We start from the raw sequence: 887,355 nt of genomic DNA, 5'->3' as shown, positions 1-887,355 counted from the left end.
AGCAAGGTTAAGGACTTAAGGTCCGTAGCCGGAGCGAAAGCGAGTCTGAATAGGGCGTTTAGTTAGAGGGGGTAGACGCGAAACCCGGTGATCTACCCATGACCAGGTTGAAGTTGCAGTAACATGCAATGGAGGACCGAACCAGTTGACGTTGAAAAGTCTTTGGATGAGTTGTGGGTAGGGGTGAAAGGCCAATCAAACCGGGAAATAGCTCGTACTCCCCGAAATGCTTTTAGGAGCAGCGTGTGGGTTGAGTCTGTTAGAGGTAGAGCTACCGATAGGACTAGGGGGAGTCAAATCCTACCAAATCCTGACGAACTCCGAATGCTAACAGATATACCATGCAGTGAGGGCAAGGGTGCTAAGGTCCTTGTCCGAGAGGGAAAGAACCCAGACCTTCAGCTAAGGTCCCCAAATCTATACTAAGTTGAACTAAGGCGGTCCAGTTGCATAGACAGCCAGGATGTTGGCTTGGAAGCAGCCATTCATTTAAAGAGTGCGTAACAGCTCACTGGTCGAGCGACAGGGCATCGATGATGATCGGGCATTAAGTATAGTACCGAAGCTAAGGCAGTATTTATACTGGGTAGGGGAGCATTCTATTCAGCGATGAAGCAGTTTGGTGATGAACTGTGGAGCGTATAGAAAAGCAAATGTAGGCATAAGTAACGATAAGGCGGGTGAGAAACCCGCCCACCGATAGACTAAGGTTTCCTGATCAACGCTAATCGGATCAGGGTTAGTCGGGACCTAAGGCGAAACCGAATGGTGTAGTCGATGGACAATTGGTTAATATTCCAATACCACCGTATTCAGCGATGGGGTGACGGAGTAGTGAAAGTCCCGCGTACTGACGGAATAGTACGTTAAAGGGTGTAGTTATAGGCTGTGTAGGCAAATCCGCACGGCTTGATGAACCTGATAGTACCACAATGCTTCGGCAGCGTGGATAGTGGACCTAATCAGACTTCCAAGAAAAACCTCTAAGCATATGTATATGGTGCCCGTACCGTAAACCGACACAGGTAGTCAAGGAGAGAATCCTGAGGTGCTCGAGTGATCCGTGGCTAAGGAACTAGGCAAAATGGCCCTGTAACTTCGGGAGAAGGGGCGCTTCCTCTGGCAACAGAGAAGCCGCAGTGAATAGGCCCAGGCGACTGTTTAGCAAAAACACATGGCTTTGCGAAATCGAAAGATAAAGTATAAGGCCTGACACCTGCCCGGTGCTGGAAGGTTAAGGGGGGATGTTATCCGTAAGGAGAAGCATTGAACTGAAGCCCCAGTAAACGGCGGCCGTAACTATAACGGTCCTAAGGTAGCGAAATTCCTTGTCGGGTAAGTTCCGACCTGCACGAATGGTGTAACGATCTGGGCACTGTCTCAGCCACGAGCTCGGTGAAATTGTAGTAGCGGTGAAGATGCCGCTTACCCGCAACGGGACGAAAAGACCCCATGAACCTTTACTATAGCTTCACATTGGTATTGGGTAAATGATGTGTAGGATAGGCGGGAGACTTTGAACCTGCGTCGCTAGGCGTGGGGGAGTCGTTGGTGAAATACCGCCCTTTATTTATCTGATGCCTAATCCATTACTGGAGACAGTGTGTGGTGGGTAGTTTGACTGGGGTGGTCGCCTCCAAAAGAGTAACGGAGGCTTTCAAAGGTACCCTCAGTACGCTTGGTAACCGTACGTAGAGCGCAATAGCATAAGGGTGCTTGACTGTGAGGCCTACAAGCCGATCAGGGTCGAAAGACGGATATAGTGATCCGGTGGTTCCGCATGGAAGGGCCATCGCTCAAAGGATAAAAGGTACTCTGGGGATAACAGGCTGATCTCCCCCAAGAGCTCACATCGACGGGGAGGTTTGGCACCTCGATGTCGGCTCGTCACATCCTGGGGCTGGAGAAGGTCCCAAGGGTTGGGCTGTTCGCCCATTAAAGTGGCACGCGAGCTGGGTTCAGAACGTCGTGAGACAGTTCGGTCTCTATCTGTTGTGGGCGTAAGAAATTTGAGAGGACCTGTCTTTAGTACGAGAGGACCGAGATGGACTAACCGCTGGTGTACCAGTTGTCCCGCCAGGGGCACTGCTGGGTAGCTACGTTGGGAAGAGATAAGCGCTGAAAGCATCTAAGTGCGAAACTCCCCTCGAGATGAGATTTCTTTATAAGGGACGTTATAGATGATGACGTTGATAGGCTGCAGGTGTAAAGGCAGGAATGTCAAAGCCGAGCAGTACTAATTACCCGTAAACTTTCCGTAGCCGGCCGTCTATGATTAGGCGGTCGGCGCAATAACCTAACAAGCCCTATTGTGTAATACTCTTACAATTAATATGTCATTCCATCAGGTACAACTTGATGGAAAAGAAATTATGACTGCTGAATGAGCGGTTGAAGATTTTATGGTGATTATAGCGGTGGGGTCCACCTCTTCCCTTTCCGAACAGAGAAGTTAAGCCCACTTGCGCTGATGGTACTGCCTTTACCGGTGGGAGAGTAAGTAGTCGCCAGCTTTTTATTATGACCTATATCAACCCGATATAGGTCTTTTTTTTGCCCTTTTATTAAAGGGATTCCGATAAAAAGGAATTAACAAATACTTGTATCAAGCACCAGCAATGCTCGTCACCAAGGAGTCTGGTGATAAATGCTTAACAGCATTAGTGAGAATATCTTCTGAACTAACAGCCCTGATATTAGAAACATAGTTACGGTAAAAATCTTGGTTGATCCCCTGAGAATTTAACGTCTTGAATTTGTCGATTTGTGCGAATGGGCTAGCAAAGGAATTAGTGAATACACCTATCATATAGTTTTTGACGATGTCTAACTCTTCTGATGGTACAAGTTCGGTGCTCAGCTTATTTAGCTCTTTATAGATTTCATCTAAAGTATCCTGTTGGTTTCCTCCCTTTACATCCGTGGATATTAGGAAATAGCCATCATGTAGCAGAGCATATAGGTGAGAATAGATGCCGTATGTATAACCTTTTTCCTCCCTTATGTTCTTCATTAATCTTGACCCAAAAAAACCACCTAAGACTTCGTTAGTCACTATGAATGGGAAATAGTCTTTATTACTTCGGGTGAACAGACGTTTACCAAGTTTAATAGAACTTTGAATAAACTTAGGGTCAATATGGAAAACATCTTTTTGCTCTAATAAGGATGTTTCTGTTCTTTGATCTATTAACTCGCCACTATACTTATCAAAGCTTTCAGCTAAAACATTCTTAAAATTTGCCGGTAAATCTCCTGCGATATAAATGTCAAAGTCTTTGACAAAGTGACCGTGAAAGGATTTTACTTCATCAATCGTTGTATTCTCAATATCGTTGATTGTTAGGTGTTTACCGTAAGGATGATCTAACCCATATAGTGCCTTCCTAAGATTCACAGAGGATAAATAGCTCCCTTTTTCAAGGTTTAGCTTTAGTTTGTCTAGCTCTTTAGATTTTAAAGTCGTTAGGCTCTCGGCATCGAACTTTGGTTCATATACCATTTCTGATAGTAGCCGAATGTTCTCTTCAAAGTATTTAGATAAACCAAAAATGGTGATTGAGGAATAATCAAAACCAGGAGATAGTTCAATAAAACTACCAAGAGCATCAATTGCCTCAGCCAACTGACTGCTGGGTTTAGTTTTAGTGCCCTCATTTAACATTTTAAGGGTCAACTGAGGTAAGGCTGCAGTAGATCCGTACCACTGACTTCCCTTTGTTTGAAGTTCTATTTTAAATGTTTTTGAACCCTCATCAATATGAGAATGGACATTCAGGTTATTGATAATATCAGTATCAATATTGGCCAGTTTTACGTCTTCAATCTGAAAGACTTCTGGTGACTTAGTACGGTCTAAAATCATGACTAGTTGTCGTCAGAAGAGCTAGATAAGTCTAGTATCATGCCAAATCGTAAGGTTTCGGCAAGTGGGTGTTCTTGAAATTGAGGAACTAGATAAGAAAAATTGAGTTCTAATTTTTTCACCATAAAACCAACGCCGGCCGTAAAGTACTTCCTGTTCCCTTTATTTCTATGTTCGTAGAAATATCCAGTTCTAATGGCAAATTTTTCTTGGTATTCATATTCAGCCCCAAACGAAACTGATACCTCTTGAAGCTCTTCAGTGAAGCCACCTGGGGCATCGCCGAAAGAACCGAAAATACCGGATAATAAAGGCTTATCTCTTTCCGAACCATCGCGCTGTGGTGTTGGGACCATCAATTTATTGAAGTCTAAGGCCAATGTGACCTTATTGTATTGGTCTAAATAAGACGACAGGGCTGAACCTATTCGGAAATTTGTTGGAATAAAATCTTCTTCATCAGCACTATTATATGACAACTTAGAACCAATGTTTGTAATGGATGCTCCGTACGAAAGTTGAGATGGTTTTTGGAAAACAACCAACTCAGATTTGTAGTAAACTCCAATATCCGCTGCAATACTTGTTCCTGGTTTTGGATCAGTTACGGGGCTAGTAGTAATGTTACCTGAAAGGTTAGAATAGATATACTTTCCAGTAATACCCAAGCTTAATTTTCTGCTCAGCTGTCTAGAATAGGTTGCTGAAAATGCGAATTCTCTTGGTGTAAAATCTCCAATAGAATTACCAGCACCATCAGTTAATTGTATATCTCCTAAATCAAAATAAGTCATAGATGCTCCAATAGCAGATTGATCATCTAATTTCTTAAAGCCAGTTAAGTAAGATATTGACATATCGTCAACAAACTTGCTTAGCCATGGTGTAAAGGTTAAAGCTAAACCACTATTCTTGTTGATAGAAGCGAGTTTCGCGGGATTCCAAAAAGTTGAATTAGCATCAGGGTCAGTCGCTACACCTACGTCACCCATGGCACCAGAAACAGGGTCTGGAGCTATTGAAAGGAATGGCACGGCCGTAGTAATCACATTAATGACAGTGTCTTGTCCATTAATACCTATCGAATTTTGAGCTTTTAGATCGGGTGCTAAAAATAAGACTAGGGTCAGAAGTGTAAAAATGCGGACTCTGATTGGCATGTATTTTTTCTTCAAAGATAGTGTTATAAAATTAATTTGAAATAATGAGTTTTTGGCGTCTGACGCTGGAATTCCCACTGGTTTTAGAAAAGATTCTGACACGATATATGTACAGTCCTGAATTGAGTTTAACGTTGTCTAAATTTGTGCCAGCCCATGTAATACTTAATTGCTCTGGGGCGCTGAGAAACTCCTCATTTATAGTTGCGACAATTTCTCCTTTGAGGTTTAAAATATCGATTCCGATCTCAATGTTTTCACCGTCAAGCAAATGCTCTATTTCAAAGCGGGTCTCGTTAATAAACGGATTGGGATGGTTGTTTATTACTGAAATGTAAGAAGTATTTTCACCCACTTTAAATTCTTGGGTTGCACTGGTCGAATTACCATGGATATCCCATGCTGTGACCTCAATCTCGTTAATACCCGGATTCAGGTCGTCAATGTCAAATACCGCTATCCCCTTTTGGAACCCCTCAATACTCGAGCTATAGCTATCATTTAGATTAAAGGTGATCGAGTCGTTTAATGTCAAGCTGATATTCTGGCCAAGTCCATTGTTTGAAATGTTTATTCCACTTTCATCAAAAAACTTAAAAATGAAGGTGACATCAGTTTCATAAGAAGGCTGAATTCCCGCCGTGGTGTCATTCAAGAAAACCGTTACCGAAGGAGGTATAAGATCTGCTGTTATGTTGTCGAAAGTTCCGCCTATTGTAAAATCTAGAGTGGCCCCCAACGCATCGCTACTCAAGTCGTCATTGACGGCATAAAGTTCAATTTTCCCCGGTCCAAATCTGTAATCTATGTTTTTAGGGATAATAAAATCTAAAGTAAAAATTCCATTTTCTACCCGCGCTACTCCTCTAAATAACGGGTTATCTCTTTCGTCGAAAGTGAAGCTATCACTCTCGGTTCCGATAGTTTCTTTGCGGCTAGGTTTGTCTGATAATCTAAAATTCAACGTTCCGTTAAAGTTTGTATCTACACTATTATTATTAACAATTCTACCAGTAATAGTGACAGGTTGCAAAGCTTTTAAAGTATCCGTAACCGTCGGAAGATTTCCATTAAGGGCTGTAATTTCGATCGATTTTTCAGGATAGGAAAGCCTCATGCTAGGATCGCCGAGTAGAATAAAATTTCTATTCAGACTACCTCGTAAGCTATTGTTCTTTGTGAACCTGATGATATCTCCTAAACGTTGGTAAGTTCCATCTTCCTGGCTTAAGACCGAACTATACAAGGCCAAGTTTAGATCATAATTGGTACTAGAGAAAACCGGTCGGGCCGTAGTGACCATGGCAATGACACCACCAACATCTTTAAATATTAAGTTCTCAGCACCAGAAAAGACTGCTGGATCATCGTTGCGGCCAAATTCACAAGTAGCAGTGACTAGAAAAGGTAAGTTGAAGGTATTGTTCCATTGTTGCATTAAATCAAAGGTCAGCACCCTTTCTTGCATCCATCCAGATTCTGAACCGTGACCAGTAAAATTGACGATGAGCGCCCCGTCATTTACAGAAGTCGTCAAAGCTTCTTCGGCAGTAGGTGAAATTTCGCCGTTTGGTAATCTTATTTGTTCAAAAGCATCTAAGTATATTTTTTCGATGTTGTAGTTAACGAATGCCGTGTCTATCAACGTGGCCAAAGAATCAGCATCTTTTTGGTGTCGGTTATTATCTCCATCATCAGCTACAAAAACAATGCGGCTTCTCCAATCACCATAAGTTTTAGCATCCGTTTGATATAGCATGATTTTATCTACTGCTTTTTTTGCTTGTTCGGCGTTTGTGATCGGAATCCTGCCGACACCTATATCCAATGAATGATCGCCCACACGTGCTTCAATCCATTCGCCTTCGTGATCTTCGAGAAAACCAAAGTAGTCATCCGAAGAATAAGTGAGTAATGGATGAATTGAGTTTCTAGATTCATAAGTGGGAACGTAGTTTGAATTCTCTTCCACTCGATTCTTATAATCATATGAGCCTTTACCGAAAAATAAAACGTATTTGAGCTGACTGACAGGTCCAAATTTGGACTTAATGAAATCGCGAATCGCAGTTACATCTTGACGTCCCGAACTATACTCATTGTAAATTTTGTCAACTGTGGTTACGGAAACCGTAAGCCGATCATGAGATCGCCTAAATGCAGCGAGCCGCTCTGCTTGTGTTAAAAAATCGGCGTGCGTGATGATGATCAAGTCAGTCAGGTCAAGGCTACGCAGATTTTGGTTGGTTACAGGTTCAAATTCTGTTGGGTTTGGAAGTGAACTTTCGTCGAATACGATAAAGCTACTTTCTGCGTCTGCTATTGCCCCAAAAGTGATCGAGCTATTATTGATCATAAAAGCTTGGCTTTTTACCGAAGTAGGATCTGAAACATTCCAAACTGTCAATTGGTCCGAGGTATTTTCTATTTGAAAAGTGACCATCGAAGAAGTCATTAATCCTGAATTTCTGATGGTTAGAGGTGCTTGGTTGTAGGTAAGTGGACTCGGAATATCAAGTAGGTAACTGTCCAAATAAGCCACGGCATTTGAAGCTCCATTTTGTTGGTAAACTAGATCAATGGTCAGTTCATTGTTGGAAATATTATTGGTAGCCAAGATAAAAATATTAGACCTCAAATTTCCTTTTATCCCGTATTGCGTATTTGGAATAGCCTCAAAATTAAGGGTGCCTATTTGTGAGTTGTTCAAAGAAACGTCTAGGCTTGAATTATTGAAAGACTGTGCTAGTGAGGTGACTAAAAGCTTTACTTCTTGATCGCCCTCCAAACCATTAGTTTGGTGAATAAATGATCTACTGTTTTGAATGGTGAATTGCTCCCCAAACCACTCCCTACCTGAGTTGAGAATGTTTACTTGATCATTTTCATGAAATATGATTTGATTATACCATGTTACTCTCGGGTGGGTGTTACCGAAATCGGCATTTGAGGCTATTCGTTTGCCTGCTGTCTCTTTTATGGTCAGAAAGTAATAATTATCATCTGAATAAAGGTTTTTCTCAACTCGATAACCCTCGGACGAATGGTCATATGCTACCTGATTAATATCGTCAACATAAAAAAGAATATAATCACCGCCATTCAGCTGCCCATCAGTTTCTCCAGCTACAAAAATGGCGTTTTCCAAGAGATCGGTTGGTCGAGATTGTGTCAGGGATTGAGGCAACATTCCGCCTGGATTCCCATAAATGGCTAGATTTCTTGGGTCTTCATTGGCCAAGCCTAATTCACTCAACTGGTCGAAAGTTATTTTATAGACACCGGGCTCGGAGAACTTCATTTTAAACCATTTGCCAGAAGCCAATACGCTATTTTGAGCATAGCAAGAAACGCCAGCGAGAATAGTTAATAGAACTAAGGTGTATAAAGATTTGCGCAATTCTCCGATTTATTAGAGATACACAAATTTAACGATAATTAGGCTCCAGTCTTATTTCTCAGAGGCTTGAAATTGCTCACTACTGACAAAAGGATGTAAATAATCATAATGTAGGGGGACGCCTCGTACCCTTTAACAACAATTAAGGTTAAGGAGGAAGCGATCAATAGGTATTTCGGCCAGTTTTCTTTGAGAGAAGTATTGCTAAATTTTAAAGAAATCATCCGCAATGGAGAAACCATCAACCATGAGAAGAATAAAGCAATAGCTATAATGACATAGCTGTTATCGGTTAGCAAGTTTCCAAACCAGCTTTCATTCGCATAAATGATCACTGGTAACGTCGCAACGAAAATACCATGCGCTGTAGTAGATATACCTTTAAATTCTGTCTTTTGATCATCTGCAAGGTTGAAAACCGCTAACCTAATGGCTGAGCAGACGGGAACTAGAAGTAGTAAATAACCTTCATCGTTTAAACCCACATATTGTACATAAATGAAAAAGGGGAGTACGCCAAAAGTGATGAGGTCGGCTAATGAATCTAATTGTAGGCCAAAGTTAGATTGAACTTTAAGCTTTCTAGCTAGTAAGCCATCAAGTAAGTCACAAATTCCGGCTGCCAAAACATAATAATGAACTGTTGGTGCACTGGCTGCATTATTTGTCATTACTAAATGAATAGCAATAACCCCCAAGGACAGGTTTAATAATGTGAAAAAGTTGGGGATGTTTTTGACGGCCCAGTTCATCGCTTATTTAATCTTGCAAAATGGGTTTGACAATTTTTCTGCCCCAATCGTAGTGGTGCCACCATGACCGGGGTAAACCACCATATCATCATCAAACTTGAAAAATGCTGTATGAATACTGTTAATTAAGGTGTCATAATCTCCACCAGGTAAATCTGTGCGTCCTATACTTCCCTCAAACAGAACATCTCCACCAATCAGAATTTTTTCATCTTCATTGTAAAATGCGATATGCCCTGGTGCATGCCCTGGTACAAATACTATTTTCAGCATTGAATTTCCAAAAAAGATTATCTCGTCATCCTTTAGCAACTTGTCAACTTCGGTGGTCTGATAGTTCTGAAAGCCATAGTTCGGCGCATATACTTCAACAGATTTGAGCGTTTCAGCGTCTTTATCACCTATCCAAAGAGGAGCTCCGAATCTAGATTTTGCGAAGAAATTGCCTAAAACATGATCAATATGGCCGTGTGTATTGAGAATAAACTTCACCTCGAGCGCATGTTCTTCAATAAAGGAAATAAGCTCATCTTGTTCCCCTTTATCATAGCAACCAGGGTCAATGAGCACAGCTTCTTTCGTCTCGTCGTACACCAAATAGGTGTTTTCCATAAAAGGGTTGAAGGTGAAGGCTTTTACTTTCATCGTAATTATTTCAGGCTACCAAATTTCATCTATTAAAGCCCATTTATCAAAAATAGTTGACTTAATTTCGCCACATGCAAGTGGATTACCTTATCGTTGGTCAAGGATTGGCAGGAACTGTTCTTTGTGAGCACTTGCTTCAGATGGGTAAAAAAGTGGTGGTTGTGGATGACCTCACACTATCTAACTCCTCAAAAGTAGCTGGGGGTCTTTATAACCCCATTACGGGACGAAAAATGGTGAAGACCTGGAACTGTGATAACTTATTCAGTTACCTAATACCCTTCTATCAGAAGCTAGAGCAAAAACTAGGAGTACGTTTTTTAATCGAAAAACCCATATACCGACCTTTTGCATCGACTGAAGAGTTGAATGAGTGGATGGGTAAAAGTGCCGAGGAAAATTATGCACCCTATATCAAGGAAATTAAGGATCGTTCGGCATATGGTGATCACGTAAATGACGATTTTGGTGGTATTCTACTTAATAAGAGTGGTTATGTGGATACAGCCATGTTGATAAACGCATATCAAAGCTATCTACTGGCTGAAGGTTTTTACAGGAACGAGGTGTTTTCTTACGACCATCTGGAACTGTTAAACAAAGGCGTTAAATATAAAGATATAAGTGCCGATCGCGTGATTTTTTGTGACGGCAGACTAGCGCAAAACAACCCTTATTTTCAATGGCTCCCGATGCGACCTGTTAAAGGCGAGCTACTTTTCGTAAAAACGCATACCTCTATTGAGCTTATTTACAATCGGGGAGTATTTGTGATTCCACTTTCTGATGGAATATGTAAGGTAGGCGCCACTTATGACCATGAAAATGTGGATGAAAACATAACTTCTAAGGCTCAAAATGAGTTAACTAGAAGACTGAAACAATTAGCTAATTTTGATTTCGAAGTGATCGATCAGAAGGCTGGTGTAAGACCTGCTACAAAGGATAGAAAGCCTTTTGTTGGAACACATCCAGCGCATAAGGAATTGGTTGTTTTCAATGGTTTAGGGGCAAAGGGTGTTTCTTTAGCACCTTTTTACGCTAACCAATTGGCCAATCACTTGGAAACTGGAGATCATTTAGATTCAGAAGTCAATATTGAGCGGTTTTTTTCGTTAATTTAATTATCCATTTGTACCGTAGTTTATGTCTAGAACTTCACTGAAATCATTGGCCGCATTTGCTTTTATTGCTTGCCTTTTTTCGACCAATGTCGTTCATTCACAAGCTGAGTATCAAACCTTCGGTAAGAATAGAATACAGTACAAGAATTTTGACTGGAAATATTACTCCTCTAAAAACTTCGAAGTTTATTTCTACGGTAGAAGCGGTGATCTTGCCAAAAATACAATCGAGTATCTGGAATCAGAGTTTAGCCGAATTACTGAGGTAATTGGTTATTTCCCCTTTGCTAAAACACGTGTTTTTCTATACAATTCTGTAGCAGACCGGCAACAGAGTAACGTCGGTATTAAAGGAAGAGATTTCACTATTGGCGGCCAAACCAATTTCATTAAATCACAGTTGGAACTTGCTTATACGGGCGACTATGCCTCTTTTAAGAAAAAGGCTGTTTTCTCTGTCACCGATATGCTCATTCAGGAGATGCTGTACGGCGGGAATATCGCTGAGATGTTTCAGACATCGTTTACCACACCAATTCCAGTTTGGTTCACTGCTGGGATATCAAGCTTTGTTTCGGCTGGTTGGAATAAGGAATCTGATGATGCGGCAAGAGATTTTCTAGCGAATAACAGGCAAAACAAGTTCGTGAAGCTGGGCCCTGAAATGAATGTACTACTGGGGCAATCGATTTGGAACTTTATCACCCAAAGATACGGTCTGCGCAGTATTTCAAATGTTTTGAACTTAGCCAGAATATTAAGAGATGAAGAAACAAGTATCGAGCGAACTTTGGGGGTGCCTTATTCACAGTTCTTAAACGAATGGAGAGCATTTTACACGGGTATAGGTACTCAAATAGCACAGACCAACGATTCGCCAAATCCGGACTTTATCATAACTGGTAGGAATAGGAAAGATGCCACTTTTACAGATATTGAATTCAGTCCAAGTGGTGATCACTTTGCCTATGCGTCGCTTGATAATGGCCGCTTTGAAGTACAAGTAGTCGATACAAAAAATCAACGGATTTCAACATTGCACAAGGCAGGGGTGAAATTGATCAATCAAGAAATTGATAATCAGCTACCACTGCTGAGTTGGGTAGACGCCAATACTTTAGGTGTTGTATATTCCGAAAATGGTGAGAATATATTACTAGCGAAAAGGTTGGGCGAGAAAGGAGAACAACGCGTAGTTATTCCCCTGTTGTCAAATGTTCAAAGCTTTGAATTCAAAGAAGGTGGTCGAGTAGCCATTATGACAGGCGATATCAATGGAGTAAGCAATGTGTTTGTTTATAATTTAGTCAGGGGACAGATTCAGCGAGTGACTGATGATAATTTCGATGAAAGAGACGCCACGTTTATAAAGGGCACTAATCAAATCGTCTTTAGTTCTAACAGAAATACAGACAGTGTTTTTGTTTCTGGCCCTGCTACATTGGCTGAAGCAGAGGGCAACCAGTTTAACTTATTTACTTACGATCTAGACTTCCCAGACAGCTCTTTCAATAAGCTTACAAATGTATTGGCTACTAACTTAGAAGCGTATGCTCCTAATAATGTGGACGTTTATTATCTAAGCGATCAGCAAGGTATTAATAACTTATATAGGCATAATATTACGGATACAATCAGTACCCAAATCAGCAACTTTGCGCTGGGCGTGAAAGACTACTCCTTCGATCCGAATAATCAGCGATTGGCTTTCGTTTCAATAACAGATGGCAAAGAGTCAGTTTTTTATCAGTCGTTTGAAGGCGTTAATTCAAGGTTTAGTCCTGTTACACCGAGAAGAGCTTTAGAAGTTTCGAAAATTTTAGCCGATCGTAGAAATGACAAGATTGTATCAAATCCGGCGATACTAGATTCACTGACTACGAGACTTTCTGCACCTGCTGTAAAACCACCTGAGCAAAAGCTGGATTCTTTGAAAGAAGGAGCGATAAACACGGAAAACTATGAGTTTGCCTCCGAGTCTAAAGTTGATACGCGAGACTATCAATTCGAAAAGCCTCAAGAAGATCCAACGGTTTCTGGTAGAAGTTTTTTGAGTGTTTATCAAAATAGTGAGGCTGAAAAAGGTGTCCAAGGACCTTTCTTGTACGAAAATAGAATTCAGACAAATAATTTGGTGACTGGGTTCATGATCGATCAGATTCGAGGATTTGCACTTCAACTGCAAATTGAAATGAATGACTATTTAGAGAACCACCGTTTTTCAGCGGGGACTGTTATTCCTACAAGTTTGAACAGAGGTTATGATGTGTTTGCGGAATACAAATATCTGAAAGAGCGCATTGACCTAAGCGCCAGGTATTCACGCAAGTCTATTGTTGCTCTGGATCGCCAAGCATTCTTAGACCAGCGCTATAACCTAGACAAGATTGAGCTAGGCTTTAGTTATCCACTTAGCCAAACTACTCGGGTATCGGCTACACCATTCTATGCCAGAACGCAATTCATTGATAGAGATTTCAGGTTGTTGATTCCAATCACAGCCGTAAACCCACAACGTTTTAATGAAGATGCCAATCAGACAGCCTCTTTCTTAGGCTTGTCGGGTGAAATAGTTTATGACAGAAGTGTTGTAGTTGGTACTAATTTACATGAAGGAACTCGTGCAAGGCTTAGCATGGATCTGTATGGAGGCCTAAGTGCTGATGCAAGAGGCTTTAACAATGTCGAATTGGATATAAGGCATTATCAAAAAATAAACAAAGGCTTATACCTAGCGGCTAAGTTCTACTACGGATCGTTCTTTGGAGATGCTCCGAAGCGCTTCTTTTTAGGTGGAGTAGATAACTGGTTGCTAAACAGAACGCAGGTAGGCGATCCGTTGACCGATGATTTATCTTTCCAACCACTATTTAATTCGGTGATCAATAATACAGGTGTTGACCCTAATAAGAGTGCTATTCTATTCAATAGATTTGCTAACCTAAGAGGCTACGATTATAACACTTTCCAAGGAAGTAATGTATTGACTTTTTCTGCTGAAATACGTTTCCCGATTAATCAATTACTTCAAAATAGTCAGATCAAGAATAATTTTGTTCGGAATTTACAGATCGTTGGTTTCTACGATATCGGATCGGCCTGGGATGATCTTTCGCCTTTCGAAGACAGAAACAACCAAAATATTGAAGAGATTAGTACTGATGGTTCACCGTTTTCTGCAATCATAAACAATTTCAATAATCCTTGGCTACAGTCCACAGGTGTGGGTGTTCGTTCCATGCTGTTTGGCTATTATGGAAAGTTAGAAATGTCCTTCCCGATTCAGAATTTTGCCATCCAAAACCCACGTTTTCAAATATCCATTGGGTATGATTTCTGATTCTGTTTTAATAACAAGCTAATTGGGCTATTTTTGTCGCTAGACCACTTTAGTATGCTCAAATCAATGACTGGCTTTGGCTTATCCAAAGGACAACAAAATGGATATAGCGTTGCCGTTGAATTAAAATCTCTGAATTCTAAATTCTTAGATGCTCAGATAAGAATCCCGAAAAACTTCCTTGACAAGGAACTTGAGATTAGGGGCTTATTGACCAAAGGGTTAAATAGGGGTAAAGTGAATCTATCCATCGAGTTGACTACAGATACAGTCGCTGTAGAAGCCCAAGAAGTAAATCAGAAGCTGTTCAATGCCTATTATAAGGAATACGAGGGTCTTGCCGATCAAGTTGGTGCATCGAAAGATGACTTATTTAGACTCGCGCTACACAGTCCAGAGGTAATTGCACCGCAAGTAATAGATGAAGCAGCGATTAACGAACAGTGGGCCTTTATTCAGTTACATTTGGCAAAGGCTATTGAGGCGCTAGGAGAGTTTAGAGCGCAAGAAGGTGCCTCTTTAGAGCACGAACTCAAAAGTTACATTGCTAATATTGGCAATTACCTTAAAGAAATAGAGGAGCACGACCCTGAGCGTGTTAAAGTCGTTAAGGAGCGTATCCAAAAACATCAACAGGATTTATCTACTTCAGATGAATTTGATGAGAACAGGTTCGAGCAAGAGATGATCTATTACATTGAGAAGTTCGATATCAGTGAAGAGATTGTTAGACTCACCAATCACCTATCTTATTTTAATGAAGTGATGGCCGAGCAACAATCGCAAGGGAAGAAGCTCGGGTTTGTGTCACAAGAAATTGGTCGAGAAATCAATACGATTGGATCAAAAGCTAATTATGCACCAGTGCAAAAACTCGTTGTCTGTATGAAAGATGACTTGGAGAAAATAAAGGAACAGTTGTTAAACATCATATAAAAAGGGAGCCATTTGGCTCCCTTTTTATTTAAGAATAAATTTAATGAATAAGGACATCTGAGATTTTACTGGGTGTCCACGCTGCTTACCAGGATTCCATTGTGGAGATTGTTTTAAAACTCGAATGGCCTCTTCATCACAGCCACCACCAATACCCTTTACTACCTTGATATCTGATAGGTTACCTTCTGGATCAATTTGAAAACTCAGAAAAACCTTACCCTCTATACCACTACGTTTAGCTAGTTTTGGGTACTTAATGTTCTTTTTTAAAAATTTAACCCAAGCATTGGCTCCTCCGGGGAAAGTTGCAGGCTCCTCTATAATCCTGAAATCGTCAATTGGCCCTTCATAAGTCTCAGTATCATCCTTCCAATCCGCGAATACAGGCTCATCCATTATAGGTTCCTTTAGTATTGCCTTTACGACTTCTTTAACCGTTTCTTCTAGCGGTTCCGTTGATATGACAATGGACTTAGGCTTGGCAAGTGGCTTAATAGGTTCTGGAATACGTTTTTCAGGAAATGTAGTTCGAGGTATGATCGGCGTCCATTCTGGGAATGGCGCAAAATCACAATAGAAATCTCTATTGGCATATGCAGCTTTAGTTTCAAAAGCTAAGAAAATGATAAGTAAACTGATACATAGCCCAATACACAAGAAAAGCGATCTTAAACGGGTGTGATCCGATGAAGTATTCTTTTTATCCTCCATAGTTCAACTATTTTATTAGTTATTAAGTATAAAAAAAGGGAAGTATCGTCTGATATGGATTACTACCTTAACTTGAAAACGACTCTTAAATTCATACGCTGAATTACAGGTTGACCTCTTTGCTTGCCTGGTTTCCATTTAGGAGACGACTTTAAAACCCTCATGGCTTCCTCGTCACATCCACCACCGATGCTTCTGGTAACCTGTACATCGTAAATGCTTCCATCTTTACCGACAATGAAGGAAAGGTGCACGCTACCATCGATATTCATCCGTTTCGCCATTTTAGGGTATTTTAAGTTCTTCTTCAGAAACTTATTCCATTCGCCAAAACCACCGGGAAAAGAGGCGTCCTCTTCCACAAAGAGAAATATCTTTTCAGCTTCTTCTTCTGGTTGCTCGGGCTCAAAAATCACTTCATCGATGATCATGTCATCCGTCAGGTCAACATCTAGATCAATTTCGATTTGCTCATCAATCTCTTCATCATCAGGAACCGCAATCACTTGTGGTTGTCTAACGGGTGGGGGAGTTTGTGGCGGTTGTACAGTGGGAGGGATTTCCAATAAAGCTTCAAAGTCATCTTCTGGCGGACCAAACTCCATTACTTCACCTAAGCCGTACTGTTTCCATTCGAAGGCCACAAGTGTTACGAGTAGGCTGGTTATTAGTCCTACCATAAGAAACATGGCAGACTTTTTCGTGATATCTAATTCTGGTATTTTCTTTACTTCCATATCTATTATAGTTTTAGTTAAACAACTAATTAATTAGTTAATTAGCTCAAAATAAGAGCCCAAATCAATGGGCTCCAATTTTTTATTACTTCAATCTGAAAACAACCCTTAAGTTCATTCTCTGGATTACAGCTTTACCTCTTTGTTTACCAGGCTTCCACTTAGGAGACGCCTTTAGTACTCTTACCGCTTCTTCATCACATCCGCCACCAATACTTCTTGATACAGAGATGTCGTAAATTCCACCGTCTTTTCCTACTATGAAAGAAAGGTATACATTTCCTTCAATACCCATTCTTTTAGCTTGTCTTGGGTATTTAAGGTTTTTACGAAGGAATTTATTCCATTCGCCCATACCACCTGGGAATTCAGCATCTTCCTCAACTATAAGGAATACTTTGTCTGCCTCTTCTTCTTCAGGTTCTTCTTCAAAAACGATTTCCTCAACTTCTGTTTCTTCAGTAATTTCAACGTCAAGGTCAATTTCAATTTCTTCCTCGATTTCCTCTTCATCAGGAATCTCAATAATCTGAGGTTGTTTCACTGGTGGTGGGGGTGGAGGTGGTTGCTCCGTAGGAGGAATTTCAGTCAATTCTTCAAAATCGTCATCAGCCATACCTAAATCCATTAGCTCACCTTCATCATACTTTTTGTATTCGAAGGCCATTAATGTGATTCCTAGGCTGACAATCAGGCCAACCATGATAAACATGGTCGATCTCTTGTTTACATCCGCTTTGGGAGTCTTCTTGGCTTCCATAATTCTAGGGTTAGACTTTAAAACTATAAAATTAGTTTTGAAATCACAAGGTTATTTTTCTTAAAGATATAAAAAACTATTACACCAAAAATAGTGCTCGCGACATTTGCGATAAAATCATAAAAATCGACGGATCGTCCTGGTGAAAAGTTCTGTAATAATTCAAGGCTTGTACTATATAAAACACAGATAATTGTCGGCATAAACCATTGCCGCATTCGTGTACCTGAAAAGTACTTATGTCTATGAACTCCTACCATAAATAAGAAGCTCAAGAGTCCGAAAACTCCAAGATGAGCCAGTTTATCGTATGAAAGGAGTTTGGATTCAGCAAATGAATCTGACGGCAAAAGCATTAAGATGGCTACAGTTATTGCCCAGATTATCGCAGGCAAAAGAAAAAGCCACTCTCGCTTTGTCACAGGTTCAAATTATTGACCGATGTGTGACTTGTATGCCGCAGCGTCTAATAAACCATCTATTTCAGATGGATCACTCATTTTGATCTTGATCATCCAGCCACCTTCATAAGGAGCATCATTCACACCTTCAGGTGCATCTTCTAGATCAGCATTAACTTCTAAAACCTCTCCAGAGACAGGCATAAAAAGATCAGAAACAGTTTTTACCGCTTCAACAGTTCCGAACACTTCGTTAGCATCAAGTGTCTCTCCTTCTGTTTCGATTTCAACGTAAACGATGTCTCCTAATTCACCCTGAGCAAAGTCAGTTACACCAACTGTCGCGACGTCTCCGTCTACTTTTACCCATTCGTGATCTTCTGTGTATTTTAATTCTTCAGGTATGTTCATAATGTGGAATTTCTAGCGCTCCAAAAATACATGCTTTCCTGATAATTGCAGAGATTATTGAGACAAATTGAAGCGAATTCTACCACCAAATGATGTTCGGGCATTTAAGAAACTAGTTGTCACTCTTGGCTCGTTCACATTCCGATCGAAATAGAGGGTGAGTTGTAACGCTTCATTAATGTTATAATCTAGCGTTGGGCTAAGTCTGAATATTTTAAGCCCATCAGTTACAATTGGATCTTCTCCAATCCGTCGTTGAACAGTCTTGCGATCATTGATGGTCAAGACCATATTAAATCTTAGTTCATTAGGCAGACTTTCTTTTCTTCCTTTTATTCTAAAAGGGACTTTTACACCAGTTCTTGCAAAACCAATATTCAGTGATATTTCGTTTGCGCTAGATTCGGTTACCTGAATATTAGAAAGGTTAAGCCCAATATCTCTTCGCCTATTGTAATCAAAGCCAAGGTCCCAGTTGCTTTTCGTCTTCACTCTTAGGCCTATAAAAGGAGCCATAGTTTCACTGAGTACCACTTGCTGTGCTAAATAAACCGGAACTAGACTGCCGTTTTCATTGAATTGATTGGCGAGGCCCACGTCCGTAATATTATTATCTAAAGTGAGTCCCAGCGTGTACAAAGGTGAATTCACAAAGTTGGAAACATTGTACTTGCTGCTGTAAGCATGGCTAATGTTAATGGAAGTAAAGATTTCGCTTAAAGTTGGAATTTTTGATAAACCACCATACTGAATGCTCCAGCCAGGTATTGGGAATTTAGGAAAAGGGTTAGTGTTTACTTCTTCAGGAGACTTACCACTGTAGGCGGCAATAAATGCGGGTATCACGACTTCCTGATCATTTTCCTCATAAGTACCCGCTTCATTTATACCGTCTAACCTTGTCTTCACTCTGGACCGAAAGGCTTCGAAATCTTGGAATAGAGGAGAATTATTATTCGAGTCATCGCTTTTAAACGCGGTTCTCAGCATATTAAAAGAGATATCATAAGTACCCGATCGGTTTGGGTTAATGCTCACAAAGGTGCCGTTGTCAGGGTCATTTCTAAAAATCTCCTGATAGTTTTGGGTAAAGGCTTTTCTACCCGTCACATTTATCCTAAACTCATTAAAAGGTTCCAATACTGCCGTATAAGAGAAGGTGGTAGTTCTATTTTGCCTGAAAGGATTGGTCAAAAATTGACTTGGCGCGTATTGGCCATTTCCAGCCAATCGGTTTCTGATTCCCGCATCCTGACCACCTAAAATGAATCCGAGACCAGGATTAGAGAACTCTTTATCAAGACCAAAAAGAAAAACATCTGGCATAAAACCTGGTAATACTGTGCCTTCCGATTTATCGTAGTTAAAGGTGATATTTCGGACGGACATCAAAGCACGAAGAAAAGCTTTGGTAAACGGGATTTGATCTAGCGTCCGTTTTTGTTTTACGGTATCACTCACCGATGGTCTGTTTTGTGGCCTTGTTCTAGATCTACTTCTTTGTGGTGAATTGATTTTCTTCAAAATGCCGATGTTATCGTATAGTTTGACCAAATCTAGTTTACCACTAAGGGCAATGGTTCTATTGTTATCCGCGTAGTTACCGAGGGTGTCTCGTTGACCGATGGCGCCAGCCTGCCAGTTAAAGGTAGTGTTGTAGGTAATGTCTGTACTAATCCAATCTGTAATCGGAATCTTGTCGAATGGGAGCTGGTAGGTTGCACCGATGGTATGTGTGTAATTTTTAAGCCGGCCAAAATTCTTAAGGTTCGTTCTTATCGAATCCCTTTTAATGTCAGAGTCAATCGCTCCTTCAGGCTCATCGATAATCGCATTGGCTACAGCGGTATAATCGAGTCCTAATTTTTCAGTTAAGTCCCAATTCATTGCATAGGCCCTATCCATGGTAAATGATTTTTCGAAATATGGATCAATACCTTCTATACCTAGGTCGGCATTCCGTAGTTGAGTCTTTAAGAAGGTTCTGTTCAGGTTAGCACTAACTGAAATGTTGGTTGGTATCGGATTAAAGTTGATGTCTTTTATGATTTTCAGCCATTTGGAGTTCAGCCACTTCGTGTTTTTGAAAGGCTGAATATTCATAGCCTTCGGCTGGTAGCCATACGTCACGGCCCCTCGATAGTTTCTGAAGTCATATTCGGCCGTATTGATGTTACTCCGGGTTATTTCGTTGTATGCATATGTAAAACTGAAGTTTTCTATGGACCATGGAAGGGTAGGTTTATCTGGATTGGTCTTGCGTTTCCTAACATTAGAAAAGTTTACACTCCTTCGGTTCGAAACGTCAATGACCTTATCGAAGTAGCTATCTCGTTCTTCTTCGGATTCGAAAGAATCGAGCACATCCTCTAGCGGTAAATCTGGATCAAGTGGGTCGAATTGTGGGACTGCTCTAGAATGCTCGAAACTGAAAAATGCTGGCAATTCTAAGCCCCAATCCTCAGGGAAGAATTTTTGCAGGTTCAGTCTTGTAGAAATATCGTACTGAGTTGTGCGCTCTCTAGTTCTGTCCGAGATTTTATCAGAGATAGTACCAAAACCGATTGAAGAGTGTCTTATCGAGGCAGAAACATTACCAAAATCTGCCAGTTGAGCATCTAGCCTTGCATTGGCAGCAAATCCTGATTTACTATCAAAATCAGTCACACGGAGCTCATTTGCCCAGAGAAAGAAAGTTTTTGGTTCGCCATCTGGAGACCCTGGATTTCGCATACCGATCATAAGTGTCTGAACTGTGCTGAGTTCAGGCCTTCCCACAACGGTGATATTATACCTTCCTACTTGCTCTGTAAATGGCAGACTTATATTAGAGTTCGATCTATTTCGGTTGGCCTTTACTTGGTAAAGGCTACTAAAAGCTACGTCTATTTCGTTTTCTTCTGGCCAAATTTCACGTGCCGATATTTGACCGTCAAGGGTCATGGTCAACGGTACTTCGATTTCATAGTAGTTTTCGGTAAAATCTGTTCCTAACCTTAAAAATGCTGTCACTTCCCCGGGAGCCAATAGGTCTGGACTATCGGCATGAAGGAACATTTTAACTCGGCCATAATTCACCATATCGTGACTCACATTTTTGAAAACGGCTCTTGCATCTTTATCACGAAGCCCTTCCACACTCAACTGTAGCGATTGTTCGTTTCTTCTTCTTTCTACAGCAGATGTGTTGTCTCTATCCCTTATAATTCCTGGTGGTAAGGTATAAGGAGGTCGACCATCGCCGCCCTGACTATTCTCTTCTATGCCAACTACAGAAACTGTAAAGTTCGGATCAGATGGCTCTGGAATTTCATTAAGTCCTTTTTCAAAAAGGCTTTCTTGAAACGTTCGCCATTGGCTACCAACTAGGCGGAAGTTTACCATTCTCAAGACGATCGGTTCGCTAAATTCAGTAAGGTAGGTTCTGATATATCGGATTGATTTAAAGCCATTGATGTTTCCTTGGACTCTGTCCGGTTTGCGAATTGGAATTCTAAACAGGTACCAGTCAACATTATCACCATTCACGTTTGCAGAAACTTTATCAACAATATTATTCCGGCCTACTTGAAAAGCTCCCGGGCGTACGTCCACCTCATACTCGTAGTACTCTTCCAAGTCCGCCAAAGTATTATCTCTATTCAAGTCCTCATTGTCAGGTAGGTTTGAGTTGGAAGGCGTAAATAATGCAGTACCGTTTGAAACTGGGCTGTTTCCTTCCATTCCGTTGAATCTTTTATAACGCTCAAGGATTTTAGCATCAGCGGCATCAAATTCTTCTCCCAAATAGTATTGAAAGTTGTCTCTAGACGGGTCGGCAAGTAAATTTTCTCTTGCCTGCGCACTAATATTTAGGCCGTTTAAGTAGTCAACAAAAAAGCTTTGTTCGTCGGTAGAATTGAGCCCATCCAGACCAATATCCTGATTGGCTCTCGCATCAATAGAATTATCAAATGCTGGGTTCAGGTAGGGTTGTCTGGTCACTCGACCCCATTCGTTCACCACTACTGCATCTCCATCAACAACACCATCGGCGGGCAAACCTTGCTCAAAAGCATGTCTTTCATCCTTCATCACATCTTCCGAAATACTCCCTAGGTTTAAAAACATCTTACCGCCAGTCGTATTGGCTTTTGGTGGGTTTATGCCATCATCTATAAATCCTCTCGGGTTGTTAGGCGTGCCATTTGAAATATTAATGAAAGGGTCCATCACCCAAAATTCCACGTATTCAATGTTCGTTTTATCAAAATCTACCTCGTTAGTGATGGCGCGAGTTATGGCGCCGTAATTTTTTTCTGGTTCAGTTAAAAAGCCATTGTTGTTAAGGTCAGGGTTATAGTTATACATCCCAGGTTCGCTAGGGTAGTAGGCAATGTCTAAAGTAGGTTCGTTGACTATGATTTGTTGATTGTCTCTTCTGATAACTTCTTGCTGGCCGATCGATCGGACATAGTGATTCTCTATATCCTCTGGTTGAATGTTTTCTGGTCTGGCACGTCCTGTTGAGCGATAAAAAACGTTGTCGATGGTATACCAAGCGATCTTAGCTCTTCGATAATTTGCCCCTAACCTGTTAGTGCTCTGATTAGTGAGGTCAAAACGGTTGTCGTCCGTTTTTGGTGTTGCGCCAAGTCGCCAACTTTGAAAACTACTAAGACTGAAAGGCGTAACTGATCCTTCAAAGTCGTCAATATAAGATGTGCTTTCTCCATTTACTTTATTCGAGGTTCCTGGTATAAGCTGGGCGAACTCTCCCCTAAAAGAAATAGTGGAAAGCGCCTTAGTATCTATGAATGGCAGGGCATCTACAAGTTTGGTGAGTAATCTTGAATCATCGCTGTAATTGGCGTCTAATCCCCACATGGTATTGCTCACCGGTTCATTTCCAATAGCAACTCTTGTGAGCTGAGGCCGCTCGTTAAGGTGCATAAAGGTTAAGCCAAAATTGGTTTTGTCGTTGTAGACGTAGTCGAGCCTGGTGCCCAGAAGGTTTCTGGCTTGGAAGTTAAAAAGGTCTGATTTTTCGTAGGTAACTCTGATCTTCTTACCCGAGTTTAATATTGAAGGGTTTAGAATGGTAACTGTTCCGGTAGAATAGTTCACGTTGTAGTCTGTACCTTCTGCGAGCGGTGTTCCTCCGGCGGTCACTACTACGCTTCCTTCTGCTACTTGAAATGCATTGAGGGTAATTTCACTAGATGAGCCAGATTGCAAACTACCTTGTATGAAAAATTTATCTAGCCTAGACACTAATTGTGCATCGGCCTTGGTCGTGTTATAAAGGGTGTCAAACACATATTTCTCTTTCAAGAATTGTTCAGAGGGTAGAAATTGATCCTCTAATCTACTGCCAAACGGCTCTAGGAAAGGAAAAATCATATAACCCCGATCAGGATTAATCGTGATGCCTTCTACATAATCAAAGTTGCCGTCTTTTTGAGGATCACCATTCTGATTGAGTCGGTCCAACCCCATAATTTCTATCAGAGGAATGTCTTTTGTGTTTTCACCTTCATGTAAACTTGGGTTGTCTATTCCAGTGTCATCATCGCGATAAATTACCCTCAACTGAAAGGATTGTTTGTCAATCCCAGCGGCATTAAGGTTGTAGATATTCTTCATCATCAAGTCCCATGTAGGAACTTGAGTGTTGATTTTACTAGGTCTAAGAAGCTTTAGGAAAATGACTTCGTCCTCCGTAAGGTTTTGGTAGTCTTCCGTAAGTTCGCCGACTTTAAAGTTTCTACCGTTCAAGTTGTACTCATAAGAAACTGCCAGAACTTCGTCGTTTTGTAGTTGTCTGTTTAGGGAAACGAAACCTAGTTCTTTGTTGAAAGTATATTCAGACGGATCGAGTTTTCTGGCACCAGTTACTCTTTCAAAGTCTTGACCTTTTTCTAGTGCATGCTGGTTTTCGAGTATCGTACTTACCTGGTCGGCCTGTCTTAGATTGGGATCGTTTTGAAGATTGCTAAATAAGCTGTTTGCGTCATTGCTTGTTGGTGTGTCGCCTTGTCCATTCCCAACGAAAGGGTTGCCGACTTGGAATGTGTTGCCTTCGCCCAAGTCCATAAAGCCTACAAAGTTTCTCAGCGTTTGGGTATTGTTGGTTCTGTTCAAGACATATACCTCGAGTCGGCTAATTTGAAGACCTGAAATAATGGCTGGGATACTTCGGTTCCAGCTTTCATAATTATCTCTGAAGTATTGGCTTAGGAAGAAATGTCTGTTTTCATCGTAATCTGAACCTCTAATTTGAAACTCATTTCTTTGAACACCGTCTTCTACCTCAATCGATTCGGCTGTGCCTCTTTGAGAAGCGGCCAGGGCTGTTACGAAAAGCCGACCGAACTGAAGTTGGGTTTTAAAACCAAATAAGTTTTGTCCACCGGCGATCAGACTGTTAGCGATCGGCATGCTGACATTTCCGATTTCGAGTGATTTGATGATATCCGATTCCAAGCCACTGAATTCTACTTTAAGCTCGTTTTCAAAGTCAAAAGAGTTGTTGTTGTCAAAAGTGGCATTCATTCTAAGTTTTGAGCCGATCGTTCCCTGTAAACTCATTTGAATGTTTTGATCAAACTCAAAGGTGCCATTCCGTTGTTGCCGAATAGGAATGGCCGGATTATCTACTCGCTGAAACCTGCCGCCAAAGTCTAGTAGCACAGAACCATTGGTGTTGATTAGGATTTGATCGCCACCAAATAGCCGATCGAAAAAGGGGTTGAGTGCAATAGGAGGGATGAGCTGCCTCCTGTTACTCACGGCACTTTCACCATCTAGGGCTTTGGCCTTTTCTCTGAAAAAGTCTCGGTTTCCGAGTTGGATTCTCTTTTTTAAAGCTTCTGAAAAGGGAACAAAGGTTGGTGGTCGGTAAAACGAGGTACCTATTTTTTCGCTGAATATATAATTCTTAGCTGTGTCTAGGGTGATGGTTTTTTTAAGGAAGCTCGGGTTATTGAAATAGAGTGGTGAACTAAGCCTTCTTCTAAAAAGCGGATCGCCCAAGGGGTAAATTGGTTTGTATTTCGGGTAGGCCGATCTTACATATTTACTCGTGTCACGTGCGGTGGTAGTTGTATCTTGACTTTGATAAAAGAGTGCATGGCTCGGCATAGAAATGCTGAGTAACATCATTCCAAAAAATGAGAAGATTAATATTTTCTTAACCGAGCTTAACAAATCTCAAGAAAATCCCTCTCAGGCGGCTTTAAGTGCTAGTTTTATCAATTCTTCCAGGCTTATGTCGTGCGTGCTCTCTTTCAAAATCTTATCGATGCCCTTCTGAGCCGCCACTTTGTTGATGCCTAGAGTAACTAACGCTGCCAATGCCTCATTTCTTATGGTATTTTTACTAGAAGCAGCAATATTTATTAAGTCTCCGCCAGCTGTGTCTTTCGCAATCTTATCTTTTAGTTCCAGAATGATCCTTTGAGCAGTTTTGGCACCAATTCCCTTGACACCTTGAATCGTACGAACATCTTCACTCACAATGGCATGTTCTACTTCTTTTGGGCTTAATGATGATAAGACCATTAGGCCAGTTGAAGGGCCGACGCCTGAAATTGAAACGAGGTGAAGAAAGACTTCTTTTTCCCTAGGCTCGGCAAATCCGAACAGCGTTTGAGCATCCTCTTTAACATGAAAATGTGTGAAGAGTTGGACATTCTCTTGATCCTTTATTTGCGAAAAAGTATGTAGTGAAATCTTGACTTCATAGCCAACTCCTCCAATGTCTATGATGACATAGGTTGGATCTTTATGAGCAAGTTTTCCCTTGAGATAAGCGTACATAGAATTGATTAGGTACTCAAAAAAAAGAATGGCAAGTTGAACTTGCCATAATGTTTAAAATTAATAAGAATACCTTAATCTAGGCTATTTCTAGCCAAATTTCATTAACTCACTCTGAAGGTGGTTAAGAGCGATTCCATTTCTCTGATCAGCTCTCTATGGTCTTCACTAGGGTGAATGACAAAACCTTCGATATAATACAAGCGCTTTGAGTCGTCGTCTACAAAAGTGTAGCTCACAAATGTACCGCCAACTGAAAAGTTATTGGTCTTCCAGGCACCTTTCATTTCAACTGTGTATTGGTTGTTGAAATTGATATTTCTGAAAACAGGCTCCATGTATTTTGTTTCGGTGGTCATGAATGACTCTGGGTTCTCTGGATCTCCGAAAATGTATTGTTTACCGATTTCATTTCTCAGCTTGATTATGTTTTCTTGTTCAAATTCTGATTCAGAGGTATAAGGTTTACTGTAAATGACGAGGTTTTTACTTGGTCCAACGGCAGGTAGGGCACGTACCCAGGCAAAGTCATCTTCGAGCATGGCGAGTTCATAGCCCGAAGGAATTTTAATATTAACACCGAGCTTGTCATTTACTTTTCTTAGAACTACTCGTGACTCACTAGACATTCTTATGCTTTTTGAAAGCCTTTCTTTTTCCGCGATGTTGAAGTAGTTCTGTACAATCTTGCTGTTTTTATTCAGGTTTTTAATGAGCGCATCGTCATCAGTTCCAAACAGTTGAAGGATTTTTTGCCCTTTGGCGTATTGATCTTCCGAAGTTTGCATGAAAAGGTCGGGGTTGGAGAAAATGCGATCTCTTGATACCTCGCTAAATGTATTTTGTAGCCATTGGTCGGCAGCTGAGCGACCTTCGTAGGAGATAACGTAGACTAGGTTTCTAGCTACTTTAAAGATTCTGTTCATTTCAGATGGTTCTATTACCCTGATCGTGAACATTGGTTCTGGTCTTGTTAGGCCTGGTACTGTTTCTCGGAAAACTGCTTTTATTGCTTCACCTAACTTCTTGTCGAACTTTTTCTTGTTCATAACAATGACAATCTCACCAGTTTCGCCAGCGGCATCCGGTAAAAAAGATTTGTTCTTTGTTTTTTGAGCCTTGCCTTCACCGTCTGTGGTTACTTCAGATTGTTCTTTTTCACCGACACATGAGGCTAAAATACAAAGGGCAATCAGGGCTAGAAACTTCTTCATAGTCGTAAATCTTTTTATCAATTTGAAACAAATGATTCTCGGTAATAATAACAAGAAAAATCTACTAAAAGTTTAGTTGATCAATTTTTCTATCCGATTCTTAATCGCATTCCGGGTTTTATAGAGCTCCCTCTTATTTTATTGAGTTCCTTGATTTTACCGATACTCAGTCCCTTGTACATACGAGAAATATCCCATAAGGTGTCTCCTGGTTGAACGATATGGATTTTAGAATCGGGGAGGGGTTGGTTGATGAGCTTGGCGGATGTGCCATCGTAGAAATCAGGACCTGTGTAGATGTTAAGGCGTTGACCCACTCTAATCAATGAACCTCTAATATTATTCCAAGCTTTTAGATCTTGTAGCCTTACCCGGTGTTTTCTAGCAATTGTTCCAAGAACGTCCCCTCTTCGTACTCTGTAAACCACCTTTTCTTTACCAAAAGTGCTGCCCGGCATATTTCTGGCCATTTTCTCAAATTCCTTTTTACCTTCTTCGGCTTTGGCCAAAATTTGTATCTGATTTTCGAGGAAATTGTCCTTTTGATCTTTAGGGATCTTCAGTTGGAATCCATTTTTCCTTTCTGGAATGGCGCCCTTTTTTATTTCTGGATTAAGCGCCTCTAATGTTTTTAGCGGGATACCACTTTCTTCTGCAAAGGCTTTTAGGTAAACAAAACTCTTGGTTTCTACGGTTTCATAATCTACTGGGTAGAGTGTCTCCTCGGTATAGATATTATGAATATCGGCGTATTCCATGGCATAAACTATGGCTGCAAACTGAGGCACATATGATCGAGTTTCTCTTGGTAAATATCTGTATATACCCCAAAAATCATTTTTGTACCCTGCTCGTCTAATAGCGCGTTGTACATTTCCTATTCCACTGTTATAGGCAGCTAGTGTAAGTTTCCAGTCTTTAAAAATTCCATAAAGCCACGAGATATACTTACAGGCCGCTTCTGTAGATTTCTCAGGGTCCATTCTTTCATCGATGTACCAGTCTATTTTCAGGCCTCTTTCTTTACCCGTGGCTGCCATAAACTGCCACAAACCAACCGCTCTTGGACCAGAAACGGCTTTAGGATTAAGCCCAGCTTCAATGATCGGTAGGTATTTTAGCTCCTGCGGTAAATCGTATGCTTTCAGGTGTTTCTCAAAAATGGAGAAATAAACTTCCTTTCGCTTCAACATTTCGCGGGTATAATCTCTATCGCGAACCGTGAAATAATTAATAAAAGCTTTTACACGATCGTTAAAGGCAATGTCTATTGTTAACTCTAGGTCGTCGTATCGCTTTTCTATTTCCTCATAACTAAAGTCAGGCGCATAGTCGTAAACTTCATAGAGTGCTTTGCTGTCTTGTGCAAAGCCTTGGATTGAAAGGGTAAATAGAATGATACCTGTGAGGATCTTCCTCATCATATTTTTAAAGATTATTTTTCCTCTAATAGACACTTTGAAAATGCAAAAAGTTTGGTTTCATCAAAAGCCCTTGACATAATTTGCATGCCGATCGGTAAATTATTCTCATCTATACCGATAGGGACTGATATGGCCGGTACACCTGTTACAGAAGCCTGTACTGTAAATAGGTCGGCCAGGTAGCTTTCGACTGGATTGTCGTGGTGTTGACCTAGTTTGAACGCTGTAGTTGGGGTTGTTGGTATGATGATGAAGTCGTATTCTTCAAGAATTTTTTCTGTAGCCTCTTTAATCAGTTTTCTAGCCTTTTGTGCCTTGGTAAAATAAGCGTCGTAATAGTTGGCGCTGAGTACGAATGTACCAAGCATGATTCTTCTTTTAACCTCTTCCCCAAAGCCCTCTGTTCTAGAGTTTTTGTAAAGAGACTCAAGGTTATCTGACGATTTGCTTCTGTGCCCAAAGTGGACGCCGTCATATCTAGATAAATTGGTACTGGCTTCGGCCGTAGTTAAGATGTAATAAGTCGGCAATACATAGTCTAGTAAATCGAACGAGGCTTGTTCAACGATATGGCCTTGATTTTTGAGTTTATCAATAGTTGAGGCCATGCTTTTTTTAATGGGCTCAGCAACTGCATCACTTTCTATGGATTCTCGTAAATAGGCAATTTTGTACTTTTTATCGCCGGGTAGTTCCTTTGCATATACGTCGACTGGTTCGGAAGAGGAGGTACCGTCATTCTGGTCTTTTCCTGCTATGATTTCTAATACTCGGGCGTTATCATCTACGGATTTTGATATGATTCCGATCGTATCAAAAGAGGAGGCATAGGCCAATAATCCCCATCGAGAAATTCTTGAGTAAGTTGGTTTTAGTCCAACTGTTCCAGTAAATGCTGCAGGTTGCCTTACTGATCCACCGGTATCTGTGCCTAGCGAAATTTGGCACATATTGGCCTGCACTGCTACGGCTGATCCTCCGGAAGACCCTCCCGGAACCCGCGTTTCGTCTATTGCATTTTTTACAGCTCCGAAGGCTGAGTTTTCATTAGATGACCCCATTCCAAATTCATCACAGTTCTGCCTTCCGATGACAATAGCGTCTTCGTCTAAAATGCGTTGTACTGCAGTAGCTGTAATTTGAGAATCAAAACCTTCGAGGATTTTGCTACTTCCTGTTACCGAGTGATTTTGGTAACAGATTAGATCTTTTATGCCAAAAATTAAGCCGGCTAACTTGCCGGCTTGGTTATGCTTTAACTTGTTGTCTATTGCTTTGGCTTGTGCTCTTGCTTCTTCATCAAACACCTCAAGAAATACATTGAGATGCAAATTTTCCTTAATGACTTGAAGGTGATGCTCTACGAGTTGTAGGCAAGAGACTTTTTGTAGCTTAAGATCGGTTTGAATCTCATCTAAACGATGATAATTCTTCAATGTTCTTAGGGTCTACTTTTCAATTTCTTTGCCTGCATCATCAACCTCTTTCTTAATTTCTTTGGTTGCATCTTTAAATTCTCTGATGCCTTTGCCGAAGCCTCTAGCCAAATCAGGAATTCTTTTCGCACCAAAAAGAAGAAGCAATGCTACAATAATGAAGATCATTTCTGGTCCTCCGGGCATTCCTAATGCTAAAATCGTTTCCATGGTTTCTAATTTCTTGTACTGAGTAAACAAAGATAGGCAAAAACTATTACTTGAGCAGTGCTAAACAGTAATGTTTAGGCACTTTTAACGCGATCATTTGCGTAAAGTTTTAGTGAGCTGTATTAGTTTTTTCTTTCGAGCCAGCTTTCTGGGTTCACATTTGCCTTCTGATCAAAGACTTTGAATTTGACTTCTGAGATTTCGTTGCTATCGGTTAGTACTTGACCAAGTGTTTCATTTGCGGCAACTTGCTGTCCTTTTTTCACGACAACTGCTTTTAACTTAGAGTAGGCTGTAAAATATTCGCCATGTTGAATCAACACGGTGTTCCCTTGCCCTGGAATAGACATAATGGCACTCACCTTGCCAGGAAAAACTGATTTTACTTTCGCGTTTTGTGTCGTTTGAATATCTATTCCTTTGTTCGTTAGGGTTACTCGTTTTAAGGTAGGGTGTTGAGATTTTCCATATTTCGAAGAGATAAATCCCTCTTCTACTGGCCAAGGTAGTTTTCCTTTCTGCTCCTCAAATGCTTTGTTAATATTGGTTAGGTCTACGGAAGAGGCCAGGGCGGCTAGGCGCTCTGCTTCTATAATAGCATCAATTTTCTCGTCTAATTCTTTTTCTGAATCTCGTTGCTTTGCTAGTTCTCTTCGGATTTTACTTTCTTCTTGCTCTAGTTCTGAAATCAATTGCCTTTGTTGTGACTGTAACCCTGCCAGTTTTTGGTTTTCGGAGAGCTCTTGGTTTAGGAGGTTTTGTTTATCTACTTTTTGGTTCTCAATTTCTCGAATCTGCTCGTTCAAACTGGCCTGCACAGCTTTTATTTGTTCACCCTGCTTTTTTCTTGCTTCAGAGTATTGTTGAATGTACTTCAGTCTCATAAACATTTGATTGAAGGTGCTGGAAGCGAAAATAAATGTGAGTTGGTTGAAGCCTGAACTTGTTTTCTGACTGGTATAAACCATTTCAGCATATTCTTTTTTAAGCGCGGTCAGATCGTCTTCCATTGCATTGATGATGCTTTGATCTTCGGAAATTTCTTCGTCTAAAAAGTCTACCTCGCTCTTGATGGCATTGACTAAAGAGCTTCTAGATCGTATTTGGCTATTAAGGGCTCGTAATTGGCCCAGTGAGTTGCTCTTTTCTTTGGTGGTTTGCGATAGTATCTTTTGGGTTTGTCTGATTCTATCTTGTATGGCTTTCTTCTGTTTTTCTAAGCGCTGGCGTTCTGTTTGGGCCACTGAAGAGGCAATGGCCAATATGGAAATGGTAATTATTAATGCTAGTCTACTTACGCTCATAGCGTGCTGGTATATTAAAAGGGAAACGTAGCGGTTTAGTTTCTATTCTTGCTCTATTGTGTTCTATATCTATGGTGGCTTCTTCTTTTTTGCCCTCCGGAAAATATGTGAGCGTCATTAAAGCTTTAAAAGCAAATGGCTTGTCATCTAACAGCTTAAAATCAGCATATTTTAATTCTAACGTGTTTTTATTCAGCGAAGTACTTGCTTTTAGGTTTTCTAAACGGCGTGTTTTAGAGCTGATTTTATTTCTAATAGTCATATCGCCATTGGTTTGCGCCACAATGTAGTTGTTGTTCTGTTTCTCAAGTACATCTTCTTGAGATACTTCAAATGGCATATCCCCAATTAGTACGGCTTGAAATAGATCGTAATTGAATTTGAATTTGAATTCCTTGGTTAAATCATCAAAGCTATATCTGATCACTTGTTTGTTTAATCGATCGATTAAAACCAGTGAATCTTGGGTGATTTGTCCTCGAACACCTTCAATTACTCCGTTGGTAAGGGTAAACCAAATAAGGCTGTCTCTTTTTATCCGAATATTGGCGGTCGCCTTATTCTTTTTGTTGCCATCCTTGTACTTGAACTTCGTTCGTGAAGAGAAGTAATCGAATTCTATTTCTTCTAAGGAAAGCTCTGCTTTGGGGTCGTAGCGGAAGCCTAAGAACTTTTTGCTACAACTCTGAATCGTTAGCGTGGCACTTAGGGCTAATAGCCAAAGGAGGGTCCTAGTTGTATTGTTTATTCTCAATTTTTTGATCTATTTTTTCTGAAGTACCTCCTAAGTTTTTTGCCTCTTTCCACTGTATTACCGCTTCTTCAACTCTATTGAGCTTAAAAAGGATGTCGCCTAAAAGCTCTAACATGTTTCCACGCCTTTGAACAGGAAATTCACTCAATCCCGAGTTTAATACTTCATATGCCCCAGTATAATCGGCTAAATTAAAAAGTGCAGACGCCTTAATCCTAATAAATGGCAGACTTTTAAAAGATGAAGCAAGCACTGGGTCAATTAATGCAATAGCTTTTTGAGGGTCAGATGTTGTGAGGAAGGCCGAATAGATGGCTAGACTTTCTGGGTGTGGAGGGTCTAAAGTCAAGGATTGCTCGAAAAGGCTAATCGCGGCTTGTTCTTCTCCTTTAGCTAGGGCTAAACTACCTTGTTTGCCTAGTACTTGACTTTTCAGCATTTGGTTACTGGCAGTCATTCTCAATGCCTGTTTTAAAAGACTTTCGGCTTCATCATACGCTTGAAGTCCTTGGTTTGCACTAGCGAGATACAGGTAAAACAGTACTTGATTAGGGAATAAATCCAAGGCTTCTTCAGCGTCTTTTGCCAGTTCAGACCATTTTTCATTCTCGTCTTCAAATGCCAATACTTTTTTCCACACCTCGAAATTTCCTGGGCTTAAATCAGTTAGTCGTTTGTATCGCTCAATAGCTTTTAGTTCAAAGTTTTCACGATCTGCACCCGTAGATATTTGTGCAAGCTTAGAATATATCAGTCCACCGTTTTCAAGCGCAATGGCTTCTTCTGGATAATCTTTTTCTAATTGTGTTTGAAGACTATCAACTAGATATGCGTTTTCTGCTAGATCACTCGAAAATGCCCATTGTCCGAGTAGCAAGGTTTTGATGCTTAGGTTGGCTTCAGAATCATTATAAACGGAGAGCAACATCTCCTTTTGTTTGTCTAGCAAACCGGCACTCAAATAGTTTTCGGCTAGTAGAAGTTTCAAGTCATTGGTGTTAAGCTTACTTGACTCCAATACTTCGATTGCACGACCGACTTGTGTGTTATTGGTAAGGGCAGAGGCATACCTAAATAATATATTAGCGTTCCCCGGATTCTGCGCATTCAAGTCGGCTAAATAATCGAGTGCAGCTTTTGACTTTCCTGTTTTGGTCAGTAAGTCTACTTTTCTGAATTTTTGGTCGAAGGTAAGACCTGTTTCGCTTTTCTCGGCTGCGTCAAGTACCGAAATAGCTTTTTCAAAAGCTCCGAATTCCTCATAAACTTTGGTGACCTCAATTAAATAGGAATTGTAATTGGAAGCATTTGCCATCATGAGCTCGTAGTAACGTGCCGCGCCTTGAAAATCATTACTTGCTTTATGAAGTTGAGCGGCTAAGACATAGTAGTACTTATTGTCTTGTTGTATCTCTATGGCTTTATCTATCGCTGTAAGGCCTTTTGTGTTTTCGCCAAGGATTAAATGAACTTCTGCTGTTTTGAAATGTGCGGCGTGGTTATCCGGGTCTACTTCTATGGATTGTTCAAGAAAGGCTAGTGCCTTTTGGTAATCTTCTAGTAAGAAGAACTTCTGCGCCTCAATCATGAGGTACTCTGCATTGGCCATTTCATATGGCGTTGTTTCTTCCTTTAAGTTTTCTTCGGCACCTTTTTTCTTCCGCTGTGCCACGCCATCAAAGATGATTGTGGAAAGTAAAAGTGTAATTAGTGATATGGTGGAAAGTGCCCTCAAAGGTTTAATAACTCAAGAAACGAATTAATCGGCAGTTAAGTTTATACAATTTAATGTGCTTGGGGATTGTTTGATTTAACTGGTTTATATTGAATGTTTCTACCTTCTAGCCAATACATTACAAACACAAAGACTAAAGTTATTAAAATGTCGATTCCGTAAGCCATCCAAGTATTAGAAATGACGATCAAATCTGCTCCGTAAACAATAGCGAGCGCTAGGATAAGGTAAATGAATAGTGGTTTGAAATTGTATGGTATTGGAAAGGCTTGACGTCCTTTTAGGTAACATAATATGCTCATGGTACCATAACAGGCCAATGCCGTCAAAGCGCTACCGTAATACCCAAGGTGTTTGATCAATAGTATGTTGCCTATTAGTGTAATTACCGCTCCAATTAAGGCATAATAAGTACCGTAAATTGTTTTGTCAGTCAATTTAAACCAGACACTGAGGTTTACATAAATTCCGTAAAAAAGTTTTGCAACAAGCAGAATCGGTAGTACGAATAAGGCTTGCTTATAGTCATCGTCTCTGAGGAAAACATCGCTAATCAATTCAATGTTCAGCGCAACCGCTACCAATACGACTAAATTAAAGCAGACAAAGTAGTGCATTATTCTACCAAATAAGGCGGGCGCTTGCTTATTATCGGCATGGCTAAAAAAGAACGGTTCGGCGGCATACCTGAAGGCTTGAATTCCGAGCATCATAATTACGCTAAGCTTAAAGGCACTACTAAAAATACCAAGCGCATCTTTCGGTGTAGTAGCCAAATCATCGGTAGCTACATGTTCTAAAATAAGTGCATAACCTTGCTCGTTGAAAATGCCTCCCAAACCCATTAAAAAGATCGGCCAGGCGTATCCTAGCATTGGTTTAAATGTCTGCCAGTCTATTTGTAGTTTAATCTGAATGAACTGTTTCCAAAGTAGTGGCAGGTATAAGGAGTTTGCGACTAAATTGGCCAGAAAAATGTACCCGATCCCATAATCTGGATTGTAAAATCTTTGTACCGAAGCCTGAAGACTTTCCAGGTAAGCACCGTTATAGATATCTGGCAAGACCGCTATGAATAGTAAATTCAAGATGATCGTGGCTGAAATAACCGTGACTTTAATAATGGCAAATTTGAGCGCTTTTTGTTCCAGTCGAAGCTTAGCAAAAGGCATCGCCACCATACCATCAATGAAGAGGATAACAGCCAAGTATTGGATGTACGACTCTTGAACCCCACTACCCAAAAGACCCGCTATTGGGTTTGCAAATAGGAAGATTAAAGTAGATAATATGCCCGATATTGTTAATACGGCAGTGGCACTACTGTTGTAAATTTTAGGATTGTTTTCCTTGCCAGAAAACCGAAAAAAAGCCGTTTCCATACCGAAGGTGAAAACGATCAGGCATAGGGCTACATAGGCATAAGAAACGGTAACTGCGCCGTATTGATCTGTTTCCAGCCGACCTGTCCAGATTGGTAAAAGCAGAAAATTTAATACTCTGCCGAGTATACTGCTTATACCGTAGTATGCGGTCTGTCCTGCAAGTTTTTTTATTTGACTCATTGAGCCATCATTGGTTTTAGGAATGGCTTAAAAATGCAATGTACAATTTTCAGCATGCGAAGTATGCAATATTCACCCTTCTTTGATGGTTGAAGCGCGAATTTACACCGCTTGCAAGCCGTTTATTAGAAGTTGCACTAAGCAACTTCTGTATCTCTGATTAGATTAATTGCCCGTAAAAGAAGCTTTTCTTTTTTCTAGAAATGCGGCAGTACCTTCTTCAAAGTCATCAGTTTTTGTACAAGCTGCAAATCCATTGGCTTCGGTCTGGTAGCCATTTTCTTGTTCATTTTGGACAGCATTAATGCAGTCTATCACAAGTCCTATAGCTACTGGCGCCTTCGCCATGATTTTATTTAAGATCTCTTCTGATTTTGCTACGCCTTCTTCGATAGAATCGACAACATGGTTGACTAATCTCAATTGTAACGCTTCATCAGCTTTTATCATGTCTCCGGTCATGCAAAGTTCAAAAGATTTAGCCTTGCCCACTAGTTGAGTCAGTCTTTGTGTGCCACCATACCCTGGTATAATACCAAGATTTACCTCTGGCTGGCCAAACTTAGCAGAAGCTGTAGCCACTCGCATGTGGCAAGCCATAGCTAATTCGCAACCACCACCAAGAGCAAACCCATTGACTAAAGCGATGACTGGTTTGTGGCAATTTTCTATCGCCGCAAAAGCTTCTTGTCCCGCTTCCGCAAATTTTCTTGCATTCACCTCGGTCAGTTCTGCAATTTCAGTGATATCGGCTCCTGCAACAAAAGCTTTTTCACCAGCTCCTTTTACAATAACTCCTTTGATGGATGCGTCGTCATAGATGACTTCAAAGGCCGACTTGATTTCAGCGATTGTATCTACATTTAGTGCATTGAGTTTGTCAGGTCTGTTAATTGTTAGGTGTACTATGCCGTCCTGATTTTCAAATAGGAGGTTTTTATAATTAGTCATGATTCTTAATTGAGCTAAAATTCAAAGTTAAGGGTCAGTAAGAGCTTACAAAAGTATACTATTGGCAGCGAATATTTTCCATTCATAAACAATGTTTCAAATTGAAGGTTTACAATTTCAATAATGATTCGGTGGTGATTACATTTGCCGTGAAATTTTGGAGGTAAATACTTTTTTAAATTATGAGTGAACAATCAAGGATTACAGTAGCCCACGGCGATGGTATTGGGCCAGAAATTATGGATGCTACTCTGCGCATTATGAATGCTGCGGAAGTGGGTTTGGCTTACGATACTATCGAAATAGGAGAGAAAGTCTATAAAGCTGGCCATAAGTCTGGTATAAGCCCAGAGTCTTGGCAGACATTAAGAGACAATAAGATTTTCTTAAAAGCGCCTATCACTACACCTCAGGGCGGTGGTTATAAAAGCTTGAATGTCACGATAAGAAAGTCACTAGGTCTTTATTCTAATGTTCGCCCTTTTAGAGCTTATGTTCCTTATGTTCCTTCTTTCTTTCCTAAAATGGACATCGTGATCGTTAGGGAAAATGAGGAAGATCTTTATGCAGGGATTGAGCATCAACAGACTTCAGAAGTTGTGCAAACGCTGAAATTGATCTCTGATCCGGGGAGTGAAAAGATCATTCGATATGCCTTCGAATATGCTAGAGCTTACGGTCGCCAAAAGGTGACTTGTATGACCAAGGATAATATCATGAAACATACTGATGGTATGTTCCATGAAATTTTTGACAAGATTAAGTTAGAGTACCCAGAAATTGAGGCCGACCACTGGATTATAGACATCGGGTCTGCAGTTGTAGCTGCTAGGCCAGAAACACTTGATGTGGTAGTTACGCTAAACTTATATGGTGATGTAATTTCTGATATCGCGGCTGAGGTTGCTGGTTCAGTAGGTATGTCAGGTTCATCTAATGTTGGCATGTCTCACGGAATGTTTGAGGCCATTCATGGCTCAGCTCCTGATATAGCGGGTAAAAATATTGCTAACCCTTCGGGCTTACTCAATGGCGCTACTATGATGCTCGTTCAGCTGGGTAAAGCAGACAAGGCAGAATTGATCCAAAATGCTTGGTTGAAAACGCTGGAGGATGGTATCCATACCGGTGACATATACCGAGAAGGTCAAAGTGTTCAGAAAGTAGGTACTAAGGAGTTTGCTGACGCCGTGATTGAAAGGCTAGGGCAGAAGCCATCTAAACTAGCCCCAGTTAAATACAATGAAGATGTTGCGATCAACGTGTCTGTGGCTGAGAAACCTGCCAAAAAGAAAGAACTGGTTGGGGTAGATGTTTTTATTGATTGGAGAGAGGACAATAGAAACCCTGATACGATTGGTGATAAACTCTTAAATGTAGCTTCTACTGAGAATTTAAAGTTGAAACTGATTTCTAATAGAGGTGTGCTTGTTTATCCAAACGGGATGGAGGAGACTTTCAAAACTGATCACTGGAGATGTAGGTTTACCAACCCTGATGGAAAGATTTTGAATAACTCTGATGTGATAGAATTGCTGCTTAGTGTACAAAAAGCTGGGTTTGACTTTATCAAAACAGAGCATTTATACCATTTCGACGGCGAAAGAGGTTATTCTCTAAGTCAAGGAGAATAAATAAAGACTATTAATAAAACGAAAAGGGGCTTTAGGCCCCTTTTTTAGTTTTCGAAGCTGCTTAAAACGTAGGTGCCAGTATCTTTAAGTGGATATTCTCTGCCATCGAATTCCGCGATAATATCAAATGACACATTCCATTGGTTATTGGATACTTTTTTACCACTGATTTCCTTTTTTATAAAAGTAAAGGGTTCTTCAAAGTAGCAGAAGCACGAGTGAACAAAATACACTGCTATCTCAGACTCAATTTGGTTAGCAGCTAAGTCTATATCGAATTCTGAAATGTCTCTCGGAATTTCTATATACAAAAGTTCTGTTAGTTCATCGTCAGAAATGTTTTTATCGTCCTCGTGTTGGTAGGAAAAAACGATCGCAGTTTTATCACCTTGTTCCCACTCCACATAAGCTCCTGGGTTGTCTTCTGGCAGAGTCAGGGCAACATTTTCGAAGTAGCGTCTTTCAATTCTTGACTCATTCTTATTATCGCAACCAAAGGTCACGGTAACTATCATAATGAGTAGGTAGATTTTCTTCATTTTTCAACGTTTGCCTTAATAGACAGCTGAAACAACTTTTTGGTTGTAATTGGTTTGACAGTTTGGTGTCAACTTACCCCTTCAATCAGTTCTTCGGTAGCCGGAATTGCCCCTCCATTGATCATATTGGATAAGTTATTCATGTATCGCTGAAGTCTCTTTAATCCCTCTAAATACCAATTGAATTCGGGCTTTAGGCTTCCGTTTCGGTTATAAAACTGAATCGGTTGATTTGAAATCAACTGCCTGTTGCACATGTCATTAAAGTCCGAAATGTTTTGACTAACGATTTGAACATTATCATAGCCACCACCCAAGCTTGCTGCTAAACCTGGATCTAATTGCGTAAAAACATCTTCGTTGAAACCCGCTTTTGTGATCAGCATAGGGGCCTGAAAATAGATGTTTAGTGGTTTAGGGTTGGGTTGATCCCCATCGGCAAGATTGGACTCAAAATCTAATATGGCCTTGTCAATTTCTTTTTGAACTCCTCTGATGTCCGCAGAAAGTTTGACCAGCTCAGACATGAAACTGTTAAAATACCTTTCTCTGATTTTGTCTTCTCTTTCAGCTTGTTGGTATCTGTTGAGTTCAAAGGCACCGTAAACACCAATGAAGACAATCAGTAATTCAGCGATAAACTTTAAAATGGCCGGCTTCTTTTTTGACATATCAGTAGGTTAGACCCCAATCTACAAGAAAATGTTGCATTTACGCTTTTTGAAAGTCACCCAAAAGCTCAGGTAAGTTTTCTAGTATATCGGATGTCATTTTCGTTAAATCAAAGGCGTGATCCCAGCCCCAATCCTCTCGTGCTTGGGCATCGCTAATGCTATTTGGCCAAGAGTCGGCAATGGCCTGCCTAAAGTCTGGTTTATAAGTAGCGGTAAAGTTTGGAATGTGCTCTTTAATGGACGCTACAATTTCTTTTGGCGAAAAGTCAATTGCTGAAATGTTATAACTCGATCGAATTTTGACCTGTTCCGCTGGGGCTTGCATTAAATCGATGGTGGCTTTAATTGCATCTTGCATATACATCATAGGCAAGTAAGTATCCTCGGATAGAAAACATTCGAATGGTTCTCCAGAAAGCGCTTTATGATAAATGTCTACGGCATAATCTGTAGTGCCACCACCTGGCAAAGACTTGTAGCCGATTAGCCCCGGATAGCGGAGGCTCCTTACATCCACACCATATTTATCGAAATAGTATTCGCACCATCGCTCACCAGCCAGTTTACTGATGCCGTAGACCGTATTTGGGTCCATAACGGTATGCTGTGGCGTGTTATCCATTGGGGTAGAAGGCCCAAATACTGCGATGGAGCTCGGCCAGTAAATTTTCTTCAAGTTTTTTTCCTTGGCTAACTCTAACACGTTCAAAAGACCTGTCATATTCAAATTCCAAGCCCACTGAGGGTTTTCTTCACCTTTGGCAGACAAAATTGCTGCTAAATGATAGATTTGAGTGATGCCGTGTGAATCTACTATGGTGGCCAACCGATCGGCATCCATTACGTCGAGTTGTTCGAAATGGAAGTTTTCTATGGCGGCATTCGGTGCTGAAATATCTGAGGCAATTACATTGTCATTACCGAAAATTTTGCCCAATTCATTGGTCAATTCAGAACCTAATTGTCCGCAGGCGCCGATCACTAATATCCTATCCATCGATTTCAATTATTTGCTGCAATATTAACTAAACAGCTTAATATGTAAAACGTTTGCAGGGTAAAAGGGGAAATGCTGTTGTAAGGGTGACCTTGGACTGAGTTTTTTCCGAAAAAGTCGATTTCAAATACGTTCTCTAAGCCGTAAAATCACATATATTTGTTGTGTCATGGACGAGATGAATTTCGAAAGTTACCTTATCAAAAAGAAGATTGACCCGAAAGGGTTTGCTCAAGGTGAACCAGAGAGATTCAGGGAATTTGAAGAACTATTTAACCAGGTTCACCCCGATAGCTTTACTGCCCAAAAGTTATTCTTAATTAACAGTACAAGAAGAGCATTTCCTTTACAGGAAGAAGAGGAAGTAAAGGTGACAAAAAAGCCAATGGCAAGACCAAAAATGGTAAAACCGAAAACCAACTAAGATGTACGATAAGTTAAAACCACAACTAGAAGCAGAGATTCAATCGATTAAAGATGCAGGTCTGTACAAACAGGAACGTGTAATTACTACACCACAATCTGCAGATATTAAAACAGATGATGGCAATGAGGTAATTAATTTCTGTGCCAATAACTACTTGGGTTTGTCGTCACACCCTAAAGTGGTGGAGGCTGCCAAGGCTGCTATTGATAGTCATGGTTTCGGGATGTCTTCTGTGAGGTTTATTTGTGGTACACAGGACATTCATAAGGAGTTAGAAAAAAAGATTTCTGAGTTCTTAGGAACAGAAGATACCATTTTATATGCCGCGGCTTTTGATGCCAACGGTGGTGTTTTTGAGCCATTATTTACGGCAGAAGATGCTATTATTTCAGATGCTTTAAATCATGCTTCTATTATCGATGGTGTGAGGTTGTGTAAGGCTATGAGATTTAGGTACAAGAATAGTGATATGACGGACCTAGAAGCTCAATTAATTGCTGCTGATGAAAAAGGAGCCAGACAGAAAATTATTGTTACTGATGGAGTTTTCTCAATGGATGGTACCATTGCTAAAATGGATGAGATTTGTGATTTAGCCGATAAGTACGGCGCCTTAGTGATGACCGATGAGTGTCATTCTACGGGGTTTATGGGGAAAACGGGTAGAGGAGTTCACGAGCATCACAACTGTATGGATCGAGTTGATATCATCACAGGTACATTAGGTAAGGCTCTTGGTGGCGCTTCTGGCGGATTTACATCAGGCAAAAAAGAAATTGTAGACTTATTAAGGCAACGATCTCGTCCTTATTTGTTCTCCAATACTTTAGCTCCTTCAATCGTTGGTGCTTCGATTGCTGTATTCGATATGCTCTCTGAAACTACTACGTTAAGAGATAGACTTGAAGAGAATACAAAATACTTCCGTGAGCAAATGACAGCTGCTGGTTTTGATATTAAGCCTGGAGAACATGCCATTGTTCCAATCATGCTATATGATGCGGTGCTTTCTCAAAAAATGGCGAGCGCTATGTTGGAGAAAGGCATTTATGTGATCGGGTTCTACTATCCGGTAGTGCCAAAAGATCAAGCTAGAATTAGGGTTCAAATATCTGCTGGTCATGAGAAGCATCATCTGGATAAAGCTATTGCGGCTTTCAAAGAAGTTGGTAAGGAATTGGGGGTTATTTAATCCAATTCTTACAAAAAAATAATTGTATGCCTCCTTTTTAAGGGAGGCATTTCTTTTTTATAGCATTAAGTGTTAGGCGGTTGGTTCATAATCGTAAATGTGTCTAAATTGAAGAAGGTCAAAATAAACACTCATGAATACCCTTAAGTCACGAATTCTCAATTTTGCATGTCTATTTCTTATTATTTTCTGTCTTAGCTGCGGAAGTGAAAAATCATCGACTGGCGATACAGAACTAACCAAGAAGAATGGATATCAGTCCTTCAAAATAGATATTAACGAAGAAAAAATACCCTTTGTTGATCTCATTGAATCGCTTCAAATCACTCGGCTTGAAGAAACGGAAGAGTCGCTATTGCGCTACGTAGGTCAAATTATGTTTCATGAAGACAGGATGATCTTCCCTGACAATCAGGGTACTTTTTACATCTACTCAAAAAATGGTGAGTTTTTGAACAAGTTTAATCATAAAGGACAAGGGCCAGAGGAATACTCAAGATTAACGGATGTTTGGTTAGAAGATGGTGTTTTAAGTGTTCATAGTACTGGTAAAGCAGTTAATCGATATGATTTGGCGGGAAATTTTATTGATCGGGATAGATTGACCGAGCGGGCGGTTCACGCTTTTCCCTATAAAGGAGGGTATTTGTTGGATATGAGCCTCAGGTATACGCAGGATTCTTTAAAGTATTCTCTTATTACCCTTGATGAAGAGCTTAAGCTCGACAAGACTTTTCTACCTTTTGATAAATCTTTAGGTTCTATATTTTCTTTCTCCCCTAATTCTATTTTCAAATTGGGTGATGACTTGCTTTATTTGCGTGAAATAGGGAGCATAGTCTATAAAGTGACCGCTGATACTCTTGTGCCGTATATTTTTTATGATTTTGGTGAGAATTGGTACTTCAAACCAGGCGTTGAGATAACCCCCAATTTTAGCGAAGAGCAGCGACGGAATAAGCAAGCTTGGTATGTATTAAATCACATAGGGCACAATTTCATTTACATCCATACAACTTTAGGTCCCAGAATGGATTACTCTTACCTAATTGATAGACAATCTGGTCGAAGCGTGAGTATTGAATCGAGAACATCAACCAATGAAAGTTTGGATGTAGTAGGGAGCGGTTGGGAAGGAGATGAATTCCTATTCACTTTACGATCAACCCAATTTATAGACCTTGTAGATCAACTAGGTGAAGAACAGTATTCTTTTACTGAAGGGTCATCGCTGGAGGAAATAGAATCATCTGAAAACCCTGTATTACTCAGGGTGAAGTTTAAAGATTTTTCAAAGAAGTAGGTATGGAACTGGGCGTTATTTAATCCAATTCTTACAAAAAAGTTATTGCATGCCTCCTTTAAAAGGGAGGCATTTCTTTTTTATAGCATTAAGTGTTAGGCGGTTGGTTCATAATCGTAAATGTGTCTAAATTGAAGAAGGTCAAAATAAACACTCATGAATACCCTTAAGTCACGAATTCTCAATTGTGCATATCTAGTTCCTATTATTTTCTGTCTTAGCTGTGGAAGTGAAAAATCATCGACTGGCGATACAGAACTTACTAAGAAGAATGGATATCAGTCCTTTAAATTAGATGTCAAAAGTGATGAAATACTATTTGTTGAATTGATTGAGAATCTTGAGATTATTCGCTTAGAAGAAACTGAGGAATCTCTTCTGAGTAATGTAATACAGATTGAGTTTTATGATGATAAGATGATCTTACCAGGCAAGGGAGGTGATATATACATATTTAGCGATGATGGAGATTTTATAAGAAGAATAAACAGAAAAGGGAATGGCCCAGAGGAATATCCTTACTACATGGAAATGTGGTTAGAGGGGGATAGAGTTTCACTTTATGTCTTTAGAAAGGGGGTTTGGCAATACGATTTCAAAGGGAATTTTATAACCTCCAAAAGATTTTCTATTCCAGCTGACCATATTCATCCATATAGAGGAGGTTACGCTTTGGACATGAATTTTAGGTTGGTCAACGATTCATTGAAATATGCTGTTGTTACGCTGGATGAAAATCTTCAGGTTGATAAACTTTTATTACCGTATGCCATCAAGCCCAAAGTTGGCTATGGTGTGTCCACTAAATCGGTGTTTCCATTGGGTGATGAAGTGCTCGTCTTTCCTCTTTTTAAAGATACAGTTTATAGGTTAACGGGAGATTCCATTGAGCCGGCATTTCACTATGATTTTGGAGATGATTGGTATTTTCAACCTGGAGTTGAGATTGTTGATGGGATGCTGGCTGAAGCGCGTAAGTCTGGCACTGTTTGGTGGCTCTACAATACTATTGGTTCAGAATATCTGTTTTTACGCGCCAATCATGGAATTGATCAAAGGGCACATTTTTTTATCAACCGAGAGACTAGTCAAACTATTAGGTTTAGTGGTGATATTGAATCTGGCGAGCAAGTTCAAATTTCAGGTATTAAATGGGAGGGCAATGAGTTCGTTTTTACACTACCATCAGCCCAGCTTGAATATTTAATAAGTGGCCTCGAAAGGAATCAATATCAATTTAGAGGACAGACCAGTTTGGAGGAAATTGAATCATCTGAAAATCCTGTTTTATTGAGGATGAAAGTCAAAGATTATTCTAAGAAGTAGGTATGGGCAAGACAAATAAGGCTTTCAAAAGTAAAGGTTTAATTGGCGATTTTGGATATGCCATTACAGTATTCCTTGCCGTAATAACTTGTAGTTGTTCAAATGAGAAATCGACAAATCAAATAATCAATAGTGATAATGAACAACTTCAGTCCTTCAAAATAGATCTCAAGGAAGAGAAAACACGTTTTGTTGATCTCATTGAGTCGGTTGAAATCACTCGGCTCGAAGAAACAGAAGAGTCGCTATTGCGCTCTGTAGGTCAAATTATGTTTCATGAGGATAAGATGGTAATTCCCGATAATGATGGAACTATATATATCTATTCAAACAGAGGTGATTTTTTAAGTAAGTTTAACCATAAGGGGGAGGGACCAGAGGAGTACATAAGTTTGACTGATTTATGGTTGGAGAATGGGATTTTGAATATTCATAGTAGAGGTAAGTCTATCACTCGATATGATTTAGAAGGTAGTTTTCTCAGTAGGGATCGTTTGACCGAACGAGCTGGACATATTTATCCATTTTTAGACGGGCATATAATGGACATGACTATGGCATATACCCAGGATTCGTTGAAGTATTCTTTGGTGACTATTGACGAAGAGATGCAGCTCGATAAAACTTTTTTGCCATTTCAGACACATCCGGGTTTTCGGATATATTTACCCCTTAACTCGTTTTTCCCTTTAGGTGATGATTTGTTCTACATGCCTGTAACGAACAACACTGTCTACAAGATAACCCCTGACGAGGTAATACCATTTATACTTTATGATTTTGGTGAAGATTGGTTTTTCCAACCTGGTGTTGAATTGAATTCAGACTATTATGAAGATGCTAACCGCAACCAACAGGCCTGGTTCGTGATCAACACTTTAGGTCCCAACTATATTTATCTGTATACAACACTTGGTCCTAGAATGGACTATTCCTTTTTCATTGACAAGGAAACCAAACAAAGTGTTAGTATTAAATCAAGAACTACAAATGACGATCAGTTGGATATTGCTGCGATCGGTTGGGAAGGAGATGAATTTCTGTTCACTTTACGATCAACCCAATTTAAAGACCTTGTAGATCAACTAAATGAAGAACAGTATTCTTTTACTGAAGGGTCATCTCTGGAGGAAATAGAATCATCCGAAAACCCCGTATTACTTAGAATGAAGATTAAAGGTTTTTCGAAAAGATAAACAGTTAAATAAACGCGCTAATTGATAAAATATGAACAGAATGTATTTCGGAGTAATGGCTAGATGTATTGGGCTAATTATCCTGGTTTCCCTGCTAGGTAGTTGTAGTGGGGAAAAGACCACGCAAGAAGAACCAAGTTTACCTTTAATCGACGGTTTTCAATCCTACTCTTTAGATATAAAAGCTGAAGAAATAGGTCTGTCCGAGCTAATCAAATCAATTGAGATCACGCGTTTAGAGGAAACCCCAGAGTCTTTATTGGGGTACGTGAGGCAAATTGAATTTTATCAGAACCAGATGATTGTTCCTGGAAGTGAAGGTAATATTTACATTTTCAGTGAAGGTGGAGATTTTATCAGAAAGATTAATAGAAAGGGAGAAGGACCAGAAGAATATAGTGGTTGGAATGACGTATGGCTACAAAATGGTCAGATTTGTCTTTTCACTTATGATCAGCATATTAAACGTTACGACGTAGAAGGCAATTTTATTAGCACCGATAGAGTACCACAAAACGCAACGCATTTACACCCATTTAACGGAGGGTATGCACTGGACATGAACTACAGTTTAACAAATGATTCTTTGAAGTACATGGTTGCTATACTGGATAGTGAAATGAAAGTGAGTAACACTTTTTTGCCTTTTGAGAAGTTTCCAGACTTTGGGATTTCTATGAGTAATAAGAGTGTTTTTCCAGTGGGCGATGATGTGTTTTTTCTTCAGTTGGGTAAAGACTCTGTATACAAAATTGGCGCCGATTCTTTAATGCCATACATTCATTATGACTTTGGGGAGGATTGGTATTTTCAACCCGGCGTTGAGTTTAATACAATGATGATGGTTGAGGCCGAGAAGAGTGGGCAGGTTTGGTTCATGAATAATCGCATAGGTGAAAATTACATCTATTTGAGGGCTGTATCGGGAGCCCCTGCACATAATTTTTTCATCGATCGGAGATCAAAAAGTACTGTAAAAATAGACGACTCTTCTTATGCTGATCAGCGGTATGGTATCTCAAGTATTGGCTGGGACGGAGATGATTTTCTCTTTACCATGCAATCCACTCAACTCGAATCCTTATTGGGTAAATTAGATGAGAATCAATATCAGTTTATTGGAAGCGCTAATTTAGATATGATTGAGTCATCTGAGAACCCAGTATTAGTCAGGATGAAATTGAAAGAGAGTAGTACTTGGTAAAAGATGATCGGCATATGGAGTTTTAATTCAAATTAACTATAATTATAGTTGAATATGAATCGACTAAAACTACTACCTGTCTTATTTCTGTATTTGGCACTCTCATGTCAAGATAAAAAAGCTGAAGTCATTACGAATGACGATTCTTTCAGGACCTATAAAATCGAAATGGATGCTCAGAAAACCGACTTTTTAGATCAGGTCGAAAGCATCGAAATTCTGGGTTTGGAAGAGACAAGTGTATCTCTGTTAAAACCTACCGCGCTTTATTTTACCCATCAAGATGGTGTTGTTGTGATAGATGAAGATGCGGGAGATGTGACTTCCTTTAATAAGCTAGGAGAGTTTGTTTCACACTTTAACAAAAAGGGGCGAGGGCCAAAAGAGTACGCCTATATGTCTAGTTCTAATTTTAGGGATGGATTTATAGAGACGTTTGTTTATGAAGGTGAAAAACTCATGCAGTTTGACTTAAGCGGAAATTTCATCCAGAAGATCGATTTTCCCTACCCGATGGACGATGCCTTGTTTTTTGATGACGGTTATTTGTTGGGCATGGGCTTTCCGATAGGGATGGATTCCGTAAAGCATAACCTTATTATGACGGATGCTCAGTTAAAGCCCACCTCATATGCATTACCCTTAAATAAGCCTGGTGGAATTCCAGTGACCCCGCCCAATAATGACTTTCAGCTTTTTAATGATAAAGCACTTTTTAACCCTTTTTGGACAGACTCTATTTACCAGATTAAGGATGGGGTAGTAAAACCCTACGTGCATTTCGACTTTGGGGACGATTGGTTATGGAAGGAATTTCCTTTGACAAGAAACTTGGATGGTAAAACCATGGATGCTATGAATAAATCAGGAAAGATCTGGGGATATACCATGGTTTATGGGGAAGACAGAATTGAAATAGAATATACCTATAGCTTTGAACAACCACCACGACAGGGCTATATCGATAAAGCATCTGGAACTTTTTATCACTACGAACATAAGTGGATAGAAAGTGAAAGAATTCCTTTGGTACCTATCCGCTTTAAGGGAAAAAAGCTCATTAGCTTAGTCACACCAGATGCTATAGAGGAGCTGGTGTCGGCAGTAGGAAATGATAATACAAATTTGCTGGGGAGTGTGTCCTTAGAACAAATCTCTGAATCAGAGAATCCAGTTTTAGTTTGGGTAAATTTTAAATAAGAAGGTTGGAATGAAACAAGTTCTTTTTGTTTTATGCTTTTCGACTTTTCTGTTGATTCTTGGATGCTCACGATTAAGTAAGGAAAAGGAGCCTCTTTTGAGGGATTTGGATGAGTTTAAGTCCTATGTTGTTGATGTTGAGGAGAGTTTATCACCAATTTGGGACGCCATTGAAAAAGTCGAGATTCTAAAACTGGAAGAAACGCAAGAATCTTTTCTTTCCAACTTTTATAACATTAGTAAACTAGGTAATGACTTTGTCTTAGGAGATCCCAAAAATGGATCTCTTTTCATTTATGGACCATATGGGGAGTTTAAAAGACGAATTTCAAACCAAGGCGCTGGACCAGAGGAATACTCCTTTTTACTCAATTCTTGGGTAGAAGATGATATCATTGGCGTGTTTGATGCAACAGGCATGAGAATCCATAATTTTAACGTAAATGGCGAGCATCTAGGATCGAAGAAACTGCCTTATTCACCAAATGAAATGGCATTTTGGGATGGGAAATACTATTTAGATGTCAGTACTCAAAAGTTTGATAATAACCGGAATTTTTCAATTTTGATTCTAAATGAAGATATGTCTTTATCGAGTGAATCTATTCCGCTAAAGTATGTCAAACCATTCGGCGTTTTTTGGCGTAGTCCCTTTATTGCCTTTGGCGATCATTTGACTTATCACGACGCAATAAGTGATACTGTCTTTATAGATGACAATGGAGGCTTTAGGCCGTTATTATCTTTGTGTTTTGGAGATAAATGGGCTTGGAAAGATCAAGAACTGCTATCGGACAGAAGCAAAGCGAATGTCATGTTGAAAAGGAAGGGGTTTGTAAATAAGTTCCAAGCTTTGGTGGGGCCAGAATATATCTTTGTTCAATATTATTGGGGTGGAAAAATTCAGGCTCAACTAATCAATCGATTTACAAGTGATACCAAAAGGTTGGATTTGAGAAATAGTAAAAAGGAAAACTACTCTATTGATCCTTATTATTGGGATAACGATATGTTGTTAGTTAGTATTCAATCCACCGATGTTGCTGAATTTATTGAAAATGGGCTTGGTGAAAAAGTTGAATTGAAGGGTACTACACTTCAGGAGATTGAATCATCTGAAAACCCCGTCCTAGCATGGATATCATTTAAATAAAGCCTTAAGCAGCTTCTCCAGGTTCCTGACTTTCTGGTTCTTCTACTTTATTCTCTTTTTCCGTCTCTTGTAGGTATGCGTTAATGCGCCGACGGATTTCGGGTATTGAAAGGTTGCTATCCATTTGCCCGTTTCTCGCTAGAGACATTTGCCCGGTTTCTTCAGATACAATTAAAGTTAACGAGTCAGTGGCTTCGGACATGCCAAGCGCTGCCCGGTGCCTCATCCCAAATTGTGCAGGTAAGTCTCTTTCACTGACTGGTAAAATACATCTGGCGGCTCTCACCTTTCCTTGGTGAATTATAACGGCGCCATCGTGTAACGGGCTGTACTTATTGAAAATGGAAATTAACAACCTCTTGGAGATAAAAGCATCTATCAAGTCACCCGAATCGACATAAAATTTCAATTCAGAACTCTTAGAGAAAACCATTAAAGCACCAGTATTTGTAGTAGAAAGGGATTTTATAGCCTCTATGATCGGCGTAATGTTCGTGGTTTCCTTTTCTACTTTGCGTTTCCAGATCATTACTGATTGCAAAATGCCATTTTGTCTAAAAGTAGTTTTACCGAGGATAAGCAAGAACTTTCTGATCTCTTGTGAGAAGATGATGATAGCGGCTAGCACACCAACGCCCATGAACTGGCCTAAAATACCAGCGAGAAGTTCCATCTGGGCTGCTCGTACCATTAAGTAGACTAGGTATAGCACTAGGAATCCTATCAATACCCGTACGGCCACACTACCTTTTAAGAGCTTGTACAGTTGATATAACAGTACACTCACCAAGAGGATGTCCAGGATATCTATCCACCTAACTTCAAGAAACCCTATTTTAAACGCGAATATCAACCTTTGTAAGCTTCGTATAAAGTAATTGTCTCCGTTGCCGCTTTGACATCATGAACTCTCAATATTGATGCTCCATTTATTAAAGCCGCCATATTCAAAGCCGTGGTGCCGTTAAGTGCCTCATCAGCTGTAGAATCTAGCCTCTTATAAATCATAGATTTTCTTGATAGACCAGCAAGTATTGGATGATTCAATCTCTTAAATAAACCCAAATTCCGAAGGATTTCATAGTTCTGGTCAATGGTTTTTGCAAAGCCAAAGCCCGGGTCTATCAGTATATCATAGACACCATGTTCGATAAGTCGATGACACTTTTCATCTAGTTCAAACAAAATATCGTTGAGCAGATGGTCGTAGTTCACAAGGCTTTTCATAGTCTGTGGCGTTCCACGCATATGCATTAAAACATATGGCACTTTCAATTGTCCCACGGTTTCAAACATCTTGTTATCCAGGTTTCCACCTGAAACATCATTAACCATAGTGGCTCCAGCATCTACGGCTGCTTTTGCAACTTCGGCTCTAAAGGTGTCTATTGAAATAATGGCTTCTGGGAATCTCTGACTGATGCTTTTAATGGGTTCCACGACTCTTTCTAACTCCTCTGCGGGAGAGATGTCATCGGCACCTGGGCGCGTAGAATAACCACCGATATCCAAAATTGATGCCCCTTCGATTAGCATCTGCTCGGCTCTCTTTAAAATCTGGTCAATAGAATCTGCCCTACTTTCAGCGTAGAAAGAGTCTGGAGTTACATTCAGAATTCCCATAACCTTGGGCGTTTCTAATGAAACCAGATTTCCACGAATGTTCAATGTGGTTTTAACCTGAAATAAGTTATCTTTCGCCTTCAAGAATTGTCTGAAAATTTAAATAGCATTCACTTTGGAGGAACAAACGGTAGGCGAATATAAGCAAGTTATTGAGGCCTGTAAAGACATATTTCTGAAGAAAACGCAAGATTATGGAACGGCTTGGAGAGTCCTAAGGTTGCCTTCTATCACAGATCAAATTTTCATTAAGGCGCAGCGTATTCGTTCCATTCAAGAAAAAGGTACGCAGAAAGTGAACGATGATATTTCTGGAGAATTTATCGGGATTATCAATTACTGTGTCATTGCTTTAATTCAAATGAAACTGACTAATGCCGATCCTATGGAAATGGAGGCTAGTGAGTTGGAGCCCCTTTATGATAAGTATGTGAATGAGACCATGCAATTGCTCATGGACAAAAACCATGATTATGGTGAAGCCTGGAGAGATATGCGAATTGGGTCGATTACCGATATTATTCTAATGAAGCTCTTTAGGGTAAAGCAAATCGAAGATAATGCAGGTAAAACGATCATATCTGAGGGGGTTGATGCCAACTACATGGATATGATCAATTATGCCGTTTTTTGTATGATTCTGATGCAAAAACCTGAGTGATGAAGGCACTAAACACAGCGGCAAGATTTATAGTAGGAGGTCTCTTTATTTTTTCTGGCCTTATAAAAGTCAATGACCCTGTTGGCACTCAAATTAAACTTGAAGAGTATTTTACGGTCTTTGCCGTTGACATAGCACCTTTTTTTGAGGCACTGAAACCTGCTTCTCTCTTTCTTTCCATGCTGCTATCTACTTTAGAAGTAGTTTTTGGCGTGGCACTTCTATTAAAATACAGAGAGAAACTTGTAACAACCTCGCTATTGGTAATGATCATATTCTTTACCTTTCTCACTTTCTATTCTGCTTATTTCAATAAAGTCACCGATTGTGGGTGTTTTGGAGATGCCATTAAGTTGACGCCTTGGCAATCATTTATGAAAGATGTCATTTTATTAGTGCTGATCGTTCTTCTGTTCTTGAATAGGAAGAAAAATGAGCTTTTAGCGGCAAATAAGTTTAAGACAATTGCGGTCTCAATTACCTTGGTTTTTTGCCTCTTCATAGAAGTATGGTCGATCAACCATCTGCCTTCGATTGATTTTAGAGCTTATAAAGTTGGGACAGATATACCTACAGATATGCTGCCACCCTCTGATGATCCGGGAGCTGTGCCAAAAATCACTAACTATGCGATATGGGGCGATGAAGCGGATTTTACTTTAGAATCGCTTAAAGGGAAGAAGTTATTGGTGGTAGTTCATGAAACTGAGACGACAGATATTGAGTCATATGCCATGATCAATAGTCTAATAAGTGCCTTGGGCAATGATATTGAGGTAGCTGCCGTAACGGCATCTTCAAGTGCTCAGTTTGAGGACCTAAGACACACAGTACAATTACCAATACCGTACTATTATTCCGATAAAACACTTTTGAAAACGATGATTCGTTCAAACCCAGGGTTGGTGTTGTTGCAAGACGGAGAGGTGTTGAATAAATGGCATTACAATGATGTGCCTGGTGCAGTAGAACTGCTTTCAAATCTAAAGTAGATGAGTGTTAAGAAAGGGATATTTTTAATTGGGCTTGCAGGCTCGGGTAAAACTACCTTGGGTAAGTCATTAGCCAAATCCATAGGTTATAAGTTTATCGACCTAGATCAAGTTATTGTTGAGCGAGAAGGCCTGTCCATACCTGATATCTTCAAAAACCAAGGACAAGGTCAGTTCAGGCTTTACGAAAAAGAAGCATTACACGAAGTGATTGCCGTTGAGGATACATTCGTTTTAGCGACAGGTGGAGGCACTCCTTGCTTTCATTTTAACATGGATGCGATGAATGAGAGTGGCACTACCATTTATTTAGATGTCAACCCGGGAGATTTAGCGCTAAGAATTATTGAAGGGGGAGTGGAGAAACGACCTATGTTTACTAGCTACGATCATCAAGACTTGATCCAAGAGATTCGAGAAATGAAGAACATAAGAGAAGCCTATTACAGTCAGGCCCAAATAAAAATTAGAGATAACCGAATCACAGCGGAAACGATTATCTCTAAACTTAATGATCTTTGAGATTAGAAGTTAAGTCCAAGACTTATTCGCGCATTACCTAATTTGTTTTCGGTAGTAGCGGTTGGTCCAACACCATCAGCGAAAGTGTAGGATGTAAAAGAATCATTGAACTTGGTTTGCGTGTAAGCAAAGTCTAAGAAATACCTTCCCATATTTACGCCTACACCAGCAGAAACAACTGTTCTAGATCGGTCTACATCGTCCAATAATTCATTAGTTGGATCACCTATTGAGGCAAACCCACCTCTAAATCTAAACTCCTTGTAACGAAACTCGCCACCGATTCTAATATTAGTAGTCGCTTGATAGATGCTCGCAATTGTTCTGTTGTCACTATCAGCAGAAAAATCTGAAGACGAGACGTGGGAGTTAGCATAATTTACACGCTCAATATCGGCTGTTATAAATCCACTTTTTCCAATAAAGAAAGCAGCACCTAGATTAAACCGAGCAGGAGTTCTTAAGTCGTAATCAGAAAAGAATACGTTCGTTTGGCTTTGTAAGCTATTTAAAACCGTATCCTCTAAAATGACTCGCTGACCATTATCCTCAAAGCCCGATACATCAAAATTATTGTATTCGGAGTTGTAAATAGCATCACTCTCCTCACTGAAGTTATACCAAGTAGGGGTGGTAATGGAAGCCCCAATTCTGATGAAATCAGTTGGTCTCACAATTACACCTACGTTCGCATTGAACCCTGTGCCAGAAGCATCAAAGAGTTCGTCAATACTGAAAGACTCAAGGACAGTACCAGAGAAAGACTCTCTATATACTCTACTCATTTGATAGTTGCTGGAAACAATACCAAAACCTGCACCGATGTAAATCTTGTCATCATAGTTGGCACCCCCAGCTATATTGATTTCGTCCGTGTGTCCACTTCTAGTGATTGATTCTTCTTGAAAAGGAAAACCTTCTACAGGAGAAACATAAAAGTCTGGCGCATTGGGCAATGGATTAATTAAATAATGGTCAAAGCCAACCTGTTCAATACCACCTAATTCATTCGAGAAGAAACCATCTGCTCTGTCCAGCATGGCATCTATAATTGAGCTATTGTTATTGTTGGCACCGTAAGTCAATCTTTGATTGAAGTCGTTTTTCCTGTTATAAGTAACTGCAACTGAACCACCACGCCATCCGCCTGGAATAAAATCACTTTTATTAAAGTTGATTACTACGCCAAGGTTAGAAATCTCCAGTCTTGACTTCTCGTTGTTACTCCCTTGTCCTAAAAACGACGTGTTGTACTGGTTAAAGTTCAAACTTGGGGTAAAAACAAACTGAGATCTATTGTAAAGCGCGAGCCCGGCAGGGTTCAAAGATGCGGCACTTAAATCGCCACCTAAAACGGAGCCAGCGCCAGCCATACCAGCTAGTCTTGCTGTACCGATTGTATTAGATTGACTAAACCTAAGAGCATCTTGATAATAACCGAATGAACCGGGTTGTATTTGTGCAGTTGCGTTAAAGTGAAGGCAAAGCGCTGCCATGCCTATCACCATAAGCTTTATTTTATTTTTCATTTGATGAGTTTTTGTGTTGACTACCTAGTTACCTCTACCTGATGATCTTGAACCTCCGCTTCTGCTAGAAGAGCTGCTTCTTGAAGAGCCGCTGCTACTTCTTGAAGAACTACTTCTGCTAACGCCACTAGATCTAGAAGAGCTTCTTGAAGAACTACTTCTTACACCACTTGACCTAGAGCTAGAAGAAGAACGGCTCGAGCTTCTTGAAACGCTGCTTCTAGATGAGCTGCTTCTACTGCTAGAAGATCGAACGCTGCTTGATCTGGAAGAGCTGCTTCTACTAAAGGTTGGTCTACTGGAGCTACTTCTGCTAGAAGAACTTCTGCTTACGCTTGACCTTGAAGATGAACTTCTTGATGTTCTAGAGCTTACAGCAGATCTACCACTAGTTGCATTGGCACGTACACTTGAAGAACGTCGGCTTCTCGATGAATCATCAAAGCGATAAGCATCAGTGCTTGTTCTTCTTGATCGTGTTGATCGTGTGCTTGCTACAGAACTAGTAGAATTTCTAGTAGAACTTCTGCTAGAGGAAACTCCGCTAGAAGATGAAGATCTTACTCTACCGCTACTTCTCTGTGATCTTGATGCGATAGCACTTCTAGTTACCGCCGACCTAGAGTTTCCTGAAGTGGATGATAAACGCTGAGACCTTGTCGGTGTCACGCCATTCACGGCATCGGACCTTACACTTCTCACTGAAGAAGATTGCAGTCTTCCACCCCTAGTATAAGTTCTATTGTTTTGGGCAACGATTACATCTCCACGGTGAATGTACTGGTTACTGAAAATTGGTGGGCAGTATACATATGGGTCGTTAAAACCTCCCCAACGGTTAAAGCCTCCCCATCTATTCCAACGGTTCCACCTGTTCCAGCGATTAAAGCCATTCCATCCCCATGATGCATTGAAGAAAAATGGGTCGTAAAAGAATGGATCGTTGAAGAATGGATCGTAAAAACCATTTCCGAACCCGATACCGAATCCGTTCCAGAATCCTCGGCCAAACCCAATATTAGCGGTGAAACCAAATCTTGGTCTCACGACTACTGGGGCAAAACCATTAACTATTAGTCTAGACTGGTTAAAGTCCGAGAAAACGGCACTTCCAATTCTACCAGAACTAGCATTTAAGTACCTATCCATTCTATCGGACCTACCTACATAGTATTGTTCATACCAAGCAAGCCTGAACTCGAAATCATTGCGAACAAGATCATTAAAATAATTTTCGTCCCATTCAGTTTCCCAGTCGAGGGGTAAGGTATAGTTTGCTAAGAATTCGTTTTCATAATCAGAAATGAAATCTCTGTAGTTCAATTGGTTCGGCTTTTCAACCTTCGGTCCAACTTCACCTTGAACAAAGTATTCTACTTCAGAAGGAGTATTATTTGTGTATTTATTGACAAGTTTTTCGTCAACTGCTGCTCTTGAAGAGTTTGCCAAGGTAATAGCTTGGGAAATATCTTCTGTATCCGAAACTGGTTTGGTTATGACCTTCGGAGCCTTTTGTCTGTCAGATGATGTAAAATATACATCATCATATTCCGACGTTTGTTGATATTGGTTGGGAGCGCATGCAAACAGCGTGAGCATGCTGAGTGGTGCCATTAACAATTTGAGATGAATTCGACTTTTCATGACTTTCTTTTTTACTGGCCTAATGACTTAACGTCTATTTACTTTTTTTGGTCGAGAAAATATTCGAAAATTCTATATTTGTCGAACATTTTATCAACGCAAAAACAGCAAGGATCATACCAAATCTGAGAATATGAGCAAAGGATTGCCAAAAAGGAGTGAAGATTATTCATTGTGGTACAATGAATTAGTTAAGAAAGCGGATTTAGCAGAAAACTCTGCTGTAAGAGGATGTATGGTCATAAAACCCTATGGTTACTCGATCTGGGAGAAAATGCAGGCTGAAATTGATAGAATGTTTAAGGAAACTGGGCATACAAATGCTTATTTCCCTCTTTTTATCCCAAAGTCATACTTGAGCAAAGAAGCGGATCATGTAGATGGATTCGCAAAGGAGTGTGCCGTAGTTACTCATTATCGATTAAAAAACGATGAGGAAGGTAACGGCGTTGTAGTAGACCCGGAAGCCAAATTGGAGGAAGAGCTGATCGTGCGTCCAACATCTGAGACTATTATCTGGAGTACTTACAAGAATTGGGTTCAGTCTTATCGTGACCTACCAATTATGGTTAACCAATGGGCCAATGTGGTCCGATGGGAAATGAGAACGCGCTTTTTCCTAAGAACTACTGAGTTTCTTTGGCAAGAAGGACATACTGCTCATGCTACAAAGCAAGAGGCTATAGATGAGTCAGTACAAATGATGAATGTTTATGCGTCGTTTGCAGAGGATTTTATGGCTGTGCCAGTGGTTAAAGGAATAAAATCCGAAAGCGAAAGGTTTGCTGGGGCAATCGAGACGTATTGTATCGAAGCCCTAATGCAAGATGGTAAAGCGTTACAGGCTGGTACCTCACACTTTCTAGGGCAAAATTTTGCCAAGGCTTTTGATGTAAAGTTTGCAAACAGAGAAGGAGGCCAAGATTATGTCTGGGGAACTTCATGGGGAGTAAGCACTCGACTTATGGGTGCTTTGATTATGGCCCATTCAGATGACCAAGGTCTTGTGTTGCCGCCGAAATTAGCGCCAATTCAGGTGGTTATTGTTCCTATATATAAAGGAGAAGATCAACTAAATGCGATAAGCGAAAAAGCAGATGGCATCATCAAGGCATTAAGAGCAGTAGGTGTTTCCGTGAAGTTTGATGGACGTGATACTTACAAGCCAGGCTTTAAGTTTGCCGAATGGGAGCTAAAAGGAGTGCCAGTTCGTATTGCTATCGGGCCGAAAGATATGGAGAACAACTCTGTTGAAATAGCCAGAAGAGATACTGGTGTGAAAGAAACGTTTAGTTTAGAAAACGATCTGACTGAGAAAATCCAAGGCCTGATGGAAGAAATTCAGAATGCTATTTATCAAAAAGCACAGGATTTCCGAACTGAAAACACGCGTTCTGTTGAAACTTATGAAGAGTTCAAGGAGGTGTTAGAAAATGAAGGTGGATTTATTTCAGCGCATTGGGACGGTACTGCCGAAACCGAAGAAAAGATCAAGAACGAAACCAAGGCAACCATTCGTTGTATCCCAATTGATGCTGTAGAAGAGGAAGGTAAATGTATTTATACAGGTAAGCCTTCAAAAGTTCGTGCCCTTTTTGCGAAAGCGTATTAGTGGAACACAATTAATCGTATATTGAGTCTCCTAGTATAATTAATCATGGCAGACTGGATTTACATTGTTCTACTCATATTAATCGGGTTAGTGCTCGTTGTAGTAGAGCTAATCTTTATTCCTGGAACAACCATTTTCGGAATTCTTGGTGCCTTGCTGGTAGCAGTAGGGGTTTATTTCACTTATGAGAACTATGGAAATACCACAGGGACCTATGTTTTTATTGGTTCCGCAGTAGCCGGTGGAGGTTTGTTGATCTACGGCCTAAAAGCTAAGACTTGGAAGAGGTTCGCCTTAGGTTCCCAGATCAATTCAAAGGTTAAGGAAGGTTATGTAGATGCACTTCGATTAGATATGTCAGGTTTGGCCCAATCCGACCTCAAACCAATCGGTAAAGCCGAGTTTGATGGCAAAACATACGAAGTAAGTTCACAAGGAGATTTAATAGATGCTGGCAGCACAGTGAGAATTGTGCGAATAAATGGAAATAAGATAATAGTCAAATTAGCATAAGATAGATATGGAAAATTATTTGCCAATAGTTCTAGTTGTCGGAGGGGTTTTAGTCCTTTTTACCTTCCTATATTTTGTACCAGTAGGCTTGTGGATTACCGCTCAGTTCACAAAAGTGAGTGTGAGTATCGCAGATCTAATTGGTATGAGAATTAGGAAAGTTCCTCCAGGAATTATTGTGAACTCCTTAATTACAGCTACCAAGGCTGGGCTAAGTGTAACGAGTAATGAGCTAGAGACTCATTATTTGGCAGGTGGTAATGTCCCATCAGTAATTAAAGCCTTGATATCTGCTGATAAGGCTAATATAAACCTAGAGTTCAAGCAGGCAACTGCCATTGACCTTGCTGGACGAGAAGTGTTTGAGGCTGTTCAAATCTCTGTAAACCCAAAAGTGATCACTACGCCAAAAGTCGCTGCAGTGGCTCAAGATGGTATCCAATTAATCGCAGTAGCAAGAGTTACGGTAAGGGCGAACATTCAGCAGTTAGTCGGTGGAGCAGGTGAGGACACTATTTTGGCTAGAGTAGGTGAAGGTATCGTTACCTCGATCGGATCAGCTCAATCGCATCAGGCAGTTCTTGAGAATCCAGATAAAATATCGAAACTGGTATTACAAAGAGGTTTAGATGCTGGTACGGCATTTGAAATCCTTTCCATTGATATAGCGGATATTGACGTGGGTGCAAATATTGGTGCAACGCTCCAAACAGATCAGGCTCAGGCTGATTTAAAAGTTGCTGAAGCGAAAGCGGAGGAACGTAGAGCGATGGCGGTTGCCGAAGAACAAGAAATGAAGGCCAAGTCTCAAGAAGCGAGAGCGAAAGTAATAGAAGCTGAAGCAGAGGTGCCGTTGGCATTGGCAGATGCTTTCAGGTCAGGTAATTTAGGGGTGATGGATTACTATAAAATGGAAAATATTCAGTCAGATACGGACATGAGAGAAGCGATTGCCAATCCACCTCAAAAGAGCAGTTCTTCAAAGAAAAAAGACGATCCAGGAAAGAAATAAAGGAAACTAAAATAGAAAAAGGCCATGCTGAAAGCTCAGTGTGGCCTTTTTATTTAAGGTCAATTACGTGCCAAGTGGCAGATTCGGAAGCGAGGAATTGGTCTCCGTTCTGTATGATGTTTTCATAGACTATTGGTACAACGTCCTCACCATTTATGTTGATAATACCTTTAAGCCCAGCTCTCTCTACCAAGAAGAAGCCTTCTTTTAAAGCAGTGATATTATCAAACTGCGGATCTTTGGTCAGTTTGCCTTGAACGTCGGCAATACCAAGTAACTCATTCTTCATGAGCAGGATAAAGCCATCTTTACGCTCGATTTTCGCATATTTTAAGGCTAAAATTTCCTTCCCAGACCTATCAATCATCCCGTAGCCATTTGGCCCTTTTACAACACATAGCCCGTTGGTAAATTGATCAACTTCTTCATAAATAGGCTGTATCACAAAGTTTTCGTTTTCATCTAAGAAAGCCCATTTCCCAATGACCTTAACCGAGAAAAGACCTTCAGAAAACGTACCCACGGCTTCGTAACGGTTAGCAATTTTCAACTGACCCTCGCTGTTCAGATAGCCCCATTGATCGTCTATTTTTACAGGGAAATACCCTGAATAGTATTGTCCTAAGAATTGAATCCCATCATCCAAACGATAGTCAGATTTATCACTCGGTCTATATAGAAAACGCAAGCTGTCTCGGGTCAACAAATAAAGGTCGGAGCTGACCGCCGTTATAACATCATAATTTGGTTCCAGAAGGCGCTTATTCAAGTCGTTATACAGAACAAGGCCATCAGCCTCATTTTGATAATAGCCAAGGGGTAACGGCACCAACTGATAGTAGGAATTTGTCAATAACTTGCCTTCAAGACTGAAGACCTTATACTCACTTCCTTGTTTCGATAAGACTCTATTGCCCAAAATACTCAGGCTATCACTATAGGGCGTGATTACCCAATTGCCTTTGGCATTAATCGCCCCAAAACTATTTTGATAGCCTACTACCGCCAAACCATTTTTAAAAGGAGAGATGCTGTCATAAAAGAAGGGGCTTGATTCTTTACCGGTTTTAGGATCGAGAAAGCCATATTTTCGATTTCGAGAAGCTTCAATTACACCATTTTGCATCTTCGATATTCTATCATATTCATACAGGCTCTGTTTTTTTCCTTTTCTGCTCAGTACATTCCAATATTGACTGTTTTCGTTTCGAGTCTGAACAAATACCAAGTCGTCTGTAATCACTAGACTGTCATAATTCAAAGGAACTATCTGTTTTCCCGTTGCATCAATTACCCCACTAAAACCTGTTCGAATTTCTTTAACTATAGATAGGCCATTACTCGTTCTTTTGAAATTGAAGCCAGGTTTATAATTAATAAACTCACCAGTAGAATTTAAAAGCCCCATGTTGCCGGCGCTATTTACGGCAAAAGCATCATTTCGTACGAAGTCAATTTGATCAAAAAAAAGGCTTCTTTGAAATGATCCCGAGGAGTAGTAATCCCATTTTGTGAAAGGTAGTGCACGAGTCTTCCCATTAACCGAGGTAATCGACTTGTAGATAGGCTCTACAATGGTGTTTCCTTTCTTATCAATTAGGCCGAGCCTACCATAAGAAACTACTTCTAAAAATTGGTCATTGAGACTTTTAATGGATTCAAAATCAAATGCTGTCAAAGCCTTGCCATTATTATCATAAAGTGCTGCACGACCTTTGTTGTTTTTAACTTCAAAAAGGCCTTTCTCAACGCCTTTTACAGTGCTGAACTCAATCGGTATTAGCGTTTTTCCATTAGGACTCAGGACCCCCTTTCTGTATACGCTTGCCAGTTGTTTGGTTACTATTATTGTACCATCGTATGGTTCTAGATTAGTGTAGCCATGCGGTAAAACCGTCTTTCCTTTGCTATTGATAATGCCATAAGAAAGGAGTATCGATCCGCTTGATCTTTTAGCCACTATGAAAAGTCCGTCAATAAAAGGATAGAGCTCAGCATATAGATGATCGGTCAGTTTGGTGCCATCGAGTTTGTAAAGAGCCCATTTTTCATTCTGTTGAGCCCCTGTGAACCCATCCGATAACGCAATTGACCCTTTTGACCAACCTACAGATTCAAATTGGGCATCAACTACGGTATTTCCTGTTAGTGTATTCTTAATGCCATACTTTCCATTGGCAGAGAAAGACTCATACTTTTGAGCACTTAAGCTTAAGGTTAAAAAAGGTAAGGCTACCAGAAAAAGTAACAGTCGAATAGGGTGCATTAGAGTCTAATACGGAAATAAATAGCTTTGGCTGACGAAATTAGCGTTTGCTCCCTATTATTTTAAAGAAGATGAAATTTTATTTGCGAGCAGTTTCCTGATCTAATTGAAAAATGTCGGTAATCGCTTCCACTAAGCTATCAGCTTCGCCACGCTTACAAGCCGCTTTTAGCTCAAGCACTGGCAATTTCATGATTTTTTGAGTCAGACTTTTTGATAGCTTTTCGGCAAACTCTTCCATTTCTGGAGACGCGTTTTTCAAGTGACGCTGAAGCTCATCTTTTCGAATATCCTCTAAAGCGTTTTTCAGTTTCTGTATAGTAGGAGAGACGAGCATTTCCTTAGACCACTCCTTAATTCCCTCCATAGTTTCTGCGATGATGGACTCAACTTCTGGAATAGCAGCGATTCGTTTTTCTACCGCTTTAGATGCTTTTTCCTGAATTTCATCAATGTTGTAAACCGAAACCCCTTTCAATGAATCTACTTCAGGGTCAATCGATCGTGGGATAGAAAGGTCAATCAGGTATTGGATTCCAACCTCCTTATTATTCAAATCATCAGCATTGATGAAGTCCTTTACAGGTACGCTGGATATAATGATATCGTAATTCGGCAAGCTTTTCTTTACTTCCTCGAAAGCGATATAGTCCAAGTTTAATTCTGCACCAAGTGATTGAGATTTTTCATTGGTACGATTGCATAAGTTTACCGTGAAGGTTTCCTCTGATAAATGTCTTGCTAAATCTTCACCAATCTCTCCCAATCCGATCACCAGAACTCTTGGGTCTACGAAAGACTCTGAAATAGTTCTGACTAAACTAGCTGAAGCATAAGACACGCTAGCGGCACCATCTCTAAAAGCGGTTTCCTGAAAAACACGCTTGTTTGCGAAGAAAACCGTATGTAGAAGCCTATGCATGAATGGACCGGCTGTGTTGTGGTCTGCTGCAAGTTGATAGGCTTGTTTTACTTGATTAATAATTTGAAGGTCACCGATTACTTGGGCTTCAAGGCCAAGCGCGACTCTGAATAAATATGCAGAAGCTTCGAATCCGTCGGTGATGGACTTGAACATTGATAAGTATGAATCAACTTTGCCTAGTCCTTTTTTTGCGGCTATTAAGGCTATGATATCTCTCGATCTATCTTCTACATCGCTGTAAAAGATTTCTGTCCTGTTGCAAGTAGATACGATCAAGGACTCTTCTAAGCCAAGTATATCTCTGAATTCAGTTAATAAATTGCCTATTAGACTAGCGTCCAAAGCAATAATCTCACGGATCTCCACTGGAGCGTTTTTGAATGAGATTCCTACTACTTTGAAATGATTCTGCATTGTTTTTTTGTCGTTAGACTCACGCGGTGCAAAGATAAGCTCTGCCACATCAGTATAAAAGAAATAACACCCAATTTGTTCATTAATAAAACGTGGTGCCATGACATTTGCCCAACCTAAAAAGTGACAAAAATCATGTGTTTTCTCTTTAGATAAATTTATATTAAAAAAATTGTAAAATAATTATACAATATTGAAACTGAAAAAGCTGTTAAACGAATGGTTGGGTCTATCTAAATCGGAGATCAATGGAGTAGTTGTACTCATTCCACTCATCTTGTTACTCTTGTTAGCACCTTCATTGTTTAGGCATTTTTTCAGTATCAATTACCATACTGGAGAAACAGATAAAAGGCTGCTTGATTCCCTTACAGCAAAAATAGAGCAGGGGTTCCAAGAGGAATTATTGCTAGTTTTACCACCTCTAGAGCGATTTAATCCAAATAATTTACCTCTTGAAAAATTTAATCAATTAGGTATTCCTGAATTCTTAGGGCGAAGGATTGATAATTATCGCAATAAAGGAGGGACATTTAGAGTAAAGTTCGATCTGCTGAAAATTTATGGCTTTCCAGATTCAATTTATCGTCGATTGGAAAACTATATTGATCTACCAAATTCAGTGCCCAAGAGAGTAAGGAGAGAAGAAGAAAAACCAGTTTTACCCAAGCGATCGCCAAGACTACCGAAGAAAGATAAGCTGACAGAAAAATTAATCACTTATAATCTAAATACTGTGGATTCGGTAGGGCTAAAATCACTGAAAGGAATTGGTTCAAGTTACGCACGTCGGATTCTAGGATACCGAAAATTATTGGGTGGCTTTCACTCTATCAATCAGTTAAAGGAAGTTTACGGCATGAATGATTCCTTATTTGTGGCTATTAAGTCCAGATTGACGCTCGAGGAAAACCCCAAGCTCGAAAGAATACCTATAAATTTAGCCACCTTCAAGGTCATCCTGGCACACCCCTATATCGACTTTGAGCAAACAAAACAGATCATGAACCTAAAGAGTAGCAAGGGTAAGTTTCTGAAAGAGGCAGATTTATTCAGAATTACCCTAATGGACTCTTCAACAGTCTTGAAACTAGCACCTTACATCGTGTTTTGAACAAAATCATGTAATCCAAGCAGCCTTTCATGTAGCTACACAGTATTGACTATGAAAACTAGGCAGTTCTAAAGATGTTGGGCTCCCTTAACAGGGCAAAAAAGTGTTGCTTTTCTGAAGTGTGTTTGTTCTAATTAGAGCGAATCTAAAAAGAGTAATGCTGGCATCAGATTTGCTTTAAAAACCCCATAAAGAATTATTAACGTTTGTTAAGTGTCTTTTATTTGAAAAAACTATAACTTTAACTAAACCTTATTACATTAATAGGGGTCTAACTATATAATGGGAATCTTCAATCGCCATATTTCACCTGTAAGAATAGTCTTTGGACTAGTCCTTATGTTCGTGGCTTTTAGTGTTTCCGCGCAGTCTCAGCGATTAGATGCCATGGGTGCAAACTCAAATGAGAAGGCGAAAGTCGAAGTGTTTCCAAATCCCACTTCCCATTATTTAAATATTGATCTTTCGGATTTAGAATTAGTCAAGCCGAAGATTGAAATCCGAAGCATCATTGGGAAAATCGTCAAAATTAATTTGGAAAAGAACGGAGATAAAAAGTACAAAGTGGATGTGGAGTCCTTTCCGCGAGGTTATTATCTAGTTCTAGTCAGGGATGATAAAACCAAGTTCCAACAAACCGTAAGATTTAGTAAGAAATAGAAAGGCCGATAATATCGGCCTTTATTGTTTTGTCTTTAGAACGCTGCGCTGCCCGGAGTCCTCGGGAATGGAATAACGTCTCGTATATTCGAAAGCCCAGTTACGAAGATCATTAATCTTTCAAAGCCAAGACCAAATCCACTGTGCGGTGCGGTGCCAAATCTCCTAGTATCCAAGTACCAGTCCATGTCCTCCTCAGGAATGCCCATTTCTGCCATTCTACTGGTCAAAACTTCCAGTCGCTCCTCGCGTTGAGAACCTCCAACGATTTCACCAATTCCTGGGAACAAAATGTCCATGGCCCCAACAGTGTTTCCATCTTCATTCATACGCATGTAAAATGCCTTAATGTCTTTAGGGTAATCAGTTAGGATAACAGGTTTCTTAAAATGCTTTTCTACGAGGTAGCGCTCGTGTTCCGACTGTAAGTCAGTGCCCCAACCTTCAACTGGAAATTGAAACTTGCCTTTTTTATTTGGTTTAGAATTGCTCAGTATTTGGATTGCTTCTGTATACGTGAGCCTTTCAAAAGGATTTTCTACAACAAACTTCAGTTTGTCCGTCAAAGTCATCGGACTGCGTTCAGCCTGCGGTTTTACCTTATCCTCATCTATCAAACGCTTCTCTAAAAACGCTAAGTCATCTGCACAATGATCTAGTGCATATTGACACAAGAATTGTAAAAATTCTTCCGCTAAATCCATGTTATCGGTTAGGTCATAGAAAGCCATCTCAGGCTCTATCATCCAGAATTCCGACAAGTGTCTGGTTGTGTTAGAGTTTTCAGCTCGGAATGTAGGTCCAAACGTGTAGATTTCGCCAAGTGCTAGAGCACCGAGCTCGCCTTCTAACTGACCTGAAACAGTCAAATTGGTTTCTTTACCAAAAAAATCTTGGCTGTAGTCTACTTTACCATCTTCCGTTAATGGCGGGTTGGTCGGATCCAGTGTCGTGACCCTGAACATTTCACCAGCACCCTCAGCATCGGAGCCAGTCACAAAAGGGTTATGCCAATAGTAAAAGCCTTTGTCATTAAAGAACTTGTGGACGGCATAAGACATCGCATGTCTTATCCTGAAAATCGCGCCGAAGGTGTTAGTTCTGGGTCTTAAATGTGCTATTTCTCTTAGAAACTCTAAAGAGTGCTTTTTTGGTTGTAAAGGATACTTCTCTGGATCGGCTACCCCGATCACTTCAATCCGCTCTGCGGTTATCTCTACTTTCTGACCAGATCCTTGTGAAGCAACGAGTTTACCAAAAACAGAAATACTAGCGCCAGTACTTACTCCCTTCAATAAATCTTCGCCGATCGTATTTGGGTCCGCAACTATTTGAATGCTGTGGATAGATGAACCATCATTCAATGCGATAAAGGCAACATGCTTGTTTCCTCTCTTCGTTCTTACCCAGCCTTTAACATGGATATCTACATCTAACTCAGTGGCTTCTAAAAGCTTCGATATTTTGGTGCGCTGCATTTTCATAGTAAAATCCCTAATGATTCTCGGGGAACGCAAAACAATCATTTTTTAACCTCAATCACAACTAATTGATAATCATTTACAATGGTGAATTAGGGCTGTATTATTTGTTGAGACCTCTCCAAAAAATGCCTTATGGGTACAGAACCCTACTTTTAAATTTTTTCGCACGATTTTTGTTAAAAAGTGTCATCATTATATCGCTTCTTCGTTCTTTCCTTTAAATTTGAGAAAGAAGCAACAAAGTATCTCATTTAAAAGATGCAAAAACTCAGTCTTAACCAATCTTTAAGTCAGAAGCTGTCACCACAGCAAATACAGTTTATCAAACTGTTGCAGGTGCCAACTGCCGAGCTCGATACTCGAGTAGAGGAGGAGCTTGAAATCAACCCTGCCTTGGAAGAGGGTAGAGAAGAAGAGCCTGTCCAAGAGAAAGAGGAGTTCGATGATGCAGAAGTTAGTTCTACAGAAGACCTAAATGTGGAAGACTATTTGGGCGATGATGACTATTCTGGTTATAAAATGCAGGGTGATGGTAATTATAGCGATGAAGAAGATCGTGAAATGCCGGTTGCCATGCAGGCCTCTCTAAACGATCAGTTAGAAGCGCAACTGGGCTTTTTGGGTTTAGACGAGCGTCAAGAGGTTATTGCAAAACAGTTAATAGGAAGTATTGAAACGGATGGATATATCAGGCGAGAGCTTGACTCGATCGTTAATGACTTGGCATTTGCTCAAAATGTAGAGTCCGATACTGAGGAATTGGAAGAGCTTCTAGGTCAGATTCAGAAATTTGATCCGCCTGGTATCGCCGCTCGAAGTTTGCAAGAATGTCTTCTTATTCAATTGGAGAGAAAGGCTGATGATATTGAAGATGATCCAAGTATCATAACTGCCATAAAAATCATTCAGTTTTGTTTCGATGAGTTTACCAAAAAGCATTACGATAAAATCATCAAGAAGCTTAACATCGAGCATGATGACCTTCTAAAGGATGCCGTAAATGCAATTACCAAACTAAACCCTAAGCCAGGTGCAATTTCTGGTGGTTTAGTAAAGACACAATACTTAATTCCTGACTTTATTATGACTAATAATGATGGGGAATTTGACTTAACATTAAACAGTCGTAATGCACCAGAACTTAGAGTGAGCCAGTCTTATTCTGAAATGTTCTCTGCTTACGATAAGAGCGATAAAAAGGATAAGAAGCTTAAAGAAACAGTCTCTTTTGTAAAGCAAAAGCTAGACGCGGCCAAATGGTTTATAGATGCGATTAAACAGCGACAAAATACTTTGCTGCGGACAATGGAGTCTATCTTGAAGTTTCAATATGAGTTTTTCTTGGAAGGGGATGAGACTAAGCTTCGCCCGATGATATTGAAAGATATTGCCAATGAAATTCAGATGGACATATCCACTGTCTCTCGTGTGGCCAATTCTAAATCTATCCAGACTGATTTTGGGATATTTCCTTTGAAATACTTTTTTAGCGAAGGTATATCTACAGTGAGCGGAGAAGACGTGAGTAGCCGAGAAGTGAAAAACGTTTTAGCCGAAATGATCAGCAAAGAGGATAAGAAGAAACCACTTTCTGATGATAAACTAGAGAAATCGCTGAAGGCTAGAGGCTATAATATTGCCCGAAGAACTGTTGCCAAATATCGTGAGCAGCTAAATATACCTGTGGCACGTTTGAGAAAAGAATTGTGATTTGAGTTTTCTTGCCAAGTTCATAACCTATTTGTTCCAGCCACTGTTGATGCCCTCTTTGGTATTCTACACCATCTTATTTCATTTAGGTAATAGTACAAACTTGGCAGATAGTAGTAAGCGGACGGTTATTTCACTCATTTTCGTTACTACTTGCTTGGTTCCTGTGCTCACAGTTGTCATGTTTCGCTTAACGAAAGTGATCAAGGATTTACACATGACGAATCGAAAGGATAGATATCTGCCTTTTGTCTTTATTTCCCTTTTCTACATTGTGGTGTCTTTCATGATCCGCGGGCAAGCATGGATGACTCCCGCCATGAATGTAGCTTTCTTAGCCATTACCGCAGTTGTTGTAGTGACAAATGGTATCACCTTTAAATGGAAAATAAGTGCCCATGCGGCTGGAGTTGCTGGATGGTTAGGTTTTATTATCGCCTTTAAATCGACTTTTCAGGCAACTAATACATTATTTTGGCCTTTGCTAGCTGCAGTTACTCTCACTGGTCTAGTATCTTGGGCAAGACTTTACCTACATGCGCACAAACCATCTGAAATAGTTGGTGGTTGTCTACTTGGTTTTATAATTAGTTACGGATCAATCATTTTATTCCTTTAGCTTATGTATGACTTCATAAAATATGATTTAGCGGATGGCGTAGCCACCATAACATTGAATAGACCAGAGGTCTACAATGCACTGAATAACGAAATCACTTTTGAGCTTCAAAAGGCATTAAAGGAAGTAAAAAAAGACCCTGAGGTAAGAGTAGTGGTTTTAACGGGAGAGGGTAAAGCTTTCTGCTCCGGTCAAGATTTAAAGGCATCTTCTAAAGAACCTAATCGATCTTTTTCAGACTCTATACACAAGCGTTATAATCCGATTATTAAGGCAATTAGAAATTTACCTAAACCAGTGATTTGTAGATTAAATGGAGTTGCTGCTGGAGCGGGTTGCTCGTTTGCACTGGCTTGTGATATCGTAGTAGCTTCCGAGAGTGCCAAATTGATAGAAGTTTTCGTGAACATTGGTTTGGTTTTAGACTCAGGCTCATCCTATTTCTTACCACGATTAGTGGGGTCTGCAAAGGCATTCGAGTTGTCAACTATGGGAACTAGGGTTTCTGGGAAACAAGCCGAGAAAATGGGATTGGTCAATAAGTGTGCGGCCGATGACGAATTGGATGCTGCAGTAAAGTCCTACACCGATTATTATTCAAAAGCACCGACTAAGGCGATCGGCTTAATGAAGAAAATGCTTAATAAGTCGCAGAATGCTACGCTAGACGAAATGCTAGAATATGAAGCATATAATCAAGATATAGCTGGAGCTACTCACGATCACAAAGAAGGGGTTACTGCCTTTTTGGAGAAAAGATTACCAGAATTTAAAGGAAACTAGACAGGTCTTTAGAAACCTGTTAGAGAGATACCAAACGTAAATGTTCTAGTATTTTCACCATCAGTTGGGGCTATATCCCACTTGTCTGACAGTTCATAGAAACCGAAGACGCTGAATCCACCAAAACCGACGCGACCTTGGACACCATATCTAAACCTGTTCAAGCCTAAATTTTGTCTAGTCTTTACAAGGTTGTCATCGCCCGCTGTGTCCTCATATCTAAACTTGGTAAAAGAAGAATAAAGCACACCTACTTTAGCCCCGAGCGCAGCTCTGAAACCTGTGTTATAGCGGTTGCCACTCGCGTACCAACGAAATTCGAGGGGTAAATCAACATAGTTCATAGCAACTTTCGACTTGCCAAAACTGAAGCCATCATCAACAATGTTATTAATGTTAGCTGTAGCGATTGATCTTTCGCCAGCGTTATTGATTGAAGTGGTTAAAGTGAAGTTGTTCTGTAAAGAATATTTCTCTAAGCCCAAGCCGATTCCAGGCGTGAAGGTAAAGCCCTTGTTTCCGATGGGAAAGTCGTAGTAATACGTCAGGTTCACACTCTTTGATTGAATACTATTCAAACTAACATTCTCTGGAGCACTGCTCCAGTTATTAATGCCAATATCCACAATCAATGCGCCTGGTAAATCAGGTCTTTGCGCCTGAACAGACAAAGTCATTAAAAGTAAACCAGTTAGTGCAAATAAGAACTTCTTCATGTAGCTGAATTTAAGCGGTAGCAAAGATAGTATTTTCAAAAGTATATCGACCCGACTTTTGCAAAGAAAAAGAATTAATTACCTTTGCAGACCATTTTAACGGACTTTAACTTCCGTTTATTTTGGCCTCGTAGCATAACTGAATAGTGCACTTGATTACGGCTCAAGAGGTTACAGGTTTGAATCCTGTCGAGGTCACTAAAAATAGACTAAGCTCATCGTTTTTCGATGGGCTTTTTTTGTATTATCAGCCCCAAAACTCCACTTTGATCTAGGTAACAAGATCTTGCCGAGAGAGGATTGAATTGTTATGTAGGCGACAATTCAGGCAGTTCACCGAACATAAAGGAAATTAATTTTGAGAATCACAGGTTAAGCCTCTAAATTCCCATTACATGTCCATCGGAAATACAGCGATCCTCTTCTTTTCAAGAACTCAGCACGATGAGTTTAAAGCCAAAACCTTTGGCCTAAGAAAGGCGCGCTTTGCCGATCTGTATAAGTTCCTGGTAAAGAAATCTCTAAATACAGCAAAATCTACTGGTCTTCCCGTGATCGAAATATATTCTGATCAACAGGAGGGTAGTGATTTTGGTGAAAGGTTGACGGCTGCCCTGAAAACTGTTTCTGATCGAGGTTATTCGAAAGTTATAGTCATTGGAAATGACGCACCTGAATTAACTGTGAACGATATTTTGACAGCTGATAAGCAGTTATCAGCAGGTAAACAGGCTTTGGGTAAAGATCGGCGCGGAGGTGCTTATTTAATTGGGCTAGATATTACAAAGGATTACAATTCGGTCATCAAGGATGTTGATTGGGGTAGTCATAAAATTTATGAGCAGTTAAGTAGTAAACTAGGCGAGGTTTATGAATTAGACCGTAAAATCGACTTAAACTACAAGCAAGATATACGCTTACTGATATGTCACCAACATCAATTAACTAGGGGAGTACTAAAGTTTTTCAAAAGCTTTATCAAACCATTTTTCTCTCTGGATTTCTCGCCTGAGTTTCAGAGCGGTGATTATAATTTTGCCTATAGCGATCGCGGACCCCCAGTGTTGGTATAACCTTCACGAATTCAAATCACCAAAACAGCGTTTTGGTATCACTTAAAAACAAGCAAAAAATGCCTAAAACATATTATAATCCCGAGGACTTGAAAAAGTTCGGGAACATTACCGAATTACAGGAAGAAATGGGTACCAAATTTTTCGATTGGTACGGTTCCGTGTTTAAACCTGGAGCACTTACTGCTCGCGAAAAAGCTTTAATAGCATTGGCAGTTTCTCATGCCGTGCAGTGCCCTTATTGTATCGATGCTTACACAGACTCTTGTATGAAAAAAGGAGCAGATGAAGAGCAAATGATGGAGGCGGTGCATGTTGCAGCGGCCATAAAGGGCGGTGCCGTGCTAGTACATGGCGTTCAAATGATGAACGAGATGGAAAATAAATTAATGTGATATGGCGCTGGCTACTAAAAGCTTAAAAAAGACGAATCACTGGCTCTCTACACCTGAAAAGCAAATTGAAGTATTGAGTGACTTCAAATCAGTCGGTATTAAATCTTTCGGTCAAAAGTTGAATGAAACGGATCTACTGCCACTCAAACCAACTGGAGTTCAAGTGTTTCAGATTAATGTGGGTAAAATGTGCAATCAAGTCTGTCAGCACTGCCATGTAGATGCTGGGCCTGATCGTAAAGAGATTATGACAAGGGAGACCATGCAGCAGTGTCTGGATGCGTTAAAGGACCCCAACATTACCGCTGTTGATCTAACAGGTGGCGCACCTGAAATGAACCCTGATTTTAGATGGTTTGTAGAGGAGCTTTCAGAATTGGGTAAGGATATTATCGTAAGATGTAACCTGACCATCATATTGGCAAATCCAAAGTACCACGATCTGCCCGCTTTTTTCAAAAAGCATAAGATTAACGTGGTGTCATCTCTTCCTTCATTTACCGCCAGACGTACTGATGCCCAAAGAGGCGATGGTGTGTTTGAGAAATCAATTAAAGCATTGCAAATGCTCAATGCTGAAGGTTATGGTCAGGAGGGTACGGGCTTGAAATTAGACCTTGTCTATAACCCATCGGGCGCCTATCTACCAGACGATCAATCGGTACTTGAAATGGAGTATAAACGAAAGCTAAAAGACACTTATGACATAGTCTTCAATGATCTATTTGCCATAACTAACCTTCCTGTCAGCCGATTCTTGGACTATTTGGTGCGAACCGATAACTACCAGGATTATATGAATGAACTCGCTAATGCCTACAATCCAATGGCAGCTGCTGGTGTCATGTGCCGCAGTATGGTGTCGGTAGGTTGGGACGGTTACTTGTATGACTGTGACTTCAATCAAATGCTAGAGCTTAAACTCAAAAATGGGGTGCCAGATCACGTCCGAGATTTTGACTATGAAAAAGTAAAGAATAGAGAAATTATCATTAACCAACATTGTTTTGGTTGTACTGCTGGTGCTGGTTCCAGTTGTGGCGGTACTACAACTAATTAAATTTTATGGAAACGTATTTAGAAACAACAAAAGATATATATAAAGCTGCCGCAGAGACGCCAGACGTTGGATTGTGTTGTACAACCACACCAGTTTGGTCATTTCCCGAATTAGAAATTCCACAGATCATGTTAGATATGAATTATGGATGTGGAAGTACGGTACACCCAAGAGATTTAGTCAACTCGCCTAAGATTCTTTATGTAGGAGTTGGTGGAGGAATGGAACTACTACAGTTTGCCTATTTCAGTCGTCAAAAAAATGGAGTCATTGGGGTAGATGTTGTCGATGAGATGATGGACGCTTGCCGAAATAATATGGGAGAAGCAGCTGATAAGAACGCCTGGTTCGACCCGTCTTTTATCGATGTCAGAAAAGGGGATGCCTTAAACCTACCGATCGATGACGAATCGATCGATGTGGCTGCCCAAAACTGTCTTTTCAATATCTTCCATGAAGATGATTTAAAGAAAGCGATTGCCGAAATGTATCGTGTATTAAAGCCTAGAGGCAGATTAGTGCTTTCTGACCCGATTGCTGAACAAGAAATGCCTGACTCACTCAAATATGATGAAAGGCTACGTGGTCTTTGCTTAAGTGGTGCCTTACCACTAGATAGCTATATAAAAATGCTCACCGATGCAGGTTTCGGTACGATAGAGATTAGAGCCAAAAGACCATATAGAATTTTGGACACAAAAAATTATGATACGCCTACACCAATTCTGATTGAAAGTGTAGAAGTAGCAGCCATAAAAGACCCGATGCCTGAAGATGGTCCGTGTATTTTTACGGGAAGAACAGCCATTTATACTGGAGATCAAGAATATTTTGATGACCACAAAGGGCATGTTTTACTTCCGAACCAACCACTATCAGTTTGTGATAAAACTGCAGGAAACCTTACAGCTTTGGACAACGACGATATTTGGGTATCAGAAAGCACCTATTTTTATGATGGCGGTGGTTGCTGCTAGTCTTTATTGATATTTATACTCGAGATGCCGGCTTTCAGTCGGCATCTTTTGGTTAAGGACATTTGGTTTTTTAGTTGGTACGGTGCATTTTACCGACGTTCATTGCTTAAACTTAGACTATGAAGCAGTTACGTACGCCCGAACCCGATGATAATAGCAAACCTGAAACTGATGAGGGTAAATTAAGGAGGTGGGTATCAAACCTTCAATTAGAAAGTTGGCAATTAGAATTACTGATCACTGGTTTTTCGATTTTCTTGCTGGCCACAAGTATCAATGAGTACGAGAGCTTTCAATATTCTTTCGGCTTTAACAAGCTTGTAGCCACATCCTCATCGAACGTTATTTTTGTTGACTCTGGGCGGTTCATTATCAACACAATTCCAATTGCCCTCAAGTTCTTTTTAGTCAGTTTATTGATACACCTACTTTTAAGAGGTTTCTGGATTGGAATTGTTGGCCTAAGTTCTGTATCAAATACTATTAATATCGAAGGCCTGAATTTAAAAGGTCCTTTTAAAAAACGAATTCCAGAAAAAGTAAGATCTCTAGATGATTTAATCTTCTATTTGGATCAGGTATCAAGTGTGATTTTCGCTTATACTTATTTGTTGGCCTTTTCGATTATATCGGTGGTTCTGGTAGCCTCATTCCTTTTCTCAATGTTAGGTTTAGGCACCTATTTACAGGTCGCAATTGGGTCTAATGGAGGAGTAACCGCCTTAATTCTCTTATTAAACTTCCTGCTCGTAGCACTTCTGTTTATCGCGGCTATAATTTTCTTTTTGGACACTATTCTTTTTAGTGCATTCAAAAAATCTAAATGGTTTTCGGTGTTGTACTATCCGATCTATCGATTTTATAGTGTGATTTCCTTGTCTTTTATTTATCGAAGTATTTATTATCACCTCATCACTAACTACACCAAAAAGCAAATTATCTCGGTGTCCTTAGTGTTAGGGGTAACGTTATTCTTTGTTTTCAAAATCAATAATTGGAACTCATACGCTTATTATCCAGAGGTAATTAATGCCAATGAGTATACGATTAAGAAATCAAATTATGATGATGAAAGGACAGGCGGATTTGTTGGCTCGGCAAGTATCCCATCCAGGTATATTGAAAGAGACTTTTTGCCCTTATTCATTCGTTATTCGCCCTCAAGTAATGAGATATTAGATTTTCTGTGCCCCGAATTTAGGGGTTTGGAAAGGCGAGCCTCGTTCACGGAATCTTTCAATGCAGGAGTGCAATCGACAAGAGATACCACCCTTACAATAGAAGATATTTTAGGTACCGATGAAAACTATGAGTCGCTTGTAAAATCATCGCTAGACTGTATGAGTACACTCTATGAGGTTTATTTGGACGGTGAACTGATAGAGAATGTTGAGTTCTTTTACACCAGGCATCCAAACGAAGGGGAGCATGGTATAGAAACGGTGCTTGATATAGCTGGCTTAGCACGAGGGAAACATGTGATTTCTGTGAGTAGGTACCAATTCCGAGGCAATCCATTGATGAACGAAAGAATTACTCAAGAGCGGCTGAATATGAAAACATTCGTCAAATTTCCTTTCTGGAAAGAGTAGGGAGCTCACAAATCAGTAACTAAGGGCACCAAACCAGCCCCAGCTTGTAAATTCTTCTCCCTCTTGCACCAGCCTTTCTTAAAAAGGTCAAACGGAGACGTTTTAAAGAAAATCATATTTTTACTTGACTCTGACGTAACGTTAGCCTGTTTCTTTGAAGCCAATGGAAAATGATAATCAATTGTATTCGATTAAAGCGTTAGCGGAACTGGCTAATGTAAGTATCCGAACCTTACATCATTACGATAACATCGGATTGCTTAGTCCAGCGAATAGATCGGATAAGGGGTATCGATTTTATCAGAAAGAGGAGCTCTACAGACTTCAACAGATCATGTTTTACAAAACACTCGGCTATGAGCTCAGTGAGATCAAGCGAATTCTGGATAGTGAAAGTTTTGATCTAATTGATTCTCTGAATCGCCAGAGAAAAGCATTGCTCAAAAAATCGTCAAACCTCCAAAAGTTGATCATCACCATTGACAAAACTATCAATGAACTAAAAAACAAAGAAGGTATGATTACGGATGAAGAAATGTACGAGGGTTTCTCAAAAGCGGATGCTACGGCATATGAAGCCGAAGTTAAGGCCAGATGGGGCGATGAAGTAGAGGAGGCGAAGCAAAATATCCAAGCCATGAGTAAACAGGGGTGGAAGGATACGAAACAAGAGGCCGAAGAGATCAATCTCTGGCTAGCCAATTTAATCCATAAGCCAGCGAATGATAGGGAAGTACAGCAAGTGATTCAACTGCATTTTCAACATATTCAGAAGTTCTACGAGGTGTCAGAGGAGCGATATCGAGGACTAGCGAATATGTATTTAGAAGACGAAAGGTTTAAAAAACATTATGATGAAGTTAAACCCGGGCTAGCTGAATTTTTGAGCCGAGGCATGCATCAATTTTGTGATAACGGGATGAAAGTTTAGGAACAACTACCGCCATTTTATCCTATTGAAGGTCTTGGCTTTTTTAAAGTGATCTGGAATATGGGAAAGAATGGCGGCTCTAAAGTGTTCAATAAGCGCCTCTTTGTTAAAACTTTGGTGCACGACTAAACTAATTTCGCGAGTAGGCTCAGGTTGTTTAAATCGGATAACTCTTTTGTCGGTCTGATCATCCGCTCTCACCGCCAACTCAGGCACAAGTGTATACCCAGTATGATTTCTCACAAGGTTTTTTAGCGTTTCAATCGAGCCACTTTCATAGCTTAGGTTATTGTTTTGAGCATTCCTTCTCTGACTACAAATATTCAATACTTGGTTTCGCAGGCAGTGGCCTTGATTTAATAGCCAAAGCCCTTTTACGGGTAAGCCAGTGGCGTCAATTTCTTTTTCTTGATATAATGGGTGATGCTCTGCGGCGTATACTAGAAAAGGTTCATTGTAAAGTGGAACCTCTCTTAAGCTATTTTCATCTAGCGGTGTCGCTAAAATCCCGATGTCAAGCAGATCATTTTTGATATCCTGAATGATTTGTTCAGACTCAATCTCTCGGATAATGAGTTTGATTTTGGGGTTTGCATCCGTAAAGCTCTTTAAAAACAAGGGCATTAGATATGGCGCCACAGTAGGAATGACCCCTATTCTGAAAGTGCCACTCAAATCGTCCTTTTCTGTGTTTACAAACTCCTTCAGTCTATTAACCTCCCTTAATATTTGTCGGGCGCTTTCAATTACCGTTTCTCCTGTTTTTGTCGGTGCTATCGGGTGCTTGGATCGATCGAATATTTGCGTACCCATTTCTGTTTCAAGCTTTTTGATCTGTAGCGTGAGCGTAGGTTGTGTAACGAAACAACTCTCGGCTGCATTGACAAAATGCCGATGGGTATCTAGGGCTACGATGTACTCTAATTGTTGCAATGTCATATAGATAATAACAATATTATTGAAGGGACATTAATTTAGTAAATAGGGTTTTCATATCAAGAATATCAACGCAAAAAATATAGATATGGAAATTTTAAATAAAACAGCTGTGGTAGAAAAACTCAACCAATTGTTGATTAACTACCAAGTACACTATCAAAATCTCAGGCTTTTCCATTGGAATGTAAAGGGACCATTTTTCTTTATACTACATGAAAAGTTTGAGGAATTGTATAATGAAGCCGCTTTGAAAATTGATGAAGTGGCGGAGCGCATTTTAGCACTAGATGGGACACCAAAAGGGTCTTTAAAGAACATCTTGGCCAATGCAAATGTAGAATCGTATGCAGAGTTATTAGAGGCTAATAAAATGGTTTCGGCCATCGTGGATGCCAATAAAGTTTTAATCGAGAATGTAGATGAGTTGCTCAAAGAGGCTAATCAAATTGGTGACGAAGGAACGCTAGATATTTTTACTAGCTATATTCAGGAGTTACAAAAACAGAATTGGATGTTGAAATCATTTTTAAACTAGGCCTATGAATTTTCAAACAAGAAAATGGGTAAAACCAGAGGATTTAAACCCTAACGGAACGCTTTTTGGCGGTAGACTGCTAGAGTGGATAGATGAGGAAGCTGCCTTATATACCATTGTGCAGCTAGAGAATAGGCATATTGTTACCAAGTTTATGTCAGAGATCAATTTTATAAATGCCCCTGTTCAAGGCGATATTATCGAATTAGGTATCGAGGCAATTGGGTTTGGTAACTCTTCCATTACACTCCGGTGTGAGGTTAGAAATAAACTCACGCATCAGGAAATATTGAGCATAGAAAAGATTGTAATGGTAAACTTAGGGGCAGATGGCAAGCCAGCGCCTCACGGTAAAACGAAAGTAGAATATGTAAAAGATAGACTGCGCTAAAAGGCACAGTCTACGTTTAGCTAATTATGAAAACTTGTTCTTATAATCTTCAATACTCTGTTGGAAGATTTCTTGAGCAAGTTTTCTGTTTTGAAACCTTTCTACTACCACCTCTTTATCCTCTAGCTTTTTGTAATCCTCGAAGAAGTTTTTCAATTCATTAAGGGTATGTTCAGGTAACTCCTCAATGTTTTCAATATGACTGACAGATTTATCATGTTCAGCCACTGCAATAATTTTGTCATCCGCTTCGCCTTGATCAAGCATACGCATCACGCCTATAATCTTGGCTTCCACAATACACATGGAAACGATCGGTATTTGAGAAATGACAAGAATATCTAAAGGATCATCATCATCGCAATAAGTCTGCGGGATAAACCCGTAATTATGAGGGTAATACATGGAGCTATAAATCACCCGATCCATCTTTAGAAGTCCACTTTCCTTATCTAATTCATACTTTGCCCTATTATTTTTTGGAATCTCTATAATCGCATTTACTGTAATTGGGAGGTTGTCCCCGGGCGATACGTCATGCCATGGATTCATAAGTAGTTGTTTATCTTCTATTATCGTAATCTTCAAGTATGCTCAGATAGCTATGATACCTTGAGCCTTCAATTTCTCCAGCTTCAAAAGCAGCAAGAACCTCACAGCCCGGTTCATTCGTATGGAGGCAATTATTGAATTTACATTCCCCTAAATAAGCCCTCATTTCAGGGAAATAATGACTTATTTCCGATGCTTCCATATCGACTAAACCAAGTTCCTTAATACCAGGCGTATCGATCAATTTCGCGTTTCCATCCATTTCAAACATTTCCGCAAAAGTGGTGGTATGAGTGCCTTTGTTGGCATAACTCGACACTTCACCGGTTTTTTGTATCTGATTTGGAACGAGTAGATTGAGTAAGGTGGACTTGCCTACACCTGAGTGCCCTGCGATTAACGTGGTCTTATCTTTTAACAAACCCTTTAGTTCATGGATACCTTCTTCGTCTAGAACGGAGATGAGACATCCCTTATACCCGATGGATTCGTACATATTGATCAAATCTCTGCAAAAGTTGATGCCATCTTCATTCAATAAATCTTTTTTATTGAAGACAACCAATGCAGGGATTCTAAAGGATTCTGCACTGACCAAAAAACGGTCAATAAATCCAAGGGAAGTCTTGGGAAAAGTAACGGTGGCCAAAAGTAAAGCCTGATCGATGTTCGCGGCTAGAATATGAGAATGGCCCGTTTTGCGAGTCGATTTCCTGATAATGTAGTTTTGCCTATCGTGAATTTGAGTGATTACTGCGGATTTATCGCCCTTTTCCTCTTCTTCAATTTCTACCCAATCACCAACCGCTATGGGATTGTTGATTTTAATGCCTTGCGTTTTGAATTTGCCACGCAATCTGCTTCTGTAAACCCTGTTCTCCTCGTTTTTAACCTCATACCAACTCCCCGTCGATTTAATCACTTGCCCTCTCATGCGTTAGTACGTTTTAGGAAGTCCATAATATGATCGGTAGCACCAGCATTTTCTTTGACATAGTTTAGGCAAACTTGACGAGCCTCTTGTCTAAGATCTTCGTCCAACAAATTTGAGAGGATTTTGGTAGCTTCCTTTTGGTTTGAGACAGAAAATCCGCCATTTCTATTCTTCAACTCGATTGATTCAGGAAATTTGTCCAAACCTTTGTTGCCATAGACAACAGGTAAACCGAAGGCAACGGCTTCAAGAATATTGTGCAAACCATCTCCGAACGCACCGCCAATGTAGGCAAAATCACCGTATTGATAGACTGACGATAGCATCCCTATGGTATCTAAAATAAGCACTTGGGCATCTTCAGGGATGGTTTTAGAGGTTGAGTATCGATAAGTTTTTAGTGCTATTCCCTCAATTATTTTTTTAACGTGCTGATCATCAACTAAGTGAGGAGCGATAAGGATTTTCAAGTCCTGACCGGCTGAATTGATAAAGGGTAGCAAGACCTGCATGTCGCTCGGCCAAGCACTACCCACAATCATGAGTTGAGCGTTTGATTTGAACGATTCGATTGCTGGAAAAGAGTCAGGGAGGGCAATGGTATTTAAAACACGGTCAAATCGCGTGTCGCCAGAAATTGAGGCTTTTTTAATTCCTAATTCCGCTAATAAATCAAGCGAAGACTGATTTTGAACAAAAGTATGGTCGAAAAAACTGAGCATTTTACGGTGAATGCCTCCATACCATTTAAAGAAGATGTGGTTTGGCGTAAAAAGCGCTGATAAGCTATATAATGGAATACGCCTTTTGTTTACAGCCTTTAAAAAGTGAAACCAGTATTCGTATTTAATGAAAAAAACTTGAGCCGGTTTTACTAAATCGAGAAACCTCTTTGCATTAGATTTGGAGTCAAAAGGCAAGTAACAAACAAAGTCCGCAACAGGATGATTTTTCCTCAACTCAAATCCTGAAGGGGAGAAAAAAGTGACCAGAATACTGTGGTTAGGAAAAGCGGATTTATAACTCTCCATAACAGGCAAACCTTGCTCAAATTCTCCTAGCGAGGCTGCATGGAACCATGCAATGGGTTGATCAGAAGCTTCACAGAATGTTTTCAAACTTGAAAAAACATTGTTTCTACCCAAAATGGCCTGTTTTGCCTTTGTATTAAAAAGACTGGCTATTCTGATAATTAAAAAGTAAAACCTTGTGCTAAGGTTGTAGAGTAAAAGCATGGAATGCAAAAATAGGAAACAAAGTCAGATTCCTTTTGACAGAAGCTTAGTGATTTGAATTGATGGCCTTACATAAAAAAACATGTAGAGTGTATATAAAAAATTGTAACTTTATCATCATGAAAAAGCTGAGTTTACTTTTAGTTCTATTGATTTTTATGGCCTGCGAGGAAGGAGTGATAATCACTGTGCCTGCTTCAAGTAGCTATTCTTTCACAATGCCGTCAAGCCAAATAAATGCTGCCGATGATAATGTTTTTTCGGGAAGCCAAGTCGTTGACATTACCCAATTTTTTAATGAAGATGCTGAACAAATCGAGAGCATTAAACTGGATAAGCTTACCTATGAAGTGTCTGGTTATAGCAATAATTCTGGGAATTTGGTATTGATGGACTTAAGCATAGCGACGCGATTGAATGGTACCACTACAGAGATTTTAGTGATCACAGGCCTAGTTGTTGAAAATACGGGAGAAGTCATCGCTTTTGAAGATGGAAATCCTGCTTCGGCTTTAAGTGCTGCGCAAGTGGCCAGTTTGGAATCTATCATGGACAACTTACAACCTTTCGATATAATTGTAACGGGAGATTTCACGGATGATATTGACGGTGATTTTGATGTTAGTATTTCTTGGGATATTACGGCATCAGTGGCTCAACCATCCACGGGCGGAGGGTGATTTTCCGCTAACTCTGTATTAGGTCACTCCCTATTAAGAAATGAGACTGCCATTTGCCCATTGTAGAATCAATAGGCATTGGGCTAAATGACTACTATTACGACTACTGACTTATTTTTTGAATTTTTTCATTAAAATTTAGCGAGGAAACACATTCATTTGTAATTCCAACAACTTCACATTTACTAAAAACTGAACCAAATGCGTAAGTCCTTTTTTCTTTTCGCTTGTTTATCATTGGTCTTAATGGGCTGTGGTGATGCAGGCGTAGAATCGGATGTCTCTAAGAATATAGACATCGATCCAATTTCCGTTCAAATTTCTGTACCAGCAATTGCAGTTGGTCAGCTAGTCGGACAAACTCCTCCAATTAATGTCAGTACAGGCCAAATTAGCTTGAGTACTGATGAGTTTGATGAATATCTAGAAGATGCTGAACGTTTCACCATCAATTTGATCACCTATACTATCGATAATTTCCCAGCGGGGAGTTCGGCAGATCTTGCTGTGGATATGAGTATCTCGGTACAAGGTCAGGGTAATGCTCAGCCACTATTGAGCATACGAATTGATAATGTTCAAAACAACCCTGTAGATGTTTTAATCTATGATAAGAACGCACCCGGTAGTGTAAGCCAAGCGGCAATAACAAGTCTAGAAGATGCCTTGAAGAACGGATCTTCTTTTGAAGTAGAAATGACAATTGTGGGAGAAGACGTAACGCTTCAAACACAGGATGTAGATTTCGATTTTATTTTCGGTTTCGACGTAACTGCCAGAGTTCAATTAGATAACTAATCATTAAACATCTTAGACATGAAAAAAATAATAGCAATACTTTTTGCGGGATGTTTATTGACAGCCGCACCCAAGCTAACAAAAGCTCAAGGTCTTGATTTCGATACATTTTTAGAGGCCGGTTTAGCAGATGCTAATCTATTATTAGAAAGTTATTTACAGCCAGCCTTCGAAGGTTTTGGTTTTGGAATGAACAGTGGTTGGTATAATACCGCTAAACCACATAAATTCTTAGGCTTTGATATCTCAGCGAGTCTTTCATTGGCCCGTGTCCCAGATTCAAGGCAATTTTTCCAATTGCCAGCAGGATTGACTAACGTATCGTTGACTAATCCTAATGATTCTAGAAGGTTACCGACCATATTTGGTCCCAATCTAGGAGCAGATGATCTTCCCGAACTTAGATTCACTAACGATAGTGGAGAGGAGTTGATTAGAATTTCATCTCCAACGGGTCTTGGTATCGATAACGAGCTTCCTTTTAATGGAGTGCCTACACCAATGGTTCAACTCGGTGTGGGACTTTTTAAAGGAACAGAACTTAAAGTGCGATTTGTTCCTGAACAAACTTTTGATGACGGTAGTGTTCAACTATTTGGTGTTGGTGTAATGCACGACATCAAGCAGTATCTACCAGCGGAGAAATTATTACCTTTCGACCTTTCGGTTTTCTTGGGATACACTAATTTAAAGGCGTCCGTGGATATTGATGCAGATGCTAATCAATCTGCTGAATTTGAGGCTAATGCATTTTTGGTACAAGGAGTGATTTCTAAGAAAATTCTATTTTTCACCGCTTTTGCGGGCTTAGGATACTCCAACTATGATATCAATTTCAGTATGCTTGGAGATTACTCTACTGAGACGACAACCTTCGTTGACCCCGTTCAACTGCAATATAAAGACAACGGAATTCGAACTAATGTTGGAGTGAGAGTTAAGTTACTATTCTTGACATTGACTGGGGAGTACGCTCTTCAGGAATACAATACACTTACTGCTGGTGTAGGTATTAGTATTCGATAAGACTTTACTACTAACTATTAAAAAGGGGCTCCGAAAATTCGAAGCCCCTTTTTTTATCACTACTCTTTAGTCTTAATCTTAATTCCCCTTAAAGTCAGGCTTTCTTTTCTCAACAAAAGCATTCATCCCTTCTTTCTGGTCGTTGGCTGAGAAAAGCATATAGAAGTTCTTTCTTTCAAAATGTAACCCTTCTTCTAAATGAACCTCAAAAGATCGTTTCACAGATTCTTTGGCCATCTGCACGGCAATAGGTGACATCGTGGCAATCTCTTTAGCTAGTTTTACGGCTTCCTCTAAATACAATTCAACTGGCACCACTCTGTTAACCAGTCCATAACCGAAAGCTTCCTCAGCGCTGATAAACTTGCCCGTTAGTACCAATTCCATCGCTTTTGCCTTTCCTAACGCTTTCGTCAGGCGCTGCGTACCCCCTGCACCTGGCATTACACCAATTTTGATCTCAGGTTGGCCAAATTGGGCAGTTTCTGATGCTATCATCATATCGCAAGTCATAGCGAGCTCACAACCCCCGCCCAAGGCAAAACCTGAAACTGCCGCAATGATCGGTTTTCGTGTCTTGTTGATTTGATCCCAAGTGCTAAACTGATCCACTTTCCACATATCAATCGTTCCTTTACCAGCCATTTGCTTAATATCAGCACCTGCAGCAAAAGCCCTTTCGTTTCCAGTAATAATGATGGTTCTTACCTCATCATCTTGGTCTAGTTCCTTTAAGGAATCTCTTATTTCGCCCATCAACTTTAAATTCAGGGCGTTTAATTCTTTGGGACGATTGAGTTGAATTAGTGCGACGTGTTTAGCGTAAGCTTTCTCTACTTTAATGAATTCCATAGGTTTGATTTGGATAGGCAATTAATTGATAATTCTATCGCTAATTTAAGCCTCTAATTTAGATCAATGAATAAAGTTAAAGTCTTATTTGTCTGTTTGGGAAATATCTGTCGTTCCCCTTTAGCCGAAGGTATTTTTAGACAAAGAATTAAGGAAAGAGGAATGGGCGATCGTTTTGAGGTGGATTCCTGCGGTACGGCAGCCTATCACATTGGTAAGTCTCCAGATGAAAGATCGGTGGCGAACGCAATTAAAAATGGAGTAAACTATGAGCACGCTGCAAGGCAGCTAAAAGAATCTGACTTTCTTAATTTCGATTACATTATCCCTATGGATAGCTCAAATCACAGCAATACGCTGCGCTTAGAACCTAAGAACGCCAGAGCGAAAGTGATTAAAATGCGTGAGTTTGATGACTTGAATAAAGGCGATGATGTTCCTGACCCTTACTATGGCGGCGAAAATGGATTTCAAGAAGTCTTTGAAATTCTAGATAGATCGGTTGATAACCTGTTAAGCCATCTGGAAAAAGGATCTGAACCTAAATTCTAACCTAAGACTTGTACACCATTTGAAAGTTATTCCGAGATCGCTGTTCGATGATGATTTCTTTACCTTCCATCAATTCGGTGATTGTTTCTTGGTCGTAATTTTTAACCGTAATAATCTCTAAGCCCTCGTTATAATAGATGAGGAATTCCTCCATCAGCGCAGTCCTTAGTTGCTCGCGTTTTTTCGGGTTGTCATCCAAACAAATGGTAAAAGATGTTGCAGAATTTTGCATCAAGTTGATCACTAGATTCAGCCTTTTGATGTGTTCAAAAATCAAGTGAATATGATGCTCATTGATAAAAGAGAAGTCACTGATTTTAAATGAAATTACGGTCTGCTTATCCTTGTGAATAATAGCTGGAGCTAAATTTGGCACAAGACATTCCTCTATGACAGTGCCTCTTGCCGAAGGGTCTTGAAAAGATTTAACTAACAAAGGAATACCCTTCTGAGCTAGCGGTTTAATAGTCTTGGGATGAATGACAGATGCACCATAGTATGTCATTTCGGCCGCCTCTTTATAAGGAAGTCTCTCGTAAAGCTCTGTATTGTCGAACTTTTTAGGGTCTGCGTTAAGTACACCAGGTACATCTTTCCAAATAGTAACCGACTCGGCCCCTAAAGAAGTACCAAAAATCGCTGCGCTAAAATCACTGCCCTCGCGTCCGAGAGTAGTGGTTTTGAAATCAGAATTACTTCCAATGAACCCCTGCGTTAGTACGACTCCCTCTTCAATCTGACGATTCACTTGAGATTTGATCATTGCCTGAGAAGCACCCCAATCAACTTGCGCCTGTCTATGCAAACTATCAGTTTTGACCACTTTTCTTGCATCCAACCAGCTCGTAGCGATGTCTTCTGAGTTCAGAAAAGTAGCAATAATCTTAGTGGAAAGAACTTCGCCAAGCGATACGGTTTGGTCATACATGTAATCATACCCCATACTTGAACTAAACTCACTCAGCCCGTTCTTCAACTGCTCGAAGATATCGGTAATATCTTTTTCCAATACGGAGTCCGAACCTAAGCCCAAACTAGCGACAATATCTAAATGGTAATCTTGAATTTCTTGAAGAGCCTCACTATGGTCTTTTTCCTCCATAGTCAGTCCTAAGAGGCGCTCAAAAGCATTCGTGGTTTTTCCCATTGCTGAGACCAATACGAGCAAAGGCCCGTTTAAATTGGCCTTAATAATGGCACTCATATTCCTTACTGAATTGGCATCCTTCACTGAGGCGCCACCAAACTTAAATACTTTCAAGGGACGTGTATAAATTTTGCTAATTTCGCTGCAAGTTATTAACGATTTCCGATAAAAAAATTATCGATACCTATGGGAAAAGCGGAAAATTCGAGGATAGCGTTGCCAGTGGGCTCGAACCTTGACCGATTTATTATGAGAAACCAGGAAGACTTTCCATACGCCAGTGGAGAGTTGTCACAGCTAATCAGGGACTTAGCCTATGCTGGTAAGGTGGTAAACAGAGAAATAAATCGAGCTGGGCTTGCTGGGATCACTGGTGCTTATGGTGCCGAAAATGTTCAAGGAGAGGAGCAACAAAATTTAGATGTGGCCGCTGATATACGATTTACCCGCGCGCTGAAAAAAGGGGGAGAGGTAGCAGCGATCATTTCCGAAGAAGCAGAGGAAATTATCGACTTACAAAATCCAAGGTCTAAATACATTGTGGCTATAGATCCATTGGATGGTTCTTCAAACATAGACGTAAACGTATCTATCGGTACCATTTTTTCCATTTACCGAAGAGTTTCACCGTTGGGAGGGCCAGTTCAGATGGAAGACGTCTTGCAGCCAGGTAAAGATCAAGTGGCCGCAGGATACATACTTTATGGATCGTCGACCATGTTTGTTTACACCACAGGAAAAGGCGTGAATGGCTTTACTTATGAGCCATCGCTTGGGGAGTATATTTTGTCCCACCAAAATATGCGAATACCAGAAAATGGATCTATTTATTCTATTAATGAAGGGTCATTTAATTCATTTCCAGAAGCGGTACAAGACTATGTAAATACCTGTAAGGAGAGAGAGTATTCGGCCAGGTACATTGGTTCTTTGGTGGCGGATTTTCATAGAAACGTACTGAAAGGTGGTATTTATATTTACCCGTCTACTGCAAAAGCACCTAATGGTAAATTAAGACTCTTGTACGAATGCAATGCGTTGGCTTTGATTGCTGAAGAAGCAGGAGGAGCAGCAACTGACGGTAAGGGTAGAATATTAGAAATAGAACCATCGGAGTTACACCAACGGGTACCGTTTTTTGTAGGGAGTAAAGCGATGGTGGAAGAAGCTTCTAACTAGGATTGAGAATACTTCTTTCTCGTTTCCACTTTTTGGAGCTGCCTTTCAATAATCATATTAGCGATAATTGAGGCAGGGTTGTCGTTGGTGATGGCCAGTGCCTCTTTCAGTTTTTCCTCAGAGACATCTATTCGGTAAAGCACATTAATCAATTGATTAAAGTCTCTGGCCATTAAATCCTCTACAACTCTCATTACAAGCAGAAAGGCCTGATCGTAACCAATTTCTGTTCTTTCAGACAGGTTTAGATAAGACTTTTCAAGTTTAAAGTCTTTTTCTACCAGCGCCAAGCCACTCATTAAGTCTTGAGAGTTGTTTGTCATTTCATCTGTTATTCTTCACTCGTAGTCTCTTCCGTTTCCGCAGTGTCTTCTGCTGTAGAAGCGAAAGACTCAGGTGCAATTTTAGAAAGCAGGTTATACCATGTAACGAGTTTTTTGATATCCGATACATAAACTCTGTCTTCATCGTAATCAGGAAGTACGTGCTTTAAGAAAGACTTAAGCTCATCAGGACCAGACTTTTTGTCTAAACCAGTATCACCCTCAAATTCAGCATGAATTTTTTGCATCACCTCTTTTAAAGGCGTAGCGCCATCAGTAGTATGCGTATATATTGAAATTTCGCTGAGTATAGAGACCTGAGCATCTGCGCCAACCACGAGTTTAGACTTTTTTCCGTCTAATGACTCCAAGATTACACCAGTCTTGGTAGGCTTCAATACCGTAAATAATCCGCCCTTGCCTGATACTGCTGCTATTTCTTCAAACTTCATAAATCAAATAATTCAAATGAGGCTCAAAGTAAATTCACACCGTGGTGTAAATCAAAGAAAAACTCAACTTTCAAGAATATGGGATATGTATTCAGATACTTCCTCTTTTCCAAAACCTGTAGCCGATGAGGTAAAAAACATCATAGGAAGCTCTTCCCACGTCTTTTTCATTGTTTTCTTGAACTTGGCAATAGATTGGTGCCCTTTATTGAGCGACTGCTTATCAGCTTTAGTAAAAATTAGGGCAAATGGAATATTTGACTCCCCGAGCCATTGGATAAACTCAAGATCTATTCGTTGAGGGTCGAGCCGAGAGTCGATTAGCACAAAGACGATTTGTAGGTTTTCACGATTGATCAAATAGTCTTGGATCATTAATTCCCAAGCGGAGCGATTCTTTTTACTCGTTTTGGCATAGCCATAGCCAGGTAAATCGACTAAATACCAGCTCTCATCAATAAGAAAATGATTGATCAATTGAGTTTTGCCCGGACTTGCCGATGTTTTGGCCAAGCTTTTTCGTGCCGTGAGCATATTGATAAGCGAAGACTTGCCCACATTTGACCTTCCAATAAAGGCAAACTCATGCCGATCGGGTTTAGGGCACTTTCTATAGTCGGTGTTGCTTATAACAAACTCAGCTTTATCAAACATGCCGCAAAGTTAATCAACTGAATCGTTAATCATTTTGTACTCATATATGTTTTTGGCTGTCTTAAGTGAAAGGCTTTTCAAAATAATGGCCAGGATTGCCGGCTTTATTTTCTGCTTCAGTGATAACATCTCTCGGGTCAGAAATTAGCTCAAACTTTTTAAGCTTACTCACATCTCCATCCAAAAGGTACAGTATTGCTCTACATAGCTGCTGACTACCTACGTTCCATTCTGTTAGAGCAATTTTTTCTAGTAAATGTCGAACTGAATGATGTTCAGAGTTAGAACTAAAATCTTTTAGAATCTTATTTTCAATGTCCTTTGTTAAAATCATCTTTTAAATGTGAAGTTAAAGGGGATAAAAAATTGATAACCTATTGCTTTTAAGGACTTAATTTTTCTGTCGATTGTCATTCTATTTCCAATAGGTCGAATTTTTGCAATATTCTGAGGACATGAGAATATTATTACGCATAACTGCTTAGTTCAATCTGCAGTCTATATTTATCAACATCGGCATATGAAAATTTAGGCAATAAATCCGTTATAATATTTAATGAGTGATATCACACTTTCCATTGAAGAATGGCTCCTTATTTTCGTAAGTGGTTAAAAGTCAATTTTCCGGAAAGCCACTGGTCTACTACAATTTTTGCAGAAAAAGAAATTGATTTGTGATTTTCTTTCACTAGTTTTTCCAGGATGGTAAGAGCAGGTTTTTCATCTACCATCAAAAAATAAGTAGCTGCACTATACCTCACAGGAGGGGCTTTGTGAGAAAGTAACGGCTTCAAAGTACTAAGTTTGTTTGTATCGATAAGACCTTGAACGATTTGTAATTTGATTTTCATAAACTTATTTCCCTTGACATAATCTCCCTCAAGGTTGGTCTTGTGATGCTCAATTGAAACTCTGATAAATTCTCCCAGCTCATCACTTAGTTTTCGTCTATTTAATTTACCCAAACCCATCCGAAATCGATTAATTTTTTTAAGCCAAACTCATATTGAAATTCATAACTCTGTTCGTTTAACCAATGTCTTACTCTTTTACCTTCAGAAAAATCTTGAATTGAGTTGTAGAAGCCAGAAACCTTATTGTGTATTGTTCCACTGCCATGCGGCAAGATAATAAGGTTTGCGCTATTATGAAGGGCCTCAGGCGGAAACTGAGCTTTGTTCATTGGATTTTGTTCAACTATATGATGCCATGCATTACCCGTTCCTGCAGTGCCTTTAGTTCTTTTGAATGCTTCAAAAGAACTAAATGACTCAGTTGTCCTTACAGCTTCTGTTAGATCGTACTTCTTTATGTATGCTAAATAGGAAGCTCGAAGGGTTGGTATGCTATTAAGTTTTTGCAGAATGTTGACTGCCAAGGAGTTTCCTTTCAGAATTCCTTTTATGGCTGTCGTACCAATGAAGATACTGAGTACTTCAAAAATTAACTTTCCCTGTTCATACATCCCTTCTGGTGTCCAGCTAAAAGTCGTACTCAAGTATTGGTCAAAAGTAGTTTTTAGTGTGTCGATAAATTGTCTTCTGAATGAGCTGTTTGATATCAATTCATTCATGAAAATCACCATCTGATAGGTTTCTTGACGTATTTCAATGGCTTTTGCATCAACAAGCGTAAGACTAGACCATGCCCATAAAAATTCTCCAATTGAATACACACCATCGATTGTTTCCCATAAGGCATCTATAAAACCTGCTAGATGAGGTGGGAAATGACCGTTTTTCCATAGCCGCTCAGGTATTAATGATGGATCTATCGTGTAGAGTTCTTCTGCTAAATGGAACTATTTAAGAAAGTCATTAAAACTGTTTGGTAGTATGCCTACATCACCTTCCCCTATTCCCAAACACTCGGATTCAGCAGTAACTGAGTGATTTAGATAAACTGTTTGACACCTGCGAACCTTTACATATGATAGCTCCGGTTGTGGTCCACAGTCTGGATTCCAATAAAATCCTTGATTGAAGATATCCCCACTTGAATTACCGGCATACTGATAAATTTCGTTTGATTCTATCCAGCAAGGGTCTGAATAATCAGCTTTGAAAATATCATAACAGTAAGTTATGTAAGAACTTCCTCCTCCATTATCACCATTTGGTCCGGGTCCGGGTCCTCCCGTATCTCCAGTTAGGTTTGTGTTTCCAGTTTGTCCATCAGTAAAGTCCAATTGAGGTTCACAATTAGAAGAAGATCTTGAATCGTTTAAATTGGCCGTAAAACCATCGTTAAGGACTACACTACTTAGAAATTCAAAAGTCAATATACCGTTGAAGTGTTCAAGGGAAAACCCACTGTTAATGTATTTCTCCTTGCCTTCTTCATCGACCTGATAGTGTATGAGATATGGTGACTGTATTGTCTGGTTTTCTACTCTAATAATCAGGTTTGTGAAAGAGAAAGGATCAGAATCTTCACTTTTTACTCTGAAAGTATAGTGAGTATTATTTAACGTGTCTATGACTTCCATAACACGCTCTAAATTCAAGTCAGAGAGTTCTATAGTTGCAGAAGTGTTAACCGCCGTTGATCTATTGCTCACATTAGACCTATTAAAGGAATCCTTTAAAGCCTCTAGAATAGCTGGCCTTTCTGCAGCGCTTATATAGTTTATTGTACGTTCACTTTGAGCGGGAGTGACATCTTCATAGAGGTCATGACATGATATTATTGATACTACAATTATTAAAAATAAAGCGGATTTTCTCATTCTAATGTGTATTTAATTCATATCAATATAAATAAAGTAATTAGAAATAATATTAAAACATTTGAATATGTGAAATTGAATATTGTTGATAATTTGTTTGTAAGACTTTGGATTAGTGTTTTATGCCATACCTTTGCCAGCCATTTAAAACAAAGGAAAATGCAAACAGCAAAGAAGGGTGATCAAGTAAAGGTTCACTACACAGGGAAATTAACAGACGGAACTATTTTTGATTCATCTGAAGGCAGAGAACCATTAGCTTTTGAAGTTGGTGCTGGCATGATGATCAAAGGATTTGACGCAGCCGTAGATGGAATGGAAGTTGGCGCTAAAGTAACTGCTGAGATTCCAGCAGCAGAAGCTTACGGAGAATCAAGAGAAGATATGATTTTTGATGTTCCAAAAACAAACCTACCGCCAGATATGGTAGCGGAAGTAGGACAACAACTGGCAATGAGCCAACCAAATGGTCAGCAAGTACCAGTTAAAGTGAAAGAAGTTCATGAAGATAAGGTTGTGATTGATGCGAATCACGATTTAGCAGGAAAAGACTTAATCTTCGATATAGAATTAGTAGCCATAGGCTAAGCCATTTGCAAAGTATCAAATTAAGAACCTCATTTAATCAATGAGGTTTTTTTTATGCCTTTTGTAACCTTTGGTTATAATTAATCATCCTTGTTTCGATTAGGTAGTACTGAGCTTTAGTACGAACTCGTTTTAAAAGGGCTTTGAACAAAAACGAACAAAATAAAATTGTAGATGGATGCCTGAATGGTAATCGGAAAGCACATGCCAAATTGTATGATGCTTTTAAGGATGCCATGTTTGGGATATGCCTCCGCTATGCAAGTTCAGAGTCTGAAGCCAACGATATGTTGCAAGAAGGCTTTATTACAGTTTTTGCCAAATTAAAACAGTTCGAAAGAAACGGTGCCTTACCCGCATGGATTAAAAAAGTGATAATTCATGCTGCGCTGGGGCACTTGAGGAAGAACAAAAAGCACACAGAACACCATGTCACCTTGGATGCTAAAACGACGGATTTGCCCTTTAATCCAGATAGTAGCCAAAGTACAGACGAGTTACTCTATCTAATTCAAAATCTTCCGGAAGAATATAGAACGGTATTTAACCTCTTTTCAATTGAAGGCTATTCACACAAAGAGGTGGCAGAAATGCTTGAAATCAGCGTGGCCAACTCAAAAGTAAGGCTGATGCGTGCGAAAGAAGTTTTGAAGCAACAAGTTACAACTCAAAAAATGATGTGATGGAAGGCGAAAGAGATAACATAGATCAGTTTTTCCAAGACCACTTTTCGGCTTTCGAAAAGTCACCTTCTCAATCAGTTTGGGCTGGAATAAAAAAATATGGACTCATGGCAAATGGAGCTAAACTAACATACTTAGGGAATGCGGGATACTTGATTTTAATCACTATCCTAGCGGCGGGATTAATAACTCTAGGCGTAATAAAGAGCAATATTTTTGATACAAATGCAGCAAATGAAATTACCAAGGAATATTCTCCTAAGATTAACAAGGGTTCTGAGGTAGCCACCTTAAAAAAAGAGGATAGTCAAAAAGAAAAAGAGCAACTCAAACCAGTCTCAAAATCCCATAATAACGATACTGTAAATGGATCAGGAACTTCAGAAAACTCTCGTGACAATGATGATCAGTCGCGAACCCTAAAAGAGACTACTGAGGAAACTTCAGTCAGTCACTCAGGAGCCTCGGCAACGGAAACTAGAGTAATAGGAAAGGGTTCTGGAGGTGCAGCTTCAGAAGTAGTTAAAAGTGCTCAAGAGAATAAAGATCGAGAAAGCCAAACTACTTACAGCCTTGATCAATCTAAAGATAACTCAGAACCATTGCAAAGAACGAATGAGATAGTATCCAATCGTACTTTTCAATCAGATGATTTAAAAATCACAGAAGATTTCGAAAATGAAGATCAAGGTTTTTCAACGCAAAGTGTGGGTGATCTGCCAGAGGATCAAATAAACAATAAGCTTTCGAATCCATCGCGTGGTCCACTACCAATTGTGAAAACAGGGGTTCGAAAAGATATCAGCTTAATTCAGAAACCCGAGTTACCCGAACTAAATGGTGATATAGCACTAGTAAAACCTTCCACTAGCCTCACAAGAGGTATGGAGATCATCAATGAACACCAGGTAGTTGATTCATTGAGGTATAATGGCTGGGCCATTTCAATATTACAGCGGTATGAAACCACCTTTGGCTCAGAGGTGAACCTCGACGTTGCATATTATTTATCTAGAAATTCATTTATTGAGGCGGGCGCAGGCATAGCCAACCAGTTTAACAATGACTTTAGAGTGTCATACAATTACACCTTCGGCAAGGGGCGCATAAAACCATATGCGATTGTTCAATTAAATGGTAGTGGCATATTTTCTGACAATTCAATAACGGCTGGAGTAGGTTTGATTTATGATGTTATAAAAGAAGGTCGATGGAGAATTTTTACTTCCGTCTTACCCACAAGACTTACAAATTTCGAATCAGTCACCCTTAGGCTTGGGCTTCAGTACAGGTTTACACCGCCATCTAAATACGAATACTCACTTCCTGAGTCAGAATATGCTTGGTTTTTTTCAATGGCATATCAGGGCCGATTTGGCGGAGATGCCAACATCCTCGGTTTACCGGCGGTGGAGGCTCAAATGGGGAAATTTATTGCCAAGAGAACTTTCTTTAATATTAGTCTGAATACAGAATTAGTTGCTGGGGTAAAACTTGAGCATTATTTGCTAACCACGAAAAGACTAGACTTAGGAGCGGGATTAGGACTTGTAGCCAGTTTAAAAGGCTCATTGCAATTTGATCCGATGCCAGAAGTGATAGCCTATTACAAAGTTTCAGATCATTGGAAAATTTTCAGCAGGTATACCCTGAGAAGAGAACCATCCCAAATCATGCCAGAGCATGTGGCAATTGGTTTCCAGAGAGGTATTTTAAGGCGCAAAGAGTAAGTATGGTAAACTTCACCTTATTTCCCTGAATCTTTTGATGAACAATTAATTTAATCGGCCTGTTTCCTTCGTATTATTGCACCCAGATTGTGAAACAGATGGCAGTTGTACCCTATAAAGAGAAGGAAAGCGGAAAGAAAGAACAAGTGGCTGAAATGTTCAATAACATCAGCCATCGATACGATTTCCTAAATCATTTTTTAAGTCTCGGTATAGATATACTTTGGAGAAAGAAGGCCGTCAAATTATTGCAAGCCGATCAGCCAAAGCAGATACTTGATGTAGCAACTGGTACAGGAGATTTCGCATTGGAAGCTTTGTCATTAAATCCCGACAGAATTGTTGGTGTTGATATTTCAGCAGGAATGCTGGAAATGGGCAAAGTTAAAATGAAGAAAAAAGGAGTCGATCATATCATCGATATGCAAATGGGGGATAGTGAAAAGCTCCTCTTCGATGACAATACTTTCGATGCCACCATCGTTGCATTTGGAGTAAGGAACTTCGAAAACCTGAAAAAAGGACTCAGCGATATGCATAGAGTCGTAAAACCAGGTGGAAAAACGGTGATTATTGAATTTTCAAGGCCACGTCGGTTTCCAATGAAGCAACTCTACAATTTTTATTTTAAATCGATTCTGCCGATTATTGGAAAACTGATATCTAAGGATCAATCAGCGTACACTTATCTGCCAGAGTCGGTAGACGCCTTTCCAGATGGCCAAGATTTTCTGGATATTCTTAGTGAAGTTGGATATAAGAAGATCGAATGCAGACCTTTGACTTTTGGAATAAGCTCAATTTACATCGGACAAAAATAGTTGTCTTTACCTTACTTATTGCCTTACCCTTCGTAGGAGCAAAAGCCCAAAGCCGAAAGTCTGGTGTTACCCTACACAGGCTAGAAAGTGATCAAAAGACTTTCAAATACGGGTTTTTATTAGGTGTACACACCAATAGCTACGGTATTCAATACTCAGATCGATTTGACACACCTGCGTACGACCAAACCTCTGCAATAATTTCGCAGCAGAATACAGGTTTTGATTTGGGTTTCATGGTAAATTTCAGGTTGGCCGATCAGTTATCGATAAGAGTGGTGCCGGTAAAAATCGGTCTCTACCAAAATGCAGTGGAATACCATAATGTGGATGGTTCTATCCAAGAGCAGCTGATTGAAAGTACGCGAATAGAACCAGGTATCTTCATGAAATATAGAAGCATAAGACGTAATAATACACGTATGTATTTGGTTGCTGGTTTGAGTGGTTCGATCCGATCGGGTCGAGAAGATCTTGTGACAGATGAAGATCGGTTAGAGATCAGAAAAGTAAATATGAAGTTCGAGGTAGGTATAGGAATAGATAACTACTTTGAGTTTTTTAAATTCTCGCCTGAATTTAGATATGCCCGCGGTTTGGCCAACGTTATGAATTCGCAAGACAACTTCTTTCATAATGGGTTGCGGAGAATTACCACCCACAATTTTACTTTATATCTTCATTTCTCCGACTAATCAAACTTTGTCTACATCGTTGGCTAATTTCTCTTAAATTCACTCCACATTAAGATTGAATTGAATGAGTAAAATTGCATTGGTAACAGGCGCTACTTCCGGTATCGGATGGGCAAGTGCCCTCTTGTTAGCTGAGGAAGGTTACGACCTTATTTTGTGTGGAAGAAGGGAAGAGCGACTGGATGAATTAAGCGAAAAGGTTAATACAAAAACATTAAAACTGGCTTTCGACGTGCGCGATCGTGACCGTGTAAAAGAAGCCATTTCTTCCATTCCCGAAAACTGGAAATCAATTGATATACTCATCAACAATGCTGGTAATGCACATGGGCTTTCAAAGGTCCAAGATGGAAATATCGATGATTGGGATGCCATGATTGATATTAATGTAAAAGGCTTGCTGTACGTCACCAAAGCCATAGTTCCGGGTATGGTCGAAAGAGGGGCTGGCCATGTGGTAAATATTGGTTCTATTGCGGGTAAAGAAGTCTACCCAAACGGAAACGTTTACTGTGCATCAAAACATGCCGTAGACGCCATCAACAATGGAATGAGAATCGATTTAGTCGGGACAGGGGTTAAGGTTTCTCAAGTTTGTCCTGGACTGGTCGAAACTGAGTTTTCAATGGTTCGGTTCAAAGGAGACGAAGATCGTTCTAAAGGAGTTTATGAAGGTTTTGATGCTTTGACGGCTCACGATGTGGCGGATTTGATAAGGTTTATAGTCACGCGCCCAAAACATGTGAATATCAGTGATACCATGATATTGCCTACAGCACAAGTAGCCTCAACAATTGTAGATAAGAACTAGAAAAAATTTAAGGTGGAAGAACACAATTCAGAAGAAGAGAATCAGCCGGAGGGTTTGCCAATTCCTGAAATTTTCTTGAATAGCGATACAAAAAGCCCCATTACCAATTGTGTACAATGCGATTATGATCTCCTAAGTGGAGGCCGCTATTACGTTATAGAAAAGGTATTCAAGAAATACCCTTCATTTCAGAAAACAGAGATTCTATTCGAATATGCTGTTTGTTCCAAATGCTACGAAAACATGCGCGGGCAATTGTCAAAAGAGAGCATGGAGAATTTGGCGGCCTATATGGCTACAAAAACGGATGTTCAAGCCTTACAGACACGGATGGCCCTTTATCCCGATCAGCCCGAAGAATGGTTGTCTCATTGCATGATTAAAGGCACCCCTAAAAGTGAATTGACTGAATTTCAGATGGGTGCATGCTTTAAAGGTGATCGTTTAATGACAAACTATATGCCGCCGTTTATGATTGGTGGCCTAGCCCTAGAAGAAATGAATGCCCTTTTATCTCAACAAACAAAAGATGAAATGGATGACTTTATGGGAGATAATTTTGGTATACCACCAGAACTGAGAAAAGACCTAATACTGATTTAAAATGATAAAGAAGAATTTCTTAACGCTATTGCTAATACTCATTTTGGTAGCCTGTGGGTCCAAAGAAGAAGTAATCGAGATAGAAAAAGGCGTTTCGCTCGAATTAGCGAACTATAGGAAAGAAGTCCTCTCCATTGTCAATTATAAACTTGAATTTAGAGTTCCCCGAGACTTCAACCAAAGAATTCAAGCGTTAGAAGATCTATCTTTTAATCTTTCTGATAACACTAAAGACCTTCAACTAGATTTCAAAGAAAGCCTTGACCATCTAAAGGGAATAATCGTGAATGGTGTAAGCCAAGATTTGGCTATTGAGAATGAACATATAGTGCTCAAGAAAGAGAATCTAAAAAAAGGGTTCAATAGGGTAGAGCTTAACTTTTTTGCTGGGGAATCTTCGCTGAACAGAAAAGAAGATTTCCTATACACCCTTTTCGTTCCAGATAGAGCTAGAACAGCGTTTCCAGTGTTTGATCAACCGAATTTAAAAGCAACTTTTGAACTTACGCTGGATTTACCAGAAGACTGGTCCGCGATCGCCAATGGACCGATTTATACAGCGACGATCAAGGATGGTAGGAAGACATATGAGTTCCAAAAATCTGATTTAATCAGTACCTATTTATTCTCCTTTGTCGCTGGTGAGTTTGAGTCAATCACCAGAAGTGTAGCAGGTAGAGAAATGACCATGCTGCACCGAGAAACGGATGAAGAAAAAGTGAAAAGAAACATTGATTTTATCTTTTACTTACATGGCGCCTCTTTGCAATGGTTAGAGCAGTATACGGGTATCAAATACCCGTTCAAAAAATTTGATTTCGCTTTAATTCCGAGTTTTCAATACGGTGGAATGGAGCATGTTGGAGCCATCCAATATAGAGCTAGTTCACTTTTCCTAGATGAAGATCCATCGCAGAGCAGATTATTGGGACGTGCAAGCCTCATTGCCCATGAAACTGCCCACATGTGGTTTGGGAATTTGGTGACTATGGATTGGTTTAATGATGTTTGGACCAAAGAAGTATTCGCCAATTTCATGGCTGCGAAAATGGTAAACCCGAGCTTCCCGACAATCGATCATGAATTGAATTTCTTAGTAAGACACTATCCATCGGCTTATGGGGTGGATAGAACGAAAGGGGCCAACCCGATCAGGCAGTATTTACCAAATTTGAAAGAAGCGGGTCAGATGTATGGACCTATCATTTACAACAAAGCCCCGATTATGATGCGTCAACTTGAGAAACTTGTTGGTGAAGATAAATTTCAAGAGGGCATGCGAGAATATTTGTCTGCCTTTTCTAATCGAAATGCGACTTGGCCTGACCTCATCGATATTCTTGATCAAAAGACAACTACTGATCTAAAAGAATGGAGCGAGGTTTGGGTAAATACACCCGGACGACCTGATTTTAGTTTGTCCGTGAAAAAAGAAGAACAAAATGTTGTTGCGGCTTTGTATCAGAATGATCCGAAGAGTGATCGCGTTTGGCCGCAAAGCTTGAAAATGAAGCTCTATAACCTTCAGCAACAATCTATAAAAGAGTCGACCATAAATTCTGGGGGCGAACCTTTTGAATTGAAAATGGACTCAAACTGGGAATTTTTCGAAGCATTGGTCAATTCAGATGGTATGGGTTATGGCCTTTTTCCACCTGCCTATCAGTTGGTGCAATCCAGATGGTCGGCATTATCCGATCTTGAAAAAGGGACGCTTATTGTCAACCTCTATGAGAATTTGATAGAACCTGAAAACTATGGAAAAGAAGGTCAATACACACCAGAACAATATGTAGGTTTGATTAAATGGATGGTAGTCAAAGAAAAAAATCAGTTGATTCTAAATCTCGTTCTAGGTCAATTGAACACTGTTTATTGGAACTTGTTGACACCAGATCAAAGAAACCGAATCTCACCTGATCTCGAAAGAACGCTATTTCATGCGATGAATGATCTTACGGAAGATCCTGCAATTAAAAAGACCTTCTTTAATGCTTTTAGGAACGTGAGTATCAGCAAAGTCAATCTGGATAGACTTTATAACATATGGAAAACTGGGCCTGGACCAATTCAAGGGTTGAGACTTTCGGAAAATGATAAAACCAGCTTAGCTGGTCAACTGGCTATTAAAATGCCAGATCGAGCGGGAGAGATTATACATGAACAATTGACTAGGATTAGCAACCCCGATCGTAAAAAGAGATTTGAGTTTTTAATGCCAGCCATGTCAAGTGATGTGGCAGAAAGAGATACCTTTTTTGAGTCGCTTAAAGACGAGAAAAACCGTGAAACTGAATCATGGGTATTAGCAGGATTAGGCTTTTTACATCATCCGTTGAGGCAAGAGTCTTCTTTGAAGTACGTAATGCCAAGTCTAGAATTACTACAGGAAATTCAGATCACTGGAGATATTTTCTTTCCATCGAGATGGCTTGGACAAACGCTTGGGAGATATAATCAGGAAGAAGTGACTGAAATAATTGATGACTTCTTAGCAGCTAACCCTAATTATAGTGAGCAATTAGCAATGAAGGTGCGTCAGTCAGGAGATATGGCCTTAAGATCAAGTCAAGTCTTGAAAAAACTGAGCTTACTTCAGAATCAGTAGTGTAATCAGGAGGGCAAAAAAATAACCCCTCTTTCGAACGGTTGCTTAATGACCATTTTTATCGACTTAGGGATGTCTCTTGCATTATAATTGCCCCATGTTATAGCGACTTGGGTTTGTCATTTCGTTTATAAAACTAATTAAAGGACAATTAAGTTCCATTACCCTCAAATTACCTTATGATCAATAATTCAAAAAAAATAACCCACCCGAGGTTTCAGGTAGGTTAATTATCAATGTAAAATAGTTCTTCTCTTAAGAGATTCTTTCGATCAAATCCGCCGCTCGGTTTGAGTAACCAGCTTCATTGTCGTACCAACCAACTACCTTCACTAAGGTTCCTTGAGCAGAAGTTAATTGAGAATCGAAAATATTTGAGTGAGGGTTTCCGACGATATCGATAGATACGATTGGATCCTCAGTATATTCCAAAATACCTTTCATTGGTCCATCAGCAGCAGCTTTCATTGCGGCATTGATTTTCTCTTTCGTAGCTTCTTTTTTAAGCACTACTGTAAGGTCAGTTAATGAACCATCAGGAATAGGAACTCTCATGGCTATACCATCTAATTTACCTGCTAAGTGAGGCAATACAAGTCCTACAGCTTTAGCTGCGCCAGTAGAAGTTGGGATGATTGAATAAGCACCTGCTCTAGCTCTTCTCAAATCTCTGTGAGGAGCATCTTGTAATCTCTGATCTGAAGTATAAGCATGAACCGTAGTAATGTAACCATGCTCAATACCGAAGGCATCGTCCAATACTTTGGCCATTGGTGCCAAGCAGTTAGTTGTACATGATGCGTTAGAAAGGATAGTTTCTTCACCAGTCATTGTATCATCGTTAACACCTAATACAACAGTTGGAACTCCTCCTTTAGCAGGGGCAGAGATAACTACTTTTTTAGCGCCAGCTTCTAGGTGTTGTCCAGCACCAGCTTCATCTAGAAAGAAACCAGTAGATTCCAAAACCACATCAACAGCCAAGTCGCTCCAAGGGAGGTTTCTTGGTTCTCTTTCAGCGTATATTTTAATTTCCTTACCATTAACAACAATGCCGTCTGCAGTTGCAGATACAGTGCCGTCAAATCTACCATGTACAGAATCGTACTTTAAAAGGTGAGCAAGGGTTTTAGTATCAGTCAAGTCATTGATTGCTACTACTTCAATGTTTTCTTTTTTTAATAATGCTTTGAAAGTTAATCTACCGATTCTTCCAAAACCATTAATCGCTACTCTTGTCATAGACATAATCCTTAACGGTTTAAAGGTTATTTTTCGAGGTGCAAAGCTAACAAAGCCCTACGCCTTTTCAAATATAAATGAACCTAACTCTGGGATAGTTCCTTTGGGATCGATTGAAATTTTTTACCAATGATTTTTTTGCAAATAAAAGTGGCACATCTATATTTGCAGACCGTTAAGAATGGTCCGTTCGTCTAGGGGTTAGGACGCCAGGTTTTCATCCTGGTAACAGGGGTTCGATTCCCCTACGGACTACTTTAAGGAGCTCAGCTTTATGCTGAGCTTTTTTTGTGCCCTAAGAGGGCTTACCCTAAAGGCTGGCCCTTCGCTATATTCTTGCGCTGGAAGAATTTTTAACGCTTAGTCCTCCTACGGACTACTTTAAAGAGCTTAGCTTTTTTTATTTGTTCACTGATCACTCCCTTGCAGCCATCCAAGAAAACTGTTATAATGCATAGAAATAGATAATGTTATGATTTTAGGAGTATCAGGTTGGGTTGGCGACAAAATGGGATTCACAGAACAACAAGTTAGAATCGGATTTGTAATCGGATTCTTTGTTTTTGGAGTAGGAGTTGGTCTTTACCTTATTCTTTGGTTAGTGAAGGTAATTTCAGGAGAGTGATTTCAGGCAAATAGCTCCTCTGTACCGTTCACTATATTAACATCAAAGAACCTTGGCGATATCCCAAAAGCCTCTTCGTATCTCCTAGAGATTGTGCTTTTGAATTCGGCTATCTGCTTTGTCTCAAGTAGGTTGATTGTACAACCACCAAAACCACCACCCATTAGTCTAGCACCGAGGATATAAGGCATCTGGTGAGTAGTATCCACCAAGAAGTCCAATTCTTGACAACTGACTTCGTACTGGTTTTTTAGTCCTTCATGTGAAGCATATATCAATTGCCCGACTTCACTTAGATTACCTTCTTCTAAAAGTCTGCTGACTTTTTCCACCCGATCATTCTCTTCGATTACAAAATTGAGCCTTTGTCTTATGATTGGGTTTAAGTCCTTCTTCTCTTTTAACATCGCAGAACTAATTTCTCTAACACTTTTGACACCAAAAGACTCGGCCGCTTTAATACAATCATTCTTCCGATTGTTGTATCCAGAAGAAGCAAGAGAGTGTTTAACTTGAGAATCGCAGACAATGAATGAGTAGTCTCCCAAAGCCAGCGAAGCATATGAAACCTCTTGTGATCGGCAGTCTATTTTCAAGACTTGATCTTTTTTGCCCAGTAAACTTGCCGATTGATCCATAGTACCGCACTGAAGGCCTACATATTCATGTTCAGTTTGCTGAGCCACCAATACCAGTTCTTGCCGACTCAATCCACCATTGAACAATTCATTAAGCCCAAAGGCGAAACAACAGCAAATCGCTGCGGAAGAAGAGAGACCCGCTCCTATAGGTATGTTACTAGAAAAAGTGCAATCGACCCCAGTAACTTGAACCCCTTTCTCAAGGAGTATTTCGCATACCCCGATAAAGTAGCTTGACCAATGCTCTTTTGGATCGCTTTTACTCCCAGAAAGCTCAATAGAGATCTCCTCATCTATATCTAAGGCTTTCACTCGTATTAAGCCATCATTATTTTGAGCAATGGCTATGGTTACATACTTATCAATTGCGGCAGGTAGCACCAACCCCATGTTGTAATCAGTATGATCACCAATTACATTAATTCTACCAGGTGAACGAAAGTATCGGGGTGTAGCAGCTGATAATTTGCCAAATTCTTGCGCGATCGATCGGAGGCTCGTCATTGAAATACGATGTATAAAACGGTTAGTATAATGCAGATCCCCACGGCTCCAATATTAAAAGCGGGACTAGTCTTAAAATTAAAATTGCCAATTGTCAATGCCTTCGAAGATGGTTGCCCTTTACCTTCAAGTAGTGAGGTTACAATCATCAAGACGCAACAAATCAAGAATACGTATCCCATTCGATCTAAGAATGGAACATGATCCATAAATTGCTTAAAGAGAATCGACGCGATAAACGTGGCAAGCCCTCCGACCAAGGCCGCGTTTGGTGTTGTCTTTTTCCAAAACATACCTAGCAAGAAAATAGCCACCACGCCAGGGGTTACAAATCCCGTGTACTCCTGTATATATTGGAAAGCTTGATCTAATTCGCTCAAAAGGGGAGAAACCAGCACAGCGAGAACAAAGCCGATCAAAGCGGCCAATCGACCCACTTTTACCAACTTAGTTTCAGAGGCATTCTTACCAATATACTCTTTGTAGATATCCATTGTGAAAATGGTGGCGGTACTATTGGCCATAGAAGCTAAAGAGGATATGATAGCTGCAACAAGTGCAGCAAACGCTATTCCCTTAAACCCAGAAGGCAGAAAGCCTAAAAGAGCAGGGTAGGCCTTATCTTTTTTCACTTCCATTAAATCAGGATCTACCATCACCTTCGTAATGCTTTCATCTCCAAGCGAATTAAAGGCATCACTCGCAATTTGCATATTGCCAACATCTACTAGCCCTTCTTTTTGAACGAGATAGTAGGCTGCAATACCCGGCACCACAACTATTAAAGGCATAAGTAACTTTAAATAGCCGGCAAACATAACCCCCAATTGTGCGTCTTTTAATGATTTTGCAGCAAGTGCTCTTTGAACAATATATTGGTTTAAGCCCCAATAGCTGATATTGGCGATCCACATTCCACCAATGATAACGCCCCAACCAGGAAGGTCTTTGAAGTACGGGTGGCTTCTATCTAAAATGGAATCAAAATGGCTTGAAGTTTCTGCCATAAGCGTTTGAAAACCCTCAATAGCGCCAGCACCGTCTCCAACTTGATCGAGCGCGAGGTAGGTAGTTGCCAAACCTCCTATCACCAAAACGATCACCTGGATAACATCCGTCCAAGCTACCGCCGATAAACCTCCATAAATAGAGTAACCCATTGCGAATAATGCTAAGGCTATCGTAGCTGTCAGCCGGTCTACACCCATGACTGTTTCTATAGCAAGAGAACCTAGGTATAGAACAGAGGTCAAGTTCACAAAAACGTAAACCCCAATCCAGAAAGTAGCCATGACTGTTTTTACGTTTTTATTGTACCGCTCAGCTAGAAATTGAGGCATGGTGTAAATCTGCTTCTTAATGAAGATTGGGAGCAAAAATTTACCAACAAGTAAAAGCGTTAATGCTCCCATCCATTCATAAGACGAAATGGCTATGCCCAAAGCAAAACCAGAACCTGACATACCGATGAACTGTTCGGCAGAAATGTTTGCGGCAATAAAAGAGGCACCAATGGCCCACCAAGTCAATGATTTACCAGCTAGGAAATAGTCCTGCGATGTTTTTTCAATGTTCCTCTTTCGAGTAGAAATGTATAATCCAACGCCGATAATGATCGCGCAGTAGCTGATGAAAACAACTAAGTCTAATGTTGACATTTCGGAATATAATAAGAAGATGTTTAAACTGATCAGCTAGGTCTATCGAAAAGTCAACAATGATCGATACTAGAACAAACCTGACTGCCATATAAGTCAGCATTGGGGCTTGATATTTTGTTCTTAAATTAAAGGCAAATGTTCATGATTTTATGATGACTCAAATCAGACTTATCGCCATTACGCTTGCCTTTATTTTTTCATCTAATGCATTTGCACAAACTGGAAATGGCTATTGGAAAATAAAGAATACCAACGCCATAGCGTGGGAGTTAAAAAGCGATCATCAGTTGCCACATAGTGACAATATAGAAATGGCGGGTAAAAGGGTCGCTGGTATTGTGAGCTATGCTGTGGATGAAAATGGAATACTTACTTTGAGTCGGCAAGTCTTTTTCCCACAGTTACACCCATTCATTAAGTCCACTGATCCCGGGTGGTATGTTTTCAGGGCATATTTAAAGGATACTCATGAAGATGACATTTTGCCAAAAGTATTTTTAGGCGATAAACGAATTGTACCAGGAACATTGAAGAAAGTCACGATCGATGGGGTGATTAGCTTCGACCACAACCCTTCCAAATCGGGGATTTCTATTTCGCGGAAACTATTTCCTTCATCCTCTGAGCGGATGTTCGTGGAAGAATTGACTTTAACCAACACAACTTCTCAAACCTTAGATTTAGATATCGGTCATGTGACCAAGCAGTATTCAGACCGAGGTGAAAGCGGTGAATTTATCACAACTATTCAATCTGATGCGCCAGAAAAAGTAAGCTTAAACGCTGGTGAATCCTTTTCGTATGCCGTCAAAATAATGGCGCAAATGGCTTCAGAAGTTTTACCTCGTCAAACAGCTGAACAGGCTTTGGCAGAAAGAGAAGCTTTCTTGAAACAGATGTCTGATGCGCTTATACTGGAAACACCTGATAAGACGCTGAATACCTTATTTGAATTTTCTAAAGTCCGAGCTTCAGAAAGCATTTTTGAGTCAAAGTTGGGGTTGATCCACTCACCCGGTGGTGGCCGATATTATGTGGGTATTTGGGCAAATGATCAGGCGGAATATGTTAGTCCATTTTTTCCATTTTTAGGGTATGATGTCGGAAATGAATCCGCCATTAACACTTATAAAGCTTTTGTAACAGATACCGATGACAGCTACACTAAAATTAGATATGCGTTTGAGGTGGAAGATAAAAGACCTCCATCACCATTAGATAGAGGGGATGCCGCTATGATCGCTTATGGAGCGAGTCAGTTTGCCTTGGCACTAGGAGATAAAGCTGTGGCCAAAGAAATATGGCCGCTGATTCAGTGGTCATTAGAATATAACCGCCGCCAGTTGAATGATGAAGGGGTAGTAAAGTCGGAATCCGATGAAATGGAGGGTAGAATTGAAACAGGGGACGCTAATTTATCGACCGCAGCGCTCTACTATGGTGCTTTGGATCATGCCGCCGACTTGGCAAAGGCCTTAGGAGAGCCAAAGAGGGTATCTAACACTTATAGAAAACAAGCGAAAACGCTCGCGCAAAACATTGAAAATTACTTCGGGGCCAATGTTGAGGGATTAGATACTTATAAATACTACAAAGAACATAAATACCTGAGGCATTGGATTTGTCTCCCACTGGTAGTGGGTATAAATGATCGAAAAGATGCTACTATTGAGGCGTTATTCGATCGATTGTGGACTGAAAATGGCGTTCACGTTGAAAAGAACAGCGATAACGAAGCCGTTACCAAAATCTTCTGGGATCGCGGTACATTATACGCCCTTCGTGGTACATTCCTTTCTGGTGCCACAGATGTCTCTTTAAGCAAGCTCCAAGAGTTCTCCAATACTAGGCTGTTAGGGAACAGAGTGCCCTATGTGGTAGAAGCCTTTCCAGAAGGTAGCATGGCGCATCTTTCGGCAGAAAGTGGATTGTATTGCCGTGTGTTTATTGAAGGCATGTTCGGCATGAAAATTACTGGGTTTGACAGTTTTAAGTTGCAACCAAGACTTCCAAACGGATGGAATGAAATGGCTTTGCGAAGCATCCGTGCCTTCGGTAAAAACTTCGATCTAGAAGTGAAAAGAGATGGCGATAGGACGAATATCAAAATCATTGATCATGAAAGTGGCGAAATTCTTATGAACCAAAGCACTGACCTTAGTAAGGCAATGTCCTTCAAATTCAAATAGACCTATAATGAGAAACTTATTTTTACTCGTCGTACTTGTATTCGCAATTTTTTCATGTGATAAGACCACCTCATTGCACAACATTGAAGGAGAATATGAATTGAATGCCGTACCAATGCCACAATCATTTACTCCTGTAAATCAGGTGGTCAGGTTTTCAAATGCTAGCGAAGTCTTTGCATCAGACGACGCACTGAAACCCTTAATTGAGCTTTTTGTCGAAGAGTTGGCTTCCGTTTCTGGTCATTCCTTAGCCATGGCCGAATCAGCAGGAAGTTCAGCAGATATTGTTTTTTCGCTAGACGATTCAATAGCACCTGAGACCTATAAAATCGAGATATCTGAGACAGTCAAAGTTAGTGGAGGTAGTTATGCTGCATTGGCCATGGCACGATCTACGCTTTTACAAATCGCTAGTGATGATGAAGGTCAATTGGCATTTCCGGTAATGACCATAGAAGATACACCTGATTCAGAATACAGAGGCTTAATGATCGATTTGGCCAGAAACTGGCACACGGTAGAAAATCTAAAGAGCTTAATTGATATGGCGTCATTCTACAAGTCGAACTATGTCCATCTACACTTTACTGATTACCAATCATACACCTTGCCTTCGAAGAAATATCCGAATCTTTCAACCCCTGATCGCCATTATACATTTGAAGATTTAGAAGAATTGGAGCGATATTCTCAGAAAAGAGGTATTACAATCATACCAGAAATTGACATACCAGGTCATGCGAGTGCTATTGTGAAGGCTTATCCTGAATTATTTGCGCTAAAAGACATCAAGGAAAACCCTTGGACAATTAATATGGGTAAAGAAGAGGTTTATACGGCACTGGATGAGATTATTGGTGAGCTAATCCCCGTTTTTAAGGCAACGCCTTACTTCCATATCGGTGGAGACGAAGCCATATTTCATAAAGTGGAAAGCGACCCTGATGTTCAGTCCTATATGAAGGCTAATAACCTTGGAGAAGATGTTCACGAATTATATCGACACTTTCTAGTTAGAATGAACGATATCGTCAAAAAGCATGGTAAACAAATGGCAGTTTGGGAAGGCTTCAGAACCGACGGAGAAGTCGAGATTCCGAAAGATATCATAGTCTATGAATTTGAAACCAATCGCTATTTACCGAATGAGCTGGTCAGAGACGGCTACACTGTGGTGAACACCTCTTGGAAACCACTCTATGTTGTTAACAGAAAGAAATTCGCACCAGAAACAATCTACAATTGGAATGTTTGGCGTTGGGAAAACTGGTTCCCTCGGGCACCTTCCTTCGTACCGATCCAATTAGAGAGAACAAACCAAATAGTCGGAGCTCAAATGTGTGCATGGGAGCAACCGCAAGCCTCAGAGTTTAGGAGCTTGAGAAAGAGACTGCCAGTAATGATGGAACGCATTTGGAGTCATGATCAGAGGCAAGCGTTTGATGTATTTATGACCAAACTGGAAGCAACAGATCAAGTGCTATCTAAATTGAGCGGTATCACCGAGCAAGACGATAAGCTTCACGGGTATGACTATGTGGATGATCGACCGAACAAGTAATCTAAGGCTATTCGGATAGTAGCTTTAAGAGCACCCCATTCGTCCAACCGAAACCATCTTGAACAGGGTATTCACCGCCACCACTAAGTAAGTTGGTGTCAACTACATTGTATTTTTCCATCATCTTGCCAGTGTTTTGAAAAACCTTTGTATTCAAGGCTACCCAGTTCTTCTTAATCTGATCAGCCAGATCATTTTGTCCATAATTACGAAGACCTTTTATGGCCATCCATTGCAGCGGTGCCCAGCCATTAGGTGCATCCCACTGTTGGCCCGACTCAAAATTGGTAGTTAATAAGCCACCATCCATTAACAGTTCCTTTTCCATTATACTGGCTACAGCTACCGCTTGATCTTGGTCGCAAATTTCAAAGAAAAGAGGGTAGGAGGCAGCGGCGTTAATTGACGCGGTCTGGTGACCTTCAACCCAATTAAAATCATGAAAATAGGAGGTCGTACTATTCCAGAAATACTTTAGAATAGCCTGCTTCCGATCATCTGCCATTTTAGAATAGTGACCGCGTTGATTTGAATTGTCACTTGCTTTGGCAATGAGTTTTTCCAAATAGTATAGTAGGCAATTCAAGTCAACTTGCACCAAATCAGTAGTCCGGATAGTCGCGAGACTTTCTGGTTTTTCGCACCAACGAGAGCTAAAATCCCACCCAGATTCACAGGCAGCTCTAATATCCAGCAATGTCTTTTTACCAGCATCTCCTTTAGATTCGATCAACTCAACATCATCAGAAAACATTTCAGCTCTTGGATTGGGAATATTGTCGAAATGCCTATTTAGCAGGCTGCTATCAGGCATGCGAACAACTCGTTTAAAGGCCGGTTTTCCATCAGTGACTTGGTCGGCACCAGCCATCCAAAAATCGTGTTCTTTAATTAAGGCAGGTAGAAAAGTGGCTAGCACTTCGTCGCCTTTCTCTTCGGCCAATAAGGCCACCATAGGGGCGAAAAAAGGAGGTTGCGATCGGCCTAGGTAATAACTTCTATTACCATTTGGGATAAAACCGAACTCATCGATCATATAAGCGAAGTTCTTAACCATCGCTTCTATCATATCTACCTTTCCACTCACAGCCAAACCCAACATGGTGAAATAACTGTCCCAATAATATATTTCGTTGAACCTGCCACCTGGTACTATGTAGGGGTGTGGTAATTGTACAAGGGAAGAATGAAAATCCGAAGCCTCTGGTGTTCGAGAGAGAACTTCCCAAAGCTTTTGAATATGATCTTCTACGGGAGCCGTGGTATCACTTTTATAGTCTATTTCTCTGGTGGGTGCCTTACTGAAATAACGCTCGAAAAATGCTTTGATATCAAAACCCTCCTTATCATTTTCTGATCTGTACTTTGCAAGAATTTCTTCTGGAGCCGTAAAGGTTATGGCATCAGAAATTTCCTTTCCATCAGCCCAAAGGCCAGAGGCATGTAAATCGACGAATAATTCCTGTAAGTCATTTTCCAGATGTAAGAGTTTTCCCATGGGCTTAAATTAAATGAACTGCTCGTGCCTTTAAGTTAATGGATAGATTGTATAAATTCATTGAGCAAGGAAAAGGAATATGTCAAAACGAATTATCGTAGTAGGTGCTGGTGCTTGGGGTGGCTGGGCAGCTTATCATTTACAAAAATCGGGTTGTCATGTTACCTTGATCGATAAGAATGGACCTGGAAATGCATGGGCAGGTAGTGGAGGTAAAAGTAGAATCATTCGTTTAGCTTATGGCGGTAATAACGACTACACCAACTTAACCGAAGAGTCTTTAAAACTTTGGAAAGATTATGATGAAAGATGGAATGAAAGTCTATTTCATCAAAAGGAAGCCTTGTGGCTTTTTCGAGGTATTCCCGCCACTTATGCCGATCTATCGGTTCCTTTAATGAAGGCCAAAGGCTATTCCCTAAATCAAGTTCCGATAACTGGATTGGTAGAAAAGTATCCAGAGATAAATTTTTCAGATATCACTAGCGCCTTTATTGAGCGGGAGGCGGGATATCTAGAAGCAAATCGAGCATGTGGTGTTGTCAAAGGTAAATTCGAGCAACTTGGCGGTAGGTATCTTCAAGCAAATGTAATTGCCCTTTCTAAAGCAGAAGGTCGAGTAAATGGTGTAATACTTGATTCTGGAGAGGAGTTGTCCGCGGACTATACCGTTCTCGCTTGTGGACCGTGGCTATCTCAACTTGTTCCAGCCATAAAGGCACATATCCATATTTCTCGACAAGAAGTCTACTACTTTGAGGCGCCATCCCAATATGCAGCACTTCCAATTTGGTTAGAATTTAGAGGTGCCGATCAGATGTATTACGGCATACCCGATCACTTTCAAGAAGGGTTCAAATTTGCCTATGATGAAAGAACTTGGGCACTAGACCCAACTAAGGATGATAGAGGAATCACCGAAGAAATTTTAAGGCAAATGCGAAAGATTTTGGCTAACCGATTTCCAGCACTTGCCAAGGCCAACGTGTTAAAACATCACACCTGTGTCTATGAAAACGCTCAAGATGGAGACTTTATCATCGACGGTATACCGGGAACAAAAAATGCAATGATGTTGGCAGGTTCATCGGGCCATGGTTTTAAAATGGGACCTGCCATAGGTCGATTGATTTCAGATCATTTGCTAGAAGGTAAACCGATACCAACCGCCTTTTCCCTCCAAAGATTTGCCGATAGCTGCCCTAGAAAAAGTCAATACGAAGTAAATTAGTTGGGGTGTAATCTATTGATTGTCAGCGGATTGATTTATTTTTTCAAAAAAACTTCTACATGCTGTAAGAAATAGTGAATGGCTAAGTACTAACTTATTGACAATTCGCTAAATGAAAGAACAACAACAAAACGAAGTCTTTAATGACTGGTTGCAAAAGCACAAGGGCATACTTTTTAAAGTAGTCCGAGCCTATGGAGCCAACCTTGAAGATCAAGAAGATCTCTTTCAAGAGATTGCTGTTCAAGTTTGGCGATCTGTCCCAAAATTCAGGAACGACTGCGCAGTTTCCACCTGGATGTACCGCATTGCCTTGAACACTGCTATAAAATGGAGCAGTAAAGAACGCAAGTACCAAGAAGGGAGAGAAGACATAGCCAAAGCACACATTCTGACCGAACAATCAGAGTTTAAGGATGAAAGACTTGGCTGGCTCTATGAGCAAATTGCCCGACTGGACAACGTAGATAGATCTTTATGCCTCTTATTGCTGGATGGATTCAGTTATAAGGAGATGGCCAAGATCGTGGGAATTTCAGAAAGTTATGTCGGTGTTAGAATAAACCGGATTAAAAAGCACTTGACCCAACAATCAGAAAAAGTATCATAAGATGGAGTTTGAAGAAATGAAAAAGATATGGGATGCGCAGAATGGTCAAGCCATGTATGCAATAGATGAAACTGCGCTACACAATAGAGTAATTAACAAAAAGCAGAAAGCGCGTAGAACCGCTGACTTAACTGAGAAGATATTTATTGCGGCTAATTTCATAGCCAGCGCAATGATCATCGTACCAACAATCATTAAGAATAAAGTGAGTGTTTCAGGTATACTCATGGCCATAGTGATGTTAGTATCGGCAGGGTATATTATCCATAGAAGAAATAAGCGGTTAAAGACGCAGGACAACTTCGATGAGAGTATTTTGGGAGATTTAGACAACGCAATCGCAACCGCCGATTATCAAGTCAAATTCTCTAAAACAAGTCGTTTTTACCTGCTTAGTGTGGTTGTATTATCTATGACAGCACTACTAGAGTCAGGTACGCCTTGGTGGGTGCTAGCCTTAGTAGCAGTTTTCTTTTTTGTCACTTATATAGCGGCGAGATGGGAGCATAGAACATTTTATGCTTCGCAAAAGAGGGACCTCAGGGCCATGCGTGAAAAATTAGTGAACATGGAAAATGAAGAGCCTGAATCACCGATCGATAACATGATTTAAACGCTTTCGATTAGCGGACCTTCAAAGCCGCTACCCAAAAAACAATACCTAAAGTTTTAGAGCAAATACACTTTGGATAGGAATATCCTACGGGAAACGTATGGCCAATTTTTAAAGTAAAATAAAACCAAAATAAGATGACAAGAGCATTGATATTATTAGCGCTAGCACTGATGACCGCCATCGGTTTAAGCGCACAACAAATAACAGGAGATTGGTATGGAGAATTAGGTTCAGGAGAACAGAAAATGCAATTCATTTTCCATGTCAATAAAAGTGCAGATGGACTTCAAACCACTATGGATATTCCGATTAGGAGCCTGAAGGGAATAAAAACTCAAAAAACAACATTTTCGAATAACCAGCTGCACATTGATGGAAAGAACTTTGGGTTCGAATACAAAGGCGTTTACGACAGTGCCACCAAACAAATGAACGGGCACATGATCGAAGGACCAAATCAGGTGCCATTAAACTTGCAACAGGAGAAAATTGAAATTGCGAGAAAAAAGGCCCGTCCCCAAGAGCCAATCAAACCATATCCTTACAAGGCGGAAGAAGTGAAATTCTATAATGAAAAGGATGATGTTAAATTGGCCGGAACTTTGACCTTACCGAGCGAAGGAAGCAAATACCCAGCGGTAATTTTAATCACAGGCAGTGGTCCGCAGAATAGAGACGAAGAGATATTTGGGCATAAACCGTTTCTTGTCCTAGCCGATCATTTGACCAAATTGGGCATCGCTGTACTACGCTATGATGATAGAGGCGTAAATGAGTCAACCGGTACTTTTACCGAGGCCACTACGGCTGATTTTGCAACCGATGTGGAAAGTGCGATCGAATATTTAAAAACGAGAGACGATATTGATCCCAACCAGATTGGCCTCATAGGTCATAGCGAAGGAGGAATCATAGCGCCATTGGTTGCCTCTAAATCCAACGACGTCAACTTTATAGTCTTGTTAGCGGGTACTGGGGTTTCGGGATACGAGACTTCTAGAATTCAGGCCAGAACTTTAAGAGGAGGTCCAGTACCAGATGAAGAAGCATTCGATAAGTTTATTACCGACGCCTTGGATATTGCTTCGGCTAAAGGGGAAGTAGATCAGATTCAGAAAGAGCTTACGGCATTCTACAATAACTCACCTTTTTTCAACGCCATGGCTGGAGAGAGCCCACAAAAAGAGCAAATAGTAAAAGGTTTGGTGGAAATGAGAACCACAAAGTGGATTCGTTACTTTTATCATTACAATCCTGCCGATGCTCTCGAAAAAGTAAGTTGCCCAGTACTCTCACTCAACGGAACTAAGGATCAGCAAGTGCTGGCAGAAGTAAACCAAAGAGGTATTCGCGAAGCTCTGGAAAAAGGAGGCAATCAAGATTTTCAAGTGGTCGCTTTGGAAGGAATGAATCATTTTTTTCAAGAGGCCGAGACTGGGGCAATGAGCGAGTATGACGATATAGAAGAAACCATTTCGCCAAAGGCTTTGACTATGATTTCAAGTTGGATTTTGGAACGTGTGAAGTAAAAACAGAAAGGAGGTACTTAGATCGATTGAGTGCCTCCTTTTTTACATAGAAAGATTGATAATCAGGTTAACTCAATTCGCATAAGGTAATCATCTTGAGGTTCGTTCCCGAGTTGGAAAGTACGCACATCGAAAATCTCCATGCCTTGGCGTTTATAAAAGTCAATGGCTTTTTTATTCTCTTGCCAAACACCAAGCCAGAGCCGTTTTGCCGATCGCTCTTTGGCGATTCCTAAAGCTTTAGCATAAAGTGCTTTTCCAATCTTACGCCCTTGAAACTCATGCTTTACATAAATACGCTCTATTTCAACATCCTCGTTCGTCAGGTTTAGTTTCAGGTAGCCCGTGATTTCTCCATCAAGTCTGGAAAAGTAGAAAGTGGTATTTGGGTTTTGGAGTTGAGACTGAATTTTCTCTAAGGTGAAACTAGACTTCAAGTAATCTGCTAGGTTTTGTGGGTCATTTTGGTCTTGAAAAGTCTCTCGAAATGTTGTCTCACCAAAAGATCGGAGTACTTCTGCCTCCGAATATTGAACGGATTCTATTTTAATCGAGAAAGAGCTCATTTTCCTACTGTGCCTAATTCAGATGTTTAATGGACGTTGTAAAAATAGTGGAGTAGAGCATATCAATCAGAACATTGACCGACAATTGTGTAGAAAACGATCGCTTTTATGTCAGTTTCAACCCATGCGTCATTTATTTTCAATCAGTTGCATTCAAGAATGAGCATCTGCTAGGACAGGTCTGCATAAATGTTAGTTTAGCATTATAAAAGCACTCATCATTTTTTAGCTTAAATACATGGAGCCCACGATCAAGAAAATCACCAAACTTTTAGTAGCCAACAGAGGAGAAATCGCTATTCGAATTCTAAGAGCAGCATCCGAAATGAAGATTAGGACCGTTGCCATGTACACCTACGAGGACCGCTACTCGCTTCACCGATACAAAGCGGATGAAGCCTATCAAATCGGCACCGATGATGCACCACTTAAGCCCTATTTGGACGTGGAAGAAATTTTGACCGTTGCGAAAAGGGAAGGTGTTGATGCCATACATCCAGGGTACGGTTTCCTATCAGAAAACGTCACTTTTGCCAGACGGTGCCGAGAAGAGGGGATCACCTTTGTGGGGCCAGCTCCTGAAGTAATGGAGAAGCTTGGTGATAAAGTGCAAGCCAAGATTGTGGCGATTAATGCCGAAATACCAATTATTCAGGACAGCGAAAGGGAATTAATCAATGGTGAGATTGCCCTAGAGGAAGCCAAAAAAATTGGCTTTCCTGTGATGGTAAAAGCTGCTTCTGGTGGAGGTGGCCGAGGAATGCGCGTGGTGAGAGAAGAAGGTGAATTGGTGAAAGCATTCAATGAGGCAGCCAGCGAAGCACTAAAAGCATTTGGCGACGATACCATTTTTATAGAAAAATTTATTGATAGCCCTAAGCACATTGAAGTGCAGATAATGGGTGATAACTATGGCAACTTGGTGCACTTGTATGAACGCGATTGTTCAGTGCAGCGACGCTATCAGAAAGTAGTGGAAGTTGCCCCATCAATCGGGTTGAAACCAGAAACACGACAAAAACTCTATGAATATGCCCTCAAAATCACCAAAGAGGTTAATTACAATAATGTCGGAACAGTTGAATTCCTAGTAGACGCAGCCGAGAATATTTACTTTATAGAGGTAAATCCTAGGGTTCAGGTGGAACATACCATTACCGAAGAAATTACGGGGATTGATATCGTTCGGTCACAGATAGAAATTGCACAAGGTTATCCGTTAAATGATCCCAGAATCTTTATCAGAAGCCAAGAAGACGTTCAGATTAATGGTTATGCCATACAGTGTAGAATCACGACGGAAGATCCTGCCAATGGTTTTAAACCAGATTATGGAACTATCATCGCCTACCGATCGCCGGGAGGGTTTGGTATTCGGTTAGACGCTGGTAACTGTTATGCAGGAGTAACCATATCGCCGTTTTTCGATTCAATGTTGGTGAAAATTACGGCATCAGGCCGTACGCTTACTGGTGCAGCGCAACGGTTGGAACGTGCCCTGTCTGAATTCAGAATTCGGGGTGTCGTAACCAATAAAGGCTTTCTAGAAAATGTATTAAGACACCCAACCTTTTACAAAGGAGAAGCGACCGTCAAATTCATTGAAAGTCACCCTGAACTATTCAGTATGCCACGGTATATGAACCGTGCAACTCGTCTGCTTAATTATTTGGGTGAGGTAGCTGTAAATGGAAACCCCAACGTTAAAAAAGTTGACCCATCGGCGAAGTTCAGAGTGCCGAAAGTGCCAGAATTCGATCGATTAGGAGATTACCCTTCGGGAACCAAACAAATCCTTGAAAATGGTGGCCCAGATGCCTTGGTTCAGTGGATTAAGGACCAACCTCAAATCCTTTTTACCGATACCACCTTAAGAGATGCCCATCAGTCCTTGCTCGCCACAAGAATGCGAACACTCGATATGCTCAAGGTAACGGAGGGCTTTGCTAAAAACCACCCGAACGTATTTTCCATGGAAATGTGGGGAGGTGCCACTTTTGATGTGACCATGCGCTTCCTAAATGAGAATCCATGGGATAGGCTCAAGAAGATCAGAGAAGCCGTTCCGAATATCCTGCTGCAAATGCTTTTCCGTGGTTCTAATGGCGTAGGTTACAAGGCATACCCCGACAACCTTATCGAAAAGGTGATTGAGAAAAGTGCAGAAAACGGCATGGACGTTTTCAGGATTTTCGATTCACTGAATTGGGTGGAAGCGATGAAAGTTAGTATCCGAACGGTAAGAGAGAAAACGAATTCACTGGCTGAGGCCTGTATCTGTTATACAGGTCATGTATTGGATAAAGACACCAAGTATAATCTTCAGTATTATGTGGATATGGCTAAAGCGTTGGAAGATGCTGGGGCACATATTTTGGCGATTAAAGACATGGCAGGTTTATTAAAACCGGATGCAGCCACAGAACTTATTGGGGCACTCAAGCAGACAACTGATTTGCCAATTCATTTGCATACGCATGATACATCTTCTATGCAGGCTACCACTTACTTTAAAGCCATAGAGGCTGGGGTAGATATTGTTGATGTCGCTATTGCTTCAATGTCTGGGCTTACATCTCAACCGAACTTTAATGCCTTGGCTGCTGCTTTAGATGGCCATGTGCGTGACCCAAAAATTGATGTCGCTTGTTTGAATAAGTATTCCAATTACTGGGAAGATGTCAGAGAATACTATTATCCATTTGAAAGCGGTTTAAAAGCAGGTACGGCCGAGGTATATGATCATGAAATTCCAGGGGGACAATATTCGAACTTAAGACCCCAAGCAGCCGCCTTGGGCTTAGAAGATCAGTTTGAAGAGGTGAAGAAAAACTATGCTTTGGTGAATCACATGTTTGGCGATATCGTGAAAGTGACGCCATCGAGCAAGGTAGTAGGGGATATGGCAATTTACATGACGTCGAATGGTTTGACGCCCGAAGATGTGCTGGAAAGAGGTGATACGCTTTCATTTCCTGAGTCTGTAAAAAGTCTCTTTAAAGGGGAGTTAGGCCAAGCTCCAGGTGGCTTTCCACAAAAACTATCAGAGATTATCCTAAAAGGAGAAAAGCCATTTACCGATAGGCCAAATGCCCATATGGAACCAGTAGATTTCGACAAGGAATTTGCTGCTTTTCAGAAAGAATTTGATCAGTATTGCGATGAGCTTGACTTTCTGTCTTACAAGCTTTACCCTAAGGTATTCAAGGATTTTTACCAGCACTGGCAGAAGTACGGTGAGGTATTGCAGTTACCGACTAAAGCATTTTTCTATGCACTAAAAGAAGATGAGGAGGTCTTTGTAGAGATCGGTCGGGGTAAGCATATCATTGTAAAAATGGTGTATATCGGGGAACCTGATGAAGAAGGACTTCGCAAAGTTCATTTTGCCCTAAATGGCCAAAGTCGGGTGATTAAGGTGAAAGATCAGGCCTTTAACGTCACCAAAGTCACGAACCAAAAAGCTGAGGCTGATCATGAAGTTGGGTTGCCGCTTCAAGGACGTTTGGCCGAAGTGAAGGTAAAAGCTGGAGATGTAATCAAAGACAATCAAGCGCTCTTTGTGATAGAAGCCATGAAAATGGAAACAACTGTTTCTTCACCGATGGCAGGAACTGTCAAGAAGGTTTATTTGGCGGCAGGAGCAATGGTAGAACAAGACGATTTGGTTGTCGAGTTAGAATAACCAGCACTTAAAGCCTCCGCTTAATTTTAACGCTTTATGCCCTAGTCAGCGGACTAGAGAAAAAGCGTTAGAACTTTTTATACCTAATGTCGTTATGTATATTTACCTAATAACATTATGTATAAAAACTATGGCATATAAAACACTGGTCGCTGCTTCTACAAAGCCCCTTGTACTCTCCATTTTATCCTATGGAAAGAGTTATGGCTATCAAATCATTAAAAACATCGAACAACTCTCCAATGGAGAACTGGAGTGGACGGATGCTATGCTTTATCCCGTACTCCATCGCATGGAGAAGGATGGCTTGATTGCATCTGAGTGGATTGTTTTGGATAACGGTCGTAAGCGAAAATATTACAGCATTACAGAAAGCGGTAAGGAAGAACGAGAGATGGCCAAGGCGCAATGGAACAATGTAAATATGGCATTTAACAGGCTCTGGAAAGGTAATTTAACACTTGATTTGGGCTAATATGAAAGGTTTCGATTTAAAACAACAGGTAAAGCATTGGGCCAGTCGACTGAGGTCAGAACAAGGGTTTGAACCAGGTGATATTGAAGAATTAGAAGCCAATCTATGGGATCGGATTGATGCACTTTTAGAAGAAGGGCTTGATGAAAAGTCTGCTTTCGAAAAGGCAACAGAGAAAACCTTGTCTTCTTCCAGAGAACTCGCCAATGAATTTTATAAAGCCAAGTCGAAGGGTAAAAACAGTCAGCCACCATGGGAGAGACCTACCAGTTTTGTAGCTAGACTACCCACAAATTTCAAGGTGGCCCTTCGGCATATGAAAAAGAGAAAGTCATATGCTTTGATGAATATCATGGGGTTGGCGGTCAGTATTTCTTTTTCCTTACTCATTTGGATCTATGTACAAAATGAAAGTGGCTACGATCGGCACTATCGAAACGCAGATCGTATTTACCGTGTCATTTTCGATGTCAAACATGATGGCTTGCATATACCACAAGCAGATATCGGGCAGCCAGTTGGCCCTACTATGAAGTCCGATTTCCCAGAGGTGATAGAAAAAACGAGACTAAGACGAATTGGTGCCACAAACACCTTTTCAAAGGGGGATGTATCCATTGAATCCACAGATTTTTTTGTGACCGACCCTGACTTTTTTAAGGTGTTTAGCGCACAGGTGCTATCGGGTAATCAAGAAACGGCTTTAGTTGAGCCCAATACCGTTGTTTTGACGGAGTCTTTGGCAATGCAGTTTTTTGGAAGAACTGATGTAGTGGGAGAGACGCTGGTTTATTCTGGGGTGATGCCGCCAACAGACGTGAAAATTACGGCGGTAATAAAGGATTTAGGTAACAAAACGCACTTGCCGATGAAAGCCTTGATTTCTTATAGTACCTATTTTGACGAGCGAGAATTAATCAACTGGTTAAGGAAATCATATACGTACGTTTTGTTAAATGAACAGAACGATGTTGAGGTACTATCGAGTAAGCTGCCCGCTTTTAGCGACAAATATTTGGCAGAAGTTTTACGTCAAAGGATTAGTCCAACGGCCACCGTCAAGCTACACTTACAACCATTGACAGAGATTTATCTGGCCGATGAATATTTGGGCGAACCTTATCCACATGGCAGCCAAAAGAATCTAAATATCCTCAGCACCATCATGGTATTTTTATTGGTAATGGCCTGCATTAATTACATTAATCTATCAACGGCGACCGCCATGGAACGTGCGAACGAAGTGGGCATTCGCAAAACACTGGGTTCTTCAAGAGGTAGTTTGGTTTTTAAATTTCTGTCGGAGTCCATCTTGCTCACATTTGTGGCAGGTTTAGTAGCATTGATCATCTCTGCATTGTTGCTGCCATATTTTTCGCAGATTACTGGCTTAGAAATGAACGTTTGGCGACTTTTCACCCAAACGAATGTCATTTGGGTTTTAGCGCTAAGTCTGCTCATGGGTTTTTTTGCTGGTCTCTACCCAAGCTTGTATATCTCCCGCTTTAAGCCCTTGACTGCCTTAAAACCAGGTAGTGTTGGCGTAGGAAGAGGAGGTTGGCTCCGAAAAGGATTGATCGTTATCCAATATGCGATCGCTGGAAGCCTTATGATTTGGATTTTTGTCATCGGCCAGCAAGTTCGGTTTGCAAAACAGCGAGAAGTAGGATTCGATAAGTCTAATATTTTAGAATTAACACTACCGAACGAGCAGGCGGCGCTTCAATCAGTAGATGCTTTTTTAAGTGAGCTCAATGAATTCCCCGAGGTACGAGGAGCAACAAAGACCACTTTTGATTTGACCTCTAATTATGGTGTTGGGAGTTATCTGATGAAAAGCCCAACGGGCGAAGAAGTCAATGCAAATCTTGCAGCTATCAGTGTTGGATATGGTTTTGTGGAGTCTTTGGGGGCTCAGTTTTTAGCTGGCGAAGATTTTAATGAGCTTAAATCCTCTGAAAAAGGTGTTTTAATCAATCAAGCAGCGATGGACCAATATGGATGGAATGATACTCCGCTTAAGGTTAAATACCTTTCAAGAGATCGGCAAGGGGCAGTTACGAACGAGTGGAATGTTATTGGTGTGGTCAGTGATTTTAAATCCGGCGATGCTTTTGAAGAAGTTAGTCCGTTAATCATATTCTTGGACGATCGTACGATACCAGAAATGAGGATTTTGGTTAACATAAATCTAGAAAAGCCAGAAGCCTTTGCCCCACAACTTGGAAAGCTCTGGGAACGACATTTCCCCAATCAGTTTTTCGAATTTCAGGTGATAGAAGATCGTTTAAATATGCTTTATGCAAAAGAGGAAACCTTTCAGGAATTACTTGCTGTCCTTAATTTGATCACTGTTTTCATCACGGTTTTGGGTGTTGTCGGCCTGATATCGTTTACGACAGAAGTCCGCAAGAAGGAAATCGCGATTAGGAAGGTTAGTGGTGCTAGAGTTGAGACTATCATGGCCTTACTTTCGAAGCAGTTTCTAATCCTTTTGCTGATAGCCTTTGCCATAGCTGGTCCAGTTGGTTATTACCTATCGAGTAAATGGCTCGCTGATTTTACCCTGCACACAAAATTGACGGCAATACCGATCGGCTTCACCTTTTTAGTATGCCTGCTCTTTACGATAGGAGCTATTTCCTATCATTCGCTTCGTGCGGCCAATGCAAATCCGGTGACAGCATTACGTTATGAATAGTCTGCGATGCGGGGAAACCGCTTGATCGCTTAGGGAAGGTAGAAGAGTTAAAAGAAGGATTCCGTAAGATTGAATTCCTCCTTTCAGAGAAATAGCGTATGCCCAAATGAATTGGAAATCATTTGGGCAAATATGCTTTAGTCGATAGCGTAGAAAAACTGCTCTGAGACAATTTTACCATTCTCAACTCTGTATAAGGCGATTTCTTCGTCAATTCCTCTCGGGCGACCTTTCATGGTGATGTCCATTTTCATGGTAGCTGTAAAGTGGTTTCCAGCGACAATTGGCCCATCAATTTCCAATCCGTGGAACTCTTCGACCATACTTTCCCAGATTTTTCCTTTTTCCAGGATGGCTTTCATGCCTTCTACTCTTTGCGGGAAACCTTGTGCGCCTTCCATTTCAAGACTCACACAGTCCTGACTGTAAAGTTCCTGTAGTGCTTTGTCCATTTGACCAGTTCGGCAGTAGGCTGCCCATTTTTCTGCAATTTCTTGTGTTGTCATGATTGATGATTTTTGTTTGATTATATAGTAAAATTAAAAAGTCATTGTGACATAATATGTCAGGGGTTGTAATCAATTTCTGAACATCTTACAAAATATTGGGCGAGATCAAAATGTCTGTCTTGAAAGACTTCGTCCAAAATCCGAAAGTTCTGAATTCGATCGAGCCGAAAAGCACGGTAATCTTCTCTTAGATGGCACCAACCCAATACGATCCATTTTTCATTAAAACTATAGATAGCCAATGGTTCTATTTTTCGCCAAGTGGTTTCTTTGCCTTTGGCCTGATAAGTCATTTCAATCATCTTAAAATTGATGATTGCCATTTGCACATGGGAGAGTGAGGAAGTTCTAGTCGGATCAGGATCGTTTTTGAAAACGCGCATTTTGCTTTCCAGCATTTCCCCCTTTGTCTGAAGACTACTTTTAAAAACGGACTTGATTTTCTGTAGCGTCTTCTCAAAGTGTTGAATGAGCGAATCGTCATTGGTCTTGGCGATTAATTGCTCAGCTGTAATTAGAGCATTTACCTCCATTTCATCGAACATGATCGGGGCCACCATATATCCATCCATAATGGAGTAGCCCCTTCCCTCGATAGTGATAACAGGCACACCAGATTCTTCGAGCTTCTTAATATCGCGGTAAATAGTTCTAAGGCTAACCTCAAACTTCTTGGCTAATTCATTGCCCGTCACCACCCGCTTGGATTTGAGAATGGTCAGTATGGATAAAAGTCTAGAAAGGTGATTCATTATTCTTGTGCGACAACTTACACACAAAATATGACATATTATGTCAGGGGTTGGTGGGCTTGTTAATGATGTTTTATTAACTGATTGTAACTGTTGTTATTGATTAGACGGAACAATATGATAACTACCATACAACCCTTGCTAGGTCTTGTTAAAATTCAAAATCAAAACCAGACTTTAATGCAACTTTTATCATATCTCTTTGTTCTTCTTTGACCTTTTTTTTTGACTTTTCAATTGACTCTTTATTGAATAGGTCTAGTTGGGCTTGGAGGTCCTGTTGAGCTAATTTCATTGCGCATATACCGTAGACTCGAAAAAATGGGTCTGAGATAAACCAAGTCTGACTTGGTATATCGTAATTTAGTGCATTACCTCTCTTATCATGAGTCAATTGTTGTAACAAATATTCTAATAGAGCTTTTTGTTGAGGGTGTTTATGTTTTTTGAAATAAGAGTGAACATCATTAAGTGATAAGTTGTGTTTTTCTGAAATAATGAAGCTTCTGAGAATATGATAACATAGTGGAAGGTGGTATTCCGATGGTTCATCAATAGCTTTTTCATAACGATCATGTAAGTAACCTGAGTTGGTAATAATATAATTAGCCAAAGCTTCACGGAAATCATCATTATTAAATGTCAAGTGAGCTTCTGATGTTTCGTAAAGGTCTTTACTTGTACACAAATTATAGGATAATTGATGTGTAACAGCTGGTAATCCAGTTGAGAATTTGACTATTTCATCTTTGACGTTCTCTGTAATGGAGATATTGAGTCTAGACTCACCTTTGGCAATGATCTCTTTTAGTTCGTCCCTCGACATGAAATGAACTTGAATTTCAGAAACTCTATTGTTCAATTCATTGTCAAGTTTTAGTACTTCTTTCGCGGTACCAACTGCCCCAATGGCCACTATTTTTACATATGGATAGTTGACCGATTCATCCATAAAAACCTTCATATATTGAGCTAGTTTCTTTTTTTCATCCTCTTCCATTTTATGGAAGTCGTCTATAACCCAACATGAATTCGATGAGCCAAAGAATGCAGCCAGTTTTTGCGGAGTGAGTTGAGGTGCAATAATAGGCTGAAATTCTTCGAACTTATTTTTTGATTTAGAATAACCTAATGAGCCTTTAATTAATTGGTAATCTGTTGATAATGAAGAGTTGATACTTGAGGATAAGTGATTCGTCTTTTTACTAATGAAGAACGTGCCTAGTTGATCAAAGGCATTACTTACGAGCTGGTTAAAAGATAAGTCAGAAGTGCACCTCGTGATTATATAGTCATCATATGTCTGATTTAGTTTATTAAAAAGCAATGTAGTTTTCCCAGTTCCAGAATGTCCATAAATGATTAGTTGTTTTCCTCTGGTTCGAATTGCATCGACTAATAAATTGTTGATAGCGGGTCTATCTACAAATGTGTGTGTGGCTGGGGAAGAGGGCGTGAATATTTCGTTGATATCGTATTTTTTCATCTTTTATAGGCGGTTTAGAATAATTCTATTGCCAATCAATCATTTTGGAACTCAACTCTAATTCCATTCTCAATAGTTGCAATGACTCGGTTTACTATCGTGTTTGTTACTTTGATATTTCCATCTGAATCAATCCTTCTTACTTGGGTCATTTCGACTTCAATAGAGAAAGTATTTGAAAAGTGTACATCACCTCTTAGAACGTGAGCTTTGAATGCTTTATGCCCCATTTCGAAAGTGATGATATCTTTGTCATAAAATCCTTTCCATCGAAATTTACCTGGTTTGATAGCTGGAGAAATTACGTCTATGGAACCAATTATGCCTTCAAGGTTAGGCAAATCATCTGACTGCAAAACAAAGTTAGGAAATCTTCTTTTAGAGATTTTTCGTGAAGGTCCTACAGGTAGAAAGTCATGTTGTCTTTGTACTTCGATAGAGTCGATTTTTGAATAACCGATCAATTTTTTGAATAAGTTTGACTTCCTCCAAGCTACTTTATAGTTTTTTTTGACCAGCTCAACTGAACCCTTCAATAATTCATCACTTAAACCTTCGTCATCAGGAATGAACTCCAAGTTGAGTTTTGCCAGTTCTTTTCTTTTGATGTCATTATCTAATCTAAGGTTTTCAATCTGTAATTCGGTCAATTCTTGGTTTTCTGCTGGAAACCTTGTTAAAATAATTGCAGTAACACTGATCACCAGTGTCAGTTGAGCCGAATTTTGACCAAGTAATTTCCAAAACTCTTTAAAACCTCCCTCGGCTGGAGGCAGGGTTTGAATATCAATATTCAAACCCAAGGTAATTGAAACCTCATTAAAAAGGTTTAGAATTTCTTTTTCACATTCATTCCTTGTTATAGAATCAATAGAATGAGAGTCATCTTGAAAAATGTAATGGAATTGGAGGCTATTAGATTTTTCTATCATCTTAATCCTTTGATAAATTCTCAGGTATACTGCTTAGTAAGTACATCTTCTCTTTCTAAAAATGCCATCCCCATAAATAGCCATTTTGACATGTGGCGATTATAGGTTGTCTTATCTCAAACAATTGATCAATTGTTTTTGAACAATCCCATAATCAGGGAGTTACCTTAGGTATTACAGTTATGTCTTTTGCACTTTTAGTCAAATCCTACCTTCTAACAACCGTCGTATTTTTTGCGATCGATATACTATGGTTGGGCATTATTGCCAAAAATTTATACAACAAACACCTCAGAAAACTTTTGGCACCAAAGGTGAATTGGGCTGCCGCTATTGTGTTCTACTTACTCTTTATAGTCGGTATTTTCTACTTTGCCATAGTGCCATCGGTGGAGGAGGCCTCACTGGAGGCGGCAATGCTAAATGGTGGTCTTTTCGGTTTTTTCACCTATGCTACATATGATTTAACCAACCTCGCTACCCTCAGAGGCTGGCCTATTAAAATTGTATTCATCGATATTATTTGGGGCGCTGTCCTCACAGCATCGGTCAGTACAGCAGGCTTTTATATCACCAATTGGTTAATGGCATGACCAATCTGGTGACCAATATTCTTTTACTTGGACTGGCTTATGCCAACTTTTGGTTTATTGTATCATTGCTCACCAAGCGAAATGATATTGCCGATGTGGCTTGGGGTATGGGATACGTTGGAATCTGTGTTTTTCTCTTTTTAAATGGCTATCAATCCGATCTCAGCCTACTTGTCTATGTTTTGGTTGGATTATGGGGCGGTAGATTGAGTTTATATATCGGCTTAAGAAATAGTAAAAAGAAAGAGGATTTTAGGTACAATCAATGGCGAAATGCGTGGGGGAGTAACTTCTATTGGAGGTCCTATTTACAAGTCTATATCCTACAAGTGGCCCTTTTAATGATCGTAAGTATCCCGATCGTGTTAACCGCCCAATCCACCAATGCCGAATTGACTTTTATTTCTGGTTTGGGCACTGTGCTTTGGGTGATTGGCTTTTACTGGCAAGTGGTGGGAGATCGCCAATTAAGCAAATTCAAGAAAATCCGAACCGATAAAGAACAAGTACTCCAAACAGGACTTTGGAAGTATTCACGACACCCTAATTATTTCGGCGAAATCTTAATGTGGTGGGGTATAGCTGCCATTGTTTTACCAATGCCCTACGGATGGATCGGATTAGCCAGTCCCATGTTAATTACCTACCTATTACTTTTTGTCTCTGGGGTGCCGATGCTCGAGCGACGCTATGCCAAAAACGAGGCATTTCAGAAGTACAAAGAGAAAACTCCTCCTGTTTTTCCAAAATTATCGATCAAATAATCTAGGTCTTATCGCTAAAATGAGCCTTTTTTGATTTTTTCTATGTCTATATGTTCTATAAAGTATAACATATTAAAACTTCTTCCGTACATTAGTTCTATTAAATAGAACATATAAATGGAAAAGGAGCATCTAGGAGAGCTTGAAGAGTTGATTTTACTCTTGGTTGTCATGCTGAAAGAAGAGGCTTACGGTTTTGCCATTAGAAAAGCATTGAAAGATCAAGCCAATAGAACAGTAACCATTGGGGCGGTTCATGGAACGGTAAATCGCTTAGAGAAAAAGGGGTTTGTTGAATCCGATATGAGTGATGCTACCGAAGTTAGAGGGGGAAGGCGTAAAAGGATTTTTACGGTGACGGCTTCGGGCAAAAAGGCCCTTCAAAAAAGTCAAGAATTAAAAGTCAGTCTGTGGACTCAGATTCCAGAGTTTTCATTGGGTAATCAGTAAAAGGAAGGTTTTGAAAACGCTAAAGTCAAATAAGCTATCGCACAGGCTATTAAAACTGCTTTGCCGCAAAGAATATATAGAGGAAATCTTGGGCGACTTGGCGGAATACAAGGAGGAATTAGCCTCAAAACCTGCCTGGAAACGAAAACTCTTTTATTGGTTCCATGTCTTCAATTTCCTCCAGCCTTGGGCACTTAAAAATATCGACGGTAGTCAAAAACTCAATCAATACGGTATGTTCAAAAACTATTTTAAAACCTCGGTCAGAAGCCTGCTGAAGAATAAGGCTTTTTCAGGAATTAACATCCTCGGGTTGGCCATGAGCCTATCGCTAGTGGTGCTCATGATGTTGTTTCTAGGCGAAATTTACTCTTTTGATGATTTTCATGAGAATAGAGATAACATCTATCGGGTTACATCTACAGAAGTTAGAGGAAATCGCGGAGCAGTTGTAAAACAGGCCACAGGGTCTTATTTCATTGCAGACCAATTAGCCCAAGAAGTTAGTGGTGTCGGTGAAGTTTTAGTGATGACCAACACTTTTACTAAACTGGATATTGGTACTGAGGATAAAGCGGTTCCTGTGGATTGCTATTACGCCGGTTCTACTTTTTTCAACCTGTTTTCTTTTGACCTGATCAAGGGAAACCCAAACACTGTCCTTTCATTACCTAATCAAGTTGTTTTAACAGAATCAGTGGCTTACAAACTGTTCGGAGACCAAGATCCAATGGGCCAGTTGCTAACCGCCGAAATGAGCGGATACTTGCAAAACGGAGCAACGGCTGAGTCAGACCTAAAAAACGGAGTTGTGTCTGGTATAGTGGCGGACCCACCTGTGAACTCTCATTTACGATTTGAAGCGCTCATTTCTTTGAAAACAAAAGAAAGGGCCATTATAGAACGTAGTCTGGATCACCAGACTAACCCTGGCTATAACAGTAATTTATACGTGTATCTGGTATTAAATGAGGGAGTGAAGCCACAGCAAGTAGAAGAGGCCATGTTCAATTCACTAAAAGCCTTTAATACTGAAAGGGAAGACAATCCACTCATACACAACCTCCAAAGTATGTCCACATTCATCACAAGTGATACATATCACAGTGCGGGACCTACATTTGCCAAGCGTAAATTGCTCATCATGCTGGCCTTAACGCTTATTGTTTTATTATCGGCATGTTTCAATTATACCAATCTTTCATTGGCTAGAGCTTTAAGACGTTCGAAAGAGGTTGGTGTTAGAAAAGTGATTGGCGCCTCAAGGTTTCAGGTATTTTGTCAATTTCTAGTGGAAGCCATTGTCATATCAAGCATGGCTTTGATTATTGGTATAGGTCTTTTTCTACTGATCAAGCCCTTTTTCCTATCGCTTCCCAACCCTTCGGCTAGAGGGTTTGAAATGTTTGAGCTCGCTATAAGCTTTGAACAGGTTTTGTATTTCTTTCTCTTGGCGATTTTAGTCGGACTTTTGGCTGGGATTTTACCAGCACTTTTTCTTTCTAAAATCCAGACTATAAATGCTTTCAAGAATTCGCTCCAGTCAAAACTTCCAGGAAAAATAAGTGTAAAAAATATCCTGATTGTTTTTCAATTCACCATGTCGATTGGACTAATCATGTGCGCTGTTTTAATCAACGATCAGTACAACTATACGCTTTCTTATGACTTGGGCTATGACACGGAAGATATATTGACCGTTGAAATTCAAGGTGATTATGTAGATGTACTGGCCAATGAGTATGCGAAATTATCGGAAGTCGAAGCCATTTCTAAGTCAGGATGGGTGCTAGGTGTTGGGGGAGATGGACTGACTGCTGGGATGTTTTTCTCTGAAGATAGAAGTGCAAGAACGCTTTCACTTTTAAACCAGATAGACGACAAGTATATCCCTATGCATAATATTGAGATACTGGCAGGGGAGAGCTTTTACGAGCCTTTAGGGCGTGATGTAGCGGCTTATAATATACTGGTTAATGAAGCTTTTTTAAAAGAACTCGGACTTGGTGCACCTGAAGAAGTACTTGGTCAACAAGTGCTTTATAATGGGGAGAAAATTAGGATAAGGGGCGTCTTTAAAGATGCCGTGAGCATTGGTTTGACTAAGAAATTTCTGGAGCCGATGGTCTTTATTCAAACCAATAGCGCCACCGATTACAAAGCGCTTAATTTGAAAATTGCCAGTAATGATATCATGGGTATGCTCACGAAGTTGGAGGAAGTGTATGCCAAACATGATCAAATTCACCCATTCAATGCCTCTTACTATGAAGATAGTATTGCGGAAACCTATAAAGCAGAAAAAGGGACTTATACCATCATTTCCTTCTTGGCCATTATGGCGATAAGTATTTCCACACTGGGCCTTCTTGGAATGGTGATTTTTAATACCGAAACACGCCAAAAAGAGATCAGTATACGGAAAGTATTGGGTGCAGGCATAGGCAATCTCGCAGTATTATTATCTAAGAACTTTGTGCTGCTCATCCTTTTGGCAGCGTTAATTGCAATTCCGATAACGTTAGAAATCGTTGAGCGTCAAGTCTTAAATAGTTTTTGGGATAGAGCGCCAATAAGTATGATGGAGACGCTTTCTGGTTTCTTTATAGTGCTTCTTATTGGGCTTTTCACGATTGCAATTCAAGTTCAGAAAGCAGCTCGGGCAAACCCGATCAATAGTCTAGGAAGTGAATAATTATCTCAATCACACGACAACTAAATATCTACAATTCCCAAGGGGCATTTAATCTTAGCCTTTAAAGCCATCGTTTGGGCTTTATGGACTTTCATATCAACTCCTAATTGATGCATCAAATCCTTGATGGACGCAGGTGCGGGGTGGTAACCTTCTAGATTTAAGAGTTTACAATGTGTGTCGAGAGCATTTGTGGGGTGAACATTTTTATCGCCCCAATTGATAGCAAATGGGAGTAATTCTACGGTAGGGTGTGCGAGAGGCATTAGGAGTTCCCATGCTAAAAGCGAACCATCTGCAGTATGTCTTTTGCCAGCATTTATGTTACCCAATTCTGGATTGGCTTGCTGTAGAATACCAGCATCTTTTTTTAAGTTATTCGATTTGATGGCCCATCTGGTAAGCTGTGGTCGGTCTATTAAATCGACCCCCATCCACCGAGTTGATGTTACATTTTTGTTCTCATGATCAATGGCTATTAATTCCAGGTATTGATGATTGCCTAAACCGATCAATGCGTTTTTGGTACCCTGCGTAGGATGATATCCACCAAAAGTAGGTCGAACGCCCAGTAACTTCTCAAAATCATCACAAGCCTTGTCCAAATCCTGAACTGCATACACAATATGATCAAGTGCTCTTTGCATTTTAATCGGGTTTTTGAGAAAAAATGAATTGAAAGGTAGGGTAGTTCCAAACTTCCACGGTGTAAGGGTAAATAAATAATCATAAAATTAAAACAGCATGAAAAAGTTAAGATTAATATCATCGGTGTTGGTAACAGTTTTGGCCATTGGATTGTATTCGTGTGATAATGGAGATGGTGTTGAGCCAAGCTTAGACGACGAATCATTAATCGTTGCGATAGAGTCGGCTTCGAACAGAATTCCTGTTGAGTCTAGTGATTTACCGAGTAGTTCATTAGCCGTGATCAGTTCGGATTTTTCCGAAAGTATAGTGGCTAGTGCGGAAATGGCACCGGATTTAGGTTTTACGGTAACGCTACTGCGTGAAAGTGGTGCAAGGGTTGGAGAGCAATCATCCGCATTTTTTGATCTAAATGGTAGAGAGCTAAGGTCAGATAGAAGAGAACGTTTTCGTCAGAGAAGAAGGCAAGCCAGGGACTGTTTTGACTTTGTATTTCCAGTTTCCCTGACTGTACCCGATGGAACTGAATTGACCATAGAAGATGGTAATGATTGGGGCCAAGTGAGAGAATGGTATCAGGCAAATCCAGACGAAAGAGCGCGTCCAGAATTCATTTTTCCATTGGATATAACGTTCGGCGATTCGACTGTGACGGTAGACAATAACATGGATTTGTTTAGAGCTAGAGGCGCTTGTGAAGTAGATCGATCAAATAGTAGATGTTTTGACTTCGTTTTCCCGATAACCTTTATAATGGCCGATGACTCCGAAATTGAATTAGGATCAAATGAAGATTGGCACTTAATAAGAGCATGGTATGTGGCCAACCCAGATGCCGAAACTAAGCCAGATCTTGTTTTCCCAGTACAGATTACCTTGGAGGATGGCACAGTAGTAACTGTTGATAGTGAAGAGGAATTAGAAAATCAAAGACAAGGCTGTCGAGATTAGTTTTAAGTTGAGTGTTGTAAATTAGAGTAGTGCGGTTGCATGGCCGCGCTACTTACAATTTTAGTCTTTTGACCAAAGAAGAATTTAAAAACTGTTTTGACGATTGGTTCGAAGAAATTCGAAACTTCATAAACTCACGTTGTTGTGATGCAGAACTTGCTACGGACATAGTTCAGGAAGCATATACAAAGCTGTGGGAGAAGAAATTCGACTATCAAGGAGATAGAACCAAAGGCTTACTCTATAAAATCGCGAGCGACTTATGGGTAACGCAGTATCGAAAATCAAAATCAGAGCAAAAACATCGATTGTCACTTTCAATCAAAGAGGGAATCAACGAAACAGAACAAGATTACAACTTTAAAGAGCTGAAACAGCATTATGAAAAGGCGCTTTCTGTAATGCCTGAAAAGAGGAGGGTTGTTTTTTTGATGAGTCGGATGGAGGATATGACTTATACCCAAATAGCCGAAAGGTTGGAGCTTTCGGTGAAAGCTGTAGAAAAGCGAATGAAACTTGCATTAGTAGAATTAAGAAACACTTTGAATCATGGAAAAGGACAAGTACGATAAGGATTTGACCTCTGGGGAGGAGCAAAAACTCTTCTCGAAACTTGAATTCACCTATTCAAGGTCGAAAGAAGACGTTTGGAAAGTCTTAGATGGGCTTACCGAAGAAGAAAGCGAAGCAGCGACTAATACAGCTCAAGAAGAACCGACTAAAACCGTAAAAATGAGCTGGTGGTCTATGGGAATAGCAGCTTCTATGACCATCTTACTATGTTATGGCCTTTTTGCCAGGTTTTACACCACTACTATCAGCGCAGCTCCAGGTGAAATGGCAAGTCACACTTTACCAGATAACTCTGTAGTTACGCTCAATGCCGCTTCTTCCATTACCTATTCTCCATACTGGTGGAAATTTGAAAGGGCATTAGAATTAAAAGGAGAAGGGTTTTTTGAAGTAGAAAAAGGCGAAAGTTTCAAGGTTCATTCAGCCTATGCGACTACCGAAGTGCTGGGTACTTCCTTTAATATTTATGCCAGAGATGAAAGTTATGAGGTTTTTTGTGCTACCGGTAAAGTGAGTGTAAAAAGCATAGATGCTAAAGAAGTTTTGTTGAAACCTGGTGACTTTGTGCGACTGAACCGAAGTACTTTCGAAAAGAGTAGTTCAAAAGACTTGTCTAAAAGTGTATTGTCATGGAAGAATAATAAGTTTAACTATAATACCACACCACTTTGGAAGGTGTTTTCTGATTTAGAAAGGCATTATGGTGTGACTATTCAATTTGATGCTCAGGAAATAGATGATAATGCCACGGTCGTTACGGATAGGCCAGAAACCGTCACAGAGGCCTTAAATCTGATCCTAAACACAGATATTTATGATATTGAAGAAACAAGTGAGAAAACATACGTAATCAAAAAAAGATGATGTGACCTATCGCTTAACCCTTTTTACATTTTTTGCGCTCTGCTGCACTTTTAAATCATTTTCGCAGACAGTAACGCTTGAATATGAGGAAGAATTGCTCAACGAAATCCTCCTAGATCTGAACGATAAATATGGCGTTCAGATTTCTGTGAATGCAGCCTTGTCTAACGGTTGTTCTATCAGCATTAAAAAAGAATATCAATCGATGGACCAGGTCATGCAAGCTTTAGCAGATGCTTGTAAACTGAAGCTCGTTAAAATCGGCCAAGTCTATGCATTCAGAACGCCCACTCCGACCAAGGATAAGCCAAAGATCATTGCCCAGAAATCTTATTTATACCAAGGAACTGTAAGGGAATATGGAACGGACGAAGTGCTGCCTTTTGCCGTAGTGAGTTTAGGTGACAGAAACTTAGTAACCGATGAAAATGGAAACTTTTCGATCAAGTCCAGCGGAGAAAGCGAAAATCTATCTTTCAGAAGTTTAGGGTACATGGCTATCGATACTACTGTTACTAGCAGTAATCAATTAAAAATTTACTTAAGGCCGAGAATTACCGAGCTGGAAGAAGTCATAGTATTCGGTCAGGCGCCAGATGAAGCCATCACAAATGTGGGAGAGGGCGCTGGACGCATCCAATTAAATAATATCACAAATAACCTAGTCCCTGGATTGAGTAATAATCTGGTATTCAACAATTTGAGATTGTACCCAGGGGTTATGGCAGCTGGGGAGTCCATTGCTGACTTTGTAATCTGGGGATCATACGCAGGACAAAGTCATGTCATTTACGATGGTATTAGCCTTTTCAATAGCTGGGGCATTAATGATGACATGGGCCGTGTAAATCCTTACATGGTAAAGCATGTGGAAGTTTATAAGGGTGGCTATAACGTCCTCTATGGGGATAGAATAGGAGGGGTGGTATTGATTGATGGCAAGTCTGGCAATCCAAACACGATTGCATCAAATTTCAGCGTTACAAACCAACTGATTAATGGGCATGTAAACTTGCCACTTTTGAATAAGACTTCTTCTTTACAGTTAGCAGTAAGGCAATCATTTGAAGATCCTTTTAGCCTTTCAGCGGAGTTTGAAGAAGATTTAAACCTCATCGTTCCTAAGTATGAGTACAGAGACGTACATTTGAAATTCACCAGTCAAATTGACCCAAATAATTTACTGGAAATCAGCTCTTTGATCAGTACAGATACCTACAGAGGGCGCTTAGGTAATCGGTTTGGACAAGGCCAGGCGTTAATCAGGGATATTAATATTGGGTCTGATCAAATAGGAGCATCTATAAATTATTCGCGGAACTGGCGTGGTGGAGGCTCAACTTCACTCATGTTTTCAACGGTAGACTATAGGCCTGAACTGACCACCAATTACTTTATCAGTCGAAATATAAATGGGCCTACTTTTGAGTTAAGAAGCGATGTTTGGAATAATCCAGTTAGGGAAACTAGGAGTGAGTTTAGCCATAGAATTCCGAGTATTTCGAGGCATCAATTTCAGTTGAATGCGGAATATGTGAGCAATGAAGTGGTATTTGAATCTGGTAGTCCAGAAGGTGTTCTAAACAATAGAGTTGATGGGTTGGAGCGGATCGGGTTTGCTGTACATGATGATGTGCAATGGTCTGATAACTTTTCAATGCAGTTAGGACTAAAGGTAGATGTGCCAGAGGCTCTAGGCAAAGCTTATTGGCAACCTCGCGTTAATGGCCGACTAGATTTAGATGATCGATGGAATATTCATTTTGGCTGGGGACATTACAATCAGTTCATAGTTCGTAATACCGTAGTAGATACCCTGCGGAACAGGACAGATGTATGGCAAGTAGCTGATGGTGGCGGTGTTCCTGCCTTAAAAGCAGTGCATCATGTGATCGGTTTGGGTTATAAGGCGAATAATTTTGAATTGAATCTCGAAGGGTTCTATAAAACATCCGAAGGCTTCGTAAGGTATTTGATCAATAGAAACGAGGCGGGTACCAGACGTTTTGAAAGTGAGTCTAGAGCGCGTGGATTAGATATGTTCATTAAAAAGACCATTGACAAGTACGAGTTTTGGCTTTCATATTCCTTGGCCAAAGTAGAAGAGAGGTTTGTGAACCTTTTCAGGTTGAGGGAAGATGAATTTCGCCTTGCACCACAGAGCCAGCAACACGAATTAAAAGCTGCGGCCATGTTCAATTTTGGTGTCTTGAGTTTTTCACTTGCCAATGCCTATGGTTCGGGCTTTCCAAATTTCACACTCACACCAGACGAGGTTGAATTGGAACCATATTGGCGCACTGATTTAGCCGTACAGTACCAATTCAATATTGAAGGGCAGCCTGTCGAAGCGGGTCTATCGATTCTTAACCTCTTCAATAGAAGAAATGTCAGACTCAATCAATCGGTGAATATTCCTGGAGGTGACAGAATAAATACTGCAGGAATTCCCTTCACTTCGACAGTCTACTTCAATATGAGTTTTTAGGGCTTATAGACTCTCATTAAAAGCCAATAAAGCGAAATTACTCGCTTCTAAGTCCTTCTGTTGGACTAGTCGTCATCACCTTCTTGACCTGTGAAGAAACAGTGGCAAAAACCATAATTACAACGATAATTAAAGCCATTAAAAACGGAATAACCGTAATTGGTTTATGTACCTCGTACACTGTCTCAAAAAGCGTATCCATCAGTAAGTAACTGATTGGAAGGCCTAGGATCAAAGCCACGGCCAAGAACAATACAAATTGTTTGTTGATGACAAAGGCTAGGTTTTTGAGGCCAGCACCGAGCGCTTTTCTGATACTGAACTCTTTAGTACGACTCGCTACATTGAGTGAAACCAATCCATACAAGCCCAAGCAAGACAAGATGATACACATGGAAGCGACAATTCGCATCAACTTGCCATGTCCATCGATTTCTCTAAAGTAATTTTCCAATGTTTCCTCTTGATAAAAGCCATTGAAAGGTTTTTCAGGGAAGATTTCAGCCCAAGTATTTTCAAGTGCCTCGTAAGTAGCAATAAGACTTCCGGGTTTTACGCGCATCGAGATAAACGCATATTCATCTTCTGGACTGAGCTTCAAAATCATCGGCTCAATGCGTTCTGAAAAGTTGTATTGATGAAAGTCCTTCAAGATGCCGATTACTGCGAAGTTTAGGGTATCCGATTTGAAACGTTCGCCAAGTGCACCTTGAGGATTAAGCAGCTTGGCCATCTGCTCGTTGATCAATACATTTTGAAAATCTGTTTCTCTGTTTTTTTCAAATGTTCTGCCTTCGAGAACTTCTAATTCCATAGTTTCTACATATTCAGGACCAATCTCAAGGGTCAGAATATCGTAATCCTTCTCTAAAATTTGAATTTCCATTCTTGTCGATCGTCTGCTCAAATGGTGTTTCGAAGGAGCAATAGATGCGATGTTTGGATTTGACTCCATAGCAGCCATGAGTTGCATTGCTTCAGTGGCAGGAGAAATATTGGTGCTTATGGTCGCTTTTTCATTGTAACCCCAGTCTTGGCTTTTTTGGAAAGCCGTGTTTTGCGTAAACATAATACCGCCAACGACAGCAATACAGGCGAGTATATATTGGAAGGTGAGGAAGATTTTCGTCATCTTATTTTTTCCTCCAAACTTCAGCCGTCCCCTGAAAATGTTGACTGCGCTAAAATTTGAAATGTATAAGGCAGGATAGGCCCCAGAAGCTAAACCAGTAAAGACCACTAGAATTAGTAAGAAGATCCAAAGCGACGGTTGGGCGATGTCGAACTCCATGCCAATGTCAAACATTTGGTCGAAACCTGGAATAAGCACTGTCACACCCAAAATAAAACCGAGTATAAGTGCTATCAGTGTAAGAAATACATTTTCCGATAAAAATTGGAAGACCAAAGATTTGCGAGTACTTCCCATTACTTTTCGTACACCGATTTCTTTAAGCCGTTTAGTAGCAGAAACGATCGCGATGTTAATGTAATTGAAGATGGCCAGCACCAAGATAAACCCTGCGATAATAGATAAGACAAGACTTCCTACTCCGTCCGTACTGCCCGTAACTGTATTTCTCATGTCATCACCTTTTAGGTAAAGGTCTACCCAAGGGAAGAAGCCAAAAGCGGTGGCCGGATAATCCTTGCGGACTTCATTTTGTAGCGCTACATATTGCTGAACATTTTGAGTAATATTCGCAACGGCACTTGGGTTATTTGTTTGAATAAAAGTACCGTCTAAAAATGTACCCCAATCAGTGAGTTTCACGGCTGGATCAATTTGTTTTAGCTGATCGAAATTGACCAAGACGCGAAAGTCCATACTTCTTTTATATGGGAACTTTTCTGCTACACCAGCGACTTCAAATGTGTACTTTAAAGCACCAAATTCGAAAGTCATAGACTTCCCTAAAGGGTTGGTATCACCAAAATATTTAATGGACGTATTCTCGCTAATAATAATTTTATTAGGCTCATTCAATGCGGATTTGTTACCCCACTTTAAGGGGAAAGTAAACATATCCAAGAACCCAGGGTCCACAAAAGTGAAAGTTTCGTTGAACACGCTGGCGCCATTCTTTAAGACTCCGCCTCTGTGTTCCATTCTGATAACCCGATCGATTTGAGGGAAATCATTCATTAAGATTTGAGCGTAAGGAGCTGGGATAATGCCATACTGTGCTTCCTGACCGCTTCGGCTTAGCGTAGAGGTAGCCATATAAATTTCATGTTTGTTCTCATGAAATTGATCGGTAGTGTACTCCATGTCTACAAAAGAATAGACCATTATGGCTACTCCGAGAGCCATTGCTAAACCGAAAATGTTGATAAATGAAGCTAGCGGACTACGTTTGATAGTCCGCAAAGTTGTTTTGAGGTATGATTTTAGCATAACGTTGTTGGTTGACCTTATGCAGATCAGATGTTGATTCCTCTAGGAAGGTTGCATCGGTTATTTGTCTTTTTTCTTGATGCAGGTAAAGAACTGATCAGCCTCTGAAATCCTTAATGAAATCACCTCTTTTTTCTTATCTCTTTCGAATGACATCATCAGTCCGCCAGTATTGGCTAACTCAAATTTATCTTCCGATACTTTTATGAGTTGTGCTGGTGGCTGAGATTCGTTTGAAGGTTGCGCATAAAGATTACCGTTTTCCTCTAGCCAAACTGTCACATCAAAACCCATATCAGTGTTTTTGTCGAATTCATAAGCTCCCACATATGCTTTTAATGCTTTGTCGTTCGTTTTTTCCTTCGCTTTTGCCGCAGTCGTTTGACCGAAAGCTGAAAAGCCTAAAAGAGCAAGAATCAATGTCATAGCTGTAATCCTTGAAAAGTTATTGACCTTTTTCATAGTTGTTTTTTTAACTACGATCCACTTTTTAAAAAATAGGTTACACTCTCCCTAATTTTCACACAATAAAAACTATAAAGTTAGTTATTGTAATGAGGTGCATGATTAACTCCTCAATTTTTTATCTTTCTTAGGTCTTCGGATCTCCACAATTTAATAGAACTGTTATGCCCGCAAATGCCCATCTTCGGCTTTTTAGTCTTGTCCTAGTATTCGTCATAGTAGCCTGTAGCCCACAGAAGCAGGAAGAGGAAAATTACGATCAACAGGCAGATGAAGATTTCAACGAAATTGTATCGGCATATACTTCTGGTAAGATTTCAACCCGATCACTGATCACGGTTCAATTAAGTTCAGATGTGGAGGCTAAGTATCAGCGTTTACAGAATGTTTTAAGCTTTTCTCCGAAAATTTCAGGAGAGTTAAGATGGGCTACGCCAAGGGTTTTAGAGTTTGTACCAGCAACGCCTCTCAAAAATAATAGTACCTATACCGCTAAACTAGATTTGGAAGCCCTTGGTCTATCCTTCGATGAAGGTCAAAAGGAGTTTAAGTTTAAGGTTGAAACGATCAAGCAAGACTACGATATCAGAATTCTGGGTCAAATAAGTGATGAGGCTGACCCAATGCGAAAGCAAATCGTAAAAGGAGAATTACTGACAGCTGATTATGTCGATACGCTTCAGCTTAAAAAGGTTTTAACGGCGCGACAAAAAGGAGAAGATCTTAAGGTCAGTTGGGTATTCGATCAGAATAACGGGACTAACCATCAGTTTCAAGTTACTGGACTCACCAGAAAAGAGGAAAATGAAATAATGACCTATGCTTTAAATGGTAGCAGTATAGGTGTAGATAGGCGATCGAAAGGGGAAGTGGATATACCAGGCCTAAATGATTTTAAGGTATTGAACACCCGCGTTGTTCGAGAAGGCGACGCTCATGTAGTTTTAAATTTTTCTGATCCACTTGATGAACGCCAGGATTTAAGTGGGCTTATAACATTAGAAGGCGAAACTGACCTGCGATTTTCTATTAAGGATAACGAGGTTAAAGTATATGCCTCCCAAGCGAAGTCAGGCGTTAAGCGCTTGTCGGTTTACCCCGGTATCAAAAACAAATTGGGGTATGGGATGAAGAACAATTTGGACTTCAATGTTTCTTTTGCTCAGACCAAACCGCAGGTAAAGCTGATATCAAAAGGGACAATTCTACCAAGTACCGATGGACTTGTCTTGCCATTTGAGGCTGTCAACCTTCGAGCAGTCGATGTGATGATTATTAAAATCTATGAAAAAAATGTCGTCCAGTTTTTACAGACCAATAACCTGAATGGAAACGATCAATTGAGGAGAGTCGGTAGGCCGATTCACAAAAGTATGGTACAACTTGATCCTTCGGGTGTTATGAACCTGAGTAAATGGAACCGGTTCAATCTGGACATTTCTGACATGATAGCCACTGAACCTGGAGCGATCTATCAGGTTAGGTTAAATTTCAAAAAGGCTTACTCGCTTTATGACTGTGGAGAGCCAATTTCGGATGAGCTTATTGTATCAGGCAATATCGAAACAGATGAATGGGATGATTATTCAGGAGAACGTGCTGGAGGCTACGATAGCTATTATAATTATGGATATGGTAGAGGGTATGTATGGCGTGAGAGAGAAAACCCTTGTCATGTGAGTTATTATGCTGGTAGAAACCGACTGGTTTCCACTAATATTTTAGCCTCTGATTTAGGTTTGATTGCCAAAATGGGCAATAACAGAAACCTAGAAGCTTACGTCACGGACGTTAAAACAACGGAGCCTTTGTCTAATGTTCGGGTAGATATTTATGATTATCAACAAGAGATAATTGAGACGCTCACTACTGATGCTGACGGTAGGGTATCTCTTGACCTTGACAGAAAGCCATTCCTCTTGGTCGCTAATAGAGGTGATGAAAGAGGGTATTTGAAACTTTGGGACGGTAGAGCCCTTTCACTCAGTAATTTTAATGTCGGCGGAGCGAAAGTTCAAAGAGGTGTACAGGGTTACATTTATGGAGAACGCGGTGTTTGGCGGCCGGGCGATCATATCTACCTCAATTTTATCTTGGCCGATCCCGATAACAATTTACCTGAGGAACATCCCGTGGTAATGGAGTTGATCGATCCCTCAGGAAATATTAAAACCAGAAAGGTAGAAACCACATCAACCAACGGTTTTTATCACTTTCCGCTTAAAACAGATATCGATGATCCGACAGGCAATTGGTTGGCAAGAACTACGGTAGGAGGTGCCACGTTCACGAAGCGGATTAAAATAGAAACAGTAAAACCGAATCGGTTGAAGATTGACCTGAAATTCGATAAGGATCGAATCAGTGTAACAGACAACACCCTAAAAGGTGATTTAAATGTGCAATGGCTCAGCGGTGTGTCAGCTAAAAATTTGAAGGCTGAGTTCGATTTGATCCTTACACCCACAGCAACCAGTTTTAACGATTATCCTCAATATACTTTCGACGATAAAGCCAAAGAATTTAGTGCTGAAACGCAAAGAATTTTCAGTGGGTCGGTTGATCAGACTGGTAACGCAAAAGTTAATGTAACACTGAGCAAACAAACTACAGCACCGGGAAAATTGATGGCTACTTTTAGTGGTAAAGTATTCGAGCCAGGAGGAGATTTTAGTATAGATCAATTCAGTATTCCTTTTTACCCTTACAGCAGTTTTGTGGGCATTAAGAGGCCTGAAGGAGATAGGAGAGGACAGTTATTGACCAATAAAGATCATGAACTTGAAATTGTTTCCGTTGATGCTAATGGGAAACCTGTCGACAAGAAAGGACTCGTGCTTGAAGTCTTTAAACTTAATTGGCGGTGGTGGTGGGATCGCTCAAATGATAATTTGGCTTATTACGTGAGTCGTAATTATAGCAGCCCGTATCATCGAGAGCAAATCAATACGACAAATGGCCAAGCTAAGGTAAAATTGGCCATTCCAAATAAGGATTGGGGACGATACTATGTGCGTGTTCGCGATACCGATTCTGGTCATTCGGCCGGCTCTATTACTTACTTTGACTGGCCAGGTTGGGCCGAAGAGTCGAGGCCTGGCGGTGCAGCACTTTTAAATTTTTCTACTGATGCTGAAGATTATGGTGTAGGGGAAAAGGTCAAAGTGAACATTCCTGCAAGTACCGAAGGACGCGCATTAGTCAGCGTAGAAAATGGTAGCAAGGTAGTAGCCTCCTATTGGGTAGAAACTACTGAGGGGTACAATACTTTTGAATTTACCACAACGGAAGAAATGGTGCCAAATGCATACGTGAGTACAACGCTCCTCCAGCCACATATGCAGACTAAAAATGACCTGCCGATCAGGCTGTATGGTATCGTACCGATTAATGTTTCCGATCCGAATACAAAGCTTAATCCTGAAATAGAAATGTCAAGCGTATTGGAGCCAGAATCCGAAGTGAACTTAACTGTTAGCGAAGCCGATGGTAAACCGATGACCTATACCATTGCGGTAGTCGATGAAGGCTTGTTAGACATTACGCGATTCAAAACGCCCGATCCATGGAATACTTTCTTTGCCAGACAGGCATTAGGTGTTAAAACTTGGGATCTTTATGAAGATGTAATTGGGGCTTTTGATGGCGATTTATCTAAACTTTTGGCACTGGGAGGCGATGGATCGGCCGCTAAGCCTGAGAAAGCAAAAGCTAACCGATTTAAGCCTGTAGTAGTCCATTTAGGACCTTTTGAGCTAGAAAAGGGAGAAAAAGCAAATCACAAATTCACCATGCCAAATTATATCGGTTCGGTAAGAACAATGGTAGTGGCTGGTGAGAATGGCGCTTATGGAAAGGTAGAAAAAGCGACACCCGTTCGTAAACCACTTATGGTACTTGGTACTATACCAAGAGTTGTTGGCCCTGGGGAAAAGATCAGTTTGCCAGTGAATGTTTTTGTTTTAGAACCCGCCATCAAAGAAGTTGAAGTTTCTGTGGTTGGAAATAGTCTCTTGAATTTTGGAGCTTCTACCAAGCGGACTATTCAATTTGATGAAATTGGTGATCAGATCATTGATTTTGACTTCGAAGTTGCCGAAGCTCTCGGAGTCGGCACTGTGAAGATAGTGGCGAAGTCAGGGAGAGAAACTGCCACCTACGAATTAGAAGTACAGGTTAGAAACCCTAATCCTGAAGTAACAGATGTAACTGAGAAAGCCCTTCAGAAGGGAGAGAAGTGGAGCGAAACCTTTGCACAAGTTGGGATAGTGGGTACCAATGATATGACTTTGGAAATGAGCTCTATCCCACCGATTAATCTAAAAAAGCGATTGGGTTATTTGATGTCTTATCCTCATGGATGTATCGAACAAACTACATCGGCAGTATTTCCTCAGTTATTCCTCAACGATATGGCTGATTTATCAAACGAGGAACAGTTGAAAATTCAAACCAATGTTACTAATGGGATCAATCGGATTCAGAAATTCCAGACGCCGCTGGGTGGTTTTGCTTATTGGCCAGGCCAAAGCGACGACAACGATTGGGGAACCAATTACGCAGGTCATTTCCTGTTAGAGGCAAAAGATAAAGGCTATTTTGTCCCTGCGAAGCTTTTAAGTGATTGGACCAAATACCAACGGAAGCGTGCCAGAAGCTGGAGCAAAAATTCGAGTTATAATGACGATCTGGTACAGGCCTATAGGTTGTATACCTTGGCCAAGGCTCAGTCGCCAGAACTTGGTGCCATGAACAGGCTTAGGGAAAATAGTTTATTAAGTATCGCGGCCAAATGGCGACTTGCCGCAGCTTACGCCCTTGTTGGTAGAAAACAGGTGGCTATGGAAATGATTAATGATTTGCCAAGGCAAACCAAAAGAAGAAACTACTACTATTACTATGGTTCTAAGCTCAGAGATGATGCAATGATTTTAGAAACCCTCGGGCTTTTAGGCTTGCAAAATGAGGGATTAACCTTGATGAGAGCTATCGCGAAACTGTTGAGTGAAGATCGTTGGATGAGTACACAAACTACCGCTTATGCTTTACTATCCATTATTAAGTTTGTTGGTGCCGATGGGACAAGTGATGGAATTAAAGCTACCTACCAGGTCGATAATGGTAATCTTGTTGACGTGAACTCTGCGAAATCAATGATCCTAGTGGACGCCGATGTAAAAGGGGTAGAGCAAAAGAGTTTTAGCGTAGATAATACATCGGAAGGAATACTATTCGTCCGAGTGTTGAAACGAGGCCAACCGATGGCAGGTGCAGAACAAGCTGTTGAAAAGGGTTTGCGATTGAAGATCGTTTATTCTGATCGAAACGGGAATGTCATAGACCCAGTCACTTTAGAACAGGGGACAGATTTCTTTGCTGAGGTATCAGTTTACAATACGGGAACGAAGGGAGTTTATCGAGACTTAGCCTTGAGTCAGGTTTTCCCTTCTGGTTGGGAGATTTTGAACGATAGACTGAATGAAATCCCTGGAGTGGCCACCAAGGCGAATTACGAATACAGAGACATTAGGGATGATCGCGTGTATACCTATTTTGACTTGAGGCCAAGCGAAGAAAAGAAGTTTAAGGTGGCATTAAATGCAACTTATGCTGGAAGATACTACCTGCCAACGGTCAAAGTGGAGGCGATGTATGATGATACAATTAATGCGCGATCGGCAGGCAAATGGGTGAATGTAAATAGAGGAAATTAAGGCTAGGGATAAGTTTCAGTGAAATTTTTGTCTACATATAAGAAATGGATTTTCTCCCTGATGTTGATCGCAGGGATAGGGTATTATTATATGCTCCCAAAGGAACTATTTAACGACCCCTTTGCCACTGTTGTCAATGATTTTCGCGGTGAATTGCTTTCCGCTAGAATTGCCGATGACGGGCAGTGGCGTTTTCCAGAAGTAGAAGCCTTACCGGAAAAATATGAAGTGGCTTTGCTTATGTTCGAAGATCAGCACTTCTATCGTCACCCGGGAGTTAATCCTTTAGCAATTGGTAGAGCACTTTGGCAAAATTTGACAGCTTCTGAAACTGTCAGCGGCGGGAGTACCATTTCTATGCAGGTTATCAGACTTTCACGTAAAGGTAAGTCGCGATCAGTTAAGGAAAAGTTGGTAGAAATGGCTTTGGCTACGCGGCTTGAACTCCGCTATTCCAAATCAAGTATTTTAAAACTATATGCGTCGCATGCACCATTTGGTGGAAATACGGTGGGTTTAAATGCGGCAGCTTGGCGTTATTTTCAGCGTCCTCCAAAAAACCTTTCTTGGGCGGAAGCAGCCTTATTGGCTATTTTACCCAATCAACCTTCGCTTCTTTTTCCTGGAAAACGTAATGAAAAGTTGCTTGATAAAAGGAATAGACTGCTCCAGCGACTTTACAATGCTGGGGCAATGGACGAAATATCTTTTGAGTTGGCAAAGGCTGAACCACTGCCTGACGGACCAGCAAGATTGCCCCAAAAAGCGGATCATTTTCTAAGTTATTTGGCTCAATCTGGGGCAAAGGGAAAGGTGACGAATTCAAGTGTCGACGGATTTCTTCAAGACAGGGTGAATAGTGTTCTTAACGCGCATCACGCACTTTTGAAAACAGATGGGATTCATAATGCCGCGGTTTTAGTGTTAGATGTTAAATCTAATCAAGTGATGGCTTATGCAGGCAATGTTCCTGAAAGTGGTTCGGAGCATGCTGGGGCCGTGGATGTGATTCAAGCACCGAGGAGTACGGGCAGTCTTTTGAAACCGCTTTTGTATGCAAGTCTATTGGATGAGGGCCTCATTTTGCCGAAAACCTTAATTCCAGATGTACCTACTTTTTATACCGATTTTGCACCAAAAAATTTCACTAGAAAGTATGATGGCGTAGTGCATGCGGATATGGCTATTTCAAGGTCTTTAAATGTGCCCGCTGTGAATATGCTTAAAATGTATGGCTACCCGAAATTCCATCAAAAGTTGAGGGATTTGGGTATGACAACCCTAAATAACCCACCTGGTTTTTATGGTTTATCAATGATTTTAGGTGGTTCCGAAGGCACGCTTTGGGACATGGCTAACATTTATGCCGGCATGTCTAGAACATTAAACAATCATAGCAGCAGGCGTTTTACAACAGATTATCAAGGTTATGCATTTGCTTCCTTTGAATCGAAGGATTTTGAAGCAAATCGAGAGGTTCCCTCTTTAAATGCTTCATCAGTTTGGTTTGCCTTTAAGGCTATGTTGGAGGTCTATCGTCCTGCTGAAGATGCCTCGTGGAAGTTGTATAGCAGTGCTAGAAAAGTTGCCTGGAAAACAGGTACTAGCTTTGGCTACCGCGATGGATGGGCGATCGGCGTAACACCTGAATATGTCGTTGGCGTTTGGGTTGGGAATGCCGATGGTGAAGGAAGACCAGGTTTGACTGGAATTAAAGCTGCGGCTCCTTTAATGTTCGATGTGTTTGATTTACTGCCTGAAACCACTTGGTTCAAACCTCCAAAATCCGAACTCGTCACCGCAATCGTAGATCGAGAAACTGGCTTTTTATCTTCACCTTATTCCGCCAAAGTGGATACGGTTGAAATTCCTAAGGTTGGTTTGCGAACGACGACGAGCCCGTATCACCAAAGGGTGCATTTAGATAAGACTGAGCGCTTTAGGGTAAATGCGGGTTGTTACCCTTTAAAAGATATTGTAACCAAGAATTGGTTGGTTTTACCTCCAAAAGAGGCTGAATATTATAAGAAGAAAAACCCAATGTACTTGGACTTACCACCCTTGATGCCTGGGTGTGAAGACACGAGCCTTTCTTTGATGGTTATGGATATGATTTACCCACAGGAAAATGCTGCTTTGTACATACCGATCGCTCAAGATGGGGTGCGCAGTGAGTTAGTATTCGAAGCTACACATCGAGAAAGTGATATAGAACTGTTTTGGCATTTAGACGATGTCTATATCGGGAGTACTTTATCAAAACATGAGATTAGCTTAAAACCATCTCCGGGAGATCACATTATCACTATTATTGATCCTGAAGGCAATCAATTTAAGCGCAAATTTCGAGTGTTATCGAAAGAATCTGAAGAATAGTGAAAAGCAATCCAACTTTTGGGAAGGCTACACTGTCTAAGGAATTAGAGCTCAAAGGTTAACCAGCTCATACAATCGTGAAAGTTGATTAGATTAAATAGAAAGGCTCCGAACTCAATTTGAGCGGAGCCTTTTCTTTTTCTTAATAAGTGAGCTTACTCAGGTTTCAATCTGCTGGAAAACATGGCTCTTAATTTTTGAATTTTTGGGTCAATAATTACCGTGCAATAGCCTTGACTTCTATGCTCATTATAGTAATTCTGGTGGTCTTCGCCAGCAGGATAATAAGCACCTAAAGGGCTTAATTCGGTTACTATTTTGTCGTCAAAATAATCTGCCATTTCTTCCATGACTTCTGTCGCAATACGCTGCTCTTCCTCATCTTGAAAGTAAATAACTGAACGATACTGTGTTCCTTGATCATAACCTTGTCGGTTCAGAGTGGTCGGGTCATGCGTTGAAAAGAATATTCTTAACAAATCCGCATATGGAAGCTCTTCTGGGTTGTAGGTAATTTTAATCACCTCTGCATGCCCTGTTCTACCTGTACATATTTCTCTGTAGGTTGGATTTTTGATCGCTCCGCCAGAATAGCCAGACTCCACGTGACTCACTCCCTTTACCCGTTGAAAAACAGCCTCAGTACACCAAAAACACCCGCCACCAATAACAGCGGTGGTTTCCTTATTGTCATCTTCCAATAGTTGCATTGAAGCTGAATTAATACAGTACCTCAATCCACTAGGTTCGGGTCCGTCAGGAAATACATGGCCTTGGTGAGCATCGCAAGTGTTACAGACGACTTCAACGCGTGTCATGCCATAGCTAGTGTCCTTTATATAGCCAATTGCATTTTCCTTTACGGGTTGGGCAAAACTTGGCCATCCCGTGCCTGATTCAAATTTTACCCTTGAATCGAATAGGGGGGTGCCACAACAAACACAGCCATAAAGTCCTGGCTCGTGGCGTTCACAAAATTCACCAGTTCCTGCTCTTTCTGTGCCTTTAAGTCTTGCAATTTGAAATTGTTCTGGGGTAAGAATCTCTCTCCATTCTTCCGCAGTTTTTTCGACTCTTTTGTCTGGAGTCGGGTTGCCATTATTGGCAAATTTGATCACATCAATCCACGTGAGCATAATTATCCTTTCTTTGAATTTCTTCAACAAAAGATAAGTCGCAAAAGTTTAATTTTTTGAGCTTAGATACTTTTGGAATTCTGACGTCAATAAATCGGTCTCACTAGGCCTTGGGGCATCATTATTGACAAGTTCACCTGCTTGGTTGTAAATCATATATCGTGGGATAAATGGGATGTTTAAATCTTCCAATCCTTGAGAGGTATTTGCGTTAGTTATTCTGTAATGTAGGCCTGATTTTAAATTGTTTTTATCGATCGATTTCTTCCAATCAGCGGCACGCCTGTCCGTGGAAAGATAGATGAAAGTGATGTCATCATTTGCGTAGGTTTCAGTCATCCTTTTAGATGCTGGCATTTCTCGAATGCAGGGAGCACACCAACTTGCCCAAAAATCAACATATACTGCTTCGCCATTATAAGAGGCAATTAAATCTTTCAGGGTGCTTTTTTGTCCCTCTAGAGATTCTACCTGAATCTCGTCATCTATGCGAAACTCAATCTGAAATTGCTTCATTAAATCATTTACCAGAATTGTATCTTGGAAATCATTTCTGAACCGAGTGAGATACTTTAATCGCGATGCGATGCTAAAGAAAGTAGTTTGAGATAAGATAGATTTCAAATTATTGTATTGAAGTAATTTCTTCTCAACATCAGTCAGGTCGGTTCTGATCCTCAATGAATCATAAAGTTGACGATAGTCTCTAGTGCTACCCCCACCACCACTGGTTTGTTGTGAAATCATTGGAACGGTGTTACGATAAGCAGTGACAATACTATTGGACAGGCTGCCTGAGTAATTCATCAAGTATAATAGAGAATCGGCCCGGCTCATTAATTCAGGAGATTTACTTTCAAGTTGCTTAACGACTGAGTTGACCAATGAAGATTTGGAGTCTTCGGGTAAAAAGGTAAGTGCATTCTTTAGAGTGATAAGCCTTGCATGAAGTGATCGCATGTGCATTTTGTATTGTTGCTCATCCATCTGATCATTCTGAAAAAGTTTATCTAGCCGATCGACTTCTTGCTGAATATCACTTTTAAAAGTTCTGGATGCATCGGCTACGATCGCTTCATCTCTTGCCTTAAAATCTGAAATAGAATCATACTGATCCCAAAGTAGCATGGGTAGTCTGATAATATCGCTGCTTAAATAGTCATTTGTAGCTATAGAATCTCTCAAGTAAAGCGAGAAGTTAGTCGTGTTATAAGCTTCCTCACGGTTAATAAGCCTAGCTATTGGTTTAACCCCGTCATAGTTGAATACAGTTGTATCACCATTTTTGAAAATGTAGGTCAGATCGTCCACCCCTTTGTACATAAGGGTAACTTCCACCCAATCTCTTTTAGATTTTAAAACGACGGTATCTGACTTTTTGGAAAAATCTATTTTAAGCTTTCTATAGATGTATTGATCGTCAATGTACTGTATTTCATCGCCGTTGCGTGTTCTGCCTGCCGAGCTTCCGTTGGAGAAAGTGAAGAATCCATTTTGGACAGGGTCATTAAAGATCAAAACGATCTGATCTGGAGAAGTTTTGGTTGTTTTGAAAACCTCTTCGACGGGTTGCTTGTTACAACCCATAATGCATAAGGAGATGAATAAAAAGGTTATTGACGTGTGTTTCATTCTGCTTTTTTTGAAATCTACTATAAATATAGTAGAGTAACTAATGGTTAAGGAGAAAGTAGGGATTGATTATGGTAGTAAGCTGGCTGGTACAACGGTAATTGCTTACGAGGAGGGTGATTTTATTCAGCTTTTAAGGTCCAAAAAAGGTGAGGATGCGGACAAAATGATTCGAGATTTTGTAGTTGAACACCAATTGAGAGTAATCGGGCTTGATGCGCCACTTTCATTGCCCGGTATCTATAATAAGATTGTGGATTGTAATGACTATTTCTACAGGTCGTGTGACAAAGAATTAAAAGCTATGTCTCCAATGTTTCTTGGCGGTCTTACAGCAAGGGCTATGAAATTGAAAAATGAGCTAGAAACAGATGGGCTCAAAGTGTATGAGGTTTATCCGGCAAGGGTAGCCTTTAACTTAGCGCTTAAGACATACGGTTATAAAAGCAAAAAACCAGATTACCTCCAGATGATGATGGTTATGGAAAAGCTTGGTTTGGTATTGGCACCCGCATTAGAAATTGAAACTAGTCATGATTTTGACAGTTTATTGGCTCTTTATGCGGCCAAGCGTATTGGTACATCTGGGGAGTGTAGTACTGGTAACCCACAAGAGGGGTTAATATATTATTGAACCTTCTGTAAGCTTAAGCGCTAATTTTCTCATCAATATATTCCACAGCCTGTCCGACAGTCTGTAGCCTTTCAGCATCGCTATCTGGGATTCTAATATTGAATGATTGTTCAAACTCCATGACAATTTCCGCGTAGTCAAGGGAATCTATTCCTAAGTCTTTTATGAAGTTGGCGTCAGTTGTAGCCTCAGTCGGGGCTATTCCTATTTTTTCTACAAGGATTTGGATGACGCGGTCAAGGGTGTTGCTCATTATGAGTTATTGAATGAATGTATTTGGGAAGATAAATGATTCCTGAAAGATATTAAAACGTTAAAGTAAATTCTGTGCCTTCGTTCATTACCGACTTTACAGTGATCGATCCACCATGTTTACGCATAATTTGTTTCGATAAACTAAGCCCGATTCCCGAACCTTGTTTTTTCGTCGTAAAAAACGGGATGAATATTTTGCCTAGAGCTTCTTCGTCTATTCCCACACCGTTATCTCTAATTGTAAGTGTCGGTCTGCCGTATTCGTTGATAAAGGCGTTGACGATTAGCGCTTTTTCGCCATCATTTTCATCCAGTGCATGGATAGCATTTTGCAATAAGTTAATTAATACCTGATCTAATAATTCTTTGTCTACATTGAACATTAGCCCAATTGGCGCTATGTTCACGATGTAATCGATATTCTTATTTTCAATCTCAAGCTTTAGCAATAAGCTAACGTGATCAAGAACTTTTTTGACTTCTATTTCATGAAGTTTCGGCTCAGGAATTCTTGTTAGATTTCTAAAGTCCGATACAAACCTGATCAACCCTTCGCTTCGCCTTTTGATTGTTTGAACTGCCAAGTAAATGTCTTCCAACTCGTCTTTTTCTATCGGAACATCATCTTCTATGTTATCAACCAAATTAGTTTCAACTGTGGCGGCCAAGGATGAAAGGGGAGTAACAGAATTCATGATTTCATGGGTAAGCACTCGAATCAAGTTTTGCCATGCCTCCATTTCTTTTTCTTCCAGTTCGCTTTGAATATTTTGAACGGAAACAAGTTTAAATTCTTCTCCTCTCAAAACGAGTTCAATCACGTAAACCGATAGCTGAGTTCGAGTACCCTCATTCGTCAGCTCTATCAATGCGCTACCACCAGTTTTTAATTTCACCAATGACTCCACAAGCTTGGCGCTCACTTTACTGAGTTCAAAAATGTTGTTTAAGGATTCAACCCCTATGAGTTTTTTGGCAGAGCTATTTATGATCTGAACATCTCCTAGTTTATTGAATGTGATTAGTCCAATGCCTACGTGTTGTACAATTGTTCTGAAGTAATGATAGTTAGCCTCTTTATCGGCACGGATTTCACGAAACTTTTTGATGACATTGTTGAACTCTGCGTAAAGCTCATTCATTGATTTACCTCTTCCATGAGTAGGGTAGGTGGTCGTGAAGTCATCGTATTTGATAGAACTTAAAAACCCAGATATTTCTCTATTCGTCTTGTCGATCGATCTAACTAGTAAGACAATTTGAATGATAATCAGAATTATCACGAAGGTGAGGTTTACATTGTTAGGAGCTTGGTAAAAGACATAGCCCAGTAACAAAATAGAACCAATGAGTAAGATTAACCTTCCTATTAGAAGTAAGCGTAAGTTTTTAAAGCCCATGCTTTTCTAATCTTCTGTAAAGAGAGGCTCGTGTGAGACCCAATTCTTTCGCGGCTTTTGAAATGTTTCCGGAGTGTTTATTTACTGCTTTTAGAATCACATTTTTCTCTACATCATCCAAATTCAGGTTGTCACTGGCTTCTGTATTTCCATCTGTTTTCTGTACCAAGAAGAAGAAATCATCTGGCATTAGAATATTTCCTTCACTCATGATAATAGCCCGCTCAATGGCGTGCTGTAATTCACGAATATTACCTGGCCATGGATATTTGGCCATTTTCTTCAAAGTAGAAGCGGCTATTTTCTTTGGTGGCTTTCTATACTTTTCACAGTAAACTTTCACAAAGTGCTCCGCTAGGAGGTTTACGTCATCCTGTCTTTCCCTCAGTGGAGGCAAATGTAATTCCACCGTGTTGATCCTATATAGCAGGTCTTGTCTGAATGTATTTTCAGCAACCATATCGTAAACAGGCATGTTTGTGGCACATATCAGTCTGATATCTATATCTACGGATTTGTTAGAACCGATTCTTGTGACCTGTCTTTGCTGAAGTACTGAAAGTAATTTTGATTGGAGTGGCATGCCCAAGTTGCCAATCTCGTCTAAGAAAAGTGATCCGCCAGTAGCTACTTCAAACCGTCCGGCTCGATCTTCTTTGGCATCCGTAAAGGCTCCCTTTTTGTGGCCAAAGAGCTCACTTTCAAAAAGAGTTTCTGTAATCGCACCCATATCCACGCCCACAAAGACATTCTCTTTCCTTAAAGATCTTTGATGAATAGCGCGGGCTACTAGTTCTTTACCTGTACCATTTTCACCAAGAATTAATACGTTGGCATCGGTACCTGCGACTTTGTCTATGATGCTAAAGACATTTTTCATCGCAGGACTTTCTCCCAGGATATCTTTAAATGGCTTATTTATATCATCTTCAAGCTGCTTTTTAGCACTTTTTAGCTTGTTAACCTCTTTGTATGACTGTTTTAGTTTAATGGCCGCAGACAGCGTACCGATTAATTTCTCATTTTGCCAAGGTTTTAGCACAAAATCAGTAGCACCTTCTTTCAGCGCTTTTACGGCCATTTCTACATCACCAAAGGCCGTGATAAGAATGACTACTGCTTGTGGATCGGCGTCTAGGATTTGTTCTAACCAATAAAAACCCTCCTTACCACTGGTAATGTCCTTACTGAAGTTCATGTCGAGAAGAATGACATCGTAAGTGCCATTATTCATTAAGAAAGGAATCTTCTTGGGGTTCTTTTCAATGATAACCTCTTTAGCGTGCTTCTTCAATAAGAGCTTAGCCGCAATTAATACATCCTCGTCATCATCGATGATTAAAATCTTACCTAATTCTTTTTCCACAGTATCATTAGTTTTTAGAATGCTGCTGCTAGAGCTTAAATAGTGCCAATGCAGCGTAATGGTGTAATATATAGTTTTTATCAGTTTCTGTGTCCGATTATGTTACATAAGTTGGACGAATATGAACAGCTTCCTCTTTTTAACCATAGTATGCACTATGGAAATATGTAGTCCGAGGTAACGCTTTTCGGTAATATTAATTATTGCATGATGAACTTTAATTAAATGAGTATGTACATGTGTTTCGCCAGCCATCTGAAAAAAAATCCAACATTTACGGAACTAAGATTTTGCGAAAGACATTTTAGTACATATATTGCAAGCGTTGTTTTGAATTAATTTAAACGTTAATTCAGATATTTTGAGTTTTTGACCTTTGGGCTCGGTACTGACCATACTGAGCCTTTTTTTATGTCCTCCTTCGAATAAGCAACTGTTCAAAAGTGTTCGATTACGATCAATTGTTGTGTTATAATTGTACACTTTCACTTCTGCCAATGTTCTAGATTAATTCATAAGACCCTGTTTATCAGTTATTTGAAAAAGTGGCACCCTTGTTGTCTATGGGTGGCCGGATCGAAAACATTTATAACGACAGCAATGGACAAAAAAATCAAAAAGAAAATCTGGACCACTAAGAGAATCGCGACCATCCTTGGTAGTGGTGCTATGTTATTCTTAATACTCAAAGTATTTGTATTTGCAGATAACGCAGCAAAATTGAATGTGGATGCTGAGAAAATCAGTATGGCCGACGTGGTTGAAGGCCCATTTCAAGAATATATTCCAATTGAAGGTAATGTACAGCCGATAGCTACTTATAGGCTTGATGCAAAAGTAGGAGGTAACGTTCAAGTTAAGTTTCTCGAAGGAGGTGTGGAAGTTCAAAAAGGAGATACTATCCTTAAACTGGAGAATAGTGGTCTTGAAATGAACTACATAGGCCAACAAACTCAAACAAACCGACTTAGAAATGAGATTGAAATCACAAACAACAATCTTAAGCAATCACTATTTAGATCAAACGCCCAAGTAATTGCGATCGATTTTGATATTGATCAGGCTAAAGATGTTTATACCCGGAATCAACAGCTCTGGAAAGATAAAGTTATTTCTGAACAAGAATTTCTTAATTCTAAAAGAGCATATGATAGACTTGTTGCAACAAGAGTGAATACTATACAAACCAAAGAGTTTGACTCTTTAAATTCTGTAAACCAAGTAAATCAAAACAAACAACGCCTAGTTACATCTCAAGAAAGTTTAAAGATTGTGGCTGGTCAGTTAGATGATCTTTGGGTAACTGCACCTGTTGATGGTTTGTTATCAACGGTAAATGCGGAGATAGGTCAGAGCATCAGTCAGGGTATGACTATCGCTCAGATAGATGATTTAAAAGGATTTAAAATTCAAGCCAACGTAGATCAGCATTATCTGCCAAGAGTTTATGAAGGGCTAAGAGGTACTTACGATTTTGCTGGAGCGACATATGGGCTAGAGATCAGAAAGAAATTTCCGGAAATTAACAATGGCACATTTGTAGTAGAAATGGTCGGTGAAGTTCCTGCCGGGGTAAGAAGGGGACAAACTATCTCTATTAGACTACAATTGAGCGAAGAGAAAAACGCTATCCAAATCCCAAGAGGAAGCTTCTTCCAAACTACCGGCGGTAACTGGATCTTCGTAGTTGACGAGTCAGGAGAGTTCGCAACAAGGAGACAAATCCGCATCGGAAACCAAACACCAAGACATTATGAAGTCCTAGAAGGCTTGCAACCTGGAGAAAAAGTTATATTTTCATCATACGAAGGGTACGAAGACAAGGACAAATTAATAATCAAACAATAAATTAATTCAAACAACTGATAACTTTTACATTATGGAAAATGGTAAAAAAATCATCACAACAAAAGGTCTAAAGAAGTTCTATTATACGGACGAGATCGAGACAACTGCACTGAATAACGTAAATCTTGCGATTTCTGAAGGTGAGTTTGTAGCGATCATGGGACCGTCTGGTTGTGGTAAATCTACACTTTTGAACATCATCGGATTATTGGATAATCCATCTGAAGGAGAATTCTTCTTCTACGATGAAGAGGTGTCAAAATATTCTGAAAGACAAAGAGCTGAGCTTAGAAAGAAAAACATTGGCTTCGTATTCCAGAGCTTTAACTTAATAGACGAGCTTACAGTATATGAAAATGTTGAGCTTCCTCTTATTTACTTAAAATACCCTGCTGCTGATAGAAAGAAAAGAGTAGAAGAGGTGCTTGAGACTATGCAGATTATGCACAGAAAAGATCACTTCCCGCAACAACTATCAGGTGGTCAGCAACAAAGGGTAGCTGTAGCTAGAGCTGTTGTGGCCAAGCCTAATCTTATATTAGCGGATGAGCCTACTGGTAACTTGGATTCTACTAACGGTCAAGAAGTAATGACGCTTTTAAGCGACCTTAATTCAAAGGGTACTACCGTAATTATGGTAACTCACTCAGCTACTGATGCTGAATACGCTCATCGAGTTATCAATCTTTTTGATGGTCAGGTTGTATCTGAGAATATCAATTCAAAAGAAAACTCACTAGTATAATATTTCCCCTTTAAAGGGTATTCGTTCATTTGCCAATAAGCAAATGAACGAATTTTAAAAGCCTGAAAATGGCTTAATGACATAGTATTGCCTTTAGGATAGAAAACACTATTATGAAAAAGTTTATATATACAGTCGTACTAGGACTATTGGTGAGTGGAGGTGTATTCGCTCAACGTATCTTAACGCTGGAGGAGTGTATTGATATTGCACTTAAAAATAATATCAGTATCAAGACAGCTCGAAATAACGCGATCAGCGCAAAAGCTGGCTTCACACAAAGCAAATTCAATTTTTTACCTTCTTTGAATGCAAATGCAAGTCACAACTGGAGTGAAGGTCTTCAGTTTGACCAAACGGTTGGAGACCTAGTCAATACGACCACCCTTTTTGGTGGTGGGTCATTGAGTGCAGGTGTAACGCTTTTTGATGGGTTCAGTAATCGACTGATTATGGGACAAAGAAAACTTGAATATCAGGCTGCTCTACAAACAATAGAAAGCAATATTCAAGCTACTGAGGCTTCAGTGATAAATGGATTTTTAAGTATTATTTCAACGAAAGAACAGTTGAAAATATCAAATCGGACACTTGAATTATTGAATGAGCAGCTACAAAGGCAGGAGAGAATTGAAAGGGCTGGGACCGGTAGTATGGAAGAGGTTTATAATTTCAGGTCTCTTATTGCTCAGCAAAAACTAACCATAGTGAATCAATCTAACACTTTGGCCACTAGCGAACTGGCATTGATTCAATTATTACTTTTAGATGCCAGTGAAGATTATGATTTTGCTGGTATTACAGTAAACGACGCAGAACTCGAAGTAGAGATTGAGGAGTTTAACTCGGTTTACGACAAGTCTATTGCTTATAGTCCTGGGTTAAAGTCTGCTAATATTGCTTTAGAAGCCTCAGAAAAGTCACTTAAGAGGGCAAAGTATAGCTGGATGCCAAGTTTGGATGCGAGTGCTTCTTGGGGTACTAATTGGTCTTCGAACTTCGTGAATGTTTTAGAAACTGACGCAGAAGGTAGACCAACAAGAACAGAAGTTACTGATTGGAGTACCCAATTCGAACGTAATGAAAGTAAGAGTGCGAGTCTGAATTTGAGAGTTCCTCTGTTTACAAGGTTTGCGAATAGGACAGGGATACAACAATCAAAAATGCAGTTGCTAAATGCACAGCTTAATGTAGAACAAACTAAAAACACGCTGACTAACCAAGTCCAACAAGCTTACCTGGGTCTTGTAAATGCTAAAACCGCATATGCCGCCGCAAAGGAGAGTTTAGTTAATTTAAACACGTCTTTTGAGTTTTCAAAGACTAGATACGAAAGTGGTACAATCGACTTCGTAACTTACTTGCAAAGCTTAAATAATCAAATTGGTGGGGAATTTCAACTGGTACAGGCGAAGTATGGGATTATGCTGAGAAAACTCATCTTAGACATTTTCACTGGAGAATCTCGACCAGCAGGGTCTAATTAATCTTAACAAGATCAACAGTTTGATTACGGATTAAGAATAGTTTATTGTTTTCCATAAAAGCAAATTGATAAGGGAGATCGGGTATTCTGATCTCCCTTTCTTTTTTTGTATAAATATCTCTCAGGATGAGTTTTCTATGAGTTAGATAAATTAATTCGTTTTTAGAGAAACTGAAAAACGCTATATCCGCTTTAGGTATTATTTGTTCAATATAATTACCTAGGTTGTCGAACATTAATACGCCTAATTCAGCATCTGATATAAAGAGGTAATTCTGGTAATCACGAATGAATTGAACCTCCAAGTGATCAAAATCTAGTTGTAAGTTCAGTTTAGTTTCAAAAAGAACCTCTTGATTATTAATATCTATTTTTTGGAGGCTGAGCTCTTGTTCATTGATCGCCCAAAGATTGTTATCACCAGATAAAGTAACATGACCAGAAAAGTTATTGCTTTGGCTAAAATCCAATGAATAGCGCTCTGAATTATTAAGAAATCGGTCTAAGAAGAGATATTGCTGTAAGTCCTTATAATGAACAAAGATTCTTAGTTCTTGCCATGCCTCTATTATACTAGGTTTGCTTTTACGTTGAGGGGAAAAATGGTAGAGAAGTTTGCCGTCTTGATCGTATTTATCAATTGCCCCACCAGCGTTAGCAAAGTATAAGTTTCCTTGCCGATCGATTGACGCCATGACGGGTTTATAATCTATGTCAAAAGAGGTCTTTACACCATTTTCCTGACCTAATAAAGCAGTGGAGAAAAGAGCAAACGCTATAATTAGGTTAGCCTTCAAAAGTTTTAAGTTCAATATTTCCATTTGAATATTGGGCGTAGGTATCATAGTTCAACCACTCACCTAGATTTATGTATTTGGCTTTATCACCCACCTCTAAATCTAACGGTAAATGTCTATGTCCAAATATATAGTAGTCGTGATGCTCTTTTTTCTCAATGGATTTAGAGTAGTCCCAAAGCCATTCATCGTCCCCCATAAACTTTTGTTCGGTGTGATTAGCCTGTGCTCGACTTTTACCCGACCAAAAATTTGCCAATGCTATGCCGATATTAGGATGAAGCCAACGAAAAGCCCATTGAAAGAATGAGTTTCGAAAAATCTTCTTGAGCATTTTATACCCCTTATCTCCAGGACCTATACCATCACCATGTCCAATGTAAATCTTAGTGTCATTCAGGTATAGTTGTATTGGGTCATAAATAACTTTGGCTCCGATTTCCTCATCAAAGTAACCAAACATCCATAAATCATGATTTCCAGTAAAGATCACGAGCTCAATACCAGCGTCGACGATTTCAGCTAACTTTCCTTGAAAACGAACAAAACCTTTAGGCACGGTCGTTTTATATTCAAACCAAAAATCAAACAAGTCTCCTACTAAGAAGATGGCATGAGCATCTTTTTTACATTCATCAAGCCACTTAATTATCTTTTCTTCCCTAGCTTGGCTAGTTACCTTATCAGGTACTCCAAGATGAAAATCTGAGGCGAAATAGACTTTTTCATTATTATTAGGAGTGAGCTTCATCATTGGATTAAGACAAAAATTGTAAAACCCCCTTAAATAAAAAAATCAGGCCGAGACCTGATTTTTTTATTCTACTATTTTCTTGATGCTTATGCATCAGTCTTTTTGTCGTTCGGTGTTTCTTCTGAATCAGAAGTGTCAGTTTCAGACGCTTTTGTTTCAGCTGGTTTTTCTTCTTTCACTTCATCGGCTACAACTTCTTCAACTGCAGAGTCACTATTGTTACCGTTAGTATACGCCTCATAAGTTGTTTGTTTCTCAAACGGTCTCTTTCCGATTAAGCCTTCAAGATCAGACTGGAATAGAATCTCCTTTTCAAGTAACTCTTGAGCAAGGATTTCTAATTGCTCTTTTTTCTCAGTCAACAAGTTTATGGTTCTCTTGTAAGCCTCATCGACGATTTTCTTTACTTCTTCATCGATAGTTTTTGCCGTATCTTCAGAGTAAGGTTTAGAGAACCCTCCATAATCACTCTGCTTAGAATCATAGAATGAGATATGACCAATTTTTTTGTTCATACCATAAACAGTCACAATACTGTAAGCTACTTTTGTTACTCGCTCAAGATCACTTAATGCGCCAGTTGATATCTTGCCAAATATGATTTCTTCAGCTGCACGTCCACCTAGGGTCATGCACATTTCATCCATCAATTGTTCCGTCTGATAAAGGAACTGTTCTTTTGGTAAGTACTGCGCGTAACCAAGTGCTGCAACTCCCCTTGGAACTATTGACACTTTCACCAAAGGATCGGCATGTTCTAGGTGCCATCCTGCAACGGCATGACCTGCCTCGTGGTAAGCCACGATTTGTTTCTCTTCTGGGGAAATGATTTTACTTTTCTTTTCTAAACCACCAATTACTCTATCAATGGCATTATTGAAGTCGTCCATGTCGACAGACTTCTTATCGCGTCTAGCAGCTATTAGAGCAGCTTCATTACAGACGTTGGCGATTTCTGCTCCGGCAAACCCTGGTGTTTGGGCCGATAGCTTTTTGGCATCGATGTCTTTGGCCACTTTAATAGGGCCTAAGTGTACTTTGAATATTGCTTCTCTACCAACGATATCTGGCTTGTCTATACTGATCTGTCTATCGAAACGACCAGGTCTTAAGAGTGCAGAATCAAGAACATCAGGTCTGTTGGTTGCCGCCAAAATAATTACACCAGAATCGGTTGCGAAACCATCCATCTCTACTAAAAGCGAGTTTAGGGTATTCTCACGTTCATCGTTAGAGCCAGGCATTTGGCCTTTTCCACGTGAACGTCCGATAGCATCAATTTCATCGATGAAAACTATACAAGGAGCTTTCTCTTTGGCTTGTTTAAATAAGTCTCTAACTCTTGCTGCTCCTACGCCGACGAACATTTCTACGAAGTCAGAACCAGAAAGTGAGAAGAAAGGCACGGCAGCCTCACCAGCTACTGCTTTAGCCAATAAAGTTTTACCAGTACCAGGTGCGCCAACCAAAAGAGCTCCTTTTGGTATTTTACCACCAAGTTTCGTGAATTTTGAAGGGTTCTTAAGGAATTCAACGATTTCCTGAACTTCTTCTTTTGCTTCATCTAAACCCGCTACATTGTCAAAGGTAATTTTGACTTTGCTTTCTGCATCAAAAAGAGCAGCTCTAGATTTACCAATATTAAAGATTTGTCCGCCCGGACCAGCATTACCTGTCATTCTTCTCATCATCAACCAGAAGAATAGAATGATAAGGATAAGGAAGCCCCAAGTGCTAAGAAAGTCCATCACAGTAGTCCGTGTGTCGAATTCTAGCGGTACATCCTGAGATCTTGGAATGTTGTTGTCTTTTTTGAATTGCTCATAGTACTCTTCAAATCTTTCAGATGAGTTAAAATATTTTTCAAGTACGTATTGTGGGCCACTATTAAAACCGAACAAATTATTACCGTCCAGCTCTTGTTTATATTTGGCGTTTTGAAGCGCTTCTTGTTTTAGTGTGATTTCGATTGTGTTTTGACCATTAATGAAGACGACTTTGGCGACATCATTACTTTTGATCATTTCTTCGAAACGGAACTTTGTAATCGGTATTCCTGAACTTTGATTGGTCAGAAGAGACACAGCTAAAAAGACGACTATTAACGACGTAATAATCCACACCTGATTGTTTGGTCTTTTACCTCCCGGTCCAGGTTTCCCTAAAATGTTCTTCTTTCTTGGGCTATCGGCCATTCTAAATATTTTAAATTTTTATAAACCTACTTTATAACGCGCTTGAATCAATAAAGTTAATTAAGAATTATTGACGATCTCAGTGATTTCTGCATCACCCCAAAGGTCTTCTAGTGCGTAATGATTGCGCTTTTCTTTGTCAAAGACATGAGCTACGACGCTCACATAATCTATAAGAACCCATTCACGGTTGTTAAATCCCTCTTTTTTCCAAGGAGCCTCCTTTGAGGTTTTCTTGGTTTCGACTTCAATTGATTCCGCTATGGACTGAATATGAGTATTTGAATTCCCTGAACAAATGACAAAAAAGTCACTCACAGAACCCTTTACATTTCTGAGATCCATTAGTACAATGTTCTCAGCTTTCTTCTCTTCCATCCCCTTGACAACGATGCTGCTCAGCTCTTCAGAATTCATTAAGACTCTTAAGTGATTTTTGACTTATTTTGGTGTTCAAAATTAACAAAATTTCATTGTACAAAATTCTTGCTAACACCTTATTTCTAGGTAAAAAGGTGATTTATATGCCAAGTTGTCATTCGACCAATGACTTAGGTCTACAAATCATTCAAAACACTGACACGATTGAAGGTACTGTCATAGTTACTGATGATCAAAAGAAGGGTCGTGGGCAAAGGGGAAATTCTTGGATTTCAGAGCCTAATAAAAACCTGATGCTATCGATAATTCTCAAGCCTTCATTTGTGAAGCCTGCCGATCATTTTGTGCTTAATATGGCTGTTTCTTTAGGTGTTAGGGCAACTATTGCCGATTTCTTGCCAAGTACTACCTGTAATGTAAAGTGGCCAAATGATCTGTTTATTGGAAGGTCAAAAATAGCTGGAATTCTCATTGAAAATTCAGTCCGCAGTGGTTCTATAGAGAATTCCGTGATCGGGATTGGCCTGAATGTAAATCAGCTTGACTTTGGTGGGTTAGAGGCTACTTCCTTGTTGTCAGAAAATGGAGGGAAAAAGGAATTTGATAGGATTCATGTTTTTGAACAGTTAATCTCAAATATTGAAGCTCAGTATTTAAAGGTGAAGTCTAATAAAACACAAGAGTTAAAAGAATACTACTTACAACATCTACTTGGATTTAAGCAGTCTATGAAGTTTAAATCTGAATATGATTTCGAGGGAATTATTGAGGGTATAGATTCAAATGGCCGTTTAATGGTCGGTGTAAATGGTAAAGTCGAAGTCTTTGATTTCAAGGAGATCGAATTTCTCTTATAAGGCGTCAGCTTTTTTTGAAATTGGGTAGGCTTTCTCTTACCTTTGCAGCCAAAATTAATGTATAAAAACATGCAGGAGACATTAGCTTACAAAGTAAAAGATATCAATCTCGCAGATTGGGGTAGAAAAGAAATAGAATTGGCCGAGGCTGAAATGCCAGGCTTGATGTCATTAAGAGAAGAGTTTGGTCCTTCACAAATCTTAAAAGGGGCTCGAATTGCTGGTTGTCTTCACATGACAATTCAAACGGCTGTATTAATTGAAACACTAACTGCTTTAGGAGCCGAGGTTTCTTGGTCTTCTTGTAATATTTTCTCTACGCAGGATCATGCCGCTTCAGCTATCGCAAAATCTGGTGTTCCGGTGTTTGCTTGGAAAGGGATGAACGATCAAGAGTTTGATTGGTGTATTGAGCAGACAATTTTTGCATTTGAAGGTGGAAAGCCGCTAAACATGATTCTTGATGATGGTGGTGATTTGACGAATATGGTACTTGATAAGTATCCTGAATTAGTACCAGGCATTAAAGGTCTATCAGAAGAGACAACTACTGGTGTTCATAGACTTTATGAGCGTATGAAAAATGGAACTTTGCCATTGCCAGCTATTAATGTGAACGATTCAGTGACTAAGTCCAAATTTGACAACAAATATGGTTGTAAAGAGTCATTGGTCGACGCAATTCGTAGAGCTACGGATGTCATGCTAGCTGGTAAAGTAGCAGTAGTTGCTGGTTACGGAGACGTTGGTAAGGGATCAGCCGCTTCTCTAAGCGGAGCAGGAGTAAGAGTTATAGTCACTGAAATCGATCCGATTTGTGCTTTACAAGCTGCAATGGATGGTTATGAAGTTCAGAAAATGGACAAAGCTATTCCAAGAGCAAATATTATTGTTACAGCAACTGGTAACTACAATATCATCCAACAAAGACACTTTGAAGCGATGACTGATAAAACGATCGTTTGTAATATCGGTCACTTCGATAATGAAATTGATATGGCTTGGTTAAACGAGGCACATGGTGAAAGCAAAGTAGAGATCAAACCTCAAGTTGACTTGTATAATATTAATGGCAACGATATTATCGTTTTAGCAGAAGGTAGATTAGTTAACCTTGGTTGTGCTACTGGACACCCTTCATTTGTAATGTCCAACTCATTTACAAACCAAACACTAGCGCAAATTGAGCTTTGGACAAACAGAGAAGCTTACGAAAACGCAGTTTACACGCTTCCTAAACATTTAGATGAGAAGGTAGCAAAGCTTCACTTAGCTAAAATTGGAGTTGAGCTTGATGAGTTAACACAAGAACAAGCCGAATATATTGGTGTAACTGTTGAAGGTCCTTACAAGCCAGAGCATTACAGATATTAATGAATACAGAATTCAATTAAAAAAGGCCTCGATACTTCGAGGCCTTTTTTTGTGGAGAAAACGTTATTTTTGCCCACTGATTCAGAAAGTAATATGTCTTTAAGTCACAAGGTTAGCCGATACAGTTCACTGATTAGTCATTTTAAGAATTGGCCCCAATTTCTTTTCTTCAAAATGGGAGGTAAGGACACTTTTTCCTTTAGGCTTAAAAATGGTTTCCAGATCGATGTACCACGTAAGATGATGCCGCCGTTTAAGGAAAGCTTTTTTGACAGGGTTTACCTTAAGAATTTCCCAAATGGTCAGCTTAAAACGGAAAATCCAACGATTATTGATATTGGTGGAAATGTAGGGTTCTTCAGCCTATTTATGCTATCTCAGTTTCCGAAAGCTAAGGTCATCGCTTTTGAACCAATGCCATTTAATTTTCAGCAATTGGCCCATTATCAATCCACTTACTCAACTCTCGACTGGACGATTGAAAACAAAGCGGTTTCTTCAAACAGAGATGGAATTAAGCTTTTTTCGAGTACAATTGATGGCTTTTCGACAATGGCTAGTGTATTTACTGATCAGGGAAAAGGAGAGGAGATTAACGTGGAAACTGTTGTTTTTAGTGATGTGATTGAAACATACGGCTTGACTAAAATCGATTTAATGAAGCTTGATTGCGAAGGGTCTGAATACGCCATACTATACGGAATGAGCGACGATCAATTTGACTTGGTAAGCAATTTCAGTATCGAGACACACCCTGGGCAGTCGGGTAATCAAAATCATTCAGCACTGGTAAGCTTTTTAAAGGAAAAGAAGTACGATTTAGTCGATCAAATGAATAGTGATGGTACAGGATATATCTGGGCTTGGCGCTAACCTATTCTATATCCTTAGTGACGACATGATATTTTGCAAACTTTGAGAAATCCCCTTTCTCAGCATCAAGGCAGGCTAAAACGAATTTCAAAAATTGAGACTCGCTAGAGAAATCATAAATCATTCCACTCCAAATAGATTTAAATCCCACTAACTCAGAAAAATCTTCATCTCGAATTAAAGCGAGGGTTGGAGCTTTTAGACCGTTGTTATTTATTTCTTCGATGGTCTGGTCTCTAATCGCCAATCTTTCGGCATAGTAAGGGATATTATGGATAAGTGTTTCTTGAATTTGTATCGGTATTGACTTACTTATTTTTTGTTCAACATTAATAACATTCCCTAGCTCATCATAAGGTCGAAAACGTTCCATTCGCGGCAAATAAATCGCAAAACATATCAAGAAAGCAGTTATTGACCAGAAAGGAATCATTACATTCCAATCGGGGTCATTCCCTTTGCGCAGCCATAGCACAAAACCTATTAGCGAGAAGACAGCTAAACTATAGAGCAGCACATTTAACCCTAAAAAATAGATGGCATAAAACGTTGCAGCAATGATCAAAATGGAAGGAAGTGCGAAAGTGGTCTTCCAGACAGTACGCCAAAATTTTGCCTTAGGTGAGTATTCGAGCAAAAGTGGAACTATCATCAAAAGCATAGCGGGATGCGCTTGAATCATGTAAGTCGGTATTTTTCCTTTTGCCGCGGTGAAAATGATCAACATGGCAGCCACCCAACAAACGGGAAACAAAACTTTTGAAATATTCTTCCTATCACCGAACCATCGCAAAACGGCGAAGAAAAAAGTTAGAGAGTATGGAATAATACTCCAAGAAATTACCTCTAGATAAAAGAAGGGTTTTGGTCCATTGGTTTTTTTACTGAGCGCTCGGCCAAAGGTCTCTCTATAATAGACCTCCCAGAACTCTTGGCCATCTTTTAAATACATAAAAATTACCCAGCTTAAGCCAATAAGAAGGGCAATGGGAAGGCCAATATGGAGGTTTAAAAACTTGACTTCTTTCCATACCCTTTTCCATTTATCGGGCCCTTTTACTAAGATGAAAATGCCAATAATACTTGCGATGACAATGATATAAGGGAAGCCTTTCGTAAGTACTGTAAGCCCAAGTGCTACATAACTGAGCAGGATGTATTTTTTATTTCTAGTCAAGAAACCCTTAATGACATAATACATGGTAAGCGTAAAAAAGAATGTCAACGGGATTTCAGGAGAAGCATACTGTTTGACAGCTAAGACTTGTACAGAAAAAGCCATCATGACCATGGCATATAAACCACCTTTTTCGCCATAAAGTAAACGACCGATTAAATAGGTAAGCCAAATACTGCCTACTCCAAGAAGGACGATAGGTAGCCGTATACCAAATTCGTTTAAGCCGAAAATACTTGATGATCCAGCAATCAACCAATAAGTCAATGGAGGTTTGTTATACCGCGGTTCGTAGTTGTAGAAGATTTCTAGAAAGTTTCCCGACTCAAACATTTCACGAACCGCTTCGGCATAAAAGCTTTCGTTAGGTGTCCATATGTCATTCACATGAAAGTTTAACAAGTAAACTGCCGTGATAACGGTCATCAAGAAGTAAACCTGTGGCTTATGAGGCCCTCTTAGTAGCAAGTAGTCATAAACTTTCTTCATTCTTCTATTGCCTTACCGTTGTTTAGGTTCCGTAAATAAGCATACTTCAAAAAAGTAGTATGACTACTAGTTCCACAAATAACTAAGCCGTAGAACCCATCTCTAATCCCACCACGTAGAAAGTAATCCTGTACAAATCTAAAACCCGCACTGCCGATCATCTTTAACAAGCTGGCCTTTTTACCCTGTTTATAAAGCGCTTTGGCCGATATTTTAGCATACTTGGCTGATCTCAGCACATGTTCTTCCATGGTGTAGTAGGAATAATGTAGTAGATCTCCTTTCAGGTGTTTTGCTTCTATATTCGACGATAATTCAACTGAATCGTGTGGGTTTGTACCTCCCCATTTTCCATTTCGTCTATCCCAAAGCCTAGTTTTTGTGTCAGGATACCAGCCACTATGTTTGATCCATTGACCACAATAGTTCGTGAATCGATTAAATCGATAGGCAGGTTGCTGCCAGTTTTGTTTTACAGCCAATATGCTTTCTTGAAGTTTCGGAGAAAGCGCTTCGTCTGCATCTAAAGAAAGTACAATATCATTAGTCGCTTGGGCCATGGCAAAATTCTTTTGCTCGATATGACCCTCAAATGTGTTTTCGACAAACCTAACTTGGTGTGCTTGGCAAATCGCTTTGGTACCATCAGTTGAAAAAGAATCGACTACCACAATCTCATCACAAACTTCTTTTAGAGAAGTAAGACACCTTTCAATGTTTCGCTCCTCGTTGAAGGTGATAATTACACCACTAATTTTAACTGGCTTACTCATTTGACCACGCAAAAATAAAGAAAACGGATAGATTCTCGCTTATTGAGACCTTCTATTCATTTGTAGCCTATCGTACCGATCTGATAGGTTAATTTGGTTATTTTTGCACCAAAACCACTTCTTATGTTCAGTTATTACAAGCGAAAAAGGGAAAAGAGAGAACTCAAGCGAACTTTTAAGGAGTACGGATACGAAGTGAAGCAATTTGACATAGAAGGCTTAGGAAAGGTCGAGTATGCTCAATGGTTACACCCTTTTGAAGGCCCAAAGGAAGTATCTAAAGAACAGATTAGCTTTTATCAAAAACTTTCGAAAGAGGGAGACCTGATTATAGACATAGGAGCGCACACAGGTGATACGACAGTTCCTATGGCTTTGGCCGTCGGTAAAGAGGGACTTGTCATAGGACTAGAACCGAATATTTACGTTTATAAAATCTTAGAAAAGAACGCACAGCTAAATCAAGAACTTACGAATATTGTACCGCTTCCTTTTGCTGCTACGCAAGAAGATGGTGACTTTGTTTTTCACTACTCAGATGCATCTTTCTGTAATGGTGGCTACCTCTCTCAAATTAAAAACCAAAGACATAACCACAGTTATGAGTTAAAAGTAGAGGGTAGGAATTTTAGCAAATACCTACGCGCTAACTACAAAGAATGGCTTCCAAAAATGGGGCTTTTAAAAGTTGATGCTGAAGGATATGATAGCGCTATTCTGGACGATATGAGCGATATAATAGCCGAATTCCGACCCAATATAATGGCAGAGTGCTACAAGAAGCTTTCAATGGAAGAGCGTCATGCCCTATATGATTCTATTGCTAAACATGATTACACTGTTTACATGAACGACACCAATTATTTGGAGGATGGGTTTGTCGATAGTGCTGACTTGGTAAAGCTTACAAGAGACAACATGAAAATCAAAAAGCATTTTGAAATCCTAGCCACACCTAATTAAGCCCATGATTCTCATTCAAGATGCGGTAATAAGCGACGATATAAAAGACCACGCCTTCGTTTGCGACTTAGAGAAATGTAAAGGAGCCTGCTGTGTTGAAGGAGACCTGGGAGCACCTTTGGAAGAATCCGAACTTAAAGAATTGGAAGATTGCTACGACGTGGTAAAACCCTATTTGTCGGCGGCTGGCGTTGAGGCTATTGAAAAAGAAGGTTTGTACATTAAGGATTTCGAAGGTGACTATTCTACAACGACTATCGGTGGCAAAGAATGCGCTTTCGCCATTTATGATGAAGAAAATGTACTGAAGTGCGGTATAGAACAAGCTTATATTGACGGTAAGACAACTTTTAAAAAACCGATTTCTTGCCATTTATATCCAATTAGAATCACAAAGTATGATCACTATGAAGCCCTGAATTACGACAGGTGGTCCATCTGTTCTGCGGCGTGTACCTTGGGCGAAAAACTTGGAGTACCAATCTATAAGTTCTTGAAAGTTGCGCTGATTCGAAAATATGGTGAGGCATGGTATCAAGAACTCTGCGATGATATTGAAGGAAATTCCTAATCTACGCTGAGCACCTATTCATCTACTAAGTTGCCCTGAACTTCTATTTCTTTTTTATTGACTAGCCCTTTTTCTTAAATCAAGTTTTGTAAACTCAAAACAACAAAACCATGATTAAGAATTATCTAAAAATGGCTTGGCGAAACTTGATCAAGCACAAAGGGCACACAGTTATCAATGTATTCGGGCTTGGAGTTGGAATGGCCTGCTTTTTACTGATTCTATTTTACGTTAAGGATGAATCTTCTTTTGACAAGTTTCACAAAGATTATGAGCGTATCTATAGAATTACAGAGGTTAACTATACCGAAGGTGGAGATAATTACTTAGCAAATGCCTATAGCGCTATTGGTCCAGCGCTGCAAAACGATTTCCCCGAATTTGAAGCATTCGTAAGGTTTCATATCGAAGAGTTTTCTGTTGAGAATGGACCTGAGAAAAAATTTCAGGAGCCACTTTTTGCTTTTGCAGATTCTACTTTATGGGATGTACTGGACTTTGATTTACTGGAGGGTGATAAAAAAACTGCCTTAGCGGATCCTTTCTCGATAGTGATCACCGAGACGATGGCCCAGAAATATTTCGGGGATGAAGATGCTATCGGTAAAGCCTTAAAAGTTGATGGTCAAAACGACTTTCAGGTTACTGGTATTTTAAAGGACGTACCGAAAAACTCTCATATCCAATTTAATTTTTTAGCCTCTTTTATCAGTTTGAGACAGCTACAAGGTGGTTGGATGTTTAATAATTGGTATTGGCCACCGATGTATACCTATGTAAAGGTTCCACAAGGTGTAAGTGTGGGTAGGGTGGAAGCTAAATTTCCTGATATGGTCGAAAAGTACCTGGGCAAGCTGACAGCACAACAAAGAGGCTACAAAATGCAGGCATTAGAAGATATTCATACCACCACCGATTATGCCAATGAATTGGGGAAAACCTCCAATAAGACGTATCTACTTATTCTTACAACCACAGCATTTCTGATACTGGCGATAGCCTGCGTTAATTTCATGAATTTATCGTTGGCTCGTTCAATCAGCCGTTCAGGAGAAGTGGGTGTAAGAAAGGTTTTTGGTGCCATTAGAGAGCAAATTGTCTTTCAATATTTAAGTGAGTCTGTTTTGGTTACAATCATTGCAGCGGTAATAGGATTCGGCTTTTTTATGCTTGCCATGCCAGCCTTTAATGGGCTAACAGAAAAGTCGCTTGTTGTAGAGCTGGCAGATGTGCCACTAATTTTAGGCGGGCTTATCTTAATCGCCTTAATTGTTGGGTTTCTCTCTGGAATCTATCCAGCGCTATTCTTATCAGGTTTTTCGCCAGCTGCTATTTTGAAAGGTAAAGTGGCAAAGCAGAGCCCATTCGCTGGTTTTTTCAAGAAAGTCCTGATTACTTTTCAGTTCGTTATTTCTGCTGCCTTGATCATTTCCACTTGTATCATCTACTTTCAATTGCAGTACATGCGAAACAAACAGCTGGGCTTTGATAAAGAGCAAACCGTAGTGTTAGAAGTTAGGTCACTACCCGATCAGACAAGAATTAAAACTTTTAAGGATAGGTTAAAACAGCTTCCACAGGTCAGAGGGGCGGCCGTATCTTCCAGAATACCAGGACACGAAGGTTTTTACGATTATAATGTTCTACCAGAAGGTGAATCTGCTGAAAATAACATGCTTTTCATGCGACTGGAGACGGATTTAGATTTCAGTGATTTATTTCAATTTGAGATTGTCGCAGGTCGTGGTTTTGATAATCGTTTGTCTACCGATTCGCTGGCTTATCTTATCAATGAAACTGCCGCTGCTCAGCTCGGTTGGGATGAAGATGATTTGAATAAGAAATTGAATATGGGAAGTTTAAGCCAAGATGGTTCTTTTCGAGCAGTGCATACAGGTAGTGTGATCGGTATAGTAAAGGATTTCAATTTTGTGTCATTACACAACGATGTTGATCCAGTAGTTATAAGCATTATTCCGAGTAGTCAGCCTTATATGCAGGGTAAAATATCTGTCAAATTGGCGCCTGGAAATTTATCTGAGTCCATGGCGGCGATAGAAAAAGAATGGCGAGATTTTTCTAATGCTGCTCAGTTTGAGTACTTCTTTTTAGATGATTCTGTCGAACGCCTTTACGATGCCGAGAAACAACTTGGAAAAGTGTTTTTAACATTTTCCTCTATCAGTATTATTCTGGCATGTTTAGGGCTTTTTGCCATGACTACCTTATTAGCCACACAGCTAAAGAAAGAGATCGGCATACGAAAAGTTTTAGGGGCAACTATCGGCAGCTTAGTATTGCTAATGTCGCGCGGGTATTTGCAGTTGATCGCCATCTCATTTGTCATAGCTTCAGTCATCACTTATCTTGTTATGGAAAAGTGGCTGGAAAATTTCGCTTACCATATACAAATGCAAGTTTGGTATTTCTTATTGGCAGGTGTAGTGTTAGGCCTCATTTCCTTTTTAACTATGAGTTTTAAATCATTAAAAGCGGCTTATGGCAATCCAGTGGATGCCCTAAGATATGAATGAAGACTAACTGGAAACTTATTGCTACGCATCTGCTTTTTTGGATGCTTTATGTTGTTATCTGGAGTATTCGAGATATGGCATATGCCCCAACTTTTTGGGACACGGTAGATGCTAATGTCATCGGGGCGCTACTCTATGGAAGTGGAGTGTATATAAACTTATATGTTTTTGTGCCGAAGCTTCTTTTAAAGGGCAAGCGTCTCTTATATGGGCTCGTAATGATTGTTTGGCTTCTGTTCATGGCTTATTTAGGCTCCCAAACCTTTGTTTTCTTATATAGAAATGTAAGTCCTAGTACGAGTGAGTTTTTTGGTTCAGCGGGCGGTTTGGCTAGTACTGCTGTAGAATTTATGGTAGTATATGCTTTGGCCACAAGCCTTTATTTTATCAATGAATGGTATATTAAAGAGCGCCGTCTAAGAGAACTAGAGAGTCAAAATTTGAAAGCGGAATTGGATATGCTGAAAGGACAGATTAATCCTCATTTCCTCTTTAATGCATTAAATAGTGTTCATGTTTTGATTAGGACAAACCCAGAACTAGCCTCCAATACGTTGGAAAAGTTTTCGGATTTACTGAGTCACCAATTGTACGAAGTTGAAAAGGATAAAATTACTTTGGAACAGGAAGTTCAGAACTTGGATAACTTCATCCAGCTACAAAAACTTCGACATCAAGACCATGTTCAGGTGAATTGGGATTATAGTGGTGTGTTAAGCGACAAGCCGATCGCGCCCATGCTATTTCTCAATTTTGTTGAAAATGCTTTCAAGCATGGTGAATCAGATTTAGAGGCCCCCGTTCAGATTGATATCTCGATCGAGGTGAACGAATCGACACTTACTTTTAACTGCGTGAACTCAGCTAAGAAAAAAGCTGATGATAAGGAGAAAAGTGGATTGGGTATAGATAATATTAAACGAAGGCTAAACCTAGTTTATCCTAACAGGCATACACTTGAAATTGATTTTAAGGACAATTTGTACCGCGTACAATTAGCACTCAACCTGAATGAAGATTAACTGCATAGTAATTGATGACGAGCCCCTCGCTAGAATGGGGGTAGTAGACTACATCCAAAAGGTGAAATTTTTGAACCTTATGGGGGAGTTTAAAAGTGCAATTGAGGCAAAAGAATTTCTTGAAGATCATCCTGTAGACCTTATGTTTTTGGACATTAATATGCCGAAAATGAATGGATTGGATTTCCTTAGGTCAATTGCACAACCACCAAAAGTCATATTTACTACTGCCTATCGTGAGTATGCCACGGAGAGTTATGACTTAGATGGGGTAGATTATTTACTAAAGCCAATTGCATTCGATCGGTTTTTGAAGGCTGTAAATAAGGTGTATGACTTGTTCGAAGTACAAGAGGAGACTGGAACTGACGATCACTTCTTTGTAAAAGTTGATGGAGTCATTAAAAGGGTTTTGTTAGACAACTTGTGCTATATCGAGGGTATGAAAGACTATGTGAGGATTTATCAAACTGACGCGTCAGAACTGATCACTTTGGTCTCACTGAAACAAATGGAGCAGCGCTTACCTGATAATTTCATTAGAGTTCACCGATCGTTTATTGTAGCGGCGGATAAAGTGGAAGAAATAGAGGGTAATGTTTTGAAAGTAGGTGGTAGTGAAATACCTATGGCACCCCAGCTAAGAACATCAGTGCTGGATAAGATAATGGGAGGGAAGTTCCTTAAAAGATAAAAGCCCCGTAAGGGGCTTTTATTATAAAGTTGAAAAGTCGAAATCTTCTAAGAAGGCAGTTGTGAAATCACCTGATTTGAAGCCTTCGTCATCCATAAGTTTGATATGGAAAGGAATTGTTGTTTTAATCCCCTCTATCACAAACTCTTCCAATGCTCTCTTCATTCTTACAAGTACTTCTTCACGAGATTGAGCACTAACGATCAGTTTAGCGATCATTGAGTCATAGTTTGGCGGAATTGAGTAGCCAGCATAAACGTGGCTGTCTACCCTCACACCATGACCACCAGGTAGATGTAAATTAGTAATCTTACCTGGAGAAGGTCTAAATCCGTGCGCAGGATCTTCCGCGTTAATTCTGCATTCCATAGCATAAAGCTTTGGATAGTAGGCATAACCAGTAATAGGAATTCCAGCCGCAGCTTTGATTTGTTCTTTGATTAAATCAAAGTCAGTTACTTCTTCAGTTATTGGGTGCTCCACTTGAATCCTGGTATTCATTTCCATGAAGTAGAAATCACCGTGTTTATCTAATAAGAACTCTACGGTACCAGCCCCTTCGTAACCAATGGCTTCTGCAGCTTTTACAGCAGCAGCTCCCATTCTGTCTCTTAAGTCTTTGTCAACAGCAGGAGAAGGTGTTTCTTCCACTAGTTTTTGATGTCTTCTCTGAATAGAGCAGTCTCTTTCAGAAAGGTGACAAGCTTTACCGTTAGCATCTCCAACAACTTGGATTTCTACGTGACGCGGCTCTTCAATAAACTTTTCAAGGTAAAGTCCATCATTTCCAAAAGCTGCCGCTGACTCCATTCTGGCATCATCCCAAGCTTTTTGGAAACCGTCATCATCTTTAACAATTCTCATTCCGCGACCACCGCCACCTGCTGTGGCTTTCAAGATCACGGGGTATTTCATTTTATTGGCGATTTTAATACCGTTTTCAACAGTATCTAAAAGACCATCAGAACCTGGGATAGTCGGTACACCCGCAGCTTTCATTGTAGCTTTAGCTGTAGCCTTATCACCCATTTTTTCGATCATTTCGGCACTCGCACCAATAAACTTGATGCCATACTCATCGCAAACGCGAGAGAATTCAGCATTTTCTGAAAGGAAACCATAACCGGGATGAATGGCATCCGCATTGGTGATTTCAGCTGCTGAAATGATATGAGGTATTTTTAAGTAAGACTCATTTGATGGAGCAGGACCAATATTGACCGCTTCATCGGCAAACCTTACATGTAGACTGTCTTTGTCTGCCGCGGAGTAAACAGCTACTGTTTTAATCCCCATTTCTTTACAAGTTCTGATAACTCGTAGGGCGATTTCTCCTCTATTGGCAATTAATATTTTCTTGAACACAGTGATTCAATTAAAGATGAAACATAAGAGGGAGTTTGTCCCTCTACGCCATTATGATGGATCAACCAAGAAGAGTGGCTGATCGTATTCTACTGGTGAAGCATTTTCAACCAGAACCTTCACGATTGTACCTGAAACTTCAGATTCAATTTCGTTGAAAAGTTTCATTGCCTCAATGATACAAACCTTGTCACCATTACCAACGGTATCTCCAACACTTACAAATGGTGGATCTTCTGGTTTAGGTGTTCTGTAGAACGTACCGATCATCGGTGATTTTATTTCTACATACTTGCTGGTATCTTCTCCTGCTGGTTTTGCAGCTGGAGCTTCAGGAGCGGCCGCTGGAGCAGGAGCAGCAGGTGCAGGCGCTGGAGCAGCGGCCACTGGTGCTGCAGGAGCCGCTGCTACTACAGTAGCTTCAGCATCTCGCCTTACCTCAATTTTGAATTCTTCAGTTTCAATGTTCACTTCAGCCAAACCAGATTTGGCAATGAAGTCTATCATGTTCTTAATTTCTTTCGGATTCATGCGTAGGAAGTTATTCTTTTACTCGCTCACCATATGAGTGAGTTCTTGTGTCGACTTTTATTTTATCCCCTAAGTTAATGAATAATGGCACTTGTATTTCAGCGCCTGTTTCTAGGGTTGCAGCTTTAGTAGCATTAGTGGCAGTATCTCCTTTTATACCAGGTTCAGTATAGGTGATTTCCAAAGTAACGTAAGCAGGCAATTCACAGGTGAGTGGTAGCTCAGTTTCGGCATGAAAAAGAATATCTACCTCTTGACCGTCTTTAATTAATCCTGCACCCTTACCAATCATTTGTTCCTCAATCATAACTTGCTCAAAAGTCGCGCTATTCATGAAGTGGAAGCCATAATCATCTTTATATAAAAATTGATGACCTCTTTTCTCTACTCTTGCTGTTTCGATTTTATGTCCAGCTGAAAAAGTGTTGTCAACCACCTTTCCACTTTTAACATTCTTCAACTTAGTTCTGACAAATGCAGGACCTTTACCAGGTTTAACGTGCTGAAACTCGGTAATCATCCAGAGATCGTTGTCTTTTACTATACAAAGACCATTCTTAATATCTGCAGTAGTTGCCATGTGATGACTGTTATTTGTTAGTAAAAAAAATTATTTCGGGTCGTAAGCCCATTTTAGCCAGATGGCCCCCCAAGTAAATCCGCCACCAAATGCGGCAATTACAAGGTTGTCACCTTTTCGAAGTTGTGATTCATAATCCCACAAACAAAGCGGAATTGTTCCACTGGTAGTATTGCCATATCTGTGGATATTGAGCATTACCTTTTCTTCCCCGATGCCCATTCTTCTGGCTGTGGCATCAATGATTCTTTTATTTGCTTGGTGAGGTACTAAAAATGAAATATCATCACCCACCAAGTTATTTCTTTCCATGATTTCGGCAGAAACGTCTGCCATATTAGTTACGGCAAATTTAAAAACCGAAGACCCTTCCTGATAGACAAAATGCTCTCTGTTCTGCAGCGTTTCTGCGCTAGCCGGTTTACGACTACCACCCGCTTTCATATGTAAGTGCTGTGCACCAGATCCATCAGATCTTAAAATGGAATCCATAATACCGAACTCTTCCTCACAAGGCTCTAGCATTACAGCGCCGCCGCCATCACCGAAAATAATACAGGTTGTACGATCAGTATAGTCTATGATTGATGACATTTTATCGGCACCTACCACAATCACTTTTTTGTATTTACCAGTTTCAATGAACTGTGAACCAGTTGTTAATGCGTAAATGAATCCAGAACAGGCCGCCTGTAAGTCATAGTTGAATGCATTGACTGCCCCTACAGCATCACCAATAATGTTGGCTGTTGCAGGAAAAACCATATCAGGAGTTGTAGTGGCGCAAATGATAAGGTCGATTTCTTCTGGGGAAGTATTTGTCTTTTCAAGAAGCCCATTGACGGCTTCTATGCCCATTACTGAAGTGCCTTGATTGTCCCCCTTTAAGATTCGGCGTTCTTTGATGCCAGTACGGGAAGTGATCCATTGGTCATTGGTGTCGACCATGGTAGCCAGTTCGTCGTTAGTTAAAACATATTCTGGAACGTAGCCTTGGACACCCGTGATTTGAGCTCGAATGTTTGTCATTAAGTATTGTTAAGGTCTAAAGTCGACCTGAAGTCTAAATTAGGGAGCCAATATAAGCGTTAAGTAATCAGAATTAAAATGGATTCGGAATTATGCTTAGAAAAGCCCTTAAATAAGTACTGCTCCTGAATTAGAAATCCAGGAGCAGTAATTTAAGTTTTTGAAATTTAGGCTAGCACCTCTTTCTCCATTACAACCTTTCCTTTGTAATAAAGTTTTCCTTCATGCCAGAAAGCTCTGTGAGGCATGTGAAGTTCTCCAGTGGTTGGGCAAACCACGAGTGTTTTAGGGGTCAATTTCTTGTGAGTTCTACGTTTGTCACGTCTCGTTCTTGAAATTTTTCTTTTAGGATGCGCCATTTTAAATTCTATTTAATCGCTTTCGCTACTTGTTATTCTTTAAATTTTTGAGTGCTGCCCAACGCGGATCAACATCTCCTTCTTCTTCCTGTTCGTCTCCTTCTTCTTTCGAGCTGTATACTACAACTAGTTCATCGTCATTGTCATCTTCTTCCTCTTGGAATCTTGGGTGAAGCTTCTTCATTGGAACTTCCAGCCCGATAAATTCAAAAAGTAAGTCAGCAACATTTATCGTTTGGCAATCTTTAGTGATCACCATCACGTCTTCTGACAATTCTTTCTCTTCATCGCCGTATTTAAAGAGCATCCTACTTTCAAAAGAAAGGGGATGGTCAAATAAATCCAGACTTCTATCGCAGGTTAATTCAACGATACCTTCAACTTGAAAGTCCATTTGAATCATACTACTCGACTTTTGGAGTGAAACGTTGGCAATAAGTTTCCCTTTGCTAAACATTTCATTTTCAAACAGTTCAAAGAACGAATCTGAAATATCAAACTGGTAATTGTGCTCTCCGTTAGAAAGCTTGAAAATGTGAATATCAAATTCTCTGAGTGCTTTCAATTTCCTTGCTTGAATTTCAGGTCTGCAAAGGTAGATAAATAATCACTAACCAGAAAACTAGATTAGATAAAAAATAACAGTTTCTATGATCGCTCCAATCTGGTCGTTTTCAATCAAATGGCTGCTGCCATAGTCTTATCTTTCGCTTCGAAGTTCGAGGCCTCTTCTGGACTAATTACAAGCTCATTTAAAGACTTCGAATAACTCGATAAATTCAAGTGTTTCATACAACACATAGAGAGTTTAATGTTTTTGTATCGAGCACTTTCTTTAAAGTCATTGATTATCTCTAATACATCGTGCTGAATGTAAGTTGTTTTAGAGGCGTCAATTAAAAGAGATGAATCATTTGGGACTCTATTGAGCTCTTTTAGGATTTGAGCTTTATTCAAAAAGGTCACCATTTCGGCTAAAATAATTCGATAATGTTTCTTAGATGCGTCATGTGTTTCTTTCATGACAAAAGGGTTTTTCAAATTATTCAGGAGTATGTAGAAAATAGCTACCGCCATTCCAATGCCAATGCCTTTCAATAGATCGGTAAGGACTATGGCTAAAACAGTCACTACAAAAGGAATGAATTGAGGATAACCCGAAGCAAACATTTGTTTGAAAAGCGCTGGTTTAGCCAACTTATAACCAACTACTAATAGAATGGCTGCTAAACTGGCAAGTGGAATCATGTTCAGGATATTGGGTATTAACATTGCTGATATTAAAATCAGGAGACCATGAATCAACGCCGAAGCTTTTGTTTTACCGCCTGATTGGATGTTTGCGGAGCTCCTTACAATTACCTGTGTTACTGGCAAGCCGCCTATTAGGCCAGCCACCATATTACCAATGCCTTGTGCTCTTAACTCTCGGTTAGTTGGGGTGACTCTTTTTTGTGGGTCAAGTTTATCCGTTGCTTCCACACATAGCAAGGTCTCCAGACTGGCTACAATCGCGATAGTGATACCTAAAACCCAAACTTTTGAATTGGTGATAGCTCCAAAATCTGGTAAGGTAAATTGATTGATAAAGCCAGTCACATCTCCTGCCACAGGAATATTTACCATGTGATCGGAACTTATGGCCAGCGAAGAACCATTAAAGCCAATGGCCATTAAAATCCCAGAAACTACCACTACCAATGGACCTTGGATGATCTGAGTGATTTTTATTCTTTTCATGAACTTTTGTTCCCAGAGAATAAGAATGCCTAGTGAAATAGCAGCGATGGTCAATGCCCCGGGGGAAATGAAGTTGACCATGTTTAATAGCTCAGAGAATGTATTTTCGCCATCTGCTTGAATGAAACCTAGGTCACCTTCCGGATCGGCATCATACCCAAAAGCATGTGGAATCTGTTTTAGAATTATAATAACCCCGATAGCGGCCAACATGCCTTTTATGACGGCACTAGGGAAGTAGTATCCAATAATTCCCGCTTTAGCAATACCGAGTACAAATTGAATAACACCCGCTATAACAACAGACATTAGGAAAATATCGAAGGCGCCTAAATCCTGGATTCCAACGAGTACAATGGCTGCTAAACCGGCTGCAGGGCCACTGACGCCAAGGCTTGATCCACTAAAAGTTGTGACTATGATACCACCGACCATACCGGCAATAATCCCTGAAAATAGGGGTGCTCCAGAAGCTAAGGCAATACCAAGGCAAAGTGGTACTGCAACTAAAAACACGACTAGGCCAGCTGGCGCATCGTTCTTTAAATTTTTAAAAATATCTGTCTTCATAAAAATAGGGTGTGCTTTCGGCACGTTAGGTTATCCCAGAATTGAATTAAAAAATAGTTGTGAATCGAGCTAATAATTCAATGCTCTGGAGGGGGGACGGGTATTTCTTGATAAAGCCTGAGGAGTCGGTGGCTTTCATGCTCGGCATTTGAGCACAGGTTCCCTTGCATCGATTCAATAGAAGCAAACTGATTTTTTGGATTTTCTGAAATACTCTTCTCGTTCTCCTCTAACTCATTATCCTTTTCGGATTCTTTTTCAGAGTCATTCTCAAAAATCTCTAAACCGTCAATTTCAGCAATAGAAAATAGGCCACTGTCTAACACCAGAAGGTTAGAGAAGGAAAGTAACAATACAATCGCTGTGGCTTTAATCAATGCTTTTGCGTTCTAAAAGTTAAAAACGTCGCGTCCAATCGCGGGTTTATTAAATCGATACAGGTCAATAATTAATTGACCAACAACCTAAAAATACAACTAAACGTCCAAATTTCTATTCTTAATAACATCAATCGCCATATAAATAGCCGATCGCATGCTCTGTTCATGAGCAATGCCCTTACCTGAGATGTTATATGCGGTACCATGGTCAGGGGAAGTTCTCACGATTGAAAGTCCAGCTGTAAAATTGACTCCATCCTCAAAAGCTAGTGTTTTGAAAGGTATCAACCCTTGGTCATGATACATGGCTAAAATGCCGTCAAATTTGGCATAGGTACCATTGCCGAAGAAACCATCGGCAGGATATGGACCATAAACTAGATGCCCTGCGTCCTTTAATTCCTTGATCGCTGGGGATATAATTTCTTCCTCTTCGGAACCCAACAAGCCATCTTCACCCGCGTGTGGATTCAAACCGAGAATGGCCACTTTAGGTTTTCGAATGCCAAAGTCTTTTTTAAGCGATTTAAGCATTAGGTTACCTTTTCTCAAAATAACTTCCTTCGTTAGATGCTCTCCAATTTTAGTTAATGGAATATGACCAGTGGCGACACCAATTTTTAAGTGTTCATTACACAAGAACATTAGGCTGTCTTTAGCGCCAAATTTTTCCGTAAAAAACTCCGTATGACCTGGGAATTTAAATTCTTCGGATTGAATATTGTTCTTGTTAATTGGAGCCGTAACGATGCCTTGAATTTTATCATTTTTCAGGTCTTCACTCGCTTTCAATAAAGCCGCTAGCGCCAATTCTCCCCCTTGCTTAGTTTCTTTGCCAGTATTTATAGTCAGATCGGCATCGACGCAGTTAATGACGTTTAACTTTTTGGGGTTAACCTGATCAATTGATTGAATTTGGTTAAAACTAAATTTCTCTCGATCCAAGAGTTTTTTATAGTGAGAAAGCGCTTTACCATGGCCATAAACTAGAATAGTGACGTATTGAAAAAGCTTATTATTCTCTACGGCCTTGATGATTACCTCTGGACCAATACCATTGATGTCTCCAATGGTAATGCCGATGATTGGGTTAGTTCTTTTGTCTCTTTTTTCCTCGTTCATATCTTCTTACAAAAAAGCTATTAGTTTTTACTTTCGATCGAAAGGCTCATTTTTGCGCAAATTAATGTTTTTTACCTAAGTTGTCTTCATGTCATCAGTACGCCCCAAGAAACACCTCGGTCAACACTTTTTAAAGGATTTAAGCATAGCCGAAAGAATCGCCGATGGGCTTACTGGACATGGTGAATACAACACCATTTTGGAGATAGGTCCTGGTACGGGGGTACTTACACAGTTCTTATTAAAAAAAGAGTTCGAGACTTGGGTAGTTGAAGTAGATCATGAGTCTATAGATTATCTCAAAAAGCATTATTCGTCGTTGAGTGATCGGATCATTTCAGGGGATTTTCTCAAGCATAATTTTTTTGCCAATACTGGAACACCACTAGCTGTGGTTGGTAATTTTCCATACAATATTTCTTCTCAGATATTTTTCAAGGTCTTAGATCATCACCAAGAAATTCCTGAAGTGGTTTGTATGATCCAAAAAGAAGTTGCCGAAAGGCTGGCTTCACCTCCTGGAAATAAAACCTATGGAATTTTAAGCGTACTACTGCAAGCCTACTACGACATAGAATACTTGTTTACAGTTAAGCCTAATGTTTTTAATCCACCACCAAAAGTGGATTCAGGTGTGATTAGGCTTAAACGGAACAAAATCAAGGCTTTAGATTGCGACGAAGCTTTATTTAAAAGGGTTGTAAAAGCTGGCTTTCAAATGAGAAGGAAAACGTTGCGCAATGCTTTAAAAGCTATAAATTTGCCAGCTGAGTTATCCGACCATCCAACACTTGCTTTAAGGGCGGAAACACTATCGGTAAATCAGTTCGTAGCACTAACAAATCTAATTTCGTCGTGTCAGCAGAGCACTTAGCATTTGAGCTTTCCAAAGAGTTTTTGGAATCCATCGTTCAAGCTGTTGAACGTAAAGATGCGGCCTTTATCGCCAGCTCACTGGAAGGGGTGGATCCAGCTGATATTTCCCTTTTACTCGATGAAGCCGATTCTGAACAGGCCAAGTACGTCTTGGAGGTGCTTAACAATGAAATCAGTGCTGATGTAATTGAAGAATTTGAGGAGGATACTCGTAAAGAGTTCTTAAATGAGTTGAGCTCAGAGGAGATTGCACAATACATCGAGGAAATGGAATCCGATGATGCGGTTGATGCCATTAATGACTTACCCGTTCGGACGCGCGAAGAGGTGATCGCAGCGATCAAGGACGAGGAAAGCGCAGCGCACATTCAAGAACTCATGCGCTATGACGAAGACTGTGCAGGTGGTCTGATGGCCAAGGAAATGGTTGTGGCCAATGTCAATTGGAACATTCAGCAAACCATTGAAGAAATTAGGCGCCAGGGTGAAAATGTTGAAAAACTCTATTCCATTTATGTTGTCGATGATAACGAAAAGCTTCTGGGCAAAGTCTCAGTCAAAAAAATTATCCTGGCCAATGCTAAAACTCAAATAAAAGATATCTACGATGAGGATATCAAATCGGTAGAGACTTACCTGGATGAGGATGAAGTGGCCGATATTATGCAGAAGTATGACTTGGTCGCCGTACCAGTGATCAATCTGCAAGGGAAACTAGTCGGTAGAATTACCATTGACGATATCGTTGATGTAATCACCGAACAGGCCGAAGAGGACATGCAATTAATGTCTGGTATTTCCAATGATGTGGAGGAGGATGACAGCATTTGGGCAATTTCAAAGGCTCGTCTGCCTTGGCTACTTGTGGGACTGATCGGTGGGACTTTCGGGGCATGGGCAATCGGCTTTTTTGAAGGAGATTTGGAGAAAAACGCTGCTTTGGCATTTTTTATACCATTGGTTATGGCTACTGGTGGAAATGTCGGGATTCAGTCCTCTACACTGGTTGTTCAAAGTTTGGCAAATAAATCAGCCTTTGAGGAGTCATTTGGTCGTAGAGTCGGGAAAATGTTACTCGTGGCATTGCTCACAGGCGTTGTATTGGCAGCCATTAGTTTTGGTATAGTCTTATGGTGGAAAGGTGGCGAAGAAGGTTTACCAAGTGTAGTGGCTATATCTTTGATTTGTGTCGTGATGCTTTCCTCTTTTATGGGGACAGCTACACCTTTAATTTTGGACAAATTCGGTATTAATCCAGCCCTTGCCTCAGGACCTTTTATTACTACTACGAACGATATTTTAGGAATCATCGTTTACCTAGCCATAGCAAATCTTTTACTACTTTAATTTATGCGTAAAAAGTGCCTTATAGTGGACGAGATGCACAAAAGCATCTGTGAATTACTATTGGAAATTGGTATAGAACCGGTTTACAAGCCAGAACTAGATAGAGCAGGTATTCTAGAAGAAATTGGAGTCTATCATGGTATCCTCATCCGAAGTAAAACATCTGTCGATAGAGAATTGGTTGACCGTGCGGGAAAACTAGAGTTTATCGGAAGAGCAGGTGCAGGTTTGGACAAGATTGACGTGGAATACGTGGAGTCTAAAGGCATAGAAATCCTAAATGCTCCTGAAGGAAACAGAGATGCTTTAGCTGAGCATGCTGTTGGCCTTTTGCTTAACCTATTAAACAATATTAATCGTGCCGATCAAGAAGTTAGAAACTGGATTTGGGACCGAGAGGGGAATAGAGGTGTAGAGCTTAGTGATAAAACCGTTGGGATTATTGGTTATGGCTACATGGGGCAAGCTTTCGTCCAGAGACTTAGAGCGTTCGACTGCCGCGTATTGGTCTATGACAAGTACAGAAAAGGATTCGGTACGAAAAACGTGGAAGAGGTAAGTCTAGAAAAAATGTTTGCCAAGGCAGATATTCTAAGTTTACATATTCCATTAAATGAGGAAACTCGTGGCTGGGTAGGTGAAGATTTTATCAACCAGTTTAATAAAGATATTTACTTGCTAAATACTGCCCGCGGTGAGATCATTCCTATTCAGGATATGATCAGTCTGTTAGATTCTGGTAAAGTATTGGGAGCTGCCTTGGATGTATTGGAGAAAGAAAAGTTCGATCAGTTATCAGAAGTTGAGAAAACCAGATTCGAAAATCTATTTCAACGAAAAAATGTTGTTTTATCTCCACATGTAGGAGGATGGACCTTCGCATCATTCAAGCGAATTAATGAGGTTTTGGTAGGAAAGATAGCCACACATTATCGCATTGATTGGAATGCTTAAACTTTAAGGTTTAGTAAATTTTAGCTAAATTTGAAGTCTAATCGCCTGATACGGCGATTTTATTTGTTTAAAGGAAACGGTTTCATTCGAGGCCGTTCATTGTTTATAGAATACAAAATTTAGAATTATGGCAGGTGTCAGTTATTACACTGAAGAGGGATTGCAGCGATTGAAAGATGAGTTGCATGAGTTAAAGACAAAGGGAAGAGCCGATATGTCTAAGCAAATTGCTGAGGCCAGAGATAAAGGTGATTTGAGTGAAAATGCTGAATACGATGCAGCGAAAGACGCTCAAGGATTAATGGAAATGCGAATTGCGGAGCTTGGTACCGTGATTGGTAATGCTCGAATTAAAAAACAAGAAGATGTAGACCTTTCCAAGGTTTCAATACTCTCTACAGTCAAGATTAAAAATCTAAAGAATGGCATGGAGGTTAAATACACGTTAGTTTCTGAAAAAGAGGCTGATTTAAAAAGTGGTAAAATCTCTTACGAGTCACCTATTGGGAAAGGTATCCTAAATAAGAAGGTTGGGGAAGTTGCTGAAGTAGTAGCACCAGCAGGTAAAATGGAATTCGAAATCCTTGAGATTACTTTAGAGTAAGATGCCGAGTATCTTCACCCGAATTATTCAAAGAGAAATACCAGGTTACATCATCGCTGAAAATGATGATGCAATAGCATTTTTAGACATTAACCCACTTAATGAAGGACACACTTTAGTAGTGCCAAAGTTAGAGGTGGATAAATTGTTTGATTTGGATGAAGATACTTACCTCAAATTACAAGCATTCACGCACAAAGTGGCTCAGGCCATAGAAAAGGCTATACCCTGTTTAAGAGTTGGGGTAGCTGTAATTGGCATAGAAGTCCCACATGCTCATATACATCTTATTCCGCTGCATAGCATGAGTGATATCGATTTCAGCCGCCCAAAGCTAAATCTGAGCCCTGAGAACTTTGAAGAAATTGCCGTGAAAATCAGATCAGAAGTCTGATTCTTTTCATTAGAGGAAGTAAATCGTCATGCTGGTACGGTTTACATCATACCTCCTTACTTTATCTAGGTCATACTTGCGATTTCCATCAATTACCAAGAAGCCATTTTCGAGACTAAAGTCTTCTTGGTTAAAGAGGATTGAAGTCTCACCGAAATGGATCGTGATGTTATCGATTCGAAATTCATTAATTGCTGCTTGGAGTTCTGTCTGCATTTGTTCGCGATCCGTAACAACGTCTTCGCCACAACTAGCCAGAAAGAAAAATGAGAATAAAGTGAATAATGCGAGGTGTGTTTTTAAGCTCTTCATAAATAATATTATGGTTTAAGAATTGGTTGAATTTTAAACAATAATTATGCCTAGAATAGGTATTGAGATACTGATTTTGCATCCAAAACACGATCTAAACTTTTTACTTATACTGAAAAAACTACGACTTGGTTTTGGTTTGATAAGTCAAATCCTTTTTACCTGTTTTAGGATTCAACCCAGCCCATGATTGCATTGGCTACAAATCGAGGTTCTGGTGGTAAAGAGTAAATGTCAGACTCATAGTTTTTGTTGTAGGGGGAAATATTCATGATTTTGTCATCGACTACGAGGGTACTGCTCCCGCCCGGATCGAACCCCATGGCTTTATGCATCCCATACTTCATTAAAATATCGGCCATATCAAAGTGAGTGGCACCAACTGATTCGCGAATTCTTCCATTGACCATCAAAACCATTAGCTGGCCTGCTTTGGTAATGCCAACGGCAATTTTAGGGCCTCGCATATCGGTGAAATCCAATCTGGCGGCTTGTGTTTTAATAGAATTGGTAGTTTTCCAACCCTCGACTTCCATATTTAATATTTGTTTGCCCTGATCAATCAACATAGGGCCGGCCTCTATCGCATAGGATATTTCATCCCATCGGAAAGGAGAAGTCTCAGGTTCCACTAATTCTATATTGAGAGCTTTGCCTACTATAAAGTCGTCGGTGGAAAACAAATTAGCTGGAATAGATAAGGTTATGCCAACGGGAATTATATTAACTGATTCATTTTCGGAAGTACTGATGACTTCTTTAACCGTATTTCCTGCAATTCTCACGATAGTATTTCCATCGGCCTTGATCGTTTCATCGCTGTAAGAAAGGTCATAGAAACATGGGGCAGTTTTGCTATGGCGATTATAAAATTCTGCCTGAAAATCAAGAGTTTGCTTGACACTCTTAACACGGAGTCCGGCTGTACAATTGACGCGTCTTATGTCTACAGTACCATCCTTGTATATAATAAAGGCAGGTTTGTTAAAAAGCGGTGGACAGAAAACCTTGCCATTCATAATCAGCAAACCCAGCGGTGAGCCAATATAGGTTTCTGGTAGGCCTAGTTTCCCGACGAGTTCTGGATTAAGAATATATCCACCATTCCAGGCGAGTTCTATTTTATGCGGGTTATGGCTTTTTTTCTTATACTCTTTGATGAGTGCTGGAACGTTTTTTGGTTTATCGTTGGCGATGTGAGCAGCAAAACGCCATAAATGTTGTTTTGTATCCACCTCGGCGATAACACCACTCCAAGGCAGGCCATCGGCATATACACCACCGGCAAAAGAAGATTTTACCTTCTCTTGAATCTTTTCGCCATTTAAGTTTTCGCTCAGCTTGTTCAGGAGTTTATTAATTGGTGTGCCATTCTCAATAGCGTCTTTCGAAATAACTTTCAGCAGGGTTTCTTCACCCATTTTAGCTTTTAGATCATTATATAAATCACTCTTCAAGGCCAATTCAAAATCCTTGGCCGTTTGGACCGGTGTAGGGTAGGCCAAGGTGGTTCTCACGCCCGACGGGACAAACTGAATAAAACCACTACCTTTTGGTATACCCATGATTTTGGCCGTCATGTTGTCTAATACTTTACCGATGTGGAAGTGATCGATTTCTATAGTATCCGTCATCATAGCGGCATATTCTCCATTCGTTATAATGAAGCCTTTCGAGGCTTTTATCTCGCGTAAAACCTTAATGGCCTTAGCACCCATTTGTGGGAAATGAACTCCTTCCGACCATTGCTTGGTTTCAACAATCTGTACGATGCCAGCTTTGTATAAAAGGCCGAGCTCAGGTTCTTTATCGCTTTCCAGATATTCCTTAATGTTTGCACTAGAAAACCACTTCGTTAGCCTTGGTTCGTGAATGAAAATGTAGACTTTTTCCAGTCCATGCCCTTTAAGGTCCAGAACTTCTTTCGTTAACTCTTCTTCAATCGTTAATCGAAGCTGAGAACGGATAGGTTGTAGGACGAAGTATTCCAGTTCGTGCTTAATATAGCGGCCAGGGAAATAACTTTTTGGTACGTTATTCTTTAATTTTTGAGTGAGCGTTTTTCTATCATCAATGCCTAAAAACTCACTATTGGTCAATTGAAATAATGCTAATTCCCAATCGGCGAAGAATTGTGGGGCTAGGGTCAAGTCAGTTAAATGCGTCGGCTTAAAAACATCACTGTAGATCATGTTCACCAAACCTGTCAATTCTTGAAATGTAAATGCTTGGTAAGCGAACGATTTTTTATTTCTATGTCTGTAGGCTAGCGCATGATCGTGCCTTAATTCAGAAGTGCCATCTACATACTTAAAGATGTCATCTATGGCGTTATAGTAATCATGGGTAAGGGATAAGTTTTTATTGACAGCGTCTGGAATATCGCTTTCCATCATACGAGCGTAACTCATGATTTTTCCTCGAATGAGTTGTTCTTCCACTCTAAAAAAACTTGGGTCAATGAGGGATTTTAAGTAAATCATAAACGACAATCGACCATAACCAGGTAGATAGTGTCTGGTTTCTTTATTGAGGATAGCCTTTAGATCATCGTTTTCAAAATTGACAATTTCTTGATAGCGATTTAAGAGTTTAACTACCTGTGGGTTGACTTCTTCAGATATTTCTTTGAGCTGAATGTGCAATCTGGTTAGAATGGATTGCATATTCTTTTGCAGCGCTTCAATGCTATACCTTTTGATGATCACGTTTCTGTTATGCGTAACATCTACCATCCGATTCTGCGGGTAGAACACATGGTCACAAATTTTTTCAGCCAATCTTTTCGGAACTTTAGCACCCTTAAATTCCAAAACATTAAGTCTTAAAGATTTATCAAGGTGACGGCCGATTACCTCGTCATAGACTTCTCGCGGCTCATATTGGCGGCAGAAAATAGGCGTACCGCAGGCGGCAGCCTCTATAATTGGTAGTCCTCTACCTTCTGTCTGGCTTGGTAAAAGGATCAAGGAGGCAACATCGTAGAGTTGCTCGATATCTAATGGTTTTTTGAATTTTTTCTTGAACTCGTTTTTATCGAATTCGCTAAATAAAAAGCCTAAAAGCACCCTTGACTTAAACTGTTTGGGTAACTGGTTTAAAAAGGCTTCAAAATCAGACTTCAGCGCGCTGTAATAACCTTGCTGTCCGTGAGGAATTGGTCCTGATACAATTAGCGAGAGCTTTAACTGAGGGTTAGTGATGAATTTTTCAGTAAAGGCATCGTAAGAAAACAGTCGTTTGATAAGCTTGAAATTGAGCTCAATGGATTTTCTGCTAATCACTCTTGTAGGCTGCAAAAAGACGATGTTGTTATTGACAAAATCGAATTCTTGGATTGTCTTATGGCCGAGAAGAATTGGTTTAAGTGAACGTTCGCTATTGGTGTGTTTTACCGCTGCATGTACAGTAATAGTATCTTTTTTATTCGCAAAAATGGTAGAAACCTGCATAAACGCTTTGATAATATCACGCTTGCTCATCTGATGTAGCTTAGTATCTACAGCAGTGCCAATTAAAGCTACATTTGCTGGGTTGTGACCGTTTTTTTCAATGAGGTGATTCTGTTGAATTTGGTTGATGTTCACATTCATCCAAGATCTACTTTCCCAAGGGTAAATCATTTCGATGACCGAAAAGAACTCACCAACATGGGCATTGTGGAAGAAGAAATCACGAGGCCCTTTTTTTAGCCCCTTTTTCTTTCGTTCAATTTCTCTGTTACCGCCCTCCCAATAAAAATCATGATTGTTATTGATCACAGGTAGCCCTAAGTGCTCAGATATCAGTACTGTGGCTATGGCTAACGATACATTGCCAGGGTTAGAGCAAACATTGATCAAGTAGAGCAATGAAATATTATTTTCTTCAATGTAAGTGCCCAGTTTTTTGACTAACACGAGCACTTCAGCCCAAAGTTTTCCGATTAGCTGGTTGTATGCCGTACTGCCACGTTCCATCTTGATTTTAAAGAAATCCTCGTAGAGGGGCCATGCATCGAAGGCCTCCATTTCTGGGATTACTTTTTTAAAAGCAGTACCCGGAATCAGTTCATCAGCCTCTGGTTTAATATCTCCAGCTATAAAATGAATGGGGATGTCAGGGTATATACTCTTGAAAGTTTTAGCGTACTTTTCAGTTTCTACTGTAATGCCATCTATGGTGAAGTAGAATGTGAGAAAGGCTACTCCTCCAGTTTGAATGTAAGTGTCAAAAGAGTTTGAATCTCCTTTAAAAGATGCTTTTGATTGTTGCTCTTTGAATCTGTCAATGAATAAACCCAGATCAAACCAAGTGCCTATTTTTTCATTGTGGAGTTGTTCTATTAGGCCGTTGATCTTCGATTTATTTTTTATCATTCTTGTTTTTTTGGTGACTTAAAATGTGAATAGATGCTGGAGTTTTGACTCCAGTACATCGAAAGAGAAGTGTTGCTGGCCAAGTTTGAAATTGTACTCTCCAATTTCTCGGCACCGATCAGGGTTGTAAATGATCTCTGACATTTGCCGTACATGTTCATCGGTCAAATTGCTGTCTTCAATCATTACGGTTTCAAAACCTTTGCTCCCAATGTCCTGCATGTAAACAGGCTTATAGTTATTGACGAAGATTGGTTTTTTGGCCAGTACGCACTCTACGAAAGCATTGCCAAATCCTTCATAGGTGCTGAAATATGTACAAGCTCTGCCATGAGCATACACATCGGAAAGGTCTTTGTGATCTAGCACTTTATGTGCTGCAAAAATGACTTGACTGGATAAATTGAGGTCATGTATTTGATCGATCAGTTCGTTGTAGTACTCCTTATTTTCGTCGTCATTGTTGTTGCCAGTAATGACCAACTTGAGCTTTTTATCTTGAAGCTTATCTATTAGGGAAATAGCCGTTTCTATGCCTTTTCGCCTAACAATTCTGGTTACTTGAAGTAGGGCAATTTCATTTGGGGCAACACCGACGTCTTTCAAAAAGAATTTATTCTCCTCTGTCGGAATGCCATAAGACCTACTAAAGTCCATGACATTCGGTACCAAAGTTGCGTCAATGTCAAACCTGTTTTTAAAGGTTTCTACGCCAAACGTATTGATTACTGCATGCTTAACATTAGGTAAAAGCAAAGGGAAATTATCATCGACGTATTGATTGATTTCTGGATGTACCGAAACGTATCGTTCACCTCTTTCCCAGTGGAAGTCATGATCATGCGTAACGATCGGCAAGCCTGTATTCTGGATGAGTTTTTTAATGGCTACACCCATCGATAAATGGCAAGGTAAGGCCGATGCATTTTCTGAGAGTAAAACGTCAATCTTTTTCTCGGTTACCCAATCCCTCATTGCCTTTTCAATCATATTAGATGCGTTTTCTACATGATCGAGCAGCGGGTCAGGGTCATTATCGGGTTGAAAAAAAGCTTTTCTTTGACCCCATTCTGCTTCTACAGAAAAGAAAGATAGAGCTGGGAATAAGTAATCGTGTTCATGATCAATTTTCCAAGACTCAAACTCGCCGGACATAATAAAGACTTTATGCCCAAGCTTTTTCAGTACACTGATCCATTTTTCCGTTTCAAGAGCAACACCATCCACGCCGCCAATTCTTCCAATGATAATTCCAATTCTCATGTTAGGTTTCTGTTTATTCCAACCTGTTTAAAAAATGGTTTAGGTTGGTTTGCAGTAAGTGCTATCAGATGTAATCCGTTCAAGATTCTATATGGTCAACACAGTGTTGAATTATCTTGGGATTGCGCAAACCTGAAATGCTAAAATGTCGCTTATACCATACAATATAAATCCATACCCAGTAGGTACATAGTGATCTGCGAATGAATGCATGATATCGATTGCAGGGAATGACCCGGGTTTTGAGGGTTTAATTCGCTTTTGCCTATCTACTAAAGCCCTGAAAAAAAATGACTACTTCACCCTTCCTGGGTTATCACTCACAAAGTTTTTCCAACTTTTGGCTCGGCTTTGTGGACTGCCATTTTGAAAGTGATGACATACTGCTACTGCCAGAGCATCCGTGGCATCAAGCATTTTTGGAGCTTCTTTTATGTTCAGCAAAGTCTTGAGCATGGCCGCAACTTGTTCTTTGGATGCCGTTCCGCTACCTGTCACGGACTGTTTTACTTTCTTAGGAGCATATTCTGTAATTGGAATTTCTTTGGCCAAAGCCGCTGCCATGGCTACCCCTTGAGCTCTGCCAAGTTTGAGCATCGATTGCACGTTTTTTCCAAAAAACGGTGCTTCAAGCGCCACTTCGTCTGGCCCGAAATCCTCAATAATACTACTTACCCTGTCGTAGATTTTTTTCAGTTTTAATTCATGACCAGAATACTTACTCAAATGGATAACGCCGTATTGGAGCAGAGACAACTTTTTGCCAGTAATTTTCAATAGTCCGTAACCCATCACACTTGTGCCAGGGTCTATACCTAAAACTATTTTCTCCGAAATCACTGCCATCAGATCGCAATATAGTGAATACAATAAGTCAGTAATTTTATAATTACACTGTAATCGTATTTATTCGTATGTGATTGTTTTAATCCTCGTCTATTCCATTTACCTGCTCCTCATTATTGCCTTTACAGCATTATGGGCTAGGGGAAAGGCCTTTAAGGATCAATCAAAATATGCCCCAGTATCGGTTGTCATTCCATTTAGAAATGAAGCTCAGAACTTATCTCCCTTGGTTTCTAGCTTAAAGAATCAAACGCACCCAGATTTTGAAGTATTATTTGTGGACGATCATTCTGATGATAATGGCACTTCTGTCTTAGAAGACTTGCTTCAAGACGTCTCCTTTAAACATCGTCTGTTGAGTTTGAAGAAGGGAGTTGGAAAAAAGGCAGCCCTTGCGCTAGGTATATCGGAAAGTACAAATGAACTCATTATCACGACAGATGCAGATTGTGAAATGAGTTCAGAATGGTTAAAAGAGATGACTATTCCTTTTCACGATGAGAAAGTGAAACTACTAGTGGGGCCAGTTGGCCTACAAGGGAATAGTTTTTGGCAGCGCATGCAATCTATGGAGTCTACTGCCTTAATTGGAGTAGGGGGTACCATGATTTTTCATGGCAAGCCTACTATGGCAAATGGAGCAAATCTGGCCTATAGAAAAGCTGTATTTTCTGACGTGAATGGTTTTGATGGCATTAGTGGTACTCCATCTGGCGATGATGAACTCTTAATGCATAAAGTAGCGAACCGATATACTGACGGTATTGCTTTTTGCAAATCGAAAAAAGCGGTGGTGAAAACGGCTGCGATGGAATCTTGGCAACTTTTTAAGCAACAACGTTTGCGATGGGCAAGTAAATGGAATTATGGCAAGAGAGGCTCTACTATGGCGATCGCTTTGTTTGTGTTCCTAATTCAATTAGTACAAATACTACTACTCGGGCTCATTCTATTCAAAAATGACTTTACGTGGCAAGCACTAAGTTTAGTTGTTCTGCGGTTGTTGATCGAATTGATATTCCTTTGGTCAGTAAGACGATCCCTTGGGCAAAGAACTCACTGGCTACCGACATTTTTTAGCTATCTATTGTATCCATTCTATGCTATTTATATCGGAGTGGCTGCTAACTTTGGTACATTCGAATGGAAGGGAAGAAATTATAATGTAAAACAGGCAGAATGACAGATGAAGAATTTGACGTTTTAGACGAACTGTATTTTGTACAGCCTTTGGCCTATTTAACTGAGGAGCTTTCAATGTCTGCCGAGGAAATAAAACCAATACTAAAACAGTTATTGGAAAAGGGCTGGGTAAAGTGTTTACATAATATGAACGATGAGGTATTCGAGGATGAATTAAACTTTGATGCAGATTTCGAAAAATACTATTACCTAGCATCGAAAAAAGGGCTTTTAGCACACAATGGTAGATAAATATGCCGCAGGGAAGTTTACAGAATAGATACGATCAGAAAGAATTAGAGGTGAATGCACTTCTAGAGATCACGCAGGCGGTTAATAGTAACTTATCTGAAGAGTACTTATACAAAATCTTCGAATTCACCCTTCGGGCAAACCTTAAATTGGATAAACTGACACTTTATGTGAAAGAAGCTGATTGGGAATGCAAAGTACAATTCGGCACAGAAAAAGACTTCACACAAGTATCCTTGGGAAGTAGTTGTTTGCAAGTAACGGATACCACAGAAATTAAGAAGTTGGATCTAGAAGTGCCCTGCTTTTCGGAATTCGACATTATTATCCCAGTAAAGCATAAAGACAGGCTCTTGGCCTTCGTTTTTGTAAAGGTTAAAAGCAAGTCGGAAGACCTTGTAGATACCACATTTATTCAAGCACTCAGCAATATCATGTTGGTAGCGATAGAGAATAAACGCTTGGCTAGAAAGCAGCTAGAACAGCAAGCTTTTCAGCGAGACATGGAAATTGCCAGCAATGTCCAAAACTATCTTTTCCCCAAAGACCTACCGAAAGTTGGACGAATAGAAATTGAAGCTTTCTATCAACCTTGCCGCACAGTTGGTGGAGATTATTACGACTACATCACTTTGGAAGAAGAAAATCAGTTTGTGGTTTGTATAGCCGATGTTTCTGGAAAGGGAATTCCTGCAGCCATATTGATGTCGAATTTTCAAGCAGTTCTAAGAACGATCGTGCGAACGGCAAGTGATCCGCTAGAAGTTGTGCAGGAGCTTAATTACCATCTATGCCGAAACGCAAACCGTGAGAACTTCATTACCTTTTTCATGGCGGTTTATGATTACAACACCAAAGAACTGCGGTATATAAACTCTGGTCATAATCCACCATTATTACTTGACAAAAATGGTCAAATACAGAAATTAACTATCGGTTCTACTGTTTTAGGAGCTTTCGATCCATTACCTTTTATCGAAATGGGAAGCGTGAAGCAACTTCAAGAGTTTACGCTCTTTTTATTTACCGATGGTCTCACAGAAACCTTTAATAAAGAAGAGGAGGAGTTCGGTACAGAAAGACTGGAAGAGTTCTTAAAGTCTCAAAATGGTAAACCATTAGAGACAACTCACCAAGCCTTGTTAGAAACGTTAGATGCATACCGAGCAGGTCATCCCTTTGACGATGATTTGACTTTCCTATCTTGTAGGGTAAATAATGATACCGTATAAGTCACCCATTGTTTTTGAGCATCTCTGGCCTGATTTGATTTGGCGAATGCCAAGCAACGAGCAAAAGATTTATCTGACATTCGACGATGGTCCTATTCCAGAGCTAACGCCTTGGGTCTTAAAAACGCTCAAAAACCATGATGCTCTCGCGACTTTCTTCTGCGTTGGTGAGAATATAGAAAGACATCCAGATATTTTTGATGCTATAATTAAGGAAGGCCACAGCATTGGCAACCATACACAAAATCATTTGAATGCTCGAAAAGTACCTTCGAAAGACTTCATGGAAAACATTGAGAAGTGTGATCGAACATTGCAAAACCGTGGCATCCATACCGATCTATTCCGGCCACCTTATGGACGATTTAGGGCTGAGCAAAGAAAGCTTCTAAAAGACAGAAGGCTAGTGATGTGGAATGTACTGAGCCAAGATTACGACGCGAAGCTTAACCCTGAAACTATTTTATCTAAGTGTATTGAGGTAACGGAACCAGGTTCCATCATTGTTTTTCACGACAATGTAAAAGCGACTAAAAATTTACAAGAAGTACTTCCGAAGTATTTGCGATACTTTTCCGATCTAGGTTATCAGTTCGAGCGCTTATGATCACTTTTTTTATCGTAATTTATGGTGTCCTTTTCCTTGTGGAGCTTTTCTTGGTTCTGTCTTTCTGGTTTAGATTCAAGAAAGTGCCGATCATCTCCGCTGATAATTTACCATACATTACGGTCCTCGTTTGTGCCAGAGATGAGGAAGGAAATCTGGAAGGTTGTTTGAATTCCATTTTGGCCTCTGACTACCCGATAGAGAAGATGGAAATTCTAGTCGGAAATGATAATAGTGAAGATAGTACGCCAGAGATTGTAGCAGCATTTGCTTCAAAGTATAGTTCAGTCAAAGGTGTTGAGATTCAGCACGAGAAGGATGGTTTAATAGCTAAGGCTAATGTCTTGAACCAATTAATAGATCAGAGCAGTCATCAATTTCAAGTAATCATTGATGCCGACATGGAAGTGGCATCGTCATGGCTAAAAACGATGGTTTCAGCACTCGACGCAGGCTATGATATGGTTAGCGGATATACTCGAGTAAAACGTTCGAATTGGCTAGCCAATCTACAGTTTATGGATTGGCAAACAGTGCTCCATACGATGAAATCAATGGCAGACTTGATCAGACCCATTTCGATTTTAGGAAATAATATGGCCTTTAATAAACTGGCTTATGATAAGGTTGGAGGGTTTATTGGACTAGGCCCAACAGATGTCGAGGATTTAGGCATCCTCCAACGATTTCAGAAATCTGGATTCAAGACTATCCAGTTAGTAGAGCAAAAAGGATACGCAGAAACTAAACCGCAGCTAGCCTTTAACGAACTTTTAACCCAAAGGTGTAGGTGGATGAATGGGGTGTTTACCCATCATTTCATACTCGGTATACCCGCACTTTTTGCTAGGCTTTGGGTGGTTTTCTTTGCCATAAGCCTTTTCCTGAGTAGCGAAGTAGCATTCATCATTTTAGCGTACGGCCTTGTTACTAGTTGGCTCAAAAGCCGAACTATGACCATCAAAACAAAATCTAGCGGTTTAATTTTTATTATTGAACCCATTATTATTAGTCTTTTGGATACTTTAGCGCTCCTCAGACTAATATTTATTGGAAAAGTAAGCTGGAAAGGTAGAAAACACTCATGATTGACAGTCACGCACATATTTACACAGAGCAATTCAAAGAAGATATTGATGCTACGCTCGAGCGCGCGAAAGAAGCAGGTTTAATCAGGATTTACATGCCCAACATTGACCATACCTCTATTGACAGCATGCTTGAGCTTGAAAGTAACCACCCAGATTATTGCATCGCTACAATGGGACTGCATCCTTGCTCTGTGAAAGCCGATTTTGAAAAAGAGCTATACATCGTCGAAGATTGGTTAAGTAAGCGAGAATTCGCAGCGATAGGAGAGATGGGGACCGATCTATATTGGGATAAAAGTTTTTTGGACCAACAAATAGAAGCATTCAAAATCCAAGTAGGCTGGGCTAAGTCCTACAAAAAGCCAATAATCATTCACTGCCGAGAATCTTTAGATATGACGATCGACTTGGTGGAGGAGTTGAAAAGCGACGATTTAACTGGAGTATTTCACTGTTTTAATGGCAGCGTAGAACAGGCAAATAGAATAAAGGAGTTAGGTTTTTATATTGGATTGGGGGGCGTTTCTACCTTTAAGAATGCAGGAATGGATCAGGTCATTCCAGAGATAGATATCTCAAATGTCGTCTTGGAAACAGATAGCCCATATTTAGCCCCGGTACCGAATCGTGGAAAAAGAAACGAGCCAGCCTTCATCAAGTTGATCGCTCAAAAAGTCGCTGATTACTATCAGAAACCATTAGAAGAGATAATTTCGCAGACTGTCGCCAATACAAACAAACTATTTCAATTCGATGCTTGAGTTAGATCCGATCGTTCACTTTGATCTCTTTGATCAACCAAAATCAAGGCTACTAATCATCTATACAGGTGGAACCTTAGGGATGGATTATGACGAAACAGGAACCTTGGTGCCCTGTGGATTCGATAGTGTATTAAGGAGAGCCCCCGTTGTCAAAGAGCTTCATATTAACCTATCGGTAATCTCCTTCACTAAACCGATTGATTCCTCTAGTGTGGAGATACGCCATTGGCAACAAATGGCAAAAATTATCTTCGATAATTATGGTGATTACGACGGTTTCTTGATTTTGCACGGTACCGATACGATGGCATATTCTGCATCGGCCTTGAGTTTTATGCTACAAGGTCTTAATAAGCCAGTCATATTTACGGGGGCACAATTGCCGATTGCCTCACCACGCTCCGATGCTACCGAAAACTTGGTTACTTCACTGGAAATAGCCTCCGATAAAGAAGATGGTATTCCAATCATTAAAGAGGTGTGCATTTTCTTTAATAATAGGTTGCTCAGAGGTAACCGAGCAAAAAAAGTAGAAAGTCAACAATTCGATGCATTTGAATCAGAAAATTATCCGGTACTGGCCAAGGCGGGTATTACTATTGATTATCAATGGTCTTATCTAATGCCCAGTACAAACGAAAAGCTTCGATTGATTGATCGAATGGACCCATCAATTGTAACGTTAAAGCTTTTTCCAGGGCTCCAAACGTCTACCGTTGATCATCTGATAAAGGCACCTAACATAAAAGGTGTAATTCTGGAAAGCTACGGCGCTGGCAATGTCCCACATGAAAAGTGGTTTTTGGACTTACTCGAAATGGGCGTGAAGTCGGGAAAAGTAATTTTAAATATAAGCCAGTGTAACGGAGGAAAAGTTATGCATGGTAAATACGAAACTAGTAGTAAGCTAGATCAAATAGGAGTTATCAGTGGAGAAGATTTGACTACAGAGGCGGCAACAACTAAAATGATGCATGCATTAGCAGTTTGCACAAAGGCTGAAGAAGTGAAAATATGTTTAACATCTCCGATTAGAGGCGAAATGAACTGATTTTTCCTAGCTGACAAAAACAAAATTGAGCTTGCATACTGAAATTATTATTGATTTATTTGTCAGCCTGTGAGAAGCGCAGAGTCGTGAAAGGAGAGGTGTCCGAGTGGCTTAAGGAGCACGCTTGGAAAGCGTGTGTACCTCTAAAGGGTACCGAGGGTTCGAATCCCTCTCTCTCCGCAGATCAACTAAAACTTTAAGTGTAAATTTCTTTTAACGATATTTATTAATAATTTAGAACCCGTTTTAACCTTTATTAATCAAAACTAGACTATGAAAAAGTTATTCTCTTTACTGATGATCCTTGGCATTTTTGCTTTTGGATTTAACGCTGCCGCTCAGGATTCTCCAGCAGTAGTTGATGGGCAAGCTGTCTCAGATACTACGGCGGCCGCTCAAGAACCAGATCCATATCCAGAGGATGCAGAGTATGAGATTGCCGAAGAAGAGCAATCTTTCGATCAAATCATTAAAGATAAATTTATTGAAGGTGACCCTCAATTTATGTCACCAGTACTTATCTGTCTTATTCTTGGATTGGCTATCGCCATCGAAAGAATTATTAGCTTAAACCTTTCTACTACTAACACTCAAAAATTATTGAGTAAAGTGGAAGACGCACTTGAATCAGGTGGAGTTGAAGCAGCTAAAGAGGTAACAAAAAGTACAAGAGGCCCAGTAGCGTCGATCTTTACTCAAGGACTAATGAGAATGTCTGAAGGTATCGAAATGGTTGAAAAATCAGTTATCGCCTACGGATCAGTTGAAATGGGACGATTAGAAAGAGGTCTTGTTTGGATTTCTCTTTTCATCTCACTAGCTCCAATGCTTGGTTTCATGGGTACTGTAATTGGTATGATTGGTGCATTCGACGCAATTGAGGCAGCTGGTGATATTTCTCCTTCTCTTGTAGCAGGTGGTATTAAAGTAGCACTTTTGACTACGGTTGCTGGTCTAATTGTAGCGATCATTCTTCAGTTATTCTATAACTACTGTGTATCTAAAATTGACTCTATTGTGAACTCAATGGAAGATGCATCTATTTCTTTAGTAGACCTTTTAGTTAAGCACAAGCTGACTAAGTAATCATTGTTAACTCTAAAAAGATAAATTATGAGTCAGGAACAATGGATAGATATTGGATTGTATGGATCAATGGTTTTGATCTTAGTAGCTATCGTAGCTGCTATTGGGATGAACATTGTTAATGCCATTAGCAATCCGAAAACGCTCGTTAAAGGAGCAGCAGGAATTGGCCTTTTAGCAATTGTATTCCTAATTGGTTATTCAATGGCGCCAACTGAGTTTGGAGCTTCTACCGCAAAAGCATTGGAGGCGTCTAAAATAGACCCTACTAGTGACGGTGCTGGTAATATTTACAAACTTGTCGGCGGTGCTATGACAACTACTTTAATCCTAGTTGTGATCGCTGTTGTAGGTTTAATTTACTCATCGGTATCAAGAATAATTAGATAATTATTATGGCAAGAAGTAAAGACAAGGGAAGTCAGGAAGTAAATGCAGGCTCTATGGCCGATATTGCATTCTTACTATTGATTTTCTTCCTTGTAACAACCCAGATTGCCACTAACAAAGGACTAACACTTCTTCTTCCACCAAAACAAGAGGAAGATGAACCAATCGAAATCAAGCAGCAAGAGAGAAACCTGTTTAAAATACAGATTAACTCAGAAGACCAGTTGCTTGTTGAAAACGAACCGTTAGACGATGTTACGCAGATAAGAACAATGGTTTATGATTTCGTGCTCAACTTTGGAAAGCCGAGTGATACCAAAAAAGGTAAAGCTAAGGTGAGTGACAGAGAAGTTTACGAATCTTTACCAGGTGCAATGAAATCTTATATTGCTAGAAGCTTAGGATCAGATGAGTCATCTGATGGTCCGAGCAGTGCAATTATTTCATTGAAAGCTGACCGTGGAAGTAGCTATGCAATATTCATTAGCATATTGGATGAGCTCAACGCGGCTTACAATAGAATTTATGGTGAAAGAGTTGGTTTGACTGATGAGGAATTCAGAAAGTTAAACAGAAACGATCCTCGCCAGAAAGAACTATATGATAGAGCTAGAGCGGGTATCCCGAAAGCTATCTCGATTGCAGAACCATCATCAGTAGGAGGATAATATTATGTCTAAGTTCAAGAAAAAGAGTGAATCAAGTCAGGATATACCTACAGCTGCACTCCCGGATATTATCTTTATGCTTCTTTTCTTCTTTATGGTAACAACCGTATTGAGAGAAACTGAGCTGAAAGTAAAGCAAGTAATTCCGAGAGCGGAGCAATTGGTGAAACTAGAGAAGAAGAAGTTGGTAACCTACCTTTATGTTGGGTCACCAAAAGATGAGTCTCTAGGTTCTGAGCCATTGATTCAGGCAAACGACGCATTTATCAGTACTGATAATATTGTACAATGGGTAAATGAAGAAAAGTCTAAATTGAGTGAAGTAGAACGTGATCAAATCACCGTCTCTTTGAAAGTAGATGAGGATACCAAAATGGGTATCATTGTTGACATTCAAACAGAGTTGAGAGAAGCGAATGCTAGAAAGATCATGTATGCTGCGCCAACTAAGGCAAAGGATAATTAAAAAGAATAACTTTTAAGTATATTAAAAACCTCAGTCATCGACTGAGGTTTTTTTATGGATTTATGTTTATAACTTTTTGAATAGGGCTTGACCCCTCCTCTATAGAGAAGCCACTTTATGAGCAATCTTAAACTTAACGATAAACGAACAACCAATGGTTGGGCAATGTATGACTGGGCCAATTCGGTTTATTCATTAACAATTACTACAGCAGTCTTTCCCATTTACTATGAAGAAGTTACAACGACCGCAGACGGTAATACACTCGTTAAGTTCCTGTTCTGGGAGTTGCCAAATACAGTGCTATACTCATATGCCTTGTCCTTTTCATTCTTGATTACGGCACTGATGCTACCACTTTTAAGTGGAATTGCCGATTGTACTGGTAAGAAGAAGTTATTCTTAAAGATTTTCGCCTACCTGGGTGCCATGTCTTGTGCAGGAATGTTCTTTTTCGAAGGAAGTAATATTGAGTTTGGTATTCTGATGGTCATACTTGCTAGCATAGGGTATTCAGGTGGTTTAGTGTTTTATGATGCCTTTTTGCCAGAAATTTCTACCGTTGATAGGTACGATAAGTTGAGTGCTAAAGGATATTCTTTAGGATATGTCGGCAGTGTGATACTACTGATATTCAATCTCATAATGATTCAAAAACCAGAGGTTTTTGGCTTAGAGAGTGGGTCTTTACCCGCTAGAATATCCTTTTTAACTGTAGCTATTTGGTGGATAGGGTTTTCACAAATCACCTTCCGAAGGTTGCCAAGTAATCCATTTAATAGAAAGGCTTCCGATGCATGGCTTAAAAAAGGTTATCAAGAATTACGAAGCGTTTATCGAGAGATTCAGGGTTTACCGAATCTAAAACGTTATGTTTTAGCCTATTTCTTCTTCAATGCCGGCGTTCAGGCAGTCATGTATTTGGCATCACTTTTCGGCGCCAAAGAGTTGAATTTAGAAACAGCAGCCCTTATACAGATTGTCTTAATCATTCAATTAGTGGCAATCGGAGGAGCCTACCTTTTTGCCGAGCTTTCGAAGCGAAAGGGAAATATAGTGTCCCTGATGGTGATGATCGGCATATGGGTTTTGGTATGTGTCATTGCATTTTTTATCAAGACAGAACTCCAGTTTTACGGTCTCGCATTTCTTGTAGGAATAATCATGGGAGGGATACAAGCTTTATCCCGATCTACCTATTCAAAACTTATCCCTAAAGAGACAGAAGACCATGCCTCATTTTTTAGTTTCTATAATGTAACCTTCAACCTGTCCATTGTCATGGGAACGCTGGCCTATGGTTCCATTGAGTTACTCACGGGATCGATGCGATATAGTGCCATTGGGTTGAGCGCGTTTTTTGTCATCGGTTTAGTCCTGATCCAAAAAGTAAAAGTAAAAAGTGCTTGATCATCGGCTAGCCGACTCTTGTCTTGCGAAATCAGGAATTCGCAAACGTTTGCAATAACATTAGTGCCCTTAAGACGTTTAATCGCCTCCTTTTATGCTTATAATTGATTAACACGGCTGCAAGGCAAATCAAAATTTATTTGCTGAGGTCGATTTTGAACAAATTAAAAAGAGCATGAAAAAATTATTCAACCCATTGATTGCAATGGTCTTATTGACCTTTGCAATAACTTCCTGTGACAACGGGAACGCAGATTTCAATATTGTGGACGTAGCGCCAGTGATTAGCATTAGCGATCCTGGAAGCATTGTTCAAGGAGCAGCTGTTTCTATTTCAGTAGATTTTACTGACGGATCAGAAGATTTAGCACAAAGTACGCTTGCTTCTGCTTCGTATGATCTTACTAATGCTACGGCTTCTGTAAGCTCAGGTACATTTTCCGTGTCTGGAAGAACAGCTACAGGAACTGTTTCTATTGCAGGTGGCTTAGCCGAAGGTTCTTACACTTTAAGTGTAACCGCTGTCGATACTAACGGTAATTCAGGAACTGAGACATTCAGTTTTGATGTAACTTCTGACTTTTCAGTTGGAATCATTGGATCAGCAACGCCAACAGGTTGGGATTCTGATACCGATCTGACTTTTGTAACGGGTACGCAGTACGAACTTACAATTGATTTGACAGCTGGTGAAGCTAAATTTAGAACAAACGATGATTGGGGTACAAACTGGGGAGATTCAGCTTTCCCAATGGGAACTGGTGTACAAGATGGCGATAATATTCCAATTGGAGCCGCAGGAACTTACCTTGTGACATTTGATACTTCCACTGGAGCATACTCGTTTACTGCACAATAGGAAAGAATAATTACAATATAAAAAGCCCTTCAATGGGCTTTTTTTTAACCCCATTCGATATGACTAGATTCTTGCTTTCCTTCGCGTTTTGCTTGACATTCGCCAGTTTGGCCACTGCGCAAATCGTGACTTTAGAGCCATCAAACGCCAATGGCGAACAAGAAATCAAGATTGTTTTTGATGCTACCCAAGGTGATGCCGGATTGGTGGGAGCATCAAAAGTGTATATGCACTCAGGTGTGGTTATCGATAGTCCAACAGGAACGGACTGGACTAATGTAGTCGGAAACTGGGGTAACGATGACGGCGTGGGCTTAATGACCAAAGTCAATGGTGAGAGCGATAAGTGGGAGATTACACTTACCCCTACAGCCAGAGACTATTATGGAGTATCAGATGGAACCAATATGTTCCGCTTATCAATGGTCTTCAGAGATGCCGATGGCTCCTCAAAAGGGGCAGGAACACCGGGTTCAATCAATGGAGGAGAGGTTACCTCTAATGGAGATATTTATATGAACTTAGCAGTCTCCAACTTTGTGCAAATTACAGCGCCAACTGCCGAAGATATTTTTGTCCAAGATGGTGAGTCTATTACCTTATCAGGTAGTGCATCAAGTTCAGTAACAACAATGGCCATACTCATTGATGAAGGGAATGGCTTTGAGGAGAAAGCAAGTGTTTCGACAGGAACTACTATTAACTACGATTTTGAACCGACACAGAGCTTTAGAGGCACTATGAAGGTTATGGCAACAATTAATGAAGAAGATGTTGAGATTACTCAACCTTTAAACGTAAACATAACCTCTGCCACTGAGGTACTTGATTTACCAGCTGGACTCAAAAAAGGAATTAATTATCAAGATGATTTAACAAAGGCTACGCTAGTGCTCGAAGCTCCCGGAAAGGATTTTGTGTACGTAGTGGGGGATTTTAATAACTGGGAAATTCAAGCAGACTACCTCATGAATGTAACGCCCGATGGTGAACTCTTCTGGCTTGAAATTTCAGATTTAGTCGCAAACAAAGAGTACGTTTTTCAATACTGGGTAGAGGGATCAATTAAAATTGGTGATCCTTATGCTGATAAAGTAGCTGACCCATGGAATGACAGTTTTATCCCTGCCTCCGTTCATAACGATATACCGGATTACGATAAGACAGACTTTGCCATAGCAACCACACTAGAAACTGGTCAAACACCTTTTGAATGGGATGCTTCAGAAGATAGCTATCAGCGGCCTGACAAGGAAGATTTAGTGATTTATGAATTACTCGTCAGAGACTTTATAGGATCACATGATTACAAGGACTTAGTGGATACGCTAGACTACCTATCCAATTTAGGAGTGAATGCGATTGAGTTAATGCCAATAATGGAATTTGAAGGCAACGAGTCTTGGGGATATAACCCAATGTACTTTTTTGCTCCAGATAAATACTACGGTACAAAAGACGATTTAAAGAATTTTATTCAGGCCTGTCATAAAAGAGGGATCGCGGTGATCCTAGATATGGTATTAAATCACGCATTTGGACTAAATCCGATGGTTCGTATGTATTGGGATGAAGCTGCTGGAAAACCCGCCGCAGATAGCCCATGGTTCAACCCTGATGCGACACACCCTTTCAATGTCGGATTTGATTTCAATCATGAAAGCACATACACGCAAGACTTTGTCGATTCTGTGAATGCCTATTGGATCAATGAGTATCACTTCGATGGCTACAGGTTCGACCTGTCCAAAGGGTTTACTCAAACGAATAATCCTTCCGATGTAGGCGCTTGGTCAAGTTTTGATCAATCTCGCGTCGATATCCTCACTAGAATGAGTGATAAACTTTGGGAAACCGATGAAGAGGCCTATGTGATTCTAGAGCACTTTGCTGATAATGCGGAAGAGACTGCCTTGGCGGCAGAAGGTATGCTTTTATGGCGCAACGTTGGGTTCCCATATTGGAAAGCCCTTGGAGGGGAAGCCACAGAAACATTTCAAGGAGCTACAACAGATTCACATGTTTCCTATATGGAAAGTCACGACGAACAACGTCAGCTTTGGGAAGTTTTCCAAGAAGGAGGCTCTGAAGAAGGCTATAACACAAGAGATACAACTATCGCGCTGGAAAGGTTGAAAATGAATGCTGCGTTCCTTTACACCCTTCCGGGCCCTAAAATGCTTTGGCAGTTTGGAGAGTTGGGCTACGATATAGATATCAACTTCAATACACGTGTAGGTAATAAACCCTTAGTATGGGGCGAAGGTAGTTTGGGCTATTACGATGACCCATTAAGACAATTTACTTATGATGCTTTTGCAGCCATCTTAGACCTAAGGAAAATGGTAAACGAAGAATCGAATGTGACTTATGCATACGATTTTAGTGGAGAAACCAGATCGATTACGATCGACTCGGATGATTTAGATGTGCTTGTCGTTGGAAACTTTGGTTTGACTACAAACGATATGGCCATAGAGTACACACAAACAGGAAACTGGTATGACTATTTTTCGGGCAGTACTTTTTCTGTAGATGACGCCAATACAGATATTGCCTTGGCACCAGGAGAGTTTAGAGTTTTCACTTCAAACCAAGTCTCAGAAGGTTTTGCAGATGTAGTAGAAGTATTTGAAAATCCAGTTACGGTTTCACCAAGTGAGTTTAGTCCAGATGATGAAATCACGATTACTTTCGATGCAACGAAAGGGAGCTTTGATGGGACAAATGGCTTGCAAGGTGCAGATAAAGTATACATGCATGCTGGAGTTGTATTTGGCGATGTTAGTTCTGAGAATCTTGAAAATATAGTAGGAAACTTGACGGATGATGGCGTTGGTCAAATGACAAAAGTGTCAGGCACAGACGATAGCTGGGAAATTACTATAACACCGACCGACTATTTTTCTATCACTTCAGGCGAAGCGGTAAGAATAGGAATGTACTTCCGTGATGCTGATAATAGCAATAGGGGAAAAGGCTTTAGAGGCTCTACCATCTTTGTAGACATGGAGCTGCAGGGAGAGTTAGTAACTATTACACCTGCACAATTCGATCAGGATACTCAGATTACATTAACATTCGATGCTCGGTTCGGTAATCGTGGCTTAGTAGGCGTCGATAAAGTATATATGCATTCGGGTATTGCCCTCTCAGAGAATAGTGTTGAATTTGATGATTTCATTGTTGGTAACTGGGGTGAAGATGATGGCGTTGGACAAATGACACGTTCGTCAGCGAATAATAATCAGTGGCAAATTACAATGACACCAACGACATACTATGGGATGAGCGAAACCGACGTGGCTTATCGACTTGCCTTTGTTTTTAGAAATGCCGATGGTAGCAGAAAAGGGGAGGGACTCCCAGGGGAATTCGAAAACGGAACAGTATTATCCAATGGTGATATATTCTATGATATCCCGATCATTAAGCAAATAACGAGTATAGAAGATGAACTGCCAGGGTTTAATTATTACCCTAATCCAACCCAAGGAATAATAAATTTTTCTGGTGAAATCCCAGGTACTCCTAGAAAAGTTGTGATCCATGGTTTAAATGGGCAGCAAGTCTTTGAAAAGAACTTAGCGAGTGGTAGGCTAGAACCAATCGATATTTCTGGTCTTAAATCTGGTCTTTACTTGCTAAGAATACTAACAGATCAAAAAGGCTACACGTTAAAGGTATTGGTCCGATAAGTAGGCCTTAGAAATAACAGAATAAAAAAAGGTGAGTTTATACTCACCTTTTTTTATTCAAATCTCATATGCTTCACAGAGTCTCCAGAGTCTCGCAGCTCTCTTAATGAATCGATGCCAATATCGAGATGGGCATTCACATAGTCTGCCGTTACCTGCTTATCACTGTCTTCGGTTTTTACGCCTTCCGCGATCATCGGATTATCGGAAACTAATAAAAGCGCACCCCTTGGGATTTCATTCACGAAGCCCACTGTAAAAAGAGTAGCCGTTTCCATATCAACCGCCATCGCTCTTATTTTCCTCAAATACTTTTTAAAAGCTTTATCATGTTCCCAAACACGTCTGTTAGTAGTATAACATGTACCAGTCCAATAATCTCTTTGGTGCTTTTTAATCATTGAAGAAACAGCTCTTTGAAGTCTAAATGAAGGAAGAGCTGGGATTTCCACTGGCATATAATCATTACTCGTTCCTTCGCCACGAATAGCGGCAATAGGTAGGATCAAATCACCAAGCGCTGTCTTTTTCTTTAAGCCACCGCACTTGCCTAAGAATAATACTGCTTTGGGATCAATACTACTCAACAGGTCCATAACGGTAGCGGCCATGGCGCTACCCATTCCAAAATTAATAATTGTGATGTTCTCAGAAGTGGCACTTTGCATGGGCTTATCCAAACCTCTAATCTCAACATCGAATTTTTCCGAAAACATTTTTACATAGCCGATAAAGTTGGTTAGCAAAATGTACTCTCCGAATTCGTTGAGCGGTACACCGGTATATCTTGGTAGCCAGTTTTCAACTATTTCATGTTTGGTTTTCATAGATGTGCAAGGGTTTGAATGAAATTTTTAGCTTTGCCAAATGTTGGAACTAAATCTTCCGAAGTATAAATATCGCATCGAACAAAGAGATGGTAAGTTAGCTATTTTCGATCCGATACGGAAGAAGTTCATTGTTTTGACGCCAGAAGAATGGGTTAGGCAACACTTCCTGAATTATCTGAATGAGCACTTGAACTACCCTACAACTCTAACGAGTGTAGAATCAGGTTTGAAGTATAATACTAGGTCAAAGAGAAGTGATATACTCATTATGGACAATAGTTTGAAGCCATTGGTGCTGGTAGAATGTAAAGCACCTTCTGTTGCCATCAATCAAGGCACTATTCGACAATTGTCAGTTTACAATGCTGTTTACAACGCTAAACTACTCGTTGTCACGAATGGAATGGTAACGCATGCCGTATTATCATCTGAATCTTCAAGCTCATATGAACCACTGAGTCAAATTCCTGACTATAATCACTTGAAAGCATTGATTTGATTCATTAAATTCCGTTGTGAGTATTATTAAAAAGATTGGTTTTCTTACAGCATTTATTATTCCTTGCCTGGTAGTGCTAGGGTTCTATTTAGGTGACTATTGGAATTTCTCAGCATTGATTTTCGTATTCGTTTGTATTCCGCTATTCGATTTTTTGATTGGAGAGGACCCAGAAAATGTTACTGATGATCAGGCCCTCATACTGGCTGAAAAATTCTATTACCGATTGATTACTTACATCTGGGCAGTATTTCAGGTGGCTTTTCTGTTTTGGGGTGCCTATGTTATTGCAGAAAGCGCCATGGCGCCACTATTTCTAGGTGCATTTATAATGAGCTTTGCACTAGTTACAGGTGGTATAGGAATAACAGTAGCCCATGAGTTAGGTCACAAAAAGTCCAAAATCGAAAGAGTTTATGGCCGATTGATACTAATGACGGTCTGCTATATGCACTTCTATATTGAGCATAACCGTGGACATCATGTTTATGTAGCTACACCGCGAGATCCAGCTACGAGCAGAAAAGGCGAGCCCTTTTATAAATTTTGGGTGCGATCGGTTTTTGGATCATATGCCAGTGCTTGGGAATTAGAAAAAGCAAGGCTAAAAAGAAAGAAGTTAAGTTTCTGGTCTATTAAAAACGAGATGATTTGGTACACAGCGTTACCCATTTTGTTTGGAGTGTTATTAACAACCTTGGCCAGTATCTATTTTAATAGAGTCGTGTGGGAAGTACCAGCTTTCTTCTTTTTACAGAGTATTCTAGCCTTTAGCTTGCTAGAGATTGTAAACTATATAGAACATTACGGTATAGTGAGGAGGGAGGTAGCCCCAGGAAAGTACGAGCGGGTAAATCCTATGCACTCATGGAATTCAAATCATCGGCTTAGTAACTTTTTTCTCTTTCAACTCCAAAGACATTCCGATCATCATGCGAATGCAATTAAAAGGTATCAGGTGTTGAAACATTACGAAGAAGCACCACAATTACCGTCAGGTTATCCGGCTATGATTTTGCTGGCTGCATTTCCACCGCTATGGTTCAAATGGATGAATCCTAAGTTGGCGGATTGGGAAGAGCAAGTCTATAAGCTGGCTCCTAAGCCGTCTTAATCGCTTTTTGATCAGCCCGTTTTGCGTGGTTTTTACGCTGAATGTTGCCGACCATGTTAGCAACTCTATTTCTGCTTAGCAATCGAGGGATAAAAGCACTGAGTTGGTTCCAAAAGCCTGGAATGGCCACTACCTTACCCTTCATGAGTGCATTAAAAGCATATTCAGCCACATAGTCGCTATCCATGATGTTGAACTTGATGTTCGGGTCATCATTGCCATTAGCTTTGGCAAAATTAGTCTTTGTCATGCCAGGACAGAGTACCGTGGCATTTACACCAGAACCTTTTATTTCATTAGCTAGCGCTTGAGTGAAATTTAAGAGGTAGGATTTTGACGCATGATAGGTGGACATTAAAGGACCTGGTACAAAAGCAGCTACAGACGCGTTGTTCAAAATATAGCCTTTCCCATTAGCAACCATGGCTGGTAGTAAAAGCTTCGTTAGATGCGTAGTCGTTACCATATGAACTTGTAACATGGCACGATCTTTCTCCCAACTGCTTTCGGTGAAGTAACCGAAGTTCCCGAAACCAGCATTATTGAAAAGCAAATCGATATGTAGGCTTTCCGCTTTTACAAAGTTTACAATTTGATCAGCTGCATCTTCGCTTGACAAGTCTTGTGAGAGCGTTCGAATCTCAATATCAAATTCCTCATTTAAAGAGCCTTTTGCATCCGTTAGTCCTTGTTCATTTAAGTCAACCATTAAAAGGTCGTAGCCTTTCTGACCAAGAAGTCTACAAAATTCAAGGCCAATTCCGCCTGCTGCTCCTGTAACTAACGCTGTTCCGCTCATGATGCTTTCGTTGCCCAAAAATATACAAAAAAAGGAATCTCTGAATTCAGAGATTCCTTTAAGTATAGCGTTTTAAGATATTAATCTAAATACTTTTCTACCGGTACATAAGGTAAGTCAAATGCTTCAGCTACTGCTTCGTAGACCACATCGCCTTTGATGACGTTCAGACCCATCGCAAGTTCTTTACTTTCCTTGCAGGCTTTTTCCCAGCCTTTGTTGGCTAAATCAATAGCGTAAGGTAACGTTGCGTTGGTTAAAGCAAGTGTGGATGTGTAAGGTACAGCACCTGGCATATTGGCAACGCAATAGTGTAATACGTCGTCGATTACGAAAGTAGGTTCTGCATGAGTAGTTGGCTTACAAGTCTCAATACATCCGCCCTGATCTACAGCTACGTCTACAAGTACAGTACCTGGTTTCATGTCTTTTAACATGTCTCTGGTGATCAAGTGAGGTGCTTTTGCTCCTGGAATCAACACAGCTCCAATAATTAAGTCTGAATCCTTAATCATAGCTTTAATGTTGTAGCCATTCGACATCATAGTGTTTACGTTGGCAGGCATGATATCATCAAGTTCTCTCAAACGGTTGAGGCTAATGTCCATAATAGTAACATTGGCACCAAGTCCAGCTGCCATCTTAGCGGCTTGTGTACCAACAATACCACCACCAAGTACAAGAACATTTGCAGGTAAAACTCCTGGAACACCACCGAGTAATTTACCCATACCACCCAAAGGCTTCTCTAGGTAATTAGCGCCTTTCTGTGTGGCCATTCTACCAGCTACTTCAGACATAGGAACAAGTAGTGGGAGGCTTCTGTCAGCTTTTTCGACTGTTTCATAAGCAAGACATACTGACTTATTTTCAATCATAGCCTTAGTTAATGGCTCATATGAGGCAAAGTGGAAGTATGTAAAAAGAAGTTGGTCTTCTTTAATGAGCTTGTACTCCGGTTCGATAGGCTCTTTCACTTTCATGATCATTTCAGCGATCGCGTAAGTTTCTTCAATTGTTGGAAGAATGCTTGCACCAGCAGTCACGTAGTCCTCATCTGAGAAACCACTTCCTACTCCAGCTGTAGATTGAACATAAACAGTGTGACCTCTTTTTGTAAGCTCAGCTACGCCAGATGGTGTAGCAGCTACTCTGTTTTCATTGTTTTTAATTTCCTTGGGTACGCCAATGATCATGATAAATAGACGTTTAAATTTTTGTGAGGCAAATATAACAAGTGGATCATACAAACGATTGCTATTGAATTAAAAAAGCGAATAGGTGACAGTATTCGAAAGGATATATGCCCTAAAGGACAAAACGAAAAATTATGTTCTATACAATAAATATGTCGGAAAATATAATTCTTTAAAAATGGTAAAAACGAATTTAAGATTTATTATTTCTAGGCCAGACAGAATAAAATTTTACGAACGGTCAATATTTAGTTCAAATACCAAATTTGATTTGTTTCAAATTATGCTTACTTTTGTATCCATTTTGTTGCTAAAGTCAACATTTGTTCATTCAAATTAATAGCCTGTGAAAACGACGAAGACAATAAACAGACGAAAAGTCGCTAGTGAGGAAATTCTCCAAGATTATCGTTTAGTATTCGAGAGTAGGGAAGCCAGTTTGATTGGTAGGAAAGAGGTTTTCATGGGAAAGGCCAAATTTGGCATTTTCGGTGACGGTAAGGAGCTTGCTCAAATTGCCATGGCCAAAGTGTTTAAAAACGGAGATTTTCGATCGGGCTATTATCGTGATCAGACGTTTATGTTGGCAATCGGCGGGTTAACCTTGCAACAATACTTTGCACAACTTTACGCGCATACTTCAACGGAAGCAGAACCAGCCTCTGGCGGTAGGTCTATGAATGGACACTTCGCCAATCGCCTTTTAGATGAGCAAGGTAACTGGAAGCAGCAAACGGCAATGAAGAATTCCAGTGCCGATATATCGCCAACAGCAGGACAAATGCCGCGTTTGGTAGGCTTAGCTTATGCATCTAAGCTCTACAGAGAAAATAAAGATTTACACGGTTTCTCGGACTTTTCCATTAAGGGAAATGAAGTAGCTTTTGGTACAATTGGTAATGCATCTACTTCGGAAGGCCACTTTTTCGAGTCCATGAACGCTGCAGGTGTGCTACAAGTACCAATGGTTTTATCCGTCTGGGATGATGACTATGGAATTTCTGTCCCGAAGGAATACCACACGACAGGTGGTAGTATATCTGATTTCCTTTCAGGAATGCAGCGCACCAAAGACAAGTCTGGTTACGAAATATTCAAAGTCCGTGGTTGGGATTATGAAGGCTTGCTGTCAACCTTTGAAAAAGCGAGCAAAATAGCACGTGAGAAGCATATTCCTGTGATGATTCACGTACAGGAAATGACACAACCGCAAGGTCACTCTACTTCTGGTTCTCATGAAAGATATAAGTCTAAGGATCGGTTGACTTGGGAAAAAGAACACGATTGTATCGTGAAATTCAGACAGTGGATTCTGGACAATGAATTAGCCACTGAAGAAGATATTACAGCTTTGGAAACTGAGGCCAAGGCAACCGCTAAACAAGCAAGGCAAAATGCATGGCAGGCGTTTATCCAAGATATAAAAGCTGACCAAGATAAGGCAGTGGAGATCATGGAAGCGCTTGGTGAGGAAAGTGAGTTTGGAGGCAGCATTGTTCAGATAGTATCTGAATTGAAGAAGACACTAAACGCTATGCGGCTAGATACGCTGAGAGCGGTTAAAAAAGTACTTAGAATTACTAGAACTGAGGAGACTGCTTCGAGAGCCTCTTTATTGGCATGGTTCCAACATGCAGAAATAAAAAATCAAGAGAGGTTCAACTCACATGTCATGAGCCAATCGGCAGATGCTTCTCTAAAAGTTGAGGAAATAAAAGCCGAATTTTCAGAAGCATCACCGTTGGTAGATGGTAGAGAAGTATTGCAGGCTTGCTTTGATGCAGCAATGAGTAGAGACCCGAGAGTCTTTGCGATTGGTGAGGATGTTGGTAAAATCGGTGACGTAAATCAGGCATTTGCAGGATTACAAGAAAAATACGGTGAGTTAAGAGTTACAGATACTGGTATTCGTGAAACAACCATTATTGGTCAAGGAATAGGAGCGGCATTGAGAGGGTTAAGACCGATCACCGAAATTCAATATTTGGATTATTTGCTGTACGCTATTCAAACCCTTTCGGATGACCTAGCAACCCTACAATACCGAACCGCTGGCGGCCAAAAAGCACCACTTATTATTAGAACAAGAGGACATAGGCTGGAAGGTGTATGGCACTCTGGATCTCCTATTGGTATGATTCTCAATAGTCTTAGGGGAATTAATGTGCTTGTGCCACGTGATATGACTCAAGCTGCTGGTTTTTACAATACTATGTTAAAGTCTGACGACCCAGCACTGATTATCGAGTGTTTGAATGGTTACCGACTTAAAGAAAGAATCCCTGATAACATTGGTGAATTTACGGTGCCATTGGGTAGACCTGAAGTCCTAAGAGAAGGTACTGATGTAACTGTAGTAACATATGGTTCTATGTGTAGAATCGTTATGCAGGCCGCACAAGAGTTGGAAGAAATAGGTGTGTCTGTAGAAGTTATAGATGTTCAGACACTATTGCCGTTTGATGTAGATCATCGAATTGTAGAGTCTATCAAAAAGACGAATAGAGTTGTATTTGCTGATGAGGATGTTCCAGGCGGAGCTTCAGCTTATATGATGCAGAAAGTAGTGGAGGAGCAAAATGCCTATTTCCATTTAGATTCGCAGCCCGTAACCATTTCGGCTAAGGAACATAGACCGGCTTATGCTTCGGACGGAGATTACTTTTCTAAACCAAGTGCCGATACAGTGTTCGACGAGGTATATAGCTTAATGAATGAGGCTGAACCTAATAGGTTTCCGGCACTTTACTAAAAACTAGTCTGGTAAGGGGAGAGGTAAGAAGACCTAAAGGTTTTTCTTAGTTATCTATGGAAATGCTCTGTAGTGTGAACTCTGGAGACTGTGCAGTATTACTTTCGTTTAAGGCTCTATCTCTAATTTTGAATTCAAGCATTAAAGTATCCGTTCTAAAAATCGGTAAAAATAAGCCGGAATTCATCTCGTAGGTGATCACACCTTCGATTGGCCGATCGTTGTCACGAATGAAGTTGCATGGGTTTTCTTCACTTGAAAGGCAAGGGAATCTTCCATCGAATGAAATACCACAAAAAGTCGATTCATTAGCACTACCTCTAGGTTGAGCTCGCATTTCCAATTCTTCGAAAGTTCCGTTTCTCTTCACAAAGAAATCAACTTCTATATTGAATTGGTTCTCATTAAAATTGATCAACAAGGTGTCTAAGAAGTCCTCATCACCATTTAAGTCTAAATTTTCTCGATCTTCAATAACGTAATCCAAACATGTAAATATTGGGTCTGTTGGCCGATCACCAAATTCTATAAATCCTCCAGCTCCATCAGATACGAGGGTAAATGGCTGATATTGAAGAGAGCCTACGGTACTACCATCGGTTCCATCTAGGCCTAAATCACCATTGCCGTCCTCTACGTTGAATGACAAGCTTAATACAGTTTCTTCGAAAAGTGGATCGCCTTCGTTTCTAGTTTCAAAAGTCAAATCCTCGAAACTAATAGTCGGTGTATCCGGCAAATCTGGCGGCCTGTTACAGCTCGAAATGCAGATCACTAGTGTGGCTAGTGCAAGAAGTTGTTTAGAATAGTGCCGAATTCTCATGCAAAGCATTTATAAGAGTACAATAATAGCAATATTTGCCTTAAGTATTTAGCTCGATTAAATAACGGATGGCGGTTATTAATAGTTTAACACAAAGAATATTTTCTGTCAACTCTTCGACATTTGAAGAATTGGCAATTGATATTTTCAACTTCCAGTATCAGCACAATCAGATTTACCGTCAATACTCTAATTACTTGGGAAAGGAACCTCGATCCATAACGGGTATGTCCGAAGTTCCTTTTTTACCGATCCAATTTTTCAAAGACCATAACGTAAAATCTGCCGAATGGAACAGTGAATTGGTTTTTGAAAGTAGCGGAACATCAGGCCAGCAGACCAGTAAGCACCATGTTCACGCCGAGCAACTTTATCTAAAAGGATGTCTGCAGACATTCGAACATCGCTATGGTGATATTTCAGATTACACTATTCTCGCTTTACTTCCGTCATACTTAGAAAGAGGCAACTCTGGCTTAGTTTCAATGGTTAACTATTTCATAGAAAAAACCGAGGATCCGGATTCGGGATTCTTTTTAAATGAATTTGACCAGCTTCAAAAACAGCTTCTTAAGCAAAGAGAAAAGGGTAAAAAGACAATCCTCTGGGGCGTTACGTTTGCCTTATTAGATTTTGCAGTGTCTCATCCAATTAATTTCCCCGAATTAATTATTATGGAAACGGGAGGAATGAAGGGGAGAAGAGAAGAGCAAGTGAGAACTGATGTCCATCGAATTTTAAATTCGGCATTTGGTACTCACGCTATCCATTCTGAATACGGCATGACCGAGCTATTCTCTCAAGGATATTCTAAAGGAAATGGAATCTTTTGGCCGGCACCAACTATGAAAGTCTTAATTCGAGATTTAAATGACCCATTAGACTACCCAATACATCATAAAAATGGTGGTGTTAACATCATTGATCTGGCTAACATCATGACTTGTTCTTTTATTGAAACCAAAGACTTAGGCCTAGTACATGCCAATGGATCATTTGAGATAAATGGTAGGATTGATAATTCGGAAATGCGCGGTTGTAACCTTATGCTATTTTAAAATAAACAACATTCTGGGGCGTTGGATGTTAAGAATAAGGCGCTAAGCGCTTCCTTGTTATTACTTAATTTCTAACTTTGCCCTACAACTACTCATATGAATAAGAAGAAAATCTTAATAATAGTCATGGCAATCGCCTTTTTGGGAGTCACCTCATGTGCCCAAAAAGTATGTTCTGCTTATGCAAAAGTTGATAAAGAGGAGAAGAAAGAGAAAAAGGAAGGTCAATTCTAAAATTAGACCAAATACTTTTTCACATCATCGGCACCAATACGCTCTCCACACATGATCACCAACCTTTCGGTGACATTCCTCAATTCCCGTATGTTACCTGACCAATCGTAGGCTTTTAGTGCATCGATCCCGTCTTCGGTTACTTCTTTTTTCTTGGTCCCATACTCATGAGCAATATCGTCTAGGAATTTATCCACGAGCAGTGATATATCTTCCTTTCGCTCCTTCAGCGCGGGTACTTGTACCACAATAACACTTAATCGATGGTATAAATCCTCTCTGAAGTTGCTATCGGCAATTTCCTGCCTCAAATCTTTATTTGTTGCGGCCAGAACGCGCACATTTACATTAATATCCTTATCACCGCCTACTCGAGTAATTTTATGCTCTTGGAGGGCTCTGAGTACTTTAGCCTGAGCAGAAAGGCTCATATCACCAATTTCATCTAGGAATAAGGTGCCTTCATTGGCCTGTTCAAATTTCCCGATGCGCTGCTTGTGAGCAGATGTAAAAGCTCCTTTTTCATGACCAAAAAGCTCACTTTCGATAAGCTCTGCAGGAATAGCCGCACAGTTAACCTCTATAAATGGGGCAGAAGATCGGTTGCTTCGTTCATGAATTCCTCGAGCAACGAGCTCTTTTCCGCTACCATTTGGACCAGTAATTAAAACGCGGGCATCGGTCGGGCCGACTTTGTCCATCATCTCTTTGACTTCCGAGAGAGATTCAGATTCACCGATCATTTCATAACGCTTGGAAAGCTTTTTCTTTAGCGTTTTAGTTTCTGTAACCAGTGAACTCTTGTCTAGGGCATTTTTTACAGTGAGTAAAAGCCTATTTAAATCCGGTGGTTTTGGTACAAAATCGAAGGCTCCCATTTTCGTTGCGTCAACTGCCGTTTCAATGGTGCCGTGGGCTGAAATCATGATAAACTGAGTGTCTATGCCTGCCATCTGAACGCGCTCCAATAATTCAATGCCGTCCATTTTGGGCATTTTTACATCGCACAAGGCAATGTCGTACTTATTGGCGATCAACTTATCTAGGCCTTCTTGACCATCTTTAGCTTCGTCGATTGTATACTTTTCATACTCTAGAATTTCTCTTAGGGTACTTCTTATACTTTGTTCGTCGTCGATAATCAGAATTTTTGCCATGATTTGAATTTTAATCAATATTAAAAGGTCGTGACATACTATACAAATAGTTTGCCACGACCTTTAAAAAATATAAGCTTATAAGCCGGGTTCTGTCTTACCCCGACAAGTCGGAGCGTTCTTATCATTTATCTAGCCTCATCATTGCTAATGAGGTCTATCTGCCTACCCACCTACATCGAGCGGGAACTCTCAATCGCAGGCTTATGTGGCATTTCACCGCATAGAGTTTACCTGATTTCACTACAGCTTAACCTGTACATTCTTTCTGTTGCACTGGTCCGTCTCGATCGAAATCGAGAGGCGGCCGTTAGCCGCTATGCTTCCCTTTGGTGCCCGGACTTTCCTCCCCAAGGCCTGAATAATCAGATTGGGGCGATAAGACCACTTATATTGGCGCAAAGATAATGGTAAGTATGGATTGAAGGGTAAAAGTGACGAGTTTCAAAGGTCAAAGGCTAATAATAGAGCAGGTGTCCTTTGAACTTGCCTTGACTTAACTCGATGGCGGGAGCGGGTAGCCGAATCATATCTCCGATGAAAAGCAATACCTTTAGCCATTTTTTATCTGTTTGAATATAGGATAGGTCGAAGTCTATGCCGAAGTAATACTGCCTAAAATTATTGAAGCCTGCGGCTAAGTTTTGACTATCTCTGGCGCGTACCATGTCCTGTCCACCATAGCCAAAGGCAAGATTTAACCATTTTGGGAACTTGCTTTCTTTTGCAAAAGCGTGAACATCGACCGACAACCAGTAGGTTTGTCCATTATAATCTTTAAGTAATTCCTCGGCGAGGCCATCGCCTAGTAGGTTTGGCCTTAACGGTGCCAAGCTTGTTTGGTGAAAACTCCATTTCAGTTTAATTCTTTGTTCGTTCCATAAAAGCTGTTGGCCTAAAAAAAGACCTGATCCAGCTGTATTGGCTATGATATCACCATAAGAAAATCCAAAATCAGGTGAGAAGCCATCTAAAATTTCTACCGGCAAAAGTAAAAGACTACTGACGGCACTTGACCAAAAAACAGCCTTGCGATCACTTAGCTTGGTCTTCTTTAGGAGTTCATAATTAATCCGGGATAGATTGTAAGTAGAGTAGGTGTGCCCAACCTTATCAACTTGAAGCCATTCGTCGTTATCATTGAAGAATTTAAACTTTTCTAGACCTTGCTCTTTGTACCAAGCTTGGCTTAATGCCAGCATAGTTGTACCGTATCCAATGCCTCCATAAAGCAGTATCTTGTTCAGCTTTTCATCCTTTTCATCAGCCACTTGCTGGCCAAAAACGGTAAAGGACTGACTAAACAGTAAGAATAAAGCGAGTAATGCAGCACGCATGCCGAAAGTTAATTAATCTACTTTCCTAATGCTGTTTTATAGGTGTCTATTGCTCTTAGTCTAGCAAATTTGTGCTCTACTATTGGTTCAGGGTAGTCTTTAGTCCCAAATTCAGGCACCCATTTTTTTATGTATTTGAGGTCCTTATCGAACTTTTCAGTCTGAGATTCTGGGTTAAAAACCCTGAAATAAGGTTGTGCATCGGTTCCTGTTCCTGCGGCCCATTGCCAGCCTCCATTGTTGGAAGCCAGGTCAAAATCTAAGAGTTTCTTGGCAAAATAGGCTTCACCCCATCGCCAATCGATCAGTAAGTGTTTTGTTAAAAAACTAGCCACGATCATCCGTACTCGATTGTGCATGAACCCTGTGTTATTCAATTGTCTCATACCAGCATCGACAATCGGATAACCAGTTTTACCTTCGCACCAAAGTTTAAAACCTTCTTCATCCTTTCGCCAAGGAATTTGATCGTACTGAGCTTTAAAAGCATTATCTACGATTTGTGGATTGTTTGCCAAAATCATGGCATAAAAATCTCGCCAGATCAATTCATTCAGAAAAGTCGAATTTAGTCGCGCTGCCTCTTTGGCAAGTTGACGAATGCTTATAGTTCCAAATCTTAAATGGATGCCTAGCCTTGAAGTGGCGTTTAGTGAAGGAAAGTTTCGCTTTTCCGTATACTTTTTCACCAAATCTGTATCCAACTCTTTTTCTGGAATCTGGATCGGCGATGATTCAAATCCCATACTTTTTAGACTGTGGACATCAAGTTTTTCTACCTTAAACCAGTTGTCATTGGTAAGGCTATCGCCATGAATATGTGGAGGGTGTTCTGTGTACTTAGCTTTCCATGCACGGCTATAAGGTGTAAAGACTTTGTAGAATGTACCCGAGCCAGAAACGATTTCTTCTTTTTCGTAAATCACATGGTCTTTGAATGTGTAAAAGCCTATTCCATTTTCCTTCAGATACTCCTCAACGGCCCTGTCACGGGAGGTAGCATAGGGTTCATAATCTCTGTTGGTGAATACAGCATCGATTTTATGCGTTGATGTGAGTGTTTTGAAGACTTCTTCAGGTTGGCCATAAAATGTTTTGATACCACTTCCCTTAGCTTGAAGCTTTTCATTCATTTGTAGGATAGTACGCTGAATAAATTCTACTCGTGCGTCTGACTTATCCTCTAATTTATCGAGTATCTCTCTATCGAAAATAAAGATGGGCAGGACCGGGCTGTTTTCCTTTAAAGCGTAACTGAGTGCTGTGTTATCGATGAAGCGTAAATCCCTTCTGAACCAGAAGATGTTGACTTGAGACATGGCTTATTTTTATGATCAATCAAGTAACTCTTCAAATAAGAATTAGTTCAGCCCAGGATCATTATCTTCTTCCTTTTTCTTCTTATCCTTTCTTTTCTTTCGATTGCGATTTACCCCTGAAAAGAACTCTCGTAAATTATTGAAGCTTGTTGTTTGTGTTATGCTAGCTCCAGTAGTAGTAGTTGTTGAGTTAGAAACAACATTAATAAGATCATAATTATTTCTTGAGTAAACCTTAACTCTGTAGCGACCATCTGCCGTCAGTAAATATTCTGCGGTAAGATCGCCGGCAATACTATTTACATCAGCGAGTCCGACTAAGCCGCCCTCTCTTGTTATTCTGAGTCTTCCATCTAGGAAAGTATATGAGAGTCTTAATCGGAAGGTGTTAAATGCCTCCGTATCCCATTCTTGTAAATCAAGGTCTAGGTCGACTTCTAAATTGTCGTCCAGTTGAGCAATTAGCTGGCTAAACTGATTCGATAAAAACTGACTCACGTTTTGAGTAGGCGTATTCCCGCCGATAGTCAAACCGCCTTGATCTGAGAACCGGTTTAAAACGATTAAGCTTAGTACCTGCCGATTGAGTTCTTGTTCATCACTTTGTATAATGTTCTGGAAAGCGTTGATGGCCACTTGATTTTCTGGGCCTTGTACTGAACTTAAATCGATATCAAAATTGAAATTGGGTGAAAGCATTGGCCCTTGTAATCCCAGCAGTACTTTCGTAGGAAAACGCCTATTTACAGCGGCACCTCCATTTGCATTTTCAACGGCAGCACCAGTTTGCTCTAATATTGGCTGTAGAGAAGTGTTTTGTGAGTAAGAGGCTTTAATATCCATAATGGCCGAATACGGATCTCCGAACCAGGTAATGGTACTTGGTCGCTCAATATCAAACTCTTTAGTAATAACGTTGTATAAGGAGAAGTTATAACCGCCTTCTACAATGTCTAGCCCACCCGTCATTTCAAAATCTCCTTGGGTGTCAATTTTTAACCGCAGTTGACCATTGCTTCTCCCTCTTAGAATGTCACCAGACTTAGGGTCGATGATAATTTCGACATACGCATCTGGGGTCACGTTAATGTCAAGGTCTAGTTTTAATCCCTCAATTTTAATTTTATTGACCTCATCTTCTCCTGCTTCTACAGCGATCGTTTTTGTAGTGTCGCTCCTGTTAATGAAGGTGATGTATTCCGGATTATCTGTAAAGTCAGTTCCCTCGCTGATAGGGATAATTAGTCTTGTGTTTTCATCCGTCCGGACGTTGGCTTCGATTGTTAAATTAGATGCTTCACCATTGAGGTTTATGGTACCCGTTCCATAGGCAGTTCCATAATAAGGTTCACTTAAATTAGGAGGTGTATTGAGTACTTGAAATTGGGAGAGGTCTCCCGACATGTCCAAGACAAAGTTTTTGAAGGCATCATGCGTGATCGTTCCATTAAAACTAGCATCATGATTTTCAGCATCTTTAAGAGCAATATTTGATAATAAAATGAGGTCTTTTTGAAACTCTACTAATCCGTTGAATTTGTAGTCAGTGTTTAGGTAGTTCACTTTTAATTCTCCTTGTTCAAGAAATCCTTCGCCTTTCATAACAGGCGCGGAAAAGTTACCACTAACCGCGTAATCTCCAGACATGAAACCACCAATGTTACTGACATAATCCTCTATGAAGGGTTCTGCAATTCTCAGGTTTGCATTATTAAGCGTCAAACGTAAGTCAAGTTGATCGGTAGCCCTAGAAGGAAAGAAATCACCTTCAAGATTAATAATTCTTACTTCGTTTCTGTCTACATCGAAATTAACATCAAACTTTTTATTGAGATCATTCCATTCAAGACTTCCCTCTAAGTCACCGACCAAGAAGTTGTTGACTTTCAATTCTGAAACTTCTATTTCACCAAATAACAGCGGGTTGAAGTAGAGGTTTTGAGCCTGAAGTTTTCCGTTCAGGCTGCCTGTGTAACTCTTAGTAGTAAGTGTGTTCAAATTAGCGACTGAGACGTCCTTAAACTCTATGCCAAGTGTTTTTGCAGAGTCTTTTGTAACAGCAACCGCACCATCAAAACTGATAGATTGGTCCTTATTCGTTATGCTCAGGTCTTTTATATCGATACGGCGTTCGCCAAAAAGGATTCGATTATTATCGGAGATATTCCACTCTTCATTTAGGGCGACCAGTTGCGCTTCTTGGAAAGAAAGAATGGTGCTATCCTTGTAGAAATCAACTTGCGCTTTTATGTCTGTACTGTTGCCACTGCTTTCTTGCTGGATTTTTTGTTCAATATTGATTTTTTGGCCATCCCATATCGCAATCAAATCAAGTTCTTCTGTTTCAGCAGTGTTTGCATACTGTTGTTGTTTTGACTGGATTTGCCCTAGTGTCAATACATTGTTGAGATCCTTGAGGTTGTTGGAATTTATGTTAATGCTATTGCTAAAAAATCTGATGTTGGCCCATTTTACCGAGTCAGCTTCAGCATTTAAGGTAAAGTTTTCAATCAAATCATTTGTAAAGCGTCCTTGGATCAAAGCATTTCTCGAAACATAAATGGAGGTGTCAAAAAGCTGTAATACTGGGCTAATATTGTCTAAAGAGATGTCGTAGCGGATATTAAAATTGGATGCTGAGGCCTTATTTTTTTCGGCAAAAGCAATGGCCGCATCTCTACGGCTGGAAAAAACAAGTTTATACTGTTCGTTGATGTTTTCGAGTTCGGATAGGAGTGTGGTGAATTCAAATTCTCCGATGAATGCCGCATTGAATTGATCTGAAATAAACCTTACGTCCCTTTCAGTATCATTTCTCTGCGAGCTGAATAAGAGCGAATCGAAAACAATATCATTTTCCTCATACTTCAAGTAAGTATCATTGAGGTAGATGCTTCCGATGATGCTATCTAGTTTTATGCCGCTCAAATCAAGCGAAAAATTACTCGCTAGCGTGATGTTTTCTTCTGTTAAGTTGAGTGTCTTTAATTGTGCGGTGTCTAGCTGACCAGTTACATTAAATATCTTTTTATTGTCTCTAAGGTCAATAGACCCTTTAGCGACCAAGGTCAAATTTGGGTCTGAAACATCTAAATCTCCAGAGAAAAATGACTGTGCAAATGCTCCGCTATCAATTACGATGTTTTGATAGTCATATCCGTAAATCCCTATACTTGGAATATCGGCACCTAGTGTAAAATTTGCGTCTTCTAGTGTGAAACCAGCACCTTCAATTTCTCCATTCATATTGACTTTTTGGAAAGTGGGGTCGCCAGTAAAAATGCCTAGATCAAAGTTTTCAGTTTCTAGTCTACCATTATATGTCGGAAGCTCATCAGACTCCGATGTGATTCGTGTATCTGAGGTAAAACTACCTATATCAGTATCGAACGTTCCTTCGGCTACAAAATCGCTGATGAATCCATTAAAGCTTCCGTTAAGTCTCACCTTACCTAGTTTGTCCGTGATCTCGAAGGCGCGTTTACCGATATATTTTTCTAAATCTTTAGCTACTAGTGTGGAATTATTCAAGAAAATATCGAAACCGGAGTTATTTACATCAGGTAAACCTTCAATCTGCATTTCTCCTGCCAACTCGGTGCCGTCACCAAATTTTAACTTGAATTCGTCGGAGAAGAAATCTCGAACTTCGCCTTCAAAAAAGCCATCTATCTCTACGGATTCGTTGTATTCTTTTAGCTCTGGCGCGAAATAACTAAGCTCGTCACTATGAATGACTGTGCCCTCAAAGTTGGCCTCTATATACACACTGTCCACAAAGTAACCCATGAGCCCCGGCCGATCGTGATTGAAGACGACCTCGTTTGTAATCCTAGACTTACCCATTTTTAGGTCTAGCTCATAGAAGGCCATGCCTTTCCACGAGTTTCGAAAGAAAGTTTGGAGTTCGTCTATTTTAAACCCAGAAAGACTATCAGTTGCCGTGAGCCGTTTAACATCTATCTGGAAAGTATCCGCGACTGCTTTCAGGTTCAGTAAATCGGCATTTAAGTCTATTAGTTGAAAGTGGTTATAGTCAAAGCCAGTTTTTACGCTATCTCTGGTACTATCGGAGATGCTAAATTTGGAATCTACCAGCGTGATTTGATCTATACTGAACGATCCAGCTGATCCCGCACTTGCAGTACTTTCTCCAGCAAGTAATTCTGCCAGCTTAATCACCCAATCATCTATATTGAGTCTTAGGGTAGTCTGGTCTCTTAGGTTTACATCGGCACCTTTGACCCACGCATCTTTGGTTTCGATATTCGTTTTTCCAATGATGTCGCTGAGCTTGAAAGTAAGCACCAGCTCGTCTATTCCAATCATTTTGACATCCTTTAGGTCGTAGATTTGTGTGCCGTCAATCGAGACCGCATTGAACCACTTGATGTTGATGTAATCTATTTCCGTTTTGTAGCCTGTGCCTTCGCTCAGATAGGTAGTAATACGATCGGTAAGATAATTTTGAATAGGGGGTAGATGTATGAGTAGTGCGACTGTGCCCAATAAAATAAAAGGAGTCAGTACAAGCCACAGAATTGATTTAACAATCCGTTTTTTAATAACTTGCGATCTTTTAATTTTCTCCTTCAATGCCTTCTGCTGATATCAAAATCTTGGCCATAGAATCTTCATGCGACGAAACATCTGCAGCAATCGCTGTTAATGGCAAAGTACTTAATAATATTATCGCAACGCAATCAGTCCATGAAAATTATGGAGGAGTAGTACCTGAATTGGCCAGTAGGGCCCACCAACTGAACATTGTGCCAGTAGTAGACCAGGCATTGAAGGGTGCGAATATTGACAAAAACGAACTATCAGCAGTAGCTTTTACACGAGGTCCTGGGTTGATGGGCGCTCTTCTTGTAGGCGCATCGTTCGCTAAGGCGACTGCTTTGGCGCTGGATATACCATTGATTGAAGTTAATCATATGCAAGCCCATATTTTGGCTCATTTCATAGATGATCCAAAGCCGAAATTTCCCTTTTTATGCCTAACTGTGAGTGGAGGACATACTCAAATAGTTTTGGTTAAAGATTTTTTGGAAATGGAAGTAGTTGGTGAAACCCAAGATGATGCAGTGGGTGAAGCCTTCGACAAGGCTGCAAAAATGCTGGGTTTAGGGTATCCAGGTGGTCCCATGGTCGATCGTTTGGCCCAAAAGGGTAATCCAATGCGATTTGAATTTCCGAAAACCGAAATGCCTGGATTGAGTTATTCGTTCAGTGGCATTAAGACAGGGATTCTATATTTCCTCCGAGATGAATTGAAAAAGGATGAAAAGTTCATTGAAGATAATATGAACGATTTGTGCGCGAGTATTCAGCATACTTTGGTGAGTATGCTTTTGCAAAAACTTCGTAAAGCGGCACGGCAATACAAAGTAGACCAGATTGCTATTGCCGGAGGGGTTTCAGCGAATAGTGGTTTGAGAAATGCACTAAATGATTTAGCCACTCAGGAAAATTGGCAAGTTTATATACCCGCTTTTGAATATTGTACAGACAACGCGGGTATGATCGCCATGGCTGGGCATTTTAAATACCAAAAACAAGAGTTTGTCGACCAGTCTATCAGTGCTTTACCAAGAATGAAATTTTAATGGATAACGATTTTCAGAAACTTGTAGTCGCTAAGAAGTATATCAGCGCCTTGAAAGACGAAATTGGCCACCTCAATGGAGAATTGGCTGACGCGAACGCTGAAATTAAACGACTCAAGTTTGATTTGACCCAAAAAGAGAAGCTAAGACCTGAAGAGAAATTGGCGATCAGGATAGATGAAAAAAATCAGTGGTTAACAAAAAAGAACAAGGAGTTATTCAACGAACTTAATGCTTGTAAGGCAGATAAAGAGAAACTGATTTTAAAATTAAATCAACCCAAATCATAATTTATTGTGAAGGAGTTGTTCAAAGTAGGTGATCAAAAAATTCATGAATTTCGAGTCAGTGATGATCATTTGGCCACTTTCGATTCGGGAACGGTTCACTCCGTTTGTAGCACCTTTGTTTTAGCGAGAGAAATGGAATGGTCAAGTCGCTTGTTCGTGTTGGATATGTGCGATGATGATGAAGAAGGTGTTGGCACCATGCTTCACATAGATCATAAATCCCCTGCTTTTGTTGGAGATCGGGTAGTGGTAAAAGCTACTGTGAAGCGTTTGTTAAACCAAGAGTTGATTTGTTCTATTGAAGTATCTGTTGGGGAGCGATGCATAGCAGTTGGAGAGACAGGGCAGAAAGTTTTGACCAGAAAACGGATCAATCAAATTTTCACTAGTTTAGAATAAGAGATGGCAAAGAATAAACCTCGGTTTGCCAAAACCGTGAACATAAAAAATAGAAAAGCTAGCTACGAATTTGAGTTTATAGACAAATATGTAGCTGGGATACAACTATTGGGTAGCGAGATTAAATCCATTCGTGAGAGTTTGGTCAACTTACAGGACGCATATTGCTTCTTTAAAAAAGACGAACTCTTTGTCAAACAACTCCACATTGCTCCATACGCACAAGGGTCTCACTACAATCACGAGAGTGATCGAGAGCGGAAATTGTTGCTAAATAAAAGGGAGATCAGTAAGTTAAGTGAGAAATCGAAAGAAAAAGGATTATCGATTATACCAACCCGTCTGTTTATCACTGACAGAGGTTTTGCTAAGCTTGAAATAGTTTTAGGCCGAGGTAAGAAACTTCACGATAAACGGGACTCTATCAAGGAAAAAGATATGAAACGGGAAATGGAGCGTATTAAATTCTAAAATGAGTGAAATAGGAAGTTATGGGGTAGTAAGATTGAGTTTAGTGCCTATGCGCGGTAAACCATCTGATGCTGCTGAAATGACTTCTCAACTACTATTTGGAGAGCACTATCGAGTGGTGGAGCCTTCGGATGACGGCATGTGGTTGAAGGTCAAAAATGCTTTTGATGACTACGAAGGGTGGATCGATAAAAAACAACATCACACTATTTCTGAGCCTTATTTTGATCAAATTGATAGCAGTGAGTATAAAATATGTACTGACTTTGTAGAAAAGATTCTTTTTAATCAACAGTTAAGTTTTGTTACCTGCGGCGCTATACTGCCTCTGCTCAATAATCCAATTTTTAAAGACGAAGAAAACGTAGCCTTTAACGGGTCATCTAAAAGTCTGCATCAGAAAATAGAAATACCGGCCATGATCTCCTTGGCTAAAAAATACCTAAACACTCCTTATCTATGGGGTGGCCGATCGCCTTTCGGGATTGATTGCTCAGGTTTTACCCAGGTAGTTTTCAGAATAGCGGGATATAGCCTTCCTAGAGATTCTTCACAGCAGATTCTAAAAGGAGAAGAAGTTAAATTCGAGGAAACCGTGGCAGGTGATTTAGCCTTTTTTACCAATAAAAGTGGTAAAATGAACCACGTAGGGCTGGTTATAGAAAACAACGAAGTTATTCATGCTTCAGGAAAAGTGAGAATCGATCAGTTAGATAATAAAGGAATTCTAAATGCTGAAGTGGGTAAGTACACCCATCATTTGTTCAAAATAAAAAGGGTAATAAAGTAGACTGAGAAGATGAGAAGGGTACTAGTATTAAATCAAGACTATAGTCCCATTTCAGTATGTTCTTCTGAGCGCGCATTTTTGCTCATTTATTTAGATAAAGCGGAGTTGGTTCATGAAGATCCATCTAGTCAAATGAGGTCTGTTGGTCGATCTTACCCAACGCCATCGGTAATACGGCTTCAGAAATACATTTTTATTCCTTTTAAGAGCGTTATGCTGACCAGGCAAAACATTTTCAAAAGAGACGGTAACAAATGTCTTTATTGCGGTAGCGGCAAAGATTTGACCCTAGATCACATTATGCCGAAGTCTAGGGGAGGGCATTCCTCTTGGACGAATTTAGGAACGGCCTGTAAGCGATGTAATTCTTTGAAAGGGAATAAAACGCCTGAGGAGGCTGAAATGGAATTGTCTAAACAGCCATTTAAGCCTTCCTATGTCATGTTTGTCCGGAATTTTAGTGGGTTCACTTCAGAAGATTGGCTCCAGTATTTGAGCTTAAATTAGTGCTCTATTTAATTCCTAATCACCACACAGTATTTAAAAAATAAATTCCTACCTTTGCAGTCCGTTTCGAGTGAGGCGGCTTTTTCAGCAATGGAATAGGATTTTTGTTTAAAATTTTCGTAGCGAATCGCTCTGGATGCTGCGAAAGTAAATACAGAGCAAAATTATCATGTCAGAAGAAAAAAAAGCGTCTGAGCAAGCAGAAGAAACTGTAGCAGCTCAGGCAACTCCAGAGGCACCAGCCGCTGAAGAAAAAGTAGAGGCAGCAGTCGTTGCCGAAGCAACTCCAGAAGAAGTAGTAGAAGAGCCGAAAAAAGCACCTAAAGCAAAAGCTAAAAAAGCTGAGCCAGTACAGGATGACTTTGATTGGGATGCGTTTGAAACCGGCGGGTTCGGTGAAGGTTACTCTAGCAAAGAGAAAGAAGACCTAGAAGCGCTTTACGGAGATACTTTGAATACCATCGAAGAGAAGAAGGTGATTCATGGTACAGTCGTGTCTATTACACCTAGAGATATCGTTCTAAACATAGGCTATAAATCTGATGGTTTAGTGAGTTCTTCAGAATTCAGAGATACGCCAGACCTAAAAGTTGGTGATCAGATTGAAGTTTACATTGAAGAGCAAGAAAATGCACAAGGACAGTTAGTCCTTTCAAGAAGAAAAGCTAAGATCGTTCGTGCTTGGGAACTTATCCAAGATGCTAGCGAAAACGACAAGGTTATCGAAGGTTTTGTTAAAAGAAGAACCAAAGGTGGTCTTATCGTGGATGTATATGGCGTAGAGTCATTCTTACCAGGTTCACAAATTGATGTGAAGCCAATCAGAGACTTTGATGTTTTTGTAGGTAAGAAAATGGAAGTAAAAGTTGTGAAAATCAACTACACTAACGACAACGTTGTAGTATCACACAAAGTGTTGATCGAGAAAGATCTAGAACAGCAAAAAGCACTTATCCTTAAAAACCTTGAGAAAGGTCAAGTACTTGAGGGTGTTATTAAGAACATGACCAACTTCGGTGTATTCATCGATCTTGGAGGTGTTGATGGCTTATTGCACATCACAGATATTTCTTGGGGTAGAATTAACGACCCATCTGAGGTACTTAACCTTGATGAAAAAGTTAATGTTGTTGTACTCGATTTCGATGACAACAAGAAGAGAATTTCATTGGGTATGAAGCAATTGACTGAGCACCCATGGGATAAACTTGATGCAAGTATCGAAGTTGGATCTAAAGTTGAAGGTTCAATCGTTAACGTTGCAGATTACGGTGCATTCCTTGAGTTACACCCAGGTGTAGAAGGATTGATTCACGTTTCAGAAATGTCTTGGTCTCAGCATTTAAGAAATCCACAGGATTTTATTTCTGTAGGAGACAAGCTTGAGGCAGTTGTATTGACTCTAGATAGAGATGAGAGAAAAATGTCTCTAGGTATCAAACAATTGACTGAGGATCCTTGGACTAAGCAAGATGTATTAACTAAGTACGGTGTGGGTACTAACCACAGCGGAATTGTTAGAAACCTAACAAACTTTGGTTTATTCATCGAGCTTGAAGAAGGAATTGACGGTCTTGTTCACGTTTCTGATCTTTCTTGGACTAAGAAAATCAAGCACCCATCTGAATTTGTAAAAGTTGGAGATGAGCTTGAAGTACAAGTACTGGAGCTAGATATCGATAATAAGAGATTGGCACTTGGACATAAGCAGTTAGAAGAGAATCCTTGGGATACTTTTGAGACTGTATTTACACCAGGTTCTACGCACAAAACAACTGTGATCTCTAAAAACGATAAAGGCGCTACCTTAGAATTGCCTTACGGACTTGAAGGTATAGCAACGAACAAAAACTTGAAGAAAGCTGACGGATCTAATGTTGAAGTAGGCGAGACACTTGATTTTGTAGTAGTTGAATTCTCTAAAGATGATAAGAGAATTGTGATGTCTCATACGTATACTCACACTGCACCAGCTGAAAAATTAGGTACAAGCGCTAGTAGTGCAAGAAGACCTAAGTCAGGTGGAGGTTCTGCAAAAGCGAAAGCTAAGTTGATGAAGAACGAGGACAGTGGTTCTACGTTAGGAGATCTTGATGCACTATCTGCATTGAAAGCTGAAATGGAAGACAACACCAAAAAGGCTAATGCAAAGAAAGCAGCAGATAAGAAGAAAGCGAGTGCTGAAGAAGCTGAAGTAGAGAAGCCGAAGGCGAAAGCCAAAAAAGAGGCTAAAACTGATGAAGCAGACGCACCAGCAGAGGAGACTACTGAAGAGTAATCTCTGAGAAAAATAGATAGCATCCTGAGTTTATACTCGGGATGCTTTTTTTATTGACATAATCGTTGAAAAATTGGTGCAGTTTACGATTATTAATAGCTTTGCACTCAATCAAAAGGCGTTGTGGCCGAGTGGCTAGGCAGAGCTCTGCAAAAGCTTGTACAGCGGTTCGAATCCGCTCAACGCCTCCAGAAAGGAACCTACTTTAGGTTCCTTTTTTTGTTGGTTTTTAATTTCAAAAACCACTTTCAAACCCTTTGAGTCCTTCCTTTTTAGCGTCGAAAATACCTTTATATGAGGGCTTAGTAAATCGTTTTCCAATCGACGATTGCGATTGAAAATTTCAATTGCTTTTTACAAATCAAGTCCCTATTCAATTAGTAGAAGATTTTCAGGAAAAATATGTCCGAAAATGGTGACTATTTTGATTAGAATTGGGAACTAGAATGGCCAAATCAGGGCCTTAACGCAAAAGGCTGCTTAGAATATCCAAATTAATATTATTTATAATAATTCTAAATAAGATATTTGGCTTACAATAACGCTGCAACTGTTTGATAAACAGTCATTTGAAATGTCGTTTTGAGCGCTTAGTACCCGTAAAATGCCGTATAGTTTTAGTTTGAATTACGGCCATCCGATATTACCTTTGGCGCTAGATTTTCAACCTGAAGTAGGTCTGTGATTAAAAATGTATTTTACATGGTAGCGAAAACAACCATTGTCCGATTTGCGACAGCATGCTTGATGGTATGCTGTTTTGTTTTTTCTGGAGCAAATTTATATGCTCAGAGAGACGCTGTTCCCACCGATGAAGCCACAATCAATCTTGGTAAAAGTTTATTTAGTGAATACACTTGTAATACTTGCCATGCTGTTGGGTCAAAGAAGGTAGGGCCAGATTTAGCAGGAATTTATGATCGACGTGAAATTGAGTGGATCAACTCTTGGATAAGAAATTCCCAGGTAATGATTCAAAACGGTGATCCTCAGGCTGTAGCCTTGTGGGAAGAGTATAAACCGTCTGCTATGGCTGCCTTTGATCTTGATGATGATCAAATCATGGCAATTCTTGCTTACGTGAGGGATGCGGAGGAGAATCCTGATATTCCAGTTGCGGATACTAATGTTGGTACTCCAGGAGCTGGCGGATCAGGTGAAGGTGGAGTTCCTTCTGCCTATCTACAAATTATCATCGTGGTACTGATTATAGTATTGGTACTCATTCTTGGTGTATTAGGGCTCATCGTTAAATTGATGAGAAAATACATCCAAGATCAAAAAGATCTTTCTGAGCAGGATGAGGAAATTGCTAATGAGAAATTCAGCTTATCTGCCTTTGTAAAAAGCCCGACAGTAATTGGAATCATAACTTTCCTTGTCATTGTCCTGGCTGCGAAAAACGTTATCGACGGTTTGTATACTGTTGGAGTTCAGCAAGGATATGCTCCAAAGCAGCCTATCGCTTTTTCACACAAAATACATGCTGGACAATATGAGATTGATTGTCAGTACTGTCATACTGGAGTTGAGATTGGTAAATCTGCCAATATCCCCTCGGTTAACATTTGTATGAATTGCCATAGTCAGATTAAAACTGATTCTCCTGAAATCAAAAAGCTTTACACAGCACAGGAGACTGGCGAGCCTATCGAATGGGTACGGGTACACAACTTACCTGACTTGGCCTATTTTAATCACTCACAACACGTGAAAGTTGGGCAAATTGAATGTCAGACTTGCCACGGCGAGATTCAAGAAATGGAAGTAGTGAAGCAGCACGCTCCACTAACAATGGGTTGGTGTATAGATTGTCATAGAAATACGGATGTAAATTCTAAAGGCAATGGCTACTACAACAAATTGGTAGAGCTACATAACAAGAGCTCAAAGACGCCATTAAAAGTGGCTGATATCGGTGGTTTGGAATGTGCTAAGTGCCACTATTAATTGAATAGACGATTTCTTATTGATAGACAATGAAAGAAAATCAAAAAACATACTGGAAAGGAATAGAGCAATTGACAAACGATACAGAGTTTGTTAAAAAGAACGAAGGTGAATTTCCAGAATACCTTCCTGTTAGCGACGAAGGCGGTAACAGCAATCGAAGAGATTTCTTAAAATTAATGGGTTTCGGTATAGCCGCAGTATCTCTTGCTTCTTGTGAGGCTCCTGTGAGAAAGGCCATACCTTATTTAAATAAACCAGTTGATGTAGATCCTTCTATACCTAATTATTATGCATCTACCTATGTAAATGGCGGAGACGCGGTAAGCGTAGTCGTAAAAACTAGAGAAGGTAGACCTATTAAAGTTGAAGGCAACAAGTACAGTTCAATCGGTCAAGGTGGTACGAACGCTCAAGTAGAAGCGTCTGTATTGTCACTTTACGACAAAGAGCGACTTGTAGGCCCGATGAAAGAAGGCTACGAAGCAGATTGGGAAACAATTGATAAAGAAATTTCTGCCCAATTAAATAGCATAGCGGCCAAAGGTGGCCAAATTAGAATTATCAGCCAGTCTGTTTTAAGTCCGACGACTAAAAGAGCGGTTGGTGATTTTGTTTCAAAATTCCCTACAGCGAAGCATGTTACTTATGATGCGGCTTCAGCTTACGGAATCACCGAAGGAAATAGAAGATCTTTTGGCGAAGCTATGATACCATCATATGATTTCAGTAAAGCACATACAATAGTAAGTGTTGGTGCTGATTTCTTAGGTACATGGATTTCTCCAATTGAATTCACAAAACAATACAGCAAGACTAGAAAGATCAACGACCATCACAAAGAGATGTCTCGTCATTTCCAGTTTGAATCGAACCTATCCTTAACAGGTTCGAATGCGGATTACAGAACACCAATTAAACCATCTCAAGTAGGACCATTGGTAGCGGCCATGTATAATGGAATTGCTGCTAAGGCAGGTCAGGCAAGAGTAAGTGGTGGTGCGGCTGTAGATCACGCAGCCAAAGCGATTGAAGAGCTTTGGGCAAACAAAGGAAAGTCGCTTGTTGTGTGTGGATCTAACGATCCAATGGTACAAGTGCTCGTGAATGGTATTAATGCCATGTTGGGTAACTACGGTACTACTATCAATGCTAATGCTCCTGTACACTACCGTCAAGGTAATGACCAAGACATGAGTGCATTGGTAAAAGAAATGAACGGTGGGTCAGTTTCTGCTGTAATCTTCTTTAACTGTAATCCTTTGTACGATTCAGCTGACGCTAGTGCACTAGCAGCATCACTATCTAAAGTAGGCCTAACAGTTTCCACTTCCGATAGAATGGATGAAACAGCATCAGCCGTTAAATATGTAGCGCCTGATCATCATTATTTAGAGCAGTGGAACGACGCTGAATTGAGAGAAGGTCACTATAGTCTTCTTCAACCGACGATTGCACCAATCTTTAAAACTAGACAAGCTCCGGAGTCATTCTTGACTTGGGCAGGTCAGCCAGTTGAATACTACACGTATTTACAAAATAACTGGAGAGAGAATTTCTTCACGAAACAATCTGACACCTCTGATTTCCAAATGTTCTGGGATAAATCGCTTTTTGATGGCGTTTTTGAGACAGGAGGTAACAATAAAGATTTTACTTACAATACTGATGCTGCCACTGTTGCAGCGACTAGTATCAGTCAAAATTATAAGACTTCAGGTTCTGGCTTTGAACTAGCGCTTTACCAAAAAATGGGTATTGGCGATGGTTCGATGGCAAATAACCCTTGGTTACAAGAAATGTCTGACCCAGTAACGAAAGCTACTTGGGATAACTACTTGACCATGTCAATTGCGGATGCCACAGAAATGGGTATCACTTTAAAAGAGGGTGAAACGCAATTGGTTGACTTAACAGTGAATGGAACAACTATTAAGGTTCCTGTTCTTGTACAACCAGGTCAGGCAAAAGGTACTTTAGGTCTTGCAGTTGGATACGGTAGAACTAAAGCCGGTAGAGTGGGAAATGAAGTAGGTGTTAATGCATACCCATTCATTACAAAGCTAAATGGTGCCAATACCATGGATGTAATGGCAGGAGTAGGTGTAAGTGCAACTGGTGAAAGCTATAGAATTGCACAAACACAAACACACCAAACTTTCATGGGAAGAGAGAATGTGATCCAAGAGTCAATTCTTCCTGAATACAAGAAAGATAGCGATGCTGGAAGATGGCATCCGAAGATTTATAAAGAAGGTGAATATGTGAAGCCTTCTAAGATTACCCTTTGGTCTGGTCACGAGTATAGCAATCACCACTGGGCAATGACCATCGATATGAACTCTTGTACAGGTTGTTCTGCTTGTACCGTGGCTTGTCAGGCGGAAAATAATATTCCGGTTGTTGGTAAAGAGGAAGTATTGAATAGGAGAGAAATGGCTTGGATTAGAATCGATAGATACTATTCTGCCGCTAATCCTGCTGGTAGCAATAAAGAATTAGAATTAGCAGCTGAAAACCCTGAGGTTACTTTCCAACCGATGATGTGTCAGCACTGTAATAATGCACCTTGTGAGACTGTTTGTCCTGTTGCGGCAACTACACATAGTTCGGAAGGACTAAATCAAATGACTTACAACAGATGTATTGGTACAAGATATTGTGCGAATAACTGTCCTTACAAAGTCAGAAGATTTAACTGGTTCAAATACCACGACAACAGCAAGTTCGATAAGAACTTAGCGATGAATAACGATTTGGGTAAAATGGTATTGAACCCAGATGTTACGGTAAGAGCTAGGGGTGTAATGGAGAAATGTACGATGTGTGTACAGCGTATCCAAGCAGGTAAATTGACTGCTAAACGTGAAGGTCGTAGACCACAGGATGGTGAAATTCAAATGGCTTGTGCATCTGCATGTCCATCTGATGCATTGACTTTTGGTGATCTTAACGATCCGAATTCTGAAATCTCGAAGTTACTTCAGATTAAAGACAAAAAAGATGGTGAAGGCGCCACACAAAGAGAAGTGAATGAAGCGCGTGCTTACCATGTACTGGAAGAAATCAACGTCAGCCCGAATGTGTGGTACATGACTAAGATTAGAAATAAGGATAAATCAACTGAAGCTTAATTTTAAACCGAGAAGAATATGCAGGTTACTTCGTCAGTAAGAAAACCTTTAATCACAGGCGGTAAAACCGTTCATGATGTTACTGAAGACATCTGTCGCCAGGTTGAGGCTAAACCCTCAAAGCTGTGGGGAATGGCTTTTGGTATATCAGTGGTTACCCTTGGTATTGGGTTCCTAGCAGTTGCGGCCACCCTTTGGGATGGTATCGGCATGTGGGGATTAAATAAAACAGTAGGATGGGCCTGGGATATCACCAACTTTGTTTGGTGGGTTGGTATTGGTCACGCTGGTACGCTAATTTCAGCAGTACTACTCCTTTTCCGTCAGAAATGGAGAATGGCTATTAACAGGGCGGCTGAGGCAATGACAATTTTCGCAGTTATTTGTGCTGCTATGTTCCCAGTCTTGCACATGGGTAGACCATGGTTAGGTGCATATTGGGCCTTGCCACTTCCAAATACCTTTGGTTCCCTTTGGGTGAACTTTAACTCACCACTTCTTTGGGACGTATTCGCGATCTCTACTTATTTCTCTGTATCACTTGTATTCTGGTACCTCGGTTTAGTACCTGATTTCGCGACAATCAGAGATAGAGCATCCGGCTTAAGAAAAACTATTTATGGTGCATTATCATTGGGATGGGATGGCGCTGCAAAGACTTGGTCTAGATATGAGTCTGTATCATTAATCTTGGCAGGTTTAGCAACACCACTAGTACTTTCAGTACATACCATTGTATCCTTTGACTTTGCTACCTCAGTAATACCTGGATGGCACACCACGATTTTCCCACCATACTTTGTTGCTGGTGCGATTTTCTCAGGTTTCGCCATGGTATTAACCCTAATGCTTGTAACAAGAGCAGTATTTAAACTTCAAGATTACATTACTATTGAGCATATCGAACTGATGAACATCGTAATTATGGTGACAGGTTCGATCGTAGGTATAGCTTATATCACAGAGTTCTTTATCTCTTGGTATTCTGGTGTTCCTGCAGAGCAATATGCATTCTATAATAGAATGAATGGTCCTTACTGGTGGGCATATTGGTCTATGATGACTTGTAATGTGATTTCACCACAGCTATTCTGGTCTAAAAAGATCAGAACTAGCATTGCAGCAACTTTCATCATTTCCATCATTGTGAATATTGGTATGTGGTTCGAGCGTTTCGTAATTATCGTGACCTCGCTACACAGAGATTACCTGCCATCTTCTTGGGCAATGTTCTACCCAACGATTTACGACATGGGAGTGTACCTATTTACATTCGGTCTGTTCTTTACACTTTTCTTCCTTTTCGCGAAGTTCTTCCCTGTAATCAACATGGCTGAGGTTAAGAGTATTGTTAAATCATCTTCAGAAAAACAACCTGCATAATCATGAGCGACTCTAAAGACTTTATTATTGGCGTCTACGATGACGAAGATGTACTGTTAGATTCAGTAAGAAAGATTCGTGCGGCTGGACTTAAAATTCATGAGGTTTATACACCATTTCCAGTTCACGGACTAGATGATGAATTAGGTTATAAGAAATCCAGATTACCAATCGCTGCTTTCATGTTTGGTATGTTAGGAACCACTTTAGCACTTACCATGCAAATTTGGATGCTAGGTATCGACTGGCCAATGATTATTGGTGGTAAGAACTACGTAGCACTTCCAGACTTTGTACCAGTAACATTTGAGTTAACGGTACTCTTGGCAGCATTTGGCATGGTAGGTACATTCTTAGTTTCAAGCGATTTGAAACCTTGGAAAGATCCAAAGCTATTGGATATCAGAATCACTGATGACAGACACGTTTTGGCGATTGACTTGGCTAAAAATAAAGCCATGGACGTAGGTCAGATAGAAAGCGCGCTGAAGGACTCAGGTGCTTTAGAAGTCAATGAAAAGAAAGTTGAAGAATAAGCTTAAGATAGTTATGATCCATAAATTAAAAGCTTTAGTTCCCCTAGTACTTGTAGTTGTGATTTCTGCATGTACGGCCAAAGGAGATAATCCTGGCTTGGAATATGCCCCACAGATGTATCACTCTGTACCTTACGAGCCACTGACTCAAATTGTCGATGAAGACAGAGGGCAATGGTTGAGTAATAGGGAAGATGGAAAAGGAGAATTTTATAACTCTAATCCGAACAATCCAAATAGACAAAATGTAAGACAACCAGTAGCAGGAACGGTGAGAAGAACTGCGGATGGAATGCTGCCATATCGATTCGAAAAAGCTGATTTGGTTGCAGCTGCCCAAGTTGAAAATCCACTTCCTGATACACCAGAAATTAAAGCTGAAGGTAGAAGGTTGTACAACTTATATTGTGACCACTGTCATGGATCTAAAGGACAAGGTTCAGATGCCGAAGGCACTGACGCAAAAGTAGGACAGGTGTACTTAGGAGTTCCAGCCTACAATTCAGCAGCTAAAAGAGACTTGTCACAAGGACATGTATTTTATGTAATTACTCATGGTTATGGACGAATGATGCCTCATGCATCACAAATCAGCCAAGAGAAGCGATGGAAAATCGCTAGATATGTAAAAGAATTACAGCAACAGTAACAGATAAAGAATAGTAAAATGTCGAAAGAAGTATTTGATTTTAACGGTGGACTAAAAAGGAAGCTAGTTATTGCTTTTATAGTAGGCGCTGTGCTGTTGGCTGTAGGAGCAATGTTGCCAAGTGGTGGCCATGGAGAAGCAGAAGGTGATCATACAGAGCTAGCGAGCGCTGACGATCATGGCAGTGACCATGCAACCTCTGAAAAGTCTGAAGGCGATCACCATGAAGCAGAAGCTAGTCATGGAGAAAGTGATGGACACGCAGTGGAAGGTGATCACGGTGGTGGCCACGAAAAATCTTGGTTTGATAGGTTTAAAGTAGATTTCTGGATTAATAATATCTATTTCACCGGGCTAGCATTAATTGGCTTGTTTTTCTTTGCAATACAATATGCGGCTCAAGCAGGATGGTCTGCTTATATTATTAGAATACCACTGTCAATGGCACACTGGATACTCCCAGCGGGTGTTTTAATGATTGCAACCTTCCTATTGTTCAGTCATGATATATTTCACTGGACACATGCGGATTTGTACCCAGAGTTTCTTGAAGATGGGTCAATCAATACACATTTCGATGCATTGATTGCTGGAAAGAGTGGGTTCTTTTACTTGTTATCTGAACCAGGGACTTTCCCAGTATTCTTCGTACTCAGAATGGTAGTTTTCTTTGCCGCTTGGTACTTCCTATTTAAAAAGTTGAGAGACCTATCTAATTTGGAAGATCAAATGGGTGGAGATTCTTACTGGTACAAACTCAGAAGATATTCAGTAGCCTTCTTATTAGTGTTTGCTGTTTCTTCATCTGTTTCCGCTTGGGACTGGGTAATGTCGATTGACGTTCACTGGTTCTCGACCATGTTTGGTTGGTACGTATTCGCTAGTTGGTTTGTAGCTGGTCTAGCATTGATTACGCTAATCACGGTGTTATTGAAAGAAGCTGGTTACTTAACACAAGTTACAGCTAACCACTTGCATGACCTAGGTAAGTTTGTATTTGCATTCAGTATTTTCTGGACTTATATCTGGTTCTCGCAGTTCTTACTGATTTATTACGCAAATATTCCTGAGGAATCTGTGTACTTCGTTGAGCGTATGATCAGCGATAAATATGCACCGGTATTCTTTGTGAATTTGATCATGAATTTCTTCTTCCCATTCTTGTGCTTAATAACAAGGGATGCGAAGAGGTTGAATGTATTCTTGAAAATTGCCTGTATTGTGATCATACTTGGTCACTGGGTTGATTTTTACTTAATGATTACTCCAGGAACGTTAGGTGAGTCTGGTTCATTCGGGTTAACCGAAATCGGAATGTATTTAATGTTTGGGGCAGCATTCTTATTTGTTGTCATGAAAGCATTATCGTCTTATGCACTTGTGCCTAAGAATCACCCAATGTTGGAAGAAGCAAAACATCACCATATTTAAAAAATAGATTAAATAACAATATGTTCGTTTTCTATATAGCACTTGCGGTTTTCTTAGTTGTCGCTATTCTACTAGTGATCTTCAGGATCAGTAGATTATTCGACATTGTGAAGGGAACAGGGGATAAAGTTGTAACCGGAAGTAATAATACCAATGCAGTCATGATGATTGTGTTCATGGTAATGTTCTTTGGTCTATCAATTTGGTATTCATGGGCTAATTACGATGCCTATACACCACCGGTAGCGTCTGAACACGGTGAGTTAACTGATAAATTGTTTTGGAGAACAATGTGGATTACTGGTTTGGTATTCGCCGTAACCAATATTCTATTATTCATTTTCTCTTATAAGTACAGATATCAGGAAAATAGAAAAGCGGAATTTTATCCGCATAATAATAAGCTAGAGGTAATCTGGACGGGTATTCCTGCCATCGTATTAACATGGCTGGTGATTACAGGCTGGATGGCTTGGGACGGTATCATGAGTGAAGCGCCGGAAGAGTCTGAGCAAATAGAAATAATGGGGTACCAATTTCAATGGTCTCTTAGATATGGTGGTATCGATAACCAAGTAGGAGATTTCGATTACCGACTAATAGACGCAGTAAATGCTCATGGTCAGGATCTAACTGACAGGTCTAATTTCGATGACTTTATTTCAAACAGTCTGGTAATTCCTAAAGGAGAGCCTGTATTACTTAAGATTAGAGCAAGAGATGTACTACACAGTGTATTTATTCCTCATATGAGAGTGAAAATGGATGCTGTGCCAGGTATGCCAACTCAATTCTGGTTTGTAGCGAACAAAACTACAGCTGAGATGAGAGTTGAGGAGGGGAATCCAGAATTCAATTATGAATTGGCTTGTACTGAGGTTTGTGGAAAAGGACACTTTAGTATGAAGAAGAATGTATTGGTTTTGGAGCCAGAGGAGTATCGTGAGTGGAAGGCAGACCAAGAATCTTGGCTTTCTAAACATCCAGAATACATGAGTCAGGTGCCTGAAGATTTGAAAGAACTGGCACTAGTAACAACAGGTATAAACGAATAAAAAGAAAAATAATCATTGAATATGGCAACTACAGCAGCACATATCGATGTTCATGCACATGAGGAGGATCATCACGATCACGACCATGAGCAGTCATTCGTATCAAAATATATTTTCTCAATGGACCATAAGGTCATTGCGAAGCAATTTCTTATCACAGGTATTTTCTGGGCCATCATCGGTGCAGCAATGTCTGCGATTTTCAGATTACAGCTAGGTTTTCCTGAAGCTGATCTTGGTTGGTTAAAACCATTATTAGGTAGATGGATTTCTGAGACAGGACAATTAGATCAAGAATTCTACTTAGCCCTAGTAACTATGCATGGTACCATTATGGTATTCTTTGTATTAACGGCTGGTTTAAGTGGAACATTCTCAAACTTCCTAATTCCGTTACAGATTGGTGCTAGAGATATGGCATCAGGCTTTATGAACATGTTATCGTACTGGTTCTTCTTCTTATCAGGCGTTACAATGTTTATATCGCTGTTCTTAGAAACAGGACCTGCATCAGGAGGTTGGGTAGTTTATCCACCGCTTTCCGCCATTCAAACGGCCATGCCAGGTTCTGGTATGGGTATGACCCTATGGCTGGTAGCAATGGTGTTCTTTATTGTGTCTTCGCTGCTGGGAGGTATCAACTACATTACAACGGTAATTAACTTGAGAACACAAGGAATGACCTTCTCAAGGTTGCCATTAACAATTTGGGCCTTCTTTTTAACAGCGATCATTGGTGTACTTTCATTCCCAGTATTATTTGCTGCGGCACTTTTATTAGTGTTCGATAGGAGCTTCGGTACGTCATTCTATTTATCTGAAATATATATTGGAGGAGAGGCACTATCTAATGTAGGTGGTAGCCCGATTCTATATCAACATTTATTCTGGTTCCTAGGTCACCCTGAGGTATACATTGTATTACTTCCGGCACTAGGTATTACATCAGAAATTATAGCGACAAACTCTAGAAAGCCAATCTTTGGTTATAAAGCCATGATTGTTTCTATGTTGGGTATTACATTCTTGTCATTTATTGTATGGGCACACCATATGTTTGTGTCAGGATTGAATCCTTTCTTAGGGTCAATCTTCATGTTCTTGACATTAATTATCGCGGTACCATCTGCGGTGAAGGTATTTAACTACCTAACGACTTTATGGAGAGGTAACATCATATTTACACCAGCCATGTTGTTCTCAATTGGTTTAGTGTCAGTATTTATCTCTGGAGGTATTACAGGTATATTCCTAGGTAACTCGGCCATCGATATTCAGCTACACGATACTTACTTTGTAGTGGCTCACTTCCACCTCGTAATGGGTGCAGCATCGGCATTTGGATTACTAGCAGGTGTTTATCACTGGTTCCCTAAAATGTTTGGTCGTATGATGAACGCGAAATTGGGTTATATCCATTTCTGGCTAACGTTCATAGGTATTTACTCTGTGTTCTTCCCAATGCACTACATAGGTATTGCAGGGTTCCCAAGAAGATACTACTCGTTTACAAACTTTGAAGCGTTTAGTGGTTTTACTGACTTGAACATGTTCATCTCAGTAGCAGCTATTGCGACTTTCGTAGGACAGTTTATATTCCTTTTCAACTTCTTCTACAGTATGTATAGAGGTAGAAAAGCACCAGCTAACCCTTGGAAGTCTAATACACTAGAGTGGACGACTCCGATTGAACCAGGACACGGAAACTGGCCAGGTGAGATTCCTAAAGTATACAGATGGCCTTACGATTACTCTAAGCCAGGTGCGGAAGATGATTTCATTCCTCAGCACATACCGTTCTCAGAAACGCTTGAGTCGAATCTTCCTCATGAGAATGATTTGATTGCATTGGAGAAAGAAGATGCGGAAGCGGAGATCGTAGTGGATGCAAATAGCGGACACTAAACAGAGACTGTTTAGACGGTTTACTGCCGTCACCATCATAGCTGTTTATTTATTAATAGCAATTGGTGGAATAGTAAGAAGTACAGGTTCAGGAATGGGATGTCCCGACTGGCCTAAATGTTTCGGAAGTTGGGTGCCTCCTACGAGTGTTGACCAACTTCCGAAAGACTATAAAGAAGATTATGTTCAGCAACGAATTGCGAAGAATGTAAAATTCGCCAAATACTTAACTGCCTTGGGATTTGATGACTTGGCTTATCAGGTTGAAAACGATCCAAGTATTCTTGAAGAAGAAGATTTCAATGCAGTAAAAACCTGGGTAGAATATGTAAACCGCTTGATAGGTGCGGTTATCGGCCTACTGATCTTCGGTACTTTTGTACTGTCGACCAGATACTGGAAGAAAGATAGACCCATCACAGTTCTTTCATTTATTGCATTTGTATTGGTTGGTTTCCAAGGTTGGATCGGATCGATCGTAGTAAGTACAAATCTGCTTCAGTGGATGATTACCATTCACATGTTGTTAGCCATACTGATTGTATGCTTATTGATTTACGTCTACTTCAGATCGAAAAGAAATGACTTTGATACCATAACTGATGATTCTTCAAAATTGAAATGGATAACCATTGCTTGCTTGACATTGACATTAGTACAAATTGTACTAGGTACACAAGTAAGAGAGGGAATAGACGAAATAGCAAAGATTGCCGCACGTAATGAGTGGATAGAAAACCTAGGTTTAACATTCCTCATTCATCGATCATATTCTATAGCGCTTTTGGTTTTACATGTTTATCTGTTTTTCCTTTTATCTAAGAATCACCAGCTAAAAGTCGCTATGAAGTGGCTAGTAGCTATTGTCGGAATAGAAATTCTGAGTGGAGCTATAATGGCATATTTCAGCGTACCAGCATTTATTCAGCCAATACATTTGTTGTTAGGGACATTAATCATAGGTGTGCAGTATTATCTGTTACTCCGTATTAACCATAAAAAAGAGTTTGCTTGAGATGATATCAGGTAATTCAGCAAATATTAAAGTATCGACTGTTTTGGCACAAAAGGCCAAAGCGTATATCGAGTTGACTAAGATGCGACTTTCATTGTTGGTGTCTTTTTCATCTGCTTTTGGTTATACCCTTGCCATGGGAGGAAGGGTAGATTGGTTGCAACTGACTATGCTCTTTGTTGGAGGATTTCTGATCAGTGGTGCTTCTTGTACAGTGAACCAAGTTTGGGAGCAAGAGTACGATAAACTGATGAAGCGAACTCAATCAAGGCCAATTCCGACGAACAGACTATCAGGATCAGAAGCACTATGGTTTGCGGGAATATTGGCGACTGTTGGACTATACGTCTTAATGATTTCTACCAACTGGTTAACCGTAGGCTTAGCCACGCTATCCATGGTGTTGTATAGTTTTGTTTATACACCGCTCAAAAGAGTCGGGCCGATCGCTGTTTTTGTGGGCGCTATCCCAGGGGCTTTACCACCATTATTGGGATGGACTGCAGCTACAGGCGATATTAACCATGCAGCTCTAATAATATTCGGAATCCAATTTATTTGGCAATTTCCTCATTTCTGGGCCATCGCATGGGTTTCAGATGAAGATTACAAAAAGGCTGGATTCAAACTTTTACCTGTTAAAGGTGAAAAGGACATGAAGACAGCATTTCAAATAATGACATATACCCTGTTTTTAATTCCTATGGGCTTACTGCCGACCTATTTTGGTTTAACTGGAATAAACTCAGGTGTAGTGGCCACCATTTGTGGTGTCCTATTTTTAGCATCTACTATTAAGTTGATGCGCGATCCGTCGAGAAAATCGGCTTTAAGGATTATGTTCGGCTCATTTTTATATCTGCCTATCGTTCAAATTGCTTACCTATTAGATATAGTAAACTGATGACAGAAGATTATAAACTTGTAGACGCGCCATTGCAGCAACCGCTGGCAATGCATCCTAAGAAGTTCGCCATGTGGTTGTTCATCGTTACGGTGGTAATGATATTCGCCGCCTTTACGAGTGCTCATATAGTAAGGCAAGCAGATGGAGATTGGTTAATCTACGATATACCACAAATGTTATGGTATACATCGGCGATTATCTTGGTGAGTAGTGTTACAATGCAGTGGGCATACCTTGCTGCGAAAAAGGATAAACTAGAGCAGGTCAAATTGGCCTTGTCTCTTACGATGATACTCGGTATTGCTTTCATATATGGGCAATTCCAAGCTTGGGGTCAGTTGGTAGATGCAGGTGTGTTTTTTGTCGGTAACCCCGGCGGGAGCTTCATTTATGTGTTTACAGGGCTTCATGTATTACACTTAGTAAGTGGAATATTATATTTGTTATATATGTTAATCGCTTCCTTCAAGTATAAGGTGCACTCAAAGAATATGTTGAACATGGATATGTCAACTACGTTCTGGCACTTTCTAGGAGGTTTGTGGATTTATTTATTCATTTTTTTATTGCTGAATCATTAATTAAACTGTTCTATGGCAACTACTGCTACAGTAAGTAAAAGAGTCTTGTGGGGAGGAGGAATGGAACCTCTCAAAGCGAGCTATGGTAAGCTGATGATGTGGTTTTTTCTACTATCAGATGCATTTACCTTTTCTGGTCTCTTAATTACTTATGCCTTTCTAAGATGGAGTGCTCCTGCTTATAAAGGTGATCCGGAAGCGTTCACATTTTCTACAGAATACTGGCCAATTCCTGAAAAGGTCTATGAGGCTTTTCCTGGTTTTCACGGTGTTGAATTGCCACTGGTATTCGTAGGTCTAATGACTTTCATCCTGATTCTAAGTTCCGTGACAATGGTACTAGCCGTAGAAGCTGGTCATAGAATGGATAAGAAAAATGTGGTGAAGTGGATGTTATGGACCATTATAGGTGGTTTTGCCTTTTTAAGCTGCCAAGCTTGGGAATGGTCTCACTTTATCTCAGGAACAGACGTAGCCACTATTGGCGATGTGTTGATCAATGGTATTTGGGTTACTGACTATGAAATTGTAGGCGCTAACTTGAATTATAGTCAATACGGGCCGCCAGCATTTGCGGCACTGTTCTTCTTCATTACAGGATTCCACGGCTTCCATGTATTTTCTGGAGTCGTATTTAATATTCTTATCTTCTTCAATGCTGCTAACGGCATGTATGAAAGAAGAGGACATTACGAGATGGTCGAAAAGGTTGGTTTATACTGGCACTTTGTAGACCTCGTATGGGTATTTGTATTTACATTCTTCTATTTGATCTGACAGACTTTTTATCATGGAACAAACAACAACTAACGTAGTCGTTCAACCGGCACAAAAGAGTGTAATTAGAGGCATTTGGAAAATTGCCTTGTTCATGGCACTGATTACAGCTGTAGAGTATCTCTTCGCTTTTCTAATGGATGCAGGAACCCTAAGGTCAATCATATTCATTGGCTTAACGATTTGGAAAGCATTCTTCATTGTATCAGAATTCATGCACTTGGGGCATGAAGTAAAAGGATTGATGTATTCAGTAGTACTACCAATGATTTTCATCGTTTGGTTGATCGTAGCACTTGTAAACCTAGAAGGTGCTGCTGTTAAAGATGCTAGAGGAATTGTTGATGTAGATCAACCTTCGACAGAACACGTTGAAAGTGACCATTAACTTTAAGAATTTATATTGTTAACAAGGAATCAGGTCATTTACGTGGCCTGATTTTTTAGTTTTTATGCCATGAGAAAAAAAGGTGTATTTCTGTTTTTGCTGATTATACTTCCAGCCGCGATTTTTGTTTTTCTTAAAATTTTCGGACGAAACGAATTTACAATTCCAGTTTACTACGAACAGGGTTTAACAGATTCTTTACCTACACCATGTTTGGATAGAACTCCTCAACAGTATATTGTAAATAATGAGTTTGTACCTCAGGGTGGATTGAAAGTTATTCACTTTGAGCGATTAGACGGACCCGTATTAAAAACCCGATTAGAAGCATTAGAAAGAGTTCAAGATGTTTTCTATGATGAGAAAGATATCGCCTTGTCTACATTTCTTAATGGGAACTCAATCCAAAAGTCAGACATCACGGATTACGATAAGAGAATTCAATTCTTAGATCAATTTTGGACGATTAATCAACTCGATTCTACCCGATGGTCAAACCTAAAATACTGTAGCATGGCTATGAGTAACCTAGATAATAGGGTGGTTTTAGTGGATGGAGAAAATAAGATTAGAGGGTACTATAATATTTTAGAAAGAGAGGAAACAGATCGCCTCATTTTAGAGTTAAGGATTTTAAAATCAAAGTAGTCATCGCATGGCCGAACAAAAGAAATCTATGTTTTGGATCAAGCTACTATCTGTAGCTATTCCATTGGCGGTAGCCGTGTTATTAGGTCTGCCAACCAAACTTGATTTAGGGGACTGGGTTTACACGCTGCCACATGTCATCGGCGGTATCAACACTCTAACATCTATTTGTTTAATTCTGGCTTTTGTTTTTGTCAAGAAGAAGAATATTGAACTTCACAAGAAATTCAATGGTGCGGCTTTTATACTAGGCGCCATCTTTCTATTGTGCTATGTTACTTACCATGCTAGTGCGGAATCTACATCTTACGGAGCTGAAGATGCTTCTAAGTATGTCTATTTCTTCTTTTTACTTACCCATATAGCATTGTCAATAGGCGTTGTGCCGTTGGTATTACTCGCGTTTTATTACGCATTGAACGGAATGATAGATCGGCATAAAAAGATCGTAAAATATACGTTTCCAATCTGGCTATATGTATCAGTAACTGGTGTTATTGTTTATTTAATGATCAGTCCATATTATACACATTAAGTGGGATATGAATACTTTGAGCACTAAATTTGTACTATGCTAAAACAGTTAAAGAGATCCTTCTTTTTAATAATAGCCTTGGTTTTTATCAATGCTAATGTATTTGCACAATGTGCTATGTGCCGCGGTTCGGTAGAGTCGACAGTAGCCGCAGGTGAAACATCTATGGCTTCAAATCTTAACCTTGGAATCCTTTACTTATTCTTTGCACCCTACACATTGGTATGTCTAATTGCCTATTTGTGGTATAAGAAAAGCAGAAGAAATGTCAACAAAGTCCAAAGGTCTAGCGGTATTGCAGGGTAAATGTCCTCAATGTAGAGAGGGTCACCTTTTTACTCACGGAGCATACAACTTAAAAAACTTTATGAAAACACGAACACACTGCGAAGTGTGTAATGTGAGATTTGAGAAGGAACCACGATTTTTTGACGGGGCTATGTACATCAGTTACGCATTCTCCGTTGGGTTGTTTTTAGTGAGTGCATTCATCATTTATGCATTCTTTCATCCTGTTTCTGAAAATGTTTACCTCATCGCGATAATTTCGGAAGTATTTTTGCTGTATCCGCTAATGTTCCGATACGCTCGAATTTTTTATCTGTATATCTTCGGTGGACTGAAGTACAAAAGTGAATTAGAGCGAACGGAAAATAATTAGTAGATTCCGTTTATACCCTAGTTGCATCTAGATTTTGAGCTTAACAAAAGGATTTTTTGGTACGAACAAATTCCTAATTGTCAGTATACTTTTACTGATGATCACGCTCGTAATTGACGAGGCTATATTTTCTGATCAGAAAAGGAGAGTAGACCCGCAAGAACAAATCACAGAAAACCTTCATTTAGAACTTAATCGCCTCGACGATCACATTGAGTCAATCAGTAACGATGCTATCGTAGATTTAAATCGGCTTTTTAATCGATTTAAGCCCGATGAAGAGTTGCCTTACTTTATCTATGAAAATGGAAATGTTATTTATTGGAGTACCAATAGCTTCGTTCCAAAATATGGTACGTTGGACGGCACCTATATTTATCGATTCATCGACCTAAAGAGCGGACAGTTTATCGCTCGGCGAAAAGTGATTAATAGTGCCGAAAATAGAATCGTTGAGATATATGCGCTTTTACCACTCTCGTCGGTCGTACCACTAAATAAGTCTTTTGAAGAGTTTGGTTTAAATGGAAAGATCTTTGGCCGTTCTTCATTTGCGCTCGCGGATACTGAAAGCAATCCTAACCTCAATATCTATTCTCCACAAGGGACCTTCCTGTTTTCGTTTAGCGGAACGGAGCGAATGAAAATTGACTACCCTAGTTTTTCAACCTTCATTTTTATTCTTTACCTCATTGCCATCGTGGCCTTTATCTGGTCGGGCTTTTTATATAGCCAGAAATTGGTTGAACATAATCGGCCTTATTTTGCATTGGCACTAGTGACCTTGTTTCTCTTAGTTACAAGGCTAAGTATGCTTCGGTACGAATATCCATTAAGCATCATCGAATGGTCACTATTCGAACCAGATAGTTATGCATCTAGTTGGTGGCAACCGTCATTAGGAGATTTCATACTAAACCAGATTGCCATTTTAGTTGTGGTGAGTTATGGGTACACCGTGTTTGTCAAGCGATTAATGCATAGAGCGCAAACTAAGTTAATCCATACCATCCTACCACTGGTCGTTTTGGTGGCAGCGTTGTTATACTTTATTTCGCAACTTGAATCTTTGCTGGTTAACTCACAATGGTCTTTTGATGTGGCCAAAGATATCAGCTTTACGCCTTTCAAAGTCATTGTCTATTTCGCCCTATTCATTGTCGCGATCACACCATTTCTTATCGGCCAGTATCTTAGCAAATCTTATCGCCTGATTGAAAATGGAAGAGTGGTGAATATACTCTTAGTAACCCTTTTGTTGCTCAGTATCGCTATTGGTTTGATCTTCGAAATGCAAGTAGCGCTGATTCTGAGTATGCTATTCGGTTACCTGTTAATCGTTTATAACTTTAAGCTATCCGATCAACTGGATAAAGTAAACTATTCGACGTTCCTCTATTTTTTTATTGCTGCATTTTTGATGGCCTCCGTTAGTACGGCTATTCTAACCACACATATCGTCGAGGATAACATTCAAGAGAAGCAAAGTCAAGCCACAAGGCTAATGACTAAGAATGATCTATTGGCTGAGTTTCTGTTATCACAAGCAAAAGAAAACATAAAGGACAATATTGCGATTCAAACAGGAATCTCAAGTCCATTTACCCCAAAAGAGCCGATCAGACAAGTTATTCAGCGGAAATACTTGGGCGATTATTTCGATAAATATGAAATAGAGATTCTTCTTTTTAATGGCCGAGGTAGAGCGATAAATAGCAATACATATGATAGCTATCAAGGATTAAGGAAGCAATATGCTGTCCCAGCGAACGGAACCGATTTTGAAGGTTTATATCACTTTAGGCAGAGTTATCCTTTTACGGTAAATCAATACATACTTTTCAATGAGATTAAGCGCTACAATGCTACGGTTGGGTATATCATCATCAAACTCGATAGAAAAGAGCAGTTGAACAACAGTATTCTCCCGAGGCTGTTGCTGGACGAAACTTTTGAGGCCAACCAAGAAGAGAACTTTGACTATGCTTTTTATGATGCTTCGGGCCTCTCTTCAAGCAGTGGGAACTTTAATTACCAGCGCTACTTTAATGTAAGTCGTCTAGCAAATCCAGCTTTATATGAGGAAGGCTTAATCATAGACGGTTACCATCATTTGGCAGTTCGAAGCGATGGAAATGATACCTATGTGATCAGTAATCCAGTTTACCCGACAAAATACCTAATCACCAACTTCGCGCTATTCTTTTTACTCATGGTAGCGGCTATCATCATGATTTTTGGCGTGAGTGGAGTGTTCTATAATATCAGAAAAACAAGTACTACAATATCTGCCAAGATTCAGATACTGCTGAATTTCGCCTTTTTCTTACCATTAATCATCGTAAGCATAGTCGTGCTTCGGTTAGTGAATAAAACAGTCGAAGAAAAGATCGAAACCCAGTATCTATCAATTACGGAAAGCGCCGCAAATAACTTAGCCAATCAGCTACAAGCATTTCTAGAAGGCCAAAATGAGAATAACGAAACGTTAGAAAGTAGAATTACCGAAATAAGTCAATATGCTCAGGCCGACATCAACCTGTTTAATATCAATGGACGCCTGATAGCAACCAACCAAAGGCTCATATTTGAAAATGACCTGCTGGCATCTTTTGCAAATCCAAATGCTATGGCCAATATCGCGGAGTCTGGAAACAAGGAACAACTCAGTGAAGAGCGAGTAAGGGATTTAAGGTATAAAGCGACATTTTTTGGAATTCGATCCAACGAAGACGATAGGTTGTTAGGGATACTCAGTATGCCATTTTTCGAATCCGAAAAGCAGCTGAAATCTGAACAACGAGATATTCTGTCAAACATATTGAATGCCTTTACATTCATCTTCGTCATCTTCGTGATTCTCTCGTTTTTGGCCTCACGAATCTTGACCTATCCTTTTAAATACTTGACACAAAGGATCAAGTCTACGACGTTTTCTACGCTCAACGAACCATTGGAGTGGCAAGCCAACGATGAGATCGGTTTGATGGTTCGGGAATACAATAAGATGCTCCTGAATTTAGAGAAGAGTAAAAAAGCACTAGCCATGAGCGAAAAGGAGAGTGCTTGGCGTGAAATGGCCCAACAAGTAGCGCACGAAATTAAAAACCCATTGACACCAATGAAGCTAAAACTTCAACATCTAAAAAGAGTGCTAGCCCAAGCTCCAGATGTTAGTTCAGACTTCAATAAGCCAATCGATAGTCTTTTAAGCCAAGTGGAAACGTTGAGCGATATTGCCACCTCGTTCTCGTCATTTGCTAAAATGCCTATTCCGATCAGTGAACGGCTGGACTTGGTAGAAGAATTAAGGAAAGCTGTCCGACTGTTTAAAGGAGATAACATCACCCTAAATACAAATATTCCAAAGCAACCCGTTTGGGTATTAGGAGACACCAAGTTACTGGGGAGAATTTTCAATAATCTGATTTTAAATGCTGCTCAAGCCGTACCAAAAGATATGTCAGCAACACTCTCAATTGAAGTAATTGTGACACATAATAAGGCACGTATAACCTTTGAAGATAACGGAGCAGGTATTCCTGACGACATCAAGGAGAAGATTTTTATTCCTAAATTTAGTACGAAGGAAGAGGGCTCTGGAATAGGTTTAGCTATTGCCAAACGTGGGGTAGAACATGCCGGTGGGAGTATTTGGTTTGATTCAACTCTTGGAAGGGGTACCACCTTCTATTTGGAGTTTCCGCTAACCGATTGAATGTGCTTCGTGGTTTAATAACCTTTTTACTGATTTTTCTCTTTTCTGGCCTGTTAAAAGGGCAGACAAACGAGACGTGTAAATGGGTTGAAACCTTCGATGAACCGATCGTTTTGGACTCGCTCACGGTGTACCCTGAGTCAATTTATATCAAGGCACCCTCAAACGATATCCAATTTAAGTTTGAGCTTAGCAAAAACACCATCCTCATCCCAAAGCAAGGCGTAGACTCGGTACTGGTTTGCTATAAAACACTCCCATTTGATTTGCATACCCCGAAGGCAAATAAGACTTTGGATATCTATGATTCCACGGCGCTTTTTAAAGATGCCATCCGATTTCAACAACAATTAGCCCTCCCCAAACGAGAAGAGATCATTACCACTGAAAACATCACTAAAACCGGGAGTATTACACGAGGAGTGTCTTTTGGGAATAGGCAAGATGTTTTCGTCAACTCCACACTGAATCTTCAAATGGAAGGCCAGTTAACGGATAAAGTGAATTTAAGAGCCGTGATTACCGATCGAAATGTGCCCTTTCAGCCAGAGGGAAATACCCAACAACTACAGGACTTCGATAATGTATCGATAGAATTGTATAACGATAAATTTTCGTTGAGAGCAGGTGATGTTGTGTTGAGAAATGGGAGATCCAATTTTCTCCGATTTTATAAAAATGTTCAAGGGGCGCAGTTTAAATCCAACTATGAATTGAGCGGTGGTTTTAAAGCAGAAACAAGTTTTGCAGGTTCTGTGGCAAAAGGCCGTTTTGCCTCGATCTCAATTGATCCAATTGAAGGAGTATTGGGTCCATATAGAGTTAGAGGCCCGCAGAATGAGCGCTTTATCATAATTCTAGCAGGTTCAGAGAAGGTTTTTATTGATGGAGAGTTGCAAACCCGTGGTTTTGACAATGACTACGTAATTGACTATAACCTAGGCGAAATCACATTTACTAACAAAGTCTTGATCACCAAGTTTACCCGTATCCGGGTAGATTATGAATTTTCTGATCAGAATTATACGAGGTCTATATTTCAAGCTAGTCATTATCAGTCCAATGACGTTGTGAATTTTAGCTTCAACTTCTACAATGAAAAGGATAACAGGAATCAACCACTAGCCTTTGACTTAACAGGAGATGAAAAAAGGATTTTGGCCAATGCAGGTGATAATTTGGATCAAGCCATAACGAGTAGAGCCGATAGCGTAGGGTTTACGCAAGACATCATTCTATACCGACGGACTACTGGGTTTGATGCCGGTAATAATCCATTCGATATTTTTCAATACTCCACCAATCCCGACAGTGCTTTTTTCAATGTCCAGTTTACCGAAGTTGGGGCAGGAATGGGTAATTACGTTTTGTTAACTTCTACAGCCAATGGTCGCATTTACGAGTGGATAGCACCAATAAATGGGGCTCCTCAAGGAAACTATGAACCAGTGTCGGTGCTCAATGCACCTAACCAAAAATCCATGATTACCCTTGGAGCGGGTGTAAAACTAAACGACTATGATCAACTGGAGACTGAAGTTGCATTTTCTAAAAATGACTTAAACCTTTTCTCTGAATTAGATGCTGAAGATGACGATGGCAGTGCTATCAAATTGATCTATAGAAGTGTAGATAGACCCGTAAGACTACTACCCGATTATAAATTGAATTCAGAAGTTTCTTTTGAGAGAGATAACGAGTCTTTTTCATTCATCGATCGGCTTAGGTTTATTGAATTTGATAGGGATTGGAGTTTTAACCCAACTCAAATTTCAGAGCCTGCTGCTGAGAACCTTCTGGATGCAAACTTTAACTTAACAAAGGACAACGCGAATCGATTTGACTATCGAATGGTTTATCGGAAACGTGGCAACACCTTGGGAGTCAATGGATTTCAGCATTATTTGAAGTTTTCCAAATCGTTGGGGAAGTTTCAAACTAATTTGGACGCGTTCTTCATGAGCAATGATCAAGTTACGTTAAACTCATCGTGGAATAGAGTGAGGTTAGACGTGGCTTATGGCAGCAAATGGTTCACGCCAGGTTATCGATATCGGCAAGACCGAAACCAAGTGAAAAGGGTAGATGATCAGGCTATTATTAGTACTGCTATGAATTTTACTGAGCATACGTTTTACCTTAAAAATTCAGATACGCTCAAAACTACCTATGGTATAGACTATCAGTTTCGAGAAGATAGGCTGCCGATTAATGGGACACTGCTGGATAATAATCGATCGGAGACCTGGAATGCATTTTTCAGAACCAACATCAACAGTACAAATAGGCTTTATCTGTTGTTCACCTATAGAAACCTTGAAAACTTAAATGAGTCTGGTGAGAATACGAATGATGAAACCGTCATGGGGAGATTGGATTGGACGGGATCGTTTTTCGATCGGGTGATACAAACAGAGTTGAATTATAACCTTTCCAACAGTCGAGAACTGAGGCGTGAATTTATTTTTATTCTAGTGCCGACGGGACAGGGTACGCATACTTGGCGAGATGATAACAGCGATGGTATTCAAGACTTAAACGAATTCTATATCGCAATTAATCCAGATGAGAAGAACTATGCTAAAATTTTCGTACCCACCGACACCTTCGAAGAGGCCTTTAATACAATCATTTCTTATCGATTTAATTTGAATCTACCGCGGTCTTGGAGAAAGGAGAGTGGGTTTAAAAAGTTTGTTTCGCATTTCTCAAACGTGACCGCTTGGTCGCTCAATAGTAAGATCACAGATGACAATTTGGGAAATAGGTTGTGGCCTGTTAATGTCCCCGATGACGCTACGCTGGCTCTGAACGAAAGTGTTAGGTCTACGCTTTTCTTTAACAGGTCGAATGCCAAATTTGGAGCAGATATCGGTATTGCTCAGATTGAGAATAAACAGCTTTTGCTCAATGGTTTTGAAAAGAGGGCCAATAAGGATGTCAGGATGCACGTGCGTTGGAACATAAACAGAAATGTAAACCTAGATATCAATTACATTGATGGCAGTAGAGGAAATACCTCTAACGTACTAACCCAGCGCAACTATCAGGTAGAACAATCCACTGTACAGCCCTCATTATCTTGGCAACCTTTTAACAGTTTTAGGTTTACTGGAAGGCTATCTAGGAAGGATAAACAAAACTTGTTTGTTGAAGGAGAAGGTGAAACCGCACTTTTGAATGAAATTGAACTGAATATGCGTTATTCAAAGGCGACAAAAACGACTATAAGCAGTACTTTTTCATTTGTGGACATCGATTTTCAAGGCGTTGAAAATACACCCGTAGGTTATGAGCTTTTGGAAGCACTTAGGCCAGGCCAGAACCTAACTTGGAATATAAATTGGCAACAGAAACTAGGAAAAGGGCTACAATTAATCTTAAGATACGACGGTCGAAAGTCGGCGGAAAGCCGCGCCGTTCATTTTGGTAGGGTACAAGTGAGCGCTCTCTTCTAAAATCTTTCTACTAAAAAAGTATAATAACCCATAGCCGAAAATGGCTTTTAGACACTTGATTTCTACTGATTTGACTTAATTTAGTTATCCTAAAGTCAAATCTCATGAAGAAGCTTCAACACCTTTCATTCATCGCAATTCTGCTAACAGCCTTTGTCAATACATCTTTCAGTCAGGGTAGTCAGATATTTGTAGACCAGTCTTGGTTGCAAAACCACCAATCTGACGCCAATCTGGTCTTGTTGCATGTAGCGGATCAAAAGTCATATGACGCTGGCCATATTAAAGGTGCACAGTTAATTAATCCTCCAGAATTTACTGTAGTAAGGGATGGTTTATACTGGGAACTTCCTGAGACTTCTAAAATGGATTCTACGCTAGCGTCTAAAGGCATAAATACTGATTCAAGGATTGTGCTCTATTATGGAGGAGATGATCATGCGGCTACTTTTAGGCTTTTCTTTACCTTGGATTATTTCGGTTTAGCCGATCGTGTAAGCATTTTAGACGGTGGCCTAAAAGGCTGGAAATCGAACAATCTGCCTATTACTAAGGAACAACCTACAGTTGAGCCAACCTCAATCGGAACAGTGAAGCTCAAAAGGTCTAAAAAGATAAAAGTCGATAAAAAATACGTTCGTAAGTCGGCTGATAAAGGTGATATCAACCTCATAGATGCTAGAAGAGCCACTTTCTATAGTGGGTCAGAGTATGGGAATTATAAAAGAGGTGGGCATATTTTAGGAGCAGGAAATATTTGTTGGTTAGATGTGGTCGATGAAAATATGTTTATCAAAGACAAATCAGTATTGGATCAAATGTATCAATCTCAAGGCGTTGCCGATGGCGAGCAAGTTGTGGCTTATTGTCATGTGGGCTTGAGAGCATCTACCATTTATACACTTGCCAAGTATCTAGGTTATAGCGCTCGTTTATACGATGGCTCTTTTAATGAGTGGGATACGCTTCCTGAAGAGTATAAAGTCGAGAATGGTAAATAAAGGCTTCTGCGCTATTGGACCTAGCTCATTCCTTTGAATCGCCTCATCATTTTATTGGCAAAAACAAAGTCATCTAATGCCTCTACGCCAGAGTGCATGATGTCTTCATTACTTCCTTCCCAGAGTTTTTTCTTATCAGAGATGAAAAGAATGTATTCACCAATTTCCATCACAGAATTCATATCATGAGTCACAATAATCGTGGTGATTTTATACTCATCTGTAATTTCTTGTAAGAGTTGGTCTATTTGTATAGAGGTTCTGGGGTCTAAACCAGAGTTGGGTTCATCGCAAAAGAGGTATTTCGAATTATTTACGATCGCTCTAGCGATTCCGACACGCTTTTGCATACCACCACTGATTTCGGATGGCATTCTTTTATTAGTGTTTTCCAGTTTTACCCGTTTCAATACAAAGTTTACCCGGTCTAGCTTCTCGTCTTCAGGCATATCTGTGAGCACATCTAACGGGAACTTTACATTCTGCTCAACATTTTTGGAATCGAAAAGAGCTCCGCCTTGAAAAAGCATTCCAATTTCACGTCGAATTTCAGTTTTCTTATCGCGATCGGCATTTACGAAGTTTCTTCCATTGTAGAGTACTTGTCCCGAATCTGGCTGATAAAGGCCTACTATATTTTTGAGCATCACACTTTTACCGGATCCGCTCGCTCCAATGATGAGGTTCGTTTTACCTTGTTCAAAAATTCCACTGACATCATCGAGAATGATTTTGTCTTCAAAGGATTTTACAAGGTTTTTAACTTCTATCATCAGACTAAAAGTAATTGAGCTAATACAAAATCACTAAAGAGAATTGCAATACAACTAACAGTCACTGCTCTTGTACTTGACTGACCTACTTCTAAAGCTCCACCCTTAGTATAATACCCCATATAAGCGGAAATAGTTGAAACAAGGAAGGCAAATACGACTGACTTGATCAGGGCGAAATAAACACTGAACTCATTGAATTCAAGTCTCAGACCAGTTAAGTAATCCGCTGTACTTAAAACGCCGCCAAATTCTGCCGCTAAATAACCACCACCAATGGCCAAGCTACCGGCAAGAATAACCAAGAAAGGGTACATCATCAGTGTTGCGACAACTTTAGGTAAAACCAAGTAGGAAATCGGATTGATGCCCATGACCTCCAAAGCATCTACTTGCTCTGTTATTCGCATGGTGCCCAAGTTTCCAGCGATACTCGATCCTACCTTACCCGCGAAAATGATTCCAGTGATAGTTGGAGCCAGTTCGAGAATGGTCAAATCCCTCACTACCAGCCCGATGACATTATCTGGAATAAGTGGGTTGACTAAGTTATAGGCTGTTTGTAAAGTGGATACAGCTCCCATGAAAATAGAGACTATGGAGACTAACACAATACTATTCAGACCAACTAAAATACATTCGTCAATAGTCAGCTTGGCGTATGTCTTAAAAGACTCGCGGTTCTTGAAAAGGGCTCCGAGAAATAAAACGTACTTACCTAAGTTCTGCATTTAGCTGAGAATCTTTGTGCTGCGCCAATAATCGGTAAAATAACAAAACTTGAAATAAAGGCTTCTCAAAACATTAAAAACTAATACTCCTTGATCAACATAATTCGGTTAAGATGAATTCCAAAGAAGACACTATCTTTAGAAAATGTTGGCTTCGGAAGATTTGTATAAAGAGGCAAGACAGTAAAACATGAACGATTTTAGATGAGAAAACTAGCAGTAATTAGTAGCGGAACTAAAGGAATCGGACGAGCGACAGTGGAGAAATTTTACATGGCTGGGTTCGATATAGTTACTTGTGCTAGAAGCCAAGCGGATCTTGAAGCTCTGAAGCTGGAATTGGAAAAACCTGATTTAGGAACAGTCCACATATCAGCGACGGACATGTCTAAAAAAAGTGACGTAGAGCGTTTTGCAGAAATAGTAAAATCCTTGAATCAACCAGTGGATGTGCTCTTGAATAATACTGGGATTTTTATTCCTGGTGCTGTACATGAGGAGGCCGAAGGCAGTTTGGAGCAAATGATTGAAACGAATTTATATAGTGCCTACTATCTTACTAGAGCGCTTATAGGAGGTATGAAAAGTGCTCAAAATGGTCATATATTCACTACTGGGTCCATTGCCGGTATTCAGTCCTATGCTAACGGCGGTAGTTATTCTATCTCAAAATTTGCACTGCATGGATTCACCAAAGCACTTCGTGAAGAAATGAAACCACATGGTGTCCGTGTCACTTCTTTACTGGCAGGGGCAACATACACGGCGAGTTGGGAGGGAGTGGAACTACCAGAGGACCGATTTATGAAAGCTAGCGACATAGCCGACGCTATTTTCAATACAAATGCTTTATCCAAACAAACGGTGGTTGAGGAAATCCTTTTAAGACCACAATTGGGTGATATTTAATTTGTAGGCTCCAGTAAGGAGAAGAGAGTTATTTAAAACTTAAATAATTCGTAACCCAAGCTAAGCATAGTGATTCTACGATTCGTGTCAATTTCAAACATGTTGCCGCCAAAATTTAAGGAGCCTGTTGTAGATTGACCAAAGTCTTCTCTCCAAACAAATTCTAGAAATGCTTTCTTGTACCGGATGGCAATCGAGTACCTTATTTGTCCGATGACTGGCCGATGTATATTCCTGAATGATGGCATTAATTCATACAAACGTGGATTATCCCTTCTCAAGAATTCGAAATCTTCGTCTGAGTTTGTGCGATTTATCATTAAGTCAGGTCCTGCGCTTATCCTTACCTTAAAATTGTTGACCTGTAGGAATTCATAACTTAGAATAAGAGAGAAATTGCTCGTCGAAACGGAATTAGGAAAAGCTTTAATATCAGGTCCAAAAACAGGATCAATGTTTTCTGAATCATAGACTAAAACAGAATTTGGTATTTCTCCGAATGGGAGTTCTGCTATTCCAGAAATTGAAAATTTACTGTTTAATCTAGCTTTTAATTCCAATCCTGCTTGTAAGTAATTGTATGGATCGTTAGAACCGTTGTTTACTATTATACCGTCAATGTTTTGATCAGAAATAAAAGTCCAGTCCTTAAAAGTACCGAACCTAAGGTTTAGTGATAGTGCTTCTTTTTGGGCCAATACGAAATTGTATTGACCCAAAAGACAAAGTATAAACGTTTTAAAAATTATTTTTCTCATTATTCTTGTGACACAATAAACTGTATTTTACCAGTGTCATAGGTAAAACCAGACCCCGTCGTATTATCACAATACTCGACAAACGAGGTGCCCAAAGGATCATCATCTAAATTGAAGGTTCTTTCAGAACATACTTAATTTTTTTCGCCATCTACTGGGTATCCAATCTGAAATATTTGGTAATGTTATTGAATTGTTTAATCGTTAAGATTCAAGTTCTGTATTGGAAACTACGCTTTAAATCAACGATATACTATGATTAGATTCAGTAAAAAAACATTCCTTAATCATAGATTACTTGTTAATGAATAGTTTATCAAGTTTAGATTTTATGATTATGTATTTTGCTTGACGTTTGGCAATGGTTATTTAGTTGTTAGACATTGAGGTTAATCAGGGTAACAAATGACTTCTTTTAGAGTTATCTTTGAAGCAATCAGATGCCCATGAATTCGAGCGTAGCTTCCACTAAGAAATATTGCGACAGTCTAGTCCAATACAGCCGTAGAAAAACTATTCCTGTTAAAGTTGGTGACGTGGTTATCGGTGGCGATAACCCCATTGTTGTGCAATCTATGACCACGGTTGACACAATGGATACCATGGGTTCGGTGGAGCAGACCTTGCGTATGGTAGAAGCCGGTTGCGAAATTGTTAGAATCACCGCGCCAAGCTTAAAAGAAGCTGAAAACCTCAGGGTAATAAGAAATGAATTAAGAAAACGTGGATGTAACGTTCCGTTGGTTGCGGACATACATTTTACCCCAAATGCTGCTGAGCTGGCTGCTCAAATCGTGGAAAAAGTTCGGGTTAACCCAGGAAACTACGCTGATAAAAAACGATTCGAAAATATAGAATATACTGACGAAACCTACGAAGCTGAATTGGAGCGAATTCGTAAACGCTTCACACCATTAGTCGAGTTATGCAAAGCCCATGGTACAGCCATGAGGATAGGCACTAATCATGGATCGCTTTCGGATAGAATCATGAGTCGCTATGGAGATACGGCTTTGGGCATGGTGGAGTCAGCCCTAGAGTTTTTAAGGATTTGCGAAGACCTTTCTTATGATCAGATTGTGATCAGTATGAAGTCCAGTAATGCACAGGTAATGGTAGAGGCCTACCGCCTTTTAGTTAACAAACTAGAAGAAGAGGGTTTGAAGCCGTATCCACTCCACTTGGGCGTTACTGAGGCAGGAGAGGCGGAAGATGGTAGGATAAAATCTGCTGTAGGTATCGGTACGCTGCTGGAAGATGGTTTGGGAGATACCGTCAGGGTCTCGCTCACCGAAGAACCAGAGTTTGAAGCACCCGTTGCTAGGAAACTGGTCGATCGGTACGCGACAAGAAATAATCATGAGGTGATTCCTGATATCGATGAATCCCCCATTGATCCTTTTGCTTATCATAAAAGATCGACAAGAGAGATTATCAACATTGGGGCAACCAATGTGCCACGCGTAATTGCGGATTTCAGTACGTTAAAAGCTGTTGGGATAAAGGATTTAAAAGCTATCGGTCATTTTTATCTCCCAGAACCAGATAAGTGGACAATGAATGACCAAGGGGCAGATTTTGTGTATTCAGGATCGCGAGTCATCCCGTTTATGCTACCCAATGGTATCCGGTCCTTGATTGATTATCCAGTTTGGATTGGTTTGGATGACAAAAAGAATAGACATCCAGTTTACACGCTAACGCAACTGCAGGAGGCTGATCAGTGTGACGATACATTGAACTTTTTAAAGTTGAATGCCGCTGACCTTGATGCCGATACAATGGCCATTTTGGAGGCGGATAACTTGGTGGTTTTACTAGAGACTACAAATGACCACAACATGCCTGCGTTGAGAAGGTTCTTTTTCGAATTGGAAAAAAGAGTCTTAAAGGTTCCAGTGATTATAACTAACCAGTACCAAGTGGAAGATGAGGAGCAATTCCTGATTAATGCTTCGACCGATATTGGTGGATTATTAGTAGATGGATTTGGAGATGGGGTTATGCTTTCAGCAAATGCCTCAGATAATCTTGATACCCTAAAACTGAAGAATCAAACGGCTTTCGGAATACTTCAAGCAGGTAGAACTCGAATGACCAAGACCGAATATATTTCTTGTCCGAGTTGCGGTAGAACACTTTTCGACTTACAAGAAACTACGGCAATGATTCGTAAACGTACGGATCACTTAAAAGGTGTGAAGATTGGCATTATGGGCTGTATCGTAAATGGTCCAGGAGAAATGGCCGATGCAGACTTTGGTTATGTGGGTTCGGGTAAAGGTAAAATCACTTTGTATAAGGGTCAAGATGTGGTAAAGAGGGGAGTCCCTTCGGAGCATGCAGTTGACGAATTGATAGAAATAATTAGGGCAGATGGTAAGTGGATGGAACCGCAAGCCGTAGAAATGTAGGAGTATGTCAGAAGAAAATAAGAACATTGAAGAGAATAAGAAGGTGAAATTGACAGCGAAAGAAGCCTTTGATTTTGGTCCGGTTTGGGGTTATTTCTTTAGGAAGAAAGATGCCAACCGACCTAGCAATTTCAACTTGAAGGCCATGCACACAGTAAATAAAATATCAATCGTGATGTTTTTGATAGCCGCCGCTGTGATAATTGGAAGGTTTATCTCCCGAATGTAAAAGAGGATAATTAAATTGAACTCAATGTATATCGATGAGTTCAGAGATTATTGTATCGCCAAACCCGGCGTTACTGAGGAAACACCTTTTGGCCCAGATACCCTAGTGCTAAAAGTGATGGGTAAAATGTTTGCCCTGACTGGTTTAGACCATTTCGAATTTATTAACCTTAAATGTGAGCCAGAAAAATCCGCAGAATTAAGGGAACAATGGGAAGGCATCCGCCCCGGATGGCATATGAATAAAACCCATTGGAATTCCGTTTTTGTAGATGGTTCAGTTCCTGATAACATGATCAGAGACTTAATCGATCATTCCTATGAATTGGTAGCCAGCAGTTTAAGCAAGAAATTAAAAGAAGAGCTAAAAAGCCTTTAGGGGACTTGTTTTAACGCGTAGTTATGGAATTTGTAGTTGTCGTAATTATCTACGCTTAATTCAATCCATGCTAAGAATCTACTATTACCCACATCCATTCTCACCGCCACATATTTGTTTTGCAACCCATTCCAAATACCCGAAATGGTTTGGCCGTCTAAAACAGCTAAAGGCAATGCATCGGCCATGGCCCAAGTTGTGGATAAAACTGTCGTTACTTCACCTGCATTGAGGGCACGAACGTTTCCATTATCGTCCAGCAGAATCCTAGTGGAGGTATTACTAGTTGTAATCGTTAAACCTCTTGGGTTTCCACCAAAATCCTCATAAGCTCTTACAACTATATCCGTTTCGCTATCAAAGTTAATATCCAGCTCTCTAGTGTTTGAATGGACTAAATCTACATCAACGGTAATTGGCGCAGTTAACCCCAATTGTACAACCCCATCGCCAGTGGCATCACCCATAATTAACTGACGTTGTTCTTCTGTGATACCAGGCCCATCATCATTACCACAGGCTAAAGTGAGTAGCGCAAAAGAGAGGAAAAGTAGATTTTGAAATTTTTTCATCGTGGCTTATTAACTAGGTCTGCCAATATAATGTTTGTGCTTTAATTGGGTTCTCAAAAGGCGTGTTTTCCTCTTGACATTTTTCATATCTCGCGCGAATTGCGTTGTACCATTTGGCCTGCATATCGGGGTCGCCCATGAGCATCAGCGGTGGGTTATTATTAAGCCCCTCTTTTAATTTTTGGAAAACATCAACATCCTGTTGGATGAATGTATCGGCAAACCGATAAAAGATCGGCCTCAGCCACTTAAACCAATTAATGTCGGTATAGATAAACTGAGTGAGTTCGGTTTGGTGTTCATTAATTGGCGTCAACGTAGTCATGATTAGGATCACATTTTCGCCGACTTTTATATGCTCAATTCTAATACCTGGAATTTGAAAACTAATCTCTGTGGTTTGTTCCTTCTTTAGAATCTTGTAGGCCGCCGAGTTTTTAGAAGGCGCGTGCCTCACCATCGTAAAGCCCAAATGAGAAGGCGCAAAGTTCTTTTCTTTCAGTTTTAGATTATTGCTTTTTCTGAAAAACCACGATTGATGTACGAAAGGAACGTGAGCAGGGTCAATTAAACCAATAACAGAGTGGTCCAGGCTACAAGCCATCGGTTTAGCGGTGACTAGGTCGAAGGACTTTTCCTTCGGCAATGGAAATTGAGGAAACAAGCTTTCATCAATATCCTCGGGTTTGCGCATATCTTTTGGCAAGTAAATCATTACTAAACCGTGAACTTCTCTTACAGGGTAATAAGGCGCCCTGACTTTAGTTACATCTAGTTTAGTGTTGGGTGGTAGCGCAGGTATTTTTGAGCAAGTGCCATCCGTTTTGAAGCGCCAACCGTGATAGCAGCATTCAATTTCACAGCCATCGAATTTGCCATAAGTTAGTGGAATACCTCTATGCGGACATTGGTTTCTCAGGGCGAAGACTTTGCCTTGTTCGTCGCGGCCGAGAAGGATTTTTTCGCTATCAATTTCCTTTTCGATAGTCGCTCCTTTTTTAAGCGCACTACCATGGCAGGCCATGTACCAAATATTACGAAGGTTATTCGATTTGCTTGCTTTCATTCAAATACAAACATAATGAATAAGATGCTTATTGAAATATGATTAAAATCAGAGTATTTCCATTAAGTCAGCTTTGTCCATCACGGTGGCAAATTCCTCATTTAAACTTGCCAAAGCAGTTTGGTGGATCATTTCTGCTGGGAATACTTCGCCGTTCAAGCCTTTTCTATCAAATGTAGCAGTGGCGTCTGCGATTAAGAATACTTCAAAACCGAAATTTCCAGCCATTCTGGTGGTTGTTGAAACGCAATGGTTAGTCGTAAGGCCTGCGATGACAAGGGTTTTTATGTTTTGCTTTTCGAGTCTTTCTTGCAGATCGGTACCTATAAATGCAGAATTCACATTTTTCACTAAAAGTGGTTCGGAATCTTGTGGTTTGAGGTCATCTAACATTTCAAAGCCTGGCTTATCCGGGTGCAATTCTGAGTTTGGATCTTGAGATCCATGAATTACATGAAAAATTGGGAGGTTATTGGCTCTCCAAGTATTGAGTAACTCTAGGGCAACAGCTTCTGCGTTTGGGTTATTTCTATTACCGCCCCAGTGCGCCTCGTTTGCCCATCCTTTTTGAAGGTCAATTAAGATGAGCGCTGCGTTTTTATCAATAAGACTCATAGGAAATGATTGAGTCGTAAAATTACTGGCAATTATTTAAGAATTGGCTTTAGGACCTCCAAATTGCCATCAATTTCGGGTAAAGAAGTAATCCCGAGGACACTAGCAATCAAAGGATAAACGTGAATGTTTCTAAACTTGCCAATCTTCATTCCTGATTTAAAGTTTGGACCTTTTGCATAGAAAATTGCCCCCATATCTTCGGTTTCACCAGGATCAAATCCATGCTCTCCCCGAAAAGCCTGAAGCCTTATGGCTTGCGATTTTCTTTGCGGTGAAGTAAGATAATGACCCGGATTCATTTTTACGAAGAGGTCACCAACTCTATTATTTGTACCATAATGCCAATATTCTGGCATTTCAGCCTTAAAGAAAACCTGATAATTGCTACTCTCTTTACGAGTTTTAAGAATGTTCGCTATTTCGGCTAAATAGGCAGTGTCAGCGCCGTAAAAATGGCCGTGTGCACCATTACTCACAAATCTAAACTTATCACGATCTAAACCGCCTAATAAGTCGGGAACAGTGATGTAACTATCTTCTTGGGGCGTTATTTCATGCATGCCATGGTCCGATGTTACCACAATATTGATAGGGAGATCAATCTGATTGACTAGAGTCATTAATAACCCCAGAAGCCTATCGGCTTCAAGCACGGCTTCTTTCGTCTTTTCTCCGTTGGGTCCAAAACCATGACCAGCACTATCTACTAGAGAGAAATAGAGCGATATGAAATTTGGTCTTTCATTTTCAGGGAGTTTAAGCCACTCAATAACGGCATTCACTCTTTCATCGTTTGGTACACTTCCATCATAGATATGATAGTAGTTGGGGTAACTCCCGGCGATTGATGTCTCTGAGCCAACCCAGAAATAAGAGGCTGACTTCATGTCGTTTTGTTGTACCAGTTGCCATAAAGGAAGCCCACCATAGAAGGCAGGGTTTTCTACAACGTCGCGGTTGCTGATGCTATATTGAAGGTCTAGTTCAGCATCGTAAAAATTGTTGTCAACCAAACCATGATTGTCTGGGTACATTCCTGTTACTATCGTGTAGTGATTTGGGAAAGTCTTACTTGGATAGGAGGGTAGCATAGCGTCTGCAGCCACACCTTCTTTGATCAGTGCTTTAAAATTAGGGGTGTTGTATTTCTCTACATAATCGTGCCTAAAGCCGTCAAATGATATTAAAATCACATAGGGTTTATTGGACTTGTTATCCTTTTCTACACAAGAAAAAGTGCTAATGATTAGCAGGATTGTGGCGAGAATTAATTGCTTTTTCACGGAGTTGTTTTCTAACGTAAAGTAAATCAATAAGACTTTTGGTAAAGCCGTAGATTGATTAAGAATAGGTTATACAATTGTTGTTAGTCCAGCATTTCTAAGTCGAAGTCCAAGGTCAATTTCAATTCGTCGGTAATGGTTTGTGCTAATCCTTTGGTGCGACTCATCTCATATTTATAGAAGAATTTCATCGTATGGATCTTGCCTTCCAGCAATACCTGCTGTTCGCTGTTTTCACTTAATGCTTTTTGAGATGCTGTTGCAATCTTTAGCCACTGCCAACCAATTACTACCGTACCGAAGAAGTCCATAAATAGGGTAGCGTCGGATAGGAACTGCTCGAAATCTCCTGTTTTAGCGATCGGCATAAGCTGACCTAAAACTTGTTGGACTAAATGCAGGTTTTCACCCAATGTTTTGGCAAAAGGCTGTAAACCTTCATAAACATAAGCAGCTTTGATGTCGTTTTGGATTTCTTCCCCAAACCAAGTGAGTACCTTACCATTTTTTAGTCCCACCTTTCTCCCTAAAAGGTCCAGCGACTGGATGCCCGTTGTTCCCTCATAAATGGAAATAATCCTGATGTCTCGATAGTATTGTTGTAGTATAAAGTCCATGCAGAAACCGTATCCCCCTAGGACTTGTAGCCCTTGGCTTACGGATTCTAGCCCTTTTTCTGCTGGATAAGTCTTAACGACTGGTGTTAGTAATTCGAGCAAGAGATTGTAACGCTCCTTTTCTTCTCCTTCTGCCAAATGCTCGGCATCTAAATATTGAGAAGCTTGAAGAATCAGACTGAGTGAACCCTCTACAATCGCTTTTTGATGCAGCAGCATACGCTTGACATCGGGGTGGTTAATGATTAAGGTCTGGTCTTGAGCTAAATCTTTATCTCCTGTAGAGGTTAACTTTCTGCCCTGCGGACGTTCTCGAGCATATTGAAGCGAGGCATAATATGCAGCAGAAGCAATACCTGCGCCCATTCTACCCGTAGCAACGCGTGCCTCGTTCATCATTTGAAACATGTACATTAGGCCATGATTCTCTTCTCCGACTAGCCAACCTTGTGCATCTTCGAATACTAAATGCGATGTGCAGTAACCTCTTTGGCCTAACTTTTCAAACTCCCCTGCTACAATTACCTGACTTTCATCCGCTAACTGACCATCTTGTACTTTGTGTTTCGGAACCACAAATAACGAGACTCCTTTAGTGCCTTCAGGTGCTCCATCAAGACGGGCTAGGACTAGATGAATAATGTTTGAAGCAAATTGATGATCACCAGAAGAAATGAATATTTTTTGCCCGTTAATCTTATAACTACCATCTGAATCTGGAGTGGCTGAGGTAGTAATATCAGATAATGAACTACCAGCTTGAGGTTCAGTAAGGCACATTGTACCGGTCCATTCCATGTCTAGCATCTTCGGTAAAAAGATGTCTTTTAAGGTTTGGCTGCCAAAAGTAGCTATCAGATTTGCTGTACCAGCCGTGAGTCCTATATAGCCCGTCACATGGTTATTGGCCGCCTCCATAATGTAATAGGCCGCATGAAAAAGGGCATTTGGCATTTGTAAACCACCGTCTTCTTCATTAAAAATAGTGGCAACTAGCCCTAGGTCTTTCGACTGTTGGAATATCTTCTCGAATTGTGGGTGAATTGTGATCGCACCATCTCTATAGTAAGATGGCTTTTCATCCATTTCCTTGATATATGGGAAAAGTTCGTTGTCGCTGAGCGTTTTAATAGAATCTAAAAACATGTCAACGCTCGCGCTATCGTAAGCCGAAAAACGGCCTTTACCTAAGAACTGATCGATCTGGTGGACTTCATGCAAAAAGAATTTGATAGTGTCGAGGTTGGTATATTGGCTTTCCATAATTGTGATTAAAGTAAGGGGGCAAGGAGCCTACAAAGTGATTCTTTCAATTTCTGCTTTATCCCTCTGTTTTCCCATTTATTTAGGTCGATTTTTTCCGAATCTTGTAAGTCTTGATCGAACTGATTTTGTAAAATACCCACCACTTCATCGTCATAAATGTATGTATTCACTTCATGATTTAGGTCAAAACTCCTATAGTCCATATTAGCCGTTCCCACTGAGGCAAAACCATCATCGATTATGATGACTTTAGCGTGTAAGAATCCCCTCTGGTATAAGTAGACTTTGACGCCTGCTTGGAGGAGCCTTTTAATAAATGAAAATGAAGCAGCTTGAACGATTCGTGAATCGGAATCGAATGGGATCATAAGTTCTACATCAACATCACTTTTAGCAGCGGTCGTAATCGCGTCAATAATGCTTTCTGTAGGGATAAAATAAGGTGTACTTATTCGAATACGGTTCTTGGCCGATGTAATGGCTATAAAGAACGAGTCCATTATACTTGCCAAATCAAGTTCTGGTCCGCTAGCGTTTATTTGAATACAGTGCTTGCCTAGATTGGTGATTTCGGGGAAATACTGCTTAGTCGCCCTAATGGTTTCTTGACTTACAAATTGCCAATTCAAGAAGAATAAAAACTGTAGCGTTTTCACGGCCTCTCCTTCAATTTTTAGGTGAGTATCTCTCCAGTAAAGGCTATTCTGACCGCCATTTATGTACCGATCGTCCACATTTATGCCTCCAGTAAAACCAATTTTTCCATCGACAATAATGATTTTCCTATGATCTCGGTAGTTGATTTTACTGGTAAAAGAGGGGAAAAGTACCGGCATGTATTCCTTTAATTGTACTCCGCCGCTAAGCATTTTCTTGAAGAAAGCCTTTTTCAACCCAAGTGACCCTACACCATCTACGATCATTCTGACTTTAACACCTTGTTTTGCCTTTTTTATGAGTAGTTCTGCCAATGGTTTTCCAATGCTGTCATTGTCAAAAATGTAGTATTCTATGTGTATGTGGTGTTTTGCGTTTTCAATGGCTTCCATTACCGCGGGAAACTTCTCTTCGCCATTGTGAAGCACAGTAACCCGATTGTTTAGGCTTATGGGTGATAGGTCTTTGTGGAGAAAACGGATAAGCTTATCGAAATGACCTTGTGGATGAACTTCGGTCTGCTCGTTTTTTAAATAGTCTTGGATGTATTCTGGGCCAAAAGCTTGGTTTATGAGCCGTCTTTTGGCCATTATTTTCAGCTTCCGATGATTCTGACCAAAAAACAGGTAAATCACCAAGCCAACAAATGGTACTAGTAAGAGTAATAACAGGTAAGAATGTGTTTTTAATGGATTTCTATTCTCCAGTAGAATTTGGATGACCACAAAGAAAATCCCGACGTAATACAACGGCAGTAAAAACGGAGAGATGCTTTGCCAGAGGGCGATCATGGCTAAAGATAAGCTACTTCATTAAGGATTTTAAAAATGCCCCACCAAAATCCAGTAGCGGTGCAGTCGCCATGATTTTAATGTCTTCTTTTAAAGAGGTTTGCTCATCTAAAAACTTAAAGAACTTCTTCGCTCCAGCTTTCTGAAACATCCCCGTAAATATTTGGTCACCCGTAAATTTTTTCGAAGCGAGTACGCTTAGTAGGGTTGCGTCGTACTTCTTGAATTTACTTTGTTGATAGGGTAAGTCTACTAATGGGTCTTTTCCCGTAGATAGGTTTTTGACCATTTGCTGGAGTATGTGTTGGCCACGTAAAAAGGTATAGCCTGTAGAAGGTTTGGCAAAACCACCTTTTATTCCAATGTTGATGACACGATCGCTTTCTTTAATCTTAAAATCGTAATCCGTCATAGGTATCACGCCATATTCTTCTTCGATAATCTCGTATTCTTGAATGCCGAGGCCCTCGATATAGCGTTCCAAGCGATCGGTATATATAGCGTCTTCTAGAAGTTCTTGATTAAATAGCGTGTATTCCACCAAGGCTTTGTTTTCACTGAAAGGCAGAATATAGCCAAATCGACAATCTCCTTCCTGTGCTATCGTGAAATCCATGTAAGTAGCCGAATTTGGGTCGAAAGCCTTCGTTTGAGTTTCAATCACATAGCCTTTAAAGTGCTGTAATAGGGTTGTAGACTTACTATTTTTTAGCGTGGCATGATCGAATGTGCTATCAAAGACATATTCACCTTGGTAAGTTTCAGAGGAAGTCTCGACGATACCATCGGCATTTATGTGCTTTATTTCATCCTTTATCCAAGTAACACGGTCATCGGCAAGGAGCGTTTTTTTCATGAAAGCGTAAAAATCAATCCCTCGAATCAGTTTGTATTGATAGGGGGAAACATCAAAAGTTTCGCTAAAACCTGTGCCCTTAAACACCACATTTGGCCAAGTTTTATGGACCAAGTGTTCGAATAGGTTATCCTCTTTCTCCCAAAAGCACCATGTCCTATCATTGGTAGTCTTATCATCCCGATCGATTAGAAGAATAGATTTTTTGATATCTTTATTTGCTGATAGTAAATAAGCTAGTGTTAAACCACTAGCTCCTGCACCTGCTATTATATATTCGACCTGCTTCATTTCTCGTTAAACTTACAAATGATTAAGACGCATTTATGTTTTTCGTACGAATGAATAACTACTCTTGGTATTGAATGTTGAAAATAAGTTAAATCGGGATTTATAATTCCTTTTGGCAATTCTTAAATTGCCGCCCCAATCAGGGAATCGAATGAACAAAACAACTATCACCTGTATGCTGGCTATATGCCTGCTGTGCTCTTGTGCTGTACAAAAGATTTGTCCTGCTTATCATACGGCCTTTGTGCTTGACGAAGAAGAGCAGGATAAAATGTACTCACTTTTCACAGTGGTAGAAGGTGATACTGTACCTAAAAAAGCCTACGGATTTAAATACGAAGCAGATAGTGACTCCTTAATGGATAAGTTTCCGAAAGGTACACCTGGTCGTGGATTTAGAGTGCAGGGTGGAAGGGTTCATTCTTACGAAAAGGCAGGTTTTACTTACGGAAACAGGAAAAAAGAACCGTTACTCGCCAGAGTATTTAGAGGTAAGGAAAAACCAGTTCTGGAAAACCCATACCTATTCGATCGCATCACTAAAAAGAGGCCTTACTACAAATTGGAACAGCTCGAAATGAAGATCATTCATTTTAATCGCCCCAAATATGATAGTTTGCTGAAAGCAAAAATCGATGCGCTGGATTCTGGAGCCTATGAGGCGCTGATGGCTGAAATGGAAATAGTGCCGATTTATATGCGCGACCAATACGCCCCTTTGCTATCTAGAGGGTTTAATGTAGAGCAACAGGAGTACAATAAACGCTTTAAAGATTATTTTCCTAAGGAAAGCGACTTTGAACCTGAACCACTGGATACCATGAGTTTACAAGACTTTATGTCTGATACTTTATCTGTGGACACAGCTGCGAAAAAGAAAAAGCTCTTTGGCATATTCAAAAAGAAGAATCGCTCCGATAAGCCTAAAAAAGAACGCAAGCGAAAAGCTAAAAAGAATAATGAAGAGGCCACCAAAGGCGAAGGTGACAATTAATTCTTTTTGAGGGGGTAGGGTAATGTTTGGTTTGATGGATTTAAACCCAAACAACATTATCAATTATGAAAGCCTCTAAATTATTACTACCGATTTTTACTCTGTTCCTTGTCCTATTTGCCTTTAGTTGTGACAGGGCGGAAGATGATGAGCAACCTGTTGATTTAAATGACCAGACCAGAAATTCGGGATTAGTTGCACGCTATGCCGTAAATGGCAATAACCTTTCACTCTTAAGATCTGGACCAGCAGCAACTGGTTTTTTCAACCAAGCAAGACAAAATGAGTTTTGGGATTTCTTTACAAACTTGATACCAGTTGAAGCTCGATCGGTTATGAAAGAAATGGAACTGTTTGCAGATACAGAAGATGGAACAGCTGCTTATGTTTCTGCCATAGATCAAAACGACCTTAGTGTCTGGGAAATGGGACATAATCTAGACTTTGTCTGGGACAGAAATAATCAATTTGTGCCTGGAGAAACAGCTTACACATCCATTCATGAAGTTGCTCACCTTTTGACTCTTGACCATACCCAAGTAAATGTTACAAATGGTGGTTGTAATAACTTCTTTACCGGAGAAGGATGTAGCACTGCTGCTTCTTATATCAATCAATTTTATAACAATTTTTGGTCTGATATCTTCGAAGAAAACCAAAGGATTCGAGAAGACGATTTCGATGGATACTATCAGTTCTACCAGAAATATAGGAGCCGTTTTGTATCAGAATATGCAGCAACTAATCCAGGAGAAGATATAGCTGAGTCGTTCGCAACGTATGTGATGGGCGACCCTCCAACTGGCACTTCGATTGCTGCTCAAAAAGTTAGATTCTTCGATGATTTTCCTGAATTGGTAACCCTCAAGAATCAAATCAAAGCCAATATTAACTTTGATGTTAACCTAGGAAATATCCAAGGAGAAAGATCAAAACGATTTACCTCACAAACAGAAGCTAAGCCAAAGTTTTAAGCGTTTATTCAATGATAAGGCCCGAAGGTAAACTTTTATCCTTGGGCTTTTTTGTAGTCAAAAATGTGGCTTTGCCTTTTAATTGATGATTACTTTACATTGTTTACTTCTAACTCTTCTGTATTATTCTTTGCTTGTGAAAACAGACTTGTAACAATATATTGATTACATTGACTTATAGATTTCTAAGTAAGTTATCTTTTCACTTGAATCGACTTTAAGCACTATGCATTTAAAAATATCACTTTCAATCTTGTTCATGGTATTTATGTCCCCAGGTCTTCAAGGGCAAGATCAGAGGGGGATTATCCATGGTGATTGGTTTACCGCTGATGGGTCTGATGTACTGATGCTTAGTGTACAAAATGACTATATATTGTACGATTCCGAGTTTTGGAACTATGAATGGAGTGAAGCCAATGCACTTCTATTAACTAATCAGAGTAAATCCAAAAAACTGTCATTCATTGAGAATTCTGACGGGATATTACTTACCGAGGGAGAGAGGAGCGTTCAGGTTAGAAAGGGAAGAAAAAAGACGATTAAGTCCAGACCAGTTTCTTCAGTTAATCTAAGAGAGAATTTTTTTAATCGAGATCAGGTGATTTTACATGGTGTAGTGGAACCAACAGATACCATGCCTTTAGTAGCTTCCGTAATTTATAATGACGCATTTAAAGAGCATCAGCCGAAATATTCTGCTGATATAGATGAATTTGGCAGGTTTAAGTTGATTTTCCCTTTGAACCATGCACAAGATTTATTTTTCCAAGTTGGTGATGCATTTTTTATATTCTATGCTCGTCCTGGAGCCAAGATGGCGATGAAAATAGAAGAAAATTCTTTTGGAGAGGGTACCTCTTGGTCTACTGTTCGAGAGATCGGTTATATGGGAGATTTAGCTCAGTTAAATGAAGAGTATCGACTGCTTTCTCCTGAGTATATGAAGATTCGCCGTTACAAGGAGAGTGATAGTCTCCAAAGGGTACTAGAGCCTATGGAATTCAATGAATACAGAACTAACCTGAAAAAGGAGTACGAAGATTTCTATCAATCTTATTTCGACAAATACCCAACAAGCGAAGCTTTGAAAGATATTAGCTTAAGGAGTATTAGAATTAGTGCAGCAGAAGATATGATGAGATATATCTGGTTGCATAAATATAATAGAGGAGGTAGTATTGAAGCTGTAGATGTACCTGATGAGTATATAGCTAAAGTTACTTCTCTAATGCCGGATGATCCGTTAGATTTCACTTCAGGTAACTATGGATCGTTAAATCGTGAGTTTACGATGCCTATGATGCCTAAGGAAAAGAATAAACTCCATGATATAAGGATAGAGGTCATTTATGATTTCCTTTCAAATTCACTCGTCTCAGAAAACTCAAAACTTATCTTGAGTAAGTGGAAAGCAGAAGAAGCTAAAAGGGAACGTCACTTTGGTTATGTCGCTTTCAACGGAGATATGAAGCCTATTTATGAGCAGTATAAGGACGAGATTGCTGCAATAAATAGTAAGGTGGATTGGGATAACCTGATTAATAAGGCGAGTAAATTCACTACCGTTCAGCGTTCTAGCATTATAGCAACCTACTTGAATTCCCGGTTTCATGCTCGCGCTATGGAAATACCAACTTATATAGTCGAAAAACTCGAGGAAATAGAGCTTTTACCGTTAGTAAGAAATAATATTAATGAGGAAATCAGAAACTTTGAAGTCCTCAGAGATAAGAAGTTTATCGAGGGGGTTGAAATAGCTGAGTCCTCGGATAATATCTTAGCAGAATTAAAAAATAAGTATAAAGGCAAAGTTGTTTATATAGACGTTTGGGCTACCTGGTGTGGACCATGTATTTCTGAATTTAGTTACTTAAAAGAACTGAAAGCCAATAAGCTTAAAGATGTGGTGTACGTTTACTTATGCGCTCAGTCCGATAAAAAATCATTTGATTTAATGGTCAAGAAACATGAACTCGTTGGTGAAAATTACTTCTTGGATAAAGATCAATATTCTCTATTCGATAAGGAGGTAAATATAACTGGGTTTCCAACTTACATGATCATTACTAAAGAAGGTAAGTTGATAAGAGAGGGCATTAAAAGACCGAGTGCTAAGGCTGAACTTGTCAGTCAGCTCAAAAGCATTTCCGAACGCGACTAATAAGACCTAATTATCGACTTGACTACAGTTTCTTTTTCCAAAATTCCTTTTTGGGGTGGAGTAGTTTGCACAAAAGATTGAGTTTTTTTGGATAAGTATTTTGACTTTGAAATTTTACTTGGATAAACCAGTTAAACGGATTTCTGAAAATTCTTATTGAATTGATGTTATATCGATCAAATTCTAACAATAAAGTAATTTTCGCTCTATTTTTGGCGCTTAATAATTACATCAGAATGATCCGTATTTATAATATTTCCCCACGTCTAATATTCCTTGCACTATTTCTAATTATTGGAGTTGAGTTAAGTGCCCAAGTTGAGTTTAAGCCTGGTTATATCTTGGACGGTAACGGTAACCGAGTTACTGGTTTTGTAGGAGATGCTTTTTGGAAAGTAACACCAGATAGAATTCAATTTAAAAAATCAGAGGGTCAAGTGGTTGAAAACTACTCTGCAGAAGATATCCGAGGCTTCGGATTTGAGGACATGCTATTTGTTAGTGCTCGTGTTTCAATGAACAAATTATTTTCTGAGGACGATGTTTTTTCTGAAACACCAAAAATTGAATATGTAGAGCAAACAGTTTTCTTACAGTATTTGGTAGACGGTCCTAAAACCTTAGTGCAAAACATAGATTCGACTGGTTATACGAGGTTCTTTATTCAGAATGGGGCAGATTATAAGTTGTTACTTTATCAGGAGTATCTGCAAAAAAATGCAAGTGGAAAAACTGAAAGGTTGACAATTAAAGTTTATCAAGGAGAGCTACTGACTTATTTTGCTGATTGCAACGATTTCAGAGATCAAATCAAAAAGACTAATTATAAACAAAAGAGTCTCAAAATTTTGTTCAAGAAATACTTTGAATGCAGCGGTGTTGACTCTGATGAAGTCACTTTTACGAATGGAAACAAGGTAAAACCTGAATATTCGGTTCTTGGAGGTATTACTTCTACACAAGTTAAATACAAAGAGGAAAGTAGAGCCAATGATGCGATTCAAGAGTTCCCATCTGAGTTAGGTTTTGCTGTTGGTTTAGGTGTTGAGTATTACACCTCAAGACGTAAGCATTTATCAGTACATGTAGACTTGACTTTTAGCCGATTTGAGGCGGAATTGGAAGAGGAGGTCCAGATAGCTGGATCCACAGGGTTAGCGATTTCTTCAATAGGATATAATTCAATTAGGTTACAATTGCAGCTCAGGAGACATTTCGACCTTGGTCCTGGTCAATTGTTTCTTGGTGCAGGTGGTTCTTTTGGAACCTTAGGTTTGTTCGAAAATACACGCACTGTACAGCGGCAATTCGGTGGTTCGACTATTGAATCATCAGCAGATTTATTATCTGACCCTGTTGACTATTATACAGGTGTTATAGTAGGCTTAGGGTATGACACCAAGCGATTTACATATGAGCTTAGAAACGAGTTTGGTAGTAATCTAGGTGCGAGTCTTAATTTCGAAAAGACGATCACCTCGAGGCTACATTTCCTAGTTTCATTCAAGTTGTAATAATAACTACACCACCAAGTTTACGATCTTATTAGGAACCACTATTACCTTTTTTGGTGTGGCACCTTCGAGCCATTTTTGCACAGTTTCATTTGCTAGTGCAGCTTCCTCAATTTGCTCTTTAGTGAAGTCTGCTGGCAACTGCAATTTGGTTCTCATTTTGCCATTGATCATGACTGGATAGGTCAACTCATCTTCGGCTAAAAACGCCTCATTGAATTTTGGATAGGGCGCATTAATGATGCTATCAGCGTGACCGAGTAATGACCAAAGTTCTTCTGTAATATGCGGTGCATAGGGCGAAATCACAATGATCAAGTCTTCAAGAACTCTTCTGTTGTTACACTTCAATGCAGAAAGTTCATTCACGCAAATCATGAAAGTGCTTACAGAAGTATTGAAAGAGTATCGCTCGATATCTTCTTGAGCTTTTTTGATTGTTTTATGCAAAGCCTTCAATTCAGCCTTGCTTGGTTCAGCATCCGACAAGGCTAAGTTTCCTTGATCATCATGAAATAGTCTCCAAAGCTTCCTTAAGAATTTGTTCACACCGTCTATGCCATTTGTATTCCAAGGTTTGAACTGCTCCAATGGCCCTAAGAACATTTCATACAAACGCAATGTATCCGCGCCATATCGCTCGATAATGTCATCTGGGTTGACAACATTATACTTTGACTTAGACATTTTCTCAACTTCCCATCCACAATGGTATTTACCATCCTCTAAAATGAATTCGGCATCAGCTAGATCGGGTCTCCAATTCTTGAAGCCTTCAGTGTCCAACACATCATTGTAACAAAGGCTTACATCCACATGCATATCTATGGTGTCATAATCTCCTTTGAGTCCTTTTGAGACGAATTGATTAGTCCCTTTTACGCGGTAGACAAAATTCGACCTTCCTTGGATCATCCCTTGGTTGATCAACTTTTTGAAAGGCTCTTGTTGATTGACATGGCCTAAATCAAAAAAAATTTTATTCCAGAAACGTGAGTAGAGTAGGTGCCCTGTGGCGTGCTCTGACCCACCGATGTATAAGTCTACATTGCCCCAATAGGCTTGAATATCTTTATCGATGAATGCATTTTCATTATGAGCATCCATGTATCGGTACCAATACCAACTCGAGCCAGCCCAGCCCGGCATAGTGCTTAATTCCAAAGGATAAACAGCGTCCTCACCTTCAGGGCTATAAGTGAAATTTTCGGCGCGGCCGAGTGGTGGATCACCATCTTCTGTTGGGAGGTATTTATCAATTTCCGGGAGAACAATAGGTAAGTCTTTTTCATCGACTAAATAAGGAACATCATCTTTAAAGTAAACAGGAACTGGTTCTCCCCAATACCGCTGTCTGGCAAAAATGGCGTCTCTTAAACGATAATTTATTTTTCCCTTACCAACGCCTTTTTCTTCTGCAAACTCGATCGCTTTAGCAATAGCTTCTTTACAAGAAAGCCCGTTTAAGAAGTCAGAATTAATCATGGTGCCTTCTTTTGTCGGGTCGGCATTTTCGCTGATATCGGCACCTTCAATTACAGGTACAATTGGTAAATCAAAATGCTTGGCAAAATCATAGTCTCGCTGATCGCCACACGGCACGGCCATTACAGCTCCTGTACCGTATCCAGCTAAAACGTAATCGGCCACCCAAACTGGGATTTTCTCGCCATTGTATGGATTAATAGCATAGCTACCTGTAAAAACACCAGAAATCGTTTTGACATCGCTCATTCTATCGCGCTCAGATCGAGTTGCTGCTTGTTGCACATAAGCGTCAACTGCTGCTTTTTGATCTGGCGTGGTTAAAGCTTGGGTTAGTTCGCTTTCTGGTGCCAACGATAAAAAGGTAACCCCGAAAATGGTATCGATCCGAGTGGTAAATACTTCGATTTTGATATCAGAGTCTTCCACTTGAAAGGCGAGCTCGGCCCCGATCGATTTTCCGATCCAGTTTCGCTGCATTTCTTTTAAGGGCTCTGTCCAATCAAGATCTTCTAAACCATCTAGTAGTCTTTGAGCATAAGCTGTAATTCTCATACTCCATTGACGCATGTTCTTTCTGATCACCGGATAGCCGCCACGTTCAGAAAAGCCGTCTTTTACTTCATCATTTGACAAAACAGTACCTAATTCTGGGCACCAGTTTACAGCCGTTTCGGACAAATAGGTTAGGCGATATTTCAATAAGAGCATTTGTTGCTCTTTTTCGGTCCATGAATTCCATTCGTCTGCCGAAAACGTAGGGATGTCGTCGTCACAAACCGCATCGAGGTTGGTATTTCCTTGGGTCGAGAATTTCTCTACCAAGCGCTCAATTGGTTCTGCTTTTTGTGTTTCGTTATTATACCAACTGTTAAATATTTGCATGAATATCCACTGTGTCCAGCGGTAATAGGAAGGGTCACAAGTTTGCAATTCTTTGTCCCAATCGAATGCAAAGCCTATGTTCTTAAGCTGCTCTTTATAACGCGCTATGTTCTCTCTAGTGGTAATAGCCGGATGCTGTCCAGTTTGGATGGCGTATTGCTCTGCGGGCAAGCCAAAGGCGTCGAATCCCATAGGGTGCAATACATTGAAACCTTTATTTCTTTTGAATCTAGAGACTATATCACTAGCAATGTACCCCAGTGGATGGCCCACATGCAAACCCGCTCCCGACGGATAAGGGAACATGTCTAAGGCATAAAACTTAGGTTTAGAAGTATCCTTAGTCGCTTTGAAAGTTTCATGATCATTCCAAAAGCGTTGCCATTTTGGTTCTATTTCTCGATGGTTGTAATCCGCCATTTTTGCTAATCGATTGTCTTATTGAAGTCTGCAAAAATAGTGTTTTTAGTCCCTATAGAAATGCTTTTGATTAAATATCTATAAGATGCTGACCTGGGGTGTTTATTGAATTTTATTCTTGGTTGCTATCAGGCTCAAACCCTCAGTTTGGGTAAAACAAAACTAGGCAGACCTGGGTTGAATGAAAGAATTTAATATAACCCTTCTTATAGTTTAAAATGAGGTCATATATTTAGCCTTTAATCTCACGTTATGTTCGGACTGTTTAAAAAGAAACCAAAAGAAAAGCCATTGCCAACCTTAATTGATTTGAACAATAACCCCATCGTTGAAGGTGCTGTTGTCAAGTCTTTACGCTACGAATTAGGCGAATGTACGGTGGAGCTCGAGGGCATGGAGTATTTTTATGTTTCTAAGGCTTCGGGGCAACGCGTGAGTTACACTAGAATGGTAGATGCCATTACTGAAAACCAAAAAGTAGTGCTAATCACTGAGGCTGATAAGTGATTTTTAACAAAAATTTAGTCTTGTGATATGAGCTTTTTTTGAATCGCTACGTTAGAGAATCAAAAGCAAGGTTATGATCAAAAGATTCACTCTTCTATTTAGTTTATTATTTGTTTTTGGGTGCACGGCCGAGGCACAATTGCTGAAAAAAGCTAAAGGGCTGCTCGGTGGTAAAGAGTTTTCTAAAGAAGAAGCCGCAAATGCTTTAAAGGAGGCTTTTATACAAGGAACTGGCAAAGGAGTGGACGTGCTATCTCAAGTAAATGGGTATTTGGGTAATCCTGAGGTCAAAATTCCAATTCCAGAAGATGCCAAAAACGTTGAGAAGAAATTAAGAGGAATCGGTCTTGGTAACGAAGTAGACAAAGCCATCGAATCGCTGAATAGAGCTGCCGAAGATGCCGCTGTCGAAGCCAAAGACATATTTATAGATGCTATTAAAGCTATTACCATTACGGATGCCATAAATATTGTAAAGGGTAGTAAAGATGCGGGCACCAGAATGCTAGAATCTAAAACTACCGATGACTTAACTGCTAAATTTAGCCCAATTGTAAACGCGTCCTTAGCTAAAGTGAATGCGACCAAATACTGGTCCGATGTGATGGATAAGTACAATAAAATTCCCTTTGTGAAGAAAGTTGAAACCGATTTAACTGCTTATGTCACTCAAAAAGCTATTGACGGTTTATTTGTAATGATTGCCAAGGAGGAATTAAATATCAGAGAAAATCCGGCGGCAAGAACTACCGCGTTATTACAGAAAGTCTTCAAATAAAAGCGGGAGCCTTTCTACTGAAGAAAGGTGAAGTTGTAGTTAGCCACAAAGTTCCAGATCACTACTATGCCGATAGCTATCAGCTTAGCCCAATAAAAGTTCATATTTCTTTTATTGATCAGCACATAAATTATCAATGTGTTGATGCCCAATCCTATTAGTGCAAAACTTAAATACTTAGAGTATTGCACCAATTCGTCAGGGCTTTTATCATCAAACGTCCAGAATTTATTAAAGAAGAAGTTAGAAGTGGCCGCGAGCAGGAAACCAATCCCATTCGCTAAGTATTTATTGATCTTTATTTTCTCTTTACCAAGGTAAGTGGCACCATAGTCGATAGCCATACCTGAAAAACCTACAACGCAAAATCTAAAAAATTTGAATCCGATGTCAAGCATTGAGAATTGTTGTTTCTCCGAGAGATTCACAAATATGCAGAACAATTTTCATTTCTTTAAAAATCTTACTTTTGTGGTTGAATTTTAAACTTCCTGGGCAGCATGACCTCATCGCTTTCTCTTCATGATAGTAACAAGTTATTCTACAGATTTCTTGGTGTATGGTTTATTGTTGGCCTCATTCAAAACTATTTCACTGAGGTTAATGGAGAAGAGGCCTATTATTGGCTGTTTTCTCAGTTTTTAGATTGGGGGTACCTAGATCATCCACCAATGGTAGGAGTAGTATCTGCACCTGGCTATGCCTTGATTCCGAATGGTTTAGGCCTAAGAATGGGAATGCTCATTACCAATATGCTGACGATGACTGTGATCTGGAAGATCACAGAAAAAAAGGATACGAAACTCCTGATTTGGATATTTCTAGCCTTACTTTCTGTCCATGTGGGAGCATACATGGTCAAAACCGATGTGCCTTTAATTTTAGGAGTAGCGCTATTCTATTATTTCTACAAGCAATATCTAAAAAACGATAGTTTAAAGACTGTTTTCTTGTTGGCATTTTCTATTGCACTGATTCTCATGAGTAAGCATCATGGTATACTAGTGGTGTTTTTTACTGTGCTTTCAAACGTAAAATTATTAACCAAAAAGACCTTTTGGTATACCGTAGGGTTTACAGTGGTTTTCATGTTACCACATACTTATTGGCAGTACATGAATGAATTTGCCACAATTAAATTCCATTTATACAATAGAATAGATATGGGATTTAGTTGGGAGAATATCGCCTATTATATTGGTGTTCAGCCCTTGGTATTTGGACCATTAATAGGGGTGTCACTTTTGGCGGCTAGTTATGCCAATAAGAAGAAATCAGATTTTAATAGAGCATTAAAGTTCACGATTGTAGGTGTTCTAGTGTTTTTTTTGGTTTCCACTTTCAAAGTAGAGTTTCATAAGCATTGGACGAGCGTGTTATCTGTGCCTTTTATGTTACTGGGGCATGAGTACATCCGAAAACACCAGAATTGGAGAAAAGTATTGGTTAAACTCGCCATAGCCTCTGTAATTATCGTGGTTCCAGCACGCATTTACCTCATGTATGATTTTTTTCCTAAGAAATGGACTGAAGGATGGGATGTGCTACATGGTTGGGATTCTTGGGCCGATGAAATTGATGAATTAAGTGGAGGCTTACCAATAATGTTTAACAATCACTACGAACGTTCGTCGCGATACGCTTATCTAACCAAGGATATTGTACACTGCTACAATACTTTCGACTATAGAGAAACACATCATGATTTGCTTCCATTAGAAGAAAATCTTCAAGGGAAGACTGTTTTTCAGATCAATCGCTTTCGAGACACTACCCGATATGACGACTATTTCACCGCTATAGGCAAAGGCATTCACTACCGTGTTGTTGAAAATTTTAGAAGTTACAGGAAGGTATCCATAGAAATTACCGAGGCCGAAAAAGAATATGATTTTCGGGCAGGAGAACAAGTTAATCTGACCTTAAACCTGGAGAATAAATATGATCGGTCAGTAGATTTTGCGAATGCAGGCACAAGGCAGGTTTTCTTGAACGTCCATTATTTAAAAGGTCTTACCCCTGTTGGCATGGAACGATTAAAACTTTTATCTGGTAAAATGTCGGTAGGCGAGGAACGGACAATGCTGGTTACGCTAAATATTCCAGACTTAGAAGGTCAATTCGATATCCGCTTTTCAATACAAGTAGGGGAGATTGAGCCGCCGATAAACAGTAAGAAGTATAAAGTGGAGATAGACTAGTTCATTAGAATCTATCTCCGAATTTTTGAATGGGTTTTCCCTGTTTGTCAAATCGTTTTCCTAATTGATACTCTGTTGCACCGATCGCTACGAACATCCCGACGGTCATGATGATTACAGTAATGATTATTGCCGTATTTCCACCTATGAATATAGCCAATAGGATTTCAAGACAGACAGTAATTATTGATGACCACATGATAAGATTACCAGCATATTCGTTGGCAAATTCCCAGGTGTCTTGGCTACGCATTGATCGCTTAGTTCTGTAACCGCTTAGATTATTCGGTTCGTCTGGCCGAACGAATTTCGCCAAGAGTGCCACAAGCATACTAGAGACAATAAGGATACTGTGTACCATTATAGATTCAGAATCAGACATTTTTAAAGTGGGTTATTATTTAAATTTTATTCAGACTCACCTTTTTTCTTTTTGAGTCTTCCAGACTCTTTTAGTGCTTTATTGATAAGCCATTCCATTTGGCCATTGGTACTACGAAACTCATCTGCTGCCCATTTCTCGACAGCAGATAACAGTTCCGGATCTAGCCTTAAAACAAAAGGTTTTTTCTTAGGCATAGCTTATATTTTCCCTTTCCCGAGTAACAAATAAGCACCCTGGGACATATTTGTGATTACACGCCACCCTTGGGCAGCCATTGCGTTTAGACGCTTTTCAAAAGTCTCTGTTTTCTCAAAAGCTCCTTTAGCTACAAGTTTATACTCCATATTTTTAATGGTTAAGTGTACCAGCATTTACTACAGGGGTAGCAGATTTATCAGAGCAAAGTACAACCATAAGGTTACTCACCATGGATGCTTTTTTCTCTTCATCCAAATCTACAATACTCTTGGAATTTAGCTCTTCTAGAGCACTTTCTACCATTCCTACAGCACCTTCCACAATTTTAAATCTTGCAGCGACTATAGCAGTTGCCTGTTGTCTTTGTAGCATGGCGCTAGCAATCTCTTCGGCATATGCTAAATAGCCAATACGTGCCTCTATGACCTTGATTCCAGCGATTGCCAATCGCTCTGTCAATTCCTCTTCCAAATCGTGGTTTACCTCTTCCATACCCGACCTCAAAGTGATTTCCGAATCATCCTCGAAGTTGTCATAGGCGAAAGTATTGGCTAGTTTTCTTACCGCGGCATCGGATTGCACACGAACAAAGTGCTCGTAATCGTTGACGTCAAAAACAGCTTTAAAAGTATCTTCTACCTGCCAAACTAAAATGACACTAATCATAATGGGATTACCCAGTTTGTCATTCACCTTTACTCGTTCACTATCAAAGTTGTGCGCTCTAAGTGATACTTTTTTCTTTACGTAGAATGGATTTACCCAGTAGAACCCATTTTCCTTGACAGAGCCCCTGTATTCTCCGAAAAAGATCATAACCCGCGACCTATTGGGTTGAATAACGAAGAATCCCGGGAGTAAAAGAAAGAATAGTATGAAAAGTAAGCCAAATTCACCTTGTTGAGTTACGGCCAAACCGGCAATAGCACCAATGAAGATTAATAGAACAAAGGCAAGCATGCCATATCCTGAACGTGGCTTAAAGTGTGATTCGATTTTCTGCATAGTTAAGAATTTAATGTGATATTAAATTGATATCAATTAGTGATCAAATATACGAGGGGTTTCTGAAAAAGGTTTAGACTTTTTTCACATTCATCCTAAAATTGATCTGCGATGATTAAATTCAACCATGATTGATGGTATAACACGACCGACCTTGTTACTTGATCTAGCAAAGGTCAATTCCAATATCGAATTCATGTTAGAAAAGGCAAAACTGACTAATACTATGCTTGTGCCTCATTTTAAAACCCATCAATCGAAAGAAATTGGAGAGATATTTCGAGAAAAAGGTATAGATGCGGCGGCAGTTTCTTCTGTAGAAATGGCCGAATACTTTGTCAAGCATGGATGGAAGGATATTACTGTTGCATTTCCTTTTAACCGACTCGAAATTCAGGTGATCAATTCCTTTTTGACAAATGGAGTAAAAGTTAAACTCTTAGCCACGGACTTAGATACGATTACTTTCCTAAACCAAGAATTAGTTGAAACGCTTGATATATTTATTGAGATAGATGCCGGCTACGGCAGGTCTGGTGTTCATGCAAAGAACACACCTCTAGTCAAAGAAATGGTTACGGCCATAGAACAATCGGATAAGATGAATTTGTATGGATTGTATTGTCACTGCGGTGATACATATCATGCGAATGATACTCGCGAAATCGAAAAGATTTGGGAAAACGCCATGAAAGAGCTGGCACAAATAAAAGCTCAAATTGAACCAACAAACCGACCGTTAAAGATTAGAATGGGAGATACTCCGGGTTGTTCGATGGTGCAGCATATGGAGCCAATCGACGAAATTGGGCCAGGTAATTTTGTATTCTATGATTTGGTCATGAATTATCTGAACGTTTGCAAAGAAGAGGATATCGCCGTGGCCGTAGCGTGTCCGGTTATTGCTAAGTATCCAGAGCGCAATGAAGTCTTAATTCATGGTGGGGCGGTACATTTTTCTAAAGATCATTTGTTTGATGCTACTGGTCAGAAGTTTTTCGGAGAAATGGTGGTTTTTGAAGACAATCAATGGTCATCGATTATCGAAGGTGCCAAGCTAACCTCAATATCCCAAGAACATGGAATTCTGACTGTTACAAATGAGTTGATGCAAGTTTTGAAAATTGGTGATGTTATCGGTATCCTACCGATTCACTCATGCCTCACGGCCAACCTAATGAAGTCCTATCAAACTACTCAAGGCGACGAAATTGCCCATATGTCCTTAGGAGTCAAGTGATTCTAGATTCAGCTGATGGCGATAAGAAAAAATTAGCCTTCTATGATTAATAGAATTTTTTTCGGGTAAAACTGCAACATTTTACCTCTTATCTGAATCTACCCATTAGTTAATAGATTTTTATTGACGGCTTACCGATCAAAATCGGGTGTTTACCGATAAGTATATTCGGTCCCTGTTTATGAATCATAGCTTTGAATTAATTAAGGTCAAAACTCAACAACATGATTAAAAATTATCTCAAAATTGCGTTCAGAAATCTGTTCCGCAATAAGTTCTATTCCCTATTAAATATTAGTGGATTGGCAATAGGCATAGCTTGTTGCCTGATGATTACGCTATTTGTTTCGGACGAGCTCGGATACGATAGCCACTATGAGAATTCTGAGAACACTTATAGGTTGACGATGGCTGGTGCGCTTAATGGCTCAGCTTTCGATTTAGCAGTAGTTGGTCCTTCTGTTGGTAAAGCGATGCTTGATGATTATCCAGAAGTGATAAACTTTGCACGTTTCAGGCAAAACGGTTCACCGTTCATCAGGTTTGGAGATAATGTTTTCAAAGAAGAAAACTTCGTCTGGGCCGATCACTCAGCTTTAGAGATTTTTGGTATCGAATTAGTACTAGGTGATCCAGAAACTGCGCTGAAGCAACCGAAGTCTTTGGTGATGAGTGAAACTGCCGCCGCAAAATATTTCGGTAATGCTGATCCACTTGGACAACCAATTGAATTTGGAAGTAATAAGGACTACAAGGTTACTGGGGTTTATAAAGACATTCCAGCTAATACTCATTTCGAATTTGACGTAATGGGATCAATGGAAACACTGGATGAGGCGAAGCAGCCTATTTGGTTGAGCATGAATTTCCAAACGTATATAGTGCTTAGTGAGGGAGCTGATATTCAGAAAATGGCTTCCCTGTTTCCTGCGATGTTAGAAAAGTATATCGGTCCAGAAGTGAAGCGTTTCATGAATATGGACTGGGAGCAAATGGAAAACAATGGCAATAACCTTGCTTTTGGAATGCAGCCTGTTCAAAGTATTCATTTACACTCTGATTTGCAGGGAGAACTTGATGCTAATGGCGACATTAAGTATGTTTATATATTCTCGGCCATTGGTTTCTTCATACTATTGATCGCTTGTATCAATTTTATGAACCTATCTACAGCCCGTTCGGCACACCGAGCTAAAGAAGTTGGTGTCAGAAAAGTATTAGGATCTGTAAAAGGCCAATTGATTTATCAATTTTTAGCAGAGTCTATATTGATAAGCTTTATTTCATTTGTACTTGCTGTCGGATTAGCCTATGTAGCCATGCCGTTTTTCAACGGACTTGCAGACAAAGACTTAACGATACCTTTTGAAAACCCAACGTTTTTCATTGCCATGTTTGTGGGGATTACCCTCGTGGGCTTATTAGCGGGATCCTATCCAGCATTTTTCTTGTCATCTTTTCAACCAGTAAAAGTGTTAAAAGGCGCCTTGAGTGGTGGTATGAAAAGCGGAGCTCTGAGAAATGTATTAGTGGTTGTACAGTTTTGTACTTCAATATTCTTGGTAATCGGAACCTTGGTTATACAAAACCAATTGGAGTTCATCCAAAATAAAAATCTAGGTTTTGACAGAGATCAAGTGATTATTATAAACGATGCTTACTTAGCTCGAGGAAATACGGCAGCATTAAAAACAGAAATGGAGTCATTTTCTGAAGTGAAGTCAGCTTCATTGAGCGGATTCTTACCTACACCTTCGAGTAATAACATGAACGTGTTCTTGAAGGGAGTTGTACCGACTCAGGATAACCAAATTATCTCAAGTAACTGGACAGTTGATTATGAGTATTTGGAAACTATGGGAATGGAAATTGTCGATGGCCGTAATTTCTCGCGTGATTTTCCAACAGACTCTTTAGGCATAATTGTCAATGAAGCTGCGGTGAAAGAATTTGGCTTTGATAATCCGATTGGTGAAACTGTTGGTACGTTTGCGGATTTAGAAGGTACTATCCAAGGTTATAAGGTTGTTGGTGTAGTGAAGGATTTCCACTTTCAAACGTTGAAAGACAAAATTGGCCCACTTGTAATGCAACTGGGAAACAGTACTGGCTTGCTCAATCTAAAAGTAAATACATCGGACTATGCTTCACTTTTACAAAAGATGGAGGACAGCTGGGCTAAATTTGCTCCAAATCAGCCATTCGAAACGTCATTTCTAGATGCTCGATTTGAACGTATGTATGATGCCGAGCAGCGCCTTGGTAAGATATTCGGAGTGTTTGCAAGCTTGGCTATTATCATCGCCTGTCTAGGCCTCTTTGGTTTAGCCGCTTATACTGCTGAAAACAGAATAAAAGAGGTAGGTATAAGAAAAGTGCTAGGTGCCAATGTAGGTCAGTTGGTTTACCTGCTTTCTAAAGACATGGGTAAACTGGTCATTATCGCATTTTTAATTGGGGCACCGTTAGCTTGGTATTTTTCCAACAATTGGCTTCAAGGATTTGAGTATAGAGCTACCATCGGTTGGACGATATTTGCACTAACTGCCTTAGGATCACTGTTTATTGCTGTGGCTACCATGAGCTATCAATCTCTAAAGGCTGCTGTGAGCAATCCAGTAAAATCTCTGAGAACCGAATAAGATGAGTATTGCAAAAAGGCGACTTTCCAGAAAGTCGCCTTTTTTTATGTCCGTGGTATAAGAAAATTACTCCAAAATGGTTAGAATAGTGTTTTCCAAACGCTAGATGAAGAACATCATAAAACTACCCATTATCCTCTGGACGTTGTTGTCTTTGATCGTCTATGCGAGTGTTTTGGTGTCTCCAGAAGTATTCAAATATTCTGGGCTTATTTCGTTTGGTATTCCATTTATAATCTGCATCAACTTAGTTTTCGTCATACTCAGTGGCGTGTTCAAATGGAGGTTTGGTTTTGTCGCTTTAGCTTTACTGCTAGTAGGTTGGCCATTTATTCGGGTTGGCCTATCTATAGGAGGAAGTAATGATATAGAAAAGGAAGGTATTCGTGTCTTGAATTACAATGTAAAATGGTTCGTTGACGCGAAAGAAAATGACTATCAGAGTGTGGTGGATTGGGTTAACGGTGTAGAAGCTGATATTATCTCCTTTCAAGAATTTTATCCTGGTAAGCGGATCGCTCAGCGAATTGCAGAAAATGGTAGTTACAATGTATCAATGGATAAAGGACGATCCACAAATGCCATCTTTTCCAAATACCCTATAATCAACGATGGCCTATTATTGGAAAAGGACAAGCTCAATAATATCCGATTTGTCGACTTGGTTATTGAACAAGATACAATTCGCGTGTATGGTGTTCATTTACAGTCTATGGGAATAAATCCAGATAAAATTCAGGATTCAGAGGGTATCAAAAATGAGTACGAAGACATCAGGTCAAGATTTGTTTTCTCCAGTGCTTCTAGAACCGGACAAATTCAAATTCTATTGAACCACGCCAAGAAGTGTAGTTATCCTAAAATGGTGATTGGTGACTTTAACGATGTACCATTCAGTTATAATTATTTTCAATTCAGGGAAGATTTCTCCAATGCTTTTGAAGAGCAAGGAAGGGGGATCGGGGCCACATTTAATAATAAGATACCTTATCTAAGGATTGATAATCAATTCTTTACCCAAGAGTTCTCTCTAAAATCTTTCAGCACAGTGGGGGACATTTATTATTCTGATCACTTTCCGCTAATAGGTATTTATGAGTTAAGTAACTAAATTCAGACCTTGAAAGGAGTTTTTATGACTTTGAAAAAACGTAAACTAAAGAGGTTAAGTTCCGATCGAGTTGTAGCGGGAGTTTGTAGCGGGTTGGCTGAGTGGCTAAATTGGGACGTTACTTTAGTTAGATTTATTTACGTTTTGCTTTCAATATTTAGTGCCGGTCTTCCTGGTCTATTAGTATATTTTGTACTATGGGCTGTGATGACAAAAGATTAACTGAACCAATTTTTTACTTACCGTATTCAATATGAAACGTTTTCTACCCGCAGTGCTATTGTGTATAGCACTGGCAGCGATTCCGTCCTGTAATGTCAAGTACTTTGAGAATGCAGAATTTGGAGACATCATTTTTGATCCTTCATTGGCTATTCCCGTCGGAGAAATAACCTACACCGTTAGCGAACTTTTTGAAGAACTAAACGACGCTGGTGCTGATATTCTTCCGAATGATGAAAATGTAATTCAACTCAATTATCAGGAGACATTACAGTCACAAAGCGCTTCCACCTTCCTTAATATTCGAGATCAGAGTTTTAGTGGATCACTTGCCGCTGGGGTGAACGTATCGAATCCTCCTGTAACAACGACGCTAAACGTTTCTGAGTTATTTGAGTTTGATTTAACGCAAACTTCAAACGAAACTTACGATAGTATCTTTTTTAGTAACGGGCAATTTGAATTTGAAGCAAGTTCAACATTCGATGCGGATATTGATTTTACAGCAACGTTTATTTCACTTGTTGAAAATGACGCACCTTTAGTGGTGACGGGCTCATTGCCATCTGGTTCTTCTGGGTTTTCTCAGACAGAATCTCTCGTGGATTACAGAGGACTTTTTCATTTAGATGATCAGGGCAATCCTTCTTCAAATAAATTCTTAGTCAGAATTGAATACACTATTTCAGTTACGACATCAAGCGTCATTACCTCTGGTCAACGTATTAATTTTGATATTGGGGTTAATGATGCGGCTTTTGAAAGAGTATATGGAAATGTTGGAAATCAATCACTTGCGGTAAATTTCCAAGTCGTGAATTTTGATTTCTTCAGAAACTTTGAGGCAGGCAATATTGCTTTTGCTGACCCTAAAATTACCTTCAATTTTGACAATAGCTTTGGCTTTCCATTAGGTATAGACTTCCAAGAAGTTTCAGCGATCGGTCCTGAAGGAGCTATTATTCCTTTAGAAGGAGATGTGGTTAATAGCTTACAAGTTGTAGACGGTCCGACACTTGCGCAGGAGGGGCAAGTCATTCGAAGTTCGATAGAGCTAAACAAAGACAATTCAAATATTGATGTACTCCTTTCTTCACAGCCTACAAAGGTTATTATAGAAGTTGAAGCTGGAGCTAATCCTGCTAACGTACCGCCGGTTTACAATTTTGTTAACGATCAGAGTATTCTCGATATCGGTGTTGTTGTAGAAATTCCCTTAGATATTAATCTTGACCAGTTGATCGCCGAGGAACAACTGGATTTTAACAATAGTGAAGATCTTGACGAGGCCAAAAGGATATTATTCAGAATCAATGCTGAAAATGAACTTCCGTTAGGAGGGTTGGTTGAGTTACAATTCTTGGATGATCAGGATAACGTGGTCTATACCATTGACCAAAGAGCTGCTTTTGATGCTGCACCTGTGGGTGTAGATGGAAGAACTACAGAAGCTGCATTATCTACAGCAGATATTCAATTAGAAGAAGAGGATATTCGAGCAATCGAAAATGCCACTAGTATCAATGTAGTTGCTACGCTGACTACTACTGACGCCGCATCCAATGTGGCGGTAAAGTTTTTTGAAGACTATGAGTTAAAGTTTAAGCTTTCGGCTCAAGCAGATGTTGAAGTTAACTCAGGAAGCAATTAAGATGAAGAAGCTAGCAATTATCACCCTATTCCTAATCAGTGCATTAAATGTAAATGCACAAGGTTATTTGTCTTTTTATCAATTAAGAGATATTGTTCCTCAAACAGCTGGTTTACAACCTGCTTTTATCCCTAATAACTCGATTACAGTGAGTATGCCTGCGCTAAATAACGGCGTTATGCTACAAGGGGATTTAAAACTTCAAGAACTACTTTCAAGACCTGATGGTCAGTCTGAGTTGACACTTGATTTCGATTTAATGAACTCAGTGGCTCAGGACCTGAACTATTTGAACCTAGATGTTACATCCAATCTTTTTCATGTTGGAGTCAAAACGAAAAAAGGAGGTTACTCTTTCTTCGCCAATGCTCGAGCAACAATGGATTTTGTTTACAGCAAAGACTTCATTGACTTCGTGGCCAACGGAAATGGTAATAAAATCGGTCAGACGATAGACTTCTCTGAAACCAGATTAAGGATCGAAGCTTACCATGAAATTGGTGTTGGGTATGCCCGAAAGTTCTTAGGAGAGCGGTTGACTGTAGGTGCTAGAGCCAAATTGGTGACAGGTATATTCCACGGTTCTTTGAAAGATGGCGCATCAGCTTCTTTGACTACCCAAGCGAACGATTTTAGCTGGCAAATTGCTGTGCAAAACGGAACGGCTAATACTGCTGGTTTGGATTTTCTATTTAATTCCGACGATTACGAATCAAATGCTTTAACAGATTATATCACGGCCAACGACAATCAGACAATTGCTTTTGATTTTGGAGCTAAGTTCAAAGCATTAAAGTGGTTAGAAGTTGAAGCTTCAATTACTGACTTAGGTTCAATTAATTGGAAAGAGCAGGTTAGAAATTATAACACTGCTGACACGGTTGCTACATTTAGCGGGGTTCAATTAGAGGGTTTAGAAGATTCAGGCGAAGTCTTTAAGGATAGTCTTGAAAACAATTTCAGATCTAATGAAACGAGGTTAGGCTTTAAAACGAACCTACCAACTAGAATGTATTTGACGGCTTCTGCCTACTTGACGCCAAATGATAGATTCTCTTTAACGTATTTCCATAACAATGCCTTAGATAACTTTCCTGCTAACTATGCGCTGGCTTATAATCATAAGTTTGATAAGTTCGTAGTAGGACTTTTGGGGACTTATAGAGGTTCTAATAACGAGATGAATATTGGTGCTAATTTGGGTACAAATATTGGCCCAGTGCAGTTGTATTTGGCCATGGACAATGTACTAGTAACTAACGGTCCAGAACAATACTCCAAAGCGGACTTTAGATTCGGGTTGAATTTAATGTTTGGATATAAGAAATGGATCAAGAAAGATAGCGTTGCCGATTTAGACGCACTTTAGTCTTTCTTTGAAATCTTAAGCATGAGCAATGGTAGCACTGTCAAATCTAGAATTAGTGCTACCATTGCTGTTATTGCGATAAAGAGTCCCAAGTAAAAAGGCGAAGAAAGGCCCGAGCTAATAAATAGTGAAAAGCCAGCCAAAATCACCAAACTGGTGACTATAATACTCTTACCTGTTCCCGATAGCGTTCTCTTCATTGCCCAGATTGGACTTTTGCTGCGGTCTTTTTCTAAGTAAAACCTTACGATCAAGTGAATACTATCATCTACGGCAATTCCAAAAGCTACAGTGAAAATCACAGCCGTTGAGATGTTTAAATCAATCTGAAAAAATCCCATTAAGCCGAAAAGGATTAATACGGGTAGAATATTTGGGACAAGTGATATCAGCACCAAACGCCATTCTCTAAAGAAAATGAGTAGTAAAATAGATACGGTAATCGTGGCAACTGCAAGGCCTTTGATTAACGAATTCACTACATAATTATCGGTTTTATCTATCAAGTAAGATGTGCCCGTAAGTCTTACATTTATTAACTCGGAATCTATTTCGCTATTAAGAAAGTCTTCGAGCGCCGAGTTTAGCTTTCGTGTTTCGTGACTACCAATATCTTTCGACCTTCCGATTAACCGAACTACGTTTTCACCTTCGATTTCAAAAAGTCTACGACTATCAGATAATCGGGGACTATTATAAAACCTACTTAAACGTCTTAAATTCTTGGCCTCAGGTAGTTTCAAGTAGTTTTTTGACCCGCCGTAGAAGCCTGAGTTTATCTCTTTGATCAAAGTCAATGGGGACTCGATGTGAGTAATACTTAGATCGTTTTCTAAGTAATGCTCGAGTTTTTCTATTTCGGAGAGTACCTCAACGTCCAATAGGTCTCTATCCTCATTGATAGATATACCGATTTCGAAAGGTTTGTAACCGTCAAAATTACTATCGAAATAAGCCACCTGTTCTAGTTCAGGTTCACCCTTCTGAAACCCTACTAATATGGAAGTATTTAGCCTTACCATGGAGATTCCAGAGATTAGAATGACTGATAAAATGACCGTAAACAGAAGGATTGGCTTTCTACATTTAAGAACGAATAGAAAAAATGAGTTTATCCATTTTTGCCATAGGGAATTCACGCTCACCTGTTTTTCTATTGGAGAAGGGAAGTAGAAAAGAAGTGCTGGAATGAGCAGGAATGTGATAACAAAAGCGAAAAAAACACCCACGGCCGTAAAGAAGCCGAAATCTTGAATAGGCTGTATTGGAATAACATAGAGACTTAAAAAACCGATACAGGTTGTGATGGAGGTTAGACAATTGGCTTTACCAATAAAAACCGTAACAGCGTAAAGTGAATCTTTTGTATTCTTTCCTACACGTTTGAACTCGTCATACTTATGGACTAGGTGGATGACATCTGATAAGGCAACAATCAACAAAATGGCTGGAATAATTACGACCATTACGTCTATGGATTTACCGGTTAATGACAGAAACCCCATAGTCCATACTATGCTGATAACTAGAGTGACTAAAGGAATAATAATACCTTTTAAACTTTTGAAGATTAGCCCAAGTACCACCACAGCGAATCCTAAGGCTAAAATAAGTAAGCTGGCAAGCTCTTTTTCAAACTTTCTAGTAAAGTCATATTGCATTTGAGCTTTCCCAGAAATCAAATAATCAGTGTCGAAAACACTTTCGATATACCGGTCTAAATCCTGATAGAATTCATCTCCATCACTTTTGCTGGCAAATCCGATATGCCGCACGATGAGCAGTATAGACTTATTGTCGTTGCCCAAGAATTTACCTTTGAGTCGGTCAAAGTCAAAGCCATCGGGCAACTCCAGGTCATCACTTAGTAGGCTTACTTTGTTAATTCCGAATGGAGTTATTTGGATTCTGTTCAAATCGAACAAGCTTTGAACCGACTTTACCCGATCAAATTCTTGAAGGCTATCAATGGACTCTTTGACTTGATTGAGAAAGCTTTTCGCCGTTGGGTTATCAGACTTTATTACCACGAAAAGGAAGTCATTGAATTCGCCAAAAGCTTCGTTTAATTTTTCGTAATAGGCTAAATCCTCATCGCCTTCAGGAAAGAAACTATTAAAATCATAATTAAACTGGAGCTTAGGAATTTGAAGCCCCAAGAATACAGTAATTAAGAACAGTATTATCAATCTAGCCCTAGCTTTCCTTCCAGAAAGTGTGGCAAAATTCTGTACCCATGAGGGGACTTTAAAAACTTCAGATGAAGCCTTCCCTTTAGATACATTTTGATTTAATTTGTTCATTAATTCAAAACTATAAAATCACAGACATTATGAAGCAGTACCACGACTTAATGAGGCATATTCTCGAAAATGGTGTTGAAAAAGGTGACAGAACGGGTACTGGAACAAAAAGTGTCTTTGGATATCAAATGAGATTTGACCTTTCGGAAGGATTTCCTGTTGTAACAACCAAGAAATTACACTTGAGATCGATCATACACGAACTTTTATGGTTTTTGAAAGGTGACACCAATATTAAATACCTCAAGGATAATGGGGTTAGAATATGGGATGAGTGGGCTGACGAAAATGGCGATTTAGGTCCTGTATATGGTTACCAGTGGAGAAATTGGCCTGATGGTAATGGAGGAACTATTGATCAGATCACAAAACTGATCGATCAAATTAAAAAATCTCCAAACAGCAGAAGGCTCATTGTTAGCGCTTGGAATGTTGCCGATGTTGATAATATGGCCTTGCCGCCATGCCATACTTTCTTTCAGTTTTATGTCGCCGATGGCAAACTAAGTTGCCAACTTTATCAGAGAAGTGCTGATGTATTTTTAGGAGTACCATTTAATATTGCGTCTTACGCATTGCTCGTATTAATGGTAGCACAAGTTTGTGACCTAGAACCGGGTGATTTTGTCCACACTTTTGGTGATGCACATCTATATTCAAACCATTTTGAGCAGGCAGAATTACAGTTGACTAGAGATTTCAGGCCTCTACCAACCATGACATTAAATCCAGCGGTAAAAGATATATTCGATTTTAAATATGAGGATTTTGAACTTACCGGATACGATCCTCATCCGCATATCAAGGCTGCTGTAGCCGTTTAATGAGCTCCTCAAGCACAGCGTTTGGATTTTGTAAATGTTGCGCCTTATAGGATTTGAAATATCTAATGCCCGAGGCATTAGTCATGAATATACTTTGAGCATCCTCCAGGTCTTTGATCGGCGCCTCCGTTTCAATAATTGGACTTCCGTTTTTCCGAAAGAACTCTAAAGTGTATCTGCGCATTATGCCTTCAATACATCCAGTAGTCAGTTTTGGGGTGAATATTTTCGAATCTATAACCCAGAAGATATTCCCTATATGTGTCTCAGCTATATTTCCATTTACATCAGTTAGAATAATGTCGTCCCAGGACTGCGATTGTTTCTCTCGCCCAGCTAGAACATATGTGAGTGCATTACTAGTTTTGGCAAAAGAGATCGGGCTGTAAAGGGTATGATAATTAGCCGATAAACCAATTTCTTGTAAAGGACGATAGACTTGACTTTCGGTAGGGGAAGTTTCTAAATAGAAAGAAGCCGAGTTTTCTGTTGGAGAATAAAGTCCACCTTCATTTCTCCAAAGACTGAGTTTTGATCTTGATACACCTTCAATACCGTTAAAAGCACGTAATTCTTGAACCATTTTATCCACTCGATCGCTTGACAGATCAACAGGAAAATCTATACCCATAACATGGCATGCTTGCTCGAGTCGGTTGACGTGATAACCGATCAGATTAATTCTCTCCGGTCCTGTAACAATTGTTTCGAAGAGGCCGTCTCCATAACAATATGAACGGTTGGTAGTTTTAACGACTTGATCATCAGTATTGACTATTCGAGAGTTAAATATCGCTTTCATGTAGGGTATTGACCTTTCAAACATAATGGAAAAATTGAAAGTACTTATTTCCCTAATATTGAATTTGAAATTCTATAGGTAATGGCAGAACAAAGTAGTGTATTTGATATGATAGGCCCTGTGATGATAGGTCCTTCCAGCTCACACACTGCGGGTGTCGTTAGAATTGGGAGGGTAGCGAGAAAAATTTTAGGGGCTAACCCCGATAAGGCCGAAATAACTTTTTATAACTCTTTTGCTCGGACTTATGAAGGTCATGGAAGTGATCGAGCTATTGTAGCCGGTTTACTTGATTTCAAAACAGACGATCTACGTATAAAAACAGCTTTCGAAGAAGCAAAAGCTGCAGGATTTAAAGTGAATTTTAGGTCAGTGGGTAATGCATCTACCATGCACCCAAACACAGTTAATATTGTTGCAACAGCAGGTGATAGAGAGATTCAAGTAACTGGCGAAAGTAGAGGTGGAGGAGTGATTAGAATCACGAAAGTCAACGGATTTAGTGTTGGCTTTAATGCGAACATTACCACTATGATTTTACTGGCTAGTGATCGCAAAGGCGCCATAGCCTTTATAGCAACTGTTCTGGCAAACGATGAATGTAACATTGCCTCTATGTCGGTCAATAGAAAAGGAAAACATGATTTGGCATGCCATGTCATAGAAATGGATTCCAAACCACCTAGAGTAACAATAGATTATTTAAAGCATTTGGAATGGATAAGAGAGGTCATCTTCATCCCGGATATTGATTTTTAAAACAAAACCATGAATTTGAAACGAAAGTTTTTTTACAGTCTGATGTTCGCCTTGGCGACCAATTGGGCTATCGGTCAAAGCGCAAATGAGAGCAAGGTCTGGACACTCGAAGAATGCGTGAATTATGCTCGGGAAAATAACCTGACCATAAGAAACAGTCAGTTAACCCAGGTTCAAAATCAGATTGCCGTAAAACAATCTAAGTTTGCTCGTCTACCTAATTTGAGTGCAGGTGGAGGTATGGGTAAATCTTTTGGACGAACCATTGATCCTGTAACGAACTCCTTTGTTAGCCAAGCTTTTTTAAGTGGTAGTCTATCGGCAAATGCTGGTATGACCGTTTACCAAGGGGGTATTTTGAATAATACGATTAAGCAAAACGAATTGAACCTTCAGGCTAGTGCTTTTGATTTAGAAAAGGCTAAGAATGATGTCGGTTTAAGTGTGGCCACTAATTTTTTAAATGTGCTTTTGAATAGGGAGCAACTAGAAAATGCAAAATATCAACTGCAAGTCACAGCGACTCAATTAGATCGTACTAAAAAGCTGGTGGAGGCAGGTTCAGACCCTATCACACGACAGCTTGATTTGGAATCTCAGTTAGCTTCGAATGAGGTTCAAGTGGTTAATGCTGAAAATGCATTAGGACTTGCCATTTTGAACTTGAAGCAGTCAATGCAAATGCCTGCTAATGAGAGCTTAGAAATTAGTGTTCCAGAGCTTGAAGTTGAAAATGTAAACATGACGGCAAACGCCCCATCAAGAATATTTGATATAGCCGTTGAAAATCAGCCAGAAGTAAAAAGTGCTGAATTGGGAATAAAAAGTAGTGTCTTAGGTGAGAAAATAGCAAAAGGGGCATTTTTACCCACAGTAAGCCTTAGTGGTAGTATTTCTACTAGCTATTCAGATCAGCAGAGACAATTGATCGGCACACAAGTCATAGATGTACCGGCACAGGATATCGGTTTTGTACAAGGTTCGGGTGATCGAGTTTTCACAGACCCAAGACAAGAGTCTGTGAGAATTTTTAGTGATTCTTACGGCTTGTTTGATCAATTTAACGACTTCTTGGGACAATCAGTTCGAGCCAATTTGAGTATCCCAATATTCAGCAGATTGAATAATACTTCGAACCTTCAAAGAGCCAAGATCAACAGACAGAGAGCCGAAATAACCTCTCAAAACGTAAAAAACCAATTAAGACAGGCCATCGAAACGGCTTACAACAACGCAACTGCTGGATTAAAATCTTATCAAGCTTCTGTAAAAAGAGTGGCGGCATTACAAGAGTCATTCAGAGTTGCAGAAGAACAGTATAACGTAGGTAGTGCAAATACAGTCGATTATCAAGTAGCCAGTAATAACCTTTTTGCTGCCAAAACTGACTTGGTTCGCGCGAAATACGAATACATTTTTAGAGTGAAAATATTAGACTTTTATTTAGGCAACCCAATTACATTAGATTAAGAACATGGCTAAGAAGAAAAAAGGATCGAATAAGATCATATGGATATTACTGATTTTAGTGGCACTTGTATTGGTGGTCGCAATAGTTGGTAAACAAGCAGGATTGATCGGCGGAGAAAGAACCATTAAAGTGGAATTCGCTGAAGCAAGTCGGAATACTATTATCGAAAAAGTTACAGCTTCAGGGGTTGTACAGCCTGTTATAGAAATTGCTATTAGTCCAGATGTTGCTGGAGAGATCATCGAATTGAACGTTGAAGAAGGGGATGATGTACTTGAAGGAATGGTTTTGGTTAAAATTAGACCTGATAACTTACAATCAGCGTTGGATAGATCAAAGGCAAATTTAAATCAACAATTGGCCAACTTGGCATCCTCAAAGGCTAGTAAGTTCCGTAGTGAGGCGCAATTGAAACAGTCTGAATTAGCATTCAATAGAGCTGAAAGGCTTAAGAAAGAAAATGTGATTTCCGATGCTGATTATGAAACTGCTAAGGCAAATTACGAAGTCGCTAAGTACAACCTAGACGCTGCCGAACAAAGCGTAAGAGCAGCTGAATTTATCATAAAATCTAGCGAAGCTACAGTGGCAGAAGCCGAGGAAAATGTGAGATTGACCACAGTTATCGCACCATCAACTGGTACCATTTCTAAGTTGAATGTGGAAAAAGGTGAACGTGTAGTTGGAACACAACAAATGGCGGGTACTGAAATGATGCGTTTGGCAGACTTGAATCAAATGGAGGTGCAGGTCGATGTAAATGAGAATGATATCATTAGAGTGAACGTTGGAGATACAGCTATCATTGATGTCGATTCATACACTTCTATGGACAAAGAATTCAAGGGAATAGTTACGTCTATTGCTAACACCGCTAACCCGAAGGCGTCTGCCGATGCTGTAACGGAGTTTAAAGTAGAGATACGAATTTTAAATGAGAGCTTCTCTGATTTACTATCAGAAATTCAAGGGCCTTCTCCTTTCAGACCAGGTATGACGGCAAGTGTGGAAATCATTACCACTACAAAATCTGATATCCTAACAGTACCATTAGCAGCTGTTACAACTCGAAATCCAAAATTGGACAGAAAGGTCTTCGGAAATACTGATGACAATGATGAAGGAGGTCTTCAAGTGAGCAATTCAAATGCTAGACCAGAAGAAAAAGAGGACATTAAAGAAGTAGTCTTTATCAATGATGGCGGCACGGCCAAAATGGTTGAGGTGAAAACAGGAATTAGTGATTATGATAACATTGAGATTCTTTCAGGTTTAAAAGAAGGTGATCAAGTGGTGTCAGGACCGTTTTTTGTCGTGTCTAAACGCCTGAAAACGGGTGATTTAGTAGAAAACTCGAAGAGTACTAGTAAACCAGTAGCTTCTGCGAGTTCAGATAACTAGAAAGAACAATTTTAGAAATAAAAAAGGGAGCTAACAGCTCCCTTTTTTATTTAAAGGCCTTTAGTCTTTTATAAAGTGCATTGAGAGGTAAACCCATTACATTATAAAAGTCTCCTTCAATTTTATTGATTCCAATCATACCTATCCATTCTTGAATACCGTAACTACCAGCTTTATCGAATGGCATATAGGTATTTATGTAATGTAATATTTCTTGGTCTTCAAGGGCATCAAAACTCACACTAGTTACAGATGTAAATGAATCCACTTTATCTGTAGTTCTTAAACATACCCCAGTGGCTACGGAATGAGTATTTCCCGATAAACTACTAATCATAGCAAAGGCTTCGGAGGAGTCTTTTGGTTTTCCAAGGATCTTGCCATCGGCGATAACTACGGTATCTGATGTAATCAGAAGTACATCTTTGTTTAGTGGTCCGAAGGCCTCGGATTTCTTCTGTGCGATGAATTCTGCTACCTTAAGAGCTGGGGTATTTGGCGGAAATGATTCATCAATTGATTTGACTTGAACCTCAAAATCCAAGCCTAAGCTTCTTAATAATTCTTGCCTTCTGGGAGACTTAGAAGCCAGGATTATGTGGTAATTCAAATTCATCGTCTTTGATTGATCCAAAAAGATAACCACAAATGGCTTTAGGGTAAAAATAAGTTGATTTTTGAGGCAGTGTATGGCCAGAATAACAAACTTCTTTCACTGTTTCCATACTAATATCCTGTGTGATAATGGCAAATTGTGCCTCTCCGCGAAGCGTCTTAGTTAAGCAGTTAGCGAAGTTTCTTTCAAAGCTAATTTTGTCGGAGTTTCGCTGATTTTTACCTGGAATCCCTAATGCTTTTTCAATAATGAAATAGTGCATCACAGTCAGGTCTAAATGTTTGATAGCAGTTGGAAAATTCCAATCGAGAAGTTCTATCGCCTCTGGCTTTAAGCGAACCTTCAAAGCTTCATCGTCAAACAATAATCCAAATGCCCATTGCTTACCCAATATTATCTCAGTGACGTCATTAGGGTTTTCTAGATGTGTTATAGTGAAATAAGGTGCTAGCTTTTCGAGAAATTCTTGCCGATTGAAGTTCTCAAATCCTTTGATTAAGCGGTGAGTTGGAAGTATCCTTAAGTCATCGGCTTCACCATTTGTCAAATACATCATATGGTAATTAAAGCCTTCTTGCCCAGACGTTTTCTCTAGCTTTTTTTGTTGCTGCTCTCTATATACAATTGACCCCTCTAACCTATGATGGCCGTCAGCCAGTATGACTTTAGCATCGGATAACTTATTGATGAATTTCTTTATGATATCATGGTCATGAATCACGGAAAGAACATCTTTAACACCTTGGTAGTCTTCCGTTTCATAAATAGGGCTGAGCATACTCTCATCCATATATTGCTCTAACTCAAAGGATTCATCGAAATACAACCCATGAGTAGGACTTACATTCATTTGTGTAGCACTTAATACGTCTATCCGATCATTTACAGAATGAGGCATCGTGCTTTCATGTCTTAGGATTTGAGTATTTGGGTCATCCCATGAAGTAGCTTCAATAAAGCTTATAAAACCTTTTCTTATGAATTGCTTTGACGAACCGGGAAGCGAGAAATGCTGATAATAGATATAAATTCCGGGTAAATCATCTTGCTTGATTATTCCTGCAGACTTCCATTTATCTAGAAGTGTTAAGGTATCAATTGGTCCGATTTTATTCCTTGGAACACTCAGATGGATGCTGTTGTACTCATTTTCATACAAAGCATCTCTTTGTTGATCTGATATAACATCAAAAAGAGGAGATGTAAGGTTGCCAATGGATTTGGAGAGCTCCCTATTATAGCGCCAAGCCCTAAAAGGTTTGATGTTAGCCATAAGCTTATCTAGCTCTTAGTTTCCATTTACTTAAACCATTCTGTTCGCTTTTGCGCTCACTACCTGTTGCCTCTACATTAAAGATATGTGCGGCCAGTGCCATGGCAATCTCTTCTTCCTCAGGCGTATCGTTGTTGAGATACTCTGGTTTGAAAAACTTACCTACAAATTTTGTGTCAAAATTACCGCTGACGAAAGCCTCGTGTTTGAGAGCAAAGTCACAAAAGTCTAGCGTAGTTTGTACTCCAGATATTTCATATTCTTCTATGGCTCTAAGCATTCTTAAACGAGCCTGTTCACGGTTAGCTCCATGTGTGGTAAGCTTTGCAATCATCGGATCGTAATAGATTGGGATGTCCATTCCTTGTTGGTAACCATCATCTACCCGCACGCCAGGGCCTTGGGGAGTCACATAAGTGTTTAATGTTCCTGTGTCTGGTAAGAAGTTTTCTCTTGGATTTTCGGCATAAACTCGGACTTCCATAGAGTGGCCATTAATCTTTAGATCCTCTTGATTTAAATCCAATTTTCTCCCTTCAGCCACATAGATTTGCTCTTTAACAAGATCAATTCCCGTTATTTCTTCTGTTACAGGGTGCTCGACCTGAAGGCGCGTGTTCATTTCTAAAAAGAAGAAATCAAGGTTTTCGTCTACAATAAACTCTACTGTACCAGCTCCGTAGTAACCGCATGCTTTAGCCACATTTACAGCAGCCTCGCCCATAGCTTGGCGCATTTTTTCGTCAACAACCGGCGAAGGTGCTTCTTCTATTACCTTTTGGTGTCGTCTTTGAATAGAACACTCTCTTTCAAAAAGGTATAGCGTTTTGCCGTGCTGATCTCCTAGGATTTGTATTTCTATATGTCTTGGCGAGCCGATATATTTTTCAACAAAGACAGAAGAATCTCCAAAAGCAGATTGGGCTTCACTCATTGCTCGCGTCATCTGTTCCGCGAGTTCATCGCTACTTTCTACAACACGCATTCCTTTACCGCCACCGCCAGCGCTAGCTTTGATCAACACAGGGTAACCAATTTCATTGGCAATTTTTGTAGCCTCGTCGATTTCAGTCACGGCATGGTTCACGCCAGGAACCATTGGGATATTATAGCTTGCTACTGCATTTTTAGCCGCAAGTTTGTCACCCATAACTTCTATAGCATGCGTAGAAGGACCTATAAAAGTTATACCATTGGCTTCTACTGCTCTGGCAAAACCAGCATTTTCAGACAAGAATCCATAACCTGGGTGTATGGCATCTACATTTAGTTCTTTACAGACGTCTAATATGCGCTCTATATTAAGGTAAGATTCTGAGGATGCTGGAGGTCCAACGTTTACGGCTTCATCCGCATAAGCAACGTGTGGTGCGTTTATATCGGCATCGCTATAAATTGCAACCGTCGCTATTCCCATTTCCTTCGCCGTTCTCATTACACGAATGGCAATTTCGCCGCGATTGGCGACAAGAATCTTATTTATTTTTTTCGTAGACATGTCCATAGATTTTCAGCTGGCAATGCTAATTAATAATAATCAAATTCAGAACCAATGAATGGTTTATATGTACTGAGATTTTTGATAAATGGTCATTATAGTGTTACCTTTGCAACTTGTTTTAGAAAGTCTACATCAACTAATTTTAAAGACAGAGACGTTGGATTTATTTGAAAAGCTACTGACTAATCGTGGACCGCTAGGGAAACACTCAGACATTTCTGAAGGGTACTTTATGTTCCCCAAGTTAGAAGGTGAAATATCACCTCGCATGAATTTCATGGGCAATGAAGTACTTACTTGGAGCCTGAATAATTACTTAGGGTTGGCAAACCACCCTGAAGTAAGAAAAGCGGATGCAGATGCCGCAGCTGAGTGGGGAATGGCTTACCCAATGGGAGCCAGAATGATGTCAGGAAATACGAAATATCACGAGCAATTAGAGCAAGAATTGGCAGACTTTGTAAATAAAGATGCTGGGCTCTTATTGAATTACGGGTACCAAGGTGTTCTATCTGTAATTGATGCTGTTGTAGATCGTAAGGATGTTATTGTTTACGATGCAGAATCGCATGCATGTATCATCGATGGTGTGCGGTTGCATATGGGGAAAAGATTCGTCTTCCCTCATAACGATATAGAAAACCTTGAAAAGCAATTGGAAAGAGCCACCAAACTGACTCAAGAGACTGGTGGAGGTATCCTTGTGATAACAGAAGGTGTTTTCGGTATGTCTGGAAACTTGGGTAAACTCAAGGAGATTGCCGAACTCAAGAAGAAATTTGAATTTAGACTCCTTGTGGATGATGCCCACGGTTTTGGAACTGTTGGAGCTACTGGTGCAGGAGCAGGTGAAGAGCTAGGGTGTCAAGATGATATCGATATTTACTTCTCAACCTTTGCTAAGTCTATGGCCGCCATCGGAGCATTTGTGGCCGGTAATAAGGATATCATTAAATTCTTGAAATATAATATCCGTTCTCAAATCTTTGCCAAATCTCTTCCAATGCCATTTGTAATCGGAGCATTGAAAAGGTTACAAATGTTAAGAGACAATCCAGAGCACAAAAACAAACTTTGGGTTATCGTAAATGCATTGCAGAATGGTCTTAAGGAAAAGGGTTTCAGTATTGGAACTACGCAATCTCCTGTGACTCCAGTAGTACTTAATGGTACTGTTGGTGAAGCGGCAGCCTTGAGTAAAGACCTCAGAGAAAACTTCAATATATTCTGTTCGGTAGTTATTTATCCAGTTGTACCGAAAGGAACAATTATCCTTAGATTAATCCCTACTGCCTCTCATTCTTTAGAAGATGTAGCAGAAACGATTGCAGCATTCGAAGCTATAAAAGGAAAGTTGCTGTCTGAAGAATACAAAAAAGAAGAAGTCGCGATAGCATTTGGTGAGTAAAATCAAAAAAAAGTGCCTTCACTGTTGACAATAGAACATTTTGATTTATATTGCCTCCAGTTAGACATTATTATCAACAACCTTAAAACACGATAAATATGAGTCAATTTAGTAGAGTAAAAGATTTAGTAGATTCTTTAGAAGGAGATTTCGAAAAGTTCTATGACAAAGGCAACCAAGCTGCTGGAACTAGAGTTAGAAAAGGAATGCAAGAGCTTAAGAACCTAGCTCAAGAAATCAGAGTTGACGTTCAAAGCAAGAAAAACGCTTAAGAAACTGATTATCAAATAAATGAGGCCACGACTTGTCGTGGCCTTTTTTTATGTCTTTAATCCAATAAAGCCCTGATACGGCGCTTTAAATCAGGAGTAGCCTCTAATAAAGGAAGGCGAACTTGGCCACCACAAACACCTCTTGATCGTAGTACTTCTTTCACGCCTACAGGGTTACTTTCTTCGTACATCAAAGGGTTTATAGCTTTAAAACGCTCGGTGATAGCAAAGGATTCTTCCAAGTTACCGGCAAGGGCTTCTCGAGCGATTTTTGAAAATTCTACAGGAAAACCGTTTGCTAAAACAGAGATAATACCAATTCCACCCATTTGCATGAGTTCAGGAGTCATTAAATCTTCTCCAGAAGTAAGGAAAAAATTTGCCGACATACCTTCAATAATTTTCTTACACTGGTCTGCATCTGCTGAAGCTTCTTTTATACCGATAATATTTGGGTGCTGAGACAGCGTAATAGTTGTTTCTGCGGTCATATTGGACCTCGTCCGACCAGGAACGTTATATAGGATAATCGGAATTGGACTTCTATCCGCGAGATATTCAAAATGAGCTACAATACCAGCCTGACTAGGTTTATTATAATAAGGACTAACGGATAAGAGTGCGTCAACTCCTTCTAAATCGGCATTAGCGATTTTTTCTGCAACCCCCAACGTATTATTACCACCTATTCCATAGACAATCGGTAGCTTTTTGGCATTATTCGTTTTGACAAAATTGAGTATTTCAGCCTTTTCCGAATTTGAAATAGTCGCAGATTCACCAGTAGTACCCATAACTACGTAGTAATCTACACCTTGAGCTGTATAGTCTAATAAGGATTTTAGTCCTTCGAAGTCAACTGACCCATCACTATTAAATGGTGTAACCAGCGCAACGCCTGTTCCTGAAAATGGATTCATTATTTTATGGCCTTAATGTACTTTAGAATTTGTGCAGTAAAATTAGACAAGCTATTGCTTTTATCAATGCCGATCATCAACTCATAGTAAGCAGAATTGTCAGGTGAATGATGTCCGACGCGACACTTCGCATTGGTTTGGATTAAAATGCTCCTCAGAATATCGTCTAATTCATAATCTAAGTGAAATAAAAAATCGAGTGGTGTATTACCGAACTGAAGTGCAGCTTCAGAATTGAGCTTCCCAAGTGCCGATAAATCACTAAGACTCACGAAAGGATGTTTGGTTTGGATTGGTTCTTTGGTTGGGTTATAGCACAATACATCTACAGACTTATTCTCGTCAATAAGTGACTGAATAAAGTTTTCAATTTCGGTTTCCTTTTCTGGCCCTTTCCAAGTGTAAATTATTCCTACTTTATCCGCCTGGTCAAAAGGAATAATAGGGCCAAGATTCTTTTTATCTCTCTTTCCTGTCTTATTGAAAAGGTTCAGTAATTTTTTGGAAAAGATTGACATTAACTTTCAAGTAGATTTAAAAACTCAGTTTCAGAAATAATTTTGACGTCCAGTTTAGTAGCTTTTTCCAGTTTCGCTGGTCCCATTTTATCACCAGCAACCAAAAAATCTAGTTTAGCGCTGATTGAAGAAACCACTTTACCACCATTGGCTTTAATTTTATCCTTTAGCTCATCTCTAGAAAACTGATTGAAAACTCCACTTATAACGAAGGTTTTGTCAGAAAGGCTGCTGCCTTCGGAAATTATTTCAGTTTCAATAAGTTCAAACTGTACTTTTGCCGACTTCAGTTGATTCACGAGTAACTGGTTTTTTTCTTCTGCAAAAAACTCAATGACGCTTTGGGCGATTCTATCTCCAATTTCAGGTACGTTGATCAAAGATTCTAGGTCAGCATCAGCTAATGCATCAATGTTTTTATAATGTGTCGCCAGTTTTTCAGCTACTGTTTGTCCGACATACCGAATTCCCAAGGCAAAAAGTACTTTCTCAAAAGGAATACTTCTTGAAGCATCGATCGCTTTGATGATGTTCGTGGCTGATTTTTCTCTTAGGCTTCTCAGGCTGTATTCACCCTTTTTTTCTGAGAAAGTTTTGAATTCTAGACCATTCAAGTCTTCAAATGTCAAATTGTAAAGGTCTGCATAGTTTTGAATAAGGCCTTTGTCCAATAAACCACGTATGGTTTCTGTACCAAGGCTATCTATATTCATGGCTTTCCTCTGAATAAAATGCTCTATTCTCCCCTGTATCTGTGGCGGACAGCTTTCAACGTTTGGGCAGTAGTGATTTGCTTCTCCTTCAATTCTAACCAGCTCAGTTTGGCACTCTGGGCAATGGGTAATGTACTCTACAGGTACACTAAAAAGGTCTCTTTGCGAGAAATCAACGCTTGTAATTTTTGGAATGATTTCTCCACCTTTTTCAACATTGACTGTATCTCCGATGCGTATTTCCAAACGCTCAATTTCATTTGCATTGTGAAGTGAGGCCCGTTTTACGGTGGTTCCGGCTAACAAAACAGGCTTTAGGTTTGCTACTGGTGTGACTGACCCTGTTCTACCTACTTGATAAGAAATGCTCTCTAGTGTAGTGGAGGCACTTTCTGCCTTATACTTATAAGATATGGCCCATCTTGGACTTTTTGCCGTGAAACCTAATGCTTCTTGTTGTTTTAGGTTATTCACTTTTATAACTACACCATCTGTTTCAGAAGGGAGGTCATGTCTTTTCTCTTCCCAATCGGAAATGTAATCCAATACCTCTTGAATGTTCTGACAACGCCTGTAGGTCGGCGAAACATTAAAGCCCCATTCCTCAATTTGAGCAATGGAAGATTCGTGAGAATCGTAACTTAAGTTCTCGCCTAATAAGTAATATAGGTAGCAATCAAGCTTACGACTAGCCACAATCGATGAGTCTTGCATTTTCAAAGTGCCTGATGCAGCATTTCTTGGATTTGCGAGCCTTTCTTCTCCTATATCTTCACGTTCTTGATTGACGCGATTAAATTCGTTTTTTGGAAAAAAAGCTTCCCCACGAACTTCAAACGCGGCTGGGATATTATCCTTCTGAAGTCTTAGTGGAATGGTACGAATTGTTTTAGCATTGGCCGTAATATCATCGCCCTGAACGCCATCGCCTCGGGTTACAGCTCTTTTTAAAAGTCCATTTTCATAGGTGAGGCTTAACGCTACGCCATCGAATTTTAGCTCGCAGAAATACTCGTAATCATCAGTTTCTAGTCCCTTTGCTACTCTTTTGTCCCAATCGATGAGTTCTTCTTTAGAGTAAGTGTTACCCAAAGAGAGCATTCTATATTTATGCGTTACACTATCAAAAGACTTGGTAATGGTACCGCCAACACGTTGGGTAGGGGAGTCTTCCTTTTTGTGCTCAGGGAACTCTATTTCTAATTCGATCAACCTGTTCAATAGTTGATCGAAATCATAATCACTAATTTCAGATCTGCTTTCCTGATAATAAAGGTGGTTATGGTAATTGATTTTCTCTGAAAGTGATTCTATTTCTTGAAGAGCGTCCTGACTAGTCATTTTAATTCAGTTTATCTAAAGAAGATTGTAAGTCATTTTTTGTGTTGTGAAGTTTGTCTTTACAAGCTGCAATTAATTGTGTAGCCTCCTTCACCATTTTGGTTAGCTCATCAATGTCTAGATTTTCTGATTCGATTAACGCTACAATCTCATCAATTCGAGCCAGCGCTTCTTTATAGTTAATTGACTTTTTACTCATTATCTATTGCTGTTACCTTACTCTTTATGTTTTTATCCACTGTGCGTGTTTCCAACTCGTCACCAACTTTCACCGCCTGATTTCTTAGCACCTTGCCATCCTTGAGTGTTAGAGAATAACCACGTTTTAGAACAAATTCGGGATCATTCAATTCGACTTGCTTCTGTAGGTTAGTTAGTCTGGTAAGATTATTTTCAAAAAAACGATCTATAGTATATTTCAAGCTAGTTGATTTATCTTTCAAAAAGTGCTCATTATTAGTCAAAATTTGAATAGCTCGAGAATCTATTCTATGTGCGATTTCTTGAAGGTTTTGTTGTTCTAAATTCAATCTTTCTTCAAAGACTTTTTCGATCCGATAAGCAAATTCCAGTAGCTGATCATGAAACCGACTCATACCAGAAATTAAAAACTCAGCTACTGCTGTGGGTGTTTTTAGTGAGGTATGTGCTACAAAGTCTAGCACGGTTGTGTCTCTCTCATGCCCAATGCCTGAAAGAACTGGCAAAGGAAATAATGCAATGGCTTTTGCTAAATCAAATGAGTCAAAACTATCCAAATCTGTCTTAGCACCTCCACCTCTTATAATGACGACCACATCGAAGTCTTTGTCTGACTCAAATATCTCTTTTAATGCCCGACGAATCGACAAAACGGATTCATTCCCTTGCATTGTAGCGTGAAAAAGAGTGGTATCGAAATCATAACCCTTGGTATTCTCCTTGATCTGGTTCATGAAGTCACCAAATCCAGCGGCAGTTTCTGAGCTAATGATGGCAACAGTTTGAGGAACGATCGGGAGGATTTGATTCTTATTTTTGTCGATCAAGCCTGCTTCTTTCAGTTTGTTAAGCGTTTCTTCTCTTAATCGCGACCTTTCGCCAATGGTATAGTTTGGATCAATGTTATTCACTGTCACACTCATACCATATACTTCATGGAAGTTTACGCTCACATTGAGTAAAACTTTCAAACCACTTTTTAATTCTGTACTCGTCGCATTAATGAACTGTTCGCTTATTGTTCTGTAAGTGTATGACCAGATGTTGGCCCTAAGCTTAGCTTGAATGAAGTTTCCCTCTTTTTCTACCAACTCTAAATAGCAGTGTCCTTTTTGATTCAGTCTTAATTCACTGATCTCCGCAATCACCCAATAACTCGGCGCTAAGTTGGTTTCTAGGGTCTGCTTAATGAGGTTGGTGAGTTCAAAAAGGCTCATTTGTGACATAGTGCAAATTACGCCAAAGCCACATGGGTGCAAATAAAAAAACCTGCAGATTATGCAGGTTTTTCAAAATTATTAAGCGCTTCTTATAGACCTGTTTTGCCCTCTGGGCCTTTTCGACCATCTCTGTTTCGGCTAGCTCTTTCAAAAAGGTCTCTTCTGAAGTCAGAATCAAACCTTATCACTCTCCAGACTTGTTTGAGTGAGAGTACCTTTTTAAACCTACCCAAGTATTCTTTTTCAAGATTAAGTTCGGCTTGTTTTTGCTCTAAATAGATTTCGAGCATTTTATCAGCATTTTCGTCGGACACATTTCTAGTGCCATCTTGAAATAATGCCCTTTTTTGACTACCGTATTTTCTCCCAAGTTCATGTTTTTTACTATCATACTCGGTAAAAAGTGGCCAAAACACTTTAGCGGTTTCAGTATCTAATTCTAGGCGATTGGTGAGATAAGCAATCCTTGCGGCTTGTAACTTTTCTCTATCCATTTGTGGTCCACGCTCGCGATTTCCACCTTGCGCAAAACTGACACTGCTGATCATTAATATGACTATGCTCAAATATATGACTCTCATATGCTTAGTAATCAAAGTATTCAAAATCGTATTCTAATTCTGGATTCTCATCTAACGCGCTCGCGAAAGAACTAGTTTCCGTAGTATAGATATCGTCTAAGATGCTATCAATTTCTTCAATATTGATAAGTAAATCTGCATCCAAGGCATTTTCCTCTTCAAGGAAAGATATAATTGTTTGACTTGAAATATCGTTCCAGTCACTCGTAGTATCCTTTTCAGTATTCAAGTAAACCGTTAGGAAAAGCGCTATACAAGCAGCAACAGCTGTGAATTGCACCCAACTTCTTTGGTAAAGAGGGACAACTTTCTGCTCAACAATACCCACATTCTCAATGATTTTTTCTGACAAATCAGCAAAATAACCATCAGGTACAGTGAGTGGGTTCTTCTTCAAATGTAAGTTGTACTTCAAATCACCGCTTTCAGCTTCAGCCGCATTCATGATATTATCAGTGAGCGACTGAAAGTAATCATCTTTAATTTTAAACGGCAACTGCTTGAGTTTACCGTTGTTTAAAGGTGAATTATGGTGATCTTTATTTTTCATTTTATCTTTGATACTCAAAGTGTTAAAGGGTTTAATCTTTACCTAAATACTCTTCAATTTTCTTTACTGCTAAATGGTAGCTTGCCTTTAATGCACCAACGCTCGTTCCTGTAATTTCTGCAATATCATCATACTTTAGATCATCGAAGTATCGCATATTGAAAACAAGTCGTTGTTTCTCTGGCAGGCTCAGCAGCGCTTTTTGCAATTTCAATTGTATTTCGTCACCATCTATGTTTACCCCATGGCTTAAGTGATTCTCCAATTCATGGTAAACATCATCCATAGAAACTGACTGTTTGCGCTGCATCTTTTTTAGATGATTTAGCGCTTCATTGGTTGCTATTCTATAAATCCAGGTAAACAATTGAGACGCTTCCCTAAAGGAATCGAGATTCTTGTAAACTTTAATGAAAGTTTCCTGTACTACATCATCTGCATCGTCATGCGTAATGACGATCTTACGTATGTGCCAATAGATACGCTCCTGATATTCTTCTACCAGTCGTCTAAAGGCTAAATCCTTATTAGCAGATACCTTAAAGGCATGTAGTATTTCCTTGTCTTCCAACGGATTTATTTGTTTTCACAGGGTTAGATGCCCTTTAAGTCAAATAGTTTAACCAATGATTAGTTAAATATAGCCATTCGCTCAATAGTTGTCGTTTCAAGCGTTATTATAGCATTGATTTACAACTTATTACTAATTTAGCGAGACCGAAACTTACCAAGCGCATGGGTATTGAGGAAGATATAAAACAGGGTAAGAAATTTGAGAATGTTTATGAGAAACTCGTGGTGAATATCATGTATACCCACGGCTGGATCGTTGACGAACAGACTAAAATTTTTAAACCCTTTGGAATTACCGCACCACAGTATAATGTTCTTCGAATTCTAAGAGGGCAGTATCCCGATGCATGCACTGTGAACATGATTATTGATAGAATGCTGGATCGTATGTCTAATGCGTCTAGAATTGTAGATCGATTGGAAAATAAGGGCTTAGTGAAGAGAACTGTCTGTAAGACCGATCGTAGAGCCAAGGATGTTCTGATCACTGAAAAAGGACTTGCTATTCTAGATGAAGTGGATGGTTCATTAAAAGGTTGGATGAAAAACCTTTCTAACCTTTCCCCAGAACAAGCAGAGGCATTAAGTAACAACCTTGACAGTCTACGCAAGGCACAATAGGCGGAGTTAAGCGATCATTTGATCAGGATCTCCAAAAACTAATTCAAGGCTTTTCATTATCTTCCGTTTCAACCCTGAAACGCGCTATGAAAAACAATGCTATAAAGCTCTCTCTTTATATTAATTATTTTGTATTCGCTATTCTCCTGAATAGTGTTGGAATCGTAATTCTTAAAGCCCAGAATGAATGGGGTGTAGATGAAGTTGAGGCAAGTATTCTTGAGGCTTTCAAAGACCTACCAATTGCCATTGTTTCTTTTTTGATTGCCTCATTCTTACCAAGGATCGGTTATAAGAAGGGAATGCTCGTTGCTTTGGCCTTGGTATTTTTTGCTTGTATAGACATGTATTTGGATAATTCATTTTTCATGTCAAAAATCTTGTTTGCTACCGTAGGGGTGAGCTTTGCTATCATTAAAGTCTCAGTATACTCGGTGATTGGTTTAGTAACGCAAACGCCAAAAGAACACGGAAGCCTTATGAGTAATATCGAGGGTGTGTTTATGTTCGGTATAGCTTTGGCCTACTTTCTATTTCCTGCTTTCAATACAGAAGGAAATCCAGATGCGTGGCTCAATGTCTATTGGTTGCTTGCTGGACTTACGTTGCTCTCCTTCCTGTTTCTGTTGATGGCAAAGTTTGATGAAGGTGATGAAATTCCAGGCGCCAACCTTGGCGAAGATTTTACTCAAATGTTCAGGCTTATTGCAAAGGTTTTGGTGATTGTCTTCGTTGTTTCCGCCTTTTTGTTTGTCATGATTGAACAGGGAATTATGACTTGGTTGCCAACCTTTAATGAAAGGGTTTTGGAACTACCTGAAAATGTTGCCATTATGATGTCGAGTATACTAGCCATCAGCTTGGGGATAGGTAGGATATTAGCCGGACAGTTAGCTAAAAGGTTTTCATGGATTTGGGTGCTCACCTTTTGCATTTTCGGTGCCATGGCCATTGTTTTATTCGTTTTACCAAAAGCGGTCAATGCAGAAATTGGTTTGGTTGAAACACTTGCCGATGTTCCTGCCATCGGTTATGCTTTTCCACTTGTCGGACTCTTTATAGCACCAATTTATCCATTACTGAACTCGGTTGTCTTAAGCGCCTTACCAAAGAAGTTACATAGTCCTATGTCTGGTCTGATAATCATTTTTTCGGCACTAGGAGGGACCTTGGGGTCAAGGCTTATTGGTATTCTTTTCAAAGAATTAGGTGCCGATCAAGCGTTTACATATACGCTTATACCTATGGCTCTGTTGTTAGTGGCGCTGTTCTTCTTAAAGAGGTTAACCGCCAAGGAAATGGTTGAAAAAGCTTAGCTATTACTGATCAACAAACTTTGAAAGTTCTAGCGGGAATTAGATTTCTTTAATTAGATCGATTATTCCTGCATTCTTACCCTTTGGTCTTACCACCATCATAGGGATATCGCTATTGTATTGGATTAATTGCTCAGCTCTACTTCCAATAAATAGTGCAGCTGTAGACGTTCTTCCTTTTACGCCAATAAAAATTGCCCCTGGATTATTTTTTTGAGCAAAATCGATAATATCGGTTACTGGGTTATCATTTGTATCGAGGGAGTAAACTACTTCCAAATCAATACCATCATGATCAATCTCTGACATGAACTTTTGATAATCTTTCATAGCGTTCTCACGCATGACCTCAGCAAATTCTTCGTAGGTCTTACCAGAGTAGTGATATCCGCCCGGTACGGTAAACACGTTTTGGCAGATGATTTTTACGTTTTTGTACTTTCTAGCCACTCTAATCGCTTCTTCCATTGCAATTTTAGAATGAGGAGAGAAGTCACATGGTACGTGCAAAAGCGTTGTGTTCGGCGTGGCACCTTCTGGAATTATGAAAAGCGAACAAGCGGCTCTTCTTGCCAATCGATTAGATAAAACACCACCACCAATAAAGTTTTTGTGGCGCCCCATAATGATCAAATCGATATCCCTTTTTTCAACAAACTTTAAAATGGCTTTGGAAGGTGCACCTTCTTGAATATGTACTTCGCTAATTTTAACCAGGTCAGCACTTAACACATTTTTAGCAAGAGTCTCTATTTTACTTTTTCTTTCAGCGATAGATTTCTCTTTTATTTCTGGAAATTCCTTAAGCACAGCATCGGGAATTTTCATTTCACTAATGCTATTAAAGAAATGTATCTCTTTGGTTTCGTTGGTTGTGGCTATAATTTCCAAAAACTCCAATAGCGTTCTATCCGCATCGGAGGTATCCATCAAAACCATTATTCTTTCTCTTGCTGGCATAGTATTAAAATTTCATTGCAAAATTAACACTTCTTAGGATAGTGAAAATAAGCATTGTATTGAAATTAAAGATTGCTGGATCATTAACCTTATATGATATCATTAATTACATCAACCAGTAATTCCATTTGTTCTTTTGAGTGAGTTGGGAAAGAAGCTATTCTTATCTGTTTTCCTTTATATTCACCATACCCGTTGCCTAATACAAAACCCTTCTTTGAAAGCTTGTTTAATATTTCATTTGAATCTCCAACCGTGTTGGCCACAGTAACTGTCTTCGATCTTACGCTTCTGTCGCTCACGAAATGTTCGAGATTTGGATGGGAATCTACCATGTGATTGAGCAAAGCAGCTTTGTAAGAAGTTTCCCTTCTGATCACATCAATACCTTTTTCCAGCATATCTGCGCTTACTTTAGACAGTAAATAGATACCTAGAACATTGGCCGTAAAGGTTGTTTGGGCCTTCTGAGCGTTCTTGAACAGATTCGGTAAAGCTTGATAGGTGCCTATAGTGCGACCGGACTTTAATTTAGCCTCAGCAGCAGCCATCGCTTTCGGGCTTACCACCCACACACCAAGACCAGCGGGTAATCCAAAGCACTTTTGCACCGAAAAGTATGCACTGTCTATTTTGGAAAAATCAAGGTCGATAGACGGGAATGCTGAAACACCATCCACGGCAATTAACTTTTCTGGATGCTGTGCTCTGATTTTATATATATCCTCAACGGGAAAAGAAACCCCTGTACTGGTCTCGTTTAGCGTTACGCCGATCAGTTCGGTATCATTTGGAATAAGGTCGGGGCTAGTATTGGGCAGCTCACCAAAATTGGCAGATTCTTGTTTTGCGCTGAACCCGTTCGTAACTGCGAAATTGAAAAACCGATTTGAAAATGCTCCAAAAGTGTAATGAAATGAGTTTTCAACTACTAAATTTTGTAATTGTCTTTCCCAAATCTCTGTCGCTGAACTCAAGAAAAATATTGAGTAATCTTCAGGAATACTCATTAGGGATTTAAGGTTATCCACGGCCGTTCTGAAGTAATCTTCGGCTTGAGAACTTCTGTGGTTTATCTCCATCACTTGATCTCTCATGGCCTGTTTCAAGTGTTCTTCGACGGTAAAATATAATGCTGACGGCCCAGGGGTAAAGAAAATCTTCTTAGGCATTGGATTGACTCTTTTTTAAGATTTCTACATGTTGGTAATAATGCTTTCTAACAAATAGAAAGAAGAATACTAATGGGAATAACAATATAAAGCCGCAAATCAGGAACATTGTAGAAATGCCATAGAATTCTGCCACATAACCCAGTACAATTGAACCCGACCCAATTCCGAGATCAACAGCAGAAAAGAAAGTTGCATTGGCTGCCCCTCTTCGTTCTAAAGGCACCATGTTAAGTGCCATGGTTTGTACTGTTGGCATGATGATTCCATTTCCTATGCCAACTAGAACACCCACCATCATAAAAGGCCAAAAACTATCGATATAAGAAAGCCAGATCAACCCAGCTACGGTTACCAGTAAGCCTATAGTGACCAGAAGTGACGGTCCATGCTTATCCATGATTTTACCAACACATAACCTTGCAATGGCAACGCCTATGGCCATAAATATAAAGAACAGTGCCCCTTGTTTTAAGCCCAATTCGTCGCTATAAATTCGAATAAAAGAAATAATGGCTGCGTATGGAAATGCGCCAGTCATCATGACGATTGCTATCCTGTTGACGCGCTTATCGAACATTTTACCGACACTGATTTTGGTTTCTCCGGTCTTGATTTTCGGTACTTTGATCATCAATGCCAAAATCAAGGAAGCGATCGATACGATAAAGGCTATGGTAAAAAGGTTAGAAAAGTTGTTTTGTCCCATAATCTGATCACCACCATATGGTGCCAGGGCAATAGCTAAAGTCATGGCTAGGCCAAAATAACCTATACCTTCACCTCTTCTGTTTTCAGGAATAAGGTCGGCGGCAATGGTACTTCCACCTGTAGTAATAGTTCCCCAAGCGAATCCGTGTAGACCTCTGATTAATAGTAGAATAAAGAAGGTGGATGAAAAGTGATAAAGGCCCATCAAAACCGTAAATATGGCAAGAGCCCATAAATAAACAGATCTTCGCCCGAAAGCATCGAGGGCATAACCACAAAACGGCCTGATGATCAGGGCTGACAGCGCGTAAACTCCTATGATGTATCCGACTTGATTGTTATTGGCGCCTAGCGCGTTTACAGCATAAACAGGTAGGGTAGGGAGTAGAAAATAGAAGGCCGTGGCCATCAAAAAATAGGAGATGAAATGTAAGGTAAAGTCTCCCGTGAAAATTTTGTTAGTGCGAAGGCCCAATGCGACTTGTAGTTCTACTTTAAAGCTTGCAAGCTAAGAAATTCTAGCTCAAATTTCGATTTGCTTGTTTTGAAGTTAGACGGTGGTTGGAAGAAATATGTAACAGTATTCGAGTAGAAAAGTATTTTTCTGAAACTAAAGAGGTGTTATGTTTGTATATATAACCTGTACGGACAAAGACTTCCCATTTAAGCTTAGACCAGTTTTTGAACTTTACAATTATAACTAAAATGCCGGGTGAATCCCGCCCAAAACAAGGCCTCACCCCGATTCGTCGGGGCCTCGTTCTTCGGAAAAGGATAACAGTGGACTGTTGCGAGCATAAGGATAGCCCAAATCTTGTCTATTAAATGAGGTTCAATCAACCTCTGGGCTTTTATGGGTTAATATAGAAATGCCTCCACTCCGAAGTATCGGATGTTGGAGGCATTTTCTTTAGCAATTGAATTGGTCTTTATTCCCCTGATTCGTAGAGGATATCTCCAGCCACTATGGTCATCGCTACTTTGGTGTCTAGAATTTCCATTTCAGGAATTGTCATGATGTTTTTATCGAAAACGGTAAAGTCTGCTGCCTTCCCTACTTCTATAGATCCTTTGAAGTCCTCATCAAATTCTCCGAAAGCCGCGTCAATCGTAAATGATCTTAAAGCTTCGTCTCTTGACATGGATTGATCTGGTTCGAAACCTCCTTCTGGCATACCTTTTAATGTTTTTCGAGCAACCGAAGCGAAGAATGATGGGAGTGGATCGACTGGTTCAACAGGTGCATCCGTACCATTGATGATTTTTGCCCCAGATTGTAATAGTTTTTGCCAAACGTAAGCACCTTCTTCTATTCTTTCTATCCCCAATCTGTCAATAGCCCAAGGTCTATCCGAACTCATATGAACGGCTTGCATGGCAGCTATAATCCCCATTTCACCGAAACGAGTTATGTCGTTTCCGTTTAAATGCTGTGCGTGCTCAATTCTAAACCTTACATCCTTAGAGTTGATGTTTGGATACTTTTTGAATGACGCTTCGTACCGATCTAGAATCTCTCTATTCGCTCGATCTCCAATCGCATGCGAACAGACTTGAAATCCATGAGCAAGTGCCTTTTCTGATACCTCGTTTACCGTTTCCATAGGTAGCGTTTCATGCCCGAAGTGATCGGGCCTATCTGTATATTCTTCTAATAGCCATGCGCCTCTTGGTCCCAAGGCACCATCACAATTAAGTTTAATAGAGCGTACTGTTACCATATGATCTGGATCGATCATTGGGCCTTTTTCGTACCACTCTTCAAGTAATTCAGGCTGTCGGCCAGTTAGCATCACATACATGCGGACTTTTAGTTTATCCGCCTCCTTAAATCTTACAAGTCTATCGATGAATGCTTGACCCGATCCTGCATCGTGAAAACTGGTGATTCCTTTCTCCAATAACTCTTGAATTGCCATTTCAAGTGCTCTTTCAGCTCTTTCTTCTGTTTCTTGAGGAACAAGTTTACCAACCAAGCTCGATGCTCTTTCTGTAAAAACACCAGTTGGGTTTCCTAATTTGTCTTTTATTATTTCTCCACCTTCAACTTCTCCAGAAAGGCTCTCTATGCTTAGTCTATTCACTCCTGCGAGTTCCATCGCTTTTGCATTGGCAAAGGAAGCGTGCCCACTGGCATGTCTCAAGTAAACAGGGTTGTCCGGACTGACGGCACTCATTTTATCGTGCGTTTGGAAACCTTTTTCCATCACCTCTGGCTTCTCGATCCACTTATCTTGATGCCAACCTCTACCAGTAATCCACTGGCCAGGTTCAGCTTTTTCTACCGCTTCAGCTACTTTTTCTACTAATTCGTCATATGTTTTAACATACATCAGGTCCAGCTCCAGCTTATTGTACCCAATACCCATCAAATGTGCATGAGATTCTATAAACCCTGGGGTCATGGTTTTTCCTGAAAGGTCTACAGTTTTAGTGTTCTTACCAGCCAGTTTAGAAATCTCTTCGGTTGTACCGATTGCCGTAATCATTCCGTCTTTTACGGCTACTGCTTGAGTTGTAGAATTATCTTGATCGGCTGTATAGACCATACCATTTATGAAAATAGTATCTGGTCCTTCCTTAGGCGAACAGGCCTGAAGGAAAATCAAAACTGCCAATGCCGAAACGGCAAACAGTCTTTTAAAAAAGTTATTCATAGTTGTAGTTTAGATTAGGCCAGAAACTACTTTATTTTCGGGAATACTGCAATGTGAAGAGGCTTGACTGGCCTATAAATTTGCAAAACGGTGCAATTATATTTACCGATTGATTTCAACTTAAAATGCTTAATAAAGCACTCTGAACTTGATCGTGTGTTCTGTTTTCTTCAAGGCTTTCGTTAAATCCTTATCGTATTGTTTGTCTATATCGGTGATTACATAACCGATAGATTCGTTCGTCTTCAAGTATTGCCCCACAATATTAGCCTCATGCGCCGCTAAGACGTTATTTATGTTGGCTAAAACACCAGGCTTATTAGCATGGATATGAATTAGACGATGTGCGTTTTTTAGTGGTGGAAGTGTTAGGTTCGGGAAGTTTACACTGAGAGTGGTGTTTCCAGTATTAATGTAATCCATCATTTTTCCAGGCACAAAGTCCCCTATATTCTCTTGCGCTTCTTGCGTACTACCGCCAATATGTGGTGTAAGTATGGTATTTGGTAGGCCTTTTAGATTTGATTCGAAAAGATCGTCATTACTCTTGGGTTCCTCGGGGAAAACATCAATCCCAGCACCTCTAATTTTACCACTTTCCAAGGCTGATTTTAAGGCATCTATTTCTACCACCGGTCCTCTGGCTAAGTTTAAGAAGACCGCTCCTTGTTTCATTTGTTCAAAGTGCTCTGCTCTGAAAATGTTTTTGTTCTCCGGCCTGCCATCAACGTGAAGTGAAACCACATCTGCAATACGGAGTAATTCTTCTAGGGAATCACATTTGACAGCGTTACCCAATGCAAGCCTTTCCTCCATGTCATAATAGTGAACCTGCATCCCTAAGTTTTCAGCAAGTACCGATAATTGGGCGCCTATGTTTCCATAACCAACTATACCGAGTTTCTTGCCGCGTATTTCAAAGCTATTAGTGGCAGTCTTGGACCATTTACCGACATGCATGTCAGCACTTTTGTCTGGAATACCCCGCATGAGCATAATAATCTCAGCTATCGCCAATTCAACAACCGAACGTGTGTTACTATAAGGAGCGTTGAATACAGCCACTCCTTTTTCTAGTGCTGCTTCTAAATCAATTTGATTGGTACCGATACAAAACGCACCGATTGCCATTAATTTATCGGCGTGTTCCAATACTTTGGCCGTCACTTGTGTTTTAGATCGAATACCAAGAACGTGAATGCCCTTTATTTTTTCGCAAAGCTCATCTTCATCTAAGCCAGCAGGATAGTTCTCGACATCAAACCCATCTTCTTTTAATTTGGTAAAAGCTTTTGGGTGAACGTTTTCAAGCAGTAACATCTTGATTCTGTTCTTAGGATAGGATAGGGCTCCACTCATATTCTTATGGAATAAAATTTCATCAAAACTAGGGGCAATGTGATCGGCATGCACAGAGACACTCTCCCTTTGGATATTTTCGGTATAGGCGTAAAAATTATCTGCTGCTCCTGCTTTTCTCACTTCATAGTCAGTATAGCCATCGCCGATCATGTTCACATTTCCAACAAGAGCAAGTTGTTCGATTTGTTTGACTTTTCCACCGTTGGCCGATAAGATATTGTCTCTGTTGAAGTCAACAATGTTACCTTCTCCATCGAAAACAAAATCGTTAGCAAAAACATGTTCTGGCTTGATGCCAAATTTCGTCACAACAGGTACAATAAACTCTTTAAAGCCATTTGATACGATGTATGTATTGGCGGCATTTTCAGTTAAAAAGTGCCTATTTCGACTTATTGATTTTGAGACGAGCTGAGATAGGCGATCGACTAATTCACCTAAATGACTTTGGTGTGCATCTAATATATTAATTCTGGCTTCCAGTGACTCGCGTAACGACATTTTACCTGCCATGCCCTTTTCTGTCACTTCTTCTATCAGCTGAAGTCTTTCTTTCTTTTCAGGATGGTTTGCTAAAGAGATTTCGCCTAAAATATCTAAGGCCTCTACCTTGGTGAAGGTGCTGTCAAAATCAATTACAAAGTGTTGGTGTATCGAGTCTGTTGTACTCATTAATTTTCTGCACTAAAGGCAGCTCTACATTGGTTCCCAAAAATAGCGGCTATCCCTGCGGCAAGTCCTCCAACAATTCCTGTCACTAGCATGAGCAGATAAGGGTTTCCACCAAGGTAGAGTAGAACGGATATCTTTTTAGCCAGAATAAAGTTGTTGGCGCTACTTAATAGCCACGCGTTAATAAACCAAAATAAGGTTATTGCTAAGAATGGGACAAAGAATGTGGTTGCTTTTCGTAAGCGAACGATTGCACCAGATAAAAATCCCGCTAACATCACAGAATACCATGGTAAAAAGTTAGCTAGCAGAAATGCGAAGGCTAAGGTCAGAATGAAGTTGTAAGCTTTCAATTTCATTGCTTTGGATTTAAGTTGTGAGTGAAAACTATTTCTTCATTTTGATTTTCATTTTGCATAAACAGGAGCTTCAAGTATTCTCCAGCTGCCCATTTGTCTACAAAATCATCATAATGTTTGCTTCCAGGGTTTCCTGACTGTCCACCAGGGTAAATTCCTAGTCCAAATGGTGTGTCAGCCATTTCAACGATCATCCGCCAGGATGGACCATGATTTCGTCTCGTTGCATTTACAATTCCACTATTTCCACCGATCGGCAGGTTAAATCTAGACAGTGCAGGTAGGGCTTGAAGTATATGGCCCACATAGGTAGACTTATAGCTACCCCAGTTATAGTCGTCGTTATTTTTCTTCCAGTTTGAAATGTCTTCAGCAGCTTGTTTAAAGGCTTTTAAGAAAAGGTCAGGAGCTGTTTCTACTTCACTAGTTTCTTGTATATCCATAAATGGATCGTTGGGGTGGTTTTTTAAGAGGTATATCGTTTGGTAAGTAAACGGATACGGCATTGGTTTTGGGTCATCGTTTAGTTCATCCCAAACCAAATTCCTAACTCTTATCCACCAGCGTTCCCAGATTGTCGCACCCTTTTGATCTATATCATTCATATAGTCCCAGTCTTTCACCTCACTAAAAAGTTCTTCTTCTTGAGGATTCAGTTGACTAATGTCCATGTTGGCAATCATGTGAGGTAAGAGTTCAGCCGCTTTTAGATTATAATTGTTGTTATGTAAATCCTTAAAGTCTTGAAAATCGAACTTCTCTTTTGATCTAAAAAAGTCGTTAATTACCCTATTTCTGTAAGCCTCGTAGCCATCGTTAAAGACGTAATATGGATAGGTAGAGTCAGTTGGATGTTGATTAGCAGAACTAACGAAACCTCGTGCTGGGTTTTTGACATGAGCATTGTGCTCTTGTGGAATAAAACCTCTCCAGTCGTGATCGATGTTACTCCCGTCGAGTAAAAATTTACCTTGGCCTTCCCATTTGTTTGGGAGCCTACCCTGTACCCACAAAGCTATATCGCCTTCGCGCGAAGCGAAAACAAAGTTTTGTGCGGGTGCCACAAAGTGTTTCAACGCTTCCTCATATTCTTCATAGTTCTTGGCTTTATTTAGCTCTAGTAGTGTTAATTGATTGTTTCCGCCTAGGTGACCTGCCCACTTCATTGCGAATCCATTCTGACCTTCCTCACCTTTAAAACTAGCATCATATGTCACAGGGCCATGATGCGTATAAACTACAGTGTCGTAAAATGTTTCACCATCTCGTAATTTGATTTCTTCAATCTTTTTATTGGTCCTTGCCCAAGCATTATTATACCAATACTCATCTTGAGAGTCATCTTTAAAAGTAATCTTGTACCAGTCTTTCACATCTCTTGTGGCATTTGTGACTCCCCAAGAAATATCATTGTTGAAACCAATGACAATGCCCGCTGCACCAGGTAATGTCACACCAAAAGTATTTTTTTCTGGAGTTGCCAATTGCATGGCATACCAGATCGATGGGAGATTGAGCTGTAAGTGTGGATCATTCGCAAGAATTGGGTTTCCAGTTGAGGATTTCTCTGGACCGACTGCCCAGTTATTACTTCCATTGTCTGGGTTTGGTTTAGGCAATAAATCTGTAAGAAGACTACTTGGTGTGTTAGCTTCAGGTACCTCTGGAACTTCGACTTCACCGAAATCTGACCAATCTCGACTTGTAGGGATTACTGGATCGTTGAAGTCAAAAAAATCTGGAAAGATAAAGTCGAATCGTTCCTGGCCATATTTTTTTAAAAAATTGGTGTATTCAAAATCTGAATCACCACCGGCCAGCATATCAGTCATGTACATTAATAGTAGAGCAGTTTTTTTCAACGTCCATGGTTCAGGTTGGTAGTCGAGTAATTTATATTCTAGTGGATATTCCTCGGGAGATAAAGAACTGATGTAGCTGTTGACACCATCGCGATAAGCTTCAAGATTTTTTATTAACTCTGGATAATCACTCATTGCTTTAATGGCATTTTCTGCACCGAAAACCATTCCTTTTCTTCTTTGTCCTCGATCATACTCCAATGCTGCGCTTCCTACTACTTCAGAGAGTCTTCCACCGGAGGCATGGGTTTGAAATTCCATTTGCCAAAGTCGGTGTTGAGCTGTTATATAGCCTTGTGCACGATAAAGATCTCGATCGTTCTGTGCAAATACATGTGGGATAAGGTTTTCATCATAATGAACATTTACTGGTGCACTCAGTCCCTTTAGTTCAAAAGTTTTGCCAGATTCATTATCACTGCCTTCATTTTGCCAGATTCCAGTACTAGGGGAGAGAAATTTACCTAATGGAGGGATTGAACCAAACTTTGTATTCAGCGCATAGAATATTCCTATGGTAAAAATGAGAGACACAAACAGTTTCACAAGCTTCATAACATGCTTTCGAGGTTGGAAAAGTGAATATAATAAATTTGACTCCTAATCGAGGTTATTGGGTCATGCTCGATTTTACTTTTACATTTGTTCTACTCGAATTATGAAAAAGCTATCACCAGAAATTCTAGAGAAATTAAAAGGAATAAAAGCCGTTGTTTTTGATGTTGACGGAGTGTTGACCGATGGGAAGATCACATATGATAATAAAGGAATGGAGTTTAAGAGCTTCAACGTAAAAGATGGTCAAATCATAAAACACCTCCGGAAGAACAATATTTTGACAGGGGTCATCACAGGAAGAGATTCTAGAGTGGTGAGAAATAGGTGCGAAGAATTGAAAATTGATTTCCACCATCATGGTATTGAGGACAAATTCAATGTTTTCTTCAAAGAAATGTCAAGGAGAAATATTGCGGCTGATCAAGTGGCATACATTGGTGATGATATTAATGACTTACCTGTTTTAAGGATAGTTGGTTTAAGTGCTACCCCGGCGGATGGGCACTATAAAGTAAAAGAGGAAGTGGATTTAGTGCTTAGTTCAGAAGGGGGTAAAGGGGCGGTAAGAGAATTAGCTGATTTAATCCTAGAAGCGACTGGGACATACGATTTAATTTTGAAAAAACAATAATGGATAAATTCAAAGAAAGCTTTAATATAGCTGATGATATTGTGATGGGAAATGGGAATATGGTGTTGTTCTCAGGACCATGTGCAGTTGAAAGTTATGATGTGTGTGCAAAAGTGGCAGAAACACTGAAAGAAACTTGTCAACGACTTAACATTCAATATGTATTTAAAGCATCATTTGATAAAGCTAACCGAACTTCTGTTAATTCTTTTAGAGGGGTAGGGTTAGATGAAGGGCTAAGCGTATTAGACAAGATTAAACGCGAATTTGACCTTCCGATAGTCACCGACATTCACGAGCCAAATCAAGCTAATCCTGTGAGTGACGTGGCGCAAGCATTGCAAATTCCGGCTTATTTATGTAGACAAACTGACCTATTAGTGGCAGCAGGGGAAACGGGAAAAACGGTTAAAATCAAACGAGGCCAGTTTATGGCACCTGAGGATATGCAGTATGCTGTAAACAAGGTGAAATCAACTGGAAATAACAAGGTTTGCTTGACTGAAAGAGGTGTCTCCTTCGGGTATCACAACTTGGTGGTTGATATGCGTGCCTTGCCAACAATGAGACAATTTGCACCTGTGGTTTTTGATGTGACGCATAGCGTTCAGCAACCTGGTGGAGCTGGAGGTAGTTCTGGCGGACAAAAAGAATTTGCACCATATCTAGCAAGAGCAGCTGGGGCTGCTGGAGTGGATGGATTCTTTATAGAGACTCATCCAGACCCATCAAAAGCACTCAGTGACGGTCCAAATATGGTGCCTCTTCATAAAATGAACGAATTCTTGGTAATGTCTAAAGCAGCGTTTGATCTAGGACAAAATGCCAAAATAGATTTAAATGACTAAAGACAAGACACTAATTAAAAAAGCCATATTTCTCCTTTTCGTTTGTGGGATAGTATCAAGTTGCATTCCCAATGAGAAAGTAGTTTACCTTCAAAACAAAAGTGGAGCGGAAAGGCTGGAAAATGAACAGCTAATAGCCCTTTCAAGAGTTGATTATAAGCTTCAGCCGAATGATATCCTGCTAATTAATTTCTACAGTAAAGAGGAAGAGGAAGTAGAGGCGTTCTATCCAATTTTTGCCAGGCCAAATAGGGTTGTACAAGTGAATAATAATAATCAAAGGAACGGTGGGAATTTTAATGACCCATATTTGACCGGATATAATATTGATAAAGATGGGAATATTGAGATCAATGCTTTAGGTCGTGTAAAAGCTGCGGGATTAACCACGTCAGAATTAAAATATGAAATTGAAAGACAGATCAAAGAAAAGGCCGGTGTAAATGATATTTTGGTTGGGGTTAAATTAAGTGGTATTCCTTATACAATTTACGGTGAGGTTAGAAATATAGGTCAACAGACTTTGAGACAATATGAAGCTAATTTGTTTCAAGCCATTGCATCTGCTGGTGACCTTACCATTAACGCTGACAGGGCTCATGTTACAATTTTAAGGCAATACCCTGATGGCATCAGAATTCATGAAGTTGATGTCACAGATCGTGCATTTTTAGAAACAGAACAATTCTTTTTACAACCTGACGACATTATTTATGTACCTCCATTGAAAATCAGAGAACTAGGAACTGGACAGACGGCCCTACAGACTTTTGCAACTATCGTTAGTGTGATTTCTGGCACAGCCGTGGTAATAGGAGTTTTAACAAGAGATTAATGGCTAACGAATTCGATTTTTTTGAGAATACCAGCGGAGGGGGACAATCGTCAATGACAATTGATCCTCGGTTGGTTATAATCAAAATAATTAGACAATGGCCAATTTTTGTTTTAAGCATAGTTTTGGGTTTACTTTCTGTATTTATTTTTCATAGATATGCTATTGAAAAATACCAAGTAAGAGGGACTATGGTGATTCCCGAAAATAACCCTAATATCTCAAGTGGATTCTTCGGAGACCTTTTGCCTTCTTTCAATAGCGTTAACTTCATGAATGAACTTGAGGTTCTTCGTAGCGATGCAATCACAGAAGGAGCGTTAAAAAAGTTGAATTTTGAGATAGAATACTACAGCAAGGGTAGAATAAAGACTATTGAAGAATATAAATCTTTGCCCTTTGAAATAGACCCTAGCGAGGGTATTAATCAAGTCACAAACACTGAATTTAGAATTAGCTTCTTAGAAGATAATCAATTTAGGTTGACTAAATCCAGTGACGAAAATCATGAAGAGTCAACAATTTATCCCCAGAATAGCCAAGTTTCTGGTGATGGTTATGATTTTGTTGTTTTTTTCAATAAATCAGTAGATCTAAATGGGCGTGAATTCTACTTTGTTTTTAGAGATTTCGACTATCTGGTTAATCAGTGGAAGAGCCGCCTTAAAGTAGATTATTTAGAAGCTTACACAACTATTGCAGAAGTTAAATTGGTATACTCTAATTCTAAAAAAGCTGCTGACTTTTTGAATTCGTCAATGGAAGTCTATGTGGATCGCGAATTAATCAGGAAAAACTTAAAAGCGGATCGTACAATCAGTTTTATTGACAAGGAAATAGAGGTGTTAAAAGACACTCTTGCAATCTATGAGAGCCAGTTAGATAAAGTCAGAGTTGAAAATAAAATTGTTGGTTCTGGTTTTAATGAAATAGCTAATCGAATAATAAACCAAATTTCTTCGCTGGAAACTCTCAAAGGGGAGGCTCTAGCAGGAATTCGATTACTTAATGAAAATCTTAAAGTGCTAGATGATAGTAGTAAAGTAAACCAAGGGGTTATTCCCTTGACTATTGACGGTGCTGAAATTGTGGGTAAGTATATAGATAGGTATCAAGATTTAATAAGTCAGAGAAGAGAGAAGTCCAAAAATTTGGCAGATTTTAATAAATCAATTAAGCGTATTGATGGAGAAATTGAATCACTCATAGATTTAATTAGGAATACATCAACACTTAAAATTTCTGAATTCAACGAAACAATAGAAGACATAGATACTAAACTGGCAGACCTAAATAGACAGTTGGCTAAATACCCCACTAGGCAAAGGCAATTCAGTGATATAGAGCGTATTTACAGTTTGTACTATGGGATGTTTGAATTTTTTAGCCAGAAAAGAGCTGAAGCTGGAATTGCTAAAGCTCGAAATGAATCTACTGCTCAGGTCATAGACAAGGCTCAGGATAACAAAAAACCAATCTCTCCCAATAAACCCTTTAACTATGTCATTGGGGGTGTTTTAGGTTTCATACTACCACTGCTATTTGTAACACTAAAAGAACTTTTGAAAGATAAAGTTGAGTTTAGAAAACAAATAGAACAAATGACGAATATTCCAATCATAGGAATGATTGGTCACAATAAACACCATGGTAACCTAGCCATCTTAGAACACCCCAAGTCTATTATGGCAGAGTCTTTTAGAGCAATACGATCGAATATGGAATACTTTGGTAGGGAAAGAAAAATACAGACCATTTTAGTCACCTCAAATGCTTCGGGTGAAGGGAAAAGCTTTTGTTCGGTGAATTATGCCTCAATGTTGGCTGTCTCTGGTAAAAAAACCGTATTGATTGGTTTAGACTTAAGGAAACCAAAGCTTTTTGGAGATTTTGAATTAAGCAATGACTTTGGGGTCTCCAATTATCTAGCGGGGTTTGTGGAAAGGGATAAAATCATTCAAAAAACTCCTTATGAGAATTTGGATTTAATTTCAGCAGGCCCAGTTCCACCTAATCCTGCTGAGTTATTAATTTCCGATGAACTAAGAAAGTTGATATTAAATCTAAAAGAAACTTATGATTACGTTGTAATAGATACACCTCCTGTTGGTATTGTAGCGGACACTTTTAGTCTTACCACACTTTCTGATTTGAACATTTTTGTCATTCGACAAAACTATACGGCCAAACAGGTCTTTCCGTTTCTAAACGATATCACAAAAAAAGGAATCATTAGTAACTCTGCACTTCTATTAAATGATTTCAAAGTGAATGCGGGTTATGGCTATGGTTATGGCTACGGCTACGGTTATGGCTACGGCTACGGTTATGGCTATGGCTATGGATCGGGTTATTATGAGGCTGATGAAAAAAATGAAAAACCAAACAAACTGAAGCAGTTTTTTAAAAAGTAGTACCCTTCAAAAGATCAAAAAAGTTTCCAAAAGTATCTATGCTTGTCTAAACCTGATAAGATGTTTTCTAAGAAAGAAACGACCCAGTTTTCCAAAACCCTAATTGAAATAAGTATTTTATGAATACTATAGAGCAAAAAGATAGTTGGGAAACAATAATTGAGCCCAAATCTTCTCTCCTCGATTTAAAAATTAATGAGCTTGTAAGGTATAGGGACTTACTGTTTCTTTTTGTACGAAGAGACTTGGTAGCTCAGTACAAACAGACCATCTTGGGCCCCCTGTGGTATGTTATTCAACCACTACTGACTACCTTAACCTACACATTGATCTTTGGTAATGTGGCTGGATTGTCAACAGATGGCCTACCTAAAATTCTCTTTTATTTAAGTGGTATCACCTGTTGGAGGTATTTTTCCGATTCTCTCACAAAGACCTCTGATACATTTACAAAAAACGCTCAGGTTTTTGGCAAAGTTTACTTTCCCAGAGCTGTAATGCCCATAGCAACGACCATCACCAACCTGGTTACATTCGGTATACAGTTATGTTTATTTTTAATTTTTTTGGCCTACTACCGTTTCAGTGGTCAATTTGAGGGAACGATACAGATAGAAGTGCTACTTTTTCCAGCCCTCGTTTTTATCATGATGCTTTTGGGTTTGGGTTTTGGCTTTGTATTATCTGCCCTTACCACCAAATACCGTGATTTGAAGTTTCTTGTCACGTTCGGCGTGCAATTATTGATGTATGGAACACCCGTGATATATCCGTTATCGGCCATTCCTGCAGAGTATCGGGTTTTTATTTTAGCCAACCCAATGACTCCTATTATTGAGAGCTTTAGGTATATGTTTTTAGGTACCGGAAACCTAGATTATAGTCATTTAATTTATTCTGCGATTTTCTCGGTTTTACTATTCGTGATCGGTTTGGCCATCTTTAACAAAACCGAGAAAAACTTTATGGACACGGTCTAAAGCTAGACATTGCAATAGATAATATGTCAAAAGTATCAATTCAAGTAGAAAACCTTTCCAAGCAATACAGATTGGGTGTAGTGGGAACTGGTACGATCAGCCATGATCTAAACAGATGGTGGGCCAGAGTACGAGGCAGAGAAGATCCTTTCTTAACAATTGGCGAGGTAAATGATCGGACTGTTAAAGGAAGTTCTGATTATGTGTGGGCTCTTAAAGATCTTAACTTTCAAGTAAAGCAAGGGGAGGTCTTAGGTGTGATTGGAAAGAATGGTGCTGGAAAAAGCACCTTGCTAAAACTTCTTTCTAAAGTAACTGGGCCAACCACAGGAAGAATAAAGGCAAATGGACGTATTGGTGCTCTTTTAGAGGTAGGAACCGGTTTTCATCCGGAATTAACAGGCAGAGAGAATGTGTTTTTAAATGGCGCATTACTCGGGATGACTAAAAATGAAATCAGGCTCAAACTGGATGAAATAGTGGATTTTTCAGGATGCGAGCGTTATATAGACACTCCTGTAAAGCGCTACTCTTCTGGAATGAAGGTGAGGCTGGCCTTTGCCGTTGCAGCCTTTCTGGAACCGGAGATACTGATTGTCGATGAGGTACTGGCTGTAGGAGATGCAGAATTTAGGAAAAAGTGCATTGGTAAAATGGGTAAAGTGGCACAAGAAGGCAGAACAATCCTTTTTGTGAGTCACAATATGGATTCGATCAGGAATCTATGCCAGCGAGCCATTTTTCTCGAAAATGGACAGATCACTTTAGATGGTAGCGTTGATGACGCTATTAGAAAGTACGTTCAGCTTGGGCCATCACTTATTGATTACTCAACAGGAATAGTTCCTGATTCTTGGGAGAGACCATGGGGGCATGAAGACGCAGACTTTAAGACGATTCGCATCCTAAATTCTAAAGGAGAGTATACTTCAACCTTATTATTCAAAGAGCCTTTGATAGTTGAAGTAGCGTTTGATTGCGATCGAGATATTTCTGATACCAATTTTCAACTACGAATTGGCAATGTAGAAGGAACACAAATCACCAGGTCAGTGAGTACTCATGATGTCAAAGGCGAGCTTGATATGAAAAAGGGCAAGAGAAAAGCCTTAATTGAAATCAATCCACAGTTAGTACCAGGCCGGTATGCTCTGAGCGTCTATTTTGGATCAAGAGATGGAGCTAAATTTTATGATGCTATAGCTGATTTTTATCACTTTGAAATTACTAATGAATCCTTGGATGGCTTTCACGAAGTATCATCGAAGCAGAACACTTTTATTCACTTGAATGCTAATTGGAAATTTTACTAAATGAATTACTCTGATTTAATCATACCCGCAAATGACCTGATTCAAATTAGGAAAAAGCTATACCACTCCGAGGGTCCTGGTTATTATGTCTTTCAAGACTTCATTGATCCTGCTTTTACAAGTCACATTATTAGCTTTTGGTCTCAAGAGTTAAAAAGCCCTGCCAAGGGATGGAAAAAGGTCAAAAAAATAAATAAGGACAAAGACCTTTACATGGGCTGCCCTAACTATCTAAAGGAAGAAGTCCATGGTCTTACTTATTTTAATTACCTATGGAATGAGCCATTAGATGAGGTGACCTATGCCGTTTCCTGGAAAATAATGGAACTGAGAAATCAGGTGATGTCGCGAAACTTTTATTTAAGGGTATTTCCAACCAATGGTAATGGTAATCGAAGTAATTCTTTTAGGGTGGTGCTTACAAAAAATGGCGAGGAAATCGTCAAACCCCACAAAGATTGGACTGGAGAAAAATTCTTTGATCCCGCGGCACTTCAAGCCACGCTCATTTTGAGTGATCATGACACTGACTACAGCGGAGAAGGATTGATGTTCAAGAAGAATAATAACGAAGAAATTTGTTTGAATAGGGATATTGGTGTTAAAAAAGGAGATTTGATTCTTTGGAAGTACACCAATGAGCATTGTGTCAGAAATGTGAATTCATCTCCTAATCAGCTTGGTTTTGTCAGAATATTGTTTCCACCAGAGCAATTATTTGAAGTCCCGGATAGTGTTTTACTCAAGAAGTTATCGGCTAAAAGCCTCACTCGTGAGTTGGCGCGCAGAGCAAAAAGAAAAGTGATAAAGTAATAAGGTAATTTTCGGTACCAACAACAAAATGAAGAATTTGGATTTAGAAAAGCGCTTGCCTGTATCAAAACTTGTTGACATTTCATTGTCAGTGGGGATGGTTCCAGATGCTAAATTTCATTACAAATGGCATGAATATGCTAAATGGCAAATTAACGCTGTAAAAGAAATAGGGCTCACACCAGAACACAGGCTTCTTGACATTGGTTGCGGACCACTCAGATTTGGTATGGAGGCTATTAATTACTTGGAGGATGGTAATTACCATGGAATGGACCCCTATACTCCATACATTAATCTAGGGAAGTTACTGTGCGATGAAGCAGGCTTGGAAAAGAACTACACTGTGGAGCAAAGCGAAAACTTTGAGTTCTCATTGTTCAAAACCAAGTTTGACTTCGCAATAGCCCAGTCAGTCTTCACTCATTTGTCACGTTCGCAAGTAAAAACGGCACTGAGTAATTTGAAAGAGGTCATGGCTAAAGGAGGTAAGTTTTTATTTACAAATATTGATATTAAAAATGCACAAGGCTTTCTTTATGGAAGCTACCATCCAATGCTCCGTGGCAGTGGTATGAATGAAGAATTCTATCAAAAAGCTGCTGACACAATGGGTGTGGAAGTCGAATTCAACTGCCTTTCCCATCCAACGCAGGAAGTACACCTTTTTAAGTTTTAAGTCGAACTTAATTTAGAAGTCAAGGAAAAGTAGTAGTTGTATTGAACGGGAAAAAGACCATAATGCTACTTGTTTCCTGAGGCATGTGCGGTGTGCTGGGTACTCATTTTGTTGACAAAATCGCTACCGAATTTACATGAGTCGGTTTAATAAATTGGAAGTCCAACACTTGAAAAGATAATGGGATTTATTAAAAGGACGGTTTGTCCATGCTGCAAAAGCAAAGAAGACCAAAAGGTACTTTTAGAAGAATATTTTAACAGTAACTACTTTAAGCACTGGATAGACCATATTGCAAGCAAACCTGCGGGAGGGTACAGGCCTGAAGTTGAAGAAATTTTAGACGAGAAATATGAGATCACTAAATGCGGTAATTGTGGATTAATCTATCAGTCAATTATTCCAGACAGTGAACTGCTACACAAAGCTTATGAGTCTTGGTATGATCAGGATGAAAACCTGAGATTTAATTTGTCTTTGGATAACCGAAGAGTAAAAATCCAGAGATTTCTTACAGAGGTATACTCCTTTATCCAATTTTATAACCAGCCTGTCAATCGAATTAAAGTAATGGATTTTGGAATGGGGTGGTCAGAATGGTCTATTGCCGCAAGATCACTGGGGTTAGAGCCGATAGGGCTCGAAATATCCCCCTCGAAAGTAAAATATGCATCTTCATTGGGTTTTGAAGCACAAACTTTGGAGCAGCAAGAGGAGAGTTCTGTTGACTTCATTAACACAGAGCAGGTTTTTGAGCATCTAGATGAGCCTTTTGAATATTTACAAAATTTAGTTCGCTTATTGAAACCAGGAGGGGTGGTCAAGCTAAGTGTACCTAATGGGAGCAAGATTGAGGAGAACCTTAAGAAGTATGATTTTAATAGTGAAGAAGGGTTTAGGAAGCTCAATCCCGTCAATCCTATAGAACACCTCAACTGTTATAATACAGAAAGTTTAGTCAGCCTAGGTAAATCATGTGGGTTGAGGCCTGTGGAACTGATTAAATATGACTTCCAGAAAAGCAGAAAAGTTTTTAGGCCATTGAATGCACTGAAAGAGCTCGCAAGGTCAATTAAACATTACAACATTGATCAGTTTAATAAATTGAATGGGCCAACACTTATTTTTTTTCAAAAGTAGAATTTGCATGAGGCCACTGTGAAAAGTGGCATCTTATTGAATTAGATTAAAAATATGCCTGAGTCTTATTATAGTCATCCAACTGCAGTCATTGATGAAGGTTCAATAATTGGGGATGGAACCAAAATCTGGTACTTCTCAAATATTATGAAAGACTGTGTCTTGGGTGAAAAATGTAATCTGGGCCAAAATGTGATGGTTTCTCCAAGGGTAACTTTAGGCAATAACGTCAAGGTGCAAAACGATGTAAGTATCTATTCCGGAGTAAAGTGTGAGGATGATGTTTTTTTGGGACCATCCATGGTATTTACCAACATTACAAACCTTAAGAGTGTAGTGGTTCGGACGGGACAATATGTGGAAACTATGGTTTCGGCCTCGCAGACAATCGCCAGGCCATTGAAATTGTGCACGACCTTCGAGATCAGAAAGTTCAGGCCCCAACGGGGGATTACCACCCATTAGTCAAGAAAATCAAAAACTAAAATCATAACTAGTGAATAATATTAAAGATGCTAAAGTACTCGTAATTGGAGGTGCTGGTTTTATTGGAAGTTTTGTCGTCTCAGAGCTACTCAAAGAGGATGTAGCGGAAGTTGTGGTGTACGATAATTTCGCTAGAGGCAAAAAGGCGTACTTAGAAGAGCAATTGAAAGACCCAAGATGTAGCATGTTTCCCATTGGTGGTGACATTAGAGAAGTTGATATTCTCAATGAAGCCATGAAAGGCAAGGATTATGTGGTCAGCCTGGCTGCCATGTGGCTTCTTCATTGCAAAGACTTCCCGAGAACCGCCTTTCATGTCAATATTGAAGGGACCTTCAATGTCTTAGAAGCTTGTGTGAAGAACAACATCAAAAAGCTCATTTGGTCTTCTTCAGCCTCCGTTTATGGCGATGCAGTGGAGTTGCCAATGACCGAGTCGCACCCCTTCAACAATAAGAATTTTTATGGTGCTTCTAAGATTGCCGGAGAAGCAATGGCCACTGCATTCAATGACCGCTATGGTTTGGAAGTAATTGGTTTGAGGTATATGAACGTTTACGGCCCTCACCAGGACCAAACGGCTGCTTATACCGGGGTAGTACCCATCATGCTGAATAAGATTGAAGCAAATGAGTCACCAGTCATAAATGGAGATGGCAGCCAGGCCTATGACTTTATCTATGTCGAAGATGTAGCAAGATGTAATGTCGATGCTTTGAAAAGCGATACGAAGTTTGGAATGTATAATGTAGGTACTGAGGTTCAGACTTCAATTAAGCAGCTCTGTGATACCATTTTGGAACTGAAAAATTCTGACATGGAAGTGATTTACAAGCCTTATTCTGAGGATGACGCCAGGGCACTGGTTCAAAACCGGATAGGCTCAAGAAAGAAGGCCGAAGAGGAAATTGGCTTCAGATATAAATATGAACTGAAAGAAGGCCTTCAGAAACTGATTGATTGGAGAATTGAGACGGGATTAGACAATGGATAAACGAAATATACCGATTTCGCTGCCTGTTACCGGTGAAGAAGAGTGGCAGGCCGTAAAAGAACCTCTAATGACAGGTTGGCTTACTTCAGGCCCCAAGGTCAGGGAGTTCGAAAACCTTTTTGCTGAAAGACACCAGGTAAAACATGCCATAGCGGTAACGAGCGCAACCACAGCCTTACATTTATCGTTGGTTGCCTTGGGGGTAGGGCCGGGCGATGAGGTAATTGTACCTGCATTTACCTGGGTTTCAACGGCCAATGTAGTTTTGCAAGTTGGGGCAGCAGTAGTCTTTTGCGATATCGATCCTAAAACATTTAATATCGACCCGACTCAGTTGACCGATAAGGTAACCGATCGCACAAAAGCCATTATGACGGTGCACTTATTCGGTCTTTGTTCTGATATGGATGCCATCAAAGAGGCTGCTCCGGGTGTACCGATTATCGAAGATGGAGCCTGTGCGGCAGGAGCAGCATACAAAGGCATCCCTGCAGGAGCATTAGGAGATTTTGGTTGCTTTTCATTTCATCCACGTAAATCAGTCACCACTGGTGAGGGGGGGATGGTGACAACCAACAACGATGCTTATGGGGAAAAACTGGGCATATTGAGAAATCATGGTGCTTCTGTTTCAGAAGAGCAACGTCACCATGGACCAAGACCTTACATCTTGCCCGATTTTGATGTTAGTGGTTATAATTACCGCATGACCGATTTGCAAGGTGCTGTGGGCGTGGTGCAGTTGGGTAAGCTCGATCAGTTTATCAACGAGCGAGCCAAATGGGCTGCATATTATAAAAAGGAATTGAGTGGTCTGGAATGGTTGCAGCTCCCTGAATTTTCGGCAGATTATGACCATGGTTGGCAGAGTTTCGTCACTTTGATTGACGAGACAAAGGCACCTTATACCCGAAATGAGATCATGGAGAAACTTCAGGAAAGAGGTATATCTACTAGGCCGGGAACCCATGCAGTACACATGTTGAATTTCTATGCCAATACATTTGATATTAAGCCCGGAGACTATCCAGGTGCCCAAATAGCCAATGATTATTCAATGTCCATTCCATTGCACAACAGAATGAATGAACTGGACTTTCAATACGTAGTCGAAACTTTGAAAAGTATATGATTTTAGAAAATCTACTTATAGAGCCGATTAAGGAAATCAGGAAAAACTATTTTGAATCGAAACAGCTTTCAGGTTATTCCAATCAGGATCAAACGACAAGTGTCTTTTCTGAAAAATGGAATAAAATGAACACCAGGGTAGAAATTGGGAAAATTAATGCCTTTCAAAAGAATTGGTTTTATACCCTCTACGGGTTTGCTAATGAGGCTGATTTCAAGTCATTTCTTTCTGATAAATCTGTTATTCTGGATGCAGGAAGCGGACTCGGATATAAGGCAGCCTGGATGGCAGAATTAGCGCCACATGCACGCGTAATCGGTATGGATTTTTCTGAAAGTGGTGCCGAAGCCAGTGAGTTTTACGGTCATATAGAAAATCTTACTTTCATAAGAGGAGATATTGCAGACACCGGCCTAAAAGCCTCAAGTGTCGACTTTGTACTGTGTGATCAAGTGATTATGCACACAGAATATCCTGACATGACTTTTAAGCATTTAACAGAAATCACAAAATCCAATGGCTCCTTTGCTACCTACGTTTATGCTAAAAAGGCGCTACCACGTGAATTGCTGGATGATCATTTTAGGGTGAGAACCCATGAGTTATCCAATGAACAACTGTGGGAAATGTCTCAACAGCTAACCGAGTTAGGTAAAAGGCTCGCAGAATTAGAGGTGCAGTTGGATATTCCAGAGATCCCGCTTTTAGGAATTAAAGGTGGACAGCAAGATTTACAAAGGTTTATTTACTGGAACTTTATCAAATGCTTTTGGAACCCAGAGTTGGGGAAAGACATTTCAGACGCAACTAATTTTGATTGGTATTCACCTTCCAATGCCAAACGGTTTAGCAAAGAGGAGTTTACGGAACTGATCAATTCAAATCATTTAACAACAGACTATTTTCATACTGAAGAAGCCTGTTTTTCAGGCAGGTTTCGTAAGTAAATAAAATGTGCGGTTTAGCCGGTATCTTTAATTTACATCAGAAACCTGTTTCAGATGGCCTATTGAAAAAAATGGGTGAGAAGTTAGCACATCGGGGGCCTGATGGCGAAGGCCTTTATGTGGACAGAAACATTGGTTTAGTTCATAAGCGTTTGGCCATTTTAGACGTTTCTGAACGTGGAGTGCAACCCATGTCTTCCAAAGATGGTAGATATACTCTGGTGTTTAATGGCTGTATTTACAATTATATCAAACTCCGACAAGAGTTAAGGTCCTGCGGACATGTCTTTCATTCAGATACCGATACAGAGGTGATCGTTGAAGGCATCTCTTGTTTTGGCATAGACTATATCAAGCGCCTGAATGGGATGTTCGCCATATCATGCTGGGATTCTACAGAAGAGAGGCTCTTCCTGGCTCGTGATCGGTTCGGAATCAAACCACTTTATTATTGGTTCAATGGAAAAACAATTGTTTTTGCATCAGAGACTAAGGCCATTTTGGAGCACCCTGATTATCAAATTGGAGTAAATCTGGGTGCATTAAACGAGTATTTTACCTTTCAAAACTTATTCTCATTTAGAACGCTGTTCCAGGACATAGCCATGTTACCACCAGCAAATACACTGGTAGTAGACAAGCACATGAAAAAAATAACCCACAATTCATGGTGGGATTATGACTTTTCAAAGCCTGATGAAAGCATCACATTCGAAGATGCCAAATTAGAAACGGAAAGACTGATGGAACGGGCAGTAGCGAAACAAATGGTTTCTGATGTTCCAGTTGGAAGCTATTTATCCGGTGGGATGGATTCCGGTACGATTACCGCGATTGCGACAAATTACGTCCCAAGAATATCTACTTTCACTTGTGGATTTGATATGAGTGAAGTGACTGGCTATGAAGCCAATTATGATGAAAGGCGAGATGCGGAGTTAATGGCCAATCATTTCAAAACCGAGCATTTTGAACAAGTAATAAATGCTGGAGATTTACGCTGGTCACTTCCCAAGTTGGTGTATCACCTGGAAGACTTGCGGGTGGGCATGTCTTACCCCAACTACTACATAGCCAGGTTAGCTTCAAAATTTGTAAAGGTTTGTTTACAAGGAACCGGAGGCGATGAGTTATTTGGTGGTTATCCATGGCGGTACTACAGAATTTTTGATTCTTTAAGCCAGCAAAATTTCTTTGATCAGTATTATAGCTTTTGGCAAAGGTTAGTACCTGACGATTCTAAAACCGAGTTGTTTCAGACCTCTGCATTACGACAAATGTCTTTAGAGGAGCCAAGGACAGTTTTTGAAAGGGTTTTTACTTTTAATGACCAACTCGGTTATAAAACCCCTGAACAACACATACAAAATTCGTTGTATTTTGAGGCTAAAACTTTTCTGCCAGGGCTGTTTTTGGTAGGTGATAAGTTGGCCATGGCCAACGGCCTGGAAGAACGCTTCCCTTTTATGGACAATGATTTGGTTGACTTTGCTCAAAAAGTCCCGGTAAGGTATAAACTGGGTAATCTTCAGCGCGAGATTGATAAAATTGACGAAAATGTCAGCAAGAAAATGCAATACAGAAGCTTTGACGATGGCAAGAAAATCTTAAGGGAAGCCATGAAAGGTTACATCCCAAAGAAGATCATCGATAGGAAAAAACAAGGCTTTTCAGCACCTGATGAAAGTTGGTACAGAGGGGAGAATGCGAGCTATGTTCGTGAGCTGCTTTTGAACAAAAAGGATACCATTTCAGCAGAATTTATAAAGCCGGCCTATATTGAGAAAATTGTAAGAGAACATACCGAGCAGCAAATCAACCATCGATTGTTGATCTGGTCTTTTATGAATTTTGAGTGGTGGTGCAGGATTTTTTTGAACGGTCATAAAGTATAATGGAATTTGCAATTGAGAAGGGGATGCCCTTTGATTTAGATGGCGATTATAGTGAGCTTTTATTGTCACAAATGACTACGCTTTTTTATCAAAGCTTGTCTTATCACAAACTTCTGGAAAAGCACCTTGCTGCAGAAGCGTACTATTTTTTATGGTTTCAAGAGAAGCAACTAAAGGCTGTTTTCCCATTTATGATCAAAAGGAACGATGAGTACGGTGCCGTACTCAACAGTTTACCTTATTATGGTAGTAATGGTGGTCCGGTTTATTCAAATGAACTCAGTGGAGAAGACATTAAATGGATTAATACCTCACTATTAAAAGAGTTTGATAGCTTTTGCCATAAAGAGGGAATAGTTCTTTCTACCATTGTTACAAACCCTTATTGCCCGGAAGAAACTGATTGGTTCACTCAAAACTGGAAACATGACAAAACGGATTACCGAATTGGCCAAATAACACCAATTCCGAATACCGAAACTGTGGAGACTGACCTAATGGAATTGTTCAGTAATCCAAGGCCCAGAAATATCCGCAGGGCGATAAAAGCTGAGATCTCGGTAACCGTGGAACATGACAAAGTAAGTCTGGATTTCTTGTACAATGTTCATAAAGAAAACATAGAAAGCATTGGTGGAATCCCAAAAAGGAAAGAGTTTTTCGAATTAATTCCTGAATATTTCTCTGATGAAGAGTTTGCCGTTTTTGTGGCCAGAAAAGATAATGAGCCTATTGCGGCCATCTTATTATTCTACTTCAACAAAACGGTAGAGTATTTTACACCAGCCACTATTCATGATTTTAGACGAGATCAACCCTCAGCCCTATTGATATTTGAAGCAATGAAGGAGGCCAGTAAGAAAGGGTTTGAGAACTGGAACTGGGGAGGAACATGGAAAAGTCAGGAAGGTGTTTATGACTTTAAGAAAAGGTGGGGGGCTCAAGATCATGAGTACAAGTACTTCATAAGATTCAATGACCCGGATATCATTGATCAACCCATAGAAGGATTAAAGAAAGCTTTTCCCAACTTCTATTTATATCCCTATTAATGTAACAGCATATGAAAAAGACAAAAAAGGCAATTGTATTTGGTGCCAATGGTCAGGCAGAAGTAGTTTCTTACTTATTGGAAGCGGATAGTGAATATGAAATTGTAGCATTCTGTGTTTCAAAGGCATACCGGGAGAATGATGAGTTTATGAATAAACCTTTGGTAGACTTTGAAGGAATTGAGGGGATTTACCCACCTGCTGACTACGAAATGTATGTTTCGCTGAGTTATGCTGATCAAAATAAAGTAAGAGAGCGATTCTATCATGAGGCCAAGGCCAAAGGCTATACCTTGTTGACCTACATTAGCTCGAAGACAACTTGCTGGACTGACAAAATTGGAGACAATACCTTTATTTTTGAAGACAATACCATTCAGCCATTTGTAGAAATTGGAAATAATGTAATCCTGTGGAGTGGTAACCACATTGGTCACCATTCGGTAGTAGAAGATAATGTTTTCATTTCATCACATGTAGTTGTTTCTGGGCATTGCCGTATAGGTGCCAACACATTCATTGGCGTGAACTCTACATTAAGAGATGGAATCGCCATAGGAAAATTCAATACATTGGGAGCTGGTTGCCTAATGGTAAAGCCTACTCATGATGATAAGATTTATATAGGAACCAAGGCTGCTGAATATGTCAAAAAGGAGTAATATAGACCTGAGCAAAGTTGAAAAGCTGTATTCTGATAATATAAAGAAATTCGGAAACAGTGCACAAAGTGTAGGTTGGGGAAATCAGCAAAAACAAGACCTAAGGTTCAAGCAGTTGCTCAAAGTAGTGGGCGATAATTCACAGCCGTTTTCGGTAAATGAATTGGGTTGTGGTTATGGTGAGCTGGTCAAGTATTGTGAGAAGCACGAATTTGCGCTTACTCAGTATGATGGATATGACATCAGTGCCGATATGTTAAAAGCTGCGAGAGAGTACCTGAATGGTCCGCAAATTGCCCTTCACCATGCGTCTGCTATACATACAAATGCCGATTTTACCATTGCATCAGGTATCTTCAATGTCATGTTTGACGAAGACAAGGAAGCGTGGATTAACCATATCAAGCGTACCTTGATGCAAATGTACGAACAGGCGGACAAGGGTATTTCTTTTAACTTACTGACCAAATATGTAGACTTCGAAGCAAAGGATCTTTACTACGCTGACCCTGCATATTACTTTGATTTTTGTAAAAGAGAATTGAGCAGATTTGTGACCCTGATCCATGACTATCCTTTGTATGAATGGACCATTATTGTTAAAAAAGAATCGAATTGAACTGGGAGAAAGAAGGGCTAATATTCAAGCCTAATCGTATTTACTACTGGCAAAATTCTCATGCTGCGCTTCCTACAGCGCTTTTTCTAAAAGACGACACCTATAGAATTTACTTTACCTCCAGAGACCAGCAAAATAGAACCTTTGTGGGTTATTTTGACTGGGATGTGGTCACCAACAAGATTACAAATCAAAGCTCAGAGTATCCATTACTTGCACCAGGTCCCTTGGGACATTTTGATGATCATGGGGTACAAGCCACATCTGTGGTTCGTAATAATGACATGGTCTACATGTACTATTTGGGTTGGAATCCAGCACTCACCAAGCCACTTTTTTATACTGCCATTGGTTTGGCCATCAGCACAGATGGAGGTCAGACCTTTGAAAAGTATTCGCCTGCTCCTATCATGTCAAGAGGCCAGCATGACCCATGGATGGTTTCGGGTGGCACCGTAATCAAAGAGAATGATTTATGGAGGATGTGGTACCTTTCGGGCATTGATTTCACCATAGAAGATGAAGAGGCCATTTCTCGTTACAACATTAAGTATGCGGAATCAAAAGACGGTATTGATTGGATTCGTGAAGGTTTCACATCTTTACCTTTGAAAGGTGGAGAAACCAATATTTCAAGGATGTCTATTTTGAAAATAGATGGTGAATACAAAGCTTGGTATCCAGTAAAAAAGAGAGAAACTTCCGGCTATAGATTGGGTTTCGCCAAATCGGCAGATGGCTTACAATGGGATAGACAAGATCATTTGGTGGGTATCACAGTCTCTGGCGAAGGGTGGGACTCTATCGCCCTCGACAAGCAAGAGGTGATTTTTCATAAAGGCAGGTATTACATGCTTTACAATGGAAACTCATTTGGGAAAGACGGAATCGGTTTGGCAATTTCGGAAGGATGAATTTCATACATTTCAAGGACATTGACCTGAGTCAACCAATTAGTTGGCGATCAAAAGCCCTTCTAAGCTTTGATATTGATTGGGCTATAGATGAGGTGGTACATGAGCTGATCGATTTACTAGATGAGCGAAAAGTAAAAGCTACTTTTTTCATAACGCACAAAAGCGAAACGGTCGATAGAATTCGTAGTTTAGACCATCTTGAAGTGGGTATTCACCCCAATTTCAATCCACTTATAGGGCAAGAGCCAACAGCAGATTCTGCAAGGATATCACTAGAGCGATTATTGAATTTGGCGCCAGAAGCTTGTGTTTTAAGAAGTCATGGAATGACACATAGTGGTCGATGGTTACCCTTGTACAAGGAGCTTGGTATAAAGTTTCTCAGTCAATACTACATGGGGGGCGTGAGTACCATTCAACCTTTTGCCCATATCAATGGATTGGTGGAGGCTCCTGTTTTTTTTGCAGATGATGGATACGCCTTTTTCAAAGAGGAAGGTAGAAGTTTTAATACTGCTCAACTGTTTCGATCCGATTACAAATACCTGAGGGTATTTAATTTTCACCCGATTCATATTAAATTAAACACACCGACACTAAGCCATTACAATAACGCCAGATCCGATTTTAAAGACATGGATGCTTTAAACAAAAGGCAGTATGAAGGGTATGGCGTTCGAAACATATTCACTCGATTAATAAACAGCTATGACCGATAATTCATTGCTTTTCAGAGAACTTGATAATCAAGACCTTCAGAATTTTAGGAATGATGGTTTTTGTCTTAAAAGTGATTTCGTGAACCAGTCTTTTGTTGACAAAATAAGAGATAAAGCTAAATCTGTTTTTGCCAGACAAATTACTGCGCAAAATATTGAATTAGAATCGCTCGAAGATGTTCATTTCGAAAAGGCATTGTATGCCTTATTTAAGAAAGACTTTCATGCCTTTATTGGTGCGGCAAAACTTTGTCAACACACAATGGAGTTGCACCAGTTGGCCATTGCAGATGATCTTATCAATAACCTTAAAGTATTGGGTTTAGAAGAACCGGCTATCTGTGTTAAGCCAATCATTTTCTTTAACTCAAGACATATTTCCAAGATAGAAGGCCACTATAAAACACCAGGCCATCAGGATTGGAGAAGCATGCAGGGGAGCATCAATTCAATGGTGGTTTGGATACCCTTAATGGACCTCAATAGAGAGCTGGGTACGCTGGAAATTGTTCCAGGCTCTCATAGAAGCGGACTGTATAAAAGTGAAGAAGATGAATGGTTCAGAAATATACCTGAATCAGAAATACCAGAGAGCGAATATGTTTCCATAGATGTTAAGAAAGGAGACGCCCTATTCTTTTCTTCGTTTTTAGTCCATAGATCAGGTAATAATTCATCAGAAAACATTAGGTGGTCGATGCACTTCAGATATAATGACATGAATGAATCGACTTTCATTGAAAGAAAATTTCCTCACCCCTACAAGGTTTATCACCCCGAAAAAGGCTTGGTAACTCCAGATTTCCCTAAAAGACAAGACTTAGCTAAGGTATTCTTATGACCAGCGATTATCTGATTTCAGATTTAAAAATTATAAAACATGGTGCCCAAGTGGTCTTGTTTGGCGCTGGTGCCTCAGGTGTTTTTGTATTCAAAAAGATAAGAGCTAACAGGTCTGATGTTCAGGTGCTGGCCTTTATTGACGATTTGAAGACTGGCGAAATATCGAAAATCCCAGTTCAAAAATTCAATGAGATACCAGACGATGTCATTGTGCTGGTCACCACTTCCTATTGGCGTGATGTAGTTCAAAGACTGGAGCAAACCAACCTGACCTTTTACGTAGTGGATTTGTTGTCTGGTGAATCCGAAACCAAGAAGATCAGAAGGGTGCTGCAAAACCGCGAGATTCATTTTTATACGCCCAATAAATACTTATTGCAGGTGTCAGAAAATTTTGAAACCATCGAAAATTGTACTACCGATTGGATCAACAGTTTTGAGACTGATGCTGTGTTTTACGATGTAGGTGCCTCTTCCGGTATATATGCGATTTATGCTGCAGTAGTAAAAGGTGCTATTGCGGTCGCTGTAGAACCTGATGCTCAGAATTTTTCAATTCTGGAGATGAATCACTATCTCAACAGGAAGAGCATGGTAAATCGATTTGTATCGTTGAACCTTGGGTTAGGAGATACCCCCTCTGTTTTGGGGCTAAGATGTCAGGATTATCTGGCAGGTGCTCACGGCAAGGTGTTCGACATGTCTAACAGGGACCAGCAGAAGGAAATGAGGGTAGATCACATTCAGTATACGCTGGTGGAAACACTCGATCATTTGTTATCCAGATATAAATTGCCTGCCCCTGAATACATGAAGATAGATGTGGATGGTGCGGAAATGAATGTTTTAAACGGTGCAGCTGACTTGCTTCAGGGTAATAAGGTAAAGCAAATAATGATTGAGGTAGAGGTGAATGAGTTTGAGGCAGTCAGTTCGAGGCTCAGTTCCTTTGGATTTAAGCTCGTGGATCGCTTTTCAATTCGAGAAATCATAGGAGGTGAAATTTCTGGAATACATAATTACCTATTTGAAAAGGGATATTAGAAGGTGAGAGAAATAATCGAAGGTCTTGTGCAAAAGGTTAAGCTGGATTTATCAGACTTAACCGTAATTACAGAGGCTGCCAATGGTGATTATTCTTATTTGCCTTTTATTGCCGCAGCTTCTGGAGCCCGAAAAGTATACGCTCTGGGGCGAGATTCGGCTTATGGTAGCTATTCGGAGAATAGGCAGGTCATATTAGATCGTGCCAGTGAGTGGGGCTTTGATGATGTCATAACAGTAGCTAAGGTTGATGAATTCGATATATGGCATGAGGGTGATATTATTACAAATTCCGGCATGCTGCGACCTATAAATGAGCAAATGCTTGGTAAGTTTAAAAATACTGCGGTGATACCTTTAATGTGGGAGACATGGGAGTTTCGGCCTCATGAAATTGATATTGAGGCTTGTCAAAGCTTTGAAATTCCCGTTATTGGAACGGACGAGCAATACAAGGACATAGACATGTATCACTATCCGGGTATGTTAGCTATGAAATTGCTTTTCGAGGTAAATTCAGACTTTTCAAGCGACAAAATTGTACTGATTGGTGGCGGCTTAACCGGCAGTCTCATTGCACGAACTCTCAGTAAATTCAATAACGATCTCCTATGGTATGCAGATGAGGCGTTGTTGCGCATAACGGCTTTAGAAAGTAGGCCTTATAGCAGTTTAGAAGAGGTTCTTATGCAGAATGGAGTGGAAACTATTTTCATTGCCGAGCATGCAATTCACGATTTGCTCATAGGTCAAAATGCTAAACTGTCATTCAAAGATCTGGCAGAAAAGTTTACAAACCTGAAGGTAGTCCATTTGTGTGGTAACATAGACACTGAAGATTTAAACGAATCTCAAATTAGTTTTTACCCCCAGAACATCGCTCCCAGTGGTTATATGAGCGTATTACCGACTGTTATCAGTCCAAAACCCACGCTGAAACTCTTATGTGGTGGCTTGAAAGTGGGAGAACTGGCTGTCAGAAATCGATTAGAAGGTGCAAGTGTAGAAGAAACCATCCGGAAGACTGTTGAGTATGGCATCGGGCAGGATTTTGAAGGAGGCTTTATGAACTATGGAAGAGCTTGATAAACTACAGGAACAACTCATCAGACTGCACAAGCGCTTAAGAGATGAGACTCAGGCAAAGTTTGGTAGGGTAAACCCTTTTGTGGAAGATCTTACAGATTGGAAAGAGAGAGGGGCTTACTTATTTGGTGAAGGGAAAAATATAACGGTATATAATACCGCTTCTTTATGTGGCGATGTGAAGGTAGGCGATAATACATGGATTGGGCCTTATACAGCCATTGATGGCACCGCTGGTGTTAAAATAGGCTCTTTTTGTTCTATCTCTTCGGGCGTTCAAATTGTGACTCACGACTCAGTAAAGTATGCGCTAAGTGGAGGAAAAGTGCCCTATGAACTAGGACCTATTCAAATTGGCAATAATTGCTTTATCGGAACCAATGCCATGGTTACAAAAGGTGTTACCATAGGGGATCATTGCCTTATTGGCGCAGGGGCTATAGTTACATCTGATATCCCCTCTTACTCAATCGCTGTAGGAATTCCGGCACGTGTCAAAGGAAGGGTAAAGGTTACTGGTGATAAGGTTGAATTACTCTACGACTGATAGTTTTAATCTAATCTGAATTCCCTGAAAAAAGTATAATGACCCTGCTAGAGATCATTTTTCTGTTTGGGATCCTAATGATGTTGATTGGTAGGTTTTACCAGCTCCGGTATACTACAACCGATTTTGATACCTTCGGACATCTTTATTTCTCAAAACGTTTGAAAGCAGAAAGGTTAGGGCCATTTGGCCCGATTACATCGAACGTAGTAGCGTCCAAAGCAATACCCAATCCTTTTTTTATCAATTGGTTTTTCGTCCACTTGTTTGGGATTGACCTTTTGACTAAAATCAATAGGTCGCTCAATACTCTTATCGATACTTTCTTCTCAGGAGTCTTTTTTGTGATTCTGCACCTCGCAGGATTTCGATTGCAAACCATACTACTCGCGTTACTAATTTACCTGAGTACACCGCTTTGGACAACACTGGTGATCTCGGGGCCCAGATTGCGCAGCTTTACTCCAAGGCTGCTGAGCGAAGTGTTGGTGATGCTGTATTTTACCTTTATCTATGTAGATATTGGGTTATCTGAATGGCAAATAATTGCTATCACTTCTGCAATGTCTTTTGCGGTTTTATCCTCATCAAAATTTGGTGTACAGAGTATCCTTTTTACCGGCTTACTCTGTGCCCTTATAGATCTTTCACTTTTGCCCATCATACCTTTAGCGTTGAGCGTGTTATGTCTGATCCTCTTTTTTAGAGTACCATTTTTATCCTCTGTCAAACATCATTTTAATCACCTGAAATGGTATGCTAATTTGAATAGGAAAGGGCTTAGTTATGCTGCCAACAGAAGCAACCTGAAAGGGCTTTGGTCAAAGAATCGTTCCATGGCCTCTAACCTCCAAGACCTATTGATGACCAAGGCGAAAGACAAAGGCCCGCTGGCAGGTAGTATCTTGATCTCTTTTACACTTCCCTTGATTGTACTCATCTTCTGGGATTTTCAATTTTTCAGAAGTTTTGAGTTTTCAACACCAATAATGGCTGTGTTGCTTTTATTCATAGTGATCAATATCAAGTTCTTTACTTTTTTGGGAGAGAGTGAAAGATATCTTAGCCATGTGGCAATTTTACTGACCTGCGGATTTAGCAGTATTATTCAAAAGTATGAATTAATTTGGGTGGTAGCCTTCCTACTTATTTTCAATTCATTGTACTTCTTTAATTCTATAAGAATTCTAAGCAAGAAGGTGAGTGCAGGAAAGCAGACAAATGATAAAATAACCGCTTTTTTAGGCACGCTTCAACCAAAAGTGGTCTTGTGTTTTCCATATCATGTTGGATCTTATTTTCAGATACTTTTGGAAACAGATCATCAACTCTTTGGGTCTATCCTTACTGATAATGAGGAGCACCCAATTACCAAAAAAGGTCTGGAACCGAGCTATCCATACCTCGACTTAGACAGGTTAGACGAAATGTCCAACGATTTTGGAGTCAACCTATTGGTGTTAAGAAAATCTGCTTTGGCCACTGCTGGTTTTGAAGGTTGGAATCCTCCTTCTGAATGGCAAGTGATCAAAACAATTGGTAAAGGAGTTATGATATATGAACGAAATAAAGATGAAACGGATACTTTTGAAAAGCCTGGTTAAACGTTTCAGATGAAAATAGTTTTTGCATTTCATGATCGAGCCAACTATGCTGGTGGGCCTGCTTTAAATGCGGTAAGACTACTCCCTGAGCTACAAAATTTAGGAATTGAAGTGCATGGAATATGCATTGCCCCCAAAGACCTTTCAACGCCCAACGCTCAAAGCCTTATAGATAACGGAGTAAAGGTAACTGTTCTTAATAGAAAATTCTTTTCAGAGGAATTGGCCTATGATGTATGGACCATGATTCTATCAATCGACCCGGATGTAGTGGTATCAAACATCAATATACAGACAGCACTTTTGGCTAAATGGCTGGTTAAAAGAGGTATTCCGGTTATACACACCCATCGAAGCGATGATGAACTGAATAATGGAGTTGCTGATTTCCTATTGAGTTCTGATAATGGTTGGGATGTACAGGGGTATATGTTCGTCAATGAATTTTTGAAAAAAAAATACAATAACAGCCTAAGTGCACAAAGCATTCTTAATGAAGTAATTTATTCCGGGGTACTACCCAGCGACCATCGTGCCGACCTTGAGTCGGGTCAGATTGGAATCATATATTCAGGTAGAATAGAGGAAATACAAAAGAGAATTTTAGGCATTACAGAGTCTTTTATTCATCTGAGTGGTAAGTATCCGGATATGAAGTTTACGATGATAGGTGGAGGTTCTTTGTATGGGAAAGTAAGAGAGGCGATTGAATTAGCTCAGTCAAAGAATAAAGTTTCTCTTGAGAAAAATCTGTATGGTCAGGCTTACAAAAAGAAATTATCAGAGCATCATTTCGTTTTTTTAAACTCGGAATATGAAGGGACCCCCGGTAGTTTGATGGATGGCATGTCATGTGGTTTAATTCCCATCAGTACACGTTATGAAGGAGTTGAAGAAATCATTTCAGATGGATATAATGGTTTCATAATCGATCATATTTCAGAGCTGGAGAACTTAATATTGCGGGTTTCAAAGGATAGAATAGTGATGAAGCAAATGTCAGCACGCAACGTGGAAATGATTGATAGTAAGTTCTCCGTGAGGGTTAGTGCACAAAAATGGTATGGACTGATCTCCTCATTGAATAACAAATACCCCAAAAAGCCGAAATCTAAGGCCGACTATAATTTTCAATTGCCTCATAATCATAAGAGCTTACGAGAACATAATTCCTGGTCAAACCGATCGCTACTTCGCAGGGTTTTTTACAAGCTTAGGATACTCTATCATCAAAGAAAAGCGAACCTGTGATTCATACCGCACAGGCTTCCGGTTGAATAAAAGCTTGTTAGGAATGGCTAAAAGGTCCTTATAGAAAGTACTGTTTATGACTTCGAAACAAAAAGATAAACCTTCAAAACGACTGCGTGTGGCTTTGGTCAGCCCATCTCAAGATGCCTATTCAGAGACTTTTATACAGGCTCACAAGAATTTGATAGATGCTGAAGTCGTTTACTATTATGGCGGAAAGCTGCCACGATTTGTTGAGAATAAGTATTCGTTAATTTCGAATGACCGAAGACTCAAGAGTTTTTTTAAAACAAAATTTTTAAAAGGTTTCTCCTCTGCCTTGGAATACAGTTTGTTTGAATCCTTTAAAAAGGAAAAAATAGATATAGTACTGGCAGAGTACGGTCCTACGGGTAATGCAATATTACCAGTCGTCAAGGCACTGAGCTTACCCCTTGTGGTCCATTTTCATGGTTATGATGCATCAAGGTATACAATCATAGAAAAAAATAAGAGATATAGAGAACTGTTCTCTGTGGCGAAGAAAATTATAGTGGTGTCGAGAGTAATGGAAGGTAAGCTGCTTCAACTCGGCTGTAATGCAGACAAGTTAGTCGTAAACCCCTGTGGCCCGAATAGTAGTTTTAGCCAACTGGAACCAAGTCTCGATTCACTTGATCTCATTGGTATTGGTAGGTTCGTAGATAAAAAGGCACCTTATTACACCATTCTGGCCTTTTCTGAAGTACTTAATACTTTTCCAAAAGCCAAATTGATTTTGGCCGGGCAAGGCCCATTGTTGAATACATGTAAAAACCTGGTGAAGTACCTGGGAATTGAGGGGAGTGTAGAGTTTCTGGGTATAATAAAACCTGTTGAATTCCAGGATTACCTCTTGAAGGTAAGGGCATTTGTTCAGCATAGCATTACAGCTGAAGATGGCGATATGGAAGGCACACCAGTAGCTGTAGTAGAAGCTTCGAGTGCTGGAATTCCGGTAATCTCTACAAAACATGCAGGAATCCCAGATGTGATTCTGGACAATGAATCGGGTATTTTAGTGGAAGAGCATGATGTGGAAGGAATGTCAAAAGCAATGGTAGCACTACTGAGTAATGTTCGACTGGCGAAAGAAATGGGAACTACAGGCAGGAGACATATCGTTTCAAACTACAGCCTCAAGGAGCATATTGATAAAATTGATCAGGCAATAGCCGAGGCATACAATAGTTAATGATGCAAAAGCATTTAGTGTCTTTGGTAGTTCCTGTGTTTAATCGTGACGCCTTTCTTTCAGAAACAATCGAGAGCGTCATAAGTCAGACTCACACGAATTGGGAGCTAATTCTGATTGACGATGGCTCTGCGGATGAATCCTTCAAGATAGCCCAGAATTTTGCTCAGAATGATTCACGCATCATTTCTGCTCAGCGAAAAAGAGAACCCAAGGGGGCACCTACCTGTCGTAATATAGGCTTAGACATGGCTACTGGAGACTTTATGATGTTTCTGGATTCTGATGATTTGTTGTCGGTCAATTGTCTAAAGAACAGAGTGGCAAAGCTGACAGCTGAACCGGATTTAGATTTTGTTGTATACCAGACTGCGCTCTTTGACGCACAGACTATGCTGGCTGATCGATTGTGGAGCAGCTTAAAGCATCAAAGCGACCTTCAGGCTTTTGTCGATTTCGAAGGTTGGTGCATTTCCAGTACCTGCTTTCGCACTGATTTTGTGAAGCATTACCGGTTCTTCGAAACGGCCAAATGCCTTCAGGACTGGTCTTTTCATATAGAAATATTGAAGTCGAAACCGGCCTATCAAAAGTTCCCCGAGTCGGCACCGGATGTTTATATTAGGGCTGGGCATTCAGACAGAATTTCCCAAACCAATACCGAGTCATTAGAAAGGGTAAAATCAAGGTTTGACGTTTTAGATAAGGTAGAGCTTTCCCTACAGTCTGAGGCCGAGTTGAGCATGGATGATGGCCTTTTGCGGCAGTATTTTCTGTACTTGCAGAACGTGGCCATTCAGCGCTCAAAGAGTGAATTCAATGCCTTACTGAAAAGTATGGGTTATTTTACAAGAAGAAAATCGTTTAAGCTGAGCCGGATCAAATTCTTCATCCGGCTACACAGTACGATCAAAAGCTCAGGGCTGGGTTTTTTAAATGGCCTGCTATTTCGATTAAACCGACACGTGTTCATGCCAAAACTCGCAGGTCCTACCAGAAGAATAATTAGATTAGATAAACCATTTAAGGTAAAATGAATATAGAGTCTGTAAAGATATTAGACTGTACCCTGCGAGATGGGGGCTATTATACCAATTGGGATTTTGATGAAGCCCTGGTAGATAGCTATCTCAAATCTTGTGAATCGCTGCCTTTAGACTATTTGGAAATAGGTTATAGAAGCCCTGTGAAATCGGAATACCTGGGTAAATATTTCTATTGTCCTGACTCTGTGCTGAAGGCTGTGAGGCAGGTGAGCGCTAAAAAGATTGCCGTGTTGCTGAATGAAAAAGATGTTTCACTGGATGATCTGGAGCCCCTGTTAGGGCATTGTACTGACTTGATCGATTTGGTTCGTGTAGCGGTAAATCCAGTGAATTTTGGCAGAGCAGTGACTTTGGCGCGCGGATTAAAAGACATGGGTTATGAGGTAGCATTCAACGTGATGTACATGTCTAATTGGCACAAGGTGGACGGCTTTTTTGATCAGTTAGATCAAGTCAATGGCCTAGTCGATTACTTTTATTTGGTCGATTCTTTTGGGGGTGTATATCCTGATGATGTGCGCAGCATTGTAACCCAGGTGAAATCTAAAATAAACTCCAAGGTGGGCTTTCATGGCCATAACAACATGGAACTAGGCCTGATCAACACACTGACAGCCATTGAAGCCGGAGCCGAGATAGTGGATGCCACCATCAGAGGCATGGGAAGAGGAGCGGGCAATTTGAAAATGGAGCTGCTGCTTACCTGTCTGAGCTCTAAGTTTGGCTTAGAGGTAGACTTTAATGCCTTGGGTCGTGTTGTGGCTGCCTATGGCCCATTACAAGATATGCACCAGTGGGGTACTAACTTACCATACATGGTTTCAGGAGCGAATAGCCTGCCACAGAAAGATGTGATGGAATGGGTGAGTAAGCGGTTTTATTCTATGAATAGTATCGTTCAGGCCCTTAATAACCAAAGCGCAGGAGTAGAAGATAACATTAAGTTCAATGCCTTCAGTCCTGAAAAATCTTATCAATCTGTCCTGATTATCGGAGGCGGGCCGTCTGCTTCTGACCATGCAGCGGCACTCAACGAATGGGCTTCTAAAGAAACCGATCTTTGCATTGTTCATGCCAGTTCAAAAAATGCCAATTACTATATAGATCTGAATAAAGACCAGTTCTTTTGCCTTGTAGGCAATGAAGGGCACAGGTTGGAGGATCAATCTGCGGCAGGTTTTGACTTCGTGTCCAAGTGCATTTTACCACCTTTCCCCCGAAAAATGGGGACCTATGTGCCGGCCGAATTGGCAGAAAAAAGTTTCGAATTACAGAAGGTTCAGTTCACCGGCAAAGTAAAAGATTCACACACCGTATTGGCCTTACAGACCGCCATTGAATTAGGAGCGAGAAACATTTATTTAGCAGGCTATGACGGTTATTCAGGAGATGCCATCAGGCAGGTAGAGCTGGAAATGGCCAATGAAAATGAGACCCTGTTTCTCAATTTCATGGAGAATCACGGGACGTTGACTTCCCTCACCCCAACTAAATACGAGTCACTGTCTGAGATATCAGTCTACGCAAAAATATGAGCCCAACTGAAATCACCTTCTTCCTTCCCACCCGAAAGGGAAGTAGCCGGGTCATTAACAAGAATACTAGGAATTTTGCAGGTATTGAGGGAGGCTTGCTGGCATTGAAACTTTCACAACTGATCAAATCAGAACGCATCAGCGAGATCATTCTGTCTACCAATGATGAAGCATCTATGGAAGTGGCTTCCATGTTTTCCGACCCACGTTTAAATGTCATAGAACGACCGGAGCACCTTTGCCTTAACACTACTGCATTGACAGACCTGATCAATTATGTGCCAGAAATAACCAGTTGCCCCCATGTACTGTGGGGCCATGTCACCACACCATTTGTAGATGGTGCTGATTATGATCAGGTGGTGTCGGCTTACTTTGAAGCGCTGAATGAAGGCTACGATTCATTGGTGACCGTAAAGGAACTGAAGAATTTTTTGATCGATCCGGAAAGTGGAGCAATCATTAATACAGCTGCAGAAGGTAAAGGCCGCTGGCCACGTACACAAGACCTTAAACTCATTTATGAGGTCAACCATGCAGCGTTTGTGTCCTCAGTTGAGAACTATCAAAAACTGGGAGACCGGATTGGCCGAAAGGTTAGGTTTCACCAACAGGATGCCATGACATCACTGGACATCGATTGGGAAGATGACTATAAGATTGCAGAGGCGGTTTATTTAGGGTTGAAACAATGATGAAATCTATCTTTTGGGATTTTGATGGGGTCATACTCGACTCCATGAGCGTGCGAGACCAGGGCTTTATTGAGGTTTTGAAACCTTACCCGGAAGAGCAGGTAGCATTCCTTTTGGACTTTCACAGGCGCAATGGTGGCTGGTCAAGGTATGTGAAATTCAGGTACTTTTTTGAGCAAATCAGAGGGGAGAGCGTTAGTGAGGAAACGGTAAATGAAATGGCACAGCACTTTTCAGTAATCATGAAAAGGATACTTACCAACAAGGAATTACTCATTCAAGACGCGCTTAACTTTATCAAAAAATACCACAAAGACATCTCCATGCACATAGTTTCTGGCTCCGATCATGTTGAGCTCAATTACTTATGTGCCCAATTGGAAATCGACCTCCTTTTCCAATCCATTGATGGATCACCAACACCGAAAGCAGAATTGGTAGGAAACCTCTTAAATACCAGGCATTACCCGAAGCATGAGGTAGTGCTGGTGGGCGATTCTATCAATGATTATGAGGCTGCCTCAAAGAATGAGATTGGTTTTATCGGCTACAACAACCTCACTTTGGAAGAAGGTCATGCCTATGTTAAGGCCTTTAATGACTACGACTTGAAAAAGATTGAAACCCTGTTCAAAAGTGCCTAAATGCTGAAGGCCGAATCGAAAAAAGAGCAGATCGTACTGATTATCATCCATACCTCTATAGGTGAGCTTCAGTGGATTCTTCCGTTTGCTCATTCATTTAAAGAGCAAGGGTTCAAAGTATGCACTGTTTTCTTTTCAGATCGGGTATTTGAATCGATCAAAGAGGAAGGGGTTTATTACCGGTTATTGGAAGACTGCTCAACGATCGTCCAAAAGAAGTCACTGTTTGGTTTTCTATGGCGCAATGGCTCACAGGTCAGGTATATATTTAAAGATTTCTGGCCTATTCATCAGGGAAGCCTCGCCAACAAGATCAGGCAGGTTTGCACCAATGCCGCTCTAATTCTGTTTCCCCACTCTTTTGCTTTATATGGTTATGATCAAAGGGTCGATAATTTCGTATATGATCCTAAATCGCACGATCAGGCTTGTTATGACCTTCTGGTACTCAACTCTAAATATGACATCAGCTACTGGTCATCCAGGATTATGCATGACCGAATCAAAGTAGTGGGTGCTTTGGGCTACCATATCGAATGGGTAGAAAAAGTAATTGACAGTGCTAACGCCATTGACAGGCCCGAAGCGCAAATCGTGAACGAGGGTAAACTCAATATTCTCTTCGCCATCAGAGGGCCGAAACCCATTTTGTTGGAGGAAGAAAACTATCATTACCTCATGGATACTGCCCTGGAAGAGCTTTTTACGATACCCAATGCCTTTGTTCTGATCAAGCCGCATCCCCGTCAAAACTTTGAGGACTTAAAAAAGAAACTCAGCAATTATCCGAATGACCGATACAGCTTTGTTTACTCAAATCCTTTTGTACTAAGTAGGAAAGTAGATTTTGCAGTTAATTTTTGGACATCAGTGACCACCGATCTGCTGTCACAGAAAATCCCTTCCATCGAATATTATAAATTTGAAGGTGGCTACACCAAGTGGTTCACTTATGAAGACGGTTCAAGAACCTCTTATTATAACATATTGGATTTGACCAATACGGCTACCAATCAAAAGGAACTGAATGAGGCCCTAAGTCAAATGATGAGTAATATAGAACAGGTCAAGGCTGAAAGATTCAAACGTTTCAATGAAGTTTTTGAAAACTCTGGTTCAGCCGCTGAAGTGATGTTGCAAACGCTTAAAGAAACAAAGCGAACTAATAATGTCTCTTTGGCCCAGCGGTTTCAGGCATTTGTTCAGGTATTTTACTCTTCTATTAAATCAAGTTTAAATTGAAGGAGCTAATTTTTAACAAAATATATCGTACCAATAGTACCGCAGTGGTAAGTGCTTTTGGTTTTTACAAATTCAACTTGCGGAAGGCGTTTGAGCGGGACCTGGCCAATTTTGATCATTCCCGTAAAATCCTGTTTGTTCACAATCCCAAGGCAGCAGGAAACAGTGTATTAGATGTGCTTGGATTGAGAAAAGCCAACTTTAAATCAAGCCATAGCACACCGTCATTTTTAGTACCTAAATCCATTTGGGAAGAATACTTTAGCATTGTGGCTGTCCGGCATCCGATTGATCGGTTTTTGAGCTCCTACTTTTATCATACCAAGCCTGAATACAATGGGATTTTTAAGTCGAAATACCCTGGTCTGGAATCTTTCTCCCTCAACCAATACTTTGAAGTATTCAAATCGGAGCCATTCGTGATCAGGCCACAAGTAGACTACCTGAAGCATCACTTGTCAGACAAGCCGGTCGACTTCATCATGAAGCTCGAAGACCTTGATACAGATATTGAAAGACTGAGCAGTCAATTGAAGTTTCTCTTAAAGACACTATCTCGCAAAAACACGTCAAAACGGAGCAACATGGACCTTTCAGAGCATAAAGCGCTGATCAGCGATTTGAAAGCGTTTTATTCAAGAGATTTTGAAGCGTTAGGCTACTCTTCAGATTTGGACACACTCAATTTTTGACCATTGATTATTGTACAAGCCAGACTTTCCTCAGCAAGACTACCTGGAAAGATTTTAAAACCTTTCTTCAATGGCAAGTCCATACTCGATTTGCAGTTTGAGGCATTAAAGGCCCTGAAGCTTCCATTTGTCCTGGCCACAACCACTAATAAAGCGGACGATCTGCTGGTTGAATGGGCTCAAAAAAATGAGGTCCAGTTTTTCAGAGGTTCAGAGCATAATGTATTACAGCGATTCATTGATTGCGCTGAGCAACATGATGCAGAATTCCTGATCCGCATTTGTTCCGACAACCCCTTTATACAGACAACCGACATTACGGGCTTTTTGCAGAAGTTAAAAGCAGGAGTAGATTACGTGAGCTTTTCTGATTACGAAGGTGTGCCTGCTATTCGAAAGCACTGGGGCCTGTTTGTTGAGGGAGTTTCGCTGAAAGCCCTAAAAAAGGCAGATGCGCTCTTGGAAGATGATGAATCTTTCTATCGGGAGCATGTGACCAATTTCATTTATGGACACGCTGATAAATTTGATGTCGAGCTTATTCCGGCTGTGGCAGAGATAATTCACAGGAATGATTTACGCTTTACTATTGATACCGAGCAAGATTTTAATAATATGCAGAATCTTGCAACGCTGGTAAGTCAAAAAGAAGCTTCTTCAATCAAGGGGCTGGTGGACATAGTAGATGCTCACCAGCATTTTTTGAAAGAAATGAAAGAAGGAATCGCGAAATTTAACAAATAAAGAACTCCATGAACAAAACTCATACCTACCTCATTGGTGAAATAGGCCAAAACCATAATGGTTCTGTTGATCTTGCCAAGTTGCTCATAGACAAAGCGGTTCAGCCGGTAGTTGATGACCTGTTTAACCTTGAACTAAAGCCCTGGGATGCGGTAAAACTAACCAAACGAGACCTGGCGGAAGAGCTTTCTGCTTCCGCAATGGCCAAGCCCTATGACAGTCCTCACAGTTTTGGTGCCACTTATGGCGAGCATAGGGCAAAGCTGGAGCTAAACGATGAACAGCATTTTGAACTGTATCAATATGCCAAGTCAAAAGGCCTCGATTTTGTTGAGACTTTGTGTGCAATTGGTTGCCTGAGCATGCTCAAACTTTTTACACCAGACCGACTCAAAGTAGCCAGTAGAGACCTAACCAACTTACCCCTTTTGGAAGCCATGGCTGAGACAAAAATACCCATGGTTATCTCCACCGGAATGGGTGGGATTGAGGAAATTGATAAGGCCCTGGAAGTAATCACTCGTCACCATAATCAGGTGACCATTCTCCATTGCCTGTCGCAGTACCCCAGTGAGTACAAAAACATTAACCTTAACAGCATCCACTATCTTGAAAAACGATATTCAGGTTTCGAAATTGGTTATTCAGATCATAGCATTGGTATTGCCATACCCATAGCAGCGGTCGCCATGGGCGCCACTACCATTGAAAAGCATATCACCCTAGATCGCAGTATGAAGGGGACTGATCAGGCAGGTTCCCTGGCTCCTGACGGTATATTTAGAATGGTAAGAGACATCAGGAACTTGGAAATGGCCATGGGTCAGATGAAAAAAGAGAGAAGTGAGGCTGTGGCTTCTGCTAAAGTGAAGCTGGAACGCAGCATTGCCACCAACCGCGCAATAAAGCAGGGAGAAACGATTACTGAAGACAAAATTTATCTATTGAGCCCCGGAGATGGCTTCAAATGGGTGGAAAAAGAGCAGGTGATTGGAAAGGTTTTGAAAGAAGATGTACCTGCCGATGAGGTGATTTACCCATCAATGTTACAATAAAATGGGACTGCCAAAACTCATATTGACTGATATTGACGGTGTCTGGACAGACGGGGGAATGTTTTACGACCAGACTGGTAACGAATGGAAAAAGTTCAATACCTCTGACAGTGCCGGAATCATTTTTGCCCGCAAGTTAAATATCCCGGTAGGCATCATTACCGGAGAGAAAACCGAAATAGTAGCCAGGAGGGCGGCAAAATTAAACATCAGTTTACTTTATCAGGGTATATCAGATAAGCTGCCGGTTGCCAATCAAATATGTGAAGAGTTGGGCGTTAATCTGGCGGATGTTGCTTACATAGGTGATGATCTGGGAGACCTTGAATTGCTTAAAGCGGTGGGCACCTCAGCTGCACCTGCCAATGCACCCGATTACATTAAGAAATATGTTGACTTTGTGACTGATAAAAAGGGTGGAGATGGAGCTTTTCGCGAGTTTGTAGAGCGAATCGTAAGCGCTAATTTGGATTTGGAGAGCCTGATTTAAGAAGAATTGAAGAAGCATTTCCTGGTCATCTGGCCAACCATCAGAAAAGACTGGATCAGCACTTTTCTTGAGCTGAAAGATGAGTTTCACTTTACTTTTATTCCATCTCTCTTTCCACAAACACCCAATTACGCAAAGGGCTTCGATTGTCATTATTGGTCAGAATTTACCTCGGTAAATGACATGCTCGACCAACTTAAGCCAGATGCAGTCATTTACATGTCTATAGAATCTGGTTTGAGTATTGCCTTGAATACCCTTGCAAAGAAAAGAGGGATCAAGACCTATGTGCTTCAGCATGGTATATTCACCAATTACAAAGACTATCGTATCAGGGAGAAGTTGTGGAGAAAGGGCGGCAAGGCGAAAGAGGCCAAGATTGAAAGTAGTGCAGCGGGATTTAGTACGGGTCGGTTCCTTAAGAACTCATTTAAACCCAAGAGTCTTTGGCGCCTGTTTCCAATCCTGATATACACACGGGCTCAACAAAAAATAGGTCCTTATTGGGCTTCCAGATACATTCCACTTAAGATGAAGCGGGCCGACGAATACCTTTGCTTTAGCCCTAATAACGCAACCATTCACCGCGAGACAGACCGAATTTCTGAAAACCATATAACCTATATTGGCAGCCATGAACTGGCCAAATTCCTTAAGCCGGAAGAGGAACTGATATTAGAAGATTTTTACCTGCATATAGATCAGGCACTGGCCGATAATTCATTTGGAGAAGAAACTGTAAGTAAGGAAAGTATGGTTCAGTTTTACCACAAACTGAATGAATATTGCCTTTCAAAAGGGGCCAGACTTTTTATCAAGCTTCACCCTGAAACTTATTCATCAAACTGGCTTCCGAATGATCCAAACATTGTTTATTTGAAGCAAGTAGACAACTTAAATCAGTATATGCAAAGCGCCCGTGCCTGTTTTGGCTTTTACTCCACCATGATTGTGCCGGCCGTGTATTGGAAACCCACCTGTCTTTTTAAGATATTTTACTCTGGACTGCAAGAAGCTCTTTTAAAAGAGGTTAATTTGCCAGTTCTGGGCTTTTTCGATTTCACTAAGGAAGAGATTAGTTTTTCAAACGATCCCGATAAAGAAGTCAGACAGTCGATAAAAGAGAACTTCATAAACCCCAGCGGAAGCGTATTACTTAATTCGGCACTTTCATGAGCAAAACGAATGCTCCTATAAAGATTGCTCATATCCTGTACTCCGGCCAAGGTGGTTTGGGTACCTACTTTCAGAATTTTGTGAGGATAGATAAGAAAAGGCGTTTTCAACACTTCGCTTTCTTTTACGGTATAGAACCACTTTATGAAGAATATGAAACGTTTTGTCAACAGCATCAAATTACTTATCAATACCTAAGGAGAAACGGTAAGCTTGACTTTGCGGCATTCAAGGCTTGTAAGAGTTTCATTAAGAAAAATGAGATTACATATGCCTTGCTACACACTTTCAGCCTTAGCCCTTTTTATTGGAGGATCAGGCGTTACGTCAAAGTAATCAGCATAGATCATACGCCCTATCAGGTGAAGACGCGGTTGGAATGGATTTACACTGCTTTGAATCATCTTTTGGCCTTTAAAGCAATCTACTTTTATCGTGATCAGTTTCAACTTTTGAAAAGTAAATTTCCGTTCTTAAAAATCGGAGCGCACACCTCTTTCTTACCTAAAACCGTAGATATCGACATTTTTAAACCTCAGCAACTAGATAATGAGTCTGGCAGGCCATTCACAATTGGCACTACTGCTCGAATCATACAGGGGAAAAGACATGATTTACTAATAGAGGCGGTTAAGTATCTAAAAGACCAGGGTCAAACCATACATTTGAGAATAGCAGGAGATGGTCCAAACCTAAACACATGTCAAGAGCTAGTAGCTATGCTGGGTCTGCATGACCAAGTTGAGTTTACAGGTAGACTAACCAGTAAAGAAATTCTCCACTTTTATCAGTCGCTTGATGCCTACGCACATGCTAGTGAGGGTGAAACTGTCTGCTATTGCATCATGGAAGCTCAGGCCTGTGGCCTTACCATATTGGCCTCAGATGTAGAAGGAATTAATAATGTGATCATGCACGGAGAAGATGGATTCCTTTTTGAAAACGAGGTGACTTCTGTGGCCAATGCACTATTGGAGATTTCTTTGCAAAGAGTACTGTTACCAACTATGGCTGAAAAAAGCAGGTTGCTTGCTGAAGATAATTATTGGAAGCATAATCCAGTAGATGGTATCGCTTCACTTTTGATTTAAGTAGACCCAAGGGTTGGGGCTAAGTAGGTTTCTTGAACCCGACCGATTGCACTATATTTGATGAGGTCTTACAATAGTATCTGACTTGTTTTAAAGCATTAGAATTTACTAATAACTATATCCGTGAAAATACTTTTTGTACAGAAAGAAGGAGGAATATTTGGTGCTGAAAACTATCAGTTGAAAGTTATTCCAGGCCTGCTTGACGAAAATGTTGTAATAGAATTTCTAAGATTATACACCAACCTTCAAGGGGGGAAAGGGGGCGAATTTGTAGACCGCCTCACTAACATGGGAGTAAAAGTCCATGAGATTAATATTAGTAAATATCCTACTCCTTGGGTGTTGGCTAAAATACATAGGGTAGCTAAAGCCGGAAGTTATGATCTTATACATACGCATCTTATTCATGCAGATTTTTATTTGGCATTAGCGAAACTTCTTTTCCAAGGAAAGTACACCTTGGTTTCGACAAAGCATGGCTATGATAATGCCTTCACTTCGAAGTATGGGTTTGATGCGTCTAAACAGACCAAAACACCTTATTTTTTAATAAGTAAATGGTCTGAGAAAAGAATGCGTGCATCCTTTACCATTTCTAAAGGTTTAAGAGATTTTTTTGTTAAAACTAAACTATCTACATCCGATAAAATGGAGTTGATACATTATGGTTTTGATATGGCAAATCATTTTGAAACAAAAGGACTGTCTCAATTTCGATTAGCCAAAAAACAATTGATTATTGTCGGACGTCTCGTAGCCTTTAAAGGACATCAGTTTCTAATAGATGCAATGGAATTAGTTAAGAAAGAGTACAGCTCTGAGGTTAAACTGTTAATTGCAGGTACTGGTGATTTAGAAGATGAACTAAAGAGAAAGGTGTGTAACTTAAGGCTTAAGGATCAAATTTCATTTTTGGGTTATAGTGAGAATGTAGGGGAATATATGGCTAATAGTGATATTGTGGTGGTGCCTTCAGTCTCTGAAGGCTTTGGTGTTGTTTTTCTTGAGGCTTTTGCCGCCAAAACTCCTGTTGTATCATGGGATGTGCCAGCGGGAAATGAATTAATGAAGCACGCTGAATCTGGATATCATGTTGAGCCTTATGATATTAGGAAGTTGGCTAATCAACTGATTTCAATCTTTGAAAACCCAGAAGTTCAAACTAGAATAGCCGAAAATGCATATTCTAACTTGATGGAATATTATAATTTAAATCGCATGGTGACGGAGACAATTGCATTCTATGAGAGGTCAAGGAGGATTTGAACTACCTGGCCTTTTTATAGCCATTGTACTTTTCACTATTATCGTGACTTTGGTTGGGTATAGAAATATTCCAAGCCAATTTCGTGGTATAATGGGAGGATCCATATTCTTGAGAATAATCGGTGTTCTTGCATATTCTTTTGTCGTCTTTTCAATTTATAGTGGAGCCGCCGACCCCGTTGTTTATTTTAGGTGGGGTCAGAGGTTTGCGGATTATTTTAAGGAATTCAGTCTAGAACCCTTTTTTAACTCGGATATTTGGAGAGGTCCTGCACTAACAGGAACAAATTTTGTCGGGTACCCAGCCGCATTTGCAATTCTTTTGGTTGGTGAGAGCTTTCGGGGTACATGGTTATTATATTCTTCCCTTTGTTTAATTGGCCTATTTTTCTTTGCAAAAGTATTTTTCAGAGCCTATGGTGGGATTGATTATAAATGGTACCTAACATTGGTGCTTTTGTACCCCTCGTTATGGTTCTGGACAGCTAGTATAAGTAAGGATACTTGGATGATTTTTGGCGTGGCTGTCTTCTTAACAGGCATGGTCTCTAAGAAAAGAAAACAAAGTATTTATGTAATGGCTTTTGGCTTACTTTGGTGCTATTTAGTGAGACCACAAGTTGCTGCTATTCTCGCGTTTTCTTTAGCTGGATCTTACTTCCTTGGTTCCTTTAAGAAATTCACTTTTCAGAATGTTGCCATATTAGTCCTTTCTGTTGTGGGCGCCTTATACTTTTTGTCGGTTGTCGGAGTTAATGAAGTTACAGAAGTTACGAACTACGCCACAGACCAACGAGCTAAATCCTCTTATGGAGGTAGTCAAATCCAGCTTTTTCGGGGGCCGTTGGCTTTTATTTTTGCACCAGTGAATATACTTCTGAGACCTTTTCCATGGGAAGTTCGTAGTGCGTTGCAGGTAATTAGTTTTTTTGATATATACTTCATTTGGTTTCTGGCACTTAGAAATCGGAAAGCAGTTTTTAGGGCTATTAGAATGATACAGAAAGATAGACTTGTGGCATTTAGCCTAATTTTTATCATATTATTCTCTGTTGGAGCAGGTTTAGCGTTAAGTAATTTAGGGCTTATCGCAAGGCAAAGGATAATTTTATATCCTTTCATGTTTATTATAATTTATGCTTATTCAGATAAACGGGTGATGTTCCTTGCCCAGAAAAAGAAAAGGCGGAGAGAGGAAAAACTCAGAGAAATTGCAGCACTCCAAAAAGCCTAAATTTCTTTTAATTGGTGGATTCGCATCCTCACTGATCAACTTTCGTGGCCCGCTATTAAGAGCGCTTACGCTTAAATTTGACGTGTACGCCACCGCACCCTTTGTCGATCAAGATACTCGCCTTAAAGTTGAAGCCTTGGGAGTTACGTGCATTTCTAACAATTTTGAGCGTACCGGTCTAAACCCAATTAAAGACTTGTTAGCCTTTAGGCAGTTAAAACAGGAAATAAGGGCTATAAAACCCGATTATGTTTTAGCCTATACGATCAAGCCAGTAATTTTTGGATTGATGGCCTCAGGAAAAAAAAACGTAAAGAAATACGCCTTAATAACTGGCCGAGGTTCAGGCTTTGATTCAAACACCTTCAAAGCACAAACAATTAGGAGTATAGTAAAGAGGCTTTATAAAAGATCACTTTCCAATGTTGAAGGGATTATCTTTCAGAACTCAAATGATGAGATATTTTTCATCGAAGAGAGTATTATATCGAAAAACGCAAACTCGACTGTAATAGAGGGCACAGGTGTAGATTTAGCTTACTACCATGCTTCTAAAAGCAAGAATCGTGAGGATTTGGACAAGATTAAGTTCTTGTTTGTCGCTAGACTTATCAAGGAAAAAGGAATTCCGGAGCTTTTTGAAGCAACGAAACAGCTCAAAAAGTACTACGATAACTTTGAAGTACAACTTTTGGGATGGGTAGATCCAAATCCGGGAGGAATTTCTAAAGAAGAAATTGAGGCAATGGACGCCACTGGGGTTATAACTTATTTGGGTACCACGGATGACATTCGTCCATTTATGGATAATGCCGATGTCTTTGTTTTACCGACTTACTACAATGAAGGATTACCGAGAACAATACAAGAGGCTATGGCTATGTCCAAACCTATAATAACCACTGATCATCCAGGCTGTAGAGAGACTGTTGTTGAGGGTGAGAATGGTTTTCTGGTACCAACAAAGAATGCAGATGTCCTGCGAGATAGGATGGAATACTTTATCAAAACCCCCCAAGCAATTCGATCAATGGGAATAGCGAGTTTAAGCATGGCTCGAGAAAAGTTTGATGTGAATAAGATTAACAGTCGAATTTTTGAATTTATGCAGTTAACCAATGTATAAAAGAGGAGGCAAAAGGCTTTTTGATTTCTTTGTTGGGCTTATTGGTTTTACAATTCTATCTCCAGTTTTTTTATTGACGGCTTTGTTGTTATTGCTTGTTAACCGAGATACACCGTTTTTTTTTCAATCTCGTCCTGGGCTTCAAGGTCGTATATTTAAGATTTTCAAGTTCAAAACCATGACTGATGCCAAGGATGCGGATGGTAATTTGTTACCTGATAAAGACAGGCTTACATGGGTTGGAAGTTTAGTGAGAAAGCTATCATTAGATGAAATTCCGCAATTGATGAACGTAATTTTAGGGGATATGTCTCTAGTCGGCCCTAGGCCTCTTTTAGTAGAATATTTGGGTCTTTATAATGCTGAGCAGTCAAAAAGGCATGATGTTCGGCCCGGAATTACTGGTTGGGCACAGATTAACGGCAGAAATGCACTGAGTTGGGAAAAGAAATTTGAGCTTGACGTTTGGTATGTGAGTCACCAATCTTTTGGCTTAGATATGAAAATCTTATTTTTAACTGTCCTAAAGGTCTTGAAACCACAGGACATCAGTTCGGATACTTCAGTTACTATGGAAAAATTCACAGGATCACCAGAATGATATTATACGGAGCCTCAGGACATGCGAAAGTGATCATAGATATTCTTGAAAAGGAAGGTATTGAAGTTGACTTCTTGGTTGATGCTGATAGAAGTATCACGGAGTTACAATCTTATAAAGTGATTCATGAGCCGGATTACAAAGAAAAGGAGTCTGATGAGGTCATAATATCCATAGGCTCTAATCTTATTCGTAAAAAACTAGCTGATAAGTTGAGCGTGAAATATGGCTGGGCAGTTCACCCAAATGCAGTTCTTGGAGATGGAGTTGTTATAGGACAAGGCTCGGTTGTTATGGCTGGAGCGATTATAAATAGTGCCACCACAATAGGGAATCATTGTATTATTAACACGACGGCTTCAGTAGATCACGATTGTGATTTGAAAGACTTTGTACATGTTTCACCCAATGCGACTTTATGCGGAACAATTGAAGTAGGTGAGGGGACGCAAATCGGTGCAGGGGCCACAGTTTTACCTAATCTAAAAATTGGAAAGTGGGTCACAATCGGTGGTGGATCAGTAATAATTGAAGATGTTCCAGATCGAGCTGTTGTAGTCGGAAATCCTGGCCGAATAATTAGATATAATGAGTGAAAAACCAAGGATTTGGCTGTCTTCACCCCACATGAGTGGGCACGAGCAGAACTTTGTGCAGTCGGCATTTGATTCAAACTGGGTAGCACCCCTGGGTCCAAACGTAGACGGTTTTGAGACTGATTTACAAGATTACTCTGGTGTGGAGCATGCCGCAGTATTGACAAGCGGTACAGCGGCAATTCACTTAGCATTAATCATCTTGGGTATTGAACGAGGTGACGAAGTCTTAGTCTCGAGTTTTACATTTTCTGGCTCGATTAACCCTATTGTCTATCAAGGTGCTGTCCCTATCATGATAGACAGTGAATCAGATACTTGGAACATTGATCCTTTGGCCTTGAAAGAAGCAATACTGGATAGGATTTCTAAGGGTAGAAAGCCTAAGGCGTTAATTCTAGTTCATCTTTATGGTATGCCTGCCAAGCTGGATGAAATAATATCTGTTTGTCAAGAATTTGAAATTCCGATCATAGAAGATGCTGCGGAAGCATTAGGCTCATCTTATGGCGATAAAAAGCTGGGTTCATTTGGTGATTTGAGCGTTTTCTCATTTAATGGCAATAAAATAATTACAACTTCTGGGGGGGGAGCGCTACTTTCTAACAACCAGAAATGGATTCAAAAAGCAAGATTCCTAGCTACTCAAGCCAGAGATAACGCTGTTCATTACCAGCATAGCGAAATAGGATACAACTATAGAATGTCAAACGTTGTCGCAGGTATAGGAAGAGGGCAAATGATAGTGCTCGACGAATGGGTTCAGAAAAGGCGAGAGATTAACCAGTTTTATAAGGGGATATTTGAAGATATCGATGGTATTGATGTATTGACTGAACCAAATGATAAGTTCTTTTCTAACCATTGGCTTACAGCGGTTAATATAAATACAGAAAATGCAGGAATCGACAGAGAGACGCTGAGGCTTAGAATGCTAGAGGATAATATCGAATCAAGACCTTTGTGGAAGCCTATGCATAAGCAACCAATTTTTGAATCTTATCCGTTTTATGGTGGTCACGTATCAGAAACATTGTTTCAAAATGGTCTTTGTTTACCTTCTGGTTCTAACTTGGGTGAAGAAGAGTTGTCTCGGATAAAGGAGAATATCGAAAATACGCTAAGTAATAGATGATTAGTAGAATAAAGACATTAAATGTATTGCCTAGGTGGATCATTGTATTCATCGATTTAATGGTATTCTCCTTTTCGGCGCTTGCAGCCTACCTTTTGAGGCTAAATTTTCAATTAGATCAGCTTTATGAATACGATTTTGTAAGAGGCATTATAATTTTTACAGCTGCTGGTTTAATCAGCTCATTGCTTACTCGCAGTTTTGCAGGAATAATCAGGTATACTGGTACTCAAGATACTGTTCGTGTATTTTACGCCAATTTACTGACCCTGCTCATAGTTTTGGCGGTCAATTATATCTCCAAGAATTCTGTTCCAAATTCTGTTGCTGTGATAGCCTTTCTAGCATCACTTGTTGCCACCATAAGTTATCGACTCCTGGTGAAAGAACTCTTCGCTTTCTATAGAACTGTTCCAAAAGCGCAACGCAAAATTTTGATCATGGGGGCTGGCCAATCCGGAATGCTTACTAAGCAACTTTTGGACAATGATACCAGTTCGAACATCAAGGTTGTCGGTTTCTTAGAGGACAACGATCGGAAGATTGGGAATATACTTTCTGGTGTAAAGATATTTTCGGCGATAGAGGAATTCCAAAAGGTAGTCATGAAGTATGGACCTACTGAATTGATTATTGCAGCTTCCAAAATTTCATTAGAACGTAAAAATGACCTTGTAGATAAGTGTCTAGAATTTGGTATTAAAGTATCAACAGTTCCTACGGCAGATCAGTGGATTGGTGGTGAATTTGATATTTCTCAGATTAAAGAAGTTAGAATTGAAGATCTACTAGGCCGAAATATGATTGTGTTAAACAATCAATATGTTTCTAAGGAAGTAAATGGGAAATCAATCCTCGTGACGGGTGCTGCTGGGTCTATTGGGGCAGAAATAGTGAGGCAACTTGTCAGGTATGAACCTGCAAAAGTTGTACTGCTAGATCAATCAGAGACAGGGTTATTCGAGATTGAAAATGAAATTCGAGGTATAATCAATATGCAGGACCGCTTGACCTGTTTTATAGCTGATGTTACAAATTTAAATCGCATTAGAGAGTGCTTTTCTATTCATAAACCAGATATAGTATTTCACGCTGCGGCTTATAAGCATGTACCGATGATGGAAATAAATGTTTCCGAGGCTATAGCCTGTAATATTATGGGGACTAAGAACTTGGCGGATATTTCAGTTGAGTTTGAAGTACAAAAGTTTGTCATGATTTCTACTGACAAAGCGGTGAATCCAACTAGTGTAATGGGGGCTACAAAACGGGCCGCAGAAATCTATGTTCAGTCGTTAAATGAGCTGTTGAGTACGGTAGGTAAATCTAACGTAAGCTTTATTACGACTAGATTTGGAAACGTTTTAGGATCTAACGGTTCAGTGATTCCGATTTTTAAGAAGCAAATACAAAAAGGAGGGCCAATTACCGTTACGCATCCCGATATCACACGTTACTTCATGACTATTCCTGAAGCCTGTAGTCTTGTTCTTGAAGCTGCTACTATGGGTACTGGTGGTGAGATCTTTGTCTTTGATATGGGTAAGTCCGTTAAAATTGTAGACTTGGCCAAAAGGATGATTCAACTCTCGGGCTTGGTTGAAGGAAAAGATATTGAGATATCATTCACAGGCTTGAGGCCGGGGGAGAAGCTTTTTGAAGAACTTCTTGGTGATGAAGAAAACAATATGGCGACACACCATCCAAAAATCATGATCGCCAATACGCGTAAGGTGGACTTTGCTGATGTCAAAACAGATTTTGATGCATTAAGCAACCTTCTTAACGAAGAAAAGGAAACAAAAGACTTTGAATTAGTTGGGCAGCTTAAATCTCTAATAATAGAATACAAGAGTAAAGCTTCTCGTTTCGAAGTTTTGGACTAATAAGTACGATTTGGTAAAAGTTCTTACCTGAACTTAGGCTTCCTTCTTGATGGTGATAATAATTCTGAAAGGAAGTTATCTGGCAAGTAGAATTCAAGCCTTATTGAGAAGATATAGTACGCATCGTTATTTTCTCTTCCTCGTGTATTCCCCTTCAATCTAGCCTCAAAACCTCCTTCTACAGACCTGTCGTAGATTTGTGCAGCTATATTAGCTTGTTCAGATCCTGGCCCTCCATTCCACTCAATAACTTCGCTAATACTTGGGTAAACAGTTGCGACGTCATCTAAATAATCGGTAAATGTAAACCTTCTAGCTCCTTCCAATAAAATGTCTATTTGTCGACTAGCCTTTATTCTTAGACCAACTCCGAAAGGAATAACAGTAACAGCTTTAGGGTAGGATGAAACAGGAGCGGCAGCTTCAGTTTGTATTTCCCATAAATTCACCGAATAATTCCCTTGATCGCCTGGCAGATATGTTTTCGGTCTATTTGTGGTTCTTCCTATACCAAAAAGTAAGTATGGATTCACGACAGGGCGTCTTGTATAGCTTCCATCAACTGGAATTAGGTTAAATACTGCTAATAAAGATAATTCTAGGTTCCGAGAACGGAAATTTAAATTTCTGATAAATCGAGTATCATTTTCACCCGAAGCTCTTCCACCTGGTCGGTTAATGATTGCGTTAGCACCACCTTCGGCGTCATCGCCACCGATTTGATAATAGTTAAGGTCAAGTCTTAAAGAGAGTTGAGAGCCAAACTTTCTACGGATTCCGCCATTTAGGCTCCATCCAGAGGCACTAGAGAATCCATCATAAAGCACGTCGTGCATGTCTCCATGATAGGTAGCAAGTCCAAGTCCATAAGAAGCCATCCATAGACGGTCTCTTCTTCTGGAGTAGAAACTTTGAGCATCTGCTATGTCAACAAACGCTATAAAAAGGCATAAGATGAAAGTAATTTTTCGCATCGAGATAATCTCAATTAGTACAAAGCTAATTAAATGGTGGCTGAGAGCAAAATAATCTCGGAAGAGGAATTCAAATTTAACATAAAATAGAGCAAAAAAAAGTCTTCTGATGACGTTCAGAAGACTTAGCGCACTCGGAAGGAGTCGAACCCTCAACCCCCAGAGCCGAAATCTGGTGCTCTATCCAGTTGAGCTACGAATGCTAATACTATTTCAGTGCAGCTTGAACTTTTAGTGCTGCATCTTTTAAAACTATTGCAGATTCTACTGCCAAACCACTTTCATTAATGATTTTAGCTGCTTCTTCAGCATTTGTCCCTTGTAATCTTACAATGATCGGAATTTCAATATTTCCGATTTTTTTGAAGGCTTCCACTACACCATTAGCTACTCGGTCACATCTTACGATACCACCAAAAATGTTTATTAGGATTGCCTTCACATTTGGGTCCTTCATGATAATTCTGAAACCAGCTTCAACTGTCTCAGCGTTAGCAGTTCCCCCAACATCCAAAAAGTTAGCTGGCTCTCCACCAGATAATTTAATGATATCCATGGTAGCCATAGCTAAACCAGCACCATTTACCATACATCCAACGTTACCATCTAACTTCACATAGCTTAGACCGTATTCTCCAGCCTCAACTTCTGCAGGGTCTTCCTCAGTAACATCTCTTAATTCTAATAAGTCTTTATGTCTGAAAAGACCGTTGTCATCTAGATTTACCTTAGCATCTACTGCTAAGATCTGATTGTCTGATGTTTTAAGAACTGGATTGATTTCGAATTGAGAGGCATCGCTGTTTTCATAAGCCTTATATAAAGAAAAGATGAATTTTACCATCTCCTTCATGGCTTGCCCTTCGAGACCTAACTTAAATGCAACTTTTCTAGCTTGAAAGCCTTGTAGTCCAACGTTAGGATCAATCCACTCTTTGATAATCTTTTCCGGAGTTTCTTCAGCTACAGTTTCAATGTCCATACCACCTTCGGTAGAAGCCATAATAACGTTGCAACCTTTTGCACGATCCAAAAGAATGGACAAGTAGTATTCTTTCGGTTCCGAATCGCCAGGGTAGTATACATCTTGAGCAATTAGAATCTTGTTAACCTTTTTACCTTCTGGGCCAGTTTGGTGAGTCACCAAAGTGCCACCAAGTATCGCCTCAGATTTAGGAGCTACTTCGTCCAAGCTTTTGGCTAAGACCACTCCATTAGAACCAGTTTCTTGAACCTTGCCCTTTCCACGCCCACCCGCATGGATTTGAGCTTTTAGTACATACCAGCTAGTGCCGGTCATTTCATTGAGTTTTTTAGCGGCATTTGTTGCGTCAGCTGGTGAGTCTGCAACAATTCCTTCTTGAATCTTAACTCCGTATCCCTTTAAAAGCTCTTTGGCTTGGTACTCATGAATGTTCATATCCTTGTCTCAAATTTTGTGCGAAGCTATACCTTTGGGCTTATAATTACAAGTGAAATCGGACTATTACTGATATCTCGGTGATGGTTGTATTACTTTAATCCTTATGTTTGAATCGATATGAACAAACCCATACTTTCTGCAACAAAATTAACCAAGTCTTATTCGACGCTAAAGGTGTTAAATGGAGTTGATTTAGAGGTAGGTGGAAAAGAGATTCTTTCAATCGTTGGGGCTTCAGGAGCTGGTAAAAGTACACTCCTGCATATACTAGGAACACTCGATTTATCGGATGGCGGTGATCTACTGATAGATGAAACCAGAGTCGCCGATTTATCAAGTCAACAGCTGGCGAGTTTCAGAAATAAAAAGCTGGGTTTTGTTTTTCAGTTTCATAATCTACTACCTGAATTTACGGCTTTAGAAAATGTGTGTTTGCCTGGGTTTATTGGTGGTAGGCCAGAGAAAGCCGTCAGGTCAAGAGCAACAGAACTTTTGAATAGCCTCGGTTTGGGTAAACGTGCTTTACATAAGCCCTCTGAATTATCTGGAGGTGAGCAACAAAGAGTAGCGGTAGCCCGATCATTAATTAATGATCCCGCGATTATTTTTGCAGATGAGCCAAGCGGAAATTTAGATTCGAAAAATGCGGAAGAACTTCACAAGCTTTTCTTCAAGCTTCGTGATGATTTTGACAAGACATTCGTAATTGTCACGCACAACCCTGAATTAGCTCAAATGTCTGATCGGAAGGTAGAAATTGCAGATGGTGTTATCGCGTCCGCTTAGTGACTTTACATCGAATTGATGATTTACCGTATAGTGATTTAGGTAAGTAAACACCAAAACGAAATCCAAATCTTAAATAAGCATCATTGGTTCCATCACCTCTAGGGGTTCCTGCCGAAACGGCTTGAACAGGTGGGTTTAGTGCTGTTCTTGGATCAGATAATAAACCTAAAGTCGCAGCGTCAACTCCATTTGTATCTGAAAAGGACGAAGGGTCTCTATAAACACCGTTTACATTGTCCAAGTAGCCCGTTAGTGCTTGGGTGTATTGAAACTCTACTTGTAAGTCTACATACCTGGAGATGTAAATATTCACGCCACCACCAAATGGTATAACTAAGGCAATACCTCCATATTGTACCCCTTCCAACGAAAGAGGTCTTAAATCGTAATCACTGCCGTTTAAAGAAGTTTTGGGATTATTACTCGTGATTCCAGCCCCAAGATGTATGTAAGGGTTGAGAAATGCTCTGTCCTTGTAACCTGATCTTGGGTGTCTAAACATGTAATAGACACCTTGAACGACAAACTCGGTGTTAACAGCCTTGAAGTTGATGTTTCTAGTGTTGTTGGCTGGTATTGGCGAAAGTGAATCATCTGCTTGTATTCTGTAAACACTTAACGATGTTCTGATAGCCAACTTATCGGTGAATAGGTGTTCATAACCTAGAGTCGCACTTAAACCTGCTTGTAAGTCAGCATCATTAATTCTTCTCAGTTCACCTAAATAGGTGTTCATACCAAAGCCGAAAGATGCCTTAGAAATCCTATCAAAATCGCCAGTAGTCACGTACTGCTGAGCAGTGCCAATTGAGCTGACTAAAAGAAAGAGGAGGAGTAGAGTATACTTACTTGAACGTATGTTTTTCATGCGAACTACAAATTTATAATTCGAACGAACATTTTCGTGTTTTATTCAACTTTTAATTCTGAAATCATCCGTTCTAAGTGTTTTTTAGCTCCAAATAGATCGGAGTACACCGCTTTGATCCTGAGTTCTTTATCTATTAAGTAGGTTACTCTTTTAGGGATTTTTACCACAGGAATTAAAGCGTCGTATGCTTTACAGACATTTCCGTTGGCGTCGCTGAGTAATTCAAATGGAAGGTTGTGAGCACTTTTAAATTTTTTGTGTTGACTTATGGAGTCTCTGCTTATTCCAAAAACGGCCACATCCAAACCTCTTAACTCAGCAAACCCATCTCGAAAACTACACGCTTCTTCTGTACAGCCCGGTGTGAAATCTTTAGGGTAAAAATAGATGATACAAGGAACGTTATCCCTGAGAACGAAGTTCTCATCACTTGTGCTTGGTAACTTAAATTCTGGAGCTTTTGCACCCTTGTTTAACGCCATAGAAAAAGGTCTTTTATTCTGTTAAATCTACTATAAAACCAGATATTCGTTTGATCATGTCAAAAGGAGTTCTTTATATGCTTTTGGCCACGCTCATTTTTGCAATTATGAACGTGCTCATTAAGTTCCTTCCAAACATTCCTGCAATAGAGATCATATTGTTCAGGTCAATTGTTTCCTTTCTGATGTCCGGTATTTCACTTAAGGTAAAGAAAATACCATTGCTCGGTACGAATCGTAAAATTCTCTTCTTTAGAGGTCTTGCAGGAGCCATTGCATTGATAATGTTTTTTACGACACTTCAGGAAATTCCTTTAGCCAGTGCTGTCACGTTGATGTTTCTTAGCCCAATATTTACATCCATTTTGGGTATCTGGATCGTAAAGGAAAAAGTAAACAATCTCCAATGGTTATTCTTCGCTATTTCTTTTGCAGGTATAGTGATGATCAAAGGCTTTGATACTCGAATTTCTACTTTAATGGCCCTGTTGGGTGTTGGTGCGGCCTTCTTTTCAGGCGTTGCTTATAACATGATTAGAAAGCTAAAGACGTCCGAACATCCGTTGGTTATCATCTTTTATTTCCCATTAGTCACCTTGCCGATCGTTAGTATTTATTCTGGCTTCAATTGGGTAATGCCTGAAGGAGAAGAATGGGTTTATTTATTGGGTGTTGGCGTATTAACTCAGTTTGCACAATATTTTATGACCAAATCATATCAGTCTGAAGAGCTGGCAAAAGTGGCCAATATTAATTTTATTGGAATCATCTATGCCCTAGGTTTTGGCTACGTGTTTTTCGACGAGAGTTTTAATCTGCAAACCTACTTAGGGATGACCGCAGTGATGTTGGGCGTAGTACTAAATGTGACATTTAAAAACAGAAAAAAGCGTGAAGTTATATCAGGTTGATTCGTTTACGAAGGAGGTATTTAGAGGTAACCCTGCAGCTGTTTGTATAGTCGATCGTGAGTTATCGGAGGCACAAATGCAAAGTATAGCCTTGGAGATGAATCTTTCCGAAACGGCTTTTGTGAGGTTAGGCGAGGAGTCCTGTGATTTAAGGTGGTTTACACCAGCCAGAGAAGTGCCGCTTTGTGGGCATGCTACTTTGGCATCGGCGTTTGTCTTATTTGAAGAGGGATATTGGAACAAAACTGAGCCAATTATTTTTAACACGCTGAGTGGTCAATTAATTGTAACTAAGAACAGTAATGGTTCATTGTCCATGGACTTTCCGTCTACCATACCGAATAAAGCGGATGAGGACATCAATAAAATTGAAAAACTATTTGGGGGAGAGGTTATAGAAACCTTAAGAATCCCCGGTGAATTAATAGTTATTCTAAAGAATCCGGAGGACTTGTTCAGTACCGATCCTGATTCGGGTGTTATAGCAAGTCTAGCCAAAAACGGCGTGATCGTTTCAGTCTGGTGTGGGAATGAACAGTATGATTTTGCTTCAAGATACTTTGCGCCAAACTTAGGAATCAAAGAAGACCCTGTTACTGGTTTTATGCACACCATATTGACGCCTTACTGGGCAAACAGAAAAGGACAGGACTCCTTTAAAGCCCTTCAAGCTTCAAGCAGAAGTGGCGATCTTTGGCTCACTTTAAAAGGCGATCGAGTAGTAATAACCGGCAATGCGGTTAAAGTTTTTGAATCTAATTTTGACTTTTAGTTTTTCATCAAGATCAGAGGTGTACGAGCTTTAACGGTAAGACTACCAGATCTTTTGCGACCAATTCCTGATTCGTTGATTTGACTACCATCATTGACAAGTGTCCATTCACCTTTTGGTAAAGCGATCGTTTTATTCAAATCTGATCCATTGAGCAACACTAATATGTTCTTCCATGAATCTCCATTGGCATTGTCCTTAATCTGGTAACCGAGAAAATTTTCACCGTCTGTGTCAATAAATTCTAGATGTTCCTGAATCATTTCGGTATCTGGCATTCTAAAGGCCGGATGGTTTTTTCTTAGCGCAATTAATGCCTTGTAGTAGTTGAATAGGTCAATATATTCAGCCTTTCTATTCCAATCGATTTGGTTAATTTCATCAGGCGATTGATAGGAGTTTTCTTCACCATTTTTAGTTCTCAGCATTTCCATACCGGCATGTATAAAAGGTACCCCTTGAGAAGTTAATACGATCGTTTCGGCCAGTTTATGCATTTGAATAAGTTCGGCTTCGCTAGCTTCTGGATTGGATATTTTTAATCTGTCGTATAAGGTATGGTTATCATGGCACGAAACGTAGCTGATCGTTTGTGAAGGTTCAGAAGCCCAAGGTGCATCAGAGTAATTCACAGCTTTATAGTCTAGCTGTGGATGTTGAGTTGAAGCGACTATTCCAAATTTGATACTTTCTTTCATGCCTTTTCCTTGGCTTACAAAACCACGTTGTTCATGCTCGAAGACACTTCCTTTTAAACCATCTCTTAGGTCGTCGCTAAACGCCGATACCTTTTCCATTTTGTAGGTATTGGCTTTCAACGCTTGCTGTTCTGAGGGTAGTGGAGAAGCACCGGCGGTCCAACCTTCACCGTAGACAAAAATTGTAGGATCAATTGCCCGTACGGCTGCACTTACTTCATTCATGGTTTCAATGTCATGAATACCCATAAGATCGAACCGAAAACCATCTAAATGGTATTCATTTACCCAGTGTTTCACAGATTCAACCATGTATTTGCGCATCATGTAGCGTTCTGAGGCCGTTTCATTACCGCAGGCCGAAGCATCAGAAAAACCACCTTCAAGGTTTTGTCTGTAGAAATAATTCGGCACGAGTTGGTTGAAATTTGAATCCTCAGTCTGCCCTGTGTGGTTGTATACCACGTCTAAAATCACACGGATACCATTATCGTGAAAGGCTTTTACCATTTCCTTAAATTCTCTAATCCGCACTTTCCCATCATAAGGATCAGTCGAGAAACTACCTTCTGGAACATTATAATTGAGCGGATCATAGCCCCAATTATACTGCGCTTCGTCAAGTCTAGTTTCATCAATTGATTTGTGATCAAACGTTGGAAGTAAATGAGCATGAGTAATACCCAATTCCTTCATATGATCCATGCCAGTGGTTAGATTTTGAGGGCTTTTCGTACCACTTTCAGTAAAGGCTAGATACTTTCCTTTATTTTTTGCCCCAGAACTCTCATGGATTGACATGTCCCTAATGTGCAATTCGTATAAAATGATGTCGGTATAATTCTTCATCGCTGGTCGTTTGTCATTTTCCCAGCCTTTAGGGTCAGTGGTACTCAAGTCTACTACCATGGATCGTTGACCGTTTACGCCAACGGCTTCAGCATATAAGTCTGGCTTTTCTTGAAGCCATTGTCCTTTTTGCATCACCTTGTAAGTGTAATAACTCGATTCTACATCACCCTTTATCTTGAAAGTCCAAACGCCATTCTTTGCTTTTTTCATCGCGAAAGTCTCTACTAAATTATCGCCATCCCCAGCGCTATAAAGGTTCAACTTCACTTCCTGTGCTTCGGGCGACCACATTTTAAAGGTCGTTCCCGACTTTGAGTAAGTAGCGCCTAGATCATTTCCTTCGTAAACAGGGAAATCATCGAAACTCTCATAAGTCACAATACTATCACAACTCATTAGCAAAATGAATAATAGAATGATCGAACTTAATATTTGCTTCATAAGGATTCATTTAATGTCCACCAGATGGACTTAATTTTGAAGATGTAGAATTACTTTCTTTAACTAGGAGCCATAGAACAGCCGAAATCCCGAGCGCTATAGCACTGATAATGAATATTACAGATTTATCGGCCTGATCGTTAATAAACTTACCAAGCGCAGATGCTACCAATTGAGGGACGACTACTGATAAGTTAAAGAGCCCCATAAAGAGCCCCATTTTTCGCTGATCTACTTTTTCAGACATGATGGCGAAAGGCAAACTCACAACCGCGGCCCATCCCACGCCTACTACTACCATTAGGACGAAAAATGTAGTGGAGGTTTGACCGAATAGAATGATCAAGACATACCCAATAGCCATTGTAGCAATGCACAGCATATGCGTTTTAACGCGACCGATTTTCTTTGTTATCGGTTCTAAGACTAAAGCAGGGAGTAAAAACCCAACAGTATTTAGCACTGCAAAGGAAACACCAGTAATAAATCCAATCTCGTCATTTTGAGCATCGGCTAGTGTATCGGCTGTGCCGAAGCCCATTATATTTTCTTTTATGTAGGCAAACGTATATACGAACATAGTTTGGACACCCAACCAGGTGAATGCATGAGCAATGCATATTTTGATAAACTCGGGCATGTTGGTCGTACCACCTTGACTCTTTGAGTCGTCGCCCTCGCTTGCATCAAGTGTTTTCGGTTCCGATATGAATAGGGTAGGGAAAATGGAAAAGATGAATACTAAGGCCGCCCCCAGATAGATTAGCGTGTAATTACTCACGAATGCACCAATGAGATAAGCGATAACGCCGAAGAAACCAGAGATTGTTTGCATCCAAGTATAGCCACTCGTTCGGACATCTCCTTCGGGGGTTACATCTGCGATAATTGACCTTGTTGGGTTAAAACTGATATTGATCGCTAAATCCAGTGACAAAGCTACGGCGATCGCGACGCCTAGAATTTCCTCAACACCTAGTGCATTTCCAATCTTATCGATATTGGGAAGGGCTAAGAGCATCAAAGCAGCAATTAAACCTCCTATCAAGATGAATGGCCGCCTTCTACCTCCCCAAAACCAAACTTTATCACTTACTATTCCAATGATCACTTGGCCGATGATTCCGGCAAGGGGACCGGCCGCCCAAACTATACCTATTTCATGTAAGTCGAATCCAAATTTGGTGTTTAGAATCCAGCTTAAAGCAGCAATTTGCACAGACAAGGCAAAGCCCATGGCCGTGGCTGGCAAGCTGAGTAATACAAAAAATGACTTTTTGAAATTCTTTTGAATGGGAAGCATATCGGACTTAGTGGATTAAACCAAAAAAGAAAGATAGCCCTTTAAAAACGAAAGGGAAATGCTAACGTTTGCACCTCCCTTAATTCTATTGGTTGTAAGCTTTTACTTATCTCACGTTAAATGTGCCAATACCCATTTCATAGGTGTCAGCAAGTATAATCACCTTATAATCCCCAGTATCAAATTGCGATCCTTTGTCATAGACAAAACTGAGCTCTTGCTTAGAGTTATCGAAAACAATCTCTTGCATAGCCGTATAGAATTGTTCCTTTCCGTCAACTTTAAAGGAACCTGAACCGCGTGCTACATCAAATATTACGTTGCCTGATGGATCCACTAACTGGATCATGATTTTATGTCCTGCCACAGGCGCTACATCATTTTCAGCGATATTAAATGTGACTTTGATTTTTTGGGCTTGCCGTTTTCTAAAGTTTCCTTCTTTTTCGCGGCCTCTACTGTTGATATTGAAAATTTTGATGTTTTCAGCTCTGTGTTTAGCTGCCAAAGAGATTTTCTGTTGATATTGTCTTTCTCTTTCAGCTGCCGCCGTAATCGTTTCGTTCAACTCGTTTTTATCAATTTTCAACTCGTTGTTTTCTTCGAGCAATTCGTCATTGATTCGCTTCAAATCCGCGATTTCAACATCTTTGGCTAGTAGTAGCTCTTCATAGCCATTAACTTTTTTATCCAGACGTTGTATAAGCGCCTTGTTTGCTCTTCTCGTTCTTTGGAGTTGATCTCGCTCAGAAGTAATAGAATCTTTAAGTATTATCAATGAATCGATGTCTCCACCCAAGTCAGAAATCTCTAATATTTTACCATTCAATTCGATAGAGATACTATCCAGTTTGGAAGTCAAATTAGCCCTAGTAGCATCATACTCGGCTTGGATGGCCTCTCTTTCTTTAACCCCCTCATTAATTTTTAAAATGGCACCTGTCACAACGATCGCCAAAACAGCTATTAGAATAATTCTAATGATGTCTCTGTTGCGCTTTGTTTTATCTTCACTCATACAGTCGGTAATTAATAAACTAACCAAATAACGTCTAGCTAGTTATATATTTGGCGAAGTACTTAAACTTTTCTTAATAATTCAATCCCATTGAAAAGAGATACAGAAATTGTTAAACTCGATAGCGACTATTGGACCTCACGCTATGAGAAAGGTCAGACAGGTTGGGATTTAGGTAGCGTATCTACGCCCATAAAAGAATACATCGATCAGCTTGACGATAAATCAATCAAAATTTTGATTCCAGGAGCTGGTAATGCTTATGAGGCAGAGTACCTGTGGAACTCTGGATTTAAGAATATTTATGTGGTCGACTTGTCGCAAAACCCTTTGGATAATCTTAAAAGTAGAGTTCCAGGTATACCAAATGCACAATTGATAAAAGGAGACTTTTTCGACTTAGCAGATCAATTTGACTTAATTCTTGAGCAAACATTCTTTTGTGCTTTAAACCCGCAGTTGAGAAAGAGCTACGTTAATAAAATGAACTTGCTTTTGGTGCCAGGTGGTAAATTAGTTGGGTTACTGTTCAATTTTCCACTAACTGAGAATGGACCTCCTTTTGGTGGGAGCAAAGAAGAGTATCTTTCGCTATTTGAATCAAAATTTAAGATCGATACCATGGAAACAGCTTATAATTCCATAAAGCCTAGAATGGGAAATGAGCTTTTTATAAAGACGGTAAAATCAAAAGTTTAGGATGTAGTGTTGCTTATCTAATTTGGGGTTAATCCATAATAATCCCGCTTCAAAGACATCGATAGAGAGCGTAACTTCGGGTCTTGAAATCAAGTTCTTCCATGCCGAAGCCATTTCTTTAGACCAATGGATATCGTCTAAAATGATAATAGATTCACTATGGCAGTTGAGCAAAATCATATCGAAATACCTCAATGTAGGTTCAAATCGATGATTTGCATCTATATAGACTAGGTCAACTTTTCTCTCGTTTTTCAAAACTTTTGGTAGTGTTTCATCAATATTCCCGACGATTAACGCTATGTTTTCTCGCTTTGAAGCTTTGAAGTTGTCTGAAGCTATTTTTGCAATGTTCGGGTCACCTTCCAGCGTAGTCACTTTCACTTGCGGATCACTACTTAGATAGAGTGTATTGATACCCAAAGAAGTCCCGAGTTCTAGCACCTCTGTAAATTGAAAGTGATGAATAAGGTGCTTCATCATTTTTGAAAATTTAACCGGAGTACTGGCATATTTGGCGATAGACCGAATGGATCTTTGGCCGCTAGACGAAACTCTAGAACCTGCGCCGAAATCAGTAAGCTGAATACTTCGGTTATCCGATAACATCTGCTGATGTATTTGCGCTATATCTGGGGAATCGGAGTGTTTTTGTTTGAGTACTTGAGTGAAAAAGCTATAGATAAAAGGAGCATGTAATGAGTGCTCATCCACCCGTTTTAACCAATAAATCAGAAAGGAAATAACTTGAAACAAAACTTAGTTCAAGAGATAGGGGACTATCATATTGAATTCAGGGATATTGACTGCGAATTCTTTACCGTCAACCACCTTTTCCATCATATAGGTGCCATACATTTTGCCGAATCCTGACCGTAAGTTACAGCCCGAAACATATTGGTGTTTCTGCCCAGGCTCCAATACGGGTTGTTGCCCTACAACACCATCACCTTCTACTTCACGCATTGCATTATTAGCATCATGAATGTACCAGTGTCTTCTGTGGAGTTTAATGGTATAGTCACCGTTATTTTCAATCGTAATTCTATAAGTAAAAACATAATGAGATTGGCCAGGGCTAGAGTACTCCGGCTGGTAGTTTGTTTCAACACAAACTTTTATCCCATCTGTAATTGCAGTAACAATCATTATCTGTTTACTTATGACGTTTAAAGTTATAGATTAGTTCTAAAATAACTAGTCGAGTAAAGGAAAATTCAATGGCCGTAAGAATTGAGGAGAGTTGGAAAGAAGTATTGGTAGATGAGTTTGAAAAACCTTATTTCAAATCACTGATTTCGTTCGTCAAAGAGGAGTATAATAAAGGAACGGTTTACCCGAAAGGTGCTGATATTTTTCGCGCTTTCGATGCTTGTCCCTTTGACGAAGTAAAAGTGGTCATTCTGGGTCAAGACCCTTATCATGGTCCAGGTCAAGCCAATGGTCTTTGTTTTTCAGTGCATGAAGGCATCCCTTTTCCGCCTTCTTTAGTCAATATTTTCAAGGAATTGAAGAATGACCTTGGATTGGAGATTCCACCAAATGGCTCTTTAGAGCGATGGGCAAATCAAGGTGTTTTACTCCTGAATTCAACGCTTACAGTGAGGGCACATCAGGCTGGGTCGCATCAGAAGAAGGGTTGGGAAGAATTTACGGATGCCGTGATTAGTCAATTGGCCAGTAGAAAGAAGGACGTTGTTTACATCCTTTGGGGTAGCTACGCCCAAAAGAAAGGTGCTATAGTAAATGTCAATGACAATTGCGTTTTGAAATCACCGCATCCATCACCATTATCAGCACATAGAGGTTTTTTCGGCTGCGGCCACTTTAGTAAGGCCAACGCATATTTGGAGGGTAGAGGCCTTCCGACAATAAACTGGTAAAAGAAGTTTAAACTTGGTTTAAAAAGTCTTCCATCGACTTAACACCCTTTTGGTCCTTTAACCAAGCAGCAACGGCTATTGCACCCTTTGCAAATCCCTCTCGAGAGTGTGCGGTGTGCCGAATATCGATAGTATCTACTGACGAAGTGTATGAAATTTCATGCGTTCCAGGGGCTGGGTCTATTCTTTCAGAAATTATTGTCAGCTCAGTAGGTACATCAGTTTCTTCATTTACCCAACTTGTCTTTCTGTCTAAGTGATCAATTATCCCATTGGCAATTGAGATTGAAGTGCCACTTGGGGCATCTAACTTATGGGTGTGATGAATCTCTTTAGTGGATACTGCATATTGACTTTGGCTATTCATTAGTTTGGCCAATTGCTCATTTAGCTTGAAGAATAAGTTTACGCCGATGCTAAAATTAGATGCTACTAAGTAAGTGCCGTTATTTAACTCGCAGTACTCGTCAACTTCTTGTTTCCGATCCAGCCAGCCAGTTGTGCCGACGGCCACCGGAATTTGGTGATCTATACACCATTTGATATTATCGATAGCCGCTTCAGGTTGACTAAATTCAATAGCCACATCAACCGCTTCGGTATCCAAGGTTTGTAAATCTGCCGTATTATCGATTGTGATTTTGCCGACTATTTGGTGTCCGGCGTCAGTGGCAAGCTTATCTATGAGTTGCCCCATTTTGCCATAGCCTATTAACAGTATATTCATCTCCCAATTGGTAGTGTTACACGGAAGCCCATATATGGAGCTCCGTTCGAAAGAACACCCATTTTTGGTTTTACGTTCAGTGCTAATTTCTCGTCTACATTAAAACCTTTAAGATGTGCATCTACGGCAGCATCTATGATTTGCAAGGCATATAAGCCGGCCATACTTAAAAAGACTAAATCTCTATTCTTACGCCAATTATCAGCTCGTCTTTGGTAAACTCGAATAAGATCCAAATTTGGGTCGTCCTTTGCTTCTTCTATTTCTATTTTGGTGAGGTTATCATTTCTGAGTCCCTCATTCACCCCCACAAAGTGAATTAACCCCCCGAGCCCTCCATATATGATAGGGACTTTCCACCAGCTGTCATTGTAAATTTGTCCCCAGCCTGGAATGATGGCCGATCGGGTGGAAGCTTTTCTGGGGTTGTAGTACTTTTGACCTTGAGATACAGCTATGGCTTCGCCTACGATCTGTCCGTTTTTCAATTCGGCAGTTTTCTCTTGGGATACTGCAAAATTGGTTATGAAAACTAGGATTAAAACCGTTGTAGCTAAGCGCATGATGTTACATATTTATAATCTCCAAAATACGGTTCAAGTCCTCTGTAGAAACGAATGGAATTTTAATCTCACCTCTGAATTGTCCGTCAGCTTTTAAACCAACACGTGTTCCGAAATGAGACGATAGTTTCTGTTGTACCTGTTGCACTTCGTAACTTCTATGTTGACTCGATGATTTCTTTGAACTCGCTGGTTTTGCGTCCTTGCCTGACATCAAATCTCGTACCAATTGCTCTACTTTTCGTACCGATAGCTCTTCGTTTACGGCTTTTTTGAAAATATGTAGCTGTTTATCTATATCCTCGACATTAACAATGGCTCGTGCATGGCCCATCGAGATTTTTTTATCTCTTATGCCCGCTTGGATATCTGGTGGTAGTCTCAGTAATCTTAAGTAATTATTTACGGTGGTTCTATTCTTTCCTACACGTTCGCCTAACTGCTCTTGTTTTAGGTCACATTCATCGAGTAAGCGCTGGTAGCTCAGGGCTATTTCCATAGCATTTAAATTCTCCCGTTGGATGTTTTCTATCAATGCCATTTCTAGCATTTGTTGGTCATCCGCAGTACGAACGTAGGCTGGTACTGTGTCTAACTTTGCAATTTTAGATGCTTGAAACCTTCGTTCACCTGAAATCAGCTGATATTCATCTTGGCTAAGCTTTCTAACCGTGATTGGCTGAATGATTCCTTGAACTTTGATGGATTCGGCAAGCTCTTCTAAGGCTTCTCTGTCGAAATGAGTTCTCGGCTGGTAGGGGTTCACTTGAATTTGATCCAATCGGATTTCGTTCATCGACCCCACTGGGTTGTTATCTAATGCACTGGGTGCGGTATTTATTGAAGAATCCTCCAGTAGTGCTCCAAGACCTCTTCCTAATGCGTTCTTCCTTTTTGGAGTTTTAGCTGCCATATTAAAAATCTTATCCTTTATTATTATCGGCTATTTCTTTCGCCAAATTTAAATAAGCCAGTGCGCCTTTACTTTCGGCGTCGTGTACAATGGCTGGTATACCAAAGCTTGGTGACTCACTTAGTTTTACATTTCTCGGTATTATGGTCTTACAAACCATATTTTTAAAATGGACTTGTACTTCTTCTACCACCTGATTAGACAAACGTAGCCTAGTATCATACATTGTAAGCAGTATACCTTCTATAGCCAGATTAGCGTTTAGTCTTTTCTGAATTATCTTAATTGTATTCAATAGCTTACCCAAGCCTTCCAAAGCAAAATATTCACATTGTACGGGGATCAACACGGCATCGGCTGCTGTGAGTGAGTTTACAGTGATTAGTCCTAAAGATGGTGCACAGTCTATGAGTATGAAATCATAGTCTGCTCTTACGCTGTTCAACACATCTCTCATTTTCTCCTCTCGATTAGAAATGTTTACCATTTCTATCTCCGCACCTACAAGGTTGATATGTGAGGGGAGCAGGTTTAAAAATGGAATTTCCGTCTCTACAATTGAGTCGCCAATTTCCGCCTTACCGACCATGCACTCATAGACACTCATTTCTACCTCTCTGGGGTTAATCCCTAAGCCAGAGGTAGTGTTAGCCTGAGGATCTGCATCTACTACTAAAGTCTTGTATTCTAAAACAGCCAAACTTGCTGCCAAATTCATGGCAGTGGTAGTCTTGCCAACGCCACCTTTTTGGTTTGCTATCGCGATTATTTTGCCCATGTGTATTTTAGAGTGAAAGTGTTTTACCTATTTCTGGTAGCACTAAGTTAACCTTGTTTTCTTGAGCTATTGCAAGCGCATCGTCATGATTTATGGCGACGTAAGGAAAAGTATCGAAATGAACGCCTATTAGCTCATTACAAGCCACCATTTTACAGGCTTTCATAGCATCGGCAACGCCCATGGTGAAGTTGTCACCAACTGGCATAATCGAGAAGTCTAATTCGAATTCTTCACCGATTAATTCCATGTCTTTTGTTAAGGCAGTATCACCTGAGTAATAGAAACAACCTTCATCATTTTTGATTACAATTCCGGCCGGGTGTCCTCCGTAGCTACCGTCAGGCATAGAGCTAGAGTGCACAGCGTTGACCAGTTTTATGGTACCGAAATCAAAAGTCCAAGAGCCTCCGTGGTTCATAGGATGGCCTCTTTCCAAGCCTTTGGCCCCAAACCAATTGACTACTTCATATGTAGAAATTATGGTGGCATTAGATCCATTGTAGATACGCTCTACATCAGCTACGTGATCGCCATGTCCGTGGCTCAGAATAATGTAGTCTGGTTGAATACCATCAACATCGATCGATTGAGCCAATTCATTTGGTGTTATGAAGGGATCAAACAACAGCTTTTTGCCTTGAGTTTCGATTAAAAATGAAGCATGACCATAGAAGGTGAATTTCATCGTGAGGCAGAATGTTTAAGGTTAACAAATAGTATACAAAGATAGCAGATTAGATGAAAGTTCTGAGTGTAGACTTTGTGCCAACTTAAAATGAAAGGCATAAAAAAAGGAGGCTATTAACCTCCCTTTTTTAAGTTACTTTTTCTTTTTGTTCTGAAGCTGTTTTTGTTTTTGAGCTTCTTGACTGGCCTTCATGGCTTCTTCCAGCCTTAGTGCGAACTTTGACTTTTTCTTGTTCGCATTCTTTTTCTTGTTCTCTTGCAGGGTTGCTCTGATTTTATCTTCATCTACAAATCTTCTGATCAAGGTCTGTTGACTGAATGTGATGATGTTTGAGACGAAGTAGTAGAAACTTAAACCCGAAGAATAGCTATTCAGTACAAACATGAAAATGATCGGCATAAAGTACCCAATACTTTTCATCGGTCCTTGAACAGAACTTACTTGGTTGTTAGACCATGTGTAAAGTAATGTTGATAGGGTCATTAATAGTGTAAATCCACTAACATGAGCGCCATAAAAAGGAATAGTAAAAGGCAGGTTGATCAGTACATCATAAGTCGAAAGGTCATTTGCCCATAGGAAGGATTCTTGTCTTAATTCAATCGAGTTAGGGAAAAAGAAGAACATCGCGAACAGAATCGGCATTTGCAAAACCAGCGGAATACATCCGCTTATCGGATTTACACCCACTTGGCGGTAAAGCTGCATTTGCTCTTGCTGCATCTTTTGTTGGTCACCACCAACTTTTTCCTTGAGGGCATCTAATTCAGGCTTGAGTGCCTTCATTTTTGCCATGGACAAGTAGGACTTTCTTGAAAGTGGGAATAGGGCCAGTTTTACGATCAATACAATGATCATAATAATGACGCCGTAGTTTCCGATGTACTTTTCTAGAAAGCCGAAGAGTTCAACAATGATGTATTTGTTTACCCAGCTTACAAGTTTGTAACCCATGTAAACATTGTCTTCATAACCCTCAGTTACCTTTTTAAGTCCTTTGTAGCTATTTGGGCCATAATAATAAGTGAAATTGGCCCCAATCATAACCTCGCTTATCGGTGTACTCAACTCCATTAAACCAGACTTGACAACTGTAGAATCTAGACCAGGGGTAGTGCCGATAGTAGCTTGTGTAAATCCTTTTTCAGAAATGATTCCCGAGTTAAAGAACTTTTGAGAAAAGCTTAACCATTTAACACCTTCAGCGATTACTTCCGTCTGAGGGTCTTGAGTGGTAGCCGATAAGTTATCAGAATCTTCGGCGAGGGTGTAATATCTAACAGTAGTTTTATTTCTCGAATCATCGAGATTTTTCTCATAGCGCTGCATGGCCATAGACCAGGCTATAGTCATTTCATTGCCAATGATGCTGTTTCTAAGGCCATTTGCTTTCACCTGATAGTCAACATCATATTTATCTGACTTGATGATATAGGTTTGTTCTAGCGCGTTGCCATTACCCAAATCGGCTACAAACTTTACCGTTACACTATCTTGGCCAAGGATTGTTCTACTAGAATTACTTGTTGTAAAGTATAGGTCGCTTAGATTAATGTTGCCATTCGTTGTTGGAAGATTAATGGCTTGTTGACTCGTATTCTCGTCAAAAAGAACCAACGGTTTGCCATCAAAAGTGACATAGGAGTCTTCATTCAATACTACTTTCTGGATACGCCCACCTTTATTTGTGAAGGTGTATTTTGCCTTGTCCGTAGTGATTTCAAATGTTTTCTCTGCTCCGCTCATGGCGCTAGCGTAGATACCAAACTGACTTGCCAGTGCAGTCGTGTCTAAAGTTGGTTGTCCTTCTGTAGCTTGTAATTCTTGCGGCACATTTGCCGGATCTACTTGCTCAACAGTAGGGCTTTCTAAATCAATAACTTCTGGTTCTTCAGGATTCTGAAAAACGATAGAGTACACTATTAAAATAACCGCAATTAAGACTAGGCCAATGACCGAATTCTTATCCATCTTCTCTAAAAATTAATTCTTTTTGTTTTTGACTACTGCACCAATAAAGCTTACAAATAGGGGGTGAGGGTTCATTACCGTACTCTTTAATTCTGGGTGGAATTGGGTGCCTACAAAGTACGGGTGAGCTGGAATCTCCATGATTTCTACTAAATCTGACTCAGGGTTTCTACCAACTGCTGACATACCTGCTGCTTCAAAGTCGGCAAGGTATTTATTATTGAACTCATATCTATGCCTGTGTCTTTCATCCACTTTAGTAGACCCATAGGCATTGAACACCTTCGAAGGCTTCTTGACTTTACAATCGTAAGCGCCAAGACGCATGGTACCGCCGTAATCTTCTATATTTTTTTGATCCTCCATGAGTCCAATTACAGGGTGCTCTGTTTCTGGATAAAGTTCGGTAGAAGCTGCGCCTTCAAGGCCCAATACATTTCTAGCAAACTCAACCACAGCACATTGCATTCCTAAACAGATACCAAAGAAAGGTATATTTTCTTCTCTGACATATCTGATTGCTTCGATCTTACCCTCAATACCTCGCTCTCCAAAACCAGGAGCAACGAGAATACCATCTAAATCTCTTAGGGTTCTATGAACGGATTTTTTGGTGATAGTCTCCGAAGAAATCCAGTGAACGTTCACTTTGCATTCTAAATGCGCTCCTGCATGGATAAACGCTTCGGCAATAGATTTATAAGCATCCGGAAGCTCGACATATTTACCAACCAGACCAATGTTGACTTCATTAGTCGGGTTTTTGAGCTTGCCTAAGAACTTTCTCCAGTCGTCTATTTGTGGTTGCTCTTTTGCGGAAAGCTTGAGTTTAGTCAAAACACGCTCGTCTAACTTTTCCTTCCTCATCAAAAGCGGCACATCGTAAATAGTATCGGCATCAAGCGCTTCTATTACAGAGTTCAACTGAACATTGCAGAAAAGCGCTAATTTCTTTCTGATATCATTTGGTAACGGTTTTTCCGATCGGCAAACTAATAAGTCAGGTTGGATACCGGCTTCTAATAGTTGCTTGACTGAATGCTGAGTGGGTTTAGTTTTTAATTCTTTTGCGGCCTTTAAATAAGGAATCAGCGTCAAGTGAACTACCAAACAATTGTTTTCTCCAACATCCCATCTAGCTTGCCTTACTGCTTCTATAAATGGGAGTGATTCTATATCGCCGACGCAACCGCCAATCTCGGTGATGACAATATCATAATCTCCAGTTTCACCTAACCGGAAAAAGTTATTTTTAATCTCATCGGTAATATGTGGGATTACTTGTACTGTTTTTCCCAAATAGTCACCACGGCGCTCCTTAGTAATTACATTATGGTATATACGACCAGTAGTAACATTATTAGCTTGAGACGTTTTAATGTTTAGAAAACGCTCATAATGGCCCAAGTCTAGGTCGGTTTCTGCCCCGTCATCGGTTACATAGCATTCGCCATGTTCATAAGGATTCAGAGTCCCAGGATCAATGTTAATATATGGATCAAACTTTTGAATAGTAACCCGATAACCTCGAGCCATTAATAAGTTGCCAAGAGAAGCCGCTACTATTCCTTTACCTAAAGAAGAAGTAACACCACCAGTAACAAAAATGTATTTCGCAGAAGCCATAAGTGTGATAAGAGAAATTAACTTATGGGATACAAAGGTAAGAATTTCAATTGAATCTTTGAGTCGAAAATACAATCTTTCCAGAGATGTACTCAGAATCGTTTTGAACTACCTAGTTTAAACCACTAACTTTGCGTGCTTTTAAGAATTACCCCGAATGAATCTTGCCCATAAGCTCAAAGACCCCGTTTTTAAAACGATAAGTGAAGTCGCTCATAATGAGGGCTTAGAGACATATGTAGTCGGCGGTTATGTTAGAGATATTCTGCTGAAACGCCCCTCTAAGGATATCGATTTTGTTTGTGTCGGTAGTGGCATAGAGCTGGCAAAAGCGGTCAAAAAATCTTTAGGAGGTCAGTATCCGCTTTCCGTGTTTAAGAACTTCGGTACAGCTATGATCAAAACCGATGATCTGGAGTTAGAATTTGTCGGGGCGCGTAAAGAATCTTATCAAAGAGACTCGCGAAAACCGATCGTTGAAAACGGCACCTTAGAAGACGATCAGAATAGGAGAGATTTCGCCATTAATGCCATGGCCATAAGCCTGAATAAGGATTCTTACGGGGAGTTAGTCGATCCATTTGGTGGTGTAGAGGATTTAAAGGAAAAGCTGATTAAAACACCGCTGGACCCAAAGACGACTTTCTCCGATGACCCTTTAAGAATGATGCGCGCTATTCGATTTGCTTCACAGCTAAAATTCGATATTGATGCCGACACCTTTCAGGGGATTATCGATATGAAAGATCGGATTAAGATCATTTCTCAAGAGCGAATTATTGTAGAATTGAATAAGATCATTCTGTCCGATGAACCTTCATATGGTTTTAAACTGCTTTTTTACTGTGGCTTATTAAAAGAGGTTTTTCCAGAACTTGTGGCACTACAGGGAGTCGATAGTATTGAAGATAAATCGCATAAGGATAATTTTTATCATACGCTTCAAGTCCTAGATAATATAAGCCAAAACACAGACAGCCTTTGGTTACGTTGGGCTGCCATAATGCACGATATTGCCAAGCCAGCTACAAAACGCTTCAATAAGAAGGTGGGGTGGACATTTCACGGTCACGAAGACAAAGGTGCGCGCATGACACCAGGTATTTTCCGTAGGCTGAAACTTCCTATGGGTGAGTCTATGCGTTACGTGCAAAAATTAGTAAAACTCCATTTAAGACCTATTGCTTTGGTAAAAGATGAGATTACAGATTCTGCTGTCCGTCGATTACTCTTTGAAGCTGGGGACGATATTGATGATTTGATGATGCTCTGTAGAGCTGATATCACTTCCAAGAATAATAATAAGGTTAAAAGGTACCTTCAAAACTTTGATAAGGTGGAAAGCCGAATGGTGGCTGTAGAAGAAAAGGATAAAGTTCGTAACTTTCAGCCAGTTATTACTGGGCAGATGATTATGTCTACCTTTGGCCTTAAACCAGGAAAAACGATTGGGGATATTAAAGAGGCGTTGAAAGAGGCGGTTTTGGAAGGAAAAATCAGAAACGAATTTGATCAAGCGCATGAATATATGCTCGAACTAGGTAGGGAACATGGCCTGAATGTTGTTAAACCACTGAGATAAATTATTTACGAAACATAAAATGAAGAAGATTAAGTTTTTTGTGTTGGCTCTAGGGCTAATGTTAACAAGTGTCAGCGCATTGGCACAAGACAGTACTTACTTGTCAAATGAATATGCAAAAGCTTTAGCGTTATTTGAAAGGTCTCAGAAGTATAATGATGCGTTTTTAACTAAGCACGCGTTGTACGAGATTTTGGTACTCAATCCAAATGACTCTTCCGCTATGAGAACGCTTTCTGAGTTGTACTACAACAGTCAGCAATACACTTCAAGTGCTTTAGTTTCGTTAGACATGCTAGAGCGATATCCAAATAATGAAATAGCCTTAGAGATCGTGGCCTTGAGCTATGAAAATTTAAGACTATATGATAAGGCTGTCGAGTATTATGAAAAGCTTTGGCTAAGAACTGAAAATGTAAATGTTCAGTATCAAATTGCTTACTTACAATACGCTTTAAAAAGATTTACGGAGTCAGAAACTAATTTGGCCACGATTGAATCAAAAATTAAAGCGGAAGATAAAATCTCTCTAAACAAAAGCGATGGCTCAGTACAGCAAATCCCTTTTGCAGCGGCCATTGCAAACCTACGTGGATTGATGGCCGTAGAGCAGGGTAATAATGAGGAGGCTAAAGTGCAGTTTAATAAAGCACTCACGCTTAGCCCAGAATTTGAGGCTGCTAAGAATAGCTTAGAAGGATTGAACAAAGGATAAGTTGCCTTGTCACTAAAATAAAAGCATAAAAGCTCCACTTGTTGGAGCTTTTTTTATGCTTAACTTTCTTGATGCAACCCTAAAGATCGAATGCTGTCTTTAGAATGATTTTAGCCATTGGAAACCGGATACCAAAATATTCATCAAGCGATAATTGATCGGTGCCTCGCGGGAGAGCGCATGGCGCAGTATGAGTTGTATAAACTCTATTCTAAAGCTATGTACAATACTTGTTTGAGAATTACCAATAGCGATATGGATGCTGAAGATGTGCTTCAAGAGTCTTTTTTGAGTGCTTTTAAGAACTTAAAAAACTATAAGGGTACAGCCTCTTTTGGTAGTTGGTTAAAGCGGATCGTGGTAAATAATGCGATCAACTTGGTTAAAAAAAGAAGGTTAGACTTAGAGTCTGTAGAGGATATTGGAGCGTATGATCTGGAGATCGAAAACCAAGATGGTCAAGATTTATCATATGAAGTTTCCGTTGTTAATGAGGGGATCTCAAGACTTCCAGATGGGTATCGTTTAGTATTAACACTCTATTTGTTGGAGGGGTATGATCACAAGGAGATAGGAGAAATACTTGGAGTAACCGAGTCAACATCTAAGTCACAGTTTAACCGATCTAAGAAAAAATTGAGAGAGATTTTAAAGGAGGATTTAAAATATGCAGGGTAAAGATAATTTGGAAAATTTCATCCGTAATAACAGAGCGGAGTTTGACGATAAGTCACCATCCGATAATGTCTGGAATGCGATTGAGCGAGATTTAGAACCTAAGACAACCAATCAGCTTTGGTACTGGAAAGCAGCCGTCTTTTTATTGGTAGGTGCAGTAACCTTTTTATTGATCGATAGGCCAAACCAAGACCAGGTATCACCAAATATTGACGAACAACAAGCTTTATTAGAGACAGCGAACCTAGAAAAGTTCGAAGAACTAGAAACGTTTTACTCATCCATTATTTCCAACAAAATCTCAAAACTCGAAGGGGTGGAAGAAGATGCACAGTTTGACTACCTAGAAGCTGAAATTAAGAATTTAGACGTGCTCTATTCCGATCTAAAAAATGTGTTCTTGGAAAGCCAACAATCGGAGGAAGTTCTAGATAGGTTGATTCATATCTTAAGGCAGAAAATACACCTGATCAATAGTGAATTAGATATTCTCGAAAGTGATAGACTTCCCGAGGAAATGAGAAAAGAAGTAGGACTTTCTATGTAATCTAAGCTGGCGTAGCTGCGGAATCAAAAACGCTCCCTTTTTCGCACCTTAGGGTTCTTTTAGGATAGTTTTCAATAATCTTGAAGTCATGGGTGGCCATCAGAACGGCAGTCCCACTTTTATTAATTTCTTCAAATGTTTTGAAAATGCCATCTGAAACTTCTGGGTCTAGGTTTCCTGTTGGCTCATCTGCAATTAAAATTGATGGTTCATTGACCAAAGCCCGTGCAATAACGACACGTTGTTGTTCACCACCAGACAGTTGATGAGGCATTTTAGTGGCAACCGCTCCTAGGCCAACTCGCATGAGCACATTAGAGAGACGGCTTTTCATCTTGCTTTTGTCTTTCCAACCTGTGGCTTTCATCACAAAGTAAATATTCTCTGCTACACTACGGTCTTGTAGAAGTTGAAAGTCTTGAAAAACAATACCAAGCTTTCTTCTTAAAAGAGGGATTTCCTTTCTTTTGATTTTATCGATGTCAAATCCTGCTACCTTGATATTCCCCATATGCAGTGGTATATCGCAATAGAGTGTTTTCAAGAGCGAACTTTTTCCACTTCCAGTACGCCCGATCAGATAGACAAATTCACCTTTTTCAACACTCAAGTTTACATCATTGAGCACTGTTTTGTCTTCTTGAAAAATACTAGCGTTGGTTATCTGAACAATGGGTTCACCTGAAAAGGGCATCTTAGATCTCTAATTTTTGAAGTTTACCAAAAGGCAAGTTATTAATTACTTCTTCTAACGCAACTTCCTTGCCTTCAAGTCCATACTTCTCCAATTTTTTTAAAGGGCGGTCTGCTCTGAAATAAGCTATCAGTACAAAATTCTCATCTCGTAACTGTATGTAGTCCGGAATTTTTGCTTTACCCTTTACTTTAATGATGTACATCTTTTCGCGATCCTTCGAATTATTCAAATAACCCGTCGTTTGCGAAAAGGTTTTATCCATTTGACTTGGCATGATCCGCTAGGAATTTTGCAAGGCCAGAATCAGTTAAGGGGTGGTTTAATAGACTTGTGATCACATTTAAAGGACAAGTAACTACATCGGCACCAATCTCTGAACACTGGATTAAGTGCATGGTGTGTCTGATGGAAGCCGCAAGTACTTCAGTAGTAAAACCATAGTTCTGATAGATGTTTACGATCTGATCGATCAGTTGCAAACCATCATAACTGATATCGTCTAGTCGGCCAATGAAAGGAGATACATAAGAAGCACCCGCTTTCGCCGCTAATAAGGCCTGCCCTGCAGAAAACACTAATGTGCAATTAGTTCTTATGCCTTGGTTCGTGAAATGCTTTATGGCTTTTACGCCATCTTTAATCATAGGCACTTTTACCACAATCTTGTCATCGATTTTGGCAAGTTCAGTACCTTCTTTTACCATACCGTCAAAATCAGTCGCAATAACTTCCGCACTCACATTATCATCTACTATATCGCAAATGGCTTTGTAATGCGCCATAACGTTTTCTTGACCAGAAATGCCCTCTTTTGCCATTAGCGATGGGTTGGTAGTCACACCATCTAAAACGCCAAGGTCATATGCCTCTTGAATGTCACTCAGATTTGCTGTATCGATAAAGAATTTCATTGCTAAATTTTTCTAGGTTTGGATGCTACAAATCTAGCGTTTTTAATGATTGAAAACCACCAAGAACCATTTAGTTTCAGCAATGAAAAATTGACTTCAAATCAGTTGATACCAGAGTCTATTATAGCGTAAGAAATCGAGAGAGACTGGAAAAACCCAGAAGTGCTCATCACTTTAATTGGTAGTAAGCGATCGTTATACTCATAGGAGTAGCTACATGGGTTGCAAGCTAAATCTAGAAGCCCAGAGTAATCCTTATAACGAACTTGAGTCACATTGTTTTTATTGGCTATATCAAATTCATAGTTATAGAAATAGGGGTTTCCTCGTTTATAGTTAAACGCATTGTCATAAGTGTAGGTAGATTCATGAATCAAAGTCTTGCCATAGTAATGCTCAATTTTTTGAACGTTATCGCCTTGCCAAAAATATTTATTCGAGGTTTGGGTATCTATGGAGTTCGGGTTATAGGATATTTTCCCAACAACTTGTCCTTCAGCATTATAAGTGTATTCGTTGATCCATTCCACATTCATTTCACCAGAATAGGCATAGGAGAGAAGCTCTTGATGAAGTCTTCCATCGTTGAGATAAGTGTAATTGGTTTTTTGAAAAGCCGTGTCGCTGGGTAAATACTTGTGTGTCTTTTCTATAAGCCGATCGCCCTCGTACTTGAACTCGACTAGCTCACCATCCGATGTAAAATCAATGTCCGATGTCACTTTTCTCCTAACCGAGATAAGTCGGTTTTGATCGTCGTAAGTAAAATCTTCGGTTTGAATATAATCGCTATTGGTATTATCAACGATCTGTTGGACATTGAAGTGATCGATTTCAATAGGCGTAATTCCATTTTCACAGGATAACGCCACAAAAAGAATTGGCAATAGGTAAACGAGTTTCTTCATGATTGTTATGGTTCTGTTTCTTTGACACCACATTTGAAAAAACGGTTGTAAAGCGGTTTAGAATACGATCATTTAATTCACATATTCCTGCTTTTTTACCAAGGCAAAGTAGTCGCCTTCTATAGGTAGGTAGCCATATTCATAGCAAAAAAAGTAGGTAGCGCCAGCCTTGGTGGTGTAAGTGCTTGTATGGTAATTAAAATCGAAGCCTTTTTCATTCAACTTAGAGCGACTAGTTTTTGATTTGCCCTTTGGGTTCAACTCCTCCAAAATTCGCCTGTTCTTTCGGAGAATATTGTGAACATTTCGCACATAGTTATTGCTGTCTGCGTTCTGCTTATTGTTATAAGTATTGCGGCATTGATCGTCACAGAACTTTTTATCTCGTCGGCCAAATACAGGCTTCCCACATTCCAAACACTTTTTTTCTTCCATTAACCTAGTTTCTGGTATGAATATAAATTACTGAGAAACAATGATATATCCAATTACAAACGTTTACAAATGAAAGTTAATCGACTATAAATGTTTAAGAACCGAATAAACAGCAGAGCCCCATCCAACTTTGCTGCTGTCAATTCGAGACATCGGAAAGACGCCAATTCAAATTCTAAACTTAAAATTGATAATCATGCAAAATCTAAGAAATCGTGTACAGTTAATCGGACGCCTTGGCCAGAACCCTGAAACAAGAACCCTTAATTCGGGTAAAACTATTACGACATTTTCCATCGCTACTACGGACAGTTACAGGAACAGTGAAGGTGAAAAGATAGAGGATACCCAATGGCACAACATTGTAGCATGGGGTAAGGTGGGCGATCTAGCAGCAGAATATTTAACTAAGGGACAAGAAGTAGCCTTGGAAGGTAAACTCATCCATAGGTCTTATGAAAATAAGGCAGGGGAGAAGCGTTTTGTGACTGAAATTAACCTCAATGAAATGTTAATGCTAGGTGGTAAAAAGTAATGCTGACCACCCGTGATATGATGTCATTGAAAAAGCGAGAAATAAGGTGCTAGATTAATAGCACCTTATCTATTATGCGAACTACATTCAACAACATAACAGAGGTGATAATGATAAAAAAGGCTGTGATGGTCCAGTGCTTTTTTCTACCACTTCCATTAGTTCGTCGTTTTCTTCGGTGAAGAAGGGAATCGTCAGTAATCATAGCTATTCGTGTCGTCCGTAAATTGTATTCAAATAGCCTGCCACTGCTCAAACAGCCGTTTAAACGGAATTTTCGCTATGGAATCGTTCCCAAAATGAGAAAGTTGTTACATTTTTGGATAGAATAATGGCGGTAGAACTGAGCACCGCTGGAAAGTTAATTTGAGAATATTCTAGTTGCTACTGTTGTAAGCTTCAGTTTTTGTACTCTTCGTAGATAGCGTAAATAACTGCTAAAGCGCAAAGTGCAATGCTAATCCAGCCGAGAATATGAACACCATCTTTAAAAGCTATGTAATAAAGTGCAGCGCCTGTTCCTCCACCAATAATTGGACCCACTACAGGAACCCAGCTATAGGCCCAGTTTGAGTCTCCTTTTCCTTTGATGGGTAACAAAAAATGTGTGAGACGCGGACCAAAATCCCTAGCAGGGTTAATGGCATAACCCGTTGAACCACCTTGTGCCATACCTATGATGGCTATGAGTCCTCCGACAACAAGTGGGTTCAAACCTTCGGTAAACTTATTCGCGCCTATCATCAAAAGTCCAAAGATTAGAATCATGGTGCCAAGCATTTCGCTGACAAGGTTTGATCCTTTTTGATCTATGGCACCGCTGGTACAAAACACACCAAGCTTTGCGCCTTGATCTTCAGTTTTTCCCCAGTGAGGTAAGTATTGCACCCATGTAAGAGAAGCTCCTAGCATAGCACCCAATACCTGAGCGATAATATAGCCTGGAACAAGACTCCATTCGAGTTCTCCAGCGATCGCGAGCGAGGTAGTTACAGCAGGGTTGAGGTGGGCGCCACTTATTTCACCAACAGCATAAATGCCAAAGGTTACGGCTAAGCCCCAGCCAATGGTGGTAATGATCCATCCAGAATCTTTGGCATATGAGAATTTTAGGGTGGTGGCCGCATTAATGCTATTACCAAAATATAGAAGAATGGCGGTGCCGATAAACTCTGCTAAATAAACTGACATGGATGGAAAAAATCGTGTGTGTAATTATACGATTTAGGAGGGAATAAAAAAAGGCATCAGGATGTCGCACTGCTCTACCGCTTACCCTTGCTCTGTTCCCAGCCTGGGGGAGTTCAGCAGGAGCTAGTCGCATCCCTTTGCCGGGCACAAAGGTATTAAGAAATTGTGAACTCAAAAGGCTTAAATAATATTTTTCGAACTATAAAAATACCTACTTATGGGTATTTTTTTTCTGCGACTTTTAGAACTACTTTACAGGTAAGCACACACAAGTATCCTTGTTCCGAGGATGTAAAACTGACCAGAGACATTTTATTTTCAACTAAAACAATAACGTTATGTTAATGCAGACTATTAGTACGTCAGAGGATGTGCTTTTCAAAGGCGCTGTTTTGAACAGCCAAATGATTAAATTTACAGACCCAGATCCTGATCCACCAACCGATCCAGATCCAGATAACGGTAGTGGTAGTAGTGGTGGTAGTGGAAGCGGTTCTAGTACTGGAGGAGATGAAGGTTCTGGAACTGGTGGAGGACCAAGTAAACACTAAATACTCATATGAAAAGACCATGCATCGTTCTATTAGCCATCTTGTGTGTCAGTAACTTCTGTTTAGGGCAAGACAATGAGGAATGGATGAGGCAGGTTGAACAAAGTGATAAATTAAGGGGGGAATCAAAATTTGATTCTGCCCTTTTTTTGATGGAAGACCTTTTTATGAGCGCAAAAGAAGTTGGTGACTATGAGTACATGAGTCGTGCGAAAATTGAAATTTCATCAACTTATTTATCTACAAAGAGAGATAGTTTTGCACTTTTGGCAATAAACGAAGCAATTCTTTATGCCGAGAAAGGTGGTGTTGAGCACTTAAAGATGACTGCGATTTATAATTTAGGATTGGTCATGGAAAGGAAAAGTCAGTTCGACTCGGCCATGTTGTATTACTCTCAAGCCGAAAAGTTTTATCGTAAAAATTTAGATACTTTAAAATTAGGAATTGTCTTATCGGGAATGGCATCTGTACAAACCGAAAAACAAAGATGGTCCAATGCAATTGAACTTAATCAAGAGTCCGCAAAGTTGTATTCTGCTATCGGTAAGTATGATGTTTTGGCGAAGCGCTATTTTGTAATCGGTGAGAATTATCTCATTTGGGATTATTATGATAGCTTGGATATTTCAAATCGGTATTTAGATAGTGCCGAAATTTACTATAATAAGTCCTTTAAGTGGGCTGACTCGTTAAGTTTTCCTACTCCAGCTTTCAGGTCGTTAAGAGGCCTTGCAGTCATCAATGAAAGAAGAGCCGACTATGAGACTGCCTTAGGTTTTATGTATAGGTCAAATGATATTACCCAAAGATTATACTCTCGGAATATTGAAGACAAACTACTAGCAGTAAGAGAGCAATATTATACCGCAAACCTAGAGATTAAAGCTCTCAGAGAGGAACGCCAGAAGAATACTATTTTGATTATCGGTGTTGCAATCATAATCGTAATATCTATTTGGCTCTATATTGTCGATCAACGAAGGAAATCTGTTCTGGCTATTGCTGAAAAGAACGATCAAATCAATAAGCAGAAGATAGATGAGCTTTTACAAGAGCAAGAGATTGCTTCTTTACAGGGCGTTTTAGAAGGGCAGGAAACAGAGCGTAAACGGGTGGCAATTGACTTACACGATAGACTAGGTGGTATACTTTCTATGGTGAAACTCCACTTTAGTGCCGTAGAAGAGAAGATTGAAAAGGAAAACCCAAACAAAGAGAAATTTTTAACCGCATCAGAACTTTTAGATTTGGCGGCGGGTGAGGTAAGGAATATTTCGCACGATATGATGTCGGGTGTTCTGGCTAAGTTCGGTCTTATACCAGCGCTAGAAGATTTAAAAACTAGGATTTCGGAAACGGGTAAGCTGGACTTAAATCTTTATGTGAATATTAAAGATAATCTACTTTCTGGTGAGCAAGAGTTGCAGTTATATAGAATAGTCCAAGAGTTGATCAGTAACATCTTAAAGCATTCTCAAGCCACAGAAACCAATATTCAACTCAACCAAAATGAAGGTAGTGTCAATTTAATTGTTGAAGATGACGGTGTTGGTTTCGACCCCAAACGACTGGAAAATGCAGATGGAATAGGGTTGAGTAATTTAAAAGCCAGAGTTGCTAAATTAGAGGGAACTTTTCACGTTGATTCGGGCAAAGGAGCCGGAACAACTATATCCATAGATATCCCAGTTGAAAATGATTAGAGTTTTTATAGTTGACGATCATCAGGTAGTAATCGATGGGCTCTCCTCTATATTGGCCGATAATGATAATATTAAGTTTTGTGGTAGCGCACAGAACGGAAAAGACGCTTTGTTGCAGCTGCAATCTGTAAGTCCTGACGTGCTCTTACTGGATATCAATATGCCAGAAATGGATGGAATCCAGGTAATTAAGGCACTGCGCGAAAGGGGGGATAATCTCCATATTTTAGTCTTGACGATGCATAATAACCCTCAGTTTACTAAGCAGCTGATGCAATTGGGTGTAGAAGGCTGTATTCTAAAAAATGCAGGCCAAAAAGAGCTGATTTTAGCGATTAATGAAGTGAATAATGGAGAGCGCTACTACGGCAAAGATGTGCAAGACTCCCTGTTCGAGAGCGTAAAGAAAACGGAAGATGCAGTAGCCAAAGTTCAATTGACCAAAAGAGAGGTACAAGTGATTCGCCTAATTGCATCTGAGTATACCACCAATGAAATTGCTGAGGAATTGGCGATTAGTACGCATACTGTTGACACACATCGAAAGAATATTGTCTCGAAACTGGGCTTTAAAAATACCGCTGGTTTGGTAAAGTTCGCGATCGAAAAGGGGATAGTTTAATCCTTGCGCTCGAATATTTCCTTTTTCATATACAGCTGAAACTCTAAAGGACTACTTTCTTTAAACTCATCTACTTTTAAGTCTTCATAAATATCTTCATCAAACTGAATATCAGTTTTTTCGACTTTGCCATCAGGGTGCACAATGAGTTCTGTTCCTGAGAAATCAATTGGGTTTACTCCGACGAGTACTTGATAATCATCAAATACACGTTTAAAATACTTATAAACAATGGCGTCTTTTTTACCCATTACCTGATTATAGTTTTAATTGATGAACCTTTTGTTTGAGCCAAATGACGAGGTAAGCGGCTAATATACCGATGATTGCTCCGACAATGATATCTCCTGGAAAATGAACTCCAAGGTAAACTCGACTATAGGCGACCAGCCCGGCCCAAGGAATTAAAAGCCAGCTATATTTGACATGGTCGCGGAGTAAAATCCAACAGAAAAAAGCCACAGCAAAAGAATTTGACGCATGGGATGACGCAAAGCCGTATTGTCCACCACAACCCTTTAAAAGGTGAACACTTTCCGAAAGGGAAGGATCATAACAAGGTCTTAACCTTCCAACCCAAGGTTTTAAAATCCCAGAGGCGACTTGATCACTGATAAAAACAAGGGCCGTAATGCTCACCAACGTTATAGCGATGTGTCCTTTTTTATGTTTGTAAAGTAAATAAAGCAGCAGCGCGTACAGTGGAATCCAAACCCATTTATTACTGATTAGAGGCATTAGGAAATCGAAAACGTCATTATGAGCTCCATTTAGAAGCTTAAATAGCGATTTGTCCCACTGCTCGAGTTGTTCAATCATGAATTCCAATCAATGCCCTTTTTGAGCAACCTTAAAGTATCTGCTTCTTTGGATTTGCTTGAAGGGTTAAAATCATATTCCCAACCCGCTTCTGGCGGCAGACTCATTAAAATAGACTCAGTTCTTCCGTCAGTTTCTAGGCCAAATTTAGTACCACGGTCGTGGACTAAGTTAAATTCTACATATCGGCCACGTCTCAAACGTTGCCATTCCTTTTCGGTTTGTCCATAAGGTTTTACGGCATTCTTACTCATTAAGTGCGTATAAATCGGAGCAAAGCTGAGTCCAACATCTTTCACAAAGTTGAAGATGTCGGCTTTCGAGTGCTCCTTGCCTTCAGACAAATGATCGAAGAAAATACCTCCAATACCACGTGTTTCTTTGCGATGCTTGATGTAAAAGTAATTATCGGCCCAATCTTTAAACTCAGAATAGTAGTTCGCATCATGTTTGTCGCAAACGGCCTTGAGTTTACCATGAAAGAATGCCGCGTCATCTCGATCGATATAATGAGGTGAAAGATCAATGCCGCCACCAAACCAGTAAGTACCAGTCGACATTTCGAAATACCGGATATTCATATGAATAATCGGTACCCAAGGGTTTTCAGGGTGAAGGACAATAGAAACACCGGTGGCAAAAAAGTCGCCCTCGGTCAAGCCAAAAGACGCTAAGATTTTCTCTGGTGTTTTTCCATAAACCTCGGAAAAATTAACCCCGCCTTTTTCAATGATATTACCATGTCGAATCACGCGGGTTCGGCCACCGCCGCCACCAGGCCTTTCCCATCGATCTTGTACGAAATTAGCTAAACCATCTGCTTTCTCTAGGCCAGCGCAGATGTGGTCTTGAATGTTTCTAAAAACACCTGAAATGTGTTCTTTATTGACTTGAGTCATACTGCAAAAATATCACAATGACGGTAACGAAAAATTGTCTGACGAAATTAAAAATAGAAACCATAAACTCTTGCCCCTGAAATAGAGTTACTTACAAGTAATGCCTACCGCTCGTTAGGTTTTTATCGGAAATGATCTGAATAATTGGTTATTTTTAACCTCAATCAAAACCTATCAATGGAATTGACCAAAGAAGAAATCACAAAAGTTTCCAGCGCTAAAAAGTCCGTTCTTTCAAAAAAGATGCTAGAGAAAGCCTATCGTTTAATGCAAACTGCCTATAACATGGCCGTGTTGTATGATGAAAATAGAGCTGTCTGTAGTAAGTATGTTCACAGTACATCACGCGGACATGAGGCCATTCAGCTAGCTAGTGCTTTTCAGTTACAAGCTTACGATTATGCGGCTCCTTACTATCGTGACGAGTCCATTCTTCTAGGGATCGGTATGGAGCCACATGAATTGATGCTTCAGCTGATGGGTAAAAAAGATGATCCGTTTTCTGGCGGCAGAACTTATTATGGTCATCCATCATTGAAAAGAGAAGGTTTCCCAACCATTCCACATCAAAGTTCAGCCACGGGTATGCAGGCTATTCCAGCAACAGGTATGGCACATGGACTACACTATTTAGAATCTCAGGGACTCTTATCCTCGAATAATAAATCGGTAGTGCTTTGTTCCCTTGGCGATGGTTCTGTTACAGAAGGAGAAGTTTCTGAAGCCATGCAGATGGCAGTTTTACATCAGTTGCCGATCGTTTATCTAATACAAGATAATGATTGGGGGATTTCAGCTACAGGAAAAGAGATGCGCGCAATGGATGCTTATGAATTTGCTGCGGGTTTCAAAGGAATGGAGCGAATGCGTGTTGATGGCGCCGACTTTGTGGACTCGTATGAGGGTATGAAAAAGGCCTTTGACTTTGTGAGAAAAGAACGCAAACCGATCTTGGTTCATGCAAAAACGCCTTTGCTCGGTCATCATACTTCTGGTGTAAGAAAAGAATGGTATCGAGGAGATTTTGACCTAGAAGATCATCAAAAGTCTGATCCTATTCCGACTTTGAGAAAGGCACTGAAAAAGTCTGGCTATAAAGAAGCCGACATTATAAAATTAGAAGACGAAGCCAAAGCATATGTTCAATCTGAATATGCTCGAGCTTTAAATGCAGAAGATCCAGACCCAGCGACGGTTTTAGATCACGAGTTTGCCCCAACACCGATTACTGAAGAAAGAGGGCAGAGAAAACCTCGAGGAGCAGAAAAAGTAGTAATGGTAGATGCCGCGCTTCATGCGGTAGATGATATTCTCAGAAACGTGCCAGAATCGTTGTTCTATGGGCAAGATGTTGGTGGTACGCTTGGTGGTGTATTCCGTGAAGCGGCTACTTTAGCTCAGAAATACGGGGATAGTAGAATTTTTAATACGCCTATTCAAGAGGCCTATATCGTTGGATCTACAGCTGGTATGAGTGCCATTGGTGCCAAGCCGATCGTAGAGATTCAATTTGCCGATTATGTATGGCCAGGGATCAATCAATTGGTTGAAGAACTTTCTAAAAGTTGTTATTTGTCTAAAGGACAATTTCCTATCCAATCACTTATTCGTATTCCGATTGGCGCATACGGAGGGGGAGGTCCCTACCACTCTGGTAGTATCGAATCCACTTTATTGAATATCAGAGGTATAAAAGTCGTTTACCCTTCTAACGCAGCCGATATTAAAGGTTTAATGAAAGCAGCCTTCCATGATCCTAACCCTGTCGTCATGTTGGAGCACAAAGGATTGTATTGGTCGAAAGTACCAGGCACCGATGACGCGAAAACATTTGAACCAGATAGCGAATACATTGTTCCGCTTGGTAAGGCAAGAGTTGCACAAGAAGCAAGTGACGAGGCGATGGAAAATGGTGAGTCGTGTACGGTTGTTACCTATGGAATGGGAGTGCACTGGGCCAAGGCTGCTAGTAAGAAATATCAAGGTCAAGTAGAAATACTAGACTTGAGAACACTCAATCCATTGGATTGGGAAGCTGTAGTGGCATCTGTTGAGCGCCATGGTAAGGCACTAGTATTAACAGAAGAGCCTTTAATGAATTCATTTGCGGAGTCATTGGCCGGAAGAATTTCTCAACAATGCTTCCAGTCTTTAGATGCACCAGTAATGACTTATGGATCGGCCAACTTGCCAGCAATACCATTAAATGTAGACTTGGAGAAGGCAATGATGCCGACTGCTGAGAAAGTTGAACAAGTCCTCTCTGAATTGATCAACTACTAAAAAGCGTAACCGACACCGATATTGTAAATCGTTTGGTTTGGTCTGGTGAAAAGGCGTTGCCAGCGTTCACCCTTTGGAAACCTTGGGTCTTTAATTTTATGGCCAACATCCAACCTGAAAACGAGGAAGCTTAAGTCTAGCCTTAAGCCAATACCTGCACCGATGGCAATTTCATTGTAAAAGTCATCCAGTTCGAATTTTGCACCAGGAGATACCCTGACGACTTCGCCTGCGGCAGGTGTCTCATTTTCCCTAAGTCTCCAAATATTACCAGCATCAATGAAGAAAGCCCAGTCAAAAAGCCCAGATATTTTGGCCCTGTATTCGGCATTGAGTTCTAACAATACTTCACCCGGTTGTTCAAATAGGTAGCTGTCTGCGCCTGTTCTGTTAGGAACTAGCTCACCGTTTTCTAATACGTTTTCGCCAGTATCATCTAACAAATAGGGAAAAGAAGTGCCTGGTCCCAATCGACGAGGGTTCCAAGCTCTATTACTACTGCTACCTCCAGTAAAGAAATACTTTTCATACGGTAGGGCGTTGTTGCCGCTGTAAGGGTCCGCTATACCCGTATTTAGTCTCAGTGCAACAGCTTTTTTACCCTCTAATGGTATATGTCGTCGATAGTCGAATTGTACTTTATAGAACTGATAGTTCTCGAGCTCATTGTTTTCCAGGAGTCCTCGTCCGACGAGGTCATAGATAGTACCGCCAGTTTCTACAAAGAATCTGATAAAGGTCGAAGGCCGTTCGGAGTTTCCATAATCAAAGTTATAGGAAGCATTAAATGATGAACTTGATACAAAGGATTGATTAAAAGAGAAGGCTAGAGTATTCCCTTGAAGTAACAAACCCTCCAATAACTTATTGAATTCAGAATCGGTTACAATATCTGTATCAATTAAACTGACATCGGCTAGGTTGAATGTGAAGTTCTTCGTGTTATCAAGATTTTGCCAAGAATAGCTTAAAACCCCATTTAAGTTTCTTCTCACGTACTCAGATTCTCTATCCACGAAGGAGTACCCAAGAGATACTCTAGTTCTTGGATTAAAAGTCGATTTATTGAGGTTTCGCGAATTAAAAGGTGTCAAGAATCGAGGGAAGACTAAGGAAGTGTTACCCCCATACCTGACACTCCTGAATGTATTTCTTTGGTCAGATGCAGTACTTACACCATCAATTCCCACAAAGCCCGTGAGTGTAAAAATTTCGGATCCTTTAAAGATATTCCTGTTCTTGAAAGTGAGGTTATAAAAAGGCCCAGGGGGTCCTTCTGTCACGTTTACGCCAGCTTCTTGGGTCAACTGATACTTTTGAAGAGGAGCGGTGAAAAGGTTGGTCACGAGCTTCCCAGGGACACGCATCGTGTCGATATTGATGTTCACGAAACGAAAAAGATCCATATTTAGCAGTTGGCGCTGCGTATTTTCGATGTTTCTTTGATTGTAAAGATCACCTGGCTTAAATCGAAGGCGTGCGTCGAGTGCTTTGGCTGAATAATTAAAAGTCCCAAAATTGTATTTAATCCCATAGTAATCATCTGAGCTTAGAATAGGAGAGTTACCATTGGTGTTCACAAAAATGGAGTCCAGTCTGTAAGACTGATGAAAATCTTTGTCTATCGGTTTGTTGATGATCGTCGACATCCACAGATCAGTTTTTGGCGGGTCTTCTAACACCTGAAACTCTATGTAGCGCTTATTAAATCCGAAATACCCATTGTTTTTTAACAGCACGTCAATCCGACCCCTTTCTTTATCAATATTGCGTCTGTCATAATATGCTCCTTGATCAAGGAAAGAACTTCTTTGATTCTGCTGTAAAAGGCTAGTTATCTTTTCGTCACCAGTTCTTACAATTAAGCTGTCGATGAAGTTTCTAGGGCCTTCATTAATAAGATAAGTGAGAAATACTTTTCTATTCTTTTCTGTTTTCTCAACCGTTACGCTAGAGCTTCGAAACCCTTCCACATTAATGAGGTAAGAGTTAATGCGTTCCCGAATTGCCTCCACTGTTAAACTATCATAGACAGAAAGTGGGGAGCCAGTTTTCATTCGGAAATTACCATTCTCCAACTTAGCATCGTACCGATCGGTAACCCGTTGTCTCTTCAATTGAAGCTTGTCAGTGCTTTTTCCCGCAGAATCCCTTTTAGCGATTTTATGATCAATTTTTAGTAGCGCTTTGGATTTCTTGCTGTTGAGTTTAGCGGTGTCAAAGTTATCCTCGCCTTTCTCATAAAGTGCGGCGCCAACAGGTCCAAGAATGGGGAAGCGGACGTTTGGTTTTAGGGTAATGAGGTCAAGTACTTCACTTTCGCTGGCCTTATCTATACCCTTAACTTCTTGTTTGAAAAGCCACTTTTCGCCATCCTCTAAATGTCTAACCCCAGCGCAGGAAGCGAATAGTCCTGCCAAAAGGATAAATAAAATGAGTTGAGTGCTTAACTTCACAGAGAAATAAGGATATGCTTACTAAACGACTAATTAAGTATTTTAAATCTCTGCAATTAAAGAAATATAGGCTTCAAGAGCGAAAGTTTTTGGTCGAAGGTGCAAAAGGTGTAACGGAGGTGCTTGAATCTGGATTTCAAGTTTCCTATTTATTGGGTACCCAAGAGTTTTTAAATACGCTTTCAGAGAAGCAAAAAAGTCGTGCAAAAGAAGTAATCATATGTAAGCCGATCGATTTATCACAAGCAGGAACCTTTAAGACAAATAACGCGGGTATAGCTGTTGTGGACATGCCTGATGACGAGGGTGTATCTCTTTCAGAAAACGAATTGAGCCTTGTTTTAGACGACGTCCGCGACCCTGGAAACTTAGGGACGATTATCAGAATTGCGGATTGGTATGGCATTAAACACATCTATTGTAGTTTGGAAACTGCCGATGTTTTCAATCCTAAAGTGATCAATGCCACAATGGGGTCATTTACTCGGGTCAGCGTCCAATACTGTGACATCAAACCTTTGCTATCTTCCTGTAAAATGCCAGTTTATGGTGCGCTCCTGAGTGGAGAGTCGATTTATAAAACGCAATTATCACCTAATGGTGTAGTGGTAATGGGTAATGAATCCAAAGGGATAAGTGACGAGTTGCTGCCTTTTATTACTAATCCCATTTTAATTCCTGCCAGAGGAGGAGCCGAGTCGCTTAACGTAGGGGTAGCGACGGCTGTAGTTCTGGACAACTTTTTTAGAGCCTAGTCTATACGAACTATTTATTGCTGATTGCTGGCTTCTGCCATCATCTCTTCCGCTAGTTCTTTTCCTAAATACTTATCGATTAAGTAATGTGCTACGTAGAGCAGCGGCGTTAATGCTACTGCAATAAGGAATTTGTAAATGTAGTTGGTTGTACCCACGGCTAAGACTTGACTCAGCGACCATCCTCCGAGAAAATAGAAGGCTACCACTAATACAACGAAACTGTCTATTAATTGAGAAACTAGGGTGGAGCCAGTAGCTCTAAGCCAAATTTTATGCTTACCAGTCACTTTTCTAAGCTTATGAAAAACATAAACATCCACGAACTGGCCAATGACAAATGCCACTAGTGAGGCGAAGATAATGTTTAAGCCTTGGCTCAAAACCATTTCAAAAGCATAATTGATATCAAATGGATTGCCGTTCGCATCCTTTTCAAAAACACCTAACCAGAAGTCGGCAGGGGCTAAACGCATAGCCAAGTAAATGGTCAAAAACGCGTAGGATATTAGGCCTACTGTGATAAAAGTGATTCTGCGGACACCTTTTTTGCCAAAGTATTCATTGATAATATCCGTGGTGATGAAAACGACAGGCCAGAGCACTACACCCGCAGTTAAATTGAATTGAAGTAAAAAATCACCGAATAAACTTATGTCTAAAGGCTCGTAACCTAGCGTTTTTTCCACAGAGAAAATCTTGCCGCCGATCAGCTCAGCAATAAGGGCGTTGGTAATGAATATTCCACTAAGAATAATGAATAGACTGGTCTTTTTACTGCTTAAAATGGACTTACTCATGGATTTATAAGTCTAGTACAAAATCTTCACCTTCTATGGCCAATTGTGATTCTTCAAAAACGGCTTTGGCTTCGTCTTCAAGCGGTTGAAGCTCTTTATAGCGGATAGAAAAATGGCCAAGGAGTAATTTACCTACCTCTGCTTTTTTTGCAATTGTAGCGGCTTCTTTTGCTGTGCTATGGAAAGTTCTGGCTGCTCTATCGGCATGCTCCTCCAAGAAAGTAGACTCATGGTATAACATATCCGCTCCCTTAATTATCGGCACGATTGATTCATCGTATTTTGTATCGGAGCAGAAAGCGTAAGAGAACGACTTTTTAGGAGGCATCGTTATCTCTTCATTTTTGATCACCACTTCACCGTCTTCGTTCAAGATATCTTCCCCGTGCTTCAGTTTGGTAATATTTCTTATAGACAAGTTTGGTGGGAGAAGGTCTTTAATGAGTCTTCGGTTCTTCTTCTTTTCCCTGAAAAGGTAGCCGCTACACGGAATTCTGTGGTTTAAAGGGATAGAAATTACTTCCACGAAGTCATCCTCATGAACGACTTTGGAAACGCTAGTATCTACCTCTACAAAATTGATCGGATAGTTGAATACCGTTTCAGAGTATTTCAATTGCATGGTGATAATTTCTGAAAGACCCCTTGGGCCGTAGAGGTCAAGTTTTTTGGAGCGTCCCATCAAGTGCATGGTCGATAAAAGCCCCATAAGGCCTAAATAATGATCGCCGTGCAAATGAGAAATGAAGATGTGATTGATGCGCTGCGCTTTGATATGGAAGCGCTTAAGTTGTAATTGAGTACCCTCTCCGCAGTCCATCAAATAATATTTACCCTCAATATTGAGTAGTTGAGAGGTGTGATGCCTGCGGTGTGCAGGTGCTGCGGAGTTGGATCCTAATATTTTTATCCTGATACCCAAAATGGAGACTATTCGCCTTCCTCTTCAGGGCTGTTTGCCAAGATAAGATCTTTAGCAGCTTCGTCAGTGGCTAAAATCGTCAATACGTTGTTTAGCTGAGAAATAGTGAGCAGTTTATCAACAAAAGGAGTGATTTCTGAGAGGATAAAAGCGCCACCGTTTTCAGTGTAAGCTCTGTTTCCAGTAAGTAGGGCGCTTAATCCTGACGAGTCAGCGTACTTAGTAGCAGACAAATTTAGAATAAGGTTCTGCGTGCCTTGTGCTTGTAATGAGACTAATTCTGACTTCAGGTCTGGAGATAATGGAGAGTCCAATTTCTCTTCCTCAAGTTTAAATACGGTATATAAATCTTGTTTGTCTATGCTAAACTTCATGTCGTCTATTTATCTATTGATAAGGTAATTATTAATATTCGTTTCAATCCTATTCTGGATGTTTTGGTTCCCGTCTTTTTGGAAAGATTCACCCGTCACTTGTTCGAACAGTTCAATGTATCGCTCTGAGATCGAATTTACAACTTCGGACGTCATTTCTGGTATTTGTTGACCGTCTTTGCCTTGAAATCCATTTTCTATCAGCCATTGTCTCACAAACTCCTTTGAAAGTTGTTTTTGGGTCTCACCATTGGCCTGTCTTTCGTGATAGCCCTCTTGGTAGAAGTATCTAGACGAGTCAGGCGTATGAATTTCATCAATCAGAATAATTTCATCACCCATCTTACCGAACTCATACTTAGTATCTACCAAAATAAGCCCCTGCTTTGCGGCCATTTCCGTACCCCTTTGAAATAGGTTTCTGGTATAAGTTTCTAGCTGGATGTATTCTTCTTCCGCCACAATTCCCTGAGCTAAAATTTCTTCTCTGGAAATATCTTCGTCATGCCCTTCCTTGGCCTTGGTAGTAGGGGTGATAATCGGTTCAGGAAGTCTGTCATTTTCTTTTAGTCCATCAGGTAACGCCACACCACAAAGTGTTCGTTTCCCAGCACGGTATTCACGCCAAGCGTGCCCAGCCAAGTATCCTCTAATGACCATTTCTACGGCATAAGGCTCACAATTCAAGCCAACGCTTACATTTGGGTCAGGACTCGCCGTAATCCAGTTAGGAACAATGTCTTGTGTAGCTCTTAAAAACTTGGAGGCGATCTGGTTTAGCACTTGTCCTTTGAACGGAATAGCAACAGGCAAAATCACATCAAAAGCTGAAATGCGGTCAGATGCGACCATCACCAATAAATCTTCGAAAAAGTAAATGTCTCTTACCTTTCCTCGGTAAAAATTCGTCTGATTGGGGAATTTAAAATGCGTTTCCTTTATGCCTTCAGTCATCAGGCAAAAATAGTTAAAAAAAGAAATTAGGAGGGAAGGATTCTAATTTTCTGAACTGCTCACTAGGTTGCCTCTAGAATACGTTTCAACCTTGATAACCTTCTCTTCGGCATCATAATATTTCCACGTGCCTTGGCGAACATTATAAAGATGGTTTCCCATTACTTTTACCTTTCCAGCCTGATCGTATTCATAGTATCTCCCAGACTTTTGTCCATTGAGATATTTGGTTTCGGTACGCTTTTTTCCACTAGGAAAGTAGCCTACTTCTGTACCAGTGTTTCGGCCATACTGGTAAGGGATTGTGCGTTCAAGAATGCCCTGATCATTGAATACTTTAATATTCCCGTTGATCGTGTTCTCGTCGTATGGTGTATCGGTTTTTAACTGGCCATTTTCATGGTAGGTTTTCCAATGCTTTACCTTATAGCCATTTACGAAGAATTGTTCCGTCTTTTTTTGCCCGCTTTCATAGTATTCGGTAATAATAGCGTCTTTCGTTACACGGGTATAATTTTCTAACCACATTAGTTTTCCACTTGGGTAGTAAACCATGTTTTCACCAATTTTCGCCCCTTTTTGATATGTGAATGCTTCCTTCAAAACGCCGTTGTCATAGTAGGTGTTTCTGGTGCTATCATGTATCCCATCGACATAGGTGCCTTCATCGATCAGTTGACCTAAAGAGTTGTAATGTTCATAAGAACCGTTTTTAAAGCCTGATACATAAGTATACCGCCATTCCTTTTTACCGTTGGAAAAGAAGGTTTTGTAAGGGCCGTCAATACGGCCATCTTGGAACGTGTAAACAGATGACACTTGGCCATTTTCATAGTAGTGTTTGGCCGCACCTTGTTGCTTCCCATTTACATAGGTGAACTCCTGCTTGAGTTTACCACTAGGGTAGAATTCTTTTGCTAGACCATTTGGCGTACCATTATCGAAAGTGGTAATGGTTTTTAAGGTTCCATCTTCGTAGTAAGACTCTATTTTGTCGTCTAGTTCGCCAGCTAGATACTGCCCTTTTTGGATAGGAAACCCATTCCTAGACAAGATTTGAAATTTGCCCGTTTTTAAGCCGTCTTTGTAGGTGGTTTCAGATAGCGGTTTACCGTTTTCGTAGTATTCTTTGAAAACTCCACTCGGTTTTCCGCCCTTGAATTCTCCCGTAAGCGATACTGATCCAGATTCAAAAAACTTTGTATAAGTACCTTCTATTTTTGTGGAGTCTCCATCTACAATATTGTAGGTCTCTTTTTTGTTTTTGTATTCCGGTGGGTAGTAGGTCGTGACTTGTTGCGCTTGACAAACAACAAGTGTAGCGAGTAAAATTAGTGTGATGAATGGTGTGCGCATAAAAAAAGCCTTACGTAAAATTACGTAAGGCTTCCAATAATATTATAATGTTCTTACATTTTCTCAATGACAATGGCCGAAGCACCGCCACCACCATTACAAATTCCAGCTACTCCAATGCTTCCTTCTTTTTGTTCAAGCACATGGCAAAGCGTAGTCACAATTCTGTTACCCGATGCACCTAGCGGATGACCTAAAGCGACGGCTCCACCATTTACATTAACTTTCTCAGGATCTATGCCTAGCTCTTGGTTATTGGCGATAGCCACTACCGAAAAGGCCTCATTGATCTCATAATAATCGACATCGCCTTTTGCCACATTGGCCATTTCCATAGCTTTTGGAATAGCCAAAGCTGGGGCAGTAGTAAACCAAAGTGGATCTTGAGCTGCATCTGCAAAACCTCTGATTTTTGCAATTGGTTTTAAGCCAAGCTCATCTGCTTTCTTCTTGCTCATGAGAACCATGGCAGAAGCACCATCATTAATGGTAGATGCATTGGCAGCGGTAACCGTACCGTCCTTGCTAAATACTGGTCTAAGGTTTGGTATTTTGTCGAAGAAAACGTTTTTGAATTCTTCATCCTCTGTCATCATAATAGGATCGCCTTTACGTTGAGGAATCGCTACAGGTACAATCTCGCTTTTGAAAAGTCCAGCTTCAGTTGCTGCTGCGGCTTTCTTGTATGAACCGATAGCATATTCATCTTGAGCCTCTCTTGAAATATTCTTCTCTTTGGCCGTGTTATCGGCACAATTACCCATCGGAAATTCATTATATACTTCCCAAAGGCCATCTTTTACCAACCCGTCTACTAATTCTCCATTACCATATTTGTAGCCATAACGAGCTTTCGGGATATAGTAGGGGATATTGCTCATGCTTTCCATACCACCAGCAACAATTACATCTTGAGCGCCCACCATAATTGATTGCGCAGCTAGCATAATTGACTTCATACCAGAAGCACAAACTTTATTAATGGTAGTACATGGCACATTGCTACCAATACCTGCGCCCAGAGCGGCTTGTCTTGCAGGAGCTTGTCCCAAACCTGCAGAAACAACATTACCCATGAGTACTTCTTGTACTTGGTCTGGTTGGATATTGGCTCTTTCCATAGCGCCTTTAATGGCGAAAGAACCTAATTGAGTAGCAGAGAAACCTGCTAATTTTCCTCCAAAACTACCGATCGGCGTTCTGGTTGCTGATATAATATAGACTTCGTTCATCAAAAATATAGTTTACCTAACGACTGTTAGCAAAGTTAATCATTAGGATGATATAACGCTAAACTGGCTCGTATGTTTTTAATGAATGGTAAGGCGAATTGCCTAGTCTATAAAAAGATCATTAAACCAAAGGGCTATAAATTACAGCTGGTATTTCTGCCGAATGCGGCATGGTTCAAATTTCTGGAAAATTGGATAATAAAGGAGAAAATCACCAATCAGGCTTACTGTTATCTTTTCTTTGGGTAGCCTTTCTTTTCTTTTGCTGAACGTACTGCGTTTCGTTGTTTTTCATGGCCTCCAAAATCATTTGAGCCTTCTCTAAAGGGATGTTCATTTCCTTTAGTTTTTCCTTTAGCTTCTCAAGAGGGTCTTCTTTTTGTTCACCTTCTTTTTGCTCTTCATTTTCCTCTCCCTCTTTATCGTCTTTTTTCTGCTCTTGATTTTCTTGTTCCTCCTGATCTTTATTTTCCTGATCTTTCTTCTCTTGGTCTTTTTTCTCCTGATCTTGCTTGTCTTGATCCTGCTTTTCCTGATCTTTTTGATCCTTGTCGTCTTTCTTCTCCTGATCTTTATTCTGGTCCTTCTGATCTTGTTCTTGCTGTTCCTGCTGACGAATCAGTTTTTTGAGTAACTCGTAATTGTACCGCGCTTGATCGTTTTGAGGGTTATTTAAAAGGGCTTTTTTGAAATTCGTAAGGGCAGACTGAGTAAATGATTCTTTTTCGTCTGGTGATTGTTCACCCATTTTATAAGAAATTACACCCAGTTGATTGTGAGCCAATGAAGCGAGTCTTTTATCTCCGCTATCTTTCACTCTTTTATAATTGGATTCAGCGATATCGAAGAACTTGAGTTCTCCACTGATTGCATTGAGGGCGGCGGTATCTTCCACCATAGTTTCTCCTGAGCTAATACCGCTCAATAAGCCCATATTTTCACCACCATAAGACATAATATAGGCAGCATTTGCTAGGTTCAGACGGGCTTTATTATCATCTACATCAAGAGAATCAAGCAATAGCTGATAGGCAGTAATGGCCGATTCATAATCACCTTCGTTATATGCCTGGCTTGCCTGTTTTTTGAGCTTATTAGATTTTGCAATCTTAGTAACAGGGTCTGTTACACTCGTAAAAAGAAGCAGTATACCTAGTAAATATCTCATATTCTTAATGTCTTTCTTCTAACCATAGCGTCTAGAATCATCAAAATGATTGCACCGATTAGGAAGTAATAAAACTTATTTGCGGATGCATCGATCATACGGGCATCTCTAACTTCACCTTCTACTTCGTTAATCGCTCTAATGAGCCTATTCACGTCATTTTGGTTTTCGTTGATTTCGAAGTATTTGCCGCCTGTATCCACCGCTAGCTTTCTCAACGACTTAGAGTTTAGTTTTGTTACTACGTCTGTGCCTTGTCTATCTCTTTTAAAACCGTTGCCTTGACGAATTTTTGAACCAACTTCAGTGCCGACACCCAAAGCGAACAACTGTATACCGGATTTTACTACACCTTTGACAGATTCATCGGTATCATCACCAAAATCTTCACCATCGCTAATCATCAAAATGATTTTTGCCTTTTGCTGGGTAACAGGTCCAGATTCACTTTCAAGTTTTTCTAGGGCGATGTCTAGTGGCGATCCAAAATCAGTTCCTGCATTGGGCACCAAGCCAGTATTTAAGGTGTTCACGAAAAGGTTCAATGCACTCTGATCGTAAGTCAGTGGGCACTGAACGAATGCCTCTGATGAGAATATAATCAACCCTATACGATCAGAACTGAAGGATTCGATGATCTTCTTAAGCTCATATTTAACTTTTTCCAACCTAGTCGGCTGTACATCGAAAGCATTCATCGACTGGGATAAATCAACCGCCAAGTAAATATCTTTTCCTTCCGATTTTACTTCTTTGGTTGTTTCGCCAAAAGAAGGGCCTAAAAGGGCTATGATTAAAAGTGCCAGAGCGAGAGATCTTAACAGTATTTTGAAAAGCAGCGGTCTGAAGGTCGTATTCATCCGTTTTGCTACTCTCAACAATCTTAGAATGTATATTAGGTAGGCAATGATAAATAAGCCTATAAACACCCACTCTACTGTACCTATACTTTTAAACCAAGTCATAACAACGCTTATGCGATCAACGAGCAAATATAATCATGCCGCTTACTTTATAAACACCGTTTGTCAATACCTTACAGAAATTGGCCGTTAAAGAATGTTAATTGTTTAACAAAGAGTAAGAAAAGAGGGGCGTAGAGACTTTGATACTCAAAAAGGCATAAAAAAACCTCCCGATTAATCGGGAGGTTGCTGGTGTGATCCGCTCAGGACTCGAACCTGAAACCTACTGCTTAGAAGGCAGTTGCTCTATCCAGTTGAGCTAGCAGACCAGCGTGCTTTTGCCGGTTGCGCTATCCATCCCGAAACTTCGGGAGAGCTAGCAGACCAGCGTGCTTTTGCCAGTTGCACTATCCATCCCGAGACTTCGGGAGAGCTAGCAGACCAGCGGCTTTTTCAAAGCGAGTGCAAATATAGTAAAATAGCTTTTTCTTAATCAAACAGTATTAGAAAATATTTGGCCTTTTTATAGGGCTAATTTCAAAGCGGATTCGTTATTTTAAGGAGTACTCTCGCTTATGAAAACAGATCTTACAAAAGATAACCTTCGCAACGTCGCCTATTGGATAATAATCATCTCGGGCATTTTTTTTTCGTTGATATACTTTCGGGCCTTCTTGGAGCCGATTGTCTTGGCTTTAATCGTCTGGTACTTAATAAGAAGCGTTCGTAAGATTATTTCCAAAATCACAGTCAAAGGGAAATCGCTACCGATAATTATACAGCGTGTAATGGCCTTTGTTGTGACACTGTCATTGCTTTATGGGGTTTATCAGATCGTTTCGGTCAATGTGAAGTTGATCTCCGAAAACGCGGAGAGTTATGATGGGAACTTGCAAATATTTATCGATCAACTAAAAGATTTTACGGAGGCTAATAGCAACTACATTCCTGAATTTGATGTTCAGGAGACTATCGAAAAGATCGACTATCAATCTATTCTTTCTGGTGTATTCAACTCTGTCAGTGTGCTATTGGGGAATTTTGCCTTAGTGATCGTCTATGTGATTTTCTTCCTAATCGAGGAGAATTACTTCAGTAAGAAACTTGATAAGCTCTTTAAAAAGGAGGGGAACAAGGAAAACATCATGGAGATATTCGGTCAGATTAGTACGGCTGTCAATAAATACTTTACTGTAAAGACCGAGGTGAGTCTAATCACCGGAATCACTAGTTACCTGATTTTGCTAGCCTGGGGTGTCGATTTTCCGGTGCTGTGGGCATTTCTCATATTTATCCTTAATTATATTCCTTACATCGGGTCTCTGGTTTCCAGTTTGTTGCCAGCCATCTTCGCCATTTTCCAATTTGCGGCCTTTCCGCCATTTTTATATGTATTCCTATCTGTAGAGGTTGTTCAGATCTTTGTGGGTAACTATGTAGAGCCAAAACTAATGGGGCGTACGCTTAACCTTAGTCCGCTTGTTGTGATTATGGCACTTTCGTTTTGGGCTGCCATTTGGGGGATAATGGGGATGATCTTATCTGTACCAATTATATCTGTCGCAATCATTATTTGCGCCCAATTTCCATCCACAAGAGGCCTAGCCATTATGATGACAGAGAACGGTAATATTGAGGATGTTTTAAAGCGTCAATAAGCTATGAAATATCGTCTAATTCCTAAGCTTGATCTTGAGGTTTCAGAGATTAGTTTTGGTGGGATGTCTTTAGGTTATGATCACCTTGAAAATGCCAAGATCATCAGGTATGCCTTTGATCATGGAGTCAATTATTTTGACACCGCAGACATCTACAAAAACGGCTTCAATGAAGAGACAATTGGACGCGCCATTAAACCTTTCCGAAAGGATGTTTTGTTGGCTACAAAAGTGGGTAATGTTCCTAATCAAGAAGAGCGAAATTGGGAGTGGGATCCATCTAAGAAATACATACTTCAGGCAGTAGAAAAAAGCCTGAAGAGACTCGATACAGATTATATAGATATCTACCAATTACATGGTGGTATGATTGAAGATAACTGGGAAGAGACTTTCGAGGCTTTCGAAATTTTGAAAGGGCAGGGGAAGATTTTGAACTACGGAATTTCCTCTATACGTCCCAATGTTATCCGGCATGTGTCCTCCGAACTTGGTCTCGTCACTAACATGATGCAGTATAGTTTACTAGATAGAAGAGCAGAGGAGATGGCCTTAGGGACGTTGGCTAAAAACAAGATCGGAGTTATGGTTAGGGGAGCATTGGCAAAGGGTATTTTGGCCAATAAAGATTTAAGTTCTTATTTAAATTATAAATCAGAAGATATTGATTTAATGATAGATAAGATAAATTCATTCTCAATTGAGAATAGAGTTATGTCGCAAGTGGCCATTCAGTGGGTTTTGTCTCGGAAAGAGGTGGCTACTGTTGTTGCTGGGGTCAGCAAATTAGACCAGCTCAAGGAAGTTTTAAGTGTATCAGAAGTTCCCCAATTGAGTGAGGCAGAATTGATAGAACTCTCTAATGTTTTGCCACCAAATCTATACACAGCACACAGATGAGTTTCGACCATGCAGCATTTTCTAGGTCGTCGAAAGTGATTTTAAATGACTACTTGGCAAGTGAAAGTTATGCCATCGAACTGCTCGAAAAATCATTGCGCACCTTAGAATTTTTTGCGCTAGATTCACTTAAAAATGATGCGCAAAAACTGGCTTTTTGGATCAACGTTTATAATGGTTTTACGAACTATCAAATTGTAAAAAATAGCCTTTCAAAATCAGTTTTCGAAAAGACAGATTTCTTCACAGATCGTGCCTTGAAAATTGGTGAATTAGACTTGTCTTTAGACGATATTGAACACGGCATTTTGAGAAGAAATGGCGAGAGGAAAAATGGCAAACCGAAGCAGTTTTTGGCGGATGATTTACGGCATGAATTGATGGTCGATGAAATGGATTATCGAGTTCACTTTGCGTTGAATTGTGGTAGTATTTCTTGTCCTCCAATTGCCTATTATAGTGCGGCTAAAATAGATGCAGAATTAGGGCTTGCTGAGCAAAATTTTTCGGCCAGTGAGTTTGAAATAAATGATGAGAAAAAGGAGGTGATTTGCTCCTCAATTTTTATTTGGTATCGTAAAGACTTTGGTAATCGGTATCTTAATGATCCGAATTTGTCCCAATACAAAATCATTGAACGTCCATATATCTGGAAGATTCAATAACTAAAAGAAAAACAAATGACTCAACTCAAGAAATCCACCTTAGAATTTTTAAAAAAGTTAGAAGAGAATAATAATCGAGAGTGGTTTACAGAGCATAAACCATGGTATCAGGAAGAGCATGAACAGGCTTACAATTTTGCTGATGCCCTTTTGAATGCATTAAAAGGACATGATGAGATTTCTACTTTAAATGGTAAAAAGAGTCTAATGCGCGTTTATAGGGACGTGCGATTCTCAAAAGATAAGTCCCCTTATAATCCAAGGTGGGCAGGAAGCTTTTCAAGGGTAAAACCTCATTTAAGAGGAGGCTATTATTTCCATATTAAACCTGGGGCAACGGTTATTGGAGGTGGGTTTTACGGGCCAGCACCAGAGGATTTAAAGCTGCTTAGAAACCAAATCGCTCAGGATGATCAGCCTTTGCGTGATATTTTGAATGATCCAAGTTTTCAAAAGGTATTTGGTGGTCTGCAGGGCGATCAGGTAAAGACAGCACCCAAAGGTTTCGATAAGGAACATCCTGCGATTGATTTATTGAGGTACAAATCAATGTATGTCTTTAGAAACTTTAGTGATAAGGAGGTGTTATCTCCAAACTTTTTGGACGAAGCTATAGCTACATTTTTGGCCCTACGACCGTTTTTTGATGTGATGACAGAATATCTAACAACTGACTTAAACGGTTTGTCAATAGTAGATTAAAACATAATCGATTACTCTTATTAGAATCTAAATCAATGGCAAGGAAGGATATATTCAAGTTTCTTGAGGCGCTCAATGAAAATAACTCCAAGGAATGGATGGATAAAAATCGATCTTGGTATGAAAGTGCAAAAGGAGAGGTGATAGATCTTTTCGACCCAATTTTGGAGTCAATCAAGGAAGTTGACCCTAGGATTATCCAACCAAACGCCCGAAAATCGATAAGCCGAATTAATAATAACCTAATGTTTCACCCGGATAGGCCAACATATAAAGATCATTTTGGCGTGGTCTTCGGATATGGTAGAGGCTTGGCAGATTTTTATGTTGGGCTCGGTCTGCGGGAGATAGATGTAGCAGGTGGCTTGTGGCATCCTGATAGTGAAAAGCTCAAAAAAGTAAGACAAGAAATTGACTATGAGGGAAAACGCCTCACCGAGATTATAAAGTCAAGTGCTTTTCAAGACACTTTTGAGCTGTATAAAGCGGATGCCTTAAAGACGACACCGAAAGGGTATGCAAAAGATCACGAATTCATTGAACTATTAAGGTTAAAGAGTCTTGCGGCCTTCAGGCAAATTACCCGAAAGGATGTTTACTCCAACGGTTTTAAAGACATGATTGTGGAATCTTATATGACTTTAGTGCCAATGCTTGATTTCATAAATACTGCGATTACGGACGAATAGGGCTTATTTTCTGATGCTCTCGACACCTTTTTTGCCCGCTGATGGCGAGGTGTCAAAAAAACTTAAATTTTATCCATTGGGCGGTATGGCAAAAAGAAAAAAGCATCTATATTTGCACTCCGATTTGAGAGTTATATCTCAAATTTTAGGCTCGGGGTGTAGCGTAGCCCGGTCATCGCGCCTCGTTTGGGACGAGGAGGTCGCAGGTTCGAATCCTGCCACCCCGACAGAAAAAGCTAGTTTATGACTGGCTTTTTCTCTGTTAAATGACCCGAGTTTAATCGCAATTTTAATTAAGTTCGTGTTATTAAATCGCTTCGGCGTTTTTTCAGAACAACCCAGGAGAGGTGGGTGAGTGGCTGAAACCACATGTTTGCTAAACATGCGTGCGGGAAACCGTACCGGGGGTTCGAATCCCCCTCTCTCCGCTTTAGGCCCTTAACTAATTGATTGTCAATATGTTAAGGGCTTACTTTTTGTTTCTGTTTGACGTTTTTGCTTATTTTGGTCTACGATCGTAGACTCTGCGTATCTAAGGTTATATTTTTCGATCAATTTATCATCAAATTGTTCTTCCACTACTAAGCATCTTTGTTTAGTGCCGTAATTTAGAATCGACTCGAGAGACACCCCAAATGCAGCTGCATATATTTGTAGTCTATACTCTGGCATTGAAAAGGAATCGGTGACTAAAGAGTGTTTGTCTTTTTGGTAAGTTGACCAAGGTATACGCATTTTTCTGGCAAACTCTCTTTCTTTTATGTCAGAGGCCCGGATAAAAATTTCTGATAGTTCCTTCAGTCTATATTTTAAGTTAGTATTTCTATCGGTCATCTTGATTTTGGTCATTAGAGTTATGAAGGCTGTCTTCAATTTTTGTCGAATATCTTTCAAAGAATGTAAATCCTAGCTTGTTGTTTTTACTGAATCATTATATTGATTTAATAAGTATAAAAGTTTTTATCTTAATTCTTAATTAGTTTTTTAATCATGAGTATAGAATTTGTTAAACACAGGAACTCTCAAAATATCCTCCCACTCGATATTGAGAATAAGGAATCTTACTATTTGGACCTGCTCAATATAGAGAATAGTTGGACAGGTCGATTGGATGCTCAGGTTAGTAACACGTTCTTTCTTGAATCAATTCAGCTAATTATAAACTCAATCGAGTTGTTTGAAAGAGGATATTTTGATTGTGCTTTTTATTCTTTGAGGCAATCGTTAGAAGTTTCTTTGACCATAGCGTACTTAATTGACGGGGCTGGAGAAAAGAGAGAGGAAGAATTAAGTAAGTGGAAAGAACAAGGGCGATTTCCAATGTACTCTGCTATGGTAAAAACTCTTGAGAAAAATGAATCCGTTTACAGGGAAATTAGAGAATTCATGAAGGAGTATTTTTTACAACTTGAGTTAACAAAAAAGAAGCTTAATAAATATGTGCACAAACAGGGGTTTAGCACCTTTTATACTTCTAAAAACCACCCTTTCAATAAGAGCAAGAGTCGAACAAAATTCGTTAAAGAATATGAAGGTCATTTGATAAAGTGTATAGGTGCAATAGCAGTGATGCGATTGACTATTGATCCTTTCCCTATTCTGTTAATGGACAAAGAAATATATAGGAGGACAGGGGATATATTGACTTTTCAATACAGTAATAGCTTTGTTGAAAAGTATATTGGTATAAAAAATATAGAGGCGTATAAGAAAACAGAGTTTTACAGAGCATTCCAAAATTCAATTATGGAAGAAGATGCAAAATCTGATGTAGTTGTGAAGGTCGTAAAGGAGCAGTTTATAGATAAGTCGCGGATTGATGAGATTTTTGAGCAACAACACCTTCTTTCAAATCATGATTTTGCTGCGGTCATACTGGCTGGTTTTTCGAGCAAAGTAGCCAATGTTTACAGTATTGGTGGACTGAATAAATACTTTACAACGACAGATTCCAAAAGAGAAAGCTGGTCATTTAATGGACTTGACTTTAAAAAGTTCGATGAGAATCATTGCCCATATAATATGAAGTATGATAAGGCATTCATATCGAGAGTATATCTTCTTGGTGACACTAATTACTTAGAACATAACACAATGTTTGACAAGAAGGAGATTCTTAAACTTAAATCTTTGATAGAAAAGTATAACACTAAATGACAGAACAAGGCATACAATTGAGTTTTGTTAAGTCAATTAATGAATTGGCTATTTATTAAGCGAATGATTAGATATCATAATTGTAGAATACACCCAATAACATTTTAACAGTTTAAGTCGGTGGCTATGGACAAAACTGAATTCTTAAGAATAGACGATAGAAGGGGAATACTTGAACTGGTAATGTCTGGGTTTCAGAAGTCAGTGATTGAATTACGACGTCGAATTGATCAGGTTGATTGGTACGACGGGGCTGGTTTGTTGAAGATGTAGAGCCCATTTTAGGGTTGGCTTTTATTGCTTGTCAAAATTATATCAATAGTAGTATTTATGATAGGTACGGTAGTATTGATGATAAATTAATTCTTTACAAAATGGGGCGTGAAATTGTTAATGGTGGAAGGACAGAAATAGAACTAATTATTGCAGTTGCAAATTATTATAAACACCGCGACGATAAAAACCCATTGCATAGAGGTACTAGAGAGGTTCTCAATGACTTAAAACTAAATTTTAGTAAGACTGGTTATCCAGAGAATCTACCTATAATTATTGGAGCAGGAATTCTTTCTCCTTCTTTTAACCTTGATGACTTTACGAAGATCGTTACAGACTGGCGAGAATTGCTTTGGTTGAATGACTAGACCGTATTAATTATTATATAAAGTTTCGGTATGACATTTGACAATATCGATTATCAAGGAGCAGCCTGTATAATTGGGGTGGAGAGTAGTTTTGAGTTGTCACATTTTTTGTCACAAAATAGCCTTAAAAATGATATTAAGAGGTGTTTTAAAGTTGTCACATGCTGTCACATTTTTGAAAAAGGCTTAAAAACAGCTTATATGACGCAGAAACGAAGAAATAAGCGGGAGAGTAAGCAAGTCCCCCTCTCTCCGCAAAAAAAGAGACATCATACAAGATGTCTCTTTTTTTATGTCCACAGCGCAATTAACTCCAATAAAAAAGACTTCCCGAAAGAAGCCTTTTTTGTTTTGAGATTGACCAGTTGTTGTCTTATTCGTATCGTAATGCTTTCACAGGGTTCTGATTGGCCGCTTTTAAAGAGTGATAACTGACCGTAAGGAAAGCAATCACGAGAGCCAATGCGCCAGCGACACCCGCTGCTCCGATAATAACCGTTGGTAAATTCATCGTGTATTGGAACACTTGTAGCCAATCCTCAATCAGTAAATAGGCCACAGGTGCTGCCACCGCAAAACCGACCAATACCAGTATCATGATGTCCTTAAATACCATAAATACAAGTTGGGCTACCGTTGCGCCTAGAACTTTTCTTACTCCAATTTCTTTGATCCGCGTGGCCGTGGTATAAGAAGAGAGGCCTAATAGCCCCAAACAAGATATCAGTATACAGATGTAGGAAAGGACAGCGGTTAGCGTACTTTGTTTCTTATCTGCGCGATAGAGCATCTCTGCTTGGTTATCAAGTAAGCCGAACTCAAATGGATGACTAGGATCAACTTCGGCATATTTGTTTTCTAAGTAATCAAGAGTTTGTTGCAGCTTTCCAGCCTTAGCATGTACAACTACCGATGGTCTGGTTTGAGTTATTGTGCCGAAGCGCTCATACCTGAAGATAACCGTTGGTTCCACTTTCACATGCAGTGAAAACGCATGAAAGTCCTTAATTACACCTAAAACCCTCAATACTGGGCTATTTGGTCCCGCATTTTGAATTTTCTTGCCAATTGGGTTTTTCCAACCCATATATTCTACCATAGCCTCGTTTACCAAAGCACCATTAGTCAAATCTGTTGGAATATTTTCATCAAAATCACGTCCTTCTTTAATCGTCATTTGCATGGCGTTGACATAGTTTTCGCCCGTAAACATCACGTTGTACGTATCCGTTTTCATGACAGTATCGGTGCTTTGAACAAGCAAGAGTTGTCTTCCACCACCTATAAGCCTGTTACCCACAGCATTAGAAGTGGTAATATTCATACCAGTGGCAGTGGTTACATCAACAATATTTGGATTTTGCTTTAGCTCATTTTGAATGACTTTTAATCGACTGCTAACCAACGTGTCGCGAGTTGGAATTATGATGACATTGTCCTTATTAAAACCAATGTCCTTTTGTCTCATAAAGGTGATTTGATTACTCATCAAAAGCGTAGAAATCACCACGCCGATCGATACAAAAAACTGGAAGCCTACGAGTATTTTTCTTAGAAATAAGCTTCTAGGGCCAGATTTTACGGAGCCCTTCATAGCAACTAAAACAGAAATGGTCGACAAGTAAAAAGCAGGGTAAAGACCAGATAATATACCCAAGACGATCGCTGTGCCGAGAGAACCAAATAGCAATAAGTTGTTATTCATAAAGTCCAAAGTCAGCTCTTTATTCAATAGGCCATTCAAATCAGTACCGTAAATCAGAAGGTTCACAATGAGAATAGCTACCAATAAAGAAACCAGAGTGATTACTATCGACTCGCTCAAGAATTGAGAAACAAGTTTACCTTTCGATGAGCCCAATACTTTCTTAATACCCACTTCTTTAGACCTTTTTGTCGCTCTAGCGGTGGCTAGGTTCATGTAGTTGATACTTGCGAGAATCAATACAAATAGACCGATAGCCATAAAAGCGTTCGTGTAGGCCTTATTCCCTGTTGGTAAATCGTATTGTACCTGAGAATTGAAATGGATCTCATTCAGCGGTACCAGGCGAGGGCTGAAAGAAGCTTCTCTCAAAGAAGGCACTTGTGCCGTAATTGGACTCATGTATTTATCATAAAATGCTGGGAATTTCTGATAGATACTGTTGATATCGTAGTTCTTAGGAAGCTTGATATACGAGTACAAAGCAATGTTCCAGAGTTGGTTAGCTTTCTGCTGAGCTGTTAAGGCAGGCTGACCAGAAGTAGCTGTGGTAAAAGAAATCAGTGCATTAAATCTTAGGTGTACATTTGAAGGAACATCTTCAATGACCCCAGTTACATTAAATGTATTGGCATCAGTTTTCACTATTTGACCAAGCGCATCTTGTGCACCAAAAAGCATTTCGGCCGTGCTTTTTGTCAATACCAAACTATTAGGTTCTACCAACGCAGTTTTCGGATCACCTTTCAGGAATTTGTGTGTAAACATGTTAAAGGTGGAGGAATCAGATAGATAAACATCATCGACGTAGAAATTCTTATCCTCTATTCTGAAAAGGATCTGTCCAGTATTCTGAAACCTTGTATAGGACAGTATTTCTGGAAATTCCTCTTGCATTAAATCCGCCAGGGTAGTCGGCGTAAGGGCAAACTCGTCGTTTTTTGGAGGAATGAAATATTTGGACTCAATTCTATAAAGCTGATCCCATTGCTCATGAGATTTGTCAAAGTTGTAATCACTTTGAACATATAGCATAATAATAATGCTCACAGCTAGCCCAATGGCTAGACCAAAAATGTTGAGAAATGCATAGAACTTGTTTCTAAGTAATACCCGAATGGCATAAGTTATGTTCTTCATAGATAGGTTGGTACGTACTAACTCTGCCAACTTTTAGCACTAAGCATACCAAAATGTATTTTACGACTTAACTATCTGTTAATCAATGAATTAAAATTATTCAATTTGACAATTGAAATTGACTTTGTGCGGAATCGCACTTGATTATGAACGAATTCGTACAACTTAAAAAGTAAGAGGTCATCGGCATAACCCGATGACCTCTAAGTCTAAGTAATTTTAATCCTATTCATAACGCAATGCTCGAATCGGATTTTGGCTTGCCGCTTTCAAGGAATGATAACTCACCGTAATAAAAGACACCAAGATTGACAATAAACCAGATAATACAGCCGACAGAATGAGTGTTTGAACGAGTGGCATTTGATAAGCAAATTCCTGCAGCCATTGCTCAATAACATAGTAGGCTACTGGAACTGAAATAATAAATCCGACCACGATCAGCACCAAAATGTCTTTAAAAATCATATAAACAAGCTGGAAGACAGAGGCGCCTAATACTTTTCGCACACCAATTTCTTTTATGCGCTGCGAAGTACTGTAAGAAGCCAATCCCAGCAGTCCAAGACACGATATAAATATGCAGATATAGGATAGAAGACCCGATAATTTACTTTGTCTGGCATCCTCTTTATACAACTCTTCCGCTCTGCTATCTAGAAAACGATACTCAAACGGATGACTTGGGTCTAATTCCAAGAATTTCTGCTCTAAAAACTCCATGCTTTCTTTGATAGAGTTGCCTCTTACATGTATCAGGAAAGAAGGCAGGCCGCCTTGAGCCTTCAAAAATGGATTGAAATCGTAGTGAAAGATAACCATCGGTTCTACGCTGGTATGCAATGAAAATGCATTGAAATCCTTCACTACACCGATCACTTTGCTTGGTTGAACACCAGGAATAGGTAGACCTAACTCTTTCCCAATGGCGGTATCCCAGCCCATATTTTTAACCATGGCTTCATTTACCAACACCCCTCTAGTTCTGTCAGAAGGTTGATCTTTGTCAAAATCTCTACCTTCAACAAAATCTATTTCCATGGTTTCTGCATAGTCGTCGCCAACAAAAAGCACAGGAAATGTCGCATCAATAATGCTGGAGTCTGCAGCTTGCGCACGAATTAAGGATTTTGACGCGCCCAAGAGGTTATTTCCTAAATTGGTATCTCCACCAACAATAATGGCATCCGAAACATTAATAACACCTGGGTTCTGTTTCAACTCAGCTTTGACAAACTCAACACGATTGCTCATGGCGGTGTCTTGAGTGTTAATAATCACCACATTGTCCTTATTAAAGCCTAAATCTTTGTTGTTTAAAAACTCAATTTGATCCTTCATCAACAGCGTAGAGATAATCACCGCGATAGATATGAAAAACTGAAAGGCGACCAATACTTTGCGCATATTCATACTTTTCGGACCACTTTTATTTACTCCTTTAAGCGCTCTGACTGGTGCTATTGCCGATAGATAAAAAGCGGGGTAGAGTCCAGAAAGCACTCCAATAATAATGGTTACTAGTAGCGTACCGATCGTCATGGTGAGATTGCTGAAAGGATTGAAAATGAGTGTTTTACCCATTAAGTCACCAATACCGATCCCGTTTACTAAAAGCGCTACTAATCCGAAGGCAAAAATCATTGAGACTAAGGCAATGATTATTGATTCGCTAAGGAATTGGGTAACTAAAGCACCTTTGGTCGACCCCATCACTTTTCTGATCCCCACTTCTTTAGATCTACTCGTGGAGCGGGCAGAGGCTAAGTTCATATAATTGATACTTGCTAAAAGCAATATAAAAATGCCGATTGCTGTAAATGCGTAAGTATAAGTTCTATTACCCGTCGGATAATCAAATTGTGGCGGAGTAGGATTAAAGTGCGTATCCGCTATGTTCGTTAAATCAATTTCAAATACCCCTTTGTAATTGATGAGTTTGGCGATTGGCGCCATATGCTTTTCGTAAAACTCGGGGAATTTGGCCTGAAGAGTTTCTGTATCGTAATTCTTTGGGAAAAGTAAGTAAGCAAAATCGGTTGGGCTCCAAAGGCCGCCTTGCTGCTCCTGTAGTTTTAATAACTCCTTATTGGTCTGTAAAGATTCATAGGATAATAGGGCATCGAAGGTCATATGGACATTTTCAGGCAGGTCTGCCATGATCCCAGAAACCTTGAATTGTCCAGTCGGTGTTTTGATCGTGTTGCCGATTACATCTTGGCTATTGAAATATTTTTGTGCTAAGCTCTGAGACAGGACCACGGTGTTTGGCTCATCTAGAACGGTTTCTGGGTCACCCTGAATCAACTCATAGTCGAACATCGTAAAGGTCGAAGAATCAGCATAAAAGACGTTGTTTTCATAAAATTTACGACCGTCTAAGTCTATCAGTAATTTTCCGGCTGACCTGAATCTGACGTAATTCTCAATTTCGGGGTAGTCAGCCTTTAAAGCTTTTGGTAAGAACTGAGAGACAAACGCGAATTTGTCTTCTTTTTCTCCTACGATAAAATTCGACTCGACTCTAAAAATCTGTGCATGATTGTCGTGCTGTTTATCGAAGCTCATGTCACTTTCTACATAAAGAAAAATTATAATGGCGACAGCCAAACCGACAGCTAGGCCGAGGATATTGAGGAGAGAGTAGAACTTATTTTTCAGTAAAACCCTCAGGGCGAGCGTGAAGTTTTTCATGGATTGCTATTTGAGTTGTTGCAGTCTAAATGTCCGCAGAATATGTTCAGAGGTTCATTGGAAAATGAGGAGAGTGATAAATTTCTGGCTCTACGGAAGGTTTTAAACTTGAACGGATACCGAAAAACATGTAAAAGAATGTCATCCGGGGTAACGTTTTCTATAAAATGCAGTCTTCACTGTAAGTAAGTCTTACAGATAAGCGGTGATTTTTTTCTTGTTGAATAAGGAGAAGTTTAAAAAAGTACCTAGTTTGCATCTATATTATTTGCATAATAATAAAATATAGAAATGAAAGGTACATATCTGGGTGAGTTCGAAGAGGTGGTGCTGCTAACTGTGGCCATGCTGGAAGAATCTGGCTACGGTATTTCAGTCAAACAAGAAGTCGAGAAAAGAACTAACCGAACTATAAACTTAAGTGCGATTCACGCTACACTATATCGGTTGGAGAAAAAGGGCTTTCTCAGCTCAAAGCTAGGAGAGGCGACCAAGGTTAGGGGTGGAAAGCGCAAGCGTATTTTTTTTATAACACCTTATGGTGTTAAGAATTTAAAGGAGGCGAAGTCTTTAAGAGAAGGTATTTGGAACGCCATACCAAGCTATGTATTACAACAGTAATAATGTGAATAAGCCACCAAAATTGGCAAAATGGATACTCAATCTTTTCTGTCCCGATCGATGGAAGGAAGAGATTGTAGGCGATTTGGATGAGGAATTTATGCTCAATATTGAGCGTATAGGCCTATCTAAAGCTAAGCGTCTTTACCTCTGGACAGTAATTCGGTCGTTCAGAGGCTATTTATTAATTGAAAAGTTAAAATCAGGTCAAAACCAACCTCACTATCAGGGAGGAAGGATAAATAACAATGTTATGTTCTCAAACTATTTAAAAATCACGCTCAGAGCCCTTCTGAAAAATAGGGTTTACTCCTTTATTAATATCTCAGGTCTAGCGATCGGTATAGCTGGTGCTCTTTTGATATTCCATTACGTCAGCTTTGAAAGGAGCTATGAAAATCATATCGATGGTGCGGAAAATATGTATCGTGTGAGCCTTGAGCTCCAAGTAAACGGCGAGTTCGTTTATCACAGTGCCGAAAATTATCCCCCAGTTGCCGAAAGTATGGTCAACGACTATCCAGAGGTAATTGAATGGGCTCATGCCTATAATATGGGTGCCAAAAACAACATTGTGATTACATACGAGGAGGGTCAGTTACAACCTATAAAACTAAAACACAAAAAGTTCCTGTACGCCAGCCCAACCTTTCTATCATTTTTCGATGTAGACATGATAGATGGTGATGCGGAAAAGGCTTTGATGGAGCCCTATACTATGGTTATTTCTGAAAGTACAGCGAAGAAGTACTTTGGTAATGAACCAGCGGTTGGTAAACGCTTGCGACTTCGAGACGACGATAGAAACAATGAAAATTGTGTGATAACTGGTGTTTTTAAGGATTTGCCGGCCAATACACATCTGAAGTATGATGTGCTTATTTCTACGCCTACAATCTATGGACGGTGGGACGGCGCTTTGACAAGATATAAGACTGGTTGGGTGAGAAAAGATTTCTACTCCTATGTGAAAGTTCAACCCAATACCGATATAAAAGCCCTTTCGGCGAAGCTTCCAGCCATGGTGGATAAAAACATGCCACGGTTAGCAGAGCAGAATGCGCAACATATCATGCATTTGCAACCACTGAATAGAATTCACTTAGATTCTAAATTATCGGATGAAGCAGAGTTAAATGGAGATTCCGAACCGGTTACATTTTTATCAATCATAGCGGTTTTCATCATTGTTATCGCTTGGGTTAATTACGTAAACTTAGCCACATCACGCTCTTTAGATCGCGCTAGAGAAGTTGGCATCCGTAAGGTATTAGGTTCACTAAGAGGGCAATTAATCAGGCAGTTTCTCTTCGAGTCGGTGGTCGTTAATTTATTGGCGGTGGTGCTGGCTCTCGGAATCGTACTACTCGTTTTGCCAGCTTTCTATCAAATTAGTGGTATCCCCAGGTCGGTTGTGATCTGGGAAAATCAATTGATTTGGGCCGCACTGGCTGTAGTCTTTTTGATTGGGTCTATGGTTTCAGGTTTTTATCCAGCTTTGGTTCTGTCTTCTTTCAAACCTGTAAGTACGCTTAAAGGTAAATTTAGAAATTCTGGTACTGGTGTCTTTTTAAGGAAAGGGTTAGTTGTATTTCAGTTTGCAACTTCGGCCGCACTGATTATTGGGACCTTGACGGTATATAAGCAAATGAATTATATGCAAAGTGCCGATCTTGGTTTTGATTTAGAACAGACGATTGTGGTGGAAAGAGCAGCAATTGCGGATACTACACCAGGAGGTATAACCAGACAGATAAACACATTCCAAGAAGAGCTCAGAGCAAACGCCAATATTAAATCTGTTTCTACAAGTGGCATGGTCCCTGGGAAGAAATTAAGATTTAAAGGTGATGTGAGAACTTACAATCAAATATCGACCGACGCTCGACCTATGGATTTAATGGGAGGAGACTACGGTTTGATCGAAACTTTAGGAATGGAGATAGTCGCAGGTAGAAATTTCTCGCGTGAATTCCCAAGTGATGCCGATACTGCTGTGATTTTAACAAGGGCAGGGGCAGAACTTTTAGGGTATCAGAACCCCGAAGACATCATTAATCAGACGATCGTCTTAGAGAATTTTGGTCAAGCAGGTATTGTAGTGGGGGTTGTTGAAGATTATAACCATGAATCCCTTCGAGTTAAGGCCGCCCCTTCGATTTTGCTGTTAGACCCGCAATGGTCTGAGTACTTCCTGATTAAAGTGGAGGCGAATGCTATTCCGGAAGCATTAGGTGTTATAGAAGAGCAATGGAATAGGGTCTATGCTGCAAACCCATTTGATTACTTCTTTTTAGACGAGTTTTTTAATAATCAATACGAATCAGAACAGCAGTTTCAGTCTATGTTCTCGGTATTTTCAGTCTTAGCGATTGTAATTGGCTGTTTGGGCTTATTTGGACTTTCCGCCTTTATGGCCATGCAAAAGACGAAAGAAATAGGAGTAAGGAAAGTGTTAGGAGCTTCCGTAAAGAGTGTCTTTTATATGCTCTCAAAGGAGTTTGTCATCCTCATATTCGTAGCTAATATCATTTCTTGGCCGATAATATACTTCGCGATGGATCGATGGTTACAAGGATTTGAGTATCGGACTACGCTCGATCCATTTATTTTCGTAATCGCGCTTGTGGCCGTCCTTGGAGTCGCTGTATTGACGATAAGTTATCAGACAATAAAGTCAGCGCGTTTGAACCCTGTCGATTCTCTTCGATACGAATAAAGGGGGTGTTTTAAGTAATTGAAAATCGGCTTTTTGTGTCATTGGTGATCCGAAAAGCCGATTTTTTTGTTTTACCTTTTCTTGAAATTTCGTCTTTTGCCGCCATATGATTTCTTACCACGACCGCGGCCTGCAAATTTTTTAGGATTGTATTCTGGGCCCTCGCCGATAGAGGCAGGCATAGGAACTTTCCTCACCACCGCTTCGATTAGGTCCTCGATTTTCTGGAAGTTTTCCTGGTCGTCTTCATTGATGAAAGTCACCGCTTCACCTTCAGAGGAAGCACGAGCTGTTCTGCCTATTCTATGCACGTAGTCAGCCGCGTCATTGGGCACGTCATAATTTATGATCATGTCGATATTGTCGACATCAATTCCTCTTGAGATAACATCTGTTGCCACGATGATCGGCAATAACTTGTTCTTAAATTCTCGGAGTATGTTTTCTCTTTCGGTTTGCTCCAGATCACTAGAAATACCTTTTGCTTCAAAGCCCTCTTTTTGAAGTGCTCGCGTAATTTCGCGCACTTTGGACTTACGTGAGGTAAATACAATGAGGCTTGGGATATCTCCGTATCGCAACAAGTGTTTTACTAAGTCTATTTTTTGCGCATCATAGGTTAGGAAAGCTACTTGAGTGATCTTCTCAGAAGGTTTAGATATAGAGATATTGATTTCCTCAGGGTCCTTTAAAATCTCCTTGGCCATCTTTCGGATTTTTGGGGCCATAGTCGCGGAGAAAAGCAGGTTCTGTCGTTCTTTAGGTAAGTGGGTAATGATTTTCATGATATCCTCATGAAACCCCATGTCCAACATTCGATCGGCCTCATCGAGTACGAGATGTTTTAGTTGGTCTACTTTTACATAACCAAGGTTTAGGTGCGAGATTAACTTACCTGGCGTACCGATCACGATATGAGTCCCTTTGGCCAGCGCGTTTTTTTCGCGCGTGAAACCTGCGCCATCACCACCACCATAAACTGGCAAGGACGTAATGCCACTAAAATAGCTCAGGCCTTCAAGCTGCTGATCAATTTGAACTGCCAATTCACGTGTCGGACAAATGATCATTGTATTGATATGCTCGTCTGATGCGCCACTTTCGGCAATTTTATGCATTAATGGTAAGAGGAAGGCGGCGGTTTTTCCTGTGCCAGTTTGTGCACAGCCAATAATGTCCTTATTGTCGATAATTAGTGGAATGGCTGCCTGTTGGATTGGTGTTGGGTTTTTGAAGCCCATGGCGTCTAAACCGGAAAGCACGTCTTCGTGTAAATTGAGTTCTGAAAAGGTCAAAGCTTGAACTATATTGTGATATGATATGTATTGTGCTTAAGTATGCACATGGAAATATACTAAGATCGAGCGTGGCAACAAGATAAGTGAACGAAAATGAAGAAAGCGACTTTTAAAACGAATATCAATTGTGGCGGATGTATCTCTACAGTTACTCCTTTTTTAGATGACGCAAAGTCGGTAAAAACTTGGTCAGTGGATACCGATTCCAAGCATAAAATTTTGACTGTTGAGGGCGCCGAACTAGATAAAAATGAAGTGATTTCCTTGGTTCAATCAGCTGGTTTCGAGATCAAAGAGCGCAAAGGACTCTTTTCTTTCTGACTATCTTTTTCTCCAGAAGTGCGGGGAAAGCAGCATCAATACGGTAAACAACTCTAGTCTACCCAATAGCATTAAGGTAGATAACAACCATTTGCCAGCCATTGGCATCGCTGAAAAGTTATCTACTGGACCAACTTCTCCAATTCCAGGGCCTACATTACCCAAAGAAGTGGCTACCGCACCAAAAGCCGTGTCAAACTCTACGTTCATGGCCGATAAAAGCACCACACCAACTAAGAACACCAATATATAAATCATGATGAAGGCAAGGACGTTGTAAACAATACCTTGATCCATGGCTTTGCCACTAATTCTAACTGGCATAACTGCCGATGGGTGCAATTGTCGTTTTAACTCCAGAAATGAGTTCTTGAATAAAACGACATGCCTGATAACTTTAACACCTCCCGCTGTAGACCCTGCTGAGCCCCCCACAAAGAGTAGGATAAAGAAAAGTACCGATAAGAAAGGTGCCCAAGCGGTGTAATCAGCCGATACAAACCCCGTGGTAGTTACTAAGGAAACAACTTGGAAAAGTGCTTCTCTAAACGATGTTTCGAGTGGTTGATCTTGAACAAATAATAAAGCAACGGTTACTACAATGGTAATAACCACGATGAAGGAGGTATAAACGATAAACTCCTCATTTTTAAAGACCTTTTTGAAGTTTCGCTTTAGCGCGAAGTAAGTAAGTGTAAAACTGGTTCCTGCCAAGAACATGAAGAATATGACGATGTACTGAATCACGGGTGAATCTAGCTGCATACTATCATTTGTGGTAGAAAAGCCACCTGTAGCCATGGTAGTCAATGAATGGTTGATCGCATCGAAAGCGCCCATTCCCGCGACATAAAGTGCCACGGCTTCGGCCAGCGTAAGTCCCACATAGAGGAACCAAAGTCTTTTCGCCGTTTCTTGAATTCTAGGTTGCAGTTTATCAGGGGTGATACCTGGAGCTTCAGCAGCGAACAACTGCATACCGCCAATGCCTAAAAAGGGGAGAATGGCCAATGCTAGTACAATCATACCCATACCACCAATCCATTGGGTAAGACTTCGCCAAAATAAAATGCCCTTAGGTACAATTTCGATGTCTGTCAGGATGGAAGCACCAGTGGTCGTATAACCCGACATAGTTTCAAAGAAGGCATTACCAAAGCTCGGAATGGCGCCACTAATCACATAGGGTAGGGCCCCAAAAAGTGATAAAACCACCCAACCCGCGGTGACAATAATGTATCCGTCCTTCTTCTTGAGCTCTTTGTTTTGGTTTTTTCGCTTGACTAATCGTAATAAGAAGCCTGAACCAATTGTAATTAAACTCGCAATGAGGATAGCTAGCCAGTCTGACTCCTTATAATAGACAGAAACGGGAATACAAAGTGCCATAAAGCCACCATTGATCAGCAGGATGATTCCTAGTAAATCGGCAATGACTTTAATATTGAACCTCATTTGATAACTATATGAAGTAATCTTCGACCTTTTTGATGCACTCGTGCTTAGCGAGTACTACAACGCGATCCTTGGGTAAAAAAGTGAAATTTCCTGGAGTGGTTAATCCTTTGCCATCCCTAATAACACCACCAATTATGGCAGATTTAGGGAATTGGAGGTTGCGCAATTCTTGTTGTGTGATTTTTGACGTTTCTTGAACTTCAAACTCTAGAATTTCGGCATCTACACCATGTATACTGGCTATGGAAACAATCTCGCCTTGGCGGATGTGTCTAAAGATAAAGTTAGCCGCTATGAGCTTTTTGTTGATCATCGTATCAACGCCAATACTCTGAGATAAATGGATATAATCCATGTTTTCAACCATAGCGATGGTTTTCTTTACCCCCATCTTTTTGGCTACCAAACAGGAAATGATGTTCGTTTCGGAGTCACCAGTTACGGCAATAAAGGCATCCATTTCATTGATGCTCTCCTCTTCGAGCAATTCTACGTTTCTACCGTCACCATTAATGACCATGGCATCTGGTAATTGATCAGCAAGTTCGAAACACTTTTGAGCATTACGCTCAATAAGTTTCACATTATATCTGGTGCTGAGCACTTTAGCAGCGTGGAATCCTACACGAGAGCCTCCTAATATCATAATACTTCTAACACCCTCTTTCTTTTTACCGCTTAGGAAAAGAAGCTTTTCAACACCTTCCGGTTGGGCAATAAAGTAGGCATGATCGTTTTGCTCGAAGCGGGTATCACCATAAGGAATAATTGTTTCATTATTTCTAAGGATGGCCACTGTCATAAAGGTCTGATCTGGGTTGATCTTAGCTACTTCTAGCATAGATTTTCCCTTCAGCGGGCTACCCTCGTCGATGTTGACACCGATCAGTTGTAGCAATCCTTTCTCGAACTCAAAGCTATCGGTAACAGCTACCTCTTTTAGGAGTCTTTTAATCTCCTTTGCTGCTAATGATTCAGGAGAAATAACATCATCAATGCCTAAATGCTTAAGGTTTAGCTTGTCTTTTTGGTAAATGAACTCCGTATTAGAAATACGGGCAATAGTTCTTTTCGCCCCTAAATGCTTGGCGATAATGGCAGTAGCAATGTTAGTTTCTTCCGAAGAAGTAACTGCTATGAGCAGATCGGCATTAGCTACACCCGCTTCTTCTAATATATTATATGAAGTAGAGGTACCTTTAATGGTACTTGCGTCAACAGAATTTCCAGCTTGCTTTAGCTTGTCCGCGGCTCTATCAATTAGTACAATGTCTTGCCCTTCTTGACAGAGTAGTTTGGCTAAATGAAACCCCACATTTCCAACCCCTGCTATAATGACTCTCATGTAATGTCTCTTGTAAAGTGCGGCAATTTAGGAAGAATTATATATTAATTCTGGTTTTTGGATTGGGTTTCCTTGGCAAACGATTACGCTTTATTGGAATCTCCGCTAATATTACCTGACCTAATATGAAGGTCACGTTGAGGGAAAGGTATTTCTATGTTGTGCTCTTTGAACTTCTCAAAAATCATATAATACAACTGACTCTTTAATACAATAGGCCTATTTATATAAGAGCTGGTCCAGATCAGTAAGTCAAAATCGATAGAACTATCGCCATAACCTATAAATAGAACTTCGGGTTTCGGCCGCTTCAAAATATCATTGTGCTCATTTGCGATCTCAAGTAATATTTCCTTGATTTTAGCAGGGTCTTCATTGTAAGAAACTCCTAAAGGCACGTGTACTCTTACCCTTCTGTCATTGTGACTCCAGTTAATGACTTGCTTATTGATCAGGTCGGAGTTAGGTATAATGATGGAAATGTTATCGTTGGTGTTGACCATCGTGGCTCTAGACGAAATTTTGACAATATCGCCAGCTACATTTCCAACTTCGATGCGATCACCGACTTTAACGGGTCTTTCAAAAAGGATAATAAGACCTGATATAAAGTTATTGGCAATATTCTGGAGGCCAAATCCAATACCAACTCCTAGCGCACCAGCTAGCACGTTGAGAGAACCTAAGTTAATCCCTGAACCTTGGATGATTATAAAAGCACCTAAAACGATGAAGAAGTATTGGATAATAGTTCCGATTGACTGACTAACGCCGATATCTTCAGAATACTTTGATAGTATTTGTTTCACAAAAATCGACTTGAGCTTTCCAGAAAAGAAGACTAAAAGACTCAGGAAAATGATCAGTCGGATAACGTCAAAAACTCGTAATGTAGGTACGCCCTCTTTGTCTTTTGTCAAAGCGATGTTCAGATCAGAGTCTGCACCCAAGCCGATCGCGGTAAGCAGAAGTACGAGTCCAATCGCTAGTATTATATATTTCGTAGTATTGCCGATCGACAATACAGTCTTGCGATCTTCCACATACCTTGGTAAAATACGATTGATGAGCGTGGCTCTGACAATGTTACCAAAGACATTAATGAGAATTAAGAATACGAATGGAATAATGACCTCTGTAGCCGTAAAACTCAGGGAGTCACCAATTTGGATTGGTTCTCCTAGAATAGGGACATTACTGTTGATGAAATTGATCAGTAGATCATAAATCTCCATATGCCAATATAGTTATCTTTTAAGATTAAGGCAGCAAAATGGACGAGTCTCCATAGCTTAAAAAACGATAATTGTTTTTTAAGGCGTGATCATAAACTTTTTGCCAATCCTCGCCGATAAAAGCGGCAATTAATAGGAGTAAGGTGCTTCCCGGCTGATGGAAGTTGGTGATTAAACCGTCACACACCTTAAACTTGTAACCAGGCATGATAAAGATTTCCGTTGTACCATGAATTCGAACCAAATTTTGACGATCCATCCACTCAGCGATCGTTTCAAATGCCAATTTTCTTGAAGGTAGCGACGATGCTTCCTGATAAATTTCAAGCTTGTCAATAGCAAAGGCGTCATTTCCATTAATCAATCTTACCCCAAACCAATAAAGACTCTCTAAGGACCTCATGGAGGTAGTACCAACGGCAACGACTTGTTCGGCCGCTATGATTTGATCGACCGTTTCTTTGGTTATCTCTACTTGTTCTGAGTGCATCGGGTGTTCCCTCGCGTCGCTCACTTTGATGGGCTGAAACGTACCTGCACTTACATGAAGAGTCAAAAAAGACTCTGTGATGCCTTTATCCTTTAAGTTTTTTAAAATATCCGCTGTAAAGTGCAAACCAGCCGTCGGGGCAGCCACAGCACCCTCTTCTTCAGAGTAAACTGTCTGATATCTTGGTTTATCCTCTGCCTCAGGGGCTCTATTTAGGTATGGGGGTAGTGGTACTTCTCCTGCCAGTTCTACTATTTCAGCGAAAGAGTAATCGGAATTATCCCATTCAAAAGCGATATGCTTTTCATCTCTATCAATAATTGTTGCTTTTAGGTGAATGGTATCACCGTTACAAGACAGTTTGCTAATTAGTGTTTGGTCTTCTTTCCAGCGCTTAAAATTCCCGATCATGCATTGCCAAGAAACTCGCTTTGTTTCTTCCATTACCGAACTCATGATGGTACTGGGGGTAATTGGGTTGAGCAAGAATATCTCTATTTGAGCACCGGTTTCTTTGTGAAAATAAAGTCTGGCCGGAATCACTTTGGTGTTGTTAAAGCAAAGCGTGGTTTTTCTATCTAGGAAGTCTTCGATTTCTTCAAAAGAGTTATCGGAGATGTTCCCTTGCCGATAAGCAAGTAGTTTGGCATCTGATCTTTTGGCCAACGGACGTTTGGCGATTTTGTGATCGGGGAGCTCGTAATTGATTAGATCTAGGTCTGGAGAATCTGGCAATTTCATATCTACCGGTAAAATTAACTTCGATATTGGAAAGTCGAACGGTAACAATCGTTATTTAATGCTGTCTATTACTGCGAGTAAGCTGAATTTCATCCCTCTCTGCGACCGTTTGGCATTTTTTTCAATTTCCATGCAACTTTTTTCGACCCTACTTTTTCGAAAATGTGTCCGCTTTTATGCACGAAAATGAACATGGTCTATAATTCTTAAAAATCGGATAAAGATTTAACTATCTGTAAAACAGTGAGTTGTATTTTTTGGCACAGCGATTGGAAAACAGTTTACAGGTCAAAAACAACGGTCAATTTTTAGGTCAAATTTTTCTGTCTTAAGGCAGAACTCAAAATATCACAACAACAATGAAAAACGTTAGTAAAAGAAATATCTCAGCGCTCTTCGCGCTACTCTTAGCAGGAACAATTCTTACCTCTACTAAGACAAATACAGTTGCAAACTTACCAGAATACGATGCTCTCGCAGACAATCACTACACTGAATATGTAGATGAGTTTGTGGATGAGTATTTCGACGACATTGAAGAAGAAGTATTCGAATCTCAGGAATATGTTAAAGTTTACGATGAGCGTGATGAACTTATCGTGGATGGGTTGAGATCAGAACTTGGAGAAGAACAGCTTCAAGTTTTGAGACAAGCAGACTTACTCACTGAGCTTTCGGGTACTAAATATTACCAATTAAATAATTAATTAGTTAGTAGTTTTAGTTTAAGGTTGAATAAGGCGATTTCGAACGGAAATCGCCTTTTCTATTTTATAGACCTTAATAACTAACCAGCATAAACTTGATTTCATCGCCTGGTTTCATTTGCGCCACCAAGTCGATGTCATCAGAAATTACATTAGCAATCCGTGGGTATCCGCCGGTCGTTTGCGCATCGGCCATCAGAATGATCGGCTTACCGGCATTTGTAATCTGGATGGTACCATTTACAATTCCAGATGATAATTCCTCGCGTTTTGCTTCATAGCCCTTCAATGATTCTTTAAGCCGGTATCCCATTCTGTTAGATTCAGGCCCAATCGTAAACATTTTTTCAAAAAACTCTTCAATGATATCTAGCGTAAATAGGCCAAATTCAGGGCCTGTTACTACGCGAACTACGTAAGTTGATGAGAAGGCTGGCCGTTTCGAAACCGCTGTTACTTTTGGCTCTTGTGGTGTTTTTCTAATTACCGAAATAGAGTCTCCCTCTTGAAGTTGAGAAGGTAGATTTGAGGATTTCATGATATCGGGAACAGCACTTTGGCTATTTAACCATACTGGTGTTTTCCACTCACCCCCGATACTTAAATAGGCTCGGCAACCTTCAATAGCTTGACCAAACGATAATACATCACCCTTTTTTACATTGAGTGTACGGAAATTATCTACCAAATTACCATTGATCGTAGGAGACATGTTAGCACCGGTAATAGCTATTTGGCAAATACCTTCAAATTCTAGGGTAGGACCTGCCAGTGCCATTTCCAATACAGGACAATCTTTAGCATTACCGACAAGCTCGTTGGCTAAATGCATAGCGCTTTTATCCAGTGCTCCACCAATTGGAATTCCTTGATCTTGTACCCCCAAACGTCCGTTATCTTGAATGGAAGTGTGTACTCCCGACTTTTTAATATGAACTAAAACGGGATCAGACATGCGCAATCTCCATTTCGAAAATGTCTGTCTCAATTTTCAATTGAATAAATCGGTATTCTTCCTTCCCTATAGCACGAAACTTAACTGAATCTCCTGGCTGCAGGACACTAGCCGGATTATTCTCTGGGTTAAACATTTCTATCGGTGTATTACCGATGATTTGCCAACCACCCGGTGCCATAGCAGGATAAATACCCGTTTGCAAACCAGCCAGTCCAACGGCACCTTTCGGCACCTTTAACCTTGGTGTAGTCTTGCGCGGACAATCGAGTGCCTTTGGTAAACTTCCCATATAAGCGAACCCCGCCACGAAACCGAGCATGTATACATGATAAACCTGACTCGTGTGGTATTCGATGATTTCTTCCTGACTAATTTTCGTGTGAAGAACTACCTCATCCATATCTAAGCTGAAATCAGGCGCATAGCAGACAGGAATCACAAATGTTTTTGATGACGTAATGAGTTGATCCTGATCAGCTAATTCGGAATAATTCTGATGGATTAAGGCTGATGCCTCTTCAAACGAGGTGGCATTAGAAGATAGTCCAAGTGTGAGGGAGTTATAAGCTGGAATTAGAAAATTAAAGGTCGGATTACTTTTAAGTTTTTGGTACAGGGCAATGACTCTTTGGTTGACCTCTATTGATATTTCTCGATCAAAGGTTACGATTAGGGCACTATCACCAAAAGGGTCAACCCGCATCAAAAAGCTTTTTTCTGAATATTAGAAGCACTAAGCTTCTTATCTATAGCCGTTAGAATGTTCACGGCAGCGGGATTGTCTCCATGTATGCAAAAGCTTCTTGCTTTCAATGCCACTTCTTGACCACCCGAACTCAAAGTCTGATTGTTAACAGTAATGGATAACACTTGACTAGCCGCTACTTCTGGGTCTTGAATAACCGCGTTGGGGAGAGTTCTAGACCTTAGTTTTCCATCAACCTCATAATATCGATCGGCAAATGCTTCTGGAATATAATCGAGACCCATTTCATCAAGGATTTGCTGAACATGACTACCTGCCAATCCCATAATCTTCAAATTTGGATCTATACTTTCTATGGCAGAATAGACAGTTCTGGCGACGGTTTCATTTTTAGCAATCTCATTGTAAAGTGCTCCATGTGGTTTTACATAAGCAAGTTTTCCGCCTGCACTTTTTACCATGCCTTGCAGCGCTGAAATCTGGTATTTTATATAGGATGAAAGTTCCGCTTTCGCTATCGGAAGCACACGCCTGCCAAACCCTTGCAAATCTGGGTATCCGGGATGCGCCCCAATCTGAACATTATGTTCTAAGGCCATATTGATGGTTTTTTCAATATGATAAGGGTCACCCGCGTGCATGCCACAGGCTATATTACACGAGGTAATATGTGGGAAAACAGCTTCGTCATTACCAATTTTAAAATTGCCGAAGCTTTCGCCCATATCGCAATTAATATCCACAGAGCGCATAGCCTTATTCTTTGTCTGGTTCTATAAAAAAGACCTCTTGAATCTTTCCATTCCTGATTTTAAAGAGGGCAAAAACTTCTGTTGCAGGTCGGTCTTTACTAAAGATGACATGTTCTAGGTCGATAACCGTATTACCCAAAACCACGCGATTTTTTACAGTACAGTAAAGGTCAGGTGAATTGGCAAACATTGGACCGTAAGTCTTGCGCATTTCATCTATGCCTGACATGACCAACTGGTTTGGGTGATTGTATATTTTTACTGAATCACTATAGTTGATCAGAAATTTATCGATGTCCTTGTTGTTGTAAGCCGTCAACTGATTTTCGACAAGTTTGACAGCTGCCTTTGAATCTTGGGCGTTTAACCCAACACAAAAGCACATGACTATTAAAGGAAGAAGAAGTCTTTTCATTGTCAACCTATTGTTTCTAGGTTGAATCTAAGAAAAATGATAGACTATTGAGGTACGTTGTTTTAGGATCAGTCCTAAATGCAGTTTTGGAGTCTAGCTATTCGTTAAATGGACCACTGATAGACGTAACATGGCAACAATCATGACCCACTACAAAATCTTGTTGTACTACGATTTGGTTTCCTATTAAACCGAAGAACCTCAGGTTGGTGCCATTCATATTGATTTCTGTAAGCTCATTATCTGTCACTACCGTGTAAGTATCTTCTTGATCTAAAAGGGAATTCTGAATGCTGTAAGTGTTTCCGTTGTCAAGATTTTGTGTGTAGAAACTATCCAGAGAAATCGTCTGCCCGTTTAGGCCGCGTGGTGTGAAAGTTAGGGAGACAAAGATTTCTGTACATGCCTGATTAGCCGAACACGTTTTCAAATTGTTTATGGGAGAATCATCGGTTTCATTACAGCCGAGCAAAAGGAAACAACCTAACAACAGGTAAACAAACTTTTTCATAAATGTCATTTGCTCTATTAGAGTGACTGAATACAAAAAAGGTTGGAATGGTGTTTAGCCGATGGTTATAATAGGCGGAAATGGCTCTTGGTCTATTCCACAGCTTTTGCATGTATGCGAAGCTCTTGTTCCTGTTTGAAGCGCTCAATACCCAACTCAATTAGAATATCTAATAGTTCTGAGTAAGGAATACCAGTCGCTTCCCACATCTTTGGATACATACTAATGTTAGTAAAACCTGGAATGGTATTGATTTCATTGATCAGAACCTCTTCCTTTTCGGTAACAAAAAAGTCTACGCGCGCCAGTCCTTCACAACCCATGGCTGAATATGCTTTTACAGCCGTCTCTCGGATTAAATCGATTTGTACTTGACTGATGTCGGCTGGAATCAGGGTAGAGGATGCATCTTTATCCACATATTTTGATTCGAAATCATAGAACTCCGTTTCCATAACCACTTCACCGGGGAGAGAAGCTTTGGGTTTATCATTTCCTAAAACAGCGCACTCTACTTCTTTCCCGACAATGGTGGTTTCTATTAAAACTTTGTGATCGTAGCCTAACGCTTCTTCAATTTTGAGTTTGTATTCGGCCTCAGTCGATACTTTGAATACACCAACGGAAGAGCCGAGATTGGCGGGTTTAATGAAAATGGGCATGCCCAATTGCTTTTCCAAGTCTTGGAAAGTAGGTTTGTGGTCTGGAGTAGCAATCATATATGGAGCTATTCCAATGCCGCAATCCCTTAAAACCCTTTTGGTCATGTCCTTATCCATACACGCCGAAGATGCCATTACACCACAGCCAACAAAAGGGACATTGACCATTTTAAAGAAGCCTTGAATAGTCCCGTCCTCACCAAATAAGCCATGAAGAACAGGAAAAGCGACATCAACCCGAGTCAAGTTATTTCCAGAAGATAAATCTATCAACTGTGCTCCTTCAGGGGAGGGTACCATGGTCACTGGTTGGTTCGCTTCATCCGCTATGTCGGTTTTTAAGAACCAGTGTCCATTAATGTCTATGTACACCAAAGAGATGTTGTATCTGGATTGGTCCAGATACTTTAAAATGCTCTTTGTCGATAGAATCGATATTTCGTGTTCTGTTGATTTACCACCGTAAACAACGGCTAGATTCAGCTTAGACATAGTCGGGTTATTTCTATAAATGAAGAACGCTAACTGATGGGAATTTTCATACATCAGGCTTACATAAATTTTAAAATTCCCTTGTAGCCGATCGATTGGTTCTGGCGGGGGTGATGTCCTAGAATTTGTATCTTCCAGCATGAAATCGAAATTCTGGAATTTTATTTTCTGGTTGGTCATTGCCGCAGCTTTCATTGGTCCTGGTACAGTGACAGCTGCAGCTTCGGCAGGTGCTAGTTATCAATATCAGCTGCTTTGGGCTCTTCTCTTTTCTACATTGGCTTGCGCAGTGCTACAAGAGGCGGCAGCTAGGGTTGCTATAGTTTCGGGCGATGGTTTAGGCGTAGCGATTCAAAAACGCTATAAGTCAAATGGATTGGTTTGGTTCATTGCAATTGCTGTTTTCTTGGGTTGTGCCGCATATGAGGCGGGGAATATTTTAGGAGCAATATCAGGTTTGGCCTTAATTGTGACAGGCATACCCAAGTGGGCTTTTACACTAATCATTGTGGGGGTGGCAGGAGCAGTGCTTTTTACAGGAAAGATCAGCTCAGTTGCTAATGCTATGGGCATAGTAGTCGCCGTCATGGGGCTGGCATTTTTATATGCGGCGTTTACCGTAAAAATTGACGCCAGTGAATTCCTAACAGGTCTTTTTATACCTAAAATAAATGCTAATAATGCCTTGCTTACTTTGGGTTTAGTCGGCACCACCATAGTGCCCTACAACATATTCCTTGGATCAGGACTCGCTAAAGGGCAAAGCATAAAGGAAATGCGATCAGGTATGATACCCTCAATAATCCTAGGAGGCATTATTTCTATGGCCGTTTTAGTGGTGGGCATAGCAATAGTGGGAGAGTTTGGTTTCGATAACCTTTATAATCAACTCACAGCCGATCATGGTAAATTTATGGGTGTCGTATTTGCCATTGGACTTTTCGCGGCGGGTTTTACGTCGAGTATAACCGCAGCTTTGGCTGGCGCTATTACGATTAATAGTGCCAAGAAGAATGCATCCGAAACGAATCAATGGAAGTTTCAACGCATTTGGATACTTGTTTTAGCCACTGGTTTAGTATTCGGCGTAAGTGGTATTAAGCCGATCCCGGTAATTATTCTAGCTCAAGCAGCTAATGGATTTATCCTGCCTTTGTTGGCTTTTTTGCTTTGGCAAATGGTGAATAATGCGACAACCATGAGAGATGATGCCAACGGCCTAATTTTGAATGTACTCATGGGTATTACAGTATTTGTCACAGCCATGCTCGGCTTCATTAACGTTTTTAAAGCAGTATTTGCTGCTTTAGGTAAACAATTTTCTTTTGAAGGAAGTATTCAAATTATCATTCTTGTTTCAGCAGGGGCAACTTTATTATTTGGGATTTATAAAATTAGTAGGGAGAAAAATGAAGTTTAAATCGTTCAGAATCCAGGCACTGGATTTACAATTCACGTGCAGATCGATCAAACTAAAGCCAATTTTATTATTCATAAGCTTTTCACTTTTTCTTGTAGCTTGTGGAGGAAACGATGATACTGATGCTCCAGACCAAGATCCAGAGCCACAGCCATTATCACTCGATAACTGCCCGGTAGCAGTATCCAACGAAACCTTTGATATTCTCACTTGGAATATACAGCAGTACCCGAAGTCCAGCATAACGGCCAACATAGTGGAAGAAGTGATTGAAATTTATGACGTGGACGTAATTTCCCTTCAAGAGATTACATCAGTAACTGTTTTCAATAGTTTGGTATCAAAACTACAAGGTTGGTCTGGAACGATCACTCAAGTGAATGGGAGTAATCTGATGCTTGGTTATTTGTACAAAGATAGCGAGGTTACCGTAGAAGGGACCCCTTTCAACCTTTTCGAAGGATCAACAGATGAAAATAATAATGCTTTTACAGCATTCCGTAGACCTTATCTGTTAAAAGCCAATCACACGAACGGCCTTAGTATCAACTTGATTAATATTCATCTTAAATGTTGTAATGGCTCTCAAGACAGAAGGAGAGCAGCCTCCGATCTTTTAAAAGGATATATTGATAATAACCTGGCAAACGAAGAAGTCCTTATGTTAGGAGACTATAATGACGATATTATTGACACTGATAACGTTTTTCAGGTATTCTTAGATGATCCACAGCATTACAGGTTTACCACCATGCCAGTAGCCGAAGGGCCAAGTTCAGGTTGGTCATATCCCTCATTTCCAAGTCAGATCGACAATGTTTTAGTAACCGATGAGCTCTTTGATAATGAAATTTCCACTGAAGTGATTTCACTAGATCACTGTGTACCAAATTACTTTACTAGCGTATCCGATCATAGACCCGTTTTAGTCAGGTTAAGAGCAGATCAATAGCGATCCGCTTGATTTAATGGCTTCTATTTTGGCATAAAGATTGTCTAGAGAGGGGAAACCAATATGTTATGCAAAAACTCAAATTATCAATCACACTAATGTTTTTAAGCTTGAGCGCGGTCATCGCTCAAGAATTTGCCGAACCATTCACCACCTTTATCAGCGATAGGGAGTGCTATGTAATTACTGCCGATGGAGAAGAAGTCTTTGGTACGTTACGCGCGGCAACAGAATCCAGGGGTTTTATTACGAGGCTACGAATTAGAGATGAATCTGGTCAGATTCATAAATTTAAGGCTGAGGACGTCGTAAGATTTGCGATTAGACCAGATGCCTTCACCAAAAGTATAACGGTGTCAGAAAAAGCAACATCCATACGCCATATTATCACAACTGATCATAATAATATTTTAGATAGAGATTGGATTTATTACGATGCTCAAAGCATGCCGAGAAGGAAGAATAAGATCGCTTTACTACAATTACTAAACCCTGGATTTGATGAATTTATTAAAGTTTATGACCATAGAAATGGGTCTAAATCCATGCCGATCAGTATAGGCGGAGTACACGTGGTAGGTGGTGAGGAAAGAACACTTTTGGTCGTTCAGGGTGATTCAAAACCTAGAATTGTGCGAAAAGCTTCTTTCAAAAAAGCCTTTGTCGATATTTTCTCCGACCAGCCTGAAATTTTCAAGACAGTAAAGGGTAAACCAAAGTTTAAAGAATTCGCTCGGTATATACAAACCTATAATGTCATGAAAGACGAGTCATTAGCTGCTCAAAGATAAATGATTGGTCTGTTGGAATGTGCTGAAGAGATCTCACCATTTGTCATCTTTTTTACCAAATATTCAGAATTAGATTTGCATTCAAATTTTCCTTTTTTACATTTGAAGCATAATGAAAATGACAAACAGAAATAACGCTTGGTGGTGGCACGTAACGGAAATCCGATAACGTGAGCTAGGTGCTATTCAAAATATAAAAATTAAAAGCCTGCAGTTCATGCAGGCTTTTTTCGTTTTATGGCCATAAAATATTAAAAATGACGAAGGTCAAACTACATACTAAATACAAGAAGCTACTGGCCGATACAGTGACGCCAGTTAGCATTTACTTAAAGCTTAGGGATAAGTTTGAAAATCCGCTTCTGCTGGAAAGTTCTGATTATCACGGAGCGGATGACAGTTTTTCTTATATCTGCTGTGATCCTTTGGCGAGTTTCGAAGTGAAAAACGGTCAATTTAAACAGCAATTACCGAATCAATTAACGGAAGGTGAGGTTTCTGGTGATGCCGTAATGGAAAAGCTTGATGCATTCGTAAAATCTTTCGAAGCCAGCGAAAATCCGTTCAAATTTATCAATAACGGCCTTTTTGGATACATCGGTTTCGATGCGGTTCAGTATTTCGAGAACATACCGGTCCCTAAAGGAAAGGTAGATGAGTATAATATTCCTGACGTACTATATCATGTTTACCGATACGTAATCGCGATAGACCATTTTAAAAATGAGCTTTACATTTTCGAGCACTCTCCAGCGGGTACCAAAGAAAAGGGACTAGAAGCGATTGAAAACTTAGTTTATAACAAGAATTATCCTTCATACGAATTTACCCCAGCACAACAGGAAACTTCCAATTACAATGACGATCAGTTTTTGGAAATGATCGACAAGGGAATTTCTCACTGTCTAAGGGGAGATGTGTTTCAAATAGTGCTTTCTAGAAGATTTCAAGATAGTTTCTCGGGTGATGAGTTCAACGTTTACCGTGCACTTCGTTCTATAAATCCTTCGCCTTATTTATTCTATTTCGACTACGGAAGCTATAAAATCTTCGGATCCTCACCAGAGGCTCAATTGATCATAAAAGATAGAAAAGCAACGATTCACCCAATAGCAGGTACATTCAGGAGAACCGGAAATGACGAGGCGGATGCCGAGTTGGCCAAAAAACTTCTGGAAGATCCGAAAGAAAACGCTGAGCACGTCATGCTGGTCGATCTAGCAAGAAATGACCTCAGCAGAGCTGGTTCTAACGTAGAGGTTGATACTTATAAAGAAGTACAATACTTCTCACATGTGATCCACCTTGTCTCTAAAGTGATAGGCGCTTTGAGTGATGAAGTGGAGGAAACTAAAATGGTCTCGGGGACTTTTCCTGCGGGAACTTTGAGTGGTGCTCCTAAAGTTCGAGCCATGCAACTCATTAACGAATATGAGGAGACACGCCGAGGATTTTATGGAGGAGCTATTGGTTTTATGGGCTTTAATGGAGACTTCAACCACGCCATTATGATTAGGTCATTTTTGAGCAAAGACAACAGCCTATATTTTCAAGCAGGTGCTGGAATAGTCGCTAAGTCTGACCGAAAGTCTGAGCTTCAGGAGGTGAATAACAAGTTAGCCGCCTTGCGAAAAGCCATAGAATTAGCAAAAGAAATCCGATAACGAGTATTTGATCAACATTGATAATGAAAATATTAGTACTCGATAATTACGATTCATTTACCTACAATTTGGTTCATTACTTGAAGGAGTTGGGTTATGGAGATCGAATGGAAATCTTCCGTAACGATCAGATTACGTTGGATGAAGTAGCGGCTTACGATAAGATTTTGCTGTCGCCAGGGCCAGGTATTCCTGAGGAAGCAGGAGTTATGTTAGACTTAATTCGTCGATACGGACCTGAAAAAAGTATTCTGGGGGTCTGTCTCGGGCATCAAGGTATCGCCGAAATATATGGTGCTAAGCTGTTCAATATGGGAGAGGTCTTGCATGGCGTTTCCAGTAAGGTTCATGTTTCAAATCCAAGTGAACGACTCTTTAAGGATATTCCAGCATCTTATGAAATATGCCATTATCATAGCTGGAACGTCGATAAAAACCAGTTGGGAAGTGAAATTGAAGTTACGGCAGTTGATGAACAAGGGGAGATTATGGCGATCAGTCATAAAGAATATGATGTAAAAGGGGTACAGTTTCACCCTGAGTCAATTATGACCGAGTATGGTCACAAACTATTAAGTAATTGGTTGGAGGATAGTTAGTTGATTCCTAATTAAGAACATTATGAAAGAAGTATTAAATCAACTTTTTGAATATAAATCGCTGGATAAAGCCTCTGCAAAGGAGATTCTCAAGAATTTGGCACAAGGCGCATACAACCAAAGTCAAGTAGCAGCTTTTTTGACCGTTTATTTAATGAGAAGTATTACGGTAGAAGAACTTGAAGGCTTTCGAGATGCCATGCTTGAATTGTGTGTTCCAGTGGATATCCCCGAATACGATGCTATAGACCTTTGTGGTACGGGAGGAGATGGGAAAAACACTTTTAATATCTCAACACTTTCATCATTCATTGTGGCTGGCGCAGGGCAAAATGTAGCTAAGCATGGTAATAATGGTGTTTCTTCAGTTTCGGGTTCGTCCAATCTGATGGCACATTTTGGATATGAGTTCACCAATGACGTGGGTAAATTGAAAAAGAGCCTTGATGAATGTGGTCTCTGCTTTTTACATGCCCCTCTTTTCCATCCCGCAATGAAAAATGTCGCACCGATTCGTAGAGATTTAGGTGTGAAAACCTTTTTCAATATGTTAGGACCTATGGTGAATCCATCATTTCCCAAAAAGCAGTTAGTTGGGGTATTTAGTCTGGAATTAGCGAGGCTTTATGGCTATCTCTATCAGAAAACGGATAAAAATTTTGTTATTCTTCACGCACTGGATGGTTACGATGAAATATCACTAACTGGAGGCTTCAAGAAGATTACTAATGGCAAAGAGGCAATTGTGAGCCCTCAAGATTTGGGATTCCCTGAAATCCAACAAGAGCAAATATTTGGAGGAGAAAGTGTGGCGGAATCTGCTCAAATATTTGAAACAATATTGAAAGGTGAAGGAACCGAAGCACAGAATAACGTGGTTATCGCCAACGCTGCTATGGCTATAGAGTGTGGAAAGGGAGTTTCTACAAACGAAGCCTTAGGTATGGCGCAAGAATCCCTAATGGGTAGAAAGGCACTTAAAACATTTAAGAAAATATTAGAACTGAATTAAAGCATCGGTAAAAGGCATAAATGCCTTAAAACCAATAAAATAAAATGGATATTCTAGATAAAATCATAGCCCATAAAATAAAGGAAGTAGAAGATCGAAAGTCTCTCTTTCCTGAAAAACTTCTTGAGCAAAGCCTCTATTTCGATGGCCAGTCAGTATCGTTGAAGAAATATCTTCTTCGCGAGGATATGTCTGGAATTATAGCTGAGTTCAAAAGGAAGTCACCCTCAAAAGGGATGATTAACTCTCATGCTAAAGTTGAGAAAACCACTATCGGTTACATGCAAGCTGGCGCTTCAGCATTATCCGTATTAACTGATTCCGAGTTTTTCGGAGGATCAAGTGAAGATTTAAGTACGGCGAGAAAGTTCAATTTTTGCCCTGTGCTAAGAAAGGATTTCATCGTAGATGAATATCAAATCGTTGAAGCTAAATCCATCGGTGCCGATGCTATTCTTTTGATCGCTGCCGCATTAGAGCCACAAAAACTAAAGTCATTAGCTGCTTTTGCAAAACGTTTGGGTTTGGAGGTTTTAATGGAAGTTCATAATAAAGAAGAACTAGACAACAACCTCAATGAACACTTAGATGTAGTGGGTGTAAATAATAGGAACTTGAAAACATTTGAGGTAAGCACTGATATATCAAAAGCGTTAGCGAGTCATATCCCTGATGAATTCGTCAGAATTTCAGAAAGTGGAATAAGTAATCCAGAGACCATAATTGATTTAAAGACTTACGGATATAAAGGCTTTCTAGTCGGTGAAACATTCATGAAAACAGCTAGGCCAGAAGTAACGGCCAGGGAATTTATTAAAGAATTAATGGTTAAGAGCTAATTATAAATACCGCAGCATAGAGAAGAAATTTAAAAGCTTGCAAGAGTTAGAGCGCTGAAAAAAAGCTAAACCTACCAATGACCAATAACTATTTACTAATGACTAAACAATGAGACTCAAGGTTTGTGGCATGCGGGAAAGTGAGAATATTGAGCAATTGCTAGCGCTTAAGCCTGACTATATGGGTTTTATTTTTTTCGATAAATCTTCTCGAAATGCAGAAGAGAGTTTAAATGAAGAATTGCTAAAGTCATTTCCCGCCGAAACTAAAAAAGTGGGAGTATTTGTAAACGCCCCTTTGGAAAACCTAAAAGGCAAGGTTCATCAATATGAATTGGACTACGTGCAGTTGCATGGCGATGAATCCGTAGAATACGTGGCAGAATTATTTGCGATTGGTATTCGGGTGATTAAGGTATTCTCGATTGGTGAGCGTTTTGACTTTAGCCAATTGGGCGCTTACAATCCTTTTGTCGAATTCTTTTTGTTTGATACAAAAGGAGAGGCAAGAGGAGGTAATGGTGTAGTATTTAATTGGGATATACTAAAAGAGTATAATCAAGAAGTGCCTTTCTTTTTAAGTGGAGGTATAGATTTAGAAAATGTAAAAAGACTTGAGGAACTAAAGAATTTGAATATTCATGCCATTGATGTGAATTCAAAATTTGAGGAAAAACCAGGCCTTAAAAATATTGAGAGTATTAAAACACTAATAGCGACCATGCCGACTTAAAGAATGCTATGGTGGAAACTAGAATAAAATGAAAGTAAAAGTTGACGAGAGAGGGTATTACGGAAATTTTGGGGGAGCCTATATTCCCGAAATGCTATATCCGAATATCGAAGAGTTGAGAGAGAATTATGAGCAGATTATGCAGGCTCCTGATTTCCAAGAGCAGTTTCAGTCTTTGCTAAAGGATTTTGTAGGGAGGCCTACGCCACTTTACTTCGCGGAAAGACTTTCTGAGAAGTATGGTGCTAAAATCTACTTGAAAAGAGAAGATTTATGCCATACGGGTGCGCACAAAGTCAATAATACCATCGGCCAAATTCTAATGGCGCAACGATTAGGTAAAAAGAAGATCATTGCCGAAACAGGTGCTGGACAACACGGTGTAGCGACTGCTACAGTTTGTGCCTTAATGGGCGTAGAATGCATAGTTTACATGGGAGCGATCGATATGGAGCGTCAAAAACCAAATGTAGAACGCATGAGGATTTTGGGCGCAGAAGTTCGGGCCGCAGAAAGTGGTAGTAAAACGCTAAAAGATGCGACGAATGAGGCTATGCGTCATTGGATCAATAATCCTAAAGACACCCATTATATCATCGGGTCGGTCGTTGGTCCACATCCTTACCCAGAAATGGTGGCACGTTTTCAATCAGTGATCAGCGAGGAAATCAAGAAACAGTTGCAAACGCATGAAGGCAGAGAAAACCCAGACTATGTGATTGCCTGTGTTGGTGGAGGTAGCAATGCCGCAGGGGCATTTTATCACTATTACGACGAAGTCGATGTCAATTTAGTAGCCGTAGAAGCAGCCGGTTTAGGGAACCATACAGGGGAATCGGCCGCAACAACTGTACTTGGTAAACCAGGGGTGCTTCATGGGAGCAAGACCCTATTGATGCAAACAGAAGATGGACAGGTCGTCGAGCCTTATTCAATATCCGCAGGCCTAGATTACCCTGGCATTGGTCCAGTTCATGCCCATTTGTTCGAAACAGGACGCGCCACTTTCTACAGCGTGACTGACGAAGAAGCCATGAAATCAGGAATTGCATTAAGTCGATTAGAAGGGATAATTCCAGCCATTGAAACAGCCCATGCATTTGCAGCATTGAACCAGATGACCTTTAAAAAAGACGATGTCGTGGTGATCAATCTATCGGGTAGAGGCGATAAAGATTTAGAAACCTATATCAAGTGGGGGAAATATTAATGAATAGGATAGAAGAACTTTTCAGTCGAAAATCTGACCGAATACTGAATGTATACTTCACGGCGGGTTATCCGAAATTAAATGATACAACCAAGATTATGGCGTCTCTTGAACAATCAGGAGCTGATCTAATCGAAATTGGTATTCCTTTTTCAGACCCAATTGCCGATGGCCCAACCATTCAAGAAAGTAATGGGGTTGCATTAGACAATGGCATGACCCTAAAGCTATTGTTTGATCAATTGGCAGATGTACGTAGCAAGGTAAATATCCCTATTATTCTAATGGGCTATATCAACCCAATCGTACAATACGGAGTAGAAGCTTTTTGCCAGAAATGCCAAGAAGTGGGAGTAGATGGCCTGATTTTACCAGATTTACCGATGTTTGAGTATCAAGAAGTGCATAAACCAGTCTTTGAAAAGTATGGATTGTTAAACGTATTCTTGATTACACCGCAAACATCTGAAAACAGAATCAGGGAGATAGATAATAACTCGAGAGGTTTCATTTATATGGTGTCATCGGCGAGTACTACAGGGGCAAAAACAGGTATCAGCAATGAGCAAGAAACCTACTTTGCGCGCATAAAAGATATGAATTTGAAAAATCCGACACTGATCGGCTTCGGCATATCAAATAAAGAAACCTTTGATAAGGCATGTAGAAATGCCAATGGCGCCATTATCGGTAGCGCTTTTATCAAAGCAATTTCTCGAGAAGGAGAACTTAGTGAAAACATAAATGAATTTATTCAATCCGTTAAGGGTTAAAAAAGCTGGATTTACACGAAAAGGTAGGTCTACAAATACAAAAATATGATCACGGTAGTCGAATCAGCTTTACATTATGAAAAATGAATTAGTAATATTTTCATTATTTATTCTATTGACGGTAATCTCAGGCTGCTCGAAGAAAACCATTGAAGACTCAATAGAAATTAAGGATTCATTGAATTATGAAGAGAAAGATCCGTCTCTTGCTAGTAAAGCAAATCAGAAACGATTGAGCTCAACATATTTGGAAGAAGACTCTGTTCTTTTGGATTTATACAACTTTGACAAGTTCAACTTAATAGTCAATGAGATTTCACTAAGTAATTACGATTCTTTATTTCGAAAAAAGTTGAACCAACCAGGTGTAAAGGCGTCTACTGTTATGAGTCTTAATGATAGTTGCTTCATATTGCCTTTGACAAATGGAGAGACCGATACATTGTGTTCATTTGATGATGGCAATTATTTTGAAGAGTATACATTAAAAGGTGAAGTATTGGATCACTACTTGTTGAATTATCAAAATTTTGAATCTGGAGGAGATTTCTTAAAGAATAAAATAACTGGGATTAACTATAGTCTTGGCTTGACGTACGCCTTGACAGATAAAGGGAGTTTTATTTTAATCGGCGATAGGAGTAATCCTCATTCGGATAATTATTTAATCGTAGGTGACACTAAGAGGAGCGATAATTATGAACTGCTCAATATGTCCTTTTTAGAACTTTATCCACTCCATTCTTTTTGGGTTTCGGAAGTAAGTTTTGTGGTTAGTTTTCGATACAACGTTGATAACCAAAGGAAAAGTAGGAGTTACTATCAATTTCAACTAGAATTCTTCTAATGAATTATGATTATTTATTTATGACTAAACCCTTCGTTTTTTGGCTTAAAGGCTAGAAAGTACTTAAAACAATAACTAAATACCATTAACCAATTATAAAGTGATAATACAATTCGAACAAGGCATAGAAGAGGTACAGAAAGACGCTATCATAAATAGGGTAAAGGGCCTTAAATACAAACCAACTGAGGTGAAGACGCAAAAGGGAGATTACTTGGTGGGCACCGGAAAGAAAGACTTCGACATCCGATCTATAGGATATATGGATGGCATAAAAGACATCCACATCGTTTCTGACGACTACAAACTAGTGTCGAAAAAGTGGAAAGTCAACCCTACAGTTATCGATTTGGGGGATGGTGTCGTGATAGAGGAGGGTGGTTTCCAAATTATGGCTGGCCCATGTTCTATAGAGGGCGAAGATCAGATTAGAAAAACCATCAATCACCTTAAATCTCAAGGAATTACCATCATGCGCGGTGGAGTTTACAAACCGAGAAGTTCGCCGTATGCTTTTAGGGGCTTGGGAATTGAAGGCCTAAAACTCTGGTATGAATTAGCCAAAGAAGCGGGCATGAAAATCATTACCGAGGTAATGCAAGTGTCTCAAATCGCTGAAATGGACCCTTATGTGGATATTTATCAGGTGGGGGCTAGAAATACACAAAACTTCAACCTGTTGGACGAACTCGGCAAAGGAACTGACAAGCCTGTCATGATCAAGCGAGGTATTTCAGGTACTATTGACGAGCTGTTGTCATCTGCAGAATATGTTTTCAGTGGAGGAAATGAGCGCCTTCTATTGTGCGAAAGAGGAATCAGAACCTATGAAAAAGCGACACGTAATACCATGGATTTAAATGCGGTGGCTGTTTTGAAGGAAAAAACGCACCTGCCAGTGATTGCCGACCCTTCTCATGGAATAGGATTAAGAAATCATGTCGAGCCGATCGCCTTAGCCAGTATTATGGCAGGAGCAGACGGCGTGATTTTCGAATCTCACGAAATTCCTGAAGAAGCATATTCAGACGGTCAACAAACGCTGAATTTCTCCGAGTCTAATCGCCTGATAGACCGAATGAGAAAGACCTTTGAACTAAGAAAGAGTTTTTAATTCATCAGAAGCTTTTCAATTACAAACCATTCTCGAACGTATCGGGAATGGTTTTTTATTTCTGGTTAGGGCTTAAACCTTACCTTTGTCGTCACGGTAGAGGATTCAGGTACTTTTGCTGAGCCGACAGTTTTGGGATTCCATTTAGGGCCTTCTTTTACCAGTCGTATGGCTTCTTGATCAAAAGCAGCACCGAGACTTTTTAAAACATTGAAATCTCTCAATTCCCCAGTTGAGTCAACTGTAAACTCCACAGTCACCGTACCTCTAACCTTGCCACCTGATTTAGGGTATTGGACGTTTTTCCGCAAGTACTTTCTAAATTTCGAAAAGCCGATGGTCGGCTTGGCTTTTGTGGAACTTTGGGAAAGTGTTTTGTTAGGATTTTGGCGAGTGCCATCAATAGTTTGCCCTTCAATGGTTGTGGTTGAAAATGGGAGCTTCTGCTTAGGAGTTGCTGCGGCCACGCCAGTTACTACTACTTCGCCCAAACTCACATTATCCGGATCAAGTCTGATCAAGATTTCCTCGGCGGAGTTGACTTTATACTCTTGACTAACATACCCTAAGTAATCGATCACCAGTATACTATTGACTTTCACGCTATCAAGCGTAAACTCACCCTCTGCATTCGTAGAGGTTCCATTAATTGTGCCTTTTATGCTAATGGGAACGTTAATCAATGGCGTGTCGTCCTCAGATTCAATTACTTTTCCTTGAACAGTGAATTGGACCAATGCATTGTTGCTTGTTCTACTGAATGATTTGCTTCTTTGTATGGCATTTAAGTTCAAAGCCTCAACATCCAAGGCCTCCTGTTTTCTTTCAGTATTTAACGTTTTTACACCTTCAATTTTCTCTTCTATTAAGTCATCAGGCGCTACAGTTTCTAGTTTTGCAATCGAACTGGAAGATAAGTTGGGTTTTGGGATTGGTTTAACGGCTTTTGGAGATTCGTCAGAATCTACCCGTGTACCATCTGTGGGTTGTTTTACAATTTTGGCAGACTCTGGTAAAACGTTGCTTTTCGTGTTGGTCAAAGTGTCCTTTAAGTTTTCGTCATCTATTTTAGTAGAAGTGCTATCTGCAGGTGTTTTATCAGTTGATTTTTTCAACGCTGATAACTCTCGAGTAGGTAGCTTATCAGGTCGGTTCAGGTAGAAAAGACCAGAGGCCGAAATGATTATCAGGATTATAGCGGCAACTTTTCTCCAAACGGTCAAAAAAACCACTTTCTTCTCTTCGAGGGATTTATCAATCCGTGCGTTGAGATCTTCTAAGTCGATCGACAGGTTTTCCGAAGAAATCTGGTCAATACCTTCCATTGCATCGCCATACAAGGGGTTTTCGAGCATCAGTAATTCTACCTGATATACTTCTTCTGGCGTCAGTTTCCCCGATCGGTAAGCCTCAATAATTTCAGGCGTTAAGTGTTCAATATGTTTGTTCTTCTTGCTCACGAAGTTTTTCAATACATAATTTTAGATTCCGTCTACCATTTTGCAGATAGCTTTTTACTTTTTTCATTTCAAAACCGGTAATGTCACAGACCTCTTGGTAGCACTTCTTTTCAATGTAGAATAGTTTAATGCAGTGTTGCTGCTCATTTTTCAGTCTTTCAATGCAATAGTCGAGTTGACCAATATCTTTTTCCAAAGTCTCTTCTTCATGATGCACAGGAATAGATATTTCCATAAAATCGTCATCAATTAGGCTTTGTACTTGCCCATTAAGTCGTTTGTGTTTCCTCAAATGCATTAAACATTCATTTTTGGTCAAGACATAAAGCCAACTTTTAAAATTCCCGATTTCCTGAGTTTTTAAACTCGACAATAATTTTTCGAAGACCTGCATGGTCAAATCCTGAGCTGTCGATCGTTCTTTGAGATATTTAAGGCTAATACCATAGACAAGCGTCATATAGCGCTTAAAAAGCACACCAATTAACTTCTTATTCTCATTTTTTTTATAGAGATCAATAAGCTCTGAATCAGTGAGTTGTGTGATATGGTGTTGCTCGCCTTTCAAAAAATTGTTTAAAGAATTTATGGAATCAAGTTCTATGCCGCATCCTGCTACAAAAGATTTCAAACGTTAAATCACAAAGGTATGAAGCAGGTATTATTCGTAATGATGACACTTTTGATCGGATTCCATAATCCGATTGAAGAAAATTTTCAAAGAGAAATAAAGGGGAAGGTTTTAGACGCAGAAGATGGCCTTCCATTGGTAAATGTGACTGTAAAGCTAAAAGGGACGACAATCATCACAACGACGAATTCCAAAGGTGAATTCATGCTGACAGTGCCTCGAAAAGGTGGGGTTCTGGTTTTTAGCTACTTAGGATTTATAGCGCAAGAAGTTATGATAGGGAGTAAGAAGGTTTTTGAAGTGAAGCTTTCTCCGGACTATATAACAGGACTCGCTGAAGTAATCGTGACTGGTGTGGCGGCTGCAACACCTAGAAAGAGATTATTATATACTCAAGAGCAGAAGCGTAGTGCACCTACTAGTCAAATCATGTATGATCAAATTGGAGGAAATGGGTTTTACCATGACGATAAACGCAACTCAGGAGAGTCTTACGCTAATATTGATGAGAATGAATTCAAATCTCCATGGAAGGATCCTTATAGTACATTTTCCATCGATGTAGATGCTGCATCGTACAGCAACGTCCGTCGATTTATAAACAATGGTCAATTACCGCCTGCTGATGCCGTCAAAATCGAGGAGATGATTAACTACTTTGATTATGATTATCAATCACCTTCAGGAAAACATCCATTTGGGGTAGAGCACGAGGTTTCTGTTGCTCCATGGAATAAAGATCATCAATTGGTTCATGTGGGCATCCAAGGCGAGAAAATCGTCATGGAAGATCTTCCAGCATCCAATATTGTATTTCTCTTAGATGTATCTGGTTCCATGTCAAATGCTAATAAGTTGCCTCTCTTGAAGAAGTCCTTAAAACTACTTGTCAGAGAGTTGAGAGCAGAGGATAGAGTCGCTATCGTTGTGTATGCTGGGGCGGCGGGAGAAGTGCTTCCGTCTACGGCTGGTACTGAAAAAAGTAAGATATTGAATGCCTTAGATAAACTAAGCGCGGGTGGTTCAACTGCTGGTGGAGCAGGAATTAAATTAGCCTATAAAATAGCCCAAGAGAATTTCATCGAAGGAGGAAATAATCGAATCATATTGGCCACAGATGGTGATTTTAATGTGGGTGCGTCGAGCGATCAGCAAATGGAAGATCTAATTGAAGAAAAACGAAAGTCAGGTGTCTTTTTGACTGTGCTTGGTTTTGGGATGGGGAACTATCAAGACTCTAAAATGGAAATTCTAGCCGATAAGGGCAACGGTAATCACGCCTACATCGATAATATCCTTGAAGCTAAAAAAGTCCTAGTGAGTGAGTTTGGAGGAACTCTGTTTACCATTGCTAAAGATGTTAAAATCCAAGTTGAATTCAATCCCGCTACTGTTCAGGCTTACCGATTAATAGGCTATGAAAACAGATTATTAAACGACGAGGACTTTAATAATGATAAGAAAGACGCAGGAGAACTAGGCGCGGGGCATACCGTTACAGCGCTATATGAGGTAATTCCCGTTGGAGTTGAAAGTAGCTTTAAGCCGATCGATGATTTAAAATACCGGAAGGAGAAGAAAAAGGAGTTGAGTGGTAATACTAATGACCTGATGACGGTTAAGCTTCGTTATAAAAAGCCCAATAAGTCTAAATCCATCTATTTGGAGAGGGTTATAAAAAATGAGAGCAGTCGACTGAGCAGGACCTCTGATAATTTTAAATGGTCGGCAGCAGTAGCGAGTTTCGGTATGTTGTTACGAAACTCCGACTATAAGAACGACATCAACTATCAAGAAGTGATCGATTTAGCTAAAGCCTCAAAGGGAAAAGATCATAATGGATATCGGGCAGAGTTCATCCGTTTGTTAGAAATGGCGGAATTAATGGCTGAGCAAGAATAAAAGTGTTCACGAGTACGTAAAAAGTTAGGTTTTGTTCGGAATCGTACGCTTGAAATTGTTTAAATTATTTTAAGTCACTGTTATTCAGTGACTTAATTTTTGGCATAACGATTGGGAATCCGTATTTGTCACGAAAACTCTTAAACCAATGCTAAAAAACTACCTCACGGTCGTTTTACGACAAATCGCCAAAAACAAAACATTCTCTTTCATTAATATTCTAGGACTCTCATTCGGTATGGCTATTTGCGTAGTCATATTCCAATATGTAGCCTTTCATACGTCTTTCGATACGTTCAATACGAATGCAGATCGCCTTTTTAGACTGGAAAGCGAGACGATTTCGAAAGATAACGCTGTTAACTACTCCATTAAACATGCGCCCTTATTGACGGCAACACTTGCTGAGAAGTCTCCACGAGTAGCGGATTATGCAAGAATCATCGACTTTGACTATCTGAATAGTTCTGTGGAATTTAGAGATGATGATAAGCTATCGACATTTAAGCAGGAGGGTATAAAAGGCATAGATAAGTCGTTCTTCAGCATGTTTTCAACCAGTTTCATAGCAGGGGGAGTTGATAAATTTGATGAACCATACAAGGCTGTTTTGTCGCTAAAAGCAAGTAAGAAATTTTTCGATAACCCAGAAACCGCCATTGGTCAAGTCTTTACATTGAAGGGAAATGCAGGGAATCAGGACTATGAATTAGTTGGTGTAATGGAAGATATGCCAGCAAACTCGCATTTAGATTTTCAAGTGGCACTGAGCTTTCCATCAGTTCCCAAATATTTAGGGACTATCGATACTTGGGACAATCCTGCCTACAGAGGATATGTTTTATTGAACGATGGTGCAGACCAACAAGAGGTGGCTCAATTGACGACCAGCATATTTAATGAAAACTTTAGTGAACAGCTCAAAGTAAGCGGTGATCAGGTTGATTTCACCTTGCAAAACATCCAAGATATACACTTAGAAAGCCAATTAGGCGATGATAGTGGCGCGTCTGTGAATGCAAATATGATTTGGATACTATCATTGATAGCGGTTGTGATTCTAGCCGTGGCTTGGATTAATTACCTCAATTTATCGCTGGTCAAGACTTTGGATCGGATGAAAGAAATGGGGGTTAGAAAGTGCCTAGGCTCCTCTAAAAATCAACTAGTACAGCTCTTTTTAATGGAGTCTTTTGTCTTAAATATATTGTCATTAGGGTTAACAATAGTCCTGGTAAACCTGAGTAGTGGCTACTTATCTCAGACCACTGCTTTGCCATTAATCAATATTCTTGATCCGATTGTTTTGGGCGTTTTATTGGGCATTGCACTGCTAGGAACTCTATTTACGGGGCTCTATCCAATTGTTCTGTTGAAATCTTTCAATTTGGCGTCAGTACTTGTTGGTAAAAAAGGCAAGTCTATTGGTAATAGATCTAGAAAAGGCTTAGTGCTAGTCCAGTTTGCAGTTACGTTTTTATTGATTGCCAGCACGCTCACCATCTTCAAGCAAGTCGACTTTATGCGAAACGCAGATTTAGGTATCAATACTGAAAATGTGCTATTGGTCGAGGCGCCACCTTCTGATATTAATGCAGATAACAGGCAAGAGAGAGCTAAGTTTAGGGCTATGACGAATGAACTTCTAAAGTACCCAGGTATAGAATCGATGTCTATGTCAGGAGAAGTTCCAGGGCAGCCGATTAGCTGGGGCGCTTCTTTGTACCTGAATAATCAACCCAAAGAGAGTGCTATTTCTACTGGATTGATTGCGATGGATTATTCATTTCCAGAGTTTTTTGGGATAGATGTAGTAGCAGGAAGAGCACTACGACAAGGAGATGATCCATGGTCTAAAGGCGATGTCGTGATCAACGAAAAGCTAGCCGAACAATTGGGCTTCAGTAACCCTGAAGATGCTATAGGAGCCAATATATCTGGATTCTTTGCGCCTTTGCAGGTGCGTGGAGTATTGGAAAACCATCACCATACATCACTACATAATGACTATCGACCGATCGCATATATCGTGAGCGGATGGACAAGGTATTATTTCTTTAAACTTCGAATAGATGAGAATTCTGACGAAAGTAAAACAGGACAACTGAGTCAAATGATCACTAAAATGCAGTCAGAGTGGGATGATGTTTATCCCAACTATCAAATGGTTTACTCTTTCGTAGATCAAGGTTTTGATAAGCAATACAAAGAAGATGTGCGTTTCGGTAAAATATTTACGGGTTTCTCGATCGTGACTATTGTAGTCGCGTGTCTTGGTCTTTTTGGGCTTACAGCACTCACTGTGAACCAGAAAGTAAAAGAAGTAGGTATTCGTAAAGTATTAGGCGCGAGTGGTTTAAGCCTTGTAAGGCTTCTATCGAAGGAATATGCCCTTTTGGTGACTATTTCGGGTCTTTTGAGCTTGCCATTAGCTTACTTCCTCATGACAAATTGGCTCAATTCATACACGTTCAGGATCGACATCGGCCTATGGTTTTTCTTAATACCGTTTGCCATGATCATTTGTCTAGCGGTGATCAGCGTAGTGGGTAAAATATTAAGCGTCGTCAGAGCCAATCCAGTGGAGGCTTTGAGGTACGAATAATTCAAGCCCGAACTACAAATCAGGGATAGTATCAAATAAGAATTAAGGAAAAAGTGAAGAGCAGGTCGGCCATGACCTGCTTTTTGCATTTCAGAACGCTATGTAAGCGATTCAATACATGTTTTACGAGTTTGAGGGATGATTCATTAGGAATGTCACTTGCTTTAATTAGTTTTACTAATGGGTAAGTAATTAAAAATCCAATGGAGAGAAGATTTTATCTGGGTGAATTTGAAGAAACAGTGCTTTTGGTTACGGCGTCACAGGATGGTGAGGCGTACGGTTTATCTATTACCAAAGTCATTGAAGAAGAACTAGGTCGGTCAGTGAACATGAGTTCGGTACATACAGCACTCTACAGGTTAGAGGAAAAGGGCTATGTAAAATCAGACTTGGGAGGAGCATCGGGTAGAAGAGGTGGTAGGCGTAAGCGATTTTTTAGTGTTACATCTTTGGGCAAGTCAGCACTACTAGAGGCAAAGCAGCATCGTGAATACCTCTGGTCTAAAATTCCTGGGATTGCGGTCAAAGGAGGAGAATTATGAAGCCCAAAAAGCCAGTAAGTCCACCTAAAACGGCTCAACTGCTGTTGGACATTTACTGTAAGGATGAATTGCAGGAAGAAATTGCTGGAGATATTGAAGAACGCTTTTGGGATCACTACGATCTACATGGCTTAAGAAAAGCTAAGATCAAATTTTGGCTCAACACCTTCAAATTTATCCGCTGGCATACACTCAAATCAACAAAGTCAAAAAGATATACTCAAAACAATTTAGCTATGGTCAACAATAACTTTAAGGCAGCTTTTCGCAGTGCCAAAAAACACAGTATTTACACTTTTGTAAACTTAGCAGGTCTCGCGATCGGCTTAACCAGTTTTATTCTAATATCCCTATATGTAAAGCATCAATTAAGTTTTGATGATTTTCATGATAAGAAGGATAGAATTTATCGGATAACGGAAGGGGTAGATGCCATTACTCCTAATATTATTGCTCCGTTAATCAAGCGGTCTTTCGAAGATGAAGTAGAGTCTACTGTCAGAGTGTTTTCAATGGGTGGGGAGATCTTGAGAGTGGATGAACAGTCCTACTCTGAGGTGATTTATTTCGCCGACAAGGACTTCTTTGATATGTTCACCTTTCCACTCATTCAGGGCAATCCATCGACTGTACTAAGTCAACCAAATACCATGGTAATCAGTCAAACAGCCGCCAGAAAACTCTTTGGTACGACGGATGTTGTTGGTAAATCGCTGGAGCGAGAAGGTAACGCTTATCAAATCTCGGGGGTCATGGTCGATGTGCCCGCAAATTCCTATTTGCAGTTCGATTATATGGTCCCATTCACGGACCTCAAATGGGCCGTTAGTGAAACTTGGAGCAACTGGAACTACCATACCTTTGTAAGTCTATCAGAAAAAACTGACCCGGTAAGTATAGAGAAAAAGATATCTGAAGTACTGGACGAGAGTATTTCTCAGTCAGGTAATGATCGGGATTCCGACCCTTACACGCTGCAAGCACTAAGCGATATATATCTACAAAAGCGTTTTCAGTTAGACTATGAACTAGAGAAGGTGGGCGATATCAAATACGTCTATATTTTCTCAGGTGTCGCACTACTTATTCTTCTGATTGCCTGTATTAATTACGTAAACCTTGCGACCTCACGATCTCTGGAAAGGGCGAAAGAAGTAGGGGTTAGAAAGGTGATAGGTGCTCAAAAGGGACAACTTATTTTACAATTCTTGAGTGAGTCGTTGCTTTTTGTACTCATCGCGACAGTAGTATCATATGGGCTGTCAATGTTATTAATACCATCGTTCAATGAGTTATCTGGTGAGACAATTTCGGTTTCAGAGCTCTTAAAACCGACATTTATCGGTTTGTTATTGGGGCTTTCTATGCTGATCGCACTGTTGGCAGGCTTCTATCCGGCCATTATGCTTTCTACTTTTAAACCAGTTGTAGTATTAAAAGGAAGGTTTGCAAACTCAGGCGCAGGTGGTCGTCTTCGGCGAGTACTAGTCGTTCTTCAATTTGCTATTTCTATTTTCTTGGTAGTAGCTACCCTAGTAGTGCAGAAACAGCTGAATTATATCCAGTCAAAGGATCTCGGTTTTGAAAGAGAACAAATAGTCTACTTTGGCTTGGATAAAGATGCTAAACTGGGCTTCGATGCCATAAAAAATAAGCTGTTGACTAACCCTAATGTGGAAATGGTCAGTGCTGCCTCAAATGTTCCTACCAGTGTGGGTTCGGCCCATGGTATAGTCACAGGAGATGGACCAACAGACTGGGAGTTAATCTACTTTATGACAGTGGATGAAGATTATATGGACTTGGTGGGCTTAGATTTATTAGCTGGATTAAGTCTTAAAGAGCGTTCTGTAAATTTCCAAAGTACCGATTCTACCGAAGTAAATCCTTCCTTTATCCTTAACGAAACCGCGGCAAAGCTTTTCAATTGGTCTGCGGAAGAAGCGGTTGGTCAATCTGTGACCATTAGTGGGCAAAGAGCCCCAGTTCAAGGAGTGGTGAAGGATTTCCATTTTAAATCGATGTCTCAGCGCATTGAGCCATTTGTAATTCTAGTAGACCCAAGGCGAAACAACCTTGGATTTGTAAAAATTACGACTAATGAGGTGGCACAGACAATGGCTTTTATCGAATCTACGATAGAAGAAATGGCACCAAAACTACCATTTGATTATACTTTTTTGGATGAACAATTCGACCGAATGTACAGGTTTGAGAGCCGCTTAGGGTCAGTGTTTTTGGTGTTTTCTTCCATAGCCATATCCATAGCTTGCTTAGGTATGTTTGGTCTAATCTCATTTATGGCTATCAATCGCGCGAAAGAAATGGGGGTAAGAAAGGTCTTGGGAGCCTCTGTCAATAGAATAATCATTTTGCTATCCTCTGATTTTATGAAGTTGGTCGGCGTGGCGTTGATTATTGCCTTACCAGTGGCTTATTATTTTATGGATGAGTGGTTGAGTAAGTATGCCTATCAGGTGGATATAGGTGTGGATGTAGGAGTCATCGCCGTTGTTTTTGCCTTACTCACTACCTGTATTACTATTGCATATCAAGCTTTGCGGGCAGCGCGAGTTGATCCGTCTAAAGTGCTTAGAAGCGAATAATGATAGGAAAATGACCATTGGTTTAAAAATTAGTCTTTCTGATTTGAATAATTTCAAATGCCTCTTACCTTTGGGTCAATGATCAAGAACAAAGCATATCACTATCACTATTATTATCCGACAGTTCGGAACGGTAGTGCTATGTGATCAGAAAGAAATTAAAACTGAAAATATAAAACCCGGTTCCGATTTGAGCCGGGTTTTTTTATGACCGGGCCATTGATTTGAACCAAATCAAGAAACAAAACATTACATCCCGAGAAAATGAAACAGAATTACGAAAATTACACCGCAGAAGATCAGAAAGTATGGAAAATACTCTTTGATAGACAATTTCCGGCACTACCGCAAGCCGCGACTAAAGAGTTCTTATTAGGACTAGATCGCGTAAGCTTTAACGGAGAAGCCATTCCCAATTTTGAAAAGACAAACAAAGTGCTACGTGAGCTCACGGGATGGGAAATATATGCCGTACCAGGAATTGTAGAAGACGCTCTCTTTTTTGACCTAATGGCCAATAAAAAGTTTCCTGCCACAACTTGGGTAAGGAAAATGAGTGAACTGGACTACTTAGAGGAGCCAGATATGTTCCACGATGTGTTCGCTCACATACCGCTTTTAGCAAATCAGGCCTTCGTGGACTTTTTGCAAGCGATCAGCAAGTTTGGTCAAGAATGGATTGATGATGAATGGGCTATCCATTTACTGTCTAGAATTTACTGGTTTACTATCGAGTTCGGATTGATCAGAGAAGAGGGCGAACTGAAGATTTACGGAGCTGGTATCTTGTCATCTTCCGGAGAAACAAAATTCTCGCTTTCAGACGAGCCGAATCACTTCGATTACGACGTAGATAAGATTCTGGATACGCCTTACAGAAAGGATAATATGCAGGAGAACTACTTTATTATTGATTCATACGAGCAGTTGTACGAATCGCTGCCAGAAATCAAATCGAAAATTGAAGAGCGTTTAAAGGCAAAAGAGGCGGCGGTCTAATTGTACTTGAGTATGAGTGTAGTCATTATAGATTATAATGCAGGCAATGTTCAATCGGTAACCTATGCATTGAATAGGCTCGGTGTTGAGCCAGTTTTATCGGCAAATGCTGAAGTGATCGGTGCGGCGGATAAAGTGATTTTTCCGGGTGTTGGTGAGGCCAGCACGGCCATGAACTTTTTAAAGTCTAATGGGCTAGACCAAGTGATCAAAGGGTTGAGTCAGCCAGTTTTTGGTGTCTGTTTGGGGCTACAACTCATGTGTAATCACTCCGAAGAGAACGATACGGAATGTTTAGGCATATTCGATGTAGCAGTAAAGAAGTTTCCTTCAACGCTCAAAGTGCCGCAAATGGGTTGGAATTCATTGTCTGCAATGAATTCTGATCTGTTTAAAGGTTTGCCCTCAGATCCATATGTCTATTATGTGCATAGTTATTATGCTGAGTTGAGTGATTTCACGGTGGCGCAGACAGACTATATACACCCCTTTAGTGCAGCACTTCAAAAAGATAATTTCTATGCCTTACAAGCGCACCCAGAAAAGAGTGGCAAGGTAGGAGAGGAGATTCTAGAAAACTTCTTGCAGTTATAAACTTGGATGGTTGTACTACGAATACAAACCTGCTTTAATTATTCCAACTAAGAAAAATGATCATAATACCAGCAATAGATATTATAGGTGGTAAAGCGGTAAGGCTTACACAAGGAGACTACGGTAGAAAGACAGAATATGCAGATAATCCTGCAACTGTTGCCAAGCAATTTGAGGCTGCTGGCCTAAAAAATCTCCATGTGGTAGATTTAGAAGGTGCAAAGGCTAGTCAACCCGTTAACCTTCAAACACTCCAAGAAATAACCTCTCAAACAACTTTAAATGTGGATTTTGGCGGTGGCGTTAAGTCAGATGAGTCTATCCAAAAGGTTTTCGCCGCTGGAGCTCAACACGTGACTGCGGGTAGTATTGCTGTAAAGAATAAGCCATTAGTGAAATCTTGGATTGACCGATATGGCGCTGAAAAAATCATTCTTGGTGCAGATGTTCAAAATGAAAAGATTGCCATTAACGGCTGGCAAGAGGATTCCGGGCTGGATTTATTCGAGTTTTTGGAAGAATACATCGAAATGGGTGTTACACATACAATTTGTACCGATGTCAGTAAGGATGGCTTATTACAAGGGCCTGCCTTCGACCTGTATAGAAAAATTCAAGAGGCTTTTCCAAACCTTAAACTAATCGCTAGTGGAGGAGTTTCGTCACTAGCCGATCTAAAAGCATTAAAGGAAATGGGAGTTTATGGCACCATTGTCGGCAAGGCATATTATGAAGGAAGGATTTCACTAGAGGAGCTAGCAGCCCTCGAAAACCAAGAAAAGTAAGTGTTAACGAAGAGAATTATACCCTGTTTAGATATTAAAGACGGTAGAACCGTCAAAGGTGTCAACTTTGTGGGTTTAAGAGATGCTGGTGATCCTGTGGAGTTAGCGGCTACTTATGCTAAAGAAGGAGCAGATGAGCTCGTTTTCTTAGATATAACAGCCACTGTAGAGAAACGAAAGACACTTGTGGAGCTTGTGAGGCGTGTAGCTTCGCAAATAAACATCCCTTTTACTGTAGGTGGAGGAATTAGCTCTAAAGAAGATGTTTCTGCGCTCTTGAATGCTGGTGCTGATAAAATATCGATCAACTCTTCTGCGGTAAAGCGTCCAGAACTTATTAATGAGTTAGCATTGGAGTTTGGTAGTCAGTGTGTGGTAGTGGCTATTGATACACGCTTTGTAGAAGGTGAACACATCGTACATGTCAGAGGTGGCAGAACGGCTACTTCATTGAGAACACTAGCTTGGGCAAGAGAAGTAGTAGAAAGAGGAGCAGGCGAAATACTCTTAACTTCCATGGATCACGATGGTACTAAAGCTGGCTTCGCAGATGAGCTCACTGCGCAGATTTCTGAAATGCTTTCAGTACCGGTAATTGCCTCTGGTGGTGCGGGTAAAATGGAGCACTTCCTAGACACATTCACGAAGGGTAAAGCTGATGCAGCCTTAGCCGCAAGCATCTTTCATTTTAAAGAAATTGGGGTGCCAGAACTTAAGTCATTCCTATCATCAAAAGACATCCCAGTAAGGATAACACAATGAGAATTTTTGAATCAATTGATCAGGTAAATTTCGAGAAAAATGACGGCCTTATTCCAGCCGTAATTCAGGATGCCCAAACCCGAAATGTACTCATGCTTGGGTACATGGATAAGGCGGCTTTAGCGCAAACTTTGGAGACCAAAAGAGTGACCTTTTTTAGTCGTTCAAAACAGCGACTTTGGGTGAAAGGAGAGACCTCTAAAAACTACTTGAATTTGGTGAGTTTACACCTGGACTGTGACGACGATTCGCTGCTGGTAAAAGTAAATCCAGAAGGGCCGACTTGTCATAAAGGTGATGATACATGTTGGGCTGAAGTCAATGAAAACCCTTCGGCATTTCTCGATTATTTAGGCGAGGTAATTAAGCGTCGTAAGTCAGATTCTCCGGAAGAATCTTATACAGCAAGTCTATTTGCAAAAGGAATAAATAAGGTAGCGCAAAAGGTCGGAGAGGAGGCTGTTGAACTTGTGATAGAAGCAAAGGATAACGACGCGGACCTATTTAAAAATGAAGCGGCTGACCTGTTATTTCACTATTTAATGCTCTTAGAAATTAAAGACTTCTCACTAAACGATATTATTCAAGTGCTTAAAGAAAGACATAAGTAATATATCTTTAACTAATTGATTAAAAATTAAATATGATAAATATTTAGACTTGTCTAAAAATTGAAAATTTCAAAAAATGCCTAATTATCCTCTTCTTAGAATGTTTAAATGGCTAAATTAATAGTTATGAAAAAGACACTCACAATTCTAACCACACTACTGCTAGCGCTTCCTGCTTTGGCGCAAGAAGAAACCAAAGAAATGGGCAACATTGTAACGGATAGACCAACACAATCGGTCTCTGCCTTCACTGTTGGAAAAGGAATTTTCCAAGTAGAAACGGGGTTTGCCTTACAAGTAGAGAATGCATTCTTTGCTGATTTTAGTATGCCAGGTTCGATGGTTTTCCCTGCGGATTTTCAAGCGATAACATACAATACAACTTTACTTCGCTACGGAATTTCTGATAGAGTTGAACTAAGGTTTGGACAAAATTTAGGACGTACAAGAGTAGTGGCAGATGGGGATCTTTTAGCAAAGTCAGATGCACTTTTTATACCCACTTCTTTAGGGGCAAAAGTAAACTTGTTAGACCCCGTTGGAGCACGCCCAGCTATCTCATTTGTGGGTCAAATTTCTGGTCCTCTTTTTTCTGATTTAGAGCTTGGCACTGACTTGGAATTTAGGTTTAATTTCGCGCATCAGTTGAATGAAAATTTGAGTGTTGGTTACAACATTGGCGGGGTCGTAAATACCAACGCAAATGATAACAGTTTCACAGGACTTTACACGGCAGTATTAGGTTACAGTATTACACCAAAATTGGCAGCATTCGCTGAGTTTTTTGGCTTCTTAAATTCCGGACAAGGTCAGAATGACCATCAAATAGATTTCGGTTTAACCTATTTAGTTAATTCCAATTTTCAGTTAGACGTATACGGCGGTTCAGGATTATCTGATATTTCTCCAGATACACTTTTTGGTTTTGGTTTTAGTGCTAGAATTCCGAAAAACTGATTCTATATTTGGCCATGCCAAATCAATCTTCGCGAAAAATTATGATGGTCAGACCGAAGAATTTCGGTTTCGATTATACAACAGCAGCTTCTAATGCATTTCAAGATGAGTCAGGTGCCAATGCAGTAGACGAAATCATCCAAAATGCCATAATTGAATTTGATCACGCAGTAGCAGCGCTTAACGATAAGGGTGTTGCAGTAAAAGTGATACAGGATACGGAGTCGCCGAAGAAACCAAATGCCGTTTTTCCTAATAACTGGGTTTCCTTTCATGATGATAAGGTCATTTTATACCCCATGCAGGCTGAAAATAGACGGTGGGAGCGAAGAGCAGACATCCTGAGTGAGTTAGAAGCCGATGGATTAAATCTCGGAGAAGTAGTGGATATCTCTCATTATGAGCAAGAAGACAAATTTCTTGAAAGCACTGGAAGTATGGTGCTCGACTATAAGAACAAACGAGCTTATGCCTGCCTGTCTACTAGAACTCATGAGCAAGTCTTAGAAGAGTTTAGTGAGTTGACAGGTTTTGAACTTGTGATATTCAACGCTTTCGACAAAAACAAAGTGCCTGTTTATCATACCAATGTTTTAATGTGCATAGGATCGACATATGCCGTCATATGTTTAGAAGCTATTCCTATGGCAGAAAGAGAATCAATTCAAAATAAACTGAGGGATACTGGGCATGAGATCGTGCCTTTGACTATGGATCAAATGTATGCCTTTGCGGGGAACATGCTGGAAGTTGAAAATAGTCAGGGACAACGGATTTTAGTGATGTCTGACAGTGCTTTCAATAGCTTGACTGAATTGCAAAAGAGTAAACTGAATGAACATGCTGAAATTTTGTCTGTGGCTATTCCTACCATTGAAAAGTACGGTGGAGGCAGTGTGCGATGTATGATGTGTAGATTAGTCTGATCTGCTGAAAAAATTATGTGAAATACATAAAATTTGTGTCTTATCTAGAATCCTCCAAAGCAGATTGTTCTGGGTAATTTCCTAATGACCAGAATTTTATTTTGCGAGAGATCGGCACTGACCTTTTTAAATTCTGACTGCAAACGTGGCGAACGAAATATCTTGTAACTACCTGATATTTAAGAGTTAAGGTTTCGTTTCGCGTAGAATATTCTTACCTTTGCGCCCGCTTTAGAAGAAAGTGCTGATGAATATTGAAGTAGATTTTGAAGAGAGGTTAAACATTGTTTCCGGAAGGATTTCCGGCGAATTAACCAGAGAGATTGCAAAGCATTATTTCACAGAGGTTGGTGAGATAGCAGCGAGCCAAAGCTGCAATAGAGTCTTAACAGACGTAAGAGATGCGGATATCAATGTTACTCAAGATGATATGCGTACGCTCGCGAAAGAGCTTGTTCAGATAGGGTTGAGTTCTTCATATAGAAGAGCCATCGTGTTGAGAGAAGATGTGAGTGTGTATAAAGAGTGGGAAAATCACTGTTTTACCGCAGGGCATAAAAACCTGCGACTTTTTGTAGACTGTGATGTGGCCAAAGAGTGGTTATCTGGACATTAAAAAAAAGCCCCGTTTCGAAATTTCGAAATGGGGCTTTCCTGTTTTATTAGAATGGGTTTAATATTTTGCTGGGGTACCCGGTGCAGGAATTGAGTTTTTAATGAATACTCTTATATCTTCATTGGCATTTTTTAAATCCTCTGCCCTTAAATACATCATATGGCCACTTCGGTAGCCTTTAAAACTCATTCTGTCTTTTAATTTTCCGCTAGGGTCCATATGCCACATGTTATACTTGGCGTTAAAGTAGGTAGTGGCTCCATCATAATAGCCGCTCTGGGTCATTACATGTAAGTAAGGATTCATAGCCATGGCTTGTCTCAGGTTTTCACCAGTATTATCACCACTTCTATCCCATGGGTTCACAGGGCCGAACATGTTATACTTCATATCCGTTTTGAAATTCAAGTAATTCTGGAAATATCCATTGATAGCGGGTGTGAAAGAATGTAGCCAAGACGTCAATTCAGAATTGAAATCTGGTCGCATACCAGCGTCCATTCGGTCAACTCCTTTGTAACGAGAATCTAAGCGGCCAACGGTGTGTCCTTCTTCTCTTAATAACTCTTTCCAGAAAAATCCAGTTGGTACATCCAAGTTATGTTGTCTGATTACCTTCTCATTTAAACCAGAGTAGCGCGAGAAATTTCTAATGGCTTCATTTTTCTCTGCTTCAGTTGCCCAAGCCCCTTTGGCCATCACAGGCAAGAGTTTGTTCATTGTATACGATTCTGCTTCTTCTAAAACTTCTAGTAAGTCTTTAGACTGTAAATCGGAAGGTAATGCTTTATGGTACCATGCGGCTGCCGCGTAATATGGCAAACGATTAGCCATACCAACTGGGCCATCCCTGTCTATGCCTAAATCGGTAGGAGAAACTAGAATTACTCCGTTTAGGTACATCCAATTACTGTTTTGAAGGCGATAAGCCAAACCTGAAACTCTGGTTGTACCATAGCTTTCACCAATCAAGAATTTTGGTGAGTTCCAACGATTCTGGCGTGTCACGAAAGTGTTGATCCACTCCGAGAGATAAGCAATATCCTGATTTACCCCAAAAAACTGCGATCTTTTGGCTTTCGGATCTACTATTCTGGAGTAGCCAGTATTTACAGGGTTTACAAATACGATATCGGCTACATCAAGGATTGAATGTGGATTATCTTTTACTCCATAAGGCTGAATTGGGTAACCCTCATCGTCAATTTTCAGAATTTTTGGCCCCGTATAGGCCAAATGCATCCAAACAGAGGCAGAACCAGGTCCACCATTAAATGAAATGACTAGAGGCCGAGTATCCTTGTCTTTGACATCAGTTCTTTCATAATAAGTGTAGAAAAGTGTGGCGATCGGGTGCCCATCTTCAGCCCAAACAGGTTGTGTGCCCACAGTTGCCGAATAGGGGACCTTTTTGCCCTTAATCGTCACTTCATGATTTGTAACTACTGCCGATTGTATGGGTATGTCCCGACTTTGACCGAATGAGGCTACGCTGTAAATGATCAAAGCGAAGGCTATAAGTATTTTTCTGGTTTTCATAATGTTTCTGATTAGAGGCTAACACCTATTTATTCGTAAAACGATTCGCTTTTTTCATGCCCTTGTTGAGCTTTGGAATCGCTGTTTTCATCACGGATTGAGTTTCTTTCTCCAACTTGCCGATCATTGACTTATAATAATCGTATTGCGCTTGCTGATCGCCACTCCATGGGCCAATCCATCCACTTACACCAAAATAGACAGATCGCGTACGACTAAGTAGCTCGTTGTACTTTCTGTTCAATTCAATTATTGGTGCTGCAGCGTCTTCATTGTACTTTATTTTTTCACTGTTTAACTTATTCAAATGCCATTGCATTTTTTGAGCACCGAGCATACCATCTATGATTTCTTCATATAGGCGACCTATTTTAAAGAGTGACGCTGTCCATGCTTTACGAACGTTGAAGTCGACATCTAATCGGCTGTCGTCCATTACCTTGAATTGCTGCTCATAAGTCTGCCCATTGACCACTAATTTGGCAACATAAATACCTGGTACTACTTGAGGACCATTAAGTCCGAAGCCTCTTCTGCCGCGTCTGTCATTATTGGGATCAATATTTCCAGATTTGAAGCTTTGGTGGGTAAAGCCCCAATAAACACGCTGTATTCCAGCTTTTCTTCCAGCATTTACCTCTTGGATAAGGTTTCCATCTACGTCATGTATGGTTAAGCTAATCTGGTCTTTCGCTATATCATCCTTTAAGTAGATGTCTATCATAGCACCGCGTCGAGGGTTTTCGCCTCGGTAGTACATATCTCCAGTATGAGCACCGCCGATATTATAGTTAATGATTTCGGCATCCGGAATTGTAAATAGTGCCGCTTCATTGTTAATGACACTTCCTAATTCTTGGATCGCATTTAAGTTGTCAAGAATCCAAACACCTCTACCATGTGTACCAAGCACCAAATCATTGTCTCTTGGATGAATCACCAAATCGTTAAAAGGAAGGGTTGGCATGTTGTTTTTCAATTCAACCCAATTTCTACCCCCGTTTACAGTGACAAATAAGCCGATTTCTGTTCCTAGATAAAGAACATTAGGGTTTTTAGGGTCTTCTCTTAAAGTTCTCGCAACACGATTTTTTGGAAGATCTCCGACTACCGATGCCCAACTTTGACCGAAATCGGTGGTTTTATAGACGTAATTATTGAAGTCATTATTTCGGTAATTATTGATCGCCACGTAGGCCGTTCCTGCCTCATGTGAAGAAGTCTCTATAGTGTTAATCCATGTTTCTTTTGGTAAACCAGGTAATCGATCACTCACGTTTGTCCAGTTTTTACCATCGTCCGCAGAGATTTGAACCAATCCGTCATCCGTTCCCACGTAGAGCATGCCTTGTTTCTTTTTTGACTCTGCTACAGCGGTAAGTGTAGGATAGTAGGGGATACCGTCATCCAAAGAATGCGTGCTGGTATCAGCTCTTTGACCCATAATGGTTAATTCACGACGATTCACTCTTGTGGTTAAATCACCCAGGCTTTTCCAAGAAGCACCGCCATCAGTACTTTTCCATAATTGTTCTGTACCAGCATAAATGGTATTAGCATCGTGGTAGGATAGAAAGAAAGGACCATCCCAGTTTCCTGGTGCCATAGCGTTTCCGAGTTCTGGTTCTGGTTCACCAGGCCCCCAAGCTGTCCAATTTCTTCGAGCACCAATTCTTCCTTGTAGATCGCCAGGTCGGATGGACTGTCTTTGTCCGTTTTTCTTATTCAGTCTGGAAAGCCCTAGGTATTGAGATTCTGTATATACAATGTCAGGGTCAGTGTGATGCACTAAGTTTAAGAAACCATCACCACCACCAATCTTTTTCCAGTCTTCGTTTAAGATACCAGCGCTTCTATAAGTTTGACTTGGTCCATACCAGCTTCCGTTATCTTGAAGCCCACCGTAAACATTGTACGGCTTAGCCATATCTACTGCTACTCTGTAAAACTGGCTCACAGGTAAATTAGTGTAGAAAAGCCATTTTTGGCCTCTATCGTAAGAAATACCAATTCCACCATCATCACCTTTCATTACATGACGAGAATCTTTAGGGTTTACCCAGAATATTCGATCGTCTCCATGTAAGGATTGTCTCGCTGGTCTAAATGTTCGGCCACTATCGCTAGAATAGCTGTATTGGTTCATCATGTAGATTCTTGATGCGTCGCTAGGATCAACTAGCGGTTGGCTGGCATACATTGGTCTAGGGTTCCAATTACTCATGAATTCCCAAGTTTCACCTTTGTCTTTCGAGCGGTAAAGACCAGCCCTTCTTTCGTTGTATGCCGTAGAGGCGTTGTATTGAAAACCTTGTTCTACAGATACATAAACAATATTCGGGTCGCTTTGGAAGATGGAAATACCGATTCTACCATAATCACCTTCAGGTAATCCAGTTCTTAATTCTTTCCAAGATTTTCCGCCATCAGTAGATTTATGCAAACCACTACCTGGGCCACCACCATGAAAACCAAAAGGTTTTCTTCGCCTTTGATAAGTAGCGGCATAAACAATTTCAGGGTTTTCAGGGTCGATAGCTACATCTACCACGCCAGTATCATCGTTAACAAAGATTTGTCGTTCCCAAGTCTCACCTCCGTCGGTTGACTTATATAGGCCTCTTTCATTATTTGGTCCCCATAAATGCCCCATGGCTGCTACATAAACGATACTAGAGTCGGTTGGATGTAGGGCTACTCTACCAATGTGGTGAGAATCTTTTAAGCCCATATTCTTCCAGGTTTTACCGCCATCAGTTGACTTGTAAATACCGTCACCCCAAGATGAGCTTTGTCTGTTTGCCCGAGATCCGGTCCCTGCCCAAACAATATTCGTGTGTTCTTGATGAACTGCGATGGCTCCCATAGAATGGGTGCTTTCGTTTTCGAAAACTGGTGTCATGGTTACACCATTGTTGGTAGTCTTCCAAATACCGCCGGTCGCGGTAGCCACATAAAAAGTATATGGGTCTTTATTAACGACTGCTAGGTCCACAACACGACCACTCATAGCCGCAGGGCCAATATTTCTGAGTCGTAGTCCGCTGAGCGTTTCAGAAGTTAGATTTTGTGCAAGGACTAAAGGCGAGCAAATCGCGAATAGTGCCAAGAAGGTTAGGGTCTTTTTTAGCATTATGAGTTGAATTCTTTTATAGCCTGAATTTAAGCATCAACTCGGATAGGTGTAGTTACTTTTTTAGGAATGGTAATAAAGAAACCTTACTTGATCATAGGGCTGGTTTTAAACAAGCAGGAATTATCAATACGCCTGTTTGATTTTTTCTAGAATTACTCCAATTGAGTTTCTTATGACAGCCGTTGGCGCTGTGTAGTGATTGGCCATGATAACGAAAATAAGCGTTTTGCCTTTTTCTGTCTTGATATAACCAGCCAAGCTGTGGTTATTACTGAGTGTGCCCGTTTTAGCATAAACATAAGGGCCATACCAATCTTCTAGAGAACCCGAAACACCACCTTGAGGCAGGAGTGGTAAAATACTGGCTTCATCTGAGGAGGAAAGTAGTTGGATTAATTCATCTGGTGAGAACATATTGTATCTCGAAAGTCCAGATCCATCTCTCCAAATTAGTTCACTGCCTTGCAACTGTTCTTCCCTGAGGATAATATTAGGCTCTTTTAGCCTCGATAACGTCGATTTAGAGCTTAGTGTGTCGCTTGAAGCACCACTGATCATTAAAAGAATTTGTTCTGCAAAGAGATTGTCGCTCGGTTGAAGCATCCATTTGTAGAGACTATCAGCTCTAACACCTGCAAGTGTTTCGAAACGTTCTGGCCTTGTAAGTTTATCAATTTGCTTGATCTCCTTGCCAGCCGCATTGCTCAGTAGGTCGATGAATAAACCATCGGAATATTTAAATGGCCTTACAAGGGTGTCAATTGTCAATGTATCCGAAGCCGTCAAGGCTTTGTATTTGATTTCGTATTCGTTCAAAAATTCATTTCTAGATATTCTACTTCTTGTATCTGTAGAATCATTTTCCGTAAACTTTAGCAAATCATAAGTAGGAGAGGTGATGAACTTCTTTTTAGCGTTGTCAATAATTACCTGAACGCTATTGCCATAGATTGGAAATAAGGATTTCTCGGCTCCGTAATAGGCATTATAATCGTCCCATCCCCAGCCTGGGCCAAACCGATCATCTTCTATGGGTCTTGACCAATAATAGAGCTTTTTTTTAGTTTGTGAAAGAAAGTCAATTACTGTTGAATCTGGGTGATCTGGATGGAGTGTTAGAGGGTAGCCTGTACTCCAAAAAATCAAAGAGTCCCCAGACGTGTAGTATTCTAGTGCTGGTAGTCTTTCTGGCAGGTTTTGGACACCTGCTTGATAGGTGAAAAGTTTGGTGGTAGATGCCGGTGTCATGTACTTATCGGCATAGTGAGCTGCAATAGTCTTTTCTTTACTGGGATCGTATAAAGTGAAACCAATAAAAGCGTTTTCAAACCCAGGAAGTGTTTTTAGATCTTTTAGGATTTTCCTTTTCGGGTATTTCTGTCCGTAACTCGAAATTGAGGATAAAAGGAGTAAACTTAATAAGCAGCAGATGCCTCGCTTCATGGCATAAAGTTAACCACAGAAGTGAAAGCGAAAAAAAGGGATTGCTAAAGCAATCCCTGAGCTATCATTGAGTCGGCTACTTTAATGAATCCAGCTATGTTGGCTCCACTCATGTAGTCATTATTGGCTTTGTATTTCTGTGCAGCGTGCAGGCAGCTATCGTGAATGTTTTTCATTATCACTTGTAGCCTTCTGTCTACTTCTTCGCTTGTCCAGTGTGAACCAGAGTAATTCTGAACCATTTCCAAGCCTGAAGTGGCCACGCCACCAGCATTCGATGCCTTTCCTGGCGCATACATAACGCCGTTGTCTCTTAAAATATTAATGGCCTCAGGCGTACAAGGCATATTGGCACCTTCTGCCACCAGCTTGACATTACCTTGGATCAGGTTGTTTGCATCATGTTCATTGAGCTCATTTTGCGTGGCACAAGGGAAAGCGCAATCTGCTGCATGTTTCCAAATCGGGTTATAATCAAGTGATCTGTCCGTAGCGGTATATGTTGCTGAAGAATACTTATCTGCGTATTCTGCTATGCGGCCTCTTCTTTCATTCTTTAAATCCTTGATGAATTCAAGCTTTTCTGCGTCTATGCCAGCTTCGTCATAGATGTATCCTGAGGAATCAGATGCTGTTACGACTTTTCCTCCTAGTTCAGTAATCTTCTCTATGGCATACTGTGCTACATTACCTGAGCCTGAAACAATGCAAGTTTTTCCTTCCAAAGAATCATTGATGTTTTCTAGCATATATTGAGAGAAGTAAATGAGTCCATAGCCTGTAGCTTCTGGTCTTATTAAACTACCGCCCCACTTTACACCTTTGCCAGTAAGTACCCCTGAAAACTGGTTCTCGATTTTGCGATACATGCCGTACATGTAGCCGATTTCTCGTCCACCAACACCGATATCACCGGCGGGAATGTCAATTCTATGTCCGATGTGCTTTGAAAGCTCGAGCATAAAGTTCTGACAAAAGCGCATGACTTCACCATCTGACTTACCCTTGGGATCGAAATTTGAACCACCTTTACCACCACCCAGTGGGAGACTAGTTAAGGCATTTTTAAAGATCTGTTCGAAGCCTAAAAATTTAAGAATACTTTGATTTACCGAAGGGTGAAAACGAAGCCCACCTTTGAAAGGCCCGATCGCGCTATTCATCTGAACGCGATAACCTCTGTTAACTTGAGGTATGCCGTTGTCATCGACCCAGGTGACTCGAAAACTAATCACCCTTTCAGGCTCGACCATCCTATCGAATACACGATTTACGCGGTATTCTTCATGTTTTTCAATGACGGGAAGCACACTTTCGTATACCTCGTAAACAGCCTGGTGAAACTCAGTTTCTCCTGGATTGTTCTGCTTTAGTTGGTTCATAAAAGAGTCCTCCATTACTCCATGAACCAGTCCATTATCCATTTCCATTAAAGTTTGTTATGATTTCAATTGAAGTGATAACGTCTTTTTTCACTCCATAACTAGGATGAATGTAAGGATTTTTTGAATAAAAAAACCTGAACAAACTGCTCAGGTGATTTTTATCTTTTCGTTGGTCGTTTAGACTATTTTATTTGAGTTTTCAGTCATAGAAAACGGCCATTTCTTCCAAAGATTTTCTTCTGTTATTGGGTACATAAACCTCATCTGCTTCGTAACCAATCGGAAGTAATAAAAATGCCCTTTCGTTATCTGGTCTCTTCAGAATCTTTTGAAGAAAATTCATCGGACTTGGCGTATGCGTCAGCGTCACTAGCCCTGCATTGTGTATAGCAGTGATTAGCATTCCAGCTGCTAAACCTACTGATTCATTGACATAATAATTTTGACGCTTTTTGCCATCAGGTTCATATTCAAATGGTCTTTTAAAAACTATGACCAGGTATGGCGCTATTTCTAAAAATGGTTTTTCCCAATCTGTGGCCATAGGTTTTAGGTCGTCGAGCCATTCTTGACTCATACGTTTGGTATAACTTTCGTATTCTTCTTTTTCGGCTGCCTCCCTGATTTTCTTTTTGATTTCTGGATTTGTGACCACGCAAAATGTCCAGGGTTGTTTATGGGCACCAGAAGGTGCGGTAGAGGCAGAGAGTAATATGTTTTCGATTACCTCTTTTGGAACGGGTTTATCTGAAAATTCCCTTACTGATCGCCTTGTTTCCATCCAATCGTAGAACTTCTGGCTTCTTTCAGTCATTTCTTCATGGGAGTACTGAACATGGCTGTATTTTACATGTTCAAAACCCTCAATGATTTTAATTCCCTCCTTCTTTTCCATAGGTATTTCTTAGAAAGTGAAGTTAGGAAATCTTGTTTAAGGTGTTTGAAGTAATTCAGGCTTTGGGTGTAGGGTAGTGGACATAATAATCGAGCTTTTTTCTCAAAAGCAAAAAAGAACCCCAGCCGCGTAACAGCCAGGGCACGATTTGGATGTATAAATCCCACGAGTGGGATACTTTAAAGACGGCCCTAATTGAAGTATGTTTCTCAGGGGGTCTTAATTTTTTTGTTTTTCGCCTAGATAATTCTCTTTCTGACTTTTTCGATTCCACCTATCGTGTAAATAACTACCGCCAAGCCAAGGCTTCGATAAATGAACTCCATATTCCCCCAAAGGCTAAAATTAGGATCTGCAACACTTCCAAGTCCTAGGATTTGATATCCATATGGGTGATAAGGTGCATATTTCCAGCCTTGTACAAGGATCATAAAGGATATAAAACCTGCAATTCCTATACCTAGTGGAAGAATTAGATTCTTAAACCTTTGGCTTAACCAAAACTGAATGGATGCATAACCCATTGTGGCTAAAAATACTTTGAAACTAAGTTTGAAGAATATGCTGATACCAAATGCCTGATCGAAACCTAACTCCGGAGCCGCTACCTTGAGTATATACCCGACTAAAACAGTGAATGTTCCGAACAACATAAGACTGGAGAAAATCATAAAGGCAAATACCTTAACTTTTGATAAGTACACCACCGTTCTGGAAAGGGGTTGCGTGTAGATTAACTTCCATGTATTTGAGTTGTACTCGATACTATTTACAAATAGTGCAACGATCATCACGAAAAACGGAAATAGAAAGTTGGCAGGATCGATTGAGAACTGTAAAAGCTTTGACCATGGGTTTCCGCCTTCGGCCATAATCACATCACCTCGTGACAGAAAAATGATCAGGTTGATAACAGGGATAAAGGCCGGAGCCAAAATCAAAAACCAAAGGATGAAAGTCCTTCTAAACTTATATAACTCGGCGGATATGCCTCTTTTTAGTGCTATTGCTGAATTCATTGGTCTAGTTTTTTAGTGATGTTTAAGAATATTGATTCAAGGTTCTGTTCAGAAGTCTTCAATTGGAAAATGTCCAAATCTCCAGTAACCAATGATTTGTTAATCTTCGCTACCTCTTTTTTCGATTCAATTGGAACGTGGATTGATCGTCCGTTCTCCTCTGAGATGGTGTAATTCAAATCTCTGAGTATTTGAGCTGCCTTTTTGACTTCATCTACTTCTATAATTAGTTCGATTCCGCTGCCTTGTTGCTGAAGACCATCAAGCTTGCCTTGGTACAAGATTTTGCCCTCATCGATAATCGCGACATCTGTAGCTAATTTTTCAATTTCTGAGAGGATATGGCTCGAAAGGAAAATCGTTTTTCCGTGTTCTCGATTCAACTCTAGAATTAGCTCCCTCATTTCGATGATGCCACTTGGGTCCAAACCATTTGTCGGTTCATCTAAGATTAATAGATCTGGATCGGTGAGCAGGGCAGATGCCAATCCTAGCCTTTGGCACATGCCTAAAGAATAGTTCTTAGCTTTTTTATCTGCGTTATCTACCAAGCGAACAATTTTTAAGACTTCTTGAATGCGACTCTTTGGTACATTCACCATTTTTCGAATCACTTCAAGGTTTTGTCTTCCTGATAAGTGCTTGTAGATCGACGGGTTTTCGATCAAAGCGCCAACTTTTCCGAGTATTTCCACCTTGTTCTGAAGTAAGTCTTTGCCGAAGATTTTCACTTGACCAGGCTTGGAATGAAACAGGTCTAGAAGAATCCTAATCGTAGTGGTTTTACCGGCACCATTTGGTCCGAGGAAACCAAAAATACTCCCTTGCGGAACATTGAGGTTAATTTGGTCTAGTGCTTTAAACTCCTTGAAATAGAAGTCGAGACCTGTGGTTTGAATAATTGGTTCTGACATAGCTTTTGGTATTTGCTAAGATGACGCTCACTTTTCGCCGTTTGATAACTGGATTTTTTTTTAATCGATCAAATCGGTGATTCTCTAGATGAATTGGAATTAACAATCTGCGACATAGACTGGGGGAGTAACGGTAAATTGCTCGGGTTGGAAAATACTTATTGAAAACCCTACTTTTATTCCATGCTTTCCACAAAAAAATGGTTGGAGAAGAATTACAGGACAGTAGTCATTGTATTTATACATGTACTGGCCTGGGGCTTATATCTGGGTTTTTACGGCTTTTCATACGTGCAAAGAAATATGGATGGAAACTTTAGGTTGCTCTTTGTTTTGTCTGTAATCATTACCGATGGACCTATCTTTTACTACTATTACCTAAGAGGAATCCCTCGCTTACTGGTAGGTAAAAAAGTCTGGAAATTTTTGCTGATTACCATCGCAATAGTGGCGATTTACCCTTTAGCTAGGTACGGCTTAGATTTATACTTTATCGAGTTCTATAAACAAGTAGCGCCACTTACGAACTTGGCACCAACTGATTTTTGGGTGGTTTACAGTATACGCGCCCTTGCTGCACTATTTGTTATTGCGGTGGCTGGTATTGGTAAATTTACGTTTGATTGGTTTGAGAATTCTAGGATTCGAAGAGAGCTAGAAAACCAGAATCTAATCAGTGAACTGGCTTTTCTAAAATCCCAGATTAACCCGCACTTTCTATTCAATACCCTAAACAATATCCATACACTAGCTTATAAAAAGGCCGCAGGTGCACCAGAGGCCATTATGAAGTTATCTGAGTTAATGCGGTATATGATTTATGAATCAGATATGAGTTTTGTGCCATTGGCTAAGGAAATCCAACACTTAAAGCGGTTTATAGACTTACAAGAATTAAGATTTAAACAGAAGGAGATTGTCAACTTGGAGATCATCGGAGAGATCGGTACACGAGAAATAGCACCATTATTACTCTTGCCTTTTATAGAAAATGCTTTTAAGCACGGTTATGATCTAAATCGAAAAGGCGCAATTCGGGCTAAGCTGATAGTTGGTAAAGAGATCGTCTATCAGGTCGAAAATAGACTGCCAGATCACAATCAAGCAATTCAAAAGGATCAGGTAGGTGGTATAGGGTTAGAAAACGTTAAAAGAAGATTGGAATTAATCTATCCTAAAAAACACACTTTTACAGCAGAAGAATCGTCTAATCATTTTACAGTGAGCCTTACGTTAGAAGATCATGGATAAAATTACTTGTTTGATCGTGGATGATGAGCCCTTGGCTATCGAGATACTGGAAGAATACGTTAAGAAAGTGCCATGGCTATCACTTAAAGGCGTATTTGATGCTGGTATGGATGTTATTGAGTACTTGAATAACGAAACGGTAGATTTAATTTTCCTTGATATTCAAATGCCAGATTTATCGGGAATTCAAGTGGCTGAACTAACTAAAGGGAAGTGTGATGTGATTTTTACAACGGCATACAATGAGTACGCTGTGGAAGGCTTTGAATTGGCAGCAAAAGACTATCTCTTAAAGCCCATTTCCTTTGAGAGGTTTCTAAAGTCGGTTCAAAGGCTACAAGTTGAAAAGGAAGCGAAAGCAGATGTAAAATCTGACTACATTTTTGTGAAGGTCGAGTATAAGATCAAGAAAATTCGCCTTGATGAGATTCAGTATATAGAAGGGATGAAAGACTATTTGAGAATAGTCTTAATAGACGAGAAAGTTATGACGCTTCAAAGCTTTTCCAAGCTGATGCCTGCCTTACCAAGCGATCGGTTTATACGAGTTCATAAATCTTTTGTGGTTTCAATAGACGCAATTGATAGTGTGGAAAAGGGGAAAATCAGAATTAATGACCAATTAATCCCTATCAGCGAAACTTACAAAGAGGCCTTCAATAAAGTACTAAAAGATCGAACTGTCTAGGTGTAAACTTCTATCTAAGTTTTTGGCCAGAAAAAGATTTAGTTCTTGGTAGAAATAATCTCAAGTTTCACTAACTCTTGAAAACCACTAACGTTATTTAAAATGGTTCTTTTTTATGATATCAAAACATTAAATGTATCAGAAAGAATAACCTTTTAGTTTCAACATATGTTACAGTGCCATGGAACAAACAACGGCTACAAAAAAGTCTAGAGCAAAGGCAGATCCTGCTAAAAAAATTAAAGAAGGATACATCAAATTCGTCCTCGAAAATGGAGCTAAGCCAGCGTCTATTTTCAAGTTTGTAAAGGAGTTAAAAATCAAAGAATCAGATTTTTACGATGAATTCAATTCTTTTGAAAATATCGAAAAGGCGATTTGGGAAGACCTATTCAACGAAACCGCTAATACGATCAAATCGGAAGAGGTTTATGATGAGTATTCTTCTAGAGAAAAGTTGTTGGCATTTTTCTACACGTGGATCGAAGTATTGAAAACTAACCGAAGTTTCATTTTACAATCTGTTCCACAGAAAATGAAACCAGAATTAACGCCATATTTCTTGGTCGGAGTGAAGGAAGGTTTCAAATCATGGATTGCCGAGGTTTTGCTTGAGGCAAAAGAAACAGAGGAGGTTACGGTACGACCAATAATTAGCGATCGGTACGATGACGCTATATGGTTGCAGTTCCTTTTTATACTCGGTTTTTGGGTGAAAGATGACAGCAAAGGCTTCGAAAAAACGGATGCTGCCATAGAGAAATCTGTAAACTTAGCTTTTGACCTTATGGGTAGAGGCCCGTTAGATGCGATGGTTGACTTTGGAAAGTTTCTTTTTCAGAACAGATAGTCAATAGAGGAGTTATTCTTATCAATTAATGAAAGCGTAGGGAAATGAAGGAGCAAAGTAAAATACCGACTACCAAGGTGCAAAGAGCGGCAAAGTTTGTGTCAACTGGTGCAAAAGTGGGAGGTAATTATGTGAAGCATTACGCCAAAAAGATAGTAAACCCATCTTTGTCCAAAGAAGGTCTGCATCAGGATAACGCCAGAGATATTTACAATTCTTTAAGTGAGTTGAAGGGTAGTGCTTTGAAAGTGGCTCAAATGATGAGCATGGACAAAAACCTCTTACCTACAGCTTATCAGGATAAATTTTCAATGGCGCAGTATAGTGCTCCGCCATTGTCATTTCCTTTAGTGATAAAGACTTTTCAGCAATATCTTAAGAAATCCCCGAGTGCAATTTTTGATACGTTTACAAAAAACGCAGTAAATGCAGCCTCAATTGGTCAAGTTCATAGGGCTACTAAAGATGGAAGGGATTATGCTGTAAAAATTCAGTACCCTGGAGTGGCTGATAGTGTAAAGTCTGACCTGAAACTCGTTCGCCCATTCGCAGTGCGATTGATGAACTTAAACGAGAAAGACTTGGATCACTACATGGAAGAGGTTGAAACCAAGCTCATAGAAGAAACAGATTACCATTTAGAAGTAGAAAGATCGATAGAAATTTCGAAGGCTTGTGGACACATCAAAAACCTAAGATTCCCCGAATACTATCCTGAATTATCTGCGGATAGAATCATTACGATGGACTGGATGGATGGTCGCGTAATGAAGGAGTTTATTCAAGCTAATCCCGATCAAGAAACGAGAAATAAGGTTGGTCAGGCTTTATGGGATTTTTATGATTATCAGATTCATACGCTTAGACAAGTACATGCCGACCCTCATCCTGGGAACTTCATTATTAGTGATGATGGTGTCTTGGGCGTAATTGATTTTGGTTGTGTGAAAGTAATTCCTGATGCTTTTTATGAGCCATATTTCAGGCTTATCCGCAGAGATATGCTAGATGCTGATTCCGATTTAGACAGGTTATTTACTGAGCTTCAGTTTATCTATGAATCAGATACTGCAGAAGATAAAGCTTATTTCTCTTCAGTGATTAAAGATATGATGGGCCTATTGGGTCAGCCTTTCCACCAACATGAGTTTGACTTTGGGGATGATACTTATTTCCAAAAGATTTTTGAAATGGGAGAAGTGATTTCCGAATCCAAGAAATTTAGGGAGTCCGAAAAGGCAAGAGGAGCGAGGGATGGATTGTATATCAACCGTACTTACTTTGGTCTATACAATATTCTCAATGAACTAAAAGCGAAGGTTGTTACTACGAAGCCTGAGTGGGCGGCAAAAGTAGCAGTCTAGTAGTTGACCGAAAGATCATAAGGCAAGGTCATTTGGGCAACGCTTACCGATTTAATCATCATTTTAGAATTGTTGAACACAGCCTCCATCGACTGGTCAAAGTCTGATGGGTTTTTGAGCACTTTTATCAAACTACCTGCTTCATCATAGACCTCAAACTGGATTAGACCTTGTTTGGTCACCTCTTTCATGTCATTGAAGAGCTCAACGCGATTCTTTTGAATATTGCGTTTTACAAATCCAAAAACATTCTCAGAAAGGTTATTCGGCGCTATCTCTGCATTCATAGCACAGGCTGCGAATAAGAGTAAAGCAAATAGATATGTGACAATTCTTTTCATCATCTTAATTGATACATGGCAAACTTGAAACACCCTACTTTGTTAGATAGGTTTTTTTAGGATGGTATTATCAATGTTGTTGGTAGAGAGAAATATGTTGTCGGTCGAATAAGCTTGTAACGTTGAGAGGATCGTGTTAAACTTATTTCGAATGTGAATATAACAATATTGAGCGTATGAGTTATAAATTTTTTAAAATTTCTATTATTCTCCTAATATTCGTGGCTTTTGGTTGTGGTGAATTTAATAGAGGTGAAGAGTCTTGGAAGCTTGTGTATAAGCATGATGCTGAGGGTAATAAGGTCACGGGAGATAAGCAATTATTGATAGACGCAGTTCGAGCCGGTTTACCGGTTAGGGTTGGTTTTGGTGGCAGAAGTAAAGTAGATAGCACTAGGTCTGTGGAGCACATGGCAGACGCTAAGTTCTTGACTATACTGGACGGAGAAGAGGTTTTTGCACAGATAGATCGAATTTTAGGGCAACAACCAATACGATCGGATGGGGAGATGAAATTAAGATTTAGAGATGCCAACCAATGGGTGAAAATTGCCGGAACTAATGGATACTCAACAGGCCTGATGGTTGATTATTTAGCGGATACAGTCGTCAGCCCTTCTACCGATAATTGGAGAGGGGCAAGTTAGTTTGTTAAATATCGAGTTGAAACGCAGGCGAGTATCGCTCCGTTATACGATGAATAAAACATTGGTTATATGAAGAAGGGTAGCATCAAATTAGTCATGAAATGGTTGACAGGTAGCCTTATTATTATGTTTGCAGGCTTGGTAGCACTACTTTCAACACCATCATTACTTTATGCAAGTCATACGACTGTCGGAAATATAACGATATACCATGATGAGGAAATTCCTGAGCATCTGCCAGCTTCTATTAAAGATGCCTTCGATTTGGTTTCCGAATCGCCACTCTATAGCCCTGATTTAAAAATAGACCTGTGCTTAAATGATGGCAGTAAATATCCACAATTAGTTAAAGGCGTGTTGGGTGATGATGTTTTTGCCGCTTTTGCAAATAAGGTGGTCTTAATTGCTCAGGATGCTCAGCATGGACGACTAAATCATTGGGGGCAAACCATGTCTTATGTACAATTTCTAGCGCATGGTATGGTACACAACTATCAATTTAATTATCATGGATTTTGGGGTTCAAATCCTATAGGTGGTTATGCCAATTGGAAATGGGAGGGCTATGTGGAGTATGAGTTATTCGGGAAGCACGTGCCATTTTCAGATCTAAAGGCAAAGCTTGATCAAACTAAAGGTCAATTTGAATGGGTGATTTTAGATTCGACAACATCTACTATCAAAAGACATCTACAATACGCTATGATGGTCAAGTATTGTTTGGAGGAAAAAGAATGGACGTATGATGAGATGATGGATAATGGACTCGATGAAGAAGAAATCTTGTCTGAAATGTTCAATTTTCTGGAAACTGAAAACTAACGCAAATAAGCAATTTTTACTGCGGTCAATTCATCTGTTTCAAGCCTAACTTCTGGTAAGATTTTGAAACCATTTTTCTTGTAGAAAGAGAGCGGTGATTTATAGGGTGAACCATCAGCTTTTGAGTAGGTACTCACGTCTGTTACCCAGCCACAAATCTCCTTATTATCATTCTTAATTGCGCTTAAAAGACTCGTACCGAGACCCAGTTTCTGATATTGACTATTAACAATGATGGCAAACCAAATTTGGCCGTCTCTTTTAAAAGTAAAAGCCCAAGCAATCGCGGAGTTACTTTTTTCGAAAATGAGATAATGACTAGGGGAGACTAATTGATTTAAATAACGATCGAAATGCTCCAAGTCTGGATAGGACAGTTGTTTAGGGTACTCTTTGTTCCAAAGCTCCATAAGACTGTTTTTCGCCTTAGATGGAACTGCTGGGTACCGTTCTACCCTTTGAGCGGTCATTTTTGCCGATCGTTTATTTCTATCCAATAACCATTAGGGTCTTGGAGGTAGATTTGCCGAACGCCATCTTGTCTTATGGTCACTTCACCTTCGTCACCAGCCCAGTTTTCAAACTTAATTTTCTTAGCCCTCAAATTTTCAATAAATGGATTCAGTGCGGGTACCCCAAAACTAAAATGGACCGACTTGGTTAAATTCACCTTTGTTAAATCACCTTCAATTAAGTGAAGTTGTTCACCGTTGTCATTTTCCAGCCAATCGATCAATAGGTTTCCTGTCGGGTCTTTAATATTTTTGAAGCCAAGCGCATCTCGATAAAACTGTTTCGTGGCCTCTAAACCTTTTACGACTATAGCCATGTGATCGAAAGACGTCTGAGCAAAACATAACGATGAAATCGTAAGAAGCAGACCGATATTAAGAGTTCTTCGAAGCATTGCGTTTCTCTTTATAAGCGCTTACCCCTAATGAAGTTAGTGAGAAAGCAAAAAATACCATTAAGCCAACATACAACCAGCGATTGATTTCGAATGAAAGAAACTCATAACTGTCTTTTTCGGGGCCAGCGAGTGCGTCAATGGCATTTATAGCATAGACAATTCCCGCAAAAATGAGGAGGACAATTACCCAATTCTTTCTGATTTTCTTTTCAGCCATATTTATTAGTCATGTAATTGTAAGATTCAGTAACGAGTGCTTCCAAAACTTCCATGTCAATATCGGCAAGCTTCTTTACATAAAGACAAGATTTCCCGACTTTGTGTTTGCCTAAGCTTGTCATAAGCTCTGGGTAACGCTCAAAGCCTGGCATGATGTAAATAGTCAAGTTTTGCGCTCTTGGCGAAAACCCTACTTTCATAAAATCACCTGCTCTGCCACTATCATAAACATAGTGGTAACTGTCATAACCGACAATCGATCCACCCCACATTTGTGGGGAATGTTGCGTTACTTTTTGCATCAAGGCATTCAGTGTAAAGCAATCTTCTCTTTTGATAGGATCTTTTACGCCACTTAGGAACTCGTCCACACTGGCGTCATTAGCTACCGTTTTGTTCTTAGACATTAGTTTTGTTTCTTCTGACCACTGATCACTGGAATTCTAAAGTTAGATAGCGCTGCATCTTCATGTTCAGAAACCATTATCTTGTTTATTCTCTCTACAATTTCTGGATTCTCATTTGATATATCAACCAGTTCTTTTGGGTCTTCGGTTAAGTCATAAAGTTCTATAGTCAGGTTCCCTTCAAACATATTCTTTCGAATCGCCTTAAAGTTCCCCATCCTGACCGCTTGTTGACCCTTGTATTCTGGGAACTCCCAGTATAAGTGGTCGTGCGATTCTTGCTCTTTCCCTATAAGAGTAGGCAAAAAGCTCTTGCCATCAATTGAATTGGTGATTTCTCCACCACCAATACTGGCTAGGGTGGGTAAAATATCATAGAAAGCACTAATGTGTTCTGTGGTAGAGGCTGGCGCTATCTTTCCAGGCCATGAGGCGATCATCGGTACTCGAATTCCTCCTTCATAGGTAAATCCTTTGGTTCGGCCATAGTCATTAGAAAAAGGTCCTGCGCTATTGAAGTAGTCAGCATCTACGCCTCCGGCATAAGTAGGTCCATTATCACTGGTAAACATGATAATGGTATTTTCATAGATACCTTCAGATTTTAACAAGTCAATAAGTTCACCAATTTGATCGTCTAAATAATTGATCATACCCGCATAGGCCGCCTTTGGATATTGATGTGGGAAATAGCCTCTTTGGCCGAGATACGGTTCTTCCTCGCCAATAATTTTGCGGTACTTTTCTACGTAGGCTTCAGGAACCTGTAGTGGTACATGTGGTATCGGGGTGGCATAATAGAGAAGAAATGGACTATCACTCTCTCTATTCTTTATAAAAGACAAGGCACTTTCCTGCATTTTCTCTGGAGCGTAATCGGCTTGGTAATAATCCGCATAAGCCGACTGATCATTTGGGTTTGCATTGGCCGATAGTTTAGTACCAGGTGGGATAGTATCATTCTTTAATGCGACTTTGTGGTCGTTTTCCCAGAGGTGAACAGGATATAAGTTGTGAGCCTGCCGTTGGCAATTATAACCATAGAAGTAGTCGAAACCTTGCTGATTGGGTTCGCCCTCTGTAAATGGTGCTCCTAATCCCCATTTACCGATTACGGCAGTTTGGTAGCCTGCTTTTTTCATAACCTCACTTAACAGCACTGTACTGTCAGGTATGGGGCGTTGGCCTTCCAGTCCAGGGTTTTTCGTGGCTTCCTTATAATTCCAAACCTTACCACGTTCCGCCCATTCATCATTGCCTCTTATAAATGAGTGTCCGGTGTGTAATCCTGTTAGGAGAACGTAGCGAGACGGTGCACAAACTGGTGAGCCAGCATAAAACTGATTGAATTTCATGCCATTTGCAGCTAATGCATCAAGATTGGGCGTTTGTATGATTTTCTGTCCATATGCACCCAACTCACCATAGCCTAAATCATCGGCAACTATCAGAATTATATTGGGTTTTGATTCTTGGGTTGGTTGGCACCCGAAAAGACAGATGACTAGAAGAAAAAAGAGTGGTTTTAGCTGAGAAAACATAAAAGTCGTTTTCTCAATTTAAGAAAAAGTGATTTAGACTGTTTAGTGCCTAACTCTTTTTAACCGACGTAATAATTTTTTGGATTGCTTGCTAGGAGTATATGTATGGATCACTATGTCTCTATTTCCGCTTCCATACTTTAATCGTGAGGGTAGGTCACTGTAAACTTTTATGCTAAGCTGGTCACTTTTATCTAATAAGTTCAGCACTCCTACATTTGGGCAGTAAGCTTCTTTACCAGCAACTGATAAAATAGTAACATGCTCTGACTGCCAATATTTATTCAATGAAGGTTCGGCCATCAACGATTCTCCTTTGCGTTTGCCAACAATTATACCAGGAGTGCCCTCCCTGATGGCTAGACTACTCTCCTTGATTTTTATTAGGGGTGCATTTTTTAAAGGTTCTTTGAAGAGTTTAAACATTTCTCGGGCCTCTTCAGTCTCTTTCAGGATTAAAACCATCATGTTACGGTCTATTACAGGTGTCCCGGAATCATCTGATTTTTTGATGTAGACATCGAAATATAAGACATGAGATAGATCAATTGCTGATTTATCATTAAGTATAGAAAATATACCAAGGTGTAAGGCCTGATTTTGATATTCTATTATGACTTGAGGTGGCTCTGGAGTGTCCAATCTCGATGATTGTCCAACGGTTTGGAACATGCCAAAAAAAGAGAATAAAACAGTTAAATACCTTTTCATAAGCCTATAAGTTAAGATATATCCTCGATATAAGGCCAAAAGATTAAAAGGCCTATAATTGCAGCAGATAAGGCTGATACTAAAACCGCACCAGCCGCTATGTCCTTGATTTTACCAGCTAACGGATCGAATTCAGGAGATTTTAAATCAACCAGTTTCTCTATCGCTGTATTGAATAGTTCGGCAGTAAAAACGATACAAATGGCTAAAACAATCCAACACCACTCGGTGTTTGAAATTTCAAAATAGAAACCAGTAACAATAACGATTAGTGCGGCTAAAAGGTGAATCCGAAAGTTATGTTCTTGCCATATGGCGACTCGAATTCCGCGCCAAGCATATTTAAAGCTTTGAAGTCTTTCTTTAACACTAAACGGTTTCATTGTTTCTAAAATTAACGAATTGATATTACTTGGTTCCTATGTTTTTGACTACGTATTTTGGACAAATTTGATCTTATGAATAGATGGTTTGGGCTTTTGTTGCTACTGTTAGTTTTCGCTTGTGATAGTGAAGAAGATAAAGCAGGTCGTTTTTTACTAAAAGGAAACGAAGCCTTAAATAAAGGCCAGTACAATGAAGCGGTGAGGTTTTATACCGAAGCCATCGCAAAGAACGATCAGTTCATAGAAGCCTATAATAATAGGGGAGTCGCCAGTTATAAAGATGGTAAGTACATAGAAGCGATCAGCGACTACAGTAAAATTCTGATGCAACTAGATCCTGAATTCTTCGAAGCTAGACGGAATAGAGTAAATGCTTATTTAGATGCTAAGCGTTATGAAAAAGCATTAGAAGATTTAGAAGTATTGAGCCAAAAATTCCCAGATTCTGCTTTTGTAGATTTCAGTAAAGGGTTGGTTTACCATGAGATGAAAGATTTCAAGGCCTCCATTCAATCCTTCGAACAGTCATTTGAAAAAGATGGGTCTAATGCAGAAACATTGGTAAATGTGGCCAATGGTTATTACATGGTGGGTGAGTTGGATCAAGCAAGGCAAACCTTGGAAAGTGCTATAGGTTTAAACGCCAAAGAGCCCAATAGCTATAATACATTGGCCTTAATTGCCACAGAAGAAAAAGATTATGAACTGGCGTTAGTGCGTGTAAATGAAGCCCTAGCCTTAGATGTTGGCAACCCTTACTTTCTGAATAACAGAGGGTACATTCATTTGTTAATGGGCAATTTGGAAGAAGCCGAACCTGATATTCGCCGGGCCATAATCGGTTCACCTCAAAACCCATGGGCTTACCGAAATAGAGGAATACTCTTCTATTTGAAGGATCGTTTTGATGATGCCGTGAGAAATTTCGAACAAGCTGCAAAGTTCGATGATAAGATTCCTCGACTGAATTATTATTGGGCAATGTCTTTGAAGAACTTGGGTAGAATGGAAGAAGCTTGTACCCGAACAGATTTTCTAAAAGATAAAAACGCTAATGAGTCGAAAAAGCTAATCGCCGAAGTTTGCCGTTAGGCATATGAATTTCTATGCACTTCAATTACTCCACCTTTTTACAGTGATCAATTCTCATTAGGAGCAGAGAGATAATATTTTTTTATCTTCAGAATGGCGTTTCTGACAAATGGGGACATGATTGACACATTTTATTAAAAAATCTTCACCCAAGTGTTAACAACTTTTATCAGCAAGCCGTCTTTTTTGTGATTATGGATGTATCACGTTTCAAAGCAGAGGTTCTCCCTTTGAAGAACAAACTTTACCGCTTTGCACTCAACATTGTAAAAGATGAAGAGTTGGCAAAAGATGTGGTTCAGGAGTGTTTAATCAAAGTTTGGGAAAAAAGATCAGAGGTAAATCTGATCCAGAATCTAGAGGCTTGGTGCATGCAGATCACCCGTAACAAGGCACTGGATAAACTGAGGTCTAAGCATGTAAAGAAGACCGACCTTTTTGAGGTTGAGTTCGATACGAGAAAAGAACGTGATACACCTTATGTTATGACAGAAAGGGGAGACTTGATGACCAGGATAAAGGATTTGATAGACGCCCTGCCCGATAGACAACGGGAAGTGATGCAACTGAGAGATATCGAAGGTTTAGCATATAAAGAAATAGCGGAAGCGCTAGAAATTGATATAAATCTGGTAAAAACGAATTTGTTTAGAGCCAGAAGAAAATTAAAAGAAAGCTTAATAAAAGTCGATGCATATGGACTCTAGAAGAGCAGAATTGTTAGAAAAGTACTGGGAAGCGGAAGCAAGTCTTGAGGATGAAAAAGAACTCAAAGCTTTGATAAAAGCTGAGCAGGAAAGTGAGGAAGTGGAAGAGGTGAAAGCACTTTTCGATCATTTCGAATCGGAATCAAAAATAGAACTTGATGAATCTTTTGATGAGTCAATCTTGCAAATGATTTCAGAAGAGCCAGAGACGAAAGTCTTTAACCTTCAGGCTTACTTTAAAAGGTATGCTAGTATTGCCGCTGCTGTTGTAGTGATATTCGTTAGCGGTTATTTGGCAAATCAACAGCAGAATCAATACGTGTCTGAAGATACTTTTGAAACACCTGAGGAGGCTTATGCTGAATTGAAAAGACAATTGTTAATGGTGTCCAACTATATGAACAAAGGAAATCAGACAATGAATGAATTAACCAACTTAGGTAAAGTTGGAACCGAACTTCAGGACTTTTCTCGAATGAGTGAAGCGTCTGAAGGGCTGGAATTACTTAGTGAAATGAATTTAAAAAACAATTAGAGGAGAATAGATAATGAAAAAGTTAGTATTAACAATGGTATTGGGTTTATTCGCTTTATCTGCGAATGCTCAAAGTGATGCAATCTCAAAGTACTTCGACAAATATGTTGATGATGAGTCGTTTATGCACCTAAATTTTAGTGGGAAAATGTTCCAAATGATTGCTCAAATTCAGTTTGACAATCCTGAAGAACAAAAAATGGTCGAAGAATCTTTAGGTAAAATCAAACGAGTGCAAGTGTTAGGTAAAGATGGTGATGTTGATGGTCGTAAGATGTACAAAGAAGCTATTGGCCTAATTGGAAAGGATTTTGAAGAATTAATGTCTCTTAGAGAAGACGACAAGGATATCAGATTCTTGATCAAAGAAAAGAATAACAAAATAGATGAGCTTTTCATGGTAATGGGTGGCGACAGAGAATTCGGTCTTTTGAGTATCGTTGGAGACGGTATAGACTTGAACGCTATCTATAAACTTTCGAAGTCGATCGGCATGGAAGGTTTTGAGGAACTTGAGTTCCTAGACAAAATGGACGGCAATTAAGATATTGCTGTAAGGTTACAGAGGGCACGAAAGTGCTCTCTGATTTTATTGGTCAAAGCTCAAAATAATTGGATGTATGAAGAAGCTTTTAATATTTAGTCTACTTTTTAGTATGACACTGAGTGGTTTTGCACAAAGCCGGAGTGTCGAAAGGTTTCGAGAGGATAATCGTCCCTCAACCAAGCTCTTTTTCTATAAGAGTACCCTCAAAATGATTTCTCGGATTGACTTGGCCGCTCTAGGTGGAGCAAGTGTTAACGAATTCAGTGATATGCCGCCAATTGGCGACATGATCAAGGGAATCGAAAAAGTAAAATTCTTTCTTTATGAGAATAGTGATAACCGACACGCTGTAGGTGGAGCAAAATTTAAAGCTTTACAAACTAAAGTGGAAGAGGAGGGCTATGAGTCCATGATGTCCGCCCGAGTTGAGGGTATGGATATGAACGTAATGATGAAAGAGCGGAGGGGTAAACCCAAAGGGTTCGTCGTACTAATCACTATGGAGCAAGGCTTTAGCATCATCGATATAGAAGGCTACCCGGATGTAAACAATATTTTAAAATTCTCTCAATTCATGAATAGCAATGGTTCTAGCATGGGATTGAAAGAAGCCTTTAGATAGGCAATTACTGGGCTTAGCCCATTTTTTACTCAAAAACAACACGATTTGGATACTGTATTATCAATTAAAAATCTTTCCAAGCACTATGGAAGGATCAAGGCGATAGACAACCTTTCTCTAGAAGTTAAAAGAGGAAATGTCTATGGAATCCTTGGTCCGAATGGTAGTGGAAAGACCACAACGTTAGGAACAATTCTGAGCGTAATTAACCAGACAAGCGGAGAATTTGAATGGTTTGGAGAACCTTCCAGTCAAAACACGCGAAAACGCATTGGCGCCATTCTGGAGCACCCAATTTTTTACCCATATCTTACTGGCGTACAGAACTTAAAGATCGTATGTGATATCAAAGAGGTATCATACGATAGGGTGGAAGAGGTTCTCAAACTTGTCGATTTGGATGAGCGAAAAGAATCAAAATTCAAAACCTATTCTCTGGGTATGAAGCAAAGGTTGTCGATTGCCTCTGCTATGCTTTGCGACCCTGAAGTTTTGATTCTTGATGAGCCAACAAATGGACTAGATCCGCAAGGTATAGCCGAAATTCGCGACCTAATCATGGATATCGCGAATAGTGGTAAAACGATCATTATAGCCAGCCATTTACTTGATGAGGTGCAAAAAGTGTGTACCCACTTCTGCGTATTACAGCGTGGTGTTCTCATTCATGATGGTTTGGTAGAAGATGTTGGTAAAGGTGATATTATCGTGGAGGTACGGGCCGATGCTGAAAACTTGCAAGAGGTTTTAGAAAAATCAGAGATGACAAGCCATATTAAACGTGAGCTTGACAAATATACTTTGACCATGAAAAATGGCTTCGCTTCACGCGAAATTAACGAATACCTTTTCGGACAAGGTATTGTGGCTAAACACTTGATTGTAAAGGTTAAAACACTGGAGAAACAGTTTTTGGAGATACTGGCTGAACAGAAAGGAGGCGGAAATGCTTAGATTATTAAGAATAGAATATCAAAAGTTACGTCCAAGCCGATCTTTCAAGGTATTGGCGAGTATGTACTTCATTGCGGTGTTTATCGCTGGTGTTGGTGTAATGCCATTTTTAAGGTATCTCAAGTCTAGAATAGAAGAGTTTGATGTAGACGGCATTGACCCTACAATTATTCCATTTTATGAATTCCCTGATATCTGGCAAAACTTGACAATCGTAGCCATTTGGGGAAAAGCCTTACTTGGGTTTAGTTTGATTTACTCGATCACAAATGAGTACTCCTATAGAACCATCAGACAGAATGTAATTGATGGTTTGAGCAAGCAGGAATTTGTCATGAGTAAAATTGTGATGGCTGGATTCTTAAGTTTAGCCTCTGCACTTTTTGTATTCCTAATAGGTCTAGTCACAGGTTTGATTTACTCTACCGATATAAGCATTGGGGCGATTTTAGACGGGTCGTACTTTATTCTAGTATTTGCGCTGCAAATGTTCACTTTTCTCGTTTTTACGCTGTTTGTCGGGACATTGATTAAAAAATCAATTATCGCTATGGGCGTACTGATATTCTGGGTTTTTGCGGTCGAGAATATCATTTGGGGTAGAATGCAGTATCTAAAGAATGAATGGGTTGATTACATTTTGCCTGTAAAAGCAATCAATCAGCTCAACCATGTCCCTTTCCCGAAATACGCACTTCAGGAGGTCCAAGATTTCATTACCTTACCAGAATTAGGAGCAGTCTTGTTCTATCTGGCCTTATTTTATTGGGCAACCAATAAATTGGTGAGTCGACGAGACTTGTAGGTTTCTAACGAATTAAACTTGGAAAAGCCATTCTTACAAAAGAGTGGCTTTTTTTAATTATGGCCCAACTTGAACAGAATTGGTGGCTTTTGAATGTCGTCGAGTTGGGAATTGCGTAAGATTATTTAGATCATTGTGATCATAAACTTTAATGGAAAAACCCTACAGGAAATGAGAGTCATCGCCATACTTTTTAGCCTATTTATTGTCGTGAATTTAAGTCACGCACAAAATACTACATTCGCCTCTATTACGGATTTAGAGAGCGATTTTACCCCTGGAAATGTTGCGGCTAGAATGGTAGAAGGACTCGGGTTTCGATATTATTGGGCATCTGAGGGATTGGGGGCAGAAGATTTGAAGTTTGGGCCAGTTGAAGAAGGTCGTAATTCTCGAGCGACAGTAGATCACATCTATAATCTATCGAGGTTCCTTTTGAGTGCCTTGGAAAAAAAGGTGTTTGAGGCAGGTAACCCAAGAGAGATGTCTTTCGCGAATGTTAGAAATGAAACGCTGAATAACCTTGAAAAGGCTGTCAAAATTCTAAAAAGTAGTAAACAAGCAGACTTTGCTGATTACAATATCAAGTTTAATGACGGTCGGGAAATGCCGTTTTGGAACGCTATCAATGGCCCGATAGCAGATGCGATATATCACACAGGCCAAATTGTTTTGATGCGAAGAATGTCCGGAAATCCGATAAATCCGAATATCAGTGTGCTTACGGGTAATGTGCGTTAATTAAGTATTGAGCTTAGCTCAATTTGAGCATGCAAGTGAGCTCTGTTTGGTCAATTTCAGCCCCTCTTTTCTTATAGAAAGCTATGGCAGGATCATTCCATTTAGATACTAACCAACGCATAGACTTACACTTGTGATCGTTGGCAATTGTTTCTAAGGTGTCCATGATACGTTCCCCCAAACCTTGTCTTCGGTAATCGGTCTCTAGATACAAATCATCTAGAAAGAGGTGCCGACCAGACCATGAACTGAAACCAAAATAGTAAGTGGCAAAACCAACAGCTTGTTCGCCGTCTCGAATAATCAAAGATTTGAAATCATCGATGTTGGCCTTCATGTCCTCAAGCGTGATGGATACTTTCTCTGGAGTTTTTTGAAAAGTAGCGAAGTCTAAGATCATCTGATGAATTTCAGCGTAATCTTCCGCAGAGGCTTTGGTGATTGTAATCATGAATGGGTGCTTGTTGACTATTTACTATTCGTTGATGACTATTACTAAGGGATCCACTTTACATCCTTGAAGTTCGGCTTACGCTTTTCTAGAAAGGCGTTTCTCCCTTCTTTTGCTTCATCAGTCATATAGGCAAGGCGTGTTGCTTCCCCCGCAAACACCTGTTGGCCTACCATGCCATCATCAGTAGCATTAAAGGCAAATTTCAGCATTTTTATTGAGGTAGGGGACTTCTCTAGAATTTCCTGTGCCCAGTCGTACGCAGTATCTTCCAATTCATCGTGAGGGATCACTGCATTTACCATACCCATTTCGAAAGCGTCTTGTGCAGAATAATTACGCCCTAAAAAGAAGATTTCTCTCGCCCGCTTTTGGCCAACCATTTTTGCCAAATAAGCCGAACCATAGCCACCATCAAAACTGGTCACATCTGCATCTGTTTGCTTGAAAATGGCATGTTCTTTACTAGCCAAAGTCAAATCACAAACGGTGTGTAAACTATGACCACCACCGACTGCCCAACCTGGGACCACAGCGATGACCACTTTTGGCATAAAACGAATAAGTCTCTGAACTTCCAAGATGTTTAAGCGCGGCATTCCGTCATCGTCTACATAGCCTTGATGACCTCTTGCATTTTGATCGCCACCCGAACAGAATGCCCATCCGCCATCTTTTTTCGAAGGGCCTTCGCCTGAAAGTAAAACTACACCGATGGATGTGTCTTCGCGCGCATCGAGAAACGCTTCGAATAATTCCCCAACAGTCTTAGGTCTGAAAGCATTCCGAACTTCTGGACGATTGAACGCGATTCGGGCAACGCCGTCACCAGATTTTTGATAGGTAATGTCCTCGTATTCTTTTACTGTTTTCCAGGCTACTTTGCTCATAACTTTCGATTTACTGCGAAAATAGGAGCCAGAGAGGGAGACGCCAAACTTTAAGAAAAAGAAAGGATAAAAGGTGGCCATCTTTTAAGCTAAAAGACAACTTATGACTCTTGAATTCTGCCTTATTTATGGCTAATCCCCTGTTAACAGGCTTGCTGGAATGTTTGGATTAGCCACGCTAAATGGTAGTTCATAATTCTCGACGAGATAGTCCTTGACCATTAGCGGGATATCTTGTAAATAGATTCTGTCAACACTGTTACTTCGGCCATTATCTTTCTTAAATGTAGAATAAGCCGTCCTAATTTCTTTTCTGGTATGGTCTTCATTATTAAGATAGCCTATGGCTACTAAAACCCTTTCAAACTTATTCCAGAAGTCCTGGCTTAATTTCTTGCTATTTAAGTTGATCGATCCACCTCTTCGGCTCCTTAGAGACTCTAGGTCTACGATGATTCGGTAGAAATTTTCGTTGTTTTGAGCTAAATCGTCTATTTTCTTGGCTTGCTCTGTTGTAAGATTGAGTAGCGAATCAACTTGAAACTCTTGTGCTTCGAGATTATCTGCACAGGAATTCCCTTCTTTGATAACATCTAGGAAATTGATGATATCAGTTTGTTGACTTTCTGATCTAGCAACTTGAGCCTCGTTATAAAGCTCATCTGGAAATTTAAATTCGTCAAAGTTCTGGACCTTAAATAGAAAAACTACTCCTCCGATAACCTCAAGAATTAAAGCAGTAAATAGTGGTTTAAGATATCCTTCTTTGATATTGATGACATTGGTAATACCTAAAATTGCCACTGCGGCATTAATCAAAAATATAACTACAAAGCTTGTAAAAAGTATTTGTTGTTGGTCCATGTGTTAAGAATCAGTTCCAGTTCGCTCTGAATTTAAATCTTTCTTGAATACAAAAAAATTATGGGAACTGAATACTTGATACTAAAAGAGCCATCTCGATTGAGATGGCTCTTTTCATTTTATAAGTCTGAAAGGCCTTATTTCTTAATTGGATCGGAAAAATCCCTGAAATAGCTCATGTCAGTTTTCTCATAAGCAGCTTTAAACTTAGGCCACTCATTCGTAAAGAAGTCATTGACAATTTGCATTGTTTCCGTCATCATTTTTTCACCATTTTCTAATAATGATCTCTCATTAGGTCCTGGTGCAGTCAGACGAGAACTAGCGTATCTTCTCGCTTGACCTATCCACTGGCTAGCATTTGGATAATTGACCCTTGGAGCGTTCTGTGCACGATCTCTTGGAAGACCGATCGTCACCTTCTTCACTTCCTTGAAATGCTCATCCATTTCCTTCATCGCTTTTTTCAGGTCTTTCACAGCTTCCTTGTCAGCATTCTTCATTTGCGCTTCTACTTTAGTTACCACGCTTTGAGCATCTCTAACTCTACTCGTAATAGAAGCCCAAGTTTGCGACATTTTAAGTACTTCATCTTCGAAAGACTGTTTAGCTCTTAAGTCCGACATGTTTACATCGATACGAGGATCGAAGTGCACTTTCACCATTTTCTCGATTTTCTGATCATTGTAATCGATATGGATTTTGTACTCACCTGGCATCACAGCACCGGCAGCTTGTTCTCTACTTCTTCCACCAGCAGCGATCGGTCCGTTAGGTCCAAATCTTACTTGTGTGTTGTTACCGCGTTGGATTGGATATGGATTTCTTCTTCTTAAATCCCAAGTAAGAACGTTCATTTCGCCTTTTTTCACCTTACCAGACCCTGTTCTAATCGTATCTCCTGACATATTTAATACAGTCATTTTGATACTCGTAGGCAGTTTCTTAGGAGCTTCTTCTTTGGCTTCATCCTGCTTACCTTTTTTCTTGCGCTTGCCTTTTTTCTCTTCTGCTTTAGGCTCAGCCGGCTTATCACTTCTTACATAGTATTTGATAGTAGCAGAAGTCATGTATTTGTTCTGACCTTCAAAAGGACCGCCACTTGCAGGGAATCTCATACCAGCAGGTTGTCTGTAAGTCATTTGGTAGGCATCAGCCACGTCAAATACCACGATGTCTTCTTTCAAAGCGTTTTCTACACCACGCTTCGCAAACTCTCTTAAAGGACGAATATCATCTAAGATGTAGAATGCTCTACCGAAAGTACCGATTGCTAAATCATGCTCTCTTTCTTGAAGTGCAAGGTCCATTGTTGAGGCAGATGGGTAGCCATGGTTCCATTTGTTCCAGTTTTGAGCCTTATCGAAACTCACGTAAAGACCATTTTCAGTACCTAAGAAAACTAAGTTAGGCTCAATTGGATCTTGAAGAATAGAAAGTGTGTATCCGAAAACATCACTATCATCTACAATTCTAGTCCAAGTTTGACCGTAATCCATCGTGTGGTAAGCATAAGCCGACCAGTTATTTCTTCTGTAGTCATTAGCGATAACAAATGCTTCACCAGCATTGTATTTAGAAGCTTGGATTTGAGGAATCCAGCTACCAGCAGGTAAACCAGGCAAATTAGCCGCTGTATTTGTCCATGTTTTGCCTCTGTCTTGTGTCACTTGAACGTTACCATCATCAGTACCAACCCAAATAACGTTTCTGTCAACAGGGCTTGGAGCGATCGCTAAAGTAGTGGTATGGTTCTCAGCACCAGTGGCGTCAATTGTTAATCCACCACTTGCATTTTGCTTTTGTTTCTCAGGATCGTTAGTTGATAAATCCGGAGATAAAACTTCCCAGTCATCACCTCTGTTAGCACTGTAATGTAGGTGCTGAGATCCGTAATAAACACCATTCGGGTTATGCGGATCAATGGCCACAGGGGCATTCCAGTTAAATCTTAAAGTGATTGATGTGTCTGGAGATGTTGGTTTAACAGTTTTACCGTAACCAGAAACTCTGTCATACCTTTGAACATTTCCTTGCTGAGACATTGTGTATCCGTAGCGAGAATCGCCTGGGATAGGGGCAACGTCAAAACCATCGCCGAAACTTAGCTCTTGCCAATCGTGGTTTCTAATTCCCGCAAAATTGAAAACGTAAGCAGGACCTACCCAAGAACCATTGTCTTGCATACCGCCATAAACGTTGTATGGCATATCATTATCTACGTTAATGTGATAGAACTGACCTACAGGTAGTTTTTCTGTAAATCTCCAAGTCTTACCCATATCTCTGGTGATATTCAGACCACCATCGTTACCATCTACCATAAAAGAAGGATCGTCTGGGTGAATCCACCAAGCATGGTGGTCTGGGTGAACACCTGAGTAAGGAATAATTACTTCGAATGTTTTACCGCCATCCTCAGATCTAGAAACCATTGAGTACAAGCTGTAAACTCTGTTTTCGTTTTTAGTATCTACATAAATTGATGAGTAGTAGAAAGGACGATTACCCATGTTAGGGACTTTAGCCGCAGAAGCTCTAAGTTGCCATGTTTTACCACCATCTGTTGATCTGTAAAGACCATTTTTCTTGTTTTCGATCATTGCGTAGACATATTCTGGTCTGCTTTCGGAAATTGCTAAACCAATTCTACCATAATCTCCTTTTGGTAATCCACCTTCACCTTGAAGGTTTTTCCAAGTATCACCACCGTCTAATGTCATATAAAGGCCTGAACCTTCTCCACCAGACTTGAATGACCATGGGTAACGCTTGTGTTCCCACATAGCCACAAACATTTTGTCAGGATTGTTTGGGTCAGCTACCATATCGGCTACACCAGTTAATTCATTGGTATAAAGGATTTTTTCCCATGTCTTACCTCCATCTTTGGTTCTGAAAACACCTCTTTCTTCGTGCTCTCCCCATGGCGAACCTATTGCACCTACATAAACCGTATTTGGATCGTCTGGGTGAATTATAATTCTGTGAATATTTCTCGTTTTTTCAAGTCCCATCAATTCCCAAGTGTCGCCACCGTCGATTGATTTATAAACTCCGTATCCGCTACTAACTGAGTTTCTTGGGTTACCTTCACCAGTACCAACCCAAATAATGTCTGGATTTGGTTGGTGTATATCGATAGCGCCAATACCTAAAACGGCTTCGTCATCGAATAATGGTTCCCAATCAAGGCCGCCGCCAGTAGAGCGCCAAAGGCCGCCTGAAGCAGCACCAGCCAAGATAATATCTGGATTACTTTCAACTACATCGATAGCAGTGATACGACCACTCATAGCAGCGGGTCCAATGCTTCGTGCTTTCATGTTTTTGAATAATTCCATATCCACTTTTTGTCCAAACATCAGCGGGACACTTAGCAGAAATGAAAAACAAATCAGTGAGATTCTTCTTAAATAGGAATCTTGAAATTTTAAGCTATTCATTAGATTCTAGATTTTGATTGATTAACCTTCAAAGTATACCAAGAAAGTCAATGTGTGAATCCAAATTCTAAGAACGCGAGTATGGTGTTATGAATGGCTCAAAAAGTCGTTTAGAATTCTCGAAGAATGATATTTAGGCCCAAGCCAAAGAAAAAGGAGTTGAATCTAGACTGCTGAATGTCTAATTGATACCCTTCGATTTCCTGATCGTACTGGATGGTGTTTGGAGTTAAATACTCTCCTCTAGAGCTAAAATTTGACTTTGCAAACAGGCTAAGGCTAAAGGTTTCATCAATAAGGTATTCCAAACCCGCACCTAATCCATAAGAAAATACAAAGTCAGTTAGTTCAAAAAAAGTATCGACCACTTCGTCAATTTCTCGATCAAAAACCCTTGCTCTAGTATAGATCATGCTAGTTCCAAAGGTGAAATCCACATAAGGCATAAAGCGAGTATAAGTTTCAGGTTTAAAACGGATGAGTGGAGCTAACTCCATAACTTCATTATGATAGCGATACCTGACATCTTGGAAGTCAATATTATGATATCCTTTTCTGACCTTTGAGCCATAGCGTGTGAAGTTAAAAGCGCCTCCCACATAGATTGGAGATTCTTTTATTTGAAGCGCTATTTCAGACCCAAAACCACCGCCCCATATCTCTGAGGCGTCTTGTTTTAACTCACCAGTTGGTAAGAAACCGTGTAACTTCAAACCGATTGTAGAGTTGTTTTGAGCAAAAAGGAGAGGGGATACTAAGAGACCGATTAGTAAAAGTGTTGTTCTCATGGTTGAAATATTTATAGACATTTTCTAGCCAAATACATGCCAAAAAAAGATAGTAATTCACTAAAAATATTATCAATCAACTAAAAATATTAGTGACATCTATTATCTTTAAGAAAACTACACTATCATGAGCACTATTTCAGGTAACATTAAGCACTTACGAAAACTGCACCAATGGACACAAGGCGATTTTGCCGAAAAAATCGACATCAAGCGTTCACTGGTTGGTGCGTATGAGGAAGGCAGAGCCGACCCCAGACTTAATAACTTGTTAAATATGTCTAAGGTTTTTCGAGTATCGGTGGATCACCTTCTTACTCGGGATTTGACTGGAATGGATTTGGCCGCGATTGAGAAGTTAGGAAAATCACCAAAAGATAAGCTGAAAGTGTTGTCGATTACGGTGGATAAGAAGGACAATGAATTGATCGATCTTATTCCACAAAAAGCATCTGCGGGTTACTTAAATGGCTATGCTGACCCCCAGTATTTGGAAGAGATGCCTAAGTTTCAATTACCAAACCTACCCCGAAATGCTACCTATAGGGCATTTGAAATTACAGGCGATTCTATGCTGCCAATAAAGCCTGGAACGGTTGTGATCGGTCAATATTTAGAGGGTGTTTCTGATATCAAAAATGGACGTTGTTACATTATCCTATCGAAGGAGGAAGGAGTGGTATACAAACGTGTCTTCGATTACTCAGAAGATCATGGCCAGTTGTTTTTAGTCTCTGACAACAAGGCGTATTCACCATACAAAATCCAAACCTCAGATGTTATAGAAATATGGGAGGTTAGGGCCTACATTAGCATGGATATTCCAGAATTTGTTGAGGATAGTGATATGAGTTTTGATAAACTCAAGGACATTGTATTAGAATTACAAAAAGAGGTCATCAAGCTAAAGAACTAGCTTAGTTACCCTTGTCTAATAGTATTCCCAGCCGGATAAAGCTGTATTTATACTTGAGAACGCCTTGGTTTAGCCAAGTAGGAGAATGCTGAAAGTCTAGGAAATATGTACGAGAAGTCTTTAGCATCAATCCAAAGCCAAAATTGATTCCGAACCGGAAACGATCTGTGTCTTCTGGGCTTACGATATCTAGAAGTATAGTGTCATTTTGAGACAATATGCCTTGAACTTCACCATTTTTAGCAACTGTATATTGTGGCGAAAACCCTCCGTTAATTGTAAATAGCCACTTTTTAGTCGGGAAGATATATTTAATATTCATCGGCATACCGAGATTATATCTTTCGAGATCTAAGTTAGTTATGCTTTCAACTGTTCCCCTAATGTCAGTGTTAGTTGAGGATATCAGAAAATTAAGTCCATTCGTCAACTGACTTTGATCAGTCACCTCTTCCGTTTTCATGAATCTTTGATTGAAGGCTTCATGTGTCAGCGTTAAATCCAGATCGAAATACAATCGTCTAGTTGCCCGCGAAATTTCTTTCTGGAATTTAATTCCAATTCCCGCATAGTAGGATTCACCCGTCCCACTAAAATTCCCAAGTTTTTGATCGGCACTTCCTTGAATCACATAAAAACCAGGTGTTGGTGGCCATTGTGATTTTGTCCCATTAAACTGTTTTCCGCGGTACCGTGCATATCGTTGGTCATAGTCGAGCAATAAGTTGGATAATGATCTATGGCTGAGCGATGCATTTTCGATGCGGTCTAGGATTAGATCACTTTTCTCTAGCATGATTTTCAAAACATCCTGATAAGTTTTTATGATGTTTCGCCTGCGTTTAGTACCGATAACTTTTTGCGTTAATTGCTCGAAATCGCCCCTGATTGGGTTTTCCAAGTAGAAGTAGTTTTTGCGGTATTTATCCCGATAGGCGTAGAGCGTAACGGTGCCTTGATACACTACTTCCAGAAAGAGTTGCTGGTTTTCACCAATGGATCTAGATACAAAAAGAATGTCATCATCAATACCATACCCGAATATTTCATTGGGTGAAAAGGATTGCTCTGACGTTGAATTTTCTGCTTTGAATACGCAGTTTATCGAAGCCTCTTTGTAGCTGTAATATTTCACCTTGCCATAAACAGTGTCGAATGGACTTTTAAGAATAAAGCCATCTCGATATAGTTCTTGGCCAATTGATAGCTGACAAGACAGTATAAAAAGGAGAGGTATGAAAAACTGTTTTTTCATGTAATTACATGTCTCTTTAAGTTAGTGATCTTTAAGAAACCTTCTGAGCACTTCTCAATCAAATGCCTTAAAGTGTCTGCTAAACAGCAGAATTAGTCCCTATGTTGTGTTTGACTATATGTGCTTGATCGGTCCGGCTTACCACTTTCTGTAAAAAGGATATTCTTGGTGAGCAACCATTCTTTAGGTAGCGAGTAAGGCGGTAGTGCTTTTTCTAGTTCAGTCTTAGACGATTCCACATAATCAATAATCCGTTGGTCAGTAGCTATTCCTACAAGTTTTTCTCCTAGTGCTTGGTCTGGTTTTTTCCAGTAAACGAAAGTACCACTGATCCCTTTTGGCAAATAATTTCTTAGATGCTGCTCACTTTGTTCAATAATAATCTTGACACCGCCACTATTCACAACGAGATCAGCTCGGCCTAACCATTTAAAATTGCCCTTATTTAGGATTACGATGTCGTTGGTTTGAATCCACTCACCATTGGTCACGGCTCCCTTTACTTTCAAGCAGGATCTTTCGTCTACATCTATCTCATTTCCTTGAAGTGTATTAAACCAATCAGATTTATGTGGTCCATTAAGTGATTTTAAAGCGATATGAGAAACGGTTTCGGTCATACCATAAGTATGGTAGCATTTATTTCGCAGATGCTGTATTTCTGATTTTAAATGTTCGGTAATAGGTGCTCCACCAATGATAACCTGATCAATATTGTTTAAAAAGCCCTTTGACGCTGGGTTCTTCATCATGGTCAGGACTTGCAGTGGCACAAGTGCCGCAAAATCATAATGCGATTTACTCGCGTTTTTGCTTGGGTCCATGGAAGGTTCTATTAACTCAATGTTCCAATTACCTATAATCCCTCTTAAAAGCATCATTTTACCACCGATATAGGCTGTATTAATACAAACTAGTGCATTTAAGTCTTGAGTCAGCTCTAAAGTACTGATTGTTGCTTTGGCACTCGCAATCATCTGTTCTCGCTTAATCTCAATTAGTTTTGGGGCACCTGTCGACCCCGACGTCTGAAGTGTAAAAGTCGGCTTGCCTTCTATCCAATCATTTACAAAGGATTGAGCAGGCTTTAGCCAGTGGTCATTTTTATCGTAACAATGTTGCGCAAACTCGGTTAAAGTAAATAAGTGATTGCTTACTTGAATAGTGCTTTCCACGTGTTAAGTTTAACGATTTGTTATGAGAATTAAACTATCAATACTATTTACTGTTTTCCTGATTTCTTTTCCATCTCTCGCACAGTCTACTTTTACTTTAAGGGGTGTCGTCACCGATGCGGAGACCAAAGAACCGTTACCTTTCGCCACAGTCTTTTTTGCAGGAACGACTGTTGGTACGACAACCAATGAAAAGGGAGGATATTTATTAAATGTCAATAGCGAGGGAACTTACGATCTGATCGTAAAATTCATCGGTTACCAAACCTATGCGGCTCAGGTAACTTTGGGTGATGCTGCTGTAGCACAATTGAATGTTGAAATTGCTCCAGGGGCTAAGGATTTAGGTAGCGTTGTAGTGGTGGCTAGAAAAGATGCTAAATGGAAAAGATACTTTAAAGAATTTGAAAAGGTATTCTTAGGGCAGACCGTCAACGGGATAAATGCTAAAATCTTAAATGGGGAGTCTCTCGATTTCGTTTACGATGATGAAAAAGAGCAGTTGTCTGCTTATGCTTATGAACCTTTACTCATCGATAACCCTGAATTAGGGTATAAGGTAAAGTACTATCTAGAGCAGTTTCTCATAGATTACAAAACGAACGTCAGTGGGTATTATGGTTACACCAATTTTGAACCCATTGGACCGAAAAATAAAAGAAAAGCTAGGACTTTTGAAAGAAATCGAAAAGCAGCCTATGAAGGTTCTTCTACACATTTTTTTAAGGCTCTATATAAGAATCAATTAGAAGAAGAGGGATTTGTTATAGAGTTAATCAGTGATTTGACAGCGGATCCAAGGGTCATCGCAAATCAAAAAACTATTTTGAATGAAAAGCTCAGTTTAGACCCGATGGCCAACTTCAAACGGCTAGCTTTCGATAACTATATACGAGTATCTTATCTAAATGAGAAAGAGTCAATTCGGTACCGTACCGCAACTGCCACTGTAACGCCAGTGGCCAGATTGGCTGTTTCGTCTCAGCCAGCAAGAAATCAAGAATCTTGGATTTTTATCTTAGAAGGAAATCCAGCCATTGAGTTTGAGGAAAATGGTTTTGTCAGAAATCCAATTTCATTCTATTCTTATGGATATTGGGCATTTGAAAAAGTGGCGGACATGGTACCACTGGATTATGAGCCTAGGGGAGGTTCGTAGTTCTATCATAAAAGCACATGAATCTTAGACACAAGGTGTCTACAATCCCAAAAGGACAAAATCATGATTAGTAAACACACCATAATACTGATTTTATTCTTGAGCACTAAAGTTGTGTTGGCACAATCTACTTTTACCCTAAGAGGGGTAGTTACTGATGCCGAGACCAAAGAGCCTCTTCCTTTTGCTACCGTCTTTTTTGCAGGCACAACCGTAGGTACCACAACAAATGAAAAAGGAGGTTATCTGCTTCGGGTTGATGCGGCAGGTACTTATGATTTGGTAGTCAAATTTATTGGTTACAAGACATATGCAGCACAAGTCAAACTCGGTGCAAGAGAAGTGTCTCGATTGAACATAGAAGTTTTTCCAGGGGCTAAAGATCTGGGTAGCGTGGTCGTTGTAGCCAGAAAAGACGTTAAGTGGAAAGAATATATAAGGCAATTTGAACGTGTATTCTTGGGGCGGAGCCCAAATGGATTGAAAGCGAAAATTATCAATAAGGAGGCAATAGATTTTGTGTTTGATGATGAAAATCAACGCCTTACAGCAACTGCATACAAACCAGTTTTAATAGAAAATCTTCAATTGGGATATCAGGTTAGTTACTACTTGGAAGACTTTTTTGTAGAATATTCCACCGGACTAACCGGGTACTATGGATTTGCCAGTTTCGATCCGCTACAACCAAGAAATAAACGCCAAGAGAAGAAGTGGCTAAAGAATAGAGAGTTTGCCTACCGAGGTTCTTCTGCCCATTTTTTTAGCGCTTTATATAGAAATCGGTTGACGGAAGAAGGATTTGAGATTGAAATTACTAGTGACTTGTCTCCTATACCAGAAATAATGGCATATCAGAAGACAATCTTGAGTGAAATGATCACCGCTAATAAGGAAGATAAGTTTAAGCAAATCTCATTTGGAGACTACTTAAGGGTATCATACCTCAAAGAAAAAGAGTCGAGTTTGTACCGATCGTCAACAACATTAGGAGGTGTAAAAGTTAGCGCTCCGGCTACACCGAGCAACTATCAAGAATCATGGTTTCAAATATTGGAAGGCTATTCCTCCATTGAATTCGAATCAAATGGCTTCGTAAGAAATCCAATTTCTCTGCAATATTATGGTTATTGGGCTTTCGAAAAAGTAGGAGACCTCATGCCACTGGATTATGTTCCTAAAAGCAATTGATCCGTTTCATGATTAAAATCATTAGCTGAAAGTCAACTTAAATAGGAGAAATCAGTTTAATCAATCAAAACAATTTAACTTCTAGCCTAAAACCGTTTTTCATGAGGCCAAAGTATTTATTTCTCCTCGTCGCACTTTTTATTTCAAGTCAGAGTTTCGCGCAGTCTAATTTTGTGCTAAAAGGAATTGTAAAAGATGCCACGTCAGGCGAAGCACTTCCGTTTGCGACTGTATTCTTTGCCGAAACCACTTACGGCACCACTTCTAAGGATGACGGATCATATGAACTTGTCGTCAAAAATGAGGGGACATACGACCTTATTGTAAAGTTTGTAGGTTATAAAACCTATGCGGCACAAGTAACGCTAGGAGAAGCCCCCGTGGCAGAGTTTGATATTTTAATCTCGCCCGATACCAAAGACTTAGGTAGTGTAGTTGTTTCGGCAAAAAAGGATCGGAATTGGCTGAGTAATATGGTCGAATTTAGACGAGTTTTTCTAGGTGAATCGGAAAATGCACGTCAGTGTCGAATCTTAAATGAAGAAGTGGTGGATTTCATTGATGATTATAAAACCAAAACACTAGAAGCATATGCACAAGAACCGATAATTATTGAAAATCAGGCACTTGGTTATACCATCACTTACTATCTCGAAAGCTTTATCATAGACTATAGCAGTAACCTCAGTACTTATTTTGGCTATACTATTTTTAAAGAAATGAAGGCCAGAAGTAAGAGGAAACAGAGAGGTTGGGAAGAAAACAGAAGAAAGGCGTACGAAGGATCACCAGTACATTTCTTTACATCCTTATATGAAAACAAGTTAAAAGACGAGGGTTTCGTGGTTCAGAAAGCTCAAGATATAGAAGGTTTGGGAAGGGTTTTGGACCCTAAAGAGGCAGCACTGTTCGATAGTCTCCAAACCGGAAAAACAAATATATCCAAGGCCTTACCTTTCGAAAATATTCTGTATATCACCTTTCAGAAAGAATTTGAGTCTGAGCTATATCAAAAACGATCAGGAGGGAGGCTTTCGCTAGGTAAAGTTGAAAAAAATAAACCACAGCAATCATGGATTTCGATGCTGGATGATAATCGATCGATTGAATTTGAGCCTAACGGATATATTTATAATCCTACTGCATATTACTCTGCAGGCTACTGGGGTTTTGAAAAAGTAGCTGAGATGCTGCCTATAGACTACAGACCCAAAAAAGAAGACTAGTCAACAAACAGCTTTTTAAATGCTTCGAATACCTCGGTATTCTTTTTGGAGTCTGAGAAAACTTCCAAAATCTTTGGTCGATCAGATGGGCTGTAGAAATCTTTTAAATGCTCTTCTAAATCATTTCGATTGTCACAGTCAAAGTAATCAAAACCAAAATCTAAGGCCGTATGCTTAGCCGTTAGGGGTTGATCCGTTTGGAAAAGTTTTTCATAATCTTTCTGGTCCCTCGGTCCTTTGATCATTCTAAAAATTCCACCGCCAGAATTATTCAATACAATGATCCTCATGTTTTTGATGCGCTCGCTATGCCAAAACGCATTTCTATCATATAGAAATGCCATGTCACCTGTGATCAGCGTTACTAGTTCTTGCTGGGCTATTGCAGCGCCAACTGCCGTACCATTACTTCCATCAATACCACTGGTTCCCCTGTTCGCGAAAACTTTCACGTTCTTCGACATACCCAGCAGATTGGCATAACGAACAGACATGCTATTCGCTAAGTGTAGCTGGCCGTGGTTTGGTAAAACATTTACGCACAGATTAATGGCTTGAAACTCACCAAATTCACAGTTTTCCAAGAAACTTCTACGGCTCTCGGCCGCTCTAGATTCAATGGTCGACCATGCCGAATTAAATATTTTTGAAGTCCTGCTCTTCGTACGATTATTTAGTTCATGGATAAAATAATTTGGACTGGTCGAGATTACATTGGTGACATGTTGGAGCGTGTCATTCACTTGATCCGATTCATGAATATGCCAATGATGTTTAGGTGGGTTTTTCCTGAAATAAAGTTTAAGATTCTTTGAAATAAGCGATTTGCCGATCGTGATAAGTAACTCTGGAGTCAGTTTACTCAATACATCCGACTGATCAGGTAGTAAAAAAGCATCTTGATGTTGAATAACTCCCCCTAAAGTATGTTGATTACCAGTGACGTCGTTTATGACTAAGGTGTCTTTGTCCTTCGAAAACTCTTCTAAAACTTGCGTTAAAGCCCCATCAGCTTCTAATTGTCCGACTACTACAAGTCTTTTAGTTGTCTTCTCCCAAACAGATGCGAAGCTTGCCCATGTCTCTTCTGTAAGGCCAGGAGATACTTGTGGGGAATGGATAATTCTAGTGTTTGGGTTAAAAGAGATAGATTCATCTTCGCTGGGATAAAATGGCTCTCTTAAAGGAACATTGATGTGAACCGGGCCTTTGGGTGATTTTTTAGCTGAGATGATCGCTTCGTTTGTCACTCGATTAGCATACCAAACATCATCTTTATGGATTCCTTCAACGGGAAACTGAAAACTCTTTTTCACATGATTACCAAAAATCCCTGCCTGCTGGATTGTCTGTCCATCATATTGGTTCGTCCATTCTGGTGGCCTATCAGCTGAAAGAATTAATAAAGGAACTTCTTGATAATATGCTTCAGCAACTGCAGGGGCATAGTTGTATACTGCCGATCCTGAGGTGCAGACTAGTACTACAGGCTGTTTTTGTTGCTGTGCGATACCAATGGCAATAAAGGCCGCAGACCTTTCGTCGGCAACCATTTTGACTTCAATGTCAGGGTATTGGTTAAATGCTAAAGTTATCGGTGCTGATCTAGAGCCTGGCGAAATAACGGCAGTTTTAATGCCGTGTCCAGCGCAAATGGATGCGATATCGTTTATGTGGTTTAGAATCAATTCTGCTTCGCGATTACATTCAGTAATGTATTGAACTTTATTTCAGTTTCTTGGAATTCCTTCTTCGGATCTGAATCAGAAGTTACACCGGCGCCTGCATAGAGAATTGCCTCTTGGTCGCGCAATTGCATGCACCTAAGGTTCACAAAGAGATGTGTGTTTTTCGACATTTGTACAGGACCAAGAAACCCACTGAAATATTCTCTAGAGAGGTTTTCGTGGGTTTTTAAGAATGGTAGTACCTCAGCTTTTGGCATACCCGCAACTGCCGATGTAGGATGAAGCAATTCCAACATAACTGTTGCTAATTCAGGAAAATTGGTCGCTTGAGTATCTACTTGAAAGGTGGTTTTCAAGTGAAGAAGATTGCCCGCTTTTTCTGTACGCGGACCAATTTCTGTGTACTCCCTCAGCCTAATTTTTTTAAAGCAATTAATAATGTATCGACTGACCATGGCCTGCTCCTCGATTTCTTTTTGAGTCCAGGCTGTGTCTATTAATTTCTTATCAATATCAAAGGGTTGAGTTCCTGCAAGTGCTACAGTCTTAAAAGAGTGTTCTGACTTTTCAATAAGAACCTCAGGAGTTGCACCCATCCAAGTTCCCTCGTTAGGGATAGAAACAAGAGATACGAAAGCTCTTGGATACTCAGCGATAAGATCTAATAATAGATCGATAGGGTTGAAGCCTTCTTTTAAAGAAATGGTTTTAGATCTTGCCGGAACAATTTTCTCGAATAAGCCTTCATGAATTGCTTGAATGCCTTGATCGACTAGTTCCTCATAATCATTGTTAGTCAGTTCTGCTATTGAAGAAGATTTATGATATGCAGGGATTAGGCTTTCTTGGCTTAGCTGTTCTTTAAATAGGTTTTTAAAAGAATCTCGCGTTGAGTCAGTCGCCGCTTCATCATGGGTTTGATTTTCTACGACTTCATCAAAGTCGAAAGAAAGGCTAAAATCGGCAGCAATAAACTGTGCCGGTTTCTCATCTATATTAAAAGGAGCGAAAGCAAAACCTTCAGGTAGTTCCTCGAGGTCAATTTTAGCCGTAGACTGAGCTTTTGAGAAGCCAACAATAAGATTTATTTCGGTGTGGTTTGGTAGCCGCCAAATAGCAACTGGCAGTTTTAATTCGAAAGCAGTTTGTAATGCAGCGCCAAGTATTCTTTCCTTCGTAAAGGAAGAGAGACTATGAGTTAAGGTTTTAGAATTGCTACTTACGCTCATTTCTTATCTATAACAGCTAGTGTCAACCGACTTATGCAGACTAATTCATCAGCGTCATTAGTAATTTTTATCTCCCAAATTTGGGTTCGCTTACCAATGTGCACTGGAGTAGTTCTACCTAACACAAAGCCGTTTCTGGCACTTTTTATATGATTTGCATTTATTTCTAAACCAACGCAATGTTGTTCCGCATTGTTCAATGTTAAAGTACCAGCAATACTTCCAAGGGTTTCGGCTAAAACAACAGAAGCTCCACCATGAAGAAGACCCATCGGTTGATGAGTTCTTTGGTCGACGGGCATTTTGGCTTCAATGAAGTCTTTACCTATTTCGGTAACCTCAATACCAAGATGCTCAACGAGCGTATTCTTACTCATTGCATTCACCATTTCGAGCGTTACCCCAGTTTGGAACATAAGAATTGTAATTAATTTTTAGTTTTGCCGCTAGACGAGGCAAAAATAGGACAAATTGATGACCAAAAAAATATACCTAACCCGGCACGGACAGACTGATTTCAATAAACAAGGCATTGTTCAGGGAAGTGGAATTGATTCAGATTTGAACGAAACGGGTCAAGCGCAGGCAGCGGCATTTTTTCATGCCTATGAGCATGTTTCGTTCGATAAGGTTTATGTCTCGGGCCTAAAAAGGACGCACCAGTCTGTCAAAGGTTTTCTAGATAAACATCCATCCGAAGTATTACCAGATTTAAATGAGATTAGCTGGGGAAAGAAAGAAGGTGTACCCGTAGACCAAGAAGGCGAGGCTTACTATCAGGCTATGATTAATTCTTGGAAGGAAGGTCAGGTCGATGTACGAATCGAGGGCGGTGAAAGTCCTTTGGAAGTGGCAGAGCGTATGAAACGTGCGCTAAAGCATATTCTAAGTCAGCCTAACGAGGATACAATCTTGATCTGTATGCATGGGCGTGCTATGCGTGTTATGTTAAGCGTGATGCTCAATTATCCATTAAAGTGCATGGACATGTTCGAGCATTCAAATCTTTGTCTATACGAATTGGTGTTTACAGGACAAATGTTCAAGGTAGAGTCTTACAACAATACCGATCATCTTAACGGTCTAAGCGTTCAATAGCGATTTTTGCTTTTACATCTAGACTAGCTTTGTAAGGGTGCTTTTTGAGTTTAAGGACTTCTTCAAAATACATGAGCGCCTCTTCTTTATTACCACTATCTCGAAGTAGATAACCAGCCTGTAAAAATGAATTTGGACCGTAATAAGTTTCTGAAATTAAATCTGCATTCTCTATCACTGATCTATAAAGCTGGAGTGCTTCCTCGCTATTACCCGAAAGATGGTTTACGCGAGCCTTTCTGTAGGTTAGTTCTAATTGTTCATATCTAGATAATGCTGTTGCCTCGTGCGCCACGATAAGCTGTTTAGCTAAGTCATAAAACCCTCCGTCAATAGCGTATCGAATGCGTAATGCCAAAGGTCTTTGATTGGGTAAATCTTGAATTAACTTATTCGCATTTTTGTCTATTTCAGATTGTGTATTCCCGTTTGCTCGAGCTAGTTGTAAATAGGACTCATACTTGTCTAAGTCATCTGATAGACCATAAGACATCCCTATTTTGAGGTAGGCATCTTTGACATAACTATTCCCTTTAAATTCATTTAGGAATTTTTCATACAGAGAAATTGCTGTATCATATACTTGTGCTTGAAAATAAGTCTCTGCCAGTAAATAATCATGGAAGGGAAACTGGACAGGACTGTTTACAAGTAATTCTCTGGCCTTAGCGGCATCATGCGCCTTCAATTGCACGAGCGCTCCTATATACTGAACTAGCGGTAGATTGTAATCAGTCAATAAGTCGGAAAATTGTTGATCTGCCTGTTCATAATCTTCCAAAAGGTACACTTGAACCATACTGAGTATGAGTTTGGCTTCCAATGAAATATCTTCATAAGCTTCGCCAATATTCTCTAACTGATCGATTCCTTCCAAAACATTGCCTTTTAAGCCGAAAAGCTTCATCAACCATTGGTTTTTGCTAGGTACATTCCCAAAGATGATATTCAGAACACCGAGTGTTCTCTTGTTCGGTGCAAACGAAGGGAAATCTCTATTCTGTTTATTTATGGCCTTAGAGGCACTTCTCAATCCCCAAAAAGCATCCCAATCATGCCCAAACTTGAAATTTACAAAGGCCCATTGCAGTTTAATTTCGGCCTTCACGAAACCATACCACGGGTTATCTTCGGATTTGAATTGTTCAAGCTGACTTAGTCTTACCTCTTTTTGTTTTTCGAGCTGTTCATACCGTTCGTCATTTTCTAAAAGAATAGCCTTTAGTATATCGCTTAGGTTTTGGTAGTAAAGATCTAGTGGCTCTTGAATATCATTTGTGGCAAGTGGGGGAGAGTCAAATTCGAAACCAAGTAGCGCGTTTAAGCGAGGATCTTTCAACGCTTGTCCGTTAGCTGTCAAAAGAATAAAGAGCATAAAAAATGGATAGACTATCAAGCCTATCCATCTATTCTTTATGAAAAAAAAGTCTTTTTTAGCTAGCAACTTTCTTTCTTCTACTTCTTTTAGGTTTCTCTTCAGTAACAATTTCGTCAGTTACTTCAGCTAGAATTCTACCACAGTGCTCACAAACAGTAATTTTCTTACTATCTCTGATATCAGCCTGTCTTTGCGGAGGCACTACGTTGAAACACCCACCACAAGCACCACGGCTTACTGGAACTACGGCTAAACCATTTCTGGCGTTATCTCTTAGTTTGGTGTAAGAGATCAGTAGCCTTTCTTCAATGTCTTTAGATGCCTTTTCTCTCTGCGTTAAAAGCTTCTTCTCATCAGCTTCGCTTTCCTTAGTCAATACTTCTAACTCAGATTTTTTGTTGTCAAGATCCTTTTCTCTTTCAGAAAGCTCCTCTTCAGTCTTTTCGATTTCGCCTTTCTTTACTTCAATTTTGGCAAAGGCTTCTTTTATTCTCTTTTCAGAAATCTGAATTTCAAGGTTTTGCAATTCCATCTCCTTCGTAATCGCGTCATACTCACGATTGTTACGAACGTTCATTTGCTGCTCCTCGTATTTCTTGATTAGCCCTTCAGAGTTCTTTATTTGCGTCTTGTGATCAGAAATATTTTCCTCCAACTCTCCAAGTTCATTATTGAACTTTTCTACCCTCGTCTGATAACCAGCTATTTCATCTTCAAGATCTGCTACCTCATCAGGTAAAGCACCTCTTACTTTTTTAATTTCATCTAGCTGAGAATCAATTGATTGTAGGTTCTTTAAAGCCTCTAATTTCTGTGCGACTGTTTTTTCCATTGACTAAATTTTTAGAAGTATTTTACTGGATTCGTATCCACCTCTGACAAATAGGTTGCAATATTAGCAAATTTTTCTCTGATAAACCCATCTATCAGCTCTTTTGTAAAGACTTCACTTTCATAGTGCCCAATGTCCGCAATTGTGATTTTTCCCTCAGAATCGAAGAACTCATGATACTTGAAATCCGACGTCACAAAAGCATCGGCACCCATTGATTTTGCCTTGCTTAAAAGGAAACTACCAGCGCCTCCGCAAACCGCCACTTTTTGGATTGAATCAGACGCATTATCGGTATATCTAATCACCTGAAGCGCCATTTTATCTTTCAAATAGGTTAAAAACTCTTGTTGATTCATCTTCCTTGGCAAAGAACCGATCATACCAGAACCAATTTGACTGTTAGAATTTTTTAAGGAGTGAATATAATAGGCAACCTCTTCATACGGATGCGCCTTTTTCAGGGCAGACACGATTTTACCTTGAATCACACTCGGATAGATCAGCTCTAACTTATTTTCGTTAACCTTTTCATCCTCATTTATCGTACCGATCGTTGGGTTAGTACCTTCCAAAGGTTTGAACCTTCCGGTACCATTTATGGTGAAGCTACAATTATTGTACTGGCCTATATTACCAGCGCCAGCGGCATGTAAAGCATCGAGTACTTCCTCAGTGTTTTCACTTGGAACCATAACTTCCAACTTTTCTAGCGTATCTCTCTTCGGAGAAAGAATTCTTGTGTTTGTCAGACCAATTTTCGCTGCTATCTGAGCATTCACACCATTATCTACATTGTCAAGATTTGTATGTATCGCATAAATAGCGATGTCATTTTTTATCGCCTTAATGATGGTCCGCTCCACATAGTTCTTACCATTCAGTTGCTTTAAGCCCTTAAACACAATAGGGTGGTGGGCAACAATCATATTGCAGTTTTTACGAATCGCCCCCTCTACGACTGATTCTATACAGTCTAGCGTGATTAAAACTCCAGTAAGTTCTGTGCCTGGTGAGCCAGTAATCAAACCAGCATTATCATAGTTTTCCTGATAACCCCTAGGTGCTATGTTTTCTAGTAAGGAAATGACGTCCTTTATTTTTGCCATATTTGACGATATTTGCAGCTTTTAAAAGAATAAAGATAGTTAGCCCAATTTAATGAAGTTCATTAGAATGATATTCTTTCCATTTTCAGTGCTCTACGCATGGATAATGAACTACAGGAATCGTCAATTTGATAACGGGCAAAGAAGTCAGACTAAGTTCGATCGAACAGTCATTTCTGTTGGCAACCTTTCGACAGGTGGAACAGGTAAAACCCCGACAATCGAGTTCTTGATAAGACTTTTAAAAGACGAATTTAGGCTGGCTACCATAAGTAGAGGTTATGGCAGGAAGACTTCCGGTTTTAGACAGGCAAATTCAGAAGATACTGCTGAGACTATTGGTGATGAACCCTACCAGTTTTTCAAAAAGTTTGAAAATGACATCACTGTTTCTGTGTGTGAAGAAAGGGTTTTGGCGATTCCCTCTCTTTTATTGGATGATGATTCCTTGGAAGTCTTTTTACTTGACGATGCTTATCAGCACAGACAAGTGGCGAGAGATTTTAACATTATGCTTTCGGATTTCAATCATCCATTTTACGAAGATTTTGTCCTCCCGGCAGGAAACCTTCGGGAATCTAGAAAAGGGGCGCAGCGAGCCGATGCGATCATCATCACCAAGTGCCCAAAAGATTTGAGCGAAAGTGTTAAACAGAGTATAATAGATCGGGTAAGGGTGTACAATGCAGCAGCCCCACTTTATTTTTCACATATCAACTATTTGCCGATTACATCAGTGATCGGGGATCGAAAGCCAAACTATGCAATCGCGCTTTTAACGGGCATTGCTAAACCGAAGCTCATCTTAGATTTTCTATCGGAAGATTTTAACGTAAAGTCACATTTGGAATATGCCGATCATTATCGTTTTCGGGAAAGAGACATAGTGAATATTGGCAAAAAGTTAAATGATCTTAATCTTAGGACATTAGTGACGACGGAGAAGGATATGGTACGACTTTTGCCGTTCAAGGACCATTCTATTTTTAAAAATATTGACCTTTTTTACCTGCCGATCGCTTTCGAAATAGATCGGCCAAAAGAATTTAAAGAACAGTTGTTTCAGGTGGTAGAAAAGGTAAACTAGATTTGTAATTTTGAGCGTGCGTAACTTTTTCTTGATTTTCATTCTTCTTTCTGGGCTTACCCAAGTGACTTTAGCACAAAGCGGTCTGAGAAATTCAGAAAGTGACTCTTTGTTAGCGGCTAGAAGTAGGGCTAGGGAAGAAGCGCAGGTGAAAAAAGGGAGTTATAGTGCCAAAACAACCCGTTTTACATACGAAGAAAATTTTAAGTTCAACAACATAGTATTTACTAACCCTGACACTATCCCTGATGACTTGCATCATTTTACGGATTTGTCAAAGGGAGGCCACCTCATACAGAACCTAGGGAATATGGGTACAGCGCATAGATCGCTGTTTTTTGAACCTTCTAAGAATATCGGAAGAACATCGGGTTATAATGTTTATAACCAATTTTATACATCCCCCGAGCAAATCAAATACTACGATACACGGTCTCCTTTTACCGATGTTTCCGCTGCTTTTGGTGGAGGAGGTAGGGCAAGAACCAATGTCACATTTGCCCTGAATGATACCGTACATTTCAATATCGGGTTTAACTTTAATAGCATTCGATCGGATAAACAGCTCGCTTTTCTGACAAGGGGAGACAATCAAGTAAAGAGTAATGATTACAATATTTTCGGGTTTTTGCGTCCTAAAAAATTACCCAAGTACTTATTACTCTTCAACCTGACCCAGTTTAATCACGAGGTAGATGAGCAGGGAGGTATCATTGACCCTAATCTGGAAAATAACCCGGATACGACTTTCTTCGGATATCAGGACGCTAACGTCATATTAGAAGATGCGATGAGCTCCGATCGGAGAGGTGGATTCCATATTTATCAGCAATACGACCTAGATTCTATCTTTCAGGTCTATCATTCACTAGATTTTCAAGAGCAGATCACGCGGTATTATGATATTTATGATCGAACTGATTCAGATTCATTGATTTATAATGAAGTTGATGGTCAAACCACCGATACGATCGCCCAGCGTAATACTTTTAGAGAATTTGTAAATGAATTTGGCTTAAAGGGAAGAACGAAAAAGTTCTCTTACACTGCGTTTTATAGAAATAGATTGCTCTCTTTTGACGAATTTCTGGCGGATACGAAACGAACTGAAACGGAGCATTACATAGGGGGAACACTCCGCCAGCAAATCACTCCAAAAATATTTTTAACTGCTTCTGGAGAATTCTTATTTGGTGGAGGGTATTTTGCTGAAGGGAAGTTTACAAGTGATATTTTTGATGCTACCTACAGTAGAATCAGTAACCGCCCATCGTTTTTGGTAAGCCAGTTTAATGGGCAACAAAGACAATGGAACAATAGCTTTGACAATCAGATATCTGATAATATAAGGGGAGAAATCAAACTTGATTTTGGAAAGTTTAGGTTTAGGCCTTCTTTACGATTCAACAGAATTGCAAACTATACCTATTTCAACGAAGACCGTGTCGCTGCCCAGAATTCAAATGATTTAGTACTATTATCCCCTGGTTTTGAGTTGGACTGGCAGATATCAAAAAAATGGCTTTGGAAGAATACTTTTTATTACAACACAGTATCTGGCGATGCTGCCAATACTTTTAGAATTCCTGAGTTTATTTCCCAATCCCAATTGGCGTATAGAAACATGCTTTTCGGAGGTAAGATGATGTTTCATGGTGGAGTAGATCTCCACATGAGAAGTAGTTATTTTGGATTGGGATACGATCCAACGATTCAGCAGTTTCACCTTCAAAACGACTTTGAAAACGACGGATTCGCTAAGCTGGATATCTTTTTGAACTTTAAAGTTCAGACCGTAATGATTTTTGCCCGATCAAACCACCTAAACCAGAGTTTGGGATTGTTCGGCTATCAGGGTTATTTCATAACGCCTTTTTTTACCGGCAATCGCCAAACTCTGGATATTGGTGTGAGGTGGTCTTTCTTTGATTAATTTGAGCTAAACAACGCAAAGTTGGCACCGAAATTCAATACGTGTTTGAATTGAATTTTACGCTCGAAGTTCCCATTGTCCTGTGCAATTAATATATCATCGTCGTAAATAAGCTGCGTACCGAAGGTGGCGTTGAACCACTTATTCACTTTCATGACAAGTAAAGTCTCCCAGTTGGTATCTACATTACCGAAAGTGTCATAAGCTGTAAAGAAGTTTAGTGTACTCTTGAAAGATATGTTTTCCATAATCGGAAGGTCTAATACAGCCAAGAAGTTAGTACCAAACTCTGCTCTGATTTTATCGCCCGGATCAACTCCATATGCTCCAGCGTCTGAAAGTTCGTCATCTAATACGAAGGTGAATTTACCCGCTGCAGGAGCAAATGAGATGTTTAAGTGCTCACCGACTTTTTTGTCAATACCTAAGTTGAGTGAAAGATAACCAGGTGCCATGAACGTCGATATTTTAGTCGCAATTTCTTCTCCGATATTGATTGGGTCGGCAGCAAAAGTATTACCATCTAAAAGCTGAGTTCTAAGGATTCCAGTCAAACTCCAAGACAAGTCTGATTTTATCTGTTGACTGTATTGTGAAAGCAAGATAATTGCATCATCGGTTTTTCTAAAATCTTGTTCGCCGACTTTAGCACCACCAAGTGCAAAGTCGAATTGATTTTTCCACGATGAACCACCTTTAATTCTTTCGATAGAAGTGTTAAAGACCGTTCCGATCGCTAGTGAGCTCTCACCTCCACCGGCCCAATTGGATAGACCTACGTTGGCGAAGTTTACACCCCACGTACCAGATTTTTTAATTGTGACAGAATCAGCATCTTGCGCTTGAAGAGCAAAAGCACTGAAAATTAAGAGTAGTGTTAGTAGTTGTTTTTTCATAATGATATTGAACCTTTCAAAAAAATGATCAATTGATTTTCTAATAATGAACTTCAAAGGTATTGTTCTCTTTGGGAAATATTATTTAAATGCTCAAATTTCTTGCTCTTGTCTATACTAAGTTATGAAAACCAATTTTGATAATAATGTGCTCGGATTACAGCTTCCAACTGATCCTAGGTGGGTAGATGTAGCCAACATGAACATTGAGGATATCCTTGTAGATCATGCTTATTGTGAACAAAAAGCGGCTACTTCTTGCATTTCATTGATTGTACAATTTCCTGAAAAAGAGGAGCTAGTGAGTATGATGACTGAGGTAGTGGCAGAGGAATGGAGTCATTTTGAGCGAGTTGTAACCCACTTAAGAAAGCGTGGTTTTTCGTTAGGAAAAATGAGGAAAGACGAATATGTATTGGCTATACAAGGGATCCTGAAAAAGGGTGGGAGTAGAGAGGCGCAGCTAGTAGAAAAACTATTGCTTAACGCTCTAATAGAAGCTAGGAGCTGCGAACGTTTTAAGATTCTGCACAAAGGAGTCAAAGATGAGGAACTTCAAAAGTTCTACTATGAGCTAATGGTCTCAGAAGCAGGCCACTACAAGAACTTTATTAGTCTGGCCAAGACATATATGCCTGAAGAATATGTTCAAAACCGCTGGAAAGAGTTCTTACATGAAGAAGCCAAGATCATCCAATCTTTAGATGTTCGAGGTGATAGAATGCACTAGTAATTGGTTCAATCTCTTTGATCGTTGTATGTGAAAGCTCGATTGAAATTCCCTTTAAGTGTTTTTTGACCAAATTGTAAATCAAATGTGATGTTCAGGTTCGTACCAGAACCAGAGAGGGTGATTGTGCCGCTTGTCGCAGAAACATCTAAATCTTCAGAGTCTTCAACCAGACGATTCCCGTCCTGATCTACCAACCAATCTGCCGAAAAGGTCGATTGACCTGTAATAGGGGTGCTCGATATTGTGTATTCACCAAGAATTAATTCCTCAGCATCACTCGACGATAAGTCGAAACCAATTAAATGACCAATTCCGTTCTCGTCGGCTTGGAAACCATCATCAATTCTCTCTAAAGTAGCATCTGTTAGAACGATTTGGACATCATAACCTGTGTTTAAGGCACCAAAATCTGAATATAACCCAGTACTAAGGTCGTATAATGTCCCGTCCCAAACCAATTGGTTTGTGGCAGGCTCCGGATCGGGCTCTGGAACGTTTTCTGAATTATCACTAGGGCAGGACATAAGTAAAAGAGATATGAGAACAAATGAACAAGCTTGGTAGGCAGTAGAAGTGGATTTTAGATTCATGGTGTCACTTTAATTGAGTATGTGTTTTTTATCAGTTTTATAGGTCTCATTATCAATTGAAAAAGCTTCTTCATGCTTGACAACTGGAAAGAGTCAATTTGTTGTCGAATAGGAAGAAGTATTTTATGTATCACTTTATTGAGTAGGTGTCACCGCAGGTTATACATAAAAGTTGACTTACCAATAAAGAATTCAATCTATAGTAGTATTAGAAAGCCTTATGGCTTTACTCCGTCTTACGTTTTTTCTTCTTTGCTGCTGGAAAGAGAATGTTGTTCAAAATTAACCTATAGCCTGGCGAGTTGGGAAAGAGGTTCAAATCAGTTGGTTCTTCACCCACTCTATGTTGGTAATCTTCCGGATCGTGACCTCCATAAAAGGTCCAAAACCCCTTACCAAAAACTCCGTGTATGTACTTGGCCTCATTAGCCGAAAGCGTTTCACCCATTACAACCACATCTGGCTTAACCACGCGCTTTTTAAAGGAGGTTGTTTGACCATAAAATCCTTTGACCAAATTGATATGGTTTTGCGTTAACATGGTCGGGATTGGATCCCATTTCGCTGAAAACTGAAACAGTTTAAAGTAGTCGTTGCCTTCGTTTAGTGCCCTTTGCCTTCTAGATTCAGTATTGTCGATATCAGAGAATTCGTATTCCATCGGGTCTTTTCTTAGCCTGAAGTTTTCGAAAGCCAGTGTTTTTGAAAAATCGAATTTACTCTCGGCAGAAGGGTCAGCAGGATCACCATCAAACATGCCTTCTATAAAATCAGCGCCATCGGCAGCCAGCGCAATATCAAAACTATCTGTAGCGGAACACATGGCAAATAGAAAACCGCCACCCGCCACGAAAGTCTGAATCTTCTTGGCAATGGCTAATTTCAGTTGAGATACTTTCTTGAAACCATGTTTGCTCGCCATGGCTTCGTAATCTTTTTGTTGCTTTATATACCAACTATAGTTTCTAAAAGTCGCATAAAACTTTCCGTATTGGCCTGTAAAATCTTCGTGATGAAGATGGAGCCAGTCGTAGGTAGATAGTTCATCGGCAATGAGCTCATCATCGTAGACTACATCATAAGGGATTTCGGCATAGGTCAAAGCGAGCGTTACGGCGTCATCCCAAGGCATCTTACTTTTTGGCGAGTAAACAGCTATTTTCGGTACCTTCTCTAACCGCATCATGTCCATGTTAGTCGACGGCGATGAAAGCTCTTTTGAGAAGCGTGCAGCGTCTGCATCAGAGATCATTTCGTAGGATACTCCACGTATGATTAATTCATTTTCAATACCCGTTCTGCCAGGTAATAAAAAACTTCCACCTCTATAATTTAACATCCAGTCAATTGGTTCGTCTTGATTTAAAACCCAGTAAGCTACACCGTATGCTTTCAAGTGATTGGATTGATTCTCATCCATAGGGACGAGAATTTTATTTGCGTAACCTTGCAGCCCGATAGTGGTTAAAACAAGAAGTACGAGAATTCTTTTCATGACGAACAGGGTTTTGAACCGTTTAAGTGTGGAATCGTTTAATTTACATATTTGTTATTAAAGTCTGACCAACGGTCTGATACATTTGTAACAAGCAAAAACTAACTTTGATCAATGAATTTAGGACAGAATATTAGCGAAGGTATAAATTCAATAAAAGGTAACGTCTTAAGAACGGTGCTTACCGGGCTAATTATTGCCATTGGTATTACATCACTTGTTGGTATGCTGACAGCTGTTGATGGAATTAAGAGCGAAATAGACTCCAGTTTATCAAACCTTGGAGCCAATAGTTTCGACGTAAACTCGAAGTTCGTACGTGGTAACAGAAATGGACGTAAGGCGAGAGCCTATGAGCCGATCCGTTTCGATGAAGCGATGCGCTTTAAAGAGGATTTCGACTACCCATCAACCACTACTGTTTATACAAGGGCAAGTGGTTCGGCTGAGATCAAATACGAGAAAAAGAAAACTAACCCGAATATCTCCATCACTGGTGGCGATGAGAACTACTTTACTATTAAAGGTATTGATATTGAAAAAGGCCGAAACTTCTCTTCCTTAGAGATTCAGTACGGTAACTATGTCTGTATACTTGGTACAGAAGTCGTGAAGTCATTATTTGAAAAGAACGAAGATCCAATTAATAAAACAGTGAAATTTTACGGTAACAATTACCGAATCATTGGTGTGTTGGAGGAAAAAGGTGGTTTTGGCGGTGACACCGAAGAAGATAGAAATATTATCATTCCACTGCTGAATGCTAAGCGTTTAGATAGGAGAGGTAGCATGAGGTTTAATATTACAACCATGATTGCTAACCCTGAAAACATTGATTACGCCATGGGTGAAGCTACTGGGTTCATGCGCAAGGTAAGAGGCGATGAGATCGGCCAAGAAGACTCTTTCGAATTGGAAAGAAGTGATTCTGTGACTGAGGCGCTGGATGATATTACGAATGGTATGCGATGGGCTGGTTTTGGAATTGGGGCTGTTACACTTCTTGGTGCGGCAATTGGCCTGATGAACATTATGATGGTTACGGTGACTGAAAGAACTAGAGAGATAGGCGTCCGTAAAGCTTTAGGGGCTACTCCTAAAAGAATTCTACAGCAATTTTTGATAGAAGCCATCGTGATCTGCCAAATGGGAGGTATAGTTGGAGCGATTTTGGGAATTATAGTCGGGAATGTTATCGCCAATTTCCTTGGGGGAGCATTCGTTATCCCATGGGTTTGGATTACTGTCGGATTGGTAATCTGTATCATCGTGGGGATTGTATCTGGTTATATTCCAGCGAAAAGAGCAGCAAGCCTCGACCCAATTGAGTCGTTAAGATTTGAATAAGCGGTTTATACTGCTGATCAAAAAGTCTCTACTTGTAGAGACTTTTTTTATCTTGGGGGACATATAACGCTTTAGTGATGAAATTCAACGACCCCGTACACAAAAAAGTAATAGGTATAATTTTTATCGTATTCAGTGCCTTCTGGCTTTTGATGTTCGCCTTTTACGATCAATTCATGGACTTTATTCTCAATATGGCCATGAAAGAGGACGATTTCGATCCAGATATCTTGTGGGTATTTGATATCATCAGCTCAATTCTGTGGGGTGTAGTGCTACTATTTTTCGTTCCTCGACTGATTATTGGAGTAGGGCTACTGACTCAAAAAAAATGGGCTAATATACCAGGCTTAATTTATGGGGTGATAAGCTTATTGAATTTTCCGTTCGGAACACTTCTAGGTATCTACTGTATTTTGATTTTTACAGCGAAAAAACCTGAAGAATTAGATTATTGAGCAGGAACATGTATGACCTTCTTGGTCTCAAAAAATTCCTCTTCGAAATAGTCACTTAATTTATAAGTGGCTATTTTCTTTAAACGAGACTCGCTTAATTCTTCCATCAAATCTCCACCTTTTAAGTAGAGAATGCCATTTTTCACCTTGTGCTTTGATCTTTGGTTGAAATTCTTTCTCACCCAAGGATAAAATCTGCCTAGTCGAGTAACCGCACGACTAATCACGAAGTCATAGGATTCTTTGACCTTTTCGGCTCTACAATGTTCAGCTTTTACATTTTCTAGGCCTAATGCTTCTGCAATGGCATTTACAACTTTGATTTTCTTACCGATCGAATCAATTAGATGGAATTCGCAATCAGGAAAGAGAATCGCTAAAGGAATACCTGGAAAACCTCCGCCTGTGCCAACGTCTAATAGCGTCGTACCTTTTTTAAAGGAGGTAACTTTGGCAATAGCCAAAGAGTGGAGGATGTGGCGTTCATCTATATTTTCAATGTCTTTTCTTGACACTACATTGATTTGATTATTCCAATGTGCGTAAAGTTCCGGCAATCTTGAAAACTGCTCTAACTGTTTTGGGCTTAATTCAGGGAAATACTTTTGGATAAGCGCCATATCGGTTATGATCTAAAAAATGATTTATCAGCAGGAATTAACTGATGCTTAAATATGATCCTTTTTACTTTTTACGAGATCATACATGAGTTCGCGTGCGCGATGAAGCTGCGCTTTAACAGTACCAAGTGGGGCACCTAATTCTTTTGCAATCTCATCATAACTTAACTCATCGAAATAGCGAAGTTTCACTAAACGCTGATATTTCGCTGGCAGCTTTGTCACAAACATTCTAACCAATTCGATTTTCTGTGCCTTGATTGCCTCTTCTTGTGGATTTAAATTTCTATCCTGTACGTCGATAGATACAGAGTCACCATTATCATCTTTATAAGAGGTGTCTAGACTCATGGTGTCTAACCGCTTTTTACGAATAAAATCAATGGTGTTATTGGTAGCTATCCTGAACAACCAAGTACTGAACGTAAAGTCTTTTTTGAATTTGTGGAGGTTTTTAAAAGCCTTGGCAAAGGCTTCTATGGTAAGGTCTTCAGCATCATCTACATTCCTAATCATCTTAAGAATCATATGATATACAGGCTTTTTATAGCGCTGCATTAAATCAGCAAAGGCCTGTTGATTTTGACCAGAGACTGCTAAGTCTATGAGTCTGAAATCCTCAAGTGCTTTATCTGAAAACTGCTTTCCTACTTCCATTGAATATTTTTAGTTAACAACGCTTTTAAACCCGTAATAGGATAATAAATGCTGTAACATAAGTCTAACAACGGGATAGCCCATAAGTTCACAGGAGATCCGAATTTTCGACCAATGCGCGCAAAGATAATATAAAATGACAAGCTCCTGAGCGTGAATGCAGTCAAAATGAAATACGGGTTAATAGCACTTACCAATAACGAGAGAAATAATAACCACCCAAATAGGATTGATAACGTAAAAACAGCCAAAAGCGTTCTATCTTTTTTCTGATAGTACTGACCAGCGGATAAGTGTCTGGTTTTTTGTTTGAAATATGCCGACCACTTAGTTTCTGGAATCGAACAGGTTTGACCCTCTTTTTGAGTGACTACGGCCGTATTTCCTTTCCTCGCTAGTTTGTTGACGATTAAGTCATCGTCTCCACCTTCTAGATGAGCGTTGGATTCGAGCCATGCTAGATTGTATTTCGCTTTTCTAACGGCCATATTTCTTCCGATACCCATATATGGATTTCCAAGTTTGGTAAAGCCAACGTACTGCAGTGCTACGAATAAAGTTTCGAATTGAATAAACTGGTTTAGAAAACCTTTACGTTTTTGGTAAGGTGAAAGCCCAAGTACGATATCTACACCTTTCGAAAAAGGTCCACTCATATGGCTTATCCATCGATTCGAGTAAGGTAGGCAATCGGCATCTGTGAAAAGTAAAATCTCATTTCTAGCCTTTTGTATTCCTTGATAAATTGCATGTTTTTTACCCGTCCAATGAGAAGGAAGTTCCTCAATATTAATCAGTCTTACCTTTTCAATAACAGCGCTATATGACTCGACAATGAGCTTCGTATCGTCATTTGATCGATCATTTATGATAATGATTTCAAATTCTGGGTGGTCTTGCTTAACTAGAAGTTCCAGAAGTTTAGGCAGGTTTTCGGCTTCATTTCTGGCAGCTACAATTACAGAGACTGATGGCTTGTGATCACCAGCATCTTTGTTGTTTGACTTTATCGCCCAATCAAATCGAACGAAAAAATAGACCTGAATAAGGAGTAATGAAATGAAAATGATCAATAACAGGGTGGTCATTCTGGAAAGAATAAGTTTCAAAGAAATAAGAATTGACCAATACTGCTATTTTTGTGCGATCAAATAGTGAGAATGGACTTTAAGTTAGTAGCAGAAGATAGCGGTTCGAAAGCCAGATCGGGGGTCATTTCAACCGACCATGGGGAGATTAAAACACCCATTTTCATGCCTGTGGGGACAGCTGGAACTGTTAAAGCGGTCCATCAAAGAGAGCTAAAAGAAGATGTAGCTGCTCAGATCATTTTAGGCAACACTTATCATCTTTATTTAAGGCCTGGGCTGGATGTAATTGAAGGAGCTGGTGGCCTACATAAATTTAACGGTTGGGATAGGCCAATGCTTACCGATTCAGGCGGGTACCAAGTTTATTCATTGGCCAATACACGAAAGATCAAAGAAGAGGGGGTCACTTTTAAATCTCACATCGATGGCTCCAAACATACATTCACCCCAGAATATGCCATTGACATCCAAAGAACGATAGGTGCAGATATCATCATGGCTTTTGATGAGTGTACGCCATATCCTTGCGAATATGGTTATGCAAGAGAATCCATGGAAATGACCCATAGATGGCTGAAAAGGTGTTGCGATCGATTTGATGCTACATCAAGTAAGTATGGTTATAGTCAAACACTTTTTCCAATCGTTCAAGGGAGTACCTACAAAGACTTGCGAGAAAAGTCTGCCGAGACAATTGCTTCGTTTGGTAGAGAGGGAAATGCCATAGGAGGTCTTTCTGTAGGAGAACCAGCGGAAATGATGTACGAGCATACTGAAATTGTCTGCAATATTCTGCCAAAAGACAAGCCCAGATATCTTATGGGCGTTGGCACGCCAGAAAATATTTTGGAATGCATAGCGCTTGGCGTCGATATGTTTGACTGCGTTATGCCGACGAGGAATGCACGACATGGTTTATTGTTTACATCAGAGGGGATCATCAACATTAAGAATGAGAAATGGAAAAAGGATTATTCTCCTATTGATGAAGCTTTAGGTGGATATGTCGATACCTTCTATAGCAAAGCTTATTTGAGACACTTAACTCATAGTAAAGAGTATTTAGGCGCTCAAATAGCCAGTATTCATAATCTTGCTTTTTATTTGTGGTTGGTAGACGAGGCCCGAAAACATATTGAACAAGGCACGTTTATTGATTGGAAAAACGTCATGGTTAAAAAGCTTACGACTAGACTTTAATGAATATTCTAGATCGATATATTCTCAAGAAGTTCTTGACCACATTTGTGTTCGTGGTGGCTATTCTTGTAGCGATTGTATTGATCATTACCTACTCTGAAAGAAACGAAAGCTTTATAAAGAACGATGTACCACCAAGTCTTATACTGAGGTATTTCCTTTCCTACGCGCCATATATTGCCAACCTAATTACACCGATAACCGTTTTTATCGCGACAGTATTTGTGACCTCCAAACTCGCCAGTCATACTGAAATCATTGCGATCCTTAGTGGAGGAGTGAGTTACCCTAGAATGCTCAGGCCGTTCTTTTTTGGTTCTGTGATCATCGCCATCGTTAGCTTTTTCTTGACTGGTTGGGTAATACCCAACGCCAATAAATTTAGAGTAGCTTTTGAGATCAGATATTTTGACAAAGAATTCAATTACAGTGAAAGGGATGTCCATTTGAAGGTGTCACCGACTAAATATGCGTATGTATCTTCCTACAATAGTCAGGATGACGTAGCATTTCGATTTACGTTGGAAGAAATTCAGGAAAAGGAGGTTCTGTGGAAGCTATCGGCACGTGAAGCCAAATGGGATACTACAGAGTTAGGCTGGCGTTTGAGCAAGTGGAGTTTGCGTTCTTTTGAATCAAATTCTGAACAATATAACTATGAAAATCTTCGGGATACGTTGATAAAAATCAACATGACACCCGCCGATTTCGGTAATACGAAAAGTCTGGAGCAAACTTTAACGATTAATGAATTGGACGATTATATCGACGAGCTAAAAATGAAGGGAGCCGATAATATCGCCATCTATGAAATTGAGAAGTTAGTACGGTATATGTCTGCCTTTACGGCCATTATCTTAACGTTTATCGGGGTAATTCTTTCCTCTCGCAAAACACGTGGAGGTGTGGGCTTTCAAATTGCGCTGGGTTTCTTTATCGCGTTTATTTATATCATTCTCTTTATTGCGGCTAAGAGTAATGCAGAAACTGGCTCAATGAACCCTATTGTTGCTATATGGCTGCCAAACTTCGCTTTTTCGATTTTGGGGGCTCTTCTCTATCGTTTTGTTCCTAAATAATGAACGCCTCTTTAAAAGACTTTGCTAAACTCCATTTCATAGTATTTCTATGGGGATTCACTGCTATCATCGGAAAGGAGATGAGTATTTCAGCGGCAGACGTTGTGTTATATAGAACGGGTATGGCGGCCATCGTAATCGCTGGGTTTATGGTCATAAAGAAATTGAGTTTTCAATTTGATGGTAAAGCCATTCTTAAAATGAGTTTAACAGGTTTGGTGATCGCCATGCACTGGTTTCTTTTCTTCGAGTCTGCCAGAGTGGCCAATATTTCAGTTTCTCTTGCAGGTATGGCGACGGCCACTTTTTGGACAAGTCTTATCGAACCGATCGTCACCCGAAAGTCGGTTAAGCCAGTCGAAGTCTTACTCGGATTGGTAGTGATAGGAGGGTTGTATATAATCTTTCGGTTTGAATTTGATAATGCGCTCGGGCTTACTCTTGCTGTGTTGTCAGCTTTCTTGGCGGCGCTGTTTTCAGTACTGAATGCTGGGTTTGCTAAGAAGTATTCAGAATATGGTATTACGTTTTATGAAATGCTGGCAGCTTGTTTAGCCATTGCCCTTTTTATCCCAATTTATAAGTCTTATTTCCTGGATACTGCTGCCGAATACGCTATTCCTAATTTAAAAGATTGGGGACTGATTGTAATACTATCCGTAGTTTGTACGGTATACGCCTTTTCTGCTTCTGTGGAGTTAATGAAGAGGATATCAGCCTTCGCTGTGAACTTAACAATCAATTTGGAGCCAGTTTATGGTATCCTGATGGCTTTGTTAATTTATGGAGAGAAGGAACAGATGAGTAATGGTTTTTACTACGGTACTTTGATCATCATTGGAGCAGTTTTCTCTTACCCTGTTATTAGAAGAAGGCAACGAAAGAAAGCCTCGGCAATCAAATAAAGAGCTTCTTAGTCGAAGGCCGTGTAGCGTTCGCCAGTTTTCAAGAATCCAATTCGTCCCTTAGAAAACTCAAACCTAGTTTTAAAATCTATCTGTTTTTTTCCGTCCGTCTTGAAGACCAAAAAGTGTAAATGAGGTCCAGAAACAAACCCTGTGGCACCGCTTTTAGCAATAGCCTGTCCCTTTTTAACAACATCTCCTGTAGAGACTAAGGCCCCGTTTTTTTGTAGATGATGATACTCCGCCATGGTGCCATCGCTGTGCAGTATTCTCACAAAATTACTGTCTTGTATGCAGCGGTCGGAAGCACAACCTCGATTGGAGTCTTCTCTTATTTGCACCACTAGACCCTCTCTCGCCGCTACTACAGTTTCGCCCTCGGGCATAGTGAAATCTAATGCGTTTACTCCCTGATGGGTAAATCGTCCGTTATACCCTTGTGTCATTCTAAAAGACTTTCCTTTTTCAAATGGTAATTGATAGACAAAATCGTCGTCATGTTTGGCGTTCACATCACCTTCCATGTACTCAAATTTGTATGAAAAAGTCCAACCTCTATTTTCAGGAATAATAAACTGGGCGAGTAACTGGCGTTTCTTTTGGCCTGATATCACAATGTTATCGGGTAATGGCTTGACAGATTTTAACCCTTTTGATTCTACCTCGATCACGATGGTATGTGGAGTAAGGGCATTATTGTCAGCAAAAACGGAAATTAAGCGATCTTCTCTTTCCTCATAAATTCTGAGTGCATCTGTTTGTCCGAGGCAGAAGCCTGGTACCAACGTAAGTAAGAAAAAGACTCTGATCATGTAGAAGAAACGATTTACCGATGGTTTATTTCACTTAACCGACACTATCTAGACTTGTATTTTACACCATGCTCTAGATAACCAGTCGCTTTTTTACTTAATCGGAATTTTGTTTGAATTGTTTCATTACCCTTTAGCACCTCGAATCTCAATTGTGGTGTACTTGTCCATCCGGTATTGCCACTAAACCCAATAGTGTCTCCAGCTTTAACCTGATCGCCTGGTTTCACGGTTACGCCATCTTTTCTCAAATGACTGTAAACCGCCATAGTCCCGTCCTTATGCTCTATGACGATATAATTGGCGAATTTGGCACAATCAACCACTGCACAACCAGTTTCCGAGTCGCTACGCACTAATAAGACTAGGCCATCTCGCCCAGCTCTAATCTCTGTGTCTTCGGGCATCGCTATTCTCAAAACCTGATTTTCAACTTGTTCGGATTTGCTGATGGTGAATGATGCTCCTTTTCGATAAGGTATGGTATAGATATAGGTGTCGTCATGCTTAGCAAAAATGTCGCCCATAAAGTATTGAGAGCCCTGCCAATTGATAGTGGCTGCCGCACGATCATTCATGAAAAACTTGGCAGCAACAAAATCAATAGTATTAGGCGGAATAACTAGATATGAATTAATCTGCCCGACTAGCGTCATTTTTGAGTATTGTAACTTGAGGCTAACTGTTTGTTTGTAAGGTTTTGGATTAGTAATAAAAACCCGCATTGTATCACCTTGACTTCGCGCTTCAAAGGAGATGTCATCTTGCCATGCCAATGCTTTTGGCCCTGATAAAATGAATAAGCCAATGATACATCCAAGGGTGATTTGATCTCTTGAGAATAAACGCATAGTTGAAAAACTGGATGTACTTATTCTAAAGTACTACTGTTTCTTGAAAACTAAATGTGGAATTATCAATTGGTTGCGGTTTGGAATCAAATATTCCAAACATGGTAGAACCTGAGCCACTCATGGCTGCGTATAGTGCACCAGACTCATATAGCGTATTTTTAAGTGTTTTGAGAGACGGATGTTGTTCAAATACTGATGCCTCAAAGTCATTCTGGAGATCAGACTTCCACAGGTCGAAGTCCTTACTGAGTAGTGTCTCTTGCAGGTTGAAAGCGGCTGGTTTTGGATTTACACCAGCATAAGCGGCCTTCGTTGAGACATGTATTCCGGGGTTGATAATCTGTAAATAGAATCCAGAAAGGTCTATCTCAATGGGTTCTAAAACAGTCCCTGTTCCAGTACCGATAGCAGGTTTATTGCGGATAAAGAACGGGCAGTCACTTCCTAATTGCTCAGCATAATATTCCAATAGTGAGTCATCTAGAAAAAGTTGAAACTCATCATTGAGCATTTTTAGCATAAAAGCCGCATCGGATGACCCACCACCTAATCCTGCACCCAGCGGTATCTGCTTTAAGAGGTGAATGTTTAACTCAGGTAACTGATAGTCCTTTTTGAGGAGTTTATAGGCACGAAGTACTAAATTGTCTTTCTCGTTTCCAGGGATATTAACTCCCGATGAAGCGAAGACTGTTTTCTTGCTGGGTATGGCTTCTAAAGCATCCGTAACGGGGATGGGATAAAGGCAGGTGCTAATCGAATGATATCCATTAGGCAGCCGTTCTGTAATCTGAAGGCCTAAATTGATTTTAGCGTTTGGGAAGGATATCATATTAAAAAAAGTGATTCCCGTTTTCACGAGAACCACCTTTAACTTCTAGTCTTTTTTCAACTGATCAATTAGCGCATCAGTAATTCCTGAAGAAGAGAAACCACCGTCATGCATTAAGTTTTGCATAGTTACCATTCTAGTGAAGTCTGAGAAGAACATCACAGTGTAGTTTGCACAATCTAAAGCGCTTGCGTTGCCTAGTGGTGACATTTTATCGGCATAATCGAAGAATACGTCAAAACCACCAACACCAGTACCAGCCGTGGTCATAGTAGGTGATTGCGAAATGGTATTTACTCTAACGTTTTTCAGTCTTGCAAATCTTTCACCGTAACTACGGGCAATCGATTCAAGCATAGACTTGGCGTGTGCCATATCTGAGTAATCAGGGAAAGTTCGTTGTGCTGCAATATAGGAGAGGGCCATAATGGATCCCCACTCATTCATAGCATCTAGCTTTTCGGCAGTTTGCATCACTTTGTGGAAAGAAATAGCCGATACATCCAAAGTCTTTTGAAGCCAATCATAGTTAAGGTCACCGTAATCACGTCCTTTTCTAACATTAGGGCTCATACCGATAGAGTGGAGGACGAAGTCTATTTTTCCGCCAAGTATTTCCATCGATTTTGTGAAAAGATTCTCAAGGTCTTCTACTGACGTGGCATCTGCAGGGATGATTTCTGCTCCGCATTCCTCAGCTAATTCTTTAATTGCTCCCATTCTCATAGCAATAGGGGCATTTGTCAATGTGAAAGTTGCTCCTTCAGCTTTTGCAACCTGCGCAACTTTCCAAGCAATTGAGCGCTCATCTAACGCGCCAAAAATAATTCCTCTTTTTCCTTTTAATAGGTTATGTGACATGATTCTTTGGTCTTAATTAGGCCGTAAAAGTAAGAATTTGAATTGAGATAGATGAATTTTATGTCTTCAATATGGTAGACGTAATTTCTTGTGGGTTTAGAGTTCAATGTGTGCCCTGAAAGCCAGAATGATTGGATCCACATTCGGTCTTGCAATCCTATCAATATTAATCCATTGAAAGTAGGGCTGAATGCTTAACCATTTTTTTAACTGATGCTTATAATTCAACTCTAGAAAGGTCTCATTTTGAATGTCGTATTCGGTCGAGACGGATGAAAAGCGCGTATTTAGGGCCGCATGACCTATGCCAATGCCAAGCTCATTGAGTTCACGTGACTGGATCAGATTGTTGAACTTCAAGCCAAACCCAAAATAATGTTTCAAATCGCTAACTGCTTTTGTACTTCGATCGAATTGAAGAAATAGATTGATTTCTTTTTCTTCACGTTTAAGAATATTCAAGTCGGTGACTAAATAAAAGGCGCTTAAACCACGCCTTAACCCAGAGCCCGAAAGGTCTGTGAATAGGCCCGAATGGTGATAGTAACCGATTTTCTGCTTCATCTTACCCTTAAAAAGACTGAGTTCTGGTTCAATGATATAGATCAGCCCATCGTTTTTGTCGATTGACCAATTAATACCGATAAAGTCATTTTTGGGATTTGCGAATTGACCATCGAATACACCTAGAAGAAGCCCTAAGTTTTCGTTTAGTTGAAGGTGACTCGTTATTGCTAAAGCAGTTGCCGGATATGTTGGTGCTGGCATATTAATGGTCGCAACAGGGTCTATACCAAAGGAACTATGCGTAAAAAGTGCTCCGCTTTCGCTTACTAGAAAGTCAGTATTGATATCCTGTTGACCAATTTTTATCCAAAAGTCATCATGTTCAAACTGATAATAAGCCTCATAAAATCCATACGAAAATCCAGCTTCCAAATTGGAGAAAGTTTGTAAATCCCCTACAATATCCGCCGATGGTTCTTGTCCATGTGTCAAAGAAAGGTCAACCTGGAAGCGATGATTTTGGCTCAGTCTTAATTCTGAGCTGTTCAAAAGCCATCCTAAAAAATGAAAGTCATCCCCCGGATTCTTAGATGTATGAAATAAAATTTCGGTTTGGTAGACAGTTGCGTTGTTAAACTCCAGAGTCTGAGCTTCTGCAACTCTCAAGAAGAGGATTGGATAGAGTAGCAATAAAAAACCGTTAAGCCGAAGCCCTTTTATCATAGCCTTGAAACTATGAAACTACTGCCAATGAGACGCTTTCAAATGCTAAAACAGAATAAGTCTAAATAAATAAGATATTCGGCTTATGACCGCATGAGTTCCTTGGCGGAATCTATGGCCGTGGCCGTGGCTTGTTTACCACCAATCATTTCTGCGATTTCAGTAAGGCGTTCCTCTTCATTCAAAAGTTTGATTTGACTTGATGTCGTGTTGGAAGAATCGTCTTTATAAACGAAGTAATGTGCCTCGCCTTTTGCAGCGATTTGAGGTAGATGAGTAATAGTAATGACCTGATGATTTTTCGCCATTTCTTTCATCATTTCGGCCATTTTAATTGCGATTTCCCCTGAAATTCCTGTGTCAATCTCATCAAAAACGACTGTCGGTAGGGCAGTTTTATCAGCTAGGATATACTTGATCGAAAACATAAGACGAGAAAACTCACCACCTGAAGCTGCTTGCTTCAACGGTTGTGGATCGATTCCTTTATTTGCCGAAAATAGAATGTCGATTTCATCAATACCGTTGACACTCAATTCAGTGGTACCATGTTTTAGCGATATAGTCGAATTGGGCATTCCCAAACTTGAAAGCAGTTGTGTTGTTTCTTTCGCGAATTGGTTAAAAGTCGATTGACGCTTTTTCGAAAGTTTTTGAGCCACATCCTCTGCTAATGCATAGGCGCGATCCGCAACTTTCTGAGCCTCATCAATGGCTTCATCCAAGTTGCTCACTCGAAGTACCTTGTTGCCCAACTCTTCATAAACTTGGATCAATTCGTCGATTGTGCCTGCCTGATGTTTTTGTAATAGTTTGTAGATAAGATCTAGCCTTTCTTGTACCTCTTGAGTTCTCTCAGGGTCATAAGCCACACCGTCTTCCTCGTTTTCCAATTCAGAAACAATGTCCTTTAATTCTATTTCAAGACTATCTATGCGTTGCCTTAGTGCCTCATAGTTTTCGCCGTACCTACTGATTTGGTTTAAACTGCTTTTAAGTTCGTTGAGCATATTCAAAATGCTCATTTCAGACCGATCGGCAAGGTTTAGCCCATCAAATAGTCGCGACTTTATTTCTTCAGCATTCTCCAGTTTATTCAGTTTACTTTCTAAAGCTTCCTGTTCGTCGCTTTGCAATTGCGCCTTATCTAACTCTTCGAAAAGGAACTGATGATAATCGGCCTCTTTTCGCATTTCGTCGCTTTCTTGAATCAAGCTCTTGTAAATGCCGTCTTTTTCAAGATAATCGGCATAGAGTGCCTTGAATTCTTGCAGTGTTTTGTGGTTTTGCGCGACTGTATCGATCACTTCTAATTGGTAGCTTTTTTGCGCTAATCTTAGCGTTTCATGCTGAGAGTGTACGTCCATTAGTCGTGCGCCCAGCCGTTTCAAAAAATCCAAATTCGTCAAGCAATCATTGACAAATGCTCTAGACTTACCATTAGCGTTTATCTCGCGTCTCACGAGACACTCTTCCTCAAAATCGATATCGAATTCTTCAAAAAGCGAGACGAGTCGGTATGCAGAAATGTCAAAGCTTGCCTCAATTATACATTTCTTCGCACTATCAAAAAGTACTTTGGTATCTGCTCTTTGGCCCAATAACAAACCAATTGCGCCGAGCATAATTGATTTACCAGCGCCAGTCTCGCCAGTAATCATGTTCAAGCCATCATTTGGGGTGATGTGTAGTTGCTTGATCAAGGCATAGTTCTCTATAGAAAGGCTTTTGAGCATACAACAAAAGTATCAATTCGAGCAAGCAAGTACAATACTAATTCTGAACGATTTTCTGATACTTTGATCGTCTTGTGGGGTCCAGTTTTAGAAGTTCATTATAGACGTTTCTACGGATATCCAATGGTCCTTTTGAGAAAATATTGATGATCTCGTCGTTTTTAGCGTCTAAAAAGGCAATGATGAGAATAGCGTTTGGCAGTAAGCGATTCACGGCCTGAATTTCCTTTAGTGACTGCAAGATGATGGCGCGAGTATCGTCTGGTGTTTGCAAAAACGAGTCTAAACCTTTGATATGATAATTATAGAGCGCTTGCCGGACTGGTTCGTATTGGCTATTAATCCTTAGGTTTTCGATTAACCAATACCTATTTCTACGGTTTTGAAATTGTCCCCAGCCAGTCGCACCCGAATTTTGTGCATTGTTCACAATTAGTAAAGCCTTTTCATAGTGTGGTGTTCCCCCCAATGGGCTAAAACTATCATAATCGAGCCCCAGAGTTATATATGCGTAGAAAGCTAGGAGGGAAGTAATGTTACTGGAAAAGTTGTTTTCGTTGAAAATTAGAGGTTGCGATGTTGTGAATTGAAATTCCCAATCTCGATCGGCAAAATTAAATAGAATGGTCTCGTAAGAGGAACCGTAGGTCGGCCGAACCACTTGTATTTGCGCATTAGCCACAAACCTTCCAATACTTGGTTGGTCTTGGATGGTCAGAATTAAATTACCCTTAATTTTTTCTCTATTGGTAAAGCGATCGTTAGTCCATTTTTTATCGTTGAGGAACCTTTGAAAAGCAGTTTGCATTTCATCGAAAATTGCTCTTTCGGTTGTTTGAACTATATCAGCATTGATGCTGACTGTAAAATCCAGTTCCTGTGATCGGACTGCGGATTGGATAAGTAATAACCCCGCAATAATTGTGAAACTAGACTTTAGCAATGATGGCATTAATAATATCTTTTGCGACTTCCTTCTTAGTCTTTAACTCAAAGTGCTCAATATTATTGGATTTGTCAATGATTGAAATTTTGTTTGTGTCATGCCCAAAACCAGCACCCTTGTCTTGTAAGGAGTTCAGAACGATAAGGTTAAAGTTCTTCGACTCGATTTTGCCCTTTGCATTTTCCAGCTCATTGTTAGTTTCCAGCGCAAAACCGACATTAAATTGATTGGTGCCCTTTTTAGCACCTAGGGTTTTGGCTATGTCAATGGTTTTGGCCAATTCGACAGTCATTTGGTCACCCGTTTTCTTTATTTTCTCGTTGGCCGCTTGAATTGGGGCGTAATCAGCGACAGCAGCAGCGAAAATGCTAATGTCAGTATTTTCATAAACGGCCTCACAGGCGTCGAACATTTCTTGACCAGACTTTACCGAAACCTTATTAACACCGTTATGGTCAATGCTCAAGTGCGTGGGGCCAGAAATAAGGTTGACTTCGGCACCTGCATTAGCGGCGGCCAAAGCTAGTTCATAACCCATTTTTCCAGAGGAGTAATTACCGATAAATCTTACTGGATCTATCGCCTCGTAAGTTGGTCCTGCCGTGATCATTACCTTTTTGCCAGCAAGGGCTTTTGTAGACCCGCTAAAATGGGCACTTAGTGTGTCGACAAGTGTTTCTGGTTCGGCCATTCTACCAGTACCAACTAGGCCACTGGCTAATTCGCCAAACGCTGCTTCTATGATGATGTTCCCAAATGTCTCGAGCCTTTTCATGTTGGCTAAGACCGACGGATGCTGATACATATCTAAGTCCATAGCCGGTGCAAAAAAGACTGGACACCGAGCGGAAAGATAAGTGGCGAGTAGGAGGTTATCACATAACCCGTTAGCCATTTTGCCGATTGTATTGGCACTGGCTGGCGCAATGAGCATGGCATCTGCCCAAAGCCCTAGATCCACGTGATTGTTCCACTCTCCTTGATCACCATCTGTAAATTCTGAGTAAACAGGGTTTTTGGAAAGTGTGGAAAGGGTAAGTGGTGTTATGAATTCTTTGGCAGCATTGGTAATAACTACTTTTACTTCGGCTTCCTCTTTTACAAGTAAGCGAACCAAAAAAGCAGCCTTATAGGCTGCTATGCTGCCGGTAACACCGACTAGGATTTTCTTTCCTTTCAACATGAAAGACTATCTATTTTCGGCAGATTCTTTCTCTTCTGCTTCTTTGTATCTATGATAAATCTCACCATTCATAAACTCTTCGATAGCCATAGCAGTAGGCTTTGGCATTCTCTCGTAGAATTTAGAAATCTCAATTTGCTCACGGTTTTCGAAGATTTCCTCTAGGTTATCTACAGTAGAAGCAAACTCAGCTAACTTGCCATTAAGTTCTTCTTTCATACCGCTTGCAATTTGCTTTGATCTTTTTGAGATAATCGCAATTGACTGGTAGATGTTACCAGTAACATCACCAATTTTATCTGTATCTCTTGTAATTATTGATTGACTAGCTGCCATAATTAATTTGTTTTCAATTTATTCAGTTCACTCGTGGACTTCTCATAGTAGTCATTCACTTTGTCTGAGTATTCACTCACTGGAAAACGATCAACGAAGTCTCTATGGTATTTTAAGGTCTTCTCAAACCTTTCTTGTCTTAGTCTGGCAATACTGTTGTTTGCCAATTTATAACTTGTTTCAACGCTCAAGTACATTAACTCTTCATTATACTTAGAATCAGGAAAATCTGATTTAAAAGTCTGGAAAGTCGTAAGCGCAGCCTCTAAATAGTTCCTAAAAGATAAACCTGTGCTGAGGCGATAATAAAGTTTTGCGGTTTGGTAGGCTTTCGTTTCAAACCTCACCTGTAACTCATCGATGATTTCGTTAGCCTCCTCATAGTATTGAGATACAGGATACCTATTTAAGAAATTCTGCATCATGAGCACGGCCTCTTCAGAACTAGTTTGTTCTAAGTCTGGTCCAGGAGAGTCCATATATAGCGAATAAGCCTCCATATATTGTGCTTCCTCAGCCAAAGGACTTCTGCCATAGGTGTTGTAAAAAACGCTAAACTGATAGGCTGATAATTGGTAAAGTCCTAAGTAGAACTCAGAGTAGGCCCAATAGTATCTTATTTTTTCGGCGTATTCTGTGCCTTGGTAAATCGGTTGGATTTTCTCGAAAAGCGTCTTTGCTTTTACGTATTGCCCTTTTTCGTAGAAGGCAATGGCCCCGTTTAGGAGTTCAGCATAGTTGCTTGACCTCTCCAGTTTAGCCATCTGAGTTGTACAACTTGATATGCTAATCAAGAGGGCACATAAAACTAACAGAATAGGGGCTTTTTTCATAAGCGTGCAAAGTTACCAGTATATCGTCACATTTCCAATCAGGACTTGCCTTCAATTGTAGTTCAAAGAAAATTAGTTTTTGATTGAATATTAAGCGATTAACCCTTTTTAACGGTCGTATCGAAGATGTCTTGCAATCTCGCGGAGCTTCGGTTTTATATTGGTACGCCAGTTAAAACCTCTTAGTCTCCGATCGATCGGTTTGATTTGAAATCCAGGAATTAATTCGGCATCTACTTCGATATAAGTTCTGATTTCGGAGACCGTATTGTCTTCAAAGTATAATATCAAATCGGAACATTTAAGCTTGTTCATGGAAAGGGAACCCGATTCGTCAATCACATAGTATATACTTTCGCCATTTCCTGTTACATCGGTTTTCTTGATAATGCCATCGTCGAATTGAATCTGCATAAGTTTTCCTGATACTTGATTGAAGTTTTTGGCACTGTCTTGCGATATCACGAAGGATTTAATAGCCAAATTCATCTTGTCGACCTTATTGTTTTTTATTTCAATATTGATCGAATCGGCGCTCAGTTGACTATCGTTTGCCCAAATAATTGGGTCTTGGTACATGTAAATTGTTGAATCACTAAAATTGTAGCTCATAGAATCCGCTACGCCTTGTAAGTTTGATTTGAAAAGTTTGACATCATGATAAGCCTTCAAAAATTTGTTATCGGGATCGCTCTGATCTGAAAAGAGGGTGTCGGCTTTAATGAATAGAGAATCTCCTTGCATCATCTTTCTAATGTAGGCGTTTTCATAGGCGATCGCTGAGTTATTGGCCTTGTCGTACCGAGCTTTATCTCCAAAAATGGTCATAGAATCCTCCTTAGAGATCATAATGATGTTTCGAAAGGCGGAGTAGACTTGTAAACTATCATCCGTAATCAGCGTATCGGCCTCAATGTCAAATTCAGCATTGTAAACACGACCGTTGTAAACTTCGGCATAACGGGTTTCCCTATTATAAAGTAAACCCGTGTTTGTTTTGAGTGTGTCAGCATCTGACGTAACACCCAAGGTTTTCCCGATACTTCGTGTTTCAGTATTTATGGTATTGTAAAAGAGTGTATCTGTTTCCAAATAAAATTCATCGTTCTTCATTCTGACCGAATCATAAAATTCCGACGCTTTGGTAATGTAATTATAATAACCCCTTTTACTGGTGAGGGTAGAAGTTGGGTCGACTAGTCGACCGCCATTGAAATAATTACCGATTCGGGTAACACGATTATAGTCGAGATTATCAGTGTATAATGTTGAACTGTCGTCTTTTACGACCACATTCTTTCTTAAGAAGGCCATTCGCAAGTTGCCGTCATATTCTAGGTAATCGGCCGTAATGTCGATGGGATCAACAACGTCGATGATTCTTACATGTCCGAAGGCTTCGGCCGAATTAGTCTGCTTATTGAGGTAAGCCGAGTCACAATAAATGTTCGTGTTACCCTGAACCAGCCAAACAGAATCTATTAGTTTCTGAATTGATTGGCCATTAACTTGGTCCAAAGTCAGGAGTCCTGCATTTTTGAGTTGCACCTTGGTTTGCGCGAAGCTACCTAGCGGTATCAGAAAGATTAATAAAAAGTAAAAAGTATTTCTCCTCATTTCAACAAGCCGCAAAATTAGTGATTTATGCTATTTTTGACTCATGCTTAAAAGCTTTTCAGAGCAACTCAAAAAACATGCCCAATTTCCGCCAAAAGGAAAACTATTGTTGGCTATCAGTGGTGGAGTTGATTCCATGGTGCTCTGGGATTTGGTGTCCAGATTAAAGGTGGACTATGCGGTTGCTCACTGTAATTTTCAACTGAGGGGAGACGCCTCAGACGCAGATGAAGTTTTGGTGAAGACAAAAGCTCAGTCTTTAAAGGTTACTTGCCATGTCAATCATTTTGACACCAAATCTTATTCGACCATTCATAAGGTTTCTACTCAAATGGCAGCACGCGACTTGCGATATGAATGGTTTAAAGAAATCTGCCTCCTTCATGACTATCAATACATAGGATTGGCACATCATGCAAATGATGATGTTGAGACCTTTTTATTAAATATGGTTCGTGGAACCTCTCTAAAAGGTCAAAAGGGCATGCATTATCTCAATGGTCAACTATTGAGACCGCTTCTAAATATTCGAAAAGAGGAATTGCTCGATTATGCCAAAGAACACCGAATAGAATGGCGTGAGGACAAAAGCAACGAGTCTGTTGATTATAATCGCAACTATATTCGTCATGAAGTTATTCCCAAGCTAGAAACTTTGAACCCCGATCTATTGGGTACTATGAAGCGCAATATGCAGAAGAATGATGAGGTCTATCACTTCTTTAAAGCTTCCGTTGATCGTGTAAAAAGTGAACTCCTAGAATCAAAAGAAGGCCATATTCTCATTGAAAAAGATAATTTAAAACTCCATGAAATTGGGCCCTATGTTTTGAGCCAATTGTTAGAGAAATATGGGTTCACTTATGGGCAGTGCGATGATATTCTTTCACAAATAAACGGTGTTTCTGGAAAGGTTTTTCACTCTCCTCATTATCGATTGTTAATTGATAGAACAGCGTTAATCATTTCAAAGCATGAAGAGGAATCTCAAACTGAAGTCAGAATTAGTCAAGATACTTTAGAGTTTACCCTTTCTGATCGATATGAAATTAGCTATTTGGACAATTTTAGTGCTTTAAAACTTGATAGATCCTTGACTAACGCTATGCTTGATGCAGATAAACTACACTATCCGTTGACTATAAGAAGATGGAGGATGGGGGATAAGTTTATGCCTTTAGGTATGAAAGGCGCCAAACTAGTCAGTGATTTATTAATTGACTTAAAGGTTTCATTAATCGATAAAGAGTCAATTCATGTACTAGAATCCGCAGGTGAAATAGCTTGGGTCATTGGTTTAAGGCTGTCCGATAAATTTAAGGTGACAAATGATACTCAAAGGATCGTTCATTTTGTGAAATTGGAAGCTTAAGCGACAAATCTTTCAAAACGAACTAAACATTGTCTATTGAATTTTATTTGGCTCATTTGCTTATTACCTTTGCAGCCATAAACGAAATTAACCCAGAGGAGGAATATTATGAAAGTAACTGTTGTAGGTGCCGGAGCCGTAGGTGCCAGTTGTGCAGAATACATTGCACTTAAAAATTTTGCTGCCGAGGTAGTACTTATTGATATCAAAGAAGGTTTTGCTGAAGGTAAAGCGATGGACTTGATGCAGACTGCATCACTTAATGGTTTCGATACTAAAATTACTGGTGTAACAAACGACTATAGCGCGACTGCGGGTAGTGATGTAGCCGTAATAACTTCAGGTATCCCTAGAAAACCTGGAATGACTAGAGAAGAATTAATCAGTACTAATGCTGGGATTGTAAAATCTGTAGCATCTAGTTTGATCCAGGCTTCTCCAAACGTAATCATTATTGTTGTGTCTAACCCAATGGATACAATGACATATTTAGTACACCAAGCAACAGACCTACCTAAGAATAGAATTATTGGAATGGGTGGTGCACTTGATTCAGCAAGGTTCAAATATAGATTAGCCGAAGCCCTTGAGTCTCCAATTTCTGATGTTGATGGTATGGTGATCGGTGGGCATAGTGATACCGGTATGATCCCTCTAACGAGATTGGCTACACGAAATAGCGTTCCAGTATCAGAATTTGTTTCTGCTGATAGACTTGAAGAGGTAAAGCAAGAGACTAAAGTTGGCGGTGCTACCTTGACTAAATTATTGGGAACTTCAGCTTGGTATGCTCCAGGTGCTGCGGTTTCGGCAATGGTTCAAGCAATCGCTAATGACTCAAATAAAATGTTTCCATGTTCTTGCCTGTTAGAAGGGGAGTACGGCTTAAGCGATATTTCAATTGGTGTTCCTGCATTGATTGGTGCTAATGGTATCGAGCAAATTGTGGAGATTGAGTTGAGCGAAGAAGAGAAAGCTGCATTAAATGCAAGTGCTGATGCGGTAAGAAAAACTAACGGGTTGATTTAATATCAAATCGGCTAGAATAGAAAAAGCCTGATTTCATTTCGAAATCAGGCTTTTTTATGTCTTTCGGTGTACTAATAATCTAATTCTTGAAAATCAATTTCCCATCTCGATCCACAATCTTGTAGGTACTTTGATTAAGGATAGATATCATTTCACTGGTATTGTCAATTTCATCCTCTTCGTTCATGAAGAGAATCACCCCATCTTCCTTGGTTTTGAGCTTTCTTCTTTTGCCTACAGCTATTTTCAAATCGGTTACTTTTTCACCTGATCCATAAGCATTTTGGCCTACGTTAAATTCAGCCTTCACGTCACCATTTTCGAAGTACTCTTTAAAAGTCCCGAAGAGCTTGTTGAATGTATATTTCTTTTCACTCCTGATTGATCCATCACTATAGAATTCAGTAGCTAGGCCATGGAGTCTTCCTTCGAGCACTCGATAGCGAAATTTTAGCTTTTCGTTCTCGTAATAGTCTATGATTTCACCATTGATGAGTCTGTCATCAATCATGTATAATCCATTCTCAAATGCCACATCGGAAATCAGAACTTTGTCAGATTTTGATGTTTCCAAGTTAGGGTAAAGCAATAAGGAGAATAAAAGTGTTTTTGTCAGTAAAATTTGCATTTTAGCTTTAATTTTTGATTTGCCAATCGTGGTGTCAAAACGTGGTTCAGGCTATCAAAAGTCAAGATTTTTAATATAACGTAAAGTTCAGTTAAAAGTGTCAGATAAACAATACAAAAAAACACAGTTTGCATCCTATTCTTTGTAAAAGGGTGCATGTCTACGTTTTGTCCAGCCGATTTTCTGATTATATAGACACCACAACATGTAGAATGGTTTAGACCAGAATAAATTTTTAGCTAAGATGGATTTAGACGTACAAGTCTTTAATTTTAGACGTTGTTCAAGAGGTCATTAATTAGGGAATTGAAAAAGGGACTTATATTTTTTGTAATTGTGATTATCGCGGGGACGATAATTTATTTCAACCCCTTTCAAAAAACGTCAACTGACGACATTCGATTAATCTTGCCTGAGACTAGTCTGTTTACCCTACAATTCGAAAACACTAAAAAAGTAAGCGAACTCATAACAAGTCAACCTTGGTTTGAAGCGGTAGAACAAATTCCGCTCATTAGCGATCTCAACAAAAGCATTCAAAGCCTTGATTCGCTTAATGAAGTTGGTCAATTAAAATCAAGACTGTCTCAGTTGCCAGCATGGATTTCCATGCACACCACTTCAAGTGTTGAACTGACTCCTTTGTTTATAATGAAATCCGAAGGTTTTGATTGGCAACTGTCCAGTATTCAAGAGTTAGGCGAAAAACTTTTTCGGGAACCCTTAACACTTTCTAACCAGGAGTTCGATGGCAAGGAAATCGCAGTGTTAAAGTCTAGTGAATTATCCTTCGCTGTTTTGATTGAAGGCCCTTATCTGGTAATATCTGAAAACACGATTTTGATAGAAGACGTGATTCGAGCCATGCAGGGTGAGGAGAGCAGGTTGTTAAAAGAAGGGGATGTTCTTAAAAAAAGTGATATTCTTTTAATCATAAACAGCGCTAGGCTGGATGAACTTGCTTCGGTTTTCGTTGAAGGGAATGATTTTAGCTTTTCAAGAACTCGAATGTCTGGTAATGTAATAGTTGATCTTGATATTAAGGATAACGAATTGACTTTTCGTGGGTCAGAATACAATCAATCGGGTCTAGCTTCAAACCCGTCAGATGTTTTTGGGAAGAACCTCATTCCTCTTACCTCAAGTTCATTTTCGTGGAGGCCAAACCAAGTTAAGCTATCGGAATTGGTAAATTATTTCCAGAACGGATTTTGTACAATTACCATAGGAAGAGCCCAAGCCCAAGAACAGGTGTATTTAATGCCTGTAAATGATACTACAGAAGTTTCAAATGCTTTAAGAAATATGGCGCAAGGGCTACTTGCGCCAAGCGATTCTACGGTTTACAAGGAAAAGTATATTTCATCCGAAATAGGCTATATAAATGATGAAAAGTTTCTCCGTGACATGGTCGAAGGATTGAACAATGATGCTAAAGCTCCATTTTACACCCTTTTCCAAAATTTTCTCATTTTATCGTCAAATCTGGATGCATTAAAAACTGTTCTAGATGATTTTGAAAATGAGTCAACCTGGGGTAGATCCATTGAAAGAAGAAGAATACTCGATGATATGATCCAGGAAACGGACCTGACTTATGTTCAGGACTTCGAATATGCTACCGACCAAATACGGCGATCATTGAAACCAAAGTGGAAACAGTTTTTTGCTGAAAATCCTGAAGTGTTAGATGTTTTAAACTTGTTCAAGGTACAACTCAACCTAACAGGTAAATCTATGTTGGTGGCCGGTAATCTATCTTTTAGAGAAAATTTCAAATCACCAATTGCAACTGATGTAAAGGCCCTAGAGCAACAGAATATCCTAGCCAATGTCTTCACCGATAAGGAGATCATAACGAAACCATATATAGTGAGGAACCACAATAACTCTTCACTAGAAATAATATTCCAGGATGACGCCAATAATCTTTACCTCACAAATAAACAGGGGGAAATATTGTGGAAGAAGCGAATAGAGGGCGGTATTAATGGAAAGGTGCACCAGGTCGATTACTACAAGAATCGAAAGCTTCAATATCTATTCTTTACTGATACTTTGATCCACCTAGTGGATAGAAATGGAGACAATGTCGATGGGTTCCCGCAAAAGGCGATCGTATCAAGACCATTTGTTGGCTCATCAGTAATCGATTATGCGAATAACAAGGATTATCGCTTCTTAGCGGTTGATCGACGAGGGGATATTTCCCTGTTCGACAAACAAGGAGAATTATTAGAAGGCTGGAACCCCAATACCATAGGTAGTCCACTGCTCGAAACACCTTTTCATATCAGGATAAGGGGTAGAGACTGTTTTGTTGCTGTAGAGACCAGTGGAAGAATTCATTTAATCAATAGAAAAGCAACGCCATATGATGGTTTCCCCATAAAAGTTAATGGACGTTTTTCAGGAGATATCGTCATTGAAAGAGGGGCCAACTTTAATCAAACCTTTATATCGCTAATGACCGAGGAGGGCGAGTTTATTAAATCAAACTTTAGCGGAGAAATCATTCAACAAAAACAATTTGTAAGGCCCTCGGTCAATACAGTGTTCACCTTGGTGGACGACGCCCTTGAGACAGATTTTAGAGTTGTACGTAATGATGGCCGCGTATTGACCTTCTTCGATAGTGAATTAAATGAGACGTTTTCCGTCGATTACCCAAATTCAAGAAATATCTCCGTCGATTTTTATAATTTCAGAAATGGTAAAGAAGTTTTTGCCATCCGCGATAATGATGCGAGAATCATGCGAATGGTCAACAGAAATGGTGAATTTCTGACGCCAATAATCCCAAGTAATGGAGAAATTAGTATGCTTTTTTATCAGAATCGACTGGAGTACGAGGTCTTTGTTAACTTCGCTAATCAGATGAATATTTATGCCGTTAAACCACTTTAAGATTCTGCGATTGAGTATTGGCCTGCTACTTTTAGTTTGTAGCACCATTAGCCTTAGAGCACAAGGCGATCAATTACCAGATAGTTTTTCGAACCCGTACGAGGCTATTTACAATCAGCTGTATTATTTACAAGAGGATACAAGGAACCCTGCCCAATCAGCCAAGTCGTTGTTTAAAGGAGACAGAACCAAAAAAGAGCTTGAACAACTTTCAATAGAGTTAAAGCAGATTTTTGATGGCTCAGGTAATTTTATCCGCCTTGAGGATGTTCCAAGAGACAATGACTTCAGAGACTCGTTGAATAACAATAAACAACGTTACGTTCTCACATCAGATTTCCCTGATATTTACGTGCAGAAATACGGTAACAACTGGCTGTTTTCAGATCGATCAGTCTCGGAGATCGACAAGATTCATAAACAAGTTTACCCCTTTGGAACAGACAGGTTATTGAACCTTTTGCCGAAACTAGGTACGAAAAAGTATTTAGGGCTCCACTTGTGGCAATACCTGGGCATACTCGTGATCATAACCCTTGGTTTTGTACTTCATTTGGTCCTTACCGTACTAATTAAGCTCCTCCTCGTTAAGCTGATGCATCGGTACGGTAAAGTAGATTTAGCACGTGATGTGTTAATTCCTGCCGCCAAACCTTTCAGCCTGATGCTGGTCGCTGAAATGTCAAAGATTCTTATCCCGACCATTCAGTTACCACCTTATATAGCGATCAATCTCATCCTAATTGCCAGGGCACTTGTTCCGCTTTTTGCGACTATCTTTTTCTATAAGCTCGTCGATATCATAGGGATATATTTTACCAAAATGGCAGAAAAATCTGCCAATACCCTAGATGATCAATTGGTGCCTCTAATCCGCAAGATTCTGCGATTCTTTGTGGTGGTGGTAGGTTTTATAGCAATACTCAATAGTTTTAAATTCGACATTTGGCCTTTATTGACAGGGCTGTCTATCGGAGGTTTAGCCTTTGCTTTGGCCGCTCAAGACACGCTGAAAAACTTCTTTGGGTCTTTGATGATTTTTATCGATCGGCCTTTTCAAATTGGTGATTGGGTGACTTCTGGTGAGATTGACGGTACCGTTGAAGAGGTTGGTTTCCGATCAACTAGGATACGTACTTTTCGAGATTCAGTCATGTATGTACCGAACAGTATCATATCCAATAGTAATGTAGATAATCACGGTTTAAGAAAATACAGGAGATTTTATACAAGGCTTTCTGTGACATATGATACGCCTGCTAGGTTAATTGAAGTATTCGTGAAAGGGATAGAGCAAATAGTCGAGCGCCATCCAAACACTAGAAAAGACTATTACAATATTTTCTTAAATGATTATGCAGCGAGTTCATTAGACATTATGCTTTATATATTCTTTGAGGTGCCAGATTGGAATGCCGAGCTTAGGTGCCGACAAGAAATAATGCTGGACGTCAATAAACTGGCAGAGCATTTAGGCGTGCGTTTTGCATTCCCAACACAAACTTTGATGATAGAGGAGGTTCCTGGTCAAAAATCATTGACACCTCAGTACAGCCAATCAGCAGAGGAGATGCAAAAAGAAATGGACGCATATTTCAAAAACCAAAAACCAAAGTAATTGTAATGCACTTTGATACTAAAGCCGTTCATGCTGGTGTAAAACCAGATCCTTCTACTGGGGCTATAATGACTCCGATCTTTCAAACATCTACTTATGTACAGAAGTCGCCAGGAGATCATAAAGGTTTTGAGTACTCAAGAACACAGAATCCCACCAAATATGCCCTTCAGGAGAGTATTGCGGCGCTCGAAAATGGCAAGCATGGGCTCATATTCGGTTCAGGACTTGCAGCAATTGATGCAGTTATTAAGTTACTGAAACCTGGCGATGAAGTAATTACTGGAAACGATCTGTATGGAGGAACATATCGCATTTTCACGAAAGTTTTTCAAGACTTTGGTATCAAGTTTCATTTCATCGATCTGGATGATGTTTCGAACATCGAAAATTATATCAACGAAAACACGAAATTAATCTGGTTAGAAACACCTACTAACCCAATGATGAATATCGTCGATATTAAAGGCGCTGCTACTATAGCTAAAGCCCATCAGGTGCTTTTGGCCGTTGATAATACTTTTGCTACACCTTATTTACAAACACCATTGGATTTAGGGGCCGACATTGTCATGCATTCTGTAACCAAGTATTTAGGAGGTCACTCCGATGTAGTTATGGGTGCGTTGGCAATAAATGACGATTTAATTGCGGAGAAGTTAGCGTTTATCCAGAACTCCTGTGGGGCGGTAGCAGGCCCTTTTGATAGCTTTTTAGTACTAAGAGGGATAAAGACGCTCCACCTGCGTATGGCAAGGCATTGTGAAAATGGAAAAAAGGTAGCTGCGTATTTAAATAATCACCCAAAAGTGAATAAGGTTTACTGGCCTGGTTTTGAAAGCCATCCAAATCATAATATTGCTAAGGAGCAAATGAAAGATTTTGGGGGTATGGTATCTTTCACACTTCTGGAAGATGATCAGCAAGCTTCCTTTAGAATAATGGAACGCTTTAAACTATTTGCACTTGCTGAGTCGCTCGGAGGAGTAGAATCGATGGCTAACCACCCTTCAACAATGACTCACGCCAGTGTCCCAAGAGAAGATAGATACAAAGTTGGACTCCTAGATTCGCTCATTAGACTGAGTGTTGGGATAGAAAATGTGGAAAATTTGATCTCAGACCTCGAACAGGCCCTAGACTAATCCAAATATTCAATCGTATTCCAAACCCAGTGCTACTGGGTTTTTTTGTGCCTGACGATTCAGTCAATAGATTATACGGTTCACTCCCCGTTTCACCTGTTTCGGAAAATAATCTTCTTTTTTTGTGTCTAAAATTAAACTTTTATTGACCTTTGTCGTCTAATACAATATACGAAAGCAAATAATATTTGGTAACGTTAAGGTAACACTAAGATAGAAGAAACAACACATTCAGAATAACAACACGGTCATGAAAAAAGGAACAAACACAAAAAGGAAAATGTCAGCGATAGTCGCATTGGCATTGGCAGGTATGGTAACTTTTACTGCAGGTATTCAATCTTATGGAATTCCAAAAAATGAAGTGCCTGTGGCATATGATATCAAAAGTTCATTAGAGAGAGCTTACGAAGATTTCACAATGGAGGAGTATGATGCAAACTTTATTGCAGAAACTGAAGAAGTAGAAATCATCAACATTTACGACAGCGAAGACAAGTTAATCAAGTCGATCAAACTGGTAGGTGATGATGTCATAGAAGACGCAAAAACAAAGAAATTATTAAACAAGGCTGATTTTTTAACCAGCTATAGCAATACATCGATTTACAAAATCAACTAAGATTTAGTAAAACGTCAGAATTAAATTAGGAAGTCGACCTAGAAATGGGTCGACTTTTCTTTTGCCCATTCATATAAAACAGTTCTCGCCTTTTCTGAAATTGACGGTTAGTTCCTAACTTTTAGCATAATACTCGCTAGAGTAGAAATACCTTAAATCAAACTTTTAATTATGCTAGCAAAAAGATTCTCAACAAAAGGAGTAGTGGTACTTGCCTGCCTGCTCTTGTTTTCTTTTGCCTTTGATGCTCAAGCGCAACGCCGAGCTAGGAAATCTAAAAATACTCAAACCCAACCTGTTCAAGACCCACAAGCCGATATTTATGGCGGTATTGAGTGGCGTTCTATTGGCCCATTCCGTGGTGGAAGAGCCTCTTCAGTGACAGGTGTAGTAGGAAAACCACAAGTCTTTTACATGGGAGCCACAGGTGGTGGTGTTTGGAAAACGGACAATGGTGGAAATACTTGGAAAAATATTTCTGATGGATATTTCGGTGGTTCTATTGGTGCTGTAGCGGTCAGTGAATCAGATACTAAGGTTATTTATGTTGGCCAAGGAGAAGAAACTGTAAGAGGAAATGTATCATCCGGTTTCGAAGGCATGTGGAAGTCTACTGACGGTGGAGAAACATGGCAAAACATTGGACTTGATAAAGGAATGCATGTAGGGCGAATCAAAATTCACCCTAAAAATCCTGATGTCGTGTGGGTAGCAGTAATGGGAGACCTTTACAAATCTTCTGACACCAGAGGGGTTTACAAAACAACTGATGGTGGTAAGAACTGGAGACGAGTTCTTTTTGCTAACGCAGATGCCGGGGCTGTCGACATTTCTTTAGACCCGAGTAACCCTGATTTTATGATGGCCAGTACATGGCGAGTTAGAAGAACACCATATAGCCTAACTTCAGGTGGTGAAGGATCGGGTCTTTGGAGATCTAAAGATGGAGGAGAGAACTGGGAGAATGTAATGGATAAGCGTGGTATGCCAAAAGGACCAATTGGTATTAGTGGTGTCTCAATTTCTCCGGTCAATGCAAATACAATTTATGCCATCATTGAGGCAAATAAAGGTGGAGTTTATAAGTCTACAGATGGTGGTGAAACATGGAGAAATACGAATTCAGATCGTGCTTTAAGACAAAGAGCTTGGTATTATTCAAGAATTTACGCCGATACGCAAGATGAAGATCGAGTTTATGTATTGAACGTAGGCTATCATACGTCTAACGATGGTGGAAGAACTTTTAACAGAAGAAATGCCCCTCATGGAGATCATCATGATTTATGGATCGCTCCGGAAGACAACAAAAGACTAGGAATTGCAGATGACGGAGGAGCTCAAGTTTCTTACAACGCTGGTAACTCATGGTCGACTTACAATAATCAACCAACGGCACAGTTTTACCGAGTAACTACTGATAATGCATTCCCTTACAGAATTTATGGTGCACAGCAAGACAACTCAACCGTAAGAATCGATCACAGGTCATTTGGGTTTGCAATTACAGAAGATAACTGGGAATCAACAGCAGGAGGAGAGAGTGCACATATTGCGCCTAACCCTGATAATCCTGATATAGTTTATGGTGGTAGCTACGGTGGATTCTTGACCCGTGTTGATCACGACAAAGGAATCAACAGAAATATCAATGCATGGCCAGACAATCCAATGGGACATGGCGCAGAAGATTACAAGTATCGGTTCCAGTGGAACTTCCCTATTTTCTTCTCGCCACACGATTCAAAGAAGCTTTATACGACGTCAAATCAAGTTCATTTAAGTACTAACGAAGGACAATCTTGGGAAATTATCAGCCCTGATTTAACAAGAGCTGAACCAGATAAATTAGGAAAATCAGGTGGGCCGATCACTTATGATGATACGTCAGTAGAGTATTATGCGACCATTTTTGCCGCTACAGAATCCCCATATGAAGAAGGCCTGATTTGGGCTGGTTCTGACGATGGTCTTGTACATGTAACTAGAGATGGTGGTAAAAATTGGGAGAATGTAACTTCTCCTGATATGCCTAAGTACCTAATGATCAATAGTATCGATGCGGATCCTTTTGTAAAAGGAGGAGCTTACATAGCGGGTACTCAATATAAAATGGGTGATTATGAGCCTTATTTATACAGAACCAAAGATTACGGTAAAACTTGGACAAAAATAACTACAGGTATTCCAAGTACATATTTCACCAGAGTGTTAAGAGCTGATCCAGAACGTCAAGGGTTGCTTTACGCAGGAACAGAAAGAGGTATGTTTGTTTCGTTTGATGATGGAGCTTCTTGGAAACCACTTCAAATGAACCTACCAATCGTGCCGATCACTGACTTAGCTATCAAGGACAATAACTTGATTGCTGCAACTCAAGGTAGAAGTTTCTGGATGATCGATGATCTGACTATTCTGCACCAATTATCTGATGAAGTAGCGGCTAAAAGTGTACACTTATTTAAGCCAATGGATGCTTATCGTCTTGGTGGCGGTGGTGGCCGTTTCGGTAGAGGTGGCGGTAACAACACCGCTGACTTGCTCTATGGTAAAAATAAGCCTGCTGGACCAATGATCTACTACAACCTAAAAGATGAAGTAGCCAAAGGAACAAAAGTCGCTATTGAGATATACGGTAAAGAAGGTGAACTCATCAAATCTTTCAGACAAACGCCTAAGAAAGGCTTGAACATGTTTAATTGGAACATGCGTTATGACAATGCTGAAGGTTTTGAAGGATTGATCATGTGGGCAGCTTCGATTAGAGGACCAGGACCATTAGCGCCTTCTGGTACTTATACTGCTAAATTGATCGTAGGGGATGAGGAGCAAGAAACACAGTTTACCTTACTGCGTGATCCACGTTATCCTTCAACCGATGCCGATATTCAGGCACAATTTGATTTCTTAATCAAAGTGAGAGATAAGGTAACTGAAACGCATGTTGCGATTAAGGACATCAGGTCTACACGTGAGCAAATGAACGATCTCATGGATAAGATCAGAGGAGATGATCGTTACAAAGAAGTGATTGATGCTGGAAAGGCTTTACTGGAAAAAATGAAGGTAATCGAAGAAGCGCTTTACCAAACAAAGAACCGTTCAGGCCAAGATCCGCTTAACTTCCCAATCCGATTGAATAACAAGCTTGCCGCATTGCTTGGTGTTTCTGGAGGAGGCGAGTGGAGACCAACTGCGCAGTCTGAGACCGTGAGAAGAGAGCTTACACAACAAATTGATAATGAATTAGAGAAACTCAGACAAATCATGTCAAATGATCTTCCTGATTTCAATAATCTTGTGAAGCAGAAATCTGTGGATGCCATCATTATTAAAAAGAAAAAGAGTAAGACGGAAACAGATACTTCTACATCGCCAGACAACTGATAGATTAAAATGAAAGTATAAAAAAAGGCCTCGATTTTTGTCGAGGCCTTTTTTTGTATCCTATTCCTTACTTTTTCAGCGCTGATAGCACTTCAGCTTTCTCATCATTTAACAAACCGTAATCATAGAAGGCAATGCCATTAGCACCACCAGCTTTGGCTTTTTCTACCATTATAGCAATATCTTCACTCGTCTTTTCACTCAAATACTGCGCAGTATAGAGTGGCTTAGAACCAGCTAGTGCCTCAACTCCCTCCATGGTACCAGTCCTTACGAAGTCTATTTCTTCAGCATAGAATTGGTAATAAATCATAGGGAAAACGAAATCTAAATCCCATTTATCCCAAGCCTGACGAACAAACTTTCTAGCGAGATTGGGAGTAGCAAATACAGAAGCCGATAGTTTCTTATCTCTTTGGTGTACCTCTTTGGCAATTCTATTGACAAGGTTGGTGATGGAGTCATATCTGAACTGACGCCACTTTTCATCTTGACTCGGATCATCCAAATCCAAAGGATCATACCCTTGTTCAGCTTTGAATTTTCCACGGCAAGTATCACAATAACAGAAATCAAACTGAGGCATTTCATGGTCTTGGACTAGGTCATATTTCTCCCATAATCCCCTTGGCAAAATCACGTCGCAGTATCTCACATAATCCAATTGAACGCCATTTAAACCTTCTACTTCGGCAATGTCGATCATGCCCTGAATGATGTAATCTTGAACTTCAGGCTTGGAAGGGCACAGCCATTGGTAATATCCCGCATAGGGGTTGACGTCCAAACTAGAATTACCATCTCGGCTCACGGCATACCATTCAGGATGTGCCATAGCCTCTTTATTACCCGGCCTATTCATAACCCATTGCCAAGAGTGAATTTCTAAACCAAGCGACTTGGCGATTGGTACGGTCATTTTTAATGTTTCCACACCTCCGCCGGCTAAAACGCCATAAAAGCCCAATTCACTTAATCTGGTCAATTGGTTTCGCCATTCTGTTTCAGTTTTATCGGCTCCATTGCCTACCCACATCCACATTTTAAAATCTTCTTCATCAGAAGAGCTATCACACGAAGTGAAAATGAAAGGTGAGGCCATGATGGCTGCCGAACCTAAACCGACTTGTTTGATGAATTTCCTTTTATCCATGAGTTGCGCTTAGTTTTACTTTTTCTTTTTTAGTAATCTCCCAGTTTGATCTATATACCATATAAGATTGGAATCCATTGGGTCATTCATTACTACGCGATAGCTATGCCTATCAGCCTCCAGTGTCCAAGAGATAGGCGACCCAAAACTGAACTGGTCTATTGGTAATAAATGCTCTTTTTGACTAGTATAAGTCTTAGTGGCACGTACAAATTCTCTTTGTTTTCGGTGAATATGATAAAGCGTTTGTCTTACCTCTTCTGCTCTTAAATCAGTTGGAGTTTGGGTAGAAGCGTTTTTCGCCTGATCAATGAAGATGACATTACCCCAGAATTCAGGTTCGTGCATGGCAATGGCTCGCTGAGGAGACCAAACCCAATTATTCTCCGGCAGGTTATTGCCAGTTTTGGGGTTCTTCTTTTTAACATACTCACCATTAACTATTTCAGTTTCCCACTGGACACGCGAAAAATTCACGCGCCAAGAATCACCAGCTGTAGGAGGGGCCTTGACTTTGGTGGTTTCTCGCAATACTTTCCACGGAATAGCTACCTCTACTGTCCAACTCACGTCGGTGTCGCTGGGGTCATTAATCGTACCGTTGATTTTAATAGCGGATTTTAATCCATCAATGTCATAAGCATTAATCGCATGACCATTATCCCTATACGGTTTGGTTAAAAGTAAATCCCAAACCGTATTAAAAGCGTTGACTTCAAATTCTGTGTAATTATGAGTGTCGCCATCAGGATCAATAAAGATCTCAAAGTCGTTGTCGTAAAAAATAACGGCGTCTCTTTCAGTTAATTTCGCCCAAATATGAGGTTCCTCTAATAGAGCGAAGAAGTAGAAATAATCATTGTCCCAAAGCATTTTGACTTTGGTATTCTTGTATGGCTTTGGCTTCTTATTTCCCTCGATATCAATAAATTCTTGCGACCACGCTGAGTTAGCCCAAGCCGACTCATCATCCAAACCATCGACTTTGATTGGTTCCATGGTTTTCATGGCTTGATAGGTTCGCACTTCTACTATTGGGATTTGCGAGAAACTCAAAGAGTAAGTTGTGAATAAAGTGAAAAGAAGGAGGAATATACGATTCATGAAATTTCTGCGGCTCATCAGTACAATCGAGAAAACAATTTAAAAAGAAAACCCCCAACCAATAAGGAAGGGGGCTAAATTTTGATGAGCGACTCGATTTAGAATACGCTTATGCCGAAAAACTTGAAAAGGACGGTTAGCACAAACAATGCACCCAGTACAATTGGTGCTAGATAGCTTACAGCAAAGTTTAAATATTTTTGAACGAACGAGCCTTTGTAACCTGGCGCTCCTTCGGCTAATTCTTCATCCAGATTATGTTTCTTCCATATATAAGCGGCAAAGAAAGAGATTAGACAGCCACCCAAAGGTAAGAGCGTGTCATTGGCAATTGCTGCCACCAATGAAAGGAAATCAGTGTCAGTACCCCCAGCTTTATAAGTAGTAAAACTCGTGCTAAAGAATTCAGAATAGCCATTTCCTAAAAGAGATGGAATTCCTACAAGGAATATCACACCAGCGACCAACCAAACAGCTTTTTTTCGTTTGATTTTCATTTCGTCTACTACGTATGAAACGGGTACTTCAAGTAGAGAGACAGTGGATGTTAGCGCTGCAAAACATAATAATACAAAGAACACTGTGCCAGCAATTATACCGAGTGTACCGCCGATGTTACCGAAAATCTGAGGCAAAGTCACAAAGATTAACCCTGGTCCTCGGCCAGCACCTTCCATAGTACCTCCGCTCATAAAACCGATCAGTGGGAAAATCATTAAGCCAGCAATTAAGGCGATTCCCACGTCTGCTAAGGTCACCCAAGCAGCAGCACTTACAATATTTTCTTTCTTGCTCACATAAGAACCATAGGTGATTAAAGCACCCATCCCGAGAGACAAAGAAAAGAACGCTTGGCCCATGGCATTGTAAATTACCGAGCCAGATAGTTTGCTAAAATCAGGTACTAAGTAAAACTTAAGCCCATCAACCGCATTCGGTAGCGTTAAGGAGTAGCCTACTATAATTAGCATCATGATAATTAGCGTTGGCATTAGTATTTTGGCGGCTTTCTCAATACCCCCAGAAATACCTTTCGATACTACGAAAGCAGTTGTAGCCATAAAGAGCGCGCCATAAGCACCTACTTTCACCACATTCTTTATATACTCACTGAATCCATCAGCAATACCAAAATTCCCAGTGATCATTTCGAAGATATAGCCAAATGCCCAACCTGCTATGATATTGTAAAAAGAAAGGATGAGAACACCAGCTAAGATGCCCATTTTACCGAGCCAGTTCCACTTTTTAAAACCTAATGCATTGAAAGCACCTACGGGGTTGAGTTGTGTTTTTCGACCAATAGCGATTTCCGTCGCCATAACTGGGAAACATAAAATGAAACAGAAAAATAGGTAGATTACTACAAAAGCTGCGCCGCCGCCTTCACCTACTTCATACGGGAAACCCCATATATTTCCTAAGCCCACTGCTGAACCAGCTGCGGCTGCGATAAAACCTAATCTACTTGAAAAACCTCCTCTGGGTGCCATGCATTCAAAATTTAAACCCGAATATATGTGTTTCTTATTGTCTAAGAATGCTATTCGTCAAAAAAGTAATATGTCGACGACACGAAACCTGAATTTAGGAGAGTATCCTTACAGACAATAGCAGTTTGATGCTAGTATTCCGAAAAAACAGCTATTATTGATCTTTCGAATCATACTTATGGAACCTTATTTTACCAATGATGCCATTGTATTAGGCCTCTTAGTCATCATAATTGCTTGGGTTTTTCACACCTCATCATCTCCAAATCCCAAATGGAAGAAGTTTTATTCAATCGTTCCAAGCATCCTACTATGCTACTTCTTACCGGGGCTTTTGAACTGGCCATTGGGCCTAGTTTCTGGTGAAGAGTCTAACCTGTATTTTATGGCCTCCCGATATTTACTGCCTGCCAGTTTAATACTACTCTGCCTAAGTATCGACTTGAAAGGTATTATAAATCTAGGGCCAAAAGCACTAATCATGTTTTTTGCTGCTACAATCGGCATCATAATCGGCGGACCTTTAGCCATTTTATTGATTTCATGGTTAGCGCCAGGAATTTTAGATGTAGGGGGTGGTGAAGAAGTATGGAGAGGGCTTGCCACAGTTGCTGGAAGTTGGATTGGCGGTGGTGCTAATCAGGCGTCTATGAAAGAGATTTTTGGTGTAAGTGATGGTCTTTTTTCAACCATGATAGTGGTGGATGTGATTTGTGCCAACATTTGGACAGGATTTTTGCTCTATGGTGCAAGTATCACGAAAAAAGTAGATAAATGGCTGAAATCAGATACCACCGCTATAGATGATTTAAAAACTAGGGTAGAAGATTATCAAGCCAGTATTGCAAAAATCCCGACCCTATCAGAAGTGATGACAATTTTGGCCATTGGTTTTGGCGGTACTGCGCTTGCACACTGGGGTGCCGATAATATTGCCCCTTTTATGGATACCAAAATGGAATGGCTAGAAAAGTATAGTTTGACTTCATTAGCTTCCGGATTCTTCTGGTTAGTAGTTATTGCCACTACGATCGGTGTATTGCTCTCTTTTACTAAAATGAGGAAGTATGAAGGTGCAGGTGCATCCAGATTAGGCAGTGTTTTTATATTCATTTTGGTTGCCACAATAGGGATGAATATGAATATCGGTGAGATTTTCAATAACCTCGGTTTATTCGCGATAGGCATCACTTGGATGCTAGTTCATGTCTTAATTATGATTGGTGTGGCCAAATTGGTCAAAGCACCATTCTTCTTTGTGGCAGTGGGGAGTCAGGCAAACGTAGGTGGAGCTGCTTCTGCACCAGTAGTTGCTTCCGCTTTCAGCCCGGCATTAGCACCCGTTGGCGTCCTATTGGCAGTTTTAGGATATGCTTTAGGAACCTATGGCGCGTTATTATGTGCTCAATTAATGTCAAGCGTATCGCCATGATGTGGTTAAAAGGGTGGGGAGATTAGCTACGACTGTCTATCTCTCGCTGAGCATTTCGTCTTAAGTTACCAAACGCCCACAAGGGGTAACCAAAACCTACGATAAGAACAATCGGGATAAGGGTGTAACCTTGTGAACTTCCAATGACGTAGGAGTAGATCCCGACAGCCAGAGAAATAAGTACAGCAAAGCTCATTAAGGTAACCTGAAGCCGCATGAACTTCTTTTTCTTTACTTCTAATTCCTCAACAGAATATCCCTCGAATTCATTTTTGACTAGCATAGGGAGTAAATCGTTTGGTTAGGTCAATTGTTTAGTAAGTTTCCAGTAATTGAAAGAGCTTATCCAGTTTTGGTGTCAGGATTATTTCAGTCCTTCTGTTCAGTGCTTTGTTTTCGGCAGTGGTGTTTTCTGCGACAGGCGAGAATTCTCCACGCCCAGAAGCTGTGATCACTTCACTTGCGATTCCGTTATCAATCAAGATTCTAACAATAGAAGTCGCTCGAATAACGCTCAAATCCCAGTTGTCAGCAAATTTTCCTGAACCACTTAAAGGAACATCATCCGTATGACCCTCCACCATAATATTGATTTCTTTGTTTCCGCTCAATGCATTGGCCAGTTGTTTTAATGCACCAACACCTTTGGCATCGACCTTTGTGCTTCCAGAATTGAATAAAAGCTTTTCGGCTAACGAGACATAGACCTTACCATTTTTAACTTCCACGGACAGATCATTTTCTTGGAAGTTTAAGAGGGCATCAGTAACCCGTTTCTTTAAATTCTGCACTGCTAAATCTTTCTCAGCTATTAAACGTTCGAGTTCTGCGACTTTGGCTTCCCTTTTAGAAAGGTCTTCGGCTAGTTCTTGGTTTCTTTTCTGTTCTATTTCTAGCTCGTCCTCTATGGCCAATAGCCGTTGTTGTTGCTGCGCTATATCGGTACTTAATTGGCTACTATTGGTTAAAAGGTTATCGTATAACTGTTTAATTCGGGTGTAATCTTCTTGTACCTTTTTTAATTCTTCGCTTACAAAATCAAGATCACTTTTCAGCGTAGTGTTTTTTCCTTGCAAATCTTCCACTTGAACTTCAAGACGGTTAATTTTTTCATTAGCCACCTTAAGTTCTTCTTGAAGCCGAGTTTTATCGTTTTCTAATTGGTTTCTTTCCAACGAAACGGCATCAAACTCTTTTTTAGCTACACAAGAGGCTAAAAGGATTGAAATAATAGTGAGAAGTGATAATTTCTTGCAAAAAAGTGTCATCGATATTCTTTGAGTTCTACAAATATGGCCATTTCCATTGAGAAACATCTGGCAGATTAAACACACCTACTTTAGAAAAGTTATGCTGCATGCATAATATTATTTAACTTAAATGCTTCGATAAACAACAAAGAAATGAGAACTGACGGAATGCTTAAAGACGATGCCTTAAAAGGACAAACCATTATAGTAACTGGTGGCGGAACAGGACTTGGAAGGTCTATGGGGAAATACTTCCTCGAAGTAGGTGCCAATTTGGTGATTACCAGTAGAAAAATGGAGGTCTTGGAAAAGACGGCACAAGAACTTGAAGCAGAAACTGGAGGTGAAGTGCTGGCCGTTCAGTGCGACGTTAGAGATTATGAGCAAGTAGAAAATGTACTCAATCAAGCCGAAGAACGTTTCGGTCAGATTCACGGATTGTTAAATAATGCTGCTGGGAATTTTGTAAGCCCAACCGAAAGGCTTTCACACCGAGCTTTCGATACCATTATAGATATTGTACTCAAAGGGACCACCAATTTTACATTAGCACTCGGCAAGAAATGGATTGCCCAAAAGCAAGCAGGCACAGTCTTAAATATAGTAACCACTTATGCATGGACAGGATCAGGTTATGTTGTGCCATCGGCATGTGCAAAAGCAGGTGTTTTGGCAATGACCAGATCGCTATCTGTTGAATGGGCGAAATATAAAATTCGAATGAATGCAATTGCACCAGGACCTTTTCCAACAGAAGGTGCGTGGAGCAGGTTACTTCCTGGTGATTTGATCGATAAATTCGATCCCGCGAAACTTGTGCCAGTCGGTAGGGTAGGCGATCATCAGGAACTTGCTAATCTTGCGGGGTATCTCATGTCAGATTACTCGGCCTATATTAATGGAGAGGTAGTTACAATTGATGGTGGAGAATGGCTTATGGGAGCAGGTGAATTTAGTCACCTTGAAAAAGTGCCACAAGAAATGTGGGACATGATGGAAGCCGCCAGATCAAAAAAGTAATAGGCCCCAAATTACTTTGGGGCTATTGGAAAGCGAAGCGGAAATTGAAGCGGACGGAGTTCTAAAAGTTCACATAAACTTCAATTCTAGCAATTAATCAGGTAACATTAGTTAGGTAGACTTGTAGAGTGAGGTGCTCTATTCTACTTATGTTAAGCCTGCTTGTCTTTGTCAAAACATTGGCATCGCAAGAGCCTAATTTGGTGGGCCTTCACGCTAATTTAAAATCTGCAAAGTCCGATAGGCAAAAGACACGAATCTACAATGCGCTCAGTCAGTACTACGCAGATGTCTCACCAGACTCATCATTTCTTTATGCGAAAAAAGCACTAGACCGATCAATTTTTAATGATCCCGTGCAGGCGGCCTTAGCTCAAAGATCTATCGGTCATGTCTTCTACCTACAAGGAGCTTACGATCAGGCAATTAAATACTTCTACGACGCTTTAAAAGCCTTTGAAAAAGCGAGGAATGTTGGAGAGGAGGCAAGAACACTTCTTGCGCTCGGTTTGGCCTATGAGATGTCCAAGTCGAATAATAAGGCGCTAATCTATTTCAAAAAAGCGCTTTCTAAATTTTCAGTTGACGAGCACCAAGCCAGTATTGCAGAAACTTTTGCTAGCATTGGTCATTATTTCGAAAAGAAGAGTGATTATGATAGTGCCTTTTTCTATCAAAAAGCAGCATTGGATTTATACCAAGCGTTAAATGATCCACGTGGGCTAGCGTTTGTAAACGGGAACATTGGGAGTATATATGAAGACTTGAGCCAATATCGTTTGGCCCATGAGTACTTTTATAAGGCGGCTAAATACGATTCAGTCACCGGAAATTACGCGGCTTTGGTGGTTTCCTTAAATGATATCGGCGATATATTTAGAAAACGGCAATCTTATGATTCGGGTCTGTTTTTTACCAAAAAAGCCTTGGTTCTTGCCAAGGAAATGGATTTAACCTACCAGATTCGAAGCGCTTTCAGAGACTTATCCAAGTCGTACAATCTATTAGGTGACCTATCCAAGGCTTATGCGTATCAGGACAGTGTTTACGAATTGCAAGAATCACTTTTTTCGGGTCAGATCGCCAATCAAATCGCCAATTTCGAAACACTCTATGAGACACAAGAAAAGGACAATGAAATAGCCATACTTGAAAGTAAGCAGCGTGCTGAAAAACAGGTGTCTAACTTTTTACTCTTCGGCGCAATAGGATTAGCAATATTCACCATTCTATTGCTCTATCAAGAAAGAAAAAGTAGGAGAAAAGAGAATCTGGCCCATAAAGCATCTAAAGCCTTGGATGTGGAAAAACTAAAGAATATTGAGTTGCAGCAAAAGGCATTGGAAACTGCGCTGGAAAATAAAAGACTCAAAGAAGAGCAGTTTCACCATGAATTAGAGGCACGAAGTCAAGACCTAACAACAAAAACCCTTCACATCATTCAAAAGAATCGTTTACTCAACGATTTGAGAATGCAGCTTAAAAGCTTAGAGAAAGAAACGCGCCTTAAAAAATCAGCGCTGACAAAGCTATGCGGTTCAATCGATCAGAGTTTTCAATTCGATAAGGAATGGGAAGAATTTCAAAGAAGATTTGACCAGGTTCATGTTGACTTCTTGGACAGGATACAACAAAAGTATCCAAACCTTACGCCCACCGAAATCAAACTGTGTTCATTAACAAGGTTGCGATTAGCCTCAAAAGATATCGCTGCCATCATGGGAGTAACGACGGATAGTCTTAGAATTTCCAGATACCGATTAAGAAAGAAGATTAATCCTCGAAGTGAGCAGAAGCTCAAAGATTTCTTGGTTGATTTTTAGTAAATGTTGCCCTAATTGCTAACATTTTATTCTGATGTAAACACATGAAATACAGTGAGATATGATTTTTTGTATCTGCTTTGTTAACGTTTTCTGTACAAACATTCGCATTAAATTAACCTTCTAGAAATGCCCAGTTTTTCTTGGTTGCTCACCTTGATGCGAGAAACTCAACAAGCTAATCAAGCAATCAAAAAAAGATGAAAAAACTATTACTTATTTGTTTAACCGCATGCTTTCTGATGAACATGTCTATGGCTCAAACAGGCATAGTAAGCGGAAGAATTACAGACGAACTTGGCCTACCACTTCCTGGTGCGAGCATCATGATAGAGGCCATTGATAAAGGAATACCAACGAACGACAATGGATACTTTACACTAGTGGAAGTACCAGTTGGTTCACATAAAGCAACAATTAGTTTTATAGGGTATAAGAAGGTAGAACAGACGATCACCGTTACAGCCAATGAAACTACTGTTGTAAATGTAAAAATGGAGCCAGGATTTGGCGCTGGTGGAGAGGTTATCGTATTAGGTGATCGATTGAAAGGACAAGCGAAAGCGTTAAACCAACAAAGAACTAACCCTAACATCACTAATGTGGTAGCGGCAGATCAAATTGGTCGTTTCCCAGATGCTAATATTGGAGATGCTTTAAAAAGAATTCCGGGTATTACCATCCAAAATGATCAAGGAGAGGCAAGGAATATAATTGTGCGTGGACTAGCACCTCAATTGAATTCTGTTATGCTCAATGGTGAAAGGGTTCCATCTGCAGAAGGTGATAACCGAAACATACAGTTGGATTTAATTCCTTCGGATTTGATCCAAACTATTCAAGTGAATAAAGCAGTATTACCAGACATGGATGCTGACGCTATTGGTGGTTCTGTAAACTTAATTACAAGATCGGCGCCTACAGGGAGACGTGTTTCTGGAACGGTAGCTTCAGGTTACAACTTCCTATCAAATCAACCGATTTGGACTGGTAGTGTGATCGTTTCAGATCGATTTGCAGATGGAAAACTAGGTGCTCTTTTTTCAGCCAGTTACAATAACCATGACTTTGGTTCTGACAATGTGGAAGCGGTTTGGTTCGAAGGTGACAATGGAGAAGCGTTGATCGAGGAATTTGATATCAGAGAATATCGAGTACAAAGAATCCGAAGAAGTTTTAATCTGGCGCTAGACTACGAAATCAACAAGAACAACAAAATATTTCTATCAGGAGTCTATAACTGGAGAGACGATTGGGAGAATAGGTACAGAATGAGAGTGTCTCAAATTGACGATGCTTTCGATGATGGCGACCAAATTCTTACAGGTACAAATCAATGGACACTTCCGGCTCGTGTAGAATTCCAAACTAAAGGTGGTATTAATAGTGATAGAGTCGATAACAGAAGACTTGAAGATCAACGAAATAGAAATGTCACACTAAAAGGTGAGCACCAGTTTGACAAGTTGAAATTAACATGGTCTACTTCTTACGCTCGTGCTTCTGAAAAAAGACCGAATGAGCGATATATCAGCTACAGAGAAAGTGGCCAAACGGTAAATTTAGACTTAAGAGATCCTGGATTTCCACTAGCACTTTTAGCTAACCCAGCAGATAACTTCAATATTGGTTTAAATGAGATCACTGAAGAATTCCAAGACACTTATGACGAGGATTTTAACAGCCGTATCGATTTTACATTGCCAGCCTCTGATAACACCATTTTGAAGTTTGGTACTAGATTAAGAACAAAGAATAAGGTAAGAACAAATTCATTCTTCTCTTACGAGCCTGTCGATGAGAATGCTTTTGGAGCGACTTTAGGTAGCGTACCAAACAGGAATTTCTCTGATCCAGATTATTTGGCGGGTAGTCAGTATAGAATTGGATCTTTCGTGACGCCCGAGTTCTTAGGTGGTTTAGACCTTAGAAATTCCTCACTGTTCGACGAATCTGACGAAATAGGAGAGTACCTACCGGGTAATTATGATGCTGACGAGGACATTTTTAGTGTTTACGCCATGGCAGATGTACAATTGAACGATAAGCTTTCTGGTATTATAGGATTGCGTTTAGAATCGACTAGCATTGACTACACTGGTTTCTTGTTAGACGTAGATAACGATACGTTTACGCAAGAAACGGCATCTCAGAACTACTCTAACTTTATGCCTGGTATTCACTTAAACTATAATTTCTCTGAGTATTCAGTTTTAAGGTTTGCCTATACAAACACGATCGCTAGACCAAATTACTTTGACTTAGTGCCTTATGCAGAGTTTAGCCCTGATGACGAAGAACTAGTAAGAGGTAATCCAAATTTGGAGGCAGCTACTTCTACAAACTTTGATTTAATGTATGAGAACTACTTCCAGAATATCGGTATCGTATCTGGAGGAGTATTCTATAAGGACGTTGATAATTTTATTTACGAGCAAGTCCAAGAGGGTTTCAACGATCCGCAATTCGGAAATGACTTAGAGTTTACTACATTCCAAAATGGTGGAACAGCTGAGATTTACGGCTTAGAATTGTCTTTACAGCGTCAAATTTGGAAAGGTCTGGGTATCTATCTGAACTATACATATACTCAATCTAATACGACTGGTATTCAAGGTAGAGAAGCAGATGATCTTTCGTTACCGGGTACTGCTGAAAACATGTTCAACGCATCACTTTCTTATGAAACTGATAAACTCGTGTTGAGAGCTTCACTTAACTACACAAGTGACTATATCGATGAATTAGGTGGAGATGCTTTCGAAGATAGGTTTTACGATAAGCAGACTTTCTTAGATATCAATGGTTCATATGCCTTTAAACCTAACTGGAGATTCTTCTTCGAGGTGAATAACATCACCAACCAAGAATTGAGATACTACCAAGGGGTGAGATCAAGAACTATGCAGCGAGAATTTTATAACGCACGTTTCAATGCTGGTCTGAAATTCGACCTATTTAATTAGAAATTAATTTGCTCAAACTAAATGGAGGTGGTGTTGTGCTGCCTCCATTTTACTATTTATGAAAAACATAACATATATTTTTTCATTGCTAGCGGTGGTATTACTCGCCGCCTGTGGCAATTCGCAAATTGACGTTGATAGGGTGAAACCAGTTGTGGTAACTGAACCCGTAAACTACGATACTGATGATCCAGCGATCTGGGTGAATAAGGAAGATCCATCCAAAAGTCTAATTATTGGTACGGACAAGAATGAAGACGGCGCACTTTTCGTCTTTGATTTGGATGGAAAGATCATTAAAAATAAGACGGTAAGTGGACTCAAGAGACCAAATAATGTTGACTTAGTTCAAGGTGCTGTCTTTGCCAATGATACATTGGACTTTGCCGTAACAGGGGAGCGTTTAACCCATAAATTAAGAGTTTTTTCACTGCCTGATATGAAACCAATAGATGGTGGAGGAATACCAGTGTATGTTGGTGAAACAGCGCTAGAACACAGAGACTTAATGGGGATTGCACTCTATAAAAGGCCTAGTGACAATGCTGTCTTTGTGATTATGGGGAGAAAAACTGGCCCAACTGATGGCACTTACTTATGGCAATACAAACTGGGCCTCAACGATATGGGAGATGTTACTGCTACGCTTGTCCGAAAGTTCGGGAAGTATAGTGGCATAAAGGAAATTGAAGCCATAGCTGTAGATCATGAGCTTGGATACATTTATTATTCAGATGAAGGTGTAGGAGTGAGAAAATACTATGCAGACCCTGAAAAAGGCAATGAAGAATTGGCCTTGTTTGCCACAACGGGTTTTCGAGATGATCACGAAGGGATATCCATTTATGATACAGGAAATGGAAGTGGGTTTATTCTAGTCTCTGATCAGCAAGCCAATGCCTTTCATGTTTTTAAAAGAGAAGGATCGGTTGGTGATAAACATCAGCACGAACTGGTTAAAGTTGTGAAGGTTTCTACGCGCGAAAGCGACGGTTCGGAAATTAGTAATGTCGCCTTTAACGATACCTTTAAAAAAGGAATTTTCGTGGCCATGTCAGACAACAAAACCTTTCAATATTACAGAGTGGAGGATATATTGGACATAAGAGATCAGTAATTACTGGTCTCTATGTTTTTCTATAAATGCGCTCATTAAGTTTTTGAAACGGATGATATCTTCCGATTGATCATTGGTGTCTGCCGTATCGATAATGATCATTTGTTTTTCGTTATCCGTTTCGAAAATCATAAAATATCCACCTTGATCCGCGCAATCGGGGCAGCCATAACTTTCAATTTCCGAAGTGATCAACTCAGAAGGAATTTGTTTGAGTAATGATCGTGCTTCGCTGAACGCAGATTTGTCTAAAGTTCTAGTAGACTCGAATTGATATTGATCAAAAGTGAAATGTCCATCAGCATCGTCAGATTGAACTTTTTCGTTATCTACCTGAAAAGCATTGAAACAGTCGCCTTGGCAATGGCCATAAAAATTTCCGAAAAGAAGGTATTCTGAATCAATAGGTAGGTTTTCGTTTTCGCATCCGCTAATGACTAAATAAAATAAAAAGGTCAGCGCTAGTATCTTCTTCATACCTACACTGACCCTTTTACTTTCCAAAAAGTTGTAATGGCTATAAAGTCTTAGCCATTTTCATTCTTGTGTGCTCGTCTAGAAAAATCTTTCTCATTCGAATACTAGAAGGAGTGATTTCCAAATACTCATCTTTTTGAATGTATTCCATACTCTCTTCCAAAGAGAATACCCTTGGTGGGGCGATCTTGGAGTTGTTGTCCGAACCAGAAGCCCTCATATTAGTGAGTTGCTTTCCTTTTTGCACATTTACAACTAGGTCATTTTCACGAGAATGTTCCCCAATCACTTGCCCGGTATAAAGGTTTTCACCTGGAGGTACGAAGAAAACTCCTCTGTCTTGCAGCTTGTCGATCGAATACGGTGTACCTGGTCCATTTTCCATCGAGATTAAAGAACCATTATTTCTACCCTTGATTTCACCCTTAAATGGCTGATAATCTAAGAATCTGTGGTTCATAACCGCTTCACCGCCGGTAGCAGTCAGTACGTTATTTCTTAAACCAATTAACCCTCTAGATGGGATTTCAAATTCTAGGTGTTGCTGGTCACCTTTTGGCTCCATGATCTTTAGTTCACCCTTCTTTTGAGTGGCTAACTCGATTACTTTTCCAGCGACGTTTTCAGGTACATCAACCACAAGTGTCTCGATAGGCTCACACTTTTGACCGTCTATTTCTTTATAGATCACTTGCGGTTGGCCAACCATTAGTTCATAGCCCTCGCGTCTCATTGTTTCTATCAATACCGATAAATGAAGAATACCTCGTCCATAGACTAAGAATTTATCTTCGCTATCTGTAGGTTCTACACGGAGCGCTAAGTTCTTTTCCGTTTCCTTCATCAAACGGTCTCTCAAGTGTCTTGAGGTTACGAATTTACCTTCACTACCAAAACCTGGAGAGTTGTTGATGGTGAAAAGCATATTCATGGTAGGCTCATCAATGCTTAGTCGCTCTAGTGGTTGAGGATTTTCGAAATCTGTGAGTGTATCGCCAATTTCGAAGTTATCCAAACCAACGATCGCGCAAAGATCACCTGCTTTTACGGATTCAACTTTCTTTCTACCCAAGCCTTCAAAAACCTGAAGCTCTTTGATTCTTACCCGCTGCATACTGCCATCAGCCTTGGTAAGCCCCATTGATTTACCCTCTTCAATACTTCCTTGGTAAACTCTACCAATGGCAATTCTACCAACGAAAGAGGAGTAGTCTAGTGAAGTAACCTGAAATTGAGGAGTTCCTTCAGGAGAAGGAGCCTCAGGAATTACTTCTACAATTTTATCTAAAAGAGGAGTGATGTTATCAGTCGGCTGCTGCCAATCTTCACTCATCCATCCATTTTTAGAAGAACCGTATATCGTTTCAAAGTTCAGTTGCTCTTCGGTAGCGTCAAGATTGAACATGAGATCAAAAACTTGCTCATGAACTTCGTCAGGGCGACAGTTTTCTTTATCCACCTTGTTTACCACTACAATAGGAGTTAAGCCGAGCGCTAAAGCTTTGCTTAGCACGAATCTGGTTTGTGGCATCGGTCCCTCAAAAGCATCAACTAAGAGTAGCACACCATCGGCCATTTTTAAAACACGCTCTACTTCACCACCAAAATCGGCGTGACCAGGAGTGTCAATAATGTTGATTTTAACCCCATTATAAACGACAGAAACATTTTTAGAAAGAATGGTAATTCCTCTTTCTCGCTCTAAATCGTTGTTATCTAGGATAAGGTCGCCTGACTCTTGATTTTCTCTGAAGAGTTTAGACGCATGAATAATCTTATCTACTAAAGTGGTTTTACCATGATCGACATGGGCAATGATGGCAATATTTCTGATGCTTTGCATTTGAGCTTCTTAATTTGAAGCCGCAAAGGTAAGGTTTTAATGTTAATCCATTATGATCAAAATAAAATGAAGTCGTTTTAGTTTGGGTATCCCGTTTTATGGGCTCTCATACCACTCAAACTTCTTGGTGATGATTTCATCTTTATGCTCAATCAAATAGTCTAGATAAGCTTTGGCGGCAGGGGAGAACTTCTTGTTTTTAAGCCAAACGAGTTGCCATTGCGACTGTATAGGTAAGCCTTTTACAGGTATAATTTTTAGATCTCCTAGTTCGAGTTCATTTTTAATGCCGATTAGGGGCATTATGGAGTGACCAAGACCTGCCACCACAGCTTGCTTTACTGCTTCGTTAGAAGTAAGCTCCATTTTCCTTTTTACAGTCAAATTCTGCTGATTAATATGTTTTTCGATCGTTTGTCGAGTACCCGAACCAGTTTCTCGAAAGATCAAATCGATAGACTCTAAGACGTTGGATTTGTAAGGTTTATTGACCTTCAGTTCACTTGACGCATTCCCGACTAGGAATAACTTATTTTGCATCAGCGTGATATGTTCTAGGGCTAGCGTGCTGGGTGGAATGGACACCAATGAAAAGTCTACTTCATTTTTTTCTAAACTGCGTACAACACTGGCTTTATTCGTGACATCCATTTTTAATTCTACCCCAGGATTCTTCTTTAAAAAGTCTGTAAGAAAGTAAGGCATGATATACTTTCCAGTGGAAACAACTGACACTTTTAGCTTACCAGCGATCTGGTCTTGATAAGTGATTAACTTTTGATTGATGATCTCTACCTCGTTAATTATATTTTGACTTGCGAGGGCGATTTCTTTACCAAAATCAGTTATATATAGCTGACGTCCAACGACTTCCGTAAGTGGTATTTCAAACTGATCTTGTAAGTTTTTGAGCTGAATCGAGACCGCAGGTTGGGTTAAATGTAGCGCTTCGGCTGCTTTCGTAACACTACCAAGTTCGGTAATAGTAAGAAATACATTGAGTTGATGAAGTGTGTAGTTCATAAATAATGTTTATGTATATTATAATAAAGATAAATAAAAATATATGAATTAACTCAATCATATTTGCGCTCAGTTTAACGATAACTGATCTATGAACTTGAATTTATTAGCAGAAAACCTGACCAATCCGGCACTGCTTTTTTTCATCTTGGGTATTGTTTCTGTCCAGCTGAAAAGCGACTTAGAAATCCCGAAAACATCCTCAAAATTTATCTCGCTTTACCTGTTGTTTGCCATCGGTTTCAAAGGCGGGCAAGAGTTGGCACATAACACATTTTCAAGCGACATTATCTGGAGTATTGTCTTTGGAGTGGCCATCGCGATTATCATTCCATGCTATGCCTTTTTTATCCTAAAACGACGGCTAACTGTAGAGAATTCTGGAGCAATAGCCGCTGCATATGGTTCGGTAAGTGCAGTGACGTTCGTTACAGCTGTTGCGTTTCTCGAAATGCAAGGCATTGATTTTGGAGGCCACATGGTGGCTGTGATGGCGTTTATGGAGGCGCCAGCCATTGTGATAGGTGTAGTTTTGATCAGAATATTCTCCAATGGATCAACACAGAATACTAGTATGGGTCAACTCATAAAACACGCTTTTACTAATGGTAGCGTGATTTTGATTTTAGGAAGTCTAGTCATCGGCTGGATGGCGAGCGAAGAACAAGCACAAGGAATTGCCCCATTTACAACGGATTTATTTAAAGGCTTTTTAGCCATTTTCTTACTAGACATGGGAATTGTAAGCGGTCGAAAGCTGAAGGCCTTTCTCGAACAAGGATGGTTTACTACCTCATTTGCTATAGTCATCGCCCTCTTCAATGGCTGTGTTATTGCCGTTATGAGTGGGCTAATCGTGGATGATATCGGCAATAGGTTCATATTCGCTGTTTTGGGAGCAAGCGCGTCTTATATAGCCGTGCCTGCGGCCATGAAGATTGCGGTACCGAAAGCCAATCCAGGAATTTATATTCCAATGGCCTTGGCCATTACATTCCCAGTCAATATCACGGTAGGTCTACCGATTTATATGTTTTTAATTCAAATCACCTGATAAATAATACACGCTATGAAGAAGTTTTCGAAATGGATGGTTGGAATTGACGTCACTAAAAATGAGGTCAACCTTTTAAGAAATGTATCCGAATTGGCTAATCAGTTCACACCTGATGCCATTCATATAGTACATATTTCTAAAGAGCTAGATATTCCAAAAGAAGTATTAGTGGATATTCCAGATCTAATGATGCCTGACATCAAACAAGCGCAAGCAAGTCTTGAAGAAATGGTGGCTAAATATTTCCACCCAGAGCAACCGGTCGAGATTCATGTCTTATCGGGAAATCAGTTGACGGAGCTCCTTAGGTTTGAGAATACACATAAAATTGATCTAGCCATTCTAGGTAGACGAAATATGAATAGAGTAGGAGTACTCAGCAAAAAAATGGTGAGAAAATCTGCTTGTAATGTGATGTTAATGCCAGATCGGCACATACAAAACATTCAATCAATCCTTACACCGATCGATTTCTCAGAATACTCAGATTTAGCGTTGGCAGTTGTCAGTGATTTTCAGAATGTAGAATTGCCGCCTGTTGTACACGCCCTTCATGTTTACAAAGACGCTACTAAATACCTAAGTCAAGTTTTTGAAACCGCTGATGAAATCGACCAAATCTTATCTAAACGGACTGAGATCGACAAAAAATTAACGGCATACGCAAAGCATTCTTTGGATGATTACCTCGCCAAAATGAAGAAAACTTCTGTTCAAAAGCATATAGCTAGCGTAGAGCGCGGTAAAAGTGTAGGACAACCGATTGATCAGCATATCGATAAGATTCGTCCAGATCTATTGGTCATGGGATCAAAAGGGAAAACAATGTCCGCGGCGGCCTTGCTTGGTGAAGTATCTGAAAGTGTACTCCCTCACAACGGGCAACACATTACCCTGATTTTAAAGAAAAATGGGGAGAATAAAGGCTTTTTGAGCGGTATCCTAAACTTTAGTAGGTAGACGATTTCCGATTGTATTCAAATAATCTTAGAGCCTGCTTTTACGTAAAGCGGGCTTTTTCATGAAGTTTGAACAAAAGAATCAGGCCATCGGCAGCGCTTTAAATTCTAGCCGTTAAATTATTACAAGTCGCGCCTAAGAAACTATCTTTGCGACCTATGAGTAATCAGAATTTCAAAAGACATACGGTCACCGCCGCTTTGCCTTACGCCAATGGACCTATTCACATCGGTCATTTAGCGGGTGTTTATGTTCCAGCAGATATTTATACGCGTTATCTACGGTCGAAAGGAGAGGATGTAGCATTTATTTGTGCGTCCGACGAGCACGGTATGGCCATTACCATGAGGGCTCGAAAAGAGGGAACCACGCCACAAGCCATAGTTGACAAATACCATGGTATGATCAAGGATTCCATGAGTAAGCTTGGTATTTCTTTTGATATCTATTCTCGTACGTCTAATGAAAAGCATCACGAGACTGCTCAGATGTTTTTTAAGAAGCTTTATGACGAAGGAAAGTTCGAAGAGCGCGTCAGTAAGCAGTACTTCGACGAGCAAGAAAAACAATTCTTGGCCGATCGCTATATCATGGGTACCTGTCCAAAATGCGGTCACCCTGAGGCATATGGCGATCAATGCGAAAACTGCGGATCTTCTTTAAACCCAACCGATTTGATTAACCCGAAGTCGACGTTGAGTGGAAATCCGCCTGTTACAAAAGAAACCAAACATTGGTATTTACCACTACAGAATTATGAAGGTTGGCTGAAAGAATGGCTCGTAGAAGGGCATAAATCTGATTGGAAACCCAATGTTTGGGGGCAGTGTAAATCATGGATAGATGGTGGGTTACAGCCACGTGCCATGACTAGAGATTTAGATTGGGGTATCAAAGTCCCAGTTGAAGGTGCAGATGGGAAAGTGCTTTATGTCTGGTTCGATGCGCCAATTGGTTATGTTTCGGCGACAAGAGAATGGGCCGAGGAGAAAGGAAAAGATTGGGAACCATACTGGAAAAGCAAAGACACCAAATTAGTCCACTTTATCGGTAAGGATAACATCGTTTTTCACTGCATAATCTTCCCTGCGATTCTAAAATCTATGGGCGATTATGTTTTACCAGATAATGTACCAGCCAATGAGTTTTTGAACCTTGAAGGTGATAAAATTTCGACTTCAAGGAGTTGGGCAGTTTGGCTGCACGAGTATTTAGAAGACCTGCCTGATAAACAAGACGTACTTAGATATGCGCTATGCTCAAATGCGCCTGAAACCAAGGATAATGATTTTACTTGGAAGGATTTTCAAGCCAGAAACAACAATGAGCTTGTTGCGATTTTAGGAAATTTCGTCAATCGGGCGGTTGTATTAACACATAAGTACTTTGACGGTAAAGTACCTGCTAAAGCCGAGCTTTTTGATATTGATCGAGCCGTATTGGATAGTCTTGGCAAAGCGCCTGAAAAAGTAGGCAAAGCTATTTCTAGATATAGATTTAGAGAGGCTTTAGCCGAAATGATGGAGTTGGCCCGAGTTGGAAACAAATATTTGGCAGATACGGAGCCTTGGAAACTGATTAAAACAGATCAAGAACGTGTTGGCACCATACTTAATATTTCTTTACAATTGATCGCGAATTTGGGCATAGTGGCAGAGCCATTTATTCCATTTTCTTCAGATAAAATAAACAGCCTGTTAGGACTTGAAAAGCTGGATTGGCAAAGTGCCGGCAAAGATGATTTGGTCGCTGAAGGCGATCAGCTAGAAAAGCCAACACTATTATTCCAAAAATTAGAAGACAGTACTATTACCGCTCAAATTGAGAAGTTAGAGCAGACAAAGAAAAAGAACGAAATGGAGAATAAGGAAATAGAGGTAACTCCTATGAAAGATGATATAGTCTTTGATGATTTCATGAAGTTAGACCTAAGGGTTGGAACGATACTCGAAGCTAAAAAAGTAGAGAAATCGAATAAGCTATTGCAATTTCTGATTGATACAGGTGTGGACAAGCGAACAATACTCAGTGGAATTGCCAAACAATATGATCCCGCAGAAATGATCGGTAGGCAAGTGACTATCATTGCCAACTTAGCGCCAAGAAAAATGATGGGGGTAGAATCTCAAGGAATGATCCTAATGGCAGAAGATTCAGAAGGTAATTTACGTCTTATCCAGCCTAACGAGAAAGTAAATCCTGGTTCGGTTATTAGCTAGCCGTTACCATCTACAGTGTCCACAGCGCACTATCAAATCAAAAAAGAACAAATAATTGCCAAACAATATTGCCTTCACAGAGTTGTGAAGGCAATATATTTTTTAAGAACATGGCAATTTTTAAATCTAAAGTCAAAGCCGAAAGCTTTGTCGCTGTCGCCGCAATTATCGTAAGCGTTTGTGCATTAGCGGTCTCATTTTACGAAGTAGGTATAATGCGACAACAACAGAAAAATTCTGTTTGGCCTTATGTCGAAATGGGACAACAATATGATAGCGAAGGATTTGCATTCGAAGCAAGTAATAAGGGGGTAGGCCCAGCAATCGTCAAGTCTCTAAAAGTAAGAGCCGGTCAAGAGCAAGTAAACGATCTACAAGAATTGCTAACGAAAATGCTCGGAGAAGATCATGGGATAGGTTGGAACAACTATTCGATTCACAACGTGAACGGAAGTGTTTTAGAGCCAGGATATAATATGCCTATGGTTAGATTTCAGTGGAACGAAAAAACCAGGTTACTTCAAAAGCGCATTGCTAAAATTAGGATCGAAATGATCTATCAATCTATTTATGGCGATTGTTGGCAAGTAGTTTTTGGTGGAGTTCCTAAACCCTGTGATTGTCCTGTGGAAATTGACAAATCAGAGCAATTTTCATTTTAGGTATATTTCAGATACCTATCATAAGTCCATTTATAGCCCCATTGTATTGTATAATAGCAGCTTAACTCTAAAAGTAGCAGCACATAACTTGAACTCATTAGGAATACTCCTGCCAGTACAGGATCTGTTTCAGATATATTTCGCGTAAGGATAGAAATAAAGTTGCCCATTTGGGGCTGAAATAGATATAATGGAATTAATGATGCTGTGAGCATCAAAGACTTTCTCTTCCACTTTCTGAATTTCCAATGAGAAGATATGCCTATTGCGAGTGAGGCCAGAACAACAAGTAAGAATGGGATATAAGATACCATATATATACCGAGATACCCTTTTAGTTGAATGAGAATCAGCATTGACAGGAGAATAATGACATTAATTCCGCCACGTTTGGCCGTGAAAAAGCTTTTAAGCTCCTGCCAGAATTGTTTCTTTAGGATTCTACTGAATTCAGCCGATTTTTGATCTTGAATGGTTGAGAATCCAAAAATTCCAAAAGAAGCATGAACTTCCCGAATGGCCTTCTCAATGGAAATGTTGGGGTTTTGTTCTAGCTTATCTTCCACAGCCGACGCCACATGATCTAAGATTTCCATCTCAACTTCAATATGTGTGAAGCCGCGACTATTGATGAATTTCTTGATTTGAGCGATTTGATCAGTAGTAAGCGACATTAGATTTTACCTTCTTTAAAGTTTTGTGCAAAACGCTTAAACCTGATATTACAAATAGATAGAAAATAGAAAAGACCACTAACGCTATGGAAGTATGCTGTAGGAACCAGGTGTCTAAGTAGCCTAGTACCGAGACTGAGAGAAACGTGGGGGTAAACAGTGCATTTACCCGGCTCATATAATAACTGAGGTATAAAACTCGATACTTTCTTGCATAAATGGGTACTAAAACAAAGTAGAAGAGCAGTAAAACGGGACACCAAACGGTTAGTGTCCAGAACCATTCTTTGATGAACTGAGGCTGTGCAAGTGCGATTGCACAAGCCGAAATTATCATTACCAAGTAGAACAGCTTTATTCCTTTAAAGAAAGTCAGCATTTCATTTCCTGCCTCCTTTAAAGTAGCGATATGCTCGAATTTAAGCTTATGCCGTTGGAATCGAGGGATGTCAATTTCGGTGAATACTTTAGCACAGGCATCGACAAATGAACTATCTTCTTTATCCATTTTCTCTTCAACAGAAGTAGCCATGTGATCCAGTAGTTCTTGTCTTACATCGTCATACCAGATATTCTGATCTTTGATGTACTCTTCTATCTGTTCTAATTGGTAGTGTGCGAGTTTCATAAGGTAGCACTAGTGTTTAATCGAGTACTTTTTGCAATTAGCGTCAAGCAAACCCAAGTGTAAATTGTGAATAGAAAGACGACAGGAAAGAATATAAAATCAAATTGCTCCAAATAAGTCAGAGTATTAAAGCGGCTTCCAACAGCTATTCTATGAATAATGTCTGGCAGCCCCTGAAACAAACCGATACACATAATGGATATGAGGAAAACCATTTGATTTGTAAAGCTTGTCTTGAAAGGGAGTCGGCGTTTACGGCATAGATACTTAAAGCGCAATTGCATGACATAAGCTGTAATTGCTGGTATGATGAAAATGATATCAATTGTCGTTAAGAAGATAAATTCACTAGCAAAAGTACTTAGCAGATAAATGAATGAAGCTACTAGCAGACTTTTTAATAAACCAGATGCCGTGGTAAAAAAGGCAGAAAACTTCTTAAATGCGTTGTTGAAGACCCTAGTTCTGCTTAACCTCTTCTGCTTATCAACCATACTTTCTAAGCCTTCAACTCCACCGAAAGATGGCACTATAACATTCGTTATATGGTCTTCTATACACTCATCGGCTGACGCTCTCTGCTCATAACTAGAGGCTATATGGTCATAAATTTCTTCATAGAACTCCATCTCCTCTACATTTGCCTTGAGAATAAAGTTTCTGATAACTCTAGATTCTCTAACCGTCATGATACAGCAATTTTAAAGTGAAACTTTTCCTTTAGCAGCTGTAATGAGACACATCCATAAAGAATAAAGATGACGGATAATGAGAGTCCTAGTAATGGATTGTTAATGAGTAGTTTGTAGATCAGTCCGGTATCACCGAAAATCATTCCACCGATTAGGAAAAAAGATACCTGTGTTAGCGTGGTTCCAAAAGTGGCGAACCTAATGACTACTTGGTTTCTAAGACTAGAGGTAACCTTGAGCTTCTTTCTTCTCCCATCCAAATAATGAAGTAGCATACCCGCTACGGTCAATAGAGGAGGAGCCATTACGCCAAAAACTAGAGCTGCTTTAGTAATCGTACCAATACCCCAGTATTCTCTACCGACTAAAACAATAGCTACTGTGAGTATAGATATTAGAACACTTGGCCAGCCTATAAAATAGTCTTTGAAAATATCCCAAGCTCGTCCGTAAACTTCTTTGTTAAAAGCTTTGGTTCTTGCTGTTATGATCTTTTTGATGCCCAGTGTACCACCAAGGTTTGGTTGTACTACTTCACGAATGTGCGTTTTTATATCTTGAGTAGTAATGGCTCGTTGTTCAAAAGAGGTGGCTACATGATCATACAACTCTTGATATACTTCAATGTGTTCGGCACCCACGTTTCTCAAGAAACCATTTATCTCGTTGTGTTCGTTTTCCGAAATCATCCAAGTCCAAGTTTAGGATTCAACAATTTTTGAAGACTAACAATAAACTCTTCAAGTTCAGCCACTTTTGAAACCGCAGCTTCATTTCCTTCTTTCGTGAGCATGTAATACTTTCTCACACGACCATCTACTCTTTTTGTTTCTGTGGTCAATAAACCATCAGCTTCTAACTTGTGAAGTGTAGGGTAGAGGGCTCCTTCAGTAATTTTGAATTCTCCAGCAGTAATGAGTTTTACTCTCTGGGTGATTTCATAACCATACATTTTCTCTTGCTCTTCTAAAAGCTTTAAAACTATAGTAGCAAGGCTCCCTTTTAAGAGTTTACTTGAAGACATACGCAAGTATACATAATTTTCTTATGCATAAGAAAATTATGTATTAAAATTCTCCGTGAAAACGATTAGAATTTATCTGTTTTGTCCTTTGCAACTACGTCCTTATTCTGCTTTGAATGAATACGTATGTTTATAACCGTTTCAGGACTTAGCGTGTTTGCCCTTTCGTAAATATCGTGGACCAAAGACATGATCTCTTTGTAATTACCTTCCAATACTGTTTCGAACGGTGTGACGGTGTAAGAAATTCCAGATTTTTGAATGAGCGCAATACATTCGTCAATAATTGGGTAGCCTTGATCTGCGGCTGCTATCGGTACTACTTGGATTCCTAGATTAATTTGATGCATGGCTAATCGTTATACTGTGTCATAGTTCTGCTAATGCCTATGGAACAGAAGCCCAGAATCATATCTATGGCTTTGTCCATACTAAAGGGAAGCTCTTCAAACTCGGTTTTCGTGAAATTACTCAATACATAGTCCACTTGTCTGCCCTTTGGGAAATCATCGCCTACACCGAACTTTAATCGCGCATAATTCTGACCTCCTGTGAGTTCCTCGATGTTTTTAAGACCATTATGTCCTGCACTTGATCCTTTTGGGCGCATTCGAAGCTTGCCGAAAGGTATAGCTATGTCATCGACAACCACTAAAACGTTTTCTTTTGGGATTTTCAGTTCCTGCATCCAATACTTCATGGCCTTACCACTAAGATTCATATAGGTAGTGGGTTTGATCAGATGAATAGCTCGGCCTTTGAACTTAAAATCGGCATGTGCTGCTAACCGATCGATTTCAAATTTGCAGTCCTTTTGGTCGGCTAGTCGATCGAGTGTCAGAAAACCAATATTATGACGCGTGAGTTCATATTCAGGTCCAATATTGCCCAAACCGACGATTAAATACTTCATGCTCGAAAATAAAAAAATCCCACTCATTGCTGAGCAGGATTTTCAATATAAATACGTTTTTATTGCTATTCTGCAGGTGCGTCTCCAGCTTCAGCTGCCGCTGCTTCTGCCTCTTCAGCTTCAAGCTCTTCTTCACTCTTACCTCTAAGGGCACGTGGAATAGCTACTGTTACTACCGTTACGATCGGACTTGTCAGGATTTCAAAGTTATCTGTTTCAATAGAACCAACTTTGATTGACTTACCCATTTTCAATTCTGAAATGTCTATTTCTAGTTTTTCAGGCATGTACTTAGGTAATGCCAAAACTTTAAGTTTTGGATTTTTTAGGATTAAAGTACCACCGTTAGCAACACCTGGAGCATTTCCAGTTGTTTTTACTGGGATATCCATTTTTACCTTCTTACCAGCAGTTAATTCTAGTAAGTCAACGTGTAAAAGCATTTCACTTACAGGATGCCATTGCGACTCCTGAACGATTGCTCTGTACTCTTTTCCTTCAATATTGATTTTGATAAAACATGCATCTGGTGTGTATAATGCTGGTCTGAACTGGATAGCTTGCGCATAAAACTGCACTAACTCGTCTCCACCATAAAGTACACCTGGTACGTTTCCTTCGGCTCTTAATCTGTTTGATTCAGCCTTTCCGAGATTTGCTCTTTTAAACCCTATAATCTCTACTTCTCTCATAATATATATGTTAAATAAATAATTGACTTATTGATCCGTCAGTCGTCACATTGTTAATGGCTTTTGCAAAAAGTTCGGCCACGGTCAATACTCTGATTTTGCTCGATTCTTGGGTAAGTGGGATAGTATCCGTCACCACAAGCTCTTCTAAAACGGAATTGTTAATATTATCATAGGCATTGCCTGAAAGTACGGGGTGAGTACACACCGCTCTTACAGATTTAGCACCATTTTCCATAATGATTTTTGCCGCCTTGCACAGTGTTCCACCCGTATCGACCAAGTCGTCGACGAGGACTACATTTCTGCCTTCAACATTACCAATAATGGTCATTTCGGCTATTTCGTTTGCCTTTTTTCGTTGTTTGTCTATCACAACCATTTCAGAACTGAAATGCTGTGCAAAAGACCTTGTTCTTTTAACACCACCCACATCTGGCGATGCAAACAGTAAATCTTCTAAGTTCAGGCTTCTTAAATAAGGGACAAAAATTGCAGATCCATTCAAGTGATCCACTGGTATGTCGAAGAAACCTTGTATTTGACCTGCATGAAGATCGCACGTCATAATTCTATCAGCACCAGCAGCAGTAAGGATGTTCGCAACCATTTTTGCGCCGATGGCTATTCTTGGTTTGTCCTTTCTATCCTGCCTTGCATAACCAAAATATGGTATAACGGCAATGGCTTTGTAAGCACTGGCTCTTTTGGCGGCGTCAATCATCAGACAAAGCTCCAGCAAGTTATCGCTAGGTGCCATGGTTGATTGAATTAAAAATACATTAGCCCCACGAATTGATTCGTTGAAATAGGGCGCCATTTCGCCGTCACTAAATTTTTGCAATTCTATAGCACCTAAACCTTGACCAAAGAATTCGCCAATTCTCTTGCCTAGTTCTGGAGAGCCGTTTCCTGCAAATAGTTTGTTTATTTGAGCCTTGTTCTTCACGGTGCTAAAATTTGAGCTGCAAATGTAGTGATTTTAAATAAATAACCCGTCATGGATTAATACTTTCCACAACGGGCTGTTGCACTATTTGAGTCGATTGTTTAGCTACTCTACTTTTCGTAATCTCTTATTTTCCGTGAAACTGCTTTTCGCAATTTTTTTAAACTGTCTTTTGGTAGGCTTTAGCCCTTTACCCGTATGGCCAGTAGTGTTTTCAAGGGCCATTAACTGCTTTACATCCAAGACTTTTTGAATTTTTGAGATGACTAAATTTCCGCTTTCTAGGTTCACTTTTCTCAAAGCGAAATCTCCATTCTTATTAAGAATATTGAAGTAATGGTCGTCCTTGTAAGCTTTCACTACATCTTGATGCTTTATGCAAAACAGGGTGTCCATAATTTCCACTTTGCCAAAGATTGAATCGTTTCTTATGTCGAAGGATTGTACTTGGGTTTCGCCAATTTGTATTGAAAGCTGCTCCTTTGTTTGAGCGACTATTTTTACATAACCAAGGTCCTCATCCTCTTGAATTTCGTCTAGAAACTCTACTAATGGGTAATCTAACTCGGCCGTAAATTTTTCGGCAATAGTAAGTTCATCAACATACAGAAAGGAGCTGTCAGATTCATCAAAGTAACTCCCATGATAAGCCTGTGGAATAGCCTTGAGCGCCTCTAAATGACTTGGTTGTGCCTCATCGAATGTAACATTTTCATTACACCCACATAAAAGAATAATGAGTGTTAATAAGGATAGCTTTTTCATATAGTGTGTTCGTTGAGGTATAAGAATTAACCGAAATCAACACTAAGATGTAATCCCAAGGCAATTGGTTGCTTACGCTTTCCAAAGGATTCGATAAAGATTTACAGAAAGTGGTAGTCCGAACCGTGTAGCAAGTTCAAACTCCCGAGATAACGCTCTAATGCTATTCTTTGGTGTGCGGCAGGGAAGACTGTTATTAGTAGCGTGAAATTCGACTGATTTTCGATAGCGGTATAATGAAAGACTTGTTGATTCAACACTTGGTGGTTTTTCTCAGGTATATTCAAATCCATCCAGATGAAAGGTGTACGTGATTCGTCTAAAATTCGCTTGGTCAGTTTTCCTTTCTTAACGGTTCCCCAAACAATTATTTTCTTGTCACCTTTTTGATACTTTACGAAATGTTCAATTTTCAGCCTAAAAAAGGATTCCTGTTGATAGCGTGCGGAGTTTCTAGATGTTCTTGCTGGGTGTTCTCTCCAATGTAATGTTGTTTTTGGAATGGATTTAACCGTAAATCCCTGTTGATACCATCTTAAGACTAAATCAAAGTCTTCTGGATAATTCAGATTTGTAAATCCTCCAATTGCCTCTAAATCGGCCTTTCGGACCATCCAGTTGGGCGAAGCGATTACACATTCCCTGTAAATCCACGACCAATGGTCGGCCTGAATTACTCTTTCGTTTAACCAATCCTCATATTGAATGTAACCATCAGAAATAGGGGAGTCACTGAAGTACTTTACTTTACCTGTGACAACCGTTTTAGTTTCCGAACCCAATATTAGATTGACCATGAGTTCAAGCCGATCTTTGGGCATAATATCATCGCCATCAATGCGGGATATGAATGAACCCTGCGCTAACCCTAACCCTTTTTGCAAAGCTGGAATAATGCCATTACCATCGTTTTCGACCAGTTTTACCCGTTTTTCTTGTTGTGCGAGTTCTCGAACTATTTGTGCAGTGTCATCAGTTGATTGATCGTTGATGATAATCAGTTCCCAGTTCTGGTAAGTTTGTGATGAGGCAGACTCGATAGTCTCTTTAACATATCGCCCGAGGTTCTTGATCGGCATGATCAAGCTGACTAGCCATTTTTCCACAGTCATTATCTGCTATCTGCTTTTCAATACACCTATGTAATAGTTCTGGTCTATGGATAGGGCTGTCGCAGTAGTCGCAACCCTAGTCCAGTTGGCTTTCGGGTTAATTCTTACCGTTTCACCATTCATTTTCACATCGACCGGCATATCAAAAGATCTGATGGTATTCATCCAGCGAAAATTGAGCGTACCATCCTTAAAAAAGTATTCCAGCGTAGGAAGTCTTCTATCTCTTAAGTATTGGTCGAAAAAGCCATCGAGTTTAAGGTTCAAGTACTGCGCCATGTACTTTTCAAGCTGGTCGGATGTTACGGTTTTATGGTAAAACTCTTCCCCAATCGATCGTAGTACGCCACGCCATTTGTCGTCGTCGTTCACAATCGTTCTCAGGGTATTGAGCATGTTGCCACCTTTATAGTAAACATCGCCTGGATAACCACTATAGTTCACTCCATAAGGGCCGATCATTGGTTTTTGATTGCCTATGGAAGTTCTGGTACCGCGCACATATTCTTGACCCGCCGCTTTTCCGAAATGGTAATCAAGGAATAGGCTTTCCGAATAATTGGTGAAGCTTTCGTGAATCCACATATCAGCATGATCTTTATGCGTCACATTGTTTGCAAACCACTCATGACCTGATTCGTGCACTATTATAAAGTCGAATTTCAAACCCCATCCTGTGGCGCTTAAATCTCTTCCTAAATAGCCGTTTTGAAAGCCGTTGCCATAGGTAACCGAACTTTGGTGTTCCATCCCTAAATATGGGGCTTGCACCAGTTGATAGCCATCCTCGTAAAAAGGATAGGGCCCAAACCAGTGCTCAAATGCTTCTAACATGCGCGGTACTTCTTTGTACGTCTCTCGCGCCTTTTCCTCATCAGGTTTTAATGCCCAGTAGGTGATATCTAGATCGCCTTTTTCTCCTTTATAGACTTCTTTCCAATGTACATAATCACCAATATTTAGGTTGACGCCGTAATTGTTGATCGGGTTAGTGACTTCCCAGTGATAAGTCTTCGTTTTCTTCTTTTTGTTATGATCCGTACCGATCAAGCGACCATTAGAAACGTCAGCTAAATGTTCTGGTACTTCAACACTAATCCGCATTCCTTCTACTTCGTCATACATGTGGTCTTTGTTTGGCCACCATACACTTGCACCGAGACCTTGGCAAGAGGTAGCAATAAAATCTATTCCATTGCTATCCTTTTTCCAGCTAAAACCACCATCCCAAGGGGCACGGACGGCTTCCTTTGGTTTTCCTTCATAATGCACCGTAATGGCACCTGTTTCACCCACTTTTTGTGCTTGTTTTAGATAAACAAAGTGCGCATTTCCTTCAGAAGTGAAATCTAGCGCTGTGCCATTTTGAGTCACCTTTGTGATTTTAAGCGGCGGCTGTAAATCTACTTGAAGCGTCTTTTTAGGTTCTAAAACCTTGTATGTGATGGTATTACTGCCTGTAATGCGTTTTTCTTCCGGGATTACTTCGATTTTTAGATGGTAATGTGTGAGGTCCCACCACGCACGTTCTGGGGTGATACTTCCTCTTAAAGAATCTTGTCTGGTAAATTCTTGGGCGAATGCCGAAAAGCTAGAGAGAAGGAGGAAGGCGGTCAGAATCTTTTTCATGTAAATGGTTTTAATCGATACACAATCTACTTCAATTTCTTCCATTTAGGTAGTAGATAATTAAATATTGCAGGCCTATCACTAGTCGGCTGGCGTTCAAAAGATAGAGCTCCTTCGCTGGCGCTCAGGATGACGAATTGGATATAAAAAAAGCCTCACATTTCTGTGAAGCTTTAATTTTAGTTGGTCTACTAGGGCTCGAACCTAGACTCTTCTGGACCAAAACCAGACGTGTTGCCAGTTACACCATAGACCATCCTGTAATTGGGAGTACAAAAGTAGTATTTGGCTCTTTATTTGAAAACCTTTTCTGAGAAATTTTTAGAAACTTTTCTTAATCCTCAACCTTCCAAAAAGCGATACCTCCGGCTTGCTTTCCTAGATAGGCAGTGTCTACCACTTTAAGTGTCTTAAGGTCAATGATATCTACCATACCTGGGTCGGCATTTTTACCTTCCACAGATACAAATGCATATCGGCTATCAGAAGAAATAGCTACGCCATGGGTGACTTTCTGGCTATTGTCAAGCCTAGCGACTTCTTTACCAGTTTCTAAATCCCAAATTCCAGTCTTGGCAGCAGTTTTGTATGAAACGACCATCATTTTACCGTCAGGCGTTAAATCTATATTGTAAGGCCCTTTGTCGGTGATAAACTTACGGGTGGCTTTCCAAGTATCTGTATCAATTTCCAGAATTTCTGCACTACCATTTCCAGCCACATAAACTAAGTTCTTTTGCGGATGAGGACTTACCCAGGTAGGCTTAAAAGCAGAGTGCTTCATATCGCCCATATCCATTTTGCTGTGGTCCATTTTACTATGATCCATTTTTGAATGGTCCATATTGTCCATTTTCTCATCCTTTTTCATGTCCATTTTAGAATGATCCATCTTACTGTGATCCATCTTGCTATGGTCCATTTTAGAATGATCAACCAAGCTTTTTGAGGCTTCATCTAGGTCTAGCTTTCTAGCTACGTTCAGATTGAATGCATCAATTTCGAATAGTTCACCGGACATCATGGCTACAGAGTAATGCTTCATGCCATCAGCGGAAATTCGACTACCATGTGGCATTGCACCTGTTGTAATCTGATCTAGTTCCGTCATGCTTTCCACATCCACTACAGAAACTGTACTCGGTACCATATCGCCGTGAAGGTTAAAGTTCACGCAATACAATAACCCTGTAACGGGTGAAATTTGCATAGAAGCAGGGAAGAGGCCAAGTTCCACCGAACCCACCAATTCGTCAGTACCAGTTTTGTACTTGTATAGTTTGCCATAAGGGTTGCCATGGGCTAAGCTCAAGTACCAATATTCACCTTTTGGATCTACAGTGATACCATGAGGACCTTCAATTTCTTGGGGCCAAACACCTACTGGGATATTCTTAATGGTTTCAGCCTTTTTACCATCGAATTTCACGATTGATACTTCGTCTTCTGACTCCGCAGTTACATAGACATAATAGTCTTGCGCATGCATAGCGGTGGCCATGAGGGCGATTAAGGCAGTTAGAGCAATCTTTTTCATATGCTTATTTATTGTGTAATGAGTTACTGAACTGGATATAGATCTATTCCTCTTCATTACCCATCCATTTATTATTTACTTTCTAATTTAATGTTTTCATCTTTTGGCGGCTCAACTTTCGATACCCACAACCCGCTGTGCATATCCGAATAAAAGAGGTGTCCTTTATGCAGTTGCGCTCCCCATGTTTGCGGCATATTTGGAATAAATCCATCTGGATCGCCAGGCATGAAAAAAGTAATTTGACGGCCTTGTGCTAAGAGATCGCCCATTAATTCTCCACTAATGTCTATTACTCTTACGCCGCCATTGTAGAAGGTGGCATAAAGTGTTTCAGATTCCTCATCTACCCAGAAATTGTGGGAACCTGCAAAGGGCACTTCAAAACGAGCAACTTCTTGAGGATTATCTAAATCTGTAAAATCTATCATGTGGAGGTAACCACCTGCCAGATAAGAGCCATTTTCACCATAAGGGAATACCTCGTCACCTCCAATTACATAAAACTTACCGGTCGATTTACTCTTAAAAGGAAATGCTGCATGGTTGTCTCCGCTAGGGTAGGTGTAACTCGCGAATTGGACTGGGTTTTTCGGAGAGCCACCCGCAATGCCATTACCCACATCTACTAGTTGAATACCATCTGACCAGTTAGATGAGTATGCAATACCATCTTTTACCCAAACATCATGAATAGAGTGTCCAGGGGTATCTAATTCAAATTTACTAACCGCTTTTGGGTTTTTAGGGTCCTTAATGTCTATGACATAATACTTCTGTCCTGCACTGAGGGCATAGACATAGCCTTTGTCAATAAAAACATTGTGAACTCCTCCTGTAAGATTCTGATTGTAAGTGGCATGAATCTTAACGTCCCGAGGATTAGACGTATCAAGGATTACGAGACCATTTTTTCGGTTCGAAGCTCCCTCTCGACTAATGACTGTAACGTTTCCATCTTCAGAAACCTTTACATCGTTTACCGTCCGAGCATCTACTTGAACACTATCAATTCGAATGATATTGGAAGGGTCCGTCACGTCCCAGAAGTAAGCGGTGCCATCAGCACTCCAAGTCCCAGTTACGGCATAGTCTCTTCCATCTTGGCCTTCCCAAACCCATAAGTCTGAGGTAAACTTTTCACTTACAGTTCCTTGTCCGACTGTTTTTATCTTTCGTTGGACATTTCTTGGTGTAATTCGTAAGGTTTTTTGAGCCGAGGCTACACCCGCAGAAACTGTCACCGTGTACACACCGGCTTTGTCAGCCACAAAACTACCGTCTTGTCTTATTAGACCAGATGCCGTCGTGGAAACATCATCCGCAATGCCATCAAAAGAATAGCGCATTGGAAAATCGTTTATGGCTTGGCCATCTTTATCAATTGCTTTAGCACTGAAGTGAAAAACGTCTCCAGTTCTTCCAGCGCCGTTATCTACTTCCAGTTCAATGTATTGGACTGGGTTTTCAACGATATTGAGACTAACTGTATTTTCAATATTATCAACTTTGGCCGTAATATTAACTTTACCCGTTTGCCTACTATGTATATAGCCAAAGGCATCTACGGTGGCTATTTTTTCATCACTCGAGCTTAAATCTACCTGAACATCTGTTCTTGTTAGTCCTGCATCATCAATGACGGCATAGTTGAATTGAACTGGTGTGCCGCGATAAATTTGCTCGGGAATGTCCGAAAGTTTAATCTCAGATATTTTCGGATATTCTACCGTAATATCAAATGAGTGGCGTACACCTGCAGCAAAAGCTAGCAGGTTTACTTTGCCAGGTAAGAAGGCACGTGCGACGCCTGAAGAGTCGACAAATACCTTCTTTTTATCTCTCGAAAAGATGCGGATTCGGTCATCGGTTTTTTTGCCGTCATCTGTCACATAGACATCAAGTTTAAGCTCTTCTCCAACAGACAGCGTTAAATCGGAATTAGAAACCACGATTTTCTTCTGTGCTTTCGCTAAGGAAGGGCTCAACATGATGATAGCTGCGCAAGCGACAATTAAGTAGCTGACTTTTGCCATTTTCTTTTCGATGTTTTTCATTTTACAGCTTTAAAGCGTCTGTTGTAATTACTTGCTTTGAATCTGAGTCTCTTTTGGCTTTTCTGGTTCCAACTTAGCAGACCACAAGCCACTGTTAAAGTCAGCGTAGAAGATATGGCCTTTGTAAAGCTGAGCACCCCATGTAAATGGTGAGTTAGCAGAATAGCCGTTCGGATCGTTTGGTACAATCCAAGCAATCTCTCTTCCTTGTGCTCTTAAGTCACCCATTAATTCTCCGCTAAGGTCTACTACACGAACGCCTTCGTTGTAGAATGCTACATAAAGAATATCATCTTCGATCCAGTAGTTGTGAGAACCCGCATTTGGTACTTCAAAACGTGCGATTTCTTCAGGATTGTCTAAATCTGTGAAATCTACTACGTGTAAATAACCTGCTGCTCTGTTTACTCCACCTGGTTGTGTATTTAGTCCGTAAGGGAATATTTCATCACCACCGATCACGTAGAATTTACCAGTTGACTTACTGCGATAAGGGAAGGATGCGTGATTCGCATTATTTGGGTAAGCGTAGCTCGCAAATTGTGTAGGGTTCTTCACCGAACCGCCAGCAATTCCATTTCCAACGTCTACAAGCTGTATTCCGTCAGACCAGTTAGAAGAATAGGCAATTCCATCTTCTACCCATACATCGTGAATCGAGTGACCTGGTGTATCTAGTTCGAATTTAGATACTGCATAAGGGTTTTTTGGATCGTCAATATTGATGATGTAGTATTTCTGTCCACCGCTTAGCGCGTAAATGTGGTTATCGGCTATGAATACGTTGTGAACACCACCAGTCATGTTTTCATCAAATCTAGAAATGATCTCCGCCTCTCTAGGGTTCTTCACGTCGATGATCACAAGACCATTTTTTCGGTCAGAAGCTCCTTCACGGCTGATCACACAGATCGTACCGTCTTCAGAGATTTTAACATCGTTCACCGTACGGGCATCTACTTGTACCGAGTCTATTTTAGTAATGTTTGCAGGATCAGTCACATCCCAGAAGTATGCCATACCATCGGCACCCCAAGTACCTGTAACGGCATAATCTCTTCCATCAACACCTTCCCAAACCCATAGGTCAGAAGTGTGTTTGTTGTTTACAGACCCATGGCCTACTACTTCGATTTTCCTTGCAACGTCTCTTGCAGAGATTTTCACGCTTTTTGAAGCAGATGCTACGCCGCACGAAACGGTAACGGTGTACATACCAGGCTGATCAGCAACGAATCGGCCATCTTGTTTGATCAAACCAGAGGCGTTTCTACTCACATTGTCAGAAATACCATTGAATGAGTAATACAAAGGAGCATCAGCTATTTCTTTTCCTTTTGCATCGAGCGCTTTGGCTTTAAAGTGGAATACGTCACCAGTTCTCGCTTGATCACCATCAGCCGAAAGTTCAATTCTTTCGATTGGATTTTTTACCACGTTGATTCTAATCGTGTTGACTACATTTTCTGATTTTACTTCAATTGAAGTTTTACCAGGCTTATAAGTAGTCACCATGCCGAAGGAATTGACGGTAGCGATCGCCTCGTTTTGCGAAGAAAAAGCTATATCTGGATTGTCTCTCACTAGTCCTGCCTCATCCATTACGGTGTAGGTCAGGTTAATTGGTGTACCCGCATAGATTTTATTCGGAATATCGTCCAATTTGATTTCGGCAATCGGAGGGAAGTTTACGGTCACTTTAAAAGTCTTTCTTTCAGCACCGGGAGCAATGGCAATGACGTCGAAAGTGCCAGGCAATATGGCTTTAACAGTGTTGGTACTATTAACGCTTAGACTTTTTCTGGCTCTAGAAAACATCCTTACAGGAGTATCTAGTTTTTTGCCATCTTTCATCACATAAGCGTTGATTTTTGTCTCAGCACCAACATCTAGTACAATGTTGGCTGGGTCTATTACAATTTCCTGAGCGAAAATTGTAACTGGTAATGCCATTAGCATTGCCAGCAGATAACTGCGGATTGATTTCATGATAGTTGTTTTAAGGTATTTTCTGGAATGTACTCAATCTTCAATACCGATACAACAAGCAATTCTATGTACGGTATTTGAAAAACCACTGCTTTTTTATCGGTCTATTTGCCGAGTGAGTTCTTTTTCAAGGACTTCCAATGACTTGCCTTTAGTTTCAGGCATTACTTTCCATGTGAATAGTAATTGTAGGCACATCATAAAGGCGAAAAAGGCAAAAACCGGCCAAGGATTCTCACCGAATATGCCGTCCTCTTTATCAATAAAGACTGGGGTTAGGAGGGTAATTAAAGCGGCAAATACCCAATGGACTCCACAACCAAATGACTGCCCAAATGCTCGTACTTGATTGGGGAAAATCTCAGAAATAAATACCCAAATAACTGCTCCTTGGCCTATGGCATGTGAAGCAATAAATAGTAGGATAAAACTCAGTAAAAGGAGTGGATCAGCGGCATTATAAAAGCAATAGGCAGTTCCTGCTAAGCCCACGATATAACCTACAGAACCAATATACATAAGCTGTTTTCTACCAAGCCGATCTATGAGAAACATTCCGAGCATGGTAAAAATCAAGTTAATTCCTCCTATGGAAATAGAACTGAGGAGGGCGTCGGTAATTCCAGCTGTGTCAAGTAGCTCTGGTGCATAATAGAGAATGAAGTTGATGCCTGATAGTTGGTTGAAAAAGGCGAGAAGAAAAGCAAGCATTATAGGTCTGCTGTACTTTTTAGAAAATAATCGATCTCTAGTAGTCTTTGGAGATATATCTTGGGTAATACGATCCAATTCCGTCGAAGCGTTTTCTGAATTGATCAATTTTAATACGGCTAAAGCCTCTACAGGTGCTTTTTTCTTTAAAACAAGCCACCGAGGGCTTTCTGAAACGCCTAACACCATAATTGAATAAACAATGGCTGGTAGGGCTTCAATTCCGAGCATATAGCGCCAGTCGTTGGCGCCGCCAACTCCATCAAGTAAATAGTTAGAAATAAAGGCAATCAGTATCCCGAATACGATCATAAATTGATAGAGCGCAACGAGTTGGCCCCTGTTTTTCGGGCCTGAAATCTCTGAAATATAAGTCGGTGCTGCTACCGAAGATGCTCCAACTCCGAGGCCTCCTATGAAACGAAAAAAAGAGAAAGTATATGGGTCTGTAGCCAATCCAGATCCAAGTGCAGAGACTAAATAGAGTATACCGATCCAAAATAGCGTTTTCTTTCGTCCAAATTTATCGCAAGGAATACCACCTAGTAAAGCGCCAAAAACGGTTCCCCATAGGGCCATAGACATGATAAAAGTGCCATGAAAAAAAGGGGAGGTATTCCAGAGTTCTTTGATGGGTTGGTTAGCTCCAGATATAACGACCGTGTCGAATCCAAAGAGAAAACCGGCTAAAGCGACTGTAATCGACCAAAACCGAAGTTTGTTAGTTTGCATAGGGTTGAATGACAGAAAGTAAGATAATACTTTCTGGATAAACTAGGTACTGTGATTCGTCATGACCATCAGTGGCAATTCACGCCCCTCAGGAACGCCGGGAATCATTTGCTTCACCTGAAATCCAAATTTTTCATAGAACCCAACCGCATTAGGGTCTGATAACACTTGAAATTCATGATTTAGATAGGGTTCTTTTTTCAGCACTTCTTCCATCAATTTCTTCCCTAAACCTTTTCCTATTTGGCTTTGATTAACCCAGCAATGTTCAATTTGGAAATGATTACCCTCCTCAATGACGATGCAGAAGCCTAGTGGGGTGGAAGTTCCGTCCTCTGAAATTGTGTAAGTATTATGGGAGTTCAGATAGTCTTGATCAAAAGTTAAATCTGGCTTCCATAATTCGAGCCATTCGGCTGGATAGCCCCAATGTGCCTTCGCTTTTTGCGCTATGCCAGAAAGCAAAAAGGCATCCTTTGACGATGCCTTTGTTAGTTTAGTGACTTTCAACTAGAATCTCATTTTTTTCAAATGTTTGATGCTTGTTCTCAAGCTATCAACACTATTCGAAGCAAAGTTTCTATCCTGCTCTATGTAGAAGTATCGCATACCTGACTCAGCACGATACCTGAAAAGTTGTGGCCAGTCTATAATGCCGTTACCAACTTCTGTCATGCTTTTCGCATCGTCTAGTGCTAGGTCTTTTACATGCCACATTGGAATTCTTCCAGCGTTTTCACGAATCAGGTTGATAGGATCAAGCCCTGAATACCTTACCCAGTACATGTCCAGTTCTAATTTTACGTAATAAGGATCTGTCTCCAGAATGATATCGTAAGGAATTTGGCCTTGTAGTTTTTCAAACTCAAACTCATGATTGTGATAGGCAAACCCTAATCCTGACTTCTGGCACATTTCGCCGCACTTCTGTAACAGTTCAGCCAGCTCTTTGTATTGATCTATCGTTTTTCTTTCGTCAGCTGTCAAGTAGGGGCAAACGAGGTACTCAGCTCCTAATTCGGCAGCATCATCTATCGCCCGTTGGAAATCTACCCGCATGGTGCCAGATACGTTTTGGCCTTTGGCTGCTCCCGTTGGGACGTGGATACTTTTTACTTTGATTTTAGATTTTTCAATAATCTTTTTAGCCTCTGCGATCGGTTTACCAAGGAGTTTTCCTTCCTGAAAGTCGAATAACTCCATATAGCTAAACCCAGCTTTTCTAAGTGTTTTTAGTGTACCGGCCATATCGTCATAAATAACGTCACGAACGGTATATGCCTGGAATCCAAATACTTTCACTATGTCGTCTTCTAATGCTTTGGAAACCAAACTAGGTGCTGTCATTAATCCGGCTGTTGCCAAGCTGGTTTTTCCAATAAAGTCTCTGCGTTTCATTTGAGATAAAATTTAAATGGAAGCTACTAAATTTATCTTAATCTAACCATCGATTAAGTGTCGGTGCTTCTTTGTTCAATAAGTATGCCCAATTAAAGGTAAACAATGCTTAAACGATACCTGGGTGGTTTAGTATCAGTTTATCATTACATCTTCTCGTACATTTCTCGAAGTTTCTTACGCGTAATAGTGTCACGCCAATTACTTCCGAGAGCATTTTCCCAAAGTGGTTCCAAGAATAGCGCCACATCGATCATTTCTTCAAATTGTTGATCGGAAAGCCCAGCACAAATCCCCTTAGGAATATGTATTTGATGCTTATCGACCATGGCTTTGAATTTTTCTACGCCTTCTGGATAAAACTCTTCTAGCTGATCAAATACGATACAATTACCTATGCCGTGTTTGGTTCCCAGTAAAAAACTAAGACCATATGACACCGCATGAGCAACGCCCACTTGTGAGTAGGCAATGGACATACCACCGTGGTACGATGCCATCATCAGTTTATCGTCAGAGTCCTCATCCCATACATCTTTTTCCAAGAAAACCTCTTCACATAACTCCAGGGCTTTGTCGCCATATGATTTTGAAAATGCGTTTAAATAAGTTCCAGTTAATGATTCAACACAGTGGATATAGCAGTCCATGCCAGTGTAGAATCTTTGATTTTTTGGTGCATTCTTAATCAGTGCTGGGTCTAGTACGATCTGATCGAATGGCGTATAATCAGAGTTCATCCCTAGTTTTCTCTCAGGTCCGGTCAGTACGGTAGTTCTAGAAACTTCTGCTCCAGTACCTGATAGGGTAGGAATCCCTACGTGATAGGCACCTGGTACTTTTACTAAGTCCCAACCTTGGTAGTCGGCTGAAGAACCTGGGTTGGTCATCATCAGTGCCACGGCTTTTGCCAAATCTAGCATACTTCCACCACCAAGTCCTATGATACCAGATACTTCCCCGAATTCCTCGATGAGTTCTTTAGCGATACGATCGACTTGCTTGGTTTTAGGTTCGTCTTCAGCACTCGCGAAGATGACTTTGTCTTTTTTCTCAAGTGGTATGCGGCTGATTAGACTTTCTCTTTCTTTAAAGATATCATCCACCAAGAAGATAAACGGATAGTCGCCTTTTCTTTGTGAAGCTAAAATACTGGCGGTTTGGTCAAATGAACCTCGGCCGTAAACGACCATTTTAACCATTGGGAAGTTCTTAAATGTTGTCATTAGTCTTCTTCAATAAATGCTTTCGCGTTTTCTAAATCTTCAGGCGTATCGATTTCAATACCCATGTATTCTGTTTCTACCATCTTGATTTTTTTACCAATCTCAAGATATCGTAAACATTCAATTTTTTCAGTGTCCTCAAGAACCGTCATTGGCGTATGGTAGAAATCCAAAAGCGCTTGTTTTCTAAAGGCGTACACACCGATATGTTCAAAGTATTTTGTATCCGCTTCCTTATTGCGAGGGTAGGGAATAGGGGATCGAGAAAAGAACAACGCATAATCGTTGTTGTCAACCACCACTTTTACATAATTCGGGTCTTCTATTAGGTTTACCTTCGTAAGTACTTGCATGAGCGATGCTAAATCGATCTGATCAGCATCCTTTCCTTCAAAAACAGCTAATAGTTGCTCTAATGGAGCTTTTTTGGTAAAAGGTTCATCGCCCTGTACGTTCACGATGATATCTGCTTCTATTTGTTCGGCAGCTTCTGCAATACGATCGCTACCACATTCATGCTCTTTTTGACTTTTTATAGCTTTCCCACCATTGGATGTAATCTCTTTATAAATGACATCAGAATCTGTGACCACGTAAGTTTCCGCGAATAGTCCTGTTTTAATCACAGATTCATAGGTGCGGAGTATTACTGTTTTGCTACCAAGCTTGGCCATAAGTTTGCCAGGAAACCTTGTAGCGTCATATCGTGCAGGAATTAGTGCTACAACTTTCATGAAAGAACAGATTTAATGGTAGCTGCCATTTTCTCGGCTCTTTCTTGGGCTTGTTCGTCCGTCCAAGTAAGGTTTATTAACGATGAAATGGTTCTCCCCATAATGGCATCAGACTGCTGGAAGTTTTCAAAGTCCATCTTACCGATCGCTTCCACTAAGCCTGGGTTAAGCGGGAAGAGTGAAGTAGCATTCTTCAAGTGCTCCCATTTTTTTATGTAATGCCAATTATTGTCGTACCAGTAGAAATTTCCACCAAGCCCATTGTCTAACAGTGCCTTATGCGCAGATCGGGTCAATTCTTCTGTCGGCAAGAAGAAAGACAAGAATGAAGCGTTATCACCTGCAGGATCTGCTATACGCCTAAAAGTAACTCCTTCGACTTGGCTTAATGCAGCCTTGATCACCGCGTTGTTTTTTCTTTGTGTTGCCAAGATATGATCTAGTTTACGAATTTGTCCTAGGCCAACTGCGGCGTGTAATTCGGATATTCTGTAGTTGTATCCCAAGAATGGGTGAGTTTCAGCACCGCGATCGCTGCCCACATGATCATGTCCATGATCGGTATAGTGATCAGCATTTTTAAAATATTCTTCGTTATTTGTCAAAAAGACACCGCCTTCACCACAGGTAATGGTTTTTACAAAGTCAAAGGAGAAGGTTCCGCCATCTCCGATGGTTCCTAGCTTTTGTCCATTAAAAGTTCCGCCAATTGCTTGACAAGCATCTTCTAGAAGCAATATATTATGTGCCTTGCATAACGCTTGAAGCTCGTCCATTTGTGCCATAGCACCACACATGTGAACTGGCATTACCATTTTAGTTTTCGGAGTAATGGCTCGTTCAACGGCTTTCGGATCTAAACAAAGGGTATCATCTATATCGACCAGTACAGGGGTAGCACCTGCCGCAATGATGGCCTCAAAACTTGCTACAAAAGTAAAGGTTGGCATGATCACTTCATCACCTGCACCAACACCCATTACGGCCATGGCCGTGCTCAATGCGGTAGTTCCGCTTGAAGTCAGTTGTGCATGGCCAACCTGAAATGTTTCGGTAATTGCTTTTTCAAGTTCTTTGGCTTTCCAATGACCATTTCGCATATGATCGAAGCCATATCGCATTAAAATACCAGACTCTAAAACGTCGTTTACTTCTTTTCTTTCTTCGTTACCAAATATTTCAAATCCAGGCATAAGGAGGGAGTGTTTTGCTGGCAAAAATAGCTAGAAAAGCTGATGAGTCATAAGCCCAAACAGGTTTAAGAATCCCAGTATGGGAGAGATATTCCAATAATGGTATAAAAAGTAATGTTCGGCACAGATTTAAATTTTGTAAATCACTGTATATCAATAAGATGTGGTTTTCGCTAAAGTTGGCAGAAGACTTGTAAAGTATATGTCAGGTTAAGCAAAAAACAAAGTGAAGTTGGAAAGTGAAGTTGATGGTTATTAATCTATTGGTTGAGGTGAAACCCGAGAAATACGTTCTCGGGTTTCTTTTTTTATGAGCAATAATTATAAGACATAAAAAAAGGGTTTCGAATATTCGAAACCCTTTTTTGTTGCTGTCGAGAAATGTTAATCTGTAGCAATTATACCTCTTAGTGCCAATACATTCATCAATGGAATCGTAGAACCGAAGGTGTCATTCATTAACTGAATCATTGCATTAGCCACGATACCGTGTCCTCTTGGATTTGGATGAATTCCATCTGTGGAGAATACACCGTTAGGGCTAAAGTCAGGCGCTAAACTAACACCGTCAACAATGATTCCTAATGTTCCATCAGCAGCTGCAATTGCTTCCGCAGAAAGTCCTAATTGTGTTGCTGTTGCCGTATTTAGACCAGCAATATCAGCCAATTGAACATTGATGTCATACTCAGCTAGCACTGTGCTACCTTCCGCAGCATTTATCGCCTGAATAACGTTAGAAATAATCGTGTTGTAAGTAACTCTTGCTGTAATCACATCAACTTGTTCAGCCTGTGTTAGGATAAAGTTGTCTGCAATTGGAAGCGAGATTCCTGAAAGAACTGTTCCAGTACCCGTTACATCTCTACCGATTTCTGTGGCTGCTGTCAGCAGTGGTAAATCTGTTGCTACAGCTGGCCTAGATTGTCTAAATGGTTCTAATCCAGCTCTTGCTGCTGCAGGAAGGCCTAGAAGATCGAATTTAGGACCTAAATCTTCAAGTGATTCATCAAAGATAAGAATTGGGTTAGCACCGGCTTGGTACGCTACCATTCTTTGATCCATGTCTGCTTGAGTAATTAAAGTAGCTTGAACCATTCCTGCTAGTGCTTGATTAAAGCCAGCAAAGCCAGCATTCAGCGCTTGAGCAGTTGCCGCATCCAAAGGAACAGCGTTGTAAGGAACAGCTCTGAAAAATGGTGCTGTCAGCATCATTGGAACATTCATTACCACACCTTTAGCTCCTGATGCTACTAAGGCACTCAAAGAAGTCTGTAGACTTGTTTGGAAAGAAACGGCATCTGTAATGTCAGCTATGTTTGCCCCACCAGAAGTTGCATAGCCAAGAACATCATTAGAACCTAATTCATAAGTGAAAAAGGTTGGGTCAGTAGCCAAGGCATCACCAAGAACCGTTGATGTCCCAGGAGAAGAAGCAAACCTTCCATAAAGTTGATTGCTTCCCGCAAGTGAAGGCAGAGAAATATCCGTCACCTTCATGCCTGGAACAGCAAAGTTGTTTAATGCTGAATTGTCCCCGTCAAATGCACCAAATAATTCACCTTCAGTAGGAACTGGTCTAAGCTGGCTTAAACTAAGTTCAAACCTTCCGAAGAATCCTCCGGCTGGATTTGCGCCAGAAAGTCCATTGACAGAATTAATGCTTGGTACGTTGAAGGCTTGCCCACCAACACCAGTTACTTGGAATTGTGTACCTAGGAAAGTAGCAAAACTTTGATTCTGAGCATCTGTATAAAGTGCTCCATCTTGAAAACCAGCAGCAATAGAATTACCGATCGAAACATAATTGCTTAAATCAAGTGATCCAGGTGTACCAGTAACCTCACCAGGAAGTGGGTTCTCGATTTCCTGCTGTAAAATGAGATCTACGTCTTCATCACATGATTGAATGACGAAGGCAAAAGCTAACAGTGCTAATAAATATATCTTAAGATTTTTCATTTCTATGCTGGGTTTTACTTAAAGAATTCGTCAAAAGTGATCTGTACATAGTAAATACCACCGATGTTCGGGTTACCAAATGAGGTAGTATAACGCTCATTTAGCAAGTTACTAGCACCGAGTTTGATAGTAGATTTCCACTCAGGAACTTTGTAGCTCACTTGCGCATTTAATGTTCCAAATTCTGGAATAACGCCTACACCAAAAGATGACTCCCACAGAAAAGCTTGTTGCCATCTGTAGTTAATGTTGAATCCGATTCTATCTGTAACTTTTCTGTTACCAAACTTTACGTTATATCTATATTTTGGTGTATTGTAGCTTGCTCTAAAGCCTTGCGCCAATAAGTCATCTTGCGAAATTAACTCATTAAAAGCCACGTTACCACCAATAAAGTAACCACCGTCTAAGTTGTAGTCAACTTGTACAGCCCAACCTTGTGATTTCACTTTACCCTCTGCATTAACGTCAAAACCGAAACGCTGAGTTGCTACGGTACCATTTACAATGGCGTCGCGTTGAGCAGTTGATCCAGCATCAGGATTAGCACCAGTTAATCCGTTAGGTACGGCTTGCGTAAAGTCAATCTCAGCGATGAAATCTGTGTAAACACTATGGTAGTAGTAAGCATCAACTAATAATCTACCATCAAGGAAAAGTCCTTTATATCCAACTTCGAATGTATTTACTTTTTCAGTTGTGAATTCGTCGTTAACTCTAACTTCTTCCACTAGGAGGGAAGCATTGCCTGCAGCACGTGCTGCGTTCACACTATTCGTAGTATAGATTTGGTTTGTTTGGAAATTGTATCTGTCTACTAATAGGCTGTTACTACCAATTAGTCGTCTAGTTACCACATCTAGATCAATGAATTGATCTTGTGTAGTCGGGATACGGAAACCTCTTTGGAATGAACCTCTAATGTTGTGGTTTCCAGCAAGTGTTCCTACAGCCGAAATTCTAGGTGATAATTGACCTTCGAAGTTTTCGTTCTTATCGTATCTCATAGACCCTTGAATTTTCAAGTTATCGTCTAAGAAGCGTTTAGTAATTTGCGTGTAAGCACCCCACTCACTGAAAGAAATCTCTTCATTGTTATTGTCTAAGGCGAATAATGTACCCTCAGAAACAAGTCCGTAACGTCTCCAGTTAGCACCTACAACTACTTCTGCCCACTCAATTCTATCTGTTAAGTCCCAACTTCCTTCTACATGGTAAAGGTTAGAGTTGTCTAAGAACTTAGCACCACCTGCGGCGATAGAAGTGTTTCTGATTTGATCCGATAGCGCATCGAAAGTCGCAGAACCAGGTTGTGGTTGAACTGCATCAGCAGCTATTCTAGCCGCAGCGTGTGAGTCTACTACGTTTTGACCTGCCAATCTAGCACCAGAAAATGCCAACAAATATGGTTCTAGATAAGTAGCTTGATTAATTCTTTGTGCTAAGGTATTGGCTGCATAACTATCGCCAGAATTTTCTTGCGTAGTGTAGGCTCTTACATAAAAGTCTGATCCTTTCAACTCAAGTTTAGCCGTAGAGATTGAGAAGTTATCTAAAACGAACCTATCGTTTGCCGTATAAACTGTACTACCTGATCCGTAATTGAATTGACCAAGTAATTCTAGTCTATCATTTAGTCTGTAGTGTAATGCACCACCTAGTTTGATACTTTCAGTCGTATTATCTACAAAGGTAGCTTCCTCAAACCCTGTTGGTGTGAATAAACCATCTAGGCCATCAGGGATTAAAGTTCTGATCGGTGGAAGACTGGTGTTTCCGCCCGCGATAGCGATGTCTGCAATTTGACCGACTGTAATATCGAAGTCACCATAAGTATTGACACCATTATAAAGTCTGTTATCACCTCTAGATTCCGCGCCACGTTCTACTACACCAAATGTGTTAAATCCTTGGTCTCTTGTATCAGTACCCACAAAGTCATTTGCTCTTAAGTAAGATCCAGTGATTTTGAAGGCTAGTTTATTGTTGAATGATTTTGCCCATCTGAAACCATAGTCTTGGTATAGTTCGGCATTTTGCTCTAATGATCCAGTCGCATTGGTTTCAACACTATTTACACCAGTTTTGGCATAAGCACTAAAACCTTGATAATCAAATGGGTTTTTAGAGTTTAAAAGAAGAATACCATTGATTGCGTTTGGTCCGTATAGGGCAGAAGCTGCTCCAGGGATCATTTCAGCTGACTCTAAATCAAGGTCATTGATACCCACAATATTACCCACTGCGAAGTTCAGACCCGGCGCTTGGTTATCAATACCATCGATTAACTGAACGAACCTTGTGTTACCATTGGCTCCAAAACCTCGCGTATTGATGGATTTAAAAGTTAAACTTTGTGTACTGAAATCTACACCTTTCAATGAGGCAAGCCCTTCATAAAAGGTAGCACCCGTTGTATTTTGTATATCCAGAATGTCTAGTTTTTCAATTGAAACGGGCGAGGTCAGAATGCTTTCTTCGACACGTGATGCCGAAACAACGACCTCTTGTCCGAAAATGACTGACTCTTCCATTCTAATTTCCAAATTGGAAACGTTGTTTTGATTGATTTCTAGTTCTTGTGGCTTGTAGCCGACATAGGAAAAAATTAAAGTGATCGGTGGTGCATCTTTGACCGTAAGCGAGAACTTACCGTCGGGTAATGTAATAGTACCGATTACCTTATCCTTGACTCGGATATTTACCCCTGGTAGACTTTCACCAGTGGCGTCGTCTACGACCGATCCAGAGACCGAGACTTCAGTCTGAGCTGACAATGTAATCGTTTGCATTGCCAGAAAGACGATTGTGAAACATGTAAAAATTCTCTTCAAATTCATCATCATTTAGAGTTTTGAAACAAATAAAGTTTGGCTTGACTAAGGTATAAGATTGCAAAACCTCGGCCGAATTCCAAAATTAATAGGATTTTGGAAGTAATAAAGCGATTTCTGCAAAATGTTATGCATGCAGAATATCTCAGTAATTCAAATAACTCTATTGTGTTTTCTATATAAAGTACAAGGCTTATGGTATTTATTAGCCTTGCGTGTTTTGCTTTAATTCTTCTTCAAGATGTTTGACAAGCTTGTCACATAACCTGTTCATTGCGCTTGACATGAACTCGTCTCCGGTAGAGTTTAATACACTTTGGGCTAAACCACCAAGGCAATCCACATAGAAACGTTTCATCTCATCGATGGGCATTTCCTTATTCCAAAGGTCTATTCTTAAGGTGTTCTGGTTATTGTGATCCCAGATAGATAGGCTAAAAGACTTAGTTTCTTGTTCTCCTTCAACATCTTTATCTGTGGCATTCCAAAAGATTTTTTCTGGAATATTCTCGTTATCTAACTCTACTCTGAGGTTAATCTCTGATTCTTTCATTTATGCATTTTTGTGGCGCAAATATAGTTTAAATGTATCTGCTAAGGCTAGATAAACTCCACCATTGTGCATATTGTTTAGTGGGGGACAAATTGGTGACAATGTCCTAGATTTAGGAATAAGGTCGATATAAGGCCTCTATCCTAAAAGTTCATTTCAGGGATTTCTCCCTCTACGATAAGCTTGCCAGCTGTTGCTGCTTTAATTTCCTCAACAGATACGCCAGGGGCACGTTCCAATAATTTAAAACCACCTTCTGGCAAAACATCCAATACAGCCATGTCGGTGACTATTTTTTTGACACAGTTAATCCCTGTAATCGGTAATGTACAATCTGGAAGTAATTTTGATGCTCCCGAGCGGCTACAGTGTTGCATGGCTACAATGATGTTATCAGCGGAGGCTACCAAATCCATGGCACCGCCCATACCTTTGACCATTTTACCAGGAATTTTCCAATTGGCTATGTCTCCGTTTTCAGAAACTTCCATAGCACCTAAAATCGTGAGATCAACATGACCACCCCTGATCATTTCAAAACTTTCGGCCGAGCTGAATAGGGAAGAGCCTGCCAATGTTGTTACAGTTTGTTTGCCAGCATTAATAAGGTCGGCATCTATAGCTTCTTCCTCTGGGAAGGGACCTATGCCCAATAATCCATTTTCGGACTGGAGGACTACATTGATTTCTTCGGGAATGAAATTGGCGACAAGGGTGGGTATTCCTATCCCTAAATTGATGTACGTACCATCTTGAACCTCTTGTGCTATGTGTTTAGCGATGCCTATTTTATCTAACATATCAATGAATTCAATTAATGCGTGTTGTCCGTTGCTCAATTCGTTTCTCGTAATCTTGTCCTTGGAAAATACGTTGCACATATATCCCAGGCGTATGGATTTGGTTAGGGTCTAGTTCCCCAACTTCCACAAGTTCTTCCACTTCCGCAATGGTGATTTTACCGGCCATGGCCATCATTGGGTTAAAGTTTCTAGCGGTACCTTTAAACACTAGGTTGCCAGATTTATCACCTTTCCAAGCTTTAACGAGGGCGAAATCAGCTTTTAACCAACTTTCTAACAAGTGCATTTTACCATTAAACTCTCTCACTTCTTTGCCTTCGGCTACTTCGGTACCATATCCAGCAGGTGTGAAAAATGCGGGTATTCCAGCGCCTCCAGCTCTTACACGTTCGGCCAGGGTACCCTGTGGAATAAGATCCACTTCTAATTCTCCACTAAGTAACTGTCTTTCGAACTCGGCATTTTCTCCTACATAAGAAGAGATCATCTTTTTTACTTGTCGCGTTTTTAGCATCAAACCGATTCCGAAATCGTCGACTCCAGCATTATTGGAAATGCAGGTTAGGCCAGTTGTTCCTTTTCTGACCAAGGCGGCAATACAATTTTCTGGGATTCCACAAAGACCAAAACCACCTAACATTAAGGTAGAATTGTCAGCAATGTCGTGAATGGCTTCATCGGCATTGCTTACTTGTTTATTGATCATGTTCTCTTATTTAGCGTTTACTTAATCGACTTCTCACAGCTTTTTCATCTTCCTCCAATTGATGTTTTAAAGCTTCTAGGGACTCGAATTTCACTTCGTTCCTAATGTGATCTATGAACTCGATGCTGATTTCAGTATCATAAATATCCTCATTAAAGTCAAAAATATTGACTTCAATGGTCTTGTTTTCTCCTCCAACGGTAGGTCGATGTCCAATGTTGAGCATCCCATCGAACTTCTTGTATTTATTGCAAACCTTCACAGCATAAATACCATCGGCTGGGATAAGCTTGTAGTTTTCTTTTACAACGATATTGGCCGTAGGGAAACCAATGGATCGTCCTTTTTTCTGTCCATGGACTACTTTTCCGGCAATACTATAACTTCTACCAAGGTATTTATTGGCCGTTGCTACGTCTCCCGATTCCAATGCCTTTCGGATTTTAGTAGAACTTATGCCGATCTCGTCAATATCATGTCTCGGAATTTCTTCTACTTCGAAATCATACTTCGGGGCAAATGCTTTTAGTTCCTCCAAACCACCAGATCGGTCTTTGCCAAACCGATGGTCATAACCGATGATCATTCGATGTGTCTTAACTCTTTCGCTTAAAATGACTTTGATGTATTCTTCTGGCGCCATTTGCGAAAACTCCGCTGTAAACGGAATCTTAACCAAATGATCTACACCGTATTGCTCCAGTAAATTTGCTTTTTCTGGAAAGGTCGAGAGTAGGAGTAAAGAGTTGTCATGTGGGTTTAAGACCAACCTTGGGTGCGGCCAGTAGGTGATTAATACGGTTTGTCCGTTGACCTTATCTGCAACTTCTCTTAGTCTGGACAGAATCTGCTGATGACCCTTATGTACACCATCGAAAGTTCCGGCAGTGACCACGGAATTCTTTATTTCATGTATGGTTTCAGTTCCTAAGTGGATTTTCATCTGGCTATGAAATGTCTTTTAATAAACTTACCAAGTCATCTAATTTGTAGGCATTGTCTACTTTGAAGTCACCGATTTTTGTTCTTCTTAGACTGCTCAGATGAGCGCCAACGCCAAGTGCAGCGCCAAAGTCATGCGCCAAACTTCGAATATAAGTTCCTTTGGAACAAACCACCCGAAATTTTATTACTGGAAGATCTATTTCAGTCAGCTCAAACTCCTTTATAGAAACGTTTCTGGTTTTAACCTCTATTTTTTCGCCTTTTCGGGCATGTTCGTAAAGCCTTTTACCATTCACTTTAATAGCAGAATGCATTGGGGGAACTTGCTCAATGTCACCAATAAATTGCTTTCGAGCATTTTCTAGTTCAGTTTCGCCAATATGATCGATTGGGACTGGGGCCGTTACTTCACTTTCTAAGTCGTATGTAGGCGTAGTCTGGCCAATGGTAAAAGTTCCAGTGTATTCCTTTTCTTGCCCCATAAACCCTTCTATGGACTTGGTCTTTTTACCAGTACATAAAATTAACAATCCAGTAGCTAAGGGGTCTAGCGTACCTGCGTGACCTACTTTCTTAATCCTGATAAGATTTCGAATTTTCTTGACTACATCAAAAGATGTCCAAGTCAGTGGTTTGTCTATCAGTATGACTTGACCTGCCGTAAAGTTTTCTTGCTTTGTAAGCTGTGGGTCCAGTTGTAGCATCTAAACAAATGTATAAATGATGGCTGCTAAACCAATCACATAGCAATAGTAAGAGAAGTACTTGAGTTGACTTCTTTTTACCAATTTGATCATCCATGTACAGGCTAAAAGTCCTGCGATAAAGGCAGCGACAAAGCCTACTATTAAAAGAGAAGTTTCGGTATTCGCTGCCATCAAATCACCACTTAATAGGTCTTTGGCCATTTTACCCAAAATCAAAGGCACAACCATTAAAAAAGAGAACCGAGCCGCTTTTTGTCTATCTATACCTAATAACACTGAGGTAGAAATTGTGGCGCCTGATCGTGATATACCTGGCAATATGGCGATAGCTTGTGCTATCCCAATAATTAAGGCATTTTGATTTGAAACAGATTTATTCGTGTTTTTTGCTCTATCGGCCAGAAATAGGAGTGTTCCTGTGACTAATAGCATCAAGCCAACTAACAATATTTGCCCACCAAATAGCTGTTCTATTTCATCTTCCAGTAACACACCAACGGCGGCTGCTGGAATCATGGATAAAACAATTTTTAATGAGTACTGGAACTGCTCGTTGTTTTTGAATTGAAACAAGCCTGAAAGCAATTCGGCTATGTCTTTTCTGAAAATTACGATGGTACTCAGTGCAGTGGCTGCATGGAGTACAACTGTCATCAATAAACTTTCTTCTGGAACACTATTATCGCCAAGAATAGCTTTAGTTAGTTCTAAATGACCGCTACTGCTCACGGGCAAGAACTCTGTGAGCCCTTGGACAATGCCAAGGACAATCGCTTCAATAAAACTCATGAATTACTTCGACTTTTTGAAAATGGCGAAAAACTCAATGATGAAGCCTGCCACAATGATGATTGGTCCGAGTGTTAGCCCTAAAAAGCCTTGACCATGCTGCGTGCTATCCATAGACATGACAATGAAACCTAGTAACAATACACCCAACCCAATGAGCATCCATTTGTAGTTTTCTTTGCCAAAGGCGAAGTTGTTTTTTTTCTCTGCCATAATATTAATAGAGTTCGTCTAAAGACATTTTCAAATATTTATTCATTGCCTTCAAAGTGCTAAAGTAGGCAATTATTGCTCCTAGTATTATTAATAGCCCGTAAAGTGCTAAAACTAATTCTTCCTGCTGAAGTGATGCTAGTCCGTCTACTTGGTTGTTTGCAAATGTTTTAAGGCCAAAAAGTAAGAGTGAAGCGATCAGACCAGCAAAAGCACCATGAAGTATTGACCTTTTCAAGAATGGGGTTTTAATAAAACTACTTTTGGCACCTACCAGCTGCATACTTCGGATTAGGAAGCGTTGTGAGAATAGCGCCAATTTGATAGAACTGTTAATAAGCAGGAGCACAACAATGATCAATACTGCTGAAATTCCTAATAGCAGCACACTGAGTTTGGTAAGGTTGCTATTGATTGAGTCGGCTAAGTTTTCGACATAGGTGACTTCAAAAACACCACTTATTTTCTGAATTCGTTCTTTGAGCGCTTCTAAGGCTTCATTTGTCTGGAATTCTTCGTTGACTTTAAAAGTAAGCGCATCTTTTAGCGGGTTATCGCCTAAGAAACTAGAGAAGTCTTCACCAGTAGACTCAATAAACTCTTCGGCCGCTTCTTCTTTAGATTTGAATGTGATTTCTGCTTGGCCGTCGGTCATTAAGATGTAGTCGCTCGCCGATAATTCGCTTTCAATCCTACCTCTTTGGCTTTCGGAAATATCTTTGTTCAGATATACCTGAACTTCAATGTTCTGTTTGATTACCGCTGTGAGCTTATTGGCTTGTAATACTAGAATTCCGAATAAACCAATGACAAAAAGTGCGAGAGAGGTGCTAAAAACAACACTGAATGACTGATAAGAGCCTAATTTCTTTTTGCGTCTATATTTCTTCGTCTCCTTTGCCAAACTGCTGATTTTCTATCAAAAATAGTATAATTCCAAAATTTAAACTTCTAGTTCAGGTTAATATTATTTAAGGTCAGGCTATTTTGATCACTTCTTTTTCAGCAATGACAAATACATCATCACCTTCGGCAATGTTTATTCTGGCTGTGCCTGTAAATTTTCCAAAGGCAGGAAGTATTCCCCCTTCAGCTCCAAAATAGAAGCAGGGTACTCTTAGGTTTTGCCTTGCTTTTCCGCGTAGCTTTATAGCTGGGTGAATGTGTCCGGCCATATTATACAGGCTACACTCTTCAGGGATATGCGTGAAATTAAAGGGGGGTAGGTCAAGTGACATTAGACATTCTAGGTTGCCAATTTTATAATCTGTACTGGCTAAAACATCGTGGTTGCCGAGAATAAGTTTAAAAGGAAGTTCAGGCCTCGACCTGAGCCAGCGTTTAAAAACTTCCCACCCTTGGTTGTGATCGCTATGAAAAAGGTCGCCTAAAAATATGACTTCCAGTGGATTATGAGTATTAATCAATTTGTCGAGCACCAGTATATCCATCGAATGAATTAGGTCCGATACGGGTATGCCTGATTTTCTAAAGTGCCCAGCTTTACCCAAGTGCAAATCAGCAATGATTAGCAATCTTTTTTCCTTCCAAAAAATTGCTTTTTCTGGTAGTAGGCATAATGTTTGTTCCCGAAATTTGTATTTAATCATTCCAACAAATCAAATTACTTTGAGTTAATGGAATTAAGGTCAAAGCAATGAACAAATATAAGACAGCGACGGCATGAAATTTAAACTTGTATTCTTACTTCTGGCAAGTCTCCAGATAAACACACTAAGCGCCAATGACGGTGATGAAATTTTAGGGGTTTGGCTCACCGATAAGGGTCGGGCGAAAATAGAAATCTACAAGGAAAACGGTAAGTACAACGGTAAAATCATCTGGCTTAAAGAGCCTAAAAATGAACGGGGTGAAGCGAAACTCGATAAAGAGAATTCCGATAAATCGCTTCGTACAAGACCGATCATTGGAATAAACCTGGTTCAAGGCTTCACCTTCGATGGCGATGATAAATGGGAGGGAGGAGAAATCTATGACCCTGAAAATGGCAAGACGTATTCTAGCTATATGCGCTTGAAACGAGGAAAGTTACAAGTTCGCGGGTATTTGGGTATAACAGTATTTGGCCGAACCGTAGTTTGGACCAGGGAAAAGTAAAGGACTTATTTTACAATTGGGAGTAGGTCAGTTTAGGCTACTCCCCGAAAGCCCTTAGGCATTTACCCGAATAATTTCACCATTGTTTTTACCCATAATGCTTTTTACATAGGCGTTTACCACTTTCGGCATGGGTACTGGATCATGGCCAGGAAAATAGTCTTCATACTTTTCTTTAGAATCTTCCACTAGTCCAGAGCACACTACATTTATTCTTTGACCATTTTCCATTTCTAAAGCAGCAGCTTTTACAAAACTGTGAATAGCACCGTTGACCATCGCCGCACTGGTCGTCATCACCACAGGGTCATCGGCAAGTACGCCTGTAGAAAGAGTAAAAGAGGCGTTCGGCTTTAGATAATCCTTCCCGATCCGCACAAGGTTTACTTGCCCCATCATTTTGCTACGAACTCCAACATAAAAATCTTCTTCGGTCAAGTTCTTAAAGTAATCCCATTTAGCTTCTCCCGCTATACAGACTACGGCATCTTGAGCAGGGATCCTTTCAAATAAGTCCTTGATAGCAGTAGCATCGGCAATGTCTACCGTTTCATCCGCCCCATTTCTGCCAGCAGTTATGATGGTGTGCTTCTCGGCCAATTTCGCTGTTACTTTTTGGCCAATCGTTCCATTTGCGCCTATGATCAGTATGTTCATGGTTTTGAATTAAAGTTGTTCGTTTAAATGAGCAATATATCGTTTAATCATCTTTTCGTCTCTTTTGTAGTAGGTCCACTTGCCGTGTCGGGTAGGAATAATAAGTCCTGCCTTCTGCATAAGCGACAAGAAATGAGATATGGTTGATTGTGATAAGCCCGATTTCTCTTTAATATATTGGACGCATACACCGTCGTTAAAATGGCCTAAATCCGTATGTGGTGGGAAGTGGTCTCCAGGTGATTTTAGCCATCCGAGTATCTCCAACCTCGTTTTGTTACTCAACGCTTTATTGATATCAATGATATTCACAGTGCTAATATATTTATAAATCGAGAATTATCGATATGTTATTTCGATTTCTTTAACTGACCGATTAAGGGTTTCCTATTTCTATTGATTTTTTCTCTTGTGAAGTATCGTCAGAATAATAATCAGAACGGCCGAAACGAGCCCTGTAAAGATGACCAGTAGGAGGGCAAGTAACATGGAATCAGGGTCGAGTCCGATATCATCTTTGTAAAGGAGATAATAGAAACTAATGAAAAATAAGACGACCGAAATGGTCAGTGCTGCTTTAATGAAGAGGGTAAATGTCTTAGTCATCTCCTTTTATGCTATTCTATTGACTATCTCTTTAAGTTCATCAGACCAAAGGATTTTATAATGTCCCAAGTTCTCAAGTTCAATCATTTCTGATTCTTCGAAAGCTTCATGTACTTTTCTGCTTGTTCTGATCGGCAAGATTTTATCATGAATAGAATGTACAATCGTTACCTGATCAACATTTTTTATTCTTTTGCAGTAATTAGTCATGTTCAGGTTATCGATACTTTCACCGAGGTCTTCTTCAATCATACGAACAAGTATATCGACGGTAGGTTTTGAAATGCTCAAGGTATCAGTTACGTCTTGAATTCTTTCCCGAAAATCATGCGGACTGGTCACCATAATCCAATTCTTAAAGTGCAATTGAGATTGATTCAGTATGGATGCAGATGCGATCACGCTGCCGAAAGAATGACTAATCACTAGTTCAGGCTTGATTTTCACCATGAACGAATCGATAATCTCTACAAAGTCAAACATGTTAGTTTTTCCCTTGGAACTATAGCCGTGTGATGGCGCGTCGAAAGCTATTACTCGATATCCTTTTGCTAAAAGCGGATCAATCAAACCACCAAAATTACCTGCTTGACCTTCCCATCCATGTATAAGCATGGCCACTTTGTCTGATTCATCTCCCCAAGTATAAGATTGAATATCAAAGGATTTAAACCGAACGGTTTCCTTCTTAGATCGGTCAAGTATTTCGTTTTCAAAATCCCTGAGCTTAATGATCCTTGGGTTTGACATGAAATTGAACATTTGTTTGGCCGCTAGTTTGGGCGAGATCAATTGAAGAAGTGAAAGGTAGCCCTTCAGTAAGAACATAATGGTGTGTGTTATCTAATTTGTCTAAGCCGATTGCTGATTTATAGCTAACGCTTAATCTTGAAGGATTTCATCGATCGCGGCAAATGCATCAATTGTTTCACCTACGTATCGGTGTAAGATTTCGCCTTCTGGGTCGAGTATAAATTTTGTAGGGAAACCAGCGACATTAAGTTTTAAAACTAAATCATCGGCACCACGTCCAGTCATTATTTGTTTCCAATCGTAACCGTTTTCTCCGATAAATTTTTCAATACGCTCTTTTGTATCTCCGCTGTTTACACCTAGCACGTAAAGCTTGTCCTTATACTTTTCTTGATACTCCTTTACTTTTGGCATTTCTTCCACGCATGGTCCACACCAAATCCCCCAAAAATCGATCAAAACATGCTTCCCACGGAGTTCATCTAAGGCGAATGGCTTTCCGTCTAAAGTTAGTTCAGTCGTGAAATTTGGCATGATCTTGCCTGGCAATGTAGATTCTATACCCTCAACCCGCATGGCTACTTGATTGTAAAAAGTGTACCCCTCTAAACTAGAATCGAAAGCTTTGAAAGTGGCGATCGCTTCTTCTTGAGAAATCTGACTTCTAACCATCATATCGGATAAGTACCAAGCGGCTGCCTGCGACGCTGGATTGTCTTTGATAAACTGCTTTTTTATTTCCAGTACTTCCTCATCGATCGCGCTCATGGTTGCTCTCAATTCCTCGATTTTGGGATCGTCAGCAACAAGTTTATTTATTTCTAATTGTGTATTTACCGATGCATTAAGCTTTGGGAATATCTCGCTGTTGATTTTAGCAAGATCATCATTAGCCGCCGTTCCAGAAGGGTAAGCATTGATAAAATCTGTGACCTCCCCCTTAAACTCAATTCTGTCGCCGGGGCTGGCTAGAAATGCAAATTGTGATGACTTAGCAGGGTAGTAGCCTCTACCTGATCTTTTAATCGTTTTTTCGTCGTTTGGCCAAAAAACGATAAAACTTGGCGAAGTGATTGTTCCGGTGTAAGTGAATTTACCATCCTTCACAAAGACAGAATCATTAACCCTTTCGCCATCTGGTCCTCTATAAGAAGTAGACATAAACTCCGTTTCTAGACCTGGTATATTTCCGCTAACAATAAAGCCGTTCGCAGGAACTTCCTCTTGTTTGTCGCAAGAGGCTAGACAGACGATTGAACATAAGGTCAACAGTAGTAAAGGCTTGAATGGGTTCTTCATAGTAGTTCTTTGGCTGAGCATGTTGAGTTGCTCGACTACTAAGATAGTATTCATTTTTATGAAGGACTAATTCAGGTGTACTGAACCTTTGAACATCACCTGACTTTCAAATTGTGACCGAATTCCTTAGCAATCACCCGAGACTGGATCGCAACTGTCACCTTCAGCGATTACTTCTATAGGAGAGACGCTGTTCAAAGCCTCTAGGAATACTTCTGGAGGTTGTGCACCACTGATGCCATATTTATTGTTGATAATAAAGAATGGGACACCCGAAACGCCCATTTGTTGATAGTGAGCTATTTCACTTTTTACGGCATAAGCGATCGTGTCGTCTTCTATTATTTCTGAAACTCTTTCAGGACTCCAACCAAATTCGGCCATAATCTCATCTAGATGTTCTCGGTTGTTCAAATGCTTCGTTTCTTCGAAATAAGCCCTCAGAAACCTTTCTTTTAGTTCATCTTTAAACCCTTCTTGTCCAGCTACATGCAGTAGTTGGTGCAAGTGTAAAGTGTTTACAGCTAGCCAATTGGGACCAAAATCGAAATTAATCCCCACTGTCTTTCCTACATTAGTCAAGTGGTCGGTCATGTTCTGGGTTTTCTCGATACTTCCAAACTTATTGACGAGGTAGGTATCTCGATCAAGCCCTTCAGCCACCATATTTGGGTCTAGTTGGTAAGGATGCCACTCAACTTTTATTGGAGCACCTTTCCATTCTTTCAAGGCCGCTTCAAAACGGCGTTTCCCAACATAACACCACGGACAGGCTACATCCGATACAATATCTACGGTGATGGTTTCTTGACTCATTTCTATGTATTTGAACTACCATCGATTAACACAGTCACTTATACTTATGGTTCAAATAATCTTGAAATTTTGAGTAACAGGGTTAGTCTTTGAATTCTGGAGCTCTTTTTTCCATAGTCGCTTTAAAGGCTTCGTTTAAATCTTCAGAAAGGAGCATCGCGGCATTCCATGTAGCGATGTAGTTCAAAGAGTCCTCTACACTATGATCTCGTGTAAAACGAATCATCTCTTTTGTGCCTCTTATGGATAATGGAGACTTGCTGGCAATAGTGTTTGCGACTTCTAAGACACCTTCCATTAAAGCCTCAGAAGAGTCGAAGCACCTGTTGACTAGGCCGATCTTTTCTGCCTCTGCACCACTCACTTTTCTACCAGTATAAGCCATTTCTGAAACTATGGCAGGTGATATGATTTTAGGTAAACGTTGAAGTGTCCCAATATCAGCTACCATACCCAAGTCGATTTCTTTAATGGAGAAGTAGGCGTCTGCCGAGCTGTAGCGCATGTCACAAGCCGAAACTATGTCAACTGCGCCTCCAATACAGCCTCCGTGGATAGCAGCTAGCACTGGCTTAGCGCACTTTTCGATCGCTGTAATCGTATCTTGAAGCTCGAGAATGAAATGGCGGATTTTTTCGCTGCGCTTTGCACCACAACTAATTTTCTTAAAGCTATTGACTGACATTAGGAGTTCTAAGTCTATGCCAGCGCTAAAGTGTTTTCCTTCTCCAGCTAATACAATTACTCTTACAGTATCGTCGGTTGAAAGGTGCTCAAAAATGCGTTGCATTTCCTTCCAAGCCTCCATGTGGAGGGAGTTAGCTTTTTCTGGTCTGTTGAATTTTACTTGTGCTACTTTTTCTGTTATCTCGACTTTGAAGTGTTGGTAGGCCATAGGTTTTCACTGTTTGCCTCAATTTCAAAAGCCTGATCCATTTATAAAAGGAGCTAAGGGAATAAGTTTTAATGACTGATAATTTCCAAGACTAATTCTCTTGTCAATGGCTGGCCGTTCGCTTGGCGCTTAATCTCTTCAAATGGATATCGAAAATCGCATCCTGATTTCCACCGATTACATCCGTAAGCCGTTTGACCTTTAATGAGCTGTCCTTTTTTACATTTCGGGCAAATGGGCATTTCTCCTGATTTCTGATCAGTGTTTGGCTTGCTTAAATTCTCGAAGCTAAGTTCTCCAGCGCCATCTATTTTTATGATGCCCTCAACTTTTTGGCCCTCGATTTTAAAACCCTTCAGTTTAGTAGTAGCTCCTTTATCTACCAGCCTTTCTATTTGTTTATCAGTTAGTTTCTTTTCTAAATAGGTAAACGGAATTCTCAAATGGCAGCCACTTTTCCACTGGCTACAGCCATAACTAGACTTACCTTTCAAAACTTTGCCTTCGCCACATTTAGGACACTTCATATTGGCTTCCTTTTTCTGGGGCTTCTTCTTCGGCTTATCTGGAGGCTCATTGGTCAATCTAGGCCTTCCGGTTTCAGAACGGACTTCATAGACCAACTCATCAACCATTTTCATCATATTGGCTATGAATCGTTTAGCTCCAAATTCACCGTTTTCAATTTCCTTGAGCTGCTTTTCCCATTGCCCAGTAAGTTCGGCAGACTTTAGTAGTTGATTTTGGATAGTATCAATTAATTGAATACCCATAGCGGTTGGTACCACCTGTTTCTTCCTACGCTCGGTATATTTTCGTCTAAAAAGCGTTTCTATGATGTTAGCCCTGGTTGATGGACGACCAATACCGTTGGCCTTCATAAGGTCACGGAGTTCATCATCATCCACATGTTTACCGGCCGTTTCCATCGCCCTCAGAAGTGACGCTTCGGTGTAATTGTTAGGTGATTTTGTGGTCTTTTCTAAAAAAGAAGGTTCGTGTGGACCATGTTCGTCGATTTGGAAAGTAGGTAGTAAATTTTCCTCTTCCTCCTTTTGCTCACCCTCTTCTTCGTCGCTCTTTTTCTTTTCTTTTGGGAAAAGTGTCCGCCATCCTTCAACCAAAATTTCTTTACCCTTCGCTACAAATGGAATATCGACAACATTTGCCTTTACCTGAGTTTTGGCTACTTCGCAATCGGGATAAAACACGGCCAGAAATCTCCTGACGATAATGTCATAAACTTTTTGCTCATCACTATTAAGATGCTTTTCTTCTCCTGTGGGAATAATGGCATGGTGATCAGTCACCTTGTTATCATTGAAAACTTTCTTCGATTTGCGGATCGTTTTCCCGAGCAGTGGTGCAGTAAATCCACTGTATTTTGACAGGCCTTTTAAGATTCCTGGAATCTTCGGGTACATGTCATTGGGCAGAAATGTAGTGTCTACCCTCGGGTAAGTAACCACCTTCATTTCGTATAGTTTCTGAACTATCTTGAGTGTCACTTCAGCAGTAAACCCGAACTTACTATTGCAATAGACCTGTAGACTGGTGAGGTCGAATAGCTTTGGTGCGTATTCCTTGCCATCCTTTTTTTCTGTTGAAGTAATGAAAAGTTCTTCGCCGCTGATCTTTTGAAGTATTTCCTCGCCATCTTCTTTTTTGGTATACTTTCCAGTGCTGTTATGGAATACAGTATCTCTATATTTCGTTTGAATTTCCCAGTAGGGTTGAGGTTTAAAATTCTCGATTTCGTGGTGCCTACTCACTAGCATGGCTAGGGTAGGCGTTTGAACTCGCCCAATTGATAAGACTTGTTTAAAGCCTCCATACTTAAGGGTATAAAGTCTGGTGGCATTCATTCCCAAAAGCCAATCTCCAATGGCCCTCGAACTTCCTGCGTAATACAGATTGTCGAATTCGGTGGCTGGTTTCAAATTGCTAAAACCTGCTTTGATTGCTTCCGTCGTCAGCGATGAAATCCAGAGTCTTTGCACTTCACCTTGATAGCCAGCTTTTTTGATTACCCATCGCTGGATCAGCTCTCCTTCTTGCCCTGCATCCCCGCAATTGATAACCAAACTGGCTTTGCTGAAAAGCGATTCTATGACCTTGAATTGCTTTTTTACGCCACTATCATCCATCACTTTGGTTTCAAAGCGATCTGGCAGCATAGGGAGGGTGTTCAGATCCCAGCGTTTCCAGTGTGGTTTGTAATCTTCGGGCGGGAGTAGGGTACAGAAATGCCCAAATGTCCACGTGACTTGATAACCGTTTCCTTCGTAATAACCGTCTTTTCTAGCGCCCGCACCGATCACCTCAGCAATCTCCTTGGCAACACTAGGTTTCTCGGCAATACATACTTTCATAAACGATTGGGAAGGCTCAATATCCCTCAAGTATAAGGGAATAAACCGACCCAATCAATAGCCTTTTTGTTCCAGTCTTTTAAATCAAAGCGTGGTCGTTAGCTAAAGCCTTAAAAGTCAATTACAATACCAATTGATGGCAGCACGCTTGAATTGTCAATTCCCATGATTTGCACTAATCCACGTGGAGAAAGCACCATGCCATCGGCATCTCTGGCCAGGCCGAATTCTGGCTCTTCAGGAATGTCTGATCCTAATACATTTTGGATTTCTAGGAATACGTTTAATGTCCAATTAGCATAATTCCATTTTTTATCGATCCTTAGGTCTATTTGGTTGAAAGTATCTAGTCTTTCTGCGCCGATCTGAGAGAAATCTCTGATTATCGCCGGATAATTCGCCAAGGTCGCTTCTCGATCTACTGGAGCGAATGGTGTTCGACCCAAGTATCTCATTCTACCACTTATTTCCCAATTGTTGCCAAACTGATAGCCACCAGTCAATGAAAGTAAGTGTCTGCTGTCCCACGAACTTGGTAAATAAACGTCTGGATCAAAGGCGGTAAACTCACTTTTATAAAAAGTATAAGCTGCAATTAGATAGTAGTTTTTGGTGAATTTTTTCTGATACAGAAATTCGACACCAAGGGTTCGGCCTAAGCCAACACTGGCGATAGGTTCGTTTCCTAAAACTGAGAAATCGCCACCTAAATTGGCTAAAGAAACACTGTCTGTAATGGATACGGGGTAGTTGTCATACTTTTTGTAAAAACCTTCTAGGGTAAATCTTGCAGATGGAGTCACTAAATATTCTAATCCTAGAACTGCATGATCACTTCTGATATATTCAGCGTTTTGATTGGCAAAAGCACCGGCGTTGTTCGTAAATCCGAGTATGGTATAGGGTGGGATTTTGAAGTATCTACCTAAAGATGCATTGACGGACCACTTTCGCTGAGCGTCAAAGGTGTAAGCGGCGGAAATTCTAGGGCTAAATGTTTCGAGTAAATTGTCGCCATCATTAGTAAAGGTATTGGCATCAAATCTAACGCCTAAAGACAAACTCAAGCGATCGTCCCAAAGCCTTTTGTTTGCTTGGCCAAAGAAACCATATCTAAAGAAGTTAATATCTCCGTCATATTGGAAGTTATTTACCAAATCGATCGTTTCGTTTTCATAATTGACGTTTTGGAGGCTTAAACCGCCACTTATTGTCCATTGGTCTAGAAATTTGGTGTAGTTATAGCGAAGCTTTGTCTCGCTTTCTACCGAAACGTTTTGAAGAAACAGCCCTGTTTGGTTGATGTTATCCGTAAACTGCCTAAAATCATTTTCAAGGCGGTTATTACTAAGTGTGGTGGTCATAAAACCTGTGCCATCTTTGAATCTATTTTTCCAACTGATACCAATCGTATTTGTCTGCTGTTTTATGATCGGCACTTGATCTTGTGTGGCTTGCTGCTCTTCATCAAACTCATCTAGTTCGTTGACTCGGAAATCATCGATGGAGCCCACACCAGTAATGAGTAATTCATTATAATCATCAAGCTTATGCGTCAGTTTATATTGGTAGTCCCAATAATCAGGGAGAATCGGTAGGCCGATTAGTTCGAAAAGTAATTGCAGATAAGACCGTCTAACCGACACAATGAATGACGTGTTACTGTCTTCGTTCTCTTTTTTGAATAAAGGACCTTCAAAAGTCAGCGCTGTTTCGCTACTACCAACACGAATATTAGTTTTAAAATCCCTAGCATTTCCACGTCTTTGATCGAATTGAAGAACACCTGAAAGTACATTGTCATATTGTGCTCCAAAGGCACTCGTAGAAAGTGTTACGCCTTCAAAGAAACTCACATTCAATAAACCAACAGGCCCACCAGCACTGCCTTGTGTAGCAAAGTGATTGATGTTTGGAATCTCGATTCCATCCAGATAATAAACGTTTTCGTTAGGCGCTCCGCCTCGGATAATGACATCATTTCGGAAACCGCCCACTGAGCCACCGACACCGGGAAGTGACTGCACCACTTTAGCGATGTCATTATTGCCACCAGGGTAAGTCGCTATTTCTTCTCGAGAGAGTTTTTGAATGGAGAGGGGAGTTTCCTCGATTTTCTCAAATGGATTCGCAATGACAACAACTTCGTCTAGTTCAGAAATAGCTTCTTTGAGCTGAAAATTCACATCAGGAATACCGCCTGACCTGATGACAACGCCATATTTGATAACGGTTTCATAGCCCACGAAAGATACCTGAACGCTGTATGTCGCAGGCGTGATGTTTTCTATGGTATAGAATCCAGCGTCATTAGTGATGTTACCCAATGAAGTGTCTACTAGTCTGACAGTAGCGCCTGGGATTGATTCTCCTGTTTTTGCATCGGTTACAAAACCAGTGAGTTTGGCTTTAGATTGGAAGCCGTAAGAGAGATTAAAAAGAAATAGACCTGCGAGGGCCAAAAGGTATTTAGGTTGCATTATTAAAAGTTCTCGTTGGTCTGAATACGACATTAACAACAGTCCTAGATTCCAACTGTTTCGAAAACTTGAATTATTCTTATTGGATCATTTCTGCTGGCTGAAAATTCTTTTGTCTGCCACGAATGTTCCAAATGGAAGTAGAGAAGCGATGCCCGCTAAGAACATGGTCTTAAAAGACCATTTATATTGAAGCGTCACAACCAGTACCAGAATACAATAACTTACGAACAATACCCCATGGGCTAGACCTACCGGATAGGTTGGTTCTGGTATGTTGAAGATATATTTTAAAGGCATGCAGATGCCAACCAGAAGCAAGTAACTAAAGCCTTCCCATAAGGCTAATATTCTAAGTATTTTCAGTGACTTCGTTGGTGATAGTGGCATGTATCCGCGAAAATAGTATTAAATGGGTTGTGGTAAAAATCAATCAATTATTCGTCACTCTGAATAAGCGCAGCGCTATGAAGAATCTCTAGGTTTATTGAGCAGATTCTTCGGTCATGCTTCCCTCAGAATGACGTATTAAGTGTATCTTTCTTAATGGTAAAAGGAGGCACGGTCTATATTTTAACGAATAAAAATAAGACGACACTTTATGTCGGTGTCACCTCTGATATCAGATCTCGTCTAAGGGAACACCTTGAAAAGAAATATCCGCGAAGTTTTACATCAAGGTATAATCTCTTTTTGTTAATCTACATGGAGCACTTCTCTACAATTGAAGAGGCAATATTTCGTGAAAAGTATATTAAAGGAAAGAGAAGAAATTGGAAGGAGAACCTCATTAAAAGTGAGAATCCAAATTGGAAAGATCTAGGCCCCGAAGTGTTAAGTTGGTGAATCAATCAAGTAATCGTCATTCTGAATAAGCGCAGCGCTATGAAGAATCTCTAGGTTTATTGAGCAGATTCTTCGGTCATGCTTCCCTCAGAATGACGTTTTAATTGTGTATATATCTTAATGGTAAAAGGAGGCATATTGTACATTTTTAAAAGAAATACAAGAAGTTGGAAGGAGGATCTCATTGAAAATGAGAGTCCAAATTGGAAAGATCTAGGCCCCGAAGTTTTAAGTTGGTGAATCAATCAAGTAATCGTCATTCTGAATAAGCGCAGCGCTATGAAGAATCCCTTGGTTCTTTGGCGGATTCTTCGGTCATACTTCTCTCAGAATGACGTAAGGTTCAGGAAAGTCTTAAATCGTCTTTTCCATGGTGACATAAGACTGGCCGTTTTTGATGAAAGTTTGTGAAGTTGTTTGAAACCCAAATTGACGATAGAAGGCTTGTTTTTCGGCTCGAGCATTGCACCAAATGCTTGAGATTTCATTATGTGAACTGTAAGCTAATATATGCCTAATCAACGCTGACCCATAACCCTTCTTTTGATGATTTTTTAGCGTGGCCAACTTTCTGAATTGTGCAGAATCTCCCTTTGGGAAAAGAGAAACAACGGCAACTAGCTCGTCAGCTACATGAAGCCCAAAATGATGTCCATCTTGATCCTCTTTCAGTTTTACATATACTAACGACTCATTTGGCCACATCACACGATGTCGGATCGGCCAAGTTTCCTCTGCACGAATTGGTTTTATCATAATCATGATCGCCCCGAAGATAACAGGGCTCGACATTTTTGTCCCAAACTAACAATTGGTTTTATCAGCCTTTATGGGTAAACTCGACAAACCAATTTTTTCCTCATGCCGAACTTCAGAATTTGCCTTTCCGCTATTCTTATCTTCACGCTTTCCACAATTGTTGCGCAAGAAGTCCCAAAAACAGCATATCAAAATCTTGAATACAGAATGATAGGTCCTTTTAGGGCGTCAAGGACTGTTGGGGGAGTAGGTATTCCGTCACAACCAAATGTTTTCTTCATGGGTGTGAATAATGGGGGCGTTTGGAAAACCGACGACTATGGTAGAACATGGATTCCAATTTTCGATGATGCCCCAACCGGTTCAGTGGGTGATATTGCCGTTGCGCCAAGTAACCCAGACATTCTTTATGTAGGAAGTGGTGAAGGACTCCATAGACCAGATTTAGGGGTTGGTGATGGTATTTTTAAAAGTAAGGATGGAGGAAAGTCTTGGGAGCATGTTGGCTTAAAAGATGTTCAGCAAGTTGGCCGTTTGATCGTGCATCCTAATAATCCTGAAATTGTCCTTGTCGCAGGTTTAGGGCACCCGTATGGGGCCAACGAACAAAGAGGAGTTTTTAAAACCGCAGATGGAGGTAAATCTTGGGCAAAAGTCCTATACATAAATGACAATACAGGGGCTATACAAGTAGAGTTCGACCCGAACAATCCAGATATCATATTCGCAGATATGTGGGAGCACCAAGAAGGACCGTGGGAAAATGCTCGCTTTTCGGGCCCAAACAGTGGCTTGTATAAAAGTACCGATGGTGGAGATAATTGGCGTAAAATCACCAAAGGGTTGCCAACGGCCGAAGATGGTTTAGGTAGAATTGGGGTTGGAATAGCACCTAGCAACTCTGAGTTGATGTTTGCTACAGTAGATGCTCGAAAAAATGGTGGAATTTATAAAAGTACAGATGCTGGAGAAAGTTGGAAGTTAATCCATGAAGATCGCCGTTTATGGGGTAGAGGAGGCGATTTCGCCGAAATCAAAGTACACCCTAAGAATCCGGACCGTATTTATGTAGCAAATGTGGCCTCTTACACCTCGGCCGATGGTGGGAAGACTTGGTCATCATTAAAAGGGGCGCCGGGTGGCGATGATTATCATAGAATTTGGATTAACCCTATTAACCCAGATATCATGCTTTTCGTGGCCGATCAGGGTGCAGTTGTGACTGTAAACGCCGGGCGCACTTGGAGTTCATGGTATAACCAACCGACTACCCAACTTTACCATGTTTCGACTGACAATGCTTTTCCATATTGGGTTTACGGAGGCCAACAAGAAAGTGGAGCCATCGGTATAGCCAGTAGGGGAAACGGTGGCCAAATTAGCTTCCGAGAGTTCATGGGTGTCGGTGCAGATGAGTATGCCTACGTGGCGCCAGACCCTAAAGACCCTAATATTATTTATGGAGGTCGTTTGATGCGTTTTAACAAAAAAACAGGTCAATCAACCAATGTGGCGCCAGAAGCCCTACGCTCTGGAAAATACCGTTTTGTGAGAACTATGCCGTTAATGTTTCATCCGGCTGATGACAATATGCTGCTCTTCGGTACAAATGTTCTCTGGAAAACGATGAATGGAGGCCATAGTTGGGAGATCATCAGTCCCGATTTGACATATGAACAGCCAGAGGTGCCATCCAGCGTAGGTCGGTTCAAAACCAAGGCGATGGAAACAATGGCAAGGAGGGGTGTGATCTATGCAATTGGCCCATCTCCACTCGATGTAAAGACGATTTGGGCCGGTACTGACGATGGACGAGTCCATTTGACAACAAATGGGGGGGCAGATTGGCAAGATGTTACCCCTACGGCGATGAGCGCTTGGGATAAGGTGTCTCAAATTGACGCAAGTCACTTCGATGAAAAAGTAGCTTATATCGCCATTAACGCTATCCGTAAGGATGATATGACACCTTATATTTTCAGAACAAGGGATAGTGGTAAATCTTGGGATTTAATCACCAAAGGCTTAAATCCAAACGGTCCAGTAAATGTTGTTCGAGAAGACCCTAAACAAAAGGGATTGCTCTATGCAGGGACAGAAAGAGAAGTCTATTTTTCAATAGATGACGGCGAAAATTGGCAATCGTTACGAAATAATATGCCTGCTAGTTCTATCCGAGATTTGGTGATACATGAAGATGATCTAGTTGTCGGAACGCACGGACGATCGGCTTGGATATTAGATAATATTGCTCCACTTCGAGAACTCGCTAAATCGAAACAAGGAGAAAGTTTTCTTTATTCACCTGCTAAAACTTACCGCGTCAGATGGAATATGTTTAGCGATACACCGCTTCCGCCAGAAGAACCGACAGGTCAAAATCCTCCGGATGGTGCCATCTTGGATTATCAATTAAATGAAAACGTGAAGCACGTTAAATTGGAAATCTTGGACAGTAATGACCAATTGATTAGAGCATATAGTAGCGATGATAAACCAGAATTAAGAGACACAACCAGTTACCCGCATCCAACATACTGGATTCGGCCAGAACAACGATTAGGTACTAGTAAAGGTCACCATCGGTTTGTTTGGGATTTAAGGCATGAACCTCCAAGAGGAGCGAGGCGCCAATTTTCCATTGCTGCGGTCTACAAGAATACGCCTAGCGGTCCACATGGACCTTTTGTGAAGCCAGGAACATACAGAGTTCGGCTGACAGTCAATGGCAAAACTTCGGAAAGGCCAATTCAGGTAATGATGGACCCTCGCGTTACCATTTCAGAAGATGCTTTGGAAATGCAGACTAGTCTTAGTTTAGACTGTTATAATGCATATCACGAGTTACAAGAAATTGTGGAGGCGATTGATAACATAAACAAACCAACACAGGAGCAATTGGCTTTGAGGGGCAATGGAAAAGTAGGCGATCCAGATACGATGTATGGAAGTATTCGTTCCGTGGATTCCGATCGAGAAACTCTGGTTGGCCTACAACAGAAATTCATTTTTATGATGAATTTAATACAAGCCGCTGATGTACAGCCAACCAATCAGACTGTGAGCGCAGTCGATGCTTTGTCTGCCACTAAAACGGCCATGATTGAGCGTTGGAAAAAGATGAATTAATACCTGTGAACTTCTGTGGGCCAAATGATAACGGTTTATTGATCATGGTATGTATGGTATGAAATGATTGAGTAAGCTGGATCAATCAATTGAGTAACTGCGAGATTAAACTTACACTGAAAATGGTCAGCCCCGAATCGCTCTTCGTCCCTCGTGCTATCGGGATTTCCTAGAAAAACTCACTTTCAAATTGGAGCCTCTATATCAATTTAATAGTTGAGATATTAATGAAACACTGAAGATCGTCAACATAAACCAGCCAATGAACCCCTGAATAATCGCTAGATAACGAGGAAGGCCCTTTATGGGGATCTCACCAAAGCCAAGCGTGGTAAAGGTGTTGATACTGAGCATTAAGGCATTGAGGATTTTGATAAAGATGTCATAGGTCAAAGAAATCATAAAAGCAGACATCAGTAGAACAGTTTTTAAGCCTCGTTTTGACTCTTCAGTCTCTGACCACTTGCCTTTCAGTACATCTACTTTAGACAGGAGCCATGAGGCAGTTTTGGTACCTGCTACAGACCATCTATAAAGAGGCTGGGCAGTAGCCATAAAAAATTTGGGTGCAGTTTTCCCTTGCTCCTGTAAGTAGGCTCTGAAGTCTTCTGAAGCCAGTAATTCAGGCTTTCTCTCATCCAGGTAAACTTCATGTATGCCAGAGTCTTTGTTCACATACTTCAGGAAGAAACGATAACGATCCATAATCCGGTTCTTCCCATGGCTGTCCCAATGATTTGGGAAGAAGAGGTAGACTAGAGCGAAAGCCAATACCACATAGACAGAGAAGGCGATTGCACGTTCCGGCTCCGTTCCATAGCCAGAAAATACTTTTAAAAACTGATTAATTCGCCATTTGAAGAAAGTGTTAAAATTAGGGTTTTTACTATATAGATAGGCCAGTCTTTGTGTTTCTAGCTCTTTTATCTCTCTATAAATGGCATTTGCCGCTTCAATATCATGCCTTTCCTTAAAGTAGTTGTAGAACTTGCCCCTAATGGCCAACTCAGCATTATAAACACCTCTTTCTTCAATTCTTGCATGGTCTAGGTAATAGGTAATGTCAGTGATGCCTCTTTGCGGCTGATAGTCTTTGTTATCGAATAAACCAAAAACATCAATACCCCAATAAGAGAATACTTCTGTATCAATAATTTTTCCAGAAAACTGATCCCATGTGATAATGCTTGAATTGGCACTAAGGTCATCTATCGAGAGCATTATTGGATTGGAGAAGTTATTCTTAGCCAATTTTATATAATCTATACCTTTAGTTATGAGACTGAAATGAATTTCTTCTGAGTTGATTTTATTATTGATAAACTCTGTGTTCGTTTGACCAGCAGGTTTTTCTTGTCGATTGCTGAAAGAAAAGTAATCCGTTTCAATGATGTTTTCGTGCATGATTAGGTCTCCTACACTGTGCTGACTAACAACTATGCTATTTCCAGATAGTGTACATTTTCTTACTAAAACCTGAGTTTGGACTGTATTTCTAAAGGCGGTCCCTAGGTCTAAACCTTGATTTATGACATTGCCAACAAACCAAAGTTGAACAAAGTCGCTTGAGGGGTTTTCATAAAATTGAAAAACCTCTAATCCTTCTTCAAAAGAAGAGTTAATAATCAAAAGATTATATGGAGTATTTAAATAGACAGATTTCTTAAAATGAAACCTGTCTAGAGCTACTTGGAAAGATCTTTCCCCGTAACCGCTTTCTGTATAACCGAATAATACATTGCTTAAGCGGATGTGCTTATCTATAATTACTGAATCTTTTCGTTCAGTTATCAATTTAAAAGACTCTTTTTCCAATTCGTATTTGAATAAAGAGTCCGTTGAAGGCTCAAATTTTATAATCGCATTTTCCATATTGAAGATAGTGTCTTCTTCATCTTCAATCATTTGGAATAATTCAGTGTAAGAGTAAGTAGGCCATCCAGAATGGTCTGTTTGAGCGACAGATAGTGTTGATAGGACTAGGCAAAAGCCTAAGATAAGGTATCGCATAAGGTTGATGGTTGCTTTAAGGTAAGCAGGAAACTGGAAACCAGGAAATCAGTTAGGTCAGTGTTGAATGTTGAATGTCGAGGTTTCGTACATCGTCTATCGCAATACTCAGTACGCATTACGCTCTACTCAAAACACCATTCGAACAAATACCACTACTTTTTTAGGCATGAAAGTAGTAGTATTAGGCTTCTAAAGAATGAAGGAATTTTATAAAGTAAATTATATGAAAAGTAAATCTTCGTTAACCCTCGTGTTAGCAGCTTTCTTCTGTCTTGTGGGTTTTCAGACTCAAGCACAGGATAAGTTAAAAAATATGCCAGGATATGATCAATATCGTAAAATGGCACCACAGATCAGACGGTCAGTAAAACCAGGGATTATTTCAGCTAGATGGGCAGATGACAGTAAGTCATTTGAATATATGAAAGATGGCAAGCTGTGGTCTTACGATGTCAGAAAGAAGAAAATGACGGAAGTGACAAATCCGCCCCCGCCACCACAGAGAAGAAGATTCAATAGACCTGCTAGAGGTAGGCAATATGCTTCGGCAGACTCTCCTGATGGTAAACTAAAGGCATTCACAAGAGATCGTAACATGTACATCAGTAACCCTGATGGATCTGGTGTAATGGCCATCACTACAGATGGTAATATGGACAATCTAGTAAAGTATGGTATTGCTACTTGGGTATATGGCGAAGAATTAGGCCAAAATACAGCGATGTGGTGGTCACCAGATAGCAAAAAGATTGCTTTTTACCGATTCAAAGAAGAAGGTGCAAAAAGGTACTATGTGCTTTTAGATCAACTAGCCTTGTATGATTCACTTGAAATCATGTCTTATCCGAAAGTTGGAGAGCCTAACCTTCCAGTGGACCTTATGGTTTACGATCTTGACACTAAGAAAATCACGGAATTTGATACCCGCGATGGGAAACCATTTAATGACGGTGCTTTAGGAACTTATTTATATGGAGTAAGCTGGACACCAGATGGTAAAGAGCTTTTATACCACAGTACCAACCGTAAGCAGGATATCATGGAATATCGAGCTGCTGATCCATTGACAGGGAAATCAAGAGTTGTTGTTCGCGAAGAATGGTTGCCAAGTTTTACTAAGAATACGCCAGAAATGCGCGTTTTAGAAGATGGCGAACACTTTGTTTGGGCATCTGAGCGTACTGGTTTCAACAATTATTATCTCTACAATTTTGATGGAACACTTGTAAATACGCTAACGCAACATGAGTTTGAAGTAAGCAATATTATCCGTGTGGATGAAAAGGCAGGGTACATGTATTACATGGCACGAAGTGGTGAAAATCACATGAAAATGCAGTTGCATAGAGTCAAAATGGACGGTACCAAGGATGTGCGCATGACAGACCTTGCGTTTAACCATAGCGTTACAGTAGCACCTGATGGAAAGCACTTTATTGATATTGCTCAAACGCATAATACGCCTCCTTTTACTAACCTTGTTTCTGCAAAAGGTAAAGTAGTTGCGGAGTTGGCAAAGAGTGATATTTCTAAATGGGAAGAGCTCGGCCTTAAGACTGTCGAGGCATTTACATTTACTTCTGCCGATGGTGTCACCGAACTCCACGGTTTACTTCATTTCCCTTCGAATTTCGACCCGAATAAGAAGTATCCATTGATTTTAGCGAACTATGGCGGACCTGCAACAAACGAATTCAGAGAGTCATTTACTTTCCCAAATCCATTGACAGAATACGGGTTCTTAATTGTAGATATTGATGGTCGAAATGTAAGAGGACGCGGAAAGCGACTGCTGGATCAGCTATATGGCAACCTTGGAATTGTAGAGCAGGACGACTTCGCTGAAGGCATTAAATCGCTTTATGATAGACCATATTTCGACAAAGAAAGAGTCGGAGTTTATGGAACTTCTTACGGTGGTACAACCGCTGCTATGAGTTTATTAAGGTTCCCGGATGTATATCATGCAGCAGTGGCGAATTCAGCGGTTACTGACTGGATCAATTATGACAACATCTACACTGAAAGATATATGAACACGCTTGAAAATAATAAGGCTGGATATGATGCTTTCAACTTGATGAACTATGCGAAAAACCTAGAGGGAGAGATAATGATTTATTACGGTACTGCCGATAACAATGTGCACCCGTCTAACTCACTTCAATTGATTAAAGCATTACAGGATGCTGGCAAAAGTTTTGAAGTTCAAGTTGGGCCAGACAGGGGGCACACTGCGGTTTCCACTGACAGAATGATGGAGTTCTTTATAGAACACCTAGTGATGTCCAATGGCATGGCTATGCAGATCAAAAGATAGCGTTCAATGAATTGATAGTAAAAAGGTGCTGCCATTGGTAGCACCTTTTTTATTGGATCTTTTTCCCGGTCAGGTACGCGTTATTTTGGTACACTGAAAATCCGGTATAGGCCCGATTTGTATCTTTCTTAAAATTGATGATTGCTTTTCCATTTACCGCATAAAACCGAAGATGAGTTAGTGGGAAAAGCTCGAATGGCTCCGCTTGGCCAGTTTGTCGCGCCATTAAATGGCCTTCATCGAAAGCCAATTCTAAGTTTAATCCTTCTCTGATTTCATAGGTTCCTGTAATATTCTGATACATGTACCTTGGAACGACAAAAGACTTTTCGATAGGCTCAGTGGGATTTACCAGAGCCGCAATTTTCAGATAACTCTTAATAGCATCGTTACGGTATTCTTTAATGAATTGTAGGTGGTTCTGCATAGAAATGACGTTGTATGTGACCACTTCATTTTTATAAAAAGGACTGTTTAGGAAGTACTGGATTGGCGCATCGCTCGTAATTCCAGTGAAAAGTTGTGAATACCATTCATATTCAGCTGACCATTTATCTAAGACCTTATTGGCTAGTTCTGAAATGCTATTGTTATAATAGTCCACTTGTGTCTTATCGTCGATATAAACTTGGTTGAGATCAGCAATCAAAGGTGTAAATCTGACTGGAATATTATCAATGTTCCTCATCAAACTGTTATAGGCATTATTGGTGGTCACTAGATCTACTACATTAGTAATCACGGAAAATAAACCAGAATTTACGGGTGCTTGATAGTCGGCAAGAGTGAGTTTCTCGCCGAGAACTAAAGAAATCAACGAGTCTTTGACACGATAGTACTCAATGAGTTCTGTGGCCTTGTTAATGTCAATTTCTAATTCCTGTTGAATTTGTAGGAGAGTAGCCTTTACTTTTTCCTCGTTCTTTCGCTCTTCGTTGCGGTTGTTAATATTTAGGGCGATGAGAATACCGACGATTACCAAAACGATTTCGCCAGTTAAGTAAAGGAGGTACTTCAGAAAACTGTTCTTGGATAAAAGATTGTGGCGAATTTTCCGTAGCACATTAATCATAAGCAAGCATTTCTAAACTCAAATTCATCAAAAGTTTTCATAAAGTCATACACTTTTTAGAAAGGACGCGTAAATGAGAGCTTAGTAAATAATAATACTACAATTAGGAAATTATTATATAATGTATTTGCTTTGTAAATACTACAATTAGGAAAATATTATTATGCGCAGAACTCAGCTAGGTGAATTTGAAGAAGTGGTCATGTTGGCTGTAGGTATTTTATGTGAAAGTGCTTACGGCGTTTCAATCAAAACGGAGATTGAAAAACGAACGGGAAGAGGCGTGAGTGTTGGGGCATTGCAATCAGCCTTAAAAAGACTTGAGGAGAAAGGTTTCTTAAGATCTAGGGAAGGTGAGGGCACCGCAGAAAGAGCAGGAAGGCCAAAGAAATACTTCTCAATCACTATGGAGGGTAAAAAGGCCTTAGAAACAGCACGCGACATGCGAAATAATATGTGGAATGACATACCTGGTATTGCCTTCGATTTGAAGTTGATTTTTTCATGAGTACAAATACTCAAGACAATAGGCCGCCATGGCTCATCATGAAAATCTTTAGATGGTTCTGTTCTCAAGAGCTCCAACGATTTGTAGAAGGAGACCTGATAGAGCTTTATCGTGAACGGATAGCTAAAAGAGGAAAAGGCTATGCGAATTGGAGATTTCTCATTGATGTGGTCACGCTTTTTAGGCCCAGTATTATTGGTTTTACAAAAGGTTTATACATAAACAACAACATTGGAATGGTCAGAAATTATTTAAAAGTAGGGGCAAGGAATCTATGGAAGGATAGGTTTTACACAGGGATTAATTTGTTCGGAATATCAGTTGGTCTGGCATTTAGTTTCTTGGTGTTATTATTAGTCAATTATGAATTCTCTTTCGAGGATTTTAGAAAAGACAAACATCTCGTAAAAAGGCTGGGGATTCACAATAATATCGGAGGTAAGGAAGATACTTATGTGAATGTGCCGAGGCCTTTAGCACCGACGCTTCTTCAAGAGTTTCCAGAGGTACAATATTTCACTCGAGCGGCTGGCTTAAATGGTATGGAGACTCATAAAGGGAGTTTCGAGTATAACAATATGATATATACCTCCGGTGACGCCTTCATCGTTGATTCCACTTTTTTCAAGGTGTTCGATACTAAGTTAGTTTCTGGGGATATCGACAATGTGTTGAATAGGCCTAGTACAGCAGCAATATCTCAATCTTTTGCTGAAATGATTTTTGGGAAGTCTGATCCTATCGGACAGACCTTAGAGTCATTGGATGGGGGAAATAAATTTGAAATAACGGGTGTTTTCGAAGATGTCCCATCTAATACACACCTACCTTTTGAGGTGCTACTCTCTTGGAATGGCTACTTTGATGAAGAGGTAAATACGCGCTGGTATGGTGCGCATACCTACTCGTATGTGAAGTTGAAAGAGGCTTATCAAGCACAAAATTTAATTGAGAAGTTTCCCGACTTATTTGATGCTCATATGAAGGAAACCTACGATAGAATTAATGGTTCGGCAGATTTGATCGTTCAGAATATTGAAGATATTCACCTTAAATCGCACCTGACTTGGGAAGCCAACAAAAATGGTGATGAAGTAAGCGTGTACGTCCTTTTGGCCATTGGGATTTTCCTAATTCTGATTGCTTTAGTAAACTATCTGAACCTTTCTTTGGCCCGAAACTCCCTTAGGCGTAAAGAAATATCTGTTAGAAAAGTAATTGGTGCGTCACGCTTCAATATTTCTGGTCAATTCTTGATTGAGACACTATTATTCACTGCACTGGCATTTATGTTTTCATTGTTGATCGTAAAGCTTGTTTATTCTGAGTTTCGTGCCGTAGCGGGAGTGGATCTACTGCCTTTTGCAATTGAAAATCTGCTATTATTTGCTGTGGCGGCCTTGTCGCTTGGGCTTTTGATTAGTATTTATCCATCCATAATACTTTCGGGCATTCGGTTGGTTGAAGGCTTAAAAGGACGACATAGGAGCACTAAAGAGAGCGGTCGTTTGCAACAAGGGCTAGTAGTACTTCAATTTACGATTTCTACCATTGTGATCCTCTTCACTTTTGTGGTCAAGAATCAATTGGATTATCTGTCTAATGTCGATTTAGGTTTTGAAAAGGACAATGTGATCGTTTTTCAACTGGAAGATTCAGTGTTGTCTGCCAATAGTGAGTTTATAAAAGAACGAGTCAAAGTAGTCGCTGGCGTGAGAGATGCTTCTTTTGCCTCCGATAGACCTGGGCTTAATCTGAACCATACCATCTTGAACGTAGAGGATAATGGTACTTATAATGCCGTCGGGTCACAGTTTATGCGTGTAGATCATGACTTTGCCCAGACGATCGGTTTACAAATTTTAGAAGGTAGATCGTTTATTAAAGGTTCTGACGAAGACGCACGATTTGCTTTTATGATTAACGAGTCCGCTAAAGCAAAATTTGGTTGGGGTGATGATGCCGTTGGAAAGAAGATGTATTTCCAGAGTGATGAGGAGGGTAATCCAATTTACATGACGCTCATTGGCGTATTTAAGGACTTTAATATTGGGTCACTGCATTCTGCTATTCAGCCTATTAGCGTATTTTATAATAAAGATTTTGGTGAGCATTTAATGGTCAGGCTTTCTGGTGGAGATCATCGCATGGCGGTGACGCAAATAGAGGAGGTGATCAACGATTTATCACCAAAATTACCAGTTTCTTACGATTACCTTTCGGTGCAATTGGAAAGGCAGTATAGCGATGAAAACAGGTTATCAAAAGCAATGGCTTACTTGTCTGTTTTGACCATCGTCATCTCTATTCTAGGGTTCATTGGCCTGCTCAGCTTTGCAATTAGTAAACGAGAAGCCGAGGTAGGTGTTAGAAAAGTGCTAGGGGCCTCGGTAACAAGTGTGGTCGTACTCTTTTACAAGCAGATATTGATTTTGATATTAGTGGCAGAGGTGATCGCGATTCCTGTGAATCAGGTTATTTCAAATCAATGGTTAAATGGATTTGAGTACAGAGTATTTCCAAGTCTATTGGAAACAGGATTAATCCTTATAGGTATCATTGTCCTATCTCTAGGAATTATGGGCTTTCAGGTTTTAAAAGTGGCCTTTATGAATCCTGTGGATGTAATAAAGGAAGAATAGCTAGCTGATCGCCCAATCGAGTGCCTTTTGGATGTGCACTTTGGTCGTGTCAATTGCGTGAATATTGAGGTGTTTTTCGGGAATAAGAATCGGTAGTTCAGTACAACCCATAATTATTCCCTCAGCGCCTTGAGCAGCAAGCTTTTCAATGATCTTGGTACACTTATTTCTGGCTGAACCCGTAAACTTTCCTTTGACAAGTTCTTGATATATAATATCATGGATTATCTCGCGATCATCGGCACCTGGGACGATTACATCCAATCCAAAGTCCTTAGTTAGGATAGTGGTATAGAAATCTTTTTCCATGGTGAATTTAGTTCCTATGAGACCCACTTTTTGTAGTTCTCTTGACCTTATTGATTGCCCTGTGGCGGCGGCAATGTGGAGGAATGGTAGTTGTGTACTGCTTTCAATATAATCGCTTACGAGGTGAATGGTATTGGTACAAAGTATTATGATATCAGCACCAGCAGCTTCTAATTGCCGGGTGCACGTTGCCATCATTTCTCCAATTTTATTCCACTGACCCGCAAAAGTGTATCGCTCAATTTCAGCAAAATCTACTGAGACCAAAACACATTTACAGGAATGTGAACCACCCAGATTTTCTTTTACATATTCATTGGCATACTGGTAGTACATTTTCGAGGATTCCCAGCTCATTCCTCCAATCATACCGATCGTTTTCATAATACCTTACTTTATTTTGGACATATCTTCGGCACCAACAATTTTAATCCTAAAGAGGAGTTCCAGTAAGCGGCTTAAGTGCATCCATTCGGTTTTGTTTCTGTCCAATTCTATTGCCTCACAGCAATCAATACAGGTCGTTTCAGCATTCATATCCATTCTTTTGAACAAACTTAGTCTTAACCGTTCATAGGTCTATGTGGCTAATTTGAGCGCTTTTGACATGATCATTGAATTATTTTCAACTACATGCGATTATAATCTACAGTAAATTGAACTTATGGAACTGAAGTACTTTCGATTGATTAAAACCATAGCAGAAGAGGGTAATATTGCCAATTCCTCCGACAAATTATTTCTTACTCAGTCTGCCCTAAGCCATCAGCTTCGGGAGCTAGAGGAACGGCTTGGTTTTAAGGTGTTTCACAGAACTAGAAATAATTGGAACCTGACCAAAGAAGGGGCTGAGTTGCATAAACTGGCCAACGAACTTTTCGAGAGAATTGAGCTTGGTTTTAGTAGTATAGAACAAATCAAAGAAGGATCGAAAGGAAGTATTCGTTTAAGTGCCGAGTGCCAATCATTTTTTCATGGACTGCCAGCATTCGTTCAGAAAATGGCTGTCCTTTATCCTGAAATTGAAATCGATTTGAGCCTGGATGGTTCCCAAAGCACGGTTTCTCAATTGCTTTCAAATGAAGTGGATGTTGCTATTGTGACTTCGGCACCTGTGTCGGATGCACTTTTCACTAAAAAGGTGTTAGAAGACGAGATTTTTGTGATTATGCATCAGGAACATAAATTCAGTGATTTAGAATTTTTGGATGTTAGTCATTTTGCTGATTTAAACTTGATTATCAATTCATTTCCGTTAGAAAGTGTCTCAGTCTATGAGCACTTTCTTAAGCCCAATAAAATTATCCCTAGAAAAGTCACTGCGATTCCTTTTACTGAAGTTTCATTAGAAATGGTGGTCGCTAATATGGGCGTGGTTTGCTTACCGAAATGGAGCTTGAAATCCTATAAATTATCAGATGAACTTGTCTTCAAAAAGATCGGCAAGAATGGCCTAAAAAGAAGCCACTATTTGGTGGTGAAAGAGGAACAAAGAAATCGAAAACATATCAGCGCGTTCATCGATAATTTCTTGGAGGAATTTACGCCTTAGTCAAAGTCAATTTGCATTTTCTCAATCCGATCTGAAAGCCTTTCGGAAGTAAATTTTTCCCTAAACCGATCGACCATTATCGGAAAGCAAAGTGGAGTAGGCTTCAATAGCTTTTTAACAATGATTTCTTGTTGATTAATCCGTTCCAACGCCTCGGTAAGTCTCGATTTTTCAAACTGGAGGCTCAGGACTTCCTCATTGGCTTGCTGCATTAACAGGTTGTCAGGGTCATAATCTTCAAATACCTTATAAATCATACTAGAAGAAGCCTGAAGGTGACGGTTTGTAATGCCCTTGCCAGGGTAGCCCTGAAAAATGAGCCCGGCTATGGTGGCGATATCTCTGAACTTGCGCTTAGCCATTTCTGTATTATTCAAGCTGGCATAAATGTCGTCCATTAGGTTTTCTTGGGAGAAAAGGTCTAATTCCAAGAAATCTTCCACGTTGATATCTTGGTCGGTGAGGAGTTCTAAACCGTAATCGTTGGAGGCAATAGAGAAGGAAATCGGCTGACTTACACTGATTCTGTAAGCGCATAAGGCCGCAAGTACTTCATGAATGTATTTGCCTTCTAAAGGGTAAATAAAGAAGTGGGTACCCTCGTCGGATTTTAACTGTTCTATAAGTAGTTCATTGGACATGGGGATGGTCGATAACTCCCTTTGCTTCTCCAAAAGTGGTCGGATTGTTTCCATTTCCTTACCCACATACTTTCCTAGGGCAGCATCCTCTAGTTTGATCCTGAGGCCATGAGATAAAAGTGAGGTAAAAGAAGCTTTTCCACCGCCCCAACGCGGAATTGGACCTGTTTTGCGTTTAGATTTCCTCACCTGCGCAGTCATATCTTTCACTCGAATTAGCTCAAGACTTCGCCCAGCAAACCAAAAAGTGTCTCCGGGCCTAAGTCCCGCAATAAAGAGCTCTTCAACAGTACCAATATAGCTTCCCGTTTGGTATTTTACTTTAACCATGGGGTCGGAAACAATCGTGCCCATCGACATGCGGTGACGCATGGCGGTCTTGCGACTGCTGACTTTATACTGGCCGTCAGGTGCTATTTCTACTTTGGAGTATTCGTCATAGGCGCTTAAAGTTCTGCCACCAGTAGTAATAAACTCCAAGCACCATTGCCACTCTTTTGGGGTTAAATCCTCATAAGCATGTGTTGACTTGATTTGGTCAAAGGTTTCTTTCTCATAAAAACCAGGCCCAACAGCCAGTGTTACAAGATATTGCACAAGAACGTCGAAGCATTTTCTAAGGGGTACCCGACTTTCAAATTGTTTCTTGTCGATCGCTTCTTTCAGGACGGCGGCTTCGATTAATTCTAGTGAGTGGGTCGGTAAGAAGTAAACTTTACTGGTGGCGCCAGGTTGATGACCGCTACGACCAGCACGTTGAAAAAATCGTGCAACACCTTTGGGTCCACCGACTTGAATAACCATATCGACTGGTCTGAAATCAACACCCAAGTCTAAACTAGAGGTACAAACCACGCATTTTAGTTTACCAGTATGCAGCCGATCTTCAACCCATTGTCGCACAGCGATATCTAAAGATCCATGATGCATAGCGACTAACCCAGCATACTCTGGTAGGTTCTGCATCATTTTTTGATACCAGATTTCTGTTTGCGACCTCACGTTAGTGAACATGAGGGTAGAGGTGTGGTTTTCTAAAATGGGGACGATTTGGGGTAGTAGGTGTATGCCCAAATGACCAGCCCAAGGCAGCGTTTTGACTGTTTTAGGTAGAATAGACTCTATTTCTATCTTCTTATCTACATTTGCCCGAATCGTTTCACAAGTTTCATACTGATCGCCTAAAAGTACCTGTGCCGCTTCTTCTAAATTACCAATGGTGGCTGAAATAGCCCATGTTTTGATTGGGTTGGCCTTTAAATGGCGCATAAAAGCCAGGGCTAATTCCACCTGTACACCACGCTTTCCACCAATTAATTCATGCCACTCATCTACTATGACGGATTTTACTTGCCCGAAGGTTTTCTTGGCGTCTTTTTGACTGAGTAGGATATGTATACTTTCTGGTGTGGTGACAATGGTTTGTGGCATGTTACGCTTTTGTCGTTGGCGCTCAGCTTGCGTAGTGTCACCTGTTCTAAGTGCAATGTCCCATCCTAAGTCCAGGTCTTGGTTTACTTCACGCATTGCTGCGCAAATATCCTTAGCTAAAGCACGTAAAGGGGTTACCCAGATAATTTGAAGTCCTTTAGCGGGTGTATTAGATTGCATGGCTTCCAGCACGCAGCCAAGCCAAACCGCATAGGTCTTACCGCTTCCAGTCGGTGCATTTAAAAGACCGCTTTTGCCAGCTAAATAGGCTTGCCAAGTCTTTTTCTGGAATGGGAATGCTTGCCACCCTTTAGCAGTAAACCAGTTTTCGGCAGGTGATAAATCGAATGTGTATTTCGGTGAATTTTTCAAGCGATCTTAAGTTCGCTCATTCACTCATACTATGGAAATGAAATTTGAAATGTCTTAGAAAGTAGCCTCGTTATCGACTCTCATTTCCAATTGCTTCAACTCGCTACTAAGTCCTGGGAGTGTGCCTACACCACCTGGAAAATAGCCAGTCTTCTTATTGAGACAGATCAATACCAGATAGGGGGTGCCGTTATTATCAATTTGGTAGAAGCCTGATTTATTGGGAACAACTTCGAATTTAGGCTCGATACTCGCTTTCTTAAGCTTTTTTAAGTTGTAATATTGCTTTTCGTTTTTAGTGTAAGCTGCGGAATCTATGGCACCTTTGTTTCTAGCCTCATATAGTAAAATACTGTATCGGGCTGGGACTGGTTTTTTTTCTGATACGCCTGTTGAGTCGTTTTTTACAGAGAAATCTCCTTTATAAAGGTTCATTTGCCCATAGTAGCCACTTATTATCGTTGGCTCCGTGATCTGCTTTTTGATAGCTACTTTAAAAGTGTAGAAAAAGGTGTTTTGGGGTACGTTTTTCTTACCACAACTTCCTACAATTAGTAGTATAGCGACTGCCACAACGAGCTTATTCGAACCTCTCATCTCAACTTACTTAATAAGAGCACGAAGTAAATAAAATAATTTATGATTTGAGTAGCCAATCGGTTAAAGATTGCTAAATGGCATGCGCTAATCGCCCGAAGGCTTACCGATTAAAATTCATTTTGAGCCAAGAGCATCATTGGAATCATAGAATTAACTCATTTACGGCATTTCTGGCTGATTGCGCTGCGGTGTGAACAGACACCCAGTCTTCACCATTTGTGTAGGCACCCCCTGCAAAATACACCTTATTAGAAATGGAAGATGACAATTGTTGTACTTGACGCCAATCGGCGTAATCGGAGAGATAACCAGCTTTAATATATGGCTCGTTATTCCAGTTTTGAGTCGTATGTTGAATGTAGTTAGGTGTGGCTTGATTGTTATATAGTTCATCCAGTTCATTCAGTATATAATCTCGCAAGTCATTTCCACTTCGGTTGATAAAGTCCAAAGCGGGTTTTCCAACTGTAAATAGTCCCAGTAAATTTTTGGAGGTGTTTTGACCGAAAGCGGCGTTATAGTATAACTTGTGACCATCAGTGGCTGGTGAAACACTTACATTTCTGTTGTCATCGTAAAACTTAGTTGAGAACTCAAAGAAAGCCTTAAATCCTTCCCAGATCGTAATGCCTTCGATGGCACTTAATTTTGAAGTTGGTAGTGATGGCGTGAAACTGACATCCCCATCTTGGAGGATTTTCAGCGGTACAGACACAATAACCTTATCTGAGGTTAATTCACCGTTGGTTGTGGTCAATCTTACTTGATCTTGAGAATAATCTAATGACTGAATCGGAGTATTGTAAACTATGTTGTCTGCAATTGATGGTAGGATATATGTTTGGAAAAAGTTGAACCAAGATGAATTGATGAACTTTCTATCTGGATCATCGGGAAAGGTTTCAATATCGACCTCGACACTTGAGTCATTAACAATTTGAGCAAATATATCAGTACTGGTTTCCAACCATTCTGCTCCTAAAGGGATGGGAAAGTCAGTAAAATCAGTATTTATTTTCATTCGACCACCAAAGGTTGATGAAGCCTCATAAATCTCGAATTCAATGCCTTGTTGTTTGAGTAAATACCCCGCAGAAAGTCCTCCGGCGCCAGCTCCGATGATGATCACTTTTCCATTAAAAATTGGTGTTGGTGCATCATCACTCTTGCACGAAATCAACGAGCTACCGATGGGCATTCCGACACCCAAGATGGCGCACATATTTATAAATTCTTTTCTCGTCATGATAACATTGAATTTGATTGAACCTACGAAAAATTAATTACTATCTGTATTTGCCTAATCCCAGCTTTGTAATTCAATGAGATTCCCCTCTGGGTCTTTAGCATAAACAAAGGTGATTTTACCTACCTCAGGCACAACCCTTTCGGTAATTTCACCATGGGCAAGACCACCATTTGCTTGAACAGCCGCTAATACTGCTGAGACATTATCAACTTCAAATGCAATGTGAGAAAATCCCTTATAATTTGGTGCAATGGGGCCGTGATCGAGGATCTTGGAGTATTGGTAAATCTCCAATGTTGGGCCATTTGGACCATGGCCAGGCAAGCGAAGGTGCGCACCTTTTAACTCCGCATTTTTTACCCCTGTGCCTTTTTCAAGCCATTTTCCTGACTGATTTCTAGTCGGTGGAACTAGGGTACATTCAAAAGTTTTGATATAGAAATCAACTAGTGTTTCCCAATTTTTACTCACAATATTGGTATGGGCGTATCTCATTATAGTGTTAGATTTTGTCAAGATTAGTCACCGTTAGTTCGCCTTCCTTATTTCCTGTGTTTATGGTGGATATTGGTTCAAAAAGCATCACGCTAGTTACTTCTGGAGCATATGGCTTATGAGAAACACCTTTAGGTATAATGACAAACTCACCTGGATTTAATGAAAGGGTTTGGTCTTCGAGTTCTATGTAAAGTTGACCTGAAACAACAAAGAATAGTTCATCTTCGTGTTCGTGTTTATGCATCACAAAATCACCTTTGAATTTTGCGAGTTTAACGTGTTGATTGTTTAATTCCCCAACAATTTTTGGTGTCCAAAAATCTTGGAATGTGTCGAGTTTGGCTTGAAGGTTTACTTTCTCAATTTTCATAATGGGCTCTTTTGGAATTTCTAATTTCAAGTGATTTAGAGAAGCTTTATTCTGAAGTAACTTTTGGGGTGTGGTTGATTTTAAAGTTGCAAGAGTTAGCAATGAAACACATTTTACTCGCCTCTTCGTGAAGTGATAGCGCTTTGTCAATTTTATCTGATTGATCAATTATAACGGAAGGGTACAGCGTGACCGATCTAAATCGGCCGCTGCCGTTGGTTGCCTCCTCCATTACACCAGTAGCACTGTCCTTATAGCTCCTTACATTGATGCCATTTGTGGCGCATAAATGTAAAAACCACAGCATATGACAACTCGAAAGTGATGATAAAAAGAGCTCTTCTGGGTTGTAGCGATCTCGGTCGCCTCTAAATGAGGGATCGGAAGAGCCTAGTATTTCATCATATTTACCAGACACTGTAATGCTATGGTTTCTGCTGTAAGATTTATAATCTTTGGTGCCATTTCCTTTATTTCCTGTCCATTCTAGACCGATTTGGTAGTGATGTTCTTTCATTTTTTAATCGTTGAGTTTTTGAATAATTCGTTCACCAAAAGAAGATTTTTCGAGGTTAGTCTCAAGTACTTCTAGGTGTTTGATGATCGTTGTGTCCTCATTCATTAATTCGAAAATTGCTTCCGTACCCTTATTCCAAATTTTAGTCAGTATAGGGAGTCGCTCTTCGGCTTTTGGTGTCAGCTGAAAAATGGTTTTTCGTTTATCGTCTTTATCCTTTGATGTGCTGAGATATCCTTTATTGACCATCTTCTTGGTCATAATATCAATAGACTGGTGGGTGAATTTTAATCGATTCGCAATTTCCATCACCGAAATATTAGGTGTATCGCGAACCAATATTAAGACAAGATACCAGTTGGGTTCCCAATCGATATCTAGTTGCTTATACATAGCACGGATGCTATGCGTCATTTTATCGCTTATTCTTTTTAACCTGGCATCAAGGTTCGAGTAGCCTAAAGCCTTTATTAAATCTTCGCTCATAGTTTGTCGTTGTTTAAATATACAAAATAACGCAGTGCACTGCGTAAATAATTATTGTCATTTTTTGTTTGAGGTGGGGGAGGCATAAAAAAAGCCATCTCGATATCGAGATGGCTTTTGAAAACGGTTTCTTTAAAATCAGTTTCCTGACCAGTGATCTTTCATAACCACTGCATCTTTGGTCATTGATTTTCCATCAATCTCCAAAACAACTTTGTACGTACCAGGTCCAACAGGTCCGGTCATATACTTCATGTTTTTCATTTGTGCAGCAATGTCCTCATCAGACATTCCGAAACGCTTATAGCGATTGGCTAAGTTTTTCAGCTGAGTCTCTGATCTTTCGCCCACAATTTTCACAAAAGGCCAAATTTGGTGATTCAATCCTGCTTTTGCATCAATATCCATTTTATAAACCTCTCTTGATCCACTATAGATTGTCAATTTAGCTTCTCCACCGCTAGGCGAATAGAAGTACATGTGTGAACCTGGCTGTTTGCTCTCGCCATTGAAGTTTGTATAAGCTGCCACATTTCTCAAGCCTCTATTGAACTGTACAGCCGGCGTAATGTCAAATAATGCTGCACTATTCATCATAGATGAATTCATGCCTTGTAAAGGAGAAATATCTGCAATGAAGATACCCCGACCATGTGTTGCCACAACCAAGTCATTTTCTCTTGGGTGAATCACCATGTCGTAGGCAGGGTTAGTTGGCATATTGGTCATGAACTTGGTCCAATTAGCACCACCATCTATACTAGCATACACGCCTAACTCAGTACCTACAAAAAGAAGATTTGGGTTTTTGTGATCTTCTCGGATTACATTCACAGGCTCAGCGGGAAGTCCATTGGCGATAGAAGTCCAAGTTTTACCTTGATCGGTAGTCTTGTATAAGTAAGCGCCAAACTGATCTCTTCTCATACCGTTGAAACTAACATATGCTGTTCCCGGGTAGTGTGATGAAGCTTCAATTCGAGTTACCCAGTATTTAGGGTTGTTAGGTATGTTATCGTTTAGGTTAGTCCATTTCTTACCACCATCCGTAGTAACATGAACGTTGCCATCGTCTGTACCTGCCCAAAGCTCATCCTCATCTAGTGGTGATTCTTCTAGTGTAGTAATCGTACCATACTGAATATTACCAGTACCAGCCGCTTTGATTGCGTCGTCATTACTAAGGTCCCCACTGATTACTTGCCAGTTTTCTCCGCGGTAATTAGACTTTAATACTTTGTTTGCCGCATGATAAATAACATTTGAGTTATGCTGTGAGACTACAATAGGAGAGTTCCAGTTCCACCGAAGGCTTCTGTCATTGTATCTGATAGCCCTTGATTCGCCAGTTTTCATATCTAGTCGTCTCAATGGTCCAAACTGGGATTCGTTATAGAGGAATCTATTGTTTGTTCTGTCCACAACATTGTACATACCGTCGCCGCCACCTACACGAGCCCACTGCTCAAAGTTTATGGCACTACCGTCTTTCATGCTACTTGGTCCTTTTACTGAACCATTGTCTTGTAAACCGCCATATACATTATATGGGTAGTCCATGTCGACATCTACTGCATAGAACTGTGCTAAAGGAATTTCATCTGGATGATACCACGTTTTACCAGCATCATAAGTAATGCCCATACCGTGGTCATAACCTAAGACCATATGTTCAGAATCGTCTGGATCGATCCACATCGCGTGGTTATCGCCTCCAAAGCGGAAAGCAGTACCCCAGTTTTTACCAGCGTCTTTTGTTTCCCAAACCCTAATACCGATAACATAGACATGGTCTTCGTCATTCGGATCAACTCTTACTTGTTGATAATAATATGAAGGTGCACCTCCAATATCGACCCCATCAGGGCTAATTTTACTCCAAGTTTTGCCACCATCGCTAGAACGGTACATTTCTACACCTTTAACGCGCTGACCTCTTTTTAGTGGAATACCCACTTCTAGCATTCTTCTTCTTTCTTCAACAGAAATACCGTCTACATTGACGTTTTCTATGTTGGCGTAAAGCACGTTTGCGTTACCCGGTGCATATGCCACTCCAATTCTTCCTAGGAAACCACCTGGTAAGCCGCCTTCTAACTTAGTCCATGTACGGCCACCATTAGTACTTTTATAAATTCCACTGCCTTCTCCACCTTCGTTGAAGGTCCAGGGGGAACGGATTTTATCGTAAGCAGCAGCTATTAGTGTATTTGGATCGGTAGGGCTCATGGCCATATCAACCACGCCAATGTATTTTCCATCGGCTTTCTTCACTTCTAAGACTTTTTTCCATGTCTTACCGCCATTGGTAGTTTTGTAAAGCCCTCTTTCTGGATTATCAGAGTATAAATGACCCAAAGCGGCTACATATACTACGTTAGAGTTTTTTGGATCGATAAGAATTCGACCGATATGGTGTGACTCAGGTAGCCCCATATTCTTCCAAGACTTACCGCCATCCGTCGATTTATAGATACCATTGCCCCAGTATGAACTTCTTGAGTTGTTTGCTTCACCTGAACCAGCCCACACTATACTCGTATCTCTTTGATCTACGGCCACAGCGCCTAGAGAGATAATATTTTCATTATCAAAAATGGACTTCCATGATTGACCATTGTTGATAGTTTTCCAAAGTCCTCCTGACGCTGTTGCAGCGTAAATAACTTTTGGTGCTTTGTCTACTACCGCAAAATCTACATATCGACCACCTTGGCGAGTCGGTCCAATTTCACGAAACTTAATACTTTCCACGACTTGCGAAGGTATTTGCTGGGCAATTGCCTCAGAAAGCCCAAGCGCTACTATTAAGCCGCATAAAGCAATTGATCTAATTTTGTTGAGTGTTCTAATCATCGTCTTTTTAAGGTTAGAAGTGTTTGAAATTAAATCAAAATGAGGGCACCTCAAAAGGCAAAATCTAAGATTATATGAGTGGTATGATTTGCTGGTTTCAGAGTGGAAGACGAACCCATAAGGTTATTTCTCGTTTTGAATGTTTATAAATTGAATCATTTTTTAGTCTTATTCGACATCTTTACTGAGATCGACCATTTTAACACTAGCTCCGATGAAGTCACCTTGGATTCTCCTTTTGATATGTTTCTTGGCATTGCCGACCTACGCTCAAGATGAATTAAGTGCTCAGGATTATTTCAGCGCTGCTCAAAAAGCGTACGAAGAAAAAGACTACGATGCTTTTCTGTCGAATATGCGTGAAGCCAATGCGTTGAGGCCAAATCATCCGGTAATAGTGCCAAGACTCGCGGCGGCATGGGCATTGACAGGCCGAAAGATAAAAGCGGTGCAATCCTTAAGCCAAATGATGCTGATGGATGCGTCTTACGACTTTGAGAACAACTCGGATTTCGACAATATTCGTACCCATAAAAACTATAAAAAGCTTTTAGCCTTAAAGGATAAAATGAGCGCCGAAGAGGTGAATGATGAAGTCTTTAAAACAGTAGACGCTGCTTTTCTTCACCCAGAGAGCTTTGTGGTTTTAGACAATGGAGAAGTGCTACTGGGAAGTATCAGGGAAAAAAAGATAGTAAAGATTCTTGCTGATGGAACCATCATTGATTGGTTGGAAGAAACACCTTATGGTGTATTGGCTATGAAACCAGACTTCGAGGCTGATATCCTTTGGGTCACTTGTGCAGCGATACCTGAAACAAATGGTTTTTTGAAATCTGATACAGGCAAATCAACCGTTTTGCAAGTGCGATTGTCAGACGCTAAAGTACTTCAAGGCCTTGTTTTTGAAGATGATTCTACTATAGGAGATATCGCGATCGATAAGGCAGATAGGATTTGGTTGACGAATAGTCGAACACCGTACTTGACGCGAAACAATACAGATACCACTGATTACATCGGGGCGTTTAGCGGCAAGCAGTTCGACCTAACCGATGTTTATTTTAATCTGCAGGGCTTAACCTTAAGCGATGATGAAAAGTTTCTATATGTTTCTGATTACATAAAAGGTGTATTTAGAGTAAATCTAGACCCAGATGGCAACGAGGATAATATCCGTCGAGTAGCATCACCAAGCAGTATATTGCTGAAGGGGGTTGATGGTCTTTATTACTATGATAATTCACTGATTGCGATTCATAACGGATCTAAGCCCTATAAGGTAATGCGCTATTTTATGAATCAATCTGGTCGAGTGATCGAGCGTGAAGAGGTGATCAATAGGGGTGGTGCTAGTTTAGGTGAACCGACTTTGGGTCAGATTAAAGATGGCTATTTTTATTATTTGGCGAACAGCCCATGGGGTGCTTATGATCTAGAATTTAATCTAGATTTGTCCAAAACTAAGCCAATTGAGATAAGAAGGTTTAAACTTGACTAATGTCTAAACCAAGAAAAGACCAGCCTTTAAAAAAGCCCCGCTATCGTGGGGGAGATGCAGCGCTCAGGAAATTTGTTGATGGACATTTGGTTTATCCTCCTGAAGCCTTAGCTGCGCGTATAGAAGGTGATGTTGAGGTTGCTTATGATGTTGATGGATTAGGCAGAGTGAAGCAAATTGAAGTTATCCAGTCTTTGGGTTATGGGTGCGATGAAGAGGTTGTAAGACTTGTAAGACTGTTAAAATTCGAAAAGGCATTTAACAAAGGCCGAACTGTTACAAGTCATAAAAAGCTAAAGGTCAACTTTAAGTTACCGCAAAAGCCCGTTAAAAACGTAACCATTAATTATAGTATTACTACTTCCAAGAAAGAAGTTGAGCAGAAAAAGGAAAAGACGCTTGGCTACAAGATCAATTATTAAGGTTTTTCAGGAATTTATAGCCTAGAATAATACTAAAGCCTTGATATTCAAGGTCGTAAAGTATGGATTCATTAAAAACTTGCCTCTTCGTATTGTACCGCAATTCCAACATCAAGTTTTCGAACTGCCCACCTAAACCGATAATGAAGTTACTGACTTCTTGCGCATCGAGTTGAGCGCCTGTAGTCAGTATGTTATCATCGATTAGAGATATAGTGGCGCTTGAGTTCAAATCCAAGTTTAAACCTGGTTGCCACCCAAATGAAAGGAATAACCTTGATTTGTCGTTAAGTTGGACATATCTCCGCATACCAATCTTAAAATTGATGCTACTTACAGTGGCTTCCCATCGCTGAAATCCACGTTGAAAGGTCAGATTCGAGAAATAGAGTACATCGTTCCATCTTCCACTGGCTTGGAATCCTGTATAAGAAGCCCCGAAAAACATAGCCCATTTATTAACACTTTGGGGAAGCATATACTCACCCTCAATACCGATTCTTAAGGCTAATTTGGAGTCAATATCTGTTGCATACGATTCGGGTTGTGTTCCACCAGCAGCAATGATTGACTTTGTCATTGTACCAGAAAGCACATTTGGCCCCGCTTGAAAGGCCCATACTGTAGAACCTTTTGCGCCTTCCGACTGCATTACTTTTACCTCTTGGTTCTGGCATTCATTCAGACTAACGAACAGACTGACCATATCCTTAATTTCATAATCGACCTTTCGTAACCCTTCCAAATCGTAGCCACACGAAAAGTTATCTTGAATTTGTTTTCTATAGGCACGATTCCGCTGGACTCTTTGGCCCGAAAGAAACTTCTTAAATACAAGTGGCTCGTAAGTGTTGGTGCCATTTTGATAGTAAAAGCGCATTGTTTTGTTTGTCTTGTGAAGGAAGAGAGGGGTTTCACTTTCCACTAGAACTTTCAAAAACAAGGTTTCATTTTCCCAAAGTGGATCACGCACCGTTGATAATTGGCCTTGTAGATCACTACTTCTGTCAAAAGCCACGTCAGCCCTTACATATTTCGCCTTCCCATAAACTTCGAATGCAGCTATGTCTTCCAATTTCCCCGTTATGATTTTATCACTATCAGCACTTTTATAGGTGATGAAGTATGGATTATTCTTCCAACCTGCAGTTTTTATGGTTACCTCTTCGGTTTGTCCGTTTGATTTGGTAATGCTTCCTGGGAGAAATTCAGATTGTGCAACTAATGTGACATTTACAGCAAACAGGAGCGCAATAAGTGAAAGGCGTAGGCGAGGGTTGATCATTCAGTTTTGAGTTTAGGGGTTGATTTCAAAATATAGAGAATAATAATCCGTAATCAGCTTTGACAACTAGTATTTACATAGGTGGTTGGTCAATAGAATCTTAGATGATTTACCCATTAATTTGATAACTTACTGATTCGCTAGCGCTGAAAACAAAGACATGAAATTAGTCCCTAAAGTATTACTCGTTACCACATTCTTTTGCACCATATTGATAACAGGCTGTTTAGCCAATTACGAAAATGATTCGAAAACGACGGAATCAGTAGCGCCAGAATTAAGGCATATCGTTCTGTTTAAGTTTAACGAAGACGCCGACCCTGCTGCTGTAAAGAAGGCAGAAGACGCTTTTTTAGCTTTACCGGGCAAGATACCTGAAATAAAGGCATTTGAATGGGGCCTAAATAATAGCCCTGAGAGATTAGATAAAGGCTTCACACATAGTTACTTTCTTACTTTTGCGAGCGAAGAGGATAGGGCAGTTTACTTACCACACCCCGATCATAAGGCCTTCGGTGCGTTATTAGATGGGATTTTGGCTGACGTTTTGGTATTTGATTATTGGGCCAATCGATAGCACAGTTTAATCGTTATTAGGCTTGCTAAAGTGCTGTGATTAGCGGAATTATCGTTTCCAGATAAGTTCTGGTATATGTTGATGTTTTTGGATGATTTCCGCTGCTTTTAAGTGAAATACAACACTCTTGATCATTTTATCGCTTACCCAGCTATCAGCTGCCCATTCAGTACTGTGGTACCACCTTTCGATATCCTTTAATTTTTGATCATACCTTTCGCTGACGAGTGGAATCATATCGTTGTCATGCATAAACTGCTGGCAACTTTCTTGAATAATATCCAACATTTTGTCTATTGCTTCTGAGCTATTGTCTAAAACCTTTTCTGTGGCAGCGATAACAAAACATGGCCATGGTGTCAAGTATTCTCCAATTCTTCGGATTTTACCCGCATCCACGTAAGGTTTAGTGGTGTATTTTTCCCAGTAAAAGACGTCGGTTTCAAGTGTATTCAAAGATGTAAGTGCGCCATCAAGGTTATTGATTACAGTGAATTGATCGGGTCGAATAGTGTAACCTTTACTGTTAGCGTTTACAATTGAAATAAGGTGAGAACCTGACCCAAAGCGACTGATGGCATGTTTCTTATCAAAAGTAAAGTCTTTGTGTTGTAGTGGGTTCTCTAACCCAGTATGGATGCCCCATGTTAGTGGAGTGATCACATATTCGCTAATAATTTTACTCGGGTTTCCTTTAATTATGTCTGCTATAATGCCTTCGGTGAGCAATAGGCAAACGTCTATCTGATCTTCCCGAAGTGCTTTGGTCATTTGACCAGTTCCACCGTAAAAATCAGTCCATTCTATGTTTATGCCATGCTTTTTAAAAAGTCCTTTTTCATTTGCGAGATGAATGGGCAGGTTAAAGTGTTCAGGCACACCGCCTATGCGTATAAGTGTTTCGCTCATTTGGTCAGGTAACTAAAGCAAAATTAAAAAATGATGAATTGTGCGAATTTATGTTTTTGCTTTTGAATTAATGGCTTCTTAATGACAAAGGGGTCTATTTACCGTAGAGCACTTCGTTAAGAAGTACATCCAGAGTAGATTGGGTTAAAATTTAATGCTCGCTACTCATTATTTGCCAACGAACTCCGATAATCGATCGAAAACTGAGCCCCAACCATTCATGAAGCCCATTTGCTCTTGTTGCTGGCAATATTCCGCCGTAGGGTGTACAACGCTGAATCGAAAATTAGTTTTGTCCCCAGCCGCTTCAAAATACGCTTGAATTTCTACACCCTCCGTCATAGGCCTAAAATTAGCTGAAGAAATGATATGCTTCAATTCAACAATGTCTTTGTAAACACCATCCGCGATAAATTCACTGCCATCGGGCATAGTCATGGCATACTTCCATGCGCCACCAATAGCAAATTTATGGGCTATTATTCTTGTTTCCATTCCTTTTGGACCCCACCACTGGGCGATATGTTCTGGTTTAGTCCAAGCTTCCCATACAAGTTGAATAGGCGCATCAAAGGTTCTCTCAAGGCTTAAAGTCCTGTCATTAGCTTCACTCATTATCTTCTTTTTTAGATTTTAATTCCATTAAATAGCGCTCAAAAGAGTCAAGTTTACCTTCCCAAAGCACCTTATATTGCTCCATCCACAAAAAGGCGGGGATCAGTTGTTGAGGCTGAATTTTACAGTAACGCTCTCGTCCTTTTTTGTCAATAGCAATGATGTCACACTCGTTAAGAATCTTTAAATGTTTAGATATGGCTGGTCGACTAATTTCAAATTTGTCGGCCACCTCATTGATGGTGAGCGACTCTTTTGAAAGCAGTTCGATAATGTCCCGTCGTACAGGGTCAGCGATAGCTTGAAAAACATCACGTCTCATGAAAAGTGTAACTGTTTGGTTACTAATTTAAGTGTAACTATTCGGTTACGCAAATAATCTGTAAGATTCAGGCCTTTAAAATTAAAAACTCCCTATCTCTGATATGAAATAGGGAGTCTAACAATTGCACTTGTTTTTAAACTAATCGCCTGATGTTTTCTTAGTGAATGCTTTGTGAATAATGGTCCATTTCCCTTTGGCTTTCAATAGCATAAAATAATCGATATATGGGACTGTGCTTTTGGGATGTGAAATTTCAACCTTTGCGACTGCAACATCATTTTCGTAGTCGATAGATAATATTTTACCACTTTCACCGGTCGGTTGGCCTTCCTTGGTGTCCTTTATATATGCTTTGCCAGACCAAGTTTTTAGCTCTCCTTTACTAATGTAATATAGGTTCAAGTCGGGGTGGAAGGCAGTTGACAAACGTTTTGGCTGACCTTGTGTAGATCCAATGATATAATTATTGAGTGTTTTGCGAATAGCAGCGTTTTCATCCTGTGCACTTAGGTTTTGTATAAAGATTAAACAGATGGCTAGACATAAGAACTTTTTCATTTTTTGAGCTTTTAGTTAATAATGAAGTTGGATTCTTTTTTATCAGAACTAGACAATAATACCTAACCTGTTTTTTAGCACGCTAAAAACTACTTGATAAAATCTCCTGATTTATAAATGACTAGAAAATTCAAGAAATAGATTTCTTGTACTGCGCTGGAGTAATCCCTTTAAACTTCTTAAAAGCATTGTAAAAAGCTGAGTTTGACTTGAAACCACACTCATAACCAATGGCTTCAAGCGTTAGGTGAGTATATTCTCCAATCATCTGAGTTGCATCTTCAATTCGATATTCGTTGACCAAGGTTGAAAAATTCTTATTCAAATTATCATTTAGATATTGGGATAAGTAGTGAGGCGGTACCGCAAGTTTATTGGCCAGGTCAGAGAGCTTTAGTGAGGGATTGTGATGTGCTTTTTGCTCCTTAAATTCAGAAACAATGCTTGGCATAAGATCTTTTGACTGTGCAGCATCAATTTTCTTATTGGCGTATTTTTTCGGTGCTTCAAAGAATAAGACCTTATCTCTTTTTTTAAATACCCAAATTAAAATGGATAAATAGAGTGTGAATGAAAAGGACAGAGCCCCGACAATATATGATGTATAACCATTGGTAAAATAGGCAAGCCAGATTATGGCCATACAGATAATTAAGTTGACCAACCAGAAGTCTATATTATCTGAATTCGCTTTTGAAAAGACCCTTTTAAAGGCGTCACGGGCAACGCGAGCAGATATAATAATGTAAGCAAGCCACTGAGTGAAAAGAAACCATGCTAGATAACCATCAATTTTTCTTTGCCATAGGTATCTGTGTTCACGATAAGGAAAATAGTAACCGACGACGATCATAGCGACCACGATTGGTAACGTATGCCAAATCCATTTACTATTAGATTTTTCTTTACCGAGGGCACTTAGTACATAATAGTATAGAAATGGACCAATTAATAAGCATGCGGATAAACCAACTTGGATGAAATCGCTAGAAATTCCTGGCACGAAGGTCATGAAAACGGATTTTGCCACCCGCACACTTAGAACAAATAATAGTCCTGCTAGAAAATAAGAAGACCTGCTTTTTTGTTTTGTAAATACCCCGAAATATAGGCTCAAAAAAAGCCCATTAAATGCACCGATCGCACTAAAAAAGAAGAGCATTTGATCTTCTAAACTCATTATTTCACGCGGTAACCGAATCGGATATTGAGTTGAAGTATTGCGTTTCCAGAATTCACAAATTGTGAATCAAAAGTATATTCATATCCGATTCCTAGCCCTAGTTCATAGTTCCAACGAGCGCCTACTTGTCTTCTCATACCTAGAGTTGGAACAATGGCTATTCTATTAACTCTTAAACGATTGTCGATATTCGATACATCAAACCAGTCTGGTTCAAAACTCGTCTGAACCGATACGAAGTTTGCGCTGTTGTAAGCGGTTTTCTTACCTAAAACACTGCGTTTCTCTAGGTTATAATACCACCGAGGCTCAATAATAAAACTAGGGGTAAAAGCATATTGAGTTCTGTCAAAATTAATTCCACCAAAGATCTCTCCTTCGAAACCGAATTCACCTCTTATTACTGTGGTTTCGGATATTTGGGTTTCTCCATATACCCAAAGTCCCAGTACTCCTGTTTGAATACCCAGCGTTGACTTTTCGACGCTTGCCGTTTCTGTAGATTCAATTTGGGCATTCGATAGATAGGGGAGTACTAGAAAAAATGCTAGTAAAAAGAATTTCTTCATCTTATTAATAACAAATGGAACATTCGGCCAAGTGCTTGAAACTTAACCTTGGTTTCGGGTTTTGAAAAGCGCTACAATTTCCATGGCATTTTTTGTATCAATTTCACTGATGAATAATCTTGAGGAGCCAAAGGTGCCAAAACCCGCAATTCGTCCATCATTGGCTTCACTTCTTAAAAGTGAATTTATTCCTGCTTCTGCTAATTGAGATTTAAGAATCTGAGATTCAATATCGGTACCTTCGTAGATAAGTTTAAGCTCACTCATATTGCGTCGTTTGATTGAATAAATACTTACGTTCAAGGTCAAAGGAGGTTTAAATTCAAAAAATGACCTAGCTAATATTTGAACTTATAAAAGATAATAATTCTTGTGTGAAATTCAGAAAGATAGCTGCTGCAAATGCTAATTCTCCTTTGAGGCTATGGCGATCGCCTTTTCTAATATTTCGTCTTTGCCATTTCTTACGCCGGCTATTGTTCTTTCAACAAGCACGTCGATTTTAACACCTTTTCTTTGGGTTTCGGTCCCGTCTGGGTACTCTATACCATTTCCCGACATGGTTGTTAAGTAACCACCTAGATAGTTAAAACCAAGAACATCACCATCTGCGCCAGTGGTTTGACTGCCAACGGTTATAGTATTATCTGCCGTTTGAAATGCCATTGCCGTAAACTCAGCTCTGCTGACAGTTTCACTATTCACTAGAATTATGACTTTTCCTTTGTAGTTATTTGAAGTTCCCCTGGTTGAAATAGTACGAGGAGGCAAAAATTTACCTGGATATTTTAGGTATGGACGATAGGTGGTGGCAAAAGCTTTCCTTGATGAATTCAAATACCTAGAAATCGGCATGTAGATGAATTCAGGATAATTTCGGATATCGATAATAATGGCTTTTTTATTCCTTAGATTATCTAAAATCGCGCTAACATCTTGTGCCTTTATGTTCGCCATATCCATGTAACCGATGTCATCGTTAATCACTTTTGACTTTATAATTTCTTTTTTCGTTTCAGCCAATAAGTCTTTTCTGTTAACTCTCATTACCGAAGTTTTGACGGTCTCTTTTCCTCTTTTTATGGTCATTTCTACACTTTCGACATCGCCTCTGAGAATGGTATAGAGATAGTAACCTTCAGCTTTAGAGATCGGATTGGATCCACTGTAAAACCTCGTGAACTTTTCCCTGTCTTGTTGAAGGGCTCGTCCATTTATTTCTGATATAACATCTCCGACCTTTAGATTAGCAGCTTCAGCCAACGTTTCATTATAAAAACCAGTTATAACGGCCTGATTTTCGATGTGACTAAGTTTTATTGGTAAATAGTTTCTTTTTGATGGATCAAAGATGATTTGGGCATGTGAATCGTCAAGACTCGCAACTAGTTCTCTAATTGCATTTCGATATGTCTCTTGGTCTGGCGCGGTTTTAAACTTGTCAATTGATTCGAAAAGAACAGCATCCCAGTGCTTGTCAGTAAGGTGCTTATAGGGAAAAAAGTACTCAATAATATTCCAGTATTTGATAAAACCTAAAAGCCTGTATGTCTCGCTAGGGTATTGAAAGTCAGTGTATTCTGGTTCGTTAATCACTCTAATTTGACCTACAGATTGAGTAGTTACATAATGCAGATCACCTTGATACCTGTTCTCCTCAATAAATTTCAATTGAGACTTAACCTTACTATTAAAAACGGTTGAGTTTTGGGTCCATGAAAGGTCAAAATTCTTCTCAAATAGCTCTTTCTCATTGTTACATGTCTCGCACGGATTCACTTCTCCAAGACTTTCAATCCACTGGGAGTAGTAATTAGAAAGACTTTCTGTGTCATCGTTTTTTAGCATTTTAGGCAATTCATCAATAAAGACTTGATCCCAATTGAATTTCCCAGAAGCGACACTAGGGTGATAATATTTTAAGAAGCCATAGACTTTCGCAAAAACGGCAATCTTTTCGATATCTGTAAAACTGTTCTGCGCCGTTAAACCTTTAACCCCTAATATTAGAATGAGGATTAAGAATGATCTCTTTATCATAGATATACTTTTGCTGTTTCTTTCCTCTTGCGACGCACGCTTAGTACATTTTGTAACGCATATCAATCTAATGATCCGTAAGTAATGACTCTAACTACTTGTGAACAAGGGTGGTACATGATTGAAAAAAATGTTCTTTACTTCATTTCAAGACGTCCTAAATCAGCTAGTTCGAAGTACCTATTGGCCTTAAAGTTCTTCCTACAATACTCAAGACTGGCCTTTCCTTTTTTCTTTTGTACGTCTTCTTCAATAGAAGTTTTGGCAATGAAGTAATTGAAATTTAGCGTGTAGTCGGGAAAACGTTTTTTTGCTTTTTCTAAGAAAGAGATGGCCTCATTTGGTGAGCCAAGGTCATTGATAAAAAAGTCGGTGAAAACATCAATTTGACCTGCCAAGAACCTATAATCATTTCCATTTTCATTTGATAATATCTTATAAGCGAGATTCTTGGCCTCTTTAAGGTCTTTTAGGTCACGTCTGTAGTGGAACTTCATGATATTGGGATATTCATAGTTGTTGACTTCCTTTTCGTAAGCCAACAATTTTTCGAACCCCGTTACATTTCCACTATTGACGGTTTCGACAACGAAGTAGCCAAAATCGTCCGGTAACATTGTCGTTTCAATGCCATAGTCGGCCTTTATGGTTTGTTTATAAATACCGATGTAATTTGAGACATCAAAGTCTTTTTCAAGAGATAATTCTGGGAACCTGCCAAAGTTTCTGTATTTGTAAAATAGATGTTGTATGCCGTCACTCAACGCTGCTGCAGGTAGATCGGTGTGGTTAGAGATATAATTTTTTACCGCTACATTGGACGATGAGACATCACTTTTAATTCGCTGCGCCAACTCGTTGAATTCATTGTCTTTATCGCCAGCTCCTACAAAAAATACTTTATCGAAATTTGTCTGGAGTGTTTGAACTAACTTTTCATTGAAAGTTTCATCTCCTTTCACGAGGGATAAGGCTATTATTCCTTTGAATGGTATTTCTGGTTCAAATAAAAGTCTTGTGGTGAAGTAAGCTGTGTTTGAGTGACCGATTATGCTGTTATAGCCTGATACCGCATAGTTTTTATTGATATAGGGCACTATTTCATTCACTATATGACTTTTTAAATTCTCAGGCCCCTCTTTCATGGCCAGGCCAGTGAAATTAGGCTCTGTTTCAATTCCTCTATTGTTATGGAAAATACCAACTACGATTGATGGCGGGATCACATTAGTTGCGTAGTCTTCTCCATCTACGACCGTCTGATTTCCTAAATATTTCGTGTAGCTAGCAACCATTTCAAACATTGAGGAACCATCTAGTGTGTAAATCACTGGATATTTTTTGTCAGCTGAATAATCATGAGGCAGTGCCACCTTGAATGTTCTTTCCTCCCCTTTGAAATACTCGGACTTTATTTTGAAAACCTCATAGACTTCGGTCTTTTCCTCTTTTTCCTTCTGAACCTGTCCGAAGAATGTGAGCGGAATAATAAAGAGAATGACTGTCGATAATGTTCTTTTCATGCGAGTAAATCTAGGAATGGCTCTTTTGCTCTAGAAATTGTTTTATTTGGCTGGTGTCTTAGGTCGGAACTGGGACGCCTGAAACTGACGATTGATGGGTCACTTTCTAGAGTTTATATTAAGTGATAGCCAATTAGCATCTATAGATTAATATAAAACTTCTCAGTTAAATGCGACCCAATTCCATAGACTAAGGTGATTGTTTTGAGTTTTTGACCTTTTGATATTCAAAGGTATGTGCCCTTTACCTTTCAGTGACTACACCAAAGGGTAGTATTGAGAGATCAACTCAGCAAGCGCCAATTATAAAGTGGCGTTTTAAGGCGATGGGGACAGAAAAGGTTTTAGTGGAATTATGAGGTGCTCTCTATTTAATGCTAAGTGATTTCAGGTTTGTGCTGAGGCATTTTTTCGCAAAATTATCAGGAACTATTGATTTAAGGACTACACTCAAGTGTAGTTTTTATACATTATATTAGTTACTCAAAGTTGAACGCCTATGGCAGACATTAACGACTTCTTCTCTTCTAATAATACTGTTTGGAACGTTACAGAATCAGATGCTGAACAGATAAACAATTATCTAGCTGTCGTCGATGCCTTTTCTCGAGCTACCAATAAGAGTATTTACATCATTGATTACGAGAAGAAGGGTTTTGAATATGTCTCCAGTAACCCCTTATTTTTGAACGGACATTCTAGGGAAGAAGTACTTGAAATGGGCTATGAGTTTTATTTCAAATATGTGCCAAAAGAAGACCTTGATTTACTGCTGAAGATAAATGCGGTGGGGTTTGAGTTTTATGAAACTATAGAATTGGACCAGCGCAAAGATGGTAGTATTTCTTACGATTTTCACATCAAGGCTGCCGACGGAAATTTGGTGCTTATTAATCAACAATTAACACCACTCTTTTTGACAGAACGAGGCAAGATATGGAAGGCCATATGCATTGTATCACTCTCTGAGAATAAAAATGCGGGAAATATCATTATCCACCGAAATGGACTGAATCAGTCTTATGAATACGATCTGAAAGCCGAGACTTGGCGTAAATTAGAACAAATTGTACTCACAGATCGGGAAAAAGAAATCATGCAATATTCCATTCGAGGTCACTCAATAAGTGAGATTGCAGATAAGATTTTCGTATCGCCAGATACAGTTAAATTCCACAGAAAAAAGATATTTGAAAAGTTGAATGTGGCAAATATCAGTGAAGCAGTCACTTACGCGACTCGGAATAATTTACTTTAAGTAAAGTGACCCGAGTTGGGCCACTTTTAGTTTAGTATTATTCGACTACTTGACTGATTTGAAGCGTGGGTTGGATATTAGTGAAGTTTGGAATATCCCCTATGATTTTCTCTGCATTAGGACCAATCGCCTCTTGATAATCCGCCAATTTATCGAAGTACAAATAGCCGATGGCTAAGAATGGAATAGGTGCATCAGGTGTTCTTCCTCCAATGCCTTTATCGATCTTATAATACTTTAGGTTATCGCCCATTAATTCTGCCACTAAAGGCATATGCTTATCTTCGTAGTAAGCCATGTCGAATGTTTTACCATCTCCATTTTCGTAGAGTAGTGTGACTTTAATCATTCCTTCTTCAGGCTTTTGTTCGGTAAGTGGCACAACACTTATTAACAACGCCGTAAGGCTAACAATGGCAAGCGTGATTTTGGTTTTCATGGTCATAGGATTTTGTTAAAAAATAGTAACCCAAGGTGGTTATTACTTTTTGTCCTCACAACTCATGCTAGTAAATGTGAAACTCTTGTAGTAGTCATCGACGGTAACCTTAAAATGGCCCTTTACATAATTCTTATTTTAAAGAACTGATCGGACAAGATCAAAGCGGAGATAAATATAAGAGTGATCACCGTTGTACTGATATGGAACTTACGGGTTAGGTTGTACTGCCCTGCAATTTTATAGACCATAAAGAATAAAATGGCGGTGGTAATCAGCGGTAGAGTAAAAGTGCCTAAACCTAAGTAAAGGCTTACTCGGGCTTCGTCATTAGCCATAAAGAAATTCATGAATGTGGCTAAAAGACGCATAAAAAAGGCTGTGAATAACAGACTGTAGACGTACTTGTTCCATGATTTCGCTTTTAAATAGTAAAATGCAATCAGCGCTTGGATGACTGTAATAAGAGGGGCTGAAATAGAGATAATGGCCCCATGTAATTCACTGGAAATACTACCATTCACTGGGCTCGTTCCATTTAGTCTCATGATAGTGTCATAACCTAAAAGTTCACTCGTTGCCCAGTGGGTAAACTCGTGAATAAGCCAAGTAAAGGCGACGGAAAAGATGCCAAAGAATATGTAGTTGAGGTTAGTTCTTTGGTCGGTCATGATAGAAGTGCTTTATTTCGCATAAGACCGATAAATATGAATAAAGGTTGCACGTGTGGGTTTAGCGAACGTTTACTTTTTTAGTTGTTCAAACACTTCAGTACTGATCCAATAGATGTCCTCGTTACTTGTATACAGCATGTATTTTCCGTCCGGCGTTACGTAAGGGCATAATTCATGATGCTCTGTATTGACCAATTCACCCATATTGACTGCCTCAGACCAGCCACCATTGTCATTTTTAAAACTGATGTAAAGGTCTCCACGACCTAGGCCTTCTGGGCGAGTTGAGCAAAAAATAAGGTAAGATTCATCAGGTGCTATAAATACGTCGGCTTCATAATTTTCAGTGTTTATGGCTGACCCTAGTACTACCGGTTTCTGAAACTTTCCGTCGATGAATTTTGAGTAATAAATGTCTTGATTCGATTGTTTACGATTGGCCGATGCATTTACGTTTGATGCAAAATACATAGTACCAGTTTGGGTGAACGAAATATAGTATTCGTTGAATTCCGAATTTATATTGGGTCCAGCGTTTATGGGCTCAGACCAAGCGTCACCTTCTCTTTTTACATACCAAATATCATGATCGTCTTTGGCAGAATTTCCGTCTAAAGATCTTTTAGAGATAAAGTAAAGCCTGTTTTCGTCAGGAGAGAGGAATGGATCATTATATCCATATTTATCACTTGACAGAATAGTAACTGGTTGACTCCAAGCACCATTTTCGAGTTTGGTATAACGTATAAATGGCTTACCACCTTTTTCTACGGCATAATAGAATTCGGTTCCTGCCGCATTGAACACAGAGCCAAATTCATATTCTTCGGTAGAAATAAAATTGGGGGCAAATACTTTTCTCTCAAGACGCGGTGGAGTTTGTCCGAGATAACTGCCGCGAACAGTAAAACTTCTTACTCGAGACTCGTCTGCCCCTTGAGACACAAGCCACTTTGCTATTTCATCGGCTTCGACTCTATTGGCTATTTCGAGTGGGCTGCTACCTCGCTTATTAACGATTTCTATATCAATCCCACTATTTACAAGCTTTTGAACATAGGGGAGGTTGTTGTCTAATATGGCTCGTTCTAGCAGCAGTGCACCCTGCTTTACCTTCCACGTATTGTTTTTTTGCATTTGAATGATCTTATTCAAAAGGGTGTCTCGCTTGAATTGGACGGCTACATAAAGTGCTGTATGTCCGTTTTTATCCTCTTGATTAAGCTTTAAGCCGCGTTTGACCAATTCATCAAAAGCAGGTATTTGATTACAACCCACAGCCCAGTGAAGCAAAGACCGTCCTTGTTCATCAGTAGAAGTTAATTTTTCATGTTTAAGTACACTGTCAATTTGAGTGAGATTACCACTGCAAACTATATTGTATATGTTCTGTCCTTTGGTATTCAAACAAAGGAATGTGAGCAGACTTAGGAGGGTTGTTTTTTTGATCATAACCTTTTACGTCAAGCGGAATGCCGGTTTTGAGTTTCATTTTGTTGATGCTTCAATATAATCAAGGATTATATTATTAACAGAAAATCACAACACGATAACCTTCTTTTGGATCATTGTGACTAATGTGAAAACATGAAAGGTCGCTATGAAAAGATTACTGATTACAATTGGATTCTTAATCGTTTTCACCGTGAATGGTGTTAGCAGTTTATACACCACCTGTATGAATAGTAATGCAAAGGCAAACTCTGGCTTATCTAAGATGAGTAAAAGAACAGAGGCCATTAGAATCGCCAGATAAATAGCCAAAAGTATACCTCTAGCTGGGGTAAAATCACCAGCTGCTCGTCTAAGGTTTTCCGCGTTAGTCATTAATGAATAACAAACCGGAATTAGCACGATAATATTAAGCACTAAGGAAAGCGTCAGCATTAATTGAGAACTCCAGTGCCTTGTATTTGTTCTAAAGCCGTGTCCGCTGCTTTCGAAAAGACTGTTACAAAAAATGCTATTAAATGATCTTTCGAATTATTTTTTCCCTCTCATAACTAGAAGAACAAGAGGATCAGAATAAAGGTAATGATGCCCACGATCGTAGTGAAAATTCCAGTTTTTCTTGACTTTGTCCAGCCAGATAGAGCGATAACGGTGAGAATAGAAATAATGCCTATTAAATAAGTAATCATCCCTATAATTCTAGGGATGTTGATGTCATTTTCAGTGACATCAAAAGGATAACCTTCAGTGGTGAGCAATAGGATTTTAGTGAAAGCAAAAATCGTTATCAGGAACCCTCCAGAAGAAACGGTAGATGCTTTTAGTATTCTATTATGGAGTTTGTCGTTCGATTTGTTGATGATGAGATTGGCGGTAATTGCAATTGAAAACCCACCGAGAAAAGCGCAGGTAATTATTAGTTGAGCCGCTAATTTATTCCAATAGTCAAAAGGAAGTTCAATCATCATTTTCGCAATTATTAATCCACCTTCAAAGGGTAGCGTGATGAATGTAATTTGCGAATTTTTTCTTAAGAAATTTTCATGGTTAAGTCTTAAATGGAAAGTCCACCAAAATACTTTATCATTTTCGTTCTTTTAAGGCATTCAAAATCGCCTTGCGGTGTTTTTCGTTTTTTGAGGCAATGGGAAAATAGAGTAGTGGGAGGAAAGTGAGAAGTCCAAAACCGTTTGTGATTATGCTGTAAATAGAAACTCCAAGGAGTAGCCCTATAATCACTGCATCATATGATTTTGAGGTCTTTGCTTTCCTAGCCGCTTCCAATAATTCCTCGTCAGATAGAGCATTTATATCATCTAGATTCATCTGGATAATCTTTTAGTCGATCAATTTTACAAAACAGCTTTTGATTTTATACAAATTCTGTCCCCCATGATTATTACTCAACTCGCTTTTTCCTGACTTTTCTAAGGATTACAACTACTATGACAATGACTAACGGAATTACCAAATAACCGATAGACTTTCCTATGAAATAACCTACTTTATAGGCTATTGAATGATCGGTGGATTGATTCTTGAGTTGTTTATTTGGATCAACATTAAGTTGAAACGAACTAAAATATCGACTAGACTCTGATCTAGCGTGATCTAAGTTTTCTGTATTAAATCTTGTTGCAGCAAAATAAATTCGGTCTCGTACAACTACCAATTGATTAAGTATTGTTTCTCCATTTGGGTAATCTGCTCGAAAAGTTCGAGCTACGAGTGAGTCTAATACAATCCTTTCACTCTCAGTTATCCTCCCATTTTTAGAATTTGTGGTGCCTTTTTCGAATCCGTCATAAAACTTATTCAGTTCTTCAATGCTATTTGAAGGGATTGACTCTCCACTTGGCAAAGAAGATTCCAAAACGCTGCTCAACGTTATGATTGAATAATCTGTTTCAGCTAAATACACCACCTGTCCGAGTGTATCAATAACTTGATGATTCTCTGGGAGTTCTACAGACAGCGATTCGTCAATGTAAATTCGTTCCCAGTTTAAACTACTTTGATTACCTTGAATTATGAGCAGGTATGCTAATAGAAATGTCATGTTTTATTTTTAACACTAAAGTACTATTTAACTAATAATTGAAAGTATTGGCTTCAAAACGAAGTCACTTTGCAATACCTTATCTTAGCCCTAGTCAGACCCTATTTTGGTGAGATAAAATGACTATGACATCTATGAACCTTTTTGCCTTTTAAAAATTCTGACGATCCGGGCATTGATAATTTCAGATAGATTCCAATTGTAGAGTTTTGGATCTGTTGTGTTGTAGAACTCAACAAAAACGGCGTCTAGTTCTTCATTATACTTTGCGAAGCTTTGATAACCTGGTACCCATCCTGAGTGCTCATAATTGTATATTGAACTGTAAATTTCCTTTTCACTTTCCGCGAATACCGACCCGTCGTTGAGCGCTCTTAGGAATGTCCCAACATCTTGTGCAGTTGCCAACATACCATGCTCATCTTCTTTTAAATCAGATGAGTATCCAACGTGGTAACCACTCATTACTTCATCTAATTCCACCTCTTTTAGCGATTGATAAGTGTTAGTAAGATTTAAAGGAGTCAAGATTTCTTCTTGTATAAATTTAAAGTTGCTGTATCCCAATTCATTATCCATAATCTTGTTGATCAGTAGATAGTTAGTGTTGCAGTATTCGTAACCTTCCCCTGGTTCAAAATTAGCCGATAGACCATCTATCAAAGCGAGACTTTCTTCATACGATCGGGTAGGGTTAGCCCAAAAGTTGGGTGCGTCCGTGAAATTCGGTATTCCACTTCTGTGTTGAATCATCTGTCGAATGGTGATTCGTTCAGCATTTTGAATCCGCCCTACTAATTGCGGTAAGTAATTTCCAAGGGTCTCGTCTAAACTAAGTCGCCCTGCGCTTACTAATTTCGTGACAGCTACCGCGTCATAGAGCTTACTGATGCTTGCAATTTTAAACAAGGCTTGCGGCTTAGCAGGTATTTTCAATTCTCGATCGTGCCAACCTGCGGCAAAGTATTGTGGAGCTTTACCTCCTTGATCCACATAGACTACTACACCATCAAAGCCATGGTCAATTGCTTGCTCAAGTTGGTCTTGTATACTACTTGGTAGCGGAAGAATCCAAGCTTTCACTAAAAGCCAAGGCACAAAATAGAGCGAGCCTATTGAGACTATAATTAGTACAATCCCAAAGATTTTTCTCGGCTTTTTCTTAGTCATGTTGATATCATAAAGGGCGTGAAAAGCATTGGCTGCGTAATCATTATTTAGTGTTCTAATTATCTATAATCAAGTGATTGCCACTGGAGAGCCATTGATTTAAGTTAAATGATTCTCTTTTTATAAGCTAATCCAGCAATAAACACCCTGACAAATTATATGATATTGAACAAAAAAAGCCCGTTCAATTTAGAACGGGCTTTAGTGACTTATTTAGTTTCTACTTATTGGTTTGCCTCTTGCTTAATTAGGTTGAGTGCCGAACCTGCCTTAAACCAACCGATTTGAGCTTCATTATAAGTATGATTTGCTAGTACTATGTCTTTAGAACCATCGGCGTGGATAAACTCAATTGTTAACGGTTTACCGGGAGCAAAATCGACTAAGTCTAAGAAGTTAATCGTATCATCTTCCTGGATTTTATCATAATCTGATTCATCGGCAAACGTTAAGCCTAACATGCCCTGCTTTTTCAAATTTGTTTCATGAATTCGTGCAAAAGATTTCACTAAAACGGCTTTAACCCCAAGAAATCGTGGTTCCATGGCTGCGTGCTCTCTCGATGAACCTTCTCCATAATTATGATCGCCAACCACTATGGATGGTATGCCTTCCGCTTTGTACTGTCTGGCAGTAGCTGGTACGGGGCCATATTCACCGGTTATTTGATTTTTAACCTTGTTTGTAGCTTGGCCAAAGGCATTCACAGCACCTATCAAGCAGTTATCAGAAATATTGTCCAAATGGCCTCTGAACCTTAACCACGGCCCGGCCATAGAGATATGATCAGTCGTACATTTTCCAAATGCTTTTATTAAAAGCTTTGCACCCGTAATATTCTTACCGTCCCAAGGATCGAAAGGCTCCAACAATTGTAGTCTTTTTGAGTCTGGACTTACAATGACTTGAACATTACTTCCATCTTCGGCAGGTGCTTGATAGCCGTTTTCTTCTACATCAAAGCCTTTGTCTGGTAACTCGTCTCCAACAGGAGGGTCTAGCTTTACTTCTTCACCTTTATCGTTGGTTAAGGTGTCGGTAATTGGGTTAAAGCCTAAGTTTCCTGAAATCGCAATCGCGGCTACCATTTCGGGAGAAGTGACAAAGGCATGGGTGTTAGGGTTGCCGTCTGCTCTTTTTGAGAAGTTACGGTTAAAAGAGTGTACAATAGTATTCACCCTTTCATTGTTACCAGCGCGTTCCCACTGACCAATACATGGACCGCACGCATTTGTGAAGATAGTGGCGTCTAGGTCTTCGAAAATTTGTAATAGACCGTCTCTTTCTGCCGTAAACCTAACTTGCTCTGAACCTGGGTTGATACCAAAGTCTGCTTTTGTGGTAAGACCTTTATCAACCGCTTGTTGGGCGATGGAGGCGGCTCTGGATAAATCTTCATAAGAAGAGTTGGTACAAGATCCGATTAAGCCCCATTCTACATCCATTGGCCATCCATTTGCCTCGGCTTCTGCTCTCATTTTGGAGACAGGAGTTGCTCTGTCTGGTGTAAAAGGTCCGTTTACATGTGGCTCAAGTGTACTTAGATCTATTTCGATCACCTGATCAAAATATTGCTCTGGGTTAGCGTATACTTCAGGATCACCTGTTAAATGTGGTCTGATTTCATTAGCTAAATCAGCTATATCCGCACGATCGGTGGTTCTGAGGTAGCGTTCCATCGCGTCATCATAACCAAAGGTCGACGTTGTGGCACCGATTTCTGCTCCCATATTACAAATGGTCCCTTTTCCAGTACCCGACAGCGAAAGGGCACCTGGACCAAAGTATTCGACTATTGCGCCTGTTCCGCCTTTTACCGTGAGGATACCGGCAACTTTTAAGATTACGTCCTTAGCAGCGGTCCAACCGTTCATTTTTCCAGTAAGTTTTACGCCGATCAGTTTCGGGAATTTTAGTTCCCAAGGCATCCCCGCCATTACATCTACCGCATCAGCACCTCCAACGCCAATGGCTACCATCCCTAGGCCACCTGCATTCACAGTATGTGAATCTGTTCCGATCATCATCCCACCTGGGAAAGCATAGTTTTCTAAGACTACTTGGTGAATAATTCCTGCGCCTGGTTTCCAAAAACCAATACCGTACTTATTCGAAACTGACTCTAAAAAATTGAAGACTTCACCAGATGCCGTAAGTGAACTTTTCAAGTCTTTATCGGCACCTTGTTTGGCTAGTATTAAGTGATCGCAATGTGTAGTGGAAGGTACAGCCACTTTATCCTTACCTGCCTGCATGAACTGTAATAGTGCCATTTGGGCTGTAGCATCTTGCATAGCAACTCTGTCTGGTGCAAAATCCACATAAGATTTTCCTCTTACGAAGGCTTCATTAGTACTTTCTTCCCACAAATGGGAGTAAAGTATTTTTTCGGATAGTGTAAGTGGTTTTCCTAAGAGTTTTCTAGCTGCTTCAACCCGAGCGGGCATTCTGTTATATACAGCCTTAATCATGTCAATATCAAATGCCATAGAACTTTTGGTTTTAGTCGTTTCTGTTACTTCCAAACATTAAATGTCAAGAACGGGGTTTATACGTAACTAATATGCTACGGATACATTTAAATAACTACTACAATGCGGAAAGAGTTGTGATTAATTGCCTCAATAAGTGTCCTTGAGTTGGCTTTTTTTAATCTTACTTCATGGTTGAAGTTTCTCTATGGGGATTATTATCCAATAATTTTGATTTTGAAATATTGGTCAATAAAGACTATTGTGAATAAAAATACGGCTGAAAGCAAAAAGGTGATCAGGTTGAATTTTAAACCTAGTTTATATTTGGTCGAAACCTTCCAAACCAAGAATAATAATAATCCACTAAAGACAACGGATATGGTATACAAACCTAATCCAAATGATAAACCTACTCTGCCTTCATCATTGGCCCCAAAAACATTAGCAATTCCCGCAGCGAACCGATAGACAAATGGGAAAAACATAAAAGGGTAGAGGTTTATGTTCTGTCTCTTATGGATAATATAATAGAAGATAATTGCTTGTAATATCGTAAGTAATGGGCCAGCAATACTGATAATGTTGGCGTGCCACTGCTCTGGATATTCGCCAGATATTGGGTTTGCACCGTTAAGTGACATGGACATTCTGTTACCAAGAATTTCTCCAGTAATCCAATGGGCGAATTCGTGCAAGAAACAACTAATTAGCACTGCGATAAAAAGTGTAGCAACGTAATTGAAGCGAATTTCTCCTTTCATGATCAGTCATTTTGAGCGTGACGATATTTGATCGATCACTAGTTTTAAAAAATCTAACTGCTGTGTGCTATAGTCTTAAAACTAAGAGAAACTGAATCCTAATCTACTACTCTTGAGAGTAGTTCTTTTTTAGGTAGGGCTTGAGCTGACCTTTCGTATTAGGTCTTTTTACTTGAGGAAACTCGTTTTTTGTGGTAGCAATCAAATTAAAAAGAGGTGATTTAATTACTCTGTGTAGTAATATTCTCATCTTCTAACCCATAGCATAAAGCGGCTTTCTTCAGCCCAAAAATTCTGCCCTCTTTAGCTTCGTAATTGGCAAATAGGTCTCCATTTTTCCGAAAAGCTCTTTGAAGACCATCTTCTTTGCCCATATTCATATTCAAAATTTTAAATAATTCTCCTGTCGGGTACCACTTCTTTTGTTCACCATGTGCCTTACCTTTTTCGAACTGATAATGTGCTATAAGTATATGTTCCGCGTCTCTCGTCCAGATTTTTTTTTCACCGTGTAGTTTTCCATTCTGATAATATGTGATATTCTTGAAATGTTGGTCAGGGTACCATTGAATGGATGCGTTTTCCTTCTTTCCCTTTAGAATGCCCACCTTTTCCTTTAAACTTCCATCTGGGTGATATAGAACAGCATATCCTGAGAACGGTGAGCCCTCTATAAGCCAGCGTGATACCTTATGATCATATGTGAGAGCCGTCTTATCAACGGTTATTTCAGGAATGTCTAAGTAAGATTGATCACTATCACTTTTGGAAGATGTACCATCCATTAATCCATAGAAGAGCATTAAAAAAAGTGCTATCGAAAATGTCCAGTAGAAAGCCCTTGCGGTTATCATAGTGAAATCGTTAAAATGTTTAATAGGAAGACCGCCTTCAATAAACTTGAATGGCGGCTCCTTCTCAATCGAAAAAAATCAAATCGTAATTAGAAGATACTACTAGGTGTACCCTGTAAATTGCCAGCAAATAATGCGATTATAGTTCCTAAATAGAATTCGTTAATGATGTGGTAATGATAGAAATCTACCCCGTCGCTATGCTGTGTTGCGGATGTATGACCGCCAGAAACATCAAGATCGGTTGGATGGTCTCCGAGTACGTCACACTTTCTTCCATATATAAGAAAACCATCGGCCATAATACCTACTAGCTTTTCGTCATCGTGAGAAAGTACAGTATTCTCTGGGACATCATATGATTCAACGTGATAGTGATAACCGCTAGGGCCATTATGCGCTCCAGCATAGTCAAATGTTTCCACTATTTGTTCCTCTATTGGTCTGTTAGGACCTTCTGTATCATTAAAAATAGGGACGCCAGTAACGGAAATGCCAATCGGACCTAATCCAGTTGCGGAGCTAACCGTGGCTAGAGCAGGGTTGGTAGAAACTGTCAGCGTAAAGCTTCTATCCCCACCAATACGACCTGGTGTTAAAGCCACTGCTACCACAGGTTCTATATAAAGTGGATTGGTTTCTTCCCAGTAAGGAGAAGTATGGTTGGGCACTCCATTCGATTCAATAGTGATTTCATCGCCATCAAAAGAAACCGTTACGGCATCACTGTTAAACTCATCGAATGCAGAAACTGGCGTAGCTACACCAACGGTTGTTTCTTCCGCTTCAGTATCATCATCAGTATCGTCATCATCATTTTTTGAACAAGAGAAAAATGTTAGCGATAATCCTATTAAGGCAATTGTAAAATATTTAGAGTGTTTCATAGCAGCAGATTTAGGTTTAAAAATGTCTTCAATTGATTAGATGACATTTATTCTAAATACCTGCGGTCAAGAGAAATTAAATTTTTATCGAGGGCGAAAAAATGAAAGATTATTTCAGTTTTTCAATGTCATTCAGAATTTTAATGCCGCTTTTTTTCATCAGTTCGCTAGCATTAAAATCGGTACAGATACCGTCTGTGAGTTTATAGTCGAACTCAAGTTCTCCTTTTTTTATTTTGCTATTAAAACTATGATTGGCTACAATCAGGTGCTTACCAGCTAAGTTGGCTAGCTCTAAGTCGTGAGTAGAAATTATCCCAAATGCATTGAGTTCATTCAGTTGTTTGATTAATGAAACGCCACCTTTATAGCGATCTTCCGAGTTCGTTCCCTTAAACATTTCATCGAGCATAAAAAATATCGGTCGTCCGCTTTCGATTTGTTCAAGGAGTTGTTCGACTCTTTTTAGCTCTGCATAAAAGGATGACACGCCTTCGATCAAGTTATCTTGTGTTCTCATGCTCGTGAACATGATCATTTCAGATACTTTTGGAGTTTTCGCACAACAAGGAGCTCCCATCAATGCTAGTGTCAGATTTATCCCAATTGTCCTTAGGAAAGTACTCTTGCCGGCCATATTAGAGCCAGTTATCATAGCAATTTGACCACGTTCATTCAATGAGAAGTCGTTACAGACCCTGTTACTAGCCTTGATTAACGGATGACCAATGGACGAGAAACTTAAATGATAAGGTTCTTCTTTTATCTCTGGGAATTCATAACCTGGATTTGAGTAGGTGAAACCTGCTAGACTATTTAAAGCTTCAAACTCACTTATTGCCTCAAACCAAGGTCGAATATGATCCCTATTTCTTTTTTTCCACTTTTCTACGAGGATTATCAAATAGACGTCGAATAACCACGCAACATTAAATAGTCCATAGAACTTATTGTTATCACTTCTTTTTGTACCCCGGAGTTGAAATACTTCTAATATCTTCCTCAATTGTTTGATCTCATCTGTAGCCGATCGATCGTTTTGATACAAATTAGTCTGAAGCTTGATCAATTTTTTCGAGTTGAACTTCTCAGATAAAATTGCTGCTGCCAGCATTTGATATCCACCAAGGGTTTGAACATTATTATGTGTACTATCTATAATTTCTTCGGCCAGTGGTGTTAATTTCTTCAGGATAAAGAAATTGATCAGCAGGACGATAAACAGCAAAGGGGAATAATATTTTATATCATCTGATGCGATGTGAATAATGCACAGTATGGTCAAAGTTGTGGCAATAACCCCTAGCGCGAAGGCTCCAACGAAATAGATTATCTTATTTGGCAAAAGCTTTTCTGGCGTTTTAAACCAATTTAAGAGCTTTTGGTATTCACTTTCTTTATTTTCAAATGGTCGTCCAGCAACTTCAAATTGTTGCCGCCATTCGAGTTTTGGTGCCAGCTCTTGAATTGCTTTTTGCTTTTCAAGAATTGTTTTCTTTTTCGCTGGATTTGTGAGCCATTTTGCCAAATAGCTGTTTCCCGACTCTGTTGTGGTTCTATTTAAAAGCTGGAATAGGGAATGAGCCCCAAAGATGTCTAAATCGGTAATATAGGCATGATCTCTTTCAAGGTATTTGGAACCAGTAGGGAAGGCGTCAAGTTCATTTGAAAGTCGGAGCAATTCATTTTTATTTACTGCCCTTAAATGAGTCAGACTATTCTTTCTCTCATTTAATTTGTTGTACCGATCGAGAAAATAGGCGAAGGTTATAATAGAAACTGGTGCTGCAAGCCATAAACCTGCAATCATACCTTCATTGGCCAATACAATGATGAGAATTAGAGAAGCTAGAAACGATGTTACCCTTAGGAGTGAGTAGCGTTTTGCTTGCTCCTTTATTTCAGATAACTCATTATCACATTGTTCAATATTGTCTTCGTAAATCTTCAAAGGTGATTATTGATGTTGGTGGCTTTGTTTGGTTCTAGTTTTCAAGATGCTTAAATCTTTGGTCTTGACCTAAAGTCGATAATGTGAAAATGACCAGAGGTTTTGGCTGAGATACTACTTCTCTAAATGAGTAAATGCTTTTATTGCTAAGAGAACACTTCGTAATGAATTACCCTCTCCTCAAACTCAAGTAAGTAATTTCTATCCTCAGGGTAATACTTAGCCTTTTCGAAATCATTTCCAGTAAAGTTCTTAATGACCTCTAGATTATCCCAATAGGTGATAAGGGTGAAATGGGCTACATCGTTTTCAATCCGTCTGAGAAAAGTTAAATCAATGAAACCTGGAGTTTTCTGATAGTCGGGTATCGCGAGCTCCCTCATCTATGAAGTATACTCATCTAAGTGCTCTGCGTTCGTACGACCATGCCATATTCTTGCAATCATTTCCTTTATTAATGTTTATGAAATTTTTGTTGTAATAAAATTCTCGTTGGATACGATTCTAGGTCATAAGGTTTGCGGCAGAAATTCTATTCACTAATGAGAAAGTAATCCACTCTTACAAAACTAACCTCGTTTACCAGACCTAGGTCTAATGAGGTTTCTTGATCAAATGAGAGCACACAACTACCATTGGCCTCAAGAGCTCGGCAAAGCCCTCCATTCTGGTCTGAAAAATTTAATTGTATTTCGGTTCCATCAGAGTCTAAAGTGACCACAGCCACACCAGTCACTCTAGTGGCTCCAGTATTAGTCAATGCAATTTCAAACTCCAGCCGAGAGGTGTTGCTTCCTGTATCAGGTGTGAAGTTAAACACTCTGACTTCGTGACTAAGGTTATCAAATACTGGTGGGCTGATTTCTACGGCTGTTGTAGCTTCTTCAAAGTCACATGGTACCTCTTGAGTAATGTTATAGGTGTAAGACTGGTTGTTGATGAAATAAACCTGTGGAATGTTTATCGTCTTCGTACACTCAGAGTCATTTGAGCAACTGAAAAGGATTTGTATCAAAACAAGGAGGAGTAAACTTTTTCTCATCATTAATTAGGGTGTTGTTTTGTGTTTGAGAATCTTAACGTAAAACTTTTTATAGAGATACATGTTTTGCTGAGCTTTCGAAGTTTTGAAAATGGCATAAAAAGCTACGAATCTTGAGATTATCCACTATTGTGCTGAGCAAATTTTAAAGCCTGTTTCGAGACTGATTTTCTGCTGTCTTTAGATAGCCTTTCAAGGTGAGGCATTAACCATTGAGCAAGCTCTTCGTCTTTTTTCGACCATTTTGCCAGCGTTTGCATAGAATTGATTAGAACAATCCAATCAGACTCGATTTCTAAGTTACGTTTGATAATTGATTTAGCACTGGCATATTGTTGAGGCGATAAATCGGTATCTAAGTATTCAAAAAGTTGCGCTATTGTCCATTTGGTGGAGGCTTGGTCGATCAGCGAAATCTCAGTTATGAAGCGATCGATGTAGGGGATAAGACAACTAGGCTTTTCTTTGCATATCCGTTTCATCGCATTGGAAACTCGTAACCTTACGATTTCATCTTCGCTGAAATAGCAGTTGAAAAGTTCATCGAAATGTGTTGGTTCATTTAATACCTCTTCGACAACCACAATGGTATTGCCAAGCGAGTTTGGGTGGCCTCCTTTAAGTCTGGTTTCAAAATTTTTCATAGGCTAGGCACTTTAATCAATAACTATTCAGCTCTTAGCCGTTTTACTGGATTTAAAGTGGCAGTCTTCCAAGATTGGCTGATGATTAAAGTGATAATAATAACGCTCAATAAAGAAAAGCCAATTAGAAAAAGTGATGGAGAAATATCTATCCGATAACTAAACTCATCGAGCCATCTTTTGGCCATTAGCCAGGCGAGCGGTACCGCGATGAGGCTTGAAAATGTGAGCACCTTTACGAAATTGAAACTCAATAAATAGAAAATTCCACTTAGAGGTGCCCCGAGCACTTTCCGAATAGTAACTTCTTTCACTTTAGACTCTTGAATCAGAGCCACCATACTTAACGTTCCCATGGAAGTGATCAGAATGGTGAGAATAGTAAACAGAAAGATTATTTGTCGATTTTTTGTGTCTTCTAAATGCATTTGCTGAAAAGAATCATCTAGAAAACGATAATAAAAAGGGTATCGGGGTACGTACTGTTTCCATACTTCCTCAACTTCAGACAATATGCCTGCATAATTTTGACTGGCTATTTTGACTATGAAAGTTTCGCCCCAGTTTGATGATTGTAAAACAAGTGGCTCGATTTCACTTTTGAGCGATTGGTAATGGTAATCTTTTACAATGCCGATCACCTTTTTAGTTTCACTATTTTCAGTTAGTGATAAGTTCTGTCCGACAAGGTTTTTTTGGGGCCAGCCCAACATCTTGGCCGCACTTTCATTTAAGAGAACACTACTCTCCATTTCAGAAACGATTTGCTCGTCGAATGTTCTGCCAGCAACGATTTTAATATCTAAGAGGTCAATTAGATTTGGTTGTACAATGGCGGTGTTCCATTGAAATTGTAAACCGTCAATTTCATATGCAGAGATTTCTGATGGGCTTTTGGGCAAGCCTCCGTAAGCCATCGCTATATCTTTAACTCCGCTAATCTTTTTTATTTCATCCGTTATGTGATTTCTGTTTTGCCATGAATGCTTGTTGTTTGAATCAAAGATTAAAACCTGTTCACCATTGAGTCCAATTTCTTTTGACTGCATGAATTGAAACTGTTTTACAATGACCACGGTCAATACAATCATCACAAATGCTGTTGCAAACTGCATACTTAAAAGGCCTTGTTGCACAACGTTCGTCTTAACACCTGTCACTTTTCCTTTTAAAGTTTCAGAAGGTTTTATAGAAAGCAGAATGAATGCTGGAACCGCTGTGATTATACTGGTTAAAAGGGTGGGTATCAAAAATATGATAAGTATTAAAGTATTGGTCTGGGGTAAACTGACATTAATACCGAAAGGTTGTGAGAGGTAAGGTAAAATGAAATAACAACCTCCATAAGCGACTAAGGTGGCAAAAAGAATCACCAAATAGACCTCGAGTGCCCAATCAAAAATTAAAGTTCTTGTTGTGGACCCTAAAACTTTCTTGATTCCGACCTTTTTTACGCCTTTAAATAGTTTGGCGATGTTGAGGTTGACAAAGTTCGCTGCAACGACCGTTAGAAGAATAATGCCGATCACTACAAGGGTTTGTATCAGTACCCAATTGTTGTGTTGAGCAATGTCATATTTCATTGGCTCATCCAGGTAAATATCGGTAAGCGGTTGGAGTTCTAAAGAAACACTTTTTGATGTGTTGAGATTTAAATGTTCATCACTTAAATCTTTGAGGGCGTATTCTATAACTTCTAAGGCTTGGCTTGGAATTTTTAGATAATAACTAAAAACGTGAGTTTCCTTATCTGTGAGAAACCTGCTGGAATATCCCATAGCGCTATTATTGACTAAAAAATCAACTTGTAAATGGCTCTTGGTCGTCTCCTCGGCAAGTACACCTGCAATTTCGATAGTTCCTTTGCCTTCAACCTCTAAGGTTTCGCCAATAGGGTTAGTCTTGTCAAAATATTTCTTGGCAATTCGAGAAGAGATAACTGCAGAATTGACATTTTTTAAAATAGTGGCAGGATTTCCTATTTGAAGTTTGTAATCCAAAACATCCAGAAAATTATTGTCCACATACAAAACGTTAGGCTCAAAAAATGACTGGTTATCATATGTTATAAGCTCGTCATCTTGATATACTCTTAAAATATTTTCTTTAGGTAGTTCAGCGCGTAAACTAATGAGGTCATTGAACGGACCAGGAAGAGTAGGCGATTTGTAGGATGAATTCGCCTCTTCAACTTTTCTGATTACTCTGTAAATAGTCTCTTTTTCAGAAATATGACTATCCACATTAAGTTCCGTATTGACGAAAAAGTAAATCAGACAAGTTGCACTAAGCGCTACTGCTAATCCAAGGATTTGAATGTGGGTAAAGAAGTTATATCTGGATATCGCCCTGATGGCAAATTTCAGTTTTGACCAAATCATATTCGAGTTTTTAGTTGACCTTAAAAGCGTTGTTACAAGAAATTTCTTGAATTATGAGGTGATAAACAACCCCTCACTCATAAATGGTCGTCCTTGCCCGCGACTTGGGTTTAGGGTTTGAACCTCACTCTTGGTCAATAAAAAAGCCATTTAAAAGGTTTGATCCTTAAAAATGGCTCTCGATACTTTCAGCAAGTTATTGGCTATGATGCTGCTATAGTGCTCAATTCTTTATTTGGAGGAGAGAATTTAGTTAAGACTATTCCGTCCACTGCTTTCTCATATTCTTCCATCGTTGGGGTTCTTCCTAAGATCGTCGATAATACCACCACTGGAGTCGATGAAAGCAATGATTCACCTTTTTTCTCGTCTGAATCTTTAACTACACGACCTTGGAAAAGTCGAGTAGAAGTAGCCATCACAGTATCACCCGGTGCAGCTTTTTCTTGGTTACCCATACAGAGGTTACAACCTGGGCGCTCCAAATAAAGCATGTTGTCATAACTAGTTCTAGCAGTCGCTTTGGGGTTGTTGTCGTCAAACTCGAAGCCCGAATACTTTTGAAGAACTTCCCAATCTCCCTCTTCTTTTAACTCATCTACGATATTGTAAGTAGGAGGTGCTACAACTAGTGGTGCTTGGAAATCTATTTTACCCTGTTGCGCTTCCACATTCTTGAGCATTTGTGCCAGAATTTGCATGTCACCCTTGTGTACCATACAAGAACCTACGAATCCGAGATCTACTTTTTTAGTACCACCATAGTATGAAAGCGGTCTAATGGTGTCATGTGTATAACGTTTAGAAACATCGTTGTTATTTACATCTGGATCGGCGATCATTGGTTCCGCGACCACATCTAAATCGACAACTACTTCCGCATAGTATTTTGCGTTACTATCTGGCGTCAAAGCAGGTTTTTCTCCCGATCTGATTTCAGCAATTCTAGTATTCGCTTTATCGATCAGACCTTGTAACACGGCTTTATCGTTGTCCATGCCTTTTTCGATCATAATCTGAATTCTTGACTTAGCGATTTCAAGTGACTCAATCAGCGTTTCGTCTTCCGAAATACAGATCGAAGCTTTGGCTTTCATTTCCGCTGTCCAATCGGTGAATGTAAAGGCTTGGTCGGCTGTTAAAGTACCAATATGTACTTCGATCACTCTTCCTTGGAATACATTTTCTCCGCCAAATTGCTTCAGCATTTGTTGCTGTGTGGCATGAACTACATCTCTGAAGTCCATATAGCTTCTCATGTTTCCTTTAAAGGTCACTTTTACAGACTCAGGAATAGGCATTGAAGCTTCGCCAGTGGCTAGCGCAAGCGCTACAGTACCAGAGTCGGCTCCAAAAGCCACACCTTTCGACATTCTGGTGTGAGAATCACCACCGATGATGATCGCCCAATCGTCAATTGTAATGTCATTTAGTACTTTATGAATAACGTCGGTCATGGCATGGTATTCACCCTTAGGATCACGAGCCGTAATTAAACCGAAATCATTCATGAACTTCATCAGTTTTGGGATGTTTGCTTGTGCTTTTTTATCCCAAACTGAGGCTGTATGACATCCTGATTGGTAAGCACCATCAACGATAGGAGAGATCACAGTGGCAGCCATCATTTCAAGCTCCTGTGATGTCATAAGACCTGTTGTGTCTTGAGAACCAACAATGTTTACTTCTACACGGGCGTTAGAACCAGCATGCAAAGTTTTTCCTGGCGTATTGCCAACTGCATTTTTATTGAAGATTTTCTCAACAGCCGTTAGTCCTTGGCCTTCGTGAGAGATTTCTTTTGATGGGGCAAAAACTACTGGTGCTTCTATACCAAGGGTTTTGGCGGCAAAGGTTTGTAGTTTCTTACCAAATACAACGGCATATGATCCGCCTGCTTTGATGAACTCAACTTTCTGTGGCGTGAGTGACGAAGATATATCCATCAATTCCTGATCGCCATTGTAAAGCTTTTTCTCTTTGGTGTTGATTGTTAAAACTGTACCAGTTTCTACAGAGTATGTTTGTTCCAATATTGGCTCCCCTTCTAGATCGCGAATGGTATTACCATTCTCATCTTTTTTCTGGACCCAGTTTTTTAAGTCGATGCCTATTCCACCAGTTACGCCAACAGTGGTTAAGAAAATAGGTGCAATGCCGTTAGTACCTGCAATAATTGGTGCAATGTTGATAAATGGTACATAGGGACTTGCTTGAATACCTGTCCACAAGGCTACATTATTGACACCCGACATTCTTGAAGAACCTACGCCCATCGTGCCTTTTTCGGCAATAAGCATTACTCTCTTATCAGGGTGTTTTTCTTTAAGAGCAATTAGATCTTGCTGCATTTTGTGGTTATGCTCGAAGATACATTGGCCATGAAGTTCGCGATCGGATCTAGAGTGTGCATCGGCACCGGGAGATAATAAATCCGTAGAGATATCACCGGTTCCTGCAATAAAAGTCACGATTTCTATTTCTTCCTCTACCTCTGGAAGTTTGGTGAAAAATTCAGCTTTAGCGTAGCTCTCAATAATCTCTTTTGCAATAGCACTACCATTGTTGTAGGCATCTGCAAGTCGTTTTGTATCTGCATCATACAAAAATACTTGGGTTTTGAGCACTTTAGCAGCTTCTGCTGCAATATCTTCTTCATTACCCAGTGCTAAATCCAGCAGTACTTCAATAGAAGGACCACCTTTCATGTGAGAGAGTAGTTCAAAGGCAAAAGAGGGTTGAATTTCTTCTACCAAGGCCTCTCCAGTTATTATTTCTTTCAGGAATTTCGCTTTTACACCTGCAGCGCTCGTTGTACCTGGAAGGGTGTTGTAAATGAAGAAATTAAGAGAGTCTTTTCGGTGTGGATTATCTTGATCTTTGATTTGATCGATAATAACACTTAGTAAATTGCTATCATCGATCGGCTTGGCGTGAAGCCCTTGACCTTTTCGTTCTTCGATCTCTTTAATGTAATCTTCATAAATACTCATACGAACAATTTTTTATTTGCTAAAACTGACTTGTCAAACTCGACTTCGGTCAAATCAATTTTCCTTGATTATGGCCTAAAAAAGGTGTTTTTGGCCTAAGTCTGAGTCTACAAGAATAAACTCGTTAAGGGGCGCAAAGATATCAAAAAAGAGATGAAATAAAACCTGAAATAGGCAATGATATTGGAGCGGTTTTCCAGGGTTAAGAAAGGCCAAGTTCCTCTTCCAAAAGCTTTTTCATATTCCGCAAATGCCACTGCATAGGATTCTCAAAAAAGATGACATCTTGTATGGTATGAATGCGCAAATAAACGAGGTCAATAAACTTCCTGTCTCTCAACAATTGGCGAATCATACGATCCTTTTGGTCAAGCGAAATAGAAATTTCGTTCAAATCCCTATGGGGCTCAAGAAAAGAGAGTAGTTGCTTCTCCATCAGGTAAGGTTCCAATTGGTCTGAAATGAGTTTAACATCTCGATCTTCAGTGCTAGGTACTCTGGAAAGGGCTCTTCTATAGTACATCAAGACACGTTTAAATTCATCAGATTTGATGATGCCGAGATTCCCAGAAGAAACGAGGTCTTGGTAAACCGCATCGGTCGGGGAGTAGAGTCTCACTGTAAATAAAGCATCTACTGCTTTTCTAAGCGTATCAGCATCCACTTGCCTTAGTGGCGTTTCTAGAATTTTCTTCAAGAACACGAGTTGTTCGTTTCGCTCATCCTGATCGGCCTTTAATTCTTCTTGGTTAATTTCTACCTCTTCCAATAATTGCTCCAGGTAGTTTTTTTCTAGAGCAGCTTTGTTTTTGGCTTCTCGATTGTTCTCTAACTGAAAGGCAATGTAAATCCCGATGATGATAATGAATAATTCCAATGTTCCTCTGGCAATCGTACCAAAAGGGTTTCTTCTTCGGTCTCCTGAAAGGCTGTATCTATTGGCCAAAATTTAAATTATTAGTCTGTCTGTGCTAAGATAACGATTTGTGTGATAGTGAATTATAGTGTTTGAGTACTAATAACGCTCGATTATTGAGAAAACTACCCTTGAGAGTAGCTAAGGACTAAGTAGGTAAGCTTAGCTTGGTCTTAGTTTTTTACCATCTCAATCTTACGGCAATGAAAAAGCTATTGAAATTTTTTAAGATTCTAGGCATCACGATTATTACTCTATTAGTAGTAGCCATACTATTTCTCAGGTTCTCAAGATTTTCTGATCGAATGATTTATCAAGTCAATGGATCGGAATACGCCGAGTTTAGCTCCCAATCCTCTTTCGAAGAATTCTTTTTTGAAGTTGATGACGATGTGAAGCTACATGGTGTTTTATTCAAACCATCGAGTGAGGAGGCGATCGGCACTATTTTTCACTATTCGGGCAAGGGAATGCACCTGATGTCTAGTATTCAAAAGTCTTATGAACCACTACTTAAAAAAGGCTTTCAAGTTTTTTGTTTTGAACGTCGTGGATTCGGTCAATCTACTGGTGAAGCAAAAAATTCAGTTACACTGAAAGAAGATGCGCTGAACGTTTTCGATCAAGTAGCGCGGTTAGATGAGGTAGCCCAAAAACCACTGATAGTCTGGGGGCAGTCACTAGGTGGAGCCTTTGCAACTATGACAGCTAAAGAACGTCAAAATAAGATTGACGGATTGGTCCTAGAAGGTACATTTGGGTCTTTTCCTGATATTGGAAAGGTATATGCCAGAGCACTCAATTTGGAGCGTTTTAAGTGGGTAATTCCATTAATTATGAACAACGACTTTCCAGCAAAAGAAGCCATTCAAGCGTTAACCATTCCAGTGATTATTTCTCATAGTAAAAACGATGATCAAGTACCCTACGAATTAGGTCGAGAGATTTTTGAAGCTTCAAACAAATCGACCACTGACTTCTGGGATGTAGATAGCAAGCATATTATGGCTATTTATGATTATGAAGAAAAGTATGTGAACGACTTTCTCAATATGCTTCACTAGTGATTGTGTTCAGGGCATTAAAATGCTAATAACATAGTCAAGAATATAACGAGCCCAACACCCATAATAATCATGCTATATGGCAGTATGTCTTTGGCTTTTAGTTTTGTAATACCAAGCAGCGGTAGCGCCCAAAAAGGTTGTAACATATTAGTCAATTGATCGCCATAAGATAGGGCCATAACGGCTTTCGGCACAGAGACACCCAGAGTTTGTGCGGCTTCGGTGATGATGGGCCCCTGTACTGCCCATTGGCCTCCACCACTAGGCACAAATACATTGACTAGTCCAGCACTGAATAAAGTGAAAATGGGGAGTGTAGTTGCATTTGATATTTCTACGAAGCCTTCTGAAACTAAAGCGCCCAGCCCCGAATACTTCATTATCCCCATGATACCAGCATATAATGGAAATTGTATAATAATGCCTGCCGCCCCACCAATAGCAGACTGTATAGCAGACAAGAAGTTATTGAAAGAACCATGTAGCAACACGCCAAGTCCAAAAAGAAAGAAATTAATGTAGTTAAGACCAATAAATGATAATCCAGCACCTTTAGGGGATATGTAAACTTGCCTAATGGCTAGAAAACATATTACTGAGCCAAAGGCGACTGCGGCAATTTTAGAATGATCAATACGCTCACCACCTGTAGCTTTTTCTTGAGTTTTTACATCAGTTTGGTAATGTGGTAGGTTGATTTCGGTCGAAGAGGTTCGTTTACCGAGTAGGTAAAACACGATGGGTATGATAATGATGAGAAGTGCGGATGTGGTGAGGTTCATAGTTGAGAGTATTGTCTCCTCAATTCCAATAATACCTATACGATCGGCTAGAAAATGATCGGTACCAGAAACCGTTAGTGGTGCTGACCCTGAAAAACCACCATGCCAACACATCATGCCAGCATAACCAGCTGCGCCAATCAAAGGATAATTCAGGTTCCATCCATTTTTCTGTGCATTTTCAGCGACTTTTCGTGCGAAAATAGCCCCAAATACTAGGCAGAGTCCCCAGTTGATGAAACTCATAAAAATTGTAACTAAACTGACTAGAAACGCAGCTTTTGCAGTGCTGTCGCAGTATAGTGTAAGTCGATTGATTAGCTTGTTGAAAAGAGGTGTAAGGGCGAGCACATGGCCTAAAATTAAAATGAGGGCCATTTGCATGGTAAACTCCAATAATTCCCAAAAGCCAGTCTGCCAATAGTCTAAAATAACGATGGGATGAGAGTAGATGGCGTTTTCAGGCCGCGAAGTAAACATCAATGCTAATACCGCGGTTAGCACTGTCAAGAGCACTGCAATAGAGAATGGAGAGGGGAGAATGTTCTTGACAAACTTTAGATATAGGCTTTCTTCTCGCATGATTAAAGTTGTATCAAAAATGTCAGATTTGATAACCAAATTCTTTACAGCGCACCGAAAAATTGAAAAAACTAACTTTTATAACGCTCTTCTTTCTTGAGTTAACGCTTTTCGGTCAGCGCCTACAGATATCCACTATTGGTAGTCAAGTAACTCCCAAAGAAGTAGCGAAGATAGAATTTGGGCTACGCTTTCAGAACAACTTTTATCGCAAGCAATTCGATCATATTTCTGATCAGGTGATTAATGTGAAGGTTTATGGCGATTACTCCGATTTCTATGATTATGCGAGTGAATGCTGTGCTTTAGATCGATTTACGACTGCATTTTTTATCGAGGGGCAGAACGAAATAGTGGTTTTTAAAAATCAAGAATTTCTGAGGTCATTAAACCATGAAATTAGTCATGCACTTACGGCAGGCATAGGTTTGCAGGAATATCCCTGGTTGGATGAGGGGCTTGCAGAGGTGATGTCTTCTTTTCGGCTTGACAGTCTGGGGAATTTGACAACTGAAGACCTCTTTTACACTGAAGCCCTCAATATCAGTTATCGAACAAGTCGAGAACTGAGAAGGTTTTTATCCCTTGATCGGGAGGCTTGGGAGGATCTTACGACCAACGAGAGTTACGGTTTATCTTGGGCGATTGTGAATTACATGTATCAAGACGACAGGCTCTTACTTACTAAAGTTTTGGATGGGATACAAAAAGGAATTACACCCTTAGAAACTATTATTGCTGAACAGAAAAAGGGATTACGTCAATTTGTTAAGGGTTTTAAACGACATTATCGAAGAAACAAATACCAAGTATCAGAGACTCGAAAGGAACTCTAGCGTATCTACTCCATCTGCATAGTCCCAAAGTGCAGGGCACTGCGCTTCCCCAAAAGGTAAACTGCCTTCATACCAACCGTCTGCCGAAACCGTACATTGAATTTTATCGGTATAGGTAGAAAGCTTGAGAGCAAGTTCAGCTTCGGAATTATAAAACTCATAGAACAGCACCGAGATCGGTGAAACCAATTCATTTGATTCTTTCATGAGGAAGAAACCTGAATCCAAATGATCTTCTCTGTTGACTAAATAGATCGATTTATTGTAATCGTAATTGTTTCGAAACTTATGGTGATTGATCACTGGTTCAAACCGTTCTAGAGACTTGATAAACTTCGGTAGTTCATAGCCCGTTGGGAAGAACAATTTAGAGACATTTCTACAGCCTAGTCCATAATACTGGAATGCATCCTGTCCAATTTTCGCAAGTTCCTCTTCGCTTTCCCTTCCATTTATAACACCTACAGAAACCCTATTCTGTCGGATAATATGGGGATATTTAGAAAAGTAATGTTTAAAGTACCTGGCGCTATTGTCCGAACCAGTTGCAATTACAGCATCTACATCTTTGAGTTGCTCGATCACGATAATCCTACTTGCCAATGACGGGTTTAATGCTTTCAGCTTATTCACCACAGCGCTCATCAACGGTTTATCTTGAGATGAGTATTTGACACACGCTGTATGGCCAGCGATCAATACGGCGAGTAAATCATGAAGCCCGACAAGTGGAATGTTTCCCGCCATAATAAGGCCTATTTTCTTGTTTGCCTGAGGTTCAAGCGAGTGAGTTGCCGTCCATTCATCAATTTGTTCACTTGTAAGTACCTGACCCCATGCGCTGAAACTGGCTTTTACACTTTCTGGAGTAAACCAATTATTGGCATTTACGGCATTTAAAGAGAGTGTTGCTAGGCTGGTCTCATCTATATTTCTAAACCAATCACCAAGTCCGATTAATGCTTCTTTCCGCTGCGCTACTGTCATTTTCTTAAAGTTGACGCAAAAATACAGGTTAACTTTACTTCCCTTATAAATTCCATATTACTTTTGTGGCTGAAAAATATCCGATTTCATGAAACTTCATGCTTTCATTTGTGTTGAAATAGGGTAACAAGATTTAGAAGAACATGGCGATCATAATAACAGATGAGTGTATTAACTGCGGAGCATGTGAACCAGAATGCCCTAATACTGCTATTTACGAAGGAGGGATGGAGTGGACTTGGTCCGGTGGAACAGATCTGAAGAAAATTGAACTGGAGGATGGTACTGAAGTAGACGGAAACGAGCCCCAAGAACCAGTTTCTGATGAGTTTTATTATATCGTATCAGGTAAGTGTACCGAGTGTATGGGATTCCATGAAGAACCACAATGTGCGGCTGTATGTCCTGTAGATTGTTGTGTTGATGATCCTGACTACAGAGAAACGGAAGAAGAACTCTATGCCAAAAAAGAGTGGCTTCACGTTTAAGTATTGATAAAATTCTCCACATTCTACGATAGATGAAAATAGGATATCAGGGCGTACTTCACAGTCACAATCACGCTGCTGCTTTGGCAGTCACAGAAGAAATGCAACTAACTGAGGGCTCTTTTGAACTTGTCCCATTGATATCGTCCAAGAATGTAGTAGAAGCACTTTTGAGTGGAGAGGTCGAATATGGTCTTATGGCGGTCCAAAATAGTATTGGAGGGGTGGTCAAAGAGTCTCAGGAGGCTCTACTTGACAAAGATTTAGAACTGGTTAAAGAAGTCATTTTGTCCATCAGTCATTCAACTTTTAAGCTCAACAATAGTATTAAGAATGATGATATCACGGAGGTTATTTCGCACCCACAGGCATTAAAGCAGTGTGCTACAAACTTGAAAAGGATTTACCCGAATGCCATGGTTGCTCCTGTTGAAAATACAGCTTTAGCACCTAAGTACGTTGTAGAGGGGAAGTTTGGAAAAAATACTGCCGTTGTTTGTGCAAAAGTGGCTGGGGAATACTACAAAATGACTTTAGTAGAAGAGGGTATTCAGGATAAATCTGATAATCGCACTACATTTAATATGTTTCGAGTACCACTTACTCGTTAGAGTTCAATTTTTATTCTAGCCCTTCCAGATACGCCTTCTGGGCAGTAGTGAAAATATCCTCAATGAGTTTTTGATCATCACTTTCTAATCTACTCACTAGATTCGTAATTTCTTTGTTGAGATCCGTTAAACTTGAAGCGATCGATTTTCTATTATCATATAAAATGCTTTTCCACATAGCAGGATTATCATTTATTTGACTACTTATTCGCTTAAACCCACCTGCAGATAGTAACCAATATAGATCATCATCTTTTCGATCAACCATTGTGAGAAATGGAATGGAAATTAGACTAGGTAAATGACTGATAGAAGCCATTATGTCATCGTGCTTATCTGCATTTACCGTTACAGGTCTTGAGCCAATTAATTCTACAAAATTTTCAAGCCAAAGCAAGCCCTGCGCTGTACTGTTCTTACTAGGTGTTATAACAAATACTTTTTCCTTGAACATATTTGGATGAGCTTCAGTATAACCACTTGTCATCGGGCCGGTCATGGGGTGACCGCCAATCGCACAAATATTATTGGGAAGACTCTCCATGTCTTGAATAATTCCCCTCTTAGAACTTCCTATATCGAAAAGAATCAGCTCTTTATCGATCTTGAGCCTAGAAAGTAACTTTAGGTGTTGCCGTATAGAGGCAATTGGAGAAGCGAGTATTAAGACATCTGATTTAGCAATAGTACCTTCAATAGACCCGCCTATTTCATCGATAATGCCTTGATCCATTACTGTTTTAACTCTATCAGCATCAGTATCAAGTCCTACGATTCTCACGTCGGGTAATTTTGATTTAACGGCTAGGGCTAATGACCCTCCTAATAAACCAACACCAATTATTGCAATTTGCTTAATCTCCATTTTCGTCTAATATGGCTCCTTTTAAGAAGAGGAAGTTTGTTTGAAGAGTACTTAGTCCGGAAATTTCTTGTTTACTAATGTGCATACCCTTACATGACATTTCTGAATTTTTGTCTTCTATTAGGCTATGAGATTTTAACAATTTGTTTGTCTTTGATTTCCAGTCCCAAATTTTTAATGAACTATCAAAGCTTCCACTTATTACTCTTTGTCCGTCTTTACTAAAAACTACGGACCAAACATCTGCCGTATGTCCTTCTAATAAATTGATTTGTTCTCCTGTAATTATATCCCAAATTCTAACCTTATTGTCAGATCCCCCGCTTGCTAAAAAATTTGAATCTGGCGAGAAAAAAACGGACCATACTACTTGGTCGTGACCTTCCAATCGACTTCTAAATACCGGTTTGGGGTTTTCTGGCTTAATGTCCCATAAAATGATTGTTTTATCATTACTTGCACTCGCTAGCATCTTGCCATCAGGGCTGAAGCAGACATGATTTACTAGGTCCGTGTGTTCATCTAGCTGGCCTATCAATTCTAGCTCGACTTCGTCGTTTTCTTTTTCGAAAGACCATATTCCTATGGTTGAATCAAAGCTTCCTGTAGCGATTAAATCCATTTTTGGATGGTAATCGATTGAGTAAATAGCTTTTGAGTGACCCCAATTAAATGAAAGCATTTCTTTACCGTCTTGGGTATTCCATACCTTTAGCGTATGACTGTTGTCTCCCGAAACTATCAGCTTTCCATTTCGTCCAAATGCCAAACCATAAACGGTATCATGATGTCCTTTCAATCGTAATACCTCTTTGCCTTTTTCAACGTCCCATAGAATAATAAACTTATCAAAACTACTAGATGCCAGGAGCTTACCAGACGGGCTAAAGGCTAAATTGGCCACAGAATCATGATGTCCAGAAAGAATGATTTTTGGCTGATTAGGCTGATCACTTGGGTAAAGCTCTATTTCATTTTTCCCATTAGGTACTGCGATGTGCTTGATCGAACTTGTGACATATTTAGCAGATGATCGTACGCCAAGTATCAGGCTTTCTAGTTTTGCATTAACGAAATTTGCCTTATCCATAATTGCATCTCTAGCGTCGAACTGAATTAGCAGGGTGTTTTGGAAATTGGCGCCTGTCACGTTACTGTTGCTAAAGTTAGGATAGTGTATGGCTAAACCTGAAAAGTCAAATCCCTTAAAGTCAAACCCTTGAGTCCTTAAGAGATTGATCAAGTTTCCATTGAATATAGCTTGATCATTACCCTTGTGTTTTTCAGATAACCAACTAGATAAGATCTGTACAGAAAGTCTGGTATGGTCTAAGAAGGCCAGAATTTCTTGTTCAATTCGCTTATTTAATTTCTGTAGGTCCTCTTTATTTTCTTCGCTTACTTTGTTTGCCAATTCTAATGCTATAAAAAATTCAAAGAAGCTCTTGTGCGCAAAGCAATAAGTGTCTTTGTCGTTGGTAATTAGGAAAGTATGTCCTTTGATTTCATCAAGTATTTCAACAACGTCATCCCACTTTTCTTCAGGCAGAAATCTTGAAATAATTGCATCTAGCTTTTTGTTCTTAATTGTTAAACCACCGTCGGTGTACATTTTCCAAGCTACAGTTGTCATTAAGTCTAGTCTCTGCTTAGGTTTAAGAAGGTTCTTAGTTCTACCAACGCCGGCTTCGTTAATCCATTGATCAGTGTATGTACTATATAAGTCGAACTCGTTAAAATCCTCCTTTTCTTCTAAGAATGGGAGTGTTTCCGATATCATCTTAAGTAAAATGGGCCGCTTTGCTAAATCGAAAAGATTGGGGTGATTTTTAATTTTATAGTATGACTGCTCCCAGTCTAAAGGGGCTTTCTTTTTTAGGTAACCTTTGATCTCCGTATCCTCAAATGGTTTTAGGAAGAGTTTTTTGAAATTAGGATGTACTTTTAAGTCTACTCTTTGTTCTAGCGGAAGTCCATCGCTCTGATTAGGATCAAATGTTTCATCATCTATATTTCGGAAAAACGTAGTTCTAGACGTGAGGAGTACCTTGCTATTTGCAGGTGCTGCGCGATTTAACTGAAAGAATTTTTCGATTGCAGGTTGGCTCTTTGGAGCAGTAAAAAGCTCATCAAAACCATCGAATATGATCAAGAACCTTCCAAGTGAATTAAGCTCTTGGAAGACCTCAAACTTAAGCTTAGTGATTTTAAACCGTTCACAAAACAGTTCAAAAAGGTCCTCCCATGTTTTGAATGTTTTGTATTCCTTGAGATGTATAAGAATAGGCAAGCGATTACCTACAGGGTTTTTTTGATATTCACGTAGCTGTTGAATCGCATATTCCCAGCAAAACCAGCTTTTACCGGTGCCGTAATCACCTAAAATTGTATAGTGCCTGTTGCTATTCCCACTTTTTATCCAATTGTCTAGATACCCGCTTAATTTTACTTGTTCTGAGTATTGTTTCTTTTGATTTTTCTGAGAATTAGTGACCTGTTCGGTAACGCTCAGTGGAATATTTAAGTCAGCGATTCCTTCTTTTTTATAACCATTTTGTAGCCATGTCAGATAAGCGTCTAGGTAAAACTCTCCTCTGATAAATTCACTGACAGTTTTTACTTCAAGTGTAGGCAAATCTTCTTGAAGTTTTTTAGCGCTGGGCTCTATGATATTATCACAAATGATACTGCTATAGTGGTACTTAATTTCACTTGTAGCATTTTGGAGTTCAATAATTGAATCTTCACTGATCGGTTCAATAGAACATCGGGTCAAATGAAGCTCATTCTCTTTAATAGACTTTATATCTACATTTTCACTGTTCTCTTGATAGTCTATTGATTCAATTTTATGTCCACTAGCCTTTAAAATGACTTCTACCATTTCTGATACATAGGTCGACTTACCAAGAAACTTACTTTGTGTATTGAGCTCGATTCCTTGGCTGTCAATTTTACCATTTAATGCATGAAGGTTTGAGAGGTCCTCAGGAGAGTCAGAATTCATCGTGCTTTCGATAAGCTCCTGCCGTTGCTGTTCTAGCTTGAATGATTCGTTTAATAACTCTTCTTTTTTCTCTCTTAGGTCTTTTTTTTCCTCGTTTGTAGGCTCAAAAACTATAATTCCGATTGGATAAGATTTGGCAATTTTGCGCCTTGATCGATTAGTTAGGTTGACTTTTTTTAAATAAGAAAGCCTTAGTTTGATTAACTTATTCGTTTTATCGCAGTCTTCGATGAGCTTATCAATAAGTTTCAGGTTTTCTGATATCGTTTCGTCGTTGGTTATAATTTCAAATTGTCTTGAAACAACCATTGAATTTGTGTTTCTTATTAATTCCGTTATCTGAGATGAAATCAAAGTCACTTTTCCAGCGGACTTTTTTAGTATATCATTATAGGTAGCTAAGGAATTCTTACTGACATTGTAATCTCCATCAACAATTCTTTCCTTGGGATGCTCAGAGTCATTTTTGGCTAGAGAAACTCTTAAATCATGCATAGCTTGTCTTATGCTGGTAAGAATCACATAACACTCAAAAAGAGTCTTTTGAAGTTTTGTTCTGGATAAAATGACTAATACTACTGTAACCACTCCAGCGGTTATGGTGATTATACTATCAGAGTAATCGAGGAGGTCTTTAATTGACAATTGTTTGTTCTTGGGCTAATTGGACAACTCTTCCTTTATCTTTACAAATTACCAGTTTTGTTTCTTTTTATCAATTCTTAGTACAATTTGACATGGGTAAAAGACTGATGGAAGATTAATTTTGTCTCATTGCTTCAATTTGAATGGTTATTCAAATTTCTACCTGTGACACAATGGGATTAGAATGTACTCTGTGATAAGTACTTGAGTTGGAGGTGAATTCCTTCGTTTTCCTTAAATCATTTTGCCCCTTTTGATCAGATAGGCTTTCATAACCTGGTCAAAACCTTGATTAATATCTGCTTCAATCAAATCGATTTTTAGTTTAGCACACTTGAGGTATAGCTCGTGATAGTGAGCATCCATTTGTTTTTTGAAGTCTTTTTTTATGGTCGCAGGATTTAGCCTTACTCTTTCTTTTGTTTCTGAGTCAATGAACTCATACGGACGATCTTCAAATTCGAAGTTAAATTCGGTTTTATGATCGGTAACATGAAAAAGGAGCACTTCATGCTTTTTGTGCTTCAAATGCTGTAAAGCTGCCATTAACTCTTCTTCATTGTTTTGATTATCGAACATATCGCTAAACAAAACAACGAGTGACCTTCGGTGAACCTTTTGCGCTAGCTGGTGCAGAATTTGGGCTACGTTAGTTCTTTTTTCGGTTCGCTCTTTTTCCAACAAGCTGTTCATTTGTAAAAACAGTTTATGGATATGTGTCGCGGAGGACTTTACTGGTGTTTCAATTTCTAGCTGATCCGTGAAAGTGTGTAAACCCACCGCATCGCGTTGTTTATGGAGTAAATACGTCAGAGAAGCCGCAGCCATCACGCTAAACCTCATTTTGCCATAATTTTCGGCAGGGTAGTACATGGAAGAAGATTGATCAATGACTAATTGACACCTAAGATTAGTTTCTTCCTCATAACGTTTTGTATAAAGTCGATCAGTCTTAGCGTAGATTTTCCAGTCGATATGTCGAGTGCTTTCACCGTTGTTGTATAATTGATGTTCAGCAAATTCTACTGAGAAACCATGGTAAGGCGATTTGTGTAAGCCAGTAATGAACCCTTCAACCATCTGCTTAGCAAGGAGTTCTATATTTCCAAATTTTTTGATTTCCTCTAACGAAAACTGCATTTGATCTGATTAAAAAAGTTACTGACTGAATTAACGGTTCTTTAAGGTCTATAAGATTACTCTAAATATGACTTTTTAGTTTTCAGTTTTATTTTTACGGTTCTTGCAATAGTAATTATTAATGGTTTATATTAACACAGTTATTATTTTTTATTCGACCTTAAAAAGGAAAAAGCAAGGATAGTGGAAGACCAAAAGGACCGAAATGAGATCTTTTCTAAAAGGGTAAGAGCTGGGAAAAGAACCTATTTTTTTGACATTAAAGCAACACGCTCTAACGATTATTACCTCACGATTACAGAAAGTAAAAGAAAGTACAAAGAGGACGGTTTTACTTACGAAAAGCACAAGATTTTTTTGTATAAAGAGGATTTCTCAAAATTCGTTAATGCCCTTAACGAAACTGTGGATCACGTCAAAGAGGAGTTGATGCCTGAAATCGACTTCGATCAGTTTGATGAAGAGAAACCTGAATACTCTATGGAATCTAGCAACGGAGAGGCAGATGGAAATAGTGAATTGAGCTGGGATTAGTTCGATCATGGCGCTTATCTAGCGCCTAATACACTTCAAATTCGTCTGATTTTTTATGAAAATTATCTAGAGAGCCCTCATTGATTACAATATTCGATGCGGATTTATTCAAGCGCCCAATAATTACTATCTTTGCGGCCGATTTCGGATGAAATCGTTTCAAAAAATCTATTATTCTTATGGGATTACAATGCGGTATTGTTGGTTTACCGAACGTCGGTAAGTCTACGTTGTTTAATGCACTTTCAAGTGCTAAAGCTGAAGCGGCAAACTTTCCTTTCTGTACAATTGAACCAAATGTTGGTATTGTCACTGTACCTGACGATCGCTTAAAGGTTTTAGAAGACTTAGTTGATCCTAAAAAAGTACTCCCAACCGTCATTGAATTTGTTGATATCGCAGGTCTCGTGAAAGGGGCTAGTAAAGGTGAAGGACTCGGTAATAAGTTCTTGGCCAATATTAGAGAGGTAGATGCCATTCTCCATGTAGTTCGTTGCTTCAACGATGATAATGTGGTTCACGTGGCTGGTTCTGTGGACCCTGTTTTCGATAAGGATGTCATAGATACAGAATTACAATTCAAAGACTTAGAGTCTATTGACAAACGCATACAGCGTTTGATGAAAATTGCCAAATCTGGTGATGCTGCTGCTAAGAAAGAACTTGTTGTCTTAGAAAAGTATAAAACAGCTTTAGAAGGTGGTGCGAATGCTCGATCTGTTGAAGCAGATGAAGATGAACTGAAAATGATTCATGACCTCTCTCTTCTAACCATCAAGCCCGTAATCTATGTGGCCAATGTTGAGGAGGGAGCGGTACACACTGGTAACGACCATGTGACAGCACTCAAAGAAGCAGTTGCCGCTGAAAATGCCCAAGTAATCATGATTTCTGCCTCTATAGAAGCTCAAATTGCCGAGTTGGAAGACGAGGATGAGAAAGAGATGTTCCTTGAGGAATATGGCTTAAAAGAATCTGGTTTGAATAGATTGATCAGAGCTTCGTATGCGCTATTGGAACTAATCACTTACTTTACAGCTGGTCCTCAAGAAGTTAGGGCCTGGACCATCAAAAATGGTTGGAAGGCTCCGCAAGCCGCTGGTGTTATTCATACGGACTTCGAAAAAGGGTTTATCAAGGCAGAGGTTATCAAAATAGATGATTACAAAGCTTTAAAGACTGAAGTGGCTATAAAAGAAGCTGGAAAAATGGCCATAGAAGGTAAAGACTACATCGTCCAAGATGGCGACGTGATGCACTTTAGGTTTAATGTGTAATCTGGTTGACAACCACCAGTATTATTTTGTCTAATTCCAAAACATTCTCATAAACATATAGTTAAGCAGCCAACACAGGAGTTTTATCCTGGGAATTTTTAACCAAAAATGAAGGCGCTGTGAGAATAAGGATTGTTTTTAAACTTGAGAATAAAGGAGCTTTTTTACCATTCCATCACCAACATATTCTAGCTCAATTTTTAAAAGGAGCTTTGGTAAAAGGAGGAAGAAAAGATTATATAGATTATCCTGATTACAATTTTTCTGGCCTGAAAGGACAGACGAAAATCTCGAGAAATGGTCTGCATTATTATTCCAACCTTGTCACCTTAGTGTTGTCTTCAGCCGATCAGCTGTTTTTGGATTACCTATTAGATCAAGTTTTCTCATTCGAGCAAATTGAGCTTTCGAATCTGAAGGTGAGCCCGTTATATACCGAAATGGAGAAGAATCCAGTGCTTGATGAAGTATCCAAGTTCCTGTGTATTTCTCCATTGGTACCAATTCGATCGAATGGTTTCCATGATGAAAACGGGAAACGTTTCGTTTTTCCAGATACCGATGAATTCTCAGATTTACTTTATGATTCTACTTTTAGAAGAATGGAATCCACAGGCCTCTATACCGATGAGCAAATGGCAAGCTTTAGCAAGTTCCAAATTGTTCCTGACAGTGACTACCTGATGAGAATTCAGGAAAGAGGTAAAAAATTCGCCCGAATCTATTCCGTTTATGACAACGATGTAAAATACGAGGTTAGAGGCTATACACTACCATTCAAGCTGTATGCAGCCAAGGAAGTGCAAGAGTTTATTTTCAATTCTGGTCTCGGTGATTATACCTTCAAAGGTTTTGGAATGCTCGATTTAGCGAACGCCAATCCAATTGAGCGTACAGAGAAATATCATTTCTCAAGAGAAGCGGTAACGGTCTAACGGCGATTGTTGAAAGGTATGCTGCTGTAGCCAACCAGCTGGTCACCACGTGCTCCCATCGGTCTGTAGTAAATGAAAACTTCATAGAGGTTTTCAGTGTCGAAAAAGCTATTTTCAATCAAGTTTGGTTCATTTCCATCTACCCAGTAGGTGTAGTTATACCAACCTTGTTTTAAAAGTTGTTTAGCGCTGTATTGCTCTTTTACCGGATCGTACTTCAGTATCGACTCTTCATTTCGATTCCACAGGTTAAAAGCCCCCAAAACATAAATGTCATCCGTTATTTTCGGTATGTCCAAAAGAAACTCGACCTCCACATACTCCGCAGTTATAGTACCAGTACGCAGACTCTCTAAATCCCTTATATAGTATTGGCCATTAATATCCAGGAACTGGAAAAAGGCGGGGTCACGCTCTTGATCTAGCCGTAATTGAGCGACCGGTTTATTTTCTTCAAAAGCAATTTTTGCTACATTTCGGCCAGAACCGTTCACAGTGCTGATATCGAAAAGCCGAAATTCATTGCCACCTAAAAAGTCATTCTCATCACCAAGGTTTTGGTAACGAATTAGTTTGGCATTTTCATCAATAAAAGTTGGTTTCAAATCAACTTTCATATTATCCGGACGAGCATTTTGACGGACGACTACAGTGAAATCCATGGCAGGGTCAAATGTTCTTAAATCGCCGTAATTCAATGTCACTTCTACACGTTGATGACTTTGTCTTTTACTGACAACCGAAGACCTACCGATGTTTCCACCAACTCCAACTTGATTATTATATATTGAAAAACGCTTAGATAGAATAATGTCTTCTTTATTTCGATCGCGATAGACTACAGCCAAATAATTTCCTGATTCTTTAAATGAAGGAATTTGAAAAGTATAGTGGACGTAATTGGTTTTAGATTCAGAACTGAATTCAAAATTTTCAATTTCAAACTCATTAAATGCCTTCAAGTACATGGTAGGTTTCATCTTAGAAACCGACCAATCTGCATTGCAGTGAATAAAATAGACAAAGAAATAATCAGCATCATCTCTTAGGTCATCAAACTCGAGGACTAAATTTGGGCCATCATTTAGCTCTTTTACCGCAGGTGTTAAACTAGCCTGAATCGACGATCCCTGTGGGTAAAGCTGGACGGTTTTTATGGTGTTTTCATATACATGATCTCCATAGACCAATTTTTTCTGCGCCAAAGTGATTTTGGAAGAAAGAAGTATTAACAAGAAAATCAGCTTAATTTTGGTCACTTTGAGTTTCTATTTAAAACCGTTTGGTTTAAAAATTCTTGCCTTAACAACCTTTTAGTTTTTTGTTGTGTCATATTATTTGAAGGCGAAGGTCCTTGGCGTCAATGATTCAAGATATAGAATTAATTAATAAATGTATTAAGGGTGAGCTTAAGGCGCAACGCGAACTTTATGATCGCTATGCTGCAAAGCTTATGCCAGTGGCTATGCGTTATGGTAAGTCACAAGAGGACGCCGAAGATATACTCCAAGATGCATTTATAAAAATCTTTAATAGCCTTGAATCCTTCAGACAGGAAGCCCAGTTTTTGACTTGGCTCAAACGAATTGTCATTAACACATCGATCAATCATAATAGGCGAAAGCTATATGAACAACCGATGTTGGATATAGAGAAAACGCCGCTGCATGTAGAGAAAGAGTTGGTGATTTCTCATTTACACTTTACTGAAATAATGGCCATGCTTCACAAGTTACCAGTTGGTTGTAGAACGGTGTTTAACCTTTTTGCAATAGAAGGCTATCCGCATAAAGAAATAGCCGAACAATTAGAAATTTCTGAAGGAACGTCAAAGTCACAGTACGCGCGAGCTCGTGCTTTATTAAAGGCAATGCTCGATGAGGCAAATCAAGTTGTTCAATCTAATATTTCAATGTCATGAGCAGTTTTGAAAATAATATGAAAGACGCATTCGATGGTGTTGAATTTCAACCATCAGAACGAGTCTGGGCAGGTGTTGAATCTGCTATTGGACCTAAAAAGAAAAAAGGAATATTCTTTATGTGGCAGACCTACGGGGTAGCCGCTGGTCTAATCATAGCCACAACTTTTGGTTTTTTATGGCGCGATGGATTCTTTGCTTCGAACAATAAGCCGACTCCGGAAACCCAGTTGACTGCCAAATCTAATGATGATTCGAAAGTCAAAGATTCTCTAAATACTAAGGCACATCTTAATGAGAAAATTGACAAGAATGCGCTTGCTTCTAGTGAGTCGAATGATGAAAATAAAAGTTTAAGTAAACAGCCTTTGGTCAATGGTTTATTGGCTAAAACTTCAAATGTTGAGAGTGAAGGGGGCAAAGTGGCAGCGAAACTCACAAATGATGAAGCGACTATATCGGATAGAATAATCGATCAGAACTTATTGAAGGCTGAAACGGTTGCTGCCGTCGATAAGAGTGAAGTAAAAACTAAAGAGTCTCTAACTGGAGAAAAGAAATCAAGCGAGTCAATTTTGAACGAATCTGTTTTGGATACTGAACTGAGTGATTTGCAGGCTTCTTCAAATCAGAAATCAGATACAGATAGTATCATTAAAGCTAATGCTGAGGCACTAAATACGCAGTCTGTGGCCAGTATTAGTAGAGAGAGGAGTTTGAATGGCTCATTTGGTAATAATGTTCTCAATATTTCGTCAGGGCTTGGTTCCGCAGATGTCGTTGAATCCGCTGCATTAAGAGAGGCCAATAATTTTTCGACACTTGATGGCGCTGTAGATAATTCGGAAGGAGAGGCCCTAGGTGCGATTAGTGCTGGAATAGGAGCATCTTTCGATATGAGTAAAAGACTGACGCTAAATGTCGGTTTGCGTTACTCAGAATTTAAGTTTAGAAATTCTGCAAACTCCTATTCGGTCGAAGACGGAAGATCATTGCCTATTTACATACCTTTTGGGTTTGATGCAGAGAATGTGTTCTTCATTGGGACTTATAACATTGAGAATACGATTCAGAGTTTATTCATACAATCTACCATAGGGTATAAAGTGGCCACCTGGGGAAAACTAGATGTCTCATTTCAACTTGGGGCGGGAATTGACTACTTCCTTGCCTATAAAGTAAAAGGTGATTTGAATTTTCTTGACACAAGAAAAGCGAATCCTAGTGACAGCGACTTTCTTAACAGAACAAATTTCAGTGGTATTTCTGGTGTAAGTGTCAATTACAGATTAAATCCTAAGCTAGGTTTAAGTGCTGACTTCAATTATAGAAGATTCTTTTCTTCAGGCAATGTATCTGCAAGCTCGCCATCGTCAGCGATCGGTTTTGGGCTTTCTGTAAATTATTTCTTGACCAGAAAAGAGGAGTAAGGCTAGCCTTCTAAATCATCAATCTCTTCGGCGAGTGATTCCCATTCTTTATTGAGCTTTTCAGCCTTTTCCTTAAGCATCTGGTGGTTTTGACTCTTTTCAGCTAATAGATCGGGATTGCTAAAAACAGACTGATCTCCCATTTCGAGTTCTACCGATTTAATCTGTTGCTCTAATCCTTCAATCTGATCTTCTATACTGCTTAGTTCTTTCTTGAGTTTTTTGAGCTTTTGTTCGCTCTCATTGTTTCTGGGCTTGCTCTGTTTGGTTTTTACCTTAGGCTCAACTACTGTCTTTTGAACGGCCGCTGCGGCCGCTTCTTTTTCTCGTTTTGCTTGCCAGTGTGCGTATTCGTCATAAGTGCCAGGGTACTCTTTGAGTTGACCGTCTTCAATGAACCATACTTTGGTGGCGATTTGCGAGACAAAATGTCTATCGTGAGAAACGATCACAAACGTACCCTCATATTGCTGTAAAGCCTGAGTAAGAATGTTCACCGAAAGGAAATCCAAGTGGTTCGTTGGCTCATCCATCATCAAAAAGTTTGCTTCCGATAGCAAAGTCTTTGATAGAGCCACCCGTGATTTCTCTCCTCCAGATAGTACTTTTATCTTTTTGAATACGTCCTCATTCTGGAATAAAAAACAACCTAAAATACCCCTTAGCTCTCTTTCGGATTTATTACTACCCGCTTGTTGGAGTTCTTGCAGAATCTCATTTTCTAAATTCAGCGCTTCGAGCTGATGCTGAGCGTAAAATGCCGTCAGTACATTAAAACCTTCTTTCCTTTGCCCTTCGATCGGTTCGGTACCGGCAATAATCCTTAGCATGGTGGATTTTCCTTTACCGTTAGCACCAATCAGTACAATCTTATCGCCACGCTCGATTTTAGCCGATGTATTCTTAAGAATTTCTAAATCACCATAAGACTTAGAAATGTTGTCCAATTCAATGATATATCGACCAGACTTTTGTTTGAAACCAAATTGAAAATTCATGGTGACATTTTCGTCAACAACATCTTCAATCAGATCCATTTTTTCAAGAGATTTTACCCTCGACTGCACTTGTCTAGCTTTTGTAGCTTTAGACCTAAAGCGTTCTACGAAGCGTTCCGTTTGCTTTATTTGTTGTTGTTGGTTTTCATAGGCCCCTTTTTGGATTTCCTCTCGAAGTGCTTTTTCCTTCAAATAGAATGAATAATTACCTGAGTATTGAGTTAGCGTTTGCCGTGCTACTTCAACAGTGGAGGTGATTACATTATCGAGAAATTTTCTATCATGAGAAACCACGATAATAGCACCCTCATACGTTCTCAGATAGTTTTCTATCCACTGAATAGAAGGTAAATCCAAGTGGTTGGTCGGCTCATCTAGCATAAGTAAGGAAGGCTTTTCAAGTAAAAGCTTCGCTAGCATTACACGCATTCTCCAGCCCCCTGAAAACTCCCTTAAAGGCCTTTGTAAATCTTCTGTTCTAAAGCCGATCCCCTCTAATATAGCTTCCGCCTCAGATTGTAAACTATAGCCGCCCAAGGCTTCAAATTGATCTTGCGCCCTTGTTAATTTATCGACGAGGTGTTCCTCATAATTGACCTCCATCTGTTTGAGTATATCGTCAATTTTAGCCTGTAGCGCATTGGCTTCGCTAAACGCTTCCATGGCCACATTTACGATGCTGTCATCGGATTGGTAAGACAATAAGTCTTGATTTAAAAAGCCAATCGTGCAGTCTTTACTTTTAGTTATCTCTCCGGAAGTGACTTGATAATTCCCGATAATGAGGTGAAGGAGCGTAGATTTTCCTTTACCATTTAGACCGATCAGACCTATCTTATCATTAGGCTTAATATGTAGAGAAGCGTTTTCGTAAAGTGGACGATCTCCAATGAGATAAGAAAGGTTATTGATGGCAATCATGCCGCAAAATTAGCCTTCCCACAAACAAATCAAACATGGACCATTGATAAAATAGTTTTAATGCCACTCTTAGAAATTTTGATACCTTCGTTTCAAATCTTAAACCATGAAAAAAACTATTCTAGTGTCCTTATTTGTCGTCATTATGGCAATAACTGCGGCATGTAATAAGAATAATGTAGCCACAGTAAGTTTTCCCGAATACGATTCACTGCTATCACTTGTGAATCTACCGGAAGGCTTTAAAATTTCCATTTATGCTCCAAATATTGTTGACGCACGGTCTTTAGCGAGGACGGAAGATGGAAAGACCGTTTTTGTTGGCAATAGGCGTCAAAAGAATGTATATGCTTTGACCGATACTAATGGTGATATGGTGGCCGACAAAGTCGATACCATCGTGATAGGGCTGAACATGCCCAATGGTGTCGTTTTTAAAGATGGAGATCTTTACGTGGCTGAAGTAAATCGCATTCATCGGTTTGCTGATATCATGAGTAACCTAGAAAACCCTGTTTCTGAAGTTATTTATGACCAGTACCCTACAGATGGTCACCATGGCTGGAAATTCATTTCTTTTGGTCCCGATGGTAAATTATACGTGCCTGTTGGTGCACCTTGCAATGTATGCGACAAGGAAAATGATAACGAAGTTTATGCATCCATTACACGAATGAACCCTGATGGTTCTGATATGGAAGTATACGTGAAAGGGGTGAGGAATACGGTTGGTTTTGCCTGGCACCCAGAAACAGGGGATATGTGGTTTAATGATAATGGAAGAGATTGGATGGGAGATGACAGTCCTGCTTGCGAGTTAAATCATGTAAATGCTCAAGGTGATCATTTCGGCTTTCCTTTTTGGCACCAAGGAGATACTCCAGATCCAGATTTTGGGGATCAAAGGCAGAGAGACGAATTCGTTGAACCTGCATTTAAATACGAACCACATTCAGCACCACTAGGTCTTAGGTTTTATCAAGGCGATATGTTTCCGGCGAAATACAAGAATAATTTGATCGTGGCACAGCACGGATCATGGAACAGAAGTAAGGAAGCTGGTCATATAGGCTATCAGCTTAGGTTTGTCCAAATTGAAGGAGATAAAGTGGTAAAGAGTGAGATATTTGCTGACGGTTGGTTAGATAAAGCATCGAACAATGGCTGGGGCAAGCCGGTTGATGTTATGGAAATGCCTGATGGTTCAATTTTGGTTTCAGATGATATTAATCATTGTATATACCGAATAAGTTACGGTGAATAGCCAGTAGATAAAGAACTCAATAGGCTACCATTTTGGTGGCCTTTTTTATGAATTGTGATTAATGTTAGTAGTAAAAGGAATCTCTAAAACATACCCCGGTGAGCAATTTGGAGCAGTGAATGATGTGTCATTCATCCTGGAAGAAAACCAAGTATTAGCACTTATCGGTAAAAGTGGTTCTGGTAAAAGCACTATACTCCAAATGATTGCTGGTTTAATGAAACCAGACACTGGTGAGGTGTTTTTTAATGGGGAAAGGTTAGAAAACCCAGAAGAACAACTCATAGCTGGGCATCCCGATATTAAAATGGTGTTTCAGGATTTTCAATTGAAGCCCAATATGACTGTTGAGGAGAATGTGAAATATGTACTCTTACAATTTGACAAACAGTTTCAAAAAGAAAGAACAGCCGAACTACTAGACCTCTGTGGTATTGCCGCGCTTGCCGATCGTAAACCAAATGAGTTATCGGGAGGACAATTACAAAGATTGTCAATTGCTAGTGCTTTGGCCGAAGAGCCTAAACTTTTGCTCATGGATGAGCCTTTTAGTAATCTTGATCCTATCACGAAAGAGAACTTACTAATGGAGCTTGTCGATATTATAAAGTCTGAAGAGTTGAGTCTTGTGTTTGTGACTCATGATACACGCGATGCTATGTGGATTGCAGATCGAATGGTGTTTCTGTCAGAGGGAGAGTTGATTCAAAATGACACGGTGGCAAATCTATATAATTCCCCCCTAAACTTAGAAATTGCTGGATTTTTTGGCCGAATCAATGATTTTTCGAAAGCGTTGAATGTAGAAAGCTGTTTTGTTCGAGCAGAATATTGTGCTTACAACCTGGAAGGGGAAGGCGTGAAAGTTGAGCTGAAAAAATCGGTATTTATAGGTGATAGATACTTTAACGAGGCAATAATTGCGTCGTCGAATTTGGCTATTTATTTTTATTCTACTGCACCTTTAGAAGTAAAGGAAAGAAGCATTTATGTCACCTTTGATCGAGACAAAATTCTTGAGTTTAAGCAATAGAGTAGATCGATTACATAATAATTCTTAACTTACGATCGTATAATCACTTATACGTCCTCGACACGAATTAACCATCAAACTGTTTTTTGCTTGACCCTTTATTGGGTTTAAATCACTAATTACTTAAATGTATCAGTAATGAGAAGATCTGCATTTTTAGTTGTGGCCTTGTTTGCCGTTTGTACTATGTCATTACAAGCGCAGAATTTGAATAAGGTCTATGGTGCAATGGATGAAAAAGATTGGGAAGTGGCTTTGGGCTACTTGGAACCAATTATTAAGAAGAAGAAAAAGAATTATGAAGCCAAATGGTTAGCCGCTATTTGTCATTCAAAACGCTATAGATTCGAGAAGTCTTACGCGCTTTTTCAAGAGGCACTTCCTTTTGCGGAGGAAGACCCAGTTTTTTGGGTAACCTATGCCGAAGCCTATCTTTTTGGCGGGCAAGTGGAAGATGCAGAGCGCGTCATTAGGCGTGTGAAGCAAAACGATCTAGCCGAATATGCGAAATCTGAGTATTTCAGGATTTTTAATAATATTCAAAATGCCAGAACGCTTCTAGCAAGTCCTAAAGAGATCATTGTTAAGAATTTAGGCCCAAATGTTAATACTTCTGGGCAAGAGTATAGCCAAGTAGTGACGGCCGATCAACGTGGTATTTTCTTTACTGCAAGGCGACAAGGATTAGGAGAAGTATCCGATGATGGGATTTTTTACGAGCAAGTGATGACCGCTCAAATGAATGAAACCGATGATTGGAATAAGGATAGTCCTTTGGAAGGGTATGCTTCAGATGATACGTTCGATGCGCCTATTCAACTATTGGATAATGACAGTACGCTAATCACTTTTAGAGAGGACGACCTTTATATGTCTCGCCTAGGAGCAAATGGTGTTTGGGGTGAACGAGAAAAGCTGCCGATTAACACTTCCAAGTGGGAAGCACACGCTTTCATCTACAATAATGGCAATTCGATCATTTATGCCTCTGATTTCGAAAATAACGTCGAAAATTCAGACCTCTACATCGTGCACAAACTCGATAATGGCAAATGGTCTAAACCATATGCTATTGAAGAATTGAATACCCCTTTAAATGAAGATGCTCCTTTTGTGGCTGGGGATGGAACGCTCTATTTTGCTTCAAGAGGACACGATTCTATGGGAGGCTATGATATTTTTAGCACACGATTGGACACGGCAAGTGGTGTATTTTCTAAGCCTGAAAATTTAGGCGCTCCGATCAATTTACCTACTGACGACACTTTCTTTACACTTTACGGTAAGAATGCATATTTCTCATCAAGTCGTCCGGAAGGATATGGTGAAAACGACATCTATCGAGTTATTTTATTTAACAAATCACAAGTTCAGGGAAAGCTATTGGGCTGCGACAATCAAACGCCTTTTGCTAACGCTAAAATCTCAGTTGTGGGCAAGGAAGATGAGTATTCGGCCACTACAGACGAATATGGTGTTTATTCTATGAACATGCCGATCGAGAACGACTTTACCCTGCGGGTAGAGCAAAATGGTCAGGTAGTCTACGAAAAAGAGCACACGATTAGAGTTCTTTTCAGAGATGAATTTGATATAGAGCAAGACTTCTTTATTGGTGAATGTGATAGAAATGACAAGGAAATCTATGTCAAGATGATCAATAGCTTCGATTTAGACCCAACTAATGTCCCAGTGGAGTCCCCATCAACGGAAGACGTCGTGATACCAGAACCAGAGGAAGAATCAGCTGCTGAAGTGGTCGAAGATGTGAAAGAAGAGGTTGTTTCTGCGGAAACAGTGGAGCAACCCGTTGAAAAAGTGGCAGAAGCTGCACCAGTCGTTGCTGAAGAGGAATTGATAGAGCTACCGATCGTTTATTTCGATTTCGATAAACAAGAGATTAAGGAACGTTACTTTGAGCGGCTTAATGAAGCGGCTGACTTATTAAAAAGAAGAACAGATTTGAGGATTATGGTTGCTGGTCATACAGATTCCTACGGTACTGACCCTTACAATGTAGCCCTTGGTGCAAGAAGATATAGTAAGGTTTATAACTATTTGGTAAACAAAGGGGTGAATAAGGATCAGCTCATTGTAAAAACATTTAGCGAAGACTTGCCAATTGCTTCGAATAGAACCACCAAAGGTAGAGCTTTCAATAGGAGAGTAGAGCTTTACTTCGTGGATGAAAACGGACAGCGTAAATAGAGTAGTTACGATTTTAACTGAAAGGGTAGCAAGTGTTGAGCTACCCTTTTTTGTTAAGAATTATAAGGATTTAGCTCAACTTGTATTACGAAGCTTGTGAATAGATCGATTTTCGGAATTCTGAGGGGGTTCGGCCAGTGTGTTTTTTGAAAGCATTCAGAAAAGACGTTTTGTTATTGAATCCCGATTCGAAAGCAATGGCGATCAATTTTTCTTTCTCGTAAGCCGAAGAGTTCATGAGAAGTACCGCTTGATCGACCCTCATTTTGTTGACATAATCACTAAATCCATGGCCTTTAATCACATTAATAGCTTGGGAAATGTCGTGCGAAGAGAAACCAGTCTTTTGAGAAATACTACTGAGTTTAAGTTCTCCATCTAAAAACAGCTTTTCATCGATAAGTAAGGCGTCTACCTTTTTCATTATGTCTAATAAAGATTGATGACTCAGTAGGGACTTCTGGTATTTGTTTGGTTGTTTCGAGTTTATAAGGTTAGGGTTTTTGAAACCGCGATACCCGATCAAGTAGATAAAGACAGTCATACCTATTGAAACCAGATAGTCGTGAGTGAGCTGTAATACGCCAGTCCAGGAAAGAACATAGTAAGATATTAGGCAAATTGCGTATCCTAGAAATGAGAAAGAGGTTAAAAGAAGGCTTTTGCTGACTTTACTTTTTCTCAGCATCCAGTAAGTACCCAGGGCATAGCCCAAGACATGAAATGATCCAATGGATGTAAATAAGCCATAATAACGAAAGCTAACATTGAATAATGGCACCAGGTAAACTGCCATATTCACCAATAAAAAAGGAAGCAGGTGAACCCATAAGCTCTTAGGTAGCTTATGCTGGACTTCCGATCGAGCATAGCCATAAAACAAAGGGCCAAATAGCCAGATAAACGTTAAAATGATTTGAAAATGTCGACTAATATGTTGGCTAATGCCAGTCCAGAAAGTGACGTAATACGCTATGGTGACGGTGAATAGTAGCATTAGCGAGGCTAAGACCAACTGACGGCCTTTTGCTCTTTGAAAAAGCATCAATGTCAAGAACATACCTTGAGCGGTAGCCGCTATAAAAAGTATTATCCATACATCTATTTTTACTTCCATACCTGTACTTAGCAAGATACGGATTAAGGGTAAAAGCTGTTACTATCCAGTAGTGTGATGCCTAAATAGCGGTAAAGTTGAGCACCTAAGTAACCCGCTGAGTTTTGAGGTTTCGCTGTAGCGAGTTTTAATGCTACGAATACCTCTTTTCTGCAATGCTTCTATTAATTCAGTAAACTGCTCTTCAACTAAGACTAGGTCAGGGGCTATTGAGAAGATATTGGGAAACATGCGTTGTTTTTCTTCTCTGTTTACATGGATTAACTCATTCGGCTGAAATAACTCATGGATTATTTCCGGAGTGGTCAGGAACCCTTCCTCATATAATATAGCACTACTTGTACCAACTGGTTGAAACGCACAATCAAGATGGAGAATATTAGTTGCAGGGTCGTCATTTACAACCAAGGGCAGAGCATGTACTTTTTTGTGTGGGAAAGCCTGCCGAATAAATTCGAATCCAGCGTTGTTTGTTCTTTTACTGATTCCTACAAAAATGTGATCATTGTAAAGCACTACATCACCACCCTCTATCGTGGCATCCTTCGGCAAACGTAGAATCGATTCTGGATTAATTTCATCTAAAAGCGTTTCTATCCCTTTAATTTCCTTTTGCCTTACAGGCTCTTTCATATTCGCAACAACAAAAGTTTCGTCAATAACAAAACCTATATCCCTCACGAAGATTTGCTCCGTATTGGGAATGTTTTCAGGCCGATAAACTTTAATGCCCTCAGATTCGAGTGCTTGCTGTACGGTTAAGAGTTCCTCTTTTATGATGGCTTCGGTAGGGTAACTACCATTATCCATGTGAAATTTACTGACGGGATTTATATCAAGCGCTGGTCCCATATCATCAGCAATACCTAAAATGACAGCTCTTAGAGGATGTGTTTCGTTACGAATATTTAACTTCAAGATCGCTTAAAAAGTGGTTCTAAGATGAAGTTAGCGAATCTGTTTGTTTTGATATGGTTTTATAAATGATAGTACCGCTAACGATTGAAAAGAGCGCTCCTAATGCAAAAGCCGCCCCTGGAAAATAGACATCTGCCTGGGAGACGAAATAAGAAAAGGTACCTGTCATTACAAGCGGACCAATAATGTTACCAAGGTTCTGCAAGCTTGTGATGGCACCCATAAGTTCCCCCTGTTCATCTGCTGGAACTTTTGATGACATGATCCCTTGCAATGTAGGGCCTGCCAGTCCTCCCATTACATAAACAGCAAGAAATGCATAAATCATCCACTCCTCAGTAGTCAAGGCAAACAGAATAAAGCCGATCAGATTGAAGGCCAGTCCTATGTAGATCGTTTTGTTCTGTCCAAACTTTTTCACAAACCTGCCAATAAGTGTTGCCTGTACAATTGCCACAAAAAAACCAACTATAGCCAGCGATAGGCCGATGTCAAACTTACTCCAATCAAATACTTCTTTCCCAAAATATGCCCAATTGCTCTGAACAGCATGACTAGCTATGTAGATGATTAAAAAGGCAATAAAAAGCGTTTTTAGCGATGGGTATTTCTTAAGGCTCTTGAAAGTACCCACTGGATTGGCTCTCTTCCAGTCGAATTTTCTTCTATTTTCTTTGCTCAAAGATTCTGGTAAAATGAAGAATCCATAAAGGAAATTTAAGCCAGTAATAGCGGCCGCGACGTAGAACGGCAATCTCGTGCTTATTTCACCAAGCAAACCACCAACGACAGGGCCTAGGATAAATCCAAGTCCAAATGCTGCCCCAATCATACCAAAGTTTTTCGGCCGATCTTCTGGTGCGCTGATATCCGCTACATAAGCCGAAGCGGAGGTAAAACTTGCTCCACAAACTCCTGCTACGATTCTAGCCAGAAAAAGCCACCATAATGTTGGTGCCATGGCAACGACTAAATAATCAACTGTAAGCCCAAAAAGTGCAATAAGGATAACCGGACGACGGCCATATTGATCACTTAAGCCGCCAAGAATGGGAGCAAAGAAGAATTGAACGATGGCGTAAATTGAAATCAGGAAACCTCCAATTCGTGAAGCTTCGCCTGTAGTAGGAACACCCAGTTCGTTCATTAATAAATCGGGGATAATCGGTATAATGATCCCGATTCCTATTACATCTAGTAATACCGTAAAGAGAATAAATCCGAGTGCCGGTGTACGCTTAGTCATGAATTGCAGAAAGTTGGGAAGTTAATTAAAAACTCAACGATTTGATCGATTTGTAACGATTAAACCAAGGCCAGCTATGATTGGGCCGTAAGAAATTAAATAGCTATTTCCCATAGATATGATTCCTAGATAGGTTCCCAAAGTGATGAATAATCCGATGATCAACAAAAAACACCCTACCAAGAAGTATTCTCTTTTATGACTCTTTACGCTTCCGCGAAGCGCATCGTTCATTAGTTGGTTATCAACGTATTTTATGATTTCGGTAACTTCTTTATCGGCTAAACCAAATTGAGATAAATCGCTCCGTATTTCGCCAAAGTCTTTGCCGTTTTTTGCTTCTTCCAGCGCGTATTCAAGGATCTTCTTTTTATCCACCTCAGATAATATTTACTTCTGGTGTGAGTAGAATTCCGAACTTATCACTCACCGATTCTTGGATTTCGAAGGCCAAATTCTTGAGGTCGTTGCCGTTTCCAGCACCATAATTTACCAAAACGAGCGGTTGTTTTTTATGAACACCAATTTCACCAAAGGTTTTGCCTTTCCAGCCCGCTTGTTCTATTAACCACGCTGCCGGAATTTTGAAAATGTCGTTGGGTAACTCATAACTCGGTATAGCTGGAAACATCGCTTTCAAGCCCTCATAATCAATCTTATCTACTTCAGGGTTCTTGAAAAAACTACCAGCATTACCAATTTCTTTAGGGTCTGGTAGCTTACTCTGCCTGATGTGAATTACGGCGTCGCTAACTGACTTTAAACTCAGTTGAGTGACGCCCATTTCCTCTAGCGTATTTTGAATAGCACCATAAGAGACATTGTACTTTGGCACTTTATTCAACTTAAAAAGAACCGAGGTAATGATGAATTTACCTTTAAGGGCTTTCTTAAATACGCTTTCGCGGTAACCAAACTCGCACTCCTCATTCGAGAAACTTCTAATTGTTCCAGTGGCGATTTCCACCGCTTCTAAAGACTCAAAAACTTGGCGAATTTCCACACCGTACGCACCAATATTCTGCATGGGAGCGGCACCTACTGTTCCTGGGATAAGAGATAGATTTTCAACCCCAGCCCAATTATTATTGATGCATTCCAGTACGAAACCATGCCATTCTTCCCCCGCAGCTACTTTTACGAAGATATGATCCGCAGTTTCTTCAAGCACTTCGATCCCTTGAAGTTCATTTTTGAGTACAATACCATCGAAATCTTTGGTTAAAAGAATGTTACTGCCACCGCCTAGAACTAAAAGGGGAGAAGTGCCTATTTGAGATAATGTATTTTGAAGATCAACTACAGTCTTGAATATCCGAAATTTCCGCGCACAAGCTTGTAGTCCGAAAGTGTTGTATGGTTTTAAGGAGACGTTTTCTTCAAACTCGGTCATTAGCTATCTAGTAACCTGCGGTGATAATTCAATTGTCCTAAATGGTAATTTAGGTGTCCGTATAAGTGATGAATGAAATAGCTAGTGGTCATTTCTTTCCCAAAAACATTCACGGGAAAATTAGCTTCTAATTCACTATTGGTCAAATTAGAAAGCGTTTCTAAAACAATCTTTTTTGTAGCCTTTATTTCACTGATCATTTCAGATTTCTTGACATGCTTTAAGCCAAATTCGTCATCCCTTTGTCTGATATACCCTGACCCTCCGAGCATAGAACCAATAAAGTGCCTCAGATTACCACAAATGTGTAAAACTAGGTTTCCACCAGAGTTAAGAACATCACCATTCACCCTCCAGAGGTTTTCCTCTTTTTTATAACTCTTAAGTTCAGATAGAACAAGATCTAAATCTCGCTCAAAAAGATCGTGAAGTGCTTGTGTGCTTACATTCATAGTTGTAGATCAGATTTTATGGCCTCAATTTTAGACTCAAGCTTAGCCTTTGTTTCATCATAAGCTTCTTTCGAAGCTAATGGTTCATTGACACTGATATAGAACTTGATTTTTGGTTCTGTACCAGAAGGTCGTGCAGATATTTTGGCACCATCTGCAAGGATAAACTGTAATACGTTAGATTTTGGAAGGTCTATAGGAGATGTTTCTCCAGTTTCCAAATTCTGCTCTTGAGAGGTTTGATAATCGCAAATCCTGCTGACTTGACTACCGGCAATGCTTTTTGGTGGATTTGACCTGAAATTGGCCATCATTTGCTGTATTTCTTCGGCACCCTCTTTTCCCTTTTTGGTCATAGAAATGAGCGTTTCAAGGTAAAAACCGTATTTCGTATAGATATCGGCTAGGAGATCGAATACAGAAAGTCCCTGATCTTTGGCCCAGGCCGACATTTCTGCGAGCATGGCGCAAGAGGCAACAGCGTCTTTGTCCCTTACAAAGTCGCTTATCATATAGCCATAGCTTTCTTCGCCACCACCAATGAACTCTTTTTTGCCCTCTAATTCTTTAATCAACGCTGCAATAAATTTGAAACCAGTGAGTGTACTTGGGCAATCTACTTTGAAGTCTTCCGCTATTTTGTCCAACAGGTCAGATGTCACGATCGTCTTGATAATCATTTGATTACCATCCAGTTTATCGTTCTCTTTCCACTTTACAAGCAAATAATAGATCAGCAGGGTAGCAGCTTGGTTCCCGTTGATTAATTCAAATTCCCCATTCGCATTTTTTGCCGCAATTCCGACTCGGTCTGCATCTGGGTCAGTGGCCATAACGAGATGAGCATCTATCGCTTCCGCCTTTCTTAAAGCCATCGACATGGCTTCTTGCTCCTCAGGGTTTGGGTATACCACTGTCGGGAAATTACCATCTGGAGTGGCCTGTTCTTCTACAATTGTTACGTTTTTGAAACCCTTTCTTTCTAGTACTTCAGGAACTAATGTAATTGAAGTGCCATGAATAGGAGAGAAGACTATTTTAAGGTCGGACTGACGATCAATAACATCTTTGGCCAATGTCAAACCAAGAATAGCTTCGATAAATTTTTCATCAATTTCTTTACCGATGTGTTGAATGTTATCCTCGTCTTTTTCAAACTTAACTGCACCAATTCCTTCAATCGCCTGCACTTCCTTGATGACATTCTTGTCGTGTGGAGCAATTACTTGCGCACCATCTTCCCAATAGGCCTTGTAACCATTATATTCTTTGGGGTTGTGAGAGGCAGTAAGCACAACACCACTTTTGCAACCTAGTTCCCTGATGGCGAAGGACAATTCCGGCGTAGGGCGCAGCGCTTCGAATAGGTAAACAAAGATGTTATTGGCAGAAAAAACTGCCGCGGTGGTTTCTGCAAAGAACTTGCTATTATTCCGACTATCGTAAGCTATGGCTACTTTGATTTTTTCGTTCGGAAATGACTTTAACAAGTAGTTCGCAAGACCTTGAGTAGCCATGCCGATCGTGTATTTGTTGATTCTATTTGAACCTGGGCCCATGATTCCGCGCAAACCACCTGTACCGAATTCTAAATCTTTGTAGAAAGAGTCGATGAGTTCCTTTTCAGGCATTGCCTTGATTAGGTCCTTGCTTTCTTCATCAATAGGGCCATTAAGCCATAAATCAACTTTTTCCTGTGTCTGTGGATCAATCATGAGGTAAAATTCATTGCTCATCAATCGGAGCATTCTCAAGTTTACAAAATCAAAAAATAAATACGATCGGAAAATAGTATTCAATTTTCAAGAGCAAAAATAAGTGGCTTATGGTAGCCGCAAAAACAATTCAGCCAATTGTCAAAAATAAACTACCTTTTGCCGATTTATCTTGTATGTTTTATTTGAACTAAAGTTCTTTGTGACAAATACAGAATTAGATGGATATAGAGAAATTGAACCTTGATTTTGCCCTTATCGCTGACAAAATAAATGAGTTAGACGAGTTAGATTATAGTGATGAGCGTTATGACGATTTGGAAGAGGAACTTCACGATTTAGAAGATGCTTTCTTAGAGGAATTTGGTCAAGATTTAGAAGAAGCAATCGCTGACGTTCACGATGAGTTTTGTCCTGATAATGATGTCCTACTCCCGAGCGCTTATTTTGCCAAAAACTATATCCGTAACCAAAAGGATCATAAAGGGCGCTACAGCTATGACATTGCTTATGGCGAAGGTGTTCCTGTAGAAGTTGATGATTTTCCTGATCAGGAAGTCAGAATTGTATTAGTGCCTGGTCCGACGAGACTTATTGTAACGGTTGGAGAAACTGCGAAACAAGTAGCTTGGAGAGCTAAAGCGTAGGTAATGGCTGTTAAAAAGAAAGGCCTTCAATATTTTAAATATTGAAGGCCTTTTTTGTATTTAATAGCAAGTTTAGACTTTGTTAAATGACTTCTGCCACTACAGGTTTCAGTCTTTCCCGAAATATAAAGTATACGAATGGAGCAATTATCGGTAGCGTAAACATGAAAACAGCCCACCTATGAGTAATTGGTCTAGCAGCTATATCCGCTCCAATAATTAGATAGGCTGGTATAAAAAGGACTAAGCCAGTAATAACGAATAGTAAAGTGAAATCGCTCCATAACCCTTGAAAAACTGTACCCAGCAATAAAAGTATTGCGCTAAACAGTAATAAAATACCTAGCTGCCATTTAGGTATGCCTAGTTCAATGTCGTCCTTCCTCATTATGATAGTGGTTTTAACCTATATATACTTAATTACAGCATCTAAGTATGAAAGAACTATGTGAATGGAACTTGAGGCTGTCTAACGTAACCAATCTCACGCTGTATCGCTTAACCTTCTTTAATCTCTTCGCGACCATCGGCATGTATGGCAAAACGGCCACGGGCCGGATCGTGGGTATGCGCAGGGCTAGGCCATGGCCAGCCCCCGAATTGAGTCCTTTGAAATTGTTGGACAGCCTCTTGAATCTCACTATTCTTATTCATTACAAATGGACCATATTGAGCTACGGGTTCTCCTATCGGTTTGCCTTGAAGGAATAAAAATCTAGATTTTTCAGGCCCGTTGACTAAGACCGTTTTTTCATCAGCCTTTAGTTTGCTCATTTCACCTTTGACCATTTGTTGGTTTTCAACGGAAATATCATGCCCTTCATACATATATAAACTTCTATTGGCTTCAGAAGAAGCGATTGGCAATTCCCATATTGCTTCAGCTTCCATTTCAATAAGCCAAACTGCAATTTCATTATCCGAATCCGCAGCAAAAGAATCAGGCGCGGGACTTGGGCTAGAAACATCCCCTAACATACCGCTAATAACCTTTATATGTGTGACTCTACCATTTTGATCTGTGTGGCTAACTGTTGGTATGTCTTCTCTCCATAACATAGAGAAATGGGCCGGTACATGCTTACTGGCTTTGGGTAAATTCAACCAAATTTGAAAAAGTAATAATGGATTGTCCTTTGTATCATCCAAAAGCGGAAACATTTCGGAGTGCTGAACTCCACCACCTGCAGTCATCCACTGAACATCACCATTTCCAAATCGGCCAGCAGCACCTAAAGAATCTGAGTGATCTACCAAGCCGCGTTCTGCAATCGTGATTGTTTCGAAGCCTTTGTGCGGATGCGCTGGAAAACCAGGGACGTCTTGCCCATGATACATACTCCAACCGTCTTTTCCGCTAAAGTCGCTACCAATTTGTCTTCCAGACAAGTCATCGGTAGGTCCAAGAGACCCATTTCCTTTAGGATAGTGATCATTATGGAAGGCACAAAAAAGAAACGGATCTTGTGTTTGCCATGGAAAATTTAGCTTTTCAATTGATTTGATAGAAGGTGCCATTGTCTATATTTTATGTACCAACATGTAATATATTGATTTAGTTCTCTTTCAGTAATTGATATGGCAGGATTTTGTGCCCTTTCGTTGCTACCTTAGAACTATACAAAGAAGCTCGTCAATTTATGCGCAACCTTATTTACATCAGTTCATTCATTCTCATTGTCTCTTGCTCACCGAAAGATACCTTTAATGGGAGTGAAGTGATTGTTTATGTAAAATCTGAAAACGGTGAGAAAGGTTTATTTAAATCTGATATTCTAGGTAAATGGGAGAGGAAGCTGGTCGATCGCCCTGGCCCGAATTGGAATCCGCAATGGAACAAGGGTTTGGATAGGCTCATCTACTATTCCAATGATAGTAAGGGTAAGTTTCAAATGAAGGCCTTTGACCCAAACACAAAATCGGTTCAGTTTTTCAAAAATTTTGGTTTTGATACACCTATGATTAGCGCCGATGGCAAGGGGCTATTCTATACGAGGTTAAGGGATGGCAGTCGGCATATCTGGCGGTCCGATTTAGATGGAAGTAACAGAAGTCAATTGACTATTGGTTTGGGTTTAAATGGTCCTTTTTCATTGTCACCAGATGGTAAAAAAATGGCTTATGTTTCTAATTATAGTGGTAAAACGGAGCTTTATGTCGTGGATTTGAATAGCCTTGAAATAGGTCAATTGACTGATAATGACATGGTCGAACAGTACAGCACTTGGTCACCGGATAGTAAGAAAATAGCCTTTACCATGCGAAAATCAGAGGCTAATAGCCAGCCAGATATTTACATTATAGATAAAGACGGTTCTAACTTAAACCAACTGACTAAAACACCTTATGCGGAACTAGAATTATCTTGGTCTCTCAGCGGGGAAAAGATTGCTTTTCACGGGAGTACTGAAAACGATGGTGAACAGATTTATACAATCGATATTGCCGATGGTAAGTTTACAAAAATCACTTCAGGAGACTACCAATATGGAGAACCTACTTGGGTTCCCGATTCGCAGCAGAATTAGAGGTTGTTAAATGTGAATGAGATATAATAGTATGAGCTGATCTCAGCACCTCCAAAATTGTTGAATTGCTCTCTATTCAGTACGTTATTACCACCTATTCTGAAGGCAGAATTGAGGTCAGGTAGTTTGTAAGTAATTTGGAAGTCCAAAGTGTGATAGTCAGGAATGGTTCCGTCAAGGAATGGACTTTCCCATTCAAATTCAGACCTAAATCTCCATGATAATTGTGCCGCTAGGTGTCTTCCCAGCTTTCTGTGTCCGACAGTAAAGTTCAGTTTGAAAGGAGGGGTGTTGAAGTTAGGTGTTAGCGGGTCATCAGAATCTTGGCTAATGTTTGCATAGGTAACATTAACGCCGAAGTTAGTTCCTCCATCACTCGTTACATCATACATCATCTCGAGACCCTCTGTTACGATCAAACCGTCAGAGTTATCAGTAATGAAGAAAAGCTCACTTTGACCTGGGTTAAGTGCTTGCTCGGTAGCCAATGTTATATCTGTAGAAGGGCTTGTTCTAGGTTTAATCACCCGAGTGTTACCAATAAAATTGTTGTAATAGTTACGATAGTAGAGGATTTCGAAGACTCGTTTGTCCTCGACTAAACTTCTATAACCGATTTCGATACTAGTAACTCGCTCTGGTTTTATCCCATTAAAACGACTTGCATCTACGATTCCACTTTCGATAATGTCATGATTATCACGGCGAATCGCTGGAAGGTCTATTTGGAAAAACCTCTCGTCGATGATTTGTTCATTTAGAACTAATTTGTCATTGACATCATCTGCCACCGCCTGATTGAATTCTTCTATTGATCTCTGGAAAATTGCATTATTCGGTAAATCATATGGGTCGACTACCTGCCGTAAACCACCAATCAATCTGGTTTCTCCTAAATTCTGATCTAAAAACTGTTCTTGAATATTTGGCAACCTAAGTCCTCTTTGGATAGATGCTCTAAAGAAATTGTTTTTCTTATACTCTTTTACAAATGAGAATCTTTGGCTAGAAACAAAGTTGAAATTTTCGTTTTTATCTACCCTTATTGAAGCCGAAAGCTCCACTTTATCGCTCATTTTCTTAGTAGCCTCCGTATAAAAACCGTATTCGTAATTGGTGATGTCATTATCCTCGCTATCGGCGAATATGGTACCATTTGACTGTGGATCATACTGCCTGACATTCGCTCCAACAATCAGGTCTTTAAAAAAGTCATCCCATTTGTTGATCTTGAATTCCGCATCTCCGTAATAAGCCCTTGATCGGTCATAAATAGCTGCACCGAAACCCGGTTGTTGAGATGTGATAATAGCTGTTCGCAAAGAGTCAAAAACAGGTGTCCCAGGTTCATATCGGCTGTCAAATTGGTTTCCAGGAGCTCCCGTGTTGGCTATTGCCCTCACTGCATCGCCTCGGCCAGCAACTCTGAGTCCACCAAACTTCCATAAATTTCCAAATTGATTAAACCAGAAGTCATCTGGTTTGGCTGTTTGAACCAAGGTTTCACCAAGGAGGCCGACATTAAAGGAGTCTCCAGAATTTTGTCCGACGGTATAACCACGAACCATGAAATTCTTTCCTTTTATTTCTGCTTTGTACTGAGATATCTCAAAGTCTCTCAGTGCAATTCGATCATTTGTGGTGATCATAGTAGAAGCTTTACCATAAAATCCCGCTAGGATCACTTCGGTTTCAGGATTCAGCTTCACATGAAGTGCGCCGTTTAACTTCACACTTTCGGCGTTATAATCTACTAGGTCTCCTTCCTGATAACCCGATCTGGTGACCGCAAAAACAGAATCTCTATCTGAGCCGGCCGCTCTTGGAAGAATTAAAAAAGCCGCTCGATCGTCACCATAAACGTTTACACCGTTTACGCCTTGATTATCTATGTAATGTTCTGTTTCCCATGGAAAACCAGGACCAATATTTGTAAAGTTTCTCGCCCGAAAATCTTCTCCTTCTAATCTAGACGCATTGACTTTGAAGGCTACCTTGTCTTTAATGACGGCTTTTGCATAACGAGCCGATAGTTCTTGGATAAAGCTGTTACCAAACGTAAAGAATTTAGGGTCGAATTGCTCAGTCCTGATGGACGCACCTTTGGCTTCAAGGCTTAGGCCTTCATATTCGAATGGACTTTTGGTCCGTACATCTAATACCCCATTAAAAATTCCTTGACCAAATCTAGCGGTGGTAGGACCGGGAATTAACTCCAAAGATTCTACATCCAATGTGGTAGCACCAACTACATTACCTAGGGAAAAACCCAAGCCAGGTGCTTGACTATCCATACCATCGGTAAACTGTTTAAAGCGCTGGTTGGTAGATGAGTTGAAACCACGGGCGTTCACCGTATTAATGATGATACTTTGAGTAGCAACATCGACCCCTTTCATATTCATCACGGCATCCGTAAAATTGAACGATGCTGTATTTCTAATGGCTGCCAATTCTAGCTTTTCTATCTGTATAGGCGACTTGAGTTCCTCTTCTTCAATTTTTTTAGACGATAATACAAATTCATCAAGTTCAAAGACTTGTTCTTCGAGCTCCATGATCAGAAAGTCAACGATTTTGGTCAGGTTGACTCTTTTACTCTTGTATCCAATGGCGGAGAACTCAATTTCAATTGGTAATAAATCTAGTGTTAGCACTAACTGGAACTCGCCGTTTTGATCAGATGAAACACCAACTTTTCTTTTTTTGGTGCTTAAGGATGGGATACTAACCGAGGCATAGGGGATAACCTTTCTTGTACCTTTACTGATAATTCGTCCCTTCAGCGCTTGAGTTGTTTGGCCAAAGACTTGTCCTAGTATTAAGACGAGCAATCCTAGTGACAGGATGAATGCACGAAGGTTGCTACGTTTATACAATGTCGAATTTGTTTAGTTAATCACTGAGGTCAATTATTTAACAACCGAAACCCCATATAACACTATTCAAAACAGAGAATAGTGCATGTTTATCTTTTTTAACTCATTAGTTGCCTGCAATGTTTATCGGTGTACCAGCAAAATCATTTGGGTTTACCCGACTTAGGTTACCATTGAAGTTTAAGTTTAGTGCATCTACGATTTGATTGACGATCAGTGCATTTCCTCTCTGGTTCAGATTTAGTGCATCTGCTGAAAAGATTCCGAATTCGCCTACGATCGGTAAGAATTGAACACCTTCTATTGTTGTACCTTCTGCAGGAACGTCTAAGAACTGATTGAAACCAGTATAAAGTTCCTCGAAGTAACTGTAAATATCTACTACCACAAGTCTTCCGTTAGAAGCTGCAGCTACTTGCTGAATCGCCTGGTTGTACTCGGCAATTTTGGCACGAATAATATCTATTTCGGCTAATTTAATATACTGGGACTCAGGTACAGCGTTTTCTGGTAAGTTGCCAATGGTACTAGTTAGAAACTGCTCATGACGATAGTAAATCAATTCATCTCTTACCGCCTGACGCACTTTTTTTAATGGCTCACCATTCACAACCACATCATGAAGGTCTCTGTCTTCTACCTGGATTCCCCAAGTGAAAGGGGAGTCACCAGGGTAGGTTAATATTGGTCTTCTATCCGCAAACGGAAATCCTGGGTTTTGTTCATAATATGTTTCAAGTACATCGTTGTAGTCACTTGCTGCACTCCTCATATTTGAAAGCTTAGTTTGTAAGCCTATTACATAAGGGGTGATATCAAACTCAGTTTCCGTGAAAAATGGAAATTTTAGGAAGTCTGGAATGTTTAACAAAGCTCCTTTTGCATTCGGATTGGCTAATAATGCATCCACGACGGCCGTTAAATTAGATTCGAATACCGCTGTATTTAGTATATCTCCGTATGCGTGAGCCGTTGCATCAGCCTGATCTTCATTTCCTTCAGCACCTGTAACGGAATACCCTAATAAGTCTTCGTAGCCTAAATTAAGGACAAAGAAACTTGGTTGTGAGCCAGCTATTTGTGCCAAAGGTGCTTGAGCACCTGCGTTTAAGTAACTATTAATAAACGTATTTTCAGTCCTTGAGGCTTGTGTAAAATCAAGTACTTGGGCTTTTGGAAAAGAGTAATTCTTAATCTCAGTATTCACTGGTGCGTAGGCAAATGCCTGACCATTCACAAATTCCTGAAAGAAGGTGGTATCCGCACCAGGAGGAAAAGTCAGTTGATATGGTCCAACGATACCATTTACATTTGGGCCATTTTCGAAAATATTGAAACCGATTGTATTGCTAGATGTGGCTGAGAAATCAACCTGTTGGGTATTATTGGCTACACTGTTTAAGAAAATCTGCGGTATGGATTGTGCAGAAAGGTCTTCTACAAGCACACCATTATTAACACCACTGAATAGCGAGCCACCAAGAAAGACGGTATTTGAAATATCTGCGTCTTGTAATGTTTGAACTTCTGGTTCAGGTATCTCAGGAGCTTCATAAGAACATCCGACACTTAGAAGAAGAAGTGATGCCAAAACCCCTTTTACAAGAACTGTTGGCCTTTTTATGTTTTTAGTCATCTTGTTTTTATTGTAAGCCATAAGAAAAAGATACATAGTAATAAGAAGTGATTTCTGGACCGCCAAAACTGTTGAACTGTTGATTGTTCAATACGTTGTTTCCACCAATTCGGAATGCGGATTTAATTTTTGGTATTCTATAAGTAACCTGAAAATCGAAAGTATTGAATCCAGGTACCGTACCATCTACGAAAGAGCTTTCCCACTCAAATGCCGATCGGAACCTCCAAGATATTTCAGCGCCAAGCTTGTCGCTAATCTTGTCATTACCAAGCGTCATGTTCAACTTGAAAGGAGGGGTGTTAAAGCCCGGTGTCAATGGGTCGTCGTTGTCGCTTATGATATTCGCAAATGTCATATTAATCGAAAAGTTGGTTCCTTGATCACTAGTCACATCATATAAAAGCTCCAAACCTTGAGTAATCACACTGCTCCGTGCATTATCACTCACAAATATGTTTTCACTACTACCAGGACTTAATGCTTGTTCCATGGCAAGTTGTAAGTCCGTAGAAGGGCTTGTTCTAGGTTTCACAACTCTAGTAGTCCCTATAAAATTGTTGTAATGGTTAATATAATAGACAACCTCAAATAGCCTTTTGTTTTCTACAAGGCCTCGGTAGCCAAATTCAAAGCTGGTAATTCGCTCTGGTTTTATTCCTCGAAATCTATCGTTATCTACGATACCTTCTCTCAACAGATCAAAGTTCTCTGCTCTTAAAGCTGAAACATCTAGAGGGCCACTTCCAAACCTGCCATTGTTATTAGCTTCAGCTTGCACTGCTTCGTTGAATTTATCTAATGAGTTGATAAAGAAGGCGTTACCCTGCAAGTCGTATTGGTCGACTACATCAGTCAGACCACCGACTAGTCGAACATCACCAAGATTTTGGTTGAAGTATTGCTCTCGAATATTTGGTAGTCTTAAACCTGTTTGAAGTGAGCCTCTAATGAACTGGCTTTCACCAATTTCTTTTACTAATGACAAGCGTTGACTGCTTACTACATTAAAATTCTCATTCTTATCGACCCGACCAGAAAAAGTGGCTTCAAGTTTATCATTGATCTTTCTAGTAGCCTCCAGATAAAAACCGTACTCAAAGTTGGTTAAGTCATTACCAATGGAATCCGTAAAAATTGTTCCATTCGATTCTGGATCGTAAAGTCTTGCGTTGGCACCAACCTCGAAAGACTCAAAATAGTCGTCCCATTTATTAATATTGATACCTGTTTCCGCATGGTAAAGCTTTGAACGATCGAAGATCGCTGAACCAAACTCGGGGTTCTGAGATTGAATGATGACGTTTCTAATCGAGTCAAACCTCTCTGTTCCAGGTTCAAATCTATTTAAAAACTCGCCTTGCGGGAAACCAGAATCTGCCAAACGTCTCGAATTGGCAAACCCTCGGCCTGCTGCCACTAATCTAGTGTATTGGCTAAACCAATCTTCACTTGGTTTGGCTAACTCTAGAATACTCTCTCCAGTTTTACCTACATTAAATGTTTCACCAGCATCTTGACTTGTGGTGTATCCACGTACAAAAAAGTTTTCATTTTTAACTTCAAGCTTGTGCTGATAAATCTCAAAATCTCTTAACGCAATTCTATCGTCACCTGTAATCATGGTCGACGCGCGGCCATAAAAGGACTCCGCGATTAGTTCAGTCTCCGGCGTTAGTTTCACATGTATTGCTCCACTGAACTTAATGTTTTCAGCGTTATAATTCACTAGGTCACCTTCTTGATAGCCCTGTCTGGTCGCTTGGAATAGCGTATCCCTTTCAGAAGCAATCGGGAAAGAAGGTTCTGAACCTGGAGCAGGTATTGTAATATCTTTTGGTACCACAACTAGCGCAGCACGGTCATCTCCGTAAACATTTACACCATTAATTCCTTGAGCTCTTGTAGAGTGAGTTGTTTCGAAAATGGCACCAGGACCAATATTATCATAGTTTTGGGCGGCAAAATCAGATCCAGATAGTCTAGAACCATTGATTTTAAAAGCCACCTTGTCTTTCACAATTTCATCGGCATAGCGTACCGATAAATCGTGTAAGAAAGTATTTCCGATTGCGAAAAACTGGGAGTCAAATTGTTCTGTGGCGATAGTTGCGCCTTTCGCTTCAAAACTCAATCCTTGATAATCGAAAGGGTTTTTAGTGGTCATCAATAAAACGCCATTAAAAGCACCAGGGCCATATTTAGAGGTCGTAGGCCCTGGAATTAACTCTAGACCTTCAATATCTAGAGTAGTTGGCCCAACGATATTGCCAAGAGAAAAACCGAGTCCAGGAGCCTGAGTGTCGATACCATCTGTGAATTGCTTAAACCTAAGGTTAGTCGTCGAGTTGAAACCCCTAGCATTGACAGAACTTACGATAATACTTTGGGTAGCCACGTCGACTCCTTTTAAATTGACTACGGCATCGTAGAAGTTAAAAGAAGGTGTACTTTTTAAATCAGCTATATCTAACCGTTCTATTTGAACAGGTAGTTTTAACTCTTCCTCGGTCACTTTTTCAGCTGATATTACAAACTCTTCCAATTCGAAAGACTCTGCTTCAAGCTTCAAAGTCCAAGTGGCTTTATCATTAGTCAGTATAAATCTCTTAGTGATATAGCCTACAGCACTTACTTCAACTTCTGATGGGAAGTATTTAACAGCTAGGGTAAAAGTACCATCTTCGTTTGCAGATACACCAACAGATCTCCTGGCATACTCTCCACCAACAAGTTTGATGTTTGCAAATGAAACTGGTCGTGTACCACCATCTCGGATAACTTTACCGACAACAAGCTGTGAAAACGCGTTAGTGTGACTTAGTACTAGAAGGATCAGGGGTAAGAAAACAGATCTTAGGAACCTTGTTTTCGAGGTCTTTAGTGTCAACGTTGTAATTTGTTAGAGTTTAGTATTAGTAGGCTAATATTTTAGCAATGCAAACAAAACGGTCTGTATAGAAAAAGATACTACCGTCTACAAAATAATTACGCCTTTGGTCTAAAGACTGACAACACTTCTGGATTCGTGGTCAAAAATGGTCCTTCGATTAGGTCTATACAATAAGGAATAGCTGGAAAAACAGCATCAAGACACTCTCGAATTGATTTAGGCTTTCCGGGTAGATTGACAATCAAGGATTTACCTCTTATACCAGCGGTCTGTCGGGAAAGAATTGCAGTCGGAACGTACTTTAGACTTACTTGACGCATTAATTCGCCAAATCCGGGCATCATTTTATCAGAAACGGCTTCAGTTGCTTCTGGAGTAACATCACGAACTGCCGGGCCAGTACCACCTGTGGTAACAATCAAACAACAGTCTTCTTTATCGGCCATTTGCTTGATGGTGCTTTCAATTAAATACTGTTCATCTGGAATGACCTGATAAACGGGTTCCCATTTAGAAGTTAAGTATTCATTTAAGGTTTCTATGATCGCTTTGCCAGAAAGGTCTTCGTAAACACCTTGGCTAGCTCGGTCAGAAACAGCGATAATTCCAATCTTAATTTGCATGCTATGATTATTGGCTTGCAAGAAAGTCAGGTTAGAAGATTAATGCAATGGTTTATATCAAACTATTCGGTTTACCTTTGCAGCCTAATCTTATGCTTGTGAGTGAATTTTCGAAACTTGGTATTTCTAAGAAGCTAATAAAAGGGCTTTCTGAACTTAATATAGTAGAACCTACGGATATACAGCGTTCGGCGATTCCCATCTTACTAGCCGATGGAGAAGATTTTATTGGTCAAGCGCAAACAGGAACTGGTAAAACTGCTGCCTTTGGGCTCCCTCTTTTGCAAAAAGTAGATGCTTCGAAATCAGAAGTACAGGGCCTTATATTGGCACCAACACGAGAATTATGTCAGCAAATTGCCAAACAACTTTTCAAGTTCACCAAGTACTACGACAAAGTTTTTGTAGAAGCAGTATATGGTGGGGCAGATATTGGTAATCAAATTCAAAGATTAAAACGGCCTACACATATTGTAGTAGCGACGCCAGGGCGTTTGATGGATTTGATCAAAAGGGAAGCGGTCGATTTGTCTCAAGTGAAGCATGTGGTGTTAGATGAGGCTGATGAAATGCTCAGTATGGGTTTTAAACAGGATATGCATCATATCTTGGACTTTGTACCATTTGAAAAGAAGATTTGGCTTTTTTCGGCTACCATTTCAGGCGGTATTCAAGATATTATCACCAAATTTTTAAGCAAGGATGCTCAACGAATCGAAGTAGAAAGAAGTGCAGGGGTAAATGCCAATATTTCTCATGAATACTTGATTTGCCAATCAAAAGATAAGTTGCCTGAAGTGCTTCATTTTTTAGCCTATCATGAAAATGAGCGAGGTATGATCTTTTGCCAAACCAAAAGAGCCGCTCGTACTTTGGCAAAGCAACTGAAAGCTAAAAATTTGAGTGTAGATGCGATTGAAGGAGATATGGGGCAGCGTGATAGAGATAAAGTCATGCGAATGTTCAAAAGCGAAAAGATTGATTTGCTTGTCGCCACTGATATTGCGGCCCGTGGGATCGATGTAAAGGGCCTCAGTTTTGTATTACACTATGAATTACCACAGCAAAATGAATACTATACCCATCGAAGTGGACGTACAGGTAGGGCAGGTCTGAAAGGAAACTCAGTTTTGTTTATCAGTGATCGTGAAAAGGAACATATCTATGAGCTTCAAAAAGCACTAAAAATTAAGATTCAACCCCTGAATTAGTCATACCCGGATTGGGTTGATTATGATTCCCTCTTCGTTTTTAATAAGTTTAGTTCAAACATGATTAATATGAAGAAGGCATTTTTACTACTGTTTTTGTTGGGATCGAGTGCTTACGCTCAAAAAAACACTTATCAAGTCGGACAGATTAAGACTTCCATGGGAGAAATTCTCGTTTGGTTATACGATGATGCGCCTAAACATAAAAAGGCCTTTATTGAATTGGCAGAAGAGGGGTATTGGAGCGATTATACCTTCAATCGCGTGATAGAAAATTTTGTAGCTCAAGGTGGGTGCCCAGATGTTCCTGAGGGCTTTGCCTACTCAGTTCATCTATTAGAACCAGAATTCGAAGCAGGTCATAAGCATGTTTATGGTGCTTTTGGTGCTGGTAGAGATGACAACCCAGGGAAATTATCCGCAGCTTGCCAGTTTTACATCGTTCAAAATAAAGACGGAATTCCTCGTTTAGACGGGGACTATATGATCTATGGACAAGTAATCAAAGGAATGGATGTCGTTGACAAAATGGTCAAAGTAGAAAAAGACAAGTCTAATAAACCTTTAACCCCTATAACGATGGAGGTGAATGTGATTAAAATGAAGCGGAGACAGATTGAAGCGCTCGGATTTGAAATCCCTAAAATCAATTAAATCTAGTTGCCACTAAGCAGGGAACATCTCATCTAAAATTTTTCTTCTATAGCTGAAAATCTGATTGAGTTTAGATTTTACTAGCATAGGATGAACCATACGCCCAAGTATGCCAAAAGGTAGCTTATACGATATCTTATCGGTCATTAGCACACCCTTTTCTGTTGGCTCGAAAATGTGCTCATGATGCCACATACTATATGGTCCAAAACGTTGCTCATCCACGAAGAATTCCAAATCTCTGACATGCGTAATTTCAGTTACCCAATTAGACTTTACTCCAGGAAATGGGGAAACAATGTAGGAGATAATTTGTCCCGGGTACATTCGCTTAGCTTCACCTGAAGTAATGCTAAATCCCATATGGTCAGGGGTTATTTTCGCTAAATTTCCCGGAGCCGAAAAAAACGTCCAAGCTTCTTCTAAACCGATCGCAAGTTCTTGTTTAGTTTCTAGGGTGTAAATGCCAGAGTGGCTCTTGAATGAAATCATGAAGCAATATTTATAGCTTCACAACAGTAAGTTTTAAAAAAGGTTTTGATAAAATTTATATGACCTTCCTCCCTGATTATTCTAAGTAATTAATTGTTTGTTTGGAGGAGTTTTCTCGTGAAAATAAGCCCGAAAATTGGACCTATTAGTAAGACGGTAAATATCAGACTTGGGTCAATCATCGTGGATAAGTACCCTAATAGTTGGATGCTTGGAATAGTTAGTAAGAAACCTATGCTGACAACAATAGTCAGCGCTGTACCTTTAAATTCTGCAGGTGCATTTTGGGCATTTAGGGTTGAAAATTGTGCTGAATCCCCGATCACGGCAATTCCCCAAACGATCAATATGGTGATAAAGACAAAAGGTGGTAAATGTATAAGAATTGGGGATAGTCCACAGAGAATTCCCGAGATCAGAAGGAACCGATAGGCGACTTTGCCACTACCAATTTTTATAGAGGAGAATCCCCCTCCAATGCACCCTACAGCACCAATGGCGATGACCACGAATGACCAAAGACTAACATTCAAGTTACTACCCGTTTGCTCATTATAGTAGTTCAAGATAAATGGAAGAAAGGCCCAAAAGGCGTATAGCTCCCACATATGCCCAAAATATCCGAAGGCAGAATATTTGAACTTTTGGACCTTAAATACATCAATGATTTTTCTTGGCTCGAACTTTCCGCCGATTTTACGATTTGGGCCTTCACCCACCAGGAGTACCATCAATAACCCACCAGTTATAGCAAGCGTGGAAGTACCAATTAGCACTGATGTCCAAGAAAGACCTGTGCCTAAATAGTTAAGCAGGTGAGGGAAGGCAGTGCCCAAAACTAGGGCACCCACCAAGTACCCCAAGGCTTTTCCGAGTTTTCCGTCATACCAGTCTGAGGCGATTTTCATGCCTACTGGATAAATACCTGCCAAGAAGAATCCAGTGAAAAAGCGACATACTAAAAGGAGTAAAAAGGATTGTGGAAGAACCAATATGGCAATATTACTCATAGCACCTAAAATGGCACACATGAGAAATACCCTGCTGGGCTTAAAACGATCGGCAATTGAGAATAAGGCAAATAGAAATGTTCCAAGTATAAAACCGAGCATCACTGCGGTAGTAATATTCGCTACGGCGTTAGTTGCTAGCCCCCAACTTTTTTGAATAGTAGGTAAAATCGCATTGCCAGCAAACCATAAAGATGTACCCGCAAACTGTGAGAATACTATTGTGGGCAATATTCTTTTTGGGACGCTACTCAATCCTTTAAAAGTCCAGCTCGTTTTAATAGTGCCTTCACATCAGGTTCTTGACCTCTAAATCGTTTATAAAGCGTCATCGGGTGGGCTGATCCTCCTGCTGAAAGAACGTGTTCCTTGAATTTATTGGCGATTTCTTTATTGAAAATGCCATGCTCTTTGAAATAGGCAAAGGCATCTGCATCGAGCACTTCTGCCCATTTGTAGCTATAATAGCCTGCCGAATAGCCGCCCTGGAAAATATGAGAGAATGAGCAGCTCATATTTGTACCTGATACTGCTGGTAGCACATCAGTTTGAGCAAAAATATCCTTCTCAAAGGCTTCTACATCATTGACTCCTGAATTGTCTTGCCCATGCCAAGCCATATCTAACAATCCGAATGTCAATTGACGCATCGTCTGATAACCTTCCATAAAGTTGGCAGAGGCTTTAATCTTCTCTATCAATTCGGTTGGTATAGGTTCGCCTGTTTCATAATGTGTAGCGAATAGGTCGAGGCATTCTTTTTCATAGCACCAATTTTCTAAAATCTGCGAAGGTAGTTCTACAAAATCCCAAAATACACTAGTGCCGGATAGGCTTTCGTAAGTGCCATTGGCCAACATACCGTGCAAAGCGTGCCCAAACTCATGGAAAAGTGTTGTTACTTCATTAAAGGTGAGTAAGGAAGGCGTAGTTCCGGTCGGTTTGGTAAAATTACAAACAATAGATACATGCGGTCGGTGGTTCTCGTTTCCATCTTTGAATTGTCCCGCATAAGAAGTCATCCAAGCTCCAGCCCTTTTGCCGGCTCGCGGAAAGAAATCGGCATAGAATACAGACACATGTGCTCCATTTTCATCCTTCACTTCATACACCGTCACATCTTGATGGTACTTTTGGATTTCGTCGTTTTGTTCGAAGGTTAAGCCAAAAAGTAGTTCGGCAGTTTTAAAAACTCCTTCAACAACTTTTTCTAATTGAAAATATGGTTTCAGCAGCTCATCGTCTATGCTGTATTTCTCTTTTTTGAGCTTTTCTGAGTAATAACCGAAATCCCATTTTTGCAAATCCTCCAAACCATCAAGTGATTTGGCGAATTCAGCTACTTGTTGCACATCATCTTCGGCACCGGGTTTCCCATATTCGCGTATCTCTCCTAAGAAATCCATTACTTTCTTAGGTGATTCAGCCATGCGTTCTTCTAAAATGAAATGCGCATGCGTTTCGTAACCTAAAAGAGCAGCGCGCTCATTTCTGAGGTTTACTATCTTTTTGACAATTTCTTGGTTATCCAGCTCATCACCTTTAAAGGCTTTGGTAGAAAAAGCGATACTTAACTCTTTTCTCAGGTGACGCTGCTTGGCATAAGTCATGAAGGGCACATAACTTGGGTAATCAAGGGTAATAACCCAAGAGTCGTCATGTCCTTTTTCTTTGGCTGTTTCTTTCGCTTGCTCTATGGCGAAAGGGGGTAATCCTTCTAAATCGGACTCATTTGTCAAAACCATTTCATATTTGTTGGTTTCGGCAAGCACATGTTCTCCAAATTCAAGCGAAAGTTGTGATAACTCTACATCTATACTCCTAAGCTTTTCTTTATCCACCTCATTCAGTAACGCACCGTTTCTCACAAATCCTTTATAAGTCTTGCTCAGTAAGGTTTGCTGCTCCTCAGTCAAATTTGATTGGTCAATAGTATCAAAAACCTCTTTTACTCTAGCGAAAAGGGATTGGTTCAACAGAATGTCATTAGAAAACTCTGTTAGTAACGGCGATATATCTCTTGCTAATAGCTGAATTTCATCACTTGTCTCAGCAGAGTTTAAATTGAAGAAAACTGAAGAAGCGCGATCGAGTTGCTTACCACTTTTTTCAAGAGCAACAATAGTATTGTCGAAATCCGCTTTTGCTTCATTCTTTATGATGTCATCGATTTCCTTTTTTGCCTCGCTAATGAGTTGTTCAATAGCTGGTTTGAAGTGATCATTCGTTATCTCTTCAAAAGGAGGCGTATTAAACGGAGTTTGAAACTTGCTGAGTAGGGGATTGTGCATAGTAAGATTTATTTCAGCGCAATAATATTAAGAAAATAGCCAAACGAGGTTATGTTTTCTATGAAAGTGAAATAGAATTAGTCGTTGGAATACGCATAGATTCATCAGGCTTTAATGGAGCCAGAAATAGCCTAATTCAAATCCGAAGAAAGGGGAGTCTAGTTTTTAAACTCTGAATTACAAACTGTGATGGATTTAATGCCATCCAGATAAGCTTGGTTTTGTACTCTGTTGATGCCCACGTTCACAGCACCAAGGATTTCATTTTCCAATGGTCCTGAATCTTCAAAGTGGATTTTAATACTTCCATCAAAGTTTAAGAAGCTGGAATACGTGATTTCCGTGTTGTCATCAAGCGCATTTAAGATGGTCGTGCTCGAACCTATTCCGTTGCTTTCTCTTAACCTACCGAGTAGTAAGGCTACTTCACCATCATCGTCTAGGCTCCCAAAGTGGAGGTGAACTGGATGATCGGCATTGCTTAAGGCATTGTTTAGTGTGATTTCAAGCTGTGCCTGTCCATTGCTTTTCTCTTTAATCACTAAGGTTCCTGTGGTTGTATTCCCTTGAACCGTGCCAGGAATCATTTCCAGTCTCACTTCATTGCCAGTAAACTCTGCGTCCGCTGTAGAATCATCACCACAAGACACAATGCTTAACGAGATTAGGACAGCTAATAAACTCTTGAAAACCTTCATTACCACTAATTTATAACAAGCTAACGATAAACTTAAGCGTTTGGTGCAGCTATTGGTTCAGAAAATTACAAGAAAAGTGAAGATTAGTTAGTCGCGAAGGTATATTTTAGACAGATTCCTGTAACCAGAATTGTCGCCATACCAGTCTTTGTAATTTGTCCCTCTGCTCATACCCCAGTCTCTAAAGCGATTATAAGCCTTATCGATTCGAGTCTTTTCTATTGGATGCCTGAAATTGTGAATTACATTAATGGCCCATGGTAGGTTGTCTACATTTTGATAGAACTTGTTAAAACCTGGGTTGGTGTCATCATCTGCAGTACCAAAGAGGCTTATATCGGCTAAATCAGTCGGTGATTTTCCGCTCAAATGTATTTCTTTACCTCTATTATAACTTGAGAAAATGAAAGGGTTAAACGGAGCCTCACTCATTTGCGAAGCCTCTATCGGACTTACAAATTGGACCAGAATATTGAAGGATTTTGTGGCCGTAGAATTTTCACTATCCACCGTATTCACAAAAGTTTCTCCTGGATTTGGCGATACATGATCATAGGCATCGTTGAATATGACTATCACGGCTTTTGACTGCCCTGCTTCGAGTCCATTGGCATCTAGTGAAATTAGACTACCGTTTACTTCGTGACCCGTTACAGACGCAATATCTGTTTTGTTGAATGGAAGCTCTATGGCGAAACCACTATGATCGCCTGCACCGACAGCTTTAATTGTCAATTCTATTTCCATTCGAACCGATCGGTTACTACTATTCATCACATTTACGAAGCGATAGCCGATCACCAAATCGTTAAAGTCATAATCTCCTTGGACTGGCCACAAGTCTTCATAAGCGAGCGTACCCATGCCCAACGCTGACGGAGTATATACATCGAAAGCAACGTCTGCATCATTCGGATAATCGTCTAATTTATCAATAACTCCATCATTATCAGAGTCTTGTTGAGGTAATTCATCGGCAGAACAACGCCAAGCCGTAAGGTCATTGATTTTGTGGTTATAGGTTTTCAGTATTTGGTAAGAACCATCTTCTTTACTGATTTCTATCAATTTTGAATTACCGTCATTCGTTGCGACATATATTCGATCCTCGCGATCGATCGCCATAGACGTAAGTTGAAAAGGAAAGTTCTCGGCACTAATTCTGATAAGCGTTGCTTGGTTGCCGTTGAAACTGTCGAATTTATAGAGGCCTGAAAAACAAGCGAGATATAGTTCTCCGTTTGAATCAAACGCCAAATCGCCTCCAGAACTATTGTTTACGAATCCTGAAATGGTATAACTAGCCACAGTTTCGTTAGTCACAGCATCTACCTTATAGAGCTTTGTGCCATTACTCATCCAAAAATGCCCGTCGTAGTAGGTGAGGCGTGGATAATTCCCATTGAAGGGGTTTCCTTCTTGCGCCACACTGAATGCTCCCGTTGCTACGTCATATTGATATAAAGTTTCTCTTACGTTGTAATAGACAAGGCCTTGCGATTGGTCAAGTGCGCAGGCAATAGAACCACCTCCCTCTAAAAGTGGTAAATCGGTATCCTCATAATCGCCGCTTGTCAAATCTATACTCCAAAATCCACGATTCGAACTTTCAACTGCATAAAGCCTATCGATACAGTCATTATTAGTCGTAAAAGCTGATTGGCCAATGGTATTAATATTTAAATCTGCCTCTAGCGTTATAGCATTTGTTGGAACCTCAAAGAGGTATAGCGCTTCACCAGTGGATGATTTTTGTAGAATCTCAATTTCTTGAGTGGAGGTCGGTATGGAAATATGAATGATGGTGTTGTTGCCTGTTCGATTGTATCTTCCTAAAACCTGTTTTTGATCTTCTAATAAATAACTTATCTCATAAATCACCCCTTGTCGATCGTCTTCAATAGAAATATCTAGTGATCGACTAGTTTTGAAATTAAAACCATCAGGAAAGGTTAATTCTACGTCCTCAAGAGGTGGCTCAATGATCTCTGGTTGCTCAATACAAGCACTGAAAATGAAGACTAGGACAATTGGGAGTAAATATTTGGTATTCATAACAAGTAAGTTTTGACAAACCTACCTTGTCTTGATAGTCCCTAGGCTACCAATTCGTTCAACCGTCCTATTACTTCGATTAAGTGTATTAGACCTTAGATTTTAGGCAAAACCTAAGACGCTTTTCACTCTATCGAGCACTTCTCTTGCCACTTTTCTGGCCTTTTCTTCACCGATGAGCAATTGCTCTTCTAATAATGCAGGGTTTTCGATGTAGTGATTATACGTCTCCCTTTCTTTGCTGTATTTAGAAATTATCAGCTCATAGAGGGCTTGTTTGGCATGGCCATAACCATAGTTGCCTCCCAGATAATTTGATTTCATTTCCGCAATTTGATCGTCATCTGCCAAAAGCTCGAATAGTGAAAAAGTGATGTCATTTGCTGGATCTTTTGGATCCTCTAGTGGTGTGCTATCCGATACAATTTTCATGATGTTCTTGCGGAGCGCCTTATCTGTTTGGAAAATATCAATTGTATTTCCATAGGACTTACTCATTTTTTGCCCATCAATACCTGGAATCGTCATGACCTCCTCATTGATTTGGGCGTCAGGTAACACAAAAACGTCACCATATTGATGGTTAAAAGAATTGGCAATGTCTCTTGTCATCTCTAAGTGTTGACGCTGATCTTTACCCACAGGCACTATGTTCGCATCGTAAAGGAGAATGTCGCAGGCCATAAGGACAGGATAAACGAATAAACCAGCATTTACATCTGCCAGTCGGTCTGATTTGTCTTTAAAGCTATGCGCATTGGCCAACATAGGGTAGGGTGCAAAACAGTTGAGGTACCAGTTTAGCTCACATACTTCAGGCACACGCGACTGGCGGTAAAAAGTGTTTTTGGCCGTATCGAAACCAAATGCCAACCAAGCTGCAGCCACAGCGTTCGTATTCTCAATTCTTACTTTTGGGTCCTTGATAGTGGTTAAAGAGTGAAGGTCGGCAATGAAGAAGAATGAATCGTTTTTGTCATCATTGGATAAATCTATCGCTGGTTTCATAGCACCAAGGATATTACCAAGGTGTGGTTTACCTGAACTCTGTATGCCAGTAAGTATTCGTGCCATTCGTAATATTTTGGGCAAATTAAATAATAAAGACATGCTCAATTCAAAAAATCAACGTTTAATTTCGTGTGCTTTAGAGACCAGACCTCATTTATGTTTTTAAGACTATTGAAACGTTTTATTTTATCACTCGCTCTGATTGTGTTTATCGGTGATATGGGCTTTGGCCAAGCTCTTGAATTTATGGATTTGGGTGTGTTAGAAGGTGAGTTTAAACGGTTTAAGCGAACCATCACTTGGACAAATCGTGGCGAAAAAGATGTGGATTTAAACTTGTGGACGGATCATTCAAACTTAAAGTTTGAAGAAGGATCAACCAAAGTCCGGTCGGGGGAGAGTATCGATATTCCTATTAATATAGCGTTACCTACAGAAGCTGGGGATTATGAATATGAATTGAGGCTTCTGGATGGTGATGATTTTTTACTTCATGGCTATCAACTCACATTCAAAGTATTGCAAGGAGAGCTTGATGTTTTTAAGGCTTATAGAAATGTCTACTGGCCTTTTAGAACTAAAGAAGAAGTATTCAATCTGAAAGCTGGATATAGGGGAGATACACTCAAGGCGCAATTCGATGTTTATAATTTAGGAGGAGAAGACCTGTTGGATTTGGATAAATTGACTGTGAGCGATTCTATTCAAGTCAGTTTTTCATCCGATCAAGTGAATCACCATCAATTTGCTCAAATGCAAATAAGTTTTGCTTCAAATGACGCGTCTCAATTGGGGTTTCAACGGAAAATCGTCAAAATATATCAAGAGAGTAAGCTTCTGGTAGCCTTACCTATCCAATATACTTTACTGCCAAGGACTGATGAACCTAGCGGGGCTCGATTGTATTCCAATATTATCAACTATGATTTCAAAGTAATAAAAGTCGGGCAATCAAAAGATGTGGTTATTTCTTTAGCAAATAATGGTAATGAGTTGTTAGAGATTGAAAAAATGGAGTCCAATTGTGACTGTTTGGCCTTCAATCAGATCAGCTCAATCTCACCAGGATCTTCCCAGAGGCTTCGGGTCACCTTTAATGCAAAAGGTAGGTTGGGGCTAGAAAAAAAGACAATAGCCATCTTTAGCAATGACCCTAAAAAACCGGTTCAGGTGCTAAGCTTTAGAGCACATGTGAAATAATTACTCAAGTATTTTTTTCAGTAGCGCGCTTAGCTTGGCATCTTTCGATACCGCTTCAGTCATAATTTTTCTTAAATAGTTAGGTATAGCTTGCCCCGTGGAGAGCTTTTGGACCAAGTCATTAAGCATATCCGAAACATCCTCCTTATTTTCGATAACATCTGAATACTTTAAAAGCGTCTCGAAATCACTCTTTTGCGATGCTAGTGTGGGTGATGTAGCCGCTTTATTTTTAGTTGTTTCGCTAGTATTGCTTTTATTTTTATTCGCTAGCGCTCCAATACAGTTGTTGTATTCCGTAATTATTTGATCCAAATCATCTCTGCCAAGTGTTTTGTCATTTACTTTTTCACTAACTGCGGGGCATGCTTCCAAAAACCTACTCACTGCCTTTTTAAAGCCAAAAGCACCGGGTACGGCGAGACTGCTGCCATCATAGTTCGTTAAAATTTGCTGATTGAAAGTAACATTAGAGTTTTCTGATCTGTAGCTATGTAGGCTTAGGTAACCTTTGGCCATTACCTTACCAAAAGTATAGCGCTTATCAACCCTGATTGGCTCTAATATTTCTCCATCCGCAGTCTTAATTTGTTTCACATCAAAAAGCCTGAAACGCTCTTTTTTACCCTGATTACTGGTGAAGTTTACAAACTCATTTCCATTACTTTTTGCGAGTGAAAATGATCCGTTTAAAGTATCTCCTTTCATGGTGATAATAGTATCTTGAGCGGATACCGAAAAGGCGAATAAGAATAAGAGGAAAGTGGAGGTGGTGAACTTCATAATAAATTTTGTAGTGGCTAATCTATAACGATTTTTCAAAAGCTTCAGTATTACGATCGATAAAGGTGATTTAATAATAAGTTCATGATTTAAGTCATGTGCTTCTCATCCCTTTTTCTTTATTTTTGATTTGTTACATAATTTTTAAGCGATGATTGAAATTATCGGTGAGGAAGATCCGTCGATGGATGAACCAAAAGCCAAGAATAGCCTCACAAATGAGGATTTTAATAGGGTTAAAAGCCGTGCTGATCTCGAGGAAGCCCTAGTAAATAGTGGTAAGAAGCTTGAGAAAGCATTATTCAATCTGGATTATGAAAGTCAGCTGGAGCAGCTTCAGGTAGAAATGGTGAAGTTGCAACGCTGGATAGTAGAAACAGGTCAACGCGTGGCCGTCATTTTGGAAGGTAGAGATGCAGCAGGAAAAGGTGGTGCTATTAAGCGTTTTTCAGAACATTTAAACCCAAGAGCAATGCGGGTGGTGGCCTTGAACAAGCCTACTGATTTGGAGATGAAACAGTGGTATTTCAGGCGATATATAAAAGAACTACCTAACGCGGGCGAGATCGTATTTTTTGATAGGAGCTGGTATAATAGGGCGGTTGTGGAACCGGTAATGGGGTTTTGCTCTAAAGAACAGTATCAACAGTTTATGCGCCAAGTACCAGAATTCGAACACATGTTGTTTGAGGACGGTATCCATGTCATTAAACTTTGGTTTTCTATTACTAAAGAGCAGCAACAAAAGCGATTTAATGGTCGAAAGTATGATCCACTTAAATCATGGAAACTAAGTCCTGTAGACGAGCGGGGGCAAGAGCTATGGGAAAAATACACCTACTATAAGGAACAGATGTTCGCCCATACACATACTAGTTTTAGTCCATGGACGATCCTTCAGACAAATGATAAAAAAATAGCACGATTGGAAAGTATACGTTATGTGCTTTCAAAATTTGAATATGAAGGCAAAGAGGAGGCAAATACCACGGTTTTGCCTGATCCTAATGTAGTTATGAGATTTCATCGTTCAATTTATCACTTAGCCTAATGACCGAACCATATAATTTTTCAGACAAAGAGCTTAAGTTATTAAACAGTAGTTCGGCCATTAAAATGATGCTTGAACAGGGAGATCAAATTAATCCTGAGAAGGTCTTACGTTACGTCAAATACGAGAAAACTTTAGAAGATTATCAGGCTCAGTTGATCGACTTACAGCAGTGGGTTATCAAATATAATAAGCGTGTTTGCCTCCTTTTCGAAGGGCGAGATGCCGCCGGAAAAGGTGGTGCGATTAGACGTGCGACGCATCGATTAAATCCACGAAACTATCGAGTTGTTGCCTTACCAAAACCTACAGAACAGGAGCGGGGGCAGTGGTATTTTCAGCGTTACATTAACCAGTTACCGAATCCGGGAGAAATGGTCTTTTTCGATAGGAGTTGGTACAATAGGGCTGTGGTAGAACCCGTGAATGGATTCTGTTCAGAAGAAGAATATGAGCGATTTATGGCTGAAGTAAATAGCTTTGAAGAAATGATCACTAACGACGGTATCATTTTGTTAAAAATATATTTCTCCATCACCAAGGAGGAGCAGGCAAAGCGATTTTTAGACATTCGAGAAAATCCATTGAAGCGATGGAAAATGTCACCTGTTGACGAAAAAGCCCAAGAACTTTGGGATACTTACACCGAGTATAAGGAACGTATGTTTTCTCATACGCATACGGATAAGAATCCTTGGGTAATATTAAAAGCCAACAGAAAGACTGTTGCTCGATTAGCCGTAATAAAGCACATTCTTAAGGAAGTTCCTTATAAGGAAGATCCTTTGGTCGAGGGAGTTGGTACTCAAACTCAAGCGCCTTCATCATCCGACTAAACTCGGTTGAGAGTTTAGCTTCTAGAATAAGCTTCTTTTTGCTTATCGGATGAACCAATTCTAGTTTGGCCGCGTGTAGAAGCATGGTTCCCATCTGCCACTTTTCCAGAAAGAGTTTATTCTGTTTGTTACAACCATGAGGTCTATCACCGATGATGGGATGTAGAATGTGAGCGAAATGTTTTCGTAATTGATGCATTCTGCCAGTCACAGGAGTGGCTTCTATTAAGGAATATCTTGAAGTGGCATGTTTCCCAAATGGTACGTCGATCTCCGTGGTCTCTAATGTTTTATAGTTGGTGATGGCTTCTTGAGACTTTCCTTTTTCGTTGGTGAGGGCATAATATATGGTACCTTCTTGTGCTGAATATCCTCTAAGAATAGCCCAGTAAGTCTTTTTTGTCTGATGATTGGCAAATTGCTCCTGAACATTTCTCAGCACATCTTTATCCAAAGCAAAAAGTAAAACTCCTGAAGTTTTTCGGTCCAAACGATGAACTGGATGAACATATTGGTCGATTTGATCTCTTAGCAGTTGCACGGCGTAGGTATCCGTGTTACTGGCTATCGGTGAGCGATGTACTAACAAACCATTCGGTTTATTAATCGCTACAAAATGATCATCTTGATATACGATTTCTAACAAGACTAAAGGATTTCTTTCACTCTGCCGATCTGACCGTCTTTTAGCCTTACTTTAATTCCATGAGTATGTTTAGACGCTTTTGTAAGGATGTCTTTGACAAAGCCATGCGTCAGTTTTCCACTGCGCTGATCTTTTTTCAAAACGATATTTACTTCGATTCCTATTTGAATGTCTGAGCGATTTGTACCATCCATGGCATAAAGCTAAGGAGAATCAAAGGTTAATCAAGCAATAACAATTTGAGTTAATCGTCACCATGGCTTTAAAGTTCAAACTTCCTCTAAAGTAGAAGTTCCCTCTGACAAGTCTCCAGAAGTCCATTGCCATGACTCGTGTAACCTAATCTTTCCGTTACTCAAAAGTTCTGGTTTGGACGTACAGCGGCCTGTCATAAGTTCATCAGATTGATTAATTTGATGATAACGCATTTCAATTGTACCGTCATTTCCAACCAAGCCGATCAGGTGTCCTTTTCTAATTTGGCCACCAGCATATTCGCAAGTGAGAATCTCATCATTTTGGAAGTAATGAAAAATCAAATCAGTTGAAACTTCTCCATTTGGAGAATTCTGCACAGCTCTGAAACGTCGATTGTTGTAGTTCATACGGCTTAATTTAAATAACCTTTAAGATATACGAAAGGGCATAAAAAAAGCCCTAAATATAATTTAGGGCTTGTTGATATATTTTAGTTTGCTGTTTATGCAATCTTAACATCAACAGCATTTAAGCCTTTTCTTCCTTCTTTCAGATCAAAAGTTACTCTGTCGTTTTCACGGATTTCGTCAATAAGACCTGATACGTGTACAAAGTACTCTTTGCCATCAGCATCATCAGTAATAAAGCCGAAGCCTTTTGAATCGTTGAAAAATTTTACTGTTCCTTCTTTCATTGTTGTAATTATTAATAATCGTGCAAGCTAGAGATTAAATTGGTCAAAGCTTGCTCTTTTGTAAAAAGGTTAACCTTGTTGCTAACCAAAGTTACAACGCGTCTATTCCATTATGGTTCAAGAATTTATGTTTTATTTGTTACCTATCAACTTGTTTTCTATATCAGTTCGATCGTGCAAATCTCTTATTCGAGTGGATCTGTATTTTTTTAAATAGGCTGAAACAGGCTATTAAACGATTTAAAGGCATTTTATGAAGCGATTTAAGTTTCCATCTCCATTTTCTGTTCTCTATATCATCATCATTATCAGTGCTATCGCTACTTGGTTTTTACCAGCCGGTAGTTTCGATACTTTGTCCTATGATTCAACGCAAAAAGTTTTTTTGATTTCTGGTGAAAATGCGTCGAGTTTACCAGCCAATCAGCAGACATTAGATAGTTTGGGCCTAAATATGGAGTTGTCCAAATTTGAATCGGGGAAGATTCGAAGGCCAGTTTCTATACCCAATACCTATTTGGAGCAAGATGCTTCTCCACAAGGTTTTAAGGAAATACTATTCGCGCCCATCAAAGGCATCTACGAGTCTATCGACATCATTCTATTCGTATTAATAATTGGTGGATTTATCGGCGTGTTTCAGCATTCAGGTGCGCTAGATAAAGGTGTTGGCTTGCTCGCTAAACGCATGGAAGGAAGGGAGAAGTGGTTGATCATTTCATTAATTCTATTGATAGCTCTTGGTGGAACCACATTTGGAATGCAAGAAGAGACAATCGCTTTTTATCCTATTCTGGTGCCTATTTTCTTGGCTGCTGGATATGACTTAATTGTTCCTGTGGCCGCCGTTTATGGTGGATCGTGTATTGGTTTGATGGGGGCGTTGATTAACCCTTTTGGGACTATCATTGCTTCTGATGCAGCGGGAGTCAGCTGGACGGAGGGAATAGAGAGTCGGATTGCGATGTTAATCTTAGGGGCAGTTGTCTTGATTTGGTACATAGTACGTTACGCAGAGAAAGTTAAAAATGATCCTACAAACTCAATTCTGCATGGTTTGGGGATTCAAAATCCTTTTGAGAAAAAGAAAAAATCTGAGGCAGTGCTAAAGCTGACTACTATGACGTGGTTGTTGCTAACCTTATTTGCTTTGACATTTTTAGTAATGATTTATGGTGTTTCTTCTTTGGGTTGGTGGTTTGAAGAAATGACGGCACTCTTCCTTTTGGCTGCTATTATATTGGGCATTGTTCAAAGAACAACTGAAAGCGCGTTTGTTGGGGCTTTTGTTAATGGCGCGAAAGATTTACTCGGCGTCGCGCTGATTATAGGGGTGGCTCGTGGTATTACGATCGTATTAAACGATGGTCTAATATCGGGAACATTGCTCAATGAAGCTTCTAGCTTGGTCTCTGGCACATCACCCTTAGTATTCTTACCAGTATTAATGGTCGTCTTTTTTGTCTTGGCCTTTTTCATCAGCTCATCTTCTGGATTGGCATTGGTAAGTATGCCCATTATGGGGGCACTTGGAAATGTGGTGGGTGTTCCCACAGAGGAGATTGTAAATGCCTATTTGTTTGGGTTTGGTCTAATGCAATTTGTTACGCCATCGGGTTTGATTTTACCTTCACTGGCAATGGTAAATGTACCCTATAATGTGTGGTTAAAGTTTATAGCCAAGCTCTTGGTGCCGTTGGCCATTCTTGGGGCTCTAATTCTAATCACAGGCTATTTAGTATAAGTAACTGGGACAAAAGGTTTCGATCAAATATCCCTTTAAATAGCGTTAGAAATGTAATTTCATACCCTCGTGCGTCGCTTTAAAGCCTAAGTCTTCGTAAAACCTAATCGCAGAGGGTCGTTGTTTATCACTGGTCAATTGAATAAGGTGCGCTTTTCTCTCGCGTGCGTGTTGGATAGCCCATTCAAACATTTGCTTACCAATTCCCAGACCACGCTTATCTTTTTTTATCCGAACAGCTTCTATTTGGGCTCTAATACCGCCCTGATAAGTCAGGTATTGGATAAAGGATAGTTGCAACGTACCGATGATTGTATTTTCATGGTCTTCGACAACGATTAATTCTTGGTTTTTATCCTTGTCAATCGCTTCGAAAGCATCTAGATATGCAGTAGGTAGTGGAGTTTGGAAGTTTTCTCTCGCTTGTCCTAATGCGTCATCGGCGAGCATTTCTACTAGAGCCGGAATATCCTCCGTAGTTGCTTTTCTAAATATCATAATTAACTGGTTGTCTCAAGCTAAGAATTTATAGTTAGAATCCTTTGATTCAATTCGTAGGATCGAACAAGGTTATACAAGTGTATTTGAAATCAACTTATCGGTTCCTAAGAAATCGACTTTGGACAACTTTATCATTGAACAGTTTCGTTTCTGTGCAGATGAATTTGAGGTTGTTATCTAACTCGCCAAATAGGGGGTGCCCTCCGCCGATCAATATGGGAATAGTTGTAATTATCATTTCGTCAATGAGATCTTTCCTTAAAAAGCCTTGAATAGTACTTCCTCCATCTATGTATAAGCTGAAGTGCCCGTTTTGGTGAATTTCTGAAAGCACATCTTCTAATTCCCCGCCTTTCAGAAATACTTTGCCCTCATATTCTTCCGGGATTTTTTCTAGTGTGTTACTGAGCACATAAACCGGCTTTTTATAAGGCCAAGGGACTCCAAACCCTAATACGGTCTCGAATGTAACGCGTCCCAAGACGAGAGCATCCATACGATCCATGAATGCATAGTACCCCATATCTTCACCTTCGGACAACGTGTAGGTATCAAGATATTCTATACTTCCATTTGAATCCGCGATATAGCCGTCTAAACTAACACCTATGTAAACACAATTCTGTTTCTTCATTTTAGGCTAAATGTTAATACTTAGTGAAGATAACAAGATTAATGAACTGGATTAATGTGCTTTGGCGTTGAGGATGGGAATCAGTTACCGCCTAGTTTTTTGGCTGTTTCCTCATATTTTATGGCAATTCCTGTCAATAACATCGCGTCATATACATAATTACCTTCTGTGATGACAGCCGTGCCCACTTCTCGTGCTTCCGACATTCTGGTAATTTCAATGATGGCATCTGCGCCGTATTTGGCAGCTTCCTGCTTTAATAGTTTTACCAGTTCTTCCATTGTAGAACCCTCTTCGCCTAGGGCCTCCAAATAGGATAATTGCTTATAAGGTTTGTCGGGTTTAGTATTTACACCAAAGTAGGTTTCTATTCGATTGAGCTCTTCTTCGGTGAAAGTCTTGTCTACTGATGAACTGCCATTTATGGCGTAAGACATGATACCATTGCCATAACCGATACAGCTTGTTAGACAAAAAGAGAGGAGTAATAATGCGCTTATTTTTTTCATGATTGATTGAGTTTATAACCAATCATGACGGGGCAAATCAAATGCCAGAAAATGCTTTTGTTCGTACTTTTTTCAATAAAAAAAGAGGAATTACCTGATATGACTTCAGGTAATTCCTCTTTAAAAAAATGAGCGCTTTAGCTTCCAGCTCTACCTACCATTTCTACTACACCAGCCATCTCTTCTAAAGTAGAAATGTCCATTCCTGTTATCATATAGTATACACCCGATCTATGAATCAATAAGTATTCACTGGTCTTGTCCTCTAGGTCTTTTTTATAGAAACTATAGTTTCGAGATTTTGATTTGGAACGCATAAGCAAATTGTAATTACTGAGATCGGCTTTTTTCTTAAAACCATCGATAAAACTATTATTCGCATTGCCAACGTTTACTTGAAGACTAGAAATATATTTGGTTTTCCTAAAATACTCGAGCATTCGAGGGTCTTGGTTTTGTTGAATATTTTTTGCGAGTAGTTTGAACATCTCTTCCGTTGTTTCAAAAAAAGTGGCATCATCTTTCTCGGAATAACTTTCAATTAGGTTGATTATTTTATTGGACCTTTCTTGGGCAAAAGAGCCGTTATTTAGTCCTAATAAAAGAATTAGGGATATTACTACTGGTAGTATTTTAATTGTCTTTTTCATCTTTGAGTATCTTTTTTGTTGTTTCATTGAGTTGTTTAAAATCTTGGAAGGGGGCTGATATGGCAACGCCTTTGTAAATATCATTTACACCCTCGTTGATGAGTGAAGAAATAGCTGCTAATGCTTCTAAAGAGTTTTTATAAGCTTCGTTTATCTCTACTTCACTAACCTCATTTGAAGGAGGATCTTTAGGCTTAGGTAAGAACAAGTAAGCAAAGGAGAATACCACAATAATCATGGCGGCATAGCTCCAAATTCTTGTTCGTTTTCTGTTCGAATTGATTCTTTCAAAAACATCCTCCTGATCAACCTGAACGGATGTTTCTTGAATCATTTGATCCACGAACTGATAATATGTAGATAATGGGTTGTCTGGAAAGTCTTTCAAGATTCCTTTCAGCTCTTCAGTCTCATGTTTGCTTAAAATTCCGTCTTGAAACTTTTGAGTCAATTCATCTAGTCTATTGCCACTCATGCTTGAAATATTCAGTTAAAAATTTCCTACCTCTTGAAAGGTTAACACGAACGTTGTTCACCGTCATCCCCATAATTTCACCGATTTCTTCATTTCCAAAGCCCTGAAAATCCTTGAGCTCAATAACCATGCGCTGCTGTGTAGGTAACTGCTTCATTCTCAATTTGATCTGCTCGATCATATCATGCGTCTCAAAGTCTTGATTGGTCAACAATTGAATGTCTTCCATACGCTGTTCGATATACCGACCTTCACGCCTCATTACATCAATGCATTTGTTTTTTGCGATGGTCATGGCAAATGACTTGATATTCTTGTGCTTGTTAAGTGATTTACGCTTTTGCCATAGTTTTTCCAGTGTGTCTTGGTGAACATCTTTAGCCTTTTCCTCATCACTGAGTAAGCGTATGGCGAAACCGAGTATGGATGTATTTAAGGGAGAGATTATTTCCCAAAATTCACGATCGCTCATTAATACTCGGTTTCAATTTAATCACCTTAACTGATTTGAGAGTATTACGGCGGTGAACGAAATTCATTACAGAACTAATGAAATTATTTGAAATCCACGCATTTCAAGGTCAGGCCAGAAGCTGGCACTATATAGCTTAGGTGTTCTGAAAAATCAGCTTTTAGTGAGCTTTCCAAACCTTTTAAGCCGATTTCTCCTTGTCCCAATCGAACGAGCTGTCCCATCATTATTCTTATCTGATTTCGCATAAAGCCTTTCCCTTTTATATGTAGTGCAAACGAGTTTTCTGGAAAAAAACTGGCGCTGTAAAAAGTATTAGGAACAATTTCACATTTATCGATGGTGCGGATAGTATTTGTTTTTTCCGATGGCTTCTTGCAATAAGCTCGGAATTCATGAGTGCCTTCAAATAATTCAGCACCTCTTTTCATTTGCTCTAGATCCAATTGACCAGAAAACGTGGTTATAAATGGGGCAGAAAATGGATGGGCTTTTTCGCCAAAGGCAAATAAGTATAAGTATGTTTTAGATTTCGGGTTTTGAATTATGTTAAACTCAGGATCAGTAGCTTCAATGGCCAAGGCCCTTATATCCGATGGAAGGTTTAGGTTAAAACTATCTAAGAATGCTTTTTCATTAGTGATAGGGGACTTTAAAAAGAGTTCCAACACAAAATGATCGGCAGATACCATGGCATCAGTTCGGCTACCTCCCAAAGTTTTGAAATCGCTATGATCAAAAACATAGGACAGGGTTCTGTCTACCATATGGTGTACAGTCTTTACCTGTGGCTGTTTAGCCCATCCATGAAATCGAAAACCTAAATATTGAATATGAAGTAGGTAGTAGAAATTATGCTTCATATTCCTGTAAACTGAACTTGTGCGCAGATGCCCCAGTAGGGTACCTTATAGTTCTTTGATTCTAATATTTCGGTAGTGTACTTCGTCTCCGTGATTCTGAAGGCTAATTCTACCTGTAGTAGATGCCGCGTAAGAGTCAGAGCCTGCCCACTTCCCAGCGGCCTTTTTTGCAAGCCAGTCTTCACTTCCCTCTTCAAATTCTAATACCTTTTCCCCGTTTAACCAGTGCTCCACATGGCCTTTGTCATAGACAATTTTGACTTTGTTCCACTGCATATATCCATTAGGCTTTTTGCCAGTGGCAGGGTACATGGAATAATTTGAAGCGAGCATTTTAAAAGGCTCCTTTTCTGAGCGTGAGAACTCATCGTCTAAGATTTGATATTCAGGTCCACTGACATAATCATGTCCCCAGCCTTCTTTTTCAATCACATGGTAGAAAATGCCGCTATTACCGCCTTTGGCAATTTTATACTCTAATTCTAGTTCGAAATTCCCAAAATCACGGTCTGTCATGATAGACCTGAAGAAACCAATATTCTTTTCGCCGATCCCGTTGTTACAAACAATGGCACCATCTACAACCGACCAATGTTCTGTAAAAGGTTCTTCACCATACATCTCCCAACCGTCAAGGTTTTCGCCATTAAAAAGAGATATCCACTCAGAGGCTGATTCGTTTTCAGTTGCACCTTTGTCATCTGCTTTTTTCTCAGCCATGCAGCCAGAAATCGTAAAAAGGACAATTAGAGATAGAAGTGTAGATAGTTTAGAATTCATTAGTCAAGATTTTGATCCTAAGTTAATGAATTCAAAGTATTTGGTATAAACAGAATTAAATTCTCTTAAACTGGATTAATTGCCTTGCCAAACAACACCGATTTCCTCAGCATTTTCTTGAAAATCCGGACATGTATTTAGCCCAGCTATTCCTCCAAACTGGCAGATGACCTCACAGTCCTCGTTGACGATGGTAGACATTATATCGGGATAAACAACGCCAGGATCAAAGCCAAATACTCTTTCGCCATTGTATAAATATTCGATGACTGAAGCCTCACTTTGTTTGAGTTTTTGTGCTCCTTCGATTTCATCTTGGATGCATGAAGGTAAATCGCCGACGGTGCTATTTTCATCACAAGAAACTAAGCCGACTGCAAGAAAGACGATGAAGTAAAAAAGATGCTTTTTCATAATTAACCTTTCCATACCTGACACCAAAAGGTAGTTTTGGGTTGTAATTAAGGCAAATCTGATGGGCGATTAATATTGTGGAATTGCACCTCGTTATGGGTCATCTGTAGACCATTACCGTATGCTTCTAAGTATTTGTTCAAAGCGTAATCGTATGTAGAAATATGCTCGTTTAGCGTTTTTGAGCATGATTTTGGCCAAAACGAGGGTAGAGGCTGCCAAAGACTATTTTTGCTAAAATAAGCTGTTGGCTTATTGGTGGAAATTCCTGCGGAGATTAATGGCTTTAGAGTTTCCACATTGATCGAGGGCATATCAATAGCCACTACGAGTAGATCGCTTTCCAGCGTTTCGAGCGCAGAAAGTATTCCTCCCATTGGACCAATTTTTTCATACCGATCTTGAATGCATTGATAGTGTTCGGTGAGGTTTGCGTACTGCGAGCTATTTACAGACAACCAAACCTCAGCGCTTAGCAGAGCGACTCTTTCATACAGTATGTCTAGAACTTTTTGGCCATTCCACTCTAAAAACGCTTTGTCAGAGCCCATTCTTGAGCTTTGCCCGCCCAGTAGAATCACGCCCTTGACCGCTGAGTTAGCCATTGGTCTTATGAATTCTAATTCTCACCATTTTCGACACTGGCGTCAAGCTTTTGCGCGCAAAAGAATCGATCGGCACGAGTGGATTTGTTTCTGGAAAATAAGTGGCCACATTTCCGCTTGGTATAGGGTATGGGATTATTAAGAATTTGTTGACTTGTCTAGTTTTTCCGTTGAATTCGCTGGTTAAGTTCACCACATCTTTAATCTTGAGGCCGGCAGCTTTCATATCCGACTCGTTCATCATCACCACACGTCTTTCGTTTTTTATTCCTCTATACCGATCATTTAAGCCATAAATAGTGGTGTTGAATTGATCATGGCTTCTAATAGTCATCATGATATACTCATCATCGGCTTTGGAGTGATCTGGTAAGCTGGTGATCGTGAAATTCGCTTTTCCATTGGCTGTGTTAAACTTTCGTTCTCTGGCTCCATTTGGTAAATAAAAGCCTCCTGGTTGGCGGACTCGTTTATTGTAGTCCTCGAAGCCCGGAATGACTTGTTCGATTACATCTCGAATATTGTCGTAGTTATCAGCCAGGTGATCCCAGTCAATCGGCGAGTCAGTGAGTGTTGCTTTAGCGAGTTCGGCCACTATTTTTACTTCGCTCAGCAAATGTTCTGAAGGTGGGTTAAGTATGCCTTGAGATGATTGAACCACGCCCATAGAGTTCTCACAAGACACAAATTGTTCTCCAGCGCTTTGCTGATCAATGTCCGTTCTGCCAAGGCAGGGAAGAATCAATGCTGTTTTGCCATGTACTAAATGTGATCTATTGAGCTTGGTAGACACATGAACTGTTAAATCGCAGTTTTGGAGTGCTTTGGCCGTAAACTCCGTGTCAGGTGTTGCAGAAAGAAAGTTTCCACCCATTGCGAAGAATAACTTCGCTTCATTTTCATGCATTGCCTTGATGGCTGGTACCACGGCATGACCATGTTTTCGGGGTGCTTTAATGCCATGAACCTCCTCTAATTTGTCTAGAAAGCCTTCTTTTGGCGCCTCCCAGATACCCATTGTCCGATCACCCTGAACATTACTATGGCCTCGTACTGGGCAAGTGCCAGCTCCAGGTTTACCGATAGCACCACGCATGAGTAGGAGGTTTACCACTTCTTTGATATTATCCACACCGTTTTCTTGTTGGGTGAGGCCCATGGCCCAACAGACAATGATTTTTTCATTTTTAGCCACCATTTGAGCAGCCTCTCTGATTTGTTTTGGCTCAATTCCGCATTGCCTAATGCAGGCCATGTAATCAATATCTCTGATTTGCTTGATCAAATCTTCGTAGCCAGAAGTATGTTCTTCTATGAAATCATAGTCGATGATTGAACCTGAACGTTCCATGTCCATTTTATGCAGTTCATACATCAATGCTTTAAGAAAAGCTACGTCGCCGTTGATTTTACATGGAAGAAATAAGTCAGTAACAGCAATACCACCAGTCAGCATCTTCTTTGGGCTTTGAGGATCGACATAGCGCATTAAGCCAGCTTCTGGGAGCGGATTTACTGTAATCACTTTACCACCTTGGGCTTTGCATTTTTGAATTGCCGCCAACATTCTAGGGTGGTTCGTTCCTGGATTTTGACCCATGACAATAAGCAATTCTGCCTGATGGATATCTTCTAATGTCACCGATCCTTTACCGATTCCTAGGGTCTCTGATAGCCCAACGCCACTTGATTCATGACACATATTCGAGCAATCGGGGAGGTTATTAGTGCCGAAAGCTCTTACGAATAGTTGATATAAATAAGCTGCCTCGTTTGATGTTCTTCCGGAAGTATAGAATAGGGCCTCATCAGGGGATGACAATTTATTTAGTGAATCACCTATTAGTTTAAATGAATCATCCCAACTTATTGATTCATAATTAGTTTTGCCTTCCCTTAAAACCATTGGTTCTGTAAGTCGCCCTAACTTTCCGATCTCAAAATCGGACTTTTTAGAAATTTCTTGGACACTGTTTTGAGCAAAGAAATCAGCCTTTAAGAGTTTGCTAGAAGCTTCTTCTGCGATGGCTTTAATTCCATTTTCGCAATATTCTCCAATCTTCGAACGCTCATCATCTGGATCAGGCCAGGCACAACCAGGGCAATCAAAGCCTCCTTTTTGATTCATCTTCAAGCTTAGCTTGAGCGCATCACCTTTTTTCATGTAGGTATTCATGTGCTTCAAGGAAGAAGTGATGGCTTCTTTACCCACAGAAGTTTGCTTTGGCTTGTAGAATTTACCGCCTGTGAATTCTTCTGGTGGTTGTACTTGAATTTCTTCCTTATTCGATTCGCTCATGTCCACAATAAATATTGAACCTATTTTCTTTTAAGAAGCCTACTAGCGTATGTCCTCTTTCTTCAGCCAATTCGATGGCTAGGCTAGAAGGGGCACCTACACTCACAATAACCGCTATGCCAGCCATAGTGGCTTTTTGAATTAACTCAAAACTAGCTCTGCCACTCAGAAACAAAATATTGTCTAAAAGTGGTAAAAGGCCTTTTCCCCAACATTCACCGATCAGTTTATCTGTGGCATTGTGCCGGCCGACATCTTCCCTTAAGGTAATTAATTCTCCGCTTGAAGTAAAGAGGGCAGCGGCATGTATACCTCCGGTTTGGGTAAAAGCAGATTGGAGTTCCAATACTTTAGATTGAAGATTAAAAAGTGCTGATTTGTCGATTTTTGGTAACGCAGGTTCTAGTGAAAACCGACTTTTTACTTTGATGGCATCAATTGATGATTTACCACAAACTCCACAACTGGACGTTGTGTAGAAATTCCTTTCTGCTTTACCAAGTGTTGGATTGGCTTCTTCACGTATTGTCACTTCTACTACATTCTCATCAGTTATTTCACATGCCAGAATATCTATATGGTTGGTAAGGATACCTTCTGTAAAGAGAAATCCTTTGGCTAAAAGCACATCGTCACCAGGGGTTCTCATGGTTACCGAAATTGCTTTTCCAATAATTTCTTTTTTCGATTTAAGTCTTATTTCTAGTGGTGCTTCAATGGCTACGACATCTGAAACACTCTCTAAATCGTTGGAATAGACTCTTTTGAGACTGATTTCTTGAGTTGAAGCTGAGATGTCTTGTTTCATTTTGATACGATTGGGTTTTCGTACAAATGAGATTCATTCTCGTGTTTTCGAGGCTGTAAACACTTAAAATCCTTTTCCACCAGAATAAAAAGCCCTTCTGGTGTAGTATGTTCAAAGCCTACTTTATCATTTTCGTCCCAGCCTTTAAGTTGTGTATCTGGGATATGTATAGAGATATAGCCATTTACGAAACTAGCATTCATTTTGGAAGTTGAAGTAGCTCGAACGCCATAGGTAAAATTTCCATTCGGGAAATAGCATACATCGCTGACATTTCCCGTTTGTACTAGCTCGGATACTTCATTGGGTGCCAGTCTTAATCGGACACTATTCCCGTTTACCCTAATTTTCATTTCTGCTTAATTTAAACTACTGATGTAGGTTTATGATAAACCAGAAATTACGCCTTCGTCGTTAATGGACATGCCTTCCGATGCTGGTACAGCAGGTAGCCCAGGCATCCGCATCATTTGACCGAGTATCGGGATGATAAAGCCAGCTCCAGTCGCATATTCGAATTCTCGAACATTGACTACAAAATTTTGGGGCCTGCCATATCGGAATTCATTATCGCTCAAAGACTTTTGTGTTTTGGCCATACAAATGGGTAGGTGACTAAACCCTAGCTTTTCAATCCGCATCATTTGCAGCTTGGCCTTTTTCGAGAATTCAACCTGGTCAGCTCCATAAATCTCTTTGGCAATGATTTCTATCTTTTCTCTGATAGGAGCATTCCAATCGTATAGCGGGTGGAAGTCGTTTTGATATGATTCAATAGTGCTTACGACCGCTTCCGCCAACTCGGTCATACCTTCACCACCTTGCGCCCAACCTCGGGCAACTACCGCATGTACCCCTTGACCTGCACATTTCTTTTTGATTAGATCGATTTCTTCTTCTGTATCTGACGGGAAGGCATTAATGGCAACCACTGGATTAAAACCGAATTTCTGTAGGTTTTCTATGTGTTTGCCAAGGTTTGCATAACCTTCTTTGACGCGGTCGGTACTTGGCGTATTATATTCTTCTTTTTTAGCGCCTCCATGATGTCTCAAAGCTCTAATCGTGGCTACAAGCACTACCGCTTTTGGCTTTAATCCAGCAGAAGCGCACTTAATATCAAAGAATTTTTCGGCGCCTAAATCTGCTCCAAACCCAGCTTCGGTCACCACATATTCACTCAGCGACATGCCCATTTTGGTGGCAATCACCGTATTAGTGCCTTGCGCAATATTTGCGAATGGGCCACCGTGAATCACCGCTGGATTGCCCTCAAGGGTTTGTACCAAATTGGGTTTAATGGCGTCCTTGAGGAGGATGGCCATAGCGTTTTCTGCTTTTAAATCGCGCGCGTAAATTGGCTTTTTATCGAAAGTATAGCCCACAAATATATTCCCGAGCCTTTCTTTAAGGTCGGAGAAGTTTTCTGCCATGCATAGAATAGCCATCACTTCTGAAGCTGGCGTAATATTGAACCCATCTTCTCTCGGTATTCCGTTGGTTGTACCGCCTAAGCCGATTGTGATTTGCCTAAGCGATCTATCATTCATATCCATGACCCGTTTCCAAGCGATCGTTCTAGGGTCGATGTTAAGGTTATGGGTTTTGCTTTGAATGTTATTATCGATCAACGCAGAAAGCAGGTTGTTCGCTTTTTCTACCGCAGAGAAATCTCCCGTGAAATGAAGGTTAATATCTTCCATGGGGATGACTTGAGCATAGCCGCCGCCAGCTGCACCACCTTTTATTCCGAAAACAGGCCCTAGAGATGGCTCTCTCAGAACAACTGTTGTTTTCTTGCCTATTTTATTGAGGCCTTCGCTCAACCCGATTGAAGTCGTCGTTTTTCCCTCTCCAGCTGGCGTAGGCGTCATGGCTGTGACCAGAATCAAGTTGCTTCTTTCGACCTTGTCTTTGTCTAAAAGACTGAGTGGTAATTTAGCCTTGTATTTGCCATAATGCTCTAAATCGTCTTCTGATAAAGCAAGTTTGGCAGCAACTTCATTGATATGTTTTATGTCGGCCGCTTGCGCAATGTCAATATCGGCTAGGTTGTGCGTTTTGTTTTCCATTCCTAAAAGTTTACGAATTCGAAGTTAGAAGAATTGGTGGTTTTACCATCTCCTGATTTGATCAAAGGGAAGTTTTATCTTCAGTTTTCCGTTAGGCAAATGGTAGGGCAGTCAGGCTTATTGTATAATCTGCTTCCGCTTCCAAATCCCTGTCTTATACCATACGAAGGTAATAATCGCTGGAAGTACATAGGATACGGGAAAAGACCACCATATACCTAAATAACCCATGTTTTCCATGTTTGAGGCGATGATGGCAAATGGGAATTGGATCACCCAGATGCCAATGATTGTGAATATCATGGATTCGACTGTATTACCTGATCCGCGAAGGGTACCTACTAAAGCTAATTGCATACCCATAAAACCGAAGGAAGGGGCAGTAATCTTCACGAATGAAACTCCCATATTGACGACTTCTTCATTTGCGTCTAAGAATGCCCGCACGATCGGTTCGGCAAAAACATAGAACAGTATGCCGATCGTACTCATGGATATAAAAGCTATTCCCGTTGCGTAATTCGATGTTGATTCTGCACGATCGACCTTTTGAGCTCCAATATTCTGACCCACTAAAGTTGCGTTAGCTTTCATTAAGCCAAGTGCTACGATTACTACAAAGCTGACTAGCCTTGCCCCAACACCATAAGCTGCCAAAACTTCAGTCCCGAACTTTGCAGCAACGCCTGTAAGAAGTGTTAGCCCTAGAGCCCTAGCTGATATTTCCAATGAAGAAGGCATACCTAATCGGAATGCTTTTTTGAGCAATGGAAAGTCGAAAGCAAACTTTTTGAGAGTGAGCTTAATATCTGTTTTCCCGACAAATAGAATATAATAGCCGATAATGGCAGAAAGTCCCAATGTGGCCAGGGTGGAATAGGCTGCTCCTGCTACTCCGTATGCCGGAATTGGTCCCCAGCCATAAATGAAAAGTGGATCTAGAAGGAAATTGAGCCCAAGGCTTAAAGCATTAATGTAAAGCGGGATTTTAACTTCTCCGATACCTCGCAAAAGAGATTGAAATAGGATAAACCCAAAATTGAAGACTAGGCCGATAAAGATAGTCCGTTGAAAAAGATCAGCTTCCGCGAAAATTTCTTGTTCTACACCCAGCCAATGCAAAATTTGTGGGGATAGGGCATAGGCTATGGCAGAAAGCACCAGAGACATAAGGAAAACCATTACCAAGGATTGGGTGGCCACATGGTTGACCATTTTATGGTTTTTTGCTCCAAAATATTGTGCAACTAGTATAGTACCAGCAAAGGCAAAGCCAGAAGTGAGCGAGATTAAAAGGAAATTGACAGGATAACTCACCGAAACCGCCGCTACGGCATTGGCTCCCAAACGACCCACCCAATATGCGTCGACTAATTGATAACCTGTTTGTAATAGATTAGCGCCAATAATGGGTAAAGCAAGAGTTATAAGGGCTTTTAGAATGTTGCCTTCCGTAAACGATGTTTTTACTTGCTTCATGGATCGCAGCGAAAGTAACAAGTTCGGAGGAAAGACTGTCCTAATATTTGATTCATGTGAGCAGGTTTCTTTAGTTACCGTTCTTTACATAATGTCTTAGAAAACCTGTTGTTTGAGCGTTAACCTTGAAGTTCACAATGTTTAACATTCTGGTAGCCATTTTCATGATCGGTTAGTCTTAATTCCTGCTGGTTCTTGATAGCTTTGCCAGCCTTAGAATGAATGTATGAATCGACTTATCCTCTTTGGTCTCTTATGTCTGCCTATTTGTAACCTCAGTTATGCTCAAAAGACTTGGGTAGATGGAGGCGTGACGATAACAAAGTTGGATACGATAGGTGATGGTTACGAAGCATTAAGAGGGTCGTTTATTGTTCAGAATTCCAGTATTTATGAGGTTATGAATCTCATATTAGATGTAGATGGTTATGATTGGGTAGAAGGGGAGAGTACATCTAAAATGTTGCGTGTGAATGAGATGGATTCTTCCTTCACTTTTGACTTCTTCGTGAGAATTCCATGGTTGTTTATTAAGAAAACTGGACGTGTAATCGTAGATATTCATTTTGATGATGACACCTTCTACACAAAGTCGACTCAAATCAAGGATTATGATCGCAAAAAGGGCTACGATTTAGTGGACTTTTATTCCGCACAGTGGAAATTGCAAAAGTCGGGTGAGCGCAATGTAAAGGTTACCTATTTAGGTATTTACCAAGACCAAAAGATGTTGATCAATATCAACGGTATAATTATCAACAGGATTAGAAAAAGACTTAACGGTACTTTTCAGAACCTTATAGTGCTCGCTTCAGAAAAGGCCAATCCTTCGAATAAACTGTTGTGGCCGACAGAACCTAACCAGAGTAATTAGACTGTCTGGTGCGTGAACAATCTTCTACGCACCTAAAGACATCATTAGTTAACTATTTCAATTTCTTAATCAAGGCTAGGGCTTCTTCAAGCGCTTCATCTTTTTCGATTGTGGTTTGTTTAACGTAATGGGTCGGTACATATTTTTCTCTAGGCGTACCATTAACATGAAATAGTTTGGTATCGGAAAGTTTGTATCCGAAGGGCTGATTTTTAATGTTAAAATCAAAAACTTCACCGGCGAGTCTTCTCATTTCTGTTCCCATGACTACACCGCGCTCCATTCCTTCAAATCCAATGGCAAGCCCTTCACCCATACTTCCCGTCCAACGGCCGACAAGTACAATGACAGGCTTCTCGTATTGCGTTAAACGCGGGCTGACATATTCGATCCAACTGCGCTCAATGTTAGGATTATTGTTTGATTTTTCAATTAAGGAATGTTTTTGATAGGGACTTGACTCGTTAACAAATCTCCCCATAATCCCTCTTGCCTCATAGGTGTCTCCGCCAAAAATAGTGTTTCTCAGGTCCAGAACTAGTCCTTCTGTTTGTGATAAACCATCTAGCGTTTGATCAAATTCTTTGACTAAATCATCGATGCCTAAAGAGTTATTGATTCTAATTATACCAATATTGTTAACTGTTCTAGCCGATAGGTAGCCATTGTTGTCTTTGAGCTTAATTTTGTCTAGGTCTAGCTCAAATTCTTCCCCATTCGATGAGCGAAGGGTCAATATTCGCGGCTGATCATAACGACCTGAGAGAATCTTGTTTATGATCCATTCGCGGATCTCTGGATCATTTTTATCGTGACAATGAGTTGGAAATGCATCAATAGCCTTATCAAAAGCTAAGCCATTGAATTTTGTGATTTGTGCTCCAATTATTCCTTTTGGTGGATTTTGAATTTGTGTCTGCCAAACGTTTACAATTGTTGGTTCACCATTAATTAATGAGGCGTAAACTGGTGCGTACAATCGATAGGAACTATTAGTATTTGTTCTTAAGATGAGGTGGTTATCATAGAACTCATCCAAAAGGAATTCAAATAAAAGAACAGTTTCTACAATGTTATTAACCTCTTTAATTTTGCTTGTGTACTGTGTCCTAATGCATTCAAAGTCTATTTTTTTTTCATCCTTGTAAGCATATTGGTACTCCAGATTATCAATTACATCGTCAAGCGCTTCTTTTATCTTAGCATGATCTACGGCATTAGATTGCGCGAAAGTCGGCCAAGCGAAACATGAGATGACGAGCATTACAATGATTTTATTCATATCCAGTGAGTTTTAAGAATAACATGCACCAAGGTATCAAAGTGTTAATGTGCAGAAGCTACACTCAAGAGTAGTTTACTATCATTAGGATTCAAAGGGACGCAAAATAGTAATACTGGGATAGGCTAAGACCACAGTGAATATTAATGGTCTATTTATTTACGAACTTTGAAACGATTGAATTCAAGGACTCTAGATCGTTCGCGGATTTTAGATCGTCATTGATTTTCGGGTCACCCATTTGTTGGATTCTATAGTCAGGTAGATCTTCCTTGAACATCAGGTAAACTAGCGTATCTACTAGCCTTTCTTTTAAACCATGTGGCAGATTATATTTTCGAACCAGTGAATATTCCATGCCCATATGGGTTATTTCATGAATAATGGTGTTAGCGGGGTTTTTATAATTCATAAAACCACCTGATTTATTGGTTAAGAGGGTGATTGTACCATTGTCAGGGTCGTAACTTCCACCAGTACCATAAAGCGTAAAGACCACTTTATATTCGTTGAACATGTTGAATTTCCAGTCCCAATCATCCTTTTTATCCGTCAAAACGGCGATCATTTTGTTGATCAATTCTTTTTGATTTTCAACATTCTGAATTGCCTTTTGATAACTCGACTTCTCAAAAATTTTGGATTCTAAAAGGGAATAAATTGAAGGGTAATCGTCATTGCCAAAAGCGCCACTTTTCGACTTTTCGATCAATGAATCAATCATTGGGTCTTTAGGTAGGTTTTGGGTAATGAAATGATGGATATAGAAACCAATAAAAGGTAAACCGATGCTAATAATAAAGCTTGGTAGAGCCCCTAGAACGATTTGCGCGTTCTCTCCGTAATCTTGAATTCTACCCCAACGCCAGTCGATGAAAAGGCCTTCCAACAAGGCCAAAATGGGGAAGATGATACTCAACAACTTTAAATTCTTTTTTGCGATAATCCATATAGCGGTGAGTATATAAAAGATGTATACAGCACCACCTGCATAGGTAATATTGGCGAGTAAAGTATCCATTTAGAAGCTTCCTATGTCCCTTAGATCAAGCTTTTTCTTCTCGCATAATTTTCTCCATTTTTCTGCCTTTTGCGAGTTCGTCGACGAGTTTATCTAAATATCTGGCTTGTCTAGTGGTTTCATTGTCAATTTCCTCAATTCTATAACCGCAGATGACTCCTTTAATCATATGAGCATTGGGGTGAACGGTCGCTTGTTTGAAAAACTCTTGAACCGTTACACGGTCATCAATAAGTTGTTGGAGTTTTTGGCTGTTGAAGCCTGTTAACCATTCAATGACTTGGTGCAATTCCTCTTCAGTTCTTCCTTTTTTTACCACCTTACTGACATAATGGGGATAGAATGAGCCAAAAACCATGTTGGCCACGCGTTCATTGTGCTCTGCTGTTACTTTCATAAACCTAATTTAAAAAAAATGAAGTTTTTGCAAATCCCTGTCAAGCGATCTGGCTCTTATTCTCTTCTGCTTTATAGATTTCAATTTTTTCACTTCGTCCACGAAGTGCTACATTTCCCAAGGTGGTGAAGTTAAAGCTGCCAATTCCATCTAGAATGTCGATAAAATTTTGTGATACAATCAGATCGACTCCATAGTTATTGCATAAGCCTTGTATACGGGCAGTAGTGTTTAATGTATCACCGGTAAAAACGAAATCTTTTTTGACCAAACCAATTTCTCCCGTCGTCACTTGGCCATAGTGTATTGCCGCTTTAAATGTGGGAGTTATACCATATGATTCATCGTACTTTGAATGCTGGTTGAGTAGTGTGTTTTTCATACCGTAGAAACAGTTAATCACATCTGCGGCCTCTTTATTGGTTTTCGGTTCCCAAGTAATCACGATTTCGTCCCCCACGTATTGATATATTTCGCCATCAAAATCTAGAATAGGTAGAGATATATCCGCATAGTAATCCTTGAGCATTTGGAAGTATTTAATGTGCCCAAGTTTTTCAGCATGAGCTGTGGATGATTTCATGTCGAGAAACATGAATACTCGATTTTCTACTTTTGGTTGATGATATTTTCCAGTTAAAAAGTTGAGCGAGGCACCTTGCCCGATATTATCACTAACCTCTTTGTAAAATAAACTGACCCCGATTGCTAAAGAATAATAGCATAGAATGCTCCAAAAGGCAAAGTTGCTGAAGAAGGAATATACGTAATCGAGAACTATACTATCGAAGGGATTTAAACCTTGTCCAATTGAATGACGAGTAATGATTATAATCAGTGTTGCAAATATGATGGCCAGTACGTAAAGGAAGAACTTGAAGAGGATTTTCTCATAAAAACGTCTGTTTTGAAACCATTTATTGACATAAAGCACCTCAAAAAGGCCTATTGAAAACCCAATAAAAAGAGAAGTCAATAATGGAATTAGAACGGTAGAACTATATGGGTTGCCAGTGGAGGGGTAAACAGGATGATCTCCTAAAATTCCTTTTTCGAGGATGGTTTGCACCACGCTAAACATGCCTGGAATTAGGGCAAATGGCAAGATCTGCCGAATTATCCGTTTTCGTTTTTTAGTGAACAAGCGAATCAGTTTTATAGCAAGATAAAAGAATAATGGAGTTCTTTTTGTCTAATGTCTTGCACGATCGTTCAACTTGTCAATTCTGCGCTTATTCTCCTGCTGTAAGAGTGAAGGATATAGGTTTAGTAAAGTATTGGGGATCATAATGGCTAGGCCGAAAACTGGACCGACGCTGAGAGATTTGATAATGGCGAAAATGGTCACGAATAGAAACCCAATCAAATGACTTATTTCGGATAAAGTCATTTCATATCTAATTGTAGATAAATCGACTTTGGTGTTCTCTAGTTTGATTTTTTGATTGAAGAGTTTGAAAAAGCTGTTCCTAACGATCCACTTGAAATACCGAAGGCCTATAAGCTCATTAATGGCCTTACTTTTAATAAAATTAAAGTTATGTAGCCTTGTATAGTAGCTAGTCTTAAGTAAAAGGCTATTCAGTATAATTGCCACCAACCAGGAAATGAATGACAGAGATATTCCGAAAATGAACCCTAAGACTAGTTCTTTAGTCATTCCTTCAGTTTAATTTAATCAATTTGAATAACACTTTCCTCCCTGATATTACCTGTACAAGTGGTCAAGTCACTTTGAATAATTAACCTAAAACCTATCAAAAAGTTAGATCAAACCTCTCAAAGCTTATTCAATTGAGTTTGAATAAAGCTTGTAATCAAATCACGATATTGGCTGCTGTCTGAAAAAGACATTTGTCTCCAGAGTTCTGTATGAGATAATTCTCTGGCGTAGACGAATCGGTATTCATTGAAACTGGTTTTGTCCAGCGCGGCTTCAAAATATTCGGTATATCGATTTACTGTGCCATCACTGATAATGAGCATGGGAGTGGAGAGGTTTTCAAGGTAGGTCATCGGTGAAGCGTCTATCAAAGCTTCCGATGTACTGCCAAAAACGGCTTCCACGTGCTGGATGGCTAATTCGGGTTGGCTGCCATTCTTAAATGTTGTGTGATAGTGAGTTATGTCGTAAGCTCCTGAAATAGGAATAATGCCTTTGAATAAGTCTTTTGGTAAGTTTTGTGCGCCTAAATATTTTCGGTCTAAATCAACTAATGCTGCTAAATGTCCACCAGATGAGAAACCGCCGATAAAGATTTTTTCTTGACTGTAACCATATTCCGTAGCATGATCATATAACCATTTTATCGCGGAGGCTAAATCGTTCACATGTGCGGGATGCTGCACCCCTTTGTTCAAATCAGGGTCTCTCCAAGTGGCTGGGCTTAATCTATGCCCAACTGTGGCAACGGCCACGCCTGTTTCAGCAAACTTTTTTGCAAAGTTCAATTCCAAATTATAGTCGACATAAGACCACGCACCGCCACCAATCCATATAAGCAGTGGGGTTTCCGAAGAGTTTTCAGGTAGTACCAAACTCAATTTTTGATGTTTACTACCCGTTCCGTCCTCTACATAGGATAGATCTTTAAATACACTGAGCTGAGCAATTGAATAATTGATCGAAAGACATATCAGGCTTAGGAGCAAAGCATTTCTTCTAAATCGAAACATGGCAAAAAAGTTAGTGTAATTATCCTAATAATCCTTAAGTTGCCAGTTGAGGCCTCATCAGGATAATCACATAAACCAATAACGTGTTTTACTAAACGTAAGTTAATTTTAAGCTGTTTGTGGCGGTTTTTGAGTATTCTTAATGCTTCTCAACATAAAAAACACCCCGATAAGTATTAGTGGAATACTTAGAGATTGCCCCATGTTTAAGGTGAGACTCTCCTCAAAGGCTACTTGGTTTTCTTTTAAGAACTCTACCAAAAAACGTTGAGTGAATATCAATATCATCCCAAGCCCAAAAAAGAACCCATTATTTGTTGAGTATTTCCCCGTTTTCCAGAGGCGATATAAAACGAAGCAGATCAAGAAGTAAAATAGCGCTTCATAGAGTTGAGATGGATGCCTAGGAACTTGATCAACACGAACAAAAATAAATGCCCAAGGTAGGTCAGAAGGCGTGCCGATTATTTCAGAGTTCATAAGATTGCCCAATCTAATAAAACCGCCCAAGGCAGCCCCTGCAATGGTCAGGCGATCTAGTATCCATAAATAGTTTTTCTTGTACTTTCTGTTGTAAAGATAGAGCGCCAACAAGGCGCCAATTATACCACCATGACTAGCTAAACCTGCCAAGCCCGTGAACTCAAATGTAGGGTTTAGCCGAAATGGAAGTACTTCGATGGGGTTATTCCAATAGTAGATGGGGTCGTAGAACAAAATATGGCCAAAGCGTGCGCCGATTATACCACCGAGCATCACATAAGTGGCTAAACTCTCTAATTCTATAGATTCTAGACCTTCGCGCTTGTAAATCATTAGCATGATTTTGTAGCCTAAAACCATACCTAAAAGCCAACAAGTGCCGTACCATCTAAGAAACTCAAAGTTGCTAAATACCCGAGGGTCAATGTCCCAGTAAATGTGTGCTATCATCCCCCTTGGCAGCAAATAGCGATAATGATAAACATAGCGACATTTATCGCTAAGCCTTGGAGTTTGTTCTTATTCGCCTGCTGTGGCAACTCAATGATGGCAAGGATATCATTTGAATCAATGGGTTGCAGTGAATTAATGACCTTGAGTCGTTTCCAAGCTGGCTTTAAATCATTTAGTAACATGTGTTCTTGGGTTCAGTTTTACTTTTAATTCAGATTTCAAGCGATTAAAACGAGTAGTCACATTGGAAGTGGAAAGTTTTAGTATTTCAGCAATTTCTTTGGTTTTATACCCCTCTAGATAGAGTAGTACAATGCCTTTATCTAAGTCTTTCAGAGATCTAATTAGTATGTGAAGAAGTTCAAGGTTGTCATCTGCGTTTGCAGCGCTAATGTTGGTATGAACCATTTCAATTGGCTGGGCCGAAACCGATTTTGTATCCTTTCTCTTTTTTGTAAGAATGGTATTTAGGCTAACCCGATATATCCAAGTATTAACTTTCGATGCTCCCTTAAAAGAGTCGAGTGACTTCCATAGCTGTAATACTATGTCTTGAAAAGCATCTTTTTGATCTTCGCAACTGTCAAAGTAAACTTGGCAAAGGCTACGGATTGTACCTTTGTTATCGTTGATCAGTTGAACAAATTGAGACTTTTCCACTTCTGTTAAACTACTACTTTATTGTATTAGTCTCAAGAATTTCAAATTTGTCACAGTCTGTTCTAAAAAAATAAAACAGTTCTCCCGGCAACCATGGTAAACCCATTAGAAGGTCCTGAATAAAACGGAATAAACCTCTCGGTTATTTAAAGGCAGGAATTCCAGTGATTTCAGCGCCTAAAATCAGTAAGTGTATATCGTGAGTTCCTTCATAGGTCACTACAGACTCTAGGTTGGCCATATGGCGCATCATCGGATATTCTCCAGTTATACCCATTCCCCCATGAATTTGTCTAGCCTCGCGCGCAATGTTCAGGGCTACTTCAACAGCATTTCGTTTGGCCATAGAAATCTGCGGAGTAGTGGCTTTTCCTTCATTAAATAGTTGACCCAAGCGCAGGTTCAGGAGTTGCGCTTTCGTAATTTCAGTCAACATTTCGGATAGTTTTTTCTGTTGTAATTGGAAGGCTCCAATCGGTTTGTCGAACTGGATACGTTCTGCGCAATATCTTCTAGCAGATTCATAACAATCCATGGCAGCACCAATAGCACCCCATGCAATACCGTAACGAGCAGAATCAAGACACATCATCGGGGCACCTAAACCGCTTTTATTCGGTAGTAAGTTCTCTTTAGGTACTTTCACATTATCGAAAACCAATTCGCCAGTAGTACTAGCTCTTAACGACCATTTGCCATGGGTTTCAGGGGTTGAAAAACCTTCCATGCCACGCTCCACGATCAAGCCGTGAATTCTTCCTTCCTCGTTTTTAGCCCACACAACCGCTACATCGGCTTTTGGGGAGTTAGAAATCCACATTTTCGCTCCATTCAAAAGATAATGGTCACCCATATCTTTAAAATTGGTTGTCATACCCGATGGATTGGAGCCATGGTCTGGTTCTGTTAAACCAAAACAGCCCAACCATTCTCCAGAGGCAAGTTTTGGCAAGTATTTATTGCGTTGCTCTTCGTTACCGAACTTATAGATAGGGTACATAACCAAAGAGCCCTGTACTGATGCAGTAGAACGCATTCCCGAGTCTCCACGCTCAATTTCCTGCATAATAATGCCGTAAGAAATGTAGTCCATGCCGCCGCATCCATATTCAGTTGGCAATTGTGGTCCAAAAGCACCGATATCACCAAATTTCTTCACGATATCGTATGGGAAATAGGCATTCTCAGCCCAACTTTCAATAAAGGGAGATATTTCTCTTTTTACGAAATCCCGTACAGCACTTCTGACCATTTTGTGCTCTTCGGTCAGCAAGTCATCCATACCATAAAAGTCAGGATGCTCGAAAATATCTTGCTTGGCAGATTTTTGGATTTTTGGAGAAGAATCAGTGCTCATAGGAATTTGTTTTCTGAATTAAATGTGGTCAATTTTGACTCACTTTTTAATGTATGCAAACGTATGAACAACTCTGATATCGACCAAAATATAATTGACAGAATTAAGAAGCTCGAGGAGAAATACGAGGCCATGGGGCAAGATATGTCTTCATATCTTGATGGTTTGCTGCACGCCGATTTTTTGAAGTATTGGGACTACATCAACCTTGATTCACTTTTAGGGCTGCAGCAGCCCAAAACAGATTTTCCCGATGAAATGATTTTCATCGTTTACCATCAGATTACGGAGCTCTATTTTAAGCTCTCTCTTTGGGAAATGAAGCAGATTCATGCTTTAAAACATCCTGATTTGGAGTTCTTTGTAACCAGGTTAAAACGTATAAATAGCTACTTCGAACATTTATGCCACTCTTTTAACATGATGACAGATGGCATGGAGAAAGAGCAGTTTTTAAAGTTTAGAATGTCATTGCTGCCATCGTCTGGTTTTCAGTCTGGTCAGTACCGAATGATTGAAATTTGCGCAACTGATCTGTATAACCTCGTCAATAAAAATATTAGAGATCAGTTCACCGAAAATTCGTCCCTTGAGGACTTATATGAGGCTATTTACTGGAAGACTGGTGCCACCGAATTGAAATCGGGTAAAAAGACCTTGACGCTGGAACATTTTGAAGAGAAATATTCAACATCATTCCTCCATTTGGCTAGTGACGTAAAGGTTACCAACTTTTATCAAGCATATTTAAAATTTTATGCCGATAAAGAGGGTAGTGAGGCTTTAAAAGAAGAATTACGTCGATTTGATCTCTTAGCTAATGTGGACTGGCCTTTGGCGCATTATCGATCGGCAGTGCGGTATTTGCAAAAGGACCCTGAGGATATTGCAGCTACAGGTGGAACTAACTGGCAGAAATATTTACCGCCTCGTTTCCAAGGAATTATTTTCTTTCCATCGTTATGGTCGGATCTGGAAAAAGCCGAATGGGGCAAACATTGGGTGATGAAGCAGCTAAATGGGAAATAAGATTGTTATTGGGCATCCTTTTTTCCACCATTCACAAATGTCTAATGACTTTTGACCTTTAAAACATCACCCAGATTATGCAGAAAACGATACAAACTACGCTCAGCCCAGAAGAAGCCTATAATCCTGAATTATTCGAGGAGGTTGTTCTAAAGAGAGCCCACATTAATGATCCTTCGGCTGAGGTTCGTGCTTTAAAGCGATCGATTGACGCACGGTCTAAAAGGGTGAAAATCAATATTCAAGCTCTAGTAACAGTTAAAGAGGATTTACCACCATTAATTAGCTATAAGAGAGATTATCCTGATGTCTCGAATGCAGACCCTGTTGTAATCGTTGGTTTTGGTCCTGCCGGAATGTTTGCCGCCTTGAGATTAATTGAATTAGGCTATAAACCGATCGTAATAGAAAGAGGTAGTAACGTTCAGCAAAGACGAAGGGATATTGCAGCGATTAATAAGGAGCATATTGTTAATCCAGAGTCCAATTATTGCTTTGGTGAGGGTGGTGCCGGTACATATTCTGATGGTAAGCTTTATACTCGTTCCAAAAAGAGAGGCGATATTCAAAAGTCTCTCGAAATACTGGTTGCTCATGGGGCTACAGAAGATATTCTTATCGATGCACATCCGCATATCGGTACCAACAAATTACCTAAGGTGGTTCAAGAAATCAGGTCATCGATTTTAGATGCCGGTGGTGAAATACATTTTGATACCAAAGTATCAGATTTTCTTGTTAAGGAAGGGGAAATGAAAGGTGTGGTATTGGCCGATGGATCCAAAGTTGAAGGCTTAGGAGTAATTTTGGCGACAGGTCACTCTGCCAGAGATATTTTTCGGCTTTTGGATGAAAACAAAGTACTCATAGAAGCCAAACCGTTTGCCCTTGGTGTTCGAATAGAGCACCCTCAACAGCTGATCGATAAAATTCAATACCACTGTGCTACAGATCGTGGTCCTTGGTTGCCAGCTTCATCTTATGCGTTGGTACATCAGACAAGTTACGAGGGGAAACAGCGTGGTGTTTTTAGCTTTTGTATGTGTCCTGGAGGTTTTATGGTACCATGTGCAACGGCGCCGGGAGAGGTGGTAACCAATGGTATGAGTCCATCCAGAAGAGATTCTAAATATGCCAATTCTGGAATTGTGACAGCTATCGAACTTGAAGACCTCGGGGAATATCAACAACACGGAGCTTTGGCCGGGCTCGCCTTCCAACAGGAAGTCGAACAACGTGCTTGTGCTATCGCAGGTGGAACACAAGCTGCACCAGCTCAAAAAATGTCGGACTATATTAATGGGCACGTGTCTCGCACGTTGAATGATACTTCGTATCAACCCGGCCTTGTTTCTTCGGACATGAGCGAAGTGCTGCCGTCAGGTGTTAATGATCGGCTAAAGCAGGCGCTTAGAGCTTTTGGGAGAAAAATGAAAGGATACTTGACAAATGAAGCTCAAATAGTGGGAGTGGAAAGTAGAACCTCTTCACCCGTTAGAATTCCCAGAGATAAAGAAACCTGTGAGCATGTCGAAATTAAGAGGTTATTTCCTTGTGGTGAAGGTGCTGGATACGCTGGAGGAATCCTATCAGCCGCGATGGATGGCGAAAAATGTGCGGATCAGCTCATCCTGAAGTATGGAAAAAGCACCGTCTTAAAAAGATAAAATAGTACCTGTTCTTTTACCTCTTTTGATGCGTTTTGGCCTAAACGATCATTGGGATTATTAAAAATTGTCTAATTATAATGTGGCTTAACGCGACTGAATGAAAAGTGGTTTGTACTTTAGAATTGCCCCTCTTGCATCATTTTAACAGCCTCGAACAGACTATTTAATAGTTCGAGCTCTTCGGCACCTTGCGCTAAGGTTTTGGCTTTTTCTAAAAAGGTGTTGGCACTTTTGTAATCTCCGATCAACCCTTTCGTATAGCCCATAATTGAATTCAATTCAAAGTTCTTCTCATCGATCCTTAAAGCTTGACCTAAAAGCGCCGAAGAAAAACGATACATTTCCTCGCTAGGATAATTCTCAATGATATCATAGGTAGTTGAAAGGGCAAAATCAGCTTTTTGGCTTACCGCCAAATGATTATTCATATATGAATTTACTTCTAACCTGAAGTCATCAAACTCACCGCGTTGCGCAAAATATAAGGCTTTTGTAGTGTATCGCGCTCTTGGAAGTTGACTAGCTTCAAGAAACTCTGGAAGTACTTCCATCACTAGGCCATTGAGCAACTGTTTGTCACCATACTTGATGGCTAATTGAAGGTTATCGTTATATACAGCACTCATGTAATCGTTGAATTCGTTGATACCGTGTGTTTCAATCATCAACTCCCTGTTATTTTTAATATATTTAAAAGGCGTTCCATTTATTTGATTCTCATGTCTCGAGAGCAGCCATATGGTCTCTAAATTCAGGTAATCTTCAGGAGTTAACCATACAATGTAGTCCTTGGCAATTTCCCGAGCGCGTAGTTCATCAGTAGTTTCGAGAATACTGATGAGTTCAAGCGTCTCATCTTTAGAAATTACCTTTGAGGCTAATTTTTCTTCTAATTCTGGTAAAACAGACCACATCCGTTGTACTTCGTTACCATAAGCGTTTAGGGCAGATGCAGGCACAAATCCGTTCAGCGCCTGAAAGACCTGTTGATCTTTAGTGAGAAATAGCAAGGTAGGATAGGTACTAACCCCAAATTGATCGGCACGTGGCTCGCCAAATTCTGATTCTGCATCAAACTTTATGTTAATGAAATGTTCTTCGAAGTATTCAATGACCTTGGGGTCTGTATAAACCTCTTCATCCAATTGTTTGCAGTAGCCGCACCAATCAGTGAATACATCGACAAAAACTAGCTTATTTTCGCTTTTTGCTTTTTTGAAAATTGCATCCCATTCCTGATCATTTTTTACCGTTACAAAAGATATTTGATCGGCTTGTTTTGCTAACAAACAAGTACCTACTAACAAAAAGGCTAGGATCAATTGAACTTTCATTTTCTATATAACTGTTTCACCACCAACGAACTTGCTATCTGTTGATTATATTCACAGGCAAAAATAGCTATAAATAGTTCCGCCAAGGGTTAAATTAAGTTAATGGGAAAAACAGTAATTATTGGCAGCGTTCCTAAACCATACAGATACGCTTATCAGGCCGCCACAATGTTGGAAGAACGATCATTTGATTTTATCCCAATGGGGATTCAAAAAGGTGAGGTTTTAGGAAAAGAAATACTCAATGTTCATGATCGACCAAAAATTGACGATGTTGACACGATCACTCTTTATATTAACCCTACGCGGCAAAAGAAGTGGTATGAATACATGATTTCTTTGGCTCCGAAACGTATAATTTTTAATCCAGGTACTGAAAATCAAGAGTTTAAAGAGGTGGCATTAAATGCGGGTATTGAATGTATCGAAGCCTGTACTTTAGTAATGCTTTCTACAGGCGTTTACTAAGCTTTTTTTACTTATATTTGAAGATCAATTTAGGACCAATGAGACCTACAATTTTTCGATGATATCTCATATCGAATCAAGTCCTAGAGAATTATGTTTTTAAAAGATTTATGAGCGAAGAAAAAGCGAATAAGAACCAAGATTATTCAGCCGGTAATATTACGGTTTTAGAAGGTTTAGAAGCAGTAAGAAAAAGACCTGCGATGTACATTGGAGATGTTGGTATAAAAGGCCTTCATCACATGATTTGGGAGGTAGTCGATAACTCTATCGATGAAGCTTTAGCAGGACATTGCGATACAATATCTGTTACAATAGAGGAAGATAATTCCATTACAGTTCAGGATAACGGTAGGGGTATACCGACAGGAATGCATCCCAAGGAAAAGCGCTCTGCATTGGAAGTCGTAATGACTGTTCTTCACGCTGGTGGTAAATTTGATAAGGATACCTACAAAGTATCCGGAGGTTTGCACGGAGTGGGTGTTTCTTGCGTGAATGCACTTTCTTCTATGTTAGAAGTAACCGTTCACAGAGAAGGCAAAGAGTTCAAACAGGAATATTCTCAAGGTATCCCGAAGTATGCAGTGAAAGAAACTGGTAAAGCTACTGATAGTGGTACTCGAGTTCACTTTTTACCAGACACAACAATTTTTACAGTAAGCGAATACCGATACGAAACTGTCGCATCAAGGCTTAGAGAACTCTCTTTTTTGAATTCAGGGATCAAGATTACACTTGAAGATAAAAGAGAATTAGACGAAGATGGCAACCCACGTAATGACACCTTCCTTTCAGAAGGAGGGCTGACGGAATTTGTTCAATACCTAGATGAAACACGTGAAAGTCTAATTGAGGCTCCGATTTATGTCGAAGGTGAAAAGAATGGCGTGCCAGTAGAGGTAGCGATGACCTACAATACTTCCTATGCTGAAAACGTAGTCAGCTACGTTAACAATATTAATACGATTGAGGGTGGAACACATGTTTCCGGATTCAGAAGAGCGCTAACGAGAACGTTAAAATCCTATGCTGATAAATCTGGCCTTTTGGACAAGGTTAAATTTGATATCAGTGGAGATGATTTTAGAGAAGGCCTCACCGCAGTTATTTCCGTGAAAGTAGCTGAGCCTCAGTTTGAAGGGCAAACAAAGACTAAACTTGGAAACTCTGAGGTTTCTGGTGCAGTAGAAAGTTCTGTAGGAGAGATTTTAAGTATTTATTTAGAAGAGAATCCTAAGAGTGCGAAACAAATCGTTTCTAAAGTGATTTTAGCAGCTCAGGCAAGACATGCGGCTAGAAAAGCTCGTGAAATGGTTCAGCGTAAAAATGTACTTTCTGGAACAGGGTTACCCGGTAAGCTAGCCGATTGTTCTGAGAAAGATCCCGCAGTTTGTGAAATCTACCTAGTAGAGGGAGATTCTGCTGGTGGATCAGCTAAACAAGGTCGTGATAGAAACTTCCAAGCAATTTTACCATTAAGAGGTAAGATTTTGAATGTTGAAAAAGCACAGGAACACAAGATTTACGACAATGACGAGATCAAAAATATGATCACGGCATTGGGTGTTTCTTTTGGAACTGAGGATGACGATAAAGCCTTGAACATGGAGAAGCTTCGTTATCATAAAGTAATCATCATGACGGATGCTGATATCGATGGTAGCCACATTCGTACCTTAATTCTTACTTTCTTTTTCAGGTACATGCGTCCGTTGATCGATTCTGGATACTTATACATCGCATTGCCACCATTATACTTATTAAAGAAAGGTAAAGATCAGCGATATTGTTGGGATGAATCACAACGAGCGATTCTCACAAGAGAAATGGCTGGTGAGGGCAAAGAGGATTCTGTAAGCATTCAGCGTTACAAAGGTCTTGGAGAAATGAACCCAGAACAGCTTTGGGAAACAACTATGGATCCAACAAACCGAAGCTTAAAACAAGTAACAGTAGATTCAGCAGCAGAAGCAGATCACTTGTTCTCTGTACTGATGGGCGATGAAGTACCGCCACGCAGAGAGTTCATCGAAAAGAATGCGAAATATGCTAAAGTGGATGTTTAATCCCATTGAATCATAGAAATTCATATCATAAAAAAGGGAGCTTAAGCTCCCTTTTTTTATTTCAGCCCTAGCAAAGAATCTGGGATGTGCTTTTCATATAACATCTGCATAATACCGTCTTTTAGACCCACATCAGGAACCAAGATTAAATCAGCCCTAGCAGCTTTCATAGCTTCAAGATAAATTCGACTGGCAGGAACAATTACATCTGCTCGGTCCTCATTTAGTTTCAAATGCTTAATTTTTTGTTCTTGGCTCAGTGTTTTTAAATAGGACTGGGTTTGTAATAAATCGGCATAATGAGCGGACTTACTTTTTCCTTTGCTGTCAGTTAATTCATAAAGCTTTTGAATATTTCCGCCGGTGCCTATGGCAGTGATATCTTCATGGTAGTGAGCGGTTTGTGCCGCTATCCACTCAGTCATTTCTTGCATCATTCTGATTGAAGTTTGGGCTTCAATACTTCTTACAGATCCTAGTTTGAACGACCTTGAAGTGAGATTCTTGCGGTTTTGAATAATATTCAATTCGGTACTACCGCCACCCACATCGATATGCAGAAAAATACCGTCAGATATATCTTTGAGAATGATATTATTGATGAATTTAGCTTCTTCATCGCCATCTATTATATGGATAGTTAAGCCAAGAAGTTGCTTAACACGACTCACAATAGTTCGTCCATTTTCGGATTCTCGCATAGCCGAAGTAGCACAAGCATAATAATCATCAACCTCATACAAGTCGATTAAAAGCTTGAATGCATTCATAAGCCTGAAGAAGCGATCGGCCTTGTCAGGACTTATGCTATTAGTTCTAAAAACATCGTTTCCGAGCCTTAAAGGAAAACGAATGTACTCTAGTTTCTTAAAAGATAGCTTACCATCATGATTGATAACATTGGTGACCTGAAACCGGATGGCATTCGATCCTATATCAATGGCGGCTAACTTCAATCTTTTTTGTTTTTGATGAATTTATAAAATCATAAATAGAAATGTTCCCTTAACTCAATTTATCGTTTTTGCAATATGGTTGCACTTTTATATATTTATTCAGAGTCTGTCACTTTATGAAAAGATCGCTTTACCCTATTTCTATTCTAATACTCTTACTCTGTTTTAGTTGTATAGAAAGCTCTTTACCAGAATTTCCTCAAGGAGAAGTGGTGGGTTATAAACCAGTTTATTTGACTGACCCAGAAAACGCAATTGAACTAGTCGCGGCTAGGCCTATTGAGAACCCTGGGCAAATTTATTTATTAGGCGACTTGTTGCTAATGAATGATGTAGGGAAAGGTATACATGTAATCGATAATGCAGACCCTACAAACCCCTTAGCCAGAGGCTTTTTGACTGTTCAGGGTAGTGAGAACATGGTTTTGCGGGATGGTATTGTTTATGTAAATCAATTCAATTCGTTATTGGCAATCGATGTGAGCGATACCGAAAACGTTCAGGTCATATCGAGAAATGAGGATGTTCTCAGTACTAATGGCGAAGAAACTGTGGTACCACCTCTTGAAGGCTACTTTTTTGAGTGTGTTGATTTTTCGAAAGGCAAAATTATTGGCTGGGTACTTACGACAATCGAAGCTCCTAAATGTTTCAGATGATGAAGAAACTCTTAGCCTTTTTACTGCTAATATTTGTTTTTGCTTGTGCCGAAGACAGTTCTGAATTTGTCCCAAATCTATCGGGAACAGGAGTGGGAGGCTCTCTTGCGAAGTTTACAATTTCAAATAATCAAGTAATTGTCATCAATGGCTCTGAAGTTAAACAGTTTGATATTCTCCCGTCAGATGAATTATCAGAAAAACACACACTCCAAATATTTAGGCAATTGGAGACTATTTTCCCTTACGAGGATAAAATTCTGATAGGTAGTACAGCAGCCGTTATTTTTCTTGGATTCGATGCTGATGGTCTATTGACTATCCTCTCAACTTATGATCACTTAACAGCATGCGATCCAGTTGTAGCATCAAATGGGATTGCATTTTCAACGCTAAAAGTAACTGATTGCCGGGCGGGTTCAGATGATTTGTTAGAAGCTATTGATATCTCTGATATCGAAAACCCTACGGTTTTGAAAGTATATAGTACAGAATCACCTTTTGGTTTAGCAATTCGAGGGTCATCTTTATTTGTATGCGAAAAAGGTGGCCTCACAATGTATAGCTTCAATGCCGAAGGAGAACTGATCGAAATGGATTTTTTGACAATTGACGGAGCTGTTCCATTAGATATTATTGCTAACACTGGCTACTTGATTGTTAGAACGACTAACGGGATTTACAATGTCTCTTACAGCGATACAGCATTAACAGGAGTTTTAGGAAGCTTTATTACCGATTGATATGCGTCGACAATTGCTTACACTTATTGCTTTGTTAATCGGGGTATCGGCCTTATCTCAAGAGAGTTATTATACAGAAGTTGATTCTGTTAAAAAACAAGGACCGGCTCTCTCGCTCAAGCTCATACCATCTCAATTAATATGGAGGTTTCCGGCCTACACCATGGGGCTCGAACATCGTTTAAGCGAAGGTTTGTCGGTAGATTATACTTTTGGTCTGATTAGAGATCAAAATGTTTTTGAAGATGACGCGACTTATTTTGCTGGAAAGTCTGGTTTCAAAAGTTCCATAATGCTCAAGAGCTATAAAATAGACACAGATGGAAAAGACTCATTTTTCAGGTTTCTGAGTGGTTCAGGACAAGTTGGGCCAGATGTCCGTCCCTACTTAGGGGTTGAGCTTTTTTATAACCAGATTGAGTTCGATCGGACGAGAACATTCAAGTTCGATTGTGGTGATAATTGTGAGTACTTTCAAAGAGCTACCTATGGCATAAGACATCAAGACATTGGCGTTAGGCTAAACATTGGGTTTTTAATTGAACTGATTCGACCAGTAGACCTAGAAGTTAATTGGGGCATTGGCATGATGCACCGTTCTTTGGCATCTGATGCCAGAAAGCCGGAAGATTTTGCCCGATCTTACGGTGTTTTATATCGTGAAGACGATAACGAATTTCTGCTTACCATGAATTTAAATATTAAACTGGTAATCAATTTGAAATAATTTCGATTTCGGTTCTTCGATAATCATTTTATGCTTTTATTTGCCTTGCTTATCGAGAAAGACGGAGGGACTAGGCCCTATGATGTCTTAGCAACCTGAGTAATATCCGGTGCTAATTCCTAGCCTCGAGCTATCGAGGAAAAGATGACGATAAATTCACTCTCCCACTTTCGAGATAAGCCATAAAGACAAAAAATGGCGAAACGCATAAAAGAGATTCTAAAAGAAAGAATTTTAGTGCTTGATGGGGCTATGGGTACCATGATCCAGCGGCATGATTTAGAAGAAGAGGATTTTAGAGGGGATCGATTTAAAGATCATGATAGTCCTTTGAAGGGTAACAATGATTTACTTTCAATTACTCGCCCTGATATAATCAAAGACATCCATAAGCAATATTTTCTAGCAGGAGCAGATATAGTTGAAACCAATACATTTAGCGGAACTACAATTGCTCAAGCCGATTACAACCTCGAAGATGCCGTTTACGACATCAATTATTACTCGGCGAAAATTGCCAAAGAAGTCGCGGAAGAAATCACTTTAAAAGAACCAAATAAACCCCGATTTGTGGCGGGTTCAATGGGCCCAACGAATAGGACTGCTTCGCTTTCCCCAGACGTAAATGATCCAGGGTTTCGAGCGGTTACCTATGATGCACTCGTAGAAGCTTATGAGGAACAAGTCACCGCTTTAATTGATGGTGGTGTAGATATTCTTTTAGTTGAAACGGTTTTTGATACCCTTAATGCCAAAGCAGCACTGTTTGCCATTGAAAATGTATTCGATAAAAAAGGTAGACAATGGCCAATTATGGTTTCAGGTACCATAACCGATGCTAGTGGGAGAACGCTATCTGGGCAGACGACAGAAGCATTTTTAATCTCATTATCACACGTGCCATTACTATCTATTGGATTGAATTGTGCGCTTGGTGCGGAGCAACTGAGACCTTACGTTGAGATTCTTTCCAAAAAGTCACCTTTCAATACTAGCGCTCATCCGAATGCTGGATTACCGAACGAGTTTGGGGAATATGATCAAACGCCAGAGCAAATGGCCTCTCTTGTTGGTGATTTCTTAGAAGAAGGCTTTTTGAATATTGTAGGTGGTTGTTGTGGCACTACACCAGATCATATCAAATTAATTGCAGAGAGAGCAAAAAGCGTTACTCCTCGTTCGACACAATTAGAATTCTTGACTAAAGCCGAATCAAATGACTAATCGAGTATCACTTCAGCTTTCAGGTCTTGAGCCACTCATTGTAACACCAGAGTCAAATTTCGTGAATGTTGGTGAGCGTACTAATGTGACAGGTTCGAGAAAGTTTGCACGCCTAATTCAAGAAGAGAATTATGAAGCTGCACTTGAGATCGCGAGAAATCAAGTGGAGGGCGGTGCCCAAATTCTTGATGTGAATATGGATGAAGGAATGCTTGATGGAAAGCAGGCCATGATTAAGTTCCTGAACCTTATTGCCGCAGAACCAGATATATCAAGAATTCCCATCATGGTTGACTCCTCTAAGTGGGAAATTATAGAGGCGGGACTTAAGTGTATTCAAGGAAAGGGTGTTGTGAATTCAATTTCCTTAAAGGAAGGAGAGGAGAAATTCATTGAGCAAGCTAAAAAAGTAAAGCGATATGGAGCAGCCGTGATTGTGATGGCGTTCGATGAGCATGGGCAGGCAGATTCCTATGAAAGGAGAGTGGAAATATGTAAACGATCATATGATCTACTTATTGATGTGGTGAATTTTCCTCAAAACGACATCATTTTTGACCCTAATATATTTCCAGTTGCTACTGGTATCGAAGAACATAATAATAACGCCACTGATTTCTTTCGAGCTACAAAATGGATTCGTGAAAACCTTCCAGGTGCTCATGTAAGTGGAGGAGTTTCTAATGTCTCATTTTCTTTTAGGGGCAATAATAAGGTGCGAGAGGCCATGCACTCTGCATTTCTTTATCATGCGATAAAAGAGGGAATGGATATGGGTATTGTAAACCCTACCATGCTGGAAGTGTATGACGATATCCCCAAGGACCTACTCGAGCGTGTAGAAGATGTCTTACTAAACCGTAGGTCTGATGCTACTGAAAGGCTTCTTGATTTTGCCGAAACTGTTAAAGGCGCTGGTAAAAAGCAGGTCAAAGATGATTCTTGGAGGAGAGAATCTGTTCAAAAAAGGCTTGAACATGCCCTTGTGAAGGGGATAGTTGAGTTTATAGAAGAAGATACAGAAGAGGCGAGACAGCAATATGACAAGCCATTGCATGTCATTGAAGGGCCGTTAATGGACGGAATGAATGTAGTGGGTGACCTATTTGGTAGTGGTAAAATGTTTTTGCCTCAAGTGGTGAAAAGTGCACGAGTTATGAAGAAAGCCGTGGCCTACTTATTACCTTATTTAGAAGCTGAAAAAGCGGCTAATAATGATACTTCGTCTGCTTATAAGGTACTCTTAGCCACTGTTAAGGGCGATGTACATGATATAGGAAAGAATATCGTGGGCGTAGTTTTGGCTTGTAATAATTTCGATATCGTTGATATGGGGGTGATGGTGCCTGCAGAACAGATTCTCGACAAAGCGGTCGAAGAAAATGTCGATGCCATCGGACTGAGTGGATTGATAACCCCGTCTTTAGATGAAATGGTACACGTAGCGAAAGAAATGGAGCGTCGTGGATTGAAAATTCCATTGATGATCGGTGGGGCTACTACTTCAAGAATTCACACTGCGGTGAAAATTGATCCAGTTTATTCAGGATCCGTTGTCCATGTTTTAGATGCTTCGAAAAGTGTTCCAGTGGCGGGTGAATTAATCAGTCCAGATACATACGACAACATTTTTAACCGTGTGAAATCGGAGTATACACAACTTCGAGAAGATCATGCGAATAGAAAACAAGTAAAAAACTACATCAGCTACGAGTCAGCAAAATCGAATAGGACAAAAATCGATTGGAAACATAAAACGAGTATCAAACCTTCGTTTCTTGGTAATAAGGTCTTCAAAGACTATTCAATTGAGGAAATCAGCCGCTATATAGATTGGACGCCTTTCTTTTCTACCTGGATGCTGAAAGGGAAATTCCCTCAGATTTTCGAGAACAAAGTCATCGGTGAGGAAGCCAAAAAGCTCTATGATGATGCCCAAATAATGATTAAAGAAATCATTGACCAAGATTTGCTATATGCAAATGCGGTGGTGGGTTTATATCCAGCAAATGCTGTGGGTGATGACATAGAGGTGTATGCCGATGAATCTAGATCACAATTGTTGACAACCTTTCATATGCTAAGGCAGCAAGGTAAAAAGGGGAAAGACTTGCCTAATCTCTCCTTAGCCGACTTTGTAGCGTCAAAAGAAAGCGAAAAAATCGATTATATCGGTGGCTTCGCAGTGACAGCGGGAGTTGGTATTGAACCACTTGTCGCCCAATATGAAAAAGAACACGATGATTATAATTCAATTATGATCAAATCTGTGGCTGATCGGCTGGCTGAAGCATTTGCAGAATTAATGCATGAAAAAGTAAGGAAGGAATTATGGGGGTATGCAGCCTCAGAAAACTTAGATGGAGAAGCTTTAATAAAAGAGAAATATCAAGGAATTCGTCCTGCACCTGGTTATCCGGCCTGCCCGGACCATACGGAAAAAGAACTGCTTTTCAACCTGCTAGAGGTTGAGAAAAATACCGGAATAAGTTTGACAGAATCCTTCGCGATGTATCCTGCATCGTCGGTTTCTGGCTTCTACTTTATGCATGAAGAGTCAAAATATTTCGGACTTGGAAAAATTGAAAAAGATCAGGTGATCGACTATGCCAAAAGGAAAAATAAGTCTATCGATGAGGTAGAAAAATGGTTGGCGCCTAATCTTTCCTACGATATCTAAAAAACTAGCCTGAACACAAACGAAACGCAATGAAAGTAACAGATCATATAAAAAAAGCTAAAGGGGAGACACTGTTTAGCTTTGAAATTCTCCCGCCGAAAAAAGGCGAAAGCGTACAAAGTATCTTTAATGCTATCGATCCTTTGATGGAGTTTAAGCCACCATTTATCGATGTTACTTATCATAGGGAAGAGTACGTTTACAAGGACCGCGGAAATGATCTGCTAGAAAAAGTATCAACGCGTAAACGCCCAGGCACGGTTGGGATTTGTGCAGCCATTATCAATAAATATGGGGTAGATGCGGTTCCTCACATTATCTGCGGCGGTTTCTCAAAGGAGGAAACAGAGAATGCTTTAATCGATCTAGATTTCTTAGGGATAGATAATGTACTCGTATTACGAGGTGACGCCATAAAATCAGAAGGACGTTTTGTGCCAGAACCTAATGGACACTCTTATGCAAGTGAGTTATTGCGCCAAGTCACCAATCTAAATAACGGCGAGTATCTGCATGAAGAAGTCAAGCAAAACGAGACGGATTTTTGTGTAGGAGTAGCCGGATACCCAGAAAAACATTTCGAAGCGCCTAGCTTAAAGTCCGACCTGAAATATTTGAAGCAAAAGGTCGACATGGGGGCGGAATATATCGTGACACAAATGTTTTTTGATAATCAGAAATACTTCGACTTTGTAGAAAAATGCAAGAACGCTGGGATTGACGTACCGATTATTCCAGGTTTAAAGCCAATTACCGCCTTAAAACAAATGAGTGTGTTGCCAAGTGTATTCCATGTGGATTTACCTGATGATTTGGTGGATGCCTTAGATGACTGCAAAGACAATCAATCAGCACGAGAAGTAGGTATAGAATGGGCAATTCAGCAATCCAAAGAGCTAAAGGCGGCAGGCGTACCATGTTTACACTATTATACAATGAGTAAATCACAAGTGACTAAGCGCATTGCGGAAGCACTCTTCTGATTCTATTTAATACTTTAGGCAGATGTGCTAATTCCTATTAAATCAAGTTACCTTTGCACATCACCTGGAAATGGAACTTTGTATGAGTTGTCATTTCATAAACCATTGATATGACATTCAAATCATTAGGATTATCCCAATCCTTATTACATGCCATCGATAAAGTTGGCTACGATCAACCATCTCCGATTCAAGAAAAAGTTATTCCAGTAATACTCGATCGTAAAGACGTATTAGCATCTGCGCAAACTGGAACAGGAAAAACTGCTGGTTTTACTTTGCCCATTTTGGAGATTCTCTCCCAAGAGAAACAGCGTAAGAGAAAGCCAATAAGATCATTAATTCTGACGCCAACGCGTGAATTAGCGGCCCAGATTTATGATAATGTTAATGCATATAGCGAATTTCTCCACCTAGATACTGCCGTGATTTTTGGTGGCGTAAAGCAACAGGCACAAGTTAGAGCATTAAAAAACGGGGTCGATATTTTAGTAGCGACACCAGGCAGGTTACTCGATTTACACAACCAGAGACTACTATTCTTAGATCAAATTCAGATTCTTGTATTGGATGAGGCCGATCGTATGCTAGACATGGGCTTCTTAAGAGACATTAAGAAGATTCTTTCGATTATTCCCGATAGGAGACAGAATCTCTTGTTTTCGGCTACATTCTCAAAACAGATAAAAGAACTAGCGGGATCATTTATGTATGATCCAGAAATGGTTGAGGCGACGCCTGAGAATACCGCTGTGGAGAAAATTATCCAAAAAATCATCCATGTGGACAAAGGAAACAAAGCTACTCTCTTGATTAAAATGATTGCTGAAGGAGATTGGCAACAAGTACTAGTTTTTACTCGGACGAAACACGGGGCAAATAGGTTGAGCAAGAAATTTGATCAACGTGGTATAACATCAAGGGCTATTCATGGCGATAAGAGCCAAGGTGCAAGAACTAATGCATTGGCAGGGTTTAAAGAAGGCACTGTCCGTGTTTTGGTGGCTACCGATATAGCAGCTCGTGGTTTAGATATTCCATTATTACCACATGTCGTCAATTATGAACTTCCTAATGTTTCAGAAGACTATGTTCATAGGATAGGTCGGACAGGAAGGGCAGGAGCAAGTGGCGAAGCTATTTCTTTGGTTACTGCTGACGAAATGGAGCTTGTACTGGGAATTGAAAAACTATTGGGAGAGAAAATTCCAAGCCAGGTTATCGCAGGATTTGAACCCAAAGATAAAGTAGGCACGCACCCAATAAAAAAGGCTACTCAAGTTTCTAAAAAGCCCAAGGAAACTCCAAAAAAGAAGAAATGGAGCTACTCAAAGAATCAGCCTTCGGCAAAAAACAATCATCCTCAAAAACCCAAAAGTAAGAAAAGAAGGTACTAATTCTAGGCCTATGCCATCACTAGGAAAGCCGAGTTTAATACTTAGTTAAACAAAACTAACCTACTGAAGTTTATAGGTAGAATTATTACTCAGTGAATCATCCAGCAGAATCATTTGTGGCCTCAACGTCAATCGAAGACAAAATTGCCTACCTGTTAGCCGATAAGGACAAACAGGCGGTAAGTCTAGTATTTGAGCATTATGGCAGTCTATTGTTGAACATCATCAATAGGGTGGTCCAAGACGATGCCATGAGTGAAGATGTTTTGCAAACAGTTTTATTGAAAATTTGGGAAAATGGTATCAACTTTGACGCTTCGAAGGGTACGCTTTTCACTTGGCTTGCTAGAATTAGCCGCAATGCAGCTATAGACAAGACCAGAACGAAAGACTTTCGATTGACGCAAGAATCCAAACAGACTCCTGAAGTCGTAAATATGGCAGAGGAAGTACTTGTAGAGGATGAAGCTGAGAAGATTTACCTAAAGCAACTTATCTCTAGCTTGCCTGCAGATCATCAGCAGTTAATCAACATGTCTTTCTTTGAAGGGTATACGCACAAGGAGATTTGTGAGCAATTGAAAATCCCTTTGGGAACTGTTAAAACTAGAATTAGGCTTGCCATAAAACAGCTAAGGTCTATTATCTAAATGGATATAAAAGAATACATAAAATCTGGCATACTAGAAGCCTATCTGGCGGGTGAATTAAACACCGCTGAAATGATAGCTGTGGACGAGATGGCACATAAGCATCCTGAAATTCAAGATGAGCTAAATGCTATTCGTGACAGTATTAACCAGTACGCCCAAGCTGAAGATAAAGCACCGAATAAAGATATACTCCGTAAAACACTCTTGTCCATTAAAGAGTCAGAGAAAGAACAATTTTTACAAGTATTGGAAGACGAAGAAATAAAAATTAAGAGAGTAAATGTAGTCCCAGCATGGTCTATAGCCGCGAGTATTCTTTTGGTGATGAGTTTAGGGTTCAATTATATGTTCTACACTCAGTTTAAAAGTGCAAAAGACCAATTGACAGTTCTTGAAGCAAGTCAAGAAACATTGGCAAATCAAGTTGATAATAATAGACTAGAGCTTCAATATGCTGAGCTCAGAATAGCACATTTCTTAAATGAAGATAATATCCATGTGCGTATGGATGGCTTGGATGTTTCTCCAGAGTCCTTTGCCAACGTATTTTGGAATAAGAATAATAACTCAGTTTTTATCAGTGTTGATAATCTTCCGGAGCCGCCACACGGACATCAGTATCAATTGTGGGCGATCAAACCGGGTCTAGCCCCAATCGACGCAGGCATTTTCGATCATAGTAAGCTTGTTCAGGAGTTGAAAGTGATCAAAGGAAACGTTCAAGCCTTTGCCGTAACCCTTGAAAAAGAAGGTGGAAGTCCAATTGCTACAGTAGAAAAAACCTTTGTTAAAGGTTTTTTGAAAAAAAGTTAGCATCCAAAAATCCAAGCACCTAAGTCGGGTCGTATATAGGATAGTTTAATCAAAATGTAACAAATTATTCTATTATGAAAACTCAAAAAATAATGAGATCACTTTTCGGTGCAATGTTCGCTTTAATGCTTACAACTTCAGTTGCTAACGCACAATCAAAAGATATTGTAGGTTTAGCTGCTGGAGCAGACAACCTTAAAACTTTAGTAGCTGCTGTGAAAGCAGGTGGTTTAGTAGAAACTTTACAAGGCGATGGTCCTTTTACAGTTTTTGCTCCAACCGATGAAGCATTTGCTGCTTTACCAAAAGGTACTTTAGATATGCTATTGAAGCCTGAAAACAAGGACAAATTAGTGGCTATCCTTACTTACCACGTTGTTGCTGGTAAAGTAATGTCTACGGACTTATCTAATGGCCAGAAAGCTGCTACTGTGAATGGACAAAAAGTTACTGTTTCTATTGGCAATGGTGACGTTAAGATTAGTGGAGCGAAAGTTATCGCTGCAGACGTGAAAGCAAAAAATGGAGTAGTACACATCATCGACAAGGTGATTTTACCTCCTAATATGTAATCGTTGTATTAATGTTGTTGGGGCCACTCTATACGGAGTGGCCTTTTTTATGCCCAAAACTTGAGGCTTAGGTATAGATTACTTTGTGTAGTGAGTTCTCTTCCGTAAACTTGAAGTATGAAAATTATAGAGTGTCCGCGAGATGCCATGCAGGGCTTGCATCAGTTTATCCCTACGGATAAAAAGGCGAGTTATATCAACCAGCTACTCAAAGTTGGTTTCGATACGATCGATTTTGGCAGTTTTGTTTCGCCAAAAGCCATCCCTCAACTCAGAGACACCTCAGAAGTTTTAGACCAGCTCGATCTGTCAGAAACAAAGACAAAACTTTTGGCAATTGTTGCTAACCTGAGAGGTGCAGAGGATGCCGCTAAGTTTGATCAAATTGACTATTTAGGGTTTCCACTATCAATTTCTGAACAGTTTCAAAAGCGAAATACCAATAAGTCGATCGCTGAAGCTTTAAACACCCTTTCTGATATTCAAGATGTTTGTATTCGTACGAACAAGACCTTAGTCACCTATATCTCCATGGGATTCGGAAATCCTTATGGTGAACCTTTTAATGAAGAAATAGTCGCGGAGTTTGTCGATAAACAGAAGTCCATAAACGCAAGTATTATAAGCCTTTCTGATACGATTGGGGTAGCTAAACCCGACGCCATAGAACGTGTTTTTAAACATAGCATTGCGGCACATCCAGAAATAGAGTTTGGTGCACATTTTCATTCAGTACCCGATAAAACCAACGAAAAACTAAAAGCCGCTTTAGATGCTGGTTGTGCTCGATTCGACTCGGCCATTAAAGGTTTTGGTGGTTGTCCGATGGCCGATGACGACCTTACAGGAAATATTGCCACAGAAAAATTATTAGCATACTTGACCGAAGAAAATAGAAATTCGGGACTAGATATGGAGGCATTCCAAAAAGCTATGATTATGAGCTTAGACGTTTTTCCTGTTAATTGAAAGATATGTCGCGCCGATCGGTTTTTATATATCTTATGATCACAGTACTTTTTAGTGCTGTCAACGCCCAAACTCGACCATTGCTCAAGTCTCAAAAGTCGACTTCCTTAAATATTGGCGTAGGAGATAGATTAAAAGATAGACCAGTAAACCCAATTGGTTTCGACGTAAAGAAGCTAGACGCTGAAATAGAAACGATTATGAAAAGAGCTATCGATTCGATGGCTTTTCCGGGAGGGCAAGTTTTAATTGCTCGAAAAGGCCTGGTCTTTTATCATAAAGCATTTGGCTATCATACTTATGCTAAAGAAAACAAAGTCCAGCTCACGGATTTGTATGATTTAGCCTCAGTTACTAAGACTACAGCGGCCACTTTAGCATTAATGAAGTTGTACGATTTAGGCCTCTTCGATCCTGATCAAACTATGGGATACTACTTCCCCAAGGTAGCGAAGGGCAAAAAGAAGGAATTAATAATGCGAGATGTGTTGGCACATCAGGCAGGTTTGAAAGCATGGATTCCTTACTGGTCGGTATCGCAAAAGAAAAATGGAAGGTATAGGAACCGCACGGTGAAAAGTGATTCTTCAGCAAAGTATCCATACCGTATTTCTTCCTCTGGTCTGTTTATGCACAAAGATTTTATCGAAAAACGTATTTACAAGCTAATTAGAAAATCTAAAGTAAGTGACGATAAAAAGTATCTCTATTCAGGATTAACCTTCTATTTGATTCCAGACTTGGTGAAGCGGTTGACAGGCAAAACCTTCGAAGAGTTTCTCTATGATGAATTTTATATTCCCCTGAATGCCGAAACATTACGCTTCAACGCTGGAGAGCTATTTCCACTGGAAAGGATTGTGCCTACAGAATTGGATTCCTTTTTCCGAATGCAGCAATTACATGGTGTCGTGCATGACGAAGGAGCTGCTATGATGTTGGGTGTATCTGGAAATGCTGGACTATTTAGTAATGCCGAGGACTTAGCGAAAGTCTATCAAATGCTTTTGAATGGAGGAGAATTTGATGGTAAAAGATATTTAAGCCAAGATGCCATTACCGAATTTACGCGTTGCCAGTTTTGTAAAAGTGGAAATAGGAGAGGTCTTGGTTTTGATAAACCGTTGGTGCAATATGATGCCAACCTAAGTAGTGTGGCTAAAGACGCTAGTCCTGAAAGTTATGGACACACGGGGTATACTGGCACCTTAGTTTGGGCTGATCCCGCCAATGATTTACTATTCATTTTCTTGTCCAATCGGGTTTACCCAACCAGAAATAATAGTAAAATCTATCAACTCAACGTAAGACCTGATATACACAACTTGGTATATGAGCTCATCAGAATAGGACAGGGTACTTATACCTTAGGCAGGCACTGGTAATTATTAATAAGGGTAACCGCGCACCTTCTTACTTTTGATACCAAATACCTTGAATGAGACATTGACGTTTAAAGCGCTAAGTGGCAAGAAATCTTTATTCGTAAACCGCAATCTCCAAGCAAAAATGGCCCGAAAAGAGTATGCGCCTATCCCCATGAAAGGAGAGAAAGTGACAGAATGTGAGTCATAGTCCGTGTGATGCGTTACTTCCGCTCCTAAAATGTACATCATGGCAGTAACTTGACCACCGAATTTAGTTCCATGAATAAAATCGCCTGTCGCGAGTCCTAATTCTTGGCTAAAATATACCGATGCACTAGCAGGGTGGTTGTAATTCAAGACTTTAGAACGCCAGATTCCCAATTCTATACTATGATAATTATCTCTGAGTTGACTGTTTTCAGTTGGGCTACCGTTGTAGCCAATGAATAAATCATGTTTTACGAATTCACCCCAATCTTGACGATAGAAAAGCGTGTCTTGACCCATTAAAGAAGCATTGAAAGAGCAGAATAAAATGAATGAAAAGAGAAGGCGCATAGCAATGAATACTACACGAAATAACTAGGTATGTATTGCAAGTTTTACGAACAAAGCCGGAATTCTTTTCCCGGTAAAGGAGTAACCAACCCCTCAAATTCAAGCTGTAGCAAAATTGAGGCTAACTGGTTTAACGGGATTTGACTTTGCCAACTAAGATCATCAATACTCATCTGTTGATTATTTTTGAGCATAGTGTCAACAACGGTTTTTTCTCGGCCCGTAAGGCGTTCAAGTTTACTGGTTAAAACGGTAAGCCTTTCTGGTTCAGAAATATCCCAATTCAATGCTTCAACTACATCTTGAAAATCAGTATAAATAGTGGCTTTCATTGTTTTGATCAACTGGTTACAACCAGCCGAATTTGATTTATCCAATTGACCAGGAACGGCAAAAACGGGTTTATCATATCCATGCGCCAAATTTCCTGTGATCAGAGCGCCACCCTTTTTTGCAGCTTCTACAATGATCAAAGCATCTGAAAGCCCAGCAATTATTCTATTGCGGGCTGGAAAAAAGCGCGGGTCAGCTTTTGTACCCACAGGGTATTCACTTATCAATCCACCGTTGTTGAGCATTTTTCTAGCTATGGGCCGATTACCAGCTGGATAAACCTGATCTAATCCGCAAGCAAGCACCCCAATGGTAGGTAAGTCTTGTTTTAGAGCTTCTTCGTGTGCTTTTATATCAATTCCATAAGCCAATCCAGAGAAAATCGTAGGTTCATTTGATCTAGCTGAGGCCATGATTTTTTCTGTAGTATCCGCACCATATTTAGTCGATTTTCTTGTACCAACTATACCAATTGATTTCAGCGGGTTTAGATTAGTTTTTCCTCTCGAATAGAGAATTAGCGGAGCATCTGATATGTTCAGGAGTCTTTTTGGATAGGATAAGTCTTTGTAAAAATGTATCTCGACTTCGGCTTTAGCGGAACCCTCAATGATGGCATCTGCTTGCTTAAGTAAGGTGTCTTGATTGGATAAGAGTCTGGACAATTTAGCACCTATGCCTTCAACTTTCGCAATGCTACCTTTTGATGCTTGAAAGATGTTTTCGGGAGTGCCGAAGTGATTGAGAAGTTGTTTGGATAAAACTGGACCTATACCTGATATGAGAGAAAGCGCAATTTGATAACGCTTTTCGGAGGTCAAGGTAAGTTCTTTTTCATTTCCTCGAGAAATGAGCGAACGTTTCTTAGCGACTCTATAATCTCCGCTTTATCATCCACGCTGTCCTTACTATTTTTAATATGCTCTTGAGCTCCTTGAAGTGTGTATCCTTTCTCTTTGACCAAATGATAGACTAGCTTGAGCTTTTTTAGGTCGTCTTGGGTGAATTTTCTGTTGCCCTTGGCATTCTTTTTCGGCCGAATAAAGTCAAATTGAGTTTCCCAGAAACGTATGAGAGAAGTGGCAACGCCTAATAGTTTAGCTACTTCACCAATGGTGAAATACTTTTTAACTATAGGCTTCTCTTTATACGGCATTTCAGAAAGTTACAAAATATGTGTCAACAATAGCTTTAACAACTAAAATTAAACTCTCTGCGGATGAAACTTTTAGCTATCGATTTGAATAGGAACCTAATGACTGATTCTCGATAGAAGAAAGTCTTAATAGTTCTTCGTATTCCTCGGCCGTTAAGTCTTGATAGAAATAGTTGATAGGATTTACGGCTTTGCCTTTTACATGGACTTCATAATGTAGGTGAGGGGCAGTCGATTTTCCAGTGTTCCCAACGTAACCGATAACGTCTCCTCGTTTTACCTTTTGCCCAACTTTTACAGCAAAACGGCTCATGTGACCATAAAGGGTTTCAAAGCCAAAGCCATGATCGATCTTAATATGGTGACCTAAACCACTAAAGTCTTTTCTAGCCTTTGTGATGGTGCCGTCGGCAGTGGCATAAATTGGAGTACCACGTTCCGCAGAAAAATCGGTACCATAGTGCATCTTCTTAACCTTCAGAATCGGGTCGGTACGTCTACCAAAACCAGAAGAAAGTCTTCTCAATTCTTTGTTAGAAACTGGTTGCATGGCAGGCATCGCCGCGTAATAATCTTCTTTATTTCTGGCCAACTCCATCACCTCGTCATATGACTTCGTTTGGATATAAATCTTTTTCTTAACCTTATCTATCTTATTGAGCGTGCCGACTACAAGGTCTTTGTTGGCCAAGTCGCTTTCCAGAAGGTTTCTATATTTTAGAGCGCCGCCTGAGCCCGCTTCACGAATTGTTTGTGGAATAGGTTCAGCTTCAAATACAGTTCGGTAAACGTGATCGTCTTTTTCTTGAAGTACGTCTAACATATCGTCCATGCTAGCCACTTGTTCCTGCATTAAATCATAATACAGTTTCAGCTCCTCATTTTCGCGAATTAGCGCTGTTTCTTTAGGGGAAGCAAAGTAAGTAGATAAGACGAAAACCATGCCCACAGCGATTACCATGGAAAGTGATAAAAATCCCAACGCATTGATAACTACGTCACTTTTTTTGATCTTAACTCGCTCGTACTTGCAAGTCTCGGTATCGTAGTAATATTTTATTTTCGACATTAAGAATCCTTTTTGAAAATCTCCTAATTTTGTGGCTTTGCTTCAGATGCTTGGGTATCGCAAAAATAATAAAAATTAATCTAACGGTTTCAATCCGATAATCATCCAAAATATGGAGTCTAGAGAGATAAGATCGAAGTTTATAGAATTCTTTGAATCAAAGAAACATAAGTTCGTTCCGTCCGCGCCAATGGTGCTAAAAAGTGATCCTACTTTAATGTTTACCAATGCTGGCATGAACCAATTTAAGGACTTGTTTCTAGGCAACGCCACCGCAGACTACACCCGTGCGGTAAATAGTCAAAAATGTTTGCGCGTTTCGGGTAAGCACAACGACTTAGAGGAGGTAGGTATAGATACTTATCACCACACCATGTTCGAAATGCTTGGTAACTGGTCTTTTGGTGATTATTTCAAAAAAGACGCTATCAGTTGGGCGTGGGAGCTTTTGATTGAAGTTTATGGGTTAGAAAAAGACCGTTTATATGTAACCGTATTTGAAGGAGACAAAGAGGATAATTTAGCTTTTGATCAAGAAGCCTACGATTATTGGAAGGCGTTTATAGATGAATCCAGAATATTGAATGGAGACAAAAAGGACAACTTCTGGGAAATGGGAGATACCGGTCCTTGTGGTCCATGCTCTGAATTACATATCGATTTGCGATCGGAGGAAGAAAGGGCTAAAGTTCCTGGCAAAGAATTGGTGAACCAAGATCACCCACAGGTTATAGAGGTATGGAACCTGGTTTTCATGCAATTTGATCGTAAATCAGATGGACACCTTGAAAACCTGCCTGCACAGCATATCGATACAGGAATGGGGTTCGAACGTTTGGCGATGGCCCTACAGGGTAAACACTCTAATTATGACACGGATGTGTTCATGCCTTTGATTGATGCTGTGTCTAAAAAAGCTGGCATTGAGTATGGCGAAAAGGAAGAGACAGATATTGCTATAAGGGTTATTGTTGATCACATCAGGGCTATTTCTTTTGCGATCGCCGATGATCAACTACCATCAAATAATAAAGCAGGTTACGTTATTCGTAGAATTCTGAGGCGTGCTGTACGGTATGGATATACATTTCTAAACCTAAACGAACCATTTCTACACGAATTAGTGGCTGTTCTAGCAAGTCAATACAAGGGGTTCTTCGATGAGCTTGAAAGTCAGAAAGACTTGATTGCTAAAGTGATCAAAGAAGAGGAAGCGTCTTTTTTAAGAACCCTCGAAAATGGCCTGAAGCGGTTAGAACAAATCAAACAAAGGCTTAGCAAGTCTGGAGAACAAACCATTCCAGGACAAGAGGTTTTCGAATTGTACGATACTTTTGGGTTCCCAATAGATTTAACTGCTTTAATCGCTCGTGAGCATAACCTTTCGATTGACGAAGCAGGCTTTGAAAAGGCCATGAACGTGCAAAAGCAGCGTTCGAAAGCTGATGCTGTTTCTGAAAAGGGTGATTGGATCACCGTGAATGATGAGGCATCCGTTGCATTTATTGGATATGATGAAGTAGCCACCGATACGACGATCATCAAGTATCGCGAGATAAAAGAGGCAAAAAGAACGGTTTATCAGGTTGTATTGGAGAAAACACCATTTTATGGAGAAAGTGGTGGTCAAATTGGTGATACTGGTTTGCTGACGAGCGACACAGAAACCATTAAAGTATTAGATACTAAGAAAGAGAATGATCTTATCGTTCACTTTACCGATAAACTTCCAGAAAATCCTTCTGCGACGTTTAGAGCTACAATTAATGAGGACAGAAGGGTGCTAATTAAAGGGAACCACAGTGCAACCCACCTTTTACACGCTGCCCTGAGAGATGTTTTAGGAACACATGTTCAGCAAAAGGGATCACTTGTTTCTGACCAGGTATTACGATTTGACTTTTCTCATTTTTCAAAGGTTGAAGATGAACAAATCGTTGAGATTGAGCGAATCGTGAACGACCGAATTCGTCAGAACATTGCCTTAGATGAGAAACGTAACGTACCGATCGATCAAGCCAAGTCTTTAGGCGCGATGGCTTTATTTGGTGAGAAATATGGCGATTTTGTGAGAGTCATCATTTTCGATCCGAAATACTCGGTAGAACTTTGTGGAGGAACTCACGTCAATGCGACGGGAGACATCGGTTTATTTAAGATTGTTTCGGAAAGTGCAGTAGCAGCCGGTATTAGGAGAATTGAAGCTTATACGGGTCCCAAAGCATTTGAACATGTTCAAGCACAAGATAAAGCCTTGAGCGAGGTGAGAGATGTCCTGAAAAATCCAAAGGATCTAACCAAAGCAATCACTGATCTGATGGATGGCCAAAAAAGATTGACCAAGATTATCGACACGCTTTATGCTAAACAAGCAAACGTTTTGAAAAAGAGTTTGCTGGAGGAAGTTAGTGCTCAAGATGGCTTCAACGCTTTAGTAGCAAAAGTACTTTTACCAAATGCAGATGGTTTAAAGAAGCTCGCGTTTGAGTTAAAGAATGAAGTCGAAAATTTAGTGGCAGTATTGGCTGCTGATATTGACGGAAAACCACAAATTGCAGTGATTATAGCTGATAATTTGGTGAAAGAAAAAGGGCTTAATGCGGGTCAGATGGTCCGTGAATTGGCTAAAGAAATTAAGGGTGGTGGTGGTGGTCAACCTTTCTTTGCTACAGCGGGTGGAAAAGATCTTTTTGGTCTAGATAAAGTAGAGATCAAGGCCAACGAGATGATAGCGGCCTTGTGAATGAGGCGTTGACCAAATTGACCCAAGCGGGATTTAAAGCCGTAGTAGGGTTGGAGGTTCATGTTCAGCTGAATACTGAATCAAAAATCTTTTCTTCCGATCCGAATAGCGCCGATGCATTACCAAATGAGCATATCAGTGCTATATCGTTAGGTCATCCTGGAACGCTCCCAGTCCTAAACCGGGAGGTAGTCAAAAAGGCTGTCTTAATGGGGCTAGCTTGTCATTGTGAAATTACTCAGATCAATCACTTTGCGCGAAAGAGCTATTTCTATCCAGACTTACCCAAGGGGTATCAAACAACACAAGACAAAACACCGATATGTCAAGGTGGTTTTGTCGAAATCATAGGTAAAGACCTTTCACAGACCCAAGTTGCCTTAGACCATATTCATATGGAGGAAGATGCGGGTAAATCGGTTCATGATGAGGGAGATGCGACATTGATCGATTTGAACCGAGCTGGAAGTCCATTGATTGAAATTGTGACCAAACCAGTGATTCAAGGACCCGAAGAGGCCGCGGCTTTTTTGCAAGAGATCAGACGAATAGTACGCTATCTGGGTATCAGCGAGGCGAATATGGAAAAAGGGGAGTTTAGGTGCGATGCAAATATTTCCATTATGCCAGAGACTGCCTCAAAACTGGGTAGCAAGGTCGAGATTAAGAATATGAATTCGTTTAATCATGTGAGGCGAGCCATTTCTTTTGAATTAGAGCGACAACTTGGGTTATTAAAGAAAGGTAAAGAAATCATAGTGGAAACTCGGACTTTCGACCCTGGTACTGGCACAACCGCGAGTATGAGGATGAAAGAAACCCTAAATGATTATCGGTATTTTCCATGTCCTGATTTAGCACCATTAGTTATAGAGTCAGCATTTGTTGAATCGTTGAAAGGAGAAATGGCCTCAACTCCAGCCGAGGTCAGAAAAGAGTTTGAGGAAGTTTATCAGTTAACTGACTATGATACGGCACTTTTAACGGAAGAGAAGGAAACTGCAATTTACTTTAAAGCGTTATGTGAAAAGGTTGGGAAACCGAAAAGCGCGGCAAATTGGGTAAATGGAACGATAAAAAGTCTGATGAACGATCGGAATGTGGGAATCAGTGACTTAGGTATTTCAAGCGATCGGCTTGGTGAGCTTATTAATCTTACCGAATCGAAAAAGATCAGCCAGAAGGTAGCCGTTCATCATGTTCTACCAAAAATGCTAGAGTCTGAACTTAGTGCTTTCGATATTGCAAAGGAAGATGACTTGTTGGTTGTCGAAGATGATAGTTTCGTCGATGATATGATTGACGAAGTCTTACATTTACTACCCAAAGAAGTTGAAGCCTATAAAGCGGGTAAAAAGAAACTCTTCGGTTTGTTCATGGGAGAAGTCATGAAAAAGAGTAGGGGCAAAGCAAACCCGAGCGTATTGAAGGAGAAATTGAATAAGAAGTTAAATCAGTAACAATGAAAAAACTTATAGTCCTTTTAGTCTTAGTTGGAATGATCACGGCATGTGGAAGCGCTAACGATGGGCTAGTAAAGATTACAGGCAAGATTGAAAATGCCATTCCGCAAGGAGAGGTGATTCTTGAGAAGTACGAACAAGGACAAATAACCCCTGTTACAACTGTATATTCTGATCATAAAGGAAATTTCGAGATTGAAGTTGCGGTAGAGACCCCAAGTTTCTACAGAATCAATATTTACGGCCAACAGTTCGAAACGATTGTACTAGATGATGAGGATTTGAGTATTGAAGCCGAAGGCGATGGAGGATCGAATATCACCGTGAGTGGCTCGAAAGATGCTGAAAACATAGAAAAACTTTATGCCTTCCTTGATGAGTACCAGGGTTTAGTGGGATCATTTAACCAACGTTATGTGAGCGCGAGAAATTCGGGTGATCAAGAACTCTTAAAATCACTTACGGAAGAAGGCCTTGGCCTAGAACAGAAGAAAATAGATCGATTAAAAGAACTTGCTTGGGACTTTGATGGGTCTTTAGTAGCGCTTTTAATTGTTGATTATATCCCAAATAAGGCCGACGAATACTATTTCTTGGATTCGCTAGTGACCAAACTCAAAAAAGATGTCCCGAATGCCAAGGATGTTGATTATTTCGCACAAAGCCTACCATTCTTTAAACCAGCCGTATCTATTGGTGATATGGCGCCAGAAATAACGCTACCTAAGCCTAACGGAGAGAATTTAAGCCTGTCTGATATGAAAGGTAAATATGTGCTTTTGGACTTTTGGGCGGGTTGGTGTAAGCCTTGTAGAGCTGAAAACCCAAATATTGTCAACATGTACAATAAGTACAATGAGAAAGGTTTTGATGTGTTTAGTGTGAGTTTGGATAGAACTAGAGAACAATGGCTAGATGCAATTGAAAAAGATGGCCTGGTTTGGCCAAATCATGTATCTGATATAAAGTATTTCCAGTCTATCGCTGCTATCGATTATAAAGTAAATGCTATTCCATTTGCTCTTTTACTAGACCCAGAAGGGCGCGTAATTGGTAAGAACTTAAGGGGAATAATGTTACAGAGAAAACTGGAAAGTATTTTTGGGGAATAATATCTCAGAAACTAACTCTAAAACATTTCTTGAAGCGCTTTCCAAAGCGCTTTTTTCTTTTCTACATCATCCTGAATGTTGACTAAGGAATCTCCTTTAATAAAGGATTTTGGCCCTTCACGCTGAATCTCATAATTGTCAAGACCTTTCAACTGCGGTAGTAAATCACAACCGAATGAAAGAACATGTCGATGGTTATTATTGGCGAGTAAGGCTTCAAGCTGATCGCTATCGGCATTACGGCAATTGGCAAGCAAAATATCATCCGGGTTTCTTTTTACCGAACCCATGATTTTGTACAGTAAAGCTTTAAGAGGTTCTTCCAGTATCTCTTCAGCCGAATCGACCAAAACAATACAGTGTTTCAAGTTCTCGCCAAGGGTTGGCAAAGGCTTCACATAGACTGGAGCAGCAGGTTCTTCGACAACGGATGATGCTATTTCGGGTGTCTCTTCTTTCAGAGGGGTAGGATTTGCGATTGGCGATGATTCATCCTTACTGACAGCCATATCGGGTCCCTCGCCATCGATAATATAAATCGGCTCTTCTATAAATAAGTGTAGAAAGTCTGAATCAGTCATATAATGTATAATCTGCTCATTAAGATAATGAACAAAGGCAAATCACTAGGCCTGAACGTCAAAAATACTTTTTAATTCAGAAGCATCTGCAGGATCCATACGCTTGGCTAAAACAAGTCTCAGTTGTCTTCGGCGTAAGGCACCATCATACATTTCTTTTTCTTCATCGGTTTCTGGAATTAATTCAGGTACGTCTATCGGTCTACCACCCTGATCCACAGCAACAAAAGTAAAGAATGCACTATGACTCTGAGATTTGGTGCCTGATGGTATGTTTTCAGCAAATACTTTGACAGAAACTTCCATAGAAGAGCTGAAGGCCCTTGTTACCTTGGCCTCAAGGGTAACTACATCACCCAGTTCAATAGGGTGTCTGAAAGAAATATTATCCGCAGAAGCGGTGACTACTATCCTGTTAGAGTGCTTTTGAGCGGCTATGGCAGAAACAATGTCCATCCAATGCATCAATCTACCACCCATTAATTTATTCAGAGTATTTGTGTCGTTTGGGAGTACTAGCTCGGTCATAGTAACACACGATGCGCTTGGGTTCTTGGTCTGCTTTGCCATATTAAATTCGGTTTGAGGCAAAATTAAGGATTGTATCTGTTAAATCGATCGATAATCAGGAGAATTGCCAAGACAATATTCTATATATTGATATAATAACATATTAATATATAATTTAATATTCACTTATTATTTCCACCCATCCGAACCAAGTAGGGGAACGAACTTGAAATCATGAAATACCTCGTTTCTTATCTTATCCTTGTCAGTTTTGGTTACGCGAAGCATCTGCTGTGTTTTTTGATTCCCGACGGGAATTACGAGACATCCACCAATATTTAATTGGTCTATAAGCGCATCTGGTACGGTCGGTGCGCCGGCAGTTACTATAATCTTGTCAAAAGGGGCAAAACGGCTTAATCCCTTAGAACCATCACCGAAAAAGAAATTTGGTTGATACCCAAGTTTCGGAAGAAAACTCTTAGTTCTTTCATAGAGAACCTTTTGATATTCAATAGTGTACAAATCGGCCCCCATATCTACTAAAACCATGGCTTGATACCCTGAGCCTGTACCTATTTCTAGGACTTTTTCTCCCGGTTTTATCTGAAGTAGTTCTGTTTGAAAGGCTACGGTGTAAGGTTGTGATATGGTTTGCCCTGCACCAATTGGAAAAGCTTTATCCTCATAGGCATGTTCTACAAGTGCATTTTCAAAGAAAAAGTGTCGAGGTATTTTACCGATAATTTCGAGTATGCGTTGGTCTGTTATGCCCTTTTTTTGCAGCACTTTCACCAATTGGCGGCGCATACCTTTATGTCTGTAACTATCTTCCATGTTTATGCAAACGAAGATAGTTTAAGCTAGAAGAAATGCTTCATGATTTATCTGAAAAGAGACTTCAAGTTTTTAAGAAATTGAGTTTGACCTAATGCTCATTAAGCTTCATTTCTTTTTCAAGCACATAAGTATAGGTGCCTAAGTTATTCTTTGCGGCACTGAATCGAATTTGAGTTTCAGTAACCTCTATACTGTATTTACCATGAAGTATCAGGTTCCAGTCAAAATCGGCGGTCCAAATGTTTTCATCTGTAAATTCGATAGTGCCATTCGATATGTTGTAATCTCCACTACCGCCAGCGGGGAATCTGTTCACATTGGCTGTACTGTAGTACTCTCCCGAAATAAATGTGATTGAAACTGGATTTGTATATGAATTTCCATTTGCATAGTCCACTGTAAAATTCCCCATATATGTACCGTCTGGAAAGGAATCAGGGTTTTCGTCTTTGTTGGAGCAGCTGAAACAAGAAACTAAGAGTACGGTGCCTAAAAAATATAGTGTTTTCTTCATATCGTATGAGTTACACTAATAAGACACAAAAGATGAAAAATCGGTTGGAAAAGATTATCTCCTATGCTTTAGAGATCACGACTTTCTGGCCTATCAAGGCATCATTTGCTAATGCATCGACCATAAACTTGGCTACCGTTTTTCGGCTGATAAGAATACTTGGTTTGGGCTGATTATTCACCGAAACCTTGGCACTTTCCTGTTTTTTGCCGTTCGTGAGACCAACGGGGCGAACGATAGTCCATTTTAATTTAGAATCTGTAATGATTCGTTCTTGCTTTTCATGATCAGAATAGGCCACACCGATATTACTGTGGTCAATAAACCATTTAAACCATCCGGGTATGTCATCACTTGTTTCAGCAACTCCCCAAGCGGAGCAGACTACCAAGCGATCAACCGAATTAGCTCCAGCAATAGGTGCCAATTGCCTCATGACATCAGAGAGGTAATTTTTAGGCGTTCGAAGTTTGGCCCAAGGGAAGTCAGAGGTTCTTGAGATATTCAGTGCATTAATAATGGCATCACAACCAGATATAGCTTCGGTCAATACTTCTTCATCTAATGGATCACCCTCAATTATGGTTAAACCAACATGATGTGGAAGCCGATGAGCATTTCTGGATAGGCAGGTGACTTGATAGTTTTTTGCCAGTGCTTCGGTTAAAATATGTTTGCCTGTCCGACCAGTTGCGCCTAGTAGTAGTAGTTTCATACTTTATGATGATCACTGATATTGAAGAGTTTGATCTTTCCCGTATTTTCTTAATTGATAGAGGGCAAAGAAGCCCAGTATTAATTCTAACGCTATTGCCCTAATCAAAATTTGTGAGGGAATACCATCGAAGGCAAGGCTAACTATTCTACCAAATGCTAGTCCAAACATAAAGATCAAATTGATTATGGTGGCACTTTTCCAAAAGGAGGGTTTTATAATACCAAATACCCAACTAGTAGCTATGGCAAGATATAGTCCCATAATTGCTCGAAAAAAATGTTTGAGGTCAACGTTATTTACCTCAAAATCAAAGTAATTGGGGAGAATCGATTCTGGATTAAGGCCATAAACAAAGGCAAAAGGTACGACTATTGTCAAGGAGATGATTAAATGAATGTTCTTCTTAATAGTTGCAGTTTTACGCATAAAAAACCGACAGTTTCGTTGAGAATTAAGTTAACGAAAGTTAGTTCGAACTTCCCACTCAATATCCTGTTATCTTTCTTACACTATCATTAACATTGCGATATGTTCACAGGTATTATTGAAACAACAGGTGAGGTAGTTTCCATTGAAAAAGAGGGGACAAATATTCACTTCGATATTAAAAGTTCGGTGAGTGCTGAACTGAAAATTGACCAAAGTATAGCACACAATGGTACTTGCCTTACGGTGGTTAAAGTAGTAGATGATATACATCAGGTCACAGCGATCGACGAGACCATACAGAAGACTAACTTGGGCGATTGGGAAATTGGCACAATTGTCAATTTAGAGCGCTGTATGATCGCTAACGGACGATTTGATGGTCATGTTGTGCAAGGTCATGTGGATCAAATTGGTACAGTTACGGGAATCGCCGAGCAAGATGGAAGTTGGCTGTTCGATTTCTCTTATGATCCCGAACTAGGCAATGTAACGGTAGAAAAAGGGTCAATTTGCGTGAATGGAACTAGTTTGACTTGCTTTAATTCCGAAGAAGGAAAGTTCCGTATTGCGATTATTCCTTACACCTATGAATTCACAAATTTCAATCAATTGAAATTGGGCGACAAAGTCAATCTGGAATTTGATATTATTGGAAAATACGTGAAACGACTGTTGGGCAAATCATGAAAGTTCAATTTCAAGTTGTCCCACATCTATTGAAGTTCCGCTTTGAAGCGGGTACATCTAGGGGCTCTTTTACTGAAAAGGAAACTTGGTTTATTAAAGCGAAAAATGGAAATACGGTTGGGATAGGCGAGGCAAGCCCACTCAAAGGACTTAGCGATGACTACTGTACCGATTATGAGGAAAAACTTAAAGCGATCTTAGATGCTATTGCTGTTTTAGAAATACCTGAAACGCCATTAGAAGTTTTGGATTTCGTAAAAGAAAATGTCTCCTCTGATTTTCCTTCAATCCGCTTTGGATTAGAAACAGCCCTTCTTGATTTAACACAAGGGGGGAACCACCTAATTTTCGATACCGATTTCTATCAAGGAAATTACCGCATGCCGATCAATGGGCTGATTTGGATGGGCGATGAGTCATTTATGCGCGAACAAGTGGCGGAAAAGCTTAAAGCAGGCTTCAATACTATTAAGATGAAGGTTGGTGCTATAAATTTCGATCGAGAATTAAGTATTCTAGAGGCTATCAGAGCAGAATATTCTGCGAATGAAATTACATTACGGGTTGATGCCAACGGCGCTTTTCATGCCCATGATGTTGAAGAAAAACTGATGCAATTGGCCGCTTTGGATATTCATTCCATTGAGCAACCTGTAGCCATAGGACAGTCGGAGTTAATGGCTAAGTTGTGTGCTTCGGGTGTTCTTCCCATAGCGCTAGACGAAGAATTAATTGGCGTTCATGAATTAGCGGAAAAAGAGCAGTTATTGCGGGGTATTAATCCTCAGTATATCATTCTTAAACCATCGCTTGTCGGAGGAATTCAATCCTGTATAGAATGGATCGACATCGCTGAAAGCATGAATATCGGTTGGTGGATGACATCAATGTTGGAGTCTAATGTTGGCCTAAATGCTATTGCGCAGTTTACCGCCCAGTATAAACCAACGCTACCACAGGGATTAGGCACTGGACAGCTTTACCACAACAATATTGCATCACCACTAGAAATTAGAAAAGGTGAGTTACTCTACAATTCACCTCTAGATTGGCAAAGCATTTAACCTTCTATTCTGTACGCTAATTCAGTTTCCTGATTAGTGTCTATTAATTTCTTGCTTTCAAGTTTTGCTTAATAGAAACCACGTGATAAAAGATGGCAAAAGGTAATAAAACGCCTGGTAGTAAAATGAAAGGAGTTTTTACTAGTGCTATTTCACCTGATGCACTGACAAAATCAGAGAAATAAAAGGAGGAAATAAAAGCGTAGCCCGTCAGGCTCAATACCAAGAGACCTAAAATATTGTAAGCCAAAATGATCTGCCTATCAATTGTACCCTTCATGATCAATAAGCCAACCGGGATTGCTAGTATGCCCATGATGATATCATAATTTAAGCCCTCAAAAGTTACTCGTTTTGGAAAAAAGCCTTCCATAAAAGCACCATAGATCAACAGCTCTACAATGATTCGAAATACCTGAATAAGAACAGGAATGTGCTTAGGAGTATTCTCTATTACTTTCTTAAAGCTTCTTCTGGAGGTGGTAATAAATACGATGATAAATGCCGGTAGAATGATCAAAAAAGGAGCTTTTGGAGGCATAGAGAGGTTATCTAACAACCCCGTAAAGCTCATCACAACAACATAAGCGATCCATACAATAAGTAGGAATATGGCATTTTTTCTTAGTTTTTGTACTTGATCTCCGTAATTCAAAAGATAGAAAACAGCTACAATCATGATAGCCGTGAGTATATAAAAACCGAGTTGTACCATTTTTCTTTTTTGTCAAAAGTAAGCTGAGTGGCAACTATAAATTTAACTCAAATTGCTAATTGTTCTGGCGGAAGGCTTTTGGTGACAGACCAGCGTGTTTGGTAAAGAATCTTGTGAATGAGGCAATTTCACTGAAGCCGAGGCTTGGTGCTATCTCTACAATGGATGTGTTGGAATTTAGCAAAGCAGATTTAGCTTTCTTAAACCTTAAACTGGCGATCATTTGCTGCGGTGTACAGTTGTAAATCATTTTAAATGTTCTCAAATAATGATACTTCGATAGGCAAGCGATAGACGCTAATTTATCTAAACTGATGCTTTCTTTGTAGCAGGTATGTATATAGTCGACAGATCTGCTAATTCTTTCCATTAACTCGGTCTGGGTAGACTTCTTTAGCGCCAGTAAATCAACAGAGTTCTTAGAATTCTTGCTGTGCTGTCTAAGCATAGTAGAAAGTAAGCCTGCTAGTAGATTGTATTCTTGGTCTTGGCTTGCAGAGGAGTTTTTATAAAAGTAGCGGAGCCTATTTATTTGACAATTCACATCTTCGTCTTTCCAAATTGAGCGGAAATGAAGTCCATAATTTAAGTCGCGCTTCTGAAATGGGGTATCCAAAAGGGATTCGAAGGGAGTAGTTTCGACGCTTAAGACTTCGTTGAAAAGCTTTTCACCAAAATGAATGTTGAAGGTTTCAGTGACGTCTCCCTCAGGAATAATCAGATCATAATAATCACCTTGATTGGTCAAGCACAGATTATCATCAGTTAACCTAACTTCCTTTCGATTTACTTTGACAAGACTGTTGCCCGAAATATTTAAGAAAAGACTAAATGGACCTTTAATGTCATTTCTTTCTGCTCCATAAGAACGCGTATTGAGCACAACATTGGGCCAGCCGCTGGTAGGAAGTCGCGTATTATTCACGCCTTTAGCGTCGCGAAAATTCGATTTAGATTGCTGTTGCAACCATCTGATATCCGGAAATTGATCTAAGCGCATAATTATTGCCTAGAATAAAATACGGAAATGATTAGGTTAAGTATACACTCGGTACCTATAATCTGCGATCAGATTCATTAATCTTCAAATCATTTATGCTGGCATAGCGCTTTTTCATTAATCCGTTTTCATCGAATTCCCAGTTTTCATTTCCATAAGCACGGAACCATTGTCCATTTTCATCCTGAAATTCATATTCAAAACGAACTGCGATTCGATTTTCGTTATGCGCCCAATAGGATTTCTTAAGCTTGTAGTTTCGCTCATTTCGCCATTTTTCCTTTAAAAATGCCTGCACTTCAGGCCTTCCATTGATGAATTGATCTCTATTTCGCCATTCAGTATCTTCAGTATAAGCCATAGAAACCTTTATGGGGTCTTGTGAATTCCAGCCATCCTCGGCTGCTTGAATTTTCACCTTAGCGGTTGCTAAGGTGAAAGGGGGAAGTGGGAATTTTTGCTCCATAACTATTTAGTTTCCCTTTAAACAAGTCATGCCTTTGAAAAATTCTCGTATTGCCATAAAAAAAGGGATGCTAAAAGCATCCCTTTCAATTTTCTTTTAACTAAAGTTATCTGTCCGACATTCCAACATAAGGCTTTTCGTTAGTGCCTAATCCAATTATGATCAGGATATGTTTAAAAGAACACTTGAAAGCCATTCATAATGCTTAAGATTTTACTTAGTGTATATAGGCATCCTTTTAAGTAAAAACTTCAAAGTCTGCTTGTAAGCGTCCTTATTAGGCCAAAAAGCTTCTTTTGTTCGCGACCATACTACATCACCATTGTCGTTGTAGAGTAGCATATTTAAGCTTGTTTGATATTCTATTTGGGTAGAGTTTACGCTAAACGAAGAACCTCTGGCTTTATCTTTACTTTGGTTCTGTTTTACAAATAGTGAACTAGAATTGTAAGAGGATGCTCCTTTTTTGCTGATTGATAAGGTCGCTTGAATTATATATTCAACACCTAGCATATTAGCAATTTCGGGCATTGAGAATTGAATGAAATTCTCATCGTTTACTCCACTTTTAGCCAGTATAGCGTTCGTTTCTGTTGTAGGCTGTACATTCAGTATTCCCACATGGTCTTTCATAAGGCTGAAAAACTCTTGTTGAACTTTGCGTTCGGTGGCATCATTTTTTTTCTGTTCTCCATCAAGAATATAGGTAAATGGTAAGACCGCAATCTTATTGTGATGATCGATTAACATGGCGTCCTTTGTCGAGCCTTTTACCTCATTAAATACTTCTATTCTACCACTGCCAAACTCAATCTTACTTATATCAGCTTTTTTGAGCTTATATTTCAAAGCTTCTCCTTCGTGAATAAATTCGATAGCATCGTCAGATATGCCGACTACGCTACCAGTTTTAGTTTCTCCATTCACCATCAGTACTTTATCTAGTTTAGTTTGAGCACTGATGCAGATAGCACTCATTAATAGCAAGCCACTTATTAGTATTCTCATTTTTTTAAGGTTCAGTTTAAGGTTCTTAAAGTAATCTCTTAAAGCCAATTGGACAAAAAAAGGGATGCTAAAAGCATCCCTTTCAATTCTCTTTCAACTAAAGTTATCTGTCGGACATTCCAACATATGGCCTTTCGTTGGCGCCAGTATATACTTGTCTTGGGCGACCAATTGGCTCTTTATTCTCTCTCATTTCTTTCCATTGAGCAATCCAACCCGGAAGTCTACCCATGGCGAACATTACAGTGAACATATCAGTAGGAATACCTAAGGCCCTGTAGATAATACCAGAGTAAAAATCTACATTAGGATAAAGCTTTCTTTCTACAAAGTATGGATCTCTCAGTGCTTCTTCTTCTAAACCTTTGGCAATATCGAGTACCGGATCCTTCACACCCAATTTCTCTAACACATCGTCAGCAGCTTTTTTGATGATTTTAGCCCTAGGGTCAAAGTTCTTGTAAACTCTGTGTCCAAAGCCCATTAAACGGAAAGGATCGTTCTTGTCCTTTGCCTTGGCCATCCACTTTTTAGTGTCACCGCCATCTTGTTTAATGTTTTCAAGCATCTCAATCACTGCTTGGTTTGCTCCACCATGAAGTGGTCCCCAAAGTGCATTGATTCCAGCAGAAATAGAAGCATACATGCTCGCATGAGACGAACCAACAACTCTTACAGTTGCAGTAGAACAGTTTTGCTCGTGATCGGCATGTAAGATTAATAATTTATCTAATGCATTTGCCACTACAGGATCTACCTCATACTGCTCAGCAGGGTTCGCAAACATCATCTTCAAGAAATTCGAAGCATAGTTTTGTTTGTTATCCGGGTAGTTTACTGGCTGTCCGATTTGATTCTTATAGGACCATGCAGCGAACGTTGGCATTTTAGCGATCAAACGGATGATGCTCATGTCAACTTCGTCAGACGATCTATTAGGATCAAGTGATTCAGGATAGAAAGCTGTTTGAGCACAAACTAATGAAGATAAAACACCCATTGGATGCGCAGTAGAAGGAAAGCCTTCTAAAATCTTCTTTACGTCCTCATGAACAAGCGTATGCTTTGTTATGCTTTCTACGAACCTTGTATACTCTTCTTTTGACGGAAGGTGTCCATATATCAATAGAAAGGATACTTCTAGAAAGTTTGACTTCTCAGCCAAATCTTCAATTGAATAACCTCTGTACCTTAATATACCTTTCTCACCATCCAAGAACGTAATAGCACTCGTAGTTGAACCCGTGTTTTTAAAACCTGGGTCAATGGTAATAACACCACTTTGGCCTCGGAGCTTCGAAATATCGATGGCTTGTTCTTGTTCAGAACCTTCTACAACCGGTAGTTCGTAAGTTTGTCCTCCAACCTTGATCTCTGCAGTATTTGACATTATCTAAATTTGTGTTTTCTGTAATTTCCTCTCGTTTCCGCGAGCGAATTTAATTTAATAAACACTTAAATGAAACAGTTGTTCCAAAGAGAGCCGAATGTTTTTAATTATTGCCTAAAATAAGTGGAAGGCCGTCTTTACCCTGACCGATCACAACTACTTTAGAATTTGTAGATTCAGCAAGTTTTAGTGTCGCTTCTATACCTCTCATTTTAAGAAGAGCAGGGGTTAAACTGTTGTTAATGATCTTGTTAGCATTAGATTCACCTTCGGCAGCGATACGCTTTCTTTCAGCCTCACTCTTTTCTCTATCCAAACGAAACCTATAGGCAAGTGCTTCTTGCTCTTGTTGCAGTTTACTTTCGATAGCTGTCTTAATTTTTTCTGGAAGGTTGATAGAACGGATCAATAGTGCTTTCATTTGAATATTGTTGTTCTCATTTCCTAGAACTTCTCCAGTTTCTGAAATGATGGCTTGTTCTACTTCTGAACGTTTTGTCGAGTAAATTTCTTCAGCCGTAAATCGACCCATCACTTGCCTTACAGTAGATCTTACTTCGGGAACAACTAGCCTGTTTACATAGTCTCTGGTAAAAGTTTCGTGTATCTCACCAATTTTATCATACATCGGGTGAAAACGTACCGAAATATCTACTTGGATTGATAAACCATTTTTTTCTAAAACGTCCATCGTTTCTTCTGCCTGATTTTCAGAGACATCATATACATAAAGGTCGTTCCAGGGGGACTTTAAATGAAAGCCAGGTTGTTTAATGTCTTCTTTGTCAAGACCTCCTGCAAACTTTTTGAATATGACAGCACGTTCGTTCGATTGAATCGTGTAGAAAATGCTTGATGATAATCCAACAACTACAATCAATGCAATAATTGTAATCACGACAATGGGTAATAATTTTCTGTTATCCATGTTTTTACTTTTTAATTTATGCTTATAGCCTATCACTGTCTCGCGATGGGCGATCGGTTAATCGTTATATAGTTTGAAAAAGAACCCTTTTCAAGGGCTATTGTTATCCTATTTTTTTCAAGTTGGCCTTTATCTCATCCAAGACACCATAAGCCACTTTTAAGGCCTTGTAGCCGTCTTTTATAGTTACTATTGGTTCCGTATCGTTCACGATCGCTTGGTGGAAGGTATAAAGCTCTTCTCTTATGGCATTGGTCTCCAATACCTTCGGGTTTTCAAAAATGATCTCCTTTTTACCTTTTCCTTCACCTAAATCTAAAACCATAGAAAATGCACCTTCATTTCCTGTAGCCTCCTGCATCCTGACGATTTCGGATTTTTTCTCTAGAAAATCTACGGCCACATAAGCGTCTTTTTGGAAAAAACGTGATTTACGCATGTTTTTAACCGCTATACGGCTGGTGGTAAGGTTGGCGACGCAGCCATTGGCAAACTCTAATCTTGCATTGGCAATATCAGGCGTATCGGCCACCACGTTTACACCACTAGCTGAGATTTTCTCGACTTCCGAACCAACAGCTTTTAGAATTACGTCGATATCGTGAATCATCAGGTCTAGAACCACAGGTACGTCTAAGCCACGCGGGTTGAATTGTGCTAACCTATGGGTCTCAATAAACATGGGTTGCTTTAAATAGGGCTGTGCAGCTACAAAAGCAGGGTTGAATCGCTCTACATGGCCAACCTGCATTTTGAGTCCCATCTTTTCAGATAATTCGATCAGTTTTTCAGCCTCTTCAACCGTATTGGTAACAGGTTTTTCTATAAAGACATGCTTGCCAGCTTTGAGCGCTTTTTCTGCACATTCAAAATGAGAAAGAGTAGGCGTAACAATATCTACCAAGTCCACTGCACTTAGGAGCGCCTCAATTGTATCAAAGCTCGGAATGCCGAAGGCTTCTGAAACACTAGCTGCATTTTCGGCTACAGGATCGTAAAACCCAACCAATTCATATTCAGGAATATCTTTGATGCATTTGATGTGGATTTTGCCGAGATGTCCGGCTCCGAGTACGCCTATTTTGAGCATTGAATTATCGTTTCTGATTATGTTGTAAAGGTAGTGTCTAAAGAATCAAGGGACAAGGTAAAGAGCTGTAATGAAGAGCCTATCAACGAAGCAAACTAATCTCTTTTGTAAACATCGATTTCACTATCCTTTATAATCAATGCATAATCTTCGAAGAACAAATAGTGATGTCTAGGGAAGTTCTGTTGCCAGTAAGAATCATAAAATTGGGACTCATAATTAGGCGCAGGTCTTTCAAAGTCTAGCTTTTTGATGGAAGTTTTTTCAAGTATTACTCCTTTTAAATAATCAACTTTATAAAGCGTTTTTCCTCTATTTTTCTTGATATATACTACGTTAGTCTCTTTCGGCGAGAAAAAAGACTCAGGTTCAAAAGAATGACCCCTTGTTTGAAAGTAAGATAACCTCTTCCAAGTTTTAGTCTCAAAAACTTCAAATTTTGAAGGTTTAAAATCGAACCCTATTATCAATATTTCCTGCTGCTCGTTCCAGAGATAATAAAATGGCAGACTTACCTGGTTTCTGTAGTCTCTTTCAATAGTCTTGACCTTAATATAGTCCTTGTTTATTATTTGAGCTTTCAGTCCAATGTTGAGAAATAATAATATCAAAAGGGAAAAAATAGATTCTCGTAAGGTCATTTTACTAATATAGAGGTTGCTTTTTAAGTCAGTCAGTAATTTCGTTTGATTATTACTCAGGAACATAGAACTTCGGGTTAGATTCTAGAAAATGAAGTACTACATCATAGCAGGAGAGGCCTCTGGCGATATGCATGCCGCAAATATGATGAAGCAGTTAAAGCTTCGTGACCCCGACGCTTATTTTAGAGTTTGGGGTGGAGATAATATGGCGAAAGAAGCTCAAGAACTCGCTAAACATATTCGTGAGACATCCTTTATGGGAGTTTTTGCTGTAGTTAGTCATTTAAAAACCATCAAGGCCAATTTTACATTCTGTGAAGAAGATATTATGGCTTATAAACCCGATGTTTTAATCTTAATAGATAACTCTGGTTTCAATTTGAGAATCGCCAAATTCGTTAAGAATTCAAATCTTCCAACACGTATTTTCTATTATATCCTTCCACAAGCCTGGGCTTGGAAAAGAAAACGGGTGCATACGATTCAAGGTTGGACGGATCGACGGTTTTCTATTTTACCCTTTGAACCGAAATTCTATGAATCTTATGGTTATAAAGTCGACTATGTTGGGCACCCAATTTTAGATGCTATCGCTCAACGAAAACCAGCTTTATTAGATAAAAACGAGTTCTTGGAAAAAAATGAACTTTCAGATAAGCCTATCATTGCGCTATTGCCGGGAAGTCGTAAAAGGGAGATTAGAACTAAGCTGCCAAAGATGCTCCGTGTTGTGAAACACTTTCCTGATTATCAATTTGTTGTAGCTGGATCGGAAACGATGGAGCAATCACTTTATGATGCTTATACAAGTCAACAGGTTAAAGTAATTTTTGGTCAGACTTATGATATTTTGAATAATGCAAAAGCTGCACTAGTAACTTCTGGTACAGCCACCTTAGAAACTGCTTTGTTCAAAGTGCCTCAAGTAGTCTGTTACAAGCCAGGTTTAGTCACTTTCTATGTTTTAAAAGGGGTCATCAGCATAAACCATATTTGTATGGTTAACCTAATTCTAGATAGGAGGGCGGTAACCGAGTTGATTGAATCAGACTTGAATGAACAACGAATGACCAAGGAGTTAAAGGCCATTCTAGCACCTGAGGCTCGAAATAGAATTCTTACCGATTACGAAGAACTTGAAACTAAGTTAGGTGGCGTTGGTGCTTCAAAACGAGTAGCGGAATTGATGATAGAAGACTTGAAAGCTATTTCAGCGTCTTAAAGTTAAGCCAGCTTCCCATTCACATATTTCCGGAGAAATAAATCACAAGTTCAGCAGGAAACTAATCCAAAGAATTGATAGTTTCATAGTCATGGATAAGCAGACCATTATTGACGAGATTTCTAAGTTTCCTTCGCTTGATGGAGTATCACGCAATCAGATCGAATGGGTGGTAGATCGAGGCGAACTTTTTGAGGTAAAAGTGGGTGAAAATTTCTTTAACCGGGGCGATTCTATCGATAGCCTAATTATTATGCTCGAGGGCAGTATAAGTTTCATGATGGAACGAAATGGCCAGTACATGGAAATAGGACGGATCAACGGAGGAGATATATCTGGTGCACTACCATACAGCCGAGCTCAATCCTCATCGGCTAATGGCCGAGTAATGCAAGATTCGAGAATGTTCACACTCAATAAATCTTACTTCCATGCTATGATTTGCGAATGCCAAGACTTTACCGAAGTACTTGTGCATATGATGACTGATCGGGTAAGAAGTAGTATGAAGTCTCAACAGCAAAGCGAGAAATTGATGGCGCTTGGAAAACTCTCTGCGGGCCTTGCGCATGAGTTAAATAATCCTGCTGCGGCCATAGTTCGCAGTTCCGAATCACTACAGAGTCATTTGGCTCATGTGCCAGAAAAGTTCAAGAAGGTTATTTCCATGAAAGTAACCAATGAACAGGTAGATGAGGTGAATGCACTCCTTTTTGGTAAGATCAAAGATGGGATAAACAAGAGCGAGTCTCTGATGCAACGAACTAACCGGGAAGACGAATTGACCGACTGGCTCGATGATAACGGTTTTGGAGATTGTTATATGTTAAGCGAAACGCTCGCCGAATACGGCTTCTGTGACAACGACTTGGAAGGAATGAAACAAATGCTTGGCACAGAGACATTTCCTTCGGTACTTACCTGGGTTGAAAATGTACTGACAACAGAAAAAATGGTTGGTGAAATCAAAGAAGCATCTAACCGAATATCCAAACTAGTCAGCTCTGTGAAAGACTATTCACATATGGATCGTTCGACAGATTTCGAACCAACTAACGTGCACGAAGGACTACACAGCACAATTACAATTTTGAATCATAAGTTCAAAAAGAATAATGTCAATTTGGTAGAAGACCTTGAAGATGATCTGCCAAATATAAAAGCAGTTTCAGGCGAGTTAAACCAGGTTTGGACAAACGTGATTGACAATGCGCTGGATGCCATGGAAGAAGGTGGTACGCTTGAGTTGACAACTGCCACGAATGCAGAAAACCTAATGGTTTACATCACTGATTCTGGTCCGGGAATACCAGAAGACATACAAAGCCGAATTTTTGAGCCATTTTTCACCACAAAAGATGTGGGCAAAGGCACTGGACTTGGACTTGAGGTGGTTAAAAACATTGTTGATAGACATAAAGGCCATATCAGGCTGAACTCGAAGCCCGGAAGAACCCAATTTGAATTTTGTTTCCCTATTAATGCTTAGTAACACACATGGCAAAACTACCGATTATATTTACTGTCGATGATGATGAACAAGTCTTGGCGGCCATCAGAAGAGATGTAAGAAAAGAATACAGAAAAGATTACCGTGTCATGAGCACCACTTCAGCACATGAGGCACTAGATGCTTTAAAGGAGCTGAAGCAAAAGGGGGAGGATGTAGCACTTTTTCTATCGGACCAAAGAATGCCTGAAATGACGGGTGTAGAATTCTTGGAGAAAGCCAAGGAACTCTATCCAGAGGCTAAACGGGTACTGCTCACTGCATACTCGGATATTGAAGCAGCGGTTAAGGCAATTAATGACGTTCAACTTGACTATTACCTCAATAAGCCTTGGGATCCGCCTGAAGAAAAGCTCTACCCAACATTGAATGATCTGCTGGATGAATGGCAAATCAATCACATTCCAGTTTTCAAAGGCATTAGGGTTGTTGGATACCAATACTCTCCAAAATCTCACGATATCAAAGATTTCCTCTCTAGGAATTTGATGCCATATCAGTGGCTTGATATAGAAACCGAAGAAGCAGGCCAAGAACTGCTAGATTTGGCAGAGATAGATCGAAGTGACTTACCAGTCGTCTACTTTGAGGATGGATCACATTTAAAGGATCCTTCCATGACCGACCTTGGCAATAAGATTGGTTTGCAGACCACCGTAGCTGAAGAAATGTATGACGTGGTTATAGTGGGTGCAGGTCCTGCCGGAATGGCTGCCGCCGTTTACGGAGGATCGGAAGGCTTAAAGACCCTTATGATCGAAAAACATGCTCCAGGCGGGCAAGCAGGAACAAGCTCTAGAATCGAAAACTATCTTGGCTTCCCAAAGGGCCTATCTGGTGCAGATTTAACACATCGCGCGATAACGCAAGCCAAGCGCTTTGGTATTGAGTTTCTTTCGCCACGAACTGTTACTGGCATAGAAACGCAAGACGATTATAAGATTGTAAGTCTAGAAGGTGGTGAAAAGATTAACACCAAGGCCGTCATTATTACAACAGGTGTTCAATACAGAAAACTAGAATCTCGTGGTATTGATGACTTTACTGGCCGAGGGATTTATTATGGCGCTGCTACCACAGAGGCTAACTCTTGTAGAGGCAAAAATGTCTACATCGTGGGAGGTGGGAATTCAGCTGGTCAAGCCGCCATGTACATGGCCAAATTTGCATGCGATGTACATATAGTGATCAGAAAACCAGACCTTTCATCAAGTATGAGTCAGTACCTAATAGACCAAATTGATGGTACAGAAAACATCCAATTGGTGCCCAGGACGGTTATTGACGGAGCCGTTGGTGATGGAAATCTGGAGTGCGTTGAGTTGAAAAACCTAGATTCTGGTGAAATTGTGAAGAAACCAGCAGGAGCGCTGTTGATTTTCATTGGTGCTAAACCTTATACCGATTGGACAGGCAATGGTATACTTAAAAATGACCGTGGTTTTGTCATCACTGGACGTGATCTACAAAAAGAGTCTGATCACAAAAAACTCTGGAAAAAGGAAAGAGAACCGTTCCTTTTGGAAACCAGCACTCCTGGAATATTGGCCGCTGGAGATGTCAGAGCAGGCGCCATGAACAGGGTAGCATCGGCAGTCGGAGAGGGTGCCATGGCGATCAAGTTTGTCCATGAATATTTGGCTGAAGTTTAACAAGTAACTATACCAAAAGGGATTTCAACATTTCCTTTTTAGAAACTGAAACTTTATATCTTTTTAACGTTCCCTTACGGGTTTTGCATACTCCTGTTCGAGTGCATGGTGCTTAGTCCCGATGATTTTTTGGAGGTTAATTGCTCTTAGGAACGTAAGTATGAAGTTTGAACTAATCGATATTATTTTATCACTTGGTATTGTTCAAGGCCTGTTTTTAGCCTGGGCGCTCTCCAAAATTAAGGAGCAAAATAGAAGTGCTAATAAAGTTCTTGTTCAGTTACTTCTTGTAACCGCCTTCATCCTGACGGGACGAATGTTGATAGCGCATCAGGTTGCTATGAACTTCTTCAAATGGGTGTCATTCGTTGACTGTATTATCTTCCTTTTTGGACCACTTAGCTACTTGTATGTCAGGCGGTTAGTGGTTAAAAGTGAGAGTGAATATAGCTTGTCTTTTTGGCACTATATCCCTTTGATTGTTTGCTCAGGCATATTCATCTATTTCAATGCAGTAAGCGTGGAAACTAGAGCACGTCTTTTTCAACAAGGGTTCGTCTATTGGTTTTTTAATGGTTTCGAAGTCATTGGACTTAGTGGTAATATTTTCTACCTGGTTAAAAACTTTAGGTTACTCGAAAGGTATCGGAAAGAAGAGAAAAAGAAGCTTTCGAATACTCAAGGCTTTCATCGCTTTCTTCTTATCTTTTTATTAACGATCGCCATCTGCTTGTCCTTTTGGATATTCAGTTATATCAATACCTATTATTTCCGCAGGGTATATGAGTATATGTCATATGACAATATTTGGATAACCATCCCTTTCTTAATCTATACGGTAGGCTACTTTAGCTTAAAGCAGCCAGAACTCTTTAGGATTCTGCAGTCTAATGATTCTAAGGTCTCAAAAGAGGCTACAAAAAGATTGAATGATAGTGAAACGAATGTCCTAAAGAGTGCTTTAGAGAATTTGCTTGTCAAGGATTCTATTTACTTAGAAAGCGACCTTACGCTGGCAAAGCTTTCAGCATTATTGAGTGCATCGCCAAATGATGTCTCATGGTTATTGAATAATGTCTATCAGATGAGTTTCTACGACTTTATCAACGGATATCGGGTACGTGCATTTCTAAAAAGAATACACAACAATGACCACGCAAAGCAAACAATACTTTCTATTGCCATGGAGGTTGGTTTTAACTCTAAGTCTACCTTCAATAAAGTCTTTAAAGAGCAAATGGGATTAACACCAAGTCAGTACATCAAATCACTAAATAATAAGCCGCAAATCGCCTGAATTTGTGCTTTTGTACCCAGTCGGTCGATTATAGGCTGATAATCGGTCAGGTTTGTTTGAATTTTTTAACAAACCTAAATGACTATGAATTACCTACGCTCAAAAACAACGAGTCTATTTTTTATTCTTTTTCTGATGACATTCAGTTTGGCATGTGATGGTGATGCCCCTGAATCCGAACCTGCCGTTTTGAATGAAAATGATTACAAAGTGCAGATTACTGCTGTTACAGATGTAACGAATAAAGGTGATGCTAGTGATATCCAAGTGAAATTTAATACTGGGCAGGCTAGGGAGAATATTCAGGAGTATAGAATAATGATTGTAAAGAGTTCTGCAGTTTCTAACCTTACCGTCGAAAGCATGAAATCCTTGCCAAATAGTAGTTATGCAAGCCATGCCGGAAACCAAATCAATCAAGAACTTCAACTCGACGCTCTTCAAAATGATATCGATGGAGAAAGCGTTACTTCAGACATTGACTATCGTATAGCTATTCTGTCAATAGGCACTTTCAATGAGGAAACAGTCTATGTGCTTTCAGAACCATCAACTGATTTTAAACTGATCAATAACCCTGAAACGAGCACACTAGTCTCCAATATGCCGGCCAATGACGCCATTTCAATCGATGCAGCTGGTAATATCTACGTTTCTAATTATGGGGTATGGGATAATTCAATTGGCAAAGGGAATGGTACGACTGCTCTGAAAATATCGCCTGCAGGAGATGTCTCTGTCTTTGTCACTGGTTTGGCAAATCCTGTTGGTAATGCCATAGATTCCGAAGGAAACTTTTATGTAAATGATGATAATGTGTCTAATGCTGGTAACCTAGTCAAAGTGGCTCCTGATGGCACCAAAACTACAATTGCCAATATTCAGGGCTATCCTTCTGGTTTACTTCTAGGTACGGATGGCAATTTTTATGTGAGCAATTATAACATAGGCGTTGTCAATAAAGTGACCCCCGATGGGACTATTACAGATTTTGTTCGTGATGAAAGGTTAAAAGGAGGTGTTGGAATCGTTTATGATGATAATGGAAATATTATCGTAGGGAATTTTTTAACTGGTGCGGTGCTCTCGATTAATCCTTCTGGTGATATTTCATTAATTGGAACTGTACCGACTTTAGGTAGGGGTTCCGTGATTGGTTATTTGACCTATTTTGAAGGTAACGTTTACGCTACATCAGGTGGTGGAAAAAGAATTTACAAAGTATCGTTGGGTGGAGAAGTAACCGTCTTTGCGGGAAGTGGTGTCGTAGGATCTTCCGATGGCGAGTTTCAAGATGCAACGTTCACTATTCCAAATGGAATCGCGGTTGACAAGGCTAAGCGAGTGCTGTACGTTTCAGATGGTGCAACTACTGGGGGAGCTAACTTAAGGGTCTTACCATTAGACCGATGATTGAGTTTTGAAGGGCCTTGACCAGCCCTTTTTCTAAGTTATGCTCTATTAGGGGTTGCGCTAGTCGTGACCTCTAAACCCTTTTTCTGGACTTAGGTGCAACTCGCATAGCTTATCCAAGTCTCATTTCGCTCTTTATCATACTTAATCACGATATCTTGTGATGCACCAAAACTAATTTCGAATTTATACTCAAAGTTGGAATATTCAATGAGTCTCGGCGTATCGATGTAAAACTCTTTCCCGTACAACATACCATCGCTATAGATTTCATTTCGAAGCAAGTGAAAAGCATTATTCAATTGCCAGCCATCCAAGATGAATTCTGTATTTAGGCAGCCATCAAACCAAGTTTCAACAGATCTTCCATATTCATATTGGAAATGATCGTCGGTGTAGTCCACCATGTTTCCAGGGCTGTATTCTACTTGTTTTTTAACTACGCTGGAATCGACTTTTAGCCCTAAAATATTCACCTCATAAATATCCATATTGTAGGATTTAGAGGCACTTATAACAGGTTCATTGTAAGATAGATCGGCGCTAAATACATAACCTTTCTGACCTTTTGAATCGACAAGCAACCAGAAACCGGCTAGCGTTATATTGTTATCATCGTATCTCACAGAATCGGGTGCGGTAAATGAAGGCTGTACTGAGAGAGCTTCTCCTGGCTTTAGAAGCGTTATAGTATCTGAAGTCACATTCGCCGAAGTTCTTAGCGGTGTTCCGAATCTATTAATAACATATTGAGTTGATTGGGCACATGCAATGGTAACTCCTGGCCCTAAGAGAAATGCGGTAAAAAAGAGTAGTAAAAGGAGTCTCTGAGTAAACTTCGGTATAGCCAATGATTTGAATTTAGTTGTTGTACTTGGAGAGCTTATGAAAGGTAGGCATTTAATTAGATCAAACATTCTACTAAATTTATAGTTGAAGAATTTATAATCATCAAACGCAATGAAGAAACGTATTCAGATTGCATTGTTTTTAACCCTTTTTATCGGCCTTTTGGGATGTGGAAGTTCTGATACGTCAAATAGTCTATCCTTAAAACCAGTAAATGGTTTAGTAACGTTTCAATTGGACCAAAGTACCTCAAATGTAAGTGATGGACTACAATACTTCTTTGATGAGAAAACTGGTCAAGAATTGCTGTTTTCACTGAATACAATCAAAAATGAGATTCAAGTTTTTGATTTCGAGCGTAATGAATTAATAAAACGACTCGCCTTTGACGTTGAAGGACCTCGAGGGGTAGGCAGTATTGGTGCTTTCTACGTGCATGGATTAGATAGCCTGTTACTATTTCCCAATAGTGGAGGTAAACTATTTCTTGTAAGTTCTATAGACGAATCACTTAATAGTATTGAGTATCAGGTGCCTGAAGGGTACGGTAGCGCTGAGGTATCGACGACATTCTTTTCTGCTAAGCCTTTGGTTAAAAATGGTAAGCTTATCGCCAAAACATTATACCAAGGAAATTATAGTACTGTCACCAATCAAGAGCTTAGCCGACGGCATACCAGTTATGCGATCGATTTGAAAAGTGGCGTCACTAATCTGTTAAGCCCCACTTTTCCTGATGATTATATGCGCTCAATGAAAAAGCACTTTCAATTCAGTTTTTCGGCAACAGAAAATGGTATTGCTTATAGTTTTTGGGGTGATCATAACCTTTATTTCTTGAAAGATGAGAACGCTCAACTTGAAGAGAAACTCGCAAGGAGTGAAGCTCTAGTTACGGAATGGGAGGCTTTGCCGTTAGGTGGTAGTAGAATGGATCGGGCGAAATATTTTGCTGGAAGTGCGCATTACGGCAATATAATCTATGATCCTTACCGTGAAGTTTACTATCGGTTTGCTTTTCCAAAGGTAGAAGTTGAAGACGGTGCTGATATTGGGGTCTTGGCTAGATTTCCAAGTAAGTTTTCTGTGATGGTTTTATCCAAAGATTTAAATCTAATAGGAGAAACAGAATTATCTCAAACGGGACAGTATGTTGTGAGCAATGCATTTGTTGGCAGAGATGGACTTTATTTATCCGTCAACCATCCAGAAAATGAAGAGAATGAAGAAGATTATTTGAGCTTCAAATTATTTAAACTAAAGTAGCCCCTTAGTAGCTTAAAGTTTGATTAGTTCTTCAACATAATCGTAAAAGGCCTTCCCATCTCCGCGTACCAGCTTTCCATCGATCTTTTCGTAAGGAACTCCGCCTTCGATTCGTTTTATGATACCATCAGCTCCAATGAATATATTCTTTGGATAACCCTGAACGCCAATTTCTTGCAAGAATTCTTGGGCACCGACTAAATGATAAAAATCAAATGCATGCTTTTTAAGTAGTTTTTCCACCTTTTCGGCAGTATCGAATGTTAATGATAGAAAATTGACTTGATCGCCATATTGGCTTTTTAAATCATTTAGGATTGGCATTTCATCTATACACGGCGCACAGGAAACAAACCAGCAATTGATTACAGTAGGTTTTCCTTCAAAGTCAGACAGAAGTAACTCTCTATTATCTAGGCTTTTTAATGAGTGATTAGGGAGCTTTTTACCAAGGTAATCATGGACTTTATCCTTTTCTGTTACCACTCTTAGCCCATCCAAAGGAGATTTTTCTTTTTTGCATCCCCCAAGTAAAAGAGTGAGGAATAGGAGATAGACGTAGTGTTGCTTTTTGAGCATGACCGTTTCAAAAGTGTTGTTTAATATAATTTAAACAACACTTTTGATGATCAGGCTATTTATGAGAAAATTTCCTCAGTTATTATTCCGTTCTGAGTGAATCAACTGGATTGGCATTGGCAGTATTCAGTGTTTTTAAACCAACGGTAAAAATGGATAGAACTAATGTAGCTAATACAACCATACCAAATAATGCAATCCCTGGTTCATAATGTATCGCAAAGCCATTTAGCCAATTGTTTGCGGCAAGATAACTTATCGGTAAAGCGATAATTAAAGCAACGCTTACCAGGATAATAAAGTCGGCAGATAATAGTCTCACTAAGCCAAAGGTGCTCGACCCGAGTACCTTTCTAATACCTACTTCTTTGATTCTTCTTTCTGTATTGTAAGTAGCCAATCCGAAAAGCCCTAAGCACGCTATCAGTATGGCTACTATTGTGAAATAACCCGATAACATGGAAATTTTACTTTCGGCGTTATAAACCTTGTCATACTCATCATTGACAAAACGTGGATTGAAAGGATATTCGGGGCCAAACTTATTATAAAGGGCCTCTATAGATTTGATGGTTTCAGGTTGATTTTCATTTGAAATTCTGACCATTAAATGATTTCCTTTGCCTTCTCCGATAAACCTGATAATGGCCGGCTGCATTGGTTCGTAAAGCGACTGGATTTTGAAGTTTTCGACTATACCGATTACTTGTTTTTCTATATCGCCATCCATAATGGTTTTACCAACAATGTTCTCAATTCCAATCAGATCAGCTGCCGCTTGGTTGATAATGAGTTTGTTTTCCTCATTTTGAAATGTTTTAGAGAACGTCCTGCCCTCAACCATATTTATATCGAGTGTTTCAAAGAAATCATGAGCCACCTGCGGTCGCCTGAAATCAACTTCTTCGTTTTCAACAGGGTTTCCCCAGCTAAAACCTCCTCCGGCACCTCTAAGGCTAGCAATGCTGCCGCCATATAAACTTGTAATGTTAGTTACGTTTGGAAGCTTGTTCAGCTCATCTAAGAATGGTTTTCTTTTGCTATCTCCAATAAAGGTGAAGTGAATTAGATTATCCCGATTGTAACCAAGGTCGACCTCTCTGATGAAATCTATTTGATTGTTCAGCACCAAAAAACTCGTGACAAATAAGGTGGATACTGAGAATTGTAAAATGACTAATCCTTTTCTAATCCAAATGTCATTAACGCCTCTTTTGAGCTTACCTCTGATCATATCATTCGACTTGAATTTGGATAAGTAAATAGAAGGGTAGAGGCCTGAAAGAAATGAAATACTAAGAAGCGCAAAAAGGCCAAACTGTAAGATAGATTGATCACTCACCAAGGAAAGCTCCTTTTCTATGACCAAGTTTATCTGTGGTAATAAAAGGCTCACTAAACCCAATGCTACAAGTATTGACATACCTGTGATCAAAAATGATTCTGTAAGAAACTGAGTGATTAGCGTTTTTCGTTTAACGCCAAAAACCTTTTTCATACCTACTTCTTTCAGTCTTTTTGCAGCTTGTGCTGTGGCTAGATTCATAAAGTTTATGCTAGCTAAGAAAAGGATGAATATTCCAGCTAAAGTCATGATGTGCACATAGGATTCTCTTCCGCCAGATGGTAGTCCATTTGTAAATTCCCCTTTTAGGTATAGGTCTTTGAATGGGTAAGCTTCCAAGAGATCATCGGCACGGCCAGGTTGGTTGGTAATGAACTTTCTGAGTTTTTGATTGAAAGCAGTAATGTCAGTTCCCTCATTTAGGGTCAAATAAGTAATGCCTCCGCCAGCATACCAATCTCCAAGCCAATCTTCGTATTTCAACGCCATTCTGTGATTGGCTGCATACTCAAACTGTATGGTAGAATTAGTCGGTATGTTTTCAAAAACCCCGGTTACTACATAAGATGCATTATATAAAGCCCTATTTCCTTTGATGGATTGGCCTATTGCATTGTCAATAGAACCGAAAAGTGAAATCGCTACTGTTTCGGAAAGGACAATGGAATTTTCAATTGTCAATACCTCTTTGGCCGTTCCTGAAGCCAATTGAAAAGAGAAAGTTTCGAAGAACTCTTTGCTGGCAAAAATGCCTTTGGCCAGTGTTTTCTTATCATCAATTGATAAAACGGCGTTTCGACTCATTTCATCGTTTCCGACCGTTACAACCTTATTTATCTCTGGGAAGCCCTCTCGTAATGCATCAGAAAGAATAAATGCCGTACCAAAACTGGTCTCTAGACCTTCTGGATTTACTTCGTGTTCTAAGACTTGATAAACAACCCCATCTTTCGTGTGGAAAGCATCGACACCTTTTTCATCATTCACCCACAAAAAGATAACTAAAGCGGCTGCAATAGCAGTTGAAAGGCCAATGATGTTAATGAAAAAGGATGTTTTGTGGCGCATAAAACCACGGTAAGAAAACTTGACGTTGTATAGGAGTTGAGTAACCAGCGTTGTTTTTGAGTTTGACATAATTGGTTTGATTAAATTGAGTTTGAGTATTCTGAAGGTTTCAAGGAAAAAGAGATAATCCGACCGCCTTTTTCCTTTTGTGTTTCTGAAATCATAATATACCTCTTCCAAATCACCCTCGATTTCTTCTACATAGTCAGGTTTGACCATAAACCTGACTATCATAATGAGCCACTTCGGCGGGCTAGGGTAATCTGACATGTCTTTATTATTCATTCCTCAAACATTCTACAGGGTTGACCAAGGCAGCCTTGAACGTTTGAAAACTTACTGTAATCCAAGCAATTAGTAATGCTGTTAGTCCAGCAAGGGCAAAAATCCACCACTCCAATTGTATAGTATAGGCGAAATTATTAAGCCAGTTATTAGCGAGAATGTAGCCTAGAGGCAGAGCAAAAAGAACAGAAATTAAGACCGTTTTAGTAAAGGAACCTGTAAGTATCTTCATGATAACTAAATGACTGGCTCCCAAGATCTTCCGTATGCCAATCTCTTTGCTTCTTCGTTCAGCAGTAAAAGCGGCAAGTCCAAATAGCCCCAGACAGGAGACTAAAATCGCGATAATGGCCATGTAGTTGGCCAGAATAGCAACTTTGCTTTCCGTACTATAAAGGGCTTTATAATCATCTTGTAAATAAGTAGGGTTAAAGTCGTATTTAGGATGAAACTGTGTATAAATGTCTTCTATTTGTTGAAGTGTGGCTGCTTCTGTACCAGTTTGTATTTTGACTACAAAATTTCGCCCCTCTTCTCTAAAACGAAAAAGAAGTGGTTCGATTTGTTGGTGCATTGAACCATACTGAAAGTCTTTGACTACACCGATTATTTCCCTTGTACCTCCGCTTCCATAATCGAGTATTGTACCAATCGGTTCTTTGATACCCATAAGTTTAACGGCAGATTCATTGATAATTACTTTTGTTTTATCATCCATAAACTCCTTTGAAAAGGACCTTCCTTCGATGACTTCTATTCCTAAAGTTTCGATAATGTTATACCCAATTTTAGGTGACTTAAAAAGATGATTATCATCGTCTTTACTAGACGGGTCCCAAGAGTAACCACTGCCACTGTCTTCACCCCATAAAAAATCTCCTGCCATATTTGCAATACTCTCAATACCAGGGATTTTCTGTAATTCCGCAAGCATAACTTGGGCATTCTCATTGATTTGACCTTTTCTTGCAAAAGTCACTATGTTCTCACGATTGTACCCTAGATCTTTACTTTGGGTAAACTCTATTTGCCGGTTTATAGTAATCACTCCAATGATGAAAACTATCGAAAGTACGAATTGAGTTATAACGAGCCCTTTTCTAATCCATTCTTCTCCTCTCAGGTTAGAGATCTTACCTTTTAGAACCGCTACAGGCTTGAAACCTGATAAGTAAAATGCTGGATAGCTACCTGCTAGGAATCCTGTTATCAGTGTGATTCCAATCAACGGTAGAATAAAGTCAATGATATTAATTTCAAGTTCCTTAGATGTAATCTCATTGAATTGAGGAAGTAATACATTTACGAGTATAATAGCTACGATAACTGCAAGCGAAGCAAGTAAAATTGACTCCACGAGAAACTGGAATATGAGTGATCCTTTATTAGCTCCAATAGCTTTTTTTACGCCAACTTCCTTCATCTTTTTTGAAGCTTGAGCGGTAGAAAGATTCATGAAATTAATACAGGCAATTAAAAGGATAAAGATTGCGATAATAGTGAATAGGCGAACATTTTCGATTCTTCCTCCAACCTGAACACCATTATCATATTCACCATAGAGGTAGTTTTTAGCATAAGGCTGGACAAAAAGAGTAAACCTGTCATTGTTTATTTTATCATCCATGTAATTTTCAATTTTAGCATTGAACTCCTCAATGTCAGTGCCCTTTCGAAGTACTAAAAAGTTCTGTGCATAACCGCCATTCCATTCTGCCGCCCATTGGTCGGTTTGAACTAGTAAATCATAGTTAATGACGGCATCAAATTGATTCGTAGCATTCTTTGGAGGTGATTGGAAAATTCCACTTATAATGAAGGTTTTATTAAAGAACTGATTCTCCCATTCCACGGTAGCTCCTAGGGCACTTTCCAAATTGCCGAACATGGCCATAGCCATTGATTCAGACAAAACAATGGATTCATTGTCCTCCAGTATGTTTTCTTGATTACCAATAAGCAGGGGATAGGTTAATATATCAAAGAAGTTTTTGCTTGCGAAAAGACCGTCTAGTTCAAAATTGCTTTCGCCATTTGAAACAATTCCTTTTGGTTTAAAGAAACCTGTATTCCCAATAGTTACAGCTTCTTCTACTTCTGGGAAGTCTTGTTTCATACTTTTACCCATTAGGCCGGATGTATAATTCCAAGTAGTAATACTATTGGGTAGTTGGAAATTGGCGAAGACCCAATAAAGTTGATCGTTCTTTTCGTGGAATGTATCAACAGAGCGTTCATCATTTACCCATAGAAAAATGAGCAATGAAGCGGCTAAACCTGTAGATAGACCAATTAAATTGATAAAGAATGAGGTTTTGTGACGCTTAAAACCTCTTAAAGTGATTAATAAGTTATGTTGTATCATACCGAGATAATTGAGTTTTTGACTTCCACTAAGCAGTCGTGTTAAGGAAGGTCTCATGAGTTTGAAAACCCCTAAAACATATTTCCACTTAGCTTTTTTAATTGAGTATTGATCCAGATCATCCATGAATACCTCTTCCATATCGCCTTCTATTTCTTCCAGAAAATGTTCTCTGACGAATAGTCTGAGCAATAGCAATGACCATTGAGGTGGACGGATATCGTTTTGACGGTTTTGCATTAACCTGTAACTATGTTGGGCATAGCAGCCCAAAGTTGAGAGCGTACATCTTTCATGTCCTGTAATACCTTGTGAGCGTGAGGAGTGGCTTGATAGATTCTTTTTCTTTTACCACCTCTTTTTTGGCTAGCTTCTCCAAACTCAGAAGTAAGGAATCCCTTTTCTTCCATACGTTTTAGAGCTGATTGAATGGAACCAACACTGAGTGTTTCATTCAAACGATCTTCTAATTCTCGCTTGATTTCTACACCATAAGCATCGGCTTGGAGTACCACTACCGTCATCAGTACTAGCTCTTCAAACTCACCTAATTTCGTTTTCTTCATTTTTATATTATTCGTAATTGCAGTAAATATATAAAAATATATTATTCGTAATTGCAGTTTTAATAAAAATTCTGAATTATAGACCTAGCACATTTAAAAAGGATGCACGGGAAAAGAAAAAAGTGATTTTGTAGAAAGTGAGTAGGAGGGTTACTTACGTTTCTTCTTACGTCGGTTGCTTTTGGAAGACTCGGCAGCTTGCATTAATTGTTTCCAATCATCGGTAGTATCCTGTGTGGTATCGAGTATCATTTGATAATCGCCTTTAGACATTGAAAGTCGGCCGATGGGCTGTCCTAAGTTTTCTTCTATCTCTTGGAGCAATTCTTTTTCTTCAGTTGCGCAGAATGAAAACGCCTGTCCTTTTTCTCTTCCTCGACCAGTACGGCCTACACGGTGGACATAATTCTCTGAGGAATCAGGTAAGTCATAATTAATGACATAGTCCACATTAGGTATATCTATTCCCCTGGCACTGATATCGGTGGCGATCAATATCTTGTTTTCTCCGTTTCTAAACCTTGCCATCGTTTTTTCACGTTCGGCTTGTAGTTTATCACTGTGGATCGTTTCGGCGTTAAGGTTTACGCGTTCTAATGCTTTTTTCACTCGTTCCGCCCGAACTTTTGTTCTCACAAAAACTAGCATCTTCTTGTCGGGTTCATTATTGATCACGTTTTCAAGAAAGAAGCGCTTATGATCCATTTCTACATGGGCAACCGCATGCTCAATATTTTTAGCAACAGGGTTTTTAGGAGAAATTTGAATTCTGATTGCGTTGGTCACCAGTGAGTAGGCTAGTTTTTTTATGGCTTCATCAATCGTGGCAGAAAAGAAAAGGGTTTGCCTTCGTTTTGGTAGATGATGTATCAGCTGTCTGATGTCTTTTATGAAACCAAGATCAAGCATATGATCAGCTTCGTCAAGAACCAAAACTTCAACACGCCCAAGTTTGAGCGCACCTTGACTCTCTAAATCAAACATTCGGCCTGGAGTGGCAATCAGAATATCTACTCCCTTATTCAGTTTTTTAATTTGTGGCGCTTGATCCACACCTCCATGAATACAGAGTATATTCAATCGGGTGTTCTTCCCTAGTTTTTTAAAAACGCCTTCTATTTGTTGAGCCAGTTCGTGTGTGGGAGCCATTACCAAACACTTCACACCATCAGGCCTTAACTTCATAGATTTTCGCTCATTGAGCAAATGAAGAATGGGAATAGCAAAGGCTGCAGTTTTCCCAGTACCAGTTTGCGCAATAGCCAGAACATCCTCACCTTTTAAAATAGCTGGAATAGACTTGTATTGAATGTCTGTTGGCTTTTTGTATCCCAGTTGTGCGATACTGGCTTTTATGCCATCTGCAATGCGGTACTCCTCAAACTTCATGGCCAGCAAAGTTATCGATTAATGGTGGATGAACAGTGATTTTGAAACGCACTTTATTTTCGATCTTAAGTCAATTGGTGCCGATGGCTTCTAGCTTCTTTGATTATACCTAGATAATCAAGCTAAATAATGCTCAATTATTTGAAATCTTGAAATGCATGGGTTTGATTTGCATATGCACATTGGCTCAAAGCTAATCTTCCTTTTCTTCTTCACATTATCAGTTCATCAAGGCATTGCCCAAAAAACCGGTTTCCTGAAAGTAGATACCACGAGGTACATCGTTTGGAGTGATGAAAGGCCGTTGACATGGTCTGATTATAGGCTTTTAAAGTCTGATACTATCGATTTGGGTATAACAGCACTTACGGCGGTTACACATTCGGTACGAGGAGGGATAGAAAAGGGGAAGCCTAATTTTGAGGTCTATGTGCTCTTTAAAAAGAGAAGATCTTGGACAACGAGTAGGAGCGATAGCCTCTTGTTTGAGCATGAAAGGTTGCACTTCGATTTAGCTGAATTATACGGCAGAAAATTGCGTAAACAGATTGCCGCCATGGGGAGCCAAAATGAGAAACGATTATCGGCTTACCGAAAGAAAATAAAAATATTGTTAGAGGAATTTAAGAGAAAATCTGCTTTGTATGATTACGAAACTGTTCATGGAGAGCAACAAATTAAACAAGCAGAATGGAGAAACTACGTCTCCTATGAAATGCAACGTTTGCATAAATATAAGTAAATATAAATATATGTTATAATTAACATGTATATAAAATATGTACGAACAATTAACTTCAATTTGTTGTTTCACAAACTGATCTTTTTGAGTTAATTTCAAGTTTAGACTTAAACAATATTGTGGAAGAACCAGTGATTAAAGAATATTCTTCGGAAGAAGTGACAGTTGTTTGGGAGCCTGCTAAGTGCATCCATTCTGGTATTTGTTTGCGTGGTTTGCCTAAAGTATTCGATTTAAAGTCTAGACCATGGGTGAACATCAATGGGAGTGATGCTAAGTCTATTGTAGAAACAGTTCGTGAATGTCCCTCAAAAGCCTTAACTATTAAAGGCGTTCGTTTTAAGGATACTCAAACGAACGAAACAGATGTCACATTAATCACAGGTGGTCCCCTTATTATAAAAGGAGGAGCAACTATTCATCACAGAAAGAAGACAGAACAAGTAGATGGAACCGTCTCATTTTGTCGATGTGGTCGATCACAGAAATTTCCTTATTGCGACGGCTCACATGCTAAACCAAAAGACAAATAACTATGGCAATTACTATTAAGGATATTGCGACTGCGCTAAAGATTTCCCCATCTACTGTTTCAAGGGCGCTGAATGATCACCCCAACATCAGCGAAGAGACGAAAAAGGTAGTTGCGGAGAAGGCGAAAGAGATGAAGTATCAAACAAACTTCATTGCAGCAGGCCTAAGAACCAAGAAATCGAATTCAATTGGGATTCTGGTTCCTCATATCACCAGTTCGTTCTTTGCGTCGGCCATTGATGGGATTCAAAAAATTGTGACCGATCAAGGGTACTTCACCATCATCTGCCAGTCTAATGAAATTTATCATAATGAAGTAGATCAGATCAAGTCTTTGCTTTCATGTAAAGTAGAAGGTGTGATTCTATCTATTTCTAGTGAAACAAACGATTACGAACATTTAGAGACTTTAGAAGCTTATGACACGCCATTTGTCCTGTTCGATCGTGTAGCACCAGGGTTTGACATGCCTACCGTGGAGGCCAACGACTTTACAGGTGGTTTTCAAGCAGTTGAGCATCTTATAAAAAGAGGTAGAAAAAGAATTGCACACTTGGGTGGACCAGGGCTTTTAGGAATTAGCAAGAGACGATACGAAGGATACTTAGAGGCTTTAAAAACATATGCTTATGAGGTGAATGAGGATTTTGTTGTCTTTACTAATCCAGATGAAACTCATGAGGATATCATAGAGGATATGTTCAAAGACCCTAAGAATTCTCCCGATGCATTATTCACATTCAGCGACGAATTGGCTGTGGAGGCGATTCTTAAACTGAAGAAAATGGGACTTAATGTACCGAGGGATGTGTCTGTGGTTGGGTTTGGAAATAGTAACCTTTGTGAAATTGTTGAGCCACACTTAACAAGTGTAACTCACGAGCCAATTGAAATGGGAGAGGCAGCTGCTGAATTGCTATTCAAAGTAATCCAGAAAAGACATATACCTCCTCATTTAAGAAATAGAAAGTTTGATTCTCGAGTCATCATCAGAGATTCATCAAGGTGATCTAAAACCTTAGAATAAAATCACTGAGGTTATTCTCTCTTTTCAGTTCTAATTTCTTTCTCACCCGATAGCGACCAATTTCTACACCTCGCACAGAGATATTGAGCAGGTTGGCAATTTCCTTTGTGCTCAAGTTCATCCTGATGTATGCACTAAACCTTAATTCTTGAGGAGTTAACCCAGGATATGCTTCCTTCAGTCGAGTAATAAAGTTTCCGTGTACTTGATCGAAATTGGCTTGAAATTGATCCCATTGCGTACCTGTCGAAAGGTCTTTGTCAATAGATCTGACAATTCTGCCTAATTCTTTGACCAGCTGTTTGTCTTCCTGCTCTTTGTTAATGTTTTTGAGTGTGTTCTTAATCTGGTTTAGCAGTTGATTCTTTTGGATTAAGTGCATCGCCGAAGAGGTCAGAGCTTGGCTTTTTAGGCCTACTTCGGTCTGAAGTTTCTCGTTTCTCAACCTGAATATCTCGTCTTCCGATTTCTTTGTAATATCCTGTATTTTGGAATCTCGTTGCTGAATTTCTTCGTTCTTTGAGTCCTCTATGGCTTGCGTTTTCCGTTTATGCTTGACCTCTACCGTTTTAAATCCGCTGAAAATTAGAATAAATGCAGTTACACCATAAAGAGCATAAGCAAAAGTAGTTCGATGGATTGGAGGGTTGATTTTAAACTCATAACTCGTTTCAGAAGTCACCTGATCGAAGATGTTTTTTGCCCTAACCGAAAACTTATATCGGCCTTCTCGTAAGTTGGTATATTCTTTAAAGTTTGTTGCGCTCCATTCTGACCACTCTTCTTGAAAGTTCTCTAATTTATACTGATAAGCGACTTGTCCATCGCTTTCGAAGTGTGGTGCGGCGAAAGAGAATTGAAATGAGTTTTGCCTGTAGCTAAACAACGAAGGGGTGCCAATCTCTTGATTAAAGGGATGCCCATAATTAAGAATGGAGTCATTTACGCCCTCATTCTTTACTTCTCTCAACAATACATTAAAGTTATTCTGCTTAAGCTGATCCTTTTTGGGCGAGTAATGGATAAACCCTTCTTTCGCTCCGATTAGAATGTTTTCCTCATCAAGAACTGTAATATTGCCCAAATCATCATTCCATAAGTTCTTTACTTTATTAAAAGTCTTGGTAGTGAGTTCGTAGCTGAAATTACCTTTAGGCTTTAATACACCGAGTTTATTCCGTTCAATAAAGTAAATATTGCCCTTATCATCGGCTTCCATATCCACGATCGAAGCATCTGCACCCACAAGTTCATCAAGTGGTTTTAGGCTAGTAAATCGATCCGTAGCAGCGTCAAATTGATAAAATCCACTGTCTGAAGTAAATATGAGTTGATTGTCGATTTTATAAACATTAATCAACAGGTCAGAAGGAAACCCGTTTTCACTATTGTAAAGCTTCACGTTTTGGATTTCATTTCCGTCAGGCGAAAAGCTTAACCTAAAGGCTCCCTTATAACCCTGGGTTACCCAGAGGTCATTTCCATCAAATTCCATCACTCTTGAAGATTCTTCGAACCCAGGAATTTTATCAAATCGATTCGTTTCAGTATTGAATTTATTGATGCCCAAATATGTGCCTTGTAGTAGAATGTCTGGGTCGGAGGGAAGAGGTTTGAAAACCCAAGAACCTTTTTCCGGAAAGAGAAGTTTTGCTCTTCCGTTTACAATTTCCATTGGTCCGTTATGGTGTCCTACAAACAATCTGTCTTTCACTTCTTGAATTGAATATACTTGACCAGATGTGCCGGGTACTAGATTGTATTTTCCTGTTTTCGAGTTAAACTGATACAGACCATTATTTGTACCTAAAAATAAGCCGCTAGCGCTTTTTAATGCAGTATAGCCAGAACCACTTAAGGAAAATCGGTCGTCAATTCTGCTGAAAGCCGAGTTTAAATCGACTCTAGAAATTCCATTATTTAAAGTGAGCCAAAGGTTACCTTGTAAATCTTCATAAATGAAATTGACTGTTCTATCTTTTAAGCCGCTCGACTGGTCAAACTGATAAATCAATTCACCCGATTGATTAATTACTATAAGGCCACCATTTTGTGTACCTAGCCCAATTAGACCGCTACTCAGCCTAGTTGCATAATTTACGATCAGCTGCGATAAGTCTAAGGATTTCGAAACCTTCATCGGTGTTATAACACCATTGCTGTAGGTAAAAAGTCCTTCAGAAAAGGTACTGATAAGCCATTGATCGTCATTGTAACGAAAGACATTCGAAATACGCTTATCCTTGAAAAATGCACCACCCTCCAATAGCTCAAGAGTACTGTTAGATAACTTGGACAATCCTTTGCCCCATTCCTGTGTGAGTAATACACCTTCAAACAGAAAGGAGATTTCTAAAGGGAAATCAGAGGTGATAGCCTTAATCGTAGAGCCATTATAAATGAAGATCTCGCTGAACGTACAGAAGTAAACATTGTCACCCATGCCGTAAATCTTCCAAGTTTCATCGAAGTCTCTTAAGGAGCTGCTTAGCGAATCAGCTAGAGATGTATAAGATAATTGCCCACGTTGGTCAGGGGAGAAATAACCAAAGTCTCTTTGAGAACCAACATAAATTCTCCCATCATCAGCGATATGGATACTCCTGACTTTGGTTCTGTTTTTAACCGCGTAATTTCTCCAACTATGGCCGTCATATTCTAATAAGCCTAGATTATTGGCAACATAAAGTAAGCCGTTCTGATGTTGAACGATAGACCAATTTTGAATTCCACCAAGGTAAGTGTCTGGTCCGTAATTTTGAATGAAAGGGATGCCTTCAACTGTATTAACCTGGCCGTAACTTTGAGTAAGTAAGCCTAAAAGAAGGAATGTAACACCGATAATTCTTTGAATCAAAAATCGCTGAAGTCGAGAGGTATGAAGGTGCTTTGTTGTAGTATACAATATTTCAGTTGTATGTTTTGTGAAATCTAAAAATGCTCATAAATAAGCTTAATCCCTATTTATATCTCTACTTGATGTATTATTGTAGTATTCAAATCTTTATGAATGATGAGTTCTTGTAGTGGTTGTTTTTTTGCACTCATGGAAAATGTAATTGACATTGAAGCAAAAATTAAAACGCTATGAAAAACAAAATTTTATTAGGCTTCCTTTCACTCGCCCTTGTAGTAGGTATAGCGGCATGTGATAATGGAAATGCTGATTTCTCTGTCGTGGACATCGACCCAACTGTTGAACTAGGCGCAATGAGCGGCTTAGTAGAAGGAGAATCATTCTCAATTACTATTACATTAGGAGACGGTGCAGAAGGTAGTTCTGTAAGTTCTCTTGCTAGCGCAACATGGAATATTACTGACGCTGGTGGAGCACAAGTAGCTAATGGTACTTTAGCACCCACTGGTGACAACTGGACAGGTACAATTACTGCCAATGGTTTATTAGAAGGTGATCATACCTTAACAGTAACAGCAGTTGACTCTAACGGAAACTCTGGTACTTCTTCAACTACTTTCTCTATTGTAGGCGCAGTTCCTGACATTACAGGATCTTGGACTCTTGCTCCACTTGACGGTGCACTAAGAGTAGGACCAACAGCTGGTTCATTCCAATGGTTCTCTACACCAGCCTCTGATGCTACAGGTGCAAGAGCATGTCAATTCGACGATGTTTGGACATTTAACAATGATGGTACTTTCTCAATCGCAATGGGTGGAAACACTTGGTTAGAAACTTGGCAGCCAGGCGGCGGAAACGCTTGTGGTGCTCCAGTAGCTCCATATGTTGATGGATCATTCAATTACTCATTCGATGGTGCAACGTTGACTGTAAATGGTCAAGGTGCGTTCATTGGTTTACCTAAAGTAACTAACACTGGTGAACTAGGTAATCAATTAGGCGCAACTGACTATCCAGCAAGTGTAACATACGAAGTATTCGCAGTGTCAGACACTGACATGGAACTTAGAGTTGCATTTGATAACGGCGGTATAAACTGGACTTTCTTACTAAGAAAGCAATAAGACGCTCTTTTTAATTAGTGCTCGCTCTCACCGTGAAGTTCTTCATAGTGTAGGGCGGGTGCTTTTTTATATAAAGGCTATGAGATATTCCAAAGAAATCTTCTTCCTGCTACTGTTATCTTTTGTAGTGGCGTGTGGAGACTCAGACGATGGCGGGCCTGTTGATAATGGCCCTGATGATAATGGAATTGAAATTCCGAGCACTGGCTTTACCTCTCCAAACTCCTATGCCAATAGAACACTAGTTTGGTCTGATGAATTTGAGGCGTCCAGTTTGAACTTGACCGATTGGACTTATGAAATCGGAACAGGATCTAATGGTTGGGGTAATAATGAACTCCAGTATTACACAAATTCGAATACCTTCATACAGGATGGTCATTTGGTAATCGAAGCGAAAGAACAGTCGTTGAACGGGAGTAATTACACTTCTTCTAGAATTGTTACTCAAAACAAACAAAGCTTCAGGTACGGTCGAATAGATATTCGAGCTGCTTTACCAGAAGGTCAAGGTATTTGGCCCGCACTGTGGATGTTAGGCTCTAACTTTACTTCAGTCGGTTGGCCTGCTTCAGGTGAAATCGACATCATGGAAATGGTCGGTGGTAGCGGACGCGAGAACACTGTTCATGGTACTGTTCATTGGCAGCATGATGGCCAACATGCCAATTATGGTGGAGAAACTACTTTATCATCTGGCACCTTTCATGATCAATTCCATGTATTTTCAATAGAGTGGGATGCAGGTCAAATCAGATGGCTAGTGGATGACGTGCAGTATCACGTGATCGATACAACACCTGCTCAGCTAGATGAATTTAGGAACAGTTTTTTCTTTATATTCAATGTAGCAGTCGGAGGGAATTGGCCAGGTAGCCCTAATAGCACTACTACATTTCCCCAATATTTAATTGTAGATTACGTTCGGGTCTTTCAATAAGACTCGAATTTTCTATTTAACCTCTTCTTATGAAAAGTCAATCAGGATTTACCTATAAAGTCGCTGCCATTGTCGCTTTAGGCGGTTTACTAATGGGATTCGACGCCTCTGTAATTTCAGGGGTAAATAAATTTGTTCAAATCGAATTTGATATGACTGATGGCGAATTAGGACTGTCAGTAGGGTCTTTAACTTTTGTCGCTGCAGTCGCGATGCTCTTTTCAGGAGCAATTAGTGATCGCTTTGGACGAAGGGTAGTTCTGAAAGCATGTGCCATTATATTTACTATCTCAGCAGTCGGTTCGGCTCTCGCGCCAAACTTCATTCTTTTCTTGATCTTTAGAATGCTAGGAGGGATAGGTGTCGGTGCCTCCTTGATACTGGCACCAATGTATATTGCTGAGATAGCACCACCAAAGATTAGAGGAACGATGGTTTCCTTCAATCAGCTTAATATCGTTATCGGTATTTCATTGGCATTTTTTACTAATTATTTAATCCTATCATTGGGAGATTCTGAGGCTACTTGGGTGGAAAGCTTAGGTATTTCAGAACACAACTGGCGTTGGATGCTCGGACTTGAAGCCTTGCCTGCCATTCTATATTTCTTCGGCCTTTATGCTGTGCCGCGAAGCCCTAGATGGTTATTAATGAAAGAAAAGCATGATGAAGCCCTTCAAGTTATGAAGCTTTTCAGAAGTGAAGAGGAGGCCATCGCGGATGCAAAAGCAGTGAAAGAGGCACTTTCCTCAGATGAAGGAAAGCAAAAAGCTCCACTGAGCGCATTATTCAAGCCCGCAATGGGTTTAGTGCTAACGATTGGGTTGGTAATTGGTATTCTACAGCAAATCACTGGAATTAATTCAGTCTTCTTCTATGCCCCAATGATTTTTGAGCAAACAGGAGGCGGCACAGATGCGGCCTTTAGGCAGGCAATAATTGTCGGTTTGGTAAACCTTGTTTTCACGATCATCGCTATGATTTATATCGACAAACTTGGACGAAAGAAACTACTAACTTTTGGTGTCATGGGGATTGCGGTGTTCATGTTCTTGATCGCTTATGCATTCAACAATGCTACTTATGAGCTAAAAAGAGAAAATCTAGAAAACCTGTCCGCTGAAATAGAATTAGCTCAGCTAGATGGTTTAGTGGGGAATACCTTTGAAAACGATGTTGTTTACAAAAGAGCATTAAGAGGTGCTTTGGGCGATGAGCAAGCTAAAATCTACGAATCTGAGCTTATTACTGCAGCTATTGATATGAATGCCACATTGATCTTGGTAGGGATTTTAGGCTTTATAGCCTCGTTCGCCATATCATTAGGGCCAGTTATGTGGGTACTTTTCTCAGAGCTATTCCCATTATCTATCAAGGCCATAGCCATCTCCTTCGTAGGCTTTGTAAACTCGATGGTGAGTGCAGGAGTGCAGTCCGTTTTTCCCTGGGAATTATCGACCCTAGGTAGTTCAATGACTTTCTTGATTTATGGAGTATTTGCCGTGTTAGGGTTGATATTTATCATTTTGAAGGTTCCAGAAACAAAAGGGAAAAGCCTTGAAGAATTGGAGAGTATATTGATTAAAAATTAGACGACTATTAGCGTCAAATCCGATTAAATCTTAATCAAAAAAATATTAGTATGAAATCTACAAAATCAATAATGCTATTGATGGTGTTTGCTTTGATTTCGGCTTGTCAAGCAAGCTACGAAGCAAGTTACGATGAAGATACCCCCACTTTTGTTGTAGAAGCGGAGAACTTTCTCGAAGCCAACGGAAACATTGAAAAGTTAGAAGATGGCCTTTTAAATGAATCGGGTGATGGTTGGGTCACTTTTAAGGTAAATGTCGAGAGCGTAGGTCGATATAAAGTAGAGGTTGTTGCCAAAGGTGAAGGTTCGGTTTGGGTAGAAGATTACTATGACAACCCTGACGGTAGAACTTATAATATCACTGGTGCAATTCAGGTGATTAGCGATGGTTTTGTCGGAGTACACAAAGATGGGAGCCCTATGAATGTAGGTGAGCATAACATTAAACTTCATGTGGCTGGAAATGGTGTTGAAGTAGATAGAATCAACTTTACTAAAATGAGAGACCATGAATATACAACAGAGTCTATGACTCAAAATACAAGTGGCTCAAAATGGGAATTAGTTTGGTCTGATGAATTTGATGTTGATGGTGCGCCTGACGAGACTAAGTGGACTTATGACGTTGGTAATTGGGGTTGGGGAAATAATGAACCACAATATTACACCGATAATCGCCGTGAAAATGCACGTGTCGAAGATGGAAATCTAATTATCGAGGCGCGAAAAAACGACATGGGTCAAGAATGGACTTCAGCTCGTCTGACAACGCGTGGAAAAGTCAGTTTTCTTTATGGAAAAATAGAATTTAGGGCTAAAGCACCTGCTAAAGATGGTACTTGGGCAGCGGGTTGGCTATTAGGTGATGAGTATCGTGATGAATTATCATGGCCTTATTGCGGTGAAATTGATGTGTTAGAATGTGTCGGAAGCGAGATAAACGATGAAACAGGTGCAGGAATCAATCACGCTTCCTGTCATACTAGAACCTATTACTTCAAAGAAGGAACGCATATCACAGCAGTTACTGAAATTGAGGATATGACGAATACATATCATAATTATACCATTGAATGGACGCCTGAGGGTATTAAAGCCTTTTTGGACGGCGAGCACTATTACACTTATGATAAAACTGGCGATGAATTGGAGTGGCCATTTTCAAAGCCACAGAATCTAATTTTGAACCTTGCCATGGGTGGCGGTATGGGTGGAGCTATTGATCCGAGAATCGAATCACAGCAATTCATAGTTGATTATGTACGAGTTTACGCATTGAACTAAGTTAATGAGACCAAAATCCCTAATCAGAAATACCTCGATACTTTTCCTGCTGATTGTTAGCCTGTCTTGTACGAATAAGGGTTGGGAAATTGTTTGGCAAGACGAATTCGATAGTGAAACATTGGATGTCTCAAAATGGACCGCTTACGTTGGTGACGGTTGCCCAGAACTTTGTGGTTTTGGCAATAACGAGCTTCAATACTATTCCGATCGGCCTGGGAATGTTAGAATAGAAGACGGAAAGCTAATTATTGAAGCCCATAACGATTCTTTAGGTAATCGTGCTTATTCTTCAGCCAAACTCGTCACAAAAGGTAAAGCCGATTGGCAATATGGTCGATTTGAAGTAAGGGCAAAAATTCCGGGGGGTAAAGGAAATTGGCCTGCCATCTGGATGTTGCCAAGAGAAAATAAGTATGGAGGATGGCCCAGAAGTGGTGAAATCGATATTATGGAAACTGTCGGTTATGCCCCAGGAATGGTACACGGCACGGTGCATACTCAGTCTTTTAATCACATGTATGGAACGCAAAAAGGAGACTCAACATTGGTTTCTGATTTCGATGAGAACTTCCATGTATACAGCGTAGAATGGTTCCGAAACCGTATTGACTTTTTTATTGATGGGGAACGATATCACTCCTTTGATAATACAGGAAAAGGTGCTGATGACTGGCCATTTGATCACCCATTTTACCTCATTCTTAACGTAGCCATTGGTGGAAGTTGGGGAGGTAAGAATGGGATTGCAAACGATATCTTTCCAAACCGAATGGAAATTGATTATGTTCGTGTATACGAGCTGGTCGACTCTGAATAAGCATTTTTTTCAACCTTAAATTTCTTTCATGGTAGATTTAATTAGCCTCGATTATGTGATCATAGCTGGCTATTTTCTCCTTGTGTTTGGTATAGCTGCTTGGGCTACCATCAAAGAGAAAGTCAACTCTTCGTCTTCAGATTATTTTCTTGGTGGTAAAAACGTTGGCTGGTTTGTTATAGGTGCCTCGCTCTTTGCTTCAAATATTGGCTCAGAACACTTAGTGGGACTAGCCGGATCTGGAGCTGATTCAGGTGTTGCTGTTGGCCAATTCGAGATATTGGCTGGTTTTATGCTATTATTACTCGGGTGGGTATTTGTCCCTTTCTATGTTAGAAGTGGCGTTTTCACGATGCCGGAATTTCTTGAAAAAAGATATTCAAAAGGTGCCAGAACCTACCTTACTTGGGTTTCAATCATTGCCTACATCCTCACCAAAATATCAGTGACTATTGCAGCCGGAGCGATCGTATTTACGGCGATAGGCGTAGAGTTTTGGACGGGAGCCTTAATTATAGTCATCGCTACTGGAGTATACACAATCTTCGGTGGGCTAAAGGCAGTACTTTATACAGACATGATTCAAATGTTTGTACTCATTGGAGGCTCTATTGCGGTTACAGTTTATGGCTTACAAGCATTAGGCGGTTGGGGCGAATTGCAAGCCACAGTAGGCGATAGTTATTTCGACATGTGGCAACCAATGGATCATCCAGATTTTCCATGGACAGGAATTCTGTTTGGTGCGCCAATTTTGGGTATTTGGTACTGGTGTACGGATCAGTATATAGTCCAAAGGGTACTTTCGGCAAGAAATATTGAGCAGGCGCGTAAAGGGACCATATTTGGTGGTTTCCTTAAAATGTTACCATTATTCCTTTTCGTGGTGCCTGGTATCATAGCATATGCACTCTCTCAGAAAGGGATGTTGACCTTAGAAAGCAATGATCAATCACTTATTGTGATGGTAAAAGCTATGGTTCCCGCTGGCCTAAGAGGGCTGGTAATAGCAGGTTTATTAGCTGCTCTAATGAGCTCACTTTCTTCAGTATTCAACTCATGTTCTACAATTTTCACCATAGATGTTTATAAGCGTTGGAAGCCTGAAACACCAGAGAAAAAATTAGTGGTAATCGGCCAAATAGCCACTATAATAATGGTCGGTATCGGCTTGTTATGGATTCCATTTATGGAGAATGTAAGCGACTCCCTTTTCGTTTACCTACAAAGCGTCCAAGGATATATATCACCGCCAATTGCGGCAGTATTCTTACTTGGTATATTCTTTAAGAGACTAAATGGTCAAGGAGCCATGGCAGCCTTATTAACAGGGTTGGGCATAGGAACGCTTAGATTCGTTTTGGAGCAAATGCAAAGCTCACTATCTGGTGTCGTTCTTGAATTTGCGACTTTTAACTTCCTTCATTTCGCCATTTTCTTATTTGTTGTTTGTAGTGCAGTGTTGGTTGTAGTAAGTCTGATGACACCTGCCCCAGCAGCAGAGCAAACTGATGGTATAACCTTTGAAAGGGGAGTGCAAACGGAATCAGGGAAAAAGAGAGGAGATACTTTGCTAACTATCATACTAATTGCGATAATCGCAGCGCTGTGGATATATTTCAGTTAATATGAGTAAACATTACAAGGTAGCTGTCATTGGACCCATTCCTAGGGATCATATCACAACACATAAAGGTGAAGTGATTGAAAAATATGGTTGTATTACCCATCCAGTAATCGGTTTAGCCCAACTTTTAAAAGATTCAGGAACGGTTTACCCGATATCACATATTAGAAAAGTTGATACACCACCTGTTGCTGAGATTTTTGCTCCATATCCGGCCATTAATACAGCTGGTGTGAGCGATGAGGCGGATAGTGGTGATGTAATTAAACTGAATTTTATCGATCAGAATTTTAGAGAAGAAAAGCAAACAGCATTCATGAATCCGATAATGCCGAAGGACTTAGCACCTTTCATTGATTGTGATGCTTTTGTATTCGTGCCGATCACTGACCATGAGATTGTATTGGATACACTCAAATATTTAAAAGAACATAGTAGTGGAACCATCATTTTTGATGGTCATGGACCAACACATACGATGACCATTAGTGGCGATCGGCATAAGAAGTTTTGGGTTGAAAGAGACCTTTGGCTCCCTTATATCGATGTGTTAAAAATGAACCTTGAAGAATCTTGGTGTACGTGGTACAAGCATGAATACGCTGAGAGCGAATTAACAGATCTTTTAGATGATATTGGCCAGGATCACCTACGACCGATGGCAGATTATATCCTCGATAGAGGACCAAAAGCGTTGATCATAACCACCGATGCTTCTGGTTGTAAAGTTTTCACAAAACCGAACGGCGAGTTAAAGGAAGAGTTTGTTCCATCCATTTACATGGAAAATGTAATTGATACCACAGGTTGCGGAGATTCTTTTGCCGGAGGACTGGCTTATGGACTCAAGGATGGCGGTGATAACTTTATTCTATCAGCCATGTATGCCAATGCGCTAGGCGCTCAAAGAACACAAGGCACAACGTTTGACGTTTTTAAATCTCTCGAAGAAACAGAAGATATGATTCGAGGGCATTACCCCAATTTTGAATGAATTCACCCAAAGCATGCATCTTTGATCTGGATGGTGTCATAGTAGATACTGTTCCAGCACACTACACCGCCTGGAAGGCCATGGCCGACGAGGTAGGCGTAGCATTTGACGAAAAAGAAAACGAGAATCTGAAAGGCGTCAGCCGCTTCGATTCAATGAAACACATCCTCTCTCTTGGAAATATTGAGAAAACGGATGAAGAGATTCAGGCATTCACAGAGAAAAAGAATGCGATTTATGTAGATATCATCTCTTCCATGACTCCAGCCGATATACTCCCTGGCGTAGTGGAATTTATAGATAAACTAAAGGCCAACGGAATAGCCATTGCCATTGGTTCGGCCAGTAAAAACACACCAACAATTCTAAAATGTGTTGGGTTGGAAAAGGTTTTCAAAGTGATCGTCGATGGTAATCAAATCACAAATTCGAAACCAGACCCAGAGGTTTTTCTTAAAGGAGCGGCACAATTGGGCGTTGAACCAAAAGAATGTGTGGTTCTCGAAGATGCGATCTCAGGCGTAAAGGCAGCCAAATCTGGTGGTATGAAATGTATTGGCGTAGGACATCCAGATGTGCTAAGTGAAGCAGATATCGTAGTCAATGATTTAACGAACGTAGATATAGATTTTTTAAAAGCATTATACAGTAATGAAGAATTACATCAAGCATGACCCTTGGTCGATAATCGAAGAAGGGTTCGTTCCTGAATACAATAGAATTTCAGAGAGTATTTTCAGTATTGGAAATGGCATGTTCGGTGGACGTGCAAATTTCGAAGAGCAGTACTCAGGAGATACCCTGCAAGGAAACTATGTGGCAGGTGTTTACTATCCAGACAAAACGAGAGTCGGGTGGTGGAAAAATGGATACCCGGAGTATTTTGCGAAAGTATTGAATGCGGCGAATTGGATAGGTATTAACATCGAGTTTGACGGCGAAGCCTTAGACTTGCATACCGCAGAAGTTTCTCAGTTTCGTAGAGAGCTAAACATGAAGGAAGGCTATCTTCAGCGAGCATTCACCGCTACCTTACCTAGTGGTAAATCAGTTGAAGTGATCACGACCAGATTTAACAGCATGGTACGTAATCGTATTGGTGCTATTGCATATCAAGTGACACCACTCAACTTTTCAGGAGAGACTAAAATCACACCATACGTCGATTTTGATGTAGTTAATGCGGATTCCAACTATGATGAGAAGTTTTGGGTTGAGCAGGAAAAAGAGGCAAATCCCGATTTTTCATATATCGTAGCAAGTACCAAGAAAACAGACTTTTGGGTGGCTACAGGTATGCGTTTCAATATCGGTGGTGAATGGTCTAGTAACGGCCGATCGACAAATGATAGAGAAAAGTATGTTGAGGTAACCGAAGCTGGACAAGTAACTGCTGGTAAGAGTTTCACCATCTATAAGTATGCTGCGAATATCTCTTCAATGAATTTTGAAAAGGATACTTTGGCTACAACTTGTGGCAATCAAGTTGCTGAGGCGATGGAAACAGGGTTTGACGCCCTAATGGATGAGCAGAAAGCTGCTTGGGCTGAAAACTGGAAAATGAGTGATATTACCATTGACGGAGATGTTTCTTCTCAGCAAGGTATCCGCTTCAACATATTTCAACTAAACCAGACTTACACTGGAAAGGATGAGCGTTTGAACATAGGGCCTAAAGGCTTTACGGGTGAGAAGTATGGAGGAAGTACTTATTGGGATACTGAAGCCTATTGTTTACCATTCTACTTGGCCACTTCAGATCAGGAGGTAGCGAGAAACCTTGTGATGTACCGCTACAAACATTTGGGTAGAGCAATCGAAAATGCCGAAAAACTTGGCTTTACCGATGGTGCTGCTTTGTACCCGATGGTAACCATGAATGGTGAGGAGTGTCACAACGAATGGGAGATAACCTTCGAAGAAATCCATAGAAATGGAGCCATTGCTTATGCCATATTTGATTACATTAACTATCATGGAGATAATGAGTACTTAGTAGATTATGGTCTTGAAGTATTGATCGCTATCTCACGATTTTGGGCGCAGAGAGTGCAATGGTCTAAAGCCAAGAACCAATACGTAATGCTTGGTGTGACAGGACCAAATGAGTATGAAAACAACGTGAATAATAACTGGTACACCAGTAAAATCGCTTTGTGGACGCTCAAATATACTTTAGAGGGTCTTGAAGAGTTTAAGGACAGCCCAAAACTCGCTTCATTACTCAATAAGATAAACTTCAAAGCCGAGGAGGAAACGGCTAAGTGGAATCATATTTTAGAGAATATGTATTTGGGATATGATGAGGAGCGGGGTGTGTTCTTACAGCAAGATGGGTTCTTAGACAAAGAATTGATCAAGACTGATGATATGGCACCTGGAGATAGACCAATCAACCAAAAATGGTCTTGGGACAGAATCCTCCGATCTTGTTATATCAAACAGGCCGATACGCTGCAAGGAGTTTACTTATTTGAAGATGAATTCGACTTGGAGACTATCGAAAGAAATTTTGATTTCTATGAGCCTCTTACGGTCCATGAATCTTCGCTGTCTCCTTGTGTGCACGGTATTTTGGCATCTAAACTAGGTAGAAAAGCAAAGGCATACGAGATGTATATTCGTACAGCTCGTCTCGACCTAGATGATTACAATAACGATACTGAAGACGGTTGCCATACAACATCAATGGCAGGTACTTGGATGGCCTTTGCTAAAGGTTTTGCAGGTATGAGAGTTAGAAATGGAGAATTATATTTTAGCCCATCGTTACCAGATGAGTGGGATGGTTACTCGTTTAAAATCAAGTTTAGAGAGCGTAATCTTAAAATCTCGGCTACTAAGACCAATGTGACGATTAAGAATGACTCACAAGAGGATTTGGCACTGTTTATATATGATAATCAGCAAACAATTGCGGCTAATGCAGAAGTGACTGTAGCGATTGCCTAAGTATAGAATTAGACCTTGTAAAACCCGCTTTCCGATAGGTCAGCGGGTTTTTTATTGCTTTTGGATTTTAAGAGTGTCCTGCCGACTCTTAAATTATTATTGGAGATCGGTTTTGAATTCCACCCAAATTAAAACCGGGTTTTCAGATGACTCGATCGCCTCTAGGTTTTTGCCGCCCAAGAATTTTACTTTTTCAGGATCGAGCTCATTTAAGAATTCTCCAATATCAGCAGAGCTAATCCAGTAAACCATTTTTCCATCAACCCAATTGATGTAGCTAAGGCCGAAGCGACCTTCACCTTTCTTATCAAATGAGATTTTTTGATAGTCACCCGTTGATCGATTGATTAAAAAGGTACCACTTCTTATTGCGTTCACATAGATGAATTGCTCAGAAGCACGCATGAAAAACATACTTACGGCACCGTTTTCCCTTCTTAATAAACTCTGCCGTTTAAGGTCGTCATAAACTGCTAAATCTTTCCAAACCCATTTATCTCCAAGGTCAATTGACAAAAGTGGGCTTACTCCATTTGCCTGAACCTTATAAAGCGTATCGCCATTAGTATGCTGATAGACCAAATGATCGTTATATTTTGAAAATGGGGTTAACAACCAAAACATATTTGTTTGCTTAAGTTTCGCATAGGGAATGGCCAAAGTTTCGCGTTCAAGATTGTTGTTGAGAAGTTCTAGGTAATAATTTAAATCGCCATCGACAGGAGACCTGCTGACATCACCGACATACCCATTTTCTATACTATGTGCGTGAGCAACCCTGTTTTTGAATGTGGCAGCACTTGCAAAAGTGCCGTCGAGATTAAAACTTATAATCCGACGCCCATCATATATCTGAATTAAATCCTTATTGACCCAAAGGTTCCTGATGGTTGTATACTCTTCAGGGCCACCTCCTGATTGCTCAATCTTTGATATGAACTTGCCATTTTCATCATAAATGAATACTTGTTCCTTTCTGCCGTTTTTGAAAATGATCTGACCATTCGTAAAACTAGCATCAATAAGGCCTTCCAATAAAGATTCATCGGTTTCCTCAAGGCCTAACACTTCTATACCTTCAATTAAATCGAAGCCGCTCCGGCTTGGTACATCAATATCTAACGGGTAGCTTCTAAACTCATCAATGTTTGTTGGCTCAGTGACGGATTCTTTTTCGGTCCTTTCGCAGGAAAGCAGGAATGCAAAGCCTGTGAATAAAATGAGTATTTTATTTCTTGATATCATAGATCTTATTTATTGAAGTTTATAAGAAGTAAAGCGGGATTTTCTGAAGCCTCAATTTCCGAAAGGGTAGCCCCTGATTTATAGATTATTTGATCGTCTGACAATTCAGCCAAAAACTCTCTCACATCCGTTGAGCCTAGCGAAACAACCAATTTATCGTTCTTCCACCGTAAAGGAGTCATTTCAAGTTCAACATCTCTGTTTTTTCGAATATCTAACCGGGTTATTATGGAATCAGATCGATTGATCAAAAAGTGCTCCCAATGCGACATGCCCACTATTGCTTTTATATACATACGATCCTCTGAAATCTGTGCAAATATTTGCCATACTTTAGGGACTGGGTCAGTTTCAAATTTGGTGAACAGGTCATGAGTAAGTCGATCATGACCTTTCCAGTGCCAATCGTCCCCAAAGTCTAGATGAACGAAAGGTTCGATTTTATTTTCAGTGAGCCGATAAATCGTATCGGAATGGGAACGGAATAGTAGCAAGCTATTTTGATATTTTGTCAAGGGATGGGTTTTGCTATAGTGAGGGTGGAACTCCTCTTTGATAACAGGTTTAAATGGTAAAAACTTACCAGTTACCTTAAAATCCTTATCCAGTTTTAACCACTTAAAGCGTGATGAATCGATAGAAGTACTAAAATTCGTTTCAAGGACATAATCATCTTTATAAGGCAACAAATGCCCCATTTCAGCGAAAATGGTCGGTATACGGGTGGAGGAAATAAATTCACCCTTCATGTTATACTGTTTTATTGTACCTACAAACCGAGTGTAGATTGATAGCCTACCATCGTTAACCCATAATTCATCTATCCTTGCGTATTCTTCTGGTCCATTACCAGATCTATTGATTTTGTTAATGAAGTTTCCCGATTCATCGAATATAAAGATGTCCTTACTTCCGCCTTTGTGAATAATGAGTTTTTCTTGATCCCAATAAACTTGTTCTATTCTAGAAAGGAGAGAAGTTGAAGTCTCTTCCAGTCTAATCAGTTCTACCTTTTCGATCGTTTCGTGAAACCTAACTTTCTTCGACTCAACGTCTAATTGATAGCTTTCTAGCCTATGGCCTTGGTCTTTTTGCGAAATGGCCGAGGGTTTGGAATCCTTACATGCACTGAGAACACCTAAAAGGAATAGCAAGGAACAGATGTTTCGCATAAGGCTTAATTTGCTCTATACTAACTAAAAGATTAGTCAATTCAAAAAGTGATTTGAATAACTGCTGGCAGGGGAGAATGTAGGCAGTAGCCCAAGTACTAATTCGCTTTCTTATAATCTGCCAATAGACCTTCCGTGATCCAATTAGCAAGCGCCTCCCGATTCTCTGAATTAAGGATTCTTCTCTGGTCTTTGGTGTTCTTTAAGTTACCTAGTTCTATGTAAACCATCGGTGGCAGCGTATTCCTGATTACATACAAATTGCTACGGTTACTTACTGTACCCGTATATTTTCGGTTAGGCTGGTACTGTTCATATTTCTTTTTAAAGGTAGATTGTAGCTCGTCAGCCAGTTTCTTACCCTTCTTACTATTTTTATGATGGTAGAAAAACACATCTACGTTTTCCTTCTGTCCACGACTGTCTACATGTGTTACGATCAACCTTTGATATGCCTTTCCATTTTGGCCAAAAAGCTTGTTGACGGATAAAGTCCGTTGACGTAATCTCAATTTTTGGTTTCTAGGGATTTTCTGATCTGGATAATTGACTTCATCATAATCAACCTTTAAAATCGATTCGTCCCTAATGCCGTCATTTGCATCTTTTATGATTAGGTAGACTTGAGCACCACGTGCCAAGAGCCCTCTGGCTAATCTTAATGTCACATCATAGGCGTATTCATCCTCTGCCAGGGTTTTTCCACTCCTTTTGGCCACAGCACCCGGATCTGGGCCTCCATGACCTGAAATCAAATAATAAATGGCACCCTTCAGGTCGGTGCTCACAATGGGCACGTTCTCATATTTCTTTCCAAATAGGGGATAGTTAATACTATTTGGTTTCGCTGGGCTATCATTTTTAGCTTTTGTAGGGAGCGTATACTTTTTCCCAATAAAGAGACCATTGGATCGACTAATATTTTTCTTGTTCAGTCGAATGAACTCGTTGTAATACTTGATGGGGTCGAAACCGTGTTTAATTAAGATTTTGTGGATTCCATCTCCAGATACGGCGATGACAGTTTTTGGGGTCGATTGGGCATTGGAATTTAGAATCCAGAGAGATTGAAAGATTATAAATAGGAATACAATTCTTTTCACTTCGCTGCCGATGCAATCAGGGCTTAATTTCTTAAAAAGAAAGGTCATTTTCAACAATTCTAAGGTAAAGCGACCACGATTTGTACTAATGGTACTTTGCTGCCAACCAGAATCATAGATTACCGATAGTTTAGTAGCTTTAATCTATGCAAAAGCTCCTGTTACTTCTCACGCTTTCACTTTCAATGAATGCTGTTCCTCATGCTCAAATCACAAGCACGGATCAGTTACTAGATGCTATGCAAGTGAAAAATCGGAGTTCTTGGTTTAAAGAATTCACTTTTCGGCAAGAAACCATACGCTACAACCAAAATGGTAGTATCAGGGATACGGCTATTTGGTACGAGGCTGTCAGTTACCCCGATCATTTTAGAATTGATTACAATGACCAAGGACGGTTTGTAATCTTCCGAAATGACTCATCCTATCGCTTCCAGAATTATGCTTTGCAATCGCAGAGAATCGAGCCCCAAGAGTTCTTACTTTTTAAAGGGGGAATGTACTTTATGAGTCCTGTAGAAGTCAAAGCAAAGCTTAAAACTTATGGCTATGACACATCCGTTTTTAGGGAAGATCGGCTAAACGGAAAAAAAGCTTATGTGGTAGGTGCGAAAAAAGGCGATCTCAAAACGAAACAGTTCTGGATTGATGCTGATCACTATTTCACGGTCAGAAGGATTAGCGATGTAGGGCAGGGTAGGATTCTCGATGTTCAGTATAGCGATCACAAGCGGGTAAATGGAGGCTGGGTAGAGCAAAAGGTGACCTTTTACTTAAATGAGCGTTTATTACAAGTAGAGAATTATCTAGATATAAATGCCAACCTAAAAATTCCTCCAAATGTCTTCAATCCATTTGATCCATCTAAAAGCTGGTTTAAATAATAAACTCGTGAGCTGAATTGAAGACAACCTGTGAGAACAAGACTGTGTCTAAAACGTAACATAAGCTTATAGAAAGTTTGTCTTTGGAAGGGTTGGATTAGTCTAAATTTATGGTCAAAAGTCTGTGTTATATGAAATATCAGTGGGGTTTACTGCTCTTGTTAATTGGTCTCAACTGTCTCAAGGCGCAAGATGAAGTGTCAAAGACTTTATCGGGTAAATACAATGTTTACCCAGCAGATTCCATGGGCGTAGTGCTATTAAATAGAAACCTGAAGCAAATGAGCAATGGTGACTATGCGCTATCATTTTTAGGGTTGAATGATCAATTAGAAAAAAAATGGGAAAACGTTTATCCTTTCTCACGTGGGTATTCGCCTGTTTTTCAAGAAATCACAGCACAAGGTATAGTTATCCTATTCGCGGATCCAAAAGGGAAAAGTTATGAATTGATCAAAGCCAATTCAGATTTCGGAGACTATGAGCGGTTCAAATACGAGTTCTCCAAACCTGTAGTTATAGAAGAAATTACTTACTACTACGATAATGTTTGGGCGGCTGGTTCAATTGATGGATTTCCGGCGATTTTTAAGCTAAAGCCCGACAATACATTTGAAACTATCCCTGTAGGAGCTCCTGGACTGGTGAAGTATGCAGGGCAAATTAATTATAACAAGAACACAAAGGGGTTTGACTTTTTACTACTCATAGAATCCAATCGGGAAGACGCGATCATCTGGCGATCTATGGCTTTAGATGGAAGTGTACTACAAAACCAGATGCTCCGAGGCTTCGAAAAAGATAGAATTAAGAGTGTTAAAGCGGTTTATACCAGTAATTCTGCCTATGTAGCAGGTACTTATAGCATCGGGACTCGGGATAAATTAGCCGGTGTGTTTTTTGCGGAGATTAACGAGGTTAATCACCAGTTGAAGAAAGTGAATACAAAAAGCTTATCTGGTTTGGGTAACTATAAAAAGCTAGAAAATATTGAAGAAAAGGGGTTTAATTCAGCCGCTATGGCCAAGTTAAAGTCTACGAATAAATCCTTCTTTATTGATGATTTACAGATCGATCGGCAGGGAGTTTTGTCTGTAGCGGTTGAAGTATTTAAACCAGAATATAGGAATCGTTCGGCATTTGAAAAGCAAATTATTGCTCGAGATAGAGTAGATCAGATCGATCAGAATGTGTTTGGAAGACAAACAGGTCTGGGCGCTGGCGTAGCGAGAGATCTCGAAGGCAGAATGGAACGTGCATCTGCTACCGATCAATTGCAGTATCGTTTTATGGATCAAAGTCTGGGTAAAGCGGTAAATGAAGGTATTTCATATAGCCATACCGCCATTGTAATGCTGGACGAACGCATGAATATAGTCAAAGACTATGGAGTTAATTTTGACCTTAGGGATCGAGGAACCGTGGCAAGTTCGACGCATTTTAAGCAAGGGGTTCTTTGTTATGCCTCAGAAGGTGGTTTGAAGCAGTTTAATACCCAATCTCAAATCGCAACGATTGTGAAGAGCACGAATGATGTACAAATGGTTTATTGGACCAATAATCAGTATTTAGAGGCTGAAGTTGATATACCAAACAAGTTCTTGAAACTATCTGGAAGGCGTTTCGACTGATTGATGCTTTAAGAGGTACTGATAATACGCTTTCACGTCTATTTCAGATGGCAAAGGAGGAGAGTGATCAACTATTTCTCTCGAATTATTAAGCATTAAGAAGTCGGGAACTATCGATTTGTAAAACTCCATTACAATCTCATCGCCAAAGCCCAATGGAACACGTTTATGCGCTATGTAAGGCTTGTCAAACCCATAAATCTCTCTATTAGTTAACCAATCCTGCTCATTTTCATCTAAGGAAACCATGAGTAATTTGACTTTACCTTTCTTGATCATTTTCCTTAAATACGGAGACGGTATAAGATCATAGAAGTTAGGAATACTCCATTTAGCCCACAAAACGGTATAAACCGGTATTTCCTCCATGTCGGTCAATGCTTGTTGAAATTTGGTGTTTTCAACGATGGTTTTAACGCCCTCTTTTAGTCGATTTATAGCCTCGAACTGTTTGTTGAGTTTTACCTTTTTCGAAAGATCATCAATGATTTTTTGTTCTAGCGGAGTAGCTTCTAGTACGGTATAACTTTTCCAGAAAAGCGAGTCGTAATTGATATTCCTCAATTCCTCTTCCGAAGGCTCACCAGCTGAAAATTGGACTTTTGATTTGGTCTTAATGTCATTCACCAGAAGTTCTACATGGGATTGATGAATGACAGGATTAGTCATTTTTCCTTCCGTATTGACAGAAAAGTGGGTGGCGGCCACATCCGAAATCATCCGTTGCGGATAGTATCGATATCCAATTTTTTGATAGAAGACCTGCTTGTCTACCACAGAAGAAATGCTGTCTAAGCGATTTGAGTAACTTCGTGTTTCTTTAATGTCAGCCCTGATAATGGCCTTATTAGTTAAGTTGATGTAGAGTTTACCAGAATAGTTGAGGCTAAATTGTTTCTCATCTTTGGGCTCAAATTCAATGACAATTATGGCTTCGCTATCATAAGAAGTTGTGTCGTCGATGATGAACTGATAGCTATCGAGTTTTCTCCTGATAGGATTGTGGAACTCATAATTCATAAGATCATTCGAAATCAAAAAATTTAAGGAGATAGGAGGGTGCGATAGTTTGGCGAACTTGGTGTAATCAAAACTCCTTCTCATTTGCTGTAGGCCAAACTGTAACCGTTGCTCTGGAATTTGTACAAAGGTTCCTTTTCCTTTGAACTGCCGTAGGTCAATAGCAGCTTCAGTGAGTCTTACATAATCATCACCTTCCTTACAATAATGTCGGTAGAATGTCTTGGCCAAGTAACTACTTTTAGCACGGTTAGAGGGGATGCTCGAAATAGCATCCATTACTATGGTTTTGGCTTGATTATTCTCCCTTCTTGCCGCCCGACTACTCCTGACAATCACATCGTCTAGTGCATTTTCATCTGGTACTAATTTAATTGTCTGATAACTTAAAGGATCTACACCTAATAACTTCAGCAATAAGGTTTTATAACCTATACAGGAAATGCTCAACAAGTTGTCTCCACTGAAACGATCACGTGTAAGTTTTAGCTCAAACCTTCCTTCAAGATTTGTAGATGTACCGTAATTAAAATTGTTTAAACGTAGGTTGGCGAAAGGTATTGGATCACTAGTTTTTGAATCGAGAATCTGTCCTCTAAAAGTGATTACTTTATCCTGACTTTTTAATAAAAGTGGAGTAATAATTAGGGCGAAAATTAGAAAAAATCGGATGACCATATTGTTGAGACACAAGATATCCAATAATGGTGGTACGCGTATTTTATGTTTTTGTTAAGCCTACTACGAATACTAATAACTCGTAAAAAAAAGAGGGCAGAAGTTTGAGAAATACTAGGTGCTTTACTTTACTTATTTTAAACTAATTCGCATCTTCGCAACAAATAAATAAGGCTATGTTTATTCTACTCGTAATCGCGTTATTCATCTTTGCAATCGCAGCACCTTTCATTCTTCCAAATAAGAAAGTGAGTGACCACAAAAAAGATTGGGAAGTTTGATTCTTTAACTTCCTACCTTCTGGCTTCTTCCAATAAAAAAGTAGAGAATTGATCCCAAAACAGGGATTAGAATGACTACTATGACCCAGATCAATTTATTTTGACTTGGTTCAAATTCATTTTTCACAATGTCGATCAATGCTGCTAATACAATTAGAAAGGGGATGATGTACAAGAGCATTAGCATAAAGAACATAGGCGTATATTTAAATTTTTAGAAAGTCATTTTTCACGGCACTCAAGTTATTCAAGTTGAATTCTTTGGGAGCGACCAATAGCAAAATAGAGTAAGGCTCCTAATACTGGAAGTACAATGACTACTATCACCCATATTAGCTTATTTTGCTCTACTTTGAATTCACTTTTTAGCACACTTATCAGAGCCGAGATAATGATAATTGCGGGGATTCCATACAATACAAAAAATACAGTAGCGCTTGCTGGTCCCATAGTATAAAGTTCTTGTTAGTATCTATATTTTATACTCTTTTGGACTGATTTTGATACGCTGTCCACCTTTGTTGATCGCTTCATGTATTTTATAAATACATACTTCTGATTTATAAGACTCTTCAGCGTCATAATTTAAAGTTTCTTCTTCTCTTACTGACTCTACAAAGTTGTAAAGGTGGGCCGTATGCGCAGCTAAATTGTAAACTTTGTCCATATCATTCATGTCCTTAATGTCATAACTGATCTGAGGCGCAGTTTCCTTGATTCCAGAGTCGCCTGACTCTTTTTCTTTGTATTGCTGCATATCCGCTAGGTTAGCGATGTAGCCTTTGTCAATGTACTTTTTCCAGCTTTCAGCCGCTACTTTAGATTCGCGATAAATCTTGTTGTCTTTGCCTTCAGAGATTATAAATGCACCATCGTCTCCAATGAAACGTTCGTAAACACCTACAGCTCTCGAGTTAGAGATGTTTTCGTAAATACCGATCGCTGGACCATTCGGTGTATCATATTCCAATATGGTGGCCATGGTATCAGCTTGTTCTAAACCGAAATATGAGTTGTTGCCAGCTGCATAAACGGTATGTGGGAAAGCTCCAAAAAACCAGTTAAAAATATCTATCTGGTGTGAGCCCAAATCAGAAACTACACCGCCACCAAGCGCCTTATAGTTTCTCCAGTTATAAACTTCGTCTACAGTGTTAAAACCGAACCTTTTAAGCTTTTTCAAGTCCAGCTTATCCATTTTGTTAGGGCGCTGAGTCCATATTTCAGATCGGTTCCATTGACCAATCGCATGAGTCAATCGACCAAACATCTTTTCTTGCTCCAATAGAATTTGATGGGTAAATCTATAGCGGTCATTTGATCGCCTTTGACGACCGATTTGGAGCAATTTACCAGTGCTTTTCATGGCTTCTGCCATTTTTCTAGCATCCTTAATGTTATTAGACATTGCCTTTTCACAATAGACATGTAATCCTGCATTCAAGGCGTCTACGGCATGTTTCATGTGCCAGAAATCAGGTGTGGTTAGCACAACTGCATCTAAATTTTCTTTCTCGAGCATTTCATAGAAATCCTCGTGAGCCTTCACTTTTGTATTGTATTGCTTATTAAATCGATCTTTAGAACGCTCTCTTCGGCTTTCAACGATATCACAAACCGCAACTAGGTTTGCACTCGGAATTTTAGGGATGTTACTGAAAATAACGCCTCGACCACGACCACCACAACCTACTACAGCAATATTTACCTTGTCAGCGACTTTGAATGGGTTAGCCGTAATGTTAAAAGGGTTTCCTAATAATAATCCACCTCCGACTAGCGCTGAGGTTTTTATGAACGTTCTTCTTCCTGTATTCTCCATGCCTTTTAAAAAGTGAGTTGTTTTTGAATTCTTGTCTTCTAAGATAAATTATTTTTTGTAAGCAATTTTAGGTTTCCATCCTTTGTATAAGCCACCCAGATAATTTTATCACTTGACTTTATGATTTCTTCCATTTCAGCCTCATTTAGGATGAAAAAAGCGGTTGCATAAGCATCTGAGTGTACAGCAGTTTCGGCAGCTACCCACAGCCGTTTATGATTAGATGTCAATTCATTTAAACCTGTTCTTGGGTCGAATATATGGTTGCCTTGAAAAGAAGTTCCTGATGCGCTAACTGCCACATTACTCAGTTCAAGGTCCATTTTGTCTTTAGAATTGGCGATCGTATAGTCCCAGTGCGATACTACCTCAGGTTGATTATTGAGAAGTACTGTACTGTCACTTGCACTAATAGAAAAGTTATGGATACCTAGTTCGTCCAAAAGCCCTTTCGCTTTGTCTAGGGCATAACCTTTTCCAATACCACCTAAATCGAATTGGACGCCAGGTTGCAGGCAATAAGCCATCGGTTTATCAGGATCGATATAAACGCTTGACGCTGCTTTTTCTTTCTGAACCTGTTCTAAAGCGGTCGTCATTTCAAACTCATTTAAAATACCTGACTTAGTAGCTCTAAAGATTTCCATGTGTTTGGCGATGCCAATATCAAAAGCACCACCGGTATTAAGCGTCACGTCAATGGCCATTTTTAATAGCTCCCAGGTCTCAAAGTCGAGCGGCATTTGCTCGTTTTCTTTCATGCGGTTAATTCGCGCGATATCACCGTCAGGAATAAAACGGCTCAATTGATGCTCTAAGCGGTCAATCAAGTCAAAAACTTGCCTTGATGCGTTTATGGCGTATTCTTCCGTTTCATTGGCAACAACGAGCGTGAATTGTGTCGCCATGGCATTATGCTCATAGGAGTATTTCATGTCCAAGTCGGCTTACTCTGCTTCTTTAAGTTTACTTCTGCCCATGAGTTTCACCAACAGGTCTGCATCTGGAATTTGTGCAAGAATCACGCGAGCCATTACAATGAGTGGTACAGATAGGAGCATCCCTGAAATCCCCCAGATATAGCCCCATATAACTAGCCCTAGAATAACTGTGACCGTATTTAGCGCTACAGAAGAGCCCATTAATAAAGGCTCAATAATGTTTCCCCAAACGAACTGGGTGGCGATCAGTAAGGCAATAAATAAAACAAAAGAGCCACTACTATCAATTTGAATTAGGCCTAATAGCACCGGAGGAATTGTAGCGGCAATTGAACCTACCGTTGGAATAAAGTTGAGTAAGAAGGCTAGAAATCCCCAGAAAAGGGCGAAGTCAATGCCGAATATCCAGCTTAGTACACCAAAGAACAGTCCGGTACAGAAACTTGTGAAGAACTTAACCTTCATGTAGCTCACAATAGAAGATTTCACTTCCACAAATGAATTAATGAGTCGCTCTTTACCATGTTGATCGTCACCTTCTAGATAGTTAATGTACATTTCATACTTCACAATACTACCCAGCACGGCCACTAGATAAACTGCGCTCAGTATAAAGTTAAAAGTGAATGTACCTAGCTGACCCGCGACTACTCCAGATGTATTCATAATGAAATCTTTTGAAATTATGCGGTTAAGCGCATTGGTAAAACCATCGGCTTCGAGCTCTTTAACACCCGGAATAAATTCAATTTGACTTAAAATGACTTCAAAACGAGTTTCCATTTGGGAAAGAAGTTTTCCCTTTTCAGCGACGATTTGGGTAGCAGTATCGAAAACAACAAGACCGATTAAGAAGATAAAACCTAGCGTAAGAATGGTAATTACGGTAATGCTAACTGAATAAGGCCATCCTTTCCGCTCAAGGAATTCAATGATCGGTGAGAGTAAAATACCCACAAAAAGGGCGAAAGCGAGAGGGATTAGTAGACCTGATAGCGTTTTTATAATCACAATCACCAAAATCGCCGCAAAGAGGATTAGTATGTTTTTTATCGTACGAAGGTTGGAATTGTCTATTTCCGTCATAAAACTGCTCGCAATAAGTCTAATCTACCAAATCCTGAAAATAGGTAAAAAAGATGTACTGGCATTTATCGTAAAAAATTAAGTTGGAAAGCAGTTTAATATTTAGTTTTGTAGCTTCACCAATTAAGAACGGACGACATTGGAATTTGAACAACCCATAATAGAGCTAGAAGGTAAACTGACTGAGATGAAGCAACTCGCCGAAAGCAGTCAAGTTGATGTTTCAAAAGCTGTAAAGGCACTTGAGGCAAAGATTCAAAAGCTCAAAGTTGATACTTATAAGAACCTTACCCGTTGGCAGCGAGTGCAGTTGTCAAGACACGAGGAAAGACCCTACACACTCGATTACATCTACAACATGACAGACGACTTTGTCGAAATTCACGGTGATAGAACAGTGAAAGATGACAAAGCAATGGTTGGAGGATTTGGTACACTAAATGGCCAATCGGTGATGTTCGTGGGCCAGCAGAAAGGTAGAAATACCAAGCAGCGCCAAATGAGAAACTTTGGAATGGCCAACCCTGAGGGCTACAGAAAAGCTTTGAGACTCTTCAAAATGGCTGAGAAATTTGGCAGGCCGATCGTTACTTTAATTGACACTCCAGGTGCTTATCCGGGCCTAGAAGCCGAGGAAAGAGGGCAGGGCGAGGCGATTGCTAGAAACATCAAAGAGATGTTTATGCTTAAAGTTCCTGTTATCTGCATCATTATCGGTGAAGGTGCTTCGGGTGGTGCGTTAGGCATTGCCATTGGAGACAGAGTGCTTATGATGGAGAATACTTGGTATTCCGTAATATCGCCAGAGTCATGCTCATCCATTCTATGGAGAAGTTGGGATTATAAAGAACAAGCTGCAGAGGCATTGAAGCTAACTGCAACTGATATGGAAAGTTTCGGGCTAATTGATGGTATCATCGAAGAACCACTAGGCGGCGCTCATCGCGACCCGAATTGGATGTATCAAACTCTAAAAGATAGAATTTTGGCAGAAATAAATACACTTTCAGCCATGTCTCCTGCAGAACGTATCAATGCTAGAATTGATAAATTCTCTGATATGGGAGAAGTAGTAGAATAAATAATTAACCCCAGTTATAAGAGACCACGAAGCCTTGCTTTGTGGTCTTTTTGTTTTTGGCTAATTTCCGTCAGATACTATAAATATGGCCAAGCAAAAAATTTCCTGGAAACAGCACTTTATAGAACTGATTGTCGTCATCATCGGCATAAGTATAGCCTTTACATTAGAGGGGTGGTCTGACTCGAAAAAGGAAAGAAAACTAGAGCAAAACTATCTGAACTCGATCAAATCAGACCTAGAAAAGGATAGAACAGATTTGCAGCTGATCTACGATTCTACCAATACCGTATTGCGTTACGTTGGTGAAGTATTCTACTTTATAGGAACCAACGCTCCTTTAGAATCTTACAAGTTCCACCATGCGACGAGTGGATATTTAGCGACTCATTTTTATCCAAAAAATGGGACATATACCTCAATGGTTAACTCGGGAGATTTAAACCTAATTCAAGATTTTGAGCTTCGCGCCGATTTGTCCGACTTATATAATGTAGAATATAAGGAATTGGAAAGAGCCGATAGGGTGGTGCAAAACTTATCAGATAATCATATACAGCCTTATATCATATCAAATATTGAATTTACGAGGGATAAAAGTGAAAATGGTATCTTGGATGATGCGCCTTTAAAGACCAAAAAAGCATTTAACCTGCTGGGTAGTTATTATAACCTTTTGAGCGGTCGGCAAATGGCCTATCAAAAGATGATAGCCAAGTGTGATTCATTAATTGTGAGAATTGAAAATTTAAAATAGTATGAAGTTAAAGCGAGATTCATTTTTGGCCATTGTACTCGAAATTTTCATTGTCATTATCGGTATTACGATTGCGTTTTGGTTAAGCAATTGGGGAGAGCGAAGTAAAGAAATAAGCATGGGGGATGAATTCGTCAGAACCATGATCAACGACCTTGAATCCGATAGCGCGGCCTTTGTTTATCAAATTGCCAATATTGAGGAGAACCTAGAAAGGGTGGAGGCATTTATGGAAATTTGCCGTAATAAGGATTATGGTAATGATTCAATACAGTGGTATGTCGGTAATTTCATGAACCGAAATAATTGGCTTATCAATAGCAATACCTATGAGATTCTTAAAAGCGGCGGGAAACTGGATATAATCACGGACTTCGATGTCAGGAGCGATATTAGCTTTTTCTACAGAATCAGAACATTTCAAACCGATAGAATTTTGGAAATCAGCCAGAATTATATTGACGAGCATATGGATCCGTATTTGACTAAAAACACTGATTATTTTATTGCTCGGGCACCGAATACTAAGTTTGTTCAAGATTTAGAGTTTCAAAACCTGCTAGGTCGCTGGCGTGATTTGAAAGAAGAAAAACTAGATATCTACAGTCGTACACTAGAGGATATTAATACTTTGGTACCTAGACTAAAGGCATACTTAGAATAATTAGGCAAATGAATCTGCACATTATAAATACAGGAAATTTCAAATTGGATGGCGGCGCCATGTTTGGTGTGGTGCCAAAATCGCTATGGGAGAGAACAAATCCTGCCGATGAACGAAATATGTGCACATGGACCATGCGTTGTCTTTTAATTGAAGATGGTAATCGGCTTATTTTGATCGATAATGGTATTGGTAATAAACAGGATGCCAAGTTTTTTAGTCATTATTATCTTCATGGTAACGACTCCCTTGATGCTTCTTTAAACGCGGCTGGTTTCGATAAGTCCGATGTGACGGATATGTTTTTGACACACCTTCATTTCGATCATTGTGGCGGTGGAGTTGATTATTCTGGAGATAATCGAGATAGCTTAGCACTACATTTTCCAAATGCAAAGTATTGGTCGAATGAAGACCATTGGAAATGGGCTACGGAGCCAAATGCTCGTGAAAAGGCCTCTTTCCTAAAAGAAAACATACTGCCGATTCAAGAAAGTGGTCATTTAGAATTTATTGACTTTAAAAAGCCCTCTCCATTCGCACAATTCGATATACATACCGTAGATGGTCATACTGATAAGCAAATGCTACCCAAAATTAAGTATAAGGGGAAAACGATAGTTTTTATGGCTGACTTGCTTCCTTCTGTTGGACATATTCCTTTGCCATATGTAATGGGGTATGATACTAGGCCACTGATTACACTAAAAGAGAAGGGCGAGTTTTTAGAGGAAGCCGCCGATAATGAATACATTCTTTTTCTCGAACATGATGCGGTCAACGAATGTTGTACTGTAAAAAGGACGGAGAAAGGAGTAAGGTTAGACAGAACCTTTCCTTTGAGCGAAATACTTTGATCTTAAAGTTGCATTTGAACGTTAAATAAAACGCATGAAAGTTGGTATAGCGTTATCCGGAGGTGGGGCACGAGGAATTGCCCATTTAGGCGTATTGAAAGCCTTAGAAGAGCTCGGTATTACTGTAGACTATATAGCTGGCACAAGTGCTGGTTCAATAGTAGGCGCATTCTACGCCAATGGATTCGCACCAGCTGAGATTATGAAAATAGTTTCTAAGACTAACCTCTTTCAGATCGTTTGGCCTGCCTTTAGTTGGAAAGGAATCTTCAGCATGAGTCGGAGTGAGGATGTCTTCAGAAGGCACTTTAAAAAAGATGACTTTTCGGCCACTAAAATCCCTTTGAAAATTGTAGCGACTAACTTAAATACAGGACGACCTCAGGTATTTGAGAGCGGAGAACTCGTAAAACCAATGATGGCCTCGTGCTGTATTCCTTTCGTTTTTGACCCAATTAAAATTGATGGCGATTTGTACGTAGATGGCGGAATAGTGAATAACCTTCCCGTAGAATCTATTAGATCGGCGTGCGATGTAGTCATTGGGGTGAATGCGTCTCCTGTTTTAAAAGAAGAGAAACTAGGCGGTACCAAAAAAATGATTGAGAGAATTTCCATGGTGAGTCTTAGTGCTAATGTGGCAAAAAGTGCCTCTATGTGTGATTTATTAATCGAACCCAAAGGCTTACGCGCCTTCGGTACCTTTGATATAAAAATGGGCCAAGAGATATTCGATTTAGGCTACGAGGCCACACATTACATATTCGAGAACCAAAAAGATGAGGCCGTCATTCAACAGCTTTTGAGCACTGAGGTGAAATAATTTCACGAATTCTACAACCTTTTTTCATTTCGATCGACTTAAATAGAGAAATATTATAGTCTGTTATACGTGTATCTAATTTTTCACCCGTCTAACAGAAAAGGTCATCGGAAAGTCCGATAATTCAATCACACAACAACACTATGCGAGTATTAATATGCTTAATGTGTGTCCTATTTATTTTTAACGAATCTAGGGCGCAAGACAAATTCACACTTAACGGTTACGTTCGAGATGCCAGCTCAGGAGAGGAGCTCATTGGCGTAACGGTTTTAATCAAAGAAACCGGAGGAGGGGTAAACACCAACGCCTATGGGTTCTATTCGATTACGTTGCCAGAGGGCAATTACACTATTGAATACCGATATATCGGTTTTCAAAGAAAGTCAGAGAAAGTTCAGCTTAATAAGGACGTATCGCTCAACATTAATCTAGAAGAAGAAACTGTTGAACTAAGCGAAGTGGTCGTTACAGCTGAACGTGAGGATGCCAATGTTACCAATATTCAAATGAGTAGGAATGAGGTAAATATTGAGCAATTGAAGAAGTTGCCTGCGCTTTTTGGCGAACCTGACGTGATCAAAACAATCCAGATGCTACCAGGAGTAGTCTCAGCAGGAGAGGGAACCTCCAGTTTCTTTGTAAGAGGCGGTAGTGCCGATCAAAACCTGATTTTAATAGATGAGGCACCCGTTTATGACCCATCGCATTTATTCGGCTTGTTTTCAGTTTTTAACGCTGATGTTATCAAAGACTCGGAGCTTTACAAAGGTGGAATTCCTTCACGTTTTGGTGGTAGACTTTCTTCAATTCTTGAAGTACGCACCAAAGATGGTAACAATAAAGAGTTCGGCGGGGAAGCGGGTATAGGATTGCTAGCCAGTAGCGTCATGCTCGAAGGACCAATTAAGAAAGAGGAAAGCTCCTTCATCGTTTCCGCTCGTAGATCTTATGTTGATTTAGCTTTAAGAGCAGCGAATCAGAAGAATCTAGTCTATTTTTATGATGTAAATGCCAAAGTGAACTGGCGGGCGAATAATAAGAACCGCTTTTTCTTGGCGCTGTATTCTGGTCGAGATGATTTCAATTTTGACGGTAACTTTGGATTTGACTGGGGTAATAGAACCGCCACATTTAGATGGAATCATCTCTTTAACGATCGCTTGTTTTCCAATACCTCTTTCATAGCCAGTAGCTTTGATTATGGTTTAGGCTCTACAGAACAGTCCGACGGCTTCCAGTGGGATTCAAACCTTCAAGAATACAGTTTAAAGCAAGATTTGAACTACTTTTTTAACCCCAAACTGACGCTAGATTTTGGATATCATTTGACGTACAGGAAATTTGCTCCAGGCAAAATTGTACCATCTGAAGAGTCAATTTTTAAAGAAACAGAGCTTCAAGAAGAATTTGCTTTAGATCATGCGGCTTATTTTGGCCTTCAGCATCAAATCAGCGAAAAGCTAACATTTGAATACGGTGCACGGCTTTCAATTTTTCAAAATATAGGTGAAAACACTGTTTACACTTATTTCGATAAGCTGGATAATGTGAATCCGATACGGATAGATTCGGTGAAGTATGGAAGCTTTGAAAACATCAAAACATATGTAAACCTTGAACCGAGATTTTCAGCCAGACTGCTATTAAATAATAACAGTAGCTTGAAGGCGAGTTACAATCGAATGGTTCAAAATACCCATTTGATTTCTAGTGGAACAGTACCACTGCCATTCAATACTTGGGCGCCGAGTTCTACCTATTTGAAGCCACAAACTGCCGATCAAGTAGCAATCGGTTATTTCAAGAACTTCGGCGGTAATGCATATGAGTTCTCGGTAGAATCGTTTTACAAGGATATTCAAAACGTAACCGATTTTGCTGATAACGCACAAATTTTCTTTAATCAGGACCTTTCAACTGAATTTCGTCAGGGAACATCCGAAGCATATGGGCTAGAATTAATGCTCCAAAAGAACAAAGGGAAGCTTACAGGTTTTGTAGCATACACACTGTCTAGAGTCACAAGAAATGTGGAAGGCGTTAACTTAAACAGAACTTTTGTGGCGAACCATGATAGACGTCACAACCTGAATGTTATAGGAACATATGATTTCAGTGATAAATGGACTTTTGGTGGTTCATTCACATATGGAACAGGAAGACCGATCACGTTACCGTCTGGATCATATGAATTTAGCGATGGCCAGATTGCAGATGTGATCACGGAAAGAAATGGATTTAGGCTACCTAACTTCCACAGAGTCGACTTGAGTGCCACTTTGGTGCCTCAAAAGAATAAGGATCGGAAATATGAGACTTCATGGGTCTTCTCCTTATACAACGTTTACAGTCGCAAAAATCCTTTTTCAATTTACACGAGGGTTAGGTTAGATGACGATGACAATGTCATAGGCGACGGAACGGAAAAAGAGGCCAGGTTGATCTATCTATTCCCAATACTTCCATCAGTTACATTCAATATCAAATTTTAAGACTTAAAGATGCAATTCAAAAGAACATATATATCGCTTTTAGCTTTTGTCGCACTACTGGTATTTGGTTGCGAGGAAACAGTTCAGTTAGACTTAGGCCAATTGGAAGAACGCGTGGTAATTGAAGGCTTGGTGACCAATGAGCAAGACGGACATTACGTGAAACTGACCAGAACACGAGATTTTTATACTAATGGTCCTGCTGAACGAATTGAAGATGCGACAGTATCGGTTTCGGACGAAAATGGAAATACATATTCGTTCGTGCATAACCCAAATGGTTTACCAGAAGAGGAGGGCTTTTATTACCCAATTACTCCATTTCAAGGTCAAATTGGAACTACTTACAGCTTGTCTGTCGCAGTAGATGGTGAACAGTATACGGCTGCTGAAGAGTTATTACCAGTCACGGCAATTGACTCCTTAACGGTTACCATCGACTTTGAAGAATTAGAAGAACCAGAGGAGGAAGGTCGCTACTATGAGGTTTTGTTTTATGCCAGTGAGCCTCAAGATAGAAAAGATCAATACCTTTTTAAGTTTTACAACGACGGAGAGATTGTTAAAGACTTTCCGACCGATATCTATTTTTCAGATGACGATTTGCTAGGAGAGAGGATTGATGATTTAGAGATAGCAGGGTTTTATAAGCTTGGAGAAATGGTGGAAGTGGAAATGTACAGTCTTACGCAAGAGGCCTTCATTTTCTATTCCGATCTTTTCAATTTGCTAAATAATGATGGTGGTATGTTTAGCCCGCCACCAGCAGACCCTAGAAATAATCTAAGTAATGGTGCATTGGGCTATTTTCAAGTAAGTGCGGTGTCGAGAGAACAAATCTTGATCGAAGATCCGCGTGACGACTAAATGTATTTTAACTCAATAAAAAAGGGCAATGTATGATGCATACATTGCCCTTTTGCTTATTATCTCTACTGTAATTACTCGACAGTGACTAGGTAATAGTTCTTTTTCCCTTTCTGCGCTAGAAAGTATTTCCCTTGCAGCAAATCTAAAACGGGCTTAGCATTCATATCTCCAATTTTGGCTTTGTTGATAGAAACACCTCCGCCTTGAAGCATTCTTCTAGCTTCACCTTTTGATTTAAAGATGACTTCCTTTGTAGTCATCGAAAGCAAATCGATATAGTTCTCAGCGGCACTAAGTTCAGAAGCTTGTATCGTCACTTGTGGTACACCTTCGAAAACGGAAAGTAAAGTAGCCTCATCTAGCGATACCAAATCTTCGGTAGTCGATTTACCAAAGAGAATTCCAGAAGCTTTAATCGCCATTTGCAAGTCTTCTTCTGAATGTATCCTTCGAGTAACATCTTCAGCCAAAGCCTTTTGGATCACCCGCATATGCGGTGCCTCTGCATGCTCTGCTTCTAGTGCCTCAATTGCTTCTTTTTCAAGCAGCGTGAAAATTCTAATGAAATTGCTGGCGTCTTCATCCGAAGTATTAAGCCAATATTGATAGAATTTGTAAGGCGAAGTCCTGTTTTTATCAAGCCAAACGTTTCCACCTTCGGATTTACCAAATTTAGAGCCGTCTGCTTTCTTAATCAGTGGCGCAGTAAGTGCAAAAGCTTCTCCTTGAGCTTTTCTTCTTATCAGTTCGGTACCGGTAACAATGTTTCCCCATTGATCAGAACCACCCATCTGTATCTTACAGTTCTTGTTTTGGTAGAGGTGGTAAAAGTCGTATCCCTGAACAAGTTGATAGGTGAATTCAGTAAATGACATGCCGCCCTCTAACCGGTTCTTTACAGAATCTTTAGACATCATATAGTTCACCGTAATATGTTTCCCCACATCACGGATAAAGTCTAAAAATGTAAAGTCTTTGAACCAATCGTAGTTATTCACGATTTCTGCAGAGTTTTCGCCACAATCAAAATCCAAGAACTTCTCTAATTGCGCCTTTTGACCGGCTAGGTTTTTATTTAAAACGTCTTCATCTAACAACTGACGTTCAGCAGATTTTCCAGATGGATCGCCTACCATACCGGTGGCACCACCAACAAGTGCGAATGGCTTATGGCCTGCGCGCTGAAGATGCACCAAAAGCATCACTGGAACTAAGTTCCCTATGTGTAGCGAATCGGCCGTAGGATCAAATCCAATGTAGCCAGATGTCATCTCTTTGGATAATTGCTCAGCTGTTCCTGGCATAATATCGTGGATCATTCCACGCCAATTCAATTCTTCAACCAGTGGGTTATTCATTAATTTGTAAGATTTGGGCAGCAAAGATAGAATATGCCTTGCTAGGGTAAAAGGTAGGAAGGGAAAAAGCCTGTTTTACCAGGCTACACTTCCATAATTATCTGTTTTGCCTTCGTCATCTACGTTTTTAGATGGGATAAAGACATTTGTTTTTCGTTGTGTTGGAGTAGGAGATGGTGTTTGAGTTTGTCTGTTAGACCTCGACGGAGAGCTACTATTGAGTTCTGGCATTTCGATCTTTTGGCCAACATTGATCTTCCCATTCATTTCGGCGCCATTTTCTACAGAAATATGCTTGGCATATATTTTTCCATATACGCGCGCCGATTGCGATAAATGCAAAAGCCCCTTTGCAATAACGTCACCATTCACATAACCTTCAATGGTGATCTCGTTGCCACTTAAGTTGCCGCCAATTTCACCATGGTTTCCTATGATTATGCGCTCATCGGACACCAAGTCACCGGTAACATAGCCATCAACGCGGATACTATGTTCGGATTTCATATTGCCCGAAATTACAGAGCCGTGTCTAACCTGCGTAATGTAGGTAGAAGGGTTATTAGCCGATGATTGATCTCTTTTGCTCATTAGTATGCCGATGGAATAGATGATTCAGTGCTTCCATTATGATCATCGAAAATCGATACAATTGTAGTCGCGTTTCCGATATCCAAACCAACTGCACTACTCTTAACACCGCCATTGAGCTGAGCTGAGTTGATGCAATAACCACGGCTCGCTAACGATTGAGGTTCGTGTGCAACTTCTAATTCCAAAATATCCTGAAATTCAGTTTTGAAACAGTCTACCAGCTGTGGGTACATAGCACCACCCCCGGCAAGGAACATATCGTGAGATATCGTAAAGTCATTGTCATTAAATGCTTTTCTCATCGCTGGTGAAATCACATCTTCGTAATACTGTCTCAAGACTTTATTTCGCATTTCTGTGATATCAATTCGCTTTCTATTCAAGAAAATCACGCCTTTTTGGAAAGCTGCATCAATTTGATGCTCAGTTTTAAGCTCCAAGTAGTAAGTCTTTGCTAGTTCTTTCTCTAACAAATTAACAGCGTATCGCAAACCGTACGTTGAAAGGGATGTTCTTTGGACAATACCACCTTCTGTGCTCAATAGCCCCTCTAGTGTACCATAACCCAGTGAAATCACGAAAAAGTTACCATTCGCTTGATGCTGCCCTTTCCTTAAAGCGATAGCACAACTGATAACTTCTGGTATAATCTGTACGTGATCAATTTCGATTTGTACATTTTTTCTCGTGCCACCTCCATAAGTTGCTGCATCATACTCTACTACATGCTGAGCATTGATCAAGTTAGCGGCAGTCTCTTTGTATAATTGAAAAGTGGAAAAAGGAAAACCAGTAGAAATTGTCAATGGGTTACCCAATTTTTGGTTGGCCACCAACATTCCTGATTTTAGTAATAAGTTATAATCTAGCTCGTCAGGAGCACTGTTGATATTTCTGTGAGGAGAAACTCCTTCTGTCAAGGCAAGGTTTCCAACAACGTAACCATCGCCGTTATGATACAATTTTAGACCGTTGATTAGATCAGGAGAGACATTCCTTAGATCTGTGTTGTTTCCTTCAAATACACTTGGAAATGTGTAGGTTTTGAACATAGTGTTGTTTGATTCTTGAAAAATTGAATTCGTTTTGAGTCAACAATAATACGTATAAATCACAATTTGGTCTTTATGGAAGCAAAAAAACCAACTAATTTTTTGAAATACTGTAGCTCTAGAAATTAAGTGGTATGCTAATTATTTATGACTACTGCCAGCCGCTTATTTTTAGCATTTACAGCCATTCTGGTGATGCCTTTTTCGGCTTGTTTTCCCAAATCGATCACTTCTTGCCATGTTTCTGAACTTTTCGGGTTGTACATCCAAAGCTTAGTTCCAGCACTAGTAATGTAGGTTCCTTCTTGTGTTATCGCCCAATCGCTCGCACCAGAAGGCTTTTTAATCACTTCTGTAAACGCCTTGGTTTCATCATTTAACCTGTAAATGACAACATCGCCATTTTCTTCTCTACGTTCAAAGGCAAAGTCTTTAGAACCAGGAATAAGTTTAATGGTACGTCCAATATTTTTAGTTATGATTTTATCGTCTACTTCATTCGCATTGGCCAATACAAGGGTAGCTGGACGCCCTAAAACAAACATTAAAACGTCGTTGTCCTTATTCCATGCAAAGTATCCTACAGGAGCTAGGTCTTCGAAAACCACTTTAGGTGATTTCTTGCCGTCCATTTGAAACATCCATAAGCGTTGAGTTTGATCTGCTTCTACCCGAATGGTTCCAAAACTACCATATCCAGGTATTGGAAATGGAGAGTATTCGCTTTCCTTCGTCTGTGTAAGGTTGGTCAGTTTGTTTTCATAAAGATCTAAGATCATAATGTCATTCTGACCATCAATGTGGGAGGAATACATTAAATAATCGTTCTCAAAGAAAACAGGTTGATTGTCATAACCACTTCTGTTCGTCACATTCTTTCCGTTCGAAAGTGTGATTTTACCCTTCTTTTCTTTCATGTCGAAAACGAAAATATCAGTATCTGGCGGTGCCTGACCAAAGCTTGGAATAGCAAAAAGCAACAAACAAAAGGCTAGGAGTATAGTTTTCATGATGATCAATATTTAGGTGCATAAGATAGTAAATTGGTTTTGTACCACATCAGACCTTTCTACAAATGGTTTTTATTCATGTATAAATAATCACTTCATATTATTTTACTTAAAATATTGATTAATAGATTATTGTATTCATATAAAAAGAGTGTGCTCATATTTTGAGCTATACAAATCCAGCCTAATTTTAGCTTCCTACGTGTAAGTAAGTAGGTTGGCGATTGACATCAAGACATGAAATACTCAGAAGATATATTGGACTCATTACGTTTTAAGCAAGATGAGTTAGCCGACAAAGTCATCCAACAATACTTTCCTCAAAAGAAAGCACTATTGCAAGAGCAGCTGCAAGGGCTAGTGAACAATACAGATGAACTCTCATCCAATGCAGATCAATCCCTTGTTGATCTTTTAACGTCTATGCGAAAGCAAATCGATCAATTGGATGAAGGCGTATTGGCAGAAGGGCAGGCTTTCTTTGATGAATTCGCCTCTGATATTATGCTACTGCTTGGATTCATGTCTTTGCCGTACTGTTATGCCGCTAAAAATGGGGCAGAAGTACTCGTCAGGTCAAATAGAATCCTTGAAAACCCGGCACAACGACTGAACGATACCGCAGAATTTGTTTTTGATGTTACACACAAGAATGCTTTTAAGCCTGAAGGAAAGGCCTTAATGAGTATTCTTAAGGTAAGGTTAATGCACGCCGCCACTAGATGGTATGTAAGCAAAGACAAAACTTGGGATAATAAGAAGTTTGGTGCACCAGTGAATCAAGAAGATATGGCAGGCACAAATTTGTCCTTTTCCCTGCTAACAATCAGAGGATTACGTAAGCTCGGTAAACTGATGACAGCTGAGAGCGCTTTCGGTTATATTAATTATTGGAATAAAATAGGCGAATTACTCGGTTTAGACCCGCTTTTACTACCCGAAAATAACAGAGAGGCGGCGGTTTTAGAACGCAAAATTAGACAGCGACAATTCGGATATTCAGAAGCGGGTAAAACCCTGACTATGTCTCTTTTGAAGTATTATGAATTCGCTACGATAAACTCGCCGTTAGAGGGTAAGGTCAAAACCTTTATGAACTTTTTGATCGGAAACTATATATCTAATATGATAGGTCTGGAAATAAATGACTTCGATAGGGCCGTCTTTAAGCCTTATCAGTTATTCCTTGGTTTCAGAAATTATTTCTTCAATACCCAAGACTCTTATGCGGCGGCTTATACGCGGTTCAAAGAAACAAAGCTTTAAATACCCAGGTGTCTTTTAAACCTTTTTCTCTTTAAGAGCTTATGGTCAACTAATTGAAAAATTACGATTAGTGAAACTAGGCCAGTAGCAGGCAAGATTATTTTCGGTAAAAAGGTATTAGAATTTCCGCCAAAGGAAGAGATCACTTGTAGTACTGTAAACCCAAAAGCAAAAACGCCAGCAATCGCTAACCCAAAGTAGATATTCTCCCTAAGGGCCTCCTTTTTACGCTTTCGTTTGAGTTGTTCAAGGATGGTAGCAGAGAATTTGGGGTTGATGGAAATATCCTCTTCTTGTTCAATTTGTTGGAAAAGAACCTCGTACAAGTGATTATCTTCAGATGGATCGAAGTCTAATTGGTCGTTTATTCCTCTTTTACTTTTCATAGTAACTCCTCCTTATTTACAAATTTAGATAATTGGTCCTTGAGTAACTTTCGGGCCCTGAAAAGATAGTTTTTGACCGTTCCTTCGGGCATTCCAGTGATTTCAACAATCTCTGGGTAAGTCATTTCTTCGATATGGAACAGGTAAAGTATGTTTCTGTAATGCGCTGGTAATTTTTCTATCTGTTTCTGAACAAATGCCGAAGTATTGGCAGCAGTCAATAAGTCTTCTGGTGTAGTAGATTCTTTAAAGAAATTACCCTCATCTATCTCTTCCATGTCTTGATAAGTCATTTTATTCTCTTTCTTCAAGGTATTGATGGTGTGGCGGTAGGCGATCGTGGCAATCCAAGTAGACAACTTACTGTTGAAACGAAACCCTGGCAGCTTCTCATAAACCTTCATAAATACATCCTGAGCGAGTTCCTCAACCAAGACGTGATTTGTGGTCAGTTTTTGGATCATGTGAAACACCAACTTCTCATGCTTTCGAATTAAAAATTCGAAAGCCTGGTCATTGCCCCTTAAAACGCTTTTAACCAGCGACTGATCATCCATTTGAGCCGTTAGACAAAATCCATCAGGTTTATGTTGCAGCAAAACCTGATTACTCTAAAAAATATTAAGATCGAAAACTTTTTTCACTTAAACTGCAACATTCCTAAAACCACTGATGTCTGATGAGGCAAATGAATTTTAAATAACAGAATTATGGAAGGTTTTGATATTGTACTCACTGTTTTGATCACTTTTGCCTTCACAGGGTTTACAACAATAGGCATTATAAAGGGAATCACGAGTTATCGTTTAAGAAGAAGAATGATTGAGGCGGGCCTGATTAATGAAGAGGCTATGGAGTTGTTAAAGGATGGTGCTAAGGAAAACTATTATACATCCTTAAAATGGGGGTTAATCTTATTTTTTAGTGGAATTGGATTGATTATCATTAACTCTATGGATTATTATTATGATTCAACGGCCGCCTACGGAATCGTAATTACAGCTGCATCGCTAGGCTTTTTAATCTACTTTATATTTATGAAGCAAGAGATTAAAAAGGAACAGTAAGACCTTTTGAAGTAAATAATTTGAAGCCATCTTTCGTATACCGATTGATGGCTTTTTAATTTTCATTACAACCTTACATAGCTGATTGGGGTCAAAGAAATAGAACAACGACATGCTATGAAACGAATTTATCTTTCCCTTTTAGTGGTTACATTTTTTTACCTCCAATCTTGCGAGAATGAGGCTAGCCCTGATTGTATTGAAGTACAAGTAATCACTCACATTTGCGGTAATGCTGTATTGGAAGTGATTAGTGGTGGAGAAAACCTAAAGCTAAGTACTTGGACGAGTACTGATGGTCAAGTTTACACAAATGTAATCGGTGCCATTTTCGATTCTTGTGATGATAATCTTTCAGAGATGCTTGATGGCAGCTTCTTCATAACGATTGCCGAACCAGAGGAGCATGCCAATTGCATAGTCTGTTTAGCGATTCCTTCAAATATGCCTGAACCGATTTACCCTGTTAAAATTTTGGACTCCTGCGATGGGGATCAATAAAACTAAATTAGTCTAGTCGCTTTAAAATAGGGTTAAAGGCCTTAGAAGCGACTAGAACTTTGTCTCCAATCGTTAAGTCCTTCAGCTCTTCCTTTTCTGATATCACGCGCACCAAATCTTTCCCAATAAGCACCGATACAATGCTAACTACGCCTTCAGGTCGGATATCCACTATTTCGCCTGTAAACTGAAATTTACCACTTAGCCCTTGGTTTGCTAGAATTTCTGTGGGTTTACCGCTTTTGATAATCGCACCGTTTTCCATGACTAATACATGATCTGCCAATTTTAGTGTTTCGGCAGTATCATGTGTCACCATAAGCGTAGTGAGGTTATAGGTCTGATGTAACGCTAGGATATGCGATTGCAGGTTCCTTCTAGTTTCGGGGTCTAAAGCGGAGAGGGGCTCATCTAGCAGGAGTAGAGCGGGTCTTTGTGCAAGCGCTCTGGCCAAAGCAACACGTTGCTGCTGTCCGCCTGATAGGAACTTGGGTTTCACGTTCTGCAAGTCTCCCAGGGCCATTATTTCAATCAATTCATTCAAATATGCCTTGCTTTCTCCTTTTGGTAAAGCAAACTCAAGGTTCCCTAAAACCGTCATATTCGGGAAAAGTGAATAATCTTGAGAAACATAACCGATATTTCTCTTTTGCACTGAAAGGTTAATCTGTTTTTCCGAATTGAACCAATCTACGCCATTACAAGATATACGGCCTTGATCAGGCGTAATTAAGCCCGACATTAGCCTTAATAAAGATGTCTTTCCAGCCCCAGATCGTCCCTGAACTGCGGTGAGTGTGCCTTTGGCCAATGTAATTGCCGCTGTAATGCTGAACTTACCAACGTTGCTTTCTAATGATTTACGGATGGATAAGTCTATCATTTCCAAAAACGTTTAAGTGCCCCATTGTTGATCATATAGACTGATAAAAGCACCAGGAAGGAGAAAATCAGTAAGATAAGCGCATAGTTGTTGGCAGCGCTGTAATTGAGTGACTCTACTTCATCATAAATAGCAATGGAAGCTACTTTCGTTTGGCCTGGAATGTTGCCTCCAATCATTAGCACAACACCAAACTCACCCATCGTATGCGCAAATGAAAGGGTTATACCTGTAATAATCGAAGGTTTGATATTGGGCAAAAGCACGCGGATCAAGGTTTGTAACTTAGATTTTCCGATCATAAATGAGGCTTCCGAAATAGATTGAGGTAGGCTCGATAAACCGGATTGTATTGGGTGGACCATAAATGGTAAGCTGTAAATCAGAGAAGCTATGACGAGTCCTTCAAAAGAGAAAATCAAGCTAAGTCCGAGCGTTTGATCAAGCCAGGCACCAAAACCATTGTTTGGACTAAACGCGATCAATAAATAGAATCCTAATACTGTAGGAGGAAGCACAAGAGGCATACTGATAACGGCTTCAATAAACGGTTTTGCCTTACTCTTAGTGTTAGCCAACCAATTGGCGATCGGTATAGAAATGAACAGCAAGAGTATTGTAGTGACGGCGGCTAGTCTTAAAGTCAATATGATGGGTTCCCAATTCATATCGCCGATAACATGATTTCATTAGACTTGATCATGGCAAATACTGCCGTTCCTTTGGCCAAATTAAGCTTTTTTAAGGCTGAAGTGGTGGTAATGGAAGATATAAGCGCTGTATCAATTTGAATCACTACACGAGCGAGCAATTCATCGGTTTCTAAAGATAGAACCGTCCCGTTTAGCTTGTTTTCAACGCTTAGAGCTTGTTCTTGACTTAAGCCAATGATTACTTCGGTCTCTTTGAACAAGGCGTTAATCACATTACCTACTTTCAAAATGTCCGAAGTTTCAGGAGTATCGATCACCATGGAAGTCAGGACTTGACCAGCAGCTTTAAGCGTGACAATACTTAAACTTCCTTTGGTATTAATAGATGATATTTCGGCTTTTAGGGTATTCAATTGTTGACAGTCGAATAACCGAAGTTATCCAAAATTTTCTGTCCATTAGAAGAAAGGACAAAATCATAAAACTCCTGTGCCTGTTGACCGAGCGCTTCTCGTTGCGCTAAAATAATCATGGATTGGGCCAACGGCTCATACATCTCGGTAGGGATTTCGGTCCATTGACCTTTTCCTTGAAAAGCTTCGGCATAAATGCTAGACTTGGATGTAAAGCCCAGTCTGACGGCTCCTGTGAGCAAAAATTGATTGACTTGAGCAATGCTTTCTCCAAAAACGAGGCGATCGTTTATTTTATCGATATCACCGGTGGCTGTCAAATATTCTATGGCAGCTTGGCCGTAAGGTGCCGTTTTTGGATTGGCTAGTGCCATTTTCATCGTCCTTAATTCAGCTTCCTGATCTTTTGAGAGTACGGAGTCCAGCGCTGACCATACAACCAATTTTCCGTAGGCATAGATCTTCGGTGCTTGATCGCTAATACCATCATCGAAAAGTTTCTGGGGGAACCTTGTATCGGCTGAAAAGAATAAATCATACGGCGCTCCAGCAACAATTTGTGATGTGAGTTTCCCAGAAGAACCTAGTATTACCTCAATTTCGTGACCGGATTGTTTTTCAAAGACTTTTTCGAGTGCCTCCATGGCAAACTGCATGTTGGCTGAAGTAGCCACACGAAGCGTTGGATCAGTATCTTTCGAACAAGATAATGCCGTGATAGCCAAGAAAAGCACTAAGCCGATTTGTCTCATCGCAATGAATTCCAAAGTATTTCTACTGGGTGAAGGGCTGTTCTGGCGGTTCCATCTTTGATCTGATGACGACAACTTGTACCAGCCGCTGCAATTAGCACTTCCTCAGGTTGTTTTCTAACGGTAGGGAAGAGAACGAGTTCTCCGATTTTCATAGAGACCTCATAATGCTCTTTTTCATAACCAAAAGAACCTGCCATGCCGCAACAGCCTGAAGGTATCATATGGACCTTAAAGTTTTTCGGTAGGGATAACAGCTTTTTAGTCGGAACCATCGACGAAAGTGACTTTTGATGGCAGTGTCCATGCACTTTAATCAATTGTGATTTTTCAGTAAAGCTTTCTGCTGAAATTCGACCCGCATCAAATTCATTGGCCAAAAATTCCTCAATTGTGAAGACATGCTGAGCGATTCTAGTCGCTTTTTCTTGTAATTCACCCCGCGTTAAAGAAATGTATTCATCTCTAAAAGTCAGTATTGCTGATGGTTCAACCCCAACTAAAGGTGTGGCCGCTGTCAATAGCTCATCGAATATGGCGATGTTTTGCTCTGCCAGTTTTTTCGCGTCGTCCAATAGGCCTTTAGATAATTGAGGTCTACCAGAATCGGCATGAGGCACATAAATCACTTGATAACCTAGCTTATCCAATAGTCTTACGGCCGTTTCTCCGATTTCAGCATCATTGTAATTGGTGAATTCATCGCAGAAGAAGTAGACCTTTTTATCGGAAATATTCGGTTTAAAATCTTTGGTTAACCAGTGATTGAGCGTCTTTTCTGACAATTTTGGCATACTTCGCTCTTTGGCAAAACCAGCGACTGATTTTGCCAAGTTTCCTGTGAAGTCATTGCCGAAAATGAAGTTGTAGGCCCATGGGACTTTGCTGGCGAGCTTCATCTGTTTAGAAAAGTTTCCGATGCGCTTAGCCCTAACTGGGACACCATTTTTCTGGTAATATTGGTATTGCCATTCGGCCTTTAATTTGGCCATATCCACGTTGGATGGACATTCTGAACTACAGCCTTTACAGGAAAGGCACAGATCCATAACTTCCTTTATCTCATCATTCGCAAATGGATTTTCCTCGTTGGATTGGGTTAGGATTTCTCTAAGAATATTGGCTCGCGCTCGAGTAGTGTCTTTCTCATTTCTAGTGGCCATGTAACTAGGGCACATTGTACCACCGCTTAGTTCTGACTTGCGACAGTCTCCAGAACCATTGCATAGCTCGGCAGTACGCAGAATACCGTCAGTAGGTGTAAAATCGAATTTTGTATCAAATTCTTTAGTCTCTTGATCCTTCTCATACCTTAAAAAGGTGTCCATTGGAGGCGTATCGACGATTTTACCCGGATTAAAGATATTTTCGGGGTCCCAAATTTCCTTTACTTTTTTGACCAATTGGTAGTTATGCTCACCGATCATTTGGGGTATAAATTCTCCTCTCAGTCTGCCATCACCATGTTCACCAGAGAGTGATCCTTTATACTTTTTTACCAGCGTCGCGATTTCTTCAGCAATAACCCGGAATTGCTTTTGACCTTCAGCGGTCTTTAGGTTGATGATCGGGCGGAGGTGTAATTCTCCTGAGCCAGCATGAGCATAATGAACCGAGTAGAGACCGTGTTTGTCTAGAATTTCATTGAATTCTTTGATATAAGCTGGTAAATCTTCGACGTCAACGGCTGTATCTTCTATGACAGGTGCAGGTTTGGCATCACCAGGAATGTTTGACAAAAGCCCTAAGCCTGCTTTTCGAAGGTTCCAGACCGATTTGATTTTAGCGCCCTTAATGACAGGGTAGGCATATCCACGCCCTTGTGCTTTTAGGTCATCTATGAGTGTTGCTACTTTTTTATCGGCTTCCTCACTGTTTTCGCCATTCAACTCAACGACAAGTATCGCTTGCGGATCACCTTGTACAAAAAAGCGCAACGCATTGTACATCGCGTTTCGTTTTGTCGCCTCCAAAATGTAGTGGTCCATGAGCTCACAGGCCGATGGTTCATATTTTAGGGCAACAAGGTTCGCTTTTAAACTATCGTCTATAGTCTCGGAATGTATGCAGACTAGTCTTTTGTTATCGGGAGGTAGTGGTGTCAGTTTAATCTTCGCAGCCGTTACAAAACATAACGTACCCTCGGAACCTGCGATTAAACTAGAAAAATTGAAAGGCGACCCTGAAGGGGAGAATGGTACTTGGCGCAAGAGCATATCCAACGCATAACCAGTATTTCTTCTAGGTATATCGGCCTTTGGGAAGCCCTCGATTATCTCTTTTTGATTGACCTCATTCCGGAGAATTTCTCGCGTTTCAAAGTAGATGTTATTCTGTAATTCCCCACTGACGGAAAGGCCATTACAACGATCAAGAAAAGCATTGGAATCTACGTTGCCAAACCAAGATTCGCTACCATCTGCCAGTATAGTATTTACTTCAAGTAAATGTTCTCTCGTACTGCCATAAGTCACAGAATTAGAGCCACATGAGTTATTACCAATCATGCCACCAATCATTGCTCTATTCGCGGTAGATGTTTCAGGAGCAAAGAAGAAACCGTAAGGTGCTAAATGCTTATTTAAATCATCACGAATGATACCAGGCTCTACCCAAGCATAACCTTCATCAGCGTTTACCTCGAGTATCTGATTAAAGTGTTTCGAGATATCTACAACGATACCATTCCCCACAACTTGACCGGCAAGGCTAGTTCCCGCGGTTCTTGGAATAAGTGATGTCTTGTTTTTGCGTGCATAGTGCACTAGGGTAATTAAGTCCTCTTTATTGGAAGGAATGGCTACGGCAAGCGGTAACTCGCGATAGGCTGAGGCGTCCGTGGCGTAAAGTTTACGGGTGGTCTGGTCAGTGAATAATTCCCCTGAAAGGGATGTTTTTAAGTCGCTTAAACTCATCAGTCAGCAAATTATAAGGAATGCCGCTATTCTGGAAGAATACCACCCTAGTTTTTACTTCTATCGTTTGTTCTAATAAAAATTAATGAAAGACCAGGATGAACTTAGAGCCTTTGCCAATTTCACTCTCAAGTAATATATCACCGTCGTGAAGCTGCATGAGCTGTTTGGATAAGCTTAGACCAATGCCAGAACCTCTGTTTTTGGTAGAGTAGAATGGCATAAAAATCTTTTGCTGAGCTTCCTTTACTATTCCAGGTCCATTGTCTTTAATGATGATCGAAGTCTTGCGATTGGTGATTTTAACCTCAATTTCAACCAAACCATCGGCAACACTTTCTACCGCCTCTCGAGCATTTTTTATCAAATTAATCAAAACTTGTTCTATTAATTGCTCGTCGAGCATCAAGAATTCTGGCACTTTTGGCAGCTTCACTTTGAGTTGACCCTCTTTAAAATCAGATTTCATCAAGTTTACCGTGTTCTGCACAACATCATTGACCGAAATCTCAACCCTGTTTGGCGTAGGAAGATTAGTATAATCTCTATAGGCATTAATAAAGTTGATCAGGCCATCCGATCTGCCAGAAATAGTCTTCAAACCTTCTTCTACATCTTCGAGACTTTCGTGAGAAATAATATTTCTAGTTTCTTCCTTTTTAACATCTTCTGAAATAATCTCTGTCAAAGTAGCCGTGAGAGAAGAAATAGGGGCGATAGAATTCATAATCTCATGTCTGAGTACTTTGGTCAGATTTTGCCATGCCTCGAGCTCTCGTGCCTGTAATTCTGCTTTAATGTCTTGTATCGATAAGAGTTTGTAGGAATCTTGCCCAAGTTTATAATAGGTTTCAAAAATCGCTAGTTCTCTGCCATCTGGAGACTTGTAAATCGCTCTAGAACCGTCTTTTAGCACATCTATGATCTCTGCGATTTCCCTTACTTTCACGGTCATTTGCCTAGAATGTCGCAATCGGCTTAAACCAAGTAGTTCAATAGCCGATCGGTTGATTAGTTTTATTTGGCCTTCATGGTCAATGGAAATAATCCCCGAGGCTATATTGTCAATGACGACTTGGAGTTCTTGGAAAAACTCTTCTCTCTTCTGTCGCTCCAATAAAATAGCATCTATAACTTCTTTAAAGGCAATGTTTAGTGCTTTGAATGTCTTTCCGAGCTTATTGTCATGAGTGAAACTCATGTTAAAGTCATTATACTTAATGGCGTCAAAAAACCGTGTAAGCTTCTGATTGGTACTCTCGATGTAGTTGAATAGCTCGAATAGCTCGAAAATGATTAAGAAGCCAGTCACCACTGTAGTGACGTATTTTTTATCGAAGAAAATGAGGTAAACGAAGGCTGCTACCGTCAAAAAAAGCACGATAACGCGTAAAAGAACAAAAAGCCTAAACCGATTAAAGCCCATATTTTTCTAATCTTCTGTATAACGATGATCTGGTTAATCCCAATTCCTGAGCAGCATGCGTAACATTTCCATTATGTTTAGCTAAAACCTTTCTGATCAAGATTCTTTCTACATCCTCCAAATTATATTGCTCTAGACTAATATCGCTATTATCCTTCGGTTGTTGAGGGGTATTGAAAAAGAAGTCCTCAGGTTGAAGCACATTGTCTCGACTCATAATTACAGCGCGCTCAACCGCATGTTGCAACTCACGGACATTACCTGGCCATTGGTACTTTTCTAGGCGTTTTATAGCCGCTTCGCTGAACTTATAGATGTCCTTATTGTACTTCTTCGCGTACTGTTTAAGATAATGCTCGGCAAGTATAGGAATGTCTTCAACACGTTCACGAAGTGCCGGCAGTCTCAGCTCAATAGTATTAATCCTGTACAATAAATCCTGCCTGAATTCACTATTCTGGACCATGTCGTACAGCGGCATATTAGTGGCGCAAATCAGTCTAATATCTACTTCGATGATTCGATTTGAGCCGACACGGCTAATTCTTTTGTTTTGAATGGCTGTTAGTAGCTTGGCTTGAAGTGGGAGGGTAAGGTTTCCGATTTCGTCCAAGAAAAGTGTTCCTCCATTCGCAATTTCAAATCTACCAGGCCGATCGGTTTTAGCATCGGTGAAAGATCCTTTTACATGCCCAAACAACTCCGATTCAAATAAACTTTCTGAAATGGCACCCAAGTCTACACTAATGAAAGGATTATCGGCACGCTTAGAATTTCTATGTAAGGCACGGGCGATCAACTCTTTTCCTGTACCATTTTCCCCCAATACGAGAACATTGGCATCCGTTTCGGCCACGCGGTCAATCGTATCAAAAACTTGAATCATATTGGGAGATTGACCAATAATGTCCTTGAATTTCTCGTCGAGGTCTGCTTTTAGAATCTCCTGTTGATCTTTGAGTTGCTGAATTTGGGTTTTAGATGATTTTAATTGAAGGGCTGAATTGAGCGTGGCCAATAGTTTTTCATTTTCCCAGGGTTTCATTACGAAATCAGAAGCACCAGCTTTGATGGCTCTTACAGCCATATCTACAGATCCAAATGCCGTAATTAGAACGACAACCGCAGAAGGATCTATTTCGAGTATTTTATCCAACCAGTGAAATCCCTCTTGACCTGAGTTTACGTCCTGTGTAAAGTTCATGTCTAATAAGATGACATCGTAACTCTCATTTTTCAGTAAATCGGGAAGTAGTGTGGGATCTTTCTCCAAGTCAATTTGTCCAAAGTGTCGTTTTAAGAAGAGCCTTGCGGCTTTGAGCAAATCCTCGTTATCATCTACTACTAAAATGCGCCCTGTGTTCATATTATTGAATGCTTAAATTGTACTTTGATACAAATTAGAATAAGGGTGAATATACAAACAAATGTAGCCGTCCGCCAGCGGACGGTAAAGTTCGTCTGCGGATGGCGCAAGTATATTGAATGATTTTAAAACACTGTATATCAGGTGGTTAAAATTGGTACGGTGCTTGAAAAGGATTTGTCAAATCTTAAAAATATGTTTACGAACTTTCTCAGAATCGCAATAAGACAATTCAGCAGTAATAAGATATATTCTTTGATCAACGTCTTCGGATTATCGCTAGGGTTGGGGTGTTTTATACTCTTGGCACTCTTTGTTAATCGCGAAACGAATTTCGATGAATTTCATGCAAACAAGGATGATATTTATCAATTATACCTTGCCGATAGTAGTTTGGTAAACGGTCCATTTAGCTACGCTTCCGAAGCACCTATGGGGCCAGCCATTATGGAAGAAGTTCCTGAAGTATCTAAGTTTGTACGATTTGGCGGTGGACCTAACCTCACTATAGTTACGGACGACAAGTCATTCAAACTTGATGGTTTGTATTTCACTGATGCGTCAGCATTTGAGATGTTTGATATAGAAATCATTGCGGGCGAGGCACCTAGAAACACTTTCAATAAAAGTGACCTACTTTTGGCCGAAACAGAAGCATTACGCTTATATGGCGATGTAAATGATGCCATAGGAAAGACTATAAAAGCAGATGATTTAGATGAACTTCAAGTTATCGGGGTGTATAAGGATATGCCGGGAAATTCACATTTGGAATTCAATTCCCTGGTATCCTTTGACTTGGTTAAAGATCTAATCTTTTATGGAGCTCCATTTGCCATAGATATAGACCCAATGAATTGGGGTGAATTAAGTTCCTTTACAACTTTTGTGATGTTAGATGGAGAAAGAGATATTGATCTATTATCACAAAAGACTCAAAAGGTTTTTGAACCTCATGTAGGTCAAAAAGAAGTCGAATATGTGCGATTAGATGATATTTACCTTTACGAAGGGTATAAGGGCTTCTTTAAATCAGCTGGCGATCGTAAAGAGTTGAATTTGTTCATCAGCGTTGGCATGGTTTTACTTCTTATTGCCATTGTTAACTACATGAACCTTTCTACTGCCAGATTCTCGAAAAGAGCCAAAGAAGTTGGGGTACGAAAAACGATCGGCGGACACAGAAATCAGTTAATATTTCAATTTTTAGTGGAGTCGATTACTATCACCTTTTTTGCAATGATCATAGGGGTAGTATTTGCCGAAATAGCCATGCCTTATTTTAATGAGTACACAGGCAAATTGATCGACGTTAACTTTGGTTCAATCCAAACATATTTCTTTTTAGTGGGTACTGTACTGCTTATAGGAACTATTTCAGGAATTTATCCAGCTTTTTACCTTTCTAGATTTAGCGCTAAACAGAGTCTCACCCAATCGAACGGTGGGAAGGATAAAAGTGTATTCAGAAAGGTGCTCGTAGGGGTTCAATTTGCCATTTGCTTATCACTAATGTCGGCAACTTATATCCTCTACTCACAATATCAGTATATGAATAACTTAGATTTAGGCATTACTACTGATCAAGTGATGGTAGTGGAGTTGAAAGGCGATCAGTTGTCGAAATCTGTAAAAAGTATCAAGACCGAAATCGCTAAATCGCCAAATATTGAATTTATTAAAGCCGCAAATGTTAGCCCAATAAGTGGAGGAACAGTCAACTTAAACATTACTGTTGATAAAGAGAAGGTTAATTCTTCTCTGATGATTGTCGAATCTGGCTTAATGGATTTGCTCGAAGTAAAGATTGCAGATGGAAAGCTATTTTCTGATTTGCCAGAAAGTGAAAGAAAGAAAACGGTTTTGGTCAATGAAGCCTTTGTGAGACAAATGAAAATTGACGACCCACTTGGTAAAACTGTTTTGGGTAACAATAAAGTAGTTGGCGTTGTAAAAGACTTTATCTATCAGTCGGCCAAGGAAGAAATTAGGCCTGTGGTGATTACGCAAACCAGCGATGCTAATAGCTACTTGTACATTAAAGTGAGTAACAATATAAAGAAAGGACTTGCCGATATAGAAAAGGTACTTGTCAGTTTCGATTCAGAATATCTTTTTGACTATCAATTCCTTGACGATGTCTTTGCGGATAAATACGAAGATGAGAAACGGCTGGGAGAGGTTTTCGGTTTGTTTAGTGTCCTGACGATCTTTATTGCCGGCTTAGGCATCTTAGGTTTATCAATTTACATTGCTGAGTCTAGAGTGAAAGAGATCGGCATTAGAAAAGTGCTAGGTGCTAAAATTGGACAGGTTGTCTGGTTGCTAAATAGTGGAATAACCGTGTTAGTACTCCTAGTGGCACTATTGGTCATACCTGTGGTATTTCATTTCACAAGTGGCTGGCTCGAAGACTTTGCCTTTAGAATAGACTTAAGTCCGGTGCATTTTATACTACCATTACTGACTTTACTAGCAGTACTATGGAGTATACTACTCTACCAGGCCTACAAATCAGCTAAAGCTAACCCAGTCAATGCTTTAAGAGCAGAATAGTCCTAATAGTCACACACAAACTCCATTCACAGGTGTGGCATCTTCGCGACACTGTGAATGGTTTATTTTTAATTTAAAAACAAAACAAACTAAGGTCATGCTCAAGAATTACGCTAAAACTACCCTAAGATTCTTTTGGAAGAATAAGTCTTATAGTCTTATCAATATTTTAGGCCTTTCGGTAGGGATGGCCTGTTTTATTATGCTCACACTCTTTGTTCAAAACGAATTTAGTTTTGATGAGCACTACAGCGATAAGGATCGCATATTTCAGGTCTATTTAAAGGATAGTTCTAGCACGCGAAGTGAGTATTATATGCAGACCATGGCACCGACTGGTCCACTTTTCGAAGAAATGGTGCCTGAAATCAAGGAAACCATTCGCTTTGGCAGAATGAGTGATAAAGTGCTCAAAACTGTGCAGGGCGAAAAGTACCCTGTGGACGGAATATACTACACTGATGCTGAGGTTTTCGACTTCTTTTCAATTCCATTACTGGTGGGTTCTAAGGAAGATGCGCTGAGCACCAAGGAAAACCTTGTGATATCGAAACAAGAAGCTATCAGGCTCTTTGGGGATGTACAAGCTGCTGTCAACAAAGAAGTGGAAATAGTGGATTTTGGAAGATTGATCGTCAGTGGTGTTTTCGAAGACTTAAAACACAATTCACATCTGGATTTCGATTACTTGATTTCGTTTGAAAACGCAGACAAGGCCATGGGTATGAATCCCGATCTAATCGGTTCGTCAGGTCGTAAAACACCCTCAGTTCAAGATTGGGGTGTTGTTTCAGCGTTTCCACTATACGTTAAACTGAAAGAAGGGAGCTTCAAAAAAGAGACAATCGCCTTAAAGCTTCAAGAAGCAATACGACCGCATAGACCTTCAGATTTAGTTAAGCTTGTTCCAATTAATGAGGTTTACTTTTCAGAATTAAACAAGGCCTATTTCGATAGGAAAGGAGAGGCCTCCAATGCACAGCTTTATTTGATCATTGCATTTATTATTCTTGGTGTGGCAGTCATTAACTACATGAATATGGCCACAGCACGGCATGCTAAACGTGCTAAAGAAGTCGGTATTCGGAAAACAGTGGGCGGTTACCGTTTTCAAATTGCGGCACAGTTTTTTATTGAGTCCATGTTTATGACAGGGATATCATTGTTGGTAGCCATATGTATTACTGAAGTATCCTTACCTGCGCTTAATTCCTTTATTGGCAAGGAGTTAGGAATAGCCTATGAAGCTATCGAGACATATTTTTTATTGGTTTCCTTTGTTCTAATTGTAGGAGCACTGTCTGGTATATATCCTTCGCTTTACCTCTCAAAGTTTAACCCGATTCAAGTCTTGTCTGGAAGTGTTTCTGGAGGAACCCGTGGCGCGTCTTTTAGAAAGGTTCTAGTCGGCTTTCAATTCTTTGTTTGCCTAGGGCTTATTGGTGTTACCACGATCGTTTACAGTCAGTTTAATTACATGCAAAGTTTAGACTTAGGTTTTGATAAAGATCAAGTTTTAGGTGTGCCATTACACGACAAAAACTTGAAAGACAACTATGCAATCTTTAAGGATCAGCTACTTAAAAACCCTGAAATCATGGCTGCTTCAGGCGTTTCTTATTCTGTTTTTAATGGTAATATGAGCCTATTTGCTGATATAGAGGGCTTTGAGGAAAGTCAAACAATCAGCTACATGACCGTCGAGTCGGACTTCCTTAAAACAATGGATATCGGTGTTAAGGTTGGCGTGCCATTCGATCAAATGGAAGATAGCCAACGGAAGTCTGCCATGTTTGTGAATGAGATCGCCGTTGAAAAGTTTGGGTGGGACTCGCCATTGGATCAAAAGCTATTCGGTGCTTCGATTACAGGAGTTGTCAATGACTTTTTATATGGTTCGGCCAAGAATGTGATTGCGCCAGCAGCGATGTTGGTAAGTGAAAAAGACTTTAACCATGTTTACATCAAAATAAACGGTGGTGATGTGAAAGCTGCACTTAGTCATATTCAAGGCGCCTTTGAATCATTTTCAAAGGATTACCCATTTGAATTCAAGTTTTTGGATGATCACTTTGCAGAAAAGTACGCTCAGGAAAAGAAGCTTTCGGATGTATTCTCGATTTTTAGTCTATTAGCCATTTTTGTTGCCGGATTAGGGATTTTTGGTCTATCTATTTTCATGGCTGAGCAGAGGATAAAAGAAATCGGTATTAGAAAAATTTTGGGCGCTAGCGTAAGTCATATCATTTGGATTTTGAATAGTAGTGTAACTAGACTAATGATCTTAGTAGCTGTGGTTACTTTACCTGTCGTTTATTATGTAATGAGCGATTGGCTTGCCACTTTCGCTTTCCATATCTCCTTGAACACTTTAACGCTGATTGCCCCACTGATCTTCTTGTTGGTGATCGTTTGGGCAATACTGGCTTTTCAGTCTTATAAATCGGCTACCACAAACCCGATAAATTCCTTGAGAACTGAATAGAAGAAGGGTTACCGTCCGCTGGCGGTCACAACAGTTCGCCTGCGGATAAATGGTCTAATCATTATATTATTAACCACCTGATTAATAGGGTTTTAACTTTGGTATGGTGCTTGAAATGAAAATCAGCATTAGCCCAAAGAAAAACTCAACAACATGAACAGGTTAGGTCGATTTTATAAATCAGGAATTAAAAGCATCAAAAGGGAAAGGTTCTTTGCTGCAGTCAATATCATCGGGTTGACCCTTGGTATGTACTGCTTCTTGATCACGACGCTTTATGTCAAGGATGAATTAACACACGATAACTGGCATCAGAACCGAGATAACATCTACATGCCTAAGATTGAGATGAGTTTCGGTGGAACAGGTGAATCCTTTAACCTGTTTCCTCCCGTTCAATTGGGCGATGCTATGAAGCAGGATTTGCCGGGAATTATTGACGCGGTTAATATCAGTTTAGCACAGACTATTAATTATACGATCAAAGAGGAGGATTTTAAATCGAAAGCCTTCTTTTACACCCAGCCTTCTTTGTTTTCAGTATTCGATTTCGACCTGAAATATGGAAATACCGAAACTGTTTTAACGTCGACGGACGAGATCATTTTATCCGCCGAAATGGCACAAAAGCATTTTCCGAATCAAAACCCAATCGGAGAGTTTGTGGAGGTGTCGGACAAAGGTACTTTTCGGGTTAGTGGAGTCCTTGAAGCAATTCCTTCAAACTCTCATTTACAATTTGAATTCTTAGCCCTTATCAACCCAAATGCTGCTCCTTACGATTTTAATTATAACGATTGGCGTACTGGATCTGGACTCAATTACATTCTAGCACGTGCCGATTATTCCCCAGATAACTTATTAGAAGATACAAAACGTGTGTTGGCAGCTAGAGATAGTTCAGAACTTTTAGGGAAATACATTTACAACAATTTCTCTGATTTATATATGAACGGCGCCACGATGAGAAGTTCAAGCAGTACCATGTTTGGCGGCCAAATGAAATACATCTACATTTTCTCCTTAATTGGTGGCTTACTACTACTGGTCGCTTGTTTTAACTATATCAACTTAACGACAGCTCGATCATTTGCCCGATCAAAAGATGTGGCCATAAGAAAGATTATTGGAGCTAGTAGAACACGTTTAGTGTTATTTCAAATGGGGGAAACGTTGTTTTTAGCCCTTTTCTCCTTAGTTATTGCGCTAGTTTCTGTAGAAGTCACTCTGCCTTCAATTAACTCGCTTCTAGAGAAACAATTGGACTTAGACTTTATTGGATCACCTTCGGTGCTCTGGATACCGCTAAGCGTTTTGGCGTTTGTCGTGCTGATCTCTGGACTTTACCCGGCATTTACAGCCTCAGCATTTAGTTTGTCTTCTGTGTTAAGGGGGAGAAACCCCAAGTCGACCAAAGCAATTTTTAGAAAGGCCTTAATCGTTTTTCAGTTTCTAATTTGTATTGGACTCTTATCGAGTGCTTTAGTCATTAGGGGACAAGCCAAGCACTTGATGAATATGGATTTAGGTTATAACGAGGAAAATATTCTTAGCCTTAACCTAACAAGTGCCGGACTTTTCGAGAAGTATGAGGAGGCCAGAAATGAGTTAGAAAGAATACCGCAAATAGAAAAGGTTACGGGTTCTCCGCTTCCAAACCTCAATTCCGTAATCATGATGGAGGTTGAAAATGGAGATGAAAAGGTAAACCTGAATTGCTTTTATGGAGCCGCCGATGTCGATTTTAATGAGATTTTCGGTCTAGAATTTATCCATGGTAGTGGTTTTGATGGATTAACCGAGTCTGAATTAAAAGCCGCTTCAATTATCAACGAAACCGCTCTAAAGCAATTGGGCTGGGAGGGCGACCCTATCGGTAGAGAGCTTATGAAGGGGAAAGTGGTCACGGGAGTTGTTAAAGATTTTCATTACCGTTCTGGAAAAAGCAAGATTGGTCCAATCCTGATCGATAATCAGATGGGGCAAATCAGAAATCTTCAGTTCAAATTTAAAGAAGGCAATCGTGCCGCAGTGACAGCCCAAGTCCAAAGCGCATTGAAAGGCCTTGTTCCTGATCAGACCATTGAATTGGAGGAGGTAGAGGACTACTTTGCAGATTCTTACGGCAAAGAAGAGAGCCTTGTAAACATATTTGATCTATTGACTGGACTTCTCATGATGGTGGCTTTTCTAGGCTTATTTGCCTTGGCAACCTTCGAAAACCAACTCAGGGAAAAGGAAATGAGCATTCGTAAGGTGTTAGGCGCTAGTTATTTCAGCCTAATCAGGGTGTTGAATAAAAAGTTTAGCTGGTTGATTTTGATAGCCGTGTTGGTTTCTATTCCAGTATCATATGCACTTATCACTAACTGGTTGGCTTCATTCCCATATCGGGTAGAAAATTTGGTGCCGTATTTTCTGGTTTCCATTGGTGCAGTCATCATACTTGCTGCGATTATTCTAGGAACCTACAGTTATTTCAATACTCAAAAGAACCCAGCAAACATTTTAAGAAACGATTAAAAGTAAAACTATATGAAGTTCTTTACCAACGGAGTTAAATCCCTCAAACGCAATAGGTTATTCACCTTTGTGAATGTTCTTGGCCTATCGCTTGGGATGTTCTGTTTCCTAGTTTCCTCGCTTTATGTTAGGGACGAACTGACACACGATAAATGGCATGAAAATTCAGATAGAATTTACCTGCCATCGCTTGGTAGAGAAGTAGCCAATGGGTTTAGTTATACAAGCCCGCCATTCGCAGTACATAACGCCCTGTTGAATGATATTCCAGGAGTAGAGACTGTTGTCAACTTGGCAGAAGTAGTGACTGAGAGTTTCTCTTTTTTGAAGACTTATGAAGTAAAGGGGGAGACTTTCGACTCTCGAAAAATATATGCAGCTGAGCCTACATTTTTCGATGTTTTCGATTTTGACCTAAAGATTGGTGACGAGAAAAATGCGCTGAACGATCCGAAAGATATAATCATATCGGCTGAGTTGGCTGAAAAGCATTTTGGTAAAGAAAACCCAATCGGTGAGTTTATTACCCTCAAAGATAAAGGTACTTATAGTGTATCTGGTGTATTGAAGCCAATTCCAAGCAATTCACACCTGCGTTTTGATTTGATCATTTATGCAGATTTAAATGCGCATCCCTATTCAAGTTATAAAGGTAACTGGCAGCTAGGATGGGGTAAAAATTACGTTCTCATGCGTGATAATTATTCAATTGAAGACCTGACGAAAGATCTAGACGAAATTTACCAACGAAATCAACCTTTCGATGAACCTATGATTGTAGGGTTCGACTTATTTAGTGACCTCTACCTAGATGGTCGAGCTAACGGACGGGAGAGACCCGTTTTCGGAGGTGATCGAAAGTACATCTACATTTTTTCAATTGTTGGTGCATTACTCTTTCTGGTTGCTTGTTTTAATTACGTGAACCTAAAAATTGCTGGTTCTTTTGCCCAAACCAAAGATATGGCTATCAGAAAGGTACTTGGTGCTAGCAAGGCCAAGCTGATCTTACTATCCATTGGCGAAACAGCGCTAGTTGCTATTATATCCTTGGTTATTGCCATCATTGCCGTGGAATTGAGTCTAGGAGATGTAAATCAAATTCTAGGTAAAAGATTAGATCTTTCCTTTATAAAACAGCCTGAGCTACTCTTGTTACCATTCGGAGCTTTAGCACTAGTCGTTTTAATATCGGGCATTTATCCTGCACTAGTTTCCTCCTCATTTAATATATCTAGCTTACTCAAAGGCAGCCTGCCTAATGTGAACCGATCGGTGGTTAGAAAACTTATTGTGGGTTTTCAATTTGTGATTTGTGCTGGTCTACTTTCAAGTGCATTTATCATAAGAGGACAGGCTAAATATATGATTAACAAAGATATAGGCTATAATACTGAGAATGTCTTTAGCATTGGTCTCTATGAAAATGGATTTGGACGGCGCTATGAACAGTTGAAGTCTGAATTGGAGCGAATACCTCAAATTTCGGCAGTCACAGGGTCTTCATTGCCAAGTAGTATGATGGGAATGTTTCTCCCAGTGATCAAAGATGGGGAAGAAACGCAGGCATTGTTCCGTACGAGTCCAGTTGATCTGAATTTTAATGAAGTAATGGAAGTGGAATTGATTAAGGGTCAAACCTTTGCCGATATTCCAGAATCTAGACTCGAAAATGCAGCAATTATCAATGAAACCGCCTATAAGTCGGTAGGGATAGAAGACATTATCGGTAAGAAGATTGATCGATTTGAGATTATCGGAGTGGTTAAGGATTTTCATGTAGCTAGTGTGAAATCTGAAATTTCCCCGGTGATTTTAACGATCAATAAAGAGGAAATAAGAAACTTACAATTCAAGTTTAGGGCAGGTGAGAAGGATGTTGTTATGGCACAACTGGAACAGCTGTGGAAAGATCAGAACGTTCAAAAGCCACTTAAAACGACAGAATTGGCCACTTTTTATGCAAACGCATTTAAAAGGGAGGCAACATTACTGACTATTTTCAATGGTTTAACGGCCATGCTAGTAATCATCGCCTTTCTTGGATTGTTTACCATTGCCACTTTTGAAAGTCAATTTAGAGAGCGCGAATTGAGCATAAGAAAAGTGTTGGGTGCCGATTATTTAAGCCTGTTGAAATTATCTAATGGTCGGTTTCTAGGCTTAGTGCTCATATCTCTGCTGCTATCTATTCCTGTAACCTATGAGCTGATATCTGGCTGGTTGGAAGGTTTCCCTTACCGAGTTGAAAGTCTAACTACCTATTTCATTACCTCTAGCGCTGTTGTGCTATTCCTAGCTGTTTTTGTGCTCTCATTGAATGGTCACAAAAACGCTCAAAAGAACCCTGTGGATGTATTAAGAAACGAATAGTTGAAGATATGATAAAGAACTACGTCAAAATCGCATTTAGAAATCTTGCCAGACACAAAGGCTATTCTTTCATTAACATTACAGGATTAGCATTGGGCATCGCCTGTTGTTTGCTCATTCTCATGTATGTCAAAGATGAGGTCACATTTGATCAGTATCATTCAAAATCAGATGTATTATACAGACTCACTTCTGAATTAGAGTTTGGTGGAAGTACCATGAAAATGGGAGCCACTAGTGAAATTGAAGCTAAGGAGTTCGCCGAACGGATTCCTGAGATTGAGAATTTCACAAGGTTCTCTGGCACAGCTGCGATTGTCCGTAAAGGCGAAGACTTTATTCGCCAGTTTGGAGTAGTTTTTAGTGACCAAGGCGTCTTTGAAATGTTTGATTTCGAGGTGTTGTCTGGTTCGCTAGATGGCGTTTTAGAAGAACTAAATCGTGTAGTTATCACCAAGGAAAACGCGGAGAAGTATTTTGGTCGAGTAGATGTCGCGGGAGAGGAATTGACGATTAGACTTCAAGGACAGTTAGAAAAATACATTATTGATGCAGTTATTAATGATATACCTACAAATTCATCGCTACGCTTAGAGTTTGTATTCCCTTGGAAGAAGCATGAGGCACTTCAAGGACCTGTTACCCGACCATGGGGAAGCATCGGCTCAACTTCAATTCTACAATTAAGAGCAGGGGCAGACCCTGTAGCCGTAGCCGAAAAAATCAAAGAAGTCCGCGAACGCCTTAACCCAGGAGAAGATGAGGCCTTTGCGAGAAGTGTGGTCAATGGGCTCCAACCTTTCACTGATATTCATTTAAGTAAAGAGTTTAACAGTGGGTCCGCTGGTATAAAAGCGGCCAACGATCCAAATTCTTCCTATATACTGTCACTCATTGCCATTGTTATACTGGTTTTGGCGTGTATCAATTTTGCAAACCTCACAGTGGCTAGGTCATTACCAAGGGCCAAAGAAATCGGGGTGAGAAAAGTGCTCGGTGCACTAAAGAAACAACTCGCTTTTCAGTTTTTAAGCGAAGCAGTATATGTGTCTATTATCTCCTTTGTATTGGGCCTCATTATGGCTGAATTCTTCCTGAACGGATTTGGCAATTTGGTCAACAAAGAATTTGCTGGAAACGTAATGAGTGATGCAACACTCATCGGTTCATGCTTTTTGCTTGTCATTTTTACGGCCTTGCTGGCAGGAGCTTATCCGTCATTTGCCATTTCAAGGTTCCCTATCATTTCAAGTCTCAATGGTAAGGCCAAGTTGGCAGGCAAACGATACGTTTCCAAAGGACTTGTTCTGCTGCAATTTACTATGGCTGGTATACTGGTAGTTGGAACAATTGCCATGAATCTCCAGATCAAACATATGCTCACAGTCGATTTAGGCTACAACGATAAAAATCAAGTGAGAGTCTCGTTAAATGGTAATGGCGAGAATGGCAAATTGTTAAAGAACGAATTGATGTCAAACCCTCAAATTGAGCAAATGGCATTGACAAAGGGTTATGGAAGCGGCTCTGAATTTGACCTGGCTGGTAATAAATTCTTTTCCTTAACATCTAGTGCCGAAGACGCATATTTTGACATGATTGAAGTTCCACTTTTAGCAGGCCGAAGGTTGAAAGATACGGGCGATGACTACGGTAGAACGCAAGATACATTGCAGAATGTCTTGGTAAACGAAAGGTTTTTGGAAGAAATCGATGTCGACCTGAATGAAGCAATAGGCCAGATTGTTGGAGATGGCGGAGGAACCGATCGCGCCCGAATCGTCGGGGTTATACCAGATTACAAATATGCATCCGCGAAGAATAATGTCATGCCGATGGTATTCTTTTCGCCGGGATTAAATAATGACTATCAAAACCTTACGATTAAGTATAATCCTGATTACTTGTCAAACATCAAATCAGCAGTTGAGGAGGCATGGAGAAAAGTAGATCCTTATCAGCCTTTGAGTTTTGCTTTTATCGAAGAGGAAAACAAAAACACTTTTGCGGAGGAGAAACGATGGAAACAAGTAATTACTTATTCTACCTTATTAGCTATTGCCATCTCTTGTCTAGGTCTATTTGGTTTAGCCCATTTAGCAGCTCAGCAGCGTGAAAAAGAGATCGGTGTACGTAAAGTTTTAGGCGCTTCAGTGTCACAATTGGTGTTTTTGCTTAATTCAGGCTTCTCCAAGCTTGTGCTCTTGTCATTTGTATTCACTATCCCGATCGCTTACTATTTAGTGGAAAGTTGGCTGGAAAATTTTGCCGATCAAATCAATATTGGTGTCATGTTATTCCTTATTCCTATGATCATCACATTGGGTATAGCAGTCATTACCATTTCCATTCAGTCATTTAAAACAGCCAATTCAAACCCAGTTAATTCACTGAGAAACGAATAGTAAAATGCTCAAAACTAACTTTAAAATAGCCTTCAGAAACCTTTTGAAAAAGCGTGAATTTACGCTGATAAATGTATTTGGGTTAATGGTCGGTCTCACCACTAGCTTACTGATTTTTCTATGGATTAACGATGAAGTGAACTACGACGGGTTCCATCAGGATAGTGAGCTCATTCACATCGTTATGACCAACAACCAGCACAACAATGGAGAAATATCCACTGGTTGGAATCAAAATGGGCAAATCAAAAACGTGTTGGACAGTGACTACCCTGAAGTGGAAAAAGCGCTTCGGGTAGATGAAAGAGTTCATCAATTGACAGTAGGAAACATCAGCATCAAAGAAACTGGTATTATGGCTGATGAGGAGTTTTTCCAGGTTTTTAACTATCCGATCATTAAGGGAAAACTTGAGGAGGAATCTTTAGCCACTGGTGGGGATATATTTCTTACAGAAAGTATGGCCATGCGGCTCTTCAAAAGGGTAGATGTTATCGGTGAAATCGTAAAAATTGATAATAGCCGAGACGCTATCGTCAGGGCAATTGTAACTGATCCGCCAAAGAATAGTCGATTCGAGTTTGGGTTTGCCATTTCTATGGAACACTGGGTCAAGGAGAATGATTGGATCATGAAATGGGGCAATGCAGGCATCGGCACTTATGTAAAACTAGCTCCAAATGCCGACCAAAATGTGGTGAACAATAAAATCAGCGATCTCATTAAAAAGAATAATGGTGGTGACGGTGTTTCCCTATTTCTAAAGCCATTCGATGATATCTACCTCAAAGGAGATTATGAAAATGGTGTTCAGAGCGGAGGAAGAATTGAATACGTTCGGTTGCTAGGAATTATTGGCGTTTTCATCGTTTTCATCGCTTGTATCAACTTTATCAACCTATCGGTTGCAGATGCATTTAAACGTGTAAAAGAAGTAGGGGTAAGGAAGGTGACAGGCGCTTCAAGGCTCGTTTTGGTCAAGCAATTCTTGACGGAATCAGGCTTAATCGTACTTATCGCATTTCTACTATCCATCGTGTCGGTAGAAGTACTTATAGGCCCATTTAATGATCTTACGGGTAAAGCGATAACGCTCAATTGGTTAGATGGAAATTTACTACTCATATTAGCCAGTCTGGCCGTCTTCACTATGTTAGTATCGGGCATATATCCAGCATTGGTACTGTCAGGTTTTAAAGTAGTGAAGGCCTTAAAAGGTAAAATTGATGTAAAAGGGACTTCGGGTACTGGAAGAACCTTTAGAAAAGGTCTTGTTGTATTTCAATTCGCAATCGCTGGGTTCTTAATTTTTGCTACTTGGGTGGTCAACGATCAAGTGGACTTTATTCTCAATGGTAAAGCCAATATTGATAAAGAAGGCGTGGTGAAGCTTTACAACCACGGAGATCTCTTAAAACGATATGACAGCTTCAAGGCGGAATTGCTCAAAAGCCCGAGTATTACTTCAGCAACTCTTGTTGGAGGCAATCCTTTGAATATAGGCTCGGCTACAGGAAATTTTGAATGGGAGGGAAAGGACCCGTTAGTAGACAAAACAAGTTTTAGGCTGCTTTTCTCAGAAGTGGATTTTGTTAAAACCATGAACCTAGAAGTAGTTGCTGGTAGAGACTTCTCGTCAGAAATAGAAACAGATAATTTAGGCGTTTTGGTGAACGAGGCGACTGTTAGAGGGATGAATGTTGAAAACCCTATTGGTATGCCGGTTCAATTTTGGGGCGTCGATACCAAGATCATAGGCGTAATTAAAGATTTTCATATCGCTTCTGTTTATGAAGAAATTCAACCACTGATTATTGTCAATTATGCCGATAACAGTGATTATGTGACAATTAAAATAGCTCCAGGTCAAGAAAAAGCTGCGCTTAAGAAATTAGAGGATACATATGCCGATTTTATGCCTGGTTTTGTATTCGAGTATGAGTTTTTAGATGCAGAACACGAGCAGATGTATCAGAGTGAACTGCTAATCCAACAGCTAGCCACAATTTTCGGTCTGATCGCCATTGCTATATCCTGCCTTGGCTTGTTTGGTCTTACCTCTATCAATGCGCAGAGAAGTGTCAAAGAGATCGGTATACGCAAAGTTTTAGGTGCTAGTATTCAAAGCATACTGGTGAATTTTACCATGAAATCACTGCTTCTACCATTACTGGCAATGATTATTATGGCACCATTTGCTTACTACTTAATGGGGCAGTGGCTTAATGGGTTTGTCTATCACGTCAACTTTTCTGCCCTACAAATTTTAGTAGTAATGGCCATGTCGCTAGTCATAGCATGGCTCACCGTGGTCTTTATATCCTACAGAGCGGCTAGAACAAACCCGATCAATTCATTGAGAAACGAATAGTAAAACAACAAGGTCAAATGCTATACAACTTCATCAAAATCTCATTACGTCACATTCGAAAAGATCGACTTCATGCAATAGTGAATATTACTGGGCTAGCTATTGGTATGGCGTGCTTTATTGTCCTGATTGTTTATGTAAACAATGAATATAATTACGATGCTTCCAATCCGAATAAAGACCTGATTTATCAGGTTTATATGACTGACTCGGTTGGAGTGAGTGATGGGCCAGACAGACTTATGGCACCTTTAGGACCATTGGCCAAAGAGGCCATACCGGAGATCGAGTCTTTTGCTAGAATAGGGGTAAGAGGAGATTTGGAGGTATCGGCAGTTGGAAATGATTTCATTTTACCCAAGATACATTCGGTAGATAATACCGTCATCGACTTCTTTGATTTCGAATTTTTGGATGCCGAAACTGAAGGATTTGAGTTAAGAGAAAATGATATTATTCTTTCAGAATCAGCAGCCAATAAGGTTTTTGGAAATGCTACCAATGCGATCGGTAAGACATTTGAAATTGTAGGTTATAAAGACTTTATCGTTAGCGCAGTTTTCAAAGACTTGCCTAAAAATTCACATTTAGCGCTCGACTACCTTATCTCATTTAATAACGTGAGAGACCTTACGTTTTTTAAGATTTTCAACTATAAGATCGATTTAACGAAATGGGATATCAGTAGTTTCCCAACTTATATTAAGGTTGACCAACCTATTAATGATGTTCAACTGATTGCGGATAAGATTGAGAAAGCTATCGCGCCTAATACTGGGGAAGTGATAATTAAGCTTGTCCCATTGGACGAGATTTACCTATCTGACTGGAATACATCTTATTTCAAACCTAAAGGGGAGCGGGCCTACGTAAACCTATATGCGGCTATTGCTTTGATCATATTAATAGTTGCAGTAGTCAATTACACAAACCTCTCTACGGCTAGATTTTCAAAAAGAGCTAAAGAAGTTGGGGTAAGAAAAGTACTAGGAGGTTACAGAAGCCAGTTAGTCCAACAATTCTTAGTGGAGTCCATCACCATGTCCTTATTCTCAACTGTGCTAGCCGTTTGTTTGGCAGAAATATCCATGCCTTATTTTAACAGTTACACTGGTAAGTCAGTCCAAATTCCTTACGGAAGCTTTTCAACATATCTATACTTTTTGGCTTTTACGATCATAGTAGGCTTGGTTGCAGGAATCTATCCATCTTTATTTCTTTCGCGTTTTAAACCGCTAAAAAGCATTCGAAATAAGTCCCATAAGAGCAGTTTTAGGCGCACGCTAGTTGGTTTACAGTTCGCTATTTGCTTGGTGCTAATGGCACTGACTGGAATAGTGTATAATCAATATCAGTACATGCGCGATTTGGATGTAGGGTTTAACACGGATAATCTGATTACGGTACCACTAAGGGATGAAGGCCTTCAGAAATCTTATCAGAATTTTAAGAACGACCTGCTGAGTTCACCTCAAATATCAGGCGTTGTAGGAAGTTCCTTCAATATTTTTAGTGGAGGAAGAAAAATTGAAACGGATATTGAGGGCAGTGAAGAAGACTTGCCGATTGTTTATGAAAGAGTAGAGCGAGGGTTCTTTGAGCTTATGGGGATGCAAATTTCTGAGGGCACTACTTTTAAAGATATACCGATAAGTGAAACCAGAGGAGCACTAATTGTTAATGAAGCTACCTTATCCACCATGAATTGGGATTCTGGCCTCAATAAAAGGCTAATGGACCTGGAAGTAAATAAGGTGACAGGTGTCGTTAAGAATTTTATTTACGGAACGGCAAAAGAAAGGGTAGAACCATTAATGTTTACGACTACTCAGGGAAATCGAGGCGAATTCTCTAATGTTTACATCCGATATAATGGCGATGCATCTGAAGTACTTCGAACAATTGCAAAAATCTTCAATAGCTACGCTACATATTCCGCCTTCGAATACACTTTCCTAGAAGATCATTTTGCTGCTAAATATGAAGCCGAAGAAAAGTTAAGCCAAGCCTTTAGTCTATTCAGTTTATTGGCGCTTTTTATAGCCAGCTTGGGCATTTTCGGACTTTCTGTATTTATGGCTGAAACTAGACTGAAGGAAATAGGAATTCGAAAAGTATTTGGTGCTGAAGTTCGACAAATCGTGTGGATGCTGAATAGTAGTACTACGCTTTTGATTTGTGCAGTTGCAGTATTCGTGATGCCAATAGTTTACATCTATAGCAATAGATGGCTCCAAGCCTTTGCCAATAGAATTGAGTTAAACCTGCTTTATTTCGCCATGCCGATAGTTTTTCTAATCATTTCGGTATGGATAATTCAATTATACCAATCACTCAAATCAGCCAAACTAAACCCAGTTGTTTCACTTAGAAATGAATAAGCCATGTTAAAAAGTTATCTAAAATCTGCTATTCGAAACCTTTTGAGAAATAAGGCCTATGCTGCTATAAATATTAGCGGTTTAGCCTTAGGAATAGCGGGATGTTTGCTTATAAGCATGTTCGTCAAAGATGAATTGACTTATGATAGTTGGCATGCAAATAAGGCCGATATCTATAGAATTACCACCATTTCTAACTTTCAGGGTCAGGAAAGAGTCATGCATGCGAGCTCATATCCTGAAGCCAAAGCATTTGGCGAAGAAATACCAGAAGTAAAAGCTTTTGCCAGATTAAGAAACGAAGGGGCAACCGTAAATCTGGATGAGGAATATATAGATGAAAAACGATTGACCTTTGCAGAGAAATCGCTATTTGAAATATTCGATTTTGAATTGGTAGATGGTGCTTTTGATAAAGCACTGTCCAATTTGGAGTCTATTGTACTCACGGAGAGTTCTTCGAATAAATACTTTGGAACGTCGAAGTCAGTAGGTAAAACCTTAAGGATTGACGTAGGGAAGGGGTTTGAAGATTTTGTAGTGAGTGCGGTCATCACCGACCACCCATCTAACTCAAGTTTTACATTCGACATGCTCATGTCATGGACCAAGCTAGAAACCATTAAAGACCAATGGTCCATGAATGCTTGGTTTATCACTCCTATATCTTCATTTCTTTTACTCGACGAAAACGCTGATCTCAATAGTGTGCTTGCCAAAATGCGAGAAGTCAGAAACCTGCGCAACCCTGAGAGTGCAGATACTGGAGAAATGGGTAGGGCAAATGACAGTGGATTGCTTCCATTAAAAGATGTACACTTTGAAGGAAGTAATGGCAAAAATGATATCAGCCAATCGTATATCCTCTCAGGTATCGCGGTTCTAATTCTAATAGTGGCGTGCTTCAATTTTGCTAACCTTACATTCGTAAATTCTATTAGAAGAGCCAAAGAGGTCGGGGTAAGAAAAACGATCGGAGCAGGTAAAAAGCAGCTTATTTCACAGTTTCTTTTCGAGGCCACAGTAATTTGCCTCATATCATTTTTGTTGGGTGTTATTCTAGCAGAAATTGCCCTTCCATCTTTCGAAACTATCATAGATAAGGAGTTTAATCGAGGTCTCACCCATGATAAGTCAATATTGCTATTATGCTTCGCGAGTGTCCTTTTTGCATCCTTGTTATCGGTAATTTATCCTTCGTTCTTTTTATCAAAACTAAAAGTTACAAGAGTATTCAAAGGAGGAATAAGCATAGGTGGTAAGCAATTACTCACCAAATCGATGGTCACTTTTCAATTTCTGATTGCCATTGTTTTTGTGATCGTCACAGTTTCGATCAATAAGCAACATTTGTTTCTGGTCAATAAGGATAAAGGTTATAATGATGAGAACCTGATCAAATTGGTAATACCCCAAGATGACTCAAAAGCTATTGCTGAGCGGTTTAAAAACGAGCTATCGAAAAACCCAAATATTACCGCTATTGGCGCTGTAGGTGATTTTTCTGAAGCCATGTTCCTCGAAGATGAGGATGGTCAAAGAATACTCATCCCGATTAGCAATGCCGATCCCGATTATCTGAATACTTTGGAGATAGATTTAGTGGCAGGGAGGGCGTTTACACGTGCTGACCTTATGAAACCAGACGAGAATAATCCATCAATTCCTGTGCTCCTAAATGAGTCATTAGTGAACTCATTAGGATTCGATAACCCTATTGGCAAGACCATCGACGATGATAAATACCGAATAGTGGGGGTAATCAGTGATATCCAGGTCTATTCGGCGAAGTCAAAGATTAATTCTGTAATTCTAAAGGCCGAAAGCCATGTAGGTAACCGATACCTCGTCGATAACATCTATGTTAGGTATCAGGAAGGTAAACTTTCGGATGTCATCCAATCTATCAATGATAGGTGGAGAGAAATACTCCCTTTTTCGCCTACTGCTATCACTTTTATGGATGTTTACAATGAAAGCCTGTATAAAAAAGAGGCGTTGTGGTCCAAGACTTTGAACTATTCATCGATCCTTGCCATAGTAGTAGCCGTGATGGGTCTTTTGGGGCTAGTTAGCTTTTCTGCTACCCAAAGGCGAAAAGAAATTTGTATCAGAAAGGTGCTGGGAGCACCAGTTAGAACACTCCTTTTCATGTTAAACCAAGGGTTTATGCGACTATTAATCTTATCGATAATAATCGCCATACCTATCGCTTATTTTATCATTGAGCGTTTTCTTGAAGACTATGTAAATCGTATTGAAATCACTTTCACACTTTTTGCGATACCAGTCCTAGTAACTTTTTTAATTGCCTGGCTCACAGTGTCTTCAATAACAATTAGGTCCGCCAAAAGAAACCCTATTAATGACCTTCACTATGAATAAGAATCTTAAAAGTGCTGTACGAAATTTAGTCAAGAAGAGATTGTTCTCTCTTGTCAATATTGCCAGTTTAACATTCGGTCTGGTCTGTGCTTTGTTTATTGGGACTTATGTAATTCACGAATTCAGTTTCGATAGACAGATAAATGAACATGAATCCGTTTATCGGGTGACCAATCTTAGGGATAACAACGAAAGAGGAGTTATTATCCAAACTGCCATTAAACCTTATTTAGATACACAAGTAGATCAGGTAGACCAAGCCGCTAGAGTGCAACGTAGCGCACCTAAAGTTTTCAAAGTAGCCGATAAACTCATTAGAGAGCGAAATGGATACTATGCCGACTTTGAGGTACTAGATATTCTTGGCTTCGAGATTGTAGAGGGCAATCAGAATGAAGCGCTAAAAGCAAAAGAATCTATCATTATATCGGAAGCCTTAAGTGAAAAATATTTCTCTAATACCTCTGCCATTGGTCAAGTGATTGAGCTAAATAAACGTAATAGCGATGTGCCATTGAAGCTTACGGTTAGTGGAGTTTTCAAAAATGTACAGCCTAACAACCACTTTAGACCTGAGTATCTCATCAGTATGGATGTTGTGGCAAGTCTTGGCCATAAACCAATTGATCAGGAATGGGGCAATGCAAATTGTTTTACTTACCTGAAGTTAAAAGAAGGCGTCGATCCTGAACAAATTGATACGCGCATAAAGGACCTGGTTGTTGAAAATAGCCCATATGATATGGGAGGGATATATGAATTAAAACTACAGCCACTTGCCGATATTCATATGCAAGACTTTGTGGCTTTTGGAGACATTCCTGGCCAGGTAAGCAAGTCAAATATGTTTATACTTTCTGGTATCGGATTTCTCATCATCCTGCTGGTTTGTATTAACTTTTTCAATATGTCCACAGCCCGATCTTTAGAAAGAGCAAAGGAGATTGGTATTAGAAAGTCGATCGGTGCTTCCAGACGAAATCTGGTTGTTCAGTTTATGACAGAATCGGCTTTACAAGTGTCGATAGGGCTTGTTCTAAGTGTCATACTCGTGGAAGTATTGGACGAATCTATAACTTCATTGACCGGCCTAAACTTTAATGTAAATGCCATGGTCTTGGCTTTTGGTTATTTCAATTTCGCCTGTTTTACACTTGGTTTATGGCTATTCTTAGTCGTTGGATCTGGGTTTTACCCTGCCTTAATTATCTCCAAGTTCAAGCCAGTTGAGTCTTTGAAAGGTAAGATTAACATGGGTAGGTCAAAAGTTGGCCTGAGCAAGATCTTGCTTGTGCTTCAATTTACTATAACCCTATCCATTGGCATCATTGCGCTGATTGTTTACAGTCAAGTGTCATTTATGCAAGTAAAGGATCCTGGTTTTCAGAGAGATACCATGATTTCTGTTGATATTTTCGATCGAGATACTGGTAAGTCATTCTTAAATGAATTAAAGAAAGAACCATTGATCGAATCGATCTCATTCACCGATAGTAATGTCATCAATATCTTTAATTCAAGTACAGGGTATAGCTGGCCAGGCAAGTCTCCTGACGCCACGGTACGCATGTATCACATGAGTATCGATGATCAGTTTATTCCTTCTATGGGTATCGAATTACTAGCCGGTCGAAATCTAGACGATGATTTGTCGACAGATGATAACTCCATCCTCGTCAATCAGGCTGCGGCAAAACTAATGGGAATTGAGTCTTTTGATGAATTGCCAATCATTACAAATGGAAAAGGAGAGTACGAAACAAAACTCAATGTTATAGGCGTGATCAAGAATTTCCAATCGGGAACACTGAGAGATGCGGATAAACCAATTATTCTCCGTAGAAACCAGCAAAGGTTATTCAGAGCATGCATTAAACTTGCTCCAACTAACCAAGATAAAGCTATTGCCAGCATTAATCGAGTTTGGGATTCTTTAATCCCAGATGAACCATTCGAATATGCCGCTATGAATGAAAGTTACGAGCGCATGTTGGCAAAGGATAAAGCCTCGGGAAATACACTACTCTTCTTTACTGTGATCAGTGTGGCTATTTCATTCTTTGGATTATTTGGAATGACGAGCTTAAATATTCAATCCAGAATAAAGGAGCTCGGTATTCGAAAAATACTGGGTGCCCACTACAAAGACATTTTCGGTGCTATTTCAAGAGAGTTTAAATACTCCATGTTATTGGCATTACTGATTGGAGTGCCATTG

The 887,355-nt window shown here is 39.9% G+C and carries 798 protein-coding genes, 9 tRNA genes, 2 rRNA genes, 2 other RNA genes, 1 pseudogene and 1 riboswitch (2 of these 813 cut by a window edge); of the genes and pseudogenes, 390 read left to right on the top strand and 422 right to left on the bottom strand.

Translation table 11 applies throughout. From position 1 onward, the window contains the following. Both BFP71_RS19095 and rrf read left to right on the top strand, forming a co-directional pair. Positions 1 to 2,260, top strand: a 23S ribosomal RNA gene (locus BFP71_RS19095) (it extends 622 nt beyond the left edge of the window). A gap of 141 nt (positions 2,261 to 2,401) precedes the next feature. Next, positions 2,402 to 2,513 (top strand): 5S ribosomal RNA (rrf, locus tag BFP71_RS19090). 92 nt (positions 2,514 to 2,605) lie between these two features. Here the strand turns inward: rrf and BFP71_RS19085 are convergent. Genes BFP71_RS19085 through BFP71_RS19065 form a run of 5 tightly spaced genes read right to left on the bottom strand, consistent with a single transcriptional unit; the run spans position 2,606 to position 9,822 of the window. Then, on the bottom strand, positions 2,606 to 3,865 hold the full coding sequence (locus BFP71_RS19085; RefSeq protein WP_069836992.1) for a M16 family metallopeptidase: 1,260 nt from the start codon (positions 3,863 to 3,865) through the stop codon (positions 2,606 to 2,608). A 2-nt stretch (positions 3,866 to 3,867) separates the two neighbouring features. After that, a complete protein-coding gene (gene porV / locus BFP71_RS19080; RefSeq protein ID WP_069836991.1) occupies positions 3,868 to 5,025 on the bottom strand; it encodes a type IX secretion system outer membrane channel protein PorV in 1,158 nt (385 codons plus the stop codon). Between the two features lie 31 nt (positions 5,026 to 5,056). Continuing rightward, complete coding sequence (porU, locus tag BFP71_RS19075; protein WP_176723393.1) at positions 5,057 to 8,425, bottom strand: type IX secretion system sortase PorU; 3,369 nt, start codon at positions 8,423 to 8,425, stop codon at positions 5,057 to 5,059. 38 nt (positions 8,426 to 8,463) lie between these two features. Beyond that, positions 8,464 to 9,177 carry a CDP-alcohol phosphatidyltransferase family protein gene (locus BFP71_RS19070; RefSeq protein ID WP_069836989.1) on the bottom strand — a complete coding sequence of 238 codons (714 nt, stop codon included), beginning with the start codon at positions 9,175 to 9,177 and terminating at the stop codon, positions 8,464 to 8,466. Positions 9,178 to 9,180: 3 nt separating this feature from the next. Continuing rightward, positions 9,181 to 9,822: an MBL fold metallo-hydrolase gene (locus tag BFP71_RS19065; RefSeq protein ID WP_069836988.1), complete on the bottom strand. Its 642-nt coding sequence runs from the start codon at positions 9,820 to 9,822 to the stop codon at positions 9,181 to 9,183. 74 nt (positions 9,823 to 9,896) lie between these two features. Here BFP71_RS19065 and BFP71_RS19060 point away from each other — a divergent pair, with 74 nt between their 5' ends. From BFP71_RS19060 to BFP71_RS19050, 3 genes are read left to right on the top strand one after another with little or no spacing between them, the layout of a single operon-like run. Next, on the top strand, positions 9,897 to 10,949 hold the full coding sequence (locus BFP71_RS19060) for an NAD(P)/FAD-dependent oxidoreductase (RefSeq protein WP_069836987.1): 1,053 nt from the start codon (positions 9,897 to 9,899) through the stop codon (positions 10,947 to 10,949). A 22-nt stretch (positions 10,950 to 10,971) separates the two neighbouring features. Continuing rightward, on the top strand, positions 10,972 to 14,289 hold the full coding sequence (locus tag BFP71_RS19055; protein WP_069836986.1) for a hypothetical protein: 3,318 nt from the start codon (positions 10,972 to 10,974) through the stop codon (positions 14,287 to 14,289). A 54-nt stretch (positions 14,290 to 14,343) separates the two neighbouring features. Beyond that, positions 14,344 to 15,225 (top strand): YicC/YloC family endoribonuclease, encoded by an 882-nt coding sequence (locus BFP71_RS19050; protein WP_069836985.1) that lies wholly within the window; start codon positions 14,344 to 14,346, stop codon positions 15,223 to 15,225. A gap of 24 nt (positions 15,226 to 15,249) precedes the next feature. Here BFP71_RS19050 and BFP71_RS19045 read toward each other — a convergent pair whose 3' ends face one another. From BFP71_RS19045 to BFP71_RS18970, 16 genes are all read right to left on the bottom strand, one after another. Beyond that, positions 15,250 to 15,939 carry an energy transducer TonB gene (locus BFP71_RS19045; protein WP_069836984.1) on the bottom strand — a complete coding sequence of 230 codons (690 nt, stop codon included), beginning with the start codon at positions 15,937 to 15,939 and terminating at the stop codon, positions 15,250 to 15,252. 62 nt (positions 15,940 to 16,001) lie between these two features. Then, a complete protein-coding gene (locus BFP71_RS19040) occupies positions 16,002 to 16,676 on the bottom strand; it encodes an energy transducer TonB (RefSeq protein WP_069836983.1) in 675 nt (224 codons plus the stop codon). Positions 16,677 to 16,761: 85 nt separating this feature from the next. Beyond that, entirely contained in the window at positions 16,762 to 17,436 is a 675-nt protein-coding gene (locus tag BFP71_RS19035) for an energy transducer TonB (protein WP_069836982.1), read from the bottom strand. A gap of 23 nt (positions 17,437 to 17,459) precedes the next feature. Further along, positions 17,460 to 17,792 carry a VanZ family protein gene (locus tag BFP71_RS19540; RefSeq protein WP_394331371.1) on the bottom strand — a complete coding sequence of 111 codons (333 nt, stop codon included), beginning with the start codon at positions 17,790 to 17,792 and terminating at the stop codon, positions 17,460 to 17,462. 75 nt (positions 17,793 to 17,867) lie between these two features. Further along, positions 17,868 to 18,248 carry a glycine cleavage system protein GcvH gene (gene gcvH, locus BFP71_RS19025; RefSeq protein WP_069836980.1) on the bottom strand — a complete coding sequence of 127 codons (381 nt, stop codon included), beginning with the start codon at positions 18,246 to 18,248 and terminating at the stop codon, positions 17,868 to 17,870. A 54-nt stretch (positions 18,249 to 18,302) separates the two neighbouring features. Then, positions 18,303 to 25,391 carry a T9SS outer membrane translocon Sov/SprA gene (gene sov, locus BFP71_RS19020; RefSeq protein WP_069836979.1) on the bottom strand — a complete coding sequence of 2,363 codons (7,089 nt, stop codon included), beginning with the start codon at positions 25,389 to 25,391 and terminating at the stop codon, positions 18,303 to 18,305. Positions 25,392 to 25,454: 63 nt separating this feature from the next. Continuing rightward, on the bottom strand, positions 25,455 to 26,048 hold the full coding sequence (ruvA, locus tag BFP71_RS19015) for a Holliday junction branch migration protein RuvA (protein WP_069836978.1): 594 nt from the start codon (positions 26,046 to 26,048) through the stop codon (positions 25,455 to 25,457). Between the two features lie 104 nt (positions 26,049 to 26,152). Beyond that, on the bottom strand, positions 26,153 to 27,262 hold the full coding sequence (locus tag BFP71_RS19010; RefSeq protein ID WP_088125126.1) for a DUF4837 family protein: 1,110 nt from the start codon (positions 27,260 to 27,262) through the stop codon (positions 26,153 to 26,155). 89 nt (positions 27,263 to 27,351) lie between these two features. Next, on the bottom strand, positions 27,352 to 28,686 hold the full coding sequence (locus BFP71_RS19005) for a lytic transglycosylase domain-containing protein (protein WP_069836977.1): 1,335 nt from the start codon (positions 28,684 to 28,686) through the stop codon (positions 27,352 to 27,354). Positions 28,687 to 28,697: 11 nt separating this feature from the next. Continuing rightward, complete coding sequence (gene gatA, locus BFP71_RS19000; RefSeq protein ID WP_069836976.1) at positions 28,698 to 30,122, bottom strand: Asp-tRNA(Asn)/Glu-tRNA(Gln) amidotransferase subunit GatA; 1,425 nt, start codon at positions 30,120 to 30,122, stop codon at positions 28,698 to 28,700. 12 nt (positions 30,123 to 30,134) lie between these two features. Further along, positions 30,135 to 30,332: a Sec-independent protein translocase subunit TatA/TatB gene (locus tag BFP71_RS18995; protein WP_069836975.1), complete on the bottom strand. Its 198-nt coding sequence runs from the start codon at positions 30,330 to 30,332 to the stop codon at positions 30,135 to 30,137. Between the two features lie 122 nt (positions 30,333 to 30,454). Continuing rightward, positions 30,455 to 31,636, bottom strand: coding sequence for a murein hydrolase activator EnvC family protein (locus BFP71_RS18990; RefSeq protein WP_088125125.1), 1,182 nt, complete (start codon positions 31,634 to 31,636; stop codon positions 30,455 to 30,457). Further along, positions 31,623 to 32,390, bottom strand: a complete 768-nt coding sequence (locus BFP71_RS18985) for a DUF4292 domain-containing protein (protein WP_069836974.1) — start codon at positions 32,388 to 32,390, stop codon at positions 31,623 to 31,625. Before BFP71_RS18985 ends, BFP71_RS18990 begins: the two co-directional genes overlap by 14 nt. Beyond that, positions 32,368 to 34,125, bottom strand: coding sequence for a tetratricopeptide repeat protein (locus tag BFP71_RS18980; protein WP_069836973.1), 1,758 nt, complete (start codon positions 34,123 to 34,125; stop codon positions 32,368 to 32,370). The genes BFP71_RS18985 and BFP71_RS18980 overlap by 23 nt, the downstream gene beginning before the upstream one ends. 50 nt (positions 34,126 to 34,175) lie before the next feature. Further along, positions 34,176 to 35,690 carry a lipopolysaccharide biosynthesis protein gene (locus tag BFP71_RS18975; RefSeq protein WP_069836972.1) on the bottom strand — a complete coding sequence of 505 codons (1,515 nt, stop codon included), beginning with the start codon at positions 35,688 to 35,690 and terminating at the stop codon, positions 34,176 to 34,178. A 165-nt stretch (positions 35,691 to 35,855) separates the two neighbouring features. Continuing rightward, complete coding sequence (locus BFP71_RS18970; protein ID WP_069836971.1) at positions 35,856 to 36,641, bottom strand: enoyl-CoA hydratase/isomerase family protein; 786 nt, start codon at positions 36,639 to 36,641, stop codon at positions 35,856 to 35,858. A gap of 182 nt (positions 36,642 to 36,823) precedes the next feature. On the opposite strand from BFP71_RS18970, the gene BFP71_RS18965 reads away from it, so the two are divergent. Next, the gene (locus tag BFP71_RS18965) at positions 36,824 to 38,275 is read left to right on the top strand and encodes an NADP-dependent isocitrate dehydrogenase (protein ID WP_069836970.1); all 1,452 of its coding nucleotides are present in this window, start codon (positions 36,824 to 36,826) and stop codon (positions 38,273 to 38,275) included. Between the two features lie 44 nt (positions 38,276 to 38,319). Here the strand turns inward: BFP71_RS18965 and BFP71_RS18960 are convergent, their stop codons facing one another. The 3 genes from BFP71_RS18960 to BFP71_RS18950 all read right to left on the bottom strand — a co-directional run bounded on the left by BFP71_RS18960 (position 38,320) and on the right by BFP71_RS18950 (position 40,485). Continuing rightward, positions 38,320 to 38,814, bottom strand: a complete 495-nt coding sequence (locus tag BFP71_RS18960; RefSeq protein WP_069836969.1) for a hypothetical protein — start codon at positions 38,812 to 38,814, stop codon at positions 38,320 to 38,322. Positions 38,815 to 38,882: 68 nt separating this feature from the next. After that, positions 38,883 to 39,485: a hypothetical protein gene (locus tag BFP71_RS18955; RefSeq protein ID WP_069836968.1), complete on the bottom strand. Its 603-nt coding sequence runs from the start codon at positions 39,483 to 39,485 to the stop codon at positions 38,883 to 38,885. Between the two features lie 40 nt (positions 39,486 to 39,525). After that, the gene (locus BFP71_RS18950; protein ID WP_069836967.1) at positions 39,526 to 40,485 is read right to left on the bottom strand and encodes an NAD-dependent epimerase/dehydratase family protein; all 960 of its coding nucleotides are present in this window, start codon (positions 40,483 to 40,485) and stop codon (positions 39,526 to 39,528) included. A gap of 169 nt (positions 40,486 to 40,654) precedes the next feature. Between BFP71_RS18950 and BFP71_RS18945 the strand changes: the two genes are divergently transcribed. The 8 genes from BFP71_RS18945 (at position 40,655) to BFP71_RS18910 (ending at position 49,486) form a co-directional block, all read left to right on the top strand. Then, a complete protein-coding gene (locus BFP71_RS18945) occupies positions 40,655 to 40,909 on the top strand; it encodes a hypothetical protein (protein WP_069836966.1) in 255 nt (84 codons plus the stop codon). Position 40,910: 1 nt separating this feature from the next. Continuing rightward, positions 40,911 to 42,104 carry a glycine C-acetyltransferase gene (gene kbl, locus BFP71_RS18940; protein ID WP_069836965.1) on the top strand — a complete coding sequence of 398 codons (1,194 nt, stop codon included), beginning with the start codon at positions 40,911 to 40,913 and terminating at the stop codon, positions 42,102 to 42,104. Positions 42,105 to 42,237: 133 nt separating this feature from the next. Next, positions 42,238 to 43,407: a 6-bladed beta-propeller gene (locus BFP71_RS18935; RefSeq protein ID WP_069836964.1), complete on the top strand. Its 1,170-nt coding sequence runs from the start codon at positions 42,238 to 42,240 to the stop codon at positions 43,405 to 43,407. Positions 43,408 to 43,563: 156 nt separating this feature from the next. Next, positions 43,564 to 44,733 carry a 6-bladed beta-propeller gene (locus BFP71_RS18930; RefSeq protein ID WP_069836963.1) on the top strand — a complete coding sequence of 390 codons (1,170 nt, stop codon included), beginning with the start codon at positions 43,564 to 43,566 and terminating at the stop codon, positions 44,731 to 44,733. 2 nt (positions 44,734 to 44,735) lie between these two features. After that, a complete protein-coding gene (locus BFP71_RS18925; protein WP_069836962.1) occupies positions 44,736 to 45,929 on the top strand; it encodes a 6-bladed beta-propeller in 1,194 nt (397 codons plus the stop codon). Positions 45,930 to 45,960: 31 nt separating this feature from the next. After that, positions 45,961 to 47,133 carry a 6-bladed beta-propeller gene (locus BFP71_RS18920; RefSeq protein ID WP_088125123.1) on the top strand — a complete coding sequence of 391 codons (1,173 nt, stop codon included), beginning with the start codon at positions 45,961 to 45,963 and terminating at the stop codon, positions 47,131 to 47,133. Between the two features lie 54 nt (positions 47,134 to 47,187). Continuing rightward, positions 47,188 to 48,333 carry a 6-bladed beta-propeller gene (locus BFP71_RS18915; protein ID WP_069836960.1) on the top strand — a complete coding sequence of 382 codons (1,146 nt, stop codon included), beginning with the start codon at positions 47,188 to 47,190 and terminating at the stop codon, positions 48,331 to 48,333. Positions 48,334 to 48,343: 10 nt separating this feature from the next. Beyond that, the gene (locus BFP71_RS18910) at positions 48,344 to 49,486 is read left to right on the top strand and encodes a 6-bladed beta-propeller (protein ID WP_069836959.1); all 1,143 of its coding nucleotides are present in this window, start codon (positions 48,344 to 48,346) and stop codon (positions 49,484 to 49,486) included. 4 nt (positions 49,487 to 49,490) lie between these two features. Here BFP71_RS18910 and cdaA read toward each other — a convergent pair whose 3' ends face one another. Together cdaA and folP are read right to left on the bottom strand one after the other, a co-directional pair. Then, positions 49,491 to 50,339: a diadenylate cyclase CdaA gene (gene cdaA, locus BFP71_RS18905; RefSeq protein WP_069836958.1), complete on the bottom strand. Its 849-nt coding sequence runs from the start codon at positions 50,337 to 50,339 to the stop codon at positions 49,491 to 49,493. Further along, positions 50,336 to 51,193, bottom strand: a complete 858-nt coding sequence (gene folP, locus BFP71_RS18900) for a dihydropteroate synthase (protein ID WP_069836957.1) — start codon at positions 51,191 to 51,193, stop codon at positions 50,336 to 50,338. The genes cdaA and folP overlap by 4 nt, the downstream gene beginning before the upstream one ends. Positions 51,194 to 51,224: 31 nt before the next feature. Between folP and BFP71_RS18895 the strand changes: the two genes are divergently transcribed. Genes BFP71_RS18895 through BFP71_RS18885 form a run of 3 tightly spaced genes read left to right on the top strand, consistent with a single transcriptional unit; the run spans position 51,225 to position 53,284 of the window. Beyond that, positions 51,225 to 51,770, top strand: a complete 546-nt coding sequence (locus tag BFP71_RS18895) for a DUF1599 domain-containing protein (protein WP_069836956.1) — start codon at positions 51,225 to 51,227, stop codon at positions 51,768 to 51,770. Next, positions 51,770 to 52,762, top strand: a complete 993-nt coding sequence (locus BFP71_RS18890) for a DoxX family protein (RefSeq protein ID WP_069836955.1) — start codon at positions 51,770 to 51,772, stop codon at positions 52,760 to 52,762. The genes BFP71_RS18895 and BFP71_RS18890 overlap by 1 nt, the downstream gene beginning before the upstream one ends. Further along, complete coding sequence (locus tag BFP71_RS18885) at positions 52,763 to 53,284, top strand: shikimate kinase (RefSeq protein ID WP_069836954.1); 522 nt, start codon at positions 52,763 to 52,765, stop codon at positions 53,282 to 53,284. A 2-nt stretch (positions 53,285 to 53,286) separates the two neighbouring features. Here the strand turns inward: BFP71_RS18885 and BFP71_RS18880 are convergent, their stop codons facing one another. Both BFP71_RS18880 and BFP71_RS19405 read right to left on the bottom strand, forming a co-directional pair. Then, positions 53,287 to 54,813 (bottom strand): OmpP1/FadL family transporter, encoded by a 1,527-nt coding sequence (locus BFP71_RS18880; RefSeq protein WP_069836953.1) that lies wholly within the window; start codon positions 54,811 to 54,813, stop codon positions 53,287 to 53,289. A 24-nt stretch (positions 54,814 to 54,837) separates the two neighbouring features. After that, positions 54,838 to 56,457 carry a hypothetical protein gene (locus tag BFP71_RS19405; protein ID WP_176723392.1) on the bottom strand — a complete coding sequence of 540 codons (1,620 nt, stop codon included), beginning with the start codon at positions 56,455 to 56,457 and terminating at the stop codon, positions 54,838 to 54,840. A gap of 133 nt (positions 56,458 to 56,590) precedes the next feature. Here BFP71_RS19405 and proS point away from each other — a divergent pair, with 133 nt between their 5' ends. Genes proS through floA form a run of 3 tightly spaced genes read left to right on the top strand, consistent with a single transcriptional unit; the run spans position 56,591 to position 59,594 of the window. Beyond that, the gene (gene proS / locus BFP71_RS18870) at positions 56,591 to 58,069 is read left to right on the top strand and encodes a proline--tRNA ligase (RefSeq protein ID WP_069836952.1); all 1,479 of its coding nucleotides are present in this window, start codon (positions 56,591 to 56,593) and stop codon (positions 58,067 to 58,069) included. Positions 58,070 to 58,114: 45 nt separating this feature from the next. Then, positions 58,115 to 58,582, top strand: coding sequence for an NfeD family protein (locus tag BFP71_RS18865; protein WP_069836951.1), 468 nt, complete (start codon positions 58,115 to 58,117; stop codon positions 58,580 to 58,582). A gap of 7 nt (positions 58,583 to 58,589) precedes the next feature. Then, positions 58,590 to 59,594 (top strand): flotillin-like protein FloA, encoded by a 1,005-nt coding sequence (gene floA, locus BFP71_RS18860; RefSeq protein ID WP_069836950.1) that lies wholly within the window; start codon positions 58,590 to 58,592, stop codon positions 59,592 to 59,594. Positions 59,595 to 59,643: 49 nt separating this feature from the next. Here the strand turns inward: floA and BFP71_RS18855 are convergent, their stop codons facing one another. Together BFP71_RS18855 and hemA are read right to left on the bottom strand one after the other, a co-directional pair. Then, a complete protein-coding gene (locus tag BFP71_RS18855) occupies positions 59,644 to 61,860 on the bottom strand; it encodes a WG repeat-containing protein (RefSeq protein WP_069836949.1) in 2,217 nt (738 codons plus the stop codon). Positions 61,861 to 61,939: 79 nt separating this feature from the next. Next, positions 61,940 to 63,301, bottom strand: a complete 1,362-nt coding sequence (gene hemA, locus BFP71_RS18850) for a glutamyl-tRNA reductase (RefSeq protein ID WP_245701869.1) — start codon at positions 63,299 to 63,301, stop codon at positions 61,940 to 61,942. 91 nt (positions 63,302 to 63,392) lie between these two features. Here hemA and BFP71_RS18845 point away from each other — a divergent pair, with 91 nt between their 5' ends. Beyond that, entirely contained in the window at positions 63,393 to 64,313 is a 921-nt protein-coding gene (locus BFP71_RS18845; protein WP_069836948.1) for a ComEA family DNA-binding protein, read from the top strand. A gap of 282 nt (positions 64,314 to 64,595) precedes the next feature. Then, complete coding sequence (locus BFP71_RS18840) at positions 64,596 to 64,973, top strand: T9SS type A sorting domain-containing protein (RefSeq protein WP_088125121.1); 378 nt, start codon at positions 64,596 to 64,598, stop codon at positions 64,971 to 64,973. Positions 64,974 to 65,008: 35 nt separating this feature from the next. Here BFP71_RS18840 and asnS read toward each other — a convergent pair whose 3' ends face one another. After that, the gene (asnS, locus tag BFP71_RS18835; protein ID WP_222843501.1) at positions 65,009 to 66,457 is read right to left on the bottom strand and encodes an asparagine--tRNA ligase; all 1,449 of its coding nucleotides are present in this window, start codon (positions 66,455 to 66,457) and stop codon (positions 65,009 to 65,011) included. Positions 66,458 to 66,715: 258 nt separating this feature from the next. Between asnS and rpoN the strand changes: the two genes are divergently transcribed. Genes rpoN through BFP71_RS18820 form a run of 3 tightly spaced genes read left to right on the top strand, consistent with a single transcriptional unit; the run spans position 66,716 to position 69,569 of the window. Next, positions 66,716 to 68,167: an RNA polymerase factor sigma-54 gene (gene rpoN / locus BFP71_RS18830; protein ID WP_069836946.1), complete on the top strand. Its 1,452-nt coding sequence runs from the start codon at positions 66,716 to 66,718 to the stop codon at positions 68,165 to 68,167. Positions 68,168 to 68,216: 49 nt separating this feature from the next. Continuing rightward, entirely contained in the window at positions 68,217 to 68,786 is a 570-nt protein-coding gene (locus tag BFP71_RS18825; protein WP_069836945.1) for a phosphatase PAP2 family protein, read from the top strand. Between the two features lie 3 nt (positions 68,787 to 68,789). Continuing rightward, the gene (locus BFP71_RS18820) at positions 68,790 to 69,569 is read left to right on the top strand and encodes an enoyl-CoA hydratase-related protein (protein ID WP_069836944.1); all 780 of its coding nucleotides are present in this window, start codon (positions 68,790 to 68,792) and stop codon (positions 69,567 to 69,569) included. Between the two features lie 8 nt (positions 69,570 to 69,577). On the opposite strand, the gene BFP71_RS18815 is transcribed toward BFP71_RS18820, so the two are convergent. After that, on the bottom strand, positions 69,578 to 70,285 hold the full coding sequence (locus BFP71_RS18815; RefSeq protein ID WP_069836943.1) for an outer membrane beta-barrel protein: 708 nt from the start codon (positions 70,283 to 70,285) through the stop codon (positions 69,578 to 69,580). Positions 70,286 to 70,409: 124 nt separating this feature from the next. Here BFP71_RS18815 and BFP71_RS18810 point away from each other — a divergent pair. From BFP71_RS18810 to BFP71_RS18780, 7 genes are all read left to right on the top strand, one after another. Continuing rightward, positions 70,410 to 70,483 (top strand) — tRNA-Arg (locus BFP71_RS18810). Positions 70,484 to 70,680: 197 nt separating this feature from the next. Beyond that, a complete protein-coding gene (locus BFP71_RS18805) occupies positions 70,681 to 71,358 on the top strand; it encodes a TIGR04282 family arsenosugar biosynthesis glycosyltransferase (RefSeq protein ID WP_069836942.1) in 678 nt (225 codons plus the stop codon). 59 nt (positions 71,359 to 71,417) lie between these two features. After that, a complete protein-coding gene (locus BFP71_RS18800; RefSeq protein WP_069836941.1) occupies positions 71,418 to 71,753 on the top strand; it encodes an arsenosugar biosynthesis-associated peroxidase-like protein in 336 nt (111 codons plus the stop codon). A gap of 1 nt (position 71,754) precedes the next feature. Next, complete coding sequence (gene arsS / locus BFP71_RS18795) at positions 71,755 to 72,813, top strand: arsenosugar biosynthesis radical SAM (seleno)protein ArsS (RefSeq protein ID WP_069836940.1); 1,059 nt, start codon at positions 71,755 to 71,757, stop codon at positions 72,811 to 72,813. A 5-nt stretch (positions 72,814 to 72,818) separates the two neighbouring features. Next, a complete protein-coding gene (gene arsM / locus BFP71_RS18790) occupies positions 72,819 to 73,790 on the top strand; it encodes an arsenosugar biosynthesis arsenite methyltransferase ArsM (RefSeq protein ID WP_069836939.1) in 972 nt (323 codons plus the stop codon). A 119-nt stretch (positions 73,791 to 73,909) separates the two neighbouring features. Beyond that, entirely contained in the window at positions 73,910 to 75,382 is a 1,473-nt protein-coding gene (locus BFP71_RS18785; protein ID WP_069836938.1) for a hypothetical protein, read from the top strand. 181 nt (positions 75,383 to 75,563) lie between these two features. Next, positions 75,564 to 76,313 (top strand): MerR family transcriptional regulator, encoded by a 750-nt coding sequence (locus tag BFP71_RS18780; RefSeq protein WP_176723391.1) that lies wholly within the window; start codon positions 75,564 to 75,566, stop codon positions 76,311 to 76,313. Between the two features lie 6 nt (positions 76,314 to 76,319). Here BFP71_RS18780 and BFP71_RS18775 read toward each other — a convergent pair whose 3' ends face one another. Then, a complete protein-coding gene (locus BFP71_RS18775) occupies positions 76,320 to 77,252 on the bottom strand; it encodes a LysR substrate-binding domain-containing protein (protein ID WP_069836936.1) in 933 nt (310 codons plus the stop codon). 85 nt (positions 77,253 to 77,337) lie between these two features. Here BFP71_RS18775 and BFP71_RS18770 point away from each other — a divergent pair, with 85 nt between their 5' ends. Together BFP71_RS18770 and BFP71_RS18765 are read left to right on the top strand one after the other, a co-directional pair. Continuing rightward, positions 77,338 to 77,787 carry a Dps family protein gene (locus BFP71_RS18770; RefSeq protein WP_069836935.1) on the top strand — a complete coding sequence of 150 codons (450 nt, stop codon included), beginning with the start codon at positions 77,338 to 77,340 and terminating at the stop codon, positions 77,785 to 77,787. A 4-nt stretch (positions 77,788 to 77,791) separates the two neighbouring features. Next, positions 77,792 to 78,178: an acyl-CoA thioesterase gene (locus tag BFP71_RS18765; protein ID WP_069836934.1), complete on the top strand. Its 387-nt coding sequence runs from the start codon at positions 77,792 to 77,794 to the stop codon at positions 78,176 to 78,178. Between the two features lie 24 nt (positions 78,179 to 78,202). On the opposite strand, the gene BFP71_RS18760 is transcribed toward BFP71_RS18765, so the two are convergent. From BFP71_RS18760 to BFP71_RS18750, 3 genes are read right to left on the bottom strand one after another with little or no spacing between them, the layout of a single operon-like run. Beyond that, on the bottom strand, positions 78,203 to 78,730 hold the full coding sequence (locus BFP71_RS18760) for an inorganic diphosphatase (protein ID WP_069837167.1): 528 nt from the start codon (positions 78,728 to 78,730) through the stop codon (positions 78,203 to 78,205). Between the two features lie 10 nt (positions 78,731 to 78,740). Further along, complete coding sequence (gene rsgA, locus BFP71_RS18755) at positions 78,741 to 79,664, bottom strand: ribosome small subunit-dependent GTPase A (RefSeq protein ID WP_069836933.1); 924 nt, start codon at positions 79,662 to 79,664, stop codon at positions 78,741 to 78,743. Next, positions 79,661 to 80,899, bottom strand: a complete 1,239-nt coding sequence (locus BFP71_RS18750; protein WP_069836932.1) for a 3-deoxy-D-manno-octulosonic acid transferase — start codon at positions 80,897 to 80,899, stop codon at positions 79,661 to 79,663. Before BFP71_RS18750 ends, rsgA begins: the two co-directional genes overlap by 4 nt. A 119-nt stretch (positions 80,900 to 81,018) precedes the next feature. Between BFP71_RS18750 and BFP71_RS18745 the strand changes: the two genes are divergently transcribed. The 3 genes from BFP71_RS18745 to BFP71_RS18735 all read left to right on the top strand — a co-directional run bounded on the left by BFP71_RS18745 (position 81,019) and on the right by BFP71_RS18735 (position 83,403). Continuing rightward, on the top strand, positions 81,019 to 81,579 hold the full coding sequence (locus BFP71_RS18745) for a hypothetical protein (protein ID WP_069836931.1): 561 nt from the start codon (positions 81,019 to 81,021) through the stop codon (positions 81,577 to 81,579). Positions 81,580 to 81,780: 201 nt separating this feature from the next. Next, complete coding sequence (locus BFP71_RS18740; protein ID WP_141719809.1) at positions 81,781 to 82,377, top strand: hypothetical protein; 597 nt, start codon at positions 81,781 to 81,783, stop codon at positions 82,375 to 82,377. A gap of 18 nt (positions 82,378 to 82,395) precedes the next feature. Further along, positions 82,396 to 83,403 carry a DUF6588 family protein gene (locus tag BFP71_RS18735; RefSeq protein WP_069836929.1) on the top strand — a complete coding sequence of 336 codons (1,008 nt, stop codon included), beginning with the start codon at positions 82,396 to 82,398 and terminating at the stop codon, positions 83,401 to 83,403. Positions 83,404 to 83,481: 78 nt separating this feature from the next. On the opposite strand, the gene BFP71_RS18730 is transcribed toward BFP71_RS18735, so the two are convergent. Next, the gene (locus BFP71_RS18730) at positions 83,482 to 84,255 is read right to left on the bottom strand and encodes an enoyl-CoA hydratase-related protein (protein WP_069836928.1); all 774 of its coding nucleotides are present in this window, start codon (positions 84,253 to 84,255) and stop codon (positions 83,482 to 83,484) included. A 66-nt stretch (positions 84,256 to 84,321) separates the two neighbouring features. Here BFP71_RS18730 and BFP71_RS18725 point away from each other — a divergent pair, with 66 nt between their 5' ends. Then, the gene (locus BFP71_RS18725) at positions 84,322 to 84,807 is read left to right on the top strand and encodes a low molecular weight protein-tyrosine-phosphatase (RefSeq protein ID WP_069836927.1); all 486 of its coding nucleotides are present in this window, start codon (positions 84,322 to 84,324) and stop codon (positions 84,805 to 84,807) included. A 1-nt stretch (position 84,808) separates the two neighbouring features. Here the strand turns inward: BFP71_RS18725 and BFP71_RS18720 are convergent, their stop codons facing one another. Continuing rightward, positions 84,809 to 86,068 carry an aspartate kinase gene (locus tag BFP71_RS18720; protein WP_069836926.1) on the bottom strand — a complete coding sequence of 420 codons (1,260 nt, stop codon included), beginning with the start codon at positions 86,066 to 86,068 and terminating at the stop codon, positions 84,809 to 84,811. 72 nt (positions 86,069 to 86,140) lie between these two features. Between BFP71_RS18720 and fbp the strand changes: the two genes are divergently transcribed. Continuing rightward, a complete protein-coding gene (gene fbp, locus BFP71_RS18715; protein ID WP_069836925.1) occupies positions 86,141 to 87,133 on the top strand; it encodes a class 1 fructose-bisphosphatase in 993 nt (330 codons plus the stop codon). On the opposite strand, the gene BFP71_RS18710 is transcribed toward fbp, so the two are convergent. From BFP71_RS18710 to BFP71_RS18680, 7 genes are all read right to left on the bottom strand, one after another. Then, positions 87,130 to 87,456, bottom strand: coding sequence for a hypothetical protein (locus BFP71_RS18710; protein WP_141719808.1), 327 nt, complete (start codon positions 87,454 to 87,456; stop codon positions 87,130 to 87,132). The two genes, fbp and BFP71_RS18710, sit on opposite strands and share 4 nt — an antisense overlap. Positions 87,457 to 87,464: 8 nt before the next feature. Beyond that, positions 87,465 to 87,908 carry a DUF5606 family protein gene (locus tag BFP71_RS18705; RefSeq protein WP_069836924.1) on the bottom strand — a complete coding sequence of 148 codons (444 nt, stop codon included), beginning with the start codon at positions 87,906 to 87,908 and terminating at the stop codon, positions 87,465 to 87,467. Between the two features lie 63 nt (positions 87,909 to 87,971). Next, positions 87,972 to 88,562: a ribosome biogenesis GTP-binding protein YihA/YsxC gene (gene yihA / locus BFP71_RS18700; protein WP_069836923.1), complete on the bottom strand. Its 591-nt coding sequence runs from the start codon at positions 88,560 to 88,562 to the stop codon at positions 87,972 to 87,974. A 61-nt stretch (positions 88,563 to 88,623) separates the two neighbouring features. Next, positions 88,624 to 88,896 (bottom strand): hypothetical protein, encoded by a 273-nt coding sequence (locus BFP71_RS18695; protein WP_069836922.1) that lies wholly within the window; start codon positions 88,894 to 88,896, stop codon positions 88,624 to 88,626. Positions 88,897 to 89,155: 259 nt separating this feature from the next. Then, the gene (locus BFP71_RS18690) at positions 89,156 to 89,533 is read right to left on the bottom strand and encodes a DUF2019 domain-containing protein (protein WP_069836921.1); all 378 of its coding nucleotides are present in this window, start codon (positions 89,531 to 89,533) and stop codon (positions 89,156 to 89,158) included. Further along, positions 89,515 to 90,237, bottom strand: a complete 723-nt coding sequence (locus BFP71_RS19420) for a hypothetical protein (RefSeq protein ID WP_222843500.1) — start codon at positions 90,235 to 90,237, stop codon at positions 89,515 to 89,517. The genes BFP71_RS18690 and BFP71_RS19420 overlap by 19 nt, the downstream gene beginning before the upstream one ends. A gap of 126 nt (positions 90,238 to 90,363) precedes the next feature. Beyond that, positions 90,364 to 91,290: a hypothetical protein gene (locus BFP71_RS18680; protein ID WP_069836920.1), complete on the bottom strand. Its 927-nt coding sequence runs from the start codon at positions 91,288 to 91,290 to the stop codon at positions 90,364 to 90,366. Between the two features lie 159 nt (positions 91,291 to 91,449). Between BFP71_RS18680 and BFP71_RS18675 the strand changes: the two genes are divergently transcribed. From BFP71_RS18675 to BFP71_RS18640, 8 genes are all read left to right on the top strand, one after another. Further along, a complete protein-coding gene (locus tag BFP71_RS18675) occupies positions 91,450 to 91,878 on the top strand; it encodes an FKBP-type peptidyl-prolyl cis-trans isomerase (protein WP_069837164.1) in 429 nt (142 codons plus the stop codon). 143 nt (positions 91,879 to 92,021) lie between these two features. Continuing rightward, on the top strand, positions 92,022 to 92,561 hold the full coding sequence (locus BFP71_RS18670) for an RNA polymerase sigma factor (protein WP_069836919.1): 540 nt from the start codon (positions 92,022 to 92,024) through the stop codon (positions 92,559 to 92,561). Further along, positions 92,561 to 94,291, top strand: coding sequence for a hypothetical protein (locus tag BFP71_RS18665; protein WP_069836918.1), 1,731 nt, complete (start codon positions 92,561 to 92,563; stop codon positions 94,289 to 94,291). The genes BFP71_RS18670 and BFP71_RS18665 overlap by 1 nt, the downstream gene beginning before the upstream one ends. Positions 94,292 to 94,389: 98 nt before the next feature. After that, entirely contained in the window at positions 94,390 to 95,112 is a 723-nt protein-coding gene (gene ubiE / locus BFP71_RS18660) for a bifunctional demethylmenaquinone methyltransferase/2-methoxy-6-polyprenyl-1,4-benzoquinol methylase UbiE (RefSeq protein ID WP_069836917.1), read from the top strand. Further along, a complete protein-coding gene (gene porT, locus BFP71_RS18655; RefSeq protein WP_069836916.1) occupies positions 95,061 to 95,807 on the top strand; it encodes a type IX secretion/gliding motility protein PorT/SprT in 747 nt (248 codons plus the stop codon). Before ubiE ends, porT begins: the two co-directional genes overlap by 52 nt. 64 nt (positions 95,808 to 95,871) lie before the next feature. Beyond that, positions 95,872 to 96,618: an SDR family NAD(P)-dependent oxidoreductase gene (locus BFP71_RS18650; protein ID WP_069836915.1), complete on the top strand. Its 747-nt coding sequence runs from the start codon at positions 95,872 to 95,874 to the stop codon at positions 96,616 to 96,618. Positions 96,619 to 96,630: 12 nt separating this feature from the next. Then, positions 96,631 to 97,221 carry a hypothetical protein gene (locus BFP71_RS18645; protein WP_069836914.1) on the top strand — a complete coding sequence of 197 codons (591 nt, stop codon included), beginning with the start codon at positions 96,631 to 96,633 and terminating at the stop codon, positions 97,219 to 97,221. Between the two features lies 1 nt (position 97,222). After that, positions 97,223 to 99,829 carry a M1 family aminopeptidase gene (locus BFP71_RS18640; protein ID WP_069836913.1) on the top strand — a complete coding sequence of 869 codons (2,607 nt, stop codon included), beginning with the start codon at positions 97,223 to 97,225 and terminating at the stop codon, positions 99,827 to 99,829. 255 nt (positions 99,830 to 100,084) lie between these two features. Here BFP71_RS18640 and gap read toward each other — a convergent pair whose 3' ends face one another. Beyond that, positions 100,085 to 101,077 (bottom strand): type I glyceraldehyde-3-phosphate dehydrogenase, encoded by a 993-nt coding sequence (gene gap / locus BFP71_RS18635; RefSeq protein WP_069836912.1) that lies wholly within the window; start codon positions 101,075 to 101,077, stop codon positions 100,085 to 100,087. A gap of 177 nt (positions 101,078 to 101,254) precedes the next feature. On the opposite strand from gap, the gene BFP71_RS18630 reads away from it, so the two are divergent. Further along, positions 101,255 to 101,326 (top strand) — tRNA-Glu (locus tag BFP71_RS18630). Positions 101,327 to 101,543: 217 nt separating this feature from the next. Then, positions 101,544 to 101,696, top strand: a complete 153-nt coding sequence (locus BFP71_RS19290) for a PspC domain-containing protein (RefSeq protein WP_141719807.1) — start codon at positions 101,544 to 101,546, stop codon at positions 101,694 to 101,696. A 2-nt stretch (positions 101,697 to 101,698) separates the two neighbouring features. Here the strand turns inward: BFP71_RS19290 and galK are convergent, their stop codons facing one another. Both galK and BFP71_RS18620 read right to left on the bottom strand, forming a co-directional pair. Continuing rightward, positions 101,699 to 102,841, bottom strand: coding sequence for a galactokinase (galK, locus tag BFP71_RS18625; RefSeq protein WP_069836911.1), 1,143 nt, complete (start codon positions 102,839 to 102,841; stop codon positions 101,699 to 101,701). Beyond that, positions 102,838 to 104,499, bottom strand: a complete 1,662-nt coding sequence (locus BFP71_RS18620) for a sodium/sugar symporter (protein ID WP_069836910.1) — start codon at positions 104,497 to 104,499, stop codon at positions 102,838 to 102,840. The genes galK and BFP71_RS18620 overlap by 4 nt, the downstream gene beginning before the upstream one ends. Positions 104,500 to 104,651: 152 nt before the next feature. On the opposite strand from BFP71_RS18620, the gene BFP71_RS18615 reads away from it, so the two are divergent. Then, entirely contained in the window at positions 104,652 to 106,691 is a 2,040-nt protein-coding gene (locus tag BFP71_RS18615) for a glucosidase family protein (protein WP_069836909.1), read from the top strand. Between the two features lie 7 nt (positions 106,692 to 106,698). Continuing rightward, a complete protein-coding gene (locus BFP71_RS18610) occupies positions 106,699 to 108,255 on the top strand; it encodes a family 20 glycosylhydrolase (RefSeq protein ID WP_069836908.1) in 1,557 nt (518 codons plus the stop codon). 7 nt (positions 108,256 to 108,262) lie between these two features. Here BFP71_RS18610 and treF read toward each other — a convergent pair whose 3' ends face one another. After that, entirely contained in the window at positions 108,263 to 109,753 is a 1,491-nt protein-coding gene (gene treF / locus BFP71_RS18605; RefSeq protein WP_069836907.1) for an alpha,alpha-trehalase TreF, read from the bottom strand. A 79-nt stretch (positions 109,754 to 109,832) separates the two neighbouring features. On the opposite strand from treF, the gene BFP71_RS18600 reads away from it, so the two are divergent. The 4 genes from BFP71_RS18600 to BFP71_RS18585 all read left to right on the top strand — a co-directional run bounded on the left by BFP71_RS18600 (position 109,833) and on the right by BFP71_RS18585 (position 113,739). Beyond that, entirely contained in the window at positions 109,833 to 110,984 is a 1,152-nt protein-coding gene (locus tag BFP71_RS18600; RefSeq protein ID WP_069836906.1) for an NAD(P)/FAD-dependent oxidoreductase, read from the top strand. Between the two features lie 112 nt (positions 110,985 to 111,096). Further along, positions 111,097 to 111,594, top strand: a complete 498-nt coding sequence (locus BFP71_RS18595) for an RNA polymerase sigma factor (protein ID WP_069836905.1) — start codon at positions 111,097 to 111,099, stop codon at positions 111,592 to 111,594. Position 111,595: 1 nt separating this feature from the next. Next, entirely contained in the window at positions 111,596 to 112,207 is a 612-nt protein-coding gene (locus BFP71_RS18590; RefSeq protein ID WP_069836904.1) for a hypothetical protein, read from the top strand. Between the two features lie 137 nt (positions 112,208 to 112,344). Further along, the gene (locus BFP71_RS18585) at positions 112,345 to 113,739 is read left to right on the top strand and encodes an alpha/beta hydrolase family protein (protein ID WP_069836903.1); all 1,395 of its coding nucleotides are present in this window, start codon (positions 112,345 to 112,347) and stop codon (positions 113,737 to 113,739) included. A gap of 62 nt (positions 113,740 to 113,801) precedes the next feature. Here the strand turns inward: BFP71_RS18585 and BFP71_RS18580 are convergent, their stop codons facing one another. Continuing rightward, complete coding sequence (locus tag BFP71_RS18580) at positions 113,802 to 114,305, bottom strand: GNAT family N-acetyltransferase (protein WP_069836902.1); 504 nt, start codon at positions 114,303 to 114,305, stop codon at positions 113,802 to 113,804. A gap of 238 nt (positions 114,306 to 114,543) precedes the next feature. Between BFP71_RS18580 and BFP71_RS18575 the strand changes: the two genes are divergently transcribed. The 3 genes from BFP71_RS18575 to BFP71_RS18565 all read left to right on the top strand — a co-directional run bounded on the left by BFP71_RS18575 (position 114,544) and on the right by BFP71_RS18565 (position 121,166). Beyond that, entirely contained in the window at positions 114,544 to 117,990 is a 3,447-nt protein-coding gene (locus BFP71_RS18575; protein ID WP_069836901.1) for a pyruvate carboxylase, read from the top strand. 130 nt (positions 117,991 to 118,120) lie between these two features. Beyond that, complete coding sequence (locus BFP71_RS18570) at positions 118,121 to 118,465, top strand: PadR family transcriptional regulator (protein WP_069836900.1); 345 nt, start codon at positions 118,121 to 118,123, stop codon at positions 118,463 to 118,465. Position 118,466: 1 nt separating this feature from the next. Next, a complete protein-coding gene (locus tag BFP71_RS18565) occupies positions 118,467 to 121,166 on the top strand; it encodes an FtsX-like permease family protein (RefSeq protein WP_069836899.1) in 2,700 nt (899 codons plus the stop codon). Between the two features lie 137 nt (positions 121,167 to 121,303). Here the strand turns inward: BFP71_RS18565 and BFP71_RS18560 are convergent, their stop codons facing one another. The 4 genes from BFP71_RS18560 to BFP71_RS18545 all read right to left on the bottom strand — a co-directional run bounded on the left by BFP71_RS18560 (position 121,304) and on the right by BFP71_RS18545 (position 124,845). Further along, entirely contained in the window at positions 121,304 to 121,672 is a 369-nt protein-coding gene (locus tag BFP71_RS18560; RefSeq protein WP_069836898.1) for a nuclear transport factor 2 family protein, read from the bottom strand. Between the two features lie 59 nt (positions 121,673 to 121,731). Next, positions 121,732 to 122,427, bottom strand: a complete 696-nt coding sequence (locus tag BFP71_RS18555; RefSeq protein ID WP_069836897.1) for a helix-turn-helix transcriptional regulator — start codon at positions 122,425 to 122,427, stop codon at positions 121,732 to 121,734. A gap of 151 nt (positions 122,428 to 122,578) precedes the next feature. After that, the gene (locus BFP71_RS18550) at positions 122,579 to 123,913 is read right to left on the bottom strand and encodes a P-loop NTPase family protein (protein ID WP_069836896.1); all 1,335 of its coding nucleotides are present in this window, start codon (positions 123,911 to 123,913) and stop codon (positions 122,579 to 122,581) included. A 35-nt stretch (positions 123,914 to 123,948) separates the two neighbouring features. Further along, positions 123,949 to 124,845 carry a hypothetical protein gene (locus tag BFP71_RS18545; protein ID WP_069836895.1) on the bottom strand — a complete coding sequence of 299 codons (897 nt, stop codon included), beginning with the start codon at positions 124,843 to 124,845 and terminating at the stop codon, positions 123,949 to 123,951. A 182-nt stretch (positions 124,846 to 125,027) separates the two neighbouring features. Here BFP71_RS18545 and BFP71_RS18540 point away from each other — a divergent pair, with 182 nt between their 5' ends. The 4 genes from BFP71_RS18540 (at position 125,028) to BFP71_RS18525 (ending at position 129,347) form a co-directional block, all read left to right on the top strand. After that, entirely contained in the window at positions 125,028 to 125,438 is a 411-nt protein-coding gene (locus BFP71_RS18540) for a DUF2177 family protein (protein ID WP_069836894.1), read from the top strand. Beyond that, positions 125,435 to 126,202, top strand: a complete 768-nt coding sequence (locus BFP71_RS18535) for a DUF1295 domain-containing protein (protein WP_069836893.1) — start codon at positions 125,435 to 125,437, stop codon at positions 126,200 to 126,202. Before BFP71_RS18540 ends, BFP71_RS18535 begins: the two co-directional genes overlap by 4 nt. 117 nt (positions 126,203 to 126,319) lie before the next feature. Continuing rightward, complete coding sequence (locus BFP71_RS18530) at positions 126,320 to 126,652, top strand: PadR family transcriptional regulator (protein WP_069836892.1); 333 nt, start codon at positions 126,320 to 126,322, stop codon at positions 126,650 to 126,652. Positions 126,653 to 126,662: 10 nt separating this feature from the next. Beyond that, entirely contained in the window at positions 126,663 to 129,347 is a 2,685-nt protein-coding gene (locus BFP71_RS18525) for an ABC transporter permease (RefSeq protein ID WP_141719806.1), read from the top strand. 20 nt (positions 129,348 to 129,367) lie between these two features. On the opposite strand, the gene BFP71_RS18520 is transcribed toward BFP71_RS18525, so the two are convergent. Then, complete coding sequence (locus BFP71_RS18520) at positions 129,368 to 129,994, bottom strand: VOC family protein (RefSeq protein WP_069836890.1); 627 nt, start codon at positions 129,992 to 129,994, stop codon at positions 129,368 to 129,370. Positions 129,995 to 130,091: 97 nt separating this feature from the next. Here BFP71_RS18520 and BFP71_RS18515 point away from each other — a divergent pair, with 97 nt between their 5' ends. The 4 genes from BFP71_RS18515 (at position 130,092) to BFP71_RS18500 (ending at position 134,871) form a co-directional block, all read left to right on the top strand. Next, positions 130,092 to 130,946, top strand: a complete 855-nt coding sequence (locus BFP71_RS18515) for a hypothetical protein (protein WP_069836889.1) — start codon at positions 130,092 to 130,094, stop codon at positions 130,944 to 130,946. Between the two features lie 68 nt (positions 130,947 to 131,014). Next, the gene (locus BFP71_RS18510) at positions 131,015 to 131,518 is read left to right on the top strand and encodes an RNA polymerase sigma factor (protein WP_176723390.1); all 504 of its coding nucleotides are present in this window, start codon (positions 131,015 to 131,017) and stop codon (positions 131,516 to 131,518) included. Continuing rightward, positions 131,496 to 132,383 (top strand): FecR family protein, encoded by an 888-nt coding sequence (locus BFP71_RS18505; RefSeq protein ID WP_069836887.1) that lies wholly within the window; start codon positions 131,496 to 131,498, stop codon positions 132,381 to 132,383. The genes BFP71_RS18510 and BFP71_RS18505 overlap by 23 nt, the downstream gene beginning before the upstream one ends. A 1-nt stretch (position 132,384) precedes the next feature. Then, a complete protein-coding gene (locus tag BFP71_RS18500; RefSeq protein ID WP_141719805.1) occupies positions 132,385 to 134,871 on the top strand; it encodes a TonB-dependent receptor in 2,487 nt (828 codons plus the stop codon). 37 nt (positions 134,872 to 134,908) lie between these two features. On the opposite strand, the gene BFP71_RS18495 is transcribed toward BFP71_RS18500, so the two are convergent. Next, on the bottom strand, positions 134,909 to 137,269 hold the full coding sequence (locus BFP71_RS18495) for an ABC transporter permease (RefSeq protein ID WP_088125118.1): 2,361 nt from the start codon (positions 137,267 to 137,269) through the stop codon (positions 134,909 to 134,911). A gap of 60 nt (positions 137,270 to 137,329) precedes the next feature. After that, a complete protein-coding gene (locus BFP71_RS18490; protein ID WP_069836884.1) occupies positions 137,330 to 137,731 on the bottom strand; it encodes a DUF3471 domain-containing protein in 402 nt (133 codons plus the stop codon). 167 nt (positions 137,732 to 137,898) lie between these two features. On the opposite strand from BFP71_RS18490, the gene BFP71_RS18485 reads away from it, so the two are divergent. Beyond that, positions 137,899 to 143,448, top strand: a complete 5,550-nt coding sequence (locus BFP71_RS18485) for an alpha-2-macroglobulin family protein (protein ID WP_069836883.1) — start codon at positions 137,899 to 137,901, stop codon at positions 143,446 to 143,448. A 90-nt stretch (positions 143,449 to 143,538) separates the two neighbouring features. After that, positions 143,539 to 145,824 (top strand): penicillin-binding protein 1C, encoded by a 2,286-nt coding sequence (gene pbpC / locus BFP71_RS18480; protein ID WP_245701867.1) that lies wholly within the window; start codon positions 143,539 to 143,541, stop codon positions 145,822 to 145,824. A 155-nt stretch (positions 145,825 to 145,979) separates the two neighbouring features. Here pbpC and BFP71_RS18475 read toward each other — a convergent pair whose 3' ends face one another. Then, entirely contained in the window at positions 145,980 to 146,960 is a 981-nt protein-coding gene (locus BFP71_RS18475) for a bifunctional methionine sulfoxide reductase B/A protein (protein WP_069836881.1), read from the bottom strand. Positions 146,961 to 147,008: 48 nt separating this feature from the next. Beyond that, the gene (locus BFP71_RS18470; protein WP_088125117.1) at positions 147,009 to 148,592 is read right to left on the bottom strand and encodes a TlpA family protein disulfide reductase; all 1,584 of its coding nucleotides are present in this window, start codon (positions 148,590 to 148,592) and stop codon (positions 147,009 to 147,011) included. A 43-nt stretch (positions 148,593 to 148,635) separates the two neighbouring features. On the opposite strand from BFP71_RS18470, the gene BFP71_RS18465 reads away from it, so the two are divergent. Then, positions 148,636 to 149,226: a DUF429 domain-containing protein gene (locus BFP71_RS18465; protein ID WP_069836879.1), complete on the top strand. Its 591-nt coding sequence runs from the start codon at positions 148,636 to 148,638 to the stop codon at positions 149,224 to 149,226. Positions 149,227 to 149,239: 13 nt separating this feature from the next. On the opposite strand, the gene BFP71_RS18460 is transcribed toward BFP71_RS18465, so the two are convergent. From BFP71_RS18460 to BFP71_RS18450, 3 genes are read right to left on the bottom strand one after another with little or no spacing between them, the layout of a single operon-like run. Further along, positions 149,240 to 149,479 carry an acyl carrier protein gene (locus tag BFP71_RS18460; RefSeq protein ID WP_069836878.1) on the bottom strand — a complete coding sequence of 80 codons (240 nt, stop codon included), beginning with the start codon at positions 149,477 to 149,479 and terminating at the stop codon, positions 149,240 to 149,242. Positions 149,480 to 149,531: 52 nt separating this feature from the next. Then, complete coding sequence (locus BFP71_RS18455) at positions 149,532 to 150,881, bottom strand: sensor histidine kinase (protein WP_069836877.1); 1,350 nt, start codon at positions 150,879 to 150,881, stop codon at positions 149,532 to 149,534. Then, positions 150,871 to 152,247: a sigma-54-dependent transcriptional regulator gene (locus BFP71_RS18450; protein ID WP_069836876.1), complete on the bottom strand. Its 1,377-nt coding sequence runs from the start codon at positions 152,245 to 152,247 to the stop codon at positions 150,871 to 150,873. Before BFP71_RS18450 ends, BFP71_RS18455 begins: the two co-directional genes overlap by 11 nt. Positions 152,248 to 152,847: 600 nt before the next feature. Between BFP71_RS18450 and BFP71_RS18445 the strand changes: the two genes are divergently transcribed. From BFP71_RS18445 to BFP71_RS18435, 3 genes are all read left to right on the top strand, one after another. Beyond that, positions 152,848 to 154,095, top strand: a complete 1,248-nt coding sequence (locus tag BFP71_RS18445) for an efflux RND transporter periplasmic adaptor subunit (RefSeq protein WP_069836875.1) — start codon at positions 152,848 to 152,850, stop codon at positions 154,093 to 154,095. Positions 154,096 to 154,144: 49 nt separating this feature from the next. Further along, entirely contained in the window at positions 154,145 to 154,840 is a 696-nt protein-coding gene (locus BFP71_RS18440) for an ABC transporter ATP-binding protein (RefSeq protein ID WP_394331370.1), read from the top strand. Positions 154,841 to 154,953: 113 nt separating this feature from the next. Further along, positions 154,954 to 156,327, top strand: a complete 1,374-nt coding sequence (locus BFP71_RS18435) for a TolC family protein (protein ID WP_069836873.1) — start codon at positions 154,954 to 154,956, stop codon at positions 156,325 to 156,327. On the opposite strand, the gene BFP71_RS18430 is transcribed toward BFP71_RS18435, so the two are convergent. The 4 genes from BFP71_RS18430 to rsfS all read right to left on the bottom strand — a co-directional run bounded on the left by BFP71_RS18430 (position 156,320) and on the right by rsfS (position 160,489). Further along, positions 156,320 to 157,138 carry a hypothetical protein gene (locus tag BFP71_RS18430; RefSeq protein ID WP_141719804.1) on the bottom strand — a complete coding sequence of 273 codons (819 nt, stop codon included), beginning with the start codon at positions 157,136 to 157,138 and terminating at the stop codon, positions 156,320 to 156,322. The two genes, BFP71_RS18435 and BFP71_RS18430, sit on opposite strands and share 8 nt — an antisense overlap. Beyond that, the gene (locus BFP71_RS18425; RefSeq protein ID WP_317040722.1) at positions 157,113 to 157,877 is read right to left on the bottom strand and encodes a UDP-2,3-diacylglucosamine diphosphatase; all 765 of its coding nucleotides are present in this window, start codon (positions 157,875 to 157,877) and stop codon (positions 157,113 to 157,115) included. Before BFP71_RS18425 ends, BFP71_RS18430 begins: the two co-directional genes overlap by 26 nt. 86 nt (positions 157,878 to 157,963) lie before the next feature. Continuing rightward, positions 157,964 to 160,072 (bottom strand): ATP-dependent zinc metalloprotease FtsH, encoded by a 2,109-nt coding sequence (gene ftsH, locus BFP71_RS18420; protein ID WP_069836870.1) that lies wholly within the window; start codon positions 160,070 to 160,072, stop codon positions 157,964 to 157,966. Between the two features lie 60 nt (positions 160,073 to 160,132). Beyond that, positions 160,133 to 160,489 (bottom strand): ribosome silencing factor, encoded by a 357-nt coding sequence (gene rsfS, locus BFP71_RS18415; protein ID WP_069836869.1) that lies wholly within the window; start codon positions 160,487 to 160,489, stop codon positions 160,133 to 160,135. Between the two features lie 56 nt (positions 160,490 to 160,545). Here rsfS and BFP71_RS18410 point away from each other — a divergent pair, with 56 nt between their 5' ends. The 3 genes from BFP71_RS18410 (at position 160,546) to BFP71_RS18400 (ending at position 163,557) form a co-directional block, all read left to right on the top strand. Continuing rightward, positions 160,546 to 161,310 (top strand): biotin--[acetyl-CoA-carboxylase] ligase, encoded by a 765-nt coding sequence (locus BFP71_RS18410; RefSeq protein WP_069837163.1) that lies wholly within the window; start codon positions 160,546 to 160,548, stop codon positions 161,308 to 161,310. A gap of 69 nt (positions 161,311 to 161,379) precedes the next feature. Beyond that, on the top strand, positions 161,380 to 162,684 hold the full coding sequence (gene ahcY, locus BFP71_RS18405; protein ID WP_176723389.1) for an adenosylhomocysteinase: 1,305 nt from the start codon (positions 161,380 to 161,382) through the stop codon (positions 162,682 to 162,684). Between the two features lie 174 nt (positions 162,685 to 162,858). After that, entirely contained in the window at positions 162,859 to 163,557 is a 699-nt protein-coding gene (locus tag BFP71_RS18400) for an FkbM family methyltransferase (RefSeq protein WP_069836867.1), read from the top strand. A 1-nt stretch (position 163,558) separates the two neighbouring features. Here the strand turns inward: BFP71_RS18400 and BFP71_RS18395 are convergent, their stop codons facing one another. Both BFP71_RS18395 and BFP71_RS18390 read right to left on the bottom strand, forming a co-directional pair. Further along, a complete protein-coding gene (locus BFP71_RS18395; protein WP_088125114.1) occupies positions 163,559 to 165,223 on the bottom strand; it encodes an ArnT family glycosyltransferase in 1,665 nt (554 codons plus the stop codon). Beyond that, on the bottom strand, positions 165,220 to 165,996 hold the full coding sequence (locus BFP71_RS18390; RefSeq protein WP_069836866.1) for a glycosyltransferase family 2 protein: 777 nt from the start codon (positions 165,994 to 165,996) through the stop codon (positions 165,220 to 165,222). The genes BFP71_RS18395 and BFP71_RS18390 overlap by 4 nt, the downstream gene beginning before the upstream one ends. A 123-nt stretch (positions 165,997 to 166,119) precedes the next feature. Here BFP71_RS18390 and BFP71_RS18385 point away from each other — a divergent pair, with 123 nt between their 5' ends. The 5 genes from BFP71_RS18385 (at position 166,120) to BFP71_RS18365 (ending at position 171,780) form a co-directional block, all read left to right on the top strand. After that, positions 166,120 to 166,959, top strand: a complete 840-nt coding sequence (locus BFP71_RS18385; RefSeq protein WP_069836865.1) for an FkbM family methyltransferase — start codon at positions 166,120 to 166,122, stop codon at positions 166,957 to 166,959. A gap of 4 nt (positions 166,960 to 166,963) precedes the next feature. Beyond that, the gene (locus tag BFP71_RS18380) at positions 166,964 to 167,530 is read left to right on the top strand and encodes a DUF3109 family protein (RefSeq protein ID WP_069836864.1); all 567 of its coding nucleotides are present in this window, start codon (positions 166,964 to 166,966) and stop codon (positions 167,528 to 167,530) included. A 110-nt stretch (positions 167,531 to 167,640) separates the two neighbouring features. Next, positions 167,641 to 170,064: an ABC transporter permease gene (locus BFP71_RS18375; protein WP_069836863.1), complete on the top strand. Its 2,424-nt coding sequence runs from the start codon at positions 167,641 to 167,643 to the stop codon at positions 170,062 to 170,064. Then, positions 170,061 to 171,086, top strand: a complete 1,026-nt coding sequence (locus BFP71_RS18370) for a sensor histidine kinase (protein WP_069836862.1) — start codon at positions 170,061 to 170,063, stop codon at positions 171,084 to 171,086. The genes BFP71_RS18375 and BFP71_RS18370 overlap by 4 nt, the downstream gene beginning before the upstream one ends. After that, positions 171,076 to 171,780 (top strand): LytR/AlgR family response regulator transcription factor, encoded by a 705-nt coding sequence (locus BFP71_RS18365; RefSeq protein WP_069836861.1) that lies wholly within the window; start codon positions 171,076 to 171,078, stop codon positions 171,778 to 171,780. The genes BFP71_RS18370 and BFP71_RS18365 overlap by 11 nt, the downstream gene beginning before the upstream one ends. A 21-nt stretch (positions 171,781 to 171,801) precedes the next feature. On the opposite strand, the gene accC is transcribed toward BFP71_RS18365, so the two are convergent. The 9 genes from accC to pdxA all read right to left on the bottom strand — a co-directional run bounded on the left by accC (position 171,802) and on the right by pdxA (position 179,456). Continuing rightward, entirely contained in the window at positions 171,802 to 173,145 is a 1,344-nt protein-coding gene (gene accC / locus BFP71_RS18360; RefSeq protein WP_069836860.1) for an acetyl-CoA carboxylase biotin carboxylase subunit, read from the bottom strand. A gap of 51 nt (positions 173,146 to 173,196) precedes the next feature. Next, positions 173,197 to 173,676 (bottom strand): acetyl-CoA carboxylase biotin carboxyl carrier protein, encoded by a 480-nt coding sequence (accB, locus tag BFP71_RS18355; RefSeq protein WP_069836859.1) that lies wholly within the window; start codon positions 173,674 to 173,676, stop codon positions 173,197 to 173,199. 10 nt (positions 173,677 to 173,686) lie between these two features. After that, the gene (gene efp / locus BFP71_RS18350; protein ID WP_069836858.1) at positions 173,687 to 174,256 is read right to left on the bottom strand and encodes an elongation factor P; all 570 of its coding nucleotides are present in this window, start codon (positions 174,254 to 174,256) and stop codon (positions 173,687 to 173,689) included. Positions 174,257 to 174,286: 30 nt separating this feature from the next. Continuing rightward, a complete protein-coding gene (locus BFP71_RS18345) occupies positions 174,287 to 175,285 on the bottom strand; it encodes a beta-ketoacyl-ACP synthase III (RefSeq protein WP_069836857.1) in 999 nt (332 codons plus the stop codon). Positions 175,286 to 175,452: 167 nt separating this feature from the next. Further along, on the bottom strand, positions 175,453 to 175,644 hold the full coding sequence (gene rpmF / locus BFP71_RS18340; protein WP_069836856.1) for a 50S ribosomal protein L32: 192 nt from the start codon (positions 175,642 to 175,644) through the stop codon (positions 175,453 to 175,455). Between the two features lie 25 nt (positions 175,645 to 175,669). After that, on the bottom strand, positions 175,670 to 176,209 hold the full coding sequence (locus BFP71_RS18335; protein ID WP_069836855.1) for a YceD family protein: 540 nt from the start codon (positions 176,207 to 176,209) through the stop codon (positions 175,670 to 175,672). Between the two features lie 113 nt (positions 176,210 to 176,322). Further along, positions 176,323 to 177,954 (bottom strand): SulP family inorganic anion transporter, encoded by a 1,632-nt coding sequence (locus BFP71_RS18330; RefSeq protein WP_088125113.1) that lies wholly within the window; start codon positions 177,952 to 177,954, stop codon positions 176,323 to 176,325. Positions 177,955 to 178,031: 77 nt separating this feature from the next. Next, positions 178,032 to 178,331, bottom strand: a complete 300-nt coding sequence (locus BFP71_RS18325; RefSeq protein WP_069836854.1) for a hypothetical protein — start codon at positions 178,329 to 178,331, stop codon at positions 178,032 to 178,034. A gap of 99 nt (positions 178,332 to 178,430) precedes the next feature. Next, positions 178,431 to 179,456 carry a 4-hydroxythreonine-4-phosphate dehydrogenase PdxA gene (gene pdxA, locus BFP71_RS18320; protein ID WP_069836853.1) on the bottom strand — a complete coding sequence of 342 codons (1,026 nt, stop codon included), beginning with the start codon at positions 179,454 to 179,456 and terminating at the stop codon, positions 178,431 to 178,433. An 88-nt stretch (positions 179,457 to 179,544) separates the two neighbouring features. Between pdxA and rsmA the strand changes: the two genes are divergently transcribed. The 5 genes from rsmA (at position 179,545) to BFP71_RS18295 (ending at position 183,631) form a co-directional block, all read left to right on the top strand. Next, the gene (rsmA, locus tag BFP71_RS18315) at positions 179,545 to 180,330 is read left to right on the top strand and encodes a 16S rRNA (adenine(1518)-N(6)/adenine(1519)-N(6))-dimethyltransferase RsmA (RefSeq protein ID WP_069836852.1); all 786 of its coding nucleotides are present in this window, start codon (positions 179,545 to 179,547) and stop codon (positions 180,328 to 180,330) included. Next, positions 180,312 to 181,679, top strand: coding sequence for a magnesium transporter (mgtE, locus tag BFP71_RS18310; RefSeq protein WP_069836851.1), 1,368 nt, complete (start codon positions 180,312 to 180,314; stop codon positions 181,677 to 181,679). Before rsmA ends, mgtE begins: the two co-directional genes overlap by 19 nt. A 3-nt stretch (positions 181,680 to 181,682) precedes the next feature. Beyond that, a complete protein-coding gene (locus BFP71_RS18305; protein WP_069836850.1) occupies positions 181,683 to 182,633 on the top strand; it encodes an NAD(P)-dependent oxidoreductase in 951 nt (316 codons plus the stop codon). A 127-nt stretch (positions 182,634 to 182,760) separates the two neighbouring features. Continuing rightward, positions 182,761 to 183,237, top strand: coding sequence for a transcription elongation factor GreA (gene greA / locus BFP71_RS18300; RefSeq protein ID WP_069836849.1), 477 nt, complete (start codon positions 182,761 to 182,763; stop codon positions 183,235 to 183,237). A 1-nt stretch (position 183,238) separates the two neighbouring features. Further along, positions 183,239 to 183,631, top strand: a complete 393-nt coding sequence (locus BFP71_RS18295) for an HIT family protein (protein ID WP_069836848.1) — start codon at positions 183,239 to 183,241, stop codon at positions 183,629 to 183,631. A gap of 9 nt (positions 183,632 to 183,640) precedes the next feature. Here the strand turns inward: BFP71_RS18295 and BFP71_RS18290 are convergent, their stop codons facing one another. From BFP71_RS18290 to ruvC, 4 genes are all read right to left on the bottom strand, one after another. Beyond that, a complete protein-coding gene (locus BFP71_RS18290; RefSeq protein WP_069836847.1) occupies positions 183,641 to 183,943 on the bottom strand; it encodes a hypothetical protein in 303 nt (100 codons plus the stop codon). Positions 183,944 to 184,110: 167 nt separating this feature from the next. Further along, positions 184,111 to 188,301: a phosphodiester glycosidase family protein gene (locus BFP71_RS18285; protein ID WP_069836846.1), complete on the bottom strand. Its 4,191-nt coding sequence runs from the start codon at positions 188,299 to 188,301 to the stop codon at positions 184,111 to 184,113. Positions 188,302 to 188,319: 18 nt separating this feature from the next. Further along, entirely contained in the window at positions 188,320 to 189,564 is a 1,245-nt protein-coding gene (locus tag BFP71_RS18280; protein ID WP_069836845.1) for a glycosyltransferase family 4 protein, read from the bottom strand. Positions 189,565 to 189,858: 294 nt separating this feature from the next. After that, a complete protein-coding gene (gene ruvC / locus BFP71_RS18275; RefSeq protein ID WP_069836844.1) occupies positions 189,859 to 190,410 on the bottom strand; it encodes a crossover junction endodeoxyribonuclease RuvC in 552 nt (183 codons plus the stop codon). A 70-nt stretch (positions 190,411 to 190,480) separates the two neighbouring features. Here ruvC and BFP71_RS18270 point away from each other — a divergent pair, with 70 nt between their 5' ends. The 15 genes from BFP71_RS18270 (at position 190,481) to BFP71_RS18200 (ending at position 205,166) form a co-directional block, all read left to right on the top strand. Further along, the gene (locus BFP71_RS18270; RefSeq protein ID WP_069836843.1) at positions 190,481 to 191,593 is read left to right on the top strand and encodes a glycosyltransferase; all 1,113 of its coding nucleotides are present in this window, start codon (positions 190,481 to 190,483) and stop codon (positions 191,591 to 191,593) included. Next, positions 191,590 to 191,844, top strand: coding sequence for a hypothetical protein (locus BFP71_RS18265; protein WP_069836842.1), 255 nt, complete (start codon positions 191,590 to 191,592; stop codon positions 191,842 to 191,844). The genes BFP71_RS18270 and BFP71_RS18265 overlap by 4 nt, the downstream gene beginning before the upstream one ends. Before the next feature lie 2 nt (positions 191,845 to 191,846). Then, positions 191,847 to 193,076, top strand: coding sequence for a PP2C family protein-serine/threonine phosphatase (locus BFP71_RS18260; RefSeq protein ID WP_069836841.1), 1,230 nt, complete (start codon positions 191,847 to 191,849; stop codon positions 193,074 to 193,076). Beyond that, complete coding sequence (locus BFP71_RS18255) at positions 193,063 to 193,683, top strand: polysaccharide deacetylase family protein (protein ID WP_069836840.1); 621 nt, start codon at positions 193,063 to 193,065, stop codon at positions 193,681 to 193,683. The genes BFP71_RS18260 and BFP71_RS18255 overlap by 14 nt, the downstream gene beginning before the upstream one ends. Next, entirely contained in the window at positions 193,680 to 194,771 is a 1,092-nt protein-coding gene (locus BFP71_RS18250; RefSeq protein ID WP_069836839.1) for a glycosyltransferase, read from the top strand. The genes BFP71_RS18255 and BFP71_RS18250 overlap by 4 nt, the downstream gene beginning before the upstream one ends. Beyond that, positions 194,768 to 195,535 (top strand): TatD family hydrolase, encoded by a 768-nt coding sequence (locus tag BFP71_RS18245; protein WP_069836838.1) that lies wholly within the window; start codon positions 194,768 to 194,770, stop codon positions 195,533 to 195,535. Before BFP71_RS18250 ends, BFP71_RS18245 begins: the two co-directional genes overlap by 4 nt. Next, positions 195,528 to 196,589: an asparaginase gene (locus tag BFP71_RS18240; protein ID WP_069836837.1), complete on the top strand. Its 1,062-nt coding sequence runs from the start codon at positions 195,528 to 195,530 to the stop codon at positions 196,587 to 196,589. Before BFP71_RS18245 ends, BFP71_RS18240 begins: the two co-directional genes overlap by 8 nt. Before the next feature lie 92 nt (positions 196,590 to 196,681). Beyond that, a tRNA-Ser gene (locus tag BFP71_RS18235) sits at positions 196,682 to 196,769 on the top strand. Between the two features lie 93 nt (positions 196,770 to 196,862). After that, the gene (locus BFP71_RS18230) at positions 196,863 to 197,675 is read left to right on the top strand and encodes a MotA/TolQ/ExbB proton channel family protein (protein WP_069836836.1); all 813 of its coding nucleotides are present in this window, start codon (positions 196,863 to 196,865) and stop codon (positions 197,673 to 197,675) included. 27 nt (positions 197,676 to 197,702) lie between these two features. Further along, positions 197,703 to 198,065 carry a hypothetical protein gene (locus tag BFP71_RS18225; RefSeq protein ID WP_069836835.1) on the top strand — a complete coding sequence of 121 codons (363 nt, stop codon included), beginning with the start codon at positions 197,703 to 197,705 and terminating at the stop codon, positions 198,063 to 198,065. Positions 198,066 to 198,070: 5 nt separating this feature from the next. Beyond that, positions 198,071 to 198,733, top strand: coding sequence for an ExbD/TolR family protein (locus tag BFP71_RS18220; RefSeq protein ID WP_069836834.1), 663 nt, complete (start codon positions 198,071 to 198,073; stop codon positions 198,731 to 198,733). A 4-nt stretch (positions 198,734 to 198,737) separates the two neighbouring features. Then, entirely contained in the window at positions 198,738 to 199,199 is a 462-nt protein-coding gene (locus BFP71_RS18215; RefSeq protein WP_069836833.1) for an ExbD/TolR family protein, read from the top strand. A 117-nt stretch (positions 199,200 to 199,316) separates the two neighbouring features. Next, positions 199,317 to 200,609: an MFS transporter gene (locus BFP71_RS18210; RefSeq protein ID WP_088125111.1), complete on the top strand. Its 1,293-nt coding sequence runs from the start codon at positions 199,317 to 199,319 to the stop codon at positions 200,607 to 200,609. Positions 200,610 to 200,784: 175 nt separating this feature from the next. Further along, positions 200,785 to 201,468 carry a SusF/SusE family outer membrane protein gene (locus tag BFP71_RS18205; RefSeq protein ID WP_069836832.1) on the top strand — a complete coding sequence of 228 codons (684 nt, stop codon included), beginning with the start codon at positions 200,785 to 200,787 and terminating at the stop codon, positions 201,466 to 201,468. A gap of 59 nt (positions 201,469 to 201,527) precedes the next feature. Then, positions 201,528 to 205,166: a DUF4961 domain-containing protein gene (locus BFP71_RS18200; RefSeq protein ID WP_176723388.1), complete on the top strand. Its 3,639-nt coding sequence runs from the start codon at positions 201,528 to 201,530 to the stop codon at positions 205,164 to 205,166. Between the two features lie 53 nt (positions 205,167 to 205,219). Here BFP71_RS18200 and BFP71_RS18195 read toward each other — a convergent pair whose 3' ends face one another. Continuing rightward, on the bottom strand, positions 205,220 to 205,993 hold the full coding sequence (locus BFP71_RS18195) for an AMP nucleosidase (protein WP_069836830.1): 774 nt from the start codon (positions 205,991 to 205,993) through the stop codon (positions 205,220 to 205,222). Positions 205,994 to 206,033: 40 nt separating this feature from the next. Here BFP71_RS18195 and BFP71_RS18190 point away from each other — a divergent pair, with 40 nt between their 5' ends. Then, positions 206,034 to 206,495 (top strand): type I restriction enzyme HsdR N-terminal domain-containing protein, encoded by a 462-nt coding sequence (locus BFP71_RS18190; RefSeq protein WP_069836829.1) that lies wholly within the window; start codon positions 206,034 to 206,036, stop codon positions 206,493 to 206,495. A 16-nt stretch (positions 206,496 to 206,511) separates the two neighbouring features. Further along, positions 206,512 to 207,609: an alkane 1-monooxygenase gene (locus tag BFP71_RS18185; RefSeq protein ID WP_069836828.1), complete on the top strand. Its 1,098-nt coding sequence runs from the start codon at positions 206,512 to 206,514 to the stop codon at positions 207,607 to 207,609. Here BFP71_RS18185 and BFP71_RS18180 read toward each other — a convergent pair. Both BFP71_RS18180 and ald read right to left on the bottom strand, forming a co-directional pair. Then, on the bottom strand, positions 207,596 to 208,408 hold the full coding sequence (locus BFP71_RS18180) for an SDR family NAD(P)-dependent oxidoreductase (RefSeq protein WP_069836827.1): 813 nt from the start codon (positions 208,406 to 208,408) through the stop codon (positions 207,596 to 207,598). The two genes, BFP71_RS18185 and BFP71_RS18180, sit on opposite strands and share 14 nt — an antisense overlap. Positions 208,409 to 208,488: 80 nt before the next feature. Beyond that, a complete protein-coding gene (ald, locus tag BFP71_RS18175) occupies positions 208,489 to 209,604 on the bottom strand; it encodes an alanine dehydrogenase (RefSeq protein ID WP_069836826.1) in 1,116 nt (371 codons plus the stop codon). 346 nt (positions 209,605 to 209,950) lie between these two features. On the opposite strand from ald, the gene BFP71_RS18170 reads away from it, so the two are divergent. Continuing rightward, a complete protein-coding gene (locus tag BFP71_RS18170; protein ID WP_069836825.1) occupies positions 209,951 to 212,356 on the top strand; it encodes an alpha-ketoacid dehydrogenase subunit alpha/beta in 2,406 nt (801 codons plus the stop codon). Positions 212,357 to 212,402: 46 nt separating this feature from the next. Here BFP71_RS18170 and BFP71_RS18165 read toward each other — a convergent pair whose 3' ends face one another. Continuing rightward, a complete protein-coding gene (locus BFP71_RS18165; protein WP_069836824.1) occupies positions 212,403 to 213,179 on the bottom strand; it encodes a hypothetical protein in 777 nt (258 codons plus the stop codon). Between the two features lie 68 nt (positions 213,180 to 213,247). Between BFP71_RS18165 and BFP71_RS18160 the strand changes: the two genes are divergently transcribed. Beyond that, entirely contained in the window at positions 213,248 to 214,237 is a 990-nt protein-coding gene (locus tag BFP71_RS18160) for a LuxE/PaaK family acyltransferase (protein ID WP_069836823.1), read from the top strand. Between the two features lie 96 nt (positions 214,238 to 214,333). Continuing rightward, the gene (locus BFP71_RS19400) at positions 214,334 to 214,471 is read left to right on the top strand and encodes a hypothetical protein (protein WP_176723387.1); all 138 of its coding nucleotides are present in this window, start codon (positions 214,334 to 214,336) and stop codon (positions 214,469 to 214,471) included. 2 nt (positions 214,472 to 214,473) lie between these two features. Here the strand turns inward: BFP71_RS19400 and BFP71_RS18155 are convergent, their stop codons facing one another. The 5 genes from BFP71_RS18155 to BFP71_RS18135 form a co-directional block, all read right to left on the bottom strand. Then, positions 214,474 to 215,628: a sigma-54-dependent transcriptional regulator gene (locus tag BFP71_RS18155; protein WP_069837159.1), complete on the bottom strand. Its 1,155-nt coding sequence runs from the start codon at positions 215,626 to 215,628 to the stop codon at positions 214,474 to 214,476. Positions 215,629 to 215,693: 65 nt separating this feature from the next. After that, positions 215,694 to 216,023: RNase P RNA component class A (gene rnpB / locus BFP71_RS18150), an RNA gene on the bottom strand. 63 nt (positions 216,024 to 216,086) lie between these two features. After that, entirely contained in the window at positions 216,087 to 216,965 is an 879-nt protein-coding gene (locus BFP71_RS18145) for a DUF2279 domain-containing protein (protein WP_069836822.1), read from the bottom strand. A gap of 17 nt (positions 216,966 to 216,982) precedes the next feature. Next, positions 216,983 to 218,284, bottom strand: coding sequence for a cryptochrome/photolyase family protein (locus tag BFP71_RS18140; protein WP_069836821.1), 1,302 nt, complete (start codon positions 218,282 to 218,284; stop codon positions 216,983 to 216,985). Positions 218,285 to 218,326: 42 nt separating this feature from the next. Continuing rightward, on the bottom strand, positions 218,327 to 222,880 hold the full coding sequence (locus BFP71_RS18135; protein ID WP_069836820.1) for a translocation/assembly module TamB domain-containing protein: 4,554 nt from the start codon (positions 222,878 to 222,880) through the stop codon (positions 218,327 to 218,329). Between BFP71_RS18135 and tsaD the strand changes: the two genes are divergently transcribed. The 28 genes from tsaD (at position 222,880) to BFP71_RS18000 (ending at position 254,360) form a co-directional block, all read left to right on the top strand. Further along, positions 222,880 to 223,893 carry a tRNA (adenosine(37)-N6)-threonylcarbamoyltransferase complex transferase subunit TsaD gene (tsaD, locus tag BFP71_RS18130; protein ID WP_069836819.1) on the top strand — a complete coding sequence of 338 codons (1,014 nt, stop codon included), beginning with the start codon at positions 222,880 to 222,882 and terminating at the stop codon, positions 223,891 to 223,893. The two genes, BFP71_RS18135 and tsaD, sit on opposite strands and share 1 nt — an antisense overlap. Continuing rightward, a complete protein-coding gene (locus BFP71_RS18125) occupies positions 223,893 to 224,183 on the top strand; it encodes a hypothetical protein (protein WP_069836818.1) in 291 nt (96 codons plus the stop codon). Before tsaD ends, BFP71_RS18125 begins: the two co-directional genes overlap by 1 nt. Before the next feature lie 6 nt (positions 224,184 to 224,189). Beyond that, entirely contained in the window at positions 224,190 to 224,582 is a 393-nt protein-coding gene (locus BFP71_RS18120; RefSeq protein WP_069836817.1) for a thioesterase family protein, read from the top strand. Positions 224,583 to 224,585: 3 nt separating this feature from the next. Then, complete coding sequence (smpB, locus tag BFP71_RS18115; protein ID WP_069836816.1) at positions 224,586 to 225,053, top strand: SsrA-binding protein SmpB; 468 nt, start codon at positions 224,586 to 224,588, stop codon at positions 225,051 to 225,053. 1 nt (position 225,054) lies between these two features. After that, a complete protein-coding gene (locus tag BFP71_RS18110; protein ID WP_069836815.1) occupies positions 225,055 to 225,843 on the top strand; it encodes a C40 family peptidase in 789 nt (262 codons plus the stop codon). A gap of 9 nt (positions 225,844 to 225,852) precedes the next feature. Continuing rightward, entirely contained in the window at positions 225,853 to 226,350 is a 498-nt protein-coding gene (locus tag BFP71_RS18105; RefSeq protein WP_069836814.1) for an HNH endonuclease, read from the top strand. 169 nt (positions 226,351 to 226,519) lie between these two features. Further along, positions 226,520 to 228,628, top strand: a complete 2,109-nt coding sequence (gene rpsA / locus BFP71_RS18100; RefSeq protein WP_069836813.1) for a 30S ribosomal protein S1 — start codon at positions 226,520 to 226,522, stop codon at positions 228,626 to 228,628. 117 nt (positions 228,629 to 228,745) lie between these two features. Beyond that, positions 228,746 to 228,819, top strand: a tRNA-Cys gene (locus BFP71_RS18095). Between the two features lie 511 nt (positions 228,820 to 229,330). Continuing rightward, positions 229,331 to 230,578, top strand: a complete 1,248-nt coding sequence (locus tag BFP71_RS18090; protein WP_069837158.1) for a cytochrome c3 family protein — start codon at positions 229,331 to 229,333, stop codon at positions 230,576 to 230,578. A gap of 29 nt (positions 230,579 to 230,607) precedes the next feature. Then, positions 230,608 to 233,712 (top strand): TAT-variant-translocated molybdopterin oxidoreductase, encoded by a 3,105-nt coding sequence (locus BFP71_RS18085; RefSeq protein WP_069836812.1) that lies wholly within the window; start codon positions 230,608 to 230,610, stop codon positions 233,710 to 233,712. Positions 233,713 to 233,730: 18 nt separating this feature from the next. Continuing rightward, complete coding sequence (gene nrfD, locus BFP71_RS18080; RefSeq protein ID WP_069836811.1) at positions 233,731 to 235,095, top strand: NrfD/PsrC family molybdoenzyme membrane anchor subunit; 1,365 nt, start codon at positions 233,731 to 233,733, stop codon at positions 235,093 to 235,095. Positions 235,096 to 235,097: 2 nt separating this feature from the next. Then, positions 235,098 to 235,631, top strand: a complete 534-nt coding sequence (locus BFP71_RS18075; RefSeq protein ID WP_069836810.1) for a DUF3341 domain-containing protein — start codon at positions 235,098 to 235,100, stop codon at positions 235,629 to 235,631. Positions 235,632 to 235,644: 13 nt separating this feature from the next. Continuing rightward, complete coding sequence (locus tag BFP71_RS18070) at positions 235,645 to 236,280, top strand: c-type cytochrome (protein WP_069837157.1); 636 nt, start codon at positions 235,645 to 235,647, stop codon at positions 236,278 to 236,280. An 18-nt stretch (positions 236,281 to 236,298) separates the two neighbouring features. Next, positions 236,299 to 237,711: a quinol:cytochrome C oxidoreductase gene (locus BFP71_RS18065; protein ID WP_069836809.1), complete on the top strand. Its 1,413-nt coding sequence runs from the start codon at positions 236,299 to 236,301 to the stop codon at positions 237,709 to 237,711. A gap of 20 nt (positions 237,712 to 237,731) precedes the next feature. Beyond that, positions 237,732 to 238,766, top strand: coding sequence for a cytochrome c oxidase subunit II (locus BFP71_RS18060; protein ID WP_069836808.1), 1,035 nt, complete (start codon positions 237,732 to 237,734; stop codon positions 238,764 to 238,766). Between the two features lie 21 nt (positions 238,767 to 238,787). Beyond that, a complete protein-coding gene (locus BFP71_RS18055; RefSeq protein WP_069836807.1) occupies positions 238,788 to 240,671 on the top strand; it encodes a cytochrome c oxidase subunit I in 1,884 nt (627 codons plus the stop codon). Next, entirely contained in the window at positions 240,652 to 241,686 is a 1,035-nt protein-coding gene (locus BFP71_RS18050; RefSeq protein WP_069836806.1) for a COX15/CtaA family protein, read from the top strand. Before BFP71_RS18055 ends, BFP71_RS18050 begins: the two co-directional genes overlap by 20 nt. Before the next feature lies 1 nt (position 241,687). Next, positions 241,688 to 242,590, top strand: a complete 903-nt coding sequence (cyoE, locus tag BFP71_RS18045; RefSeq protein WP_069836805.1) for a heme o synthase — start codon at positions 241,688 to 241,690, stop codon at positions 242,588 to 242,590. Beyond that, entirely contained in the window at positions 242,590 to 243,174 is a 585-nt protein-coding gene (locus tag BFP71_RS18040) for a cytochrome c oxidase subunit 3 (RefSeq protein ID WP_069836804.1), read from the top strand. Before cyoE ends, BFP71_RS18040 begins: the two co-directional genes overlap by 1 nt. Positions 243,175 to 243,186: 12 nt before the next feature. Then, positions 243,187 to 243,951 (top strand): cytochrome c oxidase subunit 3, encoded by a 765-nt coding sequence (locus BFP71_RS18035; protein WP_069836803.1) that lies wholly within the window; start codon positions 243,187 to 243,189, stop codon positions 243,949 to 243,951. A gap of 13 nt (positions 243,952 to 243,964) precedes the next feature. Continuing rightward, a complete protein-coding gene (locus tag BFP71_RS18030) occupies positions 243,965 to 244,339 on the top strand; it encodes a cytochrome C oxidase subunit IV family protein (RefSeq protein WP_069836802.1) in 375 nt (124 codons plus the stop codon). Positions 244,340 to 244,408: 69 nt separating this feature from the next. Then, positions 244,409 to 244,987 carry a hypothetical protein gene (locus BFP71_RS18025; RefSeq protein WP_069836801.1) on the top strand — a complete coding sequence of 193 codons (579 nt, stop codon included), beginning with the start codon at positions 244,409 to 244,411 and terminating at the stop codon, positions 244,985 to 244,987. Between the two features lie 7 nt (positions 244,988 to 244,994). Next, positions 244,995 to 245,522: a DUF420 domain-containing protein gene (locus tag BFP71_RS18020; RefSeq protein WP_069836800.1), complete on the top strand. Its 528-nt coding sequence runs from the start codon at positions 244,995 to 244,997 to the stop codon at positions 245,520 to 245,522. Positions 245,523 to 245,558: 36 nt separating this feature from the next. Next, complete coding sequence (locus BFP71_RS19190; protein WP_176723386.1) at positions 245,559 to 245,828, top strand: hypothetical protein; 270 nt, start codon at positions 245,559 to 245,561, stop codon at positions 245,826 to 245,828. Positions 245,829 to 245,889: 61 nt separating this feature from the next. Then, a complete protein-coding gene (locus BFP71_RS18015) occupies positions 245,890 to 246,183 on the top strand; it encodes a DUF983 domain-containing protein (RefSeq protein WP_176723385.1) in 294 nt (97 codons plus the stop codon). Positions 246,184 to 246,280: 97 nt separating this feature from the next. After that, on the top strand, positions 246,281 to 249,901 hold the full coding sequence (locus BFP71_RS18010; protein WP_069836798.1) for a sensor histidine kinase: 3,621 nt from the start codon (positions 246,281 to 246,283) through the stop codon (positions 249,899 to 249,901). A gap of 2 nt (positions 249,902 to 249,903) precedes the next feature. Further along, positions 249,904 to 253,359 (top strand): hypothetical protein, encoded by a 3,456-nt coding sequence (locus tag BFP71_RS18005; RefSeq protein ID WP_141719803.1) that lies wholly within the window; start codon positions 249,904 to 249,906, stop codon positions 253,357 to 253,359. Positions 253,360 to 253,463: 104 nt separating this feature from the next. Further along, a complete protein-coding gene (locus BFP71_RS18000; RefSeq protein WP_069836796.1) occupies positions 253,464 to 254,360 on the top strand; it encodes a sulfurtransferase in 897 nt (298 codons plus the stop codon). A gap of 20 nt (positions 254,361 to 254,380) precedes the next feature. On the opposite strand, the gene BFP71_RS17995 is transcribed toward BFP71_RS18000, so the two are convergent. Next, positions 254,381 to 255,133, bottom strand: coding sequence for an ABC transporter ATP-binding protein (locus tag BFP71_RS17995; RefSeq protein ID WP_069836795.1), 753 nt, complete (start codon positions 255,131 to 255,133; stop codon positions 254,381 to 254,383). Further along, positions 255,133 to 255,864 (bottom strand): MlaE family ABC transporter permease, encoded by a 732-nt coding sequence (locus BFP71_RS17990; RefSeq protein ID WP_069836794.1) that lies wholly within the window; start codon positions 255,862 to 255,864, stop codon positions 255,133 to 255,135. The genes BFP71_RS17995 and BFP71_RS17990 overlap by 1 nt, the downstream gene beginning before the upstream one ends. Before the next feature lie 204 nt (positions 255,865 to 256,068). On the opposite strand from BFP71_RS17990, the gene BFP71_RS17985 reads away from it, so the two are divergent. After that, entirely contained in the window at positions 256,069 to 256,773 is a 705-nt protein-coding gene (locus BFP71_RS17985) for an SDR family oxidoreductase (RefSeq protein WP_069836793.1), read from the top strand. A gap of 32 nt (positions 256,774 to 256,805) precedes the next feature. Here BFP71_RS17985 and BFP71_RS17980 read toward each other — a convergent pair whose 3' ends face one another. Continuing rightward, positions 256,806 to 257,531, bottom strand: a complete 726-nt coding sequence (locus BFP71_RS17980; protein ID WP_069836792.1) for a hypothetical protein — start codon at positions 257,529 to 257,531, stop codon at positions 256,806 to 256,808. Between the two features lie 440 nt (positions 257,532 to 257,971). On the opposite strand from BFP71_RS17980, the gene ispG reads away from it, so the two are divergent. From ispG to BFP71_RS17965, 3 genes are read left to right on the top strand one after another with little or no spacing between them, the layout of a single operon-like run. Further along, positions 257,972 to 259,945, top strand: coding sequence for a (E)-4-hydroxy-3-methylbut-2-enyl-diphosphate synthase (gene ispG, locus BFP71_RS17975; RefSeq protein ID WP_088125110.1), 1,974 nt, complete (start codon positions 257,972 to 257,974; stop codon positions 259,943 to 259,945). 4 nt (positions 259,946 to 259,949) lie between these two features. After that, positions 259,950 to 260,174 carry a DUF6728 family protein gene (locus tag BFP71_RS17970; RefSeq protein ID WP_245701866.1) on the top strand — a complete coding sequence of 75 codons (225 nt, stop codon included), beginning with the start codon at positions 259,950 to 259,952 and terminating at the stop codon, positions 260,172 to 260,174. 24 nt (positions 260,175 to 260,198) lie between these two features. After that, entirely contained in the window at positions 260,199 to 260,552 is a 354-nt protein-coding gene (locus BFP71_RS17965; protein WP_069836790.1) for an MmcQ/YjbR family DNA-binding protein, read from the top strand. On the opposite strand, the gene BFP71_RS17960 is transcribed toward BFP71_RS17965, so the two are convergent. From BFP71_RS17960 to BFP71_RS17930, 7 genes are all read right to left on the bottom strand, one after another. After that, positions 260,549 to 261,124, bottom strand: a complete 576-nt coding sequence (locus BFP71_RS17960) for a hypothetical protein (RefSeq protein WP_069836789.1) — start codon at positions 261,122 to 261,124, stop codon at positions 260,549 to 260,551. The two genes, BFP71_RS17965 and BFP71_RS17960, sit on opposite strands and share 4 nt — an antisense overlap. Before the next feature lie 13 nt (positions 261,125 to 261,137). Further along, positions 261,138 to 262,190, bottom strand: coding sequence for a Rieske 2Fe-2S domain-containing protein (locus BFP71_RS17955; RefSeq protein WP_069836788.1), 1,053 nt, complete (start codon positions 262,188 to 262,190; stop codon positions 261,138 to 261,140). 48 nt (positions 262,191 to 262,238) lie between these two features. Beyond that, positions 262,239 to 262,805 (bottom strand): cysteine hydrolase family protein, encoded by a 567-nt coding sequence (locus BFP71_RS17950; RefSeq protein ID WP_069836787.1) that lies wholly within the window; start codon positions 262,803 to 262,805, stop codon positions 262,239 to 262,241. Positions 262,806 to 262,837: 32 nt separating this feature from the next. Continuing rightward, complete coding sequence (locus BFP71_RS17945; protein ID WP_069837155.1) at positions 262,838 to 264,091, bottom strand: alkaline phosphatase family protein; 1,254 nt, start codon at positions 264,089 to 264,091, stop codon at positions 262,838 to 262,840. 83 nt (positions 264,092 to 264,174) lie between these two features. Then, positions 264,175 to 265,971, bottom strand: a complete 1,797-nt coding sequence (locus tag BFP71_RS17940) for an acyl-CoA dehydrogenase (RefSeq protein WP_069836786.1) — start codon at positions 265,969 to 265,971, stop codon at positions 264,175 to 264,177. A gap of 8 nt (positions 265,972 to 265,979) precedes the next feature. After that, positions 265,980 to 267,422, bottom strand: coding sequence for a cardiolipin synthase (cls, locus tag BFP71_RS17935; RefSeq protein WP_069836785.1), 1,443 nt, complete (start codon positions 267,420 to 267,422; stop codon positions 265,980 to 265,982). 13 nt (positions 267,423 to 267,435) lie between these two features. After that, on the bottom strand, positions 267,436 to 268,569 hold the full coding sequence (locus tag BFP71_RS17930) for a lycopene cyclase family protein (protein ID WP_069836784.1): 1,134 nt from the start codon (positions 268,567 to 268,569) through the stop codon (positions 267,436 to 267,438). Between the two features lie 151 nt (positions 268,570 to 268,720). On the opposite strand from BFP71_RS17930, the gene BFP71_RS17925 reads away from it, so the two are divergent. The 4 genes from BFP71_RS17925 (at position 268,721) to BFP71_RS17910 (ending at position 274,215) form a co-directional block, all read left to right on the top strand. Further along, the gene (locus tag BFP71_RS17925) at positions 268,721 to 269,563 is read left to right on the top strand and encodes a YmdB family metallophosphoesterase (RefSeq protein WP_141719802.1); all 843 of its coding nucleotides are present in this window, start codon (positions 268,721 to 268,723) and stop codon (positions 269,561 to 269,563) included. 65 nt (positions 269,564 to 269,628) lie between these two features. Beyond that, positions 269,629 to 270,537: a hypothetical protein gene (locus BFP71_RS17920; RefSeq protein WP_069836782.1), complete on the top strand. Its 909-nt coding sequence runs from the start codon at positions 269,629 to 269,631 to the stop codon at positions 270,535 to 270,537. A gap of 226 nt (positions 270,538 to 270,763) precedes the next feature. Then, positions 270,764 to 272,701 (top strand): redoxin family protein, encoded by a 1,938-nt coding sequence (locus BFP71_RS17915; RefSeq protein ID WP_088125108.1) that lies wholly within the window; start codon positions 270,764 to 270,766, stop codon positions 272,699 to 272,701. Between the two features lie 236 nt (positions 272,702 to 272,937). Then, on the top strand, positions 272,938 to 274,215 hold the full coding sequence (locus BFP71_RS17910; RefSeq protein WP_141719801.1) for a porin family protein: 1,278 nt from the start codon (positions 272,938 to 272,940) through the stop codon (positions 274,213 to 274,215). Between the two features lie 6 nt (positions 274,216 to 274,221). Here the strand turns inward: BFP71_RS17910 and leuS are convergent, their stop codons facing one another. Further along, a complete protein-coding gene (gene leuS, locus BFP71_RS17905) occupies positions 274,222 to 277,005 on the bottom strand; it encodes a leucine--tRNA ligase (RefSeq protein WP_069836779.1) in 2,784 nt (927 codons plus the stop codon). 252 nt (positions 277,006 to 277,257) lie between these two features. Here leuS and BFP71_RS17900 point away from each other — a divergent pair, with 252 nt between their 5' ends. Beyond that, positions 277,258 to 277,512 carry a hypothetical protein gene (locus BFP71_RS17900; RefSeq protein WP_069836778.1) on the top strand — a complete coding sequence of 85 codons (255 nt, stop codon included), beginning with the start codon at positions 277,258 to 277,260 and terminating at the stop codon, positions 277,510 to 277,512. Positions 277,513 to 277,585: 73 nt separating this feature from the next. Beyond that, on the top strand, positions 277,586 to 278,290 hold the full coding sequence (locus BFP71_RS17895) for a DUF4197 domain-containing protein (RefSeq protein ID WP_069836777.1): 705 nt from the start codon (positions 277,586 to 277,588) through the stop codon (positions 278,288 to 278,290). A gap of 14 nt (positions 278,291 to 278,304) precedes the next feature. Here BFP71_RS17895 and BFP71_RS17890 read toward each other — a convergent pair whose 3' ends face one another. After that, the gene (locus BFP71_RS17890) at positions 278,305 to 278,688 is read right to left on the bottom strand and encodes a GtrA family protein (RefSeq protein WP_069836776.1); all 384 of its coding nucleotides are present in this window, start codon (positions 278,686 to 278,688) and stop codon (positions 278,305 to 278,307) included. 102 nt (positions 278,689 to 278,790) lie between these two features. Here BFP71_RS17890 and BFP71_RS17885 point away from each other — a divergent pair, with 102 nt between their 5' ends. Further along, on the top strand, positions 278,791 to 280,491 hold the full coding sequence (locus BFP71_RS17885) for an ArnT family glycosyltransferase (protein ID WP_069836775.1): 1,701 nt from the start codon (positions 278,791 to 278,793) through the stop codon (positions 280,489 to 280,491). A 4-nt stretch (positions 280,492 to 280,495) separates the two neighbouring features. On the opposite strand, the gene BFP71_RS17880 is transcribed toward BFP71_RS17885, so the two are convergent. Genes BFP71_RS17880 through BFP71_RS17870 form a run of 4 tightly spaced genes read right to left on the bottom strand, consistent with a single transcriptional unit; the run spans position 280,496 to position 282,070 of the window. After that, complete coding sequence (locus tag BFP71_RS17880) at positions 280,496 to 280,873, bottom strand: SdpI family protein (protein WP_069836774.1); 378 nt, start codon at positions 280,871 to 280,873, stop codon at positions 280,496 to 280,498. A 26-nt stretch (positions 280,874 to 280,899) separates the two neighbouring features. Then, entirely contained in the window at positions 280,900 to 281,070 is a 171-nt protein-coding gene (locus tag BFP71_RS17875) for an Arc family DNA binding domain-containing protein (protein WP_069836773.1), read from the bottom strand. A 3-nt stretch (positions 281,071 to 281,073) separates the two neighbouring features. Continuing rightward, entirely contained in the window at positions 281,074 to 281,220 is a 147-nt protein-coding gene (locus BFP71_RS19395; RefSeq protein WP_176723384.1) for a hypothetical protein, read from the bottom strand. A 4-nt stretch (positions 281,221 to 281,224) separates the two neighbouring features. Then, positions 281,225 to 282,070, bottom strand: a complete 846-nt coding sequence (locus BFP71_RS17870) for an SPFH domain-containing protein (RefSeq protein WP_394331369.1) — start codon at positions 282,068 to 282,070, stop codon at positions 281,225 to 281,227. Between the two features lie 136 nt (positions 282,071 to 282,206). Here BFP71_RS17870 and BFP71_RS17865 point away from each other — a divergent pair, with 136 nt between their 5' ends. From BFP71_RS17865 to BFP71_RS17840, 6 genes are all read left to right on the top strand, one after another. Continuing rightward, positions 282,207 to 283,319, top strand: a complete 1,113-nt coding sequence (locus BFP71_RS17865) for an alanine racemase (RefSeq protein ID WP_069836771.1) — start codon at positions 282,207 to 282,209, stop codon at positions 283,317 to 283,319. Between the two features lie 224 nt (positions 283,320 to 283,543). Then, entirely contained in the window at positions 283,544 to 285,961 is a 2,418-nt protein-coding gene (locus BFP71_RS17860; protein ID WP_069836770.1) for an ABC transporter permease, read from the top strand. Between the two features lie 106 nt (positions 285,962 to 286,067). After that, positions 286,068 to 287,072: an endonuclease/exonuclease/phosphatase family protein gene (locus BFP71_RS17855; protein ID WP_069836769.1), complete on the top strand. Its 1,005-nt coding sequence runs from the start codon at positions 286,068 to 286,070 to the stop codon at positions 287,070 to 287,072. A 24-nt stretch (positions 287,073 to 287,096) separates the two neighbouring features. Next, positions 287,097 to 287,294 (top strand): PspC domain-containing protein, encoded by a 198-nt coding sequence (locus BFP71_RS19535; protein WP_069836768.1) that lies wholly within the window; start codon positions 287,097 to 287,099, stop codon positions 287,292 to 287,294. Between the two features lie 31 nt (positions 287,295 to 287,325). Next, positions 287,326 to 288,945, top strand: coding sequence for a hypothetical protein (locus BFP71_RS17845; RefSeq protein ID WP_069836767.1), 1,620 nt, complete (start codon positions 287,326 to 287,328; stop codon positions 288,943 to 288,945). 1 nt (position 288,946) lies between these two features. After that, positions 288,947 to 290,314: a DUF5723 family protein gene (locus BFP71_RS17840; RefSeq protein ID WP_141719800.1), complete on the top strand. Its 1,368-nt coding sequence runs from the start codon at positions 288,947 to 288,949 to the stop codon at positions 290,312 to 290,314. On the opposite strand, the gene BFP71_RS17835 is transcribed toward BFP71_RS17840, so the two are convergent. Next, a complete protein-coding gene (locus BFP71_RS17835) occupies positions 290,311 to 292,617 on the bottom strand; it encodes an efflux RND transporter permease subunit (protein WP_069836765.1) in 2,307 nt (768 codons plus the stop codon). The genes BFP71_RS17840 and BFP71_RS17835 overlap by 4 nt on opposite strands. A gap of 29 nt (positions 292,618 to 292,646) precedes the next feature. On the opposite strand from BFP71_RS17835, the gene BFP71_RS17830 reads away from it, so the two are divergent. Next, positions 292,647 to 293,441: a thymidylate synthase gene (locus tag BFP71_RS17830; protein WP_069836764.1), complete on the top strand. Its 795-nt coding sequence runs from the start codon at positions 292,647 to 292,649 to the stop codon at positions 293,439 to 293,441. Here BFP71_RS17830 and BFP71_RS17825 read toward each other — a convergent pair. After that, positions 293,419 to 294,243: an aminotransferase class IV gene (locus BFP71_RS17825; protein WP_069836763.1), complete on the bottom strand. Its 825-nt coding sequence runs from the start codon at positions 294,241 to 294,243 to the stop codon at positions 293,419 to 293,421. The two genes, BFP71_RS17830 and BFP71_RS17825, sit on opposite strands and share 23 nt — an antisense overlap. A gap of 81 nt (positions 294,244 to 294,324) precedes the next feature. Here BFP71_RS17825 and sdaAB point away from each other — a divergent pair, with 81 nt between their 5' ends. The 3 genes from sdaAB to BFP71_RS17810 are packed head-to-tail and all read left to right on the top strand — an operon-like array spanning position 294,325 to position 297,874. Further along, a complete protein-coding gene (gene sdaAB / locus BFP71_RS17820; protein ID WP_069836762.1) occupies positions 294,325 to 295,002 on the top strand; it encodes an L-serine ammonia-lyase, iron-sulfur-dependent subunit beta in 678 nt (225 codons plus the stop codon). Between the two features lie 9 nt (positions 295,003 to 295,011). Beyond that, positions 295,012 to 296,472, top strand: coding sequence for a TolC family protein (locus BFP71_RS17815; protein WP_088125106.1), 1,461 nt, complete (start codon positions 295,012 to 295,014; stop codon positions 296,470 to 296,472). A gap of 4 nt (positions 296,473 to 296,476) precedes the next feature. After that, positions 296,477 to 297,874, top strand: coding sequence for an efflux RND transporter periplasmic adaptor subunit (locus BFP71_RS17810; protein WP_069836761.1), 1,398 nt, complete (start codon positions 296,477 to 296,479; stop codon positions 297,872 to 297,874). 46 nt (positions 297,875 to 297,920) lie between these two features. On the opposite strand, the gene BFP71_RS17805 is transcribed toward BFP71_RS17810, so the two are convergent. From BFP71_RS17805 to BFP71_RS17795, 3 genes are read right to left on the bottom strand one after another with little or no spacing between them, the layout of a single operon-like run. Then, complete coding sequence (locus BFP71_RS17805) at positions 297,921 to 298,490, bottom strand: Maf family nucleotide pyrophosphatase (RefSeq protein WP_069836760.1); 570 nt, start codon at positions 298,488 to 298,490, stop codon at positions 297,921 to 297,923. Further along, a complete protein-coding gene (locus tag BFP71_RS17800) occupies positions 298,456 to 299,763 on the bottom strand; it encodes a DUF1015 domain-containing protein (RefSeq protein ID WP_069836759.1) in 1,308 nt (435 codons plus the stop codon). Before BFP71_RS17800 ends, BFP71_RS17805 begins: the two co-directional genes overlap by 35 nt. 4 nt (positions 299,764 to 299,767) lie before the next feature. Next, the gene (locus tag BFP71_RS17795; RefSeq protein WP_069837153.1) at positions 299,768 to 301,261 is read right to left on the bottom strand and encodes an acetyl-CoA carboxylase biotin carboxylase subunit; all 1,494 of its coding nucleotides are present in this window, start codon (positions 301,259 to 301,261) and stop codon (positions 299,768 to 299,770) included. 160 nt (positions 301,262 to 301,421) lie between these two features. Between BFP71_RS17795 and BFP71_RS17790 the strand changes: the two genes are divergently transcribed. Together BFP71_RS17790 and BFP71_RS17785 are read left to right on the top strand one after the other, a co-directional pair. After that, positions 301,422 to 302,672: an aminotransferase class I/II-fold pyridoxal phosphate-dependent enzyme gene (locus tag BFP71_RS17790; RefSeq protein ID WP_069837152.1), complete on the top strand. Its 1,251-nt coding sequence runs from the start codon at positions 301,422 to 301,424 to the stop codon at positions 302,670 to 302,672. A gap of 98 nt (positions 302,673 to 302,770) precedes the next feature. Then, entirely contained in the window at positions 302,771 to 302,944 is a 174-nt protein-coding gene (locus tag BFP71_RS17785) for a histone H1 (RefSeq protein ID WP_069836758.1), read from the top strand. Between the two features lie 56 nt (positions 302,945 to 303,000). Here the strand turns inward: BFP71_RS17785 and dapA are convergent, their stop codons facing one another. The 8 genes from dapA to BFP71_RS17745 form a co-directional block, all read right to left on the bottom strand. Beyond that, a complete protein-coding gene (dapA, locus tag BFP71_RS17780; RefSeq protein WP_069836757.1) occupies positions 303,001 to 303,864 on the bottom strand; it encodes a 4-hydroxy-tetrahydrodipicolinate synthase in 864 nt (287 codons plus the stop codon). Beyond that, positions 303,864 to 304,382, bottom strand: coding sequence for a DUF6913 domain-containing protein (locus BFP71_RS17775; protein WP_069836756.1), 519 nt, complete (start codon positions 304,380 to 304,382; stop codon positions 303,864 to 303,866). The genes dapA and BFP71_RS17775 overlap by 1 nt, the downstream gene beginning before the upstream one ends. Next, positions 304,382 to 306,436: an NAD-dependent DNA ligase LigA gene (gene ligA, locus BFP71_RS17770; protein WP_069836755.1), complete on the bottom strand. Its 2,055-nt coding sequence runs from the start codon at positions 306,434 to 306,436 to the stop codon at positions 304,382 to 304,384. Before ligA ends, BFP71_RS17775 begins: the two co-directional genes overlap by 1 nt. Before the next feature lies 1 nt (position 306,437). Further along, the gene (gene xseB / locus BFP71_RS17765; protein ID WP_069836754.1) at positions 306,438 to 306,635 is read right to left on the bottom strand and encodes an exodeoxyribonuclease VII small subunit; all 198 of its coding nucleotides are present in this window, start codon (positions 306,633 to 306,635) and stop codon (positions 306,438 to 306,440) included. Then, positions 306,628 to 307,854 (bottom strand): exodeoxyribonuclease VII large subunit, encoded by a 1,227-nt coding sequence (gene xseA / locus BFP71_RS17760; RefSeq protein WP_176723383.1) that lies wholly within the window; start codon positions 307,852 to 307,854, stop codon positions 306,628 to 306,630. Before xseA ends, xseB begins: the two co-directional genes overlap by 8 nt. A 92-nt stretch (positions 307,855 to 307,946) precedes the next feature. Next, the gene (locus BFP71_RS17755) at positions 307,947 to 308,438 is read right to left on the bottom strand and encodes a hypothetical protein (RefSeq protein WP_141719799.1); all 492 of its coding nucleotides are present in this window, start codon (positions 308,436 to 308,438) and stop codon (positions 307,947 to 307,949) included. Between the two features lie 4 nt (positions 308,439 to 308,442). After that, positions 308,443 to 308,988 carry a hypothetical protein gene (locus BFP71_RS17750; protein ID WP_069836751.1) on the bottom strand — a complete coding sequence of 182 codons (546 nt, stop codon included), beginning with the start codon at positions 308,986 to 308,988 and terminating at the stop codon, positions 308,443 to 308,445. 31 nt (positions 308,989 to 309,019) lie between these two features. Further along, the gene (locus tag BFP71_RS17745) at positions 309,020 to 309,559 is read right to left on the bottom strand and encodes an RNA polymerase sigma factor (RefSeq protein ID WP_069836750.1); all 540 of its coding nucleotides are present in this window, start codon (positions 309,557 to 309,559) and stop codon (positions 309,020 to 309,022) included. 164 nt (positions 309,560 to 309,723) lie between these two features. Between BFP71_RS17745 and BFP71_RS17740 the strand changes: the two genes are divergently transcribed. Both BFP71_RS17740 and BFP71_RS17735 read left to right on the top strand, forming a co-directional pair. Further along, positions 309,724 to 310,182: a MarR family winged helix-turn-helix transcriptional regulator gene (locus BFP71_RS17740; RefSeq protein ID WP_069836749.1), complete on the top strand. Its 459-nt coding sequence runs from the start codon at positions 309,724 to 309,726 to the stop codon at positions 310,180 to 310,182. 86 nt (positions 310,183 to 310,268) lie between these two features. Beyond that, on the top strand, positions 310,269 to 311,498 hold the full coding sequence (locus BFP71_RS17735; protein WP_069836748.1) for an MFS transporter: 1,230 nt from the start codon (positions 310,269 to 310,271) through the stop codon (positions 311,496 to 311,498). 39 nt (positions 311,499 to 311,537) lie between these two features. On the opposite strand, the gene BFP71_RS17730 is transcribed toward BFP71_RS17735, so the two are convergent. The 7 genes from BFP71_RS17730 to BFP71_RS17700 form a co-directional block, all read right to left on the bottom strand. Further along, entirely contained in the window at positions 311,538 to 312,458 is a 921-nt protein-coding gene (locus BFP71_RS17730) for a universal stress protein (RefSeq protein WP_069836747.1), read from the bottom strand. 89 nt (positions 312,459 to 312,547) lie between these two features. Next, positions 312,548 to 313,630, bottom strand: a complete 1,083-nt coding sequence (locus tag BFP71_RS17725; protein ID WP_069836746.1) for an aminotransferase class V-fold PLP-dependent enzyme — start codon at positions 313,628 to 313,630, stop codon at positions 312,548 to 312,550. Continuing rightward, positions 313,623 to 314,816, bottom strand: coding sequence for an MFS transporter (locus BFP71_RS17720; protein ID WP_069836745.1), 1,194 nt, complete (start codon positions 314,814 to 314,816; stop codon positions 313,623 to 313,625). The genes BFP71_RS17725 and BFP71_RS17720 overlap by 8 nt, the downstream gene beginning before the upstream one ends. Before the next feature lie 454 nt (positions 314,817 to 315,270). Next, positions 315,271 to 316,998, bottom strand: coding sequence for an amidohydrolase (locus BFP71_RS17715; RefSeq protein ID WP_069836744.1), 1,728 nt, complete (start codon positions 316,996 to 316,998; stop codon positions 315,271 to 315,273). Positions 316,999 to 317,127: 129 nt separating this feature from the next. Then, on the bottom strand, positions 317,128 to 319,032 hold the full coding sequence (serA, locus tag BFP71_RS17710; RefSeq protein WP_069836743.1) for a phosphoglycerate dehydrogenase: 1,905 nt from the start codon (positions 319,030 to 319,032) through the stop codon (positions 317,128 to 317,130). Continuing rightward, entirely contained in the window at positions 319,032 to 319,391 is a 360-nt protein-coding gene (locus BFP71_RS17705; protein WP_069836742.1) for a hypothetical protein, read from the bottom strand. Before BFP71_RS17705 ends, serA begins: the two co-directional genes overlap by 1 nt. Beyond that, complete coding sequence (locus BFP71_RS17700; protein WP_069836741.1) at positions 319,388 to 321,808, bottom strand: penicillin acylase family protein; 2,421 nt, start codon at positions 321,806 to 321,808, stop codon at positions 319,388 to 319,390. The genes BFP71_RS17705 and BFP71_RS17700 overlap by 4 nt, the downstream gene beginning before the upstream one ends. 103 nt (positions 321,809 to 321,911) lie before the next feature. Here BFP71_RS17700 and BFP71_RS17695 point away from each other — a divergent pair, with 103 nt between their 5' ends. The 44 genes from BFP71_RS17695 to BFP71_RS17480 all read left to right on the top strand — a co-directional run bounded on the left by BFP71_RS17695 (position 321,912) and on the right by BFP71_RS17480 (position 366,732). Continuing rightward, on the top strand, positions 321,912 to 322,442 hold the full coding sequence (locus BFP71_RS17695) for a KdsC family phosphatase (RefSeq protein ID WP_069836740.1): 531 nt from the start codon (positions 321,912 to 321,914) through the stop codon (positions 322,440 to 322,442). Further along, positions 322,442 to 323,290 carry a 3-deoxy-8-phosphooctulonate synthase gene (kdsA, locus tag BFP71_RS17690; protein WP_069836739.1) on the top strand — a complete coding sequence of 283 codons (849 nt, stop codon included), beginning with the start codon at positions 322,442 to 322,444 and terminating at the stop codon, positions 323,288 to 323,290. The genes BFP71_RS17695 and kdsA overlap by 1 nt, the downstream gene beginning before the upstream one ends. After that, complete coding sequence (locus BFP71_RS17685; RefSeq protein ID WP_069836738.1) at positions 323,283 to 324,125, top strand: polysaccharide biosynthesis/export family protein; 843 nt, start codon at positions 323,283 to 323,285, stop codon at positions 324,123 to 324,125. The genes kdsA and BFP71_RS17685 overlap by 8 nt, the downstream gene beginning before the upstream one ends. Continuing rightward, positions 324,125 to 326,539, top strand: coding sequence for a GumC family protein (locus BFP71_RS17680; protein WP_069836737.1), 2,415 nt, complete (start codon positions 324,125 to 324,127; stop codon positions 326,537 to 326,539). The genes BFP71_RS17685 and BFP71_RS17680 overlap by 1 nt, the downstream gene beginning before the upstream one ends. Before the next feature lie 119 nt (positions 326,540 to 326,658). Further along, positions 326,659 to 327,519 carry an ABC transporter permease gene (locus BFP71_RS17675; protein ID WP_069836736.1) on the top strand — a complete coding sequence of 287 codons (861 nt, stop codon included), beginning with the start codon at positions 326,659 to 326,661 and terminating at the stop codon, positions 327,517 to 327,519. A gap of 23 nt (positions 327,520 to 327,542) precedes the next feature. Then, entirely contained in the window at positions 327,543 to 328,832 is a 1,290-nt protein-coding gene (locus BFP71_RS17670) for an ABC transporter ATP-binding protein (RefSeq protein WP_069836735.1), read from the top strand. Continuing rightward, positions 328,833 to 329,645 (top strand): hypothetical protein, encoded by an 813-nt coding sequence (locus BFP71_RS17665; RefSeq protein ID WP_069836734.1) that lies wholly within the window; start codon positions 328,833 to 328,835, stop codon positions 329,643 to 329,645. A 28-nt stretch (positions 329,646 to 329,673) separates the two neighbouring features. Beyond that, on the top strand, positions 329,674 to 330,324 hold the full coding sequence (locus BFP71_RS17660; RefSeq protein ID WP_069836733.1) for a class I SAM-dependent methyltransferase: 651 nt from the start codon (positions 329,674 to 329,676) through the stop codon (positions 330,322 to 330,324). A gap of 180 nt (positions 330,325 to 330,504) precedes the next feature. Further along, positions 330,505 to 331,464, top strand: coding sequence for a class I SAM-dependent methyltransferase (locus BFP71_RS17655; RefSeq protein WP_069836732.1), 960 nt, complete (start codon positions 330,505 to 330,507; stop codon positions 331,462 to 331,464). 54 nt (positions 331,465 to 331,518) lie between these two features. Further along, positions 331,519 to 331,929, top strand: coding sequence for an LbetaH domain-containing protein (locus BFP71_RS19530; RefSeq protein ID WP_088125104.1), 411 nt, complete (start codon positions 331,519 to 331,521; stop codon positions 331,927 to 331,929). A 31-nt stretch (positions 331,930 to 331,960) separates the two neighbouring features. Further along, positions 331,961 to 332,944, top strand: coding sequence for an NAD-dependent epimerase/dehydratase family protein (locus tag BFP71_RS17645; protein WP_069836731.1), 984 nt, complete (start codon positions 331,961 to 331,963; stop codon positions 332,942 to 332,944). Then, positions 332,937 to 334,076: a DegT/DnrJ/EryC1/StrS family aminotransferase gene (locus BFP71_RS17640; protein WP_069836730.1), complete on the top strand. Its 1,140-nt coding sequence runs from the start codon at positions 332,937 to 332,939 to the stop codon at positions 334,074 to 334,076. The genes BFP71_RS17645 and BFP71_RS17640 overlap by 8 nt, the downstream gene beginning before the upstream one ends. Then, positions 334,073 to 335,023: a class I SAM-dependent methyltransferase gene (locus BFP71_RS17635; protein WP_088125103.1), complete on the top strand. Its 951-nt coding sequence runs from the start codon at positions 334,073 to 334,075 to the stop codon at positions 335,021 to 335,023. The genes BFP71_RS17640 and BFP71_RS17635 overlap by 4 nt, the downstream gene beginning before the upstream one ends. A gap of 5 nt (positions 335,024 to 335,028) precedes the next feature. Then, entirely contained in the window at positions 335,029 to 336,918 is a 1,890-nt protein-coding gene (asnB, locus tag BFP71_RS17630; RefSeq protein ID WP_069836728.1) for an asparagine synthase (glutamine-hydrolyzing), read from the top strand. Next, the gene (locus BFP71_RS17625) at positions 336,918 to 337,970 is read left to right on the top strand and encodes a peptidoglycan bridge formation glycyltransferase FemA/FemB family protein (protein ID WP_069836727.1); all 1,053 of its coding nucleotides are present in this window, start codon (positions 336,918 to 336,920) and stop codon (positions 337,968 to 337,970) included. Before asnB ends, BFP71_RS17625 begins: the two co-directional genes overlap by 1 nt. An 11-nt stretch (positions 337,971 to 337,981) precedes the next feature. Next, complete coding sequence (locus tag BFP71_RS17620; RefSeq protein WP_069836726.1) at positions 337,982 to 338,632, top strand: acetyltransferase; 651 nt, start codon at positions 337,982 to 337,984, stop codon at positions 338,630 to 338,632. After that, on the top strand, positions 338,616 to 339,251 hold the full coding sequence (locus BFP71_RS17615) for a class I SAM-dependent methyltransferase (RefSeq protein WP_069836725.1): 636 nt from the start codon (positions 338,616 to 338,618) through the stop codon (positions 339,249 to 339,251). Before BFP71_RS17620 ends, BFP71_RS17615 begins: the two co-directional genes overlap by 17 nt. Then, a complete protein-coding gene (locus BFP71_RS17610) occupies positions 339,248 to 340,165 on the top strand; it encodes a glycoside hydrolase family protein (RefSeq protein WP_069836724.1) in 918 nt (305 codons plus the stop codon). The genes BFP71_RS17615 and BFP71_RS17610 overlap by 4 nt, the downstream gene beginning before the upstream one ends. Continuing rightward, positions 340,162 to 340,887: a polysaccharide deacetylase WbmS family protein gene (locus tag BFP71_RS17605; RefSeq protein WP_069836723.1), complete on the top strand. Its 726-nt coding sequence runs from the start codon at positions 340,162 to 340,164 to the stop codon at positions 340,885 to 340,887. Before BFP71_RS17610 ends, BFP71_RS17605 begins: the two co-directional genes overlap by 4 nt. Beyond that, a complete protein-coding gene (locus tag BFP71_RS17600; protein WP_069836722.1) occupies positions 340,877 to 341,728 on the top strand; it encodes a phytanoyl-CoA dioxygenase family protein in 852 nt (283 codons plus the stop codon). Before BFP71_RS17605 ends, BFP71_RS17600 begins: the two co-directional genes overlap by 11 nt. Then, entirely contained in the window at positions 341,725 to 342,774 is a 1,050-nt protein-coding gene (locus tag BFP71_RS17595; protein ID WP_069836721.1) for an FkbM family methyltransferase, read from the top strand. Before BFP71_RS17600 ends, BFP71_RS17595 begins: the two co-directional genes overlap by 4 nt. A 27-nt stretch (positions 342,775 to 342,801) precedes the next feature. Beyond that, positions 342,802 to 343,860: a hypothetical protein gene (locus tag BFP71_RS17590; protein WP_176723382.1), complete on the top strand. Its 1,059-nt coding sequence runs from the start codon at positions 342,802 to 342,804 to the stop codon at positions 343,858 to 343,860. Continuing rightward, positions 343,847 to 344,407: an acyltransferase gene (locus BFP71_RS17585; protein WP_069836719.1), complete on the top strand. Its 561-nt coding sequence runs from the start codon at positions 343,847 to 343,849 to the stop codon at positions 344,405 to 344,407. The genes BFP71_RS17590 and BFP71_RS17585 overlap by 14 nt, the downstream gene beginning before the upstream one ends. Positions 344,408 to 344,445: 38 nt before the next feature. Further along, positions 344,446 to 346,011, top strand: a complete 1,566-nt coding sequence (locus tag BFP71_RS17580) for a hypothetical protein (RefSeq protein ID WP_069836718.1) — start codon at positions 344,446 to 344,448, stop codon at positions 346,009 to 346,011. Positions 346,012 to 346,020: 9 nt separating this feature from the next. Continuing rightward, complete coding sequence (locus tag BFP71_RS17575) at positions 346,021 to 347,262, top strand: glycosyltransferase family 4 protein (protein WP_069836717.1); 1,242 nt, start codon at positions 346,021 to 346,023, stop codon at positions 347,260 to 347,262. Positions 347,263 to 347,338: 76 nt separating this feature from the next. Next, on the top strand, positions 347,339 to 348,475 hold the full coding sequence (locus BFP71_RS17570; protein ID WP_069836716.1) for a glycosyltransferase: 1,137 nt from the start codon (positions 347,339 to 347,341) through the stop codon (positions 348,473 to 348,475). Next, on the top strand, positions 348,475 to 349,512 hold the full coding sequence (locus BFP71_RS17565) for a glycosyltransferase family A protein (protein WP_069836715.1): 1,038 nt from the start codon (positions 348,475 to 348,477) through the stop codon (positions 349,510 to 349,512). Before BFP71_RS17570 ends, BFP71_RS17565 begins: the two co-directional genes overlap by 1 nt. Next, on the top strand, positions 349,509 to 351,056 hold the full coding sequence (locus tag BFP71_RS17560) for an aldolase catalytic domain-containing protein (RefSeq protein WP_176723381.1): 1,548 nt from the start codon (positions 349,509 to 349,511) through the stop codon (positions 351,054 to 351,056). Before BFP71_RS17565 ends, BFP71_RS17560 begins: the two co-directional genes overlap by 4 nt. Beyond that, on the top strand, positions 351,053 to 351,751 hold the full coding sequence (locus tag BFP71_RS17555; RefSeq protein ID WP_069836714.1) for an acylneuraminate cytidylyltransferase family protein: 699 nt from the start codon (positions 351,053 to 351,055) through the stop codon (positions 351,749 to 351,751). Before BFP71_RS17560 ends, BFP71_RS17555 begins: the two co-directional genes overlap by 4 nt. After that, complete coding sequence (locus BFP71_RS17550; protein WP_069836713.1) at positions 351,748 to 352,395, top strand: HAD family hydrolase; 648 nt, start codon at positions 351,748 to 351,750, stop codon at positions 352,393 to 352,395. The genes BFP71_RS17555 and BFP71_RS17550 overlap by 4 nt, the downstream gene beginning before the upstream one ends. Continuing rightward, complete coding sequence (locus BFP71_RS17545; RefSeq protein ID WP_069836712.1) at positions 352,396 to 353,637, top strand: hypothetical protein; 1,242 nt, start codon at positions 352,396 to 352,398, stop codon at positions 353,635 to 353,637. Next, complete coding sequence (locus BFP71_RS17540; RefSeq protein ID WP_069836711.1) at positions 353,634 to 354,329, top strand: sulfotransferase family 2 domain-containing protein; 696 nt, start codon at positions 353,634 to 353,636, stop codon at positions 354,327 to 354,329. Before BFP71_RS17545 ends, BFP71_RS17540 begins: the two co-directional genes overlap by 4 nt. Before the next feature lie 3 nt (positions 354,330 to 354,332). Further along, positions 354,333 to 355,073: a cytidylyltransferase domain-containing protein gene (locus tag BFP71_RS17535; RefSeq protein WP_069836710.1), complete on the top strand. Its 741-nt coding sequence runs from the start codon at positions 354,333 to 354,335 to the stop codon at positions 355,071 to 355,073. An 8-nt stretch (positions 355,074 to 355,081) separates the two neighbouring features. Continuing rightward, complete coding sequence (locus tag BFP71_RS17530) at positions 355,082 to 356,128, top strand: N-acetylneuraminate synthase family protein (protein ID WP_069836709.1); 1,047 nt, start codon at positions 355,082 to 355,084, stop codon at positions 356,126 to 356,128. A 1-nt stretch (position 356,129) separates the two neighbouring features. Continuing rightward, on the top strand, positions 356,130 to 356,618 hold the full coding sequence (locus BFP71_RS17525; protein ID WP_069836708.1) for a KdsC family phosphatase: 489 nt from the start codon (positions 356,130 to 356,132) through the stop codon (positions 356,616 to 356,618). Between the two features lie 6 nt (positions 356,619 to 356,624). Then, positions 356,625 to 357,794: a polysialyltransferase family glycosyltransferase gene (locus BFP71_RS17520; protein ID WP_069836707.1), complete on the top strand. Its 1,170-nt coding sequence runs from the start codon at positions 356,625 to 356,627 to the stop codon at positions 357,792 to 357,794. After that, a complete protein-coding gene (locus BFP71_RS17515; RefSeq protein WP_069836706.1) occupies positions 357,791 to 358,885 on the top strand; it encodes a glycosyltransferase in 1,095 nt (364 codons plus the stop codon). Before BFP71_RS17520 ends, BFP71_RS17515 begins: the two co-directional genes overlap by 4 nt. A gap of 123 nt (positions 358,886 to 359,008) precedes the next feature. After that, complete coding sequence (locus tag BFP71_RS17510) at positions 359,009 to 360,154, top strand: glycosyltransferase family 4 protein (RefSeq protein WP_069836705.1); 1,146 nt, start codon at positions 359,009 to 359,011, stop codon at positions 360,152 to 360,154. After that, positions 360,132 to 361,388 carry a hypothetical protein gene (locus tag BFP71_RS17505; RefSeq protein WP_069836704.1) on the top strand — a complete coding sequence of 419 codons (1,257 nt, stop codon included), beginning with the start codon at positions 360,132 to 360,134 and terminating at the stop codon, positions 361,386 to 361,388. Before BFP71_RS17510 ends, BFP71_RS17505 begins: the two co-directional genes overlap by 23 nt. Further along, positions 361,366 to 362,514: a glycosyltransferase family 4 protein gene (locus tag BFP71_RS17500; RefSeq protein WP_069837150.1), complete on the top strand. Its 1,149-nt coding sequence runs from the start codon at positions 361,366 to 361,368 to the stop codon at positions 362,512 to 362,514. Before BFP71_RS17505 ends, BFP71_RS17500 begins: the two co-directional genes overlap by 23 nt. Beyond that, positions 362,507 to 363,115: a sugar transferase gene (locus BFP71_RS17495; protein ID WP_069836703.1), complete on the top strand. Its 609-nt coding sequence runs from the start codon at positions 362,507 to 362,509 to the stop codon at positions 363,113 to 363,115. Before BFP71_RS17500 ends, BFP71_RS17495 begins: the two co-directional genes overlap by 8 nt. Continuing rightward, positions 363,112 to 363,711, top strand: coding sequence for an acetyltransferase (locus BFP71_RS17490; RefSeq protein ID WP_069836702.1), 600 nt, complete (start codon positions 363,112 to 363,114; stop codon positions 363,709 to 363,711). Before BFP71_RS17495 ends, BFP71_RS17490 begins: the two co-directional genes overlap by 4 nt. Next, positions 363,704 to 364,846: an aminotransferase class I/II-fold pyridoxal phosphate-dependent enzyme gene (locus BFP71_RS17485; RefSeq protein WP_088125100.1), complete on the top strand. Its 1,143-nt coding sequence runs from the start codon at positions 363,704 to 363,706 to the stop codon at positions 364,844 to 364,846. Before BFP71_RS17490 ends, BFP71_RS17485 begins: the two co-directional genes overlap by 8 nt. Then, entirely contained in the window at positions 364,843 to 366,732 is a 1,890-nt protein-coding gene (locus tag BFP71_RS17480; protein WP_069836700.1) for a polysaccharide biosynthesis protein, read from the top strand. Before BFP71_RS17485 ends, BFP71_RS17480 begins: the two co-directional genes overlap by 4 nt. A gap of 23 nt (positions 366,733 to 366,755) precedes the next feature. On the opposite strand, the gene BFP71_RS17475 is transcribed toward BFP71_RS17480, so the two are convergent. The 3 genes from BFP71_RS17475 to sucC all read right to left on the bottom strand — a co-directional run bounded on the left by BFP71_RS17475 (position 366,756) and on the right by sucC (position 369,126). Continuing rightward, positions 366,756 to 367,706, bottom strand: coding sequence for a hypothetical protein (locus BFP71_RS17475; protein ID WP_069836699.1), 951 nt, complete (start codon positions 367,704 to 367,706; stop codon positions 366,756 to 366,758). 129 nt (positions 367,707 to 367,835) lie between these two features. After that, positions 367,836 to 367,909: transfer RNA gene (locus BFP71_RS17470), tRNA-Arg, on the bottom strand. A 5-nt stretch (positions 367,910 to 367,914) separates the two neighbouring features. After that, positions 367,915 to 369,126 (bottom strand): ADP-forming succinate--CoA ligase subunit beta, encoded by a 1,212-nt coding sequence (gene sucC / locus BFP71_RS17465; protein WP_069836698.1) that lies wholly within the window; start codon positions 369,124 to 369,126, stop codon positions 367,915 to 367,917. Positions 369,127 to 369,246: 120 nt separating this feature from the next. Between sucC and BFP71_RS17460 the strand changes: the two genes are divergently transcribed. Then, positions 369,247 to 369,915: an ABC transporter ATP-binding protein gene (locus tag BFP71_RS17460; RefSeq protein ID WP_088125099.1), complete on the top strand. Its 669-nt coding sequence runs from the start codon at positions 369,247 to 369,249 to the stop codon at positions 369,913 to 369,915. Here the strand turns inward: BFP71_RS17460 and BFP71_RS17455 are convergent. Beyond that, positions 369,899 to 370,786: a hypothetical protein gene (locus tag BFP71_RS17455; protein WP_069836697.1), complete on the bottom strand. Its 888-nt coding sequence runs from the start codon at positions 370,784 to 370,786 to the stop codon at positions 369,899 to 369,901. The genes BFP71_RS17460 and BFP71_RS17455 overlap by 17 nt on opposite strands. A 41-nt stretch (positions 370,787 to 370,827) precedes the next feature. Then, positions 370,828 to 371,271 (bottom strand): peroxiredoxin, encoded by a 444-nt coding sequence (locus BFP71_RS17450; RefSeq protein ID WP_069836696.1) that lies wholly within the window; start codon positions 371,269 to 371,271, stop codon positions 370,828 to 370,830. A gap of 56 nt (positions 371,272 to 371,327) precedes the next feature. On the opposite strand from BFP71_RS17450, the gene BFP71_RS17445 reads away from it, so the two are divergent. Together BFP71_RS17445 and BFP71_RS17440 are read left to right on the top strand one after the other, a co-directional pair. Next, a complete protein-coding gene (locus tag BFP71_RS17445) occupies positions 371,328 to 372,182 on the top strand; it encodes a DMT family transporter (protein ID WP_245701865.1) in 855 nt (284 codons plus the stop codon). Then, the gene (locus BFP71_RS17440) at positions 372,163 to 372,954 is read left to right on the top strand and encodes a PhzF family phenazine biosynthesis protein (protein ID WP_069836695.1); all 792 of its coding nucleotides are present in this window, start codon (positions 372,163 to 372,165) and stop codon (positions 372,952 to 372,954) included. Before BFP71_RS17445 ends, BFP71_RS17440 begins: the two co-directional genes overlap by 20 nt. On the opposite strand, the gene pulA is transcribed toward BFP71_RS17440, so the two are convergent. The 3 genes from pulA to BFP71_RS17425 form a co-directional block, all read right to left on the bottom strand. Then, complete coding sequence (gene pulA / locus BFP71_RS17435) at positions 372,951 to 374,945, bottom strand: type I pullulanase (protein WP_069836694.1); 1,995 nt, start codon at positions 374,943 to 374,945, stop codon at positions 372,951 to 372,953. The two genes, BFP71_RS17440 and pulA, sit on opposite strands and share 4 nt — an antisense overlap. Before the next feature lie 10 nt (positions 374,946 to 374,955). Continuing rightward, complete coding sequence (locus BFP71_RS17430; protein WP_069836693.1) at positions 374,956 to 376,248, bottom strand: MFS transporter; 1,293 nt, start codon at positions 376,246 to 376,248, stop codon at positions 374,956 to 374,958. A gap of 106 nt (positions 376,249 to 376,354) precedes the next feature. Next, positions 376,355 to 377,266: a hypothetical protein gene (locus BFP71_RS17425; RefSeq protein WP_069836692.1), complete on the bottom strand. Its 912-nt coding sequence runs from the start codon at positions 377,264 to 377,266 to the stop codon at positions 376,355 to 376,357. A gap of 90 nt (positions 377,267 to 377,356) precedes the next feature. Here BFP71_RS17425 and BFP71_RS17420 point away from each other — a divergent pair, with 90 nt between their 5' ends. After that, positions 377,357 to 377,965, top strand: a complete 609-nt coding sequence (locus BFP71_RS17420; RefSeq protein ID WP_245701864.1) for a methyltransferase domain-containing protein — start codon at positions 377,357 to 377,359, stop codon at positions 377,963 to 377,965. Here BFP71_RS17420 and BFP71_RS17415 read toward each other — a convergent pair. Both BFP71_RS17415 and apaG read right to left on the bottom strand, forming a co-directional pair. Continuing rightward, positions 377,954 to 378,721: an O-methyltransferase gene (locus tag BFP71_RS17415; protein WP_069836691.1), complete on the bottom strand. Its 768-nt coding sequence runs from the start codon at positions 378,719 to 378,721 to the stop codon at positions 377,954 to 377,956. The genes BFP71_RS17420 and BFP71_RS17415 overlap by 12 nt on opposite strands. Before the next feature lie 3 nt (positions 378,722 to 378,724). Next, positions 378,725 to 379,114, bottom strand: coding sequence for a Co2+/Mg2+ efflux protein ApaG (gene apaG / locus BFP71_RS17410; RefSeq protein ID WP_394331367.1), 390 nt, complete (start codon positions 379,112 to 379,114; stop codon positions 378,725 to 378,727). A 71-nt stretch (positions 379,115 to 379,185) separates the two neighbouring features. Here apaG and ung point away from each other — a divergent pair, with 71 nt between their 5' ends. Beyond that, positions 379,186 to 379,848 (top strand): uracil-DNA glycosylase, encoded by a 663-nt coding sequence (ung, locus tag BFP71_RS17405; RefSeq protein WP_069836690.1) that lies wholly within the window; start codon positions 379,186 to 379,188, stop codon positions 379,846 to 379,848. 7 nt (positions 379,849 to 379,855) lie between these two features. Here ung and dapB read toward each other — a convergent pair whose 3' ends face one another. The 7 genes from dapB to BFP71_RS17370 all read right to left on the bottom strand — a co-directional run bounded on the left by dapB (position 379,856) and on the right by BFP71_RS17370 (position 387,117). Further along, positions 379,856 to 380,575, bottom strand: coding sequence for a 4-hydroxy-tetrahydrodipicolinate reductase (gene dapB / locus BFP71_RS17400; RefSeq protein ID WP_069836689.1), 720 nt, complete (start codon positions 380,573 to 380,575; stop codon positions 379,856 to 379,858). Next, positions 380,572 to 381,138, bottom strand: coding sequence for a DUF5683 domain-containing protein (locus BFP71_RS17395; RefSeq protein WP_069836688.1), 567 nt, complete (start codon positions 381,136 to 381,138; stop codon positions 380,572 to 380,574). Before BFP71_RS17395 ends, dapB begins: the two co-directional genes overlap by 4 nt. Positions 381,139 to 381,142: 4 nt before the next feature. Further along, the gene (locus BFP71_RS17390) at positions 381,143 to 382,051 is read right to left on the bottom strand and encodes a ParB/RepB/Spo0J family partition protein (RefSeq protein WP_069836687.1); all 909 of its coding nucleotides are present in this window, start codon (positions 382,049 to 382,051) and stop codon (positions 381,143 to 381,145) included. Between the two features lie 10 nt (positions 382,052 to 382,061). Continuing rightward, positions 382,062 to 382,829, bottom strand: a complete 768-nt coding sequence (locus BFP71_RS17385; protein ID WP_069836686.1) for a ParA family protein — start codon at positions 382,827 to 382,829, stop codon at positions 382,062 to 382,064. A 7-nt stretch (positions 382,830 to 382,836) separates the two neighbouring features. Further along, positions 382,837 to 383,517, bottom strand: a complete 681-nt coding sequence (locus tag BFP71_RS17380) for a metal-dependent hydrolase (RefSeq protein ID WP_069836685.1) — start codon at positions 383,515 to 383,517, stop codon at positions 382,837 to 382,839. A gap of 135 nt (positions 383,518 to 383,652) precedes the next feature. Continuing rightward, on the bottom strand, positions 383,653 to 385,491 hold the full coding sequence (yidC, locus tag BFP71_RS17375; RefSeq protein ID WP_069836684.1) for a membrane protein insertase YidC: 1,839 nt from the start codon (positions 385,489 to 385,491) through the stop codon (positions 383,653 to 383,655). 12 nt (positions 385,492 to 385,503) lie between these two features. Continuing rightward, positions 385,504 to 387,117 carry a CTP synthase gene (locus BFP71_RS17370; protein WP_069836683.1) on the bottom strand — a complete coding sequence of 538 codons (1,614 nt, stop codon included), beginning with the start codon at positions 387,115 to 387,117 and terminating at the stop codon, positions 385,504 to 385,506. 157 nt (positions 387,118 to 387,274) lie between these two features. On the opposite strand from BFP71_RS17370, the gene BFP71_RS17365 reads away from it, so the two are divergent. From BFP71_RS17365 to BFP71_RS17350, 4 genes are all read left to right on the top strand, one after another. Next, positions 387,275 to 388,699 (top strand): CCA tRNA nucleotidyltransferase, encoded by a 1,425-nt coding sequence (locus BFP71_RS17365; RefSeq protein WP_069836682.1) that lies wholly within the window; start codon positions 387,275 to 387,277, stop codon positions 388,697 to 388,699. Positions 388,700 to 388,718: 19 nt separating this feature from the next. Continuing rightward, positions 388,719 to 389,414, top strand: a complete 696-nt coding sequence (locus BFP71_RS17360) for a tetratricopeptide repeat protein (protein ID WP_069836681.1) — start codon at positions 388,719 to 388,721, stop codon at positions 389,412 to 389,414. A 117-nt stretch (positions 389,415 to 389,531) separates the two neighbouring features. Next, a complete protein-coding gene (locus BFP71_RS17355) occupies positions 389,532 to 390,092 on the top strand; it encodes an RNA polymerase sigma factor (protein WP_069836680.1) in 561 nt (186 codons plus the stop codon). Beyond that, on the top strand, positions 390,082 to 390,639 hold the full coding sequence (locus tag BFP71_RS17350; protein ID WP_069836679.1) for a hypothetical protein: 558 nt from the start codon (positions 390,082 to 390,084) through the stop codon (positions 390,637 to 390,639). The genes BFP71_RS17355 and BFP71_RS17350 overlap by 11 nt, the downstream gene beginning before the upstream one ends. Before the next feature lies 1 nt (position 390,640). On the opposite strand, the gene BFP71_RS17345 is transcribed toward BFP71_RS17350, so the two are convergent. The 5 genes from BFP71_RS17345 to BFP71_RS17325 form a co-directional block, all read right to left on the bottom strand. Beyond that, on the bottom strand, positions 390,641 to 391,333 hold the full coding sequence (locus BFP71_RS17345; protein ID WP_069836678.1) for a cell division ATP-binding protein FtsE: 693 nt from the start codon (positions 391,331 to 391,333) through the stop codon (positions 390,641 to 390,643). Between the two features lies 1 nt (position 391,334). Further along, the gene (locus BFP71_RS17340) at positions 391,335 to 391,538 is read right to left on the bottom strand and encodes a fructose-6-phosphate aldolase (RefSeq protein ID WP_069837145.1); all 204 of its coding nucleotides are present in this window, start codon (positions 391,536 to 391,538) and stop codon (positions 391,335 to 391,337) included. A 52-nt stretch (positions 391,539 to 391,590) separates the two neighbouring features. Beyond that, a complete protein-coding gene (fsa, locus tag BFP71_RS17335) occupies positions 391,591 to 392,247 on the bottom strand; it encodes a fructose-6-phosphate aldolase (RefSeq protein ID WP_069836677.1) in 657 nt (218 codons plus the stop codon). A 101-nt stretch (positions 392,248 to 392,348) separates the two neighbouring features. Continuing rightward, positions 392,349 to 393,155, bottom strand: coding sequence for a hypothetical protein (locus tag BFP71_RS17330; RefSeq protein ID WP_141719798.1), 807 nt, complete (start codon positions 393,153 to 393,155; stop codon positions 392,349 to 392,351). 72 nt (positions 393,156 to 393,227) lie between these two features. Continuing rightward, on the bottom strand, positions 393,228 to 393,590 hold the full coding sequence (locus tag BFP71_RS17325) for a DUF2116 family Zn-ribbon domain-containing protein (protein ID WP_069836675.1): 363 nt from the start codon (positions 393,588 to 393,590) through the stop codon (positions 393,228 to 393,230). Between the two features lie 196 nt (positions 393,591 to 393,786). On the opposite strand from BFP71_RS17325, the gene BFP71_RS17320 reads away from it, so the two are divergent. Further along, positions 393,787 to 394,125 (top strand): single-stranded DNA-binding protein, encoded by a 339-nt coding sequence (locus tag BFP71_RS17320; protein ID WP_069836674.1) that lies wholly within the window; start codon positions 393,787 to 393,789, stop codon positions 394,123 to 394,125. A 399-nt stretch (positions 394,126 to 394,524) separates the two neighbouring features. Here the strand turns inward: BFP71_RS17320 and BFP71_RS17315 are convergent, their stop codons facing one another. Together BFP71_RS17315 and ffs are read right to left on the bottom strand one after the other, a co-directional pair. Next, a complete protein-coding gene (locus BFP71_RS17315; protein WP_069836673.1) occupies positions 394,525 to 395,316 on the bottom strand; it encodes an MIP/aquaporin family protein in 792 nt (263 codons plus the stop codon). Between the two features lie 47 nt (positions 395,317 to 395,363). Beyond that, positions 395,364 to 395,460: signal recognition particle sRNA small type (ffs, locus tag BFP71_RS17310), an RNA gene on the bottom strand. A gap of 194 nt (positions 395,461 to 395,654) precedes the next feature. Here ffs and BFP71_RS17305 point away from each other — a divergent pair. From BFP71_RS17305 to BFP71_RS17295, 3 genes are read left to right on the top strand one after another with little or no spacing between them, the layout of a single operon-like run. Then, positions 395,655 to 395,867 (top strand): hypothetical protein, encoded by a 213-nt coding sequence (locus tag BFP71_RS17305; RefSeq protein WP_141719797.1) that lies wholly within the window; start codon positions 395,655 to 395,657, stop codon positions 395,865 to 395,867. Between the two features lie 8 nt (positions 395,868 to 395,875). Then, positions 395,876 to 397,573, top strand: coding sequence for a sensor histidine kinase (locus BFP71_RS17300; RefSeq protein WP_088125097.1), 1,698 nt, complete (start codon positions 395,876 to 395,878; stop codon positions 397,571 to 397,573). After that, on the top strand, positions 397,566 to 398,195 hold the full coding sequence (locus BFP71_RS17295; protein ID WP_069836670.1) for a response regulator: 630 nt from the start codon (positions 397,566 to 397,568) through the stop codon (positions 398,193 to 398,195). Before BFP71_RS17300 ends, BFP71_RS17295 begins: the two co-directional genes overlap by 8 nt. Here BFP71_RS17295 and BFP71_RS17290 read toward each other — a convergent pair. From BFP71_RS17290 to hemF, 3 genes are read right to left on the bottom strand one after another with little or no spacing between them, the layout of a single operon-like run. Continuing rightward, the gene (locus BFP71_RS17290) at positions 398,192 to 398,446 is read right to left on the bottom strand and encodes a hypothetical protein (protein WP_069836669.1); all 255 of its coding nucleotides are present in this window, start codon (positions 398,444 to 398,446) and stop codon (positions 398,192 to 398,194) included. The genes BFP71_RS17295 and BFP71_RS17290 overlap by 4 nt on opposite strands. 7 nt (positions 398,447 to 398,453) lie before the next feature. Continuing rightward, entirely contained in the window at positions 398,454 to 399,014 is a 561-nt protein-coding gene (locus BFP71_RS17285) for a phosphatase PAP2 family protein (RefSeq protein WP_069836668.1), read from the bottom strand. After that, positions 399,011 to 399,913: an oxygen-dependent coproporphyrinogen oxidase gene (gene hemF / locus BFP71_RS17280; RefSeq protein WP_069836667.1), complete on the bottom strand. Its 903-nt coding sequence runs from the start codon at positions 399,911 to 399,913 to the stop codon at positions 399,011 to 399,013. The genes BFP71_RS17285 and hemF overlap by 4 nt, the downstream gene beginning before the upstream one ends. Positions 399,914 to 400,090: 177 nt before the next feature. Here hemF and BFP71_RS17275 point away from each other — a divergent pair, with 177 nt between their 5' ends. After that, a complete protein-coding gene (locus BFP71_RS17275) occupies positions 400,091 to 402,196 on the top strand; it encodes an alpha-ketoacid dehydrogenase subunit alpha/beta (RefSeq protein WP_069836666.1) in 2,106 nt (701 codons plus the stop codon). On the opposite strand, the gene tamL is transcribed toward BFP71_RS17275, so the two are convergent. Next, positions 402,193 to 404,616, bottom strand: a complete 2,424-nt coding sequence (gene tamL, locus BFP71_RS17270; RefSeq protein ID WP_141719796.1) for a translocation and assembly module lipoprotein TamL — start codon at positions 404,614 to 404,616, stop codon at positions 402,193 to 402,195. The genes BFP71_RS17275 and tamL overlap by 4 nt on opposite strands. Positions 404,617 to 404,666: 50 nt before the next feature. Between tamL and BFP71_RS17265 the strand changes: the two genes are divergently transcribed. Then, positions 404,667 to 405,407, top strand: a complete 741-nt coding sequence (locus tag BFP71_RS17265) for an RNA methyltransferase (protein ID WP_069836664.1) — start codon at positions 404,667 to 404,669, stop codon at positions 405,405 to 405,407. A gap of 14 nt (positions 405,408 to 405,421) precedes the next feature. Here the strand turns inward: BFP71_RS17265 and BFP71_RS17260 are convergent, their stop codons facing one another. The 9 genes from BFP71_RS17260 to BFP71_RS17220 all read right to left on the bottom strand — a co-directional run bounded on the left by BFP71_RS17260 (position 405,422) and on the right by BFP71_RS17220 (position 413,448). Then, on the bottom strand, positions 405,422 to 406,207 hold the full coding sequence (locus tag BFP71_RS17260) for a queuosine precursor transporter (RefSeq protein ID WP_069836663.1): 786 nt from the start codon (positions 406,205 to 406,207) through the stop codon (positions 405,422 to 405,424). A gap of 4 nt (positions 406,208 to 406,211) precedes the next feature. After that, positions 406,212 to 407,129, bottom strand: coding sequence for a ribonuclease Z (locus tag BFP71_RS17255; RefSeq protein WP_069836662.1), 918 nt, complete (start codon positions 407,127 to 407,129; stop codon positions 406,212 to 406,214). Positions 407,130 to 407,137: 8 nt separating this feature from the next. Continuing rightward, positions 407,138 to 407,503 carry an STAS domain-containing protein gene (locus BFP71_RS17250; protein WP_069836661.1) on the bottom strand — a complete coding sequence of 122 codons (366 nt, stop codon included), beginning with the start codon at positions 407,501 to 407,503 and terminating at the stop codon, positions 407,138 to 407,140. A 9-nt stretch (positions 407,504 to 407,512) separates the two neighbouring features. After that, the gene (locus BFP71_RS17245; protein WP_069836660.1) at positions 407,513 to 408,457 is read right to left on the bottom strand and encodes a phosphoribosylaminoimidazolesuccinocarboxamide synthase; all 945 of its coding nucleotides are present in this window, start codon (positions 408,455 to 408,457) and stop codon (positions 407,513 to 407,515) included. Between the two features lie 42 nt (positions 408,458 to 408,499). Continuing rightward, positions 408,500 to 409,813, bottom strand: a complete 1,314-nt coding sequence (locus BFP71_RS17240; protein WP_069836659.1) for a toxin-antitoxin system YwqK family antitoxin — start codon at positions 409,811 to 409,813, stop codon at positions 408,500 to 408,502. 53 nt (positions 409,814 to 409,866) lie between these two features. After that, the gene (locus BFP71_RS17235) at positions 409,867 to 411,045 is read right to left on the bottom strand and encodes an acetyl-CoA C-acyltransferase (RefSeq protein ID WP_069836658.1); all 1,179 of its coding nucleotides are present in this window, start codon (positions 411,043 to 411,045) and stop codon (positions 409,867 to 409,869) included. 211 nt (positions 411,046 to 411,256) lie between these two features. Further along, positions 411,257 to 412,213 carry a hypothetical protein gene (locus tag BFP71_RS17230; protein ID WP_069836657.1) on the bottom strand — a complete coding sequence of 319 codons (957 nt, stop codon included), beginning with the start codon at positions 412,211 to 412,213 and terminating at the stop codon, positions 411,257 to 411,259. Beyond that, positions 412,210 to 413,178, bottom strand: a complete 969-nt coding sequence (locus tag BFP71_RS17225; RefSeq protein WP_069836656.1) for a vWA domain-containing protein — start codon at positions 413,176 to 413,178, stop codon at positions 412,210 to 412,212. The genes BFP71_RS17230 and BFP71_RS17225 overlap by 4 nt, the downstream gene beginning before the upstream one ends. 194 nt (positions 413,179 to 413,372) lie before the next feature. Next, positions 413,373 to 413,448: transfer RNA gene (locus tag BFP71_RS17220), tRNA-Arg, on the bottom strand. Positions 413,449 to 413,693: 245 nt separating this feature from the next. Here BFP71_RS17220 and BFP71_RS17215 point away from each other — a divergent pair. The 7 genes from BFP71_RS17215 to BFP71_RS17185 all read left to right on the top strand — a co-directional run bounded on the left by BFP71_RS17215 (position 413,694) and on the right by BFP71_RS17185 (position 418,160). Further along, positions 413,694 to 414,776, top strand: a complete 1,083-nt coding sequence (locus tag BFP71_RS17215) for an AI-2E family transporter (RefSeq protein ID WP_069836655.1) — start codon at positions 413,694 to 413,696, stop codon at positions 414,774 to 414,776. A gap of 3 nt (positions 414,777 to 414,779) precedes the next feature. Further along, entirely contained in the window at positions 414,780 to 415,676 is an 897-nt protein-coding gene (locus BFP71_RS17210; RefSeq protein ID WP_069836654.1) for an aldo/keto reductase, read from the top strand. Next, entirely contained in the window at positions 415,673 to 416,341 is a 669-nt protein-coding gene (locus BFP71_RS17205; RefSeq protein WP_069836653.1) for a DUF547 domain-containing protein, read from the top strand. Before BFP71_RS17210 ends, BFP71_RS17205 begins: the two co-directional genes overlap by 4 nt. Before the next feature lie 15 nt (positions 416,342 to 416,356). Next, on the top strand, positions 416,357 to 417,043 hold the full coding sequence (locus BFP71_RS17200) for a DUF2461 domain-containing protein (protein WP_069836652.1): 687 nt from the start codon (positions 416,357 to 416,359) through the stop codon (positions 417,041 to 417,043). Between the two features lie 35 nt (positions 417,044 to 417,078). Further along, complete coding sequence (locus tag BFP71_RS17195; protein WP_069836651.1) at positions 417,079 to 417,732, top strand: DUF2461 domain-containing protein; 654 nt, start codon at positions 417,079 to 417,081, stop codon at positions 417,730 to 417,732. A 152-nt stretch (positions 417,733 to 417,884) separates the two neighbouring features. After that, a tRNA-Pro gene (locus tag BFP71_RS17190) sits at positions 417,885 to 417,959 on the top strand. 114 nt (positions 417,960 to 418,073) lie between these two features. Further along, positions 418,074 to 418,160: transfer RNA gene (locus BFP71_RS17185), tRNA-Ser, on the top strand. Between the two features lie 25 nt (positions 418,161 to 418,185). Here the strand turns inward: BFP71_RS17185 and BFP71_RS17180 are convergent. Beyond that, positions 418,186 to 418,581 (bottom strand): hypothetical protein, encoded by a 396-nt coding sequence (locus tag BFP71_RS17180; RefSeq protein WP_141719795.1) that lies wholly within the window; start codon positions 418,579 to 418,581, stop codon positions 418,186 to 418,188. A gap of 141 nt (positions 418,582 to 418,722) precedes the next feature. Between BFP71_RS17180 and BFP71_RS17175 the strand changes: the two genes are divergently transcribed. From BFP71_RS17175 to BFP71_RS17170, 3 genes are all read left to right on the top strand, one after another. Continuing rightward, positions 418,723 to 419,889: a teicoplanin resistance protein VanZ gene (locus tag BFP71_RS17175; protein WP_088125096.1), complete on the top strand. Its 1,167-nt coding sequence runs from the start codon at positions 418,723 to 418,725 to the stop codon at positions 419,887 to 419,889. 126 nt (positions 419,890 to 420,015) lie between these two features. Then, positions 420,016 to 420,162 (top strand): hypothetical protein, encoded by a 147-nt coding sequence (locus BFP71_RS19390; protein ID WP_176723380.1) that lies wholly within the window; start codon positions 420,016 to 420,018, stop codon positions 420,160 to 420,162. Next, complete coding sequence (locus BFP71_RS17170) at positions 420,129 to 420,533, top strand: hypothetical protein (protein ID WP_069836649.1); 405 nt, start codon at positions 420,129 to 420,131, stop codon at positions 420,531 to 420,533. The genes BFP71_RS19390 and BFP71_RS17170 overlap by 34 nt, the downstream gene beginning before the upstream one ends. A 373-nt stretch (positions 420,534 to 420,906) precedes the next feature. Here BFP71_RS17170 and BFP71_RS17165 read toward each other — a convergent pair whose 3' ends face one another. Next, positions 420,907 to 423,378: an ABC transporter permease gene (locus BFP71_RS17165; protein WP_069836648.1), complete on the bottom strand. Its 2,472-nt coding sequence runs from the start codon at positions 423,376 to 423,378 to the stop codon at positions 420,907 to 420,909. Between the two features lie 225 nt (positions 423,379 to 423,603). Continuing rightward, the gene (locus tag BFP71_RS17160; RefSeq protein ID WP_069836647.1) at positions 423,604 to 426,072 is read right to left on the bottom strand and encodes an ABC transporter permease; all 2,469 of its coding nucleotides are present in this window, start codon (positions 426,070 to 426,072) and stop codon (positions 423,604 to 423,606) included. A 291-nt stretch (positions 426,073 to 426,363) separates the two neighbouring features. On the opposite strand from BFP71_RS17160, the gene BFP71_RS17155 reads away from it, so the two are divergent. Both BFP71_RS17155 and BFP71_RS17150 read left to right on the top strand, forming a co-directional pair. After that, positions 426,364 to 426,693 (top strand): PadR family transcriptional regulator, encoded by a 330-nt coding sequence (locus tag BFP71_RS17155; protein WP_069836646.1) that lies wholly within the window; start codon positions 426,364 to 426,366, stop codon positions 426,691 to 426,693. Then, complete coding sequence (locus BFP71_RS17150; protein ID WP_088125095.1) at positions 426,677 to 429,412, top strand: ABC transporter permease; 2,736 nt, start codon at positions 426,677 to 426,679, stop codon at positions 429,410 to 429,412. Before BFP71_RS17155 ends, BFP71_RS17150 begins: the two co-directional genes overlap by 17 nt. Before the next feature lie 71 nt (positions 429,413 to 429,483). Here BFP71_RS17150 and BFP71_RS17145 read toward each other — a convergent pair whose 3' ends face one another. Beyond that, positions 429,484 to 430,707, bottom strand: a complete 1,224-nt coding sequence (locus tag BFP71_RS17145; RefSeq protein WP_069836645.1) for a DEAD/DEAH box helicase — start codon at positions 430,705 to 430,707, stop codon at positions 429,484 to 429,486. A 96-nt stretch (positions 430,708 to 430,803) separates the two neighbouring features. Between BFP71_RS17145 and BFP71_RS17140 the strand changes: the two genes are divergently transcribed. Further along, a complete protein-coding gene (locus BFP71_RS17140; protein WP_069836644.1) occupies positions 430,804 to 431,031 on the top strand; it encodes a heavy-metal-associated domain-containing protein in 228 nt (75 codons plus the stop codon). Here BFP71_RS17140 and BFP71_RS17135 read toward each other — a convergent pair whose 3' ends face one another. The 4 genes from BFP71_RS17135 to BFP71_RS17120 form a co-directional block, all read right to left on the bottom strand. Next, positions 431,032 to 432,486, bottom strand: a complete 1,455-nt coding sequence (locus BFP71_RS17135) for a TrkH family potassium uptake protein (protein WP_069836643.1) — start codon at positions 432,484 to 432,486, stop codon at positions 431,032 to 431,034. Between the two features lie 7 nt (positions 432,487 to 432,493). Continuing rightward, entirely contained in the window at positions 432,494 to 433,834 is a 1,341-nt protein-coding gene (trkA, locus tag BFP71_RS17130; RefSeq protein ID WP_069836642.1) for a Trk system potassium transporter TrkA, read from the bottom strand. 83 nt (positions 433,835 to 433,917) lie between these two features. Then, positions 433,918 to 435,069, bottom strand: a complete 1,152-nt coding sequence (locus tag BFP71_RS17125) for a mechanosensitive ion channel family protein (protein WP_088125094.1) — start codon at positions 435,067 to 435,069, stop codon at positions 433,918 to 433,920. A gap of 25 nt (positions 435,070 to 435,094) precedes the next feature. Then, the gene (locus BFP71_RS17120; RefSeq protein ID WP_069836641.1) at positions 435,095 to 436,300 is read right to left on the bottom strand and encodes an S-adenosylmethionine:tRNA ribosyltransferase-isomerase; all 1,206 of its coding nucleotides are present in this window, start codon (positions 436,298 to 436,300) and stop codon (positions 435,095 to 435,097) included. Between the two features lie 359 nt (positions 436,301 to 436,659). Here BFP71_RS17120 and BFP71_RS17115 point away from each other — a divergent pair, with 359 nt between their 5' ends. After that, positions 436,660 to 437,007, top strand: a complete 348-nt coding sequence (locus tag BFP71_RS17115) for a hypothetical protein (protein WP_069836640.1) — start codon at positions 436,660 to 436,662, stop codon at positions 437,005 to 437,007. A 73-nt stretch (positions 437,008 to 437,080) separates the two neighbouring features. Here the strand turns inward: BFP71_RS17115 and BFP71_RS17110 are convergent, their stop codons facing one another. From BFP71_RS17110 to BFP71_RS17085, 6 genes are all read right to left on the bottom strand, one after another. Continuing rightward, positions 437,081 to 437,995, bottom strand: a complete 915-nt coding sequence (locus tag BFP71_RS17110) for a 5-oxoprolinase subunit C family protein (protein WP_176723379.1) — start codon at positions 437,993 to 437,995, stop codon at positions 437,081 to 437,083. Beyond that, complete coding sequence (gene pxpB, locus BFP71_RS17105; protein ID WP_069836638.1) at positions 437,955 to 438,668, bottom strand: 5-oxoprolinase subunit PxpB; 714 nt, start codon at positions 438,666 to 438,668, stop codon at positions 437,955 to 437,957. Before pxpB ends, BFP71_RS17110 begins: the two co-directional genes overlap by 41 nt. Continuing rightward, positions 438,668 to 439,423: a 5-oxoprolinase subunit PxpA gene (locus BFP71_RS17100; protein WP_069836637.1), complete on the bottom strand. Its 756-nt coding sequence runs from the start codon at positions 439,421 to 439,423 to the stop codon at positions 438,668 to 438,670. The genes pxpB and BFP71_RS17100 overlap by 1 nt, the downstream gene beginning before the upstream one ends. Positions 439,424 to 439,427: 4 nt before the next feature. Continuing rightward, a complete protein-coding gene (locus BFP71_RS17095; protein ID WP_069836636.1) occupies positions 439,428 to 439,838 on the bottom strand; it encodes a nuclear transport factor 2 family protein in 411 nt (136 codons plus the stop codon). Between the two features lie 97 nt (positions 439,839 to 439,935). Continuing rightward, on the bottom strand, positions 439,936 to 440,349 hold the full coding sequence (locus BFP71_RS17090) for a hypothetical protein (RefSeq protein ID WP_069836635.1): 414 nt from the start codon (positions 440,347 to 440,349) through the stop codon (positions 439,936 to 439,938). Between the two features lie 92 nt (positions 440,350 to 440,441). Next, positions 440,442 to 441,644, bottom strand: coding sequence for a D-alanine--D-alanine ligase family protein (locus tag BFP71_RS17085; protein WP_222843496.1), 1,203 nt, complete (start codon positions 441,642 to 441,644; stop codon positions 440,442 to 440,444). Between BFP71_RS17085 and BFP71_RS17080 the strand changes: the two genes are divergently transcribed. The 12 genes from BFP71_RS17080 to aroF all read left to right on the top strand — a co-directional run bounded on the left by BFP71_RS17080 (position 441,643) and on the right by aroF (position 453,457). Beyond that, positions 441,643 to 442,923 carry an NRAMP family divalent metal transporter gene (locus BFP71_RS17080; RefSeq protein ID WP_069836634.1) on the top strand — a complete coding sequence of 427 codons (1,281 nt, stop codon included), beginning with the start codon at positions 441,643 to 441,645 and terminating at the stop codon, positions 442,921 to 442,923. The genes BFP71_RS17085 and BFP71_RS17080 overlap by 2 nt on opposite strands. Further along, positions 442,913 to 443,875 (top strand): endonuclease/exonuclease/phosphatase family protein, encoded by a 963-nt coding sequence (locus BFP71_RS17075; RefSeq protein WP_069836633.1) that lies wholly within the window; start codon positions 442,913 to 442,915, stop codon positions 443,873 to 443,875. Before BFP71_RS17080 ends, BFP71_RS17075 begins: the two co-directional genes overlap by 11 nt. A gap of 68 nt (positions 443,876 to 443,943) precedes the next feature. Further along, positions 443,944 to 444,666: a hypothetical protein gene (locus BFP71_RS17070; RefSeq protein WP_069836632.1), complete on the top strand. Its 723-nt coding sequence runs from the start codon at positions 443,944 to 443,946 to the stop codon at positions 444,664 to 444,666. A 257-nt stretch (positions 444,667 to 444,923) separates the two neighbouring features. Continuing rightward, complete coding sequence (locus tag BFP71_RS17065) at positions 444,924 to 446,330, top strand: anthranilate synthase component I family protein (RefSeq protein WP_069836631.1); 1,407 nt, start codon at positions 444,924 to 444,926, stop codon at positions 446,328 to 446,330. A 23-nt stretch (positions 446,331 to 446,353) separates the two neighbouring features. Then, positions 446,354 to 446,929, top strand: coding sequence for an anthranilate synthase component II (locus tag BFP71_RS17060; protein ID WP_069836630.1), 576 nt, complete (start codon positions 446,354 to 446,356; stop codon positions 446,927 to 446,929). 22 nt (positions 446,930 to 446,951) lie between these two features. After that, a complete protein-coding gene (gene trpD / locus BFP71_RS17055) occupies positions 446,952 to 447,941 on the top strand; it encodes an anthranilate phosphoribosyltransferase (RefSeq protein ID WP_069836629.1) in 990 nt (329 codons plus the stop codon). Positions 447,942 to 447,985: 44 nt separating this feature from the next. Further along, on the top strand, positions 447,986 to 448,780 hold the full coding sequence (trpC, locus tag BFP71_RS17050; RefSeq protein WP_069836628.1) for an indole-3-glycerol phosphate synthase TrpC: 795 nt from the start codon (positions 447,986 to 447,988) through the stop codon (positions 448,778 to 448,780). A gap of 109 nt (positions 448,781 to 448,889) precedes the next feature. Then, a complete protein-coding gene (locus tag BFP71_RS17045; RefSeq protein ID WP_069836627.1) occupies positions 448,890 to 449,513 on the top strand; it encodes a phosphoribosylanthranilate isomerase in 624 nt (207 codons plus the stop codon). 28 nt (positions 449,514 to 449,541) lie between these two features. Next, complete coding sequence (gene trpB / locus BFP71_RS17040) at positions 449,542 to 450,723, top strand: tryptophan synthase subunit beta (RefSeq protein WP_069836626.1); 1,182 nt, start codon at positions 449,542 to 449,544, stop codon at positions 450,721 to 450,723. Then, the gene (gene trpA / locus BFP71_RS17035; protein WP_069836625.1) at positions 450,723 to 451,496 is read left to right on the top strand and encodes a tryptophan synthase subunit alpha; all 774 of its coding nucleotides are present in this window, start codon (positions 450,723 to 450,725) and stop codon (positions 451,494 to 451,496) included. The genes trpB and trpA overlap by 1 nt, the downstream gene beginning before the upstream one ends. 76 nt (positions 451,497 to 451,572) lie before the next feature. After that, positions 451,573 to 452,343: a hypothetical protein gene (locus tag BFP71_RS17030; RefSeq protein ID WP_069836624.1), complete on the top strand. Its 771-nt coding sequence runs from the start codon at positions 451,573 to 451,575 to the stop codon at positions 452,341 to 452,343. A gap of 100 nt (positions 452,344 to 452,443) precedes the next feature. Beyond that, on the top strand, positions 452,444 to 453,457 hold the full coding sequence (gene aroF / locus BFP71_RS17025) for a 3-deoxy-7-phosphoheptulonate synthase (RefSeq protein WP_069836623.1): 1,014 nt from the start codon (positions 452,444 to 452,446) through the stop codon (positions 453,455 to 453,457). A gap of 65 nt (positions 453,458 to 453,522) precedes the next feature. Here the strand turns inward: aroF and BFP71_RS17020 are convergent, their stop codons facing one another. Continuing rightward, entirely contained in the window at positions 453,523 to 454,917 is a 1,395-nt protein-coding gene (locus tag BFP71_RS17020) for an energy transducer TonB (protein WP_069836622.1), read from the bottom strand. Next, positions 454,892 to 455,548 (bottom strand): RNA polymerase sigma factor, encoded by a 657-nt coding sequence (locus tag BFP71_RS17015; protein WP_088125093.1) that lies wholly within the window; start codon positions 455,546 to 455,548, stop codon positions 454,892 to 454,894. Before BFP71_RS17015 ends, BFP71_RS17020 begins: the two co-directional genes overlap by 26 nt. An 18-nt stretch (positions 455,549 to 455,566) precedes the next feature. On the opposite strand from BFP71_RS17015, the gene BFP71_RS17010 reads away from it, so the two are divergent. The 12 genes and pseudogenes from BFP71_RS17010 to BFP71_RS16955 all read left to right on the top strand — a co-directional run bounded on the left by BFP71_RS17010 (position 455,567) and on the right by BFP71_RS16955 (position 469,456). Continuing rightward, the gene (locus BFP71_RS17010) at positions 455,567 to 457,450 is read left to right on the top strand and encodes a YfbK domain-containing protein (protein WP_069836621.1); all 1,884 of its coding nucleotides are present in this window, start codon (positions 455,567 to 455,569) and stop codon (positions 457,448 to 457,450) included. 148 nt (positions 457,451 to 457,598) lie between these two features. Next, a complete protein-coding gene (locus BFP71_RS17005) occupies positions 457,599 to 460,055 on the top strand; it encodes an ABC transporter permease (RefSeq protein WP_069836620.1) in 2,457 nt (818 codons plus the stop codon). Between the two features lie 203 nt (positions 460,056 to 460,258). Beyond that, entirely contained in the window at positions 460,259 to 460,600 is a 342-nt protein-coding gene (locus tag BFP71_RS17000) for a PadR family transcriptional regulator (protein ID WP_069836619.1), read from the top strand. Continuing rightward, positions 460,597 to 463,206: an ABC transporter permease gene (locus tag BFP71_RS16995; RefSeq protein WP_069836618.1), complete on the top strand. Its 2,610-nt coding sequence runs from the start codon at positions 460,597 to 460,599 to the stop codon at positions 463,204 to 463,206. Before BFP71_RS17000 ends, BFP71_RS16995 begins: the two co-directional genes overlap by 4 nt. A 255-nt stretch (positions 463,207 to 463,461) precedes the next feature. After that, positions 463,462 to 464,205 (top strand): annotated as a pseudogene (locus BFP71_RS16990) (phenylalanine 4-monooxygenase); the annotation flags it as partial. A gap of 12 nt (positions 464,206 to 464,217) precedes the next feature. Next, a complete protein-coding gene (gene hisH / locus BFP71_RS16985; RefSeq protein ID WP_069836616.1) occupies positions 464,218 to 464,799 on the top strand; it encodes an imidazole glycerol phosphate synthase subunit HisH in 582 nt (193 codons plus the stop codon). Positions 464,800 to 464,855: 56 nt separating this feature from the next. Beyond that, positions 464,856 to 465,584, top strand: coding sequence for a 1-(5-phosphoribosyl)-5-[(5-phosphoribosylamino)methylideneamino]imidazole-4-carboxamide isomerase (hisA, locus tag BFP71_RS16980; RefSeq protein WP_069836615.1), 729 nt, complete (start codon positions 464,856 to 464,858; stop codon positions 465,582 to 465,584). Next, positions 465,585 to 466,346, top strand: a complete 762-nt coding sequence (hisF, locus tag BFP71_RS16975) for an imidazole glycerol phosphate synthase subunit HisF (RefSeq protein ID WP_069836614.1) — start codon at positions 465,585 to 465,587, stop codon at positions 466,344 to 466,346. Further along, entirely contained in the window at positions 466,343 to 466,957 is a 615-nt protein-coding gene (gene hisIE, locus BFP71_RS16970; protein WP_069836613.1) for a bifunctional phosphoribosyl-AMP cyclohydrolase/phosphoribosyl-ATP diphosphatase HisIE, read from the top strand. Before hisF ends, hisIE begins: the two co-directional genes overlap by 4 nt. Positions 466,958 to 467,083: 126 nt before the next feature. Beyond that, the gene (locus BFP71_RS16965; protein ID WP_176723378.1) at positions 467,084 to 467,914 is read left to right on the top strand and encodes a transporter; all 831 of its coding nucleotides are present in this window, start codon (positions 467,084 to 467,086) and stop codon (positions 467,912 to 467,914) included. A 41-nt stretch (positions 467,915 to 467,955) separates the two neighbouring features. Beyond that, complete coding sequence (gene ctlX / locus BFP71_RS16960) at positions 467,956 to 468,840, top strand: citrulline utilization hydrolase CtlX (protein WP_245701863.1); 885 nt, start codon at positions 467,956 to 467,958, stop codon at positions 468,838 to 468,840. A 247-nt stretch (positions 468,841 to 469,087) separates the two neighbouring features. Further along, positions 469,088 to 469,456, top strand: coding sequence for a hypothetical protein (locus BFP71_RS16955; RefSeq protein WP_069836610.1), 369 nt, complete (start codon positions 469,088 to 469,090; stop codon positions 469,454 to 469,456). Between the two features lie 57 nt (positions 469,457 to 469,513). On the opposite strand, the gene BFP71_RS16950 is transcribed toward BFP71_RS16955, so the two are convergent. The 7 genes from BFP71_RS16950 to BFP71_RS16920 form a co-directional block, all read right to left on the bottom strand. Beyond that, entirely contained in the window at positions 469,514 to 470,995 is a 1,482-nt protein-coding gene (locus BFP71_RS16950; RefSeq protein ID WP_069836609.1) for a S10 family peptidase, read from the bottom strand. A 25-nt stretch (positions 470,996 to 471,020) separates the two neighbouring features. Further along, positions 471,021 to 474,128: a WD40/YVTN/BNR-like repeat-containing protein gene (locus tag BFP71_RS16945; RefSeq protein WP_069836608.1), complete on the bottom strand. Its 3,108-nt coding sequence runs from the start codon at positions 474,126 to 474,128 to the stop codon at positions 471,021 to 471,023. 126 nt (positions 474,129 to 474,254) lie between these two features. Then, on the bottom strand, positions 474,255 to 475,574 hold the full coding sequence (locus BFP71_RS16940) for a D-alanyl-D-alanine carboxypeptidase (protein WP_069836607.1): 1,320 nt from the start codon (positions 475,572 to 475,574) through the stop codon (positions 474,255 to 474,257). Between the two features lie 44 nt (positions 475,575 to 475,618). Beyond that, positions 475,619 to 476,998, bottom strand: coding sequence for an NADP-specific glutamate dehydrogenase (gene gdhA, locus BFP71_RS16935; protein ID WP_394331366.1), 1,380 nt, complete (start codon positions 476,996 to 476,998; stop codon positions 475,619 to 475,621). A 160-nt stretch (positions 476,999 to 477,158) separates the two neighbouring features. Next, on the bottom strand, positions 477,159 to 477,854 hold the full coding sequence (locus tag BFP71_RS16930) for a nitroreductase family protein (protein ID WP_069836606.1): 696 nt from the start codon (positions 477,852 to 477,854) through the stop codon (positions 477,159 to 477,161). Between the two features lie 239 nt (positions 477,855 to 478,093). Continuing rightward, positions 478,094 to 478,873 (bottom strand): ABC transporter permease, encoded by a 780-nt coding sequence (locus BFP71_RS16925; protein WP_069836605.1) that lies wholly within the window; start codon positions 478,871 to 478,873, stop codon positions 478,094 to 478,096. Beyond that, on the bottom strand, positions 478,870 to 479,787 hold the full coding sequence (locus BFP71_RS16920; RefSeq protein WP_069836604.1) for an ABC transporter ATP-binding protein: 918 nt from the start codon (positions 479,785 to 479,787) through the stop codon (positions 478,870 to 478,872). The genes BFP71_RS16925 and BFP71_RS16920 overlap by 4 nt, the downstream gene beginning before the upstream one ends. A 183-nt stretch (positions 479,788 to 479,970) precedes the next feature. Between BFP71_RS16920 and BFP71_RS16915 the strand changes: the two genes are divergently transcribed. The 4 genes from BFP71_RS16915 to BFP71_RS16900 all read left to right on the top strand — a co-directional run bounded on the left by BFP71_RS16915 (position 479,971) and on the right by BFP71_RS16900 (position 483,940). Beyond that, positions 479,971 to 481,038, top strand: a complete 1,068-nt coding sequence (locus BFP71_RS16915) for a sensor histidine kinase (RefSeq protein WP_069836603.1) — start codon at positions 479,971 to 479,973, stop codon at positions 481,036 to 481,038. Beyond that, the gene (locus BFP71_RS16910) at positions 481,031 to 481,726 is read left to right on the top strand and encodes a LytR/AlgR family response regulator transcription factor (protein WP_069836602.1); all 696 of its coding nucleotides are present in this window, start codon (positions 481,031 to 481,033) and stop codon (positions 481,724 to 481,726) included. Before BFP71_RS16915 ends, BFP71_RS16910 begins: the two co-directional genes overlap by 8 nt. A 181-nt stretch (positions 481,727 to 481,907) precedes the next feature. Next, entirely contained in the window at positions 481,908 to 482,576 is a 669-nt protein-coding gene (locus BFP71_RS16905) for a TetR family transcriptional regulator C-terminal domain-containing protein (RefSeq protein ID WP_069836601.1), read from the top strand. A gap of 44 nt (positions 482,577 to 482,620) precedes the next feature. Continuing rightward, positions 482,621 to 483,940 (top strand): ABC1 kinase family protein, encoded by a 1,320-nt coding sequence (locus BFP71_RS16900; RefSeq protein WP_069836600.1) that lies wholly within the window; start codon positions 482,621 to 482,623, stop codon positions 483,938 to 483,940. On the opposite strand, the gene BFP71_RS16895 is transcribed toward BFP71_RS16900, so the two are convergent. Beyond that, on the bottom strand, positions 483,937 to 484,284 hold the full coding sequence (locus BFP71_RS16895) for a hypothetical protein (RefSeq protein WP_069836599.1): 348 nt from the start codon (positions 484,282 to 484,284) through the stop codon (positions 483,937 to 483,939). The two genes, BFP71_RS16900 and BFP71_RS16895, sit on opposite strands and share 4 nt — an antisense overlap. Positions 484,285 to 484,457: 173 nt before the next feature. Between BFP71_RS16895 and BFP71_RS16890 the strand changes: the two genes are divergently transcribed. Both BFP71_RS16890 and BFP71_RS16885 read left to right on the top strand, forming a co-directional pair. After that, the gene (locus BFP71_RS16890; RefSeq protein WP_069836598.1) at positions 484,458 to 484,928 is read left to right on the top strand and encodes a hypothetical protein; all 471 of its coding nucleotides are present in this window, start codon (positions 484,458 to 484,460) and stop codon (positions 484,926 to 484,928) included. A gap of 69 nt (positions 484,929 to 484,997) precedes the next feature. After that, on the top strand, positions 484,998 to 485,750 hold the full coding sequence (locus tag BFP71_RS16885) for a hypothetical protein (RefSeq protein WP_069836597.1): 753 nt from the start codon (positions 484,998 to 485,000) through the stop codon (positions 485,748 to 485,750). On the opposite strand, the gene BFP71_RS16880 is transcribed toward BFP71_RS16885, so the two are convergent. Genes BFP71_RS16880 through BFP71_RS16850 form a run of 7 tightly spaced genes read right to left on the bottom strand, consistent with a single transcriptional unit; the run spans position 485,747 to position 489,921 of the window. Then, a complete protein-coding gene (locus BFP71_RS16880; RefSeq protein WP_141719793.1) occupies positions 485,747 to 486,247 on the bottom strand; it encodes a GNAT family N-acetyltransferase in 501 nt (166 codons plus the stop codon). The two genes, BFP71_RS16885 and BFP71_RS16880, sit on opposite strands and share 4 nt — an antisense overlap. Then, positions 486,217 to 486,657: a VOC family protein gene (locus tag BFP71_RS16875; protein WP_069836595.1), complete on the bottom strand. Its 441-nt coding sequence runs from the start codon at positions 486,655 to 486,657 to the stop codon at positions 486,217 to 486,219. The genes BFP71_RS16880 and BFP71_RS16875 overlap by 31 nt, the downstream gene beginning before the upstream one ends. Continuing rightward, complete coding sequence (locus BFP71_RS16870) at positions 486,638 to 486,877, bottom strand: hypothetical protein (RefSeq protein WP_069836594.1); 240 nt, start codon at positions 486,875 to 486,877, stop codon at positions 486,638 to 486,640. The genes BFP71_RS16875 and BFP71_RS16870 overlap by 20 nt, the downstream gene beginning before the upstream one ends. Then, a complete protein-coding gene (locus BFP71_RS16865; protein ID WP_069836593.1) occupies positions 486,870 to 487,286 on the bottom strand; it encodes a DUF1801 domain-containing protein in 417 nt (138 codons plus the stop codon). The genes BFP71_RS16870 and BFP71_RS16865 overlap by 8 nt, the downstream gene beginning before the upstream one ends. After that, positions 487,286 to 488,827, bottom strand: coding sequence for an arylsulfatase (locus BFP71_RS16860; RefSeq protein ID WP_069836592.1), 1,542 nt, complete (start codon positions 488,825 to 488,827; stop codon positions 487,286 to 487,288). The genes BFP71_RS16865 and BFP71_RS16860 overlap by 1 nt, the downstream gene beginning before the upstream one ends. Before the next feature lie 42 nt (positions 488,828 to 488,869). Next, complete coding sequence (locus BFP71_RS16855; protein WP_069836591.1) at positions 488,870 to 489,538, bottom strand: hypothetical protein; 669 nt, start codon at positions 489,536 to 489,538, stop codon at positions 488,870 to 488,872. 11 nt (positions 489,539 to 489,549) lie between these two features. After that, positions 489,550 to 489,921, bottom strand: coding sequence for a diacylglycerol kinase family protein (locus tag BFP71_RS16850; protein ID WP_069836590.1), 372 nt, complete (start codon positions 489,919 to 489,921; stop codon positions 489,550 to 489,552). A 75-nt stretch (positions 489,922 to 489,996) separates the two neighbouring features. On the opposite strand from BFP71_RS16850, the gene BFP71_RS16845 reads away from it, so the two are divergent. The 8 genes from BFP71_RS16845 (at position 489,997) to BFP71_RS16810 (ending at position 495,927) form a co-directional block, all read left to right on the top strand. Next, the gene (locus BFP71_RS16845; RefSeq protein ID WP_069836589.1) at positions 489,997 to 491,016 is read left to right on the top strand and encodes a tetratricopeptide repeat protein; all 1,020 of its coding nucleotides are present in this window, start codon (positions 489,997 to 489,999) and stop codon (positions 491,014 to 491,016) included. 194 nt (positions 491,017 to 491,210) lie between these two features. Next, complete coding sequence (locus BFP71_RS16840) at positions 491,211 to 491,723, top strand: RNA polymerase sigma factor (protein WP_069836588.1); 513 nt, start codon at positions 491,211 to 491,213, stop codon at positions 491,721 to 491,723. Next, on the top strand, positions 491,713 to 492,258 hold the full coding sequence (locus BFP71_RS16835) for a hypothetical protein (protein WP_069836587.1): 546 nt from the start codon (positions 491,713 to 491,715) through the stop codon (positions 492,256 to 492,258). Before BFP71_RS16840 ends, BFP71_RS16835 begins: the two co-directional genes overlap by 11 nt. Positions 492,259 to 492,271: 13 nt before the next feature. After that, positions 492,272 to 492,802 (top strand): DUF4252 domain-containing protein, encoded by a 531-nt coding sequence (locus tag BFP71_RS16830; protein ID WP_069836586.1) that lies wholly within the window; start codon positions 492,272 to 492,274, stop codon positions 492,800 to 492,802. 76 nt (positions 492,803 to 492,878) lie between these two features. Next, entirely contained in the window at positions 492,879 to 493,427 is a 549-nt protein-coding gene (locus BFP71_RS16825; protein WP_069836585.1) for a DUF4252 domain-containing protein, read from the top strand. 45 nt (positions 493,428 to 493,472) lie between these two features. Then, on the top strand, positions 493,473 to 494,381 hold the full coding sequence (locus BFP71_RS16820; protein ID WP_069836584.1) for an ABC transporter ATP-binding protein: 909 nt from the start codon (positions 493,473 to 493,475) through the stop codon (positions 494,379 to 494,381). After that, positions 494,374 to 495,186, top strand: a complete 813-nt coding sequence (locus BFP71_RS16815) for an ABC transporter permease (RefSeq protein WP_069836583.1) — start codon at positions 494,374 to 494,376, stop codon at positions 495,184 to 495,186. Before BFP71_RS16820 ends, BFP71_RS16815 begins: the two co-directional genes overlap by 8 nt. Positions 495,187 to 495,357: 171 nt before the next feature. Next, positions 495,358 to 495,927: a DinB family protein gene (locus BFP71_RS16810; protein WP_069836582.1), complete on the top strand. Its 570-nt coding sequence runs from the start codon at positions 495,358 to 495,360 to the stop codon at positions 495,925 to 495,927. A gap of 13 nt (positions 495,928 to 495,940) precedes the next feature. Here the strand turns inward: BFP71_RS16810 and BFP71_RS16805 are convergent, their stop codons facing one another. From BFP71_RS16805 to BFP71_RS16785, 5 genes are all read right to left on the bottom strand, one after another. Continuing rightward, entirely contained in the window at positions 495,941 to 496,378 is a 438-nt protein-coding gene (locus tag BFP71_RS16805) for a GNAT family N-acetyltransferase (RefSeq protein WP_069836581.1), read from the bottom strand. Positions 496,379 to 496,422: 44 nt separating this feature from the next. After that, positions 496,423 to 497,268 (bottom strand): 1,4-dihydroxy-2-naphthoyl-CoA synthase, encoded by an 846-nt coding sequence (locus BFP71_RS16800; RefSeq protein WP_069837138.1) that lies wholly within the window; start codon positions 497,266 to 497,268, stop codon positions 496,423 to 496,425. A gap of 132 nt (positions 497,269 to 497,400) precedes the next feature. Then, complete coding sequence (locus BFP71_RS16795) at positions 497,401 to 498,132, bottom strand: hypothetical protein (RefSeq protein WP_069836580.1); 732 nt, start codon at positions 498,130 to 498,132, stop codon at positions 497,401 to 497,403. Between the two features lie 137 nt (positions 498,133 to 498,269). Then, positions 498,270 to 501,578 (bottom strand): WD40/YVTN/BNR-like repeat-containing protein, encoded by a 3,309-nt coding sequence (locus BFP71_RS16790; protein ID WP_069836579.1) that lies wholly within the window; start codon positions 501,576 to 501,578, stop codon positions 498,270 to 498,272. 110 nt (positions 501,579 to 501,688) lie between these two features. Next, the gene (locus tag BFP71_RS16785) at positions 501,689 to 502,366 is read right to left on the bottom strand and encodes a hypothetical protein (protein WP_141719792.1); all 678 of its coding nucleotides are present in this window, start codon (positions 502,364 to 502,366) and stop codon (positions 501,689 to 501,691) included. A gap of 127 nt (positions 502,367 to 502,493) precedes the next feature. Between BFP71_RS16785 and BFP71_RS16780 the strand changes: the two genes are divergently transcribed. Continuing rightward, complete coding sequence (locus tag BFP71_RS16780) at positions 502,494 to 503,282, top strand: XRE family transcriptional regulator (RefSeq protein ID WP_069836577.1); 789 nt, start codon at positions 502,494 to 502,496, stop codon at positions 503,280 to 503,282. 1 nt (position 503,283) lies between these two features. On the opposite strand, the gene BFP71_RS16775 is transcribed toward BFP71_RS16780, so the two are convergent. Together BFP71_RS16775 and BFP71_RS16770 are read right to left on the bottom strand one after the other, a co-directional pair. After that, positions 503,284 to 504,537: a hypothetical protein gene (locus BFP71_RS16775; protein WP_069836576.1), complete on the bottom strand. Its 1,254-nt coding sequence runs from the start codon at positions 504,535 to 504,537 to the stop codon at positions 503,284 to 503,286. Between the two features lie 92 nt (positions 504,538 to 504,629). After that, positions 504,630 to 505,712, bottom strand: coding sequence for an AMP-binding protein (locus BFP71_RS16770; RefSeq protein ID WP_069836575.1), 1,083 nt, complete (start codon positions 505,710 to 505,712; stop codon positions 504,630 to 504,632). A 22-nt stretch (positions 505,713 to 505,734) separates the two neighbouring features. Between BFP71_RS16770 and BFP71_RS16765 the strand changes: the two genes are divergently transcribed. The 3 genes from BFP71_RS16765 (at position 505,735) to BFP71_RS16755 (ending at position 509,288) form a co-directional block, all read left to right on the top strand. Further along, positions 505,735 to 506,871: a carboxypeptidase-like regulatory domain-containing protein gene (locus BFP71_RS16765; protein WP_069836574.1), complete on the top strand. Its 1,137-nt coding sequence runs from the start codon at positions 505,735 to 505,737 to the stop codon at positions 506,869 to 506,871. A gap of 63 nt (positions 506,872 to 506,934) precedes the next feature. Further along, the gene (locus tag BFP71_RS16760; RefSeq protein WP_069836573.1) at positions 506,935 to 508,062 is read left to right on the top strand and encodes a carboxypeptidase-like regulatory domain-containing protein; all 1,128 of its coding nucleotides are present in this window, start codon (positions 506,935 to 506,937) and stop codon (positions 508,060 to 508,062) included. 101 nt (positions 508,063 to 508,163) lie between these two features. Continuing rightward, positions 508,164 to 509,288 carry a carboxypeptidase-like regulatory domain-containing protein gene (locus BFP71_RS16755; RefSeq protein ID WP_069836572.1) on the top strand — a complete coding sequence of 375 codons (1,125 nt, stop codon included), beginning with the start codon at positions 508,164 to 508,166 and terminating at the stop codon, positions 509,286 to 509,288. Here BFP71_RS16755 and menD read toward each other — a convergent pair. The 3 genes from menD to BFP71_RS16740 are packed head-to-tail and all read right to left on the bottom strand — an operon-like array spanning position 509,285 to position 512,621. Beyond that, positions 509,285 to 510,976 carry a 2-succinyl-5-enolpyruvyl-6-hydroxy-3-cyclohexene-1-carboxylic-acid synthase gene (gene menD, locus BFP71_RS16750; protein ID WP_069836571.1) on the bottom strand — a complete coding sequence of 564 codons (1,692 nt, stop codon included), beginning with the start codon at positions 510,974 to 510,976 and terminating at the stop codon, positions 509,285 to 509,287. The two genes, BFP71_RS16755 and menD, sit on opposite strands and share 4 nt — an antisense overlap. Next, positions 510,973 to 512,205, bottom strand: a complete 1,233-nt coding sequence (locus BFP71_RS16745) for a chorismate-binding protein (RefSeq protein WP_069836570.1) — start codon at positions 512,203 to 512,205, stop codon at positions 510,973 to 510,975. Before BFP71_RS16745 ends, menD begins: the two co-directional genes overlap by 4 nt. Then, positions 512,202 to 512,621: a hotdog fold thioesterase gene (locus BFP71_RS16740; protein WP_069836569.1), complete on the bottom strand. Its 420-nt coding sequence runs from the start codon at positions 512,619 to 512,621 to the stop codon at positions 512,202 to 512,204. The genes BFP71_RS16745 and BFP71_RS16740 overlap by 4 nt, the downstream gene beginning before the upstream one ends. 58 nt (positions 512,622 to 512,679) lie before the next feature. Here BFP71_RS16740 and BFP71_RS16735 point away from each other — a divergent pair, with 58 nt between their 5' ends. Continuing rightward, positions 512,680 to 513,303, top strand: coding sequence for a histidine phosphatase family protein (locus tag BFP71_RS16735; RefSeq protein WP_394331365.1), 624 nt, complete (start codon positions 512,680 to 512,682; stop codon positions 513,301 to 513,303). On the opposite strand, the gene BFP71_RS16730 is transcribed toward BFP71_RS16735, so the two are convergent. The 3 genes from BFP71_RS16730 to BFP71_RS16720 are packed head-to-tail and all read right to left on the bottom strand — an operon-like array spanning position 513,281 to position 516,622. Further along, positions 513,281 to 514,789: a tetratricopeptide repeat protein gene (locus BFP71_RS16730; RefSeq protein WP_069836567.1), complete on the bottom strand. Its 1,509-nt coding sequence runs from the start codon at positions 514,787 to 514,789 to the stop codon at positions 513,281 to 513,283. The genes BFP71_RS16735 and BFP71_RS16730 overlap by 23 nt on opposite strands. Next, the gene (locus tag BFP71_RS16725) at positions 514,737 to 515,513 is read right to left on the bottom strand and encodes a zinc ribbon domain-containing protein (RefSeq protein WP_069836566.1); all 777 of its coding nucleotides are present in this window, start codon (positions 515,511 to 515,513) and stop codon (positions 514,737 to 514,739) included. The genes BFP71_RS16730 and BFP71_RS16725 overlap by 53 nt, the downstream gene beginning before the upstream one ends. An 11-nt stretch (positions 515,514 to 515,524) precedes the next feature. After that, positions 515,525 to 516,622, bottom strand: coding sequence for a Nif3-like dinuclear metal center hexameric protein (locus BFP71_RS16720; RefSeq protein ID WP_069836565.1), 1,098 nt, complete (start codon positions 516,620 to 516,622; stop codon positions 515,525 to 515,527). A gap of 52 nt (positions 516,623 to 516,674) precedes the next feature. Here BFP71_RS16720 and lpxK point away from each other — a divergent pair, with 52 nt between their 5' ends. Together lpxK and BFP71_RS16710 are read left to right on the top strand one after the other, a co-directional pair. Further along, positions 516,675 to 517,709: a tetraacyldisaccharide 4'-kinase gene (gene lpxK / locus BFP71_RS16715; protein WP_069836564.1), complete on the top strand. Its 1,035-nt coding sequence runs from the start codon at positions 516,675 to 516,677 to the stop codon at positions 517,707 to 517,709. A 16-nt stretch (positions 517,710 to 517,725) separates the two neighbouring features. Then, positions 517,726 to 519,642 (top strand): putative porin, encoded by a 1,917-nt coding sequence (locus BFP71_RS16710; protein ID WP_069836563.1) that lies wholly within the window; start codon positions 517,726 to 517,728, stop codon positions 519,640 to 519,642. Here the strand turns inward: BFP71_RS16710 and BFP71_RS16705 are convergent. Continuing rightward, a complete protein-coding gene (locus tag BFP71_RS16705; RefSeq protein WP_141719790.1) occupies positions 519,639 to 520,538 on the bottom strand; it encodes a DUF3078 domain-containing protein in 900 nt (299 codons plus the stop codon). The two genes, BFP71_RS16710 and BFP71_RS16705, sit on opposite strands and share 4 nt — an antisense overlap. A 124-nt stretch (positions 520,539 to 520,662) precedes the next feature. On the opposite strand from BFP71_RS16705, the gene miaE reads away from it, so the two are divergent. Continuing rightward, complete coding sequence (gene miaE, locus BFP71_RS16700; RefSeq protein ID WP_176723376.1) at positions 520,663 to 521,268, top strand: tRNA-(ms[2]io[6]A)-hydroxylase; 606 nt, start codon at positions 520,663 to 520,665, stop codon at positions 521,266 to 521,268. An 8-nt stretch (positions 521,269 to 521,276) separates the two neighbouring features. Here the strand turns inward: miaE and BFP71_RS16695 are convergent, their stop codons facing one another. Further along, the gene (locus BFP71_RS16695) at positions 521,277 to 521,861 is read right to left on the bottom strand and encodes a hypothetical protein (RefSeq protein ID WP_141719789.1); all 585 of its coding nucleotides are present in this window, start codon (positions 521,859 to 521,861) and stop codon (positions 521,277 to 521,279) included. Positions 521,862 to 522,087: 226 nt separating this feature from the next. Then, complete coding sequence (locus BFP71_RS16690; protein ID WP_069836560.1) at positions 522,088 to 523,356, bottom strand: asparagine synthetase B; 1,269 nt, start codon at positions 523,354 to 523,356, stop codon at positions 522,088 to 522,090. Positions 523,357 to 523,470: 114 nt separating this feature from the next. Here BFP71_RS16690 and BFP71_RS16685 point away from each other — a divergent pair, with 114 nt between their 5' ends. After that, positions 523,471 to 524,703 carry an ABC transporter permease gene (locus tag BFP71_RS16685; protein WP_069836559.1) on the top strand — a complete coding sequence of 411 codons (1,233 nt, stop codon included), beginning with the start codon at positions 523,471 to 523,473 and terminating at the stop codon, positions 524,701 to 524,703. Between the two features lie 77 nt (positions 524,704 to 524,780). Then, complete coding sequence (locus BFP71_RS16680; protein ID WP_069836558.1) at positions 524,781 to 525,161, top strand: hypothetical protein; 381 nt, start codon at positions 524,781 to 524,783, stop codon at positions 525,159 to 525,161. On the opposite strand, the gene rsmG is transcribed toward BFP71_RS16680, so the two are convergent. From rsmG to BFP71_RS16665, 3 genes are read right to left on the bottom strand one after another with little or no spacing between them, the layout of a single operon-like run. After that, on the bottom strand, positions 525,155 to 525,781 hold the full coding sequence (gene rsmG, locus BFP71_RS16675; RefSeq protein WP_069836557.1) for a 16S rRNA (guanine(527)-N(7))-methyltransferase RsmG: 627 nt from the start codon (positions 525,779 to 525,781) through the stop codon (positions 525,155 to 525,157). The two genes, BFP71_RS16680 and rsmG, sit on opposite strands and share 7 nt — an antisense overlap. A gap of 48 nt (positions 525,782 to 525,829) precedes the next feature. Beyond that, on the bottom strand, positions 525,830 to 526,438 hold the full coding sequence (locus BFP71_RS16670; protein WP_069836556.1) for an RNA polymerase sigma factor: 609 nt from the start codon (positions 526,436 to 526,438) through the stop codon (positions 525,830 to 525,832). Next, positions 526,429 to 527,526: a glycosyltransferase gene (locus tag BFP71_RS16665; RefSeq protein ID WP_069836555.1), complete on the bottom strand. Its 1,098-nt coding sequence runs from the start codon at positions 527,524 to 527,526 to the stop codon at positions 526,429 to 526,431. Before BFP71_RS16665 ends, BFP71_RS16670 begins: the two co-directional genes overlap by 10 nt. A gap of 72 nt (positions 527,527 to 527,598) precedes the next feature. On the opposite strand from BFP71_RS16665, the gene tgt reads away from it, so the two are divergent. Genes tgt through BFP71_RS16650 form a run of 3 tightly spaced genes read left to right on the top strand, consistent with a single transcriptional unit; the run spans position 527,599 to position 530,713 of the window. Beyond that, on the top strand, positions 527,599 to 528,729 hold the full coding sequence (gene tgt, locus BFP71_RS16660; RefSeq protein ID WP_069836554.1) for a tRNA guanosine(34) transglycosylase Tgt: 1,131 nt from the start codon (positions 527,599 to 527,601) through the stop codon (positions 528,727 to 528,729). Beyond that, on the top strand, positions 528,729 to 529,808 hold the full coding sequence (locus BFP71_RS16655; protein WP_069836553.1) for an LptF/LptG family permease: 1,080 nt from the start codon (positions 528,729 to 528,731) through the stop codon (positions 529,806 to 529,808). The genes tgt and BFP71_RS16655 overlap by 1 nt, the downstream gene beginning before the upstream one ends. Then, on the top strand, positions 529,808 to 530,713 hold the full coding sequence (locus BFP71_RS16650) for a DMT family transporter (RefSeq protein WP_069836552.1): 906 nt from the start codon (positions 529,808 to 529,810) through the stop codon (positions 530,711 to 530,713). The genes BFP71_RS16655 and BFP71_RS16650 overlap by 1 nt, the downstream gene beginning before the upstream one ends. Before the next feature lie 8 nt (positions 530,714 to 530,721). On the opposite strand, the gene BFP71_RS16645 is transcribed toward BFP71_RS16650, so the two are convergent. From BFP71_RS16645 to BFP71_RS16595, 11 genes are all read right to left on the bottom strand, one after another. Continuing rightward, entirely contained in the window at positions 530,722 to 531,525 is an 804-nt protein-coding gene (locus BFP71_RS16645) for a M23 family metallopeptidase (RefSeq protein WP_069836551.1), read from the bottom strand. A gap of 44 nt (positions 531,526 to 531,569) precedes the next feature. Continuing rightward, a complete protein-coding gene (locus tag BFP71_RS16640) occupies positions 531,570 to 532,376 on the bottom strand; it encodes a M23 family metallopeptidase (protein WP_069836550.1) in 807 nt (268 codons plus the stop codon). 25 nt (positions 532,377 to 532,401) lie between these two features. Next, positions 532,402 to 533,238: a 4-(cytidine 5'-diphospho)-2-C-methyl-D-erythritol kinase gene (gene ispE / locus BFP71_RS16635; protein WP_317040721.1), complete on the bottom strand. Its 837-nt coding sequence runs from the start codon at positions 533,236 to 533,238 to the stop codon at positions 532,402 to 532,404. An 18-nt stretch (positions 533,239 to 533,256) separates the two neighbouring features. After that, positions 533,257 to 534,072: an enoyl-ACP reductase FabI gene (locus tag BFP71_RS16630; protein WP_069836548.1), complete on the bottom strand. Its 816-nt coding sequence runs from the start codon at positions 534,070 to 534,072 to the stop codon at positions 533,257 to 533,259. 96 nt (positions 534,073 to 534,168) lie between these two features. Beyond that, entirely contained in the window at positions 534,169 to 535,302 is a 1,134-nt protein-coding gene (locus tag BFP71_RS16625) for a carbohydrate porin (RefSeq protein WP_069836547.1), read from the bottom strand. Positions 535,303 to 535,385: 83 nt separating this feature from the next. After that, entirely contained in the window at positions 535,386 to 537,038 is a 1,653-nt protein-coding gene (gene recN / locus BFP71_RS16620; RefSeq protein ID WP_069836546.1) for a DNA repair protein RecN, read from the bottom strand. A gap of 37 nt (positions 537,039 to 537,075) precedes the next feature. Next, entirely contained in the window at positions 537,076 to 537,990 is a 915-nt protein-coding gene (gene porD, locus BFP71_RS16615) for a type IX secretion system protein PorD (RefSeq protein WP_088125090.1), read from the bottom strand. Further along, positions 537,968 to 539,167 carry a bifunctional phosphopantothenoylcysteine decarboxylase/phosphopantothenate--cysteine ligase CoaBC gene (coaBC, locus tag BFP71_RS16610; RefSeq protein ID WP_069836545.1) on the bottom strand — a complete coding sequence of 400 codons (1,200 nt, stop codon included), beginning with the start codon at positions 539,165 to 539,167 and terminating at the stop codon, positions 537,968 to 537,970. Before coaBC ends, porD begins: the two co-directional genes overlap by 23 nt. A gap of 6 nt (positions 539,168 to 539,173) precedes the next feature. Next, entirely contained in the window at positions 539,174 to 539,503 is a 330-nt protein-coding gene (locus BFP71_RS16605) for a DNA-directed RNA polymerase subunit omega (RefSeq protein WP_069836544.1), read from the bottom strand. 2 nt (positions 539,504 to 539,505) lie between these two features. After that, positions 539,506 to 540,336: an outer membrane protein assembly factor BamD gene (locus BFP71_RS16600; protein WP_088125089.1), complete on the bottom strand. Its 831-nt coding sequence runs from the start codon at positions 540,334 to 540,336 to the stop codon at positions 539,506 to 539,508. Positions 540,337 to 540,444: 108 nt separating this feature from the next. After that, a complete protein-coding gene (locus tag BFP71_RS16595; RefSeq protein WP_069836542.1) occupies positions 540,445 to 541,953 on the bottom strand; it encodes an OstA-like protein in 1,509 nt (502 codons plus the stop codon). A 43-nt stretch (positions 541,954 to 541,996) separates the two neighbouring features. On the opposite strand from BFP71_RS16595, the gene tilS reads away from it, so the two are divergent. Both tilS and mdh read left to right on the top strand, forming a co-directional pair. Next, positions 541,997 to 543,325 (top strand): tRNA lysidine(34) synthetase TilS, encoded by a 1,329-nt coding sequence (tilS, locus tag BFP71_RS16590; RefSeq protein ID WP_069836541.1) that lies wholly within the window; start codon positions 541,997 to 541,999, stop codon positions 543,323 to 543,325. A gap of 108 nt (positions 543,326 to 543,433) precedes the next feature. Then, positions 543,434 to 544,354, top strand: coding sequence for a malate dehydrogenase (gene mdh / locus BFP71_RS16585; protein WP_069836540.1), 921 nt, complete (start codon positions 543,434 to 543,436; stop codon positions 544,352 to 544,354). Positions 544,355 to 544,433: 79 nt separating this feature from the next. On the opposite strand, the gene BFP71_RS16580 is transcribed toward mdh, so the two are convergent. Beyond that, on the bottom strand, positions 544,434 to 544,982 hold the full coding sequence (locus tag BFP71_RS16580) for a toxin-antitoxin system YwqK family antitoxin (RefSeq protein ID WP_069836539.1): 549 nt from the start codon (positions 544,980 to 544,982) through the stop codon (positions 544,434 to 544,436). A 408-nt stretch (positions 544,983 to 545,390) separates the two neighbouring features. Here BFP71_RS16580 and BFP71_RS16575 point away from each other — a divergent pair, with 408 nt between their 5' ends. The 5 genes from BFP71_RS16575 (at position 545,391) to BFP71_RS16555 (ending at position 554,661) form a co-directional block, all read left to right on the top strand. Then, entirely contained in the window at positions 545,391 to 547,889 is a 2,499-nt protein-coding gene (locus BFP71_RS16575; RefSeq protein WP_141719788.1) for a hypothetical protein, read from the top strand. Then, positions 547,870 to 549,507 carry a mechanosensitive ion channel family protein gene (locus BFP71_RS16570; protein ID WP_088125088.1) on the top strand — a complete coding sequence of 546 codons (1,638 nt, stop codon included), beginning with the start codon at positions 547,870 to 547,872 and terminating at the stop codon, positions 549,505 to 549,507. Before BFP71_RS16575 ends, BFP71_RS16570 begins: the two co-directional genes overlap by 20 nt. 5 nt (positions 549,508 to 549,512) lie before the next feature. Further along, a complete protein-coding gene (locus BFP71_RS16565; RefSeq protein ID WP_069836537.1) occupies positions 549,513 to 550,652 on the top strand; it encodes a cystathionine gamma-synthase in 1,140 nt (379 codons plus the stop codon). Between the two features lie 250 nt (positions 550,653 to 550,902). Then, positions 550,903 to 551,274 carry a hypothetical protein gene (locus BFP71_RS16560; protein WP_069836536.1) on the top strand — a complete coding sequence of 124 codons (372 nt, stop codon included), beginning with the start codon at positions 550,903 to 550,905 and terminating at the stop codon, positions 551,272 to 551,274. Positions 551,275 to 551,445: 171 nt separating this feature from the next. Beyond that, positions 551,446 to 554,661 (top strand): WD40/YVTN/BNR-like repeat-containing protein, encoded by a 3,216-nt coding sequence (locus BFP71_RS16555; RefSeq protein WP_069836535.1) that lies wholly within the window; start codon positions 551,446 to 551,448, stop codon positions 554,659 to 554,661. 67 nt (positions 554,662 to 554,728) lie between these two features. On the opposite strand, the gene BFP71_RS16550 is transcribed toward BFP71_RS16555, so the two are convergent. From BFP71_RS16550 to BFP71_RS16540, 3 genes are all read right to left on the bottom strand, one after another. Then, positions 554,729 to 555,814 carry a family 10 glycosylhydrolase gene (locus BFP71_RS16550; RefSeq protein WP_069836534.1) on the bottom strand — a complete coding sequence of 362 codons (1,086 nt, stop codon included), beginning with the start codon at positions 555,812 to 555,814 and terminating at the stop codon, positions 554,729 to 554,731. A gap of 15 nt (positions 555,815 to 555,829) precedes the next feature. After that, positions 555,830 to 556,813: a carbohydrate-binding family 9-like protein gene (locus BFP71_RS16545; RefSeq protein WP_245701862.1), complete on the bottom strand. Its 984-nt coding sequence runs from the start codon at positions 556,811 to 556,813 to the stop codon at positions 555,830 to 555,832. A 203-nt stretch (positions 556,814 to 557,016) separates the two neighbouring features. Continuing rightward, positions 557,017 to 558,411, bottom strand: a complete 1,395-nt coding sequence (locus BFP71_RS16540; protein WP_069836533.1) for a sodium-dependent transporter — start codon at positions 558,409 to 558,411, stop codon at positions 557,017 to 557,019. A gap of 178 nt (positions 558,412 to 558,589) precedes the next feature. Between BFP71_RS16540 and BFP71_RS16535 the strand changes: the two genes are divergently transcribed. Next, complete coding sequence (locus tag BFP71_RS16535; RefSeq protein WP_069836532.1) at positions 558,590 to 559,843, top strand: DUF819 family protein; 1,254 nt, start codon at positions 558,590 to 558,592, stop codon at positions 559,841 to 559,843. Positions 559,844 to 559,865: 22 nt separating this feature from the next. Here BFP71_RS16535 and BFP71_RS16530 read toward each other — a convergent pair whose 3' ends face one another. Continuing rightward, positions 559,866 to 560,126 carry a hypothetical protein gene (locus BFP71_RS16530; RefSeq protein ID WP_069836531.1) on the bottom strand — a complete coding sequence of 87 codons (261 nt, stop codon included), beginning with the start codon at positions 560,124 to 560,126 and terminating at the stop codon, positions 559,866 to 559,868. Between the two features lie 31 nt (positions 560,127 to 560,157). Beyond that, on the bottom strand, positions 560,158 to 561,111 hold the full coding sequence (locus tag BFP71_RS16525; protein WP_069836530.1) for an OmpA family protein: 954 nt from the start codon (positions 561,109 to 561,111) through the stop codon (positions 560,158 to 560,160). A gap of 135 nt (positions 561,112 to 561,246) precedes the next feature. Between BFP71_RS16525 and BFP71_RS16520 the strand changes: the two genes are divergently transcribed. The 4 genes from BFP71_RS16520 to BFP71_RS16505 all read left to right on the top strand — a co-directional run bounded on the left by BFP71_RS16520 (position 561,247) and on the right by BFP71_RS16505 (position 568,019). Then, positions 561,247 to 562,113, top strand: a complete 867-nt coding sequence (locus tag BFP71_RS16520) for an SDR family oxidoreductase (protein WP_069836529.1) — start codon at positions 561,247 to 561,249, stop codon at positions 562,111 to 562,113. Between the two features lie 149 nt (positions 562,114 to 562,262). After that, entirely contained in the window at positions 562,263 to 563,936 is a 1,674-nt protein-coding gene (locus tag BFP71_RS16515) for a tetratricopeptide repeat protein (protein ID WP_069836528.1), read from the top strand. Positions 563,937 to 564,136: 200 nt separating this feature from the next. Beyond that, positions 564,137 to 566,902 carry a TonB-dependent receptor gene (locus BFP71_RS16510; protein WP_069836527.1) on the top strand — a complete coding sequence of 922 codons (2,766 nt, stop codon included), beginning with the start codon at positions 564,137 to 564,139 and terminating at the stop codon, positions 566,900 to 566,902. 58 nt (positions 566,903 to 566,960) lie between these two features. Beyond that, entirely contained in the window at positions 566,961 to 568,019 is a 1,059-nt protein-coding gene (locus tag BFP71_RS16505) for a phytase (protein WP_069836526.1), read from the top strand. On the opposite strand, the gene BFP71_RS16500 is transcribed toward BFP71_RS16505, so the two are convergent. The 3 genes from BFP71_RS16500 to BFP71_RS16490 form a co-directional block, all read right to left on the bottom strand. Continuing rightward, on the bottom strand, positions 568,020 to 568,496 hold the full coding sequence (locus tag BFP71_RS16500; RefSeq protein WP_069836525.1) for a hypothetical protein: 477 nt from the start codon (positions 568,494 to 568,496) through the stop codon (positions 568,020 to 568,022). Between the two features lie 40 nt (positions 568,497 to 568,536). Continuing rightward, positions 568,537 to 570,339, bottom strand: a complete 1,803-nt coding sequence (typA, locus tag BFP71_RS16495) for a translational GTPase TypA (RefSeq protein ID WP_069836524.1) — start codon at positions 570,337 to 570,339, stop codon at positions 568,537 to 568,539. Positions 570,340 to 570,435: 96 nt separating this feature from the next. Further along, a complete protein-coding gene (locus tag BFP71_RS16490; RefSeq protein ID WP_069836523.1) occupies positions 570,436 to 571,362 on the bottom strand; it encodes a LysR family transcriptional regulator in 927 nt (308 codons plus the stop codon). Positions 571,363 to 571,453: 91 nt separating this feature from the next. Between BFP71_RS16490 and BFP71_RS16485 the strand changes: the two genes are divergently transcribed. The 4 genes from BFP71_RS16485 (at position 571,454) to BFP71_RS16470 (ending at position 576,260) form a co-directional block, all read left to right on the top strand. Continuing rightward, complete coding sequence (locus BFP71_RS16485) at positions 571,454 to 572,416, top strand: sodium-dependent bicarbonate transport family permease (protein ID WP_069836522.1); 963 nt, start codon at positions 571,454 to 571,456, stop codon at positions 572,414 to 572,416. 15 nt (positions 572,417 to 572,431) lie between these two features. Continuing rightward, positions 572,432 to 573,379 (top strand): universal stress protein, encoded by a 948-nt coding sequence (locus BFP71_RS16480; RefSeq protein ID WP_069836521.1) that lies wholly within the window; start codon positions 572,432 to 572,434, stop codon positions 573,377 to 573,379. 158 nt (positions 573,380 to 573,537) lie between these two features. Further along, positions 573,538 to 575,598, top strand: coding sequence for a methionine--tRNA ligase (metG, locus tag BFP71_RS16475; RefSeq protein ID WP_069836520.1), 2,061 nt, complete (start codon positions 573,538 to 573,540; stop codon positions 575,596 to 575,598). A 110-nt stretch (positions 575,599 to 575,708) separates the two neighbouring features. Continuing rightward, positions 575,709 to 576,260, top strand: coding sequence for a hypothetical protein (locus BFP71_RS16470; protein WP_069836519.1), 552 nt, complete (start codon positions 575,709 to 575,711; stop codon positions 576,258 to 576,260). Here the strand turns inward: BFP71_RS16470 and BFP71_RS16465 are convergent. From BFP71_RS16465 to pdeM, 33 genes are all read right to left on the bottom strand, one after another. Beyond that, positions 576,257 to 576,934 (bottom strand): hypothetical protein, encoded by a 678-nt coding sequence (locus BFP71_RS16465; protein WP_069836518.1) that lies wholly within the window; start codon positions 576,932 to 576,934, stop codon positions 576,257 to 576,259. The two genes, BFP71_RS16470 and BFP71_RS16465, sit on opposite strands and share 4 nt — an antisense overlap. Beyond that, positions 576,918 to 577,562, bottom strand: coding sequence for a hypothetical protein (locus BFP71_RS16460; RefSeq protein ID WP_069836517.1), 645 nt, complete (start codon positions 577,560 to 577,562; stop codon positions 576,918 to 576,920). Before BFP71_RS16460 ends, BFP71_RS16465 begins: the two co-directional genes overlap by 17 nt. Beyond that, positions 577,559 to 578,251 carry a hypothetical protein gene (locus BFP71_RS16455; RefSeq protein ID WP_069836516.1) on the bottom strand — a complete coding sequence of 231 codons (693 nt, stop codon included), beginning with the start codon at positions 578,249 to 578,251 and terminating at the stop codon, positions 577,559 to 577,561. Before BFP71_RS16455 ends, BFP71_RS16460 begins: the two co-directional genes overlap by 4 nt. Then, positions 578,248 to 578,943 carry a hypothetical protein gene (locus BFP71_RS16450; RefSeq protein ID WP_069836515.1) on the bottom strand — a complete coding sequence of 232 codons (696 nt, stop codon included), beginning with the start codon at positions 578,941 to 578,943 and terminating at the stop codon, positions 578,248 to 578,250. The genes BFP71_RS16455 and BFP71_RS16450 overlap by 4 nt, the downstream gene beginning before the upstream one ends. After that, the gene (locus BFP71_RS16445) at positions 578,940 to 579,278 is read right to left on the bottom strand and encodes a PadR family transcriptional regulator (protein WP_069836514.1); all 339 of its coding nucleotides are present in this window, start codon (positions 579,276 to 579,278) and stop codon (positions 578,940 to 578,942) included. Before BFP71_RS16445 ends, BFP71_RS16450 begins: the two co-directional genes overlap by 4 nt. A 65-nt stretch (positions 579,279 to 579,343) precedes the next feature. Further along, positions 579,344 to 579,628: a thiamine-binding protein gene (locus BFP71_RS16440; protein ID WP_069836513.1), complete on the bottom strand. Its 285-nt coding sequence runs from the start codon at positions 579,626 to 579,628 to the stop codon at positions 579,344 to 579,346. A gap of 2 nt (positions 579,629 to 579,630) precedes the next feature. Further along, entirely contained in the window at positions 579,631 to 580,191 is a 561-nt protein-coding gene (pth, locus tag BFP71_RS16435; protein WP_069837133.1) for an aminoacyl-tRNA hydrolase, read from the bottom strand. A gap of 65 nt (positions 580,192 to 580,256) precedes the next feature. Next, on the bottom strand, positions 580,257 to 580,883 hold the full coding sequence (locus tag BFP71_RS16430; RefSeq protein WP_069836512.1) for a 50S ribosomal protein L25/general stress protein Ctc: 627 nt from the start codon (positions 580,881 to 580,883) through the stop codon (positions 580,257 to 580,259). Between the two features lie 10 nt (positions 580,884 to 580,893). Beyond that, positions 580,894 to 581,832, bottom strand: coding sequence for a ribose-phosphate pyrophosphokinase (locus BFP71_RS16425; RefSeq protein ID WP_069836511.1), 939 nt, complete (start codon positions 581,830 to 581,832; stop codon positions 580,894 to 580,896). A 105-nt stretch (positions 581,833 to 581,937) separates the two neighbouring features. Continuing rightward, positions 581,938 to 582,597, bottom strand: a complete 660-nt coding sequence (locus BFP71_RS16420) for a hypothetical protein (protein WP_069836510.1) — start codon at positions 582,595 to 582,597, stop codon at positions 581,938 to 581,940. A 101-nt stretch (positions 582,598 to 582,698) separates the two neighbouring features. Next, positions 582,699 to 583,709 (bottom strand): glycosyltransferase family 2 protein, encoded by a 1,011-nt coding sequence (locus BFP71_RS16415; protein WP_069836509.1) that lies wholly within the window; start codon positions 583,707 to 583,709, stop codon positions 582,699 to 582,701. 6 nt (positions 583,710 to 583,715) lie between these two features. Next, positions 583,716 to 585,338: a M1 family metallopeptidase gene (locus tag BFP71_RS16410; protein WP_069837132.1), complete on the bottom strand. Its 1,623-nt coding sequence runs from the start codon at positions 585,336 to 585,338 to the stop codon at positions 583,716 to 583,718. 183 nt (positions 585,339 to 585,521) lie between these two features. Beyond that, a tRNA-Gln gene (locus BFP71_RS16405) sits at positions 585,522 to 585,594 on the bottom strand. 78 nt (positions 585,595 to 585,672) lie between these two features. After that, entirely contained in the window at positions 585,673 to 586,875 is a 1,203-nt protein-coding gene (locus BFP71_RS16400; RefSeq protein WP_069836508.1) for a YncE family protein, read from the bottom strand. A 71-nt stretch (positions 586,876 to 586,946) separates the two neighbouring features. Further along, positions 586,947 to 588,932: an LVIVD repeat-containing protein gene (locus BFP71_RS16395; protein ID WP_088125086.1), complete on the bottom strand. Its 1,986-nt coding sequence runs from the start codon at positions 588,930 to 588,932 to the stop codon at positions 586,947 to 586,949. 27 nt (positions 588,933 to 588,959) lie between these two features. Continuing rightward, a complete protein-coding gene (locus BFP71_RS16390) occupies positions 588,960 to 590,921 on the bottom strand; it encodes an LVIVD repeat-containing protein (protein WP_069836507.1) in 1,962 nt (653 codons plus the stop codon). A 96-nt stretch (positions 590,922 to 591,017) separates the two neighbouring features. After that, a complete protein-coding gene (locus BFP71_RS16385; protein ID WP_069836506.1) occupies positions 591,018 to 592,364 on the bottom strand; it encodes a sugar porter family MFS transporter in 1,347 nt (448 codons plus the stop codon). Positions 592,365 to 592,406: 42 nt separating this feature from the next. After that, positions 592,407 to 592,874 (bottom strand): GNAT family N-acetyltransferase, encoded by a 468-nt coding sequence (locus tag BFP71_RS16380; protein ID WP_069836505.1) that lies wholly within the window; start codon positions 592,872 to 592,874, stop codon positions 592,407 to 592,409. Further along, on the bottom strand, positions 592,875 to 593,762 hold the full coding sequence (locus BFP71_RS16375) for a sugar phosphate isomerase/epimerase family protein (protein ID WP_069836504.1): 888 nt from the start codon (positions 593,760 to 593,762) through the stop codon (positions 592,875 to 592,877). Between the two features lie 146 nt (positions 593,763 to 593,908). Continuing rightward, positions 593,909 to 594,988 carry an iron-containing alcohol dehydrogenase family protein gene (locus tag BFP71_RS16370; RefSeq protein ID WP_245701861.1) on the bottom strand — a complete coding sequence of 360 codons (1,080 nt, stop codon included), beginning with the start codon at positions 594,986 to 594,988 and terminating at the stop codon, positions 593,909 to 593,911. Beyond that, positions 594,988 to 595,722 (bottom strand): 3-deoxy-manno-octulosonate cytidylyltransferase, encoded by a 735-nt coding sequence (gene kdsB / locus BFP71_RS16365; RefSeq protein ID WP_069836503.1) that lies wholly within the window; start codon positions 595,720 to 595,722, stop codon positions 594,988 to 594,990. Before kdsB ends, BFP71_RS16370 begins: the two co-directional genes overlap by 1 nt. Further along, on the bottom strand, positions 595,719 to 596,915 hold the full coding sequence (locus BFP71_RS16360) for a DegT/DnrJ/EryC1/StrS family aminotransferase (protein ID WP_069836502.1): 1,197 nt from the start codon (positions 596,913 to 596,915) through the stop codon (positions 595,719 to 595,721). The genes kdsB and BFP71_RS16360 overlap by 4 nt, the downstream gene beginning before the upstream one ends. Positions 596,916 to 597,299: 384 nt before the next feature. Beyond that, on the bottom strand, positions 597,300 to 598,877 hold the full coding sequence (locus tag BFP71_RS16355) for an SGNH/GDSL hydrolase family protein (RefSeq protein ID WP_069836501.1): 1,578 nt from the start codon (positions 598,875 to 598,877) through the stop codon (positions 597,300 to 597,302). Between the two features lie 14 nt (positions 598,878 to 598,891). Continuing rightward, the gene (locus BFP71_RS16350) at positions 598,892 to 601,669 is read right to left on the bottom strand and encodes a TonB-dependent receptor (RefSeq protein WP_069837129.1); all 2,778 of its coding nucleotides are present in this window, start codon (positions 601,667 to 601,669) and stop codon (positions 598,892 to 598,894) included. A gap of 247 nt (positions 601,670 to 601,916) precedes the next feature. After that, entirely contained in the window at positions 601,917 to 602,264 is a 348-nt protein-coding gene (gldC, locus tag BFP71_RS16345; RefSeq protein ID WP_069836500.1) for a gliding motility protein GldC, read from the bottom strand. Positions 602,265 to 602,407: 143 nt separating this feature from the next. Further along, entirely contained in the window at positions 602,408 to 603,064 is a 657-nt protein-coding gene (locus tag BFP71_RS16340) for a 3-oxoacid CoA-transferase subunit B (RefSeq protein ID WP_069836499.1), read from the bottom strand. 10 nt (positions 603,065 to 603,074) lie between these two features. Further along, positions 603,075 to 603,773, bottom strand: a complete 699-nt coding sequence (locus BFP71_RS16335) for a CoA transferase subunit A (protein WP_069836498.1) — start codon at positions 603,771 to 603,773, stop codon at positions 603,075 to 603,077. Positions 603,774 to 603,783: 10 nt separating this feature from the next. Continuing rightward, positions 603,784 to 604,716, bottom strand: coding sequence for a bifunctional riboflavin kinase/FAD synthetase (locus BFP71_RS16330; RefSeq protein ID WP_069836497.1), 933 nt, complete (start codon positions 604,714 to 604,716; stop codon positions 603,784 to 603,786). A gap of 4 nt (positions 604,717 to 604,720) precedes the next feature. After that, positions 604,721 to 605,422 carry a tRNA pseudouridine(55) synthase TruB gene (gene truB, locus BFP71_RS16325; protein ID WP_069836496.1) on the bottom strand — a complete coding sequence of 234 codons (702 nt, stop codon included), beginning with the start codon at positions 605,420 to 605,422 and terminating at the stop codon, positions 604,721 to 604,723. Beyond that, on the bottom strand, positions 605,423 to 606,214 hold the full coding sequence (locus BFP71_RS16320) for an undecaprenyl-diphosphate phosphatase (protein ID WP_069836495.1): 792 nt from the start codon (positions 606,212 to 606,214) through the stop codon (positions 605,423 to 605,425). Between the two features lie 3 nt (positions 606,215 to 606,217). Continuing rightward, the gene (locus BFP71_RS16315; RefSeq protein ID WP_069836494.1) at positions 606,218 to 606,427 is read right to left on the bottom strand and encodes a DUF3098 domain-containing protein; all 210 of its coding nucleotides are present in this window, start codon (positions 606,425 to 606,427) and stop codon (positions 606,218 to 606,220) included. Between the two features lie 4 nt (positions 606,428 to 606,431). Beyond that, positions 606,432 to 607,331, bottom strand: a complete 900-nt coding sequence (locus BFP71_RS16310; RefSeq protein ID WP_069836493.1) for a cell division protein FtsX — start codon at positions 607,329 to 607,331, stop codon at positions 606,432 to 606,434. A 73-nt stretch (positions 607,332 to 607,404) separates the two neighbouring features. Beyond that, positions 607,405 to 608,037, bottom strand: a complete 633-nt coding sequence (gene pdeM, locus BFP71_RS16305) for a ligase-associated DNA damage response endonuclease PdeM (protein ID WP_069836492.1) — start codon at positions 608,035 to 608,037, stop codon at positions 607,405 to 607,407. Positions 608,038 to 608,110: 73 nt separating this feature from the next. On the opposite strand from pdeM, the gene BFP71_RS16300 reads away from it, so the two are divergent. Then, positions 608,111 to 608,545: a DUF2147 domain-containing protein gene (locus BFP71_RS16300; protein WP_069836491.1), complete on the top strand. Its 435-nt coding sequence runs from the start codon at positions 608,111 to 608,113 to the stop codon at positions 608,543 to 608,545. A 54-nt stretch (positions 608,546 to 608,599) separates the two neighbouring features. Here BFP71_RS16300 and BFP71_RS16295 read toward each other — a convergent pair whose 3' ends face one another. The 10 genes from BFP71_RS16295 to BFP71_RS16250 form a co-directional block, all read right to left on the bottom strand. Beyond that, positions 608,600 to 609,202 carry a short chain dehydrogenase gene (locus BFP71_RS16295; RefSeq protein WP_069836490.1) on the bottom strand — a complete coding sequence of 201 codons (603 nt, stop codon included), beginning with the start codon at positions 609,200 to 609,202 and terminating at the stop codon, positions 608,600 to 608,602. A gap of 9 nt (positions 609,203 to 609,211) precedes the next feature. Beyond that, positions 609,212 to 609,514: an ArsR/SmtB family transcription factor gene (locus tag BFP71_RS16290; RefSeq protein ID WP_069836489.1), complete on the bottom strand. Its 303-nt coding sequence runs from the start codon at positions 609,512 to 609,514 to the stop codon at positions 609,212 to 609,214. Between the two features lie 81 nt (positions 609,515 to 609,595). Continuing rightward, a complete protein-coding gene (locus BFP71_RS16285; protein WP_069836488.1) occupies positions 609,596 to 609,808 on the bottom strand; it encodes a hypothetical protein in 213 nt (70 codons plus the stop codon). A gap of 6 nt (positions 609,809 to 609,814) precedes the next feature. Next, complete coding sequence (locus tag BFP71_RS16280) at positions 609,815 to 610,636, bottom strand: alpha/beta fold hydrolase (protein ID WP_069836487.1); 822 nt, start codon at positions 610,634 to 610,636, stop codon at positions 609,815 to 609,817. Between the two features lie 54 nt (positions 610,637 to 610,690). After that, positions 610,691 to 611,914: a TlpA disulfide reductase family protein gene (locus tag BFP71_RS16275; protein WP_069836486.1), complete on the bottom strand. Its 1,224-nt coding sequence runs from the start codon at positions 611,912 to 611,914 to the stop codon at positions 610,691 to 610,693. A 72-nt stretch (positions 611,915 to 611,986) separates the two neighbouring features. Next, on the bottom strand, positions 611,987 to 612,676 hold the full coding sequence (locus BFP71_RS16270) for a DsbA family oxidoreductase (RefSeq protein WP_069836485.1): 690 nt from the start codon (positions 612,674 to 612,676) through the stop codon (positions 611,987 to 611,989). 82 nt (positions 612,677 to 612,758) lie between these two features. Further along, positions 612,759 to 613,571 (bottom strand): crotonase/enoyl-CoA hydratase family protein, encoded by an 813-nt coding sequence (locus tag BFP71_RS16265; RefSeq protein ID WP_069836484.1) that lies wholly within the window; start codon positions 613,569 to 613,571, stop codon positions 612,759 to 612,761. Between the two features lie 68 nt (positions 613,572 to 613,639). After that, positions 613,640 to 615,943 carry a DNA topoisomerase 3 gene (locus BFP71_RS16260; RefSeq protein ID WP_069836483.1) on the bottom strand — a complete coding sequence of 768 codons (2,304 nt, stop codon included), beginning with the start codon at positions 615,941 to 615,943 and terminating at the stop codon, positions 613,640 to 613,642. Between the two features lie 110 nt (positions 615,944 to 616,053). Continuing rightward, complete coding sequence (locus BFP71_RS16255) at positions 616,054 to 618,423, bottom strand: TonB-dependent receptor (RefSeq protein WP_069836482.1); 2,370 nt, start codon at positions 618,421 to 618,423, stop codon at positions 616,054 to 616,056. An 87-nt stretch (positions 618,424 to 618,510) separates the two neighbouring features. Continuing rightward, on the bottom strand, positions 618,511 to 618,813 hold the full coding sequence (locus BFP71_RS16250) for a DUF3817 domain-containing protein (RefSeq protein WP_069836481.1): 303 nt from the start codon (positions 618,811 to 618,813) through the stop codon (positions 618,511 to 618,513). A gap of 156 nt (positions 618,814 to 618,969) precedes the next feature. Between BFP71_RS16250 and BFP71_RS16245 the strand changes: the two genes are divergently transcribed. Further along, positions 618,970 to 619,269, top strand: a complete 300-nt coding sequence (locus tag BFP71_RS16245) for a GIY-YIG nuclease family protein (RefSeq protein ID WP_069836480.1) — start codon at positions 618,970 to 618,972, stop codon at positions 619,267 to 619,269. A gap of 354 nt (positions 619,270 to 619,623) precedes the next feature. Here BFP71_RS16245 and BFP71_RS16240 read toward each other — a convergent pair whose 3' ends face one another. Further along, on the bottom strand, positions 619,624 to 620,061 hold the full coding sequence (locus BFP71_RS16240; RefSeq protein ID WP_245701860.1) for a GNAT family N-acetyltransferase: 438 nt from the start codon (positions 620,059 to 620,061) through the stop codon (positions 619,624 to 619,626). Positions 620,062 to 620,130: 69 nt separating this feature from the next. Here BFP71_RS16240 and BFP71_RS16235 point away from each other — a divergent pair, with 69 nt between their 5' ends. Further along, complete coding sequence (locus BFP71_RS16235; protein WP_222843495.1) at positions 620,131 to 623,157, top strand: WD40/YVTN/BNR-like repeat-containing protein; 3,027 nt, start codon at positions 620,131 to 620,133, stop codon at positions 623,155 to 623,157. A 204-nt stretch (positions 623,158 to 623,361) separates the two neighbouring features. Here the strand turns inward: BFP71_RS16235 and BFP71_RS16230 are convergent, their stop codons facing one another. After that, a complete protein-coding gene (locus BFP71_RS16230) occupies positions 623,362 to 625,167 on the bottom strand; it encodes a potassium channel family protein (protein WP_141719787.1) in 1,806 nt (601 codons plus the stop codon). Between the two features lie 226 nt (positions 625,168 to 625,393). Between BFP71_RS16230 and BFP71_RS16225 the strand changes: the two genes are divergently transcribed. Beyond that, on the top strand, positions 625,394 to 627,490 hold the full coding sequence (locus BFP71_RS16225; protein WP_069837126.1) for a S9 family peptidase: 2,097 nt from the start codon (positions 625,394 to 625,396) through the stop codon (positions 627,488 to 627,490). Between the two features lie 49 nt (positions 627,491 to 627,539). Here BFP71_RS16225 and BFP71_RS16220 read toward each other — a convergent pair whose 3' ends face one another. Further along, a complete protein-coding gene (locus tag BFP71_RS16220) occupies positions 627,540 to 628,562 on the bottom strand; it encodes a hypothetical protein (protein WP_069836478.1) in 1,023 nt (340 codons plus the stop codon). A gap of 163 nt (positions 628,563 to 628,725) precedes the next feature. Between BFP71_RS16220 and BFP71_RS16215 the strand changes: the two genes are divergently transcribed. Further along, entirely contained in the window at positions 628,726 to 629,070 is a 345-nt protein-coding gene (locus BFP71_RS16215; protein WP_069836477.1) for a PadR family transcriptional regulator, read from the top strand. After that, a complete protein-coding gene (locus tag BFP71_RS16210; protein ID WP_069836476.1) occupies positions 629,067 to 631,712 on the top strand; it encodes an ABC transporter permease in 2,646 nt (881 codons plus the stop codon). Before BFP71_RS16215 ends, BFP71_RS16210 begins: the two co-directional genes overlap by 4 nt. On the opposite strand, the gene BFP71_RS16205 is transcribed toward BFP71_RS16210, so the two are convergent. Both BFP71_RS16205 and BFP71_RS19385 read right to left on the bottom strand, forming a co-directional pair. Further along, positions 631,713 to 632,405 (bottom strand): aspartate/glutamate racemase family protein, encoded by a 693-nt coding sequence (locus BFP71_RS16205; protein ID WP_069836475.1) that lies wholly within the window; start codon positions 632,403 to 632,405, stop codon positions 631,713 to 631,715. 6 nt (positions 632,406 to 632,411) lie between these two features. Next, positions 632,412 to 632,558, bottom strand: coding sequence for a hypothetical protein (locus BFP71_RS19385; RefSeq protein WP_176723375.1), 147 nt, complete (start codon positions 632,556 to 632,558; stop codon positions 632,412 to 632,414). 127 nt (positions 632,559 to 632,685) lie between these two features. On the opposite strand from BFP71_RS19385, the gene BFP71_RS16200 reads away from it, so the two are divergent. Beyond that, the gene (locus BFP71_RS16200; RefSeq protein ID WP_069836474.1) at positions 632,686 to 633,573 is read left to right on the top strand and encodes a LysR family transcriptional regulator; all 888 of its coding nucleotides are present in this window, start codon (positions 632,686 to 632,688) and stop codon (positions 633,571 to 633,573) included. Here the strand turns inward: BFP71_RS16200 and BFP71_RS16195 are convergent. From BFP71_RS16195 to BFP71_RS16160, 8 genes are all read right to left on the bottom strand, one after another. Further along, on the bottom strand, positions 633,570 to 636,017 hold the full coding sequence (locus tag BFP71_RS16195) for a ligase-associated DNA damage response DEXH box helicase (protein WP_069836473.1): 2,448 nt from the start codon (positions 636,015 to 636,017) through the stop codon (positions 633,570 to 633,572). The two genes, BFP71_RS16200 and BFP71_RS16195, sit on opposite strands and share 4 nt — an antisense overlap. Positions 636,018 to 636,071: 54 nt before the next feature. Then, positions 636,072 to 636,614, bottom strand: a complete 543-nt coding sequence (locus BFP71_RS16190; protein WP_069836472.1) for a hypothetical protein — start codon at positions 636,612 to 636,614, stop codon at positions 636,072 to 636,074. Between the two features lie 145 nt (positions 636,615 to 636,759). Then, on the bottom strand, positions 636,760 to 637,863 hold the full coding sequence (locus BFP71_RS16185) for a flavin monoamine oxidase family protein (RefSeq protein WP_088125085.1): 1,104 nt from the start codon (positions 637,861 to 637,863) through the stop codon (positions 636,760 to 636,762). Between the two features lie 54 nt (positions 637,864 to 637,917). Beyond that, on the bottom strand, positions 637,918 to 638,361 hold the full coding sequence (locus tag BFP71_RS16180; RefSeq protein ID WP_069836471.1) for a VOC family protein: 444 nt from the start codon (positions 638,359 to 638,361) through the stop codon (positions 637,918 to 637,920). Between the two features lie 7 nt (positions 638,362 to 638,368). Continuing rightward, positions 638,369 to 638,734 carry a cupin domain-containing protein gene (locus tag BFP71_RS16175; RefSeq protein ID WP_069836470.1) on the bottom strand — a complete coding sequence of 122 codons (366 nt, stop codon included), beginning with the start codon at positions 638,732 to 638,734 and terminating at the stop codon, positions 638,369 to 638,371. A gap of 46 nt (positions 638,735 to 638,780) precedes the next feature. Then, positions 638,781 to 639,251, bottom strand: coding sequence for an OsmC family protein (locus BFP71_RS16170; RefSeq protein ID WP_069836469.1), 471 nt, complete (start codon positions 639,249 to 639,251; stop codon positions 638,781 to 638,783). 3 nt (positions 639,252 to 639,254) lie between these two features. Next, complete coding sequence (locus BFP71_RS16165) at positions 639,255 to 639,737, bottom strand: MarR family winged helix-turn-helix transcriptional regulator (protein ID WP_069836468.1); 483 nt, start codon at positions 639,735 to 639,737, stop codon at positions 639,255 to 639,257. Between the two features lie 138 nt (positions 639,738 to 639,875). After that, complete coding sequence (locus tag BFP71_RS16160) at positions 639,876 to 642,593, bottom strand: VPS10 domain-containing protein (RefSeq protein WP_069836467.1); 2,718 nt, start codon at positions 642,591 to 642,593, stop codon at positions 639,876 to 639,878. A 214-nt stretch (positions 642,594 to 642,807) separates the two neighbouring features. Between BFP71_RS16160 and BFP71_RS16155 the strand changes: the two genes are divergently transcribed. Together BFP71_RS16155 and BFP71_RS16150 are read left to right on the top strand one after the other, a co-directional pair. Then, positions 642,808 to 644,094, top strand: coding sequence for a hypothetical protein (locus BFP71_RS16155; RefSeq protein ID WP_069836466.1), 1,287 nt, complete (start codon positions 642,808 to 642,810; stop codon positions 644,092 to 644,094). Beyond that, a complete protein-coding gene (locus BFP71_RS16150) occupies positions 644,094 to 644,516 on the top strand; it encodes an energy transducer TonB (protein WP_069836465.1) in 423 nt (140 codons plus the stop codon). The genes BFP71_RS16155 and BFP71_RS16150 overlap by 1 nt, the downstream gene beginning before the upstream one ends. Here BFP71_RS16150 and BFP71_RS16145 read toward each other — a convergent pair. Continuing rightward, positions 644,506 to 645,801: a hypothetical protein gene (locus BFP71_RS16145; protein WP_069836464.1), complete on the bottom strand. Its 1,296-nt coding sequence runs from the start codon at positions 645,799 to 645,801 to the stop codon at positions 644,506 to 644,508. The genes BFP71_RS16150 and BFP71_RS16145 overlap by 11 nt on opposite strands. Before the next feature lie 160 nt (positions 645,802 to 645,961). Between BFP71_RS16145 and BFP71_RS16140 the strand changes: the two genes are divergently transcribed. Next, positions 645,962 to 646,378 (top strand): Dabb family protein, encoded by a 417-nt coding sequence (locus BFP71_RS16140; protein ID WP_088125084.1) that lies wholly within the window; start codon positions 645,962 to 645,964, stop codon positions 646,376 to 646,378. A 48-nt stretch (positions 646,379 to 646,426) separates the two neighbouring features. On the opposite strand, the gene BFP71_RS16135 is transcribed toward BFP71_RS16140, so the two are convergent. The 9 genes from BFP71_RS16135 to BFP71_RS16095 form a co-directional block, all read right to left on the bottom strand. Beyond that, positions 646,427 to 647,287, bottom strand: a complete 861-nt coding sequence (locus BFP71_RS16135; protein WP_069836463.1) for a substrate-binding domain-containing protein — start codon at positions 647,285 to 647,287, stop codon at positions 646,427 to 646,429. Between the two features lie 168 nt (positions 647,288 to 647,455). Next, a complete protein-coding gene (locus BFP71_RS16130; protein WP_069836462.1) occupies positions 647,456 to 647,902 on the bottom strand; it encodes an SRPBCC domain-containing protein in 447 nt (148 codons plus the stop codon). Beyond that, positions 647,895 to 648,224 (bottom strand): ArsR/SmtB family transcription factor, encoded by a 330-nt coding sequence (locus BFP71_RS16125; RefSeq protein ID WP_069836461.1) that lies wholly within the window; start codon positions 648,222 to 648,224, stop codon positions 647,895 to 647,897. Before BFP71_RS16125 ends, BFP71_RS16130 begins: the two co-directional genes overlap by 8 nt. A 141-nt stretch (positions 648,225 to 648,365) precedes the next feature. Then, the gene (locus BFP71_RS16120; protein ID WP_069836460.1) at positions 648,366 to 648,785 is read right to left on the bottom strand and encodes a nuclear transport factor 2 family protein; all 420 of its coding nucleotides are present in this window, start codon (positions 648,783 to 648,785) and stop codon (positions 648,366 to 648,368) included. A gap of 130 nt (positions 648,786 to 648,915) precedes the next feature. Then, positions 648,916 to 649,965, bottom strand: a complete 1,050-nt coding sequence (locus BFP71_RS16115) for an AraC family transcriptional regulator (RefSeq protein ID WP_069836459.1) — start codon at positions 649,963 to 649,965, stop codon at positions 648,916 to 648,918. Then, on the bottom strand, positions 649,965 to 650,537 hold the full coding sequence (locus BFP71_RS16110) for a hypothetical protein (RefSeq protein ID WP_069836458.1): 573 nt from the start codon (positions 650,535 to 650,537) through the stop codon (positions 649,965 to 649,967). Before BFP71_RS16110 ends, BFP71_RS16115 begins: the two co-directional genes overlap by 1 nt. A gap of 42 nt (positions 650,538 to 650,579) precedes the next feature. Beyond that, positions 650,580 to 650,804 carry a DUF2007 domain-containing protein gene (locus BFP71_RS16105; RefSeq protein WP_069836457.1) on the bottom strand — a complete coding sequence of 75 codons (225 nt, stop codon included), beginning with the start codon at positions 650,802 to 650,804 and terminating at the stop codon, positions 650,580 to 650,582. 138 nt (positions 650,805 to 650,942) lie between these two features. Then, positions 650,943 to 652,577, bottom strand: coding sequence for a S41 family peptidase (locus BFP71_RS16100; protein WP_069836456.1), 1,635 nt, complete (start codon positions 652,575 to 652,577; stop codon positions 650,943 to 650,945). 137 nt (positions 652,578 to 652,714) lie between these two features. Then, positions 652,715 to 654,100 carry an alpha/beta hydrolase gene (locus BFP71_RS16095; RefSeq protein ID WP_069836455.1) on the bottom strand — a complete coding sequence of 462 codons (1,386 nt, stop codon included), beginning with the start codon at positions 654,098 to 654,100 and terminating at the stop codon, positions 652,715 to 652,717. Positions 654,101 to 654,599: 499 nt separating this feature from the next. On the opposite strand from BFP71_RS16095, the gene BFP71_RS16090 reads away from it, so the two are divergent. Beyond that, entirely contained in the window at positions 654,600 to 655,358 is a 759-nt protein-coding gene (locus BFP71_RS16090; RefSeq protein WP_069836454.1) for a response regulator transcription factor, read from the top strand. Positions 655,359 to 655,395: 37 nt separating this feature from the next. On the opposite strand, the gene BFP71_RS16085 is transcribed toward BFP71_RS16090, so the two are convergent. From BFP71_RS16085 to BFP71_RS15995, 19 genes are all read right to left on the bottom strand, one after another. After that, positions 655,396 to 655,797: an EthD family reductase gene (locus BFP71_RS16085; RefSeq protein ID WP_222843494.1), complete on the bottom strand. Its 402-nt coding sequence runs from the start codon at positions 655,795 to 655,797 to the stop codon at positions 655,396 to 655,398. A gap of 122 nt (positions 655,798 to 655,919) precedes the next feature. Then, positions 655,920 to 656,468 (bottom strand): hypothetical protein, encoded by a 549-nt coding sequence (locus BFP71_RS16080; protein WP_069836453.1) that lies wholly within the window; start codon positions 656,466 to 656,468, stop codon positions 655,920 to 655,922. A 72-nt stretch (positions 656,469 to 656,540) separates the two neighbouring features. Next, complete coding sequence (locus BFP71_RS19460; protein WP_245701859.1) at positions 656,541 to 657,923, bottom strand: ankyrin repeat domain-containing protein; 1,383 nt, start codon at positions 657,921 to 657,923, stop codon at positions 656,541 to 656,543. 87 nt (positions 657,924 to 658,010) lie between these two features. Next, entirely contained in the window at positions 658,011 to 658,298 is a 288-nt protein-coding gene (locus BFP71_RS16070; RefSeq protein WP_222843493.1) for a hypothetical protein, read from the bottom strand. Between the two features lie 176 nt (positions 658,299 to 658,474). Next, positions 658,475 to 658,891, bottom strand: coding sequence for a hypothetical protein (locus BFP71_RS16065; protein WP_069836451.1), 417 nt, complete (start codon positions 658,889 to 658,891; stop codon positions 658,475 to 658,477). A gap of 115 nt (positions 658,892 to 659,006) precedes the next feature. Then, complete coding sequence (locus tag BFP71_RS16060) at positions 659,007 to 659,249, bottom strand: hypothetical protein (RefSeq protein WP_069836450.1); 243 nt, start codon at positions 659,247 to 659,249, stop codon at positions 659,007 to 659,009. A 73-nt stretch (positions 659,250 to 659,322) separates the two neighbouring features. Continuing rightward, complete coding sequence (locus BFP71_RS16055; protein WP_069836449.1) at positions 659,323 to 659,982, bottom strand: hypothetical protein; 660 nt, start codon at positions 659,980 to 659,982, stop codon at positions 659,323 to 659,325. A 132-nt stretch (positions 659,983 to 660,114) separates the two neighbouring features. Beyond that, entirely contained in the window at positions 660,115 to 661,152 is a 1,038-nt protein-coding gene (locus BFP71_RS16050; protein WP_069836448.1) for a serine hydrolase domain-containing protein, read from the bottom strand. A gap of 224 nt (positions 661,153 to 661,376) precedes the next feature. Beyond that, complete coding sequence (locus BFP71_RS16045) at positions 661,377 to 663,641, bottom strand: aconitate hydratase (protein WP_069837121.1); 2,265 nt, start codon at positions 663,639 to 663,641, stop codon at positions 661,377 to 661,379. Positions 663,642 to 663,841: 200 nt separating this feature from the next. Further along, entirely contained in the window at positions 663,842 to 664,387 is a 546-nt protein-coding gene (locus BFP71_RS16040; protein WP_069836447.1) for a hypothetical protein, read from the bottom strand. A gap of 221 nt (positions 664,388 to 664,608) precedes the next feature. Beyond that, the gene (locus BFP71_RS16035) at positions 664,609 to 665,241 is read right to left on the bottom strand and encodes a toxin-antitoxin system YwqK family antitoxin (protein WP_088125083.1); all 633 of its coding nucleotides are present in this window, start codon (positions 665,239 to 665,241) and stop codon (positions 664,609 to 664,611) included. Positions 665,242 to 665,330: 89 nt separating this feature from the next. After that, the gene (locus BFP71_RS16030) at positions 665,331 to 666,128 is read right to left on the bottom strand and encodes a YHYH protein (RefSeq protein WP_069836446.1); all 798 of its coding nucleotides are present in this window, start codon (positions 666,126 to 666,128) and stop codon (positions 665,331 to 665,333) included. 109 nt (positions 666,129 to 666,237) lie between these two features. Beyond that, the gene (locus BFP71_RS16025; protein ID WP_069836445.1) at positions 666,238 to 668,079 is read right to left on the bottom strand and encodes a MutS-related protein; all 1,842 of its coding nucleotides are present in this window, start codon (positions 668,077 to 668,079) and stop codon (positions 666,238 to 666,240) included. Between the two features lie 146 nt (positions 668,080 to 668,225). Next, complete coding sequence (locus tag BFP71_RS16020; protein WP_088125082.1) at positions 668,226 to 668,462, bottom strand: antibiotic biosynthesis monooxygenase family protein; 237 nt, start codon at positions 668,460 to 668,462, stop codon at positions 668,226 to 668,228. Positions 668,463 to 668,611: 149 nt separating this feature from the next. Then, on the bottom strand, positions 668,612 to 669,124 hold the full coding sequence (locus tag BFP71_RS16015; protein WP_088125081.1) for a hypothetical protein: 513 nt from the start codon (positions 669,122 to 669,124) through the stop codon (positions 668,612 to 668,614). 116 nt (positions 669,125 to 669,240) lie between these two features. Beyond that, positions 669,241 to 669,765: a hypothetical protein gene (locus BFP71_RS16010; RefSeq protein WP_069836444.1), complete on the bottom strand. Its 525-nt coding sequence runs from the start codon at positions 669,763 to 669,765 to the stop codon at positions 669,241 to 669,243. A gap of 23 nt (positions 669,766 to 669,788) precedes the next feature. After that, positions 669,789 to 672,146: an ABC transporter permease gene (locus BFP71_RS16005; protein ID WP_069836443.1), complete on the bottom strand. Its 2,358-nt coding sequence runs from the start codon at positions 672,144 to 672,146 to the stop codon at positions 669,789 to 669,791. Between the two features lie 203 nt (positions 672,147 to 672,349). Then, a complete protein-coding gene (locus BFP71_RS16000) occupies positions 672,350 to 675,139 on the bottom strand; it encodes a bifunctional aconitate hydratase 2/2-methylisocitrate dehydratase (RefSeq protein WP_069836442.1) in 2,790 nt (929 codons plus the stop codon). A gap of 202 nt (positions 675,140 to 675,341) precedes the next feature. Continuing rightward, a complete protein-coding gene (locus tag BFP71_RS15995) occupies positions 675,342 to 676,085 on the bottom strand; it encodes a hypothetical protein (protein ID WP_069836441.1) in 744 nt (247 codons plus the stop codon). A 173-nt stretch (positions 676,086 to 676,258) separates the two neighbouring features. Between BFP71_RS15995 and BFP71_RS15990 the strand changes: the two genes are divergently transcribed. Beyond that, positions 676,259 to 677,119: an alpha/beta hydrolase gene (locus BFP71_RS15990; protein WP_069836440.1), complete on the top strand. Its 861-nt coding sequence runs from the start codon at positions 676,259 to 676,261 to the stop codon at positions 677,117 to 677,119. A gap of 17 nt (positions 677,120 to 677,136) precedes the next feature. Here BFP71_RS15990 and BFP71_RS15985 read toward each other — a convergent pair whose 3' ends face one another. Beyond that, positions 677,137 to 678,486, bottom strand: a complete 1,350-nt coding sequence (locus BFP71_RS15985; protein WP_069837118.1) for a short-chain fatty acid transporter — start codon at positions 678,484 to 678,486, stop codon at positions 677,137 to 677,139. 62 nt (positions 678,487 to 678,548) lie between these two features. On the opposite strand from BFP71_RS15985, the gene BFP71_RS15980 reads away from it, so the two are divergent. After that, positions 678,549 to 679,322, top strand: a complete 774-nt coding sequence (locus tag BFP71_RS15980; protein ID WP_069836439.1) for a DUF1570 domain-containing protein — start codon at positions 678,549 to 678,551, stop codon at positions 679,320 to 679,322. Here the strand turns inward: BFP71_RS15980 and BFP71_RS15975 are convergent. Beyond that, on the bottom strand, positions 679,299 to 680,309 hold the full coding sequence (locus tag BFP71_RS15975; RefSeq protein WP_069836438.1) for an acyl-CoA reductase: 1,011 nt from the start codon (positions 680,307 to 680,309) through the stop codon (positions 679,299 to 679,301). The two genes, BFP71_RS15980 and BFP71_RS15975, sit on opposite strands and share 24 nt — an antisense overlap. A gap of 143 nt (positions 680,310 to 680,452) precedes the next feature. Between BFP71_RS15975 and BFP71_RS15970 the strand changes: the two genes are divergently transcribed. Together BFP71_RS15970 and BFP71_RS15965 are read left to right on the top strand one after the other, a co-directional pair. Continuing rightward, the gene (locus BFP71_RS15970; RefSeq protein ID WP_069836437.1) at positions 680,453 to 680,797 is read left to right on the top strand and encodes a 4Fe-4S dicluster domain-containing protein; all 345 of its coding nucleotides are present in this window, start codon (positions 680,453 to 680,455) and stop codon (positions 680,795 to 680,797) included. A gap of 32 nt (positions 680,798 to 680,829) precedes the next feature. Continuing rightward, positions 680,830 to 681,408 (top strand): prephenate dehydratase, encoded by a 579-nt coding sequence (locus tag BFP71_RS15965; protein WP_069836436.1) that lies wholly within the window; start codon positions 680,830 to 680,832, stop codon positions 681,406 to 681,408. A 10-nt stretch (positions 681,409 to 681,418) separates the two neighbouring features. On the opposite strand, the gene BFP71_RS15960 is transcribed toward BFP71_RS15965, so the two are convergent. From BFP71_RS15960 to BFP71_RS15950, 3 genes are all read right to left on the bottom strand, one after another. Further along, positions 681,419 to 682,273: a prephenate dehydrogenase gene (locus BFP71_RS15960; RefSeq protein WP_069836435.1), complete on the bottom strand. Its 855-nt coding sequence runs from the start codon at positions 682,271 to 682,273 to the stop codon at positions 681,419 to 681,421. Next, positions 682,263 to 685,925, bottom strand: coding sequence for an NACHT and WD40 repeat domain-containing protein (locus BFP71_RS15955; RefSeq protein WP_141719786.1), 3,663 nt, complete (start codon positions 685,923 to 685,925; stop codon positions 682,263 to 682,265). The genes BFP71_RS15960 and BFP71_RS15955 overlap by 11 nt, the downstream gene beginning before the upstream one ends. 234 nt (positions 685,926 to 686,159) lie before the next feature. Continuing rightward, complete coding sequence (locus tag BFP71_RS15950) at positions 686,160 to 687,065, bottom strand: DUF58 domain-containing protein (RefSeq protein WP_069836433.1); 906 nt, start codon at positions 687,063 to 687,065, stop codon at positions 686,160 to 686,162. A 183-nt stretch (positions 687,066 to 687,248) separates the two neighbouring features. On the opposite strand from BFP71_RS15950, the gene BFP71_RS15945 reads away from it, so the two are divergent. The 3 genes from BFP71_RS15945 (at position 687,249) to BFP71_RS15935 (ending at position 689,811) form a co-directional block, all read left to right on the top strand. Continuing rightward, on the top strand, positions 687,249 to 687,599 hold the full coding sequence (locus BFP71_RS15945) for a DUF3276 family protein (RefSeq protein ID WP_069836432.1): 351 nt from the start codon (positions 687,249 to 687,251) through the stop codon (positions 687,597 to 687,599). A gap of 179 nt (positions 687,600 to 687,778) precedes the next feature. Further along, complete coding sequence (gene ychF, locus BFP71_RS15940) at positions 687,779 to 688,876, top strand: redox-regulated ATPase YchF (protein ID WP_069836431.1); 1,098 nt, start codon at positions 687,779 to 687,781, stop codon at positions 688,874 to 688,876. A gap of 119 nt (positions 688,877 to 688,995) precedes the next feature. Then, entirely contained in the window at positions 688,996 to 689,811 is an 816-nt protein-coding gene (locus BFP71_RS15935; protein ID WP_069836430.1) for a CRISPR-associated endoribonuclease Cas6, read from the top strand. Here BFP71_RS15935 and BFP71_RS15930 read toward each other — a convergent pair. Next, entirely contained in the window at positions 689,808 to 691,070 is a 1,263-nt protein-coding gene (locus tag BFP71_RS15930; protein ID WP_069836429.1) for a type IX secretion system plug protein, read from the bottom strand. The genes BFP71_RS15935 and BFP71_RS15930 overlap by 4 nt on opposite strands. Before the next feature lie 104 nt (positions 691,071 to 691,174). Here BFP71_RS15930 and BFP71_RS15925 point away from each other — a divergent pair, with 104 nt between their 5' ends. Next, positions 691,175 to 691,732 (top strand): RNA polymerase sigma factor, encoded by a 558-nt coding sequence (locus BFP71_RS15925; protein WP_069836428.1) that lies wholly within the window; start codon positions 691,175 to 691,177, stop codon positions 691,730 to 691,732. Beyond that, the gene (locus BFP71_RS15920) at positions 691,729 to 693,162 is read left to right on the top strand and encodes a hypothetical protein (RefSeq protein WP_069836427.1); all 1,434 of its coding nucleotides are present in this window, start codon (positions 691,729 to 691,731) and stop codon (positions 693,160 to 693,162) included. Before BFP71_RS15925 ends, BFP71_RS15920 begins: the two co-directional genes overlap by 4 nt. Positions 693,163 to 693,164: 2 nt before the next feature. Here the strand turns inward: BFP71_RS15920 and BFP71_RS15915 are convergent, their stop codons facing one another. Next, a complete protein-coding gene (locus BFP71_RS15915) occupies positions 693,165 to 695,081 on the bottom strand; it encodes an ABC-F family ATP-binding cassette domain-containing protein (RefSeq protein ID WP_069836426.1) in 1,917 nt (638 codons plus the stop codon). A gap of 106 nt (positions 695,082 to 695,187) precedes the next feature. Here BFP71_RS15915 and BFP71_RS15910 point away from each other — a divergent pair, with 106 nt between their 5' ends. From BFP71_RS15910 to BFP71_RS15900, 3 genes are all read left to right on the top strand, one after another. Beyond that, a complete protein-coding gene (locus tag BFP71_RS15910; RefSeq protein WP_069836425.1) occupies positions 695,188 to 696,345 on the top strand; it encodes a PQQ-dependent sugar dehydrogenase in 1,158 nt (385 codons plus the stop codon). A gap of 61 nt (positions 696,346 to 696,406) precedes the next feature. Next, positions 696,407 to 697,378 carry an ABC transporter ATP-binding protein gene (locus tag BFP71_RS15905; protein ID WP_069836424.1) on the top strand — a complete coding sequence of 324 codons (972 nt, stop codon included), beginning with the start codon at positions 696,407 to 696,409 and terminating at the stop codon, positions 697,376 to 697,378. Between the two features lie 138 nt (positions 697,379 to 697,516). Beyond that, the gene (locus tag BFP71_RS15900) at positions 697,517 to 699,586 is read left to right on the top strand and encodes an OmpA family protein (RefSeq protein ID WP_069836423.1); all 2,070 of its coding nucleotides are present in this window, start codon (positions 697,517 to 697,519) and stop codon (positions 699,584 to 699,586) included. Between the two features lie 85 nt (positions 699,587 to 699,671). Here the strand turns inward: BFP71_RS15900 and BFP71_RS15895 are convergent, their stop codons facing one another. From BFP71_RS15895 to BFP71_RS15865, 7 genes are read right to left on the bottom strand one after another with little or no spacing between them, the layout of a single operon-like run. Continuing rightward, positions 699,672 to 700,703: a helix-turn-helix domain-containing protein gene (locus tag BFP71_RS15895; protein ID WP_069836422.1), complete on the bottom strand. Its 1,032-nt coding sequence runs from the start codon at positions 700,701 to 700,703 to the stop codon at positions 699,672 to 699,674. A 42-nt stretch (positions 700,704 to 700,745) separates the two neighbouring features. After that, positions 700,746 to 701,621 carry a dimethylarginine dimethylaminohydrolase family protein gene (locus tag BFP71_RS15890; protein WP_088125080.1) on the bottom strand — a complete coding sequence of 292 codons (876 nt, stop codon included), beginning with the start codon at positions 701,619 to 701,621 and terminating at the stop codon, positions 700,746 to 700,748. A gap of 19 nt (positions 701,622 to 701,640) precedes the next feature. Further along, positions 701,641 to 702,867, bottom strand: a complete 1,227-nt coding sequence (locus BFP71_RS15885; RefSeq protein WP_069836420.1) for a TCR/Tet family MFS transporter — start codon at positions 702,865 to 702,867, stop codon at positions 701,641 to 701,643. 33 nt (positions 702,868 to 702,900) lie between these two features. Continuing rightward, complete coding sequence (locus BFP71_RS15880) at positions 702,901 to 703,245, bottom strand: hypothetical protein (RefSeq protein WP_069836419.1); 345 nt, start codon at positions 703,243 to 703,245, stop codon at positions 702,901 to 702,903. A 1-nt stretch (position 703,246) separates the two neighbouring features. After that, positions 703,247 to 704,260, bottom strand: a complete 1,014-nt coding sequence (gene murB / locus BFP71_RS15875) for a UDP-N-acetylmuramate dehydrogenase (RefSeq protein ID WP_069836418.1) — start codon at positions 704,258 to 704,260, stop codon at positions 703,247 to 703,249. After that, positions 704,260 to 704,712 (bottom strand): DinB family protein, encoded by a 453-nt coding sequence (locus tag BFP71_RS15870; protein WP_069836417.1) that lies wholly within the window; start codon positions 704,710 to 704,712, stop codon positions 704,260 to 704,262. The genes murB and BFP71_RS15870 overlap by 1 nt, the downstream gene beginning before the upstream one ends. Continuing rightward, on the bottom strand, positions 704,709 to 706,427 hold the full coding sequence (locus BFP71_RS15865; protein WP_069837117.1) for a phospho-sugar mutase: 1,719 nt from the start codon (positions 706,425 to 706,427) through the stop codon (positions 704,709 to 704,711). Before BFP71_RS15865 ends, BFP71_RS15870 begins: the two co-directional genes overlap by 4 nt. A 221-nt stretch (positions 706,428 to 706,648) precedes the next feature. On the opposite strand from BFP71_RS15865, the gene BFP71_RS15860 reads away from it, so the two are divergent. Next, complete coding sequence (locus BFP71_RS15860) at positions 706,649 to 707,074, top strand: hypothetical protein (protein ID WP_069836416.1); 426 nt, start codon at positions 706,649 to 706,651, stop codon at positions 707,072 to 707,074. A gap of 82 nt (positions 707,075 to 707,156) precedes the next feature. On the opposite strand, the gene BFP71_RS15855 is transcribed toward BFP71_RS15860, so the two are convergent. Next, complete coding sequence (locus tag BFP71_RS15855) at positions 707,157 to 707,462, bottom strand: hypothetical protein (RefSeq protein ID WP_069836415.1); 306 nt, start codon at positions 707,460 to 707,462, stop codon at positions 707,157 to 707,159. Between the two features lie 110 nt (positions 707,463 to 707,572). Further along, positions 707,573 to 708,592 carry a pirin family protein gene (locus BFP71_RS15850; protein ID WP_069836414.1) on the bottom strand — a complete coding sequence of 340 codons (1,020 nt, stop codon included), beginning with the start codon at positions 708,590 to 708,592 and terminating at the stop codon, positions 707,573 to 707,575. Positions 708,593 to 708,714: 122 nt separating this feature from the next. On the opposite strand from BFP71_RS15850, the gene BFP71_RS15845 reads away from it, so the two are divergent. Then, entirely contained in the window at positions 708,715 to 709,602 is an 888-nt protein-coding gene (locus BFP71_RS15845; RefSeq protein ID WP_069836413.1) for a TolB family protein, read from the top strand. On the opposite strand, the gene BFP71_RS15840 is transcribed toward BFP71_RS15845, so the two are convergent. The 4 genes from BFP71_RS15840 to mog all read right to left on the bottom strand — a co-directional run bounded on the left by BFP71_RS15840 (position 709,599) and on the right by mog (position 717,633). Further along, positions 709,599 to 712,481 (bottom strand): carboxypeptidase-like regulatory domain-containing protein, encoded by a 2,883-nt coding sequence (locus tag BFP71_RS15840; protein ID WP_069836412.1) that lies wholly within the window; start codon positions 712,479 to 712,481, stop codon positions 709,599 to 709,601. The two genes, BFP71_RS15845 and BFP71_RS15840, sit on opposite strands and share 4 nt — an antisense overlap. A 106-nt stretch (positions 712,482 to 712,587) precedes the next feature. Beyond that, entirely contained in the window at positions 712,588 to 714,117 is a 1,530-nt protein-coding gene (locus BFP71_RS15835) for a hypothetical protein (protein WP_141719785.1), read from the bottom strand. A 7-nt stretch (positions 714,118 to 714,124) separates the two neighbouring features. Then, positions 714,125 to 717,007, bottom strand: a complete 2,883-nt coding sequence (locus BFP71_RS15830; RefSeq protein WP_069836410.1) for a TonB-dependent receptor — start codon at positions 717,005 to 717,007, stop codon at positions 714,125 to 714,127. Between the two features lie 98 nt (positions 717,008 to 717,105). Beyond that, entirely contained in the window at positions 717,106 to 717,633 is a 528-nt protein-coding gene (gene mog, locus BFP71_RS15825) for a molybdopterin adenylyltransferase (RefSeq protein ID WP_069836409.1), read from the bottom strand. A gap of 98 nt (positions 717,634 to 717,731) precedes the next feature. Here mog and BFP71_RS15820 point away from each other — a divergent pair, with 98 nt between their 5' ends. Beyond that, entirely contained in the window at positions 717,732 to 718,844 is a 1,113-nt protein-coding gene (locus BFP71_RS15820; RefSeq protein WP_222843492.1) for a DEAD/DEAH box helicase, read from the top strand. A 69-nt stretch (positions 718,845 to 718,913) separates the two neighbouring features. Continuing rightward, entirely contained in the window at positions 718,914 to 719,498 is a 585-nt protein-coding gene (locus BFP71_RS15815; protein WP_069837115.1) for a peptidylprolyl isomerase, read from the top strand. A 12-nt stretch (positions 719,499 to 719,510) separates the two neighbouring features. Here BFP71_RS15815 and BFP71_RS15810 read toward each other — a convergent pair whose 3' ends face one another. The 6 genes from BFP71_RS15810 to trpS form a co-directional block, all read right to left on the bottom strand. Beyond that, on the bottom strand, positions 719,511 to 719,990 hold the full coding sequence (locus BFP71_RS15810) for an SRPBCC family protein (protein WP_069836408.1): 480 nt from the start codon (positions 719,988 to 719,990) through the stop codon (positions 719,511 to 719,513). An 89-nt stretch (positions 719,991 to 720,079) separates the two neighbouring features. Next, on the bottom strand, positions 720,080 to 721,231 hold the full coding sequence (locus BFP71_RS15805) for an MFS transporter (protein ID WP_245701858.1): 1,152 nt from the start codon (positions 721,229 to 721,231) through the stop codon (positions 720,080 to 720,082). A 20-nt stretch (positions 721,232 to 721,251) separates the two neighbouring features. After that, a complete protein-coding gene (locus tag BFP71_RS15800; protein WP_069836406.1) occupies positions 721,252 to 723,291 on the bottom strand; it encodes a M3 family metallopeptidase in 2,040 nt (679 codons plus the stop codon). Positions 723,292 to 723,449: 158 nt separating this feature from the next. Next, the gene (locus BFP71_RS15795) at positions 723,450 to 723,989 is read right to left on the bottom strand and encodes a hypothetical protein (RefSeq protein ID WP_069836405.1); all 540 of its coding nucleotides are present in this window, start codon (positions 723,987 to 723,989) and stop codon (positions 723,450 to 723,452) included. Positions 723,990 to 724,076: 87 nt separating this feature from the next. Beyond that, entirely contained in the window at positions 724,077 to 726,044 is a 1,968-nt protein-coding gene (locus BFP71_RS15790) for an LruC domain-containing protein (protein ID WP_069836404.1), read from the bottom strand. Between the two features lie 102 nt (positions 726,045 to 726,146). Beyond that, complete coding sequence (gene trpS, locus BFP71_RS15785) at positions 726,147 to 727,118, bottom strand: tryptophan--tRNA ligase (RefSeq protein WP_069836403.1); 972 nt, start codon at positions 727,116 to 727,118, stop codon at positions 726,147 to 726,149. A gap of 93 nt (positions 727,119 to 727,211) precedes the next feature. Here trpS and BFP71_RS15780 point away from each other — a divergent pair, with 93 nt between their 5' ends. Beyond that, complete coding sequence (locus BFP71_RS15780; protein WP_069836402.1) at positions 727,212 to 728,255, top strand: DUF1573 domain-containing protein; 1,044 nt, start codon at positions 727,212 to 727,214, stop codon at positions 728,253 to 728,255. On the opposite strand, the gene BFP71_RS15775 is transcribed toward BFP71_RS15780, so the two are convergent. Beyond that, positions 728,256 to 729,038 (bottom strand): hypothetical protein, encoded by a 783-nt coding sequence (locus tag BFP71_RS15775; protein WP_069836401.1) that lies wholly within the window; start codon positions 729,036 to 729,038, stop codon positions 728,256 to 728,258. Between the two features lie 151 nt (positions 729,039 to 729,189). On the opposite strand from BFP71_RS15775, the gene ppk2 (BFP71_RS15770) reads away from it, so the two are divergent. Further along, positions 729,190 to 730,089, top strand: a complete 900-nt coding sequence (gene ppk2, locus BFP71_RS15770) for a polyphosphate kinase 2 (RefSeq protein WP_245701857.1) — start codon at positions 729,190 to 729,192, stop codon at positions 730,087 to 730,089. Beyond that, positions 730,089 to 730,925, top strand: coding sequence for a polyphosphate kinase 2 (gene ppk2 / locus BFP71_RS15765; RefSeq protein WP_069836400.1), 837 nt, complete (start codon positions 730,089 to 730,091; stop codon positions 730,923 to 730,925). Before ppk2 (BFP71_RS15770) ends, ppk2 (BFP71_RS15765) begins: the two co-directional genes overlap by 1 nt. Here ppk2 (BFP71_RS15765) and BFP71_RS15760 read toward each other — a convergent pair. The 4 genes from BFP71_RS15760 to BFP71_RS15745 form a co-directional block, all read right to left on the bottom strand. Further along, positions 730,846 to 731,571: a pseudouridine synthase gene (locus tag BFP71_RS15760; RefSeq protein WP_069836399.1), complete on the bottom strand. Its 726-nt coding sequence runs from the start codon at positions 731,569 to 731,571 to the stop codon at positions 730,846 to 730,848. The genes ppk2 (BFP71_RS15765) and BFP71_RS15760 overlap by 80 nt on opposite strands. Positions 731,572 to 731,573: 2 nt before the next feature. After that, positions 731,574 to 731,765 carry a YwbE family protein gene (locus BFP71_RS15755; RefSeq protein ID WP_069836398.1) on the bottom strand — a complete coding sequence of 64 codons (192 nt, stop codon included), beginning with the start codon at positions 731,763 to 731,765 and terminating at the stop codon, positions 731,574 to 731,576. A 75-nt stretch (positions 731,766 to 731,840) separates the two neighbouring features. After that, positions 731,841 to 732,176: a n-acetylglutamate synthase gene (locus BFP71_RS15750; RefSeq protein WP_069836397.1), complete on the bottom strand. Its 336-nt coding sequence runs from the start codon at positions 732,174 to 732,176 to the stop codon at positions 731,841 to 731,843. Positions 732,177 to 732,271: 95 nt separating this feature from the next. After that, positions 732,272 to 732,463, bottom strand: coding sequence for a cold-shock protein (locus tag BFP71_RS15745; RefSeq protein WP_069836396.1), 192 nt, complete (start codon positions 732,461 to 732,463; stop codon positions 732,272 to 732,274). Positions 732,464 to 732,716: 253 nt separating this feature from the next. Here BFP71_RS15745 and BFP71_RS15740 point away from each other — a divergent pair, with 253 nt between their 5' ends. Further along, on the top strand, positions 732,717 to 734,207 hold the full coding sequence (locus tag BFP71_RS15740) for a YfcC family protein (protein ID WP_069836395.1): 1,491 nt from the start codon (positions 732,717 to 732,719) through the stop codon (positions 734,205 to 734,207). A gap of 45 nt (positions 734,208 to 734,252) precedes the next feature. On the opposite strand, the gene BFP71_RS15735 is transcribed toward BFP71_RS15740, so the two are convergent. The 15 genes from BFP71_RS15735 to BFP71_RS15665 form a co-directional block, all read right to left on the bottom strand. Next, positions 734,253 to 734,705 (bottom strand): GNAT family N-acetyltransferase, encoded by a 453-nt coding sequence (locus tag BFP71_RS15735; protein WP_069836394.1) that lies wholly within the window; start codon positions 734,703 to 734,705, stop codon positions 734,253 to 734,255. Between the two features lie 97 nt (positions 734,706 to 734,802). Continuing rightward, positions 734,803 to 735,342 carry a dihydrofolate reductase family protein gene (locus BFP71_RS15730; RefSeq protein ID WP_069836393.1) on the bottom strand — a complete coding sequence of 180 codons (540 nt, stop codon included), beginning with the start codon at positions 735,340 to 735,342 and terminating at the stop codon, positions 734,803 to 734,805. An 80-nt stretch (positions 735,343 to 735,422) separates the two neighbouring features. Next, a complete protein-coding gene (locus tag BFP71_RS15725) occupies positions 735,423 to 735,851 on the bottom strand; it encodes a hypothetical protein (RefSeq protein ID WP_141719784.1) in 429 nt (142 codons plus the stop codon). A 137-nt stretch (positions 735,852 to 735,988) separates the two neighbouring features. Next, positions 735,989 to 736,501: a DUF4252 domain-containing protein gene (locus tag BFP71_RS15720; RefSeq protein WP_069836391.1), complete on the bottom strand. Its 513-nt coding sequence runs from the start codon at positions 736,499 to 736,501 to the stop codon at positions 735,989 to 735,991. After that, on the bottom strand, positions 736,485 to 736,976 hold the full coding sequence (locus tag BFP71_RS15715) for a hypothetical protein (protein ID WP_069836390.1): 492 nt from the start codon (positions 736,974 to 736,976) through the stop codon (positions 736,485 to 736,487). The genes BFP71_RS15720 and BFP71_RS15715 overlap by 17 nt, the downstream gene beginning before the upstream one ends. Beyond that, positions 736,963 to 737,448, bottom strand: a complete 486-nt coding sequence (locus tag BFP71_RS15710; RefSeq protein ID WP_069836389.1) for an RNA polymerase sigma factor — start codon at positions 737,446 to 737,448, stop codon at positions 736,963 to 736,965. The genes BFP71_RS15715 and BFP71_RS15710 overlap by 14 nt, the downstream gene beginning before the upstream one ends. Before the next feature lie 83 nt (positions 737,449 to 737,531). Further along, positions 737,532 to 738,311, bottom strand: a complete 780-nt coding sequence (locus BFP71_RS15705; protein WP_069836388.1) for a tRNA pseudouridine synthase A — start codon at positions 738,309 to 738,311, stop codon at positions 737,532 to 737,534. 45 nt (positions 738,312 to 738,356) lie between these two features. Next, on the bottom strand, positions 738,357 to 739,091 hold the full coding sequence (locus BFP71_RS15700) for a 3-keto-disaccharide hydrolase (protein WP_088125078.1): 735 nt from the start codon (positions 739,089 to 739,091) through the stop codon (positions 738,357 to 738,359). 75 nt (positions 739,092 to 739,166) lie between these two features. Continuing rightward, complete coding sequence (locus BFP71_RS15695) at positions 739,167 to 739,505, bottom strand: DUF6970 domain-containing protein (RefSeq protein ID WP_069836386.1); 339 nt, start codon at positions 739,503 to 739,505, stop codon at positions 739,167 to 739,169. 47 nt (positions 739,506 to 739,552) lie between these two features. After that, positions 739,553 to 740,110, bottom strand: coding sequence for a molybdenum cofactor guanylyltransferase (locus tag BFP71_RS15690; RefSeq protein ID WP_069836385.1), 558 nt, complete (start codon positions 740,108 to 740,110; stop codon positions 739,553 to 739,555). Continuing rightward, positions 740,103 to 742,409, bottom strand: a complete 2,307-nt coding sequence (locus tag BFP71_RS15685) for an FdhF/YdeP family oxidoreductase (protein ID WP_069836384.1) — start codon at positions 742,407 to 742,409, stop codon at positions 740,103 to 740,105. Before BFP71_RS15685 ends, BFP71_RS15690 begins: the two co-directional genes overlap by 8 nt. Beyond that, positions 742,393 to 743,217, bottom strand: a complete 825-nt coding sequence (gene fdhD / locus BFP71_RS15680; RefSeq protein ID WP_069836383.1) for a formate dehydrogenase accessory sulfurtransferase FdhD — start codon at positions 743,215 to 743,217, stop codon at positions 742,393 to 742,395. Before fdhD ends, BFP71_RS15685 begins: the two co-directional genes overlap by 17 nt. Next, positions 743,214 to 743,570: a DUF7009 family protein gene (locus BFP71_RS15675; protein WP_069836382.1), complete on the bottom strand. Its 357-nt coding sequence runs from the start codon at positions 743,568 to 743,570 to the stop codon at positions 743,214 to 743,216. The genes fdhD and BFP71_RS15675 overlap by 4 nt, the downstream gene beginning before the upstream one ends. 30 nt (positions 743,571 to 743,600) lie before the next feature. Beyond that, complete coding sequence (locus BFP71_RS15670; RefSeq protein ID WP_069836381.1) at positions 743,601 to 745,289, bottom strand: formate--tetrahydrofolate ligase; 1,689 nt, start codon at positions 745,287 to 745,289, stop codon at positions 743,601 to 743,603. 117 nt (positions 745,290 to 745,406) lie between these two features. After that, positions 745,407 to 746,768 carry an MATE family efflux transporter gene (locus tag BFP71_RS15665; RefSeq protein WP_069836380.1) on the bottom strand — a complete coding sequence of 454 codons (1,362 nt, stop codon included), beginning with the start codon at positions 746,766 to 746,768 and terminating at the stop codon, positions 745,407 to 745,409. A gap of 226 nt (positions 746,769 to 746,994) precedes the next feature. Here BFP71_RS15665 and BFP71_RS15660 point away from each other — a divergent pair, with 226 nt between their 5' ends. Continuing rightward, a complete protein-coding gene (locus BFP71_RS15660; RefSeq protein ID WP_069836379.1) occupies positions 746,995 to 747,642 on the top strand; it encodes an SRPBCC family protein in 648 nt (215 codons plus the stop codon). Positions 747,643 to 747,694: 52 nt separating this feature from the next. Here the strand turns inward: BFP71_RS15660 and BFP71_RS15655 are convergent, their stop codons facing one another. The 9 genes from BFP71_RS15655 to BFP71_RS15610 all read right to left on the bottom strand — a co-directional run bounded on the left by BFP71_RS15655 (position 747,695) and on the right by BFP71_RS15610 (position 755,971). Further along, positions 747,695 to 748,924: a S41 family peptidase gene (locus BFP71_RS15655; RefSeq protein ID WP_069836378.1), complete on the bottom strand. Its 1,230-nt coding sequence runs from the start codon at positions 748,922 to 748,924 to the stop codon at positions 747,695 to 747,697. Between the two features lie 151 nt (positions 748,925 to 749,075). Next, a complete protein-coding gene (locus tag BFP71_RS15650) occupies positions 749,076 to 749,945 on the bottom strand; it encodes a hypothetical protein (RefSeq protein ID WP_069836377.1) in 870 nt (289 codons plus the stop codon). Positions 749,946 to 749,970: 25 nt separating this feature from the next. Continuing rightward, a complete protein-coding gene (locus tag BFP71_RS15645; protein ID WP_069836376.1) occupies positions 749,971 to 750,342 on the bottom strand; it encodes a DUF2200 domain-containing protein in 372 nt (123 codons plus the stop codon). Positions 750,343 to 750,382: 40 nt separating this feature from the next. Next, positions 750,383 to 751,486, bottom strand: coding sequence for an adenylate/guanylate cyclase domain-containing protein (locus BFP71_RS15640; protein WP_141719783.1), 1,104 nt, complete (start codon positions 751,484 to 751,486; stop codon positions 750,383 to 750,385). A gap of 48 nt (positions 751,487 to 751,534) precedes the next feature. Further along, positions 751,535 to 752,002 (bottom strand): glycosyl-4,4'-diaponeurosporenoate acyltransferase CrtO family protein, encoded by a 468-nt coding sequence (locus BFP71_RS15635; protein ID WP_069836374.1) that lies wholly within the window; start codon positions 752,000 to 752,002, stop codon positions 751,535 to 751,537. A 119-nt stretch (positions 752,003 to 752,121) separates the two neighbouring features. After that, positions 752,122 to 753,018, bottom strand: coding sequence for an alpha/beta hydrolase (locus tag BFP71_RS15630; RefSeq protein ID WP_069836373.1), 897 nt, complete (start codon positions 753,016 to 753,018; stop codon positions 752,122 to 752,124). 108 nt (positions 753,019 to 753,126) lie between these two features. Further along, positions 753,127 to 753,951 carry a prolipoprotein diacylglyceryl transferase gene (gene lgt / locus BFP71_RS15625; protein ID WP_069836372.1) on the bottom strand — a complete coding sequence of 275 codons (825 nt, stop codon included), beginning with the start codon at positions 753,949 to 753,951 and terminating at the stop codon, positions 753,127 to 753,129. A 171-nt stretch (positions 753,952 to 754,122) separates the two neighbouring features. Then, positions 754,123 to 754,614: an RNA polymerase sigma factor gene (locus tag BFP71_RS15615; protein ID WP_069836370.1), complete on the bottom strand. Its 492-nt coding sequence runs from the start codon at positions 754,612 to 754,614 to the stop codon at positions 754,123 to 754,125. A 142-nt stretch (positions 754,615 to 754,756) separates the two neighbouring features. Next, positions 754,757 to 755,971 (bottom strand): acyl-CoA dehydrogenase family protein, encoded by a 1,215-nt coding sequence (locus tag BFP71_RS15610; protein ID WP_069836369.1) that lies wholly within the window; start codon positions 755,969 to 755,971, stop codon positions 754,757 to 754,759. A 63-nt stretch (positions 755,972 to 756,034) separates the two neighbouring features. Between BFP71_RS15610 and BFP71_RS15605 the strand changes: the two genes are divergently transcribed. Beyond that, on the top strand, positions 756,035 to 757,000 hold the full coding sequence (locus BFP71_RS15605; protein ID WP_069836368.1) for a tryptophan 2,3-dioxygenase family protein: 966 nt from the start codon (positions 756,035 to 756,037) through the stop codon (positions 756,998 to 757,000). Positions 757,001 to 757,077: 77 nt separating this feature from the next. Further along, positions 757,078 to 758,667: an NAD(P)/FAD-dependent oxidoreductase gene (locus BFP71_RS15600; protein WP_069836367.1), complete on the top strand. Its 1,590-nt coding sequence runs from the start codon at positions 757,078 to 757,080 to the stop codon at positions 758,665 to 758,667. Between the two features lie 119 nt (positions 758,668 to 758,786). Here BFP71_RS15600 and BFP71_RS15595 read toward each other — a convergent pair whose 3' ends face one another. Then, on the bottom strand, positions 758,787 to 760,004 hold the full coding sequence (locus BFP71_RS15595) for a thioredoxin family protein (protein WP_069836366.1): 1,218 nt from the start codon (positions 760,002 to 760,004) through the stop codon (positions 758,787 to 758,789). A gap of 102 nt (positions 760,005 to 760,106) precedes the next feature. On the opposite strand from BFP71_RS15595, the gene BFP71_RS15590 reads away from it, so the two are divergent. Then, positions 760,107 to 760,472: a CoA-binding protein gene (locus BFP71_RS15590; protein ID WP_069836365.1), complete on the top strand. Its 366-nt coding sequence runs from the start codon at positions 760,107 to 760,109 to the stop codon at positions 760,470 to 760,472. Between the two features lie 110 nt (positions 760,473 to 760,582). Continuing rightward, a complete protein-coding gene (gene gyrB, locus BFP71_RS15585; RefSeq protein ID WP_069836364.1) occupies positions 760,583 to 762,541 on the top strand; it encodes a DNA topoisomerase (ATP-hydrolyzing) subunit B in 1,959 nt (652 codons plus the stop codon). A 56-nt stretch (positions 762,542 to 762,597) separates the two neighbouring features. Here the strand turns inward: gyrB and BFP71_RS15580 are convergent, their stop codons facing one another. Further along, positions 762,598 to 763,497, bottom strand: a complete 900-nt coding sequence (locus tag BFP71_RS15580; protein WP_069836363.1) for a Ppx/GppA phosphatase family protein — start codon at positions 763,495 to 763,497, stop codon at positions 762,598 to 762,600. 116 nt (positions 763,498 to 763,613) lie between these two features. Here BFP71_RS15580 and BFP71_RS15575 point away from each other — a divergent pair, with 116 nt between their 5' ends. The 12 genes from BFP71_RS15575 to BFP71_RS15520 all read left to right on the top strand — a co-directional run bounded on the left by BFP71_RS15575 (position 763,614) and on the right by BFP71_RS15520 (position 776,302). Further along, entirely contained in the window at positions 763,614 to 764,156 is a 543-nt protein-coding gene (locus tag BFP71_RS15575; RefSeq protein ID WP_069836362.1) for an LVIVD repeat-containing protein, read from the top strand. Further along, positions 764,153 to 764,899, top strand: a complete 747-nt coding sequence (locus BFP71_RS15570; RefSeq protein ID WP_141719782.1) for a hypothetical protein — start codon at positions 764,153 to 764,155, stop codon at positions 764,897 to 764,899. Before BFP71_RS15575 ends, BFP71_RS15570 begins: the two co-directional genes overlap by 4 nt. 1 nt (position 764,900) lies before the next feature. Next, positions 764,901 to 765,626 carry a hypothetical protein gene (locus tag BFP71_RS15565; protein WP_069836360.1) on the top strand — a complete coding sequence of 242 codons (726 nt, stop codon included), beginning with the start codon at positions 764,901 to 764,903 and terminating at the stop codon, positions 765,624 to 765,626. A 46-nt stretch (positions 765,627 to 765,672) separates the two neighbouring features. Beyond that, a riboswitch (SAM riboswitch) is annotated at positions 765,673 to 765,777 on the top strand. 44 nt (positions 765,778 to 765,821) lie between these two features. Beyond that, the gene (locus tag BFP71_RS19525; protein ID WP_069836359.1) at positions 765,822 to 766,850 is read left to right on the top strand and encodes a homocysteine S-methyltransferase family protein; all 1,029 of its coding nucleotides are present in this window, start codon (positions 765,822 to 765,824) and stop codon (positions 766,848 to 766,850) included. Beyond that, positions 766,843 to 769,530 (top strand): methionine synthase, encoded by a 2,688-nt coding sequence (metH, locus tag BFP71_RS15555; RefSeq protein ID WP_069836358.1) that lies wholly within the window; start codon positions 766,843 to 766,845, stop codon positions 769,528 to 769,530. Before BFP71_RS19525 ends, metH begins: the two co-directional genes overlap by 8 nt. 29 nt (positions 769,531 to 769,559) lie before the next feature. Beyond that, on the top strand, positions 769,560 to 770,513 hold the full coding sequence (gene metF / locus BFP71_RS15550; RefSeq protein WP_069836357.1) for a methylenetetrahydrofolate reductase [NAD(P)H]: 954 nt from the start codon (positions 769,560 to 769,562) through the stop codon (positions 770,511 to 770,513). A 110-nt stretch (positions 770,514 to 770,623) separates the two neighbouring features. Then, complete coding sequence (locus tag BFP71_RS15545) at positions 770,624 to 771,910, top strand: DEAD/DEAH box helicase (RefSeq protein WP_069836356.1); 1,287 nt, start codon at positions 770,624 to 770,626, stop codon at positions 771,908 to 771,910. Between the two features lie 92 nt (positions 771,911 to 772,002). After that, the gene (locus BFP71_RS15540; RefSeq protein ID WP_088125076.1) at positions 772,003 to 772,560 is read left to right on the top strand and encodes an RNA polymerase sigma factor; all 558 of its coding nucleotides are present in this window, start codon (positions 772,003 to 772,005) and stop codon (positions 772,558 to 772,560) included. Further along, positions 772,561 to 773,376: an anti-sigma factor gene (locus BFP71_RS15535; protein ID WP_069836355.1), complete on the top strand. Its 816-nt coding sequence runs from the start codon at positions 772,561 to 772,563 to the stop codon at positions 773,374 to 773,376. It begins immediately after the preceding gene. A 74-nt stretch (positions 773,377 to 773,450) separates the two neighbouring features. Further along, positions 773,451 to 773,948, top strand: a complete 498-nt coding sequence (locus tag BFP71_RS15530; RefSeq protein WP_069836354.1) for a fasciclin domain-containing protein — start codon at positions 773,451 to 773,453, stop codon at positions 773,946 to 773,948. Positions 773,949 to 774,065: 117 nt separating this feature from the next. Further along, positions 774,066 to 774,917, top strand: coding sequence for a hydroxymethylglutaryl-CoA lyase (locus BFP71_RS15525; protein ID WP_069836353.1), 852 nt, complete (start codon positions 774,066 to 774,068; stop codon positions 774,915 to 774,917). A gap of 5 nt (positions 774,918 to 774,922) precedes the next feature. Beyond that, positions 774,923 to 776,302 (top strand): serine hydrolase domain-containing protein, encoded by a 1,380-nt coding sequence (locus BFP71_RS15520; protein WP_088125075.1) that lies wholly within the window; start codon positions 774,923 to 774,925, stop codon positions 776,300 to 776,302. A gap of 3 nt (positions 776,303 to 776,305) precedes the next feature. On the opposite strand, the gene BFP71_RS15515 is transcribed toward BFP71_RS15520, so the two are convergent. The 4 genes from BFP71_RS15515 to BFP71_RS15500 form a co-directional block, all read right to left on the bottom strand. After that, the gene (locus tag BFP71_RS15515; RefSeq protein WP_141719781.1) at positions 776,306 to 776,842 is read right to left on the bottom strand and encodes a hypothetical protein; all 537 of its coding nucleotides are present in this window, start codon (positions 776,840 to 776,842) and stop codon (positions 776,306 to 776,308) included. A gap of 44 nt (positions 776,843 to 776,886) precedes the next feature. After that, positions 776,887 to 777,996, bottom strand: coding sequence for a DNA-processing protein DprA (dprA, locus tag BFP71_RS15510; protein ID WP_069836350.1), 1,110 nt, complete (start codon positions 777,994 to 777,996; stop codon positions 776,887 to 776,889). Continuing rightward, positions 777,993 to 778,331, bottom strand: coding sequence for a MerR family transcriptional regulator (locus BFP71_RS15505; RefSeq protein ID WP_069836349.1), 339 nt, complete (start codon positions 778,329 to 778,331; stop codon positions 777,993 to 777,995). Before BFP71_RS15505 ends, dprA begins: the two co-directional genes overlap by 4 nt. 76 nt (positions 778,332 to 778,407) lie before the next feature. Then, complete coding sequence (locus BFP71_RS15500) at positions 778,408 to 779,400, bottom strand: M23 family metallopeptidase (RefSeq protein WP_069836348.1); 993 nt, start codon at positions 779,398 to 779,400, stop codon at positions 778,408 to 778,410. Between the two features lie 112 nt (positions 779,401 to 779,512). On the opposite strand from BFP71_RS15500, the gene alaS reads away from it, so the two are divergent. From alaS to BFP71_RS15485, 3 genes are read left to right on the top strand one after another with little or no spacing between them, the layout of a single operon-like run. After that, complete coding sequence (gene alaS / locus BFP71_RS15495) at positions 779,513 to 782,143, top strand: alanine--tRNA ligase (protein WP_069836347.1); 2,631 nt, start codon at positions 779,513 to 779,515, stop codon at positions 782,141 to 782,143. After that, positions 782,140 to 783,603 (top strand): Asp-tRNA(Asn)/Glu-tRNA(Gln) amidotransferase subunit GatB, encoded by a 1,464-nt coding sequence (gene gatB / locus BFP71_RS15490; RefSeq protein WP_245701856.1) that lies wholly within the window; start codon positions 782,140 to 782,142, stop codon positions 783,601 to 783,603. Before alaS ends, gatB begins: the two co-directional genes overlap by 4 nt. Positions 783,604 to 783,605: 2 nt before the next feature. Further along, the gene (locus BFP71_RS15485; protein ID WP_069836346.1) at positions 783,606 to 784,718 is read left to right on the top strand and encodes a TlpA disulfide reductase family protein; all 1,113 of its coding nucleotides are present in this window, start codon (positions 783,606 to 783,608) and stop codon (positions 784,716 to 784,718) included. A 17-nt stretch (positions 784,719 to 784,735) separates the two neighbouring features. On the opposite strand, the gene BFP71_RS15480 is transcribed toward BFP71_RS15485, so the two are convergent. From BFP71_RS15480 to BFP71_RS15455, 6 genes are all read right to left on the bottom strand, one after another. Next, complete coding sequence (locus BFP71_RS15480; protein ID WP_069836345.1) at positions 784,736 to 785,299, bottom strand: hypothetical protein; 564 nt, start codon at positions 785,297 to 785,299, stop codon at positions 784,736 to 784,738. A gap of 45 nt (positions 785,300 to 785,344) precedes the next feature. Further along, entirely contained in the window at positions 785,345 to 785,869 is a 525-nt protein-coding gene (locus BFP71_RS15475) for an acyl-CoA thioesterase (protein ID WP_069836344.1), read from the bottom strand. A 129-nt stretch (positions 785,870 to 785,998) separates the two neighbouring features. Continuing rightward, positions 785,999 to 786,646 carry a protein-L-isoaspartate(D-aspartate) O-methyltransferase gene (locus BFP71_RS15470; RefSeq protein WP_069836343.1) on the bottom strand — a complete coding sequence of 216 codons (648 nt, stop codon included), beginning with the start codon at positions 786,644 to 786,646 and terminating at the stop codon, positions 785,999 to 786,001. A gap of 91 nt (positions 786,647 to 786,737) precedes the next feature. Then, positions 786,738 to 787,163, bottom strand: a complete 426-nt coding sequence (locus tag BFP71_RS15465) for a hypothetical protein (protein WP_069836342.1) — start codon at positions 787,161 to 787,163, stop codon at positions 786,738 to 786,740. A gap of 61 nt (positions 787,164 to 787,224) precedes the next feature. Continuing rightward, a complete protein-coding gene (locus BFP71_RS15460) occupies positions 787,225 to 787,878 on the bottom strand; it encodes an NAD(P)-dependent oxidoreductase (protein ID WP_069836341.1) in 654 nt (217 codons plus the stop codon). A 12-nt stretch (positions 787,879 to 787,890) separates the two neighbouring features. Further along, positions 787,891 to 788,307, bottom strand: coding sequence for a DUF4345 domain-containing protein (locus BFP71_RS15455; protein WP_069836340.1), 417 nt, complete (start codon positions 788,305 to 788,307; stop codon positions 787,891 to 787,893). A 102-nt stretch (positions 788,308 to 788,409) separates the two neighbouring features. Here BFP71_RS15455 and BFP71_RS15450 point away from each other — a divergent pair, with 102 nt between their 5' ends. Beyond that, the gene (locus BFP71_RS15450) at positions 788,410 to 788,997 is read left to right on the top strand and encodes a riboflavin synthase (RefSeq protein WP_069836339.1); all 588 of its coding nucleotides are present in this window, start codon (positions 788,410 to 788,412) and stop codon (positions 788,995 to 788,997) included. Beyond that, positions 788,994 to 790,061, top strand: a complete 1,068-nt coding sequence (locus tag BFP71_RS15445; RefSeq protein ID WP_069836338.1) for an o-succinylbenzoate synthase — start codon at positions 788,994 to 788,996, stop codon at positions 790,059 to 790,061. Before BFP71_RS15450 ends, BFP71_RS15445 begins: the two co-directional genes overlap by 4 nt. Positions 790,062 to 790,104: 43 nt before the next feature. Here the strand turns inward: BFP71_RS15445 and BFP71_RS15440 are convergent, their stop codons facing one another. The 8 genes from BFP71_RS15440 to BFP71_RS15405 form a co-directional block, all read right to left on the bottom strand. Further along, on the bottom strand, positions 790,105 to 790,776 hold the full coding sequence (locus BFP71_RS15440; protein ID WP_069836337.1) for a hypothetical protein: 672 nt from the start codon (positions 790,774 to 790,776) through the stop codon (positions 790,105 to 790,107). Between the two features lie 55 nt (positions 790,777 to 790,831). Continuing rightward, complete coding sequence (locus BFP71_RS15435; protein ID WP_069836336.1) at positions 790,832 to 791,776, bottom strand: helix-turn-helix domain-containing protein; 945 nt, start codon at positions 791,774 to 791,776, stop codon at positions 790,832 to 790,834. Positions 791,777 to 791,831: 55 nt separating this feature from the next. After that, positions 791,832 to 792,242 (bottom strand): nuclear transport factor 2 family protein, encoded by a 411-nt coding sequence (locus BFP71_RS15430; RefSeq protein WP_069836335.1) that lies wholly within the window; start codon positions 792,240 to 792,242, stop codon positions 791,832 to 791,834. A gap of 213 nt (positions 792,243 to 792,455) precedes the next feature. Continuing rightward, positions 792,456 to 793,250, bottom strand: a complete 795-nt coding sequence (locus BFP71_RS15425) for a hypothetical protein (protein WP_141719780.1) — start codon at positions 793,248 to 793,250, stop codon at positions 792,456 to 792,458. A gap of 103 nt (positions 793,251 to 793,353) precedes the next feature. Further along, positions 793,354 to 794,640 (bottom strand): citrate synthase, encoded by a 1,287-nt coding sequence (locus BFP71_RS15420; RefSeq protein ID WP_069836333.1) that lies wholly within the window; start codon positions 794,638 to 794,640, stop codon positions 793,354 to 793,356. A gap of 103 nt (positions 794,641 to 794,743) precedes the next feature. Next, complete coding sequence (locus BFP71_RS15415; protein ID WP_069836332.1) at positions 794,744 to 795,568, bottom strand: prohibitin family protein; 825 nt, start codon at positions 795,566 to 795,568, stop codon at positions 794,744 to 794,746. Between the two features lie 103 nt (positions 795,569 to 795,671). Continuing rightward, positions 795,672 to 796,658, bottom strand: coding sequence for a Gfo/Idh/MocA family protein (locus BFP71_RS15410; protein WP_069836331.1), 987 nt, complete (start codon positions 796,656 to 796,658; stop codon positions 795,672 to 795,674). 95 nt (positions 796,659 to 796,753) lie between these two features. Beyond that, entirely contained in the window at positions 796,754 to 797,269 is a 516-nt protein-coding gene (locus BFP71_RS15405) for a hypothetical protein (RefSeq protein ID WP_141719779.1), read from the bottom strand. A gap of 121 nt (positions 797,270 to 797,390) precedes the next feature. Here BFP71_RS15405 and lpxB point away from each other — a divergent pair, with 121 nt between their 5' ends. From lpxB to BFP71_RS15380, 5 genes are all read left to right on the top strand, one after another. Further along, on the top strand, positions 797,391 to 798,524 hold the full coding sequence (gene lpxB, locus BFP71_RS15400) for a lipid-A-disaccharide synthase (protein ID WP_069836329.1): 1,134 nt from the start codon (positions 797,391 to 797,393) through the stop codon (positions 798,522 to 798,524). 91 nt (positions 798,525 to 798,615) lie between these two features. Continuing rightward, on the top strand, positions 798,616 to 800,013 hold the full coding sequence (locus tag BFP71_RS15395) for an ATP-binding protein (protein ID WP_069836328.1): 1,398 nt from the start codon (positions 798,616 to 798,618) through the stop codon (positions 800,011 to 800,013). Between the two features lie 8 nt (positions 800,014 to 800,021). Beyond that, positions 800,022 to 801,686, top strand: a complete 1,665-nt coding sequence (locus BFP71_RS15390; RefSeq protein WP_069836327.1) for an FAD-dependent oxidoreductase — start codon at positions 800,022 to 800,024, stop codon at positions 801,684 to 801,686. A gap of 160 nt (positions 801,687 to 801,846) precedes the next feature. Then, the gene (locus BFP71_RS15385; protein WP_069836326.1) at positions 801,847 to 802,983 is read left to right on the top strand and encodes a helix-turn-helix domain-containing protein; all 1,137 of its coding nucleotides are present in this window, start codon (positions 801,847 to 801,849) and stop codon (positions 802,981 to 802,983) included. A gap of 84 nt (positions 802,984 to 803,067) precedes the next feature. After that, positions 803,068 to 804,396: an NHL repeat-containing protein gene (locus BFP71_RS15380; protein ID WP_141719778.1), complete on the top strand. Its 1,329-nt coding sequence runs from the start codon at positions 803,068 to 803,070 to the stop codon at positions 804,394 to 804,396. Positions 804,397 to 804,488: 92 nt separating this feature from the next. Here the strand turns inward: BFP71_RS15380 and BFP71_RS15375 are convergent, their stop codons facing one another. Beyond that, entirely contained in the window at positions 804,489 to 805,247 is a 759-nt protein-coding gene (locus BFP71_RS15375) for an SH3 domain-containing protein (RefSeq protein ID WP_141719777.1), read from the bottom strand. A gap of 109 nt (positions 805,248 to 805,356) precedes the next feature. Between BFP71_RS15375 and BFP71_RS15370 the strand changes: the two genes are divergently transcribed. Next, complete coding sequence (locus BFP71_RS15370; protein WP_069836323.1) at positions 805,357 to 806,511, top strand: DUF4221 family protein; 1,155 nt, start codon at positions 805,357 to 805,359, stop codon at positions 806,509 to 806,511. A 12-nt stretch (positions 806,512 to 806,523) separates the two neighbouring features. Here BFP71_RS15370 and BFP71_RS15365 read toward each other — a convergent pair whose 3' ends face one another. From BFP71_RS15365 to BFP71_RS15345, 5 genes are all read right to left on the bottom strand, one after another. After that, entirely contained in the window at positions 806,524 to 807,090 is a 567-nt protein-coding gene (locus BFP71_RS15365; protein ID WP_069836322.1) for a TlpA family protein disulfide reductase, read from the bottom strand. A gap of 82 nt (positions 807,091 to 807,172) precedes the next feature. Beyond that, a complete protein-coding gene (locus BFP71_RS15360) occupies positions 807,173 to 809,788 on the bottom strand; it encodes an ABC transporter permease (protein ID WP_069836321.1) in 2,616 nt (871 codons plus the stop codon). Continuing rightward, the gene (locus tag BFP71_RS15355; protein WP_088125073.1) at positions 809,781 to 812,393 is read right to left on the bottom strand and encodes an ABC transporter permease; all 2,613 of its coding nucleotides are present in this window, start codon (positions 812,391 to 812,393) and stop codon (positions 809,781 to 809,783) included. Before BFP71_RS15355 ends, BFP71_RS15360 begins: the two co-directional genes overlap by 8 nt. Further along, the gene (locus BFP71_RS15350) at positions 812,393 to 812,719 is read right to left on the bottom strand and encodes a PadR family transcriptional regulator (protein ID WP_069836320.1); all 327 of its coding nucleotides are present in this window, start codon (positions 812,717 to 812,719) and stop codon (positions 812,393 to 812,395) included. Before BFP71_RS15350 ends, BFP71_RS15355 begins: the two co-directional genes overlap by 1 nt. Before the next feature lie 150 nt (positions 812,720 to 812,869). Continuing rightward, the gene (locus BFP71_RS15345) at positions 812,870 to 814,108 is read right to left on the bottom strand and encodes a DEAD/DEAH box helicase (RefSeq protein WP_069836319.1); all 1,239 of its coding nucleotides are present in this window, start codon (positions 814,106 to 814,108) and stop codon (positions 812,870 to 812,872) included. Between the two features lie 154 nt (positions 814,109 to 814,262). On the opposite strand from BFP71_RS15345, the gene BFP71_RS15340 reads away from it, so the two are divergent. From BFP71_RS15340 to BFP71_RS15330, 3 genes are all read left to right on the top strand, one after another. Further along, positions 814,263 to 814,850 (top strand): DUF922 domain-containing protein, encoded by a 588-nt coding sequence (locus BFP71_RS15340; protein ID WP_069836318.1) that lies wholly within the window; start codon positions 814,263 to 814,265, stop codon positions 814,848 to 814,850. A 119-nt stretch (positions 814,851 to 814,969) separates the two neighbouring features. Further along, complete coding sequence (locus tag BFP71_RS15335) at positions 814,970 to 815,383, top strand: (4Fe-4S)-binding protein (RefSeq protein ID WP_088125072.1); 414 nt, start codon at positions 814,970 to 814,972, stop codon at positions 815,381 to 815,383. A 2-nt stretch (positions 815,384 to 815,385) separates the two neighbouring features. Continuing rightward, entirely contained in the window at positions 815,386 to 816,393 is a 1,008-nt protein-coding gene (locus tag BFP71_RS15330; RefSeq protein ID WP_069836316.1) for a LacI family DNA-binding transcriptional regulator, read from the top strand. Between the two features lies 1 nt (position 816,394). Here the strand turns inward: BFP71_RS15330 and BFP71_RS15325 are convergent, their stop codons facing one another. Further along, positions 816,395 to 819,268 carry a ligand-binding sensor domain-containing protein gene (locus tag BFP71_RS15325; RefSeq protein ID WP_141719776.1) on the bottom strand — a complete coding sequence of 958 codons (2,874 nt, stop codon included), beginning with the start codon at positions 819,266 to 819,268 and terminating at the stop codon, positions 816,395 to 816,397. A gap of 230 nt (positions 819,269 to 819,498) precedes the next feature. On the opposite strand from BFP71_RS15325, the gene BFP71_RS15320 reads away from it, so the two are divergent. The 9 genes from BFP71_RS15320 to BFP71_RS15280 all read left to right on the top strand — a co-directional run bounded on the left by BFP71_RS15320 (position 819,499) and on the right by BFP71_RS15280 (position 830,606). Continuing rightward, positions 819,499 to 820,395, top strand: coding sequence for a hypothetical protein (locus tag BFP71_RS15320; protein ID WP_069836315.1), 897 nt, complete (start codon positions 819,499 to 819,501; stop codon positions 820,393 to 820,395). Between the two features lie 79 nt (positions 820,396 to 820,474). Next, the gene (locus tag BFP71_RS15315; protein ID WP_069836314.1) at positions 820,475 to 821,335 is read left to right on the top strand and encodes a glycoside hydrolase family 16 protein; all 861 of its coding nucleotides are present in this window, start codon (positions 820,475 to 820,477) and stop codon (positions 821,333 to 821,335) included. 29 nt (positions 821,336 to 821,364) lie between these two features. Continuing rightward, positions 821,365 to 822,927, top strand: a complete 1,563-nt coding sequence (locus BFP71_RS15310) for a sugar porter family MFS transporter (protein ID WP_069836313.1) — start codon at positions 821,365 to 821,367, stop codon at positions 822,925 to 822,927. Positions 822,928 to 822,977: 50 nt separating this feature from the next. After that, positions 822,978 to 824,213, top strand: coding sequence for a family 16 glycosylhydrolase (locus tag BFP71_RS19185; RefSeq protein WP_088125070.1), 1,236 nt, complete (start codon positions 822,978 to 822,980; stop codon positions 824,211 to 824,213). Between the two features lie 4 nt (positions 824,214 to 824,217). Beyond that, complete coding sequence (locus BFP71_RS15300) at positions 824,218 to 825,033, top strand: glycoside hydrolase family 16 protein (RefSeq protein ID WP_088125069.1); 816 nt, start codon at positions 824,218 to 824,220, stop codon at positions 825,031 to 825,033. Positions 825,034 to 825,061: 28 nt separating this feature from the next. Then, positions 825,062 to 826,660: a sodium:solute symporter gene (locus BFP71_RS15295; protein WP_069836312.1), complete on the top strand. Its 1,599-nt coding sequence runs from the start codon at positions 825,062 to 825,064 to the stop codon at positions 826,658 to 826,660. 1 nt (position 826,661) lies between these two features. After that, on the top strand, positions 826,662 to 827,654 hold the full coding sequence (locus BFP71_RS15290) for a carbohydrate kinase family protein (protein WP_069836311.1): 993 nt from the start codon (positions 826,662 to 826,664) through the stop codon (positions 827,652 to 827,654). Continuing rightward, entirely contained in the window at positions 827,651 to 828,328 is a 678-nt protein-coding gene (pgmB, locus tag BFP71_RS15285) for a beta-phosphoglucomutase (protein WP_069836310.1), read from the top strand. Before BFP71_RS15290 ends, pgmB begins: the two co-directional genes overlap by 4 nt. Then, complete coding sequence (locus BFP71_RS15280; protein WP_069836309.1) at positions 828,306 to 830,606, top strand: family 65 glycosyl hydrolase domain-containing protein; 2,301 nt, start codon at positions 828,306 to 828,308, stop codon at positions 830,604 to 830,606. Before pgmB ends, BFP71_RS15280 begins: the two co-directional genes overlap by 23 nt. Positions 830,607 to 830,702: 96 nt before the next feature. On the opposite strand, the gene BFP71_RS15275 is transcribed toward BFP71_RS15280, so the two are convergent. The 3 genes from BFP71_RS15275 to BFP71_RS15265 form a co-directional block, all read right to left on the bottom strand. Next, entirely contained in the window at positions 830,703 to 831,851 is a 1,149-nt protein-coding gene (locus BFP71_RS15275; RefSeq protein ID WP_069836308.1) for a 6-bladed beta-propeller, read from the bottom strand. Positions 831,852 to 831,856: 5 nt separating this feature from the next. Continuing rightward, on the bottom strand, positions 831,857 to 833,023 hold the full coding sequence (locus tag BFP71_RS15270) for a 6-bladed beta-propeller (protein ID WP_069836307.1): 1,167 nt from the start codon (positions 833,021 to 833,023) through the stop codon (positions 831,857 to 831,859). A gap of 98 nt (positions 833,024 to 833,121) precedes the next feature. Then, a complete protein-coding gene (locus BFP71_RS15265) occupies positions 833,122 to 834,174 on the bottom strand; it encodes an N-acetylmuramoyl-L-alanine amidase family protein (RefSeq protein WP_088125068.1) in 1,053 nt (350 codons plus the stop codon). 98 nt (positions 834,175 to 834,272) lie between these two features. Here BFP71_RS15265 and BFP71_RS15260 point away from each other — a divergent pair, with 98 nt between their 5' ends. Both BFP71_RS15260 and BFP71_RS15255 read left to right on the top strand, forming a co-directional pair. Continuing rightward, positions 834,273 to 835,010, top strand: coding sequence for a LolA-like protein (locus tag BFP71_RS15260; RefSeq protein WP_069836306.1), 738 nt, complete (start codon positions 834,273 to 834,275; stop codon positions 835,008 to 835,010). A gap of 131 nt (positions 835,011 to 835,141) precedes the next feature. Beyond that, positions 835,142 to 836,641 carry a hypothetical protein gene (locus BFP71_RS15255; RefSeq protein ID WP_069836305.1) on the top strand — a complete coding sequence of 500 codons (1,500 nt, stop codon included), beginning with the start codon at positions 835,142 to 835,144 and terminating at the stop codon, positions 836,639 to 836,641. On the opposite strand, the gene BFP71_RS15250 is transcribed toward BFP71_RS15255, so the two are convergent. The 6 genes from BFP71_RS15250 to BFP71_RS15225 all read right to left on the bottom strand — a co-directional run bounded on the left by BFP71_RS15250 (position 836,618) and on the right by BFP71_RS15225 (position 842,469). Beyond that, a complete protein-coding gene (locus BFP71_RS15250; protein ID WP_069836304.1) occupies positions 836,618 to 838,339 on the bottom strand; it encodes a carboxypeptidase-like regulatory domain-containing protein in 1,722 nt (573 codons plus the stop codon). The two genes, BFP71_RS15255 and BFP71_RS15250, sit on opposite strands and share 24 nt — an antisense overlap. 285 nt (positions 838,340 to 838,624) lie before the next feature. Then, positions 838,625 to 838,801: a PLDc N-terminal domain-containing protein gene (locus tag BFP71_RS19520; RefSeq protein ID WP_394331368.1), complete on the bottom strand. Its 177-nt coding sequence runs from the start codon at positions 838,799 to 838,801 to the stop codon at positions 838,625 to 838,627. A gap of 62 nt (positions 838,802 to 838,863) precedes the next feature. Next, entirely contained in the window at positions 838,864 to 839,070 is a 207-nt protein-coding gene (locus BFP71_RS15240) for a PLDc N-terminal domain-containing protein (protein ID WP_069836302.1), read from the bottom strand. A gap of 22 nt (positions 839,071 to 839,092) precedes the next feature. Further along, positions 839,093 to 840,442, bottom strand: a complete 1,350-nt coding sequence (locus tag BFP71_RS15235; RefSeq protein ID WP_069836301.1) for a Gfo/Idh/MocA family protein — start codon at positions 840,440 to 840,442, stop codon at positions 839,093 to 839,095. Positions 840,443 to 840,480: 38 nt separating this feature from the next. Next, positions 840,481 to 841,377, bottom strand: a complete 897-nt coding sequence (locus tag BFP71_RS15230) for an FAD:protein FMN transferase (protein ID WP_069836300.1) — start codon at positions 841,375 to 841,377, stop codon at positions 840,481 to 840,483. A gap of 12 nt (positions 841,378 to 841,389) precedes the next feature. After that, positions 841,390 to 842,469, bottom strand: coding sequence for an AI-2E family transporter (locus BFP71_RS15225; protein ID WP_069836299.1), 1,080 nt, complete (start codon positions 842,467 to 842,469; stop codon positions 841,390 to 841,392). 187 nt (positions 842,470 to 842,656) lie between these two features. Between BFP71_RS15225 and BFP71_RS15220 the strand changes: the two genes are divergently transcribed. The 7 genes from BFP71_RS15220 to BFP71_RS15190 all read left to right on the top strand — a co-directional run bounded on the left by BFP71_RS15220 (position 842,657) and on the right by BFP71_RS15190 (position 850,013). Beyond that, on the top strand, positions 842,657 to 843,550 hold the full coding sequence (locus BFP71_RS15220) for an acetyl-CoA carboxylase carboxyltransferase subunit alpha (RefSeq protein ID WP_069837106.1): 894 nt from the start codon (positions 842,657 to 842,659) through the stop codon (positions 843,548 to 843,550). Positions 843,551 to 843,635: 85 nt separating this feature from the next. Then, positions 843,636 to 844,307 (top strand): DUF6090 family protein, encoded by a 672-nt coding sequence (locus BFP71_RS15215; protein ID WP_069836298.1) that lies wholly within the window; start codon positions 843,636 to 843,638, stop codon positions 844,305 to 844,307. A 1-nt stretch (position 844,308) separates the two neighbouring features. Then, complete coding sequence (locus tag BFP71_RS15210) at positions 844,309 to 844,971, top strand: hypothetical protein (RefSeq protein ID WP_069836297.1); 663 nt, start codon at positions 844,309 to 844,311, stop codon at positions 844,969 to 844,971. A gap of 8 nt (positions 844,972 to 844,979) precedes the next feature. Further along, positions 844,980 to 845,828 carry an MBL fold metallo-hydrolase gene (locus tag BFP71_RS15205; protein ID WP_069836296.1) on the top strand — a complete coding sequence of 283 codons (849 nt, stop codon included), beginning with the start codon at positions 844,980 to 844,982 and terminating at the stop codon, positions 845,826 to 845,828. Between the two features lie 34 nt (positions 845,829 to 845,862). After that, positions 845,863 to 846,651 (top strand): patatin-like phospholipase family protein, encoded by a 789-nt coding sequence (locus BFP71_RS15200; protein ID WP_069836295.1) that lies wholly within the window; start codon positions 845,863 to 845,865, stop codon positions 846,649 to 846,651. A 143-nt stretch (positions 846,652 to 846,794) separates the two neighbouring features. Then, the gene (locus BFP71_RS15195) at positions 846,795 to 849,146 is read left to right on the top strand and encodes a TonB-dependent receptor (RefSeq protein ID WP_069836294.1); all 2,352 of its coding nucleotides are present in this window, start codon (positions 846,795 to 846,797) and stop codon (positions 849,144 to 849,146) included. 9 nt (positions 849,147 to 849,155) lie between these two features. Then, entirely contained in the window at positions 849,156 to 850,013 is an 858-nt protein-coding gene (locus BFP71_RS15190) for a DUF4249 domain-containing protein (protein WP_069836293.1), read from the top strand. A 74-nt stretch (positions 850,014 to 850,087) separates the two neighbouring features. On the opposite strand, the gene tyrS is transcribed toward BFP71_RS15190, so the two are convergent. The 4 genes from tyrS to BFP71_RS15170 all read right to left on the bottom strand — a co-directional run bounded on the left by tyrS (position 850,088) and on the right by BFP71_RS15170 (position 854,030). Then, positions 850,088 to 851,374: a tyrosine--tRNA ligase gene (gene tyrS, locus BFP71_RS15185; RefSeq protein WP_069836292.1), complete on the bottom strand. Its 1,287-nt coding sequence runs from the start codon at positions 851,372 to 851,374 to the stop codon at positions 850,088 to 850,090. Positions 851,375 to 851,449: 75 nt separating this feature from the next. Continuing rightward, positions 851,450 to 851,965, bottom strand: coding sequence for a bactofilin family protein (locus BFP71_RS15180; protein ID WP_069836291.1), 516 nt, complete (start codon positions 851,963 to 851,965; stop codon positions 851,450 to 851,452). Then, positions 851,965 to 853,020, bottom strand: a complete 1,056-nt coding sequence (locus tag BFP71_RS15175) for a ParM/StbA family protein (RefSeq protein WP_069836290.1) — start codon at positions 853,018 to 853,020, stop codon at positions 851,965 to 851,967. Before BFP71_RS15175 ends, BFP71_RS15180 begins: the two co-directional genes overlap by 1 nt. A 137-nt stretch (positions 853,021 to 853,157) precedes the next feature. Next, the gene (locus BFP71_RS15170) at positions 853,158 to 854,030 is read right to left on the bottom strand and encodes a TolB-like translocation protein (RefSeq protein ID WP_069836289.1); all 873 of its coding nucleotides are present in this window, start codon (positions 854,028 to 854,030) and stop codon (positions 853,158 to 853,160) included. Between the two features lie 237 nt (positions 854,031 to 854,267). On the opposite strand from BFP71_RS15170, the gene BFP71_RS15165 reads away from it, so the two are divergent. Beyond that, positions 854,268 to 855,296: an oxygenase MpaB family protein gene (locus tag BFP71_RS15165; RefSeq protein ID WP_069836288.1), complete on the top strand. Its 1,029-nt coding sequence runs from the start codon at positions 854,268 to 854,270 to the stop codon at positions 855,294 to 855,296. Here BFP71_RS15165 and BFP71_RS15160 read toward each other — a convergent pair. Next, the gene (locus tag BFP71_RS15160; RefSeq protein ID WP_069836287.1) at positions 855,293 to 855,682 is read right to left on the bottom strand and encodes a hypothetical protein; all 390 of its coding nucleotides are present in this window, start codon (positions 855,680 to 855,682) and stop codon (positions 855,293 to 855,295) included. The genes BFP71_RS15165 and BFP71_RS15160 overlap by 4 nt on opposite strands. Continuing rightward, positions 855,679 to 856,239, bottom strand: coding sequence for an RNA polymerase sigma factor (locus BFP71_RS15155; protein WP_069836286.1), 561 nt, complete (start codon positions 856,237 to 856,239; stop codon positions 855,679 to 855,681). The genes BFP71_RS15160 and BFP71_RS15155 overlap by 4 nt, the downstream gene beginning before the upstream one ends. A gap of 153 nt (positions 856,240 to 856,392) precedes the next feature. Here BFP71_RS15155 and BFP71_RS15150 point away from each other — a divergent pair, with 153 nt between their 5' ends. Together BFP71_RS15150 and BFP71_RS15145 are read left to right on the top strand one after the other, a co-directional pair. Then, positions 856,393 to 856,749 carry a DUF6249 domain-containing protein gene (locus tag BFP71_RS15150; protein WP_069836285.1) on the top strand — a complete coding sequence of 119 codons (357 nt, stop codon included), beginning with the start codon at positions 856,393 to 856,395 and terminating at the stop codon, positions 856,747 to 856,749. A 117-nt stretch (positions 856,750 to 856,866) separates the two neighbouring features. Continuing rightward, positions 856,867 to 857,250 carry a hypothetical protein gene (locus tag BFP71_RS15145; protein WP_069836284.1) on the top strand — a complete coding sequence of 128 codons (384 nt, stop codon included), beginning with the start codon at positions 856,867 to 856,869 and terminating at the stop codon, positions 857,248 to 857,250. Positions 857,251 to 857,257: 7 nt separating this feature from the next. Here BFP71_RS15145 and BFP71_RS15140 read toward each other — a convergent pair whose 3' ends face one another. From BFP71_RS15140 to BFP71_RS15110, 7 genes are all read right to left on the bottom strand, one after another. Further along, positions 857,258 to 858,133, bottom strand: a complete 876-nt coding sequence (locus BFP71_RS15140) for an ATP-binding cassette domain-containing protein (protein WP_069836283.1) — start codon at positions 858,131 to 858,133, stop codon at positions 857,258 to 857,260. Next, the gene (modB, locus tag BFP71_RS15135; RefSeq protein WP_069836282.1) at positions 858,130 to 858,801 is read right to left on the bottom strand and encodes a molybdate ABC transporter permease subunit; all 672 of its coding nucleotides are present in this window, start codon (positions 858,799 to 858,801) and stop codon (positions 858,130 to 858,132) included. Before modB ends, BFP71_RS15140 begins: the two co-directional genes overlap by 4 nt. Beyond that, positions 858,798 to 859,199, bottom strand: coding sequence for a TOBE domain-containing protein (locus BFP71_RS19180; RefSeq protein ID WP_088125065.1), 402 nt, complete (start codon positions 859,197 to 859,199; stop codon positions 858,798 to 858,800). The genes modB and BFP71_RS19180 overlap by 4 nt, the downstream gene beginning before the upstream one ends. Next, a complete protein-coding gene (gene modA, locus BFP71_RS15125; protein ID WP_069836281.1) occupies positions 859,196 to 859,951 on the bottom strand; it encodes a molybdate ABC transporter substrate-binding protein in 756 nt (251 codons plus the stop codon). Before modA ends, BFP71_RS19180 begins: the two co-directional genes overlap by 4 nt. Next, complete coding sequence (locus BFP71_RS15120; RefSeq protein ID WP_069836280.1) at positions 859,948 to 862,866, bottom strand: FAD-binding and (Fe-S)-binding domain-containing protein; 2,919 nt, start codon at positions 862,864 to 862,866, stop codon at positions 859,948 to 859,950. Before BFP71_RS15120 ends, modA begins: the two co-directional genes overlap by 4 nt. An 82-nt stretch (positions 862,867 to 862,948) precedes the next feature. Next, positions 862,949 to 864,292 carry a sensor histidine kinase gene (locus BFP71_RS15115; RefSeq protein ID WP_069836279.1) on the bottom strand — a complete coding sequence of 448 codons (1,344 nt, stop codon included), beginning with the start codon at positions 864,290 to 864,292 and terminating at the stop codon, positions 862,949 to 862,951. After that, the gene (locus tag BFP71_RS15110; RefSeq protein WP_069836278.1) at positions 864,282 to 865,658 is read right to left on the bottom strand and encodes a sigma-54-dependent transcriptional regulator; all 1,377 of its coding nucleotides are present in this window, start codon (positions 865,656 to 865,658) and stop codon (positions 864,282 to 864,284) included. The genes BFP71_RS15115 and BFP71_RS15110 overlap by 11 nt, the downstream gene beginning before the upstream one ends. Positions 865,659 to 865,853: 195 nt before the next feature. Here BFP71_RS15110 and BFP71_RS15105 point away from each other — a divergent pair, with 195 nt between their 5' ends. The 9 genes from BFP71_RS15105 to BFP71_RS15065 form a co-directional block, all read left to right on the top strand. Next, a complete protein-coding gene (locus BFP71_RS15105) occupies positions 865,854 to 868,214 on the top strand; it encodes an ABC transporter permease (RefSeq protein ID WP_141719775.1) in 2,361 nt (786 codons plus the stop codon). 97 nt (positions 868,215 to 868,311) lie between these two features. Next, on the top strand, positions 868,312 to 870,699 hold the full coding sequence (locus tag BFP71_RS15100) for an ABC transporter permease (RefSeq protein WP_069836276.1): 2,388 nt from the start codon (positions 868,312 to 868,314) through the stop codon (positions 870,697 to 870,699). Between the two features lie 153 nt (positions 870,700 to 870,852). Beyond that, the gene (locus BFP71_RS15095; protein ID WP_069836275.1) at positions 870,853 to 873,222 is read left to right on the top strand and encodes an ABC transporter permease; all 2,370 of its coding nucleotides are present in this window, start codon (positions 870,853 to 870,855) and stop codon (positions 873,220 to 873,222) included. A gap of 12 nt (positions 873,223 to 873,234) precedes the next feature. Next, positions 873,235 to 875,595 carry an ABC transporter permease gene (locus BFP71_RS15090; RefSeq protein WP_069836274.1) on the top strand — a complete coding sequence of 787 codons (2,361 nt, stop codon included), beginning with the start codon at positions 873,235 to 873,237 and terminating at the stop codon, positions 875,593 to 875,595. Positions 875,596 to 875,603: 8 nt separating this feature from the next. After that, entirely contained in the window at positions 875,604 to 878,000 is a 2,397-nt protein-coding gene (locus BFP71_RS15085; protein WP_069836273.1) for an ABC transporter permease, read from the top strand. A 4-nt stretch (positions 878,001 to 878,004) separates the two neighbouring features. After that, positions 878,005 to 880,371, top strand: a complete 2,367-nt coding sequence (locus tag BFP71_RS15080) for an ABC transporter permease (RefSeq protein WP_069836272.1) — start codon at positions 878,005 to 878,007, stop codon at positions 880,369 to 880,371. Positions 880,372 to 880,388: 17 nt separating this feature from the next. Further along, on the top strand, positions 880,389 to 882,752 hold the full coding sequence (locus BFP71_RS15075) for an FtsX-like permease family protein (RefSeq protein WP_069836271.1): 2,364 nt from the start codon (positions 880,389 to 880,391) through the stop codon (positions 882,750 to 882,752). 3 nt (positions 882,753 to 882,755) lie between these two features. Then, on the top strand, positions 882,756 to 885,137 hold the full coding sequence (locus BFP71_RS15070) for an ABC transporter permease (RefSeq protein ID WP_069836270.1): 2,382 nt from the start codon (positions 882,756 to 882,758) through the stop codon (positions 885,135 to 885,137). Then, positions 885,130 to 887,355, top strand: the 5' portion of a protein-coding gene (locus tag BFP71_RS15065; protein ID WP_176723374.1) for an ABC transporter permease. The gene runs 174 nt beyond the window's last position; 2,226 of the gene's 2,400 nt are visible here — the first part of the coding sequence; it begins with the start codon at positions 885,130 to 885,132; its stop codon lies beyond the right edge, outside the window. The genes BFP71_RS15070 and BFP71_RS15065 overlap by 8 nt, the downstream gene beginning before the upstream one ends.

The sequence above is a fragment of the Roseivirga misakiensis genome (assembly GCF_001747105.1).
Lineage (GTDB): Bacteria > Bacteroidota > Bacteroidia > Cytophagales > Cyclobacteriaceae > Roseivirga > Roseivirga misakiensis.
This window is presented reverse-complemented; position numbering and strand designations above follow the sequence as displayed.

Bases quoted from the DNA above. Each gene is read 5' to 3' on its own strand.
- BFP71_RS15525 (WP_069836353.1), top strand. From the start codon at position 774,066: ATGAAAATTATAGAGTGTCCGCGAGATGCCATGCAGGGCTTGCATCAG.
- BFP71_RS15145 (WP_069836284.1), top strand. From the start codon at position 856,867: ATGAAACGAATTTATCTTTCCCTTTTAGTGGTTACATTTTTTTACCTC.
- BFP71_RS17775 (WP_069836756.1), bottom strand. From the start codon at position 304,382: ATGTCAATCTTTTCCAAAAAATTACTGAACCTTTTCAATAAGACAGGA.
- BFP71_RS17140 (WP_069836644.1), top strand. From the start codon at position 430,804: ATGAAGAAAGCGACTTTTAAAACGAATATCAATTGTGGCGGATGTATC.
- trkA (WP_069836642.1), bottom strand. From the start codon at position 433,834: ATGAGAGTCATTATAGCAGGGGTTGGAAATGTGGGGTTTCATTTAGCC.
- BFP71_RS18650 (WP_069836915.1), top strand. From the start codon at position 95,872: ATGAGTAAAATTGCATTGGTAACAGGCGCTACTTCCGGTATCGGATGG.
- cyoE (WP_069836805.1), top strand. From the start codon at position 241,688: ATGATATCAGGTAATTCAGCAAATATTAAAGTATCGACTGTTTTGGCA.
- BFP71_RS17800 (WP_069836759.1), bottom strand. From the start codon at position 299,763: ATGGCTAACATCAAACCTTTTAGGGCTTGGCGCTATAATAGGGAGCTC.
- BFP71_RS15970 (WP_069836437.1), top strand. From the start codon at position 680,453: ATGGCGATCATAATAACAGATGAGTGTATTAACTGCGGAGCATGTGAA.
- BFP71_RS16910 (WP_069836602.1), top strand. From the start codon at position 481,031: ATGGATAAAATTACTTGTTTGATCGTGGATGATGAGCCCTTGGCTATC.
- BFP71_RS15075 (WP_069836271.1), top strand. From the start codon at position 880,389: ATGCTATACAACTTCATCAAAATCTCATTACGTCACATTCGAAAAGAT.
- BFP71_RS15190 (WP_069836293.1), top strand. From the start codon at position 849,156: ATGCAATTCAAAAGAACATATATATCGCTTTTAGCTTTTGTCGCACTA.
- BFP71_RS17430 (WP_069836693.1), bottom strand. From the start codon at position 376,248: ATGCTTCCCATTCAAAAGAATTTCAAAAAGTCATTTTTTGTATTACTC.
- BFP71_RS16515 (WP_069836528.1), top strand. From the start codon at position 562,263: ATGTTAAGCCTGCTTGTCTTTGTCAAAACATTGGCATCGCAAGAGCCT.
- BFP71_RS15855 (WP_069836415.1), bottom strand. From the start codon at position 707,462: ATGAGGAAGGACGACATTGAACTAGGCATACCTAAATGGCAGCTAGGT.
- BFP71_RS19460 (WP_245701859.1), bottom strand. From the start codon at position 657,923: ATGATCAAAAAAACAACCCTCCTAAGTCTGCTCACATTCCTTTGTTTG.
- BFP71_RS15910 (WP_069836425.1), top strand. From the start codon at position 695,188: ATGAAAAAAACTATTCTAGTGTCCTTATTTGTCGTCATTATGGCAATA.
- BFP71_RS19395 (WP_176723384.1), bottom strand. From the start codon at position 281,220: ATGGAGTATAAACTTGTAGCTAAAGGAGCTTTTGAGAAAACAGAGACT.
- BFP71_RS18460 (WP_069836878.1), bottom strand. From the start codon at position 149,479: ATGAGCAACACCCTTGACCGCGTCATCCAAATCCTTGTAGAAAAAATA.
- BFP71_RS17460 (WP_088125099.1), top strand. From the start codon at position 369,247: ATGAACAAACCCATACTTTCTGCAACAAAATTAACCAAGTCTTATTCG.
- BFP71_RS18390 (WP_069836866.1), bottom strand. From the start codon at position 165,996: ATGAGTAAGCCAGTTAAAATTAGTGGTGTAATTATCACCTTCAACGAG.
- BFP71_RS15700 (WP_088125078.1), bottom strand. From the start codon at position 739,091: ATGAATTCTAAACTATCTACACTTCTATCTCTAATTGTCCTTTTTACG.
- kdsA (WP_069836739.1), top strand. From the start codon at position 322,442: ATGGATAAATTCAAAGAAAGCTTTAATATAGCTGATGATATTGTGATG.
- BFP71_RS17920 (WP_069836782.1), top strand. From the start codon at position 269,629: ATGAAAGCCTCTAAATTATTACTACCGATTTTTACTCTGTTCCTTGTC.
- BFP71_RS17955 (WP_069836788.1), bottom strand. From the start codon at position 262,190: ATGAAAGCAAGCAAATCGAATAACCTTCGTAATATTTGGTACATGGCC.
- BFP71_RS17315 (WP_069836673.1), bottom strand. From the start codon at position 395,316: ATGTCAGTTTATTTAGCAGAGTTTATCGGCACCGCCATTCTTCTATAT.
- BFP71_RS18545 (WP_069836895.1), bottom strand. From the start codon at position 124,845: ATGATAGAAAAATCTAATAGCCTCCAATTCCATTACATTTTTCAAGAT.
- BFP71_RS17785 (WP_069836758.1), top strand. From the start codon at position 302,771: ATGAGTCAATTTAGTAGAGTAAAAGATTTAGTAGATTCTTTAGAAGGA.
- ispG (WP_088125110.1), top strand. From the start codon at position 257,972: ATGCCCATGAATTCGAGCGTAGCTTCCACTAAGAAATATTGCGACAGT.
- nrfD (WP_069836811.1), top strand. From the start codon at position 233,731: ATGCAGGTTACTTCGTCAGTAAGAAAACCTTTAATCACAGGCGGTAAA.
- BFP71_RS17660 (WP_069836733.1), top strand. From the start codon at position 329,674: ATGAAGAATTTGGATTTAGAAAAGCGCTTGCCTGTATCAAAACTTGTT.
- leuS (WP_069836779.1), bottom strand. From the start codon at position 277,005: ATGGCGGATTACAACCATCGAGAAATAGAACCAAAATGGCAACGCTTT.
- BFP71_RS17000 (WP_069836619.1), top strand. From the start codon at position 460,259: ATGGAGAGAAGATTTTATCTGGGTGAATTTGAAGAAACAGTGCTTTTG.
- serA (WP_069836743.1), bottom strand. From the start codon at position 319,032: ATGAGTACAACAGACTCGATACACCAACACTTTGTAATTGATTTTGAC.
- BFP71_RS17340 (WP_069837145.1), bottom strand. From the start codon at position 391,538: ATGTACATCATTAAAGTAAAGGGTAAAGCAAAAATTCCGGACTACATA.
- BFP71_RS19530 (WP_088125104.1), top strand. From the start codon at position 331,519: ATGCCTGAGTCTTATTATAGTCATCCAACTGCAGTCATTGATGAAGGT.
- BFP71_RS17885 (WP_069836775.1), top strand. From the start codon at position 278,791: ATGACCTCATCGCTTTCTCTTCATGATAGTAACAAGTTATTCTACAGA.
- BFP71_RS18260 (WP_069836841.1), top strand. From the start codon at position 191,847: ATGCCGCAGGGAAGTTTACAGAATAGATACGATCAGAAAGAATTAGAG.
- BFP71_RS16225 (WP_069837126.1), top strand. From the start codon at position 625,394: ATGAAAAGTAAATCTTCGTTAACCCTCGTGTTAGCAGCTTTCTTCTGT.
- BFP71_RS15395 (WP_069836328.1), top strand. From the start codon at position 798,616: ATGGATAAGCAGACCATTATTGACGAGATTTCTAAGTTTCCTTCGCTT.
- BFP71_RS16315 (WP_069836494.1), bottom strand. From the start codon at position 606,427: ATGGCAGAGAAAAAAAACAACTTCGCCTTTGGCAAAGAAAACTACAAA.
- BFP71_RS16535 (WP_069836532.1), top strand. From the start codon at position 558,590: ATGGAACCTTATTTTACCAATGATGCCATTGTATTAGGCCTCTTAGTC.
- murB (WP_069836418.1), bottom strand. From the start codon at position 704,260: ATGACCGAGTTTGAAGAAAACGTCTCCTTAAAACCATACAACACTTTC.
- rsfS (WP_069836869.1), bottom strand. From the start codon at position 160,489: ATGAATTCTGAAGAGCTGAGCAGCATCGTTGTCAAGGGGATGGAAGAG.
- BFP71_RS19065 (WP_069836988.1), bottom strand. From the start codon at position 9,822: ATGAAAGTAAAAGCCTTCACCTTCAACCCTTTTATGGAAAACACCTAT.
- BFP71_RS18825 (WP_069836945.1), top strand. From the start codon at position 68,217: ATGCCCTCTTTGGTATTCTACACCATCTTATTTCATTTAGGTAATAGT.
- asnB (WP_069836728.1), top strand. From the start codon at position 335,029: ATGTGCGGTTTAGCCGGTATCTTTAATTTACATCAGAAACCTGTTTCA.
- BFP71_RS17080 (WP_069836634.1), top strand. From the start codon at position 441,643: ATGAAATCGAAATTCTGGAATTTTATTTTCTGGTTGGTCATTGCCGCA.
- BFP71_RS15505 (WP_069836349.1), bottom strand. From the start codon at position 778,331: ATGCCGTATAAAGAGAAGCCTATAGTTAAAAAGTATTTCACCATTGGT.
- BFP71_RS18575 (WP_069836901.1), top strand. From the start codon at position 114,544: ATGGAGCCCACGATCAAGAAAATCACCAAACTTTTAGTAGCCAACAGA.
- BFP71_RS18220 (WP_069836834.1), top strand. From the start codon at position 198,071: ATGGCAAGAAGTAAAGACAAGGGAAGTCAGGAAGTAAATGCAGGCTCT.
- BFP71_RS16725 (WP_069836566.1), bottom strand. From the start codon at position 515,513: ATGGAAAAAACAGTCGCACAGAAATTAGAGGCTTTAAAGAACCTACAA.
- BFP71_RS16445 (WP_069836514.1), bottom strand. From the start codon at position 579,278: ATGTCTTCAAGTAAACTCTTAAAAGGGAGCCTTGCTACTATAGTTTTA.
- BFP71_RS15420 (WP_069836333.1), bottom strand. From the start codon at position 794,640: ATGTCAAATACTGCAGAGATCAAGGTTGGAGGACAAACTTACGAACTA.
- BFP71_RS16570 (WP_088125088.1), top strand. From the start codon at position 547,870: ATGCCGTTAAACCACTTTAAGATTCTGCGATTGAGTATTGGCCTGCTA.
- porV (WP_069836991.1), bottom strand. From the start codon at position 5,025: ATGCCAATCAGAGTCCGCATTTTTACACTTCTGACCCTAGTCTTATTT.
- BFP71_RS18555 (WP_069836897.1), bottom strand. From the start codon at position 122,427: ATGAATCACCTTTCTAGACTTTTATCCATACTGACCATTCTCAAATCC.
- BFP71_RS16685 (WP_069836559.1), top strand. From the start codon at position 523,471: ATGAATTTAGGACAGAATATTAGCGAAGGTATAAATTCAATAAAAGGT.
- BFP71_RS16810 (WP_069836582.1), top strand. From the start codon at position 495,358: ATGAGAGTCATCGCCATACTTTTTAGCCTATTTATTGTCGTGAATTTA.
- BFP71_RS16720 (WP_069836565.1), bottom strand. From the start codon at position 516,622: ATGGCAAAAATAAAGGACGTCATTTCCTTACTAGAAAACATAGCACCT.
- BFP71_RS16830 (WP_069836586.1), top strand. From the start codon at position 492,272: ATGAAAAAGTTAGTATTAACAATGGTATTGGGTTTATTCGCTTTATCT.
- BFP71_RS16760 (WP_069836573.1), top strand. From the start codon at position 506,935: ATGATTAGTAAACACACCATAATACTGATTTTATTCTTGAGCACTAAA.
- BFP71_RS19035 (WP_069836982.1), bottom strand. From the start codon at position 17,436: ATGGAAGCCAAGAAGACTCCCAAAGCGGATGTAAACAAGAGATCGACC.
- BFP71_RS16955 (WP_069836610.1), top strand. From the start codon at position 469,088: ATGAATATTGAAGTAGATTTTGAAGAGAGGTTAAACATTGTTTCCGGA.
- BFP71_RS16460 (WP_069836517.1), bottom strand. From the start codon at position 577,562: ATGAAACTCGCACACTACCAATTAGAACAGATAGAAGAGTACATCAAA.
- BFP71_RS15155 (WP_069836286.1), bottom strand. From the start codon at position 856,239: ATGGATGATCAGTCGCTGGTTAAAAGCGTTTTAAGGGGCAATGACCAG.
- BFP71_RS16890 (WP_069836598.1), top strand. From the start codon at position 484,458: ATGAGTTATAAATTTTTTAAAATTTCTATTATTCTCCTAATATTCGTG.
- BFP71_RS15800 (WP_069836406.1), bottom strand. From the start codon at position 723,291: ATGCACAATCCCCTACTCAGCAAGTTTCAAACTCCGTTTAATACGCCT.
- BFP71_RS17450 (WP_069836696.1), bottom strand. From the start codon at position 371,271: ATGGCGTTAAACAAGGGTGCAAAAGCTCCAGAATTTAAGTTACCAAGC.
- BFP71_RS17805 (WP_069836760.1), bottom strand. From the start codon at position 298,490: ATGAATTTGAATTACCACATAATCCTGGCTTCTAAGTCTCCCAGAAGG.
- BFP71_RS16735 (WP_394331365.1), top strand. From the start codon at position 512,680: ATGACCAAAAAAATATACCTAACCCGGCACGGACAGACTGATTTCAAT.
- BFP71_RS16245 (WP_069836480.1), top strand. From the start codon at position 618,970: ATGGTAAAAGGAGGCACGGTCTATATTTTAACGAATAAAAATAAGACG.
- BFP71_RS16605 (WP_069836544.1), bottom strand. From the start codon at position 539,503: ATGGCAGCTAGTCAATCAATAATTACAAGAGATACAGATAAAATTGGT.
- BFP71_RS18760 (WP_069837167.1), bottom strand. From the start codon at position 78,730: ATGAATCCATGGCATGACGTATCGCCCGGGGACAACCTCCCAATTACA.
- BFP71_RS18055 (WP_069836807.1), top strand. From the start codon at position 238,788: ATGGCAACTACAGCAGCACATATCGATGTTCATGCACATGAGGAGGAT.
- BFP71_RS19400 (WP_176723387.1), top strand. From the start codon at position 214,334: ATGAATAAGAAGAAAATCTTAATAATAGTCATGGCAATCGCCTTTTTG.
- BFP71_RS17615 (WP_069836725.1), top strand. From the start codon at position 338,616: ATGTCAAAAAGGAGTAATATAGACCTGAGCAAAGTTGAAAAGCTGTAT.
- BFP71_RS17700 (WP_069836741.1), bottom strand. From the start codon at position 321,808: ATGAAGCTTGTGAAACTGTTTGTGTCTCTCATTTTTACCATAGGAATA.
- BFP71_RS16185 (WP_088125085.1), bottom strand. From the start codon at position 637,863: ATGACGAGAAAAGAATTTATAAATATGTGCGCCATCTTGGGTGTCGGA.
- BFP71_RS18195 (WP_069836830.1), bottom strand. From the start codon at position 205,993: ATGAAAACCAAACATGAAATAGTTGAAAACTGGCTACCAAGATATACC.
- BFP71_RS17175 (WP_088125096.1), top strand. From the start codon at position 418,723: ATGAGTATAGAATTTGTTAAACACAGGAACTCTCAAAATATCCTCCCA.
- BFP71_RS15575 (WP_069836362.1), top strand. From the start codon at position 763,614: ATGAAAAGATCGCTTTACCCTATTTCTATTCTAATACTCTTACTCTGT.
- BFP71_RS16850 (WP_069836590.1), bottom strand. From the start codon at position 489,921: ATGAAACCGTTTAGTGTTAAAGAAAGACTTCAAAGCTTTAAATATGCT.
- BFP71_RS16005 (WP_069836443.1), bottom strand. From the start codon at position 672,146: ATGATTTGGTCAAAACTGAAATTTGCCATCAGGGCGATATCCAGATAT.
- BFP71_RS15250 (WP_069836304.1), bottom strand. From the start codon at position 838,339: ATGGTCATCCGATTTTTTCTAATTTTCGCCCTAATTATTACTCCACTT.
- BFP71_RS17580 (WP_069836718.1), top strand. From the start codon at position 344,446: ATGACCCTGCTAGAGATCATTTTTCTGTTTGGGATCCTAATGATGTTG.
- BFP71_RS16900 (WP_069836600.1), top strand. From the start codon at position 482,621: ATGAAGGAGCAAAGTAAAATACCGACTACCAAGGTGCAAAGAGCGGCA.
- BFP71_RS15745 (WP_069836396.1), bottom strand. From the start codon at position 732,463: ATGAAAGAAGGAACAGTAAAATTTTTCAACGATTCAAAAGGCTTCGGC.
- BFP71_RS18770 (WP_069836935.1), top strand. From the start codon at position 77,338: ATGGAAATTTTAAATAAAACAGCTGTGGTAGAAAAACTCAACCAATTG.
- BFP71_RS15705 (WP_069836388.1), bottom strand. From the start codon at position 738,311: ATGAAGCATAATTTCTACTACCTACTTCATATTCAATATTTAGGTTTT.
- trpB (WP_069836626.1), top strand. From the start codon at position 449,542: ATGAAAGTAAAAGTTGACGAGAGAGGGTATTACGGAAATTTTGGGGGA.
- BFP71_RS17960 (WP_069836789.1), bottom strand. From the start codon at position 261,124: ATGAAAAAATTTCAAAATCTACTTTTCCTCTCTTTTGCGCTACTCACT.
- BFP71_RS15160 (WP_069836287.1), bottom strand. From the start codon at position 855,682: ATGAAAAGTAAAAGAGGAATAAACGACCAATTAGACTTCGATCCATCT.
- BFP71_RS15845 (WP_069836413.1), top strand. From the start codon at position 708,715: ATGCGCAACCTTATTTACATCAGTTCATTCATTCTCATTGTCTCTTGC.
- BFP71_RS15795 (WP_069836405.1), bottom strand. From the start codon at position 723,989: ATGAAGGTTTTCAAGAGTTTATTAGCTGTCCTAATCTCGTTAAGCATT.
- BFP71_RS18695 (WP_069836922.1), bottom strand. From the start codon at position 88,896: ATGATTTTAACAAAGGACATTGAAAATAAGATTCTAAAAGATTTTAGT.
- tyrS (WP_069836292.1), bottom strand. From the start codon at position 851,374: ATGAATAACCCACTGGTTGAAGAATTGAATTGGCGTGGAATGATCCAC.
- BFP71_RS18680 (WP_069836920.1), bottom strand. From the start codon at position 91,290: ATGAGAAAATCCGCTTTATTTTTAATAATTGTAGTATCAATAATATCA.
- BFP71_RS17265 (WP_069836664.1), top strand. From the start codon at position 404,667: ATGCTTACTAAACGACTAATTAAGTATTTTAAATCTCTGCAATTAAAG.
- rpmF (WP_069836856.1), bottom strand. From the start codon at position 175,644: ATGGCGCATCCTAAAAGAAAAATTTCAAGAACGAGACGTGACAAACGT.
- BFP71_RS19185 (WP_088125070.1), top strand. From the start codon at position 822,978: ATGAAATCTACAAAATCAATAATGCTATTGATGGTGTTTGCTTTGATT.
- BFP71_RS16015 (WP_088125081.1), bottom strand. From the start codon at position 669,124: ATGATGAGAAAAAGTTTACTCCTCCTTGTTTTGATACAAATCCTTTTC.
- BFP71_RS16940 (WP_069836607.1), bottom strand. From the start codon at position 475,574: ATGAAGCGAGGCATCTGCTGCTTATTAAGTTTACTCCTTTTATCCTCA.
- hemF (WP_069836667.1), bottom strand. From the start codon at position 399,913: ATGACTCAAGTCAATAAAGAACACATTTCAGGTGTTTTTAGAAACATT.
- BFP71_RS16465 (WP_069836518.1), bottom strand. From the start codon at position 576,934: ATGTCGCTTACTACTGATCAAATCGCTCAAATCAAGAAATTCATCAAT.
- BFP71_RS18565 (WP_069836899.1), top strand. From the start codon at position 118,467: ATGAAAGGTTTCGATTTAAAACAACAGGTAAAGCATTGGGCCAGTCGA.
- BFP71_RS15320 (WP_069836315.1), top strand. From the start codon at position 819,499: ATGAAAAACAAAATTTTATTAGGCTTCCTTTCACTCGCCCTTGTAGTA.
- BFP71_RS15175 (WP_069836290.1), bottom strand. From the start codon at position 853,020: ATGTTCAAAACCTACACATTTCCAAGTGTATTTGAAGGAAACAACACA.
- BFP71_RS17075 (WP_069836633.1), top strand. From the start codon at position 442,913: ATGAAGTTTAAATCGTTCAGAATCCAGGCACTGGATTTACAATTCACG.
- BFP71_RS17320 (WP_069836674.1), top strand. From the start codon at position 393,787: ATGCAAAATCTAAGAAATCGTGTACAGTTAATCGGACGCCTTGGCCAG.
- BFP71_RS15330 (WP_069836316.1), top strand. From the start codon at position 815,386: ATGGCAATTACTATTAAGGATATTGCGACTGCGCTAAAGATTTCCCCA.
- BFP71_RS17985 (WP_069836793.1), top strand. From the start codon at position 256,069: ATGAGAAAACTAGCAGTAATTAGTAGCGGAACTAAAGGAATCGGACGA.
- BFP71_RS16215 (WP_069836477.1), top strand. From the start codon at position 628,726: ATGCGCAGAACTCAGCTAGGTGAATTTGAAGAAGTGGTCATGTTGGCT.
- BFP71_RS15100 (WP_069836276.1), top strand. From the start codon at position 868,312: ATGCTCAAGAATTACGCTAAAACTACCCTAAGATTCTTTTGGAAGAAT.
- BFP71_RS19405 (WP_176723392.1), bottom strand. From the start codon at position 56,457: ATGAAAAGTCGAATTCATCTCAAATTGTTAATGGCACCACTCAGCATG.
- BFP71_RS17560 (WP_176723381.1), top strand. From the start codon at position 349,509: ATGAATATAGAGTCTGTAAAGATATTAGACTGTACCCTGCGAGATGGG.
- BFP71_RS16865 (WP_069836593.1), bottom strand. From the start codon at position 487,286: ATGTCTAAGAACAAAACGGTAGCTAATGACGCCAGTGTGGACGAGTTC.
- BFP71_RS16090 (WP_069836454.1), top strand. From the start codon at position 654,600: ATGGCAGACATTAACGACTTCTTCTCTTCTAATAATACTGTTTGGAAC.
- BFP71_RS15240 (WP_069836302.1), bottom strand. From the start codon at position 839,070: ATGGGACCAGCAAGCGCTACTGTATTTTTTGTATTGTATGGAATCCCC.
- BFP71_RS18140 (WP_069836821.1), bottom strand. From the start codon at position 218,284: ATGTCTCAAGTCAACATCTTCTGGTTCAGAAGGGATTTACGCTTCATC.
- ligA (WP_069836755.1), bottom strand. From the start codon at position 306,436: ATGACTAGTCAGGACGCTCTTCAAGAAATAGAATCACTTTCAGAGAAA.
- BFP71_RS16995 (WP_069836618.1), top strand. From the start codon at position 460,597: ATGAAGCCCAAAAAGCCAGTAAGTCCACCTAAAACGGCTCAACTGCTG.
- BFP71_RS18910 (WP_069836959.1), top strand. From the start codon at position 48,344: ATGAAACAAGTTCTTTTTGTTTTATGCTTTTCGACTTTTCTGTTGATT.
- BFP71_RS18050 (WP_069836806.1), top strand. From the start codon at position 240,652: ATGCAAATAGCGGACACTAAACAGAGACTGTTTAGACGGTTTACTGCC.
- BFP71_RS16180 (WP_069836471.1), bottom strand. From the start codon at position 638,361: ATGAGATACGCCCATACCAATATTGTGAGTAAAAATTGGGAAACACTA.
- BFP71_RS18530 (WP_069836892.1), top strand. From the start codon at position 126,320: ATGGAAAAGGAGCATCTAGGAGAGCTTGAAGAGTTGATTTTACTCTTG.
- BFP71_RS18665 (WP_069836918.1), top strand. From the start codon at position 92,561: ATGGAAGGCGAAAGAGATAACATAGATCAGTTTTTCCAAGACCACTTT.
- BFP71_RS16160 (WP_069836467.1), bottom strand. From the start codon at position 642,593: ATGATTAGAACACTCAACAAAATTAGATCAATTGCTTTATGCGGCTTA.
- BFP71_RS18445 (WP_069836875.1), top strand. From the start codon at position 152,848: ATGGACAAAAAAATCAAAAAGAAAATCTGGACCACTAAGAGAATCGCG.
- BFP71_RS17910 (WP_141719801.1), top strand. From the start codon at position 272,938: ATGATCCGTATTTATAATATTTCCCCACGTCTAATATTCCTTGCACTA.
- BFP71_RS17365 (WP_069836682.1), top strand. From the start codon at position 387,275: ATGAATCTTGCCCATAAGCTCAAAGACCCCGTTTTTAAAACGATAAGT.
- BFP71_RS17350 (WP_069836679.1), top strand. From the start codon at position 390,082: ATGCAGGGTAAAGATAATTTGGAAAATTTCATCCGTAATAACAGAGCG.
- BFP71_RS17505 (WP_069836704.1), top strand. From the start codon at position 360,132: ATGAGAGGTCAAGGAGGATTTGAACTACCTGGCCTTTTTATAGCCATT.
- BFP71_RS17200 (WP_069836652.1), top strand. From the start codon at position 416,357: ATGACTCAACTCAAGAAATCCACCTTAGAATTTTTAAAAAAGTTAGAA.
- BFP71_RS15755 (WP_069836398.1), bottom strand. From the start codon at position 731,765: ATGGATGGTACAAATCGCTCAGACATTCAAATAGGAATCGAAGTAAAT.
- BFP71_RS17300 (WP_088125097.1), top strand. From the start codon at position 395,876: ATGAAAAGACCATGCATCGTTCTATTAGCCATCTTGTGTGTCAGTAAC.
- BFP71_RS15095 (WP_069836275.1), top strand. From the start codon at position 870,853: ATGAACAGGTTAGGTCGATTTTATAAATCAGGAATTAAAAGCATCAAA.
- BFP71_RS18020 (WP_069836800.1), top strand. From the start codon at position 244,995: ATGGCCGAACAAAAGAAATCTATGTTTTGGATCAAGCTACTATCTGTA.
- BFP71_RS15590 (WP_069836365.1), top strand. From the start codon at position 760,107: ATGGGAAAAACAGTAATTATTGGCAGCGTTCCTAAACCATACAGATAC.
- BFP71_RS16410 (WP_069837132.1), bottom strand. From the start codon at position 585,338: ATGAAAAAGATTCTGACCGCCTTCCTCCTTCTCTCTAGCTTTTCGGCA.
- BFP71_RS18730 (WP_069836928.1), bottom strand. From the start codon at position 84,255: ATGGAATTCATTAAAGTAGAGAAAGCTTACGCTAAACACGTCGCACTA.
- BFP71_RS15685 (WP_069836384.1), bottom strand. From the start codon at position 742,409: ATGAGCGAATCGAATAAGGAAGAAATTCAAGTACAACCACCAGAAGAA.
- BFP71_RS15265 (WP_088125068.1), bottom strand. From the start codon at position 834,174: ATGACCTTTCTTTTTAAGAAATTAAGCCCTGATTGCATCGGCAGCGAA.
- BFP71_RS16785 (WP_141719792.1), bottom strand. From the start codon at position 502,366: ATGAGAACAACACTTTTACTAATCGGTCTCTTAGTATCCCCTCTCCTT.
- BFP71_RS17835 (WP_069836765.1), bottom strand. From the start codon at position 292,617: ATGAACAAATTAAATCAAAATGTATCTAAAGGGAAGGCTTCATCTGAA.
- BFP71_RS17625 (WP_069836727.1), top strand. From the start codon at position 336,918: ATGGAATTTGCAATTGAGAAGGGGATGCCCTTTGATTTAGATGGCGAT.
- tilS (WP_069836541.1), top strand. From the start codon at position 541,997: ATGCTTAAAAGCTTTTCAGAGCAACTCAAAAAACATGCCCAATTTCCG.
- BFP71_RS17755 (WP_141719799.1), bottom strand. From the start codon at position 308,438: ATGAGAGTCATATATTTGAGCATAGTCATATTAATGATCAGCAGTGTC.
- BFP71_RS15915 (WP_069836426.1), bottom strand. From the start codon at position 695,081: ATGATTGCCATCAATAACCTTTCTTATCTCATTGGAGATCGTCCACTT.
- BFP71_RS17525 (WP_069836708.1), top strand. From the start codon at position 356,130: ATGGGACTGCCAAAACTCATATTGACTGATATTGACGGTGTCTGGACA.
- ubiE (WP_069836917.1), top strand. From the start codon at position 94,390: ATGGCAGTTGTACCCTATAAAGAGAAGGAAAGCGGAAAGAAAGAACAA.
- accB (WP_069836859.1), bottom strand. From the start codon at position 173,676: ATGAATCCGAAAGAAATTAAGAACATGATAGACTTCATTGCCAAATCT.
- BFP71_RS15860 (WP_069836416.1), top strand. From the start codon at position 706,649: ATGGATATAGAGAAATTGAACCTTGATTTTGCCCTTATCGCTGACAAA.
- pdeM (WP_069836492.1), bottom strand. From the start codon at position 608,037: ATGATTAAATACAAATTTCGGGAACAAACATTATGCCTACTACCAGAA.
- BFP71_RS15500 (WP_069836348.1), bottom strand. From the start codon at position 779,400: ATGTCGAAAATAAAATATTACTACGATACCGAGACTTGCAAGTACGAG.
- ruvC (WP_069836844.1), bottom strand. From the start codon at position 190,410: ATGGCAGTGATTTCGGAGAAAATAGTTTTAGGTATAGACCCTGGCACA.
- BFP71_RS16945 (WP_069836608.1), bottom strand. From the start codon at position 474,128: ATGCTAAAAAAGACCCTAACCTTCTTGGCACTATTCGCGATTTGCTCG.
- metG (WP_069836520.1), top strand. From the start codon at position 573,538: ATGAGTAATCAGAATTTCAAAAGACATACGGTCACCGCCGCTTTGCCT.
- BFP71_RS17495 (WP_069836703.1), top strand. From the start codon at position 362,507: ATGTATAAAAGAGGAGGCAAAAGGCTTTTTGATTTCTTTGTTGGGCTT.
- BFP71_RS15070 (WP_069836270.1), top strand. From the start codon at position 882,756: ATGTTAAAAAGTTATCTAAAATCTGCTATTCGAAACCTTTTGAGAAAT.
- BFP71_RS16330 (WP_069836497.1), bottom strand. From the start codon at position 604,716: ATGAAAATCCACTTAGGAACTGAAACCATACATGAAATAAAGAATTCC.
- BFP71_RS16580 (WP_069836539.1), bottom strand. From the start codon at position 544,982: ATGCAAATTTTACTGACAAAAACACTTTTATTCTCCTTATTGCTTTAC.
- BFP71_RS18065 (WP_069836809.1), top strand. From the start codon at position 236,299: ATGTCGAAAGAAGTATTTGATTTTAACGGTGGACTAAAAAGGAAGCTA.
- BFP71_RS16555 (WP_069836535.1), top strand. From the start codon at position 551,446: ATGCTAGCAAAAAGATTCTCAACAAAAGGAGTAGTGGTACTTGCCTGC.
- BFP71_RS17900 (WP_069836778.1), top strand. From the start codon at position 277,258: ATGTTCGGACTGTTTAAAAAGAAACCAAAAGAAAAGCCATTGCCAACC.
- rsgA (WP_069836933.1), bottom strand. From the start codon at position 79,664: ATGAGAGGGCAAGTGATTAAATCGACGGGGAGTTGGTATGAGGTTAAA.
- BFP71_RS15960 (WP_069836435.1), bottom strand. From the start codon at position 682,273: ATGGAGATTAAGCAAATTGCAATAATTGGTGTTGGTTTATTAGGAGGG.
- BFP71_RS16415 (WP_069836509.1), bottom strand. From the start codon at position 583,709: ATGACTGTGGAAAAATGGCTAGTCAGCTTGATCATGCCGATCAAGAAC.
- BFP71_RS18765 (WP_069836934.1), top strand. From the start codon at position 77,792: ATGAATTTTCAAACAAGAAAATGGGTAAAACCAGAGGATTTAAACCCT.
- typA (WP_069836524.1), bottom strand. From the start codon at position 570,339: ATGCAAAGCATCAGAAATATTGCCATCATTGCCCATGTCGATCATGGT.
- BFP71_RS16645 (WP_069836551.1), bottom strand. From the start codon at position 531,525: ATGATCAGAGTCTTTTTCTTACTTACGTTGGTACCAGGCTTCTGCCTC.
- BFP71_RS17240 (WP_069836659.1), bottom strand. From the start codon at position 409,813: ATGCGCACACCATTCATCACACTAATTTTACTCGCTACACTTGTTGTT.
- BFP71_RS16775 (WP_069836576.1), bottom strand. From the start codon at position 504,537: ATGAAAAAACAGTTTTTCATACCTCTCCTTTTTATACTGTCTTGTCAG.
- BFP71_RS17830 (WP_069836764.1), top strand. From the start codon at position 292,647: ATGAAGCAGTACCACGACTTAATGAGGCATATTCTCGAAAATGGTGTT.
- BFP71_RS18225 (WP_069836835.1), top strand. From the start codon at position 197,703: ATGAGTCAGGAACAATGGATAGATATTGGATTGTATGGATCAATGGTT.
- BFP71_RS15565 (WP_069836360.1), top strand. From the start codon at position 764,901: ATGCGTCGACAATTGCTTACACTTATTGCTTTGTTAATCGGGGTATCG.
- BFP71_RS18145 (WP_069836822.1), bottom strand. From the start codon at position 216,965: ATGCGTGCTGCATTACTCGCTTTATTCTTACTGTTTAGTCAGTCCTTT.
- BFP71_RS16670 (WP_069836556.1), bottom strand. From the start codon at position 526,438: ATGGAAGTAGGAAAGCAGTTTTCAGATAAAGCACTTGAGGATTTCAGA.
- BFP71_RS15965 (WP_069836436.1), top strand. From the start codon at position 680,830: ATGAAAATAGGATATCAGGGCGTACTTCACAGTCACAATCACGCTGCT.
- BFP71_RS16530 (WP_069836531.1), bottom strand. From the start codon at position 560,126: ATGCTAGTCAAAAATGAATTCGAGGGATATTCTGTTGAGGAATTAGAA.
- BFP71_RS16765 (WP_069836574.1), top strand. From the start codon at position 505,735: ATGAGAATTAAACTATCAATACTATTTACTGTTTTCCTGATTTCTTTT.
- BFP71_RS18245 (WP_069836838.1), top strand. From the start codon at position 194,768: ATGATTGACAGTCACGCACATATTTACACAGAGCAATTCAAAGAAGAT.
- BFP71_RS16505 (WP_069836526.1), top strand. From the start codon at position 566,961: ATGAAAAACATAACATATATTTTTTCATTGCTAGCGGTGGTATTACTC.
- BFP71_RS19045 (WP_069836984.1), bottom strand. From the start codon at position 15,939: ATGGAGGATAAAAAGAATACTTCATCGGATCACACCCGTTTAAGATCG.
- BFP71_RS18085 (WP_069836812.1), top strand. From the start codon at position 230,608: ATGAAAGAAAATCAAAAAACATACTGGAAAGGAATAGAGCAATTGACA.
- BFP71_RS16035 (WP_088125083.1), bottom strand. From the start codon at position 665,241: ATGATAACCGCAAGGGCTTTCTACTGGACATTTTCGATAGCACTTTTT.
- BFP71_RS16825 (WP_069836585.1), top strand. From the start codon at position 492,879: ATGAAGAAGCTTTTAATATTTAGTCTACTTTTTAGTATGACACTGAGT.
- BFP71_RS16600 (WP_088125089.1), bottom strand. From the start codon at position 540,336: ATGAAAAAAGCCCCTATTCTGTTAGTTTTATGTGCCCTCTTGATTAGC.
- BFP71_RS17010 (WP_069836621.1), top strand. From the start codon at position 455,567: ATGAAGCAGGTATTATTCGTAATGATGACACTTTTGATCGGATTCCAT.
- BFP71_RS17980 (WP_069836792.1), bottom strand. From the start codon at position 257,531: ATGAGAAAAATAATTTTTAAAACGTTTATACTTTGTCTTTTGGGTCAA.
- BFP71_RS16190 (WP_069836472.1), bottom strand. From the start codon at position 636,614: ATGAGAGGTTCGAATAAGCTCGTTGTGGCAGTCGCTATACTACTAATT.
- BFP71_RS17285 (WP_069836668.1), bottom strand. From the start codon at position 399,014: ATGATTGAACAACTCGAGCAGTGGGACAAATCGCTATTTAAGCTTCTA.
- BFP71_RS16370 (WP_245701861.1), bottom strand. From the start codon at position 594,988: ATGACAACATTTAAGAACTTCCCAATGGTTAAAATGGTCGTTTACGGC.
- BFP71_RS18920 (WP_088125123.1), top strand. From the start codon at position 45,961: ATGAACAGAATGTATTTCGGAGTAATGGCTAGATGTATTGGGCTAATT.
- miaE (WP_176723376.1), top strand. From the start codon at position 520,663: ATGAAAACCAATTTTGATAATAATGTGCTCGGATTACAGCTTCCAACT.
- BFP71_RS17970 (WP_245701866.1), top strand. From the start codon at position 259,950: ATGTCAGAAGAAAATAAGAACATTGAAGAGAATAAGAAGGTGAAATTG.
- BFP71_RS16640 (WP_069836550.1), bottom strand. From the start codon at position 532,376: ATGCGTTTATTCTCAAGAGATCAAATCACCCTTGGATGTATCATTGGC.
- BFP71_RS16420 (WP_069836510.1), bottom strand. From the start codon at position 582,597: ATGAAAAAGCTATCCTTATTAACACTCATTATTCTTTTATGTGGGTGT.
- BFP71_RS16560 (WP_069836536.1), top strand. From the start codon at position 550,903: ATGAAAAAAGGAACAAACACAAAAAGGAAAATGTCAGCGATAGTCGCA.
- BFP71_RS17155 (WP_069836646.1), top strand. From the start codon at position 426,364: ATGAAAGGTACATATCTGGGTGAGTTCGAAGAGGTGGTGCTGCTAACT.
- BFP71_RS18110 (WP_069836815.1), top strand. From the start codon at position 225,055: ATGAGTGAAATAGGAAGTTATGGGGTAGTAAGATTGAGTTTAGTGCCT.
- BFP71_RS17215 (WP_069836655.1), top strand. From the start codon at position 413,694: ATGAAAACAGATCTTACAAAAGATAACCTTCGCAACGTCGCCTATTGG.
- BFP71_RS15520 (WP_088125075.1), top strand. From the start codon at position 774,923: ATGTCGCGCCGATCGGTTTTTATATATCTTATGATCACAGTACTTTTT.
- BFP71_RS17915 (WP_088125108.1), top strand. From the start codon at position 270,764: ATGCATTTAAAAATATCACTTTCAATCTTGTTCATGGTATTTATGTCC.
- BFP71_RS15750 (WP_069836397.1), bottom strand. From the start codon at position 732,176: ATGAACTACAACAATCGACGTTTCAGAGCTGTGCAGAATTCTCCAAAT.
- BFP71_RS18015 (WP_176723385.1), top strand. From the start codon at position 245,890: ATGAAAACACGAACACACTGCGAAGTGTGTAATGTGAGATTTGAGAAG.
- BFP71_RS15835 (WP_141719785.1), bottom strand. From the start codon at position 714,117: ATGACTAAAAACATAAAAAGGCCAACAGTTCTTGTAAAAGGGGTTTTG.
- BFP71_RS18160 (WP_069836823.1), top strand. From the start codon at position 213,248: ATGGCGGTTATTAATAGTTTAACACAAAGAATATTTTCTGTCAACTCT.
- BFP71_RS17570 (WP_069836716.1), top strand. From the start codon at position 347,339: ATGACTTCGAAACAAAAAGATAAACCTTCAAAACGACTGCGTGTGGCT.
- BFP71_RS15920 (WP_069836427.1), top strand. From the start codon at position 691,729: ATGAGCAGTTTTGAAAATAATATGAAAGACGCATTCGATGGTGTTGAA.
- BFP71_RS15410 (WP_069836331.1), bottom strand. From the start codon at position 796,658: ATGCTCAAAATAGGCGTACTCGGAGCCGGACATCTCGGCAAAATCCAC.
- BFP71_RS18200 (WP_176723388.1), top strand. From the start codon at position 201,528: ATGACTAGATTCTTGCTTTCCTTCGCGTTTTGCTTGACATTCGCCAGT.
- BFP71_RS18070 (WP_069837157.1), top strand. From the start codon at position 235,645: ATGATCCATAAATTAAAAGCTTTAGTTCCCCTAGTACTTGTAGTTGTG.
- BFP71_RS16895 (WP_069836599.1), bottom strand. From the start codon at position 484,284: ATGATGAAAAGAATTGTCACATATCTATTTGCTTTACTCTTATTCGCA.
- BFP71_RS16520 (WP_069836529.1), top strand. From the start codon at position 561,247: ATGAGAACTGACGGAATGCTTAAAGACGATGCCTTAAAAGGACAAACC.
- BFP71_RS16255 (WP_069836482.1), bottom strand. From the start codon at position 618,423: ATGCAACCTAAATACCTTTTGGCCCTCGCAGGTCTATTTCTTTTTAAT.
- BFP71_RS15225 (WP_069836299.1), bottom strand. From the start codon at position 842,469: ATGACGGAAATAGACAATTCCAACCTTCGTACGATAAAAAACATACTA.
- ung (WP_069836690.1), top strand. From the start codon at position 379,186: ATGGCCGTAAGAATTGAGGAGAGTTGGAAAGAAGTATTGGTAGATGAG.
- BFP71_RS16455 (WP_069836516.1), bottom strand. From the start codon at position 578,251: ATGACGGTTAGAGAATCTAGAGTTATCAGAAACTTTATTCTCAAGGCA.
- BFP71_RS17750 (WP_069836751.1), bottom strand. From the start codon at position 308,988: ATGAAAAATAAAGATCACCATAATTCACCTTTAAACAACGGTAAACTC.
- BFP71_RS17085 (WP_222843496.1), bottom strand. From the start codon at position 441,644: ATGCTGGAAGATACAAATTCTAGGACATCACCCCCGCCAGAACCAATC.
- BFP71_RS16805 (WP_069836581.1), bottom strand. From the start codon at position 496,378: ATGATTACAATCACCAAAGCCTCTGCGGAAGATTACGCTGAAATTCAT.
- BFP71_RS15905 (WP_069836424.1), top strand. From the start codon at position 696,407: ATGTTAGTAGTAAAAGGAATCTCTAAAACATACCCCGGTGAGCAATTT.
- BFP71_RS17180 (WP_141719795.1), bottom strand. From the start codon at position 418,581: ATGACCAAAATCAAGATGACCGATAGAAATACTAACTTAAAATATAGA.
- BFP71_RS16155 (WP_069836466.1), top strand. From the start codon at position 642,808: ATGAAGTCACCTTGGATTCTCCTTTTGATATGTTTCTTGGCATTGCCG.
- BFP71_RS16680 (WP_069836558.1), top strand. From the start codon at position 524,781: ATGAAATTCAACGACCCCGTACACAAAAAAGTAATAGGTATAATTTTT.
- BFP71_RS16350 (WP_069837129.1), bottom strand. From the start codon at position 601,669: ATGCAAACGATTACATTGTCAGCTCAGACTGAAGTCTCGGTCTCTGGA.
- BFP71_RS16915 (WP_069836603.1), top strand. From the start codon at position 479,971: ATGCTTTCCACAAAAAAATGGTTGGAGAAGAATTACAGGACAGTAGTC.
- BFP71_RS15885 (WP_069836420.1), bottom strand. From the start codon at position 702,867: ATGACTAAGCGTACACCGGCACTCGGATTTATTCTCTTTACGGTATTA.
- BFP71_RS17090 (WP_069836635.1), bottom strand. From the start codon at position 440,349: ATGAAAAAGTTTGTTTACCTGTTGTTAGGTTGTTTCCTTTTGCTCGGC.
- BFP71_RS16655 (WP_069836553.1), top strand. From the start codon at position 528,729: ATGAATATTCTAGATCGATATATTCTCAAGAAGTTCTTGACCACATTT.
- BFP71_RS17070 (WP_069836632.1), top strand. From the start codon at position 443,944: ATGCAAAAACTCAAATTATCAATCACACTAATGTTTTTAAGCTTGAGC.
- BFP71_RS17065 (WP_069836631.1), top strand. From the start codon at position 444,924: ATGACGAAGGTCAAACTACATACTAAATACAAGAAGCTACTGGCCGAT.
- tsaD (WP_069836819.1), top strand. From the start codon at position 222,880: ATGCCTTCTGCTGATATCAAAATCTTGGCCATAGAATCTTCATGCGAC.
- greA (WP_069836849.1), top strand. From the start codon at position 182,761: ATGGCAGGTGTCAGTTATTACACTGAAGAGGGATTGCAGCGATTGAAA.
- BFP71_RS18960 (WP_069836969.1), bottom strand. From the start codon at position 38,814: ATGAAGAAAATCTACCTACTCATTATGATAGTTACCGTGACCTTTGGT.
- BFP71_RS19010 (WP_088125126.1), bottom strand. From the start codon at position 27,262: ATGAAGAAGTTTCTAGCCCTGATTGCCCTTTGTATTTTAGCCTCATGT.
- BFP71_RS17665 (WP_069836734.1), top strand. From the start codon at position 328,833: ATGAATTACTCTGATTTAATCATACCCGCAAATGACCTGATTCAAATT.
- BFP71_RS16130 (WP_069836462.1), bottom strand. From the start codon at position 647,902: ATGAGTGAAGCTAATGACAGGACTTTAAGCCTTGAGAGAACCTTTGAT.
- BFP71_RS17895 (WP_069836777.1), top strand. From the start codon at position 277,586: ATGATCAAAAGATTCACTCTTCTATTTAGTTTATTATTTGTTTTTGGG.
- ychF (WP_069836431.1), top strand. From the start codon at position 687,779: ATGGGATTACAATGCGGTATTGTTGGTTTACCGAACGTCGGTAAGTCT.
- BFP71_RS17950 (WP_069836787.1), bottom strand. From the start codon at position 262,805: ATGAGTCTTATTGATAAAAACGCAGCGCTCATCTTAATTGACCTTCAA.
- BFP71_RS16540 (WP_069836533.1), bottom strand. From the start codon at position 558,411: ATGGCACCCAGAGGAGGTTTTTCAAGTAGATTAGGTTTTATCGCAGCC.
- BFP71_RS18580 (WP_069836902.1), bottom strand. From the start codon at position 114,305: ATGAGCTCTTTCTCGATTAAAATAGAATCCGTTCAATATTCGGAGGCA.
- BFP71_RS16045 (WP_069837121.1), bottom strand. From the start codon at position 663,641: ATGGCATTTGATATTGACATGATTAAGGCTGTATATAACAGAATGCCC.
- hisH (WP_069836616.1), top strand. From the start codon at position 464,218: ATGAGTGTAGTCATTATAGATTATAATGCAGGCAATGTTCAATCGGTA.
- BFP71_RS17565 (WP_069836715.1), top strand. From the start codon at position 348,475: ATGATGCAAAAGCATTTAGTGTCTTTGGTAGTTCCTGTGTTTAATCGT.
- BFP71_RS16745 (WP_069836570.1), bottom strand. From the start codon at position 512,205: ATGAGCGTAAGTAGCAATTCTAAAACCTTAACTCATAGTCTCTCTTCC.
- BFP71_RS18370 (WP_069836862.1), top strand. From the start codon at position 170,061: ATGAAGACTAACTGGAAACTTATTGCTACGCATCTGCTTTTTTGGATG.
- trpS (WP_069836403.1), bottom strand. From the start codon at position 727,118: ATGGCACGAATACTTACTGGCATACAGAGTTCAGGTAAACCACACCTT.
- BFP71_RS17965 (WP_069836790.1), top strand. From the start codon at position 260,199: ATGTATATCGATGAGTTCAGAGATTATTGTATCGCCAAACCCGGCGTT.
- BFP71_RS17295 (WP_069836670.1), top strand. From the start codon at position 397,566: ATGATTAGAGTTTTTATAGTTGACGATCATCAGGTAGTAATCGATGGG.
- BFP71_RS16790 (WP_069836579.1), bottom strand. From the start codon at position 501,578: ATGAATAGCTTAAAATTTCAAGATTCCTATTTAAGAAGAATCTCACTG.
- BFP71_RS15815 (WP_069837115.1), top strand. From the start codon at position 718,914: ATGAAGAAGGCATTTTTACTACTGTTTTTGTTGGGATCGAGTGCTTAC.
- BFP71_RS16030 (WP_069836446.1), bottom strand. From the start codon at position 666,128: ATGAAACACTCTAAATATTTTACAATTGCCTTAATAGGATTATCGCTA.
- ald (WP_069836826.1), bottom strand. From the start codon at position 209,604: ATGATCATTGGCGTACCCAAGGAAATTAAAAACAATGAAAACAGAGTA.
- BFP71_RS19050 (WP_069836985.1), top strand. From the start codon at position 14,344: ATGCTCAAATCAATGACTGGCTTTGGCTTATCCAAAGGACAACAAAAT.
- metF (WP_069836357.1), top strand. From the start codon at position 769,560: ATGAAAGTAACAGATCATATAAAAAAAGCTAAAGGGGAGACACTGTTT.
- BFP71_RS17195 (WP_069836651.1), top strand. From the start codon at position 417,079: ATGGCAAGGAAGGATATATTCAAGTTTCTTGAGGCGCTCAATGAAAAT.
- xseB (WP_069836754.1), bottom strand. From the start codon at position 306,635: ATGAGTAAAAAGTCAATTAACTATAAAGAAGCGCTGGCTCGAATTGAT.
- BFP71_RS18550 (WP_069836896.1), bottom strand. From the start codon at position 123,913: ATGAAAAAATACGATATCAACGAAATATTCACGCCCTCTTCCCCAGCC.
- BFP71_RS16525 (WP_069836530.1), bottom strand. From the start codon at position 561,111: ATGACACTTTTTTGCAAGAAATTATCACTTCTCACTATTATTTCAATC.
- rsmG (WP_069836557.1), bottom strand. From the start codon at position 525,781: ATGGCGCTTATCCAAAAGTATTTCCCTGAATTAAGCCCAAAACAGTTA.
- BFP71_RS17795 (WP_069837153.1), bottom strand. From the start codon at position 301,261: ATGTCTACGAAAAAAATAAATAAGATTCTTGTCGCCAATCGCGGCGAA.
- BFP71_RS16095 (WP_069836455.1), bottom strand. From the start codon at position 654,100: ATGAAAAGAACATTATCGACAGTCATTCTCTTTATTATTCCGCTCACA.
- trpA (WP_069836625.1), top strand. From the start codon at position 450,723: ATGAATAGGATAGAAGAACTTTTCAGTCGAAAATCTGACCGAATACTG.
- BFP71_RS18330 (WP_088125113.1), bottom strand. From the start codon at position 177,954: ATGAAGACAGATATTTTTAAAAATTTAAAGAACGATGCGCCAGCTGGC.
- BFP71_RS16355 (WP_069836501.1), bottom strand. From the start codon at position 598,877: ATGAAAAATCTTAAGATATATTTATTAGCACTGTTAGCTTTTGCCTTC.
- BFP71_RS16965 (WP_176723378.1), top strand. From the start codon at position 467,084: ATGAAAAAGACACTCACAATTCTAACCACACTACTGCTAGCGCTTCCT.
- BFP71_RS16550 (WP_069836534.1), bottom strand. From the start codon at position 555,814: ATGGATAAAAGGAAATTCATCAAACAAGTCGGTTTAGGTTCGGCAGCC.
- BFP71_RS15235 (WP_069836301.1), bottom strand. From the start codon at position 840,442: ATGGAGAATACAGGAAGAAGAACGTTCATAAAAACCTCAGCGCTAGTC.
- BFP71_RS15210 (WP_069836297.1), top strand. From the start codon at position 844,309: ATGAAGTTAAAGCGAGATTCATTTTTGGCCATTGTACTCGAAATTTTC.
- BFP71_RS18595 (WP_069836905.1), top strand. From the start codon at position 111,097: ATGAAAGAACAACAACAAAACGAAGTCTTTAATGACTGGTTGCAAAAG.
- efp (WP_069836858.1), bottom strand. From the start codon at position 174,256: ATGGCAACTACTGCAGATATTAAGAATGGTCTTTGTATAGTAAAAGAC.
- BFP71_RS17735 (WP_069836748.1), top strand. From the start codon at position 310,269: ATGAAAAACAATGCTATAAAGCTCTCTCTTTATATTAATTATTTTGTA.
- BFP71_RS17600 (WP_069836722.1), top strand. From the start codon at position 340,877: ATGACCGATAATTCATTGCTTTTCAGAGAACTTGATAATCAAGACCTT.
- BFP71_RS18435 (WP_069836873.1), top strand. From the start codon at position 154,954: ATGAAAAAGTTTATATATACAGTCGTACTAGGACTATTGGTGAGTGGA.
- BFP71_RS17290 (WP_069836669.1), bottom strand. From the start codon at position 398,446: ATGGGTAAAAAAGACGCCATTGTTTATAAGTATTTTAAACGTGTATTT.
- BFP71_RS16300 (WP_069836491.1), top strand. From the start codon at position 608,111: ATGAAATTTAAACTTGTATTCTTACTTCTGGCAAGTCTCCAGATAAAC.
- rsmA (WP_069836852.1), top strand. From the start codon at position 179,545: ATGTCATCAGTACGCCCCAAGAAACACCTCGGTCAACACTTTTTAAAG.
- pulA (WP_069836694.1), bottom strand. From the start codon at position 374,945: ATGAAGCAAATATTAAGTTCGATCATTCTATTATTCATTTTGCTAATG.
- BFP71_RS18705 (WP_069836924.1), bottom strand. From the start codon at position 87,908: ATGAAGTTTGAAGAAATAGCAGCAGTATCAGGCAAGGGCGGATTATTT.
- BFP71_RS18930 (WP_069836963.1), top strand. From the start codon at position 43,564: ATGAATACCCTTAAGTCACGAATTCTCAATTGTGCATATCTAGTTCCT.
- BFP71_RS17345 (WP_069836678.1), bottom strand. From the start codon at position 391,333: ATGCCCTTTTCAGGTGAACCCATTGTTCAGATAACCAACGCTAGTATT.
- BFP71_RS16545 (WP_245701862.1), bottom strand. From the start codon at position 556,813: ATGGAACCAATCAAAGTCGATGGTTTGGATGATGAGTCGGCTTGGGCT.
- BFP71_RS18075 (WP_069836810.1), top strand. From the start codon at position 235,098: ATGAGCGACTCTAAAGACTTTATTATTGGCGTCTACGATGACGAAGAT.
- BFP71_RS17445 (WP_245701865.1), top strand. From the start codon at position 371,328: ATGTCAAAAGGAGTTCTTTATATGCTTTTGGCCACGCTCATTTTTGCA.
- BFP71_RS18400 (WP_069836867.1), top strand. From the start codon at position 162,859: ATGGGAGGTAAGGACACTTTTTCCTTTAGGCTTAAAAATGGTTTCCAG.
- BFP71_RS18250 (WP_069836839.1), top strand. From the start codon at position 193,680: ATGATCACTTTTTTTATCGTAATTTATGGTGTCCTTTTCCTTGTGGAG.
- BFP71_RS17825 (WP_069836763.1), bottom strand. From the start codon at position 294,243: ATGAAAGCGATATTTAACTCTCGAATAGTCAATACTGATGATCAAGTC.
- BFP71_RS18305 (WP_069836850.1), top strand. From the start codon at position 181,683: ATGCGTAAAAAGTGCCTTATAGTGGACGAGATGCACAAAAGCATCTGT.
- BFP71_RS17730 (WP_069836747.1), bottom strand. From the start codon at position 312,458: ATGCCAGCAAGAGAAAGAATAATGGTTTTGATGGATACCTCCGATGCG.
- BFP71_RS15645 (WP_069836376.1), bottom strand. From the start codon at position 750,342: ATGAAAGTAACAGCAGAGCACAATGAACGCGTGGCCAACATGGTTTTT.
- BFP71_RS15570 (WP_141719782.1), top strand. From the start codon at position 764,153: ATGATGAAGAAACTCTTAGCCTTTTTACTGCTAATATTTGTTTTTGCT.
- BFP71_RS17605 (WP_069836723.1), top strand. From the start codon at position 340,162: ATGAATTTCATACATTTCAAGGACATTGACCTGAGTCAACCAATTAGT.
- BFP71_RS17840 (WP_141719800.1), top strand. From the start codon at position 288,947: ATGAAGAAGCTAGCAATTATCACCCTATTCCTAATCAGTGCATTAAAT.
- BFP71_RS18155 (WP_069837159.1), bottom strand. From the start codon at position 215,628: ATGGCAAAAATTCTGATTATCGACGACGAACAAAGTATAAGAAGTACC.
- porT (WP_069836916.1), top strand. From the start codon at position 95,061: ATGCAGACCTTTGACTTTTGGAATAAGCTCAATTTACATCGGACAAAA.
- modB (WP_069836282.1), bottom strand. From the start codon at position 858,801: ATGAATTGGGAACCCATCATATTGACTTTAAGACTAGCCGCCGTCACT.
- BFP71_RS15990 (WP_069836440.1), top strand. From the start codon at position 676,259: ATGAAAAAGCTATTGAAATTTTTTAAGATTCTAGGCATCACGATTATT.
- BFP71_RS17275 (WP_069836666.1), top strand. From the start codon at position 400,091: ATGGAATTGACCAAAGAAGAAATCACAAAAGTTTCCAGCGCTAAAAAG.
- BFP71_RS16150 (WP_069836465.1), top strand. From the start codon at position 644,094: ATGTCTAAACCAAGAAAAGACCAGCCTTTAAAAAAGCCCCGCTATCGT.
- BFP71_RS15275 (WP_069836308.1), bottom strand. From the start codon at position 831,851: ATGATATCAAGAAATAAAATACTCATTTTATTCACAGGCTTTGCATTC.
- BFP71_RS18505 (WP_069836887.1), top strand. From the start codon at position 131,496: ATGGAAAAGGACAAGTACGATAAGGATTTGACCTCTGGGGAGGAGCAA.
- BFP71_RS16055 (WP_069836449.1), bottom strand. From the start codon at position 659,982: ATGACATTTCTATTAGCATACCTGCTCATAATTCAAGGTAATCAAAGT.
- BFP71_RS15165 (WP_069836288.1), top strand. From the start codon at position 854,268: ATGAAATACTCAGAAGATATATTGGACTCATTACGTTTTAAGCAAGAT.
- BFP71_RS18280 (WP_069836845.1), bottom strand. From the start codon at position 189,564: ATGAGAATTGGAATTATCATTGGAAGAATTGGCGGCGTGGATGGTGTT.
- BFP71_RS17640 (WP_069836730.1), top strand. From the start codon at position 332,937: ATGGATAAACGAAATATACCGATTTCGCTGCCTGTTACCGGTGAAGAA.
- BFP71_RS15390 (WP_069836327.1), top strand. From the start codon at position 800,022: ATGGCAAAACTACCGATTATATTTACTGTCGATGATGATGAACAAGTC.
- gyrB (WP_069836364.1), top strand. From the start codon at position 760,583: ATGAGCGAAGAAAAAGCGAATAAGAACCAAGATTATTCAGCCGGTAAT.
- BFP71_RS16470 (WP_069836519.1), top strand. From the start codon at position 575,709: ATGGCAATTTTTAAATCTAAAGTCAAAGCCGAAAGCTTTGTCGCTGTC.
- BFP71_RS17045 (WP_069836627.1), top strand. From the start codon at position 448,890: ATGAGACTCAAGGTTTGTGGCATGCGGGAAAGTGAGAATATTGAGCAA.
- hisA (WP_069836615.1), top strand. From the start codon at position 464,856: ATGATCATAATACCAGCAATAGATATTATAGGTGGTAAAGCGGTAAGG.
- BFP71_RS15295 (WP_069836312.1), top strand. From the start codon at position 825,062: ATGGTAGATTTAATTAGCCTCGATTATGTGATCATAGCTGGCTATTTT.
- BFP71_RS15475 (WP_069836344.1), bottom strand. From the start codon at position 785,869: ATGGCAAAGCAGACCAAGAACCCAAGCGCATCGTGTGTTACTATGACC.
- BFP71_RS15710 (WP_069836389.1), bottom strand. From the start codon at position 737,448: ATGAGCGATCGTGAATTTTGGGAAATAATCTCTCCCTTAAATACATCC.
- BFP71_RS16360 (WP_069836502.1), bottom strand. From the start codon at position 596,915: ATGCCTGGATTTGAAATATTTGGTAACGAAGAAAGAAAAGAAGTAAAC.
- BFP71_RS19540 (WP_394331371.1), bottom strand. From the start codon at position 17,792: ATGCTTTTGCCGTCAGATTCATTTGCTGAATCCAAACTCCTTTCATAC.
- BFP71_RS15530 (WP_069836354.1), top strand. From the start codon at position 773,451: ATGAAAACTCAAAAAATAATGAGATCACTTTTCGGTGCAATGTTCGCT.
- BFP71_RS17995 (WP_069836795.1), bottom strand. From the start codon at position 255,133: ATGATAGAAGTTAAAAACCTTGTAAAATCCTTTGAAGACAAAATCATT.
- BFP71_RS15345 (WP_069836319.1), bottom strand. From the start codon at position 814,108: ATGAAGTTTGAGGAGTACCGCATTGCAGATGGCATAAAAGCCAGTATC.
- BFP71_RS18125 (WP_069836818.1), top strand. From the start codon at position 223,893: ATGGATAACGATTTTCAGAAACTTGTAGTCGCTAAGAAGTATATCAGC.
- BFP71_RS18035 (WP_069836803.1), top strand. From the start codon at position 243,187: ATGGCAACTACTGCTACAGTAAGTAAAAGAGTCTTGTGGGGAGGAGGA.
- BFP71_RS18590 (WP_069836904.1), top strand. From the start codon at position 111,596: ATGGAGTTTGAAGAAATGAAAAAGATATGGGATGCGCAGAATGGTCAA.
- BFP71_RS18515 (WP_069836889.1), top strand. From the start codon at position 130,092: ATGAAAAAGTTAAGATTAATATCATCGGTGTTGGTAACAGTTTTGGCC.
- BFP71_RS18470 (WP_088125117.1), bottom strand. From the start codon at position 148,592: ATGAAACACACGTCAATAACCTTTTTATTCATCTCCTTATGCATTATG.
- BFP71_RS16860 (WP_069836592.1), bottom strand. From the start codon at position 488,827: ATGTTTTCTCAGCTAAAACCACTCTTTTTTCTTCTAGTCATCTGTCTT.
- pth (WP_069837133.1), bottom strand. From the start codon at position 580,191: ATGAAGTATTTAATCGTCGGTTTGGGCAATATTGGACCTGAATATGAA.
- BFP71_RS15140 (WP_069836283.1), bottom strand. From the start codon at position 858,133: ATGATAGACTTATCCATCCGTAAATCATTAGAAAGCAACGTTGGTAAG.
- BFP71_RS15360 (WP_069836321.1), bottom strand. From the start codon at position 809,788: ATGAATAATAAAGACATGTCAGATTACCCTAGCCCGCCGAAGTGGCTC.
- kbl (WP_069836965.1), top strand. From the start codon at position 40,911: ATGTACGATAAGTTAAAACCACAACTAGAAGCAGAGATTCAATCGATT.
- BFP71_RS17680 (WP_069836737.1), top strand. From the start codon at position 324,125: ATGGCTAACGAATTCGATTTTTTTGAGAATACCAGCGGAGGGGGACAA.
- BFP71_RS15950 (WP_069836433.1), bottom strand. From the start codon at position 687,065: ATGCAGTTTTCGTTAGAGGAAATCAAAAAATTTGGAAATATAGAACTC.
- BFP71_RS15115 (WP_069836279.1), bottom strand. From the start codon at position 864,292: ATGGGCTTTAATCGGTTTAGGCTTTTTGTTCTTTTACGCGTTATCGTG.
- BFP71_RS18955 (WP_069836968.1), bottom strand. From the start codon at position 39,485: ATGTCAAAAAAGAAGCCGGCCATTTTAAAGTTTATCGCTGAATTACTG.
- fdhD (WP_069836383.1), bottom strand. From the start codon at position 743,217: ATGAAACAAGACATCTCAGCTTCAACTCAAGAAATCAGTCTCAAAAGA.
- BFP71_RS16705 (WP_141719790.1), bottom strand. From the start codon at position 520,538: ATGAAAAAACAACTACTAACACTACTCTTAATTTTCAGTGCTTTTGCT.
- BFP71_RS18855 (WP_069836949.1), bottom strand. From the start codon at position 61,860: ATGCACCCTATTCGACTGTTACTTTTTCTGGTAGCCTTACCTTTTTTA.
- BFP71_RS16210 (WP_069836476.1), top strand. From the start codon at position 629,067: ATGAGTACAAATACTCAAGACAATAGGCCGCCATGGCTCATCATGAAA.
- BFP71_RS16080 (WP_069836453.1), bottom strand. From the start codon at position 656,468: ATGACCGACCAAAGAACTAACCTCAACTACATATTCTTTGGCATCTTT.
- BFP71_RS16885 (WP_069836597.1), top strand. From the start codon at position 484,998: ATGAAGAAGGGTAGCATCAAATTAGTCATGAAATGGTTGACAGGTAGC.
- BFP71_RS15170 (WP_069836289.1), bottom strand. From the start codon at position 854,030: ATGAAAACTATACTCCTAGCCTTTTGTTTGTTGCTTTTTGCTATTCCA.
- BFP71_RS17855 (WP_069836769.1), top strand. From the start codon at position 286,068: ATGAAGAACATCATAAAACTACCCATTATCCTCTGGACGTTGTTGTCT.
- BFP71_RS17940 (WP_069836786.1), bottom strand. From the start codon at position 265,971: ATGGAAAGCCAATATACCAACCTCGACACTATCAAATTCTTTTTGCAT.
- BFP71_RS15600 (WP_069836367.1), top strand. From the start codon at position 757,078: ATGCAGAAAACGATACAAACTACGCTCAGCCCAGAAGAAGCCTATAAT.
- BFP71_RS18880 (WP_069836953.1), bottom strand. From the start codon at position 54,813: ATGAAAAATAAAATAAAGCTTATGGTGATAGGCATGGCAGCGCTTTGC.
- BFP71_RS15105 (WP_141719775.1), top strand. From the start codon at position 865,854: ATGTTTACGAACTTTCTCAGAATCGCAATAAGACAATTCAGCAGTAAT.
- BFP71_RS16625 (WP_069836547.1), bottom strand. From the start codon at position 535,302: ATGATAAAAGGGCTTCGGCTTAACGGTTTTTTATTGCTACTCTATCCA.
- BFP71_RS18820 (WP_069836944.1), top strand. From the start codon at position 68,790: ATGTATGACTTCATAAAATATGATTTAGCGGATGGCGTAGCCACCATA.
- BFP71_RS16845 (WP_069836589.1), top strand. From the start codon at position 489,997: ATGAATAGATGGTTTGGGCTTTTGTTGCTACTGTTAGTTTTCGCTTGT.
- BFP71_RS16270 (WP_069836485.1), bottom strand. From the start codon at position 612,676: ATGAGTCAAGAAACCATCACCGTAGATATTGTATCGGATGTAGCCTGT.
- BFP71_RS17425 (WP_069836692.1), bottom strand. From the start codon at position 377,266: ATGAGTGAAGATAAAACAAAGCGCAACAGAGACATCATTAGAATTATT.
- BFP71_RS18775 (WP_069836936.1), bottom strand. From the start codon at position 77,252: ATGACATTGCAACAATTAGAGTACATCGTAGCCCTAGATACCCATCGG.
- BFP71_RS18925 (WP_069836962.1), top strand. From the start codon at position 44,736: ATGGGCAAGACAAATAAGGCTTTCAAAAGTAAAGGTTTAATTGGCGAT.
- BFP71_RS15445 (WP_069836338.1), top strand. From the start codon at position 788,994: ATGAAAGTTCAATTTCAAGTTGTCCCACATCTATTGAAGTTCCGCTTT.
- BFP71_RS16220 (WP_069836478.1), bottom strand. From the start codon at position 628,562: ATGATTAATGTGCTACGGAAAATTCGCCACAATCTTTTATCCAAGAAC.
- BFP71_RS16145 (WP_069836464.1), bottom strand. From the start codon at position 645,801: ATGATCAACCCTCGCCTACGCCTTTCACTTATTGCGCTCCTGTTTGCT.
- BFP71_RS15985 (WP_069837118.1), bottom strand. From the start codon at position 678,486: ATGCGAGAAGAAAGCCTATATCTAAAGTTTGTCAAGAACATTCTCCCC.
- BFP71_RS15180 (WP_069836291.1), bottom strand. From the start codon at position 851,965: ATGAGCAAAAGAGATCAATCATCGGCTAATAACCCTTCTACCTACATT.
- sucC (WP_069836698.1), bottom strand. From the start codon at position 369,126: ATGAACATTCATGAGTACCAAGCCAAAGAGCTTTTAAAGGGATACGGA.
- BFP71_RS17235 (WP_069836658.1), bottom strand. From the start codon at position 411,045: ATGAACGAAGTCTATATTATATCAGCAACCAGAACGCCGATCGGTAGT.
- BFP71_RS17225 (WP_069836656.1), bottom strand. From the start codon at position 413,178: ATGACTTGGTTTAAAAGTATAGGTACAGTAGAGTGGGTGTTTATAGGC.
- BFP71_RS17585 (WP_069836719.1), top strand. From the start codon at position 343,847: ATGGAAGAGCTTGATAAACTACAGGAACAACTCATCAGACTGCACAAG.
- BFP71_RS15670 (WP_069836381.1), bottom strand. From the start codon at position 745,289: ATGGAAAACAAAACGCACAACCTAGCCGATATTGACATTGCGCAAGCG.
- BFP71_RS15150 (WP_069836285.1), top strand. From the start codon at position 856,393: ATGGAAGGTTTTGATATTGTACTCACTGTTTTGATCACTTTTGCCTTC.
- BFP71_RS17370 (WP_069836683.1), bottom strand. From the start codon at position 387,117: ATGGCTTCTGCGAAATACATTTTTGTTACTGGTGGTGTTACTTCTTCT.
- BFP71_RS18465 (WP_069836879.1), top strand. From the start codon at position 148,636: ATGGTTAAGGAGAAAGTAGGGATTGATTATGGTAGTAAGCTGGCTGGT.
- metH (WP_069836358.1), top strand. From the start codon at position 766,843: ATGACTAATCGAGTATCACTTCAGCTTTCAGGTCTTGAGCCACTCATT.
- BFP71_RS15535 (WP_069836355.1), top strand. From the start codon at position 772,561: ATGGATATAAAAGAATACATAAAATCTGGCATACTAGAAGCCTATCTG.
- BFP71_RS18345 (WP_069836857.1), bottom strand. From the start codon at position 175,285: ATGACAAACATTCGAGCTCAAATCACGGGTGTCCAAGGCTACGTTCCA.
- hemA (WP_245701869.1), bottom strand. From the start codon at position 63,301: ATGGCACCACGTTTTATTAATGAACAAATTGGGTGTTATTTCTTTTAT.
- BFP71_RS16060 (WP_069836450.1), bottom strand. From the start codon at position 659,249: ATGAATCTAGATGATATAAATGCTCTATCTGACGAGGAATTATTGGAA.
- BFP71_RS17250 (WP_069836661.1), bottom strand. From the start codon at position 407,503: ATGAAGTTTAGCATAGACAAACAAGATTTATATACCGTATTTAAACTT.
- BFP71_RS18455 (WP_069836877.1), bottom strand. From the start codon at position 150,881: ATGGGCTTTAAAAACTTACGCTTACTTCTAATAGGAAGGTTAATCTTA.
- BFP71_RS18520 (WP_069836890.1), bottom strand. From the start codon at position 129,994: ATGCAAAGAGCACTTGATCATATTGTGTATGCAGTTCAGGATTTGGAC.
- lpxK (WP_069836564.1), top strand. From the start codon at position 516,675: ATGAAGTTCATTAGAATGATATTCTTTCCATTTTCAGTGCTCTACGCA.
- BFP71_RS16485 (WP_069836522.1), top strand. From the start codon at position 571,454: ATGAACTTGAATTTATTAGCAGAAAACCTGACCAATCCGGCACTGCTT.
- BFP71_RS15300 (WP_088125069.1), top strand. From the start codon at position 824,218: ATGAGACCAAAATCCCTAATCAGAAATACCTCGATACTTTTCCTGCTG.
- BFP71_RS17115 (WP_069836640.1), top strand. From the start codon at position 436,660: ATGAAAAACGTTAGTAAAAGAAATATCTCAGCGCTCTTCGCGCTACTC.
- BFP71_RS15380 (WP_141719778.1), top strand. From the start codon at position 803,068: ATGAATTACCTACGCTCAAAAACAACGAGTCTATTTTTTATTCTTTTT.
- BFP71_RS18210 (WP_088125111.1), top strand. From the start codon at position 199,317: ATGAGCAATCTTAAACTTAACGATAAACGAACAACCAATGGTTGGGCA.
- BFP71_RS15460 (WP_069836341.1), bottom strand. From the start codon at position 787,878: ATGAAACTACTACTACTAGGCGCAACTGGTCGGACAGGCAAACATATT.
- BFP71_RS17925 (WP_141719802.1), top strand. From the start codon at position 268,721: ATGAACAAAACAACTATCACCTGTATGCTGGCTATATGCCTGCTGTGC.
- BFP71_RS17635 (WP_088125103.1), top strand. From the start codon at position 334,073: ATGATTTTAGAAAATCTACTTATAGAGCCGATTAAGGAAATCAGGAAA.
- BFP71_RS17485 (WP_088125100.1), top strand. From the start codon at position 363,704: ATGAGTGAAAAACCAAGGATTTGGCTGTCTTCACCCCACATGAGTGGG.
- BFP71_RS15655 (WP_069836378.1), bottom strand. From the start codon at position 748,924: ATGAATAAAATCATTGTAATGCTCGTCATCTCATGTTTCGCTTGGCCG.
- BFP71_RS18865 (WP_069836951.1), top strand. From the start codon at position 58,115: ATGGCAGACTGGATTTACATTGTTCTACTCATATTAATCGGGTTAGTG.
- BFP71_RS16795 (WP_069836580.1), bottom strand. From the start codon at position 498,132: ATGGACCAACAACAAATACTTTTTACAAGCTTTGTAGTTATATTTTTG.
- BFP71_RS17725 (WP_069836746.1), bottom strand. From the start codon at position 313,630: ATGCCTAAGAAGATTTTCTTTACCCCTGGGCCGTCAGCATTATATTTT.
- BFP71_RS17530 (WP_069836709.1), top strand. From the start codon at position 355,082: ATGAACAAAACTCATACCTACCTCATTGGTGAAATAGGCCAAAACCAT.
- BFP71_RS15435 (WP_069836336.1), bottom strand. From the start codon at position 791,776: ATGCGCTTAGATCAATTTCCGGATATCAGATGGTTGCAACAGCAATCT.
- BFP71_RS16010 (WP_069836444.1), bottom strand. From the start codon at position 669,765: ATGAAAAATTTTGAAACCAGACTTAAAGGAGGCCACCCAAACTCGCTT.
- BFP71_RS18950 (WP_069836967.1), bottom strand. From the start codon at position 40,485: ATGGATAGGATATTAGTGATCGGCGCCTGCGGACAATTAGGTTCTGAA.
- BFP71_RS15790 (WP_069836404.1), bottom strand. From the start codon at position 726,044: ATGAATACCAAATATTTACTCCCAATTGTCCTAGTCTTCATTTTCAGT.
- BFP71_RS15660 (WP_069836379.1), top strand. From the start codon at position 746,995: ATGAATCGACTTATCCTCTTTGGTCTCTTATGTCTGCCTATTTGTAAC.
- BFP71_RS17810 (WP_069836761.1), top strand. From the start codon at position 296,477: ATGGCTAAGAAGAAAAAAGGATCGAATAAGATCATATGGATATTACTG.
- BFP71_RS15315 (WP_069836314.1), top strand. From the start codon at position 820,475: ATGAGATATTCCAAAGAAATCTTCTTCCTGCTACTGTTATCTTTTGTA.
- BFP71_RS16835 (WP_069836587.1), top strand. From the start codon at position 491,713: ATGGACTCTAGAAGAGCAGAATTGTTAGAAAAGTACTGGGAAGCGGAA.
- gldC (WP_069836500.1), bottom strand. From the start codon at position 602,264: ATGAAAGAATCAGAGATTAACCTCAGAGTAGAGTTAGATAACGAGAAT.
- BFP71_RS18295 (WP_069836848.1), top strand. From the start codon at position 183,239: ATGCCGAGTATCTTCACCCGAATTATTCAAAGAGAAATACCAGGTTAC.
- BFP71_RS15725 (WP_141719784.1), bottom strand. From the start codon at position 735,851: ATGAAAAAAATAAGCGCATTATTACTCCTCTCTTTTTGTCTAACAAGC.
- BFP71_RS15605 (WP_069836368.1), top strand. From the start codon at position 756,035: ATGAACAACTCTGATATCGACCAAAATATAATTGACAGAATTAAGAAG.
- BFP71_RS15260 (WP_069836306.1), top strand. From the start codon at position 834,273: ATGCAAAAGCTCCTGTTACTTCTCACGCTTTCACTTTCAATGAATGCT.
- BFP71_RS16125 (WP_069836461.1), bottom strand. From the start codon at position 648,224: ATGAGACGTGATGTTTTTCAAGCTATCGCTGACCCTGTACGACGGGAC.
- BFP71_RS16200 (WP_069836474.1), top strand. From the start codon at position 632,686: ATGGAACTGAAGTACTTTCGATTGATTAAAACCATAGCAGAAGAGGGT.
- BFP71_RS16780 (WP_069836577.1), top strand. From the start codon at position 502,494: ATGAGCACTATTTCAGGTAACATTAAGCACTTACGAAAACTGCACCAA.
- BFP71_RS15370 (WP_069836323.1), top strand. From the start codon at position 805,357: ATGAAGAAACGTATTCAGATTGCATTGTTTTTAACCCTTTTTATCGGC.
- BFP71_RS15715 (WP_069836390.1), bottom strand. From the start codon at position 736,976: ATGAGTGGCAATAGACTAGATGAATTGACTCAAAAGTTTCAAGACGGA.
- BFP71_RS16375 (WP_069836504.1), bottom strand. From the start codon at position 593,762: ATGAAACGCAGAGACTTTATTGGAAAAACCAGCTTGGCAACAGCCGGA.
- asnS (WP_222843501.1), bottom strand. From the start codon at position 66,457: ATGAAAATGCAGCGCACCAAAATATCGAAGCTTTTAGAAGCCACTGAG.
- BFP71_RS15695 (WP_069836386.1), bottom strand. From the start codon at position 739,505: ATGAAAAAGCATCTTTTTTACTTCATCGTCTTTCTTGCAGTCGGCTTA.
- BFP71_RS16510 (WP_069836527.1), top strand. From the start codon at position 564,137: ATGAAAAAACTATTACTTATTTGTTTAACCGCATGCTTTCTGATGAAC.
- BFP71_RS16875 (WP_069836595.1), bottom strand. From the start codon at position 486,657: ATGCTTCGAAGAACTCTTAATATCGGTCTGCTTCTTACGATTTCATCG.
- BFP71_RS16565 (WP_069836537.1), top strand. From the start codon at position 549,513: ATGCACTTTGATACTAAAGCCGTTCATGCTGGTGTAAAACCAGATCCT.
- BFP71_RS15090 (WP_069836274.1), top strand. From the start codon at position 873,235: ATGAAGTTCTTTACCAACGGAGTTAAATCCCTCAAACGCAATAGGTTA.
- BFP71_RS15545 (WP_069836356.1), top strand. From the start codon at position 770,624: ATGACATTCAAATCATTAGGATTATCCCAATCCTTATTACATGCCATC.
- BFP71_RS15270 (WP_069836307.1), bottom strand. From the start codon at position 833,023: ATGCGAAACATCTGTTCCTTGCTATTCCTTTTAGGTGTTCTCAGTGCA.
- BFP71_RS17515 (WP_069836706.1), top strand. From the start codon at position 357,791: ATGAGCAAAACGAATGCTCCTATAAAGATTGCTCATATCCTGTACTCC.
- BFP71_RS19085 (WP_069836992.1), bottom strand. From the start codon at position 3,865: ATGATTTTAGACCGTACTAAGTCACCAGAAGTCTTTCAGATTGAAGAC.
- BFP71_RS15865 (WP_069837117.1), bottom strand. From the start codon at position 706,427: ATGATTGATCCACAGACACAGGAAAAAGTTGATTTATGGCTTAATGGC.
- BFP71_RS19385 (WP_176723375.1), bottom strand. From the start codon at position 632,558: ATGAATGCTGAAACGACCTGTATTGATTGCTGTGAGGCAATAGAATTG.
- BFP71_RS18290 (WP_069836847.1), bottom strand. From the start codon at position 183,943: ATGAAGAGCTTAAAAACACACCTCGCATTATTCACTTTATTCTCATTT.
- BFP71_RS16020 (WP_088125082.1), bottom strand. From the start codon at position 668,462: ATGAGGGAGCTCGCGATACCCGACTATCAGAAAACTCCAGGTTTCATT.
- BFP71_RS17575 (WP_069836717.1), top strand. From the start codon at position 346,021: ATGAAAATAGTTTTTGCATTTCATGATCGAGCCAACTATGCTGGTGGG.
- BFP71_RS16695 (WP_141719789.1), bottom strand. From the start codon at position 521,861: ATGAATCTAAAATCCACTTCTACTGCCTACCAAGCTTGTTCATTTGTT.
- BFP71_RS16050 (WP_069836448.1), bottom strand. From the start codon at position 661,152: ATGACTAAGAAAAAGCCGAGAAAAATCTTTGGGATTGTACTAATTATA.
- galK (WP_069836911.1), bottom strand. From the start codon at position 102,841: ATGACGAGCCTCCGATCGATCGCGCAAGAATTTGGCAAATTATCAGCT.
- BFP71_RS18610 (WP_069836908.1), top strand. From the start codon at position 106,699: ATGAGAAACTTATTTTTACTCGTCGTACTTGTATTCGCAATTTTTTCA.
- BFP71_RS16205 (WP_069836475.1), bottom strand. From the start codon at position 632,405: ATGAAAACGATCGGTATGATTGGAGGAATGAGCTGGGAATCCTCGAAA.
- BFP71_RS17135 (WP_069836643.1), bottom strand. From the start codon at position 432,486: ATGAGGTTCAATATTAAAGTCATTGCCGATTTACTAGGAATCATCCTG.
- BFP71_RS17545 (WP_069836712.1), top strand. From the start codon at position 352,396: ATGCTGAAGGCCGAATCGAAAAAAGAGCAGATCGTACTGATTATCATC.
- gdhA (WP_394331366.1), bottom strand. From the start codon at position 476,998: ATGGATAATGGACTGGTTCATGGAGTAATGGAGGACTCTTTTATGAAC.
- BFP71_RS15120 (WP_069836280.1), bottom strand. From the start codon at position 862,866: ATGAGTTTAAGCGACTTAAAAACATCCCTTTCAGGGGAATTATTCACT.
- BFP71_RS16650 (WP_069836552.1), top strand. From the start codon at position 529,808: ATGAACGCCTCTTTAAAAGACTTTGCTAAACTCCATTTCATAGTATTT.
- BFP71_RS18475 (WP_069836881.1), bottom strand. From the start codon at position 146,960: ATGCTCACGTGGATTGATGTGATCAAATTTGCCAATAATGGCAACCCG.
- BFP71_RS19070 (WP_069836989.1), bottom strand. From the start codon at position 9,177: ATGAACTGGGCCGTCAAAAACATCCCCAACTTTTTCACATTATTAAAC.
- BFP71_RS16115 (WP_069836459.1), bottom strand. From the start codon at position 649,965: ATGAGTTTAGAAGATCAAATGCTCTTCTTTTTTAGTGCGATCGGTGCA.
- BFP71_RS18945 (WP_069836966.1), top strand. From the start codon at position 40,655: ATGGACGAGATGAATTTCGAAAGTTACCTTATCAAAAAGAAGATTGAC.
- BFP71_RS15925 (WP_069836428.1), top strand. From the start codon at position 691,175: ATGATTCAAGATATAGAATTAATTAATAAATGTATTAAGGGTGAGCTT.
- BFP71_RS18710 (WP_141719808.1), bottom strand. From the start codon at position 87,456: ATGACAAACAACTCTCAAGACTTAATGAGTGGCTTGGCGCTGGTAGAA.
- BFP71_RS15355 (WP_088125073.1), bottom strand. From the start codon at position 812,393: ATGCAAAACCGTCAAAACGATATCCGTCCACCTCAATGGTCATTGCTA.
- BFP71_RS17860 (WP_069836770.1), top strand. From the start codon at position 283,544: ATGATTAAAAATTATCTCAAAATTGCGTTCAGAAATCTGTTCCGCAAT.
- mdh (WP_069836540.1), top strand. From the start codon at position 543,434: ATGAAAGTAACTGTTGTAGGTGCCGGAGCCGTAGGTGCCAGTTGTGCA.
- BFP71_RS15740 (WP_069836395.1), top strand. From the start codon at position 732,717: ATGAAGCGATTTAAGTTTCCATCTCCATTTTCTGTTCTCTATATCATC.
- BFP71_RS15310 (WP_069836313.1), top strand. From the start codon at position 821,365: ATGAAAAGTCAATCAGGATTTACCTATAAAGTCGCTGCCATTGTCGCT.
- BFP71_RS17390 (WP_069836687.1), bottom strand. From the start codon at position 382,051: ATGGCAGCTAAAACTCCAAAAAGGAAGAACGCATTAGGAAGAGGTCTT.
- BFP71_RS17360 (WP_069836681.1), top strand. From the start codon at position 388,719: ATGAAGAAGATTAAGTTTTTTGTGTTGGCTCTAGGGCTAATGTTAACA.
- BFP71_RS15255 (WP_069836305.1), top strand. From the start codon at position 835,142: ATGAAATATCAGTGGGGTTTACTGCTCTTGTTAATTGGTCTCAACTGT.
- BFP71_RS19190 (WP_176723386.1), top strand. From the start codon at position 245,559: ATGCTAAAACAGTTAAAGAGATCCTTCTTTTTAATAATAGCCTTGGTT.
- BFP71_RS17455 (WP_069836697.1), bottom strand. From the start codon at position 370,786: ATGAAAAACATACGTTCAAGTAAGTATACTCTACTCCTCCTCTTTCTT.
- BFP71_RS15450 (WP_069836339.1), top strand. From the start codon at position 788,410: ATGTTCACAGGTATTATTGAAACAACAGGTGAGGTAGTTTCCATTGAA.
- BFP71_RS16040 (WP_069836447.1), bottom strand. From the start codon at position 664,387: ATGAAAGGAGAAATTCGCTTCAATTACGTTGCTACACTTTTTATCGCA.
- BFP71_RS18915 (WP_069836960.1), top strand. From the start codon at position 47,188: ATGAATCGACTAAAACTACTACCTGTCTTATTTCTGTATTTGGCACTC.
- fsa (WP_069836677.1), bottom strand. From the start codon at position 392,247: ATGAAATTCTTTATCGATACAGCAAATCTGAGTGACATTCAAGAGGCA.
- BFP71_RS18285 (WP_069836846.1), bottom strand. From the start codon at position 188,301: ATGATAAAAAATAAATCGAAGATCAACGGCCTAATAGAACAACTCCAC.
- BFP71_RS15430 (WP_069836335.1), bottom strand. From the start codon at position 792,242: ATGGAGCAAAAATTCCCACTTCCCCCTTTCACCTTAGCAACCGCTAAG.
- BFP71_RS17380 (WP_069836685.1), bottom strand. From the start codon at position 383,517: ATGAAATTCACCTTCTATGGTCATGCTTCATTTTTAATCGAAACTCAA.
- BFP71_RS19520 (WP_394331368.1), bottom strand. From the start codon at position 838,801: ATGCTCTTGTACATCATCCCCTTTCTAATTGTATTAGCAGCATTGATC.
- gap (WP_069836912.1), bottom strand. From the start codon at position 101,077: ATGTCTATGACAAGAGTAGCGATTAATGGTTTTGGAAGAATCGGTAGA.
- gcvH (WP_069836980.1), bottom strand. From the start codon at position 18,248: ATGAACATACCTGAAGAATTAAAATACACAGAAGATCACGAATGGGTA.
- BFP71_RS17005 (WP_069836620.1), top strand. From the start codon at position 457,599: ATGCTAAAAAACTACCTCACGGTCGTTTTACGACAAATCGCCAAAAAC.
- floA (WP_069836950.1), top strand. From the start codon at position 58,590: ATGGAAAATTATTTGCCAATAGTTCTAGTTGTCGGAGGGGTTTTAGTC.
- BFP71_RS16800 (WP_069837138.1), bottom strand. From the start codon at position 497,268: ATGAGCAAAGTAGCCTGGAAAACAGTAAAAGAATACGAGGACATTACC.
- BFP71_RS17685 (WP_069836738.1), top strand. From the start codon at position 323,283: ATGACTAAAGACAAGACACTAATTAAAAAAGCCATATTTCTCCTTTTC.
- pbpC (WP_245701867.1), top strand. From the start codon at position 143,539: ATGCTCCCAAAGGAACTATTTAACGACCCCTTTGCCACTGTTGTCAAT.
- BFP71_RS17550 (WP_069836713.1), top strand. From the start codon at position 351,748: ATGATGAAATCTATCTTTTGGGATTTTGATGGGGTCATACTCGACTCC.
- BFP71_RS18090 (WP_069837158.1), top strand. From the start codon at position 229,331: ATGGTAGCGAAAACAACCATTGTCCGATTTGCGACAGCATGCTTGATG.
- BFP71_RS18615 (WP_069836909.1), top strand. From the start codon at position 104,652: ATGATGACTCAAATCAGACTTATCGCCATTACGCTTGCCTTTATTTTT.
- BFP71_RS17715 (WP_069836744.1), bottom strand. From the start codon at position 316,998: ATGAATAACTTTTTTAAAAGACTGTTTGCCGTTTCGGCATTGGCAGTT.
- BFP71_RS16665 (WP_069836555.1), bottom strand. From the start codon at position 527,526: ATGACCACCCTGTTATTGATCATTTTCATTTCATTACTCCTTATTCAG.
- treF (WP_069836907.1), bottom strand. From the start codon at position 109,753: ATGGGAAAACTCTTACATCTGGAAAATGACTTACAGGAATTATTCGTC.
- BFP71_RS18000 (WP_069836796.1), top strand. From the start codon at position 253,464: ATGAAGAAGCTTCAACACCTTTCATTCATCGCAATTCTGCTAACAGCC.
- BFP71_RS17490 (WP_069836702.1), top strand. From the start codon at position 363,112: ATGATATTATACGGAGCCTCAGGACATGCGAAAGTGATCATAGATATT.
- BFP71_RS19005 (WP_069836977.1), bottom strand. From the start codon at position 28,686: ATGATGAGGAAGATCCTCACAGGTATCATTCTATTTACCCTTTCAATC.
- BFP71_RS16250 (WP_069836481.1), bottom strand. From the start codon at position 618,813: ATGCCACTATCACCAACGAAGTCACTGAAAATACTTAGAATATTAGCC.
- BFP71_RS15425 (WP_141719780.1), bottom strand. From the start codon at position 793,250: ATGAGAATACTAATAAGTGGCTTGCTATTAATGAGTGCTATCTGCATC.
- rpoN (WP_069836946.1), top strand. From the start codon at position 66,716: ATGCAAAAACTCAGTCTTAACCAATCTTTAAGTCAGAAGCTGTCACCA.
- BFP71_RS17060 (WP_069836630.1), top strand. From the start codon at position 446,354: ATGAAAATATTAGTACTCGATAATTACGATTCATTTACCTACAATTTG.
- BFP71_RS16105 (WP_069836457.1), bottom strand. From the start codon at position 650,804: ATGAGTGAGCTTAAACTTATCTACGAAGGTACCGATATTGAATCTCAG.
- BFP71_RS17705 (WP_069836742.1), bottom strand. From the start codon at position 319,391: ATGAAATTGAAAGCTTACAACTTCATTCTGACCTTAGCCTTCGCATTT.
- BFP71_RS17595 (WP_069836721.1), top strand. From the start codon at position 341,725: ATGACCAGCGATTATCTGATTTCAGATTTAAAAATTATAAAACATGGT.
- BFP71_RS19535 (WP_069836768.1), top strand. From the start codon at position 287,097: ATGACTTTGAAAAAACGTAAACTAAAGAGGTTAAGTTCCGATCGAGTT.
- sdaAB (WP_069836762.1), top strand. From the start codon at position 294,325: ATGGCAGAACAAAGTAGTGTATTTGATATGATAGGCCCTGTGATGATA.
- BFP71_RS16740 (WP_069836569.1), bottom strand. From the start codon at position 512,621: ATGTTCCAAACTGGGGTAACGCTCGAAATGGTGAATGCAATGAGTAAG.
- BFP71_RS18425 (WP_317040722.1), bottom strand. From the start codon at position 157,877: ATGATGAAGCTCACTCCTAATAATAATGAAAAAGTCTATTTCGCCTCA.
- BFP71_RS15895 (WP_069836422.1), bottom strand. From the start codon at position 700,703: ATGGAAGTAAAAATAGATGTATGGATAATACTTTTTATAGCGGCTACC.
- BFP71_RS16950 (WP_069836609.1), bottom strand. From the start codon at position 470,995: ATGAAAACCAGAAAAATACTTATAGCCTTCGCTTTGATCATTTACAGC.
- BFP71_RS17480 (WP_069836700.1), top strand. From the start codon at position 364,843: ATGATTAGTAGAATAAAGACATTAAATGTATTGCCTAGGTGGATCATT.
- BFP71_RS15365 (WP_069836322.1), bottom strand. From the start codon at position 807,090: ATGCTCAAAAAGCAACACTACGTCTATCTCCTATTCCTCACTCTTTTA.
- BFP71_RS17620 (WP_069836726.1), top strand. From the start codon at position 337,982: ATGAAAAAGACAAAAAAGGCAATTGTATTTGGTGCCAATGGTCAGGCA.
- BFP71_RS15870 (WP_069836417.1), bottom strand. From the start codon at position 704,712: ATGAATGTAAGCACACAAGCACTTCACGATCTTTTTGAGCGAGATTTA.
- ctlX (WP_245701863.1), top strand. From the start codon at position 467,956: ATGATGGTCAGACCGAAGAATTTCGGTTTCGATTATACAACAGCAGCT.
- BFP71_RS16905 (WP_069836601.1), top strand. From the start codon at position 481,908: ATGGAACAAACAACGGCTACAAAAAAGTCTAGAGCAAAGGCAGATCCT.
- recN (WP_069836546.1), bottom strand. From the start codon at position 537,038: ATGCTCAAAAGCCTTTCTATAGAGAACTATGCCTTGATCAAGCAACTA.
- BFP71_RS16690 (WP_069836560.1), bottom strand. From the start codon at position 523,356: ATGAAAAGAATTCTCGTACTTCTTGTTTTAACCACTATCGGGCTGCAA.
- dapA (WP_069836757.1), bottom strand. From the start codon at position 303,864: ATGAATCCATTTTCAGGAACAGGCGTTGCGCTGGTTACACCATTTAAT.
- BFP71_RS15775 (WP_069836401.1), bottom strand. From the start codon at position 729,038: ATGAAGTTCACCACCTCCACTTTCCTCTTATTCTTATTCGCCTTTTCG.
- BFP71_RS18490 (WP_069836884.1), bottom strand. From the start codon at position 137,731: ATGAAAAAGGTCAATAACTTTTCAAGGATTACAGCTATGACATTGATT.
- BFP71_RS15195 (WP_069836294.1), top strand. From the start codon at position 846,795: ATGCGAGTATTAATATGCTTAATGTGTGTCCTATTTATTTTTAACGAA.
- rpsA (WP_069836813.1), top strand. From the start codon at position 226,520: ATGTCAGAAGAAAAAAAAGCGTCTGAGCAAGCAGAAGAAACTGTAGCA.
- BFP71_RS17165 (WP_069836648.1), bottom strand. From the start codon at position 423,378: ATGAAGAACATAACTTATGCCATTCGGGTATTACTTAGAAACAAGTTC.
- BFP71_RS18785 (WP_069836938.1), top strand. From the start codon at position 73,910: ATGAAGCAGTTACGTACGCCCGAACCCGATGATAATAGCAAACCTGAA.
- BFP71_RS15595 (WP_069836366.1), bottom strand. From the start codon at position 760,004: ATGAAAGTTCAATTGATCCTAGCCTTTTTGTTAGTAGGTACTTGTTTG.
- BFP71_RS17555 (WP_069836714.1), top strand. From the start codon at position 351,053: ATGAGCCCAACTGAAATCACCTTCTTCCTTCCCACCCGAAAGGGAAGT.
- ruvA (WP_069836978.1), bottom strand. From the start codon at position 26,048: ATGTACGCTTATCTCAAGGGAAAACTTGCTCATAAAGATCCAACCTAT.
- BFP71_RS18735 (WP_069836929.1), top strand. From the start codon at position 82,396: ATGAAAAAAATAATAGCAATACTTTTTGCGGGATGTTTATTGACAGCC.
- BFP71_RS16395 (WP_088125086.1), bottom strand. From the start codon at position 588,932: ATGAAAAACATCGAAAAGAAAATGGCAAAAGTCAGCTACTTAATTGTC.
- BFP71_RS16165 (WP_069836468.1), bottom strand. From the start codon at position 639,737: ATGAGCGAAGATTTAATAAAGGCTTTAGGCTACTCGAACCTTGATGCC.
- BFP71_RS16480 (WP_069836521.1), top strand. From the start codon at position 572,432: ATGAAGAAGTTTTCGAAATGGATGGTTGGAATTGACGTCACTAAAAAT.
- BFP71_RS16135 (WP_069836463.1), bottom strand. From the start codon at position 647,287: ATGAGCGAAACACTTATACGCATAGGCGGTGTGCCTGAACACTTTAAC.
- BFP71_RS16140 (WP_088125084.1), top strand. From the start codon at position 645,962: ATGAAATTAGTCCCTAAAGTATTACTCGTTACCACATTCTTTTGCACC.
- BFP71_RS15415 (WP_069836332.1), bottom strand. From the start codon at position 795,568: ATGGATAACAGAAAATTATTACCCATTGTCGTGATTACAATTATTGCA.
- BFP71_RS18975 (WP_069836972.1), bottom strand. From the start codon at position 35,690: ATGAGTCAAATAAAAAAACTTGCAGGACAGACCGCATACTACGGTATA.
- BFP71_RS15810 (WP_069836408.1), bottom strand. From the start codon at position 719,990: ATGATTTCATTCAAGAGCCACTCTGGCATTTACACCCTAGAAACTAAA.
- BFP71_RS18970 (WP_069836971.1), bottom strand. From the start codon at position 36,641: ATGACTAATTATAAAAACCTCCTATTTGAAAATCAGGACGGCATAGTA.
- BFP71_RS15085 (WP_069836273.1), top strand. From the start codon at position 875,604: ATGATAAAGAACTACGTCAAAATCGCATTTAGAAATCTTGCCAGACAC.
- modA (WP_069836281.1), bottom strand. From the start codon at position 859,951: ATGAGACAAATCGGCTTAGTGCTTTTCTTGGCTATCACGGCATTATCT.
- BFP71_RS19040 (WP_069836983.1), bottom strand. From the start codon at position 16,676: ATGGAAGTAAAGAAAATACCAGAATTAGATATCACGAAAAAGTCTGCC.
- BFP71_RS16755 (WP_069836572.1), top strand. From the start codon at position 508,164: ATGAGGCCAAAGTATTTATTTCTCCTCGTCGCACTTTTTATTTCAAGT.
- BFP71_RS16385 (WP_069836506.1), bottom strand. From the start codon at position 592,364: ATGCAAACTAACAAACTTCGGTTTTGGTCGATTACAGTCGCTTTAGCC.
- hisIE (WP_069836613.1), top strand. From the start codon at position 466,343: ATGAGAATTTTTGAATCAATTGATCAGGTAAATTTCGAGAAAAATGAC.
- BFP71_RS16275 (WP_069836486.1), bottom strand. From the start codon at position 611,914: ATGAATACTATCTTAGTAGTCGAGCAACTCAACATGCTCAGCCAAAGA.
- BFP71_RS16230 (WP_141719787.1), bottom strand. From the start codon at position 625,167: ATGCGATACCTTATCTTAGGCTTTTGCCTAGTCCTATCAACACTATCT.
- BFP71_RS17990 (WP_069836794.1), bottom strand. From the start codon at position 255,864: ATGCAGAACTTAGGTAAGTACGTTTTATTTCTCGGAGCCCTTTTCAAG.
- BFP71_RS16340 (WP_069836499.1), bottom strand. From the start codon at position 603,064: ATGTTAGATAAAATAGGCATCGCTAAACACATAGCACAAGAGGTTCAA.
- BFP71_RS17210 (WP_069836654.1), top strand. From the start codon at position 414,780: ATGAAATATCGTCTAATTCCTAAGCTTGATCTTGAGGTTTCAGAGATT.
- BFP71_RS18385 (WP_069836865.1), top strand. From the start codon at position 166,120: ATGTTCAGTTATTACAAGCGAAAAAGGGAAAAGAGAGAACTCAAGCGA.
- BFP71_RS17325 (WP_069836675.1), bottom strand. From the start codon at position 393,590: ATGGAAGAAAAAAAGTGTTTGGAATGTGGGAAGCCTGTATTTGGCCGA.
- cls (WP_069836785.1), bottom strand. From the start codon at position 267,422: ATGATCGCCCTCTGGCAAAGCATCTCTCCGTTTTTACTGCCGTTGTAT.
- BFP71_RS15975 (WP_069836438.1), bottom strand. From the start codon at position 680,309: ATGACAGTAGCGCAGCGGAAAGAAGCATTAATCGGACTTGGTGATTGG.
- BFP71_RS18585 (WP_069836903.1), top strand. From the start codon at position 112,345: ATGACAAGAGCATTGATATTATTAGCGCTAGCACTGATGACCGCCATC.
- lpxB (WP_069836329.1), top strand. From the start codon at position 797,391: ATGAAGTACTACATCATAGCAGGAGAGGCCTCTGGCGATATGCATGCC.
- BFP71_RS18495 (WP_088125118.1), bottom strand. From the start codon at position 137,269: ATGCTAAAATCATACCTCAAAACAACTTTGCGGACTATCAAACGTAGT.
- BFP71_RS18025 (WP_069836801.1), top strand. From the start codon at position 244,409: ATGAGAAAAAAAGGTGTATTTCTGTTTTTGCTGATTATACTTCCAGCC.
- BFP71_RS16240 (WP_245701860.1), bottom strand. From the start codon at position 620,061: ATGTCGAGCCCTGTTATCTTCGGGGCGATCATGATTATGATAAAACCA.
- BFP71_RS17330 (WP_141719798.1), bottom strand. From the start codon at position 393,155: ATGAAGAAACTCGTTTACCTATTGCCAATTCTTTTTGTGGCGTTATCC.
- BFP71_RS15690 (WP_069836385.1), bottom strand. From the start codon at position 740,110: ATGGCTAACTCAGCGGTCAAGGGCGTGATTCTACTGGGCGGGCAAAGC.
- BFP71_RS17305 (WP_141719797.1), top strand. From the start codon at position 395,655: ATGTTAATGCAGACTATTAGTACGTCAGAGGATGTGCTTTTCAAAGGC.
- BFP71_RS18935 (WP_069836964.1), top strand. From the start codon at position 42,238: ATGAATACCCTTAAGTCACGAATTCTCAATTTTGCATGTCTATTTCTT.
- BFP71_RS15350 (WP_069836320.1), bottom strand. From the start codon at position 812,719: ATGAAGAAAACGAAATTAGGTGAGTTTGAAGAGCTAGTACTGATGACG.
- BFP71_RS18750 (WP_069836932.1), bottom strand. From the start codon at position 80,899: ATGCTTTTACTCTACAACCTTAGCACAAGGTTTTACTTTTTAATTATC.
- BFP71_RS16070 (WP_222843493.1), bottom strand. From the start codon at position 658,298: ATGACTAACGCGGAAAACCTTAGACGAGCAGCTGGTGATTTTACCCCA.
- kdsB (WP_069836503.1), bottom strand. From the start codon at position 595,722: ATGAAAGTTGTAGCACTAATTCCTGCACGATATGACGCTACAAGGTTT.
- ahcY (WP_176723389.1), top strand. From the start codon at position 161,380: ATGCAGGAGACATTAGCTTACAAAGTAAAAGATATCAATCTCGCAGAT.
- BFP71_RS16110 (WP_069836458.1), bottom strand. From the start codon at position 650,537: ATGAAGAAATTCTTTTTACTAGCATTTTTTCTAGTACTCCCCTATCTA.
- BFP71_RS16065 (WP_069836451.1), bottom strand. From the start codon at position 658,891: ATGATGATTGAACTTCCTTTTGACTATTGGAATAAATTAGCGGCTCAA.
- BFP71_RS18165 (WP_069836824.1), bottom strand. From the start codon at position 213,179: ATGAGAATTCGGCACTATTCTAAACAACTTCTTGCACTAGCCACACTA.
- BFP71_RS17890 (WP_069836776.1), bottom strand. From the start codon at position 278,688: ATGCTTGACATCGGATTCAAATTTTTTAGATTTTGCGTTGTAGGTTTT.
- BFP71_RS17260 (WP_069836663.1), bottom strand. From the start codon at position 406,207: ATGAGTAAGTCCATTTTAAGCAGTAAAAAGACCAGTCTATTCATTATT.
- BFP71_RS15205 (WP_069836296.1), top strand. From the start codon at position 844,980: ATGAATCTGCACATTATAAATACAGGAAATTTCAAATTGGATGGCGGC.
- BFP71_RS16175 (WP_069836470.1), bottom strand. From the start codon at position 638,734: ATGAAAATTGAGAAAGTAAACCTTCAAGCCAAACTCGACACATTCCAA.
- BFP71_RS18745 (WP_069836931.1), top strand. From the start codon at position 81,019: ATGAAAAAGCTGAGTTTACTTTTAGTTCTATTGATTTTTATGGCCTGC.
- BFP71_RS17395 (WP_069836688.1), bottom strand. From the start codon at position 381,138: ATGCGCTTAGCTACAACGGTTTTAATCCTAGTTTTCATAACCAATTTT.
- arsS (WP_069836940.1), top strand. From the start codon at position 71,755: ATGGCGCTGGCTACTAAAAGCTTAAAAAAGACGAATCACTGGCTCTCT.
- BFP71_RS15650 (WP_069836377.1), bottom strand. From the start codon at position 749,945: ATGGATACTTTACTCGCCAATATTACCTATGCAGGTGGTGCTGTATAC.
- BFP71_RS18640 (WP_069836913.1), top strand. From the start codon at position 97,223: ATGATAAAGAAGAATTTCTTAACGCTATTGCTAATACTCATTTTGGTA.
- fbp (WP_069836925.1), top strand. From the start codon at position 86,141: ATGGGAAAAGCGGAAAATTCGAGGATAGCGTTGCCAGTGGGCTCGAAC.
- BFP71_RS17880 (WP_069836774.1), bottom strand. From the start codon at position 280,873: ATGTCTGATTCTGAATCTATAATGGTACACAGTATCCTTATTGTCTCT.
- BFP71_RS16630 (WP_069836548.1), bottom strand. From the start codon at position 534,072: ATGTCACATAACCTATTAAAAGGAAAAAGAGGAATTATTTTTGGCGCG.
- BFP71_RS16120 (WP_069836460.1), bottom strand. From the start codon at position 648,785: ATGAAAAAGTTCTTATGTCTAGCCATCTGTTTAATCTTTATACAAAAC.
- BFP71_RS18690 (WP_069836921.1), bottom strand. From the start codon at position 89,533: ATGGGTTTGGGTAAATTAAATAGACGAAAACTAAGTGATGAGCTGGGA.
- BFP71_RS16320 (WP_069836495.1), bottom strand. From the start codon at position 606,214: ATGAGTTTTATTGAAGCGATTGTCCTTGGCATTGTCCAAGGGCTCACA.
- BFP71_RS18375 (WP_069836863.1), top strand. From the start codon at position 167,641: ATGATTAAGAATTATCTAAAAATGGCTTGGCGAAACTTGATCAAGCAC.
- BFP71_RS15280 (WP_069836309.1), top strand. From the start codon at position 828,306: ATGAAGAATTACATCAAGCATGACCCTTGGTCGATAATCGAAGAAGGG.
- BFP71_RS19390 (WP_176723380.1), top strand. From the start codon at position 420,016: ATGGACAAAACTGAATTCTTAAGAATAGACGATAGAAGGGGAATACTT.
- BFP71_RS16930 (WP_069836606.1), bottom strand. From the start codon at position 477,854: ATGGAAAAGAAGGAGGGAATTAAAATCATTGAGGGTTTTGAACATGTA.
- BFP71_RS18180 (WP_069836827.1), bottom strand. From the start codon at position 208,408: ATGAGCGGAACAGCGTTAGTTACAGGAGCAGCAGGCGGAATTGGCCTT.
- BFP71_RS15610 (WP_069836369.1), bottom strand. From the start codon at position 755,971: ATGAGCACTGATTCTTCTCCAAAAATCCAAAAATCTGCCAAGCAAGAT.
- BFP71_RS17845 (WP_069836767.1), top strand. From the start codon at position 287,326: ATGAAACGTTTTCTACCCGCAGTGCTATTGTGTATAGCACTGGCAGCG.
- BFP71_RS19290 (WP_141719807.1), top strand. From the start codon at position 101,544: ATGATTTTAGGAGTATCAGGTTGGGTTGGCGACAAAATGGGATTCACA.
- ppk2 (WP_245701857.1), top strand. From the start codon at position 729,190: ATGATTGAAATTATCGGTGAGGAAGATCCGTCGATGGATGAACCAAAA.
- BFP71_RS17150 (WP_088125095.1), top strand. From the start codon at position 426,677: ATGTATTACAACAGTAATAATGTGAATAAGCCACCAAAATTGGCAAAA.
- BFP71_RS16085 (WP_222843494.1), bottom strand. From the start codon at position 655,797: ATGAAAACCAAAATCACGCTTGCCATTGTTAGCCTTACGGCGTTGTTA.
- BFP71_RS17205 (WP_069836653.1), top strand. From the start codon at position 415,673: ATGAGTTTCGACCATGCAGCATTTTCTAGGTCGTCGAAAGTGATTTTA.
- BFP71_RS15780 (WP_069836402.1), top strand. From the start codon at position 727,212: ATGTTTTTAAGACTATTGAAACGTTTTATTTTATCACTCGCTCTGATT.
- BFP71_RS18395 (WP_088125114.1), bottom strand. From the start codon at position 165,223: ATGAAGAAAGTTTATGACTACTTGCTACTAAGAGGGCCTCATAAGCCA.
- BFP71_RS16285 (WP_069836488.1), bottom strand. From the start codon at position 609,808: ATGACTAAGACATTTACCCTCTTCATTAAAGCAGCACTGACCATTTCG.
- BFP71_RS15630 (WP_069836373.1), bottom strand. From the start codon at position 753,018: ATGTTTCGATTTAGAAGAAATGCTTTGCTCCTAAGCCTGATATGTCTT.
- apaG (WP_394331367.1), bottom strand. From the start codon at position 379,114: ATGATTGTTACTGCAATTACAGATGGGATAAAAGTTTGTGTTGAAACA.
- BFP71_RS18620 (WP_069836910.1), bottom strand. From the start codon at position 104,499: ATGTCAACATTAGACTTAGTTGTTTTCATCAGCTACTGCGCGATCATT.
- mog (WP_069836409.1), bottom strand. From the start codon at position 717,633: ATGCAAATTAAGATTGGAATTATCGCTGTTTCTGACCGAGCTAGCCAA.
- BFP71_RS15730 (WP_069836393.1), bottom strand. From the start codon at position 735,342: ATGAAGAAACAGAATTGTGTTTACATAGGTGTTAGTTTAGACGGCTAT.
- BFP71_RS18010 (WP_069836798.1), top strand. From the start codon at position 246,281: ATGATCACGCTCGTAATTGACGAGGCTATATTTTCTGATCAGAAAAGG.
- BFP71_RS17670 (WP_069836735.1), top strand. From the start codon at position 327,543: ATGTCAAAAGTATCAATTCAAGTAGAAAACCTTTCCAAGCAATACAGA.
- porD (WP_088125090.1), bottom strand. From the start codon at position 537,990: ATGCCATCATTGCTAAAGTCTAGTTTCACAATTATTGCGGGGTTATTA.
- BFP71_RS18190 (WP_069836829.1), top strand. From the start codon at position 206,034: ATGTTGGAACTAAATCTTCCGAAGTATAAATATCGCATCGAACAAAGA.
- BFP71_RS17695 (WP_069836740.1), top strand. From the start codon at position 321,912: ATGAAAAAGCTATCACCAGAAATTCTAGAGAAATTAAAAGGAATAAAA.
- BFP71_RS17930 (WP_069836784.1), bottom strand. From the start codon at position 268,569: ATGAAGCAGGTCGAATATATAATAGCAGGTGCAGGAGCTAGTGGTTTA.
- BFP71_RS16815 (WP_069836583.1), top strand. From the start codon at position 494,374: ATGCTTAGATTATTAAGAATAGAATATCAAAAGTTACGTCCAAGCCGA.
- BFP71_RS16335 (WP_069836498.1), bottom strand. From the start codon at position 603,773: ATGATCAATAAACAAGTAAGCAATGCCGATGAAGCCATTCACGACATT.
- BFP71_RS16450 (WP_069836515.1), bottom strand. From the start codon at position 578,943: ATGATTTCGGAAAACGAACACAACGAGATAAATGGTTTCTTGAGAAAC.
- BFP71_RS16260 (WP_069836483.1), bottom strand. From the start codon at position 615,943: ATGAAAGTATGTATTGCCGAGAAACCTAGTGTTGCCAAGGAGATTGCT.
- BFP71_RS18725 (WP_069836927.1), top strand. From the start codon at position 84,322: ATGAATAAAGTTAAAGTCTTATTTGTCTGTTTGGGAAATATCTGTCGT.
- ppk2 (WP_069836400.1), top strand. From the start codon at position 730,089: ATGACCGAACCATATAATTTTTCAGACAAAGAGCTTAAGTTATTAAAC.
- BFP71_RS18995 (WP_069836975.1), bottom strand. From the start codon at position 30,332: ATGGAAACGATTTTAGCATTAGGAATGCCCGGAGGACCAGAAATGATC.
- BFP71_RS18840 (WP_088125121.1), top strand. From the start codon at position 64,596: ATGGGAATCTTCAATCGCCATATTTCACCTGTAAGAATAGTCTTTGGA.
- BFP71_RS18230 (WP_069836836.1), top strand. From the start codon at position 196,863: ATGAAAAAGTTATTCTCTTTACTGATGATCCTTGGCATTTTTGCTTTT.
- smpB (WP_069836816.1), top strand. From the start codon at position 224,586: ATGGCAAAGAATAAACCTCGGTTTGCCAAAACCGTGAACATAAAAAAT.
- BFP71_RS15720 (WP_069836391.1), bottom strand. From the start codon at position 736,501: ATGAAAAAGACAATTAAAATACTACCAGTAGTAATATCCCTAATTCTT.
- BFP71_RS19525 (WP_069836359.1), top strand. From the start codon at position 765,822: ATGGCGAAACGCATAAAAGAGATTCTAAAAGAAAGAATTTTAGTGCTT.
- BFP71_RS18105 (WP_069836814.1), top strand. From the start codon at position 225,853: ATGAGAAGGGTACTAGTATTAAATCAAGACTATAGTCCCATTTCAGTA.
- BFP71_RS19060 (WP_069836987.1), top strand. From the start codon at position 9,897: ATGCAAGTGGATTACCTTATCGTTGGTCAAGGATTGGCAGGAACTGTT.
- trpD (WP_069836629.1), top strand. From the start codon at position 446,952: ATGAAAGAAGTATTAAATCAACTTTTTGAATATAAATCGCTGGATAAA.
- BFP71_RS16840 (WP_069836588.1), top strand. From the start codon at position 491,211: ATGGATGTATCACGTTTCAAAGCAGAGGTTCTCCCTTTGAAGAACAAA.
- BFP71_RS17120 (WP_069836641.1), bottom strand. From the start codon at position 436,300: ATGAAATTGCCAGATTCTCCAGACCTAGATCTAATCAATTACGAGCTC.
- pdxA (WP_069836853.1), bottom strand. From the start codon at position 179,456: ATGAACGAGGAAAAAAGAGACAAAAGAACTAACCCAATCATCGGCATT.
- BFP71_RS17095 (WP_069836636.1), bottom strand. From the start codon at position 439,838: ATGAAAAGACTTCTTCTTCCTTTAATAGTCATGTGCTTTTGTGTTGGG.
- BFP71_RS15465 (WP_069836342.1), bottom strand. From the start codon at position 787,163: ATGAAGAAAACACTATATTTTTTAGGCACCGTACTCTTAGTTTCTTGT.
- truB (WP_069836496.1), bottom strand. From the start codon at position 605,422: ATGCTACAACTGGACCCACAGCTTACAAAGCAAGAAAACTTTACGGCA.
- BFP71_RS18740 (WP_141719809.1), top strand. From the start codon at position 81,781: ATGCGTAAGTCCTTTTTTCTTTTCGCTTGTTTATCATTGGTCTTAATG.
- BFP71_RS16100 (WP_069836456.1), bottom strand. From the start codon at position 652,577: ATGATAAAGAGATCATTCTTAATCCTCATTCTAATATTAGGGGTTAAA.
- BFP71_RS15200 (WP_069836295.1), top strand. From the start codon at position 845,863: ATGAAAGTTGGTATAGCGTTATCCGGAGGTGGGGCACGAGGAATTGCC.
- BFP71_RS18990 (WP_088125125.1), bottom strand. From the start codon at position 31,636: ATGAGCGTAAGTAGACTAGCATTAATAATTACCATTTCCATATTGGCC.
- trpC (WP_069836628.1), top strand. From the start codon at position 447,986: ATGGATATTCTAGATAAAATCATAGCCCATAAAATAAAGGAAGTAGAA.
- xseA (WP_176723383.1), bottom strand. From the start codon at position 307,854: ATGAGCCTTTTTGAACTCACCAACCTCATTAAGCAGACCCTAGAAACC.
- BFP71_RS16440 (WP_069836513.1), bottom strand. From the start codon at position 579,628: ATGCATCAAATTAATCTAGGAATCCAAGTAGTACCGATAGCAGCCGCA.
- BFP71_RS15340 (WP_069836318.1), top strand. From the start codon at position 814,263: ATGCATGGGTTTGATTTGCATATGCACATTGGCTCAAAGCTAATCTTC.
- BFP71_RS15665 (WP_069836380.1), bottom strand. From the start codon at position 746,768: ATGAAGCAAGTAAAAACATCGTTTACGGAAGGCAACATTCTAAAAGCC.
- BFP71_RS15850 (WP_069836414.1), bottom strand. From the start codon at position 708,592: ATGGCACCTTCTATCAAATCAATTGAAAAGCTAAATTTTCCATGGCAA.
- BFP71_RS16400 (WP_069836508.1), bottom strand. From the start codon at position 586,875: ATGAAAAAGATTGCTCTAACTGCCTTAATCGCCCTCATGGCCACCGCT.
- BFP71_RS15635 (WP_069836374.1), bottom strand. From the start codon at position 752,002: ATGACTAAAGAACTAGTCTTAGGGTTCATTTTCGGAATATCTCTGTCA.
- BFP71_RS15110 (WP_069836278.1), bottom strand. From the start codon at position 865,658: ATGAACACAGGGCGCATTTTAGTAGTAGATGATAACGAGGATTTGCTC.
- sov (WP_069836979.1), bottom strand. From the start codon at position 25,391: ATGATGTTACTCAGCATTTCTATGCCGAGCCATGCACTCTTTTATCAA.
- BFP71_RS15515 (WP_141719781.1), bottom strand. From the start codon at position 776,842: ATGCGCCTTCTCTTTTCATTCATTTTATTCTGCTCTTTCAATGCTTCT.
- BFP71_RS15455 (WP_069836340.1), bottom strand. From the start codon at position 788,307: ATGCGTAAAACTGCAACTATTAAGAAGAACATTCATTTAATCATCTCC.
- BFP71_RS18815 (WP_069836943.1), bottom strand. From the start codon at position 70,285: ATGAAGAAGTTCTTATTTGCACTAACTGGTTTACTTTTAATGACTTTG.
- BFP71_RS16430 (WP_069836512.1), bottom strand. From the start codon at position 580,883: ATGAGAGAAGTAGAGATTATAGGGTTTAAAAGAGCAAATCTCGGAAAG.
- BFP71_RS16000 (WP_069836442.1), bottom strand. From the start codon at position 675,139: ATGAGTATTTATGAAGATTACATTAAAGAGATCGAAGAACGAAAAGGT.
- BFP71_RS16925 (WP_069836605.1), bottom strand. From the start codon at position 478,873: ATGAATTCAGCAATAGCACTAAAAAGAGGCATATCCGCCGAGTTATAT.
- BFP71_RS16170 (WP_069836469.1), bottom strand. From the start codon at position 639,251: ATGAAAGAACATCACTACCAAATCGGTCTAGAATGGACAGGAAATAAA.
- BFP71_RS18365 (WP_069836861.1), top strand. From the start codon at position 171,076: ATGAAGATTAACTGCATAGTAATTGATGACGAGCCCCTCGCTAGAATG.
- coaBC (WP_069836545.1), bottom strand. From the start codon at position 539,167: ATGTTGAAAGGAAAGAAAATCCTAGTCGGTGTTACCGGCAGCATAGCA.
- proS (WP_069836952.1), top strand. From the start codon at position 56,591: ATGAGCAAAGGATTGCCAAAAAGGAGTGAAGATTATTCATTGTGGTAC.
- BFP71_RS16595 (WP_069836542.1), bottom strand. From the start codon at position 541,953: ATGAGGAGAAATACTTTTTACTTTTTATTAATCTTTCTGATACCGCTA.
- BFP71_RS17125 (WP_088125094.1), bottom strand. From the start codon at position 435,069: ATGGAGATTTATGATCTACTGATCAATTTCATCAACAGTAATGTCCCT.
- BFP71_RS16870 (WP_069836594.1), bottom strand. From the start codon at position 486,877: ATGGCTGAAAAGAAAATCAGAAAGAATTGGGTAATTGTCCTCCTCATT.
- arsM (WP_069836939.1), top strand. From the start codon at position 72,819: ATGGAAACGTATTTAGAAACAACAAAAGATATATATAAAGCTGCCGCA.
- BFP71_RS16390 (WP_069836507.1), bottom strand. From the start codon at position 590,921: ATGAAATCAATCCGCAGTTATCTGCTGGCAATGCTAATGGCATTACCA.
- BFP71_RS18805 (WP_069836942.1), top strand. From the start codon at position 70,681: ATGTCCATCGGAAATACAGCGATCCTCTTCTTTTCAAGAACTCAGCAC.
- BFP71_RS15385 (WP_069836326.1), top strand. From the start codon at position 801,847: ATGAAGTTTGAACTAATCGATATTATTTTATCACTTGGTATTGTTCAA.
- BFP71_RS15230 (WP_069836300.1), bottom strand. From the start codon at position 841,377: ATGAAATACTCCTATGAGCATAATGCCATGGCGACACAATTCACGCTC.
- BFP71_RS15485 (WP_069836346.1), top strand. From the start codon at position 783,606: ATGAAAAAACTTATAGTCCTTTTAGTCTTAGTTGGAATGATCACGGCA.
- BFP71_RS15220 (WP_069837106.1), top strand. From the start codon at position 842,657: ATGAAGCAACTCGCCGAAAGCAGTCAAGTTGATGTTTCAAAAGCTGTA.
- BFP71_RS18540 (WP_069836894.1), top strand. From the start codon at position 125,028: ATGTCTTTTGCACTTTTAGTCAAATCCTACCTTCTAACAACCGTCGTA.
- BFP71_RS18060 (WP_069836808.1), top strand. From the start codon at position 237,732: ATGTTCGTTTTCTATATAGCACTTGCGGTTTTCTTAGTTGTCGCTATT.
- BFP71_RS18600 (WP_069836906.1), top strand. From the start codon at position 109,833: ATGTCAAAACGAATTATCGTAGTAGGTGCTGGTGCTTGGGGTGGCTGG.
- yidC (WP_069836684.1), bottom strand. From the start codon at position 385,491: ATGGATAAGAATTCGGTCATTGGCCTAGTCTTAATTGCGGTTATTTTA.
- BFP71_RS18255 (WP_069836840.1), top strand. From the start codon at position 193,063: ATGATACCGTATAAGTCACCCATTGTTTTTGAGCATCTCTGGCCTGAT.
- BFP71_RS17675 (WP_069836736.1), top strand. From the start codon at position 326,659: ATGAATACTATAGAGCAAAAAGATAGTTGGGAAACAATAATTGAGCCC.
- BFP71_RS16500 (WP_069836525.1), bottom strand. From the start codon at position 568,496: ATGAAGAAGATACTAGCGCTGACCTTTTTATTTTATTTAGTCATTAGC.
- BFP71_RS15470 (WP_069836343.1), bottom strand. From the start codon at position 786,646: ATGGAAGATAGTTACAGACATAAAGGTATGCGCCGCCAATTGGTGAAA.
- BFP71_RS15900 (WP_069836423.1), top strand. From the start codon at position 697,517: ATGAGAAGATCTGCATTTTTAGTTGTGGCCTTGTTTGCCGTTTGTACT.
- BFP71_RS18205 (WP_069836832.1), top strand. From the start codon at position 200,785: ATGAAAAAATTATTCAACCCATTGATTGCAATGGTCTTATTGACCTTT.
- pxpB (WP_069836638.1), bottom strand. From the start codon at position 438,668: ATGCGGGTTGACCCTTTTGGTGATAGTGCCCTAATCGTAACCTTTGAT.
- alaS (WP_069836347.1), top strand. From the start codon at position 779,513: ATGGAGTCTAGAGAGATAAGATCGAAGTTTATAGAATTCTTTGAATCA.
- BFP71_RS18885 (WP_069836954.1), top strand. From the start codon at position 52,763: ATGAGTGTTAAGAAAGGGATATTTTTAATTGGGCTTGCAGGCTCGGGT.
- BFP71_RS15215 (WP_069836298.1), top strand. From the start codon at position 843,636: ATGGCCAAGCAAAAAATTTCCTGGAAACAGCACTTTATAGAACTGATT.
- BFP71_RS15440 (WP_069836337.1), bottom strand. From the start codon at position 790,776: ATGGTACAACTCGGTTTTTATATACTCACGGCTATCATGATTGTAGCT.
- lgt (WP_069836372.1), bottom strand. From the start codon at position 753,951: ATGATAGCACACATTTACTGGGACATTGACCCTCGGGTATTTAGCAAC.
- BFP71_RS18240 (WP_069836837.1), top strand. From the start codon at position 195,528: ATGCTTGAGTTAGATCCGATCGTTCACTTTGATCTCTTTGATCAACCA.
- BFP71_RS18215 (WP_069836833.1), top strand. From the start codon at position 198,738: ATGTCTAAGTTCAAGAAAAAGAGTGAATCAAGTCAGGATATACCTACA.
- BFP71_RS16280 (WP_069836487.1), bottom strand. From the start codon at position 610,636: ATGTTCTTACTGAAGGGCTACCTTTCACTTCTTCAATTGATCTCGCCC.
- BFP71_RS18675 (WP_069837164.1), top strand. From the start codon at position 91,450: ATGCAAACAGCAAAGAAGGGTGATCAAGTAAAGGTTCACTACACAGGG.
- ftsH (WP_069836870.1), bottom strand. From the start codon at position 160,072: ATGGCCGATAGCCCAAGAAAGAAGAACATTTTAGGGAAACCTGGACCG.
- BFP71_RS17815 (WP_088125106.1), top strand. From the start codon at position 295,012: ATGAATTTGAAACGAAAGTTTTTTTACAGTCTGATGTTCGCCTTGGCG.
- BFP71_RS18800 (WP_069836941.1), top strand. From the start codon at position 71,418: ATGCCTAAAACATATTATAATCCCGAGGACTTGAAAAAGTTCGGGAAC.
- BFP71_RS17475 (WP_069836699.1), bottom strand. From the start codon at position 367,706: ATGCGAAAAATTACTTTCATCTTATGCCTTTTTATAGCGTTTGTTGAC.
- BFP71_RS17245 (WP_069836660.1), bottom strand. From the start codon at position 408,457: ATGACTGAAGGCATAAAGGAAACGCATTTTAAATTCCCCAATCAGACG.
- BFP71_RS15290 (WP_069836311.1), top strand. From the start codon at position 826,662: ATGAGTAAACATTACAAGGTAGCTGTCATTGGACCCATTCCTAGGGAT.
- BFP71_RS18890 (WP_069836955.1), top strand. From the start codon at position 51,770: ATGAAGGCACTAAACACAGCGGCAAGATTTATAGTAGGAGGTCTCTTT.
- BFP71_RS18570 (WP_069836900.1), top strand. From the start codon at position 118,121: ATGGCATATAAAACACTGGTCGCTGCTTCTACAAAGCCCCTTGTACTC.
- pgmB (WP_069836310.1), top strand. From the start codon at position 827,651: ATGAATTCACCCAAAGCATGCATCTTTGATCTGGATGGTGTCATAGTA.
- BFP71_RS16490 (WP_069836523.1), bottom strand. From the start codon at position 571,362: ATGAACTACACACTTCATCAACTCAATGTATTTCTTACTATTACCGAA.
- BFP71_RS16265 (WP_069836484.1), bottom strand. From the start codon at position 613,571: ATGGCCTACCAACACTTCAAAGTCGAGATAACAGAAAAAGTAGCACAA.
- BFP71_RS15735 (WP_069836394.1), bottom strand. From the start codon at position 734,705: ATGATATTTAGAAAAGCAACTACGGAGGATATTCCGGCTCTAGTAGAA.
- BFP71_RS15080 (WP_069836272.1), top strand. From the start codon at position 878,005: ATGCTCAAAACTAACTTTAAAATAGCCTTCAGAAACCTTTTGAAAAAG.
- BFP71_RS17100 (WP_069836637.1), bottom strand. From the start codon at position 439,423: ATGCGCTCTGTGGATATTAATTGCGATATGGGCGAAAGCTTCGGCAAT.
- BFP71_RS17740 (WP_069836749.1), top strand. From the start codon at position 309,724: ATGGGTATTGAGGAAGATATAAAACAGGGTAAGAAATTTGAGAATGTT.
- BFP71_RS17875 (WP_069836773.1), bottom strand. From the start codon at position 281,070: ATGCCTAAGAAAAAACCTTTTGTTTTAAGGCTAGATCCGGAACTGTTA.
- BFP71_RS17655 (WP_069836732.1), top strand. From the start codon at position 330,505: ATGGGATTTATTAAAAGGACGGTTTGTCCATGCTGCAAAAGCAAAGAA.
- BFP71_RS18040 (WP_069836804.1), top strand. From the start codon at position 242,590: ATGACAGAAGATTATAAACTTGTAGACGCGCCATTGCAGCAACCGCTG.
- yihA (WP_069836923.1), bottom strand. From the start codon at position 88,562: ATGTTTGATAAAGCTGAGTTTGTTATAAGCAACACCGACTATAGAAAG.
- tgt (WP_069836554.1), top strand. From the start codon at position 527,599: ATGGACTTTAAGTTAGTAGCAGAAGATAGCGGTTCGAAAGCCAGATCG.
- BFP71_RS18265 (WP_069836842.1), top strand. From the start codon at position 191,590: ATGACAGATGAAGAATTTGACGTTTTAGACGAACTGTATTTTGTACAG.
- BFP71_RS18965 (WP_069836970.1), top strand. From the start codon at position 36,824: ATGAGTGAACAATCAAGGATTACAGTAGCCCACGGCGATGGTATTGGG.
- BFP71_RS18380 (WP_069836864.1), top strand. From the start codon at position 166,964: ATGATTCTCATTCAAGATGCGGTAATAAGCGACGATATAAAAGACCAC.
- BFP71_RS18560 (WP_069836898.1), bottom strand. From the start codon at position 121,672: ATGACAACACAAGAAATTGCAGAAAAATGGGCAGCCTACTGCCGAACT.
- BFP71_RS16235 (WP_222843495.1), top strand. From the start codon at position 620,131: ATGCCGAACTTCAGAATTTGCCTTTCCGCTATTCTTATCTTCACGCTT.
- BFP71_RS17030 (WP_069836624.1), top strand. From the start codon at position 451,573: ATGAAAAATGAATTAGTAATATTTTCATTATTTATTCTATTGACGGTA.
- BFP71_RS15675 (WP_069836382.1), bottom strand. From the start codon at position 743,570: ATGAAAATTAGGGTAAACGGGAATAGTGTCCGATTAAGACTGGCACCC.
- BFP71_RS17865 (WP_069836771.1), top strand. From the start codon at position 282,207: ATGATTGATGGTATAACACGACCGACCTTGTTACTTGATCTAGCAAAG.
- BFP71_RS17160 (WP_069836647.1), bottom strand. From the start codon at position 426,072: ATGAAAAACTTCACGCTCGCCCTGAGGGTTTTACTGAAAAATAAGTTC.
- BFP71_RS19055 (WP_069836986.1), top strand. From the start codon at position 10,972: ATGTCTAGAACTTCACTGAAATCATTGGCCGCATTTGCTTTTATTGCT.
- BFP71_RS18535 (WP_069836893.1), top strand. From the start codon at position 125,435: ATGACCAATCTGGTGACCAATATTCTTTTACTTGGACTGGCTTATGCC.
- BFP71_RS17230 (WP_069836657.1), bottom strand. From the start codon at position 412,213: ATGAGATATTTACTAGGTATACTGCTTCTTTTTACGAGTGTAACAGAC.
- BFP71_RS16920 (WP_069836604.1), bottom strand. From the start codon at position 479,787: ATGTCAGAACCAATTATTCAAACCACAGGTCTCGACTTCTATTTCAAG.
- BFP71_RS17385 (WP_069836686.1), bottom strand. From the start codon at position 382,829: ATGGGCAAAATAATCGCGATAGCAAACCAAAAAGGTGGCGTTGGCAAG.
- BFP71_RS18030 (WP_069836802.1), top strand. From the start codon at position 243,965: ATGGAACAAACAACAACTAACGTAGTCGTTCAACCGGCACAAAAGAGT.
- BFP71_RS16295 (WP_069836490.1), bottom strand. From the start codon at position 609,202: ATGAACATACTGATCATAGGCGCAAATGGAACGATTGGCCAAAAAGTA.
- BFP71_RS15480 (WP_069836345.1), bottom strand. From the start codon at position 785,299: ATGACTGATTCAGACTTTCTACACTTATTTATAGAAGAGCCGATTTAT.
- BFP71_RS16855 (WP_069836591.1), bottom strand. From the start codon at position 489,538: ATGAAAAGGTATTTAACTGTTTTATTCTCTTTTTTTGGCATGTTCCAA.
- BFP71_RS18485 (WP_069836883.1), top strand. From the start codon at position 137,899: ATGCCCGCAAATGCCCATCTTCGGCTTTTTAGTCTTGTCCTAGTATTC.
- dapB (WP_069836689.1), bottom strand. From the start codon at position 380,575: ATGAATATACTGTTAATAGGCTATGGCAAAATGGGGCAACTCATAGAT.